This window comes from Magnetospira sp. QH-2 (genome assembly GCF_000968135.1).
Classification (GTDB): Bacteria; Pseudomonadota; Alphaproteobacteria; order Rhodospirillales; family Magnetospiraceae; genus Magnetospira.
Window position 1 is genome coordinate 2,486,461 of record NZ_FO538765.1, and the last position, 922,746, is coordinate 3,409,206.

The 922,746-nt window shown below is 59.7% G+C and carries 847 protein-coding genes, 11 tRNA genes, 3 pseudogenes and 1 riboswitch (2 of these 862 cut by a window edge); of the genes and pseudogenes, 437 read left to right on the forward strand and 424 right to left on the reverse strand.

The genetic code is table 11. The annotated features are described in order from the left end of the window. The 5 genes from MGMAQ_RS11715 to MGMAQ_RS11735 all read right to left on the reverse strand — a co-directional run. Positions 1-512: the 5' portion of an efflux RND transporter permease subunit gene (locus MGMAQ_RS11715; protein ID WP_046021678.1), read on the reverse strand. The gene continues 2,668 nt to the left of window position 1, outside the view; 512 of the gene's 3,180 nt are visible here — the first part of the coding sequence; it begins with the start codon at positions 510-512; its stop codon lies off the left edge, out of view. Beyond that, positions 509-1,606, reverse strand: coding sequence for an efflux RND transporter periplasmic adaptor subunit (locus MGMAQ_RS11720; protein ID WP_046021679.1), 1,098 nt, complete (start codon positions 1,604-1,606; stop codon positions 509-511). The genes MGMAQ_RS11715 and MGMAQ_RS11720 overlap by 4 nt, the downstream gene beginning before the upstream one ends. Continuing rightward, positions 1,603-2,142, reverse strand: coding sequence for a PadR family transcriptional regulator (locus MGMAQ_RS11725; protein ID WP_046021680.1), 540 nt, complete (start codon positions 2,140-2,142; stop codon positions 1,603-1,605). Before MGMAQ_RS11725 ends, MGMAQ_RS11720 begins: the two co-directional genes overlap by 4 nt. Before the next feature lie 138 nt (positions 2,143-2,280). Then, positions 2,281-4,389, reverse strand: coding sequence for a bifunctional diguanylate cyclase/phosphodiesterase (locus tag MGMAQ_RS11730; protein WP_046021681.1), 2,109 nt, complete (start codon positions 4,387-4,389; stop codon positions 2,281-2,283). After that, positions 4,386-4,868, reverse strand: a complete 483-nt coding sequence (locus MGMAQ_RS11735) for a response regulator (RefSeq protein WP_173427175.1) — start codon at positions 4,866-4,868, stop codon at positions 4,386-4,388. The genes MGMAQ_RS11730 and MGMAQ_RS11735 overlap by 4 nt, the downstream gene beginning before the upstream one ends. A gap of 192 nt (positions 4,869-5,060) precedes the next feature. Between MGMAQ_RS11735 and MGMAQ_RS11740 the strand changes: the two genes are divergently transcribed. Both MGMAQ_RS11740 and MGMAQ_RS11745 read left to right on the forward strand, forming a co-directional pair. Further along, positions 5,061-6,242, forward strand: coding sequence for an FAD-binding oxidoreductase (locus tag MGMAQ_RS11740; RefSeq protein WP_252508626.1), 1,182 nt, complete (start codon positions 5,061-5,063; stop codon positions 6,240-6,242). A 24-nt stretch (positions 6,243-6,266) separates the two neighbouring features. After that, complete coding sequence (locus MGMAQ_RS11745; RefSeq protein WP_046021682.1) at positions 6,267-6,683, forward strand: hypothetical protein; 417 nt, start codon at positions 6,267-6,269, stop codon at positions 6,681-6,683. Here the strand turns inward: MGMAQ_RS11745 and MGMAQ_RS11750 are convergent. Further along, entirely contained in the window at positions 6,652-6,900 is a 249-nt protein-coding gene (locus MGMAQ_RS11750) for a hypothetical protein (RefSeq protein ID WP_046021683.1), read from the reverse strand. The genes MGMAQ_RS11745 and MGMAQ_RS11750 overlap by 32 nt on opposite strands. Positions 6,901-7,067: 167 nt before the next feature. Here MGMAQ_RS11750 and MGMAQ_RS11755 point away from each other — a divergent pair, with 167 nt between their 5' ends. Beyond that, on the forward strand, positions 7,068-7,472 hold the full coding sequence (locus tag MGMAQ_RS11755) for a bacteriohemerythrin (RefSeq protein WP_046021684.1): 405 nt from the start codon (positions 7,068-7,070) through the stop codon (positions 7,470-7,472). 52 nt (positions 7,473-7,524) lie between these two features. On the opposite strand, the gene ilvC is transcribed toward MGMAQ_RS11755, so the two are convergent. The 9 genes from ilvC to MGMAQ_RS11805 all read right to left on the reverse strand — a co-directional run bounded on the left by ilvC (position 7,525) and on the right by MGMAQ_RS11805 (position 21,939). Beyond that, positions 7,525-8,544 carry a ketol-acid reductoisomerase gene (ilvC, locus tag MGMAQ_RS11760; RefSeq protein ID WP_046021685.1) on the reverse strand — a complete coding sequence of 340 codons (1,020 nt, stop codon included), beginning with the start codon at positions 8,542-8,544 and terminating at the stop codon, positions 7,525-7,527. 221 nt (positions 8,545-8,765) lie between these two features. Beyond that, a complete protein-coding gene (gene ilvN, locus MGMAQ_RS11765) occupies positions 8,766-9,290 on the reverse strand; it encodes an acetolactate synthase small subunit (protein WP_046021686.1) in 525 nt (174 codons plus the stop codon). Between the two features lie 75 nt (positions 9,291-9,365). Continuing rightward, positions 9,366-11,132 carry an acetolactate synthase 3 large subunit gene (locus MGMAQ_RS11770; RefSeq protein WP_046021687.1) on the reverse strand — a complete coding sequence of 589 codons (1,767 nt, stop codon included), beginning with the start codon at positions 11,130-11,132 and terminating at the stop codon, positions 9,366-9,368. 259 nt (positions 11,133-11,391) lie between these two features. After that, the gene (locus MGMAQ_RS19655) at positions 11,392-13,452 is read right to left on the reverse strand and encodes a PAS domain S-box protein (protein ID WP_052716354.1); all 2,061 of its coding nucleotides are present in this window, start codon (positions 13,450-13,452) and stop codon (positions 11,392-11,394) included. A gap of 2 nt (positions 13,453-13,454) precedes the next feature. Beyond that, positions 13,455-17,150, reverse strand: a complete 3,696-nt coding sequence (locus MGMAQ_RS11785) for a PAS domain S-box protein (protein WP_052716355.1) — start codon at positions 17,148-17,150, stop codon at positions 13,455-13,457. Between the two features lie 133 nt (positions 17,151-17,283). Then, on the reverse strand, positions 17,284-18,102 hold the full coding sequence (locus tag MGMAQ_RS11790) for a response regulator (protein ID WP_046021689.1): 819 nt from the start codon (positions 18,100-18,102) through the stop codon (positions 17,284-17,286). Between the two features lie 6 nt (positions 18,103-18,108). After that, on the reverse strand, positions 18,109-18,540 hold the full coding sequence (locus MGMAQ_RS11795) for a response regulator (RefSeq protein WP_046021690.1): 432 nt from the start codon (positions 18,538-18,540) through the stop codon (positions 18,109-18,111). Further along, positions 18,537-19,856, reverse strand: coding sequence for an ATP-binding protein (locus MGMAQ_RS19660; protein ID WP_052716356.1), 1,320 nt, complete (start codon positions 19,854-19,856; stop codon positions 18,537-18,539). Before MGMAQ_RS19660 ends, MGMAQ_RS11795 begins: the two co-directional genes overlap by 4 nt. Before the next feature lie 175 nt (positions 19,857-20,031). Next, the gene (locus MGMAQ_RS11805) at positions 20,032-21,939 is read right to left on the reverse strand and encodes a propionyl-CoA synthetase (protein ID WP_046021691.1); all 1,908 of its coding nucleotides are present in this window, start codon (positions 21,937-21,939) and stop codon (positions 20,032-20,034) included. A 194-nt stretch (positions 21,940-22,133) separates the two neighbouring features. On the opposite strand from MGMAQ_RS11805, the gene MGMAQ_RS11810 reads away from it, so the two are divergent. After that, entirely contained in the window at positions 22,134-23,132 is a 999-nt protein-coding gene (locus MGMAQ_RS11810; RefSeq protein ID WP_046021692.1) for a lipid A deacylase LpxR family protein, read from the forward strand. A 331-nt stretch (positions 23,133-23,463) separates the two neighbouring features. Here MGMAQ_RS11810 and MGMAQ_RS11815 read toward each other — a convergent pair whose 3' ends face one another. After that, positions 23,464-24,912: a sensor domain-containing diguanylate cyclase gene (locus MGMAQ_RS11815; RefSeq protein WP_046021693.1), complete on the reverse strand. Its 1,449-nt coding sequence runs from the start codon at positions 24,910-24,912 to the stop codon at positions 23,464-23,466. Positions 24,913-25,029: 117 nt separating this feature from the next. After that, positions 25,030-25,482, reverse strand: a complete 453-nt coding sequence (locus MGMAQ_RS11820) for a rhodanese-like domain-containing protein (protein WP_052716357.1) — start codon at positions 25,480-25,482, stop codon at positions 25,030-25,032. Between the two features lie 70 nt (positions 25,483-25,552). On the opposite strand from MGMAQ_RS11820, the gene trmFO reads away from it, so the two are divergent. Continuing rightward, positions 25,553-26,929, forward strand: coding sequence for a methylenetetrahydrofolate--tRNA-(uracil(54)-C(5))-methyltransferase (FADH(2)-oxidizing) TrmFO (gene trmFO / locus MGMAQ_RS11825; RefSeq protein ID WP_046021694.1), 1,377 nt, complete (start codon positions 25,553-25,555; stop codon positions 26,927-26,929). Positions 26,930-26,999: 70 nt separating this feature from the next. Further along, positions 27,000-27,572 carry a PleD family two-component system response regulator gene (locus tag MGMAQ_RS11830; protein ID WP_198409117.1) on the forward strand — a complete coding sequence of 191 codons (573 nt, stop codon included), beginning with the start codon at positions 27,000-27,002 and terminating at the stop codon, positions 27,570-27,572. Here the strand turns inward: MGMAQ_RS11830 and MGMAQ_RS11835 are convergent, their stop codons facing one another. Both MGMAQ_RS11835 and MGMAQ_RS11840 read right to left on the reverse strand, forming a co-directional pair. After that, positions 27,573-28,466 (reverse strand): alpha/beta hydrolase, encoded by an 894-nt coding sequence (locus tag MGMAQ_RS11835; protein ID WP_046021695.1) that lies wholly within the window; start codon positions 28,464-28,466, stop codon positions 27,573-27,575. It lies immediately after the preceding gene. A 38-nt stretch (positions 28,467-28,504) separates the two neighbouring features. After that, positions 28,505-29,290 (reverse strand): squalene/phytoene synthase family protein, encoded by a 786-nt coding sequence (locus MGMAQ_RS11840; RefSeq protein WP_046021696.1) that lies wholly within the window; start codon positions 29,288-29,290, stop codon positions 28,505-28,507. Between the two features lie 145 nt (positions 29,291-29,435). On the opposite strand from MGMAQ_RS11840, the gene MGMAQ_RS11845 reads away from it, so the two are divergent. Next, entirely contained in the window at positions 29,436-30,035 is a 600-nt protein-coding gene (locus tag MGMAQ_RS11845; RefSeq protein ID WP_046021697.1) for a superoxide dismutase, read from the forward strand. A gap of 72 nt (positions 30,036-30,107) precedes the next feature. Here the strand turns inward: MGMAQ_RS11845 and MGMAQ_RS11850 are convergent, their stop codons facing one another. Then, on the reverse strand, positions 30,108-32,507 hold the full coding sequence (locus MGMAQ_RS11850) for a ribonuclease E/G (protein WP_198409118.1): 2,400 nt from the start codon (positions 32,505-32,507) through the stop codon (positions 30,108-30,110). Between the two features lie 515 nt (positions 32,508-33,022). Here MGMAQ_RS11850 and MGMAQ_RS11855 point away from each other — a divergent pair. Both MGMAQ_RS11855 and MGMAQ_RS11860 read left to right on the forward strand, forming a co-directional pair. Further along, positions 33,023-34,351: an N-acetylmuramoyl-L-alanine amidase gene (locus MGMAQ_RS11855; RefSeq protein ID WP_046023275.1), complete on the forward strand. Its 1,329-nt coding sequence runs from the start codon at positions 33,023-33,025 to the stop codon at positions 34,349-34,351. A 101-nt stretch (positions 34,352-34,452) separates the two neighbouring features. Next, positions 34,453-36,912: a penicillin-binding protein 1A gene (locus tag MGMAQ_RS11860; protein WP_046021699.1), complete on the forward strand. Its 2,460-nt coding sequence runs from the start codon at positions 34,453-34,455 to the stop codon at positions 36,910-36,912. A 7-nt stretch (positions 36,913-36,919) separates the two neighbouring features. Here the strand turns inward: MGMAQ_RS11860 and MGMAQ_RS11865 are convergent, their stop codons facing one another. Continuing rightward, complete coding sequence (locus MGMAQ_RS11865; protein WP_046021700.1) at positions 36,920-37,369, reverse strand: response regulator; 450 nt, start codon at positions 37,367-37,369, stop codon at positions 36,920-36,922. Between the two features lie 259 nt (positions 37,370-37,628). Between MGMAQ_RS11865 and prfB the strand changes: the two genes are divergently transcribed. After that, a protein-coding gene (prfB, locus tag MGMAQ_RS11870; protein WP_148561056.1) for a peptide chain release factor 2 occupies positions 37,629-38,739 on the forward strand; the annotation gives its coding sequence in 2 pieces (ribosomal slippage) (positions 37,629-37,697 and positions 37,699-38,739; 1,110 coding nt in all). Further along, positions 38,687-40,819, forward strand: a complete 2,133-nt coding sequence (locus MGMAQ_RS11875) for a thioredoxin domain-containing protein (RefSeq protein ID WP_158498849.1) — start codon at positions 38,687-38,689, stop codon at positions 40,817-40,819. The genes prfB and MGMAQ_RS11875 overlap by 53 nt, the downstream gene beginning before the upstream one ends. Here MGMAQ_RS11875 and MGMAQ_RS11880 read toward each other — a convergent pair. From MGMAQ_RS11880 to MGMAQ_RS11890, 3 genes are all read right to left on the reverse strand, one after another. Beyond that, on the reverse strand, positions 40,801-41,604 hold the full coding sequence (locus tag MGMAQ_RS11880; protein ID WP_046021702.1) for a ferritin-like domain-containing protein: 804 nt from the start codon (positions 41,602-41,604) through the stop codon (positions 40,801-40,803). The two genes, MGMAQ_RS11875 and MGMAQ_RS11880, sit on opposite strands and share 19 nt — an antisense overlap. Then, complete coding sequence (locus tag MGMAQ_RS11885) at positions 41,601-43,898, reverse strand: PAS domain S-box protein (protein ID WP_052716360.1); 2,298 nt, start codon at positions 43,896-43,898, stop codon at positions 41,601-41,603. The genes MGMAQ_RS11880 and MGMAQ_RS11885 overlap by 4 nt, the downstream gene beginning before the upstream one ends. Before the next feature lie 149 nt (positions 43,899-44,047). Continuing rightward, a tRNA-Val gene (locus MGMAQ_RS11890) sits at positions 44,048-44,122 on the reverse strand. 212 nt (positions 44,123-44,334) lie between these two features. On the opposite strand from MGMAQ_RS11890, the gene MGMAQ_RS11895 reads away from it, so the two are divergent. From MGMAQ_RS11895 to MGMAQ_RS11960, 14 genes are all read left to right on the forward strand, one after another. Beyond that, entirely contained in the window at positions 44,335-45,201 is an 867-nt protein-coding gene (locus tag MGMAQ_RS11895) for an N-formylglutamate amidohydrolase (RefSeq protein ID WP_046023278.1), read from the forward strand. 72 nt (positions 45,202-45,273) lie between these two features. After that, entirely contained in the window at positions 45,274-45,942 is a 669-nt protein-coding gene (gene hisG, locus MGMAQ_RS11900; RefSeq protein ID WP_082085412.1) for an ATP phosphoribosyltransferase, read from the forward strand. Then, on the forward strand, positions 45,926-47,230 hold the full coding sequence (gene hisD, locus MGMAQ_RS11905; protein WP_046021703.1) for a histidinol dehydrogenase: 1,305 nt from the start codon (positions 45,926-45,928) through the stop codon (positions 47,228-47,230). Before hisG ends, hisD begins: the two co-directional genes overlap by 17 nt. 1 nt (position 47,231) lies before the next feature. After that, positions 47,232-47,708: a UPF0262 family protein gene (locus tag MGMAQ_RS11910; RefSeq protein ID WP_046021704.1), complete on the forward strand. Its 477-nt coding sequence runs from the start codon at positions 47,232-47,234 to the stop codon at positions 47,706-47,708. Between the two features lie 7 nt (positions 47,709-47,715). Beyond that, on the forward strand, positions 47,716-48,141 hold the full coding sequence (locus tag MGMAQ_RS11915) for a low molecular weight phosphatase family protein (protein WP_046021705.1): 426 nt from the start codon (positions 47,716-47,718) through the stop codon (positions 48,139-48,141). Between the two features lie 109 nt (positions 48,142-48,250). Then, positions 48,251-48,943 (forward strand): AAA family ATPase, encoded by a 693-nt coding sequence (locus MGMAQ_RS11920; RefSeq protein WP_046021706.1) that lies wholly within the window; start codon positions 48,251-48,253, stop codon positions 48,941-48,943. Positions 48,944-49,046: 103 nt separating this feature from the next. Then, on the forward strand, positions 49,047-49,265 hold the full coding sequence (gene infA, locus MGMAQ_RS11925) for a translation initiation factor IF-1 (protein ID WP_046023280.1): 219 nt from the start codon (positions 49,047-49,049) through the stop codon (positions 49,263-49,265). 25 nt (positions 49,266-49,290) lie between these two features. Next, positions 49,291-49,878 (forward strand): nucleoside triphosphate pyrophosphatase, encoded by a 588-nt coding sequence (locus tag MGMAQ_RS11930; RefSeq protein ID WP_046021707.1) that lies wholly within the window; start codon positions 49,291-49,293, stop codon positions 49,876-49,878. A 4-nt stretch (positions 49,879-49,882) separates the two neighbouring features. Next, the gene (locus tag MGMAQ_RS11935) at positions 49,883-51,250 is read left to right on the forward strand and encodes a ribonuclease E/G (RefSeq protein ID WP_046021708.1); all 1,368 of its coding nucleotides are present in this window, start codon (positions 49,883-49,885) and stop codon (positions 51,248-51,250) included. Positions 51,251-51,254: 4 nt separating this feature from the next. Continuing rightward, on the forward strand, positions 51,255-51,461 hold the full coding sequence (locus MGMAQ_RS11940; RefSeq protein WP_065814692.1) for a DNA gyrase inhibitor YacG: 207 nt from the start codon (positions 51,255-51,257) through the stop codon (positions 51,459-51,461). Positions 51,462-51,553: 92 nt separating this feature from the next. Next, positions 51,554-51,629, forward strand: a tRNA-Phe gene (locus tag MGMAQ_RS11945). A gap of 657 nt (positions 51,630-52,286) precedes the next feature. After that, the gene (locus tag MGMAQ_RS11950) at positions 52,287-53,270 is read left to right on the forward strand and encodes a tripartite tricarboxylate transporter substrate binding protein (protein WP_052716361.1); all 984 of its coding nucleotides are present in this window, start codon (positions 52,287-52,289) and stop codon (positions 53,268-53,270) included. 92 nt (positions 53,271-53,362) lie between these two features. Then, a complete protein-coding gene (locus MGMAQ_RS19665) occupies positions 53,363-53,845 on the forward strand; it encodes a tripartite tricarboxylate transporter TctB family protein (protein ID WP_052716362.1) in 483 nt (160 codons plus the stop codon). 26 nt (positions 53,846-53,871) lie between these two features. Beyond that, the gene (locus MGMAQ_RS11960) at positions 53,872-55,350 is read left to right on the forward strand and encodes a tripartite tricarboxylate transporter permease (RefSeq protein WP_046021709.1); all 1,479 of its coding nucleotides are present in this window, start codon (positions 53,872-53,874) and stop codon (positions 55,348-55,350) included. A gap of 225 nt (positions 55,351-55,575) precedes the next feature. Here MGMAQ_RS11960 and MGMAQ_RS11965 read toward each other — a convergent pair whose 3' ends face one another. From MGMAQ_RS11965 to MGMAQ_RS19670, 3 genes are all read right to left on the reverse strand, one after another. Continuing rightward, the gene (locus tag MGMAQ_RS11965) at positions 55,576-56,040 is read right to left on the reverse strand and encodes a CYTH domain-containing protein (protein ID WP_046021710.1); all 465 of its coding nucleotides are present in this window, start codon (positions 56,038-56,040) and stop codon (positions 55,576-55,578) included. 14 nt (positions 56,041-56,054) lie between these two features. Continuing rightward, the gene (locus MGMAQ_RS11970; protein ID WP_198409119.1) at positions 56,055-56,588 is read right to left on the reverse strand and encodes a hypothetical protein; all 534 of its coding nucleotides are present in this window, start codon (positions 56,586-56,588) and stop codon (positions 56,055-56,057) included. Positions 56,589-56,943: 355 nt separating this feature from the next. Then, positions 56,944-58,023 (reverse strand): acyltransferase, encoded by a 1,080-nt coding sequence (locus tag MGMAQ_RS19670; protein WP_052716363.1) that lies wholly within the window; start codon positions 58,021-58,023, stop codon positions 56,944-56,946. A gap of 257 nt (positions 58,024-58,280) precedes the next feature. Between MGMAQ_RS19670 and MGMAQ_RS11980 the strand changes: the two genes are divergently transcribed. The 4 genes from MGMAQ_RS11980 (at position 58,281) to MGMAQ_RS11995 (ending at position 64,813) form a co-directional block, all read left to right on the forward strand. Then, a complete protein-coding gene (locus MGMAQ_RS11980; RefSeq protein WP_158498850.1) occupies positions 58,281-62,495 on the forward strand; it encodes a FecR domain-containing protein in 4,215 nt (1,404 codons plus the stop codon). An 88-nt stretch (positions 62,496-62,583) separates the two neighbouring features. Next, positions 62,584-62,949, forward strand: a complete 366-nt coding sequence (locus MGMAQ_RS11985) for a DUF6378 domain-containing protein (RefSeq protein WP_046021713.1) — start codon at positions 62,584-62,586, stop codon at positions 62,947-62,949. 79 nt (positions 62,950-63,028) lie between these two features. Then, a complete protein-coding gene (locus tag MGMAQ_RS11990; RefSeq protein ID WP_046021714.1) occupies positions 63,029-64,042 on the forward strand; it encodes an NAD(P)H-quinone oxidoreductase in 1,014 nt (337 codons plus the stop codon). A gap of 102 nt (positions 64,043-64,144) precedes the next feature. Further along, positions 64,145-64,813, forward strand: coding sequence for a DUF1013 domain-containing protein (locus MGMAQ_RS11995; RefSeq protein ID WP_046021715.1), 669 nt, complete (start codon positions 64,145-64,147; stop codon positions 64,811-64,813). On the opposite strand, the gene MGMAQ_RS12000 is transcribed toward MGMAQ_RS11995, so the two are convergent. Next, positions 64,810-65,076 carry a hypothetical protein gene (locus MGMAQ_RS12000; RefSeq protein ID WP_148560939.1) on the reverse strand — a complete coding sequence of 89 codons (267 nt, stop codon included), beginning with the start codon at positions 65,074-65,076 and terminating at the stop codon, positions 64,810-64,812. The two genes, MGMAQ_RS11995 and MGMAQ_RS12000, sit on opposite strands and share 4 nt — an antisense overlap. A gap of 101 nt (positions 65,077-65,177) precedes the next feature. Beyond that, positions 65,178-65,624, reverse strand: coding sequence for a GNAT family N-acetyltransferase (locus MGMAQ_RS19675; protein ID WP_052716364.1), 447 nt, complete (start codon positions 65,622-65,624; stop codon positions 65,178-65,180). 215 nt (positions 65,625-65,839) lie between these two features. On the opposite strand from MGMAQ_RS19675, the gene MGMAQ_RS12010 reads away from it, so the two are divergent. After that, positions 65,840-66,514, forward strand: coding sequence for a Fe2+-dependent dioxygenase (locus MGMAQ_RS12010; RefSeq protein WP_046021717.1), 675 nt, complete (start codon positions 65,840-65,842; stop codon positions 66,512-66,514). Between the two features lies 1 nt (position 66,515). Here the strand turns inward: MGMAQ_RS12010 and MGMAQ_RS12015 are convergent, their stop codons facing one another. Continuing rightward, entirely contained in the window at positions 66,516-67,634 is a 1,119-nt protein-coding gene (locus MGMAQ_RS12015) for an alanine--glyoxylate aminotransferase family protein (RefSeq protein ID WP_046021718.1), read from the reverse strand. A 43-nt stretch (positions 67,635-67,677) separates the two neighbouring features. On the opposite strand from MGMAQ_RS12015, the gene MGMAQ_RS12020 reads away from it, so the two are divergent. From MGMAQ_RS12020 to kefC, 4 genes are all read left to right on the forward strand, one after another. Then, positions 67,678-68,265 carry a hypothetical protein gene (locus tag MGMAQ_RS12020; RefSeq protein ID WP_148560940.1) on the forward strand — a complete coding sequence of 196 codons (588 nt, stop codon included), beginning with the start codon at positions 67,678-67,680 and terminating at the stop codon, positions 68,263-68,265. Positions 68,266-68,376: 111 nt separating this feature from the next. Beyond that, entirely contained in the window at positions 68,377-70,059 is a 1,683-nt protein-coding gene (locus tag MGMAQ_RS12025; RefSeq protein ID WP_046021720.1) for an EAL domain-containing protein, read from the forward strand. An 8-nt stretch (positions 70,060-70,067) separates the two neighbouring features. Next, entirely contained in the window at positions 70,068-70,613 is a 546-nt protein-coding gene (locus MGMAQ_RS12030) for an NAD(P)H-dependent oxidoreductase (protein WP_046021721.1), read from the forward strand. Positions 70,614-70,619: 6 nt separating this feature from the next. After that, a complete protein-coding gene (gene kefC / locus MGMAQ_RS12035; RefSeq protein ID WP_046021722.1) occupies positions 70,620-72,446 on the forward strand; it encodes a glutathione-regulated potassium-efflux system protein KefC in 1,827 nt (608 codons plus the stop codon). Here the strand turns inward: kefC and MGMAQ_RS12040 are convergent, their stop codons facing one another. Together MGMAQ_RS12040 and MGMAQ_RS20435 are read right to left on the reverse strand one after the other, a co-directional pair. Further along, the gene (locus tag MGMAQ_RS12040) at positions 72,447-72,782 is read right to left on the reverse strand and encodes a hypothetical protein (RefSeq protein ID WP_046021723.1); all 336 of its coding nucleotides are present in this window, start codon (positions 72,780-72,782) and stop codon (positions 72,447-72,449) included. Positions 72,783-72,962: 180 nt separating this feature from the next. Next, a complete protein-coding gene (locus tag MGMAQ_RS20435) occupies positions 72,963-73,124 on the reverse strand; it encodes a YdcH family protein (RefSeq protein ID WP_082085415.1) in 162 nt (53 codons plus the stop codon). 156 nt (positions 73,125-73,280) lie between these two features. Here MGMAQ_RS20435 and MGMAQ_RS12045 point away from each other — a divergent pair, with 156 nt between their 5' ends. Further along, positions 73,281-73,481, forward strand: coding sequence for a YdcH family protein (locus tag MGMAQ_RS12045; RefSeq protein WP_046021724.1), 201 nt, complete (start codon positions 73,281-73,283; stop codon positions 73,479-73,481). Here MGMAQ_RS12045 and MGMAQ_RS19680 read toward each other — a convergent pair. Continuing rightward, positions 73,471-74,220, reverse strand: coding sequence for a GGDEF domain-containing protein (locus tag MGMAQ_RS19680; protein WP_052716365.1), 750 nt, complete (start codon positions 74,218-74,220; stop codon positions 73,471-73,473). The genes MGMAQ_RS12045 and MGMAQ_RS19680 overlap by 11 nt on opposite strands. A gap of 105 nt (positions 74,221-74,325) precedes the next feature. Here MGMAQ_RS19680 and purE point away from each other — a divergent pair, with 105 nt between their 5' ends. Together purE and MGMAQ_RS12060 are read left to right on the forward strand one after the other, a co-directional pair. Further along, positions 74,326-74,820, forward strand: coding sequence for a 5-(carboxyamino)imidazole ribonucleotide mutase (purE, locus tag MGMAQ_RS12055; protein WP_046021725.1), 495 nt, complete (start codon positions 74,326-74,328; stop codon positions 74,818-74,820). Positions 74,821-74,823: 3 nt separating this feature from the next. Continuing rightward, on the forward strand, positions 74,824-75,918 hold the full coding sequence (locus tag MGMAQ_RS12060; RefSeq protein ID WP_046021726.1) for a 5-(carboxyamino)imidazole ribonucleotide synthase: 1,095 nt from the start codon (positions 74,824-74,826) through the stop codon (positions 75,916-75,918). On the opposite strand, the gene MGMAQ_RS12065 is transcribed toward MGMAQ_RS12060, so the two are convergent. Then, a complete protein-coding gene (locus MGMAQ_RS12065; RefSeq protein ID WP_046021727.1) occupies positions 75,893-76,588 on the reverse strand; it encodes a COQ9 family protein in 696 nt (231 codons plus the stop codon). The two genes, MGMAQ_RS12060 and MGMAQ_RS12065, sit on opposite strands and share 26 nt — an antisense overlap. Next, a complete protein-coding gene (def, locus tag MGMAQ_RS12070; RefSeq protein ID WP_046021728.1) occupies positions 76,578-77,120 on the reverse strand; it encodes a peptide deformylase in 543 nt (180 codons plus the stop codon). The genes MGMAQ_RS12065 and def overlap by 11 nt, the downstream gene beginning before the upstream one ends. Before the next feature lie 180 nt (positions 77,121-77,300). On the opposite strand from def, the gene rpsU reads away from it, so the two are divergent. Then, positions 77,301-77,504, forward strand: a complete 204-nt coding sequence (gene rpsU, locus MGMAQ_RS12075; protein ID WP_046021729.1) for a 30S ribosomal protein S21 — start codon at positions 77,301-77,303, stop codon at positions 77,502-77,504. Between the two features lie 109 nt (positions 77,505-77,613). On the opposite strand, the gene MGMAQ_RS12080 is transcribed toward rpsU, so the two are convergent. The 4 genes from MGMAQ_RS12080 to MGMAQ_RS12095 all read right to left on the reverse strand — a co-directional run bounded on the left by MGMAQ_RS12080 (position 77,614) and on the right by MGMAQ_RS12095 (position 84,115). After that, on the reverse strand, positions 77,614-78,117 hold the full coding sequence (locus tag MGMAQ_RS12080; RefSeq protein WP_046021730.1) for a C-GCAxxG-C-C family protein: 504 nt from the start codon (positions 78,115-78,117) through the stop codon (positions 77,614-77,616). A gap of 32 nt (positions 78,118-78,149) precedes the next feature. Next, complete coding sequence (locus MGMAQ_RS12085; protein ID WP_046021731.1) at positions 78,150-79,316, reverse strand: NnrS family protein; 1,167 nt, start codon at positions 79,314-79,316, stop codon at positions 78,150-78,152. A 114-nt stretch (positions 79,317-79,430) separates the two neighbouring features. Next, positions 79,431-83,882: a tectonin domain-containing protein gene (locus MGMAQ_RS12090; RefSeq protein ID WP_046021732.1), complete on the reverse strand. Its 4,452-nt coding sequence runs from the start codon at positions 83,880-83,882 to the stop codon at positions 79,431-79,433. A gap of 156 nt (positions 83,883-84,038) precedes the next feature. Then, positions 84,039-84,115 (reverse strand) — tRNA-Gln (locus tag MGMAQ_RS12095). A gap of 157 nt (positions 84,116-84,272) precedes the next feature. Here MGMAQ_RS12095 and MGMAQ_RS12100 point away from each other — a divergent pair. The 4 genes from MGMAQ_RS12100 (at position 84,273) to MGMAQ_RS12115 (ending at position 88,974) form a co-directional block, all read left to right on the forward strand. Beyond that, positions 84,273-85,343, forward strand: coding sequence for a Ppx/GppA phosphatase family protein (locus tag MGMAQ_RS12100; protein WP_082085416.1), 1,071 nt, complete (start codon positions 84,273-84,275; stop codon positions 85,341-85,343). Beyond that, positions 85,340-86,062, forward strand: coding sequence for an RlmE family RNA methyltransferase (locus MGMAQ_RS12105; RefSeq protein ID WP_046021733.1), 723 nt, complete (start codon positions 85,340-85,342; stop codon positions 86,060-86,062). The genes MGMAQ_RS12100 and MGMAQ_RS12105 overlap by 4 nt, the downstream gene beginning before the upstream one ends. A 73-nt stretch (positions 86,063-86,135) precedes the next feature. Next, a complete protein-coding gene (gene guaB, locus MGMAQ_RS12110; RefSeq protein ID WP_046021734.1) occupies positions 86,136-87,608 on the forward strand; it encodes an IMP dehydrogenase in 1,473 nt (490 codons plus the stop codon). A 4-nt stretch (positions 87,609-87,612) separates the two neighbouring features. After that, a complete protein-coding gene (locus MGMAQ_RS12115; protein WP_046021735.1) occupies positions 87,613-88,974 on the forward strand; it encodes an RsmB/NOP family class I SAM-dependent RNA methyltransferase in 1,362 nt (453 codons plus the stop codon). Positions 88,975-89,227: 253 nt separating this feature from the next. Here MGMAQ_RS12115 and MGMAQ_RS12120 read toward each other — a convergent pair whose 3' ends face one another. From MGMAQ_RS12120 to MGMAQ_RS12130, 3 genes are all read right to left on the reverse strand, one after another. Continuing rightward, the gene (locus MGMAQ_RS12120) at positions 89,228-90,259 is read right to left on the reverse strand and encodes an IS110 family transposase (protein WP_046020119.1); all 1,032 of its coding nucleotides are present in this window, start codon (positions 90,257-90,259) and stop codon (positions 89,228-89,230) included. 286 nt (positions 90,260-90,545) lie between these two features. Continuing rightward, complete coding sequence (locus tag MGMAQ_RS12125; RefSeq protein WP_046021736.1) at positions 90,546-90,935, reverse strand: type II toxin-antitoxin system VapC family toxin; 390 nt, start codon at positions 90,933-90,935, stop codon at positions 90,546-90,548. Next, complete coding sequence (locus MGMAQ_RS12130) at positions 90,932-91,183, reverse strand: type II toxin-antitoxin system VapB family antitoxin (protein ID WP_046021737.1); 252 nt, start codon at positions 91,181-91,183, stop codon at positions 90,932-90,934. Before MGMAQ_RS12130 ends, MGMAQ_RS12125 begins: the two co-directional genes overlap by 4 nt. 148 nt (positions 91,184-91,331) lie before the next feature. On the opposite strand from MGMAQ_RS12130, the gene guaA reads away from it, so the two are divergent. Beyond that, entirely contained in the window at positions 91,332-92,885 is a 1,554-nt protein-coding gene (gene guaA, locus MGMAQ_RS12135) for a glutamine-hydrolyzing GMP synthase (RefSeq protein WP_046021738.1), read from the forward strand. 95 nt (positions 92,886-92,980) lie between these two features. Here the strand turns inward: guaA and MGMAQ_RS12140 are convergent, their stop codons facing one another. From MGMAQ_RS12140 to MGMAQ_RS12160, 5 genes are all read right to left on the reverse strand, one after another. Continuing rightward, positions 92,981-94,330 carry a B12-binding domain-containing radical SAM protein gene (locus MGMAQ_RS12140; RefSeq protein WP_198409120.1) on the reverse strand — a complete coding sequence of 450 codons (1,350 nt, stop codon included), beginning with the start codon at positions 94,328-94,330 and terminating at the stop codon, positions 92,981-92,983. Next, positions 94,327-95,079: a hypothetical protein gene (locus MGMAQ_RS12145; protein ID WP_046021739.1), complete on the reverse strand. Its 753-nt coding sequence runs from the start codon at positions 95,077-95,079 to the stop codon at positions 94,327-94,329. The genes MGMAQ_RS12140 and MGMAQ_RS12145 overlap by 4 nt, the downstream gene beginning before the upstream one ends. A gap of 404 nt (positions 95,080-95,483) precedes the next feature. Then, positions 95,484-97,295, reverse strand: coding sequence for a flotillin family protein (locus MGMAQ_RS12150; protein WP_215905388.1), 1,812 nt, complete (start codon positions 97,293-97,295; stop codon positions 95,484-95,486). 24 nt (positions 97,296-97,319) lie between these two features. Continuing rightward, positions 97,320-98,006 (reverse strand): YqiJ family protein, encoded by a 687-nt coding sequence (locus tag MGMAQ_RS12155; RefSeq protein WP_046021740.1) that lies wholly within the window; start codon positions 98,004-98,006, stop codon positions 97,320-97,322. A gap of 10 nt (positions 98,007-98,016) precedes the next feature. Next, positions 98,017-98,691, reverse strand: a complete 675-nt coding sequence (locus MGMAQ_RS12160; protein ID WP_046021741.1) for a PspA/IM30 family protein — start codon at positions 98,689-98,691, stop codon at positions 98,017-98,019. A gap of 335 nt (positions 98,692-99,026) precedes the next feature. Between MGMAQ_RS12160 and MGMAQ_RS12165 the strand changes: the two genes are divergently transcribed. Then, positions 99,027-99,242, forward strand: coding sequence for a SlyX family protein (locus MGMAQ_RS12165; protein WP_046021742.1), 216 nt, complete (start codon positions 99,027-99,029; stop codon positions 99,240-99,242). Positions 99,243-99,249: 7 nt separating this feature from the next. Beyond that, a complete protein-coding gene (locus tag MGMAQ_RS12170) occupies positions 99,250-100,770 on the forward strand; it encodes an ankyrin repeat domain-containing protein (RefSeq protein ID WP_046021743.1) in 1,521 nt (506 codons plus the stop codon). Positions 100,771-100,776: 6 nt separating this feature from the next. Here MGMAQ_RS12170 and MGMAQ_RS12175 read toward each other — a convergent pair whose 3' ends face one another. Together MGMAQ_RS12175 and MGMAQ_RS12180 are read right to left on the reverse strand one after the other, a co-directional pair. Continuing rightward, complete coding sequence (locus MGMAQ_RS12175) at positions 100,777-101,310, reverse strand: gamma carbonic anhydrase family protein (protein WP_046021744.1); 534 nt, start codon at positions 101,308-101,310, stop codon at positions 100,777-100,779. A 36-nt stretch (positions 101,311-101,346) separates the two neighbouring features. Further along, positions 101,347-101,889, reverse strand: a complete 543-nt coding sequence (locus tag MGMAQ_RS12180; protein WP_046021745.1) for a hydrolase — start codon at positions 101,887-101,889, stop codon at positions 101,347-101,349. A gap of 198 nt (positions 101,890-102,087) precedes the next feature. Here MGMAQ_RS12180 and MGMAQ_RS21395 point away from each other — a divergent pair, with 198 nt between their 5' ends. From MGMAQ_RS21395 to MGMAQ_RS12195, 3 genes are all read left to right on the forward strand, one after another. Further along, a complete protein-coding gene (locus MGMAQ_RS21395) occupies positions 102,088-103,698 on the forward strand; it encodes a DEAD/DEAH box helicase (protein WP_046021746.1) in 1,611 nt (536 codons plus the stop codon). Positions 103,699-103,829: 131 nt separating this feature from the next. Then, positions 103,830-105,140: a hemolysin family protein gene (locus MGMAQ_RS12190; protein WP_158498851.1), complete on the forward strand. Its 1,311-nt coding sequence runs from the start codon at positions 103,830-103,832 to the stop codon at positions 105,138-105,140. Beyond that, positions 105,133-106,395: a hemolysin family protein gene (locus MGMAQ_RS12195; RefSeq protein ID WP_046021748.1), complete on the forward strand. Its 1,263-nt coding sequence runs from the start codon at positions 105,133-105,135 to the stop codon at positions 106,393-106,395. The genes MGMAQ_RS12190 and MGMAQ_RS12195 overlap by 8 nt, the downstream gene beginning before the upstream one ends. A gap of 334 nt (positions 106,396-106,729) precedes the next feature. On the opposite strand, the gene MGMAQ_RS12200 is transcribed toward MGMAQ_RS12195, so the two are convergent. From MGMAQ_RS12200 to MGMAQ_RS19685, 8 genes are all read right to left on the reverse strand, one after another. Next, the gene (locus MGMAQ_RS12200) at positions 106,730-107,860 is read right to left on the reverse strand and encodes a type III PLP-dependent enzyme (protein ID WP_046021749.1); all 1,131 of its coding nucleotides are present in this window, start codon (positions 107,858-107,860) and stop codon (positions 106,730-106,732) included. A gap of 66 nt (positions 107,861-107,926) precedes the next feature. Further along, positions 107,927-108,067, reverse strand: coding sequence for a hypothetical protein (locus MGMAQ_RS21105; RefSeq protein ID WP_158498852.1), 141 nt, complete (start codon positions 108,065-108,067; stop codon positions 107,927-107,929). 185 nt (positions 108,068-108,252) lie between these two features. Beyond that, complete coding sequence (locus MGMAQ_RS12205; RefSeq protein ID WP_046021750.1) at positions 108,253-109,983, reverse strand: diguanylate cyclase; 1,731 nt, start codon at positions 109,981-109,983, stop codon at positions 108,253-108,255. Between the two features lie 207 nt (positions 109,984-110,190). Then, positions 110,191-110,649, reverse strand: coding sequence for an NUDIX domain-containing protein (locus tag MGMAQ_RS12210; protein WP_052716367.1), 459 nt, complete (start codon positions 110,647-110,649; stop codon positions 110,191-110,193). Between the two features lie 4 nt (positions 110,650-110,653). Continuing rightward, on the reverse strand, positions 110,654-111,634 hold the full coding sequence (gene thiS / locus MGMAQ_RS12215; protein ID WP_046021751.1) for a sulfur carrier protein ThiS: 981 nt from the start codon (positions 111,632-111,634) through the stop codon (positions 110,654-110,656). A gap of 78 nt (positions 111,635-111,712) precedes the next feature. Then, complete coding sequence (locus tag MGMAQ_RS12220) at positions 111,713-113,113, reverse strand: methyl-accepting chemotaxis protein (RefSeq protein WP_052716368.1); 1,401 nt, start codon at positions 113,111-113,113, stop codon at positions 111,713-111,715. Between the two features lie 190 nt (positions 113,114-113,303). Next, positions 113,304-114,044, reverse strand: a complete 741-nt coding sequence (locus MGMAQ_RS12225) for an SDR family NAD(P)-dependent oxidoreductase (RefSeq protein ID WP_046021752.1) — start codon at positions 114,042-114,044, stop codon at positions 113,304-113,306. 62 nt (positions 114,045-114,106) lie between these two features. Beyond that, entirely contained in the window at positions 114,107-115,906 is a 1,800-nt protein-coding gene (locus MGMAQ_RS19685; RefSeq protein ID WP_158498853.1) for a sensor domain-containing diguanylate cyclase, read from the reverse strand. A gap of 332 nt (positions 115,907-116,238) precedes the next feature. Here MGMAQ_RS19685 and MGMAQ_RS12235 point away from each other — a divergent pair, with 332 nt between their 5' ends. After that, positions 116,239-116,823: an SOS response-associated peptidase gene (locus MGMAQ_RS12235; protein ID WP_046021753.1), complete on the forward strand. Its 585-nt coding sequence runs from the start codon at positions 116,239-116,241 to the stop codon at positions 116,821-116,823. 8 nt (positions 116,824-116,831) lie between these two features. Here the strand turns inward: MGMAQ_RS12235 and MGMAQ_RS12240 are convergent, their stop codons facing one another. Together MGMAQ_RS12240 and MGMAQ_RS12245 are read right to left on the reverse strand one after the other, a co-directional pair. Further along, on the reverse strand, positions 116,832-117,698 hold the full coding sequence (locus tag MGMAQ_RS12240) for a universal stress protein (RefSeq protein ID WP_046021754.1): 867 nt from the start codon (positions 117,696-117,698) through the stop codon (positions 116,832-116,834). Between the two features lie 89 nt (positions 117,699-117,787). Continuing rightward, complete coding sequence (locus tag MGMAQ_RS12245; protein WP_046021755.1) at positions 117,788-119,365, reverse strand: bifunctional aminoglycoside phosphotransferase/ATP-binding protein; 1,578 nt, start codon at positions 119,363-119,365, stop codon at positions 117,788-117,790. Positions 119,366-119,502: 137 nt separating this feature from the next. On the opposite strand from MGMAQ_RS12245, the gene MGMAQ_RS12250 reads away from it, so the two are divergent. The 8 genes from MGMAQ_RS12250 (at position 119,503) to MGMAQ_RS12285 (ending at position 127,997) form a co-directional block, all read left to right on the forward strand. Continuing rightward, entirely contained in the window at positions 119,503-119,706 is a 204-nt protein-coding gene (locus MGMAQ_RS12250) for a DUF2892 domain-containing protein (protein ID WP_046021756.1), read from the forward strand. Positions 119,707-119,893: 187 nt separating this feature from the next. Continuing rightward, complete coding sequence (gene lptF, locus MGMAQ_RS12255; RefSeq protein WP_046021757.1) at positions 119,894-121,012, forward strand: LPS export ABC transporter permease LptF; 1,119 nt, start codon at positions 119,894-119,896, stop codon at positions 121,010-121,012. Between the two features lie 16 nt (positions 121,013-121,028). After that, entirely contained in the window at positions 121,029-122,132 is a 1,104-nt protein-coding gene (gene lptG / locus MGMAQ_RS12260) for an LPS export ABC transporter permease LptG (protein WP_046021758.1), read from the forward strand. Positions 122,133-122,136: 4 nt separating this feature from the next. Continuing rightward, positions 122,137-124,254 carry an LPS-assembly protein LptD gene (locus MGMAQ_RS12265; RefSeq protein WP_046021759.1) on the forward strand — a complete coding sequence of 706 codons (2,118 nt, stop codon included), beginning with the start codon at positions 122,137-122,139 and terminating at the stop codon, positions 124,252-124,254. A gap of 75 nt (positions 124,255-124,329) precedes the next feature. Beyond that, a complete protein-coding gene (locus MGMAQ_RS12270) occupies positions 124,330-125,604 on the forward strand; it encodes a peptidylprolyl isomerase (RefSeq protein WP_158498854.1) in 1,275 nt (424 codons plus the stop codon). Beyond that, positions 125,601-126,611: a 4-hydroxythreonine-4-phosphate dehydrogenase PdxA gene (gene pdxA, locus MGMAQ_RS12275; RefSeq protein ID WP_256379957.1), complete on the forward strand. Its 1,011-nt coding sequence runs from the start codon at positions 125,601-125,603 to the stop codon at positions 126,609-126,611. Before MGMAQ_RS12270 ends, pdxA begins: the two co-directional genes overlap by 4 nt. Further along, positions 126,604-127,413 (forward strand): 16S rRNA (adenine(1518)-N(6)/adenine(1519)-N(6))-dimethyltransferase RsmA, encoded by an 810-nt coding sequence (gene rsmA / locus MGMAQ_RS12280; protein ID WP_046021761.1) that lies wholly within the window; start codon positions 126,604-126,606, stop codon positions 127,411-127,413. The genes pdxA and rsmA overlap by 8 nt, the downstream gene beginning before the upstream one ends. Before the next feature lie 50 nt (positions 127,414-127,463). Beyond that, a complete protein-coding gene (locus MGMAQ_RS12285; protein WP_046021762.1) occupies positions 127,464-127,997 on the forward strand; it encodes a queuosine precursor transporter in 534 nt (177 codons plus the stop codon). Here MGMAQ_RS12285 and gmk read toward each other — a convergent pair. Continuing rightward, a complete protein-coding gene (gmk, locus tag MGMAQ_RS12290) occupies positions 127,986-128,621 on the reverse strand; it encodes a guanylate kinase (protein WP_148560942.1) in 636 nt (211 codons plus the stop codon). The genes MGMAQ_RS12285 and gmk overlap by 12 nt on opposite strands. Positions 128,622-128,640: 19 nt before the next feature. After that, positions 128,641-129,540, reverse strand: a complete 900-nt coding sequence (locus MGMAQ_RS12295; RefSeq protein ID WP_371258351.1) for a YicC/YloC family endoribonuclease — start codon at positions 129,538-129,540, stop codon at positions 128,641-128,643. Positions 129,541-129,605: 65 nt separating this feature from the next. Here MGMAQ_RS12295 and MGMAQ_RS12300 point away from each other — a divergent pair, with 65 nt between their 5' ends. Further along, positions 129,606-130,373: an SDR family oxidoreductase gene (locus tag MGMAQ_RS12300; RefSeq protein ID WP_046021764.1), complete on the forward strand. Its 768-nt coding sequence runs from the start codon at positions 129,606-129,608 to the stop codon at positions 130,371-130,373. A 119-nt stretch (positions 130,374-130,492) separates the two neighbouring features. On the opposite strand, the gene MGMAQ_RS12305 is transcribed toward MGMAQ_RS12300, so the two are convergent. Then, the gene (locus MGMAQ_RS12305; protein WP_046021765.1) at positions 130,493-131,143 is read right to left on the reverse strand and encodes a PEP-CTERM sorting domain-containing protein; all 651 of its coding nucleotides are present in this window, start codon (positions 131,141-131,143) and stop codon (positions 130,493-130,495) included. A gap of 171 nt (positions 131,144-131,314) precedes the next feature. Continuing rightward, positions 131,315-131,833 (reverse strand): DUF302 domain-containing protein, encoded by a 519-nt coding sequence (locus MGMAQ_RS12310; RefSeq protein ID WP_046021766.1) that lies wholly within the window; start codon positions 131,831-131,833, stop codon positions 131,315-131,317. A 395-nt stretch (positions 131,834-132,228) separates the two neighbouring features. Between MGMAQ_RS12310 and MGMAQ_RS12315 the strand changes: the two genes are divergently transcribed. Further along, entirely contained in the window at positions 132,229-133,260 is a 1,032-nt protein-coding gene (locus MGMAQ_RS12315) for an IS110 family transposase (protein WP_046020119.1), read from the forward strand. A gap of 253 nt (positions 133,261-133,513) precedes the next feature. On the opposite strand, the gene mltG is transcribed toward MGMAQ_RS12315, so the two are convergent. From mltG to fabD, 5 genes are all read right to left on the reverse strand, one after another. Next, the gene (gene mltG, locus MGMAQ_RS12320; RefSeq protein WP_046021767.1) at positions 133,514-134,494 is read right to left on the reverse strand and encodes an endolytic transglycosylase MltG; all 981 of its coding nucleotides are present in this window, start codon (positions 134,492-134,494) and stop codon (positions 133,514-133,516) included. Positions 134,495-134,512: 18 nt separating this feature from the next. Beyond that, a complete protein-coding gene (gene fabF, locus MGMAQ_RS12325; RefSeq protein ID WP_046021768.1) occupies positions 134,513-135,772 on the reverse strand; it encodes a beta-ketoacyl-ACP synthase II in 1,260 nt (419 codons plus the stop codon). A gap of 32 nt (positions 135,773-135,804) precedes the next feature. Further along, on the reverse strand, positions 135,805-136,041 hold the full coding sequence (locus MGMAQ_RS12330) for an acyl carrier protein (protein ID WP_046021769.1): 237 nt from the start codon (positions 136,039-136,041) through the stop codon (positions 135,805-135,807). 151 nt (positions 136,042-136,192) lie between these two features. Next, a complete protein-coding gene (gene fabG / locus MGMAQ_RS12335; protein ID WP_046021770.1) occupies positions 136,193-136,930 on the reverse strand; it encodes a 3-oxoacyl-[acyl-carrier-protein] reductase in 738 nt (245 codons plus the stop codon). A gap of 24 nt (positions 136,931-136,954) precedes the next feature. Further along, on the reverse strand, positions 136,955-137,896 hold the full coding sequence (gene fabD / locus MGMAQ_RS12340) for an ACP S-malonyltransferase (protein ID WP_046021771.1): 942 nt from the start codon (positions 137,894-137,896) through the stop codon (positions 136,955-136,957). A gap of 458 nt (positions 137,897-138,354) precedes the next feature. Between fabD and rpsF the strand changes: the two genes are divergently transcribed. From rpsF to MGMAQ_RS12385, 9 genes are all read left to right on the forward strand, one after another. Next, a complete protein-coding gene (gene rpsF, locus MGMAQ_RS12345) occupies positions 138,355-138,807 on the forward strand; it encodes a 30S ribosomal protein S6 (RefSeq protein ID WP_046021772.1) in 453 nt (150 codons plus the stop codon). Then, the gene (rpsR, locus tag MGMAQ_RS12350) at positions 138,807-139,046 is read left to right on the forward strand and encodes a 30S ribosomal protein S18 (RefSeq protein WP_065814693.1); all 240 of its coding nucleotides are present in this window, start codon (positions 138,807-138,809) and stop codon (positions 139,044-139,046) included. Before rpsF ends, rpsR begins: the two co-directional genes overlap by 1 nt. A 26-nt stretch (positions 139,047-139,072) precedes the next feature. Next, positions 139,073-140,017, forward strand: coding sequence for a DUF2232 domain-containing protein (locus MGMAQ_RS12355; protein ID WP_046021774.1), 945 nt, complete (start codon positions 139,073-139,075; stop codon positions 140,015-140,017). A 4-nt stretch (positions 140,018-140,021) separates the two neighbouring features. Then, a complete protein-coding gene (gene rplI / locus MGMAQ_RS12360) occupies positions 140,022-140,672 on the forward strand; it encodes a 50S ribosomal protein L9 (RefSeq protein ID WP_046021775.1) in 651 nt (216 codons plus the stop codon). 232 nt (positions 140,673-140,904) lie between these two features. After that, positions 140,905-142,425 carry a replicative DNA helicase gene (locus MGMAQ_RS12365; protein ID WP_082085423.1) on the forward strand — a complete coding sequence of 507 codons (1,521 nt, stop codon included), beginning with the start codon at positions 140,905-140,907 and terminating at the stop codon, positions 142,423-142,425. Between the two features lie 150 nt (positions 142,426-142,575). Then, the gene (gene alr, locus MGMAQ_RS12370; protein ID WP_046021776.1) at positions 142,576-143,694 is read left to right on the forward strand and encodes an alanine racemase; all 1,119 of its coding nucleotides are present in this window, start codon (positions 142,576-142,578) and stop codon (positions 143,692-143,694) included. Beyond that, positions 143,691-144,467: an ABC transporter permease gene (locus tag MGMAQ_RS12375; protein ID WP_148560943.1), complete on the forward strand. Its 777-nt coding sequence runs from the start codon at positions 143,691-143,693 to the stop codon at positions 144,465-144,467. Before alr ends, MGMAQ_RS12375 begins: the two co-directional genes overlap by 4 nt. Continuing rightward, on the forward strand, positions 144,464-145,240 hold the full coding sequence (locus MGMAQ_RS12380) for an ABC transporter ATP-binding protein (protein ID WP_046021777.1): 777 nt from the start codon (positions 144,464-144,466) through the stop codon (positions 145,238-145,240). Before MGMAQ_RS12375 ends, MGMAQ_RS12380 begins: the two co-directional genes overlap by 4 nt. Positions 145,241-145,266: 26 nt before the next feature. After that, positions 145,267-145,557, forward strand: coding sequence for a hypothetical protein (locus MGMAQ_RS12385; RefSeq protein ID WP_046021778.1), 291 nt, complete (start codon positions 145,267-145,269; stop codon positions 145,555-145,557). A 22-nt stretch (positions 145,558-145,579) separates the two neighbouring features. Here the strand turns inward: MGMAQ_RS12385 and MGMAQ_RS12390 are convergent. Next, a tRNA-Thr gene (locus MGMAQ_RS12390) sits at positions 145,580-145,654 on the reverse strand. A 109-nt stretch (positions 145,655-145,763) separates the two neighbouring features. Here MGMAQ_RS12390 and MGMAQ_RS21205 point away from each other — a divergent pair. From MGMAQ_RS21205 to MGMAQ_RS12410, 4 genes are all read left to right on the forward strand, one after another. Next, positions 145,764-145,928: a hypothetical protein gene (locus MGMAQ_RS21205; RefSeq protein ID WP_173427176.1), complete on the forward strand. Its 165-nt coding sequence runs from the start codon at positions 145,764-145,766 to the stop codon at positions 145,926-145,928. 123 nt (positions 145,929-146,051) lie between these two features. Further along, the gene (gene murA / locus MGMAQ_RS12400; protein ID WP_046023297.1) at positions 146,052-147,338 is read left to right on the forward strand and encodes a UDP-N-acetylglucosamine 1-carboxyvinyltransferase; all 1,287 of its coding nucleotides are present in this window, start codon (positions 146,052-146,054) and stop codon (positions 147,336-147,338) included. Positions 147,339-147,402: 64 nt separating this feature from the next. Then, positions 147,403-147,603, forward strand: coding sequence for a heavy-metal-associated domain-containing protein (locus tag MGMAQ_RS12405; protein ID WP_046021780.1), 201 nt, complete (start codon positions 147,403-147,405; stop codon positions 147,601-147,603). Positions 147,604-147,905: 302 nt separating this feature from the next. After that, positions 147,906-148,454, forward strand: a complete 549-nt coding sequence (locus tag MGMAQ_RS12410) for a tetratricopeptide repeat protein (protein ID WP_046021781.1) — start codon at positions 147,906-147,908, stop codon at positions 148,452-148,454. On the opposite strand, the gene MGMAQ_RS12415 is transcribed toward MGMAQ_RS12410, so the two are convergent. Then, the gene (locus MGMAQ_RS12415) at positions 148,440-149,261 is read right to left on the reverse strand and encodes an IS5 family transposase (protein ID WP_046020182.1); all 822 of its coding nucleotides are present in this window, start codon (positions 149,259-149,261) and stop codon (positions 148,440-148,442) included. The two genes, MGMAQ_RS12410 and MGMAQ_RS12415, sit on opposite strands and share 15 nt — an antisense overlap. Before the next feature lie 43 nt (positions 149,262-149,304). Between MGMAQ_RS12415 and MGMAQ_RS20755 the strand changes: the two genes are divergently transcribed. Beyond that, positions 149,305-149,742 (forward strand): tetratricopeptide repeat protein, encoded by a 438-nt coding sequence (locus MGMAQ_RS20755; protein WP_158498855.1) that lies wholly within the window; start codon positions 149,305-149,307, stop codon positions 149,740-149,742. A 112-nt stretch (positions 149,743-149,854) separates the two neighbouring features. On the opposite strand, the gene MGMAQ_RS20440 is transcribed toward MGMAQ_RS20755, so the two are convergent. Beyond that, positions 149,855-150,615 (reverse strand): IS5 family transposase gene (locus MGMAQ_RS20440; RefSeq protein WP_148560766.1). Its coding sequence is split into 2 segments (ribosomal slippage): positions 149,855-150,292 and positions 150,295-150,615, totalling 759 coding nucleotides; the frame shifts between segments, so codons are not numbered across the junction. A gap of 98 nt (positions 150,616-150,713) precedes the next feature. After that, the gene (locus MGMAQ_RS21600; protein WP_082085589.1) at positions 150,714-151,364 is read right to left on the reverse strand and encodes a phage minor head protein; all 651 of its coding nucleotides are present in this window, start codon (positions 151,362-151,364) and stop codon (positions 150,714-150,716) included. 193 nt (positions 151,365-151,557) lie between these two features. Between MGMAQ_RS21600 and MGMAQ_RS12445 the strand changes: the two genes are divergently transcribed. Continuing rightward, a complete protein-coding gene (locus tag MGMAQ_RS12445; protein ID WP_148560945.1) occupies positions 151,558-152,448 on the forward strand; it encodes an SEL1-like repeat protein in 891 nt (296 codons plus the stop codon). A 15-nt stretch (positions 152,449-152,463) separates the two neighbouring features. Here the strand turns inward: MGMAQ_RS12445 and MGMAQ_RS20760 are convergent, their stop codons facing one another. From MGMAQ_RS20760 to MGMAQ_RS20450, 3 genes are all read right to left on the reverse strand, one after another. After that, positions 152,464-152,652 carry a hypothetical protein gene (locus MGMAQ_RS20760; protein WP_148560946.1) on the reverse strand — a complete coding sequence of 63 codons (189 nt, stop codon included), beginning with the start codon at positions 152,650-152,652 and terminating at the stop codon, positions 152,464-152,466. A 199-nt stretch (positions 152,653-152,851) separates the two neighbouring features. Continuing rightward, a complete protein-coding gene (locus MGMAQ_RS12455; RefSeq protein ID WP_046021787.1) occupies positions 152,852-153,649 on the reverse strand; it encodes a phage head morphogenesis protein in 798 nt (265 codons plus the stop codon). A 428-nt stretch (positions 153,650-154,077) separates the two neighbouring features. Next, on the reverse strand, positions 154,078-155,757 hold the full coding sequence (locus MGMAQ_RS20450) for a methyltransferase domain-containing protein (protein ID WP_158498856.1): 1,680 nt from the start codon (positions 155,755-155,757) through the stop codon (positions 154,078-154,080). 112 nt (positions 155,758-155,869) lie between these two features. Between MGMAQ_RS20450 and MGMAQ_RS12465 the strand changes: the two genes are divergently transcribed. Genes MGMAQ_RS12465 through MGMAQ_RS12480 form a run of 4 tightly spaced genes read left to right on the forward strand, consistent with a single transcriptional unit; the run spans position 155,870 to position 158,448 of the window. After that, positions 155,870-156,472, forward strand: coding sequence for a bifunctional 2-polyprenyl-6-hydroxyphenol methylase/3-demethylubiquinol 3-O-methyltransferase UbiG (locus MGMAQ_RS12465; protein WP_046021788.1), 603 nt, complete (start codon positions 155,870-155,872; stop codon positions 156,470-156,472). Then, positions 156,469-157,596 (forward strand): CaiB/BaiF CoA-transferase family protein, encoded by a 1,128-nt coding sequence (locus tag MGMAQ_RS12470; RefSeq protein WP_046021789.1) that lies wholly within the window; start codon positions 156,469-156,471, stop codon positions 157,594-157,596. The genes MGMAQ_RS12465 and MGMAQ_RS12470 overlap by 4 nt, the downstream gene beginning before the upstream one ends. A gap of 11 nt (positions 157,597-157,607) precedes the next feature. Continuing rightward, positions 157,608-157,931, forward strand: coding sequence for a multidrug efflux SMR transporter (locus tag MGMAQ_RS12475; RefSeq protein WP_046021790.1), 324 nt, complete (start codon positions 157,608-157,610; stop codon positions 157,929-157,931). 4 nt (positions 157,932-157,935) lie between these two features. Then, positions 157,936-158,448, forward strand: a complete 513-nt coding sequence (locus MGMAQ_RS12480) for a YdcF family protein (RefSeq protein WP_158498857.1) — start codon at positions 157,936-157,938, stop codon at positions 158,446-158,448. A gap of 2 nt (positions 158,449-158,450) precedes the next feature. On the opposite strand, the gene MGMAQ_RS12485 is transcribed toward MGMAQ_RS12480, so the two are convergent. Continuing rightward, positions 158,451-160,706 (reverse strand): NADP-dependent isocitrate dehydrogenase, encoded by a 2,256-nt coding sequence (locus MGMAQ_RS12485; protein ID WP_046021791.1) that lies wholly within the window; start codon positions 160,704-160,706, stop codon positions 158,451-158,453. 185 nt (positions 160,707-160,891) lie between these two features. On the opposite strand from MGMAQ_RS12485, the gene MGMAQ_RS12490 reads away from it, so the two are divergent. From MGMAQ_RS12490 to MGMAQ_RS12530, 9 genes are all read left to right on the forward strand, one after another. Then, complete coding sequence (locus MGMAQ_RS12490; RefSeq protein ID WP_046021792.1) at positions 160,892-161,800, forward strand: LysR family transcriptional regulator; 909 nt, start codon at positions 160,892-160,894, stop codon at positions 161,798-161,800. A 126-nt stretch (positions 161,801-161,926) separates the two neighbouring features. Next, positions 161,927-163,048 carry a BMP family ABC transporter substrate-binding protein gene (locus MGMAQ_RS12495; RefSeq protein WP_046021793.1) on the forward strand — a complete coding sequence of 374 codons (1,122 nt, stop codon included), beginning with the start codon at positions 161,927-161,929 and terminating at the stop codon, positions 163,046-163,048. Then, the gene (locus MGMAQ_RS12500) at positions 163,048-164,115 is read left to right on the forward strand and encodes an ABC transporter permease (protein WP_046021794.1); all 1,068 of its coding nucleotides are present in this window, start codon (positions 163,048-163,050) and stop codon (positions 164,113-164,115) included. Before MGMAQ_RS12495 ends, MGMAQ_RS12500 begins: the two co-directional genes overlap by 1 nt. Next, the gene (locus tag MGMAQ_RS12505; protein ID WP_046021795.1) at positions 164,115-165,047 is read left to right on the forward strand and encodes an ABC transporter permease; all 933 of its coding nucleotides are present in this window, start codon (positions 164,115-164,117) and stop codon (positions 165,045-165,047) included. The genes MGMAQ_RS12500 and MGMAQ_RS12505 overlap by 1 nt, the downstream gene beginning before the upstream one ends. A 15-nt stretch (positions 165,048-165,062) precedes the next feature. Continuing rightward, positions 165,063-166,067, forward strand: coding sequence for a formamidase (locus MGMAQ_RS12510; protein ID WP_046021796.1), 1,005 nt, complete (start codon positions 165,063-165,065; stop codon positions 166,065-166,067). Beyond that, complete coding sequence (locus MGMAQ_RS12515; RefSeq protein WP_046021797.1) at positions 166,060-166,743, forward strand: cysteine hydrolase family protein; 684 nt, start codon at positions 166,060-166,062, stop codon at positions 166,741-166,743. The genes MGMAQ_RS12510 and MGMAQ_RS12515 overlap by 8 nt, the downstream gene beginning before the upstream one ends. Next, positions 166,740-168,284 (forward strand): ABC transporter ATP-binding protein, encoded by a 1,545-nt coding sequence (locus MGMAQ_RS12520; protein ID WP_046021798.1) that lies wholly within the window; start codon positions 166,740-166,742, stop codon positions 168,282-168,284. Before MGMAQ_RS12515 ends, MGMAQ_RS12520 begins: the two co-directional genes overlap by 4 nt. Before the next feature lie 10 nt (positions 168,285-168,294). Further along, the gene (locus MGMAQ_RS12525; RefSeq protein WP_046021799.1) at positions 168,295-168,963 is read left to right on the forward strand and encodes a cysteine hydrolase family protein; all 669 of its coding nucleotides are present in this window, start codon (positions 168,295-168,297) and stop codon (positions 168,961-168,963) included. Next, on the forward strand, positions 168,956-169,318 hold the full coding sequence (locus tag MGMAQ_RS12530; protein WP_046021800.1) for a cupin domain-containing protein: 363 nt from the start codon (positions 168,956-168,958) through the stop codon (positions 169,316-169,318). The genes MGMAQ_RS12525 and MGMAQ_RS12530 overlap by 8 nt, the downstream gene beginning before the upstream one ends. Before the next feature lie 87 nt (positions 169,319-169,405). Here the strand turns inward: MGMAQ_RS12530 and MGMAQ_RS12535 are convergent, their stop codons facing one another. The 7 genes from MGMAQ_RS12535 to MGMAQ_RS12565 all read right to left on the reverse strand — a co-directional run bounded on the left by MGMAQ_RS12535 (position 169,406) and on the right by MGMAQ_RS12565 (position 176,952). Further along, complete coding sequence (locus MGMAQ_RS12535; protein WP_046021801.1) at positions 169,406-170,275, reverse strand: carbohydrate ABC transporter permease; 870 nt, start codon at positions 170,273-170,275, stop codon at positions 169,406-169,408. 3 nt (positions 170,276-170,278) lie between these two features. Further along, complete coding sequence (locus tag MGMAQ_RS12540) at positions 170,279-171,193, reverse strand: carbohydrate ABC transporter permease (RefSeq protein ID WP_046021802.1); 915 nt, start codon at positions 171,191-171,193, stop codon at positions 170,279-170,281. A gap of 101 nt (positions 171,194-171,294) precedes the next feature. Then, positions 171,295-172,623, reverse strand: coding sequence for an extracellular solute-binding protein (locus MGMAQ_RS12545; RefSeq protein ID WP_046021803.1), 1,329 nt, complete (start codon positions 172,621-172,623; stop codon positions 171,295-171,297). 50 nt (positions 172,624-172,673) lie between these two features. Next, the gene (locus tag MGMAQ_RS12550) at positions 172,674-173,765 is read right to left on the reverse strand and encodes an ABC transporter ATP-binding protein (RefSeq protein WP_046021804.1); all 1,092 of its coding nucleotides are present in this window, start codon (positions 173,763-173,765) and stop codon (positions 172,674-172,676) included. Between the two features lie 345 nt (positions 173,766-174,110). Further along, on the reverse strand, positions 174,111-175,034 hold the full coding sequence (locus MGMAQ_RS12555) for an NAD(P)-dependent oxidoreductase (RefSeq protein WP_046021805.1): 924 nt from the start codon (positions 175,032-175,034) through the stop codon (positions 174,111-174,113). A gap of 13 nt (positions 175,035-175,047) precedes the next feature. Then, entirely contained in the window at positions 175,048-175,815 is a 768-nt protein-coding gene (locus MGMAQ_RS12560) for a hydroxypyruvate isomerase family protein (RefSeq protein WP_046021806.1), read from the reverse strand. Between the two features lie 9 nt (positions 175,816-175,824). Continuing rightward, positions 175,825-176,952, reverse strand: a complete 1,128-nt coding sequence (locus MGMAQ_RS12565) for a lactonase family protein (RefSeq protein ID WP_046021807.1) — start codon at positions 176,950-176,952, stop codon at positions 175,825-175,827. 659 nt (positions 176,953-177,611) lie between these two features. On the opposite strand from MGMAQ_RS12565, the gene MGMAQ_RS12570 reads away from it, so the two are divergent. Then, positions 177,612-178,637, forward strand: a complete 1,026-nt coding sequence (locus tag MGMAQ_RS12570) for a LacI family DNA-binding transcriptional regulator (RefSeq protein WP_198409121.1) — start codon at positions 177,612-177,614, stop codon at positions 178,635-178,637. 33 nt (positions 178,638-178,670) lie between these two features. Here MGMAQ_RS12570 and MGMAQ_RS12575 read toward each other — a convergent pair whose 3' ends face one another. Both MGMAQ_RS12575 and MGMAQ_RS12580 read right to left on the reverse strand, forming a co-directional pair. After that, a complete protein-coding gene (locus MGMAQ_RS12575) occupies positions 178,671-179,705 on the reverse strand; it encodes an L-idonate 5-dehydrogenase (protein ID WP_046021808.1) in 1,035 nt (344 codons plus the stop codon). Positions 179,706-179,716: 11 nt separating this feature from the next. After that, positions 179,717-180,664 carry a 2-hydroxyacid dehydrogenase gene (locus MGMAQ_RS12580; RefSeq protein ID WP_046021809.1) on the reverse strand — a complete coding sequence of 316 codons (948 nt, stop codon included), beginning with the start codon at positions 180,662-180,664 and terminating at the stop codon, positions 179,717-179,719. 130 nt (positions 180,665-180,794) lie between these two features. On the opposite strand from MGMAQ_RS12580, the gene MGMAQ_RS12585 reads away from it, so the two are divergent. The 3 genes from MGMAQ_RS12585 to MGMAQ_RS12595 all read left to right on the forward strand — a co-directional run bounded on the left by MGMAQ_RS12585 (position 180,795) and on the right by MGMAQ_RS12595 (position 183,370). After that, positions 180,795-181,550, forward strand: coding sequence for an SDR family oxidoreductase (locus tag MGMAQ_RS12585; RefSeq protein WP_046021810.1), 756 nt, complete (start codon positions 180,795-180,797; stop codon positions 181,548-181,550). Next, positions 181,519-182,073: a gluconokinase gene (locus tag MGMAQ_RS12590; RefSeq protein WP_082085426.1), complete on the forward strand. Its 555-nt coding sequence runs from the start codon at positions 181,519-181,521 to the stop codon at positions 182,071-182,073. The genes MGMAQ_RS12585 and MGMAQ_RS12590 overlap by 32 nt, the downstream gene beginning before the upstream one ends. A gap of 265 nt (positions 182,074-182,338) precedes the next feature. After that, on the forward strand, positions 182,339-183,370 hold the full coding sequence (locus MGMAQ_RS12595; RefSeq protein WP_046020119.1) for an IS110 family transposase: 1,032 nt from the start codon (positions 182,339-182,341) through the stop codon (positions 183,368-183,370). A gap of 273 nt (positions 183,371-183,643) precedes the next feature. Here the strand turns inward: MGMAQ_RS12595 and MGMAQ_RS12600 are convergent, their stop codons facing one another. Further along, entirely contained in the window at positions 183,644-184,279 is a 636-nt protein-coding gene (locus MGMAQ_RS12600; protein ID WP_046021811.1) for an alpha/beta hydrolase, read from the reverse strand. Positions 184,280-184,504: 225 nt separating this feature from the next. On the opposite strand from MGMAQ_RS12600, the gene cysE reads away from it, so the two are divergent. The 11 genes from cysE (at position 184,505) to mnmA (ending at position 193,471) form a co-directional block, all read left to right on the forward strand. After that, on the forward strand, positions 184,505-185,278 hold the full coding sequence (gene cysE / locus MGMAQ_RS12605) for a serine O-acetyltransferase (protein WP_252508628.1): 774 nt from the start codon (positions 184,505-184,507) through the stop codon (positions 185,276-185,278). Between the two features lie 21 nt (positions 185,279-185,299). After that, positions 185,300-185,782, forward strand: a complete 483-nt coding sequence (locus MGMAQ_RS12610) for an Rrf2 family transcriptional regulator (protein ID WP_046021813.1) — start codon at positions 185,300-185,302, stop codon at positions 185,780-185,782. A gap of 59 nt (positions 185,783-185,841) precedes the next feature. Next, on the forward strand, positions 185,842-187,086 hold the full coding sequence (locus MGMAQ_RS12615) for an IscS subfamily cysteine desulfurase (protein WP_046021814.1): 1,245 nt from the start codon (positions 185,842-185,844) through the stop codon (positions 187,084-187,086). A gap of 23 nt (positions 187,087-187,109) precedes the next feature. Beyond that, positions 187,110-187,514 carry a Fe-S cluster assembly scaffold IscU gene (gene iscU / locus MGMAQ_RS12620; RefSeq protein ID WP_046021815.1) on the forward strand — a complete coding sequence of 135 codons (405 nt, stop codon included), beginning with the start codon at positions 187,110-187,112 and terminating at the stop codon, positions 187,512-187,514. A 36-nt stretch (positions 187,515-187,550) separates the two neighbouring features. Beyond that, positions 187,551-187,892, forward strand: coding sequence for an iron-sulfur cluster assembly accessory protein (locus MGMAQ_RS12625; RefSeq protein WP_082085427.1), 342 nt, complete (start codon positions 187,551-187,553; stop codon positions 187,890-187,892). A 117-nt stretch (positions 187,893-188,009) separates the two neighbouring features. Beyond that, positions 188,010-188,669 (forward strand): Fe-S protein assembly co-chaperone HscB, encoded by a 660-nt coding sequence (hscB, locus tag MGMAQ_RS12630; protein ID WP_148560949.1) that lies wholly within the window; start codon positions 188,010-188,012, stop codon positions 188,667-188,669. A 7-nt stretch (positions 188,670-188,676) separates the two neighbouring features. Further along, the gene (gene hscA / locus MGMAQ_RS12635; RefSeq protein ID WP_046021817.1) at positions 188,677-190,599 is read left to right on the forward strand and encodes a Fe-S protein assembly chaperone HscA; all 1,923 of its coding nucleotides are present in this window, start codon (positions 188,677-188,679) and stop codon (positions 190,597-190,599) included. Positions 190,600-190,655: 56 nt separating this feature from the next. Beyond that, positions 190,656-190,994 carry a ferredoxin family 2Fe-2S iron-sulfur cluster binding protein gene (locus tag MGMAQ_RS12640; protein WP_046021818.1) on the forward strand — a complete coding sequence of 113 codons (339 nt, stop codon included), beginning with the start codon at positions 190,656-190,658 and terminating at the stop codon, positions 190,992-190,994. A gap of 10 nt (positions 190,995-191,004) precedes the next feature. Next, positions 191,005-191,667, forward strand: coding sequence for a thiaminase II (gene tenA, locus MGMAQ_RS12645; RefSeq protein ID WP_046021819.1), 663 nt, complete (start codon positions 191,005-191,007; stop codon positions 191,665-191,667). After that, on the forward strand, positions 191,664-192,374 hold the full coding sequence (locus MGMAQ_RS12650) for a DUF599 domain-containing protein (protein ID WP_046021820.1): 711 nt from the start codon (positions 191,664-191,666) through the stop codon (positions 192,372-192,374). Before tenA ends, MGMAQ_RS12650 begins: the two co-directional genes overlap by 4 nt. Continuing rightward, positions 192,371-193,471: a tRNA 2-thiouridine(34) synthase MnmA gene (mnmA, locus tag MGMAQ_RS12655; protein WP_046021821.1), complete on the forward strand. Its 1,101-nt coding sequence runs from the start codon at positions 192,371-192,373 to the stop codon at positions 193,469-193,471. Before MGMAQ_RS12650 ends, mnmA begins: the two co-directional genes overlap by 4 nt. 50 nt (positions 193,472-193,521) lie before the next feature. Here the strand turns inward: mnmA and MGMAQ_RS12660 are convergent, their stop codons facing one another. Then, positions 193,522-194,928 (reverse strand): PLP-dependent aminotransferase family protein, encoded by a 1,407-nt coding sequence (locus MGMAQ_RS12660; protein ID WP_046021822.1) that lies wholly within the window; start codon positions 194,926-194,928, stop codon positions 193,522-193,524. 103 nt (positions 194,929-195,031) lie between these two features. On the opposite strand from MGMAQ_RS12660, the gene MGMAQ_RS12665 reads away from it, so the two are divergent. Continuing rightward, complete coding sequence (locus MGMAQ_RS12665) at positions 195,032-195,685, forward strand: pyridoxamine 5'-phosphate oxidase family protein (RefSeq protein ID WP_046021823.1); 654 nt, start codon at positions 195,032-195,034, stop codon at positions 195,683-195,685. Between the two features lie 181 nt (positions 195,686-195,866). Then, a complete protein-coding gene (locus tag MGMAQ_RS19690; protein WP_052716372.1) occupies positions 195,867-197,894 on the forward strand; it encodes an ATP-binding protein in 2,028 nt (675 codons plus the stop codon). On the opposite strand, the gene MGMAQ_RS12675 is transcribed toward MGMAQ_RS19690, so the two are convergent. Next, positions 197,881-198,282, reverse strand: a complete 402-nt coding sequence (locus tag MGMAQ_RS12675) for an OsmC family protein (protein WP_046021824.1) — start codon at positions 198,280-198,282, stop codon at positions 197,881-197,883. The two genes, MGMAQ_RS19690 and MGMAQ_RS12675, sit on opposite strands and share 14 nt — an antisense overlap. 142 nt (positions 198,283-198,424) lie before the next feature. Here MGMAQ_RS12675 and MGMAQ_RS12680 point away from each other — a divergent pair. From MGMAQ_RS12680 to MGMAQ_RS12690, 3 genes are all read left to right on the forward strand, one after another. Then, positions 198,425-198,501 (forward strand) — tRNA-Met (locus tag MGMAQ_RS12680). Between the two features lie 189 nt (positions 198,502-198,690). Continuing rightward, positions 198,691-199,296, forward strand: a complete 606-nt coding sequence (locus MGMAQ_RS12685) for a hypothetical protein (protein WP_046021825.1) — start codon at positions 198,691-198,693, stop codon at positions 199,294-199,296. A gap of 128 nt (positions 199,297-199,424) precedes the next feature. Continuing rightward, positions 199,425-199,652: an AlpA family transcriptional regulator gene (locus MGMAQ_RS12690; RefSeq protein ID WP_046021826.1), complete on the forward strand. Its 228-nt coding sequence runs from the start codon at positions 199,425-199,427 to the stop codon at positions 199,650-199,652. 83 nt (positions 199,653-199,735) lie between these two features. On the opposite strand, the gene MGMAQ_RS20455 is transcribed toward MGMAQ_RS12690, so the two are convergent. Next, positions 199,736-200,496 (reverse strand): IS5 family transposase gene (locus MGMAQ_RS20455; RefSeq protein ID WP_148560766.1). Its coding sequence is split into 2 segments (ribosomal slippage): positions 199,736-200,173 and positions 200,176-200,496, totalling 759 coding nucleotides; the frame shifts between segments, so codons are not numbered across the junction. 515 nt (positions 200,497-201,011) lie between these two features. Between MGMAQ_RS20455 and MGMAQ_RS12705 the strand changes: the two genes are divergently transcribed. Next, positions 201,012-201,407 carry a hypothetical protein gene (locus tag MGMAQ_RS12705; protein ID WP_046021827.1) on the forward strand — a complete coding sequence of 132 codons (396 nt, stop codon included), beginning with the start codon at positions 201,012-201,014 and terminating at the stop codon, positions 201,405-201,407. A gap of 298 nt (positions 201,408-201,705) precedes the next feature. Beyond that, a complete protein-coding gene (locus tag MGMAQ_RS21110) occupies positions 201,706-201,861 on the forward strand; it encodes a hypothetical protein (protein ID WP_158498858.1) in 156 nt (51 codons plus the stop codon). Positions 201,862-202,108: 247 nt separating this feature from the next. On the opposite strand, the gene MGMAQ_RS12710 is transcribed toward MGMAQ_RS21110, so the two are convergent. Beyond that, entirely contained in the window at positions 202,109-202,813 is a 705-nt protein-coding gene (locus MGMAQ_RS12710; protein ID WP_052716373.1) for a histidine phosphatase family protein, read from the reverse strand. A 102-nt stretch (positions 202,814-202,915) separates the two neighbouring features. On the opposite strand from MGMAQ_RS12710, the gene MGMAQ_RS12715 reads away from it, so the two are divergent. The 6 genes from MGMAQ_RS12715 to MGMAQ_RS12740 all read left to right on the forward strand — a co-directional run bounded on the left by MGMAQ_RS12715 (position 202,916) and on the right by MGMAQ_RS12740 (position 211,968). Next, complete coding sequence (locus MGMAQ_RS12715) at positions 202,916-204,292, forward strand: ABC transporter substrate-binding protein (protein ID WP_052716374.1); 1,377 nt, start codon at positions 202,916-202,918, stop codon at positions 204,290-204,292. Further along, entirely contained in the window at positions 204,289-206,220 is a 1,932-nt protein-coding gene (locus MGMAQ_RS12720; protein WP_046021828.1) for an ATP-binding protein, read from the forward strand. The genes MGMAQ_RS12715 and MGMAQ_RS12720 overlap by 4 nt, the downstream gene beginning before the upstream one ends. Further along, the gene (locus MGMAQ_RS12725) at positions 206,217-207,563 is read left to right on the forward strand and encodes a sigma-54 dependent transcriptional regulator (protein ID WP_305727896.1); all 1,347 of its coding nucleotides are present in this window, start codon (positions 206,217-206,219) and stop codon (positions 207,561-207,563) included. The genes MGMAQ_RS12720 and MGMAQ_RS12725 overlap by 4 nt, the downstream gene beginning before the upstream one ends. 174 nt (positions 207,564-207,737) lie before the next feature. Beyond that, positions 207,738-209,075, forward strand: a complete 1,338-nt coding sequence (locus MGMAQ_RS12730) for an ABC transporter substrate-binding protein (protein WP_046021830.1) — start codon at positions 207,738-207,740, stop codon at positions 209,073-209,075. Positions 209,076-209,167: 92 nt separating this feature from the next. Continuing rightward, complete coding sequence (locus tag MGMAQ_RS12735; RefSeq protein ID WP_046021831.1) at positions 209,168-210,883, forward strand: iron ABC transporter permease; 1,716 nt, start codon at positions 209,168-209,170, stop codon at positions 210,881-210,883. Further along, positions 210,880-211,968 carry an ABC transporter ATP-binding protein gene (locus tag MGMAQ_RS12740; protein WP_252508629.1) on the forward strand — a complete coding sequence of 363 codons (1,089 nt, stop codon included), beginning with the start codon at positions 210,880-210,882 and terminating at the stop codon, positions 211,966-211,968. Before MGMAQ_RS12735 ends, MGMAQ_RS12740 begins: the two co-directional genes overlap by 4 nt. Positions 211,969-212,052: 84 nt before the next feature. Here the strand turns inward: MGMAQ_RS12740 and MGMAQ_RS12745 are convergent, their stop codons facing one another. After that, the gene (locus MGMAQ_RS12745) at positions 212,053-213,450 is read right to left on the reverse strand and encodes an L-serine ammonia-lyase (RefSeq protein WP_046021833.1); all 1,398 of its coding nucleotides are present in this window, start codon (positions 213,448-213,450) and stop codon (positions 212,053-212,055) included. Between the two features lie 420 nt (positions 213,451-213,870). On the opposite strand from MGMAQ_RS12745, the gene MGMAQ_RS12750 reads away from it, so the two are divergent. After that, entirely contained in the window at positions 213,871-215,025 is a 1,155-nt protein-coding gene (locus tag MGMAQ_RS12750; RefSeq protein WP_158498859.1) for a caspase family protein, read from the forward strand. Positions 215,026-215,073: 48 nt separating this feature from the next. On the opposite strand, the gene MGMAQ_RS12755 is transcribed toward MGMAQ_RS12750, so the two are convergent. Continuing rightward, positions 215,074-215,988, reverse strand: coding sequence for a helix-turn-helix domain-containing protein (locus MGMAQ_RS12755; protein WP_046021835.1), 915 nt, complete (start codon positions 215,986-215,988; stop codon positions 215,074-215,076). Between the two features lie 145 nt (positions 215,989-216,133). On the opposite strand from MGMAQ_RS12755, the gene MGMAQ_RS12760 reads away from it, so the two are divergent. The 3 genes from MGMAQ_RS12760 to MGMAQ_RS12770 all read left to right on the forward strand — a co-directional run bounded on the left by MGMAQ_RS12760 (position 216,134) and on the right by MGMAQ_RS12770 (position 218,923). Next, the gene (locus MGMAQ_RS12760; protein WP_046021836.1) at positions 216,134-217,297 is read left to right on the forward strand and encodes a cytochrome P450; all 1,164 of its coding nucleotides are present in this window, start codon (positions 216,134-216,136) and stop codon (positions 217,295-217,297) included. Positions 217,298-217,367: 70 nt separating this feature from the next. Continuing rightward, positions 217,368-217,691 carry a 2Fe-2S iron-sulfur cluster-binding protein gene (locus MGMAQ_RS12765; protein WP_046021837.1) on the forward strand — a complete coding sequence of 108 codons (324 nt, stop codon included), beginning with the start codon at positions 217,368-217,370 and terminating at the stop codon, positions 217,689-217,691. Continuing rightward, the gene (locus tag MGMAQ_RS12770; protein ID WP_046021838.1) at positions 217,691-218,923 is read left to right on the forward strand and encodes an NAD(P)/FAD-dependent oxidoreductase; all 1,233 of its coding nucleotides are present in this window, start codon (positions 217,691-217,693) and stop codon (positions 218,921-218,923) included. The genes MGMAQ_RS12765 and MGMAQ_RS12770 overlap by 1 nt, the downstream gene beginning before the upstream one ends. Positions 218,924-218,927: 4 nt before the next feature. Here the strand turns inward: MGMAQ_RS12770 and MGMAQ_RS12775 are convergent, their stop codons facing one another. From MGMAQ_RS12775 to MGMAQ_RS12805, 7 genes are all read right to left on the reverse strand, one after another. Next, positions 218,928-219,731 carry a hypothetical protein gene (locus MGMAQ_RS12775; protein WP_052716375.1) on the reverse strand — a complete coding sequence of 268 codons (804 nt, stop codon included), beginning with the start codon at positions 219,729-219,731 and terminating at the stop codon, positions 218,928-218,930. Between the two features lie 266 nt (positions 219,732-219,997). Next, positions 219,998-220,840, reverse strand: coding sequence for a class III extradiol dioxygenase family protein (locus tag MGMAQ_RS12780; RefSeq protein ID WP_046021839.1), 843 nt, complete (start codon positions 220,838-220,840; stop codon positions 219,998-220,000). A 4-nt stretch (positions 220,841-220,844) separates the two neighbouring features. Then, positions 220,845-221,189 carry a protocatechuate 4,5-dioxygenase subunit alpha gene (locus MGMAQ_RS12785; protein WP_046021840.1) on the reverse strand — a complete coding sequence of 115 codons (345 nt, stop codon included), beginning with the start codon at positions 221,187-221,189 and terminating at the stop codon, positions 220,845-220,847. Between the two features lie 14 nt (positions 221,190-221,203). Then, a complete protein-coding gene (locus tag MGMAQ_RS12790; protein ID WP_252508631.1) occupies positions 221,204-222,094 on the reverse strand; it encodes an amidohydrolase family protein in 891 nt (296 codons plus the stop codon). Then, complete coding sequence (locus tag MGMAQ_RS12795; protein ID WP_046021841.1) at positions 222,091-223,149, reverse strand: 4-oxalomesaconate tautomerase; 1,059 nt, start codon at positions 223,147-223,149, stop codon at positions 222,091-222,093. Before MGMAQ_RS12795 ends, MGMAQ_RS12790 begins: the two co-directional genes overlap by 4 nt. Further along, the gene (gene ligK, locus MGMAQ_RS12800) at positions 223,142-223,816 is read right to left on the reverse strand and encodes a 4-carboxy-4-hydroxy-2-oxoadipate aldolase/oxaloacetate decarboxylase (protein WP_046021842.1); all 675 of its coding nucleotides are present in this window, start codon (positions 223,814-223,816) and stop codon (positions 223,142-223,144) included. Before ligK ends, MGMAQ_RS12795 begins: the two co-directional genes overlap by 8 nt. Then, positions 223,813-224,550: a PIG-L deacetylase family protein gene (locus MGMAQ_RS12805; protein WP_046021843.1), complete on the reverse strand. Its 738-nt coding sequence runs from the start codon at positions 224,548-224,550 to the stop codon at positions 223,813-223,815. Before MGMAQ_RS12805 ends, ligK begins: the two co-directional genes overlap by 4 nt. A 162-nt stretch (positions 224,551-224,712) precedes the next feature. Between MGMAQ_RS12805 and MGMAQ_RS12810 the strand changes: the two genes are divergently transcribed. From MGMAQ_RS12810 to MGMAQ_RS12855, 10 genes are all read left to right on the forward strand, one after another. After that, complete coding sequence (locus MGMAQ_RS12810) at positions 224,713-225,945, forward strand: LysR family transcriptional regulator (protein ID WP_252508632.1); 1,233 nt, start codon at positions 224,713-224,715, stop codon at positions 225,943-225,945. Positions 225,946-226,079: 134 nt separating this feature from the next. After that, positions 226,080-226,994: an NAD(P)-dependent oxidoreductase gene (locus MGMAQ_RS12815; RefSeq protein ID WP_173427177.1), complete on the forward strand. Its 915-nt coding sequence runs from the start codon at positions 226,080-226,082 to the stop codon at positions 226,992-226,994. Next, positions 226,991-227,380 (forward strand): protocatechuate 4,5-dioxygenase subunit alpha, encoded by a 390-nt coding sequence (ligA, locus tag MGMAQ_RS12820; RefSeq protein WP_046021844.1) that lies wholly within the window; start codon positions 226,991-226,993, stop codon positions 227,378-227,380. Before MGMAQ_RS12815 ends, ligA begins: the two co-directional genes overlap by 4 nt. After that, entirely contained in the window at positions 227,373-228,215 is an 843-nt protein-coding gene (locus tag MGMAQ_RS12825) for a class III extradiol dioxygenase subunit beta (protein ID WP_046021845.1), read from the forward strand. The genes ligA and MGMAQ_RS12825 overlap by 8 nt, the downstream gene beginning before the upstream one ends. Before the next feature lie 17 nt (positions 228,216-228,232). Next, entirely contained in the window at positions 228,233-229,177 is a 945-nt protein-coding gene (locus tag MGMAQ_RS12830; protein WP_046021846.1) for a Gfo/Idh/MocA family oxidoreductase, read from the forward strand. Between the two features lie 13 nt (positions 229,178-229,190). Next, on the forward strand, positions 229,191-230,183 hold the full coding sequence (locus tag MGMAQ_RS12835) for an aldo/keto reductase (protein WP_046021847.1): 993 nt from the start codon (positions 229,191-229,193) through the stop codon (positions 230,181-230,183). A 50-nt stretch (positions 230,184-230,233) separates the two neighbouring features. After that, positions 230,234-231,259 (forward strand): TRAP transporter substrate-binding protein, encoded by a 1,026-nt coding sequence (locus tag MGMAQ_RS12840; RefSeq protein ID WP_052716376.1) that lies wholly within the window; start codon positions 230,234-230,236, stop codon positions 231,257-231,259. An 84-nt stretch (positions 231,260-231,343) separates the two neighbouring features. Continuing rightward, complete coding sequence (locus MGMAQ_RS12845; RefSeq protein ID WP_052716588.1) at positions 231,344-231,841, forward strand: TRAP transporter small permease subunit; 498 nt, start codon at positions 231,344-231,346, stop codon at positions 231,839-231,841. Continuing rightward, the gene (locus MGMAQ_RS12850; RefSeq protein ID WP_046021848.1) at positions 231,838-233,124 is read left to right on the forward strand and encodes a TRAP transporter large permease; all 1,287 of its coding nucleotides are present in this window, start codon (positions 231,838-231,840) and stop codon (positions 233,122-233,124) included. Before MGMAQ_RS12845 ends, MGMAQ_RS12850 begins: the two co-directional genes overlap by 4 nt. A 10-nt stretch (positions 233,125-233,134) precedes the next feature. Next, positions 233,135-233,545, forward strand: coding sequence for a bacteriohemerythrin (locus MGMAQ_RS12855; RefSeq protein ID WP_046021849.1), 411 nt, complete (start codon positions 233,135-233,137; stop codon positions 233,543-233,545). 253 nt (positions 233,546-233,798) lie between these two features. Here the strand turns inward: MGMAQ_RS12855 and MGMAQ_RS12860 are convergent, their stop codons facing one another. From MGMAQ_RS12860 to MGMAQ_RS19695, 3 genes are all read right to left on the reverse strand, one after another. Beyond that, on the reverse strand, positions 233,799-234,830 hold the full coding sequence (locus MGMAQ_RS12860; RefSeq protein ID WP_046020119.1) for an IS110 family transposase: 1,032 nt from the start codon (positions 234,828-234,830) through the stop codon (positions 233,799-233,801). A gap of 91 nt (positions 234,831-234,921) precedes the next feature. After that, a protein-coding gene (locus MGMAQ_RS20460) for an IS5 family transposase (protein WP_148560766.1) occupies positions 234,922-235,682 on the reverse strand; the annotation gives its coding sequence in 2 pieces (ribosomal slippage) (positions 234,922-235,359 and positions 235,362-235,682; 759 coding nt in all). 443 nt (positions 235,683-236,125) lie between these two features. Further along, positions 236,126-239,914, reverse strand: coding sequence for a FecR domain-containing protein (locus MGMAQ_RS19695; protein WP_052716377.1), 3,789 nt, complete (start codon positions 239,912-239,914; stop codon positions 236,126-236,128). Between the two features lie 540 nt (positions 239,915-240,454). On the opposite strand from MGMAQ_RS19695, the gene cysD reads away from it, so the two are divergent. The 3 genes from cysD (at position 240,455) to glpK (ending at position 244,925) form a co-directional block, all read left to right on the forward strand. Beyond that, entirely contained in the window at positions 240,455-241,363 is a 909-nt protein-coding gene (gene cysD, locus MGMAQ_RS12880) for a sulfate adenylyltransferase subunit CysD (RefSeq protein ID WP_046021850.1), read from the forward strand. Next, a complete protein-coding gene (gene cysN / locus MGMAQ_RS12885; RefSeq protein WP_046021851.1) occupies positions 241,363-243,264 on the forward strand; it encodes a sulfate adenylyltransferase subunit CysN in 1,902 nt (633 codons plus the stop codon). The genes cysD and cysN overlap by 1 nt, the downstream gene beginning before the upstream one ends. A 170-nt stretch (positions 243,265-243,434) precedes the next feature. After that, a complete protein-coding gene (gene glpK / locus MGMAQ_RS12890; protein WP_046021852.1) occupies positions 243,435-244,925 on the forward strand; it encodes a glycerol kinase GlpK in 1,491 nt (496 codons plus the stop codon). Between the two features lie 172 nt (positions 244,926-245,097). Here the strand turns inward: glpK and MGMAQ_RS12895 are convergent, their stop codons facing one another. The 9 genes from MGMAQ_RS12895 to MGMAQ_RS12935 all read right to left on the reverse strand — a co-directional run bounded on the left by MGMAQ_RS12895 (position 245,098) and on the right by MGMAQ_RS12935 (position 257,506). After that, positions 245,098-247,683 carry a bifunctional aconitate hydratase 2/2-methylisocitrate dehydratase gene (locus MGMAQ_RS12895; protein ID WP_046023313.1) on the reverse strand — a complete coding sequence of 862 codons (2,586 nt, stop codon included), beginning with the start codon at positions 247,681-247,683 and terminating at the stop codon, positions 245,098-245,100. Between the two features lie 278 nt (positions 247,684-247,961). Further along, the gene (locus tag MGMAQ_RS12900) at positions 247,962-248,642 is read right to left on the reverse strand and encodes a GntR family transcriptional regulator (protein ID WP_046021853.1); all 681 of its coding nucleotides are present in this window, start codon (positions 248,640-248,642) and stop codon (positions 247,962-247,964) included. A 110-nt stretch (positions 248,643-248,752) separates the two neighbouring features. Beyond that, positions 248,753-251,509, reverse strand: coding sequence for an FAD-binding and (Fe-S)-binding domain-containing protein (locus tag MGMAQ_RS12905; RefSeq protein ID WP_046021854.1), 2,757 nt, complete (start codon positions 251,507-251,509; stop codon positions 248,753-248,755). An 8-nt stretch (positions 251,510-251,517) separates the two neighbouring features. Continuing rightward, on the reverse strand, positions 251,518-252,165 hold the full coding sequence (locus MGMAQ_RS12910; RefSeq protein ID WP_046021855.1) for a lactate utilization protein: 648 nt from the start codon (positions 252,163-252,165) through the stop codon (positions 251,518-251,520). Next, positions 252,162-253,589, reverse strand: a complete 1,428-nt coding sequence (locus MGMAQ_RS12915) for a LutB/LldF family L-lactate oxidation iron-sulfur protein (RefSeq protein WP_046021856.1) — start codon at positions 253,587-253,589, stop codon at positions 252,162-252,164. The genes MGMAQ_RS12910 and MGMAQ_RS12915 overlap by 4 nt, the downstream gene beginning before the upstream one ends. Next, the gene (locus MGMAQ_RS12920) at positions 253,576-254,337 is read right to left on the reverse strand and encodes a (Fe-S)-binding protein (protein ID WP_046021857.1); all 762 of its coding nucleotides are present in this window, start codon (positions 254,335-254,337) and stop codon (positions 253,576-253,578) included. Before MGMAQ_RS12920 ends, MGMAQ_RS12915 begins: the two co-directional genes overlap by 14 nt. A 10-nt stretch (positions 254,338-254,347) precedes the next feature. After that, positions 254,348-255,700 (reverse strand): TRAP transporter large permease subunit, encoded by a 1,353-nt coding sequence (locus MGMAQ_RS12925; protein ID WP_046021858.1) that lies wholly within the window; start codon positions 255,698-255,700, stop codon positions 254,348-254,350. 4 nt (positions 255,701-255,704) lie between these two features. Then, entirely contained in the window at positions 255,705-256,367 is a 663-nt protein-coding gene (locus tag MGMAQ_RS12930) for a TRAP transporter small permease subunit (RefSeq protein WP_082085431.1), read from the reverse strand. A gap of 83 nt (positions 256,368-256,450) precedes the next feature. Beyond that, entirely contained in the window at positions 256,451-257,506 is a 1,056-nt protein-coding gene (locus tag MGMAQ_RS12935; protein WP_046021859.1) for a TRAP transporter substrate-binding protein, read from the reverse strand. A 233-nt stretch (positions 257,507-257,739) separates the two neighbouring features. On the opposite strand from MGMAQ_RS12935, the gene MGMAQ_RS12940 reads away from it, so the two are divergent. The 6 genes from MGMAQ_RS12940 (at position 257,740) to MGMAQ_RS12965 (ending at position 263,172) form a co-directional block, all read left to right on the forward strand. Further along, the gene (locus MGMAQ_RS12940) at positions 257,740-258,522 is read left to right on the forward strand and encodes an FCD domain-containing protein (protein ID WP_046021860.1); all 783 of its coding nucleotides are present in this window, start codon (positions 257,740-257,742) and stop codon (positions 258,520-258,522) included. 125 nt (positions 258,523-258,647) lie between these two features. Continuing rightward, a riboswitch (guanidine-I (ykkC/yxkD leader) is annotated at positions 258,648-258,768 on the forward strand. 131 nt (positions 258,769-258,899) lie between these two features. Continuing rightward, positions 258,900-259,970, forward strand: a complete 1,071-nt coding sequence (locus MGMAQ_RS12945; RefSeq protein WP_046021861.1) for a putative urea ABC transporter substrate-binding protein — start codon at positions 258,900-258,902, stop codon at positions 259,968-259,970. Positions 259,971-259,997: 27 nt separating this feature from the next. After that, positions 259,998-260,822, forward strand: coding sequence for an ABC transporter permease (locus MGMAQ_RS12950; RefSeq protein WP_046021862.1), 825 nt, complete (start codon positions 259,998-260,000; stop codon positions 260,820-260,822). Further along, positions 260,819-261,604: an ABC transporter ATP-binding protein gene (locus tag MGMAQ_RS12955; RefSeq protein WP_046021863.1), complete on the forward strand. Its 786-nt coding sequence runs from the start codon at positions 260,819-260,821 to the stop codon at positions 261,602-261,604. The genes MGMAQ_RS12950 and MGMAQ_RS12955 overlap by 4 nt, the downstream gene beginning before the upstream one ends. Then, positions 261,597-262,799 (forward strand): agmatinase family protein, encoded by a 1,203-nt coding sequence (locus tag MGMAQ_RS12960; RefSeq protein ID WP_046021864.1) that lies wholly within the window; start codon positions 261,597-261,599, stop codon positions 262,797-262,799. Before MGMAQ_RS12955 ends, MGMAQ_RS12960 begins: the two co-directional genes overlap by 8 nt. A gap of 10 nt (positions 262,800-262,809) precedes the next feature. After that, on the forward strand, positions 262,810-263,172 hold the full coding sequence (locus MGMAQ_RS12965) for a hypothetical protein (RefSeq protein ID WP_046021865.1): 363 nt from the start codon (positions 262,810-262,812) through the stop codon (positions 263,170-263,172). A 13-nt stretch (positions 263,173-263,185) separates the two neighbouring features. On the opposite strand, the gene MGMAQ_RS21550 is transcribed toward MGMAQ_RS12965, so the two are convergent. After that, positions 263,186-264,388 (reverse strand): GGDEF domain-containing protein, encoded by a 1,203-nt coding sequence (locus tag MGMAQ_RS21550; RefSeq protein WP_052716378.1) that lies wholly within the window; start codon positions 264,386-264,388, stop codon positions 263,186-263,188. 139 nt (positions 264,389-264,527) lie between these two features. Between MGMAQ_RS21550 and MGMAQ_RS12975 the strand changes: the two genes are divergently transcribed. Then, positions 264,528-265,499, forward strand: a complete 972-nt coding sequence (locus MGMAQ_RS12975) for a zinc ABC transporter substrate-binding protein (protein ID WP_046021866.1) — start codon at positions 264,528-264,530, stop codon at positions 265,497-265,499. On the opposite strand, the gene MGMAQ_RS12980 is transcribed toward MGMAQ_RS12975, so the two are convergent. Beyond that, positions 265,423-266,562, reverse strand: coding sequence for an anhydro-N-acetylmuramic acid kinase (locus MGMAQ_RS12980; RefSeq protein WP_046021867.1), 1,140 nt, complete (start codon positions 266,560-266,562; stop codon positions 265,423-265,425). The genes MGMAQ_RS12975 and MGMAQ_RS12980 overlap by 77 nt on opposite strands. Positions 266,563-266,621: 59 nt before the next feature. On the opposite strand from MGMAQ_RS12980, the gene tyrS reads away from it, so the two are divergent. Further along, complete coding sequence (tyrS, locus tag MGMAQ_RS12985; RefSeq protein ID WP_046021868.1) at positions 266,622-267,872, forward strand: tyrosine--tRNA ligase; 1,251 nt, start codon at positions 266,622-266,624, stop codon at positions 267,870-267,872. A gap of 122 nt (positions 267,873-267,994) precedes the next feature. On the opposite strand, the gene MGMAQ_RS12990 is transcribed toward tyrS, so the two are convergent. From MGMAQ_RS12990 to MGMAQ_RS13015, 6 genes are read right to left on the reverse strand one after another with little or no spacing between them, the layout of a single operon-like run. Continuing rightward, complete coding sequence (locus MGMAQ_RS12990; RefSeq protein ID WP_046021869.1) at positions 267,995-268,726, reverse strand: SDR family oxidoreductase; 732 nt, start codon at positions 268,724-268,726, stop codon at positions 267,995-267,997. Beyond that, positions 268,723-270,288, reverse strand: a complete 1,566-nt coding sequence (locus tag MGMAQ_RS20115) for an MBL fold metallo-hydrolase (protein WP_065814695.1) — start codon at positions 270,286-270,288, stop codon at positions 268,723-268,725. The genes MGMAQ_RS12990 and MGMAQ_RS20115 overlap by 4 nt, the downstream gene beginning before the upstream one ends. A gap of 20 nt (positions 270,289-270,308) precedes the next feature. Beyond that, positions 270,309-271,013, reverse strand: a complete 705-nt coding sequence (locus tag MGMAQ_RS13000; RefSeq protein ID WP_371258400.1) for an ABC transporter ATP-binding protein — start codon at positions 271,011-271,013, stop codon at positions 270,309-270,311. Positions 271,014-271,018: 5 nt separating this feature from the next. Further along, the gene (locus MGMAQ_RS13005) at positions 271,019-271,780 is read right to left on the reverse strand and encodes an ABC transporter ATP-binding protein (RefSeq protein ID WP_046021871.1); all 762 of its coding nucleotides are present in this window, start codon (positions 271,778-271,780) and stop codon (positions 271,019-271,021) included. Next, positions 271,777-272,721 carry a branched-chain amino acid ABC transporter permease gene (locus MGMAQ_RS13010; RefSeq protein ID WP_046021872.1) on the reverse strand — a complete coding sequence of 315 codons (945 nt, stop codon included), beginning with the start codon at positions 272,719-272,721 and terminating at the stop codon, positions 271,777-271,779. Before MGMAQ_RS13010 ends, MGMAQ_RS13005 begins: the two co-directional genes overlap by 4 nt. Beyond that, positions 272,718-273,593 carry a branched-chain amino acid ABC transporter permease gene (locus tag MGMAQ_RS13015; protein ID WP_046021873.1) on the reverse strand — a complete coding sequence of 292 codons (876 nt, stop codon included), beginning with the start codon at positions 273,591-273,593 and terminating at the stop codon, positions 272,718-272,720. The genes MGMAQ_RS13010 and MGMAQ_RS13015 overlap by 4 nt, the downstream gene beginning before the upstream one ends. A gap of 185 nt (positions 273,594-273,778) precedes the next feature. On the opposite strand from MGMAQ_RS13015, the gene MGMAQ_RS13020 reads away from it, so the two are divergent. From MGMAQ_RS13020 to MGMAQ_RS13050, 7 genes are all read left to right on the forward strand, one after another. After that, positions 273,779-274,684 (forward strand): D-hexose-6-phosphate mutarotase, encoded by a 906-nt coding sequence (locus MGMAQ_RS13020; RefSeq protein WP_046021874.1) that lies wholly within the window; start codon positions 273,779-273,781, stop codon positions 274,682-274,684. A 74-nt stretch (positions 274,685-274,758) separates the two neighbouring features. Next, positions 274,759-275,427 carry an HAD-IA family hydrolase gene (locus MGMAQ_RS13025; protein WP_046021875.1) on the forward strand — a complete coding sequence of 223 codons (669 nt, stop codon included), beginning with the start codon at positions 274,759-274,761 and terminating at the stop codon, positions 275,425-275,427. After that, positions 275,424-277,517 carry an AsmA family protein gene (locus MGMAQ_RS13030; protein ID WP_046021876.1) on the forward strand — a complete coding sequence of 698 codons (2,094 nt, stop codon included), beginning with the start codon at positions 275,424-275,426 and terminating at the stop codon, positions 277,515-277,517. Before MGMAQ_RS13025 ends, MGMAQ_RS13030 begins: the two co-directional genes overlap by 4 nt. A 101-nt stretch (positions 277,518-277,618) precedes the next feature. Beyond that, on the forward strand, positions 277,619-278,326 hold the full coding sequence (locus MGMAQ_RS13035) for an ATP12 family chaperone protein (protein ID WP_046021877.1): 708 nt from the start codon (positions 277,619-277,621) through the stop codon (positions 278,324-278,326). Positions 278,327-278,424: 98 nt separating this feature from the next. Then, a complete protein-coding gene (locus MGMAQ_RS13040) occupies positions 278,425-279,957 on the forward strand; it encodes an acyl-CoA carboxylase subunit beta (RefSeq protein WP_046021878.1) in 1,533 nt (510 codons plus the stop codon). Between the two features lie 15 nt (positions 279,958-279,972). Next, on the forward strand, positions 279,973-281,958 hold the full coding sequence (accC, locus tag MGMAQ_RS13045) for an acetyl-CoA carboxylase biotin carboxylase subunit (RefSeq protein ID WP_046021879.1): 1,986 nt from the start codon (positions 279,973-279,975) through the stop codon (positions 281,956-281,958). Next, a complete protein-coding gene (locus MGMAQ_RS13050) occupies positions 281,955-282,239 on the forward strand; it encodes an acylphosphatase (RefSeq protein ID WP_046021880.1) in 285 nt (94 codons plus the stop codon). The genes accC and MGMAQ_RS13050 overlap by 4 nt, the downstream gene beginning before the upstream one ends. Positions 282,240-282,330: 91 nt before the next feature. On the opposite strand, the gene MGMAQ_RS13055 is transcribed toward MGMAQ_RS13050, so the two are convergent. Then, positions 282,331-282,576, reverse strand: coding sequence for a DUF4170 domain-containing protein (locus tag MGMAQ_RS13055; protein ID WP_046021881.1), 246 nt, complete (start codon positions 282,574-282,576; stop codon positions 282,331-282,333). A gap of 183 nt (positions 282,577-282,759) precedes the next feature. Here MGMAQ_RS13055 and MGMAQ_RS13060 point away from each other — a divergent pair, with 183 nt between their 5' ends. The 3 genes from MGMAQ_RS13060 to MGMAQ_RS13070 all read left to right on the forward strand — a co-directional run bounded on the left by MGMAQ_RS13060 (position 282,760) and on the right by MGMAQ_RS13070 (position 284,462). Further along, the gene (locus MGMAQ_RS13060) at positions 282,760-283,029 is read left to right on the forward strand and encodes a hypothetical protein (protein ID WP_046023317.1); all 270 of its coding nucleotides are present in this window, start codon (positions 282,760-282,762) and stop codon (positions 283,027-283,029) included. A gap of 190 nt (positions 283,030-283,219) precedes the next feature. Then, complete coding sequence (locus MGMAQ_RS13065) at positions 283,220-283,972, forward strand: OmpA family protein (RefSeq protein WP_158498860.1); 753 nt, start codon at positions 283,220-283,222, stop codon at positions 283,970-283,972. Between the two features lie 136 nt (positions 283,973-284,108). After that, the gene (locus MGMAQ_RS13070; protein WP_046021882.1) at positions 284,109-284,462 is read left to right on the forward strand and encodes a hypothetical protein; all 354 of its coding nucleotides are present in this window, start codon (positions 284,109-284,111) and stop codon (positions 284,460-284,462) included. An 8-nt stretch (positions 284,463-284,470) separates the two neighbouring features. On the opposite strand, the gene MGMAQ_RS13075 is transcribed toward MGMAQ_RS13070, so the two are convergent. The 3 genes from MGMAQ_RS13075 to MGMAQ_RS13085 are packed head-to-tail and all read right to left on the reverse strand — an operon-like array spanning position 284,471 to position 286,389. Then, positions 284,471-285,457: an RluA family pseudouridine synthase gene (locus MGMAQ_RS13075; RefSeq protein WP_046021883.1), complete on the reverse strand. Its 987-nt coding sequence runs from the start codon at positions 285,455-285,457 to the stop codon at positions 284,471-284,473. After that, positions 285,454-285,846: a fluoride efflux transporter CrcB gene (gene crcB / locus MGMAQ_RS13080; protein ID WP_046023319.1), complete on the reverse strand. Its 393-nt coding sequence runs from the start codon at positions 285,844-285,846 to the stop codon at positions 285,454-285,456. Before crcB ends, MGMAQ_RS13075 begins: the two co-directional genes overlap by 4 nt. Positions 285,847-285,885: 39 nt before the next feature. Further along, the gene (locus tag MGMAQ_RS13085; RefSeq protein WP_046021884.1) at positions 285,886-286,389 is read right to left on the reverse strand and encodes a hypothetical protein; all 504 of its coding nucleotides are present in this window, start codon (positions 286,387-286,389) and stop codon (positions 285,886-285,888) included. A gap of 158 nt (positions 286,390-286,547) precedes the next feature. Here MGMAQ_RS13085 and MGMAQ_RS13090 point away from each other — a divergent pair, with 158 nt between their 5' ends. After that, on the forward strand, positions 286,548-287,654 hold the full coding sequence (locus MGMAQ_RS13090; protein ID WP_046021885.1) for a hypothetical protein: 1,107 nt from the start codon (positions 286,548-286,550) through the stop codon (positions 287,652-287,654). Between the two features lie 2 nt (positions 287,655-287,656). On the opposite strand, the gene MGMAQ_RS13095 is transcribed toward MGMAQ_RS13090, so the two are convergent. Together MGMAQ_RS13095 and MGMAQ_RS13100 are read right to left on the reverse strand one after the other, a co-directional pair. Beyond that, positions 287,657-288,949, reverse strand: coding sequence for a replication-associated recombination protein A (locus MGMAQ_RS13095; protein ID WP_046021886.1), 1,293 nt, complete (start codon positions 288,947-288,949; stop codon positions 287,657-287,659). 6 nt (positions 288,950-288,955) lie between these two features. After that, the gene (locus MGMAQ_RS13100; protein WP_046021887.1) at positions 288,956-290,371 is read right to left on the reverse strand and encodes a DegQ family serine endoprotease; all 1,416 of its coding nucleotides are present in this window, start codon (positions 290,369-290,371) and stop codon (positions 288,956-288,958) included. 116 nt (positions 290,372-290,487) lie between these two features. Between MGMAQ_RS13100 and MGMAQ_RS13105 the strand changes: the two genes are divergently transcribed. Together MGMAQ_RS13105 and MGMAQ_RS13110 are read left to right on the forward strand one after the other, a co-directional pair. After that, positions 290,488-290,892 carry a DUF6165 family protein gene (locus MGMAQ_RS13105; protein ID WP_046023320.1) on the forward strand — a complete coding sequence of 135 codons (405 nt, stop codon included), beginning with the start codon at positions 290,488-290,490 and terminating at the stop codon, positions 290,890-290,892. Between the two features lie 6 nt (positions 290,893-290,898). Continuing rightward, a complete protein-coding gene (locus MGMAQ_RS13110) occupies positions 290,899-292,011 on the forward strand; it encodes a glycosyltransferase family 9 protein (RefSeq protein ID WP_052716380.1) in 1,113 nt (370 codons plus the stop codon). A 52-nt stretch (positions 292,012-292,063) separates the two neighbouring features. Here the strand turns inward: MGMAQ_RS13110 and rplQ are convergent, their stop codons facing one another. The 44 genes from rplQ to MGMAQ_RS13330 form a co-directional block, all read right to left on the reverse strand. Then, positions 292,064-292,498 (reverse strand): 50S ribosomal protein L17, encoded by a 435-nt coding sequence (rplQ, locus tag MGMAQ_RS13115; RefSeq protein WP_046021888.1) that lies wholly within the window; start codon positions 292,496-292,498, stop codon positions 292,064-292,066. Positions 292,499-292,609: 111 nt separating this feature from the next. Beyond that, positions 292,610-293,626, reverse strand: a complete 1,017-nt coding sequence (locus MGMAQ_RS13120; protein ID WP_046021889.1) for a DNA-directed RNA polymerase subunit alpha — start codon at positions 293,624-293,626, stop codon at positions 292,610-292,612. Positions 293,627-293,721: 95 nt separating this feature from the next. Further along, positions 293,722-294,114 carry a 30S ribosomal protein S11 gene (rpsK, locus tag MGMAQ_RS13125; RefSeq protein WP_046021890.1) on the reverse strand — a complete coding sequence of 131 codons (393 nt, stop codon included), beginning with the start codon at positions 294,112-294,114 and terminating at the stop codon, positions 293,722-293,724. A gap of 42 nt (positions 294,115-294,156) precedes the next feature. Beyond that, complete coding sequence (rpsM, locus tag MGMAQ_RS13130) at positions 294,157-294,528, reverse strand: 30S ribosomal protein S13 (RefSeq protein WP_046021891.1); 372 nt, start codon at positions 294,526-294,528, stop codon at positions 294,157-294,159. Between the two features lie 155 nt (positions 294,529-294,683). Next, the gene (locus MGMAQ_RS13135) at positions 294,684-295,328 is read right to left on the reverse strand and encodes an adenylate kinase (RefSeq protein ID WP_046021892.1); all 645 of its coding nucleotides are present in this window, start codon (positions 295,326-295,328) and stop codon (positions 294,684-294,686) included. Then, a complete protein-coding gene (gene secY / locus MGMAQ_RS13140) occupies positions 295,325-296,668 on the reverse strand; it encodes a preprotein translocase subunit SecY (RefSeq protein WP_046021893.1) in 1,344 nt (447 codons plus the stop codon). Before secY ends, MGMAQ_RS13135 begins: the two co-directional genes overlap by 4 nt. 53 nt (positions 296,669-296,721) lie before the next feature. Continuing rightward, positions 296,722-297,207 (reverse strand): 50S ribosomal protein L15, encoded by a 486-nt coding sequence (gene rplO, locus MGMAQ_RS13145; protein ID WP_046021894.1) that lies wholly within the window; start codon positions 297,205-297,207, stop codon positions 296,722-296,724. A gap of 32 nt (positions 297,208-297,239) precedes the next feature. Continuing rightward, on the reverse strand, positions 297,240-297,422 hold the full coding sequence (gene rpmD / locus MGMAQ_RS13150; protein ID WP_046021895.1) for a 50S ribosomal protein L30: 183 nt from the start codon (positions 297,420-297,422) through the stop codon (positions 297,240-297,242). A gap of 5 nt (positions 297,423-297,427) precedes the next feature. After that, a complete protein-coding gene (gene rpsE / locus MGMAQ_RS13155; protein ID WP_046021896.1) occupies positions 297,428-298,018 on the reverse strand; it encodes a 30S ribosomal protein S5 in 591 nt (196 codons plus the stop codon). Positions 298,019-298,030: 12 nt separating this feature from the next. Then, positions 298,031-298,393, reverse strand: coding sequence for a 50S ribosomal protein L18 (gene rplR / locus MGMAQ_RS13160; protein WP_046021897.1), 363 nt, complete (start codon positions 298,391-298,393; stop codon positions 298,031-298,033). A gap of 8 nt (positions 298,394-298,401) precedes the next feature. Further along, positions 298,402-298,935: a 50S ribosomal protein L6 gene (rplF, locus tag MGMAQ_RS13165; RefSeq protein WP_046021898.1), complete on the reverse strand. Its 534-nt coding sequence runs from the start codon at positions 298,933-298,935 to the stop codon at positions 298,402-298,404. Positions 298,936-298,951: 16 nt separating this feature from the next. After that, positions 298,952-299,350 carry a 30S ribosomal protein S8 gene (gene rpsH / locus MGMAQ_RS13170; RefSeq protein WP_046021899.1) on the reverse strand — a complete coding sequence of 133 codons (399 nt, stop codon included), beginning with the start codon at positions 299,348-299,350 and terminating at the stop codon, positions 298,952-298,954. A 13-nt stretch (positions 299,351-299,363) separates the two neighbouring features. Then, positions 299,364-299,669 carry a 30S ribosomal protein S14 gene (rpsN, locus tag MGMAQ_RS13175; RefSeq protein WP_046021900.1) on the reverse strand — a complete coding sequence of 102 codons (306 nt, stop codon included), beginning with the start codon at positions 299,667-299,669 and terminating at the stop codon, positions 299,364-299,366. A 21-nt stretch (positions 299,670-299,690) separates the two neighbouring features. Continuing rightward, entirely contained in the window at positions 299,691-300,233 is a 543-nt protein-coding gene (rplE, locus tag MGMAQ_RS13180; protein WP_148560950.1) for a 50S ribosomal protein L5, read from the reverse strand. Between the two features lie 11 nt (positions 300,234-300,244). Then, positions 300,245-300,565, reverse strand: coding sequence for a 50S ribosomal protein L24 (rplX, locus tag MGMAQ_RS13185; RefSeq protein ID WP_148560951.1), 321 nt, complete (start codon positions 300,563-300,565; stop codon positions 300,245-300,247). Beyond that, complete coding sequence (gene rplN, locus MGMAQ_RS13190; protein WP_046021903.1) at positions 300,562-300,930, reverse strand: 50S ribosomal protein L14; 369 nt, start codon at positions 300,928-300,930, stop codon at positions 300,562-300,564. Before rplN ends, rplX begins: the two co-directional genes overlap by 4 nt. A gap of 45 nt (positions 300,931-300,975) precedes the next feature. Next, positions 300,976-301,212: a 30S ribosomal protein S17 gene (gene rpsQ / locus MGMAQ_RS13195; RefSeq protein ID WP_046021904.1), complete on the reverse strand. Its 237-nt coding sequence runs from the start codon at positions 301,210-301,212 to the stop codon at positions 300,976-300,978. Between the two features lie 11 nt (positions 301,213-301,223). Then, positions 301,224-301,424, reverse strand: coding sequence for a 50S ribosomal protein L29 (gene rpmC / locus MGMAQ_RS13200; RefSeq protein WP_046023322.1), 201 nt, complete (start codon positions 301,422-301,424; stop codon positions 301,224-301,226). Continuing rightward, positions 301,424-301,843, reverse strand: coding sequence for a 50S ribosomal protein L16 (rplP, locus tag MGMAQ_RS13205; protein WP_046021905.1), 420 nt, complete (start codon positions 301,841-301,843; stop codon positions 301,424-301,426). The genes rpmC and rplP overlap by 1 nt, the downstream gene beginning before the upstream one ends. A 38-nt stretch (positions 301,844-301,881) precedes the next feature. Further along, the gene (gene rpsC, locus MGMAQ_RS13210) at positions 301,882-302,562 is read right to left on the reverse strand and encodes a 30S ribosomal protein S3 (protein ID WP_046021906.1); all 681 of its coding nucleotides are present in this window, start codon (positions 302,560-302,562) and stop codon (positions 301,882-301,884) included. Beyond that, positions 302,562-302,942, reverse strand: coding sequence for a 50S ribosomal protein L22 (gene rplV / locus MGMAQ_RS13215; RefSeq protein ID WP_046021907.1), 381 nt, complete (start codon positions 302,940-302,942; stop codon positions 302,562-302,564). Before rplV ends, rpsC begins: the two co-directional genes overlap by 1 nt. Positions 302,943-302,946: 4 nt before the next feature. Next, on the reverse strand, positions 302,947-303,225 hold the full coding sequence (rpsS, locus tag MGMAQ_RS13220; protein WP_046021908.1) for a 30S ribosomal protein S19: 279 nt from the start codon (positions 303,223-303,225) through the stop codon (positions 302,947-302,949). Between the two features lie 12 nt (positions 303,226-303,237). Beyond that, positions 303,238-304,065, reverse strand: coding sequence for a 50S ribosomal protein L2 (rplB, locus tag MGMAQ_RS13225; protein WP_046021909.1), 828 nt, complete (start codon positions 304,063-304,065; stop codon positions 303,238-303,240). A gap of 4 nt (positions 304,066-304,069) precedes the next feature. Next, positions 304,070-304,375 (reverse strand): 50S ribosomal protein L23, encoded by a 306-nt coding sequence (locus MGMAQ_RS13230; protein ID WP_371258401.1) that lies wholly within the window; start codon positions 304,373-304,375, stop codon positions 304,070-304,072. A 14-nt stretch (positions 304,376-304,389) separates the two neighbouring features. After that, positions 304,390-305,010, reverse strand: a complete 621-nt coding sequence (gene rplD / locus MGMAQ_RS13235; protein WP_046021911.1) for a 50S ribosomal protein L4 — start codon at positions 305,008-305,010, stop codon at positions 304,390-304,392. Between the two features lie 6 nt (positions 305,011-305,016). Then, on the reverse strand, positions 305,017-305,796 hold the full coding sequence (gene rplC, locus MGMAQ_RS13240; RefSeq protein ID WP_046021912.1) for a 50S ribosomal protein L3: 780 nt from the start codon (positions 305,794-305,796) through the stop codon (positions 305,017-305,019). Positions 305,797-305,809: 13 nt separating this feature from the next. Next, positions 305,810-306,118, reverse strand: a complete 309-nt coding sequence (rpsJ, locus tag MGMAQ_RS13245) for a 30S ribosomal protein S10 (protein WP_046021913.1) — start codon at positions 306,116-306,118, stop codon at positions 305,810-305,812. A gap of 58 nt (positions 306,119-306,176) precedes the next feature. Continuing rightward, positions 306,177-307,367 carry an elongation factor Tu gene (gene tuf, locus MGMAQ_RS13250; protein ID WP_046021914.1) on the reverse strand — a complete coding sequence of 397 codons (1,191 nt, stop codon included), beginning with the start codon at positions 307,365-307,367 and terminating at the stop codon, positions 306,177-306,179. A gap of 17 nt (positions 307,368-307,384) precedes the next feature. Then, positions 307,385-309,463 (reverse strand): elongation factor G, encoded by a 2,079-nt coding sequence (gene fusA / locus MGMAQ_RS13255; protein ID WP_046021915.1) that lies wholly within the window; start codon positions 309,461-309,463, stop codon positions 307,385-307,387. A gap of 38 nt (positions 309,464-309,501) precedes the next feature. Further along, positions 309,502-309,972, reverse strand: a complete 471-nt coding sequence (gene rpsG, locus MGMAQ_RS13260; RefSeq protein WP_046021916.1) for a 30S ribosomal protein S7 — start codon at positions 309,970-309,972, stop codon at positions 309,502-309,504. Between the two features lie 12 nt (positions 309,973-309,984). After that, on the reverse strand, positions 309,985-310,356 hold the full coding sequence (gene rpsL / locus MGMAQ_RS13265; RefSeq protein WP_046021917.1) for a 30S ribosomal protein S12: 372 nt from the start codon (positions 310,354-310,356) through the stop codon (positions 309,985-309,987). A 304-nt stretch (positions 310,357-310,660) separates the two neighbouring features. Beyond that, a complete protein-coding gene (locus tag MGMAQ_RS13270) occupies positions 310,661-311,929 on the reverse strand; it encodes a hypothetical protein (RefSeq protein ID WP_046021918.1) in 1,269 nt (422 codons plus the stop codon). A 117-nt stretch (positions 311,930-312,046) separates the two neighbouring features. Beyond that, positions 312,047-316,252 carry a DNA-directed RNA polymerase subunit beta' gene (gene rpoC, locus MGMAQ_RS13275; RefSeq protein ID WP_046021919.1) on the reverse strand — a complete coding sequence of 1,402 codons (4,206 nt, stop codon included), beginning with the start codon at positions 316,250-316,252 and terminating at the stop codon, positions 312,047-312,049. A gap of 27 nt (positions 316,253-316,279) precedes the next feature. Continuing rightward, entirely contained in the window at positions 316,280-320,434 is a 4,155-nt protein-coding gene (rpoB, locus tag MGMAQ_RS13280; protein WP_046021920.1) for a DNA-directed RNA polymerase subunit beta, read from the reverse strand. A gap of 284 nt (positions 320,435-320,718) precedes the next feature. Then, entirely contained in the window at positions 320,719-321,099 is a 381-nt protein-coding gene (rplL, locus tag MGMAQ_RS13285; RefSeq protein WP_046021921.1) for a 50S ribosomal protein L7/L12, read from the reverse strand. Positions 321,100-321,150: 51 nt separating this feature from the next. Next, positions 321,151-321,669, reverse strand: a complete 519-nt coding sequence (gene rplJ / locus MGMAQ_RS13290) for a 50S ribosomal protein L10 (protein ID WP_046021922.1) — start codon at positions 321,667-321,669, stop codon at positions 321,151-321,153. A gap of 305 nt (positions 321,670-321,974) precedes the next feature. Further along, positions 321,975-322,670, reverse strand: a complete 696-nt coding sequence (gene rplA, locus MGMAQ_RS13295; protein ID WP_046021923.1) for a 50S ribosomal protein L1 — start codon at positions 322,668-322,670, stop codon at positions 321,975-321,977. 4 nt (positions 322,671-322,674) lie between these two features. Next, positions 322,675-323,103 (reverse strand): 50S ribosomal protein L11, encoded by a 429-nt coding sequence (gene rplK, locus MGMAQ_RS13300; RefSeq protein WP_046021924.1) that lies wholly within the window; start codon positions 323,101-323,103, stop codon positions 322,675-322,677. Between the two features lie 101 nt (positions 323,104-323,204). Then, on the reverse strand, positions 323,205-323,738 hold the full coding sequence (nusG, locus tag MGMAQ_RS13305; protein ID WP_046021925.1) for a transcription termination/antitermination protein NusG: 534 nt from the start codon (positions 323,736-323,738) through the stop codon (positions 323,205-323,207). 4 nt (positions 323,739-323,742) lie between these two features. After that, the gene (gene secE / locus MGMAQ_RS13310; protein WP_046021926.1) at positions 323,743-323,940 is read right to left on the reverse strand and encodes a preprotein translocase subunit SecE; all 198 of its coding nucleotides are present in this window, start codon (positions 323,938-323,940) and stop codon (positions 323,743-323,745) included. Between the two features lie 69 nt (positions 323,941-324,009). Beyond that, positions 324,010-324,085: transfer RNA gene (locus tag MGMAQ_RS13315), tRNA-Trp, on the reverse strand. Between the two features lie 108 nt (positions 324,086-324,193). Beyond that, complete coding sequence (gene tuf / locus MGMAQ_RS13320; protein ID WP_046021914.1) at positions 324,194-325,384, reverse strand: elongation factor Tu; 1,191 nt, start codon at positions 325,382-325,384, stop codon at positions 324,194-324,196. Between the two features lie 75 nt (positions 325,385-325,459). Next, positions 325,460-325,533, reverse strand: a tRNA-Gly gene (locus MGMAQ_RS13325). A 54-nt stretch (positions 325,534-325,587) separates the two neighbouring features. After that, positions 325,588-325,672 (reverse strand) — tRNA-Tyr (locus MGMAQ_RS13330). Positions 325,673-325,982: 310 nt separating this feature from the next. Between MGMAQ_RS13330 and rlmB the strand changes: the two genes are divergently transcribed. Beyond that, complete coding sequence (rlmB, locus tag MGMAQ_RS13335) at positions 325,983-326,711, forward strand: 23S rRNA (guanosine(2251)-2'-O)-methyltransferase RlmB (protein WP_082085435.1); 729 nt, start codon at positions 325,983-325,985, stop codon at positions 326,709-326,711. A gap of 256 nt (positions 326,712-326,967) precedes the next feature. Here rlmB and MGMAQ_RS13340 read toward each other — a convergent pair whose 3' ends face one another. Both MGMAQ_RS13340 and MGMAQ_RS13345 read right to left on the reverse strand, forming a co-directional pair. Next, positions 326,968-327,999, reverse strand: a complete 1,032-nt coding sequence (locus MGMAQ_RS13340; RefSeq protein WP_046021927.1) for an IS110 family transposase — start codon at positions 327,997-327,999, stop codon at positions 326,968-326,970. Positions 328,000-328,322: 323 nt separating this feature from the next. Then, positions 328,323-328,820, reverse strand: a complete 498-nt coding sequence (locus MGMAQ_RS13345; RefSeq protein ID WP_046021928.1) for a response regulator — start codon at positions 328,818-328,820, stop codon at positions 328,323-328,325. A 294-nt stretch (positions 328,821-329,114) separates the two neighbouring features. On the opposite strand from MGMAQ_RS13345, the gene MGMAQ_RS21555 reads away from it, so the two are divergent. From MGMAQ_RS21555 to MGMAQ_RS21520, 4 genes are all read left to right on the forward strand, one after another. Then, positions 329,115-330,740, forward strand: a complete 1,626-nt coding sequence (locus tag MGMAQ_RS21555) for a response regulator (protein ID WP_046021929.1) — start codon at positions 329,115-329,117, stop codon at positions 330,738-330,740. A gap of 46 nt (positions 330,741-330,786) precedes the next feature. After that, entirely contained in the window at positions 330,787-331,197 is a 411-nt protein-coding gene (locus tag MGMAQ_RS13355; protein WP_148560952.1) for a hypothetical protein, read from the forward strand. Next, the gene (locus MGMAQ_RS13360) at positions 331,124-331,675 is read left to right on the forward strand and encodes a DUF2889 domain-containing protein (RefSeq protein WP_046021931.1); all 552 of its coding nucleotides are present in this window, start codon (positions 331,124-331,126) and stop codon (positions 331,673-331,675) included. The genes MGMAQ_RS13355 and MGMAQ_RS13360 overlap by 74 nt, the downstream gene beginning before the upstream one ends. 252 nt (positions 331,676-331,927) lie before the next feature. Next, complete coding sequence (locus tag MGMAQ_RS21520; RefSeq protein ID WP_256379958.1) at positions 331,928-332,050, forward strand: hypothetical protein; 123 nt, start codon at positions 331,928-331,930, stop codon at positions 332,048-332,050. Between the two features lie 21 nt (positions 332,051-332,071). Here MGMAQ_RS21520 and MGMAQ_RS13370 read toward each other — a convergent pair whose 3' ends face one another. The 3 genes from MGMAQ_RS13370 to MGMAQ_RS13380 form a co-directional block, all read right to left on the reverse strand. Beyond that, positions 332,072-332,530, reverse strand: a complete 459-nt coding sequence (locus MGMAQ_RS13370) for a helix-turn-helix domain-containing protein (protein WP_046021933.1) — start codon at positions 332,528-332,530, stop codon at positions 332,072-332,074. Between the two features lie 377 nt (positions 332,531-332,907). After that, positions 332,908-333,264 (reverse strand): ribbon-helix-helix domain-containing protein, encoded by a 357-nt coding sequence (locus MGMAQ_RS13375; protein ID WP_052716382.1) that lies wholly within the window; start codon positions 333,262-333,264, stop codon positions 332,908-332,910. Between the two features lie 275 nt (positions 333,265-333,539). Further along, positions 333,540-335,048: a UbiD family decarboxylase gene (locus MGMAQ_RS13380; RefSeq protein ID WP_046021934.1), complete on the reverse strand. Its 1,509-nt coding sequence runs from the start codon at positions 335,046-335,048 to the stop codon at positions 333,540-333,542. 100 nt (positions 335,049-335,148) lie between these two features. On the opposite strand from MGMAQ_RS13380, the gene MGMAQ_RS13385 reads away from it, so the two are divergent. The 3 genes from MGMAQ_RS13385 (at position 335,149) to MGMAQ_RS19705 (ending at position 338,004) form a co-directional block, all read left to right on the forward strand. Continuing rightward, the gene (locus tag MGMAQ_RS13385) at positions 335,149-335,433 is read left to right on the forward strand and encodes a hypothetical protein (RefSeq protein ID WP_148560953.1); all 285 of its coding nucleotides are present in this window, start codon (positions 335,149-335,151) and stop codon (positions 335,431-335,433) included. Positions 335,434-335,521: 88 nt separating this feature from the next. Continuing rightward, complete coding sequence (locus MGMAQ_RS13390) at positions 335,522-337,318, forward strand: HD family phosphohydrolase (protein WP_046021936.1); 1,797 nt, start codon at positions 335,522-335,524, stop codon at positions 337,316-337,318. Then, entirely contained in the window at positions 337,315-338,004 is a 690-nt protein-coding gene (locus MGMAQ_RS19705) for a hypothetical protein (RefSeq protein WP_052716383.1), read from the forward strand. Before MGMAQ_RS13390 ends, MGMAQ_RS19705 begins: the two co-directional genes overlap by 4 nt. Here the strand turns inward: MGMAQ_RS19705 and MGMAQ_RS13400 are convergent. The 3 genes from MGMAQ_RS13400 to MGMAQ_RS13410 are packed head-to-tail and all read right to left on the reverse strand — an operon-like array spanning position 337,994 to position 341,024. Beyond that, on the reverse strand, positions 337,994-339,310 hold the full coding sequence (locus tag MGMAQ_RS13400) for an HlyC/CorC family transporter (protein ID WP_046021937.1): 1,317 nt from the start codon (positions 339,308-339,310) through the stop codon (positions 337,994-337,996). The genes MGMAQ_RS19705 and MGMAQ_RS13400 overlap by 11 nt on opposite strands. Beyond that, positions 339,307-340,428 (reverse strand): 3-dehydroquinate synthase, encoded by a 1,122-nt coding sequence (gene aroB, locus MGMAQ_RS13405; protein WP_046021938.1) that lies wholly within the window; start codon positions 340,426-340,428, stop codon positions 339,307-339,309. Before aroB ends, MGMAQ_RS13400 begins: the two co-directional genes overlap by 4 nt. Beyond that, a complete protein-coding gene (locus MGMAQ_RS13410) occupies positions 340,425-341,024 on the reverse strand; it encodes a shikimate kinase (protein WP_046021939.1) in 600 nt (199 codons plus the stop codon). Before MGMAQ_RS13410 ends, aroB begins: the two co-directional genes overlap by 4 nt. A 158-nt stretch (positions 341,025-341,182) precedes the next feature. On the opposite strand from MGMAQ_RS13410, the gene MGMAQ_RS21210 reads away from it, so the two are divergent. Genes MGMAQ_RS21210 through MGMAQ_RS13430 form a run of 5 tightly spaced genes read left to right on the forward strand, consistent with a single transcriptional unit; the run spans position 341,183 to position 345,748 of the window. Further along, positions 341,183-341,323, forward strand: coding sequence for a hypothetical protein (locus MGMAQ_RS21210; RefSeq protein WP_173427178.1), 141 nt, complete (start codon positions 341,183-341,185; stop codon positions 341,321-341,323). Then, positions 341,304-343,067, forward strand: a complete 1,764-nt coding sequence (locus tag MGMAQ_RS13415; RefSeq protein WP_046021940.1) for a hypothetical protein — start codon at positions 341,304-341,306, stop codon at positions 343,065-343,067. The genes MGMAQ_RS21210 and MGMAQ_RS13415 overlap by 20 nt, the downstream gene beginning before the upstream one ends. A gap of 58 nt (positions 343,068-343,125) precedes the next feature. Beyond that, on the forward strand, positions 343,126-344,022 hold the full coding sequence (gene xerD, locus MGMAQ_RS13420; RefSeq protein ID WP_046023326.1) for a site-specific tyrosine recombinase XerD: 897 nt from the start codon (positions 343,126-343,128) through the stop codon (positions 344,020-344,022). Positions 344,023-344,043: 21 nt separating this feature from the next. Then, entirely contained in the window at positions 344,044-344,733 is a 690-nt protein-coding gene (locus MGMAQ_RS13425; RefSeq protein ID WP_052716384.1) for a protein phosphatase CheZ, read from the forward strand. Between the two features lie 58 nt (positions 344,734-344,791). Further along, positions 344,792-345,748, forward strand: a complete 957-nt coding sequence (locus MGMAQ_RS13430) for an acetyl-CoA carboxylase carboxyltransferase subunit alpha (RefSeq protein WP_046021941.1) — start codon at positions 344,792-344,794, stop codon at positions 345,746-345,748. Between the two features lie 15 nt (positions 345,749-345,763). Here the strand turns inward: MGMAQ_RS13430 and MGMAQ_RS13435 are convergent, their stop codons facing one another. The 4 genes from MGMAQ_RS13435 to secA are packed head-to-tail and all read right to left on the reverse strand — an operon-like array spanning position 345,764 to position 350,093. Next, complete coding sequence (locus MGMAQ_RS13435; RefSeq protein ID WP_046021942.1) at positions 345,764-346,213, reverse strand: TerB family tellurite resistance protein; 450 nt, start codon at positions 346,211-346,213, stop codon at positions 345,764-345,766. After that, positions 346,210-346,662, reverse strand: a complete 453-nt coding sequence (locus MGMAQ_RS13440; protein ID WP_158498861.1) for a TerB family tellurite resistance protein — start codon at positions 346,660-346,662, stop codon at positions 346,210-346,212. Before MGMAQ_RS13440 ends, MGMAQ_RS13435 begins: the two co-directional genes overlap by 4 nt. 42 nt (positions 346,663-346,704) lie before the next feature. After that, positions 346,705-347,331 (reverse strand): HAD family phosphatase, encoded by a 627-nt coding sequence (locus tag MGMAQ_RS13445; protein WP_046021944.1) that lies wholly within the window; start codon positions 347,329-347,331, stop codon positions 346,705-346,707. Beyond that, positions 347,331-350,093 carry a preprotein translocase subunit SecA gene (secA, locus tag MGMAQ_RS13450; protein ID WP_046021945.1) on the reverse strand — a complete coding sequence of 921 codons (2,763 nt, stop codon included), beginning with the start codon at positions 350,091-350,093 and terminating at the stop codon, positions 347,331-347,333. The genes MGMAQ_RS13445 and secA overlap by 1 nt, the downstream gene beginning before the upstream one ends. 269 nt (positions 350,094-350,362) lie before the next feature. On the opposite strand from secA, the gene MGMAQ_RS13455 reads away from it, so the two are divergent. The 6 genes from MGMAQ_RS13455 (at position 350,363) to MGMAQ_RS13480 (ending at position 357,002) form a co-directional block, all read left to right on the forward strand. Beyond that, on the forward strand, positions 350,363-351,493 hold the full coding sequence (locus tag MGMAQ_RS13455) for a hypothetical protein (RefSeq protein WP_046021946.1): 1,131 nt from the start codon (positions 350,363-350,365) through the stop codon (positions 351,491-351,493). A 239-nt stretch (positions 351,494-351,732) separates the two neighbouring features. Continuing rightward, positions 351,733-352,584, forward strand: coding sequence for a peptidylprolyl isomerase (locus MGMAQ_RS13460; RefSeq protein ID WP_052716385.1), 852 nt, complete (start codon positions 351,733-351,735; stop codon positions 352,582-352,584). Between the two features lie 11 nt (positions 352,585-352,595). Then, on the forward strand, positions 352,596-353,831 hold the full coding sequence (gene argJ / locus MGMAQ_RS13465; protein WP_046021947.1) for a bifunctional glutamate N-acetyltransferase/amino-acid acetyltransferase ArgJ: 1,236 nt from the start codon (positions 352,596-352,598) through the stop codon (positions 353,829-353,831). Between the two features lie 8 nt (positions 353,832-353,839). After that, the gene (locus MGMAQ_RS13470; protein WP_082085437.1) at positions 353,840-354,292 is read left to right on the forward strand and encodes a (deoxy)nucleoside triphosphate pyrophosphohydrolase; all 453 of its coding nucleotides are present in this window, start codon (positions 353,840-353,842) and stop codon (positions 354,290-354,292) included. A 47-nt stretch (positions 354,293-354,339) separates the two neighbouring features. Next, entirely contained in the window at positions 354,340-355,746 is a 1,407-nt protein-coding gene (gene thrC, locus MGMAQ_RS13475) for a threonine synthase (protein ID WP_046021948.1), read from the forward strand. Next, complete coding sequence (locus MGMAQ_RS13480; protein WP_065814696.1) at positions 355,743-357,002, forward strand: pitrilysin family protein; 1,260 nt, start codon at positions 355,743-355,745, stop codon at positions 357,000-357,002. Before thrC ends, MGMAQ_RS13480 begins: the two co-directional genes overlap by 4 nt. A 297-nt stretch (positions 357,003-357,299) precedes the next feature. Here MGMAQ_RS13480 and MGMAQ_RS20770 read toward each other — a convergent pair whose 3' ends face one another. After that, on the reverse strand, positions 357,300-357,866 hold the full coding sequence (locus MGMAQ_RS20770) for a hypothetical protein (RefSeq protein ID WP_148560954.1): 567 nt from the start codon (positions 357,864-357,866) through the stop codon (positions 357,300-357,302). Then, positions 357,859-358,224 carry a hypothetical protein gene (locus MGMAQ_RS20775; RefSeq protein ID WP_148560955.1) on the reverse strand — a complete coding sequence of 122 codons (366 nt, stop codon included), beginning with the start codon at positions 358,222-358,224 and terminating at the stop codon, positions 357,859-357,861. The genes MGMAQ_RS20770 and MGMAQ_RS20775 overlap by 8 nt, the downstream gene beginning before the upstream one ends. A gap of 37 nt (positions 358,225-358,261) precedes the next feature. On the opposite strand from MGMAQ_RS20775, the gene MGMAQ_RS20465 reads away from it, so the two are divergent. Beyond that, positions 358,262-359,022 (forward strand): IS5 family transposase gene (locus tag MGMAQ_RS20465; RefSeq protein ID WP_148560956.1). Its coding sequence is split into 2 segments (ribosomal slippage): positions 358,262-358,582 and positions 358,585-359,022, totalling 759 coding nucleotides; the frame shifts between segments, so codons are not numbered across the junction. A gap of 91 nt (positions 359,023-359,113) precedes the next feature. Then, positions 359,114-360,145 carry an IS110 family transposase gene (locus tag MGMAQ_RS13495; protein WP_046021950.1) on the forward strand — a complete coding sequence of 344 codons (1,032 nt, stop codon included), beginning with the start codon at positions 359,114-359,116 and terminating at the stop codon, positions 360,143-360,145. Positions 360,146-360,623: 478 nt separating this feature from the next. On the opposite strand, the gene MGMAQ_RS13505 is transcribed toward MGMAQ_RS13495, so the two are convergent. Further along, complete coding sequence (locus tag MGMAQ_RS13505) at positions 360,624-360,863, reverse strand: hypothetical protein (RefSeq protein WP_046021952.1); 240 nt, start codon at positions 360,861-360,863, stop codon at positions 360,624-360,626. Continuing rightward, on the reverse strand, positions 360,860-361,438 hold the full coding sequence (locus MGMAQ_RS13510) for a YqgE/AlgH family protein (protein ID WP_046021953.1): 579 nt from the start codon (positions 361,436-361,438) through the stop codon (positions 360,860-360,862). Before MGMAQ_RS13510 ends, MGMAQ_RS13505 begins: the two co-directional genes overlap by 4 nt. 130 nt (positions 361,439-361,568) lie before the next feature. Here MGMAQ_RS13510 and MGMAQ_RS13515 point away from each other — a divergent pair, with 130 nt between their 5' ends. From MGMAQ_RS13515 to MGMAQ_RS19710, 3 genes are all read left to right on the forward strand, one after another. Next, entirely contained in the window at positions 361,569-363,677 is a 2,109-nt protein-coding gene (locus MGMAQ_RS13515; RefSeq protein ID WP_052716386.1) for a protein-disulfide reductase DsbD, read from the forward strand. After that, a complete protein-coding gene (locus MGMAQ_RS13520; protein WP_046021954.1) occupies positions 363,674-364,156 on the forward strand; it encodes a peroxiredoxin in 483 nt (160 codons plus the stop codon). Before MGMAQ_RS13515 ends, MGMAQ_RS13520 begins: the two co-directional genes overlap by 4 nt. Before the next feature lie 93 nt (positions 364,157-364,249). Beyond that, positions 364,250-365,782 (forward strand): DUF3365 domain-containing protein, encoded by a 1,533-nt coding sequence (locus MGMAQ_RS19710; RefSeq protein ID WP_148560957.1) that lies wholly within the window; start codon positions 364,250-364,252, stop codon positions 365,780-365,782. Between the two features lie 3 nt (positions 365,783-365,785). Here MGMAQ_RS19710 and MGMAQ_RS13530 read toward each other — a convergent pair whose 3' ends face one another. Then, the gene (locus MGMAQ_RS13530) at positions 365,786-366,868 is read right to left on the reverse strand and encodes a glycosyltransferase family 1 protein (protein ID WP_046021955.1); all 1,083 of its coding nucleotides are present in this window, start codon (positions 366,866-366,868) and stop codon (positions 365,786-365,788) included. 14 nt (positions 366,869-366,882) lie between these two features. Continuing rightward, positions 366,883-367,737 carry a UDP-2,3-diacylglucosamine diphosphatase gene (locus MGMAQ_RS13535; RefSeq protein ID WP_046021956.1) on the reverse strand — a complete coding sequence of 285 codons (855 nt, stop codon included), beginning with the start codon at positions 367,735-367,737 and terminating at the stop codon, positions 366,883-366,885. A 261-nt stretch (positions 367,738-367,998) separates the two neighbouring features. On the opposite strand from MGMAQ_RS13535, the gene MGMAQ_RS13540 reads away from it, so the two are divergent. Both MGMAQ_RS13540 and MGMAQ_RS13545 read left to right on the forward strand, forming a co-directional pair. Next, positions 367,999-368,892, forward strand: a complete 894-nt coding sequence (locus MGMAQ_RS13540) for a diacylglycerol kinase family protein (RefSeq protein ID WP_046021957.1) — start codon at positions 367,999-368,001, stop codon at positions 368,890-368,892. A 75-nt stretch (positions 368,893-368,967) separates the two neighbouring features. Further along, a complete protein-coding gene (locus MGMAQ_RS13545; protein ID WP_046021958.1) occupies positions 368,968-370,413 on the forward strand; it encodes a tetratricopeptide repeat protein in 1,446 nt (481 codons plus the stop codon). Between the two features lie 59 nt (positions 370,414-370,472). On the opposite strand, the gene MGMAQ_RS21420 is transcribed toward MGMAQ_RS13545, so the two are convergent. The 5 genes from MGMAQ_RS21420 to MGMAQ_RS13570 form a co-directional block, all read right to left on the reverse strand. Then, positions 370,473-371,141: a PEP-CTERM sorting domain-containing protein gene (locus tag MGMAQ_RS21420; protein WP_046021959.1), complete on the reverse strand. Its 669-nt coding sequence runs from the start codon at positions 371,139-371,141 to the stop codon at positions 370,473-370,475. 572 nt (positions 371,142-371,713) lie between these two features. After that, positions 371,714-372,745 (reverse strand): IS110 family transposase, encoded by a 1,032-nt coding sequence (locus MGMAQ_RS13555; protein ID WP_046020119.1) that lies wholly within the window; start codon positions 372,743-372,745, stop codon positions 371,714-371,716. 256 nt (positions 372,746-373,001) lie between these two features. Next, entirely contained in the window at positions 373,002-374,336 is a 1,335-nt protein-coding gene (locus MGMAQ_RS13560) for a TldD/PmbA family protein (protein WP_046021960.1), read from the reverse strand. Positions 374,337-374,408: 72 nt separating this feature from the next. After that, on the reverse strand, positions 374,409-375,323 hold the full coding sequence (locus tag MGMAQ_RS13565) for an MBL fold metallo-hydrolase (protein WP_046021961.1): 915 nt from the start codon (positions 375,321-375,323) through the stop codon (positions 374,409-374,411). An 8-nt stretch (positions 375,324-375,331) separates the two neighbouring features. Continuing rightward, a complete protein-coding gene (locus MGMAQ_RS13570; RefSeq protein ID WP_046021962.1) occupies positions 375,332-376,255 on the reverse strand; it encodes a sulfurtransferase in 924 nt (307 codons plus the stop codon). A gap of 187 nt (positions 376,256-376,442) precedes the next feature. Here MGMAQ_RS13570 and MGMAQ_RS13575 point away from each other — a divergent pair, with 187 nt between their 5' ends. Further along, entirely contained in the window at positions 376,443-377,330 is an 888-nt protein-coding gene (locus MGMAQ_RS13575) for a CZB domain-containing protein (RefSeq protein ID WP_046021963.1), read from the forward strand. Between the two features lie 70 nt (positions 377,331-377,400). Here the strand turns inward: MGMAQ_RS13575 and MGMAQ_RS13580 are convergent, their stop codons facing one another. After that, positions 377,401-377,967 (reverse strand): hypothetical protein, encoded by a 567-nt coding sequence (locus tag MGMAQ_RS13580; protein ID WP_046021964.1) that lies wholly within the window; start codon positions 377,965-377,967, stop codon positions 377,401-377,403. Positions 377,968-377,984: 17 nt separating this feature from the next. Next, on the reverse strand, positions 377,985-379,004 hold the full coding sequence (locus MGMAQ_RS13585) for a cation diffusion facilitator family transporter (protein ID WP_148560958.1): 1,020 nt from the start codon (positions 379,002-379,004) through the stop codon (positions 377,985-377,987). A gap of 452 nt (positions 379,005-379,456) precedes the next feature. Here MGMAQ_RS13585 and MGMAQ_RS20470 point away from each other — a divergent pair. Next, a protein-coding gene (locus MGMAQ_RS20470; protein ID WP_148560766.1) for an IS5 family transposase occupies positions 379,457-380,217 on the forward strand; the annotation gives its coding sequence in 2 pieces (ribosomal slippage) (positions 379,457-379,777 and positions 379,780-380,217; 759 coding nt in all). Between the two features lie 91 nt (positions 380,218-380,308). Further along, the gene (locus MGMAQ_RS13600; protein ID WP_046021965.1) at positions 380,309-381,340 is read left to right on the forward strand and encodes an IS110 family transposase; all 1,032 of its coding nucleotides are present in this window, start codon (positions 380,309-380,311) and stop codon (positions 381,338-381,340) included. Positions 381,341-381,593: 253 nt separating this feature from the next. Here the strand turns inward: MGMAQ_RS13600 and MGMAQ_RS13605 are convergent, their stop codons facing one another. Both MGMAQ_RS13605 and MGMAQ_RS13610 read right to left on the reverse strand, forming a co-directional pair. Beyond that, entirely contained in the window at positions 381,594-382,913 is a 1,320-nt protein-coding gene (locus MGMAQ_RS13605) for a sodium:alanine symporter family protein (RefSeq protein ID WP_158498862.1), read from the reverse strand. A gap of 73 nt (positions 382,914-382,986) precedes the next feature. Beyond that, entirely contained in the window at positions 382,987-384,699 is a 1,713-nt protein-coding gene (locus tag MGMAQ_RS13610; RefSeq protein ID WP_052716389.1) for a bifunctional sulfate adenylyltransferase/adenylylsulfate kinase, read from the reverse strand. A 241-nt stretch (positions 384,700-384,940) separates the two neighbouring features. Here MGMAQ_RS13610 and MGMAQ_RS13615 point away from each other — a divergent pair, with 241 nt between their 5' ends. Beyond that, positions 384,941-385,942, forward strand: a complete 1,002-nt coding sequence (locus MGMAQ_RS13615) for an SIS domain-containing protein (RefSeq protein WP_082085439.1) — start codon at positions 384,941-384,943, stop codon at positions 385,940-385,942. A gap of 26 nt (positions 385,943-385,968) precedes the next feature. Here the strand turns inward: MGMAQ_RS13615 and MGMAQ_RS13620 are convergent, their stop codons facing one another. Beyond that, positions 385,969-386,499: a hypothetical protein gene (locus MGMAQ_RS13620; protein ID WP_046021967.1), complete on the reverse strand. Its 531-nt coding sequence runs from the start codon at positions 386,497-386,499 to the stop codon at positions 385,969-385,971. Position 386,500: 1 nt separating this feature from the next. Beyond that, a complete protein-coding gene (locus MGMAQ_RS13625; protein ID WP_082085440.1) occupies positions 386,501-387,301 on the reverse strand; it encodes a DUF2189 domain-containing protein in 801 nt (266 codons plus the stop codon). Between the two features lie 340 nt (positions 387,302-387,641). On the opposite strand from MGMAQ_RS13625, the gene MGMAQ_RS13630 reads away from it, so the two are divergent. From MGMAQ_RS13630 to MGMAQ_RS13675, 11 genes are all read left to right on the forward strand, one after another. Continuing rightward, positions 387,642-388,424 carry a heme-copper oxidase subunit III gene (locus MGMAQ_RS13630; protein ID WP_158498863.1) on the forward strand — a complete coding sequence of 261 codons (783 nt, stop codon included), beginning with the start codon at positions 387,642-387,644 and terminating at the stop codon, positions 388,422-388,424. Between the two features lie 8 nt (positions 388,425-388,432). Continuing rightward, positions 388,433-389,287: a hypothetical protein gene (locus MGMAQ_RS13635; RefSeq protein WP_148560959.1), complete on the forward strand. Its 855-nt coding sequence runs from the start codon at positions 388,433-388,435 to the stop codon at positions 389,285-389,287. Continuing rightward, positions 389,284-390,096 carry a cytochrome c oxidase subunit II gene (locus tag MGMAQ_RS13640; RefSeq protein WP_082085441.1) on the forward strand — a complete coding sequence of 271 codons (813 nt, stop codon included), beginning with the start codon at positions 389,284-389,286 and terminating at the stop codon, positions 390,094-390,096. Before MGMAQ_RS13635 ends, MGMAQ_RS13640 begins: the two co-directional genes overlap by 4 nt. Positions 390,097-390,111: 15 nt before the next feature. Further along, positions 390,112-391,728, forward strand: a complete 1,617-nt coding sequence (locus MGMAQ_RS13645) for a cbb3-type cytochrome c oxidase subunit I (RefSeq protein ID WP_046021971.1) — start codon at positions 390,112-390,114, stop codon at positions 391,726-391,728. Positions 391,729-391,796: 68 nt separating this feature from the next. Next, the gene (locus tag MGMAQ_RS21525) at positions 391,797-391,928 is read left to right on the forward strand and encodes a hypothetical protein (RefSeq protein ID WP_256379959.1); all 132 of its coding nucleotides are present in this window, start codon (positions 391,797-391,799) and stop codon (positions 391,926-391,928) included. Positions 391,929-391,935: 7 nt separating this feature from the next. After that, a complete protein-coding gene (locus MGMAQ_RS13650) occupies positions 391,936-392,367 on the forward strand; it encodes a DUF420 domain-containing protein (RefSeq protein ID WP_046021972.1) in 432 nt (143 codons plus the stop codon). Beyond that, the gene (locus MGMAQ_RS13655) at positions 392,364-393,692 is read left to right on the forward strand and encodes a cbb3-type cytochrome c oxidase subunit I (protein WP_046021973.1); all 1,329 of its coding nucleotides are present in this window, start codon (positions 392,364-392,366) and stop codon (positions 393,690-393,692) included. The genes MGMAQ_RS13650 and MGMAQ_RS13655 overlap by 4 nt, the downstream gene beginning before the upstream one ends. Then, positions 393,689-394,189 carry a hypothetical protein gene (locus MGMAQ_RS19715; RefSeq protein WP_052716391.1) on the forward strand — a complete coding sequence of 167 codons (501 nt, stop codon included), beginning with the start codon at positions 393,689-393,691 and terminating at the stop codon, positions 394,187-394,189. The genes MGMAQ_RS13655 and MGMAQ_RS19715 overlap by 4 nt, the downstream gene beginning before the upstream one ends. An 82-nt stretch (positions 394,190-394,271) precedes the next feature. Beyond that, positions 394,272-395,141 (forward strand): heme o synthase, encoded by an 870-nt coding sequence (gene cyoE, locus MGMAQ_RS13665; RefSeq protein WP_046021974.1) that lies wholly within the window; start codon positions 394,272-394,274, stop codon positions 395,139-395,141. A gap of 9 nt (positions 395,142-395,150) precedes the next feature. After that, complete coding sequence (locus MGMAQ_RS13670) at positions 395,151-396,206, forward strand: COX15/CtaA family protein (protein ID WP_046021975.1); 1,056 nt, start codon at positions 395,151-395,153, stop codon at positions 396,204-396,206. Beyond that, on the forward strand, positions 396,191-396,772 hold the full coding sequence (locus tag MGMAQ_RS13675; protein ID WP_046021976.1) for a hypothetical protein: 582 nt from the start codon (positions 396,191-396,193) through the stop codon (positions 396,770-396,772). The genes MGMAQ_RS13670 and MGMAQ_RS13675 overlap by 16 nt, the downstream gene beginning before the upstream one ends. A 50-nt stretch (positions 396,773-396,822) precedes the next feature. On the opposite strand, the gene MGMAQ_RS13680 is transcribed toward MGMAQ_RS13675, so the two are convergent. Further along, positions 396,823-397,374, reverse strand: coding sequence for a SiaB family protein kinase (locus MGMAQ_RS13680; protein ID WP_046021977.1), 552 nt, complete (start codon positions 397,372-397,374; stop codon positions 396,823-396,825). Positions 397,375-397,603: 229 nt separating this feature from the next. Here MGMAQ_RS13680 and MGMAQ_RS13685 point away from each other — a divergent pair, with 229 nt between their 5' ends. Further along, positions 397,604-398,761, forward strand: coding sequence for a DUF2336 domain-containing protein (locus MGMAQ_RS13685; protein ID WP_046021978.1), 1,158 nt, complete (start codon positions 397,604-397,606; stop codon positions 398,759-398,761). Between the two features lies 1 nt (position 398,762). Further along, positions 398,763-399,956, forward strand: a complete 1,194-nt coding sequence (locus tag MGMAQ_RS21425) for a LuxR C-terminal-related transcriptional regulator (protein ID WP_052716392.1) — start codon at positions 398,763-398,765, stop codon at positions 399,954-399,956. On the opposite strand, the gene MGMAQ_RS13695 is transcribed toward MGMAQ_RS21425, so the two are convergent. Then, positions 399,951-400,430: a tellurite resistance TerB family protein gene (locus MGMAQ_RS13695; protein ID WP_046021979.1), complete on the reverse strand. Its 480-nt coding sequence runs from the start codon at positions 400,428-400,430 to the stop codon at positions 399,951-399,953. The two genes, MGMAQ_RS21425 and MGMAQ_RS13695, sit on opposite strands and share 6 nt — an antisense overlap. 352 nt (positions 400,431-400,782) lie before the next feature. On the opposite strand from MGMAQ_RS13695, the gene MGMAQ_RS13700 reads away from it, so the two are divergent. The 9 genes from MGMAQ_RS13700 (at position 400,783) to MGMAQ_RS13740 (ending at position 410,214) form a co-directional block, all read left to right on the forward strand. Further along, on the forward strand, positions 400,783-401,400 hold the full coding sequence (locus tag MGMAQ_RS13700; protein WP_046021980.1) for a response regulator transcription factor: 618 nt from the start codon (positions 400,783-400,785) through the stop codon (positions 401,398-401,400). A gap of 59 nt (positions 401,401-401,459) precedes the next feature. Next, complete coding sequence (locus MGMAQ_RS13705; RefSeq protein ID WP_046021981.1) at positions 401,460-402,089, forward strand: sensor histidine kinase KdpD; 630 nt, start codon at positions 401,460-401,462, stop codon at positions 402,087-402,089. A 79-nt stretch (positions 402,090-402,168) separates the two neighbouring features. Beyond that, positions 402,169-403,563, forward strand: a complete 1,395-nt coding sequence (gene purB / locus MGMAQ_RS13710) for an adenylosuccinate lyase (RefSeq protein WP_046021982.1) — start codon at positions 402,169-402,171, stop codon at positions 403,561-403,563. An 11-nt stretch (positions 403,564-403,574) separates the two neighbouring features. Then, positions 403,575-403,961 (forward strand): DUF302 domain-containing protein, encoded by a 387-nt coding sequence (locus tag MGMAQ_RS13715; protein WP_046021983.1) that lies wholly within the window; start codon positions 403,575-403,577, stop codon positions 403,959-403,961. A 12-nt stretch (positions 403,962-403,973) separates the two neighbouring features. Continuing rightward, positions 403,974-405,386: a multicopper oxidase family protein gene (locus MGMAQ_RS13720; protein ID WP_052716393.1), complete on the forward strand. Its 1,413-nt coding sequence runs from the start codon at positions 403,974-403,976 to the stop codon at positions 405,384-405,386. 142 nt (positions 405,387-405,528) lie between these two features. Further along, positions 405,529-407,091, forward strand: coding sequence for an ABC transporter ATP-binding protein (locus MGMAQ_RS13725; protein ID WP_046021985.1), 1,563 nt, complete (start codon positions 405,529-405,531; stop codon positions 407,089-407,091). Continuing rightward, positions 407,088-408,161, forward strand: coding sequence for an ABC transporter permease (locus tag MGMAQ_RS13730; RefSeq protein WP_046021986.1), 1,074 nt, complete (start codon positions 407,088-407,090; stop codon positions 408,159-408,161). The genes MGMAQ_RS13725 and MGMAQ_RS13730 overlap by 4 nt, the downstream gene beginning before the upstream one ends. Beyond that, positions 408,158-409,090: an ABC transporter permease gene (locus MGMAQ_RS13735; RefSeq protein ID WP_046021987.1), complete on the forward strand. Its 933-nt coding sequence runs from the start codon at positions 408,158-408,160 to the stop codon at positions 409,088-409,090. The genes MGMAQ_RS13730 and MGMAQ_RS13735 overlap by 4 nt, the downstream gene beginning before the upstream one ends. Positions 409,091-409,137: 47 nt before the next feature. Further along, positions 409,138-410,214 (forward strand): BMP family ABC transporter substrate-binding protein, encoded by a 1,077-nt coding sequence (locus MGMAQ_RS13740; protein ID WP_046021988.1) that lies wholly within the window; start codon positions 409,138-409,140, stop codon positions 410,212-410,214. Positions 410,215-410,284: 70 nt separating this feature from the next. On the opposite strand, the gene MGMAQ_RS13745 is transcribed toward MGMAQ_RS13740, so the two are convergent. Then, positions 410,285-410,719, reverse strand: coding sequence for a hypothetical protein (locus MGMAQ_RS13745; RefSeq protein ID WP_046021989.1), 435 nt, complete (start codon positions 410,717-410,719; stop codon positions 410,285-410,287). Positions 410,720-410,841: 122 nt separating this feature from the next. Between MGMAQ_RS13745 and MGMAQ_RS13750 the strand changes: the two genes are divergently transcribed. Next, complete coding sequence (locus MGMAQ_RS13750; RefSeq protein WP_198409123.1) at positions 410,842-411,426, forward strand: GNAT family N-acetyltransferase; 585 nt, start codon at positions 410,842-410,844, stop codon at positions 411,424-411,426. Here the strand turns inward: MGMAQ_RS13750 and MGMAQ_RS21120 are convergent. The 6 genes from MGMAQ_RS21120 to metZ form a co-directional block, all read right to left on the reverse strand. Next, entirely contained in the window at positions 411,423-411,566 is a 144-nt protein-coding gene (locus tag MGMAQ_RS21120) for a hypothetical protein (RefSeq protein ID WP_158498864.1), read from the reverse strand. The genes MGMAQ_RS13750 and MGMAQ_RS21120 overlap by 4 nt on opposite strands. Before the next feature lie 133 nt (positions 411,567-411,699). Further along, positions 411,700-412,074 (reverse strand): ATP-binding protein, encoded by a 375-nt coding sequence (locus MGMAQ_RS19725; protein WP_052716394.1) that lies wholly within the window; start codon positions 412,072-412,074, stop codon positions 411,700-411,702. 27 nt (positions 412,075-412,101) lie between these two features. After that, positions 412,102-413,076, reverse strand: coding sequence for a histidine kinase dimerization/phospho-acceptor domain-containing protein (locus MGMAQ_RS19730; RefSeq protein WP_082085445.1), 975 nt, complete (start codon positions 413,074-413,076; stop codon positions 412,102-412,104). Between the two features lie 389 nt (positions 413,077-413,465). Continuing rightward, entirely contained in the window at positions 413,466-414,080 is a 615-nt protein-coding gene (gene rpsD / locus MGMAQ_RS13760) for a 30S ribosomal protein S4 (RefSeq protein ID WP_046021990.1), read from the reverse strand. A 124-nt stretch (positions 414,081-414,204) separates the two neighbouring features. Then, on the reverse strand, positions 414,205-417,702 hold the full coding sequence (locus tag MGMAQ_RS13765) for an FAD-dependent oxidoreductase (protein WP_046021991.1): 3,498 nt from the start codon (positions 417,700-417,702) through the stop codon (positions 414,205-414,207). A 45-nt stretch (positions 417,703-417,747) separates the two neighbouring features. Beyond that, positions 417,748-418,941 (reverse strand): O-succinylhomoserine sulfhydrylase, encoded by a 1,194-nt coding sequence (gene metZ / locus MGMAQ_RS13770; RefSeq protein ID WP_046021992.1) that lies wholly within the window; start codon positions 418,939-418,941, stop codon positions 417,748-417,750. An 83-nt stretch (positions 418,942-419,024) separates the two neighbouring features. Here metZ and MGMAQ_RS13775 point away from each other — a divergent pair, with 83 nt between their 5' ends. From MGMAQ_RS13775 to MGMAQ_RS13795, 5 genes are all read left to right on the forward strand, one after another. Further along, a complete protein-coding gene (locus tag MGMAQ_RS13775; protein WP_046023341.1) occupies positions 419,025-419,795 on the forward strand; it encodes a potassium channel family protein in 771 nt (256 codons plus the stop codon). 6 nt (positions 419,796-419,801) lie between these two features. Next, positions 419,802-421,814: an ATP-binding protein gene (locus tag MGMAQ_RS19735; RefSeq protein WP_052716396.1), complete on the forward strand. Its 2,013-nt coding sequence runs from the start codon at positions 419,802-419,804 to the stop codon at positions 421,812-421,814. Positions 421,815-421,928: 114 nt separating this feature from the next. After that, complete coding sequence (gene tldD / locus MGMAQ_RS13785) at positions 421,929-423,362, forward strand: metalloprotease TldD (protein ID WP_046021993.1); 1,434 nt, start codon at positions 421,929-421,931, stop codon at positions 423,360-423,362. A 92-nt stretch (positions 423,363-423,454) separates the two neighbouring features. Then, a complete protein-coding gene (locus MGMAQ_RS13790; protein WP_052716397.1) occupies positions 423,455-423,943 on the forward strand; it encodes an RHS repeat protein in 489 nt (162 codons plus the stop codon). 77 nt (positions 423,944-424,020) lie between these two features. Further along, positions 424,021-424,734 (forward strand): transposase, encoded by a 714-nt coding sequence (locus MGMAQ_RS13795; RefSeq protein ID WP_046021994.1) that lies wholly within the window; start codon positions 424,021-424,023, stop codon positions 424,732-424,734. Between the two features lie 324 nt (positions 424,735-425,058). Here MGMAQ_RS13795 and MGMAQ_RS13800 read toward each other — a convergent pair whose 3' ends face one another. Beyond that, positions 425,059-426,606, reverse strand: a complete 1,548-nt coding sequence (locus MGMAQ_RS13800; protein WP_046021995.1) for a reverse transcriptase domain-containing protein — start codon at positions 426,604-426,606, stop codon at positions 425,059-425,061. Between the two features lie 283 nt (positions 426,607-426,889). Between MGMAQ_RS13800 and MGMAQ_RS13805 the strand changes: the two genes are divergently transcribed. Further along, positions 426,890-427,177: an RHS repeat domain-containing protein gene (locus MGMAQ_RS13805; RefSeq protein ID WP_046021996.1), complete on the forward strand. Its 288-nt coding sequence runs from the start codon at positions 426,890-426,892 to the stop codon at positions 427,175-427,177. Between the two features lie 208 nt (positions 427,178-427,385). On the opposite strand, the gene MGMAQ_RS13810 is transcribed toward MGMAQ_RS13805, so the two are convergent. Genes MGMAQ_RS13810 through MGMAQ_RS13820 form a run of 3 tightly spaced genes read right to left on the reverse strand, consistent with a single transcriptional unit; the run spans position 427,386 to position 429,786 of the window. Next, entirely contained in the window at positions 427,386-427,661 is a 276-nt protein-coding gene (locus tag MGMAQ_RS13810) for a chorismate mutase (RefSeq protein WP_252508633.1), read from the reverse strand. 39 nt (positions 427,662-427,700) lie between these two features. After that, positions 427,701-429,053 carry a glutamate--cysteine ligase gene (locus MGMAQ_RS13815; protein WP_046021998.1) on the reverse strand — a complete coding sequence of 451 codons (1,353 nt, stop codon included), beginning with the start codon at positions 429,051-429,053 and terminating at the stop codon, positions 427,701-427,703. Positions 429,054-429,069: 16 nt separating this feature from the next. Beyond that, the gene (locus MGMAQ_RS13820; protein WP_046023344.1) at positions 429,070-429,786 is read right to left on the reverse strand and encodes a 16S rRNA (uracil(1498)-N(3))-methyltransferase; all 717 of its coding nucleotides are present in this window, start codon (positions 429,784-429,786) and stop codon (positions 429,070-429,072) included. 71 nt (positions 429,787-429,857) lie between these two features. On the opposite strand from MGMAQ_RS13820, the gene ubiA reads away from it, so the two are divergent. Next, a complete protein-coding gene (gene ubiA / locus MGMAQ_RS13825) occupies positions 429,858-430,766 on the forward strand; it encodes a 4-hydroxybenzoate octaprenyltransferase (RefSeq protein ID WP_046021999.1) in 909 nt (302 codons plus the stop codon). A gap of 5 nt (positions 430,767-430,771) precedes the next feature. Then, a complete protein-coding gene (locus MGMAQ_RS13830) occupies positions 430,772-431,113 on the forward strand; it encodes a hypothetical protein (protein WP_046022000.1) in 342 nt (113 codons plus the stop codon). Here MGMAQ_RS13830 and MGMAQ_RS13835 read toward each other — a convergent pair. After that, positions 431,110-431,403 (reverse strand): hypothetical protein, encoded by a 294-nt coding sequence (locus MGMAQ_RS13835; protein ID WP_046022001.1) that lies wholly within the window; start codon positions 431,401-431,403, stop codon positions 431,110-431,112. The two genes, MGMAQ_RS13830 and MGMAQ_RS13835, sit on opposite strands and share 4 nt — an antisense overlap. Continuing rightward, positions 431,400-432,188 (reverse strand): molybdopterin-binding protein, encoded by a 789-nt coding sequence (locus MGMAQ_RS13840; protein ID WP_046022002.1) that lies wholly within the window; start codon positions 432,186-432,188, stop codon positions 431,400-431,402. Before MGMAQ_RS13840 ends, MGMAQ_RS13835 begins: the two co-directional genes overlap by 4 nt. A 128-nt stretch (positions 432,189-432,316) precedes the next feature. On the opposite strand from MGMAQ_RS13840, the gene MGMAQ_RS13845 reads away from it, so the two are divergent. The 4 genes from MGMAQ_RS13845 (at position 432,317) to MGMAQ_RS13860 (ending at position 436,356) form a co-directional block, all read left to right on the forward strand. After that, positions 432,317-432,823: a hypothetical protein gene (locus MGMAQ_RS13845; RefSeq protein WP_148560961.1), complete on the forward strand. Its 507-nt coding sequence runs from the start codon at positions 432,317-432,319 to the stop codon at positions 432,821-432,823. Between the two features lie 67 nt (positions 432,824-432,890). Further along, entirely contained in the window at positions 432,891-434,156 is a 1,266-nt protein-coding gene (locus MGMAQ_RS13850) for a hypothetical protein (protein WP_052716398.1), read from the forward strand. 29 nt (positions 434,157-434,185) lie between these two features. Further along, the gene (locus tag MGMAQ_RS13855) at positions 434,186-435,079 is read left to right on the forward strand and encodes an amidohydrolase family protein (RefSeq protein ID WP_052716399.1); all 894 of its coding nucleotides are present in this window, start codon (positions 434,186-434,188) and stop codon (positions 435,077-435,079) included. 149 nt (positions 435,080-435,228) lie between these two features. Beyond that, a complete protein-coding gene (locus MGMAQ_RS13860; protein ID WP_148560962.1) occupies positions 435,229-436,356 on the forward strand; it encodes a GNAT family N-acetyltransferase in 1,128 nt (375 codons plus the stop codon). 29 nt (positions 436,357-436,385) lie between these two features. Here the strand turns inward: MGMAQ_RS13860 and MGMAQ_RS13865 are convergent, their stop codons facing one another. The 7 genes from MGMAQ_RS13865 to MGMAQ_RS13895 all read right to left on the reverse strand — a co-directional run bounded on the left by MGMAQ_RS13865 (position 436,386) and on the right by MGMAQ_RS13895 (position 442,126). Beyond that, complete coding sequence (locus MGMAQ_RS13865) at positions 436,386-437,636, reverse strand: MFS transporter (protein ID WP_052716400.1); 1,251 nt, start codon at positions 437,634-437,636, stop codon at positions 436,386-436,388. 118 nt (positions 437,637-437,754) lie between these two features. Continuing rightward, on the reverse strand, positions 437,755-438,951 hold the full coding sequence (locus MGMAQ_RS19740; RefSeq protein ID WP_082085448.1) for a HAMP domain-containing sensor histidine kinase: 1,197 nt from the start codon (positions 438,949-438,951) through the stop codon (positions 437,755-437,757). Positions 438,952-438,953: 2 nt separating this feature from the next. After that, positions 438,954-440,003 carry a B12-binding domain-containing protein gene (locus tag MGMAQ_RS13875; protein WP_046022005.1) on the reverse strand — a complete coding sequence of 350 codons (1,050 nt, stop codon included), beginning with the start codon at positions 440,001-440,003 and terminating at the stop codon, positions 438,954-438,956. Positions 440,004-440,029: 26 nt separating this feature from the next. After that, positions 440,030-440,329, reverse strand: coding sequence for an antibiotic biosynthesis monooxygenase (locus MGMAQ_RS13880; RefSeq protein ID WP_046022006.1), 300 nt, complete (start codon positions 440,327-440,329; stop codon positions 440,030-440,032). Positions 440,330-440,498: 169 nt separating this feature from the next. After that, complete coding sequence (gene greB, locus MGMAQ_RS13885; protein ID WP_082085593.1) at positions 440,499-440,969, reverse strand: transcription elongation factor GreB; 471 nt, start codon at positions 440,967-440,969, stop codon at positions 440,499-440,501. A gap of 64 nt (positions 440,970-441,033) precedes the next feature. After that, entirely contained in the window at positions 441,034-441,447 is a 414-nt protein-coding gene (locus MGMAQ_RS13890; protein WP_046022008.1) for a bacteriohemerythrin, read from the reverse strand. A 118-nt stretch (positions 441,448-441,565) separates the two neighbouring features. Beyond that, entirely contained in the window at positions 441,566-442,126 is a 561-nt protein-coding gene (locus MGMAQ_RS13895) for a TlpA disulfide reductase family protein (protein WP_148560963.1), read from the reverse strand. A gap of 45 nt (positions 442,127-442,171) precedes the next feature. Here MGMAQ_RS13895 and argH point away from each other — a divergent pair, with 45 nt between their 5' ends. The 4 genes from argH to MGMAQ_RS13910 are packed head-to-tail and all read left to right on the forward strand — an operon-like array spanning position 442,172 to position 447,397. Next, positions 442,172-443,572 (forward strand): argininosuccinate lyase, encoded by a 1,401-nt coding sequence (gene argH / locus MGMAQ_RS13900; RefSeq protein ID WP_046022009.1) that lies wholly within the window; start codon positions 442,172-442,174, stop codon positions 443,570-443,572. Continuing rightward, positions 443,569-443,706 carry a hypothetical protein gene (locus tag MGMAQ_RS21215; RefSeq protein WP_173427179.1) on the forward strand — a complete coding sequence of 46 codons (138 nt, stop codon included), beginning with the start codon at positions 443,569-443,571 and terminating at the stop codon, positions 443,704-443,706. The genes argH and MGMAQ_RS21215 overlap by 4 nt, the downstream gene beginning before the upstream one ends. 9 nt (positions 443,707-443,715) lie before the next feature. Next, positions 443,716-444,996: a diaminopimelate decarboxylase gene (lysA, locus tag MGMAQ_RS13905; RefSeq protein WP_046022010.1), complete on the forward strand. Its 1,281-nt coding sequence runs from the start codon at positions 443,716-443,718 to the stop codon at positions 444,994-444,996. Then, positions 444,980-447,397 carry a DUF4175 domain-containing protein gene (locus tag MGMAQ_RS13910; RefSeq protein ID WP_046022011.1) on the forward strand — a complete coding sequence of 806 codons (2,418 nt, stop codon included), beginning with the start codon at positions 444,980-444,982 and terminating at the stop codon, positions 447,395-447,397. Before lysA ends, MGMAQ_RS13910 begins: the two co-directional genes overlap by 17 nt. Positions 447,398-447,406: 9 nt before the next feature. Here the strand turns inward: MGMAQ_RS13910 and MGMAQ_RS19745 are convergent, their stop codons facing one another. Then, positions 447,407-448,543 (reverse strand): DUF3426 domain-containing protein, encoded by a 1,137-nt coding sequence (locus MGMAQ_RS19745; protein WP_052716403.1) that lies wholly within the window; start codon positions 448,541-448,543, stop codon positions 447,407-447,409. Between the two features lie 174 nt (positions 448,544-448,717). On the opposite strand from MGMAQ_RS19745, the gene ftsE reads away from it, so the two are divergent. The 6 genes from ftsE to modA all read left to right on the forward strand — a co-directional run bounded on the left by ftsE (position 448,718) and on the right by modA (position 456,256). Further along, positions 448,718-449,437, forward strand: a complete 720-nt coding sequence (ftsE, locus tag MGMAQ_RS13925; protein WP_046023352.1) for a cell division ATP-binding protein FtsE — start codon at positions 448,718-448,720, stop codon at positions 449,435-449,437. A 1-nt stretch (position 449,438) separates the two neighbouring features. Beyond that, on the forward strand, positions 449,439-450,320 hold the full coding sequence (locus MGMAQ_RS13930; RefSeq protein ID WP_046022012.1) for an ABC transporter permease: 882 nt from the start codon (positions 449,439-449,441) through the stop codon (positions 450,318-450,320). A 7-nt stretch (positions 450,321-450,327) separates the two neighbouring features. After that, positions 450,328-450,972 (forward strand): YdcF family protein, encoded by a 645-nt coding sequence (locus tag MGMAQ_RS13935; RefSeq protein WP_046022013.1) that lies wholly within the window; start codon positions 450,328-450,330, stop codon positions 450,970-450,972. After that, complete coding sequence (locus MGMAQ_RS13940) at positions 450,969-451,724, forward strand: 1-acyl-sn-glycerol-3-phosphate acyltransferase (protein ID WP_046022014.1); 756 nt, start codon at positions 450,969-450,971, stop codon at positions 451,722-451,724. The genes MGMAQ_RS13935 and MGMAQ_RS13940 overlap by 4 nt, the downstream gene beginning before the upstream one ends. 236 nt (positions 451,725-451,960) lie before the next feature. Continuing rightward, complete coding sequence (locus tag MGMAQ_RS13945; RefSeq protein ID WP_052716404.1) at positions 451,961-455,494, forward strand: LAGLIDADG family homing endonuclease; 3,534 nt, start codon at positions 451,961-451,963, stop codon at positions 455,492-455,494. Between the two features lie 9 nt (positions 455,495-455,503). Beyond that, positions 455,504-456,256: a molybdate ABC transporter substrate-binding protein gene (gene modA, locus MGMAQ_RS13950; RefSeq protein WP_046022015.1), complete on the forward strand. Its 753-nt coding sequence runs from the start codon at positions 455,504-455,506 to the stop codon at positions 456,254-456,256. A 49-nt stretch (positions 456,257-456,305) separates the two neighbouring features. On the opposite strand, the gene MGMAQ_RS13955 is transcribed toward modA, so the two are convergent. The 12 genes and pseudogenes from MGMAQ_RS13955 to MGMAQ_RS14010 all read right to left on the reverse strand — a co-directional run bounded on the left by MGMAQ_RS13955 (position 456,306) and on the right by MGMAQ_RS14010 (position 467,917). Then, positions 456,306-456,548 (reverse strand): hypothetical protein, encoded by a 243-nt coding sequence (locus MGMAQ_RS13955; protein WP_046022016.1) that lies wholly within the window; start codon positions 456,546-456,548, stop codon positions 456,306-456,308. Between the two features lie 136 nt (positions 456,549-456,684). Then, the gene (locus MGMAQ_RS13960) at positions 456,685-457,110 is read right to left on the reverse strand and encodes a cupin domain-containing protein (RefSeq protein WP_046022017.1); all 426 of its coding nucleotides are present in this window, start codon (positions 457,108-457,110) and stop codon (positions 456,685-456,687) included. Then, positions 457,107-457,715 (reverse strand): glutathione S-transferase family protein, encoded by a 609-nt coding sequence (locus MGMAQ_RS13965; protein ID WP_252508635.1) that lies wholly within the window; start codon positions 457,713-457,715, stop codon positions 457,107-457,109. Before MGMAQ_RS13965 ends, MGMAQ_RS13960 begins: the two co-directional genes overlap by 4 nt. Beyond that, complete coding sequence (gene gloB / locus MGMAQ_RS13970; RefSeq protein ID WP_046022018.1) at positions 457,715-458,485, reverse strand: hydroxyacylglutathione hydrolase; 771 nt, start codon at positions 458,483-458,485, stop codon at positions 457,715-457,717. The genes MGMAQ_RS13965 and gloB overlap by 1 nt, the downstream gene beginning before the upstream one ends. A 125-nt stretch (positions 458,486-458,610) precedes the next feature. After that, on the reverse strand, positions 458,611-458,928 hold the full coding sequence (locus MGMAQ_RS13975; protein ID WP_046022019.1) for a hypothetical protein: 318 nt from the start codon (positions 458,926-458,928) through the stop codon (positions 458,611-458,613). 295 nt (positions 458,929-459,223) lie between these two features. Further along, a pseudogene (locus tag MGMAQ_RS20120) lies at positions 459,224-459,930 on the reverse strand (IS110 family transposase). A gap of 170 nt (positions 459,931-460,100) precedes the next feature. Then, on the reverse strand, positions 460,101-460,886 hold the full coding sequence (locus MGMAQ_RS13985) for a hypothetical protein (RefSeq protein ID WP_046022020.1): 786 nt from the start codon (positions 460,884-460,886) through the stop codon (positions 460,101-460,103). 51 nt (positions 460,887-460,937) lie between these two features. Further along, positions 460,938-462,713 (reverse strand): colicin E3/pyocin S6 family cytotoxin, encoded by a 1,776-nt coding sequence (locus tag MGMAQ_RS13990; protein ID WP_046022021.1) that lies wholly within the window; start codon positions 462,711-462,713, stop codon positions 460,938-460,940. A gap of 134 nt (positions 462,714-462,847) precedes the next feature. After that, complete coding sequence (locus tag MGMAQ_RS13995; RefSeq protein ID WP_148560965.1) at positions 462,848-463,726, reverse strand: hypothetical protein; 879 nt, start codon at positions 463,724-463,726, stop codon at positions 462,848-462,850. Between the two features lie 39 nt (positions 463,727-463,765). Continuing rightward, positions 463,766-465,040: a hypothetical protein gene (locus tag MGMAQ_RS14000; protein ID WP_046022023.1), complete on the reverse strand. Its 1,275-nt coding sequence runs from the start codon at positions 465,038-465,040 to the stop codon at positions 463,766-463,768. Positions 465,041-465,280: 240 nt separating this feature from the next. After that, positions 465,281-465,673 (reverse strand): hypothetical protein, encoded by a 393-nt coding sequence (locus MGMAQ_RS14005; protein ID WP_046022024.1) that lies wholly within the window; start codon positions 465,671-465,673, stop codon positions 465,281-465,283. An 18-nt stretch (positions 465,674-465,691) separates the two neighbouring features. Continuing rightward, positions 465,692-467,917 carry an RNase A-like domain-containing protein gene (locus MGMAQ_RS14010; protein WP_046022025.1) on the reverse strand — a complete coding sequence of 742 codons (2,226 nt, stop codon included), beginning with the start codon at positions 467,915-467,917 and terminating at the stop codon, positions 465,692-465,694. A 260-nt stretch (positions 467,918-468,177) separates the two neighbouring features. On the opposite strand from MGMAQ_RS14010, the gene MGMAQ_RS14015 reads away from it, so the two are divergent. The 7 genes from MGMAQ_RS14015 (at position 468,178) to MGMAQ_RS14045 (ending at position 475,970) form a co-directional block, all read left to right on the forward strand. Then, positions 468,178-469,053 (forward strand): methyltransferase domain-containing protein, encoded by an 876-nt coding sequence (locus MGMAQ_RS14015; RefSeq protein ID WP_046022026.1) that lies wholly within the window; start codon positions 468,178-468,180, stop codon positions 469,051-469,053. A 3-nt stretch (positions 469,054-469,056) separates the two neighbouring features. Beyond that, entirely contained in the window at positions 469,057-469,761 is a 705-nt protein-coding gene (gene sfsA, locus MGMAQ_RS14020) for a DNA/RNA nuclease SfsA (protein ID WP_046022027.1), read from the forward strand. 30 nt (positions 469,762-469,791) lie between these two features. Continuing rightward, on the forward strand, positions 469,792-470,589 hold the full coding sequence (map, locus tag MGMAQ_RS14025) for a type I methionyl aminopeptidase (protein WP_046022028.1): 798 nt from the start codon (positions 469,792-469,794) through the stop codon (positions 470,587-470,589). Between the two features lie 36 nt (positions 470,590-470,625). Then, the gene (gene radC, locus MGMAQ_RS14030; protein ID WP_371258355.1) at positions 470,626-471,558 is read left to right on the forward strand and encodes a DNA repair protein RadC; all 933 of its coding nucleotides are present in this window, start codon (positions 470,626-470,628) and stop codon (positions 471,556-471,558) included. Positions 471,559-471,627: 69 nt separating this feature from the next. Continuing rightward, positions 471,628-472,473, forward strand: a complete 846-nt coding sequence (locus MGMAQ_RS14035) for a PstS family phosphate ABC transporter substrate-binding protein (protein ID WP_052716408.1) — start codon at positions 471,628-471,630, stop codon at positions 472,471-472,473. A 3-nt stretch (positions 472,474-472,476) separates the two neighbouring features. Beyond that, positions 472,477-474,093 carry an ATP-binding protein gene (locus tag MGMAQ_RS19765; RefSeq protein WP_052716409.1) on the forward strand — a complete coding sequence of 539 codons (1,617 nt, stop codon included), beginning with the start codon at positions 472,477-472,479 and terminating at the stop codon, positions 474,091-474,093. A gap of 320 nt (positions 474,094-474,413) precedes the next feature. After that, positions 474,414-475,970, forward strand: a complete 1,557-nt coding sequence (locus MGMAQ_RS14045) for a 2-isopropylmalate synthase (RefSeq protein WP_046022029.1) — start codon at positions 474,414-474,416, stop codon at positions 475,968-475,970. Between the two features lie 772 nt (positions 475,971-476,742). Here the strand turns inward: MGMAQ_RS14045 and MGMAQ_RS14050 are convergent. Both MGMAQ_RS14050 and MGMAQ_RS14055 read right to left on the reverse strand, forming a co-directional pair. Next, complete coding sequence (locus tag MGMAQ_RS14050) at positions 476,743-477,198, reverse strand: hypothetical protein (RefSeq protein WP_148560796.1); 456 nt, start codon at positions 477,196-477,198, stop codon at positions 476,743-476,745. Between the two features lie 260 nt (positions 477,199-477,458). After that, positions 477,459-477,617 (reverse strand): annotated as a pseudogene (locus tag MGMAQ_RS14055) (IS110 family transposase); the annotation flags it as partial. Between the two features lie 207 nt (positions 477,618-477,824). On the opposite strand from MGMAQ_RS14055, the gene MGMAQ_RS14060 reads away from it, so the two are divergent. Then, on the forward strand, positions 477,825-478,811 hold the full coding sequence (locus MGMAQ_RS14060) for a tetratricopeptide repeat protein (RefSeq protein WP_046022031.1): 987 nt from the start codon (positions 477,825-477,827) through the stop codon (positions 478,809-478,811). Positions 478,812-478,940: 129 nt separating this feature from the next. Here MGMAQ_RS14060 and MGMAQ_RS14065 read toward each other — a convergent pair whose 3' ends face one another. Continuing rightward, positions 478,941-479,264 carry a hypothetical protein gene (locus tag MGMAQ_RS14065; RefSeq protein ID WP_046022032.1) on the reverse strand — a complete coding sequence of 108 codons (324 nt, stop codon included), beginning with the start codon at positions 479,262-479,264 and terminating at the stop codon, positions 478,941-478,943. A 66-nt stretch (positions 479,265-479,330) separates the two neighbouring features. Here MGMAQ_RS14065 and MGMAQ_RS20475 point away from each other — a divergent pair. Beyond that, a protein-coding gene (locus MGMAQ_RS20475) for an IS5 family transposase (protein WP_148560966.1) occupies positions 479,331-480,091 on the forward strand; the annotation gives its coding sequence in 2 pieces (ribosomal slippage) (positions 479,331-479,651 and positions 479,654-480,091; 759 coding nt in all). On the opposite strand, the gene MGMAQ_RS14075 is transcribed toward MGMAQ_RS20475, so the two are convergent. The 6 genes from MGMAQ_RS14075 to MGMAQ_RS14100 form a co-directional block, all read right to left on the reverse strand. Continuing rightward, a complete protein-coding gene (locus MGMAQ_RS14075) occupies positions 480,022-481,011 on the reverse strand; it encodes a hypothetical protein (RefSeq protein WP_158498866.1) in 990 nt (329 codons plus the stop codon). The two genes, MGMAQ_RS20475 and MGMAQ_RS14075, sit on opposite strands and share 70 nt — an antisense overlap. Before the next feature lie 627 nt (positions 481,012-481,638). Beyond that, on the reverse strand, positions 481,639-482,670 hold the full coding sequence (locus MGMAQ_RS14080) for an IS110 family transposase (RefSeq protein WP_046020119.1): 1,032 nt from the start codon (positions 482,668-482,670) through the stop codon (positions 481,639-481,641). Positions 482,671-483,112: 442 nt separating this feature from the next. Beyond that, positions 483,113-484,045 carry a hypothetical protein gene (locus MGMAQ_RS14085; RefSeq protein WP_148560968.1) on the reverse strand — a complete coding sequence of 311 codons (933 nt, stop codon included), beginning with the start codon at positions 484,043-484,045 and terminating at the stop codon, positions 483,113-483,115. Further along, entirely contained in the window at positions 484,035-484,856 is an 822-nt protein-coding gene (locus MGMAQ_RS14090; protein ID WP_046022036.1) for a carbon-nitrogen hydrolase family protein, read from the reverse strand. Before MGMAQ_RS14090 ends, MGMAQ_RS14085 begins: the two co-directional genes overlap by 11 nt. Before the next feature lie 2 nt (positions 484,857-484,858). After that, positions 484,859-485,119, reverse strand: a complete 261-nt coding sequence (grxC, locus tag MGMAQ_RS14095) for a glutaredoxin 3 (RefSeq protein ID WP_046022037.1) — start codon at positions 485,117-485,119, stop codon at positions 484,859-484,861. A 168-nt stretch (positions 485,120-485,287) separates the two neighbouring features. After that, the gene (locus MGMAQ_RS14100; RefSeq protein ID WP_046022038.1) at positions 485,288-486,046 is read right to left on the reverse strand and encodes a ComF family protein; all 759 of its coding nucleotides are present in this window, start codon (positions 486,044-486,046) and stop codon (positions 485,288-485,290) included. A 152-nt stretch (positions 486,047-486,198) separates the two neighbouring features. On the opposite strand from MGMAQ_RS14100, the gene MGMAQ_RS14105 reads away from it, so the two are divergent. Continuing rightward, entirely contained in the window at positions 486,199-487,152 is a 954-nt protein-coding gene (locus MGMAQ_RS14105) for a fatty acid desaturase (RefSeq protein ID WP_046023358.1), read from the forward strand. 33 nt (positions 487,153-487,185) lie between these two features. On the opposite strand, the gene MGMAQ_RS14110 is transcribed toward MGMAQ_RS14105, so the two are convergent. Next, positions 487,186-487,764 carry a Spy/CpxP family protein refolding chaperone gene (locus MGMAQ_RS14110; protein WP_046022039.1) on the reverse strand — a complete coding sequence of 193 codons (579 nt, stop codon included), beginning with the start codon at positions 487,762-487,764 and terminating at the stop codon, positions 487,186-487,188. A 198-nt stretch (positions 487,765-487,962) separates the two neighbouring features. Between MGMAQ_RS14110 and MGMAQ_RS14115 the strand changes: the two genes are divergently transcribed. Further along, positions 487,963-488,685, forward strand: a complete 723-nt coding sequence (locus MGMAQ_RS14115) for a response regulator (RefSeq protein ID WP_046022040.1) — start codon at positions 487,963-487,965, stop codon at positions 488,683-488,685. 3 nt (positions 488,686-488,688) lie between these two features. Further along, entirely contained in the window at positions 488,689-490,185 is a 1,497-nt protein-coding gene (locus MGMAQ_RS21430; RefSeq protein ID WP_046022041.1) for an ATP-binding protein, read from the forward strand. A 139-nt stretch (positions 490,186-490,324) separates the two neighbouring features. Here the strand turns inward: MGMAQ_RS21430 and MGMAQ_RS20780 are convergent, their stop codons facing one another. Both MGMAQ_RS20780 and MGMAQ_RS14130 read right to left on the reverse strand, forming a co-directional pair. Further along, positions 490,325-491,212: a hypothetical protein gene (locus MGMAQ_RS20780; protein ID WP_148560969.1), complete on the reverse strand. Its 888-nt coding sequence runs from the start codon at positions 491,210-491,212 to the stop codon at positions 490,325-490,327. Then, positions 491,161-492,375 carry a colicin E3/pyocin S6 family cytotoxin gene (locus tag MGMAQ_RS14130; RefSeq protein ID WP_158498868.1) on the reverse strand — a complete coding sequence of 405 codons (1,215 nt, stop codon included), beginning with the start codon at positions 492,373-492,375 and terminating at the stop codon, positions 491,161-491,163. The genes MGMAQ_RS20780 and MGMAQ_RS14130 overlap by 52 nt, the downstream gene beginning before the upstream one ends. 61 nt (positions 492,376-492,436) lie before the next feature. On the opposite strand from MGMAQ_RS14130, the gene MGMAQ_RS19775 reads away from it, so the two are divergent. Then, positions 492,437-493,168 (forward strand): tetratricopeptide repeat protein, encoded by a 732-nt coding sequence (locus tag MGMAQ_RS19775; protein ID WP_052716411.1) that lies wholly within the window; start codon positions 492,437-492,439, stop codon positions 493,166-493,168. A 3-nt stretch (positions 493,169-493,171) separates the two neighbouring features. Here the strand turns inward: MGMAQ_RS19775 and MGMAQ_RS14140 are convergent, their stop codons facing one another. The 5 genes from MGMAQ_RS14140 to MGMAQ_RS14160 all read right to left on the reverse strand — a co-directional run bounded on the left by MGMAQ_RS14140 (position 493,172) and on the right by MGMAQ_RS14160 (position 497,905). Then, positions 493,172-494,260: a hypothetical protein gene (locus tag MGMAQ_RS14140; protein ID WP_046022044.1), complete on the reverse strand. Its 1,089-nt coding sequence runs from the start codon at positions 494,258-494,260 to the stop codon at positions 493,172-493,174. Beyond that, positions 494,250-495,191 (reverse strand): IS30 family transposase, encoded by a 942-nt coding sequence (locus tag MGMAQ_RS14145; RefSeq protein ID WP_158498870.1) that lies wholly within the window; start codon positions 495,189-495,191, stop codon positions 494,250-494,252. The genes MGMAQ_RS14140 and MGMAQ_RS14145 overlap by 11 nt, the downstream gene beginning before the upstream one ends. Beyond that, complete coding sequence (locus MGMAQ_RS14150; protein WP_046022046.1) at positions 495,122-495,877, reverse strand: hypothetical protein; 756 nt, start codon at positions 495,875-495,877, stop codon at positions 495,122-495,124. The genes MGMAQ_RS14145 and MGMAQ_RS14150 overlap by 70 nt, the downstream gene beginning before the upstream one ends. Before the next feature lie 102 nt (positions 495,878-495,979). Then, positions 495,980-496,570, reverse strand: a complete 591-nt coding sequence (locus MGMAQ_RS14155; RefSeq protein ID WP_046022047.1) for a hypothetical protein — start codon at positions 496,568-496,570, stop codon at positions 495,980-495,982. A gap of 18 nt (positions 496,571-496,588) precedes the next feature. Continuing rightward, positions 496,589-497,905: a class I SAM-dependent methyltransferase gene (locus MGMAQ_RS14160; RefSeq protein ID WP_148560970.1), complete on the reverse strand. Its 1,317-nt coding sequence runs from the start codon at positions 497,903-497,905 to the stop codon at positions 496,589-496,591. Between MGMAQ_RS14160 and MGMAQ_RS20785 the strand changes: the two genes are divergently transcribed. After that, positions 497,891-498,298, forward strand: a complete 408-nt coding sequence (locus tag MGMAQ_RS20785; protein WP_148560971.1) for a hypothetical protein — start codon at positions 497,891-497,893, stop codon at positions 498,296-498,298. The genes MGMAQ_RS14160 and MGMAQ_RS20785 overlap by 15 nt on opposite strands. 170 nt (positions 498,299-498,468) lie before the next feature. On the opposite strand, the gene MGMAQ_RS14165 is transcribed toward MGMAQ_RS20785, so the two are convergent. From MGMAQ_RS14165 to MGMAQ_RS14200, 7 genes are all read right to left on the reverse strand, one after another. Beyond that, on the reverse strand, positions 498,469-498,993 hold the full coding sequence (locus MGMAQ_RS14165; protein WP_046022049.1) for a hypothetical protein: 525 nt from the start codon (positions 498,991-498,993) through the stop codon (positions 498,469-498,471). A 16-nt stretch (positions 498,994-499,009) separates the two neighbouring features. After that, positions 499,010-499,639, reverse strand: a complete 630-nt coding sequence (locus tag MGMAQ_RS14170) for a hypothetical protein (RefSeq protein WP_046022050.1) — start codon at positions 499,637-499,639, stop codon at positions 499,010-499,012. Positions 499,640-499,711: 72 nt separating this feature from the next. Continuing rightward, positions 499,712-500,335: a hypothetical protein gene (locus MGMAQ_RS14175; RefSeq protein WP_046022051.1), complete on the reverse strand. Its 624-nt coding sequence runs from the start codon at positions 500,333-500,335 to the stop codon at positions 499,712-499,714. A 289-nt stretch (positions 500,336-500,624) separates the two neighbouring features. Beyond that, on the reverse strand, positions 500,625-501,452 hold the full coding sequence (locus MGMAQ_RS14180; RefSeq protein ID WP_046022052.1) for a DUF4279 domain-containing protein: 828 nt from the start codon (positions 501,450-501,452) through the stop codon (positions 500,625-500,627). A gap of 32 nt (positions 501,453-501,484) precedes the next feature. Beyond that, complete coding sequence (locus MGMAQ_RS14185; RefSeq protein WP_148560972.1) at positions 501,485-502,384, reverse strand: hypothetical protein; 900 nt, start codon at positions 502,382-502,384, stop codon at positions 501,485-501,487. A gap of 349 nt (positions 502,385-502,733) precedes the next feature. Next, a complete protein-coding gene (locus MGMAQ_RS14195; protein ID WP_046022055.1) occupies positions 502,734-503,072 on the reverse strand; it encodes a hypothetical protein in 339 nt (112 codons plus the stop codon). Next, complete coding sequence (locus tag MGMAQ_RS14200) at positions 503,065-503,868, reverse strand: hypothetical protein (RefSeq protein ID WP_046022056.1); 804 nt, start codon at positions 503,866-503,868, stop codon at positions 503,065-503,067. Before MGMAQ_RS14200 ends, MGMAQ_RS14195 begins: the two co-directional genes overlap by 8 nt. A 292-nt stretch (positions 503,869-504,160) precedes the next feature. On the opposite strand from MGMAQ_RS14200, the gene MGMAQ_RS14205 reads away from it, so the two are divergent. From MGMAQ_RS14205 to MGMAQ_RS14215, 3 genes are all read left to right on the forward strand, one after another. Next, positions 504,161-504,436, forward strand: a complete 276-nt coding sequence (locus MGMAQ_RS14205) for a hypothetical protein (RefSeq protein WP_148560973.1) — start codon at positions 504,161-504,163, stop codon at positions 504,434-504,436. Positions 504,437-504,504: 68 nt separating this feature from the next. Beyond that, complete coding sequence (locus tag MGMAQ_RS14210; RefSeq protein WP_046020182.1) at positions 504,505-505,326, forward strand: IS5 family transposase; 822 nt, start codon at positions 504,505-504,507, stop codon at positions 505,324-505,326. 83 nt (positions 505,327-505,409) lie between these two features. Next, positions 505,410-505,826, forward strand: coding sequence for a tetratricopeptide repeat protein (locus MGMAQ_RS14215; protein ID WP_046022058.1), 417 nt, complete (start codon positions 505,410-505,412; stop codon positions 505,824-505,826). A gap of 51 nt (positions 505,827-505,877) precedes the next feature. Here MGMAQ_RS14215 and MGMAQ_RS14220 read toward each other — a convergent pair whose 3' ends face one another. The 4 genes from MGMAQ_RS14220 to MGMAQ_RS14235 form a co-directional block, all read right to left on the reverse strand. Then, complete coding sequence (locus MGMAQ_RS14220; RefSeq protein ID WP_046022059.1) at positions 505,878-506,606, reverse strand: hypothetical protein; 729 nt, start codon at positions 506,604-506,606, stop codon at positions 505,878-505,880. Positions 506,607-506,868: 262 nt separating this feature from the next. Continuing rightward, on the reverse strand, positions 506,869-507,570 hold the full coding sequence (locus tag MGMAQ_RS14225; protein ID WP_046022060.1) for a hypothetical protein: 702 nt from the start codon (positions 507,568-507,570) through the stop codon (positions 506,869-506,871). Further along, a complete protein-coding gene (locus MGMAQ_RS19780) occupies positions 507,567-509,039 on the reverse strand; it encodes a hypothetical protein (RefSeq protein ID WP_052716412.1) in 1,473 nt (490 codons plus the stop codon). The genes MGMAQ_RS14225 and MGMAQ_RS19780 overlap by 4 nt, the downstream gene beginning before the upstream one ends. A 393-nt stretch (positions 509,040-509,432) precedes the next feature. Next, positions 509,433-511,541: a transglycosylase SLT domain-containing protein gene (locus MGMAQ_RS14235; RefSeq protein WP_148560974.1), complete on the reverse strand. Its 2,109-nt coding sequence runs from the start codon at positions 511,539-511,541 to the stop codon at positions 509,433-509,435. A gap of 442 nt (positions 511,542-511,983) precedes the next feature. Here MGMAQ_RS14235 and MGMAQ_RS14240 point away from each other — a divergent pair, with 442 nt between their 5' ends. Continuing rightward, positions 511,984-512,781 (forward strand): class I SAM-dependent methyltransferase, encoded by a 798-nt coding sequence (locus MGMAQ_RS14240; protein WP_252508636.1) that lies wholly within the window; start codon positions 511,984-511,986, stop codon positions 512,779-512,781. Positions 512,782-512,913: 132 nt separating this feature from the next. After that, a complete protein-coding gene (locus MGMAQ_RS14245) occupies positions 512,914-513,810 on the forward strand; it encodes a 3-hydroxyacyl-CoA dehydrogenase family protein (RefSeq protein WP_046022063.1) in 897 nt (298 codons plus the stop codon). 133 nt (positions 513,811-513,943) lie between these two features. Here the strand turns inward: MGMAQ_RS14245 and MGMAQ_RS14250 are convergent, their stop codons facing one another. The 3 genes from MGMAQ_RS14250 to MGMAQ_RS14260 are packed head-to-tail and all read right to left on the reverse strand — an operon-like array spanning position 513,944 to position 516,854. Next, a complete protein-coding gene (locus tag MGMAQ_RS14250; protein ID WP_046022064.1) occupies positions 513,944-514,861 on the reverse strand; it encodes a prephenate/arogenate dehydrogenase family protein in 918 nt (305 codons plus the stop codon). Positions 514,862-514,868: 7 nt separating this feature from the next. After that, positions 514,869-515,957 (reverse strand): histidinol-phosphate transaminase, encoded by a 1,089-nt coding sequence (gene hisC / locus MGMAQ_RS14255; RefSeq protein ID WP_046022065.1) that lies wholly within the window; start codon positions 515,955-515,957, stop codon positions 514,869-514,871. Between the two features lie 30 nt (positions 515,958-515,987). After that, positions 515,988-516,854 carry a chorismate mutase gene (locus MGMAQ_RS14260; RefSeq protein WP_046022066.1) on the reverse strand — a complete coding sequence of 289 codons (867 nt, stop codon included), beginning with the start codon at positions 516,852-516,854 and terminating at the stop codon, positions 515,988-515,990. 119 nt (positions 516,855-516,973) lie between these two features. Between MGMAQ_RS14260 and MGMAQ_RS14265 the strand changes: the two genes are divergently transcribed. From MGMAQ_RS14265 to MGMAQ_RS14275, 3 genes are all read left to right on the forward strand, one after another. After that, positions 516,974-518,155, forward strand: coding sequence for a homoserine O-acetyltransferase (locus MGMAQ_RS14265; protein WP_046022067.1), 1,182 nt, complete (start codon positions 516,974-516,976; stop codon positions 518,153-518,155). After that, complete coding sequence (gene metW / locus MGMAQ_RS14270) at positions 518,152-518,775, forward strand: methionine biosynthesis protein MetW (RefSeq protein ID WP_046022068.1); 624 nt, start codon at positions 518,152-518,154, stop codon at positions 518,773-518,775. Before MGMAQ_RS14265 ends, metW begins: the two co-directional genes overlap by 4 nt. Positions 518,776-518,873: 98 nt before the next feature. Continuing rightward, a complete protein-coding gene (locus tag MGMAQ_RS14275; RefSeq protein ID WP_046022069.1) occupies positions 518,874-519,668 on the forward strand; it encodes an ion transporter in 795 nt (264 codons plus the stop codon). Here the strand turns inward: MGMAQ_RS14275 and MGMAQ_RS14280 are convergent. Further along, positions 519,665-520,882: a DUF2125 domain-containing protein gene (locus MGMAQ_RS14280; RefSeq protein ID WP_082085454.1), complete on the reverse strand. Its 1,218-nt coding sequence runs from the start codon at positions 520,880-520,882 to the stop codon at positions 519,665-519,667. The two genes, MGMAQ_RS14275 and MGMAQ_RS14280, sit on opposite strands and share 4 nt — an antisense overlap. A gap of 90 nt (positions 520,883-520,972) precedes the next feature. On the opposite strand from MGMAQ_RS14280, the gene MGMAQ_RS14285 reads away from it, so the two are divergent. Together MGMAQ_RS14285 and MGMAQ_RS14290 are read left to right on the forward strand one after the other, a co-directional pair. Continuing rightward, a complete protein-coding gene (locus MGMAQ_RS14285) occupies positions 520,973-521,866 on the forward strand; it encodes a DMT family transporter (protein ID WP_046023361.1) in 894 nt (297 codons plus the stop codon). Continuing rightward, positions 521,863-522,408: a gamma-glutamylcyclotransferase gene (locus tag MGMAQ_RS14290; protein WP_046022071.1), complete on the forward strand. Its 546-nt coding sequence runs from the start codon at positions 521,863-521,865 to the stop codon at positions 522,406-522,408. Before MGMAQ_RS14285 ends, MGMAQ_RS14290 begins: the two co-directional genes overlap by 4 nt. Here MGMAQ_RS14290 and MGMAQ_RS14295 read toward each other — a convergent pair. Continuing rightward, on the reverse strand, positions 522,391-523,020 hold the full coding sequence (locus MGMAQ_RS14295) for a TetR/AcrR family transcriptional regulator (protein ID WP_046022072.1): 630 nt from the start codon (positions 523,018-523,020) through the stop codon (positions 522,391-522,393). The two genes, MGMAQ_RS14290 and MGMAQ_RS14295, sit on opposite strands and share 18 nt — an antisense overlap. A gap of 246 nt (positions 523,021-523,266) precedes the next feature. On the opposite strand from MGMAQ_RS14295, the gene MGMAQ_RS14300 reads away from it, so the two are divergent. The 4 genes from MGMAQ_RS14300 (at position 523,267) to MGMAQ_RS14315 (ending at position 527,507) form a co-directional block, all read left to right on the forward strand. Further along, positions 523,267-524,370 carry a class I SAM-dependent methyltransferase gene (locus tag MGMAQ_RS14300; RefSeq protein ID WP_148560975.1) on the forward strand — a complete coding sequence of 368 codons (1,104 nt, stop codon included), beginning with the start codon at positions 523,267-523,269 and terminating at the stop codon, positions 524,368-524,370. A gap of 14 nt (positions 524,371-524,384) precedes the next feature. Continuing rightward, positions 524,385-525,161 (forward strand): GNAT family N-acetyltransferase, encoded by a 777-nt coding sequence (locus MGMAQ_RS14305; RefSeq protein ID WP_046022073.1) that lies wholly within the window; start codon positions 524,385-524,387, stop codon positions 525,159-525,161. A 50-nt stretch (positions 525,162-525,211) separates the two neighbouring features. Beyond that, the gene (locus tag MGMAQ_RS14310) at positions 525,212-525,712 is read left to right on the forward strand and encodes a phosphate-starvation-inducible protein PsiE (protein WP_046022074.1); all 501 of its coding nucleotides are present in this window, start codon (positions 525,212-525,214) and stop codon (positions 525,710-525,712) included. A gap of 235 nt (positions 525,713-525,947) precedes the next feature. Then, positions 525,948-527,507, forward strand: a complete 1,560-nt coding sequence (locus tag MGMAQ_RS14315; RefSeq protein ID WP_046022075.1) for a BCCT family transporter — start codon at positions 525,948-525,950, stop codon at positions 527,505-527,507. Between the two features lie 113 nt (positions 527,508-527,620). Here MGMAQ_RS14315 and phbB read toward each other — a convergent pair whose 3' ends face one another. The 4 genes from phbB to MGMAQ_RS21435 form a co-directional block, all read right to left on the reverse strand. Then, on the reverse strand, positions 527,621-528,343 hold the full coding sequence (gene phbB / locus MGMAQ_RS14320; protein ID WP_046022076.1) for an acetoacetyl-CoA reductase: 723 nt from the start codon (positions 528,341-528,343) through the stop codon (positions 527,621-527,623). A 28-nt stretch (positions 528,344-528,371) separates the two neighbouring features. Next, positions 528,372-529,547, reverse strand: coding sequence for an acetyl-CoA C-acetyltransferase (locus MGMAQ_RS14325; RefSeq protein ID WP_046022077.1), 1,176 nt, complete (start codon positions 529,545-529,547; stop codon positions 528,372-528,374). A 118-nt stretch (positions 529,548-529,665) separates the two neighbouring features. Continuing rightward, positions 529,666-530,685 carry an alpha/beta fold hydrolase gene (locus MGMAQ_RS14330; RefSeq protein WP_252508725.1) on the reverse strand — a complete coding sequence of 340 codons (1,020 nt, stop codon included), beginning with the start codon at positions 530,683-530,685 and terminating at the stop codon, positions 529,666-529,668. 22 nt (positions 530,686-530,707) lie between these two features. Beyond that, positions 530,708-531,088 carry a hypothetical protein gene (locus tag MGMAQ_RS21435; protein ID WP_252508637.1) on the reverse strand — a complete coding sequence of 127 codons (381 nt, stop codon included), beginning with the start codon at positions 531,086-531,088 and terminating at the stop codon, positions 530,708-530,710. Between the two features lie 171 nt (positions 531,089-531,259). Here MGMAQ_RS21435 and phaR point away from each other — a divergent pair, with 171 nt between their 5' ends. Together phaR and MGMAQ_RS14340 are read left to right on the forward strand one after the other, a co-directional pair. Continuing rightward, positions 531,260-531,913: a polyhydroxyalkanoate synthesis repressor PhaR gene (gene phaR / locus MGMAQ_RS14335; RefSeq protein WP_046022079.1), complete on the forward strand. Its 654-nt coding sequence runs from the start codon at positions 531,260-531,262 to the stop codon at positions 531,911-531,913. Between the two features lie 120 nt (positions 531,914-532,033). Then, positions 532,034-532,423 carry a helix-turn-helix domain-containing protein gene (locus MGMAQ_RS14340; RefSeq protein WP_046022080.1) on the forward strand — a complete coding sequence of 130 codons (390 nt, stop codon included), beginning with the start codon at positions 532,034-532,036 and terminating at the stop codon, positions 532,421-532,423. A gap of 98 nt (positions 532,424-532,521) precedes the next feature. Here the strand turns inward: MGMAQ_RS14340 and MGMAQ_RS14345 are convergent, their stop codons facing one another. Further along, a complete protein-coding gene (locus MGMAQ_RS14345; RefSeq protein ID WP_046022081.1) occupies positions 532,522-533,124 on the reverse strand; it encodes a helix-turn-helix domain-containing protein in 603 nt (200 codons plus the stop codon). 317 nt (positions 533,125-533,441) lie between these two features. Here MGMAQ_RS14345 and MGMAQ_RS14350 point away from each other — a divergent pair, with 317 nt between their 5' ends. Together MGMAQ_RS14350 and MGMAQ_RS14355 are read left to right on the forward strand one after the other, a co-directional pair. Further along, a complete protein-coding gene (locus tag MGMAQ_RS14350; RefSeq protein WP_052716413.1) occupies positions 533,442-534,716 on the forward strand; it encodes an MFS transporter in 1,275 nt (424 codons plus the stop codon). Continuing rightward, positions 534,713-535,510, forward strand: a complete 798-nt coding sequence (locus MGMAQ_RS14355; protein WP_046022082.1) for a MipA/OmpV family protein — start codon at positions 534,713-534,715, stop codon at positions 535,508-535,510. Before MGMAQ_RS14350 ends, MGMAQ_RS14355 begins: the two co-directional genes overlap by 4 nt. A 56-nt stretch (positions 535,511-535,566) precedes the next feature. Here MGMAQ_RS14355 and MGMAQ_RS14360 read toward each other — a convergent pair whose 3' ends face one another. From MGMAQ_RS14360 to MGMAQ_RS14370, 3 genes are read right to left on the reverse strand one after another with little or no spacing between them, the layout of a single operon-like run. Continuing rightward, positions 535,567-536,292 carry an SUMF1/EgtB/PvdO family nonheme iron enzyme gene (locus MGMAQ_RS14360; protein WP_046022083.1) on the reverse strand — a complete coding sequence of 242 codons (726 nt, stop codon included), beginning with the start codon at positions 536,290-536,292 and terminating at the stop codon, positions 535,567-535,569. Positions 536,293-536,335: 43 nt separating this feature from the next. Then, positions 536,336-537,172, reverse strand: a complete 837-nt coding sequence (locus MGMAQ_RS14365) for a 2-oxoacid:ferredoxin oxidoreductase subunit beta (protein ID WP_046022084.1) — start codon at positions 537,170-537,172, stop codon at positions 536,336-536,338. Positions 537,173-537,176: 4 nt separating this feature from the next. Continuing rightward, the gene (locus MGMAQ_RS14370) at positions 537,177-538,880 is read right to left on the reverse strand and encodes a 2-oxoacid:acceptor oxidoreductase subunit alpha (RefSeq protein WP_371258402.1); all 1,704 of its coding nucleotides are present in this window, start codon (positions 538,878-538,880) and stop codon (positions 537,177-537,179) included. Between the two features lie 293 nt (positions 538,881-539,173). On the opposite strand from MGMAQ_RS14370, the gene MGMAQ_RS14375 reads away from it, so the two are divergent. Further along, positions 539,174-539,647, forward strand: a complete 474-nt coding sequence (locus MGMAQ_RS14375) for a response regulator (protein WP_046022085.1) — start codon at positions 539,174-539,176, stop codon at positions 539,645-539,647. Positions 539,648-539,651: 4 nt separating this feature from the next. Here MGMAQ_RS14375 and glgB read toward each other — a convergent pair whose 3' ends face one another. The 4 genes from glgB to MGMAQ_RS14395 all read right to left on the reverse strand — a co-directional run bounded on the left by glgB (position 539,652) and on the right by MGMAQ_RS14395 (position 557,607). After that, entirely contained in the window at positions 539,652-541,892 is a 2,241-nt protein-coding gene (gene glgB, locus MGMAQ_RS14380; protein ID WP_046023365.1) for a 1,4-alpha-glucan branching protein GlgB, read from the reverse strand. A gap of 109 nt (positions 541,893-542,001) precedes the next feature. Further along, positions 542,002-543,906 carry a tetratricopeptide repeat-containing sulfotransferase family protein gene (locus MGMAQ_RS14385; protein ID WP_046022086.1) on the reverse strand — a complete coding sequence of 635 codons (1,905 nt, stop codon included), beginning with the start codon at positions 543,904-543,906 and terminating at the stop codon, positions 542,002-542,004. A gap of 72 nt (positions 543,907-543,978) precedes the next feature. Next, on the reverse strand, positions 543,979-547,764 hold the full coding sequence (locus MGMAQ_RS14390) for a hypothetical protein (protein WP_046022087.1): 3,786 nt from the start codon (positions 547,762-547,764) through the stop codon (positions 543,979-543,981). A 63-nt stretch (positions 547,765-547,827) separates the two neighbouring features. Continuing rightward, entirely contained in the window at positions 547,828-557,607 is a 9,780-nt protein-coding gene (locus tag MGMAQ_RS14395) for an Ig-like domain-containing protein (RefSeq protein WP_046022088.1), read from the reverse strand. Between the two features lie 384 nt (positions 557,608-557,991). Between MGMAQ_RS14395 and MGMAQ_RS14400 the strand changes: the two genes are divergently transcribed. The 20 genes from MGMAQ_RS14400 to MGMAQ_RS14495 all read left to right on the forward strand — a co-directional run bounded on the left by MGMAQ_RS14400 (position 557,992) and on the right by MGMAQ_RS14495 (position 576,406). Continuing rightward, the gene (locus MGMAQ_RS14400) at positions 557,992-558,528 is read left to right on the forward strand and encodes a SiaB family protein kinase (RefSeq protein ID WP_148560976.1); all 537 of its coding nucleotides are present in this window, start codon (positions 557,992-557,994) and stop codon (positions 558,526-558,528) included. 27 nt (positions 558,529-558,555) lie between these two features. Beyond that, a complete protein-coding gene (locus tag MGMAQ_RS14405; protein WP_046022090.1) occupies positions 558,556-558,942 on the forward strand; it encodes a DUF1987 domain-containing protein in 387 nt (128 codons plus the stop codon). After that, complete coding sequence (locus tag MGMAQ_RS14410) at positions 558,942-561,005, forward strand: HD domain-containing phosphohydrolase (RefSeq protein ID WP_082085459.1); 2,064 nt, start codon at positions 558,942-558,944, stop codon at positions 561,003-561,005. The genes MGMAQ_RS14405 and MGMAQ_RS14410 overlap by 1 nt, the downstream gene beginning before the upstream one ends. Before the next feature lie 10 nt (positions 561,006-561,015). Further along, positions 561,016-562,050 carry an adenylate/guanylate cyclase domain-containing protein gene (locus MGMAQ_RS14415; protein WP_052716416.1) on the forward strand — a complete coding sequence of 345 codons (1,035 nt, stop codon included), beginning with the start codon at positions 561,016-561,018 and terminating at the stop codon, positions 562,048-562,050. 12 nt (positions 562,051-562,062) lie between these two features. Further along, positions 562,063-562,554: a hypothetical protein gene (locus tag MGMAQ_RS19785; protein WP_052716417.1), complete on the forward strand. Its 492-nt coding sequence runs from the start codon at positions 562,063-562,065 to the stop codon at positions 562,552-562,554. After that, positions 562,542-563,174: a FecR domain-containing protein gene (locus MGMAQ_RS19790; protein ID WP_052716418.1), complete on the forward strand. Its 633-nt coding sequence runs from the start codon at positions 562,542-562,544 to the stop codon at positions 563,172-563,174. Before MGMAQ_RS19785 ends, MGMAQ_RS19790 begins: the two co-directional genes overlap by 13 nt. Before the next feature lie 97 nt (positions 563,175-563,271). Next, positions 563,272-564,834 (forward strand): 2,3-bisphosphoglycerate-independent phosphoglycerate mutase, encoded by a 1,563-nt coding sequence (gpmI, locus tag MGMAQ_RS14430; RefSeq protein WP_046022091.1) that lies wholly within the window; start codon positions 563,272-563,274, stop codon positions 564,832-564,834. A gap of 58 nt (positions 564,835-564,892) precedes the next feature. After that, on the forward strand, positions 564,893-566,041 hold the full coding sequence (locus MGMAQ_RS14435) for a murein hydrolase activator EnvC (protein ID WP_046022092.1): 1,149 nt from the start codon (positions 564,893-564,895) through the stop codon (positions 566,039-566,041). Continuing rightward, on the forward strand, positions 566,038-567,333 hold the full coding sequence (locus MGMAQ_RS14440) for a S41 family peptidase (RefSeq protein WP_046022093.1): 1,296 nt from the start codon (positions 566,038-566,040) through the stop codon (positions 567,331-567,333). The genes MGMAQ_RS14435 and MGMAQ_RS14440 overlap by 4 nt, the downstream gene beginning before the upstream one ends. Before the next feature lie 33 nt (positions 567,334-567,366). After that, positions 567,367-568,833, forward strand: coding sequence for a divergent polysaccharide deacetylase family protein (locus tag MGMAQ_RS14445; RefSeq protein ID WP_046022094.1), 1,467 nt, complete (start codon positions 567,367-567,369; stop codon positions 568,831-568,833). Beyond that, complete coding sequence (locus MGMAQ_RS14450) at positions 568,830-569,312, forward strand: RNA pyrophosphohydrolase (protein ID WP_046022095.1); 483 nt, start codon at positions 568,830-568,832, stop codon at positions 569,310-569,312. Before MGMAQ_RS14445 ends, MGMAQ_RS14450 begins: the two co-directional genes overlap by 4 nt. A gap of 76 nt (positions 569,313-569,388) precedes the next feature. Continuing rightward, the gene (locus tag MGMAQ_RS14455; protein ID WP_046022096.1) at positions 569,389-570,360 is read left to right on the forward strand and encodes a calcium/sodium antiporter; all 972 of its coding nucleotides are present in this window, start codon (positions 569,389-569,391) and stop codon (positions 570,358-570,360) included. Further along, entirely contained in the window at positions 570,357-571,115 is a 759-nt protein-coding gene (locus MGMAQ_RS14460; protein WP_046022097.1) for an SDR family oxidoreductase, read from the forward strand. The genes MGMAQ_RS14455 and MGMAQ_RS14460 overlap by 4 nt, the downstream gene beginning before the upstream one ends. 13 nt (positions 571,116-571,128) lie before the next feature. Beyond that, the gene (gene folB / locus MGMAQ_RS14465) at positions 571,129-571,566 is read left to right on the forward strand and encodes a dihydroneopterin aldolase (protein ID WP_046022098.1); all 438 of its coding nucleotides are present in this window, start codon (positions 571,129-571,131) and stop codon (positions 571,564-571,566) included. 339 nt (positions 571,567-571,905) lie between these two features. After that, positions 571,906-573,777 (forward strand): excinuclease ABC subunit UvrC, encoded by a 1,872-nt coding sequence (gene uvrC / locus MGMAQ_RS14470; RefSeq protein WP_046022099.1) that lies wholly within the window; start codon positions 571,906-571,908, stop codon positions 573,775-573,777. Between the two features lie 33 nt (positions 573,778-573,810). Then, on the forward strand, positions 573,811-574,383 hold the full coding sequence (gene pgsA / locus MGMAQ_RS14475) for a CDP-diacylglycerol--glycerol-3-phosphate 3-phosphatidyltransferase (protein WP_046022100.1): 573 nt from the start codon (positions 573,811-573,813) through the stop codon (positions 574,381-574,383). Next, a complete protein-coding gene (gene mobB / locus MGMAQ_RS14480; RefSeq protein WP_046022101.1) occupies positions 574,380-574,880 on the forward strand; it encodes a molybdopterin-guanine dinucleotide biosynthesis protein B in 501 nt (166 codons plus the stop codon). Before pgsA ends, mobB begins: the two co-directional genes overlap by 4 nt. Next, entirely contained in the window at positions 574,877-575,128 is a 252-nt protein-coding gene (gene moaD / locus MGMAQ_RS14485; RefSeq protein ID WP_046022102.1) for a molybdopterin converting factor subunit 1, read from the forward strand. Before mobB ends, moaD begins: the two co-directional genes overlap by 4 nt. Before the next feature lies 1 nt (position 575,129). After that, a complete protein-coding gene (locus tag MGMAQ_RS14490) occupies positions 575,130-575,588 on the forward strand; it encodes a molybdenum cofactor biosynthesis protein MoaE (RefSeq protein ID WP_046022103.1) in 459 nt (152 codons plus the stop codon). Beyond that, a complete protein-coding gene (locus MGMAQ_RS14495; RefSeq protein WP_046022104.1) occupies positions 575,585-576,406 on the forward strand; it encodes an LOG family protein in 822 nt (273 codons plus the stop codon). Before MGMAQ_RS14490 ends, MGMAQ_RS14495 begins: the two co-directional genes overlap by 4 nt. 21 nt (positions 576,407-576,427) lie before the next feature. Here MGMAQ_RS14495 and MGMAQ_RS14500 read toward each other — a convergent pair whose 3' ends face one another. The 3 genes from MGMAQ_RS14500 to MGMAQ_RS14510 all read right to left on the reverse strand — a co-directional run bounded on the left by MGMAQ_RS14500 (position 576,428) and on the right by MGMAQ_RS14510 (position 579,250). Further along, complete coding sequence (locus MGMAQ_RS14500; protein WP_046022105.1) at positions 576,428-577,105, reverse strand: Fe2+-dependent dioxygenase; 678 nt, start codon at positions 577,103-577,105, stop codon at positions 576,428-576,430. Between the two features lie 61 nt (positions 577,106-577,166). Then, a complete protein-coding gene (locus MGMAQ_RS14505; RefSeq protein ID WP_046022106.1) occupies positions 577,167-578,864 on the reverse strand; it encodes a glutamine--tRNA ligase/YqeY domain fusion protein in 1,698 nt (565 codons plus the stop codon). 71 nt (positions 578,865-578,935) lie between these two features. Further along, entirely contained in the window at positions 578,936-579,250 is a 315-nt protein-coding gene (locus tag MGMAQ_RS14510) for a hypothetical protein (RefSeq protein WP_046022107.1), read from the reverse strand. 121 nt (positions 579,251-579,371) lie between these two features. On the opposite strand from MGMAQ_RS14510, the gene MGMAQ_RS14515 reads away from it, so the two are divergent. Next, positions 579,372-580,403: a M23 family metallopeptidase gene (locus tag MGMAQ_RS14515; RefSeq protein ID WP_046022108.1), complete on the forward strand. Its 1,032-nt coding sequence runs from the start codon at positions 579,372-579,374 to the stop codon at positions 580,401-580,403. A gap of 11 nt (positions 580,404-580,414) precedes the next feature. On the opposite strand, the gene MGMAQ_RS14520 is transcribed toward MGMAQ_RS14515, so the two are convergent. Then, positions 580,415-583,570, reverse strand: a complete 3,156-nt coding sequence (locus MGMAQ_RS14520) for an efflux RND transporter permease subunit (RefSeq protein WP_046022109.1) — start codon at positions 583,568-583,570, stop codon at positions 580,415-580,417. Continuing rightward, positions 583,571-584,845, reverse strand: a complete 1,275-nt coding sequence (locus MGMAQ_RS14525) for an efflux RND transporter periplasmic adaptor subunit (RefSeq protein WP_148560977.1) — start codon at positions 584,843-584,845, stop codon at positions 583,571-583,573. Positions 584,846-584,951: 106 nt separating this feature from the next. On the opposite strand from MGMAQ_RS14525, the gene MGMAQ_RS14530 reads away from it, so the two are divergent. The 3 genes from MGMAQ_RS14530 to MGMAQ_RS14540 all read left to right on the forward strand — a co-directional run bounded on the left by MGMAQ_RS14530 (position 584,952) and on the right by MGMAQ_RS14540 (position 587,360). After that, on the forward strand, positions 584,952-585,572 hold the full coding sequence (locus MGMAQ_RS14530) for a TetR/AcrR family transcriptional regulator (protein ID WP_046022111.1): 621 nt from the start codon (positions 584,952-584,954) through the stop codon (positions 585,570-585,572). A gap of 60 nt (positions 585,573-585,632) precedes the next feature. Beyond that, complete coding sequence (locus MGMAQ_RS14535) at positions 585,633-586,805, forward strand: NAD(P)/FAD-dependent oxidoreductase (protein WP_046022112.1); 1,173 nt, start codon at positions 585,633-585,635, stop codon at positions 586,803-586,805. A 351-nt stretch (positions 586,806-587,156) separates the two neighbouring features. Next, the gene (locus MGMAQ_RS14540; protein ID WP_046022113.1) at positions 587,157-587,360 is read left to right on the forward strand and encodes a hypothetical protein; all 204 of its coding nucleotides are present in this window, start codon (positions 587,157-587,159) and stop codon (positions 587,358-587,360) included. Positions 587,361-587,364: 4 nt separating this feature from the next. Here MGMAQ_RS14540 and rsmD read toward each other — a convergent pair whose 3' ends face one another. Genes rsmD through MGMAQ_RS14555 form a run of 3 tightly spaced genes read right to left on the reverse strand, consistent with a single transcriptional unit; the run spans position 587,365 to position 589,406 of the window. Further along, a complete protein-coding gene (gene rsmD / locus MGMAQ_RS14545) occupies positions 587,365-587,925 on the reverse strand; it encodes a 16S rRNA (guanine(966)-N(2))-methyltransferase RsmD (protein WP_046022114.1) in 561 nt (186 codons plus the stop codon). 3 nt (positions 587,926-587,928) lie between these two features. After that, positions 587,929-588,681 carry a pseudouridine synthase gene (locus MGMAQ_RS14550; protein ID WP_052716419.1) on the reverse strand — a complete coding sequence of 251 codons (753 nt, stop codon included), beginning with the start codon at positions 588,679-588,681 and terminating at the stop codon, positions 587,929-587,931. Further along, complete coding sequence (locus MGMAQ_RS14555; RefSeq protein WP_046022116.1) at positions 588,681-589,406, reverse strand: gamma-glutamyl-gamma-aminobutyrate hydrolase family protein; 726 nt, start codon at positions 589,404-589,406, stop codon at positions 588,681-588,683. Before MGMAQ_RS14555 ends, MGMAQ_RS14550 begins: the two co-directional genes overlap by 1 nt. On the opposite strand from MGMAQ_RS14555, the gene MGMAQ_RS14560 reads away from it, so the two are divergent. The 4 genes from MGMAQ_RS14560 (at position 589,405) to MGMAQ_RS14575 (ending at position 593,707) form a co-directional block, all read left to right on the forward strand. Further along, positions 589,405-590,259, forward strand: coding sequence for a class I SAM-dependent methyltransferase (locus MGMAQ_RS14560; RefSeq protein WP_052716420.1), 855 nt, complete (start codon positions 589,405-589,407; stop codon positions 590,257-590,259). The two genes, MGMAQ_RS14555 and MGMAQ_RS14560, sit on opposite strands and share 2 nt — an antisense overlap. Positions 590,260-590,264: 5 nt before the next feature. After that, on the forward strand, positions 590,265-590,705 hold the full coding sequence (locus tag MGMAQ_RS14565; RefSeq protein WP_198409124.1) for a nucleoside deaminase: 441 nt from the start codon (positions 590,265-590,267) through the stop codon (positions 590,703-590,705). A gap of 100 nt (positions 590,706-590,805) precedes the next feature. Continuing rightward, positions 590,806-591,927, forward strand: a complete 1,122-nt coding sequence (locus MGMAQ_RS14570; RefSeq protein ID WP_046022118.1) for a GNAT family N-acetyltransferase — start codon at positions 590,806-590,808, stop codon at positions 591,925-591,927. Between the two features lie 103 nt (positions 591,928-592,030). Continuing rightward, positions 592,031-593,707, forward strand: a complete 1,677-nt coding sequence (locus tag MGMAQ_RS14575; RefSeq protein WP_148560979.1) for a monovalent cation:proton antiporter-2 (CPA2) family protein — start codon at positions 592,031-592,033, stop codon at positions 593,705-593,707. Between the two features lie 226 nt (positions 593,708-593,933). Here MGMAQ_RS14575 and MGMAQ_RS14580 read toward each other — a convergent pair whose 3' ends face one another. The 3 genes from MGMAQ_RS14580 to purD all read right to left on the reverse strand — a co-directional run bounded on the left by MGMAQ_RS14580 (position 593,934) and on the right by purD (position 597,284). After that, positions 593,934-595,187: a DEAD/DEAH box helicase gene (locus tag MGMAQ_RS14580; RefSeq protein ID WP_046022119.1), complete on the reverse strand. Its 1,254-nt coding sequence runs from the start codon at positions 595,185-595,187 to the stop codon at positions 593,934-593,936. A gap of 263 nt (positions 595,188-595,450) precedes the next feature. Continuing rightward, positions 595,451-596,005, reverse strand: coding sequence for a hypothetical protein (locus MGMAQ_RS14585; RefSeq protein ID WP_046022120.1), 555 nt, complete (start codon positions 596,003-596,005; stop codon positions 595,451-595,453). A gap of 4 nt (positions 596,006-596,009) precedes the next feature. Further along, positions 596,010-597,284: a phosphoribosylamine--glycine ligase gene (gene purD, locus MGMAQ_RS14590; RefSeq protein ID WP_046022121.1), complete on the reverse strand. Its 1,275-nt coding sequence runs from the start codon at positions 597,282-597,284 to the stop codon at positions 596,010-596,012. 58 nt (positions 597,285-597,342) lie between these two features. Here purD and xseA point away from each other — a divergent pair, with 58 nt between their 5' ends. Then, a complete protein-coding gene (gene xseA, locus MGMAQ_RS14595; RefSeq protein ID WP_046022122.1) occupies positions 597,343-598,755 on the forward strand; it encodes an exodeoxyribonuclease VII large subunit in 1,413 nt (470 codons plus the stop codon). Beyond that, a complete protein-coding gene (locus tag MGMAQ_RS14600; RefSeq protein WP_052716422.1) occupies positions 598,755-599,564 on the forward strand; it encodes a M23 family metallopeptidase in 810 nt (269 codons plus the stop codon). The genes xseA and MGMAQ_RS14600 overlap by 1 nt, the downstream gene beginning before the upstream one ends. Here MGMAQ_RS14600 and MGMAQ_RS14605 read toward each other — a convergent pair. From MGMAQ_RS14605 to MGMAQ_RS14625, 5 genes are read right to left on the reverse strand one after another with little or no spacing between them, the layout of a single operon-like run. Further along, positions 599,561-600,451 (reverse strand): lauroyl acyltransferase, encoded by an 891-nt coding sequence (locus MGMAQ_RS14605; protein WP_252508638.1) that lies wholly within the window; start codon positions 600,449-600,451, stop codon positions 599,561-599,563. The two genes, MGMAQ_RS14600 and MGMAQ_RS14605, sit on opposite strands and share 4 nt — an antisense overlap. After that, complete coding sequence (lpxK, locus tag MGMAQ_RS14610) at positions 600,448-601,431, reverse strand: tetraacyldisaccharide 4'-kinase (protein ID WP_046022123.1); 984 nt, start codon at positions 601,429-601,431, stop codon at positions 600,448-600,450. The genes MGMAQ_RS14605 and lpxK overlap by 4 nt, the downstream gene beginning before the upstream one ends. Continuing rightward, positions 601,418-602,707: a 3-deoxy-D-manno-octulosonic acid transferase gene (locus MGMAQ_RS14615; protein ID WP_046022124.1), complete on the reverse strand. Its 1,290-nt coding sequence runs from the start codon at positions 602,705-602,707 to the stop codon at positions 601,418-601,420. The genes lpxK and MGMAQ_RS14615 overlap by 14 nt, the downstream gene beginning before the upstream one ends. Continuing rightward, positions 602,704-603,408 carry a lysophospholipid acyltransferase family protein gene (locus MGMAQ_RS14620; protein WP_148560980.1) on the reverse strand — a complete coding sequence of 235 codons (705 nt, stop codon included), beginning with the start codon at positions 603,406-603,408 and terminating at the stop codon, positions 602,704-602,706. Before MGMAQ_RS14620 ends, MGMAQ_RS14615 begins: the two co-directional genes overlap by 4 nt. After that, positions 603,405-605,231: an ABC transporter ATP-binding protein gene (locus MGMAQ_RS14625; protein WP_046023374.1), complete on the reverse strand. Its 1,827-nt coding sequence runs from the start codon at positions 605,229-605,231 to the stop codon at positions 603,405-603,407. The genes MGMAQ_RS14620 and MGMAQ_RS14625 overlap by 4 nt, the downstream gene beginning before the upstream one ends. A gap of 42 nt (positions 605,232-605,273) precedes the next feature. Between MGMAQ_RS14625 and MGMAQ_RS14630 the strand changes: the two genes are divergently transcribed. The 3 genes from MGMAQ_RS14630 to MGMAQ_RS14640 are packed head-to-tail and all read left to right on the forward strand — an operon-like array spanning position 605,274 to position 609,860. Next, on the forward strand, positions 605,274-606,980 hold the full coding sequence (locus tag MGMAQ_RS14630) for a FecR domain-containing protein (protein WP_082085462.1): 1,707 nt from the start codon (positions 605,274-605,276) through the stop codon (positions 606,978-606,980). A gap of 37 nt (positions 606,981-607,017) precedes the next feature. After that, the gene (locus tag MGMAQ_RS14635; RefSeq protein ID WP_148560981.1) at positions 607,018-607,566 is read left to right on the forward strand and encodes a hypothetical protein; all 549 of its coding nucleotides are present in this window, start codon (positions 607,018-607,020) and stop codon (positions 607,564-607,566) included. Further along, a complete protein-coding gene (locus tag MGMAQ_RS14640) occupies positions 607,563-609,860 on the forward strand; it encodes a hypothetical protein (protein WP_046022128.1) in 2,298 nt (765 codons plus the stop codon). Before MGMAQ_RS14635 ends, MGMAQ_RS14640 begins: the two co-directional genes overlap by 4 nt. Here MGMAQ_RS14640 and rnhA read toward each other — a convergent pair. Further along, positions 609,853-610,356: a ribonuclease HI gene (gene rnhA, locus MGMAQ_RS14645; RefSeq protein WP_371258359.1), complete on the reverse strand. Its 504-nt coding sequence runs from the start codon at positions 610,354-610,356 to the stop codon at positions 609,853-609,855. The genes MGMAQ_RS14640 and rnhA overlap by 8 nt on opposite strands. After that, positions 610,322-611,287, reverse strand: a complete 966-nt coding sequence (locus MGMAQ_RS14650) for a homoserine kinase (protein ID WP_046022129.1) — start codon at positions 611,285-611,287, stop codon at positions 610,322-610,324. The genes rnhA and MGMAQ_RS14650 overlap by 35 nt, the downstream gene beginning before the upstream one ends. A 76-nt stretch (positions 611,288-611,363) precedes the next feature. Between MGMAQ_RS14650 and MGMAQ_RS14655 the strand changes: the two genes are divergently transcribed. Then, positions 611,364-613,040: a peptidoglycan-binding protein gene (locus tag MGMAQ_RS14655; RefSeq protein ID WP_046022130.1), complete on the forward strand. Its 1,677-nt coding sequence runs from the start codon at positions 611,364-611,366 to the stop codon at positions 613,038-613,040. A gap of 4 nt (positions 613,041-613,044) precedes the next feature. Here the strand turns inward: MGMAQ_RS14655 and MGMAQ_RS14660 are convergent, their stop codons facing one another. After that, positions 613,045-613,425 carry a hypothetical protein gene (locus MGMAQ_RS14660; protein ID WP_148560982.1) on the reverse strand — a complete coding sequence of 127 codons (381 nt, stop codon included), beginning with the start codon at positions 613,423-613,425 and terminating at the stop codon, positions 613,045-613,047. A gap of 159 nt (positions 613,426-613,584) precedes the next feature. On the opposite strand from MGMAQ_RS14660, the gene MGMAQ_RS14665 reads away from it, so the two are divergent. Further along, a complete protein-coding gene (locus tag MGMAQ_RS14665) occupies positions 613,585-614,670 on the forward strand; it encodes an SO_0444 family Cu/Zn efflux transporter (protein WP_046022132.1) in 1,086 nt (361 codons plus the stop codon). A gap of 101 nt (positions 614,671-614,771) precedes the next feature. Here the strand turns inward: MGMAQ_RS14665 and MGMAQ_RS20480 are convergent, their stop codons facing one another. Then, a complete protein-coding gene (locus MGMAQ_RS20480; protein WP_158498872.1) occupies positions 614,772-615,077 on the reverse strand; it encodes a bacteriohemerythrin in 306 nt (101 codons plus the stop codon). A 190-nt stretch (positions 615,078-615,267) separates the two neighbouring features. On the opposite strand from MGMAQ_RS20480, the gene MGMAQ_RS14675 reads away from it, so the two are divergent. Next, positions 615,268-615,344, forward strand: a tRNA-Arg gene (locus tag MGMAQ_RS14675). 37 nt (positions 615,345-615,381) lie between these two features. On the opposite strand, the gene MGMAQ_RS19795 is transcribed toward MGMAQ_RS14675, so the two are convergent. Further along, positions 615,382-617,493: an ATP-binding protein gene (locus tag MGMAQ_RS19795; protein WP_148560983.1), complete on the reverse strand. Its 2,112-nt coding sequence runs from the start codon at positions 617,491-617,493 to the stop codon at positions 615,382-615,384. A gap of 807 nt (positions 617,494-618,300) precedes the next feature. Between MGMAQ_RS19795 and MGMAQ_RS20485 the strand changes: the two genes are divergently transcribed. Continuing rightward, positions 618,301-618,483 carry a FeoB-associated Cys-rich membrane protein gene (locus tag MGMAQ_RS20485; RefSeq protein ID WP_082085464.1) on the forward strand — a complete coding sequence of 61 codons (183 nt, stop codon included), beginning with the start codon at positions 618,301-618,303 and terminating at the stop codon, positions 618,481-618,483. 97 nt (positions 618,484-618,580) lie between these two features. Here MGMAQ_RS20485 and MGMAQ_RS14685 read toward each other — a convergent pair whose 3' ends face one another. Then, positions 618,581-619,099: an acyloxyacyl hydrolase gene (locus MGMAQ_RS14685; RefSeq protein ID WP_046022133.1), complete on the reverse strand. Its 519-nt coding sequence runs from the start codon at positions 619,097-619,099 to the stop codon at positions 618,581-618,583. Positions 619,100-619,472: 373 nt separating this feature from the next. On the opposite strand from MGMAQ_RS14685, the gene MGMAQ_RS14690 reads away from it, so the two are divergent. Together MGMAQ_RS14690 and MGMAQ_RS14695 are read left to right on the forward strand one after the other, a co-directional pair. Continuing rightward, positions 619,473-623,543 (forward strand): PAS domain S-box protein, encoded by a 4,071-nt coding sequence (locus MGMAQ_RS14690; protein WP_158498873.1) that lies wholly within the window; start codon positions 619,473-619,475, stop codon positions 623,541-623,543. Beyond that, a complete protein-coding gene (locus tag MGMAQ_RS14695; protein ID WP_046022135.1) occupies positions 623,540-624,634 on the forward strand; it encodes an HD domain-containing phosphohydrolase in 1,095 nt (364 codons plus the stop codon). Before MGMAQ_RS14690 ends, MGMAQ_RS14695 begins: the two co-directional genes overlap by 4 nt. Before the next feature lie 5 nt (positions 624,635-624,639). Here MGMAQ_RS14695 and pip read toward each other — a convergent pair whose 3' ends face one another. Genes pip through MGMAQ_RS14720 form a run of 5 tightly spaced genes read right to left on the reverse strand, consistent with a single transcriptional unit; the run spans position 624,640 to position 632,113 of the window. After that, positions 624,640-625,539 (reverse strand): prolyl aminopeptidase, encoded by a 900-nt coding sequence (gene pip, locus MGMAQ_RS14700; RefSeq protein WP_046022136.1) that lies wholly within the window; start codon positions 625,537-625,539, stop codon positions 624,640-624,642. Positions 625,540-625,586: 47 nt separating this feature from the next. Beyond that, positions 625,587-627,050, reverse strand: coding sequence for a M48 family metalloprotease (locus MGMAQ_RS14705; RefSeq protein WP_046022137.1), 1,464 nt, complete (start codon positions 627,048-627,050; stop codon positions 625,587-625,589). A gap of 35 nt (positions 627,051-627,085) precedes the next feature. Then, positions 627,086-627,886, reverse strand: a complete 801-nt coding sequence (locus tag MGMAQ_RS14710; RefSeq protein WP_052716425.1) for a thermonuclease family protein — start codon at positions 627,884-627,886, stop codon at positions 627,086-627,088. Further along, on the reverse strand, positions 627,879-628,640 hold the full coding sequence (locus MGMAQ_RS14715; protein ID WP_046022138.1) for a hypothetical protein: 762 nt from the start codon (positions 628,638-628,640) through the stop codon (positions 627,879-627,881). The genes MGMAQ_RS14710 and MGMAQ_RS14715 overlap by 8 nt, the downstream gene beginning before the upstream one ends. After that, positions 628,640-632,113, reverse strand: coding sequence for an ABC transporter transmembrane domain-containing protein (locus MGMAQ_RS14720; protein ID WP_052716426.1), 3,474 nt, complete (start codon positions 632,111-632,113; stop codon positions 628,640-628,642). The genes MGMAQ_RS14715 and MGMAQ_RS14720 overlap by 1 nt, the downstream gene beginning before the upstream one ends. A gap of 104 nt (positions 632,114-632,217) precedes the next feature. Between MGMAQ_RS14720 and MGMAQ_RS14725 the strand changes: the two genes are divergently transcribed. After that, on the forward strand, positions 632,218-633,549 hold the full coding sequence (locus MGMAQ_RS14725) for an adenylate/guanylate cyclase domain-containing protein (RefSeq protein ID WP_046022139.1): 1,332 nt from the start codon (positions 632,218-632,220) through the stop codon (positions 633,547-633,549). Here the strand turns inward: MGMAQ_RS14725 and MGMAQ_RS14730 are convergent. From MGMAQ_RS14730 to MGMAQ_RS14820, 19 genes are all read right to left on the reverse strand, one after another. Continuing rightward, positions 633,533-634,315: an MBL fold metallo-hydrolase gene (locus tag MGMAQ_RS14730; RefSeq protein WP_046022140.1), complete on the reverse strand. Its 783-nt coding sequence runs from the start codon at positions 634,313-634,315 to the stop codon at positions 633,533-633,535. The two genes, MGMAQ_RS14725 and MGMAQ_RS14730, sit on opposite strands and share 17 nt — an antisense overlap. Before the next feature lie 26 nt (positions 634,316-634,341). Continuing rightward, a complete protein-coding gene (locus tag MGMAQ_RS14735) occupies positions 634,342-635,499 on the reverse strand; it encodes an ABC transporter permease (protein WP_046022141.1) in 1,158 nt (385 codons plus the stop codon). Continuing rightward, the gene (locus MGMAQ_RS14740; protein WP_046022142.1) at positions 635,496-636,494 is read right to left on the reverse strand and encodes an ABC transporter permease; all 999 of its coding nucleotides are present in this window, start codon (positions 636,492-636,494) and stop codon (positions 635,496-635,498) included. The genes MGMAQ_RS14735 and MGMAQ_RS14740 overlap by 4 nt, the downstream gene beginning before the upstream one ends. Continuing rightward, a complete protein-coding gene (locus MGMAQ_RS14745; RefSeq protein ID WP_046022143.1) occupies positions 636,494-638,398 on the reverse strand; it encodes an ABC transporter substrate-binding protein in 1,905 nt (634 codons plus the stop codon). Before MGMAQ_RS14745 ends, MGMAQ_RS14740 begins: the two co-directional genes overlap by 1 nt. Beyond that, complete coding sequence (locus MGMAQ_RS14750; RefSeq protein WP_046022144.1) at positions 638,395-640,314, reverse strand: ABC transporter ATP-binding protein; 1,920 nt, start codon at positions 640,312-640,314, stop codon at positions 638,395-638,397. Before MGMAQ_RS14750 ends, MGMAQ_RS14745 begins: the two co-directional genes overlap by 4 nt. Then, positions 640,311-640,805: a hypothetical protein gene (locus MGMAQ_RS21455; protein ID WP_046022145.1), complete on the reverse strand. Its 495-nt coding sequence runs from the start codon at positions 640,803-640,805 to the stop codon at positions 640,311-640,313. Before MGMAQ_RS21455 ends, MGMAQ_RS14750 begins: the two co-directional genes overlap by 4 nt. After that, positions 640,802-641,560: a polysaccharide deacetylase family protein gene (locus MGMAQ_RS14760; RefSeq protein ID WP_046022146.1), complete on the reverse strand. Its 759-nt coding sequence runs from the start codon at positions 641,558-641,560 to the stop codon at positions 640,802-640,804. The genes MGMAQ_RS21455 and MGMAQ_RS14760 overlap by 4 nt, the downstream gene beginning before the upstream one ends. 38 nt (positions 641,561-641,598) lie before the next feature. Then, a complete protein-coding gene (locus MGMAQ_RS14765) occupies positions 641,599-642,771 on the reverse strand; it encodes a glycosyltransferase family protein (RefSeq protein ID WP_046022147.1) in 1,173 nt (390 codons plus the stop codon). Next, positions 642,768-643,349 carry a histidine phosphatase family protein gene (locus tag MGMAQ_RS14770; RefSeq protein ID WP_046022148.1) on the reverse strand — a complete coding sequence of 194 codons (582 nt, stop codon included), beginning with the start codon at positions 643,347-643,349 and terminating at the stop codon, positions 642,768-642,770. Before MGMAQ_RS14770 ends, MGMAQ_RS14765 begins: the two co-directional genes overlap by 4 nt. Next, the gene (locus MGMAQ_RS14775) at positions 643,346-644,443 is read right to left on the reverse strand and encodes a glycosyltransferase family 4 protein (protein WP_046022149.1); all 1,098 of its coding nucleotides are present in this window, start codon (positions 644,441-644,443) and stop codon (positions 643,346-643,348) included. Before MGMAQ_RS14775 ends, MGMAQ_RS14770 begins: the two co-directional genes overlap by 4 nt. Continuing rightward, positions 644,440-645,675: a glycosyltransferase family 4 protein gene (locus tag MGMAQ_RS14780; protein ID WP_046022150.1), complete on the reverse strand. Its 1,236-nt coding sequence runs from the start codon at positions 645,673-645,675 to the stop codon at positions 644,440-644,442. Before MGMAQ_RS14780 ends, MGMAQ_RS14775 begins: the two co-directional genes overlap by 4 nt. Further along, positions 645,676-646,899 (reverse strand): glycosyltransferase family protein, encoded by a 1,224-nt coding sequence (locus MGMAQ_RS14785; protein WP_046022151.1) that lies wholly within the window; start codon positions 646,897-646,899, stop codon positions 645,676-645,678. It abuts the gene before it with no gap. Between the two features lie 56 nt (positions 646,900-646,955). Further along, the gene (locus MGMAQ_RS14790) at positions 646,956-647,822 is read right to left on the reverse strand and encodes a GNAT family N-acetyltransferase (protein WP_046022152.1); all 867 of its coding nucleotides are present in this window, start codon (positions 647,820-647,822) and stop codon (positions 646,956-646,958) included. Then, positions 647,819-648,577: a polysaccharide deacetylase family protein gene (locus MGMAQ_RS14795; RefSeq protein WP_046022153.1), complete on the reverse strand. Its 759-nt coding sequence runs from the start codon at positions 648,575-648,577 to the stop codon at positions 647,819-647,821. The genes MGMAQ_RS14790 and MGMAQ_RS14795 overlap by 4 nt, the downstream gene beginning before the upstream one ends. A 2-nt stretch (positions 648,578-648,579) precedes the next feature. Continuing rightward, positions 648,580-649,398, reverse strand: coding sequence for a radical SAM protein (locus MGMAQ_RS14800; protein ID WP_046022154.1), 819 nt, complete (start codon positions 649,396-649,398; stop codon positions 648,580-648,582). A 107-nt stretch (positions 649,399-649,505) separates the two neighbouring features. Further along, entirely contained in the window at positions 649,506-649,937 is a 432-nt protein-coding gene (locus MGMAQ_RS14805) for a hemerythrin domain-containing protein (protein WP_158498874.1), read from the reverse strand. A gap of 661 nt (positions 649,938-650,598) precedes the next feature. Then, positions 650,599-651,471 carry a 3-hydroxybutyryl-CoA dehydrogenase gene (locus tag MGMAQ_RS14810; protein WP_046022156.1) on the reverse strand — a complete coding sequence of 291 codons (873 nt, stop codon included), beginning with the start codon at positions 651,469-651,471 and terminating at the stop codon, positions 650,599-650,601. Positions 651,472-651,515: 44 nt separating this feature from the next. Then, a complete protein-coding gene (locus MGMAQ_RS14815; RefSeq protein ID WP_046022157.1) occupies positions 651,516-652,448 on the reverse strand; it encodes an electron transfer flavoprotein subunit alpha/FixB family protein in 933 nt (310 codons plus the stop codon). Position 652,449: 1 nt separating this feature from the next. Beyond that, a complete protein-coding gene (locus MGMAQ_RS14820) occupies positions 652,450-653,199 on the reverse strand; it encodes an electron transfer flavoprotein subunit beta/FixA family protein (protein WP_046022158.1) in 750 nt (249 codons plus the stop codon). A 420-nt stretch (positions 653,200-653,619) separates the two neighbouring features. Here MGMAQ_RS14820 and MGMAQ_RS14825 point away from each other — a divergent pair, with 420 nt between their 5' ends. Then, positions 653,620-656,619: a tectonin domain-containing protein gene (locus tag MGMAQ_RS14825; protein WP_046022159.1), complete on the forward strand. Its 3,000-nt coding sequence runs from the start codon at positions 653,620-653,622 to the stop codon at positions 656,617-656,619. Between the two features lie 68 nt (positions 656,620-656,687). Here the strand turns inward: MGMAQ_RS14825 and MGMAQ_RS14830 are convergent, their stop codons facing one another. From MGMAQ_RS14830 to ccrA, 3 genes are all read right to left on the reverse strand, one after another. Continuing rightward, positions 656,688-657,254: a cob(I)yrinic acid a,c-diamide adenosyltransferase gene (locus MGMAQ_RS14830; protein WP_046022160.1), complete on the reverse strand. Its 567-nt coding sequence runs from the start codon at positions 657,252-657,254 to the stop codon at positions 656,688-656,690. 100 nt (positions 657,255-657,354) lie between these two features. Next, positions 657,355-659,016 carry an acyl-CoA dehydrogenase family protein gene (locus MGMAQ_RS14835; protein ID WP_148560985.1) on the reverse strand — a complete coding sequence of 554 codons (1,662 nt, stop codon included), beginning with the start codon at positions 659,014-659,016 and terminating at the stop codon, positions 657,355-657,357. 127 nt (positions 659,017-659,143) lie between these two features. After that, complete coding sequence (ccrA, locus tag MGMAQ_RS14840; protein ID WP_046022162.1) at positions 659,144-660,427, reverse strand: crotonyl-CoA carboxylase/reductase; 1,284 nt, start codon at positions 660,425-660,427, stop codon at positions 659,144-659,146. A 202-nt stretch (positions 660,428-660,629) separates the two neighbouring features. On the opposite strand from ccrA, the gene MGMAQ_RS14845 reads away from it, so the two are divergent. Continuing rightward, complete coding sequence (locus MGMAQ_RS14845; protein WP_046022163.1) at positions 660,630-662,642, forward strand: protein meaA; 2,013 nt, start codon at positions 660,630-660,632, stop codon at positions 662,640-662,642. A 112-nt stretch (positions 662,643-662,754) separates the two neighbouring features. On the opposite strand, the gene MGMAQ_RS14850 is transcribed toward MGMAQ_RS14845, so the two are convergent. After that, complete coding sequence (locus MGMAQ_RS14850; protein ID WP_052716427.1) at positions 662,755-663,165, reverse strand: hypothetical protein; 411 nt, start codon at positions 663,163-663,165, stop codon at positions 662,755-662,757. Positions 663,166-663,447: 282 nt separating this feature from the next. Between MGMAQ_RS14850 and MGMAQ_RS21310 the strand changes: the two genes are divergently transcribed. From MGMAQ_RS21310 to MGMAQ_RS14885, 7 genes are all read left to right on the forward strand, one after another. Next, positions 663,448-664,038, forward strand: a complete 591-nt coding sequence (locus tag MGMAQ_RS21310; protein ID WP_046022164.1) for a PEP-CTERM sorting domain-containing protein — start codon at positions 663,448-663,450, stop codon at positions 664,036-664,038. A gap of 418 nt (positions 664,039-664,456) precedes the next feature. Beyond that, positions 664,457-665,485: a TRAP transporter substrate-binding protein gene (locus MGMAQ_RS14860; protein WP_046022165.1), complete on the forward strand. Its 1,029-nt coding sequence runs from the start codon at positions 664,457-664,459 to the stop codon at positions 665,483-665,485. After that, positions 665,475-665,969 carry a TRAP transporter small permease gene (locus MGMAQ_RS14865; RefSeq protein ID WP_046022166.1) on the forward strand — a complete coding sequence of 165 codons (495 nt, stop codon included), beginning with the start codon at positions 665,475-665,477 and terminating at the stop codon, positions 665,967-665,969. Before MGMAQ_RS14860 ends, MGMAQ_RS14865 begins: the two co-directional genes overlap by 11 nt. After that, a complete protein-coding gene (locus tag MGMAQ_RS14870; protein WP_046022167.1) occupies positions 665,966-667,288 on the forward strand; it encodes a TRAP transporter large permease in 1,323 nt (440 codons plus the stop codon). The genes MGMAQ_RS14865 and MGMAQ_RS14870 overlap by 4 nt, the downstream gene beginning before the upstream one ends. Positions 667,289-667,365: 77 nt before the next feature. Continuing rightward, the gene (locus MGMAQ_RS14875; protein ID WP_046022168.1) at positions 667,366-667,848 is read left to right on the forward strand and encodes a phage regulatory CII family protein; all 483 of its coding nucleotides are present in this window, start codon (positions 667,366-667,368) and stop codon (positions 667,846-667,848) included. A 19-nt stretch (positions 667,849-667,867) separates the two neighbouring features. Then, entirely contained in the window at positions 667,868-668,548 is a 681-nt protein-coding gene (locus tag MGMAQ_RS14880) for a fumarylacetoacetate hydrolase family protein (RefSeq protein ID WP_046022169.1), read from the forward strand. Positions 668,549-668,550: 2 nt separating this feature from the next. After that, the gene (locus MGMAQ_RS14885) at positions 668,551-668,850 is read left to right on the forward strand and encodes a hypothetical protein (protein WP_046022170.1); all 300 of its coding nucleotides are present in this window, start codon (positions 668,551-668,553) and stop codon (positions 668,848-668,850) included. A gap of 253 nt (positions 668,851-669,103) precedes the next feature. On the opposite strand, the gene MGMAQ_RS14890 is transcribed toward MGMAQ_RS14885, so the two are convergent. Then, positions 669,104-670,135 carry an IS110 family transposase gene (locus tag MGMAQ_RS14890; protein ID WP_046020119.1) on the reverse strand — a complete coding sequence of 344 codons (1,032 nt, stop codon included), beginning with the start codon at positions 670,133-670,135 and terminating at the stop codon, positions 669,104-669,106. A gap of 291 nt (positions 670,136-670,426) precedes the next feature. Next, positions 670,427-670,639: a hypothetical protein gene (locus MGMAQ_RS14895; protein ID WP_046022171.1), complete on the reverse strand. Its 213-nt coding sequence runs from the start codon at positions 670,637-670,639 to the stop codon at positions 670,427-670,429. A gap of 176 nt (positions 670,640-670,815) precedes the next feature. On the opposite strand from MGMAQ_RS14895, the gene MGMAQ_RS14900 reads away from it, so the two are divergent. Next, positions 670,816-672,597, forward strand: a complete 1,782-nt coding sequence (locus MGMAQ_RS14900; RefSeq protein WP_046022172.1) for an aminopeptidase P family protein — start codon at positions 670,816-670,818, stop codon at positions 672,595-672,597. On the opposite strand, the gene MGMAQ_RS14905 is transcribed toward MGMAQ_RS14900, so the two are convergent. Next, positions 672,594-673,622: an ADP-ribosylglycohydrolase family protein gene (locus MGMAQ_RS14905; RefSeq protein ID WP_046022173.1), complete on the reverse strand. Its 1,029-nt coding sequence runs from the start codon at positions 673,620-673,622 to the stop codon at positions 672,594-672,596. The genes MGMAQ_RS14900 and MGMAQ_RS14905 overlap by 4 nt on opposite strands. Further along, entirely contained in the window at positions 673,615-674,613 is a 999-nt protein-coding gene (locus MGMAQ_RS14910) for an endonuclease/exonuclease/phosphatase family protein (RefSeq protein ID WP_252508639.1), read from the reverse strand. Before MGMAQ_RS14910 ends, MGMAQ_RS14905 begins: the two co-directional genes overlap by 8 nt. Positions 674,614-674,800: 187 nt before the next feature. Here MGMAQ_RS14910 and MGMAQ_RS14915 point away from each other — a divergent pair, with 187 nt between their 5' ends. Further along, entirely contained in the window at positions 674,801-675,901 is a 1,101-nt protein-coding gene (locus tag MGMAQ_RS14915; protein ID WP_148560986.1) for a hypothetical protein, read from the forward strand. Between the two features lie 215 nt (positions 675,902-676,116). Here the strand turns inward: MGMAQ_RS14915 and MGMAQ_RS14920 are convergent, their stop codons facing one another. The 3 genes from MGMAQ_RS14920 to MGMAQ_RS14930 form a co-directional block, all read right to left on the reverse strand. Next, complete coding sequence (locus MGMAQ_RS14920) at positions 676,117-677,478, reverse strand: sensor domain-containing diguanylate cyclase (protein ID WP_158498875.1); 1,362 nt, start codon at positions 677,476-677,478, stop codon at positions 676,117-676,119. Positions 677,479-677,580: 102 nt separating this feature from the next. Continuing rightward, on the reverse strand, positions 677,581-678,189 hold the full coding sequence (locus MGMAQ_RS14925) for an indolepyruvate oxidoreductase subunit beta (RefSeq protein WP_046022176.1): 609 nt from the start codon (positions 678,187-678,189) through the stop codon (positions 677,581-677,583). Between the two features lie 11 nt (positions 678,190-678,200). Next, positions 678,201-680,060 (reverse strand): thiamine pyrophosphate-dependent enzyme, encoded by a 1,860-nt coding sequence (locus MGMAQ_RS14930; RefSeq protein ID WP_046022177.1) that lies wholly within the window; start codon positions 680,058-680,060, stop codon positions 678,201-678,203. A gap of 164 nt (positions 680,061-680,224) precedes the next feature. On the opposite strand from MGMAQ_RS14930, the gene MGMAQ_RS14935 reads away from it, so the two are divergent. Beyond that, the gene (locus MGMAQ_RS14935; RefSeq protein ID WP_046022178.1) at positions 680,225-681,247 is read left to right on the forward strand and encodes an NAD(P)/FAD-dependent oxidoreductase; all 1,023 of its coding nucleotides are present in this window, start codon (positions 680,225-680,227) and stop codon (positions 681,245-681,247) included. A gap of 7 nt (positions 681,248-681,254) precedes the next feature. Here the strand turns inward: MGMAQ_RS14935 and MGMAQ_RS14940 are convergent, their stop codons facing one another. Next, a complete protein-coding gene (locus tag MGMAQ_RS14940) occupies positions 681,255-681,875 on the reverse strand; it encodes a TetR/AcrR family transcriptional regulator (RefSeq protein ID WP_046022179.1) in 621 nt (206 codons plus the stop codon). A gap of 540 nt (positions 681,876-682,415) precedes the next feature. Between MGMAQ_RS14940 and MGMAQ_RS14945 the strand changes: the two genes are divergently transcribed. The 10 genes from MGMAQ_RS14945 to MGMAQ_RS14990 all read left to right on the forward strand — a co-directional run bounded on the left by MGMAQ_RS14945 (position 682,416) and on the right by MGMAQ_RS14990 (position 689,483). Then, positions 682,416-683,255 (forward strand): ABC transporter ATP-binding protein, encoded by an 840-nt coding sequence (locus tag MGMAQ_RS14945; protein WP_046022180.1) that lies wholly within the window; start codon positions 682,416-682,418, stop codon positions 683,253-683,255. A 40-nt stretch (positions 683,256-683,295) separates the two neighbouring features. Further along, positions 683,296-684,534 carry an ABC transporter substrate-binding protein gene (locus tag MGMAQ_RS14950; RefSeq protein WP_046022181.1) on the forward strand — a complete coding sequence of 413 codons (1,239 nt, stop codon included), beginning with the start codon at positions 683,296-683,298 and terminating at the stop codon, positions 684,532-684,534. A gap of 6 nt (positions 684,535-684,540) precedes the next feature. After that, positions 684,541-685,380: an ABC transporter permease gene (locus tag MGMAQ_RS14955; RefSeq protein ID WP_082085468.1), complete on the forward strand. Its 840-nt coding sequence runs from the start codon at positions 684,541-684,543 to the stop codon at positions 685,378-685,380. Positions 685,381-685,423: 43 nt separating this feature from the next. Next, entirely contained in the window at positions 685,424-685,957 is a 534-nt protein-coding gene (locus MGMAQ_RS14960) for an OsmC family protein (RefSeq protein ID WP_046022182.1), read from the forward strand. 66 nt (positions 685,958-686,023) lie between these two features. After that, the gene (locus MGMAQ_RS14965; protein ID WP_046022183.1) at positions 686,024-687,163 is read left to right on the forward strand and encodes an acyl-CoA/acyl-ACP dehydrogenase; all 1,140 of its coding nucleotides are present in this window, start codon (positions 686,024-686,026) and stop codon (positions 687,161-687,163) included. A 26-nt stretch (positions 687,164-687,189) separates the two neighbouring features. Then, entirely contained in the window at positions 687,190-687,633 is a 444-nt protein-coding gene (cynS, locus tag MGMAQ_RS14970) for a cyanase (protein WP_046022184.1), read from the forward strand. A gap of 62 nt (positions 687,634-687,695) precedes the next feature. Beyond that, positions 687,696-688,004, forward strand: a complete 309-nt coding sequence (locus MGMAQ_RS14975) for a 2Fe-2S iron-sulfur cluster-binding protein (RefSeq protein WP_046022185.1) — start codon at positions 687,696-687,698, stop codon at positions 688,002-688,004. Positions 688,005-688,021: 17 nt separating this feature from the next. Next, complete coding sequence (locus MGMAQ_RS14980; protein WP_046022186.1) at positions 688,022-688,612, forward strand: 2-hydroxychromene-2-carboxylate isomerase; 591 nt, start codon at positions 688,022-688,024, stop codon at positions 688,610-688,612. Positions 688,613-688,635: 23 nt separating this feature from the next. After that, positions 688,636-689,022 (forward strand): bacteriohemerythrin, encoded by a 387-nt coding sequence (locus MGMAQ_RS14985; RefSeq protein ID WP_046022187.1) that lies wholly within the window; start codon positions 688,636-688,638, stop codon positions 689,020-689,022. 53 nt (positions 689,023-689,075) lie between these two features. Next, positions 689,076-689,483, forward strand: coding sequence for a DUF1987 domain-containing protein (locus MGMAQ_RS14990; RefSeq protein WP_046022188.1), 408 nt, complete (start codon positions 689,076-689,078; stop codon positions 689,481-689,483). Here MGMAQ_RS14990 and MGMAQ_RS14995 read toward each other — a convergent pair. From MGMAQ_RS14995 to MGMAQ_RS15030, 8 genes are read right to left on the reverse strand one after another with little or no spacing between them, the layout of a single operon-like run. Further along, complete coding sequence (locus tag MGMAQ_RS14995; protein ID WP_082085601.1) at positions 689,443-690,936, reverse strand: carboxypeptidase M32; 1,494 nt, start codon at positions 690,934-690,936, stop codon at positions 689,443-689,445. The two genes, MGMAQ_RS14990 and MGMAQ_RS14995, sit on opposite strands and share 41 nt — an antisense overlap. Positions 690,937-690,946: 10 nt before the next feature. After that, complete coding sequence (locus tag MGMAQ_RS15000; RefSeq protein ID WP_046022190.1) at positions 690,947-692,257, reverse strand: class I SAM-dependent RNA methyltransferase; 1,311 nt, start codon at positions 692,255-692,257, stop codon at positions 690,947-690,949. Next, positions 692,254-692,889 (reverse strand): ABC-type transport auxiliary lipoprotein family protein, encoded by a 636-nt coding sequence (locus tag MGMAQ_RS19800; protein WP_158498876.1) that lies wholly within the window; start codon positions 692,887-692,889, stop codon positions 692,254-692,256. Before MGMAQ_RS19800 ends, MGMAQ_RS15000 begins: the two co-directional genes overlap by 4 nt. Positions 692,890-692,910: 21 nt before the next feature. Next, positions 692,911-693,912 carry an MlaD family protein gene (locus MGMAQ_RS15010; RefSeq protein WP_046022191.1) on the reverse strand — a complete coding sequence of 334 codons (1,002 nt, stop codon included), beginning with the start codon at positions 693,910-693,912 and terminating at the stop codon, positions 692,911-692,913. Then, positions 693,909-694,766, reverse strand: a complete 858-nt coding sequence (locus MGMAQ_RS15015) for an ABC transporter ATP-binding protein (RefSeq protein WP_046022192.1) — start codon at positions 694,764-694,766, stop codon at positions 693,909-693,911. Before MGMAQ_RS15015 ends, MGMAQ_RS15010 begins: the two co-directional genes overlap by 4 nt. Further along, entirely contained in the window at positions 694,763-695,578 is an 816-nt protein-coding gene (locus MGMAQ_RS15020) for an ABC transporter permease (protein ID WP_046022193.1), read from the reverse strand. Before MGMAQ_RS15020 ends, MGMAQ_RS15015 begins: the two co-directional genes overlap by 4 nt. Before the next feature lie 12 nt (positions 695,579-695,590). Beyond that, on the reverse strand, positions 695,591-695,911 hold the full coding sequence (locus MGMAQ_RS15025) for an STAS domain-containing protein (RefSeq protein WP_371258360.1): 321 nt from the start codon (positions 695,909-695,911) through the stop codon (positions 695,591-695,593). An 18-nt stretch (positions 695,912-695,929) separates the two neighbouring features. Further along, positions 695,930-697,696, reverse strand: coding sequence for a SpoIIE family protein phosphatase (locus MGMAQ_RS15030; protein WP_052716430.1), 1,767 nt, complete (start codon positions 697,694-697,696; stop codon positions 695,930-695,932). 383 nt (positions 697,697-698,079) lie between these two features. On the opposite strand from MGMAQ_RS15030, the gene pap reads away from it, so the two are divergent. Further along, complete coding sequence (pap, locus tag MGMAQ_RS15035) at positions 698,080-699,636, forward strand: polyphosphate:AMP phosphotransferase (protein WP_046022195.1); 1,557 nt, start codon at positions 698,080-698,082, stop codon at positions 699,634-699,636. A gap of 28 nt (positions 699,637-699,664) precedes the next feature. Further along, entirely contained in the window at positions 699,665-701,230 is a 1,566-nt protein-coding gene (locus MGMAQ_RS15040; RefSeq protein ID WP_052716431.1) for a CYTH and CHAD domain-containing protein, read from the forward strand. A gap of 338 nt (positions 701,231-701,568) precedes the next feature. Here the strand turns inward: MGMAQ_RS15040 and MGMAQ_RS19805 are convergent, their stop codons facing one another. Then, positions 701,569-702,780: a diguanylate cyclase gene (locus MGMAQ_RS19805; RefSeq protein ID WP_052716432.1), complete on the reverse strand. Its 1,212-nt coding sequence runs from the start codon at positions 702,778-702,780 to the stop codon at positions 701,569-701,571. Positions 702,781-702,929: 149 nt separating this feature from the next. Between MGMAQ_RS19805 and MGMAQ_RS15050 the strand changes: the two genes are divergently transcribed. From MGMAQ_RS15050 to MGMAQ_RS15095, 10 genes are all read left to right on the forward strand, one after another. Then, complete coding sequence (locus MGMAQ_RS15050) at positions 702,930-705,209, forward strand: ATP-dependent helicase (protein WP_046022196.1); 2,280 nt, start codon at positions 702,930-702,932, stop codon at positions 705,207-705,209. Further along, positions 705,209-706,087, forward strand: a complete 879-nt coding sequence (locus tag MGMAQ_RS15055) for a 50S ribosomal protein L11 methyltransferase (protein ID WP_046022197.1) — start codon at positions 705,209-705,211, stop codon at positions 706,085-706,087. The genes MGMAQ_RS15050 and MGMAQ_RS15055 overlap by 1 nt, the downstream gene beginning before the upstream one ends. Before the next feature lie 21 nt (positions 706,088-706,108). After that, entirely contained in the window at positions 706,109-707,287 is a 1,179-nt protein-coding gene (locus MGMAQ_RS15060) for an ABC transporter substrate-binding protein (RefSeq protein WP_046022198.1), read from the forward strand. A 203-nt stretch (positions 707,288-707,490) separates the two neighbouring features. Further along, positions 707,491-708,627 (forward strand): 4Fe-4S dicluster domain-containing protein, encoded by a 1,137-nt coding sequence (locus MGMAQ_RS15065; RefSeq protein ID WP_046022199.1) that lies wholly within the window; start codon positions 707,491-707,493, stop codon positions 708,625-708,627. A gap of 42 nt (positions 708,628-708,669) precedes the next feature. Next, complete coding sequence (locus MGMAQ_RS15070) at positions 708,670-709,140, forward strand: cyclic nucleotide-binding domain-containing protein (RefSeq protein ID WP_198409125.1); 471 nt, start codon at positions 708,670-708,672, stop codon at positions 709,138-709,140. Positions 709,141-709,153: 13 nt separating this feature from the next. Then, entirely contained in the window at positions 709,154-709,993 is an 840-nt protein-coding gene (locus MGMAQ_RS15075) for an FAD/NAD(P)-binding protein (RefSeq protein ID WP_046022200.1), read from the forward strand. A gap of 2 nt (positions 709,994-709,995) precedes the next feature. Further along, positions 709,996-710,781, forward strand: coding sequence for an oxidoreductase (locus MGMAQ_RS15080; protein WP_046022201.1), 786 nt, complete (start codon positions 709,996-709,998; stop codon positions 710,779-710,781). Continuing rightward, positions 710,774-712,072 (forward strand): Ni/Fe hydrogenase subunit alpha, encoded by a 1,299-nt coding sequence (locus MGMAQ_RS15085; RefSeq protein ID WP_046022202.1) that lies wholly within the window; start codon positions 710,774-710,776, stop codon positions 712,070-712,072. The genes MGMAQ_RS15080 and MGMAQ_RS15085 overlap by 8 nt, the downstream gene beginning before the upstream one ends. After that, positions 712,069-712,515 (forward strand): hydrogenase maturation protease, encoded by a 447-nt coding sequence (locus MGMAQ_RS15090; RefSeq protein WP_198409127.1) that lies wholly within the window; start codon positions 712,069-712,071, stop codon positions 712,513-712,515. The genes MGMAQ_RS15085 and MGMAQ_RS15090 overlap by 4 nt, the downstream gene beginning before the upstream one ends. A 357-nt stretch (positions 712,516-712,872) precedes the next feature. Continuing rightward, positions 712,873-713,904, forward strand: a complete 1,032-nt coding sequence (locus MGMAQ_RS15095; protein WP_046020119.1) for an IS110 family transposase — start codon at positions 712,873-712,875, stop codon at positions 713,902-713,904. A 468-nt stretch (positions 713,905-714,372) separates the two neighbouring features. On the opposite strand, the gene MGMAQ_RS15100 is transcribed toward MGMAQ_RS15095, so the two are convergent. Further along, positions 714,373-715,002, reverse strand: a complete 630-nt coding sequence (locus MGMAQ_RS15100; RefSeq protein WP_148560987.1) for a hypothetical protein — start codon at positions 715,000-715,002, stop codon at positions 714,373-714,375. Between the two features lie 135 nt (positions 715,003-715,137). Between MGMAQ_RS15100 and MGMAQ_RS15105 the strand changes: the two genes are divergently transcribed. The 3 genes from MGMAQ_RS15105 to MGMAQ_RS15115 are packed head-to-tail and all read left to right on the forward strand — an operon-like array spanning position 715,138 to position 720,217. Continuing rightward, a complete protein-coding gene (locus tag MGMAQ_RS15105) occupies positions 715,138-716,589 on the forward strand; it encodes a phosphate/phosphite/phosphonate ABC transporter substrate-binding protein (RefSeq protein WP_158498877.1) in 1,452 nt (483 codons plus the stop codon). Further along, positions 716,589-718,913, forward strand: a complete 2,325-nt coding sequence (locus MGMAQ_RS15110) for a GGDEF domain-containing protein (protein ID WP_046022204.1) — start codon at positions 716,589-716,591, stop codon at positions 718,911-718,913. Before MGMAQ_RS15105 ends, MGMAQ_RS15110 begins: the two co-directional genes overlap by 1 nt. Next, positions 718,910-720,217: an MFS transporter gene (locus MGMAQ_RS15115; RefSeq protein WP_046022205.1), complete on the forward strand. Its 1,308-nt coding sequence runs from the start codon at positions 718,910-718,912 to the stop codon at positions 720,215-720,217. The genes MGMAQ_RS15110 and MGMAQ_RS15115 overlap by 4 nt, the downstream gene beginning before the upstream one ends. A 280-nt stretch (positions 720,218-720,497) precedes the next feature. Here MGMAQ_RS15115 and MGMAQ_RS15120 read toward each other — a convergent pair whose 3' ends face one another. After that, entirely contained in the window at positions 720,498-721,679 is a 1,182-nt protein-coding gene (locus MGMAQ_RS15120) for a NapC/NirT family cytochrome c (RefSeq protein WP_052716434.1), read from the reverse strand. A gap of 233 nt (positions 721,680-721,912) precedes the next feature. Between MGMAQ_RS15120 and MGMAQ_RS15125 the strand changes: the two genes are divergently transcribed. After that, positions 721,913-723,181 carry a cytochrome c family protein gene (locus tag MGMAQ_RS15125; RefSeq protein WP_052716435.1) on the forward strand — a complete coding sequence of 423 codons (1,269 nt, stop codon included), beginning with the start codon at positions 721,913-721,915 and terminating at the stop codon, positions 723,179-723,181. Positions 723,182-723,235: 54 nt separating this feature from the next. On the opposite strand, the gene MGMAQ_RS15130 is transcribed toward MGMAQ_RS15125, so the two are convergent. Further along, complete coding sequence (locus MGMAQ_RS15130) at positions 723,236-724,150, reverse strand: LysR family transcriptional regulator (protein ID WP_046022206.1); 915 nt, start codon at positions 724,148-724,150, stop codon at positions 723,236-723,238. A gap of 226 nt (positions 724,151-724,376) precedes the next feature. Between MGMAQ_RS15130 and MGMAQ_RS15135 the strand changes: the two genes are divergently transcribed. The 3 genes from MGMAQ_RS15135 (at position 724,377) to MGMAQ_RS15145 (ending at position 729,075) form a co-directional block, all read left to right on the forward strand. Next, positions 724,377-725,756 (forward strand): ribulose-bisphosphate carboxylase, encoded by a 1,380-nt coding sequence (locus tag MGMAQ_RS15135; RefSeq protein ID WP_046022207.1) that lies wholly within the window; start codon positions 724,377-724,379, stop codon positions 725,754-725,756. A 214-nt stretch (positions 725,757-725,970) separates the two neighbouring features. Beyond that, positions 725,971-726,777 (forward strand): CbbQ/NirQ/NorQ/GpvN family protein, encoded by an 807-nt coding sequence (locus MGMAQ_RS15140; protein ID WP_046022208.1) that lies wholly within the window; start codon positions 725,971-725,973, stop codon positions 726,775-726,777. A gap of 21 nt (positions 726,778-726,798) precedes the next feature. Continuing rightward, positions 726,799-729,075 carry a nitric oxide reductase activation protein NorD gene (locus tag MGMAQ_RS15145; RefSeq protein WP_046022209.1) on the forward strand — a complete coding sequence of 759 codons (2,277 nt, stop codon included), beginning with the start codon at positions 726,799-726,801 and terminating at the stop codon, positions 729,073-729,075. Between the two features lie 3 nt (positions 729,076-729,078). On the opposite strand, the gene MGMAQ_RS15150 is transcribed toward MGMAQ_RS15145, so the two are convergent. Further along, a complete protein-coding gene (locus tag MGMAQ_RS15150) occupies positions 729,079-730,317 on the reverse strand; it encodes an RtcB family protein (RefSeq protein ID WP_046022210.1) in 1,239 nt (412 codons plus the stop codon). Between the two features lie 400 nt (positions 730,318-730,717). Between MGMAQ_RS15150 and MGMAQ_RS15155 the strand changes: the two genes are divergently transcribed. Together MGMAQ_RS15155 and MGMAQ_RS15160 are read left to right on the forward strand one after the other, a co-directional pair. Further along, positions 730,718-732,196 (forward strand): THUMP domain-containing protein, encoded by a 1,479-nt coding sequence (locus MGMAQ_RS15155; protein ID WP_046022211.1) that lies wholly within the window; start codon positions 730,718-730,720, stop codon positions 732,194-732,196. Next, on the forward strand, positions 732,189-733,142 hold the full coding sequence (locus MGMAQ_RS15160) for a DUF523 and DUF1722 domain-containing protein (protein ID WP_046022212.1): 954 nt from the start codon (positions 732,189-732,191) through the stop codon (positions 733,140-733,142). Before MGMAQ_RS15155 ends, MGMAQ_RS15160 begins: the two co-directional genes overlap by 8 nt. Before the next feature lie 29 nt (positions 733,143-733,171). On the opposite strand, the gene MGMAQ_RS15165 is transcribed toward MGMAQ_RS15160, so the two are convergent. Beyond that, complete coding sequence (locus tag MGMAQ_RS15165) at positions 733,172-734,722, reverse strand: tetratricopeptide repeat protein (RefSeq protein WP_046022213.1); 1,551 nt, start codon at positions 734,720-734,722, stop codon at positions 733,172-733,174. Between the two features lie 96 nt (positions 734,723-734,818). Here MGMAQ_RS15165 and MGMAQ_RS15170 point away from each other — a divergent pair, with 96 nt between their 5' ends. Beyond that, entirely contained in the window at positions 734,819-735,295 is a 477-nt protein-coding gene (locus tag MGMAQ_RS15170) for a DUF123 domain-containing protein (protein ID WP_046022214.1), read from the forward strand. On the opposite strand, the gene MGMAQ_RS15175 is transcribed toward MGMAQ_RS15170, so the two are convergent. Continuing rightward, positions 735,264-736,631: a tetratricopeptide repeat protein gene (locus MGMAQ_RS15175; RefSeq protein ID WP_046022215.1), complete on the reverse strand. Its 1,368-nt coding sequence runs from the start codon at positions 736,629-736,631 to the stop codon at positions 735,264-735,266. The genes MGMAQ_RS15170 and MGMAQ_RS15175 overlap by 32 nt on opposite strands. A 51-nt stretch (positions 736,632-736,682) precedes the next feature. On the opposite strand from MGMAQ_RS15175, the gene MGMAQ_RS15180 reads away from it, so the two are divergent. The 3 genes from MGMAQ_RS15180 to feoB are packed head-to-tail and all read left to right on the forward strand — an operon-like array spanning position 736,683 to position 740,889. Next, positions 736,683-737,555, forward strand: a complete 873-nt coding sequence (locus MGMAQ_RS15180; RefSeq protein WP_252508640.1) for a radical SAM protein — start codon at positions 736,683-736,685, stop codon at positions 737,553-737,555. A 20-nt stretch (positions 737,556-737,575) separates the two neighbouring features. After that, positions 737,576-738,712, forward strand: coding sequence for an NAD(P)/FAD-dependent oxidoreductase (locus MGMAQ_RS15185; RefSeq protein WP_046022217.1), 1,137 nt, complete (start codon positions 737,576-737,578; stop codon positions 738,710-738,712). After that, on the forward strand, positions 738,709-740,889 hold the full coding sequence (feoB, locus tag MGMAQ_RS15190) for a ferrous iron transport protein B (protein WP_252508641.1): 2,181 nt from the start codon (positions 738,709-738,711) through the stop codon (positions 740,887-740,889). Before MGMAQ_RS15185 ends, feoB begins: the two co-directional genes overlap by 4 nt. Positions 740,890-741,007: 118 nt before the next feature. Here feoB and arsC read toward each other — a convergent pair whose 3' ends face one another. The 3 genes from arsC to MGMAQ_RS19810 all read right to left on the reverse strand — a co-directional run bounded on the left by arsC (position 741,008) and on the right by MGMAQ_RS19810 (position 743,093). Next, positions 741,008-741,343 (reverse strand): arsenate reductase (glutaredoxin), encoded by a 336-nt coding sequence (gene arsC, locus MGMAQ_RS15195; RefSeq protein ID WP_046022218.1) that lies wholly within the window; start codon positions 741,341-741,343, stop codon positions 741,008-741,010. After that, complete coding sequence (locus MGMAQ_RS15200; RefSeq protein WP_052716591.1) at positions 741,340-742,494, reverse strand: mechanosensitive ion channel family protein; 1,155 nt, start codon at positions 742,492-742,494, stop codon at positions 741,340-741,342. The genes arsC and MGMAQ_RS15200 overlap by 4 nt, the downstream gene beginning before the upstream one ends. 113 nt (positions 742,495-742,607) lie before the next feature. After that, a complete protein-coding gene (locus MGMAQ_RS19810; RefSeq protein WP_052716436.1) occupies positions 742,608-743,093 on the reverse strand; it encodes a pentapeptide repeat-containing protein in 486 nt (161 codons plus the stop codon). A 101-nt stretch (positions 743,094-743,194) separates the two neighbouring features. Here MGMAQ_RS19810 and MGMAQ_RS15210 point away from each other — a divergent pair, with 101 nt between their 5' ends. Further along, positions 743,195-743,536 (forward strand): hypothetical protein, encoded by a 342-nt coding sequence (locus MGMAQ_RS15210; protein ID WP_046022220.1) that lies wholly within the window; start codon positions 743,195-743,197, stop codon positions 743,534-743,536. A 51-nt stretch (positions 743,537-743,587) separates the two neighbouring features. Here MGMAQ_RS15210 and MGMAQ_RS15215 read toward each other — a convergent pair whose 3' ends face one another. The 3 genes from MGMAQ_RS15215 to MGMAQ_RS15225 form a co-directional block, all read right to left on the reverse strand. Beyond that, positions 743,588-745,429, reverse strand: a complete 1,842-nt coding sequence (locus MGMAQ_RS15215) for a phosphoenolpyruvate carboxykinase (GTP) (RefSeq protein ID WP_046022221.1) — start codon at positions 745,427-745,429, stop codon at positions 743,588-743,590. A 166-nt stretch (positions 745,430-745,595) separates the two neighbouring features. Then, positions 745,596-746,063, reverse strand: coding sequence for a HugZ family protein (locus MGMAQ_RS15220; RefSeq protein ID WP_052716437.1), 468 nt, complete (start codon positions 746,061-746,063; stop codon positions 745,596-745,598). A gap of 15 nt (positions 746,064-746,078) precedes the next feature. Continuing rightward, entirely contained in the window at positions 746,079-746,498 is a 420-nt protein-coding gene (locus MGMAQ_RS15225; RefSeq protein ID WP_052716438.1) for a hypothetical protein, read from the reverse strand. Between the two features lie 63 nt (positions 746,499-746,561). On the opposite strand from MGMAQ_RS15225, the gene MGMAQ_RS15230 reads away from it, so the two are divergent. From MGMAQ_RS15230 to MGMAQ_RS15245, 4 genes are all read left to right on the forward strand, one after another. Then, positions 746,562-747,269: a hypothetical protein gene (locus MGMAQ_RS15230; RefSeq protein ID WP_046022222.1), complete on the forward strand. Its 708-nt coding sequence runs from the start codon at positions 746,562-746,564 to the stop codon at positions 747,267-747,269. A gap of 422 nt (positions 747,270-747,691) precedes the next feature. After that, complete coding sequence (locus tag MGMAQ_RS15235) at positions 747,692-747,997, forward strand: DUF4242 domain-containing protein (RefSeq protein ID WP_046022223.1); 306 nt, start codon at positions 747,692-747,694, stop codon at positions 747,995-747,997. A gap of 41 nt (positions 747,998-748,038) precedes the next feature. Further along, positions 748,039-748,569 (forward strand): DUF4142 domain-containing protein, encoded by a 531-nt coding sequence (locus MGMAQ_RS15240; RefSeq protein ID WP_046022224.1) that lies wholly within the window; start codon positions 748,039-748,041, stop codon positions 748,567-748,569. Positions 748,570-748,675: 106 nt separating this feature from the next. After that, a complete protein-coding gene (locus tag MGMAQ_RS15245) occupies positions 748,676-749,326 on the forward strand; it encodes a Crp/Fnr family transcriptional regulator (RefSeq protein WP_052716439.1) in 651 nt (216 codons plus the stop codon). 3 nt (positions 749,327-749,329) lie between these two features. Here MGMAQ_RS15245 and MGMAQ_RS15250 read toward each other — a convergent pair whose 3' ends face one another. Further along, a complete protein-coding gene (locus MGMAQ_RS15250) occupies positions 749,330-749,965 on the reverse strand; it encodes a molecular chaperone DnaJ (protein ID WP_046022225.1) in 636 nt (211 codons plus the stop codon). Between the two features lie 132 nt (positions 749,966-750,097). Here MGMAQ_RS15250 and MGMAQ_RS15255 point away from each other — a divergent pair, with 132 nt between their 5' ends. The 8 genes from MGMAQ_RS15255 (at position 750,098) to MGMAQ_RS15285 (ending at position 757,261) form a co-directional block, all read left to right on the forward strand. Continuing rightward, the gene (locus MGMAQ_RS15255; RefSeq protein ID WP_052716440.1) at positions 750,098-750,610 is read left to right on the forward strand and encodes a murein L,D-transpeptidase family protein; all 513 of its coding nucleotides are present in this window, start codon (positions 750,098-750,100) and stop codon (positions 750,608-750,610) included. Positions 750,611-750,864: 254 nt separating this feature from the next. Beyond that, positions 750,865-751,248 (forward strand): succinate dehydrogenase, cytochrome b556 subunit, encoded by a 384-nt coding sequence (sdhC, locus tag MGMAQ_RS15260; protein WP_046022226.1) that lies wholly within the window; start codon positions 750,865-750,867, stop codon positions 751,246-751,248. Between the two features lie 15 nt (positions 751,249-751,263). Then, a complete protein-coding gene (gene sdhD / locus MGMAQ_RS15265; RefSeq protein ID WP_046022227.1) occupies positions 751,264-751,647 on the forward strand; it encodes a succinate dehydrogenase, hydrophobic membrane anchor protein in 384 nt (127 codons plus the stop codon). An 8-nt stretch (positions 751,648-751,655) separates the two neighbouring features. Beyond that, positions 751,656-753,443, forward strand: coding sequence for a succinate dehydrogenase flavoprotein subunit (gene sdhA, locus MGMAQ_RS15270; protein WP_046022228.1), 1,788 nt, complete (start codon positions 751,656-751,658; stop codon positions 753,441-753,443). 12 nt (positions 753,444-753,455) lie between these two features. Then, the gene (locus tag MGMAQ_RS15275; RefSeq protein ID WP_046022229.1) at positions 753,456-754,235 is read left to right on the forward strand and encodes a succinate dehydrogenase iron-sulfur subunit; all 780 of its coding nucleotides are present in this window, start codon (positions 753,456-753,458) and stop codon (positions 754,233-754,235) included. A 454-nt stretch (positions 754,236-754,689) separates the two neighbouring features. Continuing rightward, positions 754,690-756,624 (forward strand): hypothetical protein, encoded by a 1,935-nt coding sequence (locus tag MGMAQ_RS15280; RefSeq protein ID WP_046022230.1) that lies wholly within the window; start codon positions 754,690-754,692, stop codon positions 756,622-756,624. Between the two features lie 75 nt (positions 756,625-756,699). Then, positions 756,700-756,858 carry a hypothetical protein gene (locus MGMAQ_RS21125; protein ID WP_158498878.1) on the forward strand — a complete coding sequence of 53 codons (159 nt, stop codon included), beginning with the start codon at positions 756,700-756,702 and terminating at the stop codon, positions 756,856-756,858. A 25-nt stretch (positions 756,859-756,883) separates the two neighbouring features. Then, complete coding sequence (locus MGMAQ_RS15285; RefSeq protein ID WP_148560989.1) at positions 756,884-757,261, forward strand: hypothetical protein; 378 nt, start codon at positions 756,884-756,886, stop codon at positions 757,259-757,261. Between the two features lie 6 nt (positions 757,262-757,267). Here MGMAQ_RS15285 and MGMAQ_RS19815 read toward each other — a convergent pair whose 3' ends face one another. Continuing rightward, positions 757,268-758,005 carry a tetratricopeptide repeat protein gene (locus MGMAQ_RS19815; protein WP_052716441.1) on the reverse strand — a complete coding sequence of 246 codons (738 nt, stop codon included), beginning with the start codon at positions 758,003-758,005 and terminating at the stop codon, positions 757,268-757,270. 310 nt (positions 758,006-758,315) lie between these two features. On the opposite strand from MGMAQ_RS19815, the gene MGMAQ_RS21460 reads away from it, so the two are divergent. The 3 genes from MGMAQ_RS21460 (at position 758,316) to malQ (ending at position 763,197) form a co-directional block, all read left to right on the forward strand. Then, on the forward strand, positions 758,316-758,750 hold the full coding sequence (locus tag MGMAQ_RS21460; RefSeq protein WP_065814697.1) for a DUF2934 domain-containing protein: 435 nt from the start codon (positions 758,316-758,318) through the stop codon (positions 758,748-758,750). Positions 758,751-758,879: 129 nt separating this feature from the next. Then, the gene (glgX, locus tag MGMAQ_RS15300) at positions 758,880-761,024 is read left to right on the forward strand and encodes a glycogen debranching protein GlgX (RefSeq protein WP_052716442.1); all 2,145 of its coding nucleotides are present in this window, start codon (positions 758,880-758,882) and stop codon (positions 761,022-761,024) included. 28 nt (positions 761,025-761,052) lie between these two features. Next, positions 761,053-763,197 carry a 4-alpha-glucanotransferase gene (gene malQ / locus MGMAQ_RS15305; protein WP_046022233.1) on the forward strand — a complete coding sequence of 715 codons (2,145 nt, stop codon included), beginning with the start codon at positions 761,053-761,055 and terminating at the stop codon, positions 763,195-763,197. Positions 763,198-763,242: 45 nt separating this feature from the next. Here the strand turns inward: malQ and MGMAQ_RS15310 are convergent, their stop codons facing one another. Next, entirely contained in the window at positions 763,243-764,013 is a 771-nt protein-coding gene (locus MGMAQ_RS15310; protein WP_052716443.1) for a hypothetical protein, read from the reverse strand. Between the two features lie 142 nt (positions 764,014-764,155). Between MGMAQ_RS15310 and MGMAQ_RS15315 the strand changes: the two genes are divergently transcribed. Next, positions 764,156-765,691 carry an ATP-binding protein gene (locus MGMAQ_RS15315; RefSeq protein WP_052716444.1) on the forward strand — a complete coding sequence of 512 codons (1,536 nt, stop codon included), beginning with the start codon at positions 764,156-764,158 and terminating at the stop codon, positions 765,689-765,691. 266 nt (positions 765,692-765,957) lie between these two features. Here MGMAQ_RS15315 and MGMAQ_RS15320 read toward each other — a convergent pair whose 3' ends face one another. Together MGMAQ_RS15320 and MGMAQ_RS15325 are read right to left on the reverse strand one after the other, a co-directional pair. Further along, positions 765,958-766,989 carry an IS110 family transposase gene (locus tag MGMAQ_RS15320; RefSeq protein ID WP_046020119.1) on the reverse strand — a complete coding sequence of 344 codons (1,032 nt, stop codon included), beginning with the start codon at positions 766,987-766,989 and terminating at the stop codon, positions 765,958-765,960. Between the two features lie 266 nt (positions 766,990-767,255). After that, positions 767,256-767,813: a DUF924 family protein gene (locus tag MGMAQ_RS15325; RefSeq protein WP_046022234.1), complete on the reverse strand. Its 558-nt coding sequence runs from the start codon at positions 767,811-767,813 to the stop codon at positions 767,256-767,258. A 102-nt stretch (positions 767,814-767,915) separates the two neighbouring features. Between MGMAQ_RS15325 and pgk the strand changes: the two genes are divergently transcribed. The 4 genes from pgk (at position 767,916) to MGMAQ_RS15345 (ending at position 770,501) form a co-directional block, all read left to right on the forward strand. Beyond that, positions 767,916-769,109 carry a phosphoglycerate kinase gene (pgk, locus tag MGMAQ_RS15330; protein WP_046022235.1) on the forward strand — a complete coding sequence of 398 codons (1,194 nt, stop codon included), beginning with the start codon at positions 767,916-767,918 and terminating at the stop codon, positions 769,107-769,109. Between the two features lie 100 nt (positions 769,110-769,209). After that, complete coding sequence (locus MGMAQ_RS15335) at positions 769,210-769,620, forward strand: bacteriohemerythrin (protein WP_046022236.1); 411 nt, start codon at positions 769,210-769,212, stop codon at positions 769,618-769,620. A gap of 49 nt (positions 769,621-769,669) precedes the next feature. After that, entirely contained in the window at positions 769,670-770,197 is a 528-nt protein-coding gene (locus MGMAQ_RS15340) for an NUDIX hydrolase (protein ID WP_046022237.1), read from the forward strand. Between the two features lie 58 nt (positions 770,198-770,255). After that, positions 770,256-770,501 (forward strand): hypothetical protein, encoded by a 246-nt coding sequence (locus MGMAQ_RS15345; RefSeq protein ID WP_046022238.1) that lies wholly within the window; start codon positions 770,256-770,258, stop codon positions 770,499-770,501. On the opposite strand, the gene MGMAQ_RS15350 is transcribed toward MGMAQ_RS15345, so the two are convergent. Beyond that, a complete protein-coding gene (locus MGMAQ_RS15350) occupies positions 770,498-771,067 on the reverse strand; it encodes a class GN sortase (RefSeq protein ID WP_052716445.1) in 570 nt (189 codons plus the stop codon). The two genes, MGMAQ_RS15345 and MGMAQ_RS15350, sit on opposite strands and share 4 nt — an antisense overlap. After that, positions 771,064-773,262, reverse strand: a complete 2,199-nt coding sequence (locus tag MGMAQ_RS15355) for a marine proteobacterial sortase target protein (RefSeq protein WP_046022239.1) — start codon at positions 773,260-773,262, stop codon at positions 771,064-771,066. Before MGMAQ_RS15355 ends, MGMAQ_RS15350 begins: the two co-directional genes overlap by 4 nt. 216 nt (positions 773,263-773,478) lie before the next feature. Here MGMAQ_RS15355 and MGMAQ_RS15360 point away from each other — a divergent pair, with 216 nt between their 5' ends. Further along, on the forward strand, positions 773,479-774,681 hold the full coding sequence (locus MGMAQ_RS15360) for a pyridoxal phosphate-dependent aminotransferase (RefSeq protein WP_046022240.1): 1,203 nt from the start codon (positions 773,479-773,481) through the stop codon (positions 774,679-774,681). 54 nt (positions 774,682-774,735) lie between these two features. On the opposite strand, the gene MGMAQ_RS15365 is transcribed toward MGMAQ_RS15360, so the two are convergent. Both MGMAQ_RS15365 and MGMAQ_RS15370 read right to left on the reverse strand, forming a co-directional pair. Continuing rightward, a complete protein-coding gene (locus tag MGMAQ_RS15365) occupies positions 774,736-775,158 on the reverse strand; it encodes a Mov34/MPN/PAD-1 family protein (protein ID WP_082085473.1) in 423 nt (140 codons plus the stop codon). A 3-nt stretch (positions 775,159-775,161) separates the two neighbouring features. Then, positions 775,162-775,545 (reverse strand): hypothetical protein, encoded by a 384-nt coding sequence (locus MGMAQ_RS15370; protein ID WP_046022241.1) that lies wholly within the window; start codon positions 775,543-775,545, stop codon positions 775,162-775,164. A 23-nt stretch (positions 775,546-775,568) separates the two neighbouring features. Between MGMAQ_RS15370 and MGMAQ_RS15375 the strand changes: the two genes are divergently transcribed. From MGMAQ_RS15375 to MGMAQ_RS15410, 8 genes are all read left to right on the forward strand, one after another. Continuing rightward, entirely contained in the window at positions 775,569-776,534 is a 966-nt protein-coding gene (locus MGMAQ_RS15375) for an RluA family pseudouridine synthase (protein ID WP_046022242.1), read from the forward strand. A gap of 109 nt (positions 776,535-776,643) precedes the next feature. Beyond that, positions 776,644-777,534 carry an RNA polymerase sigma factor RpoH gene (rpoH, locus tag MGMAQ_RS15380; protein ID WP_046022243.1) on the forward strand — a complete coding sequence of 297 codons (891 nt, stop codon included), beginning with the start codon at positions 776,644-776,646 and terminating at the stop codon, positions 777,532-777,534. A 172-nt stretch (positions 777,535-777,706) separates the two neighbouring features. Next, entirely contained in the window at positions 777,707-777,994 is a 288-nt protein-coding gene (gene groES / locus MGMAQ_RS15385) for a co-chaperone GroES (RefSeq protein WP_046022244.1), read from the forward strand. A gap of 55 nt (positions 777,995-778,049) precedes the next feature. After that, positions 778,050-779,717 carry a chaperonin GroEL gene (gene groL, locus MGMAQ_RS15390; RefSeq protein WP_046022245.1) on the forward strand — a complete coding sequence of 556 codons (1,668 nt, stop codon included), beginning with the start codon at positions 778,050-778,052 and terminating at the stop codon, positions 779,715-779,717. A 114-nt stretch (positions 779,718-779,831) separates the two neighbouring features. Beyond that, on the forward strand, positions 779,832-780,677 hold the full coding sequence (locus MGMAQ_RS15395) for a sulfite exporter TauE/SafE family protein (RefSeq protein WP_046022246.1): 846 nt from the start codon (positions 779,832-779,834) through the stop codon (positions 780,675-780,677). A 95-nt stretch (positions 780,678-780,772) separates the two neighbouring features. Next, positions 780,773-782,218 (forward strand): glycogen synthase GlgA, encoded by a 1,446-nt coding sequence (gene glgA, locus MGMAQ_RS15400; protein WP_046022247.1) that lies wholly within the window; start codon positions 780,773-780,775, stop codon positions 782,216-782,218. Between the two features lie 9 nt (positions 782,219-782,227). Further along, positions 782,228-784,711 (forward strand): glycogen/starch/alpha-glucan phosphorylase, encoded by a 2,484-nt coding sequence (locus MGMAQ_RS15405; RefSeq protein WP_046022248.1) that lies wholly within the window; start codon positions 782,228-782,230, stop codon positions 784,709-784,711. A 33-nt stretch (positions 784,712-784,744) separates the two neighbouring features. Further along, a complete protein-coding gene (locus MGMAQ_RS15410; protein WP_046022249.1) occupies positions 784,745-785,338 on the forward strand; it encodes a hypothetical protein in 594 nt (197 codons plus the stop codon). Here the strand turns inward: MGMAQ_RS15410 and MGMAQ_RS19820 are convergent. From MGMAQ_RS19820 to MGMAQ_RS15425, 3 genes are read right to left on the reverse strand one after another with little or no spacing between them, the layout of a single operon-like run. Continuing rightward, the gene (locus MGMAQ_RS19820; RefSeq protein WP_052716446.1) at positions 785,289-785,990 is read right to left on the reverse strand and encodes a phosphatase PAP2 family protein; all 702 of its coding nucleotides are present in this window, start codon (positions 785,988-785,990) and stop codon (positions 785,289-785,291) included. The genes MGMAQ_RS15410 and MGMAQ_RS19820 overlap by 50 nt on opposite strands. Beyond that, positions 785,990-787,420 (reverse strand): glycosyltransferase family 39 protein, encoded by a 1,431-nt coding sequence (locus MGMAQ_RS15420; RefSeq protein ID WP_052716447.1) that lies wholly within the window; start codon positions 787,418-787,420, stop codon positions 785,990-785,992. The genes MGMAQ_RS19820 and MGMAQ_RS15420 overlap by 1 nt, the downstream gene beginning before the upstream one ends. Positions 787,421-787,432: 12 nt before the next feature. Further along, positions 787,433-789,811 (reverse strand): DUF192 domain-containing protein, encoded by a 2,379-nt coding sequence (locus tag MGMAQ_RS15425; RefSeq protein ID WP_046022250.1) that lies wholly within the window; start codon positions 789,809-789,811, stop codon positions 787,433-787,435. Between the two features lie 263 nt (positions 789,812-790,074). On the opposite strand from MGMAQ_RS15425, the gene MGMAQ_RS15430 reads away from it, so the two are divergent. Beyond that, positions 790,075-793,680 carry a bifunctional diguanylate cyclase/phosphodiesterase gene (locus MGMAQ_RS15430; protein ID WP_046022251.1) on the forward strand — a complete coding sequence of 1,202 codons (3,606 nt, stop codon included), beginning with the start codon at positions 790,075-790,077 and terminating at the stop codon, positions 793,678-793,680. Positions 793,681-793,722: 42 nt separating this feature from the next. Here the strand turns inward: MGMAQ_RS15430 and MGMAQ_RS15435 are convergent, their stop codons facing one another. Genes MGMAQ_RS15435 through MGMAQ_RS15445 form a run of 3 tightly spaced genes read right to left on the reverse strand, consistent with a single transcriptional unit; the run spans position 793,723 to position 796,063 of the window. Beyond that, complete coding sequence (locus tag MGMAQ_RS15435; protein ID WP_046022252.1) at positions 793,723-795,069, reverse strand: sensor histidine kinase; 1,347 nt, start codon at positions 795,067-795,069, stop codon at positions 793,723-793,725. Beyond that, on the reverse strand, positions 795,066-795,737 hold the full coding sequence (locus MGMAQ_RS15440; RefSeq protein WP_046022253.1) for a response regulator transcription factor: 672 nt from the start codon (positions 795,735-795,737) through the stop codon (positions 795,066-795,068). The genes MGMAQ_RS15435 and MGMAQ_RS15440 overlap by 4 nt, the downstream gene beginning before the upstream one ends. Further along, on the reverse strand, positions 795,737-796,063 hold the full coding sequence (locus MGMAQ_RS15445) for a PepSY domain-containing protein (protein ID WP_046023406.1): 327 nt from the start codon (positions 796,061-796,063) through the stop codon (positions 795,737-795,739). The genes MGMAQ_RS15440 and MGMAQ_RS15445 overlap by 1 nt, the downstream gene beginning before the upstream one ends. A gap of 142 nt (positions 796,064-796,205) precedes the next feature. Between MGMAQ_RS15445 and MGMAQ_RS15450 the strand changes: the two genes are divergently transcribed. The 5 genes from MGMAQ_RS15450 to greA all read left to right on the forward strand — a co-directional run bounded on the left by MGMAQ_RS15450 (position 796,206) and on the right by greA (position 802,132). Beyond that, positions 796,206-797,324 (forward strand): cytochrome b/b6 domain-containing protein, encoded by a 1,119-nt coding sequence (locus tag MGMAQ_RS15450; protein ID WP_046022254.1) that lies wholly within the window; start codon positions 796,206-796,208, stop codon positions 797,322-797,324. Beyond that, on the forward strand, positions 797,321-797,713 hold the full coding sequence (locus MGMAQ_RS15455; protein ID WP_046022255.1) for a DUF1924 domain-containing protein: 393 nt from the start codon (positions 797,321-797,323) through the stop codon (positions 797,711-797,713). The genes MGMAQ_RS15450 and MGMAQ_RS15455 overlap by 4 nt, the downstream gene beginning before the upstream one ends. Positions 797,714-797,724: 11 nt before the next feature. Next, positions 797,725-798,183 carry a diheme cytochrome c gene (locus MGMAQ_RS15460; protein ID WP_046022256.1) on the forward strand — a complete coding sequence of 153 codons (459 nt, stop codon included), beginning with the start codon at positions 797,725-797,727 and terminating at the stop codon, positions 798,181-798,183. A gap of 107 nt (positions 798,184-798,290) precedes the next feature. Continuing rightward, entirely contained in the window at positions 798,291-801,557 is a 3,267-nt protein-coding gene (gene carB / locus MGMAQ_RS15465) for a carbamoyl-phosphate synthase large subunit (protein ID WP_046022257.1), read from the forward strand. A gap of 101 nt (positions 801,558-801,658) precedes the next feature. Further along, the gene (gene greA / locus MGMAQ_RS15470) at positions 801,659-802,132 is read left to right on the forward strand and encodes a transcription elongation factor GreA (RefSeq protein WP_046023407.1); all 474 of its coding nucleotides are present in this window, start codon (positions 801,659-801,661) and stop codon (positions 802,130-802,132) included. 78 nt (positions 802,133-802,210) lie between these two features. Here the strand turns inward: greA and ahcY are convergent, their stop codons facing one another. From ahcY to MGMAQ_RS15485, 3 genes are all read right to left on the reverse strand, one after another. After that, on the reverse strand, positions 802,211-803,617 hold the full coding sequence (gene ahcY / locus MGMAQ_RS15475; protein ID WP_046022258.1) for an adenosylhomocysteinase: 1,407 nt from the start codon (positions 803,615-803,617) through the stop codon (positions 802,211-802,213). A 111-nt stretch (positions 803,618-803,728) separates the two neighbouring features. Beyond that, entirely contained in the window at positions 803,729-804,580 is an 852-nt protein-coding gene (locus MGMAQ_RS15480) for a methyltransferase domain-containing protein (RefSeq protein WP_046022259.1), read from the reverse strand. Further along, a complete protein-coding gene (locus tag MGMAQ_RS15485; RefSeq protein ID WP_046022260.1) occupies positions 804,573-805,409 on the reverse strand; it encodes a class I SAM-dependent methyltransferase in 837 nt (278 codons plus the stop codon). The genes MGMAQ_RS15480 and MGMAQ_RS15485 overlap by 8 nt, the downstream gene beginning before the upstream one ends. A 533-nt stretch (positions 805,410-805,942) precedes the next feature. On the opposite strand from MGMAQ_RS15485, the gene MGMAQ_RS15490 reads away from it, so the two are divergent. Further along, a complete protein-coding gene (locus MGMAQ_RS15490) occupies positions 805,943-806,881 on the forward strand; it encodes a hypothetical protein (protein ID WP_052716449.1) in 939 nt (312 codons plus the stop codon). A gap of 69 nt (positions 806,882-806,950) precedes the next feature. On the opposite strand, the gene ptsP is transcribed toward MGMAQ_RS15490, so the two are convergent. The 8 genes from ptsP to MGMAQ_RS19825 all read right to left on the reverse strand — a co-directional run bounded on the left by ptsP (position 806,951) and on the right by MGMAQ_RS19825 (position 813,760). Next, positions 806,951-808,744: a phosphoenolpyruvate--protein phosphotransferase gene (gene ptsP, locus MGMAQ_RS15495; RefSeq protein WP_046022261.1), complete on the reverse strand. Its 1,794-nt coding sequence runs from the start codon at positions 808,742-808,744 to the stop codon at positions 806,951-806,953. Positions 808,745-808,798: 54 nt separating this feature from the next. Continuing rightward, complete coding sequence (locus tag MGMAQ_RS15500) at positions 808,799-809,089, reverse strand: HPr family phosphocarrier protein (RefSeq protein ID WP_046022262.1); 291 nt, start codon at positions 809,087-809,089, stop codon at positions 808,799-808,801. 4 nt (positions 809,090-809,093) lie between these two features. After that, entirely contained in the window at positions 809,094-809,492 is a 399-nt protein-coding gene (locus tag MGMAQ_RS15505; protein WP_046022263.1) for a PTS sugar transporter subunit IIA, read from the reverse strand. A 49-nt stretch (positions 809,493-809,541) separates the two neighbouring features. Further along, a complete protein-coding gene (gene rapZ, locus MGMAQ_RS15510) occupies positions 809,542-810,432 on the reverse strand; it encodes an RNase adapter RapZ (RefSeq protein WP_046022264.1) in 891 nt (296 codons plus the stop codon). Then, entirely contained in the window at positions 810,429-810,887 is a 459-nt protein-coding gene (locus MGMAQ_RS15515) for an HPr kinase/phosphorylase (RefSeq protein WP_046022265.1), read from the reverse strand. The genes rapZ and MGMAQ_RS15515 overlap by 4 nt, the downstream gene beginning before the upstream one ends. Positions 810,888-810,918: 31 nt before the next feature. Further along, positions 810,919-812,541: a stimulus-sensing domain-containing protein gene (locus MGMAQ_RS15520; RefSeq protein WP_046022266.1), complete on the reverse strand. Its 1,623-nt coding sequence runs from the start codon at positions 812,539-812,541 to the stop codon at positions 810,919-810,921. Positions 812,542-812,557: 16 nt separating this feature from the next. After that, positions 812,558-813,262, reverse strand: coding sequence for a response regulator transcription factor (locus tag MGMAQ_RS15525; protein WP_046022267.1), 705 nt, complete (start codon positions 813,260-813,262; stop codon positions 812,558-812,560). A gap of 63 nt (positions 813,263-813,325) precedes the next feature. Continuing rightward, positions 813,326-813,760 (reverse strand): helix-turn-helix domain-containing protein, encoded by a 435-nt coding sequence (locus MGMAQ_RS19825; protein WP_052716450.1) that lies wholly within the window; start codon positions 813,758-813,760, stop codon positions 813,326-813,328. Between the two features lie 127 nt (positions 813,761-813,887). On the opposite strand from MGMAQ_RS19825, the gene MGMAQ_RS15535 reads away from it, so the two are divergent. From MGMAQ_RS15535 to MGMAQ_RS15545, 3 genes are all read left to right on the forward strand, one after another. Further along, positions 813,888-814,589, forward strand: coding sequence for an HAD-IA family hydrolase (locus MGMAQ_RS15535; RefSeq protein WP_046022268.1), 702 nt, complete (start codon positions 813,888-813,890; stop codon positions 814,587-814,589). Next, entirely contained in the window at positions 814,586-814,891 is a 306-nt protein-coding gene (locus MGMAQ_RS15540) for a hypothetical protein (protein ID WP_046022269.1), read from the forward strand. The genes MGMAQ_RS15535 and MGMAQ_RS15540 overlap by 4 nt, the downstream gene beginning before the upstream one ends. A 69-nt stretch (positions 814,892-814,960) precedes the next feature. Continuing rightward, entirely contained in the window at positions 814,961-817,075 is a 2,115-nt protein-coding gene (locus tag MGMAQ_RS15545) for an HD domain-containing phosphohydrolase (protein ID WP_046022270.1), read from the forward strand. A 7-nt stretch (positions 817,076-817,082) separates the two neighbouring features. Here MGMAQ_RS15545 and MGMAQ_RS15550 read toward each other — a convergent pair whose 3' ends face one another. After that, on the reverse strand, positions 817,083-819,203 hold the full coding sequence (locus tag MGMAQ_RS15550; RefSeq protein WP_052716451.1) for an ATP-binding protein: 2,121 nt from the start codon (positions 819,201-819,203) through the stop codon (positions 817,083-817,085). Positions 819,204-819,287: 84 nt separating this feature from the next. Further along, positions 819,288-819,908 carry a tetratricopeptide repeat protein gene (locus tag MGMAQ_RS15555; RefSeq protein ID WP_052716452.1) on the reverse strand — a complete coding sequence of 207 codons (621 nt, stop codon included), beginning with the start codon at positions 819,906-819,908 and terminating at the stop codon, positions 819,288-819,290. Positions 819,909-820,031: 123 nt separating this feature from the next. Between MGMAQ_RS15555 and MGMAQ_RS15560 the strand changes: the two genes are divergently transcribed. Then, positions 820,032-820,937, forward strand: coding sequence for a sulfurtransferase (locus tag MGMAQ_RS15560; RefSeq protein WP_046022271.1), 906 nt, complete (start codon positions 820,032-820,034; stop codon positions 820,935-820,937). Between the two features lie 4 nt (positions 820,938-820,941). Here the strand turns inward: MGMAQ_RS15560 and MGMAQ_RS15565 are convergent, their stop codons facing one another. From MGMAQ_RS15565 to MGMAQ_RS15590, 6 genes are all read right to left on the reverse strand, one after another. Next, positions 820,942-821,325, reverse strand: a complete 384-nt coding sequence (locus MGMAQ_RS15565) for a hypothetical protein (protein ID WP_046022272.1) — start codon at positions 821,323-821,325, stop codon at positions 820,942-820,944. Further along, on the reverse strand, positions 821,322-821,768 hold the full coding sequence (locus MGMAQ_RS19830; protein WP_198409128.1) for a cytochrome c: 447 nt from the start codon (positions 821,766-821,768) through the stop codon (positions 821,322-821,324). Before MGMAQ_RS19830 ends, MGMAQ_RS15565 begins: the two co-directional genes overlap by 4 nt. 11 nt (positions 821,769-821,779) lie before the next feature. Next, positions 821,780-822,919 carry a NapC/NirT family cytochrome c gene (locus MGMAQ_RS15575; protein WP_052716454.1) on the reverse strand — a complete coding sequence of 380 codons (1,140 nt, stop codon included), beginning with the start codon at positions 822,917-822,919 and terminating at the stop codon, positions 821,780-821,782. Positions 822,920-823,035: 116 nt separating this feature from the next. Continuing rightward, a complete protein-coding gene (locus MGMAQ_RS15580) occupies positions 823,036-825,399 on the reverse strand; it encodes a cytochrome c3 family protein (protein ID WP_046022273.1) in 2,364 nt (787 codons plus the stop codon). 528 nt (positions 825,400-825,927) lie between these two features. Further along, positions 825,928-826,662 carry a PEP-CTERM sorting domain-containing protein gene (locus MGMAQ_RS15585; RefSeq protein WP_198409129.1) on the reverse strand — a complete coding sequence of 245 codons (735 nt, stop codon included), beginning with the start codon at positions 826,660-826,662 and terminating at the stop codon, positions 825,928-825,930. A gap of 242 nt (positions 826,663-826,904) precedes the next feature. Next, positions 826,905-828,275, reverse strand: a complete 1,371-nt coding sequence (locus MGMAQ_RS15590; protein ID WP_046022275.1) for a sigma-54 dependent transcriptional regulator — start codon at positions 828,273-828,275, stop codon at positions 826,905-826,907. Between the two features lie 105 nt (positions 828,276-828,380). Here MGMAQ_RS15590 and MGMAQ_RS19835 point away from each other — a divergent pair, with 105 nt between their 5' ends. From MGMAQ_RS19835 to MGMAQ_RS15620, 6 genes are all read left to right on the forward strand, one after another. Next, the gene (locus tag MGMAQ_RS19835) at positions 828,381-830,258 is read left to right on the forward strand and encodes a sensor histidine kinase (RefSeq protein WP_052716455.1); all 1,878 of its coding nucleotides are present in this window, start codon (positions 828,381-828,383) and stop codon (positions 830,256-830,258) included. 189 nt (positions 830,259-830,447) lie between these two features. Further along, positions 830,448-831,587, forward strand: a complete 1,140-nt coding sequence (gene dprA, locus MGMAQ_RS15600) for a DNA-processing protein DprA (protein WP_046022276.1) — start codon at positions 830,448-830,450, stop codon at positions 831,585-831,587. Positions 831,588-831,600: 13 nt separating this feature from the next. Continuing rightward, the gene (topA, locus tag MGMAQ_RS15605; protein WP_046022277.1) at positions 831,601-834,249 is read left to right on the forward strand and encodes a type I DNA topoisomerase; all 2,649 of its coding nucleotides are present in this window, start codon (positions 831,601-831,603) and stop codon (positions 834,247-834,249) included. 77 nt (positions 834,250-834,326) lie between these two features. Continuing rightward, positions 834,327-834,419 (forward strand) — tRNA-Ser (locus tag MGMAQ_RS15610). A 303-nt stretch (positions 834,420-834,722) separates the two neighbouring features. Continuing rightward, on the forward strand, positions 834,723-835,232 hold the full coding sequence (locus MGMAQ_RS15615; protein WP_082085479.1) for a virulence RhuM family protein: 510 nt from the start codon (positions 834,723-834,725) through the stop codon (positions 835,230-835,232). A 292-nt stretch (positions 835,233-835,524) separates the two neighbouring features. Further along, positions 835,525-836,154, forward strand: a complete 630-nt coding sequence (locus tag MGMAQ_RS15620; protein WP_148560990.1) for a hypothetical protein — start codon at positions 835,525-835,527, stop codon at positions 836,152-836,154. Positions 836,155-836,417: 263 nt separating this feature from the next. On the opposite strand, the gene MGMAQ_RS15625 is transcribed toward MGMAQ_RS15620, so the two are convergent. Further along, the gene (locus MGMAQ_RS15625; RefSeq protein ID WP_252508643.1) at positions 836,418-837,092 is read right to left on the reverse strand and encodes a LysR substrate-binding domain-containing protein; all 675 of its coding nucleotides are present in this window, start codon (positions 837,090-837,092) and stop codon (positions 836,418-836,420) included. Positions 837,093-837,146: 54 nt separating this feature from the next. After that, positions 837,147-837,326 (reverse strand): annotated as a pseudogene (locus tag MGMAQ_RS21605) (LysR family transcriptional regulator); the annotation flags it as partial. A gap of 200 nt (positions 837,327-837,526) precedes the next feature. On the opposite strand from MGMAQ_RS21605, the gene MGMAQ_RS15630 reads away from it, so the two are divergent. The 7 genes from MGMAQ_RS15630 (at position 837,527) to MGMAQ_RS15660 (ending at position 844,812) form a co-directional block, all read left to right on the forward strand. After that, positions 837,527-838,945, forward strand: coding sequence for a form I ribulose bisphosphate carboxylase large subunit (locus MGMAQ_RS15630; RefSeq protein ID WP_046022280.1), 1,419 nt, complete (start codon positions 837,527-837,529; stop codon positions 838,943-838,945). A 55-nt stretch (positions 838,946-839,000) separates the two neighbouring features. Further along, on the forward strand, positions 839,001-839,360 hold the full coding sequence (locus tag MGMAQ_RS15635) for a ribulose bisphosphate carboxylase small subunit (protein WP_046022281.1): 360 nt from the start codon (positions 839,001-839,003) through the stop codon (positions 839,358-839,360). Between the two features lie 132 nt (positions 839,361-839,492). Then, on the forward strand, positions 839,493-840,314 hold the full coding sequence (locus MGMAQ_RS15640; protein WP_046022282.1) for a CbbQ/NirQ/NorQ/GpvN family protein: 822 nt from the start codon (positions 839,493-839,495) through the stop codon (positions 840,312-840,314). A gap of 19 nt (positions 840,315-840,333) precedes the next feature. Next, entirely contained in the window at positions 840,334-842,727 is a 2,394-nt protein-coding gene (locus MGMAQ_RS15645) for a nitric oxide reductase activation protein NorD (RefSeq protein WP_046022283.1), read from the forward strand. A gap of 29 nt (positions 842,728-842,756) precedes the next feature. Then, positions 842,757-843,131 carry a hypothetical protein gene (locus MGMAQ_RS15650; protein ID WP_052716456.1) on the forward strand — a complete coding sequence of 125 codons (375 nt, stop codon included), beginning with the start codon at positions 842,757-842,759 and terminating at the stop codon, positions 843,129-843,131. An 18-nt stretch (positions 843,132-843,149) separates the two neighbouring features. Then, positions 843,150-843,497 (forward strand): hypothetical protein, encoded by a 348-nt coding sequence (locus MGMAQ_RS15655; protein WP_046022284.1) that lies wholly within the window; start codon positions 843,150-843,152, stop codon positions 843,495-843,497. Between the two features lie 283 nt (positions 843,498-843,780). Beyond that, on the forward strand, positions 843,781-844,812 hold the full coding sequence (locus MGMAQ_RS15660) for an IS110 family transposase (protein ID WP_046020119.1): 1,032 nt from the start codon (positions 843,781-843,783) through the stop codon (positions 844,810-844,812). Positions 844,813-845,135: 323 nt separating this feature from the next. On the opposite strand, the gene MGMAQ_RS15665 is transcribed toward MGMAQ_RS15660, so the two are convergent. Together MGMAQ_RS15665 and MGMAQ_RS15670 are read right to left on the reverse strand one after the other, a co-directional pair. Beyond that, the gene (locus MGMAQ_RS15665) at positions 845,136-846,140 is read right to left on the reverse strand and encodes a Gfo/Idh/MocA family protein (protein WP_046022285.1); all 1,005 of its coding nucleotides are present in this window, start codon (positions 846,138-846,140) and stop codon (positions 845,136-845,138) included. Next, the gene (locus tag MGMAQ_RS15670) at positions 846,137-847,162 is read right to left on the reverse strand and encodes a LacI family DNA-binding transcriptional regulator (RefSeq protein WP_046022286.1); all 1,026 of its coding nucleotides are present in this window, start codon (positions 847,160-847,162) and stop codon (positions 846,137-846,139) included. The genes MGMAQ_RS15665 and MGMAQ_RS15670 overlap by 4 nt, the downstream gene beginning before the upstream one ends. Positions 847,163-847,469: 307 nt before the next feature. Between MGMAQ_RS15670 and xylB the strand changes: the two genes are divergently transcribed. The 9 genes from xylB to MGMAQ_RS15715 all read left to right on the forward strand — a co-directional run bounded on the left by xylB (position 847,470) and on the right by MGMAQ_RS15715 (position 858,464). Further along, positions 847,470-848,942, forward strand: coding sequence for a xylulokinase (gene xylB / locus MGMAQ_RS15675; RefSeq protein ID WP_046022287.1), 1,473 nt, complete (start codon positions 847,470-847,472; stop codon positions 848,940-848,942). Then, on the forward strand, positions 848,939-850,249 hold the full coding sequence (gene xylA / locus MGMAQ_RS15680) for a xylose isomerase (protein ID WP_046022288.1): 1,311 nt from the start codon (positions 848,939-848,941) through the stop codon (positions 850,247-850,249). The genes xylB and xylA overlap by 4 nt, the downstream gene beginning before the upstream one ends. Positions 850,250-850,286: 37 nt before the next feature. Further along, complete coding sequence (locus MGMAQ_RS15685; protein ID WP_052716458.1) at positions 850,287-851,633, forward strand: di-heme oxidoredictase family protein; 1,347 nt, start codon at positions 850,287-850,289, stop codon at positions 851,631-851,633. Further along, entirely contained in the window at positions 851,630-853,228 is a 1,599-nt protein-coding gene (locus tag MGMAQ_RS15690; protein ID WP_046022289.1) for a CRTAC1 family protein, read from the forward strand. The genes MGMAQ_RS15685 and MGMAQ_RS15690 overlap by 4 nt, the downstream gene beginning before the upstream one ends. Positions 853,229-853,318: 90 nt before the next feature. Then, complete coding sequence (gene xylF / locus MGMAQ_RS15695; RefSeq protein ID WP_198409130.1) at positions 853,319-854,356, forward strand: D-xylose ABC transporter substrate-binding protein; 1,038 nt, start codon at positions 853,319-853,321, stop codon at positions 854,354-854,356. Positions 854,357-854,437: 81 nt separating this feature from the next. Beyond that, positions 854,438-855,670, forward strand: a complete 1,233-nt coding sequence (locus MGMAQ_RS15700) for a sugar ABC transporter permease (protein WP_046022290.1) — start codon at positions 854,438-854,440, stop codon at positions 855,668-855,670. Positions 855,671-855,681: 11 nt separating this feature from the next. After that, a complete protein-coding gene (locus MGMAQ_RS15705) occupies positions 855,682-856,452 on the forward strand; it encodes an ATP-binding cassette domain-containing protein (protein WP_252508644.1) in 771 nt (256 codons plus the stop codon). Further along, complete coding sequence (locus MGMAQ_RS15710; protein WP_046022292.1) at positions 856,452-857,435, forward strand: aldo/keto reductase; 984 nt, start codon at positions 856,452-856,454, stop codon at positions 857,433-857,435. Before MGMAQ_RS15705 ends, MGMAQ_RS15710 begins: the two co-directional genes overlap by 1 nt. Positions 857,436-857,465: 30 nt before the next feature. Further along, positions 857,466-858,464: an aldose epimerase family protein gene (locus MGMAQ_RS15715; RefSeq protein WP_046022293.1), complete on the forward strand. Its 999-nt coding sequence runs from the start codon at positions 857,466-857,468 to the stop codon at positions 858,462-858,464. 99 nt (positions 858,465-858,563) lie between these two features. Here the strand turns inward: MGMAQ_RS15715 and MGMAQ_RS15720 are convergent, their stop codons facing one another. Both MGMAQ_RS15720 and MGMAQ_RS15725 read right to left on the reverse strand, forming a co-directional pair. After that, complete coding sequence (locus MGMAQ_RS15720) at positions 858,564-859,133, reverse strand: sugar O-acetyltransferase (RefSeq protein ID WP_046022294.1); 570 nt, start codon at positions 859,131-859,133, stop codon at positions 858,564-858,566. Between the two features lie 618 nt (positions 859,134-859,751). After that, positions 859,752-860,645, reverse strand: a complete 894-nt coding sequence (locus MGMAQ_RS15725; RefSeq protein WP_046022295.1) for a DMT family transporter — start codon at positions 860,643-860,645, stop codon at positions 859,752-859,754. A 133-nt stretch (positions 860,646-860,778) separates the two neighbouring features. Here MGMAQ_RS15725 and MGMAQ_RS15730 point away from each other — a divergent pair, with 133 nt between their 5' ends. From MGMAQ_RS15730 to MGMAQ_RS15790, 13 genes are all read left to right on the forward strand, one after another. After that, complete coding sequence (locus MGMAQ_RS15730) at positions 860,779-861,786, forward strand: XdhC family protein (protein WP_046022296.1); 1,008 nt, start codon at positions 860,779-860,781, stop codon at positions 861,784-861,786. Next, positions 861,783-863,396: an NTP transferase domain-containing protein gene (locus tag MGMAQ_RS15735; protein ID WP_046022297.1), complete on the forward strand. Its 1,614-nt coding sequence runs from the start codon at positions 861,783-861,785 to the stop codon at positions 863,394-863,396. The genes MGMAQ_RS15730 and MGMAQ_RS15735 overlap by 4 nt, the downstream gene beginning before the upstream one ends. 126 nt (positions 863,397-863,522) lie before the next feature. Next, a complete protein-coding gene (locus tag MGMAQ_RS15740) occupies positions 863,523-864,383 on the forward strand; it encodes an IclR family transcriptional regulator (protein ID WP_052716460.1) in 861 nt (286 codons plus the stop codon). A 29-nt stretch (positions 864,384-864,412) separates the two neighbouring features. Continuing rightward, a complete protein-coding gene (locus tag MGMAQ_RS15745; protein ID WP_046022298.1) occupies positions 864,413-865,576 on the forward strand; it encodes a zinc-binding dehydrogenase in 1,164 nt (387 codons plus the stop codon). Positions 865,577-865,581: 5 nt separating this feature from the next. Further along, positions 865,582-866,508, forward strand: a complete 927-nt coding sequence (locus MGMAQ_RS15750; RefSeq protein WP_046022299.1) for a xanthine dehydrogenase family protein subunit M — start codon at positions 865,582-865,584, stop codon at positions 866,506-866,508. After that, positions 866,501-869,380, forward strand: coding sequence for a molybdopterin cofactor-binding domain-containing protein (locus tag MGMAQ_RS15755; protein WP_046022300.1), 2,880 nt, complete (start codon positions 866,501-866,503; stop codon positions 869,378-869,380). The genes MGMAQ_RS15750 and MGMAQ_RS15755 overlap by 8 nt, the downstream gene beginning before the upstream one ends. Before the next feature lie 56 nt (positions 869,381-869,436). Beyond that, positions 869,437-870,423, forward strand: a complete 987-nt coding sequence (locus MGMAQ_RS15760; RefSeq protein WP_052716461.1) for a tripartite tricarboxylate transporter substrate binding protein — start codon at positions 869,437-869,439, stop codon at positions 870,421-870,423. A 52-nt stretch (positions 870,424-870,475) separates the two neighbouring features. Beyond that, complete coding sequence (locus MGMAQ_RS15765) at positions 870,476-870,934, forward strand: tripartite tricarboxylate transporter TctB family protein (protein WP_046022301.1); 459 nt, start codon at positions 870,476-870,478, stop codon at positions 870,932-870,934. Positions 870,935-870,940: 6 nt separating this feature from the next. Further along, positions 870,941-872,458, forward strand: a complete 1,518-nt coding sequence (locus MGMAQ_RS15770; protein WP_046022302.1) for a tripartite tricarboxylate transporter permease — start codon at positions 870,941-870,943, stop codon at positions 872,456-872,458. A gap of 14 nt (positions 872,459-872,472) precedes the next feature. Continuing rightward, the gene (locus MGMAQ_RS15775) at positions 872,473-874,347 is read left to right on the forward strand and encodes a thiamine pyrophosphate-dependent enzyme (protein ID WP_046022303.1); all 1,875 of its coding nucleotides are present in this window, start codon (positions 872,473-872,475) and stop codon (positions 874,345-874,347) included. Positions 874,348-874,356: 9 nt separating this feature from the next. Then, the gene (locus MGMAQ_RS15780; protein WP_046022304.1) at positions 874,357-875,793 is read left to right on the forward strand and encodes an NAD-dependent succinate-semialdehyde dehydrogenase; all 1,437 of its coding nucleotides are present in this window, start codon (positions 874,357-874,359) and stop codon (positions 875,791-875,793) included. 4 nt (positions 875,794-875,797) lie between these two features. Next, positions 875,798-877,510 (forward strand): IlvD/Edd family dehydratase, encoded by a 1,713-nt coding sequence (locus tag MGMAQ_RS15785; RefSeq protein ID WP_046022305.1) that lies wholly within the window; start codon positions 875,798-875,800, stop codon positions 877,508-877,510. A 10-nt stretch (positions 877,511-877,520) separates the two neighbouring features. Further along, positions 877,521-878,432 (forward strand): sugar phosphate isomerase/epimerase, encoded by a 912-nt coding sequence (locus MGMAQ_RS15790; protein WP_046022306.1) that lies wholly within the window; start codon positions 877,521-877,523, stop codon positions 878,430-878,432. Between the two features lie 48 nt (positions 878,433-878,480). On the opposite strand, the gene MGMAQ_RS15795 is transcribed toward MGMAQ_RS15790, so the two are convergent. From MGMAQ_RS15795 to MGMAQ_RS15855, 13 genes are all read right to left on the reverse strand, one after another. Further along, positions 878,481-879,461 (reverse strand): polysaccharide deacetylase family protein, encoded by a 981-nt coding sequence (locus MGMAQ_RS15795; protein ID WP_158498879.1) that lies wholly within the window; start codon positions 879,459-879,461, stop codon positions 878,481-878,483. A gap of 647 nt (positions 879,462-880,108) precedes the next feature. Further along, complete coding sequence (locus MGMAQ_RS15800) at positions 880,109-880,948, reverse strand: hypothetical protein (protein ID WP_046022308.1); 840 nt, start codon at positions 880,946-880,948, stop codon at positions 880,109-880,111. 23 nt (positions 880,949-880,971) lie between these two features. Next, positions 880,972-881,436, reverse strand: a complete 465-nt coding sequence (gene ptsN / locus MGMAQ_RS15805) for a PTS IIA-like nitrogen regulatory protein PtsN (RefSeq protein WP_046022309.1) — start codon at positions 881,434-881,436, stop codon at positions 880,972-880,974. A 14-nt stretch (positions 881,437-881,450) separates the two neighbouring features. After that, positions 881,451-882,029, reverse strand: a complete 579-nt coding sequence (gene hpf / locus MGMAQ_RS15810) for a ribosome hibernation-promoting factor, HPF/YfiA family (protein WP_046022310.1) — start codon at positions 882,027-882,029, stop codon at positions 881,451-881,453. Positions 882,030-882,187: 158 nt separating this feature from the next. Next, entirely contained in the window at positions 882,188-883,726 is a 1,539-nt protein-coding gene (gene rpoN, locus MGMAQ_RS15815; RefSeq protein ID WP_046022311.1) for an RNA polymerase factor sigma-54, read from the reverse strand. A 45-nt stretch (positions 883,727-883,771) separates the two neighbouring features. Then, positions 883,772-884,590 carry an LPS export ABC transporter ATP-binding protein gene (gene lptB / locus MGMAQ_RS15820; RefSeq protein ID WP_065814699.1) on the reverse strand — a complete coding sequence of 273 codons (819 nt, stop codon included), beginning with the start codon at positions 884,588-884,590 and terminating at the stop codon, positions 883,772-883,774. Between the two features lie 5 nt (positions 884,591-884,595). Then, entirely contained in the window at positions 884,596-885,339 is a 744-nt protein-coding gene (locus MGMAQ_RS15825) for an LptA/OstA family protein (RefSeq protein WP_148560992.1), read from the reverse strand. Positions 885,340-885,419: 80 nt separating this feature from the next. Then, the gene (gene lptC, locus MGMAQ_RS15830) at positions 885,420-886,130 is read right to left on the reverse strand and encodes an LPS export ABC transporter periplasmic protein LptC (RefSeq protein WP_052716463.1); all 711 of its coding nucleotides are present in this window, start codon (positions 886,128-886,130) and stop codon (positions 885,420-885,422) included. Between the two features lie 170 nt (positions 886,131-886,300). Further along, the gene (locus MGMAQ_RS15835; protein WP_046022313.1) at positions 886,301-886,915 is read right to left on the reverse strand and encodes a ribonuclease D; all 615 of its coding nucleotides are present in this window, start codon (positions 886,913-886,915) and stop codon (positions 886,301-886,303) included. A gap of 365 nt (positions 886,916-887,280) precedes the next feature. Then, complete coding sequence (locus MGMAQ_RS15840; protein WP_046022314.1) at positions 887,281-888,486, reverse strand: hypothetical protein; 1,206 nt, start codon at positions 888,484-888,486, stop codon at positions 887,281-887,283. Between the two features lie 28 nt (positions 888,487-888,514). Continuing rightward, positions 888,515-888,838 carry a hypothetical protein gene (locus MGMAQ_RS15845; RefSeq protein WP_046022315.1) on the reverse strand — a complete coding sequence of 108 codons (324 nt, stop codon included), beginning with the start codon at positions 888,836-888,838 and terminating at the stop codon, positions 888,515-888,517. Between the two features lie 18 nt (positions 888,839-888,856). Continuing rightward, complete coding sequence (locus MGMAQ_RS15850; protein WP_046022316.1) at positions 888,857-889,270, reverse strand: DUF6538 domain-containing protein; 414 nt, start codon at positions 889,268-889,270, stop codon at positions 888,857-888,859. 88 nt (positions 889,271-889,358) lie between these two features. Then, positions 889,359-889,445, reverse strand: a tRNA-Leu gene (locus MGMAQ_RS15855). Between the two features lie 130 nt (positions 889,446-889,575). Between MGMAQ_RS15855 and MGMAQ_RS15860 the strand changes: the two genes are divergently transcribed. After that, positions 889,576-890,652 (forward strand): complex I NDUFA9 subunit family protein, encoded by a 1,077-nt coding sequence (locus tag MGMAQ_RS15860; protein ID WP_252508645.1) that lies wholly within the window; start codon positions 889,576-889,578, stop codon positions 890,650-890,652. 35 nt (positions 890,653-890,687) lie between these two features. On the opposite strand, the gene MGMAQ_RS15865 is transcribed toward MGMAQ_RS15860, so the two are convergent. Together MGMAQ_RS15865 and MGMAQ_RS15870 are read right to left on the reverse strand one after the other, a co-directional pair. Beyond that, positions 890,688-891,002 (reverse strand): MarR family transcriptional regulator, encoded by a 315-nt coding sequence (locus tag MGMAQ_RS15865; protein WP_148561069.1) that lies wholly within the window; start codon positions 891,000-891,002, stop codon positions 890,688-890,690. Between the two features lie 119 nt (positions 891,003-891,121). Then, positions 891,122-892,522, reverse strand: coding sequence for a M17 family metallopeptidase (locus MGMAQ_RS15870; protein WP_052716464.1), 1,401 nt, complete (start codon positions 892,520-892,522; stop codon positions 891,122-891,124). A 137-nt stretch (positions 892,523-892,659) separates the two neighbouring features. Between MGMAQ_RS15870 and MGMAQ_RS15875 the strand changes: the two genes are divergently transcribed. The 5 genes from MGMAQ_RS15875 (at position 892,660) to MGMAQ_RS15895 (ending at position 900,337) form a co-directional block, all read left to right on the forward strand. Beyond that, positions 892,660-894,156: a PcfJ domain-containing protein gene (locus tag MGMAQ_RS15875; protein WP_046022317.1), complete on the forward strand. Its 1,497-nt coding sequence runs from the start codon at positions 892,660-892,662 to the stop codon at positions 894,154-894,156. A 76-nt stretch (positions 894,157-894,232) separates the two neighbouring features. Further along, on the forward strand, positions 894,233-896,377 hold the full coding sequence (locus tag MGMAQ_RS15880; RefSeq protein ID WP_046022318.1) for a peptidase domain-containing ABC transporter: 2,145 nt from the start codon (positions 894,233-894,235) through the stop codon (positions 896,375-896,377). Further along, positions 896,374-898,083 carry an HlyD family type I secretion periplasmic adaptor subunit gene (locus MGMAQ_RS15885; RefSeq protein ID WP_046022319.1) on the forward strand — a complete coding sequence of 570 codons (1,710 nt, stop codon included), beginning with the start codon at positions 896,374-896,376 and terminating at the stop codon, positions 898,081-898,083. Before MGMAQ_RS15880 ends, MGMAQ_RS15885 begins: the two co-directional genes overlap by 4 nt. Positions 898,084-898,305: 222 nt before the next feature. Continuing rightward, positions 898,306-899,712, forward strand: a complete 1,407-nt coding sequence (locus MGMAQ_RS15890) for a hypothetical protein (RefSeq protein WP_046022320.1) — start codon at positions 898,306-898,308, stop codon at positions 899,710-899,712. A gap of 202 nt (positions 899,713-899,914) precedes the next feature. Next, positions 899,915-900,337: a hypothetical protein gene (locus MGMAQ_RS15895; protein WP_148560994.1), complete on the forward strand. Its 423-nt coding sequence runs from the start codon at positions 899,915-899,917 to the stop codon at positions 900,335-900,337. Here MGMAQ_RS15895 and MGMAQ_RS15900 read toward each other — a convergent pair. The 7 genes from MGMAQ_RS15900 to MGMAQ_RS15930 form a co-directional block, all read right to left on the reverse strand. Continuing rightward, positions 900,309-902,039, reverse strand: coding sequence for a sensor histidine kinase (locus tag MGMAQ_RS15900; protein ID WP_148560995.1), 1,731 nt, complete (start codon positions 902,037-902,039; stop codon positions 900,309-900,311). The two genes, MGMAQ_RS15895 and MGMAQ_RS15900, sit on opposite strands and share 29 nt — an antisense overlap. Before the next feature lie 78 nt (positions 902,040-902,117). After that, complete coding sequence (locus MGMAQ_RS15905; protein ID WP_082085482.1) at positions 902,118-902,594, reverse strand: c-type cytochrome; 477 nt, start codon at positions 902,592-902,594, stop codon at positions 902,118-902,120. Positions 902,595-902,636: 42 nt separating this feature from the next. Continuing rightward, positions 902,637-903,098, reverse strand: a complete 462-nt coding sequence (locus tag MGMAQ_RS15910; protein ID WP_046022323.1) for a 23S rRNA (pseudouridine(1915)-N(3))-methyltransferase RlmH — start codon at positions 903,096-903,098, stop codon at positions 902,637-902,639. Between the two features lie 13 nt (positions 903,099-903,111). After that, entirely contained in the window at positions 903,112-903,450 is a 339-nt protein-coding gene (rsfS, locus tag MGMAQ_RS15915) for a ribosome silencing factor (protein WP_371258403.1), read from the reverse strand. Positions 903,451-903,526: 76 nt separating this feature from the next. Beyond that, entirely contained in the window at positions 903,527-904,117 is a 591-nt protein-coding gene (locus MGMAQ_RS15920) for a nicotinate-nucleotide adenylyltransferase (protein ID WP_046022325.1), read from the reverse strand. Positions 904,118-904,121: 4 nt separating this feature from the next. Next, positions 904,122-905,396, reverse strand: a complete 1,275-nt coding sequence (locus MGMAQ_RS15925) for a glutamate-5-semialdehyde dehydrogenase (protein WP_046022326.1) — start codon at positions 905,394-905,396, stop codon at positions 904,122-904,124. A 118-nt stretch (positions 905,397-905,514) separates the two neighbouring features. After that, positions 905,515-908,121: a bacteriohemerythrin gene (locus MGMAQ_RS15930; protein WP_046022327.1), complete on the reverse strand. Its 2,607-nt coding sequence runs from the start codon at positions 908,119-908,121 to the stop codon at positions 905,515-905,517. Positions 908,122-908,374: 253 nt separating this feature from the next. On the opposite strand from MGMAQ_RS15930, the gene phnD reads away from it, so the two are divergent. The 5 genes from phnD (at position 908,375) to rpmG (ending at position 915,196) form a co-directional block, all read left to right on the forward strand. Further along, a complete protein-coding gene (phnD, locus tag MGMAQ_RS15935) occupies positions 908,375-909,169 on the forward strand; it encodes a phosphate/phosphite/phosphonate ABC transporter substrate-binding protein (protein WP_052716465.1) in 795 nt (264 codons plus the stop codon). Then, positions 909,166-910,887 carry an ATP-binding protein gene (locus tag MGMAQ_RS19840; protein WP_052716466.1) on the forward strand — a complete coding sequence of 574 codons (1,722 nt, stop codon included), beginning with the start codon at positions 909,166-909,168 and terminating at the stop codon, positions 910,885-910,887. The genes phnD and MGMAQ_RS19840 overlap by 4 nt, the downstream gene beginning before the upstream one ends. A 75-nt stretch (positions 910,888-910,962) precedes the next feature. Continuing rightward, entirely contained in the window at positions 910,963-913,290 is a 2,328-nt protein-coding gene (gene rnr, locus MGMAQ_RS15945; RefSeq protein ID WP_046022329.1) for a ribonuclease R, read from the forward strand. A 45-nt stretch (positions 913,291-913,335) separates the two neighbouring features. Continuing rightward, complete coding sequence (locus tag MGMAQ_RS15950) at positions 913,336-914,955, forward strand: S41 family peptidase (RefSeq protein WP_082085483.1); 1,620 nt, start codon at positions 913,336-913,338, stop codon at positions 914,953-914,955. A gap of 73 nt (positions 914,956-915,028) precedes the next feature. Next, positions 915,029-915,196, forward strand: coding sequence for a 50S ribosomal protein L33 (gene rpmG, locus MGMAQ_RS15955; RefSeq protein WP_046023429.1), 168 nt, complete (start codon positions 915,029-915,031; stop codon positions 915,194-915,196). 86 nt (positions 915,197-915,282) lie between these two features. Here the strand turns inward: rpmG and MGMAQ_RS15960 are convergent, their stop codons facing one another. The 3 genes from MGMAQ_RS15960 to MGMAQ_RS15970 form a co-directional block, all read right to left on the reverse strand. Further along, the gene (locus MGMAQ_RS15960) at positions 915,283-916,653 is read right to left on the reverse strand and encodes a PleD family two-component system response regulator (protein WP_046022330.1); all 1,371 of its coding nucleotides are present in this window, start codon (positions 916,651-916,653) and stop codon (positions 915,283-915,285) included. A gap of 9 nt (positions 916,654-916,662) precedes the next feature. Then, positions 916,663-917,028, reverse strand: coding sequence for a response regulator (locus MGMAQ_RS15965; RefSeq protein WP_046022331.1), 366 nt, complete (start codon positions 917,026-917,028; stop codon positions 916,663-916,665). 111 nt (positions 917,029-917,139) lie between these two features. Next, positions 917,140-917,841, reverse strand: coding sequence for a Crp/Fnr family transcriptional regulator (locus MGMAQ_RS15970; RefSeq protein ID WP_046022332.1), 702 nt, complete (start codon positions 917,839-917,841; stop codon positions 917,140-917,142). Positions 917,842-917,933: 92 nt separating this feature from the next. On the opposite strand from MGMAQ_RS15970, the gene MGMAQ_RS15975 reads away from it, so the two are divergent. Beyond that, positions 917,934-918,908, forward strand: coding sequence for a glycosyltransferase family 2 protein (locus MGMAQ_RS15975; protein ID WP_252508647.1), 975 nt, complete (start codon positions 917,934-917,936; stop codon positions 918,906-918,908). A gap of 2 nt (positions 918,909-918,910) precedes the next feature. On the opposite strand, the gene MGMAQ_RS15980 is transcribed toward MGMAQ_RS15975, so the two are convergent. Together MGMAQ_RS15980 and MGMAQ_RS15985 are read right to left on the reverse strand one after the other, a co-directional pair. Next, positions 918,911-920,479 carry a gamma-glutamyltransferase gene (locus MGMAQ_RS15980; RefSeq protein WP_046022334.1) on the reverse strand — a complete coding sequence of 523 codons (1,569 nt, stop codon included), beginning with the start codon at positions 920,477-920,479 and terminating at the stop codon, positions 918,911-918,913. A 55-nt stretch (positions 920,480-920,534) separates the two neighbouring features. Then, positions 920,535-921,509, reverse strand: a complete 975-nt coding sequence (locus tag MGMAQ_RS15985) for an SLAC1 anion channel family protein (protein ID WP_046022335.1) — start codon at positions 921,507-921,509, stop codon at positions 920,535-920,537. 180 nt (positions 921,510-921,689) lie between these two features. On the opposite strand from MGMAQ_RS15985, the gene MGMAQ_RS15990 reads away from it, so the two are divergent. Next, a protein-coding gene (locus MGMAQ_RS15990) for a ChaN family lipoprotein (RefSeq protein WP_046022336.1) crosses the window boundary here: on the forward strand, positions 921,690-922,746 show its 5' portion. Its footprint extends 170 nt past the window's final position; the window shows 1,057 of its 1,227 coding nt (coding positions 1-1,057); the start codon lies at positions 921,690-921,692; its stop codon lies beyond the right edge, outside the window.

Genomic DNA, 922,746 nt, shown 5'->3' on the forward strand with positions numbered 1-922,746 from the left:
AGCACGCTGGAAATGCCTTCAATATCGTCTTGCAGTTCCCGCGCCAGCTTAAGCAGGGTTCGCTCTGGCACATCGCCAGCCAGGATGACAGCAATCACGGGAAACAGGCTGAAGTTGACCTCGTGAACGGAGGGTTCATCGCTATCCTCGGGCAATTCCGGCTTGGCCAGATCCACTTTCTGCCGCACGTCATCCAACGCCCTGTCGGCATCGAACCCGGCTTCGAATTCCAATACCACGTTGGCGCCGCCTTCATAGCCGGTGGAGCGCATCTCCTTGATGCCCTCAATGGAGCGGAGTTCCTGCTCCAACGGGCGCACTAGCAAGCGATCCGCATCTTCGGGAGAGATGCCGTCATGGGTGGTGCTCACATAGATAATCGGGATATTGATATCCGGATCCGCTTCCTTGGGAATGGTGGAATAGGCATAGGCCCCGGAAACCAGGATCAACACCAAGGTGCTGAGCACCGTCCGCGAATGATGAACGGCGGCATCGATCAACTTTTTCATGCTCCGTCTCCCACCCCCGTCTCAGGCACCGCCTCCACCGTCTGCCCGGCCTTGACGAATTCCTGGCCAACAATGATCAGTCGCACGCGGTCTGGCAGACCCGTGACCCACATGCCTTCCGGCGTATCATCAACGATCTTGACCGGATGGAATTGCACTTCTCCGTCATCATGGACACTGCGCAGGCCCAATTGTCCAGCATCGGACAAGGTCAGCAATGCCGGGGAAATCCGATGGGCCCGCACCTGTCCGGTCTCCAAGCTCAAACGGGCGGTCAAACCGGCCCGCAACTGACCATCGGGGTTGGGCACCTCCACTTCGAAGCGGAAAGTACGGGTGGACTCGTTGGCGGTGGAGGACAGATAGCTCAGCGCGCCTTGCACCATGCGCCCATCGGCCAGGGACGCCGTGGCAGACGTACCGAGAGATAGGGTCGCGGCCTGGGTCTCGGGGAGCTCACCGATAACCAGTATCGGATCCAGATCCACCAACACCGCCACCGGATCGCCAATGGCCAAATAGGTACCCAGCTCAACCGGTCGCTCTTCCACGATCCCGGCAAAGGGCGCCTTGATGCTCGTGCGCGCAATATCCAGGCGGGCCGTCGTTACCGCTGCCCGCGCGGCTTCCAGGCTGGCGCGGGCCTCGGCGACTTTGGTCTTAGAGCGGAAGCTCTTTTCCGCCAGTTCCTGTGCGGCTTCATGTTCCAAAAGGCGCTGATTGAGAAGGGCCTGGGCCTCGCCCAAACGGGAACGGCGATCATCCATGGCCAGCTTGATCAAGATTTCGTCCTGCTCCACCCACTCGCCTTTGTCGCGTTCAAGGCCTGCCACGCGCCCAGCGGTTTCCGCCTTCAGTTCCACCCGCCGCTCGGCTTCCGTGTGACCAAAAAGGGAAAGCGTTTGATGCCAATCCTGGGCCAGGCTTTCGCGCACCCGCACCTTGAACAATTCTGTTTCCGGTGCAACGGAGGCCTGTTCAACCGATCCCTCGCTCTCGGGTGTTGTGCCTTCATCGGCGCTCAACAGCCCAGACCCGATCCAGGCGACAACGCCCACGGCCAAGGCACCGGCAATCACAAAAGAACTCTTCATCGCTCTGTCTCCGCCGGGATGGAAATCAGGTCCCGGTTATTTTCCATATAGTCAATAACTGCCTTGTAGATCACCAAGCCCAAGCCATGGACAAAGCGGCGGCCCGGCGGGGCGCCATCCAGATTGGCGCCACAGGTCTCGGCTTCCATTTCGGCCACATAGGCCCGGTGGAGGCCCAGGTAGGAGTTGTAGACCTGCAATCGGCGCTCCTCGGACAGGAAATCCGCAAAGAACATCTGATAAAGCGCTTCGGAACGAAACTTGTCCGATGCCGGATCCTTATCCAGCGCCTTGACGAAATGGGCCCGCCCGTCTTCGGTCAGGGTATAGACCTTTTTATCCGGTTTTCCGTCCTGGGCATGCTCGGTAAAGGTCACCAGACCTTCGCCGGTCAACTTGGCAAGGGCCGGATAAATGGAACCGAGACTCACCTCGTGGAAGTAGGCAAAGGGCCCTTCCTCGAATTGCTTGCGAATCTCATAGCCACTGGCATCACCCAGAGTCAGGACTCCCAAACACAATACGCGCGCGTCCATTGACCGTTCCTCATATGATTAATCGTCATATGAGCATTCAATATATATCGATTTTTTATATGTCAAGCCGTCATATGTGACAATTGTCGCGCAGGTTTCCCCTCCGATAGTCATAGAGCAGAAAAATCAAGAGGAAGGTTAAGTCTTGGGCTTGGGCTTGGGCTTGACCTCGGCAGCCTGTTTGAGGCTGCGGGCACATTCGTCCAGAAGTTCCTCGGCTTTCACCGGGCGTCCGAACAGGAAACCCTGAGCCAAATCGCATCCCTGATCGGTGAGCAGATTTAACTGCTCCAAGGTCTCGACACCTTCGGCGATGATGGTGGCGCCCATGCTATGGCCCATGGCAACGATGGTTTCCACCAGGGTTGCATCCCCGGAATCAGAGGTCATCCCGGCAACAATGGATTTGTCGATTTTAAGGATATCCACTGCCAGCCTGCGCAGATGGCTGAGGGATGAATAGCCGGTCCCGAAGTCGTCGAGAGAAAACTGCACGCCCTTTTCTCGGATCTGTCGCAGGGTTTCCTCAATTTGGCTGGTATCGCCATTCATCAGTTCTTCGTTCAAGTCGAGGGATAACCAGGTCGGGTCCGCCCCTGTTTCATCCAGGATATCCAGCACCTTGCGGGCGAATCCGGGATCGTGGAACTGTCGGGCCGACAAGTTGACGGCGACCCGGAACGGCGGAAAATTGGTGGCACGCCAGGAAGCGATCTGCGTACAGGCGGCTCGGAGAGCCCACAAACCAATTTCGGAAATCATGCCGGTCTCTTCGGCCAAGGGAACAAACAAGGCCGGAGAAACCATGCCTCGTTCCGCATGCTCCCACCGCATCAAGGCTTCCACATGGGCTATTTCATTGCGCGTGAGATCGACAACGGGCTGATACCAAAGCGACAGGGAATCGTTTTCTATGGCTCCCCGCAGATCCCCTTCAAGAGTAATTCTCTCAAAGGCATCACTGTTCATTTCGGGAGTAAAGAATCGATAGGCGTTGCGACCGCTTTCCTTGGCCTGATACATGGCCGTGTCGGCGTTCATCAATAGATCGGTGACGGTGTCCCCGTCTTCGGGAAACACGGTCAGACCAATGCTGCCCGAAATGAAGACCTCGTTGCCGGCCACGGTAAAAGGTTCGGCCAATTCGCTGAGGATCTTGCGGGCAACGATCTCGGCGTTTCGGGCTTCGTCCACCTCGTCGACGATGATGGTGAACTCGTCCCCCCCCTGTCGGGCCACGGTATCACTGGCACGGGTGGCATCCACCAAACGGGCCGCCGCCAGCTTCAACAGTTCATCCCCGGCATGATGGCCCAATGTGTCGTTGACCCATTTGAAGCGGTCCAGGTCAATAAACATGACCACCACCTTCTTGTGGGTACGACGGGCACGGGTTATGGCCTCGGCCAGGCGATCAGAAAACAGCGTTCGGTTGGGCAAGTCGGTCAGGGCATCGAAGTTGGCCTGATGCCAAATGGTATCTTCGGCCCGCTTGCGCTCGGTAATGTCGCGCAACACGAAAACCGTATCCGTGCGGTGGCCGTCGGGATCCCGAACGGCACTAACCGAGACCCAGGCGTGGAAGGTACCTCGTTCCTTGTGCTCGCAAGTGACCTCGCCGGCCCAGCTTCCGCGCCCATCGACCTTGGCGTTGATTTCATTGAGCAAGGTCGGGCTGTTCATATCCTTGCGCATGAAGGATGGCTTTTGCCCCGCCAACTCATCCATGGAGTAGCCGGTCAGCTCCAAAAAGGCGGGATTGGCGGTGGAAACGCGGTCTTGCATATCGACCACCAAAATACCTTCGCTGGCCGCGTCGAAAACCGCCGCCGCCAGATGGAGCTTTGATTCTGCCTTCTTGCGCTCAATGGCATAGCGGATGGCCCGGCTCATCAAGACGCCGTCCCCTTGGCCTTTGACTAGATAGTCCTGAGCCCCCTTCTTCACTGCTTTGACGGCAAAAGATTCGTCATCGTTGCCGGTCAGCACCACCACCGGCAGATTGGGATTTAGCTCGAGAACATGGGCAATGCCATCCAGGCCGTCGCAATCGGGCAGACGGACGTCCAGCAAAACGATGTCGGTCACCCAAGTCACGTCGGCCAAGTGCGCCAATCCCTCGGCCAGGGTCCCGGCCATGCGCATCTGAAATGGAAATCCCACCTCGAGCAGCAACAATTCAACCAAGCGCGCATCCGCCTGATTATCCTCCACAAGCAGGATATTGATCGGGGGAGATGTGTTCATGAAGGGACCGTTTCGTCCCCGCCATCGCTGCGCAGCGGCAGAGCCGCCATACCGAACCAGAAATTCTCGAGGGTCTGCATCACGTCGAGGAAGGCATCAATGGATACCGGCTTGGTAACATAGCAATTGGCGTTCAGGGAATAGCTGGTAACGATATCCGCTTCGGAGGTCGATGTGGTCAGCACGATCACCGGAATACTGCGCAGCAAGGGATCGCCTTTGATTTCGCTGAGCACTTCCCGGCCATCCATACGCGGCATATTGAGATCAAGGAAGATCACATCCGGGAGAGATCCCTCCTCGCCCAGGCTTCCCTCGCGCAGAAACTCCATGGCTTCGACGCCATCGCGCACATGGGAAACGGAATGGGGGTAGGCCCCTTCCTTTAAAACTTCTTCTACCAGTCGGGCATCACCGAGGTTGTCCTCGACGAGCAGAATATGCACGTTCTTGGTCAGATTCCCTTGGGCTTCGCTCATCTCGAGTCTTCTATTCCACCTGGATGTTCGGAGATCATCTTACGGGTAGGAAAACGTCAACGCCAGTGTTTCAACATATTCCCGCACCGACTGTCCACGGATTTCCGCCAAATCGCTCACCATCACACCAACGCGGGTTGGACATCATCGCCTCCATGCCCTAATACCTGTGCACTTTCAATGGGTGGCCATATGATGAAGCAAAATCAGCAATGGGATGTGGTTGTCGTGGGGGCCGGTATCGCCGGGGCCTCCTTGGGCCACGCCTTGGCCCCATCACACCGAATCCTGGTCTTGGAGAGGGAAAGTCAGCCCGGCTATCACACCACCGGTCGATCCGCCGCCTTTTTCACCGAAACCTATGGCAACCGGGTTGTTCGCGCGCTCAACCGGGCGTCCCGATCTTTTTTTGACAATCCACCAGAGGGGTTCTCCGATATTCCCCTTTGGCGCCCGCGCCCGGTCTTGCAAGCGGGTCGCGCCGACCAAAGGGATAAGGTCGATACCCTGTTTCAGGATACCCACGGTCTGTCTCCTGAACTGACTTTGGTAGACTCCAACGAAATCGCGCGTCAGTTCCCTCCCATCAAACCCGGCTATGCCGAACGGGCCGTGCTCGACCCGATTGCCATGGAACTCGATGTTCATGCCATTCATCAAGGCTATCTGCGCAGCCTGAAACGTCACGGCGGCGAGGTGATCTGTGATGCCAACGTCACCCAGGCCACCTGGGAAAAGGGGATTTGGACCATCAAAAGTTCCGCAGGAACCTTTGAAGCACCGATCCTGGTCAATGCTGCTGGCGCCTGGGGGGATACGCTGGCCACCCTGGCCGGTGCAGCGCCGTCCGGCCTGACCCCGTTGCGCCGGACCATCGTGGTTTATGACCGGACTCCTCCGTCCGACGACCGTTGGGCGCTCTATATCGATATTGAGGAGTCGTTCTATATCAAGCCGGAATCCGGAGGCATCCTGGCCTCGCCCTGTGACGAGACCCCATCGCCCCCTTGCGACGCCCAACCGGAAGAACTGGACGTGGCCCGTGCCGTGGCCCGCGCCGAGGAAGCCACCGGGGTTCCCGTATCGCGTATTCGCCGCAAATGGGCTGGTCTTCGCACCTTTGCCCCGGACCGCTCGCCGGTGGTCGGTTTCGATCCCGATCAAAAAGGGTTCTTCTGGTTGGCCGGACAGGGCGGCTTCGGCATCATGACATCACCCGCTCTGGGCAAGGCTGCCGCGGCTTTGCTCCGCGGCGCCCCCCTCCCTGATGACATCGCCGCTTTGGGAGTCACGGCGGCTGATCTGGCCCCCGGACGCCCGGCCTTGGGACCTGCAATGGAAACGCCCCTTGGAGAATCCGGCCAGGGCCGTTAACATGACCGCCAAAGGGGATGATCCATGTTCTTAAACCTCCTGAGCGAGCAGCAGAAATCGTCTTTTCTGGCCATGGCCACCAAGGTCATTTTGGCCGACGGGATCATTAGTCCCGAGGAAGAAGCGGTCCTGGATCTGCGCATTGCGGAAATGGGCGGACACGTGCGGGCCCCTGCCGAGGAGATCTATGGGATTTCCAATACCGATATTTTTGATACCCGCCAAGCCCGCGTCATCGTATTGCTCGAACTCTACGTATTGGTCATGTCCGACAGCAAGTACGCCCCTCAGGAACAGGAGGTAATGGCGCCATTGGCTGATGCCTGGAGCATGAACGAGGATGAAATTGAAAGCTTGAAGAATTGGTCTGAAAAAGCCGCGCCACTGAGCGTTAGCGGCTGGACCATGGTTATGACCGGGACCATCCCTGAAGATCTTTGATATCACCCCAATGGGCCGCAAAACGATCGCGATCCTCGCGAATCTGAAAGCCGACCCTTTCCAATTCCACTTGGAAGCCCCCCAGGCACAGTCTGCCACACCAGACCTCCATGTCGGCCAATACCTCGGCAAAATAGGTATGCCCGGCCCGGCTGGCCAAATGATGAACCACATAGGGCCAGGGCTCCCGCCCTCTTTCACCCGTGCGCATCAACATGCCTGGTCTTCTCCAATCCCTAGATTACGTCGTGATCGTTTCCAATAGGCGCGCGCGTTTCCTACGGGTCCGATTGGAACCGACACGCGCTGGACAATTGGCGCATGACAGTTCAATGTCATCGGGTAAACTACATCGGTTGACAGGATTAGTCGAGGTTGCACCGAATGAGCCATCTTGAATGGGATAAGAATTGGGAAACCGGGCATCCCCTGATCGACTTTGATCACCGCACTTTGGTTGAACTGGCCAACCGACTGCGCGAGCTTTTGCACCAAGCGCCGGACCTTTCGGCCATTGATCATTTCATGGTGCGGCTCAGTGACCTGGTTCACAAGCACTTACCTCGGGAAGAGGAGATCCTCCGACTTTCCAATTTTCCGGATTTGCTCGAGCATATGAAGGAACATCAGATAATCGCTGACCGGTTCCGCCATGTTTCCGACATCTGGCATCGCGACCCGGATAATCTTATCCTGGATCACGTGCTGGCCTTCGTCGATGACTGGCTAGAGCTGCATACCCGGCACGAATTCGGCCCGCTTTCCGAACATCTGGCAACACAGACATAAAAAAGGGCGGGAATGATCCCGCCCTCATCGTTCTTGCCGTTGCCGCCTGGGCTTAGTTCTTTTCCTTATCGACCAGCTTGTTCTTGCCGATCCAGGGCATCATGCCGCGCAGGCGGGTGCCCACTTCCTCGATCTCGTGTTCGGCGTTGCGACGGCGGGTGGCCTTGAAGGAGGGCTGGCCCACCTTACACTCGGTCATCCAGTCGCGCACGAAACGGCCGGACTGGATATCGTCCAGCACGCGCTTCATCTCGGCCTTGGTATCCGGCGTCACGATCCGCGGGCCAGTCACATAGTCACCATACTCGGCAGTATTGGAGATGGAGTAGCGCATGTTGGCCATGCCGCCTTCATAGATCAAATCAACGATCAATTTGACCTCGTGCAGACACTCGAAATAGGCCATTTCCGGCGCGTAGCCGGCTTCCACCAAAGTTTCAAAGCCGTTGCGGATCAACTCGGTCAGGCCGCCACAGAGCACCACCTGTTCGCCGAACAGATCGGTCTCGCATTCCTCGCGGAAGCTGGTCTCGATGATGCCGGAACGCCCGCCGCCGATGGCCGAGGCATAGGACAAAGCCACTTCCATGGCGTTGCCGGAAGCGTCTTGCTCAACGGCCACCAGGCAAGGCACGCCGCCACCCTTGAGGTATTCGCCGCGCACCGTGTGGCCGGGGCCTTTCGGCGCGATCATGAACACATCGATGTCCTTGCGCGGCTCGATCAGGTTGAAATGGATATTCAAACCATGGGCGAAGACCAGCGCGGCACCGGACTTCATGTTGGCATGCAGGTCGTCCTTGTAGATATCGGCTTGCAACTCGTCCGGAGTCAGCATCATCACCACATCGGCCCAGGCGGCGGCTTCGGCCGGGGTCATGCAGGTCAAACCCTCGCCTTCCGCCTTGGCGCGGGACGAGGAATCGGCCCGTAGGCCAACCGCCAAATCGGTGACTCCCGAATCCTTCATGTTCAACAGGTGGGCATGGCCCTGGGAGCCATAGCCGATGACGGCGACTTTCTTGCCCTTGATCAGGTTCACGTCGGCGTCACGGTCGTAATAAACGCGCATGATATATTTCCTTCTGTTCAATGCCCGATTCCAAAGGCGCCGGGCGCCGACCTCCGTCGGCTTGGCTTTTTAATGGTCGACCGGCTGGTATGAACCGGCCCGCCTCGCCCTTCGACAAGCTCAGGGTGAGGCTGGATCGTTGGCTTGTATTCCTTCATGCTGAGCTTGTCGAAGCATGCCTTGATACAAGTCCCTAAGATATTCGCTGAAACCCCTTCCTCTTACATGGCCTCGGCGCCGCGAGCGATGGCGGCCACGCCTGTGCGTGACACATCCACCAGCCCCAGGGGCTGCATGAGGTCGATGAAGGCTTCGATCTTCGAGGTCTTGCCGACGATCTCGAATACGAACGACTCTTGGGTGCTGTCCACCGCCCGGGCACGGAAGATATCGGCGATGCGCAGGGCTTCCACGCGCTTCTCACCGCTGCCCGCCACCTTGACCAATGCCAGCTCCCGTTCCACCGAGTCCCCTTCCTCGGTCAGATCAATCACCGTGCGCACCGGCACCAGCCGTTCCAATTGCGCCTTGATCTGTTCGAGAATCATACGGGTGCCAGAGGTCACCACTGTGATCTTCGAAAGGCTTTCCTCGGCGTCCACTTCGGCCACGGTCAGGCTTTCGATGTTATAGCCACGACCGGAAAACAGGCCGATGACCCGGGCCAGAACCCCGGCCTCGTTGTCGACCAGGACGGACATGGTATGGAACTCGATGGCGTCGGAATGATAGTCGGTGGAATGCATCGTTCTTGCTCCTGAAGCGCCCCCCGTTGGGAACGCCGGAAAAATTCATTGCAGGGTCATATAGGATTTCGCGGGTCAGGCCAAGACCATGCCGTTACCGCCGTTGGCCAATTCCGCCTCTTCCTCGTCCTCTGGGCCCAGGATCATCTCGTGATGAGCCGCACCGGCGGGAATCATGGGGAAGACGTTCTCTTCCTTGGTCACCACCATGTCCAATAGCACCGGCCCCTCGGTTTCAAGCATCTGCTTGATGGCGCCATCCACCTCGTCGGGCTTGCTGGCGCGAATACCGGTCATGCCAAAGGCCTCGGCCAGGGCAACGAAGTCCGGCTGATGATCCATGTGGCTTTGGGAGTAGCGCTCGTCGTAGAACAGCTCCTGCCACTGCCGGACCATGCCCATGAAGCTGTTGTTGCACAGCAGGATCTTGACCGGCAGGTTGTGCTCGCGGATGGTCGCCAGCTCTTGCAGGTTCATCTGGAACGAACATTCCGACGTCACGCAGACCACCACCTTGTCCGGATGAGCAATCTGCACGCCCATGGCGGCGGGCAGGCCATAGCCCATGGTGCCCAGGCCACCCGAGGTCATCCAGCGGTTGGGCTTGTCGAACAGCATATATTGTGCGGCCCACATCTGATGCTGGCCCACGTCGGTGGTCACATAGGCATCCTGATCCTTGATGGCTTCATATAGGTGCTCAATGGCATGCTGGGGCTTCACGCCATCCTTGGCCTTTTCATAGGCCAAGCTCTGGCGGCTGCGCCACCCTTCGATTTCCTTCCACCAGTTCTTCAGGGCCTTGTCGGAGACCTTGTACTGCTTGGATTTCCAGATCTTGATCATGTCTTCGAGGATCAGGCCCGCGTCACCGATGATCGGAATATCCACCGCCACGTTCTTGTTGATGGAGGATGGGTCGATATCGATATGGACCTTTTTGGAATTGGGCGCGAAGGCATCGGTGCGACCGGTCACCCGATCATCGAAGCGAGCGCCGACGTTGATCATCAGATCACAATCATGCATGGCCATGTTGGCCTCGTAGGTGCCGTGCATGCCGCACATGCCCAGGAATTGCTTGTCGGTCCCCGGATAGGCGCCAAGCCCCATCAGGGTCAGGGTGCAAGGAATGCCGGTTTCCTGAACAAACTGTGTCAGCAACTGTGACGCCGCCGGACCGGCATTGACCACCCCGCCACCGGCATAGAACAGGGGCTTTTTGGCCTTCGACAGCAGCTTCAACGCTTCTTCGATGGCCTTCTTGTCGCCTTTGGTTTTGGGGTTGTAGCGTTTCATATGCACCTTGCTCGGCGACATGTAATCGCCCAGGCCGGTGATCACGTCCTTGGGGATATCGACCACGACCGGACCCGGGCGCCCATGGGCCGCCACATAGAAAGCCTCGTGCATGACCCGCGCCAGATCATCCACGTCGGTGACCAGATAGTTGTGCTTGGTGCACTGACGGGTGATGCCGGTGGTATCGGCTTCCTGGAACGCGTCATTGCCGATCAGCGCCGTGGGCACCTGACCGCAAAGGCAGACCAGAGGAACTGAATCCATCATGGCATCGGTCAGGCCAGTCACCGTGTTGGTAGCGCCGGGACCCGACGTCACCAGAGCGACACCGACTTTGCCGGTGGAACGGGCATAGCCCTCGGCGGCATGCATGGCGCCTTGCTCGTGGCGCGGCAGATAGTGGCGCAGGAAGTTCTGCTTATAGATCTCGTCGTAGATGGGCAGGGTCACACCGCCCGGATAGCCGAATACCACGTCCACGCCCTGATCCTTGAGGGCTTGTAAGACGATTGCTGCTCCGGTCATGGGCTGGCTGGACATAGCCTGCATCTCCTTCGTAAAACGATGATCAGTAAAAAGGTTCGGTATTCCCAGGCTGGGCCTTGCCTAATAGCCGTCCCATGCCAAGAGCGCGCACCCTAGTCCCTTCGCTGTTACCGGTCAACGGTAAAGGGCGAAGAAACGGAAAGTTTTTTATCTACATTCGGTAATTATATTTCTCGATCGACCCGATCTATCGCCCCCGACGATTCTCTGGAAGCTTCCAAAAGCCGTTGGGGTTTCCGATGCCAGAACCGCTTCAGATCGGTTTGGCCATGGGCAGGCTGAACTTGAATGTGCTGCCCTCGTCGGGGACCGATTCCACCCAGATGCGTCCGCCATGGGTTTTGACGATTTTTTGGCAGACCGCCAAGCCGACACCGGTCCCGCCAAAGGCTTCTCGGGGGTGCAGCCGTTGGAACATACGGAAGATCCGGTCATGGAATTGCGGATCGATCCCCATGCCATTGTCCTTGATCATGAATACCACCATGCCCCGCTCCGCCCGGCAATCGATGTCAATTTCCAAGGGCCGTTTGGGTGAGCGGTATTTAATGGCGTTGCTGATCAGGTTGATGGCCAGCCGCTCCAATTCCAATCGATAGCCGCGCACGGACCGGATCCGCTCCCCTATCCGTACCTCGGCAGCGGATTCCTCGATGCCGGGCCGCAGCTGGATCATGGCCCGCTCGACCAATTGCCGCATATCGATGTTCTCAAGGCGGGTTTCCCGGCGCCCCACTCGGGAGTATTCCAATACATCTTGAATCAGCGCATCCATGCGCTGGGCCCCATCGACGGCGAAGTCAAAGAATTCGCCTGTCTCTTCATCCAAGGATTCATTGATACGTTTTTTCAACAAGCTGAGGTAGTTGCTGATCATGCGCAGCGGTTCGCGCAGATCATGGGAGGTCACGTAGGCGAATTCCTCCAGTTCCGTATTGATCTCGCGCAGGCGCTGTTCGCTCTCCTTGATCCGGGTAATGTCCGAGAACACGGAAACAAAATTGATGACCTTGCCCACCTCATCTCTCACCATGTTGATGGTGATCAGTTCGGGATAGATATGGCCGTCCTTGTTCTTATTCCATACCTCGCCGTGCCAGCCACCGGACTCTTGCAGGGCTTTCCACATGTCACGATAGAAATCCCGGTCATGGCGCCCCGAAGACAACAACCGGGGCGTAAGACCGAGCACCTCGTCGACGCGATAGCCGGTGATGCGCGTGAAGGCATCGTTGACGAACAGAATACGTTCGTCCGGGTCGGTGATCATCACCGCTTCGCCGCTGTTCTTGATGACGTTGCTCAGCAGCTCCAGCTGGCGGTTGGCGGCCTTTTCCGCCGAGACATCCTGGGCCAGGGAAACCAACCGGGTCGGCAGCCCGTCGAAATCAAGCACCGGGAAAACCTGATGGCGAATATCTTTCAGTGACCCCGTATCCGATGAAATGCGGTACTCCATTTCAAATGTGTCCGTGGTTTTGCCTTGTTGTTCATAGGCTTCACGGACTCTTTTGCGATCTTCCGCCACCACCCGGTCAATCCAGATCCGAGGATTGACGTCCAACTCGCTGACCGTTTCTTCCCAGATGGTCTCGAACAAAGGACTGGCATGAAGTAGCTGTCCGGTTTCCAGATCCGTCATCCACAGGGCTAAATCAATGTGGCCTGTAATCTCTTTGAGCCGTGCCTCGCTGTCGCGCTGGGCCAGTTCAAGTTCCTTGCGCCGGGTAATGTCAGTAACGGTGACATAGATATCCTCCAACCCGGTCAGGCCGTTGGGACCATGGTGGTGGAGTTGGTGGGTGCCTTCGATGAGCACATGGGTGTCCCGCCGCCCCTTGGTCATCAAACGAACTTCCAACTGCTTATCGGCGGGTTGTTTGTAGAATGCCCGATAGCGGTTTCGCATGCCGTCGCGATCGCGCGGATCGACGAAATCGAAGAAAGGATGATCCTGCACTTCGATCTCGGGGCGCCCGATCATGCCCAGCAGGGTCTGATTGATTTGGGTAATGAGCCCGGCATTATTGAGCGTGGCATAGCCCACCGGTGCGTCATGATAAAGATGATAGAACTTGCGATAGGCTTCTTCGGCCTTGGATTTGGCGGCCTGGGACTGAAGTTGTGCTTCGCGCAGTTCCTCGTTTTGGATCTCCAATTCGATCTGCTGCACATGCATGTCATGGATCAGCTCGGTCAATTGAGCCCGGGGCAGTCTCTCCGCCCGATCCAATGACTTTTGCATGCGAGACTCGGCCTTGGTGCGCAACTCCTTGGCCCATGGCGTTTCCTCGAAGGATTTACGCGCTGCCATCGTTAAAGGCCCTTCCCTTCGATGCGCCGGGCAAAGGCGCAATTCATCGGCGTTCCGTCAATCATAATGATATTGGCGGCCACCTCCACCGGGACCAGACTCCCATCCCGAGCTTTATGATGGGACTGGAATACCAAGGTCCCTTTTTCCGATAGATCCGCCCAATGCTTTTTCCAGGACTCTCCGGTCCATTCGGTCGAGCTGATATCGGCAACCTTGAGACCGATCAGTTCCTCGCGCTCATACCCCAGATTGCTGCTGGCCATTTCGTTGACATCAAGGATGGTTGAATCCTCGTCGATCAGGAAGAACGCCTCGGGCGCCCTTTCCATCGCCGCCCGAGAAATCTTCAAGGAATGCTCAAATTTGTGGCGCTCGGTCATATCGTCAATGACCTTGATGATCGACGAGGGCTCTCCGTGGTCATCACGGACCAGCGACACCGACACATCGGCCCAGATGATCGAGCCATCCTTTGTCAGATAGCGCTTCTCGGTTTCGTAATGGTCCCTTTCGCCACGTACCAGCTGATCAAAAGGATCCATGTCGTTTTCAAGGTCGTCTGGGTAGGTAATATCCCGGATGGCCAGGTGCGCCATTTCGTTGTCTGAATATCCCAATAGGCCCCGAAGCGTCCGATTGGTCAGGATGGGACGCCCTTCCATGTCCAACTGCAAGATGCCGATAGGCGATGAATCGAAGATGACCCGGAATCGGGCTTCGCTGGCCCGCAGGTTCTCTTCGGTCTGGCGCCGCTCGGTAACATCCCGGACCACACCGTACATTTTGAACGCATTGCCGTCTTCATCGCGGACCACCGCGCCGGTCTCAGACATCCAGCGAACTGTCTTGCCATCGGGATAAAGGATCCGATGTTCGATGTTGTAGTCTGAATTTCCCTTTACCGCACTGGCAACGGAGGATTGCACGAAGTTCCGATCCTCGGGATGGATGGTATTAAGAAAGGCGTCGTAGTTCCCTGGGAACTGGCCCTTCTTATAGCCAAACATGGTTTCGATGTTGGCCGACCAGTAAAGGTCGTTGTTCTCAACGTTCCATTCCCAAGCGCCGATGTTGGACGCGAGCTGAGCCAATTCGTACCGGCGGGTGGTCTCGCGCAGGGTGTTTTGGATTTTCTTCAGGTCATCAATCTCGTTGAGTACGATGACCACGCCCGCGCGCACGTGGTTGCTGATCTGATAAGGCAGCACCCGCAATTGGAACCATTCTTCGGTCTCGGTCATCACCTCGCGGGAGACCTGCTCTCCACCGTCGTTGACCCGCTGAGCGTATTCCAACAGATCGCAATCTCGCAGCCGATGAGACAAATGACCAAAGGGTCGTCCGGTATCCGTGTCCAAGACATTGATCACCCGGGAGGCGCTGGCGGTAAACCGGCGCACATCCAAGTTCTCGTCCAGGAAAATCGAGATAACCTTTGTACTATCGACAAAATTATCCAGATCACTGGTCAGTTCGCTGAGTTCGGTGATCTTGCTCTGATACTCGGCGTTGACCGTGATCAACTCTTCATTGACCGATTGCAGTTCCTCGTTGGTACTTTGCAGTTCCTCGTTGGAAGCGACCAGTTCTTCGTTGGTGGCCTGCAGTTCCTCGTTGGAGGTTTCCAGTTCCTCGATGGATGCCTGCAGGTTTTCCCGGGTGAACTGTAGTTCCTGTTCCAAATCGGCGATGCGTTGCTCGGCTTCACGGGACACGTCGTAGGTACTGGACTCGGCCTGTGGCAGGCGCGGGGTGGTATCCTTGGCTTCACTGAGCATAACCACCGCCAGACGGTCCTTGCCACGCTGTTCGGGCAAGGGCTTGACGCGCGCGTTGACAGTGACCTTTTCGCCAGCCGTATTGGTGATCCGCATGTTGGTGAACGAGACTTCCTTGCCCGAGTTGAAGCTCTTTGACAATCCGGTGGATAGCGGAATGGCCAACTCGCGCACCACGGCCTTGGTCACGTCATTGACCATCTTGCCGGATGGGAAAACCAGGAAGTGGCGGGTATCGCCGATGACATGAACGATTTCCTGGCGGTCATTGACCACGATCATGAACGGCAGGTCTTCTTCGGCCAAGGCTTCCAGCAATCGACCGAGCGTGCGTTCCTCCTCGTAAGCCTGTTGTGCCGACGAATGAGCGGTGGCGGGGCGTGGGAAGGATGGCGGACGGTATTGGCCGGTGATGCTGAACCGATCCGAAGAGATCAGAGATTTGCGGCTGCCTTTGGAGCGGAAGATTTTCCAGCGATTGCTCACCGGCTCGAAATAGATTTCAGCCTCGCCGATGGATTCACTGGTCCCGAGCACCAAAATACCATTGGGCTTGAGAGAAAAATTCATCGATTCCATGACTTTGTGCTGCAAGACCTGTTGCAAATAGATGAGCAGGTTGCGGCAGCTGATGATATCGATGTTGGTGAACGGCGGGTCTTTGATCAGGTTATGCTTGGCAAACACCACCATCTCGCGGATCTGTCGCACGATGCGGTAGTCGTCACCTTTGCGGAAAAAATACTTGCTAAGCAACGCCGGGGGGATATCCGCCGAAACGCCTTCGGAAAACACCCCGGTGGACGCGCGCATGATGGCGTCTTGATCCACATCGGTGGCGAAGATCTTCACATCGACGGACTTGCCGATGTTCTCCATCACCTCGCGGAATGCGATGGCATAGGTATAGGCCTCTTCGCCCGTGGAACAGCCAGCCACCCAGACCCGCAGTTCTCGCCCTTGGGCCTCTTCGAGCATCTCTGGCAGAAATTTCTCGCGCAACAGATCGAACACATCCGGGTCGCGGAAGAAATTGGTCACGCCAATCAATAGTTCCTGATACAGCGCCCCTTGCTCGGTCTTGTTCAATTCCAAGAAGCGCACATAGTCGTCCAGGCTTTCAACCTGATTGACCGTCATGCGGCGTTCGATGCGGCGTACCACTGTATTGGGCTTGTAGAAAGTGAAGTCGATCTTCGAGCGTTCCCGCAACAGGGAAAAGATTCGGGTCAGTCCGGTTTTGTCTTCGAGCAGTCCACTGTCCCGGGCCTCGCGCGTCGAGATCGGGTGTTTGACATAGGCCATCAACTGGCTCGGCATGTCTTCCGGCGGCAAAATGAAATCAGGCAGCCCTCCGGCGATGACGCTCTTGGGCATGCTGTCGAATTTGGCCGTGGCTTCGTCCTGGACCATGACCATGCCGCCCAGTTCCTTGATCATGCGGCAGCCCCGGGTTCCGTCACTGCCGGTCCCAGAGAGAATAATGGCGATGGCCTTGTTTTCCTGATCTTCGGCCAAACTGTTGAGGAAGATGTCGATGGGCAGATTGACCGTGGTCGGACTGCGATCCTGATCCATCAGCAAAAGCTTGCCGTGGAAGATCTTCAGGTTCTTTTTCGGCGGAATCAGGTAAATGCAATTGGGCTCCACCGCCATCTCGTTTTCCGCCCTGTAGACGGGGATGGTGGTCATCTTGGCCACCAACTCGGCCATCAAGCTTTTGTAGTCCGGTGACAAGTGTTGCACGACGATAAAGGAAAGCCCCGAATCCGGGTCCATACCCTTGAACAGGCTTTGAATGGCTTCCAAACCACCAGCCGAGGCCCCAATCCCCACATAATGGGTTGGTTTCTGCTTCTCGGGCGTCGTGACGTCATCGGGTTGCGAGGATCCGACAACCTTTAGGTTGCGTACCATAACTCAGTTTTCCTGCTGCTCTTGGAAACAGAGGGGATTGTAACGTATTTCTCACGAAATCTGCGATTTAATTTAACCGGCACTTTGGTACCAAACCTCTGGCTTCACAAGCTTTTTTCCCATGAATACACCGTCAAAAATAGTTCAACCCGAGGGAAGTACGGAATTGACAGACATAATTCATGGAGTTGGTGGCGTCATCAATGATAGAGGCAACTTCCAGGTGAGCGGGCACCGTCTCGCCATTTTGCTTTTTCATCCAGATCTCCCCCTGCCATTTCCCGGTTTTCGCCACCGCCGACCAGATGGTTTCCCGGAACGCCGCATCGTCGTACATCAAGATGAATAGGTCCAAAGACCGCCCCAGACAGGATGCCTCGCCGTGGCCGCTGGAAAGGGTAAAGGCCCGGTTGACATAGCTTATGTGCAGATCGCTATCGGTGACCACCACGCTGAATCCGGAACGGTCCAGCACCTTGCCCAGAAGCTTCAGCTTGGCTTCATCGGCCTTGGCTGCCTCGCGGGCCTCGACCAACTCTCGCTCGGCCCTCTCCCGGTCACGAATCAGGTCTTGCCGTTCGAGGATTTTCTTGACGCTGGCGATCAACCGGTAAGCCACCTGACGGCTGGTTTTGACGAGATAGTCCGTGGCCCCCAGTTTCATGGCCGCGACGGCGGTGTCTTCGTTGCCCTGTCCGGTCATCATGATGATGGGGCAAAATTCCCGATCCGGGCGCGCGGCCAAGAGCTCCAGGACCGCCAACCCGTCGATCTCGGGCAAACGGTAATCCAGCAACGCACAGTCGAAGTCGTTATTGGCCAGGGCTTCCAATCCCGCGGTTCCATTGGTTTCCTCGCGGATCTCCAAGTCTTCCCAGTCGACAGATTCCAAGGCCCGGCGCAAGGATTCCCGGTCAACTTCGTCGTCGTCGATGATCAGAATTTTGGGCATGTGACGCTACTCGCAGGGCAATTCGACCACGCGCCAATAATGGTCGAGCATGGTGACTGTTTCCAGAAATCCAATTCCGGCGCGGCTCTTGACGATATAGCCGGCGATATTCTGGTCGTAGGCCCGCGCCCTGTCCTCGTCGGTGGCAGAGGTGGTCAGCATGAAGACCACCGACTGCTTCAAGTCAGGATCGGCGCGCAGGGCCTCAAGGAACTCAAACCCGTTCATGCGCGGCATATTGATGTCCAGCAGAATCAGATAGGGCCGATCCAACATCACTTGGCCGTTTGTCCCGCGCAGGATCTCTAGCCCTTCCACTCCATCGCGGGCGACGCGGACCGGATTGGCGATCTTGTGTTCGGCAAAGGCCCTTTTGACCCCTTCCACGTCCACTTCGTCGTCGTCCACCAAGAGCACGGTTACCGTTGCGGGGATCATGCCTTTTTCTCCGGTTGTTTTGGCCATGTGAAACGGAATGTCGCCCCCCGCCTCACATCCGGGTCGGATTCCATCCAAACCCGGCCACCATGCAACTCCACCGCTCTTTTGATCAAGGCCAAACCCATGCCACTGCCCTCCACTTCGTCGCGGGGCTTGAGAGTTTGGAAAATTTCGAACAGGCGGCCTTGGAATTCCCTTGGAATTCCCGGCCCATCGTCGGCCACCGAAAACTCGTAAAACCAGCCCGCATCCCGGACACCGATATGGATTTCGGCCTGTTCTTGGTCATGGTGCTTGAGCGCATTGCCGATCAGATTTCGAAACACCAATTCCAACGGCACCCGGGGGGTACGCAAGACCGGCATGGTTTCGTCCACCGTTACCGTTGTTCCGGTTGATGGTAAGGCCATGTCGAGAAGTCCCCTGACCATTCGCCCCGTATCCACCACCTCGGGTTCCTGATGCTGGCGACCAACCCGGGAGTACTCGAGCAGACCTTCGAGCAAGGCCTCCATCCGATCCGTCCGCCCTTTCAGCATCTCCATATGACGCCGATTCTCGTCGTTCAGGGAGTCTTTCAGGTCCTCGGCAAGCCAATTGACCAGATTCTCGATCCCGCGCAACGGCGCCTTGAGATCGTGGGATGCCACATAGGCGAATTGTTCAAGGTCACGATTGGATTGCGCCAGATCATGTTCCATCAGCGTTCGGGCCGCTTCATGCTGCAACAGAAAGCCGAGCACCGCCGTGCCGATGATATTTGCCGCATAGATCTGCGGCCACAAATTGACAACGGCGTACCAAGCTTTGCCCTCGGGCAGCAGAAAAACCACTGGCATGGAAATCAAGGTCGCCAGAATGGCAAGCGCAATCAACATACCCACGCTGGGCATGGGTTTCCCAATGCGGCCCCGTCGATGGTAGGTCAACCATCCAATCGCGCCGAATACAAAGATATAGATGACACCGCCCGACATGCCCGCGCCGCCCAGCGAAAAGCGGGTCGCGGCGGCGGCGAGGGTCGTTACCACGGCGGCTACCGGCCCTCCAATGACTCCGGATAGCAGGATCGGCGCGCCTCGGGTGTCGGCAAAGATTCCTTGCTCCAACTTGAACGGCAGCAACATGAGCAAAGCGGCGGTGAGCCCGAAAACCAGACCAATGCCGAGCGCCCGGCGCAGCGGCACGCTCTCTTGCAGAAAGAACCGCCATCGTCCGAATATGGAGATCGTCCAGGCAAGCAGGGACAGCAGCCCAAGATTGGTGATCAAGGCAATATACGACTGCCCAATGCTCTCGGCGATCAGTGACATGGCATCCCTTTCCACGAGCGCGCGAGCCTCCCCTATTGGGTCGCCTCACTCATCCGTATGGAGACACTATCAGGTCTTCCAAAAAGCTGAACCGATTTCGTTGCCAAAGCGATCCTGATCGGAAAGAAAAAGCCGCCGTGAGTCGACCTTAGGTCCTGTCACGGCGGCTCGTTATTCAGCCATTGCGGGCTTTGGCATAGCCCACACCTTCCAGGCTTTCCTCAATCTCTTCGAGAATCACCGGGTCGTCGATGGTCGCCGGGATCTTGAACTCTTGGCAATCGGCAATCTTCTGCATGGTGCCACGCAATATCTTGCCCGACCGGGTCTTGGGCAGGCGCTTGACCACCGTGGCGGTCTTGAAGGCCGCTACCGGACCGATCTTCTCGCGGACCATGCGCACCACTTCCTTGACGATCTCTTCGTCCGGGCGATCCACGCCGGCCTTGAGTACCAAGAATCCCAGCGGTAGTTGGCCCTTGAGCTGATCCGCCACGCCGATGACCGCGCATTCGGCCACGTCCGGGTGATGGGCCAGCACTTCTTCCATGCCGCCGGTGGACAGCCGGTGTCCGGCCACGTTGATGATGTCATCGGTGCGGGCCATGATGTAGACGTAGCCGTCCTCATCGATAAAACCCGCGTCGGCGGTCTTGTAATAGCCCGGGAAGTCTTCCAGATAGGCTTCCTTAAAACGCGCCTCGGCGTTCCAAAGAGTTGGCAAGGTGCCCGGGGGCAGTGGCAGCTTGACCACGATGGAGCCGATATCTCCCGGACCCACCGGATTCAATTCGTCATCCAGTACCTGCACGTTCCAGCCCGGCACCGCCTTGGTGGGCGAGCCCGCCTTGACCGGGAATTCATGCAAGCCCATGCAGTTGGCGGCAATGGCCCAGCCGGTTTCGGTCTGCCACCAGTGATCGATTACCGGCACCTTCAGGGTATCGATGGCCCATTGCAGGGTATCAGGATCGGTCCGCTCACCAGCCAGGAACAGGGTACGGAACCCGCTCATGTCGTACTGGCCGAGCAGTTCGGCGTTGGGATCGTCACGCTTGATGGCGCGGAAGGCCGTCGGCGCGGTGAACATCACCGAAACCTTGTGCTCGGCGATCACCCGCCAGAACACGCCCGCATCGGGGGTGCCCACGGGCTTGCCTTCAAACACCAAAGTCGTATTGCCATTGAGCAGTGGCGCATAGCAGATATAGGAGTGACCAACCACCCAGCCCACATCGGAAGCGGCCCAATAGACTTCGCCCGGCTCCACGTTATAGACATTCTTCATGGTCCACTTGAGCGCCACGGCATGTCCGCCATTGTCGCGCACCACGCCCTTGGGCTGGCCGGTGGTCCCGGAAGTATAGAGGATATAAAGCGGGTCGGTGGCCGCCACCGGCACGCAGGCCGCCGGTTCCGCCGCCGCCGCCGCTTCGGCCCAATCGAAGTCCCGGCCTTCGATCAGATCGGCCACGGCTTGTTCCCGTTGCAAGATGAGTGTGGCGGAAGGTTTGCTGGTGGCCAGGCTGATCGCTTCGTCGAGCAGCGGCTTGTAGGCGATGACACGCCCCGGCTCGATGCCGCAGGAAGCGGAAACAATCGCCTTGGGTTGGGCATCATCAATGCGAACGGCCAGTTCATTGGCCGCGAAACCACCAAACACGACCGAATGCACCGCGCCCAGACGGGCACAGGCCAACATGCCCACCAGGGCCTCGGGGACCATGGGCATATAGATCAACACCCGGTCGCCCTTGTTTACTCCGCGATCCCGCAAGGCACCCGCGAAGGCCGCCACTTGGTTTTGCAGTTCGGCATAAGTGATGGTGCGTTTGGTATCGGTGATGGGGCTGTCGTAAATGATCGCCGCCTGTTCGCCCCGACCTTCCTCGACATGGCGATCGACAGCGTTGTAGCAGGTATTCATCTCACCGCCAGCGAACCAGCGGTACATCGGGGCATTGCTGTCATCGAGCACACGATCCCACTTCTTGGTCCAGACGATCTCTTCCGCCGCTTTACCCCAGAATCCTTCCGGGTCTTCCAGCGACTGTTGATAGGCCAGATCATAGGCGTTGCTCATCAGTTCTCCCCTTTGTGTCTCGATTGATTCTACCTACTCCATTGGGCAGGATCCACCCTGCCCAAGGTGGGGAAGAATGCCCAAAAACGACCGATCATGCAAAGAAGATTTGTGACTCTTTTGTATTGCCACTGCGAAATCCATGGATTGGTATGTTATCCTGCGGCCTATTGGCGAGAGTCTTGGAGAATTTCATGCGATTGGTCTTTCTTTTCAGTCTGGTTGTGTTCGCTGGTGCGGCGAGCGTTGCGCAGGCCGAAGACGAGGCCGCTCTGGATGATCGCGGCACATTCACCATGGTCTTGGAAAACGATCTGTTCGGCGGCGGGACCGACCAGCATTACACCCATGGCACCCGCTTTGCCTGGCTATCCCCCGAAGGGGATGTGCCGCCAAAAGTGGAGGAATGGGCCAATCTGATGCCGCTGTTCGCCGAAGGAGGCAGCAAGCGCGTTTCCTATACCCTGGGACAAAACATCTATACCCCGAGCGATATCCGCATTGCCCAGTTGATCCCCAATGAGCGCCCTTATGCGGGCTGGCTTTATGGCGGTGTCGGGCTGGCTTCGGACACCGGCAGGCGCCTGGACAACCTGCAACTGTCCATTGGCATGGTCGGACCGGCGGCCCTGGCCGGAGAGACTCAGGCTTTTGTGCATAACATTATCGATAGCCCCGATCCCAAGGGCTGGAGCCACCAGTTGCACAACGAACCGGGGATCGTGCTGACCTATGAGCGGCAATGGCGCAACTGGTACGAATTCGATTTCCTCGGATTGGAAGTGGATGCCACGCCCCGCGCCGGAGGCAGCTTGGGCAACATCTATACCCACGCCGAAGTCGGCCTAACCGCGCGTGTCGGCGATGATCTACCCTCGGACTACGGCCCGCCGCGGATCCGCCCCAGCCTGCCCGGATCCGACTTCTTCCTCCCCACCGAGGGTCTCGGCTGGTACTTATTCGCGGGAGTCGGTGGACGACTGGTGGGCCGCAACATTTTCCTGGATGGCAACAGCTTTCGCGGCAGCCATAGCGTCGACAAAGAACGCCTGGTTGGCGATCTGCAAGGGGGCTTGGCCGTCACCTGGGGCCGCGTGCGGGTCGCCTATACCCATATCATCCGGTCCAAGGAATACGTCGGCCAAGGGGCCATTGACCGCTTCGGGGCGTTGTCATTGTCGGTGCGCTTTTAGGCTTTCTGGCTATCGCCCAGCACCTTGAGGACAAGGATGATGGCTGATAAGCCTCGATTTTGTCATGTTTGTCCGGGCCCGATTGGACCCGACATGTCATGTTTGTCCGGGCCCGATTGGACCCGACATGTCATGTTTGTCCGGGCCCGATTGGACCCGACAGGCGCCAACAGGCTGCTGAAAAAGTCCGATTTCGAGCCTGTGGCGACACATGCTTCGACAAGCTCAGCATGAGGACCTTTGAATTTTCAACATGTTAGCCTCACCCTGAGCTTGTCGAAGGGCGAGGCGGGCCGTAGAACAACACTTTCTTAGCAGCCTGCGAAAAGCTTTAGTGCCAGCGAACGGTGTTGCGTCCATCTTGCTTTGCTTGGTAAAGGGCACCGTCGGCCCGACCCAGCAAGCGGTCGGCATTGTCGTCCTCGTGCACCTGAGTGACCCCCAGACTCGCCGTTATGGGCGCGCCATCCGGCAACTTCGCCAGGGAGGCCTGTTCAATGGCCAGCCTGATTTTCTCGGCCAGGGTTATGGCATTCTTCAAGGGGCAGTCGTGGGCCAGAACGATCAGTTCCTCCCCGCCCCAGCGGCACAGAACATCCGAACTGCGCACATCCTTGTCTACGATTTCGGCAATTTCACGGATCACCCGGTCCCCTTCAAGATGGCCCAGCGTGTCATTGACCCGCTTGAAATGGTCAATATCCAGCAGCAGGATCGAAAACGGTTTGTTGTCCCGTTGATGGCGCTTCAGCGCCTGATCCATGGTCACGTCGAAAACTGCCCGGTTGCCAATACCCGTGAGACCATCGGTGGTCGCCATGGATTCCAGCCGATTGTGGAATCGGTTCACCGTATACATGACGATCAACAAAGTCAGGCCAACGACTCCTAGTCCGACGACGGTATTGGTCAAGAGGCTTTCGCGGATTCCCGCCAAGGCATCGGATTCCCGCTGCTCCACCACCACCCGCCATTTGAGTTCCGGGATATGGCGGGTGCTGACCAACATGGTTTCGCCATCCCGGTCGTATTCGTAGAAACCTTGGTCGGTGGTCAGAATATCCTTGGCGATGGCCGCCATACCCGGCGCGGATAGCAGGGAATCCTCGACGACCACGGCGCCTTCTGAGCGCACCATAATGGCCCCTTCGTCATCGACGAAATACACATGCCGCCCAAAATGCTGTTTGTAGCGGTCGACAATCCGGGCCACCGTCCCGAACTCCAGCCCCACCCCCGTAGCGGCCAGATAGTTTCCTTCTCGGTCAAATACTTTGTGATTGATGAAAATGGTCAGAGCGTTTTCCTGCTCTTCATTGGAATCCACATTGAGTTCGTGATCTTCGCGCATATCCCGAACGCGGAAGAACCAGGCATCCTTGGGATCCGTCTCTGAAACCACCTGGGTGACACCGCTGAAGTGGTAGTAATTGCGCGTGGCATCGGAAATGAGAAAACTGGTGAACAGGTCGTAATTCCGCCGGATCTCGTCCAAATAGCGAATCAGTTTTTCCGGGTCTTTCTCGCCTGAGAGTAGCCAGTCCTGAACAAAGGTATCGGCCGCCATCAAGGAGGCGACGAATACCGGCCGCAACAGGTCGCGTTGTATCTCGGAGTAGATATTATTGCTGGTGAGCGGCAATTCGTTGTCGATCAGGGCCAGACGCAGGCTGTTCTTGGACACATAATAGCTGGTCAGGTTGGTGGTTAGAAACCCGGCCACCAGAATCAGACTGATGACCGCAACCAACGGCCCGCGTACGGAAAAGACACTTTTCATCAAGACCCTGTGGCATCGCCAATTCGTTCAACTCAAACCGGCATGACTATCAGGGTTTAGGCAGGCCGAATGCAAGCGGCTTATGTTCAGTGGCGGGAATAATACCCGGGACCGCGTTTACTTCTCCACCGGATAACTCTTGCGCTTCCAGGCAGATACCCCGCCGGAGACCACCTTTAGGTTGGCAAATCCCGCCTTCTTGAGCGCGCGCGCGGCGTTGGCGGAGCGGTTGTCGGTACGGCAGATGGCATAGACCGGATGAGTCTTGTAGTCGTCCAGGGCCCCACCGAGTTGGTTGAGCTTTGCGGAAATGTCACCCAGAGGAAGGTTCACCGAGCCGGGCACGCGCCCTTCGGCAAACTCGGAATTCGTTCGCACATCGATCACCACCAAGTCTTCGCCCGCATCCATCTTACCCTTTAACTCATCCACCGGCACAAAAGGCACGCCGGCCATGATCCGCGGTATATAGCGCATGGACAAAAACGCCAAGGCGATGACCAAGGCGGTGACAAGAAGATTGCTATCGAGTTCCATGGTCGGCTTCCCCCGTTCCGAATGAGGGCGCATGAAAGAGTTTCCAGACCGCGCTTGTCAAGTGGTGCGTGACTTTTCAGCCCGGGACCGATAAAGAACCGCCATGAATGATCCATCATCCCCTCCCAAGCCGGTCCATGTGATCGGCGGTGGTCTGGCGGGCAGCGAAGCCGCTTGGCAGTTGGCCTCTGCCGGGGTCCCGGTGATCCTGCACGAGATGCGGCCCCAGCGGACCACCGACGCCCATGCCACCGACGGACTGGCCGAATTGGTCTGTTCCAATTCCCTGCGCTCCGATGACCGGACCAGCAGCGCCGTGGGCCTACTGCACGAGGAAATGCGCCGCTGTGGCTCGTTGATCCTGCAAAGCGCCGATACCCATCGGGTCCCCGCCGGTGGGGCACTGGCGGTGGACCGCGAAGCCTTCTCCCAGGCTGTCCAAAAGGCATTGGAAGAACACCCCCTGGTCACCCTGGCCCGCGAGGAAGTGGTTGGCCTGCCGCCGGAAGACTGGGACAGCGTCATCATTGCCACCGGACCGCTGACCTCCCCTGCCATGGCGGCGGCGATTACCGAGGAAACCGGCGAAGACTCCCTGGCCTTTTTTGATGCCATCGCGCCGATCATTCATAAAGACAGCATCGACTTCGAAAAGGCTTGGTTTCAATCCCGCTACGACAAGGGCGATGGCGCCGACTACATCAACTGCGCCATGGACGACGCGCAATACCATGCCTTCATCGATGCCTTGCTGAATGGCGAGAAAACCGAGTTCAAGGACTGGGAGCGCAACACCCCCTATTTCGAGGGCTGCCTGCCTATCGAGGTCATGGCCTCGCGTGGCCCGGAAACACTGGCCCATGGCCCCATGAAACCGGTGGGGCTGACCAACCCCCGCGCACCGGACAGACGGTCTTATGCCGTCGTCCAGTTGCGCCAGGACAATGCCCTGGGCACGCTCTACAACATGGTCGGTTTTCAGACCAAGCTGACCTATGGGGAGCAAAAACGGGTTTTTCGGATGATCCCTGGCCTGGAGAATGCCGAATTCGCTCGCCTCGGCGGCCTGCACCGCAATACCTTCCTCAACGCCCCCCGACTGCTGGATGCTCGACTACGGCTGAAATCCCGCCCGGCGCTGCGCTTTGCCGGGCAAATCACCGGCTGCGAGGGCTATGTGGAGAGCGCCGCCGTGGGCTTGCTGGCCGGGCAGTTCGCCGCCGCCGACCGGCTTGATGTAACGCCGCCGCCGCCGCCCGCCACCACCGCTCTGGGCGCCCTGCTTGACCACATAACCCGCGGTGCCGACGCCGCCACCTATCAGCCCATGAACGTCAACTTCGGCCTGCTGCCCGAACTCACCGAGCGCAACGCCAAGGGCCGCCCTCTGAAAGGCCGTGATCGAAAAGCCGCCTATGGCCGCCGGGCATTGGCCGATCTGGACGACTGGCTGAGAAACGGTGGTCGGTTGATCGCATAAATCGCTTCAGCCCGCCGGTCCGGTTGGGTAAACTCTTCTCCGGTCGCAAAAAGACCAACCGATTCAACGATTGGAGCCCCTCGGATTCGTCACCGCCATGTGGAACGACCTTCCCGCCTATGACCTGTCCCATCTGACTTTTTTGATCGTGGACAGCAACAAGCACATGCGGACCATCGTCCGGCAGGTGCTAAAGGCGCTGGGCGCCCGATCCGTCTTCGAGACCAAAGAGGGCGCCGAGGCCTATCAGGCCATGAAAGCCATGAATCCGGATATTGTCATGTCCGCCATGATGATGGACCCGGTCAACGGGTTGGAGCTTTCGACCATGATCCGGACGTCCGTGGACAGCCCGAATCCCTATGTGCCCATCATCATGGTCAGCGGCCATACCGAGGAACATCACATCTACAACGCCCGAGACGCCGGGGTGGATGAATTCCTGGCCAAGCCTGTCTCGGCCCATACCATCTATTCACGGGTGGTTGAGGTGATTCGTCACCGGCGCCCGTTCGTCAAGTCGCGCAGCTATTTCGGTCCTGACCGGCGGCGCCGGGAAGACCCCAACTATACCGGGGCCCGCCGCCGCATTACCGACCAGGATGATAGCGATGAGAACATCACCATCCTCGCCGACGGGTAGTCAGGGCGCGCCGCCGATGAACTCGGCAACCAAGTCGGCCAGATCCTCCGCATAGAGGTCGGGATAGAAATGCCCGGCGCCTTCGAACAGCTCCAGCCGGGTGTCTGGGTCATTCACGCTCTTAACCGATTCGGCCAGTTGTGGGACAACTTTGTCATCGTCTGAGACCACAATCAGCTTCGGTGCTTTGATTTTCTCCAACAGGGCGGGCGTGTCCTTGCGCCGGTCGCCGTGGTAGTACTCGATGAAACTGCTCGGCGCCACATCGGCCTCGGCGCAATGCAGAAAGGGGATGCCCTTCATCAACTTGCCGCCGTGTCCGCCGTCCTGATAGCGCATGGCCTCGTCCATGCCCGCCAGCAATTCCTTGCCGAACTGTTTGCGGTAGGCCTTGGCCTCGGCGACGATCCCATAGGTCATGGGGGCGACCATAACCACATGGGTGATTTCCTTACCCGCCTCGGTGGCGGCGTACCAGGCCACCTGGTTGCCGCCCCGGGAATGACCATACAACGAGATGGGGCCAGCCTTTTGTTCCTTTAGCCAATCGATCCAGTTGCCGATCTCGTCGATGGCATCCTCGTGGCGGTGCTTGTGGGGTGTTGTGCAGTCATACATACCCTTGCGATTGTCCAGGCCCAGGCTGAGATTGATCGCCAGGCTGTTGAACCCCCGCTCGGCCATCAGTTCCTGCATGCCGCCGATGATTTCCATGTCCTTGTGACCCAGCGTGCCGTGAAGCATCAGCAAGACCCCATCGGCCAGGGTTTTTCCTTCGGCCACCACCAAATCGGCGTTCCAGGTCAGGTCTTTTGGCTTGATGGTCACTTCCTCGGCCGTGGCGGGAAAGGCCAGCAGCAAAGCGAACAGAACGGCGAGCAGTCTCGGGGTCATGCATCCCTCCCAATGGATTCTTTTGATTCGCCGGGAATTCAATACCGTCCCAGCCAACCATGCAAGAGCAGAGACAAACGCTTGCGCCCCTTTCTCATCAAGGCCGGGTTCTCCGGGTCGTACCCTGCCCCCTGAAGCGTGGCCAGATGGTCATCGACCAACAGGGCAGGCAGCAACAGGGGGTGCGCGGCCTTGGCGACTTGTTTGCGCAGGGCCCGCGCGCGGTTCAGATGCAAGCGGGCGCGGACGGTTACTCCCACCACGACCGCACTATCCCCGGCGGGTGGGTCCGGGAGAGGCAACAACCTTCGTCCCATGGAGCGGTGAAAGGGGACCGCGCGCACCAGTCCGATCAAGGCCCAGGCCAGCGCCACTTTCTCCACCGCCTCGCGGGTTTCATCGCGATCAATTCCAAGAATGGTCAGGGCCGCCCGCGCCAGGGGGGTCGATGTCTCGCGGGCATAGGCCTCCAAGGCATTGAGGTCGGCACAGGGGTCGCTCTCCATATCCCGCTCCCGGGCATCGATCAGGTCCTGCAAATGCTTCAGGGGCCAGATCCCCTGCTCCCGCAGGGCCGCCAACTCAATCAGCAGTTCGTGATCCCGCCGTTGTCCCTGGTCCAGGGCTTCCAGGGCCTCGCGCCACCATTGCAGCCTTATGCGGCCCAGCATCGGTTCCGATACCCGCTCACGAATGCCGGCAATCTCCAGATTGAAAGCCAGCAGGGCCATCACCGCCCGGCGCGGCTCGGCAGGCAGGAACAAAGCACAATAAAAGCGGTCGGGGTCCTGGCTTCGGACCTGTGTCAGGCAATAATCTTCCATGTGGATCAATATGCTTCGACGGAAGCCTGGAAGCGATTGAAAAATTCTCTTGCCAGTTCCCTTTTGCCCCTTCAAAACCCTCTCCGGACCCCCTATGTGAGGGGGGCTTCAAAATTTCTTTGGCCCTTTTAAGGAGGATTTCCCCATGGCATTTGAATTGCCCGCCCTGCCTTTCGCCCAGGACGCCCTCGAGCCGCATATGTGCGCCGAGACCTTGGACTATCACCACGGCAAGCACCACAACACCTATGTGGTCAACCTGAACAACCTGACCAAGGACAGCCCCATGGCGGGTCAGTCCCTGGAGGAAATCATCTCGGCCACCGCCGGTGACGCGGGCAAGGCGGGCATCTTCAACAATGCCGCCCAGGTTTGGAATCACACCTTTTTCTGGAACTGCCTGTCCGCCAATGGGGGCGGCGCCCCGACCGGTGACCTGGCCGCCAAGATCGATGCCGCCTTCGGCTCATTGGACGGTTTCAAGGAACAGTTCACTCAGGCTGCCTTGACTCAGTTCGGCTCCGGCTGGGCCTGGCTGGTGGTTGAAGGCGGTGAACTCAAGATCACCAAGACCGCCAATGCCGATACCCCCATCGCCCACGGCCAGACCCCGCTGCTGTGCATCGACGTGTGGGAGCATGCCTATTATATCGATCACCGCAACGCGCGGCCGAAGTTCGTCGAGACATTCCTCGGCAACCTGGCCAACTGGGACTTCGCGGCGGCCAATCTGGCCAACGCCTGATCCGACGCATGCCAATGCAAAGGGCCCGACCGGTTGGTCGGGCCCTTTTTATATGGAATAGGTGTTCAAGCTCTAATCGAGCAGACGCGACCACCAGCCTTTTCGGCGGGACTCCGACTGAACCGCATCCACATCGATGACTTCGGTCCCCGCCAGTGCCGGCGCCTCTTCCGGTTCCGGCTCGGGCTCGGGCTCGGGCTTGGGCTTGGGCTCCGGTTGTGCCTCGACGACTGGCTCCGGGGCGGCTTCCACCGGTGCCTCGGCGGCGACGGCTTCCTTCTTCTTACGCGGCGCGCGTCGACGAGCGGGTTTCTTGGGCTTCTCCTCTGGCTCGGCAGCTTCAGTGGTCTCGGTGGTTTCGGCTTCCGATACAGGAGCCGCTTGCTCCGTGTAGGCCTCTTGTTCTGGCTGCTCGCTGCCTTCGGATTCCGTGGACGGAGCCTGTTCGCCGGTTTCAGCGGGCGCGGCGCTGGCGGCACTCGCCTCTTCACCGTTTTCCGAACCATTTTCCTCGCCCTCGGGACGGCGCCGACGACGGCCTCCCCGGCGACCCCGGCGACGACGTTTCTTGGGGGCTTCTTCGTCACCATCTTCGTTGGTGGTAGATGCCGTGGCGCCCTCGGTGCCTTCAGTGCCTTCGGTGCCTTCGGATTCGCCTTCTTCACTCTTGGCGTCGCGTGACTCGGCGTCCATGGTCTCGCCCTCTTCGGGGCGCTTGCCACGACGGCGACGGCGGCGCTTGCGACGTTTGCTGCCGTCCTCGCCAGTGCCTTCCTCGTCATCCACGGGCTCGACCACCACGGGCAGCGCCTCGATCACCGGATCGTCGGCGCTCCGCGCCCGCAGACGCTCGATACGATGGTCTGGCGGAATCAGCGAGTCATCCCCCATCAACATAACCGAGAAGCCATAACGACTTTCGATATCGGCCAGGGCATCGCGCTTATAGTTGAGGATATACAGCGCCACGGAGGTTGCCACATGCACGGCAATCTCGGCCGCGCGGCCACGCAGGCCTTCTTCCTCTATGGCCCGCAATACATGCAGGGCGGTGGATTCTGTCGAGCGGATCACTCCCGTCCCGGCGCAATGGGGGCAGGATTCGAAGCTGGTCTCGATCAAACTCGGACGCAGCCGTTGTCGTGACAACTCCATCAGACCAAAAGGACTGATACGACCAATCTGGATCCGGGCCCGGTCAATCCGCATCGCTTCCTTGAGCCGCCGTTCCACATTGGTCTGATAGCGCGACACCTCCATATCGATGAAGTCGATAACGATCAGACCAGCCAAATCGCGCAACCGAAGCTGCCGGGCGATCTCGTCCGCTGCTTCCAGATTGGTCCGATAGGCGGTCTCTTCAATGTTGCGTTCTTTGGTGGAGCGTCCCGAGTTGACGTCGATGGACACCAAGGCCTCGGTGGGATTGATGACGATATAGCCCCCCGATTTGAGCTGTACGTCAGGCCCGTGCATGGCATCCAACTGACTTTCCACCTGATAACGGTGGAACAACGGCACCACGATGTCTTTGTAAGGTTGGACCTTTTTCGCATGCGACGGGATCAACATTTTCATGAAGTCCTTGGCGGTGCGATAGCCATCGTCGCCCTCGACCACCACTTCATCAATGTCCTTGTCGTATAGATCGCGGATGGAGCGCTTGATCAGGTTGCCTTCCTCGTGGATCAGGCACGGTGCCGCACTCTCCAGCGTCTGAGTACGAATGGTGTCCCAAACCCGCAGCAAGTAGTCGTAGTCGCGCTTAATCTCGGCCTTGGAGCGTTGCGCCCCCGCCGTGCGCACGATGACGGCCATGCCTTCGGGGATCGATAGGTCGCCGAGCACCGATTTCAGCCGCTTGCGGTCATTGGCGCTGGAAATCTTGCGGGAGATGCCGCCCGCCCGGGTGGTGTTGGGCATCAACACGCAATAGCGACCGGCCAAGGACAGATAGGTGGTCAGCGCGGCGCCCTTGTTGCCCCGTTCTTCCTTGACCACTTGAACCAGCAGCACCTGGCGCCGCTTGATGACTTCTTGAATTTTGTAGTTGCGATAGGAGTGGTATGGGCGTCGGGCCTCGGTTTCCTCGGCCACATCATCGCCGCCCAAAACCTCCAGGCTGGCGCCTTCGCCCTCGCCCTCTTCGCCGCCGTTGGTTTCGGCGGGTTCATCGACCTCGCCGTTAGCGGACTCGTCGTCGGGGGTTTCGGCGATCAGTGCTTCCCGATCGGCGACCGGGATTTGGTAATAGTCAGGGTGGATTTCACTAAAGGCCAGAAAGCCATGACGATTGCCGCCATATTCGACGAAGGCCGCCTGCAAGGACGGTTCGACGCGGGTTACTTTAGCGAGATAGACGTTACCCTTGAGCTGTTTGCGGGATGCGACCTCGACGTCAAAGTCTTCTAGTCGGTTCCCCATGGCCACCACGACCCGAGTCTCTTCGGCGTGGGTGGCATCGATCAACATACGCTTGGTTGCCATTGAATTCGGTACTCCAGACACCCGCCGACGACCCGGGGTTGCCCCTTGGTTCGGATCGGGTGAAGTTGAGAAATGCTCCGGCGACGCGCGCAGACCGGTCCAGAGGGCTATAAGAGCCGAATATCTGGGGAACGGTTTTCAACTGGCGGTCCTCTCCGGGAGCAAAGAATATTGCGTTTTACGGCATTGGAACAAGCGGCCCCATCGGGCTGGGAGCAAGCGACCCTTTATCCTGTGGGTGAAGCGAAGATCCGCGCCCTTTTTCAGGGGGTCCGCGAATCGACCCGGCACCCAGCCGAACCGAGCGACCGACGCCAATGCACTGTTAACATAACGGTAGGGATATCATTCGACAATGGTGTTAATGAGAGTTTTTAGCCTCGGCACCATACGGAGTCGGGTGAGGCTTGCTCCGTACTTCCATCGGGGTATGATGGCGAGCTCGCCCTTTCATCATACGGCGCGGGGGACGGGTCAACCGGAAATATTTGGCCATGGGCATGGACGAACCGAAAGAAACAAGAAAATCACGTAGCCGGATCCCGGTGGCGATCCTATTGCTGTTGGCTTGGTTCGCGGCCATCGGGGCGGCGCGCGCGGAAACATCCGGCGTCCCTTCGGTCCTCGACCTGCGGCTCGGCACCCATCCCGGGTATACCCGGTTCGTGTTGGAGCTCGATTCCCCCCTGGCCTTTCAGGTCTATGCCCTGCCCAATCCCTATCGGGTGGTCATCGACATGCCCGAAGTGGGTTGGCAACTGCCCAAGGAGACCCAATCCCACCGCGCAGGCTCCATCAGCGGGTTCCGCTATGGACTGTTCCGCCCCGGACAATCGCGGGTGGTGCTTGACGCCATCGCCCCAGTGGGTATCCGCAAGGCCTTGGTGCTGCCGCCGGGCAAAGGACTGGGCTATCGCTTTGTGCTAGATATGGAAACCGTCTCCGAGCAGGCCTTCAGAAAAGGCGTGGGGCAGGCCTCGGCCCGTGCCGTGGTTGCCGCCGCGCCCAAGGGCCGGCCTCCGGCCCCTCTCGCAGCCGAATCCGCCAAGCCGGCCGTGCACCACAATCTCCCCGATGATGTCATCTTGTTGGCCCGCCTCGGTCCGCCCAAGACCAAGCCCTTGGACCGCCTTCGCAAGCGAGTGGTGGTGCTGGACCCGGGACATGGCGGCATTGATCCCGGCGCCATCGGTGTCAGCGGCATCCATGAAAAGAACATCACCTTGGCCATGGCCCGGGAAGTGCGGCAGCGACTGGAGAAAACGGGTCGCTACAAGGTCATTCTCACGCGCAACCGGGATGTGTTCATCCGCTTGCGCGACAGGGTCAGCTACGCCCGGGACAAAGGCGGGGAAATCTTTGTTTCCTTGCATGCGGATACCATCCGCAACAAGCGTATTCGCGGCCTGTCGGTTTACACCCTGTCGGAAAAGGCCTCGGATAAAGAAGCCGCCCTGCTGGCCGACAAGGAAAACAAGGCGGACCTGATCGCAGGGGTGGACCTGACCCATGAATCCGATGAAGTCACCAATATCCTGATCGACCTGGCGCAACGGGAAACCATGAATCAGTCGGTGCAGTTTGCCGCCCAATTGGTCCGTGAACTCAAGCGGGAAACCAAGCTGCTGCGCAACACCCACCGCTTCGCCGGGTTTGCGGTACTCAAGGCCCCGGATATTCCGTCTGTGTTGGTGGAATTGGGCTTCTTGTCCAACCGCAAGGATGAAGCGGCGCTGCGTGATTCCCAATATCGCAGCAAGCTGGCCCGTGCCATTGCCAAGGGCATCGACGGCTATTTCGTACAGGTTGAGGAAGCCATTCGGCGCTGATCACCGTTTGACCACAAGCGGGTCACGAAATCGTCCTTTTTTCCGCTTAGTCTCTTTGCATCGGTCCATGTATATAAAGGGGCCGAAAAAGAGGTCTTACCATGGTGTTGCGTTTATTGGGGGTATTTACCGCTCTGTTTTTGCTGCTGAGCCTCATCGGCGCGGGCGGGGTGATGTATGTATTTTATACCTTTGGCAGTGGTCTCCCCGACTATCATCAGCTGAACGATTACGAACCCCCCGTGATGACCAGGATCCATGCGGGCGACGGTCGTCTGCTGGCCGAGTATGCCATCGAGAAACGCGTCTTCGTGCCGATCACCGCCATCCCCCGCCGGGTGGCACGCGCCTTTCTGGCAGCGGAAGACCAACATTTCTATGACCACATGGGCGTTGATCCCATAGGTGTGGCCCGGGCCATGGTCACCAACCTGCGCAATATCGGTTCCGGACGACGGCTACAGGGCGCTTCGACCATCACCCAACAGGTGGCGAAGAACTTCCTGCTGACCAACGAAGTCTCCTATCGCCGCAAGATCCAGGAGGCCATCCTCGCCCTGCGTATCGAGAAAGTGCTGACCAAGGACCGTATTCTCGAGCTTTACCTCAATGAGATCTACCTGGGCTATGGCTCTTACGGTGTCGCCGCGGCCTCTTTGAATTACTTCAACAAATCCCTGGGCGAATTAACCGTGGCCGAGGCCGCCTATTTGGCCGCCCTACCTAAAGCGCCCAACAACTACGATCCGATTCGCAAACGGGATGCCGCCGTCGAACGCCGCAACTGGGTGATCGGCCGCATGTTCGAAGAAGGCTTCGTTGATGCCGTCCAACGGGACCAGGCTTTGTCTGAACCGTTGATTGTCCGCGAACGCTCGGAAACGGAATTCGTCACTGCGGAATACTTCGCAGAGGAAGTGCGCCGCGAGTTGGCCGACCGCTACGGCGAGGACGGACTCTATAAGGGGGGCCTGTCGGTGCGCACCACCATTGACCCCAATCTTCAAAACATGGCGCAAAAGAGTCTGCGTGACGGGCTGATTGCCTATGATCGGCGCCATGGCTATCGGGGGCCGGTGGCCCGCATCGCCGCCGATGGCGCTCAATCGCTTCCTGCCGACTGGCTTGCCAAGCTGCGCGAGACCGCCGTCCCCAAAGGCCTGCCCAAGACCTGGTTCCTCGCTGCCGTCGACAAGGCAAGCAATGACAGCGCCGAGATCCTGTTCAGCGATGCCAGCAAGGGAACCATCCCCCTGGCCGAACTGCGCTGGGCCCGCGAAGCGTTGAAGGATCAGAAACGAGGACCATCCATAAAACGGGCCCGTGATGTATTGAAAGCCGGTGACGTGGTGTTGGTGGAAGCCGTCACCGAGCGCAAGAATTCCAAAGGCGAGGCAACCTCTTATCCCGAAGGCACCTATGCCTTGCGCCAGATGCCTGAAATTCAGGGCTCCCTGGTGGCCTTGGATCCGCATACCGGGCGGGTGCTAGCCATGGTCGGGGGGTTCTCGTATCAACAAAGTGAGTTCAATCGCGCCACCCAAGCCAAACGGCAACCGGGCTCGGCGTTCAAGCCCTTTGTCTACCTGGCGGGCATGGACCAAGGCTTCACGCCGTCGTCCATCGTGCTGGATGCTCCCTTTGTCATCGACCAAGGGCCGGGCCTGCCCAAATGGCGCCCGGCCAACTACACCAAGAAATTCTATGGCCCCAGCACCTTGCGGCTGGGCATCGAAAAATCACGCAATCTCATGACGGTCCGGCTGGCTCAGGAACTGGGTATGGAACGCATCGCGGACTATTCCGGTCGATTGGGGATCTATGACCGTTTACCGGAGCGCCTGGCCATGTCCCTGGGCGCCGGGGAAACCACCTTGCTACGGCTGACCACGGCCTACGCCATGCTGGTCAATGGCGGCAAGACCATTCGCCCCAGCCTGATCGACCGCATCCAGGATCGCAACGGTCGCACCGTCTTCCGCCATGACGACCGCCCCTGCCCCGATTGCGATGCCATGCGTTGGACCCGTCAGGCCGTGCCACGCGTCCCCGACACCCGCACGCCGGTGACCAGTCCGGCCAGCGCCTATCAGGTGGTTTCCATGCTCGAAGGCGTGGTGAAGCGGGGAACCGGGCGGCGAATTGCCTCTCTCAACCGGCCTTTGGCGGGTAAGACCGGCACCACCAACAGCAGCCTGGATACCTGGTTTGTCGGCTTTTCACCTGATCTGGCGGTAGGGGTTTTCATGGGGTTCGACGAACCGCGCAGCCTGGGCCGCAAGGAAACCGGGTCCAGTGTCGCCGCGCCGGTGTTCAAGTCTTTCATGGGCGCCGCCTTGAAAGATCAACCGACCATTCCTTTCCGTATTCCCGATGGTATCCGGCTGGTGCGCATCAATGCCCGTACCGGCAAGCTGGCGCGGGACTCAGACAGCAACGTCATCCTGGAAGCCTTCAAACCAGGAACCGTCCCCACCGCGCAATCGGAGGCGGAAGAAATGGATAGCCGCACATACGGCGGCAGCGGCGCGCCGGCACTGGGAACGGGTGGTCTCTACTGATCGAAAGTCAGATGGCGACGAATTCCGGTAAGCTCGCGGTGCCGAACCAGAAAGCTTCCAAGGCCCGTACCTTCTCGATGAAAGAGTTAAATTCAGGCGGCTTGACCACATAGGCATTGGCGCCATTGCGATAGCAGGCCTCGATATCCTCCGGCGCCGACGAGGTGGTCAGGGCGATAACCGGAATATCTTTGAGTTCGGCATCGTTCGACATGGCGGCCAAGACTTCTCGCCCATCCATGCGGGGCATATTCAGGTCCAACAACACCATGTGCGGCTTTTTCCGGTCGCCGTAAGAACCCTCGCGACGCAAAAAGGCCATGGCTTCTTCGCCGTTGACCACATGGTCCACCTCACAAGGCACTTTGCCGGCACGGAACGCTTCCTTGGTCAGGCGCGCGTCCCCCGGATTATCCTCGACAAGGAGAATACGTACGGAATGGTCTGAGGTGGTCACTTGTCCATCTCCCGGGTCAATTGGTCTCCTCACCCAGCCACATGCCAAGTGTATTGTGCCGACCCTAACGACTTCGATCCCCCAGAGCGCCCATCTAGAGCGCCCATCTAGAGCGCCCATCTAGAGCGCCCATCTAACGACGCCCCTTGTCCGCGACCCCATTACCGGCTACACCGAAGCCGGTATTCGCGCTCTGGCACTTGTTCCGCCGGAACCCGGATTATAGACTGTTATTACATCGCATACAACAGAGGCCATGATGCGCGCTGAAGTGGAAAACATTGTCCAGGAAATCAAGCAGTCGGTGGAACTGCTGAGGAGGCATCTTTGACTACGATCAAGCCTGCCTAAGACTGGAAGAACTCAACGCTCTCTCTGAATCCCCGGACCTGTGGAATGACGCCGCCAAGGCGCAAGCCCTGATGCGTGAGCGCAATCAGCTTGAATCCGGCCTTGGCGCCATCAACTCCCTAGAGCAAGACCTCACCGACAACTTGGAGTTGATCGAGATGGGGGAAGACGAGGACGATTCCGAGGTCGTCGAGGAGGCTGAAAACGCCATCAAGGGCATGCTTGACCGAGCCGCAAAGGCTCGTCTGGAAACCCTGTTGTCGGGCGAAGCCGACGCCAACAACTGCTTTGTCGAAATCCATGCGGGCGCGGGCGGCACCGAAGCTCAGGACTGGGCCGAGATGATGCTGCGCATGTACACCCGCTGGGCCGAGGCCCATGGCTACAAGCTCGATTGGATCGAAGAGAGCGCCGGGGAAGAAGCTGGAATCAAATCGACCACCATCAAGGTATCCGGCCACAATGCCTATGGCTGGCTGAAGACCGAAAGCGGTGTGCACCGATTGGTACGCATCTCGCCCTATGACTCCAGTGCCCGCCGTCATACCAGTTTCTCGTCGGTCTGGGTGTTTCCGGAAATCGATGACAATATCGAGGTCGAAATCCTGGACAAGGATCTACGGGTGGATACCTACCGCGCATCGGGAGCGGGCGGCCAGCACGTCAATAAGACCGATAGCGCCATCCGCCTGACCCACATCCCGACCAATATCGTGGTCCAATGCCAAAATGACCGCTCTCAGCATAAGAATCGCGCCACCGCCATGAGCATGATGAAAGCGCGTCTTTATGAACTGGAGCTTCAAAAACGCGAGGAAGCGGCCCAGGCGGAACATGAAGCTAAGACCGACATCGGTTGGGGCCACCAGATCCGCTCTTACGTGTTGCAGCCATACCAGATGGTCAAGGATCTACGCACCAATGTGGAGACCAGCAATACCCAAGGTGTTTTGGATGGGGACCTGGATGCCTTTATGGCGGCGGCCCTGGCGGCGCGGGTCGGAGGTGACGGCGATTAAGGCGGTAGCCCGCTTCCTGATCCTGACATTCTTGCTGCTGGCGGGCTTGCTGCTGGCGGGCGGCCCGGTTTCCGCTGTCCCCATCGATGGTCGCGACAGTCCCTATTTGGCCCTGCACCAAAACGATTTGGTAATTTGGCACGCTTGGAACGCGGAAACCCTGGCCTTGGCCCGGCGCGAAGGCAAACCGATTTTCCTTTCCATTGGTTATCTCGCCTGCCACTGGTGCCATGTGATGCAAGACGAGCATTTCCGCGATCCGGAAACCGCCGCGCTGATCAATCGGCTGTTCGTGCCGGTGCTGGTGGACCGGGAACAGCAACCGGATGTGGACGCGTTCTACATGGCCGCCGCCGCCAATCTGGGCCTGCCCACCGGATGGCCGCTCAATCTATTTCTCAATGGCGACGGCACCCCGTTTTTCGGCGGTGTCTATTTTCCGCCCGAACCGCGCAGCGGCATGCCCTCCTTCCGGCAAATCCTCGAGCGGGTCTCGCAAACCCATGCCCAGATGGACAGCGAGATCCGCGATCAAGGTCTGAGCCTCTACGCCACCTTGCGCAAAGCCAATCATGTTCCCTCGCCTGTCCCCGGCTTGGACCAGACCGCCGATCACTTGCTGGAACAGGTGGATAGCTTCGCCGGTGGGTTTGGCGTGGCCCCCAAATTCCCTTACATACCGGCCTTGGACCTGCTTTGGCGGGCCCACCTCCGATACGGGAAGGATCGCTATCGGGACGCGGTGATCGCCAGCCTGTCGCATATGATCCGGGGTGGCCTGCACGATCATGTGGGTGGCGGCTTTTACCGCTATTGCGTCGATGCCCAATGGCGGGAACCGCATTTCGAGAAGATGCTCGACGTCAATGCCCAGATGCTGGCGCTGATGACACGGGTATGGAAGGAAACCCGCGACCCGGTTCTCGAACGAACGATCCGCACCACGGTCCGTTTCCTGCTCGAGGATCTCCGACTGGAAAACGGCGGATTCGCTTCGGCCTTGGACGCCGACAGCCGCTCGCCGCGCACCGGGCGCATGACCGAAGGGGCCTATTATGTCTGGCGGGATCAGGATATCCGCCGGATTTTGGGCAAGGAAGGGGCGGACTTCCTTACCGTCTATGGCCTGGAAAACATGGAAGCCGGAGGGGTGTTGTTTACCCTCGACGACAGTCATCGCCCCGCAGCCCTGGAGCGCCTGCGCGAGGCCCGGGCCAAGCGTCCTCCGCCCCGCCGTGACGACAAGGTTCTGTTCGACTGGAATGCCATGGCCGCGGCCGCTTTGGCGGAAGCGGGCGCCGCATTTGCCGAGCCGTCCTGGATCGAGGCGGCGGAACAAGTTCTCGCGCTGCTGGCTAACAAACTGGTGACGCCCAGCGGCATCCCCGCCCATGTCCTGTATGGGGGCAAGGCCGCTCCCATCGCGGTCCTGGATGACCTGGCGCAGGGGGCCCTGGCCTCTCTGACTCTCTATGAGGTGACGGGCAGGAAAAGCTATTTGACGACGACGCGCGCTTGGCTCGACCGCGCTCGTTCGGCCCACGAGGATACGGAATTGGGTGGGTATTTTGCCTCGCCCCATGATGGCGCGCCGCTGCCCGTGCGCCTCAAGCCCATGCTGGATCACCCCAATCCCTCAGGCAACGCTTTGATGGTCGAAGCCCTGGCCCGGCTGTACTACCTGAGTGGCGATACAGAGCTGCGACAATCGGCCGATCGCATACTGGAGACTTTTTCCGGAAGCCTGGACGACTCCTTGGTCCATGCCGCCATGGTTGGCGCGGCGGATACATTGGCCGAGGCCCTGCAACTAGTCTTGGTGGGCAAGCGATCCGCACCGGATATGGCTCCGCTTCTGAATCGGGTGCTGAGGACCGATCTGCCGGGGCGGATCCTGCTGGTCAAGGCGCCCGAGTCCCGTCTCCCGAAAGGGCATCCCGCCCGGGACAAACCGCAATTGGAGGATCGGGCCACGGCCTATGTCTGTCGTGGGCAGGTCTGTTCCTTGCCTGTCACGACGTCCCAAGAGCTTTCCGACGTACTCCGCGACATGCGCCGGTTTCAAACCAGCGGTAAATAGTAGTCCCCCGTCAACCCGGCTCGATTTCGCGCAGGCTCATTGAATGGCGGCTTGATGCGCCCGCGAAATCGGGAACGCACCAGATGCTGATAGGCCTCGCTGGGTGTCTGATCGCGGTCCGCGCATGCCACGCCGAACCAGCGTACCCCGGCTGCCACATGGCTTTCCTCTTCTTCGCCGATCAGGGCCAGAATATCGGCACTTTCCCTGTCTCCGTTGCGGAGCAACCGGGCGACCGTCGGCGGTGTGGTATCCAACCCGCGTGCTTCCAACAGCATGGGCACAAGGGCCAACCGGGCCATAAGATCATCTTGGGTCGCTTCCGCCGCCTCCCATAAACCATCATGGGCCGGTAAATCGCCATAGACGGAACCAAGATCCAATAGACGTTGGTGCAACAACTCAAAATGGCGTGCTTCGTCTTCGGCGACCGCGACCCAGTCGTCAAAGAATGGCCGCGGGTGATCCATCCGCCCGAACCGCACGATCAGATCCCAGGCCAGGTCGATGGCATTCAGCTCGATATGGGCGATGGCATGCAGCAGGGCTACCCGCCCCGCCAAACCGCTTTTGGATCGTCGGGGCATATGGCGCGGGGCCCGTAGTTCCGGCATCCGCGGTCGCGCAGGCCGATCCGGCGCAGAGAATGACCCGGCCCCGATCTCGGTCACATCCCCGGCACGCCAAGCCCGGGCCAGATCGAAACTCCCCGCCACCTTGTCCAAGGGGTCGGGGGTTGTGAGGATATCCCGCGCAGCGGCACATAAAGAGAGCCGCTTTGTCACTCGGCGGCCCCATGCAGACAACGGTCGATTGTCTCTAGCAGATGGATGATATCCACCGGCTTGGTGAGGAATGCGTGGAATCCGCCCAGCTCGACTCGCGGATCTTTGCCCAACGCCGCGTCGGCACTGAGCGCGATCACCGGAATGTCACGGGTTTCGTCCCTGGCCCGCAATTGCTTCAAGGCCTCAATACCATCCATCCCGGGCAGGTTGATATCCATGAGGATCAGATCGGGTTTACGGGACAAGGCCAGTTCGATGCCCAATTCGGCGGTATGAGTGGAAACCATTTCAAGGTCCGCCCGCTCATCGATGATCTCTTCCATCAGCGCCAAGTTGGATGGGTTATCTTCCACATACAACAAGGTTCGTTTCGGTTGGTCGTTTTGGTGAATCTGCTTGTCGGTGTCTTTGCCCTCCAGCTTGGGGCGAAGCGGCCCCTGGTGAGCCGAGAGAGGCAGATCGACCCAGAATGTCGTCCCTTCGCCCTCCACGCTCTTGAAGCCGATCGCGCCCCCCATGTGCTCTACCAGCCTCTTGGTGATGCTTAATCCTACACCGCTGCCTTCCACATGGCTGTTTTCCGCGCCCAATCGTTCGAATGGCAGGAACAAAGACTGCTGGCGCTCCTCGGGGATTCCGCGTCCGGTATCGGAGACCTGGATTCGCACCCATTCCTCATCAAGGACCGAGACCGAAAAGATCACGCGCCCCTCTTCCACATTGTATTTGACCGCATTGGACAGCAGGTTCAACAGCACTTGCTTGAGGCGCGTATAGTCGGCCTCAATCACCGGCAAGGGGCTCACACAGGTCTGGTCTTCCAGCGTCACCTTGTGACGAACCGCCATATCGGCCACCAAGGCCAATGTGTCTTCGATCAGTTCCTTGGGATCGAAAGCTTCCACCGACAATGCCAGCTTGCCCGCCTCGATACGGGCCAAATCCAACACCTCGTTGATCAACTCCAGCAAGTGTTGGCCGCTTTTAACAATATGGGAGACGTGGGACTTCTGCTTGTCGGACAGCGGTTCCCTTTTGCTGCTCTCCAACAATCGAGCAAACCCCAGTACGGCGTTCATGGGTGTGCGCAGTTCGTGGCTCATACTGGACAGGAAATCGGTCTTGGCGGCGTTGGCCTTGTCGGCAGCTTCCTTGGCTTCCATCAATGACCGCGCCGCCTGTTGGCGTTCGGTGATATCGGAGACAATGCCGGTGAAGATATGACCGTCGGGGGTCTCGATTTCGCTCACCGACAACTCCACGGGAAACTCCGTGCCATCCGCATGACACCCCGTGACTTCCCGTCGCCTGCCGATAACGCTGGCCTTTCCCGTCCGTTGATAGGCGGCCAGGTATTCGTCATGCCGGGACCGGTCTGGTTCCGGCATCAACAGAGAAACATTCTGCCCGACCAGATCTTTGAGTTCATAGCCGAACATGGACGCCGAAGCGGAATTAGCCGCTAGGATCGTGCCTTTCTCATCAATAGTGACAATGGCATCGGCGGCGGCTTCAAAAATCATCCGCAGCCTTTGTTCCTTCTCCTTCAGTTCCTCGGTGCGCTGGCGGACGCGATACTCCAAATCAGCATTGAGTCGGTTCAGATCCTCATAGGACTCATGGAGCTTGGACCGCATGGTATTCAGGGCGGATACCAGATCGGTCAGTTCGTCGTTGCGATTCGGATTCCGTCGCTTCAATCGGAAAGGGGTATCCAGGTCCTCTAATGTAGAGGCCCTGGCCTGATCGGCCAACTGAGCCACCGGACGGGTTACCAGGCGATAGACCAGGAAAAAGACGAACCCGGCGGTCAACAAAATCTTCAAGGCGGTATCGAGAAATACTAAAAGTGCCTCGTCCATCACCCTGGAAAAAACCTGATCCACCCTGGCCACCACGGTCAGTTCCCCGATCCTCGTGATACTGCCCCGATAGTCGTAGGTGAGAACAAAGGTTCGGCTCAGATCCCCGGGCCTTTTGGCCTTGCCGGAACTGGCCAGAATCTCGCCTTTTTCATTGTGGACCGCGGCCATGCGAAAATCGGGAAGCCGCAGGATTCCATCCAGCAGCACGCCAAGCCCCGGCCTGTCCACCACCCAAACCGCTTCCGCTACCGCCCCAAGATAGCTTTGGCGGACCGCGTCAAAGCGCTCTTCAACCCGCGTCATGTCGCGGCGATAAACAGAGATCAGTTCCTGCGCCGTCACCACCACGGTCAGCACCACGGTGAACAGGGCCAACCATCCGATCAGCCGAAAGGCAAGACTACGCTTGGAAAGGTGACTGAACACCGGTAATAGCCTCGAAAATAGCGGAGCGAAATTCAGATGACGATGATATTCGTTACCAGGGCGAAATACTACCACACTCTCAAAGGGAGATATTCCAGATTTTTATAGCCACCAAAAACAAAACCCCCTGGTTTCCCAAGGGGTTTTGATGGTGGGCGTAGCTGGGATTGAACCAGCGACCCCTGCGATGTCAACACAGTGCTCTCCCGCTGAGCTATACGCCCTTGTCGTGCCTGTCTCCGGAAGTCGGGGTAACCGGAGACCGGCCTTTTAGCGCCATTCGCCCGGCCATGCAACAGTTCAATCGCGCATTTTTGCCGCCGCCGCTTGCACGCATGGAAGAGAACAGCTAATTCCTAGCCCAACGCGCCACCGTTTGACCGGAGCCTTTTCCTTGACCGACCCGGGATCGCATATATCTCCCCTGGGAGATCCGATGATCGACCCTGCCTTTACGCTGATCGAACCGGCGCATCGGGCGGGGCCTTTGGTATTGTCGTCTCCCCACAGCGGGCGTGCCTATCCGCCGGCTTTCGTGGCGGCATCGCGGCTCGACCCTTTGACCCTGCGCCGTTCCGAGGATGCCTTTGTGGAGGAGCTGTTTGCCTGGGCGCCGGAAAAAGGCATCCCGTTTCTCATGGCCCATTTCCCCCGCGCCTATTTGGACCCCAACCGGGAGGCCTGGGAGTTGGACCCGGTCATGTATGCCGATCGCCTGCCCGACTATGTCAATATCGCCTCGCCCCGGGTGGCGGCGGGCTTGGGCACCGTGGCGCGCATGGTCACCGATGGCGCCGAAATATATGATCGCAAGATCCCCTTCGCCGAGGCTCAGTGGCGGGTCCGCCAGTATTATGAGCCTTACCACGCCGCCCTGCTCGGACTGATCGAACGGACGAAATCTCAGTTCGGCACCTGTTTATTGGTGGATTGCCACTCCATGCCCTCGGTGGGCGGCCCCATGGACCCGGATCCGGGACGACGCCGGGCCGATTTCGTGCTGGGCGATTGCTACGGCGATTCCTGTACCGGGCTTGTCATTCGCACCGTCGAGGCGGCGCTGATTGATCTCGGCTACCGCACGGTCCGCAACAAGCCCTATTCCGGCGGCCATACCACTCGCCATTACGGGCGCCCGAGCAAAAATGTGCATGTGCTTCAGATCGAGATCAATCGCGACCTGTACATGGACGAGTCAAGCATTGAGCGAATCGAGGATATGCAGCGCCTGTCCACCCATCTGGCCGAGGCCATGGCGGCCCTGGCGGAACTGAGCGCCGACCGCCTCGGCAATGGGCGATAGATCACAGCACTTTCCCTGGAATCCCGCCCCTATCCGGGCTATGAAAGGGCCCCATCAAGGAGTTTTTGACCCGTGCCTGACACCGACAATTTGGTTCTTGCCTTGCCCAAGGGCCGCATTCTGAAAGAAGTCATGCCCATCGTGCGCGGCGCCGGGATTGAACCGGAGCCCGCTTTCGACGATCCCAAGTCACGAGCCCTGCGCTTCAAGACCAACATCGCCAACCTTGATATCGTGCGGGTACGCAGCTTCGATGTGGCCACTTTTGTCGCCTTTGGCGCCGCCCATTTGGGCGTGGCGGGCAACGACGTGCTGATGGAATTCGATTTCCCCGAGATCTATGCCCCCCTCGACCTGGGGATCGGTTATTGCCGCATGGCGGTGGCCGAGCCGGTGGAACTGAGCGCCGAGGACGATCCGTCGCGCTGGAGCCACGTTCGCGTGGCCACCAAGTATCCGGCCATCACCGCCCGCCATTTTGCCGCCCGCGGTGTGCAGGCCGAATGCATCAAGCTCAACGGAGCCATGGAGTTGGCACCGAAGCTGGGACTTTGCCGCCGTATCGTCGATCTGGTCTCCACCGGAGACACCCTGCGCGCCAATGGTCTGGTGGAAGTGGAACAGATCGCCGAGATCACCTCCCGCCTGGCCGTCAATCGGGCCGCCCTGAAAACCCGGCCCGAAGAGATCACCCATTGGATCGACCGCTTCCGGGAGGTGCTCGATGCCCGTCCGTCTTGATGCCAACGCCACCGATTTCGAGGCGGCTTTTGCCGAGGTGCTGGCCGCCCAGCGGGAATCCGATTCCGATGTCAACGATACGGTCGCGGCCATCCTCAAGGATGTGAAGGCACGCGGAAACGCCGCGGTCATCGACTATACCGCCCGCTTCGACAAGCTGGACCTGACGCCCGAGGCCCTGCGCATCTCGACCTCCGAAATCGAGGCCGCCACCGCCCAATGCGCGCCGGGAACTCTGGAAGCCCTGGATCTGGCGGCCAAGCGTATCGAGGCGTTCCATGCCAAACAGGTGCCCGAGGGCCTGGACTATACCGACGAGGCCGGTGTTCGCCTGGGCCTGCGCTGGAGCGCCATGGCGGCGGTGGGGCTCTATGTGCCCGGCGGGCTGGCGGCCTATCCCTCCTCAGTGCTGATGAATGCCTTACCGGCCAAGGTCGCCGGTGTCGATCGCGTGGCCATGGTTGTGCCGACCCCGGGCGGCGTGCTCAATCCCCTGGTGCTGGCGGCGGCCAAGATTTGCGGCATCGACGAGGTCTATCGCATTGGCGGGGCTCAGGCGGTGGGCGCCCTGGCCTATGGAACCGAAACCATCGCTCCGGTGGACAAAATCGTCGGGCCAGGCAATGCCTATGTGGCGGCCGCCAAGCGCCAAGTGTTCGGCACCGTTGGCATCGACATGATCGCCGGACCGTCGGAGATCCTGGTGGTCGCCGATGGGGAAAACGATCCCGGCTGGATCGCCATGGATCTGATGTCCCAGGCCGAGCACGACCCCAGCGCCCAATCCATCTTGATCACCGACGATGCGGCCTTTGCCGACGCGGTGGAGAAAGCTGTACAGGGCCACCTAAAACGGCTGCCCAAATCGGAGATCGCCGGGGCCAGCTGGGCTGACCACGGAGCGGTGATTGTCGTCCCGGACATGGACCGCGCGGTCTCGCTCGTGGACCGCATCGCGCCAGAGCACTTGGAACTGGCCGTCGCCGATCCGCAGGCCTTGGCCTCCAAAATCCGCCACGCCGGGGCTATGTTCCTCGGTCGCTTCACGCCCGAGGCGGTGGGCGATTATGTGGCCGGCCCCAACCATGTGCTGCCCACGTCCCGTTCGGCCCGTTTTTCTTCCGGGCTGGGGGTTCCTGATTTTCTTAAGCGCACCACCTTCATTCAATGCGATAGTGACTCTCTGAGCCGCATAGGACCGGCGGCGGTGACTCTGGCCCGGGCGGAAGGGTTGGATGCTCACGGAGATTCGGTGGCTTTGCGGCTCAACATGCCGACGGGAGACTGACATGAACAGCGAGGAGACGGCCCGTATCATCCAGGTCACCCTCGACGAAAAGACCGTTGTCCGGCGCAGCCCGCAGGTGGAACACGAACGCGCCGTCGCCATCTATGACCTGCTGGAAGAAAACCTGTTCGATGTGGTCGATGAACAGGGCCCGTTCATCCTCAAACTAGGCATTCAAGACAACCGCCTGGTCTTCGACCTGCATTCCGAGGCCGGGGATCCGTTGCGCAAGTTCACCCTGCCTACCTCGCCGTTCCGGACCATCATCAAAGACTATTTCATGGTCTGCGAGACCTATTATACAGCCATCAAGAGCGCCGGAACCCAACAGATTGAAGCCATCGACATGGGACGCCGCGGCCTGCACAACGATGGTGCGGAGGTGCTCAAGGAACGCCTAGCCGAGTACGCCGAGATCGACGACAACACCGCTCGGCGGCTGTTCACGCTGATTTGCGTCTTGCACATCAGGGGTTAGACGCGGAATGGAGCCCCTCCCCTCGGCCGTGCTGTTTTGCTGCACCATGAATGCCATCCGCTCCCCCATGGCCGAGGCGATCCTCAAGTACTTGTTCCCCAAGTCCATCTTTGTCGATTCGGCGGGGGTACGGCCCGGTGAAGCGGATGGTTTCGCCATCGAGGTGATGGACGAAATCGGCCTGGACATCACCAAGCACCGCTCCAAGAGCTTCGAAGACCTGGAAGACAGCTCCTTCGACCTGATCATCTCTCTGTCTCCAGAAGCGCAGCACAAGGCCGTGGACCTGACCCGCTACATGGCCTGCGAGGTGGAATTCTGGAATACCCTCGACCCCTCTATCATTGAAGGCAGCCGCGATACCCGGCTCGAAGTCTATCGCCAAGTGCGAGATCAATTGATGGCGCGCATCCGTGAACGTTTTCCACGTTAAATTCCCCATATGAAATTCAACCTCTTAGAAGCCGTTTGCCCTACCGAAAAACGCGCCCGAGTGGTAGAATGGATATGAGGTAACGAGGACAAATGGAAGGGGAATACCCATGACTTTCAACGTCCAAGGTGTCATACAAGCCATGGTCCGGTCTCAGGACCTGGAGCCCGAAGAGGGACAAGGCCGCAAGCCGGTCATCACTATATCCCGCACCATGGGATCCGGCGGCAATGAAATCGCCGAAATGCTGGCCAAACGCCTCGGCGTGGATTGTTTCAGCCGCGAGATTCTCGATGCCATTGCCAAACAGACTCAAACCAACAGCAGCCTGATGAACAAGCTGCACGAGTCGGTTTCCAGTGCCAGCGATGCCTGGCTCTATTCACTGCTGACCGGCAAGAAGGTCTCGCGCGACGACTATCACCGCCATCTGGTGACCGCCACCCGGGCTTTGTACAAGGTCGGCGGCGTGATCCTCGGTCGCGGCGCCCATATCATCCTCGCCGGTCGCGATGTGTTGCGGGTCCGCATAACCGGCAGCCCGGAGGTCTGTGCCAAACGCATCGCCATGCAGGAAGACATGCCGCTAGAGCGTGCCGAAAAGATGGTCAAGGAAAGCAACAAGAAGCGCGGCAATTTCATCAAAGAGCAGTTCGCACACAAGGCCAACGATCCCCTGGACTACGATTTGGAGATCAATACCGACCACTTTGCATCCTACGACCAAGTGGTGGATCTGCTCGAACAGGCGGTCAATAGCCTGTGCAAAACAGGCGAAGTGACGGGCACCAACAGGAAATAGTCGTTTTATTGGGTCGACAGGGTCTCTTTTCGGGGAAAAGACTTGACCGGAGGGGTGCGGATGCGCACCTTACGCCGCACGTTTAATGACCCCAGAGGACCAGATGGCCAAAGAAGACCTAATCGAATTCAGCGGCACCGTGACCGAACTGCTGCCCAATGCCATGTTCCGTGTCAAGCTGGACAACGACCACGAGATTCTCGCCCATACGTCCGGCAAGATGCGTAAGAACCGCATCCGGGTGTTGGCCGGTGACCGGGTCAATGTTGAAATGACCCCCTACGACCTGACCAAGGGTCGGATCACCTTCCGCTTTAAATAAGCCCGCGCGATCCGGATCGACCCTCATGCCGCAGGCCGGATCCCTCCCCCTTATACTTGCATCCGCATCGCCCCGGCGCCTGGATCTGTTGGCCCAGGTGGGCGTGACACCGGATTCCGTTCATCCCGCCCATGTGGATGAATCTCCGCTGAAGGATGAACAACCCGCCCATCTGGCAGAGCGCCTCGCCGTGGCCAAAGCCACCGCCGTGGCCGAAGAGCATCCGCAATCCCTGGTGTTAGGGGCCGATACGGTGGTCGCCGTCGGCCGCCGCTGCCTGGGCAAGCCCGATGGCGAGGCCGACGCCCGGCGCATGCTCAAATTGCTGTCTGGGCGCCGTCACAAGGTCATCGGCGGGCTATGTCTGGTCACCCCGGAAGGCCGCCCCCTGGCCAGGCGCATTACCACATCAGTGGCCTTCAAGGTGCTGCACCCGGACGAAATCGAAACCTATATCTCTAGCGGCGAGTGGGACGGCAAGGCCGGTGCCTATGCCATCCAGGGCCGCGCCGGGGCCTTTGTGCGGCAAATCGTCGGCTCCTATACCAATGTGGTCGGGCTGTCGCTGCCGGAGACGGTAGGATTGCTGCGCGGCCAAGGCTATGGGGTCTAACCCGATGCGGCGCCTCCTGGTCAGCCGCCTGCCTGGCGAGACACGCAGCGCTCTGCTGGATGGAGATCACTTGATCGATATGCGAATCGACCGAGATCGCCGGCCCAGTCTGGTCGGCGGCATCTACCGTGGGCGAGTGACCGCCGTTTCCACGGCGGGCGCCTTTGTGTCCATCAATCGCGGACCCGATGGCTTTCTGCCGCTGCGCAAGGATGACCGAATCACAGAGGGGCAATCGCTGATCGTGACGGTGACCCGCGACGCCGAAGGCGCCAAGGGCCCCAAGCTGAACCGGGAACCACGCCTTGAAGGGCGCTTCATGGTGCTGCTGCCCCTTGGCAAGAACGCCAAGGTTTCTCGCTCCCTGACGGACAAAGCCCGCCGGGACGCCTTGATCGATTGGGCCGCTTCCAAGACCATGGGCTTGATCGTCCGTCGTACCGCCGCCGGGGCGCCCGGGGACCTTCTGGATCAGGAGTACAACGCCCTGACCAAGGTTTGGGAGAAGGCGGAAAACAAGAGGGATGGCGCGCCCTGCCGACTGGTTCCCTCGCCCGATGGCCTTGCCGAGTTGCTGACCCAGGCCGGGCATCTGGACGAAATTATTGCCGATGAGGCCGAAATCCTGGGCCGCCTGCGCGACTTCTGCACCGAACGAGCACCGGATCTGGCGGTACGCATCGTGCCCCATGGGGAGGCTGAACCGCTGTTCGAGACCTTTGACCTGGAAGAACGCCTGGAGGCTCTGCAAGAACCCGTGGTGGCCTTGCCATCCGGTGGAAGGCTGATCATCGAGGCAACCGCCGCGCTGACCGCCATGGACGTGGATACAGGCGCCACCCCGGCACGGGGCAAGGGGGGGGCTCCTCATCAAGCCAACCTGGAAGCGGCGACGGCCATTCCCGAACAGATACGCCTGCGCAATATCGGTGGCGCCATTGCGGTGGATTTTGCCGGAGATTCCAAAAGCAATCGACGACGAGAACTGGAAGATCGACTCCGCGAGGGATTGGACACGGATCCCGTTCCTTGTCACGTAACCGGCTGGGGACCCAACGGCTGGCTGGAATTGATCCGTGAACGGCGGCGCCCGTCGGTGGACGAGATCATGCTTGCCCCAGGAAGCCGACAACCCAATACCGAAACCCTGGCCTTCCAGATTCTGCGGCGGTTGCTGGCTGAATCCCGACAGGCGCCTCGGGGGACCTTGGTCCTGCGTTTGCATTCTTCCATGGTGGCGTGTCTCGAGGGCCAACACCGGGAAGCCTTGGATCAGACCCGGCGACGCCTGGGATGTCCCCTGCGGCTGACCCCCGATGACCGCCTGGCCGTCGACCAAATCAATCTCGGCCCCGATAACGATCAAGAGTAGCGCCATGACCGACAAAGCCTCCGCTTCCGCCGATGATGTGCCCATGGCCGGACGCCGCTGCCTCCAATGCGGCAAACCGGCGCTGTATGCCTATCGTCCTTTCTGTTCCAAGCGTTGCGCCGACCTGGACCTGGGCAAATGGTTCGCCGAGGACTATCGCGTTCCCAGCGACGAAGAGCCTGGAGACGACCGCGCCGAAGAGGATCCTTAAGCGGTCATGATTCCGTCATCCTGGAGGCTGGACAGCACCCTGGAATTCCTCTATACACCCCTCCGGTCGCCGCGCCATGGGCACGGCTTCCCGCCCGGGTAGCTCAGTTGGTAGAGCAGCGGATTGAAAATCCGCGTGTCGGTGGTTCGAGTCCGCCCCCGGGCACCATTTTCCCTAAATCATGCAAATTCAATTAGTTACAATGCCATACAGGGGCAAACGCACTCCCTGTAAGTACTCCCTCACAACAACCTAAAAATCGGCCCCCGCGAATCCCACGGAAGTGGACACCGCAGGAGCCATGTTGTTGCCACTATCGCCCTTCCTTCAGTCTCTCCCAGAGTTGGAACGCGTTACCCCATAAGGGGGGGGAAAGTTGTGACGACTGATGGACGTATACCTGCTCAAATATCTGACCCTAGATTAGGCCTCCGTCAACCACGCTTAGGTGCCAATTCGTGCACCATCTCGGTGACCCGAATACACCTAACCCCCTCTTTGTTACAGACGTATGGTATTCGCTTGGGACTGTTCGGGTTCTCCTCGGTAACGCCCCGTAATTGCTTCGGCTTCCTCACACCAATCGAGGCCTTCACCAAATCAATCGGTGTTGCGCTTGAATTTTGAATGCAGCGCACTATCAGCACCCAATGAGACTCCCCGACAGAAGGAAAACTCTATATAATCTTCACGATACATTTTGCCAAAAGCCGCGAGTGAACGATTTAGGAGACCGTTCCATTCCTATTTCGTTTCCTTCCCCATGTGAGACTCGATCGTTTCCAGCGGTCTCAACAAGAGCCGCAAATAGAAGGAGAATTGGTTATGTTGGTGTTTTTTAGCCGCCTTACGGTTGGCTTTATGGCTGCTTCGTTTTTGCTGGTTGGATTCGCCGCCAGCGCGGTGGCCGCGTTCCCGGAAAAACCGATTACCATCATTGTTTACGTTAAACCTGGTGGTGGTGTGGATGTAGATGCCCGCAAGCTTGCGGCCATTGGCGAACGCCTAACGGGTGCGACCTTTGTGGTTCAGAACAAGACAGGCGCCGGCGGCATTGTCGCCATGAAATATATCCAGGAAAAAGCGGCTGACGGCTACACCTTGTTCGCCACCACAAAATCCGTGGTCTACAAAACGGTCATCGCCAAGAGTGATATCGACTTGGGTTCTTTTGAATGGACAGCAATGACCCAGTCCGATCCGGAAGCCATCATCACCAACAAGGAAATGCCGGTTAACACATGGGAACAAATCGTTGCCGATGCAAAAGCCAAGGGTGCCGCAGGTAAGCGTCAGATCTGGGTGGGACCGGCAGCCGGTGGCCTTGACCACGTGATGGCGATGAAGACTTGGAAAGCCGCTGGAATCGATCCCAAATGGGTCAAATACGTTCCGTTTAAGGGTGGCAAGAACGCGATGATTGAGCTTCTTGCTGGACGCGGTGCGGTCTACGTCGGCAATCCCCGCGACATTTTGGGTCAGCCTAAGTTCAAGATTGCCGCTCTTTCGCGCTCGTCCCGGCTTGCCGACTTCCCCGACACCCCAACATTTGGTGAATTGGGTATTTCGGGCCTGGACAACGAGATTATGTGGCGTGGTTTCGCCGTTAAAAAAGGCATCCCCGATGACGCCGCGAAGTTCTACGCCGACTTGTTCAACCGTCTTCAGAATGATCCCGAATGGGTTGAACATGTTGCCAGAATGAACATTGACCCTGTCTACAAGGGCCCCACAGAATTCTACAAGGTTATTGAAGGCGACAAAGCCGAAGTGACCTCGTGGGCCACCGATGCAGGGTTGCTGAAATAATCTGGCATCAAGCGTTTAGGTGCCGGGCGCAGCGCCAAGAGCTGTGCCCGGTATTTTCTGATCTGGGGCTTTTCTGATCCGGGGTACGGGTGATGACACAAAATACAAATGATCAGAACAATCGACGTTATGTCGGCAACTTGATGCTACCTTTGGTTCTGCTGATGATGTGCGGCGTCTTGTTCGCCCAGGCCTTGGAATTTCCGGCCTCGGAAGACGTCGGGTCCGCTGCCGTTCCGTTTATGTGGATGGGCTTTGCGGTTGCATTTAGCCTGATGTTGGTGTTTCAAGCGATCCGCCAACGTGGAAAACCCGATCCCATTCCCGGACGGATTGGGTTTGTGATCCTGTTTGCACTGTGGCTGTTTGCCTATTTGGCGGCGGTTGAACCGATTGGATATTTCACAAGTACCTTTGCTTTCCTCATGGGCTCTATGTTCGCCATGGGATATCGGCGGCTTGGGGTGATGGTGGTGGTCAGTATTGGCTGGTTGGTCTTTAGCTACTTTATCTTTCTCAAGCTGCTCTACATCTCATTGCCGATCGGCCCGCTGCTAGCGCCACTCTTAGAATAAACAACAACAGGCAGAGCTCAAATCACATGGAACTTCTCGACAGTCTTGCATTTGGCTTCAGCACCTTGATGGGTTGGAAGCCTATTTTGATTATTGTCGTTGGTGTCAGCATCGGCATCATGGTCGGTGCCATGCCCGGACTTTCGCCTTCGACCGGCGTGGCCCTGTTGGTTCCGTTTAGCTACACCATGTCCCCTGCATTGGCCATTATCTTACTGGTTTCAATTTATATATCGTCCAACTTCGGTGGCTCCATCACGGCTGTTTTGATCAACACCCCGGGCACGCCTGCGGCGGCGGCAACGGCCCTTGACGGTTATCCCATGACGCAAAAGGGACAGGCCGGAAAAGGTTTAGGCATGTCGCTCATTGCCTCGACCATTGGCGGTGTATTCGGCGTTTTCATTCTCATCGCGTTTGCCGTGCCGTTGGCGAAACTGGCCATTGGTTTTCATCCTGCCGACTATTTCGCCCTGGCGATTTTCGGCCTGACGACGGTCGGCTCCCTGGGCGGCGGCAATGTCGCCAAAGCCATGGTTGCTGTGCTGTTCGGCCTGATTATCAACACCGTCGGCATCGATCCTTTGTCGGGCGTGTCGCGGTTTACCTTTGGCGTCGAGGCGCTGTACGATGGCTTCTCGCTGATTCCGGCTTTGATCGGATTGTTCGCCCTCAGTGTCGTTTTCACAGACCTGGAAAAAGGTGGCTTGGGTAAGCGGGCACTGGATATGGTATCGGGGGCCTTGCCGACCTTTCGAGAGAGCTGGAAGGTCAAGTGGACCATCACCCGATCTTCCGTTCTAGGTACGATCATCGGCATTTTCCCAGGCGCAGGGGCGACCATCGCATCGTTCATCAGCTATAACATCGCCCAGAAAACCAGCAAAGAACCTGAAACGTTCGGCAAGGGTGCCATGGAAGGTGTGGCAGCATCGGAAGCCGCCAACAGCAGTTCAGTGGGCGGTGCCTTGATTCCCCTGTTGGCGCTAGGTATTCCGGGGAGCGCCACCGACGCAGTGTTGATCGGCGCGTTGCAACTTCACGACATCACGCCCGGACCGCTGTTGTTCGAAACCAATCCAGAAATCGTCTATGGAATTTTTGCATCTTTGATCATCGCCAATATAGTGATGCTGGGTCTGGGGCTTTTTGGTGTGCGCTACTTCGCCAAAGTGATTGAGGTGCCGGTCAGTATTCTTCATCCCATGATCCTGGCCATCGCCTTGATCGGCAGTTATTCCGTGCGCGGATCTCTATTTGATGTCGGGGCTTGCTTTGGATTCGGTGTGATCGGCTGGTTGTTCAAGCGCTATGGCTTCCCGGTCGCCCCGGTGGTCTTGGGCATCGTTTTGGGCAGCTTGCTTGAAGAAAACTTCCGCCGCGCCATCATGATGGACGGACCCATGGTGTTTTTCACCGAGCCCCTGTCGGCAACCATGCTGGCGGTCGCTCTGGGTCTCTTCGCTTGGCCCATTTACAAATCAATGAAAGCCCGCAAAGCCTAAGAGGCGGATTTAAAAGTATCCTTTAGATATCAAGGCAGTAGATTTTTGATCTGGCCAGGAAAGGCCGACGATACGGGGCGGCGCCCCGTTAGGAGGTCTTGACGCCGCCAGAGCGGAAATATACGCCCTCGAGATCAAAGGAATACTTTTGAATCCGCCTCTAAGCAATTGCGAAAAAAAATCCCTCGATCACGGAACCGCGATCGAAGGATTAGCTGTTGGAGATCACCAAGTGGTGTAGGGATTAGCGATCAGGTTGGAGTTAAAATACCTCGGATCGCCGCTGACTTCATCGCCCACCCAATCGGGTTTGGCGAATGCTTGGTCTTCTGATTGCAGTTCGATTTCAGCGACAATCAGACCTTCGTTGACACCGCCAAATTCATCGATTTCCCAAACGAAGCCATCGAGAGCTACTTTGTAGCGAACCTTGTCAATGATCGGTTGCTCGCACAGATTGTCGAGCATTTCATTGGCATCGGTGGCGGGGATTTCATATTCGTATTCGACCCGCGTCGCACCGATGGTGATGCCCTTCACGGTCATGAAGCCCTTGTCATCGATGGTGCGCACCCGCACGGTGCGTTCCTTCACTGTCGACAGATACCCTTGGCGGTAATGTGTTCCCTTGGTCAAGGCGCGCCAGGCATCGCCCGTGATCAGGAATTTGCGTTCAATTTCTTTTGCCATTTTGCTTGTCCTATTTATGCGGGCAACGGCTCCATGCCGATGACGCGCTTGATGGCCCGCAGGTAGTTGACGTTCTCATATTCGTCCAAGGACAACATCTGCTTGGCCCTGAGAATACCCTCAATGTCCACTGATTCCACGGCCACGGTCTGCAACCATGCACCGTTGAAGCTGATCTCCCCAATTTCACAGATACAGTCGTTGATGGTAAAGGCAAAGCGGCGCTTGAATACATTTACGGCCGCCAATTGCGGATGGGGGCGAATGACCTCATCGAGATACTGCCCGAGAGTGTACTCGTCGCGCTCCAGCGCGGGCATCTCAACGCCGAAAGCCGGAAAAACATCACTGACCAGGGCGGACGCTTGCATCGGGAACTCGCCCTTCATGCGCGGGTTCCATTGCTCCAATCCCTGCTTTTCCTGTACGAACACTTTGATGTCCATTTTCTTATCGCGAACTTTGGTGTTGTTCTCGTTGTTCGCAGCAGAAATGATATAAATCTCGGCGCTTTCGCGGATACCTTCGCATTTGGAAAGACGGCGCATTTTCTCTTCGACCAAGCCAAAACTTTGGGCCCAGGTCCGAAACTCAAACCGCGGCTTTATCTCGCTCATCACTTTTCACCATGTGTTTAACAGGCCCTTGAAAAGCCGTCGCATTTTGCGGCACGCTGCCCTCATCCGGGCCTGATGATTTAAGGTGATAAATTATAGAATTATTCCCTATGCGAGTCACGGAAACAACGCTGCGGCGGCCCGTTGGAGAGCGAAGAGTTTGGGCTCAGGACCCAAAAAAGGGACTCCCAATACAGGCGGCGGCAGCTTCTTTGAGCGGGCTTTTTCGTCTTCCAAGGACTTTAGCCGTTTTTCATCAGACTTGGTTTATCGACCAAGTCTCTGTTTATGTTCGAAAGCGTGACCGGATGGCGTATCGGGCCGGTTTTTCGATCCACCGGTTGGTCATCATCGCCGCAATCAGGATCGCCCCAAAGACAACCCCGAGCATGGCCATGATCTCCGCATCCGTCCGCATCGCTCCAAACAGGCGTTCTTTGACCAAAAGGGGGATGAAATGCAGCATGTAGATGGAATAGCTGATGTTGCCGATCCCGATCAGCCCGCGCTCGATCGGGCCGCTCTTCAGCCTCACACGGGCCATCAGTAGAATCAGAAACGGGGTGAGAAACAAGGAAATCAGCCACCCTGTCTCCCACAGCATCAAGGGAAGAAAATACAAGGACAACAGGACAAGCAAAGCCCCCAAGCCCTGGTCCGATGAGGGGAGAGACCGCGAGGCCTGAAAAACGAACATACCGCCGGCAAATCCGCAAAGCCCCCGGATCACCCCGAGGTCTTGGCTGACATCCAGGCTCGGTTGGTCAAATCCCCCCAAGATAACCAATGGGGGAACGACCATGAGAGCCAGGGCGGCGGCAACGGCGAATGCCCCTCGGCTCCACATCCTGCAAACGGCTCGAACGCCCATAAACAGCAGCGGGAAAAGAAGGTAACACAGGAACTCGACGCTGATGGACCAGGCGGGTGTGTTCCAAGAGTTGGTTTCGGCCCATCCCCAGGCATGGAACAGTCCCAAATGCGCAACGAAATAGATCATGGACAGGTTGTCGCCGAGATCAAACAAAGACACATAGGAACGATCGAAAAAGGCAAATGAGATTAGAACCAGGGCCAATACCACCAGCAGCGAGAAAACATGCAGCGGATAGATCCTCGCGATCCTCGAAACCATAAAATGGCGATACTTGGTCCCAAGCCCGCCTTTGAAATCCCCTTCATAGACATAAGAGAGGATAAAGCCGCTCAGCACGAAAAAAGCATCAACCGCCAGATAGCCATCCCGAAGAAAGGCCGGATCGCTCACGAACGATAGGTCTTGGATAATGGTTCGATAGTTGTGCAGCATCACCCAAAGGCAGAACAGGCCCCTCAACACAGTCAGGGAATCCAGGTAAGGTTTCAAAGCCTCTCCTTATGGAGCCTTTTGCAGTGATCGAATGCTGTTTGGCCATTCTTGATTCGATTTCTACAAATGAGTATATGAAAATAGATAGAAGTTTAACAACTCCGTCATGATAAACTTTGATAATTGACAAAAAATCGATGCCTGTGACCCCGGTCACTGCCCAAACGGTTCCGCCTTCGTTATAATCTTAGACAGTACCTAATTGCGATCCCGGCATGGGGCCGGGACTCGGGATCAACGGATCGGACGAAACTATGAGCACTTTTGGAACGACCACCCCTCCGGAAGCCGGCGCCACCACCAGCCTCACCCTTGAGCCTGGCCAGGAGAACGTTGAATTCCCTGCGGGTTTCGACATTGCCTCGGCCGAATATGGCCGCGAGGGCGCTGACTTGGTCGTCTCCGACGGCGATGGCGGAAGCGTTGTCGTCCAAGATTATTTCGCCCAATCCGAACCGCCGACTCTGTCCACCCCCGAAGGGGCCGAAATCGATGGCAGCGTGGCCACGAAGTTGGCCGGGCCCATGGCACCGGGTCAGGTGGCCGAGGTCGGCAGCGCCTCTCTCGGCGAACCGATTGGTCAGGTGGATACGGTCGATGGCAGCGTAACCGTCACACATGCCGATGGCTCTACCAGCGAACTGAGCAAGGGCGACCCGGTTTTTGAGGGCGATATCCTGCAAACCGGCGACGGCAGCGGCGTCGGCGTCGTCCTGGCCGACTCCAGCGTGTTCTCGCTCGGTGAGAGCGGCCGCATGGTCCTTGACGAGATGGTTTATGATCCGGGCGCCGAAGAAGGGGCCGCCTCGTTTGCCCTGTTGACCGGCGCAGCGACTTTCGTATCAGGTCAGATCGCCAAACTTGGCCAGGACGCCATGATGGTGAAAACCCCCGTGGCCACCATCGGCATTCGCGGCACCAAGGTCTATTTGGAGACAGACGGCGAATCCATCGAGGCCGTCAACCTTCCTGAAAACACCCTCAAGGGTGAGAGCGTCGGTGAAATCGTGCTGATGACCCCCGACGGCGAAATGCTCGGCACGATCAATCATGTGGGTGGCGGCTGGCAATGGTCCCCCTCCCAGTCGTCGGGTCCGTCCACCTTGCAAATCAGTGACTCCCAAGTGCAGGCCATTGTGCAAGAAACATCGATCCATCTGCCTCAGACCCTTGAAGAAAGGGCCTTGGAAGTCATGGAGCGTCTGGACGAGATTCGCACAGAGGCCGCCCTGGCGCGCGAGGAAGGTGATGTGCAGCGGGCTGAAGAGTTAGAGCTGCAAGCCAACGAAATGGAAGTGCGGGTGGACGAAGTATTGCGCGAAATCGAGGACAGCCTCGGCTATCGCATCGATTTCTTCAAGGACGAAGGCAACGGCGAAGAAGATTTCACCATGGATCTGGAGAACTTCGATACCGCCTCCGGCCCGGAAGCCCCGCCGCCGGGCTCCAACAACAATAACGACCCGGAAAATCCGTTCGAAGACCTGTTCAATCAAAACAACGACCCGAACGTGCCCAATCCGAATGATGTGCCTCCCGCACCGCCTGGCCCGCAGGGCCCGCAGGGGCAATCCGAGGATGATCGTCCGGTCGAGGGCAACATCGCCCAAAACACCGACCCTGCCGATCCCAACTACTACGAAGGCGTCGTGGTGGACGGCTACGTGGAAGATGCACTGGTTTATGTGGATGCCAATAACGACGGCGAGTTCAATCACAATGAAGACTTGAACGGCAACGGCATTCTCGACGAAGGCGAAGACATCGATCAGGACGGCGTCCTGGACCAGTACGACGGCCCGGACGAAGCCTATACTTTCAGCGATGAAAACGGTGAATTCGATATCACCACCTTCCAAAGTGGTCCGTTGCGCGCCGTTCTCGGCACCGACGTGACCACCGGCCTGGACCTGTACGGCGCCATGGCCGCGCCGGACGGTTCGACGGTTATTTCACCCCTGACCACCCTGGTCAATTTCCAGATGCAGAGCGGCATTGATCAAGAGACCGCCGAGGGCAATATCGTCGATGCCTTGGGCCTGCCGCCGGGAACCGATCTACTGAACACCGATCCGCAGGCCGCTGCCGAGAGCGGCGATGTGGGCCTGATGGCGAAATCGGTCATGGTCGCCTCCACCCTGTCGCAGATGTCTGCGGCCCTGGAAGCGGCGGGTCTGGACGGGGCCGACGCCATGCAATTGGCCATCGGCGCCATCGGCGACGCGGCGGATGGAGGGGCCATCGACTTGACCGACGCGGACCAACTGGGCGATATGCTCAATGGCGCCGTCGAGACCTTCAACGCACAACAGCCCGAAGGGGCCCCCACGCTGTCAACCATCGACCCGAAGATCATCAACGGCATGTCGGCGGCGAACAGCCAGATGGAATCCCTGCTTGAAAACTTCCAGCCGGGCGACGATGCGGGAGCCTTCCTCACCTCTCTGGCCGACAACGCCACTTTCGCGCAGGGAGCCATGGTTGACGCCATCCGCGCCGACAACCTGGATCAGTTACCCCAGAGTCAGGACGCCTTTGCTTATGCCACCGACCCCGACGCCCCTTGGTCTTGGGCCGAAGGCATGGCACCGCAGGCGGAAAGCCTGCCGCAGGAGGTGCGCGAGCGCGAACCGAACCATATCGACGAGCCGCAGGAAGTGGATCGCAGCGCCTTTGGCATGGGCGATGGCCCCGACGAGGCCGTGGTCACCGTCACCGGTCGCCTGGGCACCTACAACACCGGCAATCATCAGGAATATAACGACGCCTTTACCTTCGAAGTGAAGGAAGGCGAAAGCCTGAGCCTGGACGTGGACAATCCCAACGTTGAAATGCGCATCTACGAGGCCGATACCGTTGCCGACGGCTACGATCACCTCAATCCGCCCGCGTCCTTGGACGCCTCGGGCCTGGCCGCAGGGACTTATGTGGTCATGGTTTTGACCGAAGAATCGCGCACCCAGGACTTCGAGCTCACCGGGACCCTGGACGTTACAGACGCCTCCGTGGCCGACCGTTTTGCCCTGTTCGCCAACCAACTCCCCGAGCAGGAACAAAACTACCTGGAGACCGACGGGACCCTGGTTGCCTTTGATCTTGATCGTGGAGACTTCGGTGCCGTGACCCAGGACGTGGCGGGCATCACCATCACCGGCAGTCTGGCCGACAACAATCGCAATGAAGACCGTTACAATGACGCCTTCCAGTTCGATCTGGCGCCTGGCGAATGGCTTAACGTCTCCCATGGAGATGGCGCGGAAGCCAACATGCGCTTCCAGGTGTTCGAGATGGAAGGAGATGGGGTCAATACCCGCCTGCGCCCTGTCGATGAAGGCCTGTCCCCCGAGGATGGCTCTTTCTCCGCCTTCTCCGGCGACGGTGGAAGCTATGTGGTCCGCATCTGGAGCGATGGTCAATCCCAGGATATGTCCTACGATGTCAACATCGCCGTGGGTGGCGAGCGTGGACTGACCGAATTGGCAGGCGGCGAACCGCTGACCGACGGCCTGTATTGGGATCCGGCGGACGCCTCGCTGGCAGACCTGTTCCGCATCTATGCCAACGAGTTCGTCGAGGACGAATCCAACTTTATGAAGACCGATGGCACCCTGCGCACCAACGAAATCGCCCGCGAAGATTTTGGTGACGTGGCCGAGGGTATTGATGGCGTCATGATTACCGGCAGTCTGGCCAATTACAACAGCAACAACAATACTCACAACGACGCCTTTGAGTTCACCTTGGACGCCGGGGAATGGGTGGCCATCACCTATCCCGAAGATGCCCCCGACAGCATGCGCTTCCAGCTCTACGCCATGGAAGACGGTGTGGTTGATACGGAAAGCCGCCCCATCGAAGGTTTCGGCCCTGACCAAGGCACCTTTGCCACCCATGCCGAGGACGGCGGGACCTATGTGCTGCGCGTCTGGAGCGAAGGCAGCTCGGTCTCGCATTATGAAGTGGACGTGGCCATCGGCTCCGACGAAGCCCTGGCGGAACTGACCGGCACCGACCTTACCGACGGCCTGGCGCCTTCGGAAGCGGTCACCCTGGGGCGGGATGTGGATCTTGATGGGCAATTCAATATCGAATCCCTGATCGGCGAGGACTTCGGTGACCTGATCATTGACGGTCTGGGCGATGACATTCTGACCGGCGGTGACGGCATGGACATGTTCGTTTTCGACATGGACGGCGACACCGATGTGATCACCGACTTTGATATGGATGACGTGTTGCAGCTCATCGGCGAAGACCTAGAAGTCAACGTGGAAGCCACCGAAGAAGGCGCCATGCTGGTGGTGACCTCCGGGGAACAGGAGCAGCCGACCCGGGTCATCCTCAATGGTGTCGACGCCGAAGAAGTACAGGCCGCACTGGCAGGCGACCCACAATCTGGCTACTCGGTCTCCGAGGATCCCAGCGAAGGCGTGATCATAGCAGGCAACGTCCCCACACTGGACGCCTGACGGCAATACTGATCATTGCTTGCGGTAACCGGGGTGACCCGGTTATCGTGTTTTCAACTTTATGCGTATGGGATTGGGAGTCGGGCGGATGGACAAAGCAGACAAGGTCGAGCAGCTGAAGGTCATAGCCGACCTTTGGAAATCCTACATGAACATCGAGTACTCGCCGTCGGACGTGGCCGCCATGCTGACCATGCTCAAAGTCGCCCGCGCCCGGTACGAACGAGACGCCGGTGCGGCTTCCAAGAACGGCAACGGCACAGACGTGTTCAACGAAAAGGGTGGCGATTTCCATGAGATTCTGGAATCCCTCGATCGGCCCATGATCCGCGCCTATGAGGATGCCTTCTCCCAGTTGATGGACAAAGGTGTGCTGGATATGGATGCCCTGCCCGCCGGAGCCAGGGAAAAATTCGAAAAACGGCAGGCACTGCGTCGCCAAGGCAAAAAGTAACCCTGCCGGTTAAGACTCTTTTCACGCGACTCGACCCTATATGGACTCGCCTTGCGACCATTGGAGAATCGAGCGCGCCATGACCCTATCCCTTCCCGACCAGATGACCTGTATGGAAATCACCGAACCCGGTGATGCCGATGTTTTGCGTCTTGCCACCCGCCCCCTGCCCAAGCCCGGCCCGGGCGACGTGCTGATCCAAGTGGCCGCGGCAGGAATCAATCGCCCCGATGTCTTGCAGCGTATGGGCCGCTATGCGCCGCCCGCCGATGCCTCCGACCTACCGGGCCTTGAAGTCTCCGGTCGTGTGGTGGCCCTGGGCGAAGCCGCGCTGGGCATCCGCCCGGGCAGCGAAGTCTGCGCCTTGGCCCCCGGTGGCGGCTATGCGGAGTACTGCGTGGTTCCAGCGGACCATTGCCTTCCGGTACCAGAGAAGCTGGACTTGATACAGGCCGCCGCTTTGCCGGAAACCTTCTTTACCGTCTGGAGCAATGTCTTCGAGCGCGGCAATTTGACCCCCAACGAACACTTCTTGATTCATGGGGGCTCCAGCGGCATCGGCACCACGGCCATTCAGTTGGCCAGCCGCCTGGGCGCGAAGGTCATGGCCACCGCGGGATCAGACGAAAAGTGCCAAGCCTGTCTCGATTTGGGCGCCGAGCGGGCGATCAATTACCACCAGAGCGACTTTGTGGCCGCCGCCAAGGAATGGACCGACAAGAAAGGCGTCGACGTCATCCTCGACATGGTCGGGGGTGATTACGTGTCCCGCAACCTCAAGGCCCTGGGTGTCGAAGGCCGTTTGATCCATATTGCCTTTCTCGGCGGTTCGAAGGTCGAATTGGATCTGATGCCGATGATGCTGAAGCGTCAAACCATCACCGGCTCGACCCTGCGGCCACAATCCGTGGAGCGTAAGGCGGAGATCGCGGAATCCCTGCGCAAGACGGTCTGGCCGCTGATCGAGGCCGGTGAGGTGAAACCAGTCATCCATGCCACATTCCCGTTGTCCCAGGCCGCCGAGGCCCATCGCTTGATGGAGTCCAACCAGCATATTGGCAAGATTGTCCTGACCATGGATCAGGCGATTTGACCCGGTGGTCCTTCCCCCCTATATTCGGGGCGAATCGTCGATGGATGCTCCTTCGGAGTGTTCCTTGACGCCATTCAACCAACAACAAAAAGGGTATGCCCCATGACGCTGCCTCTGATGCCCAAGGCAACGGCGGTCTGGCTCGTTGACAACACCGCCTTGTCGTTTGATCAGATTGCCGAATTCTGCGGCTTGCACGAGCTGGAAATCCAGGCCATTGCCGACGGCGATGTGGCCGGTGGAATGCAAGGCCTCGACCCGGTGGCCAACGGTCAGTTGCTGATGGACGAGATCCGGCGCTGCGAAGCCGATACATCGGCCAAGCTTGAACTGATTAAGAAGGATCTTCCGGAAGCCAAAAAGCGTTCCAAGGGTGCGCGCTATACACCGGTCTCCAAGCGGGGCGACCGCCCGGACGCCATTGCCTGGCTGCTCAAGTACCATCCGGAATTGACCGACGCACAGATCAGCAAGCTGATCGGCACGACCAAGCCGACCATCAACGCGGTGCGCGAAAAGTCGCACTGGAATACGCCCAATATCAAGGCACGCAATCCCGTACACCTGGGCCTTTGCACCTTGCCGGAGTTGGAAAAGGTCGTGCAGATCGCCCGCGCCGCCACCGGCACCGTCCATGCCCCGGTAATCCTCAGGGACGACGATCACGAAGAAATGGAGCCGGAGCCCCTGGCCCCGCCCAAGCAGGAAGAGCCGGTGGATCCGTTCGCCAACTTTCCCAAGAGCGCGCCGGAAGAGCCTGCCGAGGGTTAATCAGCGCTTTTCGGATGATCCAGAGTTACCGGAGCCGCCGCCCCAAACGGCGGCTCTCCCATTTCCAGACGCAATTCATTGACTTGAACCAGTTCCCCGGCCAGATCGGGGTCGATCTCGAACTGGACACCGCGATCGCCGGGCAAGGGTTCGTTATGGGGATGGCCGTCGGAAAAAATTTCGTCGGGGATTTCCGCATAGGCCTTGCAATCGCCTTCGGCCTCCCACGCTTCATCATCGTGGTTGAAATGCCGACAAAACATACATGCGGGCGGCAACAGACAGGGCATGGCCAGACCTTGGTCCCGATTCCAGTATTCTTTTTCGCTAATATGATGGACCAGTGTGCTGGCGACCGCAAGCGTTAGCTTGCCGCCGATACCTGCGGTTCGCCGATCAGTCGGCTCAGATCAACCACGTCCGTATGGGCGTGGGCCAAGCGACCATAGAAGTCATGGACGCTCAAATTCGAAGATTGGACGTTCAGTTGGATCGGCCAGATCCCCTTGGCACCCAGCCAGTCTTCGGCATGGCGCACCAGGCGGCGGCCCAGTCCGGCACAACCGCAAGAGGGATCCACCGCCAAATAGTGCAGCGCCCCGTGCCCCTGCTCATATCCCGCCATCACCGAACCGACCAAACCCTTGTGGTGATCGAAGGCGACAAACAGATCAGCCGAACCGGATGTGAATGCCCTATCACGAGGATAGGGATCGTAATGGGCGGTGAGGTTACATCGGTCCCAAAGGCGGTCGATGTCTTCATATTCGGCCGCGCGGGCGACCCTTATTCGAATTGTGTCTTCCGTCATGTCAGGATCTTTCGTCCCTTGGAATAGTGGTATGCCTATGCGAATCCTAGTGGATCGCCGTTGTTCTACCGATAAAATGTGACCGGAATGTGCACGACCGGTTAAAAATCCGTGATGGCACATGGAAAGGGCGTTATCCGCCTATTTGTTGCGATTGGCAAGCCGATAGGCCACACTCTATATCAGAAACAACGAATATTCGGAGGAACCGTTCCATGCGCTTACACATTAAGGGCCTGCTATCACCGCAGGAACTCAACCATATCGACAGCATTTTGATGAATGGGACCTTCGTTGACGGCGGTGCTACCGCCGACACCGGGGCTCGGGCGGTCAAAAGCAATCTGGAATTGGATGCCAAGGAAAGCGAAGGCGCCGATGAGGCCGCCGCCCTGGTCTATACCAAGCTGGCCACCGACTCCCAGATCAGCGACAACGCCCTACCGTTGCGTTTCTCCCGACCGATTTTCTCACGCTATGAGCCCGGTATGTCCTATGGCCGCCATGTGGATAATCCGTTGCTCGGAGATAGCGGCATGCGCACCGATATCTCCTGCACGGTGTTTCTCAGCGACCCCGATGACTACGATGGCGGTGAATTGGCCTTGCTCAACGACGATGGATCGGAATCCATGATCAAGTTGGCGCGGGGGGATGCCTATGTCTATCCCACCGGCACGCCGCACCGGGTCAACGAAGTGACGCGCGGCGCCCGGGTGGCGGCCATCGTCTTCATGCAAAGCGTGGTCGCCGACCCGCATCGGCGCAAGATCCTCTCCACCTTTCACCGGGTCCATCACTCCATGGTCGAGAAGTATCCGGACGCCGATGAAACAGCGGAATTCAACGAGGCCTACTACTATCTATTCAGGCTCTGGGCCCAAGTCTGACTCAAAGACCGTCCTTCAAAGCCCGCAGGCAGAGCGCGATATTGCGTTCGTTGGCGCTTTGGCCCATGAGGCCGATGCGCCAGACCTTGCCGGCCAAAGCCCCGAGACCGGCGCCGATCTCCAGGCCGTAGGCGTTCAAGGCGTGGGAACGGACCGCGGCCTCATCGACCCCGTCAGGCACGTTGACGGCATTGAGTTGCGGCAGCCGATGGGCTTCATCCACCAGGAACGACAGCCCCAGCTCTTCCAGCCCTTGCTTCAAAGTGGCATGCATGGCCGCATGGCGAGCCCAGGAATTCTCCAGGCCTTCGTCGAGGATCATCTTCAGGCTCTCGTGCAAGCCATATAGAGCGTTGACCGGGGCGGTATGGTGATAGGCACGCTTGCCGCCACCGCCTTCCCAGTAGCCCATGACCAGTCCCAGATCCAGGAACCAGGACACCGCCGGCGTGGTGCGCGCCTTGACCGCCTCGGCGGCACGGGGCGAGAAAGTCACCGGCGACAGGCCCGGCGGGCAGCTCAGGCACTTCTGGGTACCCGAATAGACCGCGTCGGCGCCCCAGCCATCCACTTCGACCGGGATCCCGCCCAAGGAGGTCACTGTATCAACAATGGACAGGGCTCCATGATCGCTGGCCAGTTTACACAGGGCCGCCGCGTCCGACTGGACACCGGTGGAGGTCTCCGCATGGACAAAGGCCACCACTTTGGTGCCCGGCTGAGCTTTCAGGGCGTCTTCGAGCTTCTGCGGATCGACGGGAGTTCCCCAGGCATCATCAAGCACTGTGACCTCGCCGCCACAGCGCTTGGCGATGTCTTGCATGCGATCACCGAACACACCGTTGCGGCAGACGATGACCTTGTCTCCCGGTTCCACCAGATTGACGAAGCAGCTTTCCATACCGGTCATGCCCGGTCCGGAAATGGGGAAAGTCAGCGCGTTGTCGGTGCGGAACAGCTGCCGAAGCATGCCCTTGACCTCTTCCATCATGGCGGAGAAAGCCGGATCCAGATGTCCCACGGTGGGCCGCGCCAGGGCAGACAGAACGCGCGGATGCACGTCCGACGGGCCAGGCCCCATGAGGATACGTTGGGGCGGGTTGAAGGTCTCGCTGTTCATGGATGGCCTCCTAGCAACATCAAAATGAAAGGGATTGGAACCAATGGCTTCTCCGCAACATAGGAAGCCAGATGGCTATCAACAAGGGGAAAGACATCGACAATGTGGCCGGAAAAAACATATAATGCGGCGCACAATAAAAAAACGAATCTCCCGTGCTCTCAAGGCGCCAACCATGAATTCAACTTCCTCGCAAGACTATGTCCCGCTTGGCGACGAGCAGTTGGACCGCGAGCACCGAGAACTCCTCGATCAAATCCTCGAAATCGACCGGTTGATCGGTGACGAATTCGACCCTGAAGACATGAGATCCCGCATCAAAAACGTCATCACCTTGTTTCGGGACCATATCCCCTACGAGGAAAAAATCATGGAATCCTTTGAACATGGGCCGGCGTTGCTGCACAAGGTCACTCACAATTCCCACCACGAAACCTTTCTGATTGGGTTGGAGTTCCTTCTAGACAGTGTAGAGGGCCGCCACAATCGAACTTTTCTCACCAAAGTGAGCCGCGAGAAGGTCAATCGGGTCTTTCTGGAATTGATGGAATATGACCAGGAAATGATGCGGCTTCATCATGGATCGGGGTCACTTGAAATCGGTAACCCTGCCGCCCCCAAACAAGCATAGGCACGGCGATTCCAGCACACTGGACCCTAAGCCCCTGATTGCGGTATGCTTTGAACAATTCCAATCCGCGGGGCGTGGGGGCGTGACGCGGCAGAAGGTGCGGGACCACGAATGACCGATACGTCGCAAAAGGAAAAGCACAGGCGATTCGTCGCCTTCGCCTTTGCTTTGTCTGATCTCCTGATCGAGATCGATACCGATTTCAAAATCCATTTTGCCGAAGGGTCCATTGCCGGCTTGCATTGGCCGGGCATTGAGCATCTACAGGATCTTGTGGGTAAGGATTTCCGATCCTGCGTGGTCAAAAAGGACCGCGCGCTGATGGAATCGTCCATCGACAATATGAAGCGCAGCGGGAGACTCTCGCCAATCTCCATCAATTTGGCCACCCAAGGCAAAGATTCGCCGGTGATCCTTGGGGGCTTTTTCCTGCCCAGCAAGGAGATTCGCTTCAATCTCTCCATGACCTTGAACAACAAGCTGTATTGTCAGGAAAGCCCGGCTCTGGCTCGTGACGAAACCTCCGGCCTGTTGGAGGCCGACACCTTTACCGCCAAGGCCAAGGAGCGCGCCGTCACCGGCAAGATGAACGAGTCCGAGTTGGAAATGGGCATGGTCGTGGTGGCCGGCCTGAAGGAGCTCAAGGAATCCGGCGATCCGGCCAAGGTGGAGGAATTCCTGCACAAGCTGGGATCCATGTTGCGGGCCTGGAGCCTTGGCGGCGATACCGCCGGTCTGGTTGGCGACGAGAAATTCTCTTTTGTCGGCGAGGAAGGCCTGGACGCCCAGAAGATGGCCGCCATTCAGGAAGAAGCCGATGCCATCCTTGGTGCGGACGCGGCCAAGTTGTCGATCAATTCGGTCACGGCCAATCTGGATACCACCAACCTGAGCGAGGAAGACGCCTCCAAGGCCTTGGTCCATTGCCTGCAACAGTTCGCCAAGAGCGAACCCGGCACCTTCAACATCAAGTCCCTGTCCGAAGGGGTGACCGACTACCTCGACGGCACCATGGGCCGTATCAAGCAGATCCGAGAGCTCATTGAGTCACGGAACTTCAACATCGCGTTCCAGCCCATTGTCGACCTGAAAACCCGGGCGGTGGATCATTACGAAGTGCTGTCGCGATTCGAGGGCGAGATGAGTCCGCTGGAGCTGATCCAGTTCGCGGAATCGGTGGACATGATTCATGACCTGGATCTGGTCATTGTGCAGCAAACCTACAGCACTCTGGTGCAACGGGAGAAAAAGGAAGGCTGGCGGCCGCGGGTTTCCATCAACCTATCGGCCAAGAGCGTGCAGAACGACCTGTTCATGCGTTCCTTGCGCCAATTGACCCACAACGAAGTATTCAAACACCTGACGCCGCAAGTCATCTTCGAGGTTACCGAAACCTCGATGATTGAAGATTTCGACCGCCTCAACAACGCCATCCAGGATCTGCGCAAGGACGGCCACGGGGTATCCATCGATGATGTGGGTTCAGGCAACACTTCGTTCACCATGCTCAACAAGGTGGATGCGGATCATGCCAAGATCGACGGCTCTCTGGTCCGGGGATTCCTGGAAGACACCCGCACAAAGAACATTTTGAAAAGCGTCATTGATGCCTGCAAGAACATGGGCTTCGAAGTCATCTGCGAGCATATCGAGGATGAAGACGAGGCCCGCCAGTTGATGGTCATGGGCGCACACCTAGGGCAGGGATATCTGTTTGGCAAACCCACCGCCGACGGCAAGCCCCCCAACGTCATCATGTACGGAAGCGGCTCCGATCCCGTTCTCGGCTGGTAGATCCAGTCATGTCTCGAAAGGTTCTGGTCCTATTTGCCCATCCCGACCTCGGCACGTCCCGAATCAACCGCCGCATGGTCGAGGTTCTCGCTGATCTGAACGACGTGACCCTGCACGATCTCTATGCCGCCTATCCGGATTTCAATATCAACGTGCGCCTTGAACAAGAGCGCTGCACCGCGCATGACGTGCTGGTCTTTCAACACCCGTTTTACTGGTACAGCTGCCCCGCCTTGCTCAAGCAATGGATGGACGAGGTCCTGACCTTCGGCTGGGCCTATGGATCCAAGGGGACCGCTTTACGCGGCAAGAAACTTCTTTCAGCCATCTCCACCGGCGGGTCGGCCCAGGCCTATACCCCCGAAGGCTTTCATGGACGACGCGTCGAAGACCTGCTGATGCCCTTTGATCAAATGGCACGGCTCTGCGGCATGAGCTATCTACCGCCCTTCTTGTTTCACGCCACGCGCGGCGCCCAAGACCACGACATCGAAATCCATGCTACGGCTTATTTGGGGCAAATCACCGCCCTGCGCGACGACGGGTCGGAGTAGCAAGCCATGGACAATCACGATCTGCTCCTCAACGCCTTCACCTTTCTCACCGCGGCCGTGCTGGTCGTCCCGCTGGCCAAGCGGGTGGGACTTGGCTCGGTGCTGGGATATCTGCTGACCGGCGTGGCCATTGGCCCATTCGGACTATCGTTGGTCAGCAATCCGCAAGCGATCCTGCATTTCGCCGAGTTCGGCGTGGTGATGATGCTGTTTCTTATCGGCCTGGAGTTGGAACCAGCCACCCTGTGGCGTTTGCGCCGCCCAGTCCTTGGCTTGGGCGGTGGGCAGGTGATCCTCACCGCTGCCGCTTTGGCTGGCCTCGGTCATGTGCTTGGGCTTTCCTGGAGCGTGGCCGCCGTGGTGGGATTGGGTCTGGCCCTGTCGTCCACCGCCATCGCCCTGCAAACTCTCAACGAGCGCAATCTATTACAGGCTGGCGTTGGACAATCGGCCTTTTCCGTGCTGCTCTTTCAAGACGTGGCGGTGATCCCCATCCTCGCCCTTCTGCCACTGCTGGGCGACGGCAGTGGCGCGGGCAGTACCGGCGCCCTGCCCGGCCCGGCCTGGGTACAGGCCCTGTCCATGGTCGGCGGGGTGATCTCCATCGCCTTGGCCGGACGCTATCTGCTGAGACCGGTGTTCCGCTATATCGCCAATTCGGGCATTCGAGAGATCTTCACCGCCTTCTCCCTGCTTTTGGTCATCGGCATCGCCCTGATGATGCAGGCTTTGGGGCTGTCCGCGGCCCTGGGAACCTTCCTGGCCGGGGTAGTCCTGGCGGAGTCCGAGTATAAGCATGCTCTTGAATCGGACATTCAGCCATTCAAGGGCCTGTTGTTGGGCCTGTTCTTCATCTCGGTTGGCATGTCGGTCGATTTCGCCCTGTTGCTTCAGGGTCCCTGGATCATCGTCGGATTGACCTTGACCCTGGTGGTGGTGAAGTTCGGACTGCTGAACCTGTTAGGCCGGATGGGCAGGCTCTCGGGCGAACGGAATCTCCTGTTCTCCATCGTCCTTGCCCAGGGCGGTGAATTCGCCTTCGTGATCTTCCAGTTCGCCACGTTGGAAGGAGCCATGCCCCCGGCTTTGGCGGCTCAGCTCACGCTGGTGGTCGCACTATCCATGGCCACCACACCCCTGCTCTTGCTGGTCCATGACCATCTTTTGGCCCGCCGCGTCAAGGCCACCACGGAGCCTGAGGCGGACATCATCGACGAGGAAAGCAAGCCGGTGATTATCTTTGGCTATGGCCGTTTTGGTCAGGTGGTCGGTCGGTTCTTGGAAGTGGCGGGGATCGAGACCCGGGTCCTGGACAACGACCCGGATCACATCGAGGTTCTACGCCGCTTCGGCCACAAGGTGTTCTATGGCGATGCCTCGCGCATGGACCTGATGGAGGCCGCCGGAGCCCATCAGGCCCGGCTGTTCATCCTGGCCATCGACGACCCCGAAAAATCGGTCCAAGTGGCACGCCTGATCCAAGAGCATTTTCCCCATGTGACCGTGCTCGCCCGGGCGCGCAACCGGGTGCATGCTTTTAAATTGCGCAAATGCGGGGTGAAGATCTTCCGTCGCGAGATGTTTGATTCCGCCCTGCGATTGGGGCGCGAGGCGTTGGTGCAGCTCGGCCACCATCCCTATGAAGCCCGACGCACGGCCATGGCCTTCGCCCGGCATGACCTGGAAACTTTCCTGACCAGTCTGGAATTTCACGATGATGAGGGATCGCTGAAAACTCTCAGCCGACGCTCTCAAGCGGAACTGGGCTTGATGCTGAAATCGGACCGCGACGGACGCGAGGCCCTGCGTGACGCGGATTGGGGGGCTGATTGACTACTTGTGCCCCAGAGCCTTGGCGGCGGCATTGACGTCGGCCCCGCCCTCGGCGCGCTTGGTATTTCCGGCGGCGGCGGCACGGGCCAGTTCTTTCCGCCGTTCCTTGGTGTAGCGGAGAATGCGCACGGCGCCGTCAATCTTGCTTTGCAGGGTTTCCTGGAAGCTCAGTTCCTGGTGAAACAGGGTCACCAAGCGCTTCTTGTGCTCTTCGTCACCCTTACGCTTGAAGAGTTCGTTGACCACCACAGCGATGCATTTCCAAAGGTTGTCCTCGCTCTCGCAAGTTTCCACCAGCGGAATCAGTTGCTCCTCGTAAATCGCTTCCCAATCCATAATGCGGGTCTATTCCGTTTCTTGAGGAGACAAAGGCCAAACTGGAATGGCAGTCTGACCCACAAAGGTAAACAAAAGCAATAGACGGGCTACCAATTCCGTTGCCAAATAAATCGGGACGATCCGCGGATGAGCCGCGAACCGCCCCTTGGTTATATTGTTTGCCCTTGGAACGAAAGCCTAAGCCAATTGGGCGATCTCGTCCTTGATCTTCAGTTTTTGCCGTTTGATATCGTGAATGGCTTCATCATCGGGGTGAGGTCGGTGATTTTCTTGTTCCAGCGCCGTCTCCAACTCATGATGCTTTGCCTTCAGCGCTGCAATCCGGTCCTCAACACTCATAGGTCATTCTCCCTTGGTTACCCCAAAAAACGGGGAATCATACACCCGCTTATCCTGAAATACCAGGATGACCGTACAATATTTGACCCCGGCTTTGACCTCCCCAATCGCCTTGGATTTTGCTACACTGCGGTGGACGGGAAGACGGGATTCTCCATGGACGAAAATGAAATCATGCGGCGTAAGCTGGTGGAGCTCCAGACCGAGCACCGGGACCTGGACGATGCCATTCTACACATGGGCGATAACGGGCAGGCGGACCAGCTTCAGATTCAGCGATTGAAGAAGCGCAAGCTGTTGCTGAAGGATGAAATCACCCGGCTGGAAGACTCCCTGACCCCCGATATCATCGCCTGAGTTCGTTGCGCCGCAGGGCGCTTTCAGCCGCATCGATGACCTGATCCACCGTTTCCCCGGCACTGAATTGATGCAAGCCGCATTTCATGCGCAACGGGATATGGGTTTCGAGCCAGCGAAACGGCTGAGACTCCACCGCTTCGACCAACCCCCTGGCCTTGTCTTCCGCCACCTGCCCGCCGGTGAGCATCAACAAAATGACGAAATCATAGCCATCCATGCTGCCCAGCAAGTCCGAGTCCCGCAGATCGTTGCGCAGGATCCAGGCCGCATGGACCATGGCCTGGTCTCCGGCGGCTCGCCCATGAACCTTGCGGATTTCCTGCAAATTGGCCAAATGCAGATAAAGGAAGGTGCAGTTCACCCTGGCATGCTCGGAGCGCACCAGGGCCTTGGACATCTCACGCAAAAAGGCTCTACGATTGTAGAGGGGCAGATAGGAGTGGTTGTCAGCCAGTTTTCCCAAATGCGATTCATGGCGTCGCGTGGCCGCCAGTTCACGGCGCAGGGTCTCGGCCTCTTCCATCAACTTGCGGATGGCGACCACCACCTCGGGCGTCAATTCTTCTGCCGGTATGCCCAGCACCGAGGCTTCCACCCGGACTTCGTCAATGTCCGGAACAGCCAGATCGGCCTCCGCGGTTGCTCGCCCATAGGGGTTGCCGGGAGGATCTCTTCGGCGGCGTTCGTCGGTGGCCAAGGTCGCCGCGATGCCCTGAGCTGCGGTAATTTCTGCCATTGCCCGATGGTAACACGATGAGTTGGCTATCGAAATACCCGTGCTTGCACAAGGCACGCGCATCCCTATAATGGCGCCCTTTCGCGCCGGGAGGAGGCCGCAACAATGACCAACGCAACACCCAAGGTCGGCGTCATCATGGGATCCCAGTCCGATTGGGAAACCATGCGACATGGGGTGGAAATCCTGGAAAAGCTCGGGGTCGACCACGAGGTCCGCATTGTCTCCGCCCATCGCACGCCGCAAAGGTTGGTTGAATACGCCACCACCGCCCGCGACCGGGGACTGTGGTGCATCATCGCCGGAGCCGGGGGCGCCGCCCATTTGCCCGGCATGGCCGCCGCCATGACCCCGTTGCCGGTGTTCGGCGTTCCGGTGGAAAGCAAAGCCCTGAAAGGCATGGACTCCCTATTGTCCATCGCCCAGATGCCCGCGGGCGTCCCGGTGGGTACCCTGGCCATCGGCAATGCCGGTGCCACCAATGCCGCGCTCTTGGCCACCGCGGTGGTTGCCCTGCACGATGAGACCGTTGCCGAGGCGCTGGATGCCTTCCGCGAGACCCAGACCGCCGCCGTGGCCCCTGAACCCATGCGGGATTGATCCATGCCTGATCCCATCGACTTGAAAGCCCCCCTGCCTCCGGGCAGCACCATCGGTATTATCGGCGGCGGACAGTTGGGCCGCATGAGTGCCCTTGCCGCTGCCCGGCTTGGCCTGCGTAGCCACATCTTCTGTCAGCAACAAGATAACCCGGGCGCCCAGGTGGCCGACGTTGCGACCGTTGCCGCATTCGACGATTTGGATGCCCTGGGCCGTTTTGCCGATGCGGTGGACGTGGTGACCTTCGAGTTCGAAAACATTCCCCATCAGTCGGTGCAGCACTTGGCAGAGCGGGTCTGCGTGCGTCCCAACTGGGAAAGCCTGCATACCTGCCAGCACCGCATCGTCGAAAAGGATTTCCTGAACGCCATCGGCGTGGCCACCGCCCCCTATCGGCGCATCGACGGCCCCCGCGCCCTGGCCAAGGCCGCGGATGAACTGGGATGCCCCAGCGTGCTCAAGACCTGCATGCTCGGCTATGACGGCAAGGGGCAGGTCCTGTTGCGGAACGGACAGGATGCCGAGGCCGCCTGGAGTAAAATGGGCGGAGGCGAAGGTGTTCTCGAAGGATTCGTGGCCTTTGAGCGGGAAATCTCGGTCATCATCGCCCGCGGCTCGGATGGTGCCATCGCCACTTTTGACCCGGTGGAAAATATCCATACCCATCACATTCTCGACCGCACCATCGCCCCGGCACCCATCAACAAAAATCAGGCCAAGGAAGCGCAGAGCATCGCCCACCATATTGCCGAGAAAATGAACTTTGTCGGGTTGTTGGCGGTGGAGATGTTCGTTACCGAAGACGGGCGCCTGTTGGTCAACGAGTTGGCGCCGCGTCCGCACAATTCCGGGCATTGGACCATTGACGCCTGTATCACCAGCCAGTTCGAGCAGTTTGTCCGTGCCGTGTGCGGCCTGCCCCTGGGCAGCCCCATGCGGCATTCCGATGCGGAGATGCGCAATTTACTGGGCGATGACGTGAACGGCTGGCTGGAAACCCTCAAGGACCCGGCCGCAAAACTGCATCTTTACGGCAAGGCGGAAGCCCGCCCCGGTCGCAAGATGGGGCATGTCACTTGGATAAAGCGCCGGGGCTGAATCGGCGGCGATTGCCGAATCCACGCCGCCTGGTCGGCTTGAAGGCACGGAGCGGATTGGCCAGCTTGCCTAGGGATTTCAGCGCGTCAGACTGCATCTTTGGAACCTTCAGCACCTCGTCGATACGCCGGGCCAAGAACCCCCAGGTATCTTCGAATCCCTCCGAGCTATCGGTCAGCCAATACAGCAAGGTCGAGGTATAGACCCCGGCCAGCAATCCGCGCTTGGTATAGAAATTCCAATCCGTGGCCGTGTCCCCGGCGGCAAACCACATGTTGTCCACGGCCCGATAGGTGCATTTGGCGGCCACCAGGGCGTGATGGGGCAGCGACAGATAAGCCACCACCCGGCGCACCGATTCGCGATGGCCCGCCACCAACTCAATGCGCACCCGAACCGCCGTGGCGATACGGTCGCGGATGCGCATATTGGCCAGATCATGCGCTTCCAATTCGACCATCATGCGCCGGTCCAGCCAGTCGCAGTAGTGCTCGGCGACTTCAATGAGCCCACCGGGAAAGGCGCGCAGGGCCATGCTTTTGTCATGCCCCAGATCGGCGACGGCCGCAGCCATGCTGCGCTCGCTCCAGCCATCAAAGAGGACATGGGGCATCATTGCGTCAATGATACCGTCACGGATCTCCATCAAATCCTTGGTGTCATCCGTCATGGTCTGCTGTCTCCATTTGCGGATTGCGGAGGATATCCTCGCTGAATCCGAACTTGCTCAAGTCGTCCATGCGCATGGGGTAAAGGCGACCATCCAGATGATCGCATTCGTGCTGTACCACCCGGGCATGGAAGCCACTGGCTTCGCGTTCGAAAGGTTCACCATCCAATCCCAACGCGGAATAGCGAATGCGGGCATGCCGCGAGACCCGACCGTTGAATCCGGGAATGGACAGGCAACCTTCCCAGTCTTCCACCATGTCCTCGCCGATGGGCTCGATGACCGGGTTGACCAGCACGGTCAGAGGCACGCCAACGCCATCCTCGGCCCGCTGAGCCGGTACATGGAAAATCACCAGGCGCCAGGACTCGTGAACCTGTGGGGCCGCCAGCCCAACGCCCCCGGCATCGGCCAGGGTATCAAGCATGTCTTCGACCAAGGCCGCCACTTCGGGGGCCGTCGGATCAGGTAATGGATCGGCCACGCGGGCCAGAACGGGATGGCCCATGCGGGCAATTTTCAAGATAGCCATAACGTGAATATGAGGGACGGTGGCTTTTGGGTCAAATGTCGAGGTTTCACTTCACATGACAAATCCCTTGTGTTAGACACTGCGTTCCACCCCGCCCGCCCTTGCGGACGGAAGGGGTGTATTTGTCTTTGGACATCCGTATTTGTCATTCGACATCGGTAATTGAGGAGTTGAGAAACCGTGCAGGTTATCGTTCGCGACAACAACGTCGATCAGGCCCTGAAGGCCCTTAAGAAAAAAATGCAGCGGGAAGGTATCTTCCGTGAGATGAAGCTTCGCCGTTCATACGAGAAGCCCTCCGAGAAGAAAGCCCGTGAAAAGGCCGAAGCCGTGCGCCGCGCCCGTAAGTTGGAGCGCAAGCGTATTGAGCGTGAAGGCTTCTAGACCGGCCCTTCGCTGCGTCTGACTTTACCGAGTCGAATGGAAACCGCCCGCCTGAAGGGGCGCGGCGGTTTTGTCGTGCCTGTTCAAAGGCATCAACGGCACAATGGCGCTATCCCTTCTTGCCGTCGATCATCTCCACCACCCACTGGGTGACCGTGGCAGTAGCCCGGGCGCAACGGTCATCACGAGCGTCCGAGAATCCCTTGTATTCTTCCGGCTTCCACAGGTCCCATGTTTGTCCGCTGAATTGCTGTTGCAGGTCCTCGCAGGTGATACCGCCGAATTCTTCCTCGAAGCGACGGGTCAGGTCCTTGCCCACATTGAAATTGGCCATGCCGCGGCCCCGGTCCAGCTTGTCCGCATCCCGGCCTTTGCGGGTGGACAGCGCCAACAATCCACCGGTCAGCGCCCCACAGGCCCCTTGCCCGGTCAGCGCGCCGCCCCCGGACAGGCCATGGCTGGCCTTGATGGTATCTTCGCTCACGCCGCCGACGGTTTCATCCACTGCCGTCAAGACGCATTGCGGACAGCAGCCGACTTTGAGCTCAAGCTCGTAGGCCCGCTCATAGGCTTGCCGCCCCAGGTCCTTGGAATCAGACTCTTCGCCGCTCATGTTCTTCTCCCGCGAGTCGTGGAGGCGACAGTCTAGCGCGCTCTCGGTTGGGTCACCACTGGCAGATAGACGACCAGAAACAACACGAAAGCCAGCATCCATATCCCGGCGGAGGCATGCAGCAATCCCGGCACCCAGGCCGCGACAATGCGCAGAATGGTGCCGACCGTCAGCAGGATATAGGCGAACACGGTAAACCGGGCGGCGCGGATCTCGCGGCCGCTATGGCCGAGAATGGCCCGACTCATGATGGCGATGATCATGGTTGCCATGGCCCCGGCGGTCAGAGCATGCATGGCCCCGGCGCGCGGCACGTCCTCGAACACGCCTGAGAGCCCCAGAAATACCAGACCCACGGCCAGCCACAGATATCCCAGATGCAATACCCAGACGATAGGCTCGGATAGCGCTCGCCATCCCTGCCACCCTGAGAGGCGAAGCAAATGCAGAAATCCGGCGAAAACCAGCAACCAATGTCCCAAGGGGTGTTCCGCCAGGGCAATATCGTGGATGGCGCCCAGGAACGTGGTGCCCAAGGCCAGAATATCAATGGTGCCGAATGCCCGCACATTGGGGCCGCCGTAGCGGGCCAGCCAGTTGCCGGTGAAGTTGGGCACGACGCGGCCCCCGACGATGCTCAATAAAAAGACAATGGAGTAGAGCCCGATCTGTTGGCCCATTTCCATATGGTTGCCACCTTCCAAATGAAACAGCAATGCGCCAACCGGGAACAGGGCCAGAATGACCAGCAAAATATAGTTGCGGCTATTGTCGGCGCGCACCACGTCGCGCGCGATCATCAGAACCAATAGGGTTGGGAAGGCCACATCCGCCGCGGCGACGATCATCCAATCCAGGTCGCCGCCCAACGTCACCGCCAGGCGTCCGAGCAGCCACAGCCCCCCCAACAGTCCCAAACGCCAACCGGCCATGGGCGCCATGCCGGTCCAATTGGGCACCGCGGTCAACAAGAACCCGGCCACCGCCGCGCCAATGAAGCCGTACAGCATCTCGTGGATATGCCAATCCAGCGGTTGGAACGCCAAGGGGAGGGTCAAGGTCCCGGTCAGCAGGAAGATCCAAAGGCCGATACCGATCAGGGCGTATAGCGCCGCCAACGGGAAAAACAGCCGAAAGCCGCCCTGTAACAGGACGATCCCCTGCTCTTCGGTCGGTTCAGTCAGGGGGATAGGCGGCATGATATCAGGGTTCCGTCCGATGGCGGGGAAGGGGTTTGCAGTATGGCAACAATCGCCTCCAAAAGGTATTGATTTTGGTCAAGGGACACCGAGCCTCCCGCACCCTCTCCGGTCCTATCGACGTCCCACATAGACCTCGTCATAGCTGTTCACGCCATAGACCGTACCATCGGGGGCGACGGCGATGCGTTCAAAAAAACCGGGCGCCTTGTTCAAGCCGATACCCGCCACATTGGGATCGACAAATTGCCCCTCCCAAGCATTGCCTCCCTTGTAGCGGAAGGCCCCCCCGCCCCCGTAACGGCGGTCGTAGTTGGTGCCCGCGGCCCAAATCGAGTTGGGGTGGGCCACGGCGATATCGACACCGGCTCCGGCGTGGCGGACCCACTTGTTGTTGACCGGGTACTGCCAGAACTCATTGCGCCCGTTGTTGCCCGAACGGATCAATGCCCGGCCACGGTAATCCACATCGATGGCATGGATGCCCCAGCCGCCGGTGCTTCGCCACCCGGGGTCTCCGCCCCGTGAACGGGCATTCTTGTCACCATAAGAAGCACGGAAGACGACGTTCTGGCCATGGTTCTTGTCGGTGCTGAGGATATAGATCCAGCCGCCGCCGACGGCGATGTCCACCGCCTTCTTGCCGGTGATCGTCACCCAGCCGGAATTACGGTCGCGGCTGAACAGAATGGTGCCGTCCTTGGTGACGGCGAAGATCCCACCGTCTGGCGCCACGTCGATACGGTTCAGGTCGCCGCGCCAATGCCGATGGCCATGCCAGAGATCCGCCGCCGCATCATACCACCAGGCATGGCTGTCCCGCTGCCCCACGGCCCACACATCACCGTTCTGCCCCACGTCGATATCCAAGGCCAGGGCATCGCGGGATTTGCGCCATACCACCTTGTTCGGCGGCTGTCCCTTGGAGCCATCGGATTCATAGAGTCTGCCGTGGGAATTAATCACCCACATCTTGCCGGACTTGCCCGCCGAGATGGCGATGCCCCGGTCGTTGTAGCCGAGCCAGCCATCGTTTTGATGCACGTAGCGGAACAGCGGCGACCCGCCATTGGCATGATGATAACCGGTGCCGGTGACCCAGATATCCCCGGCGTCCGAAATGGTGATGTCCGAGGCCGTGCCGGCTTTTTGATGCCAACGGTTGCCGTGGTACTGATAGACCTTGTGTTGGTCATTGATCACCCAGGCATTGCCGTTCTTGTCCACATCCAAACGGATGGCGCCGCCGGGAATATGCTGCCACTTGAACTGGCCGTTTCGGTCATAGCGGGCGCGATGCATGACATAGCCGCCGCCGGTTTTCTGGGTGCCGATGATCCAGATCCAATCGCCGCCGATCCCCACGTCGATGGCTCTTTGGCCTTTGACTTCGTGCCATTGGCCGTTGTTGAACCAGATCCGCCCTTCCTGATCCACGGCGACGGCGGTGCCGCCCCAATGGGCATCGATGCGTTTGAACCCGCTCCGCCCTCGGCGTTCCACCCAGCGGGTGCCGTTGCGCATATAGACCCGACCGGATTTCTGCACGCCCCAGACGTGATTGCCGTGGCTGACAGCAATATCGAGGAAATCCTGCGCCTTATTGTCATGGCGCCAGCCCGCGGTGGGCGGATAGTAGCGTTTGCTCCCACCGCCGAAGGCCGACTTGATGGCATTGCTGACCGAGCCGACGGGATCGGACAGGGCTCCGGCGATACGCCCCGCCGCGCCATTGACCACGCTGCCGGTGAACTTCCCAGCGCCGGCAAAGGCATCCTTCGCAGCCTCCCCTGCCTTGCGGGCCTCCTCCGCCGCTTTCTTGGCCGTCTTGGCTGCCGCCTCCTTGGCCTTGCGGGCGCCCCCATCCAAGTGATCCATGCCGGGAACCTTGGCGATGACGTTCTTGATTTCAGCGGTTGCTTCGCCGACCTTACCACCGGCGAACTTCAGTCCCTTGGACAGGGGCACCTTATTCAGCCCCGGCGGCAAGGTGTTCTCGGCAAACTCGGCCAGCTTGGTGGTGCCGTTGAACACCGTCACCACGCCGTTTTTCAGCATGGCGTAGATGTTCCCGGTGCATTTGACCAGCAGCTTGGGGTCGGGCAGCGCATTGATCGGCGACCCGAATTTGATCTTGCTCAGGTCCAACCCGCCCTTCGGGGCGCCGCCCTTGGGGGTCGGCGGTCGATAGCGATAGCTGTAGCGCACATCCACTGGAAAGGCACAACTGGCCGGGCTGGTCACGGTGACGGTTTCATCAAGCACATCGACCCGGATATCGCGCCCGCCCAACAGGCCACCGTTGACCCGTCCGGCGAGGCTGACCACCTGTCGCTCCCGGGTGGCGTTGACGGTCAGGGTTGCGGTGCCGGACAGCGCCCCGAGGCCGGTACTGCCCAGTTTACCCAGTTTCAGGTTCGTCTTGGTCTGGCCGGTGCCGCGCAGTCCATCCTTGTCGAAGGTCAGGTCGAAATCACCGAAGGTCTGGCCGAGGAACTGGGCATCGCCGAAGACCCGGGCCAGAGGACCTTGAGTGCCATCCTTGGCCTCGGCCAGGGGGCCGAGCAGCAGGATATTGAAGTTCTCCGGCCCCGGAAAGGGGCTGCCCGGCTTGAACTGATAGCCCTTGAGGTTCTTGTTGCTGATCTGAATCAGGTCCAGGGGCAGCGCGTCCAGTCCCTTGAATAGGCCTTCGCTGGCCTTGCCCTGCGCCACCTGGACCGGCGAGAGCAGGGCAGCCGGACCGGTGGCGCCGCGCAGGCTGGCGACGGTCATCAGCTTCATGGCCTGGCGCAGGGAAATCTTATCGGCGGCGAAACCCAATTGATAGTCCATCGCTCCCCTGGCGGCGGCCTTGGGATTGGCGGCGGCGGCCTTCAAGGTCGCGCCCAGGTTATAGGGGCCGCTGTAATAGGCCACATAGCGGTCGCCGCCGACCTTCAGATTGCCCCACAAGCCGAACCGGGCGGCACTGTCCAGGTAGATCGTCGTCCCGGATAGCTCGCTTTGCGGAATGGCGAAGGGGTCTTTCCAAATTCCCCCCCGGTGGGCCATTTGCACATAGCGGGTCAGCTTGCTGTCGATCTTTCTCAGCACCGCCTGCCGGATAATGGCGTTGATGGTCCCGGTGGGCGGCACCTTGCTGGCCTTGCCGCCCTTCTTGCCGCCTGGCATCACCCCGGCGGTCATGGTCAGCACCCCGTTGGAGGGGAAATTCATGGCGCCAAGGGCAGTGCGCAGGTTGCCTTTCAACTCCAGTCCCGCATGAACCTGAATGCCGGTCAGGATATCCAGGCTGCCGCCGTAACTGGAGGCCACGGTCTTGCCCATTTCCCCCGGCAGCTTCTTGGCCTTGTAGATCCGCGCCGCGCCGGGCAGTCCCAGGGCAAAGATGGGATCACGCAAGGACGAGCCGACAAAAGCATTCCACAACGGCCCGGCCAGCTTGGGTACCAGCTTGCCCTTGACCAGCAGGGTCGGGGACATGGCGGGGATGCCCTTGTAGGCCTTGCCCTTGACCAGGGCGAAATGCATATTCTTGTAGCTGCCAATCAGTCCCGTGGCGTCTTCCTTCAGGTCGCTGGGCAGGTTCTTGAGTTGATTGCCCACCACGGCCGGAAGGCCGGGAATCAGGTCGAAGCTGTTGGCCAGGGCCGACAGGGACTGCTTCGGGTCGATACCTCCGGCGGGCTGCGCGGGCTGTTTCCCGGTCGGTTGCTTTTTCGGCGCCGGTTTCGCCGTGGCAACCGCCTGGGCTTTGGCACGGGGAATGACAATCTTGTTGTGGGCATCCACACCGGCCACATGGCCGTCCATAGTCACGGTGATGCTGCCGAATTTGCCGCCCCGCTTCACCCAGCGCTTCTTTTTCAGGTCATAGATGAATGGCGTGGCGCCGTTGCGCCCCTTGGCGAAATCGGTGGTCAGCATCCAGGGCTGCCCCTTTGGACCGACGGCGATATCGACACCCTTGCCCGGCACCTGGACCCATTTCTTGCCGTCGAAGCGATGGATGTCGTTGTTGCTATCGGTGGCCCAAGCGTGGCCGTCGGGACCCACGTCCACCTTGACGATCCGCCCGCCCACCCGGCTCCATTTGAAATGGCCCGAGCCATCGTAGGGCGAGCGCCAGACCTCGCCACCGCCCTTGGTTTTGTCCATGTTGGAATTGGCCACCCAGACCCAGCCGCCGCCAACACCGATATCCAACGTCCGCACACCGACCTTATTCCAGTTTCGGTCCTGGGCGCCCTTGTTGAAAAAGATATCGCCCTGTTTGGTGACCGCCAGTCCGCCGCCATCCGGCGCGCCATCGATGCGTACCACGTCTTTCAGAGTGCCGTGGACAAGGAATTTCTTTTGTTTGGCATCATAACGATAGGGCTTGCCGTCAAGGCCCGCGGCCCAAAGAGTGCCGTCGTGCCCCACCGAGGCATCCACGGCTCTTACCGGACTATCGATGAAGCCAGGATTCGCTTGGGCCTTGGCCTCCGGCAACGCCAATGGGGCAGTCACCAGCAGACAACAGACGGCGGAAATCCACCGGCGACAAATTCCGACTGACATGGATGGAAACCCCTTCTGAACCAAGCATCAACCTGTCCCCTATGTGTCGTAACTCTCGACAAAGAATTCAAGAATAATCGGATTGGGATATCGAACTCTCACGACAAGGCATCGTCGAAACGGGCCCGGACATTGACGCTTTTGATTTCAAGGAGATGGCTGGGGTGGAAGGAATCGAACCCTCAACCTCCTGGACCAGAACCAGGCGCTACTACCAATTGAGCTACACCCCATCATTTGAAGGCGCCCTTACTAGCAAAATGATTCCCTTGCCACAAGTGCCAAGTTGCCGGGGATGAGCGGCGGAATTGCGGGTTCCCCTTGGGTTGGCCCGATTCTTGGCGTATGGTCCATGTAAGAATACGGACATAACAGGCGCAAGACCGATCCATGGCCAGCCCCATTGCCATCCAGACTCCCCAGGCAGATTCACCCCGCAAAAACGCGAAAACTTTGGTGCATCAAGCTCTTTATGCCGCCATTGATCTGGGCACGAACAATTGTCGCCTGCTGGTTGCCAAACCCTGCCCACGGGGAATCCGGGTGGTTGATTCGTTCTCGCGCATCGTCCGCTTGGGCGAAGGATTGACACAAACCGGACGTTTGTCCGAGGAAGCCATGGACCGGGCGGTGGAAGCGCTGAAGATCTGCGCCGACCGGATCGATAAGCGTGAAAACATCAAAGTGGTCCGCGGCGTTGCCACGGAAGCCTGCCGCCGGGCGCTCAACGGCGAATATTTTGTCGGACGGGTCAAGCGCGAGACCGGGCTGAGCCTGGAGGCCATCACACCGTTCGAAGAAGCCTCTTTGGCTCTGCGCGGTTGCATCCCCTTGCTGGACCGACGGCACAAACGAGCCCTGGTGTTTGATATTGGCGGCGGCTCCACCGAATTGCTGTGGGCGGAAATCCCCCGGCGTGGCGCGCCGAAAGTCATTGACGCCATCTCCCTCCCCCACGGCGTGGTCACCCTGACCGAGAACTTCGATTGCGACCCGGTCCCGCAACAGATTTATCGCGCCATGATGACCAAGGTCGAAGGTGACCTGATGCGGTTTGACCGGGACCACCAGATTTCCGAAGAGGTGGCCCGCCATCGCGTGCAGATGCTCGGCACGTCGGGGACCGTCACAACGCTGGGGGCCGTCCACCTCAAACTCGAACAATACTGCCGCTCCAAGGTCGATGGCCTGTTCATGGATTTCGACGATTTGGACTCTGCCCGAAAACTGCTTTGCCACATGACCTGCGAGGACCGCGCCGCCATTCCGGCCATCGGCCCCGGTCGCGCCGACCTGGTGGTCGCCGGTTGCGCGATCCTGGAAGCCCTCTGCCGCCGCTGGCCGGTGGGGCGTCTGCGTATTGCCGATCGGGGGATCCGTGAAGGTCTGCTGCTGGGCATGATGACCGCCGACGGCTACCGCTTTGGGCGGTCGCGGCAGCCAAACTGCGCCTCCTCATGACAACAAAATCATCGGGAAAGAAAAACGGCGGCAAGGGATCCGGCGGGCTTAGCGGGCGCAATAAGTCAGTGCGGGTGCGCACGGCCAAGGGACGCAAGATATCCTCCACCCGCTGGCTGCAACGGCAATTGAACGACCCCTATGTGGCAGAAGCGCGCAAACTGGGATACCGCTCCCGCGCCGCCTTCAAACTTTTGGAACTGGATGAGAAATACAATCTGATCAAGCCGGGCATGCGGGTCGTGGATCTGGGCGCGGCGCCCGGTGGCTGGACCCAGGTGATCCAAGCCAAGATCAAAGGCAAGGGCCAGGTGGTGGCCCTGGATATCCAGGAAATGGATGATATGCCCGGCGCCACCGTGCTGCATTTAGATTTCATGGATGATCGCGCCCCCGAGCGGCTCAAACAGGCCCTGGACGGCCCGGCGGACTTGGTGGTCAGCGATATGGCGGCCCCCGTCACCGGCCATGCCCCCACCGACCACCTGCGCATCATGGGGCTGGTGGAAGCAGCGGTGGATTTCGCCGGAGAAGTGCTGGCCCCCGGTGGTACCTTCGTCGCTAAGGTGTTCCAGGGCGGCACGGAAGCGCAACTGCTCGCCCACATAAAGCTCATGTTCCGCACCGTGCGCCATGCCAAGCCGCCATCGAGCCGTGCCGATTCGTCGGAAATCTATCTGGTGGCCACCGGGTTCAGAGCGGAAAAACCAACAGACTAAAGAGGCTGCAAAGCTTGCTTGGCATCCGCCGCCGCTCGTGTATTCTGTGCGGCCAATCTCGCATGGAGGCATCATGAACATTCCCGAGGCACTGGCGTTTGACGACGTCTTGCTGGTCCCGGCGGCATCGTCCGTTCTGCCGGCGGAAGCGGATACCGCGACCCAGCTCACCCGCTCCATCCGTCTCGGCATTCCCTTGATTTCCGCCGCCATGGATACGGTGACCGAACGCAACATGGCCATCGCCATGGCTCAAAGCGGCGGCATCGGTGTGATCCACAAGAACCTGGAAGTGGCCGAACAGGCCAATGAGGTCCGGGCGGTTAAGAAATTCGAGTCGGGTATGGTCGTCGATCCCATGACCATTCAGCCCGATGCCCGCCTGTCCGATGCCTTGGACCTGATGTCCTCGTACCATTTCTCGGGTATTCCGGTGGTTGAGAAAAACGGCTTGCTTGTTGGCATTCTGACCAACCGTGACGTGCGCTTCGCCAGCAATCCTGATCAGCCGGTCAACGAACTGATGACACGCCATACGGAAGACAAGCCGCTGGTGACCGTCCGCGAGGGCGTGGATATGGAAGAGGCCAAACGCCTGCTGCACGCCCATCGCATCGAGAAGCTGTTGGTGGTCGATGATGCCCACCGCTGTATCGGCCTGATTACCGTCAAGGATATCGAGAAAGCCAAAACCTTCCCCAACGCTTGCAAGGACGAACAGGGACGTCTGCGCGTCGCCGCCGCCACTGGCACCGGCCCCGCCGGATTCGAACGTGCCGAAGAACTGATCGCATCCGAAGTGGATGTGTTGGTGGTGGATACCGCCCACGGCCATTCCCAAGGGGTGCTGGATGCGGTGAACCATATCAAGAGTCTGTCCAATCAGGTCCAGGTCATTGCCGGGAACGTGGCCACCGCCGCCGCCGCCAAGGCCCTGATCGCCGCCGGGGCCGACGCCATCAAGGTTGGCATCGGGCCGGGTTCCATTTGTACCACCCGCATGGTTGCCGGGGTTGGCGTGCCGCAGTTGACCGCCGTCATGGAAACCGCTGCCGCCTGCCGCGAAGCCGGGGTACCGGCCATTGCCGATGGCGGGATCAAGTATTCCGGTGACGTGGCCAAGGCCATCGCCGCCGGGGCCGACAGCGTCATGATCGGCTCTTTGTTGGCGGGCACCGACGAAAGCCCGGGCGAGGTGTTCCTCTATCAGGGCCGGTCTTACAAGTCCTATCGCGGCATGGGCTCGCTGGGCGCCATGTCCAAAGGTTCCGCCGACCGCTATTTCCAACAGGAAGTCTCCGACAACCTGAAGCTGGTCCCCGAAGGCATCGAGGGCCGCGTCCCCTACAAGGGTCCGGCGGGTCAGGTGGTTCATCAATTGATGGGCGGCCTGAGGGCGGCCATGGGTTATACGGGCAACGGCACCATTGAGGATATGCGGTCGCAATGCGAGTTCCGTCGCATCACCAATGCGGGCCTGCGGGAAAGCCACGTTCACGACGTGACCATCACTCGCGAAGCCCCCAACTATCGCATCGGTACCTGATCCGGTGACCCCTGGCGCCCGCATCAAGGCCTCCGTCGAACTGCTGCTCGAAATCGACCAGGGCAGGCAACCGGCGGACACCGTGATGAACGGCTATTTCCGCAGCCGCCGCTACGTGGGCTCCCGGGACCGCCGCTCCATCAGCGACATGGTCTACAACATGATCCGGCGCCGTAGCGGACTGGATTGGTGGATCGACCGGGTCATGGCCTCGTTTCCCACATCGAAACCGCTGGACGGGGCCGGGCGGCTGCGGGCACGGATCATTACCGACCTGATCCTCAATGGCGATCACCGGGCGGCTCAGATGTCGGAGCTGTTCAACGGCAACCGGCATTGTCCCAATCTGCTGACCGCCCACGAACGCGCCTTGGCTGAACACCTGGAAGGCCAGCCCTTCGATCACGAAGAAATGCCCGCCAATGTCGCCTATGAATTCCCGGCCTGGATGGAACCCCACCTCATGGACCGATGGGGCGATGACCTGGGGCGCCAGATGCAGGCGCTCAATCGCCCGGCGCCGGTGGACCTGAGAGTCAATTTGATCAAGGGCACGCGCGACGAGGCCCGTTCCGCCCTGACCGGCGAAGGACTGTTCGCCGAAAACACCCCCTTGTCGCCCCTGGGCCTGCGCCTGACCGGAAGAGCCCGCCTTGGCGGCCTGAGCGCCTTTCAGAATGGTCAGATCGACGTGCAGGACGAGGGCTCTCAGATCCTGTCGCTGTTGGTAGATGCGCGGCCGGGCATGACTGTGGTGGATTTCTGCGCCGGAGCCGGCGGCAAGTCCCTGGCCCTGGCCGGATCCATGGGCACCACGGCGGGAAAGCCAGACAACCTCAACGGTCGCATCATTGCCTGCGATGTCTCCAACAAGCGTCTGCGCCGCATGGACAACCGATTGGTGCGGGCGGGCATCCGCACCGGCGTGATCCGCCGCACCCTGTCCTCGGAACAGGATCGCTGGGTGGACCGCAACAAGGAAGTGGCCCAGCGGGTGCTGGTGGACGCTCCTTGCAGCGGTTCCGGCACCTGGCGCCGTAATCCGGACCAGAAAGACCAAGTCAGCGCAGAGGAATTCGCCGCCCTGCTCCGCCGTCAACAATCTATCCTCGAACACGCGGCGCGCTTGGTGCAGCCCGGTGGGCGATTGATCTATGCCACCTGTGCCATGCTATCGGCGGAAAACGAGGATCAGGTCACCCGATTCCTCAATGATCGCGACGGATTCCGCATCCTACCCATTGGCGAGATCTGGGGCGAGACGGTGGGCGGCGACTGTCCTGCCGATGGCCCGTTCCTGCAACTGACCCCCGCCGACACCAACACGGACGGCTTTTTCTGTGCGGTGCTGGAGCGGACGGGCTAACAGGCTGCTTCTGTAATCGAGTCTTTTGAGTCAAGCTGATTTCCAAGCCGTCGGTTTGAACCTGGGTTATGTGGCGCCCTTTGCTTCTGTCCGCGGTCGACGTCGTCGCCGCATGATGGGGATCAAGGGGGATCGGGTGCAGCAATCTGAAAAGCGTGGTCTTACGCCACTGCAGCCTGCGCGCTGTCATCCGAGCCCCGCGCGTCGCCACGCGTCCTGGCCGCCCTTCAGGCGATCTCGGTTTTCGTTGTGTTTAGATGGCGGTCTCCTCCTTGCGGTACTGGAAGTCCGTGCCGTCGATCCACATGCGATGCATGATTACGGCGAGACGCCGGGCAACGGCTACCTTGGCGCGTTTCATCCCGCGCCTTTTGGCGACCGCGAGCCCCCAGTGTTTGAGCCAGGACCAACGGCGGGTTCGAGTGAGAAGTGCATTGGCGGCCTCGAACAAAAGCCAACGAACCATGGCATCTCCGCACTTGCTGATGGGGCCGCTTCGGTCCTGCTCTCCCGAGGCGTATCTGCGTGGGACAAGCCCGAAGTGGGCGCCGACCATGACCGACTTTTGAAACCGTTCCGGCACGTCGAGTCCTGTCCTGAAAGCGAGGGCGGTAACTGGGCCGACGCCGGGAACGGTCATCAGGCGCCGGCAAACGCTATCATCGCGCGCAGCGGCATGAACCTGCCGGTCGAGCTTGTCGAGTTGTTCGAGCAAGGCTTGGCGCGCAAGCAAGAGCGGCTCGGCGGCTGCGCTGAGGTGCGGGTTATCAGCCGTCAATTCCCGAACCCGCGCCGCGAAAAGGCGTCCGCGCGCCATACCGACCTTGAGGCCGAAAGCTTTCAATGTTCCTCGTACCGTATTGGACAACTGACGGACCTGATGAACCAGGGTCTCCCGATGGGTCAGCACCATCCGGAGCTCCTGACTGCGCGCGGTCTTGACGTGGGTCGCGCGGTACAAACCGGTCCGCATCGCCTGGCTGATCAAGCGGGCGTCGCGACGGTCCGTCTTGACTGGGCTGGCGCTGGCAAAGGCCTTCATTTGCCGGGTCTCGATACAAATCACAGGGAGGCCCCGACTGGACAGTCCTGCGTACAGCCAAGGCGCCAGAGGGCCAGCTTCCAACCCAATTCGCGCAAAGCCACGCCCGCTTTCCTCGAGCCAAGTGGCGACCGCCTCGGGTGTGCTTGACACCTTGCCTTCGCGAATGACGGTTCCCTTTGCATCAATCTCACAGATCGAAATGCTTGCCATCGATACGTCCATTCCAACAAAATACTCCATAGCTGGTCTCCTCTGTTCCATGTCCAGGAATTGACCCGGATACTTGATCAAGACCGAGTGTGGAGACCAGCTGACTGTTTAGGCAATCCCTGACTGCTCGATTACCGCCATCTGAAAAAGTGTTGTCCTATGGCTCGCCTCGCCCTTCGTCCCTCGACAAGCTCGGGATGAGGAAGCTCAGGGTGAGGCTAACATGTTGAAATTAAAAAGCCCTCATGCTGAGCTTGTCGAAGCATGTGTCGCCACAGGCTCGAAATCGGACGTTTTCTGCAGCCTGCGAAAGGCTTTAGGCCTCCGTCACATCTGTCTGCGGAAAATTATCTCCTTGAAACAGCAATGGCGCGTCCAAGGCCCGCGCCGTCCCACAGGCGAAGCAGTCGCCCAAATTGAGTCTGGCAGGATGACGCCCCTTGCCATAGACGCGCAGGGCATGCTCGGTGAAAGCCGTGACCCGATCATCGACCGGCGCGACCGATACCCCGGCTTCGCGCAGCAGCGCCTCGTAATCGCTTTCCAAAAGGTGCCGATAGCGTCCGCGCAGCACCGCCAAAACTTCAATATGATTGACAGCGCTGATCCGCCCCTCTCCGGCTTCGCTTAAAAGGTGGACCAATAGCTCAAAGCCTTCTTCACCGCGCAAGATCGCGACAATCGCGGAGCTATCCACGACGATCATTGGAACAGCCCATCCTCATCGTAGAGAGAGTCCGGGTCGGCAATCCCCTCTTCAGCCAAGGATTGGGCATGATGGGCAATATTCAACAGCCGGTCATAGCGATCCCGCCCAACCGTCGGCGATGGATCCAACTCAGCCTTGTACTTGCGAAGGGCCTCGGTCACCGTGGCGGTCTTGCTGCGACCGGTCAGGCGCGCCAATTCCGTGACCAGCGCTTCGGTTTCCGCGTTCTTGATATTCAGGGCCATGATATGCTCGGTTTCTTTAATTCTTGATATATTGGTGTAAGTATACCATTCACAGTCCGGAAATGCCACTTCTCCTGGTTTCACTTTGATGGATGGGCTATGGTCCGCAGCGTCATTTCAGCCCTTCGCCGGAGGTTCCAGCGCGCCCATGTCCGACCGCATTCTGATCATCGATTTCGGCTCCCAGGTCACTCAGCTCATTGCCCGGCGGATCCGGGAAAGCGGGGTCTATTCGGAAATCCACCCGTTCAACAAAGTCACCGCCGAGACCATCCGGGCCTATGACCCGCAAGGGGTGATCCTGTCCGGCGGTCCGGCTTCTGTAACCTCTTCGGACACGCCACGCGCGCCTCAGGAGCTTTTCGACATGGGCCTGCCGGTTCTCGGTATCTGCTATGGCGAACAGACCATCTGCGCGCAGCTGGGCGGCAAGGTGGAAGAATCCAATCACCGGGAATTCGGGCGCGCCTATGTGGACGTGGTGGAAGATTGCGAGCTGTTCCACGGTGTCTGGGATCTGGGCGCCCGGGAACAGGTTTGGATGAGCCATGGCGACCGTATCGACGCCATCCCCGAGGGCTTCCGCGCCGTCGCCACCTCCGACGGCTCGCCCTTTGCCGCCATTGCCAATGACGACAAGCGATTCTACGGCGTACAGTTCCATCCCGAGGTGGTGCACACCCCCCACGGCGCCAAGCTGTTGGAGAATTTCACCCACCGGGTTTGCGGCTGCGGCGGTGATTGGACCATGGCTCACTTCAAGACCCAGGCCATCGCCAAAGTGCGCGAGCAGGTGGGCGACGGCAAAGTCATCTGTGGCCTGTCCGGCGGCGTGGATTCCTCGGTGGTGGCGGTGCTGCTGCACGAGGCCATCGGCGACCAACTGACCTGCGTCTTCGTCGATCACGGCTTCATGCGCCAGGACGAACCGGAGGAAGTGGTCAGCCTGTTCCGCGATCACTACAACATTCCGCTGGTCCATCGGGACGCTTCCGAGGTGTTTATTTCCGCCATCAAGGGAGAGACCGACCCGGAAAAGAAGCGCAAGACCATCGGCGGCCTGTTCATCGACGTATTCGAGCAGGAAGCCAACAACATCGGCGGCGCCGACTTCCTGGCCCAGGGGACTCTCTATCCCGACGTGATCGAGTCCGTGTCCTTCACCGGCGGCCCCAGCGTCACCATCAAATCCCACCATAATGTGGGCGGCCTGCCGGAACGCATGAACATGCAATTGGTCGAGCCTTTGCGCGAACTGTTCAAGGACGAGGTCCGCGCCCTGGGCCGCGAATTGGGCCTGCCCGACGCCTTCGTCGGTCGCCACCCCTTCCCCGGCCCCGGACTGGCCATCCGCATCCCCGGCCAGCCCATCACCCGCGAAAAGCTCGATGTACTGCGCCGGGCCGACGCCATCTATCGCGAGGAGATCACCAACGCCGGGCTCTATGACGCCATCTGGCAGGCCTTCGCGGTGCTGCTGCCGGTCCAGACCGTCGGCGTCATGGGCGACGCGCGTACCTATGACTACGCCTGTGCCCTGCGCGCCGTCACCTCCACCGACGGCATGACCGCCGACTTCTTCCATTTCGACATGGAATTCCTCGCCCGGGTATCCAACCGCATTATCAACGAAGTCAAAGGAATCAACCGCGTGACCTACGACGTGACCAGCAAACCGCCGGGGACGATTGAGTGGGAGTGAGCTTCCGCAGGTAACCTATTGAAATATAAACAGAAACCTTACACGAAACTTATTCACGACTTTGCTTCTTTCGCGGCCTGGACTTACACGGAAAGCTACACGAATGCGTGACTATTGCCATTGGGCACTAGCTCTTTCCGTCGCTTGAAAAAACCACGCCGCCGTTCATGGGTTGCTTCTTCGCTGTACAGTCGCATCACCAAGTCCCGAAAACCTTTTGTGAAGGCCTCCACCGTCATACCATCGGGATAATAGTTTAGATCAAAGAGCGAGCATTTTTCCCAAGCCGTGTCATTGATCAAGCGTCCATCAGCCTTTAATTGGTCGTACAGAGGCGTTCCTGGGAACGGTGTCTGTATGGTGACTTGAACCTCATAGAGCCCACTGTCCTTGACGAACTGCTCAACCGCATCAAACTGGTTGCCCCCCTGACCATCCATTCCCAAAACGAAACACCCGTTGACCGTAATGCCTGCCCTTTGTATGCGGTCGATGGACCAGGCATATCGGTCTACTTGACGGGCCTTCCAATCAGCTTTCCGCTCCAGGCCCGACAATGCATCGATGGTGGGGCTCTCGAAGCCGACAAGGACCTGGGCACACCCGCTGTCTTGCATTAGCGCCAACATTTCTTCGTCTTCGGCGATAGACAGGTCGCTCTCTGTGAACCACCTCACTTGCCGTTTTGCGAGGGCCTTAAGCAGCGCCTTTGAGTGGGACTTGTTAACAAAAGAGTTGTCGTCGGCGAACTCAATGAACGGCTGTGGCCAGAGCATCTTTATGGCATCAATCTCCGCCATCACTTTGTCCACAGGCTTTACCTGATAGCGCGGAGTCAACCGAACCGACGACGCACAGAAGGAGCAATCATACGGACAGCCACGCTGAGTTTGGACGGTGAGGCGATTATATTGATTCGGATCAAGCAGATCGAACCTCGGCATTGGAGCGTTCGCTAAATCGAATACCTCGCCGCGTCCGTCATAGACGGAAGCAAGACAACCAGCCTTCAAGTCATCGAGCACCCGAGGCCAAACCGTTTCTGCCTCGCCGAGTACAATGGTGTCAGCATGGCGCTTGGCTTCGTCCGGCAATGCAGTGACGTGAAGACCTCCCATGATGGTTTTCACGTCACGGGCACGGTACAAGTCGCTCAGACGGTAGGCGTCCTTGATCCGCGCAGTATAACTGGCGATGGCAACAACATCGAAATCCTCATTGATCAGGTCAGGAGACGTCTCGTTCGGAAGCTCATGGTAGCTCACTTCGATATCTTGTGGCGCCATTCCAGCAAGGGTGAGCAACGATAGGCTGGGAAGGGAGGCGATCACTTTGCTGCGCTCCACAAAACCCGGCAATGTTAAACCAAATGACAAAAGTGTCTGGTCTTGAACACGCACGCCACTAACAGCGATAAGGCCAAGTCTGATAACTTGCTTCTTCATTGCAGTTCAATTTTCTGTCTCTGACGGTTTCGCCTTTCGTCCGTTGCGTAGCTCAGTTGCACGAGCCAGGATACGGCAAATATCGGAAAGAGAATCCAAGAGAAAAACGACAATATCCCGACGGTAGCATGTGTCCACCCCGCGGCTTCAGTGACCCCTGAGGCTATTTCTCCTGCCATAGTCCTTGGATAAGCGTCATCCGCTCGTATGCCTGACATCACATCAAAAGTGACATGTTCCAGGCTGAACATAGCGAGGATTATCATAATGCCCGAGAGAGGCAACATGGTGACTGTCAGCACGCCCCAGAACCTGAGACCCGCTGCTTTCGAGGCAAAATTGGATAGGAGTATGACCCTCCAAATCGCCACGATTGCCAGAAAAATCACGTTGGTTTTTGCCGCAATGTCCATCGGCAAGAAACTCTCTACTGGGATCGCGTATAGAAGCGCCGGTAGAGCCGTCATGCCAACGAATATAATCACTTGTACGTAGCTGATAGGACGCCGGGCAATGGGAAACAGCACCATCCATAGCAACGTGGACATCGCGAATAAATAGATTACCGATCCGAGTCCCAGATACTGTAGGAGGCGAGCGTCCGGACTATCCCAGTAACGCCCCATACCGACCACCCAAGTTACAATCAGGACATACCCAAAGTACCTCTTCCAATCCTCAGGAAGGGTGTCGATGGACTGCCTCAATGACAGGATGCGCAGTTGAGCCTCAAAGATGTCGCGCAGCAATTCCTCCCCAGACACCTCTTCGTGCGAGCGTATCCACTATGAATACGGCCAAAAAGCCATCATTTTAATACGACACAAAACCACATCCATCAAGATTATTTTACTCTATAACTTCTCTTTTTTTGTGCAGGCATGCAATGTATCATTAAAGGTTTTATCATTATATTCTCGTGCAATACTTAGTGGGCCTGGATATATGGAAATGGCAGGCATTACAGACACTTAATTCTCATCTTGACATTTGGAATGGGCGCCTGGCCCCCATAGACATCTTGTGCACCCCCTTAAATCTTTAACAATCTGCTGAGACAATAATCGAAAACTGAGTTACGATCGAGTGGTCGTTACCACAACAACGACGGCCCGATGAAACCCATCGGGCCGTTTTGCGATGGGGAGCCCGTCTACTCGGCGGCTTTCGGGGTGACGGGTTCCAAGTCCGGTTGGAGGGCCTGGCCCATGGAATTGATGTCGCCGCCGTCGATCCCTACTTCCTTGAGCAGGGAATCCACCAAGGGAGCCTGGGCCCGATAGCGCAGGGCCCCGTTGATCAGGTTATCGGCCAGATTGCCGCCGCCGGACAGGCTCTCGGACTCGCCACCACCTGCCCCGCCGTTGGCCGCGCCATTGTGAAGGCCGTCGATCTGGATCACCTTCATGCTGTCGATTTTCTCCATGGGCTTGACCGCCTCGGCGATGATGCCATCCAGGTTTTCGATCAGGGACAGCTTGATCTGCAAGGCCACCTGTTCGGGGGACAGCATGTTCTTGGCCTGATTGACCGCCGCCGTGCCCTCGGCCTCCACGTCATAGCGGACCTTGGCCGCCTCGGCCCGCAGGCGCTCGGCCTGGGCTTCGGCATCGGCGGAAATGCGCAGCTTGTCGGCCTCGCCCTGGGCTTCCTCGCGCAGCGCCTCGGCCCGGTCGGCGGCGGCCATCTTGTCGGCTTCGGCGGCGACCTTGATGCCGATGGCATCGCGCTCGGCTTCCTTGGCGGCCTCGATCAGTTCGATGCGCTTCTGCCGGTCGGCGGCTTCCTGTTCGCGGGCGGTGGTCACCTGTTCCTCGGCGGTAACCGCCTTGGCCAGCGCCAGATCGGCTTCCGCCTGGGCTTCCGACTGGGCCTTGGATTTCTCGGCGATGACGATGGCCCGATCCTGTTCCGCCAGTTCGACGGTCTTGGTCTTTTCCACCTGTTGGGTGGCGATGGTGCGTTCCTTGTCGATCTCCTTGGCCTTTACCTGGCGTTCCAGGTCGATGCGGTCCTCGGCCAGTTCCCGCTCGGCGGAAATCCGGGCCTTTTCCACGTTCTGCTTGGACAGGATCTCGGCCTGTTTGGCGGCCTGTTCCTGCTCGGCCCGCTGCTTGGCGATTTCGGCGTTCTGCGACGCGCGACGGATTTCCACTTCCCGTTCCTGGGCCAGCTTGGCGTATTCCTCCTCCCGCTTGATCTCCAGCGCCTCTTTCTCCGTTTCCAGATTCTTCAGCTTGATCTGGACATCTGTGTCGCGCTCCACGTCGTTGCGCATTTTCTTGCGTTGCTCGATAGACTCCGTCAGCCGGGTCAGACCCTCGGCGTCAAAGGCGTTGTCCGGATTGAAGTATCCCATCCCCGTCTGGTCGAGCCCGGTCAGAGACACGCTCTCCAGCTCCAAACCGTTCTTGAGCAGGTCCTCGGTGACCGCCTGTTGGACCTTTTGGACAAAGTCGATGCGCTTTTCGTGCAGTTCCTCCATGGTCATTTCCGCCGCCACGGCACGCAGGGCATCGACGAACTTGCCCTCCACCAGTTCCCGCAACTGGTCCGGATACATGGTCCGCAAACCCAGAGTCTGAGCCGCATTGGCGATAGATTCCAAGGACGGCTGCACGCGCACGTAAAATTCCGCCACCACGTCCACGCGCATGCGGTCTCGGGTGATCAGAGCCTGTTCATTCGCCCTTTGCACTTCCAGGCGCAGGGTGTTCATATTGACCTTGATGGTGTCATGCAGCACCGGGAATACCAGGGCACCGCCATTCATGATTACCTTCTGGCCACCGAAACCGGTGCGCACGAATGAGGTCTCCTTGGAGGCGCGCCGATAGAGCCGGGACAGGATTAATCCGATGGTCAGCAGGGCGATAACGATGATCAGCGCACTGCCGCCGATGCTGATCAAGCCGCCCATTTTATCCATTAAACTGTCCTGATTGGCCGGGATTTCGTATGCCATCTTTCTCCCCTTTCCTCATCGTGGTTATGGCAGGTCCGCCTGCCCCTGCGAACGATCGCTCAAACCTTCGGACGGATTGTGGATGCCCTGGAAGAATCCACCGTCGCGCCGAACCAGCAAAACTTCGCACCCCTGTTCAAAGACAGTCCCTTCCTCATCCGGTTGGACCATGACGTAATGGGTCTGCCGGTGACGGTCCGATACCCGTGCCTGAGCCGGACTGTCATGGGTCGCCTCACCGAGGGTAACGACGGCGATGCGGCCAACCAGGTCATCCAGGGACACCGCGTCGGTCTCGTCCCTGGGCATTAATTTCGCCAGTATTCCCGTGATGCCGGCCATTGTCGGCAGCGCGACGAGTGTTGCTCCCAGTGCGGCCACCACCATGGGAATCAACCCGCCCACCAGGATCAAGGCGATTTCCTGCAACACCATGCCGCCGAGACCAAAGGCGGTGAGAAAGACAATCAGCGAAACTAGCAAGGGCACTTGCCCAATCTTCAGCCAAGACAGCACCCCGCCAAGGATCGAAGGCGACGCCATGTCCGGTGCATCCACGTCGAGTTCCAGGTCCGGCAGCATGTTTTCCAACGCCTCGGACAACCCGGCCCCCATCAGTTGGCCCACGCCTTCGAGCACCGCCAGTATCAGCACGACCGCAATGGCGATGCTGAAAGGCAGGTTGGCGTCGGCGGTAAGAAAGGCGATCATCGAATGCCCGCTACTCGCTCATGCCGGACTTCAGGGCCGCCAAGCGTTCCTTGACCCGGTTCTGCCGCGACAACTGCTCCAGCTCCTGTAGCTGGTTGGCAGTTTTGGCATCGGGTGGGGTTCGCCCCATCACACCCAGGCTATTGTCCATGACCCGCTCGAACGTGGCATTGGCCTTGTCTACCGACGGGCCGACACCACCCGACAGTTCATCGGCGTCTCCGGTGGTGGATTCAGCCTTGGCGCGGGCGGTCTTAAACTCCGCCAGTTCCTCCTTCATTTCCCGCTTACGGGCCTGCAGGGCGGCGATATAGCCCTCCAATTCCTTTTCCCGTTCACCGGTCTCGGCAATGGACTGCTCCAACACAGGAATTTGCGCCTCGATATCCAGTTGATGGGAAATGGCGGCCTCGGCCAGATCGTCCCGTTGCTCGGCCACCGCCACTTCAATCTGGCTCCCCAGGGTTTCATGTTTGGTTTTTTTCTCCGCCAGGCGTTTCCCGGCGAGATGCTTGGCGGCGATGGCCTTGCCCAGTTCAGCCCGGACATCGTCAACAACCCGGTCCACCTCGCGCATGGCTTCCTCGAGCACCATTTCCGGTGCCGCGCCTTCGACCGCGTCCACAAGGGCATTCACGCCGCCACTGATGATCCGGCCCACGCGACCGGCAATTCCCTCTGCCATCCTGCATCTCCTATTCTGTTTGCCCCTTAACCCGCGCCGGATTCAAAATCATCGTTCTCTGACGACCACTCACCGACCGGTCGTTCCAAAGTGCGGTTTCGGTCACCCTCTCGTACAAAACCACCCTGTGATCGACCGATAAAACTATATTCAATAGTTGAGTATAATAGCAATTATTTCTTCAATTAAAAATATAATTTGATCCGCACTATTCCTTTAAAAAAGCACTCATAGCAGATACCTTTCACCCCTGCGTGTTATTCCACCCAACTCCCTTGCCTGGACATCTCCCATGGCGGTAGCTAGCATGCGCGCGCATTCATACAGAGGCTGTCATGACGAATGATTCTGAGCGATTGGTGGAACTGGAAATGCGGCTCGTGGAGCAAGAGCGACTGACCCAGGACCTGTCGGACATGGTAGCCGAGCAATGGAAGGTCATTGACGCACTGCGTCTGGTAACCGATCGGCTCAAGGACAGGGTCATCGCCGCCGAAGACCGGCTCGATGTCTCGGCGCCCCCGGCTCATGATCCTCCGCCGCACTACTGAGGTGTTTATGCTGCTCTTCTGGCGCATTGCCCGGGGTATACGGATACTGGCCCTTCTGTTGCTGACCGCCGGAACCGCCGCCGCCCAATCGCCGCCTCCAGAACCGAATAGTCTCGGCCTGGGCCCCGACGCCCAGCCGATCATGCAATTGATCCGCGCCATCGTCGAAAACGATCTGGAGCTGGCCCGCACCGCCCTGCGCCGGGGGGCCGATCCCGCCATGAAGGACGTGCGCGGTCTGACGCCCCTGGATATCGCCCGATTGCTCAAGCGCCCTAAGATCGCCGAGTTGATCGCCAAAGCGCAAAAAGGAGACAAGGGGCCGCTCAAGGAAGCCCTGGTGCTGGAACCTGAAAAACCCATTCCGGAAAACCAACCCGTCCTGCCAGGTGTCGAGGCTTACCTAGAGCAGTTGCCGGACGACGTCTTGTCCGACCACATCCCGGAGGTTCCGGATCCTCCCTCGCCAACGCCAACCATCAAAACACCGCCCGAGGTCAAATCGGTTTCACAGCCCACCGCCGCGAACGCCGCGCCAATGGCCGGGTCGCCACCCGAGAAACCGGTGGTCGCCCCACCGGCTCCAGCCCCTAAGACAATGGAACCGGTTGCGGAAACCGTGGCCGACGCGTTGAGCGGCGTGATGCTGGAGGCCTCTCCCGTTGTTCCGGCCCTCCCGGCGCCCGCCATTGATATTCCCCTCTCTGAAATGGAACCAACCATTCCTCATACCAGGGCAGTTGCCACAGCCCCGGTAGCCTCGGCGCCCGTGCCCGCGTTGCCCGTGCCCATGTCGCAAGAGGCCTCGTCGCAAGGGGTGCCGGGGGAAATCCTGGAAGAAGTCCCCGATCCCATAGGCATCGTTTCGGTTCCTCCGCCTCAAGTGCACAAGGCGCCCGCGCCGGAGAAACCCCGCCCAGTCCCGCCGAAACGGATCAAAACCGGGCCGATCCTTCAAGGCGTGACCTTGGGCCTGGGATCTCTGACCCTGGGACAGGAACGGTCCATCCCACCTTCCTGCATTCAGCGGCAAGAAATACTGTTCTGCCTTGAAGATTCGAAATGGAAAGGCGGAACTGCCGATCTGTTCAATGTGACGGAGATCCCCTTGCTGCAAGGCCAGCGGGTCCTTGTCCGCTATGCCACCAACCGGGTTGTCGCCATGCACAGCTTCTTTCCCAGCGCGAATTTCGACGCGGTGCGCGCCTATTTCAGCCGACGTCATGGCCCGCCCACCAACTCGGACCGGCGAACGATCCGCTTCACCGGCTATCCTTTCACGGAAAACAACATGGTCGCCTGGCGACATCGCCCCTTGAATGGCGGGCCGGAAGAAATCCTGCAAATTGTCGAGCATGCGCCGCGCCGGAGTCTGGGCGTCTTGCCCGATCATGGTCTCGTGCGAATTTTCCGCGCCAAGGATGACGACAAGATGGGTGTTCTCGGCCTTGAAGACCTGCAACTCCTCGCGGCACGCCTGGCGCAGGGAGGATCAAGAAACCCCGGTGACCCTGCACGCGCCCATTGATACCGGTTACCCCAGACCCGAAAGGGTCGCCACATGGCGTCGGGACAGGTTGACGTAGTGATTGATTCCGCGTTGGAAATCATTCATTTCCGCTTCGGTCAGATCGCGGATCTTCTTGGCCGGAACCCCGGCCCAGAGTTCTCCGGACGGGATGCGCTTGCCCGGTCCCAATAAAGCCCCCGCCGCCAGCATGGCCCGGCTTTCGATGACGGCGCCATCCATCACACAGGCCTTCATGCCAACGAAGCACTCGTTTTCCAGGGTCGCCCCATGGATCATGGCCATATGGCCCACCAAGACGTCATCGCCAATGGTCGTCGGCCATTTGGCCGTGGTCACATGGACCATGGAGTTGTCCTGGATATTGGTGCGGGCCCCGATGCGGATCCAGTTGACGTCGCCGCGCACGGTCACGCCGTACCAAACGGAGGCGTCGGCACCGATCTCCACATCTCCGATCACCGAGGCGCCCGGCGCGATAAAGGCGCTTTCAGCAATGCGCGGGAATTGCTCTTCAAACGGCAGGATGAGGGGTGTCATGGCCGACTCCTTCGCAGGTGCAAACAGGCCGCCATTCTATTTCAGCAGTTTCTGAATGTCCTTGAAAACCGGCGTCCCGGCCTCGCGCAACCATTCGAACAGCACCATTTCCGTGGAAACCACCTGCGCCCCGGCCCGGGCCATGCGCTCACAGGCCAGGCGGTGGTTCTCGGGACGGCGCGACGAAACCGCATCGGCAACCAAAAAGACCGCGACCCCGCTATCCAAGAGATCCGCAACAGTTTGCATGACGCATACATGAGCCTCGATCCCGATGACGATGGCTTGCGATCGATCCAGCGCCGTAAAAGCTTCGGACCAGCCCTGATCGCGACCGCAGGAAAAGCTGATCTTGTTCCTCACCTCCGCATCGCCCAGCACATTAGTGATGGCGGGAACCGTCGGCCCCAGGCCCTTTGGATACTGCTCCGAGATCAGCTTCGGTACTCCCAACAGACCGGCGGCGGTGATGAGCTTGGCACCGTTTTCCACCACTGATGTCGGGTCCGACATGGTTGGCAGCAGCCGTTCCTGAATGTCTATGACCAGAAGGGCAGAGCGATCAACCCGCATTAACATGACAAAAACTCCTCTATTCCACCGATTCTGTGTCACCAGGGCAACACTGTGACATTATGACAAGATTATGGCCCGCCTTTCATTGACTCGCCAAAGGAAGGGCCTAGTATCCGCTGCACTTGCACCATGGTATAATTCCAGGGCGGAATATCCAACGCGGGATATACATTTCCGGCCCAACACAGGATACAAACGAATATGGGTTTTGCGGATCTCGGATTAGGGGAAGACGTCCTGCGGGCTGTTTCCGACGCAGGATATGACAATCCCACGCCGATCCAGGAAAAGGCCATTCCGTTTGTTCTAATGAGCCGGGACATTCTCGGCTGTGCCCAAACAGGCACCGGCAAGACCGCCTCCTTTACCCTGCCGATGATCGATATTCTGGCCCATGGTCGGGCCAAGGCGCGCATGCCCCGGACCCTGATCCTGGAGCCAACCCGCGAACTGGCCGCTCAGGTGGCCGAGAATTTCGACAAATACGGCAAGTATCACAAGCTCAACAAGGTGCTGCTGATCGGCGGCGAGTCCATGCAAGAGCAGATGAAGGTCATGGAAAAGGGCGTCGATGTGTTGATCGCCACCCCGGGCCGCCTGCTCGATATGTTCGAACGCGGTGGCCTGCTCCTGCGCGACGTGAAAATTCTGGTCATCGACGAAGCCGACCGTATGCTCGACATGGGCTTTATCCCTGATGTGGAACGCATCGTGTCCTTGTTGCCGCCGTTGCGTCAGACCCTGTTCTTCTCCGCTACCATGCCGCCGGAAATCAAGCGTCTGGCCGATGCCTTCCTGAGCAATCCCAAGGAAATCAGCGTCGCGGCCCCGTCGTCGGCGGCGGAAACGGTCCGGCAGGCATTGATTGTTGTCGATCATGTGGAAGCGGCCAGAAGTGGACGCGGCGGTCCCAGCGGAGGACGGAGCGGCGGTCGAAGCGGCGGTGGTCGAGGGGGCCCGCGCGGCGGATCCACCAGCGGCCACAAGGAAAAACGCGCCGCGTTGCGGGCCTTGATTGCCCAGGAAGACGTACGGACCGCCTTTATTTTCTGTAATCGCAAGCGCGACGTGGGCGTGACATACCGCTCGCTGGTCAAACATGGTTTCAGCGTCGGCCAACTGCATGGCGACATGAGCCAGTCCGAACGCACCCAGATGCTCCACGCGTTCAAGAATGGCGAGGTCAAGCTGCTGGTCTGTTCCGATGTGGCCGCCCGTGGCATCGACGTGTCTGATTTGAGCCACGTTTTCAATTTTGATGTGCCGACCCATGCCGAGGACTATATCCACCGCATCGGTCGCACCGGGCGCGCCGGCAAGGAAGGCGTTGCTTTCACCCTCGCGGTTTCCGATGAAAGCAAATATATCGACGCCATTCAAAGACTGCTGAAGAAACCCATCGAACGGTTGGACGTGGTCGGATTGGTCAGCGGCACGTTGAAAGAGGGTGTTGGACGCCCCAAGGCTTCCAGCAACAAGTCTCCGAAAACACCCGCTCCGGAGGCTCCGGCCTCGGAACCCGAGGTGACTGAGGACAACGAAACCGGGGAAGTCCGCGTTCCGGAAACCCAAAATGCTGATGAAAAGCCCAAGCGGTCCCGCCGGAAACCTTCCGACAAGCCCGCTGACGCCGCCGACGAAGGCAAGGCCAAAGCTCCCGCCAGGAAGGCTGCCAAGCCGGCGAAAAAAGCTGAAGACAAGCCCCGGGGTCGCGGTCGTGGCCGGGATCGAGACACGGATAACAATCAGGTTGTCGGCCTGGGCGATCACGTTCCGGCCTTCTTATTGCGCGCGGTCAAGCTGGACAATTGATCCCAATTTAAAAGCGCCGTACAGTCCCAACTAACAAGAATCGCGGGGCGAGCTGTATGAATTGGCTTCTGTCAGATATGGGCTCAGCCTGGGCGGCGATGGTAGATCTTTTTACCATGGACGCCAGTCGCTTGGCTGAATGGGATATGATCCTGCGGCTCAGTTTGCAGGGGGTCCTTTTTGCCCTATCCGCATTTTTTTCCGGCTCCGAAACCGCGCTGTTTTCATTATCGCGCCTGGACCTGCAAAAGCTGCGCCGGGAACGCCATGATCAATCCGACAACCTGCACGCCCTGCTCGACCATCCACGTCGGCTGATTATCTCCATTCTCTGCGGCAATGAACTGGTCAATATCGCGGCCACCGCCAATCTGGCCAGCATCATGATCACCCTTTATGGCCCCGAGCGCGGCGGCTTGGTCAATGTGCTGGTGATGTTTCCGCTGGTGCTGCTGTTTGGCGAAGTTACGCCGAAAACCATCGCGGTATCCAACCCCATGCGTCTCAGCGCCGGGTTGGTCTCCGCCCCCATGACCCTGTGGGTAAGGCTGGTCACGCCGCTCCGGCGGGTCATCCGGATCGTCGCCGACAAGGTCACCACCTGGCTGGTGGGTGAGGAACGCCAACGGGAAAACATCCTCGGCGCGGATGAGTTCAGAATGGTTTTGGAAGAAGTGACCGCCGAGGGCATCCTTGACGGGACCGAACGGGTGATTATCGACAACCTGCTGGAAGCCAGCGAGGTGGAAATCGTCGAGATCATGACCCCGCGGAACCTGGTTGATTTCCTTTATGACAACATGGATGTTCCCACCGTGGTCGATCTGGTCAAGCAGTACCGCCACCCGCGACTGCCGGTCTGCCACGAGCAACGAGACAATTTGCTCGGCTTCATCCATGCCGAAGATATCTTGCGGTTGCTGCTTGACGAGGCCGACCTGGAAAAGATGACCCTTGATGAGCTGATGCACCCGCCCATCGTCGTGCCGCCGACCAAGGAAGTGGATGAGATGTTCGATTTCTTCCAGGCCAACAATGCGCGGGCGGCGGTGGTGCTCAATGAATTCGGCGGCGTTGACGGCCTGATTAGCATGCGCGACGTGCTCACCTATATCTTCGGCGAAGTGACCGAGGATGTGGACGGACAAGAGCACTACCGGGAACAGGACAATGATGTTTACGAGGTCAGCGGCCTGATGAAGCTGACCGATTTCAACGACCTCAGCACTTTTGGAATCGAAGATCCACGCATGACCACCGTCGGCGGCGTGGTATTCCGTTATCTGGACCGCCTGCCCAAGGTGGGCGATCAGGTGGATCTGGAAGACGGCATTACCGCCACGGTGCTGGAAATGGAAGGGCATAGACTAGCCCGTATTCGACTGGCCCGCGGCGGTGCCGTTGCCGTCGAGATCCCACAAGAGGAGCACGAGCATGGCTGATCTCCTGTGGGCCATCCCGGTGATGATTGTTCTGCTGCTGCTCAAGGGCTTTTTCTCGGGCTCGGAGATCGCGCTGGTCAATTCCGACCGCATCAAGCTGCGCGCCCGCGCCAAGCAGGGCGATCAGGGCGCACGTCTGGCCATCGACCTGCTCAAGAAGCCCGATGTTCTGCTCAGCACCACCTTGGTCGGCACCAACATGGCAACGGTGATTCTGACCACCATCGGCACCATGCTGATGATCCAGTTCTTCGGGTCGTTGGGGGATCTGTGGGCATTCCTGCTGTTTACACCGATCATGCTGATCTTTGGCGAAATCGTCCCCAAGAGTGTCTATCAGCAAAAGTCCGACACCATCACGCCGGTTATCATCCATCCCTTGCGCTGGTCGTCCTGGCTGTTTGCTCCGATCATTTTCATTTTCTCGCGCATCGCCCGATTTGCCGCTCGCCTGGTGGGCGGTGGCAAGCGGGAACAGACCATGTTCATCACCCGCGAACAGTTACAGTCGTTGGTGGAAATGGCCGAGCATGGCACTGCGCTCAGTGCCTTGGACCGGGGACAGGTACGCCGGGTGATCCGGTTCGCCGAAACAACCGTCGCCGAAGCCATGATCCCCACCGCCGAAGTCACGGCCCTGTCCCGCACCGGAACCACTGCTGATGCCATTCAACTGGTACGCCGCCATGGCTATAACCGCCTGCCGGTTTATGAACGTTCTTCCAATAACATTATCGGCATCGTCACCTTGTCCACCTGGGACCTGATGGATGCGGAAACCCAGACCCGCACCCTGGACGATTTGATCAAGCCGGCACTCTATGTATCGCCCAACCAAACCATTGACGAGCTACTGCCGGTGCTGAATAAGCGCACCGATCACATGGCCATTGTGGTCGATGAATTCGGTTCGGCGGTGGGCATGATCACCATGGAAGACATTGTCGAGGAAGTGGTCGGCGAAATCGACGTGGGTTACGACTTCGAAGAATACCTGCCGCGCCGCAAGCGCACCGTGGAGGAAGTGGAAACCGGCATCTTTTTGATGGACTCCCGGCTTTCCATCTCCGAAGCCTCGGAGGTCCTCGACATACCCCTGCCGGCCAAGGAATTCCATACCCTGGGCGGCATGGTCATCGGTCGTCTGCGGCATATCCCCAAAACAGGTGAATCCATCACCGAGAACGGCTTCCGCTTTGTCGTCGAGGAAGCCACCGAACGCAGCATCGTCAAGCTGCGGGTCGAAGCGGAATAGGTCCTAAAGCCTTTCGTGTTTCATATGACCCATTGTGATGGTCTCCGGTGAGTCGAACCGCCAGGAAAGGTCCCGAAAGCGATGCGGCGCATCGGTGAGGGAGCTTGACGCCGCGGGCGGCCACCGGAGGCCACTGGAGACCACCCTGCGGGCCGATCCTTTTGCCCAGATCACGTCGAGTTTGATCGGATTCGATCAAACATGAAAAACGTGATCGATTCCAACAAGGTCGCGCGTGTCTAGCGCGTCATATTAAACCCGAAAGACTTTAGATCATGTCCGCGGCAAGGCAGGCTTTCCCAGGCTCGGAAGCTCCGCGTTTGGTCTGTAATCTCTAAAGATAGACTTCCGTCGGCGGTGGAAAGCCGTTGAAGCCTACCGAGGCATAGGTGCTGGTATAGGCTCCGGCAGATTCGATGCGGAGTTTGTCCCCGGCCTTCAGGCTGAGCGGCATCCGGTAATCCGCCTTTTCGTATAGGATATCAGCACCGTCGCAGGTGGGGCCGGCCAGATGGACCGGACCGGTGGGATCGCCGTCGCGATCACTGACAAAGTCATACTGGATGGCCTCGCCCATGCATTCCGCCAGACCGCCGAACAGCCCCACGTCCAGATAGACCCAGCGGGTTTTGTCGTCATGGGTCTTGCGCGACACCAACACCACTTCGGTTTCCAACACACCGGCATCGGCGATGATGGAGCGCCCGGGTTCGATGATCATATCGGGCATGGCATTACCGAAATGCGCGTGCATGGCGCTCATGATGGCTTCGGCAAATTCGTCCACCGACGGAACATCCCGGCGGTAGCGCACCGGGAAGCCGCCGCCCAGATTGAGCATCCGCAGGTCAACGCCCTGCTCGCGCAGATCTGTAAAGACCATGGCGGCATCGGCAATGGCCGCTTGCCATTGATCGGGGTCGGTTTGCTGCGAGCCTACGTGGAAGGAGACACCATGAGCGACCAAGCCCAGGTCCCGTGCTTTGAGCAGTAGGTCCTTGGCCATGTCGGCGGCGCAGCCAAATTTGCGCGACAGCGGCCAGTCGGCCCCCTTATTTTCCACCAGCAAGCGGCAATAGACCCGCGCGCCCGGCGCGTTCTCAGCCAGCTTGATCAGTTCCTCTTCGGCATCAAAAGCAAACAGATCCACTCCCAGCGCATGCGCCCGGGCAATATGAGCCGCCTTCTTGATGGTATTGCCAAAGGACAGACGGGCCGCGTCGGCCCCGGCTTCCAAGCAGGATTCCACCTCGAAGATGCTCGCCGCATCGAAATGGGAACCCAGACCCGTCAGCCGTTCCAAAACAGGTGCGGCGGGATTGGCTTTCACCGCGTAATAGATTTGTGCGGAGGGCAGAGCCCGCCGCAAACGCTCATAATTGCTTTCAACCTGATCCAGGTCGACCACCAGACAGGGTGTTTCGGGCCGCTCACTTGCGAGATAACGGGAAATCTTCGGCGTCATTTTCAGGCAGGTCTCATGCTCATTTCGGAAGGATCAATCGCATTCCGCCAAGGTTTTGGCGGCCGATCACCGACTGGAATGAGGATTACGGCGTCCCATCAAAGCCATATAGGACAGTGCCGGGCGATGCCGGGCATCCCAGGCACAGGCTGGACAGGCCTGGGCTGCCGCGTCGCGGAAGTCGTTGAAGTTGGTCAACCAACACATGGCTTTTCCCTCCCGGGGGCCGTCCGGACACACCGGCGATCGCCCCAAAAAAGAACGCCTTGCGACGTCATATGGCCCGGATACAGATCCCAAGACCGCTTGTACGAGCGCCTGCGTCAAGGGCGGGATTTATACAGATCCCGCCCTAAAAGAAAAGCAAAAAACGCCTCATGATTGGGATGCTTCTAATTTCGCAGGATCCGCCCCACTTCGCCGAAAAGCTCCACCCGGTCGCGGCCCGCCTTCTTGGCCAGGTACAAAGCCTCGTCAGCCTCGTTGACCAGATCGTGCATGCTCATATTCTTGCGGCCGGCAACGCAGGTGACCCCAATGGAGACCGTGAACCCGAAAGTGTCTTCGCCGGAGGTCACATGCAGCATGGATACCAGGTCGCGCAGCCGCTCGGCCAAGACCATGGCCTTGTCCATGGAAGTGTTGGGCAGCAACACGCCGAATTCCTCGCCGCCAACCCGTCCGAAGGTATCGCTGGCCCGCAATTGCGGTTTGATGGCATCCACGAAGGTCACCAGGGCCGCATCACCTGCGGCATGTCCATAGGTGTCATTGATCTTCTTGAAGTGATCCAGGTCAAACAACAGCAGGGACAAGGAAACGTCATACCGCTGGGTGCGCTCGATCTCGTCGGCCACCCGCTCCATGAAATAGCGACGATTGAAAATCTGGGTCAGATAATCATGAATGGCCATGGAGCGCAGTTCGGCTTCCAGATGTTTCTGCCGACTGACATCGAAGAAACTCACGACCGCCGCCACAACATGGCCGTCCTGCAATACCGGATAGGAATAGCATTCCACCGGCAACGCGGTCCCATCGCGACGGATCAAGGACTCATCACTTAGGGTCACCGCCTTGCCGCTACGCGTCACTTGATGCAAGGCACATTGGACCAACGGCATTGGTTCGCCGTCCGGATGCTTATGATGCACCATTTGGTGAATGGGTTTGCCGATCAGGTCTTCCGGCTCGTCATAGCCGAGCATCCGCACCGCCGCCGGGTTGATCATCAAGCATACGCCGTTGGGATCGATCTCGTAGATTCCTTCTCCGGCGTTGTCGAGAATGGAGCGGATTGTCTCCTCGCGCTCGGCCAGAATAATTTCGGATTTGCGGCGGGCGCTGATCTCGTTCTCCAGATCGCGGGTACGCTGTTCGATGATCTGTTCACGGGCCTGTTTCTCCCGTTCCAGACCCACCACCCGCGACCGGAAAAAACCAAGGCTCAACCAGGTCAGTCCCGTCAGCGCCATGAAGGCAAGAATATGCAAGCCGACGACCGTGGATTGCCGCTCAGATACGAACTCAACGATATAGTCGCCAGGGAATGAAACGCTCAGACCGCCTCGAACGTCGCCCACTCGATAGCCCTGCACCTGGTGGCAGGTCAGGCAGGGCTCTTCGACGATCAACGGCGCCATGAATCGGAACACGCCATGCGCGCCGCCATCGGCAATGGTAACCCGTTGAGTTTCCCCGGACTCAAATGCCCTCAGCGCTTCGGCTTCCCAGGCGTCGGCCCGATTGGCGGGATTGAGAGGATTGAGGCTGGTCAGATGGATGTTGACCTTGCCCAAGGCCAGCAGATCCCCCAACTGACGGGTCATATAGGCCGGATTGACCAAGGTCAGGGCCACGCCCGATGGGGTTGTGATGTCCCGATCTTGAACCTTCAAATAGGGATTAGGGGGAGAATCATCGGTGGCGGGCACATAGACTCCGCCATGTTGGGTGTTCCATTTGCGGGAGGTCTGAATGAGCTCATAGACCAACTGCCCCCGCATCACGGCCATTTCCAGCCCATGATCCCTTATTTGTTTAATGTTCCAGAGATAGGTGACATAGGCCACGGTTCCCCAAACCAACGCCACCAAAGCCCATAGAAAGACAGTTCTCTTCATTCCGTTTGGCATGGTCCCTCGCAAAACGCCCTGACCGATTGACGGTCGGTGCCTCGATTCCATGATTTCCCAAACGAAGCCTCTTATTGTTATATCGGGCGCTTGGCGCGCCTCTTTTGATGACTGGAATATTACGGAAGTTTGATAGAAGAACCTGTGATGATGCTCACACTATAGTATAGCATTTGGCGTTGTTATCATGTGGAATTAGTCAAAGGTGGACGTATTTATTGTTTCAATAAAGGGCCTTAGGATTGAAACGAAATTTGTAGATAAAATTTGATCAAAAGCGACAAATTGGGCTGAAATAATTTCCCGTCGATCCATATGCAGGATTGGAACCTGATCAATTCGCAGAACAAAGCAATCGGTTCGATCCCGGCCTTCCTGGACCTGGACAACGAAGGTTAGGTCCTCGGCGGCAACCCGCAATCCCAGTTCCTCGCCCAATTCCCGGGCCGCGGCGTGGCGCGGAAGTTCCCCCGCATGTAAATAGCCGCCGGGCAAAGACAGACCCCGTCGATAAGAGGGCTGCACCACCAACACCGATTCGTCATGGATAATCGCGACCACGGCCCCGTGGGTGGAGCGCCCGGTTAGTCGCCAGACCAGACGGGCCAGGGGATAGGCCAAGCGGTAAAAAAGACGCCAGGCCCCGTCGATCATGGCATCAGATCAATCCGGCCAGAGGGGAGGACGGATCGGCATAGCTCTTCTTCGGCATGCGACCGGCCAGGTAGGACAAGCGCCCAGCCTCAATGGCCAGCTTCATGGCCTTGGCCATCTTGATGGGATCCTTGGCGCCGGCAATGGCTGTATTCATCAAAACGCCATCACAGCCCAGTTCCATGGCCACCGCCGCATCGGATGCCGAGCCGACACCCGCGTCCACCAGCACCGGAACCGAGGATTGCTCCTTGATCAGCCGGATATTGACCGGATTGAGAATGCCCAGGCCGGACCCGATCAGGGACCCCAAAGGCATGATGGCGACGCAGCCCATGTCTTCGAGCCGCTTGGCGGCAATGGGATCGTCGGAGCAATAGACCATGACCTTGAAACCATCCTCGATCAGCGCCTCGGCGGCGGCGAAAGTTTCCGCCATGTTGGGATAGAGGGTCTTCTGATCCCCCAACACCTCAAGCTTGACCAGGTCCCAGCCCCCCGCCTCGCGGGCCAGCCGCAAGGTGCGCACGGCCTCGTCGGCGGTATAGCAGCCTGCGGTGTTGGGCAGGTAGGTATAGACTTTGGGGTCCACATAATCCACCAGCATGGGCTGATTGGGGTCGGTCAGGTTCACCCGACGCACGGCAACGGTGACGATTTCCGCTCCCGAGGCCTCGATGGCTGCCTTGGTCTCCTCGAAATCCTTGTACTTGCCGGTTCCCACCAGCAGCCGCGACCAGAATTTCCGGTCGGCAACCTCGAAAAAGTCGTCGTCGCTCAATTGAGCTCCCCCCCCAATGAAATGCACGATTTCCAGTTTGTCTCCGTCCCCCAGACCCACGGAATCGTAGGTGGACTTGGGAACGATCTCCAGATTGCGCTCCACCGCCACCTTGGTCGGATCAAGACCAATGCTCACCAGCAGCTGCGCCACCGACAACGGCCCATCGAGATCTTTTTGTTCGCCGTTGATGGTCACCTGCATGAACGGGGTCCTTTCCTTTGGAATCGGTGCTGAAATCGGACCTGGAATATGGACCTGAGGCGCCCCGTATTCAACCCGCTAGAGCGGCCTGTACCCCAACCGCAAACCGCCCCAATGGCGTCCCTGGACCATGATCGGCGCGGCGACCTCTTTCATGATGACGTATTCGCCGCCGCCCATATGTCGGCGATAGACCTGTAACAGGTGCGGCTTGGTATTTTGCGCCGAGGCCAGTCCCGTGCGGTCGTCGAAGATCCGCCGGTTGCGGCAATGGGCATCGTTCCATACCGGATCACGCCCTTGGGGATGGGAAAACTTGCGGTTATGGGTCGGCAGATAGCCATTGCGATCGACGGCGGCACAAAAGATCACCCTCGGATCTAACGCCAGCATCCCTTCTTGTAGCGAGGGAAGAAGCCGGTCGGTCAAAGTCAGGAATCGGCTACGCACCTGGGGAGGATCAGTGGCCGGGATCGGCTCATAGCTCTCGTCGAACAGGTCTTCCAGGGTCAAACGCCCTTCGCTCAAAGCCTGCTCGAACATCGCCGAGACGCGGTCCGCTCCCGCCACCACCGCATCGATGAACGGCGTATCGTCTGTTGGCACGCCTGACGAGGCAATATCCTCCATCAGTTCCTCGCCCCGATCGCGCATGCCCCGGAGCCGACCATCCGCCTCGCGCAGACTGGTGGCCGACAGGTTGATGGAATTCGATAGCCGGTCCACATCCTCAAGCACGGTTTCACAGGCCGCGCGATTGTCGCCGGCGGCCATGGCAATATGCTCCACCTCCTCGGTGACCGAGGCAACGTGCTTGTCCAGGCGCTCGACGATCTCGATCACATGGGCGGAGCCGTCACTGGCAACCTCGGCCTGATTGGAAGCATTGAGACTGATACCCCGCAGGACGTCTATTTCATCGGTCAGGGTATGAACGGTTTCGCCAATTTTCTGGGTTGCCTGCCGGGTTTGGTCGGCCAGCCTTTTGACCTCTCCAGCAACGACGGCGAAGCCCTTTCCCGCATCGCCGGCGCGGGCCGCTTCGATGGTCGCGTTCAAGGCCAACAGATTGGTCTGCTTGGCAATGGCTTCGATGGCCCCGGAGACCTGGGCCACCCCGCCCAACGCCTGAGTCAGGGTTTCGAATTGCTCGGCGATTCGGTGAACACCGGTCACCAGTTCCTGAATATTCTGTATGGCGGTATCGACCGCGCGTCGGGAATCACAGATATCGTCTTCCACCGACATGGTCACGCCAAGAGCCTTGGTGGCCGCCTCGCCGATGCCCGAATTGGTATCGATCATGCCCTGAGCCGCATCTTGCAATCGCGCGGCCTGTTCAACGCGCACACCGGCCTGCTGGCTGATGTCATCCATGTGCCCAGCAATATCGGCCACATCGATACCCAAGGCGCAAAACCGCCGGGTCACCGCTGCCAGCAGATCCCGATAGGTCTCCAGATTCTCGTTCGCACTCATTCCTGCGGCCGGATTTCCCGGCTCTCCCCGCCCGACAATCGGGGACGGAGCGGTGCTTCCCTCGGCAGGCGCCAAGTCTTACTCCCCACCATTTTCATTTTGACGTTTCTCGTTGCGGACAGTTTAACAACAGCCTTTGGCGGTGAGCAAGAATTCTACTTTGGAATAACGCTAAAGAAGGGCCGCCAGGCTACAGCATATGCTGGCCACCGGTGACCCAGATCTCGGTGCCGGTCACATAGGAGGCATCCTCGGAACAGAGGTAATAAATAGTGGTCGCGGTTTCCTTGGCCGTTCCCATGCGGCCCATGGGAATGCGCGGGATCAGCACCTCGTATTCCGGCTGCACCATTTCCGTTTCGATCTCGCCGGGGGCCACCGCATTGACCCGCACGCCAAGAGCGGCGAACTCATTGGCCATTTCCCGCGTCAGCGCCGAGAGAGCCGCCTTGGAAATAGAATAGGCCGATCCGGCAAAGGGGTGAATCTCATGTCCGGCAATGGAGGTGATATTGACGATGGCCCCTTGCCCCCGATGCAGCGCTGCGGCAAAGCCCCTGGATAAGCGCAAACCGGCGAAGAAATTCAATTCGAACACATCCCGCCAGGCCTTCAAGTCCCCGTTCAGGCATCCCAGACGTTCCTTGAAGGACGTCTTTGGCGACATGCCGGCATTGTTGACCAAGGCATGCAGCGGCCGGTCGCCCAGATAGGTATTCACTTCGTCAATGAAGTTGGCGGTGCTATCGCCATCGGCAAGATCCGTGGGCACATGCACCGTCCATCGCGGGTCACGACCGCATTCCGGCGGTACCTCACCCCGAGCGCAGGTAATGATTTCCCAGCCTCGCTCAAAGAACAGCAATGCCGTGGCATGCCCGATGCCGCGACTGGCACCCGTAATCACCACGGTTTTTCGCTCGTTGGACATTGGCTTTCCCACCCTTGGCCTGCCCGAAGGATCGCAACCGCGAGCCCATCCGTCAACCAAACCTATTTACTCATGACCCTGTTACGGCCGCATTCCTTGGCCAGATGAAGAGCCGAGTCAGCCCGCTGGATAGCGGCTTCGAGATTGGGTTCATCCCGGTTCCAAGTGGCACAACCGATGCTGACGGTCATGGAAATCTCCAGACCGGCGTGTAGGGCCGGCGTTTCAGAGACTTTGTGCCGCAACCGCTCGGCCAACGAGATCGCATCCAGCATCGTCGTTTCCGGCAAGGTGGCCACGAACTCCTCTCCGCCAAAGCGGCAGAGGATATCGCTCGCCCGGAGAAAAGGAGTAATGGTCTCGACGAACGCACGCAGGACCGTGTCTCCCGCGGGATGGCCATATTTTTCATTGATCGCCTTGAAATTATCCAGGTCCATGATGATCACGGACAGTGCATGATTGAACCGGCGGCAACGCGCCACTTCGGCGTCGGCGACTGAAAAGAATTGGCGGCGATTATACGCGCCGGTCAAGGGATCGCTATGGGACAGTATACGGAGCTTCTTCTTCAATTCCCGCTTTTCGGAAATGTCTTCTTGAATGCCTATGAAGTGGGTGATCTTGCCGGACGCATCGACGATCGGAGAGATCTGTCCCTCGGTCCAATAGTAGCTGCCATCTTTGCGACGATTATGGAAGACCCCGCGCCAGGTGCGTCCCGAGGAGATAGTGTCCCACAAGTTTTTGTATTCCTCCGGCGCGGTTTCTCCTGATTTCAGCTTTCGGGGGTTTTCGCCGATCATCTCTTTGGCGCCATAGCCCGAGATCTCGGAAAATCGGAGATTGATATACTCCGCAATGCCCTCGGTATCCGTGATAATCACCCCGGCCGGACTCTGTTCCACGCCGACAAACAGGATCCGCAGATAGCTCTCGGCGATTTCCCGGCTGGTTCGAGCCTGAGCGGTTTGCCAGATTCCGTATGCTGTCAGCAATAAGATGCCGACGAAGGCGGTCAGCAGTGTTCTGTTTTCCAACGCTTGGGCCAGGGAATAATTTAGGTCATCGGGGCCAAAACGCGATAGCAGCACCCAGGACTGTTTTAAAGGCCTCGCCTCCCCACTGGAAACGAATGGGGTGACCATCGGATTTTCCATGCTTCCTTTGATAATCGCCTGAGGTTTTAGGCGCCTGAAAACAAACAGCTCTCCCTCCGATTCGGCGCGTCCCCATTCTTGATCGCCAATTTGCTTCCACGCATGGGAATTCTCCCGTGCAAAGGAATCTCCGTGGTCGAACATAAAACCCCATTCCCGCTCCGGGTTCGGGTGATGCAACCAGAAACCTTGCTCATTGACCATCGAATAGCGTCTCAGTCTGGCCTCGGATAACTGGGACGTAAACCGGTGGAGCATCTTCTGGGCCAGATAGTTAAGAACAAGGACTCCCCGCCTCTTGCCGGCGGCGTCATCCAATGGCAAGGCGATGCGCAGCATGGGCTTCAAAGGGCGCTCGATCAGGCCATTTTCCTTGTTCAGATCGAGCGGAGAAATATAAATCTCACGCTCTCCCTGGTTCATGGTCTCCTTGAAATAATAGCGATCGCCTTTGTTCTGTAGTTGGTTTGCAGGAACCACCTTCGGTTGTCCTTCGTTGTAATTTATTCGCACAACCTCCAGTCCGTCAGAATCCAAAAAACGAATTTGGTCGTAGAGGCGCCGGTCGGTAGTAAAATTGAGAAACCGATACTCCAATTCGTAGCGCCTTCCCTCGTCGGGATCGGCGAGGTACTGCTGCATTTCATAGCTATCGGCCAACACCAGCGCATCGCTGACCAGGATTTCCAGGTCACGCTCCATCAAGGTTTTGACCAGGCGCATATGCGCCGCTTCATCGGTCAATCGCAATTCCACTCGCCGCTCGTGTTCGGCAATCTGGAACAGAAAGAATATACCAACCAACAGGGCTGCAATCGGCACATAGTACAAGGCGAACCGTCGCAACACCTTTCCGGTCGCAGCGGAATCAAAGATTTGGGGTATGGAGGCGGTATCGTCTCGAATCGTCATGGCAAGGAAACGGGCCCACAACAGGGTCAGGGGAAAGAGCCATAGCATAGCCATTCCACCATCCATTGGCTATGCCGGGTATGGGCCTTGCCAAGCCACGAAGACCGGGCCAACCTGTTGCCATGTGTTCCCGATTCAACAACGGCGGTTCACCACAAGAACTGCAACAGCGCTTTGGCGACTGGGACTGGCCGGACCCCCTGCCCAATGGCGATCAACGCCCGACGGATTCCGTTCTCACGCTGGATATCCAAGAAGGCGCCCGCCTGCTCGCCTGGGGCATTCCCTCCCCTTTCGACGGCAAGCCGCTGATCAATGCGCGCTCGGAAACCCTGGAGATCAAACAGACATTCCGCCCCTTGCTTCAGCGCCGGGTCCTGGTCCCGGCAAGCTTTTACTATGAATGGCGCAAGGATGGAAAACGCTCACTCAAGAACCGGATCGGGCGCCCGGATGGGGCCTACATGGCCCTGGCGGGTCTCACTGACGGGCGCTTCCTGACCATTGTCACCTGTGCGCCGTCCCCGAGCATCGCGCACATCCATGGACGCATGCCGGTCATCCTTGATGAATCCCTCGAACGGGACTGGATGAACAACCAGATTGGTTTTGGGACGATCCAGCCTGCCCTGGCGCCGGCACCGGATCATCTGCTCAGCGCCGTCGAGGACCAGCCACCGCCAGACCCGCAGATGTCATTATTCTGACACCAAGATCAATGTGCCATCAAAACCGGAAGGCTGGCTTCTTCGAGAATGTGACGGGTCACTCCGCCCAAAACCATTTCCCAAACGCGGGAATGGGAATAGGCGCCCATAACCAGCAGGTCGGCTTCCACCTTGCCGCATTCTCCCAGTAAGGCTTCACCGATAGAGAGGCCTCCTGGCGAAAATACCAACGATGTGGTCGTCACTCCGTGCCAGGACAGATAGGTGGCCACCTCGCCCACGTCTTGCTCTTCGTCATTCTCTGATTCGGCACTGAGCAGGTAGACCGCCTCGGCCTGCAACAGAAATGGCATGGCCGCCGACACGGCCCGCGTCGCTTCGGCGCTGCCGTTCCAAGCCACCACAATCCTGCGCCCCATATGGTCTGGGACCATGCTGGGGGTCATCAACACCGGCTTGCCGGTTTCATACAGCGCCGCATTGAGGGTCTGGTCCGCGGCTCCGTCTCTGCCATCGGTCGGAAAGGGCAGCAACACCAGGTCCCGCACCCGTCCCGAGCGGGCAATGACCTCGTCTTCGCGACCGGTGACTTCGCGCCAACTGGCCGATACGTCATTGGGGCCCGGCGGTTGATCCGCCACGGTCACATTGTTGGCCGTGGTTGCCTCATCGAACAAATTCCGTGCGGCGGAAGCCAAATCAGCGGATTCCTTCTCCGCCAGTTCCATCATCTCTTCGATCATGGCCCCGGACATGCCCTCGCCGAGCATGGGCAGTGCATTTTTGGGATCGGATTTGACGTGGATCACATCCACATGGGCCATGAAATCGCGCCCCAGGCCTATGGCGGCATCCAGTGCCGAACGTGCACTGTCGGAGCCATCGACCGGCACCAGGATGGTTCTGAGTGTCATCGGTTTTCTCCTTTGCCAATGGGGCCTAACCCCTTCTCCGGTAATAGTATCTCACCTGGAGAGCAGGGGGGCAAAGGGAAACGGAGCGGCTATAGGCCGATCAGAGCGAGACCTTTGGCCAGGGTCTCTTCGCGGGCACCACCACTATCCACGGGCGCCCAGGACATTTCCCCCAGATCATAGTTCAATTGTCCGGCCAAGACCTCTGGCGTCGCATCGGAAGCATTCCGAGTCCGTTTGGCAATGCGCTCGGCCATGACCGCCGGGTCGGCCGAAAGCCACAGTCCATCAAAGGGCACGCCCGCCGCTTTCGCCGCCTTGGCCGCCTGTTCCCTTTCTTCCGGCTTGGCGAAAACCGCGTCCAGAACCACGGAGCGTCCGGCGGCCAGGACCTTGGCCGCCTCCTCCCATAGGGCGCCATAGGTCTTTTCGCTCATTTCCGGTGCATAGGCCTCGGCGGGCAGACGCTCGAACAGCCCCACGCCCCACAGCCGCTTGCGCAGAACATCGGTGCGCAGGACCACCGCACCGGGGCCGTCATGGAGAGCCGGCGCCAGCTCGCGGGCCATACGCGATTTGCCACTGCCGGAGAGCCCGCCCACGGCCACCATCCGTGGCGTCGCAGGCTCCAGGTAGGCCAGGGCCCGATCCAGATAGGCGCGCGACTCGGTAATGATGACCTGTCTTTCCGCCTCATCCTGAATGGTCGCCATGGCGGCACCGCCCACCTGGGCCCGAATGGCCGCCCGCACCGATTGGAACAAGGGCAGGGCGGCCAGCCCGCCCGTATCGCCGGTCAAATCCAAATAGCGATTGAACAGAATACCCGATTGCCGCTTCAGCCCTTGGTGCTCCAGATCCATCAGCAAGAATGCCAGGTCATAGAGCACATCAATATGAGAGATGGCCGGGTTGAACTCGATGCCGTCGAACAGAATCGGCCTCAGGCTGGCGGGATCGCCCCCCAGGCAGGCATCCCCCTGCCCCATGAGGCAGATATTGCGTAGGTGCAGATCCCCGTGGCAATGACGAACCGAGCCGCTTTCCCGTCGCGCTTCCAACATAGTCCGCAAGCCATCCAACGCCGCCAGAGATTGGGACTCCAAAGTCGCGACCGCCGTTGGATCGAACATGCCGTTTGGTGCTTCGGCAAAACAATCGGCGTTGCTGCCGATGATAAAGCCGGTGCCATCGTGACCACCATATTGGGATGTCGAATCGCTCTGACGGTGAAATCGCGCAATGACTTCGGCCAGATCCTCCATCAACCGCCGGGTCAATTGGCCCCTTTGGGCCATGCGATCAAACAGGTTCTCCTCGTCAAAGCGGACCATTTCCACCAGCCAGTCCACCGGATTGCCGAGTCCCGCCAGTGCCAGACTCCCATTGATCTCGCGTGTCACGGGCAGGACGCCGATGTATAGATCCGGGGCGGCGCGGCTGTTGGCGTTGACTTCTTCTAGACAGGCTTCGTGGCGCAGATCGGCGGTGGAGAAATCCAGGTATGAAAACCGCACCGCCCTTTTCAGCTTGAACACCCGGCAGCCGACCTTGAACACCGCCGAGATATGGGTGTCCAGGCGCTCCACCGGCGCTCGGGCACTGGTCTCATAGGACTCAACGCGGGACAGAAAATCCAGAACTTCCGACTGGTCTTCAACGATCATCGCCACCTCCGGCCCGCAGATTACACCCAGCCCCCCTGGCTCGCGAGATTTTCCTGTTGACATTTATATTAGCTGGTACTAATTTAGTAACACTTAATATATTGCCGCACGCCAACTGGGAAGACGAGGATTGGATTATGTCGATTGATCGTATGGTTATGGCTTTTGCCGGTGTCGTAATTTTGGCCACCCTCGCGCTTGGCCACTATGTGCATCCTTACTGGCTGTTTATGACAGCTTTCGTCGGATTGAATCTTTTGCAGGCCGCCTTTACCGGGTTCTGCCCGCTGGCGATCATCCTCAAAAAGCTGGGAGTCAAGCCGGGACAAGCTTTCGGTTGACCCCAACGGGGCGCCCCGCGCCCCAGCATCACGTTTTATTACACCTCCCAAGCAACCTCGGGGGCGGCTCTGCCGCCCCATCTTTTTTTGTGAAAAGCCCTCTGATGGGCTGAAATTGCCGCATTCTATTGCCATTTTCGGTTTTTTTTGACAGGTTGGCGCCGAACCTCAGTGACAAGAAATGGGCATGAACGGTATTTCCCGATACATCTTTCGGCAATTGGCCACGGGAACCATTCTGGTCACCCTGGGTTTGACGACGATTATCTGGCTGACCCAGTCCCTTCGTTTCATTGAAATGATCGTCAACCGTGGCCTGGATATCGGCGGGTTCCTGCGGCTAACCATGCTGCTTATGCCGGATATCCTGACGATCATTCTGCCCCTAGCCCTTTTTGCAGCCGTTGTGTTCGTCTATTCGAAAATGGTTGGCGACCGGGAACTGGTGGTTATGCGGGCGACCGGACTGAGTCAGGGCATGCTGGCCTACCCGGCCATTCTCTTGGCCCTGATTGCCATGGGCATTTCCTATACCCTAAACCTCTACTTTCTTCCCAAGTCCTATCAAATGTTCCGGGATTTCCAATGGCAGGTCCGCTATTCCTATTCCCACGTAGTTTTGCAGGAAGGCACCTTCAATTCCTTGACGCCCGAAGTGACCGTCTATGTGCGCGAACGAACGGCCGATGGTCAGCTCAAGGGCATCTTGGCGCATATGACCAAAGACCCGGAGAAGCCAACGACGATCATGGCTGAACGAGGCGCCCTGGTGATCACGGAGACCGGTCCCCGGGTGATCATGTTCAACGGCAATCGCCAGGAAGTGGATAAGAAGAAACACAAGATGTCCATTCTCTTCTTTGACCGATATGCCCTCGATATTGCGGGCACGAAGGCGGATGCCACCGATCGCTATCGGGAACCGCGCGAACGCATGCTGCACGAACTTCTGGGGGCCAACGAGGAAACTGTTCCCGACGCCCGAGATCGGGGTCGATTTATCGTTGAAGGACATAAACGGTTAGCCTCGCCCCTTTGGATCCTGGGATTTGTCATGGTTGGCGTGAGTGCCCTGATTTCCGGTAGCATCACCCGCCGCAGCCAAACGCGCCGTATTGTCATGGCGGTTTGCCTGGTCGTGCTCCTACAAGCCGGATTCTTGGGGGTTGAAAACCTGGCGGCCAAACGCTTGGAATTGATTCCATTGATTTACGTCGCGGCACTGCTCCCCATCTTGGTGGGACTGAGTGCCATTCATTTCAATCCGCGTGCGGGGCGCCGCGCGCCGGCCGCCGTCGGCAGCTAGAGAGGGACGGGAAAACATGCGGGTATCATCCACCCTCTCCTTTTATATCGGTCGCCGGTTCTTGATGTCGGTGATGGGGCTGTACTTCTCTTTCCTGGCACTGATTTTCGTCTTTGACATGATCGAGTTGCTGCGGCGCGCGGCTTCCAAGCCCAATATTTCTTTCACGCTTATCTTGGAAATGGCTTTTCTGAAACTGCCCCATATGGGCCAAGAGGCACTCCCCTTTGCCGTTTTGCTTGGCGGTATGATGGCGTTTTGGCGTTTAACCCGAAATCATGAATTGGTCATTGCCCGCTCCTCCGGTGTTTCGGCCTGGCAGTTCTTGTTTCCGGTTTTGGGTATGGCCGCCTTGCTCGGCGTTTTACAGGTCACCGTCTTCAACCCGGTTTCGTCCATGACCCTGGCCCGCTTCGTTCAGATCGAAACGGCGGTACTCAAGGGACAACAGAGCGCGCTCGCCATTTCCAAGACCGGGCTCTGGCTGAGACAGGCCAATGAACAGGGCCAATCGGTGGTGCATGCGGTGCGCGTCCACCAGGCCCAGACATCCGTTGAATTGCAAGACGTGAGCATCATCGTCTACCGGGATACGGATCAGTTCGGCAATCGGATCGAAGCCGACAGGGCGACACTCGAAGACGGGTTCTGGCATCTCTATGACGTCTGGAGCTACCTGCCGGAACACCCCCCTCAACATGCCGAAGAACTCTTGTTCGCTACCGACCTGACCCTGAATCGCATCCAAGATAGCTTCGCGCCGCCGGAAACCATGTCTTTTTGGGAACTGCCCAAGTTCATTGATACTTTGGAAGCCTCCGGCTTTTCCGCCCTGCGGCACCGATTGCACCTGCATGCCCTGCTGGCCGCCCCGCTGCTGCTTTGTGCGATGGTGCTGATTGCCGCCATGTTCACTCTCCGATTGTCCAATCGGCGCGGCGGCGCCACGAGAATCGTCGTGGGCGGGGTGTTGTCCGGGTTTACCGTCTACGTATTTACCGATGTGGTGTTCGCCCTTGGTCTATCGGATCGCATCCCCGCGGTCCTCGCGGCCTGGACCCCGTCGGGGGTCACCACCTTGTTGGGGCTTGCCATGCTTCTGCATCTGGAAGATGGTTAGCGCCATGAAAAAGGTCGCCTTTACCGCATTGCTTGCCGTGCTTGCCTGGCTGCCGACCGACACTCGGTCGCAGGAACGCGAATCCGCTGTGTTCACGGCCGACGAGGTGGTCCATGACCGGGATTTGCATACCATCACCGCACGCGGCAACGTGGAAGTTGTATATGAGGACAGAACGCTGCTCACCGATGTTCTGTCCTACAATCAAAAGGACGATATCGTCACCGCCACGGGACGCGTGGTCATGCACGAACCAACGGGAGAAGTGCTCTTTGCCCGCCATGTCAAATTGTCGGGTGATCTCAAAAATGGCATCATCGAAGACCTGAGGATCATCTTGCAAGATGGTGCCCGGCTCGCGGCCAATGGCGGTCGACGAACAGACGGGCGGATTATGGAATTCAAGCGCGCTGTCTATTCGCCATGCGAGATCTGCAAAGAGGATCCGACCAAAGACCCGCTGTGGCAAGTCAAGGCCGACACCGCCAGCCATGACAAGGATGCCCGAACCATCAGCTATGAGAATGTATGGCTGGAAGTGGCTGGCATTCCGGTGGCCTATACGCCTTACCTGTCTCACCCTGATCCAACCGTGAAGCGCCAAAGCGGCTTCTTGATTCCGACAATTGGCAGTTCGTCCGATCTTGGGTTCATTGCCCACATCCCTTACTTCTGGGCGATCTCCGATACGGCGGACATGACCATCGAACCAATATTGACCACCAACGAGGGCGGCATCCTCTCGGGCCAGTACCGGCAGCGTTTTGAGGATGGAGCCTGGGACATGGAGGCCAGTATCACGCGCAATTCGAAGGATGAATGGCTGGGACATGTGGACAGCGAAATGCGTTTCGACCTGGATTCCACCTGGAGAGCCGGATTGGACGTGGAACGGGCGAGCGGCGAAACCTACCTGCGGCGCTATGGTTTCAACAGCAAACAAACTCTAACCACCCGGGCCTATGTAGAAGGTTATCGCAAACGCAACCGGGCCTCGGCTGAGGCCTTTGCCTTCCAACAATTGGGCGCGGATGACGACCCTGGCACCTCGCCTTATGTCCTGCCCCTTCTGGAATATAACCATATTGGAGAAGCCGATCGGTTCGGAGGTCGGACAAGTTTGGATGCGTCCTACCTCACGCTATTCCGGACCGATGGGCGCGATACGCATCGCGCTTCGTTACAGGGCGGATGGCAGTTGCCTTACACGGGCCCGCTGGGGGATCGCTATACCCTTTCCGCATCTCTGCGAGGCGATGGATACTATGTCACCAACCACGATATCCCCGGACAACAAGACAGCTACACGGGCGTGGCGGGACGGGTCGTACCGCAAATAGCCATGGATTGGCGTATGCCATTCGTGCGCCAGGGGCGCAGAGTCCACCAGATGATCGAACCGATTGGATCCGTGGCGATAAGCCCCTATGGCGGCAATCCCGATGAAATCCCCAACGAAGATAGCGTCGATATTGAATTCGACGAGACGAACCTGTTCAGTTTCAACCGTTTCAACGGACTGGACCGGGTGGAAGGTGGCGCGCGGTTCAACTACGGTCTGCGATGGGGCATTTTCGCGCCGACCACCGGACAAGCAACGGCGATCATCGGTCAGTCATACCGACCTCACGCCGATTCGGCCTTTGCATCCAATTCGGGTCTGGAAGACAATTTCTCCGATATTGTCGCAAGTCTTCGTCTCAGCCGCGAGGACTATCTGGAGCTGAAGTACCGCACCCGCTTCGATAAAGATACCCTTTCTCCAACCAGGAATGAGATGGATATCTCGGCGGGAATCCCGGCTTTCCAGGCTACGGTTTCATACCAATTCTTCGAGGCTCACTCCAACCAGCAATTTGCCACCCGCGAGCAACTGCAAACCGGCTTTTCCTCTCAGATGTCTCGTTTCTGGAGCATGGGCATGACCGCCAATCATGACCTGGTCAATGACAACGACCTCCGATCCTTCCAAGCCAATCTGACCTATGAAGACGAATGCCTGGTTTTCGGTATTGAATACCTAAAAACCGTCATTCAAGATCGCGACATTCAACCGGCTGATACGATTATGCTTCGGTTCAACTTCAAGACCCTGGGCTCGGCCGAAGCGCAGGCCTACTAATTCCCGCCGTTGCCCCTGTCTCGCCAGCGGACTATGCTCTTGCTTGAAAACTGGGGTTGGTCGAAATCGGAAATTATGATGCTCTTGACGCGTATTGGGATCCTTGCTCTCGTCCTTGTCACCTTGATCGTGGCGCCCCACGCTCGCGCGCAACAATCCGTGCAGGGGATCGCCGCCGTTATCAATGACGAAGTCATTTCGGTCTATGACGTTTGGGCCCGCTTGCAGATCGTTATTTCTTCATCGGATCTGCCCAATACGCCCCAGACGCAACAACGACTCATCCCTCAAGTTCTGCGCGGCTTGATCGACGAAAAGCTTCAAATCCAGGAAGCCAAGCGATTGGGCGTCGAAGCCACCGCCTCGGACTTAAAGCGCGCGAAAGCGGACCTCGAAAAGCAAAACAAGCTCGCCCCGGGGACCTTGGGTAAATTCTTGGCCGCGAGAGGGGTCGATGAAAACGCGCTGGAGCAACAACTGAAGGCGACCATGTCATGGTCCAAAGTGCGGCGCATCCGGCTCCGCAAGAAGTTCCGCGTTGGGGATGACGAAATCAACGAAGCCATGGCGCGGATCAAGGCCAACAAAGGAAAACCGGAACACCTGGCAGCGGAAATCTTCCTCCCCGTGGACAATCCACGAGAAGAGCAGAAGGTTCGCGAGATTGTCGCCAGACTGCTCAAACAGATCAAAGCTGGTGCCGATTTTCCGGCTTTGGCAAAGAGTTTTTCCAAATCAGCTTCCGCTTCTTCGGGCGGTAGTTTGGGATGGGTTATCGAAGGACAATTGGATCCTGAATTAGAGGCCGCTTTGAACAAGATGGAACCGGGGCAGATCGCCGGTCCGGTTCGGACTTTGTCGGGGTTCCATATTCTGCTGCTGCGCAAGAGGCGGCAAAGTGCGGGATTGCTTGCTGGAGAGCCGTTGAAGGTGAACCTTCAGCAGACCTTTCTGCCCCTGACACGCATCGCCACCAATGTGGCCGTTGCCGAAGCATCGCGCCGGTTGACCGAAACGACTAAGGATGCCAAGTCCTGTGCTGATCTGGATCGGATCGGAAAAGATCTGGGAACCACAATGTCCGGCAGTCTCGGTACATTGGAGATCACCAAACTGCCGGCGCGCTTCCAACAAGTTCTGGCCAAATTGCCCGATCTGACCCCCAGCCCACCGGTACGCACCGAACAGGGCATGGTCGTCCTCATGGTCTGCTCAAGGTCAGGTGGCACATCGGAGGCCATGGCCCGGGACCGGGTCAAGAACATGCTGCTCAATAAGCGCGCCGACAAAGCGGCACAGCGTCTGATGCGCGACCTTCGCCGTGATGCCCTGGTGGATATCCGGCTGTGACCTCTCAGCCACTCCCCCTGGCCTTGACCATGGGCGAGCCAGCCGGAGTCGGAGCAGAAGTCACCTTGAAGGCTTGGCTGCGGGCGGGCGATCTGGGCATTCCCTCCTTCTTTCTGATCGATGACCGTGAGCGAGTGGCCAAGCTGGCCGCAATGTTGAACATTGCAACGCCTGTGGAAGCCATCTCCGATCCGCTGCAAGCCCCCCATGTCTTCACGCGAGCCCTGCCGGTTCTTGATCATCCTCTTCCTGCGCCGGTGATTCCCGGAGAGTTGAACCCTGACAATGGCCAAGCCGTGATCACCGCCATTGAACAGGCCGTCAAAATGACCTTGGCGGGCCGCGCGGGCGCCGTGGTCACCAATCCCATTCACAAACATGCCCTGCACCAAGTGGGATTTCAGTTCCCCGGCCATACGGAATTCCTGGCTCATTTGGCCAATACCGACAATCGCCCGGTGATGATGCTGGCCTGTTCCGAGTTAAGGGTGGTGCCGGTCACCATTCATGTCAGCCTGGCTGATGCGACCCAGGACCTAAGCACCGAGGCCATCATCGAGACCGCGACAACCACCCATCAAGCGCTGAGGCGGAATTTCGGGATCGAGGCCCCCCGTCTGGCCGTGGCCGGGCTTAATCCCCACGCGGGGGAAGATGGCTCCATGGGACACGAGGATGCCGCCATCATCGGCCCGGCGGTAGCCGCTTTGCGGGCAGCGGGGATTGACGCCCGGGGGCCGCTGTCTGCCGACACCTTGTTCCATGCCCGAGCCAGAGCAACCTATGACGCGGCCATCTGCATGTATCATGATCAGGCGCTGATCCCCATCAAGACCATTGATTTCGATGGCGGGGTCAATGTCACCCTCGGCCTGCCCTTTGTCCGCACCTCGCCGGATCATGGTACGGCGCTGGATCTGGCGGGGACCGGTCAAGCCCATGAAACCAGCCTGCTGGCTGCCTTGCACATGGCTGGGGTGATGGCGGAGCACCGGCGCAGTGCCTGATCTGCCCCCCCTGCGCGATGTGATTGCCCGGCATGGTCTGCGGGCCCGCAAGTCCCTGGGTCAGAATTTCTTGCTTGATCTCAATTTGACCGGCCGCATCGCCCGAGCGGCGGGCGTGACGCCAGGCATGAACGTCATCGAGATTGGGCCGGGACCGGGGGGATTGACTCGTGCCCTGCTGGCCGCTGGGGCTTTCGTCCAAGCCATCGAGATGGACGAGCGCTGCATCGGGGCCCTAAGCGAACTGGGCGAGGCCTACCCAGGCCAACTCACCTTGCACCAGGGCGATGCGCTCAAAGTAGATGTGACAACCCTTTGCCCGGCCCCGAGACGGATCGTTGCCAACCTGCCCTATAACGTGGCGACCCCGCTGCTGCTGGGCTGGCTCAGGCAGGTAGCGGCATTCGACAGCTTTACCTTGATGTTCCAAAAAGAGGTGGCCGACCGCCTTTTGGCCGAACCGGGCACCAAGGCCTATGGCCGATTGGCAGTGATCACCCAATGGCTGTGTGACGTGCAGCGTGAATTCAACGTGGACAAGGCCGCCTTTACCCCACCGCCCAAGATCATGTCGACGGTTGTCACTCTGACACCGCGCCCCGCCCCCCTGGCCCCTGCAAACTGGGAATGTTTGGAAAAGGTTACGGCGGCGGCTTTCGGGCAACGGCGTAAAATGCTGCGGGCCAGCCTCAAACCCTTGAACCTGGACCTGGAAGCCTTGGGCATCACACCCACGGCGCGGGCCGAGGAACTGCCGGTGGAAGCCTTTTGCACCCTGGCCCGAGCCATTGAGTATTCTTGACAGATTCCCTGGGCTCCCGGATAGTAGGGGCGAGAAGGAGAGCTATACTAATGGATAGGTTATTCATCGCCTTGACCGTCGCCATGGCGGTCATCGTCACCGCCTCGAACATTCTGGTTCAGCATGCCATCAATGACTGGCTGACCTGGGGCGCCTTGACCTATCCGGTGGCCTTCCTGATCACAGACCTGACCAACCGCCTGCAAGGCCCGGCCATGGCCCGCCGGGTGGTGATTGTCGGCTTTCTGTTTGCGGTGCTGTTGTCGTTCTGGCTGGCCACGCCGCGCATTGCCCTGGCATCGGGCACGGCCTTCCTGGTGGCTCAGTTGCTCGATGTGATGGTATTCGACCGGCTGCGGAACAAGACCTGGTGGCTGCCGCCCCTGGCCTCCTCGTCGCTGGGTTCGGTGGTCGATACGGTACTGTTCTTTTCCATTGCCTTTGCCGCCACCGGGCTGCCCTGGATTACTTGGGCCATTGGTGATTTCGCGGTCAAAATGGCCGTGGCGCTGTTCATGCTGATCCCGTTTCGGATCGCCTACACATGGTGGCGCAAGCAGCAGAGCCCCGCCCTATCGGCATAGCTCCGCAACAAAAGCGGACAAGCCCACCTGACGCTTCTTGCGCAGACGCTCGGCGGCCAGGATCGCCTTGACCTCGGCCACGGCCTTTTCCAGATCATCATTCACCACGATGTAATCGTATTCGTTCCAGTGGCTCATCTCATCAGCCGCCTTGGCCATGCGTTTGGCGATAACGTCCTCGGCATCCTGGGCCCGCTTGCGCAGTCGCACCGCCAATTCATCATGGGAGGGTGGCAGAATGAAGATGGTCACCAGATCATCGCGCGCGTTTTCGCCCAGTTGCTGGGTACCCTGCCAGTCCACGTCGAACAGCACGTCCCGGGCGGCGTTCAATTCCTTTTCCACCAAATCGCGCGGCGTACCATAGAAATTATCAAACACCTGCGCATGTTCCAGCAGGCCGTTGGCCGCGACCATCTGGTGATAGGTTTCTTCCGTGATGAAGTGATAGTCGATCCCGTCTTGCTCTCCCGGACGCGGGGCCCGCGTGGTCACGGAAACGGACATGATCAGATCGGGATCGTCGTCCAGGAGCTGTCGCGAGATGGTCGATTTCCCGGCCCCGGACGGCGAGGACAAGACCAGCATCAGGCCGCGACGGTGTTTTTCGGTCATATTGATCATGTCCCGGGTTCCTTGCATCCTACTCGACGTTCTGTACCTGCTCGCGAAACTGCTCCACCACCGCCTTGAGGTCCAGACCCACCTGGGTCAGGTCCGTATCGATGGACTTGGAACAAAGCGTGTTGGCTTCCCTGTTGAATTCCTGACAAAGGAAATCCAACTTGCGGCCCACCGGTTCGCCGGAGGCCAACAAGGCACGCGTGGCCGCTATATGGGCTTTCAGCCGGTCCAATTCCTCGCGAATATCGGCCTTGGTCATTAACAGCGCCGCTTCCTGGGCCAGGCGTTCCTCGGGCAGCGCGGGGACCGTGTCCATCAGATCCTGAACCTGCTCGGCCAACCGCGCCTTGATGGCATCGGGTTGGGTGGCGGCCAGGCTTTCGGCGCGGCCACAAAGATCGGCGATAACGGCCAAGTGGTCGGTGAGGTTCTGGTGCAGATGGCTGCCCTCTTCCGCCCGCATGGCGGCCAGGGCCTTCAGGGCTTGATCGAGGGTTTCAAGAATGGCCCGCTCGGTCGCCGCGCGCGCCGCCTCGTCGGGGACGGTTTCTTCTTCCATATCCATCACGCCGCGCAGTCCCAGCAACCCGTCCACCGTGGGCGGTGCCAGATCCGGCACTTTCTGGCGGAGTTGCTCGGCGGCTTCCAGCATGCGCTCGAGCACCGCCATGTTGACGCGCACACCGCCAGAATCGCCACCGCGCCGCACCTCCAACATCAAATAGATGTTGCCACGCCGCAAGCCTCCGCCGACGGCCTTGCGCACCGCCGGTTCCAATCCCTCGAATCCGGGGGCCAGCTTCATGCGCACATCCAGGCCCTTGCTGTTGACGCTCTTGGCTTCCCAGGTCCAGGTCTGGCTGTCGTTCTGGCCCTGGGCACGGGCAAATCCGGTCATGGATGTAACGGTCACAGGCATCCCCTTGCGTCATCGTGAAAACCGTTTATAGCCTTGAGACCAGTCGGCAACAAGGCGGCAGACCCATGAAAAGTGATACTCCTCGCGCTATTCTCATCACCGGTGCCTCTAGCGGCATCGGCGAGGCCCTGGCTTTGGAATACGCCGCCCCTGGCTTGCGGTTGTTTCTGTCGGGACGCGATGCCAATCGACTGCAAGCCGTCGTCGATGCTTGCCGGGCCAAGGGGGCTGAAGCCACCGGTCAGGTGATAGACGTGGCCGAACGGGAAGCCATGGCGGTCTGGGTCGATCAGTGCGACGCGCAACGGCCTCTCGATCTGGTCATTGCCAACGCCGGTATCGCCTCCGCCAGCCTCGACCCGCTGGCGGAGGAAGAAAAGGCCCTGCGCCGCGTCATGGCCACCAACACCGATGGTGTCTTTAATACCGTGTTTCCGGCCCTTGGCCCCATGCGGGATCGGGGGCGAGGTCAGATCGCCCTCATGGCCTCGCTGGCCGGCTACCTGGGCATGCCTGGGGCGGCGGCCTATTGCGCGTCCAAGGCGGCGGTGAAGGTCTGGGGAGAGGCGCTGCGCGGGGAACTGGCCGATGAGGGCATCCGGGTCTCGGTCATCAATCCGGGCTGGGTGGACAGCCGCATCACCCAGCAGAACAGTTTCCCCATGCCCTTTTTCATGCGCGCGGACAAGGCGGCGAAGATCATTCGTCGTGGCCTTTACCGAAACAAGGGCCGAATCGCCTTTCCCTGGCCAACCGCGACGATGGCCTGGCTGATGATGATTCTGCCTGACAGCCTGCGCCACGCCCTCACGAGCAAGCTGCCACGCAAGTGAATTCCCCACGAAGACCTGGGAAGAACCGGCTATCGGCCCCTATTGTGGACAAAAAAACGGCGGCCCCGGAGGGTCGCCGTCATTGTAAGAAATTCCGACAGGTTCCTGTCGAGAGCCGATCAGGCCACGCGGCGGCGACGGGCATAGCCCAGTCCGACAAGGCCGATACCGAGCAGCGCCAAGGAAGCCGGCTCCGGGATTTGGCTGCTTTGATCAATCACCATGCCACTACTATCAAAGGCAACGAAGTCGGAGAACGGCAATCCGCCAAAGAAGAATCCGCCTCGGGTTTCCCCCGATGCGATGGGATCTTCCATGCCATAATTCCAAAAGACATACCCGGCGAACTCATCGGGGAACAACTGCTCCCAACTGCCCAGCGAGGACAGGCTGATCGAGCTCTCGTCGGCAAAGTAAATGGTATCAGAGTCCCAGGTTTCGGCGTTGGTCATCGTGGCATTCCACCAACCCTGGCCTTCGTCGAGATACTCAACCCACGGAAGGCCCCAGGAATCATTGCTGATCGCGAAACCGGCGATACCCGCATCCCCATGATTGGTCACGATGTACTCACCCACCCCTTCTTCGACCCGAAGGCCATCAAATGAGTCCTCAGAAATAATGAATGGCTCGAAGCGTTCCTCGATCGTGACGTTACCATTGTTACCCAAGATGATCTCACTTCCCAGAGTCACCGCTTGAGCCGAACTGAACAGCGATGTCGCCGCGAAGGCGCCAGCCGCTAAGGTGGAAAAAAGAATACGGTTCATTGTGATATCTCCCTACACACATGCCTAGGAAAGCCTCCCGCAATAATCGCGCCAAATTCGTTACATGTTTATTTTAAATAAACTAGCCACAGATGCCGCTCCAACGGCCTCGAAAACCGTAAAATATCCCGACACTCTTTCTCGGTTTTTTTTACACCCGACCGGTTTGAATCACTGCATAGGGAGCCCGCCACGCTGGGTCGCCATGTTGGTGAACTTGTTGAGGGCGCCGGTCATCTTCATGAACACTGGGTCCCGGTTGGCAATGCTGTAGCGTTTGGCCAGCCAGGCCGGATCGGTATAGGCCAGACTGGTCGTGCCATCCGCTGCCTGCCAGGCCAACGCCTTGAGCGGTAGATCGAGACCTATGGCCGGGTTGGACTGCATCAAGGGCGTACCCATCTTGGGCGTGCCGAAAATAAGCACCGAAACCGGGGCCAACTCCATGCCCACCGAGCGGGCCCCCGCGGCATGGTTGATGCGGGCAAAAATGGTGATGCCGTTTCGTTGCAAGGCCATGCCCAGCCGATCCAGGGTTTTACCGACTCCGAAATGGCTTTGCTTGACGATCAACCCGTCCCCTTCGGCATGGACCGGAGACGCGGCCAACAGGATTGCGGCCAGGGCTAGAATCCCCAACGGCAGAACACGAAAGTAGCTCGGCACTGGTTTTACAAGAGTGATACGCATGGCGATCTCGGCCTCCCGGGTTGATTGGAAGATTCGAGCCTAACACGCGTGTGATCAGCGGCAACGACAGCTGTGTCCCTGTCACGTACCTGTGATGGCGGGTGATTGGAGGTTTAGCAGGCTGCTGAAAAAGTGTTGTCCTACGGCCCGCCTCGCCCTTCGTCCCTCGACAAGCTCGGGATGAGGAAGCTCAGGGTGAGGCTAACATGTTGAAAGTTCAAAGGCCCTCATGCTGAGCTTGTCGAAGCATGTGTCGCCACAGGCTCAAAATCGGACTTTTTCAGATGGCGGTAATCGAGCAGTCAGGGATTGCCTAGACAGTCAGCTGGTCTCCACACTCGGTCTTGATCAAGTATCCGGGTCAATTCCTGGACATGGAACAGAGGAGACCAGCTATGGAGTATTTTGTTGGAATGGACGTATCGATGGCAAGCATTTCGATCTGTGAGATTGATGCAAAGGGAACCGTCATTCGCGAAGGCAAGGTGTCAAGCACACCCGAGGCGGTCGCCACTTGGCTCGAGGAAAGCGGGCGTGGCTTTGCGCGAATTGGGTTGGAAGCTGGCCCTCTGGCGCCTTGGCTGTACGCAGGACTGTCCAGTCGGGGCCTCCCTGTGATTTGTATCGAGACCCGGCAAATGAAGGCCTTTGCCAGCGCCAGCCCAGTCAAGACGGACCGTCGCGACGCCCGCTTGATCAGCCAGGCGATGCGGACCGGTTTGTACCGCGCGACCCACGTCAAGACCGCGCGCAGTCAGGAGCTCCGGATGGTGCTGACCCATCGGGAGACCCTGGTTCATCAGGTCCGTCAGTTGTCCAATACGGTACGAGGAACATTGAAAGCTTTCGGCCTCAAGGTCGGTATGGCGCGCGGACGCCTTTTCGCGGCGCGGGTTCGGGAATTGACGGCTGATAACCCGCACCTCAGCGCAGCCGCCGAGCCGCTCTTGCTTGCGCGCCAAGCCTTGCTCGAACAACTCGACAAGCTCGACCGGCAGGTTCATGCCGCTGCGCGCGATGATAGCGTTTGCCGGCGCCTGATGACCGTTCCCGGCGTCGGCCCGGTTACCGCCCTCGCTTTCAGGACAGGACTCGACGTGCCGGAACGGTTTCAAAAGTCGGTCATGGTCGGCGCCCACTTCGGGCTTGTCCCACGCAGATACGCCTCGGGAGAGCAGGACCGAAGCGGCCCCATCAGCAAGTGCGGAGATGCCATGGTTCGTTGGCTTTTGTTCGAGGCCGCCAATGCACTTCTCACTCGAACCCGCCGTTGGTCCTGGCTCAAACACTGGGGGCTCGCGGTCGCCAAAAGGCGCGGGATGAAACGCGCCAAGGTAGCCGTTGCCCGGCGTCTCGCCGTAATCATGCATCGCATGTGGATCGACGGCACGGACTTCCAGTACCGCAAGGAGGAGACCGCCATCTAAACACAACGAAAACCGAGATCGCCTGAAGGGCGGCCAGGACGCGTGGCGACGCGCGGGGCTCGGATGACAGCGCGCAGGCTGCAGTGGCGTAAGACCACGCTTTTCAGATTGCTGCACCCGATCCCCCTTGATCCCCATCATGCGGCGACGACGTCGACCGCGGACAGAAGCAAAGGGCGCCACATAACCCAGGTTCAAACCGACGGCTTGGAAATCAGCTTGACTCAAATGACTCGATTACAGAAGTAGCCTGTTAGAGCCCCTTCGCCTTACGGATCTTACGCCAGCGCGCCACGTTGCGGTTATGCTCTTTCAGCGTGCGGGCGAACATGTGGCCTCCGCTTCCATCGGCGACGAAGTACAGATCGGTGGTGCGCGCCGGATGCAGTACCGCCTCTATGGCCGCCCGGCCCGGGTTACAGATCGGACCGGGCGGCAATCCCTTGATCACATAGGTGTTGTAGGCGGTCTTGGACTTCAGGTCCTTGCGGGTCAGCGAGCGTCCCAGGGGCACGCCCGGTGACAAACCATAAGATACCGTGGGGTCCGATTGCAGCCGCATGCCTTTGCGCAGGCGGTTGATGAACACTGCCGCCACCCGGGCGCGCTCCTCCGCCCGGCCGGTTTCCCGCTCCACGATCGAGGCCAGGATCAACGCCTCTTGCGGAGTCTTCAGGGGCACCCCTTCGGCACGGCCTTCCCAGGCCTCGGCCAGGGCCTGATCCATGCCCTCGCGCATGCGGTCGACGACGTCGGCGCGGGTATCGCCGAAGGTGAAATAATAGGTCTCGGGCAGCAATTCCCCTTCCGACACCAGACCGGGCATGGGACCGCCCAGTCCCTCGACGCGGGAAAGCTGATCCAAAATCCGCTCGGTGGACCAGCCCTCGGCGATGGTAAAGCGTCGCGCCACGGTGCGACCTTGTTGCAGGATTTCCAGCACTTCCCTGATACTGACCGAAGCCGGGAATAGGAATTCTCCGGCTCGCAGGGACTGGGCGACACCGCTCAACCGGACCGCACCTCGGAAAACCAACGGATTAGCGATGATGCCTTCGCGGGCCAGCCGTTTACTGATTGCCGCCACGCCCTCGCCGCGCGGCACCAGAACCGTCCGATCAGACGACAATGGCCCCGGCTCCACATAGCGGGCATAGCCCCAGGCATAGAGGCCGCCCAAAGCGGCCCCCGCCATGACCAGCAGGATAAAGAGAACGAGGATCAGGCGGCCCATGCGGCCCGACCCCGGATTCTAATCGACGGCCTTGATGACCAACGACGCGTTGGTGCCACCAAATCCGAAGGAGTTGGACAGGGCCGCCCGAATGGGGCGCTGTTTGGCCTGTTTTGGTGCCAGATCCAGATCGCAGCTCTCCGACGGGTTATCCAGATTCAAGGTCGGCGGCGCGACCTGATCGCGGATCGCCAGGGTGGAGAAGATAGCCTCTACCGCGCCCGCCGCACCGAGCAAGTGGCCAATGGCCGACTTGGTGGAGGACATGGTCAGATCATAGGCCGCATCGCCGAACAGACGCTTGACCGCGCCCAGTTCGATTTCGTCGCCCAGGGGCGTCGAGGTACCATGGGCATTGACGTAGTCAATGTCTTCGGGATTGAGGCCGGCCCGCTTCAGCGCCGCGCGCATGGAGCGGAAGCCGCCATTGCCATCGGCCGCCGGAGCGGTGATGTGATGGGCATCGCCGGACATGCCGTAGCCGACCACTTCGCCGTAGATCTTGGCACCACGGGCCTTGGCATGTTCGTATTCTTCCAATACCACCATGCCTGCGCCCTCGCCCATGAGGAAGCCGTCGCGGTCCTTGTCCCAGGGCCGCGAGGCACGGGTCGGATCGTCATTGAAGCCGGTGGATAGAGCCTTGGCTGCAGCAAACCCGGCCACGCCCAGACGACAGATGGCCGCCTCTGCCCCGCCCGCGACCATCACGTCGGCATCTTCCCACATGATAATCCGCGCCGCATCGCCAATGGCATGGGCACCGGTGGAACAGGCCGTCACCACGGCGTGGTTGGGACCCTTGAAGCCATACTTGATGGACACATGACCGGAAACCAGATTGATCAGGCTGGCCGGAATGAAGAACGGGCTGACCCGACGGGGGTTGGTTTCCACCGTGTGGGCCCCCTTGGAAATCTCCGGCAGACCGCCGATTCCCGAACCGATCAAAACGCCGGTTTTTTCCAGGGATTCCTCATCTTCGGGCTTCCAGCCGGAATCTTCCACCGCCTGCATGGCGGCGGCGATCCCAAAGATGATGAAATCATCCATACGCCGTTGCTCTTTTGGCAAGATCCAGTCTGAGGCGATAAACGCGCCCTCAGTGCCTTCTTCCGTTGGTACCTGGGCAGCGATCTTTGCCGCCAGATCCGAGGTATCGAAGTTCTCGATCTTATTTGCCCCGGAGTCACCTGCAAGCAGACGATTCCAGACATGCTCAACCCCGCTGCCCAAAGGCGTCACGAGGCCGAGACCGGTAATAACAACGCGTCTCATGGCAATTCCCGGCGTTTTGACCAATGCTTTAATTAAGAAGCGTTGGCGTCGATGAAATCAATGGCGTCCTTGACGGTGAGAATCTTCTCAGCCGCGTCATCGGGGATCTCGCACCCGAACTCTTCTTCGAAAGCCATGACCAGCTCGACAGTGTCCAGGCTGTCAGCGCCCAGGTCGTCAATGAAGCTGGCGGTATCGGTCACCTTGGCCTCTTCCACACCCAGGTGTTCGATGACGATCTTCTTCACGCGCTCGGCAGTGTCACTCATGCTCGTATTCCTTCGGCTTGCTTGGTCGATTAAAAAAACGAATGGTATCCGAGGGATACCCCCCTATCGCCCCGATTTCCCGGGAGCTCCGGGCGTTTGGTACCATACTTTATACGGCAAGGCCAGTATCCTGTCTTCCCCTTCCGGGGGATCAGATCATCGCCATGCCGCCATTCACATGCAGGGTCTGGCCGGTGGTGTAGGCGGCCTCGTCGCTGGACAGGTAGACCACGGCGGCGGCGATCTCCGCCGCATCGCCCATGCGCCCGGCGGGAATGCCGCCCAACAGCTTGTCTTTTTGGGCATCGGGCAGCACGTCGGTCATGGCCGACACAATGAACCCCGGCGCCACGCAATTGGCGGTGATGCCCCTCGAAGCCACTTCCTGGGCCAAGGATTTAGTCATGCCGATCATACCCGCCTTGGAAGCGGCATAATTAGCCTGACCCGGGTTACCGGTGGTACCGACGATGGATGTAATCCCGACGATGCGCCCGAAGCGTCGTTTCATCATGCCCTTCAGGCAGGCGCGGGACAGCCGAAAAGCCGCCGACAGATTCACATCCAACACGGCCTGCCAGTCGTCATCCTTCATGCGCATGGCCAGATTGTCCTTGGTCATGCCCGCATTGTTGATCAGGATATCCACCTGCCCCAGTACCGCTTCGGCATCCTTGATCAGCGCTTCGGCCCCGGCGGAATCGGACAGATCGGCCGGCACGGCAAAAGTCCCTTCGCCCAACTCGGCGGCCAGGGCATCCAAAGCTTCCTTGTTGCGCCCCGAAAGCGCCACTTTCGCCCCGGCTTGGTGCAGGGACCGGGCAATGGCGCCGCCGATGCCCCCAGAAGCCCCGGTCACCAGGGCACATTTACCAGTCAGATCGAACATGTTTCGGTTCCCCACTATCAAAAATCAGAGGCTCTCAAGAAAAGTCTCGATGTCTTGCGGCGTATTGATCGACGATCCGCTCAGACTCTTGTCGATGCGTCGCACCAGGCCGCCCAACACCTTGCCACTGCCAAGCTCCACCAGACCGGTGATTCCCGCCTCTTTCATGGCCAGCACGCTTTCGCGCCAGCGCACCGCGCCGGTGACTTGTTCCACCAGCAGGCGGCGAATCTCGTCGGGATCGCTGACTTGGGCGGCGGTCACGTTGGCCACCAGCGGCACCACCGGCGCCGAAATGGTCACATTGCCCAGGGCCTCCGCCATGGCGTCGGCGGCGGGTTGCATCAAAGCGCAATGGAACGGCGCGCTCACCGGCAACAGAACGGCGCGCTTGGCGCCCTTTTCCTTGGCAATGACCAAGGCCCGCTCGACGGCGGCCTTGGCGCCGCTGACCACCACTTGGCCCGGCGCGTTGTCATTGGCCGCCGTGCAGACTTCGCCCTGCGCCGCCTCGTCGGCCACCGCGCGGGCGGCCTCCAGGTCCAGGCCCAGCAGCGCCGCCATGGCGCCTTGGCCCACCGGCACGGCTTTTTGCATGGCCTGCCCGCGGATTTTGAGCAGTTTTGCCGTATCGGCGAGGCTGAATGCCCCGGCCGCGGCCAGAGCCGAATACTCGCCCAGGGAATGACCGGCCACCAGCGCGCAAGCCTTGCCCAGGTCCATGCCGCCGTCCTTTTCCAGCACCCGCACGACGGCCAGACTGACGGCCATCAAGGCCGGTTGGGCGTTCTCGGTCAGGATCAACTGATCCTCCGGCCCCTCGAACATGATCTTGGACAGATCCTGAGACAGGGCCTGATCCACCTCGCCAAAGACATCGCGGGCGGTTTGAAAAGCATCGGCCAGGTCCTTGCCCATGCCGACGGCCTGGGACCCCTGACCGGGAAAAACGAATGCGCGTGACATGGATTGGCGACCCCCGATGTTGCGAAAAAATGTCGATCAAAACGGCAGCCCGTTGTTTAGCGGCTGCGGGACGCGGGATCAAGGGCCGGGGTGCCCTCACGGTGGGCGACCAAAAGGTCGCGGCGGCCGCAGGCGTTTTTTTTGATGGAACTCTCCGAGGAAACCCTCCGCGCCCCTGGCGCAAAGGCCGACATTTTCATCGGTTGAACTCCATTGTTGACCGGTTTCGTTGCGGCGGTACCACGGGGCCAACAAGACTGAATGCGCATTCATGGGTTTTTCCGAGTCGAGGAGTCTGCCGGTATCGGGGACCATGTCCCGGCGCAACGCCTTCAATCCCCTTGCACGGCCAAATGAAATGTGTATAGTCCCGGCCTTCAGTCTTCCTGCCGGGATTGGCCCGGCTATGCCCGCACGTCTTCGTGGGGGCTGAGAGAAGCCATAGGGAGAGACAGATTATGTCTTTGTACGAATGCGTGTTTATCGCGCGCCAGGACATTTCCGCCCAGCAGGTGGATGCTCTGGGAGATGCCTTCACCACGGTCCTCACGGACAATGGCGGCGAAGTCAATAAGCGCGAGTATTGGGGCCTGCGTAGCCTCGCCTACAAAATCAAGAAGAACCGCAAGGGCCACTATGTGATGTTCCACATTGATGCCCCGGCCGCCGCCATTCATGAAATGGAACGGCAGATGCAGTTGAATGAAGACGTTCTGCGCTTCTTGACCCTGCGCATGGAAGAGCTTGAAGAAGGCCCGTCCATCATGATGCAGAACAAGGATCGGGGCGACCGCCCGGACCGTCCGCGCCGGGACCGGGATGACCGTCCGCGCCGTGACGACCGCCCGCGCCGCGATGATCGTCCCCGGGACGACGCGCCCGCCGCCGCCCCCGCCGAAGGAGCCGAATAATGAGCAAGCCCGCACCCCGCCGCCCGTTTTTCCGGCGCCGCAAGACCTGCCCGTTCTCCGGCGATGGCGCTCCGAAGATCGACTACAAGGACATCCGTCTGCTGGGTCGCTTCATTTCCGAGCGTGGCAAGATCGTGCCGAGCCGGATCACTGCCGTTTCCGGCAAGAAGCAGCGTGAACTGGCCAAGGCCATCAAGCGCGCCCGATATCTGGGACTGCTGCCTTACGTGCTGAAGTAGGCGCGGAACCCACCCACGGGGCCGACATGTCGAAAGAGACCATCACGGCCATCGCGGCCGGAGCTTTCAGCGGCTTGTTGGCCTTGAGCTGGGTCAGCGGGAATCCCTTTGGTATTCTGCTGACCTATGCAGCGCCCCTGCCCCTTTATTGGGTCGGACTGTCCCTTGGAACAAGGGCGCTGCTGACCAGTTGCCTGGCCGGGCTGGCGATTTCGGTCGTCGCGCTCGGTCCGCTTCCGGCCATGGCCTATGCCCTGGTGCATGTGGCTCCGGCCACCATGGTGGTCCGTTTCGCTCTGCTGAGTCAGCAAGACGAAAGCGACGGATCGAAAGTGGTCTGGTACCCGACCGGGCATGTGTTGGTCTGGTTGACGCTAATGACGGCGGCCATGCTTATGGTCATGTCCGTCTTTCTTCTGGGATCGGGGATCGCCCTGAGCCAGGAGATCGAAGAGATGTTGACGCGGCTGTTGTCGCCGCTTCTTGCCGCTGGCACCGAGGCCGAGGTGAAGGAGTGGGTCACGATGGTGGCAGCCATTTTCCCCGGGTTGGTCGGAACCTCCTGGGTGATCATGGTGGTGGCCAACGGCGCCGCGGCGCAGGCGATCCTGACGCGTACCGGGCGAAATCTCCGCCCGTCGCCGAAGATGGCCAACCTGACGGTGCCCAGTTGGGCGCCGGTGCCTTTGGTGGTTGCCGCCGCTTTCGCGCTGGTCGCCAACGGAGAGTTTGAGTACCTCGGCCGGAACATGGTGATTGTGCTGGCCGTACCGTCGTTTTTCGTCGGGCTTGCCTTGGTGCATGCCCTGGCGCCCCGGTTCCCGCAACCGTTGCTGATCCTGGGCGTGTTTTATATGTTGGTGGTCTTTGTCGCCTGGTCCATGGCGGTAGTGGCTGCAATTGGTTTTGTCGAGCAATTGATCGGCTTCCGCCAGCGGTTGGCGGCCCCCGGTCAGCGCACGGGAGAGTAAGGTTATGGATGTCATTCTGCTGGAACGCGTCGAGAAATTGGGTCAGATGGGAGACGTGGTCAACGTCAAGCCCGGCTATGCCCGCAACTATCTGCTGCCGCAGAAGAAAGCTCTGAGGGCCACCGAGGCCAACAAGGCGGTCTTCGATGGTCAGAAGGCCCAATTGGAGGCCGACAACCTGCAGCGGCGTCAAGAAGCCGAGGCCGTGGCCGAGAAGATGGTCGATGTATCGGTCATCATCCTGCGTCAGGCCGGCGAGGCCGGGCAGCTTTACGGATCGGCCAACAGCCGGGACGTGGCCACCGCCCTCACCGAGGACGGCTACACCGTTAGCCGCAGCCAGATCGAGCTGGCCCATCCGATCAAGTCCGTGGGCATGCACGAAGTGATCGTCCGCCTGCACCCGGAAGTGGCCGTGACGGTCACGGTCAACGTGGCCCGCACCGCCGAGGAAGCGCAGATCCAGGTCGAGACCGGCGCCGCCGTCTTGGGTGGCGAAGAGGAAGAGGAAAACACCGATCTGCCGCCCATGGGCTATAGCGAAGACGAACCCATGGACGCGGAGGCCGCCGAAGGCGAAGCGGGCGACGAAGCCCCCGCCGAGGAAGAGGCTGCGTCGGTGGTAGACGAGACCACCGAACAAGAAACCGCCTAATCGGCACAATTCTTTTCCACAGGTTATACAGACGGCGCGGTCTTGGATCGCGCCGTTTTACTGTGTTCAGTTATCCACAACGAAAGCAGTGGTAGCACTAGAGGCATAGCCGCAAGGAAACCATTTTATGTGTTTATCGTCAAAGCCTTATACTGACTAATTCGCTTAGTAGGAACCCCTCTGGAACATCCCTAGCCTTCCTATTAATAGCAATAGATAATAGTATCCACACATGGAGAATATCAGTGACGAACATGGTTCGCCCCCTCCGCCGGGAGACGAACCCCATACCTATTCCGACCCTGTTCCCGGCGGGTTGCCGGAGCGCGATGCGTTCCGTGCGCCACCGCGGAACTATGAAGCTGAAAAATCTCTTATCGGCGCAATCTTAGCGAACAACAGGGCCCATGAACGAGTCGCTGAGTTCTTGCGTCCAGAGCACTTTGCCGACCCAGTCAACGGTATGGTTTTTGAGGCTATCACTCTGCTAGTTGAACGCAGCCTGATAGCTGATTTGGTCACACTCAGGAACTACTTCGAATCGAATCAGCAATTAGCTGACGTGGGCGGGATACGCTATCTGACAGAGCTGGCTGATGCTGCGGTAACCATCATCAATGCCACCGAATATGGTCGCATTATTTATGACTTGCACCTCAAAAGAGAACTGATCGACCTGGGTGAAGAGGTGGTCAACTCGGCCTTCGATTCCAATGTGGGCGAGACCGCCAACAGCCAGATCGAGGCGGCGGAACAACGGCTTTACGACCTGGCTACCTCGGGCGAGACCGAAGGCGGCTTCAAGCCGTTCAAGGATTCGGTCCTGGGCGCGCTCAACGCGGCGGAGGCGGCCCACAAGCGGACCACAGGCCTGGCGGGCTGTACCACCGGGCTGCGCGACCTGGACAAGATGCTCGGCGGGCTGCATTCCTCGGACCTGCTGATCCTCGCCGGACGACCTTCCATGGGTAAGACCGCCCTGGCTACCAACATCGCCTATAACGCCGCCTACTCCCATGCCCGCACCAATGGCGAGGAAGGCGCGGTGGTCGGCTTCTTCTCGCTGGAAATGAGTGCCGAGCAATTGGCCGCCCGTATCATTTCCCAGGAAGTGCAGATTTCATCGGACCGCATGCGCAAGGGCGAACTGTCCAACGACGAGTTCACCCGCCTGGTCTCGGCCAGTCAGGCACTCTATCAACTGCCCTTTTTCATCGATGACACCCCGGCGCTGACCGTCTCGGCCCTGCGCACCCGGGCCCGGCGACTGAAGCGCCAGCATGGCCTGAGCATGATCGTGGTGGATTACCTGCAACTGATCTCCGGCGCCGGCAACAAGAACGAAAACCGCGTGCAGGAACTGTCCGAAATCACTCGGGGCCTGAAGACCCTGGCCAAGGAACTGAACCTGCCGGTGATCGCTTTGTCGCAGCTGTCCCGCGCCGTGGAACAGCGGGAACCGCCACGCCCGCAGCTCTCGGATCTGCGTGAATCGGGCTCCATCGAACAGGATGCCGACGTGGTCATGTTCATCTACCGCGCCGAATATTACCTGGAACGCAAACGCCCCGACGCGGACGATGTGGAAAAGGCCGCCAAGTGGGAGGAGCGCCTGGACCGGGTGCGCAATCTGGCCGATGTGATCATCGCCAAGCAGCGTCATGGCCCCGTGGGCGACATCACCTTGCAGTTCACCGGACAATTCACTCGCTTCGGAGACCTGGACACCACGCACGGCGGCGACTACGAATAGGATCCAGAAACCTCGCGGCGATTGCATGCTTCGACAAGCTCAGCACGAGGCTGTAAGAATTGCAATTATGGAGCCTCACCCCGAGCCTGTCGAAGGGTGAGGCGTGCCAGCCAGCGAAAAGCCTTTTCACGCCTCGACCACTATGGTGCCATGAAAAAGACCGAAGCCCGAACCGGAGCCATCCTGACCATCGATCTGAAAGCGCTGGTCGATAACTGGCGGCTATTGCGAGACCGTGTGGCACCCCGCCAATGCGCCGCCGTGGTCAAGGCCGATGCCTATGGCCTGGGCATGAACCGCGTGGCCCAAGCCCTGTGGAACGCAGGCTGCAAGGTGTTCTTTGTGGCTCAGATCGAGGAAGCCACGACCCTGCGCAAGAGACTGCGCGAGGCCGAGATCCATGTGCTCAACGGCCTGCTGGAAGGTACCGAATCCGATTTTCTGGCCCAAAACCTCATTCCGGTGCTCAACGACATCCATCAAATCCGTGCTTGGACTCAATTCTGCGGCCAGACACCTCGCCCTTGCGATATTCATCTGGATACGGGCATGTCCCGTCTGGGCCTGTCCCCGGAGGAAACGGAACAACTGATCGCCGATACGGATCTCTGCCAGGCATTGGCACCGAGCCTGATCATGAGCCACCTGGCCTGCGCCGATAGCCCGAACCACAAGATGAACAGCGGACAGCTGGAAGAGTTCACAACCTTGAGGCAGCGGCTGGATGCGGCAGGTCTGCGCGCGCCCGGTTCTATCGCCAACTCCTCGGGGATCTTCCTCGGAGCCGACTATCATTTCGACCTGGCCCGGCCCGGCGTGGCGATCTATGGCGTCAACCCGACCCCCGACAACCCTAACCCCATGGCGCAAGTAGTTCGGTTGCAAGCAAAAATCCTGCAAGTCCGTACAATTGACACCCCCCGGGCGGTTGGATATGGTGCCACCCATCGCGTCTGGGGTCCGTCCCGCATCGCCACGGTTGGCGTCGGTTATGCGGATGGCTTTTTGCGCACGATCAGTAACAGGGGGCGAGCCTTCATCAAAGACCATCGCGCCCCGGTGGTGGGACGCATCTCCATGGACCTGACGACCCTCGACGTGACCGCTGTCCCAGAACAGCTGACCCAGCCAGGGTGTATGGTGGATCTGATCGGCCCCCACAGCACGGTGGACGACGTCGCCCAGGCAGCGGGGACCATTGGCTATGAGATCCTCACAGGCCTTGGCAATCGCTTTCTGCGGGTCTACAGCAACGGGCCAGGCGCATGATCAATCCACTTCGCCCCATTGGCCGCGCGTCTCTGGCGATCCTGGCTACAACCGGACGGCTGACCCTGTTCACCGGCGAGGCGCTGTCCCATTGCGTCCGCCCGCCTTTTTACATGCGCAACATCCTGCATGCGATTGTCGAGATCGGCTATTTCTCGTTGCCGGTGGTTGGCCTGACCGCGTTGTTCGCGGGCATGGTGTTGGCGCTGCAAAGCTATACCGGGTTCTCCCGCTTTTCCGCCGAGGGCGCCGTTGCCAGCGTGGTGGTGCTGTCTTTGACCCGGGAACTGGGACCGGTGCTGGCGGGCCTGATGGTCGCCGGTCGCATCGGCGCCTCCATGGCCGCCGAGATCGGCACCATGCGGGTCACAGAGCAAGTGGACGCCCTGACCACCTTGTCCACCAACCCGATGAAATACCTGGTGGCACCCCGCTTGATCGCAGGCATATTGATGCTGCCGCTGTTGGTGTTCGTCGCCGATATCATCGGCGTGTTCGGCGGCTATCTGGTGGCGGTCTACAAGCTCGGCTTCAACCCGGCCAACTATCTGCAAAGCACCTGGGACTTCCTGGAAGTCCAAGATGTGGTCTCCGGCCTGGTCAAGGCCAGCGTGTTCGGCTTTCTTACCACCTTGATGGGCTGTTACCATGGCTATAATTCCAAGGGCGGCGCTCAAGGGGTTGGTACCGCAACCACCAATGCCGTGGTTTCCGCTTCCATATTGATCCTCTGCTTTGACTATATCCTGACGGAGATCTTTTTCGCCTCATGACCGAGCAGCCCGTAAAAATCAGCATGCGCGACGTTCACAAGTCCTTCGGCGACAAGAAGGTCCTGCGCGGTGTCGATTTGGACGTGGGCGTGGGCGAGAGCGTCGTGGTCATCGGCGGGTCGGGTACCGGCAAGTCGGTCACCTTGAAATGCATCCTCGGCATGCTGTGGCCTAACAAAGGCTCCATCGAAGTGGATGGCGAACAGGTGGTTGGAATACGGGGCCGTGCCCGGGAACGGGTGAATAAGAAATTCGGTATGCTGTTCCAGGGCGCCGCTCTGTTCGATTCCCTACCGGTGTGGGAAAACATCGCATTCGGGCTCCTAGCCGAACACCGCTGTTCGCGCCATGACGCCCACGACATCGCGGTACAGAAGCTGGCCATGGTCGGCCTTGATCCCGCGGTGGCCAACCTTCAACCTTCGGAGCTGTCCGGCGGCATGCAAAAGCGCGTCGGTCTGGCCCGCGCCATTGCCACCGATCCGGAAATCATCTTTTTCGACGAGCCGACCACCGGGTTGGACCCGATCATGGCCGACGTGATCAATGATCTGATCGTCAAGGTGACCCGCGAGATGGGGGCCACCGCCCTCTCCATCACCCATGACATGGCCAGCGCCCGCAAGATCGCCAACCGCATTGCCATGCTCTATGAGGGCCAGATCATCTGGGCCGGGCCGACCGAAGACATCGACAATTCCGGCAACGAATACGTCGATCAGTTCATCAACGGCCGCGCCGATGGCCCGATCCAGATGGCGGTGCGGCGCTGACAGGTGATATTGTCGGAGGAATAACCATGACCGTCTCCAAGATCCTGATGACCGTTGCGGGCCTCGCTTTTGCCGCCGTGATGCTGTTTTCCCTTTCGGTGATGAACTCCATGGCCAGCAATATGGAGTCCATGGCTAAAAACATGGATTCCATGGCCCAGCGCATGGAGGTCATGGCCGTCAGTGTCCCGGAAATGAGCACCACCATGAAAACCATGGCCGAGGACATGCGCTCCATGCAGCAAAGCATGCAGAAGCTGAACCCCCTGACGGGCGGCAGCACCCCCATGAAGATGTTCAATCCGATGGGCCGCTAACGCGAATATTTTGGGGAAAAACTGGTGCCGCCGGAGTGAATTGAACACTCGACCTCGCCCTTACCAAGGGCGCGCTCTACCCCTGAGCTACGGCGGCACTGGGAAAGTGGGCGGAAATTGCCATAGGCCATCGGGGGATGCAAGGACTTTTCCGCTAACATCCGGGAATGATTGACGCCCGTGAACCAGAAGGGCAGGATCCCGCCATGACACAGGAAAAAACCGCCACACCTGCACCCGACAAGGCAACGGAAAGCCGCCGCGACAAACAGGCGGAAGCCCTGCGCGCCAACCTGGCCAAACGCAAACAACAGCAAAGGGCGCGAAAGTCTCCGGACAAAAACGAGCCGATCTCCGATCCGGACTCCTGATCGCCGTATTTGCGGCGCATTGCCGCCTTGAACACCGGCCATGTTGAGGGTATGACCCTCTTCTTTCTTTCTTCCGGGTCCCGACCACCCTATCGGGTGCCCGACCAGCATTCAGGTCAAGGCATGGATCGTATTGTCATCCGGGGCGGCAAGCCTCTTCACGGGACTATCCCCATTGGCGGCGCCAAGAATGCCGCCTTGCCGCTCATGGCGGCGGCGCTGCTCACCGACGAGACCCTGAGCCTGTCCAATCTGCCCCACCTGGCGGATATCTCCTCCATGGCCAACCTGCTGGTGGAACTGGGGGTCGATCTGGGCATGAACGGCCACGCGCCCAACGGTGGCCATGCGGGGCGCACCTTCGACCTGGGCTGTCCCAATATCAAGTCGACCACCGCGCCCTATGACCTGGTGCGCAAGATGCGCGCCTCGGTGCTGGTTCTGGGTCCCCTGGTGGCCCGTCACGGGGTGGCGCGGGTCTCCCTGCCCGGCGGCTGCGCCATCGGCACAAGGCCTGTGGACCTGCATCTGACGGCCCTGGAGCAGATGGGGGCCGAGATTGAGCTGACCCAGGGCTATATCGAAGCCCGGGCCCCTCAAGGCCTCAAGGGCGGCAAGATCATGTTTCCGGTGGTCACCGTTGGCGGCACAGAGAATATTCTCATGGCCGCCACCCTGGCCGAGGGCGAGACGGTGCTGGGCAATGCCGCCCGCGAGCCGGAAGTCATCGATCTGGCCGAGTGCCTGGTGGCCATGGGCGCCAAGATCGACGGCATCGGCACCGATACCCTGCGCATCCAAGGGGTCGACAGTCTGCATGGCGCGCATCACACGGTGGTGCCCGACCGCATCGAAACCGGCTCTTATGCCATCGCCGCGGCGATTACCGGCGGCAATCTGCTGTTGGAAGGCACGCGTCTGGATCTGATCGGCTCCCTGGCCGATACCCTGCGCAAGGCCGGTGTCGAGATCACCGAGGAATCCGGTGGCCTGCGGGTCGCGCGCATGAACGGCCTGCACGGGGTCGACATGATGACCGAGCCCTATCCCGGCTTCCCCACCGACATGCAAGCCCAGGCCATGGCCCTGATGGCCACCGCCGAGGGTGCCTCCATGATCACCGAGACCATCTTCGAGAACCGCTTCATGCATGTGCCGGAGCTCTGTCGAATGGGTGCCGACATCAATGTACATGGCGCCTCGGCCATCGTGCGCGGCGTGGGGCAATTATCCGGCGCCCCGGTGATGGCCACCGACCTACGCGCCTCCATGTCCCTGGTGCTGGCCGGATTGGCGGCCGGCGGCGAGACGGAAATCAACCGGGTCTATCACCTGGACCGCGGCTACGAGCGCCTGGAAGACAAGCTATCGGCCTGTGGTGCCCTAATCGAAAGGGTTAAGGGCGCTTGACTTTGGGACCAGAAAAGGTATTTCATAACCTCTTTCTTCGCACCTGCAACATGGAGAGCGACCAATGGCGAAATACTTGGTAAACGGCATGACCTGCGGCGGCTGCGCCTCATCCGTGGAAAAAGCCATCAAGGAACTGGCCGCCGATAGCACCGTGACCGTCGACCTGGAAGCCAAGACCGTCACCGTCGGCGGCGTCGATGATGCAGCGGTGGTCCAGCAGGCAGTGGAAAACGCCGGGTTCGAGTTCAACGGACCTGCTTGAGGGAAAAGCACGGGATAGGGTATTCCAACAGGCTGCTGAAAAGCTCCGATTTCGAGCCTGTGGCGACAGATGCTTCGCCAAGCTCAGCATGAGGGCCTTCGAATTTTCAACAAGTTAGCCTCACCCTGAGCTTCCTCATCCCGAGCTTGTCGAGGGACGAAGGGCGAGGCGGGACGTAGCACAATACTTTTTCAGCAGTCTGTGAAAGCTCTGTGTATCGAGCGCCTATGGTCGGTGGCGCGCTTGTGATTGTCGTGTGATACACTACGCTCGGAACCCGCTGCAATAACTCCCAGAGCAAGATGGCTCGCATTCACACATCCCAAGCCGTTGTCATCCTTCTGGCATCCTTATTCTTTACACCCGATGGCTATGCCGGTAATTCCGAACCGGATGATTTCACTTGTGACGACATCCTGCGCTTTCAAAAAACAGACCCTTCCAAATTAGCGCTTGATCAGCTGCTTTCCCTCGGTCAGGCCTACGACAAAGGGCGATGTGTCCGCCAGGATTATACACAGGCTTTCGAGCACTACAGCCGGACCGTCGAGCGCGGCTCCTCTGCTGCTGGATTCCGCCTGGGCTATTTTTACCTCAACGGTCTCGGCGTCGAGCGCAAAGAAAACCAAGCGCGCTATTGGTTTCGCAGTCAGGCTTTGTCCGGTTTTTTCCGGAAGGACCCCTATTCCGATTTTTTACTGGCTCTGGCGTTTTTCGGCGATCCCGTTCCGGACATGATGCATGAGGAAATCAAGCGTGCCAGAGCAGAGGCCAACGGCCCGCCGGATGTGATGATGCGCAATTTTAGAGTCGGACTCAGAAAGAAGCTTTCGAGTTCAATCTCTTGCTAGACGCCGGGTGAGCTGGCGTATACTGGCGATGGTAATCCAAGCGACGGCGCTTTCGATGGTCGCCTCGAAATCCTTGGCCAGTCTACGACACCGACCGAGCCAAGCGAAGGTACGCTCCACGACCCAGCGCCGGGGTAGAACCTCGAAACCGTTTGCCGCATCGGAGCGCTTGATCACTTCAATGGTCCATTGTCCGATCTTTTCCAGCGCGCCGCGCAGCTTTTGTCCAGCATAGCCTCCGTCAGCGAAGACATGGCGTAGCCAAGGGAGGCGGCTGCGAAAGGAGGCGAGGATCCCGGGAGCACCGTCGCGATCCTGGATATCCGCCTCGTGCACCATGACGGCAACCATGAAGCCTTCGGTATCGGTGACGATGTGACGCTTCCGGCCTTTGATCTTCTTGCCTGCGTCAAAGCCCCGGGGGCCGCCGCTCTCCGTGGTTTTCACGCTCTGGCTGTCGATCACTCCGGCACTTGGGGAGGCCTCCCTGCCCATCGCCTCGCGTGCCGCCATGACAAGATGATGATTGATCGTCGCCCACCGACCGTCGTCGCGCCAATCGTAAAAATATCCCTGTACCGTCGAATAGGGCGGAAAGCATTTCGGCAACAGTCGCCACTGACATCCACTCGCCGCGATATAGAGCAACGCATTGACAACCTCCCGCAAATCCGTCTCGCGTGGCCGACCCAATCGGTTCGCCTCGGGTAAATGCGGCTCGATCCATTCCCATTCCTCTTGTGTCAGGTCGCTTGCATACCGGCTGTTGTTGCGCTCATACTTGGGACGAGTGGTCTCGGTCCACATCTTGTGTCTCCTTCATTGTTTGGTCACAACGATAGAATCACAAGTGACTGATTCCACTCAACTCTTTTTCAGCCAGCCTCTTAGAGATCTGCAGACTGGCAATGGCGTGTATCCCGCACCGGATCGGGCCGTCAGCTGGCTTCGCTTGGCAGCGCGGAAAGGCCACCCCGAGGCGCTCTATAACCTCGCAAAGCGCTACCTGACAGGAGACGGCCTGTCGAAGAATGAAAACTCCCATGGCGTATACCTCCTCATGGCGGCGGAAAGAAACCACGCCAATGCCCAACGGGAATTAGGTATCCTTTATCTGCAATCGAGTGAGGACACCATCCTGGTTTACAAAGCTCTTGTATGGTTGTTGCGTGCCCGTAAAAATGGCCTGGACGTCACGAACGAGATCCAGGCTGCGGAGCAATTGCTCGACAGCAGGCGCCGTCAATGGGCCTATGAAGAGGCTTTCGATTTCGAATTCGTTCCTTAGCGCGTGTCGGGTCCAATTGGACCCATTAGACACACGCGACCCTATTGGAATCGATCACGTTATTCGCGTTTGATCGAATCCGATCAAACGCGACGTGATCTAGGCTCAGGACTCATAACCAGAAGATGACGGTTGCGGCGATGCAGATTGCGCTCATGAAGGTATGGGCGCAACGGTCGTAGCGGGTGGCGATACGCCGCCAGTCCTTGAGCCGACCGAACATGCGCTCGATCAAGTTTCGCTGCTTGTAGAGGGCTTTATCGTAAAGGATTTCCTCTTTGCGGTTCGAGCGACCTGGAATGCAGGGCTCGATGCCGAGATCAAGCAGGGCCTGGCGGAAACGGTCGCTGTCGTATCCCCTGTCGGCGATCAGGTCGTCGGCATCAGGGAATGCAGGGAGCATGGTGTCGGCGCCGCGATAGTCGCTGACTTGTCCTTCGGTCAGCAGCAGGATCAGGGGCTTTCCATCGGCATCGCAGGCGGCATGCAGTTTCGAATTCAGGCCGCCCTTGGTGCGCCCGATACGGCGGGGAACAGCCCCTTTTTGAGCAGGCTCGCCGCCGTCCTGTGGGCCTTGAGATGGGTGGCGTCGATCATCACCGTATGGGTGGCCGTGCTTTCGGCGGCCAGGGTGGCGAAGATCCGGTCGAACACTCCGGCCTCGCTCCAACGGACGAAGCGGTTGTACAGGGTCTTGTGCGGTCCATAGGCGACGGGCGCGTCACGCCACATCAAGCCGTGGCGAAGAACATGGATGATGCCGCTGATCACCCGCCGGTCATCGACGCGCGGGACGCCTCTTGTTTTGTTCGGCAGCAACGGTTGAAGGCGTTCGAATTGTTTGTCGGACAACCAGAAATGATGGCTCTGCATCGGCTTTCCCCTCCCTAAAATTCCAGGGAAGGGAATCATGTCCACCGACTATTGGGAATCCCTTTTATGGGTCCTGAGCCTAGCCAAAGCTTCCCTCGTCAACCACATTGCCTATCATACTCTTTTTGCAACTTTGAAAGGGTCTGTCGTGCGTTGGCCAACTTCCTCTCTGCCTCCTTCACTGCTTCACGAGCCGTATTCATGGCGCTCTTCGCTTCGTTTTGACGATGCCAAGCCTCGACGAATTGATCAATCTTACCCAGCAAATTGAGCCGACCTAGAGCCTTTTTAATAAGCCGCAGAAAATCGTCCCCGCTGTCGGCCAAATCGGAAAGACCAAACGTTGCCAGCAGCCAAAGAAATTCATTCTCTGCCTCGATAAACTCCTTCTCATGGTGAAGGAGGTTTTTGCGGAACTCTTTGAGCTCACGCTCAAATGATTCTATTTCATTTTTGGCGCGCGCTATGCCTCCGGCCAGTTTCGGACATACACCATTATTGTCCTTTACCTCCTCCGCCCAACACCGACAATTTGGCGCCTCGCCGGGATGCCCGCCTTCGGGGGGATCGCCCCATGAAAAGGTCTGCCCCTCCCGGTCGGCATGGGAGGATCGTACCTTGTTGTCGCCGACCGTGCGCGCACACCCAGGGGGTCCTCGGGACCACCGTTCATATAGGCATGGCTCATCATCGCCCGGTTCACATCTGGGGTCTCGGAGGCCAGACGCAGGAAAGTCTCGAAGGTGTATTCCGGGTTGGCAGGCCGGGTTTGGGGTTTGGAATCACGAGGACTTAGGGGCGGATGCGCTGCGGGGAAGATGACATTGGGCCGGAACGGGGGTATCGGGAATACGACAAAGCCCGGGGCTTGCTTGGCGGTCACCAAACCGGCATCGATGCGGGACCATGGACCAAACGGTCGCATGGCGCTATAGTCGACCCATGCGACCGATGCTTGCCGTTTTAGTTCTTGTTCTCGCCCTTCCCATGACCCTTGCCTGGGCCAACGACGAGAAACGCGTGCCCTTTTCGGAGCTGATGAACACGGGCCTGAAAGCCTTGGCCAAGGGGGACGAAGAGACCGCTAGAGCCATCGACCTCCAGATGTTTGGGCGCCTGTACGGGTTTCGGATCAAGCCTTCGGAATGGCGGGATGAATTACCACGGGCAGAAAATGAAAAAAGGATGTGCCCGCACCGCCGAGAGGCCGCCTCGGAGTTAACACCCGAGAGAGTGCATTTCCTGCATCATGGAACGCGCATGCTGGCCGATGCCCTTGTCGCCACGAACCAAGAAGACCGGCCTTTTGTCGCGGCGATTCTCCAGTGCCAGCAGGACAACGGCGAACCGGTGGCGGAAGCGGAAGCGTTGCGCGACGGGCTTGCCTGGGCCAAGAAACTGGCGGCGGCCGATATGGAAACGACCCGTGCGATGATAGGGGAGTACGACCTGCTGACCGAGCAGTACCCGGATGAAATGGTTTACCGCCTGCTTCACGGGTCCATAAAAAGCAGAATTGGTAAAATGAAATACGAGCGCGAGCGCGAGGAAACCAAGAAGCGCTACCCCAAGGGAATCCTGTTTCAGGGCAATCTCGTCAACAAAGCGCACGGGGGTGACCTATCCGCCCAACTGGAGTTGGCGCGCCGCCTCGAAACGGGAGATCTCTTCCGGCAAAACAATGCCATGGCCTATTTTTGGTACAAGCGAGCTCTGACAAATGGCGGCGGCGGCGTGGCCCAGTCCGGCATGGACAGACTGCATCCCCATTTGTCCATAGGCGAATTCAAGAGTATTGAGATTTGGACCAGAAACAACCACCGTCCCTATTAAGCATATGTCAGCATACTATTCCCCCATGCACTCTTTGTATCGGCGGTCATATTCGATTGCATTCATGTAGTGATTTTGTTGTTTGTGCTCGAGCTGCTCCAGCTTCTCTTTCGCGCCACTGAGTTCACGATCCTTGACCGCAATCTGCCTTTCCACCATCGCTTTTTGCTGCTCTAACAGGGCAATGTAAACGGAGACAGGCACTGCTCCATACCAACCGCTTATCCGTCCTGGGATTCTGGCTAGCGATAGGTTTGCTTTAATTTCCTCGAGCTCATCCCGCAGTTCCGCGAGATGATCTGTAATGACGTTGACCTCGACTTTCGCATCTATGATAGGCCCATGCAGAGCATCATGCCTGCGCCACGCGGCCTCTAGCGCGTGTCGGGTCCAATCGGACCCGCTAGACACGCGCGATCTTATTGGAATCGATCACGTTTCTCATGTTTGATCGAATCCGATCAAACACGACGTGATCTAGTGCCTCTGCGATTTTATCGCAATCCTTCTTCTCAACCTCCTCCGCCCAACACCGGCAATTGGGCGCCTCGCCGGGATGGCCGCCTTCGGGGGGATCGTCCCATGAAAAGGTCTGCCCCTCCCGGTCGGCATGGGAGGAGCGCACCTTGTTGTCGCCGACCGTGCGCCAGATATAGGTGCCTTCCTTCTTTTCCGCGTCATCATCGGATCGGGTCCTGGCCTCCCAGAACTCCAGCAGCCCGGTCTTTGGATTGATCGACCCGCCGTCGGTAACCTCGTGCAGGAAGCGCGCTTCCTCGGGAGTCAGGTGGGCCAGGATGGTGTCGCCGTAGCGGCCCATGCCCGTTAGGGCCCGCGCCGCATGGCGGGCGGCCAGGGTGGCATCCACCTGACGGCGGTCTTCGGATTCCAGGAACGGGCTGGCCGACCAATGGGTCTTGACCTGGTCCCGTTCCGCCGGGTCTTCGGGAAAGGCCCATTTGAACCAGTCATAAACCTTCTCGGTGGCCTGTTTGTGATTGCGGTGAAAGGATTCGTGATAGCAGTCCGCGCCCATGACCCGGGCCATGTCCGAGGTGGTCCAGGTCTCGATGGGCCGGGACAGCACCCCTTCCGCCACATCATTGGATACGGGTTTCCTCCAATCCCAATCGTAATCGGCTGGATTGGCGAAGGCGGCGAAGGCACGCGCCCGGCGGCTGGGAGGGAAAGCGGAAGGCACTATTCTGACTCCTGAAATAGATGAATAATCACAAACAAAAAGAGAACATATGGCGCATTCATTCTGTGATCAAGGAACAAAAACAGTGTTGTGCGTTTACAGGCCTATTTTCGTTGATCACCATTCGGCGCGGATCTGTGCAATACGCTGAATTCAAACAGAAAAAAACCCGGTTGCTGAAAAAGTCCGATTTCGAGCCTGTGGCGACACATGCTTCGACAGGCTCAGCATGAGGCCCTTCGAATTTTCAACTTGTTAGCCTCACCCTGAGCTTCCTCATCCCGAGCTTGTCGAGGGACGAAGGGTGACGCGGGCCTTAGGACAACACTGTGTCAGCAGTCTGAACCGCCTTTCGGAGAAGCGGTCCGAGCCGTGAATATTAGTTGGGGTGGCGGCGAGCTTGATCGAGATTCCGCCGATTCAGTTGGTCAACGGTTGGAGGTAGACCGAATGTGCTCCAGCCCTCTTACCCCCTTCCCCAACAAATGCGTCCGGGTCGGCTGATGGAACCAGACTCCGTCGTCCCGCGTCTCACCCAACTCTTCGAACGCCGCCCGCATGCGCGCGTCCAGCGCCGCGAATTTGGCCCGCCGGGTGGGGTCGATGTTGCCGATACGCTGGGCGAAGGTCTCGTAGTCGGGATAGCGCATGGGGTGCAGATGGACGGCGCGGGTGATTTCCCGCAGACCGTGATCCTCCGCGTTGTCGATGGCCGCCAGGGCCAGGGCGCGCACCTCGGTCTCGTCGTCGATGGGCTGCATCAGGGTGAAGAACGGCCCCTCCGCCACCGGCTCGGAAATATACAGATGGCCGCCGGGCACCAGCACCCGGGCCGCCTCGCGCAGGGCCGGGGCCATGGTCTCGGGCGGCAGGTGATGTAGGCTGTTGAACAGCACCACCAGTTCCATGGACTCGTCGTCGAAAGGCAGCGCCTCGCCCCCCGCCGCCTGATAGGTCTCGTCGGCCACCGGCGTTTCCGCCTCGGCGATCCGCAATTGCACCGGGTTGGGGTCCAGGCCGATCACATGGGCGCCTTGGCCGGCCATCAGCCGGGCGATATGACCGCCGCCACAGCCCACGTCCAGCACCCGCTTGTCCTTCAGGGCCAAGGTTTCAATGAGGCTGTCGGCGTTACGTTTGACGGGCAGGGGCACGGTCGGTTTCCTTTGCTTGGACGATGGCGGCGGCGCGACGGGGCACAGCCGCAGGAGGAGCACATAGTGCAGCACCACCGCGATCAGCGACAAGAGCGCCATCCAGTCCCAGGCGATTTCTTCCAGCGCCCAGGGCGCGGCGCCGGGCAGCACCGAGTCGGGATAGGTGATGATCAGAGAGACCAGCAGATTGATGGCCGCATGCATGCCGATGGCGGCCTCCAGGCCATTGGTCCGGTAAACAAGGAATCCGGCATAGAGGCTGAACAGCAAATAATCGGCCAGGGCCCAATAGCCGCCGCTTTGCAGTTCCGGGTTGGGCAGATGCATCACGGCGAACAGCCCGGCGGGGATGAGGATACGCACCCAGGTATTGGCGGTGAACAGCCCCACCCACTGATAGATATAGCCCCGAAACAGGGTCTCCTCGGCGGTCACCTGGGCCAACAGCGGCAAGGGCAGCAGCACCAAGGCCAGCAGCCACACAGCGGGATCCCAGTCAAAGACGATCTCGGCCCCTCCGGTGCCCGCCATGGCGAAGAACAAGGCGCCGTTGAGAATCAGTCCGAGCCCCAGGCTATAGAGCATCAGTGTCCAGTCGAAGCGCCGCCGACCGGTGAGCAGGCTGCGCCAGGGCCGCCGGTGGATGAACCGCACGGCGACGAACAACGGCGGCAGCATGACCGCCACCGAGGCCAGCACCACCAGGGTATAGATCGTGTCCCGCGCCTGCCCATCGATGGCCAGCAGGAAGGCCGACCAGGCACTGGAAATACTCCAGGACCAGTCCTTGTAAAGCGCCGCCAGCCCTAAAATGGTGGCGAACTCCAAAACAATCCAGCCGCCGAGAATCACCACGAACGCCAGACCATAGGTCCAGGCGTCGGTCCGTCCGGCGCGGGCCAGATCACCGAAGCAGGCTTGGGACTCGGGATTGGGCGGGTTGCGATTCATGCTCCCTATGTAAGATGATTCAGGATGTTGTGCCAGAGACAGACCAGAGGACTGGACAAACGCGCCATCATGGCCCAGATGGTACCCAATAGTGAGCACAAGGAGTCCAATCATGCCCCCCCTGTCCTGGCAGGACCGCTACGCCACGGATGAATATGTCTATGGCACCGCCCCCAATGAATTCCTGGTCTCTCAGGCCCACCGGCTAAAAACCGGTCAAACCTGTCTGGCGGTGGCCGACGGCGAGGGCCGCAACGGGGTCTGGCTGGCGCAACAGGGGCTTGACGTCCATTCGGTGGACGGCGCCGCCAGCGGGCTGGCCAAGGCGCAAAAACTGGCCCAGTCCCGTAAGGTCACCCTCCGCACCGAACAGGCCGATCTGCTGACCTGGGACTGGCCGGTGGCGGCCTATGACCTGGTGGCCACCCTGTTCGTCCATTTCCCCTCCGACCAGCGCCCCACCGTGCACCGGGCCATGGCCGACGCCCTGAAGCCCGGCGGCCTATTGATCATGGAGGTGTTTCATCCGGATCAGCTGACCTACAAGACCGGCGGCCCCCCGGTGGCCGACATGCTCTATGCCGCCGAGACTCTGCGGGCGGATTTCGCGGGGCTCGACATCGAGATCCTGGAGGAATGCCTGACCGAGCTCTCTGAGGGGCCCCTGCATTACGGCAAGGCCGCCGTCACCCGATTGGTGGCGACGAAACCATGACCACGGGGGGCCCCCTCGCCGGGCTGCTGGTGGTGGCCCTGGAACAGGCGGTGGCGGCCCCCTATTGCTCGTCCCGTCTGGCTGATGCCGGGGCGCGGGTGATCAAGATCGAGCGGGCCGAGGGCGATTTCGCCCGCCGCTATGATTCAGTGGTCCATGGCGAGAGCGCCTATTTCGTCTGGCTCAACCGGGGCAAGGAATCCCTGGTGCTGGACATCAAAGACAAGGCAGACGCGGCCTTGCTCCATCGCATCCTTGCCCGGGCCGACGTATTCATCCAGAACCTGGCGCCCGGCGCGGCGGCGCGGGCCGGGTTCGACCCGACCGAACTGCGCCACAAACACCCCAAGCTGATCACCTGTTCCATTTCCGGCTATGGCGACGAGGGACCCTATCGCGACCGCAAGGCCTATGATCTGCTGGTACAGGCGGAAACCGGCCTTTGTTCGGTCACCGGCACGCCGGAAGCCCCCGGACGGGTGGGTGTCTCGGTTTGCGATATCGCGGCGGGGATGTACGCCTATCAGGCCATTTTGGAAGCTCTGATTCAAAGGGGCCAGACGGGTGAAGGCCGCCATTTGTCGGTTTCCCTGTTCGATGGCATGGCCGATTGGATGACCGTTCCTTTGCTGCATCAGGTCTATGGCGGCAAGGCCCCGCCCCGGGTCGGCCTGCGCCATCCCTCCATCGCCCCTTATGGCCGGTTCACCACCCGAGACGGCACCGACGTGATCCTGTCGATCCAGAACGAGCGGGAATGGGCTGCCTTTTGCGACGTCTTCATGCTTGAACCGACCTGGGCCAGTGAGGGTCCCTACGCCAATCCGGAGTCCCGCGTAACTCATCGGGAAGACCTGGAAGCCGCTGTCGCCGCCCGCTTCGCCCAATTGGACCGGGATCCGGCACTGGCCTTGCTGGACCGGGCCCGCACGGCCTACGGTATCCTCAACGAGGTGGACGGATTCGCCGCCCATCCCATGCTGCGCCGAATGACCGTGGAAACCCCCAGCGGCCCTGTAGACTTGCCCGCCCCGCCCGCCATCCATGACGGGGACCAAACTCAGCCTGGCGCCGTGCCCGCCATTGGTGAACAAAGCGCGGCAATCCGCGAAGAATTCAAATAGGAGATTCTTTCATGGCCTGGATCTGGCTGACCCTTGCAATCTTGCTGGAAGTGGCTGGGACCACGGCGATGAAGTTTTCCGACGGATTCACCAACCTGGTGCCGACCCTGCTGGTGGCAGTGTTCTACACAAGCAGCTTCAGCCTGTTAATCCTGGTGATGAAGACCTTGGATCTGAGCCTGGCCTATGCGGTCTGGGCCGGGGTCGGCACGGCGCTGGTGGCGACCATCGGCATTCTGTGGTTCAAGGAACCGGTGACCGCCTTGAAGATGATCTCCATCGGTCTGATCATCATCGGCGTGGTCGGCCTGCACCTGAGCAATGGCAGGGCCTGACGGCGTGCAGACATCCCCCGAGGCCATCGTTGTTCTCGGCGCCTCGGTGCTGCCAGATGGCTCTCCCAGTGCTGCCTTGCGCCGTCGGGTAGGAGTCGCGGTTCGTTGTTATAACAACAAAGGCCCCCTGCCCTTGATCATGAGCGGCGGCGCGGTCAGCCATGCCATACCTGAATCCCATGTGATGCGTGATTTGGCTCTGGCGGCGGGGGTTCCGGCAGAGTTCATTCTGGTCGAGGACCGTTCCCGCAGTACCTGGGAGAACGCCCACGAGGTGCGGCTCATAGCCAAGGAGCGAGGCTGGAGCCATTTATTGCTGGTGTCAGACCGCTTCCACCTGCCCCGGGCCAAGGACATGTTCCGGCGCCATGGGTTGACCGTTTCCGGCGCCCCCGTGGATCGTGCCCCGGGGGATAGCCGCATCGCCTGGGCCATCGCCCACGGGCGGGAGGTACTGTCCTGGGTCAAGCATGCTTACCTGAGCCTGGTCCTCCCGCCACCGGACAAGGATTTCTAACGTCAGCCGTCGATGATGCCATTCAGGGTCGGACTGGGCCGCATGGCCGCCGCCACACGGGTCGGGTCGGCGTGGTAATACCCGCCCAGATCCACCGGAGCCCCTTGTGCCGCATCCAGTTCTTCGACGATCTTGGCCTCGTTGGCCGCCAGCTGCGCGGCCATGGGGGCGAAATGGGCCGCCAAATCGGCATCATCGGACTGTGTCGCCAGCGCTTGGGCCCAATAAAGGGCGATATAGAAGTGGCTGCCCCGATTATCGATCTCGCCCACTTTACGGCTCGGCGATTTGCCATTGAGCAGCACCTGCTCCGTAGCCGTGTCCAGGGTTTTGCCAAGCAGCGCGGCGCGGGCATTGCCGGTGGTATCGGCCAAATGTTCCAACGACGCTCCCAAGGCGGCGAATTCACCCAGGCTATCCCAGCGCAAATGCCCTTCGGCCACCAACTGCTGCACATGTTTGGGCGCAGACCCACCGGCACCGGTCTCGAACAAGCCACCGCCATTCATCAAGGGGACGATGGACAGCATCTTGGCGCTGGTGCCCACTTCGAGGATCGGGAACAGATCGGTGAGGTAGTCGCGCAGCACGTTGCCGGTTACCGAAATAGTGTCCTCGCCGCGCTTCATGCGGTCGAGGGAGAAGCGGGTGGCTTCCATCGGCGATAGAATCCGGATGTCCAGGCCGTCCGTGTCATGCTCGGGCAGATAGGCCTCCACCTTGGCGATGAGTTGGGCGTCATGGGCGCGTTCTTTGTCGAGCCAGAATACGGCCGGGCTGCCAGAGGCCCGGGCCCGCTTGACGGCCAGTTTGACCCAATCACGGATCGGCGCGTCCTTGGCCTGGCACATACGCCAGATATCGCCCTCTTCCACGGAATGCTCATGGATCAACGCCCCGTCCACGACCACCCGGAGGGTACCGGTGCCCGGCGCCTTGAAGGTTTGCGGATGGGAGCCGTATTCCTCGGCCTTTTGGGCCATCAGACCGACGTTGGAGATGCTGCCCATGGTCGAGGGATCGAAAGCGCCGTTTTCCTTGCAAAAGCGGATGGTCTCCGCATAGACCCCGGCATAGGAGCTGTCAGGGATGACGCATTTGGTATCGGCCTCGGCCCCATCGGGGCCCCAGCCCTTGCCACCGCCGCGAATGACCACCGGCATGGAAGCATCGATAATTACGTCGCTGGGCACATGCAGATTGCTGATCCCCTTGTCGGAATTGACCATGTACATGTCCGGTTGCGCCTCGAGCACAGCTTGAATGTCGGCCTCAATGGCGGCCTGTTGATCGCTGGGCAGGGATTGGATCTTGCCCAAAACGTCGCCGAAACCATTGTTGGGATCGACCCCCAACTGGGCAAAGGTCTCGGCGTACTTGTCAAACAAGTCCTTGAAATAAACGGTCACTGCATGGCCGAAGATGATCGGGTCGGAGACCTTCATCATGGTGGCCTTCATGTGCAGCGAAAATAGGATGCCCAGCGTCTTGGTATCGGCGATCTGCTCGGCGAGGAAGGCGCGCAGGGCCTGGACACTCATGAAGGTGGCATCGACCACTTCACCCGCTTGCAAAGGCGTGCTGGCCTTGAGCACCTGGGACGTGCCATCGGAGCCGACGAATTCGATCACCGCGTTTCCGGCCTTGTCCAAGGTAACGGATGTCTCGTTGGAGAAAAAATCACCGCCGGACATGGAAGCCACATGGGTTTTCGAATCGGCGCTCCAAGCCCCCATGCGGTGCGGATTCTTTTTGGCGAATTCCTTCACCGCCTTGGGCGCGCGGCGATCGGAATTACCTTCGCGCAGCACCGGATTGACGGCTGAGCCCTTGATCTTGTCATAGGTTGCGCGAACCGATTTCTCGGCTTCGGTCTGCGGGTCCTCGGGATAATCGGGCAGCGCATATCCCTGGCCCTGCAGTTCCTGAATGGCGGCTTTCAATTGCGGGACCGAGGCGGAAATGTTGGGCAGCTTGATGACATTGGCACCCGGGGTTTTGACCAGTTCGCCCAGTTCCGCCAGATCATCGGATTGGCGTTGCTCGGCGGTCAGGGAGTCGGGGAAGTGGGCGATGATGCGTCCGGCGAGGGAAATGTCCTTGGTGCCGACGGAAATGCCCGCGGCCTTGGTGAAGGCCTGAATAATGGGCAGAAAACTGCCACTCGCCAGTTCCGGGGCTTCGTCGACTTTGGTGTAGATGATGTCAGATTGCACTGCCTTATCTCCGATCCGTTTCGCTGTTCCCTCGGCCTGCATCGTGCGGCGCCTGTTTGCCGGATCTGCTGTCCTTCGGCGCCCCTGGGCGTCGGTTTTAAAGCATTGCTCGGAGATTGTCAGGGACTCTGTTGCGCCGGAGCCGTTGGGTCTGTTGAGAGCGCTTCCCGATCCTGCTACCTTCCCATCATCACGATGCAATTTTTGCAGCGCACGAGAAGGAATCCATGAAACACCTGCTGCCTTTACACTATATCGAGGCCGTTGCCCGCGCCGGGTCCATCCGCAAGGCCGCCGATACCCTGGCCATCACCTCAACCGCACTGAACAGGCGGATTTTGGCCATGGAAGAGGATCTGGGCGTCCAAATCTTCGAACGCCTGCCGCGTGGCGTTCGGCTCTCCGCGGCCGGTGAGATCTTCATTCACCATATCCGCTCGCAATTGAGCGACATGGAGCGGGTCAAAAGCCAGATCGCCGACCTGTCGGGGGAACGGCGCGGCCATATTGCCATTGCCTGTAGCCAGGCTCTCATCCCCTACTTCCTGCCCGAGCAAATCTCCCACTATCGCAAAGCCCACCCGGCGGTGACCTTCGGCGTGCTGCTGCGCGACCGGGAAGCGGCGGAACGGGCCTTGGTGGCCATGAGCGCCGATCTGGCCTTGGTGTTCGAGCCGGTGCGCATGGCCGAGTTCGAGGTCCTGTTGACTGTCCGCCAGCCTGTCCATGCGGTGATGACCGCCGACCACCCCTTGGCCTCCCAGGACAAGCTTCGCCTGCGCGACTGTCTGGCCCATCCCGTCGCCCTGCCCACCGAGGCCTATGGGGTTCGCCATCTGTTGGAAGCTGCGGTGCCGCGGACTTCCATGACCTTGGACCCGGTCATCGAATCCGATAGCTTCGAGTTTCTCCGCTCCCATGCCCTTGCCGAGGATATCCTGACCTTTCAGATTCCCATCGGCCTGCCCGCCCAGAACCAGCAACCGGGATTGGTCAGTCTGCCCTTGGATGAGCGGGACGTGCCGCCCGGTGTTCTGCGGTTCGGACAGCTCAAGGGACGCACGCTACCCGTGGCAGCGGCCCGCTTCGCCCAGCAGCTTCTGGAAAGCTTTGCCCAACGGTTTGACTGCGCCTGAGGCTCACCGCTGCATTTATCACATCACTACGAGGCTTTTTTAGCAGTATTCCGTAGCGCTAGGGCATGAGTAGTCTGTTTCCAGTAAACGGGACTTCTCTCTGTCCAGCAGCATCGGAGATTCGACATGGCCAGCAACACCCCTCTCGACCGCCGCCTGTTCTTGCGCGGTCTCGCGGCAACCGGCGCCCTGGGCGCGGTGGCCGTCACCCCCCTGCGTCACGCCCTGGCGGCGACCACCACCGTGGGCTTCATCTATGTGGGCGCCCGCGATGACTACGGCTACAACCAGGCCCACGCGGAAGGCGCGGCGGCGCTGAAAGGCATGCCGGGTATCAAGGTGGTCGAGGAAGAAAGCGTTGCCGAGACGGTGGCCGTGCAAAAGACCATGGAGAGCATGATCAACCTGGACGGCGCGACCCTGCTGTTCCCCACCTCGTTCGGCTATTTCGATCCGCATATGCTGAAAATGGCCAAGAAGTACAAGGACCTGACCTTCCTGCATTGTGGGGGCCTTTGGAGCGCCGACAAGCACCCCAAGAACACCGGCAGCTACTTTGGCTACATCGACGAAGCCCAATACATTTCCGGCATCGTCGCGGGCTACGCCAGCAAGACCAAGAAGCTCGGCTTCGTGGCCGCCAAGCCCATCCCGCAGGTGTTGCGCAACATCAACTCCTTTACCCTCGGCGCCCAGTCGGTGGATCCGACCATCACCACCCAGGTGATCTTCACCGGTGAATGGTCCATGCCGGTGAAAGAAGCCGAAGCCACCAACAGCCTGGCCGACCAAGGCGTCGACGTGGTCACCTGCCATGTGGACGGCCCCAAGGTGGTGGTCGAAACCGCCGAGAAGCGCGGCCTGTTCACCTGCGGCTATCATGCCTCCCAGGCCCCGTTGGCCCCCAAGGGCTACCTCACCGGGGCCGAGTGGAACTGGTCCAAGGTCTATGCCGACTACGTGACCATGTTCACCGGCGGCAAGACCATTCCCAATCTGGTGCGCGGCGGCCTGAAGGAAGGCATCGTCAAGATGTCCGATTACGGCCCGGCGGCCTCCGCCGAAGCCCGCAAACACGCCGACGCGGTCAAGGCCAAGTTCCTGGCCGGGGACATGGTCATCTACAAGGGCCCCATTGAGACCAACAAGGGCAAGACCATCATTCCGGCCGGCAAGGCCCACGGTCAGACCGACATCTGGCTCGAGTCCATGGACTGGTTGGTCAAGGGCGTCATCGGCGGCGCCTGATGATGACCGGACTTCCGAACCGCTTGCTTGCCGCTTCGGAAGCCCTCTTCCTTCCCGTGGCGGCCCTGGTGGTGTCCCTGATCCTGTTCGGGATCTTCGTGGCACTGGCCGGGGTCGATCCGTTCGAGGTGCTGGCGCTCATGTACAAGGGCGCGTTCGGCACCGCTTTTTCCATCCAGAACACCCTGCAGCGGGCCGCGCCCCTGATCCTCGCGGCGCTCTGCACCGCCCTGCCCGCCCAATTGGGATTGGTCATCATCGGCGGCGAAGGGGCCTTGGTCATGGGAGGCCTGATGGGTGTGGCCGCCGGACTGGCCCTACCCGAGGGCTCGGCGCCCTTGACCGTACAACTGACCATGGCCTTGGGCGGCATGCTGGCGGGCGGTGCCTGGATCGCCCTGTGCGGTGCCTTGCGCCACTATCGCGGCGTCAACGAGACCATTTCCAGCCTGCTGATGACCTATATCGCCATCGCCATCCTCAATCACATGGTCTCCGGACCCATGCGCGATCCGGCCAGCCTCAACAAGCCGTCCACGCCCTCCATCGGCGATGCCAACATGATCGGCGCCATCCCCGGCATGGATGTGCATTGGGGGCTGGTCTTCGGCATCCTGTTCTGCATCGGCACTTACATCTTGATGTACCGCACCACTTTCGGCTTTGGCGCCCGCATGGTCGGCGGCAATCCGCGCGCCGCCGCCATGTCTGGCCTGCCGGTGGGGCGCCTGTTGATGATCACCTGTTTCATCGCCGGAGCCGCCGCCGGGCTGGGGGGCATGGTCGAGGTCGCCGCCGTGCATGGCGCCGCCAACGCCCCCCTGGCCGCCGGATATGGCTATACGGGCATTCTGGTGGCCTTTCTGGCGCGGCAGAATCCCCTGGCGGTGATCCCGGTCGCTATCTTGTTGGGCGGCATCGATGCCAGCGGCGGCCTGCTGCAACGCCGCCTGGACCTGCCCGATGCCACGGTGCTGGTGCTGCAAGGCATTATCTTCGTGGTCATTCTGGCCAGCGAGACCCTCTATGGCCGCTTCAGAATCTTCAAACCGCGAGAGGTGGGGTAATGGAAGGCGCCGCCGCCGATCTGGGATTCTGGACCGTGCCCCTGGCCATTTTTGCCGGGGCCATCCGGGTCAGCACGCCGTTCCTGCTGGTCAGTCTCGGCGAATGCCTGACCGAACGCTCGGGCCGCATCAATCTGGGCCTGGAGGGCACCTTGGTGATGGGCGCCATGGCGGGCTACGCGGTGTCCTATCTCAGTGGTTCGCCTTGGCTCGGGGTACTGGTGGCGGGGCTGGTGGGCAGTGGCTTTGGGCTGCTGCATGCGGTGATCTGCAATATGCCGAAGGTCAATGATATCGCCTTGGGCATTGCCTTGATGCTGTTCGGCACCGGCTTGGCCTTTTTCCTCGGCAAGGGCTTCATTCAGCCCCAGGCACCCAATCTGCCTGCTTTCCATCTGGGTTGGTGGAGCGATATCCCGCAAATTCGCTCGGCGCTGGAAATCAATGTGTTGTTCGTGTTCGGGGTGCTGCTGACCCCGGCGATCCTGTTCTTCCTCAATCGCACCCGCTGGGGGCTGATGCTGCGGACCGTGGGGGATTCGGAGGACGCCGCCCGCGCCGCCGGTTTTTCGGTCGACCGGGTGCGCCTACTGACCACCATGGCCGGCGGCTTCCTGGCCGGGGTCGGTGGTTCGTTCCTGTCGCTCTACTATCCGGGCAGCTGGAACGAGGGCCTGTCCAGTGGTCAGGGCATCACCGCCGTGGCGCTGGTCATCTTCGCCCGCTGGAACCCCTTGTACTGCTTCTACGCCTCGCTGCTCTTCGGCGGTGCCGGGGCCCTGGGCCCAGCCTTGCAGGCGGTGGGCATTACCCAGGGCTACTACCTGTTCAACGCGGCACCCTACATCCTCACCCTCGGCATCATGATCCTCACCTCGTCGTCCACCAAGCGCTTCTCCGGCGCCCCGGGCGAGTTGAGTGTGACAAGATAGAAGGAACCATTTGCAATGAGCGGTCTCGGCGGTCTCAACAAATCCTCCAACGGCGTGGTGCTGGGCATGGTGCAATTGCAGTTGCCCGTGGTCGAAACTAAGCAGCAGTTGGCGGCCCAGACCGAAAGGGTCGTTGCCATGGTGGCCAAGGCGCGCCGCAACATGCCGACCATGGATCTGGTGGTGTTTCCCGAATACGCCCTGCATGGCCTGTCCATGGATACCAATCCGGAGATCCTGTGTTCCCTCGACGGCCCGGAGGTGGCGGCTTTCAAGCAGGCCTGTATCGACAATCAAATCTGGGGCTGCTTCTCGATCATGGAACAGAATCCGGAGGGCAATCCCTACAATTCAGGTCTGATCATCGATGACCAGGGGGAAATCCAGCTCTATTACCGCAAGCTACACCCTTGGGTACCGGTGGAGCCCTGGGAACCCGGCGATAGGGGCATCCCGGTCTGTGATGGTCCCAACGGCTCGAAGATCGCGCTGATCATCTGTCATGACGGCATGTTCCCGGAGATGGCCCGCGAGGCGGCCTACAAGGGGGCGGAGATCATGATCCGCACCGCGGGCTATACCGCGCCGGTCCGCGAAAGCTGGAAATTCACCAACCAGTCCAATGCCTTTTGCAATCTGATGGTGACCGCCAATGTTTGCATGTGCGGCTCCGACGGTACCTTCGATTCCATGGGCGAGGGCATGATCGTCAATTTCGACGGCACCATCATCGCCCATGGTGGTGGCCGCCCAGACGAGATCATCACCGCCGAGGTGCGCCCCGATCTGGTGCGCGAGGCCCGTACCCAATGGGGGGTGGAAAACAACATCTATCAATTCGGCCACCGGGCCTATGTCGCCGTAAAGGGTGGGGCCCGCGACTGCCCCTATACCTACATGCAGGACTTGATGGCCGGAGAATACAAGCTGCCCTGGGAGGACCAGGTGGAAGTCACCGACGGCACGTCCTGCGGCTTCGATGCACCGACCCGCGAATTCAAGGGGAACCCCAATGGCTGAGACCTTCATCAATTCCACGCCCTACAAATGGCCCTACAACGGCGATCTGCGGCCCGACAACACGGCCCTGATCATCATCGACATGCAGACTGACTTCTGCGGCATCGGCGGCTATGTGGACCAGATGGGCTACGACATCTCCATGACCCGGGCCCCCATTGAGCCGATCAAGGCGGTGCTGACGGCCATGCGGGAGAAAGGTTATCTGATCATCCATACCCGCGAGGGCCATCGCCCGGACCTGTCGGACCTGCCCGCCAACAAGCGCTGGCGATCGCAGCAGATCGGCGCCGGGATCGGCGACCCGGGGCCCTGCGGCCAAATCCTGGTGCGCGGCCAACCGGGCTGGGACATCATCCCGGACCTTTACCCCATCGATGGCGAGCCGATCATCGACAAGCCGGGCAAGGGCTCCTTTTGCGCCACGGACCTGGAACTGATCCTGCGCACCCGGGGCATCGAGAACATCATCCTGACCGGCATCACCACCGACGTCTGCGTCCATACCACCATGCGCGAGGCCAATGACCGGGGCTTTGAATGCGTGATCCTCCAGGATTGCTGCGGCGCCACCGACCGGGGCAATCATGACCATGCGGTCAAAATGGTGACCATGCAGGGCGGCGTATTCGGCGCCGTGGCCACCTCCAAAGATCTGATCGACGGATTGCCATGAACGCGGCGATGGTCGAAATCTTCCACGACGCCAAGCATCCCATTGGTTTGGAGGTGCTGGGACTGACCAAGCGATTCGGGGATTTCACCGCCTTGGAAGATGTTTCCATGAAGGTGGCGCCGGGCAGCTTCCATGCCCTGCTGGGTGAAAACGGCGCGGGCAAGAGCACCCTGGTCAAATGCGCCATGGGCTTTCACCCGGCCACCGACGGCAGCATCCAGGTGGGCCGCCACGAATATGATATTGCCAACCCGCAGATCGCCCAGGAACTGGGGCTGGGCATGGTCTATCAGCATTTTACCCTGGTGCCGCATATGACGGTGCTGGAAAACCTGGTTCTGCCGCGCAGCAACCTGCCGCTGGTGATCGACTGGAAAGCCGAACAGGCCGGTGTGGAGTCTTTCATCGCCGACATGCCGTTCCAGGTTCCCCTGCATACCCGTGCCCGCGACTTGGCGGCAGGGGAAAAGCAGAAGGTCGAGATCCTCAAGCAGCTCTATCTGGGCTGCAAATTCCTCATCCTCGACGAACCCACCTCGGTTTTGACTCCCGGCGAGGCGGACGAGGTGCTCGGCCTGATCCGCGACATGACCCGCACGGACGGGCTGACCGTCTTGATGATCACCCACAAGTTCCGCGAGGTGATGGCCTTCGCCGACGAGGTTTCGGTGCTGCGTCGTGGCCGCTACGTGGGTGGCGGGCTGACCGCCGACCTGACCCCCGATGACATGGCCCGCATGATGGTCGGTGCAAACCTGGTCAAGCAAGGCATGGCCCGGGGAGATGAGGTGCCGGGCGCGGTACGGCTGGAACTCAAGGAGATCACCGCCGACGACGATACCGGCCATTCGGCGGTCAAGGGGGTCAGTCTGGCCCTGCGCGGCGGCGAGATCTTCGGCATTGCCGGGGTCTCGGGCAACGGTCAGAAGGAACTGGTTCAGGTGCTGTCCGGACAACGCAAACAGACCGGCGGCGGCATGGCGGTTCATGGTGAATCCTATGGCGCGACCCGGTCCGAAATGCGCCGCCACAAGGTCTTCTGTCTGCCCGAGGAGCCTCTGCGCAATGGCTGCGTGGCCCGCATGAGTGTCGCCGAGAACATGGCCTTTCGGACCTTCGACCGTCCGCCCGAGGCGCGGGGCAATTGGTGGCTGGACCGGGGCGCCATGCGGCGCAAGGCCAAGGAATTGATTGGCCGCTACAACGTCAAATGTCCGTCGCCCGATGCCCCCATCGCCACCCTGTCGGGCGGCAATGTGCAGCGCGCCGTGCTGGCCCGGGAACTGTCCGGCGACGTGGACGTGCTGGTGGTGGCCAATCCGGTATTCGGCCTGGACTTTGCCGCGGTCGCCGACATCCGGGGACAGATCATGGCGGCCCGCAACCGGGGCGTGGCGGTCCTGCTGGTCAGCGAGGACCTGGATGAAATCCTCGAACTTTCCGACCGCATCGGCGTGATGTTTCACGGCCAATTGACTCACGAAACGCCTATCGCCGAGGCCGACCTGACCGTCATCGGTCGCCACATGGCCGGTCATTGAGGAGACAGACATGCCCGTCATCGCCAATGCCCTGCCCTTTGCCTTTGAATTCGATCCGGCCACCACGGCCCTGGTGGTCATCGACATGCAGCGCGATTTCCTGGAGCCCGGCGGTTTCGGCGAGGCCCTGGGCAACGATGTGTCGCAACTGGCCCCGGTGGTCCCGGCGACGGAAAAGCTGCTCGCCGCCTGCCGCGCCGCCGGATTGGAAATCGTCCATACCCGGGAATCCCATCTGCCGGATCTGTCGGATTGCCCCCCGGCCAAGCGCAACCGGGGAAGCTGCAAACTGCGCATCGGCGATCCGGGGCCCATGGGCCGGATCCTGGTGCGCGGCGAGCCGGGCAATGACATCGTGCCGTCCCTGGCCCCCCTGCCGGGAGAGACGATCATCGACAAGCCGGGCAAGGGAGCGTTCTACAAGACGGGCCTGACTCATAGGCTTGCCGATGATGGTATTACCCATTTGATCTTTGCCGGCGTCACCACCGAGGTTTGTGTGCAAACCTCCATGCGCGAGGCCAATGATCGCGGCTTCGATTGCTTGCTGGTAGCGGATTGCACCGGCAGCTATTTCCCTGAATTCAAACAGGCAACCCTGGAAATGGTCCGCGCCCAGGGCGGTATCGTCGGCTGGACGGCGGATCTATACGCGGTCTTGGAGGCCTTGGATGGATAAGCCGCTGGTCTTCCCTGCCCTCCTCTCCAATCCCCGGCAATGGGATGATCGGGACTGGGAACCCTTTCGCGAGGGGATTGAGATCAGCTGGGTTCATCGCCCAGACAGCGAAGAAGGGCCGTCGTCGGCCTTTTTGCGCTACGGTCCCGGCGCCTCCGTGCCCGCGCACCAACACCCGGCGTTCGAGTATATTTTGGTCCTGGAAGGGTCACAGACCGACGACAACGGCTGTCACCAGGCGGGCAGCCTGGTGATCAATCCCCCCGGGACCGGCCATGCGGTTCGCAGCGAAGAGGGCTGCCTGGTGCTGGCCATCTGGGAACAGCCGGTCCGGTTTACCAAGACCACATCGTGATCGATTCCAATAGGGTCGCGCCTATCCATCGGGTCTGATTAGACCCGACAGGCGCTAAGGGAGCGAGGGTGTTGTTGACGCCTGCCCTTACCCTTTGACCGCCCCCGCGGTCATGCCGGTGATGATCTGCTTCGAGGCGACGAAGGTGAAGATGATCGGCGGAATGGCCAGCAGCATGCCGGTCGCCATGATCACACCCCAGTTGATGTCATACTCGGTCAGGGAATTCACAATGGTCACCGGGACCGTGCGCGTGTTGCGATCCAACAACGCATTGGCGATCAGGAACTCGTTCCAGGCGATGCGGAAGGTAAAGATGGACGCCGCGGCCAGACCCGGCTTGATCACCGGCAGCACTACCAGGAAGAACACTTGCAAGGCATTGGCGCCATCGATGCGGGCGGCTTCTTCCAATTGGATCGGGACCTGCACGATGAAGCTTTGCAAAATCCAAATCACGAACGGCAGATTCATGGCCACGTAGACCAGAATGATACCGGCGGTGGTGCCATCCAATTGATACTGGAAGGTCCAGATACCGAACACCGGCACCAGCAGCACGGCGGGCGGAACCATGCGCATCATCAAGGTGGTCATGGACATGGTGCCCCGCCCCATGAAGCGGAAACGGACCAGCGCATAGGCCGCCATGCAGCCAACCACCAGAGTGATACCGGTGGAAACCAGGGCCACGGTCAGCGAGTTCCCCAAGGCCCGTCCGAAGGTGGGATCGCAGTAGTCCACATGGGCCGGGTCATACCACAGCACATTGCAAAGCACGGTCTCGTAGTTCTGCAAGGTGGGCATGAAGATCAAGGCCGAGGCATCGCTCATGATGTCCACATTGAGCCGCAAGGAGGTGGTCAGCATCAGGTAGATCGGCCCGATGGACATCAAGATCAGGGCGAGCATCAGGGCATAGAATGCCGGGTTTTGCCGTTCTGTCGGGTTGCTCATGATCTATCCCTTCTCCGCTTCTTGCCGGACGTTGGCGGCACGGGTTTCAACGACCTTGTTGTAGATGAACATGAAGACGGTCAGTGCCAGCAGCAGCAGCAGCAGGAAATTCGACATGGCCGCCGAGACCCCCAGTTCTCGGAATTCCGAGGCTGTTCGGGCGATGCGCAGGGACATGATTTCCGTCGACAGCCCGGGACCGCCGTTGGTCATGACCAAGATCACTTCCAGTACCTTGAAGGCGTCGATCAGCCGCAGAAGCGCCGTGACGACCAACACCGGCATCATCAAGGGTAGCTTGATATAGAGGATCTGTTGCCAGCCCGAGGCCCCATCGATACGCGAAGCCTCCATGGCCGAGGTGGGCAATGATTGCAAGGCCGCAAGGGCAAGAATGAAGATAAACGGAGTCCATTGCCAGACATCGGCGATGATGATGGAGGTCAGCGCCCAGCCGGAATCCGATAGCCAGGGAATGGCCTCAAAGCCCCAACTCTTCAGCGTCTGATTAAAGATACCCACCGAAGGGTGGTACATATAACGCCACATGAGACCGACCACGATGGGCGCGATCATCATCGGCAGGATAAAAATAGTCCGTAAAACAGAAACGCCGCGAATATTGCGGTCCAGCAACAGGGCCAATCCGACCCCGATCACCATTTCGGAAATCACCACGATGGATGAGAATTTCAGGGTCACCGTCATGGATTCCCGGAAGCTGGCATCCTGAAGTAAGTTTAAATAATTGCGAAAACCGACCCATTCGGCCTCACCGATCCGTTGACTGGGGTTCCAGTCCAGGAAGCTGGCATAGACCATGTAGCCAATGGGATAGAGCAACCCGATGATCATGATCACCGCCGCCGGGGCGAGGAACATGTAGGGAGTGATACGCTTGACGTTTGCAGCAGCCATATCCAACCGTTCCTATCCGTTCCGTCCAGGTGAGGCGCGGGAGGCCCCGAAGCCGGAGGGCAGGTCCTTGTGAGACGCCGCCCTCCGCATGGTTCAGGAGATTACTTCCAGCTGTAGTAGCCGGCTTCCTCCATGATCTTCTTGGTGCGCATGGCGACACCGTCCAACGCTTGCTTAACGTCGAGGTTTTCGGTCAACACCTTGGACAGCGCGGTGCCCAGATCGGCATTGATCTTGCCCCACACGGGGATGATCGGACGCCAATCCGGATCGGCATGCTTGAGGGCTTCACCGAAGGTCTTCATATGCGGGAACTTGGCATTTACTTCCGCGTCCGCATGGGTCGAGTAGCGCGACGGGTTGCCACCGGCCAGGGCGACCAGCTTATCGCCGTGCTTGGAAGTGAGCCATTGCATCAGCAAGAAGGCGGCTTCCTTGTTCTGGGCATTCTTGGGAATACCGATACCAAAACCACCGGTCTGCGATCCGCGCCGCACGCCCATGGGATGGGGTGCCCAGCCGATCTTGCCAACCACCTTGGACTTCTTGGGGTCGTTGACCTGTCCGGCAAACACGGTGGAGTCCAGGAACATGGCGGTTTGGCCTTGCAAAAAGGCCGCACCGGCTTCGGCGAAGCCAAAGGTCTGCGAGCCTTCGGGGCCGCAATCAACGATGGTTTTTAGAGCCTTGGCAGCCTTTACACCGGCTTCGTTGTTGACGATGGGATTCCATTCGTCATCAAAGATGCGACCACCCAGCGGGGCCAGATGCAGCAAAAAGGCGTGGCTGGCATGGTGGCCGGACGCCGCACGGGAGGACAGGCCACCCATGCCCGGTTCCAGCTTCGGAATCTTGCAGGCCAGGTCGAGCAATTCGTCGTAGTTGGTCGGAACCTTGAGGCCATGCTTGTCGAAGATATCCTTGCGATAGCCGAGGATCGAGGTTTCGGAACCATAGGGCACGCCGTATAGGGATCCGGTCGGACCCGGCAGATAGCCTTTTTCACCACCGGCGATACCGATGTTGCCCACATAGCCGTCAATAAGATCCTTGGCGTCATATTTGGGATCGGAGAGCTTCGGGTTCATGAAGTAGCGGGCTAGGTTTTCCAACTGGTCGGCATAAACATAGTCGGCCTTGGAAAACACAACATAGGCGACCAGATCATAATCACCTTTGCTCTTGGTCAGTTCCAGAGTCTGTTTTTCGCGCATCTTGAGGTATTGGAGAAGATCGACCTCGACTTTGATGCCCGTCTCTTTGGTGAACTCCGGCAGAACCTTCATCACCGCGTGATAATGCGGGTGAGCCGGGAAATTGACCACCAGGGTTTTGCCCTTGTAGGGCGCATAGGGATTCGCGAACGCGGCCCCTAATGTCAGCGTCACGGCGGCTGCCGTAAGCGCTACTGTCTTTACCAGATTGAGCATTTCTCCATTCCTCCTGTTTTCAATCCTATCGATGACTTTTTCGTCGGCTGTTAGAGCCTGAATTCGGTCTTGTCGTCGAACACCATGATATTCTTGGGATCGACCGAGAAATTCACTGTCTGGCCGATGTCAAATCGTGCCGAACTGCGCAGTTCCACCAAGAGCTCCTGGGTCCCGCAGAGGGTGACCAGCACCGAATGGGCTCCAAGATACTCGGCGAGTTTGACGTAAAGAGAGATCTGTATTCCCGCCGCATCGCCTTCCTCGGTCGGCTTCACCGATGACGGTCGAATGCCCAGCGTGACTTTGCGCCCGCTCGCATGGTCCAGACGTTGCCGCATGGATTGGGAAAGATCCAACAGGAACCCCTCGCCCTGGGCGGCCAGGGTGCCATTGGTCTCGATCAATTCCGCTTCGAGGAAATTCATTGTCGGGCTGCCGATGAACCCAGCGACGAACTTGTTGGCCGGTTCCTTGAACAAGGTTTCCGCCGAGCCTTCCTGCTGCACCAATCCATGGGCCATGACCACGATCCGGTCCCCCAAAGTCATGGCTTCCACCTGGTCATGGGTCACATAGACCATGTTCTTGTCGAGGGTATTGCGCATCTCGGCCAACTCGGTGCGCATTTTTGCCCGCAGCTTGGCATCCAGATTGGATAGCGGCTCATCGAACAAAAACGTGGAGGAATCCCGCACCAGGGCGCGGCCCATGGCGACACGCTGACGCTGACCGCCGGAAAGCTCGCCCGGCTTGCGGGCCAGCAATTGCTCGATTCCCAGCATGCCTGCGACCCGTGCCACGCGCTCGTCGATGGTGGCCTTCGCCACCTTTTGCAGGCGCAGGGCAAAGGACATGTTCTTGGCGATGTTCATGTGGGGATAGAGCGCGTAGTCCTGAAACACCATGGCGATGTCCCGGTCTTTGGGCTCCAGCTTGCTGATTGGTTTATCATCGAACCAGATCTCGCCACTGGTGAGATCTTCCAGCCCCGCCAGCATGCGCAAGGTGGTGGACTTTCCGCAGCCGGATGGCCCAACGAGAACGGTGAATTCACCGTCATCGAATTCCAAATCGAACGGGGGAAGGACTTGAACGGGTCCGTAGCTTTTTTCCACGGAATCGAAGCGAATTCTCGGCACGATCTTTCTCCACCCAGTTTCAGTCGGTCATTCAGGCCGCTATTTTTGTTTTTGGTTACGGATATACCCTATGCCAATTCCTAATGATATCGATAACGTACACCACCTAACTAGGGGATGCAACGATTATGTGACTCCTCGGCTTTCCGCTGCCGCTCACTCTCGCAATCCAATGCATCAAACACCCCCCTTCATGGAAAAAAAGACAAATAATTCATTGTTAATATTGTTTTTTTTATTTATCTCCAACAGAACCGCGCCGCTGTCCTGGCTCGAATTAGGCTGATGGCGGAGAATTCACGATCGCCGGAATCAGTATATTAGCGCTAACATTTTCACCCGGATTTACGGCAGCTTGTCCGCCTTGCCGGGGGAAACCTGATGCGGCTCATTGGCTTGCTCATAGGCCAGCAACAACGCGCTATGATCCAACCGCCCTTTCCCCGCCGTGACCAGATCCTCGTATTGTTTCAAAACCGTCTGAGTCAGCGGCAAATCGAGGGAAACACTCTTGGCCATGGTGTCGGCCTGGCTCAGATCCTTGACCGAAAACTCCAAGGGGCCGCCAGGCACGAAATCCCGATCCACCATTTTTTCTCCGTGGATTTCCAGAATGCGGCTTTGACAATAGCCACCGGAGATGGCCTCGCGGACCTTGCCCGCATCCACGCCCAACGATGCGGCTAGAATCAGACCTTCCGTTACCGCGCCTATGGTCACATGAACGATGGTCTGATTAACCATCTTGCAGACCTGCCCGGCCCCGTCATCACCCAGGTGGAACACATTGCCCAGCACTTCGAAGACCGGCCGGGCCTTTTCCAGTTCCGCCAGTGGGCCACCGACCATGATCGACAGGGTTCCCGCCTCGGCTCCCGAAATACCACCGGAAACCGGGGCATCCAGATGGTGGTCATAGCCGGCCTCGGACAAACGTTTGTGCAGATCAATCGCCAGATCGGGTGCCAGGGAGCTCATATCGATGAGCAGGGCGTCCTTGGGCGCGTTCGGCGAGACACCGTCGTCACCGAAATACACCATATCGATGACTTTGGCCCCGGCCAGCATGGTGATGACCACGTCGGCCTCGGCCACCGCTTCGGCGGCGGACTCGGCGGCCTTGGCCCCCAACGCCACCAGCGGCTTACAGTTTTCGGCATTGGGGTCGCGGATGGTCAGCGGATATCCGGCCTCCAACAAGCGGCGTGCCATGCGGCTGCCCATCAGGCCAATTCCGATCAAGGTGATTTTCAGGTCACGGGTGGTCATCTCTTCGGTCTCCCTACTGATAGGCCTTAAGCCAGCCCAAGCCTTGTTCCATGGTGCCGCGCGGATGGTATTCCGCCCCCACGTAGCCGTCCCAGCCCATGTCATCAAGGGCCGCTAAAAGGTCCGGATAATTCACTTCGCCCTGATCCGGTTCCCCCCGGTCGGGGACGGCGGCAATCTGGATATGACCGATATGGGGCAGCGTGGCCCGCAGCCGTTCGATCAGATCGCCTTGCATGACTTGCACATGAAATACATCGAACATCAGTTTCAGGTTGGCGACGCCGACGGCCTTGATGGTCTCCAAGCCTTTTTCCACATTGCTTAGATGGTAGCCCGGCGCGGCCCGGTGACTCAGCGGTTCAATGACAATGGTCTTGTCATGCTTCGCCGCCTCGGCACAGGCATAAGCGAGGTTCCGGCGATAGACCGCCTCGGCTTCGTCGGTGCTGCCGGTCTTGCCCGCCACGGCATTGATGTTGCGACAGCCGATGGCGACCGCATAGGCGATGGCCTCATCGATGTAGCCCTTGGCCTCGGCCTCACGCCCCGGCATGGCACAGACCCCCAGATCATCGATTCCATTGATCCCCAGGCGGGTGTTGATGCCAACCATGGGCAGCCCGGTATCATTCAGAGCCTGATTGACCGAGTCGGTTGAAAAGTCATAGGGCCAATGGCACTCCACGGCCTCGAAACCAGCCCGCTTGGCCGCTCGGATGGCGTCGGGAAGAGCGATATCCTTCCACAAGAAACCCAGGTTGGCGGAGAAACGCGGCATATCCGCCTCCTAACAGTTTACAAAGCGAATGTAGTTGGGCGCCGGAATTTCATAGATCTCGTCGGTCATGGTCAAATCGCCGGTCTCCACGTCCCGGGACAACACCCGAATATGGCCGGAGTCCTGATTGGCGACGATGACCGCCTTGCCACAGGGCGTGATGGAGAAATGGCGCGGGAACTTGCCGCCCGTGGGTACCAGTCCGGTGCGCTCCAGTTGCCCGTCTTCCAGCACCTTGAAGATGGCCAAAGAGTTGTCGCCGCGATTGGAGACATAAAGGAACTTGGCATCCGGCGAGAGCTTGATTTCCGAGACGTAGCTGACGTTTTCCCGGTCATCGACGGTGGATTCATATTGGAACGGGATCAGCCGCGGTTTGACCGCCTCCGGCTCGCTGGCATCCAGGCGCGCGACGCAGACCGTATTGAACAATTCGTTGGAAACGTAGCAGATATCCAAAGTCGGATGCATGGCCATATGGCGCGGGCCGGACCCGGCCTCGAAGGGAATATAGGTCTCGCGGGTCAGTTCCTTCTTGCCCGCGTCATAGCGGTACTGGAACACGGCATTTTCGCCCAGGTCGGGGATGAACACGCGACCGTTCCAAAAGTGGGCACAGTGGGCATGCGGTCCGACCTGGCGGTTGCCCCAATGGTCTTCCCGGTCGGTGACCTGGCGCCACTCCCCTTGCGGGCGATAGAACTGTTTGAAGCTCTGACGAATGGCGCCCAGCTTACCCTCGGCATCCACGTCCACCACATCGACGATGGCATCCCAGTAATTGATGACGATGGCGGCATCTTTTTCAGGTGATAACGCCAGATAGCAAGTGGATCGGCCCGAGGCCTGGAAGGTATCGTGATAGGTCAGGGTGCCATCGGCATTGACCGTGTAGCGCAATACCGTGCCCTCGTCCTGGATGGTCTCGACGATGGCATAGAGGGTTTTGCCATCGCTATGTGGGATCATCACCGCCGGATTCAGGGCCTCGGTGGTGGCAGTGAGACTGAGCTTTCCTGCCTTGTCCAAAGTCATGGCATAGATGCCCTTGCCGGGCACCGGGGCATAGGGCTGATGGGCGAGCGCATCCATATCGCTGTAGCTTCCCACGAGGAGTGCATAATCTCGGTCCAACATGTTTTCAGTCTCCCATATTTCCAAATCTCATCGGAGGTCCTCCGCCCTGTCCTCATCCGGATGACGCGTCACGGCATCTGTCGGCACCCTGGGCGATATCTGAATGTTATCGCTAACACAAAAAAAAGCAAGAGGGAAATCCACCATTGGATCACGAGCCCCGCCGCGGTAGCGCTGTAAGGGGCCAAATACCGTGGCCACCAACAAAAAAAACCCGAAACGGGTTAGGACCGTTTCGGGTTTGATGCAGGCTGTTGAGGGGGAGGTATTCCAACAAGCCCGTTATTCATCCTCAGATGATATCGATAACTACCCTCGGAGGCAAGGGATAATTAAAGCGGATACAAATGGTCATTTAAAAAGTGGATCGACCGGCCTGATCCGTGTCCCGGCGGACAGGCCTGATCCGTGGCTCGGCGGACATGGCCTCTCTTGCCTGCCGATGGCCCCCGGTCTCTCATCGCGCCAGTAACGTTAAGGATAACAAAAACGCTCCAACCACTCCCATGTTTCCGGAATAACTATCTATGGTATCTATATGTTATCGATATTTCTTGACGCTTCTTGGAAATCGACGCAAAATTTCTCCAACGCTTTGCTCCAATGCTGGCCTGCCCGGGTCACCCTCTTGAATCTCTCGTTACCGAAGGGACTTCCCCTTGACCAAGAAGACGCGTGCACCGACCATGGCGGATGTGGCCCGGCGAGCCGGGGTGTCCGCCATGACCGTTTCCCGCGCGCTGAAGGGCAAGGGGGCGGTGACGGCGGAAACCAGCGAACGGATCATGGCAGCGGTGAACGAGTTGGGCTATGTGCTCGACATGTCCGCCGGGGCCCTGTCATCAAAGCAGACCGGTTTCATCTCCGTTCTCATCCCCTCGGTCAATAACTCCAATTTTTCCGAGACCGTGCACGGCATTGCCGAAGTACTCTGCGCCAATGGCAAGCAGTTGCTATTCGGCTATACGGATTATTCCCGTGAGCGCGAGGAGCAGTTGATCGAAACCATGCTTCAAAGGCGCCCGGAGGGTATTATCGTCACCGGGGGCAACCACACCGACCGTGCCCGGCAACTTCTGGAAAGTGCCGCCATCCCGGTGATCGAAACCTGGGATCTCCCGGAAAACCCCATCGATCACGTGGTCGGCTTTTCCAACGCCGCCACCATCGAAGACATGATGGCTCGTCTACTGTTCCGCGGCTATCGCAATATCGCCTTTATCGAAGGGGACTCCGAGGAAGACACGCGCGGACATGACCGACGATTGGGGTATGAACGGGCCGTCCAAACCTTGGGCCTGGAGCGTGCCCATGTGGTCTCCATGGGAGATCCGCCGATCACGATCGAGCAAGGCGGCCCGGCAGCGGTCCGCTTGCTGGATGAATGGCCGGAAGTGGATGCGGTGATCTGCGTCTCCGACCTGTCGGCATTTGGCGTGATCATGGAATGCCATCGCCGTGGCTGGTCGGTGCCAGGCCGACTCGCCGTGGCTGGATTCGGCGATTTCGAGGTCTCCCGCTACACTTGGCCATCCATCACCACTGTCTCGGTGGGCTGCACCGACATCGGTCGCAAGGCGGGGACCTTGATCCTGGAGGCCATCGAAGGCGGCCGCTCCGGAACGCCCGTACCGAAGCAGACCATCACCATTCACCATTCCATCATCGAACGGGAAAGCACCTGATTTTCGTCGTTGTTATACCAACCTGGGTTGGTATCAAGCGAAGGACAGTTGTACCTTCATGGCCGTATGGCGATCCCCGGCTGCCTCGAAGGCGGCCACGGCATCCTCGATGGGATAGACTCCGGTCAGCAGCGGTTCCAGAGGCACCCGCCCCGCCCCGATCAACTTGACCGCCCAGGCGAATTCCTCATGGAAGCGGAAGGCGCCGCACCATTCGATTTCCTTGGCCACCAATTGATTCTGGGGGATTGAAACATCACCGCCCAACCCCAACTGCACCAATCGCCCGCGCGGACGGATGACATCCAATGCCGAACGCAGGGCGGCTTCGTTGCCCGAGGCCTCGATGACCACATCGAAGGTTCCCTTGCCTGCCGCAAAGGCGGCCATTTTTTCGCTTTCAGTGGCCACGTTGATGGTGGAATCGGCGCCCACGGCGCGGGCCCGCTCCAGGGCTTCATCAACCACATCGGTGGCAACCACTTCCAGCGCGCCTTGCAGCTTGGCCGCCGCAACCACCAAGGCACCGATGGGACCGGTGCCCGTGACCAGCACCCGCTTGCCGATGAGGCTTCCGGCCCGATTGACCGCATGCAGACCAACGGAAAAAGGCTCGGCGAAGGCGGCTTCCTGTGGACTGGTCCCCTCAGGGACCTTCTCGCACTGCCAGGCCTTGGCCACCAGACCCTGGCTAAAGGCGCCTTGGACATGGGGATTACGCATGGCGCTGCCGTAGTAGCGCATTTCATGGCAATGGTTATACAACGCCTTGCGGCAATACTCGCATTCGCCGCACGGACGGCTGGGGTTGACCGCCACCAGATCTCCGACGGACAGGCCTTGCACCTTGCCTCCCACGGTGGTGATCCGCCCGGCAACCTCGTGCCCAAGGATCATCGGTTCCTTGATGCGGATCGCGCCGAACCCACCATTGTGGTAGTAATGCAGATCCGATCCGCAGATCCCCCCAGCCTCGATGGCAAGGGTGACTTCGTCTTCCGCGGCTTCGGCCAATTCCCGCTCTTCGATACGCAAGTCCTTGGGGCCATGGCACACAACGGCTTTCATGACGGTTCCTTTCACAACACAGGGGTCGGCAGATCACGGCCGTCGAAATGGGCGGCGAGATTGTCGAACATCAATTGTCCCATGGCCTGACGGGTCTCAACGGTGCCGCTGGCCATATGCGGCTGCAGCAGCACGTTGTCGAGAGCCAGGAAACGGGGATCCAAATTCGGTTCACCCTCGAATACGTCCAGAGCGGCAAAGCCCAGCGCGTGGGTTTCAAGGGCACTCAGAAGCGCGGCCTCATCGATATTGGAAGCACGCGAAATATTCAAAAGCATGCCATCCGGGCCCAGCGCTGCTATGACCTCGGGACCGACCACATGGCGGGTCGCTTCGCCGCCGGTCAGGGTCACAAACAAGAAATCAGAACGGTCGGCCAAGGCAACCGGATCAGGCAGATAGTGCCAATTTGGGGCTGCATCCTTGGGTTCCAGGTCCGTATAGGCGATATCCATGTCAAAGGCGGCACAGCGTTTGGCCACTTCAAATCCGATGCGCCCCAGCCCCAAGATCCCCACCCGCTTACCAAACACTCGGGTTTTCAGGGGGTAGAGTCCATCCTTGGACCAGGCCCGGCTGCGGACCCAGCGTTCTCCACCCACCACGCCACGCGCGGCGGCCAACAGCATGGCAATGCCGAAATCGGCAACGTCCTTGGTGAGCACGTCCGGCGTATTGGTGACATGGATGCCCCGCTCCCGCGCCGCCTCCAAATCCACCGCATCATAGCCAACACCATTTACCGCGATGATTTCCAGCTTCGGCAGGGCATTGATCAGCACACGCCCGGCACCCAACTCCCCCCGGGTGGCGATCCCCCGGATAAAATCGGCCCTTTCTCGAACAAAGGCCTCTTTGTCCTCGGCGTCAAAATAGCGATGCAGAACGAAGCGTTTCTTCAATCGCTCGAGATCCCAGGCGGGATAGGGTCCAATTTGAAGAATGTCCGGCTTGGTCATCAGGGTTCCTTGAATTGAACTTGACAGAAGCGCCTGCCATTGGCATGTTATCGATAACAGCTTTCGCATGCAAGATTAATATGGGCGCGAGCGACCAGATGGGAAAGGATTTGTCGTGTACTCCTTGGAAATGTTTAGTCTGAAAGGCCGCACTGCCTTGATTACCGGCTCCGGTCAGGGCATCGGCTTCGAGTTGGCCCGCGGCCTGGCAGGCGCGGGTGCCGCTGTGATTCTCAATGATATCGATAATGAGAAACTGGCCAAGGCCGCCGAAAAGATTCGGGCCGAGGGCGCCACGGTCCATGAATTGGGGTTTGATGTCACGGACCCGGCGGCGGTGGCCACCGCCGTGGACGGTTTCGAAGCCGACAACGGCCCCATCGACATTCTGGTCAACAACGCGGGCATGCAGTTCCGCGCCCCGCTGGAAGAATTCCCGATCGACCGCTTCGACTTCATGATGCGGTTGAACATCAATTCGGCCTTCTATGTGGGACAGGCGGTCGCCAAACACATGATCGCCCGCGGCGGCGGAAAGATCGTCAATATCTGCTCGGTACAGACCGCGTTGGCCCGCCCCTCCATCGCGCCCTATACCGCTTCCAAGGGTGCCATGGCCAATATGACCAAGGGCATGTCCACCGACTGGGCGAAGCACGGATTACAGGTCAATGGCCTGGCGCCGGGATACTTTAAAACAGAACTCACTTCGGCCTTGGTCGCCGACGAGGAATTCACCGCCTGGCTGAGCGGACGCACCCCCGCCGGACGCTGGGGCGACGTCAGCGAGTTGGTGGGCGCCTGCGTGTTTCTCAGTTCTCCCGCAGCCAGTTTTGTGAATGGACACATTCTCTATGTCGATGGCGGAATTACCGTTTCACTTTGATCAACGGCCCGTAGTAGTGGTCATGGGCGTCTCCGGGTCGGGCAAATCGACCATCGGAGAGGCCCTGGCGGCCCGCCTTGGCCTACCGTTCCTGGACGCCGATGACTATCACCCACCGGCCAACGTGGACAAGATGTCCCAAGGGATTCCACTGACCGATGCGGACCGGTGGCCCTGGCTGAAATCCCTGGGACTGGCGATGAATGACGCGGCGGCAAAGGCCGGCGGCGTCATTGCCACCTGCTCCGCCCTCAAGCGCGTCTATCGCACCACCCTATCCGGGCAGGTCGGTCTCCCGCTGATTTATGTTTTGCTGGATGGCGACCGGGACACCCTGTTTGCCCGCATGAACGCCCGCAAGGACCACTATATGCCGCCCAGTCTTTTGGACAGCCAACTGGCGGCCCTGGAGCGGCCCGAAACCGATGAGCCCGCCCTCACCTGCGCCATCGACCGTCCGGTCGCCGAGATCATCGACGAAATCGCCGTCACGCTCGATGAATGGACGGACCCGGGATCCTAAAGACTTTAGCAGGCTGCTGAAAAAGTCTGATTTCGAGCGTGTGGCGACATATGCTTCGACAAGTTCAGCATGAGGGCCTTTGAATTTTCAACATGTGAGCCTCACCCTGAGCTTGTCGAAGGGCGAGGCGGGCCGTAGGACAACACTTTTTCAGATGGCGGTAATCGAGCAGTCAGGGATTGCCTAAACAGTCAGCTGGTCTCCACACTCGGTCTTGATCAAGTATCCGGGTCAATTCCTGGACATGGAACAGAGGAGACCAGCTATGGAGTATTTTGTTGGAATGGACGTATCGATGGCAAGCATTTCGATCTGTGAGATTGATGCAAAGGGAACCGTCATTCGCGAAGGCAAGGTGTCAAGCACACCCGAGGCGGTCGCCACTTGGCTCGAGGAAAGCGGGCGTGGCTTTGCGCGAATTGGGTTGGAAGCTGGCCCTCTGGCGCCTTGGCTGTACGCAGGACTGTCCAGTCGGGGCCTCCCTGTGATTTGTATCGAGACCCGGCAAATGAAGGCCTTTGCCAGCGCCAGCCCAGTCAAGACGGACCGTCGCGACGCCCGCTTGATCAGCCAGGCGATGCGGACCGGTTTGTACCGCGCGACCCACGTCAAGACCGCGCGCAGTCAGGAGCTCCGGATGGTGCTGACCCATCGGGAGACCCTGGTTCATCAGGTCCGTCAGTTGTCCAATACGGTACGAGGAACATTGAAAGCTTTCGGCCTCAAGGTCGGTATGGCGCGCGGACGCCTTTTCGCGGCGCGGGTTCGGGAATTGACGGCTGATAACCCGCACCTCAGCGCAGCCGCCGAGCCGCTCTTGCTTGCGCGCCAAGCCTTGCTCGAACAACTCGACAAGCTCGACCGGCAGGTTCATGCCGCTGCGCGCGATGATAGCGTTTGCCGGCGCCTGATGACCGTTCCCGGCGTCGGCCCGGTTACCGCCCTCGCTTTCAGGACAGGACTCGACGTGCCGGAACGGTTTCAAAAGTCGGTCATGGTCGGCGCCCACTTCGGGCTTGTCCCACGCAGATACGCCTCGGGAGAGCAGGACCGAAGCGGCCCCATCAGCAAGTGCGGAGATGCCATGGTTCGTTGGCTTTTGTTCGAGGCCGCCAATGCACTTCTCACTCGAACCCGCCGTTGGTCCTGGCTCAAACACTGGGGGCTCGCGGTCGCCAAAAGGCGCGGGATGAAACGCGCCAAGGTAGCCGTTGCCCGGCGTCTCGCCGTAATCATGCATCGCATGTGGATCGACGGCACGGACTTCCAGTACCGCAAGGAGGAGACCGCCATCTAAACACAACGAAAACCGAGATCGCCTGAAGGGCGGCCAGGACGCGTGGCGACGCGCGGGGCTCGGATGACAGCGCGCAGGCTGCAGTGGCGTAAGACCACGCTTTTCAGATTGCTGCACCCGATCCCCCTTGATCCCCATCATGCGGCGACGACGTCGACCGCGGACAGAAGCAAAGGGCGCCACATACCCCAGGTTCAAACCGACGGCTTGGAAATCAGCTTGACTCAAATGACTCGATTACAGAAGCAGCCTGTTAGATTGTCGACGCGAGGCTCAGATGCGGGCGCCGATATATTCATCGACCATTTCATGCATGGGAATGATGTGGTCGCCATAGAAATGGTCGGCCCCCTCAATCGTCCGATAGTCGATGGTGATATTCTTCTGGCTCGACAGCTTGTCTGAAAGCTTGTCCACCGCGGCCTTGTTGACCACCTGGTCCTGGTCGCCCTGGACGATCAGTCCCGACGATGGGCACGGGGCGAGGAAGGTAAAATCATACTGATCAGCAGGCGGCGAGATGGATACAAACCCGGAGATCTCCGGACGACGCATCATCAACTGCATGCCAATCCAGGCGCCGAACGAGAACCCGGCGATCCAGCAACCGGCGGCGTTTTGATTATAGTTCTGTAGCCAATCCAGGGCCGAAGCCGCATCGGACAATTCGCCCGTGCCGCTGTCGAACGTCCCTTGAGACCGCCCAACACCGCGGAAATTGAATCGCAGCACCGAAAATCCACGGCGCGCAAAAGTCTGATACAGCGTGAAGACCACCCGATTGTTCATGGTGCCACCGTTCTGCGGATGCGGATGCAGCATCAACGCAATGGGGGCATTGGGCTTCTTGCTGTGATGATATCGGCCTTCGAGGCGGCCTTCGGGACCATTGAAAATGACGTCAGGCATGAAGTGGGTCAGGTATCCTTGTTAATCGGCGAACCCAAATGCCCGGAACCTAAAGACCAAGGTGGGTAAGTGGGTATTTTCCCCGGATCGCAAAAAACATAGCCAAAATACTTGACCGTTTTTATCGGGTATCCTATATACAGTTCATCAACGGAAGGGGCGCAGTCCTTCAGAGGGGCTGCATATTAACACTATTTAGGGTATGGATTTCAAGAGGCAATGGCCGTGAGCGTTTTTTCCCGCCTAAAAGAGGATATTGAATCCTTCATCGCCCGCGATCCGGCTGCCCGGTCGCGGCTTGAGGTGACGCTCACCTATCCCGGATTTCATGCCCTGTTGACCTACCGTTTGGCCCATGGGCTGTGGCGCAGGAACTGGAAGCTCAGCGCCAAGCTTCTTTCGTACCTGGGCCGGATCGTCACCGGCATCGAGATTCATCCCGGCGCGACCATAGGGCGGCGTTTTTTCATTGACCATGGAACCGGTGTGGTGATCGGGGAAACCTCGCATATCGGCGACGACGTCACCATTTATCATGGGGTCACCCTGGGCGGCATCGCGCCATCGGTGGACAGCCACGAACAGGTCAACCAGAAGCGCCATCCGACCATCGAAGATCGCGTGATCATCGGATCCGGGGCGCAGATCTTGGGTCCGATCGTCATCGGACATTGTGCCCGTGTCGGCGCCAATGCCGTGGTCTACAAAGACGTGGAGCCGAAAGTTACGGCCGTGGGCATTCCAGCCCGCGCGGTAATGCCCAGAGACAAGGCCAAGGCGGGCGAGTTTCAGGCCTACGGCACGGCCTTGGATGACATACCCGATCCCGTGGCCCGCGCCATGGACGGCTTGCGCGGTCAAGTGACGGCCCTGCTGGCCCGGGTCGAGGAATTGGAAAAAGAAATCGAGCAGCAACCGCGTGAGGCGGCGGCTCAAGATCAATCAGACTCCGATAAGGACCAAGACAAGCGATCAAACGTCGTTTCCATCGGAGAATAAGACAGGAAGAGGAGAGTTAACGTGAGGCTCAGTACCAAGGGACGTTACGCCGTTATGGCCATGGTCGATCTGGCTTTCCACAACAAAGGAAACCCGGTGCCCCTGGCCGATATAGCCGATCGACAGGAAATCTCCCTGTCCTACCTGGAGCAGCTGTTCGGTCGTCTCCGCAAAGGCGGATTGGTCAAGAGCGTGCGCGGTCCCGGCGGCGGGTACCTCCTGTCCCGACCGGCCAACGATGTGCGGGTCTCCGACATCATCATGGCGGTGGACGAACCCATCAAGGCTACCCGCTGCAAGCCCGGTTCACCCGCCGGTTGCCGACACAACAAGGCCCGCTGCCTGACCCACGATCTGTGGGAAGAACTGAGCAATCAAATCTATCTGTATCTGAGCTCGGTATCTTTGGAATCCATCTGTAGCAAGGAAATCCTCGGATCCAGCGGCATGTTCATGCGCGACGCCATTGACGAGGCCCTTGAAACCCCGCTCGCCGCGCAATAGATCCCAATCCCAAGGTGTGTGGGCTTCCCCAACGAGGCGCCCCAGAGGAGCACAACAAAATGTCAGACGTCCAAGGCAAGGGACATAACAGCATCGTGACGCCGGTCTATCTGGACTATCAGGCGACCACGCCCACCGACCCGCGCGTGGTCGAGGAAATGCTGCCCTGGTTCACTCAGAATTTTGGCAACCCCCACTCCCGGAACCATGCCTATGGCTGGCGCACCGAGGAAGCGGTGGAAATCGGCCGCAAGCAGGTGGCGAGCCTGATCGGTGCCGACCCGCGCGAGATCATCTTCACCTCCGGCGCCACCGAGGCCAACAACACCGCGCTCAAGGGCGTGGCCCGCTTCTACAAGGACAAGAAGCGCCACATCATCACCGTGGTCACCGAACACAAATGCGTTCTCGATACCTGTCGCCACCTGGAGCAGGAAGGCTTCGAAGTTACCTATCTGCCGGTGCAACAAAATGGCCTGATCGATCTGGACCTGTTGCGCGACACCCTCCGCGAAGACACGCTGATGGTCTCGGTGATGGGCGTCAACAATGAGATCGGCGTCATTCAGCCGCTCAAGGAAATTGGCGCCATGTGCAAGGAGAACAAGACCTTCTTCCACACCGACTGTGCCCAGGCGGTGGGCAAGATCCCGCTCGACGTCAACGACATGAACATCGACCTGATGAGCATTTCCGGCCACAAGCTATATGGCCCCATGGGCATCGGCGCCCTGTTCGTCCGACGCCGTCCCCGGGTGCGCCTGGAAGCCTTGATTTCCGGCGGTGGACAGGAACGAGGCATGCGCTCGGGCACCCTGCCGGTGCCGCTCTGTGTCGGCCTGGGCAAGGCCTGCGAGATCGCCGAAAAGGAAATGGCGGCGGAATCCGAACGTCTGCGCATGCTGCGTGACCGTTTTTACAAGAAATTCAACGACGCCCTTTCCGAGGTCTTCTTGAATGGCGACTTGGAACAGCGCATCCCCGGCAACCTGAACCTGTCCTTTGCCTATGTGGAAGGCGAAGGCCTGATGATGGGGATCAAGGATCTGGCGGTATCAAGTGGTTCCGCCTGCACCTCGGCCTCCCTGGAGCCGTCTTATGTGTTGCGCGCCCTGGGCGTGGAAGAGGAACTGGCCCATACCAGTCTGCGGCTGGGCATTGGCCGCTTTACCACCGAGGAAGAAGTGGATTTCGCCGTCGATCTGATCGTCCGCGAAGTCACCCGCCTACGCGAGATGAGCCCGCTGTGGGAAATGGCGCAACAAGGCATCGATATCAAATCCATCCAGTGGGCCGAACACTGAGCATATAGAGGGAGTTACGCATTATGGCGTACAGCGACAAAGTCATCGATCACTATGAACATCCCCGTAACGTCGGCGCCCTCGACAAGGACGACGGCACGGTCGGCACCGGTTTGGTAGGCGCCCCGGCCTGTGGCGATGTCATGAAGCTGCAAATCAAGGTCAGTGCCGAAGGCATCATCGAGGACGCCAAGTTCAAGACCTTCGGCTGCGGCTCGGCCATTGCGTCCAGCTCGTTGGTCACCGAATGGGTCAAGGGCAAGTCACTGGACGAGGCGGCTTCGATCAAGAATACCGAAATCGCCGAGGAACTGGCGCTGCCGCCGGTGAAGATCCATTGCTCCGTGCTGGCCGAGGATGCTATCAAGGCCGCCATCGAAGATTACAAGGCCAAGGATGCCAAACCGGAGTCCGACGCGGCGGAGTAATATCGCCGGTCGAAGACCGAACGGAGGAGCCCGACCATGAGCGGAGCAATGCAGCCGATACAAATTACCGAAGCCGCCATGCAGCAGGTCAAAGCGCTGTTGGACGGGCGTGGCAAGCCATCGGCGGGGATCCGTATCGGCGTGCGCACCAAGGGCTGCTCCGGGCTTTCCTATACCATCGAGTTCGCCGACGAACGCAACGAGTTCGACGAGATCATGGAGCAAGACGGCATCACCGTGATGATTGACCCCAAGGCCACCATGTTCATCATCGGCACCGAAATGGATTATGTGGAGGAAAAGCTCCAGGCTGGCTTCGTCTTCCGCAACCCTAATGAAAAGGGTCGCTGCGGCTGTGGCGAATCCTTTCACGTCTGATGGCTCGCCGGAGGCCTCGTCCTTCGACAGGCTCAGGGTGAGGCCTCCTTTTCAAAAACCTCATCCTGAGCCTGTCGAAGGATGGCTACAGTCCCCATCTATGATCAAGCAAGGCCCATGAATTCCGAAAGCCCGATTTCCCTCAACCCGGAACTGGACAAGGCGGCGCGCAGCCGGGTGATCCCCTGTTGGTCCTGCGCCGGACCGGTGGGTGGCTCCGATCTGTTCTGCCCTACCTGCGACGCGGTGCAACCCCCCGGCCAGGCTGACCATTTCGCCCGTCTCGGCCTGCCCATCGATTTCGATGTGGATGTGGAGGCTCTGGACCGTGAGTATTTCGCCCTGCAACGCCGCCTGCATCCGGACCGCTTCGCCACCAAGACCAGCCGCGAGAAAGCCTTTTCCATGCAGCAGGCCACCAGCCTCAACGAAGCCTATGAATGCCTCAAGGACAGCCTATGTCGGGCCGACTACATGGTCCGGATCCGAGGTGTCGAGGTGATGCCCGAAGGCTGCAACCTGGTCAACGACCAAGAACTACTAATGGAAGCCATGGAAATGCGCGAGGCCCTGGCCGAGGCGGAAACCATGGATGATATCGCCCAGGTGGTCAGCCGCGCCGAAAGCGACATGGGCGATTGCCTGAAACGCCTGTCGGCCACCTTCAAAACCCTGGCCCTGGAAGAGGCCTGCCGCCTCACCACGCGGCTCAAATACCTGCGCAAGCTGTCCGACGAGGCCCGCCAGCGCAAGGTCCAACTCAGTATGATGCGGTAACCCAAAAATGCCTTCGGACATCCTTTTACAGATCCACGAGCCCGGCGAAACGCCGATTCCCCATGACGAAGGCCGCAAACTGGCCATCGGCATCGATCTGGGCACCACCAACTCGGTGGTCGCCATCAGCGACGAAGGGACCCCGGAGGTTCTTCGTGATGAATCGGGCGAGGCACTGGTACCGTCGGTGGTGGCCTATGCGGCGGACGGCTCGACCATCGTCGGAGATTTGGCCAAGCGGCTACTGTTGATGCGCCCGGACCATGTTGTCAGCTCCATCAAACGACTGATGGGACGCGGCATCGAGGATGTGAAATCCCTTGGTGGCCAACTGCCCTACACCATCGAGCCGGTGGAGGAAGGCGAATCGAAGATGGTGCGCCTGCATGTGGCCGGGCAGCGCCTGAGCCCAGTGGAAATTTCCGCCGAGATCCTCAAGGCCCTTAAGGAGCGGGCCGAATCCCACCTGAGTAGCTTGGTCACCCAGGCGGTGGTCACCGTTCCCGCCTATTTCGATGATGCCGCCCGCACGGCCACAAAGGATGCCGCCAAGATCGCCGGACTGGACGTGCTGCGGCTGGTCAACGAGCCCACGGCGGCGGCACTGGCCTATGGCCTGGACAGGAATGCCGAGGGGCTTTACGCGGTTTATGATCTGGGTGGCGGTACTTTTGATATCTCCCTGCTGCGCATGGAAAAGGGCGTCTTTCAAGTGCGCGCCACCGGCGGTGACGCGGTACTGGGCGGTGATGATTTCGACCATGCCATCGCCGAGCATTTCCTCGCCGAGCGACAGGCCGAAACCGGCGAGACGGAGATTTCCTCCGGCGACGTGAAGACCGCCTTGATGACCGCCCGCTTGGCCAAGGAATGCCTGAGCAGCCAATGCAACGACTGTGGCGAGAACAAGTGGGTTCTGGACGTGGCGGACAAGCAAACAACCCATGGCCTTTCCGTGGGGCAGATGGAGGAACTGGTCAACCCCTTCGTCGAGCGGACCATGGATATCTGCCGATCCGTGCTGATGGACGCCGGGGTCACTCCAGACGAGGTGCGTGGCGTGGTGCTGGTGGGCGGCTCGACGCGAGTGCCGCTGGTACGCCGCCGCATCGCCGAGTTTTTCGGCAAGGAGCCGCTGGCTGACATCAATCCCGACGAAGTGGTCGCGGTGGGCGCGGCACGGCAGGCCGAAGCCCTGACCGTTGGCTCCGATACCCTGCTGCTGGATGTGACGCCCCTCTCCCTGGGGCTGGAGACCATGGGCGGCCTGGTGGAAAAAGTCATTCCGCGCAACACGCCGATCCCGGTGGCCAAGGCCCAGGAATTCACCACCTATCAGGACGGCCAGACCGCCATGGCCATTCATGTGGTCCAGGGCGAGCGCGAGATGGTCGACCAGAACCGCTCCCTGGCCCGCTTCAACCTGCGCGGTATCCCCCCCATGGCCGCGGGCGCGGCTCGCATCAAGGTGACCTTCGCCGTGGATGCCGACGGCCTGCTGACCGTCTCCGCCGAGGAAACCACCACCGGTGAAACCCAACAGGTGGAAGTGAAGCCTTCCTACGGCCTCAGCGACGACGAAATGGCCGAGATGCTTTACGACTCCATGAAGAATGCCAAGGACGACATGGATGTTCGGTTGCTCACCGAGGCGCGTGTGGAGGCGAAACGGGCGATGCTGGCCATTGATGCCGCGCTGGGCGCCGATGGAGACCTTCTCGACGCCGATGAACGTACCGCCATCGACTCCGCCGTGACCGCCGTTCGCGAGGCCGTGGCCGGAGACGACCGGCATGTGATCGCGGACAAGGTCGAGGCCATGGAAAATTCGACCAAGACCTTTGCAGAGAAGCGCATGGACAAGGGAATCCGCGATGCACTGGCCGGTGTGGCGGTGGAAGATCTGGACGCGGCGACCGGTTCGCCTTGACGTCGGCCCCTAACCTTCTCTAAACAACACAGCCTTTTCGTCAGGAGTGACCCCCAATGCCCAAGATGACTTTTATCGAGCCCAACGGGACCCGCCGTGAAGTGGACGCCCCCCTTGGCCAGTCGGTGCTCGAGATCGCCCACCACAACAAGATCGACCTGGAGGGCGCCTGCGAAGGCTCGCTGGCCTGCTCCACCTGCCATGTGATTGTCGATCAGGAATGGTACGATAAGCTCGAAGAAGCGTCCGAGGACGAAGAGGACATGCTGGACTTGGCCTTTGCTCTGACCCATACCTCCCGCCTGGGTTGCCAGATCGTCATTTCCGAGGAATTGGACGGCCTGGTGGTCAATCTCCCGGCCGCTACCCGCAACGTGGCGGTAGACAAAAAATAAGGATCAAGCGATGCCCCTGTTCGACCGGCTCAAGGCGTCCTGCGCACCCGAGTGGTCGAGCTATGTGGATCATCCTTTTGTCCGGGGACTGGCCGACGGCACCTTGCCCGAGGCCTGCTTCCGGCATTACCTGATCCAGGACTACCTGTTCCTGATCCAGTTCGCCCGGGCCTACGCCCTGGCCGCCTACAAGGCCGAGACCCTGCCCGATATTCGTCAGGCCACCGAGGGCCTGAAGGCCATTGTCGAGGTGGAGATGGGCCTGCATGTGCAATACTGCACCGGGTGGGGCCTGTCCGAAGCACAAATGCAAGCGGCGCCCGAGGCTGACGCCTGCATGGCCTATACCCGATATGTGCTGGAAAAAGGCCTCGCCGGAGACCTGCTGGATCTGCATGTGGCCCTGGCCCCCTGCATCGTCGGCTATGGGGAAATCGGCGCAGGCCTGGCCAGCGACCCGGCCACCAAACGGGACGACAATCCTTACGCGGACTGGATCGGGATGTATGCCTCCACCGAATACCAAGACATGGCCCGGGCCGAGGCTGTCTACCTGGATGACCTGTTCGCCCGACGCGGCGGCGAAGGGCGTTGGCCCGGTCTGCAAACCACTTTCCGTCAGGCCACGCGACTGGAAGCCGCCTTTTGGGACATGGGGATGACCCCGTCATGACCGGCGGTTGGTCCGGGCCTTGGCTGGACTATGGCGGGCTGCTGTGGTGCCTGGCCTGCTGGGTGGGCTATACGCTTTATGCCGACAACCGCAAAAGCGGCACGCTCATGTGCGCCATGCATGACTATCGGGTCAAATGGATGACCCGCATGCTCAAGCGCGATCTCCGCATCGGTGATATGACGGTGTTGTCCATGAGCATGCAGAACGTTGGTTTGTTCGCTTCGACCTCCATTATCATCGTCGGTGGATTGCTGGCCCTGCTCGGTTCCCTGGAAACCGCCCGGGACGTGGCCTCGGACCTGATCGAGTTTCTGCGCCCGGCGTCACGGGAAATATGGGAAATGCGGCTGCTTACCCTGGCCCTGGTTTTTACCTATGCCTTTTTCAAGTTCGCCTGGGCGCTGCGGCAATTCAACTATACCGCCGTCGTGGTCGGCGCGGCACCGTTGTTCAACGAAGAGACCCCGGAACGGGAAGGGTACGCGGAGCGGGCGGCCTGGATCGGCACCTTGGCCGTGCGCTCCTATAATCGGGGCATCCGCGCCTACTACTATGGGCTGGCCGTGCTGACCGGCTTTCTGCACCCCCTGGCATTGATCGCAGCTGCAATTTGGGTCACGGGCATCCTCTATCGCCGGGAATTCCGCTCGGCCACGCTCAAGGCCCTGACGCTGCCTTCGGAGCAACTGGACAAATTGTCATGAATAGCCTGGGTCTGGACAAGGCACCTGCCGACTGCCGCATCGCCGTGGCCATGTCCGGCGGGGTGGACAGCTCCGCCACGGCGGCCTTGCTGGTGGAAGAAGGTTTTGACGTTTTCGGGGTGACCCTGAAGCTCTACGACATGGCGGTGGCCGCCACCAGCGGTACCTGCTGTGCCGGCAAGGATATCCGTGATGCCGCCAAGGTCTGCGAGACCCTGGGCATCGCCCATCACGTGTTGGACCTGGAAGATGTGTTCAAAAACGAGGTGATCGACGCCTTCGCCGACAGCTATATGGTCGGAGAGACCCCAATCCCCTGTGTCAATTGCAACGAGACGGTGAAGTTTCGCGATCTGCTGGGATTTGCCTTGGACGAGGGCGCAGACCTATTGGTCACCGGCCACTACATCCGCTGGCGACCGGGCCCGCAAATGTGGCGCGGCATGGATCCGGTGCGCGATCAGAGCTACTTCCTCTATGCCACCACAAGGCAACAGCTTGCCAAGCTGCGTTTTCCCTTGGGTGATCTGGACAAGGACCGCACCCGCGCCCATGCGGCCCGCTTCAACCTGGCGGTCGCGGATAAACCGGACAGCCAGGATATCTGCTTCGTGCCACAGGGGCACTATGCCGACATCGTCGCCAAATTGCGCCCCGGCGCAGCCGAACCGGGCGACATCGTCGATCGCAACGGTACGCTGCTCGGCACCCACAAGGGCCTGATCCATTATACGGTAGGACAACGGCGGGGGCTTGGCATCGGTGGCGGCGACCCGCTTTACGTTTTGGAACTACAGCCGGAACGCCACCGGCTGGTGGTCGGCCCGCCTGAGGCCTTGCTCACCCAGGAATTCCCCATCCGGGATATCAACTGGCTCGGCGATGGCGAGCACGCACCCAAGTTTTTTGACTGTGGAGTCAAGGTGCGGTCCACCCAACCGCCCTTGGCGGCTCGGATCACGCCGACCGCCGATGGTGGGGCGCGGGTTCACCTGGCCGAGCCCCATGCAGGTATCGCCCCGGGCCAGGCCTGCGTCTTCTATGCGGACGAGAGGGTCCTTGGCGGCGGCTGGATCCGGCGGGCCTCCGGCACATAGATGGTCTGGCTCGGAATGGATCATTTTCGTGAACATACGGCCTCGCGTGTTTAATCGAGGCTGTCGATGGTGGCCCGCAGGGTCTCCATGGCCCTTTCCATTTCCTCTCCCGTGAAACCGCAGAATCCCAGCAACAGGCCATTGGCCCCCTTGTCCGACGCATGGTAGTCCGACAAGGCTGGACAATTCAGGCCGTTCTCCCCTGCCCTGGCGGACAGGCGCTTGTCATCGAACCGTGCTGCCAAATGGACGGTCAGGTGCATACCAGCCCGATGGTCTTCAAAATGGGCCCGGTCGCCCAAATGCTTGGCGACCAACGTCATCAGGATCGCCCGACGCTCTGCATAGATCCGCCGGACCCGTCGGATATGCCGATAGAATTCGCCCCCTTGAAGGAAAAAGGCCAAGGCTCGTTGCGGCACGATGGAGGCTTTCGACCCAAAGCGCCGCAGGGTCTCCGAAAACTGACCTGCCACCCCCGTAGGCATCACCACGAAGCCCAACCGCAGTCCCCCGGAAAAGATCTTCGAGAAACTCCCCACGTAAAGTGTGCGACCCTGTTTGTCATAGGCGGCCAGAGCCGGTATCGGTTGCCCCGCATAGCGGAATTCGCTGTCGTAGTCGTCCTCGATGATCCAACCTTCGGTCCGCGTCGCCCAAGTCAGAAAGGCATTGCGTCGGACCTGTGGCATCGCTCCCCCCAGGGGAAACTGGGACGATGGTGTCAACAGAACCATCTTCGGCCCCTGAGCTTTCAAAGGCGGCAAGGCGCCATCGGCGTCCATGTCCAGGTTGACGATCCGCCGCCCGAGGCTGTCCGCAAAGGCCCGCACCGGCGGATAGCAAGGATTTTCCAGGCCCAGGGCCTCGGTCCCATGGCTTAAGGTACGAATGCAAAGTTCCAATGCCTCTCCGGACCCGGCGGTGATCAGAACCTGTTGAGGCGAGGCCTCGACCCCTCGCCACTCCGAGAGATAGCGGCAGACCTCCAGGCGCAATCCCAAGTCCCCGAAGGAATCTCCAGCCACGATCAGGGCCCGGGGATCGGTGCGCGCGACTTTGGTCAGGCAGCGGGCCCAGGCCACATAGGGAAACAGCCGCAGATCCGGCTGCCCCGGATGGAACGGCAGGGCCGATTTCGGATCGCTTGATAGGGATACCTCTTCGACCGGCGGTCCGCCACGGGCCAGTTCGACCTCACCGATTTTGCAGACATAAACACCGGAACCCTGTCGGCCTTCGGCAAACCCTTCGGCCACCAGTTGATCATAGGCACCAAGGACCGTGGTCCGGGAAACACCCAGTTCCTCGGCCAGCTTTCGGGTCGGTGGGAGACGAGTTTCCGCCGCAAGGGCCCCCGAGACGATCCGACGACGCAGGGCGTCGCAAAGCTGCTCGAACAGGGGCGTCGCGGACCCCGGTTTAAGGGCCAAGTTGAGAAGGGGCATATCGACCATGATAATTGGTATCATAATTTTCTATTAAATTGGATATTTTTATCATACCAAAATGGCGTTATCCCTTTGCCTGATCAAGGCATAGATAGTTTGGAGTTCAGTCGTGACCGATCCTCTGCCAATCACCCCGCGCACCCGTCTGCGCCGTGCTCCCCAGCGCGGCGCCTTTGATCGCGCCACCGTCTACGCCATCCTGGATGCCATGCCCTTGTGCCATGTGGGCTATGTGCTGGAAGGTTCGCCGGTGGTCATGCCGACAATCCAATGGCGCGAGGGCGATCATGTCTATTGGCATGGCTCCGCCGCCGGGCGGGGCCTGAAGGCGGCTGTCGAGCAAGAGGTCTGCCTTACCGTATCCCTGTTGGACAGCTTTGTTCTGGCCCGCTCGGCCATGCACCACTCGGTGGATTACCGCTCCGCCATGATTTTCGGCCGACCGTTAAAAATACAAGATCCCGATGAAAAAGCCGCCAAGCTGAAATGTCTGATCGAGAGTCTGTATCCCGGTCGCTGGGACTTGCTGCGTCCCATGACCGAACAAGAGGTGAAAGCGACCGCCATCCTCTCCATGCCCATTGAGGAAGCCTCGGCAAAAATCCGCCAAAGGGGCGTGGTCGATGACGAGGCTGATTATGCTCGGCCCATCTGGGCCGGCGTCGTGCCCGTCCGAATGCAGGTCTTGGAACCGCAGGCAGATCCGCGCAATCAACAGGGAATCAACAGACCGGACCATGCTTCGTCGGTGGAACTGGGATAAACCTCGCTCCGACCGTATCTATCCGAAAGAATTATATCGATGGCCTTCAACGGTCATTTCAGGTATGCTTGGGTGGTCGCCGTCCCACCTATTCAAAAAACGATTTCGGCGGATTATGCGAGACACGACACCCTTGGACTCCGTGTCCACGACCACGGGCTCAGCCTCGCTGGTGGTAAGGATGGGCAGGAGTTTAGCCATTGCTCTGGGCTATATCGCCTTGGGCCTGGTGGGTGTCGTCCTGGCCACCGGCTCGGGCAAAGCCGCCTTGATCTGGCCGGCCGCCGGCTTTTCGGTTTTCCTGGTGCTGCGGTTCGGGATCTGGACCCTGGCCCCGTTGGGGCTCGGCGCCGTCGTCTTAGGGTTCGGGGCCGGTTTCGGACCGGTATTCACGCTATTTGCCACCCTCGCCACCCTCTTTCCGCCGTTGGTGATGCATGTCATCCTGGGAAAAGTACCCGGCTTCGAGCGGACACTTCGAACCCCCTCGGACGTGCTTTGGTTCATGGCATCGGGGGCCATAGCCGGTGCCGCGGCGAGTGGATTGACCGGAACCTTCGGCGAATTGATGTCCGGTCAGGCCAGTGGCGCTGCATTCATTAAGACCTGGATCACCTGGTGGTTGGGAGATGCCCTGGGCATTCTTATCGTCGCCCCCTGTCTTCTCACATTGCCACTATGGCCGCCTTTGCTTGTTCGCCCCAAGAGCCGACCAAGAGCGATTGCCTTGAGCATGGTGGTGCTCCTCGGCGGGACCTGGGTTTATACCCTGGGCACCGGCACCGGATTCTATACGCCGCTGACTTTCATCGCCTTTCTATTGGTATTTTGGGCCGCCATGCGGTTTTACCTGCCCGGCGCATCCGCGGTGGTTCTCGTGCTTTCGACCTTCACTGTCATGGGTGTTTACTTAGGCAATGGACCCTTTGCCGCCGTCTCCCTGGAATCAGGGTTGATGGGCGCCTACGGCTTCTTGTTCGTCCTTTCCACCGGAGGCCTCTTGCTGGGCGCAGCCCTGAGCGAACGCCGCCTGACCCAAGACCGGCTCGCCCGGGCCAATGAAGACCTGGAAGCCCGCATTGCCCGCAAAACCGCGGATCTCTCGGCCAGCGAGGCGCGGTACCGCGCCCTGTTCGAACATACCCAGGCCGTGGGTCTGCTGATCGATCCCGCCAATGGCGATATCGTCGACGCCAACCGGGCAGCGGCCTCCTACTACGGTTACCCGACGGACCGGCTTCGGCAAATGAAGATCAGCGATATCAACATGTTGAGCAAGGACGAAGTGGCCGAGGAAATGGTCCGCGCCAAGGCCGAGCTCCGCAACTACTTTCTGTTTAAACACCAGCTGGCCTCGGGTGAGGTGCGCAATGTGGAAGTCCACTCCGGGCCGGTGGAGATCATGGGGCGATCTTTGCTCTATTCCGTTGTTCACGACATCACCGCCCGCATTCAGGCCGAGCGCAACCTCAATCATACACTGGATGAACTGACCCGTATTAACGTGGAGTTGGAGCGGTTTGCCTATGTGGCATCCCATGATCTACAGGAACCGGTCCGCACCATCGTTTCCTTTTCCCAATTGCTGGGCCGTCGTCATGGCAACGTGTTGAACAAGGAAGCGCGGGAGTATCTGGATTATATCACCGCCGGGGCCGAGCGCATGGGGGATCTGGTTCGCGACCTGCTGACCTACTCCCGGATCGCCAACCAGGAGTCCCGGTTCGAACCGGTGGATCTGGGAGAAGTCTTGGCGGTGACCAAGGCCAATTTGGATGCCCGCATCCGCGAGAGCGGCGCATTGATTGAAGAGGCGAACCTACCCATCATCCAAGGCGACCGGATCCAACTGATTGAGTTGATGCAGAATTTGATCGGCAATGCCTTGAAATTCCAACGCCCGGAGACCCAACCGGAAATCCGCATCTCGGCCCGTCGCAAGGGGCTCGACTGGACCCTTTCCGTTCAAGACAATGGCATCGGCATCGAGGCCCAGTACAAGGATCAGATTTTTGTCGCCTTCAAGCGCCTGCATGGAACCCAGGAATTCCCCGGCACCGGCATTGGCCTGGCGGTCTGCTCCCGGATCGTCGAACGCCATGGGGGCGAGATCTGGGTCGATTCCAAGGCCGGGGTCGGCACCACATTCCACTTCACCCTGCCCGCCCTCCCGGAAAAGGACGGCGGGCGGCCCATCAGCTCTCAATAATCTCGAAGCTGTGTGTGATCTCGGCGGTCTTGGCCAGCATGATGGAGGCCGAGCAATATTTCTCCGCCGACAGATGGACCGCTCGATCCACCTTCTCCGGGCTCAGGTTCTTGCCGGTCACGACGAAATGCATGTCGATCTTGGTATAGACTTTGGGATCGGTGTCGGCCCGCTCGGCGTTCAGCGTACATTCCACCCCGTCCACCTGCTGGCGCATTTTTTCCAGGATCATCACCATGTCGATGGAAGAACAGCCCCCCGCCCCGATCAGCATCAGCTCCATGGGCGACGCCCCTTCTTCCCGCTTGCCGTCGACGATCAGTTCTTGGCCCGTAGCGGTCACGGCGTTGAACTTCATGCCCCCGGCCCAGGTGACTTTAGTGGTCATGGACTCGCTCCTTTTCCCCGATGATGACATTGCCTTGGGTTTAGCCTCAAATGCCCCCCCAAACCAGCCGGAATTCCAAAGCAGAAAGCTGCCAATCACCCTTGACACGGACCGCCATTCGTCATATCCGTACGCCCCTCTTGGCGGAGTAGCTCAGTTGGTTAGAGCAGCGGAATCATAATCCGCGTGTCGGGAGTTCAAGTCTCTCCTCCGCTACCAATAAAATCAACGCCCTGGCCTCTTTTGGCTAGGGCGTTTTTTCTTTAGGTAAGCACCGGGTAAGCATCCGTCATCATTTCGGGACTACATCCATCGCCATTTCCCGATGAGTATGTGGGTTCCCGGATCGCGGCGGCTATGCGAGGCTTGGGGAGGGGAAAACAGGGAAGCTCCAACGGATAGCCGCTGATGGACGATGACATCGAGGAAGACAAGGAACCGATCTACTCGGAGGCCGACTTCCGGAAGATGGCAGAAATGCTCGGAGTCCTGGAAATCCCTGAAGCTATCCGAGCCGACATGGACTTCGACGCCAGCTTCTTCGCCAAGAGCCTCAAGTACGACTATGAGGGCTCGGAGCCGGACCTTGGCAAGCTCACCCCTGGCGTTACCCGAAAATCCCTGGAAAAGATCAAGCATCATGCGGACGGCCTGATCCAAGCTCTTGTCGGCCCCGGCCTGCCCTTTGATGAGGACAGGGAGTTCTATCGGCCCATACTGACAGATGAGCTGATCGAACTGTCCCGCCATGCCGAAGAAGCCCAAAAGCAAGCCCCCAAGGGCGGGCCGCAAAAGAAGGTCGCCCGGCTTTTCTATATCGGGCTGCTGGCGAAGACCTTCAACCGGCTGACCGGCGAGCGTCCCACCCGGGTCCACGATCCGATCCTCGGCGAGGATAAGGGGCCCTTCCTGATGTTTGTCCGGGCCGCCCTGGAGCCGATTTCCCCAAAATCCTTGAAGGGCGTTGAGCATGATGTTCGCAAAGTAATTGCGGAGCTCAAAAAGGCCGGATGACGGGGTTTATGGCAAAGACTTAGGCTCAAGTCGGGTCATTAATTGCCATTATTTTTCAAAGATATAAATCTGCATACTTCTGTCGAAACGTGGCCATCGTGGCCCACGGACATCGATAGGAGATCATCATGCGCACCCCCGATCAAACCCCGTCCCAACCCCGTCGGCTGATGCTCGAAGCCGAGGTCGCCGAAATGCTGGCCATCAAGACTTCGACCCTCCGGCGTTGGCGCTGGGAGGGCAAGGGCCCGAAGTTCCGGAAAATCGGCGAAGCCGTTCGCTACCACCCCGATGATGTTGAGGAATATGTCGAGGCTGGGACGAGGACTTCGACCAGTCAGAAACACTTGGGTTGATAATTATCGTTGATTTCCTAGAGTTGGAGAACCAGGTAGGAATTGTTCTGCCCACGGTGCAGAACCTATGCTAGGCTCAGGACTCATAACCAGAAGATGACGGTTGCGGCGATGCAGATTGCGCTCATGAAGGTATGGGCGCAACGGTCGTAGCGGGTGGCGATACGCCGCCAGTCCTTGAGCCGACCGAACATGCGCTCGATCAAGTTTCGCTGCTTGTAGAGGGCTTTATCGTAAAGGATTTCCTCTTTGCGGTTCGAGCGACCTGGAATGCAGGGCTCGATGCCGAGATCAAGCAGGGCCTGGCGGAAACGGTCGCTGTCGTATCCCCTGTCGGCGATCAGGTCGTCGGCATCAGGGAATGCAGGGAGCATGGTGTCGGCGCCGCGATAGTCGCTGACTTGTCCTTCGGTCAGCAGCAGGATCAGGGGCTTTCCATCGGCATCGCAGGCGGCATGCAGTTTCGAATTCAGGCCGCCCTTGGTGCGCCCGATACGGCGGGGAACAGCCCCTTTTTGAGCAGGCTCGCCGCCGTCCTGTGGGCCTTGAGATGGGTGGCGTCGATCATCACCGTATGGGTGGCCGTGCTTTCGGCGGCCAGGGTGGCGAAGATCCGGTCGAACACTCCGGCCTCGCTCCAACGGACGAAGCGGTTGTACAGGGTCTTGTGCGGTCCATAGGCGACGGGCGCGTCACGCCACATCAAGCCGTGGCGAAGAACATGGATGATGCCGCTGATCACCCGCCGGTCATCGACGCGCGGGACGCCTCTTGTTTTGTTCGGCAGCAACGGTTGAAGGCGTTCGAATTGTTTGTCGGACAACCAGAAATGATGGCTCTGCATCGGCTTTCCCCTCCCTAAAATTCCAGGGAAGGGAATCATGTCCACCGACTATTGGGAATCCCTTTTATGGGTCCTGAGCCTAGATACCGATACAGAACTATTAGAACTATTATGCAGACAGGGGGGGGTGTTCTCCCCATTCCTCTATTTGCTGAGGGGTGCTTTAAAAGCCCTAAGCTATTACTTAAGTATATATTTATCATTATTTTTATTATAGAGAAACCATCTCCATTTTTATAACACCCCCCTAACCTCCCAAATAGTTCTATTGGTTCTCTATTAATGACAAACATAGGATCTCTATCGAGGCTAGGGCGCTTCCTACCTGGTTCTCTAGCTTCAAGTACCTAGGGAATTTAAACGGCAGGGTGTAGCCAGGAGAAGGCATGTCGCGGCGATAGACGTGCTCGGGACCGGGGACCTACGCGAGAACCTCGGAGATCCGCCGGAAGGTTCGGTCCCGGAGGAATTTTCTGCTATGTTTCGGTTCGTTCGGTTTGTGAAGGGGACGGAACATGCGGACTGTCATCATAGCACTGGTTCTGATCACGGCGGCCTGGTACGCGGGCAAGTATCTTGAGGTGTGGCTCGCCACCATCGGCATTGAGCGCCATATCGTGGCCGAGTGGGCCACCCGCCCGTGCAACCGGGACAAGCCCAGGCTTTCCGTATCCGAGACCCGGAATGTAAATCTGGTACGCGGAGAGACCGGCCCGGTGCTGGCGTCGGGCATGTACTCCATCAACACCCGCCACCATCTCGTATTCTCCTTCGACGGCAAGGAGTACCTCTATGAGATGTCCAAGGACGGCTCGATCCTCGACTACGTCACTTATGATACGACCGAACCCGAACTTCCGTTGCCCGACAATCAAGGAGTCTGGGGATTCACCTTGGAGAAGTGTCCCTAGCGCGTGTCGGGTCCAATCGGACCCGTTAGACACGCGCGATCTTATTGGAATCGATCACGTTTTTCATGTTTGATCGAATCCGATCAAACACGACGCGATCTAGCGCGTGTCGGGTCCAATCGGACCCGCTAGACACGCGCGACCTTATTGGAATCGATCACGTTTTTCATGTTTGATCGAATCCGATCAAACACGACGTGATCTAGGTCCCGTAGAGCGGCAGGGTGGTGAGGCAGTGCGGCACTTTTTTCTACCTCGTCACTGTCGATCACGGTATTCTCTGTTCGGAGGAGTACCCATGCAGGAAGAGAACCGCGAAAGGGAAGCAGACCAGTCCGCCCCCATGCCCGTCGACAAGACGGAAAAGATATTTAAAGCCATGGCCGTGTGGGCAGTTGTTTTGCTCTTCATTGCGTCCATAGGGGCCATCCTCCACTTCAAGTCGATTCAGTGAAGTAAGAAGGCTATTGGTCCGTGTTACGCACCCGCAGCAAGGATCTCTCAAATGGGTCACCTCCGGAAGGTTGGAAGACGCCCAGCTTCCTGCAGCTTGACCTTCGAAAGCGGAACATTTGCGGCGCCCCCGTAAATCCTCGTAGGAACGGGGCTTTTTTTCTTGACCGGGAAACGTTGGAGAACGGTTATGGGCCTGATCTGTGCCATAGGGCGTCCCGGCTGTGTCGGAGCGATTTGAGCAAACCTCAGATGCGCACGCCCAATCCTTGGTCCGCGCATCCGAAACTGCGCAAATGGTCTTGCTCGGCGGCGATAGACCTTGCCTGCCCATCGGCGATCGAGAAGGCCGTGGATTGAGGAGGATCGTTGGCAAAGATATGCTCCGGGCTCTGTCCCACCACAATACCCCGCAGCACGCGCCCGGATCCGCCGTGCGCCATGACCAACACAGGCTGGTTGGCGTTTAGCTCATGGAGCCAATCACCAAGTCTGTCGCCAACCTGCTTGAAGCTTTCGCCGTGCGGGATGTTGAAATGCCACCGATCCTCGTCCTCTCGGGCAAGGTCCTCGGGATAGCGGCACGATATATCGTCTCGCGCCAATCCTTCCCAACGGCCATAGGAACGCTCCATCAGGCGATCATCGAACCGCACCGAACCATAATCCAAGTCGAGTTGGTCACAGAAGATGGATATGGATTGGCGGGCCCGGGGTAATGGACTGGACCAAATGTCGAATCCGGTACCCTCGTTTATATGGTCGCGCAGGGTTTCGGCAATGGCCCGAACCTGTCCGATGCCGGTCAGGGTCAGCGGTGAATCCTGTTGGCCTTGATAGCGGCGCGCCCGGTTCCATTGGGTTTCTCCGTGGCGCAACAAAATCATTTCCGGCGCGCTCTTGCGCGGCAGCGGCATGGACAAAGGGGGGGGGCCGATTCGCGATGATGTCATGGCAAGTCGTTTCTTAGAGCATTTGCCGCGCCCGCACCAGCCGAGTTGCAAGACTCCCCATCCCGACGATAGACTTTCGTTTTCTTCCTTCCGGGTGATCGCATGCAGCTCAAAGGCCTTGTCACAATCTTGCTGTGCTTCTTGGCGGTCAATTGGCCCTGGATGACGCAAGGCGCTGCCGACCAGACGAATAGGCCAAGCGGTCGGCTGGTCATAGTCAGTTCCTTCCCTCCCTCGCTGTTCCAGAAGTTCAGCGCCGCCTTCAACAAGCATCATCCAGAAATTGACGTGTTCGTCCGCAGTAAGAAAACCTCCTCGGCCATTTCATTCATTGAGGAACGTCTCAGCGAGCCGGTGGATCTGTTTTGGGCCTCGGCGCCCGACGCGTTCGAGGTACTTAAGGAATCCGGGCACTTGAGCCAAGCCTTCACCCGGGCCGACCAGGCACCCATGGCCCACATCGGTGGATATCCCATCGACGATCCCGACGGCTATTACCGGGGCTTTGCGGTTTCCGGGTACGGGATCGTTTGGAATCGGGATTATCTGGCGCGCTATGGTCTTGCAACACCGAAAACCTGGACCGACCTGACCGATCCCGCCTATGGCGGCCATATCGGTATTTCAGCCCCTTCCCGATCGGGCACCACCCACCTGATTGTCGAAAGCATCCTGCAAAGCCATGGCTGGGATCATGGTTGGGCCCTGTTGATGGAAATTGGCGGTAATCTGGCAACCATCACGGCGCGTAGCTTCGGCGTCATCGAGGGCGTGCGGGCCGATCGGTTCGGCATCGGTGCGGCCATTGATTTTCTTGGCCAGGCTGCCAAAGCCTCCGGAGCGGCCGTTGACTTCGCTTATCCGGACCAAACGGCCCTGCTGCCAGCCAATATCGCCATCGTCAAGCGGTCGGCCAACCCACGGGCCGCCCAGGCTTTCGTTGACTTCGTATTGTCCGATGAGGGGCAGAAGCTGCTGTTCGACCCTGACATCAGTCGGCTGCCGGTGACGCGGCGCATCTATGACCAGGCGCCGGAATTCTATCCCGATCCCTTCGGCGGAGACCTGGCAAACAAGGCGATGGCGTTCGATGCCGACCTGTCCCGCCGCCGCTATCATTTGGTGAATTCCCTATTCGATGTGTTGATTACCTTTCGATTGCAAGCGCTACGCCGAACTTGGCGGGCCATTCATGATGCGGAACAACTTTTATCCAAGCACCCGAACCCCGAGTTGCAAGCTCGGGTAAAGGAGGCACGTCGGCAGGCAAACCTTGTTCCGGTCAGCGCCGTTCAGGCCACCGTCTCGGATTTCGCCTCACAGTTTGTCCGCCATAAGCCGGGTATTCCCGTACCTATTGAACAGGTGCGCCAAGAAGCCAAATGGGCGGTATTCGCACGAACCAATCAAGACAAGGCCCTGGCTCTGGCCAATGAGGTCCTCGCCCAGATAGGCGGGATCAGGCCGGCAAGAAAATGAACGACCGAATTCGGATCGGAATCAGAGGTCGCCTGTTCTCCGCCTTTGGGGTGACCGCCATGGCGACTCTCGCCGCCACCGTCGTTGCCTGGGTGTCCTTTTCCAGATTGGGGGACGCGTTGGATGAGGTGGTTGGCAGCAGCGTGCCGGCGGTGACGTTTGCCGCCGAGTTGGCGGAGCATGGTGGAGGAATTATCGGTGCCGCGCCAGCCTTGGCCGCCGCCCAAACCGACACGGAGCGCGATCAGGCCTGGACGGCGCTGGTCGAACGCCTAAACGGCATGTCCGCCCTTTTGGATGTCATGCCCGAAGCGGCCGGAGGAGAGAGTTTTTCAGCCGACCTCAGGGAAGATGTCGCCGCCTTGCGAGGCAACTTGAAACAGCTGAACACCGTTGTCAGTCAACGCCTGGCGCGCGCGGTCCGCAAGGAAGAACTGAACGAAAGACTGCGCTGGGCATCCGCCGATTTCCTCGACGAAATCGAGCCCATGATCGACGATACGCGTTTTAACATCGATCTCAACCTGAGCCGCGCGGCTACGGAACCGCATGCCTCGCGCCGCTTACCCGAAGCCCTGACCCGGCAGCGGGCGCTGTTTACCATCAATGCCGACGGCAGTTTGATGGCGGAACTGATCGGGCGCGCGGCAAATCTGCCGACGGCGGATGCCTTGAGGGGCACGGAACTATACTACTTGGAGATCGAAAGCCGCATCGACGCAAGCTTGCGGGTGATTAACAAAGTCCCCGGCGCCCTGTCTCTTCGCCAGTCGATCAAGGATCTTCAGGCCTTTGCTCATGGTCCCGAAGGCCTGTTCGAGTTGCGCCGTCACGAGCTGGGCGACATTGAAAGCGAAGGCAAGCTATTAAATCGCAATCAGTCCCTGCTGCTCCGCCTTGATCGCTCGATTTCGCAACGGGTCGCGGCGGAGAACCATGCGGCATTGCAGGCCGCGGAACGATCACAGGACGCCATCCGCCAGGGCAGACTCTGGTTGGCCATCTCCGCCTTTGTCAGTGTGTTCGTCGCCGTGCCCGTGGTTTGGCTCTACGTGGGCGAAGGGCTGGTGGCACGCATCCGTCGCCTGGACGCCAGCATGCGCATTATTGCCGAGGGTGACCTGTCGGCCGATGTCCCGGTGAGCGGCACGGATGAAATCGGCGACATGGCCAACTCCCTGCGGACGTTCCGCGATACCTTGAGCGTCACCCAGGCGGAACTGGTTCAGGCGGCGAAGCTCGCGGCACTGGGGCAGCTTACCGCCGGTATCTCCCACGAAATCAACCAACCGCTCGCCGCCATCCGGCACTATACCCGCAATACCGGATTGCTGGTCGACAAGGGGCGTACCGAGGAAGCAAGGGAGAATCTGGACCGAATTACCCACCTGGTGGAAAAGTCCAACCGCATCATCGGCAGCCTACGCGACCTGGCACGAAAGCCGAAGAGAGATCTGCGGCCAACCGACATGGTGAAGGTGATCGAGGATGTCCTGACCCTGCTGGAGCGCCGCGTGTGGGAGAATAAAGTCGAGATTGATACGCGGATTGACGATGACTGTCGGTATGTGCTCGCTGGGCAGGTACGCCTCGAGCAGGTGGTTCTCAATCTGGTCAACAATGCTATTGATGCCATGCAAAACGAACCGGTCCGCCGCCTGATCATCTCGGCCCAGCCGGTTGATGAATGGATTGATTTCCGGGTGCGTGATACCGGCAGCGGTATCCCCGAGACCGAGATCACGAAAATATTCGACCCGTTTTTCACCACCAAGCAGGTCGGGGAAGGGCTTGGATTAGGGCTGTCGGTCTCGTACAACATCGTCAGGGACTTTGGCGGCAGCCTGCGTGTCGAGAGCGTGGAAGATCACGGCGCGACTTTTTGGATCAGGCTGAAACGAGCCTCTCAAGCAGGAGACGGTGAGTGACGAACATCAACCGAGTAATGCTGATCGATGACGAGGAAGAGGTCCGTTTCTCCATTTCCCAAACACTGGAACTGGAAGGCTTTGACACGGAGACCTTTGGAGATTCCGAGGAAGCGCTCAGGATCCTGAGCCCCGACTGGCCGGGCATCGTCATTAGCGACCTGAAAATGCCCAGGTTGGACGGCCTGGGGTTGTTGGCGCGGGCCATGGAGATGGACACCGACCTGCCGGTGATCATCCTAACCGCGCATGGCGATATCCCGGTAGCGGTGCAGGCCATCCATGATGGCGCCTATGACTTCATGGAAAAGACCTCCGACCCGGAACAGTTGATCGGTATCGCGCGCCGAGCCATGGAAAAGCGCCGTCTGGTGATGGAAAACCGCAATTTGCGTCGGGAACTGGATGCGGGGGGCGAGTTGGAACGCCGATTGATCGGCAAGACACCCGTGATGGAAAAGCTGCGTCAGACTGTTCTCGACCTGGCGGACACGGATGTGGATATCCTGTTGCTTGGAGAAACGGGAACCGGCAAGGAAGTCGCCGCACGCAGCCTGCATCAGTTCGGTCACAGAGGTCGGCGACCGTTCGTTGCCCTCAACTGCGGTGCGCTGGCGGAAAGCGTCATCGAAAGTGAACTATTCGGCCATGAGGCCGGGGCCTTCACCGGAGCACGGAAACGGCGAATCGGCAAGATCGAGTATGCCGAGGGTGGGACCTTGTTCCTTGATGAGATCGAAAACATGCCCGCCGCCATGCAGGTGCGGTTGCTCCGTGTTCTGCAGGAACGGAGCCTGGAACGGGTCGGTGGGAACGAACCGATTGCCGTTGATATTCGGGTCATCGCCGCCAGCAAGACCGATCTCGCAGAGGCCGCCGCGAACGGCTCATTCAGAGAGGATCTGATGTACCGCCTACAGGTGGCGCAAATCGACCTACCGCCTTTGCGTCGGCGCCTGGAAGACCTGCCGCTGCTTTTCGTTCATTTCGTCGAGATGGCGGCCGAGCGGTACCGGCGGTCCGTTCCCAATGTCGGCGAAGCGAAACTGCGGGACCTGATGGCCAAGACCTGGCCCGGCAATGTGCGGGAACTGAAGAATGCGGCCGAACGCTACGTGCTCGGGCTCGGTGAACCGGGACAGGCCGCCGCGGAGACCTTCGATACGGAACGGCTATCGCTTGGCGATCGGATGGTCGCCTTTGAAAAACAAACCATTGTCAACGCTTTGCGCGCCCATGACGGCAGAATCGGCAAAACCGCCGAAGCGCTGGGATTGCCTCGCAAGACTCTCTACCTTCGTATGCAGAAGTACGATTTGAACCGGGACGACTTCATCTCCTGACATTGTTGACCCAAACCGCATGGCGTATCGGGTCAAATTTGCCCCATTTTTCGTAGGGTTGTTGCAGAAAAACGGTGTGATTCCACGTTTCCAGGGTTTGGCATGCCCATTGCTCTTCAACCAGGACCGTGTCGGATAGTTTCTGGCGCCGTCATTTATCTGGGAGGATAGAGCATGAATAGATTTATCAAACTTGGAACAGTCGCGGCCTTTGCCGTAGCCATGGCATCGAGCGGCGCCCTCGCCGCACAAGGCACCTTGACCGTCGTGACATCGTTCCCCAAGGATCTGACTTCGGTGTTCAAGTCGGCCTTTGAAAAGAAGAACCCCGGCTTGACCATCGAGGTTCTCAACAAGAAAACTTCCGCCGGTATCAAGTATCTTCAGGAAACCGCTGGCAGCAACAGCTCGGACCTGTTCTGGGCCTCCGCACCGGACGCATTCGAGGTGCTCAAGGGCGACAGCCTGCTGACCAAGTACACGCCCATGGCCAAGGGGATTCCCGACAAGGTCGGCGCTTTCCCGATCAATGATCCGGAAGGCTATTACATGGGCTTTGCCGCCTCTGGCTACGGCATTATGTGGAATACCCGCTATACCAAAGCCAAGAAGCTGCCGGTGGCCACCGAATGGGCGGATCTGAAAAAGCCCATCTATCATGGCCATGTGGGCATGAGTGCGCCGTCGCGATCCGGCACCACCCACCTGACCGTCGAGACGGTGATCCAGGGACTGGGCTGGGAGGCCGGTTGGGCTGAATGGAAGGAAATGGCCGGTAACTTCAAGACCGTTACCGAACGCAGTTTCGGCGTGCCGGACGGTGTTAACAGCGGTCAGTTCGGTATCGGTATCGTCATCGACTTCTTCGGCTTGTCGTCCAAGGGATCGGGTTTCCCGGTCGACTTCGCCTATCCGAAGGTCACCACCTTGGTGCCGGCCAATATCGGCATCGTCAAGAGCGCGCCAAACCAGGCCGCGGCCGAGGAATTCATCGAGTTCCTGTTGTCGCCCGAAGGTCAGGAACTGCTGCTTGATCCGAAAATCCGTCGTCTGCCGGTCAATCCGGAAACCTATGCCCGGGCGCCGAAGGGCTTCCCAAATCCGTTCAAGGACGCGTCCATCGGAGCAGCGGTAAAGTTCGACCTGCAACTGTCGAAGAACCGCTACAACGTGGTCAACTCGCTGTTCGACGTGATGATCACCTATCGCATGGATGACCTGCGGGCCGCCACCAAGGCCATCCAGGAAGCCGAAGCAGCGCTGGCCGGCAAGACCAATCCAGCGGTCGCCAAAATGATCGCCGAAGCCAAGGCCCTGGTCGCCAAAGTGCCGGTCGACGAAGCAACCGCTGGCAAGAAGGAGTTCAGCTCGATCTTCAAGAAAAAGCGCAAGAAGGCCACCGACAAGGTGACCGGTCGCCAAGCCGAGATCGAACAAGAATGGGATACCATGGTCAAGGCCAATTACGCCGCCGCCAAGGAACTGGCCGAAAAAGCCAAGTCCATGCTGTAAAGACCTCCTCCCCGGGGAAGCCGTCCTTTGAATTGCGGGACGGCTTCCCACCTTTTCGCTAAACCTTCTTCTTGTCGATGATGGGACGCGCCATGTCATTTCAGCTTTCGTCAAGCCAAAGAGGGCCCGCCGCCGTCGGCCTGCTCATCGCGTTGTTCCTGCTTTTGTTCCTGGTGGTTCCCGTCGGCAAGGTGATCTTCGTCGCCTTTCAAGACCCGGCGACCGGCGAAGCGACGATCATCAATTTTGTCGATTTCTTTCGCAATTCCCTGTTTCGGGAATCATTCTTTAATTCTTTCTACGTGGCGGCCATGTCGGTGGTCATCGCGTCATTCATTTCCATGCCGCTGGCCTATTTTACCACCCGGTTTAATTTTGGTGGTACGGCGCTGATCCAAACTCTGGGGATCATCCCGTTGATCATGCCGCCGTTTGTCGGCGCCGTGGCCATGCAGTTGTTGTTTGGCGCCAATGGGTCGGTCAACCTGCTGCTTGATGAATGGTTCGGGTTTACCATTCCGTTCATGGAGGGATTGAACGGGGTGATCTTTGTCGAGAGCATTCACTATTTCCCGTTCATCCTGATCAACCTGTCGGCGGCCTTGTCCAACATTGACAGGTCCATGGAAGAATCGGCACAAAATCTCGGTTCCAACGGCATCCGCCTGTTCCGGCGCATCGTCTTCCCATTGGCTATGCCGGGCTACGTGGCCGGCGCGGCCTTGGTCTTCATTAAGGTGTTTGATGACCTGGGGACGCCCTTGCTGCTCAACGTCAATACCATGCTCGCTCCACAGGCCTATCTGCGGGTGTCGTCCATCGGCATCTCCGACCCCATGGGCTATGTCATCTCGGTGATCCTGGTGGTGTTCTCCTTGTTGTCATTGTGGGTATCTCTATTGGCCTTGCGAGGCAAGGACTACGCCGCCGTGCAAAAGGGCGGTGGCGGTCTGATGAAGCGTGACTTGAAACCTTGGGAAAAAGCCGGGTGCTACGCGGTAGTGATCTTCATTCTGCTGCTGGTCCTGTCACCGCATTTCGGCCTCTTGCTGCTGTCGTTCGGCACCATCTGGTCTTATGCCGTTCTGCCCGATGCCTTTACCATCGATCACTACCTGACTGTTTTTCAGACCGCCACCTTGTACATCAACAACACTCTGCTTTATGCCGGGTTGGCGGCGTTGTTCGATGTGATCCTGGCCACGGCCATCGCCTATGTGGTCTGGCGGACCGATCTGGTCGGACGCAAATGGCTCGATTACGGAGCAACGGCGGCGCTGGCGGTGCCGGGCGTGGTCATTGGCATCGGCTACCTGCGCACCTTCCACAGCGTCGACGTGCCATTGATTGACGAGCCGCTGGCTTCTTGGTGGGTCATCATCGTCATCGCCATGACCATCCGGCGCCTGCCCTATGCCCTGCGTGCCTGCGTCGCCGCCATCCAGCAAATCAGCGTCATGCTGGAGGAGGCGGCGGAAAATCTGGGTGCCACAAAGGGGCGCACCGTTTGGCGGATCGTAATTCCCTTGATGTCGGGCGGCATTCTGGCCGGTTTCGTCACCAGCTTCGCCACCGCATCGGTTGAGCTGTCGGCGACCATCATGCTGGTCGCGCGCGAGACGGATGCACCGCTGGCCTATGGCATCTACGAATTCATGCAAAGTGCCGCCGGGCGCGGTCCGGGGGCGGCCCTGGGGATTATTGCCGTGTTGTTCGTCGGCATCGGCACCTACATTTCCCACATGATCATCGAACGCGGCAAAAAATCCCGTGAACCGAAATCCATTGTCGCCGAGGAGACCCAATGATGATGACGAATGCTCATGAACCCGCCGGCGTGGTCATCGAAGACCTCAATCTGTCGTTCGGTGACACCCATGTTCTCAAGGGCGTCGACCTGACCATCAGCCAGGGCGAATTCTTTGCCTTCCTCGGCCCCTCCGGCTCTGGCAAATCAACCCTGCTGCGAGCCATCGCCGGTTTCGGACCAACGCCTTCGGGGCGGATCCTCATACAAGGCAGGGATATCGCCAAGCTGCCACCGTGGAAGCGGGATGTCGGCATGGTGTTCCAGAACTACGCCCTGTGGCCGCACATGACCGTGCGCAGGAATGTCGCATTCGGCTTGGAGGAACGCAGAATAGCGCGGGCAGAAATCAATAGCCGCGTTGATAGGGCGTTGGACATGGTTGGCCTCCGCGATTTGGCGGATCGTCGTCCATCGCAGCTTTCCGGTGGCCAGCAACAGCGTATCGCTCTGGCCCGCACCATTGTGGTCGAACCCAAAGTGCTGCTGCTCGACGAACCGCTGTCGAACCTGGACGCCAACCTGCGCGTCCAGATGCGCCGCGACATCCGTGAACTACAGCAGAAGCTGGAGCTGACCACGATTTTCGTTACCCATGATCAGGAGGAGGCAAATACCACATCCGATCGCATGGCGGTGCTGGACCAGGGCGTCATCCAACAGGTTGGAAGCCCGGTGCAGCTATACGACAATCCGGCCAATCTATTTGTCGCCAAATTCCTCGGTACGGCCAACATCATCAAGGGCAGCGTCAACCAGGAAGGTGAGGCCCTGATATTCAAGACGGACAAGGGTATGTCCATTCCGTTGAACCAGGGGACGGGAAAAGGCCGGTCCATCGTATTCAGGCCACAGAATGTCGATGTTCAGGCCGAAGGCAGTGAGGTCAACGATACCTATGCAAGAATAGCCGGGACAGTCCACCATATGGAATTTCTCGGGTCGATCATCCGATACGGCGTCGATGTCAACGACGATATGATCCTGATCGACCATCCCCACAAGCTGGGCGAGGAGGTCTTTGGCATTGGGGACAACGTCGATTTGTTGATCGACCGAGAGAGCATACTCGTCCTCTCCGCATAACCGTTGCGAGGAATCGGAAATCGACCCAATCACAGGGGAACCACCGCCAAACAGCGGGGCGATTTCCAGCCTCAAATCAACGCCTTAACAGGCTGGCACATTGACCGCCAAGCCGCCTGTCGAGGTTTCCTTGTATTTGCTGTTCATTTCCAGCCCCGTCTGGCGCATTGCCTCGATGCAGTGGTCAAGCGGCATGAAGTGTGTGCCATCGCCACGCAGGGCGAGAGAGGCGGCCGATACCGCCTTGATGGCCCCGAGCCCGTTGCGCTCGATACAGGGGACCTGAACCAGCCCGTTGACCGGGTCACAGGTCATGCCGAGATGATGTTCGAGGGCAATCTCGGCGGCATTTTCCACCTGCTCGTTGGACCCGCCCATCGCCGCGCAGAAGCCGGCCGCCGCCATGGCCGCCGCTGATCCCACTTCCCCCTGGCAGCCGACCTCGGCCCCGGAAATCGACGCGTTAAACTTGATCAGGCCACCGATGGCCGCCGCCACCAACAAGAAGTCATGGGCCGCCTCATGGGGGACACCTGGACAGTGGCCGAGGCAGTACCGAAGCACCGCGGGTATGACCCCGGCCGCGCCATTGGTGGGCGCCGTGACCACCCGTCCACCCGCCGCGTTTTCCTCGTTCACGGCCATGGCGTAGACGGCAAGCCAATCGTTGGCCACGTGCGGCAAGGTGCTGTTGCTCATTTTCTCGGCTTCCAGCTGATCGCGGATTGCCTTGGCGCGACGTTTCACATGCAGGCCGCCAGGCAGGTTGCCCTCCAGGCGCAGACCGCGCTGTATGCAGGCATCCATCGCCCGCCGGATACCGTCGAGCCGGTCGTTCAATGCGGCTTCACCCAAGGACACCTGTTCGTTGGCCCGCTTCATGGCGGCGACAGTCAAACCGGACTCACGGCCCATCTCCAACATTTCTGCCGCCGATCCGAACGGATAGGGATAGCGATCTGCCTCCTTGGCCTGGCGGAGGGTGTTGATGTCCCGGTTTTGTGTCGTCAACTCCAACTCGGTGACGACAAATCCTCCGCCGATTGAATAAAAAATCTCTTCCAGGCACGCCCCCCCATCGTCGGCAAAGGCCCTCAGGATCAAACCGTTAGGGTGGCCCGACAAAGCCGGTCCATGATCGAATATCAGATCCACCTTTGGATCGAAGGCCAAAACTGGGAGTCCGGGCGGCGCGACGGTTTTGGATGTGCGTACTTCATTGACCCGTTGTTCCGCTGTTTCCGGATCGATGGTATCCGGGCTCAGACCGCTAAGGCCCAGGATGACCGCCCTATCGGTGCCATGCCCCTTGCCGGTGAAGGCAAGCGACCCATGCAGGGAGCAGGCGATCCGAACCGGTTGTTCGGGAACCCCATCGCGGAGTGCTTCGACAAACCTTGCAGCGGCAGTCATTGGTCCCATGGTGTGGGAACTGGACGGTCCAACGCCGATCTTAAAGATGTCGAAGACGCTGAGGAACATGGAGATCGCCTGTAGGATGCGCGAGATCGACGAAATAGCGCCGCACCAAGAGAATAATGGAACCTGGGACCCCTGCCAATCGAGCTATTCCACGGCACACCCGCCCATGGCTCTCTAACAGGCTGCTGAAATAGTGTTGTCCGACGGCCCGCCTCGCCCTTCGTCCCTCGACAAGCTCGGGATGAGGAAGCTCAGGGTGAGGCTAGTTCAAAGGCCCTCATGCTGAGCTTGTCGAAGCATGTGTCGCCACAGGCTCGAAATCGGACTTTTTCAACAGCCTGTTAAATCCGATGCCCCCTGCCCCCCATATCAGCGCACTTGTAATTGACACCTGCCGTTCGACAATCGGATGATGCCAATCAAAGGTAACAGGTGATTTTGCCAAGACTGTTTTTGGGTCTGCAAAGGGAATTGGATATCTTGAGCAAATGGTTGTGTCTCGGTGTGGCGGCGCTGGTTCTTGGGCTGGTGTTCGAAGCTCGTGCCGAGCACGATGAATCGATCGCGGTCATCATCGGCAACAAGGACTATACCAGCGATCGCATTCCCGATGCCGCCTATGCCCATAATGATGCCGAGGCTTTCAAAGGCTACCTGATCGACGTTCTGGATTTTCAGGAAAGCAATATTATCGATTTGCGCGATGCTACTCAGGCGCAAACCGAAGAAATCCTGGGCAACCATCGCCACCACGAAGGGACATTGTGGCAATATGTCCGTCCGAGGCGTTCCCATGTCATTCTGTACTTTTCGGGACAAGGGCTGATGGGGGACGAGGGTCGGCAGGGGTACCTGCTTCCCATTGACTCCTCTCCTCGGAATCCGGCAATCAACGGCTATCCGCTCGACATCTTGCTAAATAATCTTGCGAAATTGAAGGCTCGCTCGGTCACGATCTACATTGAAGCGAGTTTCTCGGGCGACTCCGGCGGTGGCAGATGGACCGGCAATAACCACCCTCCCCCCTCTTATCCGTGGCAACAGGTTTTACCGGCTGGGGTGGTCGTGATCTCCGCTGCGGAGCGGGACCAAGCCGCGAACTGGGATGATCAGGCTGACCTCGGACTCTTCACCAACCACCTCCTTAGCGCGCTGTACGGGATGGCGGATACGTCCGGATACGGAAACCAAGACCGCGTCATCAAGGCCTCTGAGGTAAAAGCCTATCTGGACGACAAGATGACCTACGACGCGCGTCGTAGGTTTGGTCGAAAGCAGGAGGCCGTCTTGCTTGGCGATGAAGGGGCGGTGGTCTCCTCATCCGCGCCGGATAATCCGCAATCAAGACCGAAAACCCGCCGACCGGCCCGCATCATTCATCGAACCGGTACCCGGCATGAACCGGCACCCCAACGCCATGAGCAAAAAGCCTATGAAGCGGCAAAGCTGAAAGAGCGGACCTGTGCAACCTTGAGGAAGCAGAAGGTGGATTTCGACAAAAAGCATGGCAACTGCGTGTTCTTGCCGCCGACCCTGAATCCCGCGCAAACGCGTAAAAACCTTGATGCCTGCTGGAATGAATGGGGGAACAAATCCAGTGCCGTGGCGAAAGAGCTTCAGCGCAATGGTTGTTGATTTCGGCCCAACCCAATGCCCTCAATTCCCATTCCTTCCGCCTTCGGGTCAATGGGGAAACGGCTCGGCCATTTTGGCGGCGCGGAAGCGGCCCGGGGCCATGCCCGTACGTCTTTTGAAAAAGCGTGAGAAGTATCCCGGGTCCTGGAACCCCAGTTCGTAGGCGATCATCTCCACGGTCACCGAGGTATAGATCAGGTGGCGTTGAGCCTCCAGGGCCAAGCGATCCTGGACCAGGTCTCCGGCTCCTTTGTCGGCGAAGGATTTGCACAATCGATTGAGCCTCGCCTGACTAAGGTTAAGGGCCTCGGCATAGGCGCTGATGGGCCAATGATTCCGGTAGTGCTCTTCAACCAACTGCCGGAAGCGTCCATAAAGCTCGCGCCGTTGGCCCACCTTCTCCGGTTGCGGGGCCTGCCGGTCCAACTGTCGGCGCGCGGTCATCAAGACAATGCGGATCAGCCAGTCACACATGAATCCCCGCCCCAACTGCGGCCAACTGAATTCGCCCTGCATCTGCTCAAGCATGGTCTCGATGACGGCGGCCTCGTCCGGATTGTCATCGAACGCCAACACTATGGGCTCACGGGTCAAGGGGTCGAACAACTTGCGGCTGCGACGGTAGCGGGCATCGATCAACAGCAGTTCCGACACGGTCAGTACCCAGCCGACGGTTTCTGGCTGAAAGGTGAAAGCATGGACCACGCCGCCGGGAATGCCCACGGCACAAGGGGCTTCGGCCAGATGCAGTTCCTGATCCAGCCACACCTCCGCCGACCCGGCCACTAGGTAGACGAATTGATACATGCGCGGGTGGGCATGCGGTGTAATGGTCCAATCATACAGGCGGGATCGGGTGCGGATATCCTCGATATGGATGAATTCCGGATCATCCTCAGCCTCCCGCTCACCATAAAGAGCGTAGTGGCTGATGGTTTTGGCGGGGGCACTGGCGGGGGGCATGTTGCTCCGGTCAAAAAAAGCTGAATGAACAAAAAGTACAATATTTTCGGCTATGCGTCCATTATCGCCCGCCCCTTATTCGCGATAGCCTTCCAAGGGTCAGAACAACGAACAACTGTTCACATTCTTGGGAGGTTTCATCCTCATGTTTCGTTTCGATCCTTATTCCCCGGCCATCGATGCCGATCCATTTCCAGCCTATAAGACGCTACGCGACGAGCATCCCTGCTTCTGGAGCGAGGAAGCCGGTATGTGGGTCTATTCCCGCTATGCCGATATCGTCACCGCGCTGAACGACTGGGAAACCTACTCCTCGGCCAAGGGCAACCTGGTCGATGAATTGCCCAACCGGGCGGGCAATACCCTGGGGACCACCGATCCGCCCCGCCATGATCGCCTGCGCGCGCTGATCCAAAAGGCCGTGACCAAGCGGGCACTGAACTATCTGGAAGCCCCGACCCAGGCTGTCTGCGGCAAGCATTTGGATGCCCTGGCGGGAGCCAAGAGCTTTGACTTCGTCAACGACTTCTCCTCCAAGGTCACGGTCGACCTGCTGTTCTTTTTGTTCAACATGCCGACCGAAGGCCAACAGACCGTGCGCGACAAAGCGGTTTTGATGGTCCAGACCGACCCCAAGACCCGCAAGAAGGGGCCGGAGCATATCGAGGCCTATGAATGGATGGCCAACTATGCCGCCGACCTGGTGGCAGAGCGCAAGAAGAACCCGGGCGATGACCTGTTGTCCAACTTCATCACCGCCGAAATCGACGGCGAGAAGCTGAAGGACAAGGAGGTACAGATGACCGTCACCACCTTGATCATGGCTGGCATCGAATCCCTTTCGGGCTTCATGAGCGTGTTCGGCATGAATCTGGCCGATCATCCTGATGCCCGCCGGGCTCTGGTGGCTGATCCGTCGCTGATCCCCGACGCCATGGAGGAATCCCTGCGCTACAACACCTCCGCCCAGCGGTTCCGCCGCTGCGTTCAGAAGGACGTGGCCATTCATGGGCAGACCATGAAGGCAGGTGATTTCGTCATGCTGGCCTACGGAGCGGGCAACCGGGACGAACGCCAGTTCGCCAATCCGGATGTCTATGACATTGCCCGTAGACCCAAGGGGCACCTTGGCTTTGGCGGCGGCGTCCATGCCTGTCTGGGGACCGCCATCGCGCGGCTGGCCTGCAAGATAACCTTCGAGACGTTTCTCGGACGCTATCCGGAATTCACCCGGGTGCAAGAGCAATTGCCATGGGTCCCCTCCTCCAATTTCCGCAGCCCCTTGAAGCTCGAACTAGCCGTGGATTGATTGATCGAGAAAAACAGTGGGGAAGGGCATTTCCGTCCTTCCCCGAACCAACACAGGGAGCATTCTGATCATGCCAAAAGTCACCTATATCGAACACGATGGCGCCGAACATCATGTGGAACTGCCTGCCGGTTGGACGCTGATGCAGGGTGCGACCCTCAACGGTATTGACGGCATTGAGGGCGAATGTGGCGGTTCCTGCGGCTGCGCCACCTGCCATTGCTATGTGGACGAGCCTTGGCTGGGCAAGCTGGAACCTGCCAGCGAGACCGAGGAAGAAATGCTCGAATGCACCGAATCGCCGCGTGAATCCAACAGCCGCCTGAGCTGCCAAATCAAAGCGACACCCGCCCTGGACGGCATCGTCGTGCGCTTGCCCGAGGCGCAAAGTTGATGCCGCCCCTTGGCGAGGCGCCAGGGGTGGTCATCGTCGGCGCGGGTCAGGCGGGCTATCAGACCGCCGAGTCCCTGCGTCAGGAAGGCTACGAAGGCTCGATCACCGTGGTTGGCGAGGAACCGCATGTACCCTACCAACGCCCACCCTTGTCCAAGGCTTATCTTTTGGGTGAGACCGACAAGCATAGGCTCAAGTTCCGCGCTGAGGAATACTATGGCGAACACGCCATTGATATGCGCGTGAACATGGCGGTCACCGCCATCGACCGGGCCGCAAAACACGTCAGCCTGAGCGATGGCACGACCCTGGACTATGCCCGATTGGTGCTGGCCACCGGCGCCCGGGTTCGAACCCTGCCGGTGCCCGGCGGTGATCTGGACGGGGTGTTGACCCTCAAGACCCTGGACGACGTGGACCATATCGAACGGCGCCTTAAAACCGTCGAAAACGTGGTGGTGATCGGCGCCGGATTTATCGGTCTCGAATTCGCCGCGGTATCCCGCAAGCTGGGAAAAAACGTCACCGTTTTGGAAGCAGCGCCCCGGGTCATGGGACGCGTGGTCAGCGAGACGCTATCGTCCTACTTCGAACAGGTGCACCGGGATCATGGCGTCCGTATCCATTGCAATGCCATGGTGTCGGAACTCACCGGCAATGGGATGGTCGAGGCCGTTCTGTGCGCCGATGGCACAAGCTATCCCGCCGACCTGGTGGTGGTGGGGATAGGCGTGATTCCCAATGTGGCACTGGCCGAAAGCGCCGGACTTCCCTGCGCCAATGGGATCACTGTCGATGAATTCTGCCGCACCGGTGATCCCGACATCTATGCCGCCGGAGACTGCGCCGTTTACGCCCATCCCTTCGCCGATGCGCCTTTGCGGCTAGAATCGGTGCAGAATGCCGCTGATCAGGGTCGCACCGTGGCCGCCGCCATCGCCGGAAACCCCAAGCCCTATGAGACCGTTCCCTGGTTTTGGTCCGATCAGTTTGATTTGAAACTGCAGATGGTTGGCTTGCAGAACGGATGCGATCAAATGGTCATCCGTGGCGACAGGGAAGCCCACAAGTTCTCCTTATTCCACTTCCGCGCGGGTCGACTGCGGGCCATTGATTCGATCAACAAGGCCGCGGACCATATCCAGGGCCGCAAGCTGCTGGCAGCTGGTAAATCCCCCACGCCCGAGCAAGCAGCAGACGAAAGCTTCAAACTGAACAGCTTGTTGAAGTAAGGGCCTATGCCCCTTTGAGGCCAATATTCAGACTGCCGATCAGCCGCCCGTCCCGTTCCCGCACGGTCAGGGTTGGCAGGCCCCAACCAGCCTCGCGGGCGTTGGGAATGCGGCTAGTCGCCCGACCGGTGGTGTAAGACGGTGTATCGACGATCCGCTGATTCAAGTCTTCGGGCAGCAGGGTCTGATTGGTGGTCCAACTGCGGTTGCCGAAATGGACCTTGAAATGAATATGAATGGCGCGGCCGGTGTAATGGCCGGGCCAGATGGTATCGAATTCGGCGATGCCGTCTCCGTCGGTCCGCAGGGCCCCTCGGCAAAACTCTTGCCGGTTGTCTGGATCCAGATGGTGGCCGGTGGCCGCCGGTTGATCCGGATCCGCCCCATAGCCCGAATAGACGCCTCGGGCGTCGCAATGCCAGATATCCACCACCGCCCCTGGCACCGCCCCTGGCACCGGCAGACCGGAAGTCGTGTCAATCACCCGAAAGGCCACGGTCAACGGTGTGCCGGACTTACCGGATGCGATGGCGCGCCCGGGCGGATTGGCACAGAAGAAATAGGGCCCCTCAAAGGAGTCGCGAGTCACTGCCACCGCATCGGCGGCCCCGAAATCCGCCGGGCCCGTTAAGCGGTTTGCCGGGTCGGACAGGGGAACAGTCCCGTTGTCGCAGGAGATCGAGCCGCGATGGTGGCCGATCTGCTGTCGCCCGCCGCCCCAGGCGCTCATGAGCGGCAGGCTGGCGGTGGCACTGGACCCAAGGATCAACAGCCCCCCCATTTTGATCAGTTTGCGTCGATTGATCATGGCGCCACTCCCATAGCTTTCTTTGCACATGGGATCGATCGCTGCCTTATTCCAGACCGAGTCAAGGCAGCCTATAGCCTTTCCGAGATCGCGGTAGCCATTTCCGTATCATCCTTTGCAGCTCCCCGAGGCATGACCGGATTCAAAGAATTTGACTGAGCGGTCTCGATTGATGCACGTCTTCCCGGATGAAAATCCGCCGCCAAGCGGAGGAAGATGTGCTTGGCGGCGGTGAGTTCCGGGCTGGGCCCGGGCAGGGATGGTGATCAGGTGACGTTTTCCAGGCACATGAGTCCGGCGCCGGTATTGGAGATGGGGATATGGTAGTTGCGGTGCCGTTCCTTGACCTGTCCGGTCAGGGCGCCGCGCATGGTCAACCAAAGAATGAACTCGGCGCCTTGGGCCCCGGCCTCGCGGACCAGGTCATGGATCGACATGTCCAGGAAGTGCTCCGGGTCGTTGACGATCTTATCCATGCACAAGGTATCGAATTTCTTGTTGATGAACCCAGCCCGCTCGCCATCCAACTGGTGGGAAAGGCCGCCGGTGCCAAGGATCACCACCTTCTTGTCCTCGGGAAAGGACTCGACGGCCTTGCCCAGGGCCAGACCCAGGTTGTAGCACCGGCGCGGTGACGGCAGCGGATGCTGCACGGTATTGATGCAAAGGGGCACCGTGGCGATGTCGGTATAGCTGAAGTTGGGCCAGAACAACTGCATGGGCACGGTAAAGCCGTGATCCACCGCCATTTCCTGACATGTGGTCAGATCGAAATCATTTTGGACCAGATGATTGATCAGATGCCAGGAGAATTCCGGATCTCCCTTGAAGGCCGGGATCGTGGGAATGCCCCACCCCTCGTCTTCATTTCGGTATTCCGGCGCCGCGCCCATGGCAAACGTGGGCTGCTTGTCGAGGAAGAAGTTCAGGCCGTGGTCATTGTAAATAACGATGGCGATATCAGGCTTGACCTCGGCCAGCCAGTCGCGCACCGGCGGATAGCCATCGAAAAACGGCTTCCAATAGGGATCTTCGAAGAGTTCCTTATCGATGGCATTGCCTATGGCCGGAATATGGGAGGTAGTCAGTCCGCCTACGATCTGTGCCATGGGGCTATTCTCCTTGCTTGACGAGCATTTCTTTGAAGGCGTCGAGGGTCATGCCCGTTTGCTGGGCGCCCACGTCCTGGACATTAAGGCCGAAAATTCCAGCAAATTTGGCCAAATAGTAAATATTGCCGCCGGCGGCGATCATATCGAGCACCACCTTGTTGCGGAGGGCCTGCTTTTGCTGTTCGTTGAGGCCATACTTCTCCATATAGGCTTCTTCGTCGGCGAGAAATTCTTCTCGATTTTCAGCTTTGTTGAACGAGTAGCAAAGTTTGTTCAGGGCATAGCCCTTCATGGCGGCTGTGCCATCGAAGAAGTGTGTCCCGAATATGGGTTCTTGATCAGTCATGACAGTGTCCTCGCTCAGGTCCAATACAGACGCGTGGGATTGTCGACCAGCAACGCTTTTCGCTTGGCCTCGTCCGTCGCGATGTGGGGAATGATGTCGACCAGATGGCCGTCGTCGGGCATGTGGGATTTCATATTCGGATGCGGCCAGTCCGTCCCCCAAAGCACCCGATCGGGAAAACGGTCGACGACCGCGCGAGCAAAGGGAATGACGTCCGCATAGGCGGGTGGCCCTTGCAGGCTGAGGCGTTCCGGGCAGGTAACCTTGCACCAAAGGGTCTCCAGGTCTTCCATCAATTGCAGGAATAATCGGAATTCCGGATGGTTCTCGCCAAGGGCCACATCCGGGCGGCCCATATGGTCAACCACGATGGTGTTCGGAATCCGTTTGAGAAAGGGAATCAGCTCCCGCAGATCGGCGGCCTCGAAATAGACCACCACATGCCAGCCCAGATCCTTGATCCGCTCGGCAATGCCCAGGAACACCTCGGGGGGCGTGGCATCCACCAGCCGCTTGACGAAGTTGAACCGCACGCCCCGCACACCGGCCTCGTTCATTGCGGCCAGTTCGGCGTCGGTGACATCGGGGCCCACCGTCGCGATTCCCCGGGCCAGGCCGTTGGACGCGATCAAGGCATCCACCAGGGCCCGGTTGTCCTTGCCGTGGCAGGTGGCCTGAACAATAACGTTGCGCTCGAAACCGAGAAAATCGCGCAGGGCGAACAATTGATCCTTGGAGGCGTCGCACGGGGTGTACTTGCGTTCCGGGGCGAAGGGAAACCGAGCCGCAGGGCCGAACACGTGACAATGGGCATCCACCGCGCCGAGTGGCGGCAGGAAGGACGGTTTGGTCGGGTGGGGATGAAACGGCAGCCAGTCGGCATCCATGGTCATATCCTTTGTCATGATGCGAACACCATCCCGTCCATCAGCTTGCGGGCGGTGCGCAGGATCGCCGTATCGACGACCGCGCCATTATCGTCCATGGTCGCCACCACGGTCATGGCCCCGATGGGGTGCTCAATACGCAAATTCTTGGTTGTTCCTTCGGGGATTGCAGCTACCGACGCGCCGGGCGTATCCGGCAGTAGGCAGGCCGTGGCCACGCTCACCGCGCCCAACACGCCGATGGAGGCATGGCAGCGGTGGGGAATGAAGGTGCGTGTCGAAACCATGCCGTCGTTGCTTGGCGCGGAGACCATGGTCATTTTCGGGACGGATTTCTCGGCCACGTCGCCCAGGTTCATCAACGCTCCGGCTTTCAGGCGCAGGGCTTCCAATTTGGTCCGCAAGGCCTCATTGGCCTCCAGCTCGTCGCGGCTTTCCATGCCCGTGATACCCATATCCGAAGCGCGCAGGACCACCACCGGCATGCCGTTGTCGATGCAGGTCACCTCAATGCCATCGATAACATCCACTGAATTCCCCGTGGGAAGCAGCGCACCACAGGTGGAACCGGCCGTATCCTTGAAGGTGATGGCCACCGGCGCCGATGTACCGGGCACGCCATCGATGCGGGCCTCCCCGGCATAGGTGACTTGGTGGCTTGGGGTCTGTATTCGGGCGATGGCGGTCTGGCCGGTGTTTTCCATGAAGATGGTCACCGGGGTCTCGCCTTCTTGGGCCTCCACCAATCCGCGCTCAATGGCGAAGGGACCGACACCCGCCAGGATATTGCCGCAGTTCTGCGCATCGGTAATGATGGCCTGATCGACGAACACTTGCAGAAACAGATAATCCACGTCCACGCCCGGTCGTTGGGATTTCTTCACCACCGCGACCTTGGAGGTCAACGGGTCGGCCCCGCCCATGCCGTCGATCTGCCGGTCATCGGGCGAGCCCATGACAGCGAGTAAAAAGGCATCCCTTGCCGCACCGTCGCGCGGCAAGTCGTCGGCAAGGAAGTATCCTCCCTTCGACGTGCCGCCGCGCATCCACAGGCAGGGAGCGGCTTCAGACATACTTCAGACCTTTCTCGGCCAGGCGCGGACGCATGTCATAGATATCGAGACCCAGTTCCCCGGCGGCAAGGCGCTTTCGTTTTTCCTCTTCCTTGGCTTCGCGGTCCAGGGCCTTGGCGAGCACGGTTTCGGCCTCTTCGCGGCGCACCACACAGACGCCATCATCATCGGCAATCATGATATCACCCGGATTGACCAATTCACCGGCGCAGACAATGGGGACATTGACCGAGCCCAAGGTTTCCTTGACCGTGCCCTGGGCAAAAATGGCCTTGGACCAGACCGGGAAAGCCATTTCGGTCAGGTCGCGCACGTCGCGCACCCCGGCATCAATGATCAGCCCGCGACCGCCCCGCGCCTGCATGGAGGTGGCCAGCAGATCGCCAAAATAGCCGTCCTCGCAAGGGGAAGTGGGGGCGAGCACCAAAATGTCGCCCTCCTTCACCTGCTCGATGGCCACATGGACCATCCAGTTATCCCCTGGCGCGGCGGAAATGGTCACCGCCGAAGCGGCCAGCCGGGCGCCCGTGTAGATGGGACGCATATAGGAGGCCAGGAGACCCTTGCGGCCCTGGGCTTCGTGCACCGTCGCCACGCCGCATTGGCTGAGGCCGTCGATGATCGCTTGCGGAGCCCGCTCGACATTTTGCACCACCACGCCGCTCATGACAGTTCATCCACGGTACGGGGATAGATGGACTGGAAACCCTCAGCATACCGGGATGACCGCCCCCCGGCCATGCCGCCGGAATTGCGGCGGAAATGGTTGGCCCGATTCTCGCCGACGTTTTCATAGAAGCTCCAAAGATGCTCCTGACCCTGCATGCATTGAATCGCCGCCCATTTTTTGTCCCATACATCGGAGATATCCAGGAATACGTCCGGCTTCCACCCCATCTGTTCGGTCTGGTGGGGTTCGAACAAGTAGAGCTGTGGCGCACCGAGCACCTTCTCGCCCGGATTATGGCCCCAGGCCTGGGCGATCATGCGGCACTCCATGGCCACTTCGGTGGCATACATATGGTCGGTGTTGTAGGGGTCATAAAGCGAGTGGCTCATCATGAATCCGGGCTGAACCTTTCGGATCAGGTCCACCAGTTGGTATTTCTTGTCCTTGTCCAGTTCCAGCGGATAGTCACCCGCGTCCATAAAGACAATGTCATGGGCTCCCAGGGCGGCGGCGGCGGCTTCCGATTCCTTGCGCCGGGCGGCCTTGACCTTTTCGATGGTCATGCCGTCCTGCTTCCACAGCTTGGCGGACTCGCCACGCTCGCCATAGGACAGGCAGGCAATGGTCACCTCATAACCTTTTTCCTGGTGCAGGGCGATGGCGCCGCCACAGCGCCAGACGAAATCGGCGGAATGGGCGCTGATCACCAAGGCGGTTTTTTTGTCGGTCATGAAAGCCTCATTTGGTCGATGGGGGCGGACCGGGGTCGGGACCCGCCCATGGCGTTTTCTGAGGCCAGTATCGGTTGGTCGAGCAAAAAACACTATTTGAATGTGCCGCCATTGCTATAAGATTATGCTATAGGTATGACATTTACTTTATGGGAATCTAATATGACCATGCAGAAACCCAATGGCAAAATTCCTAATTTCCGGCATCTGAGAGCCTTTGCCGAGGTGGCCCATAGCGGCAGCATCAGCCAAGCCGCCGAGCAGATTCATCTGTCGCAACCGGCGATCACCCAGGCACTGGCCAAGTTGGAGGAAATCCTCGGCATCGCCCTGTTCGAGCGGCGCAGCGACGGCATGGGATTGACCGAACCGGGACGTCAGTTCCTGGAGCGGGTGGAGCGGGCCTTGGACTTTGTTCAAAGCGGCGCCAAGGAGGCCATCCGGCTGGGCGCCAAAAAAGGCGGGCGCGGCTTTGGCAATTTCGATCAATTGCTGACCACGCCGCAGCTTCGGGCCCTGGTTGCCGTGGCCTCGGCGGGAAACTTCTCCCTGGCCGCCCGGGAAGCCGGGGTATCACAGCCAACGCTACACCGCGCGGCGCGGGACCTGGAACGGCTATCCGGGCTGGCGCTGTTCTCCAAGACCAGCAAGGGCATTGATCTGACCGCGTCGGCGGCGGTTCTGGCTCAAGCGGTAAAGCTGGCCTTTTCTGAATTAAATCAAGGCTTTTCTGAGATCGCCGAGGTGCTGGGCACGGACATGGGGCAGATCGTCGTCGGCACCACGCCGCTGCCCCGTACTTTTATGCTGCCCACCGCCATCAATGCCCTATTGGCTGAACGGCCAGACGTCCATATCAACGTGGTGGATGGCCCTTACGACGATCTATTGCATGGACTGCGCCATGGCGATTTGGACATTCTTATCGGCGCCTTGCGCATCCCCGTTCCCATCGATGATATTGTGCAAGAAGCCCTATTCAACAGCCCGCTGGCCGTGGTCGGGCGGGCGGGGCATCCGCTGGGCAAGAAGAAGACCATCCAGGTGGCGGATCTGGCTGCTTATCCCTGGGCCATCCCCCGCGCAGGAACGCCGACCCGCGAGGCTTTTGAAACCCTGTTCGAGGAAGCGGGCGCGCCATCTTGTATCGTGGAATCCAGTTCCTTGGTGCTGATCCGTGGCCTACTGCAAGACAGCGACCGGCTGACGATGATCTCGGCCCATCAGATCCGTCATGAGCGGGAAATAGGATTGCTGGCGCCCTTGGCCGTGGACCTTTCGGGCACTTCGCGTCCCATCGGCATAACCCACCGTCGGGGCTGGCGACCCACCGCCACCCAGCGGCTGTTTCTCGATTGCCTGCGCGAGGCGGGGCAACTTGCCAAGGCAGGATAATCAGGTGCTATTCAATTTTGCTATTCAAAAAATGAATAGATGAAATCGTTTTCCAATTATCTTCTGTCGACAGTGAATGGTATCCCTGATGATGCAAGTTCGGATTGCCCACGCTTAATTCAAGGAGCTTTCAGGTGACCAAAACCGCAACCCAGACCGGCAAGATCGCGCTGATCGGCTTCGGAGAAGTCGCCCAGGCCTTTGTCGAGGGCTGGGGAACATCGGTGGCCAAGGTCGCTTGGAGCCATGACATCAAAACCAGCCATCCGGACGCCGCCGTCCGCGAGGGCAAGCGGGCCGACTTTGGCCAATGGGGGGTTACCGGATGTCATTCCCCCGCCGAAGCGCTTGACGGCGCCCGGCTGGTGTTTTCTCTGGTTACCGCCGATCAGGCCTTGGCCGCCGCCGATGCCGCAGCCCCCCACATGACCAAGGGTACGCTGTTTCTCGACGGCAATTCCTGCGCGCCCGGCACCAAACGGCGCGCCGCCGCGGCTGTTGAAGCAGCGGGCGCCCACTATGTGGACATGGCCATCATGGCGCCGGTGCATCCCAAATTGCATCGGACACCGCTCCTGATCAGCGGCCCCCACATCAAGGAAGCGTTGCAGGCCCTGAACGGCTTGGAAATGCAGGCAGACGTCTCCCCGGGGCCCGTCGGCGCCTCGTCATCCATCAAGATGATCCGCTCTGTCATGATGAAGGGGCTCGAAGCGGTGTTTCTCGAATGCGTGCTGGCCGGACGCAAGGCTGGCGTTGATGAGACCGTTCTGGACTCCCTGGACCGCACCTATCCCGGTTTTGATTTCAAGGCCAAGGCCGGCTACATGCTGGAACGGGCCATGACCCACGGTATTCGCCGGGCAGCGGAAATGCGCGAAGTCGCCCGGACCATCGAGGAACTGGGCCTGTCCAACCCCGTTTCCCAGGCCACGGCCCAATGGGAACAGGCAATCGGTGATCTGGCCGTTAACGTCGAGGGCGGCGCGTACGAGCCCATGGCCGACGCCATCCTGGCCCGTCTGTTCGCCGAGGAGAATGCGGCATGAGCGCCGATTATCATGATATTCCGGGGACCTTTGTGTTTGACGCGGAGCAGTCGCGCAAAGGCTATCACCTCAACATGTTCTGCATGTCCCTGCGCCAGGAGAGCAACCGCGCGGCCTTTCGGGCCGACGAGGCAGGCTATCTGGATCAGTTCCCCATGACCGAAGCGCAGCGCGAGGCAATCCTGACCCGCGACTGGAACGGCATGCTGAGCCTGGGAGGCAACATCTATTACACTGCCAAGCTGGCCATGACCGATGGCATATCCTTTCAGGATTTGGCCGCCGTCATGACCGGCGTATCGGTGGAGGAATACCGCCAGATGATGGTCAATGGGGGACGCCCCATCGACGGCAATCGCAGCAAGAAGGAGTGGGAAAATGGCTGATATCGTCGGCGCCTACGCCACTTCTCACGTGCCTGCCATCGGTATCGCCCTCGACCAGGGCAAGACCGGCGAGGCCTATTGGCAGCCGGTATTCGCCGGGTACGAAGCGTCGAAAAAGTGGATCGAGGAAATCGATCCGGATGTGGTGATCATGGTCTACAACGATCATGCCACGGCTTTTTCCCTGGAACTGATCCCCACCTTCGCTTTGGGTTGCGCGGCCCGTTTTCCCATTGCCGACGAAGGCATGGGTAAGCGTCCGGTACCCGAGGTCATCGGTCATCCGGAACTGGCCTGGCACATCGCTCAATCGGTCATTCTCGACGAATTCGACCTGACCATCGTCAATAAGATGGAAGTGGACCACGGCCTCACCGTGCCCCTGTCCCTGGCCTTCGGACAGCCGGAAGAATGGCCCTGTCCCGTGATTCCACTGGCGGTCAACGTGGTGCAGTTTCCTCCGCCCACCGGCAATCGCTGCCTGAACCTGGGCAAGGCGATCCGCCGCGCGGTGGACAGCTTCGATCAGGATTTGAAAGTGGTCATCTTCGGTACCGGCGGCATGTCGCACCAATTGCAGGCACAACGAGCCGGATTGATCAACGCCGAGTTCGACAATCGGTTTTTGGACCTTTTGGTCAATGACCCGGCCACCGCTGCCGCCATTCCCCATGTGGAATATCTGCGCGAGGCCGGTTCCGAAGGCATCGAACTGGTCATGTGGCTGGTCATGCGCGGTGCCATGGACGACGCCGTAACTGAAATCCACCGCCATTTCCATGTTCCGGCGTCCAATACAGCCGTCGGACACCTGGTTTTGGAAAACAAGCGATAGAAGCCGGAGAAAAGACCATGAAGATCTGTGTAGCGGGCGCGGCGGGCGCATTCGGGCGTAAACATCTCGATGCCCTGGCCAACATTGACGGGGTCGAAGTGACGTCCGTCGTCGGTGGTGGCCCGGACGACATTCACGCCTTTGCCGCCGAACGCGGCATTCCCCACGCCACAAAGGATCTGGCCGAAAGCCTGGCCCGCGACGACGTGGAAGGGGTGATCCTGGCCACTCCGACGCAGATCCACGCCGAGCAGGCCATTGCCTGTCTGAAGGCGGGCAAGCATGTGATGGTCGAGATCCCCATGGCCGATAACCTGGCCGATTCAGAGGAGTTGGTGCGGGTTCAAAAGGAGACCGGCCTGACCGCCATGGCCGGTCACGTGCGCCGCTTCAATCCCAGCCATCAATGGATCCACAGCAAGATCGTCGCCGGAGAGATCACCGTCCAGCAGATGGACGTGCAGACCTATTTCTTCCGCCGCTCCAACAAGAATGCCCTGGGTGAGCCGCGCACCTGGACCGATCATCTGCTCTGGCACCATGCCTGCCACACGGTGGATCTGTTTCAATACCAAACAGGCGGTAAAGCGGTGCAGGCCTTTGGCTTACAAGGCCCGCCTCACCCGGAACTGGGCATCGCCATGGATATGGCCATCGGCCTGCGGGCGGACTCCGGGGCTATCTGCACCCTCTCCCTGTCATTCAACAATGATGGGCCGCTGGGCACTTACTTCCGCTACATATGCGACAACGGCACCTATATCGCCCGCTACGACGACCTGTTCGACGGCAAGGAAGAGCAGATCGATCTCACCGGCGTCGCGGTCTCCAACAACGGAATCGAACTGATCGACCGGGAATTCATCTCGTCGATCCAAGAAGGCCGCGAGCCCAATAGTTCAGTCGCCCAGTGTCTGCCAGCCATGCAGACCCTCGATACCATTGAAAAGAGCTTCGGCTGAGGAGCCCCGGATAATGCAGACTCGCTCCATCGGCCCCTTCACGGTTTCCGCCATCGGCTACGGCGCCATGAATTTGTCCCACGGCTATGGCACGCCGCCGGATAAGGCGACCGGCATCCGGGTGCTGAACGAGGCACTGGATCTGGGCCACACCCATCTGGATACGGCGGCCCTTTATGGCTTCGGCGCCAACGAAGAACTATTGGGCGAGGCCGTGAGCCACCGCCGCGGCACATTCATGCTGGCCAGCAAGTGCGGCCTGGGCAAGGGGCCAGACGGCCAGCGCGGCGTCGATGGACGACCGGACACCATCCGCTATACCTGCGAGACCTCGCTGAAAAGCCTGCGCACCGATGTGATCGATCTTTACTACCTGCACCGCATGGACAAGAACGTCCCCATCGAGGAGAGTATCGGCGCCCTGGCGGAATTGGTCGCCGAGGGCAAGATCCGCACCATCGGACTGTCCGAGGTGGATACCGCAACCTTGCGCAAAGCCCATGCGGTGCACCCCATCACCGCTTTGCAGACCGAATATTCTCTGTGGACCCGCAACGCGGAAATCGCTGTCTTGCAGGCCTGCAAGGAACTGGGGATCGCCTTTGTCGCCTTCAGCCCGCTGGCCCGGGGATATCTGACCGGCAGGCTGACCGATCCATCAGCGCTGCCGGACAAGGATATCCGCCGCACCATGCCCCGCTTCTCGGCGGAGAATTACCCGAAGAACCTGGTCTTGCTCGCCGGAGTCAAAGCCATTGCCGAGGAGCTTTCTTGTTCCATGGCGCAACTGGCTCTGGCCTGGGTTCTAGCCAAGGGCGACCATATTATTCCCATACCCGGCACCACCAAAATCGATCACTTGCGCGAAAACATTGGTGCCGCCGAGGTGACGGTCCCCGACGACGCAATGACCCGCCTCGACAAGCTGATCAATCAAAATACCGTCCATGGCCTGCGTTACAACGCCGCCGCCCAGGCGGACGTCTATACGGAGGATTTTGCATGATTTACCTCAACCCCATTTCATCAATCAGAAACACCCTGAGGGAGGTTCCCATGATCAAACGCCTAACCATGACCGCCATTGCCGGCCTGGTCGCTCTGACCACTGGCAGCCAGCCGGTTCAAGCCGCTGACGTCACCCTGCGTTTTGCCCATTTCTGGCCCGCCGTGGCCGGCACCCACAAGCATCTGTTCCAAGTCTGGGCCGATGCGGTGGAGAAGGATTCCAATGGCCGTATCAAGGTGGAGATCTATCCCTCCGCCACCCTGGCCAAGCCCCCGGCCCAATATGACGCGGTCAAGAACCGCATTGCCGATGTCACCGCCACGGTTCTCGGATACACCGCAAACCGGTTCCCGTTGGCCCAGGTGGTCGAAGTGCCGGGATTGGTGAAAGACGCCGCTCATGGATCCTGTATCCTGCAAGGGATCTATGACGAAGGCCACCTGGACAAGGAATTCAAGGATACCAAGCCCTTGTTTCTATTCACCCACGGACCGGGCCATGTGCATACCTCCAAGAAGCTGATCAAGGAACCCAAGGACTTCGCCGGTCTGCGCATCCGCCGTCCGACCACTTTGGTGGGGTCCATGCTGGAGAAGCTGGGCGCCCAACCGGTCGGCATGCCCGCGCCGCAGTCCTACCAGTCCATGCAGCGCGGCGTCATCGACGGCGTTACCCTGCCTTGGGAAGGTCAGTTGGTATTCCGCCTCAATGAGTTGGCCACCAAGCATACCGAAGTCGGCGGCCTGTATACCCTGGCCTTCGTGGTGACCATGAACAAGGACGTCTATAACAGCATGCCCGCCGATCTGAAAAAGGTCATCGACAAGAACTCGGGCAAGGACTGGGCCGCCAAGGCCGCCGTGGTATTTGACGACCTGGACGTCAAGGGCCGGGCCGCCGCGGAACAAGCCGGTCACGAGTTCCATGTGGTCGAGGGCGGTATTGAGAACCCGGCTTGGAAGCCGATTCTGGCGGCCACCACCAAGGACTACATCGATGGTCTCGATGGCAAGGGCCTAGCGGGTAGCAAGGTTCACGCCCGCGCCATGGCCCTGGCCGCGAGCTGTCAGTAACCACCGACACAACGGGAGGGGGAAGCCGTCCTCCTCCCGTTCTCCAACCCTTCTTGGACGGGAGTCGCCAAGGTGAAACCCATCATGCAAGCAGCCCATCGCCTGGCCCATGTCATGCATCTGATCAGTGGCGTTTTGCTGGTTATTATGGTGTTGGCGGTCCTTGTCGACGTGGCCACCCGCACCATCTTCGGCATATCCGGCGGCACCATCGACCTCACATTTCGGGGGGGAGTGGAAATCGTCAGCTACAGCCTATTGTTCATGGTGCTGTTCACCTTGCCCTATTCGGTCAGCCGCGGGCAGGTGATCGTGGACCTGTTCACCGACGGATTGCCGGAGCGGACCAAGGAAATGCTGGCTGGGTTCTATCTCCTTGGCTTCGGATTGCTCGGTTTCGGCATGGCGACCCGCTTTTACGAAGCCATTGATCAGGCCATCAACAGCGGGGAAACGTCTCAGGATCTGTTGATCCCTTTGTATTACCTCTATGCCGTCGTGGCATTCGCCACCTTTATCCTCGGGCTGCGCGGGGTCCTTGTGGCCTTCGAGCAGATCCTCAGCAGTGGAAAACGGTCATGAGCGCCCCCCTGATCGGCTATATCTGCATCGCGGGCATGTTGGGCATGATCGCCTTTCGCATGCCCATCGCCTTGGCCATGGCCGCCACCGGCTTTATCGGTTTTGGCATGATCGTCAGCTTTGATGCCGCGTTTGCCATCCTCGATGCCGGCCCTTTCGAGACTCTGTCCAATTACAGCTTCAGCCCCATCCCCATGTTCATCCTGATGGGTGTGATGGCGTCGAAGGCCCGCATGTCACAGGAGCTATTCTCCGGCGCCCGGACCCTGTTCGGCGGCTGGCGCGGCGGCATGGCTCTGGCGGCTGTCTCTGCTTGTGGCGTGTTTTCGGCCATTTCCGGATCCTCATTGGCCACGGCGGCCAGTATGTCGCGGGTGGCCTTGCCGGAAATGCGTAAGCACGGCTATGCGGACTCCCTGGCCACCGGCACCCTGGCGGCGGGCGGTACCTTGGGGATCATGATTCCACCCTCCATCGCCTTGCTGCTCTATGCGTTGATTACCGAGCAATCGGTGGGCGACATGTTCATCGCCGGGGTGGTTCCGGGTATCTTGGGCCTGTTCCTATACTGCGCCGCCATCGCTGTCCTGGTCTGGATCAAGCCGGAAGTGGCCCAACCGGGCACGCCGACCACGTTGATCGAAAAAATCATCGGACTGAAAGGCCTGATCCCTTTCGGCGCCATTTTCGCGGTGATCATCGGTGGCATCTATGGCGGCATCTTTACTCCCACCGAAGCTGCGGCCTTCGGCGCGGCCGGTGCTTTTCTCATCGCCCTGTTCAGGGGAATGAACTGGAAGGACTTCCGCGACGGGGTGGAGGAAACCCTGTTCCTTTCCTCAATGATCTTTTTCATGATCATCGGCGCGGAGATCTTCGGCTACTTCCTGTCGGTGTCGCGCATTTCTTTCAGCCTCACCGAATTCGTCGCCAGCATGGAACTGGCGCCCTATGCCATCCTATTTTGCATCTTGCTGCTGTATATGTTGCTCGGTTGCGTGATGGATTCCATCGCCATGCTGTTGCTCACCGTGCCCGTGGTTTTCCCGGTTATCGCCGCCGCCGGCTTCGATCCGGTATGGTTCGGGATTGTCACCGTCATCACCGTTGAACTGGGCCTGATCACGCCGCCGGTGGGCATGAATGTATTCGTCATCAAGACCGTGGCACCGGATGTCCCCATCGGACAGATCTTCAAGGGTGTCTTCCCTTTCGTTCTTTCCGACTTGGTTCGTCTCGCTTTGTTGGTTCTTTTCCCGAGCCTGGCGCTCGGACTGCTCTAGGAATTCCACCATGAAAAAACTTGTATGGAAACCGGAATACAGCGTCGGTCATCCGGGGATCGATGCCGACCACCAAGGCCTGTTTGCCTTGGTGCAAGAGCTGCACGAGGCCGACATGACCGATGGGCTGCTGAGCAACATCCTGCGTCGACTGGAAGACTATGCAGAGGGCCACTTTGCCCGCGAGGAAGAGATGATGCGCCAGGGTGGCTATCCCGATCTGGAAGAGCATAAGACGCTGCATCGAAACTTCGAGGAATGGCTGAACACGGTCAAAAAGACCTATCGCCGGGCCGCCGAAAGCCCTTTCCAGGTGGGCGATTCCGTCAATGCCTTCCTGGAAAACTGGTTGGTTGCCCATATCATGGAAGAAGACATGCTGTATCGGGACTATATCTCCAACAAGATACAGGACCACTAACAGGCTGCTTCTGTAATCGAGTCATTTGAGTCAAGCTGATTTCCAAGCCGTCGGTTTGAACCTGGGTTATGTGGCGCCCTTTGCTTCTGTCCGCGGTCGACGTCGTCGCCGCATGATGGGGATCAAGGGGGATCGGGTGCAGCAATCTGAAAAGCGTGGTCTTACGCCACTGCAGCCTGCGCGCTGTCATCCGAGCCCCGCGCGTCGCCACGCGTCCTGGCCGCCCTTCAGGCGATCTCGGTTTTCGTTGTGTTTAGATGGCGGTCTCCTCCTTGCGGTACTGGAAGTCCGTGCCGTCGATCCACATGCGATGCATGATTACGGCGAGACGCCGGGCAACGGCTACCTTGGCGCGTTTCATCCCGCGCCTTTTGGCGACCGCGAGCCCCCAGTGTTTGAGCCAGGACCAACGGCGGGTTCGAGTGAGAAGTGCATTGGCGGCCTCGAACAAAAGCCAACGAACCATGGCATCTCCGCACTTGCTGATGGGGCCGCTTCGGTCCTGCTCTCCCGAGGCGTATCTGCGTGGGACAAGCCCGAAGTGGGCGCCGACCATGACCGACTTTTGAAACCGTTCCGGCACGTCGAGTCCTGTCCTGAAAGCGAGGGCGGTAACCGGGCCGACGCCGGGAACGGTCATCAGGCGCCGGCAAACGCTATCATCGCGCGCAGCGGCATGAACCTGCCGGTCGAGCTTGTCGAGTTGTTCGAGCAAGGCTTGGCGCGCAAGCAAGAGCGGCTCGGCGGCTGCGCTGAGGTGCGGGTTATCAGCCGTCAATTCCCGAACCCGCGCCGCGAAAAGGCGTCCGCGCGCCATACCGACCTTGAGGCCGAAAGCTTTCAATGTTCCTCGTACCGTATTGGACAACTGACGGACCTGATGAACCAGGGTCTCCCGATGGGTCAGCACCATCCGGAGCTCCTGACTGCGCGCGGTCTTGACGTGGGTCGCGCGGTACAAACCGGTCCGCATCGCCTGGCTGATCAAGCGGGCGTCGCGACGGTCCGTCTTGACTGGGCTGGCGCTGGCAAAGGCCTTCATTTGCCGGGTCTCGATACAAATCACAGGGAGGCCCCGACTGGACAGTCCTGCGTACAGCCAAGGCGCCAGAGGGCCAGCTTCCAACCCAATTCGCGCAAAGCCACGCCCGCTTTCCTCGAGCCAAGTGGCGACCGCCTCGGGTGTGCTTGACACCTTGCCTTCGCGAATGACGGTTCCCTTTGCATCAATCTCACAGATCGAAATGCTTGCCATCGATACGTCCATTCCAACAAAATACTCCATGGCTGGTCTCCTCTGTTCCATGTCCAGGAATTGACCCGGATACTTGATCAAGACCGAGTGTGGAGACCAGCTGACTGTCTAGGCTCAGGACTCATAACCAGAAGATGACGGTTGCGGCGATGCAGATTGCGCTCATGAAGGTATGGGCGCAACGGTCGTAGCGGGTGGCGATACGCCGCCAGTCCTTGAGCCGACCGAACATGCGCTCGATCAAGTTTCGCTGCTTGTAGAGGGCTTTATCGTAAAGGATTTCCTCTTTGCGGTTCGAGCGACCTGGAATGCAGGGCTCGATGCCGAGATCAAGCAGGGCCTGGCGGAAACGGTCGCTGTCGTATCCCCTGTCGGCGATCAGGTCGTCGGCATCAGGGAATGCAGGGAGCATGGTGTCGGCGCCGCGATAGTCGCTGACTTGTCCTTCGGTCAGCAGCAGGATCAGGGGCTTTCCATCGGCATCGCAGGCGGCATGCAGTTTCGAATTCAGGCCGCCCTTGGTGCGCCCGATACGGCGGGGAACAGCCCCTTTTTGAGCAGGCTCGCCGCCGTCCTGTGGGCCTTGAGATGGGTGGCGTCGATCATCACCGTATGGGTGGCCGTGCTTTCGGCGGCCAGGGTGGCGAAGATCCGGTCGAACACTCCGGCCTCGCTCCAACGGACGAAGCGGTTGTACAGGGTCTTGTGCGGTCCATAGGCGACGGGCGCGTCACGCCACATCAAGCCGTGGCGAAGAACATGGATGATGCCGCTGATCACCCGCCGGTCATCGACGCGCGGGACGCCTCTTGTTTTGTTCGGCAGCAACGGTTGAAGGCGTTCGAATTGTTTGTCGGACAACCAGAAATGATGGCTCTGCATCGGCTTTCCCCTCCCTAAAATTCCAGGGAAGGGAATCATGTCCACCGACTATTGGGAATCCCTTTTATGGGTCCTGAGCCTAGGCAATCCCTGACTGCTCGATTACCGCCATCTGAAAAAGTGTTGTCCTACGGCCCGCCTCGCCCTTCGACAAGCTCAGGGTGAGGCTAAGAGGCGGATTTAAAAGTATCCTTTAGATATCAAGGCAGTAGATTTTTGATCTGGCCAGGAAAGGCCGACGACACGGGGCGGCGCCCCGTTAGGAGGTCTTGACGCCGCCAGAGCGGAAATATACGCCCTCGAGATCAAAGGAATACTTTTGAATCCGACTCTAACATGTTGAAAGTTCAAAGGCCCTCATGCTGAGCTTGTCGAAGCATGTGTCGCCACAGGCTCGAAATCGGACTTTTTCAGCAGCCTGCGCCAACAGCTTGAAATACTGCCTATACGAGACTGATGGCAATCTCACTGGCGCTCAGACTGATGCTATTGTCGAATACAGCAACCTGGGTGTAGGAGCTCTGGGTTCCGGCATTGCTGGTGGCATACCAAAGCTCCCCTTCCGAAGTGGACGTATCATTGAAGTAGATGAAGACGTCCCGGGCCGGATCCGTTGTGTTGATATCGGAGCCATTGGATATACCGAAGGTATGGGCATTGAAGTTGGCGATAGCCTGGGTGAAATTGCTGTGCGAGCCCGCGTTGAAGAAATTGCCCGTCCAACTGCCAGAAGACGGCGCCGACAAATCGGCCAGAACACCATTGGCCAGCCCGCCAACCGTGGTTGCAAATCCCGTGAACAGGATCCCATCCAGGGCTAAGTCATAATCGACAATATGATCCCAATTGCCGGTTTCGCCGATCGGATCGTCGAAATTATTGAGCGCATACACGATGACATCATCACCGGCACCGGTGGTGATGGTATCGATGCCTTGACCGCCGGAGATCGTATTGGCGCCCGCGTTGCCGGTGAGGATGTTGGCATCGGCATTACCCGTGCCGTCGATGTCACTCGATCCGGTGAGGGTCAGGTTCTCCACGTTGGCCGACAGAGTATAGCTCGCCGAGGCCTTGACCGTGTCGGTACCTTCGCCCGCGTTCTCGGTCACCGTATCGCCGGTCTCATCGACCATGTAGGTGTCATCGCCCGCGCCGCCGATCAGGCTATCCAGACCCGCGCCGCCGTCCAGGGTGTTGGCGCCCGCGTTGCCGGTGAGGATGTTGGCATCGGCATTACCGGTGCCGTCGATGTCGCTACTGCCGGTGAGGGTCAGGTTCTCCACGTTGGCCGACAGGGTATAACTCGCCGAGGCCTTGACCGTGTCGGTACCCTCGCCCGCGTTCTCGGTCACCGTATCGCCGGTCTCATCGACCATGTAGGTGTCATCGCCATCGCCGCCGATCAGGCTATCCAACCCCGCGCCGCCGTCCAAAGTGTTGGCGCCCGCGTTGCCGGTGAGGATGTTGGCATCGGCATTACCCGTGCCGTCGATGTCGCTACTGCCGGTGAGGGTCAGGTTCTCCACGTTGGCCGACAGGGTATAGCTCGCCGAGGCCTTGACCGTATCGGTGCCTTCGCCCGCATTCTCGGTCACCGTATCACCGGTCTCATCGACCATGTAGGTGTCATCGCCCGCGCCGCCGATCAAGCTATCCAGACCCGCGCCGCCGTCCAGGGTGTCCGCGCCGAGTCCACCGTTCAGGATATTATCGTTGGCGGTGCCGGTTAGAACATTGGCGTCATCGTTGCCTGTGCCCTCAACGGCTGTTCCCGTGAGGGTCAGGGCTTCGATATTGTCCGACAAACTGTAGTCCACCGAGGCAATGACTTCGTCGTTGCCTTGCCCTGCCAATTCGGTCGTCGTGTCCTCGGCATCGTCTACGTAATAGGTATCGTCCCCCGCGCCACCGCTCAGGGCATCGGCTCCGGCTCCGCCGTCGAGGGTATCGGAGCCCGCGCCCCCATCCAGACTGTCGTCGCCTGTTCCACCGTTCAGCGTATCGTCGCCGTCGCCACCGAACAGCGTATCGCTGCCATCGCCGCCAATCAGGGTGTCGGCATCTCCGCCGCCGTCCAATATGTCGTCCCCGATGCTGCCGACAAGAGTGTCGGCTCCCGCGGCGCCATAAAGGATGTCGTTGTCCCAAAGGCCATCCACATACTCGCCATTTTCATCGGCAAGGAGCACATCGTCTCCCAGGGTGCCGATGCGCGGGATGTTCGCCGGATCAAAGCCGCCCAGACCGCGATAGCCGTCCGAGACCTCTTGCAATAGCTGACCTTGGAGATAGTAGTTGGTGCCAGCCAAGTCGCCCAGGAATTCTTCGCCAGACAGGGAATCTATGTGGGCATTGGCAGCGGCCAGGAATATCCCAAAGTCGCCTGGATCGGCGACGCTGACGCCGTTGAGCAGATTGCCCACGGTGGCGCTGTCGGTCAAATCCAGCTGCGGGGTCTCCGGATCGATCAGTTCGGCCAGAGCGCGGTACACATCTTGGCCACCGGCCGCTTCAACGAGCAGAACCGTATTGAGAACCATCGCTGCCTGCTTCATGGCCGCCGTGACGTCAAGCTCCGCCGCCGCCAGCGGATCCACGGTCAGCACATTGATACCGTCCAGACCTAGGGCTTCGGAGATATCAGCGGCAGCCTCCGCGGCCGTCGGTTCGTAAGCCAGGACGCCGTCGTCAAAAAATCGGTTGGCCTCTATGTAATTCTGAACCAGGGTGGATAACGACGTGAGTTGAACATTGGGGTTCCCACTTGGGGCCGTCATGGTGGAAGCATCAAGGCCCGTGTCGGTATCAAAGCCGCCGGTTGAGGTCAGGATACCCTGTTGGCCGGTGCTGACGTAGAATTGGCCTTGCTCGTTGGTCAGGTTCGCCGCTGCTTCGGCCACATCAAGATGACCGTCTCCATCCAGGTCTTCATTGACCAGATCAAGTCGTCCGTCTCCGTCTATGTCTTCGCCGTCGTCCAGTTGGCCGTTTTCGTTAATGTCTTCGAAGACATCCAGGTGGCCATCGCCATCTATGTCCTCGGCCAATCGATCCCAGGCACCATCGCCATCCATGTCCATGAAGACTTGGGCATCTTGGACATAGCCATCGACGACCTTACCGGCATAGTCGATCACACCGTCGTCGCCGACAATGGTGCCATCGCTGAAATTGTCCCTGTCATCGTTTCCCAAGGCGTTGTTCGAAAAGATGCCTTGCAGCCCCAGAAGCAAATCATCCAGGGTCACATTGGTGCCTTGAAGTTGCTCAAGAATTCGATTGAGCACCTCGGGGTTATTGCCTGTGAAACCACTCTCTCCGTCTGCCTCTTGGCCTCCGGCCGCCGTATCGAAGTCGTCCAGGCCCTCTTCTTCTCCCAGCAAGTTGACTTCATAACCCAGGTTGGCTTCGACCTCTTCGAGGGCTTCTTCGGCCTTGCGCTCGGCATCTTCGGCCTGCTGTTCGAGTTCCTCGGCTCGTTTTGCGTCCCCCGCCTCGCGTGCTTCCTTGGCCTGCTCGCGGATCTGCTGCAGCCGGTCCAGGGCGTCAAGGGCTTGCTCTTCCAAGGTCTGCGGAAGATAGGCGCTGACCTGTTGGATGATGTTGGCGACCTGCGCTTGCGAGAATTGCAGCGCTGATGGGGTCGCGGAAACAGAGGGAGTCCATTGCCACCCACCGCCGACATTGTTGATTGAGCCGAGCATGTTGCCGGCCGGATCCATCAGCACGATTTCGCCGATGGACTCACCGCGCAACGTGTTTTCGGGCAGATTGACGGCTTGAATGTTGTCGCCGTCGGTTTCCAGCATCACTTTGGTGCCCCGGATTCCGATGGTGGCTACCGGCGTCCTGACGACCATGGAATCCTGGCCGAATTTCGCAATATGCCCCGACACGAATGTCGCCGCCCCTTGCAACAACGAAAACGTCGCTTCGCCTTCCTGAGCGTCTGGATCGTAGATCATCTCGTCCATCACCATCCGTCCCCCCTCGCCGAGGGAGAAAACTGAATGGTCGGCCAGGACCACGCCGACACCGGAACCATCGGCGGTTTCCAACACATCGCCTTGGTAAATGGCATCGCCCTTTGATAGCTCGACTCTGGTGCCGTCCGGATGGGTGACCGTCACGGTCCCCTGCGTGGTTTCCACGCGCCCAATGGGATCGCCCACTTGGGCGAGCTGTGGGGTCAAGGACTCGTCAGCATGAGCATCAAATAAGGTTGCCAATGTCTTGCTCCGCGAATGGGTGATCCGAGTAGTGGACGGCCAATAGGGAAATTCGTACCTGTTAACAGTTTAACCTGCCTGAATGCACTAGACTTCCACCTAAAGGTTGAGTCCTCCTTTTGGCGGGGTTTTCCGGCCCCCCATTTTACTAAAGAAAAAAGATTTTTGGGAGTTTTTGAAAATTATTCGCAATAAGTTCCGTTCCGTAAGGTTTGGTAGCGCATCCCATAGGGTTGTCAGAACGCGATACAGGATTCCACAGCCATCGTTTGCTTGAATCCCTTTGGAATCCCATATGACGACGAAACCACCCCCTTAACGTTTGTCATAGAAAGAAATTGCGCCGTATAAATGCATCTCGAATCCAGGCAGATACATTGCGACTGAAATAGTTTTAAAATCAGATGCATTAGACCTGCGAGCCGGATTAGCATTGGATCAGACTACTCGAGTCGGCTCCCTTTTTTCAGTCCAAATGGTCGGGTCGATGCCAGACTGTTATAGTGCTATTTCCAGATCAATCCTGCAAAGAACCTCATCATGACCCCTGATCGCAAAACCCACCTGCGCCAATTGGAAGCACAGAGCATCCATATCATGCGCGAAGTCGTCGCCGAGTTCGAAAAGCCGGTGATGCTCTACTCCGTCGGCAAGGATTCAGCTGTAATGCTGCACCTGGCGCGCAAGGCTTTTTACCCATCGGTGCCGCCGTTTCCGCTGTTGCACGTGGATACCACCTGGAAATTCCGCGAGATGATCCAGTTCCGCGACACGATCGTGAAGGAATACGGCTTGGAATTGCTGGTGCATATCAACGAGGAAGGGGTTCGCCAGAACATCAATCCCTTTACCCACGGTTCGGCCCTGCATACGGACATCATGAAAACCGAAGCATTGAAACAGGCGCTGACTAAATACGGATTTGACGCGGCATTCGGCGGCGCACGGCGGGACGAGGAAAAGTCGCGAGCCAAGGAACGCATCTTCTCCTTCCGCAGCGAAAACCACCGCTGGGACCCGAAGAACCAGCGCCCCGAGCTGTGGAATATCTACAATGCCCGCATTCAAAAGGGACAAAGCATCCGCGCCTTCCCGCTGTCCAACTGGACCGAGTTGGATGTCTGGCAATATATCCACCTGGAGGACATCCCTCTGGTGCCCCTGTATTTCTCCGCCGAACGCCCCGTGGTCGAGCGGGATGGGGTGCTGATCATGGTCGATGACGACCGCATGCCGCTTGATGCGGGAGAAACCCCGCAAATGAAGTCGGTTCGGTTCCGGACCCTGGGCTGCTACCCTTTGACTGGCGCGGTAGAATCAACCGCCACCACCCTGCCCGACATCATTCAAGAAATGCTGCTCACCCGTAGTTCCGAACGCCAGGGCCGGGTGATCGATTCCGATCAGGCCGGATCGATGGAAAAGAAAAAACAGGAGGGCTACTTCTGATGTCGCACCAATCCGAACTGATCGCCACCGACATTACCGCCTATTTGAAGGCCCAGGAAGAAAAGGGGCTGTTGAGCTTCATCACCTGCGGCTCCGTGGACGACGGAAAGAGCACCCTGATCGGCCGCCTGTTGTGGGATTCGAAGATGATCTTCGAGGATCAGTTGGCGGCGCTGGAGAGTGACTCCAAGCGCGTCGGCACACAAGGCGATGATATCGACTACGCCTTGCTGATGGACGGCCTACAGGCGGAACGGGAACAAGGCATTACCATCGACGTGGCCTACCGTTTCTTCTCCACGGACAAGCGAAAGTTCATCGTCGCCGACACCCCAGGGCACGAACAATACACGCGCAACATGGCCACCGGCGCTTCGAATGCCCAGGTCGCAGTGATCCTGATTGATGCCCGCAAGGGTATACTGACCCAGACGCGGCGGCACAGCTACATCGTCTCGCTGGTCGGAATCAAGAAGGTGGTTCTGGCGGTCAACAAGATGGATCTGATCGATTATGATCGTCGCAAGTATGACGCCATCGTCGAGGCATACGAGAAATACGCCGAAGTTCTCGGTTTTGAAGAGATCACCCCCATTCCCATGTCGGCGCTGAAGGGCGACAATGTGCTGGAGCCTGGATCGCATACCCACTGGTACCACGGGCCAACTTTGATGGGGTATCTGGAGTCCGTGCAGGTCGCCTCTGATTTAGCCGAAAAACCGTTCCGCATGCCCGTGCAGTGGGTCAACCGCCCCAATCTGGACTTTCGCGGTTTCAGCGGCACCATCGCCTCGGGCACCGTCAAGCCGGGGGACGAAATCGCCGTTCCCTCTTCGGGCCAGACATCGAAAGTGGAACGCATCGTTTCCTTTGACGGCGACCTGGAACAAGCCGAACCGGGCGACGCGGTCACTCTGACCCTGGAAGACGAGATCGACATCAGCCGCGGCGACATGCTATGCAGCGCCACCCATCGTCCTGATTTCGCTGACCAGTTCGAGGCCCGGGTCATCTGGATGGATGATGCTCCGTTGCTGCCCAGCCGTAATTATCTGATCAAAGTCGGCACCTCAACCACCTCGGCCAAGGTTAGCAAGCTAAAGTACAAGGTCAACGTCAACACCATGGAGCAGGTGGCGGGAAAGACCCTCGAATTCAACGATGTGGGCGTCTGCAACTTCTCGCTCGACAAGCCGCTGCCGTTCGACGCCTACAGCGACAATCCGGGCACCGGCAACTTCATCCTCATCGACCGCTTTACCAATGCGACCGTTGGTGCCGGGATGATCGATTTTGCCCTGCGCCGAGCCACCAATATCCATTGGCAGGCGCTTGATGTGGACAAGCAGGCGCGCGCCGAATTGAAGGGTCAGAAACCCTGTGTGCTGTGGTTTACAGGTCTGTCCGGGTCGGGCAAATCGACCATCGCCAATCTGGTGGAAAAGAAGCTGCACTCGATCGGACGGCACACCTACACGCTGGACGGCGACAACGTGCGTCACGGGCTGAACCGGGACCTGGGCTTCACCGACGCAGACCGGGTGGAAAACATCCGCCGAGTTGGCGAATCGGCCAAGCTGATGGTTGATGCGGGGATGATCACCCTGGTGGCTTTCATTTCTCCGTTCACCTCCGAACGCCGCATGGCTCGCGAGATGCTCGAAGAGAACGAGTTCATCGAGGTCTTTGTCGATACGTCGCTCGAAGAATGTGAACGCCGCGACGTCAAGGGTCTCTATGCCATGGCGCGTGCCGGGAAGATCAAGAATTTCACCGGGATCGATTCCAAGTATGAAAAGCCAGAAGAGGCCGAGATCATCATCGACGGCGATAACACACTGGCGGAAGATGCGGCGGAACGGATCGTGGCAATTCTCAGCGATCGAAGCATTCTGACCTGATCGACTGGCGCCTGTCGGGTCCAATGGGACCCGCTGGCCACACGCGACCCTATTGGACCCGTTGGACAGGCGGGGCCATGGCGGTGTGCCTTTGGTCAAGTGGTTGAAGCAAACGGATCCGGGGGAAAAAACACCTCCGACCATCGCTGATATGGAGAGGGATCCGCATCATGGCCACCTATGTTCTCGCCATTGACCAAGGCACCACATCGTCCCGCGCCATTCTGTTTGACGAAGGCACGGTTCCGGTCGCCACCGCCCAGGAAGAGTTCCAGCAGTATTATCCAAGATCGGGTTGGGTCGAACATGACCCCGAAGAAATCTGGCGAACGACCCTGTCCACCTGTCGAGCGGCCCTGGTCAAGGCCGGTGTCAACGCCGCGCAAGTGGCCGCCATCGGCATCACCAATCAGCGCGAAACCACGGTCATCTGGGATCGGGAAACCGGCAAACCGATCCACAAAGCCATTGTCTGGCAAGACCGGCGCACGGCGGACCTCTGTGCCCGATTAAAGGCGGACGGCAACGAAGAGGCAGTCACCGGGCACACCGGATTGCTCCTCGATCCCTATTTCTCGGGTACCAAGGTTTCTTGGTTGTTGGATAATGTGGCGGGCGCCCGCGAGGCTGCCGAAGCGGGAAAACTGGCCTTTGGCACCATCGACAGTTTCCTGCTATGGCGCCTGACTGGCGGAAAGGTTCATGCGACCGATGCCACCAATGCCAGCCGTACCTTGCTTTACGATATCCATGGGGGCCGATGGCACCCGAACTTGCTCGACCTGATGCGGGTTCCCCCTTCCTTGTTGCCCGAGGTGAAAGACTGCGCCGCTGATTTTGGACTAATCGATCCAGATCTATTTGGCGCCGCCATTCCCGTCGCCGGGATGGCCGGAGATCAACAGGCGGCAACCGTCGGGCAGGCCTGTTTTACTCCCGGCATGGTCAAATCCACCTATGGCACCGGCTGCTTTGCGGTGATGAATACCGGATCGCAAGCCGTGCGCTCCAAAAACCGATTGTTGACCACCATCGCCTACCAATTGAATGGTCAGCCCTCCTATGCCCTGGAAGGCTCTATTTTCATTGCCGGCGCCGCCGTCCAATGGCTGCGTGATGGCCTGGGGATTATCGAGAGCGCCGGACAATCGGGCGCGTTGGCTCAGCAAGCGGACCCGCACCAGGAGGTCTATCTGGTGCCGGCCTTCGTCGGGCTGGGAGCCCCCTATTGGGATGCCGATTGCCGGGGGGCGCTATTCGGATTGACTCGGGGGACGGGACCGGCGGAACTGGCGTGCGCCACTTTGGAAAGTGTTTGTTACCAGACACGTGATTTATTCGAGGCCATGCAGGGCGACCTGGGCACCACAGGCGAGACGGTGCTGCGGGTGGATGGCGGCATGGTGGCTTCCGATTGGACCATGCAGCGTCTGGCCGACATGCTCAATGCCCCGGTGGACCGACCGACGGTGCTGGAAACCACCGCCTTGGGGGCCGCCTATCTGGCCGGTTTGCAGCAAAGCGTTTACCCCGACCCGGAGACTTTTGCCAAAACCTGGGCTCTCGAGAAACGCTTCGAACCGGCCATGGCCGCCGACCAGCGGGAAACAAAATACCGGGGCTGGAAGGACGCCGTCCGACGCACTCTTTCCCCCCATTAAAATCTTTAGAGTTGCAACGCCCCCCGCATTGCCCGCCGCGAGGTCAAGAGATCGGCGCAGGACTTGCGCCCCGCCGGGGGGGCTGGCCTCGGGCATGCTCGGGGGGGGGAATCATGATGGACCAAATCATACCGACTTGGTCCATCACTAAACATGGGATTTTGGCTTCGGCTCAGACCGTCACGGTGTCCGCGATCTTGCGGAAATCATCGATCTTGTCGAAGTTCATGTAGCGGTAGATATCGTCCGCGCTTTCGTTGACGAGTTTCACTTGCTCCATGTACTCGTCCACCGTCGGGATCCGCCCGAGCAGGGCACATACCGCCGCCAACTCGGCCGAACCCAGATAGACGAAGGTATCGATGCCCAACCGGTTGGGGAAGTTCCGCGTCGAGGTGGACATGGCCGTCGAGCCCTTGCGGATCTGCGCTTGATTGCCCATGCACAAGGAGCAGCCCGGCGTTTCCATCCGGGCCCCGGTCTTGCCGAGAATGGCGTAGTAGCCCTCTTCGGTCAGGATCTTCTGATCCATCTTGGTGGGTGGGGCGATCCACAGGCGGGTTGGCATATCCGACTTGCCGTCGAGCACCTTCGCCGCCGCCCGGAAATGGCCGATGTTGGTCATGCACGACCCGATGAACACCTCTTCGATTTCGTTGCCTGCCACTTCGGACAGCAGTTTCACGTCGTCCGGATCGTTCGGGCAGGCGACAATCGGCTCGGTGATGGTGTCCATGTTGATCTCGATCACCGCCGCATACTCGGCGTCCTCGTCGCGTTTCAGCAGCTTCGGATCGGCAATGAAGTCCTGCATGGCCTTGATCCGGCGGGTGAGTGTCCGTTCATCGTGGTAGCCCTCGGCAATCATCCATTTCATCAAGGTGATGTTGGAGCGCATGTATTCGATGATCGGCTCGGGGTTCAAATAGACGGCGCAGCCCGCCGAAGAACGCTCGGCCGTGGCGTCGGACAATTCGAAGGCCTGCTCCACCTTGAGGTCCGGCAACCCTTCGATTTCAACGATGGTGCCCGAGAAGACATTCTTTTTGCCCTTTTTCTCCACTGTCAATAAGCCGTCCTGGATGGCTTGATAGGGAATGGCATTGACCATATCACGCAGGGTGATGCCCGGCTGCATGGTGCCGGTGAACTTGACCAGCACACTTTCCGGCATATCCAGCGGCATGACGCCGGTCGCCGCGCCGAACGCGACCAGACCGGAGCCGGCCGGGAAGGAAACCCCCAGGGGGAAGCGGGTATGGGAATCGCCGCCCGTGCCCACCGTATCGGGCATCAGCAGACGATTCAGCCAGCTATGGATCACCCCGTCGCCGACCCGCAACGAAACACCGCCCCGGTTCTCGATGAAGCCCGGCAGCTCCTTGTGGGTCTTCACATCGACCAACTTGGGATAGGCCGCGGTGTGGCAGAAAGACTGCATCACCAGATCCGCCTGGAAGCCCAGGCAAGCCAGGTCTTTCAGTTCGTCCCGGGTCATCGGGCCAGTGGTATCCTGGGACCCGACGGTGGTCATCTTGGGCTCGCAGTAGGTACCCGGACGAACGCCCAGACCTTCCGGCAGACCGCAGGCGCGCCCGACGATCTTCTGGGCCAAGGTGAAGCCCTTACCGGTATCCGAGGGGGCGTGTGGCTGGCGGAACTGAGTGGAAGGCTCCAGTTTCAGCGCCTCGCGGGCCCGGGCGGTCAAACCGCGACCGATGATGAGCGGAATGCGGCCCCCGGCGCGCACTTCATCGAAAATCACCTCGGACTTGACGGTAAACTCGGCGATCACGTCGCCGCCCTTGAGCACCTTGCCCTCATAGGGGCGCAGCTCGATCACGTCGCCCATGGCCATGCTCGATACGTCCACCTCGATAGGCAGCGCGCCCGCGTCTTCCATGGTGTTGTAAAAGATCGGCGCAATCTTGGATCCGAGACAGACACCGCCGAAACGCTTGTTTGGTACGTAGGGAATATCCTCGCCGGTCCACCACAGGACCGAGTTGGTGGCCGATTTCCGCGACGAGCCGGTGCCGACCACATCGCCCACATAGGCGACGGGGTGGCCTTTATCAGCCAAATCCCGGATGAATTGGATCGGGCCGCGCACGCCGGCTTCTTCCGGTTCGATCCCGTCCCGCGGGTTCTTCAGCATGGCCAAGGCGTGCAGCGGTATATCCGGGCGGCTCCAGGCATCCGGTGCCGGAGACAGGTCATCGGTATTGGTTTCGCCGGTCACCTTGAAGACCGTCACGGTCAGGCTTTCAGGAACTTCGGGCCGCGAGGTAAACCATTCGGCATCGGCCCAGGATTGCAGGACCGCCTTGGCATGGTCGTTCCCCGCTTCAGCCTTTTCCTGCACGTCGTGGAAATAGTCAAAGACCAGCAGGGTTTTCTTCAGGCATTCCGCCGCGGTTGCGCCGCAATCGGCATCGTCCAGCAGATCGATCATCGGCTCGATGTTGAATCCGCCAAGCATGGTGCCCAGTAGGTTGGTGGCTTGAGTTTTGTCGATCAGATTACAGGCCTCTTCCCCTTTGGCGACCCGGGACAAGAAACCCGCCTTGATCCGCGCGGCATCGTCGACACCCGCCGGTACCCGATGGGTCAGCAATTCAACGAGGACGGCCTCTTCGCCCGATGGCGGATTCCGCAACAACTCGACCAACTGTTCGGTCTGTTCCGTTGACAGAGGGAGGGGCGGGATACCCTGGGCGTCGCGTTCGGCAACATGGGCGCGATATTGTTCAAGCATGGGGAATACCTCCAGTTGGCAAAGCATGTCTTTCCATGGCGGGACGGTCAATCCCGCGGGCGCGAAGGCATAACCATCGATATGAACATGCTGGTTCGTGGTTCAAGTGGTTTCTTTCCGTTCCTTCAAATAGCAAACAGGGTCCGCGCGGCCGGTCGAACGAATCCGAAGGCCATTTTGGCGCAAGGCACCCTTACGAAAAAGGCAAAGATTCCGCAGGTCGAAACGATATCTCATTGGATTCTCGCCGGTTATTCAGATTGGTCATTGGCTCTTTCTCATTCTTCATCCAAAGGACGGACTCGGTCCCGTAATTGCCGCAGCCGCATGCGGTGGGCCTTCTCGATATGTTGCTTCATGGCCGCCTCGGCGCTGTCGGCATCCCGGTTGCGCAAAGCCACCAACAGTTCTTCATGCTCATCAACGGTTTCCTCGGCGCGATCCGCCTCGGCCAAGGTCGTGGGCCCGAGAATCAGGAGTGTTTTCTGCAAAGCATTCACCGACTTGACTAAAAAACGGTTTTTGGCGGAATCCAGCAAGCCCAGGTGAAACTGGCGGTTCAATCGAAAGACCTCGTCGGCATCGCCAATCACTTTGGCCATTTCCCCATTGAGTGTCGCAAGTTCGGAAATCTCAATTTCCGAGGCGGACCGGGCGGCCATGCGGGCCGCCGTGCTTTCCAGCACCGCGCGCACCTCGTAAAGCTCCATTACTTCGTTATAATCCAGCGTACGGATCACCGCGCCCCGGTGCGGTTCATGGACCACCAACCCGTCGGCTTCCAGCCTGCGCATGGCCTCGCGGATCGGGGTGCGGCTGACATCAAGCCGCTGGGCCAGGTCCGTCTCGGTCAGCCGATCGCCCGGCCCCAGATTACCGGCACGAATCATCTCCAACAGCCGGGCATAGGCGCTTTGGCTTTGGGAGGCGTCCGCAGACTTGTTTTTGCTGGTATTCATACGGGGGTCCATCAACCGGATCAACTATTGTATGCCAATGTATACAATTGGACACACAAGAAGTCAAGTCCGATGGCCTCCCGGCAGCATTGCCGACCTACGCCTACCGATCAAGCAATAGTCACCCGATCCAAAAGCCAGGCAACGGAGCGATAGGGTCGCCCCGCATGGTGGGATAGCCCGATCTCGCAGGTCCGCGATGAGGACACGCCGAAATGGCAGTCCTGCGGAAGCTGATCGGCCAGGGTCCTGAGCGCATGGGCATTCAGTTCCGGGGTGGTGAATCCCTTGTCCCCGGCAAATCCGCAGCAGGTGATTTCCGACGGCACCACCACCTGTTCCACGCAGGCCTCGACCAAGGCCAGGAATTTCCGGTCCAGGCCCATCTTGGTTGTGGAGCAAGTCACATGGGCGGCCACGGTGCCTTCGCGCCGCCGGATAGTCAGGCGGGGCAGCAGCAAATCATGCAGAGCCTCCACCAAATCCAGCGGTGCCAGATCGTTGTCTTTCAGGGTCTTGAGCCGATAGGCGCAGGGGGCGGCATCGGTGATGACCGGCCAATCCTCGCCCTTGGCCCGTTCCACCGCGGCGGTCCATTGGGCGGCTTTTTCATCGGCAACCCGAGCCAATCCCTTGCTGGCAAATGGTTGACCACAGCAAAGGTCGGCCAGGCCATCGGGATAGACCGGCGCATAGCCTGCCCGCTTCAGTAGCCGGTCCAATGTCACCGGCAGGGATTCGCCATCCTTGTCATTGGCCGCCGGGCCCATGGTGCGGGTAGCGCAGCTGGGGATATAGAGCACCGGGTCTCCGCCGCCGCGTTCCATGACTGGCAGGTGACCGCCGGTGGGCATGGCATCGGTCCAGAGCGGCAGCCGGTTGCCACTGATCTTGCGCGCCGCGCGGCCCAGGGCATTGACCGCCCCATCGCCGAGAATCTTCTGCACCCCCCCCGCCAGGCTCAAGCCAACCCCGGTGGATTTCATCAGGCCGCCATAGTGCGCAGCGCTCCAGGCCCCCAGCTTATTGGCCGTTGTGCCCTGGCTTTGGCCGCGTAGCTTGCGGGTCAGGGTTCCGGTGTTGATGCCCACCGGACAGGCCGTGCGGCAAAGACCGCAGGCGGCGCAGGTATCCAGGCCATCGTACTGATAGCGGCGGCGCAGATCCTCCCGTTGCGGATCATCGGCAACGGCGCGCCAGCCGACAATCCGCTGCCGGGGAGTGAGGGTCAGCCCCTGAGATGGGCACATATGCTCACAAAATCCACACTCGATACATTTATCGACAATGGGATCGGCAGCGGGCATCGGTTTCAGGTTCTTGAGATGGATATCTCCGTCGTCGTTGAGGATCACCCCCGGATTCAGCAGGCCTTGCGGGTCGAACAGGTTCTTGATCCGGCGCATCAGACTGACCGCCTGTTTGCCCCATTCCAACTCCAGGAACGGTGCCATGTTGCGGCCGGTGCCATGCTCGGCCTTGAGGGACCCGCGAAACTCCACGGCGACCAGATCGGCAATTTCGGCCATGAAGCCCTCGTAGCGGGCAACTTCTTCGGGTTTGTTGAAATCCTGACTAAAGACGAAATGCAGGTTGCCTTCCAAGGCATGGCCGAAGATCAGCGCATCGTCATAGCCATGCTTCTCAAACAACGCCTGCAAGCGCTTCACCCCCTCGGCCAGATCTTCGATGGAAAAAGCCACATCTTCGATGATCACCGTGCGCCCGGTTTCGCGTACCGCGCCGACGGCAGGAAAAAGGCCCTTGCGCAAGTTCCACCAAGACGTGGTCACGGCGGGGTCCTGGCTGAACTGTACCGGAAACAGGGTCGCCACCTGGTCCAGGGCATCCCGCACCTGATCCATGCGATGGGCCAGATCATCGGCGCCATTCCCGCGCACCTCCACCAGCAGGGCCGTGGCCTCCGGCCCCAAATCGGCAAGGAAACCCGGCATGCCAGGACGGCCTTGCGCCACCCCGATGCCCAGGCGGTCGATCAGTTCCACGGCCGCGACCGGGGTGGGTTTCAAGCAAGCCACGCATTCGGCGGCCAATACCGGATTGTCGAAGAACAGCAAGGCGCTGGCCTTATCCGCCTCGTCGGGCACGGTGTTATAGGTGATCTCGGAGACAAAACCGAGGGTGCCTTCGGAGCCAACCATCAGATGCGCCAGGATCTGGACCGGGTCTTCAAAATCGATCAGGGCGTTCAGACTGTAGCCCATGGTGTTCTTGATTTTGTATTTGCGGCGGATCAGGGCAACCAGGTCCGGATCGGCCCGGACTTCCTTGCAAAGCGCGGCCAGTCCGTCCAACAGCTTCCGCTGACCGCTGGGCTGGCGGGTATCGAAAACAGAGCCATCGGCCAGCACCACCCTCACCGAGTCCAAGGTCTGGTACGAGTTTTGAGCCACGCCGCAGCACATGCCCGAAGCGTTATTGGCGACGATCCCGCCGATTTTAGCGGCATTGATTGAAGCCGGATCGGGACCGATTTTACGACCGTAGGGAGCCAACCGCCGATTGGCCTCAGCACCGATCATTCCTGGCCAGAGGCGGATGCGGGCGCCCTGATCCAGCACCTCGGCCCGGTTCCAGCCATCGCCCAATACCGCCAACACGGAGTCGGATATGGCCTGTCCCGACAGGCTGGTCCCGGCGGCGCGAAAGGTGATCGGCGCGCCCTGCGCCCGGCAGGCCGCCAACAGATCGATCATTTCCTGCTCCGACTGCACCGTGACCACGATCTCGGGGATCAGCCGATAAAAACTGGCATCGGTCCCATAGGCCAAACGGCGCAGCGGATCACGATGCAGACGGTGTTCGGGTATCACCCCTTTCAGGGCGTGAACAAGAGCCTCGGTCATGGATCATCCTATTCCTGGATGGCGAGCACGATCAGCCGCTTGGGCCCATGCACGCCGAATACCAGCGTCTGTTCAATGTCAGCGGTTTTCGAGGGGCCGCTGACCAGCACCAGATTGGTCGGCATCCTCTCTTTCCAGCGGCCTGCGGTCAGGGCATCGTGCAAGGTCGCGTGCAGATCCGCGATGGTCATCAGGGCAATATGGACCTCGGGCACCAACGACAACGTGCGCGGCTCCTCCGGTCCCGGGCAGAGGATCAAACTGCCTGTGGCCGCCACCGCACCCACCGTGGCGGTGAATCCCGCGTCGCATGAGAACAGATCCCGCTTGATCCCTTCGATGGGTTGATCGAAGGGGAGCAACGTCACATGGCCATCCAGGGTGGCGCCCACAGTCTTTCCCCAAGGCCCGTTGGGACCATAGGCAAAGGACTGCCAATCATTTTGTCGCACCAAATCCAGAAGGACCCTCGGCCAGGACTCCCGGGTGCAGGGAATGACCTCCCCTTGCACGGATTCGATCATGGTTTTGAACTGATCGAACAAAATACCTGAGCTGATTGCATCTCCCGTACAGACGGCAAAATCACTCGCCGGAATATCCATGCCGGGCGCGGCACGCAGGCCGTCGAGGATACTGTCTCGCGTATTGGTCATGACCCCTCCTCCCGGTCCTTGGCCATCAATTCGTGGAAGGTACGCTTGGCGAAGGTGGGTCTGGCCCGCACGGTGACCCAGTCTTTCATGGGCGCCGATCCCATCGGGCTCAGATGACCGAAGCGGGTCAGCAATCGTCCGGTCATCCGGTATAGCCAGCCGCTGGCGTGGGACAAACCCCAAAGCTTCCAACTGATGACTTCCAGGGTCTTGCGGCGGGACCCGGCCTGTTTTACCGCGCCATCACCCTCGCCCGCCGCTTCGCCGCGCAGGCGCACCAGCACCTTGGCGATGGGAATACGCACCGGACAGACTTCCACACAGGCATTGCACAGACTACAAGCCGTGGGCAGATCCCCCTTAGCCTTCAAACCTTCCAATTGCGGCGCCAACATTTGTCCAATGGGTCCTGGATAGGGTCCGGCGAACACCTGACCGCCGACCCGGGTATAGACCGGACAATGATTGATACAGGCCCCACATCGGATGCATTGCAGGGTCTGGCGCAGAATCGGATCCGCATAAGCGCGGCTCCGCCCGTTATCGATGAGCACCAGATGCACCGCGCGGGGACCATCCATTTCATCGGGCTTGCGCGGACCGGTGATCATATTGACATAGGTTGTGATGGGCTGACCGGTGGCCGAGCGGGTCAACAAGGAAAGCAGCGGTGGCACGTCCTCCAAGGTTTCGACCACCTTTTCGATGCCCATGACGGCGATATGCAAATCAGGCACGGTGGTTGATAGTCGCCCGTTGCCTTCGTTTTCCACCAGTACCAGAGTCCCGGTTTCAGCTACCGCCATATTGACCCCAGACAGCCCGACCCCTGCCGCGGCGAAACGGTCGCGCAGGATGCCTCGCGCCACGGCGGTCAGTTCCGCCGGATCCTCTGTATAGGCAGCTCCCTCGATCTTGTCGTGAAACAGCTGGGCAATTTCCGGTGTGTTCTTGTGGATGCAAGGCATGACGATATGAGACGGAGTCTCTTCGGCCAACTGGATGATGTATTCACCCAGATCGCTCTCCACCGGCATCACCCCGGCTTCCTCGAGAATTTGGTTAAGATGGATCTCCTCGGTGGCCATGGACTTGCCCTTGACGGCGAATGTCGCGCCACTGTCCTTTATCAGCCCGAGAATGACCGCGTTGGCTTCCGCGGGCGTTTGGGTCCAATGGATCCGAATGCCGTTTTCCTGGCACTTTGATTCTAGTTGTTGCAACAACTGTGGGAGCTTTGCCAACGCGCGTCGGCGTATGGCCTGACCCAGATCACGCAACGCCTCGCGCTCCACCGCATCGGGGAACTGTGCCGCCCGTTTGGCCATCAGCCCGTCCATGGCCTTGCGCAGGTTGGCGCGCAGCTTGGGATCGGCCAGGGCTTCCTTGGCGCGCTCGCGGAAATCGCTGTCAATCGCGGCCATGGATACGCTCCCAAAGGAATTGGGCAATATGGCGACCCTTGGCCCGGGCCTTGGATTTGGCCTGCGCCCCGGTGATATTCATCAAACAACCGCAATCCCCGGATACCACCGCCTCGGCCCCGGTTGCATCGATATCGGCTACCTTGTCGGTGACCATGGCGGCAGAAACTTCGGGCATCTTGATGGCGAATGTGCCCCCAAATCCGCAGCACTCACGCTCCCTTTGCAGGGGTTCCAAAGTGACGTTGCCGAGTCCGTTCAACAAGATTTTGGGCTCGTCGGTAATGCCCATCTCGCGCACCGAATGGCAGGAGCCGTGCCAGGTGATCTTTGTGGGCTCGCCCAGATCCTCGTATTGTACCTTGAGCACATGGACCAGGAATTCGGTCAGTTCATAGACCCGCTCGGACAGATCCCGCGCGGCGGCTTCCAAAGGCGTGCCCTCAAACAGTTCCGGATAATGCTTGCGAATCATCCCGGCGCAGGACCCGGAGGGCACCACCACCGGTTTGTTTTCCGGGAACAGGGCCAGCTGTGCGGCGGCCACTTTTCGCGCGTCGTCCATAAAACCGTTGTTGAAGGCCGGTTGGCCGCAACAGCTTTGGTCTTGAGGAAAGTCGATCTTGATTCCTTCGCGCCGCAGTAGCTTCACCCCCGCCAGTCCGGCCTCGGGATAGAACAGGTCCACCAGGCAGGTGGCGAAGAAATAGACCTCGCTCGGGGGCGTCTCGGGATAGGGTCTTGTCATGGTTAAATCCCTACTGATAGGCGATCGAGGGCAGCCAGGTCACAATGGGCTCCCACAGGAAGACGATGGTCAACGAGATCAGTTGCAAGATGATGAACGGGATAACCCCGACGTAGATGTCCCGTACGGTGATGCCTTCCGGTGCCACGCCCTTGAGATAGAACAAGGCGAAGCCTACAGGCGGGGTGAGGAACGAGGTTTGCAGGCAGACCGCAAACAACACCGTGAACCAGACCAGGTCGAACCCGAAATCGGCCACCACCGGCGCCACCAGCGGCAGGACGATGAGCGTGATTTCAATCCAATCAAGGAAGAAGCCCAACAAGAAAGTAAAGCCCAGGATGGCAATGACCACGCCCGTGGGCCCGAACGGCAGGCCTTTCAGCGTCCCTTCGATCAGTTCATCCCCCCCCATGCCGCGCAGCACCAGAGAGAAAGCCGTGGCCCCGAGGAAAATGGCAAATATAAAGGCGGCGGTTTTGGTGGTCTGTTCACAGACCTCGCGTAAAGTCTGCCAGCTCAATCTCCTGTGAGCCAGGGCCAGCAAGGTCGCCCCGAAGGCGCCGACCCCCGATGCCTCCGTGGGGGTGGCGATCCCGAAGAAGGTCGAACCCAACACCGCGACAATTAGGGCACCAGGCGGCAGGATGACCCAGACGACCCCGAAAATCGCTTTGAGGTCCAGCGGCTCCAGATCCGTAGGCGCCGGGGCGGCATCCTTGTCGATGGCGGCGATGATGAAGACGAAAGCGATATAGACAAAGCCCATCATCAGGCCGGGAAACAACGCGCCGAGGAACAGGTCACCGACCGGCATGGCCAGGCGGTCGGCCATCAAGACCAGCATGATCGAGGGCGGAATGAGAATACCCAGGGTCCCCACCGAACAGACGGTGCCGCAGGCCAGGGATTTTTTGTAGCCCTGTTCCATCATCACCGGCAGGCCGAGCATGGCCAGCAACACCACCGAAGCGCCGATGATACCGGTGGAGGCGGCCAGCAAGACGCCGATGAGGATGATGGTGACCGCCAATCCACCGCGCACGCGCCCAAATACCCGCGAGAAATTGGTCATCAAATCGGCGGCAACGCCGGAACGATCCAGCATCAAACCCATGAAGATAAACATGGGCAAGGCCACCAGCACCCAATTCTTCATCACGTCCCAGATGCGATCCACCACCAGGCCGGAATAGTTCCAGTCCATGCCGATAAAAGCATCCAGATATTCGTCAGCCATGATGCTCAGGCCGGTGAAGATCACCGACAGGCCGCCCAGAACCCAGGCCACCGGGTATCCCGCGAACAGCAAGGCAATGAACGATCCGAACATCGCAATGACCATGATTTCATTGATTTCCATGGCCTTATTTCCCCGGCTTGTAATCGACGGGGCAGATTTGCCCATTGATGGTCTCGAAGATCTTGGGACGCGGATGGCCGAATAACAGCGCCGTCGCCCGGCTCAGGCGGGAAACAGCGGCTGCCAGCAGCAGCAAAAAGGCCAGCGGCAGCACCGCCTTGATCACCCAGCGCATGGGCAGGCCTCCGGGGGAGTCGGAGACTTCGTCGATGGCAAAGGAGGATTCCACGAACGGCCAGGCGAAGTAGATCACCAGCCAGGTAAAAGGCAGCATGAAGATCAAGATACCCAGCATCTCCACCCAGGCCTGAGCCTTGAGCCCGAAATGCTCATGCAGCACGTCCACCCGCACATGGTCATCGGCTTCAAAGCCGTAGGACAACCCGATGAGGAATCCGACAGCATAAATGTGCCACTGGATTTCCTCGAACTCGATGCGTCCCTCGCCAAACACGTAGCGCATGGTCACGTTGAGCACGATCACCGCCACCAGCAAAGGCCAGACCCACGATACCAGGGACCCGATCCGCTTGATCACCCCGTCCAGACCCAGAGACAAGAAAGTATGAGGCAGGGCAGTATGATGAATGATGAACTGCAAGCCATCCGGCTCGGTGTGCGAGATGGCCTTGAGGTCCTGGTCCCTGAAATCAATGGGACTGTTCATGATCAGCGCTCCCCGTCATCGTATTCTCATGATCAAAAAAATGATCCCGGAAGCGACAGGTACCGCTCCCGGGAATTCTTTGATTATTCGAAGTCGCGCGGCAGGTAGGCCATGCCCTTCCAATTGCGATAGGTCTTGAGGAAGGACTTCTGGCTCTCATAGATGGCCTTGAAGTCTTCGTCCTTGGCCGCTTCCTCGGCCAGCACCTCGTCGGTCACCTTCTTCAGTTGGGCGAGCATGTCGGCGGGCAACTTGTGGGCGGTGACACCGTGTTCGGGGAATTTCTCCATCACCGCGCCTTGGATCGCTTCGCCCTTGGCCATGTTATTGGTCACACCGGCGGTGCAAGCCAGATCGATGAGCGAGCGCTGATGCGGCTCCAGGTCTTCCCAGATTTCCTTGTTGACGATCAGATGCTCGGCGGTGAAGGGCTGATGCCAGCCGGGGAAGTAGTTGTGCTTGGCCACTTTGTTGAAGCCCAACAGTTGATCAACAATGGGCAGGGAGAATTCGGTGGCGTCGATGGCGCCCTTTTCCAAAGCCTGGAAAATCTCGCCGCCGGGCAGCACGGTGACGGACACGCCCAACTTCTGCATCACCTTGCCGCCAAGACCAGCAAACCGCATCTTCAGACCTTTCAGGTCATCCAAGGAATTGATCTCCTTACGGAACCACCCAGCGGTTTCCGGGCCGATGACGCCACAAAGAATCGGATGGATATTCAGCTTGGAAAAGGTCTTCTCGGCAACCTGCCTGCCGCCGCCATGGTACCACCAGGCGGTATACTCCCAGGGCTCCAGACCAAACGGCACGGCGGCCAGAAGCGGGGTCCAGGAGTACTTGCCCTGATCGTAGCCCAGCCAGGTGTACCCGGCGGGCAGCTTCTTGTCCTTTACCGCGTCGGAGATTTGAAACGGCGGCACCAGCTTGCCCGGCTCGAAGACCTTGAACTGGACGGCCCCGTTCGAAGCCTCTTTGACCTTTTCCGCCACGTACAGAATGTTATCGCCCAGGGCGGGCAGGTTTGACCCGAAAGCAATGGGCACTTTCCATCGTACCTTGTCCGCCGACAGGGCATCGGTGGTCGAAATGCTGACCACTGATGCGGCAACCAGGGCAGCCCCTAACAACTTGTTCATGAAACCTCTCCTTCTTTCTCTGTTGCCTTGAAGTGGACTGACCAATTATTGCCAAAGGCTAATCCACTGATTTGTTGGTATTTTTCTTATTATATTAAGATAATATCCGCATAAGTCAGGCTGCGGTATGGATATATGGTTAACTTGTCTGACCAATCCAGTCAATGGTAAAAAGGTTTGACCAAACGCTTTTTTGGCGCCATTCTCTTTGACAATGAAACCAAAGGACCCCCATGGCCTACGAACAAATCAAGACACCGAAAATTGCCGACGCCATCGTCGATCAACTTCAAACGCTTATTTTGAAAGGTGTTTTGAAACCAGAAGAGAAGCTGCCCGCAGAGCGGGATCTCGCCCAGCAAATGGACGTCTCCCGCCCCTCCCTGCGCGAAGCCCTTCAACGCCTGGAAGCCTTGGGCCTGCTGGAATCAAAACAAGGCGGCGGGACCTACGTCAAATCCGTGGTTGCCTCGGCCTTCACCGAGCCCCTGGCTTATCTCATGCGGTCGGATCCGGATACGGCCATGGATTATATCGAGTTTCGGCGCTCTTTGGAGGGCACGGCCAGTTATTACGCCGCCATCCGCGCCACCGGTTCGGACAAGGAAATTCTGGCCTCTCACATGAAAGCCATGGAAGACGCCCATTCGGTGGATGATCCGACGCTGGAAGCCGACGAGGATGCCGATTTCCACCTGGCCATCGCCGAGGCCTCGCACAATGTCGTGCTACTGCACATCGCTCAGGGCCTATACAAGCTGCTGCGCGAGGGCGTGTTCTATAACCGCCAGCGGCTCTATAACCGCAAGAATTCCCGCAACCTGCTGCTCGACCAGCACCGCCGTATTCATGACGCCATCTTGGGCGGAGATCCGGAGGAAGCCCGCGAGGCAGCCCGGGCCCATATGACCTTCGTCGAAGCCAGCCTGCTGGAAATGGGCAAGGAAGCACAACGGGAAGACATCGCCCGCCGCCGATTGGCCCGCGTTCGCGAAGCATCGCCCCGGACGGACTAGACCCGCCCAATAAATGACCACATCATAACAGAATGCCTATTATTTAATCTTTTGATCGAAGCGGCCTGGCGATACCTCCCAGGTTTCAGCCGTTTCTCGGTTGGCATGCCCCCTGCATTAACAATACTAAAGGCATCTAGGGTTCCGGTTTTCCGCCTGTCTGATGGGCAATGGGGAATGTCTGGTCCGAGGGTTGCCATCCGGACGATCCGTCCGGACACACGGCGGGACAAAAGCCCGGGAGAGTACCAGTTCGAGAAGCCGCGCTTGGCGGACCCGACGGAGTCTCTCCCTCTGGACCCGCAAACCGCCAACCTCCCTTTTGGTGCTCTTTCGGCAAAGCGATTGATGGATCGAATAACCGAAGGAGAGAAGGCATGCGACGTTCGTTCAGAAATCTGATGGCCGGTGCCCTGTGCGCCGTGGCCCTGGTGGCCAGCAGCGCTCAGGCAGCGGAGAAGACCTCGTTCAAGGTCATGTGGTCAATCTATGTGGGCTGGATGCCCTGGGGCTATGCGGCCGATAGCGGCATCGTCAAGAAATGGGCTGACAAGTATGGCATCGACATCGAGGTGGTGCAGATCAACGACTATATCGAGTCCATCAACCAGTACACCGCCGGAGCCTTTGACGCGGGCGTAATGACCAACATGGATGCCCTGACCATTCCGTCTGTCGGTGGCGTGGATACCACGGCGTTGATTGTCGGCGATTTTTCCAACGGCAATGACGGCATCGTTTTGAAGGGTGGAACGTCGGTAAAGGATCTGAAGGGCCGCTCGGTCAATCTGGTGGAATTGTCCGTCTCCCACTACCTGCTGGCGCGGGGCCTGGATAGTGTCGGTCTTTCGGAAAAGGACCTGACAGTGGTCAATACCTCCGACGCCGACATCGTGGCCGCCTATACCGGTTCCGATGACGTCAATGCGGTGGTCACCTGGAACCCGCAACTGAGCGAAGTGGCCGCTCACAAGGGTTCCACCAAGGTATTTGATTCCTCGGGCATTCCCGGCGAGATCATTGACATGCTGGTGGTCAATACCGAAACCCTGAAAGCCAATCCCAAGTTTGCCAAAGCCCTGGTCGGTGCCTGGTATGAAACCATGGCCGTCATGAGCGCCGATGATGCCAAGGGCAAAGCCGCCCGCACCGTCATGGGTCAGGCCGCGGGCACAGACCTCGCCGGTTACGAGGCCCAGTTGGCGACCACCAAGATGTTCTTTGATGCCGCCGACGCGGTGACCTTCGTCAAGAGCTCCACCCTGCCCCAGACCATGGACTATGTGGCCAAGTTTTCCTTTGACCACGGTCTGCTCGGCGAAGGCGCGCCCAACGCCGAGGTGGTGGGCATTCAGTTTCCCAACGGCTCGGTGTTCGGAGACCATGGCAACATCAAGCTGCGTTTCGACGCCAGCTACATGACCATGGCCGCCGACGGCAAGCTGTAGAGCCATAGGACAGGAAAGGACGGCGGCATGCGCAGGGTGATCAATCAGCGACCGGGCAAGGCGGGAAAGGTCTTTCTGACTCTGTTGCCGTTCGCGTTGCTGATCGGCGCCTATATGGTGGGGTCGGACATGCGTCTGGCGGAAAACCCCAACGACAAACTGCTGCCGTCCTTTTCCAAAATTGGCGACGCCATCGAGCGTATGGCCTTCACCCCGGATAAACGCACCGGCAACTATCTTTGGTGGGTGGATACGGCCTCTAGTCTGACCCGCATGGGGCTGGGCATCGGTATCGCCACCCTGTTCGGTCTGCTTTTTGGGGTGGTCAATGGTCTGATCCCCTATGTGCGCGCCACCCTGGCACCGCTGATCGCCGTTCTTTCCTTGATACCGCCCATGGCCATCCTGCCGGTGCTGTTCATTGTTTTCGGCCTCGGTGAAGTGTCCAAGGTGGTGCTGATCGTCATCGGTATCGCCCCCTTTCTAATGAGGGACATGGCACTGCGCGTGGCCGAACTGCCCGGTGAACAGATCATCAAGGCGCAGACCCTGGGCGCCAGCACCTGGGCCATCGTGGTGCGCGTGGTACTGCCGCAGATGCTGCCCCGGCTGATTGATTCCGTCCGGCTGGCCCTGGGCCCGGCCTGGTTATTTCTGATCGCCGCCGAGGCCATCGCCGCCACCGACGGACTGGGCTACCGCATCTTCCTGGTGCGCCGCTATCTGGCCATGGACGTGATCTTGCCCTATGTGGCCTGGATCACCCTGCTGGCCTTCACCTTCGATTGGCTGCTGGTACGCCTGCAAAGCCGTGCCTTCCCCTGGATCGCCGTCGGCAAGGAGCGCTCATGAGCACCGTCAGCCTGAACAAGATCTGGAAGGAATATCCCGGCGCCGTGGTGTTGGAAAACATTGACCTGGCGTTCGCGCCGCGCTCCTTCGTTTCCCTGGTCGGGCCGTCAGGCTGCGGCAAGACCACCCTGTTGCGCATGATCCTGGGCCAGGAGGAACCGACCCGGGGCGAGATCCTGCTCGACGGCGAACCGCTGGTCGCCGAACCAGGGCCGGACCGGGGCGTTGTATTCCAGCGCTATTCGGTCTTTCCCCATCTGACGGTGTTGCAGAATGTCATCCTGGGTCGCGAATTCGAGCAATCGGCTTTTCTCTCCCGGCTGTTTGGCGCCGCCAAGCGCCGCGCCGAAGACGAAGCCATGACCTTGCTCAAGGCCGTCGGCCTGGAAGCCGCCAAGGACAAATACCCCGCCGCCCTGTCCGGCGGCATGCAGCAGCGGCTGGCCATTGCTCAGGCCTTGATGAAAAAACCCAAGGTGCTGCTGCTGGACGAGCCTTTCGGTGCCCTGGACCCGGGCACCCGCACGCAGATGCACGAGCTGATCCTCAATCTGTGGCAAGACACCCCCATGACCGTGTTCATGGTCACCCATGATATCCGCGAAGGCTTCCACCTGGGCACCCGGTTGATCGCCTTCGACAAAGTGCGCGAAGACCCGGACACGCCCAACGCCTATGGTGCCACGGTAACCTTCGACTTGGACCTGGACCGGGCGCGCCCCGACCAAATCGACCAATTGACCGACCAACTGCGTGAAAAAAAGGAAACGACCGATGCTTGATTCCGTTCTCCACCTGTCCTCCCGCCGCCATGGGGTGACCCGCGATGAGCGCCGCTTCCACCATCCGGACTTCGACAAGATGCAAGCACGGGGCTGGAAGGCCGCCTTGGCCGAAGGGGAACTGCCCGAGGACGCCTGGAAGAACGAACAGGCTCATGCCTTGGAGAACGGCCTACAGGGCGCCGATTCCATCGAGGATCGGACCATCCCCACCTTCGCGCGGGGCGAACTGCCCCACTTCGCCGGGATCAATACCTTCCTCAAGGCTCCCTATGCGGAGAACGTCCGCGAGGTCGGGCGCTATGACGCGGCGATCATGGGCGTGCCCTTCGATGGCGGCACCACCTATCGCCCCGGCACCCGCTTTGGCCCCCAGGGCATGCGCAAGATTTCCGCCCTCTACACCCCCTATAACTATGAAATGGGTGTCGATCTGCGTGAACAGATGACCCTGTGCGACGCCGGGGATGTCTTCACCATTCCGGCCAATATTGAAAAGACCTTCGATCAGATCTCCAAGGCCATGAGCCATGTGTTTTCGTCGGGGGCCATGCCCATCGTCCTGGGCGGCGACCATTCCATCGGCTATCCCACCGTACGTGGCATTGCCGAATGCACCACCAAGAAGATCGGTATCATCCATTTCGACCGCCATGCGGACATTCAGGAAAAAGACCTGGACGAACGCATGCACACCACGCCCTGGTTCCATGCCACCAACATGGACAACGTCCCGGCCACCAATCTGGTGCAAATCGGTATCGGCGGCTGGCAGGTGCCGCGCGAGGCGGTCAAGCAGATCCGCGAGCGTGATACCAACGTGCTGACCATGCGCGACGTGGAGGAACTGGGCCTGGACAAGACGGCCGAGATGGCCTTGGAATGGGCCTGGAAAGACGCCGATGCGGTCTATTTGAGCTTCGATATCGACTGTGTCGACTGCGGCTTCGTGCCCGGCACCGGCTGGCCGGAACCAGGCGGATTCCTACCCCGCGAGGCCTTGTCCTTGGTCGGCAAGGTGGCCGCCGAGGGATTGTGCGGCATGGAAGTGGTGGAAGTCTCCCCCCCCTATGACACCTCTGACATTACCTCGCTGTTCGGCGCTCGGGTCATTGTCGATGTGCTCGGCACCTTGGTGGCCCACGGCAAGATGGGCGCGCACAAGAACATCATCGACAAGCCGGTTACGCTCTAAGGAGGCTCCCATGGATCACGACGAATACCATTTGGTCGAGCGGGCTTTTATCGACGGCTTCCGGGGTGCACCGGACAAACAGGCATTCCTCAAGCTGTCGCGGATTCCGCTGGAAGTCGAGGGCGAAGGATTGAAGCTGGTGGAAGTGCGGATCGAGGATACCCACACCGTCGGCACCGCTTCGCCCGGGTTCGGGGCGCCGGAGCTGGTCTATCACCCTCTGCCGGCCGAGATGGTGGTCACCAGCACAGGGTTATCTTTTGTCTATGTGTCCATGAAGGAACGCCGGGAAATGTCTTTGGCCGATCTGCTGGCATTGCGTGGCGAAAGTATCGACCAAGGGACGGACCATCACCCCCATCATGCCCATTGACCAGGCCCATTGATCAGGCCCTGAGGCGCCTGTCCTCTTCCGGGATCTCGCCGCCCAGTTCGACCCGGTTGCGGCCCTGGTCCTTGGCGGCATAGAGGGCCTGGTCGGCCTGATGGACCAGGCTATCCACCGATTCCATGCCGCGTGCGGTGCCGACGCCAAAGCTGGCGGTTTTGTGGCCCACGCCCTTGAATTCGTGGTCTTCGATGGCTGTGCGCAGCTTCTCCGCCGTGGCTGCCGCCCCGGCCAGGGTCGTTCCGGGACAAACAATCAAAAACTCCTCGCCGCCCCAGCGCCCGACAATATCCACGTCGCGGCAGCTGTCTTGGAGGATGCCCGCCAGATCCTTGAGCACCCGATCACCGACCAAATGGCCAAAGGTATCATTGACCGCTTTGAAGTGGTCCATATCTGCTAGAATCACCGACAGGCATTCTCCGTAGCGTTTGCATCGATTGATCTCGTTTTGCAGCACATCATCCATATGCCGACGGTTCGCCAGGCTGGTCAGCACGTCGGTGGTGGACATTTGCTCCAGTTGCTGTTGGTGCTGGCGGATCTCACGCATGATCTGCACTTCCCGGCGCAGGATCCACAGGCCGATCAACAGAGCCAGGATCCCCGCCCCCAGGCTGAGTACCAAAAGCCGTTGCTGCGAGGCGCCAATTTCATTTTGCAGGGAAATCCCCTCTGCCTTGGCGGTGCGCTCAATCACTGCCACGAAGCTGTTCAGCTTGTCGATCACCACCGTCTGACCGGCCGTGGCGTCCTTGATTTCCTGGCGCATTTCTGCCGGAGGCACGCCATCGACAATGCGGGCCATGGCCGCTTCCACCAGCGGATGGGCGAGGCGGATTGTTTCTTCCGCATGAGCCAGGGCATGGCGCTCCTCGTCGGTCATGCCCCATTTGTCGAGCACGGCGCGGGCAGCCAGGAATTTCGTGGCGATACCCTTGAACAGCTGGTACTGCTCATCGCGATCGAAAAAATCATCCAGGGTGCTGGTAAAGGTCAGCCGATAGGAGCGTTCCAACACGGCTTCGCGCATGGAAAAGGCGGCCAACACCTTCTCGCGATAGGCCGTTCCTCGCTCCCATTCCTTGTGCACCGTGGCATTTTGGCCCAACGCAATCAGCACCACCCCGACCATGCAAAGCAGCACAACGGAGAAGGCGGCAACAAGAATGATGTTGCGTCGGTGGAGCGGCTGTTCCATGAAATTTTTATCACACCTCAATTATTGAGCCGAATATGATGCCTGATAGAACGAATTTCAATTATACTTTCGAGAATACTCCATAGAGGTAAAGTAATTTTATCTCTTGTTACTTGCCCTAACCTGAGACTGACGCGCCATGAAATATCTCTCCCGATTGATGACCTGCCTGGTCACCCTCCTGATCGCATCCCCCGGCCAAGGCGCGGAGGCGCCGAAGGTGGTGGCATCCATCAAACCGATCCATTCCCTGGTCTCCGCGGTCATGGCGGGCGTGGCTGAACCGGGTTTGTTGATTGACGGCGAAGCCTCGCCCCATGGTACCAGTCTTCGCCCTTCCCAGGCCCGGGCCCTGCGCCATGCAGACCTTATCTTTTGGGTCGGACCGGACTTGGAGCAGGTATTGGAAAAGCCCATCGCCGCGCTGAGCGATGAAGCGCGCGTATTTGCCCTTGAGGAGACTCCGGGCCTGACGCTTTTCGGCTTTCGGGGAGCAAAAGAGGACCATGAAGAGGCGGCGCACGAAGAGCATGGCCACGACGAACATGGGCATGATGACCACGGCCATGGGGAAACGGATTTGCACATCTGGCTCGATCCGATGAATGCTCAGGCCTTGGCCCATCATGTGGCGGACATCCTCTCGGCAGCGGACCCCGCTCATGGAGCAACATACAAATCCAATGCCGCCCGCCTCGCCAAGCAGCTCGAAGCATTGGGCGCGGAATTGGCAGCGACCCTCAAGCCGATCCAGGCCCGCCCGTTCATGGTCTTCCACGACGCTTATCGCTATTTCGAGGAACGGTACGGATTGCAAATGGTGGGATCCATGACCATCAGCCCCCATTCCCCGCCCGGTGCCCGCCATGTGATGGAGGTTCGCGACAAGCTCAAGGCATTGGGCAACACCTGTCTGTTCAGCGAACCTCAATTCGAGCCGCGTCTTGTCCATCGGATCATAAAAGGGACGAAAGCGCTAACCGGCGCGCTGGATCCGCTGGGCGCCGACATCGAGGCCGGGCCCGATCACTATTTCAAGCTGCTGCGGGGCCTGGCCGACTCTTTCCGACGCTGCCTGGACCGGGCGGCGGATGGAAGCGCCCTCCGGTAAGGGGGCGCGGGCAACCCGTGGTACCGGGATAGGTGATCGGCAGGCCACGCTTGCAACGCACGGCCATGAAGGCGAAGGCCTGGGCCTCGATGGCATCTCCGTCCCAGCCGACCTTTTCCACCGGCTCCACCGGCACGTCCAGGGCTCGGCGCAAGGCATCCATCAAAACCGGGTTGTGACGCCCGCCACCACAGACCAGCCAGCGCTTGGGCGGCTTGGGCAGATGGCGCCGGGAACGGGCCACCGACTCGGCGGTAAAGGCGGTCAAGGTGGCCGCGCCGTTCTCGGGCGACAATTGTGCCGTGGGAGCCGCGTCAAAGGCCTCCCGGTCCAAGGACTTGGGTCCCGAGGCATCGAAATAGGGATGGGCCAAGAGGACCGATAGGATCTCGGCATCCACCGATCCGCGCCGCGCCATGTCGCCATTGGTGTCTTGGGCGACACCTGTATGGCGCAAAACCCAATCATCCAGCAAGGCATTGCCGGGTCCGGTATCGAAAGCCACCAGGTCGCCTTCGTCCGGGCCGATCCAGGTGACGTTGGCCACGCCGCCCACATTGAGCACGGCGAGCGGTTTATCCTGTTTATGGGCCAACGCCCGGTGATAGACCGGCACCAGCGGCGCGCCCTCCCCTCCGGCAATCACATCTTGAGTGCGGAACCCGGCCACGGTCTCGATGCCCAGCGCATCGGCCAGCAATTCGCCATAGCCGATCTGCCAGGTAAACTTGTTCTCGGGCTTGTGGGTGATGGTATGGCCATGAAAGCCGATCAGGTCGATATCCAAGGGGGACCGGCAATGATCGGTCAAAAAGGTCTTGATGGCCTCCACATGGCGCAGGGACAATTCGCGCCCGGTGGCTTCGATGGCTCCGTCACGATCCTTGGTCCGCCCCAGCAGACCGCGCAGCTTGTCCCGGAACCCGGAATCATAGGCATAGGTGGCGCTGGGGCCCATCAATTCCACCCGTTCGCCATCGGTGCGCAGCAGGGCGATATCGATGCCATCCATCGACGTGCCGCTCATCATGCCGAGTACCGTATAGGTCCTTGCTTCCGTCATGCCTAGGAGTGTGGTAGGGATGCGGCCTTCCGACAAGCAAATTCCTCAGGATTCACACCATGAGCGCCCTTTCTTCCGATTTTCTGCGTATTCTCACCGAACGCGGCTTCATTCATCAATGCACCGATACAGAAGCGCTCGACGCCCGGCTGAACGAAGGGTTGCTCACCGCCTATATCGGATTCGACTGCACGGCCTCGAGCCTGCATGTGGGATCGCTGTTGCCGATCATGATGCTGCGCTGGCTGCAAAAGACCGGTCACAAGCCCATTGTGCTCATGGGCGGCGGCACCACCAAGGTGGGTGATCCGTCCGGCAAGGACGAATCCCGTCAGTTGCTCACCGCTGAGAAAATCGGCGAGAACATGGCCGGGATCAAAAGGGTGTTCGAGAAATACCTGAGCTTTGGCGACGCCCGGGGCGATGCCATGATGGTCAACAACGCCGATTGGCTGGATGCGTTGAACTACATCGATTTCCTGCGCGACTACGGCCCGCACTTCACCATCAATCGCATGATGACCTTTGATTCGGTGAAGCTGCGCCTCGAACGGGAACAGCCGCTAACCTTCCTGGAATTCAATTACATGATCCTCCAGGCCTATGACTTCGCCGAACTGGGCCAGCGCCACAACTGCGTCCTCCAGATGGGCGGTTCCGATCAGTGGGGCAACATCATCAATGGCGTGGAATTGGGACGAAGAGTCAATAACCAACAGCTGTTCGGCCTGACCGCCCCCTTGCTGACCACCGCATCCGGCGCCAAAATGGGCAAGAGTGCCGCCGGGGCCATCTGGCTCAACGATGATATGCTGGGCAACTTCGATTTCTGGCAGTACTGGCGTAACACCGAGGATGCCGATGTGGGCCGCTTCCTGCGCCTGTTCACCGAGCTGCCCATGGACGAAATCACTCGCCTGGAAACCCTACAAGGCGCCGAACTGAACGAGGCCAAGAAGATCCTGGCCAACGAAGTGACCGCCTTGGCACGGGGCAAGGGCGCCGCCGAGGCCGCCGCCGAGACGGCCCGCAAAACCTTCGAGCAAGGGGTGCTGGCCGACGACCTGCCCTCCATCGACGTTCCCTTGGCGGAACTCGAAGAAGGCATTGCCGCCTTTGCACTGATGACCCGCGCCGGTCTGACCCAATCCAATGGCGAGGCCCGGCGCCTGATCAAGGGCGGTGGCGCCAGACTTAACGACCAAGCGATCAAAAACGAGACTCAGGACGTCACCCATGCGGACCTGGGCGACGGCGTACTCAAGCTATCGGCGGGCAAGAAGCGGCATGCATTGGTGCGGGGGGTATAGCCAATCATTGATTGGCGCAGCTGCGGCGACTTCTACTTCTCGACAATAGGGATTGTCCGTCGCGCGCCTTGCCGACAAGCGTCTACAAACCGGCCTCAAACATACCGATTTTCTTTAGCCCGCTATCGCCCGCCCGCCACGTCCAGCAGGGTTCCGGTGACATAGGAAGAGCCATCGTCGAGCAGCCAGACGATGGCTTCGGCGACCTCTTCGGCTGTGCCGGGGCGGCCCAGAGGCATGGCGGCGGCGAGGTCCCGTGCGCGCTCCGCCCAACCGCTGTCGGCATGGATCTCCGTCTCGATGAGGCCGGGCCGGACGGCATTGACGCGAATGCGGCGCGGCGCCAATTCCTTGGCCAGCCCCACGGTCAGGCTGTCCATGGCCCCTTTCGATCCGGCGTAATCGACGAATTCGTTGGGCGAGCCGAGCTTGGCCGCGATGGACGATAGATTGACGATGGCTCCGCCGTCGGCCAGCCTTCTTGCCGCCTCGCGGGCACAAAGGTAGGCACCGAGAATATTGACCTCGAACATATGCCGCAGGCGGGCGACGCTCATCTCCGCCAAGGGCATCAATGGCGCCACGATTCCGGCATTGTTGACCAGGCCGGAGATCGGCCCGAAGGCGTTCTCCATGGCGTCGAACAGGGCCAGCACGTCTTGTTCATCGGAGACATCGCCTTTGAGCAGGACCGCCTGCCCGCCAGCCTCTTTTACCAGCGAGGCGGTTGCCGTGGCCGCTGATTCGTTGTCCCGGTAGTTGATCCCCACATGCCACCCCCGGGCACCGCAAAGGATCGCCGAGGCGCGACCGATGCCTCGACTGCCGCCGGTGATGAGGATGTTCCGAGTCACCCGCCGCCGCCAAGCCCGTGGGGTTCCGGAGCCAGATAGGTGATGCGGTGCAACAGGGCCTTGTAGCGCTCCTTCTGGGCCTCGCCATAGATGGGGCTTTCACGATCATCGAAGGCCTTGTCGATTTCCACCCAGTCCCCGGCGGACAGCTTTTCCAAGGCCAGTGGCAGGATTTCCGATTCCTCCATCCGGGTGTGCACCCGCCCCAGATTGAGATGGGAATCGGCCAGGTCGCAGAACCAGGCCAGTGACGCGTCATCATCAGGCTTGACGGCGGTCAGGGCCTCTTTCATCTGATTGCGGATGGTTTCTTCCTGACGATGATGGCGGATCAACAGGTCCAGACGCTCCACCGACGCTGGCACTTTGGCCCGAAGGGGCGCGAACAGGCATTCCTCCTCCTTGGGATGGTGATAAACCCCGAGGAAATTATCCATATAGTCAAGAATGAGCCTGTAGAGCTCCGCGTCAAAGGAAATACGCCCGGCCCGCAGGTCATTGACCAGTTCGCCGAACAGATGGGTCACCGTGTGAAAGCTCAGGTGCTCGGCACGGATGGCCTGGATGGCCAAGGGCAGTTCCGGAGCTTCGGGATGGACGGTTCGGATACCTTCCAGTTCCCGCCACAAATCCACGTCCCGCTCATGAGTCCAGGGACGCGGATCACGAATGCCAAGCGCCTCCTCGTAAGCGCGCGAAACGTTGAACGGCAGGCAATGATCGAAAATGCGCCAGTCCCCGAATGACGGCCGGAGATGCTCACCGACAGCCGTATAGACCGTACGCAAATCCTCGCCCCGGGCCACGCCCTCGCGGACCGTATCCCACAGGTTCACAAGGTACCGATCCGTGCCCCCGAGGGCGTCGTCAACATCGGTTGGTGTCTTGGCCACCGGCCCGCGTCCGGGCACCAGGATCTCGGGGCTCAAGGCCTCGAGCACCTCCAGGGTATCGCTCCATTCCCGCATATACCCATCTCCCACGTAGGGAGACGCCCGAAAGCCCACCAAATCACCGGCGAATAAAACGCCCCGCTCGGGAATCCAAGCCACCAGATCCCCCGCCGTATGACCGCGTCCGGGATGCAGCAAATGGACCTCCAGGTCGCCCAGATCAACGATTAGTTCCAGGTCGAAGATCAAGGTTGGATGTACCGGCCCGGATTGCCCCTCCTCGTCCGCGCCTGCGAACAGCCTCGGGAAACGCTCCTTTTCAGACTGATAGTCCGTTTCACCGCGCTCGACCAGCAGATCGCGGGTGCCGTGGGAGGTGATGATTTCCGGCGATCCCAGCGCCGAGGCGCCGCGCACCCGCACCGCATGATGATGGGTCAGGGCTAAGTATTTGACAGGCAGATCCGTGACCTGGGCAATGCGATCATGGAGCGCCGCCACCTTGGTCCTTGTGGCCAGGACATCGACCACCAAGACGGCGTCACGACCGATCACCACCCCGCAATTGGGGTCGCCCTCGGCAGCATGCACATAGACTCCCTCGGCCACCGGCTCGAAGGTGACCGGGCTTTCCGTGCGGTCATCGCGGGAGGCGAAACTCTTGACCATGGTGGGCGCTCTCCTCGTTCTCAGATACCCAAATAAGCCTGCTTGACCTGATCATCCGCCAGCAGGTCGGGCCCGCGCCCGGTCAGGGTAATCCGACCGGTCTCCAACACATAGCCCCGATCGGCGATACCCAAGGCGGCAAAGGCGTTCTGTTCGACCAGCAAGATGGTGGTGCCCTGGGCCTTCAGGTCGCGGATGATATTGAAAATCTCCGTCACCAACACCGGTGCCAAGCCCATGCTGGGTTCGTCCAACAACAACAAACGCGGCCGGGCCATCAGCGCCCGGGCGATGGCCAGCATCTGCTGCTGCCCGCCGGACAGGGTTCCCGCCGCCTCCCCGCGCTTGTTGCGCAGGATGGGGAAGGTATCGTACATGCGTTCCATGTCCTCGGCCACGGCGGCTTTGTCCCGGCGACTGTAGGCGCCAAGGCGGATATTGTCCTCCACAGCAAGCGGCCCGAACACCTGTCGGCCCTCTGGCACCTGGGCAATGCCCAACGATACCCGCTTGGCGGCGGGCATGCGGGAGATATCGTCGTTCTCGAAGCGGACCGCCCCGGCACTCAGGGAATGCAGCCCCGAAATGGCCCGCAACAGGGTCGATTTTCCCGCCCCGTTGCCGCCCACCAGCGCCACCAACTCGCCCTGATTTACTTCCAACGCGACATCGTGCAGCGCCTGAATACGGCCATAGTGGCAGGACAGGCCATCGATCTTGAGCATTTCCATCAAGCCTGGCCTCCCAGATAGGCCGAAATGACTTCCGGGTCGTTGCGGACCTTGTCCACCGTGCCCTCGGTCAGCTTGCGGCCATAGTCGAGCACCAGAATATGATCGGAAATGCCCATGACCATGCGCATGTCGTGTTCCACCAGCACCACGGTGATCCCCTGCTCCGCCACCCGCCGGATGACATCGTCCACCTCGCGGCTTTCGGTCGGATTGAGACCCGCCGCCGGTTCATCAAGCAACAGCATCTTGGGTCGCGCGGCCAGGGCCCGGGCGATCTCCAGGCGTTTCAGCGCGCCATAGGGCATGGCATCGGCATCGGCGCCGACAAAATCATCCAACCCGACAAAACGCATCAGGTCGGCAGCTTCCTCGCGTAGGGCCTTGTCGGCACGGCGGATTCCCTTCAAGCCGAACAAAGCCGGGAAAAAACCCCGGTTGAGATGGAGATGCGCCCCGACCATGACGTTTTCCAAGGCTGTCATATTGAAAAAGACCTGCAAGTTCTGGAAGGTGCGCGACATACCCCGCGCGGCCAATTCCGACGACCGATGGGCGGTCACCTCCTGGTCGTTGAAAAAGATCCGGCCGCTGGTGGGCACATAGATGCCGGTGATCAGGTTGAACAAAGTGGTCTTGCCCGCGCCGTTGGGGCCGATGATCGAATGGATGGTGCCCGACTCGATGGCGAAGGTCAGCCCGGCGATGGCATGCACGCCGCCGAATTCCTTGTTCAATCCCTCCACCCGCAGCAAGGTCATGTCCGCCTCCGCTTCAAGGCGTTGATGATCGTCGGCAGCAGGCCCTTGGGCATGAAGATCATCACCAGCATGAGAATCAGGCCGAAGATCAGGTGTTCATAATCCTCCAACACGGTCAGCACCTGGGGCAGCAGGGTCAGGATCGCCGCCCCGATGACCGCGCCATAGGTGGAGGCCATGCCGCCCAGCACCACCATCACCACGAATTCGATGGAATGGAAGAAGCTGGCGATCTCCGGCGTGATGAACTGGCTGTAAAAGGCGTTGAGCGAGCCGACGACACTGGCGAAAACCGCCGAGACAACGAAGATCAGGACCTTGTAGTGGCTGGAATCCACGCCCACCACTTCGGCGGCCACTTCCGAGCCATGCACCGCGCGCAGGGCCCGGCCCACCGGTGAATCCACCAAATTGAGCGCCAGCCAGACAGAGACCCAAAGCAACCCGCCGATCATCCAATACCAATCCCCCTCGTCGGCCGGTTCCCAGCCGAACAGGTTGAGCGCCGGGACCACCATGCCGTCGGGGCCGCCGGTGATCTGGTCCTCGATATTGATAACGATGGCGATGATGATCCCCATACCCAGGGTCGCCATGGCCAGATAGTGGCCTTTGAGCTTAAGGATCGGTCGCGCCAGAACGAAGGCCAGCAGCCCGGTGCCCACCGCCGAGACCCCCATGGCCGTCAGGGCGTCCCAGTCATGATTGGCGGTCAGCACCCCAGCCCCGTAGGCGCCCAGTCCGACGAAAGCGGCATGGCCCAGGCTGATCTGCCCGGCATAGCCGATCAACAGGTTCAGCCCGACACAGACGATGGCATTGAAGCCCACATTGATCGCCACTTCCATATGGAACGGATTGTCGAGCAGCAGCGGCAGGGACAGAATCGCCGCCGCCAGCAGCCCCAACCCGCCGGTCTTGGGATGCAGCAGCCGGGTCATACGCGATCCGTCCCGCGCTTGCCCAACAGACCGCTGGGCCGGACGAACAGCACCAGCAGGATCAACACAAAGGCAATGGCGTCTTTGTATTCAGAGCTGATATAGCCCGCGCCCATGGCTTCGGTGATGCCGACGATCAGGCCGCCCAACACCGCCCCCAAGCCATTGCCCAGGCCGCCGAGAATGGCCGCCGCGAAGCCTTTCAGGCCGAGCATGATGCCCACCTCGAAATTGGTCAGGGTAATAGGCGCGACCAGAATCCCCGCCACCGCCCCCAGTGCGCCGGACAGGGCGAAGCTGACGAACAACACCACCGAGACATTGATTCCCACCAGTTGCGCCGCGTCGCGGTTATGGGAGGCGGCGAGAATGGCCTTGCCCATCAGGGTGCGGTTGAAGAATTGGAATAGTCCGACCACAACGATCGCCGACACCCCCAGCACCCACAGGCTCTGTGGCAACAAGGTGGCGCCCAGCACATGGATCGGTTCGTCGCCGGAGAAAGCGGGCAGGGCATGGTATTCCTTGCCCCAGACCACCTGCGCCAGGCCTCGCATGGCAATGGAGGCACCGATGGTGATGATGATCAGGGTGACCACCGAGGCGCCCTTGGCCGGTTCCACCGCGAATTTTTCCAGCAGCATCCCCAACAGCCCCGCCAAAAGGATCGCCGCCAGCATGGCCATTGGCATGGGCAGCCCCAGGCCCATGAAGAACACAGTCCCCATGCCGCCGACCATGACGAATTCGCCTTGGGCGAAGTTGATGACATGCGAGGCATTGAAGATGATCGAGAAGCCCAGCCCCACCAGGGCATAGGTCGCCCCGAGGGTTACTCCCGAAAACAAAAACTGTAGAAATTCCGCGACCATGGTGCCGCCTTGCCCCGCTGGGTATCAAACCCCTGGAAAAAAGGCAAAATGCCCGCCATGGCGGGGGATTGCAACAGGGAAAGGGCTGATGCCGCCCGTCGCGGGAATTTCGCATGACGAAGAGCCGGAATCCGCGCTATGCAGAAGGAATGCCCGATGACGGGCGCATAGGCAGGGGGACTCTCATGAGCATCGCACAATTGAATGACCTATTCGGCATCGGCGACAAGCTAAGGGTGATCGAAGGCCAGGGCGGCCTTCCCATGATCCAGGTGACCACCGACCATGCCAGCGCGATGGTTTCGATCTATGCCGGACAGGTGCTTTCCTACCGCCCCGCCGGACAGGCGGAAGACCTGATGTTCCTCAGCCAAAGCGCCTATTTCGCTCCGGGCAAGGCGATCAAGGGCGGCGTGCCGGTCTGTTGGCCCTGGTTCGGGCCTGACCCGGAAGACAAAGGCCGCCCCAGCCACGGCTTTGTGCGCAATCGCCTCTGGGACCTGCGCACCACCGAAGACCGGGGGGACGCAGGCATCCGAATCACCCTCGGCCTGACCGATACGGATGAGACCCGGGCCACCTGGGACAACGGATTCGATCTGGCCATCCGGGTAACCATCGGTGAAACCCTGGAAGTGGCGCTGATCACCAGCAACACCGGCGACAGCCCCTTCCCCCTGACCCAGGCCCTGCACAGCTATCTACGGGTCGGCGATATCGATCAGGCATCGGTGGAAGGCCTGGATGGTTGTAGCTACATAGACAAAATGGATGGCGGCGCGGAGAAAGCCCAAAGCGGGGCGGTCACCATTTCCGGCGAAACTGACCGGATCTATACCGGCGTCGCCGCCAACCTGGCGATCATTGATCCGGTCTTGGGACGGCGCATCGCCATCGCGTCCCAAGGCAGTGCCAGCGCCGTGGTCTGGAATCCCTGGGCCAGAACCGCCGCCTCCATGGGCGATCTCGGCGACGAGGATTATCGGACCATGCTTTGTGTCGAGACCACCAACGCCGGACCGGACGTCGTCACCCTTGCACCGGGCGACGAACACCGGCTGGTGGCAGCTTTTGACCCGTCGGCGATATGATGGGAAATTAACCGCCAATATTCCGGTCATTTCCCGTTTCGCGGATGTGATCGGGTGCTGTTATACAGGCAGACATGAAACTTGCGGTTTTCGATTGTGACGGCACTCTGGTCGATAGTCTGGGGTCCATCGTCTCCTCCATGGTCTCGGCGTTCGAAGGCCATGGTCTGGCAGCGCCCAAGGCCGCCCATGTGCGGCGCATGGTCGGACTGCCGTTGGTCGAAGCCATTGCCCAGCTGCACCCCGAAGGTACCATGGCCCAGTGGGAAGAGCTGACAGAATCCTATAAGCAGGCCTTCACCGCCGAGCGTCAGGCCGGAACGGTGGAAGAACCGCTATATCCCGGCGCCTTGGCAGCGCTGGATGAACTGGAATCGGCGGGCTACTTGCTTGGTGTCGCCACCGGCAAGGCCATGCGCGGTCTGGCCAATACCCTGGCCACCCATGATCTGGCCAAGCGGTTCGTCACCCTGCAAACCGCCGATCTCTGTGCCGGGAAGCCGTCCCCGGACATGCTCTACCGAGCCATGGATGAAACCGGTGCCCGACCGGAAACCACGGTCATGCTCGGCGACACCACCTATGATATGCTGATGGCGCGAAATGCGGGCGTGCCTGCTCTGGGGGTATCCTGGGGCTATCACGAATCGGAAGAATTGACAGAGGCTGGGGCGACCCGCGTGCTCGACCACTTCGAGCAAGTCCCCCAAGCCATCGAGACTTTATGGGAGAGGGAACAATGAAAAAGATCCTTATCGGCGTTGTCGGCGTCGTTGTGGTCGGTCTGATCGCAGGTGTGGTCATCTTGAAGTCCATGGACTTCAATCAGTACAAGGGGGTGATTGCCGAACAGGCCAAGGCCGCCACCGGTCGCGACCTGGTCATCGCCGGAGATATCGAGATCGGCATCTCGCTGACTCCCTCCCTGATGGTCGAGGGTGTGTCCCTGTCCAATGCCGATTGGGGCTCGCGCAAGGAGATGGTAACCCTCGCACTGGTCGAGGCGCAGGTTTCCCTGCTGCCCCTGCTGAGCGGTACCGTGGATGTCCAACGCTTCATCCTCAAGGACGTGGACGCGCTGCTGGAAACCGACAAGGAAGGCAACGGCAACTGGTCCTTCACCCCCGCCGAACCCGCCGAGGAAAAGACCGAGGAAGCCTCCGATGGCCCCGCCGCCCTGCCGGTAATCCGCGAAGTGGTTCTGGAAAACGTCAAGGTCACCTATAAGGACGGCATGAGCGGCGAGACCACTACGGCGGATATCGAAAGCCTGACCGCCAACGCCGATTCGGCGGATAGCCCGCTGGCCTTTGCCCTGCGCATGGCTTTCAACGGCGCACCGATCACCGTTGATGGCCAAGTGGGCTCCCTGGCCGCTGCCATGGCCGGAGATCAGCCGTTCCCGGTGAAGATCGCCGCCGAGGCTTTCAAGGCCAAGGCTACCGTGGATGGCTCCATTGCCAAGCTGCACGACGCCAAGGGCATGGACCTCAAGCTGAGCGCCAACGTGGCCAGCCTGACCGATACCTTCGCCGCCGCCCAGGCCGCCCTGCCGCAATTGAAGGACAGCGCACCGCCGCCGTCCACCAGCATTGACCTGAGCGTGCAGGCCAAGGATATCGAGGGGGGCTACCAGTTGGACAACCTCTCCTTGAAGGCCGGTAAAACCGATCTGAGCGGCAGCGTGACCGCCCTGATGGGCGACATTCCCGACATCACCGCCCGGCTAACCTCCACTTTGGTCGATACCGCCGACTTCACCGGACCGGCCAAAGAAGGCGCCGCGCCCGCTGGGGAATCCAAGAAAGCCGAGGGCGACAAACCGAAGAAGGTCTTTCCGTCCGATCCCTTGCCCCTGGACGGGCTCAAGGCGGCCAATGCCGACGTGACCTTCAAGGGCAAAAAAGTGGTGGCCGGCAAGATCGTCGTCGAGAACATTGATCTGGCCCTGACATTGAAGAACGGCAAGCTGACGATCACGCCCAACAACGCCGACATCTTCGGCGGCAAGGTCGCCGGGTCGGTGGTGCTGGACGGCTCCTCGGGCAAGACCGCCAAACTCAACACGGACCTGAAGGTGGCCAAGCTGATGCTCGGCACCATGGCCTCCACTATGGCCGGGCAGGATCTGATCAAGGGTTCTCCCACCGATGTGACCATCAAGCTAAGCGGCGCGGGCGGTTCCGTGGCCGCCCTGATGGGCAGCCTCAATGGCAACCTGTTGGTGGATGTGGGTGAAGGCATCATCGACAACGCCCTGGTGGACTTGGCAGGCGGTAATCTGCTGACCAACCTGCTGCCCACCCTCACCGGCGAAAAGAAAGACTCCAAGCTTTCCTGCGCCGTGATCAATGCCAAGATCACCAATGGCCTGGCCAAGCTGGCCAAGGGTATCGCGGTGGAAACCTCTGAACAGACCATCCAAGGCGATGGCGAGATCAACCTGAAGACCGAGGAATTGGAAATCAGCATCAACCCGGAAATGAAAGACGCCGTGGGCGTTGGTGCCGGTGGCGTGGCCAAATTGGTTAAGCTGACCGGAACCCTGGCCGATCCGGGCGTGGGCCTCGACGAAAAGGGGGCCGCCAAGGCCGTGGGCAAGGCGGCGCTCGGTGTCGCCACCGGGGGATTGAGCATCATCGGCGAAAAACTGCTCGATGCCACCGGCGCCATGGATGAAGAAGGCGCCGACTATCCCTGCCTGGTCGCCCTCGGCAAGCCGATTCCGAAATCCACCAAGAAGAAGGAAAGCGCCCCGGCCAAGAAAACAACCGCCGAACCGAAAAAAGAAGAAGGCCTCGGCGGGGCTCTGAAGGGGCTATTCGGCAATTAAGCACGGGCTTGCAGGCTCCTCGCCCTTCGACAGGCTCAGGGTGAGGAGCTATTTCCCCACCGTCTCATGCTGAGCCTGTCGAAGCATATAACGGATACACCATGTTCACGGGACCCAGAAAACGCTTCTATAAACAAGCCGCCGCCGGACCCGCTTCCGGCGGCGGTTTCGCGATCTTCCTCGACGGGCGCGCGGTGAAAACCCCCCAAGGCGCAAACTTGGACGTTCCATCCGAGGCCCTGGCCCAGGCCATCGCCACCGAATGGGAAGCCCAGGAAGACGAGATTCGCCCCCATACCATGCCGCTGATGCGGTTGACCTGTACCGCCATCGACCGCCTACCCCAGGTCCGGAGCGAGGTTATTGACCAATTGGTTCAATACGCCGGCACGGACCTTCTTTGTTACCGTGCCGAAGCGCCATCCGATTTGGTAGAACGGCAAAATGAGACTTGGAATCCGCTGTTGGATTGGCTCGAAGCCACCTATGGCGCAGGGCTGAAAACAACCTCTGGAATCATCGCAATCCCCCAGGATAAAGAGCCTCTTTCAAACCTCCGATCCGCCATGGAACCCCTTGGCAATATTGAGCTTTCCGCTCTAACTGCCATGACCCAGGCGTCTGGATCTTTGGTTATCGGATTGGCTGTTCTAAGCGGCCATTTGGACGCCGCCCAGGCCTTTGCCGCCTCGCAAGTGGACGAAACATACCAGATGGAAAAATGGGGGCAGGATCACGAAGCTCTCGCGCGTCAAAACAAGCTTCGCGAGGACCTGGAATCAGCCACAAGGCTGATCACCCTCCTTTAGTATTGATACCCTCGCTCTTTTCGCTGGTGCAGCATGGATTGGGCATGCTATCACGGCATATTGCCGTTCGGTGCAAAGAATAACCGAGGGGAGACCCCATGCACGATATTATCCGACAACTCGACGAAAAACGCCGTCTCGCGCGGCTTGGCGGCGGCCAACGCCGTATCGATTCCCAGCATGCCAAAGGCAAGCTCACGGCTCGCGAGCGCATCGAGCTTTTGCTTGACCCCGGAACTTTCGAAGAATGGGACATGTTCGTCGAGCATCGCTGTACCGACTTCGGTATGGAGGGCAATAAAACGCCGGGCGACGGCGTGGTAACCGGCTATGGCACCATCAACGGGCGCCTTGTCTTTTTGTTCAGCCAGGACTTCACTGTCTTCGGCGGCTCTCTCTCTGGAAGCCATGCGGCCAAGATCACCAAGATCATGGACCGGGCCATTGAAGTGGGCGCCCCGGTGATCGGCCTCAACGATTCCGGCGGGGCACGCATCCAAGAAGGCGTCGACTCCCTTGCCGGATACGCCGAGGTATTTGAACGCAATGTATTGGCCTCGGGCGTGGTGCCGCAGATCTCGGTGATCATGGGCCCCTGTGCTGGTGGCGCGGTATACTCCCCGGCCATGACGGACTTCATCTTCATGGTCGAAGACACGTCTTATATGTTTGTCACCGGCCCCGACGTGGTGAAGACGGTGACCCACGAAGAAGTCACCGCCGAGGAACTGGGCGGCGCCAAGACTCATTCTTCCAAATCCGGTGTTTCCGACCTGGCTTTCGAGAACGATGTTCAGGCCTTGTTGATGCTGCGTCGGTTCATGGATTTCCTGCCGTCGAGCAACAAGGAACAGCCGCCGGTCCGCCCGACCCCGGACAAGGCCCACCGCCAGGATTTCTCGCTCGATACCATTATCCCGGACAATCCCAACAAGCCCTACGACATGAAGGAACTGATCACCAAGGTTCTCGACGAGGGCGAGTTCTTCGAACTGCAACCGGACTTCGCCGCCAATATAATCATCGGCCTGGGCCGCATGGAAGGCTCGACGGTTGGCATCGTCGCCAACCAGCCCATGGTGCTGGCGGGCTGCCTGGATATCGACAGTTCCCGCAAGGCAGCACGCTTTGTTCGTTTCTGCGACGCCTTCAATATTCCCATCGTCACTTTTGTCGATGTCCCCGGCTTCATGCCCGGCACGGCACAGGAATATGGCGGCATCATCAAACACGGCGCCAAGCTGCTCTATGCCTTTACCGAGGCCACTGTACCCAAGGTCACGGTCATTACCCGCAAGGCCTATGGTGGCGCCTATGACGTGATGAGCTCCAAGCACCTCAGGGGTGATGTGAACTTCGCCTGGCCATCGGCGGAAATCGCCGTCATGGGTCCCAAGGGTGCCGTGGAGATCATTTTCCGTCAGGATATGGGGGACGAAGAAAAGATCTCCGCTCGCACCGAGGAGTATCGGCAGAAATTCGCCAATCCCTTCATCGCCGGTCACCGTGGTTTCATCGACGACGTGATCATGCCGCACAACACCCGCAAGCGGATCTGCCGCTCGCTGGCCATGTTGCGCAACAAGAAAGTGGAAAACCCGTGGCGCAAGCACGGGAACATTCCGCTCTAGGATGGAGGCAGACTGATGTTCAAAAAAATTCTGATCGCCAACCGTGGTGAAATCGCCTGCCGGGTCATCAAGACGGCAAAGAAGATGGGAATCACCACCGTTGCGGTGTTTTCCGAAGCCGACAAGGACGCCCTTCATGTGGACATGGCCGATGAGCGGGTCTGTATCGGACCGCCGCCGACCAATCAGTCCTATCTGGTGGCCGACGCCATTGTACAGGCCTGCAAGGATACCGGCGCCGAGGCAGTGCACCCTGGCTATGGCTTCCTATCCGAGAATGCCGAATTCGCCCGACGCCTGAAGAAAGAGGGGATCAAACTTATCGGGCCGGGCCCGGAAGCAATGATTTCAATGGGCGACAAGATCACCTCCAAGAAACTGGCCAACGAGGCCGGTGTGAGTTGCGTGCCCGGCCACCCGGACGCCGTGTCCGACGCCGAAGAAGCTGTCACGATCGCCAACCAGATCGGCTATCCGGTCATGCTGAAGGCCTCTGCCGGCGGTGGCGGCAAGGGCATGCGCATCGCCTGGAATGACGACGAATGCCGCGACGGCTTGGAACGGTCTCGCTCCGAGGCGGCATCAAGCTTTGGCGATGACCGGGTCTTCGTGGAGAAGTTCATCGAGGAACCGCGCCACATCGAAATCCAGGTGATAGCTGACAGCTTCGGCAATACGGTCTATCTGGGCGAGCGCGAATGCTCGATCCAGCGTCGCCACCAAAAGGTCATCGAAGAAGCCCCCTCGCCCTTCCTCACCCCGCAGGTACGCAGGGCCATGGGTGAGCAGGCGGTGGCCTTGGCCAAAGCCGTGAACTACGAATCAGCGGGCACCGTCGAATTCATCGTCGACAAGGAACGTAATTTCTTTTTCCTGGAAATGAATACCCGCTTGCAAGTGGAACACCCGGTCACCGAGTTCATCACCGGTCTTGATCTGGTGGAACTGATGATCCGTGTCGCCTACGGAGAGAAACTGCCCTTTGACCAAAGCGGTGTCAGCATCAGGGGCTGGGCTATCGAGTCTCGGATCTATGCCGAAGACCCGTTCCGCAACTTCCTGCCCTCCATCGGGCGCCTGACCCATTACGTGCCGCCCGAGGAAAGCAAGTACGTGCGCGTGGATACCGGCGTCTATGAAGGTGGCGAGATCTCCATGTATTACGATCCCATGATCGCCAAGCTGGTGACCTACGGCGCCGACCGCAAGCATGCCACCCAACATATGCAGCGGGCATTGGACGAATTCCATATTCGCGGCGTATCGCACAACATCAGCTTCCTCGCAGCCTTGATGGATCACCCGCGTTTCCAATCAGGCAAGATCACCACCAATTTCATCGCCGAGGAATATCCCGACGGGTTCCATCCCGCCGACGTACCGCATGATGATCCTTGCCTGTTGGTGTCGGTCGCCAGTTTCATTCACCAAGCCTATCAGACCCGCGCGGCGAAAATCTCGGGCCAGGTGGCCGGACGCGAACGAGAAGTGGGCTATGATTGGATCACCTACGTGGGTGACAAACGCTACTCAACGCAGGTGGAACCCATCGACGGCGGCTTTAAGATTGTGGTGGATACCGAACCCTATCAGGTGCTGAGCAATTGGCAGCTGGGTCAACCGCTGTTCCGGGCCAAGATCAATACCCGGCCGGTCTGCGTGCAGGTGGAACGGCACAGCTTCGGATATCGCATGTTCCATGCCGGGTCCCAGGCCGATGCCCTGGTCTTGTCCCCGGTCACCGCGAGCCTGCAGGAGCTCATGCCCCACAAGGAACCGCCGGACATGTCCCGCTATCTGCTGTCGCCCATGCCGGGGCTGTTGCTCTCGGTGGCGGTTGAAGAAGGCCAGGAAGTCAAGGAAGGCGAGGAATTGGCCGTGGTCGAAGCCATGAAGATGGAGAACGTGCTGCGCGCGTCCCAAGATGGCGTGGTCAAGAAAGCCCATGCCGGTACCGGCGACAGCTTGGCCGTGGACCAGATCATTCTGGAGTTTGAATGAGCGACCGCAAATGCGTCTTGGTGCGCATTGAAGGACGGGTCCAAGGAGTCTGGTATCGCGGCTGGACCATGACCGAAGCGCAAAAGCGCGGCCTGGACGGGTGGGTGCGCAATCGAAGCGATGGCTCAGTGGAGGCCCTGTTTAGTGGCCTCACCGACCGGGTCAACGACATGTTGGCTGCTTGTGAACGCGGGCCAACAGCGGCTCGGGTAGACGGAGTCTTTCCCAAACCCGCCGATTCGCCCGTCGAGACCGGCTTCTCCCAACGCCCGACCATTTAAATCGGACCCGGAATAATCCTGCAATATTTCCCATGAACCACAACCGAATCATCAATATGTTTCGGTTGTGGCGGTGGCCGGAGATGCTCTGTCAGGGGTTCTCTTGGCCCGTCGCTTCCGGATGGTCCGGGTCGACCAGCCGATGCAGATGGACAATAACGTACTTGGTATGGGCCTCATCCACGCGGGCCTGACTGGCGGCTCGCCAGGCTTGCAAGGCCTCGTCATAGTTGGGAAACATGCCAACGATATGAAGGTTGTCGGAATCGACGAATACGTTGCCGGAGGGGCTTTCCACCTCTCCGCCAAACACCAGATGAAGCAGGGGACGATCCATGGAAGCCAATTCTCCTCAATGAATGTGGATATTTTACCCAAACTACGCTGCACCGCACATAAAACACAAGTCCGAACCGGAACCGCCACACTTTAGCCATTGGAATCACCTATCGTTTGGTCCATAGTTTTAAGGTTTCCATGGGGATGGATCGATCCATCAGGGGATTTTTGGAGAATGATCATGAGAAAGTATTTAAGCGGACTGGTCGCGGGCTGTGCCCTGCTGACCCTTGCGGCCTGTGGCGATCCCAGCAAACAGGAAATCGTCGACAAGGCCCGCTCCGCCGATACCCGGCAACAACTGGAATCAATCCTTGGCAAGCCCGATGAGCTGAGCAAAATGGGACCCATTGAGCAATGGACCTATAATGCCGCCGACGGAACCGTTACCTTCACCATCACTGGAGACACAGTGGCCTTGCAGACCACCGGCGAATCGCAGAAAAAGTAACCGAGCGCCGAAAAAACAAATTATCAGTTCAATCCCGGGGAGCGTCTCCCCATATCACATCAATCTTCTTTTCTGAATGAACCGAGAGGTGGGCAAAATGAAAACCCTTGCAAAAGCAATTCTACCCGTAGCCGCGATGGCCTTTGTGGCTGGTTGCGCGTCCAACTGGGATATGGACGGAACACAAGCGATGAAAGGCGACACCGCCTTTGCCGATGCGCTGAAAAGCGAATACGTTGGACTCGCCACCATGGAGCGCGACGAAGGCGACTGGGGCGATGCCGCTTACTTCAACAACAAGGGCCGTTCCGCGGCCATGGGCACCGATGTGATGGCGCAGGCGATCGCAGAACGTGACCTGCCGGGTGACAACGTCAAGGATTTGACCGATGCCCGCGCCGCCCTGATGAGCGTGCTGCCTGCGGCCAAGACGTCCAACCCGGCCGCCGCCGCCCGTGCCCAGGCCATGTTCGACTGCTGGATGCAGGAGCAGGAAGAAAACTTCCAGCCCGAAGATATCGCCAAATGCCGCGCCGACTTCGAGGCCGCCATGAAGGAATTGGAGCCGAAGCCGATGGCCAAGCCCATGCCGAAGCCGGTGATGCCGTCGCCGAAGCCCAAGACCTTCGTCATCTACTTCGGTTTCGACAAGGCCAATGTTGATGATACCGGCATGATGATTGTCGATAAGATCGCGTCCTACTTCGGCGACATCAACGCCGCCTCCGTGGACATTGCCGGTCACACCGACACCATGGGCCCGTCCGCCTATAACACCATGCTGGCTCAGAAGCGGGCCGACGCCGTGGCCGCCGCCCTGCAGGGCAAGGTCAAAGGTGGCGTGATCGTCAACGCTTATGGCGAAGGCAAGCTGGCTGTTGCCACCAATGACGAAGTCATGGAAGGCGCCAACCGCCGCGTGGAAGTGGTCGTGACCCCGTAATCGGGATCACCTGACAACAGGGAAACGGCACCTTTCGGGGTGCCGTTTTTCTTTGTTTGCCGCTAATGATAACTTGACCTGTGGTCGGAACATGCTATCCAGAAGGCGTTCGGAACGACCCTACCCGGAGATGATTATGCCGCTAAAGATTTCCCTTATTGCGTTGGCCATGGCTATTGGCTTGATGAGCTATTCCGAACCGGCCCAAGCCATTTGCGTCAACAACGGCACCGCAACCCCGGTCAAGGTCAGCATTCTTTCCGGCGGAAAGTTCAAGTCCAAGGTTTCGCCCGGCGTCATCGAATGCTGTGATTGGCAGCAGGCCAATTGCAATCGGGGCGGCGATAAATTTTCCAATCTGAAATTTGTTGTGACCGCTCTGGCCGGTCCGCAGACCCGCACTGGCGTCTGCAAGGGGACCATCCCCGCCTCCTACGAGATTCAGATCCGGCAATCTGGCGACAAAATCCGCTGCGTCGGCGTCAAATAGGCCTTTCGCTACTCGTATTCCCCGAAACCCGCTTCAGGATCTTTCAGGTTCGCCTGAAAGCCCAGGTATTCCCATGTCTGCGCCATATGTGGCGGCAGCGGGGCGGTGACTTCCAGCATGCCCCCCGCCGGATGGGGGAAACGGATTGCCCGGGCCAGCAGATGAAGTTTCTTGGCCTGTGGCACGCCCGATAAGAAAGCCTCCGGGCCGCCGTATTTGCCGTCTCCCAGGATCGGTTTTCCCAAATAGAGGCAATGGGCGCGCAGTTGGTGGGTGCGTCCGGTGAGCGGCTCCAAGGCCAGCCAGGCGGCTTTGTTGCCGGCTCTGTCCACGATGCGGAATTCGGTCTCGGCCTTTTTGCCTTGTTCCTCGTCGACCACCACTCGCTCGCCGGCCTTGCCCGGCAGCTTCACCAGCGGCGCGACAATGCGGCCCTGGTCAGGGCTCGGAATACCCACCACCACGGCCCAATAGAGCTTGCGCGCCTCGCGGGATTTGAACAAAGCGGTAAGTTCCCGAGCCACCTTGGCCGAGCGCGCCAGGACCAGCACGCCCGCGGTATCCTTATCCAATCGATGCACCAGCCGCGGACGTTCCTTGGCCCCCAGCTTGAGCGCGTCGAGCATGCCATCCAGATGTTTCGTGGTACCGCTGCCCCCCTGGACGGCCAATCCGGCAGGCTTGTCGATGACCAGAAGATGGTCGTCCTGGTGCAGGATGCGCTGCCGCAGATCGTCGGCCTGGCGGGGGTCGATGGGCTGATAGGGCTTCGGTTGTGCCGCGACCGGATCTCCCAACGGCGGTACCCGCACCTGTTGTCCCGAAGTCAAACGATGGGCCGCCTTGACCCGCCCGCCATCGACACGGATCTGGCCGCTGCGCAGAAGTTTTTGCAGGCGCCCTTGATTGACCTGCGGGAACAAACGCCGGAACCAGCGGTCCAGCCGCATGCCATCGTCGTCCTCGGGCACCGGGATATGCTGCACACCGGTCATGGCAGAAACAGCCGGGCCAGCATCAAGCCACCGATCAGTGCCCCGACACCCAGCACCAAGGATCCCACCACATACAGGGCCCCCGCCAGATACTCATGACGCTCCAGCACCAGAGTGTAGATATCCAGCGAAAAGGTGGAAAAAGTGGTGAAAGCGCCCAGGAAGCCGACCCGCAGGGCATCACGCAATTCCGGCGACGGATCCCAGCTCCGCGCCAAAAGCTCGGCCATGATACCCAGCAGCAGGGACCCGAGGATATTCACCGCCAGGGTGCCATAGGGAAAGCCATGACCGAACCATTGGGTCATCTTGACCGACACCCCATAGCGGGACACGGCGCCCACGGCGCCGCCCAAGGCAATGGAAAGGATTAAAACAGGCTGGCTCATGGCGCGAGGTTTAGCACAGGCCATGGCGCGGGGCCCAGTCTATTTAATCCGCAGCCCCTTGTCGTTGAAGAACTTGGCGGAATCATAGGTCAGAGTAATCAGCTTGCCCTTGCGGCCACAGCGCAGGGTAACGAACGACTTCCCCGTTTCCCAACGAAAGCTGGCGGAATAGACGTAAGGACCGCCATACAGCTTGGCCAAACTCTCGGCAAAGGCGATGCAGAAATCCTCGGCGTCCTTCTTGTCCTCAACACCCTTGTATTCCTCGACAATGACTTCAACGGTTCCAAGTCGCCCAACCTTGAACGCACTCCCATCCAAACAGTCGAATTCAACCCGAGCCGGAATGCCGAGAAAGTCCATTTGGTAGCGTGGCTTGTTATTGACCGTCATGGGCATGGTGAAGTTGCCCGCCTTACCGTAGGTCTTGATCACCTTGTCGCAGGACACACCCCAGGCAACCTTGAACGGGCGCTCGGCCTGGGCGGGAGTCACGAGAAAGACCGTGGCAAGAAAGCAAAGGATCAACAAACGCTGAAGCATGATTAAACCTCGTGCGTAGCCGCGAAGATACCCCTTATGCTTTGATAATACAGGAAAAATAAGCAGACTGCAAATGATGCTCCGGAGAATTAGGCTGGACAGGGGCCCGTTGCTCGGTGACACTTCCCCATTATTGTATAGTTATTGTGAGTACCCCCATGAATGAGCGCGTCACCTTTCAATTGGACAGACCCGACGGCGAGGATCGCGGGCCGAGTCACTGTACCCTGACCATCAATGATTCGACCCTCTTGGGGCACGAAGCCACATTCCGAATCCTCACCAAGGTGACGGTGAAGGACAGTGACCCGGTCAACGAGGAAGAAGTCCATTTCAGTACGGACCTCATGCTGGATCAGCCCGCCGTTCGGATCGACCTGCCGGATGAGCCCCTACGGACCTTCTCCTACGACGGTCCCTCGATCAGCATCCGAACCTTGGCCTGGCTGAAAGTGGATGACGGCTTGATCTTCGACACCAAGATCTCTCAAGACCTGCCGGTCCATCCCATCGACAAGGAAAAACCGACGGGCGACCCGATCCGCACGATCGACCCCAGGGATGATTTCTCGATGACCGCCAATATCGGCGCGATCTCGTGGCCCGCCCGTCTCCTGTTCGGGTTGGTCGTGATCCTGGCGCTGGGCATGATCGGCGGAATCTTCTGGGTGCTCCATCACGATCTGACGGTTCCGCTGGGCCAAGAGATCTTTTTTGAGCGCGGTGACAGTCCGATGGAAACCTTACTTTTTACCCTGGCGGGCCTGTTTTTCATTGTCAGGGCATCCTGGTCGCTCATGAAGCGGATCTTGCGGCGCTATATCCTTCTGACCCGGCCCGAACCGCGATCCGCGATCCGCCTTGGCGACCGAATCCCCGTTTCCCGCCTGGTCGCGGGCCAATCCCGGATCGACCTGAGAAATATCGAGCTGCGGGTCGTCGCCGCCAACCTGGAATGTGGACAGGTCTGGCGCGGAAGAGGAAAGAATCGTTCCTTGGAATCCTTTGAAAAGGCCGGGCGGGCCGTCACGCTGTACACGAAAAAGGTGGCGCACATTCCCGTCGGCATTCCCATCGCGGATTATTTTACCGGAGACGTGGACTTCACCCCCATGTTCAAGGCGCTGTATCCACCCCTTGAAATCGGCTCCAGCCATGGTCTCAAAGTCTATTGGGAGATTCAATTGATCCATCGGGATCTGGTCGACCAGGAACTGAGGTATGACGATCTGGACTATGTCTACGAGGACTTCCTAGAGGCCTGAAATCAACCCTGGTCACGCTTGCCGCGCAGCCCCTCCCAATAGGCCAAGCGCTTGCCGATTTCCCGTTCGAAGCCACGCTCGCCGGGTTCATAAAGGCTGGGGCGGCGCATGCCGTCGGGAAAATAGTTCTGCCCGGAGAAGCCCTCGGCGGTATCGTGGTCGTAGGCATAGCCCTTGCCATAGTCCATATCCTTCATCATCGCCGTGGGAGCGTTGAGGATATGTTTGGGCGGCATCAGGGATCCCGATTGCTTGGCCAGCCGCTTGGCGGCCTTTTCGGCCATATAGGCGGCATTGGACTTGGGCGCCGTGCCCAGATAGATCACCAATTGGACCAAGGCCAGTTCCCCTTCCGGCGAGCCCAGACGCTCATAGGCGTCCCAGGCCGCCAGGGCTTGCGGCAGGGCCTGAGGATCGGCCAGACCGATATCCTCCGAGGCGAAGCGGGTCAGCCGCCGCAGGATATACAAAGGATCCTCTCCGGCGGTCAGCATGCGGGCCATCCAATAAAGCGCCGCATCGGTGTCAGACCCCCTCAGGCTCTTGTGCAGGGCGCTGATGAGGTTGTAGTGGCCCTCCTGGGCCTTGTCGTAGAGCGGCGCCCGCTTGTGTACGGTCTCGGTCAATGCCGCCGTATCCAGGTTCACCTCCGGCGGCAAGTCGAACAGGGCCTCGGCCATGTTGAGCAGATAGCGCCCATCCCCGTCGGCCATGGCGCGCAGGGCAGCGCGGGCATCATTGTCCACCGGCAGGGCGAATCCCATATCCGTTTCGGCGCGACTCAAAAGGGTTTCCAAGGCCGCGTCATCAAGGCGGTTGAGCACCAGCACCCGACAGCGCGACAACAAGGCGGCATTGAGTTCGAAGGACGGATTCTCCGTCGTGGCACCGACAAGGACCACCGTGCCGTTCTCCACATAGGGCAGGAAGCCGTCCTGCTGGGCACGGTTGAAGCGATGGATTTCGTCGATAAACAAGAGTGTTCCCTGTCCGGTCGCCCGGCGACCCTTGGCCCGTTCGAATACCTTACGCAGGTCCGCGACGCCGGAAAACACCGCGGACAGGGGTTCGAAATGCAGGTCGATTTCGTCGGCCACCAAGCGGGCGATGGTGGTCTTACCGGTCCCCGGCGGCCCCCAAAAGATGATCGAGGACAGCCGCTGGGCGGTGAGCATACGGCTCAGGGGCCCATCTTCGGCCAGCAGATGCCCCTGCCCCACCACCTCGTCCAGCCTGGCCGGCCGCAGACGGTCGGCCAGAGGGCGCGGCGCCTGGCTTTCGAACAAGGTGCTCACGGGGCGCTACCGGATCACCAGACTGAGATTGCGACCATCCCGATTCAGGGTGATGCGCCAACTCTCGGTGCGTTGACGCAGCATGCGCCGCAGTTTATCCACCGATTCCACCCGGGCTTGATTGATGGCCAGGATACGGTCTGCGGGCTTGAACTCGAAGCGATGGGCGGAACTGCCCCGGCGGATTTTGGTGATCACCACCCCCGATTCCAGATTCGCCAGCCCCATCTCTTCCACGACCGCCGGGGACAGATTGACCACCACCGCGCCGCTTAAGGGCGAGCGGCCTTCTAACTCCGTCTCATCCCGGCCCGGCTCTTCTGGGGCCGGAGACAACGGTATGCGCAATGTCCGATGGCGGTCACGGCGCCAGATGTCCAGCTTGGCCTTGCCGCCCACCTCCAAGGTGGCGATACGGAATTTCAAGGATTCTGGGTCATCGACCGTTTTGCCGTTCACGCTCAGCACCACATCGCCCACTTTCAGGTTGCCCCGATCCGCCGGCCCCTTTTTCCATACGTCATTGATCAGCACCCCTGCCGGACGATCCAGACCCAAGGACGCGGCGATATCCGCCGTGACCCTTTGGCCCGATGCGCCGAACCAAGGCCGTACCAGCTTGCCGTCGCTGGTCAACTGGCGCACCACGACCTTGACCATATTGGCCGGGATGGCGAAGCCGATGCCATGGGATCCTCCGCTCTTGGAAAAGATGGCCGTGTTAATACCGACCAACCGCCCGTCTATCCCCACCAACGCCCCGCCGGAATTGCCAGGATTGATCGCCGCATCGGTTTGGATGAAGGAATTGTAGTCGGAAATCCCCACCTGGGTGCGGGCCAGGCCGGATACGATGCCACTGGTCACTGTCTGACCGACCCCAAAGGGGTTGCCGATGGCCAGCACCAGGTCCCCCACTTCCAACTCATCGGAGTCCTTGAATTCCAGATGGGGCAAATTTTCGCCATCGGTCTTGAGTTGCAAAACCGCGATATCGGTGCGCTCGTCGCTGCCCAGGATCTCGGCATCGAACTCCCGTCGGTCGGCCAGCACCACCGTGATTTCGTCGGCGCCCTCGATGACGTGATTATTGGTCACAACGATGCCGTCGGGGCGCAAGATCACCCCGGAGCCCAGGCTGTTCTGTATCTTCTTCTTGCTGCCACCGTTGCCGCGCGGCATGCCAAGATCACCGAAGAAACGGCGGAAAAAGGGGTCGTCGAACAAGGACAATTGTCGCCGGGTGCGAACCACCTTGCGGGTATAGATATTCACCACCGCCGGTGCCGTGTGCTTGACCAGCGGGGCAAAGGACATCTGCATCTCGGCCTTGTCGGAGGGCACCCATTTGGGTTTGGCCTGAGCCGGACCGGCCAGCAGAAAGATCGCCAGGACCACCGGTATCAGATATCGCAAAATCATCGTTGAACCTTTCCCATTTCAATGGTCGACAGTTTATCATGCGGAAACGGCTGGTGTCCCGCCGCCGGACCCGTTATCAAATCTGGTCTGGAAATTCTTTTGCGCAAGGAGTCATCGTGCCCTCAACCGCCACAGCGACCGTTTCCGTCGAGATTGCCCCGGGTGAATTGATCGACAAAATCACCATTTTGGAAATCAAGCTGGCCCGAATGACCGATGCCCAGAAACTGGACAACGTGCGCATCGAACACCAGACTCTGACCGCCGCTCGGGATAGCGCCTTGCCGCCATCGGGAGAGCTGGAAAACCTGACCGCCCAACTCAAGACCATCAATGAGGCGTTGTGGGACATTGAAGACCGTATCCGCGACTGCGAGAGAGACGGCGATTTCGGTCCTCGCTTTATTGAACTGGCCCGGGCGGTATATATAACCAACGACAAGCGCGCGGCCCGCAAAAAAGATATCAATACCTTGCTCGGCTCGCGATTGGTCGAAGAAAAATCCTACGCCGAGTACTGAGGCCCCATGCCCTTTGCCACCCGCCTGTTCGACACCTACGAGGGACTGACCCGCCGTCTAGGCCCGCGCCACAAGGATGGGGCGGGACTATTGCTAATTTCCAGTGGCGGACTGGGCGATACGGTGCTGTTTTCGCTGATCCTTCCCCGGCTGACCGCATTGGCGCAAAGGGGCGAGACAGTAACCGTTCTGCTGCGCCGGGAAGCGGCCAAAATGGCCTTTTTGTTTCCACCGGACATCCAGGTGCAAATCGTTGATTACGGTCGCCTGCTGAAAAACATACCCTATCGCCGATCGGTCTTCCGAATCCTGGAGAGGGCCCGCTATCGCTTGGTGATCTCCACCGACTACCTGCGCCATCCACTTCTTGACGAGGCCCTGTTGGCAGCCTGTCGAGCCCCGGAGACCGCCGCCATGGAGCCGCGCCCCTGGTCCAAGTATGACGTGGCCCTGCGACGGAATCGACAACTCTATGGTCGCCTGTTCGACAGCGGCCATCGGCATGTGGACAAGGTGGTGCGTTGGACCAATTTTGCCAACTGGCTGACTGGTGAATCCCTGCCGCCACCCTTGGCCCGGCTCCCTGAGAACTTGCTGGCGCCGGCTGCCTCATCCGACCACCCGGAAGTGCTGATCCAGCCCTTCTCCGCCGTGGCCGCCAAGCAAAGCCCGGTGGCACTTTACGAAACGATTATCGCCAATCTGCCCGCCGGGTTCAGCACCGTCGTTCTGGGGGCTCCAGGAGACTTGGACAAACATCCGACCTACCGCGCGCTCATGGAGCACAACGGCGTATCTTTTGACGATTCCCTGTTCGAGGATCTGGTGCCACGCCTGCGGGCAGCCAAGCTGGTCATTTCCGTGGATACGGCCTTAATGCATCTGGCCATCGCCGTGGGCGCCCCGACGCTGGGTCTGGCCAGCGCCGCCTATGTATCTGAAATCGTCCCCTACGCACCGGAAATCACCCCGGACAACGCCCATTTCCTGTATCAGCCCATGGAATGTCAGGGTTGCCTGGGATCCTGTCCCAAGGATCTCAAGGATGGCATGTTCCCTTGTGTCGCCAAATTGGACCCGGACCGAATTCTGACCAAGATCAAAGACCTCCTGACATAGAAAAGGCGGCCCGAAGACCGCCTTTTCCGAAACATTTCACGGGGAAAGAGACTTACTCTTCCTCGGGTGTCTCGTCGAACTCGCGCTCCGCTTCGACACGAGCCTTGTCTTCGGCACCCTTGGCTTCTGGGTCCCGGTCCACCAGTTCGATGAAGGCCATCGGAGCGGCATCGCCATAACGGAACCCGGCCTTCAAGACGCGGGTGTACCCACCGGGGCGTTCCTTGTAACGATCTGCCAGAGTGGAAAACAGCTTGGAAACCGCTTCGTCGCTCCGCAGGAAGGAAAAGGCCTGACGCCGGGCATGCAGATCGCCGCGCTTGCCAAGCGAGATCATCTTATCGGCAAATTTGCGCAGGTCCTTGGCCTTGGGCAGGGTGGTCTTGATCTGCTCGTGGGTCAGCAGGGACACCGTCATATTGGCAAACATGGCCTTACGGTGCGTGCTGGTGCGGTTCAGTTTACGTCCACTCAGACGATGACGCATGACGGTCTCTCCTCATCTCCGGGCCTCGCGCGCGAAGCCGATCCTTGATTCCGCTACCCCCACCGGGATGCAACGGAGTGGGCCCTTATGGCCCGCCCCAATTGGGGAAACTTAGTAGGGCTCTTCGAGCCGTTTGGCCAGTTCCTCGATATTCTCGGGCGGCCAATCGGCAATTTCCATGCCCAAGTGCAGGCCCATCTGGGTCAGCACTTCCTTGATCTCGTTCAGCGACTTACGACCAAAGTTCGGTGTACGAAGCATTTCCGCCTCGGTCTTTTGCACTAGATCGCCGATATAGATGATGTTGTCGTTCTTCAGGCAATTGGCGGACCGGACGGAAAGCTCCAGCTCGTCCACCTTGCGCAGCAGGTTCTTGTTGAACGGCAATTCATCCTTCTTCTCGGCCTCAGCATAAACCGTCGGCTCTTCGAAGTTGATGAACAGCTGCAACTGATCTTGAAGAATACGGGCCGCCAGGGCCACCGAGTCTTCCGGCGAAATGGTGCCGTTGGTGGTCACGTCCAATGACAGTTTGTCATAGTCGGTGACCTGACCCACACGGGTATTATCAACCTTGTAAGCGACCTTGCGCACCGGCGAGAAAATGGCATCAATGGGGATCAAGCCAACGGGCGAATCCTTGGGGCGGTTCTGCGCCGCCGGGACATAGCCCTTGCCAATCTCGACGGTCAGTTCCATGGTCACCTTGGCCCCGTCGTCGAGGGTGCAGAGCACCAGATCCGGATCCATGATCTCGATGTCATGACCGGCATCAATCTGACCCGCGGTCACTTCGCCCGGGCCTTCGGCCACCAGCATCATCCGCTTGGGGCCTTCGCCATGCATCGCCAAGCCCATGGACTTGATGTTGAGGACGATGTCGGTCACATCCTCACGCACGCCGGGAACCGACGAGAATTCGTGCAGCACGTTGTCGATTTTGACGGCGGTCACCGCCGCGCCCTGCAAGGAGGACAGCAGCACACGCCGCAAAGCATTCCCCAGGGTGAGGCCGAAACCCCGCTCCAAAGGCTCGGCAACGATGGTCGCGTTGCGCTTTGCATCACCGCCCGCGTTGATATCCAACTTGGTCGGCTTAATCAATTCCTGCCAATTTTTCTGAATCACGAGTGGGACCCCATGCACGTATCAAATAAAAACCGATGGCCGGTAGTGGTCCGGCCAAGCGAAACGGCATTTTTCCGCGCCGGACGGACGGCGGACTAGACCCGACGGCGCTTGCGCGGCCGACACCCGTTGTGCGGGATCGGGGTTACGTCCTTGATGGACGTAATGGTGAAGCCAGCGGTCTGCAGAGCCCGCAGGGCGGACTCACGTCCCGACCCGGGCCCTTTGACCTCGACCTCAAGGGTTTTCATACCATGATCGGCGGCCTTCTTGCCCGCGTCCTCGGCCGCCACCTGTGCGGCGTACGGCGTGGATTTACGGGAGCCCTTGAACCCCATGGCACCGGCGGAAGACCAGGAAATAGCATTGCCCTGGGCGTCGGTGATGGTGATCATGGTGTTGTTGAAGCTCGCGCTAACATGCGCGACACCGGAAGTGATATTCTTCCTGTCGCGACGGCGCGGACGCGTCGTGGTCGCTTTAGCCATAACCGATCCTTCGTACGTATTGAGCGCTTTTCAGCGGAATTACTAAGCTTTCTTCTTGCCTGCAATAGGCGTCGCCTTACCCTTGCGGGTACGGGCATTGGTGTGGGTACGCTGACCGCGGACCGGCAGGCCACGACGATGGCGCAAACCCCGATAGTTACCCAGGTCCATGAGCCGCTTGATGTTCATCGCGGTCTCGCGACGCAGGTCGCCCTCCACGGTATAGTCCGTGTCGATGATCTCGCGGATCCGCACCACTTCATCGTCGGTGAGTTGATTCACGCGCCGTTCCATGGGGATACCGACTTGATCGCAGATCTCCTGGGACTTGCTCGGCCCGATTCCAAATATATAGGTCAAGGCAATCACCACCCGCTTTTGGGTCGGGATATTTACGCCAGCGATTCGCGCCAAAGCCGTTTCTCCTTAGTCTTTGTTTTTCAACAATAATCCGTTCCCGGGCGGGACAAGAACGCGCGATTATAGGATGAATCGCGCGCTTGTCAATGCCCCGCCGACATACCGGGCCGAAGACCCGGTATGTCGGCTTATTTTGATCGCCCGGGTTCTTAGCCCAGGATGGTCTTGAGCTGGTTGGTCACTTCGTCGATGGCCGTGTTACCGTCCACCGGTCGTACCAGACCCTGCTTGCCGTAGTGGCCGACAATGGGGGCTGTTTGATCATGGTAGGCCTGCAAGCGGGCCCGCACGGTCTCCTCGTTGTCGTCGGCGCGGCGCTTCATGTTGCTGCTGCCACACTTGTCGCAGACGCCTTCCTTGGCGGGCTTCTTGAACATGTCATGGTAGCCTTCGCCGCAATCGCCACAGGTGAAGCGACCGGTGATGCGCCCGATCAGGGGTTCGTCATCAACCTGCAACTCCAACACATGGTCGAGGTTGAAGCCTTTGTCCTTGAGCATGACGTCCAAGGCCTCGGCCTGGGGCACCGTGCGCGGGAAGCCGTCGAGCATGAAGCCGCCCTTGCAGTCGTCCTGGTCGATGCGGCTGGAGATGATACCAATCACCAGCTCATCGGACACCAGTCCACCGGATTCCATGACAGCCTTGGCTTCCTTGCCGAGATCGGAGCCCGCGGCCACTTCGGCGCGCAGCATGTCTCCGGTGCTCAGCTGCACCATGCCGTAGGTTTCCTCCAAAATCTTCGCCTGCGTACCCTTACCCGCACCCGGCGGGCCTAAAAAGATAACGTTCATCGATTTCTTCCCCTGAGTTTGGCCTTCTTTATGAGGCCCTCGTATTGGTGTGCCAACATGTGGCTTTGGATTTGGGCTACCGTATCCATTGTCACGGTAACCACGATGAGCAGCGACGTTCCTCCGAAATAGAACGGCACGGCCCATTGAGAAATCAGTAGTTCAGGCAGCAGGCAGATCAACACCAGATAAGAGGCGCCGATCACGGTCAAGCGGCTGAGAATCTTGTCCAGGTATTCCGCAGTATTTTTGCCCGGCCGGATGCCCGGCACGAAGCCGCCATACTTCTTCAGGTTATCGGCAGTCTCCGCGGGATTGAAGACGATGGCCGTATAGAAGAAGGCGAAAAAGGCGATCAGCGAGGAATACAGCAGGATATAGACCGGCTGTCCGCGGCCCAGCAACTGAGCAACGGTCTGCAGCCATTCCGGCCCGGTCCCGGCGGAAAATCCGATCACGGTAATGGGCATCAACAAAATAGAACTGGCGAAGATGGGTGGGATCACACCGGCAGTGTTGATCTTCAGCGGCAGGTGCGAGCTGTCGCCACCGGTCATCTTGTTGCCCTGTTGCCGCTTGGGATACTGAATGATGATCCGACGCTGGGCGCGCTCGACGAAAACGATGCCGTAAATCACCGCAACCGACAGGAACAGCAAAACAATGATCAGCAAGGTCGGCAGGGCACCGGTGCGGCCCATTTCCAACATTCCGGCCAAGGCCGACGGCAGATTAGCGACAATACCGGCGAAAATGATCAACGAAATCCCGTTGCCGACACCACGCGCGGTAACCTGTTCACCCAGCCACATCAGGAACATGGTACCGCCAACCAGGGTGATGACGGTGGTGAAACGGAAGAACCAGCCGGGATCAGTGACCGCCGGGCCAGCGCTTGATGCCATGCCTTCCAGTCCCGTTGATATGCCATAGGCCTGCAGGGCACAAATCAGTACCGTGCCGTAGCGGGTGTACTGATTGATTTTCTTGCGGCCCGATTCGCCTTCTTTCTTCATGGCTTCCAGAGTGGGATTCACGCTGGTCAGCAACTGCATGATAATAGAAGCCGAGATGTAGGGCATGATGTTGAGGGCAAAGATTGTCATGCGCCCCAACGCACCACCGGCGAACATGTCGAACATGCCCAGGATACCCCCGGCGTTCTGTTCGAACACGTCCTTGAGCACCGTCGGGTCAATACCCGGAACCGGGATATAGGTACCCAAACGGTAAACAATCAACGCCCCCAGGGTGAACCAGAGACGTTGCTTGAGCTCGGTCGCCTTACCGAAGGCGGACCAGTTCATGTTGGCGGCGAGTTGTTCGGCGGCGGATGCCATGCCCGGACCCCTACGTTGTCAAACTTCGAAATACCGCCCGTGGGCGGCCAATCTTATGCTTCGGCTTCCTTGGTCTCGGCGACGGCGGTCACGGTGACCTTGCCCCCGGCCTTCTCAACCGCCTCGACGGCCCCCTTGGAGGCGCTATCCACGGCGATGGTCACCTTGGCGGTGATTTCACCCTTGGCCAACAGACGGACCCCGTCCCGCTTCTTGGTCACCAGACCCGCAGCCTCGAGGGCGGCGATGTCCAGGTCCTTGGAAGCGTCCAGCTTGCCGTCGTCGATGGCTTTCTGGATGCGGCCGATATTGACCACTTCGAAGACCTTGCGGAACGGGTTCTTGAACCCCCGCTTGGGCAGACGCCGATAGATCGGCATCTGACCGCCTTCGAATCCCACCAGGGACACGCCAGACCGCGACTTCTGACCTTTTTGGCCCTTGGTCGCTGTCTTGCCGCGACCGGAACCGATGCCCCGACCAACCCGCTTGCGCGGTTTGCGGGCGCCCTCGTTGTCACGCAGCTCGTTGAGTTTCATCTTTCTCTATCCCTTATCCTAGGGGCGTGGCTTCAGCCCGCCTCTTCCACCTTCACCAGGTGATGGACCTTGTTGATCATGCCACGGACCGACGGCGTATCTTCCAGCTCGCGGGTCTTGTGCATCTTGTTCAGGCCCAGGCCGACCAGGGTTGCCCGCTGATCTTTCTGTCGCCCGATGGGGCTGCCCGTCTGGGTTACCTTGATGGTCGCCATGATCCTTACTCCTTCGCGGCCGCCGCCGATTCGGCGGAGTAGTCGGCGCGCCGGGCAACGATGTCGCTGACCTTTTTGCCCCGCTTGGCCGCCACCGAACGCGGCGAGTTCAAATTCTTCAGCGCATCAAAGGTCGCCTTGATCATGTTGTGGGGGTTTTGGGTTCCCACGGACTTGGCGACCACGTCCTGCACACCCACGGTCTCGAAGACCGCGCGCATCGGACCACCAGCGATGATCCCGGTACCGGCAGGAGCCGCCCGGAGCACTACCTTGCCAGCGCCAAAGCGGCCCTTGACGTCGTGGTGCAGCGTGCGGGCCTCGCGCAGAGGCACACGAATCATATTGCGCTTCGCTTGATCGGTCGCTTTGCGGATGGCTTCCGGCACTTCCCGGGCCTTACCGGTACCAAAACCCACGCGGCCCCGCTGATCGCCGACCACCACCAGAGCGGCGAAGGAGAACCGGCGGCCACCCTTGACCACCTTGGCGACGCGATTGATGCCGACCAGCTTGTCGACGAATTCGCTTTCTTCTTTCTGTTCCCGATCGCGGCCTCGACCGCCCCGGCCACCTTCCTTTGGTGAACGTGCCATAGTTTTTGCTCCCTAGAACGAAAGACCGCCCTCGCGGGCCGCCTCTGCCAGGGCTTTCACCCGGCCGTGATACATATAGGCCCCGCGATCGAAGATCACGTTTTCCACGCCCGCTGCTTTGGCCCGATCGGCAATCAACTTACCAACCGCGATTGCCGCATCGGTATCGGCCCCAGTCTTCAAGGACGCCTTGAGGTCCTTGTCGAGGGTCGAAGCCGCCGCCAGGGTCCGACCATTGACGTCGTCGATGACCTGGGCGTAGATATGCTTGCCGGAACGGAAGACGGACAGGCGCGGACGCCCATTGGACCGCTTCCGGATGGTCGTGCGCACACGCTGCTTGCGGCGCTCGAATAACTGTTTCGTACTCTTCATGGCCCTGCCTACTTCTTCTTGCCTTCTTTACGAAGAATATACTCATCTTCGTACTTGATGCCCTTGCCCTTGTAGGGCTCCGGCGGACGGAAGGCGCGGATTTCAGCGGCGGTCTGACCGACCAGCTGCTTGTTGGCCCCGGAGATCTCGATATGAGTCTGATCCGGGCACTTGACGGTCAGCCCCTCGGCGATCGGATAGATCACGTCGTGGCTGTAGCCGAGGGCGAGGACCAGATCCTTGCCCTTGACCTGGGCACGATAACCAACACCGTTGATAACCAGCTTTTTGGTGAAGCCTTCGCTCACACCTTGGACCAGGTTTTCGATTTGCGCCCGGGCGGTGCCCCACATCTTGCGAGCCCGCATAACATTGCTGCGCGGGGTCACGGTGACCTGGTTGCCGTCCTTGGTGATTTCCACGTCATCGGTAAACGACATGGACAGTAGGCCGAGTTTGCCCTTGGCCGACACGGTACCACCATCAATGGTGACTTCCACGCCGCCCGGGACTTCGACCGGATTTTTGCCTACTCGCGACATTGTCCTCATCTCCCGATCAGAATACCTGGCAGAGTACTTCGCCGCCCACGTTCGCCTCGCGTGCCTCGGCATCAGACATGACGCCGCGCGGGGTGGACAGGATAGCGATACCCAGACCGTTATAGACCCGACCAAGATCTTTGATCTTGGAATACACCCGACGGCCCGGCTTGGACACACGGCTGATTTGACGGATCACCGGATCACCTTCGTAGTACTTCAACTCGATGCGCAATTCGTCCACGCCGGGGCGCAGATTGGTGCGCGAGTAATCGCGAATGTAACCTTCACGCTTCAGCACATCCAGGACAGTGGCCCGGAATTGGCTGGCTGGCGCGGTGATAGTGTTCTTGCGAGCCCGTTGTCCATTCCGGATGCGGGTTAGCATATCCCCAAGAGGATCACTCATAGACATTGCGTATCCTCCCTTACCAGCTCGACTTGACCATGCCGGGAATCTGGCCGACAGAGGCGAGATCGCGCATGGCAATACGACAGAGCTTGAACTTGCGATAGTTGCCGCGCGGGCGACCGGTCAGTTCGCAGCGCAAACGCACTCGAACCTTGGAAGAATTGCGCGGCAGCTTTGCCAGTTTCAGGTTGGCGGCAAAACGATCTTCGGGCGACGCCTCTGGATCGGTTGCCTGTGCTTTCAGTACGGCACGCTTGGCGGCATATCGCTTCGCCAGACGTTCCCGCTTTTTATTCCGTTCGACGGCACTCTTCTTGGCCATATCGGTTCTCCGTCCCTCGATCTATTTCGCAAACGGCATATCGAAACCCGCCAACAAGGCCTTGGCCTCGTCATTGGATCGAGCCGTGGTGCAGATGACGATGTCCATGCCCCGGATGGTATCGACCTTGTCATAGTCGATTTCGGGGAAAACGATCTGCTCCTTCAGGCCCAGCGCGAAATTGCCGTTGCCGTCGAAACTCTTGCCATTCACGCCGCGAAAATCGCGGACACGGGGCAATGCGATGTTGATCAACCGATCCAGGAACTCGTACATGCGCTCACCGCGCAGGGTCACCTTGCAACCCACGACCATGCCATCACGCAGCTTAAAGGCGGCGATGGATTTCTTGGCCTTGGTGATGACCGGTTTCTGACCGGCGATCAGCGTCATTTCGGAGACCGCGGAATCGATCTTCTTGCGGTCCTGGGACGCTTCGCCAACGCCCATGTTGATGACGATCTTTTCGACCTTTGGCACCATCATGGGATTGGTGTACTTGAACTCGTCGACCATTTTCTGGCGGACGGTGTCCTGATAGAAGTCTTGCAGACGTGCGCTCATTTTATCCCCCATCACCGGTCGATCACTTCGCCGGAACGACGGGCAACTCGAACCTTGCGGCCATCTTCGAGTACCTTGAAACCGACGCGGGTCGGCTTGTCGTCCGAGGGATCAATGTGGGCCACGTTGGACAAGTGGATGGACGCTTCCTTCTCCACAATGCCGCCTTGGCTGTATTGAGTCGGGCGGGTATGACGCTTGACCATGTTGACACCCTGCACGATGACCCGGTCTTCACCGGAAACCATCTTCAGGATCTCGCCGGTCTTGCCCTTGTCGCGACCCGCAAGCACGACCACCCGGTCGCCCTTTTTCATTTTCGCAGCCATCACAGCACCTCCGGAGCGAGGGAAATGATTTTCATGTATTGCTTGGCGCGCAGTTCGCGGGTCACCGGGCCGAAAATACGGGTGCCGATGGGCTCTCCCGATTTATTGACCAGAACGGCCGCGTTGCGGTCGAAACGGATGACCGTTCCGTCAGCGCGGCGGATGTCCTTGGCGGTGCGGACAATGACGGCCCGGTGGATGTCGCCTTTTTTCACACGGCCACGCGGAATAGCTTCCTTGACGGAAACCACAATCACGTCACCGACGCCGGCGAACCGGCGCTTGGCGCCCCCCAGGACCTTGATGCACTGCACCCTGCGTGCGCCGGAGTTATCGGCGACCTCCAGGTTCGTCTGCATCTGGATCATGGTTGATCTTCCTTCTCAATCACGGTGGGAACAAACGTCAAAGGCTCAGGCCCCTTCGGTCAGCACTTCCCAGGTCTTGCGTTTCGAAATGGGACGGCATTCGCGGATCTTCACCACGTCGCCTTCCTTACAGTTGTTGGTCTCGTCGTGAGCGGCATACTTCTTGGATTTCTGAATGATCTTGGCGTACATGGGGTGCTTAAAGCGCCGCACCACGCTGACGATCACCGTCTTATCCTGTTTATCGCTGACCACGGTTCCTTGCAGAATGCGTCTCGGCATCTTCGGTCTCCTTACGACGCGGTCTCGGCACGGTTGCCGAGCACGGTTTTGATCCGGGCAATATCGCGCCGTACCTGCCGCACTCTGGCGGTATTCTCGAGTTGGCCGCTGGCTTTTTGGAAGCGCAGGTTGAAGGCTTCCTTGCGGAGGCCGACCAATTCGTCTTTCAATTCATCTTGGGTTTTCGCCCGCAGATCTTCGGCTTTCATGATCAAGCCTCCTCGCCCAGACGGGAGACCATACGAGTCTTCAGCGGCAGCTTGGCCGAGGCCAATTCAAACGCCCGCTTGGCGACATCGTGGGGAACACCATCCAGTTCAAACAAAATGCGCCCGGGCTTGATACGGCAAGCCCAATACTCGGGCGTGCCCTTACCTTTACCCTGCCGGACTTCGGCCGGTTTCTGAGAAACCGGGACGTCCGGGAAGACGCGGATCCAGACACGACCGGCACGCTTCATGTGCCGGGTCATGGCCCGCCGCGCGGCTTCGATCTGGCGCGCGGTAATGCGCTCCGGCTGCAGGGCCTTGAGCCCATAGGAGCCGAAATTCAGTTGTGTTCCGCCCTTGGCATTGCCATGGATCCGACCCTTGTGGGCCTTGCGGAACTTGGTACGCTTCGGTGACAGCATGATTTATCGCACCCGTTTTCCGTCGTTACCGGGATCGATCAGCGCTGAGGCTGCTGATCGGAGGCCCGCTTGTCCTGAGCCATGGGGTCGTGTTCCATGATCTCACCTTTAAATACCCAAACCTTGATCCCGCAGGCGCCATAGGTGGTGGCAGCGGTTCCGGTTCCATAATCCACATCGGCGCGCAGGGTATGCAGCGGTACGCGGCCTTCGCGATACCATTCCATACGCGCGATTTCCGCACCGCCGAGGCGACCGGAACAATTGATCCGAATGCCCTGGGCGCCCAAACGCATGGCCGACTGAACGGCCCGCTTCATGGCGCGGCGGAAAGATACACGCCGCTCGAGCTGCTGGGCAATGCCTTCGGCAACCAAGGTCGCGTCCAATTCCGGCTTGCGGATCTCGACGATGTTCAGGTGCACTTCGGAACCGGTCACATTGGACAGTTCCTTGCGCAGCTTTTCGATATCGGCGCCCTTTTTGCCGATGACCACACCCGGACGAGCCGTATGGATGGTCACGCGGGCCTTCTTGGCCGGCCGCTCGATAATGATCCGGGACACCCCGGCCTGAGCGAGCTTCTCGCGCAGGATCTTGCGGATTTTGAGATCCTCGTGCAATTGCCCGGAGAATCCGTTCTTATCCGCGAACCAGCGGGAATCCCAGGTCCGGTTGATGCCGAGCCGCAGCCCGATCGGATTGACTTTCTGACCCATTACGCCGTCTCCTCACGCTCGCGCAGCACCACGGTAAGGTTGCTCCACGGCTTTACGATCCGTCCCACGCGGCCACGGGCCCGGGGGCGCCAGCGCTTCATGACCATGGCTTTGCCGACAGTGGCCTCGGCCACGAACAGGCGATCCACGTCCAGCTGGTGATTATTTTCCGCATTGGCGATGGCGGACTGCAGCACCTTCTTCACCTCGCCGGCAACCCGGCGCTTGGAGAAGGTCAGTTCGGCCACGGCCTTTTCGGCATTCAAACCGCGAATGCTCTGCGCAACCAGGTTGAGCTTCTGCGGGCTGCCACGCAGCATCTTCGCAAAGGCCTTCGCCTCGTTGTCGGCCAACGGCCGTTCGGCTGATTTCTTACCCATTGCCTTACTTCCTCTTCGCCTTCTTATCGACGCCATGGCCGAAGTAGGTGCGAGACGGCGAGAACTCGCCGAACTTATGACCGATCATATTTTCGGTCACCAGCACCGGCACGAACTTCTGGCCGTTGTAGACGCCGAAGGTCAACCCCACAAACTGAGGCAGGATAGTCGAACGGCGAGACCAGGTCTTGATGACCTCATTACGCCCTGAGTCGCGCGACTTTTCCGCCTTCTTCAGAAGGTAGCTGTCGACGAACGGTCCTTTCCAAACGGAGCGAGCCACAACCGGCCTCCTTTACTTCTTCTGATGACGGCTGCGCATGATCAGCCGATCTGATTGTTTATTGTTCCGGGTCCGCTTACCCTTGGTGGGCTTGCCCCAGGGGGTCACCGGATGACGACCGCCCGAGGTACGGCCTTCGCCGCCGCCATGGGGGTGATCGACCGGGTTCATGGCCACGCCACGGACGGCGGGACGCTTGCCCAGCCACCGCTTGCGACCGGCTTTGCCGAGCTTGATGTTCTGATTGTCCTGGTTGGACACGGCACCGATGGTGGCCATGCATTCAGCCCGAACCATCCGCAATTCACCGGACGACAACCGGAGCTGGGCGTAACCCTGATCCTTACCGACGATCTGAGCATAGGTCCCGGCGGAACGAGCGATTTGACCGCCCTTGCCGACCTTCATCTCCACATTGTGAATGATGGTGCCCACCGGAATATTCTGCATGGGCAGCGCATTGCCGGGCTTGATGTCGGCCTTGGGGCCGGATTCAACGGTATCGCCAACCGCCAACCGCTGCGGCGCCAGGATATAAGCCTGTTCACCATCGGAGTAGGTGATCAGCGCGATAAAGGCGGTACGGTTGGGATCATATTCCAAACGCTCAACGGTGGCGGAACCAACCTTGAGACGCTTGAAGTCGACCATCCGGTAGCGGCGCTTGACGCCCCCGCCGATACGGCGCGCGGTGATCCGACCGGTGTTGTTCCGGCCGCCAGACTTGCGCAGACCCTCGGTGAGGGACTTGACCGGCTTGCCCTTGTAGAGACCGGAACGGTCGACAATGACCAGGTTCCGCTGTCCCGGGGTCGTCGGTTTGAATTTCTTTAGAGCCATTTCCTCAGACCCCCGTGGTCACGTCGATGGTTTGACCTTCGGCCAGGGTGATGATGGCTTTCTTGACGTCGCCCCGCTGGCCCTTGTGGCCCCGGAAAATCTTCGTCTTGCCTTTCGACCGCAGGGTATTGACGGCCGTCACCTTGACATTGAACAGCTTTTCAATTGCCAGCTTGATTTCCTTCTTGTTGGCATCCAAAGGCACCCGGAAGGCGACTTGATTATGCTCGGAAATCAGCGTTGTTTTTTCGGTGATCAGCGGCGCCCGGAGCAGCTCGTACATGCGCTCCTTGCTGGGCTGAACCTTCATGAATGAATATTTGCTCATTTCAGCCGCTCCACCAGCTGGGCCACGGCGTCCTTGGTCAAAACCAAGGTGTCGCAGCGCAGGATATCGTAAACGTTGGCACCCTGGCTCGGCAGGACATCGACGCTCGGAATGTTGCCAGCGGCCTTGGCAAAGTTGCCATTGACCTCGGCTCCGTCGACCACCAGCGCCCGATCCCATCCCAGACCGGTCAGGCGCGAAACCAGATCCTTGGTCTTGGGGGTATCAATGGCGGTGGAGTCCAGAACAACCAGCTTGCCATCGGCCTGCTTGCTGCTCAAAGCGGTGCGCAGGGCCAGCTTGCGGACTTTCTTCGGCAGATCGTGCGCATGGCTGCGGACCACCGGACCAAAGACCACGCCGCCGCCGCGCAACTGCGGCGCCTTGCGGGAACCCTGACGGGCGCGACCGGTCCCTTTTTGACGGAACGGCTTGGCCGTGGTGCCCTTGATCTCGCTGCGTTGCTTGACCTTGTGATTGCCAGAGCGACGTTTGGCCAATTGATAATTGACCATGCGAGCCAGGATATCGCGACGAACCTCGATGCCGAATACGGTCTCATCGAGATCGATGTCGCCGACGGACTTGTTGTCGAGGCTGATGATGTCGGTCTTCATCGTTGCTTATTCCTTTTCCTCGGAGGCCTCGGGAGCCGCCGCTTCCTCGGCGGGCGCCTCGACGGCGACCTCCTCGGCGGGAGTCTCCTCCGCGGGCGCTTCCTCGACAGGCGCGGTCTTCAGGGCGGCGGGAGTCGGCAGCCCATCGGGCATGGCAACCTTGACCGCGTCCTTGATCATCACCCAGCCACTCTTGGGGCCGGGAACCGGGCCACGAACCAGCAACAGGCCGGCTTCGCTATCGGCGGAAACCACTTCCAGGTTCTGGGTGGTGGTCCGGCGAGCGCCCATGTGTCCGGCCATCTTCTTACCCTTGAAGACACGGCCTGGATCCTGGCACTGACCGGTGGAACCATGGGAACGGTGACTGATCGACACACCGTGCGAGGCCCGAAGACCCCCAAAATTATGCCGTTTCATGGCACCGGCAAAACCCTTACCGATGGAGGTTCCGGTCACATCGACCATCTGGCCTGCGACGAAATGCTCGGTGGAAAGCTCGGCGCCCACGTCGATCAGGTTGGCCGGATCCACTCGGAATTCAACCACCTTCTGTTTCGGCTCGACCTTGGCCTTGGCGAAATGGCCGCGCATGGCCTTGGAGACCCGCTTGACCTTGGCCTGACCGGCGCCCAGTTGGACAGCCGTGTAGCCGTCGCGTTCCTCGGTGCGTTGGGCCACCACTTGGCACCCATCGACCTTCAAAACGGTCACCGGCACATGGGTCCCGTCTTCTCGGAAAACCCGGGTCATGCCGACCTTTTGCGCAATAAGTCCGCTACGCATGGTTTCGACCCCCTTACAACTTAATTTCGACGTCAACCCCGGAAGCGAGATCCAGTTTCATCAGCGCATCCACGGTCTGAGGCGTCGGATCGACGATGTCCAACAGACGCTTGTGGGTACGGATTTCAAACTGCTCACGGGATTTCTTGTCGATATGCGGCGAGCGCAACACGGTGTAACGCTCAATACGGGTAGGCAGCGGAATCGGGCCGCGCACCTGGGCTCCCGTCCGTCGGGCGGTATTCACGATCTCGCGTGTGGACTGATCGAGCACACGGTGATCGAACGCCTTCAGCTTGATGCGTATATTTTGATTGTCCATGGTTCGCACCAAATACGGCGGTCGACACCCGAAGGCACCGACCCGCTCGCTCCCTTTTCTATTCGATAATGCTGGCGACGACGCCGGCGCCGACGGTCCGACCGCCTTCGCGAATGGCGAAGCGCAGGCCTTCATCCATGGCGATCGGATTGATCAACTGGACGACCATTGCGATGTTGTCACCCGGCATGACCATCTCGGTGCCTTCCGGCAGCTCAATGGTTCCGGTCACATCCGTCGTCCGGAAGTAGAACTGCGGACGATAGTTGGAGAAAAACGGCGTGTGACGGCCACCTTCTTCCTTGGTCAGGATGTAGCACTCGCACTTGAACTTGGTGTGCGGCGTGATCGTGCCCGGATGCGACAGAACCTGGCCACGCTCAACGTCTTCGCGCTTCGTGCCGCGCAGCAAGGCGCCGATGTTGTCGCCTGCTTCGCCCTGATCAAGCAGCTTGCGGAACATTTCAACGCCCGTACAGGTCGTCTTGGTGGTCGGACGGATACCGACAATCTCGATTTCCTCGCCCACCTTGACTACGCCTCGCTCAACGCGACCGGTCACAACCGTGCCACGGCCCGAGATCGAGAATACGTCTTCGATCGGCATCAAGAACGGCTGATCCTTCGGACGCTCCGGCTGCGGGATATAGTCGTCAATCGCCTTGGCCAGTTCCATGATCGAGTTCGTGCCGATCTCCGGATCGCGGCCTTCCAAAGCGGCCAGCGCCGATCCCTTGACAATCGGAATGTCGTCGCCAGGGAACTCGTAAGAGCTCAGCAGCTCGCGGATTTCCATCTCAACCAGCTCCAACAACTCTTCGTCGTCAACCTGGTCAACCTTGTTCATGTAAACAACGATCGCCGGAACACCAACCTGGCGGGCCAACAAAATGTGCTCGCGGGTCTGAGGCATCGGGCCATCCGCCGCCGAGCAGACCAGGATCGCGCCGTCCATCTGCGCCGCGCCCGTGATCATGTTCTTCACATAATCCGCGTGACCCGGGCAATCAACATGCGCGTAGTGGCGGGCATCGGTCTCGTATTCAACGTGAGCCGTCGAAATCGTGATGCCGCGCGCCTTCTCTTCCGGCGCCTTGTCAATCTCGTCAAAGGCCATAACCTGACCGCCGCTGGCTTCCGCCAGAACCTTCGTGATCGCCGCCGTCAGCGTCGTCTTGCCATGATCAACGTGGCCAATCGTACCGACGTTGCAATGCGGCTTATTCCGTTCAAACTTTTCCTTCGACATCTCTCAGATCCTTCGTTTTAACCGGCCAGCTTGGCTTTGACTTCATCAGCCACGGCCTGCGGCACTTCGGCATAATGATCGAACTGCATGGTGAACTGGGCTCGTCCCTGGCTCATGGAGCGGAGCGTATTGACGTAGCCGAACATATTGGACAGGGGCACCGTGGCGTTGACCACCCGGGCAATGCCCCGCTGATCCATACCGCTTACCTGCCCACGCCGGGAATTCAGGTCGCCAATGATGTCGCCCATGTAATCTTCAGGGGTAACAACCTCGACCTTCATCATCGGCTCCAACAACTTCGGGCCGGACTTCTGCATACCTTCCTTGAAGGCCGCGCGGGCGGCGATTTCAAAGGCCATGACAGAGGAGTCCACGTCGTGGGATGAACCATCATAAAGGGTCGCCTTGATACCGACCACCGGGAACCCGACGATGGTACCGGACTGGGCGGCGCTCTCCAGACCCTTTTGAACACCGGGGATGTATTCCTTCGGCACGTTGCCGCCGACCACGGTGTTTTCGAATTCCAGGCCGGACCCGGCTTCGATCGGCTCAAACTTGATTTTGATGCGGGCAAATTGGCCGGAACCGCCGGTCTGCTTCTTGTGGGTGTAGTCGATGTCAGCCTCGCGGGAGATGGTCTCGCGGTAGGCCACCTGCGGCTGACCGATATTGGCGTCGACCTTGAACTCACGCTTCATGCGATCAACCAGAATTTCCAGGTGAAGCTCACCCATGCCGGAAATGATGGTCTGACCGCTCTCGTGGTCGGTGGCGACACGGAACGAGGGATCCTCGGCGGCCAGTCGAGCCAAGGCGACGCCCATCTTTTCCTGATCGCTCTTGGTCTTCGGTTCCACGGCGATTTCGATCACCGGGTCGGGGAATTCCATACGTTCCAGGATCACCCGGTCACTGGGATCACACAGCGTATCACCGGTCGTGGTGTCCTTGAGACCAGCCAGGGCGACGATGTCACCGGCACGGGCCTCTTTGATTTCTTCGCGCTGATCCGAATGCATCAGCAGCATGCGTCCAACCCGCTCGCGTTTGTCTTTCACCGTATTGGTGATGCCTTGGCCAGCGGCCAGGATACCGGAGTAGATCCGGATAAAGGTCAACGAGCCGACAAAAGGATCGTTCATGATCTTGAAGGCCAAGGCGGAGAAGGGCTCGTCATCTGAATTGTGACGCTCGATCTCTTCTTCGGTATCGGCATGGATACCGCGGATGGCGGCCACGTCGGTGGGCGCCGGCATGAAATCGACGAACGCGTCGAGCAGCGGCTGCACACCTTTGTTCTTGAAAGCCGTGCCACAAAGTACCGGCACGAAGGATGAGGACAGAGTGCCTTTGCGAATACACTTGATCAGCGTTTCGGTATCGGGTTCCTGACCTTCCAGGTAGGCTTCCATGGCCGCGTCGTCCTGCTCGACGGCCATCTCCACCAGACGCTCCCGGTATTCGGCGGCCTGATCAGCCAGATCCGCGGAAATGTCTTCTTCGTGGAACTTGGCGCCCAGGGTCTCTTCGTCCCAGACGATCGACTTCATCTTCAGCAGGTCCACAACACCCTTGAAGTCCGATTCAGAACCGATGGGCAGTTGCAACACCATGGGATTGGCGCCGAGACGCTCTTCCATCATTTCGACACAACGGAAGAAGTCGGCGCCGATTCGGTCCATCTTGTTGACGAAACACATCCGGGGGACGCCGTATTTATCGGCCTGCCGCCACACGGTTTCGGACTGAGGCTCCACACCGGCCACCGAGTCAAACACCGCCACCGCGCCATCAAGCACGCGCAGGGACCGTTCCACTTCAATGGTGAAGTCCACGTGACCCGGGGTGTCAATGATGTTGATTCGATGGTCCCGCCAGAACGCGGTGGTCGCGGCGGACGTAATGGTGATCCCGCGCTCCTGCTCCTGTTCCATCCAGTCCATGGTGGCATTGCCGTCATGAACTTCACCGATCTTATAAGACTTACCGGTGTAGTACAGAATCCGCTCTGTGGTCGTCGTCTTACCGGCATCAATGTGAGCCATGATGCCGATATTGCGGTACATTGTGAGGGGCGTGCTGCGGGCCATGATCGAACCTTCGTCGTGCTCTTTAAATTATCTGTCGATTACCATCGGTAATGGGAGAAGGCCTTGTTGGCCTCTGCCATCCGATGGGTGTCTTCCCGCTTCTTCACGGCTGCGCCACGTCCCTGGGCGGCATCCAGCAATTCGCCGGACAGACGCTCGGTCATGGTGTTTTCGGACCGCTTGCGGGTCATGTCCACCAGCCAACGAATGGCCAGTGCCTGACGACGGTCGGAACGCACTTCGACGGGCACCTGATAGGTGGCACCACCGACGCGGCGAGATCGGACCTCAACGGCCGGCTTCACGTTGTCCAGGGCCTCATGGAACACCTTGACGGGTTCCTGGCCGGTCTTTTTCTCGATCATATCGAGAGCGCCGTAGATGATCTTTTCCGACGCGGACTTCTTGCCATCCAGCATGAAGCTATTGATAAACTTCGTGAGCACCACGTCACCATACTTGGCGTCCGGGAGGATCTCACGTTTTTCGGCGCGATGACGACGAGACATGCTTTGATCTCCTTACTTCGGACGCTTGGCGCCGTATTTCGACCGGCGCTGGCGACGATCACCGATACCTTGGGTATCGAGAACACCGCGAATGATGTGATAACGCACGCCGGGCAAATCCTTGACACGACCGCCACGGATCATAACCACCGAGTGCTCCTGGAGGTTATGACCCTCGCCAGGAATATAGGAGGTAACTTCGAAGCCGTTGGTCAACCGCACACGCGCCACCTTACGAAGGGCCGAGTTCGGCTTCTTCGGGGTCGTCGTGTAGACGCGGGTACAAACACCACGCTTCTGCGGGCAGGCCTCCATGGCCGGCACCTTGTTGTGGACCGGTTTGTCCTTCCGCGGCTTGCGGATCAACTGGTTAATGGTAGGCATGCAAACCTTCCTCTACGCGTTGGCGCGCTGTGGCGCCCCGACTTCCTCCGTACAGCCCAATAGGGCAAAGGCCCCCTTACCGAAAACGAATCCCGGTTCGGACCAAATGCACGGAGGGTTGAAACCCAAATTTTCTCGTTCAATCCGGCGGGTTGCGTCTGACTCGCGAACGGAGCCACCACCAACCCCCTTGGATGAGGCGCGGATCATATGAGCGAGTCGTGTTTCAGTCAAGGGAAGATTGACACGGATTCGGGTAAGGTAGACCTCACCCTCGATCTATATGGAACAAGCTGAATGTGATTCATCGAATTCCTTGGGCACGCAGTAGCTTTATCCGCTCGCGTAACGCCAGTTTCTCCGCCATATAAATGGCATCGTCGAGAATAAGTTTTTCCGACACGTTGTTGTTTGATTTCACGTAGGCCTTGGCAAATGGGTAGACAACATCCCATTCTCCGCACAGAAGGAGGCCTGCAATGTCTTTTGTATAGTCATAGTTTTCTCGAAATAATTCGATGAAATCCGCCGATTTGAGGCCTTGGATGGCGCGATCCGCCGACCGCTTTGACAATTCCAACTCTCCTGCGGTGCACTGCCACCGCGACAAGTAGGCATTTCTCTTCAGAACAGTCCTCGGGTCCGACGAACTTTCGGCATAACTTTCCATGACCCTGAAGGCAGCTAGCGCCTCCTTGGGATCGGTCTTGCTCAGAGTGTATCCGATCAATGTTGCAACATTAGAACGGTCTGCGTCGGATGTGAGATCGCCAAGACGCTTGTTCAGCTGCTTCGCCACCTTCCTATTGTAGGCCCTGGGAATGGTGATCAGGCGCTCGAATCCGTACCCGATAAATATCTCCGGATGCTCTTCCACGTAGGCCTCGAGGCGAGCCAGCCCACGCAAGGCTTGTTCTTCGAAACCATCTTCCAATCGGTACTGAGCCAACTTGGTCGCCGAGTAAGCCACCGTTTTGGGTTCAACACCGTCGTATCCCTCCGATCTCATGATCAATTCTTCGTTGAAGGCATAGGTTTTCGCCGCCCCCTCCCGGTCATTGATTTGAACTTGGATTTGCGCCAGATTGCCAAGAGCGACGTGCCGGTGTACCAGCTTGGGAAGCGCTGGAATGGACTGCTTCAAAATCTCAGCTGCATTCCGGGCATCGTCCGGCCATCCCAGTTCAAATATGCTAGTAATTGACCTACCCGCAGCCTCGAAAACGTGGTGCCCCGACATGGGCCCATCGTTTATTGCCTCTTTGGCAGCAAGAACGGATGCGACATAGGCGTTCACCGCCTCTCTCATATACCCTTGTTCTTCAAAGACTAGCGCAACACCACGGTAAGCGAAGGGCGTCATATGATTCGTTTTATTATTGCTTAGAACTGATAGGATTTCCTCGACCTTGACCAGTTTTTCGTCTGGATCCTTCTGCGCCGCCAGTTCCTCCAATAAGCGGTAGAGGCGATTGCCGGGGCTCTCTTGACCATTGTCCTCGGCGGTCCAGGCCGTGCCGGGTAGGATAACCCATAGACATATCAGGAGCGGCATGAATACTTTCTGGCACATCAAAAATCCTCCATCCATCCAGAGCGGAGGTAGTGTACACCAGTTTACTATTCCCCAAATAATTTAGGGCCGGAAGTTTCCCTCCGGCCCTCTATTTATCCACCATAACGGGGGAGATTACTCCTCCGTCGGCGGCGCAAAGGCGTCGTCGGCGGCTTCTTCGGGAAGAGTCCCGATGGGCAACGACAGTTCGTCGTCCTCTTCTTGCTGCTGTGCCGCCAGTTCGCGATCACGGTCGGCAGCCACCTGACGGAAGCGGTTCATCACGCTTCCCGTCCCGGCCGGGATCAGGCGTCCAACGATGACGTTCTCCTTCAGGCCTAGCAGGGTATCCTCCTTGCCAGAGACCGAGGCCTCTGTGAGCACTCTGGTGGTCTCCTGGAAGGAAGCGGCAGAGATGAAGGAGTGGGTCTGCAAGGATGCCTTGGTGATGCCTTGTAGCACCGGTTCGGCGGCGGCCGGCTTCTCGCCCGCGTCAACCACTTTCTGATTGGCCACGGCGAATTCGATCCGATCCACCAGTTCGCCCACCAAGAAGGTGGTGTCTCCGGGCTCCATGACTTCGACCTTTTGCAGCATTTGGCGAACGATCACCTCAATGTGCTTGTCATTGATTTTCACGCCCTGGAGTCGATAGACGTCCTGGATTTCGTTGATGAGGTACTCGGCCAAGGCTTCGACCCCCATCACCCGCAGGATATCATGCGGCACCGGGTTACCATCCATCAAGGGATCGCCCCGCCGCACGAAGTCGCCTTCCTGCACCGAGATATGTTTGCCCTTGGGGATCAGGTATTCGCGGGGATCCTCATCCTCGGCTTCCGGCGCGACAAGGATACGGCGCTTGTTCTTATAGTCCTTGCCGAACTCAACACGACCGTCGATGTCCGAGATGATCGCGTGGTCCTTCGGTTTACGGGCCTCAAACAGCTCCGCCACCCGCGGCAGACCACCGGTGATATCACGGGTCTTGGCCGATTCACGCGGAATACGCGCCAGCACGTCGCCCGCATGAACCTTTTGTCCGTTCTCCACCGACAGAATGGCATCCACCGACATGAAGTAGCGGGCCTCCAGGCCATTATCCAGGGTCAGGAGTTCCCCGGCATCATCACGCAGGGTAATCCGCGGCTTCAAGTCCGAACCGCGCGGCTGTTGCTTCCAGTCAGTCACCACCTTCGATGACAGGCCGGTCGCCTCATCGACCACCTCGGTCATGGACAGGCCTTCGACCATATCCATGAAGTTGATGATACCATCCTTCTCGGTGATGATCGGCAAGGTGTAGGGATCCCATTCGGCGAGCTTGTCACCGCGCTCCACATCCTGACCTTCACCCACGACCAGCTTGGTACCGTAGGCCACCCGGTGACGGGCCTTTTCACGCCCGGTTTCATCGGTCAGCACCATTTCCGCATTCCGGCTCATGACCACCGAAACACCGGCACTGTCTTTAACGGTGGTACAGTTTTCCAACTTCACTTTACCGTCATAGGAGGCTTCGATCTTCGATTGTTCGGCGCCCCGCTGCGCGGCCCCGCCGATGTGGAAGGTCCGCATGGTCAGCTGGGTACCTGGCTCGCCAATGGACTGGGCGGCGATGACACCGACCGCCTCGCCCATGTTCACCGGCGTCCCACGCGCCAGATCGCGACCATAACAGGTGCCGCAGACACCGACCTGAGACTTACAAGTCAGCACCGACCGGATTTTCACCGTTTCGATTCCGACAGCCTCGATGGCATCGGCTTCTTTTTCGTGGATCAACTCGCCCGCTGCCACCATCACCTCTCCGGTTTCCGGATTGATGATGTCCTCGGACGCGGAGCGACCCAGGATACGATCGGCCAAGGGAACCACCACATCACCGCCTTCGATGAGCGCCTGAGCGGTGAGGTACTTGTCCGTCCCGCAATCGTGCTCGGTGATGATGCAGTCCTGAGCCACGTCCACCAGACGGCGGGTGAGGTACCCGGAATTAGCCGTCTTCAAGGCGGTATCGGCCAGCCCCTTACGAGCGCCGTGGGTGGAGTTGAAGTACTCCAACACGGTCAGGCCTTCCTTAAAGTTCGAGATAATCGGCGTTTCGATGATCGAGCCATCCGGCTTGGCCATCAGTCCGCGCATCCCGGCCAGCTGCTTCATCTGGGCGGGCGAACCACGGGCCCCTGAGTGGGCCATCATGTAAACGGAGTTTACCGGCTCGCCTTTCTTGTCGCGCTGGATCTCCTTCATCATGGCGTCGGCCACGGCGTCGGTGCAGTGGGACCAGGCATCAACCACCTTGTTGTACTTTTCGCCCTGCGTAATCAGGCCGTCCTGATACTGCTGCTCGAACTCCTTGACGCTGGTCTCGGTATCGCCGACCAGCACTTCCTTCTCGTCGGGAACCACTAGGTCGTCCTTGCCAAAGGAAATACCGGCGACGCAGGCCTGTTTGAAGCCCAGCCCCATCAGCTTGTCGGCGAAGATCACCGATTCCTTTTGACCACAGTGCCGGTAGACCGCATCCATGACGTTGGAGATTTCCTTCTTGGTCAGCAGCTTGTTGACCAAATCAAAGGGAGTCTTGGCGGTCTTGGGCAGCAACTCGGACACCATCAGGCGTCCCGGCGTGGTGGTGACACGCTGCACCACCGGATTGCCGTCTTCGTCAAAGGTGTGATAACGGGCCGTGATCTGGGCATGCAAGCTCACGGCACCCATGTCCAGGGCCTGTTGCATTTCGCCCATGTCGGCAAAGGCCATGCCCTCGCCCTTTTCGTCCTCGCGCATCAAGGTCATATAATAAAGACCCAGCACGATATCCTGCGACGGCACGATAATCGGTTTGCCATTGGCGGGGCTGAGGATGTTGTTGGTGGACATCATCAGCACGCGAGCTTCCAACTGCGCCTCCAAGGACAACGGCACATGAACCGCCATCTGGTCACCGTCGAAGTCGGCGTTGAACGCGGTGCAGACTAGCGGATGCAGCTGGATGGCCTTGCCCTCGATCAGCTTCGGTTCGAAGGCCTGGATGCCCAGACGGTGCAAGGTCGGCGCCCGGTTGAGCATCACCGGATGCTCACGGATCACCTCTTCGAGAATATCCCAAACCTCGGGACGTTCCTTTTCCACCATGCGTTTGGCCGCCTTGATGGTGGTGGCCATGCCGTAGAGTTCCAGCTTTGAGTAGATGAACGGCTTGAACAGTTCCAAGGCCATCTTCTTGGGGAGTCCGCACTGATGCAGCATCAGATCGGGACCCACCACGATCACCGACCGCCCGGAGTAGTCGACGCGCTTGCCGAGCAGGTTCTGCCGGAAGCGGCCTTGCTTGCCCTTGAGCATATCGGACAGGGACTTCAGCGGACGCTTGTTGGCGCCGGTGATGGCCCGACCGCGACGACCGTTGTCGAACAGGGCATCCACCGATTCCTGCAACATGCGCTTTTCATTGCGCACGATGATTTCCGGGGCCCGCAGTTCGATCAGCCTTTTAAGGCGGTTGTTGCGGTTGATGACGCGCCGGTACAGATCGTTCAGATCGGAGGTCGCAAAGCGGCCCCCATCCAAAGGCACCAGCGGACGCAGTTCCGGCGGAATGACCGGGACAACGTCGAGGATCATCCATTCCGGACGGGCGCCGGATTCCAAGAAGGCCTCGACCAGCTTCAGACGCTTGACCAGCTTCTTGCGGCGGGCTTCCGAAGAGGTCTCCTTCAAATCGATGCGGACCTGATCCAGTTCGTCTTCCAGATCAATCTGCGACAGCATTTCCTTGATCGCCTCGGCGCCGATCCCGGCGGTGAAGGCATCCTCGCCATACTCGTCGACGGCCGACTGATACTGTTCCTCGCTGAGCAGCTCATGCTGCTTCAGCGGGGTCAGGCCCGGCTCCATGACCACATGGTTCTCGAAGTAGAGGATACGCTCCAAGTCCTTCAAGGTCATATCCATCAACAAGCCGATGCGTGACGGCAACGACTTCAAGAACCAGATGTGAGCCACCGGGCTGGCCAGTTCGATATGGCCCATGCGCTCGCGCCGCACCTTGGTCAAAGTGACCTCGACGCCGCACTTTTCACAGGTGATGCCCTTGTATTTCATCCGCTTGTACTTGCCGCACAAGCATTCATAGTCCTTGATCGGACCAAAAATCCGGGCGCAGAACAGGCCGTCCCGCTCCGGCTTGAAGGTCCGGTAGTTGATGGTTTCAGGCTTCTTGATTTCCCCGAAAGACCAGGAACGGATCCGTTCCGGTGAGGCGATGGAAATCTTGATCTTGTCGAACCGCTGGGTCCCGGACACCTGTCCGAACAGCTTCATCAATTCATTCATGTTCGTGTCTCCTCTTGTGCCGGTCGATCAGATTTCGCTTTGCAGAAGCTCGACGTTCAAGCCGAGCGAGTGCAATTCCTTGACCAACACGTTGAAGGACTCAGGGATGCCCGCCTCGAAGGTATCGTCCCCTCGGACGATGGCCTCATAGACCTTGGTCCGACCGGAGACGTCATCCGATTTGACCGTGAGCATTTCCTGCAGGGTATAGGCGGCACCATAGGCTTCCAAAGCCCAGACCTCCATTTCGCCGAACCGCTGTCCGCCGAATTGGGCCTTGCCGCCCAGCGGCTGCTGGGTGACCAGCGAGTACGGGCCGATAGACCGAGCGTGGATCTTGTCATCCACCAAGTGATGCAGCTTCAGCATATAGATGTAGCCGACAGTCACCGCCCGATCAAACTTCTCGCCGGTCCGGCCATCCCACAGATCCATCTGTCCGGATGCGGGCAGGTTGGCTTTTTCCAGCATCTTGACGATGTCCGGCTCGCGGGCACCATCAAACACCGGCGTGGCGATGGTGATGCCGTTGCGCAAATTCTTGGACATATCGATCAGTTGCGGCTGATCCAGATGTTCGATGCTCTGCTTATAGACGTCCTGACCGTACACATCGGCCAACTTCTCGCGCAGCGGTTCGTCGTCCGCCAAGCCGAGCTTGATGGCGTCTAGCATGTCACCAATCTGGCGTCCGATGCCGTTACAGGCCCAGCCCAGATGGGTTTCGAGGATCTGCCCCACGTTCATGCGCGATGGCACGCCCAAGGGGTTGAGCACCACGTCCACATGGGTGCCGTCTTCCAGGAAAGGCATGTCCTCGATGGGATTGATCTTGGAGATCACACCCTTGTTGCCATGACGTCCTGCCATCTTGTCGCCCGGCTGGAGCTTGCGCTTCACCGCAACGAAGACCTTGACCATCTTCATCACGCCCGGCGGCAGTTCGTCACCACGCTGTAGCTTCTCGACCTTGTTCTCGAAGCGTTTGTTGAGTACTTCGACGCTCTCATCGGTGTGCGTGCGCAGGGCTTCCACATCGGCCATGATGTTGTCATCGTCGAGGACGATTTTACCCCATTCGCGGGCCTCCACACCGGCCAGCAACTCGTCGGTAATGGTGTCCCCGGCCTTGACGCCATTGGGACCGCCGCTCACGGTTTTACCCATGATCAGAGCCTGCAAGCGGGTTCTGAAGCTGCGCTCCAGAATATCCCGTTCATCGTCCCGATCCTTGGCCAAGCGGTCGATTTCGGCCCGCTCGATGGCCAGGGCGCGTTCGTCCTTGTCCACGCCCCGGCGCGAGAACACCCGCACCTCGACGATGGTACCGGCGACGCCCGGTGGCAAACGCAGCGACGTGTCGCGCACATCGGAAGCCTTTTCGCCGAAGATGGCCCGCAGCAGCTTTTCTTCCGGAGTCATCGGGGATTCGCCTTTGGGCGTCACCTTGCCGACCAGAATATCGCCCGGCTTGACTTCGGCACCGATATACACGATGCCCGCCTCGTCCATATTCTTCAGCGCTTCTTCACCCACATTGGGAATGTCGCGGGTGATTTCCTCTTGGCCCAGTTTCGTATCGCGGGCCATGACCTCGAATTCCTCGATATGGATCGAGGTGAACACGTCGTCGCGGACGATGCGCTCGGAGATCAGGATGGAATCCTCGAAGTTGTAACCATTCCATGGCATGAACGCGACCAGCACGTTCCGCCCCAAAGCCAATTCACCAAGCTCGGTAGAAGGACCATCGGCGATAATCTCGCCCTGGGTCACCCGGTCACCGACCTTCACCAGCGGCCGCTGGTTGATGCAGGTGTTTTGGTTGGAACGCTGGAACTTCAGCAGATTGTAGATGTCGACGCCCGCCGCCGAGTGCGAGGTTTCTTCCGTGGCACGCACCACGATACGGGTTCCGTCGATCTGATCGACGATGCCGGATCGCTTGGCGACGATGGACGCCCCGGAGTCTCGAGCCACGGCCTGTTCCATGCCGGTACCAACCAACGGCGCTTCGGCCTTGATCAGCGGCACGGCCTGACGCTGCATGTTCGATCCCATCAGGGCGCGGTTGGCGTCGTCGTTTTCCAAGAATGGAATGAGCGCCGCGGCCACGGACACAAGCTGCTTCGGCGACACGTCCATCAGGTCGATATCGGTGGAAGGCGCCATGTGGTAATCGCCCGCCTGACGCACGCTGACCAGGTCTTGGACAAAGCTACCGTCCTCGGCCAGTTCCGTATTGGCCTGGGCGATGGCGAATTTGCCCTCTTGCATGGCCGACATGTACATGACGTCGTCGGAAACCTTGCCGTCCACCACTTTCCGGTAGGGGCTTTCGATGAAGCCGTATTGATTGACCCGGGCATAAGTGGCCAGCGAGTTAATCAGGCCGATGTTGGGGCCTTCAGGCGTCTCAATGGGACAAATGCGACCATAATGCGTCGGATGCACATCACGCACCTCGAACCCGGCGCGCTCGCGGGTCAGACCGCCCGGGCCGAGAGCCGACAGGCGCCGTTTGTGGGTGATTTCCGACAGCGGGTTGGTCTGATCCATGAACTGGCTAAGCTGCGACGATCCGAAGAACTCGCGCACCGCGGCGGCAGCGGGCTTGGCATTGATCAGGTCGTGCGGCATCACCGTATCAATATCGACGGAACTCATGCGTTCCTTGATGGCCCGTTCCATGCGCAGCAGACCGACCCGATACTGATTTTCCATCAGTTCGCCGACCGACCGCACACGACGGTTGCCCAGGTGATCAATGTCGTCGATCTCGCCCTTGCCGTCCTTAAGCTCCACCAGCACCTTAACCACTTCGAGGATATCCTCGCTGCGCAGGGTGCGTAGGGTGTCTTCGGTTTCAAAGCCGAGGCGCGAGTTCATCTTCACCCGGCCTACCGGTGACAGGTCATAACGTTCGGAATCAAAGAACAACCCACCAAACAGGTTCTCCGCCGTATCCAAGGTCGGCGGTTCGCCCGGCCGCATGACCCGGTAGATATCGATCAGGGCCTCTTCGCGGGTGGTGTTTTTGTCGATGGCCAGGGTATTGCGGATGTAGGGACCCACATTGATATGATCAATGGCCAGGGTCGGGATTTCAGTGATTCCGGCCTTTTCCAGGATCTCCAGGATCTCTTCGGTCAGTTCGTCACCGGCTTCGCAGAACAGTTCGCCGGTTTCCTCGTTGATCAGGTCTTGTGCAATGTAGCGACCGACCAGTTCTTCCAGGGAAATCAGCTGTTCCGTCATGCCCGCTTCGGTCAGCTTGCGCGCCAGACGCGGGGTCATCTTTTTACCGATTTCGGCAACCACGTCGCCGGTGTTGGCATCCACCAAGTCAAAGGCCATCTTGGTGCCGGCCAAACGCTTGGCGTCAAAAGCGGTCTTCCAACCCTTGGCGCCCTTGGTGAAGGAGACCGTGTCGTAGAAGAAGTTGAGAATCTGCTCGGGGCTCATGCCGCCGGTGCGCCGGGTCTCTTCGCCCAGGTTCTCGCCTTCCGCCGGACCATCGGCCATCAGGGCCAACAGCAAGGTGGTGACAGGCAGCTTGCGACGGCGGTCGATGCGCACATAGACCAGATCCTTGGCATCAAACTCGAAGTCGAGCCAGGAACCGCGATAGGGAATCACCCGGGCGGCAAACAGATATTTGCCCGAGGAATGGGTCTTGCCCTTGTCGTGATCGAAGAACACGCCCGGAGAGCGGTGCATCTGCGAGACGATCACGCGCTCGGTGCCGTTGACCACGAAGGTACCGTTGGCGGTCATCAAAGGCATGTCGCCCATATAGACGTCTTGTTCCTTGATATCACGCACGGAGCGGGCCCCGGTTTCCTCGTCCACGTCCCAGACCACCAACCGCAGGGTGACCTTGAGCGGCGCCGAGTAGGTCATGCCCCGTTGCTGGCATTCCTCCACGTCGTACTTGGGCTCTTCGAATTCATAGGATACGAACTCGAGCGTGCCGCGCTCGGAGAAGTCATTGATCGGGAAAACCGACTTCAAAACTTCCTGCAAACCACTTTCGGTGCGCTCTGCGACCGGCGTGTCGCGTTGCAGGAAACATTCATAGGAAGTCTTTTGGACCTCGATCAGGTTCGGCATCGGGGCGACCACGGGGATGCGCCCAAAGCTCTTGCGAATACGATTGTGACCGGTGAAGGAATTACTCATGGAGGCTCCTCGCCTGGCAGGTTACACGTCCGGGTTTCGGTCCCGACCGCCGTTGTCGGACACCGTGACCCAGAGGGTCCTTTGCGGACAGGTCGGCCCCGATTAATCGGCTTTCCTGTCCATCCCCATCCGGCCTCCCGGCCTCGGCGCGGCCAATCCTGCCCGGATAGGGTTGAAGAATTTCTAAACCAATAGCCGGAGGTCGGTGCCCGCCTTGGAACACCACCCTCCGGAATTTGATGTTTCGGCTGCCAGGCAGCCGATGGTCACAGGGAAAACCCTGCTTACTTGACTTCGACGCCAGCGCCAGCTGCTTCGAGCTTCTTCTTCAGCTCTTCGGCTTCGTCCTTGGGCACGCCTTCCTTGACGGGCTTCGGGGCGCCTTCGACCAGGTCCTTGGCTTCTTTCAGGCCAAGACCGGTGATGGCCCGGACTTCCTTGATGACATTGATCTTCTTCTCACCAGCAGAAGTCAGGATGACATCAAACTCGGTCTTTTCCTCGGCGGCTTCGCCACCACCGGCGGCACCGGGCATGGCGGCCACGGCCACCGGAGCAGCGGCGGCGGACACGCCCCACTTGTCTTCCAGCAGCTTGGACAATTCGGCGGCTTCCAGCACGGTCAGTGCGGACAGTTCTTCGGCAATTTTCTCAAGATCGGCCATTACAAAACACTCCTATTGGCATGGCTTGGACTATAAGTACGTCTCAATCGGTCAGGCAGCTTCACCCTTTTCACCGTATGCACCGAAAACACGCGCCAGTTGCCCGGCGGGAGCTTGCAGTACACCAGCCACCTTGGTGGCCGGGGCGGCGAGAAGGCCGACGAGCTTGCCGCGCAGTTCGTCCAAAGACGGCAGCGAGGCCAGGGCTTTCACCCCATCGGAATCGAGGAGCTGGTTTCCCAGCGAGCCACCGAGAACAACGAGCTTGTCGTTCTTCTTGGCGAACTCCACAGCGACCTTGGCCGCGGCTACCGGATCTTCCGAGTAAGCCATGGCGGTGGGGCCGGTGAACATGTCCTTCAATCCCTCGTAGTCGGTTCCTTCGAGGGCGAGACGGGTGAGCCGATTTTTCGTCACTTGGAATTGGGCGCCCGCTTCACGCATCTTCGCGCGGAGGTCGGTCAACTCGCTCACCGTCATCCCTGTAAAGTGGGTGACGACGACGAGGGACGTATCCCCGAACGTCTGATGCATTGAAGCGACCAGTTCCTGCTTCTCAGTGCGGTCCACGGTTCGTCTCCGTTGCACGGTGTCCCTTCCGGCCGAAACCTTCGGGGACGTTTAGGACTTAAGGTTCCCCCGTTGCCGGAGGAGCCCGGTTCATCCTGTCCAGAGCAGCAGTCCAAGCCGTTTCAAGGGGCGGCGAAGCGCGATCCTGTCAACGGTTTGCTCTCTGTCTGCGTGGGCTCTGCGAGGATTAAGCCTCCAGGCAAACGGGCCCTTCGGCACCCACGGTCTCGGACAGGTCGGATCCTCGAAAGAGGATCCTGACACCGCCGGAAACCTCCGGCGGCGCATTCGGATTTCCGTCCCGGTCAGGCAACCAGGTTGGAGATGTTCAACTTGACGCCCGGCCCCTGAGAAGAGCTCAAGGTGGCGCGCAGGAAATAAGATCCCTTGGCGCCCGAGGGCTTGGCCTTGCTCAGCGCGTTGACCAGGGCCTGGGCATTTTCCAGGATCTGAGCCTCGGTGAAGCTGGCTTTGCCGATCCCGGCATGGATGATGCCCGCCTTCTCGACCCGGAACTCGATCTGTCCGCCTTTGGCCGCTTTCACGGCTTCGGCCACATTGGGGGTCACGGTGCCCAGCTTGGGGTTCGGCATCAGACCGCGCGGGCCGAGGATTTTTCCCAGACGACCAACCACCGGCATCATGTCCGGGGTGGCGATGCAGCGATCGAAATCAGCCTCGCCCTTTTGGATTTTCTCGGCCAGGTCCTCGGCGCCGACCAAGTCGGCGCCAGCACCAGTAGCCTCCTCGGCCTTGGCGTCTTTGGCGAATACCGCCACGCGGACGGTCTTGCCGGTGCCGTTGGGCAGGGCGATCATGCCCCGGACCATCTGGTCGGCGTGACGCGGATCGACGCCCAGGCAAACCGCCATTTCCACGGTTTCGTCGAATTTGGCAGTGGCCCGTTCCTTGACCATCTTCACCGCATCGGCGAGATCATAATGCTGATTGCGGTCCAGGCCTTCGGCCGCACTGCGCAAACGCTTTCCTTTTTTCGCCATCGTACTACTCCGATACCTCAATGCCCATGGAGCGAGCGGTCCCGGCCAGCATGGCCACGGCGCCTTCCACGTCGTTGGAGTTCAGGTCGGCTTTCTTCTGCTCGGCAATTTCGCGGAGCTGCTCGACCGTGACTGTTCCGTTGAGTTCCACACCCGGGTTGCTGGATCCCTTCGAGAGTCCGGCAGCCTTTTTGATGAAGAAGCTCGCGGGCGGCGATTTGGTAACGAATGTAAACGACTTGTCGGCATAGACCGTAATCACCACGGGAATGGGCATGCCCTGTTCCATCTGCTGGGTAGAGGCGTTGAACGCCTTGCAGAATTCCATGATGTTCACGCCGGCCTGACCGAGCGCGGGGCCGACCGGCGGCGAAGGATTCGCCTGACCGGCAGCAATTTGCAGCTTGATATAGCCGCTGATCTTCTTTGCCATTATCTGTCCTCAGTTCCTGTGGTCACTGGGTTCGCGGTACGGCCATGGCGGGCCTCCCGCGGCTTGACCGCCCGGCATGCCGCCGAACGGAATTCAAAATCCTATAGCTTCTCGACCTGAGCGTATTCCAGGTCCACCGGAGTCGAGCGGCCAAAGATGGAAACCGCGACCTTGAGCCGGGCCTTTTCCTCGTCCACTTCCTCGACCACGCCGTTAAACGAGGTAAAGGGACCGTCGCTGACTCGAACCTGCTCGCCCACCTCGAAGGTGATGGAGGGCTTGGGCCGCTCAATGCCTTCTTGCACCTGGTTGAGGATCCGTTGGGCCTCTTTCTCGCTGATCGGGATCGGTCGAACGCCGCCGCCGCCCAGGAAGCCGGTTACCTTCGGAGTCTCCTTGACCAAATGCCAGGATTCGTCGGTCATCTCCATCTTGGCCAGCACGTAGCCGGGGAAGAACTTGCGCTCGGCGTTGACTTTCGCCCCGCGGCGCATTTCCACCACTTCCTCGGTCGGTACCAGCACTTGCTCAAACAGGTCTTCCATGCCCTTTTGGCGGATCTGTTCCTCGATGGACTGGGCCACCTTCTTTTCGAAGCCCGAATAAACGTGAATCACATACCAACGGTAGGCCATGACGTCAGCCCCCCAGACCGAAGATGAACTTGACGCCGCTCGACAGCGCCCAGTCAACGACCAGGAAAAACAGCGCGGCCAAAATCACCATGACAAATACCATGCCGGTGGTGATGCTGGTTTCCTTGCGCGACGGCCAAGTTACCTTGGCTCCTTCCTGGCGCACCTCGCGCAAGAACTGCGACGGATTGGTCTTGGCCATGTTCGGTCTTCTCGTCCTCTGATGGGGCAACCACCCCGGATCTCCGGCCAGAGCCGAAAATCATGAAAATGGCAGGGGCACCAGGGTTCGAACCCGGGACCTGCGGTTTTGGAGACCGCCGCTCTACCAGCTGAGCTATACCCCTACAACTGCTTCACCCCGGATCGCGAACGGTCCGGGGAGCACGGGCGGTTGGATCTCGAAATCGGATCCATCCGCCCTATATAACCGCGAATGCGGCACCCGCCAAGCGTTATTCGATAATGCTGGCGACGACGCCGGCGCCGACGGTCCGACCGCCTTCGCGAATGGCGAAGCGCAGGCCTTCATCCATGGCGATCGGATTGATCAACTGGACGACCATTGCGATGTTGTCACCCGGCATGACCATCTCGGTGCCTTCCGGCAGCTCGATGGTTCCGGTCACGTCCGTCGTCCGGAAGTAGAACTGCGGACGATAGTTGGAGAAAAACGGCGTGTGACGGCCACCTTCTTCCTTGGTCAGGATGTAGCACTCGCACTTGAACTTGGTGTGCGGCGTGATCGTGCCCGGATGCGACAGAACCTGGCCACGCTCAACGTCTTCGCGCTTCGTGCCGCGCAGCAAGGCGCCGATGTTGTCGCCTGCTTCGCCCTGATCAAGCAGCTTGCGGAACATTTCAACGCCCGTACAGGTCGTCTTGGTGGTCGGACGGATACCGACAATCTCGATTTCCTCGCCCACCTTGACTACGCCTCGCTCAACGCGACCGGTCACAACCGTGCCACGGCCCGAGATCGAGAATACGTCTTCGATCGGCATCAAGAACGGCTGATCCTTCGGACGCTCCGGCTGCGGGATATAGTCGTCAATCGCCTTGGCCAGTTCCATGATCGAGTTCGTGCCGATCTCCGGATCGCGGCCTTCCAAAGCAGCCAGCGCCGATCCCTTGACAATCGGAATGTCGTCGCCAGGGAACTCGTAAGAGCTCAGCAGCTCGCGGATTTCCATCTCAACCAGCTCCAACAACTCTTCGTCGTCAACCTGGTCAACCTTGTTCATGTAAACAACGATCGCCGGAACACCAACCTGGCGGGCCAACAAAATGTGCTCGCGGGTCTGAGGCATCGGGCCATCCGCCGCCGAGCAGACCAGGATCGCGCCGTCCATCTGCGCCGCGCCCGTGATCATGTTCTTCACATAATCCGCGTGACCCGGGCAATCAACATGCGCGTAGTGGCGGGCATCGGTCTCGTATTCAACGTGAGCCGTCGAAATCGTGATGCCGCGCGCCTTCTCTTCCGGCGCCTTGTCAATCTCGTCAAAGGCCATAACCTGACCGCCGCTGGCTTCCGCCAGAACCTTCGTGATCGCCGCCGTCAGCGTCGTCTTGCCATGATCAACGTGGCCAATCGTACCGACGTTGCAATGCGGCTTATTCCGTTCAAACTTTTCCTTCGACATCGTCGCGCCTCTCGTTCCCTGGCCCTAAAAAAAACGTCCAAACTTCAATTCGTCCGTATGTCCCGGCGGGGCGGATGGAGCGGGTGATGGGAATCGAACCCACGTAGCCAGCTTGGAAGGCTGGAGCTCTACCATTGAGCTACACCCGCGCACCAAACCTGCCGCCCGTCGGCACCCGGTTCCAAAACGATGCCCCAAAGCGATGGTGGAGGGGGTTGGATTCGAACCAACGTAGGCATAGCCAACGGGTTTACAGCCCGTCCCCTTTAGCCACTCGGGCACCCCTCCGGTACCGATCTGGGACATGCGGTTTCCCGCACCCGGTCAAACGGAAGCCCGGTCTATGGGATAGGAGGGGGGCTTGTCAACTCCAAACGCCGCGAAACGCACAATTTTTAGCGTTTTCGCGACCCCCTCCCCCAACCCCGCCGGACATGCTAAAAGAAGCGCCATGAGCAAACGTCCCCGCCCTCCCCGTTCGGCCTCCCGGAATCAATCTGGCAAGTCCCCAGGTAAGTCCCTTGGCAAGCCGTCTGGCAAGCCCTTGGGCACGCCTTCGCCACCTCGCAGGGCGGAGCGCCGCAAACCGGCATCTTCCATGGCGGGGGATGCAACCTGGATTTGGGGCACGCATCCCGTACAGGCGGCTTGGACCAACCCGGACCGGCGGTTGCTCCGGCTCATTGGCACCAGCGAAGCGCTCAAGACCCTGACCAGCTTGCCGGATCGACCGCACCCGGAATCCCTGACGCGCGGAGAGATAACCCAGGTTCTTCCCGAGGGCGCCTTGCATCAGGGATTGGCTGCCCTGATTCGCCCCCTGCCCGAACGTTTCGTGGAAGATCTGGCCGGAGACTGCGCCGACGATTCCCAGGCTCTCGTGGTGGTCCTGGATCGGGCCAACGACCCACACAATATCGGGGCTGTGTTGCGCTCGGCCGCGGCATTTGGCGCGCGCGCTCTGATTCTCCCCCGCCACCACGCACCCGATGTCACCGGAGTCATGGCCAAGGCCGCCTGTGGGGCCCTGGAGCGGGTGCCGCTGATCCAGGTGCCCAATATCTCCCGCGCCTTAGGGACCTTGAAAGAATCGGGGTTTTGGTGTGTCGGGTTGGATGGCCGGGCGGACTCAGATTTGCCGACCCTTGATCTGAACGGGCGCACGGCGCTGGTCATGGGGTCCGAGGGAGATGGCCTGCGGCGGCTGACCCGTGAAACCTGCGACCTGTTGGCCCGCATTCCCATGACCTCCGCGGTGGAAAGCCTGAACTTGTCCAACGCAGCGGCGATTGCGCTATATGAAATTGCCCGGCGACGAACGGCCTAACAGGCTGCTTCTTCTGTAATCGAGTCATTTGAGTCAAGCTGATTTCCAAGCCGTCGGTTTGAACCTGGGTTATGTGGCGCCCTTTGCTTCTGTCCGCGGTCGACGTCGTCGCCGCATGATGGGGATCAAGGGGGATCGGGTGCAGCAATCTGAAAAGCGTGGTCTTACGCCACTGCAGCCTGCGCGCTGTCATCCGAGCCCCGCGCGTCGCCACGCGTCCTGGCCGCCCTTCAGGCGATCTCGGTTTTCGCTGTGTTTAGATGGCGGTCTCCTCCTTGCGGTACTGGAAGTCCGTGCCGTCGATCCACATGCGATGCATGATTACGGCGAGACGCCGGGCAACGGCTACCTTGGCGCGTTTCATCCCGCGCCTTTTGGCGACCGCGAGCCCCCAGTGTTTGAGCCAGGACCAACGGCGGGTTCGAGTGAGAAGTGCATTGGCGGCCTCGAACAAAAGCCAACGAACCATGGCATCTCCGCACTTGCTGATGGGGCCGCTTCGGTCCTGCTCTCCCGAGGCGTATCTGCGTGGGACAAGCCCGAAGTGGGCGCCGACCATGACCGACTTTTGAAACCGTTCCGGCACGTCGAGTCCTGTCCTGAAAGCGAGGGCGGTAACCGGGCCGACGCCGGGAACGGTCATCAGGCGCCGGCAAACGCTATCATCGCGCGCAGCGGCATGAACCTGCCGGTCGAGCTTGTCGAGTTGTTCGAGCAAGGCTTGGCGCGCAAGCAAGAGCGGCTCGGCGGCTGCGCTGAGGTGCGGGTTATCAGCCGTCAATTCCCGAACCCGCGCCGCGAAAAGGCGTCCGCGCGCCATACCGACCTTGAGGCCGAAAGCTTTCAATGTTCCTCGTACCGTATTGGACAACTGACGGACCTGATGAACCAGGGTCTCCCGATGGGTCAGCACCATCCGGAGCTCCTGACTGCGCGCGGTCTTGACGTGGGTCGCGCGGTACAAACCGGTCCGCATCGCCTGGCTGATCAAGCGGGCGTCGCGACGGTCCGTCTTGACTGGGCTGGCGCTGGCAAAGGCCTTCATTTGCCGGGTCTCGATACAAATCACAGGGAGGCCCCGACTGGACAGTCCTGCGGGCAGCCAAGGCGCCAGAGGGCCAGCTTCCAACCCAATTCGCGCAAAGCCACGCCCGCTTTCCTCGAGCCAAGTGGCGACCGCCTCGGGTGTGCTTGACACCTTGCCTTCGCGAATGACGGTTCCCTTTGCATCAATCTCACAGATCGAAATGCTTGCCATCGATACGTCCATTCCAACAAAATACTCCATAGCTGGTCTCCTCTGTTCCATGTCCAGGAATTGACCCGGATACTTGATCAAGACCGAGTGTGGAGACCAGCTGACTGTTTAGGCAATCCCTGACTGCTCGATTACCGCCATCTGAAAAAGTGTTGCCCTACGGCCCGCCTCGCCCTTCGACAAGCTCAGGGTGAGGCTAACATGTTGAAAGGTCAAAGGCTCTCATGCTGAGCGTGTCGAAGCATGTGTCGCCAGACGCTCGAAATCGGACTTCTTCTGCAGCCTTTCGCCTGTCGGATCCGGTCGGACCCGGTGGACAGGCGCGACTATACTGGCATTAAACACGACGAGATCTATTCGATGGTCATCCGGCGATCGGGTCCGGTGCGCTTGGGGTCATTGGAGCGGCGCCGGTTGGGGCCGAAATAGGTGGCCGAGCGCACAAAAGGCCGAGGTTTCATGATGACCTTGACCACCGCATTATAAAGAGACAGGGGCGAAACCGGCTTGGCCAGGATCTCGTTGATGCCGCTGTCTCGGGCGCCTTCGATAACGGCAATCCGCGACCAGGACGTAATCATGATAATCGGGATATAGGCATTGGCGGTGATGCCCCGGGTGCGCACCTGCTTTGTGAAGTCGCTGCCATTCATGTTGGGCAACAACCAATCGACGAGCAGAATGTCGGGCTGAAATCCGGATCTCAGCAACGTAATGGCATCCTCGGCACTGGGCACCACTTCGACTCGAGCGACTTTCAGATTCTTGAGAATCGACACAGCCAGTCGGGCGGAGAACCGATTGTCCTCAACCAACAGAAAAGTAACATTCTGAAGATTTAACGATTCCATCTACGTTTCCGGATCACATGGCACCTCGCTCCCAGTGTATTATTAAAATGATTAACCATTGGTGCCTATTCACCTATAACCAAGATCCCCTTGGCAACGCAATGCTTTTTGACCAACCAATCCTGATTGATAGCCTTTTTTGTCGGGATTCATCGTTCATGAACCCTTTGCGGTTAGACTGGTGAACCGGGCTTGAAATCATGGCATACTCAATCGTGGTCCCTTCCCCCGGCCCAAGGGGGTCAAAAATCCAAACCAGCGGCCCCACCGCCGCCCCAAGGAGTTTCGGGATAAGTGGCAAAACCTCTCATCAAAAAAGATGTGCTCTACGCCTGCCCACCGTCGGCCCAGAGCACCTTGTTCCAGGTCAGCATGATCATGCGGGTGGCCGGGGTGGAAGAAGTCACCCAGGCCAAGCGGATCCCCGAGGCGCAGGCTTTGTTCCGCAAGGACCACTTCGATATTATCCTGATCGACGAGTTCTTTCCCAATGCCGAGATCATGCAATTGGTCACGCTGGCCCGCACGCGCAAGGGCCTCAAATCTCCGGCGATTTTGGTCGTCACCGGGCCGGATTTCAATAACCGCCGGAAGCCGGAACTGACCCAATGCGGCGTACAGGGATTCCTGGCCAAGCCGGTGGACGGTGAAAAGATGCTCGAGATGCTGGGCAACATCTTTGAACAGCGGCGCCAAGCCCAGGTCGTCGCCAAGGATGCCGGGGCTTCGGCTGCCCGTAAAGTGGAAGTCAGCCGCAAGTCCGCCAATATCCTCGACCCAGAGGAATCCGCTCGTCAGGACGCCGCGCGCAAGGCCGAGCGCGAGGCCAAACGGCAAAAGGAGCAAGCCGCGGCCAAGGCCCGGGAGGCCGCCGCCGCGCCCAAATCCGCCACCACCGCCGAAGCCAAGAAAGACCCTGCCCGCAAGCCACGCCCCAAGGCAGCGGCGACACCGAAGGAAACCAAATCCGATCCTGACAAGCTTTACCGCCAGCGGCCCCGTGATCTTTCCGCCAAGGAAACGCTGCCGCACAAACCGGCCCGCGTGATTCCGTTGAAGGGGAACGAGGGGCCGCAGGAACCGCCCGCCGCCGCGCCGCCACCGCAGACCGCGCCACCACCGGCTGCCCCTCAGTATGCGGCCCCGCCACCACCGGCAGCCCCTCAGTATGCGGCCCCGCCTCCGTCTCAGGATCAATTGCTGAGCCAGTTGGGGGGGGCCTATGCCCCACCGCCGCCTCCGCCGCCCATGGCGCCGCCGGTGATGCCGCAGACTGCGCCGCCACCGCAGACTCAAAATGACCTGCTCGCCCAATTGGGCTTGGGCCAAGGTGCGCCTCAAGCGGCTCCCGTGGCACCCCAACCCGCGCCCCCGCAACCTGCTGCCAACCAACCCCAATCCCAAGAAGACCTGATGTCGCAATTAATGGGGATGATGGGGACCATGATGCAGGGCGGTATGCAACAACCTGGGCAACAACCTGGGCCGCAACCTGCCCCACAACCTGACCCACAACCTGGGCCATCGCCGACTCCGGTACCGGAATCCGCAGCGGCGCCCCAGGCCATGCCACCGGAAGCCACACAACCGGCGCCCGCCGCACCGCCGCCCTTGGCCGCGTCCCCCGAGGAAATACTAGCGGCGCAACCGGCCCCCCAGGCCGCACCCCAGGGCGCACCTCAGGGCGCACCTCAGGGCGCACCTCAGGGCGCACCTCAGGCCGCACCTCAGGCCGCTCCCGCAGCGGCCGCGCCGGAGCAACCTGCCAGTCCCGCGTCGTTCTTAAGCGGCAATTCGGAAATTCCCGAGCCGCCGCCGCCCGCGCCCAAGGCGCCGGATAGCGACGAGAGCGTGTCCCAAGACGAACTGTTGCAACAATTGGCCAACATGCTTGGCGGATCGTCACCGGGAAAGAGCTAGAGGCTTTAGGGTATTCGCCAAGCATAGCCGCCAGGCAGGGGTCACCTTGCGCCAGTTAATGCACGAGATTCAGGCCGACTTCGGGGCGGCCCTGACCGGCATCTTGTTCTCCCGCGAACTACATGTGGAAAATGAGACCCTGCGCCGCTGCTTTGTCGGCCTCATCCAGACCTATGCCGGCCATCTGACCCAAGCCGCCACCGAGGCCCAACGGGCAGGAACCTTAAACGACAGTCTCTCCCCCGCCGACGTGGCGGCGTTGGTCACGGGCATCGTGCAAAGCTTGGCCCTGCGCTGGTCCATCAGCGAGCGGTCGATTCATCTTCTTGACCGGGGTCGCCACCGGGACTACTCCTTTGCCGCACCGCAACAAGGAGAGCGCCATGTCCCTGTCCAAGCCTGCCCCGCGCCGATTGATGCATACCCGCGAAATCGATTGCCGGGGCTATGCGCGTGACGACGGTCTATGGGACATCGAGGCGCGGCTGCTGGATATCAAGTCTTACTCGTTCCCCAATCACGACCGGGGCGGCATCCATGCCGGTGAACCCATCCATCTGATGCGCGTGCGGGTGACTCTGGACGAAGACCTGACCATCCACGATATCGAGGCGGTGACCGAGGAAGCGCCCTTTACCCTTTGCCCGGATATCGCCGGCGATTATCGCAAGCTGAAGGGGGAAAACATTGGTCCGGGTTGGATCCGCAAAGTGCGCGAGCTGGTAGGTAAACACAAGGGCTGTACCCATCTGACCGACATTCTCACAGGCCCCATCGCCACAACGGCCTTTCAAACCATTGTCGCCACCAGCCGCAACAAGGAAGCGCCGGAAGATGAAAAGGGCCGCCCCCGGGTGGTTGATACCTGTCACGCCCTGGCCGCCGACGGCCCGGTCGTCGCCCGACTTTGGCCCAATTTGACCGCTGGCGATTGACTATTGATCTCGGCTGAAATCAGGCGGTGGCAAGGCCGCGAGCATGCCCCGACGGCGCGACAAATACGAGGGACAGGCGTTCCCGGAAACGGCTGCTTGCCCCCTCGTCGCCATGGAATGGTACTCTTCCATGAGATGAATGTGCAGGGTTACCGGCCCATTGAAAACGACCCGAGTGTCCGGACCATGGGCGGATCCCGGGGCGGGAACTTGGCCAGGAACGGGGCCAGGAACGGGGCCAGGAACGGGGGCTTGATTGTCGTTACCACCCGCCGCTTCCGCCAGCACACGGCGCACGATATTCAAATCGTCCATCATCCGATCTTCCCTGCCGCCATCACCAATGGAAAGCAAGGATTTCATATCCCGTTATGATTATCAATAATAAAGATTGAATCAGGCGCTCAAACGCACCAGGTCGTTGAGCGTATCCGCATCCAGAACGGAAGCGGGATCGGCGCCGCCTTCCCGCGCCCGCAGCGCCATTCGATAGACCGCCAGCATCAAGATCCCCTTTGCGGATGGCTCAAGCCCCAATCCCCGGGCCTGCAAAAAACGCTCGCACTCCACGATCACGATTTCCATCAGACCCTGATCAAGGGGGGGGTCGGTTGGCGCCTCGGCCATGATGGCGCCCTGCCCCATGGCCAGCCAATCCAGGCGAACACCCGTGGCATGTGCCAGACGCACCATGGCTCGAAATCCCGGCTGCGACTCGCCGCCCAGATATCGCTTGAATTGGGAAAGAGAGACTCCGGCGGCGGCGGCGGCGCGCGCCTGGGAGCCCGCCAAGGAGACCAGACGCTCCAGCCGCCCCGACAAACCGTCACCCGACTCCGTCGTCCCGGAATCCATGCGTCACCCTACCTTCAGCACTGAAATATATCTCTTCCCATCGGACCTCATGCTCTCCCCCCTTGACAAGAGGTCAAATATGGACTATTTGATCCTTATATGACCCACGAAGGCCGGTTATCCCGCGAACCTGCTTACTGGGGCAGAAGCGACTTGGTCCGCATACGGCCCAGGCAACGGCACCCGACTTTCGGGGACGAGACGAAGGACTGTGTGCTAGAGCTGGCCTGAGTGCCGGAACTGGGCTAGGTGCTAGAACTGGCCTGGGCGCTAGACGCTGGCCTGGCTGCGAGCCTATGGGAATGTCAGGCTGGGCCATTGCTGCGGCCAAGGCGCCGCCCTCATCTTGGCGCCAGGCCACATCTTGGCGCTAGGCCTCATCTTGGCGCCAGGAGTGCCTTCAGGCGGTCCGAGCCACGATCAATGGCGCTGTTTGCCGTTGGCCGAGTGTCGGTCACAACGTCCGACAATTGCTGTAGGTCGTGCAGAGCCTGACGAAAATAAGAGATGATGAAAGCCCGCACCGTCGATGTGCGCGTGGGCGCCGTTGCGGTTTCACTGGCCACATCGGTATCCCGCAGGTCGTCTACAAGGCTGCAAATCTCATGAAGGGAAAGCCCTTCCCAGCGGCAGATATCCTCTAGAGCTTTCCAGTTTTCCGGTTCCAGCTTCATACTGGTTCGACGCCCGTTGACCGTCACATTTTGGGTGATTCCCTTATCGACAATACTCATGATCTATGCCGCATTCCCCATTCCCAGTCCTTGACTCGGCGCCAAATCATTTTGTGTCACGGTGGTGCCCACTAACCTGACATACCCGCATATGCCATCCCCGCATAACACTTTATGTTGACACGAATTCAATCGATTTACTATTAAAGTTGTACCCAAAACCAAGGATAATGCAACCGCAAAAGTAATTATGCAGTGTGTTTCCACCTTATCGTTCTCGGAGACGAGCCCGGGGCGGCTGGGTATTGCGGCCCGCCCCTTGGCTCACAATCGGATTATTTCCATATTTTTTGCCCGCTCCCGGGCAACCCAAGGCGCGACCAAAGGCCATCGACCTTCTCGATGACCGAAGCATCCATGCGGATTTTCTCGCCCCATTCGCGCTTGGTTTCCGGGGGCCATTTGTTGGTGGCGTCAAAACCGATCTTGCCGCCCAGTCCGGATTCCGGGGAGGCGAAATCCAGATAGTCGATGGGGGTGTTTTCCACCGTATGGGTATCGCGCACCGGGTCCATGCGGGTGGACAAAGCCCACATGACGTCCTTCCAGTCCCGCGCATCGATGTCGTCATCCACAATGATCAGCCACTTGGTGTACATGAACTGCCGCAGGTACGACCAGGCCCCCATCATCACCCGCTTGGCATGGCCTGGATAAGCCTTCTTCATGGAGATGACGGCAATGCGGTAGGAGCACCCCTCGGGCGGCAGCCAGAAATCGACGATTTCTGGAAACTGCTGCTGCAATAGGGGGATGAATACCTCGTTCAGCGCCTCGCCCAGCACGCTCGGCTCATCCGGCGGGCGACCGGTGAAAGTGGAAAGATAGATGGGTTTTTGCCGCAGGGTAATGGCGCTGATCTCGAATACCGGGAAGCGCTCCACCGAATTGTAGTAACCGGTATGGTCGCCATAGGGTCCTTCATCCACCTCCTCATCCAGCAGCACATGGCCTTCCAGAACGATCTCCGCCGTTGCCGGGACCTTCAACGGAATGGTCTTGCAGTCCACCAGATCCACTTTTTTGCCGCGCAGCAGCCCGGCGAACTGATATTCGGACAGGGTATCGGGGACCGGCGTCACGGCGGCCAATATCGTCCCGGGATCGGCACCAATGACCACGGCGGCGGGAAACGGCCCCCGGCCCGCCGCTTTCCAACGGGCAAAGTGTTGCGCGCCCCCGCGATGCTTGAGCCAACGCATGATGCAGCGATTCTTGCCCAGCACCTGCATGCGGTAAATGCCCAGGTTGAAACTATCGGTACGGCCCTCGCCCGGGCCATGGGTGACCACCAGCGGCCAGGTAATCAGCGGGGCAGGCTCACCGGGCCAACAGGTCTGCACCGGCAGCTTGGCCAGGTCGATATCGTCTCCGGTCAGCACCACTTCCTGACAAGGGGCGCGGGACACCGTTTTGGGCTTCATGGACAGCACGGTCTTGACCATGGGCAGCAGCCCGATGGCCTCCTTCAATCCGCCGGGCGGTTCCGGTTGTCGCAGGAATGCCAGGGTTTCCCCGACCTCGCGCAGTTCGGCGGGCTCACGGTTCATGCCCCAGGCCACCCTTTCCACGGTACCAAACAGATTGATCAAAACCGGGGTATCGTAAGGTGTGCCATCCTCTTGTACCGGATTCTCGAACAACACCGCCGGACCGCCTTCGGCCAACAACCGAGTCTGAATTTCGGTCATCTCCAGATGCGGCGAAACCGGTTCGGTGACGCGCACCAGACGGCCTTGCTGTTCCAGAATATCGATGAAGTCGCGCAGGCTTTGGTAGGGCATGGTCATTCCGTTCTAGAGAGGCGGCCGCAATGGAGTATGCCACAGCTGGCGTGCCGAAAAAGCCGTTTCGAGACTCGCCGGGAAGTGGTAGCGTTCTCCCATGATCCCGTTACCCATGGCCCGCATCGTTCTCGACCGCCTGCATTCCGAATTGACCGACGAATCCGGGGCGCCTGCCTTGTCGCGGTTGACCGACAATGCCTGGATCGATGGCCGGATCAAAACCTACCGCGAGGTTCTCGACGGCCTGCCGCCCGAATTCGAACGCTTGCGGGTGATGGCCGACGAAGACAGGGATTTAGGCGCTCTGATGGCGGAAACCCGTCTCAAAACCCTCATTGAGCATTGCCGGGTGACCCTGGGTGTGATGAAGTCCAAAGGCTAAATAGCAGCCCGACGGTTCGCTTGTATTGAATTGAACCGCTGGGGGCTATACTTTTTCAGACGACGACGCTCTTTCGCAAGGACCAACCATGAGCCCCGATGCCTCGCCACCTGGCGGCCCTCAAATGGAATGGTACCAGAGGCTTCTGGATACCGGCATCGCCCTGTCGTCCGAACGCAATCACGATAAACTGATGGAATTGATCCTCCACGAGGCCAAGGACCTGTGCCACGCGGATGGCGGAACCCTGTACCTACGTACTGAAAAAGACACTCTGAAGTTCGTCATCATGCTCAACGATTCGTTGAACATCGCCATGGGCGGTACCACAGGCAAGGATATCCCCTTCCCACCGCTGGAGATGTACAGAGAAGACGGGCGCGGCAATCACAACAACGTGGCGACCCATGTGGCCATTTCCAAGGAAACCATCAATATCCCCGATGCCTATGAGGCCGAGGACTTTGATTTTTCCGGCACCCGCAAGTTTGATCAGGGCACGGGCTACCGCTCCAAATCCTTCCTCACCGTTCCCTTGATGAATCATAAGGAAGAAGTGATCGGGGTTTTGCAGTTGCTCAATTCGCAGAATCCGGAAACCGGCGAGGTGGTCGAGTTTAGCCAGGAAATTCAACCAATTATCGAGTCCCTGTCGTCACAGGCAGCGGTCGCTCTGGATAACCAGCAACTGATCTCGGCGCAAAAGGACCTTTTGGCCTCATTCATTCAGATGATCGCCGGGGCCATTGACGCCAAGTCACCCTATACCGGCGGCCACTGCCAACGGGTGCCGGAACTGACCAAGATGCTGGCCCGGGCAGCCTGCGAGTCTTCCCAAGAGCCCTTTGCGGAATTCGACCTGGAAGACGACGGGTGGGAAGAACTGCATATTGCCGCCTGGCTGCATGACTGCGGCAAGGTCACGACGCCCGAGGCGGTGGTCGATAAGGCCACCAAGCTTGAATGTATCTATGACCGGATCCACGAAATTCGCATGCGTTTCGAGGTTCTCAAACGCGATGCCGAACTGGATTTCTACCGCGACCTGAAAGCGGGCAAGGGCAGCGAAAAAGATCTGCAAGCTGCCCTGGATGCGCGTCTGGCTCAGTTGGACGAAGATTTCGCCTTCGTCGCCGAGTGCAATTTGGGGGGCGAGTTCATGGCCCCGGAAAAGGTGGACCGGTTGAAAGAGATCGCCCAGGAAAACTGGACGCGCACCCTCGACGACACCCTCGGACTGGCGCACGAGGAACTGCAGCGCTATGCGGAAGATCATCCCAGGCCGCCGGTGGTCGAACCGCTGTTGGCGGACCGGCCTCATCACTTGATCGCCCACGACAAGGAACAGAAGGAACAGTTGGTCCATTACAACGAAATGGGCTTCAACATGGTACCGCCGCCGCACAAGTCCAATCGCGGCGAGTTGCACAACCTGGCCATCGGGCGTGGCACCCTGACCGACGAAGACCGCTTCAAGATCAACGACCACATCGTGCAGACCATCTTCATGCTCGGCGCCTTGCCGTTCCCCAAACACCTAAAGAATGTACCGGAATACGCCGGGGGCCATCACGAGAAAATGGATGGCGGCGGCTACCCGCGTGGCCTGAAGAAAAAGGATATGTCGCTGCCGGCCCGAATCATGGCCATCGCCGATATCTTCGAAGCCCTGACCGCCGCCGATCGACCCTACAAGCAGCCCAAGAAGCTCAGCGACGCCATCCGGATCATGTCCTTCATGACCAAGGATTCCCACATCGATGCGGACTTGTTCCAGCTGTTCCTGAGCAGCGGGATCTATCAAGAATACGCCACCTTGTTCTTGAAGCCCGAACAATTGGATGAAGTGGACATCAGCCAGTATCTCAGCCAGGCCGCTGAATGAATCCGGTCGAACGGGCGCTGCGCTACCCCTATGACCAACCCGAATCCTCCTACGTCTTAACCAGCAAGGGACCGAGACCACTTGTCTCCGCGTTGCCCCTGGCCGACCGGATTCCGGTCCTGGCGGTGGGCTCCAATCAGTCAGCCGAGCGCCTGGCCGACAAGTTTCCCGACCTGAAAGACAGCGAAGCGATCCCGGTGCAAAGAGGAGTCCTGGAGGGATTTGATGCAGTCTATTCGGCCCATTTCACGCGGTACGGCGCCATTCCCGCAACTTTGTTTGCCGCCCCGAAAGTGAGATCCCGCCTCTGCATCACCTGGCTGACCGAGCCCCAATTGACCATCATGCACAACACCGAGGCTTTGGGCCAAAACTACGGGTTCGAACGTCTCGACGATGTCCGCTTCACCTGCGAGCAAGGACCGCAAGTGCATACCTTGTTCAGCTATATCTCGTTACGCGGCGCCTGGGCACCGGACGGCGCACCGATCCCTTTGGCCGCGGTGCAGGCAGAAGGACGACCACAAGTCGGCCAGTCACAGATGCAGGTGCAAGAAGCTGCCCGTCTGCGGATCGCGCCCCGCATGGGCCTGGCCGAATTCATTGCCGGAACCATCGAAGACGCCCCATGCCGCGCCGAACGGACCGCCCGATTGGCCGCGGACGGTCAGCCGGTTACTCTTTGACCTCGGGCTCTTGATCAAGAACATCGCCTTCTGGCTGCGGGGGCACCACGCGCACGAGGGTGATCTGATTGTGCTGCCGTTCCAGGATATCAAAGCGGAACCCATGGAATTTGAACGATTGTCCCACATCCGGAATGCGCCGAGATTCGTGGAGCACAAGCCCGGCGAGGGTCGCTGCCTCTTCGTCAGGTAGCCGCCATTCGAACTGCCGGTTCAGGTCGCGGATGGTCACCTCGCCATCGACCCGGTAAGAGCCGTCGGCTTCCAAGGCAACCCCGCTGAAGGTGATATCATGCTCATCGTCGATGTCCCCGACGATTTCCTCAAGGATATCCTCCAAGGTGACGATCCCGAGCAGAGCGCCATACTCATCCACCACCAGCGAAAAATGCTCCCGCCGTTTGCGAAAGGCCTGCAACTGGCCGTGCAAGGTGGTGGTCTCGGGAATGAACCAGGGATCGGCCGCCAAGGCCACCACATCCAATCCATCCAAGCTTTCGAGCCCGCCATCCCGGGCCCGGACGGCCCGCAGCAGCGCCTTGGCATGCAGCACACCGATGATATTGTCCGGATCATCCCGCCATAGGGGTAGCCGGGTAAAGGGGCTGGACAGCACCGCATCAACGATCTCCGCTGGCGGCGCGTCGGCATCCAGAGCAATGACATTCTTGCGGTGGATCATGATTTCGCCCACCTCCACGTCCTGAAGCTCCAGCACGGACCGCAGCATGGCCCGTTCGCGGCGCGTGGTCTCCTCGTCGTCGTCCGCATCGCCTTCGTGCAGTTCGATGGCGCCACGCAGTTCGTCGGCGTTGGCGCCCAGGGAATCGTTGGTATCCAGCCGCACTCCAAAAATCAGGAAGGTGCCACGAACAACCCATTGCAAGGCCCCGGTGATCGGTGCCAGCAAAAAGACCAAGGCCCCGATCCAAGGGGCGATGCCCAGGGCCGCCCCGTTGGCGTTCCGGAAAGCATAGGTCTTGGGAAGGATCTCGGCAAAAATCAGCACCAACAACGTCATTCCCAAAGTGGCATAGGCGATGCCCGCGGAGCCGAACAATTCGATCAAGAATCCGGTGGCCACCGCCGACGCCATGATGTTGACCAGGTTGTTGCCCAATAGGATGGCCCCGATCAGCCGGTCTTTGTTTGCATGCAATCGATTGACAATGGCCGCCCGGCGGTCGCCGTCTTGCTCCAGCCGATGCATCAACGGCGGAGACGCCGCGGTTAGAGCCGTTTCAGATCCGGAAAAGAACGCCGAAATGAGCAATAGGAAAAAGATAATCCCGAGGGATTCAATCATGATTGGTCTCCATTGAGACTGTCCGACAGCATTTGTTTGAGCGAGTCGATGGGCACGTCGCGGCTGAGGAACGACTGCCCGATCCCACGGGCCAACACGAAGGTCACGCGACCGTCTTGGACCTTCTTGTCCGAGGCCATCAGGTCAAGCATGGTTTCCACCGACCAGCTTGAATCCTTGAGATTGCCAATTCCCGTGGGCAACCCGACGACGGTCAGATGCCGCCGCAACCGGGTCAAGTCATCGGCGGGACAAAGCCCCAACCGCACCGACAGGTCCAATGCCTGTACCATGCCGACGGCCACGGCCTCGCCATGCAGCAGCCGGTCGCCATAGCCGCAGAGTTTCTCCAACACATGGCCAAAGGTATGACCCAGGTTCAACAGGGCGCGCTGCCCGGATTCCCGTTCATCGGCGGCCACGACGCGCGCCTTGGCCCGACAGGATGTGAGCACGGCCTGGCGCCGGGCGGCCCGGTCGCCATCCAATAACGCTCCACCATGGATTTCCAGCCATTGGAAAAAGTCCGGGTCATCGATCAGGCCGTACTTGAGCACCTCGGCATAGCCGGATCGCAATTGGCGCGGGTCAAGAGTCTCCAATGTCTTCACATCGGCCAGTACCAGACGCGGCTGATAAAAGGCACCGACCAGGTTCTTGCCTTGGTCGGTGTTGATGCCGGTTTTACCGCCGACGGAACTATCCACCTGGGCCAACAGGGTGGTGGGGACCTGGATGAAGGGAAGCCCGCGGAGCACCACCGAGGCGGCAAAGCCCACCAAGTCGCCGATGACACCGCCGCCCAGGGCGACAAGCGTGGTGCCGCGCTCCACGCGCCGCGCCAACAGGTCATCCACCAGCTTCATTAAATGGGCAAAGTCCTTGGTGCCTTCTCCCGGCTCCAACGGCGGCAACAGGTCGACCGCAATGCCCGCCGCGCTCAGGGATGACTGGATGGTTGGCGCGTATTGAGCGGTATTCCCATCGGCGACGATTATCGCCCGCTTTTGTGCCAGCACCGGAACCATATGGGCGGCGGCATTGGTCAGCAGGCTATCGCCAATCAGAATATCGTAGGAACGATCACCCAGGTCTAAGGGTAGGATCTCGGCGGTCATGGCGTTGGGGTCTCTCCTTGGGTGCTACTCAGATAGGCAAACAGGGTATGAATGGCCAGTTCAGTGGTATGGTCGGCGCTTTCCTCGGTGGTATCGACCACAAGATCCGATTGGCCATAGACAGGGTATCGCTGATTCATCAGGTCTTGCAAAATCTCGGACGGATTGCCGGTGCGCAACAGCGGGCGGGTATCCCGCCGCGAGGTACGCTCCACCAGGATATGCAATGGCGCGCGCAACCACAAACTCAGGCCTTCCTTTTTAATCACACTTCGGGTCTCGGGATTCATAAAGGCTCCACCGCCGGTAGCCAGAACCTGTGACGGTTCACCGAGCAGGCGCCGAATCACCCGCCGCTCGCAATCCCGGAAGGCTTCCTCGCCATAGGTCTCGAAGATATCGGCAATGGAACAACCCGCTGCTTTCTCGATTTCCGCGTCCGCGTCCACAAAGGGTAGCGAGAGCCGTGCCGCCAGACGGCGCCCAACGGCGGATTTGCCCGCTCCCATCAGTCCTACCAGCACCACCGAGCGGGGCGCTAAAAGGGTCACGACCTGGCGTAGATTCTCCGAGGTTACCAAATCTAAATCCGTCATCTGCCGATACCGGCCTCCGCGAGCGTTGAAAGGCGAGCGGCCCGTGGGTACACTGCCGCCAATTCGCCATGCTTAGCTTCTAACTAGCACAGGCGGTCGCGTTTGTGCAGGCGGCTGATTGTTTCGGCGAGAGGGATGGACCCAGGGAGATCGATCGAATGAGGGGGCTTACCAAGTTTCTGTTGCTGCTGATTTTGTTGTTGGTGGTGGGCGGCGGCGTATTTCTGGTTACCTGGGATATCCCGGCACCGGTCAAAAAGGTCGAAAAGGTCATCCCCAATGATCGCTTCCAGCGCTAAGCGAGGGGCGGCGGCCCTTCTTCTCGCCACCACCGTTGCGACCGGTACCTTGGCCCAAGCCCAAAACTCCGGGCCCATTCGACTGGTCCCCCTGGCCCCGGCAACCGAGCAACAACCCCAAGGGTCACCGGAATCCCAAGACGGGATTCAGACTCAGGCTCTTGGCGCGGTGGATGTGGATTCCATCGGTTTGCTCAATGCCCGCAACGGCGGCCTCGGCTTCGACCTTTGGGCGGGAGCCGACCGCACCACCGTGACCCGGCTGATCGGGTTGATTCCCACCCGCGCTGCCTCACCAGCCATGCGCGACCTGATGCGGCGCCTTCTCCTGACCGCCGCCACCGCCCCCAACGGCAGCAATCCGTCGGGCGCCATGGCCGAAACCCGTATCGCCGCCTTGTTGGCCCTGGGAGATGCCCAGGGCGCGGCGGATCTGCTGCGTCAACTGCCTCCGGGATCCGGCAGCCCCGTCCTGGCCCAGGCTGAAGTCAACGCCCTGTTCCAGATCGGTCAGGCCCCGCGTGCCTGTGGCCTGGCGGCGGAAAAGATGGCCTTGCAGGACGATCCCTTTTGGCAAAAAACCTTGGTCTTCTGCCAGGTATTGGCCGGAGAGCCGGACAAAGCCGGGTTAAGCATTGGCCTTTTGCAGGAAACCGGCCATCGCGACGATGCATTCTTTATGCTCACCGATGCCATGATTGCCGGCAACGCCGAACCGTTGGCCAGTCTACCGGGGGCAACACCGTTGCATATGGCCATGGCCGCCGCCGCCAAACTGGCGCCGCCCGCGACCATCACCGACAATCAGGACCCCGGTGTCCTACGCATGGCGGCGGAGAATCCGTCCCTTGGTCTATTGCAGCGCGTGAAGGCGGCAGAGCGGGCCGAAGCCGCCGGCGCCCTGCCCACCGACGATCTTCGCGCGCTGTATATGCAGGTGCCCTTTTCGCCTGAAGACATGAGCAATCCGCTCAGCCGGGCGCGCGACATGGATGGCCCGCAAAGCCGCGCCTTGATGATTCAGGCCGCCAAGTCCCAAGGTATTGCCGCCGCCCGTGCCGAAGTGATGGCCGAGGCCCTGGACGTGGCCCGCCGGGGTGGCCGCCATGCTCAGGCCGCACGTTTGTACCTGAATTTGCTCGATGAATTACGACCGACCGGGGACTTGGACTGGTTCGGGCCGGAAGCCGTGCGGGCCTTTCTTGCCGCCGGCCAGCCTGATCGGGCGGCTCGTTGGCTCTTGTTATTGCGGGCTTCGGCGCGCACCGATCCACAGGCCGAACAGGCGTTGATCGATCTCATGCCCTTGGCGCGTCTGGCCGGAGGCAGCATCGGCACGTCCTGGACTCCCGCCGATTTGACCCGTTGGCATGGCCGAGCGCTTTCCACGGAGCAAGGATCCGATATTCTGGCCGGGTTCGAGCGGGGAGCGCTGCTCTTTGCACTTTTGGAAGCGGCTGGGGAAACGGTACCGGACAGCTATTGGCTCGATTTGCTGGCCGCGCCACCGCAGGTGATGAGCGCCCCACCCAATACCGCCGCCTGGACTGGCCTGACCCGCGCCACGCAGGCCAAGAAGCGCGGCGAGTCCCTGCTCTATGCGTTGATCTTGCTAAGCGAGGCGGGGCCGGGTAAAGCCAGCCCTTCTGTGCTCAACAAGGTTGTGGCCGCTCTCAATACAGTGGGACTGCATAGCGAAGCGCGGGCCGTGGCGGTGGAAGCGGCCATCGCCGGCGGGCTGTGAGGCGCGCTTGAGGGGGCGCCCGCCGACCCCAAAACCGCCTTTGTCCCGTGCCGGACAGATGTTTCTCGACATGATGGCCGCCGAACGGGGCGCGGCTCAAAACACCTTGGAATCCTATCACCGGGATCTGGGTGACTTCGGCGAGTTTTTGAACGCTCCTCCGGAAAAGGCTTCGGCCGAGGATATCCGACGCTATCTAAGCCGTATGAATGATCTCGGCCTAGCCCCCCGTACCGCCGCCAGACGATTGTCGGCCCTGCGCCAGTTCTATCGTTTTTTGTTTGCCGAACGGCTGCGCGGTGATGACCCCAGCAGCGTCATCGACGGCCCGAAACTGGGTCGTCCATTGCCCAAGTACCTGGGTGAGGAGGAAGTAGATCGACTCCTCGAAACCGCCCGGCTGCGAGACGATCGCGATGGTCTGCGATTGATTGCCATGATGGAGGTTCTCTATGCCACCGGGCTGCGAGTCTCCGAACTGGTCGGCCTTCCCCTGACCGCCCTCTCCCGGGACGGCCGTGTGCTGGTGGTGCGCGGCAAGGGCGACAAGGAGCGTCTGGTGCCCATAAGCGAACCAGCCCGCCAGGCTCTGAGCGCCTATATGGTCGTGCGCGATCAGTTCATGCCCACCGCGGGAAAAAAGGCCCGGTCATTCCTGTTTCCCTCGTCGGCCAAGCAGGGCCACCTGACTCGCGCCCGATTCGGTCAATTGCTGAAATCTTTGGCCATGGAGGCCGGTCTGGCGCCGTCTCGGGTGTCTCCGCATGTGCTGCGCCATTCCTTTGCCAGCCACCTGCTGGCCCATGGCGCAGACCTGCGCAGCTTGCAGCGGATGCTCGGCCATGCGGACATTTCCACCACCCAAATCTATACCCATGTGCTGGATGAACGTCTGAAAAGGCTGGTCGAGAGCGCGCATCCCCTGGCCCATTTGGGCAAACAGGATATAGAATAGACTGGAAACCGGAGCCCCTTGATGTCCGACAAACCCGCGACCCGACTGTTTGCCGCTGAAAAAGCGCTCTTGAATCACCGTACTGGATTGGATGGGAAGCCCTCGGAAGCCCCCTCTCCAGCCACGCTGGATCAGGTCATGGCAGAGTTGCGCGCGCTTCGGAGCACCGTCGAACAGCAGTCCGTGGGCGGACAGGGTGACGTGGACCTGTTGCGCGGCGAACTTTATGACCTGCACCGCTCCATCGAACGGACCAAATCCGAGATCAGCGCCCTGAACACCACCGACCACAATCCGCGGCAACAGCTCGACGCCGTCATCGCCGACACGGAAAAAGCCGCCCATCGTATTCTCGAAGCGGCGGAACGAATCAGCGGTGAAGCGGAAAAGATGCTCGAAAAGGCCAAAACCGCGGAGATAACCGAGGGATTGGAACATATTGTCGCCGAGACCGTGGCCATCTTCGAAGCCAGTTACTTCCAGGACGTGGGAGGTCAGCGGATCCGCAAGGTCATTGATTTCCTGGAATACTTTGATCAGCGACTCGCCACCATGATTCATATCTGGGGAGCCCAGGATTTTGACCAACCGCAACGCCGCGCGAGCGATCGCGCTGGCGATGACAAAGCGCCCGACGCGGATCTTTTGAACGGCCCACAATTGGATGGCGAGGGCATGAACCAAGAAGATATCGACGCCCTGTTCGATTGAGCCCCAAAGGTTACTTTTTCGCGTCGCCAACCGCAGGTCTTTGTGCTACCAAACGCTCATGCATACGTTCCTAGACTTTGAAAAACCAATCGCCGAGTTGGAAGGGAAAATCGCCGAACTGCGACACATGGGCAGTTCGGGCGACCTGGATATTGCCGAAGAGGTCAGTCGCCTCCAAGGCAAGATGGAAAAACTGCTCCGGCAGACCTATGCCAAGCTAACACCCTGGCAAAAAACCCAGGTAGCGCGCCATCCGGACCGACCGAAGGCCTTGGACTACATTCAGACTCTCATCGACGATTTTACACCATTGGCCGGGGATCGGGCTTTTGCCGATGACCAAGCCATCGTTGGCGGCCTTGGGCGGTTGCGCGGACAGTCGGTGATGGTGATCGGTCAGGAAAAAGGCCGCGACACCGAATCGCGCGTGCGCCACAATTTCGGCATGCCGCGCCCGGAAGGCTATCGCAAGGCCATGCGGCTGATGCGCATGGCGGATCGCTTTCATCTGCCAGTGATTACCTTGGTGGATACACCGGGTGCCTATCCGGGCAAGGAGGCCGAGGAACGGGGGCAGGCCGAGGCCATTGCCCGATCCATCGAAACCTGCCTGGACCTGCGCGTCCCGCTGATCAGTGTGGTCATTGGCGAAGGCGGCTCGGGTGGCGCCATCGCTCTGGCCTCGGGCAACGCGGTGGTGATGATGGAACATGCGGTCTATTCGGTGATTTCGCCGGAGGGCTGCGCGTCGATTCTGTGGCGTAGTGGCGAGCAGGCCGAAATCGCCGCCGATGCCCTGCGTCTAACCGCCGAGGACTTGCACGAACTCAAGGTCATCGATGCAATTGTCGGCGAACCCCTGGGCGGCGCCCACCGGGAACCGGAAGTGGCCATGGCATCCTTGGGGGATGCCCTGGAAGGATTGCTGAAGGCCTGGACCGGGATTGAAGGCGGCGTTGTCCGTGCCCGGCGCCGCGAGAAATTCCTGGAAATGGGTAAACAGGGTTTGGCCTGAGGCGATTGCTCCTGATCAGTCGGACACCTTGGTGCTGGCCCGATGCTGAATGAGCCGTGCCTGATCGTCCTCGATATCCAGCAATGGCGCCAGACGCTGCATGAGACCTTCTTCGAAGTCATGCAGCACGCCGTCGGCATACACCACGTCCCAGATCATTTCGGCCAGCCGTTCGCGCTCGCTGTCGGCCAGTTCATCCATGATCACCATGGAGCAGCTATATATCCCATGGGGACCGGCCAGCATCTCATCCACTTCCGCCAACAGGGAAACCACCTGTGAGGGGTCCAGATTGAACTGCTTTCCAAGCAGCGAGTGAATGGCGTCTTTCTCTTTCTCATGATAAACGGCGTCCGACATGGCGGCCTTGACCAGCAAGGCCCCCACGGCAATCTGCAAGGAGGAGAATTCTTCCTTGCCATGGGCATCCACCGGACCGGCAAAAAGGGTTTCGAGCTTGCTCATTCGGGCGAGACCTCCATCCGGGACCGGACTTCGTCTCTGATCCGCAGGCTGTCTTCTTCCTCAATATCGAGGATGGGGCCGACCCGACGCATCAGGCGCTCTTCGTATTGATGCAGGAAGCCGTCGGCATACATGATCTCCCAGACCATGGCGAGCAAAGATTCGCGTTCGCTGTCGTCCAATTCGTCGTTCAGCACCATGGAACAGGCGTAGAGACCATTGGATCCCCCGAGAAATTCCAGAGCCGAGTCGATCAGAGCCGAGGCTTTCTCCGACTCCATCGCAAACCGCTGGCTCAATTGGCCTTGGATCATGGCCCGTTCTTCGGGCTGAAAGTCATCGTCGGCGGAAGCGGCCTTGATCAATAGCGCACAGACGGCGACCTGCAAGATGGTAAAGGCACCATCCTCGCCCTGCTCCTCGAAGACACTGGTCAGTCGTTCGCTCATGTCGGCCATTTTGGCGAAGGCCGTTCGTTAGGTCCAGAGATATCACCCTGCCAAAAGACCAAAACTGGCCAATTCGTTACGCAAGAGGCTCGCTTCCTTGAAATGGTGTCCCTGCCATCCCTGGCTGCGGGCCCCTTCGACATTTTCGATCCTGTCATCGACAAAAACCAACTGGTGTGGCGCATACCCGCTGCGCCCCGTGACGATTCGATAGATCTCCGGATCAGGCTTCATCACCTTTTCCCGGGCAGAAACAACCCAATCATCGAACAGATTGAGGAAGGGATAGGCCTCGCAGGCAGTTTCAAAGGTCTCCTGGGCACAATTGCTAAGCCCTAACAGCGGGACACCCGCTTTTTTGAGGTCCCGTATCAATGATTCCGCACCATCAATGGGGCCGGGAACCATCTCGATCCAGCGGCCGTAATAGGCTCGGATGAGGTCTTCGTGCTCGGGGAATTGCGTGACCAAATCATCGGTGCCATCGGCGGTGCTCCGCCCGGCATCCTGTTGGGCATTCCATTCATCAGTACAGACCGAGCCTAAAAACGCTTCCAGCGCCGTCTCGTCGGGGATCAGCTTGCGATAAAGGTGACGGGGATCCCACGCCACCAGCACGCCACCCAGATCGAAGACCACCGCTGAGGGCGCGCCCAGGGCCAATGGCATCAGCCCGCTCTGCCGTGGCAGTGCTTGTACTTGCGCCCGGATCCGCAAGGACAGGGCGCATTGCGGGCTACTTTGCCCCAAGTAGAGGGATCGTTGGGATCCACCTCGGCAGCGGCCTGTCGCGATCGAATCGGTGCCGGACCCGCCGGTTCCTCGGCTTGTGAGTCGGGAACGGACGAATCGTTCAGGACACCGGTGGCTTGGGCGTATCCCAGCGAGGGATCGACCCGGGTCTCATGCATTTCCTGCTGACCGCCGCTCATGGAATAATCCTCGGGTGGCGTCATATGCAGTTCCACATGGAGCAACACCTGGGTGACCCGCTCCCGCAGACCGACAAGCAATTCGTCGAACAGGTTGAAGGCCTCGCGCTTGTATTCGTTCAGCGGATCGCGCTGACCATATGCCCGCAGGCCAATGCCCTGACGCAGGTGGTCGAGGGTCAGCAAGTGATCCTTCCAGACCATATCCAGCACCTGCAGCAAAATACTCTTCTCCACATCGCGAATGACCTCGGGGCCGTAGTTGGCAACTTTTTCCGCCGCCTTGCCATCGGCCACTTTGAGGATCCGCTCACGGATTTCCACATCGGCAATGCCTTCTTCCTTGGCCCAGTCATCCAAAGGTAGATCAAGGCCCAGAACGCGTAGGGCATCCGCGTGCAGGCCTTCCACGTCCCATTGCTCGGCAAAGGCTTTTGGCGGGATATAGCGCGTGACCATGTCTTCGATCACATGATGGCGCATGTCGTGAACGGTGTCCGCCACTTCGTCAGCGGTCATCAGTTCGCGGCGCTGTTCATAGATCACCTTACGCTGATCGTTCATCACATCGTCGAACTTCAAAAGATTCTTACGAATTTCGAAGTTGCGCGCCTCGACCTTCTGCTGCGCCTTTTCCAGCGCCTTGTTGATCCAGGGATGAACGATCGCCTCGCCGTCCTGCAATCCCAGTTTCTTCAGCATACCGTCGATGCGTTCGGATCCGAAAATGCGCATCAGGTCGTCTTGCAGGGACAGATAGAACTTGGAGCCGCCGGGATCGCCCTGACGACCGGAACGACCGCGCAGCTGATTATCAATGCGTCGGCTTTCGTGTCGTTCGGTGCCGACGACATAAAGCCCCCCGGCCTTCAGCACGATTTCCCGATGGGCGGCCACTTCGGCTTCGATGGCGGCCTTGCGCTTCTGGAACTCATCGCTTTCCGGATCCAGCTTGGCCAGTTCGGTGGCAATGCGCATGTCCACGTTGCCGCCCAACTTAATATCGGTTCCGCGACCGGCCATGTTGGTGGCGATGGTCACCGCCCCCGGGGCACCGGCCTGGCTGATGATCCCGGCTTCGCTGGCGTGATGCTTGGCGTTCAGCACCGCATGGGGAATCTTGCGCTTCTTCAGGATACCGGCCAGTTCCTCGGATTTCTCGATGGAGACGGTCCCCACCAGGATGGGCTGGCCTCTCTCGTGGCAATCGGCGATCAGGTCGGCGATGGCCTGGTGCTTTTCGTCGGAGGTCCGATAGACCTCGTCATCCTCGTCGATGCGGGAAACATCCATGTTGGTGGGGATCTCGACCACTTCGAGCTTGTAGATCTCGGCAAACTCGCCCGCCTCGGTCATGGCCGTACCGGTCATGCCCGCCAGCTTGGGATATAGCCGGAAATAGTTCTGGAAGGTGATCGAAGCCAGCGTTTGGTTCTCGTTCTGGATCTCGGCGCCTTCCTTGGCTTCCAGAGCTTGATGAAGACCTTCGGAGAAGCGGCGGCCCTCCATCATGCGACCGGTGAATTCGTCGATGATCACCACCTTGTTGTCCTTGACCACATAGTCCACATCCTTGGTGAACAGAATATGGGCCCGCAGGGCGGAGTTGATGTGGTGGACCAAGGAGATATTCTGGATATCATAGAGCGTGCCCTCGGCCAGGACACCTTCTTCGCGCAGCAGGTTCTCCATCTTCTCGGTGCCGACCTCGGTAAAAGTGGCGGCGCGGGACTTTTCGTCCTTTTCGTAATCTTCCTCGGAGAGCCGTGGAATGAGCTTGTCGATGCGGGAATATAGCTCCGAGTTGTCCTCGGTCGGACCGGAAATGATCAACGGCGTGCGGGCCTCGTCCACCAGGATCGAATCAACCTCGTCGACGATGGCGAAATTGAACGGGCGTTGAACCATTTCCTCGATGCGGAACTTCATGTTGTCGCGCAGGTAGTCGAAGCCCAGTTCGTTGTTGGTGCCGTAGGTCACGTCACAGGCATAGGCCTTTTGACGCTGTTCGTCGGTCATGCCGTGAATGATGCAATCGACGCTAAGGCCCAAGAAGCGATAGACCTGCCCCATCCACTCCGCATCACGCTTGGCCAGGTAGTCGTTGACCGTCACCACATGCACGCCTTTGCCTTCCAAGGCGTTCAAGTAAACGGGCAAGGTGGCGACCAGGGTTTTACCCTCACCGGTCTTCATTTCCGAAATCATACCCTTGTGCAGCACCAGGCCGCCCATGAGCTGTACGTCGTAGGGGCGCTCGCCGAGAGTCCTTTTGGCCGCTTCGCGCACCGTGGCAAAGGCATCGGCCAAGACATCATCAAGGCTTTCGCCCTCACTCAAGCGGTTTCGCAGCCAAACGGTACGGGCGGCTAATTCCTCATCGCTCAAGGCCGAGACGGAGGCTTCCAACTCGTTGATCGCATGAATGGTTTTATTGAGACCTTTAACATAGCGGTCGTTGGCTGAACCGAACAACTTGCGGGCGATGGCGCCTAACATGGAAATACCTCGGACTCATTATATGGTGGATGCTTGGGGAATATTCCGACTGGTCCTCCCCAGGGGCATTCCACGCGGTTGCGAAAGAGATAGAGGGGGCGAAGGCCCCTGTCAACGGCAGCGGCTATTGATCCTCATCCTTGGTCATTCCGGGGCTGTACCAAACCACGATCATCTGTTATGATAATCGCGCGGAGCAGTGGCTGTACCAGGGGCAGAAGCCTGGCCCTGCTTTCCGACTGGTAAATCCTCAGAAGGAGGCCTTAAGAATGAACGAGAGTAACATCGGGGGACTACCGTCCCAGCAAGTGCCGCAAAAGGGCGATGCCCGCGCGGCCCATCAACAGCCCGCCGAACGACCGGAATTGGAGCGTCTGCAACAACAGCATGCGGCTGAGCAGAGCAAGCCGGTTTCCAGCGAGCAACAGAATCGATCTGGCAACTCCACCCAAGACGGCGGGTCCGGCGTGGTGGTCGATCTCAAGACCATTCCCCGTGCTGCGCTGCCGACGGTCACGGGTGTTTCGCCCGCCCGCGCGCTTTCTTATGCCGTGGCTGCCCTGAAGGTGGAGCTGTCCACCCTCTTTGTGGTTCTGGGCCAAACCGGCGACACATCTGCCGGAATTGCCGAAAAGGTGGGGGCGACCATTGAGCATGACCTGAGCCTGAACACCGGCGGTGCTTCCGGCGTCGCTCAATCGGTGGGACAGGCTTTGGAAAAATTCAGCCTGCCCCCCATTCCCACCACCAGCGGCGCCAGCGTGGCGGCCCTGAGTTCCGTGGATATTTCCATTTCCGTTCAGGATCTTCAGGTCAGTCTTGGCGTGGGTGGCGGAATCGATGTCAGCTATGCCAGCATCGACGTGGTTACAGAGACCACGGCTGGGCTGGCCCTGGTCGGCGGCGGCGTTCCCAATTTCGCCCAGGATCTGACCGGCAGCGAAGTGGATCTGCCCGGACTGCAATCCGGAATCGTGTTTGGGCAAGGTACGGAAGACCTACGAGGTCATTCAGCCCGTCTGGGAGCGCGCCCGGAAGTGGAACTGGAGCTACCCTCCGCGACTCGGTCCAAAGAACCGCCCCGTGTGGCGACCTATGGACCGCAAGCCATTCGCCCCGATGCTCCCCCACAGGAGCAACAGGCCGGATTGGACTCCTTACGTCGCCGGGTTGATCAGGCGGTATCCTCTTTGATGCTTGTCAAGGGCGGGTCCCTGCGCGAAGGCGAAGGCGAAAAGAGTCTGACCTTGGCCAGCCTGGATGTTATTCGCCCGCTGTTTTCGCGGCGGGAAGGACAGGTTCAGTTGGCGTCGGGATTGGTTGAATTCGCTCAAGCGGCGGAACGAGCCACTCTGGACAAGAATCAGATCGGCACGACCGGTTTCGATTCCAAAGCTTAAGACATGGGTATCCCGGACCGGCCTATCCGGTCCGGTAACAGATCTCAGTATTGGTGAATCAGGATCCAGGCACCGTGGGCAATCGGCGCCGGGCCTGTTTGCCTGCCCGTGTTTTTCCCGTTGAAGTTCGCAGATAACCAGTCGCAGCCTCTTGCCGCCTGAGCGCCAATATGCTTCAGTCGCCGCCGGATGGTCGATACTCCATCCGACCCGAAGCTTTAAACCCAAGGATCTTATCCATGCTTGCACGCTTTGCCCGATCCGCCGCCGTTTGCCTTGTCGCGGCGACTGCCTTCCATTCCGCCGCCTTGGCCGCTGATCCGACGCCAGAGACGGTAGTGGCGCGTGTCAACGGTGAAGCCGTGAAGTTCTCCGACATTTTGGTCGCGCGGGAACAATTGCCCGCCAAGTACCGCCAGGTCCCCATCGACCAGGTTTTCGAGATGCTCCAGGCTGCCTTGATTAACAATAAACTGCTGACTGTCGAGGCTCGCTTGCAAGGTCTACAAGACCTGCCAGCGATCAAGGAACGGGTTCAGCGGGTCGAAGATCAATTGATTGCCCGCCAGTTGCTTTTGGAGCATGTGAACTCGCAGATCACCGATGCGCTGATGCAGGAGTCCTATCAAAAAGTGGTGGCGCAGAATTCCGGGATCGAGGAACTCCATACCCGTCATATTCTGGTCAATGATGAAGCCTTGGCCGCGGACTTGATTGCTCAACTCAACAAGGGCGCGGACTTTGCCGATTTGGCGGTCAACAATTCAACAGGCCCGACCGGTCCCAAGGGGGGCGATCTGGGCTGGACCCGTCTGGGCTCACTGGTCCCCGAGTTCGAAGCGGCGGCCCTGACCTTGCAGAAAGGCAGCCATACCCCTGCTCCGGTCAAGACTCAATTCGGTTGGCATGTGATCAAGATGGAAGACCGTCGACTGGCTCCCGTACCGACCTATGAAGAAGCCGAGCCGGCCATTCGCGCCAAGCTTTCCAACGATATCGCCGTGGAACTCACCAAGGAGCTAATGACCCGGTCGCATGTTGAGCGGTTCAATCTGGATGGCACGCCCATGGCGGCCCCGGCGGCCCAATAGACGGCCCCGCCATGACCGAGGTTTCGCCTTTGGCTCCGGACGCCTTTCCCGATCTCCCTTCGATCGAGGGGGCTCGGCTGGCCGCTCATGCGGCGGGAATTCGCTACAAGAACCGTAGCGATCTGATGTTGATGCATTTCCCCGACGGGGCGACAGCGGCAGGAGTCTTTACCCGCTCCAAAACCGCCGCCGAGCCAATTCATTGGTGTCGGCGGGCCCTAAAGAAGAGTGGCGGAAGGGCCATGGCCCTGTTGGTCAACGCGGGGAACGCCAATGCCTTTACCGGCGAGGCCGGTGTACGGTCCGTGGAGCGCACCGCAGCCCGATGTTCCGCCGTGCTCGGGTGCCCGGAAAGGACGATTTATCTGGCGTCTACCGGGACCATTGGCGAGGATCTTCCCGACGAGCGGATTACCGACGCCATGGAAACCATTGCCGCAGGGTTATCCCCGGACCGCTGGGAGGATGCCGCCCGCGCTTTTATGACCACCGATACCTTTCCCAAGGGTGCGACCCGAACGACCCAGATCGGGCATACAAGAGTCACCTTGAACGGTATCGCCAAGGGCTCGGGCATGATTGCGCCTGATATGGCGACCATGCTGTCCTATGTGGTCACCGATGCGGACCTGCCCGCCGACGTGCTTCAGTCTTTGCTGAACGAGGGGGTTACGGGAAGCTTCAACAGCATCACCGTGGATTCCGATACCTCTACCTCCGATACCCTGATGCTCTTTGCCACCGGCAAGGCAGGCAACCCGGTACCAGGCCGGTCCACCGATCCGCTGCTCAAGGATTTCAAAAACGCCCTAAACGACTTGCTGCGCGATCTTGCTCATCAGGTGGTCAAGGACGGCGAAGGCGCCACGAAGTTCATCGAAGTCCGGGTCGCCGGGGCCGAGGACGACGGCGCCGCCAAGCGCATTGCCCTCTCCATCGCCAACTCCCCGTTGGTCAAGACCGCCATTGCCGGGGAAGACGCCAATTGGGGCCGCATTGTCATGGCCGTGGGCAAGGCAGGCGAAGCTGCCGATCGGGACAAATTGGTCATATCCATCGGTGGCGTGCCGGTGGCGACCAAGGGCCGTGCCGTGCCCGACTACGATGAAGGCCCGGTCGCGGCCCATATGAAGGGTCAGGAAATCCTTGTCGACGTCCATGTGGGCATTGCCGAAGGCCAGGCCACCGTCTGGACCTGCGATCTGACCCATGGTTATATCTCCATCAACGCCGATTACCGGACCTGAGGGTCTTTATGACCACCCCCACCCCCGACGGCTGCTATGCCGCCCAACCGCCCCATCGAGCGCTGCCGATCTTGCTGGTCAGTGCTGTTGCGTTGCTGGATGCGGATAGTCGAGTGCTGCTGGCGCAACGGCCCGAGGGCAAGGCCATGGCCGGACTTTGGGAGTTTCCCGGTGGCAAGGTACATGAGAATGAAAGCCCCGAGACCGCCCTGGTGCGGGAGCTGCAAGAAGAGTTGGGTATTGACGTGACCGAGAGCTGTCTGGCGCCGCTGACTTTCGCTTCTCACCAGTACGACGATTTCCACCTGATGATGCCGCTTTATGTGTGCCGTACCTGGAAGGGCATGGTAACGCCCCTGGAGGGGCAGGCGTTGAAATGGGTGCGCCCGGCGAAGCTGGCCGAATTCCCCATGCCGCCCGCCGACTTGCCGCTGATTCCCTTGTTGCGGGACTGGCTCTAGACCATTAGGTTGACCGGCAAATCTCACCGCATGCCGAAGAGGCTGTCTTGAAATATATCTCCACCCGCGGGCAGGCACCGGACCTGCCGTTCGATGACGTGCTGCTGACCGGCCTGGCCCGTGACGGCGGCCTCTACGTGCCCGATCAATGGCCGACCTTTAGCGACGATGACTGGCGTGCCATGCGCGGCCTGCCCTATTGGGAAATCGCCGTGCGGGTGATGCAGCCCTATGTGGCCGGGACCATCCCCGAAGCCGACTTTGCCGACATGGTGCGCGATGCCTATGCCGGGTTCGGCCATCGCGCCGTGGCCCCCATGAAGCAGATGGGCGACAACCTGTGGCTCATGGAACTGTTCCATGGCCCCACCCTGGCCTTCAAGGACATGGCCATGCAGATCCTCGGGCGGCTGTTCGACTATGTGCTGACCCAGCGCGGCGAGACGGTAACCATCGTCGGCGCCACCTCCGGCGATACGGGCTCAGCGGCCATCGAGGCCTGCCGCGACCGGGAAGCCATTGAGTGCTTCATCCTCTATCCCCATGGCCGGGTTTCCGACGTACAGCGTCGCCAGATGACCACCGTGCCATCGGACAACGTCCATTGCATTGCCCTGGAAGGCACCTTCGATGATTGCCAGGACGCGGTGAAGGCCATGTTCAATGACATCGCCTTCCGCGACGCCAAGCGCCTGTCGGCGGTCAATTCCATCAACTGGGCCCGCATCATGCCGCAGATCGCCTATTACGTGGCGGCGGCGGTCAATCTGGGAGCGCCGGAGCGCAAGGTGTCCTTTGCCGTGCCCACGGGCAACTTCGGCAATATCTTCGCGGCTTACGCGGCGGGCAAGATGGGCCTGCCCATCGAGCAGTACATCATCGGGTCCAATTCCAACGATATCCTGACCCGGACCCTTGAGACCGGCACCATGAGCATGGTCCCCGTGGTGCCGACCACCAGCCCGAGCATGGATATCCAAATCTCATCCAACTTCGAGCGGCTGCTGTTCGACCTCTATGGCCGCGACGGAGCGAGCCTGACCGAGGCCATGACCGCCTTCCGCGCCGAGGGCAGCCTGACCTTCGGCAGCAATCAGTGGGAGCCGATGAAAGCCCAGTTCACCGGCTTCCGCATGGACGATATCCAGTCCAAGCAGGCCACCAATCAGATCCATCAGCAGACCGGCGAACTGCTCGACCCCCATTCGATCATCGGCCTGAAGGCGGCCGAGGCCTGCCGCGCCAATCCGTCAGTGCCGGTAGTGGCCATGGCTACGGCCCATCCGGCCAAGTTCCCCGCCGCCGTGGAAGAGGCCACGGGCGTGCATCCGGCCCTGCCGCCCCGCATGAGCGACCTGTTCGAGCGTCCGGAACGCTTCACCGTGCAGGCCAACGATCTGGCGGGTCTGCAAAGCCATATCAGCGACGTTCTGACCATGCGGGGCCCGTCTTGAGCACGGTCAAAACCACTACCCTGCCCTCGGGCCTGCGGATTGTCAGCGATTACATGCCGTCGGTGGAGACGGTCTCCCTCGGGACCTGGGTCGAGGTGGGCACCCGCCACGAAATCCCGGCGCGCAACGGCATTTCCCATCTGCTTGAACATATGGCCTTCAAGGGTACACCGACCCGAGATGCCCGCGCCATCGCCGAGGAAATCGAAGCCGTGGGCGGTGCCATCAACGCCTATACCTCTCGCGAGCACACCGCCTATTACGCCAAGGTGCTCAAGGAAGACGCCGGGCTGGCCATGGAGATCCTCGCCGACATCCTGCAAAACTCCGAACTCGACGGTGAGGAACTGGAGCGGGAACGCGCGGTGGTATTGCAGGAAATCCATCAAGCCCACGACACCCCCGACGATATCGTCTTTGACTACCTACAGGAAACCGCCTACCCGGATCAGCCCCTGGGACGCCCGGTGCTGGGCACCGCCGACCGGATCAGCGCCTTGGAGCGTCAAGACCTCATGGATCACATGAGTGACCACTATGGGGCTTCGAGCCTGGTGGTCGCGGCGGCGGGCAAGATCAAGCACGAGGATCTGGAGGATCTGGCCGAGGAAGCCTTTGCCGGATTGGCGGGCCATGCCACCGCCAAACCTCAGCTGGCGGCCTATCAAGGCGGCGAGCACCGGGCCGAACGCGATCTGGAACAGGTCAACATGGTGCTGGCCTTCGACGGCACACCCTATGACCATAAGGACTATTACGCCACCAGCGTGCTCTCGGGGTTGCTTGGCGGTGGCATGTCCTCCCGGCTGTTCCAGGAAATCCGAGAAAAGCATGGGCTGGTCTATTCCATCTACAGTTTCTCGTCGAGCTATGCTGATGGCGGCCTGTTCGGCATTTATGCGGGCACCGGCGAAGAAGAGGTGGCGCAAGTGGTACCGCTGATCTGTGATCAGATCAAAGGCGTCTGTAACAACTTGACCGACAAAGAGGTCGCGCGCTCCAAGGCCCAGATCAAGGCGGCCATCCTCATGTCCCTGGAAAGCAGCGGCACGCGCTGCGAACAATTGGCCCGGCAGATGATGATCTTCGGTCGTCCTTTGCCCATCCCCGAGATCGTTGAACGACTCGACGCGGTGGATACCGCCACCGTCCGCCGCACCGCCCAGCGCATCTTCGCCAGCACGCCAACCCTTGCCGCCGTGGGGCCGCTGGGGCAGTTGGAGGGGTTGGAAGGCATCGGGGCCCGGCTGGGATAGATCCGACTGGCCATGGTCGTCCATCAGGCCCTGCTTGACACACGTTTTCCATTCGGCATTGTCAACGGTTCTACCGCCTGCGCCGCCGCGTTGCTGTTGGGGCTGGCGGTCTCCCCACCACCCGCGCGATGCTCCCAATAGGCCGGCTGGCCACCCGCTCGGCCTCGGGCAAGGATGGTAGGCCTGGGGGTCGGTGGCCATGCCTGCTGGCTGAAGTGACCGCGAAGGATGTGCAGTGGAGATAATTAGTGGAGTGTCACCGCAACCCAACTTACAGGCGCCGACGAATTGGAGATATTAGCAATGTGACTTTCCTCGTTTCAAAAACGCTGAAATATCACGCGGCTTTCCATGGACCCCAGGCTCCCAGTTTTTGCGAAGCCATTTTTCTAACTCTATTACATCACCCTCGGCTGCACCATTGACCCTATGCCCACGGCCATGTGGAGATAAATGCTGTAAGTTTTCGGGCAAACTATTCGGCTGATTGCCAAAATACCATGAAGCGGCAGGGTCAAAAATCAGGACAGGGCCTGAGAGATCTTTCCTCTTGTGATTTGGGGACGGGTGATATTCTGGCTGTAATCTTGTAAAAGTGTCGTCGGGCTCCTGGCGATAAACTGCGTCACTTCTCCCTCGATATTTTCTTTCATAGTTTCCGACATCTATAATTGCTTTAACCTTTCCAACATAGGAGAGAAGGCCGCGAGGATGGGGGGACGGGAAGAAGCCCGCGACCCAATCACCAGCCATCGCCACACGGCGTATTGTTGGTTTGCAAGTTGCTAAAGTAATTAATCCGTTATCGACGCAAGGTGCCATTCCGTTGTCATAAGCCAGAATATAACGATAAATTTTAGTCATGATTTATGATCTCAATGATTTTCGACAACCAATGCTTTGCTGCACAATTACTTTCAATGTTTGCTACAAACTCTTGGCCTCTTGCAACAATATGCAAACGGTCTGGACCCTGCCATCTTTCTTTATTTCCATGATATGACAAACCGGTTTCAAACAACCACTCTGGTATTTTCCACGTGCTCGTTGGCCCATCAGTTTGCGTCAGTCGTAATGAAGAGCTTGCGATCTTCGATTCATTTCCTTCCCCTATGTACAGCGTATTATTTGCGTTCCATTCGCCAATTGTGTGCGGATGTGATCGCGAAAAGGCTGCTAGGCTCAGGACCCATAAAAGGGATTCCCAATAGTCGGTGGACATGATTCCCTTCCCTGGAATTTTAGGGAGGGGAAAGCCGATGCAGAGCCATCATTTCTGGTTGTCCGACAAACAATTCGAACGCCTTCAACCGTTGCTGCCGAACAAAACAAGAGGCGTCCCGCGCGTCGATGACCGGCGGGTGATCAGCGGCATCATCCATGTTCTTCGCCACGGCTTGATGTGGCGTGACGCGCCCGTCGCCTATGGACCGCACAAGACCCTGTACAACCGCTTCGTCCGTTGGAGCGAGGCCGGAGTGTTCGGCCGGATCTTCGCCACCCTGGCCGCCGAAAGCACGGCCACCCATACGGTGATGATCGACGCCACCCATCTCAAGGCCCACAGGACGGCGGCGAGCCTGCTCAAAAAGGGGCTGTTCCCCGCCGTATCAGGCGCACCAAGGGCGGCCTGAATTCGAAACTGCATGCCGCCTGCGATGCCGATGGAAAGCCCCTGATCCTGCTGCTGACCGAAGGACAAGTCAGCGACTATCGCGGCGCCGACACCATGCTCCCTGCATTCCCTGATGCCGACGACCTGATCGCCGACAGGGGATACGACAGCGACCGTTTCCGCCAGGCCCTGCTTGATCTCGGCATCGAGCCCTGCATTCCAGGTCGCTCGAACCGCGAAGAGGAAATCCTTTACGATAAAGCCCTCTACAAGCAGCGAAACTTGATCGAGCGCATGTTCGGTCGGCTCAAGGACTGGCGGCGTATCGCCACCCGCTACGACCGTTGCGCCCATACCTTCATGAGCGCAATCTGCATCGCCGCAACCGTCATCTTCTGGTTATGAGTCCTGAGCCTAGACAGTCAGCTGGTCTCCACACTCGGTCTTGATCAAGTATCCGGGTCAATTCCTGGACATGGAACAGAGGAGACCAGCTATGGAGTATTTTGTTGGAATGGACGTATCGATGGCAAGCATTTCGATCTGTGAGATTGATGCAAAGGGAACCGTCATTCGCGAAGGCAAGGTGTCAAGCACACCCGAGGCGGTCGCCACTTGGCTCGAGGAAAGCGGGCGTGGCTTTGCGCGAATTGGGTTGGAAGCTGGCCCTCTGGCGCCTTGGCTGTACGCAGGACTGTCCAGTCGGGGCCTCCCTGTGATTTGTATCGAGACCCGGCAAATGAAGGCCTTTGCCAGCGCCAGCCCAGTCAAGACGGACCGTCGCGACGCCCGCTTGATCGGCCAGGCGATGCGGACCGGTTTGTACCGCGCGACCCACGTCAAGACCGCGCGCAGTCAGGAGCTCCGGATGGTGCTGACCCATCGGGAGACCCTGGTTCATCAGGTCCGTCAGTTGTCCAATACGGTACGAGGAACATTGAAAGCTTTCGGCCTCAAGGTCGGTATGGCGCGCGGACGCCTTTTCGCGGCGCGGGTTCGGGAATTGACGGCTGATAACCCGCACCTCAGCGCAGCCGCCGAGCCGCTCTTGCTTGCGCGCCAAGCCTTGCTCGAACAACTCGACAAGCTCGACCGGCAGGTTCATGCCGCTGCGCGCGATGATAGCGTTTGCCGGCGCCTGATGACCGTTCCCGGCGTCGGCCCGGTTACCGCCCTCGCTTTCAGGACAGGACTCGACGTGCCGGAACGGTTTCAAAAGTCGGTCATGGTCGGCGCCCACTTCGGGCTTGTCCCACGCAGATACGCCTCGGGAGAGCAGGACCGAAGCGGCCCCATCAGCAAGTGCGGAGATGCCATGGTTCGTTGGCTTTTGTTCGAGGCCGCCAATGCACTTCTCACTCGAACCCGCCGTTGGTCCTGGCTCAAACACTGGGGGCTCGCGGTCGCCAAAAGGCGCGGGATGAAACGCGCCAAGGTCGCCGTTGCCCGGCGTCTCGCCGTAATCATGCATCGCATGTGGATCGACGGCACGGACTTCCAGTACCGCAAGGAGGAGACCGCCATCTAAACACAGCGAAAACCGAGATCGCCTGAAGGGCGGCCAGGACGCGTGGCGACGCGCGGGGCTCGGATGACAGCGCGCAGGCTGCAGTGGCGTAAGACCACGCTTTTCAGATTGCTGCACCCGATCCCCCTTGATCCCCATCATGCGGCGACGACGTCGACCGCGGACAGAAGCAAAGGGCGCCACATACCCCAGGTTCAAACCGACGGCTTGGAAATCAGCTTGACTCAAATGACTCGATTACAGAAGAAGCAGCCTGTTAAAGCCTATCGCGGGTTGGCTATGGGGCGTGACTGATAGGGTTTTGTCTTTAGCGCGTGTCGGGTTCCATCGGACCCGTTGGATACGCCCGACCCTATTGCAATCGATCAAGTGGTCACGCAAGGACGAGAGATCATTCTCCGCGTCCGGCGCGCCTGCCCGCGGTTCGGGGGGGGCGCCGTGGGTCCATGAAGCCTGTCTACGGACAGGCCGGAGGTTGTTACCCCTCACCGCCGTCCAGGTATTCCTCGATCAGGTCATAGATCACCGGGGCGTCGTCCTCGCCGGTGACGGCCAGATTGGTGCGCTCGCCAAAGGTATTGAGCAAATAGCCCCGGGCAATGCAGATCTCTTCCAGCGCCGTGACAAAGGGCACCAGCACCCGGTCGTTGAGGGCGTCAGCGGTGTCGCAGGCCTCCATACGGGCCAACAGGTCTTTGTGGAAATCCTTGGTTTTCATGCGTGCCCCGCTTCGCTGGACAGCAACAACGCATCAATGCCCAAACGAGCCAATGCCTGATCCCATTTGTGTTCCTGGTCGGGGCTGAACACCAAACCCGGATCGCCGGGCAGATTGAGCCAGCCATTGGCCAGGATCTCGCCATCCAATTGCCCCGGCCCCCAACCCGCATAGCCCAAAGCCAATAGGGACTGGAACGGTCCTTGGCCATCGGCGATGGCGCGCAGGATATCGACGGTGGCGGTCAGGGCGATCTGGTCATCCACCATAAGGCTGGAATCCTGCAAATAGTCCGAGGAATGAAGGACAAAGCCACGACCGGAATCCACCGGGCCGCCAAAATGGATGCGGATACGGTCGTCGGCGCCCCCGGGATCGATTTCCAGTTGCTCCAGCAAATCGGGCAGAGTCAGGGATTCCATGAGCCGATTGACCACCAGACCCATGGCGCCCTCGGGCCCATGGGCGCAGATGTAGATCACCGCGTGCTCAAAGCGCGGATCGCCGATGCCGGGCATGGCCACGAGGATCTGCCCGGCCAAATTATCCAGATCTAAGGGTTCTTCTATTTTCATAGCTCCATTATCGCATGTACCGGCGCCGCAACCCAATACCCTTGTCGCGGAAATCCGCCGATCCGGTCAAAATACCGTGACAAGGGCCGGCAAGTCTTTTCCCTACCGCGGAAGAGGCTATATTCACCCCATGATGATTCGCATTCTAATGATGTTCTTGCTGACCCTCGGGATCTTGGCACACAAAGCCCAGGCCGCCGGGTCCGATTGGATCGACCTGGAGCATGTTTCCCTGCGCCTGATCGCGGCGGACAATGCGCTGCCCGGCGACGAGGCCCGGATCGGCCTGCACTTCAAACTGCAAGACGAATGGAAAATCTATTGGCGGTCCCCCGGAGATGCCGGATTTCCGCCGCAGGTAAAATGGCAGGGCTCCAAGAATCTGGCCGGAACCGAGAGCCATTGGCCCGCCCCTATCCGCTTTTCCACCAGCGGCATCGAGACCATCGGCTACAAGCACGAAGTGGTGCTGCCCATGACCGCCCGCCTGGAAACGGCGGGAGAGGGCCTATCCCTGCGCGGCAACGTGGATTTTCTGGCTTGCGCCGAGATCTGCATACCTTATCAGACGGATATCTCCTTGGACCTGCCGGGGGGCCAACCGACGTCATCGAGTGCCGAAGCTTTTCTAATTGAAGACTACATGGCCCGTGTGCCCGGAGACGGCCGCCAACATGGTCTTTCCATTGAGCCGCTGAGTGGATTGACCAGCGGTGAGAAACCCTTGCTGATTGCCTCGGCACAGAGCCAGACTCCGTTCGATGCCCCTGACCTCTATGTGGAAGGCCCACCGGAGCTGATATTCGGTAAACCGCAGGCACGCATTGGCGGTGACGGTCGCCTGGTGACCTTCCAAATCCCAGTGGATGGCCTGGCCGACCACCCCACTGGCGGCATCGGTGCCGAGTTGACCTTGACCCTGGTTGATGGCGAGCGCTCGGCGGAACGCAGCGTCCAACCGGTGCAGAATCTGCAATTGCCAGAAGCCCTGCTGGAAACCTCGACCGAAAGCGACGTTTCCATTTCCTTTATGTTGCTGATGGCTGTCGTCGGCGGATTGATCCTCAACCTGATGCCCTGTGTGCTGCCGGTTCTGTCCATTAAGCTGTTGGGAGTCATCGGCCATGGCGGCGGCGATCCACGCACGGTCCGACTGGGCTTCATCGCCTCGGCGGCGGGTATCGTCGCCACCTTCATGGTCTTGGCCGGAGCCCTGATCGGCCTTAAGCAGGCCGGGGCCGCCATCGGATGGGGAATTCAATTTCAACACCCCTGGTTTCTGACCGGGATGGCCTTGTTGGTCACTTTGTTCGCCTGCAATCTGTGGGGTTGGTTCGAGATCCGGCTGCCCCAATGGCTCAATGATCTGGGCGCCGGTTCCGGCCCCTCGCATGGCATGGGGGGGCATTTCCTGACCGGGGCTTTTGCCACCCTGTTGGCCACCCCTTGTTCTGCGCCATTCCTCGGCACGGCTGTCGGCTTTGCCTTGGCCCGGGGCGGCGGGGAGATCCTGGCCGTATTCATCGCCATCGGCCTGGGCATGGCCCTGCCCTACCTTCTGGTTGCCTTGCGTCCGACCCTGGCCACGCGCCTACCCAAGCCAGGGCCCTGGATGATCACATTGAAGAAGGTCTTGGCTCTGGCCTTGGCGGCAACGGCGGTCTGGTTGGTAACGGTGATGATCGCCCAGATCGGTCGGGAATCGGCCTTGGTTATTGGCCTGATGCTGCTTGCCATGGTCGGGCTATTCGCCCTGCGCGCCCGACTGGGCAAGCTGGATCGTGTCGCCCCCGCCGTGGTGGTTCTCCTGGCCTTGGGGAGTTTCTGGGTGCCCCGGGGCGAGCCGGAAATCACCCCTCAATCCTATGACGGTCCCTGGAAGCCCTTTGACCTGGCGGCCATTCCCGCCCTGATCGCCGAAGGTAAAACCGTGTTCGTGGATGTGACGGCGGATTGGTGCATCACCTGTCAGGTCAACAAGGCGGCGGTGCTGGCCGTGGACCCGGTGCATACGCGGCTCGGGAGTCCGGATGTGGTGGCCATGAAAGCCGATTGGACCCGCCCTAGCGATACGATTTCAGCCTACCTGGCTCAGTTCGGTCGCTTTGGCATTCCGTTCAATGTGGTTTATGGCAAGCGCGCGCCGCTGGGACTTCCGCTACCGGAGTTGCTCACAACGGACCTGGTCATGGAGGCTCTGGACAAAGCCGCCGAAAGCCGCATGGAGGCCCGCCAATGATCGCCGTCGGTGACTTGTTTCCGGATGTGACCCTGAAAACCTTCGATGGCGACGGCGCCATGGTTGATCAGTCCACCGCCACCCTTTTCACCCAAGGACGTTCGGTGTTGTTCGGCCTTCCCGGTGCTTTCACACCCACCTGTTCAACGATGCACCTTCCCGGCTACGTAAAAGCCCGCGACCGTTTTCAGGCAACCGGCGTTGATTGCCTTGCCTGTCTTTCGGTCAATGACGCCTTTGTCATGCGGGCCTGGGCCGAGAGCCTGAACGTGCTCGGGACGGTCGCCATGCTCGCCGACGGCAATGGTACCCTGACCCGCGCCCTGGGCCTGGACACCGATGCCTCGGCCTTTGGCATGGGGCTGCGCGCCCAACGGTTTGCCATGACCTTGGATGCGGGCCGGGTCAGCGGGTTGTTCGTGGAGGCACCAGGAGAATACCGGGTCTCGGACGCGGAATATGTGCTTCGACAGGTCTGAGACCGCGAACTAGGCAAACGAACCTTCAGACTGTACCATGGCGTGAAAAGCCGGTAGCGGCACCCTGTTCCATCGGACATAAGGTCACCAGCCGTGACATCACTGCAGACCCGGTTGATCATTCTAATCGGTAGCTTGATGCTCCTGGCCTTTTCGGCCCTGGAGGGGCTCGCCTACTATCGCGCCAAGGAAGCGGCGGTGGCTGAAGCTTTTGACAAAGCCGAGCGGTTGCGCGGTGTGCTGATGGCCCTGCGGCGGGTCTATCAACATCAGTTTCTGGAAAGCGGCATTGCGCTGACACCGCAAACCATCGGGTTTTTGCCTGCCCATTCAATTTCCAGAATATCCAAGGACTTCAAGGACTGGGACCGGTCGGGCGTTTCCTTCAACAATGTGTCGGACAACCCTCGAAACAAGAACAATCTGGCCGACGGCGTGGAGATGGCGGCCATCGAGTTCTTCCGGGCGAATCGCGACGCCGAGAAACGGCTGACCACCTATCGATCCGGCCAGGAATCCTACTTCCACTATTCCAGCCCCATTTGGGTCGAGGAATACTGTTTGAAATGTCATGGGCGCAAGCAAGACGCACCGCCAGCCATTCAGCTATCCTACAACAATGCCTTCGATATGAAGGCTGGTGATCTGAGGGGAATCGTCAGCATCAAGATTCCCGCCGGGGACTTGAATGAGAAAATCTGGCATACAGTGAAACAGGACATCGCCGTCCACCTGCTGGTTTTCATCGGGCTATTCACCATCATCATCCTGACCGTACGCCGTTTTCTGACCCGTCCGGCCATCAAGTTGTCCGAAGGCCTGGATGCCGTGGCCCAGGGCAATCTGAGCTACCGGATCGGCGGATTGGAAGGGGAATTTGCGCAGATCGGCGACCGCTTCAATCAGATGGGCGAGCAGTTGGCCAAGACCAACAACGAACTGAAGCGCTCCAATGAAGAGTTGAGCCAATTCGCCTATGTTTCTTCCCACGACCTGCGGGAACCGCTCCGCATGGTGACCAGCTATGTCCAACTACTGGAGCGCAAATGCCACAGCGTGCTGGACGATGAGGGACGCCAGTACATTGGCTATGCGGTGGATGGCGCCCTGCGCATGGACAGCCTGATCAACGACCTGCTGGAATTCTCGCGGGTGGAAAGCAAGGGTCAACGCCCCACCGAAGTGGAAAGCACCGATGTGGTGATGGAGGTGTTGGAAAACCTCCATACCCTGATCGATGAATCCAACGGACGCGTCACCTTTGAGGGCCTCCCGCGCATCTCCGCCGATTCAGCTCAAATGATCCAACTGTTCCAAAACTTGATATCCAATGCCCTCAAGTATGGCCGTCCCGATGTACCACCGGAAATCCACATCGTGGGTCAGACCGAGCAGGGGCTGACGACCTTCTCGGTCATTGATAACGGCATTGGTATAGATCCCCGCTATCAAGACAAGATTTTCGTTATTTTCCAGCGCCTGCATGCACGGGAAGAATTCAGCGGAACGGGGATTGGCCTGGCCATTTGCAAGCGAATCGTTGAACGCCACGGTGGAACGATCTGGGTGGAAAGCACCCCTGGCGAGGGATCGACCTTCCACTTCACCTTGCCAACGGCTCCGTAAAACTCAGGAGTCCGAGGCTGACGATCCTGCCGCCACCATGTCTGTGGGAATCATCGTGTAATCCCCCGCCTCGTCCCGGAACGGGCTTAGATTGTCGATAAACTGTTGCGTGCTGACCGCCCAGGAGAAGGTTTCCGCGTGGGCGCGACAGACATCGGCCGGAATGCCCAAGGCTTTTTCAACCGCCAACTCCAGGTTTTCGTCCAGCACCCCGGCGGGACTGTCGCCGATGACATCCAACGGACCCGGCACCGGATAGGCGGCCACCGGCACGCCGGAGGCCAGGGCTTCGATGAGAACCAGCCCAAAAGTATCGGTACGGCTCGGAAACACAAAGACATCGGCGGCGGCATACCAGGCGGCCAGGTCCGCGCCATGCCGGGCACCGGCGAACAGAACATCGGGATGGGCCTTGCGCAGAGACTCCAGTTGCGGTCCATCGCCCACGACCACCTTCTGACCGGGATTGCCCAAGGACAAAAAGGCTTCGATATTTTTTTCCACCGCCACCCGGCCCACATAAAGCTGGATGGGCCCCTCGATCCCTTGCAGCTCCTTGGGGGGGCTATTGCGGTATTGAGGCCGGAACTGGTCGGTATCCACGCCCCGGGTCCAACGGCGAATATCCTTGAACCCACGCTCCTCAAGCGCCTGCTCGATGGTTTCCGTCGCCACCATGACCCCCGAGGAGGCGCCATGGAACCATCGCACGAAGGCATAGGACCAGGCCAACGGCAGCCGCGTGCGGGCATGGATGTATTCCGGAAAGCGGGTATGATAGGCGGTGGTGAACGGCAGCCCCCGGCGGCGGCAATAACGTCTCGCGGCCAATCCCAGGGGCCCCTCCGTGGCAAGATGGATGGCACAGGGCTGGGCCGTGTCCAACAGCTTTTTCACCTTTGGTCCGGGGAATAGCGCCAGGCGGATTTCCGGATAAGTGGGACAGGGCGTGGTGCGGAACTCGTTCGGGGTGATATAGGTCACCTCATGGTTCCGGGCCGTCAGGTGCCGACCCAGGGAATCCAAGGTGCGGACCACTCCGTTGACCTGGGGGTACCAGGCATCTGTAACAATGACGATATGCACGGGAACCTTCGGATCTAGGCCGGCTCCGGGATCTTGCCCGGCGCCGCCTTGGTTGAGGGTGTCGCAGGGGCCGGAGCTATTTCCCGAACCGTCGCGTCGATGGGGGACAGGTCGCGGAGCTTCAGCCAATCGAGAACCTCCAACCGTCCGTCGGGATGCTCGACCAGAGCCGTGCAGCTTTCCACCCAATCGCCGTCGTTGGCATAGGTGATGCCGTCCATGTCATAGAGTGCCGTGGCATGAATATGGCCGCAGACGACGCCTTCGACGCCCCGCTTGCGGGCCTCTCCGACCACCGCTTCCTCGTATCGGCTGATATATTCGACGGCATTCTTTACCTTATGTTTCAAATAAGCCGAAAGGGACCAATACCTGAATCCCAATTTCCGGCGCGCCAGGTTCAGCCAGTGATTGGTTTCCAGCAGCATCTCGTAGGCCCAGTCCCCGATCAAGGCCAACCACCTGGCATACTTTACCACCGCATCGAACTGGTCGCCATGGATTACCAGATAGCGCTTTTTATCGGCCGCGGTATGAATGGCCTCGGTCAGAACGGCGACATTACCGAAGCGTTGTTTGGCGAAATCACGGAAATTCTCATCGTGGTTGCCGGGGATGTAATAGACCTTGGTCCCCTTGCGGGCCTTGCGCAGGATTTTCTGCACCACGTCATTATGGCTTTGGGCCCATTCCCATTTGCGGCTCAGGCGCCAGTTGTCGACGATATCGCCGACCAGATAGAGGTAGTCGGATTCCGTGTGCCTGAGGAAATCCAGCAGATACTCCGCCTTGCAGCCTTTGGTCCCCAAATGGATATCGGAAATCCAAATGGTCCGGTAGCGTAGTTTGGTGGTCCCCAAGGCGTTCATGGCGCGGCCCCCAGCCGATGCGCGGCGCTTCGGGGCTTCGCCTATGTTGTGGCAGCCCCAATGATATCTTCAACATTCTGTAGCCACATGGGAGGGTGCTGTCTAGGTGTCCACCCCCATTTTCACGAAACATTAAAGAATTCGTCGCCGCTTTGTAGTGCTGAAGTTTCACTTCCCATTCCATATTATTTATGTATTGTAACTGCAATCAATTATTCACATGTCCTGGTGCAGTATAAACTCAAAACAAGCAAAACAAATATGATCGATCCCTATCAGAAGACCACCACCCGGCGAATTCTGGTCATCCACAACCCCATCGCCGGAAAACGTCATGGAGGCCTGTTCCAGCGGGTCATCGACAAGCTCCGTGATTTCGGCTGTATGCTGACCATTCGCGACACCACGCGACGGGGCGACGCGGAAACCTTTGCCAGCGAGGCCTCGGCGGATCAGTTCGATGCCCTGGTGGCCGCCGGTGGCGATGGCACCATCAATGAAGTGATCAACGGATTGGACGATTTTCGGTTGCCTCTGGCCATTGTCCCGCTGGGAACAACCAATGTTTTGGCCCGGGAAATCGGTTTGGCCGTGCAGGCCGACGCCATCGCACGGACCATCGCCGAGGGCAACCCGACCCCGATTCATGTGGGACTGGCCAACGATCGCCGCTTTATTCAGATGGCCGGGATCGGCTTCGACGCCCAAGTGGTGGCGCAGGTCAATCCGTCGATCAAGAAGCTCATCGGCAAGGGAGCCTATGTGGTCGAAACCTTTGCCCAGTTGGTGAAGTACTCCTTCCCCCGGTATCGGTTGACCCTTGATGGAAAGCCGGAGGAAGCGGCCTCAGCGGTGATATCCAACGGTCGCTACTACGGCGGCAAGTTCGTCTGTACCCCGGATGCGCGGCTGGAGAACGGCGATTTTCAAGTCTGCCTGTTCCGCAACTCCGGTCGCTGGAACACCCTGCGCTATGCCTGGGGCTTGGTCACCGGTCGCCTGGGCGGTTATCGCGACGTGGTGATTATGACGGCACGGGAAATCACTGTTGAGGGCCCCGTGGGCGATCCGGTCCAAGGCGATGGCGACGTGCTGGGGCACCTCCCAATCACCTTGAGCCTTGAACCCCGTCGGTTGACACTGCTCACCCCGTAATCAGGTTGTCCAGGGCGATCTGGACTGTCATAGTTCCAAGTTCAAAAACTTGGCACGGATCGGGGAAAAACCGGCATGGCTGATACGGAAATTCAAACCAACGGTGACGAACGAGACGAATTGGCAAAACTGCGCAAGGAAGCGTCGGCGCGGATCAGCGAGCTCACTCGAGAACTGGTCACCGTGCTCCGCGAATTGGGTAAACAGTTCGAAGAGCGTGGCAGTCTGCCCAAGGCCAAGGAATGCTATCGGCGGGCGTTAAAGCACTTTCCCGGCCATGCCCCGGCCTTGCTGGATCTGGCCCGGTTGCTCAAAAAAGACAATCAACTGGAAGAGGCCCTGCCGGTCTATCAGCGCCTGGCCAAGCTGCGGCCGGACGATGAAACCGTGGCCAAGGCCATCGCCTCGATCATGGTCGGGCTCGGCCACGAAAACGAAGGCCGAGAGTCCTTGATGGATTATTACCGCCGCCTGCCCTGGTCGGCCCATCACGTCAATCCGCCAGGTCGGCCGCAGGTGATGATCACCCGCGCCTTCGACAATGCCTATTACATGATCGGACGGAAGACCGACGCCAAGGCCCAGACCCGGATGCGTGGCGGCCATTTCAGCACCCGCTACCTGCTTGACTACGGCCACTACGAAACCTTTACCGCCACCATCGTTGACGACAATATTCTGCGCGGTCCGACGCCGGAACACGCGTTGTTGCTCAATACCATTGCCGATGTGGATCTGGACGCGGAGGATCTGCGCACCCTGGCCACCTTCCTGGAACGGCATCCGGATATGCCGGTCATCAACCGCCCCGAAGGCATTTTACAGACGGGACGAGACGAGAATTATCGCAACTTTGATCCCATCGACGGAGTCCGCTTCCCGCGCACCGAACGGCTGGAAAGGGGCTCCTCCAATGCCCCGGAATTGGCGGAACAGGTAGAATCTAGAGGCTTTGTCTATCCCGTCATCCTGCGCGAGACCGGATCCCAGACTGGGGATTCCCTGGCCCGGATCGGCACCCACGAAGACATGGTGGAATACTTCGCCGCCTCCGATGCGGATAGTTTCTATGTCATTGAGTTCATTATCTGCCCGTTCCCGGAAAACGAAAGCTTCTACAACAAAAAGCGCATCTATTGCATTGATGGCCAGATCTTCCCCGTGTCCTCACACATTGACAAGATCTGGAACGTGCATGGCTTCAATCGACCAGAAGTCATGGCCAAGACCCCTTGGATGATGGCGCACGAAGAAGCCTTCTTGAAGGATCCAAGGCAAATCATGGGGGACAAGGCCTGGAACAGTCTGACCGAGGTGACACACGGGATCGGACTGGATTTCTTCGGCATTGATTTCATGGTCACCGATGATGGCTCGCTGCTCATATTCGAAATGAACGCCGCCATGCGCCACAGCTTCAAGCATGTGCCCCTGTTTCCCTATATGAAACCGTACCTGGAGGCGGTCAGCGCGGCGTTCGAGCGGATGGTGGCAACGCGGTTGGGAGTGGCCGACCAATAACCGAAAAAACGGCGGTCCAAAGACCACCGTTTTTTTGTCACCAGGATTGGGCGTGGGTCTCAGGCGGCCTTGCGGCTACGGCGACGGGCGATACCCAGCCCTGCCAATCCAACACCCAGCAGCGCAAGCGACGCGGGCTCGGGAACAACCGTGGCGGCGGCGCCGACATTGAATCCGTAATAGCTTTCATAGCGGTTGGCGGACCAGCTGATGGATGTCACCGCCCCGAGGAACTGGATCGCCCCGTTGCCCTCGCGACCGTACAACACATTGCTGGCGGTCTGGATCAAGGGGCCATTACCCCAATTGCCGCCGCCCGTGCTCAGGAATTCGAAATCCTGGTCGAAGGTGAGGTACAAGCCAGTGCCGCCATTGCCGATACTGAAGAATGTCATGACCGGGTCAATGACCGCCTGGGCAAACGTGACCGTGTTCGACCCGGCATAAATCTGGGTTATGGAATCAACCGGGGCGTTGTCGATCACGGTACTGCCGGTGTAGGCGCCGGGGGTGCTGGACTCCCGCCACCGGCGGGCATCACTGCTGATACCGGTTCCCGAGGCCCCCGAATAACCGACACCAATCGTTGCCCCATTCTGGCTCAGGATGCCGCTGCCCAGAGAAGTCCAGTCCGTCCAGCTTATGACGTCCGCCTTGGCCTCTTTAACAACACCGATAGCCACCATGGCGGCAGCCACGAACGAAACCGTTAACGTCTTGCGGATCATGTATTATCTCCTACCAATTCTTAATCAAAAAACCATTCAATGGTCGTTTAAGAAAGAAAGCAATTATCGAGCCAGATAGATTTGGAAAAAAATAACTTACTAAAAGATAAGTAGATGCCTCACCTACAGAAAATGCGACTAACTTGCACCCGTGGTTGACCTGTCAAAAATGCGGACAGTTTTGGCTGTTATACCAACCTGCAATCCAGGCCCGAGCGTGTGTCCGGTCCAATTGGCCCTGTTGTACGCCCGCGACTGTATTGGAATCGATCACGATTTTCGTGTTTGATCGAACCCGGTCAAATACAACGTAATCTAACAGGCTGCTTCTGTAATCGAGTCTTTTGAGTCAAGCTGATTTCCAAGCCGTCGGTTTGAACCTGGGTTATGTGGCGCCCTTTGCTTCTGTCCGCGGTCGACGTCGTCGCCGCATGATGGGGATCAAGGGGGATCGGGTGCAGCAATCTGAAAAGCGTGGTCTTACGCCACTGCAGCCTGCGCGCTGTCATCCGAGCCCCGCGCGTCGCCACGCGTCCTGGCCGCCCTTCAGGCGATCTCGGTTTTCGTTGTGTTTAGATGGCGGTCTCCTCCTTGCGGTACTGGAAGTCCGTGCCGTCGATCCACATGCGATGCATGATTACGGCGAGACGCCGGGCAACGGCTACCTTGGCGCGTTTCATCCCGCGCCTTTTGGCGACCGCGAGCCCCCAGTGTTTGAGCCAGGACCAACGGCGGGTTCGAGTGAGAAGTGCATTGGCGGCCTCGAACAAAAGCCAACGAACCATGGCATCTCCGCACTTGCTGATGGGGCCGCTTCGGTCCTGCTCTCCCGAGGCGTATCTGCGTGGGACAAGCCCGAAGTGGGCGCCGACCATGACCGACTTTTGAAACCGTTCCGGCACGTCGAGTCCTGTCCTGAAAGCGAGGGCGGTAACCGGGCCGACGCCGGGAACGGTCATCAGGCGCCGGCAAACGCTATCATCGCGCGCAGCGGCATGAACCTGCCGGTCGAGCTTGTCGAGTTGTTCGAGCAAGGCTTGGCGCGCAAGCAAGAGCGGCTCGGCGGCTGCGCTGAGGTGCGGGTTATCAGCCGTCAATTCCCGAACCCGCGCCGCGAAAAGGCGTCCGCGCGCCATACCGACCTTGAGGCCGAAAGCTTTCAATGTTCCTCGTACCGTATTGGACAACTGACGGACCTGATGAACCAGGGTCTCCCGATGGGTCAGCACCATCCGGAGCTCCTGACTGCGCGCGGTCTTGACGTGGGTCGCGCGGTACAAACCGGTCCGCATCGCCTGGCTGATCAAGCGGGCGTCGCGACGGTCCGTCTTGACTGGGCTGGCGCTGGCAAAGGCCTTCATTTGCCGGGTCTCGATACAAATCACAGGGAGGCCCCGACTGGACAGTCCTGCGTACAGCCAAGGCGCCAGAGGGCCAGCTTCCAACCCAATTCGCGCAAAGCCACGCCCGCTTTCCTCGAGCCAAGTGGCGACCGCCTCGGGTGTGCTTGACACCTTGCCTTCGCGAATGACGGTTCCCTTTGCATCAATCTCACAGATCGAAATGCTTGCCATCGATACGTCCATTCCAACAAAATACTCCATAGCTGGTCTCCTCTGTTCCATGTCCAGGAATTGACCCGGATACTTGATCAAGACCGAGTGTGGAGACCAGCTGACTGTCTAGGCAATCCCTGACTGCTCGATTACCGCCATCTGAAAAAGTCCGATTTCGAGCCTGTGGCGACACATGCTTCGATAAGCTCAGCATGAGGGCCTTTGAATTTTCAATATGTTAGCCTCACCCTGGGCTTGTCGAAGGGCGAGGCGGGCCGTTGGACAACGATTTTTCAGCAGCCTGTTAAAGCCCCGCCAGCGACATGTCGTCGATGCGGATGGTCGGGGCGTCGGTGCCGTAGCGGAATTCCAGATCATCCGCTGGGACCATGCGGGCAAACATTTCCAACAGGTTCCCGGCGATGGTAACCTCGCTGACCGGATAGGTCAGTTGTCCATTCTCGATGCGGAATCCGGTGGCGCCTCGGCTGTAGTCGCCGGTCACGCCGTTGATGCCGAAACCGATCATCTCGGTGATATAGAGCCCGTCTTTGATATCGGCCATCAGGTCGGCGGGCGAGACGGTTCCGGCAGCCATATACACATTGGTGGCCGAAGGCGATGGCGGGCCGCCGGTCCCTCGGGCCGCATGGCCGGTGGGGGTAAGACCCAACTGCCGCGCCGAGCGCAGATCCAGCAGCCAGGTGGTCAGACTCCCGCCGTCGATGATCTTGCGTTGCCGGGTGGCCAGGCCCTCGGCGTCGAAGCCCTTGGAGCGCAGCCCTCGATTGCGATGGGGGTCTTCGAGGATATCGATACCCGCCTCGCATACGGCCTGCTCCATCTTGTCTTTCAGATAGGATGTGCCCCGGGCGATGGAAGGACCGGTAATGGCTGAAATCAGGTGCCCCACCAAGCTGCGCGACACCCGCGGGTCATAGATCACAGGCAGGGTGGCCGACGGGATCTTTTGCGGGTTGAGGCGGCGCACCGCCTTTTCCCCCGCCGTGCGGCCGATGTCCTCGGCCCCCCGTAGATCATCCAGATAGACCGCCGAATCATAGTCATAGTCCCGCTCCATGGCGGTCCCCTCGCCGGCCAGGACCGAGGCCGACAGGCTATGACGGGATTCTGCCCGCTGTCCGGTGAAGCCGTTGCTCGCCGCAAGGCAGACCTGGGTTCGCTGCCATCCGGCCTCGGCGCCTTCGGAATTGGTCACGCCCGGCACCGCCCGAGCGGCTGCTTCCGCCTGACGGGCTCGCTCGGTCAGTTTCACCACATCCATATCACCGGGATCGCTGCTGTCGAGGGTTGGCAGTTCGCTGGCCAGCTGGTCCGGATCGGCAATGCCGCAATAGGGGTCTTCGGGGACCTCGCGGGCCATGGCCACGGCGCGAGTCACAAGTTCGTCCAGGGACTCCTCCGACGGATCGGAGCTGGATACGACGGCCTGTCGCCGCCCAACGAACACCCGCAGACCCAGATCCTGGCCCTCGGAGCGCTCCAGCTTTTCCGTTTCGCCCAACCGCATGGCCAGGGACAAGGACGTGCCCGACACATGCACCGCGTCGGCGGCGTCGGCCCCGGCCTTGCGGGCCTTGGCGATCAGGTCGGTGAGAAGATCAAGGGTTTCGGGCATGGGGCGGTCTTTCTACAGGAAGGAAGGGACTGCATTCACATAAGGGATCGAACCGCCAAATCCAAGGCCGGTTTATTCGAACTCCATCTCCATATAGACGTTTTGGGCATTGCGCTTGGCGATCTGCTCGAACACTTGAAGATAGCTGAAGGCCGATTGATCGATGGCGATGCCTTCCTCGATGGCGCCGCCGCGCTCCAGGATCGCCCCGATTTCCTTGCGCAGATAGGCTAGGTAATCATGGGTATCGGCCCGCGCCTTCTCGATGGTGGTGGGGTGACCATGGCCCGGCACCACATGGGCGGGGTTGAGAGCCTCGACTGCCTTGAATGCTGCGATCCAGGCATCGGTATCGCGCGCCGGGCCGGTGCCCAGGGCCCGCTCGGTGAACACGATATCACCGGTGAAGACGATCTTTTTCTCCGGCATCCAGATGAAGGCATCACCCGGTGTATGGGCCGCGCCCACATGATAGAGCTCGAAGCTCTCGCCGCCGAAGCTCAGGTCCAGGCGCTCTTCGAAGGTTTGGTCCGCATGGGTGGGTTCAGTGCCTTCCAGCGTTTCCGCGCCCATCAATTGAGTCAGCATGAAGAACTGGCCTTCGGTACGGTCTTTCTGATCAGCGACGGCCGCCGCCGAGGCAATGATGCGGGCCCCGCGCTGCTTGAAATAGCCATTGCCCAGCCAGCGGTGATCCTGCCCACCACTGTTGATTACAATTTTGACCGGTTGGTCGGTAACTGTACGGATGGCCGCCTCGATGGCCGCCGCCCCCTTGGCACTGCCGCCGGGATCCACCAGCAGCACCCCCTGATCGGTGACCACGAAACCGAAGGTACAGTTGTTACCCAGGTTGTCGGCGGACCGTTGTTGATGCGGACCAACGATGGCATAGACGTTATCGGCCACTCTCTCTACCGACAGCCCGGCGGCCTGGGTAGCGGAGGCGATCAACAAAGCGGCGAAGGCAAGAATGAATCGGGTCATTATGGAACTCACAGTTTGAAGGCGTCATCAAATGGGGTGGTACCCAGTACAACCGGCAGGCTCAGGCGATTGCCCCAATGGCCCCAGCCACCGTTGTAGAGCCTTACGTCGCCATAGCCCAAGTGCTTGAGCTGCATATAGGCCAGCCCCATGCGGAAGCCGTCGTGGCAATAGGCGTAAACGGTCTTGTCCTTGGGTATGGCCTTGTACATCTCGGCCAGGGCCGCGTCATCCTTCCACTCACCGTTTGCAGTTCCGGACAGGCTGACCACGTTGATCGCACCGGGTATATGGCCGCCCCGAACCGCATGAACGATGTCCTGGCCGCTGTAGTGGCTTTCGGGCCGGGCATCCAGCAGCACCACGGACGGGTCGCGGCTTGAGACCACCCGGTCATAGACCGTTGCCCAATCCACATACAGGGAGGCATCGGCCTCTTTCAGAGTCACTGTCCCGGGGGCCACGCTGGGCACGTCCTTGGTCAGGTCGTTGAACCCGCTCCAGGCCCCGACGCCGCCGTCGAGCACCTTCACCCGGGTCATGTCGAACCCGAACAGTTCCAGCAGAAAATAGACCCGCGAGGCCAGGGCGGTGGCCGAATCATCGTAGATTACAACGGTCGACCCGTCATCGATCCCCCAGCGCCGCAAAGTGGCCTGAAAGGCCTCGCGGGAGGGAAACAACATCAGCGGATTGCCGCCATTATCGCCCAGGTCGCGGAACCGCTGCACCTGCACCGCGCCGGGAATATGGCCGATGGTGTGATAGCGGTGCGGATGATAGCGTACCTCGAGAATCCGCAGGTCCGGATCATCGATATGTTCTTCCAGCCATTCCGAGTTCACGAGAAATGCCGGTGCCGCCGGAACGGCGACGGGCAACAGTACGAAGAGGGCCGCCAGCAGGGGCCCCCAGATCTTCGATGGTGACATAAACACAACCTCCCTAATGGGCCCTTAAGGACCTCATGCGCTTCATTGCCGCCATCATAGTCGGCACTTGGCGCCAATGGCAGAAAAAAACCGTTTCCGATCCGTAGAGTTCTTTACCTTTCATTTGCAATGTTATAATATCACTTCATTCGCCCTTTCTTGATCACCCGAAACCGGATGGACCGCCATGTCCCTCGATATCAATCTCGACGTCAATATCGCTCGCCTGATCCACCTGACCTGGGAAGAGCAATTGGAGCATCTGGTTGCCGGACAGGTGGAAAAGGTCGCCCTGCAATCCCACGAGGATTGCGATCTGGGCGTCTGGATCTATGGATCAGGCCTCCAGAAATACGCCCAGTCCAAGGACATCTGGATCCTCAAGGAAGTGCACAAAGCCTTCCACAAGGCAGCCGATGCGGTGGCGACCGCCATGGCCGAGGGAAACAAGGACGAGGCGGAACTGCAACTGGCCCAGGTCCGCAGTCTCTCCAAGGAGATCATTTTTCATCTTACCTCCATGGAACTGTCGGTGATCGAAAGCCAATGGACCCGGGAATTGGCGCGCAGTCCCGGACGCCTGCTCGGGCGCCTTTTTGGCGGCGGTGATCGTCCTCCGGCCCTCCATATGATGCATACGGAACAAGAATCGGGGATTGGCCCCATTAAACGCCGCAAGACCGACATGGGTGCCATGCTGCTGAATGTGAACATCGCGCGACTGGCCCATATGCGCTGGACCCTGGACTTGGAACGGGCCTTCCGCCGTCATGGCAAGGACGCGGCCCTACAGCCAGCCGAGCAATGCGAATTGGGAGTCTGGCTGCATAGCGTGGCCCTCAAAAAGTACGAGGAACAAGATACCTTCATCGAGCTGGACCGGGTGCATAAGCGCTTCCACGAACTGTCCGAACGCACGGTCTCGGCGTTGCATCACGGACGCCTGCGCCAGGCCGATGATTTTTACGAAGAACTCAAGCGCCTCAGCCGGGAAGTGATCTTTCTTTTGACCCGCATCGAGCGGGATATGGAGAAAACCCCGACCCTGTTCCAGCGGTTACGCTCGATGATGTAACCCGGGTCAGGCCTGGATCACGTCGCGCCTGTCCAGTGGTTCCGATAGGACCCGGCATGCGCAAGGCCCCTTACGCCGGCAAGGCTTCCACTTCATGGGTCAGACCATGGGTGACGGTGAACGGCAATTTCAGGCGCTTGCCGTCCTGGTTCAGCACCAAACGGCCATGCCGCTGTTCCTGTTTCCAGGTGATGCGGTAGCGGGACATGGCCCCGGGCGCCACACTGAAACGCAGACGCAGGCTGCGCTCTTCCTCGTGGCCAACCGCCAGTCCCATGCCTTTCTCCAGGCTATGGGAGAGGCCGGCCTCGACAATCTTGATCAAGCCCTGTTCCAGAAACACGCCGCTGTCGGTTTCCCGGTCTACGCTGAGCTTGCTCGTGGCGGCGCACCTGAAGGAATGCTCGGAGACCAAGGTGTCGCTCCCTTGCCGGTTGTCCAACGGAATCTCCTCGCTGGAAATCATGACCCTGTTGGGTTGCTCCAGAGCCCCTATTTCCTGATCCGGGTCATCCATCTCTATCCCTTCGATGACCTCGCGATCAGGCCCCTTGGACTTCAAGCCCAGCAGCAGCAGAACGAGAGAACCGACCAGTGCGGCCAGTCCACTGGCAAGAACAAAAGGAATGATTGGCATGGCTCAGGTCCTCCAATTCACTGGGTCGCGTCATGATGACCATCGTGCGCGGAGCGGTGCGACGAACCGCCGCCGCACCAGGAGCGGTCACGGGGCAGACCGACCGGCTCTTGATGAATCTGGGTATCGGCATTGGGAAAGACTCGGGCGACGGCTTCGATAACCGCTTCGGATATGTCGTGGGCCTGAGCCAAGGTCAGATCGCCGTCCAACTCCAGGTGCAATTGCACGAAGATGTGCGAACCGGAACTGCGCGTGCGCAAGTCATGAACATTGGCCACCTGCGGGAAAGCGAGCACAAGCTGGCGGATCTTCTTGCGGTCTTCCTCCGGGATTTCCTTGTCTACCAGGATGGCCAAGGCATCGGCGGCGATGGTGCGGGCATTCCACATGAGGAAAACCGCGATCCCGATGGTGGCCACGGGATCAATCCAAGAGGCGGTCAGCCAATGGGACAAGGCCAATGATGCAATGATGCTCAGGTGCATCATGACATCGGCCTGATAATGTATGGAATCGGCCCGCACCACCAGCGACCCGGTGCAGCGCACCACATGACGCTGATAGATGATCATGCCGATCATCATCACGGTGGCCAGAACCATGGCGCCGATGCCCATGTCGGCATTGACCAGCGCCACCGGGTGCCGCAGGCGGTCGATGGATTCCACGATCACCGCCAGCCCGATCCCGAAAATAAAGGCCGCTTGCATCAAACCCGCCAAGGGTTCCAGCTTGCCGAAGCCAAAGCGATAGGACCGGCTGGCCGGTTTCAGGGCCTGACGCACAGCCATGAAATTGACCACCGCAATCCCGTTATCGAGCACGGAATCCAACGCCGCAGTCAGAATCGACGTGGCCCCGGTCATCATCCAGGCCGCCCCCTTGAGACCCAGGATGGTCAATCCGACCACCAAGGCCAGCATGGTGGCGCGCTTTTTCAGTCTGCCCTGTTCTTCCGGCGACAGCATTGCCTCGGCTTTTTGACGAGACCGGGAGAGCGAGGCTAATTCTGAATTGGCGGTGAGAGCTTGCACGACGCACCTGCCTTACAAAAGTTATACTATAACAATACAGGGTCTGGCGCTGAAGCGCAAGGGGCAAGGTCAAAGGCCTGGCGATTTCAACGGAGCGGGCGACCAAATGGGGAAGCGGCGGGTGGAGGGGCGTGGGACAGCGGGAACGCGCAGGCCGTGGTCGCTGGCTTTAGCAGACTGCTGAAAACGTCTGATTTCGAGCCTGTGGCGACACATGCTTCGACAAGCTCAGCATGAGGGCCTTTGAACTTTCAACCTGTTAGCCTCACCCTGAGCTTCCTCATCCCGAGCTTGTCGAGGGACGAAGGGCGAGGCGGGCCGTAGAACAACACTTTTTCAGATGGCGGTAATCGAGCAGTCAGGGATTGCCTAGGCTCAGGACCCATAAAAGGGATTCCCAATAGTCGGTGGACATGATTCCCTTCCCTGGAATTTTAGGGAGGGGAAAGCCGATGCAGAGCCATCATTTCTGGTTGTCCGACAAACAATTCGAACGCCTTCAACCGTTGCTGCCGAACAAAACAAGAGGCGTCCCGCGCGTCGATGACCGGCGGGTGATCAGCGGCATCATCCATGTTCTTCGCCACGGCTTGATGTGGCGTGACGCGCCCGTCGCCTATGGACCGCACAAGACCCTGTACAACCGCTTCGTCCGTTGGAGCGAGGCCGGAGTGTTCGACCGGATCTTCGCCACCCTGGCCGCCGAAAGCACGGCCACCCATACGGTGATGATCGACGCCACCCATCTCAAGGCCCACAGGACGGCGGCGAGCCTGCTCAAAAAGGGGCTGTTCCCCGCCGTATCGGGCGCACCAAGGGCGGCCTGAATTCGAAACTGCATGCCGCCTGCGATGCCGATGGAAAGCCCCTGATCCTGCTGCTGACCGAAGGACAAGTCAGCGACTATCGCGGCGCCGACACCATGCTCCCTGCATTCCCTGATGCCGACGACCTGATCGCCGACAGGGGATACGACAGCGACCGTTTCCGCCAGGCCCTGCTTGATCTCGGCATCGAGCCCTGCATTCCAGGTCGCTCGAACCGCAAAGAGGAAATCCTTTACGATAAAGCCCTCTACAAGCAGCGAAACTTGATCGAGCGCATGTTCGGTCGGCTCAAGGACTGGCGGCGTATCGCCACCCGCTACGACCGTTGCGCCCATACCTTCATGAGCGCAATCTGCATCGCCGCAACCGTCATCTTCTGGTTATGAGTCCTGAGCCTAGACAGTCAGCTGGTCTCCACACTCGGTCTTGATCAAGGATCCGGGTCAATTCCTGGACATGGAACAGAGGAGACCAGCCATGGAGTATTTTGTTGGAATGGACGTATCGATGGCAAGCATTTCGATCTGTGAGATTGATGCAAAGGGAACCGTCATTCGCGAAGGCAAGGTGTCAAGCACACCCGAGGCGGTCGCCACTTGGCTCGAGGAAAGCGGGCGTGGCTTTGCGCGAATTGGGTTGGAAGCTGGCCCTCTGGCGCCTTGGCTGTACGCAGGACTGTCCAGTCGGGGCCTCCCTGTGATTTGTATCGAGACCCGGCAAATGAAGGCCTTTGCCAGCGCCAGCCCAGTCAAGACGGACCGTCGCGACGCCCGCTTGATCAGCCAGACGATGCGGACCGGTTTGTACCGCGCGACCCACGTCAAGACCGCGCGCAGTCAGGAGCTCCGGATGGTGCTGACCCATCGGGAGACCCTGGTTCATCAGGTCCGTCAGTTGTCCAATACGGTACGAGGAACATTGAAAGCTTTCGGCCTCAAGGTCGGTATGGCGCGCGGACGCCTTTTCGCGGCGCGGGTTCGGGAATTGACGGCTGATAACCCGCACCTCAGCGCAGCCGCCGAGCCGCTCTTGCTTGCGCGCCAAGCCTTGCTCGAACAACTCGACAAGCTCGACCGGCAGGTTCATGCCGCTGCGCGCGATGATAGCGTTTGCCGGCGCCTGATGACCGTTCCCGGCGTCGGCCCGGTTACCGCCCTCGCTTTCAGGACAGGACTCGACGTGCCGGAACGGTTTCAAAAGTCGGTCATGGTCGGCGCCCACTTCGGGCTTGTCCCACGCAGATACGCCTCGGGAGAGCAGGACCGAAGCGGCCCCATCAGCAAGTGCGGAGATGCCATGGTTCGTTGGCTTTTGTTCGAGGCCGCCAATGCACTTCTCACTCGAACCCGCCGTTGGTCCTGGCTCAAACACTGGGGGCTCGCGGTCGCCAAAAGGCGCGGGATGAAACGCGCCAAGGTAGCCGTTGCCCGGCGTCTCGCCGTAATCATGCATCGCATGTGGATCGACGGCACGGACTTCCAGTACCGCAAGGAGGAGACCGCCATCTAAACACAACGAAAACCGAGATCGCCTGAAGGGCGGCCAGGACGCGTGGCGACGCGCGGGGCTCGGATGACAGCGCGCAGGCTGCAGTGGCGTAAGACCACGCTTTTCAGATTGCTGCACCCGATCCCCCTTGATCCCCATCATGCGGCGACGACGTCGACCGCGGACAGAAGCAAAGGGCGCCACATAACCCAGGTTCAAACCGACGGCTTGGAAATCAGCTTGACTCAAATGACTCGATTACAGAAGCAGCCTGTTAGGCCGAACGCCGTGCTTCCGCGCCACCATTCAGATGCCGCTCCGGGTCCCGCAGGTCGGCCATCATGGTCTTGTGATGGCGGATCACCAGATAGGTCAGCGGCAACAGATGCACCAGCAGCAGCATACCGATCAGAATATCCCCCAGCGACCAGACGAAGGCCACCGGCAGGAATGGTCCGAGAAAGGAAACGCCGGCGAAGAACCAGCGGTAGGCCTTGACGTTGGTCCCGCCCAGATACTGGAAACAGCGTTCCGAGAAATAGGCCCAATTGACGATGGTGGTGAAGGCAAAAATGATCAAGGCGATGGTCACGAACAGACGCCCCGGCCCGCCAAGCATTTCCTCGAATACCGAAACGGTGAGAAAGGCGCCGGTGAGATCCGTCCACATGCCGGTGGTCAGAATCACCAGCCCGGTGGTGGTGCAGACCACCAGGGTATCCACCAGCGGCACGGCGGCGGCGGTATAGGCCCCCATGGCCGGATGGTCCTTGTTGGCGCCATGCCAGAAAGGCGCGATGCCGATGCCCGATCCGTGCGAGAACACGCCCCGCGACACACCGTACTGCATAGCCTGCATGACGGCGTAGCCCGCCACGCCGCCCGCCGCTGCATAGGGCTCGAAGGCATAGCGGATGACATCCCCGATGGCGGATAGGGTCAGTCCCGGATTGCCCAGCAGGATAAACCAGGCCAGCCCCAAATACCCCAACACCATCCAAGGCGCGGCGGAAATGCTGAACTTGAGAATGCTCTTGGCGCCGCCGATGATCACGGCCGCCACGGCGCCGGACAGGGCCAGGGCCACAATCAGGTGCGAGGTCCCCACCTCATCGGCGACCGCATGGGCCACCGAATTGGCTTGGATCAGATTGGCCGTCACCATGCCCTTGACCATCATCACCGCCGCCAGAACCACGGCGAGGAATCGCCAGGGCTTGGGCAGCAGGCGTTCCATATAGAGCATGGGGGTGGCGAACAAGTCCGGGCGCTTGCCGTCCCGGGCCAGCTTGACGGCGAAATAGGTCGAGGCGAGACGAAAGCTCATGCCGAGCAGCGCCGTTACCCACATCCAGAACAAGGCTCCCGGTCCGCCCAGATGCAGCCCGGTGGCCACCCCGGCCAGATTGCCCACGCCAATGGTTGCCGCCAGGGCGGCCAGGAAGGCCTTGGGGTGGGAGACATGATCGTCGGCGTGATTGGCATCGCCCCGTCCGTGCCAAACCGCGCGCAGACCCCGCTTCAGATTGCGCAGCACCAAACCACGGGTGACGAACAGGAACAGCAGGCCGATCTCCAGATACAGGAGCGGCAAAAACGGATTCCACAACCAGGTAGAAATCGTATCCAACGGCAAGCACTTCCAGTTCGTTCAATCTCCGCCCGCTTCAGCGGACGTTGATGTAGCCCAGGCCCTCGATTTTGAGGATGATATCTTGAGCCGCCTCTTCCGGCGAGCAGGCCGAGGTGTCGATGGACAGTTCCGGAGCCTCGGGAACCTCATAGGGATCGTCGATGCCGGTGAACCCCTTGATCTTGCCCGCACGAGCCAAGGCATAAAGACCCTTGCGATCCCGCCCCTCGCAGACATCGATGGGGGTCGCCACATGGACCTCGATAAAGCCGCCACCGGCCCCCTCGACGGTTTCGCGGACGCTACGCCGGGTTGCCGTATAAGGCGCGATGGGAGCGCAGATGGCGATACCGCCATTTTTGGTAATCTCGGACGCCACGAAACCGATACGCAGGATGTTCAGGTCACGGTGCTCCTTGGAGAAGGTCAGTTCGCTGGACAGGTTTTTGCGGACAATATCGCCATCCAGCAGTGTCACGCGGCGACCGCCCTGTTCCAGGAACTTCTGCACCAACGCCTTGGCGATGGTCGACTTTCCCGAGCCGGACAAACCGGTGAAAAAGACGGTAAAACCCCGTTGATCCAAAGGCCGGATGGCACGGCGCAGTTCGCCCACCACCTCGGGGAAGGAGAACCATTCTGGCACCTCCCGGTCATGCAAGACACGGCGCAGGAATTCCTCGCGGGAGATGCCCAGCAAGGTATCGCGTTCCCGCACTTCTTCCAGTGCGACGAAGGCCGCCCGTTCTTGCACAAAGACGTATTTCGGGGCCGTGACGATCTCTATGCCCAAGTCGGATTCCAATTCCCGCGCCAGGGACTGAGCCGCTTGAGGGGCATAATACGGCGTCGCGGAAGGATCTTGATCCGGGCTCGCCTGCTCCAAACCAACCACGAAATGGGTGCAGCCGAAATTGCGCCGCACGATGGCCTGTAGCACCGCTTCCCTGGGCCCGGCCCAACGCGGCGCCAATGGCATCAGGCTCAAGGCCGTGGTCTGTTCCGGAAAATGCTTGTGGGCATGTTCGTAGCAGCGTACCCGGGCGAAGTGTTCAAAGTCATCACTCTCGGACCCGCCCACGGACGGATGCAACAGCAAATGCGCCTCGACGCTCTTGGCGGCCCGGAATGCCACTTCAACCTGGGCCTTATGCATCGGCTGGTCGGTGTGATAGCCGACCACCCGCCGCCACCCCATTTTGCGGAAGCGAGCGCGGGTTTCGGAAGGCAGATCCCGCAAATATTGGAAATCATAATGGGACGGCAGAGAAAGACCGCGCAGGGTCCCCCCCAGGTAGACCGGGTTGGTCCGCCGCAGGAGATACTCCACGCCCGGATGGGAAAGATCCGTCGTTCCATAGACCTTTTGAGCTTCCCGCTCACGGTCCGGAGTCCAACGATCGGCCACATCCAGAACCGCCAACGGCACGCCTTCCGGATCGCGCAACGCGACGGAATCCCCATCCTTCAGGGAGTCAGCAAAAGCTTCGGGCACGTCGAGAACCACCGGCATGGGCCAGACCGTTCCATCCGCAAGACGCATTGTATCGACCACGGCGTCATAATCAGCCTGCCCCAGAAATCCCGTCAACGGCGTGAAGCCGCCATTGAGCAAAAGCTCCAGATCGCAAGTCTGACGGGGAGTCAGGTCCCAGGAGGGAAAAGGCCCACATTCCTTTTTCAGGCTCTCCGCCTGATCCGCGGGGAGCATCAAATCGCATAGGTCGCTACGGGTTCCGGTTGTCATACTAAGCCCTCAAACATTGGTCGAATCTGGATGTGGATCTGACGATCCCGAAGGAACACACCTACTTAGGTCAAGTCCGCTGATATTGCGATGAAAAAACGTTCCATCCAACCCAGAACACGCCCGAATTCAGCCCCGGTATCCCCGCCCCTCGCTCCAGGTTGACCGAAACAGCTTGCTTTCCAAGAACACTGTCGCCTATTTCCATAGCTCCCAGGTCCCTCTGTCACGAGAAGATGCGATGAAATCCGAACCGAATAGTACCGCGGCGAACTCAGACCCCATCGATCAAAAAGGCGACATCGATGCGGGCCGCAAGGTCCTGGAAATCGAGGCCGATGCCCTGCGCAAGATGGCTGAAGAGCTGGACGACACATTCGTCACCGCCCTCAATCTGTTATCGCCGCCTCAGGGCCGGGTCATTGTGACCGGCATGGGCAAGAGCGGCCACGTGGCGCGCAAAATCGCGGCGACCATGGCTTCCACCGGCATGCCCGCATTCTATGTTCATCCGGGAGAAGCCAGCCATGGCGACCTGGGCATGATCACCGAAAAGGACGCGATCCTGGCTTTATCCAATTCCGGGGAAACAGCGGAACTGGCGGACATCATCGCTTATTCGCGACGGTTCAACATTCCCTTGGTGGCCATCACACGCGAAGCCGACAGCCTGTTGGCCCGTTCCGCCGATGCCACGTTGGTCTTGCCGGAGGTCCCGGAAGCCTGCCCCATGGGTTTGGCGCCGACCACTTCGACCACCGCCTCTCTGGCTTTGGGGGATGCCATTGCCGTTGCCCTATTGGAACGGATTGGGTTTACCGCTTCGGACTTCCAGCAGCTCCACCCGGGCGGACGGCTCGGGGACCGGCTCAAGAAGGTGTCCGACCTGATGCACAAGGGCGACGAGATCCCGTTGATCGAGCCCTTTGCCCCCATGAGCGAGGCCTTGCTGGCCATGACCCAGAAAAGCCTGGGCTGTGTTGGCATTCGGGACAAGGAAGGCTTGCTGTTGGGCATCATCACCGATGGCGACCTGCGCCGTCACATGTCCGAAGGCTTGCTAGCCAAGACCGCGGGAGAACTGATGACCGTAAACCCCATCACCATCAGTCCCGACATGCTGGCCAGCGAGGCTCTGGGGATTATGAACGAGCGCAGCATCACAAATCTGTTTGTCGCCGAAAACGGGCAGCCCGTCGGCGTGGTGCATATTCACGACTTCCTGCGCGCCGGCATCGCCTGAAGTCTCTCGCGTTTGATCGGATTCGATCAATCGAATTGGACGGGCTTGCCCACCGCATGCGCAAGGGTCTCGGCCTCTTGGCGCACTTGGGCGTGGGTTTTCTTGGTGGTGATCAACAAGGGGACCCTCAGTCGTGGCTCCATATGATCCAGTTCCACCCGAAACCCGTTAGCCTCGCGGCGGCAGACGATTCTTTGATAGCGGCTCAATGGATAGCGGACGTCGCCAGCGGCGGCGGCGCCAAGCCCCTGCAAGGTGACGAGATCCGCGTCCGGGTCGATGGTCACGATACGGCCCCGCATCAAACCGCGAACGCCCAATATCAGGATTATCAGACCGGTCACGGCCAACACCGCGGCGAACACAGGGATCCCCGAGGCGGTTTCAGCAAAATAACTCACGCCGGCCAGACTGATACCCAAGAGCAACGCGATCCCGCCCCCGAAAAAAAGCACCGGGAGGCTTTCGGTGCTACGGACCACCCCTTTCAAGGGGCGTCGGGCGGGATCCAGGTGAAACTCGGCAACGGTCAGCCAAGGCCGGGAACCGGCCTCCATGTCAATCCTCGGCGGATCCCAGCAGCCCGCGATAGGCGTGCCAGGAGGCATGGGCGGCAATGGGCAGGGTCACCGCCAGGCCGACAAAGAAGACCGCCATGCCACAGAAGGTAAGCAGCGCAATCATCGCCGCCCACCCACTCATCACCCGCCAATTGGCGCGAACGGCCTTGACGCTGGCGATCATCGCATCAATGGCCGAGGCATTGCGATCAAGGATCATCGGGATGGACAATGCGCTGACCGCATAGGCAATGGTGGCGATCACCCCTCCGGCGATGGTGCCGATGATCAAGAAGGGCGCGGTCTGCGGCGCGGTCAGGATATGGCTGAGGAACGGTTCCATTTCCCAAGGGACCCCGGCGCTGAAGAAGACCGCGAAATCGAGCACCGCCGCCAGCATCCAGAACATGAACAGCATGGCCAGCACCAAACCAACCAGGGCCAACTGCCCGACACGCCCTTTGCAGCAGGTAAACATGCGCGAGAAATCCATGGCCTCGCCACGCTCGCGGCGTCGGCTGATCTCATGAAAACCAACAGTCAGAATCGGCGAAATGATCAAATAGCCGCCAGCCAAAGGAATGAACAGAGCCCCCTGCTCCTTGCTATCAAGCACCAAGAACATGGCCAAGGCCGCCAAGCCGAAGACCAGCCCATAGCCCAGGCTAATCACGAGATTGGCCCGGAAATCCGCCCAACCGGCCGCCAACCATTGGCCGGAATCATCTACCGAGGGGGCTTGAGTGGGACTGCTGGGCATTTCATCCAACGTGGCGCTCGCCATCATAGGTTCCTCCATTCGTGCAAAATCGCTCCCATCGCGCCGTGCTCTTTTGGTTCGGTCGCAATGGGGGCCGCTCTCTGGAACTCACAGTGGCAGGACCGCCTACAAATGCAAAGCAGAATTTTCACATATGAGAAAATGTGAATATACATATTTATGAATATAATTTGTGTTCAAATGCTCTAGCAACACACAAACCTAATGAACAACCTTGAAAAGCCCGTTCCGGTCGCGTAATCTCCGGTGGGAATCAGGTCATCCTGGATGAAGCCGGACGGGAATCCGGCTCATGGAAAACCAACGGGGTGCGACCGATTTGAACGGGGATGCTTTTTTATATATACGGGAGACGTCGATGAGCACCGATACGGCGCATGCAGTCGCTGGTGAGGAACACCACGAACACCATTGGGAGACTTCAACCGCGCCTTTGATTCTGGTGGCGGGCCTTTTCTTCATGGTCCCCATGGGCTTCTCGGCCTACTTCGTTTATGAAAGTATGATCCTGACAGCGCTGTTCTGCGGTGTCGGCACGCCGATGGTTGTTTGGGGCGTCGCCCGCTGGGTCGCGGAAGGCTTGGTCTACAAGCCCCTCAAGGATGGTCTTGCCGGGGTCGCGTTGCCGATCTTTATTGTTTCGGAAGTGTTCATCTTCCTGGGCCTGTTCGCCGGGTACTGGTCCATGCGCCTGCCCTTCGAGCATTGGCCGCCGGAAGGTACCCCGCATATTGACCTGATGCTGCCGGTGATCATGACCTTCTTGCTGTTGGCCTCCTCGGTGACCATCCACATCGGTGAAGAAAAGCTATTCCATAATCGTGACATGGAAGGCTTCCGCAAATGGCTGTTCATCACCATCCTCATCGGCTTGGTGTTCCTGATGTGCACCATCTACGAATATTCGCACCTGGCGCAATTGGGCTTTGTGCCTAGCACCAACGCCTTCTCCTCGGCGTTCTTCTCCATCACCGGCTTCCATGCATCGCATGTGTTCGTGGGTCTGGCGGCCTTTGTTGCCGTGGCGATCCCGGCCATGTCAGGGCGAACCAACGACACCTTCGTCAAATGTGTCTCCATTTACTGGCACTTTGTCGATGTGGTGTGGTTCTTCGTGGTCACGCAGATCTACTTCTGGTGATCCGGGCCATGGGGGAAAGAACGGTAAAACGCGGCCTGCTGGCCGTGCTGGTGGCCTGCGTGGCCTGGACCTCGGTCCAGTCCGTCGCGCAGGCCTCGGCGCCGTTCCGCAATCCCGAGTCCGACATGGACCCCGAAGTCTTCTCCATCGAAGAAAAAGATTTCCTGGGCGTGAAGCCAGACGGCAAGACCGCCTTGATTGATCAAGACGGCAAAAGCTTTCAACTGGGGGACCTGGTTGGCGAAAAACCCCTGATCCTCGTCTTGTCTTATTACATGTGCGACGGGACCTGTTCGGTTGTGAATCAGGATCTGGCGCAACAACTTGAGGGCATGGAACGTCTGATACCGGGCAAGGACTTCAACATTCTGACCCTGGCCTTCGACAAGAATGATACCCTCGATACCCTGCGCGAATTCCGCAAGCAGACCGGCCTGGCCGCCACCATGGACGGCTGGACTTGGGCTTTGTTCGAAGATCGCCTGGCCATCGAGCCTTTTACCGAAAAGCTCGGTTACAAGTTTTTCTGGTCGCCTCGCGACCGAACCTTTTTCCATCCCGGTGTCTATGTGGTGATTTCACCCGAAGGCCGGGTCACCCGCTATCTCTGGGCCTTGAACGTGGATCCTTCCGACGTGGAACTGGCATTGCTGGAATCCAGTACCGGAAAGATGAAAGCGACACCCCGGGACCTCATTAATTTCGCGGTCAGTCTTTGCTATTCCTATAACTTCGAGGAAGGCCGCTATACTTATAATCTCCCCCTGTTTATCGCCCTGGGTTCCCTGGGTTTGGGGGTGGGATCTTTCACGGCGGCGTCGGTGTACTTCGTCCGCCGCCGCAAGAGGGAGGCAACTCAATGAAACTAAGAAATTTGTGTAACTGGGGGTTCCAAGGGATGCTCATGCTCGGGGCGATGGCCGTCTCGGGGGCCGCATTGGCCAACGACGCCGCGGGCGAATTGCCCGATCCGGTCGGTGACTGGGATATTCTTTGGTTCAAGGTCTTGGCCGATATCGTGATCATCGGCGTGATCTTTGGCGTTGTCGCCCTGTATTGGCTGGTCAAGTACCGGGCCAAGAGCCCCGACGATGTGGGTCGGCTTCCCAAGCTTTCCCGGGCGCAGGCCATTTCCTGGGCCTTGATCCCGGCAGCGGTCTTCATGGCCGATGACTTCTTCCTCGCCGCCAAAGGCTGGACCGTTTGGAACACCTTCCGCCGGGTCCCCGCCGATGCGGTGGAGATCAAGGTGATCGGTTACCAGTGGTATTGGGAGTTCGAATACGAGAACGGCGTGGTCAGCGACGAGTTGCACGTCCCCATCGGCAAGCCGGTGGTGCTGCGCATGACCTCCGAGGATGTCATCCATTCCTTCTACATGCCCGACTATCGGGTGAAGGAAGACGTGATGCCGGGCCGCACGACCTATGTCTGGTTCCTGCCACGCTCCACCGAGGAAGTGGTGGCATTGCGCGACATCAAAACCACGCCGAATATCGAAGATATGTCGGACGAGGAAAAGATGGTCAATATCGTCTGTACCGAATACTGCGGCATCTCCCATTCGGAGATGAACGGCGAGGTGCTGGCCGAATCCTTTGAGGAATTCCAGAAGTGGCTTGAGGAAGAGAAAGCCTCGGCCATGCTGGAATCCCAAACCAACAATAGCTAACGGAGGACGCTGAACATGTCCGCTTCACATTCCGCGGCCGCCGAAGGCGGTCTGGGTGGGGTCTTCAAAGAATGGCTCTTTACCACTGATCACAAGCGCATTGGCGTATTGTACCTGGTCGGCTCTTTTGCCGCCTTTGCCGTGGCCGGGTTCTCGGCCATGGTGCTGCGCCTGGAACAGCATTCCATCGGTGCTCAGGTGATCGAAACCGGCATGGATTATAACCATGCTCTGTATTTCCACGGCACGGCGATGATCCTGGCCTTCCTGATCCCGGGATTGACCGGCTTTTTCGCCAACTATTTCCTGCCGTTGATGATCGGCGCTAACGACGTGGCCTTTCCGCGGGTCAACGCCCTGTCGGTGTGGCTGTTTTATGCCGCCATCGTGTTGGCGCTGCTGACCTACGTCGTGCCCGACGGCCCGGACGTCATGTGGACCGGTTATCCGCCCTACTCGGTGACCACGGAATCCAACACCGCCTTCTATGTGTTCGCGGTCCATCTGTTGGGCTTCTCGTCCATCTTGGGCGCGGTGAACTTCCTGGTGACCGTGATCTTCCTCCGCGCACCGGGCATGGGTTGGAACCAACTCAACATCTTCACCTGGACCACGGTGGCTGCCTTTGTCATGCAGCTGGTATTCATTCCGGTGCTGGCCGCCGCGGTGACCATGGTGCTGTTCGACAAGTACCTGGGCACCCACTTCTTCGACCCAGCAGCGGGCGGTGACGTACTGCTCTATCAGAACCTGTTCTGGTTCTACTCCCATCCGGCGGTGTACGTGATCCTGCTGCCGGCCGTTGGGATCCTGTTCGAGATCCTGGCGACCATGGGCAAGAACCGGGTGTTCAACTACAAGGTCTGTGTCTATGGCGGCATCTGGGGCATCGTCTTGATCTCCGGCGAGGTTTGGGTTCACCACCTCTATGTGGCGGGTATGCCGGACTGGCTGCGCATTGGCATGATGGTCAGCACCCTGCTGATCTCGGTGCCGGTAGGCCTGTTGCTGATGTCTCTTTGGGGCACTCTGTACAAGGCGGCCATCACCTTCAACGTCGCCATGTGGTATGCGGCGGCCTGTCTGTTCCTGCTGCTGGTGGGCGGCCTGACCGGTATTCCGCTGGCCCTGCCGGTGATTACCGTGAACCTGTCGGAAACCAGCTTCGTGCACGCCCACTTCCACTTCGTGATGGCCTTGTTCTCGACCTTTGCCATCATCGGCGGCGTCTACTACTGGTTCCCGAAGATGACCGGGCGCATTGCCGACGGCAAATATGCCATGGTGGGCTTTTGGCTCAATACCATCGGGGTGAACGTTACCTTCTGGCCGTTGTTCATCATCGGCATGGAAGGCATGCCTCGTCGCTATTGGGACTACGCCATGTTCCCGCAGTTCGAGCCCTATCACAATGTCGCCACCTACGGCGCATTGATGATCGGTGCGGGCATGCTGATCACCCTGACCAACTGGATCCGGGCGGCCTTTGCCGGGCCGATCTCACCCGCGAACCCCTGGAACTCCCAGTCCCTGGAATGGACCCATTGTCCGAACCCGCCGGGACCGGGTAACTTCCCGGAAAATGTGGTCCTGGATTCAGAGTGGGGCCCCTACGAATACGACAAGCGCTGATCCTTGCGGATCACCAATGAACAAGGGAGGCCGTGACGGCCTCCCTTTTTTTGGTTATAGAAAGACCCATGATGAACAACGATTCCAACAAACCCCGCGTGCCGAGCGCGGCAAAATGGTGGGCGGCGGGCGGCCTGATCCTTGTCGCGGTGCTGCTTTATGCCAGCATCATGTACAAGATCGCCCACTACGGTCCTTGATCCAATCATGACCACGGCAACCCTCCTTCCCCATGTGAATGCCGGGCTGAATGCCCTCAGCACCCTGCTGTTGATCACCGGCTTTTTCCTGATCAAGACGGGACGCCAGGAGACCCACAAGAAGGTGATGATTGGTGCGCTGACCGTGTCGGCGATCTTTCTCGCCAGCTACCTGATTTATCACTTCACCGCGCCGATCTTCGTATTCCGCGGCGAAGGCTGGATCCGCCCTGTCTACTACGGGATGCTGATCAGCCATGTGGTGCTCTCGGCGCTGGTGGTGCCGATGATTGCCATGCTGGTCTGGAACGCCCTCAAGGGCCGCTTTGACCGGCACAGGAAATGGGCCCGTTGGACCTTTCCCACCTGGATCTATGTCTGCGTCACAGGCGTGCTTATTTACGCCATGCTCTATCACCTGTATCCGAGCAACGCATGACCGCCGGTCGCGAGACCCGGTCCTGGGCGCTGATTGCCGTCGCCACCCTCGGGCTGGCCGGGCTTTTGGCGTTGCTCTTGGTGCTGTCGCGGGTTCCCTATGCGGACCAAGTCCTGCCCTGGGATCTGGAGACCTTCTTCTATCGGGCCCTAATCACCCATGTGGTGTTTTCCACCGTCGCCTGGTTCCTGTCTCTGCTTGCGCTGTTGTCGGCGGAACAGATCCCGGATTCATCGGGCAGCTTGCCCCGCCGCGCCGGACCGGCACTGGCTGTTGTCGGTAGCCTGTTGCTGCTGGCCCCCGCCTTGTTGGACCTGGGCGAGGCCTCGATCAATGACTACGTGCCGTTGGTGGATCATCCCCTGTTTCTGGCTGGTTTGGGGTTGTTCGTGGCCGGGGTCGCCGTGCCGGTGATTCGATTGTTCCTGCAACCCCGCATTCTGCGCAGGCCGCAAGGGACCGGACTGGCGGCCCTGGGCCTGATTTTCCTGCTCGCATTGGTGACTACCGCTATTGTCTTTGTCCGCCTGCATCGGGGCATGGACGAAGCCATGGGCCAGGCCCTGTATCGGGATCGGCTGTTCTGGGGCGGCGGGCATCTGTTGCAGGTGGTCAATACCGGGCTGCTGCTGTTGGCCTGGGACCGGCTATGCCAGGGTACCACGGGGCAACCGCCCCTGGGCCCCCTCAGCTTCAAGAGCGTCTTTCTCGTCTTGTTGGCCGTTTCCCTTGCCGGGCCGATTTATGCGCTGGTCTTCGACCCGTTGGGATTGGCCTACAAGGAAGCCTTCACGAATCTGCTTTGGACCGGCTTGGTGCTACCGCCCTCGGTGGTCCTGATCGGCCTGCTGGTCCGCCTGAAACAGTCAGCCGCCTGGCAAGGAGCACCGGAAGGGCCGGGGCTGGCCCTGTCGCTGGTCTTGTTTGCCGTTGGCGGATTGCTGGGTTATGCCCTGGGTGTCGCCGATACCCGCACCCCGGCCCATTACCACGCGGTGATCGGCGCGGTGAATTTGGCCTTCATGGTTTGGTTCCTGGTCGGTCTGCCGCCGTTGCTCAACCGACCGGCGCCGCGCCGCAAGAGTGTCCGGGCCATGGGCTGGCTCTATGGGATCGGTCAATTGGTTCATGCCCTGGGGTTATTCGCCGCCGGGTCCACCGGCGTGCCACGCAAGACTGCCGGAATGGAACAGGGCCTCGATACCATCGCCAAGAAGGTTTCCATGGGCGTCGCCGGTGTCGGTGGACTGCTGGCGGTGATCGGCGGGATTCTGTTCATCTGGCTGGCCGCCAAAATGCTGCTCAAGCGGGATCCAAGCCCATGACCCGCCGCTTGGATAAAAGTGTTGCCACCCTAATGGTGGTCATGACCCTGGCCCTGTTCGGGCTGTCCCAGCCGGGCCTGTGGTCACTGCCCGACAGCCCCCCCATTCCCGCCATGGACGCCGTGGCCGCCTTCATCGACCTAAGGACGGCCCAGGAAGCGGCCCACAAGACCGGCGAAACCGACGACGGCATCGCCATCGTCCGTCCCCCTGCCGGAGATGTGTATCTCCAGGCCGAGCGTTTCCGCTTCCTGCCGAAACTGGAATTGGAGCAAGGCCAGACTTACACCCTGCACGTCATGAGCGCCGATGTCCCCCACGGCTTGACCCTGCCCGATCTGGGCATCGCGGAACTACTCATTCCCGGTGTGCCGGTCACCGTCACGGTGACTCCCGGCGATGGTAACCGTCTCGCTATCCGTTGTAGTGAGTATTGCGGTCTGGACCATTCCCGCATGGAAAGCTGGATCAGAATCCTCCCGCCCCGGGGCAAATAAGATAAATCGAATGTAAAACTCTTGAGTATTCACCAGTTTTGGGGCATTATTCCGGACAAAATACACACAGGGAGTATGGGAAATGACGTTTCGGGGATACCTGGAGCTCTGCAAGCCGCGCATTGCCTTCATGATCGCGTTGACCGCGGTCACCGGCTATGCCGCTGTCGCACCCACCGTCGATCCCATGCAGGCCCTACCGCTGTTCCTGGCCATGGTACTGGGCTCTTCGGGCGGTGCCGTGTTCAATCATTTTTGGGACCGGGACCTGGACAGCCAGATGGCCCGGACCGCCAATCGTCCGCTGGTCAATGGCGCCATGGCCGATCCGCGCCATGCCTTGTGGTTTGCCGCGATTCTCGTGACCGCCGGATGCGCCCTGGCCGTGACGGCCCTCAACTGGGCGGTGGCGGCCCATTTGTTCCTCGGTGCCTTTGTCTATGCCATTGTCTATACGGTCTGGCTGAAGCGCCGCACTTGGCTGAATATCGTATTCGGCGGCGCTGCCGGGAGCTTCGCCATTCTGGCCGGGGCCGCCGCCTCGGATCCGTCCTTGTGGCTGCTGCCCATGCTGATGGCCATCACCTTGTTCCTATGGACCCCGTCGCATTTTTGGGCGTTGGCCATCCTGCTCAAGGATGACTATGCTAAAGCCGGCGTGCCCATGCTGCCGGTGCTGGTGGGCGATGCCCGCTGCGCCAAGTATATTCTCTGGAACAGCTTGGCGCTGGTCGCTTCGACCCTGCTGCCCTGGGCTTTCGGCGCGCTGGGCGCGGTCTACGGCCTGCTGGCCACCGCCGCCGGAGGCTGGTTCCTGATGCGCAATTGGGCCTTGGTCCAAGAGCCGAGCCGCGACAACGCGCGCAGCACCTTCCTGGGCTCCATGTTTTACCTGCTGGCCATCTTCATCGCCGTGGTGGTGGACAAGCACGTGGCCTCTCTTCTGTTCTGATCGACGATCATGGTCGGGGATTCCTCATCGCCCCGCGCCGTGGGCATCTGGCTGCTGGTCTGTTGTGCCCTGGTCGCGATCATGGTTTGCGTCGGCGGACTGACCCGTCTGACTCACTCCGGCCTTTCCATGGTCGAATGGAAGCCTCTGACCGGCTTTCTGCCGCCCCTGAACCAAGCCGACTGGGAAAGCCTGTTTGCGGCCTACCGTACCTCGCCGGAATTCCTTGAGATCAATCGGAACATGACCTTGGAGAGCTTCAAGGGCATATTCTGGCTGGAATTCATCCATCGGGTGATCGGACGGCTGGTCGGCCTGGCCTTTGCCCTGCCGTTTCTGTGGTTCCTGATTCGCGGTCAACTGGCCCGTTGCCTGGTTTGGCGGCTTGTCGGCTTTTTCATCCTCGGCGGCCTGCAAGGGGTCATGGGTTGGTACATGGTGATGAGCGGTCTGGTGGATCGTCCCGACGTCAGTCATTATCGTCTGGCGGCCCATCTTGGACTGGCCTTCCTGATCTTCGCCTTGATGTTCCGTCAGGCCCTGGCCCTGCTCGACCCTTTTGCCCGCCACGCGGAAGTGACCGCCGGGCCGCTCCGCCTGCCAACGCGCCTTCTATTGGGTTTGGTATCAGTCACGGTCATCGCCGGGGCCTTTGTGGCAGGGCTGGATGCGGGGCTCAGCTACAATACCTTCCCGCTCATGGGCGGGCAGTTGATCCCCGACAATCTCGGGCATCTGGATCCCTGGTACCTGAATCCGTTGGAGAACACCGTGATGGTCCAGTTCGATCATCGGGTCCTGGCCCTGACCACCACCAGCTTGGCCTTGTGGCTCGGCTGGCAGGGGCGTAACGAGATCGCGTTTCCGGTGCTGGCCCTGGTGGCCGTTGTCCAGTTAAGCCTGGGCATTCTGACCTTGTTGCTGGAGGTACCAGTCGCTCTGGGCTCGCTGCACCAGATGGGAGCCCTGGCCCTCTTCACCGCCACCCTTTGGGCGCTGCACCGCATACGTCCCATTCCAATTTCCACATTTCTCGACAAAGGTGTTCCATGCCCCGTCCGGTAAAATGGGTGCTCTGGCTGCTGCTTGCCGCCGTTGTGCTGCCCCTGCCCTTGCTGATGTACAAGCAGATCGCTTCGAACATGATCGGCGGGGTGACCGAGATCGAACACCTGGCCAATCTGCCAGAGACCCAGCGCAAGGCCCTTGAAGCGGATATGATGGCGCAGGTGGATGCCGGGCAGGCCCATTTGTTGGCGCTCTCCACCCAAGGGAAGTCGGTGATCGAGGTCGATAAACGGGGCGCTTATGCGGTGGTCCAGGCCTTCATCCGTGAATTGGTGGGGCGCACCAAGATATTGCGTTTTCCTTCGTTGGAATCATCGCTGGTGGTGCCAGGCAAACCGGGGGTGTTCTCCATCCGCTCGGCGGTCATCTGGTGGGAGGGCAGGGAATACCGACCCGCCCCGTTCGAATCCGTGGTGATTTATGAAGGGGACGGCAAGTGGCGGTTGGACTGGCTCAATATCCAACGCCGCAAAGGCAAGATCAGGGTTGGGCAAAAGTTCGTCATGCCAGGATTCGAGGGGGGTGGCGCCATGATCAAAACCGGCGTCGGCCCCGGCCAATAGACGATCTCTCCTTGGTTGCCACTGTCTTTGCCGAATTCAGCTTCCTCGTTTTAGATCACCGCTTCCAAGGTGAAGAAAGCCATGTCTTCGTCAATGTCCTGGAAGCGAAAATCAATGGGCCGAGTGGCGCGCAGGGCGATATCCATGAAACCCACACCGGCGCCCTTGGAGCCTTTCGGCACCGCGCCACGCAATACTGCCTTGAAGCGTTTCTTGATTTCATCGCGGGTCATGCCTTGGATTTCGCTCAAGGCCGTATTCAGGCGCTGGACTTCGCTTGAGCGGATCATATTGCCGCAGACCACGAAATAGGCATCATCCCGGCGCCCGACCACCAAAACCCCATGACGCAGTTCCCCGCTGAGACCGTCCTGTTCGGGTTCGGCTTCTTCGGAGTATCGAATGATGTTCTGCATCTGCTCGACGAACACGGAAAACACCCCCCGGGCCGACCGGGTATCCGCGCCATCCATGGACATCTTGCGCTTCAGGGCGTCACCGATCCCTGTCAGGACCTTTTCGTTCACGGCCCCGCTGTAGCAGAAAAGCACTTCATGTCCTCTCAGATAGGTTCTGAGATCGTATATGGAATCCCCGATCATCACCGCTCCTTCGGTGCGGTCCACCCCGCCCCGGGGAACCTGCTTGAAGATGTTAAGGGATACATCCTTGCTTGACCACCCGCAACTTCTCCAATTTGCTCAGTGATGGATATCCCGACTCCACCTTTTGGTGGAGGCCGTGATTGATTCATCGAGACGGTTATGGTGAACTGTGAATCGGGGCGGCGTGGCGCGATCCACGTATTGTGTGATGGGACGGATGATAGGCATGGCGGACAAGCCTGCAGACGACGCGGCGGTCGACAGCAATTATCTGTTGGCCCTGGCGCGCAAAAAATCCAAACAGTCCCGTTCCGAACTGGCCAAGATGGTCGCCGCCTTCTTCAATACAGGCAGCGACGAGCTGAATGACCGGGCCCGGTCATTGATCTACGATATCCTGCATCAGGTCATCGCCGACGTGGAAAACTCGGTGCGCCATAACCTGAGCGAGGTGTTATCGGAACAGGACACGGCGCCGCGTGATCTATTGCGGTTTTTGGGCAACGACGAGTTCGCCGTCGCCGAACCAATCCTTCTGCACAGTCAGGTGCTGATGGACGAAGACCTGATCGAGATCATCCGCCACCGGACCCTCGAACACCAAATGGCCATCGCGGCACGCCGCAATATCAGTTCTGATCTGTCCCATGAACTGGCGCTGACCGGCGAGGAAAGCGTGATCCTGCGGCTGCTGCACAATGGCGATTCGGATATTTCCCGCCAGACCATGGAATATCTGGTCGAAAAATCCCGCACCATGAGCTCCATCCAGGAACCCATCGTCCGGCGCAATGATCTGGACGAGGACCTGGCGCGCAAGATGGTGTTTTGGGTCAGCGCCGCCTTGCGCAGCTATATCTTGGAAACCTGGCGCCTGGACCCGGCGCTGGTGGACGAGGCTCTGGAAAAAACCATCATCAAGGAACGCCGCCTTTACGAACTGGCCGGACGCAAATTCGTCCCTGGACAGGATCTTATCTCCACCCTCATGGCGACGCAGGAAGACCGCATGCAGTTGCTTGTTGCCGCCTTGCACGAGGGCGAGGTGCCCTTGTTCATCAGCATGTTCCGTCAGGTTAGTGGCCTGCGTGCGCGGTTGGTCCGACGGATTTTGTTTGAACCGGGCGGCGAAGGCCTTGCCATCGCCTGTCGTGCCATCGGTCTGAATCGGGATGCCTACGGCGACATCTACGTGCTTTCGCGCATGGCCCGGGCCGGTGCCGGGGAGGACATCGCCACCGATCCTGAACCCAAAACCGCCTTGGACTTCTTTGATTCCGTCACCCATGAGGCCGCCGAACGGGTGGTCAAACTCTGGTCCAGAGGCACGGATTTCCTGTCTGCGGTTCGAGAACTACAGCTGTCAGGTGATCGGGGCAAATGACATGGGCGATCGCAAGGGCACCACGCTTGACGACCTTGATCAAAGCCTGACTCTCGACGAGGAACGCCGGGCCCGCCGTCATGCGCTCTTGCGCCGCGAGCAGTTGGTTGGATTGCTGGACGACTGCATCTTTGAAACCGATGCCCATCTGCGACTTACCTCGATCTCCGACCCATCGGTGCGGCACTTGGGATACTACCCGGTGGAACTGGTGGGCTGTTTGCTTGATGACATCATCCGGCCTGTTCTGCACCGGCCCAATGCCACTCCGGAACAAAAGCGCCAGCCATTCCGCGACCTGATCCATCGCTATGAGAATCGGGATGGAAAGCTGGGCTTGGTCCGGGTGAGCACAACGCCGCTCTACGATCCAGCCGACGGCAGCTTTCTTGGTCTCCTTGGCAAGCTTGCCGATGCCAGCGAAAGCGTGCTGGCCTGGCAAACCCTGAAAAAGGTATCCCAGGTGCTGGATGCCGAGTTCGTGCCCTTGACCATCACCGGCCCCGATCACGGAATTCTGTTCAGCAATCCTCGATTCCGGGAAATCACGGGATATGGAGAAGGCGAACTTCGCCGTCTGTCGCGGAGTAATCTGGTCTTTCTTTCCCCCGACGATCCGACTCCGGACCAGATCGAGGATCGCCTGACGCGCCACGGCGCATGCCGGGGGCAGTCTTTTTATCGCAATCGGCGGAGCGATCTGTTCGAGGTGGAGGAAATCGGTTTCCGCTTTGTCGCGGGGCCCGAACGCACCCCCATGACCCTGTGGTTGCTATTCGACGAACAGGCCCGGCGCATGGCCGTTTCCATTCCAGCATTTGGCGAGCAGGCGGGGGTGGAAAAGACCCTCGGTCATGCCAGTCGCATTCTCGGCATGATCTCGGTGCTTGCCGCTCTGGTGCCTGGATTCCCCACGGCTCAGGCCGCCCCGTCGTTAGGCACCGGCACCAAATTAGCGGCGGCGGCAACGGTGGACTCCAACGCCGGAGAGATCTTGAAGAACCTCCCCCGTCGTCAGCGGGAGGTCTTGTCATTGATGATGAAAGGCTATTCCAACAAGCATATCGCCCGTCAACTGGGCATTTCCGAGGCCACGGTCAAAAGCCACGTGCGGGCGGTCTGCGACCGGTTGGGCGCCGAGAATCGGACCCAAGCCGTGGTGCTCGCCACCAACCTGGGCGTCAAGGTCTCATGAATGCTTGGCGGATTCTTCGACCAGGGAATCGGGGGTATAGAGGCCAACTGTTTCCGGGTCGATCCCCATCTGGCTGCACAAACTGACGATCTCGATTTGGTCCGCCAGGTTTTTTTCGCCGTTGGCTTCACTCACCGCCAGGCAAACCCGTATCAACAGGTGGGCCGTGGTCGGTTCCCCTTCAACAAAATCCAATACCAACTGTAAAGCCGATGCGTGCCCCTCCTTGGGGTGCTGGAGAATGGCATCCGAAAACCCATTGAACAGATCCACGCCTTCATGAGGATCGAAAACGCGGAGCGATTCCAGGGTTTCCAGGATCTGGTCCACCCGTACCCGTTCGCCTAACGAAACCTCGCCGTCCGCCGCGGCAACCAGCGCACAGGCGGCCATGGATGCACGCAAAAACGGTCGATTGCGCTGCCGCTCCAACTCTGCTTGGAATCGTTCGGTCAGGACGCTCAAAAAACCCATGAATCCCCCCTCCTCTCGGATCAATGGCTAGTTCACCATGCCGGAACGCTCTTCGCAAGACTTCCATTTGCCCAAGAATCCAGCACACCGTTGGATCCACCAGCCTATATTGCACCGCACCACTCCTTACGGATAGGAGGACCTTTTTTAAGTCCATGATTTGAGCGAATAAATCCTCTTATGCGCATAAATTACTCGCGAACTGCGATCAAACGATGTAGACAGAAAGCGTTCCGGTGAGGTAACATTCCCTACGCTTTGGTATAGTTCTGTGACTTATTGGAACGACTTGATTGTTGCCAGCACCACCAGTTGATGAATCGACAAAAAAGCCGACGAACGGATTGAGCCGATGCGTATTATTCTCGCCGACGACCATGCCTTGATCAGGGAAACGCTCTCTTTGTATCTGACTCGTTTGGCCGACGATGTCACGGTACTCGAAGCGTCCAGTTTCAACGAAGCCCATGCCGAGATGAAAAACGGTGGCGGCGCGGATTTGGTCATCCTGGATCTGGTAATGCCGGGAATGAAGGACTTTGCCGGTCTGATTACGCTGAAGGATGAATATCCCGAATTGCCCGTGGTCATCCTGTCCGCCGCCGTTGAATCCCATCAGGCGAAACGGAGTCTGGAACTGGGTGCGCGAGGCTATATCCCCAAGACCATTCGCGGCCCGCAATTGATCGACGCGCTGAAAAAGGTTCTCGATGGAGAACGCTTCGTGCCCGACGACCTGTTGGTTGATATCGAATCCCAACCGGAAGTTTCGGCCCTGACTCAGCGCGAACGGGAAGTCCTGGTTCTGCTCACCCAGGGTCATTCCAACCGGGACATCGCCGAGCGTCTGGGGATCAAGGAAATTACCGTCAAGGTTCATCTTAAATCGGTGTTCCGCAAGTTCCAGGTCAGCAACCGCACCCAGGCGGTGCGCAAGGCCATGGACCTGGGACTGGCCAGCCCGGGCTGAGCCGGGCGGTGCCCCCCTCCTCGCTTCCCATTGTTTTACGAATCGACCCGGATGCCTCTATGGCCGTTGATCCGGCGATGGTGCTGTCGCGGGTTCGTCACGACCTTCGCCAGCCATTGCAGGCCATGATTTTGTTGCTGGACGTCCTCAAGACCGAAGAGCTCGCCGAGAGTTCGGTCCGGTTGGTGGAAAAGCTGGAACGAGCCGCTGGCAATCTGGGAGTCCTGCTGGATCAGGTGCTTGATTACGCCTGGCTCACCTCAGGCGAGATCTCTGTCGTCACCACCACCATTCCTTTGGCGCCGCTTGTGCATCGACTGTGGCAGGGGGATGTGACGATGGAAATCGACAACCTTTCGCTCGCCAGCGACCCCAAGCTGCTCGAAATGGCCTTGCGCCCAGTTATGGACAACGCCATCCGACAGGGTTCCGCGTCTTTTCACTGCCGTCGCGAGAATGGAAGGCTCAGGATCGAGATACGCGATGAAGGCCCTGGCATTCCGAGCGAGGAGGTCGCGCGGATCTTCGATCCCTTTTTCCAAGGAGAGTCCGGCACGGCCGGTCCTGGACCAGGCCTGGGACTGGCCACGACCCGGCAGGCGACAGCATTGCTCGGCGGCTCCATTGAAGTTGCCTCGGCCCCGGGGAAAGGCTCGTGCTTCTGCCTGGACTTTCCCCTCGCCAAATAGAATCGGCGGCAACCATATCTTGGCATCACCGCAGAGTTCGTCTACACCCATCGGGTCGCAAGCCTGAGGAGAACCGCCCATGATTCCCCGTTATTCCCGTCCCGAGATGACCGCCATTTGGGAGGCCGCTAATAAGTTCCGCATCTGGTTCGAGATTGAGGCCCATGCCTGCGACGCCCAAGCGGAATTGGGCGTTATACCCAAGGCGGCAGCCAAAGCCGTTTGGGACCGTGGCGATCTCCCTTATACACCCGAGCGCATCGCCCGCATTGATGCCATCGAGATGGAAACCAAGCATGACGTCATCGCCTTTCTGACCGAGTTGGCCGAACATGTGGGCGAGGATGCGCGCTTCGTGCATCAGGGCATGACCTCGTCGGATGTGCTGGATACCTGTTTTTCAGTGCAGCTCAGTCAAGCCGCCGACATTTTGCTGGCCGACCTGGACAGGGTCCTGGCGGCGCTGAAAAAGCGCGCCATGGAAACCAAGATGATGGTCTGCATGGGCCGCTCCCATGGCATCCATGCCGAGCCTTCCACCATGGGCTTGAAGTTCGCCCGCTTCTATGCCGAGTTCGCCCGCAACAAGGAACGCCTGCAATGGGCCCGCGAGGAAGTGGCCACCTGCGCCATCTCCGGCGCCGTTGGCACCTTTGCCAACATCGACCCGGCGGTCGAGGAATACGTGGCCCAGAAGCTGGACCTGCAAGTGGAGCCGGTCTCCACCCAGGTGATTCCGCGTGATCGCCACGCCATGTTCTTTGCCACTCTCGGCGTCATTGCCAGCTCCATGGAAAACCTTGCCACCGAGGTCCGCCACCTGCAACGCACCGAGGTGCGCGAGGCTCAGGAATACTTCGCCCCGGGGCAAAAGGGCTCGTCGGCCATGCCCCATAAGCGCAATCCGATCCTCACGGAGAATCTGACCGGGCTGGCACGCATCGTCCGTTCGGCGGTGGTCCCGGCGCTGGAAAACGTCACTTTGTGGCATGAGCGCGATATTTCCCATTCCTCGGTGGAACGGATGATCGGCCCGGATGCCACCATCACCCTGGACTTTGCCCTCAACCGTCTGGTCGGGCTGGTGGATAAGTTGGTGGTCTATCCGGAAAACATGCTGGATCATCTGAATGCCTTTGGCGGTATCCATGATGCCCAACGGGTGCTGCTATTCCTGACCCAGAATGATGTATCCCGCGAGGACGCCTATAAGATCGTTCAACGCAATGCCATGCGAGTGTGGAAGAGCTTCGGCATCGACCCGGACGACCCCAGCAAGGCCGCCGAACTGGATGAACTGGACCGACTGGCCGCCGAACACGACAATCGGTTGTTCTTCTTCCTGTCCCACGACGAAGATCTGGCGCGGGTGCTTGATGTAACCAAACTGAGCAGCCTGCTGGATGAAGACTCACTAAGCTATCACACCAAGCGAGTGAACGAGATCTTCCGACGTATCTTCGGCGAAAACTGATCGAGGTTCCCATGAGCTATCATTTCACCACCACTCTTTCCACCTCCATGGATGCCGCCATCGAGACGGTCACCGCGGCCCTTCAGGCCAAGGGGTTTGGTGTCTTGACCACCATCGACGTGGGAGCGACGCTGAAAAAGAAGCTGGACGTGGATTTCCGGCCCTACGTGATCCTCGGTGCCTGCAATCCGGGCTTCGCCCACAAGGCGTTGCAGGCCGAGGACAAGATCGGTGTCATGCTGCCTTGCAATGTGATCTTGCAGGAATCCGAAGCCGGGACCATCGAGGTTTCGGCGGTGGACCCGATTGCCTCCATGCAGGCCATCGAGAACCAAGCCCTGGGCGATATCGCGACACAGGTCCAAGGACTGCTCAAGTCCGTCATCGACGAACTCTGAAGGATTGGCCCCTTGGATCGTCGACAATTCCTCATCGGCGGTAGCGCCCTGGTGGCAAGCACCGCGCTCCCGCGCCTCCCTGCCGAGGCCATGGAATCCCGTCGACTGACCGCCAAACCGGCGACCGTCGCCTTTTTTGGTCCCGAGGAACCGGCCACGCCGGTCTGGGCCTATGACGGGGCCGTTCCGGGGCCGGTCCTGCGTGCCAAGCAAGGGGAATCACTGAAGGCTACCCTGGAGAACGGTCTGGCTGACCCGACGACCATCCATTGGCACGGGTTGCGGACACCCAACGCCATGGACGGCGTGCCCTTTCTGACCCAACCGCCCGTCCTGCCCGGAGAAGACTTCCTGTACGATATTCCGCTCCAGGATGCCGGAACCTTCTGGTACCACCCCCACGTCAACAGTGCCGAGCAGGTGGGGCGCGGGCTGTCCGGTGCCCTGGTGGTGGAGGAAAAGGACCCGCCCCGCGTGGACCGGGACCTGGTCTGGCAGATCGATGATTGGCGGCTCCAGGAGGATGGCAATTTGGCTCCCTTCGGGGGCTTTCATGACAAAGCCCATGGGGGTCGACTGGGTAACGTCGCCACCATCAACGGCAAGGTGGGCGAATCGTTACGGGTCAGAGCAGGCGAGCGCATCCGATTGCGGCTCGTCAACAGCGCTAATGCCCGCACATTCGGGCTTTCCTTCGGCGATTTGGATCCCTGGCTCATGGCCCGTGACGGCCATCCGGTCGAACCGCGACGCATGGGCACCGGCCTGGTGGTCCTGCCTCCCGGCGGACGGAGTGATCTGATCATCGATCTGAACGGCAAGCCGGCAGACAAGATCAAGGTCGTGGACAGCTACTATTCCCGGTCGGTCTACACCCTCGCAGAGATTCACTATTCGGACGAGTCCCCCTTGCGACGCGCCCCCCTGCCCACCCCCAATCCTTTTCCCGCCAATCCGGTGGCCCTCCCCGATCCCAAGATCACCGAAATCCATGAAATGGTGTTCCAGGGCGGCGCCATGGGCGGCCTGCGCAGCGCCGACTACAAAGGCACCGAAATGGGCCTGCGCGAGATCGCCCAAATGGGTCTGGTCTGGGCAGTGAACGGCAAGGTCCTGCCGCCGATGGAAGAAGGGGACCTGGGCGACCCGATGCTGGACATGAAACTAGGCCGTACCTATCGTTTGCGCTGGCGCAACGATACGGCTTTCGACCACCCCATCCACATGCATGGCCATTCGTTCCACCTGCTGTCCCGCAACGGCAAGAATCTGGAAAGGCCGGTGATTCTGGATACAGTTCTGATTCAGCCAGACCAATATGTGGACGTGGCTTTCGTCGCCGACAATCCGGGTGACTGGGCGCTGCATTGCCATATTCTTGAACATGCCGCCGCCGGGATGATGGGATTCCTGCGGGTAAGCTAAAGTATCCGTCTTGATCAAGGACTGATACTTTAGGGCCTGGAGACTGTCAAATCCTAGTGGTTCAAACCAGATGTGCATTGCAAAATTGACAGCGATGTGACACACCATCGGCAGTCGCGTCAGCCACCCAGGACCCTGGTTCATGGCCTCAGCAAGTCCATCGGAAACGCCGCCCCGCCTCGAATTGATCGGTGTCAGCAAACGCTTTCCCGGCTGCCTTGCCAACGACGACATTTTCCTGACCATCGCCCCCGGTGAGATCCATGCTCTGCTGGGTGAGAACGGCGCCGGGAAGAGCACGCTGGTTAAGTACGTTTATGGTGTCCAAAAGGCCGATTCCGGCCATATGCGCTGGGAAGGCCGGGAATGCCATCCGGATTCGCCACAGCGAGCTCGGGCCATGGGAATCGGCATGGTGTTCCAGCATTTCTCCCTGTTCGAAGCCATGACCGTGCGGGAGAACATCGCCCTCGCCCTGCCCGCCGAGGAAGCGGGCACCGGCAGCGGCCTGCGCAAGCGAATCGTATCGGTCTCGGAGTCCTATGGCCTGCCCCTGGATCCGGACCGCTACGTTCATAGCCTGTCGGCGGGGGAACGGCAGCGCATCGAGATCGTCCGTTGTCTGTTGCAGAATCCCAAATTGCTGATCATGGACGAACCCACGTCGGTGTTGACCCCACAGGAAGCAGACCGGCTGTTCGAGACCCTGCGGCGGCTGTCAACGGAGGGGGTCTCCATTCTCTATATTTCCCATCGATTGGCGGAAATCCGTTCCCTGTGTCACCGGGCGACCATTTTGCGCAATGGCCGAGTAGTGGACCATTGCGACCCGAGACAGGAAACCGCCCGCACCCTGGCCGAAAAAATGATGGGCGAATCCGCCGCCGTGGCCCGCGAACGGGCGGCGGTGCAATTGACCGCCGAGCGTCTGTCCTTGACCTGCTCCCATTTGGAATCCGACGAGCCCCATGGCACCGATCTGAAAGATGTCAGCCTGTCGGTGCGCGGCGGCGAGATCTTGGGCATTGCCGGAATCGCCGGAAACGGCCAGGCGGAACTGATGGCGGTGATCAGCGGCGAACGGAAGATGGACGATGCCAAGGCCATCCTCATAGACGGTACCGCCGCCGGTCACATGGGCCCGCGCCATCGGCGGCGCCTGGGCCTTTTTTATGTGCCCGAGGAACGCCTGGGCCATGGCACCGTGCCGGATATGCCCTTGTGGGAGAATGCCTTGCTCAGTGCCCGGGGCAGCGGCATGGTGGGGCTGGGCGGCTTCATTCGCCGAAGCACGGCCAAAAGCTTTGCCGGGTCGGTGGTTGATCGCTTCCGGGTCAAGACCGCCGGAATCGGCCATGCGGCCACCAGCCTATCAGGCGGCAATCTGCAGAAATTCATCATCGGTCGCGAGATCCATCAAACGCCCAACGTGCTGGTGGCCATGCAGCCCACTTGGGGGGTCGATGCCGGATCGGCCCTGGCCATCCGCCAGGCCCTGCTGGATCTGGCCTCAGGCGGCGCGGCGGTGGTGGTGGTCACTCAGGATCTGGACGAATTGCTGGAAATCAGTACCCGCGTATCGGTGATGTGCGAAGGCAAGCTGATTGATGCCGGGCCGGTGGATACGGTCAGCGTCGAACATGTGGGCCTGTTGATGGGTGGTCTGCATGGCAATATCAGTGACGCGGAGGTCCTTTCCGTATGATGTCCCTGGAAGCTCGTCCGGAACTCTCTCGCGCCTGGGTCTATTTGAGCCCGGTGCTGGCGGTGGTTCTGACCATGCTCTCGGGCGCTTTGCTGTTCGGCCTGTTGGGTTATGCCCCGCTGGCCGCTTTGTCGGCCTATTTCATTGAGCCCGTCTCGTCGCTGTATGGCTTGGCCGAGTTGGGGGTCAAGGCGACACCCATTGTACTTTGTGCCGTGGGCCTGGCCCTCGGGTTCCGGGCCGGGGTATGGAACATCGGGGCCGAGGGACAACTGACCCTGGGGGCTCTGGGTGGCGGTGGCATGGCCTTGGTGCTCTATGAAGTCGAGGGCTTCTGGGTGCTTCCCGTGATGGCCTTGGGCGCCATGGTGGCGGGCATGGCCTGGGCCTCCATCACCGCCCTGCTGCGCACCCGCTTCAATACCAACGAGATCTTGACCAGCCTGATGTTGGTTTATGTGTCCCTGGAACTGTTGAAGTATCTGGTGCATGGCCCCTGGCGTGACCCGGACGGTATGAACTTCCCGGAATCGCGCTTGTTCCACGATGCGGCGTTGCTGCCGGTAATGCTGGATGATACCCGCCTGCACCTGGGGGCCCTGGTCGCCCTGGTGGCTGTCGGGCTGGCTTGGCTGGCCTTTGGACGCCACATGCTTGGTTTCCAATTGCGGGTCATCGGACAGGCCCCGCGCGCCGCCCGGTTTGCCGGGTTCAGCGAAAAAGGCACGGTGTGGTTCGCCATGCTGCTCACCGGCGCATTGGCCGGTCTGGCCGGTATGTTCGAGGTCGCCGGGCCGGTGGGACAGTTGATGCCAACCATCTCGCCTGGCTATGGTTTCACCGCCATTATCGTCGCCTTTCTCGGGCGCCTGCATCCCATCGGTGTTTTGCTGGCCGGGCTGCTCATGGCTCTGACCTATCTGGGCGGCGAGAACGCGCAGATCGTGCTCAACATGCCCAACGCGGTCACCGGTGTGTTTCAGGGGCTGCTGCTGTTTTATCTTCTGGCTTGCGATCTGCTGGTGCGGTATCGCCTCCGCTGGCATCGCAGCGAGGAGGCACGCCCATGAGCGGTGACTCCATCCTCGTCGTCTCGGCCCTGTTGACCATTGTCACCGCCGCCACGCCGCTGATCCTGGCCGCCACCGGGGAACTGGTGACCGAGAAATCCGGGGTGCTGAATCTGGGTGTCGAAGGCATGATGGTGGTCGGCGCGGTCACCGCCTTCATGACCGGCATCACCACAGACAACAGCCTGCTCGCGGTCGTTGCCGGGGCTGCCGGAGGCGCGGCCATGGCCCTGCTGTTCGCCGTGCTCACCCTCACCTTGATGGCCAACCAGGTGGCCACCGGCCTGGCCCTGACCCTGTTCGGCCTCGGGCTTAGTGCGCTGCTTGGCCATGACTTTGTCGGCGAGAGCTTCCATGGCCTCGACCGAATCCATATTCACGGCCTGACCGAGATCCCCGTGATCGGCCCTTTGCTGTTCGGCCTCGATCCGTTGGTCTATGTCTCCATGCTCCTGGTCGCTATGGTCTGGTGGTTTTTGCAAAAGACCCGCGGCGGAATGATCCTGCGCGCGGTGGGCGAAAATCACGAGGCGGCACACCTGATCGGCTATCGTGTTGTCGCCATCCGCTATGCCGCCGTGACCTTTGGTGGCGCTCTTTCGGGGTTGGGCGGGGCCTACCTATCCTTGGTCTACACCCCCCTGTGGGTGGAGAACATGACCGCCGGGCGCGGCTGGATCGCGCTGGCCTTGGTGGTGTTTGCCTCCTGGCGGCCCTGGCGGGTGATCCTCGGCGCCTACCTGTTCGGCGGCATCACCATCATTCAATTGCATGTGCAGGGCGCGGGCATCGACATCGCGCCACAGTTCCTGGCCATGCTGCCCTATCTGGCCACCATTTTGGTGCTGGCCGTCATTTCCTCACGGGCGGGTCGACACCGCCTCAGCGCTCCGGCCTGCCTCGGTCGGCAATTTCACGCGTCCGGTTGACGGACCTGTTGGTTAATCGTCTTTCAGAGAACAAGGAGATCCAATCCATGATGTCATTACGCAAAACCCTGACGGCCGCCGCCGTCGTCCTCGGCCTCGCGGCGGGCTCCGCCCAGGCCGCCGATCCGACCAAGATCGGCTTCGTCTATGTGGGTCCCATTGGGGATCACGGCTGGAGCTATCAGCATGACCAGGGCCGCTTGGCCGTGGAGAAGGCCTTTGGTGACAAGGTCAAGACCACCTATGTGGAGAAGGTCCCCGAAGGCGCAGATGCCCAGCGGGTGATCAATCAACTGGCCTCGACGGGCCATGACTTGATCTTCACCACCTCGTTTGGCTTCATGAACCCGACCCTGAAAGTGGCCAAGCGCTTTCCCAAGGTAAAGTTCGAGCATGCCACCGGCTTCAAGCGCTCGAACAATGTCGCCACCTATTCCTCGCGCTTCTACGAGGGCCGCTATGTGGTCGGCCATATTGCCGGCAAAATGACCAAGAGCAACGTACTGGGCTATGTGGCCTCGTTCCCGATCCCCGAAGTGGTGCGCGGCATCAACGCCACCATCCTTGGTGCCCGGCAGGTCAATCCCGATGTCACCATCAAGGTCATCTGGGTCAACTCCTGGTTCGATCCGGGCAAGGAAGCCGATGCCGCCCGGGCGCTAATCGACCAGGGTGTCGACGTGATCTTGCAACATACGGACTCCCCGGCGCCGGTGCAGGTGGCCGAGGAGCGCGGCGTCTGGGCCGTGGGCCAGGCGTCCGATATGAAGCGTTTCGGCGAGAAGGTACACCTGACCGCCATCGTCGATGACTGGGCTCCCTATTACGTTCAGCAGACCAAGGCGCTCATGGACGGCACCTGGAAGTCCATGGATACCTGGGGTGGCCTGAATACCGGCATGGTCAAGTTGACCGAGTATAATCCCGCCATTCCCGCTGACGTGGTGGCCTTGGCCGAGAAAATCCGCATGGGCATCGAGGATGGTTCCGTGCATCCCTTCGCCGGACCGATCAAGGGCCAGGACGGCAAGATCGTGGTCAAGGATGGAGAAACCCTTGACGATGGCGCGCTGGCCGGGATGAAGTTCTATGTGGAAGGCGTACAAGGCAAACTGCCCCAGTAGTCAGGCCTTCCCACACGACAAAGCCCCCGCCCTGCCCGGCGGGGGCTTCTCCGTCCGCCCACCCAAAGGGTCAGTTGCCGTCGATGCGTCCGCGCAGCCAAGCGCAAAGCTCGAAGGCCATGTCACGCCGGTCGCCGCTTTCAGACGTTTGCAATTCGCCTAGCTTGCCCGCCACCTCGTCCAACAGCATCCGATACCGGGCGGCTTGATTATTGGCCACCATGACCTCGGTGGTCAGATGCCGCACGTCATCGGCCAGTTCCCGTTGCGACGGCAGCGTCTTGTTGTCGTTGATCCCCTTGCTGGGATTGGCGCGGATATGGGCCACCCGCTCCACCATCAAGGAATCAGCCATATCCAGGGACGGCGCGATGCATTTGACCCGTTCCAGGTCCACATGCCCCTCGAAGGTCGGAATGCCCGCCGCCAGAAGACGCTTGTTGAGGTCGGAGCGGCTGACGCCCATCATGCGCGCGGCCTTGGAAACGGCAATCGGTTTACCCATGGAGACATTCCCTGGTATCAAGAAAACAAGGTTCAACAAACATATTGGACTGTTGAAAATATTATACAAGGCCTCTATGCATAAATTAGACGCTTGTCATATATCCAAGGAGTCGCGCCGCTGTGAGCCCCATCCCGCAACTGCATGAGACCGTGACCTATCTGGAAATGACCCAGCCACCGGGACAATGGGCAATGCCGCCGCGCCCGGCGGATTGGAATCTGGTGCGTTTGGATCAGGCCACGCCGGCCTACTACAGGGATCTGCAGCGGATCATTGGAGAGCCTTGGCTGTGGCGGGAACGGTTGATGATGGATGACACGACCCTTTCGGCAATCCTGGAGAAGCCGGAAACGGAACTCTCCGTGCTGCACCTTTCCGATGGGCTGGCAGGCATGTTGGAACTGGACTGGTCGCGACCGAACGAGGTGGAAATCGCCTTTCTCGGTCTGGCCCCCGACCGCATCGGCCAAGGCCTGGGTGCTCCATTGATGGCCGAAGCCCAGGAACGGGCCTGGAGCGATCCTCGCACCAAACGGGTCTGGCTGCATACCTGCACCTATGACCATCCGGGTGCGCTGGATTTCTACCGCGCCTGGGGTTTCACGCCCTATCTGCGCGAGGAAAACTGGTTCGAAGATCCAAGGCTCACAGGGGTGCTACCGCGCCACGCGGCGCCCCATGTGCCTTTGGCAGGGTCGGACTAAGCCTGCGCCCCGCCATCATGGCGACCGGCTTCATAGCCGCTGTGATAGAGCTCGAACAGGGCGGCAATCGCCAGGATCACCGGCACCGCCAGGACCAAGGCAACAATCAACGCCACGAGAATAGTTAGGATGGAACCCATGATGCGCCTCCGTTTGTGTTTCTGTATGAGGCCTAATTTATAAGAACATTCTAATATAATTGGACAAAAATGTCAATGGGAATCTAAAAAACAACTATCTATCAATTGACTATCGTGGGATCGAATGAGGATATCAGGCCTGTTCCGACAAGGTAAAATAGAAGCTTGTACCCGAGTCCCGATCCGGGCCGACCCAGATCTCCCCGCCGTGCCGCTCAACGATTTTCTTGCACAGTGCCAGGCCGATGCCCGTTCCTTCGTACTTGCCCCGATCATGCAAGCGCTGGAAAACTTCGAAGATCCTTTTCCGGTCGGCGCTCTTGATGCCGATCCCATTGTCCTGGATCACGAAGCGCCAAGAGTCATTGACGCGTTCCGCCGACACATGAATTCGTGGTGGCGTTCCCGGTGTGCAGTACTTCAAGGCATTGCCCAGCAGATTCTCCAGCAGCCGCATCAACTGAACCTTCTCACCATGGACCACCGGGAGCGGATCATGGGTGACCACCGCATTGCTTTCGGCGATACGGACCCGCTAGTCGGCTTCGACAATGGATAAAATGATATTCATGTCGCACTGCTCGACGAGCATGTCCCTTCGATTGATACGCGACAGTTCCAGCAGGCCTTGAATAAGATCGTGCATCCGCGTCGATCCCTCGAGGGCAAATCCGATGAACTCATCGGCCTCCTCGTCCAACTGGCCCTTGTAGCGCTTTTCCAGGAGTTGCACATAGCTGCTGACCATGCGCAACGGTTCTTGAAGATCGTGGGACACCGCATAGGCGAACTGCTCCAATTCCGTATTGGAACGCAGCAGCTCTTGATTGAGGTCCTCCATTTGGTCCGCGTGGTCATCCAATTTTTGAATAATCGGTCTGGTCAGGTGCCGGGCCCAGAAAAACGCCACGAAGGTGATAGCCAGGACCAGGGCGCCCCCTAACAGACCGACTCGGATATAGGGAGCCCGGAGTTCGGCAACATCGATCTTGGCCACCAGCCCCATTCCCAGATGCTCGATAGGCGCGTAGGCCGCCAGAACCTCGGTGGCGCGATAATCCAAGCCGATGACCGTGCCCGCCATCCCCTTCAAGGCGCGCCGCATGGGCTCAGCTTGATCCGACGAGACGGCAATAGGATCCGGAATTTGTCCCTGGGAATGGCGCTGCGGGATCATGAAAAGGATCTGATCCCCCTGTCGCCGCCCCAGCACGTATTCACCGGTCTGGCCCAATTCCGCGCTTTCCAGATGGGCATCCAGAATTTGCGACAGGGTCAGTGCCGCCGGGCTGATGTCTTCATCGGAATGGTGAATCTGATCGAACCGGGCAACGGAATTCATCATCCGGACCTGGGCCTGGACCATCTCTTGAAGCATATGTTGTTGTTGAATGGTCGCCGCCTGATAAAGGGCCCAGGAAGAGATCGCCGCTCCAACGACAACCACGGTTACCATGACTACGGCAGCCACCCATAACCGATGGCTGTCTGCCAGCCTTTGAAGAGACATGCTCCACACCTCTTACTTAACTGCCCGAACAAACCGGTTCGGGGCGCTCTCACGCCTCCCCGCAGCCAAGTTTTGTGCGTAGTATACTATTACATTACCTATAAGTATAGGGAAATATCTATCACCTCGACCCCACAACAACTTTGACGGGCCATTTCATAGAAAAACTTTCTTTATTGTCTTGCTGAAATTCTTCACGCTTACTGGCAAATTGAACGGACCCTTCGTATTTGTCGTATCGGATATGGGATGCCAAAGCCACGGACTTGCCATTGAATCGCACTGGTGGTGCGGACACCCGCCGTCGGCAGAATCAAGACGATGCCACAACGAAAAAGCCGCCCGGACGTACCGGGCGGCTTTTCGAAAACGCGCTACTTTGATCGCCCTTACCGGGAATAGAACTCGATCACCAGGTTCGGCTCCATCTGGACCGGATAGGGAATATCGATCAGGGTCGGGATACGGACAAAGGTGCCCTTCATCTTTTTCAGATCCACATCCAAGTATTCTGGGATGTCGCGCTCGTTGCTCACGGTGGCTTCCATGACCATGGGGATCTCGCGGGAAGAAGCCTTGACCTCGACAACGTCGCCTTCGCGGACCTTGTAGGACGGAATGGTAACCTTCTTGCCATTGACCATGATGTGGCCGTGGCTGACGAACTGGCGGGCCGAAAACACGGTCGGCACGAACTTCATGCGATAGACCACCGCGTCCAGGCGCTGTTCCAGAATGCCCACCAAGTTCTCGGAGGTATCACCCTTCCGGCTGGTGGCGTCGACGTAGTACTTGTGGAACTGCTTCTCGCTGATGTTGCCGTAGTAGCCCTTGAGCTTCTGCTTGGCCATCAGCTGGGTGCCAAAATCGGACGGCTTGCGACGGCGCTGGCCATGCTGTCCGGGACCGTATTCCCGCTTGTTGACCGGGCTCTTGGGGCGGCCCCAGAGGTTCTCGCCCAGACGGCGATTGATCTTGTACTTGGCTTGAATGCGCTTACTCATCGCTTTATTTCCTATCGGTTTTGTGTCCCAGTAGTCCTTGGATCAAGGCGGAGACGTACGAACAGGCGCACACCCCACGTTCCCGGGAATGAGGGGCGGGATTATAGGCAGATCGCCGGGGATGTCAAACGCCTGTTTCCACCCCGGCTTCTTCCAAGGTGCGAGCGATCCAGGCGCGGGTCAATTTCTCGGCCACGCCATTCTGCATCAGCCGTTGATGCAGGCAGTCGAAGTCCACCCGATCCAGTTCCTGATCCTGGTTGAAACAGGAGAACACCACCGACCGCTCACCGCTGTCCGGGTCGTGATGGGCCTGCAGGCACTGGGCACAAATTTCCTTCATCATGCATTGCATGGGCGAGTTGATGGAGCCGAAGGCCACATGGTCGCCCTTGAGGAACGGCTTGAGTTGGTCGTGCCGGGCCTGCCCCACGGCGTTCATCATGCGGTCCGAGCCGATGGCGATGATTCGGTCCACGTCACTCATGGGAATGGGGATGTCGCCCAGGGATCCATCGGCATAGGCCACCATGGCCTGCACGATGTTGCCGACGACGTTCTTGTCCTGCGGCCGTCCGGGTTCGAAGCCGGGGGCCTCGTCGCAGGTCCAGACAATCACGTCGGCGGCCTTTTCGATGTTTTCAATGTGGTAGCGGTCGTTGACGCCCTTGTATCCGGCGAAGTAGAGCACCTTCGACCCCGCCGCCCGCAAGGCCTGCCCGACGGAGAACAGCACGGCGTTGCCCAGCCCCCCTCCGCAAAGCATCACCGTTTCTCCGCCCGGCGTTTCCGTCGGAGCCCCGGTGGGACCCATGAGCACCACCGGCTCGCCCGGCTTCAAGTGAATGCAGAGGTTCGACGAACCCCCCATCTCCAGCACGATCACCGACACCAGGCCCTGGTCCACATCCACCCAGGCCCCGGTCAGGGCAATGCCTTCCATGGCCAGTCTTGTATCCATGGAGGCGATGGCATGGGCCTCGAAGTTCTGTAGCCGGAAGAACTGCCCCGGCTTAAAGCGCCGGGCGGCGCCGGGAGCCTTGAGAATCACTTCGATGATGGTCGGGGTCAGGCGTTTGACTTCGTGCACCGTGGCCCGCAGTTCATCGTTCAGCTTGCCCACGAGTTGGCCCCAGGGTTCCGAGGACGACGGCGGGCGCTTGGCCAGAACCCGGTCAATCACCGGATAGCCCAGCTTGGCGCTGGCCATGGCCTTGACCACGTTGCCGGCCCAGGTGGGATGCTGGTCACCAAAGAAGCTCACCGCCCGGCCATCGTCTTCTTGGCGCATGAGGATGGCGGGATTTTCCGGCTTGGGCGCCCATTCGGGGGAGACCAGATCACCTTCCTCGCTCAGCGCCTGATAGTACTTGCCGTCCATGGCGGCAAAGCCCGGAAGCTCGCGGGCCAGGGTGGTGTTGGGCTGAGTCCCGGCAGCGATCAACACCGCACCGGCGGGCAAACCCAACTCCTCTGCCGTCGCCTTGGGCCGTCCATCAACCATTTCCATGCGATTGACCCGAAGGCCCGTGCAGTGGCCCCGGTCGTCCACCTCCACCGCGACCGGCCCCAAAAGTTCGGCGAAGCGGATGCCCTCTTCCAGGGCTTTGTTGATTTCTTCGTGGTTGAGACGGTAGGCCGGGGAATCCACCATGCGGCGGCGATAGGCGACCGTCGCGCCGCCCCAGGCATCCAGCATGGGGGCGAAATCGGGGATCCGCCCTTCGGCATGGGCCTGCATGCGCTCCTGCCGCAGAGCCCGGCCATGGTCGAGGAACTCCTTGGCGATGTCGGCTTCCTCGCCTTGCCACATGGCATCGGTCTCGGCCTCGCCGTTTTCCGCCACCAGCACCTCGTAGCGATGCAGGAACTTTTCCACCTGACGCACGTAGTAGGCCAAAGATTCCGTCGCCGTGTCGATGGCCGTCAGGCCGCCGCCGACCACCACCACCGGCAGCCGCAATTGCAGATTGGCCACCGAGTCCATTTTCGCCGCCCCGGTCAATTGCAGGGCCATGAGGAAGTCCGACGCCTGCCGCACGCCACGGGCCAGATTATTGGGAATATCCAAGACCGTCGGCTTGCCTGCCCCGGCGCAGAGGGCGATATGGTCGAAGCCCAGGGCGAAGGCATCGGCGTCGGTCATGGTTGAACCAAACCGTACGCCGCCATACATGGCGAAGCGGTCGCGGCGCTCCAAAAGCAAGCGGATGGCCTTGAGGAAGTTCTTGTCCCACCGCACGGTGATGCCGTATTCCGCCACCCCGCCAAACCCGGCCATGGCGCGGCTGTCCAGGTCCTCCCAAAGCTCGTGGTAGTCCTCCACCGGATGGAAATCCACCGCATTGCCGCCCTCGTCCCGTCCGGACAGGGCCGGATCCAACGGCTCGATCTTCAGGCCATCGACAGCGACCACCGAATGGCCTTCGTTCATCAAATGATGGGCCAGGCTATAGCCCGCCGGGCCCAGGCCAACCACCAGCACCCGATAGCCCGTGTCGGGCCTGGGCAGCGGACGGCGGACGTTGAGAGGGTTCCAGCGGCTGAGCAGGGAATAGATCTCGAATCCATAGGGCAAGGTCAGCAGGTTCTTCAGCGCCCGGGTTTCCACCTGAGGGATGTTCACCGGTTCCTGCTTCTGGAAAATGCAGGACTTCATGCAGTCATTGCAGATGCGGTGACCGGTTCCCGCCATCAGCGGATTGTCAACCATGGCCGTGGCCACGGCAGCCAGCGGATGGCCCCGATTCATCAGCAAATGCATTTCGGATATTTTTTCTTCCAGCGGGCAGCCCCAGAGCTCCACGCCCAGGGGATTCTTTTCGATTTCGCCGGTCTTGCGGTCGCGCAGGCCGTGGGAGCAGGCATCGCGGCCGCGCTCATGGCAGATGACGCAGTAATGAGACTGGTCCAGGGCCTCCAGCAGGCTGCTTCCCCGGTCGGTTAGGTTAAATCCGTCCCGGTGGCGCCGGTCATTGGGATCCAGGCACAAGGCGTCCACGCCTTTGACCGGAACTGTCCCGCCCTCCACCAAATTCTCGTAGTCCACATGCACCACTTTGTGAAACAGCACGTCATCATGATGCTGGGCTTGCCCATCGATGGTATGCACCGCCCAGGCGGCGTAACGTTTGGCGGCGTCCAGGCCTTCGGCATGGACTTCCGGGTCTTTCTCCCATTCCGAGACCACGCGGGCGAAGGAAGCCTGGTTGAGCGGCTTGCCCGCATGGGCCACCACCTTCTTCCACAGGGCCGGACCGTCGAAGGACTCGGCTTCTTCCGCCTTAAAGGTCTTTGCCGCGAGCCGTTGGACGAAATTCCGTTTGGATTTAAAGAAAAATTCCAGCCCGGTCTGCACATCAATCAACTCGCCCAGGGCTTCGTCCATATGGAACAGCGCGGCAGCGAAATTTTCCAAATGAGGCGACAGGTCCAAGATCAACTGGGACTCATCGGCCTTTTCCAGATCACCCGGTACGGCACGGGCGGCGATCAGCCGGTCATGGAGGTCGGAGTCAGCGCCTTTCAGGTCCTGTAGGAACAGTTGGTCGATTTTGACCAAGCCATCACGGTTGTACAGATCCTCGAAGCCCAGGCCATGAGCCAGCGCAAGGTGAGACATGAAACCCCCCAGTAATAAAGCGACTCGTACTCTTGGGGGCAGAGTCTATGCCTGTTTCAATGCCTGTTCCAGGTCCGCCTTGAGGTCATTCACGTCTTCCAATCCCACCGACAAACGGACCAGCCCGCCCGTGATCCCCACCGCCGCCCGTTCTTCGTCACTGAGCCGCTGATGGGTGGTGGTGGCCGGGTGGGTAGCGAGACTTTTGGCATCCCCCAAATTGTTCGAAATATCTATTAATTTCAACCCATTGAGAAATCTGAACGCGGCCTCTTTGCCACCAGCCAAATCCAGCGCCAACATGCCGCCGCCATTACTCATTTGATCCATAGCAAGAGCGTGCTGAGGATGACTGGGCAGCCCTGGATAGAGCACCTTGGTTATTCTAGACTGACCTTCCAAGAACTGCGCCAAGGCCAAGGCATTGTCGCAGTGGCGGGCCATGCGTAATTCCAGGTGTTCAAGACCCTTCAACTGAACCCAGGCATTGAACGGACTCATGGTCGGACCGGTGTTGCGCATGAAGGGCCCAAGCTCGTCGTTGAAAAAGGCTTCGTCATTGGTCATCACACATCCACCCATGGTGCGCCCCTGACCATCGATGTACTTGGTCGAAGAATGGAAGATGATGTCGGCGCCCATCTCCAAGGGCCGTTGCAGGATCGGCGTGGCGAATGCGTTGTCCACCACCAGCTTGCCTCCGGCGGCATGGGTCAATTCCGCCACCCGGCGAATATCGACAATTTGCACGCCGGGATTGGAGGGCGATTCCACCAGCACGGCCTGGGTCGGCTTGGACAGGGCGCGTTCCCATTCGGCCAGATCGGTCCCATCAATGACTTCCGTCTCCACCCCATAGCGGGGCAAAAGGTCGGTTAGGAGATAGAGACAGGAGCCAAACAGGGCCCGTGAGCCGACCACCCGGTCACCGGCGCGCACGCAAGGCATCAAGGATGCCGTGGCGGCCGCCATGCCGGTGGCGGCGGCTCGGCAAAAAGCCGCCCCTTCGAGCATCGCCACGCGCTGCTCGAACATGGTCACGGTAGGATTGCTGAACCGCGAATAGATGGCATGCTCGACCTCCCCCTGGAATGCCGCCTCCGCCTGCTCCGCCGAGTCGTAGACATAGCCCGCCGTCAGAAACAGCGCTTCCGAGGTTTCCTGCATCTCGCTACGCCGGGTCCCGCCGCGCACGGCTTGGGTTGCCGGGCGCCAGTTTTTGGGGTCTTGGTCTTTCATATCCGCGCTCCTTGGTTCGGCGTCCATATGGCATGGCCAAAGGTCGCTGGCAAGATTATGAGGATCGGCTAAAATCTCCGACCATGGCTATTCGCACGCAACTAAACGCGCTGTATCACGGCGCTTCCGACCGGGGGCGGCGTTTCCGGTATGCGCTGCTGACCTTCGATATCGTCACCGTGACGTTTTTCATCCTGTCGTCCATGGTTTCCCTGGAACGCTGGGTGATCATGGCCGATTACGCCATCGCCTCGGTGCTGGCGTTAGATTTTCTGGCGCAATTGTGGATTGCCCGAAAGCCCTGGCGGCACCTGTTCAGGCCGCTGATTCTTGCCGATTTGGTGGTGATCCTGTCGTTGATGGCGCCGCTGTTCTTGGAAAACCTCGCTTTCTTGCGCGTGGTACGCATGCTCCGGCTGTTGCGCAGCTATCATGTGCTGCGGGAACTACGCGACAACATCGCCTTCTTCCGCCAGTACGAAGACACCATCCAGAGCGCTTTGAACCTGTTTGTGTTCATCTTTTTCGTCACCGCCCTGGTCTTTGTCATGCAGGTGCGGGACAACCCGCAGATCAACAATTACATCGACGCGCTCTATTTCACCGTCACCACCCTGACCACCACAGGCTTTGGGGATATCACCTTGGAAGGCAGCCATGGTCGCTTGCTGGCGGTGATCATTATGGTGGTCGGCGTGGCGCTTTTCCTTCGATTGGTGCAAACTATCTTTCGGCCGCAGAAGGTTCAGTACAAATGCCCCGATTGCGGCCTGACAAGACATGACCCGGATGCAATCCATTGCAAGCATTGCGGACGGGTCTTGAACATCGAAACGGACGGCGACTGGGAGTAACTCCCGATGAGAAGGGTCCATGATTTCAGCAAGGGCGGATACATCGCGCTGGCCTTGGTGCTCGCCATCGCTTTGCTGTCGGTGGGCACCATTCTCGATGACAAGCACCAGCGGACCGTCAACAGCGAGCGGCGGGTCTCGACTCTCAAATCGGCGGTCATTTTCAGCGGCCATATCAAGCATGTGCTGGGCACCAATACTTCGTTGATCCGGGGTCTGTCGGCGGTGATCGCCACCAACCCGCAAATCACGCAACAAGACTATGCCGCGCTGGGACGGGAATTGCTCAAGCGATCCAAGATCATTCGCAACCTCGGCAGCGCACCAGATCTTGTGGTTCGATTGATGTACCCCATGGAAGGCAACGAGGCCGTGATCGGGCTCGACTATAGTCAGCATCCTGTGCAGAAAGCCGCTGCCTTGCGTGCCCGCGATGCCGGTGACGTGGTCATTGCCGGACCCTTGGAGTTGGTCCAAGGCGGTCAGGCCTTCATTGGCCGATCGCCGGTTTTCATACCTGGGCCGAACGATACTCAGCGGTTCTGGGGCCTGGTTTCCGCCGTGATCATGGTCGACCAGTTTTTGCAAGCCGTGGGCCTGAGCACGCAACCGGACGACATCTGGGTCTCCCTCCGTGGCACCGATGCCCTGGGGGCCGAGGGATCGGTTTTCTACGGCGACGCGAGCCTATTCGACAGAGCGGATATCCTGCTCGATATCGACCTGCCGGTGGGATCGTGGCAGATGGCGGCAGCCTCTCGGGTCACGCCGGGATTGCCCTTTGCGGAAGAATGGCAGTATCGGATCATCGGCGGGCTCTTGGGTCTCCTATCGGCCTTGATCATTGTTTTGCTCTACCGCCGTGCCTCGGACCGGGAAAGGGCGGTGCGGGATCAAGCGGAAACCGCCACGCTGCTGCATCAAGCGACACTACTCGGCAACATGGGCAGTTGGCGCTATGACATCCGGACCCGGCGGGCGATTTGGTCGGAGGAAGCCTACGCAATCATGGGAATTCCCCGCAACCTGCCCCCCGGCCCGCAAACCTTGATGGCGTTTTTGGTGGAGGAAGATCAGGGTCTTCCGCAGCAGACCATGAACGCCGCCGCCCTCGGCGAAATCGAGTACAACATCAATTATCGGGTACGACATTCTTCGGGCGAAATTCGTTGGGTCCATTCCCGGGCCAGCCTGATTCGGGACAAGGACGGGCAGCCGGAAAGCCTGTTGGGCATGGTCCAAGACATTACCTCCTATAAGACCATCGAAGCAGGCTTGGTGGCCGCGCGCGACGAAGCGCAGATGGCCAACCGCAGCAAATCCGAATTCCTGGCCAATATGAGCCACGAACTGCGGACGCCGCTGAATGCCGTCATCGGTTTGGCCGAGATGATGAACATGGGAGTCTATGGGGACCTGGGAACCGACAAGTACCGGGAGTATGTCCAAGATATTCGAACCAGTGGCCAGCATCTGCTGAACCTGATCAATGACATCTTGGATCTTTCCCGCATTGAATCCAGTTATATGGAGTTGCACGAGGAATCCCTCGATCTCTTGGAACAATCAGAAGAGGCGCTGCATTTGTTGCGCCTGCGCATGGAAGAGAAAGGAAAGACCGTCGAATTGTTGGTGCCGGCAGACCTGCCCCATCTTCGGGCTGACCGGGTGGCTTTGCGTTCCATGCTGCTCAATTTAATCTCCAATAGTGAAAAATTTACCGGCGACAGCGGCCGCATCACCCTTTCAGGATCTCTGCGGGCGGATGGTGGCCTGGATCTGTGGGTGGCCGACAATGGCATTGGCATTCCGCCGGACCATATTGACTCCATTGCGCAACCGTTCCGGCAGGTGGAGCGTGCCTGGACCCGGTCCCATGAAGGCAGCGGTCTCGGCCTGGCCATTACCCGTTCCTTGCTGGAATTGCATGGTGGCCGCTTGATCATCGACAGTGATCTGGGGCGGGGCACCAAGGTCACCCTGTCATTTCCCAAACATCGAACCGTCGGCCCCCGCTGAAAAGTCCCCAAGGACACCCCATATGTGCGAGACCCCCTTGCCAGCGCCCCGATGCTCTGGCATCACCGGGGGCCCGATGCCCTGGCATCACTGGGGGAACGCGAAGGAGATTTCATGAGCCATCTCACCACCACCGACGACCTTTTCTATGGTCGCACCGGCATGGACCAGACCCGGGTCGGGGACTTGGTCGGCACCGCCCTGCAAGGGGCCGACGACGGCGAACTGTTCCTAGAATACCGACAATCGGAAACCTTTGCCTTCGATGACGGACGCCTGAAAGCCGCCACCTTTGACACCGCGCAGGGATTCGGCCTGCGCAGCGTCTCCGGCGAGGCCACCGGCTATGCCCATGCCTCGGAAATGAGCGAAGCCGCCATCCGACGTGCCGGGGATACGGTTGCCGCCGTGCGCAGCGGTCGAGGGGGCACCATGGCCGCGCCACCCGCAGGCACCAACACGCTCCTCTACGACGATATCAACCCGCTCGGTCTGGTGCCCTTTGAGGCCAAGGTCAAGCTGTTGGCCGAAATCGACGCCTATGGGCGCGATAAGGACCCTCGGGTCAAGCAGGTCATGGCCTCGCTGGCCGGGACCTGGCAGGCGGTGGAAATCGTCCGTGCCGATGGCAGCCGTGCCGCGGATATCCGCCCCCTGGTCCGCCTCAATGTGGCGGTGGTGGTGGAACAGGACGGACGCATGGAAACCGGTTCCAATGGCACCGGCGCGCGCACCGGCTATACCCACTACATGGAACCGGGTACCTGGAAAGCGGTCACGGACGAGGCTCTGCGCCAGGCCTTGGTCAGTCTGGAAAGCCTGCCCTGCCCATCAGGAGAAATGGACGTGGTGCTCGGCCCCGGTTGGCCCGGCATCCTGCTCCACGAAGCCATTGGTCATGGACTCGAAGGCGACTTCAATCGCAAGAAAACCTCCGCCTTCGCGGGGCTCATGGGTGAGCGCATCGCCGCACCGGGTGTGACCGTGGTCGATGACGGCACCATTGCCGATCGCCGCGGATCGCTGACCATCGACGATGAAGGCACGCCGAGCCGCAACACGGTGCTGATCGAAGACGGTATTCTCAAAGGCTTCATGCAAGATCGCCTGAACGCCCGACTGATGGGGGTCGAACCCACGGGCAACGGGCGTCGCCAGTCCCATGGCCACGCCCCCATCCCGCGCATGACCAATACTTACATGCTGTCCGGCAAGTACGACCCGAATGAAATGATCCAATCGGTCAAGAATGGAATCTTCGCGGTGAATTTCGGCGGTGGGCAGGTGGATATCACCTCGGGCAAGTTCGTGTTTTCCTGCACCGAGGCCTATCGCATCGAAGACGGCAAGATCGGTGCCCCGGTCAAGGACGCCACGCTGATCGGCAACGGTCCGGACGTGCTGACCCGGGTCTCCATGATCGGCAACGACATGGCCCTGGACCCGGGTGTCGGCACCTGCGGCAAGGATGGTCAGGGCGTGCCGGTGGGCGTCGGCCAACCGACCTTGCGTATTGATGGACTGACGGTGGGCGGCACGGGGGGATGACGGTCGGCCCGAAACACGATACCCTTGCCTCGCCCTTGGAAAATCGCGCATAACGTGACGATGATGGCACCAAGGGCGGGAGGGACACTGGAATGGGATCCCTGCGGGCCTGGGCCGAGCAATACCACCCCCATGCGGTCTTCGAGCCCAACACGTCGGCTGTAGGGCCGAGCGCTCGAAGGCTCTACACCTTCGACCTGACGGCACACCCGACGGCGGCCAACGACACCACCTCCTTCGGCGCGCCGAACAACCTCAACCAGTTGGCGGTGTTTGGGCCGCGTAGCCTGACCTACGGGACCAATGGCAACCTGACCGGCATCGGCGCCAACGACAATCTGGCCTACGACGTGGAAAACCGCCTGACGCAGTATGCCGTTACCGGCGGCGTGACCATCGACTATGCCTACGATCCCGCCGGGCGGCGGGCCAGTCGCACCATCGATGGGGTGACGACCCGGTTCCTCTGGTCCGGCGAGCAGCAGATCGCCGAATACGACGGGTCCGGCACATTGTTGCGCCGCTTCATTCCCGGTCCGGGGCTGGATCAATGGGGTCAGGGATCAATGGGGTCAGAGTAATTTGATTTTTCGGAGCTTGGAATGCGAAGGCCAATTTGGCTGAACTCATGTGAAGCGGAGAGGTTTGGAGATATTTGATGGCGAGGCTCTTACGGTTGAATATTGCGGGAGTACCGCAACACGCCATCCAGCGCGGGAATAACCGGCAGGCGACTTTTTTTCATGATGATGATTATTCAGTCTACCTTGATAAATTGAAGGACTATGGCGAAAAATATGATGTTGCCATACATGCCTATGTATTGATGACCAACCACGTTCACCTTCTCATGACGCCCGCCCGGGAGACCGGCATCAGTAAATTGATGCAATCCTTGGGGCGTTATTATGTTCGTTATATCAATCAAACATATCGGCGCTCAGGCACGTTGTGGGAGGGCCGATATAGATCAACATTGGTTGATAAGGAGGACTATTTCCTGACCGTTAGTCGTTATATCGAACTCAATCCCGTCCGAGCAAACATGGTGCAAGATCCGAAAGATTATCCGTGGTCCAGCTATCATCACAATGCACTTGATGCTGAAATCGAATTGATAACCGGGCACCCCTGTTACGACGCCCTTGGCCATACTGGCGGGCAAAGACGAAAGGCGTATCAGGGACTTTTTAAGGAAGGCATTCCGGATCCAGCGCTGGAGGAGATCCGGTTGAACACCAACAAAGCCTGGGTACTCGGCGGTGATCGCTTCAAGGGTGAAATCAAAAAAATGACGGACAGGCGTATAGAACCTATTCCCAGAGGTGGGGATCGGAGGTCAAAAAAATATCGGGAGGCGGCAAATGCCTAAATCGATTTACTCTGACCCCTTTGATCACTCTGACCCCTTTGATCAGCAAACGCCTAAATCGATTTACTCTGACCCCTTTGGTCCAAACCGGGCCTTCAAAGCTCTTCAAAGCCGGAATGGGCCGGTTAATGCGGGTGTCCATCTCGCAGAGAGACAGTTGCCGATAGAATAATGGCGGAGGGAAGGCAACTGGGATTTAAGCGTCTCTGTTCTAAAATTGAGGTGCCGGAACGAGTTAGTGATTTTTCCACATACCACACGGCAGTTTCAACGGACGAACACACCTAAAACAGTGCTCTGGAAGGTGCCTTTGAAACCAGTTCCTCAATATTCAAACAGTGCTTTAAGGTCACTGTAAAATAAGTAATTTGGTGCTTCCACGTGTTCCAGTCCGAAAGTGAAATAGTGCTTTCTTGCTGCCCGCCATCCCCGAACTAAACTAGGCATGCGTGCTTCGGGAAGAGGTCCATCTCGCCATGCAGCAGTATCCAGCCACTTCCCCGTCGCGAGTTCAGCATTTGTGGGCGTAGGACAATCTCTTGAAAAGTTCGATGCCAAAATATTGTTCCGCTTAACCATTGCACGCCTGACAATACTGAGCATCCAACCATCCAATTGGCGTAGTGTGTCAGGACAATCAAGGAGACAATAGAACCCCATAAGGCCCTTCATACGATTAAGCCTCTTCCCATCATGAATAAAGCTCGAAAGTTCCTGCTCGGACAATCCGCCATAGAGAGAGCGGCGCAATTCATAAATTAGTCCAAGCAAATCCCAGTCAAAACGGTGGGGGCTTGTTGCCGCTCTTTCGGAATTGTAGCCATCTTTCAAATAATGAAGCAGATAGAGATTAGTTAGCCGCGAAACTCGGGTCATAATTCTTCGCTCCACTTTTTTTGGTACTGACAATCCATCCGGCGAAAAACGATAACCAAGGAAATCAAAATGCGAATAGGTTCTCACCTCCTGTTTTTCGGAGGAGATTATTGCAATCCCTGGTGACTTGGCTTTGTTAATCTTCAGGCCGCTGTTCTGGCAGTGTTCAATAAAGCAATTTTCGAGTCTTTGAGCCTGTGAATATTCGCTGCAAAGTGCGACAACATCATCGGCAAAACGGACAAATTCACCAGCTTCAACAGATAGGGCCACATCAAGGTCGTGGTTGGCCAAATTTGCAAGTAGTAGAGATACAGATGACCCTTGAGGCGTGCCATTTACCCGCCGTAGAAATATTCCTGCGCTGTATACATCGTACTGGGCAAAACGATGGTGCAGGAACCTATCGAAGATGTGTCGTTCATGCGGCGTGAGGCTGACTTTCTTTGAATCATTGATCTTATTAGAAAGGTACCAAGAGGGGATGTTATCAAAATACTTCTCAAAATCAATTTGAACCCCAAACAGTTTGCCATCATGTTCGAAAGCTTTTAGCGCCAATACCGCGTCGAACACGTTTTTATCTGGATGATATGCGTATGATGACGGCGATAGTCTCTTTAGATTTCTTTCTCTGGTCCGACGTAAAACAACATTTGCGAGTGCAGCGTCAGGAATGGAAAACGCCATAATGCTGCGTTTGCCGCCATCTGGTTTATCGATCAAATAATTGATGGCCGGTACCGGTTCATACTCTATGGATTGAACTTTGTGCCATATGGTTTTCGCTAAAAAGTTTGCGTTACGAGCACAATAAGCTGGGTCGAAATGCTTGGGTTTAGCAGACGCAGGTTTAGGCTTGGGTATCCCTGCAGGCTTTCCTGTTCGTTTCTTAAACTTCTTCCTATATTTTTCTTCGGCTTTCTCGATACGCGCACGCTTTGCAAACGCTTTTTGAGCGAGTCGTTTAATCTCATTTTTTATGGCATTCTGCATGAATCCCTCCCAGTGAGAGGAACGGCAGCGGAACTTAAAGTCAGGGATTCCAATAGGTGTAAACCACCCATCGTCGCACTTGTCGTTTCCAATAAATGCGCCATCGGTGCCATGAGCACCCGGTACTTCGCCCCGCTGCCTCGGCTACTTCGCCTCTGCGCTATTTTTAGCAATACTCGAATGACACGTCAATCAAGCCGCATGGAATATCAAGCGGGCTTTACATTTCATCATTTTCAATTTTTTTATAACGCTAGCGATCAATCAAAGGGGTCAGAGTAAGTTGATTTTTTGCGCCACGGGTCTGTGGGTCGGATTGGGGCTGGCGACGACGGCGCCGGCATCCGCCGCGACCACGCTGAGTTATACCTATGACGAGCTGGGGCGATTAGTGACCGTTACCCACGACGATGGCACGGCGATTACCAACACCTATGACCCGGCGGACAACCGCACTTTGCTATCGGTGGGGGGCATGCCGACCCATTTCACCGTATCGGCGTCTGAAACCCCGGCCGTGGAAGGCGGCGACGTAACCTTCACCGTCACCCGCACCGGCGACATCAGCTAGATCACGTCGCGTGTGTCTAATGGGTCCAATTGGACCCGACACGCGCTAGATCACGTCGGGCTTGATCGGATTCGATCAAGCCCGAAAAACGTGATCGATTCCAATAGATTCGCGTGTGTCCAATGGGTCCAATTGGACCCGACACACGCTAGGCGCAGACCATCCATATCGCCACTGTTCCCGGTGGCGGCACGGGGGGATGAGAAACCTAGCTTTCGGCGATTTCGTCCCAGCGCCGCTCTTCGAAGCGGATGAAGGTATCGATCATGCTCCGGTAGATTTCCTCGGCCAGGTCCTTATCCATGCCATGGTGTTCCGCTATGTCACGGATGTGGGCGATGATCTCTTCAATCCGTCGCGGCACCACCACGTCGGCCCGCTCTGCCTTGAAGGCTGCCGCTTGGGCCACGTATTGAGACCGCTCGGCCAGCAGCGGCAGAATATGGCGGTCGAGGCGGTCGATTTCCGCCCGGACTTGGCTCATGTTTTTACAGTGGCGTACTCTCGACATCCCCGTTTCCCCCTAGTAGGCATATTCCTGGAACAGCGGATCCACTTGCCGTTCCCACCGACGTTCATAGGCACAGAGCAACTCCTCCGCTGCCGTGAAACCGGAATCCGCTATTGTGAACAAATCATTCAAAAAGTGAGTCTCGTTCAGCCCCACCACATCCAAGCGTTCCCGTCGACGCAGGCCGTCATGGGAGATCTTCAGCATGTCGATGGCGATTTCCTTGACCGAGCGATTCCCGAACGGGGTTTTCAGGGCCTGCTTGGGTGTTTCATCGCGTAAGTAGGCCTGATCCTCCACGGTCCAATCCTTGATCAGTTCCCAGGCGTCATCCAGCGCAGTGGAATCATAAAGCAGCCCGACCCAAAGGGCCGACAGGGCACAAATCCGCCCCCAAGGACCACCGTCCGCGCCGCGCATCTCCAGGTACTTCTTCAATCTTACCTCGGGGAACGATACGGTCAGGTGATCGCTCCAGTCGGCCATGGTCGGCACTTCGCCCGGCAGCGCCGGGAGACGGCCATTCATGAAGTCGCGAAAGGATTGTCCGGCGGCATCGATGTAGCGCCCGTCCCGATAGACGAAGTACATGGGCACATCAAGCAGGTAATCCACATACTGCTCGAAGCCGAACCCATCCTCGAATACGAAGGGCAGCATGCCGCTTCGATCCGGATCCACGTCGGTCCAGATATGGCTGCGATAGCTTAGAAACCCCGTGGGCTTGCCGTTTTTGAACGGTGAGTTGGCAAATAACGCCGTGGCGATGGGCTGCAGGGCCAGAGAGACCCGGAACATGCGGGCCATGGTGGCCTCGCTGTCGAAGTCCAGGTTTACCTGCACGGTGCAGGTATTGAGCATCATATCCAGGCCCAAGCCGCCTCGTGTCGGCATATAGTCGCGCATGATTTTGTAACGCCCCTTGGGCATCCAAGGGACATCGGCCACCGGAATTTTGGGATTATAGCCCAATCCCAAAAAAGCGATATTGAGATCCGCCGCAACCGCTTTGACCTGTTTCAGGTGGGTATTCACCTCGGTGCAGGTCTGATGAATATTGTCCAACGGGGCGCCGGAAAGCTCCAGTTGCCCCCCCGGCTCCAGGGTAATGGACCCCTTACCCTCGGCCTGCAAGGCGATGGGATTGCCGCCTTCGTAGACCAGGTCCCAGCCAAACTGCTGAAGACGTTCCAAGACCGCCCTGACACCACGCGGCCCCTCATATTCCAAAGGCTTGAGAGTCTCCAGGTCATAGGCGAATTTTTCGTGTTCCGTGCCGATCTTCCATTGATCCCGGGGTTTACAGCCCGAAGCCAGGTATTCGACCAGTTGCCGTCGGTCAGTGATCGGTTCGGATGCGGCCATGAGCGTATTCCTTGGTTCAGGTATCGGTCAGCGCCTGCCAACCGGCCAGGGCCGCCACCGCCGCCGTCTCGGCGCGCAGGAGTCGCGGTCCCAGCGAAACGCGCACAGCAAACGGCAGACGCCCCATCAGGTCAAGCTCCGCTTCCGCGAAACCGCCCTCGGGCCCGATCAGGAGGCCGGGGGGCACGGACAAATCCTGTTGAACCAAAGAGCTGCCGGTCCGTGCCTCATCGGCAATCCACAAAGGACGAGAACCATCCCACCGGCTTTCCAGATCCATCAAGTCCATCGGTTCGCGGATCTCCGGCAGGGTCAGGCGCCCGCACTGTTCGGCGGCCTCGGTTGCCTGGGCCCGCAGCCGCTCCAGGTTGACCCGGCGGGTCATGGTATGGCGGGTGAAGAGGGGCCAGAGCACCGCCGCGCCCAATTCGGTCGCCTTTTCCACCAAAAAGTCGGTGCGGTCCTTCTTCAGTGGCGCGAACAGCAGCCAGGGGCCGGGCTCCGGCGCCTGGGGTCGGGTTTGCACGGTGAGCGCCAGGGTCGCCTGTCTCTTGCCCAGGTCACGCAGATCGGCCCGCCATTCGCCGTCCCGGCCATTGAACAGGAATAGGGCATCGCCCACCGCCAGCCGCAGCACGTTGCGCAGGTAGTGCGCCTGGGCCTGGGGCAGGATGATTTCCGCCGCTTCGGACAAGGGTTCCGTCACATGGAGTCGGGTGGGGGTGCGAGACATGCCGCATGATAGCCGCGCCTCCATTTCGCCCAAGCCTTTTTTTCGTCACCCAGCGGTGATAAAACCGCCCCATGAACACCCTGGCCACCGATATCCCGCGCGGCAACTGGATCGACCGATGGACACCCTCGGCGGCCCGGCCCTATTTGCGGTTGATGCGCCTGGACCGGCCCATCGGCACCTGGCTTTTGCTGTTGCCATGCTGGTGGAGCGCGGCACTGGCCGCCGAAGGCTGGCCGGACCTGCGGCTGTTGCTGCTGTTCGGGGCCGGAGCCTTGATCATGCGCGGGGCCGGATGCACCTTTAACGACTTCGTCGACCGGGAATTTGATTCCCAGGTGGCCCGCACCGCCGACCGGCCCATCGCCAGCGGCGTGGTCTCGCCCTTCCGGGCCCTGCTGTTCCTGGGATTCCAGTTGTTGTTGGGGCTGGCCATCTTGCTGCAATTCAATTGGTACGCCGTGATCGTGGGCACCGCCTCACTGGCCTTGGTGTTCACCTATCCTTTCATGAAGCGCATTACCTATTGGCCGCAGGCCTTTCTCGGGCTGACCTTCAACTGGGGCGCCTTGATGGGCTGGGCGGCGGTCACCGGCGATCTGGCCCCGGCGGCGCTGGTGCTTTATGCCGCCGGGTTTTTCTGGACCCTGGGCTACGACACCATCTATGCCCACCAGGACAAGGCCGATGACCTGATTGTCGGGGTCAAGTCCACCGCCCTGCGCCTGGGGGATGCCACCCGCCCCTGGCTGGTCGGTTTTTACGTCGTGACGGTGGTCCTCATCGCCGGGGCGGGCTATCTCGTGCAGATGGGCTGGCCGTTCTGGACCGCCTTGGCTCTGGGCGCGCTGCATCTGGCTTGGCAGGCCCGTGATGTGGATATCAATGATCCCACCGACTGCCTGCGCAAGTTCAAATCCAACCGGGATTTCGGGTTGGTCCTGTTCGTGGGCATCGTGGCCGGAAAATTGATCGGATAATATCCATGACCATCACAAACGATGATAAATCCCCTGGTCTTGAAACAGCGAAAAAAGCCACGGGCGCCGTGAACCAGGTTGCCAATATGGCCCAAACCGCCGCCAAGGGCGCCGCCGGAAAAGCCATCGGTGCGGGAGCCGGAAAACTTGGCCTGGGCCTGGGTGCTCAACATGCCGCCCTGGGCGCGGGCGCGGCCGGAGGCGCCTATATGGGGGGTAAATCCCTGGCCGTTGGCGCGGGAGCTGGGCTCGCCGGATGGTTCCCGATGTTGATGGCGGCCTGCATTGGCACCGCCGCCTATTTCGTTTTACGTGGACGGCACGCGCGCAAGAAACACGATCGTTAATCCCGTTCCCGGCCCAAGCTCATCACCCCGATCCCCATGCCGACGCTGCCGAAAGTCACCGTCAGGCCAAAAAACAGCAAGAATAGCCAGATAAACCAGTCCTCCGAGCGGCTGATCATGCTCCAGATTCCACCCATATCGGCCACCAGCATGCAGATCCCCAGGGTCCATCCGGCGGCCAGTCCGTACAACAGGTGCCGCCCCAGAAAACGCAGCGCATGCTCATGGGGGCGACTGAGCCGATCCCAGGGCGAGGCCGATGGCCCCGGTTTACGGCCCCACGGGCTCATGGATTGCCTCGCGGATCGAAGTTGCTGCGCGGATCCGTATCCATCAAGGGTTCGCCGCCCAGCGAACGGATCACCTCGCATAGGCCATTCACCACCGCGTCCAGTTCCACCGGATCCATCGACCGGGCGACCAGCGCCGCGCCCAGCTTGCCGTCGCGGACAAAAGGATAGCTGCCGATCTCGGTTCCCGGAAACTTGTTTTGCAAGGCGGCCAGGGGCCCGGCCAGGTGCCCCTCGGGCAGGTAGGCGGCCACGGTGCGGGATTGGCGGGGCATACCGCCAGGCAGGGTCGGCAGAAGACCATCCAGCATGGCTTCGAAAATACGCGGCACCCCGGCCATCACATGGACATTTTCCAGGCTGAAACCCGGCGCCTGGCTCACCGGGTTGGCGATCAGACCCGCCCCCGCCGGAATATGGGCCATTTTCAGCCGGGCCGCGTTGATGTCCTCGGGTTTGTAGTGTTTGCGCAAAAGCGCTTCGGCCCGGGGGTCCAAGCGCAGCTCGACGCCAAAGGCCTTGGCCACGGCGACAGCGGTGATGTCGTCATGGGTCGGTCCGATTCCACCGCTGGTAAAGACCACATCATGGCGCTGTCGGCAGTCCTTGATCGTCTCGATGATCACCCCTTCCACGTCGGGAATCACCCGCGCCTCCACCAGATCAATGCCCTGTTCGCTCAGGCGCTGTCCCAAGATCTGAATATTGGCATCGCGGGTGCGCCCGGAAAGCACTTCATTTCCGATAACGATCAAGCAGGCGGTCAGGCGGTCGGATTGGGTCATGGGCCCAAGACTAGCAACCATGGACCCTCGCGTGAAGTTACATTATACGGCCACTGAAATGAGGCCGCTCACCCTTCGTTAACGTCCCTGGATATAGGCTAACGGGTCCGTTCAACCCGGTGACCGCCATGACCGACCCCACCCCCCAGGAACGCGCCGATTTCGTCGTGCGATTGTTGGAAGACCAGATTCGCGATGCCAAACAGGCCTCGGTGAAAGGCATGTCGTTTCGCAAGTGGCAACAGATCGCTCGCGTCGAAATCGCCAACGCCGTCATGGATGCGGAACACCAACTGCGCACTGGCGAAAAAATCAAACTCTACCTGGTCGTCACCCTGGCCACGGCCATGGTGACCATTGGCTTTTGGGGCGTGGTGGTATCGCGCTCGGACATGCTCAACACCTTTGCCGCCGTCTCCATGGGGCTGGCAGGGCTGGTGGTGATCGCCGTGGTGTTGGGCATGATGACCAACGCAGCGGTCAAAAACTGGGAAACCCGCAACCGTTATACGGATTGGAACCGGGTATTGGACCTTTCCAAGCGCATTCAGATTCTGCGTATCAAGCTGGAAAAGGAAGAGGAAGCCTTGGAAGAAGAACTCAATAACGCCGTCATCCGCCCCAAGGGGTCCTGAGCCTTGCCCGAATCAGCCCGGGGTGCGACACTCCGCGCGCAACGAACAACAATCCGGGAGACAGATCGTGGGCGAAGGCGGCCTCCTCAAACGGGGATCATGGCTGGATCTTTTTCGTGACAAGAACGCTGGGCAAGCCGCCACCGAAGAGCTCAAAAATCAACGGGCGGCCCAGCTTGACGAGCTGATCTATGGCCAATGGAACCTGGGGCACAATATGGTCATCGCCTGGTGCCCGGCGCCCAAAGCCCTGGATATGGTGGTCGTTCCCCACTATCGCATTGCCGAGGTCGTGGCCGGCATGGGCGATCCCATCGCCGACGCCATGGGGGATGGCGCGACCAGCGCCCTGGAACGCATTTTGTCGGGGGCCAAGCAGGCTGAAAAGGGGCGGCTGGAGGCGATCGCGGAGCTCTTCGAATCCCGTGTGATGCGGCTGGACCTGCCCTTCACTCCCGGCGAGGATCTACCGCTGGATACCGTCGATTCCCTGGTGCGACGCTATTCCATCTCCTTGGTGGAAGACCGGGCGGTGGCGCTGTTCGATGCGGTGGGATTCTCGCTGGTGTCGCCCTTCGAGCAGGTGACCCAGCTCAACAGCCTGTCTTATTCGGTCAATGCGGCCTATTCCAAGCTGCTCGAAAAAAATATTGAGATCAAGTTTGCCCGCTCCACCACCGGTGACGGCTACTACATCTGGAACCGGATATCCAGTATGCGGGCCAATCTGGACCTGTATCACTTCATGCATCTGGTAATGGCCGACAATGCCATTGCCCGGGTCAAATCCAGCGGCAAGACGGTGCCCTATCTGCGCACTTGTTTTCATGTGGGATCGCACTACGAATTCTATCAGGCTGAGGGACTCAACCCGACAGCAGTCAGCTACATCGTTGGCGACGTGACCATTGTGCTGGCACGCATGATCTCCAGCGCCCTGCCCGGTCAGGTCCTGATCGGTGATTTCCTGGCACCAATGACAGACAAGACCACCGGCCGCACTCACCGCATTGATGCCTTGGAGTTTATCCAAAAAGCCGAGGCGACCATTTCCAATCTTGAGGGTCTGGTGCTTTCGGGGGACGAGGTGGAATCCATTCGTTGTTACCTAACTGGTCCAAAATATGATGATGGCTCTTTCGGCATCAGCCGATTCACCATCCACGACAAGCACGGACAGGCCCATCAGGTCTTCAATGCCAAGGTCAATATCCACCGCCGCAACGCCCCGCCCATTTTTTTGGGCCTGCAACATGGCGATTTGGAAGAGTTTCGCGAGCGGGCGGACGAAGAAATCATCCATTTCTCCAGCAATGGAGAACGGTTGGACTAAAGTCTTTAGGTCGAAAACGGGAGTTGAACATGGTACGCGTGAAAAACTGTCTCGCTTTCCTTGGCATGACCGCCTTGTTGTTTTCAGCACCCCAATCCACCGCTGATTTTCAGGAGCCCATCGGAAGCGGAGCCGACGCGCTTCCTCTTTTCGATGCCCATATCCACTACAAAAAACCCGCATGGAAACCGTATCCGCCCGAAGCGGTACTCAACCTGATGGACCGGACCGGCGTGGCCATGGGGTTGGTCTCGTCCACACCCGACCAGGGCACCATCATGCTGTGGGAGCATGCGCCGAAACGGGTTGTTCCGGAAGTGCGGCCCTATCATGATAACGTTGGATCAAGCAATTGGACCAAGGCGGAAGGCATCGGCGACTACATCGAAAACCGCCTCGACAGGTATCCTCATGAGGGCATCGGCGAGTTCCACCTCCATGACACGGATCCCACCGACCGGCCCCTGCTGAGTCAGATCGCCCGCATGGCCAAAGAGCGCGATCTCTATATCCATGTCCATTCAGATCATCTGCCGGTGGAACAGCTTTTCGACATCGAGCCCGCTTCAAAGATCATTTGGGCCCATGCCGGGATGACCGAGCCGCCGGAAGTTATCGCCAAAATGATGGCCCGATATCCTTTCTTGACCGCCGATACTTCGTACCGGGAAAGCGATATTCTGCTGTCACATGACCGCCTGCATCCAGACTGGGAAGCGCTTTTTCACCGCTTCCCCGAGCGCTTCATGGTCGGGACGGACACCTGGGTGACCATGCAATGGGACGATTACGAGACCCTGATCGCGATGAACCGCCGGTGGCTGTCTCTCCTGCCCCGCTCCATTGCTGAGAAAATTGCCTACAAAAATGCCGAGCGCCTGTTCGGTCGCAAGGTGAGCAAAGATCTTCTGGGGCAGCGATAGCGATCCAAAGGACGGCGGAAGATCTTGAATATTGCCATCTCTGTCCTTGGCTTTTTCCGCGGGGAACGAAACGTATTACCTCCTTTTCAGCCATCGGCTATAACGACGGACCATGAGCATACAGGGGGCCCGGTTTGGAATCGGATAGATTGGATCTGAGCGTCATCCAGACGTCGGAGGAACTCGACGCGCTGGAAAAGGATTGGCGGGACCTTTTTCAACGGGCCTTTCATCCACATTTCTTCCAAAGCTTTGACTGGCTGTCCCGGGTATGGAAGCACGTTGCCTCGGAACAGGGACACAAGCTGTTTCTGGTCGTTGGCAAACGGGGGGAAAGGGTCGAACTGATATGGCCGCTGCAAAAGGAAGGACGCCGTGTCCGCCTGCTATGCTCGGACAAGATGGAATATCGCGGGCCCTTGGTAACGGACAGGCCGCAAGCCATGGACTGGCTGGAACAAGCCTGGGAATTTCTGAGAAAGAGCCCTGCTCTTTCGGCTGACCTGTTTGTATTTCAGCAAGTGCTTTCGAATTCTCTCCTGGGCCAATTCCTGAAGAATAGAATTCCGGATCACAGGCAGATTGAGCAGGTCTCCCGCTTTGTGAACTTCAGCCGTTTTTCGACCTGGGACGACTACCTAAAGACCTTGCCCAAAAAGATGCTTAGCGACCAGCGGCGGCAATGGCGGCGTCTCGGAGAACTGGGCGACCCGGTCAATTTTGAGCTTATCCCTCAAAAAGCCTCAGAGGTGAAAAAAGAAATCGACTGGTTGTTGCAGCAAAAATCCGTATGGCTGACGCGAAAAGGAAAAAGGGAAGACCATTTTGTATCAGAACAATACAATAAATTTATTAACTCCGCCGTAAAAGAAACTTCAAGCGAACAATTTGATGTACTTCTATGCCGCATAAATATAGGAGATAGAACTATTTCCGCAGGATACGGATTTAATAACAATGGCAATTTTACCTTTCATATGTTTTCTTATGATTATGAATTCGAAAAATACTCACCTGGAAGACTTCTTCTTGAAAAATTGCTGCTCTGGTGCTTCGAAAATGGCGTCCACCATTTTGACTTCATGCCTGGTCCAGAGGGATACAAGAAAATATGGACCAATGATACCTTCACTATGAATAGCTATATGATACCAAACACCTTTTACGGTCTCCTATATATTAAACTCATGAAAATGAGGAAGGTTAAAAGCATTAAACAGAAACTGGTCGGAAGAATACATGAAAGACTTCATAAAACTCGCCCATTCAACCGCTAAAGTTCATTCATGGATTGGAAGACACTGATTCACGCTGTCTCCAGGCGCACTCTCGGTGTCTCGCGCACTGGCAGATGGACCAGGGCGCTAAAGGCACCGACGCCCACCCCGACCCACCAGACCACGTCATAGGAACCGAACCGGTCATATAAATTACCGCCCAGCCATACGCCGAGGAACGAACCCAACTGGTGGGAGAAGAACACGATTCCGTAGAGCGTGCCCATGTATCGCAATCCGTAGATCTGCGCCACCAACCCCGATGTCAGGGGCACGGTCGCCAGCCACAGAGCCCCCATGGTGACGGAAAAAACCACCACCGTGGTTGGCGTCATGGGCAGCAGGATGAATCCGGCGGCAATTATGGTCCGTCCGGTATAGATCAACGCCAACAGGTACTTCTTGGAGAAGTGCTTTCCCAATGCCCCGGCGGCGATGGTGCCCGCAATATTGGCGGCGCCGATGAGAGCGATGGAAAAGGCGCCCAAGCCGGAGGTGGTATTGACTCCCAGGCTACGAATGACGCTATTGGGCGGGATGGCGGCGCATACTTCGGTCACATAGGCCGGAAAATGGGCAGTAATAAAGGCCAGTTGAAAGCCACAGGAAAAGAACCCGAGAAAGATCAAAGTGAAAGTCGGATCCTTCAGGGCCGTCCTCAGGACCTCGCTCAAGCTCTCTTCTTGGGGATTGGGGGCAACTTTGATTTCCTTGCCCAGCATCGGCAGCACCAGCAGTACCGCCAGAATTCCCCCGGCAAACACGATGAATACCGATGACCAGGGCATCACCTGTAACAGGCTATCGGCCAGGGGCGGCCCGACGATCTGTCCGGCGGACCCGGCGGCCGTCGCGATGCCCAAGGCAAGGGAGCGGTTCTCGTCCGACGCCGCCCGCCCGACCACAGCCAGAATGACCCCGAAACCTGTCCCGGCGATGCCGAATCCAACCAGGACCTCATAGAATTGGTGGGCTTGCGGCGTCACGGCGAAACTGCTCAACACCAACCCCAGGGCATAGACCAGAGCCCCCAGGACAATGGCTTTCTTGTCTCCCACCTTTTCCGCCAATGCACCGAACAACGGCTGACCGACCCCCCAGGCCAGATTCTGAATGGCGATGGCAAAGGAAAACTCGGCCCGTAGCCAGCCGAATTGTTCGGCGATGGGAATCTGAAAAATGCCAAAACTGGCCCGAATGGCGAAGCCGGTCATCAAGATCAAGCAACCGGCTATCAACACCGGCGAGAATAGGCGTGTGTCGGAACGGTCGGCCATCATTCCGGGTCTTTCGAATTATTGAATGCTCTTTCTTATATCAGGATTGGGCGACAGGCGAACCCGCGGAATTCGCATGCCTGCTCTAAGACAGCGGAATCTGTGCGGGAAACAGCCCGGATCAAGAGCCGTAGGGCAGTTCGAACCAGAAGTTGGAGCCTTCGCCCACGGTGCTCTTGAAGCCCAACTCCCCCCCATGGGCCTCGATGATATTCTTGCAGATATTCAGCCCCAGGCCGGTGCTTTTCTCCCCGGCGGTACCGCGCACGCTGGTGGTGGAAAAGGCCTTGAACAGCTTGCCTTGTTCCATTTCCGGGATCCCTGGCCCCTGATCAATCACCTGGACAGAGAAATGATCGATCTTCTCGCTTACCCTGATAGCAATTGCCGAATTGGCGGGGGAGTACTTGACCGCGTTCCCAATGAGATTATTGAGAGTCTGACGCACCTTATTCTCATCCAGGCGTGCCGGTGGCAGAGCCTCGGGCATCCGCAGTTCAAGAGAGATATCCTTGATCCCGGCCACCGTGCGGTTCATATCCACGGCACTGCCGATCAACTTGGTCAGGTTCACTGTTGCCAGGTTGAGTTCCTGTTTGCCCAAGGTGATCTTTGCGGTATCGAGCAAGTCCTCGACCATCTGGAGCATGAAAGTGCTGCTGGTCATAATGTTCTCGGTCATCCGCGATGCCTTCTCATCGCTGTCACCGATGCGGCGGGTCAGCAACTGGGCATAGCCGGAAATCACTCCCAACGGATTGCGCAGATCATGGGCTACCACTCCCATGAGCTTGTCCTTTTCGGCATTGAGCCGTTCCAACTGCAGATTTTTTTTTGCCAGCTCCCGGCGGGCATTGGCCAGTTCATTGTTCAGCCGGGTGATCTGTTCGAAAATCTCATTGTCCGAATGCTGGGAGGGGCGGCGCAACTCCTTGCTCAAAGAGCGGATGAAATTGGCCTGCTCATTGTTGATTTGAATCAGTTCCGCATAGAGATCGAACAACTCCTCTGGGGCCGGGGAAAGGAGAAAGACCAGATGATCATCCTCTTTGAAGCCAGATACAAACACGGTCTGAACCCGGCCCTCTCCGACCACGAGATTGAGTTCGTGAGAAAAAACCGGCGCCTCGTGACGCAAGTCGAACACCACCTGCAAGGCTCGCTCCACCGATTTGGAATCGAACAAGGTACTGAACAAATGCCCCTGCAAAGCGGTCTCGTCATCAAACAAGTCGCAATTGTCGGCAATGAGAATCATGCCGTCTTCGTCACAACGCAAGACCGCGCCACAGACGCTTGGTGAAATTCTTGACTCCATGATCAAGATCCATCCATCTTCAATGTGCGCACCGCGCCGGCGGCATCGGCGGCATAGGCGTTTGCACCGGTAATGCGCCAGTCGCCGCCGCCCTCGCCAAAGGCATACCCGCCCACGATCACCAAGACGTCACGCGCAGAGGGGTCGGCCCGTACCGCGGTGACGATGTCGCGCACCCGCCCCACATGGAACGGCAGGGTTGCCGAAAGGCCCAAGGCGTCGGCCTTATTCTCGACCACGGCACCCACGATCTCCTCCATGGGCATATTGGCCCCCAGATAGACCGTGTCCCAGCCTTCCATTTCCATGAAATCCGCAACCATGCGCATTCCCAGTTCATGCAGTTCATCGCCCACACAGGCGGCCACGAAGGTCTTGCCCACCCGCTCGCCGGAGAAAATATAGGAATAGAGCTGTGACATGACCAATTGAGTGACCGCGCTGCCATAGTGTTCCTGAGCGACACTGATTTCGCCCAGTTGCCAAAGGCGCCCGACCTCCCTTTGCACTGGCTGGAATACGTGAATGTAAATGTCTCGGACGGTGACCGTATCGGAAATTGCCCCTTTGATCAGGGTCATGGCCTGATCTCGTTGCCGGTTAATCAATGCGGCCAGATAGTCACGGGCCAAACCCGCCAAAGGATTGTCGTCGCGCAGGTAGGACTGTGGCTCGTCCGGCATATGGGGAAGTTGGCGAATGGCCGCGTCCAGGGCTGCCAAGGCGCAGGTGCGTTGGTCCCCGGCCAATCGGTCCGCAACCACCTCGCGCATGATGGCAAAGTGATCCGCAAGATCAGGATGCCCCACACCGAAGCGCCCCAAGACGGCTTTAACCCAGGCAGCATAGGAAAGGAAAACATCGGGCCGATCCTGGTCCGCCGCTTCCAACAGGTAGCCCACATGGAAGCGTGAATCCTGAATGCATTTGGACCGACCGGTCTTTCCGTATCGCCCTTCCAAGCTCGGGTCTCGCTCATATTGCAAATCAACCACGGCGGCGGCGATGGCTTCACCGATGGAACCATATCCACTAAGAGGCTGAACGAGCATGGGGATTCCCCCTTTTCACTTGGGTATCAGGAAACAACGTGTTCGTAGGCGCGTATTTTTGTCTTTTTCGGATTGAGCTTCAATCCTTTGGGGATCCCGGCATGGGAGTCGGAATAAGCATGGCTGTGGTACCAGGTCTCGTAGCTGGCCTCGTCTTCCCAAAAGGTAATCAATTGAATCTCGGCGGGATTGTCGAGCGGGCTGACCACATCGATCCGAATAAACCCGGGGGCGCCATCAACCATATGGGGGCGTTCGCGGAAGGCTTTTTTGACTTCCGCTTCCAGGCCATTGGCCACTTCAAACCGACTGATAACGATATGCACTGGTGGGGGCCTCGAGATAATTACCGCCAAAGAATAACAAATGAGGATCAGCGGAGAAACCGCTTTCCCAAACAATCTTTGCGCTTAGGCAACGGTCGGCAGCATCGACAAGAAATATACTTTAGTATAAATTCATTGACCAATCAAAAGGGTGCAATGGGTATTCACATCAATCTGGATTATCGCCGTATCGAATCTCCAACACCTCGACCGGTACCCGGCCCGCCGGGGTATGAACCTTGACCACATCGCCTTCGCCAGCCTTGAACAGGGCCCGGCCAATGGGAGAACGCCAGGAGATACGCCCGCGCTCCAGGTCCGTTTCGTCGATCCCCACCAGGGTCACGGTATGTTCTTGGTCGTCGTCACCGACATAGGTGACGGTGGCCCCGAAATAGACTTTCTCCAAATGGGTTTGGCGGGCCGGATCAACGACCTCGGCATTTTCCAATCGCTTGGTGAGAAAGCGGATGCGGCGGTCGATCTCGCGCAGCTTCTTTTTGCCATAAATGTAATCGCCGTTTTCCGAACGATCACCGTTCCCCGCGGCCCAGGAGACGATCTCAACGATCTTCGGACGCTCGTCGCGCATCAGGCCGTGCATCTCCTTCTCCATGCTCCGGAACCCTTGCGGAGTCATGTAGTTCTTCACACCCGACGGCAGGGCGGGCGCGTCTTCGTCGTCATCGGTATCCGTCTTGGGGTCAGCTTTCACCGGCGAGATAGGGCTTGTATTTCATGTCCTCGCGCAGGATGTGGCGGATCAACCAGTCGGAAAGGAAGTTCATCAATTCCAAGCTGCCCTTTTCATCCAGGCCACTTTCCACCAGTTCGGCATGCTTCTCGGCCACCTTGGCGCCCATGGTCTTGTGCAGTTCCTGATGCGCCTCGATATTGGGGTAGTCCGCCAGCTTCATCAGCCTTTCCTCGGCCTCGAAGTGATAGCGAACATAATCCAGCAGTTCATCCAGGGTCTTGGCAAGAACGCCCTGATCACCGCCGCCGCCTTCACCGGCCACCGAATGCACCCGGTTAAGCAAATCGATCAGGATTTTATGGTCGTTGTCGAGAGTTTCCACTCCGACACTCATCTTGTCGTTCCAAACGATCATCGCCATGGGAAAACCCCTGTCTATCAATACAAAGCACGCCCTATCGCGAGCGTTTCAATGTCTTGAGCCTATACGCGTGACCGCGCACGCACAAGATCATTGCAACACAAAAATCATCCTTGCCCTACTTGGACATTTCGGTGCGGAACAGGGCCACGGAATCTGGGTGATGCCATTCGGCGGTCCCCAGCAATCGCGCCACTTCGTTCCCCTGTTTATCGACCAACAAGGTCATGGGCAGGCTGCGGGCTCCCACCTTCTTCGCCAGAGTCGATTTGTCATCGAAATACAGGTCGATGCTGGTGAGGTTCTTTTCTTTCAAAAAGGCACGCGCCTTCTCCTGGTTCTTTTTTCCCCGGTCCTGCGACAACGCCAACACCACAAACCCTTCTTCCTTCAGCATGGCCTGCACATAGTTCAAAGATGGCATTTCGCGGATACAGGGCGGGCACCAAGTGGCCCAGAAGTTCAACAACACCACTTTGCCCCGGAACTCGGCAATGCTACGTTGCTTGCCCGACCCATCGAGAAACGGTATGTCCGGCACGGGACGGGGCGGGACGGTCCGGACAAGCTTGTGCAGTCCGCTTTCTCTCTCACCGGCCAAACCGGTTGCGGGAACCCAGAGCCCGACCATAACCACGGCGGCCAAGACGGCGGCCCTTGCGAGAAACTTGAAGACCATGATCAATCCTTATTCCTTTGTCCCGACCCCACGGGAAACCTTCTTATGAGCGGCGGCAGCACCATCTGGGGCGGCCGGTTTGGTGGTGGGCCCTCTGAAATCATGGAGGAGATCAACGCCTCCATCGGCTTCGACCGGCGTCTGTACGCCCAGGACATCGCCGCCTCCATGGCCCATTGCCGGATGCTGGCGCGCGCAGGGATCATATCCGAGGCCGACGCCAAGTCCATCCTTGATGGTCTAGCAAAGATCCGTGACGAAATTGAGGCCGGAAGTTTCACCTTCCGGCGGGACCTGGAAGACATCCACATGAATGTGGAGTCCCGGCTGACCGACCTGATCGGCGAGGCGGCCGGTCGTCTGCACACCGCCCGCTCGCGCAATGATCAGGTAGCCACCGACTTCAAGCTCTGGGTCCGCGACGCGTTTGATCGCCTGGACCTGGGCTTGCAGGCCTTGCAACAGGCATTGATTGATCGGGCCGAGACCCATGCCGCCGACGTTCTGCCGGGCTTCACCCACTTGCAAAGCGCGCAGCCGGTGACCCTGGGGCATCATCTGCTCGCCTATGTGGAAATGACCGGGCGCGACCGGGGACGGGCCAAGGACGCCCGCGCCCGGATGAATGAATCCCCGTTGGGCGCCGCCGCCCTGGCCGGGACCTCTTTTCCCATCGACCGGGAAATGACCGCCCGGGAAATGGGCTTCGACCGTCCTTGCGCCAATTCCCTGGATGCCGTTTCAGACCGTGATTTCGCCTTGGAATATCTGTCCACCGCCGCCATCGCGGCCACCCATCTGTCGCGGCTGGCCGAGGAAATGGTCATCTGGTCCAGCGCCCAGTTCGGCTTCGTCAAGCTACCCGACAGCTTCTCCACCGGCAGCTCGATCATGCCGCAAAAGCGCAACCCCGATGCCGCCGAGCTGGTCCGGGCCAAGGCCGGGCGGGTCATCGGTGACTTGAACGCCTTGCTGATTGTTATGAAGGGCCTGCCGCTGGCCTATTCCAAGGACATGCAGGACGACAAGGAACCGCTTTTCGAGGCCGCCGACACCCTGGACCTCTGCCTGGCCGCCATGACCGGCATGATCACCGACGTTACCTTTGATACCGACCGCATGCGGGCCTCTACGGCTTTGGGTTTCATCACCGCCACCGATCTGGCCGACTGGCTGGTACGGGTATTGGGTCTGCCCTTTCGCCAGGCCCATCATGTGACCGGCGCGCTGGTAAAGATGGCAGAGGATCGCGGCATCGATCTGGATCAATTATCATTGCAAGACATGCAGACGGTGGAGCCGGGGATTACCGAGGACCTGTTTTCGGTTCTGGGGGTCGCTTCATCGGTGGCCAGCCGGACCAGCTTTGGCGGCACCGCGCCGGACAACGTACGCGCCGCCGTGGCCGAGGCCCGGCGCCGATTTCTCCATGGGGAGGCCGGATGATGCTCAGCCGCCGAAAATTTCTATCGTTGATGGTTGTGGCGCTTCCGGCGCTGCTGCTTGCCGCCTGCGGCAAAAAGGGCGCCCCGCGCCATCCTGAAGGCAGCCAATATCCCCGCAAGTACCCAAGCAAGTAAGAGTTCCCCATGGACCATTTCCAATATCGTGACGGCCAGATGCATGTGGAAGACGTGCCGCTCGCCACCATCGCCGAGTCGGTCGGCACGCCGTTCTATTGTTATTCCAGCGCCACCCTGGAACGGCACTATGACGCCTTCGCCGATGCCTTCGAGGGCCAGAACGCCCTGGTGGCCTATGCCATCAAAGCCAATTCCAACATGGCAGTGATCCGCACTCTGGGCCTGCGCGGCGCCGGAGTCGCCCTGGTTTCCGGCGGCGAGCTGCGCCGGGCTCAACAAGCAGGCATTCCCGCACAAAAAATCGTATTCTCGGGCGTCGGCAAGACCGAAGCGGAATTGATTGCCGGACTGGATGCGGGCATTTTGCAGTTCAACGTGGAATCCGAACCGGAGTTGCGCAAGCTGTCGGAAATCGCCGTGGCCCGTGGCAAGACGGCGCCGGTGGCCATCCGGGTCAATCCGGATGTGGACGCCGGTGTGCATCACAAGATCACCACCGGACTGAAGGAAAACAAGTTCGGTATCGAATGGACGGCGGCCCGGGAGATCTATGCCAAGGCCCGCGACCTGCCGGGGATCGAGGTGGTCGGGCTGTCGGTCCATATCGGCTCGCAATTGCTCGATCTGGAACCTTTCCGCAAGGCCTTTCTCAAGATCAGCGATCTGGTGGCCATGCTGCGCCAGGACGGCCATGATATCCGCAACCTGGACCTGGGCGGTGGATTGGGCATTCCCTATGACGGCGGACCGTCTCCGGCACCCGCCGACTATGCGGCGCTGGTCAAGGAAACCGTGGGCAACCTGGATTGCCTGTTGGTGCTTGAACCCGGTCGCATGATCACTGGCAACGCCGGAGTGCTGGTCACCCGGCTGCTGTACCGCAAGGAAGGCGCCACCCGGACCTTCTATGTGGTCGATGCGGGCATGAACGATTTGATGCGTCCGACCCTCTATGACGCCTACCATCATATGGAACCGGTGCGGCAATCGGACAGCAACGCCGAACCCTTGCCGGTGGACGTGGTCGGCCCCATTTGTGAAACCGGCGATACCTTTGGCAAACAGCGCCCTTTGCCCGCCATGGAGCAAGGGGATCTGTTGATCATGCGCACCGCCGGAGCCTATGGCGCGGTGATGGCCAACACCTATAACACCCGCGCGGGAATCCCCGAGGTGCTGGCTTCCGGCGACCGTTGGACGGTGGTGCGTCGGCGGATGGAAGTGGCCGATCTGCTGGCCTTGGAATCCATGCCCGACTGGTTGGAGGGAGATGACGACCCGGCGTGAGACCAGACTGAACCGCCTGTTACCGCTGGCCCGTGCCGGGCTGGCCTGGGAAATCCTTTGGCCTCGGCTATGGATTCCCATCGGGCTGCTCTATCTGTTTTTTGCCATCGCTCTTACCGACTGGCTGCCATTGTTGCCCGGGTGGCTGCATGGGCTGCTGCTGGCATCCTTCGCCGTCGGGTTTTTGCTGACCTTGATCCGAGCCGTGATCACCGCGCCGGCGGTCACCGAGGCGGAAGTCGCCCGACGATTGGAGACTGACAGCGCGCTCGTCCACCATCCCTTGACCACCCTCCGCGACAAACCTGTCAACCCGAACCAGCGTGACTCGCGGACCGATGCCCTGTGGCGGGCTCATGTATCTCGGGCGGCTCAAACTCTCGACAGGCTGCGCTGGACGCCGCCGCGCCCCGAGGTCGCCAAACTGGATCCCTGGGCCCTGCGCACGGTTCCACTATTGCTTTTGGTTGCGGCCATCGCCACGGCCTGGGGCGATATCCCCCCCCGTCTGGGTCGCGCCCTGACCCCGGTGGCGGCTTCTGATTCCTTTCCGCTGGCTCAGTTGGATATGTGGATCACACCGCCGGACTATACGGGCGTTCCGCCGCTGCACCGGGATCAGGCCGGTTTGGGGCCGGTCCGCGTGCCGGTGCGGAGCCGTCTGCTCTTGCAGGTTTCCGGCTCGGACGCGGATTTGGTGCTGCGCCAGGGCGATCAGGATACCCCCTTGTCAGACCTGGGGGATGGCAGCCGACGGGTCGAGGTTGTTCTTGATCGCGGCAACGATATTCAACTCTTGGCGGGTGCGGATCCCGTCGCCGCTTGGCCGTTGAGCCTGATCCCCGATCTCGCGCCCGACCTGGCATTCGCCGAAGCCCCGGAAGGCAACAGCCTGGGCCTGCTCAAGGTGGCCTATAGCGGTCGCGACGACTATGGCATTGTCGCCATGGATTTGGTGATCAACTTGCCGGCGACAACCATCGCGGCCCAGCGGATCGCCCTGGCCCCGCCCTCCGAACGACGCCCGATCGGACGCCTCAACCATGACATGGCCCGCCATGCCTGGGCCGGACAAAAGGCGGCCTTGCGCCTTTGGGCCCGGGATGCGGCGGGCAATGAAACAGTCACCGAACCGGTGCTGACCTCTTTGCCGACCCGGGTCTTTTCCCATCCGGTGGCCACGGAACTGGCAAGACTGCGGTCCCGTCTGGCCTCGGACAAACAGAGCCGGGTCTATGGGGCTCTCAGCTTGAACCGCCTGAAGCGGAACCCAGATGCCTTTGATCACGACATCGTGGTCTATCTCGGACTGGCGACCGCCCAGACCCGCCTGTTGGAAAACAATGATCCAGCGGTCATAGGTGTCCTGCGCGACCTGTTTTGGGATCTGGCCCTGCGCCTGGAGGAAGGCAACATGGGTCTGGCCCGCCGGGACCTGGAAAAGGCGCGGCAGGATCTGTTGGAAGCCCTGCGCGACGGCGTTGACAAGGGCGATCTGGCCGCGTTGGCTCAGTCCCTGCGCGAGGCCATGGAGCGCATGATGCGGGCGATGGAGAAGGCTCTGAGCGATGTGCCCCCGGACCTGCAACCGTTGATGGAGGCCACCCGGGTGGTGACCGGCGACGATCTGGAACGCATGCTCGACAAATTGGCCCAACTGATGCGCGAAGGGAATTTCGAAGAGGCCATGGACCTGCTGGGGGAACTGGGCCAGATCACCAATGCGCTCCAGGAAGCCGGGAAAGGTGGCATGGACCCGGAAGCCCTGCGCGCCGCCCAGGAAATCCTTGACGACCTCCGGGCCTTGGAAAGCGAGCAGCAACAGGTGATGGACGAAACTTTCCGCACCGTCCCGCCCCAAACTCCCATGGACCCGAAGGTCCCCAGGGCCAAGCGCAAGATGGACGCCGATGAAAGGGCTCGGTTGCAGTCGTTGGCGGAGCGGCAGCAGGATCTGGCCGGGCGCCTGACGAAGACCCGTGGGAAACTGGCCAAGCTGTTGGGGGATGTACCGCTGGACCTGACCAAGGCCGGTTTGGCCATGAGCCGGGCCGAACGGGCCTTGGAGAGCCAGCGGGCCCGTAGCGCCCTGCCCCGCCAGTCCGAGGCTCTGGACGGGTTACGCAAGGGTCTGGATCAGATGTTGCAGGATCTATCCAAGGCGGCGGGCGGCGGCAAAGGCCGCATGCCGATGATGGGCCGAGGCCAGGGGCAAGATCCCTTTGGACGCCGGGGGGGATCCCCCATGGGCGAGGCGCAGACCGGCCCCATTGGCATTCCCAAGGAAGGTGTCGCCGAACGGGCCACCAAGATCCGCCGGGAAATCCAGCGCCGGGCCAATGAAGACCAACGATCAAACGAAGAGCGCCGCTACCTGCGGCGACTCCTCGAAAGGGAATAACCAACCCAATCAATTAGTTGGCGGATCCTTGGTGAACAAAACTTCCAGGTTGGCCGCTTCTTCGCTCAGATTCCGCAGCACCGCCTTGAACCGCTGGCGTCCGGCGGCATTCACATCCGGTTGAGACGGTTTGACCACCAGGCTCTGAACTTCAACGCCGTTCTGGTTGACCACCGACAGCTTGATGTTCGGGATCGACCGGTCGATTTCGGAGATGTTGACGATTTCGCCGCGCACGACCATCACCTGGGCGCCGCCTTCATCGCTGAACTCGGTCTTGGTATTTTGAATCTCAAGCCCGGCGCCCATTTCCTCTTCTGTTTCCATAGCCTCGAGGATTCCCTCGGCCCCCGGCACCATCTCGCCCAGTTCATCCTTGTAGAAGTAGGCCCCCATGCCCGCTGCCACCGCCAGCAAGGCGACGATGATTAGGATCACGCGCAGAATGGCGCCACCCTTTTTCTCTTTTTTGTCCGGCTCGTCCAGGTCGGCGGTAAAGACCTGCGGAATGGGTTCCGGGTCCGGCATCTTTTCGAATTCCTCGAATTCGCCCCCGTCGTCCTCGTCATCATCGGCAAATGACGCCATCGGTTCGGGATCCGGCTCGTTGGCCAGTTCCTCGGGCATCTCTTCCGGCTCTTCCTCGGGTTCCGGCTCAGGTTCGGGTTCCGGCTCGGGAACCTCGTCCTCTACCGCGATGTCTTCCGGATCGGGCTCGGGTTCCTCGGGCAAACTGAATTGGATATCGTCTTCATCCTCTTCCGGTTCCGGCTCGGGCGCCGGATCGGGCAGAGGTTGATTCATATCGGGCATTTGCCCCGGCGGCATTTGACCAGGCTGCATTTGACCAGGCTGGCCCGGCTGGCCGTATGGCGGCGGATAGCCACCCGGCGGCGGGTAATAGGCTCCCGGCGGCGGCGGATAATAGGGCGGCTGCTGCGGATAGCCACCCGGCGGACCATAGGGGTAGGCCTGTTCTTGTGGTGGAGGCGGGGGCGGAGGCGGAGGCGCCGGTTGGTTGGCCTCCTGCTGGGTCTGGTTCCAATTATGGCCGCAATTGGAACAGCGGACCGTACGGCCCTGCGCGCCCAATGTGGCGGGATCGATGGAATAGCTTGTTGAACAATTCGGACAAGTAATAATCATCGAGCGCGAAAACCTTCCTAAGTTTCCAACCCTTATAGGCTTTTACTCGATCAAAGGCAAGATGCTGAGAGGCACAATCCCCAACCCTTGGCCCCTGGACGCGGAAGGCCGGGCATGCGAAAGTGCGCCCGCGGTCAAAAGCAACTTGCAAACAAAGGTAATCAGGCGGATTTGATGCACTCCGACGATGAAAAAGTGGTGCGATTCGAGAATGTCGGACTGCGCTACGGACTGGGTCCGGAAGTGTTGCAGGATCTGTCGTTCACGCTGGATGCCGGATCGTTTCATTTCCTGGTCGGCCCGTCGGGTGCCGGTAAATCATCGCTGCTTAAATTGATGTACCTGGCCTTGAAGCCGTCGCGGGGGCTGATCACCCTTTTCGGACGCGATGTGGCCACCACCCCGCGCGATCAGATGCCGGAACTGCGCCGCCGCATTGGTGTGGTGTTTCAGGAGTTTCGCCTACTCAAACATTTGAGCACCTTCGACAATGTGGCCCTGCCCCTGCGCGTCGCCGGTATCCGCGAAGCCGAGGTCCGCCGCCATGTGGAAGAACTTCTGGCCTGGGTCGGCTTGCAAGATCACATGAAAGCCCGCCCGCCGACTTTGTCGGGCGGACAGCAGCAACGGGTGGCCATTGCCCGCGCGGTGATCGCCCGCCCGCATCTGTTGCTGGCCGATGAGCCCACCGGCAACGTGGACGACCGCATCGCCGAGCGGTTGGTGCATCTATTCGAGGAATTGAACCGCCTGGGAACGACGGTGGTGGTCGCCACCCACAACGAAAACCTGATCCGCAGCCGCGAATATCCGGTGATCCGCTTGAATATTGGACAGGTGGATTTCACCACCGCCCAGGACGCCATGATCCCGCCAAGACAGGAGGCCGGATAACATGAGTGTCCGGCGGACCGACCTGCCTTTGGATCGCGACGGCATTGGCAAATTCCTGCCCTGGCTGATTGCCTTCATGGTTTTTCTGGCCGCCTTGACCCTGGCCGGCGCCCTGACCATGGAACGCCTGGCCGCGCGCTGGGACCAGGGTGTGGAAGCCACGCTAACCATTCAGATTCCAGCCTCGGACAAGGTCGCCGAGACCAACCGCCGGGTGGATACCATCCGCCGCATGCTCAATGAAATTCCCGATGTCACGCAGGTTCAGGTGCTCGATCCGCGCAGCCTTCGGGAGCTTTTGGCTCCCTGGCTGGGGCCGCCGGAAACTCTGGGGGATCTACCGCTGCCCCGGTTGATCGATGTCCATCTGTCCGAGGATGCCGATCTGAAGGTCGAAGATCTGGCTGTCGGTGTTGCCGAAAAAATCCCCGGCGCGACGGTGGATGACCATCAAGTATGGCTGAATCGCCTGATTGGCCTGATGCGGACGGCCGAGGGCGTGGCCACGTCGGTGGTGATTTTGATTGGCCTGGCCATGGTGGCCACCATCGTTTTCGCCACCCGCACCGGGCTGGCCATTCATCAAGACGTGATCGAAGTCCTGCACCTGACCGGCGCGCAAGACAACTATATTGCCCGCCAATTCGGCGAACGGTCCTTGATGCTGGGCCTCAAAGGGGGGCTGATCGGATTGCTGCTGGCCGGTCCAACGCTATGGGCCCTGGGCACCTTTGCCGAGCACCTGGGCGCCGAAATGCTGCCGGAAATGACCCTGTCCACCGGCGATCTGGTGGTGTTGGGATGCCTGCCCGTCCTGTCCGGCCTGACAGCCATGCTGACCGCCCATCGCACGGTCCTGTCCACCCTGCGCCGCATGTTCTGAGGCGCCCATGAAACGCTCCTCCTACCCTCGCAAACCGGACAAGGGTGGCCTCAAGGGGCTGTTCATGGTCGCCTTGATGTTTCTGATTCCTTGGAGCGGCGGCCTATTCTGGTTCACCGGACAATTGCCCCAATCGGCGGAAAGACCCGATGAGAAAACCGATGCCATCGTCGTCCTGACCGGCGGCAGCGGTCGCTTGGATACCGGACTGGACCTTCTGGCCTCCGGACAAGCCGTCAAGCTGTTCGTTTCCGGGGTCTATCAAGGCGTGGATGTACGGCAATTGTTGAGTCTATCGCAACGCAGCCCGCAATCTCTGACCTGCTGTATCGAATTGGGCTATGGCGCCCGCGACACCATCGGCAATGCGCGCGAAACCGCCCAATGGGCAAAAGAGAACAATATCGGCTCTTTGCGGCTGGTGACCGCCAGCTACCATATGCCCCGTACGTTGCTGGAATTTCGCCATACCTTGCCCGGACGAACCCTGATCGCCCATGCGGTGTTTCCCGATCAGGTCAAACAGGACCGGTGGTGGATGTGGCCCGGAACCACCCGCTTGATCATCGGCGAGTACAACAAGTATCTTCTCGCCCGCCTGCGCCTGTTTTTGGAAAACTTGGCCGACCAACCCGCGGATGCCGTCTCATGATGTTTTTGCGATCCTTGCTGTTCAATATCTATTTCGTCATCGGACAGGCGTTCTTCGTCTTTGCCATGTTCCTGTCCATTCCCTTTCCGCAGCCGGTCATCCAATGGATCGTCAAGCGTTGGGCTGGGTCCTTGCACCTTGCCATGCATTGGATCGCCGGGATCAAATTCGAGGTGCGGGGCAAGGAGCATATCCCCGAGGGTGCCTGCGTGATCGCCGGAAAGCATCAATCAGCCTGGGACACCTTTGCATTTTACCTGTTCCTTTATGACCCCAATTATGTGCTCAAGATCGAGCTGACCCGCATTCCCATGTGGGGAAGCTGCTCCAAGAAAGCCGGAGCCATCGCGGTGGACCGGGAGGCTGGCGCCTCGGCCCTTAAAATGCTGGTTCGGGAGGTCAAGGACCGCATGACCAAAGGCCGCCAGGTGATCATCTTTCCCGAAGGCACCCGAACCGCGCCCGGCACCCGTCTGCCCTATCACCCGGGTATTGCCGCTGTGTATGGCGCCATCGAACAGCCGGTGATTCCGGTGGCCATCAACTCCGGCCTGTTTTGGGGACGACGCACCTTTCTGCGCTATCCGGGAACCATAACCATGGAAATCCTGCCGCCCATGCCCAAGGGGCTGAAGCGCCGGGAATTCATGGCTGAATTGGAGCAGCGCATCGAGACCGCCACCGACCGGTTGATGGTCGAATCCGGACGCCCGCTGCCTGTGGATAACGGTGGGGAGCAATCGGCGGCCTGACCTGTGAATCATGGGGACGAATGCCGCCTCTTCCATGAATCCAGAGGCTTGAGCCCCCAAGGGTCTCGGGAGAATTCTGTTGAAACATAATAAGAACATCTCCCTTGACCCCAAGGCGCCCGAGGCATAGCCTCTAAGACAGGTCCGGGCTGGGAAATCAGCGAATTAATACGAATTCGCAATCATTTTCTGCCCCATTGGAATCAGATCGTCAAAAACCACGGATCCGCCTTCGTATGACCACAGACCCGACCATCGCGCCGATTTCCCGGCAAATCTGGGACATGAAGTATCGTCTGAAGGATGGCGAGGGCCAGCCTGTGGATAAAACCATTGGCGATAGTTGGGCACGCATCGCTCGCGCTGTGGCTTCGGTGGAGGAGGAGCCCGACCTCTGGGAAGCGCGATTCCTCGAAATCCTGGAAGACTTCAAATTCCTGCCCGCCGGTCGGATTGTTGCCGGAGCAGGCAGTGCCCGGCAGGTGACCCTGTTCAACTGCTTTGTCATGGGCACCATTCCCGATGACATGTCGGGGATTTTCGAAAGCCTGCGCGAGGCCGCCCTGACCATGCAGCAAGGCGGTGGAATCGGCTATGATTTCTCTTCCCTGCGCCCCAAGGGCGCCCTGGTCAAAGGCGTCGGCGCCGATGCCTCGGGCCCATTGTCGTTTATGGATGTATGGGACGCCATGTGCCGAACCATCATGAGCGCCGGCTCCCGGCGTGGCGCCATGATGGCCACCCTGCGCTGCGACCATCCGGACATCGAGGCCTTCATCGAGGCCAAGCGCGAAGCTGGGCGGCTGCGCATGTTCAATCTATCGGTCCTGGTCACCGACGCTTTCATGGCAGCGGTGCGCGACAAGGCCGATTGGGACCTGAAGTTCAACGACAGGGTCTATAAGACCCTGCCCGCCGCCGAGCTGTGGGACAAGATCATGCGGGCCACCTACGACTACGCCGAGCCCGGCGTGATCTTCATCGACCGTATCAACCGGCTCAACAACCTGTCCTATTGCGAATCCATCCAGGCGACCAATCCTTGCGTGACGGGAGACACCTGGGTTCATACCGACCAAGGGCCAAGACAGGTATCCGAACTGATCGGCAGGCCTTTCAAGGCCTTGATCGACGGGAGTCCCCATGCCTCCGGCCCGGAAGGTTTCTTCCCCACCGGCCGCAAGAAAACCCTGTCCCTTCAGACAAGCCAAGGCTATCGCCTGCGCCTGACCCCGGACCATCTGGTTCGACGGGTGACGAAGCTTACCCGATGGCGCCGCGACGTCGAATGGACCAAGGCGGGCGACCTCGCGCCGGGCGACAGGGTGCTGCTCCACGATCATGGTGATTGTTTGGAATGGCCCGGCCAGCGAAGCGAGGAAGAGGGCTACCTGATCGGTTTGCTGATCGGGGATGGGACCCTGAAATCGGACAAGGCGGTTCTATCCTGCTGGCCCGGGGCGATGGCCTGCAATGGCAGCCATGAACGGCCCGGCGTGCTTGAGGTCATGACCCGTGCGGAAGCCGCCGCCCGAACCCTGCCTCATCGATCGGATTTCAAGGGATGGGTCGCTGTTCCGGGGCGGGGCGAATACCGCCTGGCCACCGGATCTCTCAAAAAAATGGCCCGGGATCTGGGTATGGCACCGGGCCACAAAGGCATCACTCCGGAAATCGAACGGGAATCATCAGCCTTCCAGGTGGGATTGCTCAGGGGATTGTTTGACGCCGACGGCTCGGTTCAAGGCGCCCAGCAAAAAGGTGTCAGCCTTCGTCTGGCGCAGAGCGACCTGAACACACTGGAGGCCGCGCAACGCATGCTGCTGCGCCTGGGCATTGTCTCCACCCTGTATCGCAACCGCCGCCCCGCCGAAAGCCGCCCCCTTCCCGACGGAAAGGGCGGTCAGGCCCTGTATGCTTGTAAAGCCTGTCACGAACTGGTGATCGCCAAATCAAACATGCTGCGCTACCGGGACCGGATTGGGTTTGGAGATACCGACAAAAGCCGCCGTCTGGACCAGGCGCTTTCCGGATATAAACGCGCTCTCAATAAAGAGTCTTTTATCGTGGACGTCCAATCGGTCGATGCCAGCCCGACCGTCGATGTTTTCGATGTACAGGTCCCCGGGATCAACGCATTCGACGGCAACGGCCTCTATATTCATAACTGCGGGGAGCAACCCCTCCCCCCCTATGGGGCCTGTCTGCTGGGCTCCATCAATCTTGCCCGCTTCGTCACAGATCCGTTCGAGGATGCCGCGACTCTGGACCTGGAGGGCCTGGAGCGGACCGTGCGCACCGCGGTGCGGTTCCTGGATAACGTCATCGATCTGTCCGGCTTCCCGTTGGACCAACAGCTTGAAGAGGCCAAAACCAAGCGCCGCATCGGCCTTGGCGTGACCGGGCTGGCCGATGCCTTGATCCTCTGCCGGGCCCGGTACGGGGGTAAGCGGGCGGTGGAACTGGTGGGATCTTGGATGGCGACCATCGAACGCACCGCCTATCTGGCCTCTAGCGAGATCTCCTGGGAGAAGGGTTCCTTCCCCCTGTTCGACGCCGAGGCCTATCTCAACGGCGGCACGGTCAAACACCTGGATGCCGAGGTCCGCCAGGCTATCGCCGACAAGGGCATCCGCAACGCCTTGCTGACCTCCATCGCCCCCACCGGCACCATTTCTTTGTTCGCCGACAACGTGTCTTCGGGGTTGGAGCCGGTGTTTTCCTTTTCCTATTCCCGCAATGTGCTGATGCCGGATGGGACGAGGCGCGAGGAAGAAGTCAGCGACCATGCCTATCGTCTCTATCGACGGCTGAAGGGCGACGGCCCGCTGCCCGATTACTTCGTCGATTCCCAGGCGCTCAGCCCGTCGGAACATCTGGTCATGCAGTCGGCGGTGCAAAAGCATGTGGACTCGTCCATCTCCAAGACCATCAACGTGCCCGAGGATATGGACTTCGACGACTTCAAGGACGTCTACCGGCAGGCCTATGACCTGGGCTGCAAGGGCTGCACCACCTATCGCCCCAACGACGTGACAGGGGCGGTCTTGCTGGCTAAACCGACCAAAAAAGAAATCACCAAAGTTCAGGACAACGATCAACCGGAGTTGCCCTTCGAGCGCCCCGCCGCCCGGGTCCGCACCAAAGCCGACAGCGGCGACCAGGGGGCCAAGGTGCATCAGATGTTCAAGCCCCTGGACCGCCCCGAGGCCCTGCCCGGCGCCACTTACAAACTGCGCTGGCCGGAGAGCGACCATGCCATCTATGTCACCCTCAACGACTTGATCGACGACACCGGTCGCCGACGGCCGTTCGAGGTCTTCATCAATTCCAAGGATACCGAGCATTACGCCTGGACCGTTGGCCTGACCCGCATGATCTCGGCGGTGTTCCGCCGTGGTGGTGATGTGAGCTTCGTGGTCGAGGAATTGAAAAACGTGTTCGATCCGCGCGGCGGCCATTGGATGGGCGGGCGCTATATCCCCTCCCTGCTGGCGGCCATGGGCGAGGTCATCGAACAGCATATGATCGCCATTGGCTTTATCACGCAGACGGATGGACTCTCCCCCGATGATCAGGCCAAGCCGGAGGTGGTGATGCTCACCGGCACCGGCGATCCGCGCGCCTCGACCACGGACCGTCCCGTCGACCATGGCGATGCGGCTCCCAAGATCCGCGCCCGTCATTGCCCCAAATGCCAACAGCCGAGCCTGATCAAACAGGAAGGCTGTGATACCTGCACCTCTTGCGGATATTCAAAGTGTGGCTAAATTCTCCGCATGACCTTTCGAATTGCCCTGCCCGCCTTGCTTCTCTGTTCCATTCTGACCGGACAGACGGCCTTCGCGGGTAACACCACCATCGCCGTGGCCGCCAATTTCACGGCCACGGCCAAGGATCTTGCCGAGGCCTTTAAAGAAGAAACCGGACATCGGGCGTTGTTGGCCTTCGGCTCCACTGGCAAGCTCTATGCCCAGATCGCCAACGGGGCACCGTTTGAAGCCTTTTTGGCCGCTGATTCCGACAGACCTCGGCGGGTCGAAGAGGATGATCTCGCCGTTGCCGGATCCCGCTTCACCTATGCCAAGGGAAAGATCGCGCTCTATAGCCGGGACCCCGGGTTGGTCGATGACCTTGGCCAAATTCTGAAAACCCCCGACCGGTTCCGCAAACTCGCCATCGCCAATCCGAAGACCGCGCCCTATGGCAGGGCCGCCGTGGAAACCCTGCGCAAGCTGCTTGTCTATGAGTTTCTGGAAAGCAAGCTTGTGCGTGGCGACAATATCGCTCAGACCCACCAGTTCGTGGCCACGGGGAATGCCGCGCTGGGGTTTGTCGCGCTGGCCCAGGTGACCAGAAAAGACCGTGGGTCCAAATGGATCGTGCCGGAAGATCTCTACAGCCCCATCCGCCAGGACGCGGTTTTGCTGAAAACAGGTGAAACGAGCGAAGCCGCCAGGGCGTTCATCGCCTTCCTCAAAGAAGACAAGGCGCGGGCGATCATTTCCGGCTACGGCTACGGTCTCGACTGAGTCGCGTCTGTCCAACGGGTCCGATTGGACCCGACACGCGCGAAAGGTTTTAGTCATGCAGATGGAAGGTTTCTTCCATGCGCTCCATGGTCATGTCCAACTCGGCGGCATGCGCACATTCATGTTTCAAGATGCAGGCCCGCACGGTGTCCATGTAGCCCAGAGCCTTTTCCACTTCACCTGAAAACAGCGCTTTGGTACTTGCTTGAAGTCTCGCCGAACAAGCACAGACGTGATCGTGTTCCATTGCCATATCCATCATCTCGCAAATCCATTTCTCATACTTGGGCATTACCCCATTCGTATATTATTCTTTTAGATATCAGAGACTAAGGCATATAATTTGACTTATTTTAATTTATTGCTCAAGCGAAATAAAGCCGCGTTTAGCCACCCGGACCAACGCCTTGAATTCAATATTGAAACGATTAGTCTGAAAAGGGCGACCAGCCCTCGGGCGCCATTTCGAAGCCTTCGAAGCGGAAAGCCGGAGCCACCATACAGCCGACCAGGGTCCAATCCCCTAAGCTGCGCGCCGACTGCCAGGCCCCGACGGGAACCACCGCCTGGGGTCTCTGTCCGGCCCCTAAGTCGGTTCCCAGAATGTGGTCGGTGGTCGGGCCGCCATCTTCGGAAATGGACAACGTCAGCGGTGCCCCGCCATGAAAGGTCCAGACTTCGGCTGCATCCACTCGATGCCAGTGGGAGCGCTCCCCTTCGGCCAGCAAAAAATAAATGCAGGTCAGCGCGCCACGACCACCATCTGGATCCGGATCACGGAAAATCTCGCGGAAATGACCGCCCTCGGGATGGGGCTGCAAGCCCAAATGGGTGATGACCTCGTTTGCCGTCATGAGGCCGGATGGGCCGAGGCGGTCATGGAGTGCCGGGCGGCAAAGGTCTCGTTCCAGGCGGCCAGGCCCGGTCGTCCCGCCCGCCATTGCAGATCGGCAAACCGCAGGTCCAGGTAGCCCAAAGCACAGCCAATAGCCAGATGGCCGATGGTCGGATCCTGCCCCAATTCATCGACCTCTTTTTCCAACAAATCCAAAGCAGCGGTGACCTTGGCCGTTTGTGCGTCCTGGGCATCGGCCGATTGCAGGTGTTCCGGGCGCAGCAATTCCACCCGCATGGTCAAGGCCGCGTCCATGACCCCATCGCCCAGGGCCTGCCGTCGAAGGGCCGTCCAACGGGCCCCACCGGACGGCGGAAACAAGGGAATGCCGTCGTGCAGGTTGTCCAGGTATTCGCAGATCACCGGGGAATCATAGAGCACTTCGCCGCCGTCCAGTTCCAACGCCGGAATTTTGGCCAGCGGATTGACCGCCTCGTAGCCGTTCCCCGTCTGAAAAACCTGGGTCGGGACGATTTCCAACCGCTCGAACAGACCGCATTCGTGAGCGGTGGCCACCACCTTGCGGACATAAGGAGAGGTGGCGGAAAAAAATAGGCGCATCATCAAAAAGCATCCTTGCGTCGACGGACCTCGGCAAATACCGAGGCCGGGTCCAGTCCGGTCATGCCCAGAGCCATCTGCAGGTCCGGCTGGTCGGGGCGGAGAAAGGGGTTGCAGCGTTTTTCGATCGCCATGCTCGAAGGCACAGTAGATTGTCCGTTCTCCCGTTGGCGCTTCACTTCGGCAGCGCAGAGCTGCAGATCCTGGTTGGCCGGGTCAACGCTCAAGGCGAAGTCGGCATTGTCGTTGGTATATTCATGAGCGCAATAGACCTGGGTGGAATCGGGCAAGGCGCGCAGCTTCTCCAGCGACGCCCACATTTGTTGCGGCGTGCCTTCGAACAACCGCCCGCAGCCGAGACTGAACAGGGTATCGCCACAGAAAAGCGCCTCGGCCTCAGCGAACCAGAAGGCGATATGACCCATGGTATGGCCGGGTACGTCGAGGACCTGGGCGGTGAGATTTCCCAAGGCGAAGAGATCGCCTTCCTTCAGACCCAGATCCAGGCCCGGGATGCGGTCCGTATCGCTCGCGGCGCCGACGATCTGACACCGGGTGACCATCTTCAGGTCCTCGTTGCCGCCCACGTGGTCCCGGTGATGGTGGGTACAAAGGATATAATCCAACGTCCAGTCGCGCTCATTGAGCACCGACAGCACCGGCTGCGCCATGGCCGGATCGACCACCGCCGTCTTGCCGCTATCGTTATCATGCAGCAGATAGATATAGTTGTCGGTCAGGGCGGGAATCTGAATGATTTCCATGCCGGGCATGGGGGAACGCCTCCGTTGATTTTTATGAACGCCGGATTCTAGGCGCGACAGGGGCCTGGCGGCAAGGGACGATTGGCCTGAGCGATACTTTTTACCCGCCAAGGGATCGGCGCGGTTGATCGTCATCACCCCTCGACCTCGCCTGACAGGCGTAGGCCTTCGATTTTCCGCGCTGTTTGTCCCGACGACAGATCCATCGTCCCCTGAAAGGTGTTCTTGTACCATTGGTCCACTTTCGGGCGGATCTTGTTGTTGGCCGGGTGGCCGCTCTGGAAATAGCCTGGCGAGGTCTGGGCCATCAGGACCTGGGTGGCCGACCAGTCCTCCACCGGAATGGTGTCGACGATCCGGTCCGCCTCGGCCTGGGCTGTCACCGGGTGGCTTTGGAAATCACGCTTGTCGTCTTCTTCCGAGCCCGTCGGCTTGGGGTCCTTACCGTTCATCGGGCTGCCTTCTGCCCCAGGTGAACGCGGAGGGTTTTGGGAATAATTAGTGGAGTGTCATCTATGGACGCCCCCTTGATTGCAAGGAGTTTCATCGGATCGGGCAAAGTGGGTTTGCAGTCATCTATCCGGCCTGTTTGCGCGGCTTGTGACCGCTGGCCCTAATGGAGTTCGAGGACCGGTTCCCCATCACCGTAACGAGCTCGAGGCTCTGACAGTGCATCGGGTTTGACCGATCCCGGTTTCCCTGTTTTGCCATTACCGATTGATTACCCTCGCAATTTGATGGTGTCGTTCAGATCGAAGCCGTGTTTTCGGGCTGGTATGTCCGTCCATGGGCCAGCATGGCCCAAATGATGCGGGCGTTCTTGTTGGCCATGGCGACGAGCACCACGTTGGTCGGGCGCCGCGCCAATATCGCTTCCAGCCAGGGGGAGCGCTTTTGCTTGTCTTTGCGTGACCAGCGCAGCGAGGCCCGCGCGCCGTGCACCAACAGGCGCCGGATATAGCCATCGCCATGCTTGGAGATCCGCCCCAATCGCTCCTTGCCGCCGCTGGAACTCTGCTTCGGCACGATCCCCAGCCAGGCCGCCAGTTACCGTCCCGAGGAGAACTGCGAGGCATCGCCGACGGTGGCGACCAGGGCCGTCGCCGTAAGGATGCCGAACTCGGCCAGATGGCCGCGCAGGGCATTGATCAACTGGGTGCGTTGACGCACCAGCAGATCGCTTCGGCATCCGCCGCGTCGTTCTTGTTGGTCTTGACGTATTGCGGTGGAATCAACCGAACCTTGTGTCCAAGGCCCTGGATCTCCCGAGCGAAATGATGCGCGCCCGAGCAGGCCTCCATGGCCACAAGACAGGGCGCAAGTCCACCAAAAAACGGCAAAAGCTGGCTTCGCCGCAGCCTCTTACGCAGAACCGGACGACCCGCCTCGTCGGCTCCATGGACTTGGAACAGGTTCTTGGCCAGATCAAGGCCGATCATGGTAACATTGCTCATTGGACGCTCCCGCTATTGGAAAGTTTCGACAACCTCCAGTATGGCTCATCGCGAAGCCGATAGGGGGCGCCCATGCCATTACCGTAACCTAATCTACCGTAACCCTTGGAGGGTCACTGTATCTCCAGCTTTCGCGTTGTCTCTTTTATCGGGGTCATAATACGCGGAGGCTACAGCCCCTCGTTTTTCCACCAGGCGCTGGTGGTCAGTTCCTCCGGCCAGCCTTTCGGTGGGGGATGGCTGGCGACAAGGTCGTCGGGATCCAATCCTCTGTTTCGCACTCTTTCTTCCCATTGGGTGCGCAGACTGCTGGGTAGCCTGGTCCCACACCAGGGACAATAGGGCGCGGGAAGGATGCGGATCGGTTGAAAGTCCACCCGCTGCTCCGGATCGATGATCCGAAAGCCGTATTCCCGCGTGTGGGGGAGGTACCAGTACATGTTGCGCATGTCGTCTAAAACACTGGAAACTCCCCGGCAGAAATGCACCGGTTGCTCGAGACAGCGCTGGAAGCCGGGAAGTTCCTTTTCATAAGGATCATAGGGGTATTTTGGTGGCATCTCCTGATCTTCATAGATACCGTCACAGTCGATCTTTTCGCCGATCCCGCGCTCCAGCCACCATTGCTCCGTCCGCATGGACCGGGGGCCGATCCGCGCATCCAGGAAATAGTCCGGAAACAGATGATCCATCCCTTTTTCCCGGGCATAGACGATGTAACGGGCGTCACGAAGCGCGCCGGGGAGATGCACACCTGTGAAGGGGCAAAAGTACATGCCGACTCCCCGGCAATACCGCCATTTGGTATTGGGAAAGAATTGCCGACGGGGCAGAATGCCTGGCTCCAGATGGGCAACCACATAGTCCCGATCCGATGGGCCATAGTCGAGCGCCACCTTGGGGTCGGCCACCGCTGTCCGCAGTTCCAGGCTTTGATCACTAAGACGAAGCCCCATGATACTCCTCGTCAATAGGCGGGCAGCTCGATAAGTTGCCCGCTTTGGTTATCATACGTACCGCACTTGCTCGTCCTGATCCAGAAAAGAGCGCTTGATGCGAGGTTTATTCTTATCCGGCCCGGTAACCCGCCGTCCGGTAATCGGATCGAAGGCGCCGAGATGCTTGCCTTTGCTATCGAACTTCTCGATCTGCTGCTTGTGACGTCCCCCTCCGCCGTGGTCCCAGGTGTAGATGTTGCCGTCCTTGTCTTTCCTCCGCCCGTCCTTTTCCGGCTTCAGGCTCTTCCAGACATAGCTCTCCGAGGGCGAGATTTTGCGGTTGATCGGGTCCTTCGCCACCTCCTGCTCGATCCGGCGGCCTGCCGCCTCGTACCATTCGTCATATCCGGATTGCCACTTTTCCTGGCCCTTTTTGCCGTTGGGCATGATCTGGTCCGGTCCCTGGCCTTGCATGGTGACATAGGTATCCTCCGGCTGCGTCTCATGGATCGGACGACCGGGAGTCTGGGTGTCGACGGGCGGCGTGGGTTCATCGACGATCATGCCATCGTCTTTTTCGGGCTGTCGCGCGGGATAGGTTTCGATCCCATGGCCTTCGGGCATGGGGGTCGGCTCAAGGCCCGGTGCCGGCGGCATGGGGTCGGCCATATCCGTGCGGGCCATCTTGCCGTCGAGGTAATTGCCGAGATTGGATTGGGGCATCAGGTCGAACCGAGGATTGCCATCGGCGTCACGGCCGTTGGGAACCGCGACCATCCCGGTGTTGACCCTTTCACCGGTCGCCGGATCCGTTCCATAGACTGGGTTGTACAGATCGCCGGGGCCATGGTCGAAGCTCAGGTCCTGGCCCCCGACCTGTACGTCGTGCGTCTGCTGCCCTTCATTGTCCGGAATGACGGCGCCACCAATGGCGCCGCCTGCCCGACCCAGGACTTTGGGAGCAACTTTCTCGGCGCCCTTGGCCAAGGCGTCTCCGGCACCATTGCCTTTGCCGGGCGTGACGGTGATGACGCCATTGGATGAAGCCGCATTTCCCGCTGCAACACCGTCTGCCGTGGGGACATACTGAGCCTTTTTGATGAGCGGATTATGATCCGGATCGGGCGCAGGGCTGCCGTCTGGATAGGTCCACCGTCCATATTCGTTCATGGCCGGTTTATGGGTATTTGGCGGCGAAGTCGTCGAGGTGTCTCCGCTATCGCCCTTCCCGCCGTTCGTGTCCATCGGCATGCCGGTGCCGGAATCTTCGCCGGGGCGATAGAGAAGGTCTATGGGCGGCGCATCGTCTCGGCCGGGAACATACTCCAGCGTTCTTGCATTATGCATGGAATCGTTCCCGGTATTCTGATCAATCAGATTCCCCTGGGCATCATACCAATTGCCCTGCTCGTCCATGGAAATCGCCTGGGCCGGTTCCCCCACCCCATAGTGCGCCTCGACCAGGCGCACATGGTCCGGATCGGCGTCGGGCCCGAGGCGCTTGATCACATCATCGGCGCGCTGGCGGTTGATCCGGGCGTCTTCGGCGCGGGCGCCATCGGCACCGAAGGGAGCATGGCCCGTGGCATGACCCGTGGGCGCGCCGACTTCGCTGTTGAGCTTGTAGAACGCGGTGGTTTCGGTCTGGATATCCTCGTTGGTCCAGTAATCCTCGGCCCAATGGAGGCGGCGCTGATCCGCATGGGTGCGCTCGGCCACCGGCTTGGCGCGGATGGCCTGGATCTCCTTGGGCTTGGGCGGGGCCATGCCATCCCAGGTATCCTCGGGATCGGATTGGAGTGGTGGCGGGCTCTTGGCCAGGGCCTGTTCGACGTGGATGGGCATGCGCTCAACTGGGCGGGTGACGGCGGTAATTAGTGGAGTGTCACCGCAACGCCGGGCACCGCAACGCCCGCAACGCCAACACCGCAACGCCAAACCATTACCGTAACCCAAACGCGACGTGATCTAGACCCAGTTCATTTTTCGCCCAAGAAGAATCCACCGACAAGAATGTTATTGTCCCTGACCAAGGTCTCGTTGCCCTGCCAGTCCCGCACATAAATGCTCTGTGCTTCCGGCAGGAGGCGGCGCCAGTTCTTCCAGTTTTGCCGCGCGTAGAGAAAGCCCTGGTTGTTTGGCCGAAGGATGGGTATCGGCCCAACCTTGAAGAGTTTTGATCTGAAAAGTTCTTGAAGTGTTGATGTTTCCAGATCCAACAGACTCAGGGAGCGTGCAAAATAATCGCCGCATATGACCTGCCCCTTTGAAGTCCGCGCAATTGGATATAGGGCTCTTGGCTCCAATAGCCGTCTGGTTCCAGTAGCAAAGTCGAACAGAACAAGATCTTTTTCCGGATTCCGGTCTTCTTCATTATGAGAAATGTTCAGACGGTACAGCAGGCGGTGGGAATCAAGCCAAAGAGGAGAGGTAAAATATCTGACTTGCACGTCAATCAACCTGGATTTTTGTGAATTCAAATCAAGGATCATCAGGTCATTGGACTGGGTAACATAAGCAAGTTGCGTTTCATCTGGGGATAGGGAGGGGGCCTGTCCCTGGACAATCGGTTTCGCATGATCCTTGGCGTCCGGTTGCAGAGGGGCTTCGAAAATCTGAGAACCTCTTCCATCCCGGCGCGATGCATCGAAAAAGAAAGTGTTTTTTGAGCGGCGGAATACCGGGTGACTAGGACCATGCCAACCTACGCCCCAGACAAGAGTCATCACTTCGACAAGATTTTCATCGCGCAGTTCATAGATCCCGATGCTGCCACCGCTTGATAGAACATACCGTTCAGCCGCCATGGCGTGGGTCGGAAAAAGCACCATGGCGACGCAACCGGCAATGACGGCCATGCCGAACAGTTGGCCGAATCGTATCAAAGGCAACCTCCATCAAGGGGCGACATAGCCTTGGTCCATGTCGTAATGCATCCAGGCGCCGTCCCGTTCCGCCTTCAGGCGATAATACTCTCTTTCAACCGCATCGGCATAGTCCTGACAGTTGCGCCAGAAAAAATTGTAGTCTTCGGCATCCGGATTGGTTTTCTGGTCCCATTCCGATTCGAGGTTCTTCTCAGCTTGCTTGAGAAGGTCGTCTTCCAGATGAGGACCAACGTTTTCGTATTTTTCTATCACATCAGCGTCAGCTTTGTCTTTCCTGACTTCGCTGTTATCATAGTATCCGGAATCATCTCCATTATCATACAGGAACCCATCATGTTGCAGGGGGCCGATGGTCGTATCCCGGAGCCCATACACGTCCAACGGACGTTCCTGCCGATAGGCGGCAGGCTCCGCACCGCCTCCGATTTGCTCGTTGAGTTCTTCGAGCATTGTCGGGGTTTCGTGGTCCCACATGATGTCGGGTGACGATTTTGTGTGGGCTTCGGATCTGGCGCCGGATTTTTCCGTCCGAGAGCCCATCGAACGAAGGACTCTCTCCTGCTCTGTCGAGGAGAGCCCACTCGTTTTTTGCCGGTAGGTTTTTTGCATGATGGCCGTTTTGAGAGGCGACCACTTCTGTTTCTCGCCCTGCCTGGAGAGGACGACATCGAATGGTGACGGTTGTTTGGGGTCCCGGTGGGACTCTTCGTTTGATGGGCCGGATTCTTCTATCTCCTGTACTTTCTGGTCATTGATATCAGAGCCGTAAGGATCGATTCCAACCCCATCGGCGAGAGTTCTGTCAGCGAACTGGCCTATGGAAACGGCTTGATCCGTCAAATCCCCCCCAATGGACCCATAGGTCTCCGGGTCGGGTTTCGGCGCTTGCTCGACGGTGAGGATGTGTTCGCCGGTGTCGATGACCTTCTGGAAATCGCCGTCGGGCTTTGGTTTACCCACCCCATAGTGCGCCTCGACCATGCGCACATGGTCCGGATCGGCATCGGGCCCGAGGCGCTTGATCACATGGTCGGCGCGCTGGCGGTTGATCCTGGCGTCTTCCGTACGGGCGCTGTCGGCGCCGAAGGGAGCATGGCCCGTGGCATGGCCCGTGGGCGCGCCGACTTCGCTGTTGAGCTTGTAAAACGCGGTGGTTTCGGTCTGGATATCCTCGTTGGTCCAGTAGTCCTCGGCCCAATGGAGGCGGCGCTGATCCGCATGGGTGCGCTCGGCCACCGGCTTGTCGCGGATGGCCTGGATTTCCTCCGGCTTGGGCGGCGCCATGCCATCCCAGGTATCCTAGGGCATGCACGAGACGGGGTTAATTAATTCAGCGTCACCGTAACGAGATAGTCTTCTGATACGACATGCTTACGATCTGCATGCGCGACCCCTATGCCATCCGGGTTATGAATCCCACCTGGATTAGGATGTGACGATATGGACACCATAAGACTTAGAGGGATCGGGCATAAACACAACCCCTGACGCGCGAGGGTGTCAGGGGTTGTCGCGTAGGTGTCGCTATTCTCTGATATGCGCCTCTTCACGCACCAGCTTCGCGGCATTTCTGCGCATTTGATCTGGTATGGGGATCTTCAAGGTATCGCGAATCTGCTCGATCCAACCGATGGCCCGGTTATCCGGATTGCTTGCACCTTTGTAGCGCCTTCTATCGTAGGGGTAATAAACCTCCGCCTGCTTGAATGCTTCCTTGATCGACTCCGGTTTTGCCCAAGGGGATTCAAGAAAAGAATCGATTTCTTTGAGAAGCGCATGAATATCTTCGTCATTGGTCAAGACTCGGTAATATGCAATACGCGCCTCAATGGATTTTCCCACATATCCCGTACTAAAACTTATGGTCAATAAACTTTCTAGCAAAGGAAAGTCATCATAAAAACGCTTCTTCTTCATTGTATTTCTCCTGAAATACTATGGAAGTATTGGATAGGATGTCACAATATGGACACCAAATGGTTTGGATGGATCCTGCACAAATACCACCTTGATACGCGAGGTAGGTTGAGCCTTTCCGTGAGGAACATTTACTTCTTTTCCGTCGCTTCCAAACTTGGTTTTTGAGCCTTTCACGTATCCGACCGTTTTACCTAAGTCCCACTCGATGGTTCCCTTGCCTTTCTTGAATTTAGCATCCCAAAGGCCTTTCTGTATCGCAATAGTCGTGGCCTTGTTGGCGAAATCCTGGTTGATATATGTTGATGCAGTCGGCGTGTCCTTTTCTGTCCGAATCCGGTGATCCAGGTATTCTTCCGTCACCACATGCTTACGATCCGCATGGGCAACCCCTTTCCCATCCGGATTATGAATCCCCCCGGGATTGCGGTTGCCGGTGGCGGGCTGGCCGGGTCGGGAGCCGCCCTGGTTCAGCAGATCGATGACCTCCATGTCGCCGGTGTCCAGATCGCCGTCCGGAGCCTTCCATTCGCCCGGGCGCGGCGCGCGGGGTTGGGTCCAGGTCTTTTTCGTCCCCTGGAAGGTGCCGCGCCCACCGCTCATGCCGAGCACGTCGCCGTCCGGCAGGGCTTTGGGAAGGCGGCTGAAGGCGCCGCCGAGGCCCGTTGCTTCGAGCGCCAGCGGCAGGGTTTTCGAGGGGTCCTCCGGGTTCTCGATGGCGTCTTTGATGTCGTTGCTGAAAGACCTCAGCATGGAGCCCGGGATCTCGTAGAGATCAGACCATTTCGGGTCCCATTGGTCATAGGCTTCGGAGAGGTTGTCGGCGATGCGCTGCCCCCCTCCGGCGAGCCAGGAGGCCAACCGCTGTTCCTCGATGGCTTGGCGGTAGGTTTTGCGGTCGAAGTACGACTCATCTTCGGGAGTGGGTGCTGGCTGAGTCTGGTCGTTTGGGACCTCGGAGCCCTCGGACAAGTCGTCATGGCCGGAACCGCCGATCAGGCTATCGTCTCCATCCCCGCCCCCAAAGGTGTCAGTTCCATCCGTGCCGCCGAGGGTATCTTTTGATTCCTGTTTCGGCAAAAGGCCGTAATGCGCCTCGACCATGCGCACATGGTCCGGATCGGCATCGGGCCCGAGGCTCTTGATGGCATGGTCGGCGCGTTGGCGGTTGATCCGGGCGTCTTCCGAACGGGCGCTGTCGGCGCCGAAGGGAGCATGGCCCGTGGCATGGCCCGTGGGCGCGCCGACTTCGCTGTTGAGCTTGTAGAACGCGGTGGTTTCGGTCTGGATGTCCTCGTTGGTCCAGTAATCCTCGGCCCAATGGAGACGGCGCTGATCTGCATGGGTGCGCTCGGCCACCGGCTTGTCGCGGATGGCCCGGATTTCCTCCGGCTTGGGCGGCGCCATGCCGTCCCAGGTATCCTCGGGATCGGATTGGAGTGGTGGCGGGCTCTTGGCCAGGGCCTGTTCGACGTGGATGGGCGTTTCCTCTGGCCTGCGCGGGATGGCGGGTTGCGGCGCCGGTTGCGGCGCCGATCGCACGGGTGTCACGCCCAGCTTGCGGGCCAGGAAGCCGGGTTGGGCCTGGGTTGCCTGGGCCTGCGTTGCTTGGGCCTGCTTTGCCTGGGCCTGTTGGGCCTGCATGCGGGCCCGGTGGGTCTTGCGGGACTGGGCCTCTTGTTGGCGTTCGGCGGCCTGGGCCTGGCGGCGGGCCTGGAGCCGTTGGCTGGCGGCTTTTTGCTCGGCGGCTTTCTTATCCTGATGGAACTTCCAGGCGGCATCGGAATCGGCCCGGGCCGCCTTGAGATTGGCTTCCTCCTGGCGCTTGTTGAAGGCCCGGGTCTGGCGGTCGGTGGGATCGCTGCCGAGGGTCGGGGTCGCATCGGACTTGGCCAGGGGATCGGCAAGGGTCGGCGCTGGTAAGGGCGCGGGGGCTCCTTCGACGGGCTCAGGATGAAGGGTTGGGGCCTCAGGATGAAGGGCCGGGGCGTCATCGAACAGCGACCCACCCCTCAGGGAGGTGTCCGAACCATAAGATGACAGGCCGCCGCCGAAATCGGGCGTCGTGCCGAAGTCCGGGGACGGCGCGGGCAAGGGCGGGGCTGGAAGAGGTGCCGGGGCGCTGGGCTGGCTTTCGCCGAAGGAAAACAGGGAATTGTCCGACGAAGAGGCCCCCCTGGCGCCCTTGGCGCCCTTGGCGCCCTTGGTGGCGGAGTCTGGCATGGCGCTATCGAGGCTTCCCATGGGGAACTCTTTTCGTGATTAGTTCGAGATCCCCGTGTCTTTAGAGAGCCATGGGATCCTGTTATCGGGCTCAGCTCCTGCTTGAATTGCATCGTTTACGGAATTTGTCAAGAACATTTAATGTATCATTTAAGGTTTACCCGCCGCTTTCGCTCTATTAATCATAAAAATTGACTGAAATAAGATATTATTCTTTTTTTCGCGGTCTCTCATCCACTCCCCCGGTGACAAACGCCTTCCAACCCGCCATAGTCCCCGCCATGTCTTCGCCATCCGCCATGACCGTCTTCGATCGACGCGCCGTGCGTCATCACCGGGACCGGGCCGCGCCCGGGTTCGGCGAATACGATTTCCTGCTGGCCGAGGTGGCCGAGCGGCTGCTGGATCGTCTGGACGACGTGAAGCGCGACTTTCCCGTGGCCCTGGATCTGGGCTGCCATACGGGCAGCCTCGGGAAGCGCATCGACGGGCGCGGCGGGATCAAGACCCTGGTCCAGGCCGACCTGTCTCCGGCCATGGCAGTACGGGCGGGCGGTCTGGCCATGGCCGCCGACGAGGAAGCCCTGCCCTTTGCCGAGGGATCGTTCGATTTGATTTTGAGCGGCCTGTCGCTGCATTGGGTCAATGATCTGCCTGGCGCGCTGTTGCAGATCCGCAAGGCCCTGAAACCCGACGGATTGTTTCTCGCTGCAATGTTCGGCGGGCTGACCCTGGCCGAATTGCGTCAGTCCCTGGCGGCGGCGGAACAGGCCACGGCAGGCGGCGTCAGCCCTCGGGTGTCGCCCTTTGCCGACGTCAAGGATGCGGGCGACCTTTTGGCCCGTGCCGGATTTACCCTGCCGGTCGTGGATACGGATCCGTTGACGGTTTCCTATGGCGACCCCTTGAAGCTGATGACCGATCTGCGCGGCATGGGCGAAAGCAATGCGGTGATCGAGAGGCGCAAGAGCTTCAGCCGCCGCGAGACCCTCATGGCCGCCCGGCAACAGTATCTGGATGACTTCGCCGGAGAAGATGGACGGGTTCCGGCCACCTTCCAGGTGCTGTTCCTGCTCGGCTGGGCCCCCCATCCGGACCAGCCCCAGGCCGCCGAGCGCGGCAGCGGGCAGGTCTGCCTGACCGATATTCTGGAGTAACCCATGGACTTCCCCACCCCTTTGCTGCGTGGCAAATTGATCAAACGCTACAAGCGCTTCCTGGCCGATGTGACCCTGGACAGCGGCGAGGTGGTCACCGCCCATTGCGCCAATTCCGGCTCCATGCTCAGTTGCAAGGACCCGGACTCGGAAGTCTGGCTGTCGCCCAGCGACAATCCGAAACGCAAGCTGAAATATACCTGGGAACTGATCCGCATCGGCGAGGGGCTGGTGGGCATCAATACGGGACGACCCAATAAGCTGGTGGCCGGGGCCATCATCGACGGCACCCTCACCGAACTGCAAGGCTACGAGACCCTGAAACCGGAACAGAAGTACGGCAAGAATTCCCGCATCGACATCTTGCTTACCGACCCGAACAAGCCGCCTTGCTATGTGGAGGTGAAAAACGTCACCTTGATGCGCGACGGCGCCAACCTGGCCGAATTTCCCGATGCGGTCACCACTCGCGGCACCAAGCATCTTCAGGAGTTGACAGACATGGTGGCCGAGGGACACCGCGCGGTGATGGTCTATCTGGTACAGCGCGAGGATTGCACCAGTTTCCGCGTCGCCGCCGACATCGACCCGGCCTATGACGCCGCCCTGAAGGCCGCCACCAAGGCCGGTGTCGAAGCTCTGTGCTATACTTGCAAACTGACCCCAAGCGGAATCACGGTGGCGCATCCCCTGCCGATTGAGATATAGAACAATAAAAAGCAACCGAGGAGCGATCCGTTGGACGCCGAGACCAAAAGCATTGTCATCCATACCGAGGCCGATTTCGAGGGCATGCGCAAGGCCGGGCGGTTGGCCGCCGAGTGCCTGGACTTTATCACACCCCACGTGCAGCCGGGCGTGACCACAGGCGAGATCGACCAGTTGTGTGCCAAGTTCGTCGAGGAGAATGGCGGTATTTCCGCTCCCCTGGGCTACAAAGGTTTCCCGCGCTCCATTTGTACCTCGGTCAACCATGTGGTCTGCCATGGCATTCCCGGCGACAAAGTGCTCACCGATGGCGATGTGATCAATATCGACGTGACGCCGATCCTCGATGGCTGGCACGGGGACTCCAGCCGCATGTATTTCGTTGGCAAGCCCAGCGTCAAGGCGCGCAAGCTGGTCGATGTCACCTATGAAGCCATGATGCGCGGCATCGAGCAGGTACGCCCCGGCGCCTCCCTGGGCGATATCGGTCATGCCATTCAGTCCTATGCGGAAGGTCACCGCTTTACCGTGGTGCGGGATTTCTGCGGCCACGGCCTGGGGCGGGTGTTCCACATGCCCCCCAGCGTGCTGCATTTCGGACGCCCCGCCGAAGGCATGATCCTGCGACCGGGCATGTTCTTCACCATCGAGCCGATGATCAACGCCGGCAAGCTGGACGTGAAGATCCTCGCCGACGGCTGGACGGCGGTCACCCGGGACAAGTCCCTGTCGGCCCAGTTCGAGCATTCCATCGCCGTCACCGAGGAGGGCTGCGAGATCTTCACCCTATCGCCCAAGGGCTGGCACCAGCCGCCATATGAGGGCTGATCTTCCGTGGGGCGCGGGGCCGATCATCCAGATTCCGTGAGCCTTGCCGAAGCCGGGCTGATTCTCGGTCACCGGGAAGCGTTGGATGGTCAGACCCTGCACCAAGTTTCCGGCAATACCCATCCCCACCGCCACGCCCTGCGCGCGGCGGGCGGCACCTGGGACAAGATGAAGCAGGTCTGGGTGTTTACGGGCACAGACCCCACCGCCGAAATCGCCCGCCAAGTCAGCGCCCACAACGCCCAGCGCGGCCTGGCCGAAGATGGCGTTCCCGGGGTCGGCCACAATCACCCTCCCAAGCCCCATTACCATGGCCACCGCCAGCGCCTGCGCGAGCGCTTCATGGAAGGCGATGCGGGACAGCTTCCCGACTATGAACTGTTGGAACTGCTGCTCTTTTTCTCCATCCCTCGGGTGGATGTCAAACCCCTGGCCAAGGACCTGCTGGAGCGTTTCGACGGCCTGGGCGGGGTGATGGCCGCCGACCCGGAACGACTGGCCGAGTTCGACAAGATCAATCAACCCACCGCCGTGTTGCTGCGCGCCGTCCGCGATGCCGCCCTGCGCCTGGGTCGCGAAGAGATCATGGACAGGCCCCTTCTGGCGTCCTGGCAATCGCTCATCGACTATCTGCGCGCCGCCATGGCCCATGAGACCAGGGAATGCTTCCGTGTGGTATTTCTGAACCGCAAGAACGAAGTCATCGCCGACGAAGAACAACAACGCGGCACCGTCGATCACACCCCGGTCTATCCGCGCGAGGTGGTCAAGCGCGCCCTGGACCTGGGTGCCACGGCGATTATTCTGGTACACAACCATCCCAGCGGCGACCCCTCCCCCTCGCGCGGCGACATCGACATGACCAAGGAAATCGCCGAGGCCGCCCGATTGCTCGGTATCGTCCTGCACGACCATGTGATCATCAGCCGCCGAGGGCACAGCAGTTTCAAGCAAATGGGTCTGCTGTGAGCATTTCCTGCGGCTGGAGAAGAGGTTATACTTTCGGTTGATTTCAGGTACTCAATAGAGAATCGGAAAATGGACCTACTTGTTCGTGAAGCTTGGAGCTGCTGGCACCCGGCGGTCTTCGCCCTGCTTATTTCAATGATGTTGGCGGGAGGCCTGCGCGCCGAGCCCCTTGCCATCAGCGGCACCGGATCCTCCATCGCCACCATCAAACTGCTTTCGGTCGAATACCAGAGAATTCATCCCGATACCCAAATCACCATCATCGAACCGGCCATGGGGTCTTCGGGCAGCATTAAGGGGGTCCTGGCCGATGTTCTCCAACTGGCCTTCTCCGCCCGACCGTTGAAACCTGCCGAGCGGGAAGCCGGCCTCACACAATATGTTTTGGGTCGCACCCCTTTGGTCATTGCCGCGGCCATCGACAATGACCAAGCCAAGGGCTTGACCATGGACGAACTGGCGGCGGTCTATGACGGCTCGGTCAGCACTTGGCCCGACGGCAGCCGACTACGCCTGATCCTACGGCCTTCCACCGATTCCGATACCACCGCGCTGCGCGCCATGTCACCGAAATTGGACAAGGCCATGGATGCCGCCCTGGCGCGCAGGGGCATGGTCTTTCCGCCCACGGACCAAGAAGCCGCCGATTGGATCGCCCGCACCCCGGGTGCCATAGGCTCTTCGACCCTAGCCTTGATCGTTTCCGAGAATCGCCCCTTAAAGGCCTTGCCGTTGGCGGGTGTAGCCCCAACCTTGGAGAACCTGCGCAACGGCACCTATCCCCATACCAAGACCCTGCATGCTGTTACCCATGCCCAACCCGATGCAGTGGTTGGGCGGTTTCTGACCTTCCTGGCTTCGACCACTGGTCGGTCCTTGCTCGCCGAGGCCGGGTACTTGATGGTGGGAAATTAAGCCATGGCCCTTGCCGCGCGCACGGCTCGCGTCGTTACCTTGCTGGCTGCCGTTTCCGCCGTTCTGGTGGCTCTGGTCCTGCCCGCGACATACTACTTGGTGGCGCGGGCAAACTTGGATGCCCGTCTTCAGACCATTGCCCTTTATGACGCCGCAGCGGCGGAGCAATATATCAATTCCCGCACCGATCAATGGATGCTGGAGACTTCTCGCCTTCAGTTCATTGTCGAAGAATTGATCCGTCGACACCCCGATACAGCCATCGCCATTCTCGATCAACAGGGTCGGACGATCATTGATCATCCTCTGGCTTTGGCCCCCCCTGTAAAGACCTTTGTGGCGCCGATTCATGATTTCGGAGTCGAAGTGGGAACCTTAGTACTGAGCTACTCAGTTGACCAGATCCGCATAAAAACGATTATCCTGGCTGTGGGAGGCATCCTCCTCGGATTTCTGATATTCGTGCCGCTCCGTTTGGTCCCGCTGCGCGCCTTGCAACGGGAATCCCGACTACGCCTTGAAGCAGAACGGGAAACCGCCGCCAAATCCGCCTATTTGGAGAATATCCTACGCTCCTCGGCGGATATGGGCATCGTTGCCACCAATCTTGATTTCAGCATCGAGTATTTCAATGAGACGTCGGAAAAGATCCTTGGTTACAAAGCCTTGGAGGTTACCGGACGCTCGGCGTTGGATTTCCGCGACCAGGAAGGCATCGATCAATCTCGCATGGACTGGGTCGTCAACATCATCAGGGTGGAAGGGTCCCATACGTTCGAGTTTAAACGCCGATCCGGCGAGGAGACCCGACTCATCGCGGCACGGGTCAGCGGCATTTGGGACCCAGAGGGAGATCTGATCGGCTATGTCCTGCTCACCCGCGATATCACCGATGTCCGCACAGCCGAAGCCGCCCTGGTTCACAAAACCAGCGCCTTGGAACGATCCAACGCCGACCTACAACAATTTGCCTATGTTGCGTCGCATGATCTGCGGGAACCTCTGCGTATGGTCAGCAGCTATCTGGCCTTGCTGCAACGCCGTTTTGGCCTGGACTTGACCGAGGAAACCCATGAATACATAAATTTCGCCGTGGACGGCGCCACCCGTATGAACGACCTGATCGAAAGCCTGGTGCAGTATTCCCGGGTAGAGACCCACGCCCAGCCTTTGGCGCCCACCAAAGCGACGGCGGCTCTGAGCGAGGCGATGGAGAACCTCCATCTGACCATCACCGAAACCGGCGCCACGGTCAGCTTCGATGATCTCCCCGCCGTATTGGGCGATCCGGTCCAGATCATGCGGGTGTTTCAAAACCTGATCAGCAACGCTCTCAAATATCGCCAACCGGATCGAAAACTCGAAATCCACGTCAGCGCCACGACCAATGACGACCTGGCACAATTCACCATTCGCGACAATGGCCTAGGCATCGAGCCCAAGTATTTTGACCGCATCTTCGCTATCTTCCAAAGGCTTCACCCACGCGAGGATTATGAAGGGACCGGCATCGGCCTTCCCATCTGCAAACGCATTGTCGAACGCCACGGCGGTCGCATCTGGGTGGAAAGCGAACCGGGGGTCGGATCGGCGTTCCATTTCACCCTGCCCACCTCCTGATCCGGCATTTTCCGTTGACATCCCCCCTCCTCATCCCCTTATTTTAGGGCAGTCGATCACTGCAACGCACAGGAAACGGACCCAAACGATGACCGCCGCCATTCATCCGGTCATGATTCCGAACACCGAGGACGCCACCGCGTCCCGGGCTTCCTTGCGTCCTGACGTCTTTGCGTCGGGTTTGTTGCCGCACACCCTGCTTCTGGACGGGCTCCTTCGACTTACGCGCCCCTGAGCCGCGCACCATCGTCGCATGCCGACAGCCGCTCAGGGGATTGCCAACCCATCCCTATGATATTGCCTATTGAAGGAACCGAACCATGAACAGTATCCCTGAATCCGACCGGGTGGTTGTGTTCGACACCACCTTGCGCGACGGCGAACAATCGCCCGGCTGCTCGATGAATTTGGAAGAAAAGATCCGCGTCGCCAAGGCCCTGGAGGACATGGGCGTCGACGTGATCGAAGCCGGCTTTCCCATTGCCTCGGAAGGAGATTTCGAAGCCGTGCGCGAAGTGGCCAATGTCATCAAGAACACCACGGTCTGCGGCCTGGCCCGCGCGACCCGAGGTGATATTGATCGCTGCGCGGAAGCCGTTGCCAATGCCCCTCGCAAGCGCATTCACACCTTCATCTCCACCAGCCCCTTGCACATGAAATACAAATTGCAGATGGAGCCGGAAAAGGTTTTGGAGATGGTCACCTCCAGCGTCACCCACGCCCGCAATCTGGTGGACGACGTGGAATGGTCGGCCGAGGACGGGTCGCGTACCGAGCACGACTTCCTGTGCCGCTGCGTCGAGGCTGCCATCGACGCCGGGGCCGGAACCATCAATATTCCCGATACGGTCGGCTATGCCATCCCCGACGAGTTCTCGTCGTTGATCCGCATGCTGTACGACCGGGTGCCGAACATCGACAAGGCCATCATCTCGGTGCATTGCCACAACGACTTGGGTCTGGCGGTGGCCAATTCCCTGGCCGCCGTGGGCGCCGGGGCCCGGCAGATCGAATGCACCATCAACGGCATCGGCGAGCGGGCCGGCAACGCGGCCATGGAAGAAGTGGTGATGGCCTTGCGCACCCGCCACGACCATATGCCTTATGTGACCGGTGTCGAAACCACGCAGATCACCAAGGCTTCGCGCCTGTTGTCCAGCATCACCGGCTTCAACGTTCAGCCCAACAAGGCCATCGTCGGGGCCAACGCCTTTGCCCATGAATCGGGAATCCACCAAGATGGCATGCTGAAGAACGCCGAGACCTACGAGATCATGACCCCGGAATCCGTTGGCCTGACCAAGTCCACCTTGGTGTTGGGCAAGCATTCCGGCCGCGCGGCCTTCAAGGATAAACTGCGCGAATTGGGTTATGACATGGGCGACAACTCGGTCAACGATGCCTTCAAGCGGTTCAAGGACCTGGCCGACCGCAAGAAAGAAGTGTTCGACGAGGACATCATCGCCATCGTCGATGACGAAGTGGTGCGTACCAACGACCGGGTCAAGCTGGTGGCCATGGAGATCAAATGCGGCACCAAGCACAATCCGCCGGTGGCGGCGTTGGAGCTGGAGGTGGACGGCCAGATGCGCTCCACCGTTGGCAGCGGTGACGGCCCGGTGGATGCGGTGTTCAAGTGCATCAAGGAGATGATCCCGACCCAAGCCCGCCTGCAACTGTATCAGGTGCACGCGGTTACCGGCGGCACCGACGCCCAGGCGGAAGTCACCGTGAGGCTGGAAGAAGACGGCAAATCCGTCAACGGCCAAGGTGCCGACACGGACACCATGGTTGCTTCGGCCAAGGCTTACCTGAACGCCTTGAACAAGCTGTTTGTGAAGCGGGAAAAGAGCAAGCCGGAGGCGGTGGCCGTCTGACGGTCGCCCCGGTCGAAACGCGCCCCGTCGGCCCTTTCATGGGTCGGCGTGGTGCGACGACCTGCAGACCTCCCCCGGCAACCCGGGCCCGACCCGGGCGCCGCCGCCCCCCATGCCCCCACGAAAGCGCCCTCACCTCGGCGACCGAGCGCTCGCCCAGAGGTGATGTCGGAGTCATGCCTTGAAGGGCGAAAGCCGCATCGCCAGAATCCACTACTTTTGCCATTATTTCCAATACCATGCGCATTGAATATAGGTATGGCGAAAGGTTCGGGAGAATATTTTATGCACTGTCACCGTAATTCTATGCACTGTCACCGTAATTCGGGTGTCACCGTAATTCGGGCGGCCCGGCGGGCTTGATCGGCCTTGCGTTCCTCGTCCTCTTTTTACTTGAGCTGTTGGGCCTGGGCCTGCTGGCGGCGCTGGTCGGCTTCCAAGGATATGGTTCCCTTGGGGGTGGTGTTTCATTCGTGCTTTAGGTGTGATATAATAGGCACATGCAACTCGCCCCTATCATCCTGGCCATGTTTCTGATGGCCGACCCGCCGACGGGAACGGACAGGCCGTCCTCGTTCGAGGAAGGGACCGTGGTTCCGTATCCCATCCCGCCGGATATTTGTGTTGAAGTTCACTACAATGAAGGCATCAGAGACGATGACGTCAATGTTGGTATCCATCGCCCACCTTTGAGTTCCAAAGTGCTATGGGCACTGGAAAACGTAAGGCAAAAAGGTTGGGCGATACTGAGACGGTGCAGTCTCTCTCAAGCTTAGTAGCCATCCTCATCTCCTTCCAGAATCTCCAACGTATTCTCATCCAGCACCCGCTGCCATTGCCCGTCCGGCATGAGTTCCCAGACTGCGCCGAGTTCGTCTTCGATCCTTTCGCCCGGACGCTGGCCCAGGATTTCGGAGGGCGAGGGTTTTTTGTCTTCCAAGGATATGTGGCCCTTGGGGTTGGTGCCGATATGGCCACGGGGATTCGTTGATTTCAGGTGGCCGGATGGGTCCTTCGTACCAATCCAATTCTTGTCCGGTCCCTTCTCCGGTGTTTGGGCGATTTGCGCGCCGCCGTCGAGGGAGGCGGTGTTGTCGATCGCCGAGCCGTTGTAGTCGCCGTCGTTGCGACCGCCGGGGTTCGTGTCATCATGCCAGCTTCCAAAACCACTGTTGTTCCAGCCGCCGCTAACTGACAAGGTGCCGCACAGAGGTGATGTCGGAGCCATACCTTGAAGGGCGAAGGCTGACCTGCCGAATACCACTACTTTTGCAATTATTTCTTTTGCCGTGCGCGTTGAAAATGGGTGTAGCGAGGTTGGTTCGGGTGGATAATTTATGCACTGTCACCGCAACTTCTGCCGTGCGCGTTGAAAATGGGTGTAGCGAGGTTGGTTTGGGTGGATAATTTATGCACTGTCACCGCAACTTCACTGTCACCGCAACTTGTCACAGCAACTTGTCACAGCAACTTGTCACAGCAACTGTCACCGCAACTCACCAGGCAGGGCTCGAGCCCGTCAAAAAACGGCAAAAGCTGGCTCCGCCGCAGCCTCTTACGCAGCACCGGACGACCCGCCTCGTCGGCGCCATGGACTTGGAACAGGTTCTTGGCCAGATCAAGGTCGATCATGGTAACATTGCTCATTGGACGCTCCCGCTATTGGAAAGTTTCGACAACCTCCAGTATGGCTCATCACGAAGCCGATAGGGGGCGTCCATGCCATTACCGTAACTTGTCCGCAACTCATCGGTGGCGGTCCAAAGATACAGGGGCTTGGCAAAACAAGCTGGTGAGTTTTAGAATGGTAATTGGACTATCACTGCAAACGAATTCTATTAATGCAGGAGTGAGATGACGGGATTTACCTGCATTCCATCAATAACCCACTATATTCTTCTGTTATTACTTTTTTCTGGAATAACCTTCTCGATTGAAGCTCGAGAAAGTACCGTGCCCGTCGGACCGGAGCAGATGGAATTTGACTGTCGCCTCTTCGAATCCGAAAAAGCCTTAATTGAAACGAAAGCCAATACGAAAACACGGCTGTTCCTCGGTTTAGGCTATGCGACCGGACAATGTGGAAGCAATGATCCCCTGAAAGGCATTCGGCTCCTTCACGAGGTTTCTCGCAATGGCGACAATCCCTCGGTTCCGACAGCCATGCTGTTCCTGGGACTGGCCTACGACCAGGGATGGGGCGTCGGAAAGGATAGGGAAGAGGCACGATATTGGTTCCAAAGGCTTTCCTTGAGATTTGTGCTCTATGAGACTGGGAAGCTGCGCAGGCTGTTCACCTTTAGCAGATTCGCCCACGGCCTAGTGAAGATACCTCCTGTTTTGAACATGGAAGTTGAACAAGCCGAGCGCTTGCGACAAGGATCGACCAGCGACCTCATGGCTGCATACAAGGGACTGTGGACAGGAGAGGGCTATCCCCTCGATCATGGGGCTGCCAAGCGCATTTTACTTGTTGCCCTTAAAAGGCAATCTCCGGAAGCGCTTTACGAGTATGCCCGTCGCCAGCTTCGGAGGGAGCTCAACGACGTGGGTTCCCCGCGCGCCGAAGTAGTCTCGGCGGCCGAGGCCATGCTTGCCAAAGCAGCCTTGCTCGGTTTTGGGGCCGCGCAAAGGGACCTTGGCCTTCTTTGTGCCAAGAGTCCTCATCGGCGGCACTGGATTGATGCCGCCGCTCTCCTATACCGGGCACAGCGTCAAGGGCAAACGGGATTGGCATCACTTCGGGAGCTGCTGTCTGGAAAGCTAGCTCCCGAAGAAATCGCTCTCGCACAGGCGCGGGCGGAAACACAGGAACCCATATTCCTCTGTGAAGCCGACTAGCGCGTGTCGGGTCCAATCAGACCCGTTAGACACGCGCGACCTTATTGGAATCGATCACGTTTTTCATGTTTGATCGAATCCGATCAAACACGACGTGATCTAGCCCTGGACAAAGGAGGGCATTTCAACCTACTTCGCATCCATTTCCTTCAACTGCTCCCGGTACTTGTTGGCTTCGTCTTCATATATATCCTTGTGATGCCAAAGAGTATTTCGCTCTTCAACCAAGTCGTCGAATATTCGGTTTTCCCTCTGGGCTTGGCGATAGGCATCCATGGTTCCCATCGGGCCAAGAACCGGGATGTCGCCGGGATCGACTGATTTGAGAGCCTTCTCCAAAGATCTTCCTTTTGCTACCGCTCCAACGACCTTGCCTATGGGAACGGCAAATTCCGCCAGTCCCACCAACCCAGCATCGGCCTTACCATAGGACGACCTAGGCTCAGGACCCATAAAAGGGATTCCCAATAGTCGGTGGACATGATTCCCTTCCCTGGAATTTTAGGGAGGGGAAAGCCGATGCAGAGCCATCATTTCTGGTTGTCCGACAAACAATTCGAACGCCTTCAACCGTTGCTGCCGAACAAAACAAGAGGCGTCCCGCGCGTCGATGACCGGCGGGTGATCAGCGGCATCATCCATGTTCTTCGCCACGGCTTGATGTGGCGTGACGCGCCCGTCGCCTATGGACCGCACAAGACCCTGTACAACCGCTTCGTCCGTTGGAGCGAGGCCGGAGTGTTCGACCGGATCTTCGCCACCCTGGCCGCCGAAAGCACGGCCACCCATACGGTGATGATCGACGCCACCCATCTCAAGGCCCACAGGACGGCGGCGAGCCTGCTCAAAAAGGGGCTGTTCCCCGCCGTATCGGGCGCACCAAGGGCGGCCTGAATTCGAAACTGCATGCCGCCTGCGATACCGATGGAAAGCCCCTGATCCTGCTGCTGACCGAAGGACAAGTCAGCGACTATCGCGGCGCCGACACCATGCTCCCTGCATTCCCTGATGCCGACGACCTGATCGCCGACAGGGGATACGACAGCGACCGTTTCCGCCAGGCCCTGCTTGATCTCGGCATCGAGCCCTGCATTCCAGGTCGCTCGAACCGCAAAGAGGAAATCCTTTACGATAAAGCCCTCTACAAGCAGCGAAACTTGATCGAGCGCATGTTCGGTCGGCTCAAGGACTGGCGGCGTATCGCCACCCGCTACGACCGTTGCGCCCATACCTTCATGAGCGCAATCTGCATCGCCGCAACCGTCATCTTCTGGTTATGAGTCCTGAGCCTAGCGACACCTGCCTGCTTGTCGATCTTCTGGTTCAGTTCCTCGATTTTTGACTGGAGGGCGCGTGCGTTGTTTTGAGCTGCGGCAAGCTTATTCTTAAGACCGCCTTTTTTCTTCTCTATTTTCTGTTCTTCCTGCGCGTGCCTCCGCCGTTCCTCGGCCTGCTGTTGGTCTTCCTGGCGCTGCCGATCGCGTTGCTGCTGCTCGGCCATCATGTTGTGGTAGTCCTTGGACCGCTTGCCATCGCCACCGGGCAGGCCATGGTCGTCCGGGTCGCCGATGCCCGGCGGGCCGATATGGGGTTTGCCCCGGTATTCCCAGTCGCTAGTAGTGCTTGGTTTGTTGTCACCGCCCCCGCCCCAGGACTCATTCCAGTCGGTCTCATCCTCATCGGGGTTGCCGGTATCGAAGCCATCGAAGGCGCTGGGATCCTGGCCGCCGTCCGCCCAGTCGTCTCCGGCCTGATCGTCACCCGAATGCAGGTTCCCGGCCACATCGCCGGTATCGGAAACCGATGCCCCCGCCGACTGGCCGGAGGTGCCGCCCAAGGTATCGTTGTCGTCCCGGTCCTCCCAGAACTCCAGCAGCCCGGTCATGGGATTGATGGAGCCGCCGTCGGTGGCCAGGTGCAACAGCATGGCTTCCTGCTCGGTAATATGAGCCAGCAAGGTATCGCCGTGGCGGCCATGGTCTTGCAACAGTTGGCCCGCCGCCCGCCGGGCCAGGGTCTCGTCCAGCTCCCGGCGGGACTCGGGGAATGCGAAGGCCTGGCCCACGGCCCGGGCACCGCCGGACAGATCAACCTTACCCGGATAGGTTTGCTTGAACCAGGCGGTAACCCGGTCGCGGGCGCCCAAGGGGTCCGCGTGTCCGCCCACCATATAAGCCCGGCTCATCATCGCCCGGTTCACGTCGGTGGCGGTCTAAAGAGCCAGAGGCTTGGCGAGGATGCGGGCCAGGGCCTCGGGGGTGGTATCCCGGTCCAGGCGGTCTGCGTAGTCGCTTTCCGGCGCGAAGGTTCGAACGAGTCTGTCACGTTTCATTGGTTTGGGTCCTTTATCTGTTCATCGGATAATGCTCCGATATGTGGGATGCTATAGCCTATAAAGGCCTATTATACGTTGGTGTTCCCATGATCATTCGACTTCCCCCGCATCTTGTCAAGAACAAAAAAGGGGTATTACCGCCCATGGACCCAAAAAAATAGGCCCCATGCATTCATGCGAGCCAATATCGGAAAAATTACCTAGAAAATCATGCGAAGGGGGCAGCGCGGTGGGCTTAGCAGGCTGCTTCTGTAATCGAGTCATTTGAGTCAAGCTGATTTCCAAGCCGTCGGTTTGAACCTGGGGTATGTGGCGCCCTTTGCTTCTGTCCGCGGTCGACGTCGTCGCCGCATGATGGGGATCAAGGGGGATCGGGTGCAGCAATCTGAAAAGCGTGGTCTTGCGCCACTGCAGCCTGCGCGCTGTCATCCGAGCCCCGCGCGTCGCCACGCGTCCTGGCCGCCCTTCAGGCGATCTCGGTTTTCGTTGTGTTTAGATGGCGGTCTCCTCCTTGCGGTACTGGAAGTCCGTGCCGTCGATCCACATGCGATGCATGATTACGGCGAGACGCCGGGCAACGGCGACCTTGGCGCGTTTCATCCCGCGCCTTTTGGCGACCGCGAGCCCCCAGTGTTTGAGCCAGGACCAACGGCGGGTTCGAGTGAGAAGTGCATTGGCGGCCTCGAACAAAAGCCAACGAACCATGGCATCTCCGCACTTGCTGATGGGGCCGCTTCGGTCCTGCTCTCCCGAGGCGTATCTGCGTGGGACAAGCCCGAAGTGGGCGCCGACCATGACCGACTTTTGAAACCGTTCCGGCACGTCGAGTCCTGTCCTGAAAGCGAGGGCGGTAACCGGGCCGACGCCGGGAACGGTCATCAGGCGCCGGCAAACGCTATCATCGCGCGCAGCGGCATGAACCTGCCGGTCGAGCTTGTCGAGTTGTTCGAGCAAGGCTTGGCGCGCAAGCAAGAGCGGCTCGGCGGCTGCGCTGAGGTGCGGGTTATCAGCCGTCAATTCCCGAACCCGCGCCGCGAAAAGGCGTCCGCGCGCCATACCGACCTTGAGGCCGAAAGCTTTCAATGTTCCTCGTACCGTATTGGACAACTGACGGACCTGATGAACCAGGGTCTCCCGATGGGTCAGCACCATCCGGAGCTCCTGACTGCGCGCGGTCTTGACGTGGGTCGCGCGGTACAAACCGGTCCGCATCGCCTGGCTGATCAAGCGGGCGTCGCGACGGTCCGTCTTGACTGGGCTGGCGCTGGCAAAGGCCTTCATTTGCCGGGTCTCGATACAAATCACAGGGAGGCCCCGACTGGACAGTCCTGCGTACAGCCAAGGCGCCAGAGGGCCAGCTTCCAACCCAATTCGCGCAAAGCCACGCCCGCTTTCCTCGAGCCAAGTGGCGACCGCCTCGGGTGTGCTTGACACCTTGCCTTCGCGAATGACGGTTCCCTTTGCATCAATCTCACAGATCGAAATGCTTGCCATCGATACGTCCATTCCAACAAAATACTCCATAGCTGGTCTCCTCTGTTCCATGTCCAGGAATTGACCCGGATACTTGATCAAGACCGAGTGTGGAGACCAGCTGACTGTCTAGGCAATCCCTGACTGCTCGATTACCGCCATCTGAAAAAGTGTTGTTCTACGGCCCGCGTTACCCTTCGTCCCTCGACAAGCTCGGGATGAGGAAGCTCAGGGTGAGGCTAAGAGGCGGATTTAAAAGTATCCTTTAGATATCAAGGCAGTAGATTTTTGATTTGGCCAGGAAAGGCCGACGACACGGGGCGGCGCCCCGTTAGGAGGTCTTGACACCGCCAGAGCGGAAATATACGCCCTCGAGATCAAAGGAATACTTTTGAATCCGCCTCTAACATGTTGAAAGGTCGAAGGCCCTCATGCTGAGCTTGTCGAAGCATGTGTCGCCACAGGCTCGGAATCGGACTTTTTCCGCAGCCTGTTAAAGCGGAACCGGCTCCCCCCGGGCAAACAGGGCCGCGAAAAGGTCGGGATCGAACTGTCTTTGCCGGGCGTCGTCGGGGATCCAATGGGTTGGGACCGACCTGGCCAGGCCCCGCACCGAGATATCGTTGACGGTCTGGCGCATCAGCAAGGTCAGGCCATGGGGCTCGCCCGGCTCCACGGGTTCGGGCGGCGTCAGCCTGGGATGCGCGGCCACCGCATCGAACAACGATTGATCCATCTGGTTCAACGTGGCGATTTCCTCGGCAAAGGGTGTCACATCCAACTGATAGGCTGGCTCGGTGCGGTTGATGCGGTCGATGACCACATTGGGCAGGCCGCCCCATTGCAGATAGGATTCGCACAGATCGGCGATATGGGTCGAGGGCGCGGCCAGGGAAAAAGCCGTGCTCACGTTATTGATTGATTGTTCCATATTTATATTTGTCAATGCCTTATCAGCTACTTGACCCGACAACAACGCACACATCACATTGCGGTTCCGCGCTGCCTCGAAGTGCGCCCGAAAGCCATCCGAGGTGACCGGTTGGCGGTGACGCATGGCGTCGTAGGTATAGGCCGAGCGCACCCGGGAGATCGGGTCTCGCAGCACCGTGGCCAAATGATAGACATGGGAAAATCGCCGGTGAAAGCCGAACGGACGGTGGGATGCGATGACGCCGCCGTTCAGCTCGATATGGTCGGCGGTCATTTTACCTTCGTCATCCAAGCGCCCGATGAACGGGGCCTCGAATCCCGGATGGGCTCGGCGGATGTGATGAAACAGCAACCCGGCAGCGCCGCGCAGGGCGGAAAACACCGTCGAAGTACCGGTCTTGGGCAGGTGGTAAATATAGAGTCGGTTGAACGTGAAACTGCCCCGGCCCTGACGACCGGCCATCCAAGTAAAGGTTGCTCTCTCACCCGGCATGGAAGTCCCGGTCGTGAGTCAGCGACGGGATCATGCGGCGCACCTTTGTCCCATGATCCGGGTCGATCAAGGCGGTGACGATTCCCGGGTCCGGGCCACCGTCCACCAGCACTTTGCCCCAGGGGTCGATGATCAACGAGTGGCCGAAGGTCTGGCGGCCTTCGGCATGGGTGCCGCACTGGGCCGGCGCGACAACAAAGGAGCCGGTCTCGATGGCCCGGGCGCGCAGCAGGATTTCCCAATGGGCCTCGCCGGTGCGTTGGGTAAAGGCCGCCGGACCGGCCAGCATGAAGGCTCCCCGCTTGGCCAGGTCCCGATGCAGATGAGGAAAGCGCAGGTCATAGCAAACCGTCATCCCGACTCCTCCCCAAGGGGTTTCGGCCACCACTGCTCGATCCCCCGGTGTGCAGCGGTCGGATTCGCGATAGCTCTCGCCATTGGCCAAATCCACGTCGAACATATGGATCTTGTCATAGCGGGCGGTGATGTCACCTTCGGGATTGATCATATAGGACCGATTGGCCAGATCGCCGTCATCCTTGCGCACACAGACCGAGCCAACCAGCAGCCAGACCCGGCTGGATTTGGCTGCCTGGCGAAAGGCGATCAGGGCCTGATGGGACCCTTCGGGCTCGGCACCGGCGCGCAACCGGTCGATGTCCGGTTCCAGGCGGTCGGCGTTTTCCGGTAGGGCCACGAATGCCGCCGTCTCGGCCGCCTGATGGATCATCGACACCACACGGGACAGGTTTTCCGCCGTCTCACGGCCGTTGTTCAACTGTACACAGGCGGCAACGAAGCCCTGGGTCATGGTCAAACGGCTCCTAGCAATTTGTCCAATTCGCCGTCGAATTCCATGTCGAAGAGGTCGTCGCAGCCGCCGATGGAACGGCCATCGATGAATACCTGCGGCACCGACGAGCGGCCACCCGCCCGCTGAGTCATCTTTGACCGCAGGTCCGGCTTGCCCTGCACGTCAATTTCAGTAAAGGGCACGCCTTTCTTGTCCAGCAGGTTCTTGGCCCGATGACAAAACGGGCATATGGGCGTGGTATAGATTTCCACTTCGGCCATGGGTTGTTTCTCCTTCGAGGGTTATGGTTCCTCTTGCTCCGGTAATGATTTTACAGCGGGCACGGCGGATATGCCAGCCCGCTAGCGCCTGTCGGGCCCAATCGGAATCGATCACGTTTTTCGTGTTTGATCCAATCCAATCAAACACGACGTGATCCACGAGGCCTGCTATGATGTGGGGTGCACCACCCGGGCCAACGTCAGCAGATCGACCCCCGAGGCTCCGGCCTTTCTCAAGGCTCTAACACAGGCCGTCGCCGTCGCCCCCGATGTCAGAACATCATCGACCAACAGCACCCGGCGATCCTTGATGCGGGGTTCCGCTCGCGGTGCCACGGCAATGGCGCCGCTGACCGCTCGGCGGCGGGCCTTGGCCCCCAGGTGCCCCATGCGCGGGGTACGGCGCATACGCTTGAGACCTTGCGGCATGAACTCTTTACCACTCTGGTCGGCCAGGATTTTCGCCAAAAGGGCTGCCTGATTGTAGCGGCGGCTAAACAGCCGGGTCCAATGCAGCGGCACCGGCACGACCAGATCGGCATCATTCAGCAAGGCCTCGCCGGCCCGCACTATCCAGGCGGCAAAAACCTTGGCCGTATCGGTCCGATCCGCGTGCTTGAAAGACAGAATCAGGCCCTTGCTGGCATCGTCATAGGCCAGGGCGGCGCGCGCCCGATCCCAGGCCGGGGGCCGACGCAGACAGGCCCCGCAGACCATGCCCGCCCCCAAGTCCACTTCGAAAGGCTGGCCGCAGGTGGCACATTGGGGCTCGCCGAGGAAATGCATTTCCGACCAGCAATCGCCGCAGAGGGTGCCGGGATCAGCCACTTGAGTCCCGCAGGCCAGGCAGCGGGGCGGCAGCAACAGATCCAAGGCTTGCCCCACGAGGCGTCGCGCCGTGGTGGATGCGGGAGCCGTTTCAATCATGACCCCATTGGATTGGTGAAATCACCCTCTGTCAACAAGGGGTTCAAACGCTGCCCCTTTCGTGGCAGGCTGGTGGAGTGGAATCCAAGTTGTTATCCTTGTTCGGGGCAGGCCCCCTCGAAACCCATGTCCCTACCCTCTTTCGGTTTTTCATGGTCTCGCAAAAACGATCAGACGCTCATACCGCTATTCCCATCGTTGCCAACTTCTGTCTGGCGGGGCTGTTCACGCTGGTCAATTTGAGCCTCTGCTTGGCTGTTCCGCTGTGGCTTCTGCCTCTGGACATTGCTTGGGGCTGGCTGTTGATTCCCCTGGTGTTGACCACCCCGGCGTTCTGGGCCCTGATCCACGAATGCGTCCATGGGGTTTTTCATCCAAACCGAACAGTCAATAATGGCGTCGGGCGTTTTTTCGGCTGGCAGTTCGGGGCGCCATTCCGGGTCTTGCGACAGGCCCACCTGATCCATCACAAGGTCAGCCGCACCGCCATGGACCGACCGGAGGTTTGGAATCGTGAGGGGGAATCCTGGCTTGCCCGAGCGATAAACTACTATGGCAATCTGATCATCGGCCTTTATGCCACCGAGGTTTCGGCCTTGGTCCTGTGCTGGATTCCGCAGCCCTGGCTGGGCCGGGTGGTGCGGATCATCTTCCGGCCTCGGGACGAGGGATCGCCGGATGTGCGCGACTGGGCGGTCAAGCAATTGGTGGAAGACGGGCGTCATTGGGCCTTGCGCCTGGATGCTTTGATCATCTGCGTGCTCTATGGCCTGTCCTTCTGGCTTTATGGGGCGTACTGGCCTTTGTTGTTGGCGGCGATCCTCGGGCGGGGATTTCTGATCTCCTTCCTGGACAACATCTATCACTACGGCACGCCGCTGGACCAAATCCGCTATTCCCTGAACCTGTCGCTACCCGGTTGGACCTCGGCGCTGATCCTGCACTTCAACCACCACCGAACCCATCACCTGTTTCCCCATGTCCCTTGGCGTGGTCTGCCCGCGATTCATGCGGAAAAAGATCGGGGCTATGAGCAAAGCTACGCCTTTGCCGCGCTGAATCAGTTGAAGGGCCCCATAGCCATGGAGACCCTTCAACAACCCTGACGCTACAGGGTGGGCGAACCCGGAACCGGGATGTTACCAGCGGCCGCGACGGGGGGCGGTCACGGACTGCTGCTGTTCCGGGGTCAGGGATTGATAGAAATCATCGAAGGCCGGGCGCACCGACTGCATGGCGGTGAGCATGGCGGCCATGCCGGTTTCCATCTGCGCCATGCGCTCCACCGGCGTGGTGGCCGTCTTGGTCAGATCCGTATCGGCGCAGGTGGTCTTGAGATTTTCGGTGTTGTCGGCCACGGCTTTCTTTACCGCGTCCAGCTTGGCGGTCTGCTCTTCGCTCAGGGTCAGGCCACCGGTCATGCGTTGCAGCATCCATTCGGCTTTCTGTTCCATCTGGCCGCTGCACAACATCGTGGCGGGGCCGGCTCCCCGACCGCCAAATCCACCCATGCCATGACGACCGAACTTGCCGCCGCCGTGACGTCCGTAGCCCATGGGGCCTTGCCCCATCATCTGGCCCTGATTCATGTATCCTCCGCCCATGGGTCCACCCTTGGGGCAGCCGCCCCAACCATTGGCGTTGGCGACGGACAGGCCGATGATACCGACCAGGGCAGTGGCGGCGACGGCGGAAAGAATGACGGTACGACGTTTCATGGAAGGTCTCCTTGCTTCTCGGTTGATCGATCGGCAGGGTTTCGCCGCTGCCGTGGAAACCATGATGCGCATTTCCCGTAACAGCTCGGTTTCAGGAAAAAGCTCTTTTGGTAACGGCCTGTTACCAACACGCGGAATGTTACAGGCCGTTACAAAGTTTTTTGTCCCAGGTCCCAGGCGGCGCCTATAATCAAAACCATGACAACCGACACACCGCATATTCTCATCGTTGATGATGACCGGGAGATCCGTGACCTGGTGGTGCGTTTTCTGCGCGGCCACGGGCTGCGGGTGGACTCGGCCGAGGACGGCAAGGCCATGCGCCGGGCCATGGACAACGGGCGGTTCGACCTGGTCATCCTCGATGTAATGATGCCGGGCGAGGACGGCTTGACCCTGTGCCGCGAGTTGCGCTCCCGGTCATCCCTGCCGATCATCATGCTGACCGCCCTGGGCGAAGACACCGACCGCATCGTCGGGCTGGAGATGGGCGCCGACGACTATCTGGCCAAGCCTTTCAATCCCCGCGAACTGCTGGCCCGTATCAAGGCGGTGCTCCGCCGGGCCGGACCGGGTGGAGAGTCAGACCGCGTCGAGACCAGCGGCCTGCTGCGCTTCGAAGGCTGGAGTTTGGATACCGCGCGGCGTGAACTGCGCGACAAGGATGGGGTGCTGGTCACCCTGAGTGCTGGGGAATATGACCTGCTGGCGGTCTTCGCCACCCGGCCGCAACGGGTACTCAACCGCGACCAGCTTCTGGACCTGACCCGGGGCCGCGAGGCGGCACCCTTTGATCGCAGCGTCGATGTACAATTGTCCCGCCTGCGCAAAAAGATCGAGCCCGACCCGACCAATCCCGTGCTGATCAAGACCATACGCGGCGGCGGCTACATGATGGCCGTTCCCGTGACCAAGGAGTAAGCGATGAAACGGCTGAGCCTCGCCGGACGGGTCGCGCTTATCCTGTTGGCCGCCGTCCTGCTGGTACAGGCGGCAGTGGTGGCAACCTGGTTTGGCAAGTACCGGGAATCCTCCAAGGACCTGTTCGAACGGGCCAATCTACGGCGCATTGTCATGACCACGCGGCTGCTCGACGAACGGACCGACAAGCGTGAACGTTTCGCCTTGCTCGCCGCCATCAATAGTCCGACCCTTCAAGTCCGCCTGAAACAAAATCCCCCCGATCAGGACCGGGGCTTCGGCCCGCCGCATGTCCGCCGCGACATCTCCGAACGCCTGCAACGGGCCCTGCCCGGCCATGTGGTGCATGTGACCTTTGATTGGGGACGGCCCCAGCGCTTTCGCCCCAGAACCGAGCGCCACCGCTGGTTCGAAGGCGAACGGATGAAGCATCATCACCCCCATGACCGACCCGCCGCCATGAAAGGGCGAATGAAAAACCGGATGATGCCCGGCATGCCCGATTGCGATCCGGCCATCGAAGGAGACTGCCCGGATATCGACGCCGGGCCGGATGTGTTATCGGGCCGCATGAAGGCACTGATTGCCGTGTCTCTGAGTGACGGACGCTGGGCCGCTTTCACCGCCTCGCTGCCCGATCCCGAACGGGAATGGCTGATGCGGCTGGCCGGATGGAACTTACTTGCCGCCTTGCTGGCCGCCGTCTTCGCCTATTTCGCGGCGCGCCGCCTGACCCGTCCGGTGACCCGCTTTGCCGAGGGCGCCGACCGCCTGGGCCGCGACCTGGACGCACCGCCTTTGAAAGAATCAGGCGCGCCGGAGATGCGCCGCGCCACCCGCGCCTTCAACCGCATGCAGCAACGTCTAAAGCGCTTCGTCGATGACCGCACGCTGATGATCGCCGCTATCTCCCATGATCTGCGCACCGTGCTCACCCGGCTACGGCTGCGGGCGGAATACATCGCCGACGATGAGCAACGGATCAAGGCCCTGCGCGACCTGGACGACATGGCCGAAATGCTGACCGCGACCTTGTCCTTTGCTCGCGACGACGCGGCGGAAGAACCCACCGACCGGGTGGATCTGGCCAGTCTGGTGCGCAGCCTTTGCGACGATCTGGCCGACGCCGGACAGCCGGTCACTTTCGTCGGCCCCGACAGCGCCATCCTCACCTGCCGCCCGGTGGCCCTGCGCCGGGCCTTCGGCAATATTTTGGACAATGCGATCAAATACGGTGAGCGGGCCGATGTGACCCTGACCACGTCGGACGAGGAGATCCGTATCGCCATCGCCGACCGGGGGCCCGGCATCCCCGACGACCAGAAGGAAGAGGTCTTCCGGCCATTCTATCGCATGGAAAGCTCCCGCAACCGGGAAACCGGCGGCACCGGCCTGGGTCTGGCCGTGGTGCGCAACATCGTGCATCGCCATGGCGGCGAAATCGAACTGCGCGACCGGGAGGGGGGCGGATTGGAGATCGTGGTGGGGCTGCCGGTTTGAGGAAGACTCCTTATTGAATGGGCGCACGCCAGAACATTTAGGTTAGGGAATGTCACCGTAATCGACCCAAATCGGGAACATACGGAGCAGAAGGCTTTGGCAGCTTTGGATGAGACGATGTGGCAGTAGTACGGGTTAGCTACAGCCCCTCGTTTTTCCACCAGGCGCTGGTGGTCAGTTCCTCCGGCCAGCCTTCCGGTGGGGGATGGCTGGCGACAAGGTCGTCGGGATCCAATCCTCTGTTTCGCACTCTTTCTTCCCATTGGGTGCGCAAACTGCTGGGTAGCCTGGTCCCACACCAGGGACAATAGGGCGCGGGAAGGATGCGGATCGGTTGAAAGTCCACCCGCTGCTCCGGATCGATGATCCGAAAGCCGTATTCCCGCGTGTGGGGGAGGTACCAGTACATAACCCTGGCATCGTCGAAAACAAACCCTAATGAATAGCAGAAATGCGGGGGTTCTTCCTGGCAGCGCCGATATCCGGGAAACCGATGGTCGATGGGGTCATAGGAGTGGAATGGCGGTTGCGTCTTGTCTTCTTCCAATTCTTCCTTGTTGACGGTTTCACCGATGCCCCGCTTCAACCACCATTGTTCGCCGCGCATGGACCGGGGGCCGATCCGGGCATCGAAAACAATATCCGGAAACAGATGGCCAAGGCCCATCTCCTCTTCAAGAATGTTGTCCCGTATCTCATCGACGCTGCCCGGCAGATATGCGCCGGTGAACGGACAAAAACTTATCGTGTGGCCAGGGCAGACTCGTCGTTTGGTTGGGGGAAAAGACTGCCGCCGGGGAAGGTTCTGCGGCTGAAGGTCCGGGACTATATACACCCGATTCGTCGGGCTGTACACGAGCCCCACCGTTGGATCAGCCACCGCCGCCTGCAGATCCGGGCTTTGATCAGAAAGACGAAATCCCATGATGCTCCTCGTGAACAAATAGGCGGCCCGAAGGCCGCCCGTGTCGATTGTTATGCATACCATTTCTGCCCGTTTTGGCCCAGGAAGAAGACTTTGATCCACTTCTCCTTATCTCGCGGCGTGACTCTTCGTCCGGTAATCGGATCGAAGGCGCCGAGATGTTCGCCTTTCTTGTCGAACTTCTCGATCTGCTGCTTGTGACGTCCCCCTCCGCCGTGGTCCCAGGTGTAGATGTTGCCGTCCTTGTCTTTCCTCCGCCCGTCCTTTTCCGGCTTCAGGCTCTTCCAGACATAGCTCTCCGAGGGCGAGATTTTGCGGTTGATCGGGTCCTTCGCCACCTCCTGCTCGATCCGGCGGCCTGCCGCCTCGTACCATTCGTCATATCCGGATTGCCACTTTTCCTGGCCCTTCTTGCCGTTGGGCAGGATCTGGTCCGGTCCCTGGCCTTGCATGGTGACATAGGTATCCTCCGGCTGCGTCTCATGGATCGGTCGACCGGGCGTCTGGGTGTCGACGGGCGGCGTGGGTTCATCGACGATCATGCCATCGTCTTTCTCAGGCTGTCGCGCGGGATAGGTTTCGATCCCATGGCCTTCGGGCATGGGGGTCGGCTCAAGGCCCGGTGCCGGCGGCATGGGGTCGGCGATCTCAGTTCGGGTCATCTTGCCGTCGAGGTACTTGCCGAGATTGGATTGGGGCATCAGGTCGAACCGAGGATTGCCATCGGCATCACGGCCGTTGGGAACCGCGACCATCCCGGTGTTGAGCGTTTCACCGGTCGCCGGATCTTTTCCATAGACTGGGTTGTACAGATCGCCGGGGCCATGGTCGAAGCTCAGGTCCTGGCCTCCGACCTGTACGTCGTGCGTCTGCCGCCCTTCGTTGTCCGGAATGACGGCGCCACCAATGGCGCCGCCCGCGCGACCCAGGACTTTGGGAGCAACTTTCTCGGCGCCCTTGGCATGGCCCGTGGGCGCGCCGACTTCGCTGTTGAGCTTGTAGAACGCGGTGGTTTCGGTCTGGATATCCTCGTTGGTCCAGTAATCCTCGGCCCAATGGAGGCGGCGCTGATCCGCATGGGTGCGCTCGGCCACCGGTTTGGCGCGGATGGCCTGGATTTCCTCCGGCTTGAGCGGGGCCATGCGGTCCCAGGTATCCTCGGGATCGGTTTGGAGCGGAGGCGGGCTCTGGGCCAGGACCTGTTCGACGTGGATGGGCGTTTCCTCTGGCCTGCGCGGGATGGCGGGTTGCGGCGCCGGTTGCACGGGCGCCACACCCCGCTTGCCGCCGCCCGCGCCTCTTGGTTATAGTCGGACCATGCGCCAAATGCTTGCCTTTATGGGGATGCTTCTCGTCTGGCCCCTGCCCCCCGCCCAGGCGGACTTCGCGGCGGGCATGACGGCCTATGAGGCCAAGGACTATGCGACGGCCCATGGGGAATGGTTGCCGCTTGCCGAGGCCGGGGAGCCGAGGGCGCAATATTGGTTGGCCGATCTGTACCGGTTTGGCACCGGGGTCGAGCAGGATTACAAGGCGGCCATTGAATGGTACAAAAAGGCGGCCCGGCAAACCGGGGATGGCGATACCATGCGGCGAGCGGTCTATGCGCTGGGGTATATGGTGAAGCGGGGTCAGGGAACCCCGAGAAATATGGACAAGGCTGAGTGTTTGTATCGGGTGTCGGCGGAGAATGGCTATGCGAATGCGCAAGCAGCGTTGCATGTGCATTTGAGAAACAAGCCAGGAATTGACCCAACCGCACTCGACTGGGCTTATCGTGCTGCTGCACAGGGGAATAAGAGGAGCCTATTTATCATAGGTAATTTGGATCTGATAAATCCTTATGTTGAAAATTCTATAGGCTATATGCGACTGTTCCTTTCTGCAAAAAAGGGAGCACAAGACGCTAGAACCATGATCGAAGAGGCACGCAACTCGACGAATCCAGAAGTCCGCATTTCCTTTGCAGAAGGGAGGAGTCTAGCACGAGGTTGGCAGCCCGAATTCGAACGCGTTCCTGAACCGCCAATCCTCACACCAGAACATTGTTGGCCGTGAGCCTTACCTCTCTTGATCTTTCTCCTGTTGGTCGGGTTTGAACAGTTCGTCAAGGGCAACTCCAACCATTCGGCTCTGCACCTCTTTGCTCACATCATTGAGATACTTTCCGCCGCTGGCGACCAGGTCCTTGGTGGCGAAAGCGCGGACGGCGTCCCGTTGCTCCCGGCTCAACATGAACAAGGCCTCCTTCGACCACTTCCGGCCATAGGCGCCCATAGCCTTGTTCAGGCTGTTCTTGGCATGGGCCGAGAACACACCGTAGGTCAGGGCCTCGGCGGGGTTGGCGCCGGATTTCAGGGCCCGGCCGATACTCTCCTTGACCGTGTCGTAGGCCAGTCCCTGTTTGGCCAGGCCGCGCGCCATCCAGGCCGAGGTCACGTCCGGCATCACCTTGGCCAGCAGCTTGCCGCCGCCCTTCTTCAGCAGGGTATCGAGCTTCTTGATCTTGGCGGCGCTCAGACCGGCCTTGCCCAAATGTTCCAGGGCCGCCGTGTCGTCGCCGCGTGACAGGGCGACGCCAGCCTTGACAAAGCCTTGACCGACATCGAGAGCGGTTCCAACCGGCGTCACCGACACCATGATCGCCGCTGCCTCGGCTTCGGTTTCCGACAGGCCATAGTCTTTTATCAAGCCTTCCTTGAAGCTCTTTTCCCAGTCTGCCTTTTCCAGCTCCATGTGGGCGTCGCGCGCCTGTTGCGCCGCTTTGAGGGAGTTTTGCCGGTGCCGGGGGTCTTCCGCCTGGGCTGCCATATTGCTGTTGGGACTGGCGCTATTGCCGCCACCCTGGCGATGTTCCCAATAGGCTTCGTTCCCCGCACGGATCTCTGAAGACAGAGCGTTGTAGGCGTCAGGGTCGGTGGCCTGGAGACGGCTCAGGTGCTCATGATGGGCATGGCTGCCCGGTGCCGGTATTTCCAGATGAGGCGCGGGTGTCGGCGTTGTTCCGCCGGTTTCGGGCCCATCCTGCATCGGCGGCATCCAATACGGATTGCCGCGCTTTTCCCGTTCCTCGTGAATATCGAGCTTCGTGCCGTCGGGTGCGGTCCAAATACCATTGGCATCGATGTCATCGCTGGATTCAAATTTCAAGTGCAACACCGATTGATTTGGCGAATGCCTCGATTGGCGTGAGGAAACCGAGGCATTTTCGGGGCGTTGTGTTGTAGGTCCATGTGATGTCCTCGATGTCTTGATCGGAGAATTTGATGAGGCGAATGTGCCTGGGCAGGCTGCGGCGCAGGACGCCGTTGGCGTTCTCGATGGAGCCGCGCTGCCAGGGGGAATGGGGATCGCAAAAGAAGGCGCGCACAGGCAGGCTCTTGTGGTCGTAGAACTCGCCGCCGTTGTCCAGGGTGACGGTTTTCCGGGCCCGTTTGGGCGCACGGTTGAGCAGCCTGGCCAGCGCCTCGGCGGTGGTGCGGGCGGTTTTGTCTGGAAGGGTCGCGGTGAGCAGCAGCCGAGACCGCCGCTCGATACAGGTGAGCAAACAGGCCCGTTGCTTGCGGAAGTGCACCAAGTCGGCCTCCCAATGGCCCGGCTCGGCGCGCAGATGGGCCTTGGTCGGACGCATATGGATCGGCATCCGGTCGGGGATCGGCGGATCGCGCCGCCCTTTTCGGGCCCGTCGTCCGCGACGGGATTTGGCCTGCGGCAACAGGCGGTGGAGCTTCCGCCGCCGCCCGTGGGGCCCGTAGATCCAGGCATAGATTGTCTCGGCGCTGATGGTATGCTCTGATCCTTCGAGCTTGAGCCTTCCGGCGATCTGCTCCGGGCTCTGTTCCATAGCAAGTGCATCCAGGATGTGGGTTTTCAGAGGGCTCAAGCGCTCGATTTTCGGCAGGCGGCGTTTGCGCGCCCAGGCCATGCGCTCGGCCATGGCCGGCTTGTATCCGGCCCGGGGCAGCGCGTTGCGCTTCAATTCCCGGCCAATGGTCGAGGCCGAGCGGCCCATCAGCCGCCCAATGGCCCGTTGAGATTTACCGTCTGCATGCAGACGGTAAATCTCGCATCTTTCGTCCAAGCTGACGTGTGCATATCTCTGTCCCATAGCGTTCCCAGCATACCTGGGTGGTGCACTTGGGGTCTGAATCTAGGATCGCGGTTTTGGCTCCAATAGGGGGAAGCCGCCTTCCCATCGTATCCGGCGGTGTGGACATTCGGATCACGGTCCAGGTCGTCGATCTTGTTGCCAAATTCGTCGTACCATTGGCCGTCGTCGCCCATCGAGAGGCCGTTCGTTTGCCGGGCGTCGGGACCACCTTCCCAGCCGGTTCCGGCCTTGTGCGCATTTGGGTCCTTATGGGGATTGTCGATGCGGCGCCCCTGGGCATCATACCAGTTTCCATGCTCATCCATGGAGCCCCCTTGGGCCGGATCCCCGAGCCCAAAATGCGCCTCGACCAGGCGCACATAGTCCGGATCGGCATCGGGCCCGAGGCGCTTGATCACATCATTGGCGCGCTGGCGGTTGATCCTGGCGTCTTCGGCGCGGGCGCCATCGGCGCCGAAGGGGGCATGGCCCGTGGCATGACCCGTGGGCGCGCCGACTTCGCTGTTGAGCTTGTAGAACGCGGTGGTTTCGGTCTGGATATCCTCGTTGGTCCAGTAGTCCTCGGCCCAATGGAGGCGGCGCTGATCCGCATGGGTGCGCTCGGCCACCGACTTGTCGCGGATGGCCTGGATTTCCTCCGGCTTGGGCGGCGCCATGCCGTCCCAGGTATCCTCAGGATCGGATTGGAGTGGTGGCGGCTTGGGGTCTCAGGCAATGAATGCAACGTCACCGTATCCGGCTATGAAGAGGTCCGCGATTCAGTGTTTTCCGTCTTTTTCCACTTGTTCGCCAGGGTTTGCCTGGCTTCCCCCCTTGTCAGGAGGATCGTCCATTTCATACAGATTAAGCTCCCACAATGCCTTGACGTAGTGGATGGGCGCTAAAAGCACTTTGTTCCACCAAAAAGACCCGCTTCGAAGTTGCGAGAAATCGAACCTCAGGTAAGAAGGCTCACTGTACCTTTTCCACTTGCCTTGCGGTTCGAGCAGGAAAGCCTCTTTGGCCTCGATAATCCAGTCATCGATCCAAACCTGCGTGCCAGCCATATAGCACTGGGAAACGTCGAATTCGACCATTGGGCCGTCGACAGGCGGAAAAGGACCGTCTATCCAATTGAATTTATGGTAGTTTCTGTCATCAAAGTAGCGGAGGCATTCGCGTTTCGATTTACGCACCCCCCTAAAAAGATAGGTAAATCCATCAGCATAGAAACCATTCCCCCCCCCAGAGCCATCGGAAAAACGGGCGGGTTTCCGGTAGATGAAGATCCCGATCGACGGGAACGTAAAGATCGTTCCCGTCGATCCGAACGCAACCGATTTTCGCTTCGTAGTATTCAGTCCTATCATACGGTATGTTGGAGAATCTCAGTCTATTTTTTCCAAAACGGTCCATCTCATGACTTCCGCCTCAATCACCGAGTTATTATCCTCGCGACGTGATACATAGCCTTTTGGAACTTCATCAGGGCGTGTATTCGACCCTTTTGATACCACTCGCAATCCAAGGCTTGCAAGTGTCTTGTCATCTGGAACTCTCCCATATTTGTTGGCGAGCTTACCGTTCTTATTTATGCTCGCCCCGATAATCAGCTTGCCGCCCGGCTTGAGAATTCGAGCCGCCTCGCCCAAATAGTTTGCTTGAGGACTGATCGCCAGGGCCGTATCAGCGGACCCGTTGGGAACGCTTGTATTCTTTGCTGGGCCGATCAGATCCGTTCGGTCTTTCTTCCGATCCCCAAACGTGACCTTCTCGCCCCGGGCGTCCAAATGATGATTCAGCTTTTTATCGACATTGTAGGAGCCTGTTTTCTGAGACTGTTTTCCGCCCATCAAATCGATGACCACCGGATTGTCGTTTCCCGATTGCCCCCCGCGGCCCAGGCGGTATGACTTGAAACGTCCGGGATACCTGCCGGTGACGCCGCCAAAGCCCATCGCCGCCATTTCCACCGGTGTCGGATCGTCACGAGTCAATTGGTTCCAGCGGTTGGTATCGCCTTCAGCACCGTTCAAGTAGGCGCTGACGGCCTCCTTGTCACCACGCTGCTCGAGTAGACCCAAGGCCATATCCCGGCGGGTCGTATCCGGATCGTCTTGGAACGCCTTTTCGATGCGCTGGCGCAGGCCGGGCACGTCCGCGTCCTTGGCAAAAACAATATCCTTTACCAACTGGTGCTTGGTCGGGTTTTGGATTTTGAGATAATGATCCGGAATTCCATTGTGAGGATTATCGGGATGGTTCGGATCAAGCCTATCCACCCAATTCGCGACAGCACTCTTTGCATTTTCCCACCAACGGGGCCCTGTTTCCTCGCTGGAAAAGGACGGATCGTTCTCCCGCGCCTGCATATGGTTGGCATGACCGTCACCAGGGTCAAAGTTGTCGTCATTTGATTGTGGTGTCTGGCCATCTTCCTGGCGTTCGTCGGCAAAGGATCCGTCCGGGTTCTGGTTCGGAACATACGCGGCATCACCCAGTTGCAGGCCTTCATCACCGACCACTTGCGCTTCCACGCCATCGAGCAGGCCTAAAGTGTCGTTGCCGGAACCACCAACCAGGGTGCTCTCTCCGGTTCCCCCAGAGATTGCTTCGAAGGAGGTTTCCAGGGATTTGGGCAGATTGTCGCTCTTCGGATCGGGCTGTGACTGCAACTCTCTGAGCCCGTAATGCGCCTCGACCATGCGCACATGGTCCGGATCGGCATCGGGCCCGAGGCTCTTGATGGCATGGTCGGCGCGTTGGCGGTTGATCCGGGCGTCTTCCGAACGGGCGCTGTCGGCGCCGAAGGGAGCATGGCCCGTGGCATGACCCGTGGGCGCGCCGACTTCGCTGTTGAGCTTGTAGAACGCGGTGGTTTCGGTCTGGATATCCTCGTTGGTCCAGTAATCCTCGGCCCAATGGAGGCGGCGCTGATCCGCATGGGTGCGCTCGGCCACCGGCTTGGCGCGGATGGCCTGGATCTCCTTGGGCTTGGGCGGGGCCATGCCATCCCAGGTATCCTCGGGATCGGATTGGAGCGGAGGCGGGCTCTTGGCCAGGGCCTGTTCGACGTGGATGGGCATGCGCTCAACTAGGCAGGTGACGGCGGTAATTAGTGGAGTATCACCGCAACGGGATCGGATTGGAGTGGTGGCAGGCTCTTGGCCAGGGCCTGTTCGACGTGGATGGGCTACTCTTCGAGAACGTGGGAGACGGTGGCAATTAATGCATTACCGTAACCTTAGTATCATCGTAAACGCATGGCTCATTTATCGCGCTGCCAGGGTGGCTTTGGCTTGAGGGTCAGAAAATTAAATAGATCTAGTAGGTCGGTGTCCGGGACCTGCTCCAACTGATGGGGCAGGCTTCGACCATTTTCTCCAAATTCCTCAACGGTCAGAAAGTGGATGGCTGTATCACATTCATTGTATAGTTTTGTTCCAACCGAATGCCGACCTAGCAAGTACCTTACGGGTTTGCGATCTTCTGGATAGCGAAACAAAACCTTGTAAGGTCGAGCCATCATCTTCGAATTGGCCACCCAGATATCCGGTGCCCATGAGGCGACCAACAAGTCTTCCAGGTCTTTGAAAACAGGAGGTTTCAAAGCAGGAGTCACCCAGTACCATATTGCATCGCCGCCATAGCACTGCAGCCGGTATTCCATCTCCCCGTAACGGACCCACCAAATAGCGTAGAGCCAGGCAACGAGCAGCGCGACCAGAAGGACGGCGCCCATCAGTTTGTAGCGGGCTGAGGGCGCAAGCCAATGATAAATTGAATTCAACATGACATTGAATGTATTATCATTTTACATCTTTCCAATCAAATATGGAATTGATGATCTTGCCATTTCTGATGGTCAGTTCTCCGATCAAATTCCGCTTCCAGGGATCACTTGACACCGGAAACGATTGGGCACCACCTGCCCGTTCATAGTCCGTGATGGTGTCGCGGGTCAGACCGATGTCACCTGAAATCAGCCCCTGCGGAACCGTTGCCAGGTTGGAAGCGGGGTTTGAGGACCCACCCCCTTCGGCGAAATCGTATGTTTCGCCATCCAGTCGGTGCTCGACTACCCCCCGGACGATCACCTTGTCGCCCTGCCGGGTCAATGTAAGGTCGCCAACTCCCAGAATTTTGTGTTTTCCGAGCGCCATATTCTGGTCTGACGGATCGAGAGCGTCATAGGGCTTTGCCCGCGCCTCCCATTTCATGCCTTTGATACTAAGGGTGGGTTGATCGGATTGCAGCCAGGATTGAATGTCACCAAAGCCCGATTGGTCATTCAGATCTCCACTTAGCCAGGACTCGAAATGTCCCTCCGTCTTCTGTTGGGCATTCGCCGAGGGTTCATGGTGGCGCACAAAATCACTTTCCAGGGTCACCGGCCTGCCACTGCCTCCGAGGTAATGCTTGAGCAATTGCGCCGCCACCGGTTTATTATTCTTTTGGCCTTTTTCGAAAACGCTCCACAGAGTCCTGTGTGTCTCTTTTTGGCGGGCGGTTCAGGAGGGGTCGAGTTGTTTTGGCGGCTGCCAATCCATGCCTTCTGTCGCTGTATCGAATTCATCCGGGCCATTGGGCACGCCAAGCTCGGATTCACTCTTGCCGGAGTGCCGATCATCCGATTCCTCGAAAGTATCGTCACCGCTGCCGCCGATGAGATGGTCGGTTCCAATGCCAACGGAAACCCCATCCATCCCTTCCGATGCTGACAAGACATCCCCTTCCAGCATTCGGAGATAGGACTCCTGTTCCCTTCCGTCGAGACTACCGAACTGGTCCTTGAAGTTCTCGACCTCGCCGGGGGTCCAGTCCCTGTCGCGACCATGGGTTTCCAGGCGTTTGGTGAGATCGGGCGCGCGGGTGGCGTCACCCGCCGAGGGCAGCAGAACATCCGGATCATAGGCCGCTACCGCCTTGGCCCGGGTGCCGGAACCTGCATTGATATGGGCATCCACCTGGCGCCGGTCGTCTGCCTGCATGCCGCCATTGCCGCGCGCCGATTGGCCAGACGAGAGATCGATCTTGCCCGGGTAGGTGTTTTTGTACCATTGGTCCACTTTCGGGCGGACCTTGTTGTTGGCCGGATGCCCGCTCTGGAAGTAGCCCGGCGAGGTCTGGGCCATCAGCGCCTGGGTGGCCGACAGTCCTCCACCGGAACGGTGTCGACGATCCGGTCCGCCTCGGCCTGGGCGGTGACAGGGTGGCGTTGGAAATCGCGCTTGTAATCTTCTTCCGAGCCCACCGGCTTGGGAGGCGACTCCTTGTCGGCCTGCCTTCTGGCCCAAGAGAACGCCAAGAGGTCGAGATATTAATTTGTGGAGTGTCACCGCAATCCGATGAGGAATGCTACAACTTCTTCAGCGCCGCCGGATATGAAACCAATTAAACGCAACACGCTCTAGTGGTGGGCGTTCATTCTGTGGTGGCGACGGGCTCTTGTTCCGGCTCTCTCCAGGGCTCTGCGATATCTGGAACGAAATAGTAGTCAGACCTCACAATCTCCGCCTTGTACGAGCCGATTGCTTTAAGTGTTTCGTAATTCAAAATCGGCTCAATAGCGCCGCTGGCGCCCTCCCAATGCAATCCAACCTGTACGCGTGCTCCCGTCTTCTCGACGAAAGAGTGCCATTCCGGCGCTGGCGTTCCGAGACGCTCGAACAGGCGCTTGAGTTGGTTTTCCGTAGAGGCGTTTTCATCTTCGCTATTGATATTCAATAGCCATGCGTTCACCCGTTGGACGCGTGTTTTGCCCGTGGCCTTCGATACGGATGTCGTGCCTTTGACCAGTGCACGCGTCGGCAAACCCCAAAAAGACGAAACTTCGTCCGGGTGTGGGCCATAAACACAGAATGAGACGTCTTGTATGGGGCCATGATGATTGCCATGGTCCCAATCCGCCGTCATCTCGAATGTGACCCCGGGGAGGCAAAGGCGCCCCAGGTCCGATGAGGAGATGCGGGGTGGACTGGCGCCAACGCGGCCAATCCATTGCAGCGTGATGGTCACCTTGGCATCGTGATTAACAATCTGTCCCAAGATCGGGAGAACGTCTTCCAATGCTTCTTCGAGAACGGAGAGATGGTCCCTCGCATCAAGCCCGTAGAATAGGTCCGAGGTGTCGAAACGACCATTGCCCATTACGCAATGCCATTTCTCGACAATGTACCAAAAGGGTATCTTTTCAAGAAGTTCGACAGACGTCGTTTCGGAAGGTTCCAACACGACACCAGCATTGACCATCAAGGTGCCGTCCGAAGATGATAGCCAATGGCTCACTGCACTTCATCCAGTATATTTCCCAGAGGTTCACCACTTTTCGGATCGTATGCATCACCAGTGGAAAAATCAAGATAGGCTGATTCTCCTCCCATCCCACCAGCTTTTTTCATTTTTTCAAGTGCGCGACCGGTTTTCCTCGGATCCAATCCAAATTTCTCGGCAAAAGCTCGTGCTTGTTTTTTATCGTCTCCATTGGCCATTTCCTGGATATTCAATTGTTCAAGCTCATCAGACTGGTCCGGATTCACGTGAGCCGTAGGCCCGGACTGATCGGATTGATCGGGATACACGGTCGTGCCATCGCCTTTATCAGGCCGAGGGGCGGGATTGGGTAGGGTTTGACCTGTCTCGGGCGTCGGGGCCGGGGATGGCGGCACGGGCTTTTGCGGTTCGGCCATGTCGGTGCGAGGGGTGGCGTTGTCGCCGGGGCTCGGCGGCGGAACCGGGAGCCCTTTGTAGCGAATGCCATTGGGGAAGGCTTGCTGGAGTTTCTCGCTGGCCCACTGACCGAGAGTATTCAGTTGCTCTGTCCGCTCCTTGTGTCCGGGAATCATCTCGGGTGGGACCGGCAAAGGCAATGGCCCCGGCACCGGGACGACGCCCCCGGCGTTGTGAATATTCGGGTCCTGGTTGGAGTTGGGCACCCTGCGTCCCTGGGGATCGTAGGTTCTGCCCTGCTCATCCACGGGATGGCCGGGCGGAAGGGGAGATTGGGAGCCGGTTTTCGTCTCCGAGGATTGATCCAAAAGCGCCAGCCAGGCCGACTCGTCGTCACGGCGTTGGGGCAAATTCTGAATATAGGTTGAGCCCATATGGAAACCGTATTCCCTGGTCTGGGGGCCGCCGCTCCCTTCGAGCGTGTCGGTTCCGCTGCCACCGGAAACCCCATCCATCCCGTCAGGTGTCAGACCGGCATCCCCCTCCAGAAACCGGAGATAGGCCTCCTGATCCTTTCCGTCGAGGGCGTCGAACTGGTCCTTGAAGTCCTCGATCTCGCCGGGGGTCCAGTCCCTGTCGCGACCATGGGGGTCCAGTCCCTGTCGCGACCATGGGTTTCCAGGCGCTTGGTGAGATCGGGCGCGCGGGTGGCATCGCCCGCCGAGGGCAGCAGAATGGCCGGATCATAGGGTGCCACGGCCTTGGCCCAGGTGCCGTTGGAAATCGCGCTTGTCGTCCTCTTCCGAGCCCACCGGCTTGAGGTCCTCGGGCCGGTTGGCCAGGGAGGGACGCAGGTTGAATCGCTCAGTCCGGACGGGATGTCTTTCTAACACCCAGGTAGGCAGCACCCCATGCAACAAGCGCGATCAATTGCAAAGGAGTGCCACCAAAAAACATTATTGCTCCATAGACCTTTAGGAACATGTCCGTCAATTGGCAGGGATCTCCGTTGTGCGTGGCATTGTGTGGCTGCCCTTCTTTTACATAGTGGCAAAATTCTGCATGGGAGTTTTCGAGAAACCCGACAGAGAGAACCAACGCGCCATAGGCTACCGGAACCAGGATCGACATAACGACTGCAAAGTGACATATTTTCAGCATAAGACTAGGTTTGAGTTTATGAATTTCCACATTTCTAGCCATCGGGGCGATCCTTGTTCCAAGGCCTATCTTTATAAAGCCTTCCAATATACTCACCGAAATCACTGGTTTTTTCTCTGCCTGAAAAATTCCAGATTGATCCTATTTTCGCAGCATCAGTTGGCCCTTCAATCCTTTGACCAATTCTTTTTATTAGAATTGTTGCAGCTTCTATATTATCCAACGGGTTTTCAAGCCTGTCTCCCTGTTTTTCAATAAGAGACGCCCATTCATCAGGGTTAATGTTCATTGGCATCACGGTGTCGGAAAAACCAATGCGATCCAAGAAGTCATTCGCACCATACCAATGTCCACGTGCATTCTCCGCCCACATTACGGCACGAATAAGGTCTGGATCGACCTTGTGTTTTTCGGCCATTTTTTCGATGGTGCGGTCGTGTTCCTTCACAGCATCGTATCCGAGCGAGGGTTTCTCCCAAAATTTTCTTTCATTGTCAGCTTTTGGGTTTCGTTCGATCTGGAAAATTGCCGGATCCCCACTCTTAAGGGCATCAATCCGGTCTTTTTCCATGGTCACGATCGGAATCGATTGCCGGTCATTTTCGAGCGCCTGCTGGTCGCTGGCATATCCCGCGTCATAGCCATAGTGATCGTCATTCATAGGATTACGCTTGTTCTCGCCGCTTTCGGAAGAAATAGGTTCCTTTCGGTTATCAGGCATATCGCCCAAATTATCACCGACCACCTGCGTTTCCACGTCGCCATGTAAACCGAAGGTATCCTCCCCGGCGCCACCGACCAGACGGTTGGTTCCGCTGCCACCGGAAACCCCATCCATCCCGTCAGGTGTCGGACCGGCATCCCCCTCCAGAAACCGGAGATAGGACTCCTGGTCCTGCCTGTCGAGGGCGTCGAACTGGTCCTTGAAGTCCTCGATCTCGCCGGGGGTCCAGTCCCTGTCGCGACCATGGGTTTCCAGGCGCTTGGTGAGATCGGGCGCGCGGCTGGCATCGCCCGCCGAGGGCAGCAGAATGGCCGGATCATAGGCCGCTTCCGCCTTGGCCCGGGTGCCTTTGCTGGTCGCGGACGGGTACTTGCGTTATGCGGGATAATGATTGAGTATGCTCCCCATGGGGACATGGGTCATATCGCTAATTTTTCTGCTGGTTGCATCGCTCTTCCCGGCCACCGCGCAGGCCTACACGGCTGAAGAAGCGCACCAGATTTATTTGGAAGCCGTATCCCTCAGTGATGCGGGAAAACACGGTCAGGCCTACTCGCTGATCAAACCGGTGGCCGAAGCGGGATTTGCCGAGGCGCAACACCTCATGGGCTATATGCATGGCCAGGGCGAAGGTGTAGCGGAAAATCCGGCAAAGGCAGTGGAGTGGTTAGAGGCTGGCTGAAAAAGAGTTGAGTGGAATCAGTCACTTGTGATTCTATCGTTGTGACCAAACAATGAAGGAGACACAAGATGTGGACCGAGACCACTCGTCCCAAGTATGAGCGCAACAACAGCCGGTATGCAAGCGACCTGACACAAGAGGAATGGGAATGGATCGAGCCGCATTTACCCGAGGCGAACCGATTGGGTCGGCCACGCGAGACGGATTTGCGGGAGGTTGTCAATGCGTTGCTCTATATCGCGGCGAGTGGATGTCAGTGGCGACTGTTGCCGAAATGCTTTCCGCCCTATTCGACGGTACAGGGATATTTTTACGATTGGCGCGACGACGGTCGGTGGGCGACGATCAATCATCATCTTGTCATGGCGGCACGCGAGGCGATGGGCAGGGAGGCCTCCCCAAGTGCCGGAGTGATCGACAGCCAGAGCGTGAAAACCACGGAGAGCGGCGGCCCCCGGGGCTTTGACGCAGGCAAGAAGATCAAAGGCCGGAAGCGTCACATCGTCACCGATACCGAAGGCTTCATGGTTGCCGTCATGGTGCACGAGGCGGATATCCAGGATCGCGACGGTGCTCCCGGGATCCTCGCCTCCTTTCGCAGCCGCCTCCCTTGGCTACGCCATGTCTTCGCTGACGGAGGCTATGCTGGACAAAAGCTGCGCGGCGCGCTGGAAAAGATCGGACAATGGACCATTGAAGTGATCAAGCGCTCCGATGCGGCAAACGGTTTCGAGGTTCTACCCCGGCGCTGGGTCGTGGAGCGTACCTTCGCTTGGCTCGGTCGGTGTCGTAGACTGGCCAAGGATTTCGAGGCGACCATCGAAAGCGCCGTCGCTTGGATTACCATCGCCAGTATACGCCAGCTCACCCGGCGTCTAGCAAGAGATTGAACTCGAAAGCTTCTTTCTGAGTCCGACTCTTAGAGAAAGCCGCTGCCCAAAATTATTCGAAATCAATATTTGCACTTGGCACGATGTATGAGCATGGAAAAATTGGAGCACCAAGTTACGGGGCTGCGTTCGACTTGTATAAGGTGGCATCGGAAAACGAATATTCGCGGGCTTATACAGCGTTGGGATCACTTTACCAGCGAGGTCTGGGTACAAAAATAAATCTCTCTGAGGCGGAGAGATGGCTATTGAAGGGAGCAGAAGCAGGTTCGCGTGATGCCAAGGCGAAACTAGCTTTAGTCTACAAAGATTTAGGTAAGGACGACCTGTATCTCCATTGGCTAAAGGAAGCCGCAATGAGCGGGCACAGGGACTCGCTCATCCTGCTGTGGATGGCGGACGACCCAAATGCGTCCGAGCAACTGACTTTGGCGGAAAAAATATGTGCTTACGCGCTAACATTTTTTGGCACATCAGCTGAGGTAATATGCGGAAATTAACGAGTGGTCTGCATAGAGTATTTAACCAATGCAGACCACTCGCATGCGAATTTACCGATCCCAAGGTTCAGTTGTTTCGCTGGGCGTGCTGGATACAATCCTATTCTGGAAATGCTTACCCGCATACGCTTCCAGCATCCCAGAGACCTGGTCCCGCAATTCCGGGGCGGCGGTTTTCGGGTCGATCCCCATGTCGCGCAGGGCATCGTCGGTGGCCTTGCCGAGGAGTTTGGTGCCGCCCCTCGTGGTCAGGCTTGATCCGGCGGCGCCCCAGGCCCCTGTGCGGACATCCTCGGCGGATGCTCCTTTCTGTTCCAGTTCCCGCGCGGTACTGCCCGCCGACTTCAGGCTGTCCCGGGCCGCGACCAAAGCCTCACCGCTTTTCTCCAGGATGCCCATGACCCTTTCCGGATTCTTGCCGACGGTGTTGGCGATGGTTTTTGCCCCGGCCTTGAAACCGGCCCCGGCCAAGCCGCCAGCAGCCAAGCCGCCTGCCACGCCCATCGCCCGCCCGCCTTGGACAGCGCGGGTGGTCTCGTAGGCCTTGGGGACCGGGAAGGTCTGATCGGCATAGTCATTCATGGACTGCCCCGCTTCCCGCAGGGTCTCGGACCCGATCAATGTTCCGGCACCATAGGCCACATCGCCGGAATCCTTGACGATCTGGTTGCCGGCGGCCTCCAGGGCATACTTGGAGGCCGCCCCTTCGAAACCCGCCTGGCGGGCATTGCGCGCCCGCAGTTCCGGGCTGCCCTCGGTAACGGCCTGATAACCGCCCAAACCGACGTTCCCACCTCATCGGCCCCGTGAACTTGGAATACGGATTTGGCCAGATCCAGGCCAACTTTGGTAATCTCAGGCATTGGGCGCTTCCTTTGCTGGAAAGTGCTGACAGCCTCCAGTATGGCTCATCACGAAGCCGAAGGGGGCGTCCATGCCATTACCGTAACCCAAGTGAAGGGTGAGGAGTTCGAAGGATTAATTTGTAGTGCGTCAATGTAATACTGTACCTTTGGAGCGGGAAAGGAAGTATGGCGCTCGGTTATACCGCCTTCTTCGGATGCTCATTGTTCCTGCGTGGAAAGAAGGGAATGAAGGACTTATGAACCCATAGGTGGCGGGGAGCGCGACGCCATGGTTCGCAAAGGCCTCCCAGGAACCCGCGCCAACCCAATAGGCCCCGCCTGGGCGGGTCAAAAACCTTGACCCAAACTTTTGGACCGTCTTTCAATCTAAAGGCTAAGCTTTCGCTATTGCCTGTTTTCAGGGAATGTATGGGACTAGCTCCCGCGCTCAATACCCCATTTGTGTCCTGTGACTCGCCGTATGCCTGATATGCGGACCATCGGTAGAACTCGAATACGAAAAGGTGTATTTTGTCTTTGAGGACAAAGTCATTGGAAAAGAACGAAATGATTATTTCTCCACAAGGCCCTAAAGGATCTTGGTAGTCATCTTCCCACGAAGTAATCAACAGGTAACCCGTATTGGTGCGGAACTGGGCAATAATTCCATCGCCGAGAATGGAAATATGCTCTGCGAGCCTTTGGCCGTCATAGTAAACATCGCGGGGAAACGGCAGCAGGTATTCGAGAAAATCATCCGCCTTGGAAGGCCAACCCAGACTCATGATGTCACTAGGCTTGGGGAGGTAGAGGGAAAGTTCTTTCCCCTCGGGTTTCAATGTATAGGCGAGAAAGGATTCATCTGGGGATCGAAAGGCAAAGCTGTCAATCGGCGTCATGGCATCACCCAATCGCTGTCGATGGGCTCACCGTCGCGCCCGTATGTGCCATCGACCAGATCGGCGCCGCCCTCCGCGCCCAGGTAGCCGCCAATCAGCACGCCCAGGGGCGAGCAGATGAAGGCACCCGGACCGCAAGCCGTACCGACCAACCCTCCGGCAACGCCACCGGCCAATCCTCCGCCCACCGTTGCACCCTCCTTAATGGCCGCAAATTTCTTGTCCTCTGCAACTATAATATTGTGAGCCGACATGGCAACGGTCAATACCCAGAGGCTGCGGCCCGCGGCACCGGCGATTTTCACTCCTGTGGAAACCTTGGGGTTGGGGCTGCCTGCCTTTTCGAGAATTTTCTCGTGCACCTTGGTTTTTTGGGCATCGGTGAGCTCAGAAAAAGACTTTCCGCCAAAATCTTCCCTCGCATACTTGTTTTCAAAATACTCGAATGGCTGTCCTTTTCTTTTCATCCATTTTGCGATTTCTTCACCCGCATGAGTGCCTTCCTTGCGGGCGGCATCCATCAGTTCATTGCGTGCCTGCGAGGCTTTCCGGGCTGCCTCTTCAGTAGTCAGGCCCTGGCTCTCATAGGCTTTTTTCATTTCTTCGGAATATTTTTTCGCTGAATCGACATATTGGGTGCGGACCTTGTCCTGTGCCGCGCCTTCTCGGGCCAAGGCTGCGATATCACCCTGGATACCCTCGGGAATAAAGCTTTCCGCAGAATTCTGCGAAATATTCGTCTTTTCTAGTCCCGGTTTGCCTGCCTTTGGGGCGGGGTTTTGCGGGGAACTGGTTCCACCAGCGCTCCGGGTTACCGGAGTGGAGTCCGGTGGCTGGTCGTCAGCGGACTGGAATCCGGCCTCGGAACGGCTGCCTGTCGAGGACTGCAAGACTTCGATTGCGGCCTGTTTCTGCTCTGGGATGGCCTGCCGGTAGATCTCGGAGAATGGCTTCCGCAAATCGACCCGTTGGCCACCGTCCAGGCCCATGTCATGGCCCAAACGGTCGAGCGCCTCCAGGGTTTCCGGTGGTTCGGCCTTGAAGTTTTCTCTTCCACTACCGTCGAGCAGGCGGTCGGATCCGCTGCCGCCGACCAGGGTGTCAGATCCATTCGACACCTGCTGGACCTCCCCCTCCAGAAACCGGAGATAGGACTCCTGGTCCTGCCTGTCGAGGGCGTCGAACTGGTCTTTGAAATCCTCGATCTCGCCGGGGGTCCAGTCTCTGTCCTGACCATGGGTTTCCAGGCGTTTGGTGAGATCGGGCGCGCGGGTGGCGTCACCCGCCGAGGGCAGCAGAATAGCCGGATCATAGGGTGCCACGGCCTTGGCCCAGGTGCCGGAACCTGCATTGATATGGGCATCCACCTGGCGCCGGTCATCGGCCTGCATGCCGCCGCCGCCCCGCGCCGATTGGCCGGAGGAGAGATCGATCTTGCCCGGGTAGGTGTTTTTGTACCATTGGTCCACTTTCGGGCGAACCTTGTTGTTGGCCGGGTGGCCGCTCTGGAAGCTGTAACCGCGGAGTGTCGCCGTAACTCTATTTGGTTCTCCAGAGATTGACGGAAGGTAATGTTTTCAGAAACGCGATCAGAATGTAAAACATGCCGGAAAACACAACTCCAAAGGGCATGATATAGAAGGTTATTAGTAAGAAGTTGGGGATACATGAATAATCATTTTTCCCTCCCTCATTGGGATTAAACGCTGAAATGCCAGCGTCTCCTTTCACAAATTCACATATACCTCTCGGTTCCGTACCATCGCTTGACATTAGTATTGACAGAAGCATGAGTACGCTCAATCCAAACCCGGTAACTAGGCTAGCAACCAAGTTATGCAGCCATCTCCTGTCTGCTGACTTCACTTGTTCCATCGGTATTGATCGCCCTCTGCCCAAGGTTTTTCGGAGTGGATGCGTCCGACATACGCACCGAAGTCATTTACTTTTTCTCGCCCCATATAGTTCCATATGGACGCAATTTTTGCAGGATTTGGGTCCTCGATCCTTTCCTGAATCCGTCTAATCAACAAAACTCCTGCTTTAATATTTTTTGCTGGATCAAAAGCATTCTCCATTGAAATTCCCAATTCTTTCCATGTTTCTGGTTGAATATTCATGGGTAAGATCGAATCCGCTATTCCAATGCCTTCGGCTGCCTTTGCGGCACCGAAGTAGTTTCCTCTCGCGTTCTCTGAGTAAACAATCGCTTTAACGAGATCAGGGTCAACTCCTTGCTTTTTTGCCTCTCTATCAATGAGTGTACCGTAGGCCCAAATGGCTGTTTTTCCAGCGTCATCATTTGCATACCACGGAGCTGAGTTGTCAGCTTGCGGGTTGTCTGTAATTTCGAAGATCGCATTCTCATTGTTGACAATGGCTTTTTTGCGATCATTCGAATCGTTGATAATTGGCGCGTAGTGCCGATCATTTTCCTTGGCTTGTTGGTCATTGGCATAGCCTGCATCGTAATCAAAGTTGTCGTCATTCGGTCGATTATGCAGTTTGCTTCTGCCTTCAGAAGAAGGAGGGTCATAACGGTTTCCAGCCGAATCGCCGAAACCATCGCCGACAACCTGCGTTTCGACGCCGTCATACAGACCAAAAGTATCCTCCCCGCTGCCGCCGATGAGATGGTTGGTTCCGCTACCACCGGAAACCTCATCCATCGACACCGTTCCTCGGTTCGAACCGGCATCCCCCTCCAGGAACCGGAGGTAGGCCTCCTGATCCCTTCCGTCGAGGGCGTCGAACTGGTCTTTGAAGTCCTCGATCTCGCCGGGGGTCCAGTCTCTGTCCTGACCATGGGCTTCCAGGCGCTTGGTGAGATCGGGCGCGCGGCTGGCGTCGCCCGCCGAGGGCACTAGGATTTCGGGATCATAGGGTGCCACGGCCTTGGCCCGGGTGCCGGAACCTGCATTGATATGCGCATCCACCTGGCGCCGGTCATCGGCCTGCATACCGCCGCCGCCCCGTGCCGATTGGCCGGAGGAGAGATCGATCTTGCCCGGGTAGGTGTTTTTGTACCATTGGTCCACTTTCGGGCGGACCTTGTTGTTGGCCGGGTGCCCGCTCTGGAAGTAGCCCGGCGAGGTTTGCGCCATCAGGGCCTGGGTGCTGGACCAATCTTCCACCGGGATGGTGTCGACGATCCGGTCGGCCTCGGCCTGGGCGGTCACCGGGTAGCGTTGGAAATCGCGCTTGTAGTCCTCTTCCGAGCCCACCGGCTTGGGGCCCTTGGGCTGGTTGGCCAGGGAGGGGCGGAGATTGGGCTGGGTCCAGCGGACCTGCCGGGCCTGGGCCTTATGGGCCTCGAAATTGCGGCGCTGCTGTTCCTTGATCGGGTTGACTTGTTGGGCCTGTTGGGCCTGTTGGGCCTTTTGGGCCTGCATGCGGGCCTGGTGGGTCTTGCGGGCCTGGGCCTCCTGTTGGCGTTCGGCGGCCTGGGCCTGGCGGCGGGCCTGGGTCCGCTGGCTGGCGGCTTTTTGCTCGGCGGCTTTCTTATCCTGATGGAACTTCCAGGCGGCATCGGAATCGGCCCGGGCCGCCTTGAGATTGGCCGCCTCCTGGCGCTTGTTGAAGGCCCGGGTCTGGCGGTCGGTGGGATCGGCGCCGAGGGTCGGGGCCGCCGAAGAGGACGGAGCCAGGGGATCGGCGAGGGTTGGCGCTGGCAAGGGCGCGGGGGCTCCTTCGATGGGCTCAGGATGAAGGGTTGGGGCCTCAGGATGAAGGGCCGGGGCGTCATCGAACAGCGACCCGCCACTCAGGGAGGTGTCCGAACCATAAGATGACAGGCCGCCGCCGAAATCGGGCGTCGTGCCGAAGTCCGGGGACGGGGCAGGCAAGGGCGCCGGGGCGCTGGGCGGGCTTTCGCCGAAGGAAAACAGGGAATTGTCCGACGAAGAGGCCCCCTTGGAGCCCTTGGCGCCCTTGGTGGCGGAATCTGGCATTGCGCTATTGAGGCTTCCCATGGGGAACTCCTTTGCATTGATGGTTTGTGACATCACCCCCCATTAAGGCCCACAAGCCCATCATGAGGCGTACTTTCACCGGCATATCAAACATAGGAGGCGCACGTCAAGAACAAAAAGGGTCAATATCGGTATTTATGGCGATTATAATGATATTAATACCGTATTGCTGGATAGTTAACGCTTTTATTCCTTTTTCCGCAGACCTTTCACTGGGCGGAAATCTGTCGACCAATCGGACACCGTGCCCCGCCGAAGGATTCCGTGCCTCGCCGAAGGCGTCCTTGTGGCCGGGGCGGCAATCCGGGAAAAGGGGGTGAGCCCTCCAATTCTCGACCCGGGCCATGTGCCAGAAGAGGTTCAAAGCCTCTGACGGAGACCTAGCCCCTCAAAACCGATATCCCTCTTCAGGCCCGCGCCATCTTCATTCTTCCCTTTGACCTTGACCGGGTTTCGGTTGGACCGTTGGATCTCCCGGCGTACACTGCCGCCCATGTGGAATGATATCGTCGATCTGCGGGATTTCTATGCCGGGGACCTGGGCCATGTGGCGCGGCGGGCCCTGCGCCGTCGATTGCGGCTCATGTGGCCCGACGTGACCGGCATGAACATCCTCGGCCTGGGCTATGCATCGCCCTATCTCGGCCTGTTCCGTTCCGAGGCGCAGCGCATCGTCGCCGCCATGCCCGCACCCCAAGGTGTGCTGCACTGGCCCAGCGACGAAAGCAACCTGACCGCCCTGACCGAGGAACTGGACCTGCCCTTTCCCGATCTATCCATGGATCTGGTGCTGCTGGCCCATGGATTGGAAAGCTCGGAGAATGTCCGGCCGCTGCTGCGCGAGGTCTGGCGGGTGTTGAGCGGCAGTGGGCGGCTCTTGATCATGGTGCCCAACCGGCGCGGCCTGTGGGCGCAGACCGAACGCACCCCCTTTGGCCATGGCCACCCCTATTCCCCGTCACAAATCTCGCGGCTATTGCGTGAATGCCTGTTCACGCCCACCCGCACCGATCAGGCCCTGTTCATTCCGCCGTTTCGCTGGCGCATGATGCTGTCGGCGGCACCGGCCTGGGAGAAGCTCGGCGGGCGATGGTTTCCCGGCCTGGGCGGCGTGTTGCTGGTGGAAGCGGGCAAGCAACTCTATGCCGGGACCACGGTCCCCGCGAAGGCCCCGCGTCGTTCCTACCGCTTGTTGGCACGGCCCAACAGTGGCGGACTGGGACGACAACACCGTAAGTAAGGCTTTCGATCCAGTCTTTCGGAATATGAACGATTTCGCATGTGCAAAAAAATATTGCAGTTGCGAAATCCCGCGTTATGGTCGGGGCATGCGCCGAGCGCGAGAAAAGGCATCGATATGGGAGACAGGGTCATGAACATCAAGAAAGTCGGCATTATCGGCAGCGGCACCATGGGATTGGGCATTGCCCAAGTCTGTGCCCAGGCCGGATTGGAAACCGTTGTGGTCAAGGCGACCCCCGGCAACGTGGACAAGCCTCGCTCGAAATTCCAGGGTTCTTTGGACAAGGCCGTTGAACGCGGCAAGATGGAAGCCGAACTGCGCGACAGAATTCTCGGCAATCTCACCATCACCGATCAGGAAAGCGCCGTCGCCGATTGCGATCTGATCGTCGAGTCCATCGTCGAGGACATCGACATCAAAAAGGCCCTGTTCAAGCGTCTCGAAGGCATTTGCCGCGCGGACGCCATCCTGGCCACAAACACCTCGACCCTGTCGGTCACCGCCATGATGGCGGTCTGCGAACATCGCGACCGTTTTGCCGGTCTGCACTTCTTCAACCCGGCGCCGGTCATGGCCCTTGTGGAAGTGATCCATGGTTTTGAGACTTCCGACGATATCGTCCGCGCCCTTATGGATTTCTGCAAGGAAATCGGCAAGAGCCCGGTGATGGTGCAAGATACCACCGGCTTCATCGTCAATCGTCTGCTTACCCCCTATATGCTGAATGCTATCCGCATGCTCGAACGTGGCACCGGCTCCATCGAGACCATTGATCAGGCCATGATGACCGGCGCGGGCATGCCCATGGGCCCCTTCGCCCTGGCCGACTACATCGGTCTTGATGTGGTGATGGCCATGTCCCAGAACATTTACGAGGATGTCCGCCAGAGTCATCACGCTCCGCCGCATACTCTGGTGCGGCTGGCGCAGCTCGGTTACCTGGGCCGCAAGACCGGCAAGGGGTTCTATGACTATTCGGTCAAGCCCGCCATCGGCAACCCGGCGCTGGACCATCCGGTGATCTAGTCGAGAGCGGCAATCGGAATTGGAACGGGGGAGCGGACCGTCGCTTCCCCGTTTTCCATTGGGTCGGGTCGAACAGGTTCAAGCGAGCGCCACGCCGATCGAAGGGTCTCGGGGCTTCTAAAGTCTTTCGCGTTTAATCCTCCCCCGCCTCGGTCGGCAGGAAGGTCCCGGCCTGGTGCATCTCGACGACGCTACGGCGGATTTCGCGGGTCTTGGCGAAGTGGTCGTGCAGGACGTCGCCCTCGCCCCAGCGGATGGCCCGTTGCAAGGCGGTCAGGTCCTCGGTGAAGCGCTGCAACATCTCCAGCACCGCTTCCTTGTTGTTGAGGAACACATCCCGCCACATGACGGGGTCCGAGGCGGCGATACGGGTGAAATCGCGGAAGCCGCCGGCGGAGAACTTGATCACCTCTTTCTTGATGTCGTCCTCCAACGCACAGGCGGTGCCGACGATGGTATAGGCGATCAGGTGTGGCAGGTGCGAGGTGATGCCCAGTACCTTGTCGTGATGCTCCGGCCCCATGGTCTCGACCATCATGCCGACCTTTTCCCACAGGCTGCGGACCTTCTGCGTGGCGTCCGGGTCGGTGCCCGGACCCGGCGTGAGAATGCACCAGCGGTCTTGGAACAGTTCGGCAAAGCCCGCCTCGGGGCCCGAATGCTCGGTGCCCGCCACCGGATGGCCGGGCACCAGATGCACGCCCTCGGGAAGATACGGGCCCACGTCACGGATCACCGACATTTTGGTCGAGCCCACATCGCTGACGATGGCCCCGGGCATCAGCGCCGTGCCGATGGCCTGAGCAACGGATTCCTGCGCGCCGATGGGGGTGCAGATCATCACCAGATTGGCGCCTTGCACCGCTTCGGCGGGATCCAAATGATAGCTGTCACCCAGCCCCAGGTCCCGGGCCTTGTCCAGGGTTTCCGGGCGGCGGGTGCTGATGGCGATCTCGCGGGCCAGGCCGTCGCGGCGGATGGCCAGGGCCAGGGACGAACCAATCAGCCCGATGCCAATGAAGGCGACGCGATCAAACAGGTGCTCGGACATGGTCCGCTCACTCCCCTTGCATGTAGTCGGATAGGGCGTCGGCCAGAATCTCGTTCTCCTCGCCGCTGCCTATGGTGATGCGCAGACTCTCGGGCAGGCCGTATCCGGCCATACGGCGGACGATCAGGCCGCGGTTGCGCAGATAGTCATCGGCCCGGCTCGCCTGATCGGCGTCCTTGAACCGGGCCAGAATGAAATTGCCCACCGAGGTCGGCACATCAATCCCCAAGGCACGCAGACGGGCACTGAGCTGATCCAGCCAATAATCGTTATGCTCTTTGGACAGGTCGATGAACGCAGGGTCTTCCACCGCCGCCTGCCCGGCCGCCAGGGCCGCCGCGTTGACATTGAACGGGCCGCGCACCCGGTTGATCACATCGATCACGCCCTCCGGCCCATAGGCCCAGCCAAGGCGCAGGGCGGGCAGGCCATAGGCCTTGGAGAAGGTCCGGGTCATCACCGTGTTGTCGGTGCTCTGGGCCAGTTCCAAGCCTGGTGAATAGTCATTGGAACCGACATATTCCGCATAGGCCGCGTCAATCACCAACAAGATATCATCGCGCAGGCCCTCACGCAGGCGCCGCAGGTCCTCGGCACTGACATACGTACCCGTCGGATTGTTCGGATTGGCTAGGAACAAGATCCGGGTCTTGTCGGTGACCGCCGCCAGCAGTTTGTCCACATCGGCCCGCAGGTCGGTCTCCGGCGCCTTCACCGGTGTTGCTCCGGCGCCCTTGGCATAGATGGGATACATGAGAAAGCCGTGCTCGGTGTAGAGCACCTCGTCCCCCGGCCCGGCGTAGGCGTGGCACAGCAACCCGATCAGTTCGTCCGATCCGGAGCCGCAGACGATGCGCGCCGGGTCCAATCCATAACGCTTGCCCAGGGCCGCCCGCAGGCCCGAGGCGCCGCCGTCTGGATAGCGGTGCATTTCCCCGGCCATGGCCTTCAGGGCCTCGCGGGCCTTGGGGCTGCATCCTAACGGGTTTTCGTTGGAGGCCAGCTTGATGATGCGATCCACTCCATCAAGCTTGGATTCACCGCCCACATAGGGAGCAATGTCCAGAACGCCGGGTTGCGGTGTCGGATGGGTCATGGTCCTGTCTCCTCGATTTACAGGTTGGCCCTATAGGTCGGCCAGGTCGCCGTGAGTCAAAGGCACTGCGTATCCGCCCAAGGCCACGACCCGCTTGACGGCGGTCCCCAGGAAGGCAGCGGCGGTTTGCAGGCGTTCATCGCCCGGTGTGGCAAAATCGTCTATCTCCACCAAATGCAGCCATACCCGTGGCTTCTGGGTATCGTACCAAAGGGTGCTGAAAGTGGCGGTCAATCCGACCCGATATAGGGCGGCGTCGATACTGGCCCGGTTGAATTCTGCCTCGGCATCAAACACGAATAGCGATCGGTCCTGCCCCGAGGGCTCGTGGTTGAGATTGGCGATCACCACGGCTTCGGCTTCTTCATTCATCATGCCGCTGGGGGCACCAGCCCAAGGCAGGCGGCTGACCACCCGGGGCGTACCTTCGGCCTCGTTGACCATGAACCGCCACCAGGGATTGGGATCGCGCAGCAAGGGCAAGGGCAGGACGCCCACCGAGGCATCGCCCTTGGTCACCGCCTCGACCACGCGGCGGGCGGACTCGAAACCGGTGATCGGCGTGCGGGCGCCGAACTGGTCGCGGGCCAATACCCGGCAACCGCCGCCTTCGCAGACGGCAACGGAGAACGGCCCTTGTTGACGCACCGAGGAACCGAGTACCTCTTTCCAGATCTGCACCAGATCGGCCTTGGGCATGGCCCCGGAATGGCGCTCGGTCAGGCGGCGCAGGATCTGAGCTTCGCGGGCCGGACGCAGGGCCAGCCCGTCGTGTCCCTTGCGGTTGCCAACCTCGCGGCCAATCTCGACCCGACGCATCAACAGGTCATGGACCTTGTCGTCAATGCGGTCGATCTCCTCGCGCAGGTCATCCAGTTTTTCGCTGTTTCGGCTCATGGTTCCTGACCCTTATTGAAGGCCCTAGAGATATCCCGTCGCCCACCGGAAAGCAAAGAAAACATTGACACATAGGGGGGGCGCACCTAAGTCAATCTGCCTATGGGAGACACATCCAAATGAATGTCAGTGTGGTCGATCCGTATGGCCCCTCCAACGGGAAGGACAACTTTCCCGGTTTGCGCGTGACGCTGGGCGAGGACCGCCCATTGCCGCTTGATTGCGGCACCGAGCTGAGTCCCTTTAGCGTCGCCTATCAAACATACGGGTCCTTGAACGACGACAAGTCCAACGCGGTATTGATCTGCCACGCGCTGACCGGGGACCAGTTCGCCGCCGATGTTCATCCCATCACCGGCAAGCCGGGCTGGTGGGAAGCGCTGATCGGCCCCGGCAAGACTCTCGACACCGACCGCTACTTTGTTATTTGCAGCAACATCCTCGGCGGCTGCATGGGCACCACCGGGCCGCGCGAAGTCAATCCGGCCACTGGTCAGGCATGGGGCCTTGAATTCCCGGTCATCACCATCGCCGATATGGTCCGCGCACAGGTCCGGCTGATCGATCACTTGGGTATCGACCGGTTGTTCATGGTGCTCGGCGGGTCCATGGGCGGCATGCAAGTTCTGGAATGGGCGGCTGGCTATCCGGACCGGTTGTTCGCCGCGGTGCCCATCGCCACCGCCGCCCTACATTCAGCACAGAATATCGCCTTCCACGAAGTGGGGCGGCAGGCCATCATGGCCGATCCGGATTGGTCCCATGGGCGCTACGAAGCCGAGGGCGTGGTCCCGCACCGAGGCCTGTCGGTGGCCCGCATGGCAGCCCATATCACCTATTTGTCGGAACCCGCCCTGACCCGCAAATTCGGGCGCCGACTACAGGACCGCCAAAGCGTCGCCTTTGGTTTCGATGCGGATTTCCAGGTGGAAAGTTATTTGCGCCACCAGGGTTCCACCTTTGTCGATCGCTTCGACGCCAATAGTTATCTCTATATCACCCGCGCCATGGATTACTTCGATCTGGCTCAGCGCCATGGGGGTATCCTGGCCGATGCCTTCCGCGATACGCCGGTGCGGTTTTGTGTCTTGTCGTTCACCAGCGACTGGCTCTATCCGACTTCGGAGAACCGGCGCATTGTCCACGCGCTCAACGCGGCGGCGGCCAATGTCAGCTTCGCCGAGATCGAAAGCGACAAGGGCCATGACGCCTTTTTGCTGGAAGAGCCGGAGTTCCACCGGGTGCTGGCCGGATTCATCGCCGGCTCGGCGGAACGGCTGAGTCTGGAGTCAACCCGATGAGCGCCCTGGGCCACAGCGATATCCGCGTCGACCTGCAACTGATCGCCGATATGATTCCTTCCGGATCGCGGGTGCTTGATATTGGCTGCGAAGACGGCACCTTGCTGGAATACCTGACCTTGTTCAAACAGGTGGACGGGCGCGGTATCGAGCTGTCCAACGAAGGGGTGCGGGCCTCGGTGGCCGCCGGTTTGTCGGTGATTCAAGGCGATGCTGATACGGATCTGGAAGCCTATCCGGACAAGGCCTTCGACTATGTCATTCTCAGCCAGACCTTGCAGGCCACCCGGCGCCCGGACCAGGTTTTGGCCCATCTGGTGCGTATCGGCACCCATGCCATTGTCTCGGTGCCCAACTTCGGCCATTGGCGGGTCCGCTGGACCCTGTTCGCCAAGGGCCGCATGCCGGTTTCCCGCAACCTGCCCTATGAATGGTATGACACGCCGAATATTCACTTGTGCACACTGAAAGACATCATTCGGCTGTGCAACAAGCTGGGCATCACCATTGAGCGTTCCATATCGGTGAATGCCAGCGGAGTCCCTCACCGGATCGGCACCAGCCTGGCCGCCGCCAATCTGTTCGGCGAGCAGGGCGTATTCCTGCTGCGTAAGCTTTAGATGTGACGTCTCAGGAGGTTGTCCGCCAACAGCCTTGCATCCCCCCGGTCATCCCCTTATATGCCCTGCGGTGTTCCAATGAATAGAAGAGCCCGACCATGACCCTCATCGAGCGGATCGGACGATTTGTCGAAAGCGGCCCGGTTCAAAGCTTCATCTCTGTCCTCATTGTCCTCAACGCCATCACCTTGGGTCTGCAAACAGTCCCCTCGGTGATCGAGGCCTTTGGCGCGGCCCTGGATGTTTTTGACCAGTTGGTTTTGATCGTGTTCGTGTTGGAAATCGGCGGCAAGCTGGCCTGGCGCCGCGTCGATTTCTTCCGCAACGGATGGAATATCTTCGATTTCGCCATTGTCGCCATCGCCCTGATGCCCACCACTGGCGAGTTGAGCGTGCTGCGTGCCCTGCGGATCTTGCGGACCCTGCGCCTGATGAGCGTGGTACCGGCCATGCGGCGGGTAATCGGAGCCTTGTTCACCGCCATCCCCGGTATCGCCTCGGTGGGCGCGATCATCTTGTTGCTGTTCTATGTAAGCGCGGTGCTGACCACCAACTTCTTCGCCGCGACCTTCCCCGAATGGTTCGGTTCCATTGGCGCCTCCATGTATACCTTGTTCCAGATCATGACCCTGGAAAGCTGGTCCATGGGCATTGTGCGGCCGGTGATGGAGCAGCATCCCTGGGCCTGGGTATTTTTCGTGCCTTTCATCCTGATTACCAGCTTCGCCATTCTCAACCTGTTCATCGGTATCATCGTCGATGCCATGCAATCCCAGCACGCGCTGGAAGAGGAAGCCGCCTCTCACGAAGACGCCTTGAAGTTGGAAGCGGAACTGGCGGACATGAAGGACCAACTCAAGCAGATTCGGGGATTGCTGGAACAGCGCTCCTAATTTTCGCTGTCAGGCGCATCCTCTTGCGGTGGCGGCAGGGGTTGCTGCAAGGGGGCCAGCCAGCCATTGAGCGAGGCCCAGTCCACCTCGGGGATAGTCAGCAGTCCGGCCGGTCCGGCGGAGAGAGTGCGATCGGCGACCTTGATCGGTACAGAGAGCGCTGGCGGCCCTTGTTTCTGCGGCTTGGCGAAGGCGGCGAGGATAATCCGCGCCATGGTCGCTTCACGGCTACGAATCACCCCGGCATTCCGCAAATTCTCTAGCATGTCATTGAAGCCGACCACCTTCGCCGTGGCGTCCCCCACCGGCGCCAGCTTGTCGTCCAGGGCAATCGTGCCGGTCGCCATTACGCGCGTACGCCCTTGGCCCAAGGTCAACTGCTCGATGGCCAGGGTCCCGTTGGCATCCCGCCATGCCATCAATGCCGGGGTCACGGGTCCGCCGGGCAGCCCCCCCAACAGAGACGCTTTGATTTTGACTTCCTGCATCGGATCCAGGAATCCCGCGCCATCCAGGTTCCGCCCGTCAATGGTGAGGGTAAAGGTCGGGTCTTCGGAACCGCCTTCGGGGAATCGCTCCGTGTTCAGAGTCAACTGGCCGATGGTCAGCAAAGGACGCCCGGCGGAAGGCGCGGCCAACAAGTTGGCCGCGGTCACGACAATATGGTCGGGCCATTCCCCATCGAACAAATCGAACTCCGCCCGAAGCGTCGTGGCCGTTACCTGCACCGGCCAGCGTCCGACCGCCGGTCCCGATAGGTCGTGGACACCATCCAGGTCAAGGATGGCCGATCCCGGCCACCAGGGGGCGCCCAGCAGGCGGATCTCCGGCGAGGCCATGGCCCAGGCTCCCTGCCCCTTTCCACCGGACAGATTGGCGTTTGTCACGCCGACCCTGAAATACCCGGGAAACCCTGTCAAAGTAACCTCATCATAGGAAATCTCGATGCCGCGGCTCTTCTGATAGGCGACCCAATTGCCCACCTCGTCGCGCATCAGGCTGCCCATGAAATACCAGTAGCCGGTATAGATCGCGGCAGCGATGAGGGTGATGGCCGTGGTGATCGCCAGCTGGGTAAAAACCCGCAACAACTTCGAAGGCTCATAGGTCATGGCCGGATGCGGTTGCCGCCCCGCCACAGGGGCACGACCTGGCGAGGGATTGAAGGTCTTGCGATTGGGCGCTGGAAGACGAAGGGGAGGTTGCTTAGCCATCGACGATCCTGGTCACGGGACGAATGCATCCTATATAAACGCTCAGGCGATCCCTGGCGAGAGTCGCCCTTTTGCTTTTTGGACCCCATCATGACATCCTCCACACCGGCCGCCGAGAATTCTCTGTTCATCAAGGCCATGCCCGGACTCTTCGTATTATTGTGGAGCACCGGATTCATCGGCACCAAATCCGGCCTGCCTTTTGCCGAGCCTAACACCTTTTTATTCCTGCGCTTTGCGATCCTGGTGGTATTGCTGGTTCCTTTTACCCTGGCGATCAGGGCCCCCTGGCCCGCGACGAAGATGGCGGCCCTTCATATCGCGGTAGCGGGAATTCTGGTCCATGGAGGCTACCTGGGTGGCGTATTCGGCGCCATTGGTCAGGGACTCCCGGCCGGGCTGGTGGCCTTGATTGTCGGATTGCAGCCTTTGTTAACCGCTTTTGGGGCCTTTCTGTTCTTGCATGAATCCATCAACCGTTGGCAATGGACCGGGTTGGTCCTTGGGCTGGCAGGGGTTGGTTTGGTGCTCTCCGACCGCATGGACGTGACCCTGTGGAACTGGACCGGATTTGCCCTGAGCATCGTTGCCCTGTTCGGCATCACCACGGGAACCCTTTATCAAAAACGCTTTTGTGGCCATATGGACATGCGGAGCGGCCTTGCCATCCAATATGCCGCCGCGGCCATTCCCATCGGGTTTTTGGCCTTGCTGTTCGAGACCCGCGAGGTCCATTGGACCTGGGAGTTTGTCGGCGTGATGGCTTGGCTGGTGGTGGTCCTGTCCATGGGGACGGTGGCTCTGTTGTGGATCATGGTACGGCGGGGAGCGGTTTCCCGCGTGGCCAGCCTGTTCTATCTGGTGCCGCCCTTTACCGCCTTGATGGCCTGGGGTCTGTTCGGAGAAGAGATGGGCCCCTTGGCTCTGATCGGCCTGGCGGTGGCCGCAACGGGGGTGGCTCTGGCCACCAAGGAGAACCGATGAGCAATGATCGAGTCTGGGTCTTCGGGTATGGATCCCTCATGTGGAATCCTGGCTTTGCCCATGCCGAGCGGGCCCCGGCCTTGCTGCACGGTTATCACCGGGCTCTATGCATCTACTCCTACCATCACCGAGGCACACGAAAGAAACCGGGATTGGTCCTGGGCCTTGATCAGGGTGGCTCCTGTCGGGGCATTGCTTTTGCCGTGGAGAAGTGCCACTGGCCAGAGGTGCATGCCTATTTGGATGCGCGGGAGATGCCCGTTGTTCCCGGAATCCCGCCGGAAGAAGGCGCCATCTACGAACCACGTCAACTCTCGCTGAGCTTGCCCGATCGCAAGGTCACCGCCTTGTGCTACGTGGTGCGCCGGGGACATCCGCAGTATTCGGGACGGCTTTCACCGGATGAATCGGCGAGACTGGTCCGCCAAGGCGAAGGGCAGAGCGGCACATCGCGAGACTACCTGACCCAGACCGTGGCTCACCTGGACGCGTTGGGCATTCCCGACGGACCGCTGCACCAGTTGTTACGCCTCGTGGGCTGACGTTTCCGGAAACAGCATCTCCAGATACTGCCTGAAATGACGAAGGTGGATGCCCGTGAGCCCGGCTGTCTCATGGGTCCGTTCGAGAATGAAGCCACCTTCGTACAAGGACAGGACCATGTCGGCCAGATCCTCGGCTTTGGTATCGAAACGCGGCGGATGACCATCGATCACACGTTGAATCAGGGCTCCGAGTTCCTTGCGCCAGTACAGCAGGGCATCGACGATGGTGCCGGCTGTATTGTCATCGAAGAGCTGAACTTCGTAGCAGTAGGAGGCATATAGGCAACCAGGGTAAGGTTCGGTCATGCCTTCCATCTCGTCAGCCAGGATTCCGACCAACAGCAGCAACTGTGCACGGGGTTCGCTGGTCAATGACTGCACTTTCGCCAGCGTGGAATCATAGTGGGCCTTGTCCAAAAGAGCATGCCGGTCGATCAGCGCCTGGGCCAATGCCGACTTGGCCTTGAAATGATAGAAAAAGGCACCCTTGGTGATGCCGGTCTTGGCAATGATCTGATCCACCGAGGTGGCGGCGAACCCCTGATCGAGTATCAGGCTCTGGGCGGCATCCATTATGGCGGTTCGGGTAATGCTTCCGTCGCGGGGCATGCAATCTCCTCTTTTTGATGTTGACTCCATCTTATACCGACCAGACGGTATGTTTCAAGTTTATAATATGACCTCCGCAGGACTCCCCATAGAATCCACTAAAATATTGAAATATATGCACTACGTATCCCTTTCGCAGACCCCATATCGCCCCCTTAAAAAACCGTTTGACAAATCCATCCCCAGGCGTAAATATACCGACTAGTTGGTTTAAATAAAACCTCACCAGTCACTAGGAGACACGTTATGGATATGCAGAATAGGAACCTGGAAGCCGAACCCGTTTTGGACCAGGCCCGCCAGGAAGCCTTTGAAAACCGGATGGTGGATGCCCTCAATGCCGGGGCCTTGTGCCTGATGACGTCGGTCGGTCATCGCACCGGGTTGTTCGACGCCATGGGAGACGGCGCCGCACGGACCATCGACCAGTTGGCCACCGACGCTGGATTGAACAGCCGCTATGTGCGGGAATGGCTCGGAGCCATGGTCTCGGCGCAAGTCGTCGAACATGATCATGACGGCGGCACCTACCGCCTGCCCGTCGAACATGCCGCCTGCCTGACCCGGGATGCCACCCCCAACAACCTGGCGGTTTTTACTCAGTACATGCCACATCTGGGCACGGTGGAAGACGATATCGTCGCCTGCTTCAAAAACGGGGGGGGCGTGCCTTATGGTCGCTATGGACGGTTCCATGAAATCATGGCCGAAGATTCCGGACAGACGGTCCTGCCCGCCCTGCGCGATCACATTTTGCCCCTGGTCCCCGACCTGACGACCCGATTGGAAAAAGGAATCCGGGTGCTGGATGCCGGGTGCGGTCGCGGGCGGGCCTTGATCATGATGGCCGAATGGTTCCCCAATTCCACTTTCGTTGGCTACGACCTGTCCGCCGATGCCGTCGCCCATGGCCGCGCACAGGCTGAAAAAAGAGGCCTCGCCAACGTGACCTTCGAGCAGCGCGACCTGACCGGGTTCGCCACCGAAGCCGACGCCCATTCCTTCGACCTGGTGACCACCTTCGACGCGGTGCACGATCAGGCCGACCCCTCTGCCCTGTTGCGCGGGATCCGTCACAGTCTGGCGCCGGGCGGCGTTTATCTGGCCCAGGACATCAAAGGCTCCGGCCATCACCACCATGACCGGGAGCACCCCATCGGCACGTTGCTCTATTCCCTGTCCTGCATGCATTGCATGCCGGTATCCTTGGCCCAGGACGGGGCTGGGTTGGGAGCCATGTGGGGCAAGGAAACAGCCCTGCGCATGTTCACCGAGGCCGGATTCGACAACGTCGAAGTGCATGAACTGGATCACGATATCCAAAACTATTACTACGTCTGCCGCCCTTAATCGGAGACCCATAAATGGATCGGACTCATGACACCCTTGAAACCATCGAACGGGCAGCCCTCGCCGACCTGCAGGGAGCCGGGCTGCATCAAACCCTCATCGGCGGCGCCCTGGTCTCCATGGGCGGCCTCGACTCCAGCGTCGTCGTCAATCGAACGATTGGTCTTGGTCAGGCCAGCCCGGCCACTCGGCGGGACGTGGAAGCCATATGCGCCCATTACCGCGATGCCGGGATAGGCCGTTGGTTTGTCCAGGTGGCTCCCGACGCCCAACCGGCGGCGCTGCCCCAATGGCTGACCGACGAAGATCTGAAACCCATGCGGCGTTGGATGAAGTTCACCCATGACGGCCAGTCGCTACCCCAAGCCGCCACGGATTTGGCCATTCGTGAGATCGACCGAGATCACGCCGCCGATTTCGCCCGCATCGTCAACGAAAGCTTCGAAATGGATGCCGCCGCCGAGAGTGGACTGGCCGGCCTGGTGGGCCGCCCCGGCTGGCATATCTTCATGGCGTTCGAAGGGGATACCCCCGCCGCCGCCGGAGCTTTATTCATTAAAGACGGCGTGGGCTGGTGTGATTGGGGAGCCACCGATCCAGCGTTTCGCTGTCGAGGAGCCCAATCGGCAATCCTGGCCCGACGAATCAAAACAGCTTTCGAAAACGGTTGCCGTCTCCTGGGCACCTGCACCGGCGAGGACGTGCCCGGCGACCCGCAGCATTCCTATCGCAATATCGAGCGATCCGGATTCAAGGCTGCTTATTTGAGGGACAACTACGCCCCCTATTGACGACCGCGTTCAGTTTGCCATGATGGCGCGCGAACAGGGGGAGCACGATCATGGAAAAGCTGTATGGCAAGGCCAAGGAAGCCAACTGGAGATTCCATAACTTTTCCGACATCGCGGGCAATTTTCTGGTGGATGTGTTCCATATCGGCGCGCTGTTTGCCATTGGCGCGGCTGTGGTTTGGTCGGCGGCACAGGAGTTTTTTGCCCTGTTCGACAAGCCCCATGCCACCGTCGAAGATATCCTGCTGCTGTTCATCTATCTGGAACTGGGCGCCATGGTGGGGATTTACTTCCGCACCAAACACATGCCTGTACGTTTCCTGGTCTATGTGGCCATCACCGCCCTGACCCGCATGATGATCGGGCACATTGGCATGCACCACATCCCCGACATGGGCATTGTTTATGTTTCCGGGGCCATTCTCATCCTGGCTTTCGCGGTTTTGATCCTGCGGTTCGGTTCGCACCAATACCCCTCCCAGGCATCGGTCACCGCGAGCAAGCAAACCGATGCGCCCGGCGAGGGAAAGTCAGGGCTTACCGAGGTCTGACGACCGCCTGCCCGCGCTATTTTCCGTCTCCGATCGACATGATGCTCTCCGGCGATTTTTCCGCCAGAAGTCCCGGCCCCGCAGCATTCGCAACAGGACCGGGCCGCCTCTTCACGTTAAGTAATCGGATAAATATCCCCCCCTCCGGTTGACGATTCGGTCAATGAGCCCTAGTGTTCCTCCGGCTCCGAGGGGCTCTCAGAAAATATTAGATAAAACGATCAAGGAAACGGTCATGAATGATCCGTATACAACGGAGTATGAGTTAGGGCAGGACAACCTGCGAAAATTTGGCATGGATATTCACCATCCGGTATTCTGGATATCCGCTATTTTGGTTCTTTTGTTCGTCATCACCACCATCGTCATGCCAACCGAAGCCAAAGGCGTCTTCGACGGCGCTAAGAGCTGGTCGATCAATAATTTTGACTGGCTGTTCATGGTCGGTGGCAACATTTTTGTGCTGTTCTGCCTGGCGTTGATCTTTCTGCCCGTGGGCAAGATCCGTATCGGCGGCGACGGCGCCCGGCCCGAATTCACCACCTTGTCCTGGTTTGCCATGCTGTTCGCGGCGGGTATGGGCATTGGCCTGATGTTCTGGAGCGTCGCCGAACCCACGGCCTACTACACCAACTGGTGGGGCACGCCTTTGAACGCCGAGGCCAATACCCCGGAAGGCGCACATATGGCCATGGGCGCGACCATGTTCCACTGGGGTCTGCATCCCTGGGCCATTTATGCGGTGGTTGCCCTGTCGCTGGCCTTCTTTACCTATAACAAAGGCCTGCCGCTGACCATTCGCTCGGGCTTTTTCCCGCTGCTCAAGGATCATTGCTGGGGCTGGTTCGGCCATGTGATCGATGTGGTGGCGGTGCTGGCGACCCTGTTCGGCCTGGCCACGTCCCTGGGATTCGGTGCCCAACAGGCGGCCAGTGGCCTGCATTTCCTGTTCGATATCCCCAACACCATCAATACTCAGATCGCCATCATCATCGGCGTCACCTCGTTGGCTTTGGTCTCCGTGGTGCGCGGGCTGGACGGTGGCGTAAAAGTGCTCAGCAACCTGAACATGGGCTTGGCGGTCATCCTGTTGATCTTCGTTTTCATCGCCGGACCGACCTTGGCCATTCTGATCACCATGGGCGATACCGCTTTGGCCTATGTGGAAAACCTGATTCCGCTGAGCAACTGGATCGGTCGCGAGGACGAGAAGTTCTATCACGGCTGGACCGTGTTTTATTGGGCCTGGTGGGTATCTTGGGCACCGTTTGTCGGCATGTTCATCGCCCGCATCTCCAAGGGCCGCACGGTACGGGAATTCGTCACCGCGGTGCTGCTGGTCCCGACCCTCGTGACCCTGGTATGGATGAGCGTCTTCGGTGGTACCGCCCTGGACCAAATTCAGAACAACGTCGGCCAGTTGGCCAACGGCCTGGGCGAGGTCTCCCTGGCCATGTTCCAGATGCTGGAAAATCTGCCGCTGAGCTCCGTGGTCTCCTTCATCGCCATCGTCTTGGTGCTGGTGTTCTTCATTACCTCCTCGGATTCCGGGTCTTTGGTGATCGACAGCATCACCGCCGGCGGCAAGGTCGATGCCCCGGTACCGCAGCGGATCTTCTGGGCGGTGATCGAAGGGGTGATCGCGGGCGCCTTGCTGTTTGGAGGCGGGGCCGATGCCCTGGGCGCCTTGCAGGCAGCGGCCATCGCAGTGGGCCTGCCCTTCACCCTGGTGCTGATCTTCATGTGCATCAGTCTCTACATGGGATTGAGCAGTGAGTTGAAGCTGCGCAAGTAATCGGCTCAAGGGGGGCTTTGTCAGCCCCCCCTCCACCCGAACGAGAATCGGCCCCGCCTTGTTCAAGGCGGGGCCGATGCAATAGGTAGCCCTGTTTCGGCAGGACCGAGGGCTCAGTACATGTGCTGGCCACCATTGACCGAAATGGTCGACCCGGTGATGAAATCCGCATCATCCGCCACAAGGAAAGCCACGGTACGGGCAATATCCTCGGCATGGCCCAGGCGTCCCACGGGGATCTTGGCAATGATCTTGTGCAGGACTTCTTCGGGCACCGAACGCACCATGTCCGTGTCCACATACCCAGGCGCAATGGCATTGACGGTGATGCCCTTGCGGGCGCCTTCCTGGGCCAGGGCCTTGGTAAAGCCATGGATGCCGGATTTGGCCGCGGCATAGTTGACCTGTCCGTACTGGCCGGCCTGACCGTTGATGGAACCGATGTTGACCACCCGGCCGAATCCTCGGTCATTCATGGAATCCCACACCAGCTTGCACATATTGAAGCAGGAGGTGAGGTTGGTATGGACCACATCCTCCCAGTTCTCGTAGCTCATCCGCTTCATGGTGCCGTCGCGGGTGATCCCGGCATTGTTGACCAAGATCTCGATGGGCCCCAGGTCCTGGGTGATATGGTGGATACCCTTTTGGCATTCCGCGAAATCTGCCACGTTGAAGCGGAAGATGGGAATTCCGGTTTCCTGATGGAAGGTTTCGGCCTTTTCTATGCTGCCCACATAAGTGGCGGCGACCTTATAGCCCTTTTCCTTCAGGTTTTCGGCAATGGCTCGGCCAATGCCCCGGGTTCCTCCGGTAACGACTGCGACACGATGCATGACGAATGCCTCCCTGTTTTCTTATGGATTAGTCGCGGGCCACGCACATGGCGATACCCATGCCGCCACCGATGCATAGGGTCGCCAGACCCTTCTTGGCGTCGCGTCGCTTCATCTCGTGCAGCAAGGTGACCAGGACCCGGTTGCCCGAGGCACCGATGGGATGACCCAGGGCGATGGCGCCACCGTTGACATTCACCTTGTCCAGGTCCCAGCCCATGTCCTTGTTGACGGCACAGGCCTGCGCGGCGAAGGCTTCGTTGGCTTCAACCAGGTCCAAATCGTCGGCAGTCCAACCGGCCTTTTCCAAAGCCGCCTGGCTGGCCGGGATCGGCCCGGAGCCCATGATCGCCGGATCCACGCCGACGGTGGCCCACGAGACGATGCGAGCCAGCGGTTCCACGCCGCGCTTGGCGGCTTCCTCGGCGGTCATCAGCACACAGACCGAAGCGCCATCATTGATGCCCGAGGCATTGCCGGCGGTCACGGTACCGTCCTTGGAGAAGGCCGGACGCAGTTTGGCCATGCCTTCGATGGTGGCGCCATGGCGGATGTATTCATCCTTGTCGACCACCGTTTCGCCCTTGCGGGTCTTGATGGTTACCGGCACGATTTCCTCGTCGAACTTGCCCGCTTTTTGAGCCGCTTCGGCTTTGTTTTGCGAGGCAACGGCAAAGGCGTCCTGTTCGTCGCGGGTCAGGCCCCACTTGGTGGCCACGTTCTCGGCCGTGGTTCCCATGTGATAGCCGTTGAAGGCATCCCACAGACCGTCCTTGATCATGGTGTCCACCAGATCGGTATTGCCCATCTTGGTGCCCGTGCGCAGATGCACACAATGGGCCGACAGACTCATGCTTTCCTGGCCACCGGCGACGACAACAGAGCTGTCTCCATTGCGAATCGCTTGCAGGCCCAAGGCCACGGCGCGCAGGCCGGAGCCACACACCTGGTTGATGGTATAGGCCGTGCTGCCGTGCGGAATACCGGCCGCGATAGCGGTCTGGCGAGCCGGGTTCTGGCCCGTGCCGGCGGTCAGGACCTGACCCAGGATGACCTCGGAAACCTCTTCGGGAGAGACCTTCGCCCGTTTCAGGGCCTCGGTTACGACGATTTCGCCCAACTCATGAGCGGCAAGGGTGCTGAGGCTGCCGCTGAAGGCCCCAATGGGTGTACGAGCGGCACCGGCGATAACAATCTCGGACATGATCTCTCCTGCTTGGAAATGGGTGTTTAACGCGTGGGCATGGTTATAAGTAATGCCATTACCGACTCGCAAGGGAATTTGCCGCGCCGCACAACGATTCAGCCGACGCGCTGGCCGATCAAGCGGAGAGCTTGCCAATCCAGCGGCTCAAAGGGCCATAGAGCACCGTGCCGGCCCGCGATCCGGCGGTCATACCGATATGTCCGGCCGGGACGATCTGACTGGTGGCGCCAGGGACCGCGTCAGCCAAGGCACGGGCGGATCCAGGCGGCACGATTCGGTCCCGTTTGGGGATCAAGGCCAGCGTCGGCACGCGCACCGCCGATGGATCCACGGGCTTTCCATCAATCTTCCATTGGCCTTGCGCCGGTTCATTGTCCCGATACCAACCCCGCAGGCATTCCAGGGCAACTTTTGGCACCAGCGGCACGCCGTCGTTGAGCCAATCCTCCAGGGCAACGAACAGCCTTGCCCGCGCACTCTTTGGATCAAGCCGGGCAAAGGAGCGGAATTTGGCCGGAATCTGCCAGGGATCGATCCCGGCAAACATGGCCTGCAAGCTGTCCACCGGCAGCTCTCCCGCCGCCTGAACTAATGTCTCCAGTTGCGGCATCAGCGCCTTCATATAGCGTCGTTGGGCTTCCAGCCCGCAGGAGAAGTCCCAGGGGGTTGCCAACAAGGCCAGTCCCGCCACATCGTCGGGCCGCCGTTCGGCCAGGGGCAGGGCCAGCAGGCCGCCCATGCAGTAGCCCACCAAGGTCACCGGCCCCCTGGCACCGGCTCGGGCCTCGGTCAGAAAGTGGTCCAGAGTCCCGGCAATATAGTCATCCAATCCATACTTCTGCTCAGCCTCACCCGGCGTGCCCCAATCCACCAACAATGGTCTGAGGCCTCGCCTGGCCAGGTCGCGAACAAGGCTGCGCCGTTGAGTGAGATCCAGGATATAGCCCCTGTTGACCAATGACGGCACCACCAGGACCGTCGGCCCCTCGCCCCCGGTGCCATAGTCCAACAGCCGCGCCGATCCGATGCTCAGCAAAACAGGGGGATCACTCAACATCCGTCGATAGGGATGATCCCTGTAGGCCCGCACCCCGTTGAGGAACTCCTGCAACTGGCGCCGGGCTTCCGCGTCCACCGCCTGGGTCAGCAGCGCCTGTTCAGGGCTTTCGAGGCTTTCGAGACTGGCCCTTAGGTGCGTCGCCCGCTCCTGAAGCTCCGGCCTCCAGGGTATCGAGCCGTTGCTCAATGCGGTCAAGCCGCCGCGCGATGTCAGCCAGGTCAGCACCGCCGTGCCCATGTGCAGCGGTAGCGGGCGCGGCCCCTGGCGCGCCGGGGGTTGCTGTTCCGTCATTGGTTTTCATCCCTCCGGTCCCGGCGGCGGCGGCCGACGCAAAGGCGGCGGCGCCCTGGTTCATCATTTCGATGGCTTGGCTCATGGTATTGGCCACCGTGGTATCATCGGCCTGTCCGGACAGCTGTTTTTGCCACAGGTCCAGATACCGCCGGGCCAGGTCCTCGTAGTCGGTCGGATCGGTCACGGGTCGTCCTCTCATGGTGAACCGGCAGTCTATCGCCATTTGCGCTGCATCGAAAGTTTTTGCGGCGCGGCTATTGCATCGCGAAATATCCCGAACTACTGTAGGGTCGGGAGAAAAGTTCCACTCCCCAACAACAGACGTGCCGACAAAAGAGCAGTGAGGAAGGATGAAATGGCCAAGGATCCCGGGGCGATGAAGCCCCCGTTTACGATCAAGAAGTACGCCAATCGCCGCTTGTACAACACGGCGACTAGTAGCTATGTGACTCTCGATCATCTGGCGCAGATGGTAAAGGACGGCACGGAGTTCGTCGTCTATGACGCCAAGTCCGGCGACGATATCACCCGCTCGGTGCTGACGCAGATCATTGTCGAAGAGGAAAACAAAGGGCAGAACCTGTTGCCCATTGGCTTCCTGCGCCATCTGATTAGCTTCTATGGGGATTCCCTACAGGGCTTGGTGCCGCGGTATCTTGAGCATTCCATGCAGGCTTTTGCCCGCAATCAAGAACAGATGCGCCACTACATGCAGGACTCTCTCAACGGCCTGTTTCCGTTTGGCCAGTTCGAGGAGATGAACAAGCAGAACATGGTGTTGTTCGAAAATGCCATGCGCATGTTTGCCCCCTTTGCCGACGAAGACGGCAAAGCGGAAGATGGCAAGTCGGAAGATGGCTCGGGTGAACCCAACGGACCGAAGACCGAAGCGGGGACCGAGTCTCAGCCCCTCAATCTGGTGCAGTCGCAGTTGCAGGAAATGCAAAAGCAATTGGACGCGCTCGCCAAGGTGGCGACAGGCGGCACGGACGATACCAAGGACAAATAACCGCTTTATTCCCGCAATGCCTATGTGGTATGAACGGCGCCCAAAGTAGGTTTTCCGCCAAACGAGAAGGCCGGTCAAGAACCATCCATACACCGTTTGGGATAAGGAAACCGGTATATCATGAGCAGCCCCGCTTCTCCTTCTGAGACCTCCCGTTCGCGCGCCGGCGACATTGACCGGTTCGTGGGGAGCCGTATTCGTGAACGACGAGTCATGTTAGGTCTCAGCCAGCAGCAGATGGCCGACATGATCGGTGTAACCTATCAGCAAGCCCACAAGTACGAGCGCGGCATCAACCGCATCTCGGCGGGTCGGCTCTATGAAGTGGCACAGGCCCTGCAAGTCCCGGTGGGTTATTTCTACGAAGGCCTGGAAGAATCCGAGGCCGAGAACGAATTGCTGTCCCGCCAGCGCATGTGCCTGGAGCTGGCCCGCAACTTCACCCAGATCGACAACGAACGGCATCAAGAAGCCCTGAGCCAACTGGCCCGGGCGTTGGCGACGGAATAGGCCGCGACCGGCAGCCCATATCGAATGGTTTGCTCTTCCTCGTGCTTGGCTTACCAAGGCTTTAGGCGCGAAACCGCCTATTCGGCGACTCCCTCCCCTCAACCGCTCTTGTCAGCATCGCCGTTACCACCCGATTTGGGCACCGGAAAGCAGTGCAGCATGACCATGAACTCCCGTGCGCCATCGGGGCCGGGGGTACCGGTCGGGGGTGAGCGGCGGGTTTCCTCCCAAAGCAGGGCGGTCAGCTTTTCCTTGAACGCCTCGGCCTGTTCCGCCGTCATCATCAAGGTGTAATCGCTGGCATTGGAGGCCCGCCGCCACTCCGGCGGCTGTTGCGGGAATTCTTCCACCGCCTGCCGCATCAGATCCATTTGCTGGGCGAGCACCGCCCGGATCATCGCCAACCCGGCTTCCATCTCTTCGTCCGAGAGCTCGGCGGGGTCATCGCCGACCACTTCGTCGCGCGCCCGCCACCATCGCTCGCGCTTGTTCCCCAACGCCGTATCCTGCGCGATGAAGCCGTATTCAGCCAGCTGGCGCAGGTGGTAGCTCGTCGCACCGGAATTGAGGCCCAGGCGCTTTGCTAGCCCCGTCGCCGTGGCCGGTCCGTCAAAGCGCAAGATCCCCAGAATACGGAGTCGATCCGCATGGGCGAGCGCCTTGAGGGCGCCGGTATCAGGTGTGGTGGAATCCTCTCGCATTTATTCGAGATCTTCTCTTCGGTTGTGGGACCGCGCCAGTCTAGTGGATTGGTCCCAGCCTTTGGAATCAATCATTTTCGATCGGCTCAATCTGCTCTTTTGGCTCGGTCTGATTGCCTCGCTCTCAATATATGTCGCATTCAACGCCTATATTGCAAACTTTTCTTTGCAAAAATTTCTTTGCAAATTATATTTTGCAATATATAAGGCTGATCATTGTGATGAGGCGGGACGGTGAGTCGCTCTGAAAGGCGCCCGCCCCGCAGAGCGAACGGATGAAGATCAAGACCATGATTCCAGCCAGAACGTCGAACCCCATGCGCCGCATCCTGTCGATCCGTAACTTCCGCCTGCTGTTTGCCGGGACGAGCTTGTCGGTTCTTGGCGATCAGTTCGCGTTGATCGCCACCCCATGGCTGGCGCTGGCCCTCACCGGGGATGCCTTGACCCTGGGGATCGTGTTGGCCCTCGAAGGCCTGCCGCGCGCGGCCTTTCTGCTTGTCGGCGGTGCCGTGACAGACCGACTTTCGCCGCGACGGATGATGGTGATTGCCGATGGCGCGAGGCTGGCGATGGTCATGACGATGGCCATTGCCGTCCTCACCGGGTCCATTGACCCATGGATGCTCTACGCCTTCAGTCTCGGCTTGGGCATCGCCGCCGGAATGGCATTGCCCGCCGAGCGCAGCATCGTACCGACCTTGCTTTCGAAGACAGATCTCCAGGCCGGAAACGCGCTCATCATGGGGATGATGCATATCGCCGGGTTTGTCGGTCCGTCCTTGGCCGGAATCATGATTGGCACATCCGGGGGCACGGCCTCGGGCGTTGGAACCGCCTTGGTGATTGATGCTGCAAGCTTTGCCGCCTCCCTTCTCTGTCTGATCCTGATTCGCGGACAAAACGACGCACGCCTCTCAACCAAAGCGCCCCGTGAAAGTGTGCTGGATTCGATCCATACGGCCTGGCGCCATGTATGGCGTGACCCGGCGCTGCGGCTGATGTTTCTGCTTCTGGCCGCCATCAACTTTCTGATGATCGGGCCGCTGTTGGTGGGAATCCCGCTTCTGGCCAGCACCCGTCTGCCGGAGGGCGTGGTGGCGTACGGAATGCTGATGTCGGCTTTTTCGGGGGGCAATCTTATGGGGTTCGTGGCTGCGGGCGCCCTGCCCTGGCCCGGGGCTCTTGTCATCCGGATCATGGTGATCGGCCTGCTGGCGGGGTTCGGGATCGTCGTGGGTTGCTTGGGTCTCCCCACATCAACCCTGACCCTCATGGCCCTGCTGTTCGTACTCGGAGCGGGCAACGGATATTTGGCCATCCTGCTGGTCACATGGCTCCAGACCCGGACGCCGGAGCATATGCTCGGTCGCGTCATGAGCTTTCTGCTGCTCGCCAATACCGGCCTCATTCCCGCCTCCCAAGCGCTGTCCGGTGCCATCGGCCAGTGGAACCTGGACGCCCTGTTCGCCGGAGCGGGCGTCTTATCTCTCGCGGTCACCCTCTGGGCGGCCACGCGCCAACATTTCACCCTTTTCACCACCAGCCTTGCGGCCAACGCCGCACACAACCTCAAAAAGGAAAGACCATGAATACCGTCAAAACCTTGTTGGTCCTCGCCGTTCTCGCAGCGACATCCAGTGCAGTTATCGCTGAAGAAACCCCCAAAACCGTCGACGCCCCAGACTCGTCGGAAGCTCAAAGCAGTGTTGGTCTGGGCGTGGCGATGGTGCCGGAATATGACGGGTCGGAAGAGTATGAATTCCACCTGTTACCCACGGGGAAACTCGCCCTTGGCCGCCATTCGATCGCGCTCACGGGATCCGACCTACGCGCAAACCTGCTCTGGGGTCCGGTCACCCTGGGACCCATTGTCAGCTACCGCGCTGGGCGGGATGCCGATGTGAAGCATGCGCAGGTCTCGCTACTGCCAGAGATTGATGGGGCGGTAGAGCTCGGTGCTCACCTTTCCGTCGCTCTGACCGACTCATTCGCCCTGTCGGGAGAGATGCTCGCTGATGTCTCCGATGTTCACAGGGGCTTTCATGGCAAACTATCTCTCGATATCCAGCAGCCCGTCACCGACCGGCTGGCGCTGATGGGGTCGGTCTCCTCCTCATTCATGGACAGCAACTTCGCCCAGACCTATTTCGGCGTGACGGCGACGGGTGCGGCGGCCAGTGGACTGTCAGCCTTCGACGCCGACAGCGGGTTCCGGGACGTGGGCCTGACCATCGGCGCGGCCTATCAACTGACCGAAAGTGTCTCGCTGAACGGCATGCTCGGCTACAGCCACCTGTTGGGCGAGGCCGGAGACAGCCCCATCGTCAAAGCGGGATCCAGCGGACAGATGCAGGCGGTTGTCGGGCTGAGTTATTCGTTTTGATTGAAAGAGGGGGAGAGCCTGATGGGGCGGATCGTGGCGACGGTGCGCCCCCTCCCTCATTCCATATCCCGCGCCACCCTGAATCCAATGTTGTAGCTCTTGACCTCCACGCCATTGCGATAGCGGTAAGCCGAGGCGGCGAGTTTGGGGAAGTAGTACCAGGAGCCGCCACGGGTGACCGGCTGGTTGCATTGGCCGGTCATGCGGGCCGAACCATCGGCGGGGGCTTTCTTATGATCCTTGTTCCAACAGTCAGCGACCCATTCCCAGACATTGCCGTTCATGTCGTAAAAACCAAAGGGGTTGGGCTCGAAGGTAGCCACCGGGGCGGACTCGAAGCCACTCCACTCGGTGCCGCAGTCGCGGCAGTTGGCATTGCCCTCGCCGACCTTGTCGCCCCACCAATAGCGGGTCGACGTCCCGGCGCGGGCGGCATATTCCCATTCGGCCTCCGAAGGCAGGCGGTAAGGCTTGCCGGTAAACTCGGCCAGCCAGGCCACGTAGGTTTTGATCTCCGCATAGGTGACATTGATCACCGGGCGGGTGTCGCGGCCCCATTTATGGTCGTGGGGGATCTCGGCACAACCGCCCTTCTCGACGCAGAGCGCATAGTCGTTGAAGGTCACCTCTGTGCGGCCCAGGGCAAAGGGTTTGGCGAAAGTCACCTTGTGGGGCGGCTTCATATGCTTGCCCTTTTCCGCGCCCATGATAAAGGACCCGGCGGGCACCACCACCATCTCGGGGCAGGTCTCGCAATCACGGAAGACCTCTCCCGGCTCCATGGCCCACGCCGGGACAAACAGCAGTACCGCTAGGAGCGGTCCGCTAAATAGCAAATTTCGATTCAATGTCCGCCATCGGCGTCGCGCCGCTCAAATCCGGTTGATAGACAGGGCGATGGGTCTGATAGAGCACGCCCATATTGAAGCCGTCGTCGGTCATCAACAAACGCCCGGCCCGGCTGGTATCGTCGGTGCGTTCCATGGGCGCCTCGCGCACCATCTTTTTCCAATCCCGCTGTTCGGGGCGGAAGGTGACGCAGGGGCTGAGCACCTGAATCATGGAAAAACCGGGATGTTGAATGCCTTCCAAAATCAACTTGGCCAGACCGTTGGGGTCGCCGGAGAAGCCCCTGGCGATGAAAGTTGCACCCGCCGCCAAGGCAACGCCCAGCGGATTGAACGGCGACACGCCGGTGCCGTGGGGCGTGAGCTTGGAGGCGGTCCAGTCCGGTGCCGTGGTCGGCGAGGCCTGCCCTTTGGTCATGCCATAGACTTCGTTGTCCATGACCACATAGGTGAGATCCACATTGCGGCGGCAGGCATGGATGAAATGGTTGCCGCCAATGGAGAAGCCATCACCGTCGCCGCCCGTAGCAATAACGGTCAGGTCGGGACGCGCGACCTTGAGCCCCGTTGCCAGCGCCAAGGCGCGGCCATGCACGCCATGAAAGCCATAAACGCTGGTATAGGCGGGAATCCGCGACGAGCAACCGATGCCGGAAATAATCGCCACGTCTTCCTTGGGCCGCCCCCATTCGGCCAGCGCCTTGGTAAAGGCGGAAAGCACCGAGAAGTCACCACATCCGGGACACCAGACGGGCTTGTATTCGGATTTGAAATCCTTGGCGGTGGGGGCGTCGGTCTGTGGGCTGCCGTCCATGGGATCAGCTCCATTTCTTCAGATAAGCGTGAACCTGTGCCGGGCGAATGGCGATGGGGCCGGGTTGATTGAACACCGCCACCTCGTCGGGCAAATCGTAGTGGGCGCGCAGATAGCGATAGAACTGTTTCGAATGGGTCTGTTCCACGATCAGCAGCTTTTTGACCCCGTCCAGGGCTTCGGCCATGGCCTCTTCCTGTACCGGCATCAACAGTCTTGGCGAAATCAGCCGCACTGAATGGCCTTCCAGTTCGTGACGCCGGATGGCCTCGCGGCAGGGACCGGTGGAAGAGCCCCAGGTAAGAATCGCGATCTCGCCCTCGCCCTGAATGGTCGCCCAATGGTCGCCAAAATCGAAATCGGCCAGCTTGCGATGGCGTTTGTCCAGTTGCACAGAGTGGTCCTCTGTCTGGCTGGAGGGTCGTCCGTTGGGGCTATGCTCCAGGCCGTCGGCCACATACTGCCCGCCCGCCGTGCCCGGAATGGCCATGGGCGAAACACCCTCGTCATTGACTGCATAGCGTAAATAATCTTCGGTCCCGGCGTCCATGGTCGCCCGCTTGCCCACAAAGGCCAAATCAGCGGGCTTTTCGACCACTGCCCGGGATTGGCCCAAGGACTGATCGGTCAACAATATGGCGGCGGTCTGAAGCTGTTCGGCCAGATAGACCGACCACTGGGCGGTAAACAGGCAATCGGCAATGGAGTTGGCTGCCGTGACAATATGCGGCGCGTCCCCGTGCAGACCATACAGGGCGATATTCAGGTCACTCTGTTCGGACTTTGTGGGAATACCGGTGGAAGGCCCGCCCCGTTGCACATCGACAATCATGATCGGGGTTTCCGACGCCACCGCCAGACCGATGGATTCCATCATCAATGCCAGGCCAGGGCCCGAGGTGGCTGTCATGGCGGGCACGCCGCCAAAAGACCCGCCGATAATCATGCCGATGGAAGCCAGTTCGTCTTCCGCCTGCACCAGGCTGCCGCCGACCTTTTCCAAGTTCGGGGCCAACCATTCCAAAACCTCGGTGGCCGGGGTGATGGGATAGGCCGCGACAAAGCGCACGCCGCCGCGCAGGGCACCCAGACCAGCGGCTTCATTGCCGCTCATGTTCCAGCGTTCGTTTTCCGCGCTTCCCCAATCACCATCCAAGGGATAGCGCACATCCAGGTCCGCGGCCAAAGCGATTCCGGCATTGATCGCCGCCTCGGAGGCCTTGATGGCTTCCTCGCCTTTGCGGGCCAGGGATTTGTGCACAATCTTCAAAAACTGTTCCGCCGGGACGCCGGTCAGCACACTGAGCATGCCGAGCCCGACCATATTGGGACGTCCACCTTGAATACCCTTGGCGACTTTCTTGAACGCTACTGGCACCAGCCGGGCGCCGCTGGATGCGATCACCTCGGGGACATCACCGGCCGAGGCTTCATAGAGCACTGTGCTGGTCTCGTTGAGGGGCAGTTCCGCCGAGAAGCGGTCCACGTTCATCCAGTCAAAGGCCAGGTGGATATCCACCAAATCTCCCACCCCATCAATGGCATGGGGCGCCAGCATGACAAAGGCCGCTGCCTCGCCGCCGCGAATTTGAGGACCCGATGATCGGGTCATTTGACCGAGCAAACCCGCGCCCGCCGCCGCATGCAGGAGCATCTGCCCCGCCGTCATCACACCAGACCCGCCAGCACCGGTCATGGCAATCGACACAGTATCCAAAACCTGATCACTCCTTGCGCTTAAAAACCCCTTGATAAATAGGGTCTTCCAGGATTTCAGGGTACGCTCAGACCATTAATATCCCTCTAAGCGGGGAATGCAAATGATTCCGAAAACAGGCGCACGCCAGACTCGACCGAGGCCATCACGATATCATATAACAGACACACACTGCCACAAGGGAACGCGGCCAATTCCACTTGGTGCTTGGCCTTTGCGACAAGATCATTATACTATTATATAGCCGTTACATATGGCTTGGCGTCACTGTAAAAAGAACAATCATGCAGCCCAGAACCCGCCCAGTGAAGATCCTTTTCGCGGAAGCCGACGCGGACGATGCCAGGCGTCTAAGCGAAGCCTTTAAAGCCCTTCCGACCTCGACTGAAATCCATCATGTGGAGACAGGCGGAGCCCTGATCGATTTCGTCACGGGCAAGGATGATTCCGCGCCCCGACCGGATCTGATTTTGCTGGGATTGGAATTGCCGCCGGAATCCGGTCGCGAGGTTCTGATCGAACTGAAATCTTCCGAGGCCTTGCGCGCCATTCCGGTAATCGTTTTTTCCCGCTCCGCAAATGAAGCGGATCGCCGGACCTGTTACGATCTGGGTGCCAATGCCTTTGTTCGCAAACCCGATGATCCGGAAGCCTTTGTGCAGGCCGTGCAGGCTTTGGAGAAATTCTGGATGCAGACGGCCCGGCTGCCCGGTTTGCAGGAGATGAATTTCTTCTCCACCGGCGCCAGCTTCACCTGAAAAACTACTCTGCTTCGTTCGGGCTCTCTTTGGCGTCACTCGCCGAGGCAGGCTTGGGGACGAACGTCACCGTCGCCAGCGGGGGAATAGTGATGTTCAGGGAATAGGGCTGGTCGTGCCAAGCCAGATCCTCGGTCCAGAGGTCCCCTTCGTTCATCACGCCGGATCCACCGTATTCGGATTTATCCGTATTGACACACTCCACCCAGGCTCCCGGCACCGGCACACCGAGCCGGTATCCCTGGCGCACCACCGGGGTGAAACTGTTGATCACCAACATCACCGAACCGTCCTTGCCATAGCGCAAATAGGCGAACACGCTTTGGTCCACGTCATGGTTTTCGACCCAGCGGAAGCCTTCGGGCTCACAATCTTGCTGCGGCAACGAAGGATGTTCGCGATAGACCTTGTTGAGATCGGCGATCAGCGTCTGCATGCCTTTGTGCAGCGGATTTTCGAGAAGGTGCCAATCCAGACTTTCGGCATAGGCCCACTCGCGCTCCTGACCGAACTCGCCCCCCATGAACAACAGCTTTTTGCCAGGATAGACCCACATAAATCCGAAATAGGCGCGCAGACCGGCGAAACGCTGCCAGGTGTCGCCAGGCATGCGGCCAAGCAGTGAGCCCTTGCCATGCACCACCTCGTCATGGGACAGGGGCAGCACGTAGTTTTCGGAATAGGCATAGAGCATGCCGAAAGTCATATCGTTGTGGTGATATCGCCGGTGCACCGGATCCTTGGACATATAAAGCAAGGTGTCGTGCATCCAGCCCATGTTCCACTTGTAGCCGAACCCAAGCCCCCCCAGGTAAGTGGGCCGCGAGACCATGGGCCAGGCCGTGGATTCCTCGGCCAGGGTGAAGGCCCCTTGCCCACGCTCATAGACCAATTCGTTCAGACGCCGCAAAAAGGCGATCGCACCCAGGTTCTCGCGCCCGCCATGTTCGTTGGGGATCCATTCCCCTTCCTTACGGCTGTAATCCAGATACAGCATGGACGCCACCGCATCCACGCGCAGGCCGTCCAGATGGTACTCGTTGATCCAGAATAGCGCATTGACCAGAAGGAAGTTGGCCACTTCCTTGCGGTCGAAATTGTAGATCAGGGTGCCCCAATCCATGTGCCGGCCCTGACGCGGGTCCGCGTGCTCATAAAGGTGCGTACCGTCAAAGTATTCCAGACCATGGGTATCGGTGGGGAAATGCCCCGGGACCCAATCCAGAATGACGCCGATGCCTTCTTTATGGCAGCGATCAACAAAATAGCGGAATTCGTCCGGCGTGCCGAAGCGGCTGGTCGGTGCGAACAGGCCGATGGGCTGATAGCCCCAGGAGCCGTCAAAGGGATGTTCGGTGATCGGCAGAAGTTCGATATGAGTGAACCCCAAATCCTTGACGTAGCTCACCAGCTGATCGGACAGTTCCTTATAGGTCAGGCTGCGATTGTCCTCGTCGGGAACGCGGCGCCATGAGCCCAGATGAACTTCGTAAATGGAGATCGGCTGATCCACCAAGGTGGTCGCCTGACGGCTTTTCATCCAAGCCTTGTCGGCCCACTTGTAGGTGCCGGTTTTTTCAACGATGGAAGCCGTGGCGGGCGGGTGCTCACAGCGAAAGGCGTAAGGATCGGACTTCAAAGGCAGGATATTGCCGAAGCGGTCCTTGATTTCGTACTTATAGATTTCGCCTTCGCCCAACCCGGGAACAAACAATTCCCAGACGCCGATGCCATGGTGTTTGCGCATGGCATGGCAGCGACCGTCCCACTGGTTGAACGGCCCGACGATGCTGACCCGCCGCGCATTCGGAGCCCAAACCGCGAAGCACACACCGGACACCCCATCCACCTTGTGCAGATGGGCGCCCATGACCTTGTAGGCTTCCAGGTGGTTGCCCTCGCCGATCAGGTGGCTGTCCAGTTCCCCCAACAAGGATCCGAACCGATAGGGATCTTCGATCACCACGGTATCCTTGCCGAAGGTCACGCGCAGGCGATAGGACAGATCTTCCTTTGAGTCTGAAAGCTCGCCTTCGAACAGACCATTGGGATGGATGCGGTGCAGCGGCGCGAGATCCTTGCCGGTATCGGAATCCACCACCATCACTTCGCTGGCATCGGCCTGGAACGTGCGAATGATCACATGACCGTCACCGATCTCGTGCGGGCCCAAGAAAGCGAATGGATCTCCGTGGCTCCCGCTGGCCAGCGCGGTTGCGGTTTTGCTGTCCAAACTGCCCATCATGCTCATTTCACTCTCCTTGGAAACCGTTCCCGGCTTTACGGTCGCTGCTTGTTGTGTAGGCCTTTCCGCCGTTAGCGGCAAGAACTGGTTGGAATACTATTGCTTTACCTCAGTAGGTGGCTCCACCCAATTCATCGATCAGGTCGCCCAGGTGATTCTCGTAGCGGCGCCAACGCCCCGACGACGATTGATAAATGGGGTTGCGGACCTGTGAACGGCTGGCGGTGCGAATGGCGCGGTGGGATTTATGAAATTCCAGGCAGGCCGGATCCCAATCCAGACCGCAATGATCAAGCAGACGCCGCACCTCCGGTTCCGGATCGGCGACCAGTTTCTCATAGTCCACATCAAGCACGGTCACCGGCAGGACCGCATGCCAATGGCGCATCAGATCCGCATAGAGTTTCCAGGCATGCCCCTGAGCCCGCAAATTGAAACTGGCGGCCAGGCCGTCTTGGAAGTTGGCAAAGAAGTTGGACAGGCTGTTGTCCATGGCATCGCGGCGGCAATGGATATAGGTCGCCTTGGGGAATAGCAGGGCCGCCATGCCCAGGAAGGCATAGTTCCCCGGCAGCTTATTGGTGACCTTCTCGGCCTTTGGCGCCCAATCATGCAGCCGCTGATCATAGGCCCGGCCCAATCGCAGGGCGCCATCGCGGGTCAGACTGGGAAGACAAGCAGGATAGGGTTTCCGTTCCGGGGTCAAGGCGGGCAGGATCATGGACAGGTGCGGCAGATCCATCAGTTCCCCGGCCCCCGCCGCTTTCGGGTGGGCGGCAATAATCTGCTCCACCAGCGTGGTTCCGGAACGCGGCATACCGGCGATCAGGATCGGGCGTGCCGACTCCATGCCCCAGTTCTGCCGCTGTTTGAAAAACGTCGCATCGAAAATTGCCTTTAGCTGTTCCATGCGGTCTGTTTGGGCGTCGGGGTCATAGGCCCGTTTCAGGCGCTGCAATTCCCCATGGCGCAAATCGTTGGCCCGAGTCAGGGCCTCGAAGGCCTTGTCATAATCCTTGGCCTTGTCACGGATGGAGGCCAAGGCGAAATTCATCGATGCCTTTTGCTTGACCGCCAAACTTTCGCGATTGGCCACTTCCTCCAGCCGTTTGGTTTCTTCATCACCAGGCTTCAAGGCCCCCATGGAGGCCAGTTCGGCAAGGGCCGGCGGATGGTTCGGCATGTCTTCGAGCAGATCGCGCAGGATCTCTTCGGCGTCTTCCCGGTGGCCGGTCGTCAGCAGCAAGGACCCCAGGCGGACCCGCAAATTGGCGGCACTCGGTCTATGGGCGACCTGACCACAAAGGATGCGGCGCGCGTCTTCGCCCCGGCCCGCCATTTCAAAAAAATCCACCTGCGCCATCAATGCCTCTGGATGATGCGGGTCGGCTTCCAACGCCTTTTCCAGGAATCCCCGGGCCCGGGTCAGAAAGCCTCCATCGATGAAATGGGCGGACGCCTCGGCCAGGATGTCAGGGTTTTCCGGATTGAGTTTCAGTGCTTGTTGCAGGGCCTGACCGGCCATGCGTCCGCGCCCTTCGTGACGGTACAGGCTCGCCAGGTGAGCATGGGCGCGGGCGTATTTCGGGTCGATTTCAATGGCTTTCTGATATGCCTCGAGAGCCTCTTCCCAGCTTTCGCGCATTTGCAGGGCCCGCCCCAGGCTATCCCAGGCCGGGGCCATTTCTGTCCTCAGATCCACCGCTTTGCGCAACAGCTCCGTCGCCGGCACCGGCAGACCCATGTTGAGCATCAAGGTCCCTTTGTTGGCCAGAAAGGCCGGATCGTCCGGACGCTGCTCCAATGCCTTGTCGAAACAGTCCATGGCTTTTCGCGCCTGCCCGTCCAACATGGCGCAGCCGCCGAGCATATGCAGGGCGTCTGCTTGGTTGGGCACGGTATCAAGAATTTTTTGGCAGATGGCGGCCGCTTCCCCCCGGTTTCCGGCCATGATGTGCCGCCCCGCCACTTCCAGGGCCTGTTCGGGGGTCAGGGGGTGTTGCTTGTTTTCCATGAAATCCGCCGCAGAATCAGCTTCGGGACGCCCCGTTTCCGGATGCGTCCCGAGTATAGCCGATCCTTGGCGTTAGAACACCTGGATGTCGTCGGCGGTCAGGATCACCGCGCCACCGGTTCCAGATTGGATAGTGGCAATCTGGGAATAGGACCCCACGAGATTGGTATCGGTCTCCGCATACCACAGCTCGCCAACCGCCGTGTCCCCCGCATGGGTTAAGAACAGGAACACCGGATTGCTGGTATCTGTGTCCCCGGCCCCGTTCAGCACGGAAACGGCGTTGTTCAGGTAATTGATGGTCCCGGTGGCGGTGGTGAAGTTGACGCTTCCGGCATCGAAGAAGTTGCCCTGAACTCCGTCGATGGTGGCGCCGATGGTCGTCAAGGCGCTGGAACCACCAAGAGCCAGATTGGCATCACCCAACGGATCGTAGAAGCGGAACAGGTCCCCAACGCCCCCAACGCCAAAGTCTTCGATGGTGTCCCCCCCTTCGTTGACCAAGTCATCCAGGACATAAACGAAGATGTCGCTGTCCGCCCCACCGCTTATGGAGTCGCTACCATAACCACCATGGATCAGGTCGTTTCCGCCGCCGCCGGATAGGATATCCACCCCATCGTCGCCGAACAGAATGTCGTTGCCGTTGCCCCCGGACAGGGTGTCGTTGCCGTCCCGGCCATGATACTGGTCATTGAGCACGGTGCCGGTGAACACATCATCCAACCCATCGTCGCCCGCCTGGATCTCGCCATCGGCATTGCTGTTGGCGATGAAGATGGAGTCAGAGGCAAAGACACCGCCATCCCCATCCATATTCAGGCTGGTGATTTCATCAAAACCCTGCGATCCATTGGCCTGCGCGGGGTTGTAGCTTTCCGTATAGAGCAGATGGCCCGTTCCCGACGCATCTTCATAGTGCAGGAACACCGGGCGGTAATCCCATGTCGCGGTTCCGGCATTGACGAAGCTGCGCAAGCCGTCCATGGCCGCCTGCGACGTGGTGAAAGCAGCCGAACCCCAGGCATTGCCGCCCCACATGGACTGGCTGATGGTGAGATCGTCTACCGAACCGTAAGCCATGGCCCCGTGCAACTGGTCGGTCCGAACGCCAATCACGTCGTCCATGGCATTGAAGTCGAGGATCGTGTCCCCGCCCTCGGCAGCATCGAAACTCAAGCCGCTCAGGGCGTAACCAAAGATATCCTCTCCGGCACCGCCGACCAAAACGTCCGCGCCATTGGAACCATAGAGTTGATCGTCCCCGTCCAGACCCACCAGGGTATCCGTCCCGACTCCCCCAGCCAGCAGGTCGGAACCGCTGGTGGCACCGGCCCCCACGGCATCAAAAGCCAGGGCGGCGGGCGTGGTGGAGATATCATCGAACATCAAGGTTTCGATACCCGTGATTACATCAATGCCGTCGGCCCCATAGACCGTATAGACCGACTGCGCGCCGCCGGTGCCTTCGACGACCACATAGTCTTCACTGTTACCGCTGAAGACCACCGTATCGCTGCCCACATCGCCGGACCCTGTCCCTTCGTTATAACCATAGATCGTATCGTTGCCCGCGCCGCCGATTAGCATGTCGTCGCCATCGGAGCCGACCAGGGTGTCGTTGCCCGTGCCGCCGTCCAAAATGTCGTCGCCTGCTTTGCCTTCAAGTTTGTCAGCCCCGGCCCCGCCGAGCATGAAGTCCGCATCACCGCCGCCGACCAGACGATCATTGTCGTCGCCACCGTCAAGGATATTGTTGCCCGATCCGCCGAACAGGGTGTCATCTCCAGCCCCGCCGGAAACCATGTCGTCGCCAAACTCGCCGTGCAGATTGTCGTTGCCTGCCTCTCCGAAGATGGTGTCATCGCCCAGGCCTCCATGATAGTCATCATTGATGCCAACGGTATCGGTGTAGACGATTCCAGGTTCGGTGATGAAAATATCAGACGCCGAAAGAGTGGGCTCCCCTTCAAGCGTTGCCACCAGATTGTACGAGGTCGCACTATTCGCCGCGCCATCCGCATAGTAGAGATGGCCATTCGCTCCATCGGTATAATAGAGGAATACCGGAAGCCCAGCGTTATTGGCCAGCATATCCGACAGATTGGAGAAGATCGTTTGTTGGAATGACCCTTCGAAGGTATAGGAGCCCGTCGGATAGCCGGAACTGGTCGCTAGAGTATAGGTCGCCGGTCCAACCATCATATAGGACCCGGATTGTGTGAGCGTGTAGAGCTCGACCGTCGTATAGCCCACCGAATAAGACTGAGCGAGCGCATTGCCAAGAGCCGCCGAGAAGCTCACCGCTGGACCGGCAAGAATGACATTGCCCGAAACGTTCCCTTCATAGGGCATCACCGTCAAGCTGTTGAGGAACGGTTGGCTGCCGGCCAACGAGAAGTTCCCGCCGTTGCTCACTTCCAAGCGGATCTGATCGGACCCGGCGACGAAATCAGTGATCGAGTCGCCGACTTGACCATTGCCCAGCAATTCCTCTTCCACGTAATGGAAGATATCGGCGCCGCTGCCACCGGTCAGGATGTCAGCACCTTCCTTGCCGTCGATGACGTCGTTCCCCGCAAAGGCATTGATGGAGTCGACGCCCGAAGTTCCGTCGATCACGTCATCGCCCGAGGTTCCGTTGGTCCCGATTCCCAGGATGTCCAGCGCCTGATCGACCTTCAAGGTCACCGTCGCGCCGCCGGTTTCGGTGCCTTCATAGATGCTGTGCAGCCGTCCGTTAAGGGTGACGGTATTACCCGTGTCGGTCCATTCGTTTTCCGCCAGCATGACAGAGGCCCCGGCGTCGCCATTGTGGCTGGTCACGACCAGGATCCCACCGGCAACTCCCAGGCTGGCCGCCACCAGATCGGCGGTCAGGCCGCTATTGCCGCCCTGTCCGGTCAGATCGCGGACGCCGTAGAGAGTGGCGCCGGTGGATATGGCAATTTCTTCCACGCCGGAAACCGTCGCCCATTGCGCCTGGCCATCGTTTCCTTGAAGACCCAGATCGCCGCTCCACAGGGACACCACGTCGGTTCCCGCGCCGCCGTCGATCTCGTCGTCACCATCGGCATAGATCGTGTCATCGCCGATACCGCCCTGGATCCAGTCGGCCCCGTCGCCGCCGTCCAAGGTATCGTTGCCCAAGCCGCCGAGCAGCACGTCATCCATGCTGCCGCCGGTCATGTCATCGTCGCCATCAAATCCAACCACCAGGCTAGGTGACGCGCCGGTACCGTTGAGGGTATTAGCCAGATCATCGCCATAGACCAGATCATAGGTCCCGTCGTCGAAAGCCAGCTTCTCAATACCGGTTAGCACGTCGGTGCCATCGGCGCCCGTGACGGTGAAATAGCCGCTTCCCTCGGCAAAAGCATAGTCTTCCAGGTTTCCGGAAAACACCGCCGTATCGGTGCCAGTGCCGCCGTCGATGGCGTCGTTTCCAGCGCCGCCGGTGATCGTGTCGTTGCCGACGCCGCCGTCGATCAAAGCATCGCCCACGGAGGAACCGACGATGACATCGCCGCCGCCACCGCCATAAATACCACTGACGTTGGTCCAGGTGGTCACGGAGGAGAAGTCGAGTGTATTGGCACCGGCATCGCCGCTGAGGGCAAATCCGGACCCATCAATCGTCTCCACGCTGGTGGGCGCGAAATGAGCCATGTAGAGGGTGGTGCCGGTGTCGTTGCGCAGGGTATCGGTCCCCAATCCGCCATCGAACACATCGCCCGCCTCGATATTGGCCGTCACCGCGAAGACATCGTCACCGTCCCCACCATAGAGGCTGTCGTAGCCCGTATAGCCGGTCAGGGTATCGGCGCCATCATTGCCATAGATCGTATCACTGCCCACCCCGCCATTGATCAGCGGATCGGCAAAGTCAGAGCCGTAAATGATGTCTGCCCCGCCATCGCCTTATTTTTCTGCCACCCCCGCCCAGGTGGTCACACCGGAGAAGTCGAGTGTATTGGCACCGGCATCGCCGCTGAGGGCAAATCCGGACCCATCAATCGTCTCCACGCTGGTGGGCGCGAAATGAGCCATGTAGAGGGTGGTGCCGGTGTCGTTGCGCAGGGTATCGGTCCCCAATCCGCCATCGAACACATCGCCCGCCTCGATATTGGCCGTCACCGCGAAGACATCGTCACCGTCCCCACCATAGAGGCTGTCGTAGCCCGTATAGCCGGTCAGGGTATCGGCGCCATCATTGCCATAGATCGTATCACTGCCCACCCCGCCATTGATCAGCGGATCGGCAAAGTCAGAGCCGTAAATGATGTCTGCCCCGCCATCGCCATAAATGCCTGCAACGTTGGTCCAGGTGGTCACACCGGAGAAGTCGAGTGTATTGGCACCGGCATCGCCGCTGAGGGCAAATCCGGACCCATCAATCGTCTCCACGCTGGTGGGCGCGAAATGAGCCATGTAGAGGGTGGTGCCGGTGTCGTTGCGCAGGGTATCGGTCCCCAATCCGCCATCGAACACATCGCCCGCCTCGATATTGGCCGTCACCGCGAAGACATCGTCTCTGTCTGCACCATACAGGCTGTCGTAGCCGGGGGAGCCGAAAAAAATATCGGAGCCATCATTGCCATAGATCGTATCATTGCCCACCCCGCCATTGATCAGCGGATCGGCAAAGTCAGAGCCGTAAATGATATCGGCCCCGCCATCGCCATAAATGCCTGTAACGTTGGTCCAGGTGGTCATCCCAGAGAAATCGAGGGTATTGGCAGCGCCATCGCCACTCAAGGCAAAGCAGGAGCCGTCGATCTTTTCCACGCCGGTGGGCGCGAAACGAGCCATGTAGAGGGTGGTGCCGGTGTCGTTGCGCAGGATATCAGTGTCCGATCCGCCATCGAAAACATCGCCGACTTCGATATTGGCCGTCACGGCGAACACATCGTCACCGTCCCCACCATAGAGAGTGTCGTAGCCCGAGTAGCCGGTCAGGGTATCGGAGCCACCATTGCCATAGATCGTGTCATTGCCCACCCCGCCATTGATCAGCGGATCGGCAAAGTCAGAGCCGTAAATGATATCGGCCCCGCCATCGCCATAGATCGCTGTCACATTGGTCCAGGTGGTAATCCCAGAAAAATCGAGGGTATTGGCAGCGCCATCGCCACTCAAGGCCTGGAAGTTGCCGTCGATCTCTTCCACACCCGTCGGCGCGAAACCTGCCATGTAGAGGGTGGTGCCGGTATCGTTGCGCAGGATGTCATGGTCCGCGCCACCATCGAAAACATCGCCGATTTCTATGTTCGCCGTCACGGCAAACACGTCATTCCCGGCGCCGCCGTAGAGAGTGTCATAGCCCGAGTAGCCGGTCAGCGTATCGGCTCCGCCATTGCCAAAGATCGTATCGTTGCCAACGCCGCCATCGATGACCGGGTCGGCGGCATCAGACCCGATAATCAGATCAGCTCCGCCGTTCCCATAGATGCCCGCGACGTTGGTCCAGGTGGTAATGCCGGAGAAATCGAGTGTATTGCCAGCGCCATCGCCACTGAAGGATTGGGAACCGCCGTCGATTTCTTCCACATCGGTGGCGGAGAATCCGGCGGCCCACATCGTCTGGCCCATGTCGTTGCGCAGCACGTCATGCCCCGCGCCACCATCGAAAACATCGCCGCTCTCGATGCTACTGGTCACGGCGAACACATCATCGCCATCGCCGCCATAGAGCTGATCCACACCGCTATGGCCGGTGAGGGTATCGGCCCCGCCATTGCCGTAAAGAATATCGTTGCCGGTCCCACCGTTGAGCACGTCGTTACCGTCAGCCGAAACGAGGCTGACCGAGTCGAGACCGACAGTCTCGTTGCCGTAGACGAAGTCAGAGGAGAATCGGACTTCCGTCACATCGGCCAGGACCGCCGCGATCTCGTCTTGAGTGGCGGGATGATCACCATCGAGCACCCAGCCCTCCAGGTCATCCAATGTCAGGTCATAGGTGGTCCAGGCAGCGGCCGGGGACGCAATACTTAATGTCAAGGTGCCCGCCGTGGAAACGATGGTCACCACCGGCTGACCGCCATCGTTCAAATCGGACTTCATGGCGAAGGTCAGTTGCCCACCCAGGAAGCCGCCCAAGTCGCCGGACAAAGCCACGGGAGCCAGGAATTGAGGCGTGGATGTACCTGTATCCACGATCTTTAAGTAGCCCCCGCCATCAGCGCCACCGCTGCCCATGTACAAAACGGGAGACGATTGGCCGTCCGTTGAGACCCAGCCTTCCGCATCGGCGTCAAATCCGAAGTCGAGGCTGCCATCACCCACAAGAACGTCGCTACCAGAATAGCCAAAGATCACATCGTCACCGGCCAGACCGCTCAGGCTACTGGCTGCGCCGCTGCCATTCATGGAATCATCGCCAGCCGATCCGAAGTCGGAATCGCCCCAGATGGTCTGTCCGGCCAAGTAGCTGGACATGGAACCATCGGCAAATTCGAACACTTCCACGCCGTTGATGTAGTCGGTGCCATTGGTACCGGACACCGTATAGGTCCCGTGGGTGGCGGAAATGACGTAATCGGCCCGGTTTCCGCTGAACACGGCGGTATCGGTTCCTTCGTCGCCATAGAGAAGATCGTTACCGGCAACAGGGGTGCTTTCGGTATATGCGAACACCGCGCCCTGCTGGCTATCAACGTAACCCGCGCCGACCACCAACTGCCCTTCGGCATAGGCCATGCTTTGGCCAAAGCCATCGCCACCGTCCGCCGCGTCGCGTTCGACCCGGTTGGTTTCGACCCAGGTGCCGCCTTGGTTCTCGAACATATAGACAGTGCCGCCATTGGCCACACCGCTTTCGGTTTCATTGCCCGGTGCGGTTACAACTACAACCCCGTTGCTGATGGATACATCGAAACCGAACTGGTCCGAGCCATCCGTATCACTGGCGGTGATCTCACCACTGTATTGCCAAGATCCGCCGACCCGCTCAAACACATACACCGCGCCACCGCCGGAAGCATCCCGGGAACTGGTGACCAGGAGATCGCCTTCGATGGCCAGGGCCTCGCCGAACTCATCGCTGCTGACCCGGCTCCCGGCCGGAATCATGTCGTGCAGACGCGCGGTCTCGGACCATGTGCCCCCGGACAGCTCGAACACATAGGCTTCGCCTTGCCCACCGTGGTTACCGAAGTTGCTGACCACGACCGTGTCGCCGTCCACTTCCACGTAGCCGCCGAAATAGTCATTGGAGCTGACCTGTGGATTAACCAGGATGCTCTGATTCCAGTTGGTCCCGTCGAAGTCGTAAACATAGGCTTGGCCGGACCAGAATCCGGTTCCGTCGCCGCCGGCGCCGACCACCACGCGAGGCTGTCCACCCGCTGCGGCATCCGAATCAATGGCCACGCTGGAGCCGAAAATATCCTCGTAAGAAGGCGTTTCCGGAGACGAAGCCTGCAACGAGGTTGCCAAGTTCCAAGAACCGTTTTCGTAATGGTATACGTGCGCCGCCCCTTGGCGATAGGTGCCATACCATTCGTTGTTTAAGAAGTTGCCGTGCTGCTGTTCACCCACCACGGCCCAATCGCCATTGATGGAAACCGAACTGCCGAACTGGTGGTGGACGTTGCCCAATCCAAGGTTGGGCGCGGTCAGGGCCGCTTCCTGAACCCATTGGGTGCCGTCGAACGAATAGATAAAGGCCTGGCCCGCATCCGTGTCGCTACCCACGTCGTCAAAGGCCGCACTGGCGATAAACCGGGCGCCATCCGCATCGATGAGCCCCGGCGCGCCCAATCCGCCAAAGCGGTCGGGAACATCCACCACCCCGGAAATGTTCAAATTGATCCCATCGGAAGCCTGAATCATGGACTCCTGGAGCCCGAAGTCTCGGCTGTCACCGATCAGGGTATCGTTGCCCGCACCGCCTCGCAGCACATCATTGCCACCCATGCCAATGAGCACGTTGTCGCCGGAATTGCCGGTGATCGCATCCACGTAGTCAGAGCCTTCGACATTCTCGAAGTCCTTGATATCGTTGGACTGGCCCCAGCCATCGGTGAAGTTGCCGTATCCCCAGGTGCCGTCCTCGGCCAGGGTGACCGAACCTCCCGAGCCGGTGTCGCTGGCGATGGCCAGGGTATCGATGCCCGTGCCGCCGTCCATGACATCGTTGCCTTCGTCACCCATCAGATAGTCGTCGCCGGTGCCACCGGTCATGGTGTCAGCACCCGCGCCGCCATACAATGCGTCATCGTCGGCGCCACCGTCCATCTGGTCGGCTCCGTCCAGGCCTTCGAGGGCATCATTGCCGCCCAGACCCGTGATGACATCATCGGCATTGCTGCCACTGAGATCGTCGGGGCCGCTGGTTCCGGTCAGGGTCAGACCGATCGCCGTGAGAGCAAAGGTCGCGGACGAACTGGTGCCCAGATCCGGATCGCTCACGGTGACGATAAAACTGTCATCTATCCCGAATTCACTGTTGTAGGTCAGCAGACCCGCCTCGATATCGGCCTGCGTGAAGCTCTCGCCAAAGGCAAGGGCCACGCCGTCGAGCATCAAGTCGCCTTCCGGCGCGCTGTTCAGGGTATAGGTCAGATCCGCCGCGCCATGATCAGCGTCGGCGGCGTTCAGCATGGCGGCCGTCACGGTGACGTCCGTTCCCGGCACATAGGTCGTGCCGGTATTGATGGTGACTTCGGGCAGATCGTTGGTGCCGTATATTTCGATGATCGCCGACTGAGATACCACGCCGCCATTGCCGTCGAGGACGTCATAGGTGAAGCTCAGGGTCTCCACCTCGGAATCACCCAGATAGTCGTACAGGTCCGTATCGATGGTCAGAAGATTGCCAACCATCGTGGCGCCGACATCATTGCCGGAATTGAGAACCACACTGCCGCCGTCGACGGTCAGTGTATCGCCTTCCAGGTCGCTCACGCCGTCTGTCAGGTCATAGGTGCGTGGTCCGGTATCCTCCGTTTCCATGCCGTCGATGGCATAGTCGATGGTCGGAGCATCGTTGCTGCCGATGATGGTGACGGTCGCCGTTTGCGGGGTCGATCCACCTTGGCCGTCCTCGATGTCGTAGTTGACGGTGATGACCTCCTGGTCGCCGTCCCCCAAGGACTGATAGGCATCGGCGTCGATGGTCAGCAGGGAGCCGATGATGGACAAGCCGGAAGCATCGCCCGTGGTCGCCACATTGGCCACGCTCAAAGTGCCGCCATCGGGATCGCTGGATCCGTTCAGCAAATCGATATCGTAGCTGCCGCTGTCTTCCAAGCGCGTGGTGCTCAACGGGGAGCCGACTACCGGGTTATCGATGACCTCGGCCACGTCGATGGTGATGACCTCGGTATCGCTGTTGCCCGTGTCATCGGTCACGGTGACAGTGAAGAAGTCCTGCCCGAAGAAATTCTCATTGGGGATGTAGTTGAAGCTGCCGTCCGAATTGAGCGTAACCGTCCCGTTGAACGGCCCGTTGTCGCCTTGGCCACCGCTGAATGTCAGCGTAGGATCGGCGGTGTTGTCAATGGCCCCGATCTGGCCGCTCAGGCTGCCATCCTCATCCATGGTCACGGTTGTCGCATAGGTCTGCGCGTCAATTTCCACGCCAAGGATGGTCGGCGCCGCATCCAGCCCACTTTGCTGAATGGCCGTTTCCACCTTCAGGGTGACCGTATAGGCCCCGTTAACCGCTTCGTACACATTGAAGTCGCGACCGCTCAGAGTCACCTGCCCGGTAAGGGTCCAATCGTTGGCATCGCCGCCTTGGCCGAGGACGACCTGATCGTCTGCACCGCCTTGGATGATCAAGGTTCCGCTCGGGCTGCCGGTCGCGGCCGCCACGTCCCCCGGGCTGGTCAGGGATACCGTGGCCCCGGCTGTCTGATCCAGATCCACCATTTCGATCTGGGAAATTTCCCCGCCAAGACGCGCGGCACTCAGATCCAACATGGTTTCCGCACCGGTCACCAGGGTGTCAAAGCCCGCGCCGCCAATAATGGTGTCGGTGCCGAGGCCCCCCTCGATGATGTTGTCGTTGCCATCGCCGACCAGGACATCGTTAAAGGACGTGCCGGTGAGATTTTCGATATTCGCCAGTGTATCGAAACCGTCGTCACCATTGTCGGCGGTTCCGGCTCCGAGGTCCGCATGGACGCTGTCGTTGGCGGCGGAGTAATCTGCCGTATCGTTGCCCGCGCCACCGTCCAGATGATCGTCGCCGCCTAGGCCGATCAGAACATCGTCGCCCGCGCCGCCAAGGAGGGTCTCCGAATTGCTGGTCCCGATGATGGTTCCGTCACCCTCGATCACCAAGTCCAACTCACTGGCAAGCATGGTATCCAATCCGAATTGGAACTGCTCGACACCGGTGACAATGTCGACACCGTCGCTGCCGACGGTATCCGTCACATGATAGATACCTTGGTCATCGGCCCAGACCGAATAATCGCTCACCGAACCGGAGAACACCGCCGTATCGAAACCAGTACCGCCATCAAGGGTATCGTTTCCCGCGCCACCTTTCAGGATATCGTCACCCGCATTGCCTTGCAGATCATCGTCGCCGCCCTTGCCCTGCAACTGGTTGTTGTCACTGTTGCCGGTGAGGCTGTCGTCGTCTTGGCTGCCGACCGCGCTCTCGATGCTGATCAAAGTGTCGGTGGCCCCGCCCGCATCAATGGCAAACCCGTTTTCCAGATCGATGCTGACTCCGCCTGGGGTGTCGTCCCACTGATAATCGATGGTATCGATGCCGCCGCCGCCATCCACGATGTCAGTGCCCTGATAGGCATAGATCAGGTTGTTGTTGCTGTCGCCGGTCAGGGTGTCGTCATAGCTGGTGCCGCCAATGACTTCAAAATTGCTCAGGCTGTCGGTACCGCCAAATTCGTCGATGGCGATCCCCGTCGCGAGGTTGACGCTCACTCCGATGCCGCCGTCATCCGAGTAGTAGACTTGATCCCAGTTGCCAGCCCGACCATTCAGGATGTCGTTGCCCGCACCACCGGAAAGGATATCTCCATTGGCTCCACCCGTGAGGTCGGTGCCAAGAATGGTATCGTCATAAGCCGAGCCGTAGACCCATTTGAAATGGTTGACCGCATCATGGTTGCCCCAGCCATCGGTGGCAGAGCCACTAACCAGATTGACGCTCACCCCGTTGGGGTCGTTGCTGAAATCCAGCAGGTTGTCACCAGATCCGCCATGCATGACATCATCGCCAGGAGAACTGTGGATGATATCGAAGCCGCCCAGGCCCTGAATGTCGTCGGAACCGGCCGTGCCGAATAGTTCATCGTTGCCGCTGGTACCTTGAATAAGGCCTCCGGCGAAACTGCCGACCGCGAAATCGCCCTCGTTGAAGCGGACGGTTTCCACGTCGATCACCGTATCGACCCCATTCTCGGAGATGTCGGCTACCGTCAAGGTGCCGTTGCTGTAGGTAAAGCTATAGTCGCTGAAACTGCCATCAAAGATAGCCAAGTCGTTTCCGTCACCGCCGTTCAACAGGTCGCTACCGGCGCCCCCCCGCAAGATATCATTGCCCGCGCCGCCAAATAGCTGATCGTTGCCGCCCAGACCGCTAATATCGTCATTGCCGCCGCGGCCATTGATCACGTCGACCGTGCCCATGCCTTGGAGGTCACCGACGAGAACCTGATCCGCCGGGGTGCCGCGCAAGGCGGCTTCTTCGGCCAGGAAATCGCCCCGGCCCTGGAGGGCCCCGAAGCCCTGTCCACCGCGCGCGGCGGAGATATCACCGGCCAAATCCCCTTGCAGGAAGGCCCCCATTTGGGCGATCTGTTCGAGACTGCCCGCCCCGGCCACCAAACCGTTGCCGGTGGCCATCAGGGCCGCCAAGTCTCCGCCGCCGCTATCGGGCACGCCCGCCGCGCCGAGCAAGGCGCCCAGGTCGGTTTCGTTGGTCAGATCCACCGGTCCGAGGCCGGCCAAAGCGGCAAAACCACTTTCAAAACTGCCGCCACTGGCCGCTTGCAGTTGCACCATGGTGTTCATGATCATGGAAGTCTTGGCCATCAGGCTCAGATTGCCATGCGGATCGACATTGAGGATATCGACCCCGCCCAAATCGAAATTGCTCGCCACCGTGGCGGCGGCCACAGAGGAACTCATCCCGGGATTGGCATCCATGTAGGCATCGACGAGGGTGGTCAGGGGCGTCACGACACTCGCGCCAGGAGGCGCCGTCAAGGTACCGGTGAAGTCCAATCCGGTGGCCGTATCATAGGCACCGTTCAGCGCGACGGCGATGATGTCGCCCGTGGACCCGGCAGCCAGGGTATAAGCCCCGTCGGTGCCGGTGATATCCATCTGCTCGTCGCCGTCCTCGGCATCGTAAATGCCGTTGCCGTTGACATCATCCCAAATGCCGTCGCCGTCATTGTCGGCGAATACGCGCATATTGGCCATATAGCCATCAACCACATGGCCGGTCAGGGGTGAAGCCCCACCACCTGCTTCGCCGTCACCCGTCTCTTCATCATCGCCTAACCCGCCGTCACCTGTCTCTTCTCCGTCGCCCCCAGGAGAGACTTCATCCCCTTGAGAGGCGTCGTCGGAAGAGGGGTCTTCCGGCGCAACAACTACAGTGGCTTCTTCGGCCACTTCCTCGATTTCTTCGGCCTGATCTTCTTCGTTTGCAACGGTGACGGAGGGGCCGCCATCTTCTGTCACTTCCTGAGACCGGATGATGTCCAAACCGGTCCTGCCACCCGTTCCACCGTCGCCATCGCCAAGCGGATCATTGCCGCCACCGGCGGTCTCGAAGTCACCCAGGCCATCTTCCAGTCCCAGGTCAGCTTCTTCGCTAATATTGACTTCGTAGCCGAGGTTCTTTTCAACATCTTCCAGCGCCGTTTCCAGCTTTTCAGCGAGATCCTCGGCTTCTTCCTCGAGCCTCTCGGCCTTGTCCTCTTCCCCGCTCTCCCGGGCTTCCTTGGCCTCGGCACGGATTCGCTGCAAGCGATCCATGACATCCAGAGCCTTCTCTTCCAGGGTGCGCGGCAGGATGGTGCCAACCTGCTGGATGATATTTTGGATCTGAGAGGCATCCATCTGGAAACTGCTGGGGGTCGCACTTACCGACGGCGTCCACTGCCAGCCGCCGCCATAGGTGTTGACCGTGCCAAGCATCTCGCCACTGGGGCTCATCAGCACGATTTCGCCGACCGTCTCACCGCGCAGGGTGTTCTCGGGCAGATTCACCGCCTGGATGGACTCACCGTCGGTCTCCAGGAAAACCTTGGTGCCGCGAATACCGATGGTGGCCACGGGGGTCCGAACCACCATGGCGTCCTGGCTGAACTTGGCAATCTGACCGGAAACAAACGTTGCCGCGCCGGTAACCAGCGAGATGACCGCCTCGCCCTCGGTGCCGCCGGGGTCATAGACCATCTCGTCGAGCACCATCTTGCCGCTTTGACCAAGGGAGAAGACTGAATTATCGGCCAGCACGATGCCGACACCGCCGCTTTCGCCGGTGGCCAATTCATCGCCCCGATAGACCGGATCGCCGGCCCGCAATTCCACGCGGGTGCCGTCGGCGCGGGTCGCGATTACCGTGCCTTGGGTTCTTTCCACCTGGCCAATGGGTTCCGCAGCGGAACTCGCCGCCTGAGCAAGCTGTTGCAGCTCATCCAAGGCCTGATTTTGCTGATCCGATGGCCCGTCCATGCCCTGATTCGGCGACTTGGCATCCATGGCGGTTTCCTTCCCCATAACCCACGTGCACTACAACCTGCTGAAATCATACAGATTTCATGCAAATTTACCCCACCCATGCGGGGTTGGGATATCCAACACTGCCCGAGCTGGAATTTCCCATGAAAAAGTGTACCGGATCCGGCGAATCCCTGTCATCCGCCATTGGGGGGACTCCACCTAAAGAAGGGGTCCAAAATACCTCCAATGTATAGCGATGTTCGCTCTTTTTTCCGCTTTTGCCAGGACTGATTTGCGTAAGCTTTATGGTGGCCCCCGGCAAGAAAGTCATTTACCATACCCCACGCACGCATGGGATTGTTAACCTCCCTTGTGCATTGGAGAAACTACATTCGGAACCGAGCCGCCATGCTTGTTGACAGCATGTACGATTTTCGGAACTACCTGCAGAACCATGGCATCATGTTCTGCTACAGCGGGTATGTGACCGAAGATATCCTGACGGGCATCGGCGACGCCATTAAGCGCAAGCTGGCGATGGATGACGCCGATACCAAGACCACCCGGGCGGTGTTCTCGGTCTTTATCGAGCAGATGCAGAATGTCATCCGCTACTCGGCGGAAAAGGAAGTCACGGGGGAACCCGATAACGATGAACTGCGCTACGGCGTTCTGATTGTTGGCAAGCGGGACGATCAGTTCTTCGTCACCTGCGCCAATATGATACGCTCGGCTGATGTATCCCGGCTGTCCAGTTCGCTGGAAGCCATCCGAAATATGGATAAGAAGCAGCTCAAGGATACCTACAAGCGCAAACTGCGCGATGATCCACCAGAAGGCAGCAAGGGAGCAGGGGTCGGTTTCATTGACATTGCCCGGCGCGCCTCCCGCCCCATTGATTTTACCTTTGAGGACGTTCAGGAAGGATTTTCGTTTTTCACGCTCAAGGCCTTCGTTTAGGCCGCAATATAGGACGTTTGGGGAAGCATGGAGAATATCAAAATCGAAGCGACGGATCGGTCCCCTGAGATTGATTTCGATTTCGCCAACAACAAGTTCAATCTGCGGGGTGAATCTTACCCGGAGGATGTCACCGCCTTTTACGGGCCGGTTGTTGCCAAGTTGGAGGAGCATCTGGGCAACCAGGACGGCGCCGCCATCGCCTTCAACTTCGAACTGATCTATTTCAATAGTTCCAGCGCCAAGATCCTGATGGGCCTGTTCGACCTTTTGGACGATACGGCGGACGACGGCAACGAAGTCACCATTACCTGGGCTTACGAAGAAGAAGACGATAACATGCAGGAACTGGGCGAGGAATTCGGCGAGGACCTGGAAAACGCCAAATTCGTACTAAAGGAAATCGCGACCTGATGGCTGAGGAACTTTTCAGAGCTGATCACGACGCTCTGGAAAGGGCCAAGCACATCCTTGAGGAAACGGTGGCCGATAAGGACCACCTGCGTTCCGAACTCACCACCCTGTGCCATTCCTATGAAAAGCTGACAAAGGTGGCAGAGCGCTTGGTGCGCCTCAGCGACCGCAGCAGCAGCAGTCTGTTCAAGGACAACAAAAAACTCGTGGCCGCTCAGGCCGACCTGGCGGAACTGAACAGCACCCTGGCCCAGCATATTATCGACCATAAGGCCGAATTGGACCAGGAACAGGCCAAGCTGGCCAAGTTGGTGGAACTGGGCATCGGCCTGTCGGCGGAGAAGGACGTCAGTCACCTGATGGAACTGATCCTGATCGGGGCCAAGGACCTGACCAATGCCGACGGCGGCACTCTGTATATCCGTACCGATGATGACCACTTGTCATTCGAGATCATGCGCACGGATTCCCTGGATATCGCCATGGGCGGTTCCACCGGCAAGGATATTCCCCTGCCGCCCGTCGCCATGTTCAACGCGGACTCCGGTGAAGGCAACCACCACAACGTGGTCAGCCATTCGGTGCTGACCGAAACCACGGTCAATATCACGGATGCCTACGAGGACGACCGGTTCGATTTTAGTGGCACCAAGGCCTTTGACGAAAAGATCGGCTATCGCTCCACATCGTTTTTGACCGTTCCGCTAAAACCGCGCGGTGGCGACGTCATCGGCGCCCTGCAACTCCTCAATGCTCAGGACCCGACCGGCGAGCGCGTCATTCCCTTCTCCGAAAACGTGGTGGATTTTGTCGAGGCCCTGGCCGCCCAGGCCGCGGTTGCCCTGGACAACAGAAATCTGGTGGAAGCCCAGCGGGTCTTGCTGGACTCCTTCATCCAGCTGATTGCCGGCGCCATTGATGCCAAGTCGCCATATACCGGCGGCCATTGCGCCAGAGTTCCGGAACTATCGGCCAAACTGGTGAAAGCCGCCAGCGACGCCAACCATGGTCCGTTTGCCGATTTCCAGCTCGATACCGACGACGAATGGCGGGAATTCCACATTGCGGCCTGGCTGCACGACTGCGGCAAGGTCACCACGCCGGAATACGTGGTCGACAAGGCCACCAAGCTGGAAACCATTTACAACCGCATCCACGAAGTGCGCACCCGGTTCGAGGTGCTGCGCCGGGACGCGGAGATCGCCTATCTCAATGCCCGCCTCGAAGGCACCCGAGACGAGGCTGACCTGAAAGCCGAGTACGAGGCCGAGTTGGCCCGCCTGGAAGATGATTTTATCTTTGTCGCCGAAAGCAATGTGGGTGGCGAGTTTATGGCGCCGGAAAAGGTGGAACGCCTGAACGGCATTGCCGCGCGCACCTGGACCCGGCATTTCGACGACCGCCTGGGACTGTCGCAAGGCGAACGGGATCGCTGCGCCGACCACGCACCGACGCCGGTCCCCGCCGAAGAAAAACTGCTTGGCGACAAACCCGAGCACATCGTGCCACGCCCCAACCGCGACAATCCCTTCGACGGCGACAATCCTTTCGGCTTCCAGATCGATATGCCCGAAGCGCTCTACAATTACGGCGAACTGTACAATCTCTCCATCGGTCGCGGTACGCTGACCGCCGAAGAGCGCTACAAGATCAACGAACATATCGTGCAAACCATCATGATGCTCGAACGCCTGCCGTTCCCCAAACAGCTGCGGCGCATCCCCGAGTACGCCGGGGCTCACCACGAGACCATGCTGGGCACCGGCTATCCGCGCAAACTGACCAAGGAAGACATGTCGATCCCGGCGCGGATCATGGCTATCGCCGATATCTTCGAAGCCCTGACCGCCACCGACCGACCCTACAAGGCGCCGAAGACTTTGAGCGAAGCGATCCGCATTCTAAGCTTCTTCAAGAAAGATCAGCATATCGATGGGGACCTGTTCGATCTGTTCCTGAGCAGCGGGGTCTATAAGGAATACGCTTCGGAGTTCATGACACCCGAGCAGATTGACGAAGTAGATATTTCGCAGTACCTCTCGGCGGAACAGGCAGAACGTTAAGGGGGCGGCGATGAGTTTCGAACTCTACAAAAAAGAACAAGCAGTTATCGACAAGGCCAAGGAGCTGCTGTCCGAGGGCCTCATCGTCGACGAAGAAGCTGCCGCCAAATTCGAAGCCTTGCTCAAGGACTATCAGAAGCTCTTCAAGTCCACCAAGCGGTTGGTGCGCATGAGCGACCGCAACGAGGAAGAGCTCAACGCACTGGCCAAATCCCTGGACGAAAAGAATCTGATGCTGGAAGGGCTCTCCACCAAGCTTTCCAAATATCTTTCTCCGCAGGTCTACAACTCGATTTTCGAGGGCGACCGGGATGTGGCCCTTGCCACCGAGCGCAAGAAGTTGACGGTGTTCTTCTCCGACATCAAGAATTTCACCCAGACCACCGAAGACATGCAGCCGGAAGACCTGACGGATCTGCTGAACAAGTATTTCACCGAGATGTCCGCCATTGCCCTGAAACACGGCGCGACCATCGACAAGTTCATCGGCGATGCGATCCTGGCCTTTTTCGGGGACCCGGAAACCAAGGGCGTTGAAGAAGACGCCAAGGCCTGTGTCCGCATGGCTTTGGATATGCAGCGCAAGCTGGCGGATCTGGAAGTGGAATGGCATGCGCAAGGCTTCGAAAAGCCGTTCAAAATGCGCGTCGGCCTCAACACCGGCTATTGCAACGTGGGCAACTTCGGCAGCGAAGACCGCATGGACTACACCATTATCGGCGGCGAAGTGAACCTGGCGGCCCGACTGGAAAGTCAGGCTGATCCGGGCGGCATCTTGATGTCCGCGGAAACCCATGCGCTGGTTTCCGACATCGTCGATGCCGAGGCACGAGACGCCATCTCGGTGAAGGGGATCCGCCGCGAAGTGCGTCCCTTTGCCGTTAAGGGAATCTACGAGGGCGAAGAGGGCCAAAGCCGTTATATCCGCAAAAAGGAAGACGGCCTGACCCTGCTACTGGACAAGGAAAAACTCACCGGCGATGCGGCCAAGGAAGCCATTTCCCATATGGAAGAGGCCATCTCGGAACTCTCCAAGCGGCTGTAACGGGAGGCGATCATGTTGCTTCGACTATTATTGTTGGCCGGTGTCCTGCTCTTTGCTCTTCCCGCCCAGGCCGTCAGCATGGGTGGCATGACCATGCCCATGCATGGCAATTGGTGCGGGCCGGGCCACCCGAAGAACGCCTTGCGGGCCAGCCTGCCACCCATCGATGCCCTGGACGACGCCTGTCGCCGACATGACTATTGCTATATTCAGCAAGGCGAAATGGATTGCGGTTGCGATATTGCTTTCATGAACGAACTGCGCAACATGCGCTACCCGTTCAATGATCAGCGGATCAAGGCACGGGCCATGTATGACGCCATCGCCATGATGCCCTGCGACAACCCCATGGGTATGGCCTATAAGCAGTCCTGCGTCTGGGGCGACTTGATGAAGGACATGATGACCGGGCGCGCCGGGCCGTGGGAAATGCCTCTGCGCTGGATGTATCTGGGCGATAAAACCATGGACAACAAGGATTGGTTGGACCGATGGGGTTGGTAAGATTATTCGTTCTTGTCTGGGTAATCGCCTTCGGCGGACTACCTATCACCGCCTGGGCCGGACAGCCCGGTGAACCGGCGGGGAAGGTCCTGCGGGTGCAAGGCAGTGCCGTCGCGTTGCTCGATGCCCAGCCCCGAACGCTGGCCGTGGGGACGGAAGTCCGCGTTGGCGATATTCTTTCCACCGGCGCGAATTCCCGGCTGGAAGTGGAACTGGGGGACGGCTCCACTTTGTTCCTGGGCGAACGCGCAAGCTTCAATGTCATCGCCTTCAGCAGTCCCAAAGACGGTGGCGAAATGGTCTTACGCCTTCTATCGGGCGCTTTTTCAGCCGTTTCCGGGGCCATCGCCAAACAGGGCGGACGCATGGACATCGAAACGCCGGTAGCCACCATCGGTATTCGCGGCACCACCGTTTGGGGCGGCCAGCTGGATGGCGATTTCCAGGTGGCGCTGCTGGACGGCACCCGCGCCGTGGTCACCACCCGCGGCGGTCGCGTGGACCTGATGAAGGTCGGTGACGGCACCCTGATCAAGAACCAAGACACCGCTCCGGCCCCGCCCAAGAAATGGGGCGGCAACAAGCTTGAGCGCGCCAAGGCGACCGTCGCCTTCCGATAACGCATCCCAGGCTTCACCAAGATGTGTTCCCAAGTGCCCTGGGAAGCCTATATATAAGAAGCCTGACCCCGTAACCCCTAGCGAAGAGGCCTGCGCCATGGCTCCGGATACCCCGCGCCCGGTCGTTTTATGCATTCTCGATGGTTGGGGCAATCGCGCCGACAGTGACAACAACGCCGTCGCCCTTGCCGAAACCCCCAATTGGGACCGCCTGACTCGCGATTGTCCCACCGCCCACCTGGACGCCTCGGCTCTCGAGGTCGGCCTCCCCGAAGGCCAGATGGGCAATTCGGAGGTGGGGCACATGAACTTGGGCGCCGGGCGGGTGGTCATGCAGGACCTGCCGCGCATCGACAGTTCCGTCGCCGACGGCTCCATGGCCCAACTGCCCGCGCTGACCAAGCTGATTGATGCGCTGAAAGACAGTGGCGGCGCCTGTCATCTCATGGGTCTGATGTCTCCGGGGGGCGTGCATTCGCACCAAGATCAGATGGCCGCCATTGCCCAGGTGGTGTCCGAGGCCGGGGTACCGGTGATCGTCCACGCCCTGCTGGATGGCCGCGACACACCGCCTTCCAGCGCCTTGGGGTACCTGGAGAAATTCCTCGGCGATTGCGCGGGCCTGAAGGTGAGCGTCGGGGTGGTTTCCGGTCGCTATTACGCCATGGACCGGGACAAGCGGTGGGAACGGGTGGAACTGGCCCACAAGGCCCTGGTCGACGCCGACGGTGAACGGGCCGACGATGCCCTGGCCGCCATCCGCCAGAGCTATGACAATGGCAAGACCGACGAATTCATGCTGCCAACGGTGATCGGTGGATATACGGGCATGCAAGACGGCGACGGCCTGATCATGGGTAATTTCCGCGCCGATCGGGCCCGCGAGATCCTCGCCGCCCTGGTCGATCCGGCCTTTGATGGCTTTGCCCGCCCTCGGCAGATCACCTGGGCTGGAAAGCTGGGTCTGGTGGAATACTCCAAGGACCTGAACGCCTATTTGGACATCATGTTCCCGCCGGAGGAACTGCACCATATCTTGGGTCAGGTGGTTTCCGAGGCCGGACGCACTCAATTGCGCATCGCCGAGACCGAGAAGTATGCCCATGTGACCTTCTTCCTCAACGGTGGTACCGAACTGGTATTCCCCGGCGAAGAGCGGATCCTGATCCCCTCGCCCAAGGTGGCTACTTATGATCTACAACCGGAAATGTCCGCTCCGGAAGTGACAGACCGGTTGGTGGAAGCCATTGATGGTGGGACCTTTGATCTTGTCATCGTCAACTTCGCCAACGGCGATATGGTTGGCCACACCGGCATTCTCGAAGCCGCCATGACGGCGGCTCGGACCGTTGATGCCAGCCTGGCACGGCTGGAAGATGCGGTGATCCGCGCTGGAGGTACCCTGTTCATCACTGCCGACCACGGCAATTGCGAGCAGATGGTGGACCTGGAAAGCGGCCAGCCCCATACGGCTCATACCCTCAATCCGGTCCCGGCAATCCTGGTCAACGCGCCCGCTTGGGCCAATGGACTGCGCAGCGGACGCCTGGCCGACGTGGCTCCGACCTTGCTGCGGCTGTTGGATTTGCCCCAGCCGGAAGCCATGACCGGGCAGTCGCTGATTGTCGAAACGGGAGAGCAGGTTGCCGCTGCTCAATAGGTCCATCCTGCTTGCATTCCTGGTCCCGGCTCTGGTCTTGGGGATATGGGGGATCGCTATGGCGGCCCCCGCCGAGCAGGAATTGGAGCAGACCCAAAAGGCGTTGGAGCAGGACCGGGAACGGCAGAAATCCCTGCAAATCAAGGCCGAACAGGTTAAGCAGGAACTGGAAACCCTGCGCCGCACCTTGGTCAAGGCCGGCAGCAAGACCCAGGGCCAGGAAAAGGCGGTGGAGAAGATCGAGGACCGCTTGGCCGACCTGGAAACCGAGGAAGCCATCAAGCGCGACGACCTACTGCGCCAGCGCAAACAATTCGATGGCCTGCTGCTCGCCGTCCAGCGCCTCGCCCGCTATCCACCGGAAGCCTTGCTTGCCCTGCCCAACAAGCCCGCCGAGACAGTGCGCGCCGCCATCTTGTTGCGCGCCACGCTACCGGAAGTGCGCCAACGGACCGAAGTATTGCGCCAGCAGGTGGCCTCGCTGACCGATACCCGTGCGGCGCTGGAACGGGAAAAGACCGAACTGCAACGGGCCAATGAAAGCCTGGGGCGCGAACAGCGGGATCTGGACAAGTTGCTCCGCCGCAAGGCCGAGCTCTACAACAGCCTGAGCCGGGAAAGCGCCGCCGCGGCCAAACGGGTCGCCGCCCTGGCCCGCAAATCGAAAGATCTGCACGATCTCGTCAATAGCCTCGACAAGGAACGCCAGGAAACCGAGCGGAAGAAAAAGGCCGCCCAAGCCAAGAACGCTCAAAAGCAGCAACAGCAAGCGGCGCGACAGAAAGCCGCCGCCAAACCTCTCTCTGCCGCACGGGGAAAACTGCCATTCCCGGCTCTGGGCCGCATTGTTGTGCGCTATGGCCAAAAAGAGCGTCAGGGGGCAACGTCCAAGGGCTTGACCTTCGAGACCCGCCGCAATGCCCGGGTCATCGCGCCCCATGCGGGCAAAGTGGTTTTCGCCGGTCCTTTTCGCGGCTACGGGCGGCTCTTGATCATCGAGCATGGCGAGGGATACCATACGCTGCTGGCAGGGATGGACCGAATCGATGGCACCATCGGACAGATTGTCCTGGCTGGCGAACCCATCGGCGTCATGGGAACGCCCAAAACCGGCAGGCCGACGCTGTATCTGGAATTACGCAGAAACAGCCAGCCCATCAACCCCCTGCCCTGGCTGGCAGCGAAAAAAGGTAAGGCAAACGGATGAAGACCAAGCTGATCGCGCTCACCCTTCTGGCGACAACGCTGGCGTTCGCGCCCCAGGGCTCCAAACAGGCCTGGGCGGAGGGGCAGAACCCCGCCGAAACCTATGAACTGCTCAATTTGTTCGGCGACGTGTTCGAGCGGGTCCGCGCCAACTATGTGGAAGAAACCGCCGACCGGGATCTGATCGAGGCCGCCGTCAACGGCATGCTGAAGTCCCTCGACCCCCATTCCAGCTACATGAACAAGAAAACCTACGGCGACATGCAGGTGCAGACCCGGGGCCAGTTCGGCGGCCTGGGCATCGAGGTGACCATGGAAGGCGGCCTGATCAAGGTGGTCTCGCCCATCGACGACACGCCTGCCTTCCGCGCCGGATTGAAGACCAATGACTTCCTCACCCACTTGGACGGCGAGGCGGTCATGGGCCTAACCTTGGAAAAGGCGGTGGAGAAGATGCGCGGCAAGGTGGGCACCGACATCACCGTCACCGTGCGTCGCGAGGGCCAGGATGCCTTCGATGTGACCATCACCCGCGCGATCATCAAGCTCCGCTCGGTGCGCTCGCGAACCGAGGACAAGGTGGGTTACGTGCGCATCACATCGTTCAGCGAGAACACTTCCAAGGGCCTGGGCGATGCGGTGGACAAGCTGAAGGAAGAAATGGGCGATCAGATGCAGGGCCTGGTGCTCGATCTGCGCAACAATCCGGGGGGCCTGTTGGATCAGGCGGTGGCTGTCTCCGACGCTTTCCTGGACAAGGGCGAGATCGTTTCCACCCGCTCCCGCGATCCGGATGAAAGCCAACGCTTCAATGCCCGCCCCGGGGATATCACCGGCGGGCTACCGGTGGTGATCTTGATCAATGGCGGATCGGCGTCGGCATCGGAAATCGTTGCCGGTGCGTTGCAAGACCATGGCCGTGCCATCTTGTTGGGGACCAAAACCTTCGGCAAAGGCTCGGTGCAGACCATTGTTCCGCTGCCCGGCCACGGCGCCATGCGGCTGACCACGGCCCGCTATTACACGCCGTCGGGCCGCTCCATTCAGGCCACCGGCATCGAACCGGATATTCAGGTGGCGCCGGCCAAGGTCGAAGAACTGGAAACCCGCCATGGCCGTCGCGAAGCGGACCTGAGGGGGGCCTTGGATAAAGGCAAGAATGGACCCGCCGAGGAGGAAGAAAACAAAACCGACAAGGCGGAAGATGAAAAGAAAAAAGAGGTTTTGGACTTCCAATTGATGCGTGCGGTCGATCTTATTAAGGGAATCGCCATGTTTGGCGGTCAAAAATAGGGCTTTTAACGGGTCCAACTCAGGGAGCGGGCGGTGAACTTCCTCAAAAAGCTGTTCGCCAAGAAAGGCGCCGAAGAGGACGAAGAGGACTACGACGAGGACGACTTCGACGAAGAAGACGATCCCGATGTCCTTGACGAAGACTTCGACGACGATGATGGCGGGGACGGCGGCGGCACCGATGAGGGTGACGACGGCGAAGACCTTGGCGACTATGAAGACGAGGACGACGAAGGCTCGGGCAAGCGCAAGTTCGACTTCTCGAAGCTGACCGGCAAACTGGCGCAGAACAAGAAACTGCTGATGATCGCCGGTGGCGGCGTCGGCGCCTTGGCGGTGATCGGTGGCGTGGCGGTATTCCTGCTCTCCGGTGGCGATGGTGGCCCGAGCAAAGGGTCCAACGTCGTTTCCTTACAAATCCCCAATCGAGATGGTACGGGCGGCCTGACTCCCCCCACCGATGGCGATACTCCCACGGAAGGCGAAGAAGGCGCGGAAGGCGGGGACACACCCGAAGGCGAGAAATCCCTGAGCGATCTGGCCAAGGAAGGCGAATCCGAAGGGGCGGGCGCCGGGGTGATTGTCTCTTCCACCCCCGCCACCGCCTTTGACGAAATGATGATGCCCAAGGCCGAAACGGCTTTGACCCAGGCACCCATCGCCGATGTGACGGAACAGGGAGAAGCTGGCCCCCTGCCCTTGGTCTCACCCGAAGGTCTGGAGCCCTGGAAGCTCTATGCCCGGGATTTCCAGGATCCAGGGGACCGGCCCAAAGTGGCGATCATCGTCACCGATTTGGGACTCAGCCGATCAGCCACCATGGCGGCCATCGAGAACCTGCCGGGCAGTGTGACCCTGGCCTTCAGCCCCTATGGCAAGGACTTGGCGGACTATGCCGCTCTGGCCCGGGAGAAAGGCCACGAAACCCTGGTCCAGATCCCTCTGGAACCCGAAGATTTCCCGAAGAGCGATCCCGGCCCGTTGGCCCTGCTCAGCCCGCTTGAGTCCGCGGAGAACAACAAACGCCTCGACCGCATGCTGGCGGCGCTCCCCGGGCATGTTGGCGTCTTGGCCTATATGGGCTCGCGCTTCACCGCCGAGGAAACCGTCACCACGCCGCTGATGCGGCATCTGAAGGAACGGGGCATTATCTGGGTGGACAACAAGGCCTCGGCCAACTTCAAATCCGTCGGTGTGGCTCAAAAACTCGAAGTCCCCTATGCGGTGGTGGATATGCGAATAGGCGACAAGCCGGGTAAGCTCGATATCGACGATAGCCTGCGCAAGATCGTCAGTACCGCTGAGCTGCAAAAAACCGTGGTAGTGCTGGCCACCCCCTATCCGTCGACCCTCGATCGTCTGAGCCGCTGGATCGCCGTTCTTGAACCCACCGAACCGGTGATCGCACCCATTTCCGCTCTGGCTGTCGTCGAACAGGCCCCTGCAACGGAAACCTCCGAGACCATGACCTCCGAGACCACTGAGACAACAGATCAATGAGCCATGTCCTCCCCTTTGAAGAGCGGCCCTACCGCCGGGGTGTCGGCGCCGTGCTGTTCAACAAAGAAGGCCTGGTTTTCGGTGCCCAACGCATCGACACCAAACAAGCGGCTTGGCAGTTCCCGCAAGGGGGCATCGACGACAATGAGCGCCCCAAGGAAGCCCTGCGGCGCGAACTAAAAGAAGAGATTGGCACGGACAAGGCCGAGATCATCGGCAAGAGCCGTGAATGGTTGTCCTACGATCTGCCTCCGGAAATCGCCGACAAGGTGTGGAAAGGCCGCTATCGGGGTCAGACTCAGCGCTGGTTCGCCCTGCGCTTTACCGGCAGTGACGCGGACATCGACCTGGAGGCCACCCATGCGGAGTTCAGTACCTGGCAATGGCTGCCTTTTATACAAATGCCGGACTTGATCGTGCCCTTCAAGCGCCCCCTTTATCTTCAGTTGGTCGATGAATTTCGTCACTTGGTGGAGTAAGCCTTAAGTCCGTGGATGACATCCCGTTCTCCCGCGACTATAAACATCTTCCCTGTCCCACTCGGAAACGGACGAAATGCTTTACCTGCAGATTGCCCTGGGATTCGTGCTGCTGCTCGGTGGCGCCGAAGTAATGGTGCGCGGCGCGGTCGCCGTTGCCCGACGCCTTGGCGTTTCAACCTTGATCATTGGCATGACCGTGGTGGCCTTCGGCACCTCGGCCCCGGAACTTGTGGTGTCTCTGCAAGCTACCCTGGGCGGCTCTGGCGGCATGGCGCTGGGTAATCTGGTGGGCAGCAATATCGCCAACGTTTTGCTGATTCTTGGTGCGGCGGCACTGCTCAAGCCCATCGATACCGGCCATGGCACCCTCCTGCGCGACAGCGCCGTCCTTATTGTGGGTACGCTCTTGTTTTCGGGACTGGTCTTGCGAGGCGAAATCGACATGATCGGCGGCATTGTCCTGATCATCGCTTTTGCCGCCTTCCTGCGCACGACCATGAAGGGCCAAGACGGCGTCAGCGACAGCCTGTCCGAGGAGGTCGAGGAAATTGGCGAGGTCAAGGGCCCTATCGTTGTTGCCTGGCTGATGACCATCGCCGGTTTGATCGCCTTGCTCTACGGCGCCGATCAACTGGTGGAGGGCGGCACGGAACTGGCCCGACAATTCGGCGTTTCCGAGGAAGTGATCGGCCTGACCGTCATCGCCTTCGGCACGTCGCTGCCGGAGCTGGCGGCCTCGGTCGTTGCCGCCCTGCGCGGTCATTCGGATCTGGCCTTGGGCAACGTGATCGGTTCCAATCTGTTTAATATTCTCGGCATCGCGGGCATCGTCTCAGTGGTGCATCCCATACCGGTGCCCGACCAGATCTTCTATTTCGATATCTGGGTCATGCTGATCGCGACCTTGATCATGATCCCCTTCGCCATCACCAACCGGGAATTCAATCGAATCGAGGCCGGCATTTTCCTGTTTGCCTATGGCGGCTATGTGGTGGCCCAGGCCACGCGCTTTCCGGTCAAGGTCGTGGAGTACTTCACCGCATGAGCAAGGCGGCATTGGTAACCGGAGCCGGTGTCCGCATCGGTCGCGCCATTGCGCTTGATCTGGCCGCCCAAGGATGGGCGGTGGCCATTCACTATAATCAATCGGCCGAGCCAGCCGACAAAGTCGTCGCCGATATCCACGCCCAAGGGGGGCGCGCCATCGCCGTCGATGCCGAGTTGGCCGACGAAGCCCAGGTGGCAACCCTCATTGATCGGGCCGCCAGCAAGCTGGGCCCGCTCTCCTGTCTGGTCAATAATGCCTCGGTATTCGAGCACGACGACGCCCTTGGCGCCTCTCGCGACTCATGGGACCGACATATGGAGGTCAACCTGCGGGCGCCTTTCGTGCTGACCCAGGCCCTGGCAGACCAATTGCCCGAGGCGGCCCAAGGTCAGGTTATCAATATCATCGACCAAAGGGTGTGGAACCTGACCCCGCATTTCACCTCTTATACGCTGAGCAAGGCCGGGCTCTGGACCCTGACCCAGACTCTCGCGGTGGCCCTGGCGCCGCGCTTGCGGGTCAATGCCATTGGCCCCGGTCCGACCCTGCCAAGCCCGCGCCAAAGCGAACAGCAGTTTGAAACCCAATGGCGGGCCATGCCCCTGCAACGCCCCGCCGGATTGGACGAGATTTGCGCCGCCGTGCGATTTATCCTTGCGGCGCCCGCCATGACCGGGCAAATGATAGCCCTCGATAGCGGCCAGCATCTGGGTTGGATCCACCCACCCCACGACGCCCCGCCTGACGAATAGGAATGCCTGATCCATGACCGCCGGTGCCGCCCAAATTATTCAGCCGCAGTATTTTGCCGATGCCCGCAATGCCGTTCGCCATGTATTTATCCGCGATCTGGTGCTGCCCTGCTCCATCGGCATTCATGATCATGAGAAAACGGCCCCGCAGCGGATCCGCATCAATCTTGATCTGGCCGTCAGCGAAGAGACAGCCCAGTTGGGCGACGATATCCGCAACGTGGTCTGCTACGAAGGCATCGCCAACGGCATTCGGGATCTGGTCTCCAGCGATCATGTGAATTTGGTCGAAACCCTGGCCGAACAGGTGGCCGAGATGTGTTTTTCCGATTCCAGGGTCCGGGTGGCCCGGGTGCGAATCGAAAAACTCGATGTTTTTCAGGACGCTACTAGCGCGGGTGTGGAGATTGAGCGGATCAATCAAAACGCAGCCCCGGAGTCCCGCGGCTAACGCGTCGAAAAACCCTGCAATTCCGGGCGCCTACAGCACTACCTTCGGAGAGTTGTGCACAGGCGCTGTTTCGCCTTAATGCGCTTAGTTTGAACCGCCCCCATGAGTCAAGGGGTAGTTTTGACATGAATACGAAAAAATAAAAACATTACATAACAACGACTTACAGAATTGGCTAATTTTTGTGCAACATTCAGAAAGCCACTGTCTCTGTCGAGTCACGCCTTTGTCATCCAGGTTGCGCACACCTTTATCCACAGAAATCGTGGATAGTTCGAGAGCCTTGACGGGGCGCGTTAAGGGTCCGTAAATCATTCCATGAGCGAAGACCCTAATAACATGAAGGAAATTCCCGAATCGGGGCCTAACGCGGTCACCGGGGCAGCGTTGATCGCCGAAAAGCTGTCTCAACTTCCTGGCTCCCCCGGTGTCTATCGCATGCTCAATGGCGAGGGCCGGGTGCTCTACGTGGGCAAGGCCAAGAACCTGCGCAAACGGGTCGTCGCCTATACCCACCCCGAGCGGATCGGGCCGCGGATCCGCCGGATGGTGTTGGAAACCCACTTTCTTGAGATCGTCACCACCCATACCGAGGCCGAAGCGCTGCTGCTTGAGGCCGACCTGATCAAAAGCCTCAAGCCGCGCTACAACATCCTTCTACGCGACGACAAAAGCTTCCCGGAGATCCGCCTGACCCGCGATCATGCCTTTCCCCGGGTGCTCAAGCACCGTGGGGCCCATCAGCCGGACAATCTGTATTTTGGCCCCTTCGCCTCGGCCTGGGCGGTCAACCAGACCTTGCAGGTGCTGCAACGGGCCTTTTTACTGCGCACCTGCTCCGACAACATCTTTGTCGGTCGTACCCGTCCCTGCCTGCTGCATCAGATCAAACGCTGCTGCGCCCCGTGCGTGGACCATGTCTCGGAAGCCGAGTACGGAGCCCTGGTGGACCAGGCCCAGGCGTTCCTGAGCGGTCGTAGCCAGGAAATCCAACAACACTTGGCGAGCCTTATGCAAGCCGCGTCGGACGATCTGGATTTCGAGGCCGCCGCCCAATACCGCGACCGCATCCGCGCCATGACCCGGGTGCAGGCCCACACGGAGGTGGACCTGTCAGGCGTCGCCGAGGCCGATGTGATAGCCTTGCATCAAGAAGGCGGTCAGACCTGCGTCCAGGTATTCTTCTTTCGCAGCGGACGCAACTACGGCAACCGGGCTTACTACCCCGCCCATGCCAAGCAAGACGGCACAGGCGAGATCCTGGAGGCCTTCGTGGGCCAATTCTATGCCAGCCGCCGACCGCCCAAACTGGTGCTCCTGGACCGCCGTCTGCCCCATCATGATCTGGTCACCGAAGCCCTCGGCGTGCGCGCCAAGCGGAAAGTTCGGGTGGAAGCACCGCAACGGGGCGAAAAGCGGGCCGCCGTGGACTATGCCGCCCGCAACGCCGCCGAAGCCCTATCCCGCCGATTGTCCGAAACCAGCGCGCAACGCAAGCTTCTGGAAGCCCTGGCCGACGTACTGGGCCTGGAGGGCCCCCCAGGGCGTATCGAAGTCTATGACAACTCCCACACCCGGGGCACCCAACAGGTGGGTGGGATGATCGTCGCCGGTCCGGAAGGCTTCGACAAAAAGGCCTACCGCAAATTCAACATCAAAAGCGCCATCGCGCCCGGTGACGACTACGGCATGATGCGCGAGGTGTTAAGCCGCCGTTTCGGGCGGGCGCTGAAGGAAGACCCGGATCGCCAGTCGGGACAATGGCCGGACCTTGTGCTCATTGACGGCGGCAAGGGTCAATTGGGGATTGCCACCGAGGTCTTCGCCGACCTGGGTATCGAGGACCTACCCCTGGTGGCGGTGTCAAAGGGACCCGACCGCAACGCCGGACGGGAACGCCTGCATCGACCGGATCAGCCGGTGCTGGAATTGGAAGCCCGGGATCCGGTGCTCTATTTCATCCAGCGGCTGCGCGACGAGGCCCACCGATTCGCCATCGGCAGCCACCGCCAGAAACGCGCCGCGCGCACGACGCAATCACCCCTGGACGATATTCCCGGCATCGGCGCCGCACGCAAGAAAGCCCTGTTGCATCATTTCGGCTCGGCCCGGGCGGTTTCCGAGGCCGGACTGGCCGACCTGGAGGCTGTCACGGGAATTTCAGCCGCCCTGGCGAAGAAACTCTATGACTGGTTCCATGGAGGAGTCTAAGATGCCGCCCCGGCCTGAACGCGGACGTTCCTTATGCTGAGTACCCTGCCCAATATCCTGACCGTGACACGCATCCTGGCCATTCCGGTGGTGGTGGGGCTGTTCTTCCTGCCCTATCCCTATGGCCATTGGGCTCCATTCGCCGTGTTCACCTATGCAGCCATCACCGATTTCTTCGATGGCTATCTGGCGCGCGCCTGGAACCAGCAATCGGCATTCGGACGCATGTTTGACCCCATTGCCGACAAGCTCTTGGTGGCGGCGGTCCTCTTGATGCTGGTCGGTTTCGAGCGCCTGGGCGGCTTGCATATCCTCCCCGCCGCCGTGATCCTATGCCGCGAGATTCTTGTCTCCGGCCTGCGCGAAGTCCTCGCCGAAGCCCGAGTCGGGTTACCGGTGAGCCTGCTGGCCAAATGGAAAACAACACTGCAGATCCTCGCCCTGGGCTTTCTCATGGTCGGCACCGCCGGACCCGACTTCGGACCCTTGAGCACGTTGCAGATCGGTATTTGGGGCCTGTGGGGAGCGGCACTTCTGACCCTGATCACCGGGTTCGACTATCTGATCGCCGGGCTGCGCCATATTCGGGAGATGGACGCCCCATGAAGGCATTCGGCCTGATCGGCTGGAGTGGCAGCGGCAAGACCACCTTGATCGCCAAGCTGCTGCCAGCGCTCATAGCCCGCGGCCACCGGGTCTCGACCATCAAGCATACCCACCACAAGTTCGACCTGGATACCCCGGGCAAGGACTCCTATCGCCACCGTGAAGCCGGGGCAACGGAAGTCATGGTTGCCTCTTCCCAGCGTTGGACTTTGATGCATGAACTGCGGAACGATCCGGAACCGGACATGACCGACCTGCTGGCTCGCATGGCGCCGGTGGACCTGGTCATTGTCGAGGGCTTTAAGTCCCATGCCTTTCCCAAGATGGAAATTCACCGGCCCGCCACCGGCAAGCCCCTGCGTGGTGCCGATGACCCGACCGTCGTCGCGGTTGCCAGCGACGCCGAACTGGACTCCTGCCCGCTGCCGGTGATCAACTTGAACGATGTGGACGCCATCGCCACTTTTATCGAGACCCATATGGAGCTGATATCATGAAGATGCTCTATTTCGCCTGGTTCCGCGAACGCATCGGCACCGGCGAGGAAGACCTGACTCCACCCGCCAATGTAACCACCGTTGGGGCTCTTCTGGACTGGCTCAAAGGCCAAGGCGCGGGCTACGCGGCGGCGCTCGAAGACCCGGCCCTGGTTCGAGTGGCGGTGAATCAGGACTATGTGGGATCCGACTCGCCGGTCTCGGCCACGGATGAAGTCGCTCTGTTCCCGCCGGTTACCGGGGGCTGACATGGTCGTTCGGGTGCAACGCGAAGACTTCGACGTGGGCGCCGAACTGGCCACCTTTACCGACGGCAACAAAGCCATTGGCGGGGTCTGCCTGTTCGTTGGTTTGGTCCGAGATTTGACCGGTGGCGAAGGGGCCATGACCCTGGAGCACTACCCCGGCATGACCGAAAAACAACTCGAAAAAATCGAAGCCGAGGCCCGGAAACGCTGGCCATTGGAAAACAGCCTGATCATCCATCGTTTCGGCCGCCTTGAAGCCGGGGAACAGATCGTTCTGGTGGCTGCCGCATCGGCTCACCGGGACGCCGCCTTCCAGGCCGCCCGTTTCCTCATGGACTGGTTAAAAACCCAGGCCCCGTTCTGGAAGCAGGAACACGGCGGCGATGGGGATCAATGGGTTGAAGCAAAGGACAGTGATGACTTTGCGGCCCAACAATGGAACCGGGAGACGAACCAATGAATGGCGACGATGACCTGCCGGAACTGTCCTACCTGGACGATAGTTTCTTGGAATCCCGCGACGGTCGCCCTTTGCGTATCTTGGCGGAACACCTAGGTCCTCAGACCCGGTTCGAAAAACACCACATCACCGACACCATCGTCTTCATGGGCTCGGCCCGCACATTGCCCCGGGTAAAGGCCGAGAAACGCCTGCAGAAAGCCCTCGACAAGGACAAGAAGGACAAGATCAAGCAGGCGGAAATCGACCTGGAAATGTCGCGCTACTATGAAGATGCCCGGGAACTGGCCTACCGCATGACCGAATGGTCAAAAAAACTGGATCACTCCCACAAACGCTTCGTCGTGTGCACCGGCGGCGGGCCGGGGATCATGGAGGCGGCCAATCGGGGCGCCTCGGAAGCCAAGGGGTTGAACGTGGGACTCAACATCAAGCTGCCCCATGAGCAAGGCGGCAATCCCTATACCACTCATCACCTGTCGTTCCAGTTCAATTACTTCTTCATGCGCAAATTCTGGTTCATGTACCTGGCCAAGGCGCTGGTCATCTTCCCTGGCGGCTTTGGCACCCTGGATGAGTTGTTCGAGACCCTAACGCTCGTGCAGACTCAGAAACTGACCAAGCCGCTGCCCATTGTGCTCTATGGCTCCGAGTTTTGGAATCAGGTGATGAACCTGGAGGCCATGGCCCGTTGGGGCACCATTGATCCGGCGGACCTGAAACTGATGCAGCGCTGTGATTCCGTGGATGACGCCTTTGACTATCTGGTCGACCAACTCAACCAGCATGCCCTCGGCACGCCGGGCGGCGGATTGTAGCAAGCTCTAAAGTATTCGCGTTTAATCCACGCTCCACAGCCGCGCCAAATCACCAAAGATCTTCGAAGACCGGCGCTGCTCGGCGCTGTCTGGCATCGCTTTAGAGATTCCCTGGATCAGGATATCCATCTCGGCCAGGATTTGGCGTTTGTGGGGATCGGCGATACGGCTCTGCATCCAGGTGACCGCCGCCAGCCGCACCCCTGACGTCACCGCCGTGACCTCATGCAATGTGCCCGTGGGATAGATCACCGCGTCACCCCGGGGCAGTCGGATCTTCTGTGGCCCCAGATCGGTCATGGCCACCAGATCCCCGCCTTCATAGCTGTCTGGGTCGCTGAGGAACACGGAGCAAGACAGATCGCTGCGCAGTTCCCCCGCCTTGCCGCCAATAAAGGGATTGTCCGAATGAATACCGTAACCCATGCCTACTTCATAACGGGCGATCATCGGCGCCATGACCCGCACCGGCATGGCCATGGTGCGTATCAGCGGGTGGCGGCTGACAGCCTGGGCAATCAGGCCTTCGACTTCCTTGGCATCGGGGGTGTTCTCCCGGTCCATCTGTAGGTTGTTCTTGACCTTCTGAGCCTGAGCCCCGGCGGTTTTTTTGCCGTCGATGAACGGCGCTTCGGCAAGAATTTCGTCAATTCGTGCCAGCGCCTGATCATTGAGAAGCTTTGGAATGCGAACGAACATGGCCCCCTCCCTGTATTGAGCGAAGCCATTGTGCGGCGATTCCCGACCACGAGCAATGACGCTATTTCTGCATCTTCGCCTGGATCTTTGCCCAGCTGTCGCGCAAGCCCACGGTTCGATTGAAAACCAGCTTGTCCGGTGTGCGATCCGGATCCGCACAAAAATAGCCCTGACGCTCGAACTGCACCGCCTCGCCAACGCCGAAGTCGGCCAACGACGGCTCGAGAATCGCGCCTTCTTGGACCACCAAGGAGTCGGGATTCATATCATTCAGATAATCGCCATCCGCGCCGGGAGTCTCATTATTGAATAAATGATCATAAATGCGCACATCCGCGGCAATCCCGTGAGCTGCGGAGACCCAGTGGATCGTGCCTTTGACCTTGCGACCGTCGGGAGCATTACCGCCCCGGGTTTCCGGGTCATAGGTGCAGCGCAGTTCGGTGATATTTCCGGCCTCGTCCTTGACCACCCCGGTACAGGTGACGAAATAGGCATAGCGCAAGCGCACCTCGCGGCCCGGACCGAGGCGGAAGAATTTCTTCGGCGGATCTTCCATGAAGTCGGCACGTTCGATAAAGAACTCGCGGCCAAAGGGGACCTCGCGGGTGCCTGCCCTTTCATCCTCGGGATTGTTGACGGCCGTCAGGGTCTCTTCTTGGCCTTCGGGATAGTTTTCGATCACCACCTTCAGCGGATCCAACACCGCCATGCGCCGATGGGCATGGCTGTTCAGGTGATCGCGGATGCAGCTTTCCAGCATCGCCACTTCCACCGTGGCGTTGGATTTGGTCACGCCGATCTTCTGAGCGAAATCCCGCAGGGCGGCGGCAGGCACCCCCCGGCGGCGCATGCCGGAAATGGTCGGCATGCGCGGATCGTCCCAACCCGACACATGACCGTCGGTCACCAGCTGGATCAGCTTGCGCTTGGACAGCACCGTAAAGGTCAGGTTCAGGCGCGCGAACTCATACTGATGCGGCCGCGACGGTACCGGCAGGTTTTCGATACACCAATCATACAGAGGCCGGTGATCCTCGAACTCCAAGGTGCAAATGGAATGGGTAATGCTTTCGATGGCATCCGACTGGCCATGGGTGAAATCGTAGGTGGGATAGATCCTCCAGGCGTCCCCGGTGCGCGGGTGATGGGCCTTGAGAATCCGGTAAAGGACCGGGTCACGGAGATTGATGTTGCCCGACGCCATGTCGATCTTGGCCCGCAGCACTTTTTCCCCATCGCTGAACTCCCCGGCCCGCATGCGGTTGAACAGGTCCAGGTTCTCCTCGACGGAACGGTCGCGGTAGGGGCTTGGCGTACCTGGCTTGGTCAGCGTGCCACGATATTCGCGGATTTCATCGGCGCTCAGATCATCCACATAGGCTTTGCCTTCGTTGATCAGATGTACCGCCCAATCATATAGCTGCTCGAAATAGTCCGAGGCAAAATAGAGGTGTTCTCCCCAATCAAAGCCCAGCCAGCGCACATCTTCTTGGATGGAATCGATGTATTCCATCTCCTCCTTCACCGGATTGGTATCGTCGAAGCGCAGGTGGCAGCGCCCGCCGAACTCCGCCGCCACGCCGAAATTCAGGCAAATGGATTTGGCATGGCCGATATGCAGATAGCCGTTCGGTTCCGGTGGAAAGCGGGTGACCACGCCGTCGGTGCGGCCTTCGTCCAGGTCCGTACGGATGATGTCGCGGATAAAATCGCGGACGCCCTCTTCCGGGGCGGTATCGGTGGGATCGTTGGGCATGATCGGTCCTCGGGAGTTGAGCTGCTTGCTATGTACTCCCCGGGGTCCCAGGCGTCCAGACCTTAACCCCTTTACGACGCATCCCGACTGGCGGCATCGGTCAGGCGGATGAAGTCATAGAGGTCCGAGAGCATGAAATTACGGTTTTCGGCCTGTTCCATCTGCACCACCGTGTCTTCATGACCATCCAGGTAGCGCTGGGCGGTGAGGCGGAAGGGTTCCGGCAGCGTGGCGTTATAGCCCGATGGCTTAACCAATAGCCGGACCACCTGTTCAAACAACAGCCGGTAATGCTCTTCATCGGTATCGAGATAGATATCGGACATGTCCCCGCCGTACATCTCGAACAGAGTTCTGTAATCCTTCGCATCCGGGTGGTCGGTCATGGGTTCCCCGTCAGTTTGCCGTTGTTTACCGGAGTGTTACAGCATGACCAGACGAATCGGGCGGCGTCAAACAAGAATCGTCCGGGTTTTCCTCGACTGCTTGGTCGGTTAGACTTGGCCGATGCCTGTTTTGATTCTCCTTCTGGCCCTGATTGCCGCCGCTCCCGTACAGGCAGCGCCGCCGGTCAGTTTCGCTCTGCCCATCGATTGCCAACCGAGCCGGACCTGTTGGATCGCCAATTTCGTTGATTTGGATTCCTCGGCTGACAAGCGGGACTTCGCTTGCGGCGCGCGCACCTATGACACCCACAAAGGCACCGACTTCGCCCTGCGCGATCTGACAGCCATGAACCGCGGCGTCAAGATTGTTGCTGCCGCACCAGGCGTCGTAGCAGGCACCCGGGACGGCATGCGGGACGCCAACTTCAAGGACATTGGCGGACGCACGGCGGTCAAGGGCAAGGAATGCGGCAATGGGGTCACCATCGACCACGGCAAAGGGTGGTTGACCCAATACTGCCACATGAAAAAAGGCTCGGTAAAAGTGGGCAAGGGCGATGTGGTCACAACCGGCCAGGAATTGGGCTTGGTGGGACAATCGGGCCTAACCGAATTCCCGCACCTGCATTTTCAGGTCAGTCTCAGCGGCAAGAACAAGCAAGGCAAAAAGGTCCGCGCCACGATCGATCCGTTCCTGGGCATCAATGGGCGAGAACAGGGGAAATGCGGCGTCGGACGCGAGCCGCTTTGGTCGCCGGAAACTCTCAAGGTCCTGACCTATCGCCCCACCGAAATTTATAACGCGGGCTTCGCCTATCGAACGCCGAAGCGAGAAGAGCTGCAAAATGGCCTCTTTCAGGCAAAGGAGCTATCTGTCCTCTCCCCCAACATGGTGTTCTGGGCCGAGATTTACGGCGTCCGAAAGGGAGATATCATCGTCACGACAATTAAAGACCCAAACGGCAAAACACTCAGCGCAAGTAAGTCCAAACTCGACAAAAGCCAAGTCTATACGCTCCATTTCGCCGGCAAAAAGCGCCGTGGCGATCCCTGGCCCGCCGGAAAGTATAAAGGGGAAATCCTGGTGCTGCATCCCACCAGCGCGAAAAAGGGCACGGGCGTAAGGATGCGCCGGAGCGTAGTGTTGAAGTAAAAGAGCGCGCCCTACTCCGCGGCCGCCAGGCGGTCGCGGTGCCCCGTGACCCGCTGCTTGAGTTCCCCAAAATCGTGTAGCACCGCCAACAGGCAGGGCACCACCACCAGTACCAGTATGGTCGCCACCATCAGGCCGAAGACGATGGTCACGGCCATGGGAATGAGGAACTGGGCTTGCAGGCTGGTCTCGAACAGCAAGGGAGTCAAGCCGCCGATGGTCGTGGCCGAGGTGAGGATCACCGCGCGCAAGCGGTCGCGGGCGCCATCCAGGATCGCCTCGATGGCGTTGTCGCCCTTCTCTTGATATTCGCTGACAGTGCTAACCAGGATAATCGAGTCATTGACCACGATGCCCGACAAGCCGATCAAAGAAACCATGGACAGGATGGTCAGATCGTAACCGAGGATCCAATGCCCCAGAGTGGCGCCGACAAACCCCAGAGGGATCACCGACATGACCACGATGGGCCGGGAGTAGGAGCCGAAGACCCAGGCCAGAATGATATAGATGGCCGACAGCCCGATCATCGCCCCGGCACGCATATCGCCAAAGGTTCGGGCCTGTTCCTCGGCCTTGCCGGCGAATCGCACGGTGACACCATTGTCGGCGGCGATTTGGTGGATGCCGTCGCGGGTCAGGGCTTCGAGCACCTTGTCGGTGGAGATCAGGTCTTTATTGATTTCTGCCACCACGGCGGCCTCGCGCACGCCGTTCTCGCGGCGGATACTGGCGAACCCGTCCTTGTCACGGGTGGTGACGATGCTGTCCAGGGGCACCTCGGTGCCATCGGGAGCGGTCAGATATAACTCGGTCAAATGACCCTGGCCCGTATCGTCACGAGGATGGCGCACGCGCACCACCACTTCCTCGTCGCCCCGGGCAAAGCGCTGGGCGATGGCGCCTTCGAAGGCGTTGCGGACCTGGCGACCAACGGACTCGGTGGTGAAGCCCATGGCCCGACCGCGCGGGGTCAGTTCCAAAATCGCTTCCTGCTTACCCCAGGGCAGATTGTCCTCCGGCGCGGTGACGCCGGGATAGCGGCGCAGCATGTCGACGACGGCCTCGGTGGTGCGCTTGAGAGCGCCCAGGTCGGTGCCCACCACCCGCACGTCCACGTCGCGGCCCGGCGGGCCCACCTGGGCCGGCACAATGGTCAGCAGGTCGACACCGGGGATCTCGCGGGTCTCGGCGATCCAGGCCTCGATGATCTGGGCCGTGCGCACATCGCGCTTGTCGCCTTCGATTAATTCCACGAACAGGCCGCCCTGGTTATCACCGTTGGTGGGCGAACTGCGGGGATCGCCGCGCCCAACGCCGGTGCCCAGCTTGACCAGATATTCCTTGATCAGCCCCCGCTTGCCGTCGGTGAGTTTGTCCTCGGCGGCGAGCAGGCCCTTTTCCAACGCATCCACCATGCGGGCGGTTTCGGCGCGCGCGGTCCCGGCGACCATCTGCACGTTGCCGTACAAGCGATCGGCCTCGGGTCCCTTGAAAAACTGGAACCCGACCCGGCCACCGGCGACCATGCCGATACAGATGATCAGCACGCCCAGTGCCGTGGCCAGGGTGCCATAGCGCCAGCGGATACAAAAGCTAACGAAGCGGGTGAACGGTCCTTGGCGAAATCGGTCGAAAGCGCCGTCGAAGGCCTGCCGGAAGCGCCCCCGTTCCTCTCGGCTGCCGCGCAGGGCGTGGCGCATATGACCGGGCATGACAAAGAAGCATTCGATGACGCTGGCGATGATCACCGCGACGATGACCAATGGGATGGCGACGATCATCTGACCGATGATGCTGCTGATCACGAATAAGGGCATGAAGGCGGCGATGGTGGTCAGGGACGAGGCCATGACCGGCACGGCCATGCGGCGGGCACCCATTTCGGCGGCCTCGATGGCGGCCAAACCCGAACGGCGACGGAATTCCGCATGCTCGCCGACCACAATGGCATCATCCACCACGATACCGATGGCCATGATCAAGCCGAACAGACTGATCATGTTGATGCTCTGCCCGGTGGCCAGCATCACCAACAAGGTGGCGGCCAGGGATACGGGAATGCCCACCGCGACCCAAAAGGCCACCCGGGCATTGAGAAACAGGAACAACACCAACAACACCAGCACCAGACCGGTGGCGCCGTTGTTGAGCAGCAGATCAATGCGCGAACGGATCAGGTCCGCTTCCACCATGTACTGCTTGACCGACAGGGTTTCGGGTAACGTCGACACCACCTCGGCCAGATAGGCATCCACCCGGTCGGCGACCTTCAGCGCATCGGCGGTGGTGGCCCGCTGGATGTGCAGTTCGACGGCCTGATAGCCGCCACGCCGCGCCACCGGCTCGGATTCGTCGAAGCTTTCGGTCACCCGGGCCACATCTCCCAGGTGGATCTTGCGCCCGTCTTCCGAGGACCGGATCTCGATGTCGCGCATGCCTTCGGCGGTCTTGACCTGACCCATGGAGCGGATCTGCCGTTCGGCGCCGCCCTGGGTGGACCCCGACGGCATGTCGCGGCTGGTCTGATCGATGCGTGATCCAATGTCGGCCAGAGTCAGATCCAGACGCCTTAGGTCCGCCTCGGAAATCTCCACCCAGATCTCTTCGTCCCGGGCGCCGAACAGATCCACCTTGTCGACGCCACGATTGAGCAGATCGTCTCGGATGCGCTTGGCATAGACCTTCAGCGCGGATTCGGAAAACGGCCCGGAGACAATCAGCCGCGAGATGGTGTCATAGCGCACCACCCGCCGCACCTCGGGCGTTTCCGCCTCTTCCGGCAGGGTGGTCACCTGCCCCAACGCGGTTTCCACGTTGGACAGAGCCGATTGCATATCGCTCCCGGCAACGAACTCCACGGCGATGGTCGCATTACCTTCCACCGAGGTGGAGCGCACCTTGTCCACCCCGTCCAGAAAGCGCACTTCCGGCTCGATGGCCTGAACGATGGTGGAATCCACGTCCTCGGCACTGGCTCCGGGCCAGGCGACGGTGACACGCACCATGTCGATTCCCGTATCAGGGAAAAACTGGGTGTTGAGCTTGTACAGCCCGAAAGCCCCGCCGATGAGCATGGCGATCATCAGCAGATTGGCCGCCGTCGGATGGCGGGTGAACAGGCGGATCAAGCCGCCGCCATGGTCGGGGTGCAAGGAGGGTGACATCTATCGGCCCTCCCCGTCACTTGATTTCACCGCATCGACCCTGACCCCCGGCCCCATTTGCGGAAATCGGGTGGTGACGATGGCCGCATCCGGCGCGAACGCTCCTTGGATCAGCCAATCCGTGTCGTGGCGGGCGACGACCGTCACCGGCACCGGCTGCAAACGTCCCTCGGCAATCACATACACTTGACGCCCCTTGTCGGCGGTATCATGCAAGGCGCTGCCGGGCACGGCGATGACATTGTCATGGGTACGATCATCAAGACTGACCTCGATGAAGGCGCCGGGCCGAATGGAGGCATCGGCGGGCATTTTACCCAAGGTGGCGATGAGCCGCACGCCACCGCTCGAAGCATCAATGGCGCCCTCGGTCCGTTCCACCATGGCGGCAAAGGACACCGTCTCACCGCCCAGCTTCCAATCCACCTGGGCCGGGCGACCCTGGTAACCGCCACTGGCCAAAACCCGGGCATATTGGCGGTCGCTGACCACGAAACGGGCTTCCAGACGGTCCGCATCGATCAAACTGGCCACCCGATCGTTGCTACTGACCTGCTTGCCCACCGCCGCGTTGACGTCTTGCAAATAGCCATCATGGGGCGCGATAAGTCTGGTGTTGGCCAGATCCCGCTCGGCGCGCGACAAGGCCACGCGGGCCTGTTCCACCGACGCCCCGGCCTGTGCCACGCGCGCTGCCTTGGTTTTCAGAGACTGGCTGCGCGAGGTCACCCGTTGCTCTCCGGCGATCAACGACAGCCGGGCATCATCCAGGGATTTCTGGGTCCCGGCTCCGGTTTTCAACAGCTTTTCCCGACGCGCGGCCTCGTCGCGGTTCAGTTTCAATTGGCGCCGGTCCTCGCCCAGCATGGCCCGCTCGCCGGTCAGGTCGCTTTCCAGCTCGGCCAGCCGGGCCTCGGCCTCGGCCAGTTTGGAGCGACGGTCGGCCACGTCGGTTTCATAGTCAAAGGGATCGATGGCGATCAGCAGGTCCCCGGCGCGGACAACGCCACCCTCGACCACGTTGTCGCCCACTTCGACGATCCGACCGGCCACCAGAGGCCGCAGCTCCGCATCGCGCCCCGAGACGATCTCGCCATAGACCCTGATTTCCGGAGTCACCGATTGGCCGGTCGCGGGAACCGTGGCAACGGTCCAACTGCGCTCGACGACCGGGACGTTTTCCACCATCGGCTTGGTCGCCTTGAGCACGGCAAAAGTGCCCAGAGCCCCCACAAGAATGACGATGGGCAGAATGATCTTCAACAACGGGCGCATGGCCAATTCACCGCTTCAAAGGTTGACGTTTTCGGTACTGTACCGTACGGTACGGTAACAGCCAAGGCGTTTTTTGTAACTCATTGTAACCATTTGGAACCGGGGCGTGGCCGAGTCAGAGGAAAAACAGCGGCGGCGTCAGGAGATCCTCGCCGCCGCCTTCGAAGTGTTCGCCGAGAAGGGGTTTCGCGGCGCTAGTATGCTTGCTGTCGCCCGCCGCGCCCACTGCTCGAAGGAAACTCTTTACAGCTGGTTCGGCGGCAAGGAGCGGTTGATCGAGGAGATGGTGCTGTGGAAATCCGGTGGCCTACAGGCGGCGCTGGAACAGATGATCGACACCGAACCGGATGACGTGGCGGCGGTGTTGAACCGCTTTGGCATTTTGTTGATGACCACATTCGTCAGTTCTCCGGCCATGCTGCTCAACCGCATTGCCATTGGCGAGGCCGGACAGGCCCCCGAACTGGGTCGGATCATGATCGACAAGGGGCGCAACCGCATTCTGCCCCGGTTCCAGCAATACCTGCTGGCCATGCGCGACAAAGATCTTCTGACTTTCGATGATGTGGACCGGGCGTCGGATCTGTTTGTCGGCGTGCTACAGGGCGACCTGCGCATTCGGGTGCTCATGGGCACTGAACCGGCCCCCGACCAAGCCACCATCCAAGCCCGCGCCGCCTGGGCAACGGATTGTTTCATGGGGCTGTTTGGAACTCGACGAACATAGTTGATCGCTCCACCCGCAGGCGCCTTGGCGGTGGCACACAGATCGATTATACCTCCGAACATGCAAGACCATGACGTCGTGATCATTGGCGCGGGCGCCGCGGGCCTGATGTGCGCCGCGCAGGCTCAAAAGCGCGGGCGCCGAGTCATGGTGATCGACCATGCCAAGGCGGTGGGGCAGAAAATCCGCATCTCGGGCGGCGGGCGATGCAACTTCACCAACCGATATGCCTCTCCGGCGGACTATCTCTCCGCCAATCCGCGCTTTTGCGTGTCCGCTTTGAAACGCTATACCCAGCACGATTTCATAGAATTGGTGGAGCGCTACGGCATCGCCTATCACGAACGGGACCATGGTCAGCTTTTTTGCAATGGCTCCGCTCAGCAGATCATCGACATGCTGTTGGCCGAGGCCCAGGGGTGCCAGATCCAAACCAGCACCAAGATTGCCCTCCTTGCCAAGGATGAAACCGGATTCACCATCGTGACCGACCGAGGGAGCCTGCATGCCGGGTCCGTGGTTATCGCCACCGGCGGGCCATCGATCCCGAAAATGGGATCCAGCGGGTTCGGCTATGCCATTGCCAAACAGTTCGGCCTGAAGGTCATAGACCCTCGCCCTGGATTGGTGCCGCTCACCTTTGACGCAGAGACCCTGGCCAAGCTGAATGGATTGGCGGGGATTTCCCTGGATGCTCGGGTCAATCTCGGCAAAGTACGATTCCAAGAAGCCCTGTTGTTTACCCATCGAGGACTAAGCGGCCCGGTGATTCTGCAAATCTCGTCCTATTGGCGGCCGACAGAGACCCTCATTGTCGATCTCCTGCCAGACACCGATCTGTTTCAAGTTCTCAAGGCGGCGAAGCACGATCAGCCCAAGAAAGACGTGCGGACGATTCTGGCTCAGCACCTGCCCAACCGCTTGGCGGATCGCTTTCTTGAGGGGGCCGCATGCAAGGGACGCTTGGCCGAGACCCCCGACAAGGCCTTGCGGCGGCTGGCCGACAGCATCAACGCCTGGCCCGTGACTCCCAATGGCTCCGAAGGTCTGCGCACAGCCGAAGTCATGGTGGGTGGTGTGGATACCCGAGAGCTGTCGTCAAAAACCCTGGCTACCAAGGCGGTTCCCGGCCTGTACTTTATTGGCGAGGCGGTCGACGTCACCGGCCATCTGGGCGGCTTCAATTTCCAATGGGCCTGGGCATCAGGACACGCCTGCGGACAAGCGGTATGACCAAGGTTGAGACCGAAGGCGCCCAGGTCACCGGGCTGCTCCTTGCGATCCAACCGACCGACACACACCCCCTCTCAATCATCTAAAAACCAAATTAATTTTTCCGGCCTCCTGTAACATATTGAATTCATTACCCTGTGACGCTCATCACAGTGATTGGCATCACTGCGTCCACGGTCGGGCAAGGCTATTCTGGGATCATAAAGAAGAGCAAGAACCCAGACCACACGACGACCGAAAAATAAAAACAACAGACAGCGAAGCGGCTGACCGAAAAAGAAGAATAGAAAGCCCAGCGCCCGTCGATTCTCAGTTCACGATCAAACGACGCCCTACTCTAGGAGAGACAAAATGTTGGTCCAGGTCAAAAACCACAACGATCGCAGCAGTACCTGGTGGAATCCGGCGCATCATGCCAATGGCACCAAGGTCAAGGCCTTGAACATGGTCCTGAGCCTTTCCGGTCGGGTCAGTCATTCCGTAGAAAGCAAAGCCTGGAAGCCCAGCGCAGCCAATGGCTTCGTGCGCTGCGCGGTGATCGGCACCACCTCCTGATCTCCTACCCCCGGCGCAGGACCACCACCCGCGCCGCGCCATGGGTCCGGTCATCCAGCTGTTCAAAGCCCGGACCGATCATCAAAGGCTCTTCCGCCCCCACTTCCACCACCACAACCGCATCCCCGGCCAGCCAGCCCCGTTGGGCGAGGCCGAGCAAGGCCGGTTGGGTCAGGCCCTGACCATAGGGCGCATCCAGAAACGCCAGGCCGCAGGGCGCCTCGGCGGCGCGCGGTGGCGGCGGCAAACGGGTGGCATCCAGTTTCAGGCACAAAACCCGCTTGGCTTCCCCCAAAGAGGCAGCGTTGCCTTGAGCACATTTCAGCGCCTGGCGGTCAAAATCGACGAAAGTAATTCGCCCGGCACCCCGGGACAGCGCTTCCAAACCCAATCCGCCACTACCGGCAAACAGGTCCACCACACTGAGATTGGTGAAGTCCAACCCGACCCCATGGATCAGCACATTGAATAAAGATTCCCGGGTTCGGTCGGCGGTGGGCCGGGTGTCGCGGCCTTTGGGCGCCTGGAGGGTCCGTCCCTTATACTGTCCGGCGATGATACGCATGTTCTACCGATGCCGCTTGCTTTTATCGGCGGTCAGGCCCAGTTGCTCGCGTAGCACCTTGGGCCGGATTTCCTCCACCTGCCCCCGGTCCAACTTGCCCAACTGGAACGGGCCGTAAGCGGTGCGGATGAGCCGCCCCACGGGATAGCCAATATGGTCGAATACCTTGCGGATTTCGCGGTTTTTGCCTTCGGCCAGGGATACGGTGAGCCAGGCATTGGCCCCCTTCTGCACATCCAAAATCGCCTGGATCCGGCCATAGCGCTGGCCCTCGACGGTCACTCCCTCGGCCAGCTTGGCCAGCTTGTTTTCATCCACCCGCCCGTTGACCCGCACCCGGTAGCGGCGCAGCCAGCCGGTGGAGGGCAATTCCAATCTCCGGGCCAGGCCACCATCGTTGGTCAGCAACAAAAGGCCCTCGGAATTGAGATCCAGCCGACCCACCGAAATGACCCGAGGCATTTTTTGTGGCATTTTCTGAAAGATGGTCGGGCGTCCCTCGGGGTCGCTATGGGTGGTCAGCAGGCCCGCCGGTTTGTGATAGCGCCACATGCGCGGCTCTTCGGCGTCGGGCAGCGGGTTGCCATCCACCAGCACCTGATCGTCCCCGGTCACCGTGACCGCCGGCGTGGTCAGCTTTTGGCCGTTGACCGACACGCGACCCGCCTCGATCCAGCGTTCCGCCTCGCGGCGGGAACAAAGACCCGCGCGGGCCAGGACCTTGGCGATACGATCACCTTTCATTGCGTCATTCATCACACACCATGGGCTCGGGCCGCCGTTATGAAAGCCTCGAACAGCTTCCCATCGGCGGGGGATATATGAAACTCCGGGTGCCATTGCACACCAATACAAAAAGATTTGTCCGCCACTTCGATGCCCTCGATCACCCCATCCGGGGCATAGGCGTTGACCGTCACGCCTTCGGGCACATCCTCGGCGGCTTGATGATGGGCCGAGTTCACCGGAATATCCATCTCGCCGACAATGCGAAACAGACGGGTGCCGGTGACGATCTTCACCTCATGCCCGGCTTCGTCGCGCGGATTGGGTTGCTCATGGGCCAGACAGCCGGGAACGCTTTCGGGAATATGCTGGATCAGCCGACCGCCCAGGGCCACGTGCAGCAATTGCTGTCCGCCGCAGATACCAAGAATCGGCATGTCGCGCTCCAAGGCACCCCGGACCATGGCCATCTCGAAAGTGGTGCGGTTGTCCTTGGTGACCACGGTTTCATGCCGCTGCTCATGGTCGCCGAACAGGGCCGGATCCACGTCGAAGGCGCCGCCGGTGACCACCAGCCCTTGAATATGATCGAGCATCTCTTCCGCCAGATCAGGCGCATGGGCCAGCGGCCAAGGCAGGCCGCCCGCCTCGCTGACCGCACTGCAATAGTTCTCGCGCAGGGCATACCAGGGAAACTTGGAATAGCCGCCCGCTTCTTCGTGGTCGAGAGTGATGCCAATCAGGGGTTTGTTCATGAGCCGCACCATAGGCGCCCGATCCCATAGCGGCAAGAACGGACTGGTGGCCTCCGCCTTTCCCCTCTGGCATGATGCGGCCATGAACGCCCCATCCCGCCCCTGCAAAATCTGCGGCAGCAACGCGCCCTTTTTCGGCGCCGTGGATTTTAACAAGAACTGCGAGGAAAGGCGGGGGTTAAAGCTGCCTCCAAAGGGCGAAGAGGTGGCCTATTATCGCTGTGTGGACTGCGGTTTTTTGTTTAGCCCGTTGATCGACTCTTGGACCACATCGTCATTGATTCAGCGGATTTATAATGCCGACTATGCCCGCATCGACCCAGACTATGAAGCCGGTCGTCATCGCGTGGCCGCCACATGGATCGATGACACCTTCAACCATGTGCGGGACAAACTGCATATCTTGGACTATGGCAGTGGGACCGGGCAGTTGCTGACGACCTTGGAAACCCGAGGCTATCAACATGTGGACGGCACCGACCTGCTCACCCAGGCGGAAACCATTCGACCCTTCGGGCGATACGATCTGGTGACCTGTTTCGAAACCTTGGAGCATAGCCCCAATCCCATTCAGCTCGTCTCGGATTTGACGGCATATGCCGGTCCCCAAGGCTTAGTCATGTTTTCCACCCTGGTTCAACCGGATGACATCCAAGAGCAGGGTCTGGACTGGTGGTATGCAGCCCCCCGCAATGGCCATGTCTCCTTGTACAGCACCAGATCCCTGGACTTGCTATGGGCCCAACAGGGGTTCAAGGTCGGACACTTTTATCCGCATCTGCATCTGGCTTACCGGGACTTCCCTGCGTTCGCCGGACATCTCTGGTCTCTTTTCGAAGGACCCCAATCATGACCCCCATGGAGCGCGCATTCCTGGAAGCTGAAAAAGCCGCATCCCGGGGCGAGGTCCCGGTGGGCGCGGTTATCGTTGATGGGGAAAGCGGGAATATCCTGGCCGCGGAGGGCAATCGCACCGAGGAACGGAACGACCCCACCGCCCATGCGGAACTCCTGGCCATTCGTGCCGCCGCCGCCACCCGGGGCGAGCCCCGACTGCCCGATTGCGATCTCTATGTGACCCTGGAACCCTGTGCCATGTGTGCCACGGCGATCTCTTTCGCCCGCATCCGACGGCTCTATTTCGCCGCCTATGACCCCAAGGGCGGTGGCGTCGAACATGGCCCGCGTCTGTTCCAGCAGCCCACCTGCCACCATCGGCCGGATGTCTATGGCGGGCTGGAGGAACGGCGCGCGGCGACCCTTCTCAAGGCCTTCTTCGCAGCGCGCCGCGAGTCGTAATCTCCGGCCAATTGGTGTATAATCAGTCCGGCGGTCAAGATGACTCAAGGCCGCCAGTGTGAACGCAACGAGGCCGACCGCTTGGTCGGGGGAGGGTTGCGTGGACGCGAACAAGGAATGGGCCAATACCCGTCTGAAACTCGCCCATCACCGGGTGATGGCCCGAGCGCTGAAGGCCCGACCGGGTTACTTGGACGAAGCCCGCAACGTTTTGCACGCCTGGACAAAATGCAGCTTTCGCCCGGCCTTTGTGGATACCTGGAAACGGCTTTTGGATTCGCCACTGCATTGCATCCGCCGCGAGATCGTGCTCGACAACCCCCATGCCGACTGGCTACGGGGCAGTTCGCCCTTCTCTCTCATCCCCTCGCAACCGCTCAATTGCAATCAGGTGCGCCGGCTGTGGCGGATCGCCGCCTCGCGCGCCATTCGCATTCTTGAGCCGGAGGAATACCCACTATTCGCCGCACACCTGAAGAATCTGGATAGCGCGGATCGCGTGAGGCGATTTTGGAATGATCGATCCGATTACTGGATTGACAGCTACACGGCCTCCCTGGGGGAAAAGGATGCGGTTATCGGTCATTTCAACGAAGCAGTGGCGTTGGACGGCGCAGCCCATGTGGGACTCATCGACAAAGATGCGGAACGCATGGTGGAAATAGGCATCAGTGTCTTGGAAAGCGCCCGGCATCATGGCATCGCCCACCACCTGATGGAGCGGGCCATCCTTTGGGCACGCAACCATCAGGCCACCAGTCTGCACGCGGTCTGCATGACCTCCAACCGGAGCATGATCCATCTGGCCCGGGATCACGACATGGAGATCTTCCGCGAGGAGGATAGCCTGGAAGGCCTGCTGCACATGCCACCGGGCAATGCGGAAACCCGCTCGCTGGAAATCCTCGAAAACCAGTTCGGCGATTGGGACTATTGGAACAAGGCACACAAAACCGCCTACGCCCTCGCCGTCGGGCCACCACCGGTGCTCACCGACGGGGAGCAGGCCTCCCGTCTCGACCAATTGGCCGCCCAGGGCCGTACCGACCTGCTGGCCTCCTATGTAATCATCATGCGCTACATGCTGACCCACGCCGGTCTCACTGACGCGGCCCATATGCAGTCCCTGGCCAAGCTGCGCGAACGGCTGGAGCCCAAGGTCGCCCACGACAGTCACCTGCTGTCCTTCGTCCGCGCCCTGCCTGGCACGACCTTGCACTAGCGCTTGCCGGGCTCAACCGGACAGCGTTCGAATCCGCTCCCTCGGTATCGCTTTATAGGATATCCTAAAGACCCGCAAAGCGAACCCAGACAGGCAATAGACGGTGACAGGCACGATCAACTTCCTGACAGACATTGCGATCCTGCTCGCCGCGGCGGTTGTCGCGGTTCCGGTTTTTCAGCACCTGCGCATGGGAGCGGTTTCGGGCTTCATCCTCGCCGGTGTGCTGGTTGGGCCTCATGGCCTCAAACTGATCAACAATGTCACGGAAATTGGCCATCTTTCTGAGTTGGGCGTGGTGCTGCTGCTGTTCATCATCGGCATCGAGCTCAACCCCAACCGCCTTTGGATGATGCGGCGCTTGTTATTCGGATTGGGCACCTTGCAGTTCGTCTGCACGAGTTTGGTTTTCGTGGCCTTGGCCCATTTCCTGTTCGGCATTCCGATTCGAACCGCCGCTTTGGTCGGGCCCGCACTGGCCCTCTCTTCAACCGCCTTCGTACTGCAATTGCTGACCGAGCGCCGCATGCTCACCTCCAAACAAGGCCGCGCCTCCATCGCCATCTTGCTGCTTCAGGATCTGGCCGTGGTGCCGCTGTTGGCCTTGGTTTCCCTTTTGATGGCGCCGGAACTCTCCCTAACAGCCGATATCGCCCTGGCCCTTGGCGAGGCGGTGCTGATCATTGGTTTGGTGGTTCTCATTGGCCGTCTGTTTCTCCATTCCCTACTCCATCTTGTCGCCAAATCCCACAGCCCGGAGGTCTTTACGGCCTTTGCCCTGTTGATCGTTCTGGCCACGTCGCTGGTCATGGAACATATCGGCCTCTCCATGGCCATGGGCGCCTTCCTGGCCGGACTGTTGATCGCGGATTCGGCCTTCCGGCATCAGATCGTCGCCGAAACGCAGCCCTTCCGGGGTCTGTTCCTGGGATTATTCTTCATGTCCATGGGCATGACTCTCGACCTGACGGAGCTGCTGGGCAATCCCATGGGCGCCCTTGGCCTTGTTATTGGTCTGATGGTTCTAAAAACGCTAATAATCTGGCCCCTGGGACTACTGTTCGGCCTTGGCGGAAAGAGCGCTCTTTCTGTGGCAATGATCCTGTCTCAGAGCGGCGAGTTTGCATTGGTGGTCTTCACGGCCGCATTTGCCGCCGGGCTTCTGCCCACCCATTTATTCCAGGTGCTGCTGCTCATGGCCATGCTGAGCATGCTGATCACGCCTTTGATGGCCAAGTTCGCTGACGGACTGAGAAAGTCGGAGACCGGACCGGCCCCCTTGGCACCGGATCCCGAAACCGTGAGCGATCCCGTTTCAAAATCGGTGGTGATCATTGGCTTCGGCCGCATGGGCCACCGTATCGGCCAGTTGTTGGCCGCCGCCGAGGTCCCTTTCGTCGCCATGGATAAGGATCCGTCGGTTATCGCGAAAGGCCACGCCCTGGGTCAGCCGGTCTTCTACGGCGATGCCGAGCAAACCATGGTACTGCGAACGCTGGGCCTCGATCAGGCGCGCACCGCCATTGTCGCCTTGGATGATCGACAGGTGGCCGAACGGCTGGTGACCACGTTGCGGCAGAACTTCCCTGACCTGACCATTCTCGCCCGCGGCCACAATGCGGAACGCTGCCGCAAACTCCGTCAACTGGGCGCCAATGTGGCCGTGTCGGAAACCTTGGAAACCAGCATCGAACTGGCCCGCATCACGCTGACCCACGAAAAACGCTCAACGGACGAGATCGGCTCCTTGGTGGAGGCGTTCCGACGCCTTCAAAGTTAGGCATCGGTGAGGGAGCTTGACGCCGCGGGCGGCCACCGGAGGCCATCACAATGGGTCATATTAAACGCGAAAGGCAGGCTGCTGAAAAAGTGTTGTCCTACGGCCCGCCTCGCCCTTCGACAAGCTCAGGGTGAGGCTAACATGTTGAAAATTCAAAGGCCCTCATGCTGGGCTTGTCGAACCATGTGTCGCCACGCGCTCGAAATCGGACTTTTTCAGCAGCCTGTTAAGCCGCCTTGCCCGGCGCGCCTCCCTTGCCCCGCTGCGGATTGCGGCGACGCGGGCGGCGCTTGGCCGGTTGCTGCGGGCGGCTCTTGGTCTTGCCGGGCTTGCTGGCGATTTCGGGGGTGTGAAAGGGATGATCCTCGAATACCGGCACATTCTTGCGGATGGTTTTTTCAATGTCGCGCAGATAGGCTCGTTCGTCGTGATCGCAGAATGAAATGGCGACCCCGTCGGCGCCGGCCCGGGCGGTGCGGCCGATGCGGTGCACATAGCTTTCCGGCTCGTTGGGCAGGTCGAAATTGATCACATGGGTGACCCCGTCCACATCAATGCCACGGGCGGCGATATCGGTGGCCACCAGGGCTCGGATCTGCCCGGAGCGAAAGGATTTGAGGGCCCGGAGGCGGGCATTCTGCGCCTTGTTGCCGTGGATGGCGTCGGCATGGACCCCTTCCCGGTTCAGGTGCTTGGTCACCCGGTCGGCACCATGCTTGGTGCGGGTAAAGACCAGCACACGCTTGATATCGGGATCATTGAGCAGCTCACTGAGCAAGGCTCTCTTCTTGTCCTTGGGCACAAACAGCACCCGTTGCACCACCCGCTCGGCGGTAGTGGCGGTCGGGGCCACCTCCACATGCACCGGATGCACCAAAAGGCTGTCGGCCAGTCCCTGCACCGTTTTGGGCATGGTGGCCGAGAACAGCACCGTCTGACGCTTCTTGGGCAGAAGGGCAGAGATCTTCCGCACGTCGCGGATAAAGCCCATGTCGAGCATGCGGTCGGCCTCGTCGAGGATGAACACTTCCACTTGATCAAGCTTCACATGACGCTGATTCATCAGATCAAGCAGCCGCCCGGGGGTGGCCACCAGGGCATGCACGCCGTTGTTCATGGCCTGAATCTGCGGCCGGATGGAGGTACCACCGAACACCACCGTCGAGCGCAGATTCAAATGCGCGCCATAGGTCCGCAGGCTCTCACCGATCTGCCCGGCCAGTTCGCGGGTCGGTGCCAGGATCAAGGCCCGGGGATGATTGCGTTGCGGCTTGTGGTGGTTTTTGGCCAAATGGTTCAATAATGGCAAGGAGAAGGCCGCGGTCTTGCCGGTACCGGTCTGGGCGACGCCCAACAAGTCGTGGCCTTCGAGCAACGAAGGGATGGCCATGCTTTGAATGGGCGTGGCGGAAACATAGCCTTCGTCAGCCACGGCGCGCAAAATGGGCTGCGCCAGGGCGAGGCTGGAAAAATCAGTCATAAATCGTCTTTCTTTCTCGATCGAATACGTCAAAAAACCCGCCGTTCCTTCAAGGACCGGTGGGAGTGCATGCATCATGCAAGCGTGGTCGACACGGCGCGCCAGGAGCGCTAACCGGCCTCACGAAACGCCCACATCTATCGGAAAGATTGGAGGTCGACCGTCGATCTCATGGTCGAGGCGCGGTCGAAACAGGGACCGCGAAGGGAGTGTCGCTTACCGTGATAAATGGTCTTGGGCTGGTCGAAGTCAAGGGAATTCAATCAATGAAGCACTTTGCCCCCCTCTCCAGCCGCCAGCACTCCGTCACCGACGGTCAGGTCCAGATCCCACTCGGCACCGACGGCGGTCTCCACCAAAAGATGGCATAGGGCATGCAGCAGGCGCTCGTCCAGATTGAGGTTAATGGCCTTGCGGCTGCGGGTTTTCAGGGTCAGGGTGATAACTCCGTCGGTTTCGGTGGGCTTCACACCGGCCCCCACCAGCATCGGCACGCGCTTGGGCAGATCCGAGTTCTCCTGGCGCGGGGTCGCAAAGTCGCTTTGCTGCAGGGCGTCGTGATGGCGCATGGACATCATGGCCTGGCGGGCATCTTCGTTGACCACCCGCTTCAGGTCGGGAAAGATCTCCATACCCTTGAGCAGTACGCCCCAAAGGCCACGGGCAAACCGGCGGGTGATCCAGAACCGCATGTCCGGTCCGTTATCGACAATCAGGATCAACTGTGCCCGATCTTCCAACGGCACGTAGGACATGGAAATCTGCGACAGGGCCCCACTGGCTTGCCGCTTGGGCTCCGGCGCGGTTTTCTCGGTCATGGCCTCAAGACCGTTTGAGCGCCCGCCAGCCGATATCCCGGCGGCAGAACCCTTCGGGCCAATCAATCTTGTCGACCGCGGCATAGGCGGTCTTTTGGGCCTCGGCCACATCCTTGCCAATGGCCGTTACACCAAGCACGCGCCCACCCACGGCAACAACCTTGTCGCCATCGGCCTGGGTCCCGGCATGGAACACGGTCACTGCGTCATCCGCTCCGGCCTCGTCCAGGCCACGGATCTCCGAGCCCTTGTCATAGGCCCCTGGATAGCCCTTGGCGGCCATCACAACGACCATGGCCGTCTCATCCCGCCATTGCAGATCCAGGTCGCTCAGCCGCTCCTCGGCGCAAGCCAACAGCATCTCCAGGGCGTTTGATTGCAGCCGCATCATCATGGGCTGGCATTCCGGGTCGCCAAAACGGACATTATATTCGAGCAGCTTGGGGACGCCGCCTTCGATCATCAGACCGGCGAACAGAACCCCCTTATAGGGCATGCCTTCGGCAACCATGCCATCCACTGTCGGCTGGATGATGGTGCGCATCACCTGTTCCTGGATCTCGGGGGTCATCACCGGCGCCGGGGTATAGGCGCCCATACCGCCGGTGTTGGGGCCCTCGTCGCCATCATAGGCCGCCTTGTGGTCCTGGGCCGATACCAAGGGCAGTGCCGTCTTGCCATCTACCAAGGCAAAGAAGCTGACTTCCTCGCCGGTGAGGAATTCCTCCACCACCACACTGTCGCCGGCCTCACCAAAGGAGCGTTCGCTCAGAATATGGTCGATGCCGGCGAAGGCTTCGTTGAGATTGCGGCACAGGATGACTCCCTTACCCGCCGCCAACCCGTCGGCTTTGATGACGATGGGGGCACCCTGAGCACGGATGTACTCCTTGGCTCCATCGCATTCGTCAAAACTCTCGAATTTCGCTGTCGGAATGTCGTACTTGGCGCAGAGGTCCTTCATGAAGGCCTTGGAGCCTTCGATGCGGGCCGCCGCCGCGCTGGGGCCAAAGGCGGTGATCCCGGCTTTTTCCAATTTGTCGGCCAGTCCCGCTACCAATGGCGCTTCCGGGCCAATGACCACGAAGTCGATCTTGTTCTTCTTGGCAAAGGAAACCACACCGGCCACGTCGTCCGACGCCACATCCACACATTCGGCCACGGCGGCAATTCCAGCGTTGCCAGGCGCGCAGAACAGCTGTTCGCATTTGGGTGATTGGGCGATGGCCCAGCACAGGGCGTGCTCGCGCCCCCCCGATCCGACGACCAGAACCTTCATGGTGGGTTTTTCTCCTCGTTATTGCGATGCCCCATTCCCGCATGTTACGGAATTCCCCATGATGGACAATGAAGAAATAGGCGGCAACCTTCCGGTCTTTAGTGTCGGCGAGCTATCGAGCGCCCTGAAACGCACGGTGGAAGACGCTTTCGCCCTGGTTCGGGTGCGTGGAGAAATCTCCGGATTCAAGCGCGCCGCCTCGGGACACCTCTATATGGCCCTCAAGGACGAGGACGCGGTGATGGACGCGGTCTGTTGGCGCGGCACCGCTTCCCGCCTGGGTTTGCAGCCCGAAGACGGCATGGAAGTGATCGCCACCGGACGCCTGACCACCTATCCCGGCCGGTCCAAATATCAGATCGTCATCGAGTCGCTGGAATTGGCGGGCGAAGGGGCGCTGCTCAAACTGTTGGAGGACCGGCGGCGAAAGCTGGCCGCCGAAGGCCTGTTCGACCAAGACGCCAAGGAGGAACCCCCTTTCCTGCCCCGACGCATCGGTATTGTCACCTCGCCCACCGGCGCGGTCCTCCGCGATATCCTGCATCGGCTTTCCGACCGCTTTCCCTGCCCGGTTTCCCTCTGGCCGGTGGTGGTGCAGGGCGATGCCGCCGCCGAACAGGTGGCCGCCGCCATTGAAGGCTTCAACAGGCTGGTGGAAGATGGCGACCCGCCGCGCCCGGACGTGATTATCGTCGCCCGGGGCGGCGGATCATTGGAAGACCTGATGGCCTTCAACGAGGAAGTGGTGGTCAGGGCCGCCGCCGCCTCGGATATCCCGCTGATTTCCGCCGTCGGCCATGAGACCGATACCACCTTGATCGATTTCGCCGCCGACCTGCGCGCGCCCACTCCCACCGCCGCCGCCGAACTGGCGGTCCCGGTACGCGGCGAGTTGCTGGCCCAGGTGCTCGACGACGGCGCCCGGTTGGTTGCCGCCATGACCCGCCTGCTCGATAGCCAAGAAAGCAAGCTCGAAGGTTTGGCCCGGGGATTGATCGATCCCCGGCGGCGGCTGGATGACCTGGCCCAACGGTTGGATGACCGGGCCGAACGGCTGGACCAGGGCCTGGCCACCTGGCTCGACCGCAAGCAGGCCAGCCTGGCCCAATGGGCCGCCCGGCTGCCCGATCCCCGCCCCCGCCTGACCGAGTCCGAAGCCCGGCTGAAAGCCGAAGGCCGGGCATTGGACGCGGTGGGACGCAACTTGTTGCGGGAGCCGGAAACCTGGCTCACCCATCTGGGCAAATTGCTCGACAGCTATTCCTATCAAAAGGTTTTGGAACGGGGCTTCACCCTGGTGCGGGATGAACATGGCAAGCCATTGACCTCAATCTCCGGCATCGCCTCCGGGCAAGCCCTGACCGTCACCTTCCAAGATGGCGATCTGGCCGCCGTTGCCACCGGCGGACCGCCGCCGAAGAAACCCAAGCGTAAATCCAAGAAATCCGTGGATCAGGGGGACCTATTCTAATGCGCCTCTGGGTTCTGATGGTATTTGTCTTCCTGGTCTTTGGCCCCCCCGCCGGGGCTGAAACCGTCTTTAATGGGACCTTTTCCCAGGGTGGTCTGGTCATCGGTCAGGCACCTCCCGGCTCTCGGGTTTCGCAGGATGGTCGAACGGTGCGGGTGGCGGCGGATGGCACCTTTCTGCTGGCATATGGACGAGACGCCAAGCCGGAAAGCCGGATCGAGATCATCGGTCGAGACGGCGGCAAGTCGGTGCGCCAATTCCATGTGGCGGCCCGGGACTGGAAAATCCAGGCTATTGATGGATTGCCATCAAAGAAGGTCACGCCACCGAAAATGGACTGGGACCGCATCAAGGCCGAAGGCGCCTTGATCAAGCAAGTACGCAAGATCGACGGCGCGGAGCCCATGTTCACCTCGGGATTTCAATGGCCGGTAGCCGGACCGATCAGTGGAGTCTTCGGCAGCCAGAGAATTTTGAACGGAAAGCCGAAAAACCCTCACAATGGGGTCGATATCGCCGCCCCACGCGGCACGCCCATCGGCGCCTGCGCCGATGGGGTGGTGGCTTTGGTGCATGACGACATGTTCTATACGGGCAAGACGGTGATGCTGGACCACGGCCATGGCCTGACCAGCGTCTATATCCACATGGACAGCCTGCTGGTCACCGAAGGCCAACGCCTGACCAAGGGCCAGATCCTGGGTACGGTCGGCAGTACCGGGCGCGCCACCGGGCCGCATCTGCATTGGGGGGTCAGCCTGTTCGCCACCCATGTGGATCCGCAGTTGCTGGTCGGCGAAATGCCCTAATTTTTGGGCCAGCGGTTGTGCAGCCAAAGCCATTGACCGGGCCGTTCCCGGATCCAGCTTTCCAGCAAGGCGTTGACCCGGGTCATAAACTCGGCCACGTCGGCGGACCGGTTTCCCGTATGGTTGATTTCCATGGGCGGAAAAAAGGTGCAGCGGAATCGCGCGCCGCCAATCCGTTCCGTGCGGCTGGGAATAACCGGGCAATTGTACTTCAGCGCCAATTCCGCAAGGGCAGGAGCGGTCATGGCGTCACGGCCAAAAAAAGGAACCGCGATGCCGTCATTCATTTTCTGATCCACCAACATACCCACATGGCGCCCGTCGCGGAGAGCCTTCAATAGTATCCGCGCGCCCTTTGGGCCCTTGGGTATGAGCTGGCCGCCGATCGGCGCCCGGCCTTTTTGGTATAACCAGTCCATATGGGGATTATTCGCCGCCCGATAGACAACATCAATGACGATCCCGCGCTGCGCAGCGACAATGGAAATGACCTCCCAATTGGCCAAGTGGCCGGAAAAGAACAGGCCTTCGCGGCTATCATCGCGCATCAGGTCCAGGTTTTCGCTGCCCACCACCTCGATCCGTCCGTCGGCCTCTGGACCAAAGATCCTCAGCCGGTCGAGATGCGGGTGCTCGGCGACCGTCCGCCCCAAATTCTCCCACATTTCCCGCAAAGTGGCTTCTCTCTCGTTCTCACTCATTTGCGGGAAGGCCGCGCCTATGTTGTTCCGAGCCCTGCGGGTCACGGGAAGTTTCGGTCCCAGCCAAGCGGCAAGTCGGCCAAGCACCGCCGATGAAATATCAACCGGGATCCATCGCAATCCATGCCACAGCAGCCAAACCACGACGGCTTCCAAGGGTTGCACAAAATGGGTCTTCAGGCTCACGGTAATTGGTCTCCAAGCCCTGTGGTCAGCCAATCGTCGAGGGCGGATTGGTTTTCCCAACTCAGGTCCACTTCCACTACCTGAACCCGGCTCCGCCACGTCGGAGACAATCGCACATGATCCTTGGCCGTGGTCATCATCACCGCGCCTTCGCGTTCCGCCAGATCACACAGATCATGGATCTCGCTGTCCTTATAGGGGTGATGATCGGCGAAGGCCCGCGATTCCACAATCCGGCACCCCAGATCACGCAGCGTATCAAAGAATTTATCCGGACGACCGATTCCCGCGAAGGCGACGACACTGAGACCATCCAATTCATCCATGGGTTCGCGGGGTCGATAATGACCATGAAACAACGGAAGGGGCGTCACTTGCTCGGCGATACCCCTTGAGTCTCCGCCGATCAGCACAACACCTTGGGCCCTGGCTAAACCATCGGCGGGCATCTCTCGCAGGGGCCCGGCCGGAAACACCCGGCCATTGCCGAACCCGCTACCACCATCCACGACGATCAACGACAGGTCCTTATGGAGAGACGGGTTTTGAAAGCCATCATCCATGATCAGCAGATCGGCGCCCGCCGTCATGGCTGCCCGGGCTCCGGCGGGCCGGTCGACGGAAACCCAGGTGGGAGCCGCACGGGCCAACAATAGCGGTTCGTCGCCCACATCCGCGGCTGAATGGCGCTCGGGGTCAACCCGCAACGGCCCCTTTTCTCGACCACCATAGCCCCGCGAGAGGATCTGCGGGTGATAGCCAAGCGCTGTAAGGCGGCGGGATAGGGACAGCGCCACGGGCGTCTTTCCGGCCCCACCCAGGGTCAGATTTCCAATACAGATGACGGGTACCGAAGCCTTGAAGGGGGTCGTCGAAGCCAACCGGCGTTGACCCGCCTTACGGTAAAGAGCCGACAGCGGCATCAGGAGCAAGGACCCCAGGCTGTCGCCGGGCCGGGTCCAAAAATCAGGAGGCCGCATGCCCGTTCTCCCCCAACGCCTCCAAAACAGGCGTCAATCGATGCATGATGTCGGGAAGGACCGATGCCTTGCCTTGCGCTTCCCGCCGCGCGGCCTCACCGATCTCCGCAACTCTGTTCGAATCGCCCAGGAGGCGACCTATGGTTTCGGCCAACATCACCTCGTCATCCACCGACAGACATCCGCCGGTCGCTATCAGGTCCTCGGTCACCGTCACGAAGTTACCCATGTGGGGGCCGACCACGATGGCACAGCCCAGCCGCGCGGGCTCCAACGGGTTCTGACCACCGCGACCAATCAACGACTTGCCGATAAACACCAATGGACATAGCCGGAAGAATAGCCCCAGTTCACCCATGGTATCAGCCATGTATATCTGCGTCTCTGGTCCTGGCTTCTCCCCCAGGGACCGCCGCGCCACCCTTAGACCATTGGCGGTCAAGTCGTTCGCCGCGTCCGCCCCCCTCTCCGGATGGCGCGGCACCACCACCGTCAGCACCTCCGGGTATTGGTTGGCCAAAGCCTGGTGGCAGCGGCCCACCGCCGCCTCTTCGCCCGGATGGGTACTGGCCGCCAGCCAAAGGGGTCGATCAGCCACACTTCGACGAAGATCGTCGAGGGCGGCTTGGTCCACAGGCAGCGGCGGAGACGCGTATTTCAGGTTGCCATCGCAATGGGCTTCCTTGGCCCCCAGAACCCGCAACCGCTCGGCATCCAATTCGGATTGCCCGAGACAAAGGCTGAACCCGCCGAGCAATTGGGCGATACTGCGTGGGAAGCGTTGCCACCGTTCGAATGACCGGTCGGAGATACGACCATTGATCAAAACCATAGGCACGCCGCGCCTTTCCGCCTGATCCACCAGATTGGGCCAAAACTCGGACTCAGCCCATAGGGCCAAATCCGGGCGCCAGTGCTCAATGAACCGCGCCACCCAACGGGGACGATCCACCGGGACATAGTGGTGGAAGGCGCGATCCGGTAGTCGATCACCCAGCAAGCGAGCCGAGGTCACCGTCCCGGTGGTCACCATGACCGACAGATCGGGTTTTGCCTCCAACAAGGCCGAAATCAACGGCAGCACCGAGAGGGATTCCCCCACCGAAGCCGCGTGAATCCATACCAACGGTCCCTCGGGACGGGCGCGGCCCGGATGCCCCAATCGTTCCTTGAAGCGGGCGGCATCTTCTTTGCCCCGCGCCCGGCGGCGGATCAGGTGCCAATAGATGGCCGGCCCCATGAAACGGGTCGCCCAGCGATAGACGGTCAGCATCATGCCGCCACCTCCGCCGGTCGGACCGGCTCTCGTCCGCACAAACGATCGGCCTCCTCTGTCAGGGCATTGAGGCTATCTTCCACCTGTTTGCGACAGGTCTCCAACTCACTCTCGTCGGCGTCTTTGGCCACATCGATGGGCTCTCCCCATAAGATCACCCCCCGGGTGAAAAAGCGCGGCAGCAAAAATCGGTCCCAGCTCTTCAGAGTCTTACCCCGACGCACCGAGTAGCTTACCGGGATGACCGGCGACCCGCTCAACCGGGCGGCCTGCACCACACCGATGCTGGCCCGCATTCGGGGTCCACGGGGGCCATCGGGGGTGAAACAGACATACCCTCCGTCCTTGAGAATAGCGAGAATCGACCGCAGGGCCGATGCACCACCGCGCGAACTGGAGCCAGACACGGTCTGGATGCCCAGATGGCTGATCACCCTGGAAATCAATAGCCCGTCACGATGCCGCGAAATGAGCATATGGGCTTGATTTGCGTGGCGCCAGGCAAAGGGCATCATCAGCAGGCGGCCGTGCCAGAAGCAGCCGATGAAGGGTTTGCCCTGAGCATGTAAGCGCTCGCCGATCTCCTCGCCGCGAATCTCCCAGCGGCCGCTGGCATGCAACAGCTTGATGACCCCCGCCCCGAACCAACAGAGGACCCGCTGGACCCGATCATTCTTGAGCATCCGTTTGAGCGGCCTCACGGTGTGTCATCTCCGACAACCTCGGGATCTGTTTCGACCACGGCTTCCTCGCGCTCGTCAAACTGCAGCGCATAGAGCCGGGCATAGATTCCGTCCGCGGCCAGCAATTGGTCATGTGTGCCGGATTCCACCACCCGGCCCCGGTCGACCACATGGATCAAATCAGCCTGCACGACAGTGGACAGGCGATGGGCGATAACCAATGTGGTCCGATCCTTCATGAGCTCATCCAGGGCGGCTTGGACCTGGCGTTCGGATTCCGTATCCAGCGCCGACGTGGCTTCGTCCAGCAACAGGATCGGGGCATTCTTGAGCATGGCGCGGGCGATGGCCAAGCGTTGCCGCTGCCCGCCCGACAGCTTTACCCCTTGCTCGCCGACCATGGTGTCGTAGCCTTGTGGCAGCTTGAGGATAAAGTCGTGTGCCGCGGCGTGACTTGCGGCGAGTTGGATGTCTTCTTCCGAGGCGCCGAAGCGGCCATAGGCGATATTGGCGCGCACCGTATCATCGAACAGGGTGATTTCCTGGCTGACCAGGGCCATGGCCCCGCGCAGGGACGTGAAGGTCACATCCTTGATATCCTGGCCGTCGATGACCACCCGACCACTATTGAGATCATAAAACCTGGGAATCAGGTTAAGCACCGTCGACTTACCCGCGCCGGACGGTCCGACCAGTGCCACCGTTGATCCAGCCGGCACCTCAAGGGATAGGCCGTCCAGGGCATTGTTTTCACCATCATAGCTGAACCGGACCTTTTCCAAGGAGACAGAGCCGCCCGCGACATCCAAGTCCTTGGCGTCCACCGCCTCGACCAGATCCGATGGATTGTCCAGCAACTGGAACATGCGCTGCGCCCCGGCCAGACCCTCTTGCAACGAGGCATTCAGATTGGCTAGCCGCTTCATGGGCTCATAGGCCATCAACAACGCAGCAATGAAGGCGATCAAGGCACCCGAGCGCATATCCTCGTGGATCACCCGATTGCCCGCATAAGCGATCACCGCCGCCACCGCCAGCCCGCCCAGAGTCTCCATGATGGGGCTGGAAAAGGCCCGGGTACTGGCGGCCTTGACCGCCAGGGCATAGATGCGGTCCGTTAAGGTCACCACCCGTTCCGTCTCGTAGTCTTCCATGCCATAGGCCTTAACCACGCGGATGCCCTGGAAGCTTTGTTCCAAGGTCGTGGTCAAAAGGCCCATCTCCTGCTGGTTGTTGGCCGTGACCTTGCGCATGCGCTTGCCCAACCGGGCGATGGGATAGATGGCGGTGGGAAAGGCCACCAGCGCAATCAACGACAATTGCCAGTCTTCGTAAAACATCACCCCAACCAGCGCGATTAAGGTCAACAAATCCTTGCCCAGGGCGGTCAGTCCGTTGGATACCGCGACCCGCATCTGGGCGATATCGACGGTGAAACGCGAAACCAGCGTGCCGGTCGGATTGGCATGGAAAAACGTCAGATCCATTCGAGCCAGATGACGGAAAAGACGGTTCTGATTATCGGCGATGATGCGCAGCCCGACGCGCGACATCAACAAAGTCTGCATATAGTTGGCACCGCCTTTGACAACAAAGGTCGCCAGGATCGCCGCCACCAGCGGCCAAACCAGGTCATGACGCTTCTCGTCAAAGATATAAGTAATAACCGGATCCAACAGGTAGGCCGTGAGGCCCGTGCTGGCCGCCACCACGGCCATGAACAAAAGTGCCCAGAATATCCACCATTTATAAGGTGCGACATTTTCACGCAGCAACCGCCCCAGCAAGACGGATGTGGCGTTGGGGTCTTTGGTTCGAGCACTGCTTTCGGGTTCGGACAAGGAACGGTTTTCTCTACTGGCGAAACGGTGGCGGACCATAGCATGACCACCCGCCCGGTCAAACGGATCGCTGCCCTCCTATCTGTGACTGCACGGCAACACTTCGTGATATTTTTGCAGAAACCCCCAACTGGCGGTCGCTTTGTACGATACCCATATCTACACTGTGGTCACTTGTGGCAGGGATTGCCTGGGTCGTGTGATCGCGCCCCGGCGTTGAACCTGTTTGAAAACGGGACGAATGCGGGAAGGAAGACCATGGTCGGAACAAGATTATGCCATACCCCCTCACGGGCGCCGCTTGCGCGCCGGATCGGGTATCCGGGCCTCAATCAGGGCCTTGTGCTGTTCCTTCTTGTGGCCTTTGTCGCCGCAGTTGCCGCCCCCACGGCCAGTTGGGCTCAAACAGCGGCAAAAGAAGCCGTGATCGGCGTGGTTAAGCTGGTTAAAGGGCGCGTCGATGCGGCCCGCGCCGGTGATGTCGTCCTATTGAAAAAGGAAGACCCGATCCATCAGGGCGATACGCTGCAAACCGGCATCGGCGGTAAACTGGGTGTGGTGTTCACGGACGGCAGCACCTTCAACATGGACGAAAACTCCATGATGACGATCGACGAAATGGTCTATGACCCGGCGCAAGGTACCGGGCGAATCGCCTTGAACGCGGTACGCGGCCTCTTTGCTTTCGCCTCCGGCGCCATTACACGCAACACCGCCGAAGGCATGACCATTCGCACACCCGTCATGAACATCGGGATCCGAGGCACTGTGAAGAACGTTTCCGCTGCCCCGGTCGGCGAGCTCAACACCGCCGCCGCCCAATCGGGATCGGCGCGTGTGTTCAATACCGCCGATTCCCAGGTGATCAACGCCGGGCAAAAAGCCGAAACCGATTCGCCGACCAATCCAATCACCGTCTCCTCGGTCACGCCTGCCGATCAGCAGCGCTTCCAAGGCGTTCGTGAGGCGAACAAGGAAATTGAAGAATTCGGTGAAACCGGTCAGATCGAGAATCAGCTAAAACAGCAACTCCAAGGCACGCCGGAAGGTGCCGTTCTAGATCGCTTGTTGGCTGAATTGGATCAGTTGGAATCGGCCGGCAAGGCGGTCATGGATGGTGGACCGACAGCGACGCCGGGAGCCAGAGATGCCCTGCAGCAATCCGTCGATCGTGCGGGCGCCGATATGAAGGCCCTTGAGGATTCCGCCGCCGTCCAGAACCTGGTCAATCAAAACCCGGCCGTGGGCACGTACTTGCAGGGACTGCGCTCGGTGATCATCAACAACTCCTTGCTGCTGGCGCCTGGGGATACCGGCGGTGCCGGTCCGGGAGCGCTGCCGCCCTTCCGTCCGGACGGTCAAAGCACCGCCTTGCTGCACGATATGCGTAACATCGCGGGCTACAATCCGACCACTTTGGACCCGACCGGCATCGTGCCGTCCGATGCGGGTGTTGAGTTGCCGTTCTGTGTCTCTCAATCGGGCAGCGGTTATTACTTTGTGATCAATGATGACGGTACCCTGGATGCTGGATCGAGCATTACGGGCAACCATACCTTTGCCTGTTTCGATTTGGGCGGGTCATCCGGTTATTGCTCTTGCAGTTCATCATGCAGCTTTAACCAGACATCCTCGAGTGGCTCCACTGTCGTCACGGGCACCTTCACAACCTCCGTCGGAACGTTCGATGCCAGTGGCCAAATGATTGGTAGCCAAGGCTGCGTCACCGATTGGGAACAGATAAATTAAGGACGGGAGACGCATGACCATGTCTTGCAGTTGCACAATGAAACGTCGTCGCTCCGTTATCGCATCGCTTGTGGCCCTGGGCGCGTTCACTGGCCTCATCGTCTTCGACGCCATTGCCCCTGCTGACGCTGGGGAAATGCGCACCTTGCGGCGTATTTTCTCGCCCCATAAGGGACTTTCTGGTGGGGCCATCACGGCTCCTGGCGATATTACCGATTTCACGGGTATTCCCAAGAACATCGACCGAACCGTGGTTGACAAGGCGGTAAGGGACATGGCGGCCAAATGGAATACGCCCGCTTTCAGCGGAATCCTGTCTCCGACGTTTGCCGGGTTGGGACGGCTCCAGGATTCGCTCAGCCAGCTACCGAACAATGCCCGAATGGAAGTGGTTCGCATCAACGGTCTGCAGCCGATCTCCCGGAACATCACCAAAAGAGATGATGCGGGTACCAAGGTCATGGTTCGCGACCGCGTTGCGGTGGAAGTGGAAATTCGGGTGACCTATACGAACACCGGTGGACTGAAGACCGTCGATGGTACCAATGAGTTCATCATCGACATCAATCAGGGGTATAGTCGATGACGCAGTTACGAAGAATAAACGGAATTTGGGGGGCCGCCGCGGTCCTCGGACTGATCGTCGGCAGCGAAGCCCGGGCAGCCGAGCCGAACTACGCGTGGTATAAAGAAATCTATGAGCCCGGCGATTACCTCTTCAACTACTCGATTTTCGATGACTGGGATATCCACTATGATTCCGGTTTGGCCTATGAGGCCTATCCCCTGTCCGGCAACACCAGCCTCGGGCCCTATCAAGACACCGGCTCTCATGGCTATTACGAATTCAATCTCGTAGGGACGCGGGAATACTCTCCGTTCCACCGCCTGCGGACACAGTTTTCCGGCGTCTATAATCTCAGCGATTATCGGCATCGGGAGTACGGTTTCGTTCCGGAAAGAATTAGTATTCTCAAGGAAAATGGCGAATCCAAGATCCCCAACCGGTTGGAATTGGGAAACTTCTACGGTGAGTTCACCAACCGGACCTTGCAAACCTCCCTGAAGGGCGGCAGTGTCGAATTGCAGCCCACGGAAAGCTGGCGCGGTGAACAGCATTCGGTTCAGCTTTTGGCCGCCAGCGGCGTGACTCGATGGGACCGCGACAATTTCAACGACGACTTTTACTTTGGCGGCTCTTGGCTTGTAGATGCCACTCGCATCGGTGCTAACCAGGCGGACTATGGGACCTGGTCGGTAAACTGGGTCCGCAACCTGCGCCCAAAACAACCGCTTGAAGGGTTTATCAATAATCGCACGCAGGATGTTTTCAGCATCGCCGGAAGCAAGGATTTCACCGGCCCGATGGGACATCAACTCACCTTAGAGGGTGAGATGGCCGCCATGACCGGCGACCATGAGCTCAACAGCGATGACAGCCTTGATCGAGACCAGTTCGGTCAGGGGACATTCTTCCAGCTGACCGGCAGCGCCCCCAATATCCCGTTGGACTATCGGGCTCGTTTTGAAACCAACACCAATGATTTTGCTCCGCTCGGAGCCTCTTCGGTGACCTCTGATTTCAAGGGAACCGAGTTGCATGGTGGATGGCGTTTCGAAAAGGGTGTCCGCATGCGTTTGCGCGATACGCGGTATCGGACAGCGGAAAGCTCTGGCAATCAGACACAGACCATCACGGATGGGGTCACCTTTACCGGCCCGCTGCTCACCTACTTCAAGCCCGAATGGGGGAACGTGACGGGGGCATTGGACCTATATCGCCGTCGGACAGCGGATTCCACTATCGGCACACAAGCCGTGTTGCGCGTGGCTGACTTGAATTTGAACACGCCCCTGCCGCGAGACTGGACCGGGCGCTTCGGATTCAAACTGCAGGACAATCACAACATCATTACTCAATCCACCCTGCTGTCCAAAGAAATCTCGTTGAGCGCCGATCACGCCATGACTTTCCGCAAGTGGTCCGGCACCGTTACGCCGGGACTGATCCTGCGCACCGCCGACGGACAGGACGTGGACAATGACGACTATCAACCCTCTGTGGGCTTCAATTTGACTCGCGGCAATGAAACCCTGAACGCCAATTTCGGCTTCTATTACCAGAACGCCAAGGATAGTGGGGATACGGACACGGTCGATTGGACCTTTAGCGGGGCCTATGCGTACAACATGGGCCCGCACGTGTTTCGTCTGGAAGCCGACTACCTGAATCGGGACATCGACCTTAACGACAATACGGATCAGACCCGGGTGGCCTTTGTCTGGCGCTACAACTACGACAAACCGTCCAAGGCAGCAGAGGAAGCGGCGGCGGCGAGAGCCCTCACCACGGCCCCCCTGAGCGGCACCGGGTCCGATATTCGCGTCGGATCCATTGCCCTGGGCAGCCCGGCGGCCGATGCTTTCAAATTGCTGGCTGACGATGGTTTCGGCTCAGGCGCCTCGCAGTCCGGCGCAAATCTCTATGAGAGCCAGATGATCCCGTCGCTGAGCGAACGCCAACGCCTGGTGGTGCTGCATGAAGGCGGCAAGGTCACCGGCACGGGAGCCATCATCGAGTTTGATGATACCACAAACGTTGCCGGCATGCAGCGCAGCTATGCCCGTGTTCTGGCCGACTTGCTGGCCCTTTATGGGAGCCCGACCGAGATCTACGAGGATGGGTTCTTCATGGCGACCATTGCCACCGACCTGCGGAACGGAACCTTCCGCCGTATCGTCGAATGGCAGCGCGATGGTCAAGTCATCCGGTTCGGCGTCCCGCGCCGCCTGGACAACGACGTCCGCATGGAAATCGTCAATGCGCCGAGTTTCCCGGCCAAGTCTCAGCCGGTCTGGGGCCTGACCAACATCAAGTAATATCCCAAGAAACGCCCTCGATCTGCGGATCGGGGGCGACTTCGGCAACACCGAGGCGGGCCAAAGCGTCCGCCCGTTCGTTTTCGGGGTGTCCGGCATGCCCCTTGACCCAGTGCCAGTCTACTTGATGTCGGGCCATGGCCTGATCCAACCGCTCCCACAGATCCTGGTTCTTCACCGGCTTCTTGGCGGCCGTGCGCCAGCCATTGGCCTTCCAGCCATGAATCCATTTGGTGATGCCATCGCGCACATAGGTGCTGTCGGTAAACAGATCCACCGAGACCGGTCGCTTCAAGGTTTCCAAGGCCTCGATCGCGGCGGTCAGTTCCATGCGGTTGTTGGTGGTCTCGGGCTCGCCGCCATACAATTCCTTTTCGGTACCCTGCCAGCGCAGCACAACCCCCCAGCCGCCTGGCCCGGGGTTCCCGGAACAGGCCCCGTCCGTATAGATTTCCACCCGCTTAGACTCCAAGATCTTTCCTCCACTCATCGGCATGCTTGCGATGAAACAACAGTTTTCGCCAATACTCCTCGGGATCCTTGCGGGTCACCAATAGGCCGTCGTCCTCTTGCCGCCAATCTTGCAAGCGGGTCAGCAGGAAACGCAGGGCGGCGCCCCGTGCCAGCCAGGGCAAGGCCTCCCATTCCCCTGGTTCCAGGGATCGGATCGATTGATAACCCTCTAAAAAGGCTCGTCCCCGTTCCGCTTGCCAGTGGTCTTGATGATCAAAGCACCAGGCATTGAGACAGATGGCGATGTCATAGGCCAGCAAGTCGGTACAGGCGAAATAGAAATCGATCAATCCCGAGATTTGGTCACCAAGGAAAAAGACGTTGTCGGGAAACAGGTCCGCATGGATGAGGCCACGCGGCAAACCGTCCGGCCAATGGGCGGCGCAAAGCGTTGTCTCGTGCTCCAGTTCTCCAAACCATCCAGGACGAACCGCTTCGGCCTGGACCCTGGAGAGCGACAGCATTCCCGGCCAGGCCGCGGGCCCCAAATCATTGGCCCGGGCCAAGGACAGTTCCTGTCCGGCCAAATGCAACCGCGCCAGAGCCTCGCCCACCGCCCGGCAATGGGCATGGGTGATTTCACGGGGCCAGGTCCCCTCAAGATAGGAGACCAGCACCGCTGGTTTGTCTGCCAGGGGCCGAATCACCTTGCCATCATCGCCGACCAGCGGTCGGGGGCACACGATCCCATGCGCGGCCAGACCTTTCATCAAGCGCATGAAAAACGGCAGATCGTTTTCTGACACGCGCTTTTCGAACAAGGTGAGAATCAGCTTTTCCCGCCCGATTTCGAGTAGGAAATTGCTGTTTTCATTGCCTTCCGCGATCCCCTGGCGGGACCGCAAATCACCCACGGAATACCGGGCCAGGAAGGCATGCAGATCACGGTCGGAGGGATCGGTAAAAACGGCCATGGCGATTACCTAACGCCGATCCCTTGCCAGGTCCAGGCTGTCGGACGATATTGGGGGTAGATATGATTGGAGTCCGATGGTGCGCTTGCTCGCCGCTTTGTTGATGTTATCGCTTTTGGCCCCGCCCATTGCCTGGGCCGCCAAGCCCATTGGTCTGCCCCCTTCCCCTCCGCGCAATGACTTTCTGCTGTCAGACCCTCTGGTCGTCCGGGTGCAGCAGGCCCTCGCCGACGAAGGCCTATACAAGGGTCCCATCAATGGCTTGATGGGGGCTCCCACCGCCCGTGCAATCCGCGCCTACCAGCGACGGTCCGGACTGAAAGAGGACGGCGCGGTCAGCGAGGAACTGGCCCAGCATATCGAGACGGCCTTCCAAATCCGCAATCTGTTGCAGCGCTTGGAAAAAGCGCGCTCCACCAACATTGAAAACGCCCGCAAATCCCTGCTCGACAATCCGGCCACGCGCCATTTGCTGGACGCGCTTCCCGACGGGGCCGAGATCGCGGACCCAACCCGTGACACGACGGCTTGTTTCAGCGCCCCCACACCGGCCTGTCTATTGGGGGAAGCCGCCGAGAGCACCAAGGCCGTATCCCGGGACGAATTGCGCTTCTGGGCGCTGGGCGAAGTGCTGGTGGCACAGGCCAAGGCGGGGTTGGCCGAGGCTGCCACGGAGACCCTGCGCCGCATCGGTGATCCCCGGCTGGTCATGCGGTCTTTGCGCGATATCGCCATCGCCCGCGCCGCCGCAGGCCGCATCGACGAAGCTCTGGAAGCCGCGGCGATCATCCCTGATCCCCTCCGCCGCGCCGAGGCCTTGACCGCCATCGCCAATGAGTCGAAAGACCGGGGCCCCCTGTCGCTGGTTCACGCCTCCTTGGAATCGATCAGCGATCAAGACCGGCGTATCGCGTTGATGACCCGTTTGGCCGTGACCCAGGCCCTTCAAGGCGCGGTGGGTGATGCGGATCACATTCTCCAGCGGGCGGAAAAGATGGCCCGGCGGCCTGAGAACAAAGACATCCTCCAGCCGTCCCTGCGCCGAATTGCCGCCGCACTGGCCGATATGGGGCACCCGGAAAGGGCCTTATCCCTCCTTGATGAAATGACCGATAGCAGCGAACGAACCGCTGTGTTGATTGCTGCGGCCATGGCCCAGGCTCGGAAGGGCCAGACGGATGCCGCCTTGATTACCGCTGAAACAATTGTTGCCGAACGCTATCGGCCCAGCGTGCTGGCTCAGATCGCCCTTTCCCAAGCAAAGGCCGGGGCTCTAACTTCCGCCCGCGCGACCCTCGATCGGGCGCTTAGCGAAGTTGATGCCATCGAATTCCCTTATGCCAAGGCCTATGCGGCCAGCCGTGCGGTCCTGGCAATGATCGAAATGCTGGCCACCACCAAGGCCTATGACGTGGTGACGGTATTGGAAACCATGGAGCGGATCGAGGACCCTCGCCTAAAAGCGGAAGCTCTTTGGGCCTTAAGCGGTGTGCTGGCCGACCATCACGAAGCTGATGCTCTGCCGGATGTCCGGTTGCGGGCAGAGCAAACCTCTGAAACCATCCGCAGCCGCCTCTCGCGAGTCTGGATGTTTGCTGAACTCACCAGTTCCCGCATGCTCAAAGGCGATGTGCCCGCCGCCCACCGGTCGTTCCGAAAGGGGTTGAGCGTGGCCGCCGACATGGGCAATGCCTGGGGTCGCGCCCGGGCCTTGGCCAAGCTGGCATCAGCTTTGGTGGATCTTGAAAAGTAGATGGTCAACGACCGGAATGGAAATAGCGCAGCCAGTGAGTCAGCGCTGTGACCAGCCGCAATAGAAACTGCTTCACCGCCCCCCGGTTGGCCAACGTGGGCAGGGAGATCGAGGCCGTCACCAAACGCTCGGCCAACAGCAAGGCATGGTCGGGAGTCAATTCCGCATGGATCTCGTCTGCCGGTGACTCGGCATTGAACAGACGCAGCAGCAGCACATCGCCGTCCACACGGACCGACAGCCGGACCGGGACGGGTTCGGGTGTCGGTGGCCGTTGCCCATAGGGCAGGCTCGTTGCCTCGCCGAACAGGTCGGACGAGCCCATGGATGGCGCCAGGCCGCCATTCATGCTGGGCGTCAGTGTCGGGTCGCTTCCCGGCTGCATCGATCACCTCGGAAAAAAATGCACCAGGATCGAGACTAAAGGCGCTGCCTTATAAAAGGGTTAACGAGGCCCATTACAGTTTGTGATTTTGATAATGACTCGCGATAAGCAGATCCGTACAATGCGGCGCAGCATTGTCTCTTTTGAAAGACCCGAATCATGGCCAGCCTGTTTCTCGACCAGCTTATGCACTTGTATCTGGAGGCCGCTCCCTGGCTGCTGTTCGGATTGGTCATCGCGGGCGCCATCAAAGCCTGGTTTCCCGAGGACGGTATCAAACGCTGGCTGGGTGGACGCGGATTGAAGCCGACGGTGACAGCCGCCGTGATCGGGGCCCCGCTACCGCTTTGCTCCTGTGGCGTGCTGCCCGCCGCCATCGGCCTTCGCCGGGCCGGCGCGAGCCGCGAGGCAACCACGTCGTTCTTGGTATCGACGCCCGAAACCGGGGCCGATTCCATTGCCATTTCCTATGTCCTGCTCGGTCCCTTCATGACCGTGGCGCGACCCGTTGGCGCCCTGTTCAGCGCCATTGTGACCGGCCTGATGATGATGATCTTACCGCGTGAGCCGGAAAAGACCGCCACGCCCCTGCCCCTTGCCGGACAACCCACCGAAGCCAGCTGCTCCACCGGATGCTGCGGTTCGGACGCGGCACCGGCTGCCGAAAAGAATTCCGTGGTGGCCCGCACGGTTGCCGGTGTGCGCTATGCCCTTACCGATATTCTGCAAGATATCACGCCCTGGCTGGTGTTCGGCTTTCTGGCAGCCGCCGCTGTCGCTGCATTTGTGCCGCCTCAGGCACTGACCCAATGGGGTACCGGATTGATGGGCATGACCATCATGGTGATCATATCCATCCCCATGTATGTCTGCGCCACCGCCGCGACGCCCATCGCCGCCGGATTGCTGATGGCGGGTGTGTCGCCTGGAGCTACCTTGGTATTCCTGCTCGCCGGACCGGCCACCAACATGGCCACCATCGGCGTGGTGCGCAAGGAAATGGGCAATCAAGCCTTGATGGTCTATTTGGGTGGGATCATTGCCACGGCCATCGTGGCCGGGTTCGCTGTCGATTTGATCGCCAACCGCATGGGCATCGATATCGTCGCCGATATCCAGGCCGCCACTGAGATCGTGCCGCTTTGGATTGCCTGGGCGTCCGGTGTCTTGCTGATGATCGCCGTGGCCTGGCCGAAATTGACCGCTATGGTGCCTTCCAAGCAAAAGACCGCCGCCGCCGAGTAACGCAGGCTATTCCGTATTGAGGGAATTAACCGTTCGCTGATCCTCGACGATCATGTGTCGTACAAGGCGCGTTTCCACCCAATTTTCCAGGGTCGGACCGATCATGTCCACGAACCCATGAGGTCCTCGCGCCACAGGCTGCGCACCTCTTCCACCAGTTCCGTATGCAGTTCACGATGGGCATCCAACAGCGGAAAACCCTGTTCGGCGAAAGCCTCTTCTTCTGCCTCAAAATGGTGCTGGGTGTAGAGCAGCAAGGCGTTAAAGGCTTCCTTTAGGATCAATTTATCCTTTTGCTCGTGGACTGCCTTGTAGAGATGGTTGGCCAATTCGAGCAATTGTTTATGCTGCCGGTCAATCATCGGATGACCGGTTAGATAGCTGTCTTTCCAGATAAACCTGGGCATCGCCCCTGCTACCTCGTCATTTGGATTGTCGTCGGTGCCAAAATTTTTGTCTATGCAATGGTGTAACCTAAAATCGGGCATCCTGTCAAAACCCAGATCACGGTATTTGACCGAATGACCCAACCTCTCCAAGCGGCCTCGCCGAAGGATTGATGTGATGGGGGAAAGCCTGTATCAACGGACTGGCTCAGCGCCCGTAGCTCAGTAGGATAGAGCACAAGATTCCTAATCTTGGGGTCGGGGGTTCGAATCCCTCCGGGCGCGCCATTGCCTTAACAGGCTGCTGAAAAAGTCGCAGAACCCGTCAAGAATGACGGCCCTTGGGCAATGTAAACATCACGGTGGTTCCCTCGCTAGGCGCCGAGTCGATCCAGATCCGCCCACCGTGTCGGGCGACAATCTTGCGACATATGGCCAATCCCACCCCGGTTCCTTCGTACCGTTCGCGCTGATGCAGACGCTGGAAGATCACGAATACCTTCTCGTGGTAGGCCGGGTCGATGCCGATCCCATTGTCGCGGACCTCGAATAAAACGTGGTCGCCCATCTCCGTGGCAATGATGGCCACATGCAAAGCGCGATCGGGATGCTGGAATTTGATCGCATTGCTGATCAGTTGATCGAACAGCCGCGCCACTTCATGGGCGTTGCAGGTCAGCAATGGGTCGTCCTCGGGCAGGACGATCCGGGCTCCCGAAACCTCGGCGCCAGGACCCAAATCCGCCATGACTCCATGGAGAATGGATGAAAGAGAGACCGGTTCGCTGTCTTTTGGGGCCTGTCCGACGCGCGAATATTGCAGTAGATCCTTGACCAGCTTGTCTAGCCGCAGGGCGCCTTCGCGGGCGTAGGCGATGAACTCGAGCCCCGAGGCATCCAAGCTGTCCGAGAAATTGCGTTCCAGCAAAGAGACGTAACTGGCGACCATGCGCAATGGCTCGCGCAGGTCATGGGAGGCAACATAGGCAAACTGTTCCAGGTCGGTATTGGATTCCTCCAAGCGTGCCACCAGTCGCGACTGTTTGTCTTCTGCTTCCTTGCGCCGGGAAATATCGGTCAAAGACAACACAGCACCATGGCTCTCTCCCCCTTCAAGGCCCACAGACGCCATGCTGATCAAAAACGTGCGGCGCCCTTTGTCTTTGATGCTCAAGGAAAGCTCGATGCTGAATTCCGTCGTCTCGCCGGTCAGCCCCTGAACAACCTGGACCAAATTGTTGTCTTCGTCTTCATCCAGGAAATCCTGCAAGGGACGATCCACCACAAGATCGGGAGAACGCCCCACGAGGTCGCAAAAGGCCCGGTTGAACTGTTCAACTTCTCCCAGGTCGTTGATGAACAGCAAAGGAGTGGGCGCCGCATCCAAAATGGCTCTGTTCAGGCGGGTCTGCTCCGCCAGGCGGGTCGCGTTGGCATACTCCCTTCGACGGTCCATGCGGATCAAGACAATGGCCAAGGCCAAAAGGATCACAGTGATGAACAGGCCCACCACCACATAGACGATGATCTGATGGCGCCAGGGCGCCAGGGCCTTGTCCGACGACTGGGCGACGACGGCCACAAGCGACAGCTTGTCCACAGAGAAATAGCTGATAATTCTGTGCTGGCCATCGGTGACGGTCCGGGTTTCATAGGTGTTGTGCGGGGTATTCTCAATCTGCCGAAACAACGGCCCATGGAAGAAAGATTTTCCCATCATTTCCGCTTTGAAGGGGGCCCTTGCCACCATGTAGCCATCTCGTCGGACAATGGTCAGGACCACCCCTGACTTCAGGTCGAAGGCGGCAAAGAACCGGTTCAATTGATCCAGTTCGATGGTCCCCAAGACCACACCGTTGAACCTTCCGGTGTCATCCCGCCGGACCCGCGCCACGGGCAAAACCCAGGTGCCGGTGATCTTCCCCAGCATCGGGATGCCGACCAGGGTTTCCAGGTCCGGGTTTTCCTTCAACTTGAAAAAGAAATCCCTGTCGGCCACGGAAATTGTGGCGGCCGGCGCATGGAAGGCGCCGTCCCGACCAGGTATGGCACTTTGACAAAACTGACCGTCGGCATCCACGAGACTGGCGCTAAATAGGATATCGGTGTCCAACACCATTCGCCCCAGTTGATCGGTGATCTCGGGATCAAACGACCTGGACGGGTCGCAGGCCGGCAGATTGCCATCCATCAACTGCAGGCGCGTTTCGATCACCGTAAAGGTCCGCTCCGTGTAGGCCGCCAAACCCCGGGCCAGATTCTCAGAGGCCTCACGCACCGATTGCAACGTGGCATCGCGAGAGCGAAAAATCTCCAGACCGATCCCCGCCCAGACCACAAGCAGGGAAAAAGCTGTCAGAAGTGCCAAAACCAGCATGAAACGCCCGGATGTAATCCGAGCCTTTTCCTCAAACTGAAGGCCGTTCAATTCTACCATGGTGGTCCGTTTTTCCCCCAAGCCATCAATATCAGCCCCTATCCGAAAAGATAAGAAAAAACACCCGGGGACACGGAGGTCGCCTCGCCCAGAGGGTAGAACCGCCCCAATCCGCTTTTGAGATGACCACTATCAATGCCCGATTAAGCTACTTATACGAAACACAGACCAAAATTCCTCCCGAATAGATAATATGGGCGATCACACCCCCCTCACAATCTCAAAAAAAATATGGGTATTGGTCACCATGGCACTTGATAATCATTATCATTACCAATATAAAAAACCATAGAAATATTCGGGTTACCTAATTCGATGGCGCGACTTGGCGCGGATGACTCGAATAACTGAACCACCAAGAACCTTGTGAGACCGCTATGTTGAATCACTCGAGCCATCAAACCGAGCCGGTTTTCACCACCAGGCGGTCGTCAACCCATCGGATTTACCGCTTGCTGGGCGCTATGTTCAGCCCACGCAATGCGCAAGCAACACGGATTCGGTTTCATTAGCCGATTCGGACTCTCTGGGCCCAAGACACTTGAACGACAAAGCACTAACTCGTTGATATATTGGAGCACACAAACCACTTGCTAATGATTATCATTAACGATATGGTGCATGAAACAGCCCGATGAGGGCCGCCAAGACATTCTTTTGATCAGGAGCCAAAACCATGGATCTTATTTCTCTCGCCATCGCCGCCCCCTTGCTAATGCTTTACAATCGCAGCCTTCACAAAGGCGCCGAACAGAAGTATCCTCGCATTCCGCGCCGCTAAATCGGATTCTGGGGACCCGCTAGATCATGGATACAGACAGCCTCATATTGGCCGCAATACTTCTCGCCTGCCTCGCCTATGTGGGCCGCAAGGTTTACCGCATGGTTCGCCCGGGAGCGGGAGGCGCCGCCTGCGGCGGAGGCTGTGGATGTAGTAGCGATACCGCTGCCAGCTGCGGCGCGGCGCCGCAAAAGCCCGTCGAAAGCTGACCTGAGCCCCTTCCCCCCCCTCTCTCAGCCAGATTCGACATATACAAAGGGACCGCTTAGCGGTCCCTTTGTCACGTTCGGATCATTTGAAAAAGATTTATTCCAGCGGCAAGGAATAATAGACTGACAAGGTTTCGGTCCCGGGATTCTTATCACCCAGCCCCGCATTGGAATAATGGGAAACGGCCAGCCCCAGCCGCGAGCGGTCATCGAACCGGTAAGCCACTTCCAACTGCGAGCGGAATTCCAGAGCATGCCCCATATCTAGCTTGTCATCACTACCGGTATAAAAATGAGGCGCGAAACTAGGCGTCGCGACCCACCGCCGACCAAAGTAAATATCCCACAATACGCCAGCCCCGATGAAAGCATGCCCCGAGGTGGCTCCGCCCAAGGCAACAAAAGGCTTGAACTGCACATAGGGCACTTTGTAGTCGGAACGATACTCAAGGCGCAGTTCCGCACCGGGATCCTTGCGGCGGTTGAAGTCGAACCAACCCGCGCTAAAAGACACAAATGCCGGATCATCCGCACGGGCCGATGACATGCCGCTGGTGGTGACCAAAGTGCCGACGGCCAGGGCGATCACAATGGCGCGGCCTACAAACATCATCATTCTCCCGGAAACTCCCAAAATATCCCAGCATCTTAAGGGATCGCCGGTCGGATGCAAGCGGTGTGAACCCCGCCCGATGCCCCGGTGTTGATCCTTGAGACTTTGATTCATTTCCGTTATAAATATGCATTCCAGAGTAGGTAGAATGCAAAAAACCAACCGACCGTCCCTTTGTCGTATCCGACAGGTGTTCGGCTGGTTGGATAAAAAAAACTGACAGGGTGTGGCGGCTTGCGTGCCCCGCGCGAAAGGCAGGCAAAAGGACATGGTCACCGCATCGCCACTATTTGTCCAGCTTCTTGAAAATACTGCGATTTTCGCCCTTACGCTGGCCCTTTATCAACTAATCAAGGATAAAGTCCCGCAACCGGAGTTGCGTGATCTTCTCCTCGGTGGTTCGTTTGGCGGCTTGGCTATTTTGGCCATCACCTATCCCATAACCATCGCGCCCCATGTCATCGTTGACGGTCGTCATGTGATGATCATTACCGCTGCCATCTATGGCAACTGGCGGGTGGCACTACTCACCGCCCTTGCGGTTATCGGATATCGGGTGGGTTGGGTCGGCGGACCAATTGCTCTGACCGCCTTTGCCGCTTCGACCTATGTGACGATCGTCTCAATGCTGGTTGCCCGAGTCTGGCCCTCTGTCAAAAAGAACCCCTTGATGGTCGCCGCCCTGGCCGTGGCCATCCAGTTCACAGCCCTGTTTGCCCTGATATTCGTCCCCGACCCGGATGTTGCGTTGAAGGTCTTCAAGCAGTCCGCGGTTCCACTCAGTCTGGCAGTGGGAGTGGGAGGCTTGGTGCTGTCCTATTTATTGCGTCAGGACGACCATCGCCGCAACGTGGAAGCCCGGCTACGCGCGAGCCAACAACGCCACAAGGGCATCGTCGACAATACGGTTGACGGCATCATTGTCATTGACGAGCACGGCATCGTCGCCGAGTACAATACGGCCGCAACGACCATCTTCGGCTATAGTGCCGAAGAAGTGATCGGCCACAACATCAACATGCTGATGCCGGAGCCGGACAAGGGGCGCCACGATTCCTACCTGTCCAATTTCATCCGAACCGGCGATGCAAAAATAATCGGGATCGGCCGCGAGGTTACCGCCCGGCATAAAAGCGGACGCGAGTTCGCCATGGATTTGGCGGTCAGCGAAGCCCGCATCGGCGGGCGCCGTTATTTCACCGGCGTGGTCCGCGACATCACCGAGCGGCGCGCGGCGGCGGAAGAATTGTCACGTCAGAAATCCCTGTTCCAGGGCATCATCAATCACATGGCCGATGCCTTGGTGATGACCGATCCGGAGCGGCGGATTGTGTTGATCAACCCGGCGGTTAGCGAGCTGTTCGGCTATGACATGAACGACTTGAGCGGCCAGACCACCGCTGTGCTCTACGAGAGTACCGAAGAGTTTGAGCGTCAGGGGCGCTTACGCTTCAACATGACGGCCGAGGAAAAAAGCCGTCCCTACGTGGTTCGCTATAAAGATAAGAATAATCGGGTCTTTTCCGGTGAAACCGTCGGCACGGCCATTCGCGCCGAAGACGGATTGGTGCTTGGCTATCTCGGAATCATTCGCGACATCACCGACCGATTGGCTGTCGAAGAAGACCTGCGTCACTCCGAATCCCGCCTGAAGGAGGCCCAGCGTATCGCCCGCATGGGGAGCTGGGAATGGGACATCGAAACAGGAGAGATTTACTGGTCGGAGGAAATCTACCGTATTTTTGGACGCGACGCGGAGACGTTCACACCCAGCTACGACGCATTCCAGGAGCAAATTCACCCGGATGATCGGGCGGCTGTCCAAGCTTCCAACGAGCGGGCCAAAAACGGACAGCCTCACGATGTGGAACACCGCATCCTGCTGCCCGATGGCGGCGAGCGCTATGTACACGAACAAGGACAGATGCATTTTGCCGAGGATGGTTCGCCGTCGCGCATGACCGGGACCGTTCACGACATCACCGACCGCAAAAATGCGGAACTGGCCTTGCAACGGCACAATCGCGGTCTTGAAGCCCTGAACGAGATCGCCGCTTTGCGTGATGTGTCGGAGGAAGAGCAGTTGAACCGGGCCTTGAAAGTAGGTTCGGAACACTTGGGGCTGGAAATCGGCATCGTCAGCCGGGTCAACGGCGACGACTACGAGGTGATGCAATACATCGCCCCGGAAGGCGTGCCGTTGGAGCCGGGGCAGCACTTCCCCTTGGGCAATACCTATTGCGAGATTACTTTGCGCGAGGATGACGTGGTGGCCATCGACTACATGGGCGGATCGTCCCATGCGGGTCACCCTTGCTACGAAGCCTTCCAATTGGAAGCCTATATCGGGGTTCCCTATTTCATCGGCAATCAATTGGCCGGAACCGTCAATTACTCCTCGCCCACCCCTTACAGGCGACAATTTGACGACGGAGACCATGCTTTCCTGCGCATGATGGCCCGTTGGGTTGGCGCCGTGTTGGAACGCCAAACAACTCAGCACAATTTGGCGCTGAGCGAATCCCGCATGAATGTCAGCCAGTCCTTTGCCAATATCGGCACCTGGGACTGGAATATTCAAGATGGCGGTCTTTACTGGTCAGAGCGCATCGGCCCCTTGTTCGGCTATCCCAAGGGCGATCTGGAGACCAGCTACGAGAATTTCCTCGGGGCCGTGCACCCCGATGACCGACAGGATGTCGTCGACGCGGTCAATGCCTGTGTGGAAACGGGTGCCGAGTACAACATCGAGCATCGGGTGGTCTGGCCCGACGGCACCGTGCGCTGGCTGCTGGAAAAAGGCGATGTGGTCCGCGACGGGGATGGCAAGCCGCTGCAAATGCTGGGCGTGGTTCAGGATATCAATCGGGTAAAATCCGCCGAGGCGGAACTGACGGAGAACAAGGAAGCCCTCGAAGATCTTTACGAAAATGCACCTTCGGCCTACGTCACGATGGACGTGGAAAGCGGCTTGGTGGTGAGACACAACCAGGCGCTCACCGAGCTGTTGGGCTACAGTCGCGACGAACTGGCGACCATGAACGTACTGGAATTCTACGCCGAGGGCGCCGATGGCCTGGAGCGCGCCAAGACGGTCATGCATTTACTCAAACAAGGCCGTGCCACCCAAAACGTCGAACTGCAGATGCAGCGAAAGGACGGCAAGCCCATTTGGGTCAGCCTCTCCGTTTCCCCGCGCACCAATGACAGTGGACAGGTGGTCGAGAGCCGGTCCATCGTTGTCGACATCACCAAGCGCAAACAAGTGCAGCAGGATCTGGAAAAGGCCCGCGAGGCCGCCGATGCAGCCAACGCCGCCAAGTCCGAGTTCCTTTCGGCCATGAGCCACGAACTACGCACGCCGCTGAACGCCATTCTCGGCTTTGCCCAGTTGCTCGACAGCAGTCGGCGGGAACAGCTTTCCGAGAAGCAAAAACGCCATGTGGACCAAATTCACAAGAGCGGTAAACACCTGCTCGACCTGATCAACGAGGTTTTGGATCTGGCCAAGATCGAAGCCGGCAAACTCTCTGTATCCATCGAATCCATCAGCCTGTCTTTGGTACTGCAAGAGTGCCTGGCCTTGGTCGAGTCGCTGGCCCGGGACCGGGATATCGATCTTGTCTACAACGATGATCGCAATGGCTCGCTTGCCGTTCTCGCCGACTACACCCGTCTGCGGCAGATTCTGCTCAACCTGCTTTCCAATGCCATCAAGTACAACAAGAAAGGCGGGACCGTCACGGTGAGCGTCCAAGAACCGGTGGATGAATTCATCCGCATATCGATCACCGACACCGGCCCCGGAATCGCACCGGAAAAACAAGAGGCCTTGTTCGAACCCTTCAACCGCCTGGGAGCCGAAAGCTCCGAGATCGAGGGGACTGGCATTGGTCTAGCCCTGACGCGGAAGATGGTCGAGCATCTTGGTGGTCGGGTCGGCTTTAGCAGCACACTGGGTGAGGGCAGCACGTTCTGGATCGAGGTGGCCGTGGGCGAGGATCGGGTGGTGGTCAATACCACCCTTGCCGGAAGCTTGCCTTACGATACATTCCAGGATGGCACCCTGCCGCAACGGGTGCTGTATGTGGAAGACAATCCCGCCAATCAGACCTTGATGGAAGAGATCTTTGATGAACTGCCCGGCCTGACGCTCACGATTGCCAAGGATGCCGAGGTGGGACTCTCCTTGGCCAAGTCCGAAGAGCCTGAAGTTATTTTAATGGACATCAATCTTCCCGGTATCAGTGGACTGGATGCCTTGAAGATACTCAAGACCGACAAGGCAACCTTGAATATCCCCGTAATCGCGTTGTCAGCGGATGCCACCCTCTCGACCCAACGAATGGGCATGGCAGCCGGCTTCACTGCATACTTGACGAAGCCGGTTGAAATCGACGACCTTATGGCAACGCTGCGTTCCGCCCTTGGAGGCAAAAAAGAATGACAACGGCCCCCCCGGCCCCAACACAGGCTCTGGACTTGACCACGGCTCGAATCCTGATTGTCGATGACAATCCGGTCAATGTGGCGTTGCTTGAGGAAATCCTCGAGGACGAGGGCTACAGCAATATTCAAACCAGCACGGATTCCCCCGTGGGGCTGAACATGTTTGAGCAGGAGCGCCATGATCTGGTACTGCTCGACATTCGCATGCCTGATTTGGATGGTCACGAGTTCATGGCCAGCATGCGGGAGTTGCTGGGCGGTGACTACCTGCCGGTGATCGTCCTGACCGCGCAAATCGATGTGGAAACAAAGCATCGAGCCTTGGAAGCCGGGGCTCGCGACTTTTTGACCAAGCCCTTTGATCGGGTTGAAGTGCTGCACCGAATCCGCAACATGCTCGAAGTTCGGCTGCTCTACAAAGAGCGCCAGCGGCAAAACGAGCACCTGGAAGACATGGTGCGTCAACGCACCCGCGAACTGGAAGCCACCCGCCTGGAAATCATCCGTCGGCTTGGCCGCGCGGGTGAATACCGGGACAACGAGACCGGCATGCATGTGATTCGCATGTCCAAGTCTTGTCAGGTCCTGGCTCTGGCGGCGGGCCTGGGCGAAGAAACGGCGGAAATGATTCTTCAGGCCAGTCCCATGCACGATGTGGGCAAGATCGGGATTCCCGACAATATCCTGCTCAAGCCCGGCAAGCTGGAAGGCGAGGAGTGGGAGATCATGAAAACCCATGCCGAGATTGGCGGCTCTATTTTGGGTGAACATGACTCACCGATCATGAGTCTGGCCAGTTCCATCGCCCTGTGTCATCACGAGAAATGGGATGGTACAGGCTATCCCAATGGCCTCAAGGGCGAGGAAATTCCCATCGAGGGCCGCATCGCCGCTGTCGCCGATGTGTTCGATGCCCTGACGTCAGAACGACCGTATAAAAAAGGCTGGTCGGTGGCCGATGCCCTGAATTTCATCAATGAGCAGTCTGGCAAACAATTCGATCCGAAGCTGGTGGTTTTGTTCAACGAAAACCTGGATGCCATCCTGGAGATCCGTGAGCAATACGCCGATCCGGGCCAGTCGGACTGAATCCATCACCCTAACAAGTGTTTCATCCGCTCGGTTGCCGCGACCAATTCAGCGCGAATGCCAGGCTCCAATGCCGAATGCCCGGCATCGGGAACGATCGTATAACTGGACCCGGGCCAGGCGCGCGCCAAGTCATCGGCACTACAGGGCGGGCAAATCACGTCATAGCGGCCCTGAACGATGGCACAGGGCAGATGAGCAATCTTTCCAATGCTCTCGAGCAGCGGAGAGTCCAGAAACATGTCGTGGATAAAGTAGTGCAACTCCATGCGCGCCAAACTCAAAGCACCCACATCGCTTTGCCCTAAGGAGTCCATATCCTTGGGGATCAAGGTCGAGCAACCGGCCTCGTAATCGCGCCAGGCGCGGGCAGCGGGCATATGTATGTCCGGATCCGGGTCTTGCAACCGTCGTCGGTAACCGCTCAGAAGATCATCCCGCTCCTCATGGGGAAGGAATTCCACGAACCGCCGTCGGGCTTCGGGAAAGAACAGTCCAATGCCATTCAAAAACCAATCTGTCTCGTGGGATCGCCCCAGAAACACGCCTCGAAGCACGAAGCCAAGGCATCGTTGCGGATGGGCCACGCCATAGGCCAGGGCCAAGGTACTGCCCCAAGAGCCCCCAAACAGCATCCATTGGTCGATGCCGATATATTGGCGAAGCTGTTCCAGGTCCGCCACCAAGTGGGACGTGGTGTTGTCACGGATTTCCCCATGGGGTCGGGATCGGCCGCAGCCCCGCTGGTCATAGAGGATCACCCGATAGGCATCGGGATCGAAAAAACGTCGATGGACCGGTCCGGCTCCGGCCCCGGGACCGCCGTGCAGGAAAACCACGGGGATTCCCTGGGGATTCCCCGATTCCTCCCAGTACATCTCATGTCGCGGGTCTAACGGCAGCATGCCATGGCGTCGGGCCCCGCTGTCAGGGTACAGATCGCTACGCGGACTCAATGGACGATCATTTTTAAATCGCCCCGGTCGGGCAACGGCTGCCCCGGCTTGAGGTCGTTGAGCACCCGGAAGGCTGCATGGTTGTACTCACCATAGGGAAGGTTGGAGGCCAGGCGATCCAAGGACTCTCGGGTCTGCCCCCGGCTGATGCGCAGCCGCAAAGGTTTGACATTGGCGGCCTCGCGCTCGCTCAGACGCTTGAAGCTGTAGGTGGTCTCGCGCAGGGCCACGTTGAAGGCGGCGGTCTGCTGCGGCGGGGTGATAAACAGGAAGCGGAAAACACTTTCCGCGTCATTGCGAAACACCACCGGACGCACATCCTTGCCGGAAATCTTGGTCATCCCCGTTGCCGCCTGCAATCCGTTGACGGTCAGCGGTTCCACGTCGCTGAAACTGGCCTTGCGACCCCATTCATCGCGGAGGTAGGAAACCACGTCCCTATTCTTTTCCGGTCGGTCCATATCGAACACGATCGCCGCGCCCTTGGGATGCTTGGCAATCACCTTGCTTTCGGTGTTATGCAACTGGAAGCCCTTGGGCACGGTGAACTCCATGCGCAGGGTCGGATGCACGAACCGCTGGCCGATGATCAGGCCCTGCTCCGGATCTTCGCCGTATAGCATGCCGTCGATATGGTCCAAGTAGCGCTCTCTAGCCAGAACCGGATTGGCCGAACGATATTGCTTGCCATGCTCGATGGCGGCCTGTACCCGGTCGACGGTACGGGGATGCGTGGACATCATGTTGAATTCGTCCACCGAGCCCTTGGGCAGACCCTTTATTTCCGCTTCCACCTGGCTGTGGTCGCGCAGGGTATCGAGGAAGGTGACCATGGCATCGGGGTCATAGCCGCTGCGGCTGATATAGCGCACCCCCAGCATGTCGGCCTCGAATTCCTGTTGCCGGGAATAGCTTTGCAAGAAGGCGTTGGCCGCCAGTCCGCCGATCTGTGACACGGCTGAAGACCCGGTGGCCACGCTCAACACCGTCAGCCCGACCTGCGCCAGCATGGATTGGCTCAGACGCTCGGCGGTATGGCGGGCATTCACATGGCCCAGTTCATGGGCCAACACCCCGGCCAGCTCTGCCTCGTTGGACGCCAGTGCCACCAGCCCCCGCGACACCGACACATATCCACCAGGCAGGGCGAAGGCATTGACAATGGGCGTATTCAAAATGGTGAAGGTATAAGGCAGGTCAGGATGCTCGGTGCGCTTGCCCAGTTCCTTGCCGATGGACGTGACATAGGATTCAAGCCGCGCATCTTCATAGCGTCCGCCAAAAGCCTTGACCAAGCCGGGATTTTCCTTCTTTCCCAGGGCCACATCATCATCGATGGAATAGACGCCGGTAAAGCTGGTCCGCCCGGTGGCCGGATTGGTGGCGATACAGCCGGGGAGGCTTCCCAAGGCCCCGGCGGCCACAAGGCCAGTTGTGAATTGGCGGCGGGTCAGCGTCATGATCCGGTCTCCTTTGTTGCGAATCATATGGGATTTTACTTAGGTGTCGGCAATGGGGCTAGAAGTTCCAGTTGCTCTGGGTGGCTCACATCGATCATCGGGCCATTGTACTTCTTCAGCCAGCCCCGCACCCGGACCTTCCGGCCCTTTAGGCTCAAAGGATCGAGCTCGGCCTTTCGGAACAGCTTGGCCGCCTTCTTTTTGATGCGAATGGTGAAATCCGTGCGCCAGTCCTTGCCGAAATTGAGATAGACCGTGCCGCGTACATCGGCGGCGGCATGCACCCGGCCTTCCACCAGTTGAAATGTTCCGACCAGTCCATCCAAGCGTTCATGGCGCCGCAGGGCATAGAAGGGATGATCCCAGATCTGGGCCTCCGCCTGCCGGGCCCGGCGTTCCAGCACCAGCATATCATTCACCAGCGAGCGATTGTCGGGGAAGCTGTAGACCCGCGCCAGTCCCCGCGCCAGCATCTCCCCTTGCAGCCACATATCATCCTCGACCCGGTAGAGATGGGCCAGCAATCGGCCATGACGGTCCATTTCCTGGCCCCCGTGGATCAGCCGCACCCGACGACCCAGAGTCAGTGTCTCCAATACATCCTTTGCGATGTCGGCCAACGGCCAGGTCTTGAAGTTCTTGCGGCCCAGGGGCAACTTCGGCGCCTGGATACCCACCAAGCGTACCTCGTTGGAGTTTTGGAGTTTTCGATCCAGAATAACCGTGTCCCCATCCACCACCTCGACCACCAAGGCCGTGCCGCCGTCTCTGAGGTCCGCCGCACCCGCGCGCCAGGAAAGCAACAAGAAGACAAGGGCGATCGCGATCTTACCCATGCAACAACTCCGGTCTGCCCAGCAACCGCGCCACCGCCCGCTCGAACATCGCAACGGAGATATCCACCCCATCCACCTCGCGCCCGGCTAGGGAGGCGCAGAGATTGACCGCTGCCGCCGGTTTTTCCTGTCCGGCGATCAACAGATCCAAGGCGGGACCCTCCCCGTCGGCCAAATCCCGCAACACCATCGGACTGGCCATGGCCACGTCATGGATGAGCGGAAATCCCAGCATATGATCCAGACCCGTGAGGAATTTGGGACCAACGAACTGCGGCACCATATCGCCCTTATGCCGTCCCACCAGCCTTTGGCAGGCATGAATGTAGAAATCCAGAAACGGATTATCGGGCCGGAACAGGCAGACGGCGTTATGGACATTGCGCCGGGCCACCGGCCTTCCCTGTTTATCAGGCTGCACCCAAAGCTCGGCGCCAAATCCATACAAGTCGTCCAGCCAGGGATCAAAGCCCGGCCCCTCGGTGATCAGAATATCCGCGTCCAGCCACAGCACGGCCTCGGCGCCATCGGCCAACCCCTGTCGCGCCAATAACAGGCGACCCAGGTCGGTCCCCACCTGCGGACGATTGATGGTCTTGGCCCGATAGTCTTGCGGCAACAGATCGAAGATCTCATCACCCACGAAGCGATATTGGTGTCCTTCCGCCTTGGCCCAGGTCCGCACGGAACCCAGACAGGCCTCGATCCAGCCGGGCACCGTTGTCCGGCGAAAGGATTGAACGACCAGCGCCATCAGTCTTTTGCAACCTCGGGCAGACTCTCTGGGTTCGCCGATACCGCCGTCATGACGATTTCGTCGCCCAAATCATAGGCACGCACGCCGAAGGTCATGGGCTCGGCCAAGAGTTCTTTCAGGGCCTGGATCGTGTCCACCATGACCTGGGAATTCGGGGTCTGGGCGGTGAGCACCGCGAAGGTATTCACATCCAGGCGGGCCAGGGTATCGGTTTCCCGCAGCTTGGTGCGCAGCCGCCGGGTGATTTTGCGATACAGGCGATGCGCCGCCCCGGCGCCCAGTTCCATCGCCACCGCTTCGGCACCAGGCAGCGATATGACGATCACCCCATGAGCCTCCACCTCTTCCAGGTCCGCCAACCGGGCCTCCAGATTGGCACGATTGGGCAGACGGGTCTCGGCATCAAACAAGGAGGTCCCGCCACTCATGTCACGCATCATGGCCTCGAAACGACGGGAAATGATGCGCAGTAGATTGACCGTCAGACCCGGGTTTTCCTCGATCAGCTTGAAAAACACATCCTGGTTGATGCGCAGGGCCTGCACCTCTTCCTCGGCCCGCAGCGTGGCCGTGCGCGGAGTCTCGCAAAGCAGGGCCAATTCACCCACCAGGTCCCCTTTGACGCGGCGAGCCACGACCTTGGGGCCGTCGGCTGTGCGCACCTCCACCTCCGCCACCCCGTCGAGGATCACATAGGCCGCCTCGCCCAGTTCCCCTTGCCGCATCAGCCGGACCCCCGCCGGAAAAGTGACCCTGTCGGCGGTAAAGGCCAATAACATCAACTCCGACCCCGATAATCCTTCAAAGAACGGTACTCGGCGCAGCACTTCGGCTTCCTGGCGCAACTCGCTGCCTGCGCCTTCTTCCGTCGGAGTCTCGCTACGGGTGGGCGGCGGCAGAGTCGGGGCGCCGCCTTCAGTTTCTTCAACCAGACGCCCCTGGCTCATTCGGAACGTTCGATCAAAAACCTGTCCATCCTCCAGATCGTTGGCGACCCAAAGCATCCCCCGGCCCGCCATCTCGCCGCGCAGGTCCCGGCTCAGGGCCGAGCGGGTATCACTGTCAAAGATGGAGAAGGCATCATTGAGCACCATGAAGGCCGGTTTCTTTAGCAAGGAGCGGGCCAAGGCAAGCTTCTGTCGCTGCACCGGCGACAGGCGCCGTCCTCCGACACCCACGTCGGTCTCCAGCCCGGCCTCGACGATCGCGCTATGCAGGCCGCGATCTTCCACCACCTCGGACAACACGTCACCGATGCCGTCCATGCCATTCCCCCCGGAGTCGCCCACCCGCCCGAACAACAGATTGTCGCTGATGGATCCGGCGCGGCTGTAGCGCTCCAACTGGTAGAACTCCACCAGCCCCTCCCCCTTGGACGGCAAGAATTCCGGCAACCGCCGACGGGCCTCAAGAATTTTGGCCTCCGCCTCCTCATCGATGATTCCCAATCGATGGCGGGCCGGGGTCAGGCGCAGGGTCAAGGACAGCAGCAACGTCCGGTCTTCTTCGTTCAGGGCTGCAACACCGTCGCTCTTGGCCAGACTGACCACCCGCTTGAGATCGGCCAGGTCTTCTTGATCAATGAACGAGAATCGCTCGAAAAACTCATGGCCTGGCGGCAAGTCCCGGAAAATCTCCCCCATCAGCGCCGCGACCTTGACTCCCTTCTCCAGCATCTCGGTACGCAGGTTCAAGGCGTCCAACATGGCCAGCACCCCGGCATGAGTGGCCATGGCCTCGGGTTGCAGTTCCGGTACCAGGGGCGCGCCGAACAGGATATTCTCGGCCACCGAGGCATTGTGATTGAAGCGATCGCTGCGGAATACCTCGAACCGGTCAGCCAAGGGGGAGTCATCCAGTCGCCGATGGATCTCCGCGCGGGCTTCCAAAACCTTGGTCTCGAAAGATTCCGATGCGCCGCCGTCAACCACCCTACGCAGACCGAGACTGAAAACGTCGTCCTCCAATCCCGTATGGCGCAGGGCACGGATGGCCAATCGGGTCAGGCTGTCGTCCTCATCGGTTTGCAAACGACCGGCGCCCAGCCAGTCACCCTCTATCGAATAGAGGCTGTTGCCCGAAGCGAGGCTCTCGTCGTCGGTTTCGTCATTGGCGGGTGGCCCCTGCATCAGGCCATAGAACAAATTCTCGCGGATGGTTCCGGAACGCACGAAGGCTTCGGGGTCCACATAGGCCATATGGCGGCCCAGGGCGGCGTCGGGGATGCTGTCTAAAGTTTGATCGCCGATGGTCACACGTCCCCGGGACGGCGCCAACAGGCGGGTCAACACCAGCGCCAGCTCCGTTCGCCCGCCGCTACTGGGTCCCAACAGGGCCGCATGCTGATCGGGGGCCAAATCCAGAGTGGCCCCATCAATGACCCGGGTGCCGTCTTCTTCCACCAGCGCGATATTGCTGGCTTGAACCGGGCCGAAGGCAGGAAGATCTGCCCCTTCCTTGGCCTCGATCAGCGTTTCGGCGAGCATGCCCGGTGGATCGAACTGTTCGACCACCTGATTGAACTTGATCCGCGAATCTTCGAGCTTCTGATAGTAGTTCAGCAGTTCCTTCCAGGGCGCCGAGATATCTTTGTAGGCGGCCAGCACCGCCACCAGGGCGCCGAAGGACAGATCCCCCTTGATCACCAGATAGCCGCCGATGGCATAGAAGAAAAATGGTGTCAGCTGATTGAGGAAGTTGTTGAGAAACTTGATGAAGAATTTGGTCTTGTACAGGTCGGCGCGGATGCGGAACAGTTCCCCCAGGCGATGGCTGAAGTCGGCCAATTCGAATTGCGCCGTGCCATGCACATGGATCTCCCGCGCCCCCGCCACCGTCTCGCCGATGCGTTCCGACAGCTTGCGCGCCTTGGCCACCCTTTGCTTGGCCAGCATGTTGACCTTGCGTTGCAGCTTCGGGATCACATAGGCCTGAATGGGATATAGCGAAATGGCGGCGGCGCCGAGCAACGGATCTTGCACAAACATGAACACCAAGATGGTCAGCAAGGTGCCGCCCTGGAAGGCGGGCAGCGAGATGGCTTCGCCGAAGAAGCCGCCCACCTGCTCGGTTTCCTGCACCACCATGGCCACCACCTCGCCTGACGAGACGGTGCGGAAGTGCGGCTGTGGAAAACGCAATACCCGATGCAATAGCATGTATCGGAATCGGCGCAGCACCCGTTCAGCCATCACCCCGCGATAGACATTGATGAAGTATTTCAGGCCGCCGTTGATCAAGACCATGGTCAGGAACAGGCCGGACAAAACGAACAGATAGGGGATCTGCTCAAAGGTCTGGCCCATGAACGCCACCGGCTTTCCATCACCGCCGATGGCCTCGTTGATGATGGTTTTGGGCAGCTCCAGGTAAAAATACAGCACTGGCAGCGAGACCGCCGTCACCGCCAGAAGCAATATCTGCTGCGGTGTGCTGTATTTGAGGATAAAGGCGAAAAGTCCCTTGTTCATGGCCGCCGTCCTCCCGATCACGAAATGCTTATCAAGATTTGTATGTGAAAGCGGCGCCCGGGTCCACATAATGACCCATGAACCCGATCACATTCAGGAAACCCATGCGCGCCCGACTTGCCCAGTTCTTGTTCGGTGACCCACCACAAGGCCAATTGCCGGAGCGGGTTTGCCGCGCCATTGAGCGTCAACAGCACGGCAGCGAGATTCTCATTGCCTGGGTGCAACTGACCATCATCACCTTTTTCGGCGTGCTATACGCCATTGCCCCCAAGGGCTTCATGAATACGGAATTCGCCCCGGTGCCCTGGGCCATCGGGGCCTTCTTTGCTTTTTCCGTGGTGCGCCTGGCGCTGATCCACAATGGGTTCTCGGGGCGGGGAATTTCCCTGGTCGGGGTGGTGGTGGATATCCTGCTCCTGATGGCCTTAATTTGGGTATTCCATATCCAATACATGCAGCCCGCGCCGTTCTATCTAAAAGCCCCGACTCTGCTCTATGCCTTCATCTTCATCACCTTGCGCGCCTTGCGCTTCGATCCGCTGTTCGTGGTGGTTGGCGGCGTGACCGCGGCCCTGGGATGGGCCGGGCTGGTGATTTACGCCATAGGCGACTCCGCCGATGGCATGGGGGTCATCACCCGCAATTTCGTTGAATACACCACCGGTCATTGGGTGCTGATCGGCGCCGAGGTGGACAAGATCTTCGTCATCCTGACCGTCACCGGCGTGCTGGCTCTGACTTTGGTGCGGGCCAAGCGGCTGCTCTATGGCGCCGTGTCGTCGGAAACCACGGCCAAGGACTTGTCGCGTTTCGTCACCCAAGAGGTCGTCGACCGAGTCACCCATGCGGACAGCGAGATTCAACCGGGCAGCTGCGAAATGCGCACCGCTTCGGTATTGTTCACCGACATCGAGGGATTCTCGACCATTGCCGAGAAAATCACCCCGCCGCAATTGATGAGTGGACTGAACGACTATTTCGCCACCCTGTCGGATATTATCGAGGCCCATGAGGGTGTCATCGATCAGTATCAGGGCGATGCCCTGCTGGTGACCTTCAATGCCTCGCGTCCCGATGCGGACCATGCCCGCCACGCGCTGGAAGTGGCCCTGGCCATTCAGGAAACGGTGGCCGAGCGCAGGTTCGGCGACCGGAACCTGCGCTTTCTCACCCGCTGTGGAATCAACACCGGTGAGGTGGTGGTTGGCGCCTTCGGGTCCCGGGACCGGCTGCTGTTCACTGTCCACGGAGACGAGGTCAACGTGGCCGCCCGCCTGGAACAGATGAACAAGCAATATGGGACCTATGTTCTGGCCACGGAGTCCACTCTTACCGCCGCTGGAAACGGGTTCCATGTGGCGCCCAAGGGCGAGGTGACGGTCAAGGGCCGCTCGGCCCCCACTCAGTTCTCGGCCGTCACGCGAGAGAAATGACCTGTCCCGGTTGGGCGAATCCCTTGAAGCCGTCAGCCCCCGGCAAGCCTCCGTCGTTGTAGTGATATAGCCACATGCGTTCGCGCCAGACTTCGGGCAGGGTCAGGAGACGGTGGTAATGGGCGTGGGCCCCGGACTCGCAATTCACCAGGGTTTCACAATCCTGCAAAATCACATCCGCCTCCTCGTAGAAAGGAGCCAAGGTTTCGGGATGGAACATACTGTCCGTTGTCAGCAAGGTACGGCGGTTATTGATGGCCATCATCAGACCATAGGAATGTGATTGCTGATCCCCGCAGATGAAATGGGGCAACCGTACCAGACGGCACGCCAGACCTTGCCATTGAAATGTTCCGCCGGACGGCAAGGAATGCAGCGTGAAATAGGTCTCCAGGTCGGCCTTGCCGAACTTCAGGCCTTCCAACCCAGCTTGCAGGCAATGGGTCCAAAGCTCATCCACCAGGCTTTCATGAATGAATAGGTCCGGTGGCGCGCAATCTGGATCGAAATAGCGGCGGAAGGCAAGCCATTCCAGGCCGCCCACATGGTCCGCATGCAGATGGCTGATGTAAAGGGCATCCACATTTGTATGGTCGAGCCCCTGGGCCTTCATGGACCAACGGATGTCGCTGCCACAGTCCAGGAGCAGGCCGCGACGATTAACAGGATCATCGGGAATCGGTGATGCTTCCACGAACATATTGCTCTGGAAGTTGCCGTCGGCGACGGTAAAGGCCGCGCCGGTGCCGAGAAAGGTCAGCTGCATGATGGGCTGCTGTCCAATTGTTTCACCTACTGATGATATGGGTCTGCCGCGTCCCGGAGTCCATCGCCAAGGAAATTAAACGCCAAAACTGTAATAACAACAGGGACAACGGGCATCATCAACCAAGGATAAAGCACCACTGCCTCGATATTTTGCGCTTCGGTCAACAACACGCCCCAACTGGTCACCGGCGGACGCAGACCCAATCCCAAGAAGCTCAGGGCCGTTTCACCGAGGATCATGGTCGGCACGGCCAGGGTCAGCGAAGCAATCAAATGGCTGAGGAAGTTGGGCAGCAAATGCCGGCCAATCACCCGCGAGGGAGGCGCGCCCATCATCTCGGCGGCGGTCACGTAGTCTTCCTCTTTGAGCGATAGCAGCTTCGACCGCACGGCACGGGCCAGCCCCGGCCAGTCCAAGAGTCCCAGGATCAAGGTGATACAGAAATAGACCCAGACTGGGTTCCAGTTGATCGGCACCGCCGCCGACAAGGCCATCCACAAGGGCAGTTCGGGCAGGGAGCGAAGAATTTCGATCATCCGCTGGATGACATTATCCACCCAGCCGCCGAAATATCCGGCCATGCCGCCCAGAGTAATGCCGAGAATAAAGCTGACGGTGATGCCCAACAGGCCGACGGATAGCGAGATCCGCGCGCCAAAAATCAGCCGCGAGAACATGTCCCGGCCCAACCGATCGGTGCCGAGCAGGAACAAGGTACTGTCCTTGGGGGCACAAACCAGATGAAAGTCCATCGGGATCAGGCCCCAGAACTCATAGGGATCGCCGCGGCAGAAGAAGCGAAGCCGGTCGATCTTATCCGGGTTGGGGGTGTACTCCCGCTTCAGGGTTTCCATGTTGAGCCGATAGTCGAGGCCATAGACAAACGGCCCGACAAAGGCGCCCTTGTCGAATAGATGAATGCCCTGGGGCGGGGCATAGATGAAGTCGGTATTGCGCGTATGCAGGCTATAGGGCGCCAGCATCTCCGATATGAGGACGGAGAAATACATGAGCACCAGCACCAGCCCGGAGCCCACGGCCAGGCGGTGCCGTTTCAGCCGCCACCACATCATCTGCCACTGGGAGGCCATGTAGAGCCGTTCCTGTTCCTTGCTCAGGGTCGGATCGACCTGCGGAACAAAAGGCTCGTCGGAGACGTAATGGGGCAGGCGTTCGGTCATTTGGCCTTCCCCCCGGTCAGTCGGATGCGCGGATCCAGCACCGCAAGCAACACATCGGAAATGAACATGCCGAAAACGGTCAGCACCGCCAGCAGGAACAGGAACGATCCGGCCAGGTAGATATCCTGACTCTGCAGGGCCTGCAACAAGATCGGCCCGGTGGTCGGCAAGGACATGACCGTGGAAACGATCACCGCGCCGGACACTACCTGCGGCAACAGGTTGCCGATATCGGCAACGAAGGGATTCAGAGCCATGCGCAGGGGGTATTTGACCAGCAGTTTGCCCGGCGACACACCTTTGGCCCGAGCCGTCACCACATACTGCTTATGCAGTTCATCCAACAGGTTGGCGCGCAGCCGACGGATCATTCCCGCCGTGCCCGCCGTGCCGATGACCACCACCGGCACCCAGAGATGCTCCAGCACGCTCAGGGCCTTGGCGACGCTCCAGGGTTGACCGATGAAGGTTGGGTCCATCAGCCCGCCGATGGAGGTGCCGAACCAGACATTGGCAAAATACAGCAAGACCAGGGCAAGCAGGAAATTAGGCGTGGCCAATCCAAGGAATCCCAGGAACGACAGGCCATAGTCGGTCCAACTGTATTGGTGCGTGGCCGAATAGACGCCGATGGGGAAGGACACCAGATAGATGAAGATGATGGTCGCCACGTTCAGCAGGATCGACAGCGGCACCCGGTCGCCCACCACATCCACCACCGGCAGATTATATTCGAACGAATAGCCAAAATCCCCCTGAAGGATGCCCAGCATCCAATCCACATATTGCTCCACCGGCCCTTTGTCGAGGCCATACTGGGCGCGCAGGAACTCGATTTTTTCCGGCGAAACCATCTCGCCCTGGCTCTCCAACTCGGCGATATAAGCCGAGATGAAATCCCCGGGCGGTAGCTGAATGATGACGAAAATAAGGGCGTTGATCACCAACAAGGTGAAAATCATCCCGAGCAGGCGACGGACCAGATATCCAGCCATTATTGCCCCCCCTCACCCGTATCGGTGAACCAGAAGGTATCGGGCCGGTGAATGCCCAAGTGCGCGCCCGGGTCCCAGCCATAGGTCGCCTCTTGGGGCACGTTGCGCAGCTTGTCCGACACCACCACCGGCTGAAACACGCCCGCCACCGTACCGATGGTCAAGGCCTCCGATGCATAGAGGTCCAGCATGCGGCGCCAGATCTTATGCCTTTCCTCGGTGGTCTTGGAGACGATCCATTGGTTGTAGAGATCCATCAATTCCGCCGCCGGGGCATAATCGATGGGTTCACCCGCATGACCCTTGGTCTCGAAATACTGCCCCCACTTGGGCCAGATCAGCTTATTTTGATTCACCGGGGCCAGTTCGTTGGGCGCCATGTCCGGGGTTACCAGGGCATTGTCCAGCCCCCACCAGACGCTCATGGTGGTGGCGCCGGAAAATACCCGGTTGCGCAGCAATTCCCGTTGCAAAGGCTTGGGATAGAGCTTCACGCCAACCTTTTGCCAACTGTCGCCGATCAGCGACAGAACGTCGGTCTGCTCGACGCTTTCTCCGGCGGTTTCGACAACAATTTCCAATGGCTGACCATTGGACAACAGGCGGATGCCGCGGTCATCCCGTTCGGTCAGGCCCAACCCATCGAGCATCTTGTTGGCTGTATCCATGTCGAACTGGGCCCAGGCGGTGGCACAGTCTTCATGATAGAGCGGGCTTTGCGGCAGGGTGTTATCGCAGATTTCCAGGGCCAACCCGTAATAGATCACCTGATTGATCTCGTGCCGGTCGATGGCCATGGACAGGGCCCGGCGAAAATCGCTTTGCCGCATCAGTTCCCGCCATACCGGGTCTTTGGTGTTCAGATTGGGATAGAGCGCCACCTGCGACCCGTTGGTACGGCGCCACAAGAGCACCCGGTAGCCGTTACGCTTTTCCCCCTGCTTGAGGAAGGTGTAATTATTGAACGACAAATACCGAGCCTGAAGGTCCACATCCCCTGCCCCAACCTTGGCCGGGATCAACTTCTTATCGGAGATGGACATGATCACCCGGTCGATGTAGGGCAGTTGCCGCCCAGCCTCGTCGATCCGGTGATAGAAAGGGTTGCGCTCGAAAATGAAGCGGTCCGACGGCGGCTTGGTGCGCAGGACCCAAGGCTGCAGAGTCGGCAGATCCGGGTTGGAGGTCTTGTACATGCGCCCCATGCGGAACTGCAAGGCCACCCAGTTACGCTGTTTTTCATTTTTAACCAGTTGTTCCAAGGCGTCCGGTTTCTGGTACTTCTTGTGAAAGGACTTCAGGTAATGGGCTGGAGCAAAAAGGTATAAAGGCCGCGCACCGGCCAGCATGGACAGAAATCGGGGATTGGGCTTGTCCCAGCTATAGCGAACGGTGGTTTCATCGAGAAACTCCACACGCGGCGGCTGGCCGTCCACCGCCAACATCTGCGGCGGACCGTTGGGGGACATTTCCGGATTGTTGGCGATATCTTCCCACCAGTAGCGGAAATCCTCGCTGGTGAAAGGATGGCCGTCGGACCATTTGTGGCCGGGCCGCAGGTGGAAGGTGAACACCCGACCGTCCGCCACATCGACCTTTTCCAGCAAATCCGGCTTGATATCGAAATCCGTGTCATAGCCCACCAGCCGCGCATAGCCGTAAACCACCATCATGCGGGTGTCCTTGGCTCGGCCCATGAGGGTACGCAGGGTACCGCCGTGGCGTCCCGGCTGGTCGTCACCGGTCAGCTTGACCACCGAGGGCACGCTCGGCAGCCGCTCGCCCACCGGTGGCATTGTTCCCGCCGCCACCGGCTCGACCAGCATGGGGGTTTCCACCAGTGCCCGCGCCGGAGTAGCCAGGACGATCAAGGACAAGGCCAGTAGAGAGCCAAGACGCATCATGCGGCGACCTCCGACCTGTCACCGGTCACCAGCACCCGATGGCCATCGCCCACGGTCTGCATGAGTCCGGACATATCCCCCTGCAAGGCATAGGGCTTGGGCCAGGATTCCGGATCCGATCCGCTGCCTTCGGCCTCGCCGGCGAAAGCACTGAGCCAGGCCGAGCCCCGGTCCGCATCGGGCACCGCCGCCAACAAGGTGCGGGTATAGGGATGTCGGGGATCTTCATAAATGGCGTCTGTCGGCCCCTCTTCCACCACCCGACCCTTGCACATGACGAGGATCCTGTCGCAGAGATAACGCACCACCGCCAGATTATGCGACACGAACAGGTAAGTCAGGTTGAGCTCGTTCTGTAAATCCTTGAGCAGGTTCAGCACCTGTGCCTGTACCGATACATCCAAGGCCGAGACCGGTTCGTCGCAGAGCAATAGGTCCGGCTGCAAGGCCAAAGCCCGGGCGATGCCGATCCGTTGCCGCTGGCCGCCGGAGAAGCTGTGCGGATAGCGGTTGAGGAAGCGATGATCGAGCCCCACGGCGCTCATCAGTTCCTTGACCATGTCCATACGATAGGCCTTGTCCCCCAGGCCATGAATTTCCAACGGCTCGCTGATCAACCCGAACACCGTCATGCGCGGGTCCAGGGAGCTGGCCGGATCCTGAAACACATACTGCATGCGCCGCCGATAGGGGATCATCTTCTTGTCGTTGAGCGCCAACAGGTCCACCGGTTCGCCGTGATCATCAAAGCACAGCGCACCGCCATTGGGCTGCAAGGCCCGCATGATGATCTTGCTGACCGTGGTCTTGCCGCAACCACTTTCGCCCACCAGCCCCAGGCTTTCGCCGCGGGCAATGTCGAAGGAAACGTTATTGACCGCATGGACCACATTTGGTCCGACCCCGAACAGATTGCCTTTCTTCTTGCCGGTGAAGATCTTGTCCAGATTGCGCACGGTGAGCAGGGGATTGGATTGATCGGCCCCTTCCGGCGGCGGTTCTTTGGCCCCCAACAGGTCACCATGCTGCACCTTGACCTCGCGGATGGGCACCAATCGCTCGTCCCCGTGACCGTGCAAACGCGGCAGGGCGCGGAACAGGGCCTTGAGATAATCATGCTGGGCGTCGGCAAAAATCTCGTCCGCCGGGCCGCTTTCCATGACTTGGCCGTGGTACATGACCACCACTTCGTCGGCGATGTTCGCCACCACGCCCAGGTCATGGGTGATCAGCAGCACTGCCATGCCGAATTCCCGTTGCAGATCTTTGATCAGCTTGAGAATTTGCGCCTGTACCGTGACATCCAACGCGGTGGTGGGCTCGTCGGCAATAAGCAAAGATGGGCCGGAGACCAGGGCCATGGCAATCATCGCCCGCTGGCGCATGCCCCCCGACAGCTCGAACGGATACATCTCGTAGGCGCGCTCCGCATCGGGGAACCCGACCCGGTCGAGCATATCCAGCACCCGAGCTTTCTTGCCCAGCTCGGTACCGCTAAGATGCAGGTCCAGGGCCTCGCTGACCTGATTGCCGACCGTATAGAGCGGCGACAGGGACGTCATGGGGTCCTGGAAAATCATGGAGATTTCGCCGCCACGCACCTTCTGCATACACTTGCCGTCGCGCGGCATCTCGGCCAGCAGCAGGCGCTTGCTGGAATCCCGCCGCACGCCGTTGGCGTCCCCCAACTTTCCGTGATCGTCAAAAGCGATGGTGCCGCCCGAGACCCGGCCATTGTTGGGCAGCAGGCCCATGATCGCCTGAGCCACTGTCGATTTGCCGGACCCGGACTCGCCCACGAGCGCCACGGTCTTGCCCGGCCGCATGCGAAAGGAAATATCGCGCACCGCCGCCATCTCACCCGAATGCAAAGTGAATTTAACTTCTAGGTTCTCGACGGTCAGCAGATCCTTCACAGCAGCCCCTTTTCTTTCAGGGCGGCCAAATTGGCCCGGGTAGTGTCGGAGAGTTTCGCCTGATTGGTCTCGGCTGCCTTGATCGCTGCGTTCAGAATCGGCTCGAAATTTCCCATCCGTGAGTCCAGCGTCATCTTGCGACGGCCCGACCATAGGCTCAGGCACATCCAGCCGCCATCCCGATCCAGGCGGGTGGAATAGTAACGCAGATCCAATTTGTCCAAATCCAGCCAGCGGAGCGACGCTTCGGGCTCTCCCATTCGGGTGACCCCAGTGGGATCGAGCTCATAGCGGGTCCTCCCCTTGTCCCATGCCCGCAAGCCATAGCCCGCGAAAAGGGCCGCCAGACCAAGCAGGATGGTCAAGGATATCGGGTGCCGAACGCCCAGGAACACTGGCGCCAGACAAAGACAGGCTCCCGCCACGCCACGCCACAGGTCGCCGCCAAAGGCGGATCGGTTTGGGCTGAAGCTGCGGGAAAGAGCCGTCACGTCTGTTCCTCCCAAGTAACCCAGTCTGCCGCCGGGTGTGCCCTGGTCATCGCTCCCAACTGATCGAGGAAATCCCAGGATTCGTTTTTGTTTACCAGATGATGGGTCAGGAGTCCCGTGGGTTCAAATGGCTCCACGCGGTTTTCCCGGCGCGCTTTCAAATGGTTGACGAGGGTCGCAATCACTCTTTCCGCCCCGGGGAACCGGGCATCATGGGACCAATCGACAATATCCACATGGGTGTTGAGGAGACGGAGTCCCCGCTCATCCACCGGTGCGGCACGCGGTTTGAAGGTCGACAGGGCCCGATAACCCAGATCCGGCAGCATTTTGACCACTGAATCACGAATGCGGTTCCAGGGCGGCACCATCATGGGCACCATCTGCGGCCCGAACAGCCGATCCAGAATGGCGCGCCCATCGCCCAAGTGGCGGGCCACTTCTTGATCATTCAGCGTTCCGCCCAACTCTATTTTCTTTTCCTCGCCGGATCCATGATTGCTATGGGCCAGACCATGCTGGGCCACGCGCACCAGGCTATTTCCCGCCAAACGGTCCGCCAGGGACCGGGTGGCCGGTTGGGGAATTACCGCCAGGGTCAAAGGGATGCCACGATCCGCCGAACAAGCCAGCAGACGGTCCAAAGGGGCCGATGGCTCCGTGGCATCATCATCCCGCCACCATAAAGTGGCGCGGCGCCCGGTAAGCCGCCAGGCATCCAATTCAGCATTCAAGGGGGCAAATGGATCGGTCATAACGGAATCAGTATGAACAGCCCTGCTCTCGCTGGCAATCAACGCTTTCGTGACGGTTCGCGTTTCGGTGGATTGCTGGTCCAATCGGTCAGCAACCGGACCGTTTCCGCGACACCGCCCATAGCCATGCCGCTGACATCCGGCCGATTCAGGGTCAGCGCCGATTCCACCGCCGCCGCCAGGCTTTGCGGGGTCAGATCAGGCTCTTCCACCATCCGCGCCAGATCCCGCTCCACCAGATACTTGGCGCGCAGGGTTTGTTCGGTCTCCCCACCTTCCGCATAGGGCACCAGCACCGACCGCGCCCCGGCGGTGAGAATATCGGTCACCGTGTTATAGCCGGCCTGGGAAATGGATAACGCGCAGTGATCCAACATGGCGGTGAAATCCGGCCGCGCCCGCTCGACAATCACCCCTTCGGGTGCTTCGTCGGCCAGGACGTCAAACCGGTCTTGGGGCAAGCCGTGGCCGATCAGCAGCCGCCATGTGTGATCATGCAAGGCGCTCAGCGCCCGGGCCCCCATGGCGCTCCGATATAGAGGTTCGCTACGCCCGCCACCGCCAGCCGAAACCAGCACTTCGTCCAACCCGGCAACGGTGGTGATATTCTGCTTCTGCGCGATGTACCCGGTATAGGTCAGCAGATGCTGGATCCGTTCCGGATAGGGAAAGGTGGATTCGAAGGAAATCACCGTCGGGTCCCCATGTACCATGATGCGGTCGTAGTCCCGGTTGGCGATATCGGCCATCTCGGCATAGCGCGAGGGCTTTTTCATGGTCACCAGAATGTCGCGCACGGAACAGATCACCCAGGTGCCCGGGTCATGCCCGCGCGCGCGGGCAATCAACGGCTCCAACTCAAACCGCAAAGATTTACGCCCGAACGGATAAAGCTCGGTCACCAGCACGCCAGGGTTCACCGCGTCGAACAAGGCCAGCAACTGGTCCCGCCGCCGCGCTTTCCAGTCATCGCTCAGTGGCTCATCGTTCTCATCCACCAGGGTCTGGAACGAGGCATCGGTGGCCCGCACCGGCGGCAGAAATTCCATATGCGCGCCGCCAAAATCGATATTGGGATTGGGAAAGCCGCCATGGGCCACCACGGTTTCCACTCCCGATGCCGCCAGGGCCCGCGCAATGGCGGCTGCGCGCGCGATATGGCCGATGCCCAGCAAGTGCTGCACATGAATAAGGACGGGGCGCGCGATCATGGGGACTCCAGGGGAACGTTCAGGTGTTCGACTGCGGGTTGGGCACTGGCGTTCAGGGTAAACTGATGCCAGCAGCCATCCTTGAGTTTTTGCGGTGGCTTGCCCACCATATCCCAACCGCTGGCCATGGCATACAAAGCCCGAATGACCCCTTTATGGGCGACCACAACGGCATTCTCGCCGGACCTTGACCGTTCGGACAAAAAGAAAGTGAGTCGGGCCATCACGTCGCGTGGCGGTTCCCCACCGGGGGCGTGGAAGTCACGCCCCGTCAGCCCCTGGGCCCCGGGACGATCACGCAAATCGGCTAACAGCAGGCCCTCCCAATCTCCCCAGTGGGTCTCGGTCAAGCGGGGATCAGCCAGTGGCTCGCGACCACAAAGCAGGGTCGCGGTTTCCATGGCCCGTTCCAAGGGACTGCTGAAGAGTCGCCAGTCATCCATGTGGGGCGGCAGATGCCAGCGCGACACGGTTTTGCGCCCGGCTCCATCCAACGGCACGTCGCTACGCCCCTGCAATCGCCCTTCGCGGTTCCAGGCCGTGGGTCCATGGCGCAAAATGGCGAGTCTCACGGTCATGATAAGAGATCTTTCAAAGCCTGTGCCGCGTTGATCAGATGGTGATGGTCGTGGACCCGGTCCAGCGCCGCCTGCCCCATGGACCGACGGCGAATCGGATCATCAAGCAGAGCCCGCACCGAATCGGCAAAGGCCCTTGAGTCTCCCACCGTCGGCAGCAGGCCGCAACGCCCCACCCGAACCACGTCCGGCACGCCGCCCGTTAATCCGCCCACAATGGGCAGGCCCTGGGCTTGAGCTTCCAGGAAGACCATGCCGAAAGCCTCGTTGACGGCGGGCCAGACGAATAGATCCGCGGCGCGATAGATCGCGGGCAGGGCGGCAGGCGGTTGCTGCCCCAAATAGCTTACCCGATCCCGGCCCAAGCGTTGCTCCACCTGGGCTCTCGCCGCGCCATCCCCGACCACCATCAGCCGCCATGGCCGGTCCCGCAGGTGGTTCAGGGCTTTACCCAGTACCTGGTAAGAGGCCAGCTTATCGCCTTCGCGCATCATCGCCACGGTCAGCAGCCAGGGCTCGTCCATGGGCAGATGGTATCGGGCGGCCAAGGAAGCGCGGACAGAGTCGCGATCTTCCAGCGCCGGTGGATCAAGAAAGGGCGGCAGGAAACGAACGTTCGCCTCAGGGCGCAGAACCGGCTGAACACAGGCCAGATCATGGCGATTGAGAGCCAGAACCCAATCGGCCCGGCCCAAGGCCTCGGTCACGGCCCAATGCCCCTTGTCCCAGGACCCGCCCGCCCGCTTTGGCGCGTGGGAGGCCTCGATCACGCCATAAGGAATATCAAGGGCCGTGGCCACCCGGGGTCCAAGCCAGTCCGGTGCCTTGTAGTAGAGGTGATAAGTAACCCAGGCCCGGGGCGGATCGTTTTTGAATCGCTCGATCAACTTCCCCGCCAGCCAATCCCCGACCTGCGCCAATCGGTCCTGCTTGGCCGGATCGCCGCGCCCGTCGCGGCTGCGAAACCGGCAGGCCAATTGAACCGAATGTCCAGCCTGTTCCAGGGCCTTGATCACCAATCGGGCCATCTCCCGATCCCCCGACGGCGTCGGATGATCCGGCGGCTTCATGGGGGCATAGAAGGCAACCCTCACGGGCTTTTCTCCAACCCGAAACGGGCCGCGAGCTTGTCCAATCCCGCTTCCACCGTGAATTCTTTCTCCACCACCTCACGCCCCCGATTCCCCAGTTTTTGGCGCCTATCCGGGTTTTTGATCAATTGTTCTATTGCGTGAGCGAGCGCTTGGGGATCCTCTGATGGCACCAAAAGGCCGTTTTGGTCCTCGCGAATCAATTCTCCAATGGCCGAGACCCGGGTGGAAACCACCGGCAGGCGCTGACTCTGGGCTTCCATGAGCACATTGGGCAGGCCGTCCCGATCACCGTTGTCGGCTACCCGGCAGGCCAGGACGAAGAGATCGGCCGCCCGATACTGCTCGATGACCCTTTCCTGAGGCTGCGCCCCCAACCACTGGATCCGATCATTCACCCCCAGTTCTCGAGCCAGGGATTGAAGCGCTGTTCGCTCCGGCCCGCCGCCGATATGGGCTAGCTGCCACTTCAGATCCCTGGGTAAAAGAGCCAGGGATCTCAACAACACATCGTAGCCCTTCTTGACCACCGCTCGCCCCACCGACAGCAACCGCACCGGATGGATGGCATCGCCGCCGTCCGCTTCCGAGTGGCAACGACCGGGATCGGGAAAGCGCGACAGATCCAGCCCATGATAGATCAGCTGCACCCGACCCGGGTCCGGGGCCAAGGCGGCCAGATGAGCCCGATTGACCTCGGTACAGGTGGCCAGCCAGGCGCAATCGGCCAGCTTTTCCACTTTTTCCCAGTCCGGCGAGGTCCAAATATCCTTGGCATGGGCCGACACGCTCCAAGGCAGGCCACGCATCGTGGCCGCATAGCGGGTTACCGAGGCCGGCGTATGTAAAAAATGGGCGTAGAGCCAGGGGATATGGTCATCCAGTTCCCGCGCCAACACCAGGGCCTGCCCAAAGCGGCGCACGCGATTGGGAGAGAAATCCCGTTTCAGATCCCGCCACCAGGTAGCCAGCGCCTTGCCATAGCCCGGCAGCCTGCGCGCCATCCGCCACCCCCTCCAGACCCGCAGGGGCTCCTGGTACAGATACTCCGGTAGATAGAGAACCGGCGCCTTGATTTCCCGATGCACCGGATGCACCGCCTTGTCTGTGGGATGACGTAGGGAAATCAGCGTGATGTCCAGCCCACGCTTTTCAAGACCCAGGATTTCCTGAGCGATAAAGGTTTCGGACAGGCGGGGATAGCCCTTCAGAACCAAGCCGATCCGACGGGTCATTCAGCGCGCCTGAACCAAAGTCAACGGCGTCTGTCCGGTGGCTGCCCCCAGGTGAGCCTCGGCGAAATGACCGATGGTCTCCAATCCGGTCATCAAATTCGAACCGGCTGATTCCGATGGTCGGGGCCAGGACTCCACATCACACAGGGCCCGGGCCATTTGCAGGGAACTGCGCCCTCCACGGGCATCCATCATCCGCACCAGTCCCAGTTTTTCCGCCGCCGTGGCACGGATGTACTGTTCCAGGCGCGGTTCCGTACGCGGCACGATCAAGGCTGGTTTATCCAAGGACAGCAACTCACAGAAAGTGTTGTAGCCGCCCATGGCGACCACAACCGAGGCCCGCTGCATGATGGCCCCCATACGGCTATGGAAGTCCATGGCTATGACCATGGGCAGGCGGTCGATACGGTCTTGGAACGCGGCCTGGGTTTCCGGCGCCATGAAGGGCCCGAACACCACCAGGGCCGGATAGGGAATATCAACCCCCGTTTCATAGGCCGATATGACCCAATCCACCATTTCCTCACCGTCCCCGCCACCGCCTGGGGTCACCAGGATGTAGGGAATATCCCGATAGGGCAGATCCTGCGGCATAGGACGTTGCTCGGTCAGCACGCTGGACAAGTAGCCGGTGAACTTCACCCGGTCCTTGACCCTGGACGAAACAGCCTGACCTTGCAGCGGATCGTAAATCTCCTTCAGCCCATAGACCCAGATCTCGTCATAGAACCTTTCCAAGGCATCCACCACGCCCTTGCGCTCCCATTCCCGTTCGAGAATATCCGGATCATCCATAATATCGCGCAGGCCTAAGACACAAGGCGTGCCGCGCGCCTTGAGCATTTCCAGCGTGCTCCGCACTTCCCCGCGCAGCCCCAGGGGTTCTTTGTCCACGATGAACAGGTCCGGGTCGAAAACCTCCGCGGTACGCTGGATTATCGCCTCGCGCAGGTCCAGGGTCTGATGGATGTCGAGATGTAAATTCAGTGCCTCGTATTCGCCATTGCGCAGCTTGATCACGCCCGGAACGCGGACAAAATCCACCCGGGTGCGGTATTCATAGCTGCCGATGATCGGAGAGCCGGAGATAATCAGAACCGATAGATCCGGCCACAGATCCACCAGGTAGTTGGCGATACGGCGGCAGCGCCGCAGGTGCCCAAGCCCGAAGCTATCATGGCTGTAGATCAAGATACGCTTGCCGTCGCGGGTCGGGTTCATGGGTTTCTCCGACGTTTTTACGATGCGCGGGCGGAAATTAGCACGGTTCCGCCTGTTCAATCCAGCTTCAGGTCCAACAGCACGATTTCTGAATAGAGAAAGTCCAGGTCGGGCGGTTGCAGGTGATCGGACAGAAAGCGTCTTGGCACCGGGATCTGTTCCCGGGTCGCGGTACCATCACATCCCCTTAGGAATCGCTCGTCCGCAGCCAACAAGGCGGAATCTTCTGGCAGCAGGGTGCGCGCCAGGGCCGGGGCGGCCTCGGCCAACAGGGCGCCGTTGTCCCCATATAGCAGGTCCAGATGCAGCCGATGCCCATCCTTGCGCTTGGCAACGAAGATGAACAGGCCGCTGCCCGCGTCACCTTCCACCCAGACCGGCAGCAAATCGAACGCACAGTGGTCTTGCAGAATTTGCGCCTGATCCGTGGTCAATCGAGATTCAAAAGAGATCGGATCGGTGAGAATTTCCACCTTGATGGGCGCCTCCGTCCGATTCCAGACCCGTCGATGACTATCCAGCAGACCAAAGCCCCAGCGGTCATATAGCGGCAGCGTGCGTCGGGCGATGCTGACGACGCTATAGGTTGCCGCGCCCCGATCATCCAACAACGTCTGATACAGGTCCAGGCCCAGGGAGCCCTGGCGAAATTCCTTGCGTAGATACCAGGAACTCAGCGAGGCGGTTAGTTCCCGTTGTCCGCGGATCCGTCGCTCGGCGTAGATGCGACCGATAAATCCCACCACCTCGCCGTCGACCTCGGCCAGACAGCCATGATCAAGCGCCTCGACCGGACGGGACCAGGGCGGATCAAACAAGCGCAGCCACCGCGTTTCGGGGATTTTGCGATTCATGTGGGTATGCAGCAACCGCGCCACCGCTGGAGCGTCTTTCTTGTGGGCCGGGCGCAGGCGGATGCTCATGGCGCGCCCCCGAAAAGGATTTCCGGATGTTCCCAGCGGGCTGCCGGATGGTCGCGAGTGATCTCCAACAGAGTTTCGACAAAGACCCAGGCCGCCTTATCCATTTCCCGGTGATGAGTCACCAGTCCGGTGACCTGATCAGGCTCAATCCGGGCCAGACGTTCCAGTAAGCACCCGCCGACCTTTTCCCATCCGCCGAAACGGGCGGCGCCTTTCCAGCGTAATGGGTCCACATGGCCGTCGTGACGCAAGAACCCGGGCAGAGGTTCCCTGCTCTCATTCTCGCCCTCCGCCGATAAACCGAGAAACCCCTGTTCCTTCAAGCCCGGCAATAGGGCGAGGTCAATGCGATTCCAAGGCGGCACCATGACTTTCAAGAGACGGTCGCCGAACTGATCGTTCAGGCGAGCCAGACCGTCGGCCACCTCGGACAGCACCGTTGCTGGGGATCGATGGGGACCCAACTCCCAGGCGCCCAGCCCTTTGCCCCGAGGGGCATGATTAACATGCGCCACCCCATGCTGAACCACCGTCACCGGGCCGCGCAACCAATCGCCAGGCGAGACATTGAGGGGGATCACGGCCAAGGCCAGAGGGGCTTGAAATGATGTGGAAAGATCGAACAACTGGTCGAGAGCTCTATGCGGCCCGGTGGCATCGTCATCGCGCCACCACAGCCGGGCGACCCGCCCCGCCGCCTGCCAACGGTCCAATTCGGTCCGAAGGGCTTTGGCGAAAGCAGCGCGGTTCTCCATGATTATTCAGCAGCGTCGCGGACGATCTTTTTCGGCAGCACGTTCATGGGCTGGCGGTCCAGCTTGGTAGGACACATGCCGCAGACCCATTCCGTGCGCCGGTCGAAGAAGTCTTCCAACTCTTCGTCCGAGGCATCGAGGCCGATACCCTTGTACTGCATGTAGGGCCACCATTCTTCGTGCTGATACAGATCGAACTTGTCAGCCACCAGCCCCAAGAAGGCCAGCGGCGGACATTTCCAGATCCGCCCCAGATGCAAAGTCCAGCATTTGCGATTGTCGCAGACTTTGTAGCTGGCTGCCGGATCACCATCGTCGAAGGGTTTCATAGTCGCCCCCTCGCCTCGGTAGGCTTTGTAGAAGTTCTCGGAATGGCGCAGCCGGAAATCAAATCCGTATTCCTCCCGCGCCGCTTCGATCTCGGCCAAGCGGGGATTGAACTGAGCCAGGTATTTCTGGTCGGTGGTGGAGTGGCAGCTCACTTCCAGCTTGGTGCCGGTATCCACCAGGGTCTGCCAGAGATCCGGGTATTTGTATAAGAGCAGGCCGTTGGAGATCAGCAGCCGCTTGGTATCGGGCCAAAGCTCGGCGACCAGTCGAACATAGTCGAGCATATGCGGATTGATCGCTGGTTCGCCGCCCAGCATCCCGAACAGCTCCGGCCGCACCCGTTCGGCCCAGCGACGCAACCAGGCCTCGCCGGTCTTGAAATCCACGGAGCCAGGTAGGCTGTAGTTGGAATAATGGGCGCAGCCCTCGCAGCGGAGGTTGCACATATAGGAAATATCCATTTCCAACTGCGGAATGGTCAGCACGGCCATGGGTCGGCGCCCGGTTTGTTGATCCTGCCCTTTACATAGCGAGGCCAAGGGCCAAGGTCATCCCCCAATCACGAAACCATGAAGGAATGTGACGAAAAGGCGATTGCTTATTCGGGTTTGAAGATGCCCTCTTGGATCATGCAGCGGACCATTTCGTAGTCCGTATTGACCAGTTCACGGAAAAACATCAGCTTCTTCAGGCCCACCGCGTTGTCGCGCGCGCTCTCCCATTGACCGGTACGCAACATCTCGCTGATCTGATCAAGGACAAACAAGTATGCCCCGTGTTCCTGCTCGTGCTTGGATTTATGCTCTAAAGACAAACCGGAGGTGAGCTTCCCCATGATTTCGTCTTCTTTGCGGATATGAGCAACGAAGAAGCCCCGGATTTCGCTGATCAATACCTGCAATTGCGTAAAGTCCGCCGCGGCACTGGCCGCCAGACCGAACTCATCCAGCATTTCAAATAGCTTTTTATGGTCCTCGTCGAGATCATCGATCCCGATCTCCAAGGACTCTTCCCATCCGAATTCGCTCACGGCATTCCCAATTTTTCTTTTGCTGCGAATGCCATCTTGCGAAGTCGCCGTGTTAATTTCCGGCATTCTCCGACCTCCAAGATGGATAAATTTCCTTAACCCTGCGAAACGATTGTATGATAAATCCCCGAATTTTGAAAGGTCAAGTTGACGCCGGTCGGTTGATTAATCCCTCAAGAACATAATTATCATATTGTTACATAAAGACTATTGATCTTAGGCAGCCGTCTACGACGGCACTGGGCCCATCCCTGGTGGCGGGCAGGGGAAGGCGAAGGAGACCGCTTTTCCGCCGCCACCCTTAAAAACTCTGTGGTGGCAACAATTTGGCGGAACAGGCAGGCATCCCATCGGGCAAAACCTAAACCAGCCCCGACGCCACGATGGCGCGGAGCTGGGCTTGGTAGGTCATGATATACACGGAATCCAACAGACCGCTGAAACGAGACGCCCCTTCGCGCCTGTCAGGTCCAATGGGACCCGCTGGACAGACGCGACCCTATTGGAATCGGTCACGTTTATTCGTGCTTGATCGACTCCGATCAAACAAGACGTGATCTAGCGCGTGTCGGGTCCAATCGGACCCGCTAGACACGCGCGACCTTATTGGAATCGATCACGTTTTTCATGTTTGATCGAATCCGATCAAACACGACGTGATCTAGCGGGTCGGAACCGGAGTCTCGCCGGAATAGTCATAGAAGCCCTTGCCGGTTTTGCGGCCATACCAACCGGCTTCCACGTACTTCACCAGCAACGGACAGGGACGGTATTTGGTATCGGCCAGTCCTTCGTGGAGCACGTTCATGATTGCCAAGCAGGTATCCAACCCGATGAAGTCCGCCAATTCCAGCGGTCCCATGGGGTGGTTGGCGCCCAGTCTCAGGGCCGTATCAATACTTTGCACGGACCCGACACCTTCATAAAGCGTGTACACCGCCTCGTTGATGGCCGGCAGCAGGATCCGGTTGACGATAAAAGCCGGGAAATCCTCTGCGCTGACCGGAGACTTGCCCAGCTTGATGGACAATTCGGTAATTTGATCAAAGGTTTCGGCATCGGTGGCGATGCCACGAATGACTTCGACCAACTTCATCACCGGCACCGGATTCATGAAATGCATGCCGATGAACTTGCCGGGGCGGTCCGTATGGGCCGCCAGGCGGGTGATGGAAATGGACGAGGTGTTGGAAGCGATAATCGCTTCAGGTTTCAAAACCGGGCAGAGATTGTCGAAAATGGTCCGCTTGACCGGTTCCACTTCCGAGGCGGCCTCGACCACCAAGTCGCAGTCGGAGAAAACGCTCAGTTCCGTACTGGTCTGGATGCGGCCCATGGTCGCTTCCAAGTCATCGCTGGAAATCTTTCCCTTGCTGACCTGGCGTTCGAGTTTTCCCCTGACCACGGCCATGCCTTTGTCCAAGGCATCCTGACTGACATCTGACACATAGACGTCGTAACCGCCCGCAGCGCAGATCTGGGCAATACCCCCACCCATCTGTCCAGCGCCGATCACGCCAATTTTCTCAATCATCCTCGAGCTCTCCTTGAATGGCGGGATTTGGATCCCGTTTTTGTTTATCCGTCCAACGCGTCGGACAGTTCCGGCAGCGCTTCGAACAGGTCAGCCACCAATCCATAGTCCGCGACTTGGAAAATGGGGGCCTCTTCATCCTTGTTAATGGCCACGATAATCTTCGAATCCTTCATGCCCGCCAAGTGCTGAATTGCGCCGGAGATCCCGACCGCCACATAGAGCTCGGGCGCGACGATCTTGCCGGTCTGTCCCACTTGATAGTCATTGGGAACAAATCCCGCATCCACGGCGGCGCGGCTGGCCCCCACGGCGGCGCCCAGTTTGTCGGCCACGGTTTCAATCAAGGCAAAGTTCTCACCGGAACCCATGCCCCTGCCACCGGAAATGATCACCTTGGCCGAGGTCAGCTCCGGCCGTTCGGATTCAGTGAGTTCCTGACCGGCAAAGACTGCCAAATCCTGGCCTCCCGCCGGGGCCAGATCCTCGATGGCCGCTGAGCCGCCCGTGGTCGCGGCGGCTTCGAAGGCCGTGCCGCGCACGGTGACGATCTTGATGGCATCGCTGGTCTTGACCGTCGCCAGGGCATTCCCCGCATAAATCGGTCGGACAAAGGTCTCACCATCGACGATTCCCGAGATATCGGACAGTTGGGCAACATCCAGCAACGCGGCCACCCGGGGCATCAAATTCTTGCCAAAAGTCGTGGCTGGCGCCAGCAGGTGGCCATGGCTCTCGGCCAACCCGACCAGCAGCGGGGTGAGATCCTCGGCCAACATATGCTCATAGGCCCCGTCATCGCAGATCAGGACTTTGGAGACCCCGTCGATGGCGGCGGCTTGCTCGGCCACGGCACGGCAGCCGGATCCGGCAACCAGCACGGTGACCTCCCCCAAGACCTTGGCCGCGGTGACCGTATTCAGAGTGGCGGATTTCAAGGCCGAGTTGTCATGCTCGGCAACGACCAGAACACCCATATCAGATCACCTTCGCTTCGTTCTTCAGTTTGTCCACCAAGGCGGCAACGCTGTCCACCATGACACCCGCTTCGCGCTTGGCCGGCTCTTCGACCTTAAGGGTCTCCAGGCGCGGTGCCACATCGACCCCCAGGTCCGCCGGGGTCATGCCGTCGATCGGCTTTTTCTTGGCCTTCATGATATTGGGCAAAGAGGCATAGCGGGGTTCGTTGAGCCGCAGATCGGTGGTCACCACACAGGGCAGGGCCAAGGACACGGATTCCAGTCCGCCATCCACTTCACGGATCACTTCGGCCCGACCGTCGGCCAGGGCCAACCGAGAGGCAAAGGTCCCTTGCGGCCATCCCAGCAGAGCAGCGAGCATCTGCCCGGTCTGATTGGAATCATCATCAATGGCTTGCTTGCCGAGGACCACCATTTCCGGTGCTTCCTTTTCGGCCAGGGCCTTGAGCAGCTTGGCCACGGCCAGAGGCTGCAATTCCTCGTCGGTCTCCACATGGATGCCCCGATCGGCGCCCATGGCCAAAGCGGTGCGGATGGTTTCCTGACATTGTTTGACGCCCATGGAGACGGCAATCACCTCGGTGGCCGTTCCCGCCTCTTTCAGGCGCACGGCTTCCTCGACAGCGATTTCGTCGAACGGATTCATGGACATTTTGACATTGGCGGTCTCGACACCCGTCCCATCCGTTTTGACGCGGATGCGGACGTTGTAGTCGACGACCCGTTTGATCGCGACCAGGACTTTCATGAACTCCCCGATTCCCTTCTTAAAACAGTTTTATTTCGCACCTGCACAATACGGTGATGACGGAAAGGTGTCAATGTCTCACGGGTGCTCCCGAAATGCCAATAATAGTCACCTATCGGCCTCGGCGCCACCTCTTGAACCGCACGGTCGCGGACAGCAATGCAGCGAACCCGGCCTCGTGGTTTCAGCCATAATCGAGCCGAATGGTGGCGGTGGGGATTGCCGCTATGCCCACTGCTGTTGAAGCGTTACAGTCAACGACTCTGATAATGAGACAGGGAAGGCATAATACTAAAGAGTAAAAACGATCCTCCATATCAGATATCCATAGAATCCATAAATCTACCTCCTTGAACCGATCAGTGTTGATAGAGTATAAGCTTACCCACAATGAAACAATAATACATTTTGAATGGGGAAATGATGCGCAGACAGATCGCAAGCCTAGGCCTGACAGCCATTTTAGTTATTCAGTTGATCCTGGCGCCCTTGGCCCAGGCGGCGGACCAAAACAAATCGGTTGTCAAAACGATCAAAATCGATCCAGGCGCCATTACCACAATCCAAACCAGTTCGGGCCTCGTAAACCTGAGTGACCTGAACAGCAAGTCGCAGCCGAAACTTGTGATCCAGTCCCCGGAGAAGCCCAGCGGGCCGATCTGTGGCGGCGCCAACCAGCCCCGTTGCGCCAAGAAACCCGCGAAATTCGCGTCCGCAGCGCTCGGCAAGTGCCCCACGGGCACCTTCTTCGATATTGGCACCTGGCAATGCTGGAGCTGCCCGAAGGGGTTCAAGCGCACCGCCTGGGCAGTGGATTCCGCCAAGGCCTGTAGCAAGCCGAACAAAAGTATCCGGGGCGAATTCATGGCCGCGTCGTTCGAAGGACCGGTCTGTCCCAAGGGTACCTTCTATGACGGCATCCGCGACGGTGAGTGTCGGAAATGCCCGAAGGGATATAAGCGCTCGGCAGCCCATGTGGACGCCAAGAACGCCTGTTTCGTCCCTGCCCGCGAGGAGTTCAAGCGGATCACCAAACACCGCAAGGGCACCGGTCTCCTCGGAACCGATTGCCCGAAGGGCCAGTTTTGGGACGGGATCGACGGCTACTGCTATAGCTGCCCAAGTGGCTTCAATCGCACCGGTTATTCCGTCCGCGACGCCAAGGCTTGTTCCAGGCGCGTCAAGGAAAAGCAGGCCAAGGCCGAGCATGTGCAAAAAGGCACTTGCAGCCCGGGTGAGTTCCGGGACGCCACGTACCAACGGGACGGCGACGGAGGCACCTGCTGGACCTGTCCCAAGACCTCGGATCGGACGGTCTATGCCGTTCATGGTAAAAAAGCCTGTGAAAAGGGCGGCGGGCTTGAATTCAAGGATGCGACCAAGAAGGCCGACCTGACCTGCCCGGCCGGCCAGGCTTTCGATTTCATTGGCCTGAGCGCCAACGACATCAAAACACGGCCCGAAACCAAAAAAATGAGCGGCCTCAAGCCCATTAAAAGCGGCACCTGTTGGAGCTGCGATAGCGGCTATGACCGGACCCTTTCGGGCGTCAAGAGCAAGGACGCCTGCGAAGCCAAGTCCATGGTCTGGTATTCCCAGCCGTATGAGGAGCCCGGCCTGTTCGGTCTCAAGGGCGCCGAGGATGTTCTGCTCGATATTACCAGGCGTCATCCGCAATTGATCGCGACCAGCATCGAGGAAACGGCGAAGGCCGCGTCGGAATCGAACAAGAAGCTCACCTATGCCAAGGCCTTGAGCATGGAAACCGAGCTGTTCAGGACCACCCCTCACAAGAGCACGGCCGCCGCTGCCGCCGTTCTGGTGCGGGTCATGGCCGCCATCGGGGAACCGAAACACGCCAGCGCAGCGGAAAAACAGCTTCTTAAGTCTTTCTCCGCTCACATTACCGCCAAGCGGACCCACGTCGCGGAAGATGCCTTGGCCGCCTATGAAGGCTGGAAAAAGGCGGATACCTATTGGCGAGCCAAGGGCAGCCGTGGCAACGGCCTGCAAACGATGTTGGATTACGGCACGGTTCCGCCGGATTACTCGACCGTCGCGATGATGAACTCCCTGGCCGTGGGGTCGGCTGGTACGGCCATCGGCATCGCCACCGGCTCCATCCCCATACTCGGGGACGTCTTGGGGGTGACCCTGGGGGCGGCGGGCAACGGTTTCGCCGACTTCAGCGACGCCGAATCGATCGTCAAATTCGGCGCCACCACGGCGGCGGAGCTGGCCTTGGGCAAGGCCATCGAATTCGCCATCGAATCCATGGCGAAGACGACCATCAAGACCTTGACCAGCCAGGCGGTGAAAAATGCCGGCTACCTGGCGGCCCACCGCGCCGCCGGACACGTGGCCAAGGAGGCCGGGACGCGCATGCTGTCGCTGGCCGGAGGCGCGGGCCCGCAGATCATCATTTCCGCTGCCTTCATGATTGGTCAGGTGGCTCTCGACCAGGTGTTCGAAATCGCCAACGCGAAACCCAAATTGCTCAATGCCATCGCCCATGCCAAGCGTAGTCCGAATCTGGCCCGAATGGTCAAATCCGCGCAAGGCAATGGCGAATTGCTGGGGTATTGGAGTTTCCTAATCTCCACCGAAAAGAAACCCTCGGCCGCGTTCACCAAGGCCTTCGCTCCGGCGGCCGACTTGGCCACCAAGGCCATGGCTTCTTCGGATACCGCCAAGAAAAAGGCTACCAAAACAGCCCCGGCAAAGAAGATGGCCGCCAAATCCGCCGCGTCATTCAATGCCAACGGTAAGTGGCACAAGATGCCCGGTGCCGCCATCGATGTGGGGGCCGGACCAGCAGGCCGCGTTGTGGTGATTGGCAAGAAAGGCGGAGTCTTCCGTTGGAATGCCAAGAAAAACAATTGGGACAAGCTCCCCGGCACCCTGGCCCGCGTCGACGTGACGCCCCAGGGCAACCCGGTGGGCGTCAACGCCAAGGGTGAAATCTGGGCCTTGAACGGGGAAAAATGGACCAAGCTCCCCGGCGCCGCCAAGGATATCGGCGTCGGCGCCGATGGCACCACTTGGGTCATCGGCACCAAGGCCGTCAATGGCGGGTTCGAGATTTTCCGCTGGAAAAAAGGCAAATTTTCCAAGGTGAAGGGCGCTGCCGTGCGCATTGACGTGGACAGCAAAGGCAACGCCTGGGCGGTCTCCGACAATGGCAAGCTGTTCCATTACACCGGCAAGAATTGGAAGCACGAAGCCAAGGCCCCCAAGGCACAGGATGTCGCCGTAGGCGCCAACGGTAGCCTGTTCCTGCTGGCCACCGACGGCACGCCCTACCGCAAGTCCGGCGGCAAATGGGTCAAGATGGGCGGCAAGGCCAATAACATCACCGCCGATGCCAATGGCACACCCTGGGTGATCAACAGCAAGATGGATATCTTCGCCTGGAAGTAAGATCCTTCCGACAGCAAACGAAAAGCGCCGCCGGATCCCACCGGCGGCGCTTTTTCTGTTCTGAGGCTTTATTCCGCCGTCTCGCCTGGTTTCCACAGGATATCGGCCTTGCCATTGTCGTTGAGATGCCGCGACAGCACGAACAATAGGTCCGACAGCCGATTGACATACTTCAAGGCCTCGGGATTGAGGTCTTCCACGGCGGCCAGTGACGTCATGCACCGTTCGGCCCTTCGCACCACCGTGCGGGCGTAATGCAGGCGGGCGGCCGACGCGGCGCCGCCAGGCAACACGAAGCTGTTCAACGGCTCGAGCAGGGAATTGTAGACGTCGATGTCGCGTTCCAGGGCCAGAACCTGATTTCCGGTGATGCGCAGGTGCTTGTCCTTGCCGTCCTTGGGGATCGGGGTGCAAAGATCAGCCCCCAGATCGAACAGCTCGTTTTGAATGCGGGCCATCAGGTGATCCACCTCGCCACCGGTATAAAGACGGGCCAGACCGATGATGGCGTTGGCCTCGTCAATAGTGCCGTAGGCCTCCACCCGCAGGTCGTGTTTATCCACCTTGGCGCCGTTGCCCAAGGCCGTGGTACCGTGATCGCCTGTCCGGGTATAGATCTTTGATAGCCAAACCATGGTCCGCTCCCCTTGACGATGGTGGGTGCCTGCCGACTCGTCCGAGCCAGAAAGGCTTACCTCACCATTCTAAAGCACCGGGCCATCGGGACAAAGAAGATCAGCGCCCCGACAGCAGTCCTCGCGCGATGACCTGGGCTTGAATCTCCGCCGCGCCCTCGAACACATTGAGGATACGAGCGTCGCAGAGTACCCGGGAAATGGGGTATTCCATGGCATAGCCGTTGCCGCCGTGGATCTGCACCGCATTATCGGCATTGGCCCAGGCAACCCGGGCGGCGAGTAGCTTGGCCATGCCCGCCTCGATATCGCAGCGCTCATCGGAATCCTTGGCCCGAGCCGAGAAATAGCTGAGCTGGCGGGCAATCATGGTCTCCACCGCCATCCAGGCCAGCTTGCCATGCACCCGGGGGAAGGCATAAAGCGGCTTGCCGAACTGGATGCGTTCCTCGGCATAGCGCATGCCCATTTCCATGGCGCATTGGGCCACGCCCACGGCGCGGGCGGCGGTCTGAATGCGGGCGGATTCAAAGGTTTCCATGAGCTGTTTGAAGCCCTGGCCCTCCTCGCCACCGAGCAGACCATCGGCGGGAACCTTGAAACCGTCAAAGGCCAGTTCGTATTCCTTCATGCCGCGATAGCCCAGCACCTCGATCTCGGTGCCTTCCATGCCCTCGGCGGGGAACGGGGCCTCTTCGCTGCCGCGTGGCTTTTCCGCCAGCAGCATGGACAGGCCGCGATAGCCCTTTTCGTCCGGGTTGGTGCGCACCAGCAGGGTCATCATGTCCGAGCGGGCGGCATGGGTGATCCAGGTCTTGTTGCCGGTGACCACGTAGTCGTCGCCGTCTTTGACCGCGCGGGTGCGCAAGGAAGCCAGATCGGAGCCGGTGTTGGGTTCGGTGAACACCGCTGTCGGCAGCAACTCGCCCGAGGCCAGCATCGGCAGGTATTTCTCTTTCTGTGCCTCAGTGCCACCCAGGCGAATCAGCTCGGCGGCAATCTCCGAGCGGGTGCCCAGCGAGCCGACGCCGATATAGCCCCGGGCCAGTTCCTCGGTGACCACGCACATGGCCATCTTGCCCATGTCCAGACCACCGAATTCCTCGGGGATGGTCAGACCGAACACGCCCAACTCGGCCATCTGCTCGACGATGGACATGGGGATCAGTTCGTCCTTCAGGTGCCAGTCATGGGCATGGGGCACCACCTGCTCCTCGGCGAAGCGGCGGAACTGGTCACGTACCATGTCCAGGGTCTCGTCGCCGAGGCCCGGGTTGCCGTAGTTGCCATGGGCGATCAGTTCGGCAATGCGTTGGGCGGCGGCGGCGGTGAAGCCGTGATCGCGCAACAAATGGGTCTGCGGGCATTGCAGCCGGAAACGCTCACTGGCCTCGATCCCGAAGGTCGCCGGACGCACCACCTCGCCCTGACTCATGGGAATGCCACCGTAAAGCTGATGCAGGTATTCGGAGAAGGCAGCCTGCAGGATCAGTTGTTCCAGATCCCCAAAGGCGCCGTCGGCTTCCAACCGCTCGGCCCAATGATACATCTGCTCAAGTGCCTCGACGGTCGTCGCCAGCCAGGCATATCCGTGGCAGGCCATCTGCTCCCGTTCGATCAATGCCGGGTCCAGCTTGCCGTTTTCACCAGTGACCATGGCAGCCACATGCTCGCGCACGGAGACTTCCACATCACGGGCGGTGCGCAGGGCCTTTTCACAGGTGGGCAGAAGCTCCCGTAGGATATGATTTTCGGTCGGCATGATCCCGATTCCTTTCCCCATCGTCTGGGCAGCTCCATAAGAGCGGCCATCGAACGCTTTGATTATTGAAAGAGCCCGAATCCCGGAAACGACAGGCCAGCCGTTCCCGGGACCGGTAATAGAGGCATCAATCGCCCGCGATGACGTCTTCCACGGTGCGGCGGCCGGGCTTTTTGGCCTGAACCAGCACGGCCATGTTGCCGGGCTTATGCTCGTTCTTGCGCATCTTCACATGGGCAGCGGGGATGTCTTCCCAGGAATAGACATCTGACATACAGGGGTCGATGCGCCGCTCCAGCACCAGCTTGTTGGCCTGAGAGGCCTGTAGCAGGTTCGCGAAGTGACTGCCCTGGATCCGCTTCTGACGCATCCAGACGAAACGGGCGTCGAAGGTGATGTTGTAGCCGGTGGTACCGGCGCAGAACACCACCATGCCGCCACGCTTGACGATGAAGGCCGAGACCGGGAAAGTCGCCTCGCCCGGGTGTTCAAAGACCATGTCCACATCGACGAATTTGGCGGTGTGTTCCCAAATCGCCTTACCGAACTTACGCACCTCTTTCATGTAGGGACCGAACTCGTCGCCACCCACGTCGGGCAGCCGTCCCCAGCAGTTGAAGTCCTTGCGGTTGATAACGCCCTTGGCGCCCAGGCCCATGACAAAGTCCCGCTTGTCCTCTTCGGAGATCACGCCGATGGCATTGGCGCCCGCGGTGGAGATCAACTGAATGGCCATGGAACCGAGGCCACCCGAGGCGCCCCAGACCAAAACGTTCTGGCCGGGCTTCAAGGTGTGCGGCCGATGGCCGAACAGCATCCGATAGGCGGTGGCCAGGGTCAGGGTGTAGCAGGCGCTCTCTTCCCAGGTCAGGTGTTTCGGGCGCGCCATGCACTGCTGTGCCTGCACCCGGGTAAACTGGGCAAAGGATCCGTCGGGCGTTTCATAACCCCAGATTCTCTGGCTGGGCGAATACATGGGATCGCCGCCGTTACATTCCTCGTCATCACCGTCTGCCTGATTGCAATGAACAACCACTTCGTCGCCCACCTTCCAGCGGGTGACCTTGGAGCCCACGGCCCAGACGATGCCCGAGGCATCGGACCCGGCGATGTGATAGTCGTCCTTATGTACGTCGAATACGGAGATCGGCACACCAAGGGAGGCCCAGACGCCGTTGTAGTTGACGCCCGCGGCCATTACCAGGATCAGCACGTCGTGGCTGTCGATCTCGGGAGTATCGACCACTTCCACCTGCATGGCCGTGTCCGGCTCACCATGGCGTTCGCGGCGGATCACCCAGCCATACATCTGCTTCGGCACGTGGCCGAGCGGCGGAATCTCACCGATTTCATACAGGTCTTTCTTCGGCTGGTTGGCCGTCGGATCCGGAATTTCCACTGCCTCGGTCATTGGTTCTGCTCCCTTATCGCGGTCACTAAAGGCGCCCTTTGTGGAGGGTCGCGTGTTTGCACTGCACAAAAGTTTTACCGGTTTCGATCTTTCTTCGCAATGCACAAGATGATAGATTGGTGACAAATTTTCAGGGAATATGTAATTTTATTATATTTTCTGGTCATTTAATGGTGAATTCGAACCGAGGGAGGCCTCAAAAATGGGCAAGAATTTCGCAGATGCAGCAGGAAATGGTAACAAGAACGCCCAAAAAAAGGACCGTCCCTGGCTGATCCGCACCTATTCGGGCCATTCTTCGGCAGCGGCATCCAATGCCCTTTACCGAAAAAATCTTGAACGGGGCCAAACCGGCCTGTCGGTGGCCTTCGATTTACCCACGCAGACCGGCTACGACTCCGATCACCCGTTGGCGCGAGGCGAAGTGGGCAAGGTAGGCGTCCCCCTTTGTCACCTGGGGGACATGGAAACCCTGTTCGACGGTATTCCGCTGGACAAGATGAATACCTCCATGACCATCAATGCCCCGGCGCCCTGGCTCTTGGCGCTTTATATCGCCACCGCGGAACGGCAAGGCGCCAGCCGTGGCGACCTAGCGGGCACGGTGCAGAACGATCTGGTCAAGGAGTTCCTGTCCCGGGGCACCTATATCTTCCCGCCCAAGCCGTCCTTGAAGCTGATGACCGATATCATCGCCTTCACCTATCGGGAGATTCCCAAGTGGAACCCCACCAACGTCTGCTCGTACCATTTACAAGAAGCAGGCGCGACGCCGGTGCAGGAAATGGCCTATGCCCTGGCCACCGCCATCGCCGTGCTGGATGCGGTGAAGGAGTCCGGTCAGGTCCCCGAAGAAGACTTTCCCAAGGCGCTGAGCCGGATCAGTTTCTTCGTCAACGCCGGAATCCGCTTTATTACCGAGTTGTGCAAGATGCGGGCGTTCAACGAGCTTTGGGCGGAAATCGCCACCGAGCGCTATGGCGTCGAAGACGAGAAAATGCGCCGCTTCCGCTATGGCGTACAGGTCAATTCCCTGGGCCTGACCGAACAGCAGCCGGAAAACAACGTCTATCGAATCCTTCTCGAGATGCTGTCGGTGGTGCTGTCCAAGAACGCCCGCGCCCGCGCCGTGCAGCTCCCGGCCTGGAACGAGGCCCTGGGCCTGCCGCGCCCCTGGGACCAGCAATGGAGCCTGCGACTGCAACAGATCTTTGCCCATGAGACGGACCTGCTTGAATATGGCGACATCTTCGATGGCTCGCGGGAAATTGCCGAGCAGGTGGAGAAGCTGAAAATCGCCGCCCGGGCCGAATTGGAAACCATTGCCGGGATGGGTGGCGCCATCGATGCCGTGGAAAGCGGCTATCTGAAGCGGGCTTTGGTACAGTCCAATGCCGTCCGACTGGCCGCCATCGAATCCGGCGAGCAGAAGGTGGTCGGCGTGAACTGTTTCCAAGAAGGCGAGGAAAGCCCTCTGGTGGGCTCCGACGGCGGCTATATGTCCGTCGACCCGGCGGCCGAACAGGAACAGATCGAGCGGCTCAAGGCCTGGCGCGCCCAACGGGACGACGCCGCCGTGAAAGCCGCCCTAACCGAATTGAAAGCCGCCGCCAATGAAGGTCGCAATATGGTCGAGCCTTCCATTACTTGTGCCCATGCGGGCGTGACCACCGGTGAATGGGGCGACGCCCTGCGCGACGTGTTCGGTGAATACCGCGCCCCGACCGGAATCGCCAAGGCGCCGTCATCCCCCGACCGTTCCAGCGACGCCATGGAAGAAGTACGTGGCAAGGTCGCCGCCGCCGCCCAGCGGCTGGGCCGCCCGGTGAAAATCTTGGTGGGCAAGCCCGGCCTCGACGGCCATTCAAACGGTGCCGAACAGATCGCCCTGCGCGCCCGCGACGCCGGGATGGAAGTGGTCTATGAAGGCATTCGCCTGACCCCGGCCCGCATTGCCGAAACGGCGTTGGAGGAACAGGTGCATATTATCGGCCTGTCGATCCTGTCGGGCTCTCACAAGCCCCTGGTCACCGAGACCCTGGAACAGCTCCGGGCGGTGGACATGGCCAATGTGCCGGTGGTGGTCGGCGGCATCATCCCCCCCGAAGACGCCGAGGAAATGGTCGCTGCCGGTGTCGCCCGGGTCTACACGCCGAAAGACTTCGATCTGTCGACGATCATGGGGGATTTGGCGGATATGGCCGCGGAGCCTTGAGGAAAACGACAAGCAACTCGGCAAGGGATCGCGCGAACCCCATGAAGTGGAAACGCAGGCTTCGACAGGCTCTATACGTAAGGGATCCCAAATAACCACGCCATAGCCCGCCTCATCCCCCCGGCAACCGCACCGGGATGGGTTCCGCCGAGGCATCGGCCCGGGGGTCGGGCAGCAGAGGGTTCATGGTGCGGATCAGATAGCTGACCACACCGGCCTGGAATTCCTTGCGCACCGCCGACCAGGTGACCCAGATTCCGCCGCGCGGCTCGTATTCGCGGATTTGCGAATCCAGACGGGCGTCGGCCAGGGGAATGCCGAGATTCTCCGAGCGCCCGGCGCGCAGCCATTCGGGCTGTACCCCGCCGTGCCAGATCACATAGACCCCGCTCATGCCCATCAGCCCGATCTCTTCGGGGATCACATCGGCCAGACGCCAGAACTGGCCGTCCGGCGCCCGTACCCATTGGGGATCCTGGACGCCGAGGTCTCCCTTGCCGATCATGATGTCGAGCAGACCCATCAAATATTCCCTCGATTAAGGACAGGGCATCCTACCTCATCTCACCAGGGATTTCAGGCGGTAAATGGCGCAAATTTCGTCCGTGATTCGGGGCATTGAGGCAGCCTCCTCCGGTCTACAGACAAAACAAACCTCGATTATTACCGCCCTCAACCACCTGAAATCATTTTAGTTTCCATGCCATGTAACAAAAAAAATTCACCCCCGTGACCGCCATCACAGATCAGGCCTGGTGCCTTGGCTAAAAAAGGATCAACAGATTTCAACGAGGAGCCAAAACCAATGAATAAGTTTATCGCTTTTGTCGGAGCCTGCGCCTTGTCCCTGACCCTCAGCCAGGCCGCCAACGCCTCGTTGATCAATAGCTATTCCGGCGCGGGCATGGGCCTGCCGGACCGGGTCAACGCCAACAGCACCATCAATGTGGCCGACGACTTCACCGTCGGCGACGTAACGGTCAGCCTGGACAATCTCTACCATACCTATTCCGGTGATTTGATCGTCACCCTGTCCCATGGCGGTCAGTCGGCTCGATTGACCAACGGTTCGGGCTGGAATACCGTCAATGGTACCTATACTTTCAGCGATGCGGGTGTGGGATCCAACGACAGTTGGTATTATCAGGCCGGATCAACAACCCTGGCCTATGCCTCCCTTGCCATCTTCGATGGCCTGTCCAGCCTCGGTGCCTGGACCCTGAACGTCTACGATCAGTATGGATGGGATTCCGGAAATCTGGGCGGCTGGACCCTGAACCTTGCGGGCGCCGCCTCCTCCGCTGCCCGCATCGCGGTTCCCGAACCCGCCAGCCTGGCCCTGTTTGGCGCGGGTCTTATCGGCCTGGGCTATGCCCGCCGCCGCAAGACCGCCTAAGTCCAAATCAGCCTTTTCTGATTGCAGCGACGGCGCCCCCGGGGGCGCCGTTTTCTTGGGTCGTCACGGGAAGTTCATGGGCCATTCATTGAATCGCAACCCTTTGGCCCCATATTCAAAGAGCTAGCCTGAAGCAATGGGGCTTCGGGACGATTATTTTGGTACGGAGGACGTCATGTCCAATAGCGTTTTGGCCTCTCGGCTGATCGTTCCGGGCCGTAAAACGGTTGTGATGCGGACTATCCGCCGCCGTTAACGGTCCATTTTCTTCCACCGGTCGGGTGAGTCCCGGCCGGGTTTCGGAAGAAACACCGGATCCACCCCACCCCCTTTCATATACACGCCATTGGCCCTTTCCCTACGCCATGGGGTGAGCTAAGGTCTGCGCCCATTCGGAACCCATCACGGAGAGACACCCATGGTCCGCTCCCTGACAGGCGTTTGCGCCGTCTTGCTGGTCAGTGCCCTGATTGCGGCCTCCCCTGCCCGGGCCGAGACCCTGCGCATCCACCACTTCCTACCCACTTCCAGCACAACCCACGCCAAGTTTCTGGTGCCTTGGGCCAAGCGGGTGGAAGAGCAATCGGGTGGGCGGCTCAAGTTTCAGGTCTATCCTTCCATGCAGATGGGTGGCAAGCCGCCACAGCTCTACGATCAGGCGCGAGACGGCGTGGCCGATCTGATCTGGACCCTGCCAGGCTATACCGCAGGTCGCTTTCCGGTCATGGAAGCCCTGGAACTGCCGTTCATGGTCTCCACCGCCGAGTCCACCAGCCAGGCCGCCTGGTCGTTCTACGACAAGTACGGACGAGAGGAATTCAAGGATGTGCATCCGCTTTTGCTGCATGTGCATGCGCGCGGCTCGTTTCACCTGCGCGGCCATCCGGTGAAGGCTCTGGACGACCTAAAGGGCCTCAAGGTCCGGGCCCCCAGCCGCACCATCAACGCCGCTCTGAAAGCGCTTGGTGCCACCCCTGTGGGCATGCCGGTGCCGCAAGTACCGCAATCCCTGTCCAAGGGTGTCATTGATGGCGCGGTGATCCCCTATGAGGTGGCCGCTTCCCTGAAGGTGCCGGAACTGGTGGACAGCCACACCGAGATCGGTGGACCGCGCGGCTTCTATACGGCCTTGTTCCTGTTCGCCATGAACAAGGACAAGTACAACGCCCTGCCCAAGGACCTGCAAAAAATCATCGACGATAATTCCGGCCTGCCCCTGGCCAAGGAAATCGGTCGCCTGTGGGACGAGGAGGAAGACGCTGGACGAAAGGTCGCCGCCGACCGGGGCAATGCCATCACCGTCATCCCGCCGGAGGATCTGGGTCCCTGGCGGGAACAATCCCAGCCGGTGATTGATGCCTGGGTCGATGCCCGCGATAAGGAAGGCCGGGATGGTGCCGCCATGCTGGCAGAGGCCCGGGCCCTGATCGAACGGTATGGCCGCTGAACGGCCCCTTTCCTCTTTCCACCGCGCCCTGGACCGCCTGAGCGGCCTGTTCGCCCTGGGCGGCGGGATGCTGTTGGTGGCCGTCGGCCTGATGACGGTGGTCAGCATTGTTGGACGCTGGCTGTTCTTTGTACCGGTACCCGGTGATTTCGAACTGATGCAGAACGGCTGCGCCGTGGCCATCTTCACCTTTTTGCCCCATGCCCAGATGCGTCGCGGCCATGTGGCCGTGGACCTGTTTACCCGCAGCCTTCCCCCCTCCATTCAAAAGGGCGTCGAGGCCATCGGTTTCGGGATTTTCACCCTGATTGCCGCCCTGCTCACCTGGCGGCTGAGCCTGGGCGGTCTGTCCTTCTTGACCAGTGGCGAGACCAGCATGATCCTCGGCTTGCCTCTGTGGTGGAGCTTTCCACCCATCGTCGCGTCTTGTGCCCTGCTCACCTTGTGCTGCCTTTCCGACCTGATCGGGAGCCTGAGACGATGAGCGATCTGGCATTTGGCGGGACAATGATCGGCGTGCTGCTGGCATTGATTGCCCTGCGGCTGCCCATTGGGGTGGCCATGCTGCTTTGTGGCGGACTGGGCTATGCGACGCTGAACGGCTGGATGCCGCTGCTCAACTACCTCAAGACCGCCCCCTATTGGCGCTTTTCCACCTACGACCTGTCGGTGGTGCCGCTGTTTCTTTTGATGAGCCAGTTCGCCACCCGGGCGGGTCTCAGCCGCGACCTGTTCGAGGCGGCACGGATCTGGGCCGGCGGTCTGCGCGGCGGATCGGCCATGGCCGCCATCGGCGCCTGTGCCGGATTCGGCTCCGTCTGCGGCTCGTCGCTGGCCACCGCCGCCACCATGGGACAGGTGGCCCTGCCGGAACTGCGCCGGCAGCGATACGACGGCGGATTGGCCACGGCGACGCTGGCCGCCGGAGGCACTTTGGGTATCTTGATCCCGCCCTCCGTCGCCCTGGTGCTCTATGCCATTTTGGTGGAGGCCAACGTGGCCACGCTGTTTCAGGCCGCCCTGATCCCCGGTGTTCTGGCCGCCTTGGGGTACGTGCTGGTGATTGCCTTGCTGGCTCGCCTGCGCCCGGAGCTGGGCCCGGCGGGAGATCCCACCTCCTGGGTCGAGAAGCTGAGGGCCTTGCGCCGCGTGAGCGCGGTGGGCGTCATCTTCATCATTGTCATCGGCGGGATCTACGCCGGGATCTTCACCCCCACCGAGGGCGCCGCCGTGGGAGCCTGCGCCACGGGTCTGCTGGCACTGATGCATGGCGAATTGGGCTGGACCGCCTTTAAAGACAGCCTGCTGGGCATGGCGGAAACCACCGCCATGATCTTCTTGATTCTGTTGGGAGCCGATTTGTTCAATGCCTTCTTGGCGCTGACACAATTGCCTTTTGTCGCCGCGGAGGTCATTGGCGGATCCGGGTGGTCGCCGTTCATGGTCCTGGCGGCCATTTTGCTGATTTATCTGGTTCTTGGTTGCGTGATGGATTCCCTATCCATGATCCTGCTGACTGTACCGGTGTTCTGGCCGATCATGGCCGGGCTCGATTTCGGCATGAGTCCGGATGAGACCAAGGTCTGGTTCGGCATTTTGGCCTTGATGGTGGTGGAAGTAGGCTTGATCACGCCACCGGTGGGAATGAACGTCTATGTCATCAACGCCTTGGCCCGCGACATCCCCATGGGTGCCACCTTCAGGGGTGTCTGGCCGTTCCTTTTGTCGGATCTTGGGCGAGTGATTTTGCTGGCCGCGCTGCCGGGGATTACCCTTTGGCTGCCCGGGCTATGGGGCTCTTGAATGGGACGCCTTGTGGAACCAAAGTGGGCAGCGTATACTCGCGACTTGGAAACGCTTTTGATTTCAGGGGATAAATCATGCGCACCGTTGGTTCCCACGCGCCGAGGAAATACGGCACGACGGCCGCCGCCACTCAGGAACTGATCAATAACGTCGGTGGCCTGAAGGAAGCGGAAAAGGTCTGCGGACGAGGAAAAACCGTGCTGCACGACTACGCCGACCCCCACAAGCCCGACCGTTCAATCCCCATTCATATCGTCGAAGTGCTGGAGAAAGCCTCGGGAACCCATCCGGTGACCGAACACCTGGCCGCCCAAGCCGGTCTGCTGGTGATCGATATCCCGGCGGAAAAGACCGAATTGGAGTGGCTGGCCCATATCTCGCGGGTCTCCAAGGAGTTTTCAGATGTGCTGCGCAAGACATATGAATTCCTCGAAGATGACGGGATCATCGACGAACACGAGGCGCGGATCCTGCTGAAGGAAATCGACGAGAATCTTTTGGTGCTGGCCGACATGCGGGAATCCGTCCGCCTGCGCGTCAACAACGAAGACGACTAAAGGCTTTAGTCTTTCCGCCATGAACGACCCCACCGTATTCGTCCCAACACCGCCGGTGCTGCTGCCGGTGGCCGGGACATCTGCCCTCTTTCCTGTCCGCCACATTCATTGCATCGGTCGGAACTACGCCGATCATGCCCGGGAGATGGGCGCCGATCCCGATCGGGAACCACCGTTTTTTTTCGCCAAGGCGGCGCAGGCGGCCGTGGGCGGCACGGACACTTTCTCGGTTCCTTATCCCAAGGCCACGGAGCGGCTGGAACATGAAGTGGAACTGGTGGTCGCCCTAGGGCCCGAGGGGGCGCCTTTCGGAGTCGCCATCGGTATCGACCTGACCCGGCGGGACCTGCAAGCTCTGGCCAAATCCAAGGGACGCCCATGGGAGAGCGCCAAGTCTTTTACCGGCGCCGCGCCCATCGGCCCGATCCAGCCACTTGATGGCCGCCCGGTTCCCGTTTCCGGGCGGATCGCCCTGTCGGTCAACGGAATGCCGCGCCAGGACGGCAATCTGGACCAGATGATCTGGTCGGTGCCAGAAGCCTTGGGCCACCTGACCGCCGAGGACCGGCTTTATGCCGGAGACCTGTTGTTCACCGGCACTCCCGCCGGGGTCGGCCCGGTACAGCCGGGGGATGTGGTAGGGGCCGAGATCGAGGGCTTGGGCGGCATTTCGGTCACCATTGGAGACCCCCACCCGTGAGAATGATCGCCGTGATTATGGCGGTGGTCGCCGGATGGCCGCTGGCCGGCTGCGCCACCCAGACTCGCTGGGAGCACGCCTCTCGCCCGCCCTCCCAATGGACGGCGGACCAGGGGACCTGCAAGCGGTGGGCAGCCCGGGAAGCAGAGAAGGATTTGGTGCGAAGCGACTATGGAGGGTCGGGGATTTCTTCCGCCAGCACCTACGACAAGCAGATGACCGGATATCAGCTATCGAAGCGCAGGGCGGCGTTGGAAGCTCGCTGTCTGCGGGCCAACGGCTACCGCCCGGCGAAGAATTAACAGGCTGCTTCTGTAATCGAGTCATTTGAGTCAAGCTGATTTCCAAGCCGTCGGTTTGAACCTGGGGTATGTGGCGCCCTTTGCTTCTGTCCGCGGTCGACGTCGTCGCCGCATGATGGGGATCAAGGGGGATCGGGTGCAGCAATCTGAAAAGCGTGGTCTTACGCCACTGCAGCCTGCGCGCTGTCATCCGAGCCCCGCGCGTCGCCACGCGTCCTGGCCGCCCTTCAGGCGATCTCGGTTTTCGTTGTGTTTAGATGGCGGTCTCCTCCTTGCGGTACTGGAAGTCCGTGCCGTCGATCCACATGCGATGCATGATTACGGCGAGACGCCGGGCAACGGCTACCTTGGCGCGTTTCATCCCGCGCCTTTTGGCGACCGCGAGCCCCCAGTGTTTGAGCCAGGACCAACGGCGGGTTCGAGTGAGAAGTGCATTGGCGGCCTCGAACAAAAGCCAACGAACCATGGCATCTCCGCACTTGCTGATGGGGCCGCTTCGGTCCTGCTCTCCCGAGGCGTATCTGCGTGGGACAAGCCCGAAGTGGGCGCCGACCATGACCGACTTTTGAAACCGTTCCGGCACGTCGAGTCCTGTCCTGAAAGCGAGGGCGGTAACTGGGCCGACGCCGGGAACGGTCATCAGGCGCCGGCAAACGCTATCATCGCGCGCAGCGGCATGAACCTGCCGGTCGAGCTTGTCGAGTTGTTCGAGCAAGGCTTGGCGCGCAAGCAAGAGCGGCTCGGCGGCTGCGCTGAGGTGCGGGTTATCAGCCGTCAATTCCCGAACCCGCGCCGCGAAAAGGCGTCCGCGCGCCATACCGACCTTGAGGCCGAAAGCTTTCAATGTTCCTCGTACCGTATTGGACAACTGACGGACCTGATGAACCAGGGTCTCCCGATGGGTCAGCACCATCCGGAGCTCCTGACTGCGCGCGGTCTTGACGTGGGTCGCGCGGTACAAACCGGTCCGCATCGCCTGGCTGATCAAGCGGGCGTCGCGACGGTCCGTCTTGACTGGGCTGGCGCTGGCAAAGGCCTTCATTTGCCGGGTCTCGATACAAATCACAGGGAGGCCCCGACTGGACAGTCCTGCGTACAGCCAAGGCGCCAGAGGGCCAGCTTCCAACCCAATTCGCGCAAAGCCACGCCCGCTTTCCTCGAGCCAAGTGGCGACCGCCTCGGGTGTGCTTGACACCTTGCCTTCGCGAATGACGGTTCCCTTTGCATCAATCTCACAGATCGAAATGCTTGCCATCGATACGTCCATTCCAACAAAATACTCCATAGCTGGTCTCCTCTGGCCATGTCCAGGAATTGACCCGGATACTTGATCAAGACCGAGTGTGGAGACCAGCTGACTGTCTAGGCAATCCCTGACTGCTCGATTACCGCCATCTGAAAAAGTGTTGTCCGACGGCCCGCCTCGCCCTTCGTCCCTCGACAAGCTCGGGATGAGGAAGCTCAGGGTGAGGCTAACATGTTGAAATTAAAAGGCCCTCATGCTGAGCTTGTCGAAGCATGTGTCGCCACAGGCTCGAAATCGGACGTTTTCTGCAGCCTGTTGGGACGCCTCCCGTCAGGCGGGATGGCCGACGGCGTGGATTTTTCTCCCGATCAAGGCCTTGAATGCTGCAAGGCCATTCTTGAGTCCGCTGAGGAGGATACGGGTTCTCTCCCGCTGGATCAGGCGGCGGATTTGAGCATCCACTTCCCAAGCAGTAACCCGCCCTTCGTTCAGGGCCTCAACAAGCGAAAGCATTTCTAATCGGGTTTTATACACTTTTGTCATAGACTTATCTCCTTTGTTGGAGTGTTCCCAGTTCTCTGATTCCTATATAAACCTCTCGTACCAAATCGGTAGCTCCATTGCTGCAGCGCAGCATTGCGGATCCGACATGACATCTGCCCCATGAATACCTAAATTCTAGTAGAGCCCTGTTTTCACTGGATAGAGACCCCAGGCCCATGACCCGAAACTTCGCCGACCGCCTTGCTCGATTGCGACAATATCTTCTGAGTCAGGGTCTGGATGGGTTCGTCGTTCCCATGGCCGACGAGTTTCAGGGCGAATATCTACCCCCTTCGGCCCGTCGATTGGAGTGGCTTTGCGGGTTTTCCGGCTCAGCGGGGATCGCGGCGGTGCTGGCCGACCGGGCGGCGCTGTTTATCGACGGTCGCTATACCCTGCAGGCCCGCAACGAAGTGGATTCCACACTCTTCGAACATCGCCATTTGACTCAGCAGCCGTTGACCGCATGGATCACCGAGCAACTCCCCAGCGGCGGCAAGCTGGGCTATGACCCGCGCCTGCATACCGCCGATGGAGCCGGACGCCTGCGCAAGGCCTGCCACGACGCGGGCGCCGATGCGGTGCCGGTGGCCACCAATCCCATTGATACCCTCTGGCAGGACCGCCCCGCACCGCCGCGGGAACCGGCAAGGGCCTTCCCTCTTGCCCAAGCGGGACGCGACTCGGCGGACAAAAGGCGGGAGATGGCGGCCCACCTGACCAAGGCGGGTGAAGATGCCATGGTGCTGACAACCCCGGAATCGGTGGGCTGGCTGCTCAATCTGCGCGGGGCCGACCTGCCCTATACCCCGGTCGCCTTGGCTTTCGCCATTCTCCATGCCAAGAACCACCGAGTGGATCTATTCATTGATGCCGACCGGCTGCCAACCGATCTGGACCCCGCCGTGACGGCCGTCGCGCCCGATCAATTGGAACGGGCCCTTGATCGGTTGGGTCAGGCCGGGGCGAAAGTCCGGCTCGATCCCTCCTCTGCGGGACAATGGTTTTTCGAGCGTCTGACCGCCGCGGGTGCCACCATATCCCGTGCCGCCGATCCCTGTATCCTGGCCAAGGCCAACAAGAACCCGGTGGAATTGGCGGGCATGCGCCACGCTCATCGGCGCGATGGCGTCACCCTGGTGCGCTTTCTTTCATGGCTCGACCGTCATGGTCTGAACGAGGGCGTGACGGAAAGCCTGGCCGCCGACCGCCTGGAAGGCCTGCGCCGGGAAAACGAGCATTTCCATGGCCTCAGCTTCCCGACCATCGTTGGCAGCGGGGCCAATGGTGCCATCGTCCATTACCGGGTAACCGAAAACAGCAACCGGCGCCTAAATTCCGGGGACATGTTTCTGATTGATTCAGGTGCACAGTACCTTGACGGCACCACCGATGTCACCCGAACGGTGGTCATGGGCACCCCCACAACCGAGCAAAAGCGCCACTTTACTTTGGTATTAAAGGGACATATTAACTTAGCCGAGAGTTGCTTTCCCGTCGGCACCACCGGAGGTCAGATCGACGTGCTGGCCCGCCGCCCCCTATGGGAGGCCGGTCTGGATTATGACCATGGAACGGGGCACGGGGTCGGACATTTCCTGGGCGTGCACGAAGGCCCGCAACGGATCTCCAAGCTCTGCAACAAGGTGGCCTTGGCACCGGGCATGATCCTGTCCAATGAACCGGGCTACTATCGGGAAGGGGAATACGGTATCCGCATCGAGAATCTGGTGGCCGTCACCGAGGTCCTTCCGCCGCCCGGAGCCGAACGCCCCTTGCTCGGTTTCGAAACTCTCACCCTTTGCCCCATCGACCGACGGCTGGTCCAAACCGACATGCTGGGTGATGGCGAACAAAAGTGGCTGAACGCCTACCATGAACGGGTACGGGAGACGCTCACCCCGATGCTCGACCGCGATGACGAGGATTGGCTGGAGAACGCGACAGCCCCCCTTTAAGCCGCCGCGACCATCTCTTGGCACTCTTCGGCCAGCATCATGAGTTCCTGGAGCGTCCAGGTGCCTTGATCGTTGAGCCGATCAGCCATGCCCCAGGGTATCTGGTCCAGGCCGTTGCGGGCCCCCGAGATCGCCCCGGCCATGGCGCCGGTGGTATCCACGTCGCCGCCGACAATCACCGCCGTGCGCAAGGTTTCACGAAAGTCGTCGGGGCTGCGCAGGAAACTGTATAGCGCCCAGAGCACCGACCCGACCACATAGGGCGGGATGCCCAGCCACATATCCCGGTGATTCATGGGCCGCCCGGCCCGGGCAATGAACCGCAAGGCCTTTTCCGGCGTCAGCCCAATCCAATCGGCGAGCCGCATCAAGGCATCACTCATGTCCGCATCCACCGGATCAGTCCATTGGGTCAGGCGCTTCAAAAAAGCCCGCGGGACAATTTCGTCTTCTGTCATGGCCAGGGCGACGGCGCCTGCAATGGCCACAGACCCTGCCTGACAGCGTGTGTCGGCGTGGGTTATCAGCCCTTGTTCCAGAGCCGCCCGGACCAGGGTTTCAGGATCGTCGTGAAAGAACAGCCCCACCGGTCCGGCTCGCATGGCACTGCCGCTGCCCGCTTCCGGCGCCGGGGCTCCCGCCTCCTGCCAGGGGATTCCTGCTTCGAGCCGTTCCGCTGCCTCGCGGGTTGCTCGCCCACCGCCCACCACTTCGTGACGGGCGAAAATCCGGCTGATCCGCGCCGCATAGTCTTCGGGAACGAAACCCTGATTGTCGCGGTAGCTGATCATGAGCTCCCGCGCCAACTGGGAATCGTCGGAATACTGGCCCATGGGATAAATGCCCCGATGGATCTCTGGAATGCGGCCATGGGGATCGTGGCTGCCCACGGCGCCGCCCAGCACCGCATCCACATGCCCCCGGCAGACGCTTTCCAATTGTCCTTGGACGATAAAGCCCAGGGCATCGCCCACGCATTGACCGATGAAACTGCCCGAGAAGGCATCATGACGGATCTCACGCATCGGGGATCTCGAACTCGGCCACCACCGGCGCGTGATAGGACTCCGGCCCGCCCGGCACCGCATGGGCGCCGACCAATTCATCGCCGAGTGCCTCGTTATGGATTTCGGAGGATCGGTACCAGGCCAGCAATGACCGGGATACCAGCACATGATCGAGCATTTGCGGCCTTCCGTGATGGACTACTGAATAACGTTGGGATTGCGGCAGGCTTCTTTCAAGGGGTACCAGAGTCCGCCCCACCAAATGAGGATTGCCGGCGTCCTCCTCGTCGCCCCGGATGGTACGCACGGGAGTCTGATACAGATCGGCATTGTAGTCACCGCAAACAACGATGCGTGCATCAGGGTCTTGATCTTGAATCTGGTCGATCAGCAAGCGGGCTTCCAATGCCTGTCCGGCTCTTTTGACCGCCGCCAGGAACATGCCCTCGGCCCAGCCGGACATACTGTCCCAGACCGGCGGGTGGGATTTGCCTCCCGGCACGTAGGCAGCCCGGGGAGCGCGCAAATGGACGTTCAGCACATGCAATCGCCGACCATGGCTCAGATCCAACTCAGCCTGCAAGATAGCCCGATCCCACTCTATGGAGTCCTCTGTGCCACCGCCCGAGGGCGAGTGATAGCGCGGAGCCTGCACTAGATCGTGACGAATTTGTCGATGGACTTGAAAGGGAAACCGACTCAGAAGCACCAGATTATGGCGATCTCTCGCTCCACCGGTGTGATGACTGCGGGTATGAATACGATGAAACTCCCCATAGGGGGTGTCTTGCAACAAGCGGTCCAAGGCATCCAATTCCCGCCGTTTGCCCTTTTCCGGTTTCTGTCCGTTGACCTCTTGCAAACAGATCACGTCGGCGCGCAACCGCTCCAATTGCGGTCTCAGCACGGCGATGCGTTCCGCTAAATCCGCCGTATTCGCCCCATTTTCGGGCAGATCCAGACTTTCCAAATTGAAGGTGGCGATACGCAGGCGGTCGGGCATAGGCATGCTTCTCCGAGGGGACACACAGCATAGGGGTCGGATTGCCGTGAAATCAAGAAATGCCGGGGGTGAACGAATTTTTGCGCACGTTATTTACGCCTTAAGAATTAGCCGATAGACTACGCGCATGCGACGTCTTTCCCAGGCCGTCGTCCTGGTGACGTTGTTTCAGTTTCATAGGTATTCGAGGATCATGTCCAAGCCTACCCGCCCTTTGTCCGCTGCGGCCCTTGAGCCGATGTACCGGATCCCCGATTCCGCGGATATGGATCCGGAGCGCAAAAAGGTCCTCATCGGCGCCGCCAAGATCATGCTTGGACGGGTGCAGAAGAAAGGGCTGATCCCTGAAGACCAGGGCTATGGCGCGGTGGTCGCTTCGCCAAAACAACTGTTCACATGCTTCAAAGCGTTCCAAGACGACCCTTCCATCGGCAAGGATCTGGTCGTCGATCAGCGTGGACAGCCCGTGGCGCCGGACAACGGGTCCACGACCCTGGTTTGCGGCCCGACCTTGGAACAGGTAGAAAAGCTGCTGGTCTCCACATGCGGCAACAAGTTTTTTGGCGGCGTTCCGCCCAAAGGATCGAAAAGGAAGATCGATCCGGTCTACAAGCAGCTTCGGCCCTATCTTGCTTTTTCGTGGCAATTGCCGCTGCTGCCGATCTTCAAGGAAGAATACAATTTTGCCCATCTGCGTTATCTGGACCGCGATGTCATGCTGCTGCGGGACCCTGAGTCGGTCTATCAGATTGCCGGCTTTGGCCCGCGCGAGATCGACGCGGCGCGCAACAATCTCGGGGACCGCTTTCCCGAGATGCTCAACGCCAATGCCAAAGCCCTCGGTGGGGTGGCGCTGATCAAGGACGACATCCCCAAGACCCTGGCCCGCATCGAAAAGGCCGTCGGATATCGTGTCTGGGATTTTTTCGCCCGCGATAAACAGTATGTGGTCGAGGTGCTCAACATCAGCCATCTGGACCTGCGCGCCATTGGGCCGTTGCTGGTGGACTTGTCCCTGGAGGCCCTGATCGAGGCCACGGAGATCCCAGTGCGTATTCTCGAGCCGTTGCTCAAGGCTTTCCCGGAAGTCCTGGGCGACGACACCAACAAGCTGTTGCGCGAACCAGGATTTTGCAAAGAATTCTTCCGTCCCATTATGACCTCGTTCCGCTATATGGAATTCAAGGACGAGACCAAGGAGGAAGTGGATAAGGTCGTCGGTGATGCCGCCTTGCTGAAGCTGGGCGCCAATCGCGAGCGGATCAATAATTGGATGCAGCGACAAGGGCTCTAACAGACTGCTGAAAAAATCCGATTTCAAGCGCGTGGCGACACATGCTTCGACACGTTCAGCATGAGGGCCATCGAACTTTCAACATGTTAGCCTCACCCTGAGCTTGTCGAAGGGCGAGGGGGGCCATAGGCCAACACTTTATCAGCAGCCTGCTAAAATCTTTAGATGTGGAGCCCCACGAGGTTGTTCTCGATCAGACCGATTCTGTCGCCCGTCTATTTCTGCAAAACCACCTGATTCCGACCATTTTGCTTGGCCGCGTAAAGGGCCTCGTCGGCGGCTTTGAGCAATTCTTCTTCGTTGTTGTAGCTCTTGCTGTCCGGGTAGGCCGCCCCACCGACTGAACTGGTCACGCGGATCACCTGATCCCCGTCCTGAACTTCCGATTCCTCGATGCTGCGGCGCAGCCGTTCGCCCAGGTCGCGGGTATCCTCGGTGGAGGCCCCGGGCAGGATGGCAAAGAATTCCTCGCCGCCGTAGCGCACCAGGATATCACCCTCGCGGAACAACTTCTGCGCCGCCTTGGCAACCGCGATCAGCACCCGGTCGCCGATCAGATGACCATAGGTGTCATTGATATGCTTGAAGTGGTCCAGATCGAACATCAGCACCGAAATGGTGTTGTCGTTGCGGCTGGCGCGGACGAATTCCTCGCGCAGGCGCTTGGAGCCGAAGCGGCGGTTGTACAGCCCAGTCAGCGGATCGATGGCCGCCATGTGCTGTAGGCGCTCATGGACCAGTGAATTCTGTAGCGCCAGACCGAGGCTCTGCAACAGCAGATCGAGCAGCCGCTTTGTGCCCATCTCGTAGGACTGTGGCGCCGCCAGGACCAGAATGCCGAATACCGCCTTGTTGTATTCAATGGGCGCCATCAATACCTGGCGCGGACGGAAATCGGTCAGGGTGCCATCCACTTGCAGGTCATTGGGTAGGTCCAAGGTCACGGCCTTGCCCGTGCGCAGCACATGCCGCACATGGTCACTATCGGCCAGCTTGGCCGGGGTGCGGATGCCATGGGCCCCGGCCACCTGCATCTGGCCTTCTTGTTCGATCAAGATGGTGGCGGCGGTGGAACTGGTATACTCCAGCAGCAATTGGATGGCCTCGGTGGTCAGTTCGTCGAAATTGAGATGCTCCGACAAGGTCCGCGAGAAAGTATTGACCGCCGTTTCCACGTCATGAGCATCGGTCAGAGTCTGAATCAGGTGGTTGAACGAGCGGGCGCATTCGCCGATCTCGTCTTCGGAATCCTCGGCCACGTGACAGGTCAGCGGATCGCATTCGATGGGGCCGTCTTCAAACATATGAGTGCTGAACAGATCTTCGACCTTGTTCATGCGCTGCGACATGATCTGCAAACGCGGCCTGAAGACCACATGGGCCAAGGCGTAATTCAGCCAGCCCAGCGCCAATCCCGCCCCCAAGGTGGCGAAAAAGAACGCCGGCGTCATGACCTGATCCGAGGCCACGCCGAGCATCACGGCAAAGAACGGAAATATCGCCCCGACAATCAGTCCGAGGACGACCATCCAAATGGCAAGGTCCGTGAAAGCCTTGCTGGTCAATCTGGGTAGCACCCGCGCCTCCCATTCGCTTTGGTGCCGATGATTCTTTTTTTATGGTCGGGAGCATAACCCGTTTGGGAGGCGAAATGAACCCCTCATCTCTGAAAGGTCTTTTCAGGCCGCCTGGTTGCCCGCCGCGGCGGCGGCCCGGCCCCTTTCGAAGGCTTTCTCATTGAGCTCGACCAGATGTGGCTTGCGCGCCCGGAATCGGTCCAGAATCATTTCCTTGAGCAGGTCCGCCTCGAACGGCAGATGGTCCCCGATGGCGCCCAGCATGACCGTATTGACCAGCCGGAATTCACCCAGTTCCCGCGCAATCTCTCCGGCATCGAAGTCATAAACCATGACCCCTGCATCCCGCATGGCTTTCACCGGATCGTCCGGATAGGGGAACAGGCCCAAAGAGACCACCGGCGGCTCCAACGCATGGGTATTGACCATGGCCACACCGCCTTTTTTCAGGTGGCTGATCCAGCGCATGGATTCCGCCGGTTCGAAGCCAAGAATAATGTCGGCCTCGCCCTTGGGGATCGCCGGAGACAGGACGCGAGGGCCGAAGCGCACATGGCTGGTGACCACGCCGCCGCGCTGAGCCATGCCCGCAACCTCGGTCTTTTTGACATCCAGCCCCAAGGCGATGGCACATTGGGACAGGATCTCCGACGCCGTCATGACCCCTTGGCCGCCGATTCCGCAGACCATGATATTGGTGAGTTCCGACATGGTCTGTCTCCTTAGTGAATTCCGTCGAAGGGGCTATCCGCGGGCACGATGGCGTTGGGCCCGCAGGTGGTGGGGCAGAGATTACAGCCGGTGCAGGCCGCGGTCTCGATGGTCACCCAGGCTTTTTCAATGGGTTTGCCCTTGGGCGTGGTGGTCATCTCGCGTTTGGTCACCAGGATCGCCGGGCAGCCGACGTTGAGGCAGTTGGCGCAACCGGTGCAATCTTCGTCGATCACCTTCAAGGGCTGATATTTCTGGAACTCTGGAATCAGCACACAAGGCTGGTCGGTGATGATCACCGACGGCTCCGGCTGTTTCACCTCTTCCTTGATCATCTTGTAGATGGTCGGCATTTCGTAGGGGTTCACCTTGCGAATTCGTTCCGGATTGACGCCCAGAGCCTCGGCCAGCTTGGCGAAGTCCACCGACGGGGCCTCGTCACCATGGATATCGGTGCCGGTCCCGGCGTGGGACTGGCCGCCCGTCATGCCGGTGGTCCGGTTGTCCAGCAGCATCACAGTGACATTGCCTCGGTTGTAGACCATATCCAGCAACCCCTGCATGCCCATATGCAGGAAGGTGGAATCACCGATCACCGCGACGATGCCCTTGGACTTGTCGGCCTCGGCGCGGCCCAGATCCATGCCCAAGGCCATGCCCATGGAGGCGCCCATGCAGGTGGTGGTGTCCAAGGCGTTCCAGGGATGCCCGGCGCCCAGGGTGTAACAGCCGATGTCACCGGCGATATTGATGTTCCGATGCAGCTTCGACAGGCAGTAATAGACCGACAGATGCGGACAGCCGACGCACATGGTCGGCGGACGGGGGAAAACCTCCATATCCTTCGAGGCGGTTTCCGGCACCACCACCGGCTCGCCCAACAGCTTCTTGATGGCCGGTTGGATCACCGGCACCGAAAGCTCATGAATGCGCGGCAGGATATCCTTGCCATGCACATGCAGGCCCGCTGCCTTCAGTTCATTTTCCATCACCGGTTCGGTCTCTTCGACCACCACCAGCTTGTCCACCGTCGCGGCAAAGGCCTTGATGCTCTCCACCGGCAGCGGGCAGGTGAAACCCAGCTTCATGATCGGCACATTGGGAAAGGCTTCCCGGGCGTGCATATAGGCCGGGCCGGAGGTCAGAAGCCCGATCCGCTTGTCGGAGCCATCCTCGATGACATTGAGGTCGGTCTGCTCGGCAAACGCGGTCAATTGTGTTTCCCGGTCCAACTGCCAGGGCAGTCGCACCCGGGCCGTGGAGGGAACAAGTACCCAGCGGGACGGATCCCGGGTGAAAGGCACCTCGGGGCGCTCTTCGCGCTCGCCAACGGTGACCATGGCTTTCACATGGCAGATACGGGTGGTCAGGCGCAGGATCACCGGGGTGGAGAACTGCTCGGAGATTTCAAATCCCCGTTTGACCATTTCATAGGCTTCCTGTGAATCCGCCGGTTCCATGATCGGCACATGGGCGAAGCGGCCCCAAAAGCGGCTATCTTGCTCATTCTGCGATGAGGACAAGCCCACGTCATCGGCGATGGCGATGACCAGCCCGCCGCCAACCCCAGCCAGAGTCTGGCTCATCAAGGCGTCCGAGGCCACGTTCATGCCCACATGCTTCATGGCGCAAAAGGCCCGGGCTCCGGCCACCGAGGCACCGATGGCCACTTCCAACGAGACTTTCTCGTTGACCGACCATTGGGCGTGAATATCCGGATACAGAGCCAGGCTTTCCAGAATTTCGGTGGAGGGTGTGCCGGGATAAGCAGTGCCCACACGAACGCCGGCCTCCCAGGCGCCTCGCGCTACTGCTTCATTGCCGGACATGAGATGAGATGTGGCGGCTGCTGCCTGGACCAATGCGTTCACGGATAGTTACCTCGCCAGATGCGTTGCACTGCAATAGGACCGTCTGTGTTACACCTCCGAAGAGGGGTACGGGAAGTTTTTTTTACCCGGCGTCCCTCCCGAGAACTGGCACATGGCTTGCGATCCTCAGCGCATACAATAGTCTTACAAGAGGATCCTCATCCATGACCGAGATCAATTTTTCCACCGACGTGATTGTCATCGGCGCCGGACCGGTGGGCCTGTTCGCCATCCACCAGTGCGGCATGCTGAAAATGAAATGCCATGTGATCGACGCCTTGGACCATACCGGGGGCCAGTGCAATGCTTTGTATCCGGAAAAACCCATCTACGATATTCCAGGCTATCCGAAGATTCTTGGCGGCGAACTGATCCAAAACCTGATGGCTCAGGCCCTGCCCTTTGAGCCGGTCTTTCACCCTGGCCAACAGGTAACGGCCTTGGATCCTCTTGAACAAGGAGGATGGTCCGTGACCACCGACAAAGGCCTGACGGGAACGGCAAAGGCGGTGATCGTGGCTGCCGGGGGTGGCGCCTTCGGGCCCAATCGCCCGCCCTTGGACGGCATCCAGGGCTATGAAGGACACAGTGTTTTCTATGCCGTTCAACGCCGGGATGCCTTCGTGGACAAGCGGGTGGTCATCGCCGGCGGCGGAGACTCCGCCGTGGATTGGGCCATCTCCTTGGCCGAGGTCGCCAAGAGCGTGGCGGTTGTGCATCGCCGCGACCGCTTCCGCTGTGCCCCTGAGTCCGCCGCCCAACTGAAAGCCCTGGCGGCGCAAGGCAAGGTCGAGATGGTCACACCCTATCAATTGGCGGCACTGGAAGGAGCTGACGGGCAGCTTTCCGGCGTCACGGTCAAAACCTTGAAAGGGGAGGAAAAGCGGCTGCCTGCGGATGTGCTTCTGCCGTTTTTCGGTTTGTCCATGGACCCGGGACCCGTGGCCACCTGGGGATTGGATATGAGTGGCCAGTACGTGGCGGTCAACCGGGAGAGCATGGAGACCTGCCGCCCCGGAGTCTATGCGGTGGGGGATATCGCTACCTACTGCGGCAAGCTAAAGCTCATATTGTGCGGCTTTGCGGAGGCGGCCACGGCGGCCCATAGCGCCTTTGCCCATGTGCATCCGGGCGAGGCGCTGCACTTGGAATTCTCCACCAGCAAAGGTGTGCCAGCAGCGGCTTGAGTTCAGGTCAGGCCGCCGAGGCTGTGGCGTCCCGGGGAAGCGCATCGAGCAGGGCTTCGGCCATGGTGCGCACGTCCCGCGCTACTTTGGGATTCTCGGTTACCAAGGCGGTGATGATGGCGCCATCCATCAAGATCCCCAATTGATGCGCCACACCGTTGGGGTCGGCATAGCCCTCCTGTTCGGCCAAGGCGGCAATGGGCGTCAGCACCTGTTTCTTGTGGCTGATCGTCAGTTCGCGAATGTGCGGATCGGCTTTGTTGTGTTCGGCCACCGCATTGAGGAACGCGCAGCCGAAGAAATCCTCCCGCACGAACCATTTTTCCAACACGTCAAACACCCCCAACAGCCGCTCGCGGGCGGATTGACCGCTGCGCTTCAGTTCTTTTTCATACCAGGCGCGCCAAGTTTCCCCTTCGCGCTCCAGGGCCGCATGGATCAGGCCTCGTTTCGAGCCGAAGCGATTATAAAGAGTCATGCGCGCGACCCCGGATTCCTCGATGATCCGATCAATGCCCGTGGCATGAATCCCTTCCTCGCAGAACAGCCTGATCGCCGTATCGAGAATGCGGTCCCTGGCCCCCGCGACGGCGTTGGCGCCGCATGTGCTTTTATTGGTCTTGGGCATTGTTTGCTCCCATTGCTTCCAAACCGTGCAGATCGTCAGAGCAAGAAGTCTGCCGGTTTGCCTCCCCATCGGCCTTGATCTCTATCATAAACCTGTTTTCGGGTCTTTTCGCAAGACCCTCGGCATCTTCCGGAACCCCGTCGTGGACCCGCCGCCGCTCAAACTTTCAGCAAATAGACCGACCGTTCTATCTATGCCCTTCATTTCGCAAAAGAATCTCCTGTGACTTGATGTGGAATCAGCGCGATTCACGCCGCCATTCTTGCCAGATCACCGTCATAATGAATTGTTTTTACTTTATTTTTTTATTTTACGCCCAATGTTTAATCTTTGCTCATTTATGGCTATTTTTTAGGCTTTCCTGCTTTATTCGTCCCCCCCCCCTCCCTCGCCCCCGATCCGCCTGATCTCGCGGAATCTCAGGTTTCCCGGCGCCCTCCCCACTTTGGCACGGCATATGCAGGATGGGGATGAATAGACCGGTCAGTATAATCATGCCGTCCGGTTCCGAGAAGATCGCAACCTTAAGGGGAACGACCCATGTCCACCGGCGCCCATATCCTCATCGAGGGTCTGACCCACCGCTACAAGGCCAAGGGCGATGTGGTTCTGGATGACATCAACGTGGAGATCGAACCGGGTCAGGCCTTGGCCATTATCGGTCGATCGGGGTGCGGCAAGTCCACCTTGTTGCATCTGATCGCCGGACTGATGAAACCCTTCGAAGGTAAAATCTGGATCGACGGCCTGCATGTGACCGATCCCTCGCCCAAGTGGATCATGATGTTCCAGGCCCCGAGCCTGTTTCCCTGGATGACGGTAAAAGACAACGTCACCCTCGGCCTACGTTTTTCCGGTCGCATGAAAATGGCCGACGCCAAGGCCAAGGAACTTCTTGAACTGGTACACCTGGAAGACTTCGCCGAGACCAACGTGCAGGACCTGTCCGGCGGCCAACAGCAACGAGTCGCCCTGGCCCGCTCCCTGGCCACCGAGCCCGAGGCCCTGCTGCTTGACGAGCCCTTTTCCGCCCTGGATGCCTTTACCCGCGCCACCCTGCAACGGGAAGTGCGCGCCATCGCCAAGAAGCTTGGCCTGACTCTGATCTTCGTTACCCACGATATCGACGAGGCCGCCATCATGGCTGACCGGGCGCTGATCATGAGCGCCAACCCGGGCCGGGTGCGCGGCGACGTGACCATGAACCTGCCCGAGATCCGCGACCGCAACAGCGCCGCGGTCAAGACGGAAAAAAACCGCCTGCTGGAAATATTCGAAGACACCGTCGGTCAGGCCGTCGGTGCAGATTCTTCCGACGCCGAAGACCTGGGAGACGGAGACGGGGAAACCGTTGTCCCAGCCAGACTCGGCGCCGCCTGAGCCCCAACAAATACCGCTCGCACCCATAAGGAGATTGAGCATGAGTGACAAAGACATCAAAGCTTTGAACGAAGACTGGACCAGCGCCGACTGGACCCGTCGGGAAACTCTGGAACGCATGGCCGCCGGAGGCATGGGCGCCATGCTGGGCAGTTCGTTGCTCGGCGGCGCGGCCCAAGCCGCCGTACCTGATGACGGCGTGGTGCGCATTGGCTACCTGCCGATCACCGACGCCACCGCCTTGCTGGTCGCCCATGGCATGGGCTTTTTCAAGGAAGAAGGCCTGGAAGCCGCCAAACCGACCCTGATCCGGGGTTGGTCGCCGTTGATCGAGGGCTTTGCCGCCAAGAAGTTCAACCTGGTCCACTTCCTCAAGCCGATCCCGGTGTGGATGCGCTACAATAATGACTATCCGGTCAAGATCATGGCCTGGGCCCATACCAATGGCTCCGGCCTGGTGGTCGGCAAGCATACCGGCATCACCGACTTCTCGCAGCTGGGCGGCAAGCAGGTCGCCGTGCCCTACTGGTATTCCATGCATAACATCGTGTTGCAGATCGCCCTGCGCCAAGCGGGCGTAAAGGCGGTGATCAAGGCGCAAGGCGAGCCGCTGGCCAATGACGAATGCAATTTGCAGGTCATGCCGCCGCCGGACATGCCGCCCGCCCTGGCCGCCAAGAAGATTGACGCATACATCGTCGCCGAGCCGTTCAACGCCATGGGCGAATTGAAGGCGGGCGCCAAGATGCTGCGCTTCACCGGTGATATCTGGAAGAACCATCCCTGCTGCGTCATCTGCATGCAGGAAGAAGACACCAAGGAAAAGAAGGAATGGACCCAAAAGGTCATGAACGCCATCGTCAAGGCGCAGATCTATGCCTCCCAGAATAAGAAGGAGGTGGCCCATATGATGTCCCGCGACGGCAAGAAGTATCTGCCCATGCCGGCCAAGGTGGTGGAGCGGGCCATGACCCTCTATGACGATGCCGCCTATGCGGCCCCGGACGCCATCCAGCACCCGGAATGGGGCAACGGACGGGTCGACTTCCAGCCCTGGCCCTATCCGTCGGCCACCAAGATGATCATCGAGGCCATGAACGATACCGTGGTCGCCGGAGACAAGACCTTCTTGAGCAAGCTGGACTCCGACTTCGCGGTCAAGGACCTGGTGGACTACGACTATGTCCGCGCCGCCTTGGAGAAGTTCCCCGCCTGGAAGAATGATCCGTCGGTCAATCCGTCCGATCCCTATTCCCGCGAAGAAATCGTCAAGGTGTAACGGACCATGGTGATCCAAGCCCCAGCGGTTGGGACGAAAGTGGAAGGGCCGTCGTTTTCGATGGCGGCCCTGACCGCTTCCCCCTCGTTCAAGAAAGTGGCCCATCCGGTCATCGGCATCACCGGGCTCATGGCCCTGTGGTGGTTGGGCGGCTATCTCATCGCCGCCAATCCGGACACGGAATCCTTCGCCGATTTCGGACCGATTACCGCCTTGGACGCCCTGTGGCGGATCCTGTCCAGTGGCGAGGTCTGGGAGATGTCCATTCCCAGCCTCGGTCGCATCGGCGGCGGCCTGTTCTGGGCCATTGCCATCGGCGTGCCCATGGGCATCATCATCGGCCGCAAGCCGACGGTGCGCGGCATCACCCATGTGCCGTTCCAATTCCTGCGCATGATCTCGCCCTTGTCTTGGATGCCCGTTGCCGTGTTGGTGTTTGCCACCTGGGACGGTGCTATCGTCTTTCTCATCGCCATGGCCGCCGTTTGGCCGGTGACTTTCGCCACCGCCAACGGCCTGCGCAAGGTCGATCCGGCCTGGTTCAAGGTGGCCCGCAATCTGGGCGCCAAGGGCCATCAGATGCTGCTGCATGTGATCCTGCCCGCCATCGCCATGGATGTTCTCACCGGCATCCGGTTGGCCTTGGGTGTCGCCTGGATCGTGCTGGTCCCGGCCGAGTACCTGGGCGTGACCTCGGGCCTTGGCTACTCCATCAACGATGCCCGCGACACATTGGAATACGACCGCCTGGCGGCCATCGTCGTGATCATCGGAATCATCGGTTTCGCCCTGGACAGCATCTGTCTGTGGCTCATCAAGCGCACCTCCTGGATGCGGGAGAGCTGACGGAAACCAAAACACTCACTTTAAAACGCAAGGAGACTTCCCAATGACTGCCAATACCGCCATGACCTCTTGCCTGCTGCCCATCGACAAAACCGGCCTCAACGGCCTGATCGAGAAGAGCAAGGAAAACCCCCAGGCCATCAAGACCCTGAAGTGCAAGACCATCGCCGAGGGCAAGTTCCGCCATCTCAACATGATCCGTGACCTGGAGCCCTACATCGTTGATGAGCCTCCGGTGCTCCTGGGCGACGATACGGCGCCGAACCCGTCCGAGGCCGCTCTGGCCGCTCTGGGCTCCTGTATTGCCGTGGGTATCCATGCCAACGCCGTGCATCAGGGCATCACCATCCAAAAACTGGAGCTGGAACTCGAAGGCGATCTGAATATCACCGCCGTCTGGGGCTGTGGCGACACCTCGGAGAAGCCCGTGGGCTTTACCGACGTGCGCGTCAAGGTGGACCTGGAATGTGATGCCTCCGAGGAAGACAAGGCCGCCTTGCTCGCCCATGTGAAGCAATGGTCGCCGGTGGCTAATACTTATACCCGTCCGGTCAATCTCGAACTGGGTTTGATGTAAACGGCTGGGCATCCCCTTATGGGGATGCCGCGTCCCCGTCCTGACAAAGAAAAGGAGGCCACACAGATGGCTGTCGCAATGCAAATCACGGACCCCGCACCTGTCCTGCCCGCCAGCAAGCAAGACATGCTGGCCGCCGTCCGAGAGGTGGCTGAAAATGATATCCGCGGCATGGCCGTGCCGGTGGACGTGGATGGGATCTATCCCGGCGAGAACATGGTCAAGCTGGCCCAGGCGGGTGCCTTTGCCCAGCATGTGACCGGTTTCGGCTACAACCCCGATCAGAACAACCTGCTCGATACCATCGAAGCAATGACCGTCGCCGGGACTGAATGCGGTAACACCAGCTTCCTGATGTGGCTACAGAACGCCTTCGCCTGGTACCTGTTGCAGTCGGACAATACCGCGCTACGCGACGAGCTTTTGGAAAAGACCGTCACCGGCCAGATCATGGGCACCTCGGGCATGTCCAACCCGGTGAAGTCCATGGACGGCATCGAGAAGTTCAAGCTCAAGGGTCAGCGGGTCGAGGGCGGCTATATCGTCTCCGGCGTGCTGCCCTATGTCTCCAACCTGGGCGACAATCACTACATGGGCTCGGCCTTCGAGATGGCCGATGACCCCAGCGTCAAGAAGATGGCCGTGTTCCATATCAACGGCGACGACGTGCAGATCAAGCAAAACACCCATTTCATCGCCCTGGAAGGCTCGGGCACCTACTCGGTGCTGGTCAAGAAGGCCTTCATTCCCGACAGCCGCATCCTGGCCGAGGACATGCCTGCCTATGTGAAGCGCATCAAGCCCGCCTTCTTCCTGATGCAGGCCGGGATCGCTCTGGGCCAGATCCAGGCCTTCATCAATATCATGAAGGAAAGCGACAAGAGCCTGTTGCACGTCAATCAGTACCTGCCGGAACGGGCCGAGACCTTCGAGGCCGAAGTGGCCGCGGCCCTGCCTGGTGTCGTCGAGCTGCTCAAGACCCCCCTGGATGCCTCGCCGGAATACCTGAAGAAGGTGTTTGAAACCCGTCTCTATGCCGGTGAGCTGACCATGCGGGCCGCCAACGCCGCCCTGCTGCACGAAGGCGCCAAGGGCTACATCCAGGGATCCACCGTCGATCGGCGGTTCCGCGAATCCATCTTCGTCGCCATCGTCACCCCGGCCACCAAACACCTGCGCAAGGCCATCGCTGATTTGGGCGCCTGACTGAAAAAACCAAGGAGAAAAGTATTATGTCCCGCGTTGAAGTTACTGAGAAAATCGTTGCCACCAAGCTAGCCAAGGGCCTGAAATGGGCCGACGTGGCCAAGGACATCGGTCAGTCCAAGGAATGGACCACCACCGCCTTGCTCGGTCAGATGCAGATGAACGAGGAAGAAGCCGCCACCGCCGCCAAGATCTTCGACCTGACCGAAGAGGAAGCCAAATGGCTGACCACCTGCCCGTACCGGGGCGGCCTGGGCCAGACGGTGCCGACCGATGCCTTGATCTATCGTTTCTACGAGATCATTCAGGTCTACGGCCCGACCTTGAAGGCCCTGATCGAAGAGGAATACGGCGACGGCATCATGTCGGCCATCGATTTCTCCATGGATATCGCCAAGGAGGAGAACCCGGCCGGAAACCGCGTCGTGGTCACCCTCAACGGCAAGTTCCTGCCCTACAAGCGCTACTGAGGCCCGGGGCGGGCCGGAAGAAAGCCTTCGGCCCGCCGCTGCCAACCATAAGGAAGCCCACCATGCCCACCCTGACCGTGACCGACGCCCAGGGCGTCACCAAGGAACTGGACGCCGATACCGGCCTCTCCGTCATGGAAATCCTGCGCGAGGCCGGCTATCCGGTGGCCGGCGAATGCAACGGTTCGCTGGCCTGTGCCACCTGCCACGTCATCATTGACCCGAATTGGTTCGGGAAGCTCGAAGATCAGGCGGAAGAAGAGGAAGACATCCTCGACACGGTTTTCAATCTGGAGGAAACTTCCCGTCTGGCCTGCCAGATCATGATGTCCGACGACCTGTCGGGCCTGGCCGTCAGCCTGCCCAGTTGAAGGAAGGAACCCGCCCGATGAGCAAGACCGTCACCTACTACTTCACGCTGATTTCGCCTTTCACCTATCTGGGTCAACCCCGGGTATTGGAGTTGGCCAAACGCGATGACCTGGACTTCGTCTATAAGCCCTTCGATATCATGAAGATCTTCAACGAGGTGGGCGCCCTGCCGCCGGTCAAGCGTCATCCGTCGCACCAGAAATACCGCGCCGCCGAGTTGCAGCGCTGGAGCGCCAAACTGGGGCTGCCATTGAACCTCAAGCCGGCCCATTTCCCGGTGCCAACCCAGGCGGCAAGCTGCATGTTGCTGGCCGCAATGGACGCGGGGGCCGATCCGGGACCGCTGGTCATGGGTATCTTGAAAGCCGTCTGGGCCGAGGAACGCAATATCACCGAAGCCGAGACCCTGGCCGCCATCGCCAGCGAATGCGGATTGGATGGTGCCGCCTTGGTCGCCGCTTCGCAAGCCGATGGCATGGTCGAGCGCTTTGAAGCCTCGACCGCCGAGGCCATTGCCGATGGGGTGTTCGGCTCGCCGACCTTCATTGTCGACGACCAGATATTCTGGGGCCAAGACCGCATTGCCATGCTGGAAGAAGCCCTTTAATCGGGCCGAACAGGAGACCGACCATGCCTATCCAATGGAGCCAGGACCTGGCCCTCGGCCATCCACAGATCGATCATGACCATCGGGTTTTGGTGGACATGCTGAATCGGGTGGAGACGCAAATCGAAACCGGTGCCTCATCCAGCGATGTTGAAGAGGTGCTGGTCGGTCTCAACAACTATGTGGCCGAGCATTTTGCGCGCGAGGAAGGGATCATGGAGGAAAGCGGCTATTCCATGATCGATTCCCACAAGGGGCAACATCAACGATTTACCACCCAGATCAAAAAACTGACCGCCAACTATCAAGACGACCCGAACGCCATTGATCTGCCAAAGCTGCACAAGTTCCTGACCGATTGGCTGTTGACCCATATTCAGATCACCGACCAGACGCTGGTATCGGGGTAGCGCAGGGTCGTCTATAGTCTCCCTTGGACCATCGGTCAGGGGAGCAAGATGCCATGGATCCGTTGCGGATCGCCGCCACCAAGAACACGCCTGAAGTCACTTTTGATTTTGCCGCCAACCGTTTTGCCTTGTGCGGTAAGTCTTATCCCGAAGACGCCCGGTCCTTTTATGACCCACTGCTTGAGAAGCTGCACCGTCACTTCGAACCAAGCAACAGTGGCGATGTGGTCTTCGATATCGATCTGACCGTTTTCGATTCCAGCACCACCCGTGTCCTGGCGGACCTGTTTGAGGTACTTGACGTGGCGGGAGCCAGGGGGATGACCGTGGCCCTGCATTGGGCCTGCGGAAAAGGCGACGAGGACCTGAAGGAAAAAGGCGTCACCCTGGCCGAAGAGATGACATTCGCCAATTTCACCCTCAGGCGGAAGGAAGATAGCGCGCCTCAAGATGGCGCTTGAAGGCTGTTGTGCTCAGGGGCTCACCGGTGGCCTGACGCAATAAGTCCGGCGCCGACAGGGAACATCCCATGCCATGGACATTGGCCCGCAGCCAAGTCATCAAAGGCACGAAATCCCCTTGGGCAATCGCCGCCAGCAATTCCGTATCCGCCTGTTGGGCGGCGGCGAAAAGCTGTGCTGCCGTCATGGCGCCCAGGGTGTAGGTGGGGAAATAGCCCCAGGCTCCGTCGTACCAATGGATATCCTGCAAACAGCCAAGCCCATCGTTCGGCGGTCGGATGCCGAGCAACCTTTCCAGGCCGTCGTTCCAAGCCTCGGGGAGATCGGCCAAATCCATGCTGCCCTGGATCAAGGCTTTCTCCAACTCGTAGCGCAAGATCACATGGGCGGGATAGGTGACTTCGTCCGCATCGACGCGGATGAAATCGGGCTTCACGCGGGTGTAGATGCGGGTCAGGTTGTCGATGTCCCAAGCCGGGCCACCGCCACCCAATTCGTCGGCGATTACCGGCGCGGCATAGGTCAGGAAATCCCGCGACCGGCAGACCTGCATCTCGATAAGCAGGGACTGGCTTTCATGGATGCTCATGCCCATGGCCCCCCCCACCGGCTGATGCCGCCAGGCGTCGGGAAGTCCCATTTCGTACAAGGCATGGCCGGTTTCATGCAAAACGCCCATCAGCGCCGAGGTGAAATCTGCCGGGTCGTAGCGGGTGGTCAGGCGCACATCACCCTGGGTACCGCCACAAAAGGGATGCAGCGAAACATCCAATCTTCCATGCTCGAAATCGAAACCCAATTGCGACATCAGACGACGGCCCAGGGCTTCCTGTCGTTCCACGGGGAAGGGACCAGCCAGATCCAGCAGTGGCGGCTCCGCTGCCTGGCGTTCCAACACCCGGGACAGGAAATCGGGCAGAAATCCCCCCAGGTCCTCGAACAACAGATCGATATCCGCCGAGCGGGCATCCGGTTCGTATTCATCCAACAAGGCATCGTAAAGGCCGACACCCAATTTCTCCGACTTGGCCGCCGCCCCCTCGCGGGTCAGATTCAGCAGCGTTCGCAAGGAGGGCAGTACCTGTTGGAAATCAGCCTCGGCGCGGGCCATGCGCCAGATCTGCTCGCAAGCCGAAGCGGCATGACTCTTCGCTGCCACCAGGTCCTCTGGCAGGGCCGCGGCATGAACCCACATGCGGCGCATACCGGCCAGATTGGCGGTGCGCCATTCGTCCAGATCCTCGGTCGCGGCACTGTCGAGCAGCTCTTCCATATCCGGGGCGGCCAGAAGGCCATGCTGAGTGGTTTCCAGAACAGCCACCTGTTCAGCCCGGTCCGAGGCGCCACCGCCGGGCATCATCACCGACTGGTCCCAGCGCAACACCGCCTCGGCGTCGCCCAACACCAGGATGCGGCGGAACCGTTCGCTCAGTTGGTTGTACGAGTCCCTCATGCGCACCATGTTATCCGTCCTTATGCAGGAAAGCCACGGCCTCCACATGGGCCGACCAGGTAAATTGATCCACCGGCACCACGCGATCCAGGCGGTAACCGCCATCCACCAATAGACGCAGATCCCGAGCCAGCGTGGCCGGATGGCAAGACACCGCCACCAGGCGGGGGATGGATGACGCGGCGATTTCCGCTGCCTGGGCCGCCGCTCCCGCGCGGGGCGGATCGAACACCAGGGCATCCAGTCCTTCCAGTTCCTTGCCCGACAGCGGTTGACGGTCCAGGTCCCTCACGGTGGCCATGAGATTGCCTCCCCGTCCGCCGCGTCCCGCTGCCATGCGGGCCGCGGCTACCGCCACGGGGTTGGATTCCAGTGACATCACCTGCCGCCCAGCGGCCAGGGGAAGGGAAAAAGTGCCGTATCCGGCATAAAGGTCTGCCACCTTGCGGCCATCGCCAACCCCTTCCAAGACCAGGTCCCGTAGCAATGCCTCGCCTATCCTGGATGGCTGCAAAAAGGCGCCTGGCGCGATGGCCAGGGGCAGACCACCGAAGGTCACCAGCGGCTCTCTTTGCTGGCTGACGGGCTCCGGGTCTTGCTGGGTTGAGGCACTCCAATTCAGGCGCGCCAAGTCTTGTGCCTGGGAAAACCGGGAAAGGATTTCCCGGTCGTTTAAATCAAGTGACACATTATTAAAAATGGTGAGATCGATTCCATTGTCGCACAGGGTCGCCTGCACCGCGCCCTGTCGATCCCGGTTCTCCAGTTCGCCTATCAATTGGCGCAGAGGATCGAGCAGATCGGTCAATGGAGGAACCAGAAGCGGGCAGGTCTTGATATCCACCACCCGGTCGCTGTCCCGGGCGTTGAATCCCAGCAACACCTTTCCCCCCGCCAGGACCCAGCGCAGGCTGACCCGGCGACGGGTACCGGGAGGGACGGAACGGGTCGTCTCCGGCTCCAAATCCAAGCCACGCCGACCGCAAGCCTCGGCCACTAGTAGTCGCTTCCAATCCGCCACCGCCTCGGGCCGCCAATGCTGCAATGAACAGCCGCCACAGGTGCCGAAATGGGAACAAGGAGGCGTGATCCGGTCCGGTCCGGGTTCGAAAACTCTCACCAATTCCGCCGCCACCCCGTCGCCGCGCCTGGCACCGGGGCGAACCTCGACCTGATCGCCCGGGAGAGTCAGGGGTATATAGAGCCGGGTGCCGTCTTCAGTGGCCGCCAGGCCATCCCCGCGCCCACCGATCCCGGTGACGGTAACACTAACAGGTGGCGACAGGCTCGATCGACGGGGTTTGGGGCGCCTGCGGCTCACTTCTTGGTCTTGATTTCATCCAGGAAGCTGGAATAGGCCTTGGACAGGCACTGATTCAAAGCCGCCACCGACTGCGCCACGGAAGAACCTTCGGCGGCCATGTCGTGACGATAGATCCCATGATGCAGCAGGGTGTCGTCCTTGGCCCGGCGCAAGACCAGCTCGATTTCCAGCACGCCCTTGGCACTGCCATTTTCACCCAACACCTTTTGCAGCTTGGTGCCGCCACTGCGGACCTGCTCCAGCCGCTGAATGCGTCCGGTGACCACGTAATCGGCATTGGTCCGCAGATCGGGCGTCACCACGTTGTTGGCGATCTTGGCAGCGCGCAGGTAATCGACCATACGATCTTGCAGCATGGCACCCGGGCTTTCCTCCCAGAAATGGTAGTGATAGGCGAAGGCTTGGTTAGCGGCATCGGCTTCGCTGTAGACCACCGGACGCTGGCTGGTCAGACCAACCGCCGTGAAGCGTTCCACTTCCAAGGTGCCGGGCAAGGCCGGCGCGGAAAAGGCCGACGGCGTTCCCGGATCCAGGCGGTAGAAGTGATCTCTCGGCACGTCCGGTTGCTGGCAGGCGGCCATAAAAACGGTCAGGCCCATGGCAGCGATCCAGGCTGTCAATCCCCGCATGCTTTTTCCTCTCTTGATCATCTATTGCGCCCCCTCGTCGGTGGGCGCCTTGCCGCCGAGCAGCAGACCCGGGTTCTGGCGGATCTGGCGGCTGAACTCATTCATATTGCGGGCGGCGCTTTCCAGGTTCTGATTGACCGAGTCGATATGGCGCGAGACGGAATCAACGGAATAGCGCAGGTCTTCCACCGTTTCCGTGAGGGCGCCCCGGTTGGTGGCGACGGTGGTTCCGGCTTCCTCCAGCACGAAGTCGAGTTTCTCGCGGGTGCCCCTCAGTTCGTCCGACAGGGCCGCCATGTTGCGCGCCATCTTGCGGAAATCGGTCACGCCCTTGTCCACGTTGCCCAGCATGCCATCGGCGCTCCCGGCCATGGTCCGCACGTCGGCGGAGGCCGACTTGATGTTGACCACGATGGTTTCCAGGTCGGTGACCATGGCCGGCAGCACCGTGTTGACCTGATTGGCCACCGAGCGGAAGTCCTTGATCATGGCCTGGCCATCGCCGAGCACCAGTTGATTGACCCCATTGACCGTTTCCTGCAAAGACGACAACAGCGGCTTCAAACTGTTTTCCGCCAGATCACCCACAGTGGTCGCCATGTCGGCCATGACGGCGAACATGTCCGCAGATTCGGCACTGTTGATCTTCGAGCCCGGTTTCAGGTGCAGGCTATTGAGACCGGCGGAAATACCCAGGCTCTTGGCGGCCAGCAGGCCCGAGGCCTGTGGGCGGATGTAGCTATCGTCGGGGATCTTCCAGCCTTCGATGACCGACAGATTGACCCGAAACCGCATTCGCCCGTCTTCCTCGACCGGCTCCACGTCTTCCACCTGACCGATGATGTAGCCTTCATACAGGACCTGGGTACCGAACTTGATGCCGGTCACGTTGCCGAGCACCGTATGGTAGCCGTCCACGGCACCGGTGCGACCGGTCAACAGGGCCAGCGAGCCGACCAGCCCGACCAGCACCACCAGCACAAAGCTACCCACCAGTAGATAATTGACTTTGTTATTCCTCATAGCGGCGCGCTCCCCCCTCGGTCGGCCTCTGTCTCCACATCCATGCCGGTGAGGCGGCGCAGATAGGCATCCGCATCTAGTTCCTCGTCCTCGGTCCGTCGATTCAGCAGATTTTGAATGCGTTCACTGGGATGATTGCGGACTTCATCTACTGTGCCAACGAACAGGATATGCCCCTTGTCCAGCACGGTGATCCGGTCGGCAATCTTGAATGCACTTTCCAATTCGTGGGTCACCACGACAATGGTCATGCGCATGGCATCGCGCAGGGTCAGGATCAGGTCATCCAGGGCCGAAGCGACCACCGGGTCCAGCCCCGCCGATGGCTCATCGAAAAACAACAGCTTGGGGTCCATGATGATCGCCCGGGCCACGGCGGCGCGCTTGATCATACCACCCGACAATTCCGCCGGCATCAGGTTCTCGAACCCGGCCAGACTGACCACCTCGAGTTTCATGCGGGCCATGATTTCCATGGTGCTGCGGTCGAGCTTGGTATGCTCATACAGCGGCAGCATGATGTTCTCGCCGACGGTCATGGAACTGAACAGCGCCCCGGACTGAAAGGCCACACCCATCTTCTTGCGCAGTTCCTGAAATTCCACCGGTGTCAGGGTGTCGATATCCTGGTCGAGGATGCGGATGGTGCCCGAGGTCTTGTTCTCCAGCGCCATCAGGAAGCGCAGAAGGGTACTCTTGCCCGAGCCCGAGCCGCCCATGATGACCATGATTTCGCCGTCGCGCACATCCATGGTCACGCCTTTGAGGATATTGCGATCCCCGTAATGGGTCACCAGATCCTCGACCTCGAGAACCTTGGGCAGTTCGGCGATCTGTTCGGCGGTCATTTTCATCGCGTCACCATGAAGGCAAAGAGCATGTCAGTGACGACGATGGCCGAGATGGCATGGACCACGGAACGGGTGGTGTAGCGTCCGACGCCCTCGGCGCCGCCGCTGACCGCCGCGCCATTGACCACGCCCACCACGGTGACCAGGACGGCGAAAATGGCGCTCTTGCCCAGGCCGTGCCAGACATCATTGGTGGAAAGGATACTGCGCAGGTCGTCGCCATAGGCCGACAGGGAAATACCCAGGTCGGCGGAAATATAAAGTCCGGCGGCCAGCAGCCCGACCATGTCGCCGAAGAAGGTCAAGGCGGGCAGCATGATCAGCATGGCCACCAGGGCCGGAACCACCATGAACCGCACCGGTTCCACGCCCATCACTTTCAAGGCGTCCAGTTCCTGATTGATCTTCATAATGCCGATGCGCGCGGCCAGGGCCGAGCCGGATCGCCCGGCGATGAGAATACCCGTGATCAGGGGCGAGAACTCGCGAACCATGGAGTAGGCGACGCCGATGGTGACCTTGGATTCGGCACCGAACACCCGCAGGGTATAGATGCCCTGAATGGCCAGCATGACGCCGATGGTCGCGGTGAGCACGGCGACGATGGGAATGGCGCCGATGCCCACATCGACCATCTGCACGATGACGGCATTGAAACGCACCGGCTGCTTGCGCTTGGGTCCCATGACCAGCCAGAAAAGGCACTCGCCGAGCAAAGAGCCGCCATGGCCCAGTTCCTCGACCCCGGCACAGGTGGATCGGCCGATCTTCTCGACCGTCGTCCGCGCCTTACTGCTGATGTCCCCCTCGGCCATGCGTATTCCCGTTTATCCGGCGGCCAGAGCCGCCTCGACGTTTTCGTGAATGTCGAATACCTTGTCCAGCCTGGCCAGTTGCAGCACCCGCAAGGCCGGTTCACTGACCGAGACCAAGGCGAACCGCTTGCCCTTGGCCCGTCCCGTCTGGAAAGATTCAACCAGGGAAGCGATACCCGAACTGTCGATGTAATTGACTTCCGACATATCCACCAGCAGCAGATCGCAGCCGTCCAACTGTGCCAGCAGTATCTTGCGGGCTTCCGGTGAGCTTTCCAGGTCCACGTCGCCTTGAAAGGCAACCACGGTGGCCTTGTCCTGTTGTGAAATCACATGTTCCATACTCTTGCCTTACCCAATGGTTTTGACCAAACGCAAAAGATTACCGCTGCCTTCCGCTGGCTGCAGGAATTCCACTTCTTCCATCACCTCGCGGATCAGATGGGTCCCCAAGCCGCCGGGCTTGATGTCGTCCAGATCCCGCGGGCGTACCTTGTCCACGTCCACCGGAACGGGCGAGAAATCCCTGATATGGAAAATCAAATCGGAACCCTCGCGATAAACATCGACGCGGATGGCTCCGGACACCCCCTCCGGATAAGCATGACGTACCACGTTCTGACAGGCTTCGTCGACGGCGATTACCACGTCGTGAGTGATCTTGGAGCTACAACCGCTGGCCTTGGCGGCCTCGCCCACCGCCGCGCGGATCAGCTTCAAACGATCCGGGCGGGCGGGAAGGCGCAGGCTGAGCAGTTTCTCGCCCGGTTCATCGTCGCTTTGTCTTCGGGGCAGTGACGGGATGTCGTCGCCCCGTTCGGCCCGCGCCGCGGTATCGTCCACGGCCAACAACGTCAGGTCGTCGCGCAGTTCTTCCCCGTCGCGGCATAGGATCTGGCGCACCGTATTGAGGATCGCCTCCACCGGCTCTTCGGAGGTGCGCCCCAGAATACGGGTCACGCCCTTGATATCGAACATGGAGCCATCCGCCAGCTTGCCTTCGGTCACACCATCGGTAAATACATAAAGCGTGCCGCCGTCGAGATTGAACTCCACTTCCGGAAAAGCGCCGTTTTCATCCGCCGCCAGCGGCGTGATCCCCAACGGCGGCGCGTCGGCGGGAAAATCCTCCATGCCGCCGTCGCGACGAAAGATCAGCGGCGGTTCGTGTCCGGCGTTGGACAACCGAACCATGCCGGTTCGTGGATCATAAAGCCCGACGACCATGGTGATGAAGCGACCCATGGAGGCGGTTTCGCAGATCTCTTCGTTGAGCCGTCCCATCAGGCGGCCCGGTTCGTGCCAAGCCTTGCCCAGGGCACGGAACAGACTCGACGCCTTGGCCATCAGCATGGCCGCGTCCATGCCCTTGCCGGACACATCGCCAAGGCAGAAATAGATCCGCCCGTCATCGAAGGCGAAGTAGTTGAAGAAATCGCCGGACATTTCACGCGCCGGAACATTCAGACCGCTGACCGGAAATCCTTCGTCGGTCTTCATCGGCAGCAAGCTGCGCTGAATCTCCGAGGCCAGTTCCAACTCGCGCTTGATGCGCTCCTGTTCCACCAGCTGCGATGCCAGGCGGGCGTTGCGGATGGCCAACCCCATGGACGCGGTCAGCACCTTCAACAGATTAAGGTCCTGAAACCCGAACAGACCGCCGCCATGAACCTTGTTAAGAACCTGGACCGCGCCCACCCGCTCGTCCCGAACGCTCATGGGAGCGCAGAGCACCGACAGCGTCTTGAATCCGGTTTCCTTGTCCACCGCCCGATGGAAGCGGGGGTCGCCATCCACGTTGCGGACGATCTCGCCCACGTTGCGATCAATGCATTGGCCGACGATGCCCTGGCCGCCTTCTAATCTTAGACCGGTTATGTCCACCGGACCGATACAGGCCACGCAGACCAGCTCGCTGGATTGCTGATCGACCAGGAACAGGGACCCCGCCTCGGCTCCCAGGTTGTGAACGATATGGCCCAACCCACGTGCCATGGCGCCGTCCAGGTCCTGTGACATGGCGAAGTCTTCGCTCAGGGTCGCCAGAAGCTCCAGAGGGTCTGTCAGGTCCTCGCCGCCGGGAGGGGCGGCCGGAACAGTTTTCGCGCTCGTTTCCATGGGCCACACTATGTCCCGAAATGCGCCGTTGGGCAACGGAACATGCGGACGATGATTAACTGGTTATCATTTCGTGACGCCAACGCCCCCTGGTTGACCAGGCCGGTTGGCCGGGATCGAGAAGCTCTGGCGCAGAGCCTCCGCTTACCATAAAAGGCCAAGGCTGGTGAGCAAAAACACCGCGTTCCCTGTTCAATATAATTATGTCCCTTTAATATAGATTCTATACCGTCATAATTCTCCAGGATAATATGTCATAAATATTTTTGTGACAGTTTTGCGACAGATTGTTAGAATTTAACGCATCAAATCGGGGAATCGTCAGGGCAAAGGGGAAAATCTCTTGCCTGGATGGTGATTGTCTATCAGCTAGGGAGGCTTCGATGTTCAGGACAGCGGAACTGGGACGCACTGTTTCGAAGGAAGACTTCGAAGCCATTGCCACCGATCTTCGGATCGAGATGCTGGAATTGCAGCAAAGACTGCGGGCCACCGATGTGCCTGTGATCTTAGTATTTGCCGGGGTGGATGGCGCGGGCAAGGCCGCCAGCATGAACCTGATCAACGAATGGATGGATCCCCGCTGGGTGGTCACCCGGGCCTATAAGCAGCCCTCGGACGAAGAAGGGGAGCGACCGGAATACTGGCGCTTCTGGCGCGACCTGCCTCCCAAGGGCAAGATCGGTCTGTTTCTGAGTTCCTGGTATTCCGATCCGATTTTGGAGCGGGTGCGCGACGGTGTTGACGACATGGTTTTCGAACGGCGCCTGGAACGTATCGCCCGCTTCGAACAGACCCTGGCCGATGACGGCGCGCTGATTCTCAAGTTCTGGATGCACATGGGCAAAGAAGCCCAGAAGACACGCCTGAAAAAGCTGGAGAAAAAGAAACTGGCGGCGCCGAGCATCATCAAAGCCCATTGGGATAATCTGAAACAATACGATTCCTTCATTGCCGCCGCCGAGCATACCATCATGCGCACCAGCACCGGCGACGCGCCCTGGCAGATTGTCGAGGGCACCGATACCCGCTATCGCAGCCTTACGGTTTTGACCCGGCTGCGCGATGCCCTGCGCGATCGGATCGATGAGTTCGAAGCCCAGCAGAAAGCCAAGGCGGCCCGCAAGACCGCCAAAAAACCTGCCGCCGAAAAGGTCGAACCCGACGCGGCGGAAATGGCCCTGGACAACACGCAATCGGTGCTCGATGCCTTGGTCATGAATCCGCCGCTGGAGAAAAAGGACTATTCCACTCGCCTGAAAACGGCCCGCGCGCGTCTCTCCCACTTGTTTGTCGAGGCCCGGGACCGGGGCATCACGACCGCCTTGGTTTTCGAAGGCGCCGATGCGGCAGGCAAAGGTGGCTCCATCCGACGTCTGGTCTCGGCCCTGGATGCCCGCGATTGGCAGGTCATCCCCATTGCCGCGCCCACCGAGGAAGAATTCGCCCAACATTACCTGTGGCGGTTCTGGCGCCACATGCCGCGAGCCGGACGCCTGGTCGTATTTGATCGCTCCTGGTATGGCCGGGTGCTGGTGGAACGGGTCGAGGGCTTTGCCAGCGAAGAGGAATGGCGCCGCGCCTATGCCGAAATCAATGATTTCGAGGCGCAGTTGGTGGAGCATGGCGTGGTTTTGGTCAAATACTGGATCCATATCACCAAGGAAGAACAGCTTCAGCGCTTCGAGTTGCGCGCCGCCACGCCGGTCAAGAGCTGGAAGCTAACCGACGAGGATTGGCGCAATCGCGAGAAGTGGCATCTGTACGACGAGGCGGTCAATGACATCGTCGAACAGACCAGCCCGCAATCGGCGCCTTGGGTTCTGGTCGAAGGCAACGATAAACGATTCGCCCGTATCAAGGTTGTCGAGACCCTGTGCGATCATCTTGAAAAAGCCCTGGCCAGCTCCGGCAAGGGATCCAAACGCAAAAAGAAATAGTGGACACCCCCTGTCCCCGGAGACCTTTATGACCCTGCTCAAAGACGGTGAGGAAGTCGAACTCAAACTCGCCTTGGCACCCGAAGACGCGCCCCGCGTCGCCCGTTCGGCGATCATCCGCAAGCATGTACAGGGCAAAGCCCGCGTGCGTCAGCTCCGCGCGATCTATTATGACACCCCGGACCATACGCTTCGGGCTCAAGACGCCGCTCTGCGGGTGCGCAAGGAAGGCCGCCAGTGGGTCCAATGCGTCAAAACGGCCGGCAAGGGGGGCGGTGGATTATCGTCGCGCCGCGAAGTGGAAAACATTGTTCCACGGGCCGCCTTCGACCTCAGCCTGCTGGCCGAGTCCGACCTGAGCACCATCTTGCCAGCAGAGTTGGCTGCGACCCTAGGCCCGGTGTTCGAGACCGATATCCGTCGCACCAGTCGGACCTTGTTGCTGGAAGACGGCACCAAAGTGGATATCGACATGGACAACGGCGATCTGATCGCCGGAGAAACGCGCGAAGCCGTCTCGGAAGTGGAGCTGGAAATCCACGAGGGCGACCCAGTCCATGTTTTTCGTATCGCCCGGGGATTGCTGGAAACCATACCGGTACGGCTCTCGACCCTGTCCAAGGCGGCACGGGGATACACCCTGGCCGACGGCGGTAAGGCGCCTTGGACCAAGGCCGGTATTCCGTCTCTCAATGCCAACATGTCGGTGGAAGAGGCCCTGAGCGTCATCATCCACGCCTGCATGGATCATCTGTTGGCCAATGAGGCCTGTGTTTTGGGCCGCGCCCATATTGAAGGCGTGCATCAGATGCGGGTCGCCACCCGCCGTCTGCGTTCGGCGTTGAGCCTGTTCAAGAAATTGCTACCCGAAGAACAAGTGATCCGGTTCAATGGTGAGTTGAAGTGGCTGATCAATGAGATGGGCCCGGCCCGCGATTGGGATGTGTTCCTCGACGAGACCCTCCCGCCGGTGGCCGAGGGACTTGAAGATGACGGCGCCATGGAGGCCCTGACCCGGGCGGCCGAAACCCGCCGCACCAGTGCCTATGACCGGTCCGAAGCGGCCATCCGCTCCAAGCGCTATACGGAGTTGCTGCTAGACTTGGGAGAATGGGTCCAGGTGCGTGGCTGGCAAGATCAACCCCTCAGCCCCACGGCGGCGCAATTGTTCGCTCCGGTCAGCAACATTGCCGCCGGATTGCTGCACAAGCGCTATCGCAAGGTGCGCAAGCTGGGCAAAGGTTTCGAGACCCTGAGCACCGAGGCCCGCCACGAAGTGCGCATTGCCATGAAGAAGCTGCGCTATGCCACCGAGTTTTTGTCTTCGCTCTACCCCAAGTCGGAAGTCGTCCCCTATGTGGCGGCGCTGAAAAACATGCAAGATGGCTTGGGTATGATGAATGATATCTCGGTCATGCGCGAACTGCTGGGGGGCCTTGCCACCGGAGCCCGGGGCAATGACGCCCGCAACGTCGCCATGGCTTCGGGAGCGGTCATCGGCTGGCACGAGCATATCTTCCGTTCGCACGAGAAAGATATGATCACCGCCTGGAGCGCCTTCGCCAAGGCCAAGCCCTTCTGGCCGCAGCTTTAACAGGCTGTTGAAAAAGTCCGATTTCGAGCCTGTGGCGACACATGCTTCGACAAGCTCAGCATGAAGGCCTTTGAATTTTCAACATGTTAGAGACGGATTCAAAAGTATTCCTTTGATCTCGAGGGCGTATATTTCCGCTCTGGCGGCGTCAAGACCTCCTAACGGGGCGCCGCCCCGTGTCGTCGGCCTTTCCTGGCCAGATCAAAAATCTACTGCCTTGATATCTAAAGGATACTTTTAAATCCGCCTCTTAGCCTCACCCTGAGCTTCCTCATCCCGAGCTTGTCGAGGGACGAAGGGCGAGGCGGGCCGTAGGACAACACTTTTTCAGCAGCCTGTTAGGCCACCGCATCTTCGATTTCACAGCTGCCGAAGATCACCCGGTTACGACCTTGGTGCTTGGCGGCATAGAGGAATGAATCCGCCGCCTTGAAAAATTGCGCCATGTCCCCGTCGCGGGAGGGAATGCAGGTGGCCAAGCCGACGCTAACGGTCACATGGTCGGCGGTTTGCGATTTAACGTGTTCCTCGCCCAAGGCGGCGACGGCGAGCCTCACCTGTTCGGCCAAGGCGATGGCCCCTTCGACGCTGGTATCACAAAGCACGCAGGCGAACTCCTCGCCGCCGAAGCGCGCCGCCAGATCGGTGGAGCGACCGATGACATCGTCAATGGCCCGAGCCACGGCCACCAGGCAATCATCACCCTGGGCATGTCCATAATGGTCGTTGTAGAGCTTGAAATGGTCGATATCGATCAAGATCAACGACAGCGGCAGACTGGACCGGGTGGCTTGATGCCAGGCGAATTCGAAAAACTCGTCGAAGCGGCGGCGGTTGGCGATTCCAGTTAGGGCATCGGTGCTCGACATCTTGGCCAGTTGATCGCGGTTATCCCGCAGACGGCGTTTGTTGCGGCCCTCGCGCGCCGATACCATGATGCCGATGGTCAGGGCCAAGGCCAGAGCCCCGCCGCTCAGAAACATCATGTTGCGCTGGGTATGGGCAATGGCCGCCGAAGCGCCTCCGGCCTCCTTGAGCGAGATTTCCTCAAAGGTTTTGACGAAACGATTGAGCTCGGTGATGAGCTCCCGTTGCGCGTTAAGACCTTGTTCCAGGGTCGCCTGGATGCCTTCGCCATAGCCGTTCTCGACGATCGCAGCCATGGATTTCTCTACCGCGGGCCGGTCTCGGATGATGGTTTCGCGCAGCGAGGCCAAAGCCTTTTCCTCGGTCGGCGTGACCTTAAGTTTTTGCAGCATGTCCAGCGCAACGAGGAAATGAGCCGCTTCGGCGTTGAACAGTTCATGCTGTTCGTCGCGGTCGAAGAAATCGCTCAGGGTGGCTGCGTAGGTCAGGCGGAACGAGCGCTCGCGGATGGCTTCGCGCATCAAGAAGGCGGCTCGCACCTTTTCCCGAAAGGCCGCGTCTCGTAACCAGGCTTCACGCGTCGCATCCAAATGGCGGAAGCCGATAATGATGCTTCCGACCATGCAAATCAGGATGGCGCCGAATCCCAGGACCAAAAAGGCATTGGTTCCCTTGGCTGGCACGTATTTTTCTCCCCCCGGTACCTTTGGGTTCCTTATTGGGCATGAGTATAACATGACCATACATTTTGTCAGGTCTTGTTGATGTTTTATGGCTCTTGAGCCTCCCGGAATAATTCCGCCATTGTCCGTCCGATGCTATAACCCCTCCCATGACCGATCCGTTTGACTTCACCGACGACGACCCGCCCGCCGCCGCCGCTCCGGCGCCGCGCCCGGAACCGCCGTTCCTGCGCGGCCTCAACGACGCCCAGTTCGAGGCCGTGGAATCTTTGGATGGGCCGGTGCTGGTCCTCGCCGGAGCCGGAACCGGCAAGACCCGGGTGCTGACTACCCGTCTGGCCAATATCCTCGCCCGGGGCCGGGCGCGACCCTATGAAATGCTGGCCGTGACCTTTACCAACAAGGCGGCGCGGGAAATGCGCGACCGGGTGGCGGCCCTGCTCGGCACACCGGTGGAGGGCTGGTGGGTTGGCACGTTCCATGCCCTGGGCGCGCGCATCTTGCGAAACCACGCCGAGGCGGCCGGACTGCGACCCAACTTCACCATCCTTGACGACGATGATCAGGTGCGTCTGATCAAGCAGGTCCTTGAATTGCATCCGGTGGATGACAAGCGCTGGCCAGCCCGGGTGCTGCTCGGCGCCATCCAGCGCTGGAAGGATCGCGGCCTGACCCCGGATCAGGTGTCCGATGCCGAGGGCGCCGATCTGGCCGAGGGACGTCTTGTGGCCATCTACAAGGACTATCAACAACGCCTGACCGATATTAACGCCGCCGACTTCGGCGACTTGTTGTTACTCAATCTGACCCTGTTCCAGACCAAGCCCGATATTCTCAAGCGCTATCAGCAACAGTTCCGCTATCTGCTGGTGGATGAATATCAAGATACAAATATTGCCCAATACCTATGGCTGCGGCTGCTGGCTCAGGGGCATCGCAACATCTGCTGCGTAGGTGACGATGACCAGTCCATCTATTCCTGGCGCGGAGCGGAGGTCGGCAACATCCTGCGCTTCGAAGAGGATTTCCCCGGCGCCGCGGTGATCCGGCTGGAACGCAATTACCGCTCCACCAGCCATATCCTCGGCGCCGCTTCGGGGCTTATCACCCACAACGACGGACGCCTGGGCAAGACCCTATGGACCGAAGAGAGCACCGGCGAGAAGGTGCGGGTGGTTTCCGTGTGGGACGGTGCGACCGAGGCCCGGCGTATCGGTCGCGACATTGAGGATCTGCACCGCCAAGGTCATTCCCTGGAGCAAATGGCGGTTCTGGTGCGCGCCGGTTTCCAGACCCGCGAGTTCGAAGAAAGACTGATAACCCTGGGCATTCCTTATCGGGTCATCGGCGGCCCGCGTTTCTATGAACGTCAGGAAATCCGCGATGCTTTGGCTTATCTGCGGGTGATCGTGCAACCGGATGACGACCTGGCCTTCGAGCGCATCGTCAATCTGCCCAAACGCGGGATCGGCAAAGCGGTGATGCAGACTCTGCATACCCATGGGCGCGCCCGACGCCGGTCCTTGCATCAGGTGACCCTGGACCTGATCGACACCGATGAACTGCGCCCCAAGGTCCGCCAGACCCTGCGCGGGCTGATGGAGGATTTCGAGCGTTGGCGGCATCAGGCCGCCGCCATCCCTCACCCGGAACTGATGGGGCAGGTGCTCGACGAGTCCGGCTATACGGAGATGTGGAAGATCTCCAACAAACCCGACGGGCCGGGGCGGTTGGATAATCTCAAAGAACTGGTCTCGGGAATGGAGCAGTTCGAAAACCTGGCCGAATTCCTTGAGCATGTGTCTCTGGTGATGGAAAACGACAGTCGCGACGACACCGAAAAGGTCTCCTTGATGACTCTGCACGGAGCCAAGGGACTGGAGTTTGACACGGTATTCCTGCCCGGTTGGGAAGAAGGCCTTTTCCCTCATCAACGGGCCTTGGACGATGGCGGCATGAATGGCTTGGAAGAGGAACGGAGGCTGGCCTATGTGGGTCTGACCCGGGCGCGACAGCGAGCGCGGATCTCCCACGCCGCCAACCGGCGGATCTATAATCAATGGCAGTCCAGCCTGCCATCGCGGTTCATCGAGGAACTGCCCGAGACGCATGTGGATTTCAACGATGAAACCGTGCAAGCGCAAAGCCGACAGTTCGGCTTCAGTGATTCCTGGTCCCGCCAGTCTCATGGTGGCTTCGACAGTGCTCGCCAACGGCGGCGACGGGACCCACTGGTCATCGAAGCGCAGGCACAAACCACCGTCGAAACGGCCCCGACCCAATCGAGCCGCTATGCTCCCGGCGACCGGGTGCGCCACCGCAAATTCGGCGAGGGAACGGTGGTCTCCGCCGAGGGCGAAAAGCTGGTCATCGACTTCGGCGGGTCGGGGACGAAAAAGGTGGTGGATAGTTTCGTGGAGCGGGCGTGATGGACAACCAAGACCTATGGCACCTGGAACTGGCCGTGCCGCAAGCCCAGGCAGGGCCATTCACCGAACTATTTGAAGCCGTCTGCGATACCGTGCTGGTCCAAGGCTTGGACGAAGATCCGATCTGGACCGTGCAGGGCTGGGTGACCGGCGCACCGGATCAGGCCGCCGTCACCGCCACCGTGGCGCTGACCGCCAACGGACTTGGCATCGAACAGCCTGACCTGATTATCGCGCCCCAGGAGCAGCGGGATTGGGTGGCCGAGAATCTGGCCTCGTTCCACCCCATCACCGCCGGGCGCTTCCATGTGCACTGCAGCCACCACAAGGACTCGGTGCCACCCAATTGCCTGCCCTTGCAGGTGGATGCCTCGGTGGCTTTCGGGACCGGACAGCATGCTTCCACCCGGGGCTGTCTGATCGCGCTGGACCGAATGGGTCGGAAACCACCGCGACGGGTGTTGGACATGGGTTGCGGGTCGGGCATTCTGGCCATGGCCGCGGCCCGGCTTTGGAACGTCTCGGTGCTGGCCGCCGACATCGATCCCCGGTCGGTGGCGGTCACCAACCTCAACGCGGATCTGAATGACCTCCGGACCCGGATCACCGCCCTGTTGTCAGAAGGCTACCGTCATCCCATGGTGTCCGGGCGCGGGCCTTACGATCTCATCCTCGCCAACATCCTCGCACGGCCCTTGATGGGCATGGCCGGGGACCTGGCCCGGGTTCTAAGGCCGGGCGGTCGCGTGGTGCTCGCCGGATTCTTGAAGCAAGATTCGAATAGGGTGCTGGCGGCTCATCGGGCCCGCGGTCTGCACCTGATTGACCGGGTTCCCGTTGACGACTGGGAGACCCTTGTCCTAGGCTCTCCCCCCTAAACAGAATTTAGGGGAGAAATCATGGTCACCAAGCTGTTCACCGGCAAGTCAATCGGCGGTGTCGTCGCGGGCGTCGCGGCCCTCGGTCTCGCAATGGTCGCCCAGCCGACCGCCAAGGCCGCCGACCCCATCAAGGTCGGCACCTTCCTGGCCGTTACCGGCCCGGCTTCGTTCCTCGGCGATCCAGAGCTCAAAACACTTGAACTCTATATCGACGAAATCAACAAGGACGGCGGCGTGCTGGGCCGTCCGGTGAAGCTGTTCCATTATGATACCGGCGGCAATCCCAAGAAGGATCAGACCGCGGTCAAGCGCCTGATCCACCAGGACGGCGTGGACGTGATCGTCGGCGGCTCCACCTCCGGCGGCACCATGGCCGTGCGTCCGGTGATCGAAAAGGCGGGCGTGCCGTTCATCTCCCTGGCCGGCGCGGTGGTGATCATCGATCCGGTGAAAAAGTGGACCTTCAAGACCCCGCATACCGACCAGATGGCCTGCGCCAAGATCTATGAAGACATGAAAAAGCGCGGCCTGATGAAAGTCGGCCTGATTTCCGGCACCGGCGGCTTCGGCAAATCCATGCGCGGTCAATGCAAGAAGCTGGCGCCGGCCTATGGCATCGAGATCGTCGCCGACGAGACCTACGGCGGCAAGGACTCCGACATGACCGCCCAGCTTACCAAGATCAAGAACGCCCCGGGCGTACAGGCGGTGCTCAACGCCGACTTCGGCCAGGGCCCGGCCATCGTGACCAAGAACTACGGCCAGCTGGGCATGACCGGCTTGCCCATGTACCAGTCCCACGGCGTCGCGTCGAAGAAGTACATCGAACTGGCGGGCAAGGCGGCGGAAGGCGTACGGCTTCCGGCGGCGGCCCTGATCGTGGCCGAGAAACTGGCCGACGACGATCCGCAGAAGGCGGTGGTGATGGCCTACAAGACCAAATACGAGAGCGCGACCGGATCCGCCGTTTCCACCTTCGGCGGTCATGCCTATGACGGATTGATGATGGCCCTGGCCGCCATTCAGCGGGCGGGCTCCACCGACAAGGAAAAGGTCCGCGATGAAATCGAAAAGACTCACGGCTTCATGGGCACCGCCGGTGTGGTCAACATGACCGCCAAGGATCACATGGGCCTGAACCTGTCGGCGTTCCGCATGTTGGAAATCCGTAACGGGGATTGGACCATCGTCGACTAAAACCGAGGAACACCTCTGAAATACCCAGCGCCCGGGATCTCGATCCCGGGCGCTTTTTTCTTTGCCCCCGCCCCCGCATTAGTTTTTTCTAATGCGTTGAAAAGCCATGCATTTATGGATAGCAGCCATATCCAATCATCGTTACAGAATTCCATCGATTGAGCGTACCATTCACCCGTTCCAGAATCCCAGGGGGCTTGGCAATGACCAAAAATGCCGTGGAACCGACTCACCATTTGATTGACGTGGACGGCCTCAACCGGCTGATTGCCGCTTTGAATGAATCTGGCCATCAGGTCATTGGCCCCACGGTCCAAGACAGCGCCGTTGTATATGCTCCCATTTCCGGCGTGGCTGATTTGCCGCGCGGCGTGGTCGATCGCCAAGAACCAGGCGGTTACGTGCTTGAGCATCCCGGCGGCGAGGCCTTGTTCGATCATGTGGTCGGGCCCACAAGCTGGAAGCGCTACCTGTTCCCGCCGCAACAAACCCTGTGGACCGCCAAACGCGCCACGACCGGTTTCCATGTCACCCCGGCCAAGGAAGACATCCCACGCTATGCCTTTATCGGCGCCCGGGGCTGCGACATCGCCGCCATGGAGATCCAGGACAGGGTGTTCATGTCCGACACGGCCACGGATCCGGGCTACCACCTGCGGCGCAAGAAAAGCTTTGTGGTGGCCATTCATTGCGGGCGCCCGGCGGAGACCTGTTTTTGCACCTCCATGGACTGCGGCCCGCGCGCTGAAAACGGCTTCGATCTGGCACTGATTGAGCTGGCCGAGGAAGACCGCCACGTTTTTCTCGTCACCGTTGGCTCCAAGCAAGGAGCCGCCTTGCTGGAAACCCTGCCGGTGTTCGACGCGACCCAGGCCGACATCAAAACCGCCGAGGCACGGATCCAATCCGCCGCCAACGGCATGGACCGGGAACTGATCCCCGATGCCGCCGAGGTTCTGGCCGCCAACCTGGAATGCGACCACTGGGAAGAGGTGGCCAAGCGTTGCCTCAATTGCGCCAACTGTACCATGGTCTGTCCCACCTGCTTCTGCTCGACGGTGGAGGATGTGACCAACCTGACGGGCGATGAAGCTTGGAGAGAGCGACGCTGGGATTCATGCTTTACCCTGGATTACAGCTATATCCATGGTGGCAACGTGCGACAAACCGGTGCTTCGCGCTATCGTCAATGGATCACCCATAAGCTATCCCACTGGCATGATCAGTTCGGAACATCCGGCTGCACCGGTTGCGGCCGCTGCATTACCTGGTGCCCGGTGGGAATCGATATTACCGAAGAGGCACGCGCCATAAAAAACCGGGCCGGATCATCGACATAAACCAAACCGCAAGCGAGACAGGCCCAAGAGGGGAGAATTGTCATGGTGCAGATTGAAGGCATGGAAACGTTGCTCAAGGACCACCCGTTCTTCGACGGCTTGAACGACGACTATCGGGTGCTGCTGGCCGGATGTGCCGCCAACGAGCGGATGGAGGAAGGCGCATACGTGGCCCGAGAAGGCGACGACGCCGACAAATTCTATCTCGTGCGCCACGGCCGTATATCCTTGGAATACCATGTGCCGGGGCGGGAGCCGCTAATCATCGAGACCCTGGAGGAAGGCGATATCTTCGGTTGGTCCTGGTTGGTCCCGCCGCACAAATGGGCCTATGACGTCCGCGCCATGACCCTTTGCCGACTGGTCAGTCTCGACGCAAACTGCCTGCGCGGCAAATGCGAGAACGATCACTCGCTGGGCTATGAATTGCACAAGCGCTTCGTGCCCATCATCGCCCACCGACTCAGCGCCGCGCGCATGCGGCTGCTCGATATGTATGGCTCTTCACGCTAAGGAACCCTTTGTCATGACGGCCACTGCCCTTGCCAAGGATCCCATGTTGACGGTTCCCTTCCGTGTGGAACGACGGAGAAAGGAACTGTCCGACACCTTCACATTGGAACTGCGACCCGAGGGCGGACGCTTCCTGTTCGACCCGGGACAGTTCAACATGCTTTATGTGTTCGGGGTCGGGGAAATCCCCATCAGCATCAGCGGCAACCCGGCGGACCCGAGCTTGCTGGTTCACACGATCCGGGGCGTGGGCACGGTCTCGGACGCTTTGCGTCATTTGAATACCGGCGATCAGGTCGGCGTGCGCGGCCCCTATGGCACCGCTTGGCCGGTGAAGGAAGCCGAGGGTCATGACCTGCTGCTGGTGGCGGGTGGGATCGGCCTCGCGCCCTTGCGCCCGACCATTTACCACGTGCTGACCAACCGGGCTCGCTATGGCAAGGTGGTCATCCTCTATGGTGCCCGCACGCCGGAAGATGTGCTGTTCCTCAAGGAGTTGGAAAAGTGGCGATCACGCTTCGACCTGTCTGTGGAAGTCACGGTCGATCGGGCCACTGGTAAGTGGGGCGGGCGCGTTGGCGTGGTGACCAAACTCATCGAGCGCGCCGGATTCGACCCGCACGAAACCATGGCCATGGTCTGCGGCCCGGAAGTGATGATGCGGTTTGCCATCCAATCCCTGGAAGCACGAGGTGTCTCGGCTCATCGGATTTACGTGTCCATGGAACGCAATATGAAATGTGCCGTTGGCTTTTGCGGCCATTGCCAACTGGGGGGCCACTTTGTCTGCAAGGACGGACCGGTCTTTCCCTTCGACAGGATCCGGGACATCTTCCCGATCCGGGAGCTGTGATCATGGCGCCTGCACAACACAAACGCCCGAAACTGGCGGTCTGGAAGTTTTCTTCCTGCGACGGCTGCCAACTGTCCCTGCTCGATTGCGAAGACGAATTGTTGCAGGTGGCCGAGGCGGTGGAAATTGCGTATTTCCTCGAAGCCACCCGGGCCGAGGTCAAGGGCCCTTATGATATCTCGTTGGTGGAAGGCTCGGTCTCCACCCCCCACGACGCGGAACGCATCCACAAGGTGCGCCGCCAATCCAAGGCTCTGATCACCATCGGCGCCTGTGCCACGGCGGGCGGCATTCAGGCGCTGCGCAATTTCCACGACGTGGAGGAGTTCACCCGCTGCGTCTACGCCCACCCTGAATATATCGACACCCTGGCCAAATCCACCCCGATCCAGGACCATGTACCGGTGGATTTCTCGCTTCATGGCTGCCCCATCGACAAGGGCCAGTTGCTGGAAACGCTGAATGCCTTCCTCAATGGCCGCAAGCCCAATATTCCCAACCATTCCCAATGTCTGGAATGCAAGCTGTCGGGATCGGTCTGTGTCATGGTGGCACAGGGCACACCCTGCCTGGGACCGGTTACTCAGGCCGGATGCGGTAATCTTTGTCCGTCGCATACACGCGGCTGTTATGGCTGCTTCGGGCCGAAGGAAACCCCCAACACGGCCAGCTTGGCTGCCTGGACCGGCGAACGACTGGGCCAGGACCGGCGACATATCAAACATCAATATCGCGGCTTCACAGCCTATGCCGAGCCGTTCCGTAAGGAGAGCGAGGCCCATGAGTAGCTCGACCCAAACCCGCACCATCAAGGTCAACGCCCTGGCCCGCGTCGAAGGCGAAGGCGCCTTGAACATCCGCGTCAAGAATGGCGAGATCAAGGATCTTCAGTTCCGCATTTATGAACCGCCCCGGTTCTTCGAGGCTTTGCTCAGGGGGCGCATGTATACCGAAGCTCCGGACATTACCGCGCGCATCTGCGGTATCTGTCCCATGGCCTATATGATGGGGGCGTCCCAGGCCATGGAAGATGCCCTGGGCGTGACGGTCACCGGGCCCTTGCGCGATCTTCGGCGGATCATCTATTGCGCCGAATGGATCGAGAGCCATGTGCTGCACGCCGCCATGTTGCATGCGCCCGACTTCCTGGGCCTCGACGATGCCCTCTTGATCGCCAAGGCCAATCCGGAACTGGTGGGCAATGCCCTGCAATTGAAAAAGCTGGGCAACGACCTTTTGGAAGCCATCGGCGGGCGGGCGGTTCATCCGGTCAATCTCAAGGTGGGCGGGTTCTACAAGGCGCCGACGCCACAGGACCTGGCGCCTCTCAAGGATCGCCTGAAATGGGGCATGGAGGCCAGCGAGACCATTGGCCGCGCCTTTGCCGGGTTCGACTTTCCCGACCTGACCATGGATTATGACAGCGTGTCCATGACCCACCCGGACGAATATGCCATCTGCGAAGGCGGCATTATGTCGTCCAGCGGGACCTATTTGGATCTTAACGAATTCCTCGATCACTACACCGAGGAACATGTGGCCCACTCCAATGCGCTGCACGGGGTCGGACCCAACGGCCGCTATCTGGTCGGTCCCTGGGCGCGCTACAACAACAACGGCAAACAGCTTTCCAAACGCGCCAAGGCGCTGGCCAAGGATTGCGGACTGGGCAAGAGAGTGACCAATCCCTATCGTTCCATCCTGGTGCGCATGGTCGAGACTCTTTATGCCTGCGAGGAATCCCTGAGGCTGATCGAGGGCTACGAGATGCCGGACGAGTCCTGTGTTCAGATCACCCCCGGGGCGGGCACGGGATACGGCTGCACCGAAGCCCCGCGCGGCATCTGCTTCCACAGCTACAGCCTGGACAAGGAGGGGCGCATCACCAAGGCCACCATCGTACCGCCCACGGCCCAGAATCAGAAGCAGATCGAGGAGGATCTGCGGGTGGTGGTGCAGGAAAACCTGGATCTGGACAACGAGGCGCTGACCTGGCGGTGCGAACAGACCATCCGCAACTACGACCCCTGTATCTCCTGCGCCACCCACTTTCTCGATCTGACGGTGACCCACGAGTGACGCTTTATATCGGCATCGGCAATGCCATGCGCCGGGACGACGGCGTGGGAGCCGAAACGGTGCGCCTGCTCGCCGAACAGGGACTGGAAGCCATTGAGCACGCCGGGGACGGCATGACCCTGATCAATCTATGGCAAAGTCGTGACGGCGTGGTGCTGATTGATGCCATGCGGTCGGGTGCGGCGGTGGGATCGTTGCGTCGCTTCGATGCCCATGAGAGCGAAATCCCGCGCGACAACTTTCCCCATACCAGTCATGTGCTGGGGGTCGCCGAAGCGGTGGAGATGGCGCGCATTCTGGGCAAGCTTCCACCGAGTCTGATCGTCTATGGCATCGAAGCGGCGGACTTCGGACAAGGCCTCGGCCTGACACCCGAGGTGGCGCGGGCAGTTCGTGGGTTGGCGGACCAACTGATTGCCGGACAAAATTCTTCGACCGTATAGCGCAGGCCGGAGTCCCTTGAACCCGGCAAACCTGCGCGACTCGATGGATACCGACTATGCTCCTCGCATTGGATCGGTTCCGATCAAACGCGAAACTTTAGCAGGCTGCTGAACGAGTATTGTCCTACGGCCCGCCTCGCCCTTCGACAAGCTCAGGGTGAGGCTAACATGTTGAAAATTCGAAGGCCCTCATGCTGAGCTTGTCGAAGCATATGTCGCCACATGCTCGAAATCAGACTTTTTCAGATGGCGGTAATCGAGCAGTCAGGGATTGCCTAGACAGTCAGCTGGTCTCCACACTCGGTCTTGATCAAGTATCCGGGTCAATTCCTGGACATGGAACAGAGGAGACCAGCTATGGAGTATTTTGTTGGAATGGACGTATCGATGGCAAGCATTTCGATCTGTGAGATTGATGCAAAGGGAACCGTCATTCGCGAAGGCAAGGTGTCAAGCACACCCGAGGCGGTCGCCACTTGGCTCGAGGAAAGCGGGCGTGGCTTTGCGCGAATTGGGTTGGAAGCTGGCCCTCTGGCGCCTTGGCTGTACGCAGGACTGTCCAGTCGGGGCCTCCCTGTGATTTGTATCGAGACCCGGCAAATGAAGGCCTTTGCCAGCGCCAGCCCAGTCAAGACGGACCGTCGCGACGCCCGCTTGATCAGCCAGGCGATGCGGACCGGTTTGTACCGCGCGACCCACGTCAAGACCGCGCGCAGTCAGGAGCTCCGGATGGTGCTGACCCATCGGGAGACCCTGGTTCATCAGGTCCGTCAGTTGTCCAATACGGTACGAGGAACATTGAAAGCTTTCGGCCTCAAGGTCGGTATGGCGCGCGGACGCCTTTTCGCGGCGCGGGTTCGGGAATTGACGGCTGATAACCCGCACCTCAGCGCAGCCGCCGAGCCGCTCTTGCTTGCGCGCCAAGCCTTGCTCGAACAACTCGACAAGCTCGACCGGCAGGTTCATGCCGCTGCGCGCGATGATAGCGTTTGCCGGCGCCTGATGACCGTTCCCGGCGTCGGCCCGGTTACCGCCCTCGCTTTCAGGACAGGACTCGACGTGCCGGAACGGTTTCAAAAGTCGGTCATGGTCGGCGCCCACTTCGGGCTTGTCCCACGCAGATACGCCTCGGGAGAGCAGGACCGAAGCGGCCCCATCAGCAAGTGCGGAGATGCCATGGTTCGTTGGCTTTTGTTCGAGGCCGCCAATGCACTTCTCACTCGAACCCGCCGTTGGTCCTGGCTCAAACACTGGGGGCTCGCGGTCGCCAAAAGGCGCGGGATGAAACGCGCCAAGGTCGCCGTTGCCCGGCGTCTCGCCGTAATCATGCATCGCATGTGGATCGACGGCACGGACTTCCAGTACCGCAAGGAGGAGACCGCCATCTAAACACAACGAAAACCGAGATCGCCTGAAGGGCGGCCAGGACGCGTGGCGACGCGCGGGGCTCGGATGACAGCGCGCAGGCTGCAGTGGCGTAAGACCACGCTTTTCAGATTGCTGCACCCGATCCCCCTTGATCCCCATCATGCGGCGACGACGTCGACCGCGGACAGAAGCAAAGGGCGCCACATACCCCAGGTTCAAACCGACGGCTTGGAAATCAGCTTGACTCAAATGACTCGATTACAGAAGCAGCCTGTTAGACGCTTCAGGCCACGGCAAGGACGGCCATCAGGGCAAGTCCCATGGTCATGCCCAATGCCATGCCAACCGTGATCCGAACAACGGGTTTATAGGTATCGGTCTTCATTGCGATTCCCCTGGTCGATGCGGCACCGGGATTCTCCCGTTACCTGGATCGGAGGTTATCGGCGTTGTCTCACATCGGCAGTGACCGGAATCACAGTGGGGATATTACCCGACACCACCATCAACCCAGTCCAGCAAGGGCTTCACCCAGCCCTCGTCGGTGAATTCTGTCTCCCAGGTTTCGGCAAAGGGCGCCCGTTCAAACAAAGACGCGCAAGAGCCACTCGCCACCCCCTCCTCTGCCCGCAAGGAAAGAATGCGGCCTCGCAGGCTGCGCCCCAACACATCGATGAGATCCGCGAAGGCTTCTTCTTGCTGGACATTGCCCAAGGCGCAGGCCTCCACCAGCACGAAAGCCATGTCGCCGATCTTGACCATGGCGGAAACTTCCAGGGCATCCGCCCCGCCGCTGCGCAGACCGACCACGGAAATTCTGTCTTCCGGCACGCCAAGAGCCAATAACTCTCGGATCCAATGACGGACCTTGACGGGGCGGGAAATACCCTCGCTTCCAGCCTTCGGTGCCACCACCAACAATCCTTTGTCGGCCAGGGCCTGTCCCGGACCGGTGGGTTGCTCACCGGGAGTCCCCAAAAGGAACAGATAGCGAGCCTCCCGATTGGGCGCCTCGGGAAGACCGTCAACCAGACCGCTTGCCGGACCGGTCGGATCACAGGCCCATAGGAGCAGCGAAAGCCCGAACAGAACCGGCAGGATTGCATGGCGGATAGACATGATCTGTCCCTTCAAAAAAATCTGCCGAAGGTTCGGCTTCCTTTTCATACCATTGCCTGAATTCCCTTGTGAACCACCCATGACGGCGCCACAATGTTCGGCAATGAAAACAATCGGCGACACAATCCGGGGGGAATGGTGAGACGCCAACAACTGGGACCGGGCTTTAGGCTCACCTTCATTCTATTATTCTTGTCTGTCGCGACCTTTGCGGCGGGGTCCGCCCGTGCCATGGACATTACCATCGGTGTGCTGGCCAAGCGAGGTGTGGAAAAAGTCCTCGAACAATGGCGGCCCACCGCCGACTATCTGACCGAGGCGGTTCCAGGGCACCGCTTCCGCATCGTCCCGGTCTTATTCGACGAAGTCTCGCTGGTGGTGCGCAACAAGCTGGTCGATTTTGTCGTCATGAACTCGGCGATCTATGTGGAACTGTCGGTGCGTTACGGGGTACAGCGCATTTTGACCCTGCGCAACCGGCTAGGGCCAGGGCAGGTCACAAGCCGCTTCGGCAGTGTCTTGCTGGCCAACAAGAGCAACAGTGACATTCGCAATTACCGCGACCTGTCCGGAAGGCGGGTGGCCGCTGTGCACATGACATCTCTGGGCGGCTGGATCATGGCGCTGAGGGAGTTGCGCGAAGCGGGGTTGGACCGAGATGACTTTTCCGATCTGAAGTTCCTGGATACCCACGATGCCGTTGTGGAAGCGGTGGCCGACGGGCGCGCCGAGGTGGGCATCGTCCGCACAGATACCCTGGAACGCATGGCGGCGGAGGGGCGCGTCGATGCGGATAGTTTCCATGTGGTCGCACCGCGCAGCTTCGCCGACTATCCTTTCCGGGTCAGCACCCGTCTGTATCCGGAATGGCCCATCGCCAAGTTGGCCCACACCCCTCGGGAACTGGCCAAGATCGTGGCCCAAGCGCTGATGGCCATGGACCGGTCGGACCCGGCGGCGGAAGCCGCTCGGATCACCGGCTGGACCATCCCGGAGAACTATCAGCCAGTCCATGAAATCCTTCAGGAATTGCAGCTAGCACCTTACGAATGGTTCGGGGAGATTTCCCCTGCCGCTGCCCTGCGCAGCTACTGGCCCTGGCTGGTGGGGGTCGTCATGGTGCTGATATTGCAAACCTTCTTGGTGGTGCGGATTATGGCCCTCAATAAGACCCTGCGCCGCCACCAAAAAGCGCTTGAAGACACGGAACGGCAATATCGGTCGACTTTTGATCAAGCTCCGGTGGGCGTGGCCCACCTGTCACCCGACGGCGATCTGGTACGGGTAAATAATGCCTTTAGTGCCCTGACCGGCTATAGCGCCGCTGAACTGGGGGGGTTGAACTACAATCATCTGCCTCACGCCGAAGAACTGGCTTCGTCCCTCGTCAAACTGAATGATTTGCGGGATGGGCTGGTGGATCGCATCGATCTGCGTCAACGGTGGATCAACAAGGCCCAGGAAACCATCGGTGTACATTTGGTGGCCACGGCGGTGCGCGAGGATGGGGACCGAGTACGCTTCTTGATTTTGGTCGCCACACCTTCCGGACCGGGTTTCTCGGAGTGGGCGGAAGGTGGTTCTTGATGGTCCTTCGCTTCGTGCTGGCATTCGGGTTCGGAGGGCTGCTTCTGGGCTTGGTTTTCCAGGTTATGATCAGCCGCGAATTGGACCGCACCGAGAATCAATTGTTCAGCGATTCCCTGTTTTTGATGGAGCGGCTGGCGGGATATATCCGGCATGACCTGCGCGAAGTGCGATCGGATTTGCGATATCTGGCCAATCACCGGGATCTGAAGAACCCGGATGGGTCGGGGCTGGCTCGTGTCGCGGAAGATTTTCGTCGGTTCGCGAACGAAAAGGGACTGTACGATCAAATCCGGTTCCTTGATCAAACGGGCCAGGAACAGGTCCGTGTGGATCACCGCGGCAACATGGCGAGGATTGTCGGGGCTGGTGATCTCCAAGACAAAAGCCACCGGTACTATTTCCGCGAGGCCATCAATTTGCCCGCCAACCAAGTCTATACCTCGCCTTTCGACTTAAATCAGGAACATCACCTCATCGAAGTGCCCCTGAATCCGATGATCCGATTGGCCATGCCGGTGACCGCGACCGACGGGCGGGCCATGGGGGCTTTGGTGCTCAACTATCGGGGACGCCGGATCTTGGAAAACCTGCGCGAATCCACGGAGGCTTTCCCCGGTGAAGCCCTGTTGATGAACGATCAAGGCTATTACATGTTGCACCCGGATCGCCGCGATGAATGGGGTTTCATGTTTCCGGCCGGCGTGGACCAGACCATGGCCAGACAGTCACCACAGGTCTGGCAACAACTGACGGAACAAGCATTGATCAGCCTCTCCGACGAGCGCGGTCTATTGTCTCTGGCCCGACTGTCCCGCTACGTCGAAGAAAACGATCAAGACGAACCTTGCCGCGAATGCGGCTGGATCATCGGTTTGCGCGTGGTCGGCACTCATTTGGATCGGGTTGCGACCCAGCGTCGCGCAGAATTGGCACCGCTGTATTTGGGATTGCTGCTCCTCTATGGAATCGGGCTGCTCACCACCCATCGGGTCATGCGCGCACGCCAGGCCAGCGACAACAAGGTGGCCAATCTGCATCGCGAAATTCGAGAGGAACGGGATGCCTTTGTCGGCGGGCCAACGGTGGTATTCAAAAGGCAAAACCGTTTTGGCTGGCCCGTGGAGTATGTCTCGCCCAATGTGGAAACCGTTCTTGGCTATTCGGCGCAACGGTTTCTCGATCACGACATTGGTTATGCCGGAATCATTGCCCCTCGCTTTTTAGCTCAGGTCACCGAGGAAACCCGTCAATTGACCCAGGGCAAAACTAATTGGATCGAGCATACGCCCTATCAGGTGGTTGATGGACATGGACGATTGCGCTGGTTGCGTGACACCACCACCTCCATTCGGGATGAGACTGGTCGCATCACCCACTACACCGGCTATGTGAACGACATCACCGATTTGAAGCGCGTGGAACAGCAACTGCGCGAATACAGCCAATACATCCATAATGTCATCGATACCATTCCCGACGCCACCATGGTCATCAACACGGAAACCTACGAGCTGGTCTATGCCAACCAGGCCGCCCGGGATATCTATGGTTCGACCACCGATGTGGTGGGCAAGCCTCTGCGCTGCCACCAAATTTCCCATGGCCGCGACGCTCCTTGCGACGGAGAAGATGACCCCTGTCCCATCCAGACCATCTTGGAAACGGGCGAGACTTGTCGCACGGTCCATCGGCATTTTGATACCCGGGGCCGGACCTTGTTCGTTGAACTTGTTTCAACGCCGATTTTCGACGATGACGGCAGAGTTACTCAGATCATCGAGAGCCACCGGGATGTCACGGCCCAGGTTCAAGAAAGGGATGAATTGGCGGAACTCGCCATCACTGATCCCTTGACCCTGGCCTACAACCGATTGAAGTTTGACCAGGAGTTGCACATCCATCTACAGAAAAGCCGCAGCAGCGGCAAGATGTTGGGCCTGATCATGTTTGATTTGGACCATTTCAAGGAAATCAATGATACCTTTGGTCATGATGCCGGAGACACTGTCTTGCGCGAAACCGCTCAGTTGGTGCGATCGAATATTCGCGACACGGATATTCTGGCCCGCTGGGGCGGGGAGGAATTCATGGTGCTGACGCCGCATTGCAATCTGGCGGTGATCAGTCGTATCAGCGAGGCCCTGCGCACAGCCATCGAAGCCCAGCCTTTCTCCGACGCGGGTCGGGTAACCGCCAGCTTTGGCGCCACGATCATGAAGCTGACCGACAATTCCGACTCCCTGATCAAGCGCGTTGACGATGCGCTCTATGAAGCCAAGCACGCCGGACGCAACAAAGTTGTGGTCAGGGAAGCCAAATGAGCAAACCTTCCTCTTCGCTTTTGTCCTTGCTCGGACGGAGACGGTTCGGGCCATTGTTCGTCACCCAATTTCTCGGCGCCTTTAATGACAACATGTTCAAAAATGCCCTGGCGGTGTTGATCACCTATCGCCTGGCGGAAGCCCAGGGACTGGACAGCAAGCTATGGATACCTCTGGCGGCCGGTCTGTTCATCCTGCCGTTTTTTCTGTTTTCCGCCACCGCTGGACAATTGGCCGACCGCCACGACAAGGCCCGAATGATCCGTTGGGTCAAGCTGGCCGAAATCCCCATTATGCTGTTGGGCGCCTTGGCCTTGGTGGCGGGCTCGGCGGAAATGCTGGTGGGTGTGCTGTTCCTGATGGGCAGTCAGTCCTCGTTCTTCGGACCATTGAAATACGGTATCCTCCCTGATCATCTGCCAGACGAAGACTTGATCGCCGCCAACGGCTTGGTGGAAACCGGCACCTTCCTGGCAATTTTGCTCGGCACCATGGCCGGTGCGCTGCTGGTCGTCGGTGACGGTGGCACTGTTCTCATGGGCGCCTTGGTGGTCGGGTTGGCCCTTGCCGGATGGTTGAGTAGCCGAGGCATACCCCCGGCCCCGTCGACGCGTCCCGACCTGCCTGTATCCTATAATCTACCGCTGACCACTGGACGTTTGTTGCGCGACCTGAGCCGTGAGCCGGTCGTCATGATGGCGGTTCTGGGGATTTCCTGGTTCTGGTTCCTGGGCGCGACCTACCTGACCCAGTTTCCCACCTTCACCAAATTCCACATTGGCGGCAATGAGCAGGTTGTAACCTTGTTTCTAAGTTTGTTTTCCATTGGCATCGGGGCGGGATCTTTGCTGTGCAACAAGCTGCTCGGGGGTCGCGTGCGGGCCCGGCATTTGCCTTTGGCCGCCCTGGGTCTATCGCTGTTCAGCGCTGACCTGTATTTCGCCAGTCCCGATGAAACCCAGTACACTTCCTATATGGGGGCCGCCGCATTCCTGTCCGAGCCCGGCAATTGGCGCATTGTCGCGGACATGGTTGGTTTGTCCGTGGCGGGAGGACTGTTCATTGTCCCGCTTTACGCCATCATGCAGACCCGGACCGACCCCACCCACCGAGCCCGCACGGTCGCCGCCAACAACGTGCTGAACGCCCTGTTGATGGTTACTTCGGCCGTTGCTGTCCTGCTCTTGCTGGACGCAGGCGCAACGGTCACCGAACTGTTTGCCTTGGTAGGGATCACGAACCTGATGGTCGTCGGGCTGGTTTGGCGCCTGCACCGACGCCTTGAGAACGAGAAGACGGCATGAGGGCCGTGCTTACTTGCAGCCCTCAATCATCTTGTTGACGCAAAGGACATTGCGCAAGGCCTTGTAGAGCATAAAGCCAGCCAGGCCGATGATCACGTAAAACGCCACATACCAGATAAAAGCGGACATGTTTTTCTCCTTATTTGCTGCCCGCAGGTGGGACCGACTCGCCAGCCCCATCGCGTATTCGTATTTTCTAATATTAGAATACGCTAATTTGAGATCCATGGCAAGAGTATTCGACGGCCATGCCGCGAATTCTCAGCTGTTCAATCGCCCATCAGGACCCAGCGTCGGCTTGCCGGATGGTGCCATCATGGGGTCCTTCTAGGGGAGCATGGCTCTGCAAATAGATCTGGAGCAGACGATTGTCATCCTTGCTCAGGTCCACCATGGGCTTCATGGCCTTGAGCAGATCCGGCCATTGATCGATTCCGAACCACTCGGCGGGGTAAGCCATATGGCATTGGCTACATTGCAGCTCATACAAGGTTTCGGCAAAGGCCCAGATCGATGCCCGATCCTTGACCATGCCCTGGTTTTTCACCCAACCCTCGACGCTCACCGAAACCCAGCCGCCCCCCGCGTTGGTTCCTTCCACTTGGATGGCACTCAGCGCGGATTTGCGCAGACCGGCCCGATAGACCCGGCGCCCAACATCGGCGAAAATCGCGTTCTTTTTACCCGGCTCCCGCCACCCCTCTACCCGCACGCGGACCATGTCATCCGCACGCTCGAGAACCGCCAGCGGGGTGGCGACCAAAATGGTGCCCATCTTGCCACTTCGGGCGTCATCGCGGTACAGGGTGGCCGATTGGGCGGGGTAGAGCACCGTGACCTTGTCCGTGCTTTTGTCCTTCGAAACTTCCAGCGCTTCCCGGGCCGCCGCTATGGCCGGTTCGATGTCGGGTTTCTTGTGGGCGATCCCCTTGTGACAGCCAATACAAGTCTCGCCCCGTTGGCGCGCCTTCATGTGGCGCGGCCGGGCCTTATCCCGCTGTTTATCAGAGATCATCCGGTCCCAAGAATGGCAATTGCGGCACTCGCGCGAGTCGCTTGCCAGCATCTTGTCCCAGGTCGACCGGGCCATTTGCAGGCGATGGGCCTCAAACTTCTCAGGCGTGCTGATGGTGCCCAGAACCTTGTGATAGAGCTCTTTGGTGGCACCGACCTTGGCGACCATCTTTTCAACCCAGGTCTTTGGCACATGGCAATCAGAACAGATTGCCCCCACCCCGGAGCCATTGGCGGCGTGGACAGACGTCTTGAATTCCTCGTAGACCCCTTCCATCTCGTGGCAACCGACGCAGAATTCCTCGGTGTTGCTGTACTCAACGAAGCCAACGAAGCCGCCGGTGGCGATCACGCCGAGGGTACCGCCCAGGATCAACAGGGTCGCTGCCGCCAGGCGGCTGGGCCGCCACATCCAGCTCCAAAGCCGACTGATCAAACCACGTTTCATTCTGTTCCCCCTCATTTCGCGACGGCTCCCGGCTTGGTAAATTAGATTATTATGTTTTATTAATATAAGGAGGTTCTTATAAGTAAAGGCTCATGGGTTTTATATCTTTATCTTGATTTGATCGTCAATATTCATTTAATATCCCATCCAACTAATTACCCAACTCTTCGGAAATATTCTGAAACAGTTGGTAAATATTAGGGGCACCCAAAAGAGGTAGGGGAGAAGTTACAATGAAGATCATTCATATACTGGCCCGTTTCGGGCTAGCACCGGCTGCATTTGCCGCCATTATGCTTGCGGCCTTCACAGCTCAAGCGGTTGAGATCAAAGGCAAGTCCGTACCGTTGAATCACGTATCGGCGGAAGACTGCAAAGACTGCCACAAGGAAATCTACACCCAGTGGAAAGGTTCCATGCACGCGCAAAGCACCGCGTCGGGCGATCCGATCCACAACGCTTTCTACCGCAACGTGGTCGGCGACCCGCATATGGAAGGCGTGAAAACCAAGAAGGGTGCCTATCCGGTCTGCTTGCAGTGCCATGTGCCCAACGCGGCCGTCGACAAGGTGACCAAAACCGATGCCATGCCGGCCTACAAGGAGGGCGTCAACTGTACGGCCTGTCATGCCTTGAAGGCCTTCAAGGGTATCCGCACTGAAGACGGCAAGTTCCGCCTTGGCATGATGGCCTATGAGCGCGGCGAGACGCTCAGCGGTCCCACGGGCTTCACCTCTGCCTCCGGCGGCGAGGGCGATGGCCTTGATGGCATGGATGAAAAGGACAATCCGCACGTGGCCGAGACCAAGGGCCTCTATATGCCCCTGGAAGGCAAGTCGCGTATGTTCCGCACTTCGGCCGCCTGCATGGGCTGCCACGATCAGCGCAACAACGGCAACAACGTGCCTCTGTGCCAAACCGGCACCGAGTATTCCGATGGCGGGTCCAAGGTCCAGTGCCAGGTCTGTCACATGTCGGTGACCAATGGCGTGGCCGATCACTCCATGGGCGGCGGCCACAACATGGGCATGCTGAAACGGGCCATGGTTTTGGATGTGACTGCTGAAAAAGCGGGTGACATGATCAAAGCCGGCATCTACATGGAAAACCTTCAGCCGCACACCATGCCCACCGGCGCACCGTTCCGGAACATCTACCTGCGGGTCGTGGCTCTAAATGCCGATGGCGAGGAGGTCTGGACCAATTTCAAGACCCATCCGGCTACGGAAGATGCGCAGGCCTACATGCACTTCGTGTTGCTCGACGGGGAAGGCAAACCGACGATTCCGCCGAAGGCCAAGAAGATGGGTCCGGACACGCGTCTGAAGCCGTTCGAAAAGCGTGAACTGGCCTATGACATTCCGGCCAAGGGCGTTGCTTCGGTACGGGCAGAACTGCACTACAACCTGCTCTGGCCGTCCCTGCAAAAGGCCATGAAGGGCAAGATCCCCGACGAGTTGCGCACGCCGCAACAGTTCATGGCGGTGGAAACCAAGCTCTGATGGCTTGACCCATCCTCGAAAACAGGACCCGGCGGTGTTCCGTCGGGTCCTTTTTTATTTCAGCGCCTCCACCAACGGCGGCCCTTCTGTCTTGAGGAACTCCAGGAAGCTGCTCACCGCCAAGGGCAGTTGTCGCTGCGCCGGATAGACGGCATACCAGGGCCGGTGTAGTGGAAATCCCTCGCAATCCAGGACCGCCACCCGGTTCAGAGCCAATTCCAAGGTCAGGCTATGCTTGGACAGGACCGCCACCCCGAGCCCGGCCATCACCCCTTGCTTCAAGGCGACACCGCTGCCCAGTTCCATATAGGGAGTCACGGTGAGGCCGTTTTTGGCCACCAGCCGCTCAAAGGCCTGACGCGTGCCCGATCCGCCCTCGCGCAACAGGATCCGTTCCTTTAGGAGTGATTTCAGGTCCGTCGGCCCGGCGGAAACCAGCGGGTGATCGGGGGCGGCGACGATGACAATTTCGTTTTCCAAAAACGGGGTGCTGACCACGTCGATGCGGTCGGGCACCTGACCCATGATATAGACATCGTCCAGCAAGGCCTCCAACCGCCCGATCATGCTATCGCGGTTGGTCACCGCCATGGAAGGTTGAACGCCAGGATGGCGACGGACAAACTCCCCCAACAAGTGAGGCAGGAAATACTGAGCGGTGGTCACCGCCGACACCCGCACCGGCCCAGCCACCTCGCCACGCAGACTTTCCAAAGCGCTGTCCAGATCGACCATGCGGGTCAGCACGGCCCGGCTGTTTTCCAGCAGTACCTGGCCCGCCGCCGTCAGATGTAGCTTACGCCCTACCTGATCGAACAAGGGCAGTCCGGCATTCTCCTCCAGCCGCTTGATCTGAATGGAAACGGCGGGCTGGGTCAGATGCACTTCGCGGGCCGCGCCGGTGATGCTGCCCAGACGAGCCACGGCTTCGAACAGTCTGAGCTGTTGTAAGGTTGCGTGTAAGGCCATGGAAAATCGTTACTATATACGCCTATGGTTACTTTGCCGCCTAAAACATAAATATTATTTATTCCAAGCATCAATATTAATCAATTTCTTTTTGAATAAGGCCTCCCTATAATCCACACCACTTGCAGGGTATTCCAAGGTGAAACCAGCAAGAAGAGCGTTAGGGGAAAGGTTCGAGACGTCCACCGTCCGACCCGTGTGACAGTAGCAACAAAGGGGATCCGTAATGGACCAATCAAATCGTTATGCCGATCTGAGCCTCAAGGAAGAAGACCTTCTGGCCGGCGGCGGCCATGTTCTTGTGGCCTACATCATGAAGCCGAAGCAGGGCTATGGCTATCTCGAAGCTGCCGCTCACTTCGCCGCTGAGTCCTCCACCGGTACCAACGTGGAAGTCTCCACCACCGACGATTTCACCAAGGGTGTTGACGCGCTGGTGTACGAGATCGACGAGGCCAAGGAGATCATGAAGATCGCCTACCCGTGTGATCTGTTTGACCGCAACATCACCGACGGTCGCGCCATGCTGGTGTCCTTCCTGACCCTGGCCATCGGCAACAACCAGGGCATGGGCGATATCGAATACGCCAAAATCCATGACTTCTACGTGCCGCCCGCGTATCTGCGCCTGTTCGATGGTCCGTCCAAGGACATTTCCGACATGTGGCGGATCCTGGGTCGCCCGATCAAGGACGGCGGTTACATCGCCGGTACCATCATTAAGCCGAAGCTGGGCCTGCGCCCGGAGCCGTTTGCCGCAGCCGCCTATCAGTTCTGGCTGGGTGGCGACTTCATCAAGAACGACGAACCCCAGGGCAACCAGGTGTTCTGTCCGGCGAAGAAGGTTTACCCGCTGGTTTATGACGCCATGAAGCGCGCCATGGACGAAACCGGTCAAGCCAAACTGTTCTCCGCCAACATCACCGCCGACGATCACTATGAAATGCTGGCTCGTGGCGAGTTCATCCTGGAAGCCTTCGGGCCGGACGCCGACAAGGTGGCCTTCCTGGTCGACGGTTACGTGGGTGGCCCGGGCATGGTGACCACCGCCCGTCGTAACTTCCCCAACCAGTACCTGCACTATCACCGTGCCGGTCATGGCGCCGTGACCTCGCCGTCCGCCAAGCGCGGTTACACCGCCTTCGTGCTGGCCAAGATGTCTCGTATGCAGGGTGCTTCCGGTATCCACGTGGGCACCATGGGCTTCGGCAAGATGGAAGGCGAGAATGACGACCGTAACATCGCCTACATGATTGAGCGTGACAGCGCCGATGGTCCTTTCTTCCATCAGGAATGGGAAGGCATGAAGCCGACCACCCCGATCATCTCGGGCGGCATGAACGCCCTGCGTCTGCCGGGCTTCTTCGAGAACCTGGGTCACGGCAACGTCATCAACACCTCGGGCGGCGGCTCTTACGGCCATATCGACAGCCCGGCCGCTGGCGCTATCTCCCTGCGTCAGGCTTATGAGTGCTGGAAAGCCGGTGCCGATCCGATCGAGTGGGCGAAAGAGCACCACGAGTTCGCTCGCGCCTTCGAGAGCTTCCCCGGCGACGCTGATCAGATCTTCCCGGGCTGGCGTGACAAGCTCGGCGTGCACAAGTAAGCACGACTTCAGCCATCGGATATTGATTGCGGTAAAGCCCTCGCCTCGCGGCGGGGGCTTTATTCGTTGGGCTTCATAAAACCCTTGGAGAGACATATCCGAACATAAACAAAATCTTTCTAAAGAATAAGAATTTATTATTTTCCCTTATATACGTTTTTCGTTATCCTTTCCCCTAGAATCAGCCCGCATCTTTCGGACAGGAAACCGCACCATGACCGACACCGTCGCCCAGTATCTGATCAACGAAGAGCCCTATTACCAGTCCATTGGCAACGAAGTGGCTCTTTATGAAGCCGCTTACGCGGAACGCCTGCCGGTGATGGTCAAGGGCCCCACGGGCTGCGGCAAGTCGCGGTTCATCGAGTACATGGCCTGGAAGTTGAAGAAACCTCTGATCACCGTGGCCTGCAACGAAGATATGACGGCCTCGGATCTGGTCGGGCGCTATCTGCTGGATGCCAACGGCACCCGCTGGCTAGACGGTCCGCTGACTGTCGCCGCGCGCATTGGCGCCATCTGCTATCTGGACGAAGTGGTCGAGGCCCGCCAGGACACCACCGTGGTCATTCACCCGCTGACCGATCACCGGCGCACGCTACCCCTGGACAAGAAGGGCGAGTTGGTCAATGCCCACAACGATTTCCAGCTGGTCATCTCCTATAATCCCGGCTACCAGAGCTTGATGAAGGACCTCAAGCAGTCCACCAAACAGCGCTTCTCCGGGCTCAACTTCAATTACGCCGAGGGCAAGGTCGAGGCCGGTATCATCGCCCAGGAAACCGGCATTGATGAGGATACCGCCATCAAGCTGGTGAAGATCGGCGAGACCGCCCGCAATCTGAAGGGCCATGGACTGGACGAAGGTATCTCTACCCGTCTGTTGGTCTATGCGGCGCGGATCATCAAACAAGGCATCAAGCCCAACGAGGCCTGCCGCATGGCCCTGGTCGCCCCGATCACCGACGACATGGAGATCGCCGCCACTTTGAAGCATTCCATCGACGCCGTCTTCGGCTAAGGCCAATAGGGAGGAGTCACCATGACTCTCAGTGCGGCTGAACTGGAAGACCTGCGCGGGCAGCTCAAATGCGGATTCGAGCAGCTCGATACCGCCTTTGCCGGGATCATGGAGGATGCCACCAACCGGCTATCCCGGGACGGGGTCAAGGACCTGCTCGACGGGGGTTCGCTGATCTGCATGATCGGGCGCGGCTACGAGCCGGTCCATGTGTATCTGGAAGAAATGCCGGTGATCGCGCAAAGACTCGGCGAGCCGGTGATCGAACTGGTCAGCCAGTCGGTCTGGAAGATGTCCCGCACCCCCAACGGCAAGTCTATCCTGCCGTTCTTGCAGACTCTGGGTGAAGCTTCCCGACGTCTGGGCTCCCCGGAGTCGTTCAGCCGCTACATCACCATGCTGTTCGAATTCATGGATGCCACCACCGGCTCCATTCACGGCCATCACGCCACCTTCCCCAGCCCCGGTCTGCCGGAAATGCTCAACCATATGCCCTATCTTCTCAACCAACTATCGCTGGAGGGCATGAAAAACTGGATCGATTACGGCGAGCGCCACTACATGGATCATCCGGAGCGGCAGAAGGACTACTTCTCCCTGCAATCCGCCGACTCCAAGGCCATGCTGCAAAAGGAACGCCACGGCACCCTGTTCGCCGACGTGGAGCGCAAGATGAGCCTCTACATGCGCAGCTTGTGGACCGAGAAAGTCCATTTCATTCCCTACTCCCTGGGCTTCGACGAGTTGCGCAAGCCCATGCCCTATTTCGACGACCTGGGCCTGAGGGTGCCAGACGTCTATGATGACCTGGACGGTGGCCGCGAAGCCGGCGGGGTCAAGGGAACGGACCGGTTCCGCGTACTCCTCGCCCATATGGCTGCCCACCGCCGCTGGACTCAGGCCATCTTCGCCGACAATTTCAGCCCGTTTCAGCGAGTGGCCGTGGAGACCTTTGAAGACTGCCGGGTCGAGGCCTTGGCCATGCGCGAGTATCCGGGCCTGCGCACATTGCTCCTCAAGTTGCATCCACACCCCAAGGAAGACGCCTGCGACCCGGAGGTGGAATCCTGCATCCGCCACCGGCTGGCCATGTTCTCCTACGCGGTGCTCAATGCCGCCCATGGTTACAAGAATCCGGATCTGCTGGAATACGTGGATAAATTTCATGGCCTGTTGGCTGACGGCGAAAGCTCGACCCAGGACACTTCCTTGCTGGCGGTCAGTTTTATCGCCCGGACCCGGCGCCAACAGGACCAATCCCCCAAAATGTACTTTGCCGATACCGAGGTGGATTACCGCGATGACAATCGGCACATGTGGAAATACCACGAACTGAGCGACGACGAGGAAATGTTCGACGAGCGCGACAGCTCCGCGCCCGAAGAGCAAGAAGAAGACAAGGGTCTGCCGCCGCGGCACTATCCCGAGTGGGACTATCATTCCAAGACCTATCGCCCTGATTGGGTGAGCCTGTATGAGAGTCTGCACCCGCCGGGGGACGCCGACCGGATTGAAGCCTTGCTGGGCAAGCATGCCCAATTGGCCAAACGCATGAAGCAGATGCTTGATCTTTTGAAGCCGCAGCAATATGTGCGTCAGCGCTATCAGGAAGAAGGCTCGGAACTGGATCTGGACGTGGCCATCCGTTCGCTGATCGATTTCAGGGCCGGGGCGACGCCCGACCCGCGGATCAACATGAACCATCGCACGGACGGGCGGAACATAGCCGTTTCCTTGCTGCTCGATCTGTCCCAATCGGTGGGCGATATTCCCGAGGGATGCTCTCAAACGGTTTTGGAACTGAGCCAGGAAGCGGTCTCCCTGCTCGGCTGGGCCATCGACCGGCTGGGCGATGAGTTTGCTATCGCCGGCTTCTCGTCCAACACCCGCCACGAAGTCCGCTTCCAGCATATCAAAGGTTACAGCGAAGGCTGGAACGACGCGGTCAAGGGACGCCTGGGCGCCATCGAGGCTGGCTATTCAACCCGCATGGGCGCGGCCCTGCGCCATGCCGGAGAGCGGTTGGCCCATCGACAGGCGGAAAAGAAGCTGCTGTTGGTGCTGACCGACGGCGAGCCTTCGGACATCGACGTGGACGACGGCCAGCACCTGACCAAGGACAGCTACAAGGCGGTCCAGGAACTCAGCCAGAAGGGCATCTATACCTACTGCATCAACCTGGATCGCGCCGCCGATGCCTACGTCAAGGACATCTTCGGCAGCCAATACACGGTGATCGACAATGTGGAACGCCTACCCGAAAAGCTGCCGCAGTTGTTCATGGCCCTGACAAAATAAGCTTTAGCCCTTCACGCAGACTACCTGTTTGAGGGTATGGACCACCTCCACCAGATCCGTCTGGGCCGCCATCACCGCATCGATATCCTTGTAGGCCTGCGGAGTCTCGTCGATGACTTCCTTGTCCTTGCGACATTCGACGCCTTCGGTGGCTGCCCGGTGATCGGCCAGGGTGAAACGCTGGCGCGCCTCGCCCCGGGACATGAGCCGACCGGCCCCGTGTGAACAAGAACAAAAGGACTCCTTGTTCCCGCGACCACGGACGATATAGGAGCGGGCGCCCATGGAACCGGGGATGATCCCCAGTTCGTCCTTGCGCGCACTCACGGCGCCCTTGCGGGTCACCCAGACCTGGGCACCGAAATGCTGCTCGCGGGCCACATAGTTGTGGTGGCAGTTGACCGCCACGTCGCCCACGTCAAAGCGTCGGAACATCTTACCCATCACCGCCAGAACGGCATCCATCATCACCTCCCGGTTGGCCAGGGCATAGGCCTGGGCCCAGGAGACCGCCTGGACGTAGTCATCGAAGTGATCGGTGCCCTCGGGGAAGTAGGCCAGATCCCGATCCGGCAGATTAATGAAGTATCGTTCCATATCTTTGCGGGCCAGCTCGATAAAGTAGGTTCCGATGCGGTTCCCCACACCGCGCGAACCCGAATGCAGCATCACCCAGACCCGGTCCGCTTCGTCGAGGCAGATCTCGATGAAATGATTGCCCGTTCCCAGGGTGCCCAGGTGATGCACATGGTTGGCCTTGCGCAGCTTCGGATGGGCCTCGACGAGCCGGTCGAAGCCTTCTTCCAGGCTACCCTTGCGGTTGGACCCATGGGACCAGACCTGGGCCACCCGATCGGGCGGATTGCCCCAGGCCCCCCGGTCGCTTTTCTGATGACCGCGCCCCGTACGCCCATGGGGAACCGCACGCTCAATACTGTTGCGCAGGTCTTGCAGATTGTCAGGCAGCCGCTGGGAGGTCAGCGAGGTTTGCACCGCCATCATGCCGCAGCCGATATCCACCCCGACGGCGGCGGGAATGATCGCTCCCTTGGCCGGGATGACCGATCCCACGGTCGCGCCATAGCCCCAATGCACATCGGGCATGACCGCCACATGATGATGAACAAACGGCAGGGACGCCACATTGCGCAGCTGCTGTTCGGCTTTTTCCTCCACCGGGACGCCGCGCGTCCAGGCCTGGATGGGCACGCCTTCGCCCTGGATGATGTCAAACTGGTTCATGGTTACACTCCTTCCCTTTTTTGGGATCGGGATACGGCCGTATTGCCGCTCCCGTTGGCATTTGTCTGAATCCGAGCGCCCACGAAAAACCCCTCCCGGATCGGTTCCGGGAGGGGTTTGTCAAACGCGGACATCTGGTTGATGGTCTACGAGACAGGCGTTCCCGGCAATCGAGTCTCATGTGCGTGCGACAAGACACCACCCGGGACGGATAGGCTTGCGACCGCGACGCGGCATAAGGATTGTTTGTTCGATGGGATTGGCATCAGGACTCCACAGTCTCTTTTAAGGTGAATGACACGCTGCATGCTAATACAAGCTGCCACAAAGTCAACCCCAAATTGCAGGCCGAATTTATGTGACCATTGCACCGGGTCGCGGGCTTTGATAAAGCCGGTCCATGGAAAATCAACCTCAAGACCTGCCCCATCTGTTTATTGTCCGACCGGCACCGGAGATCCTCCTCAAGGCCTCGGGCACTCGGCGACGCTTCGAACAGGCTTTGCGCACCAATCTAAAGGCCATGCTTAAGAGTTGCGGCATCGCCCAGGACATGGATGTGGACGAAGGCCGCATCCTGCTGCGCACCGACAAACGCGAAGAAACGATCGATGCCTGCCAAAGGGTCTTCGGCGTGGCCTCGCTGGCGCCCGTGGATCGGGTCGTCACCGGCGACATGGAGACCTTTTGTCAAACCGCCAAGGACCTGTACGCCGACGAGATCAGCGGTCGGACCTATGCGGTGCGGGCCAAATGTATCGGGCGTCGGCTATTCCGGTCACCGGATCTCGAGCGGCAAATTGGCGCGGCGCTGAACCCCTTTGGAACCGTCAATCTGGACAATCCAGATATCACCGTGCGCCTGGACATCCGTGGCGACAAGGCCATGTTTCACGCCCGCCGCATCGAGGGCCAATGCGGCTTTCCCATCGGTATTCAGGGAAAGGTGGCGACGCTTGTCTCCGGTGGCTTCGATTCCGTGGCCGCTGCCTGGTACATGATGCGGCGCGGCGCGGCGGTGGAGTTCGTGTTCTGTAATCTGGCCGGGGGGGCCTACGAACGCAGCGTGGTGGAAATCATCAAGACCCTGACCGACCGCTGGGGCGCGGGCATGGAAGCCCGGCTGCATGTGGTGGACCTTCAAGACGTGGTAGCCGACCTGCGCGCCCATACCGATCCGGAATTCTGGCAGGTGGTGCTCAAAAGGCAGATGTACCGTGTCGGCTGCCAAATGGCCCGCCGCACCCATTGCGATGCCATCGTCACCGGCGAGGCCCTGGGGCAGGTTTCATCCCAGACCCTGAGCAACCTGAACTCCATTGACCCGGTGGCCGACCTGCCGGTACTGCGCCCGCTGATCGGCTTTGAGAAGCGGGATATCGTTCAGCTCACCCGCGTGATCGGCACCGCCAAGCTGTCTGAGAAGGTGCCGGAGTACTGCGCCTTGAATCGCAAGCGCCCGGCGGTCAAAAGCCATATCGGACGGCTGGACCGGGAAGAAGAGAAGATGGACAGCGCGCTTCTTGATCATGCGTTACAGAATGTGAGAACCCTCTATCTGGCGCGACTCACGACGGCGGATCTGTCGCGGGACTATGTGCTGGTGGACAAGATCCCCGAGGGGGCGCAGTTGATCGATCTGCAAGACGAAGGTGACCACGAACAATGGCATGCGCCCGGCGCCCGCTGGTACAACGCCGGATCGCTGCTCGGTGAAATGAACCGTTTCGACCAGGACACGGTCATGGTGCTCTATTGCGGCCAAGCCACCCAATCGGCAGTCTTGGCGGAACACCTGCAACAGGCGGGCTATCAGGCCTATTCCTTCAGGGGCGGCACCAAGAGCCTGCGCCGGTTGCTGGAAACACCGGATGGATGACACGGGGATTATCATTGGAGTTTCCACCTGCCTGATGGGCGAGTCCGTGCGCCATGATGGCGGCCACAAAAAGAACCCCTTCGTTCTTGACCAATTAGGTCAATATGTGAGCTATCGGGCGGTCTGTCCGGAAATGGCCATTGGCCTGGGCATCCCCCGGGAGCCGATCCGGCTGGTGGCCGACGGCGACGAAACCCGTCTGTTGGGGACTCGCAGTGCCACGGATCACACGCAAAACATGATCGATTTCGCCACGGCAACCGCTGCCGACCTGGCCGCCCAACCTTTGGATGGGTACATCTTCAAAAGCAAGTCCCCGTCTTGCGGCCTGTTCCGGGTCAAGCGCTATGGGGCCAAGGGCGTCCCCGACGCCAATGGGCGGGGCCTGTTCGCCGAGGCGGTGACCCGCACCTTGCCCGATATGCCGGTGGAAGAAGAAGGACGTCTCAACGACCCGCTATTACGCGAGACTTTCATCGAATGCCTGTTCGCCCATCATCGCCTCAGGCGATTTTTATCCAGCCCTTGGACCATTGGCGATCTGGTGACCTTCCACAGCCGCGAGAAACTGCTGCTGATGGCCCATGACCCAGCGACATACAAAAGCCTGGGGCAATTGGTGGCCAAAGCCAAGGCACGGGACCGGTCGGATCTGGCCCGCGATTACAAAGCTCGATTCATGGCCGGGATGGCAAGAAAAGCCACACCGGGCCGCCATGCCAATGCCTTGCGCCACATGGCTGGCTATGTAAAAAAACAGATCGACGCCGGAGATCGGGCGGAGCTGTCGGATCTGATCGAGGATTACCGCAACGGGTTGGTCCCGCTGATCGTGCCGATCACCCTGATTGGCCATTTCGTCCGCCGCTTCGAGATTGAATATCTGGCGGGACAGACCTATTTGGAACCCCACCCCAAGGAACTGATGCTGCGCAATCACGCCTGACTCCGATCAAACACGACTTGATCTGGACCCTACGGCGTTTCCTCGTCGCCGGCATCGTCATCGGCCGCCGGGTCTACCGGTTCCTGCGGCGGCAGGTAGCTGCGTCCGCGTGGCGATGTGGTCTTCAGAGTTTCCTCGACCTTCTCCAGATTGCGCGCCGCCACGAGAGCTGATTTCTCCGATCCTTGCTCCCGGTAATAGTCGACCACTTCGGCAAAGGCCTCCTGTGCCTCCTCCAAGATTTCGCGCTCGCCCGTCGAGCGGCCGAGCAGAAACAGCGCAGAGGCCATGTTGTGGCGGGTAGAGGCCCAAGCGCCGGGATGCCCCTCCCGAGTCCGTTCCTCCAGCGCCGAGCGGCAGGCCTGAACGGCTTTTTCCAATAGCTCGATATTGCGGAGATCCTCGCCTAACACCTGGGCAGCCAAAGCCAGGCTGTTGTGCACTTCGGCCCAGCGCTGCGGCACAGTGGCGCGCGTATAGACCCGCAAGGACGCCTGATAGGCGGTAATGGCCTTTTTCAGCAGATCGGCATCACTGCTTTCCCGGTCCAACCGGTGCAGGGTCTGCGCCAGTCGGTATTGCAGCGCCGCCCATTCGGAAGGAAAACTGTCGGGTTTATAGATGGTCAAGGCCGCTTCCATGGCCTCGGCGGCTTTTTCCAAGGTCTCGGCGGTGTCGGCGGCTTGTCCCCGTTCGGCACGAATGAGCAATAGATTGCCCATGCTGCGCTGAACCATGGCCCAGTCCAAAGGCGACGTTTCCGGCGCCAATCCTTGCAACGCGGCGGCCAAGGCCTCTTCGGCTCGCGCCAACCATTCGACCAGGCCGCCTTGCCAGCCCACCATGGTCGCCAGATGGCCGAAGGCCGCCTGAAGCAAGGCCCTTTGGCGAGGATCCAGTTCCATGGGGGGCGGCTGCCCGGAAGACTGTACCGCATTCAAGGTGGGCTCCAAGGCATTGCGGGCCGCGAGGCTGGCCGGGGTCGGTCGCACCGATCCGGCGGCCAGGGCCAAGGCCCGAAGCAGCAGACTCAGCACATCCCCGGGCGATACGGGAATCACCAGATGGCCACTACTACCCGGGTTGCCGGGACGGTCGTTGTCATCGGGCACGGCGGGCAATAAATACAGGTCCAGCAACGATCCACCGTTGATCGCGGCGCCCCAGACCAGCAGGTCGCCGCCTTCCTGGGCCAACAGATTCCGAGCGGCGAGAGCCGCCGTGGAAACCGCTTTGATGGGATCATCGGTCAGCGGCACTTCCAATGGTGTCTTGAGAGGCACCACCGATAGTGCCGGTCCCGTGCGTAGAATCTCGGTCAGCATAAAGGACAGCGCCCCTTGTGGGTCGTTGCCCAGCGGCGCGATACAGACCTTTAGTGTGGGCCCCTTGGGTTTCTTTGGCGTGGGTCCAAACAGCTTCATCAGCCAGGCAGAAAACCCGGTGGGTTCGCCGCGTGGCGGCGCCGAAGGGGCGGCTTCTGCCTCATCGGGTGCCAGAGCGGTTTCCGGCTCACCGACGGGAACGATCTCGCGGCGGCGGCGCCTGGATGCGCGGCGGCGGGGGCGTTCCTGACTCACCTGGGAGACTCCTGGATCATTGAATACGTAAGAAGGTTATAGTCACGGGAAGTTTAACGCATTATTGCGGTGGCACAAATTGAGATAAAAAGCGCCATGAAGACGACCATCGAAAAAACCTCTGATCTACCCAATCTACCCGGTGCTTATGCCCTGGTCATGGACCTGCTGGCACCTCTGGCCCTGCCCAACGGCGAACGGTTGGCCCCGGGACTCTATGTCTATGCGGGAAGTGCTCGGGGACCCGGGGGAATCCGCGCCCGATGCGGTCGACACGTAAAATCCGCCAAATCCGTGCGCTGGCATATCGACCGGCTGACCAATGCGGCCGGTGTGCGGGCGGTGGCGGCCTTTCCCGATGGCACCGAATGCGCTATCGCCGATCATCTGATTGCCGATCACGGCGCGGAAACACCGGTGCCCGGATTCGGCAGCAGCGATTGCCGCCACTGCCTATCCCATCTGTTGAAACTGCCCGCTGCATTCGACGTGACCGGCGCTGCGGATCTCATCGCAACGGCCTGTGGCGGCAGCGAATCGGTTATCTGGCGCTGTCCGCCAACGCCTGGTTGACCCGCTCAAAGACTCCATCCCAGTCCCCGGGAGTGGGTTGGCGGAATAACCGCAGGCTGGGATACCAAGGACTATCCTCTCGTTCGCGCATCCACCGCCAATCTGGTGCATAGGGCACCAATACCCAGGCGGGACAATTCATCGCCCCGGCCAGATGGGCCACGGAGGTATCGACGGTAATCAGCAGATCCAACTGTGCAATGGCCGACGCCGTATGGGTAAAGTCTTCCAGCTTCGGTCCCAGGTTGGTGATCAGAGCCCCTGCTCCGGTGCGGGCCAGTTCCTGTTCCCGACCGCCCTTTTGCAGGCTGACCAGAGTCACGTCCGCATGCCCGGCCAGATCGATGAACTTGTCGAACGGCGCGCTTCGGCGACGGTCGTTGCGATGGGTCGGGCTGCCGCCCCAAACGATACCCACCCGACGTGATCCCGTCAGCACCGGCGGCAGAATCACCGCCGGATTTGATGGCGCTTTTACATAGGGCACCGTGGCGGGGATATCGGCCATGGTGGTGCCGAAGATCCGCGGCAGAGACAACAACGGCGCATGCCAATCAAACGGCCCCGGATCCGTTCCCTTGGGCACCAATCGATCAATGCCGCCAACGGAGGAAAACAGCCCGATCAGGGCCTCGTGGCACGAAACCACCACGGTCGCCCCCAGAGCCTTGACCATGGGCGCATAACGGATGAACTGGATGGTGTCACCGAAACCTTGTTCTTGGTGCAGAAAGATGGTCTTGCCCGCCGGGTCCTGTCCGTCCCAGAGCTGTTCGTCGGGCAGGCCATGGCGCGGCGTATCGGGAAGCTTCCAGCGCGCTTCATAGGCCTCGAAGCCTCTTTCCAACTCTCCGGTCAGCAAAATGGCCAGGGCGCGGTCCCAATGACATTTGCCGTTCTGCGGCTCCAGTTCCAAGGCCTTGTCGAAACAGACAATGGCTTCGTCCAGATTACCCAGATCCTGCAACACCAGCCCCATGTTGTACCAGGTACCGCCACTGGACGGATCCAGACGCACCGCCTTGCGATGGGCGGACAGGGCTTCGGGTTGCCGGTCCAGATCGCGCAGGGCATTGCCTAAATTCGAATGGAACGAGGCCCGCTCGGGCAATAGGGCGACAGCCCTTTGCTGACAAGCCGCTGCCGCCGCGTACTTGCCCAAAGACCGCAGTGCGGCGCCCATGTTTCCCAAGGCATCCACGGCGCCAGGCCGACGCTGAAGCACTTGATGATAGAGCCGGATAGCGTCTTCCAGCTTGTCGGCCTTGTGGGCCTGCAAAGCCGCTTGAAACAGGCGGTCGGCCTCAACGGATACGGAATCGGTTTGGTTGCTCATGGCGGCAGTTTAAGATGGTGGCTCCCGGCGTCAAACGGAATGCGCATTGCCATGTATGACATGCCTCTCTACCGCCCGCCTAGCGAGGGCAACAACCTGATTGTTCAGGCGACCTTGGGCTGTTCATTCAACGGCTGTACCTTTTGCTCCATGTACAAGAGCAAGAACTATCAAGCCCGCCCGCTGGCCGAGACACTGGCCCGGATTGACCGCCTGGCGGCTGATTGGCCAACGGCGCACCGGGTGTTCGTCGCCGATGGGGATGCGCTGGTACTGCCCATGGACCATTGGTTCGCCTTGCTGGATCACCTCAAAGCCCGCCTGCCCCGTCTGAGCCGGATTTCCTGCTATGCCACGCCGATCAACCTGTTGCGCAAATCGGTGGATGAATTGGCGCAACTGAAAGAGCGCGGCCTGAGTCTGTTATACGTGGGCATCGAATCAGGCTCGCCGGACATTCTCAAGCGCATCCGCAAGGGCACCACCCCCAAGGCCATGGTCCAGGGTCTGACCCGGGCCCGGGAGGCCGGATTGAAGGTCTCGGCCACGGTGGTGCTGGGTCTCGGCGGTAAAGACCGCTGGCAGGATCATATTGATGGCACGGTGGCGGTGGTCAACCAGGCACCGCTGACCTTTCTCTCCACCTTACAGCTTTATCTGGAGCCCGAAGCGGAAGCGGATTTCCTGTTAAAGTACGGCGCCCCCTTTGCCTTTCAGGATGACGAGGGCATTCTGGCCGAGCAGGAACGCTTCGTCGCCCAAATCGATCCGCCCAAGCCGGTGATCTTTCGCTCCAACCATGCCTCCAACGCCCTGGCGCTGGCCGGGAACCTGCCCCGCGACCGGGAACGGCTGACAGGCGAGATCCGCGCCGCTCGGGAAGGCTTGCGGGATCTGCGTCCGGCCTTTATGAGAGGGCTGTAGCCAAGGAGGATCTCAGACAAATGACTCGGATCAGCATCATCGGCGCCGGTTTCGGTGGCTTGACCGCCGCGCGGCAAATGCGCCGCCAAGCCCCGGACGCGACCATCACCTTGATCGCGCCGAAAAAAGAATTTGTTTACGCCCCCAGCCTGATCTGGGTCCCGACCAAGGTGCGCCGCGGTGAAGATCTCATCATCCCGCTGGATCACTTCTTGAAGGAAAACCGCATCGACTTCCATCAAGGCGCCGTGACCGGCCTGGAAGACGGCGGACGAACGGTGGTCGCGAGTAGCGAAAAAGTCGCCAACGACGGCCTGATCATCGCCTCGGGTGGACGTTTCATCCGCAAGCTGCCCGGCATCGAGCATGCCATCGTGCCCTGCTCTGGCGTCGCCGAGGCACAGCAGATCCACGACCGGCTGCATGAGATGATGGCCTCGGGCGGCGGGACCATCGCCATGGGATTTGGCGGCAACCCGAAGGAGCCCAGCGGCGTGCGCGGCGGGCCCATGTTCGAGTTCCTGTTCGGCATCGACACCTACCTGCGCAAACAGAAATGCCGCGAGAAGTTCGAGCTGGTGTTTTTCTCCCCCGCCCCCAAGCCCGGCATTCGCATGGGCGAAAAAGCGGTGGACAGGCTGCTCAAGGAAATGGCCAAGCGCGGCGTGAAGACCCATCTGGGCCACAAGATGAAAGGCTTTGAAGCCGACAAGATAAAAACCGAAGGCGGCGAAGTCGCCGCCGACATGATCCTGTTCATGCCCGGCCTCACCGGTCCTGCCTGGCTTGCCGATACGGATCTGCCCCTGTCCGAGGGCGGCATGGTCCGCGCGGATATGCACTGCCGGGTGGAAGGCTGGGAGAAGACTTACGTGGTCGGCGACACGGGCTCCTTCAAAGGCCCGGACTGGATGCCCAAGCAGGCCCATATGGCCGACCTGCAGGCCAAGGCGGCGGTCCCCAATCTTCTAACCGAACTGGCGGGCGGCACACCCAGCGAAACTTTCCGGGTGGAACTGATCTGTATCGTTGATAGCATTGACAAGGGTACGATGGTCTACCGCGATGCGAAGCGAAATCTAATGCTGCCCATGGCGGCGCTCGGCCATTGGTCCAAGCGCTGGTTCGAAAGTCATTACCTGAAGGAATTCCGTTGACCCCTCCCGAAGACCAAGGCCCCCTCGAAGCCGCGCCCGTGCCGGCGGAAACCAAAACCGTGACCGTCGCCCTGGTGGGCAACCCCAACTGCGGCAAGACCTCTTTGTACAATGCCATCACCGGCACCAAGGAGAACGTCGGCAATTACCCGCGCGTGACGGTCAAGATCAAGCATACCACCATCGAACACCGGGGCTGGGAGATCCGTCTGGTCGATCTGCCGGGGATCTATTCCCTGACATCGCAATCGCCGGAAGAGCGCATCGGCCGCGACTTCATCCAATATCAGCGTCCGGACATCGTTCTCAATGTGCTGGACGCGGGCAACCTGGCCCGCAACCTGTTTTTGACCACTCAGTTGATTGAGATGGGCCGCCCGCGCCTCTACGCGCTCAACATGGCCGACGAGGCACACCGCAAGGGTATCACGGTCGACCTGGAGGGCTTGGAGTCCATTCTCGGCGGCCATGCCATCGAGACCGTCGCCACCACCGGCGCCGGGGTCACCGAACTGCTCGATCATGTGATCGATGTTGCCACCAATCACCTGTACGACCAGCCCAAGGCCGTCCCCTACGACAACCATTTGGAAGAGGCCCTGGACCGGGTACAGGACCTGGTCAGAGACCTGCACCCGGGCGCCCTGGAAGCGGAACAAAGCCGCTGGCTGGCCATCAAGCTGCTGGAAGGCGACGACGAAATCCTGCGCCAGGAAGGCGAACACGGCCTGTTGATCGAGATGGTGCGCCGGGAACGCTTTGACTTGGCCCGGCACCATGGCGAGGACACCGAGATCATGTTTTCGTCGGCTCGCTATGGCTTCATCCACGGGCTGATCAGCGAAGTCTGCGACAGTCCCTTGGCCCATGAGCACGCCAATGACCTGACCCACCGGCTGGACCGGCTGCTGCTCAACCGCTGGCTGGGCATGCCGATCTTTTTTGGCCTCATGTGGTTGATGTTCGAGACCACTTTCACCCTCGGCAATTATCCAGCCGATTGGATCGATGGCGCGGTCTCCTGGATTTCCGATGGCATCAGCGCCCTGTTGCCCGCCGGGCTGGTGCATGACCTGATCATCGACGGGGTGGTCACCGGAATGGGGGCGGTGATTGTCTTCCTGCCCTATATCCTTATTTTGTTTTTCTTCATCGCCATGTTCAGCGAAACCGGTTATCTGGCGCGCTCCTCGTTCCTGGTCGATCGGGCCATGCATCTATTCGGACTGCACGGCAAGGCCTTCATTCCGCTGGTCATGGGCTTCGGCTGCAATGTGCCCGCCGTGATGGCCTCGCGGACCATCGAGAGTCCACAGGCGCGGCTGGTGGCGATTCTGATCAACCCTTTCATGTCCTGCTCCCAACGGCTGCCTGCCTTTATTTTGCTGTCGGGGGCCTTTTTCGCCGAGAATGCCGGACAGGTCATCTTCGCCATGTACCTGATCAGCATCGCGACGGCCATGGGCGCGGCTGTCTTCCTAACCCGCTTCGTGGTGCGTGGCGGCACCGAGACCTTTATCATGGAATTGCCGCCCTACCGGCTGCCGACCATCGGCGCCATTCTCTATCACATGTGGGACAAGGCCTGGGACTTCGTGCGCATGGTCGGCGGGGTAATCGTTGTCGGTTCGGTGGTGGTCTGGTTCCTGCAGGCCTTCCCGCAGGAGATGGACTACAGCCGCGACTACGACGGCGAGGCCACCCGCATCGAGGCCACCCAGCCCGAAGGCGCGGCCCGCGAAGACGCCATCGCCACCCTACGCGTCGAGCAGGAACGCGAACGAGTGGAAAACAGCTATCTGGGCCGCATGGGCCAGGCGGTCAGCCCGGTCTTCGCGCCGCTGGGTTTCAATTGGCAGGACACGGTTTCCATCATCACCGGCTTCTTCGCCAAGGAAATGGTGGTGGCCAGCTATGCCGTGCTCTATGGCCAAAACGATGGCAGCGAGACCGGCTCCGAGGGCCTGCGGGGTGCCTTGGCCGGGGCCATGACACCGATCACCGCCTTTGCCTTGATGGTATTCCTGTTGCTCTATAGCCCTTGCATGTCCACCTTCGCCGCCATCAAGCGCGAGGCCGGAGGCTGGAACTGGGCCCTGTTCTCCCTCGGCTTCTCGCTGGTGGTCGGCTGGCTGTTGGCCTTTGCGGTGGTGCAGGTGGGGGCGTTGCTGGGGTAATACAGCGGCCCGCCCCGCCCTTCGACAAGCTCAGGGTGAGGCTAACAATCTTGGCATCATAGAGACCCTCATGCTGAGCCTGTCGAAGCATCCGTCCCATCAAAACCAGTGCAGCCGACTATAGTATCTCCAGCACGCTCTCCGGCGGGCGGCCCATGGCGGCACGGTCGCCGTTGACCACGATGGGGCGCTCAATGGCGCGGGGGTGTTCGACCAGAGCGGCAATCAGGTCGTCGCCGTCCAAGCCGTCAATACCTTCTTCCTTGGCTTCTTTCTTGCGGATGATGTCGCGCGGGCCCTTGCCGAGCATGGCCAGAATGGATTTCAACTCCTCGGCGCTGGGTGGGGTATCCAGGTACAGAACGATCTCTGGCGTTATGCCCTTTTCCTCGATCAGACCGAGGGTGGTGCGCGATTTGGAACAGCGGGGATTGTGATAGATCTTGACGCTCATGGGGTATGGATCTCCGTGGGTGGCGTGAAATCCTCGGGATTCTCCGAGGGCAGGGTTTCCACATAAAGGGACTGGCTGGGAAAGGCAAATCCGGTTCCAGCGCCCTCGACGATCTCCTTGATGCGATAGGCCAAATCTTCCTTGACCCGCAGCCATTCACCCCATTTGGTGGTCTTGGTGAAGCAATAGAGCATGACATCGATGGAGGAATCGGAAAAACGGTCGATGCGTACGAAAGTGGAAACCCGGGGCGGCTTTTCGAAATCCTCGTTGCCCAATACATAGGCCTCGATCTCGTCGCGTACCCGGCGCAGTTGGGCCACGCTGGAACGGTACTCCAGGCCGATGCGCCAATAGATCCGGCGGTTGGTCATGGCCGAGAAATTGATCACGGCGGAATCGGAAAATTTCGTGTTGGGCACGGTCACCGGCGCTTTGTCGAAACGACGCACCAAGGTGGAGCGAAAACCGATGTTTTCCACCGTGCCCTCCACCACGCCGTCCACCTTGATCCAATCGCCGATCTGGAAGCGTTTTTCGGCGACAATCATCAGCCCGGCGATGAGGTTTTTGAACAGGTCTTGCGCACCCAGAGCCACGGCGACGCCGAACAGCCCGAACCCGGCAATGATTGGCGCCACCTGTATGCCCCAGATTTCCAGGATGGTGGCGACCCCGATGGCGACGACCACCACCTTGATGGCGCTGACGGTCCAATTGACCATGGCGGTGGTGAACAGGCGCTCCATCCGGTCGAGCAGGCCGCTCATGGGACTAACCAGCGAATGCAGGGCCCAGAATATGGTGAAGGCGATCAGCGAACGGACCAGATTGGTGCCGATTTCATCCAAGGTGCCCGGCAGATCCAGGTAATCCACGGCAAAGAAGGCTCCCAGCACCAAGGGCACAAAGCGGATAGGCTTTTCCAAGGCGGTGACGGCCAAATCATCCAAGGTAGTCCGGGTCCGGGATACGGCCCGCTGTATGGATCGAATAACCACTCGGGTAAACAGGCGCCGGACAATCAGGAATCCGAAGAAAATCCCCAGGGCCGTGACAATGCGGCCCAGATCCACTCCATAGACCCCATCCTGCCAGACATCCCGGGTCAGCACCCAAAACTCAGCGAGCTTTTCAGCGATGTTTTCCATGGCCGATGCCATAGCCCATTTTGACGGCAAAGTGAACCGGCGCGACTCTGTTGAGACCGATCACGTTTTTCGCGTTGGATCGAAGCCGGTCAGAAGCGACGTGTTTGCGGGCCCTACAACAGGGCGTCGAGATCCAACTGCACCGCAAAGGGTAAGACCGTATTGGCACTCAGCCGCGCGCCGACGAGGGCCTCGGCGGAAAGTCCGGTGGTAGCGCTGAGATCCGCCCCGCGCAGGTCGGTACCGAAAAACGACGTGCCGGTCAGATTGGCACGATAGAGACTGGCATTGGTCAGCACGGCGCGATTGAGATTGGCTCCGGCCAAGTTGGCATTGTCCAGTTCGACGCCCGTCAGATCAATGCCTTGCAGATTGTGCCCAGACAGATTGGCGCCGTAGAGGGTGCCGGGTGTCGGGGAATCGATAACCTGCTCGGCCAGGTCACTCAGCTTCACTGTGTCATTGACCGAACTGTCGCTGTAGGTCGCGCCGATTTTAGCCTGACCAATCACCGGCAGATTCTGCACGGGCGCCACCTTCAAGGAGGTGTTATCTAGGTAGTTTAGATACCCATACAATTGCGGAATAAGGCTGACCATTTCCCGGGTCCGGTTGTCATCGAGAAGCGCAAACCATCATACCATCGAACGGGAACCGAGGCGAATCAGCGCATTCTCGTTAAATGTGATATACTATCCGAATGAGTGAGATACCCATACCCCAGGCTGAAAAAGATGGTTATTACGGCCAGGCCGCGCTTGCCTTGGTGATCGCTTTGTTGCGCGAATTGCACCACGAAGGACTGATGGATGAGGCTCGGTTCAAGCGCCTTTTGTTTTCCACCGCCGGGATCATGCGCGCACTATTGCAGATCCGCCGCGACTTCAAACCCATCGAGGACGAAGACGCCGAGGACATCGATTTCGATGCATTGATTCAAGATATGCAGATGGGCGAGGATTGGCGCAAGGAACAACAGATCGAAGCCATCCTCAAACAGGTCGAAGAGCGATTCTTCAAGCTTGAGGATGCCGCCAAATGAAAACCGGCCTCCGCATGGGAGGCCGGTCCGCATTCATTGATACCCGAAGGATCAGCTTGGCAGGTTCCACTGGTCTGGACCGGCGGCAAGCCGTTCGCCAAAGGCCTGACGTTCGGTCTCCATCTCGGCGGGCAAGGCATCGCCAAAGGTATCGAAGTGGCCTCTGATCTCGGCCACTTCCGCCAGACCCTCGTCCTTGTTGATGGTCATCAGACCGTCGTAGGTTTCCTTGTCAAAGTCCAAGCCGCTCCAATTGATGGCCTGATACTTGGGCATCATGCCGAACGGGCTTTCAACCGCATCGGCCTTGCCGTTGACCCGATCAACGATCCATTGCAGGACACGCATGTTCTGCCCGAAGCCCGGCCAGATGAACTTGCCGTTGGCGTCCTTGCGGAACCAGTTGACACGGAAGATCTGCGGCAGCTTGAGATCGCTGCGCTCGCCCATCTTCACCCAGTGCCCCCAATACTTGGCCATGTTGTAACCGCAGAACGGCAGCATGGCGAACGGGTCGCGGCGGATGGCGGCCTGCCCGATGGCAGCGGCCGTGGCTTCAGAGCCCATGGTCGCAGCCATGAATACCCCATGGTTCCAATCCAAGGACTGATAAACCAGCGGGAAGGTCTTGGACAAACGGCCCCCGAAAATGAAGGCCGAGATGGGCACACCCGCCGGGTCTTCCCAAGACGGGTCGATGGACGGGCAGTTGGCCGACGGGGCGGTGAAGCGGGCATTGGGATGAGATGCCGGGGTTTCACTGGCCGGGGTCCAATCATTACCCTTCCAGTCGATAGCATGGGCCGGCGGATCACCGTCGATGCCTTCCCACCACACGTCGCCATCATCGGTCAGGGCAACGTTGGTAAAGATGCAGCCTTCCTTGATGCTGTCCATGGCGGTGGGGTTGGTGTCGTAGGAGGTTCCCGGCGCCACGCCGAAATAGCCGTATTCCGGATTGATGGCGCGCAAGGTGCCATCCGGGCCCGGCTTGATCCAGGCGATATCGTCACCGACGGTCCAGGCTTTCCAGCCCTCGAATCCTTCCGGCGGGATCAACATGGCCAGATTGGTCTTGCCACAGGCCGACGGGAAGGCCGCGCCCACATAGGTCTTTTCACCCTCGGGGCTTTCAAGACCCAAGATCAGCATATGTTCGGCCAGCCAACCTTCGTCGCGGGCCATGGCCGAGGCGATGCGCAGGGCGAAGCACTTCTTGCCCAACAGAGCGTTACCGCCGTAGCCGGAGCCGTAAGACCAGATTTCGCGGCTTTCGGGATAGTGCACGATGTACTTATTGGACGGATCGCCTTCGCAGGGCCAGGCCGAGTCTTCCTGACCGGGTTCCAAGGGCGCGCCGACCGAATGGACGCAAGGGATGAAAGTGCCGTCATCGCCCAGCACGTCCAGCACTTTCTTGCCCATGCGGGTCATGATGCGTTGATTGACCACCACATAGGCGCTGTCGGTCACCTGCACGCCAATATGGGCAATCGGCGACCCCAGCGGGCCCATGGAGAAGGGAATGACATACATGGTCCGTCCCTTCATGCAGCCATCGAATTTCTCGGCGAGAAGCGGGCGCATTTCGGACGGGGCCATCCAGTTGTTGGTCGGACCGGCGTCATCTTTGTTTTCGGAACAGATGTAGGTGCGATCCTCTACCCGGGCCACGTCGGACGGGTGGGAACGCGCCAGATAGCTGTTGGGGCGCTTCTCCGGGTTCAGCTTGATGAAGATGCCGGCATCCACCAGTTCACCGCACAGGCGGTCGTTTTCTTCCTGCGTTCCATCGACCCAATGGACCTGATCGGGCTTGCACAGGGCAGCCATCTCCTTGACCCATGCCAGGAGCTTGGCGTTATTGGTAAGGTCCGTTCCGGAATTGCTCATGAGATCCCTCGATTGCTTGGATGTTGAACATGGTGCCGGTGACGCCTCCCAAGCGGCAATCGGCGTGGGAAAAAGGGGGGGGCCGATAAGGTTTATTTTTGAGGCCATCTCCCCCGAAATTCCCCATGACGATACTCCTTGCCGTGCGGCGGGGCAACCGCGGTTGTTAGCCAAATAGGCGATCCGCGCCGATCCATACCGCACTGCCGAAACCGCCGACGAAATGAAAGGTGACCGGGATCAGGCGGTAGCAATTGAAATCGCCAAAATCCGCATAAACGGCGGCGGTGGGATGGGTGGATAAAAACCGTTCCTTGGCCGCCGGATCATCGGCTTTCTCAATTCGTCCGCCAATACTGACCCGCGGGCCGGTCTGGGGGTTTTTCAGATGCTTGGCCTGTTCCACCAAAAGCGATACACGCGGGTCGCGGACCATATTGCGGGTGTGGTCGGCCAGATCCGACAGCAACAAAATGGGGCAGTAGTCATCGTCCATGGCAAATGTGGCCAGGGATGCATAGGGCGCGCCGGTGGTATCGAGGGTGGCCAGCGTGCCGACCGAACCATCGGCCAGCAATGCCTTGACCCCGCTGATATGGTCGTCGGTGATTTCGATGATCGGCGGTTCCTTCATGGCGATTCTTCCCCTCTACACAACGCGGTCTGCGGGCTCCCGACCGTCAAAAAAGGCGCGGAGATTGTCAATCAAGCTGCGCCCAGCGGCTTCGGACCAGGATGCATCGCCATCACGGCCTGGAATGTCCCTTGGAATATGGGTAACCACGATACCGCGCGCCTTGGCGGCAGACAGGTCCATATGGTCGGTGGCGACGGAAAAGGTGGCGATGACCCGCACCGTTTCATCCAGGTTTTCAATCACCTGGGCTGTGATCGGATCGGTGGGACTGACCACCATCCCAGCCGCATCGGCGGCGAAATCGGCGATCTCATCTTCTTCATAAGGGGCGTCGTCACCATTGAGGCGGGGCTCGAAATAGAGCTGCAAATCATCTTCGACGGCTTCGGGCAGGGTACGGGTCACCAACAGAATGGGCGGTTGATCGGTCATGAGACTCCCTCCAGACAGACCTGATCCTTTTATTGCGCCCGGAACGGCGGTACAAGTAAAGCCATGAATCGATCTTTCGCCTTCTCCCCTCTGCTCGTGGGGTTAGCCTTGCTGGTCAGCGCCTGCGGTCCGGATGCGCCGGTCGATTCGTTTGGCTCGGACCTGGACGCCAATTGTCGCCCGCATGATCCCATCGACAAGCTCGGGGCCGCCATCAATCCGAAAAAATTCTGGCTGGCCCGGGAATTCGAAATGCGCGCTTTCATCAAAGCGGGCGAGTCCAACATCGCCAATTCCAAGGTCTTGCTAACCGAGAACCGAACCCGCAAGAACGAGTACCGGACCATCGCCACGGCCGAGGCCAAGAAGGCCGGATACAGCGGAGCGGACTTAAAGAACTTTATCGCCAAATACATGAAAGAACACGAGCAGATGGCGATCAGTTCCAAGCGCGCCATCGAATCGGAGAAGCGCGAATTGGCCTGGGCCATGCGCTGTCTGAAGGTGGTTCAAGGTGAGGTGCGGAAGCTCAAAGTCACGCGCGAGGAACGGGAAGCCGCCAAGCCGGCCTCCATGCGCAAGATGAAACTGACCATCGACGACCTGCGCGAGTTCGGCAGCCTGACCATTGATCAAGCCAAGATGCTGGCCAAGGAAACCACCCTGAGCCGCAGCGACATGGCCAAGTTCCTTAGTCAGCAGCGCAATCCCCGCGTACCCCAGGATGTACGTGACGAGATTCTCGAAGCCTTTGATAAAGGCCGCCGCTAGCGCGTGTCGGGTCCAATCGGACCCGTTAGACACGCGCGACCCTATTGGAATCGATCACATTTTTCGTGTTTGATCGAATCCGATCAAACACGACGTGATCTAGCGCGTGTCGGGTCCAATCGGACCCGTTAGACACGCGCGACCCTATTGGAATCGATCACATTTTTCGTGTTTGATCGAATCCGATCAAACACGACGTGATCTAGCGCGTGTCGGGTCCAATCGGACCCGTTAGACACGCGCGACCTTATTGGAATCGATCACGTTTTTCATGTTTGATCGAATCCGATCAAACACGACGTGATCTAAAGCCACCACCAATCCACCAGTATTTTTTGCTTTGTAGCCCAGGTTACAGAACGGCGCCACCGCGTGCCCTAGGTTTCCGGTCATCCGATTAACCCTCGTGAAGGACCGAAACCATGCAAGCCATGAAATTCTTCGTCGACACCCACGACACTAAGAACGACACCTTCCCCGCCTGGATCACCCCCGAGCAGTTCGAAGATTTCTTCGCCCAATATACCGCCGTCTGTGCCGAAGAGAACGTGGTCATCCTCCGCGTCCACGTGGCCTATGAGGACGGCAAGGCTTTCTGCTTCACCATGGCCCCCGACGCCGACAGCGTCCGCCGCGCCCATGAACGGGTCTCGCTGCCTTTCGACGGCATCTCCGAAGTGCAGACCGCCACCCCGGGAGACACATTCTTCCGCAAGCGCGCCGCCTGACCCTGTCAAACCCAATCATTCCCACATAAGGAAACCGACCCATGAAAAATCTCATCAAGACCACCATTGCCGCCGCCGCTATGGCTTTCATGACCGCCATGCCCGGTTCGGCCGGGACTTTGGACGACGCCACCATCTTTGCCATTTTCGACCAGGCCAACATGGCTGACATCGCCACCGGCCGCCTGGGCTACAAGCATGGCAACACTGAAGAAGTCCGGGCCCTGGCCAAAATGGTGGTCACCGACCATACCGCCGTACAGCAAATGGGCCGCGATCTGGCCAAGGAGATGGGCATCCTCGGCACCCCGCCAGACGGTGATCAGTCCTGGGCCGACCAGGCCAAATCGCTGAAAATGCTGGCCAGCATGGCCGGGCCCGATTTCGATGCCGCCTATCTGCGTTATGAGGTCGGCTACCACACCGCGGTGATCAACGCCATCAACACGGTCTTGTTGCCCGCGATCAAGAACGAGAAATTCAAGGCTTTGGTGGTCAAGGTCCTACCCGGATTCGAACACCACCTGGCGGCCACCAAGGCGGCGGCGGACAAGCTCGGCGTGACCTATTAAGTCCCGGGTCAGCGGGAAGCGCCCCACTTCCCGTTGACGTCGGCTTCGGATTCAGGCTCTTTGACCCGGTCTTTGAATTCGGAGCCGACATGCGTTCGAGGGGCCTATGGACGACCAAGCCATGACCATCGCCGAAACACTCAGCAACACGGGACGGACCCTGTTTGCCGAGCGTCTGATACGCAAGCATTTCGCCAAGGGGGACGGCGTGATTGAGCGGGGGGATCCGGTCTCCGGCGCCTATTTCGTCCTGGATGGCGCCCTGCGCGTCTATACCCTCGGCCCCAGTGGCAAGGAAGCCACTTTATACCGCATCGAACCGGGCGAGACCTGCGTGTTGGCGCTCAACGCCCTGTTCAACGATGTGCTTTATCCGGCCTGGGTGGATGCCGAAGCGGATACGGTGATCGGGGTCCTGCCGGGCCCGGTGTACCGCACCCTGTTCAGCAGTGAAACGCCTATCCAGGATATCACCGTGCGCGCCCTGTCCTCGGCGGTGTTCGGGCTGATGTCGGAACTGGAGCAGCGCACGGCACAAACGGTGGAACAACGGCTGGCTGGCTATTTGTTGCTGCGCGCCAATGGTGACGGCAAGGTCCGCAACACCCAGCAGGAAATTGCCGCCCGCATCGGCACCAGCCGCGAAGTGGTCGGGCGGCTGATGGCCCAGTTCGCCGATCAGGGTCTGGTCAAAACGGGACGGGGCATGGTGACGTTGGTGGAACCGGCGGCCCTGAATGATCTTTCGGGATCTTGAGTTTTATCCCGTCATATAGCGTTTCAGATAATTCATGGCTTCATTGAGCTGCGCCATGCGGTCGTGGTTGCCAAAATCGCCGTCGGGATGATGAATGGTGGCCAGGATGCGAAACCGTGCGCGTAATTCGGTCTTGTCTGGACGCGCGGTGGGTGGAAAGCCCAGCACATGCAGCGCCTCGGCCCGGCCCTCCACGCCATTTGGCAACGGATCGAAGGCCAATGCCGCGACCATCGCCCGCAACCGCTCCAACTCTTCGGCCACCGCTTCGGAAGGGGCGGCGGACTGGCCAGTGGGTCGCAGATCCACGTCCAGCGCCCCCTTTTCGAGATCCAAAGCCACGGCCAGGGCCTTGCGCAGCATGGGTACAGGGTATCCCGGCGTCATGCGCACCTGAAGACGGGGCTTGCGGCGCCAGGGACGGCCTTTGGACGGGCCCGACTTAAGAGTCACCGTCTCGCGGTCACCCGCTGCCGGTTCCCCCGGATCGGGCTGACCATTGATCACCTCGGCGGGAAAGGCCAACAGGATGGAGCGCACCAGATCCGCCACGTTCACCCCCCGCCGCTCGGCCAGATCCAACGCCGCCTGACGAAAGAGCGACGAACAGGGAATGGTATAGGACTTCTTCAAAAGCACGGCTCCGACTCGGGGAATTGGGCGACAAGAGTAGTTGCAGCGCCGGGTGCGTCAACCGGTAGATATTGTTTGATCCCGATCCCGGGTGTTAGGCTGCGCGAACTCAGGAACCGGGAAGGGAAATCCGCCGTCATGAGCCTGCGCATTTTGTTGTTGAGTTTGCTTTTGTCGGGACTGTTTGGACCCGTTGGCATGGTCCCTGGCGCCCGGGCACAGCAAATGCTGGCAACCTTGGTGGAAATCCACAAATCCCAAAGGTTGATGGTGCTGAAATGGGGCGAAAACACCCTGGCTACCTATCGCATTTCGCTGGGCTCCAACCCCATCGGTCACAAGCGGGCGGCGGGAGACGGCCGCACCCCGGAAGGAAACTACAAAGTAACCGCCCACCTGGAGCACCCGGAATACAAGCTGGCCTTGCGTATCTCCTATCCATCCTCCGCTGATACAGCCGTAGCCCGCGCCCGTGCCGTCGATCCGGGCGGCGATATCTATATCCACGGCCAACCGGAAGCCATGATCTGGGACCAACGGGCCGACGTGTTGCAGGATTGGACCAACGGCAGTATTTCGGTGACCACTCGCGAGATGCGCAAGATCTGGGAACGGGTTCCCGATGGCACCCCCATCGCCATCCTGCCCTGATCCCTTTTCATGGGCCATGCGTCTGTGGCATTTCGTCCCGTCAAGATTGCCCATTGTTATCAATTATCTCGCCATTTTTCGCAGTGCTCAAACTGCAAGCCCTTCATAAATCACGCAAAAAAGAAGTTATTTTGCAGTCGCGAACATTGACAAGGGGTGGGCATCGGCGCTAAACCTTTGGGTGGAGTTTAACCTACCCGAACAGGTCCTGTTACTTTTTGGTGACTGCCTGTTTTCTTAAGGGGAGCCAGCCCATGAAAACGGGAGACCGCCCGCTTTCCCCACATCTGACGATCTACCGGCCACAGATCACCTCGATCCTGTCCATTGCCCATCGCGGCACCGGTTTCGTCCTTGCCGTGGGGACCTTGCTTTTTACCTATTGGATTGTTGCCGCCGCTTACGGTCCCGAGGCTTTCGAGACCGCTCAATGGTTGATGGGAACATGGTTCGTACAGTTGGTGCTGCTCGGCTTCACCTTCTGCCTGTTCTATCACCTTGGAAATGGCATTCGGCATTTGGCATGGGATGTGGGCTGTTGTCTTGACCTGCCCCGCCATGCGGCGACCGGTTGGCTGGTCGTCTTCTTTTCATTTGGTGCCACGGGTCTGACCTGGGCCCTGATCCTGTTTTCCTAGAAGGGGAGAGAAGCCATGAACGATTTCCGTACTCCCCTGGCCCGCGTCCGCGGTCATGGATCGGCCCACGAGGGATCGGGCCATTGGTGGGTCCAACGCTTGACCTCGGTGGCCTTGGTACCGCTGAGCCTATGGATGGTGGCTTCCATTGTCGCCCTGAAAGGGGCCGATCACGCCACCTTCCAAGTCTGGCTCAGCCATTTCGGCAATGCTCTCATGATGGTGCTGTTCATCATCATCTCCATCCATCACATGGTGCTGGGCATGCAGGTCATCATTGAGGACTATGTCAACAGCGAATCCTTCAAATTCGCCGCCATAATCCTCACTCATTTGGGCTCCTATTTGCTGGGTGTCGCCTGTGTTTTGGCGGTCATCGGCGTCGCCTTCGGAGGGTAAAGACTCCCATGTCCGCTTATGAAATCATCGACCATACCTATGACGTTTTGGTAGTCGGCGCCGGCGGCGCCGGTCTGCGCGCCACTCTCGGCATGACCACCGCCGGTCTGCGCACCGCCTGCGTCACCAAGGTCTTTCCCACCCGCAGCCACACGGTCGCCGCCCAGGGCGGCATCGGCGCCTCGCTCGGCAACATGGCCGAGGATACTTGGCAATGGCACATGTACGACACGGTGAAAGGGTCCGACTGGCTCGGCGACCAGGACGCCATCGAATACATGTGCCGCGAGGCCGTCCCGGCGGTGCTGGAATTGGAGCATTTCGGTGTCCCCTTCTCCCGCACCCCCGAGGGTAAGATCTATCAGCGCCCGTTCGGCGGCCATATGTCCAACTTCGGTGAGAAACCCGTGCAGCGTGCCTGTGCCGCCGCCGATCGCACCGGCCATGCCATTTTGCATACGCTCTATCAGCAATGTCTGAAGCATGACGCGGAATTCTTTGTTGAGTTCATCGCCCTTGACCTGATCATGGATGACGAAGGGGTCTGCCGGGGTATCCTGGCCTGGAATTTGGACGACGGCACCATCCATCGCTTCAACGCCCATCAGACGGTGCTGGCCACCGGCGGCTACGGTCGCGCCTGGTTCTCCTGTACATCGGCCCATACCTGTACCGGTGACGGCAACGCCATGGCGGCCCGTGCCGGACTGCCGCTGCAGGATCATGAGTTCGTACAATTCCACCCCACCGGTGTTTATGGCGCCGGGGTGCTGATCACCGAAGGTGCCCGTGGCGAAGGTGGTTATCTGACCAACTCCGCCGGGGAACGGTTCATGGAACGCTATGCGCCGACGGCCAAGGATCTGGCCTCGCGCGACGTGGTGAGCCGCGCCATGACCATGGAAATCCGCGAGGGCCGCGGCGTCGGTTCCGGTGGTGACCATATCATGCTGCACCTGGAACACCTGGGCGCCGACCTTCTGTGGGAGCGTCTGCCGGGCATCACCGAGACCGCCAAGATCTTTGCCGGTGTGGATGCCACCCGTGAGCCCATTCCGGTGTTGCCGACCGTGCACTACAACATGGGCGGCATTCCCACCAACCATCTGGGCGAGACCCTGATGCCCACGCAAGATGAACCCGACAAGACCCAGCCGGGCTTGATGGCCATCGGCGAATGCGCCTGTGCCTCGGTTCATGGCGCCAATCGCCTGGGCACCAATTCCTTGCTCGATATTGTGGTATTTGGTCGCGCGGCCGCCTTGCGGGCCCGCGATGTCATCGATCCCAACACGCCTCACGCCCCCATGCCCAAGGCCGCGACCGAGAAGATCCTCGATCGTTTTGACGGCCTGCGCCATGCCTCGGGCAGCACCCCGACAGCGGAAATCCGCGATGCCATGCAGCGCGGCATGCAACGGGATGCCGCCGTGTTCCGCGCCAGCGACAGCCTGACCGAGGGGAAAAAGAACATCGCCGAGATCTCCAAGGGCTTCTCCGACGTCAAGGTCAGCGACAGTTCACTGATTTGGAACTCGGATCTGGTGGAGACCCTGGAGCTGGAGAATCTTCTGGCCTGCGCCCAGGCCACGGTGGTTTCGGCCAACGCCCGCGAGGAAAGCCGGGGCGCCCATGCCCACGAGGATTTCCCCACCCGCAACGACGAGACCTGGATGAAGCATACCTTGGCCTGGCTCGACGAAAACCGCGAGGTCACGCTCACCTACCGCCCGGTCCATACCTGGACCCTGACGGACGAGGTTGACTACATCGAGCCCAAGGAACGGGTGTACTAGGAGAACAGGCACATGGTTGAATTTCTGCTTCCCCCCAACTCCCGGGTCCACCAGGGCAAGGCCCACCAGGCACCGGGCGGGGCGACCCATACCCGGACCTTCAAGATCTACCGCTATGATCCGGACAGCGGGGCCAATCCCAGCGTCGATACCTTCGAGGTCGACATGGATACCTGCGGCCCGATGGTGCTGGACGCCTTGGTCAAGATCAAGAACGAGATGGACCCGACCCTGACCTTCCGACGGTCCTGCCGCGAGGGTGTCTGCGGGTCCTGCTCCATGAACATCGACGGCACCAATACCCTGGCTTGCACCAAGCCCATCGCCGACATCAAAGGCGAGGTGAAAATCTATCCGCTGCCGCATATGCCGGTGATCAAGGATCTGGTCCCCGACCTGACCGTACCCTATGCGCAGTATGCCTCGGTAGAGCCCTGGCTACAGACCATCACCCCGCCACCGACCAATGGCGAACGGGAGCAAAGCGTCGACGAACGGGCCAAGCTGGACGGGCTGTGGGAATGCGTGCTCTGCTTCTCCTGCCAGACCTCCTGCCCCAGCTACTGGTGGAATTCAGACCGCTATCTGGGTCCGGCGGTCTTGTTGCAGGCCTATCGATGGATCGCCGATTCCCGAGACGAATTCACCGGCGAACGGCTGGATGAACTGGAAGACCCTTTCCGGCTCTATCGCTGCCACACCATCATGAACTGCACCGCTACTTGCCCCAAGGGCCTCAATCCAGGCGAAGCCATCGCCGAAATCAAAATGGCCCTGGCCAAGCGGCGCTAGATCACGTCGTGTTTGATCGGATTCGATCAAACATGAAAAACGTGATCGATTCCAATATGGTCGCGCGTGTCTAGCGGGTCCGATTGGACCCGACACGCGCTAGATCACCTCGCGTTTGATCGGATTGGACCCGACATGCGCGAAGCCCATCCGACATCATTGGTATCCATGAACCGGCTCCCTGTTTGGGGGCCGGTTTTCCATGCCTGCGCTCCGAGACAGACCATAGATAGGTATTTTTTATTATATAACTGTTGACATACCTATTTCAGACGGATAGCATCCTCTCAACGACCACCCCCTGTGCGTCCGCTCTCAATCCATAGTCCCTGCCATAACAAGGCATTGAACCCCAGGAGGGCCGAGGCCCGCCGGGGGTGTCGTCGTTTGAACATTTCATGATCAACCTACGCCGCCCCCGTTTGGGCGGTTTTTTTATGAAAGGAGACCCGCCATGGGTTCCACCGAACAATCAGCCATGCCGGAAACCAAGTCCCCCACCGCTCCGGACCTGTCCCCGCCGTCGTCACCGGCCTTGGCACCGGCCCCCGCCTTCACGGCATACTCCCCGGACGACGGGCCCCTGGGCAACCAGTCGCCGGGCCTGGGCGGCGGCAACGATTGGCTGGCGCCGTCCTCCAATCAGGCATCCGTCAGCCCGGACGTCGAGGGTTTCCAGACCCTGACCAAACCCAAGCCCCCGCAACCCGCCACCGGTGATCCTTCCCAATCGGAGAACAATCGCTGGGCCACCCAACAACTGGAGAAAATGGCCAAGGAGAAATCCAAGCCCACCGTCCAGCCGGTGGGCTCGCAAGAGGACTATAAGACGGACTTCCGGAAATCCCCGGTGACCGCGCAGGCGGTCGCCGACGAGATTGTCGCCTGCAAGGATCCCCTGGACTGGTCCTGCACCGAGAACCAGAAGGTGATGACCGCGCCGGGCTACTTCAAGGACGGCCACCCGAAAAACGACATCGTCCGGCCCAAGGTGGATCAATGGTTCAAGAACACCTTTCCGGGCACGGTGGACCTGTCCGGCGGCCAGTCGGCCAGGGCCGTCGCCGATTCCGACCCGGACTCGCGGCGCAAGGTCGATGACCATATCAATGCCGGCAAGGGGTTGCGCCCGGCGGCAACGGGGGCCGTGGGCGACACCCTCCAAGGCAGCGTCCAAGGCGACCTGATTGGCGGCTCGGGCGCGGATGATCTGTCAGGGTCAGGGTCAGCTCAACCATCAGGCCTGCTGAGCAGCACGTCGGAGGCCTTTGTCGATGGGCTGCTGCAATTGCACCCCGATAGCCTAAAAGCCCATAATCCGAACCTGCGCGAGAAATGGCATGCCGGGCTCATGGATCTGTCCATGAAGGCCGGGTTGGACAAGCATCAGGCCCGGGATCTGGCCGACCGGATCGTCGGTCGATCGGATGGCAGCGGTAAAAATCCTTTACCCCTAGTCGACTTCACCCCCGCAGGAGTCGCCACGGCGGTCAACGAGGCCCTGCATGATTTCAAGAAGGGCGACTGGATCCAGGGCGGCGTGACCGCCGTCGCGACGATCCCCGGCCTCGGCGCGGCGGCCAAACAGGCCAACAAGGGCCTCAGGAATGCCCTCGCCAATGCGCCTCAAGGTCGTACCAAGCAGAGTAACTCCCTTGCACAAAACCGCCCGAACATCTATAATCCCCCCAGTGGGACAACCCGTCCCTTCGAGGCCGACTACCCCAATGGAGCCAAGACCGATGAGCAAGGACGACTCACCCATGACATCGAAGGACGGCCGCTTGCTGTCGGAGGGCGAATTGCAGGTCGTCGAATGGTTCAAGGACGCGAGAAAGCCATCCCGCCAGAGGAACTTAACCCCATCGCAAAGGAAGGAACGGGCCGACAACCTGAGAGCAGCCCGTCGTCACAGATCGATGGGTCTTGGGGTGAGACACAAATTGACCGGACAACAAGAAAGCCCCTCCAAGTAACTGTTGCCCAGGAACTCACCCCCGAGGACGCACCCCTTGTCCTTGCCCACGAAGTGGGCCATGTGATCGATCAGGCGGCGGGGGAGATCCCCGTCACCGGCCTGGAGGACGAACTGGGAAACCTTTACCACACCCTCAACGCCCCGCAACGGACCGGCGAGTTCCCGACCCCCAATCAGCCCCGCTTCACCCCCGAGGTACACGGCTACGATGCGGAAAACACCCCCCGGGAACTGATGACCGAGGCCATCCGCGCCTATTTGGCCGACCCGGCTTATCTGAAGACCGTGGCGCCCAAAACCGCCAAGGCCATCCGGGCGGCGGTCAACGGTAATCCGGCCCTTCGCAAGATCATCCAGTTCAACTCTGCCGCCGGGCTCGCCGCCCTGGGGGCCGATGACGACGAAGAATGATCCGGCTTCGATGTCCCGGAGCGGGCCACCCGGGCCCTGCTCCGGGGCGATACGGAGGCCGCCCTGGGCCATCTGATGCAGATGGGCCTGGACACGGTGAAGATCAACAAGGTGCTGAAAGCCGGTGGCGCGCAAGCCGCCCAAGCCCTGGCCAAGGCCATGCCGACCATCGGTGGCACCTGGATGGCCAAGGACCTGGCCAAGCGGGGGCTGGCTCGATCACGTCGTGCTTAATCGAATTCGATTAGGCACGATAAACGTGATCGATTCCAATAAGGTCGCGCCTGTCCATCGGGTCCGATCGGACCCGACAGGCGCAAGGCCGGTGGTCAGCGAGGCCATCGCCCGGGGCTTGAAGAATGGCCACAGCCCCGCCGAGGCCCTGACCTACGGGGTGTTCTCGGCCCATGCCAAGAACAGCCTCAACAAGGCCACCGAGGCGGTGATCGGCAAGGGCAAGGATCTGAGCAAGGTTGTGCTTTCAGAGGCCCAGCAGGCCCGGATCCGCGACGCCATGACCGACGACCTCCTGAAGTCAGGCGCCGCCTATCTCACCGATGTGAGGAAGGAGGTGCAGGGACGGGTGGTGAAGACGGTCCTTGATCAGATCTTCAAGGGTGATCGTTCAGAAAAGTAAATAGAACTAATCTGTCCAACAATGCTCGGGCACGGGAATTGGTGGATCTGGAATATTTTCCAGATCAGGTCTCCAATCTCGTGCCCGGCGCTCGCCCTCTTTAAGAGAAGCAAGAATTTTTGGATCATTTGAAGTTTGGAGTCTATTGACAACACTTCGTGCTTCTTCGTTGCCTGTTGAAGCAGCAATCACAATTTCCATATAGCCATCGTCATTTTCAGAATATGGGTTAAGGATTTCAAGTTGCCCTACCCGAACCAGAGCGCGAGGAAAGCCCTGTGCTGCCGCTCTCTCTACCCAATCGAGAGCGGTGAAATCTAATCCAGGTTTATTTCTCAGCAATAGAAAATATGCCCATTGCCCACTCGCATAGCCATTCTCCGCCGCCACCCGATAGAGGCATTCGGCCTTGTCCAGATCCTTGGGCGTTCCGCTACCATCCTCGACCATATACCCCAGCGCGTAGGCCGCCCGGCGTAGCATGTCGCCGTCTTCGGTCTGGCGGGCGGCCTGTTTGTACCAGCCCATGGCGGCCTTGAAATCTTGCATCACGCCTTTGCCGAAGCGATAGAGATCGCCCATCCAATATTGCGCCCGGGGATCCCCCGCCTCGGCCAGGGGATGCCAGGCCTCCCGGGCCGCGACAAAGTCCCCGGCCTCGTAGGCCCCCATGCCCGCCGCGAAATCCGCCTGGGCCGGAATGGACCAGACAATCAGGATGGAAAGAAGAACAAAAACACGCATGGAGAGAGTATAGCGACTCCCCCCGCCCCCTGCCAGTAAGGCTTTTTAGCAGAGGCCCCCGATTGCAAGGAGCGGTCACCACCAGCGGCAGCCTGCCCGATTGACGACCTGGGGCCGGTCGTGAGGATGGGCGGTTCCTTGCGTCTGCGGGGGCATTGCACTGTGCTTCGCCCTTGTTATACGCCGGGCTCCTGGCCCTTCGTGACGTTAAACTTTTTTATATGTGAAATTTCCTGATGCAATGTGACGGCGGGTTGATTAGATTTGCGGCTTATAAATCCCAACCTCTATGACATAGGGACCATGCATTATGACCGAGCCCCTCGAAGAACGGATCCGCAAGCGCGCTTATGAAATCTGGGAGGCCGAAGGTCGGCCCGCTGGATTTGAGGCAGATCACTGGGCCCGCGCCGTGCAGCAGATTTCCGATGAGGAAGCCGCCGCCACCAAAAAACCCGCCGCAAGCAAACCTGCCGCTAAAAAGGCTGCTGCGCCGAAGAAGGCTGCCCCGGCCAAGAAACCGGCTGCTAAAAAACCGGCCGCCAAGCCCGCCGCGAAAAAACCTGCCGCGAAAGCTGCCGCCAAACCTGCCGCAAGAAAGCCTGCTGCGCCGAAGAAGGCCCCGGCCAAAACCGCCGCCAAAACTACGCCGGCCAAACGTTCGGTGGGATCGGAGGTCGCCGCCCAGGTTGCCAAGGTGACCGCGCCGATTAAGGCACCGACCAAGGCCGCCCCCAAGAAGTAGGTCCGACAGACCTGCTTTGAACCCGGTTTGCACGTCCGTCACACTCTGATTTGAGGGGCGGTTCGGGCGTGTTTTTCCTGTTGTCGGACGTGCCGTTAAGGGGTACGTCTGGGGGCGAAGGGAATGCCCATGCCCAAAGCCACCGAGCGCAAAATCTGGCCCGGACGCCCCTATCCTCTGGGCGCGACCTGGGACGGGCGCGGCACCAATTTTGCCCTGTTTTCCGAGAACGCCGAGAAGGTCGAACTCTGTCTGTTCGACGCTGCCGGACGCAAGGAAGTGGAGCGCATCGCGCTGCCCGAATATACCGAGCAGGTCTGGCATGGCTACCTGCCCGATTTGCTCCCGGGAACGCTCTACGGCTATCGGGTCTACGGCCCCTATGACCCCAATGCCGGGCACCGTTTCAATCACAACAAGCTTCTCATTGACCCTTACGCCAAGGCGCTGACCGGTTCGCTGCCATGGAAGCGTTCCCACTATGGCTATAGGCTAGACAGCTCCCGCGAGGATCTGAGTTTCGACCGCCGCGACAACGGCCGTTGGGTGCCCAAGGGAATCGTCACCGACACCTCGTTTAACTGGGGCGGCGACCAACTGCCGGACGTCCCTTGGCAGGACTCGTTAATCTATGAAGCCCACGTGGCCGGGATCACCGCCCGGCATCCCAGTGTTCCCGATGCCCGGCGCGGGACCTTTGCCGGCCTCGCCCATCCAGACATTCTGGATCACCTGGTCAAGCTGGGAGTCACCGCCATTGAGCTGCTGCCGGTACAGCCTTTTGCCGATGAATCTCATCTCGTGCAAAAGGGGCTGAGCAACTATTGGGGCTACAATCCTTACACCTATTTTGCCTCCGAGCCGCGCTACCTGGCCACCGGCCACCCCAACGAATTCCGCACCATGGTGCGGAACTTCCACGAGGCGGGCATCCAGGTGATCCTGGACGTGGTCTATAACCATACGTCCGAAGGCAATCACCTGGGGCCGACTGTCAGCTTCAAGGGCATCGACAACAAGGCCTATTACCGCCTGGTCCCCGGCGACGAACGCTTTTATGTCAACGATACCGGCTGCGGCAATACCTTGGACCTGTCCCACCCCCGGGTGCTTCAGATGGTCATGGATTCCCTGCGTCATTGGGTACAGGAAATGCATGTGGACGGCTTCCGCTTTGACTTGGCCACCACCCTGGCCCGCGGGTCCAGCGGGGCTTTCAATCCCCGGGGCGCCTTTTTGGCCGCCATGCGACAAGATCCGGTGCTTTCCCGGGTGAAGCTGATTTCCGAGCCTTGGGACGTGGGCATGGGCGGATACCAACTGGGGGGCTTCCCTCCCGGTTGGTCGGAATGGAATGACCGTTATCGCGATACCCTGCGCGCCTTTTGGATTGGTCAGGCATCCGGCGTGGCGGATGTGGCCTCGCGGCTTACCGGGTCCAGCGACATGTTCGAGCTGTTGGGCCGCAAACCGCGCGCCAGTGTCAATTTCATCACGGCCCACGACGGCTTCACCCTGCAGGACTTGGTGTCCTACGACCACAAACACAACGAGGCCAACGGCGAAGACAACCGCGACGGCACCGACCATAACGTCAGTTGGAACTGTGGGGTTGAAGGCCCTACCGATGATCCCGCCATCCTAGCCCTGCGCGACCGCCAAAAGCGCAATCTGATGGCCAGCCTTTTCCTGTCCCAAGGCTTGCCGATGCTCGTCGCCGGGGATGAGTTGGGCCGCACCCAGCACGGCAACAACAACGCCTACTGCCAGGACAACGAGATCAGTTGGGTCGACTGGGAAAATATGTCGGAATCCGATGACGCTTTCCTGGAATTCGTCCGCACCATGAGCCAGTTGCGTCGGGACCACCCGGTATTCCGCCGCCCGCGGTTTTTCCATGGTGAGTATATCGAAGGCTCAACGGTCAAGGATATCACCTGGCTGTCGCCGGACGGTCGGGAATGGCATGACGACGAATGGGGACAACCGCACCTGCGCTGCTTCGGTTTCCACCTGGGGGGTGACACCGGCGAATACTACAGTCGCGCGGGTACCCGGCAATTGGATGAACATTTCGTGGTGCTGCTCAACGGCCATCATGAAATGATTCCGTTCCGCATGCCGCCGGAAGACCTGGGCGAAGGCTGGAAACCCCTGCTCGATACCGCCCGGCCGGAACTCAAGGCGTTGAAGAATACCTACGGCGCCATGGAAGCCTATCCGCTCGTCGATCATTCGCTGGCCGTTCTGGTCCATCACCGTCACAAGCGCTGAGTTTATTTGTTCCAAGGGGGATCCCATTTTGTCCGACATACTGATGCGCCTCGCCGCGGCTGCGGGAATCGAGGAAGGCTATTGGGATACCTTCGGCAATCATCATGGCGTTGACGACAATGCCCGCCGGTTCTTGCTGTCTTGCATGGGGATTGCCGCCGACAATGACGAAGACGCGGCGCAATCCCTGCTCACGATCGAAAACCGGGACTGGAAAAACCTGTTGCCCCCGGTCTGTGTTGGCCGGGGCGATCAGCCGCCCTCTGTAGATGTCTATATACCCGAAAACCAGGGAAGCAAGACCCTGACTTGGCGAATTGTCCTTGAAGACGGCGAGGAGCGCTCCGGCCGCAGCCGCTGCGGTGACTTGCCCACCTGGGGCACCCGTCATGTGGAAGGTCGGGAATACCTGAAAAAGTCGTTGCGCCTACCCGGTGGATTGCCGATCGGCTATCACGACTTGGAAATCGACTTTTCGGGACGCACCGCAAGCTGCCGCATTATCCAGGCACCCAGTCGATCTTTCCTTCCCGACTGGCTCAATCGGGGCGAACGCAAGTGGGGTCTGGCCAGCCATCTATACGCCCCCCGACATAAGACCGATTGGGGCATTGGCGATTTCACCACCCTGCGCAAGATTGTCGGCCTGGGACACGATCTGGGTGCCGACGTGATCGGCCTCAATCCGCTGCATGCACTGTTCCCGGGCTGTCCGGAACATGCCAGCCCCTATTCCCCTTCCAGCCGCTTGTTCCTCAATCCGCTGTTCATCGATCTGGAATCGGTACCAGAGTATAAGGCGGTGAAAAAGGATCTTCCCGCCGGGTTTGCCAAACAATTGGCTTCGGCGCGCAAAACCACTCATGTGGACTATACGCTGGTCGCGGCGCTTAAGAACCAGGCCTTTGCACTGATGTTCGACGCTTTCCAGGATTCCAAGGGCGAGCGGCACAAAGCCTTTGATGCGTTCCGGGCCGACATGGGCCGACCATTGGAGATCTATTGCCTGTTCGAAGCTTTGACCCAACGCTACGACGGCAAGCGTTGGTCCACTTGGCCAAAAGGCTATCAGAACCCCGAGGCGAGAGCCGTGAAGGCCTTTGCCAAGGAAAACCCCGATCGCGTGAGCTATTTCGCTTATCTTCAATGGCTGGCCGACAGCCAATTGGGTGAGGCCGCCCGGGATACCGACAAGGCCGGCATGGCCGTGGGTCTGTATCGGGATTTGGCCGTGGGCGTGGATCCCAACGGTGCAGAGGCCTGGGCGGACCAGGCCTCCATCGCCGGAGGAGTACAGTTCGGGGCACCGGGCGATGCTCTCAATCCGCTGGGCCAAGCCTGGGGGGCACCGCCTTATCTGCCCCTGGCCCTGCGCGAAGCGGCCTATGCGCCGTTTATCGCCGTGCTGCGATCCAATATGCGCCACGCCGGAGCCCTGCGCATCGATCATGCCATGGCCTTGCAACACCTATTCTGGATTCCCAACGGTGCCGATGCCCGCAGCGGCGCCTATATCTCCTACAACATGGATGAAATGCTGGCCGTGGTGGCTTTGGAAAGCCACCGGCAGGAATGCCTGGTCATCGGCGAGGACCTGGGCACCGTCCCCGAAGGCTTCCAGGAGCGCATGGACCGAGAGGGCATTCTTTCATACAAGGTGCTGTACTTCGAGCGCTGGCCCGATGGGCTGTTCAAGCGCCCCGATGCTTACCCGCGGTTATCCTTGGCCACGCCGACCACTCACGACCTGCCGACCCTCTTGGGCCATTGGAAGGGTGATGACCTAGCCATCCGGCGGCGGCTCCATTTATTTGAGAACGAAGACCAGATCAACGGCGACGAGGCCAACCGGGTTCAAGACCGGAATATGCTGATCGATGCGCTTGTGGACCAAGGACTGTTGCCCCCCGACTTCTCGCGCCATGAATCCCTTTCGGATGACGATCGCTTGAAATTCCTTACCGCCGTGCACGGTTTCGCCGCCCGGACCAACAGCGCTTTAGCAATGATCGGCATTGACGATCTGGCCATGGAAATGGAACAGCTCAACATGCCGGGCACGGTGACCGAATATCCCAACTGGCGCCGACGCATCACACCGACCATTGAGTCGCTGGCGGGGCGCGAGGACGTCCGGCATCAGACCCAAGGCGCAAGGGACGAGCGAGGTTAGATCACGCAGTGCGTTTCCGCCACACGCGTTTCTAAAATTTCGGGTTTAATCCCCGGAAAGCCCCAGAATAGCCTTCCGATCCAACCGCGTGGCAATGGCCTCCAATCGCGCCAGAACCTTTTCCGCATCCGGATAGGTTTTGGAGAGCACCAGGTACACATCCTTGCTGGAGAGAAGATCGTGGGCAAGCCCCAAGATGGGCTTCATGGCCAAGACTTCCTCGGCCGGATGCACATAGTCCACCAAATAGTCGGCGCGGCGGGCCGCCAGCATATCGACCGCCGCTTCGTGTTTGATCGCCACGTTGTTGGTGATGCTATTGGGCTTGTCCCGGATGAATTTGCCAATACCGCCGTAGCTATAGCCGTGAATGGTGATGACACTTTTTCCAGCCAGATCTTCCAGCTTGCCAATGGGTGCCGTATCCCCATGCCGATAGACCCGAATATCCACGCTGGCCACGGGTAGGGTTCCGTATAGACAACAATCCATCAGGCGCGAGGTTTTTACCAACATGGAAAAATTCGAGGACCCGTTCTGCAGATTATCAAACATCCGCAGCACCGGAAGGCTCTTGCCATGCCAGGGAATCCCGGCCTCCCTGAACAGGGCATCCGCCAGACGGAGCAAGGGGTTATCCGGCTCGCCTTTTTCGTTGAGCTTGATGGTCCAGACCGACTGATTGGGGAAGGTGTATTCTATTTCCGGATAGGGTGATTCCGCCCGCGCTCTGTCTGTCGGACCGACTCCCATCATCACAACGACCGTCAAACCGAACACGATCCAGCGTCCTACACGTCCGTGGCGGTTTGTCATTCTGAATTCCTTTGCCGGTCAAAAAATATTGAAGCAATGGCTAAAAAAGCAGTGTTCCTGACATCACCCATTGTATGGCTTGGTGCTTGAATTTACAATAAACCCGTATGGAATCAGCGCCGGATGGTCATGATTCGGAGCTTTGGAAAGGTTGTTTCAGGGCTCCTCTTGCGGCAACAGCGGGATCAATCCTTCTTCCATGGTCATCATCTGGAAAAGACTGGGTAAGTTTTCGAAAATTGGTCGGCGTCTGATCATCCGAATTGTCGCCTTTAGTTCCTTGGTCACCTTGGTGATCACGGCCATTCAGCTGATGATGGAATACCGGGCTCAACGGGCGGACCTTGATACGTTGCTGGAAGAAGTGCAGGTTTTTTTGCCGCAAATGGCCGCCAGCGTCTGGATTTTCAATGATGAACAGGTCACCTTGGGGCTGGAAGCCCTGGTGCATTTGCCCGCCATTGAGCGGGCTTCCATCGTTACCAGTAATGGGGAGGTACGGTGGAAAGTGCGCGCCGGAAATGGCGAGGATCAGGTGGAGCGCGTCTATCCGCTGACGTTCAACGACCGGGGAACCGAGCAACGAATCGGCACCATTCATATTGGCGCCTCTCTTGATGCGATCCATCAAAGGGTTCTTTCCCAAGGGATCACGATCTTGATCAGCAATGCGATCAAGACCTTCCTGGTGACCGCCTTCATGTTCTTCTTGTTCCATACCATGGTGACCCGTCGGATCTTTGATCTGGCTACTCATGTGGAACACCTGTTCGTGCCGCCGGCAACCACCAACGCCTCCATGCTCGAGGTTACCGACGCCCCCGGAGAGCCGGACGATGAAATAAAGGTCCTGCGGGAAGGTTTTGATGCCCTTAGTCGCCGATTGCTGATGGCGGCCCGGGATCTGCAAGACAGCAACGCCGATCTGCAACGGGAAAACGAGGAACGCAAGTTGGCCGAGCAGCGGCTGGTGTTGTCGGTGGCGGAATTGACCGAAACCAACGTGGAGCTGGAACGCATGACCTATGTGACCGCCCATGATCTGCGCGAACCAACCCGCTCCTTGGCCAATTTCTCGCAGTTGCTGGAGCGGGAATGCGGCCCGGTCATCAATGAGAAAGGGGCGGAATACCTGGCCTTCATCCGAACCGAAGCGACCCGACTTTATGAAGAGGTCAACGACCTGCTGAATCTCAAGTCCTTTGGCCGTGATACCCTCAACCTCCAGACCGTCGACTGCACCAAGGTCGTCAACGGCGCATTGCTGGCCGTGAAACCGCTGATCGATCAGAAACAGGCCATCATCGAAATATCCGACCTGCCCACCCTGACCGCCGATGGCGCCCAATTAAACCGATTGTTCCAGAACCTACTGGCCAATGCCTTGAAATATGTCCCGGGCACCCGGCAACCGGAAATCACCCTGACCGCGCATCAAACGCCCGAGGCCTGGCGGTTCGAAGTCCGGGACAATGGCATTGGCATCGAAGAAAAGTACCACGCCTATATCTTCGAAGCCTTCCGGCGGCTTCATACGCGGGACCAGATCCCGGGAACCGGCATGGGTCTGGCAATCTGCAAGAACATTGTCGCCAACCATGGTGGTCTCATCTGGGTGGAGTCCTCCTCGGACCAGGGAACCTGCTTTGCCTTTACCATCCCGTTCGGAAAAGACTGAAGAGGGGATCTAGCAGGCTGCTTCTGTAATCGAGTCATTTGAGTCAAGCTGATTTCCAAGCCGTCGGTTTGAACCTGGGTTATGTGGCGCCCTTTGCTTCTGTCCGCGGTCGACGTCGTCGCCGCATGATGGGGATCAAGGGGGATCGGGTGCAGCAATCTGAAAAGCGTGGTCTTACGCCACTGCAGCCTGCGCGCTGTCATCCGAGCCCCGCGCGTCGCCACGCGTCCTGGCCGCCCTTCAGGCGATCTCGGTTTTCGTTGTGTTTAGATGGCGGTCTCCTCCTTGCGGTACTGGAAGTCCGTGCCGTCGATCCACATGCGATGCATGATTACGGCGAGACGCCGGGCAACGGCTACCTTGGCGCGTTTCATCCCGCGCCTTTTGGCGACCGCGAGCCCCCAGTGTTTGAGCCAGGACCAACGGCGGGTTCGAGTGAGAAGTGCATTGGCGGCCTCGAACAAAAGCCAACGAACCATGGCATCTCCGCACTTGCTGATGGGGCCGCTTCGGTCCTGCTCTCCCGAGGCGTATCTGCGTGGGACAAGCCCGAAGTGGGCGCCGACCATGACCGACTTTTGAAACCGTTCCGGCACGTCGAGTCCTGTCCTGAAAGCGAGGGCGGTAACTGGGCCGACGCCGGGAACGGTCATCAGGCGCCGGCAAACGCTATCATCGCGCGCAGCGGCATGAACCTGCCGGTCGAGCTTGTCGAGTTGTTCGAGCAAGGCTTGGCGCGCAAGCAAGAGCGGCTCGGCGGCTGCGCTGAGGTGCGGGTTATCAGCCGTCAATTCCCGAACCCGCGCCGCGAAAAGGCGTCCGCGCGCCATACCGACCTTGAGGCCGAAAGCTTTCAATGTTCCTCGTACCGTATTGGACAACTGACGGACCTGATGAACCAGGGTCTCCCGATGGGTCAGCACCATCCGGAGCTCCTGACTGCGCGCGGTCTTGACGTGGGTCGCGCGGTACAAACCGGTCCGCATCGCCTGGCTGATCAAGCGGGCGTCGCGACGGTCCGTCTTGACTGGGCTGGCGCTGGCAAAGGCCTTCATTTGCCGGGTCTCGATACAAATCACAGGGAGGCCCCGACTGGACAGTCCTGCGTACAGCCAAGGCGCCAGAGGGCCAGCTTCCAACCCAATTCGCGCAAAGCCACGCCCGCTTTCCTCGAGCCAAGTGGCGACCGCCTCGGGTGTGCTTGACACCTTGCCTTCGCGAATGACGGTTCCCTTTGCATCAATCTCACAGATCGAAATGCTTGCCATCGATACGTCCATTCCAACAAAATACTCCATAGCTGGTCTCCTCTGTTCCATGTCCAGGAATTGACCCGGATACTTGATCAAGACCGAGTGTGGAGACCAGCTGACTGTCTAGGCAATCCCTGACTGCTCGATTACCGCCATCTGAAAAAGTCCGATTTCGAGCCTGTGGCGACACATGCTTCGACAAGCTCAGCATGAGGGCCTTTGAATAGCCTCACCCTGAGCTTCCTCATCCCGAGCTTGTCGAGGGACGAAGGGCGAGGCGGGCCGTAGGACAACACTTTTTCAGCAGCCTGTTAGAACGAGGAGCCCGGCTGATCGAGAAAAGCCAACTCTTCTGGCGTACTGGGACGCCCCAACACGGCATTGCGGTGGGGGAATCGGCCGAAGCGGGCGATAATATCCCGGTGGGCCACGGCATATTGGTAAAGATCCGGGTCCCTCAGATCCTCGACCAGCCTTAAACAGTCATCCTGATCGGCGAGAATTTCAGAATGCTCGAAGGGCAGGTAAAAGAACAGCCGCCCATATTTGCCGAACGGCCGATCATGGCCCATGGCGAGCGCCCGGCGGGCCACCGCCCGAGCGTGTGAATCCTGAGCAAAGGCTTTCGGATCGCCCCGGTGGAGATTGCGCGGCAGCTGATCAAGCAATAGGATCAAGGCCAAGGCCCCTCGCGGCGTTTCCGACCAGGGGTCCAGATCCCCTTTGGCCGCCCGCTCTGCCAGATCCCCGAAACGGGTGCGCAAAGTCTCGTCTGTCTCGTCGGATTTTATGAACCACCAAGCTTGGTTGACGGTGCCGTCGCCGATCCAGAAGTCCACCAAATCATCGATGCGGGCCTTGTCGTCCATGTGCCGTCTCCCGGATTGGCGCAAACCAAGGCTTGCCTTTCGGGGCGTATATTAGCATAACTTCAGGCAATCAAGCATCCTGGATAGGGGGAGGAGCAAACAATGAGTGCATTCAAGACAATTGATACCCTGGACGTGGCCGGCAAGCGGGTTTTCGTGCGTGCTGATTTGAACGTCCCGATGAAAGACGGTGTGGTCACCAACACCACCCGCATCGACCGTACCGTGGCGACCTTGAAAGAGCTGTCCGAAAAGGGTGGACGGGTGATCGTCACCAGCCACCTGGGCCGCCCCAAGGGCGAGAAGAATCCCGAGTTCACCATGAAGCCGGTGGCCGAAGCTCTCGGCAAGGCCATGGGTCAGGATATCCCTTTCGCCACGGATTGCGTGGGCAACGATGCCAAGGCTGTCATCGACACCCTGGGCGATGGCGATATCTGCATGCTGGAAAACCTGCGCTACTACGCGGGCGAGGAAAAGAATGATCCGGCCTTTGTGGATCAGTTGGCTGACCTAGCCGACGTCTATGTCAATGACGCCTTCTCCACCGCCCACCGGGCCCATGCCTCCACCGAAGGCCTGGCCCGGAAGCTGCCCGCAGCCGCGGGCCGTTTGATGCAGGCGGAACTGGAAGCGTTGTCCAACGCCCTGGAAAGCCCGGCCCGCCCGGTTGCGGCCGTGGTCGGTGGCGCGAAGATCTCCACCAAGCTCGAGGTGCTGGGCACGCTGGCCTCCAAGGTCGATGTGCTGATCATCGGGGGCGGCATGGCCAACACCTTCCTCAATGCCAAGGGCGTCAACGTGGGCAAGTCCCTCTGCGAGCACGAAATGGCCGAGACCGCCCGGGAAATGCTGGTCGCGGCGGAAAAGGCCGGTTGCACCGTGATGCTGCCGGTTGACGGCGTGGTCGCCAAGGAGTTTGCCGCCAACGCGGCCAACCAGGTGGTCGACATCAACGACATTCCCGAAGACTCCATGGTTTTGGACGCCGGACCGAAGACGGTTGCGGAACTGTCCGCCAAGCTCAAGGAATGCAAGACCATCGTCTGGAACGGTCCGCTGGGCGCTTTCGAAATCACGCCCTTCGACAAGGCCACCGTGGCCCTGGCCCAGGAAGCGGCCGAGATGACCAAGGCCGGTACCTTGCTGTCCGTGGCCGGTGGCGGCGATACGGTGGCGGCGCTGGAGCATGCCGGGGTCAAAGAGACCTTCTCTTATGTCTCCACCGCAGGCGGTGCTTTCCTGGAATGGCTCGAAGGCAAGGATTTGCCGGGCGTCGAAGTGGTTCGTGCCTAATTGACCCAAATCAAGCCTTCCACTGGAAGGCCTGCGCGCGTAATAAAAAGGGGTACGGCATCGTCCGTACCCCTTTTGATTCTGCCCGTTGGAGGGTTCCATGATCGAGTGGCGGGATGATCTTAGCGTCGGCATTGATACGCTGGACCAGGATCACCAGGAAATCATTCGGCTCATCAATGCCTTTATCGAATCCGTCGAGACCTCCTTGGGCGTGGTTACCATTCACGATCGCTTCCGGGCCTTGCAAAAAGTCGTACACAGGCATTTCGCCGACGAGGAAACCATGATGCGGCAGGCCGAATTCGAGGAATTCGATGCTCACAAAATGCAGCATGACCGCCTGGGCGAGGAACTGGACCTCCTGTGGGATAAAATGGTTCTCGATCCGGTCTTCAAGGCCGATGACGGCATGAAGGAATGGCTGGAAAGCTGGCTGTTCCGTCATGTGATCCGGCACGATTTCGAATACCGCCCGGCCATGTGGCGACTTCAGTCTCCTGGCTTTTGAAATCATTATCCCCTTGCCCGGATCGGGCGGTCTTTGTCACACTCAATGAATGACTTGGTCTTCCATACCCTATGGGCGCCGGGGCGCGCCCTTTGTCACCGCGATCCCGGAAGGAGATGATCGGGAACGCCTGATCTGTCCCGATTGCGGCTTTATCCAGTATCAGAATCCGAAAATCATTGTCGGGGCCGTCTGCACTTGGGAAGACAAACTCCTGCTCTGCCGCCGGGCCATCGAGCCGCGCAAGGGCTTTTGGACCATGCCGGCCGGTTTCATGGAAATGAACGAAACCATCGCCGAGGGGGCCGCCCGCGAGGTATGGGAGGAAGCCCTGGCCAAGATTCATATCGAGGGTCTGCTGGGCATCTATGAAATCCCCCGAATCGGCCAGACCTATATGATCTACCGCGCCCGCATGGTTTCCGCCGACTGCGGTCCCGGCCCGGAAAGTGCCGAAGTGGCGCTGGTCCAATGGGAGGATGTACCCTGGGACGACTTGGCTTTCCCGTCCGTGAAATGGGCGTTGGAGCTCCATCGCCAGCCCCCGGGCCCGCCAGCCTTCACCGTCGCCACCTAGGAAGTTTTTTGCTATGCTTGTTGACCAGCCGTTAACCGCGCGGGAGTAAGCTGGACTCATGGATCCGGTTACCAGAAGCCTTGACGATGCCCTTAAAGGATTGGACTCCGCCAAGTCCACCGCCGGCACCCGTGCGCGCGGGTATGACCAAGCCCGTGACGTGGAAAACCGTGCCCGATCATTCAATCAAGAAACCAGCGAGCAGGAAAAACACGCCTTTTTACGCCTGGACCGGGTGCTCAATTCCGGCGAGGCTCTGCGCGAAGATGTGCCGCGCGGCTATTACCTGAACCTTCTCGTTTAAACTCTCTCGGCTTCCACCACATACCGAAGGGGCCCACCCGGTACCAAGGCCTCGAAGGGCCAGCAGGTGAGCAGCATCAGCCGCGGGTCTTCAGGATCACTGCGCACGGCGGCCTCGTCCTCGTGCACGACAAATCCATCCAACACCCGATAGGTCCGGGTCCAGCCCGCCGAATCGGTGAGCCGCAGGCTGTCGCCGGGAATCAGCTCCCGCAGAAAGGCCATGTGGGTATCGCGATGCCCGGCGATGACCGTGGTCCCGGGACCATTGGGCGGCTGGCTGCCATCCTGGTGCCCCGGACCCCAGGCAATGGTCCGTCCGGTGGCCCCGGCCAGCACGATCAGATCGATACCCAAGCGCGGCACTTCCAATCGGGCCACCGGATGGGTATCGGCCCAGGGCCAGGGTTCTTGGAGCTGGCCACTGGTCAGGCTTTCGGCCCAGGCGGAGCGGATCAAGTGCTGTCCGAGCCAGGCCTTGGCTTCGATCAGGGCGCCGGACCCGGCCTGCCAGAGCCCGAGCCCCAGCAGCACCGTTCCAGCCATCAGGCGCAGACGCCCGCTCATGACCAGCCTCCCCTTGCGCGCCGTCCCCAAAGCAGCAGTCCGGCGCCGATCAGCAAGGTCAGCCCGCCGACCATCAGCCGCAGATCCGCCGCCGTCGCGCCTTGGGCATGGAACAGATCCTGGGCCATCATCATATTCGCCGGAGCGGCGGCCTTGCGCGGCAAGGACGACGGCGGCGCGGACGCGGGGGTACTGAACAGTTTTTCCAGGTCCCAACCATGCGGTGGCAGGCTGGGCACGGCGCGAGATGCCAGATCCTCGCCCTGGGGCCGGGACGGGGTCTGATCCACCGCCACGAGACTGGTATAGTCGCTGACCAGTTGATGGGTCAGGGCCAGATCGATCACGTCCAGGCGGATCTCCTCCGAAGCGCGTCCCTCGTAGCGCTGATCATTCAGGCCTTCGATCTTGGTTCGTGCCCACAGGCGAGCAATGCCTTGCCCCCGGACGGCCTTGTCCAACGGGATCGTGCTGCTCCAATCCAGACCACCCTGCCAGCCGCCCAGACTGATCCCGCCCGAGACGTCGTCGAGGCGCGCGGTAAGCAGCAAGGGCTCTCCGGCATAGAGATCCGGCAGATTGCGAGGCCAGGCATCGGCCCGGGCGGACCGGGAAAACACCGCCCGTAGATCGGCTAGAACCGGCGCTTCGAGTTTTTTGAACAATTGGTCCATACGCTGCTCCACCTGCGCTTCTTCGGCGATGAAGGTATAGGTCCCGCGCCCCAGTTCGGCGCCCTTGCGCATCAGATAGCTGTTGGGCGCCGAGCCGATGCCGATGGTGAACAGGCGCGAGTCGCCAATGCGGCGACGGATGTGCGAGAGGATCTCCATCTCGTTACCCACCGCGCCATCGGTCAACAGGATGATCTGGCGCACCCGCTGGGCGTCGAAACGTCCGTCCAGGGCTTTGTGCAGGGCCGTGAGGATTTCCGTGCCGCCCTCTGCCGACAGATTGGCGACAAACCGCCGGGCCTGGGTCAGGCTGCGCGGCGTCGCGGCCCGGGCTTCGTCGAACAGGGCCGTGGAGTCGCTGGAAAAGCGGATGATGTTGAAGCGGTCGCGCGGCCCCAATCCGTCCAGCGCCTTAAGCAATGCTGCCCGGGCACCATCCATGGACAGTCCCTCCATGGAGCCGGAGGTATCGACCACGAAGACCACCTCGCGGGGCAGGAGGTTTTCCCGCAGTGCTTCCGGAGTCGGCGTATGGATCTGGGCGAGAATGTAGTGGGCGCCGTCATTACCGGTCTCGGTAAACAACGACACCGCCGGCTCGTCCGCCGCGCGGGGGGTCCAATGCAGCACGAAATCCCGATCTGCCGGAACCTGACCATCTTTCAGGGTCACTTGTACCGCGCCGCCCTCTTCTTCGGCGGTGACGACGATCTCATGGCTGGGGCTGGAAATGGCGGCCAAGGGCTGCCCGGCATTTAATCGGATGGAAAAACCGATGGGATTGGTCCCGGCGTCGGGATGGATCAGCGGCGGGGTGATGCGTTCGGCATCGGGCACTTGATCCGTGTTGGCGCCCCATCCGTTGCCCGCCTCGCCCAGAACCTTCTGACGACCCGGAATATATCGTGGGGTCATGGTGGCGGGAAAGCGCAGTTCATAACGTCCCTCGGTCCAGCGAATCACTTCCTGGAAGCCGATCTCCACCGCGATTTTGCCCCGGGGCGGGATATTGGCCACGGCGGTGGTGAACAGGTTGGGGCGCTCCTGGGTCACCAGGCTGGCTTTCTTGCCCTGACGCTTGGCGGTCTCGTAGTGACGCCGGGCCTCTTCCTTCTCCTTGATCTCGCCCTCTATGATGCGGTCGTCCACCCGCATGCGCAGGCTGTCCACGGCGGCATCCTCGGGCAGCGGAAATACATAGCTGCCTTCCACCCACTGGGCTTCCGGATTGACAAACAACTGCCGCACCCGGGTACGGGCCAGGGGTCCGACGATCTCCATCTGGATCTGGGTGGCGACAGCTGGAGCCTGGGTGGGCTCGACCAGGAAGGGAGTGTCCTCCTCGCTTTCCGGCGACGAGACAACCGGCTGAAAGACCATTTCGGCCCGTGCGGCGGCAGAGACAATAGCGGTGGCCAACAAGACAGCGACCGTCCCCATGGCAAGCAAGATCCCTGGCAAAGGAGAGCGACGGCGATGGCTGATGGCGTGAGGTGCATGGAAATCCGGATGGCGTGGCATGGCAAGTCCCCTGGGTTCAGTTTGGCGTGGTGACAGGGAACAGTTCACTCTTTCCGCATGGCGGAAAGCGGGTGCCAATAAGGCCATTTGGAGATTATTTGCGGCGGGAATGGGGCGGCCAAGAATGCTGCCTCTTGCCTCCCCCCCTTAACCCCCTTAAGGTTCGCCGCCGGAAACCGTTCATCTTCGTATTAGCCATCAACAGGAAACCGACCCATGCCGTTCATTGCCTCGCGCCTGAGCCTGATCAAGCCCTCGCCGACCATTGCCGTGTCCACCAAAGCCGCCGAACTGAAGGCCGCCGGGGTGGACGTCATCGGCCTGGGTGCCGGAGAGCCGGACTTCGATACGCCGGACCATGTGAAAGAAGCGGCCAACGCCGCCATCGCCGCGGGCAAAACCAAATACACCCCGCCGGCCGGAACCGTGGAGCTGCGCCAGGCGATCAGCGACAAGCACAAGCGCGACAACGATCTGACCTACACGCCCGACATGATCCATGTGGGCTGCGGCGGCAAGCAGACCATCTACAACGCCATCATGGCCACGGTGGAGGAAGGCGACGAGGTGATCATCCCGGCGCCCTATTGGGTGTCCTATCCGGATATCACCCTGCTGGCCGGGGGCACGCCGGTGCCGGTGGCCTGTGCCGAGGAAAATCAGTTCAAGCTGACCCCGGCGGACCTGGAAGCGGCGATCACCGACAAGTCCAAATGGCTGATCCTCAACTCGCCCTCCAACCCCACCGGCGGCACCTATTCCGCCGACGAGTTGAAGGCCATCGGCGAGGTGCTGAAGAAGCATCCCCACGTCTGGGTGATGACCGATGACATGTATGAGCATCTGGTCTATGACGGCTTCGAGTTCACCACCATCGCCCAGGTGGTGCCGGAGTTGTTCGACCGCACCCTGACCCTGAACGGCGTGTCCAAGGCCTGGGCCATGACCGGCTGGCGCGTGGGATGGGCCTGCGGTCCGGTGGAGATCATCAAGGCCATGAACAAGATCTCGTCCCAGAGCACCACCCATACCGCTTCCATGTCCCAAGCGGCTGCCGTGGCCGCCCTGAACGGGCCGATGGACTTCATCGCGCCACGCAACGAGGCCTTCATCCGGCGCCGGGATCTGGTGGTGGAGATGCTCAACGACTGCGAAGGCATCACCTGCCTGAAGCCCGAAGGGGCGTTTTATGTCTATCCGTCCATCGCCGGCTGTATCGGCAAAAGCACGGCGGACGGCACCAAGATCGAAACCGACACCGACTTCGTCACGGCCTTGCTGGAAGCCGAAGGCGTGGCGGCGGTACAGGGCGAGGCCTTCGGTCTGTCGCCCTATTTCCGGGTGTCCTACGCCACCTCGGACGAAAACCTCAAGGAAGCCTGCACCCGCATCAAGCGGTTCTGCGAAGCCCTGAGCTAAACGGGTATTGATTGAATTGGTGGACGGGGCGGTTCTTTGCAGCCGCCCCGTTTGCTATTCGGCGTCGTGCAGTTCCAGGGGCTTGAAGGTGCCCTCGTCCAGGCGATAGGCACTGAGCGCCACCAGGCATCCGTCGGCCACGGCGGCAATCACCCAGATCATTTTCGGATCGTGGGCCATGGCGTGATCCCGCGCCGATGGGGCGGCGGGATGGTCGGGATGGGAATGGAAATGGCCAACCACCGTGGCCTCGCCACCGCGTAAGGTCCGCAGCAAATTCATATGCACCTGCGGGTCAATCTCAAAACTATCTTGTTGATCGCCGGAAGCGTGGTTGTCCGTCGGCACCACGTCGAGCACCACCGTCCGGCCTTCGGGATCATGGCGCCCCACCAGCAGGCCGCAGCCTTCGCGGGGATAGGCGGTTTCCACATGGTCGCGGATCACGCCACGGGCTTCGGGGGACAGGACCAACACCGATCAGCGGACCCGCAGGCTGCCAATAACCCGACCGGCGGACAGATCCACCACCAAAGCTTGACTGCAAGCCCCCGCCGGACCGGTCACCACCAGCATCTGCGTGCCACGAAGAGGTCGCGCGGAAAGGATTTCACAGTTCTCCGGCAGGCCCAGGGAGATCTCGCCAAAGGGTTCCATGGGGGCCCGGCGTGGGCGGCGTGCCGGGCCCTCGGGGACCGGCGCCGCGACGGGTTCTTCGGCGGTTTGGACAACGGCGGCATCCTTGCCGCCGAACAGTTTGAAGTTGGGATCCTCGCCCTTTTTGACGATCCCATAGATCATCAGGCCCATGCCCAGGACGATCAGAATTCCCATGCCGATGACCAAGGCCTTGAGTGCCACCATGTTTTCGGTCCAGTGTGCGGGTTATGAGCAACGAACCCACCACATACACCGTCGAGGTGCCCGACCACAAGAGTGGCGAACGACTGGACCGATTCCTGGCCGAAGCCCTGCCCGAGCTGTCACGCAGCCGTCTCAAGGCGCTGATCGAATCGGCGGCGGTGGTGAAAAATGACGCGCCGGTCAGCGCCCCATCCGCCAAGATTCGCGTTGGCGAAACCTACGAGGTCCGAGTGCCCGCCGCCGTGACCGCCGAGCCGCAGCCCCAGGCCATGGACTTGACCGTGGTGTTCGAAGATGAGCACCTGATCGTCTTGGACAAGCCACCCGGCCTTGTCGTGCACCCGGCGGCGGGCAATCTGGACGGCACCCTGGTCAACGCCTTGCTGGCCCATTGCGGCGACAGCCTCACCGGCATCGGCGGCGTGCAGCGTCCCGGCATCGTCCACAGAATAGACAAGGACACCAGCGGCCTGATGGTCGCCGCCAAGACCGAAGCCAGCCATGCCGGGTTGTCCGCGCAATTTGCCGCCCATAGCCTCGAACGAGCCTACCAGGCCGTGGTCTGGGGCATACCCAGCCCGCGCGACGGCAAAATCACCGGCAATATCGGCCGCAGCCCGCGCAACCGCAAAAAAATGGCCGTGGTGGCCCGGGGCGGCAAGGAGGCCCTGACCCACTATCATGTGGTCAGGCCCCTGGGGCTCTGGGCCAGCCTGGTGGAATGCCGCCTGGAAACCGGGCGCACCCACCAGATTCGCGTCCATATGACTGAATTCGGACACTCGCTGATTGGCGATCCCCTTTATGGCCGCTCGCCGCGGCGATTGCCATCGACCTTGGCCGAAGCTCAAAAGACTCTGGGGCGGCAGGCTCTTCACGCCTTTTTGATCGGGTTTCGGCATCCTATCAGCGGTGATAACCTCCGGTTTGAATCTCCAATACCTAATGATATCAATTCACTAATTTGCACATTAGAAGAAATTCACTAAAGCCCTTTACTTGAGTAAATGAGTGGGGTATTGTGGATTTTAGTGAATGACAAATGCGTATTCGCGTGGTCGACGATGGATCCGTCGCCATGCTCAGGAGATAAAAACAATGGCCGCTTTAAGTATAGGTCTCGACACCTCACCGTCTGGCAATCTGACCCGCTATTTGCAGCAGATCCGGAAATTCCCCATGCTCAAGCCCGAAGAGGAATTCATGCTCGCCAAACGTTGGCAGCAGCATGAAGACCACAAGGCCGCCGAAAAGATGATCACCAGCCATCTGCGCCTGGTCGCCAAGATCGCCATGGGCTATCGCGGCTACGGCCTGCCAGTGGGCGAGCTGATCTCCGAAGGCAATGTGGGCATGATGCAAGCGGTGAAGCGCTTCGACCCGGATAAGGGATTCCGCCTGGCAACCTATGCCATGTGGTGGATCCGAGCTTCCATTCAGGAATACATCCTGCACTCCTGGTCGCTGGTCAAGATGGGCACCACCGCGGCTCAGAAAAAACTTTTCTTCAACCTGCGCAAGCTCAAAGGGCAAATGCAGGCCATGGAGGAAGGCGATCTGTTGCCGGAGAACGTCACCAAGATCGCCGACCGGTTGAACGTCTCGGAGACCGAGGTTATCAACATGAACCGCCGCATGGCCAGCCAGGATCATTCCCTGAATGCCGCCGTGCGCGAGGAAGGCGATGGCGAATGGCAGGATTGGCTGGTCGATGACACCGAAGACCAGGAAACCTCCCTTGGCAAGCGCGAGGAACTGGACGAGCGCCGTCAGCTTCTTACCCAGGCCATGACCGGACTCAACGAGCGTGAGCGTCATATTTTCGAGGAGCGCCGTCTGCAAGAGGCCCCCTCGACCCTCGAAGACCTGAGCAAGCTCTATGGCATTTCCCGCGAGCGGGTGCGCCAGATTGAGGTCCGGGCTTTCGAGAAAGTGCAAAAGGCGGTCCATAACGCCGCTGTCAGTCAGCGGCTGGCGATACCCGCCTGATCCCAATTCAACATCACATGGAGAATGCCGGAGCCCTCATGGCTCCGGCATTTTTTTATCTGTGGGGTTGACAGTCCGAGCAGTCCCGACTACATCACTGGCACTCAGTATCGTAGAGTGCTAACAACACACAGTTCCCGTTATTTACCAACATGTTAAATGAGGTTGCACCATGAAATTCAGGCCGCTGCATGACCGTGTACTGGTTCGTCGCGTCGAGAGCGAGGAAAAGACCGCCGGTGGCATCATCATCCCCGACACCGCCAAGGAAAAGCCGATGGAAGGCGAAGTGGTTGCCGTTGGCTCCGGCGCCAAGTCCGAGAGCGGCACCGTCACGGCGCTGGACGTCAAGGCTGGCGACCGCATCCTGTTTGGCAAGTGGTCCGGCACCGAAGTCAAGATGGACGGCGAAGAGCTGTTGATCATGAAGGAATCCGACATCATGGGCATCATCGAGTAAGGACGATTGTCCCGATCTCAAAGCCTGTCTGTTTGAATAGAGGAAAGAAGAAATCATGGCTGCCAAGGAAGTAAAATTCAGCACCGATGCCCGCACCAAGATGCTGCGCGGCGTCGACATTCTCGCCGACGCGGTGAAGGTGACCCTGGGCCCCAAGGGCCGCAACGTGGTCATCGACAAGTCGTTCGGCGCGCCGCGGATCACCAAGGACGGCGTCACCGTCGCCAAGGAAATCGAGTTGGCCGACAAGTTCGAGAACATGGGCGCCCAGATGGTGCGTGAAGTGGCCTCCAAGACCAACGACGAAGCCGGTGACGGCACCACCACCGCCACCGTGCTGGCCCAGGCCATCGTCCGCGAAGGCTGCAAGGCCGTTGCCGCTGGCATGAACCCGATGGATCTGAAGCGCGGCGTTGATCTGGCGGTCTCCGCCGTGGTCGAGGACGTCAAGGCCCGCGCCAAGGCCGTTTCCACCAACGAGGAAATCGCCCAGGTCGGCACCATCTCCGCCAACGGCGACACCGAAGTCGGTGCCATGATCGCCCAGGCCATGGAAAAGGTCGGCAACGAGGGTGTGATCACCGTCGAGGAAGCCAAAAGCCTGACCTCCGAGCTGGACGTGGTCGAAGGCATGCAGTTCGACCGGGGTTACACCTCGCCGTACTTCGTGACCAACGCCGAGAAGATGACCTGCGATCTGGAAACGCCCTATATCCTGATCCACGAAAAGAAGCTGTCCAGCCTGCAGCCGCTGCTGCCGGTTCTGGAGACCGTGGTTCAGTCTTCCCGTCCGCTGATGATCATCGCCGAGGATATCGAGGGCGAAGCCCTGGCGACCCTGGTGGTCAACAAGCTGCGTGGCGGCCTCAAGGTCTGTGCCGTTAAGGCCCCGGGCTTTGGCGATCGTCGCAAGGCCATGTTGGAAGATCTGGCCATCCTGACCAACGGCCAGGTGATCAGCGAAGATCTGGGCATCAAGCTGGAGAATGTCACCATCGACATGCTCGGCACCGCCAAGAAGATCAATGTCACCAAGGAAGACACCACCATCGTCGAGGGTGCCGGTGAGGCCGAGGCCATTCAGGCTCGCTGCAACCAGATCCGTGCCCAGGTGGAAGAGACCACCTCCGACTATGACCGCGAGAAGCTGCAAGAGCGTCTGGCCAAGCTGGCTGGCGGCGTTGCGGTTCTGCGCGTCGGTGGCGCCACCGAAGTCGAGGTGAAGGAAAAGAAGGATCGCGTCGACGATGCCCTGCACGCCACCCGTGCGGCGGTCGAGGAAGGCGTGGTTCCGGGCGGCGGTACCGCCCTGCTCTATGCCACCAAGGCCCTCGAAGGCATGGAAGGCGATAACAACGACCAAAAGGTCGGCGTCAATATCGTTCGTCGTGCCCTGCAGGCCCCGCTGCGTCAGATCGCCGAGAACTCCGGCTTCGACGGCGCCGTGGTTGCCGGCAAGCTGCTCGAAGGCACCGAAGCCAACCTCGGCTTCAATGCCCAGGCCGGCGAGTACACCGATCTGGTCAAGGCCGGTATCATCGATCCGACCAAGGTGGTGCGCACCGCGTTGCAGGACGCCGCTTCCGTGGCTGGTCTGCTGATCACCACCGAGGCCATGGTTGCCGAGAAGCCTTCCGATAGCAAGGGTGGCGGCGACGCCCCCGGCATGGGTGGCATGGGCGACATGGGCGGCATGGGCGGCATGGGTGGCATGGGCTTCTAAGCCTCCCCCTTCAGCCTATCGACCATTGGGAAAGGCCGTCCTTCGGGGCGGCCTTTTTCGTGAGCAGAAAGCTCCTGCTTGCTCTGAGCTGTTTTCGGGTGTCAATTGGCCGTCATGGACGCCTTTCTCGACTCCAACGGCCTGCCTTTGGCCGACTTGGTACCCTTGGTCGCGATGCTGGCCGGGGCTGGGGTCGTTGCCGGGTTGATCGCCGGTCTGCTGGGGGTGGGCGGCGGCATCGTCGTGGTGCCCGTACTGTTTCACGTATTCGGCATGCTCGACATTGATCCAATGGTGCGCATGCATGCGGCGGTGGGCACCTCGCTGGCGGTCATCGTGCCAACGGGATTGTCCTCCGCCCGCGCCCATTGGCGGCGCCAAGCGGTGGATACCGGCATCCTGCGGGCCTGGGGTTCTTGGATCGTGGTTGGGGTGTTATTGGGGAGCGCCTTCGCAGCCCGGCTGGACGGCAAGATCCTGACCATCATGTTCGGTTTCCTCGCGGTGATTGTCGCCTCGCGGCTGCTGTTCGGACGCCCCGACAAGGCCATACGCGACCGGTTGCCACCCGCCCCCTGGTCGCAAACCATCGCCGCGGCAATTGGTGGGCTATCGGCAATGTTGGGCATTGGCGGCGGCACCTTCAGCGTCCCGGTTCTGACCATTTGTGGGCGGCCCATCCATCGAGCCGTGGGCACGGCAGCGGCGCTTGGCCTGATCATCGCCTTGCCAGGTGCCATCGGATTCATGGTGGCGGGATGGAGCGCTCCCGGGCTACCGCCGCTTTCGCTTGGATATGTCAACCTGCTGGCCCTGGCCGCAATCATTCCCATGTCGGTGTTGGCCGCGCCCTTGGGGGCCAAACTGGCTCACCGTCTGAAAGCCGAGCACCTGCGCCGGGCATTTGCGATCTTTCTGTTTTTCGTCGCCGGACGCATGCTTTTTGGGGCCTTTATGTGAACCGGGCCGCGACATTGGGTGGAAGATATCGTAATCTGGCGCCGCATTTTTGAGTTACGCCCCGGCGGCCCCGTCGGGGACGGGGGAATTTGTCCATGAAAGTCCTGTTCGTCACGCCGGAAGCCCATCCGCTGATCAAGACCGGTGGCTTGGCCGATGTGGCCGGAGCCCTACCCACGGCCTTGGCCGAAGCCGGGCTGGACGTGCGCGTGATGATGCCCGCCTATCCCGAGGCCTTGGACGGCATCGAGGGCCGTACCAGCGGCGCCGATCTGGGCGATCCGCTGGGCTTCGGCCGCACCAAGCTGGTCGGAGGATACATGCCCGACAGCGGCGTGCCGGTGTGGCTGATCGATTGTCCGCCCCTTTATAACCGCGACGGCGGCCCCTATTTGGATACCCACGGCAATGACTGGCCGGACAACCACCGCCGATTCGCGCTGTTGTCCTGGGTCGCGGCCTATGTGGGCAAGGTGGGCGACGAGCGAGCCTGGATCCCGGCGGTGGTGCATGCCCATGACTGGCAGTGCGGCCTGGCCCCGGTCTATCTGAACCAATGGCGCGGCCCCGGTCCGGCCACCGTGTTCACCATCCATAACATGCAGTATCAGGGCATATTTCCCAAAGAGATCCTGCCCGAAGTGGGCATTGATCCAGCCTTGTTCACCATTGATGGGGTGGAGTTCTACGGCCAGGTCTCGTTCCTCAAGGCGGCGCTGAAATTCGCCGATAGCATCACCACGGTTAGCCCCACCTATGCGCGGGAAATCCGCACCGAGGCCGGAGGCTGGGGATTGAACGGACTGCTTGAATCCCGCAAGGCCGACCTGAGCGGCATTCTGAACGGCGCCGACTATCACATCTGGGCCCCGGACAGCGATCCAAAACTGGCTAAACCCTATAGCCGCAAGACCGTGGAGGCTGGCAAAGCGACTTGTAAGCACGATCTGCAAGAACGCTTGGGGCTGGCTGAAGATCCCAACGCACCGCTGTTTGGCGTGGTCAGCCGCATGTCGGGCCAAAAGGGGCTTGATTTGTTGCTGGCCAACATGGGGCCGCTGCTGCAAGCCGGTGCCCAACTGGCGATCCTGGGCTCCGGTGATCCGGCGGTGGAAGATGCCTTCCGTCAGTTGGCGGTGGATCATCCAAAAACCGTGGCGGTGCATGTGGGTTACTCGGAATCCATGTCGCACCGGATTCAGGCGGGGGCCGATGCCTTTTTGGTCCCATCCCGCTTCGAGCCCTGTGGTTTGACCCAGCTTTACGCCATGCGTTATGGAACTCTACCGGTGGCCCGCCGTACCGGCGGTCTGGCGGACACCATTGTCGATGCGGAATCGGGCCTCGGAACCGGCTTTTTGTTCGACGCCCCGACCGCCGACGGGCTATGGTCAGCCTTGGCCCGATGTCTGGATGCCTATCGCCAACCCGATCAATGGCAGATACTCCGAGACCGGGCCATGGCCCAGCAGTTCGATTGGATTCGCGCCGCCGAGGCCTACAAGACGCTTTACCAGGAAACGATCAGCAACAATCAATAGACGGATATCATGGATAAGATCCTTACCGACGCCATCGACCACAGCCTTGAAAACGGCAGCCTTAGCACTCACGAAGGCCTGCGCGACAGCTTGCTCTATTACATGGTGCATGGCGCCGGACGGGATCCGGAGGAGGCCTCCGCCCGTGATTGGTATTACGCCCTGGCCTACATGGTGCGCGGCGTTCTGGCCGAGCGCTATATCCGCACCAAGCGGGCTCAGCGCAAGCTCGGGGTCAAGCGTGTCTATTATCTCTCCATGGAATTCCTCATCGGGCGAAGCTTGGCCAATCACATGATGAACCTGGACCTGTGCGACGAAGCCGCGTCGGTGCTCAAGGAATTCGGCCAAGATTTGAAAGAGATTCAGGAATGCGAACCGGATGCGGCATTGGGCAACGGTGGCCTGGGCCGTCTCGCCGCCTGCTTCATGGATTCCCTGGCCACCCATGGCTATCCCGGATACGGCTACGGCCTGCGCTATGACTATGGCATGTTCCGCCAGACCATTCAGGATGGCCAGCAGAAGGAGCGCCCGGAAAACTGGCTGCGCCTGGGCAATCCCTGGGAATTCGAGCGTCCCAACGTCATCTACAAGGTGAAGTTCGGCGGACACCTTCATTCCCATCACGACGACATGGGCAAAGAGGTCACCGAATGGCTGGGCACCGAAGACGTGCTGGCCTTGGCCTACAACATGCCGATTTCCGGTTATGGACGCCCGACGGCGGGCAATCTGCGCCTTTGGTCGGCCCGTGCCACCAACGAGTTGGATCTCAGTTCCTTCAACGAAGGCAACTATATCGGCGCGGCAGGCATGAAGGTCACCTCCGAGAGCCTAACCAAGGTGCTCTATCCGGCCGACAATACCCGCGAAGGCCAGGAGCTGCGGCTCAAACAGGAGTACTTCTTCTGCAGTGCCTCCATTCAGGACATCCTTCAGCGCCATCTGCGTGATGACCCGACCCTCGACAATCTGCCGGACATGGTCTCCATACAGCTCAACGACACCCACCCGACCTTGGCGGTGCCAGAGTTGATGCGGCTGCTCATCGACGAGCATAAGTACGACTTCGAGAAGGCTTGGGATATCACCCAGCGAACCTTCTCCTATACCAACCACACGCTGATGGTCGAGGCCCTGGAGGTCTGGTCACTGGAGTTGGTCGGTCACCTGCTACCGCGTCACCTGGATTTGATTTACAAGATCAACGATTTCTTCCTGACCGAAGTGCGCCGCGAACACCCCGGTGATCCGAGCATGATTGCTCGCCTGTCGCTGATCGACGATCATCATCGGACCGTGCGCATGGCCCATGTGGCGGTGGTCGCCAGCCACAAGGTCAACGGCGTGGCCGAGATCCATTCGGGTTTGGTGAAAGCCAACCTGTTCCCCGACTTCCACCGGCTCTATCCGGACAAGTTTACCAACATGACCAACGGCATCACACCGCGCCGCTGGCTGTTGGAGGCCAATAAGCCGCTCAATGATTTGATCTCGCAGCATATTGGCACTGCCTGGATCACCGATCTGGATCGGCTAACCGAACTGGCGCCGCTGGCCGAGGATCCGTCGTTCCGCCGCGCCTTTGCCGAGGCCAAGAAAGAAAACAAGCAGCGTCTCGCCCGCTATATCAAGACCACCAACGATATCGATCTGGACCCCACGTCGCTGTTCGACACCCAGGTCAAGCGGATGCACGAATACAAGCGGCAGCTATTGAACCTGTTGCATGTGGTGACCCTCTATAACCGCATGCGCAAGGACCCCAACGGCCATCACCAGGCGCGCACAGTGATCCTGGGTGGCAAGGCGGCGCCCAGCTACTACATGGCCAAGCAGATCATCCGATTGGCCAATGACATTGCTGACATCGTCAATCATGATCGGTCCATTGGCGGTAAGCTGAAAGTGGTGTTCGTCCCCAATTACAGCGTCACCGCCGCGCAGATCATAATCCCCGGCAGTGACCTGTCGGAGCAGATCTCAACCGCCGGCACCGAGGCATCGGGCACCGGCAACATGAAGTTCGCCCTCAACGGTGCCCTGACCATCGGCACCCTGGACGGGGCGAACATCGAGATCCGCGAGGAAGTGGGCGAGGACAATATCTTCATCTTCGGCATGACCACCCAAGAGGTGGAAGACCGCAAGCGCTCCGGCTACGACACCTGGCAGTACTACAACAACAATCCGGAACTGAAGGCGGTGCTCGACATGATTTCGTCTGGCTATTTCTCGCCGGAGGATACCCACCGCTACAAGGATGTGGTGGATGCCCTGCTTTGGGGTGGTGACCCCTATATGCTGCTGGCTGACTATGAGTCCTATATCGAGGCCCAGGGCGAGGTGGAAAAGGTATTTGCCGATCAAGAGGAATGGACCCGGCGAGCGATCCTCAACGTGGCTCACATGGGCAAGTTCTCCAGTGACCGCACCATTCACTCCTATGCCAGCGAAATCTGGAACATCGAACCGCTAAAGGTGAGCTAAACCACCCATGGCTTGGCGACAGGAATCGGTTCCATGGTGAAAGCTTCGTTCAGCCATCCCCTGGTCCGTCTCGGGCTGGCCGGGGGATTGGCCTGGCTATTCTGCGCTGCCTTCCTCGATCCGGGGATCATGGCTCAGGCGCGGGACTTCAATGGCTCCGCCATTCGCTCTTTGTTGGCGCGGTCGGCCCAGCTTGGCATGCCACTGCCTTGGGTTGGATTGCTGGTCCTTTGGGGGCTCTTGCGCCGCGCGACCGTGGGCGGCCGGGTGTTGTTTGCCCTGTTCGCCTGGGCGGGAACCACATTACTGGTCGATCTGATTTCCATCGTCGGCGGGCATTATCATCCGCGCACCGCCATTGAGTCCCTCGTCGGCACAGCGACCGACCGGGCTTCGGAACTGGCCCTTCTAGGCAACAATGCCGAAGGACTATGGGGATTGATCGCCGCCGGTTTGGCCGTGGCGCCTGCCCCCTGGCGGCCCATGCTCTTGATACTCGGTGGGCTGACCTCCATGATCCGGGTCGTGGCCGGGGAAGTCTATCTGGGGGATGCGATCTTGGCGGCCTTGCTGGCTCTTATGGTGGCGGCGGCGATGCGTCGTTGGGCTCCGGCTCCCGCCCATTGATCATCCAGGCATAGAGCACCAGCACCACCAACACGGTGAAAAGGCTGGCGAAGGTGGCATCGGTGAAGAAATGCTTGCCTTGCATGACCCGCGCCGTGGCTGCCGCCAGACCGACCCCGGTGGCGACAGCAATCCAAAGAGGCCTGCGCCGCCGGGCCAACAGCGCCAGGGCCAGGGCGTTGAAGGCGAACGCCGCGTCCCCGGCCACGGTTGAACAGTTCTTGCGGCATTGATCAGCCAGGGTTAGCGGCGCCGTATAGATGGCCTTACCCCCAAACTCTGACAGATCCTTTGGTCGGGCACGCCCGGAGTGATCCTTCAGCAGCACATTGGCCAATAGCCCGGCGCTCAAAACAATACTCAGCAATATGAACAAATAGCCGCGTTTGCTGAATCCGAGCAGCGTTCGCTTGCCCAGCCAGGACCGCACGGCATCGAGCACAAACAAGATCATCACGCCCGCCAGGATCTTCCGGAGGTCGGTATCGATGAACTCGCCCAGCGGCGTGTTCTGCCACGGGAAATAACCGCGTTCGGTCTCGAACAGGTGCCGCGCGATCCACAGATCGATGGTCGGAAACAGATGAAACAGTTCCGCCAACGCGGCACTGAGAATCAGCAGCAAGGCGATGATTTTGGTCAAAGTGGACATCAGAAGTTCCGCAAATCCTCCAGCAACATCCAGGTATAGGACCGTGTCCGGCCGGAGGCGAGCGGAATCGTAAAATCTCCCTGCGCCGCAATGTCTCGGGCCAGCGGTGGGATGGAGGTCTCCTCGCCCTGCTCGATCACATAAAATACCCGCCCGCCGTCCTCCGGCATCAACGGAATGGTCAGTTCATAGTGATTGTGAATGGGTTTGTCCCCCGGCCACATGCGGATAGGCGCCGCCGGATCGGGCAGATAATGCAGCAGCTCCCCGATCATCAGCCGGTCATGGACCAAGATAGCGGTGGGGTTTTGGCTCTGGCTCAAGGCACCGACCTGCCGCCCGAATTCATCCCAGCCCCGCAGCTTGTCCAGCGGATCACGCTTCAAGGGCAAAGCCACCACGCCGGAAAACACCACCAACAGCACCGCCAGCCCGGCGCCATGCAGCGCGGTGGATATTCTCAGCCAGCCCGGCCCCACCCGCAGCAGCCAGGCGGTGACCAAGGGGACCGCCGCAATATAGGCGGTGGCCGCCCAGTTGGCATGGGCTCGAGAGGTGAAGGCCTGAGCCGTGACCAAGAACAGCACCGGCAAGATAAAGAACAGCAGGCGCCGCTCCCCATCGTTCAAGGGATCTTTTTTCCAGCGGATCAGACGCAGCAGCAGCGCCCCCATGAGGATCGGCCCGAACACACCAAACTGCGCGCCGACAAACTCCAATCCCTTGCCCGGGTTTTTGAACGCATTGGCCCAATTGGCGTTGGAGGCTGTATGGCCGGCGGTCACCCACTGGTGATCCATATTCCACAGAATGTTGGGCAACAAACAGAGCCCGGCGATAAGCAACACTTCCAAAAAGCGCAGGCTCACCAACAACGCCCGATATTCACGGGTGGTCAACAGGTAGAGCCCCGTGCCAAGCAGGAAATAGACCATGGCATACTTGCTCATCAGCCCCAGGCCGATGGCCAGCCCCAACCCAATCGCCCAGCCCCGCGCGCCGGTGACCAGCAGCCGATCCAGGCTCAATAACGCCAGGGCCCAGAAAAACAACAGCGGCACATCGGTGGAGATCAGAGCCGACGAGAAACTGACCGCGGGCAGGGTGGCATAGACCAAAGCCGTCCAAAAAGCCGCGCGACGGTCGAACAGATGGACCGCGACCCCGTAGAGCAGCAGCGCCGTGCCGCCATGAAACAAGGGCGCGGCCAGACGTACGAAGGCCTCGCCCTCGCCCAGCGCCGACGTGGCGGCAATCACCCAACCGATCATCGGCGGCTTGGAAAAATAGCCCCAGTCTGGCGTTGTCGACCAGAACCAGTATTGGGCCTCGTCCCCATGCAGGTTGAGGTCGCCGGCAAAAAGCCCGGTGACGCGCAGGAGCGTAATCAAGATGATGAGCATGGTGGCAGAGAAAAAGGACGGTTTCATCTGCCTGATGTCCTAACGCTTACGAGCATCCATGCGGACAGCAGCACCGACTTGAATGCCCAAGCGCTCGCTGGTCCCCGCCTTCAATTGCAGAATAGCCACGGATTTCTGCTCGGGCTGAATGATATTGATGGAGCGAGGCTTGGCATTTCGGACGATTTCCGTCACCCGCCCATCTACGGATAAGAACAGCATATCAAGGGCAACGAAGACGTTCTCCATGGAGATTTTGTGACGATCAGCCGACTCATAGACCAACAACATGCCGTCCTGATCTTCCATGCTGGTCCGCCATTTGAATCCCTGGTCCCTTGCCGCGGACGTATCGGCGATATCGATGTTGAAGCGAGCCATACCGGATGCCGTATCGATATACAGCACGGATTCGCGAAATTCCGGTTTAAACAATTTGACCTCGGTACCCGTCAAATCAGCCTTGACCTGCGGGTCCACGGGCATCAAACGCTCGACCCCCAGTTCCAGGGAGCGGCGCATCCTCCCCAGCCCGGCTTCTCCAGAACCTTCCTGATTGAGCAAGGCCAAGCCGGTAAACCATAGGGCAATGGGATCCTTTGGATTGGCTTCGAACAGGCGATTGCTCAGACGTGTCAGGCGCGCTTGATCCTGGCGGGCGAAGTAATAAGACAAGAGAGGCGCGACAAAATCCGTCCGCTTCGGCGCACGCGCCAAGAGGGCGTCCACCCGTTGCTCCCAACCTCTCAGGTACTCATCGACCAGCCCTCTGGCTTCCCCGGTGGTTTCCAAAAAGGCCATATCAGACCGGGTCGTCACGGCTGAGATCTGCAATTTGATACCACTGGGTTGTCTCAACCGTTGCTCTGCCGCACAGATGATGCCTCTCATATAGGAGACTTTTTCCCGGTCGGGGACTTCACCCTTCAGCGTGCTTGCCTGAAAGGCGTTCGATAGGGTCCGAAGACGGAAGGAGAGATGATCGCCGTTCCGGCCCCGGTCCACATAGGCCACAGGGCAGTCTTCCTTTCCCGGCACTGGCGCGAGTGCCGTCGTCATGGGTGGTGCGAAACTGTAGGCGTAGTTGGAAAAATATATGGATTCAATGCCAGCCAGAAGAGATGCGACGCCGAAAAAACCGATGACAATCAAAGGTATTTTACCTGGAACTCGCCGTAGTCGCGCAAAGGGTCGAGCCATCGATGCAAGAGCCAAAGCCACCAACGGCATTGCCCCAATGAACAGGAACCAGGTCGCATAGACCGTCACATAGGCCGTCCCCAAGGCAAAAGCCAAGGCAGCATATTTACGACGACTTCCCAACGGTAGAATGGCAAATACCATGATCGAAAGCAGCATGCCGGGAATGCCCGCGCCCAATATGGATTCAAGAACGAAATTGTGGGAATGAAAATCCACCCGGTGGACCGCATCCCACCACTCCTCGCTCGCCATCTCACCTCGTGAAATGGGATCGTCCACCAATGCCACCCATTCCACCGGCATATGAATGGCCAACTGATCGCTGTAAGACCCCCAACCAAGCCCGACCAGCCAGGATTGCGGTGACAGGCTCATGGCATCCCAGACCACCTGGGTCAGGTAGTGGCGAGAGCGTACCGAGTTAGCCAATCCGATCCAAGCGCTGTCGCCCATTGCCAATTCTGTTAGGTCAAAAATGGTTACCAGCAATGTAATGGTCAATGGAACCAACATGATGGCGGCCACTGCCAAATAGGGCTTGATCCCGGAATTGACCGGAAGAAACCGATAGGCCAGCATCGCCGCTGGCATAACCAAGACCATGGTTCCGATGGCGGCATTGTTGCTTGAAGCGATGATCACGCCCGCCGCAAGCAAGATCGCACCCGCCAACCGCAATGGCAGCGCCACCCGCCAAAGCATGAAAACGATCGCTCCCGAGCCAAAGCCCAGGAAAGCGATATAGTCAGCGAAAAAATAGGGCGCGACCGGATTGGCCATGCCGTGGGTATACATCCACGAGGAAAGGGCCACGACCACCGTCGATACCACGGCCAGGCCGAGCAACATCCGTCGAATTCGGTGGAATCGGAGCAATAACAAGCTTGCTGCAATCAGTATCGCCATATTGGCATACCAAAGGACGCCTTCGCCGATTTCCACGGAGCCGTGCCAGGATTGGACAGGAATGTCATGAAAAACGGAGGCCAGGATGCTCCATATGGCCAGCAAGGTCGGCACCACGACAAACGGATGAACCAACATTCCACGTGCGGGACGATGGGCCAAGGCAAACAAAAAGATCCCGATCCCGGCAATACCCGACGTGACCCGGATCGCACCAACAACCGGTTCGGCTTGATACCAAATCCCGAAGCTCAACGGCTTGCTGGCCAGGAATATGGAGACCAAAGACAGCAGAACGCCCCCTGTCATGAGACCTAAGCCCAGATTTGCCACGGAGGTTTTCCGAAAAGAATTCGCTATGTTCTGGCTCATGGATTGCCGAGTGCCACCGTTCGCTTGGACAGGTTGGTTCTGAGTTCGTCCTTGATAAAGGCCTATGAGACCTGCGTCACGGCAAAAAAACCGGGAGCGGCCAATCCTTCTGAAATCGAAAACCGTTGCAATCCTATCTCAAAGCATAACAGACTGCCCAAACCGAAAAAAACAGTGCTTCAGCAATCGAGAAACGGTTCATGGCCCCCCGCTCAAACGGTCCGACCGACCCGGACGTAACCCGGTTCGACCCTACCGACGGAAGTCTTTTGACACTGCTGGAGATCTCTCCGGCTCCGGTGGCGGTGATTGTCGGCATTGAGCAAGAGGTCGTGTTTCTGAATAACAAGTTCATCGAGACTTTTGGTTATGGACGGGAAGATCTTCCCGATGTGAACCATTGGTGGCCGTTGGCCTATCCTGACCCGGACTATCGAGAAACGGTGCGCGGGGAGTGGCGCCACCGAGTCGAGCGCGCCTTGGCCGAAGGCAAGACCATCGAACCCATGGAGGCGGTGGTTCGATGCAAGGATGGCAAACGACGCATCGTCGCCTTCAATGCTGCTTCTTCTGGCGACCTTACCTTCATTTTGTTCAATGACTTGACCGACCGGCGCGGCATGGGGTCTTACCTGCAAAACATGCAAGCACGGTTGGAAAAAGCCCAGGCACTGGCTGGAATCGGTAGTTGGGACTGGGAGCCGGAGTCCAACCGCCTGCGCTTTTCCATACAGGCCCAGGCAATTCTCGGCGTGCCATCGGAAACCATCGGAGAGGGTTTTCAGGCCCTGTTGCGAATCACCGGCCCCGATTGCCAAGACGAGGTCGCCGGCGCCATCGAGAACTGTCTGGCGGGCTTTGGTCCCATGACATTGGAGCATGAAATCCATCAGGCCGACGGTACTCGCCTCATTGTTCGCCATTTGGCGGAACGGGCCGCCAGCGACAAAGAGGGAACGGTAAGGCTCGAAGGCGTCATTCAAGACATTACCGATGCTCGTCGTATCCAATCGGAAATCCGCGATAGCGAAGAGCGTTTCCGGACTCTGGTCGAAACCACCTGGGCCGTGCCCTGGCGGATCGATGTCAAAAGCGGGCATTTCACCTATGTGGGAACTCAAATCGAGGACCTATTCGGTTATCCGAAGGAAAGTTGGATCGATATCCCCGCCTGGTCGGCCCGCATCCATCCGGACGACCGCACATCGGCCCTCTACCACTGCATCAGCGAGGCCCACCGGCGCCGGGAACACGAAACCGAATACCGCCTGATGCACCAGAACGGCAAAGCGATCTGGGTCCGCGAGGTTACGGCGGTGGTCGATACCCATCACGGCACCACCGAAATGGTCGGCTATTTCCTCGACATCACCGATAGCAAGAACACCGAGGCGGAACTGCGTAAAGAAAGAGATTTCACCGACGCAGTACTGGCCACCATCGGCTCTTTGGTGGTGGTTCTGGATCGGGCGGGAACCATTGTTCAGTTCAACGATGCCTGTGCGAAGCTGACCCGATACAAAGCCGCCGAAGCGCTGGGACAAAAGGTGTGGAATCTGGTTCTGCCGCCGGAAAAACTGGCTGAGGTCGAAGAAGTCTTTCGCAACCTGAAGGCCGGCCAATTCCCCAATCGCCACGTCAATCCCTGGTTGGACAGGGATGGCCAGGAACACTTGATCGATTGGTCAAATACAGCGCTACTTGATGATGACGGCGAGGTGGAATTCGTCATCGCCACCGGCATCGACATTACGAACCAACACCAAATGCAAAAGGAACGGGATCAGTTGATCGAAATGTCCCAGGATTTCGTCTGTTCCGTGACACAGGAGGGCGAATTCCGGCTGATCAATTCGGCCTTTGAAAAAACCTTGGGGTTTGATCGCCAATCGATGATGGCGCGCCCCATATGGGATTTCATTGATCCGCGTGACAGAGAGCGCACCCGCGACGCCTTTGAAGTCCTCAAGAAAGGCATTCCGGTCAACAATTTTGAGATCCGCCTGTTGACCAAGAACGGTGGCACCCGTTGGACATCTTGGTGTGGGACACCCGACCCGGAAACGGGACTGAGCTTCAATATTGGTCGCGATATCACCGAGACCAGAGCGGCTCAGGCAGCGCTCAATCAAGCCGCCCGGGTCTTTGAGCACACCCGCGAGGGCATTTTGGTCACCGGCGCGGATCGGCGCATCCAAAGGGTCAACAAGGCGTTTGAGTCCATCACCGGCTATTCGGAATGGGAAGTCATCGGCAAGCGTCCGCAGGACTTCATCAGCTCCGGACATCACGACAACGATTTTTATGAAAAGATGTGGCGCGAGATCGAGGATACCGGAAACTGGACCGGTGAGGTCTGGAACCGACGCTGCAATGGAGAGGTCTTTCCAGCCTGGCAAAACATCACCGCCGTTACCGATACCGAAGGCACGACCATCCAATACATCGGCATCTTCTCGGATATTACCGAGAAAAAGGATAATGAGAACCGCATTCAACGCCTGGCCCACTACGATGTTTTGACCGATCTTCCGAACCGGTTGTTGTACACCGACCGCCTGGCCCATGCCCTGGACCGGGCCCGTCGGACCAATGGCCTTCTGGCCTTGCTGTTCATTGATCTTGACCGATTCAAGAACGTCAACGATTCCCTCGGCCACCAAATGGGTGATTTGATGTTGCAGACTCTGGCGGCCCGCTTGAGCAATTGTCTGCGTGACTCCGACACCGTGGCCCGATTGGGCGGCGACGAGTTCACCGTCATCATCGAAGATGTGGATACGCCGGAAGAAGTGGGCATCACCGCCAACAAAATCCTTGCGGCATTGCGGCGCCCGGTGGACCTGCGTGGCCAAGAGGCGGTTGTTGGCGCCAGCATTGGCATCAGTTTGTATCCACGCGACGGGACGACCGCCGAGGAACTGGTCAAACATGCCGACACCGCCATGTATCAGGCCAAGGACAAAGGCCGGGACCGGACCGTGTTTTATACTCCTGATCTGACACAGGGCACCGAGGACCGCTTCCGGCTTGAGGGCCAATTGCGCAATGCGGTGGAAAACGGCGAAATGGAAGTCTACTACCAGCCGCAGGTCAATATGGAGAGCGGGCGGTTGGTCGGTGCCGAGGCCCTGGTCCGGTGGCACCACCCCACCGACGGGTTGGTGCTGCCGACCCGGTTTATTCCACTAGCCGAGGAAACGGGCCTTATCCACTCCCTGGGCCGATGGGTGCTGCGCACCGCCTGCTTCCAAGGCAAGGAATGGGCCGACAAGGGTTTGCCGGTCCGCATCGCCGTCAATGTTTCAAACCGCCAGATCATGCAGGGCGACATGGTGCGCACGGTGACCCAGGCCCTGGCCGACAGCGGCCTTCCCGCCAGTATGTTGGAGTTGGAAGTCACCGAGAGCTTCGTCATGGAGAACCCGGAAATGGGTGTTCACACGCTGAATCTGCTGCATGACTTGGGGGTCTGGCTGGCCATCGACGATTTCGGCACCGGCTATTCCAGTTTCAGCTATCTGAAACGACTGCCCGTGGAACGGCTGAAGATCGACCGCTCTTTCATTATGGATATCCCCGACGACAAGGAAGACGAAGCCATCTCCGCGGCCATCATCGCCATGGCCCACGAGCTGGGCATGGGGGTGACGGCAGAAGGGGTGGAGACCGTGGAACAGATGGACTTTTTACGTCCCCACGGCTGCGAAGAGAGCCAGGGCTTCCTGGTTTCCAGACCGGTTCCCGCGCCCGAATTCGAGGTCCTGGCCCGCGATCTTCATCCGGCGGACCTGCCGCCCCGTTAGATCACGTCATGTTTGGTCGGAGTCGATATAAAACGACGTGATCTAACGGGGTAACACCAATTCAGCGACCAATCCACCTGTTGGGGCATCTTCCAGCTTGAGAGAGCCACCATAGAGTTCAGCAATCTCGGCCACGATGCTTAATCCCAATCCCGTGCCCGGGGTGGTTTCATCCAGACGGAGCCCCCTGGCCAACGCCTGGCCACGGTGCCGTTGAGGAATCCCGGGGCCATCGTCTTCGATTCGAAGAGCCAGGCTGGGGACGGGGCTGGTCCCTTGGTCTTTGGCCGTCACCCGGACACGGGAAGCGCTCCATTTGCAGGCATTGTCCATCAGATTCCCTAGCATCTCTTCGAGATCTTCAGGGTCCACGCGGAGAGTCGCCCCCTTGGAGATATCAGTTTCGATGAAAAGACCTCGTTCCCCATAAAGGATATTGAACGAATAGATTAGATCTTCGACGACCGGCAACACAGCAACGGATACCCCAAGTGGGTTCACCGCTCCGGCGATACGTGCCCGCCGCAAGTAACGGTCCACATTTTCAGAGGCCTGGGCCACCTGTGCGCGGAGCAGGTCACCTTGCTCACCGGGGAGGGTTTTGGTTTCGTTGGCCAGGACAGCCAACGGGTTTTTCAGCGCGTGCGCCAAGTTCCCCACCTGGGTTCGGGCCCGGTCCAGGAGCGCCCGGTTGTAATGCAGCACCTCATTGAGGTCGGATACCAATGGCTTGATTTCCGACGGGAAATCCTCCGGCAAATGGTCCGCGCGTCCTTCCCGGACATCACTCAGGCTGCTTTGAATTTGGGTCAACGGACGCAACCCGAAACGGATCTGCACCCATACCAGGGCCACCAGAACCAGCGCCAGCAGCCCGAGAATGGAGGCGGTGATTTCGGCAAAATCGCCGACCTGCTCGGCCACATCCTCCGTGGGTCCGGCGACGGCGAAACGATAGGGTTCCGTCGCCCGAGGCATTCCGATTACCCTCTCGAATACCACCAAGTCCCACCCCCCCGGCCCCTTGGTCCGCACCAGACGGGAAGGTTCCAAAGGCCCGGGAACGGGCAATGGATGGTCCTTAAGCGAGGATGACCCCAAACGCCCCTCCACGGTATCCAGCCCCCGCACCTGCCAATACCAGCCGGACAATGGCCGGTTAAAGCGGGGATCGGCAGGAGACCAGGTCAGGGTCAATCGTCCATCGGCATTCACGTTTCCCGCCGCAACCAGCTCTTCCAAATGGTCCGCGAGCTGATTTTCGAATCGGCTCTGTATGTGATTTTCGAACAGGAGGACAAGAACAAGCCCTACCAAGGCCAGGGCCCCGGTAATCCAAAGGATCGAAATCAACATCAGGCGAAGTGCAATGGAATCTCGCTGGATCATGAAACGGTGCCAGGATCGGTCAATTGATAGCCGCGGCCCCGGTGGGTGCAGATGGCCTCGGACCCGATTTTCTTGCGCAGCCGGTTGACCAGCACCTCGATGGTGTTGGAATCCCGATCTCCATCGTAGGCATAGATATGCTCGGTCAGTTCGGTCTTGGAGAGCACCTTTTCGGCGTGATGGAGGAAATAGGCCAACAGCCGGTGTTCCAGGGCGGTCAGGGTCAAGGGCGCGCCATCCAGGGTGATGCGCCCCGCTGCCGCGTCCAGAGCCAGCCCGCCGCAGGCCAGAACCGGCTCGGCCTTTCCGGCGCCCCGACGCACCAGGACCTCCACCCGGGCCAGCAGTTCTTCCATCTCGAAGGGCTTGGCCAGGTAGTCGTCGGCGCCGCTGCGCAGGCCAAGTACTTTCTCCCGCCAGGTATCACGGGCCGACAGGATCAGTACCGGCATGGATTGGCCGTCCTGGCGCCATTGCTCCAGCACACTCAAGCCGCCACGCTTGGGCAGCCCCAGATCGAGCACCACCGCGTCATAGGGTTCCGTATCGCCCAGGAAATGGCCTTCCTCGCCATCCTCGGCGCCATCGACCACATAGCCCGCGCCTTCCAACGCCAGGCGCAGTTGCCGGGCCATGGCCGGATCATCCTCGACCACCAACAGCCGCATCAGTCGTCTCCCCTGCGGCCGCGTAGCCGGTCCAGCCAGTCATGTCCCTCTTCCACTTCGATAACGTCCAGGCTCTTGGCATCCAGTTCCACTTCCACCACCCGCCCGTCCTCGCGCAGGATCTTGACTTCATAGACCCAACCGCTGGGCCCGTCGTCCTCGTCTTCCAGTTCCACCTTCAACACCCGCCCGGGATAGTCCTTGGCCACCCGTTCCAACATCCGGTCCATGGGCACCAGGCCTGCGGGCGGGAGAGAATCGGCCCAGGCATAAGCCGCCGCGAACAGGGCGGAAAATAGGGTGAGCAGTCTGAGCGGTCCTGTCATCGGGTCGTCCTCGTGCGGTGGAAACATCTTTTCAGTGTCCACCATGGAACCTGAACGACAGCTTAAACCACCCTTCAGGCTGACGACAGGGGCCCGGGACTAAGTTGGCGCCATTACCGATTCGCAACCAGGACAAACCGCCATGACCAAGCCCGCCACCACCAAAATATGGGACCTGCCGACCCGGCTATTCCACTGGCTGCTGGTCGGGACCGTGCTGGGCGCCCTGGGCACCGGGCTGGTTGCGCCCGCCTCGTGGCAGCCTTTGCATGTCGGCCTGGGCTATGGCGTTGCCGCCCTGGTCGGATTCCGCCTGGTCTGGGGCTTTGCGGGCAGTCGCTACAGCCGTTTCGGTGGTTTCGTCTTTACACCGCGCGAAACCATCGCCCATGCCCGATCCATTTTCCGCCGCCGTCCGCCCCCACATCTCGGCCATAACCCCGCCGGGGCGCTGATGATTTTCGCCCTGCTGGGCCTGTTGATGCTGATCACCGGCACCGGACTGGCGGCGCTCGGCGGCACGGAAAAACTGGGACCATTGGCGGGCTGGGTGTTCTTCGCCACGGGCGAGACCGCGGCACAGGCCCATGAATGGCTAAGCAACGGCCTGCTTATGTTGATCGGCGGTCATCTCCTGGGTGTGCTTTTGGAGAGCCGACTGACTGGCGAGAACCTGCCCCGCGCCATGATCACCGGTCACAAACGAATTCATGATCGATTGGATAATAACGTGATCGGGCGCGCCACCTCGCCCCTTGGCACGGTCCTGCTCGCCATTCTTCTGGGCATCGCGGGATGGGCTGGCATGGCGACCAAGGACGCCCCGGCGAAAGGAAATCTGCCCAGGGACATCACGGGCAGCCTATACGCCACCGAGTGCGGCGACTGTCACCACGCCTTTCACCCCAGTCTTCTGGACAGCGCTACCTGGGATCGGGTGATGGCCGGGCTGGACAGCCATTTTGGCGAGGATGCCTCGCTGGACCCGGAGACTACCGACCTATTGAACCAGGCTCTGCGCGACCAATCCGCCGAATTTTTCGATACCAAGGGCGCGCGCGCCTTCACCGGTCCAAACGCCACCGACCCCCTGCGCATCACCAACAGGTCCAAATGGTCAAAAATACATGAAGACCTGAATGATGCCCTCTTCCGTCATGCCCGGGTGGGCAGCCGGACCAACTGTGGCGGATGCCACCAAGATGCCGCCACCGGCCTGTTTGCCGATCGATCCATCACCTTACCGGAGACTCCACAATGAAAAAGACCCTGATTCTGCTGGCCATCGCGGCCCTTCCTTTTACCCCGGCCCGGGCCGATGCGCGAGGGGATTTGATGGCCCAATATGCCGCCGAGGCAGGTGTGCCATTCTCCGCCGACCGGGGCGAAGCGCTGTTCCGCACCGAATTCAACGGCGGCAAGCCGGAAACCCCAGCCTGCACCACCTGCCACACGAAATCCCCCAAGGGCACCGGCAAGACCCGGGCGGGCAAGCTCATTGAGCCCTTGGCCCTGTCGGCGACCCCGACCCGCTATGGCGATGCCAAGAAGGTGGAAAAATGGTTCGGGCGCAACTGCCGTTCCGTGTTGGGCCGTACCTGTACCGCCACCGAAAAAGGCGACTTTCTCACCTTCATGATGAGCCAATAAGGAGAATACCCATGAAACGCACCTTGATTGCCACTTTTGCCCTGGGCGTCCTGCTCGCTTCGAGCGCCCGCGCCGATGATGATTTTTACGGCCCGGTAACCCACCAGGCCACCAAGGATGAATGCGGGGCCTGCCACATGGCCTTTCAACCGGGCCTGCTGCCCGCCGATTCCTGGAAGGCGGTCATGGCGGACCTGCCGAATCACTTCGGCGAGGATGCCAGCCTCCCCGCCGAGACCGCCACGGAGATCGAGGCCTATCTGGTCGCCAATGCCGGAACAAACGGATTTTGGCAACGCTTCACCGGCGGCAAGGAGGTGACCCTGCGAATCACCGACCTGCCGGACTGGAAACATGAGCACGAAGAAGAAGTTTCCCCCAGCGCCTGGACCCGCGCGGACGTGGGCTCCAAGGCCAATTGCCCGGCCTGCCACAAGGCCGCCGAGAAGGGTTATTATGACGATGACTGATCCGATTGTCGGGAAAGTGACCAAACGGTGAAATCAAAAGTGTTCTCGCGGGCGCGGCTGGTGTAATAAAGGCCCGCCGCCCCGCGATTCATGATCGAAGAGCCGTCATGCCCAAACGTACAGACATCAAATCCATCCTCATCATCGGGGCCGGGCCGATTGTTATCGGCCAGGCCTGTGAGTTCGACTATTCCGGCGCCCAGGCTTGCAAGGCCCTGCGCGAGGAAGGCTACCGGGTGATCCTGGTGAACTCCAACCCGGCGACCATCATGACTGATCCGACCATGGCCGACGCCACCTATGTGGAGCCCATCACGCCGGAAATGGTCGAGCGGATCATCGTCAAGGAGAAGCCCGATGCCCTGCTGCCCACCATGGGCGGCCAGACGGCCTTGAATACGGCTATTTCCTTGTACAAATCCGGCGCCCTGAAACGCCACGGCGTGGAGATGATCGGCGCCGATGCCAATGCCATCGACAAGGCCGAAGACCGCGAACGCTTCCGCGAGGCCATGACGGCCATCGGATTGGAAAGCGCCACCAGTGCCCTCGTCCATAATATGACCGAAGCCCGCGAGGCCCTGGAGACCATCGGTCTGCCGTTGATCATCCGCCCGGCCTATACCCTCGGCGGCACCGGCGGCGGCGTGGCCTATAACCGCGAGGAATACGACAAGATTATCGCCAGCGGCCTGGCCGCCTCGCCGACGCACCAGTGCCTGGTGGAAGAATCCATCATCGGGTGGAAAGAGTTCGAGATGGAGGTGGTGCGCGACAAAAAAGACAACTGCATCATCATCTGTTCCATCGAGAACGTGGACCCCATGGGCGTGCATACGGGCGATTCCATCACCGTCGCCCCGGCCCTGACCCTGACCGACAAGGAATACCAGATCATGCGCAACGCCTCGCTGGCGGTGCTGCGCGAGATCGGCGTGGACACGGGCGGGTCCAACGTGCAGTTCGCCATCAACCCCGACGACGGGCGCATGGTGATCATCGAGATGAATCCCCGGGTGTCGCGCTCCTCGGCCCTGGCATCGAAGGCCACCGGCTTTCCCATTGCCAAGATCGCCGCCAAGCTGGCCGTCGGCTACACGCTGGATGAATTGGATAACGACATCACCGGCGTGACCCCGGCGTCGTTCGAACCGACCATCGATTACGTGGTCACCAAGATTCCGCGCTTTACCTTCGAAAAGTTCCCCGGCACCGATGCCCTACTAAGCACATCTATGAAGTCCGTGGGCGAAGCCATGTCCATCGGCTCGACCTTCGCCGAGTCCTTGCAAAAAGGCCTGCGTTCCATGGAGACCGGGTTGAATGGGCTCAACGAAGTGCGCAACGTCTCGCCCGATACCATCCGTGCCGCCTTGGCAACGCCGCGCCCGGACCGGCTTTTGGTCATCGCACAGGCCTTCCGCTTCGGCCTGAGCCTGGAAGAGATCCGTTCGGCCTGTAAGTATGACCCTTGGTTCCTGGCCCGCATTCAGGAAATCATCGAGGCCGAAGATAGTGTGTTGGCCGACGGCGTGCCCGGCGATGCCCCGGGTCTGCTGTCTTTGAAGAAAATGGGCTTCTCCGATGCCCGGCTGGCCGAACTGGTGGACCAGCCCGCTTCCTGGGTCGCTTCCCGGCGGTCCTCGCTGAATGTGCACCCTGTCTATAAGCGGGTGGATACCTGCGCCGGGGAGTTCGCCTCGCAGACGTCGTACATGTACTCGTGCTATCGCGGGGACGGGGTGACTCTGCCGCAATGCGAGTCCGAGCCGTCTGACCGCGCCAAGGTGGCCATTCTCGGCGGTGGCCCCAACCGAATCGGCCAGGGTATCGAGTTCGACTATTGTTGCGTCCATGCGGCCTATGCCCTCAAGGACGCGAACTATGAATCAATCATGGTCAACTGCAATCCGGAAACGGTTTCCACCGACTATGATACTTCCGACCGGCTGTTTTTCGAGCCGCTGACCGCCGAGGACTGCATCGAATTGCTGCGGGTGGAGCAGTCCCGGGGCGAGTTGCGCGGCGCCATTGTGCAGTTCGGCGGCCAGACGCCGTTGAAACTGGCGGCGGCCTTGCAAGAAGCAGGCATTCCGATTCTCGGAACCTCGCCCGATTCCATTGATCTGGCGGAAGACCGCGAACGGTTCCAGATCCTGTTGCAGGACCTGGGCCTGCGCCAGCCCAAGAACGCCATTGCCGCCTCCGCCGACGAGGCCATGGTCAAGGCCGGTGACCTGGGCTACCCGGTGGTGGTGCGGCCGTCCTATGTGCTGGGTGGGCGGGCCATGCAGATCGTCCATTCCCCCGAGGGCCTGGCGGCCTATTTCGAACAGTTGATGATCGAAAAGCTCAAGGGTCTGGTCTCGGTGGAGATCAATGCCGAAACCCCGATCCTGCTTGATCAGTATCTGCAAGACGCCATCGAGGTGGACGTGGACGCGGTCAGCGACGGCGATGGCATCTATGTGGCCGGGATCATGCAGCATATCGAAGAGGCGGGCATCCATTCCGGCGATTCCGCCTGCTCCCTGCCGCCTCATTCGCTACCCGACAGCATCATCGAGGAGTTGCGGCGCCAGACCCACCTGCTGGCCACGGGCCTAAACGTGGTCGGTCTGATGAACGTGCAATATGCGGTCAAGGACGGCGAGATCTATATTCTGGAAGTCAATCCCCGGGCTTCGCGCACGGTGCCCTTCGTCGCCAAGGCCACCGGCGTGCCCATCGCCAAAATTGCCGCCCGGGTCATGGCCGGAGAGAAACTGGCTGACTTCAACCTGCCCGAACGCCCCAAGTTCGATCATATCGCGGTCAAGGAGGCCGTCTTCCCCTTCGCCCGCTTCCCCGGTGTCGATGTGTTGCTGGGCCCGGAAATGAAGTCAACCGGCGAAGTGATGGGCATCGACAGCGATTTCGCCCATGCCTTTGCCAAGGCTCAGTTGGGCGCGGGATCCATTCTGCCTCAGGAAGGCACGGTATTTATCTCCGTCCGCCAAGGGGACAAGGAATCGGCCGTGCATCTGTCGCGAGATTTGACCAAGCTGGGCTTCAGATTGATCGCCACCCACGGCACGGCGCGCCTGTTGGCCGAACACGGCCTTGAAGTCGCGGGCATCAACAAGGTGCAAGAAGGCCGCCCCCACTGCGTCGATGCCATCAAAAGCGGTGAAGTACAGTTGGTGATCAATACCACCGACGGGACCCAGGCCATCAAGGACAGCTTCTCCATCCGCCGTTCCGCGCTGACTCAGAACGTGCCGCACTTCACCACCATCGCCGGAGCCCGGGCCGCCGTGCACGCCATTGCGGCCATGCGGGAAGCCCCTCTTGATGTTACGCCGCTGCAAGACTATTTTAGCGGTTCGTTTTAGGTAGAAGAACTACCCACCTACCATCGTGCTCCCGGATCCGGATGCGCGAGGGTGGTTTTTTTTGTTTTATTGAACACCGATTCACGCCGGAGGCAAAGGCCATGGAAAAGATCCCGATGACCCGTGGCGGTCTGGAAGAACTGGAAGCGGAGCTGAAGCACCTCAAAAGCCGTGAACGCCCCGATGTCATCAAAGCCATCGCCGAGGCCCGCGAGCATGGGGATCTCTCCGAGAACGCCGAATATCATGCGGCGCGCGAAAAGCAGAGCTTCATCGAAGGCCGAATCGCCGAGTTGGAAGACATCACCAGCCGGGTGGAAGTCATCGACCCGTCGAAACTGTCCGGCGACGTGGTCCGCTTCGGCGCCACCGTTGAGGTGGTGGACGAGGACACCGACGAGGAAATGGCCTTTCAGATCGTCGGCGCCCACGAAGCCGACGTGGACAAGGGCAGGCTGTCCATCACCGCGCCCCTGTCCCGGGGACTGATCGGCAAGAGCCTGGGTGACTCAGTGGAAGTGACTTCGCCGGGCGGCACCAAGTCCTATGAGATTCTCAAGGTCGACTACAAATAGTCCGTTCGACCTGCTCGACAAAACAAGTCCCGCGATCCGTTCGCGGGACTTGTTTTTTGTTTGGGTGATCGCCTGGAATCAGTAGCGGTAGGCCTCGCCCTTGAACGGGCCGTTGACCGGCACGCCGATGTAGTCGGCCTGCTTCTGACTGAGCTTGGACAGGGCCACGCCCAACTTATCCAAATGCAGCTGCGCCACTTTCTCATCTAGATGCTTGGGCAGCACATAGACCTTGTTCTCGTACTGGCCATCGCCGTTGTTGGCGAACAGCTCGATCTGGGCCAGGGTCTGGTTGGTGAAGCTGGCTGACATGACGAAGCTCGGATGGCCGGTGGCACAGCCCAGGTTCACCAGACGCCCTTCGGCGAGCAGAATAATGCGGTGGCCGTCGGGGAACTCGATCTCGTCCACCTGAGCCTTGATGTTGGTCCATTTGTAGTTCTTCAGACCGGCGACCTGAATCTCGTTGTCGAAGTGGCCGATGTTGCAAACGATCGCCCGATCTTTCATGGCCGCCATATGGTCGGTGGTCAGAATATCCACGTTGCCGGTGGTGGTGACAAAGATATCGCCACGCGGCGCGGCGTCTTCCATGGTCACCACTTCGAAGCCTTCCATGGCCGCTTGCAGGGCGCAGATGGGATCGATCTCAGTGACCAGCACCCGGCAACCGGCGGAGCGCAGGCTCTCGGCGGAGCCCTTGCCCACATCGCCGAAACCGGCGACCACGGCGACCTTGCCCGCCATCATCACGTCGGTGGCCCGGCGGATGCCGTCGACCAGGGATTCCCGGCAGCCGTACTTGTTGTCGAACTTGGATTTGGTGACCGAGTCATTGACGTTGAAGGCCGGGAACGGCAGCGATCCTTCACGCTCCATCTCGTACAGGCGATGCACGCCGGTGGTGGTCTCCTCGGTCACACCCATGATATTCACAAGGATATTGGAATACCAGCCGGGCTGTTCACCCAGCCGCTTCTTGATGGCGGCGAACAGGATTTCCTCTTCCTGGCTCCCCGGATTGTCGAGCACCGAGATATCCTTTTCGGCGCGGGCCCCCAGGTGGATCAGCAAGGTGGCGTCGCCGCCGTCATCGAGAATCATGTTCGGGGTACCGCCATCGGCCCATTCGAAGATCTTGTGGGTGTAGTCCCAATAGTCTTCCAGGGTTTCGCCCTTGACCGCGAACACCGGCACACCGGTGGCGGCAATGGCCGCGGCGGCATGGTCCTGGGTCGAATAGATGTTGCACGACGCCCAGCGCACGTCGGCGCCCAGAGCGGTCAGGGTCTCGATCAGGACCGCCGTCTGGATAGTCATATGCAGGGAGCCGGCAATGCGCGCGCCCTTCAAGGGCTGCGACGGGCCGTATTCCTCGCGGGTGACCATCAGGCCCGGCATCTCGCTCTCGGCGATGTCCAGTTCCTTGCGGCCCCAATCGGCCAGGGCGATGTCAGCGACGATATAGTCAGTGTTGGAGGTCATTCTCTTGTCCATTCGTATCTGGAAACGTTGCGGGTGTTATTAGACGACCGCGCGCGGGATGCCAACGGCTAATGACCCGACCCCTTCCGATCGCGACCGCCTGTCAATAAATCAGGGTTTGCGCATATGGAGGATGCCCCAGGCAAGGAAGCCCTTGTCCGCGGCCTCAACCCAGTGGGTCAGCCCCTTCAACATGCGGTCCAGGTAGTCCTTGGACGAAACCGAAGCCATGCGGTCGTAGTCGGCGGCGAGCCGTTCACCGACCCGATGATAGTGGTTGCGCAGTTGCGCGCTCCGGTCGAGGGTCTCCACCACTTCCAAGCCGACATGGCCCGCCATCTCCCGATAGGCGGCAAAGGACCCGAGGTTTTCCAGATGGATGCGGTCGTAAACAGCCTGCAAGACGCCCTCGGGGCAGTCGTCGGCCTGCATGGGATCAGTGAACACGAAACGTCCGCCGGGCTTGAGCACGCGGGTCACCTCTTCCAGCACCCGTTGTCGGCGACCGGAATGCAGGATCGCGTCCTGGGACCAGACCAGATCGAACTTGCCGTCCTCCTCGGGGATGTCCTCGAAGCTGCCATGCACCACGGTGATGCGGTCAGCCAGCCCCTGGTCTTCGGTCAGCCGCCGGTTGGTGGCGTTCTGGGTCTGACTGATGTTCAGGCAATCCACCTGGCAGCCGAAACGTTTGGCCAGGAAGCGGGCCGCCCCGCCATATCCAGCGCCCACGTCGAGGATCTTGGTCGCGTCGGTGATGGGCGCCGCCACGGCGGCCATTTTCTCCACCGTCAGGCGGCTGGCCTCGGCGATGTCATCGGTGCTGTCGTAGAGCCCAATATGGATGTCTTCGCCGCCCCAGATGTTGAAGTAGAAGTTGTCGGCATCGGCACTATCGTAATAGCTCTCGGCCTTGGCGACCACGTCCTGGGCCTTGGAGCCCGCCGTTTGGGTATCAGTCATGGTGATAGCTCTTTTCCACGATATGGACAAAGAAGTCGGGTTCGTTGTCCTGATAGGTTTCCTGGAAATCCCCGTAGGTATGGATACGCTGGAACCCGGCTTCCTTGAGCAGGGTCCGCATGTCGTTTTTCCGGATCGGGAACATATTCAGCTTGTATTCGGAGCCATCGGGAAAGGCGTAACGGAAGCGGGCCAGGCCCTCGTCCACATGCTCCGGTTCGGCCACCACCTGGTCTCCACAGTAATAATACCGATGCTTAGTTTGGAACCCTTCATCCAGGATGACGTCGTAATTCCGCTGGTCGATGATCAGGATGCCATCATGCTTGAGGGCGGCATAGAACTCGGCCAAAGCCCGTCGGCGGTCCTGTTCGTCGAACAAATGGGTGAAGGAATTTCCCAGGCAGATGATGGCGTCATACTTGCCCTGGATGTCCCGGTTCAGCCAACGCCAGTCGGCCTGCACGGTGCGCAGGATCAGGTGACGCTTCTTGGCATTCTCAAACGCCTTGGCCAGCATGGCGGCGGAGCCGTCGGCGCTGGTCACGTCGAAGCCCGCCTTGCTGAGCTGAACCGAGTGAAAGCCGGTGCCGGTGGCCACGTCGAGGACATTCTGCTTGCCCCGGGACTTCAGCACATCGATGAAGAACTGGCCTTCGCTGTCGGCCCGCGCCTCCCAATCGATCAGTTCGTCCCATTTCTCAACGAAGCTCATCACGTATTCGGCGCGGTACTGATCGGTTTCCCGGACCGCCAGCGGATCCTGACCATACTCTTGGTCCTCGGAAACCAGATCCTTGTTGAGAAATTCCGTTTCTAAGTTGGTCATTGGATGACTCCGCTGTTTGTAGACCGGCGTCGGGCTTGATGGCCGTTGCCTTGTCCGTGTGCTCCCAAGCATATGATCTTGTCAGACTGATCAAACTGAACTGTCGGGATCGATTGGGGCTGGCTTGGTGGAATTGGCACCGCCGAAAGGGTTATTTGGCTGCCATGAGGTGTCGCCACGCGATCAGGGAATGCGACGTCAAAACAAGACCTCAAAAACCAAAATCCGCACATCTCTGCGACATAGGTAAGATTTTATCAAGTAATAATGTTTTTTACTTGAATAACTCCCCTCACTACAACACCAATACCTGCCGCTATTTAATTAGGCTTTAGGCGTATTTCGTTGTGATTCTAGAAAATCTGAGAAAATTTATAACCTATGAAATGTATTTTTTCTGTGCGATATTCACAAGGTTCTGCTCGTTTTATTTCATCTTACATAAACCTCATATTAAAATTGAAATATGAGCGAAAAGCCCGCATGATCAGGGCAATCAAACCAATAAGTACAATACTGAGCAGGGAAATATCATGATTCAGAAAATGTGGGCCAGCATTGTGCTGGCCGTGGCGCTGGTGCTTGTCGCGCCTGCGCAGGCTGAAGACGTTAAACTGAAGCCTTTCGTTCTTGCCGAAATAAGCGATATGGGGTTGGCCGCCGCCGCCGCCTCGGTCAAGTCGAAGCTCTCCAGCGCCGGATTTGACGTGGTGGGCGATTTCAGCCCCTATGCCGGAACCCAGATTTTGGTCATCACCAATGGAGATTTGCAGGCTCTGGCCGCCAAGTCGAAATATGGTGGCTATGGCGCCGTGCACCGGGTTTCATTGGTCGAGGCCTCAGGCAAGGTGCAAGTCGCTTATACCAATCCGCCCTATTGGGCCGCTGCTTTTCGTATGGATGGCGATCAGGCCGATATGGGCGCCAAACTGGGCAGCACTTTGGGCAATCAGCAATCTTTTGGGGCCGAGGGCATCGAAGCCGACGAGCTACGGGACTATCACTACAAGTTCATGATGCCCTACTTCGACGATCCCATCCGTCTGATCAAACACGACAGCCATGCCGATGCCGTGGCCGCGGCGGAAAAAAGTCTGGCCGAAGGCCGCTCCGGGATCACCAAGGTCTATCGCGTGGATATCCCGGGCAAGGAAGAGACCGTGTTCGGCGTGGCCATGGACGGCACCAAGGGCGGCGGCGATATGCAGGACGATGCCTTCTTGATGAAGGAAATCGATTTCAAGGACATCAAATCAGCGGCTCACCTGCCCTATGAAATCCTGATCACCGAGGGCGTGGCCCGCACGCTACCCGCCGAGTTCCGCATCGCCATCAGCTTTCCGGACCTGTCCATGATGGGTGACAACAGCTTCATGAACATCATGGGCGCCCCCGACGCGATCAAGAGCGCCCTGACCCAGGCCGCCGGTGGTAAGGCAATCACCAAGAAGCAAGGGGTTTCCTTGGAATAGGCCCATTCGATTCTATAGGGATCCAAGATCAGCGACCGCCTTCGGGCGGTCGTTTTTTTTGGTTGGAACTCACGCCATGCCGTTGAAATCGTCCAGCAAGGTGGTGATGCGACCGGCATCGGTCTGTTCGAGAATCAGTTTGGCACGGAGACTGGCGGCGGCCATGTCCAACTCGCGGATTCGGCGTTTGACCCGGGGGATGTTGTGCGCCGACATGCTCAATTCGCGAATACCCAGCCCCAGCAGCAAGGCCGTATAGCGCGGATCACCGGCCATCTCACCGCATAGGGAGACCGGAATCCCGGCCCGCAGGGCCGCCTGGGTGGAGAACTGGATCAGCCGCAGCACCGCCGGGTGCAACGGATCATGCAAATAGGCCACCCGTTCATCGGTCCGGTCGATGGCCAGGGCATACATGGTCAGATCATTGGAGCCGATGGCAAAGAAATCGGCGTCGCGGGCCAGGGCATCGGCGGCCAGGGCCGCGCCCGGCACCTCGATCATCACGCCTACCGGTGGCAAGGGATCGGCAATGGCAATGCCTTCGGCGATCAAAGAGCGGGCCTCTTCCTCAATGGTTTCGCGGGCCCGGCGGACTTCTGAAACCGTGGTCACCATGGGCAGCAGGATGCGCACCGGCCCATGGGCTCCGGCCCGCAGGATGGCTCGGGATTGGGCTTTCAAAAGATCAATCTGGCTGAGAGACAGGCGAATACCCCGTAGCCCCAAGACCGACTCGGCACTGGTCCCCACTTGATCCACCAGGGATGCGGCGATTTTTTCACCGCCCACATCCAAGGTTCTCACGGTTATGGGTTGCCCCCCCAGGTCGTCGACCATGGATTTGAGCAGTTGGTATTGCTCTTCCTCGGTGGGCAGGTCCTCGCGGTTCATGAACATGAACTCGCTGCGCAGCAGGCCGATCCCCACGGCGCCCATCTGGAGCAACTGGTGCAGTTCCACCGGCAGTTCAATATTACCTCGCAGCAGCACCGGGACATTGTCGGTGGTCACCGCCGGGCGTTTGCGCAGCCGCACCAAGGCCCGCTGCTCGCGCATGATGTCTGCCATGCGCCGTTCATAGTAGCGCAGGGTCTCTTCCAGCGGATTGACAATCACCCGGCCCAGATTGCCATCGATGATGATTTGAGCGCCGTTCTCCACCCCGGCCAGCAAACCCGACACACCGAGCACGGCGGGCAACCCCAAAGCACGCGCCATAATGGCCGTATGACCCTCCGCGCCACCCAAGGCAGCACATACGCCCTTGACCCGCCGGGGATCCATCTGGGCCGCATCGGCGGGAGAAATCTCATCGGCGACGATGATGCTGCCCTTGGGCACCCGGGCGAAGCCCTGCTGCGGCGCACCGACCAAGTTTTGCAGGACGCGGGTGCCGATGGCGCAAATGTCGTCGGCCCGTTGGGAAAGGTAGGCATCGTCAACGGCCAGGAAGCTGGCGGTGATTTCCTGCATTTCTGTTTGCAGGGCAGCCTCGGCGTTGATCCGTTGGGCGGAAATGCGGTCTTCGACTCCGCGCACCAACCGCGAGCCGCTGAGCATATGTTGGTAAGCATCGAGCAAATAGCCCAATTCTTCCGCCGCGGCTTCTGGCAGTCCCCGGGTCTTGGCCCGCAGGACACCGAGTTGCTGACGGGATTTTTCCACCGCGATGCTGAAACGCTGACACTCTGCCCGTACCCGGTTGGCCGCCACCCGATATTCCGGAATGGTCACCGAGCCGCACTCGCGCAGATGGGCTTCGCCGATCGCCACTCCTGGCGCCACGCCCAATCCCTTCAGGACCCGTTCCTCACGGTGAATGGCCCCAAGGCTTGCGGTCTTTATTACGTCGTCATCCATGCGCACGGATGCCGCCTCCCTGTCAGCCGGATTTTTCCCAGCCTTATCGGTTTTTTACTCTTCTTCGAACTTGCCGTTGACCAGCGCGGAGATGGCTTCGATCGCCACCTCGGCCTCGGGGCCCGCCGCGTTGATCTGGATCGAGGTTCCCGGCCCCGCCGCCAACAGCATCAGACCCATGATAGACAGACCGGAAACGGTCTGATCGCCTCTGGTGACCTCGACCATGGCATCGAAGGCGCCAACCACCTTAACGAATTTGGAAGCGGCCCGGGCATGCAGACCGCGTTGATTGCTGATGGTCAATTCCCGACTCAAACCGCTCTGGGTTGCTTCCCCGGTCACGAATTCAGTCTCCCAGCAATTGCGATGCGATATTGATGTACTTGCGGCCTGCTTCTTGAGCCGCATTCACCGCCTCGATCAACTTTGTATCCCGCCGCACGGTGGCCAGCTTGATCAGCATGGGCAGGTTGACCCCGGCAATAACCTCCACCCGCGCCTTGTCCATGATCGAGATGGACAGATTTGAAGGGGTGCCGCCGAACATATCCGTAAGCAGCACCACGCCCTCACCGGTTTCCACATTGGCCACGCAGTCGAGGATCTCCCGTCGGCGGATTTCCATGTCGTCCTCCGGCCCGATACAGACGGTCCGTACCTGTGGTTGGTGACCGACCACATGTTCCATGGCATTCACCAATTCCAGCGCCAGATTTCCGTGCGTTACAAGCACCAGGCCGATCATTCGCGTCTACGCCCCTCGGAGTCCCCTACCATCCTATCATGACAGGGTTTCACCCTCCCTGTCCATCCAGGTCACGATGGCGAATTTGCACCCGGTGGCCCCTTTCCGCAAGCCGCTTTCCGAGCCTTTCCGTCGTATACACGGATCGGTGTCTACCGCCGGTACATCCCAACGTAATAGTTAGGTAGCTTTTCCCTTCCGCCGCATAGCGTGGCAACAGGGGTTCGAGCAAGGAAGTCAGGTCATCGAAAAAGGGCGTGAAGGCCGGATCCGAACCGACATAGTCGGCGACCGGTTTGTCTTTGCCACAAAGCGGACGCAGCGCCGGATCATAGTGCGGGTTGTTCAAAAACCGCACATCGAACATCAGATCCGCATCGCGGGGAATACCCCGCTTGAAACCGAAGGACATGACGAAAATGGTCAGTTCCTCGCCGCCATCGGTGAAAAAATGCTCATGCAGGCGGGCCTTCAACTCCCCCAAGGGCAAAGCGCTGGTATCGAGCACCACATCGGCTCGTCCGCGCAAGGGCTGCATCAAGCGGCGCTCCTCGCGGACCCCGTCCAACACCGGCCGGTCCAGGGCCAGGGGATGGCGATGGCGGGTTTCCACATAGCGGCGATGCAGTTCCTGATCGTCGCAATCGAGGAACAACACCCGCACATCCACCTGCACCACCTGGCTTAGGCGATCCAGTTCCTCCACCACCGCGTCGAGGGCGAAACCCCGGGTTCGGATATCCATGCCGATGGCCAAGGGCGGGGACTCGTCATCGCGTTGCTGGCTGTATCGGTGGCCCTCCACCAAGGCACCAAGAAACGTCAACGGGATGTTATCCACCGTTTCGTAGCCCATGTCCTGCAAGGCTTTCAGAGCAGAGGTCTTGCCCGCTCCGGAAAGGCCGGTCACCAGCAAAACGGGACGCGGGGTGTCGGTCATGATGTCCAGGCTCCCGTATGGCAAAGAGAGGGGTCGAAGGGTACGCGGGCGGCCAGTCGCAGCTTGGCCACCACCGAGGCATCGAAGGCATGAAGCGACAAACAAGGCAGGGACACCCCGGCCAGACTGTCGCTGCGAGGCTCGGGCAATCGCGGTACTTGTTGGCGGGGCAGCAGATCGACAATCAAATGGACAGCGGCCTTGTCCGCCCGATCCATGCGCATCACTCCCAGGCCACGGACCTCCAGCAATCCTTCCAGGTCCTTGGGCGCGGCGGCCCACAATGATCCGTCATCAGCCCACAAATCGCAACGGTCATCGGCCACCAGCCGGGCTCCATCGACCATCAGCCGCAGGGCCAGATCCGATTTGCCGCTACCCGAGGGGCCCCGCAGGAGAATGCCGCAGGTGCCGACGGCAACACAGGTGGCGTGGATTCGAACGGTGTCGATCATGCCTGAGTTTCCGTCACCCTTGGGGCGAAAATCAAGCGGCGTTTCCATTGTCCACCGGCAGACGGACCACAAACCGGGCCCCAATCACGTCTCCTTCGGGAGTCATGCGGTTGCTGGCCATAATCGATCCGCCATGGGCATCGACAATTTGTCTTGAGATACTCAGCCCCAAACCTGAATGGGTGCCGAATTTTTCACCCTCGGGACGTTCCGAATAGAACCGGTCAAAGATGGAATCCTCCTTGCCCGGCGGGATACCGGGTCCATCATCGGCGACGCCGGCCTCGACCCAGCCCCCGTCCCGGCGCAGGGAAAGGCGGATGGCGCCATGGGTCGGGCTGAAACTGACGGCGTTGCCGATCAGGTTGCGGAATACCTGGACCAGCCGGCTTTCGATACCCGGAACGCTGAAATCACCATTGCCGGTTTCCAGCATCACCCGGGGACCTTCGCCGGTGGTCTGGTGAATCTCCGTCAGGGTGGCCAGCATGACACCCAGGTCCACCGTCCCGTGTTCGGCCCGCGACAATTCGGCGTCCAACCGCGAGGCATCGGAAATATCGCTGATCAAGCGATCAAGGCGCTGAACATCGTCTTGAATGATGCTCATCAGCTTGCGTTGTTGTTCCGGGTCTTCCAACCTCGCCACGGTTTCCACGGCGCTGCGCAGGGAGGTCAGCGGATTCTTGATCTCGTGACTGACATCGGCGGCGAATCGTTCGATGGCGTCCATGCGGGTCCATAGGGCCGTGGTCATGTCGCGCAGGGCATGGGACAAATCGCCGATTTCATCTTCGCGCTTGGTCAGGTCGGGAATGGTCCGGTTGCGGGCCAGGCTGGATCGGACTCGCTCGGCGGCACGCGAAAGCAACCGAAGCGGTCGGGCAATGCTGGCCGCCAAATAAAGCGATAAAAGCACGGTAATGGCCAAAGCCAACCCCGAGATTTTCAGGATATCCAGTCGCACTTCCAGCAACGCCCGATCAACGCGGCTGGAATCGGTGGTCACCATCAAGGCGCCCAGCACATGCTTGTAGCGCTGAATGGGCACGGCCACCGACAGCACGGCCGCCGGTCCGGGCAGGGCGCGCGCCGACATGGCGGCTTCCCCATGCAAAGCCATGACCACTTCCTCGTAGTCCGAGGCCCTTTGGTCGGCATGTTCTTCATAAGGTTCCAGATCCGCCCGGCCGGGCAGCCAGTCGAACAGCCAGCGGCTCAGATCCAAGGCCTGGTCACCGATGTCTTCACTGCCTGGGGGGGGTGGCAGATCTTCCACCTCGATAGACGCCTTGCCACCGATCAACCGCTTGGAATCGGCCATCAATTCCCCTCCAGGAGCAAACAGCCGCGCCCGGGTCGGGGTATTGCGTACCATGGAACGGACCATTTGCCGGGCCATGGGGGGATAGAGTTCCTGTTCGGTCGGGGTGATCTGTACGATCGCCCCCTCTCCCAGGGCGGCGGCAAACAATTCCGCATGCGTCCGCAGCACCGTCAACTCGGCGGAGATCAGAGCGCGGCGGTATTCTCCCAGATAGAGCATGCCGACCACCAACAAGACCAGTCCCAGCAGATTGACCGCCAGAATGCGGCGGGTGATCGGCGAAAAACGCCGCCGCCCCACTGCCCGTTTATGGTCCCCCGCCGTCATTAACTAAGGTGTCCCTCTATTCCTTGTAGCGGTAGCCAACCCCGTAAAGGGTCTCGATTTGCTCGAAGGTATCGTCCATCTGGCGGAACTTCTTGCGCAGACGCTTGATGTGGCTGTCGATGGTGCGGTCATCCACATAGACATTGTCCCCATAGGCCGCATCGATCAATTGATCGCGGCTTTTCACATGCCCCGGGCGCTGTGCCAGGGCACGGACAATAAGGAATTCGGTAACCGTCAAATTCAAGGGCTTGCCTTTCCAGGCACATAAATGCCGGGCGGAATCCAACAACAGGTTGCCCTGTTCCAAGGTCTGGTCCGTATCGACGGGCTGGCCCCCGGCATCCTCCTCGGCCAATTCGTTGCGCCTGAGCAAGGCCTGAATGCGGGCGATGAGCAACCGCTGGGAAAAAGGTTTCTTGATATAGTCATCAGCGCCCAGACGCAGGCCCAGGAGTTCGTCCACCTCTTCGTCTTTGGAGGTCAGAAAGATCACCGGCATGTCGCTTTCCTTGCGCAGCCGGGTGAGCAGTTCCATGCCATCCATACGCGGCATCTTGATATCCAAAACCGCCAGATCGCTGGGGGCATTGAGTAATCCGGCCAGGGCTTCGGCACCGTCTTTATAGGTGGTGACGGCGAAGCCTTCGGCTTCCAGAGCCATGGTCACGGATGTCAGAATGTTTTGATCGTCGTCGACCAGGGCGATGCTGTGGGTCACGGGGCCTCTCCTGCGGCTGGTTCAAGCGCTGTCATTATGAGATAGAGCCGAATTCCGGCAATATTATGCTCCTTCGGCGACCAAACCAAGGCGCCTGCGCAGGCGATCCTGCAAATCCGCATCGGCCAATTTGTAATAGACCATGGAGACCACGGGGCGGCGGCTCACCAAACCGTCGGCATGGAGCCGTTCCAATTGCCGCAAAACCGTGGATTCCGCGCCGCCGATGAGGGTCGCCAGATCGCATTCGCAAAGCTCTTGATCCACCAGCGCTATCAGCAGCCGGGCGGCCATGGCCGATTCCACCTGTGGCTCGGCCTGCTGAATATCGGCGCAGATCTCGTCGGAGGCCAGGACAATCGGGCTGGCATCGTTGCAGGCCTTGCAGTCATAGGGCACCCGGACCAGCCCGCCGGGGATCAATCGGGCCCGAGCCTGTTCCATGACATCGGACTCCAGACAGCGGACCGGACACTCAACCTGACTTTTTATTTCCATTCCATGGCGCTCCCATATCCAGACTTTGCACAGTGTAGCGGCAAAGTATGTCATCGTCCCTCTTGACGAAGCGGTTCTTCGGGGCCATCACCTCGGCGGGGAAACTTTCAGGAGCATAAGACTCATCATGACCGAATTTAGCGCCCTTCTTTTCGACGTGGATGGAACCCTTGCCGAGTCCGAGGAGTTGCACCGCATCGCTTTCAACGAAACCTTTGCCACCTTTGGCCTCGACTGGGATTGGGATCCAACCCTTTACAAGAAGCTTCTCAAGGTCGGTGGCGGCAAGGAACGGATTCAGCACTATCTCCAGGACTACCTGAACGAGACCATGGAGTGGGAGAAGATCAATGAAATGCACGAGGCCAAGACCGTCGTGTACCAAAATGGCGTCAAGGAAGGCCGACTGGTCTTCCGGCCTGGCATCGAAGCCTTGATCCGGTCCTGCCACGAGCGCGGGCAGAAGCAGGGGATTGTCACCACCACCTCGCGCGGCAATGTTCATTCCCTGATCGAAGCCAACCTGGGCCCGGACGCCCATGGCTGGTTCGACGTTATTGTCACCGGCGAAGATGCGCCGTTGAAAAAGCCCGATCCGGGCCTTTACTTAGTGGCCCTGGAACGCCTGGGGATGCAGGGCGGGGCCTGCCTGGCCGTGGAGGATTCCGCCAACGGCCTGCAATCAGCCTTGGCCTGCGGCATTCCGACCATCATCACCCGCACCCCCTGGACCGAGGGCGACAGCTACGACGGCGCCTTGAAGATCTTTGACAATCTGGAAGGCGTCACCTTGGACGACCTGCGCGGCCTATTTAAGGACGCCGCATGAGCATCGGCGCGAGGCTTGAGAAAGCAACCGGCGGCAACCGGGAGCTGGACCGGGCCTTGCGTGATGCCTGGGACCCGGCCGAACAAGGCGATCCGCCCTATACGGAATCCGTTGATGCCTGCTTGGCGTTGGTGAAAAAAGTCCTGCCTGGCTGGCATTGGCATGTGGGCTGGGGAGCCTCGGGCTTCCTGCCCTACGCGATGATTTCCCGCGACGGTCGGGAGTTTCATGCCGACGGACCGACGGTGCCCTTGGCGCTATTGCGGGCAGTCGTGAAGGCGCTGGAAGAACCCGGCGAATGAGCGAACCTCGCTGTTGGCGAATGGCCGCTAATCCCGTACCATCGTCGGCGATGCTCGGGGAGGGACAAGATGGCCGATACTATCCATGAGGATGCCGTAGACCAGAGGCGGATCCGCAACCTGATTTGGGGCGGCTTGGCGATTCTGACCGCCATCGCGATCGTCGGGGTGTTCTTTGCCTATCGCTTCGTGGATTCGGAGCGGCTGCGGGCACAACAGGAATGGCAGATCCGCCTGGGCATCGTCGCCGATGGGCGCGCCGCCGCGGTCGCCGAATGGATCGATGGCAACTTCGCCGTCATCGAAGATCTTACCATCAACGAGTCCCTTCAACTTTATCTCACCGAATTGGCCATGTCCGATTGGGACCGGCTGTCGGTCACCGACGAAGCGGCCCAGGCCGGCTACATGCTCAACCTATTGGTGGCCACCGCCGAGAAGGAAGGATTCGCCAGTCCGCTCTCCATGGCCGCCGAGACATCCAACGTGGGCCAGGCTGGTCTGGCTGGTCTGGCGCTGATCGCCGCCACCGGCGATGCCCTGGCCGTCACACCGGGCATGCCCGCCTTCGACGAGCGGCTGATCGCCGCGTTTGACGCGGCCCTTTTGGGCAAACCCACCCTGATCGATATGTTCCCGTCTCAGGCCGGACCGGTGACCATGGGCTTCGCCCTGCCCGTCTATGGCCTGCAAGACGACCCCGAAGGAAAGGGCATCGGCGTTGTCATGGGTATCCGTGTGGTGGACGAGGACCTGTTCAAGCGCCTCAAACAGCCCGGCGAAGTGGCCAAGACCGCCGAGACTTACATGGTGCGCGCTGATGGCAACACGGTCACCTATCTGTCACCCTTGGCGGATGGCAGCGAGCCGCTGCAACGCAGCCTGGCCTTGGACACACCGCAGTTAGGCGCCGCCTTCGGGCTGAAAACGCCGGGTGGCTTCACCGTCGGTCGCGATTATAGCGGGGCCCAGGCGCTGGTTACCGCCCGAGCCATCGACAACACCCCTTGGACCCTGATCCGCAAGGTATCGCGCGACGAAGCCTTGGCGCAGGTGGACGAACGGCTGAACACCATCTTCACCGTATTTATCCTGTTGATCGTCGGCATTCTGATCACCCTGGTGGCTGTCTGGCGGCATGGCACCTCGGTGCGCGCCGCCCAGGCCGCCAAGAAGTTCCAGATCGCCGCCGAGCGCTTCGAAAACATGGTCAAGTTCATGCGCGTAGTGACCGACAGCCAGCCCACCGAGATCATGGCCGTGGACGCCGAAGGCCGTCTGACCTTCGCCAACAAGACAGCCGCGGACATCGCGGGCATGGAAAAAGACGACATGATGGGCAAGACCATGTCGTCGATCTTCGGGCCGGTGAAAGCGGGTACCTATGCCGAGATCAACGGCCGAGTGATCGAGAACTTCAAGGCCGAGAAGGCCCTGCGCACCTTCCACGACGACGACGGCAATCCCTATTGGTACCGCTCGGCCCATGTCCCCCTGCGTGGCGACCGGGACTATCCGCCCGCCTCGCTGACCATCCTCGACGACATCACCGACCTGACCTTGGAGACTGAACGCTCCAAGCGCCGCCTGCTGCAATTGGTGGATACCCTGGTCGGCGTGGTGGACCGCCGCGATCCCTATTCGGCCAACCATTCCTCGCGGGTGGCCGAGGTGGCGCTGGCGGTGTCAGAAGAGATGGGTCTGAACGAAGTCTCGCGCTCGACCGCCGAATTGGCCGGGCGGCTGATGAACCTGGGCAAGATTTTCATTCCCACCGAGCTGCTCACCAAGTCCGGACAGCTTACCGATGAGGAACGGGACCTGCTGGCCCGTTCCGTGGAAGTCAGCGCCGACATGATTGAAAAGGTGGAATTCGAAGGCCCGGTGGTCGACACCCTGCGCCAGATCGATGAAGCCTGGGACGGCAGCGGCCCGCGTGGCCTCAAAGGCGAGGACATCGTCGCTCCGGCGCGGGTGGTCAACCTGGCCAATGCCTTTGTCGGCATGCTCAGCCCGCGTGCCTATCGCGGCGCCTTCACCTTTGAAAAAGTCGAAGGGATCTTGATGGAAGAAGCCGAACGCAAGTTCGACCGCAAGGCCGTGCTTGCCCTGGTCCATTACTTGGAAAACAAGGATGGCCGCGAAACCTGGGCCCACTTCCGAGAAGATCCGACGGGGACATAAGTGCCTGTTATAACGCCGCCACTGCCGCAACCACCTGATCCAGCATGGGCATGAGGTCAGGCAGATTCGCTGTGACCGTATCGCCGTCGTTCGCCTTGCCCGCCTGTTCCAGGGTGTAGCAGAGCTCGGCCAGGGCGGTGGCGCCAACGACCTTGGCGGAGGATTTCAGGCTATGGGCCGCGCCGCCTACGGCTTCCCAGTCTTCGGCCTCGCCCGCGCGCAGAATGTCCGCCGCCAGATCCCGCGCCGGGGGAACGAAATCAGCCATCAACTCGCGGATCATCTCCATATCATCGCCGAAGTTGCCGATCAGGAACGACAAGTCAATAATGCCGTCGTCGGCCTGGGGTACAGGCTCTTGGGCCTTTGGAGCGGGTTTGGGGGTCCCGTCTTCCAAGGGCAACCAGCGATCCAGCATGGCGCGCAGCAGGGGTAGTTCCACCGGCTTGAAAAGATAGTCGTCCATGCCGCTATTAAAGAACTTGTCGGATTCTTCTTTCAGCGCCGAGGCGGTCACGGCGATGATGGGTATTCTTCCACCCTTCTCGACTTCCCCATCGCGGATACGACGAGTCAATTCGTAGCCATCCATTTCCGGCATATGGCAGTCCGTGAGCAGCAAGGCATAGCGACCGCTTTTCCAGGCTTCCAGGGCCAGCGCGCCATTTTCGAACATCTCCGCCACATGGCCCAGACGTTCCAATTGCAGCGCCAAAACTTGTCTGTTGGTCGGATTGTCCTCGGCCACCAGGATCAAGTGCCCGGCCTCGGCGGCCTGCTCGACCGATGGTGCCACCACGGACACCTCCTCGACCTCTTCGGGCATTACCCAGGGGATCTCGCGACCCACGGCGATGGCCACCCCGTGATAGAAATCAATGCGCCGGATCGGATGACCGGTGCCATGTACCCGGCCGTCGACCTCCACGCAAGCCATCCCCCGGTGGCTGTCGTCCAAGCTGAGAATCGCCGTGCCGCCGGCGATGGGATCGTCTTCCAAGGTTTGCTTGAGAGCAATCTGCTCCGCTTCCGGCCACTCCGGCGCCAGCACCAGCACGTCCCGTTTATCCTCGGCCAGCAGGTCCCGCACCACCTTCAGGTCCGCCACCACCTCAACGGCACAATGGGCCTGTTGCAGGTAGTCGGTGAGAATGGTTCGAGAATCCTGATCGGTAGCCGCCACCAGAGCCCGCAATCCGCTCAGATCCGGGTCCTTGGCCAGGCCCTCGGGCTGATCGGCGGTAATCAGCGGAATTTCCACCGAGAAGGTGGAGCCCTCGCCCGGCGCGCTCTCCACCTGAATTTCGCCCCCCATCAAGCGGGTCAGGTTCACGCAGATGGATAAACCGAGCCCGGTGCCGCCAAAGCGCCGTGTGGTATCGGCATCGGCCTGAGTGAAGGGCAAAAACAGGGCAGCCTGTTTCTCTTGCGGGATGCCGATGCCGCTGTCGGCCACGGACAGGCGCAGCCGATCTCCCGCCGCCTCGGCACGGAGCCAAACCCGACCACCGCTGCCCTCGGTGAACTTGACCGCATTGCCACCCAAATTGAACAGCACCTGTCGCAGGCGGACCGGGTCGCCCAAAATCCAGTCCGGTAACTTGGGATCCACGCGGGTCACCACCTGGAGACCTTTTTGGGCAGCGCCGGGCAAGAGGGTTTCCGCCACGCCGTTGAAAAGATCGTGCAAGCGGACGGGCACTTGTTCCAATTCCAATTGGCCCGCCTCGATCTTGGAGAAATCCAGGATGTCGTTGATGATATGGAGCAAGGAATAGGCCGATTCCCGAACAGTCGCCATCATCGCCTGTTGATCGGGACTCATGCGGGTATCGCGCAACAGGTCGATCATGCCGATGACCCCGTTCATGGGCGTACGGATCTCGTGGCTCATGGTGGCCAGGAACTGTGACTTGGCGCGGGTCGCCGCCTCGGCTTGAAGGCGGGCCTCTTTCAATTCTTCCTCGTTCCGATCAGAGATGCGCACAAGCCGCTTGGCGGTCTTGAGCAGCTTGGTATAACTGTCGAGCAAAGACCGGAACCGCTCCGGCTCGAGGGTTTCCTCTTCCAGATGCCGCTTGGCGGTTTCCACGACTCTCTTTTCGGACTCGAAGGGATCGAAGCTCATGGGAAGGGTCCAACCTATAGAAAAAACACGGGGCGAAGTGTCGGCCTCGCCCCGTGTTGCTGTCAACTATCAGAAAGGTGATGGTCAGCCTTTCTTGCCAAACTCGGCCCACCAATCATTGACCATCTTTTCCGCCCGTTCCAATTGACCGGCGGTCATATGCTTTTTCACGTCGTCGATGCTTTCCTGGATCTTGGCCCGGTCTTCATCGGTTTCGACGCCCCGCTGAACGATGTTGAACCACTTATAGGCCTTCACATAGTCGGGATTGGAGCCATAGGCCACCGCCACCCCTTCGCCAGTGGCAAACATCATACCCAAATTGTACTGCGCTGCGATGCTGCCCTTTTCGGCGGCCTGGGTATACAATGACACGGCCTCGTCGGGGTTCTTCTGCAGCCAGCCCTTGCCCAAATGATAGAATCGCCCCAATCCGAACTGGCCATTGGGATCCCCGGCGGCCGCGGACTGGCGATAGTATTTCAGCGCCTCGGTCTCGGAACGCTTCACGCCGTTGCCCTGTTCGTGCAGAGCGCCCATGTGGTAGGCGGCCTCGGCATCCCCATGGGCGGCGGCGGCGCGGAATTCTTTCACCGCCGTTTCCATGTCGCCCTTTTCCAGGGCCGCCAGCCCTTCTTCCACCCCGGCCTGGGCGGGAGCTGTCAGGGACAAGGCAACGACAAGGGCTGCAATCCAACGGATCATGATGACGGGTTCCTTTCTGTTCTCACGGGATTTTGATGTCTCGGCGTCAACCCGCCCATTGCCTTGCGGCACCTGGCGGGGAATGATGCCCCATACAATATAACAATCGGATCGGCGGTCCAGATGCGGCGTCTCATTCTCACCATCTTGTTACTCCTGGCCTCCCCGGCATCGGCCGATGAGCGGGGTGCCTTGATCGGACCGGAAGACCTTCCGAGCATGGGTAACATCCTGGTGCTGGAAGTTTCCGCGCCCGGCATTTCCACGCCGATGGCCCATATCCCCGGCGCCATCCATACCGCTTTTGCCGAAGATGGCTGGACCATGGACTATCCGGGTCTGCCCGGCATGCTGCCGCCGACGGACGAACTGGCAAAGCGGGTTGGGGCCTTGGGTATCGGCGCGGACCGTTCGGTGATCATCGTTCCCACCACCACCGATGACAACGGCTATGCCGCCGCGACACGAGTCTTTTGGAGTCTGCGCATGCTTGGTCATGCGAAACTGTATCTGCTTGACGGTGGATTGCCTGGCTACATGGCGGGGGGCCGGACAATGACCGACCGCCTGCCCCGCCCACATCCGATCACCTATCATCCGACACCGACCAAGCGCTGGCGGGCCGCCATCGGGCAGGTCTATGAGGGCAGCAGCGCGGGCACGCCGCCCATTGATCTGCGCCCGACGTCGGGCTTCATGGGCGAAGTCACCCATCCGCTGGTCAAACAGCCTGGTACCATCATTGAGGCGGTCAGCTTCCCGCCCGGCGCCTTCATTGATCCGGCGACCGGTCAATTCCGCCCATTGGACTATCTGGCCCACATTTTCGAAGATACCCTGGGCAAGCCGCCGGGCACGGTGGTGCTGTTCAGCAACATGGGCTACCGCGCCGCCATCGGCTGGTTCGCCGTGCGCGAGATCATGGGCCTGAAAAATGTACGGCTTTTCGACGGATCCATGATCCAGTGGGATCAGGAAGACCGCGAGATCTACAACCCCTCCAATGATATGGGCGGGGCCATAGGGTAGCGGACTATTTCTTGTCGGTCGGACAGTAATCGGAGACATAGCGGCATCCGCAAAGGGTGTAGGCGCCGGGTACCGGAGCCCATTTTCCGTCCCATGTATCGTCGTTGAGATCACAGATTTCAGTACAGGCCGCCTCCGCCGCCTCGGCGGTACGGATCGGCCCGCCGGGGATCATCCGGGTCCGGGCAATGCCGCAATCGCAAAGGGCCTTGTCCCCGTCCCGACGCCATTCGCCGGACCAGGCACATTGGAAGGCACCGCAGGTCTCGGCACAGATCGCCGACGCAGAGGCGTCGTCGGCAATGGACCGGACGGCGGAAACATCGCTGGCCCGGGCATCGGCCATACCAACGAGGATCACCGCCAGGAGCGCGATCAGATGCCTCATTTCTTATCGATCCGATAGGTCTCGTGACAGGTCTTGCAGGCCTTGTACATACCGTTGAAGGCCTCGGGCATTTTGCTGCCATCACCGCTATCCACCACGGCTTGCAGAGCGCCGGCGGCGGTAACCGCATCGGCGGCGGCCTTTTCGAACCCGGCCCGGTCGCTCCAGACATCGGGCTTGGCTTTGGATTCCGGATGCTGGCTGCCATCGGGGAACACATGGGCGATTCGCTTGGAAGCCATGTTCAGCATCTTCACCGGATAGGAGAACATGGCCGGTTCGGCGGTTTCACCCTTGCTGACCGCGCCGCCGATGGTAGCCATGGCCTGCTTCATGCTTTTCATGGCCTGCACCCGACCGACAAACAGCCCCACCGGGTCCGGATCGACGGCTTGGGCAGCCGGTTGCACAACAGCGAAAAACGCTGCCGTACTCAGAATCATCAATCGGGTTTTCATTTCATTTTCACCATGTCGGAGGAGCCGTTCTGTACGTATTTCAATACCACCGCCTGTTGCTCTTGGGTCAGCTTGGTAAAGCGGCGCATGGCCAGCATCTGCTTGCCCCATTCGTAGGCGTTGTACTCTTGCCGATCGATCTGGTTGTGGCAGAGATTGCAGTCCAATTTCCACATTTCCTCGGCATAGCCCCAGGCAGAGTCCTTGTTGGCGGTCAGGCCCTCTTTGGAGGTCCAGCCTTCGACACTGACCTGATGCCAGGTGAGTTCGGTTTCCTTGTCGATGAACTCGGCCTTCTGCTGGATCACGTCCATGCCGTCGATGCCCACCTTGGCCACCTGCATTTGCGGACCCGGCTTGGCGAACAATTGCAGTCCGCCTTCGCGGTCCCACGCGGTCAGGCGCACCTTGACCATATCCCCATCGGTTTCGAGGATTTCCAACGGCGTCAACGGCTCCACCGCAGCAGCCTTGCCACTGCCATCCTTGGCCATGCTCAGGGCCTTGGCGGTAAAGGTTGTGACCTCGCCGGACAAGGTTTCACCCGCGGCCTGCTTGGCCAGGGCATCGCCCATGGCTTCGAAGGCCGGTTCCAGCGCGGGCAGCTTGTGAGCAATGCCCTTGTGGCATTCGATGCAGGACAGGCCTTCCTTGATGGCCGCCTTCATGCCCTTTTGCGCCCGGTCACCCTGTTTTTCCCAGTGCATGGCATCATAGGCATGGCAGTTGCGGCATTCGTGGGATTGGTTACCCTGCATCTCGGACCAAACGTTTTTCGCCAGTTCCAACCGATGGGCCTCGAATTTCTCCGGCGTATCGATGGTACCCAGGGCCCAATGATACAGTTCCTTCGTCGCCCGGATCTTACGCAACAGTTTGGGTACCCACTCCTTTGGGACATGGCAATCAGAACAGATGGCCCGGACGCCAGACCGGTTGGTGTAGTGGATGGTCTGTTTGTATTCGGCATAGACGTTGTCCCGCATCTCGTGGCAGCCGACGCAGAATTCCATCTTGTTGGTGGCTTCCATGAAGGTGTTGAAGCCACCCCACATCACCACACCGGCAACAAACAGCGTCCCGGCGAACAGCAGCCGGTTGCTGGAATTCCAGAACCATGTCCATAAAGATTTCATCGGATACCCTCGGAACGTTCGTTTTTTATGACATAACTTTATAACGTAAAATATGAAGAGAAGGGAGCCAACCCAACCGGATTGGCTCCCTTTGTCTTATTGGTGTGCTTTGATGATCACTTCTTCATGGCACGCTTTTCGGCATAAGCCTCCAGCGCGGCCTTGACCATTTCATTGTGGTCATCGCTGTCGAAGGTGCCCTCGGAGCTAACCTTGGCCCAGAATTCCGGGTTGTAGCGCTCTTCGTGGCAAGCCTGGCAGACACCAGCCTTTTCGACGGAGTCCCGCACGTCTTCAGGCAGCGGACCCGTCAGCGGCCAGTGCGAACCCACCGAGACGATCTGCTCACCATCGGCATTGATGATGGCGGACAGGTCGTGATCGAGGGCCGGAACGGCCGGGATCTGCATGGAGACCTTGTTCGGCAGGATGGTGCCGTCGGCGGCAGCCAGGTCAACCGTATAACCCTTTTCGTAACCCAGGGTGAAGCGGCCTCCTTCGAAGCCATAGCCCAGAGCTTTCGGGTTATCGTGGCAGCTTTCGCACGGGCGGGCCTGACGACCGGCGGTGTGCGGCTGCACGGCAGCATGGTCAATACCCTTGCCTTCAGGCGTCATGTTGATGACGTTGTCAGCGACGGTATTGCCGTCCTTGTCGATCACCGTGGTGATCACCTGGCAACCCGGCATCAGCGGGCTGACGCGACCTTCACCGTTGATACCCAGGGTCGGGGTTTCCCAACGCAGGTAGGAACGGGTCTCGGACACCTTGCCCGGCGACTTCTTGCCGGAAGTACCGAGCGGATGGTCGCCGGTGAGGCCGGTCTTCGGATCCCGCGCATTGGCGTTGGAGATCCAATCCGTGCCCATCTTCATCTTGCCTTCCTTGTCCTTGGAGTAGTCGACGGTCACATGGCAACCGTAGCACTGCGGTGCCCAGTCGGCGTGACAGGCATAGCACTCCATGGTCTCTTGGTGCTTGGCAATGTTGCCCATGGCAACCTTGGCCATGGTGCTCTTGTAGGAAGCCGTCTTGTCGATTTCCTTGAGCACCGGCACCCGGAAGTCCAGTCCGGTGGTCGAATGCAGCCAGACTTCGTTGCCACGCTTGACAACGTTACCCAGCGGATTGCCGCGAGCCGACAGCAGATAGCCATCTTCCGGCTCGTAGACGGTGGCGTCCATCATGAACTTCGGCAGTTCCTTGGCCAAGCCACGGGCATCACCCGTCAGAGGCTTGTCGAAGTCTTCGCCGCGACCGATTTGCAGCTCCCAGGGATACTGCTTGACCGTACCGTGGCAATCTTCACATTCGATTTCCACTTGGGCCAGGGTGGTACCCGGGATGTTGCCGTCACCATGGACGTCGATCGAGGTATGGCAATCCTGGCAGTACATACCGCCCTTGGGGTTGCCGTCGATGGACTCCACTTCATGGTGAAGGTCGGCCTTGATGAACATGTAACGCTTGGTGTGAAGCTTCGGCTGCTTCTTGCCCTTGGCGTTGTAGGGAGACCCGTACGGGAACTCCATCAGGCCCTGATAGGACACACCAGCGCGCTTACCACGGTTATGGCAGGACACACAGGTTTCGGCCGGGATACCGGAGTATTCCTTATCGCCCACTTTGACCTTGGTCTTGCGGGTGGCCTGCATCTGGTGAGTCAGCATATGACCGCGTTGCATCTTGTCGATGGTCGGGTCGCCGCCTTCATAGAAGCCATCATTGGAGTACGGCACGTGGCAGGAAGAACAACCGGAACCACGATAGTCACCGCGACGCTCGCGACCGCGGATGCCGACGTGGCAACGCTGACAGTCGTGACGCGAATAGGTGATACCAGCCAGGTTCGGGTGCTTGGAGATTTCATCCACGTTCACTTCCGGGATCTGCTTCAGCTTGCGCGGGAACTGATCCGGATGCGCCTTGGCCATGGCCGTCATGTACTTCTTGTAGGCGTCCGTGCCGACCGACGGGACGATACCGTCCTCGTCAACCAGGTCATAGTTGCCGTACACGACCTTCATGTCCTTTTGGATACCCCAAGACCAGAGGTTACCCTGAATCTTACCGGCTTCGGTATTCATCAGAGCCTTCTCCAGGCGATCCTTGTAGCCGGTGTGGCACTGACCGCAGGCGCGATCGGAAATCCACAAAGAGCCGGGATCGGGATAGAAGTTGTCGGGGCCGCCCTTCTTGGTGAGCATATCGGGTGCGCCCGCGTGGGCCTCTTCTTTCGTCAGACCCATGTTGTTCCCGCCGTGACAGACGGTGCAGCCGGCCTTATCGCCGTATTGGGCACCGAATTTCTCGATGTCCTTCTGCATATCGCCTTCACTAAAGCGCTCGACGCCTTCGTGGCAGGAGAGGCAACCCTTCTCCTTGGCCACGCTGGCCATCACTTTCTCGGGAACGGCCGACATGGCCGCGCTGCCGCTCATGAGCAGGAACGCCGCCGCAATAATCATCAGTCGTTTCATATAATCCCCCGTGAGGTGGTTGGCTTCCCTACGAAGCCGGGTGATAGTCCGCAAACGAATTGCCGACAAATTGTCGCAAGGCCCATGCCAGATTCCGCCCTAGTTTTGTGGTTAATTAAATTTGATGTAGATCAAGAGGTTGTCGGACAAGTCCGACCACGTCACTCGGACATTCTCTTTGAATAATATGTATATTTCGTTCGGGTAGGATCAGATCGATTGAACGATTCGTTCAATCGGATTCAATTCATTGGAATGATTGTAAAAATCGACGCGCGCCGCGGTTCGATCTCGCGGTTCGATCGTCCACGGGCCGAACCGTCTCTCGGCACGAGCGCCTGTCAGGTCCAATCGGACCCGTTGGACAGGCGCAACCCTATTGGAATCGATCACGTCGTGTTTGATCTAATCCGATCAAACACGACGTGATGTGGTGTGCTGGAACCCATTTGCTCCAAGTATCTCATTCAATTCCGAAGCCCGCGAAACGGTCGCCCCAACAAGGCGGCGGCCTTCAGATTGGAGCGATTAGGCAGCGGACTGCCGCGCGCGGCGGCGGGCAAAACCCAGTCCGGCCAATCCGATCCCCAACAGCGCCACCGAAGCGGGCTCGGGAACCTGCGCCGTACCATAGGTCAGGTTATCGATGATCAGGTATGCTTGGGTTTGATTGTAGTTGACGCTCGCCAAGGCGATATCCGAAATGATGCCAAAAAATCCGGCGGTCGCGGTGGCGGTGAACCCTTCCAAGATTGGCAACGCACCAACATTACAGCAGCTGGGGTTGGCATAGTCGAACCCGAAAGCCATGGTCGGGGTATCGAAATTGAAGGTGTGCCCCCCCATATATGTCCACATGTATGAATTGTCGAACCCTAGTCCGGCGTTGCTTCCGCAGCCGGAGTGATTGATACAGCCGTAAACCGATCCCGACCAATCGTAATCGGCCCTGGCTTCAAAGCCATGGAAAGACGAGGCGATGCCATCCAGCGAATCAACGGTGAACGTCCCCAACGCATTTTCAAACTGGGCGCGGTCCGTGTAGGTCACGACAGCAGCTTGCCCGACCGATGCCAACACGAAATATCCGACCGTTGCGAGGATCAAAGTAAGTTTCATTTTTCTTGTTCCCTTTATTCTTAAGGCTCTGGCTTGGTTTCCTGTCATTGAAAATGCATGATGCGTGCCAATCCATGCAACATCATGAAAACTAAAGGGAAAACATGTATAACAAAATCCGAAAAGCTGGATCGGCGGCAACAACTAACACAAAAGCGTAAGCCATTCCGACAATCAGGCGGTCCAGCCGGAAGGGCCGAAGGCCCCGAAAAATCATTCAGTCTGTTGATATAAAAGAATTAAATAAGGCTTTGACGCTGTAATGAATCTCGACAAATGGGAAAACCGTGTGTCCGAATTCCGACGCTCCTCCCGGTGCCTGTCCCCAACAAGGATCGGCATGTCGATGCCGCCAAACTGCGGCCCCATATGCTCTTGCCGTCTTTTCAGCCCGTCTCGGAAGTCAGCCCGAACTCCTTGATTCGCCGCTCCAATCGCGGTCGGGAAACGCCGAGAATCTCGCAGGTCTTGCCCTTGTGCCAGCCGGTCTGGTTGAGCACATGGACGATATGGCGCCGCTCCAGTTCCTTCAGCGACAGCCATTGATCCTCGCCGAGTTTCGGCATGGGCGCCGGGGCGCAGGGAGATCGACGGGCGCAGCGCAGTTCCTCGGACAAATGGGTCGCGGTGAGCACATTGCCGCGCTCCATGACCACGGCCTTCATCAACACGTTGTCCAACTCGCGGATATTACCCGGCCAGTCATGGTTCTTCAGGCATTGGAGACAATCGGCGGCAACGCTACGGATATTGCGCCGGACGTCTCTGTTGATACGCCGCATCAAATGCTCCACCAGCAGCGGGATGTCCGCGCGCCGCTCGCGCAGCGGCGGCATGCCGATGGAAACCACGTTGAGGCGGTAAAACAAATCCTCGCGGAACAGGCCTCCTTGCACCTGGTTGTCCAAATCCAAGTTGGTGGCGGCGATGAACCGCGCCTTGCTGGATTTCACCTGGCTGGAACCCACCGGGGAATACTCCCTGGCCTCCAACACGCGCAACAGCTTGCCCTGCATTGCCGGGGACAGTTCGCCGATCTCGTCCAGGAACAAGGTGCCGTCGCCGACCAGTTCCACCTTGCCCACATGGGTGCTGACGGCCCCGGTAAAGGCGCCGCGCTCATGGCCGAACATCTCGCTTTCCAGCAGGGTTTCCACCAGGGCGGCACAGTTGACGGCCATGAACGGCTGATCGTGATTGGGGCTGGCCTTATGGATGGCGCGCGCAACCAATTCCTTGCCGGTGCCGGACTCGCCCTGAATCAGCACGGTGACCGGGCTCTGGGCCACCAGGGCGATCTGTTTGAAGATTTCCTTCATGCCATGGGATTGGCCCACCAGCATGGAGGAATCAACGGGACCGGCGCCAATCTGCAACTCCTCGCCTTGCTGCCCCACGCCCCGGGAAAGAACCCGCTCCAAGGCGATATCCATCTCGTTGACATCGATGGGCTTGGGGATGTAGTCGGCGGCGCCGCCCTGCATGGCCCGCACGGTGGTATCCAGGTCATGGAAGGCGGTCATGATGATGACCGGCAGATCGGGCTTCTTTTCGTGAATCTCCTTGAGCATGGAAAAGCCGTCGCGCCCCGGCATCCGCACATCGGAGATCACCGCATCCACCTCACCGGCCAGCACATGAGGCATGGCCTCGTCTGGGGAATGGGCCACTCTTACGCCGAACCCCTTTTGCTCGTAGTGCAGTTGCAGGGTGCGGCAAATGGCCGTGTCGTCGTCGGTGATCAAGATGGTGGACATGCGGCTCCCGCGCGGTCTGAAATCGGCAAGGAGTATCGCTCCTGTGGCGACGCTTGGCAACGGGCGAGGTCGGCGCTAGGTTGAGACTTCCGGTCCGGGGACGCCATGAAACTCTCTTGGAAGATTTTTACCTTCACGTTTCTGATCGCCGCCCTCACTTTGTCTTTGGTCGGCGCCCATACGGTTGACCGTATTGTCGGTATTTTGATCGACCATACCCTGTCCAGCGTCCAGGGCCATGCCGGACGCGAGGCCAAGGTGTTGGAAAACCATTTCCGCGACGCCATGTCCGATACCTTGTTGCTGGCCTCCACCTATGCGGCGCGCGAGTTGCCCGCCACACAGTCGGAAGCCGGACGGCTGGCTATCATCGGCGAGATGCAGGCCACGTTCATGACCCTGCTGCGTGAAAAACCGGCCTATACCCAAGTGCGGCTCATCTGCCGCGAGGGCAAGGAACTGGTGCGCGTCAATCAAGTGGGCGGCATCATCGACGTGGTGACCGAAGACCGGCTTCAGGATAAATCCAACCGCTATTACTTCAAGGAAACCATCGATATGCCACCGGGCGAATTGTTCGTCTCGGCGGTAGACCTCAACCGCGAGGAAGGCAAGATTGTCGTCCCCCATCAGCCGGTGGTGCGCATCGCCACGCCGGTGGCCAGCACCGGCGGCACGGTGGTCGGCATCCTGGTCATCAATCTGGACCTCAATACCCTGCTTGATGAAATCGCCTCCCCCGAAGAAGGCGGCATTCTTGTGGTCACCAACGAACAGGGGGACTATCTCTACCACCCGGATAACAGCCTGACCTTTGGCTTCGAGTTCGGGCACGAGAACCGGCTACCCGGGGAATACCGCCTGGTGCCACAATGGAATCGCTGGATGCAGAGCGTTGATCGTCCGGCGGCGGTAAAGTTCGCCACCGATACCTCGATCATCGCCCTGCAAAAAATCTTTCTGACCGGTGATCTTGCCTTCGGGCCCGACCGCACTTTGGCGCTCGGGGTCATTGTGCCCCAGGCCATCCTCCATGGCGAGGGCGACCTGATGCAGCGCCACTTCCAAATCATGATGGTCATCATCTGCGGCCTGCTGGCTGCCGCTTTGGGTGCGGTGACGGCCTATATTACCCGGCCGATCCGGGTTCTCACCGAGGCCGCCAACCGCATTGCCTCCGGGGAACACGGCGTTCCCGTCCCCACCGGCGGAAATGACGAGATCGGCATCTTGGCCCAAGACTTCGACGCCATGGTCACGGCCCTGAAAGATAGTGCGCGCACCAAGGAACTGGCCGCCTTGGGGCGCATGTCGGCGATGGTTGCCCATGACCTGCGCAACGCTCTTTCCTCGGTGAAGATGAATTTGCAGATCCTCGAACAGGATGGCGATCCCGGCGACCATTCACAGGCGCAAAAATATGATATTTCGCTGCGTCAGGTCAGCTACATGGAAGACATCCTGCAAGACCTGCTTTCCTTCGCCCGTTCCGAGGCGCCCCGCGCCGACTGGCACGAAATGGCGGAAATCGTGCAGACCGCCACCGTGACCTTGCTGCCCCTGGCGGCGGAAAAGGGCGGCTCCTTCGTCACCCGCAATCTGGAAACCCTGCCCCGGGTGCGCTGTGATCGGACCAAGATGATCCAGGTGTTCCAGAATTTGGTCGACAACGCCCTGGACGCGCAATCGGAGGGCGGAGAGGTCATTATCTCCGGCCAACTGGTCCCCGGCGCCGATGGACCGGAAGTGCGCATCGACGTCGCCGATCAGGGTGCGGGCATCCCCAACGACATCCGCCCGCAGTTGTTCGAACCCTTCTTCACCACCCGTACCAAAGGCACCGGACTGGGCCTGGCCATCGTCAAACGGATCGTCGAGGATCATGACGGACGGGTCGAGCTTTTTTCAAGAATTGGCATGGGCACAACCATAACCGTTGTGCTGCCCGTGGCCGGTCCCGGCGCGTCCGAACCGACCCTGTAGCACCCTTTTCAACGGAATACCTGGGGTCCTTATGGTTTGTCGCCGCCTGTCTGGCCGATGATCCCGGCACCGCCCCTCTCATGGGATCAGCAAGCAGTCCAAACAAATACAATCTCTAATTTATGAACTATACACCAAGTCTCGTTTATATAGATTGACGACTCGCTCACCATGACACTACCTTGGATCATGGATGAAAAAACTTTAAACCTACCGGTCTCGGAGAAGCTCGACTGGCTGCGGCTGATTCGCAGCGAGAACGTGGGACCGATCACTTTTCACGGACTGCTGCAACAGTTCGGCAGCGCCCGGGCAGCCCTGGACGCCCTGCCGGATCTAGCCCGGCGTGGTGGGCGCAAGAAGCTGAAGGTTGCCTCCCGAGCCCAGGCCGAGAAGGAAATCGAGGCGGCCCGGGCCATGGGCGCCCGCCTGATTGCCGCCGTGGAGCCGGATTATCCCCCTCTGCTGGCGCAGACCGAAGATGCCCCGCCGCTGATCTATCTGCTTGGCCATGCCCATCTGCTGCGTAAAAAGGCCGTGGCGGTGGTGGGTGCCCGAAATGCCTCGGTCAATGGCTGCCATCTGGCCGAACGACTGAGTCGCGATCTGGGACAGGGGGGGCTGCTGGTGGTGTCGGGAATGGCCCGGGGCATTGATGCCGCCGCCCATCGCGGCGCCTTGGCCACGGGCACGGTCGCCGTGCTGGCCGGCGGGGTCGACCATATCTATCCGAAGCAAAACAAAGAGCTTTATGCCCGGATCCGCGACATGGGAGCGTTGATCGCCGAGTCTCCGCCCGGCACCGTGCCTCAGGCCCGCCACTTTCCCAGCCGCAACCGGTTGATCTCCGGCATGTCCCGAGGCGTGTTGGTGGTCGAGGCGGCGCCACGGTCCGGCTCCTTGATCACCGCCCGCCTGGCCCTGGACCAGGGCCGAGAAGTGTTCTCGGTTCCCGGTTCGCCGTTGGACCCGCGCAGCCACGGAACCAACGACCTGTTGCGCCAAGGGGCGGTCTTGGTGGAAACCGCCGACGAGATTCTTGATCAGGTCAAAACCAGCGGCTCGGCGTCGCTGAAAGAACCCCGCCAATCCTTTCCCAGCGCCGTTTCGCCGACCGAATTGGCGCCGGTTCCGGCCCCCGAAGACCGAGATTCCGCTCGCGACCTGATTACAAATTCTTTGGGTCCATCGCCCGTGAGTGTTGACGAAATCATCAGACGGTGCCAATTCTCCCCCGCCGTGGTTGCCACGGTGCTCCTGGAACTGGAACTGTCCAGTCGCCTGGAGCGTCACCCGGGCAACCGGGTTTCCCTGATCCATGACGGGTGAGTAGGCTTTATATATGAACGTCGTCGTCGTCGAATCTCCGGCCAAGGCCAAGACCATCAACAAGTACCTGGGATCCGACTATACGGTCCTGGCCTCCTATGGGCATATTCGCGACCTCCCGGCCAAGGACGGCTCGGTGCGGCCGGACGAGGACTTCGCCATGGACTGGGAGCTGGACGGCAAGTCGTCCAAGCACGTCAAGGAGATCCTTTCCGCCGTCAAGGGCGCCGATCACCTGTACCTGGCCACGGATCCGGATCGTGAAGGCGAGGCTATCTCCTGGCACGTTCAAGAAGTTCTGGAACAGAAAAAGGCTCTCAAGGGGGTCGCGGTCAAACGGGTGGTGTTCAACGAGATCACCAAGACCGCCGTGCTCGACGCCATGGCCAATCCCCGCGACCTGGATCATGAATTGATTGATGCCTACATGGCGCGCCGGGCCTTGGACTATCTGGTCGGCTTCAATCTGTCGCCGGTGCTGTGGCGCAAGTTGCCGGGCTCCCGTTCCGCCGGTCGTGTGCAATCGGTGGCCCTACGCCTGATCTGCGAGCGCGAAGCCGAGATCGAGATTTTCAAGCCACGGGAATACTGGTCCGTTCAGGCCGATTTCGGCACGCCCTCGGGCGGCTTGGTGACCGCCCAGTTGAGCCAATTGGACGGTACCAAGCTCGACAAGATGGACCTGAAAGACGAAGCCGCCGCCCAGGCCGCTGTCGCCGCCATTCAGGCAGGCTCCTTCTCGGTCACCAAGGTGGAGCGCAAACAGGGCCGCCGCAATCCGCCACCGCCCTTCACCACCTCGACCCTGCAACAGGAAGCCTCGCGCAAGCTGGGCTTTGGCGCCAAGCGCACCATGCAGGTGGCGCAGCGGCTCTACGAAGGCGTCGATATTGGTGGCGAGACGGTTGGTCTTATTACTTATATGCGGACGGACGCCGTGAACATGGCCAAGGAAGCCGTGGCCGCCACCCGAGACCTGATCGGCGGCAGCTACGGCGGGCAATACCTGCCCAAGGAACCTCGCATCTACAAGACCAAGGCCAAGAACGCCCAGGAGGCCCACGAGGCCATCCGCCCCACCGATGTGGCCCGCACCCCGAAGGAGGTGAGCAGGCTGCTCTCTGACGAGCAGTTCAAGCTCTATGAGCTGGTCTGGAAGCGCACCGTGGCCTGTCAGATGGCCAGCGCCCTGATGGACCAGGTGGGCGCCGACATCGCCGACGCGGGCGGTCGGGCCGTGTTGCGCGCCACCGGCTCCGTGGTGGCCTTTGACGGCTTCCTGAAGCTTTATCAGGAAGGCCGCGACGATGTGGAGGATGAAAAGAGCGAGAAACGCCTGCCCCAGGTCAACGAAGGCGAGGCCATGGCGCTGAAGGAAACCACGCCGGAGCAGCATTTCACCCAGCCGCCGCCACGCTACACCGAAGCCAGCCTGGTCAAGAAGATGGAAGAGCTGGGCATCGGCCGCCCTTCCACCTATGCCAGCATCATTTCGGTCTTGCAGGACCGCGATTACGTGAAGCTGGAAAAGAAACGTTTCGTGCCCGAGGACCGAGGCCGTCTGGTCACCTCGTTCCTGTCGGAATTCTTCACCCGCTACGTGGCCTACGATTTCACCGCCGGGCTGGAGGAACAGCTCGACGATATCTCCGGCGGGCGCATCGCTTGGCGGACCGTGCTGCATGACTTCTGGGGGGCCTTCAACCTGAAGGTCGGCGAGACCAAGGAACTGCGGGTCAAGGACGTGCTCGACGCCCTGGACGCCGCCCTGGGCCCGCATTTCTTCCCGACCCCCGAGGACGGCAGCGATCCGCGCGCCTGCCCCAAATGCGATGACGGGCGCATGAACCTGAAGCTGGGCAAGTACGGCGCCTTCATCGGCTGCTCCAACTATCCCGATTGCCGTTTCACCAAGCGCCTGGAAGTGGCCAACGGCAACGGCGAGAATGGCGACGGCAACGGCAATATCGAGACACGGGAGTTAGGCGTCGATCCACAGACCGAGCTCATGGTTACCCTGCGCCAGGGCCCCTATGGGCTTTACGTGCAATTGGGCGAGGCCGAGGGCACCGGCAAGAAAGCCACCAAGCCCAAGCGCGCCTCGCTGCCCAAGGGCCTGCCCGCCGACCAGGTGGATCTGGACAAGGCCCTTGGCTTGCTGGCGTTGCCCCGGGAAATCGGCATTCACCCGGAAACCGGCGACAAGATCATGGCCGGCCTGGGCCGCTTCGGTCCCTATATCAAACTCGGCGGCACCTATGTGTCGTTGAAGGAAGACGACGTGCTGACCGTCGGCATGAACCGGGCGGTGGAACTGTTGGCCAATGCCCCGCGCAAGGATCCGCCGAAGGAACTGGGCAAGCACCCCAAGGACGGCAAGCCGGTCACCCAGCGCAGTGGCCGTTGGGGTCCCTATGTGCAGCATGGCCGGGTCATGGCGACCATTCCCAAGGAAGAGCGCGACAACGACATCACCTTGGAACGGGCGGTGGAGCTGATCGCCGCCAAATCGGGCAAGGGCGGTAAGACAGCCAAGAAACCGGCGGCCAAGAAGGCTCCAGCCAAAAAGACGGCGGCAGGGAAACCCGCCGCCAAGAAGAAGCCTGCGGCCAAAAAAGCCCCGGCGAAAAAGGCCGCTCCCAAAAAGACCCCCGCCGAATAAACCCCACATTGACAGCCCCGCTCCCGGCCATTAAAACCCGGGGACGGCTGGGCCCCGTCAAAGGGCCTGTCGCCCGCGGAGAGGTGGGTGAGTGGCTGAAACCAGCGGTTTGCTAAACCGTCGTACTTCGATAAGGGGTACCGGGGGTTCGAATCCCCCCCTCTCCGCCAGAACCTTCTAGGCCATTAACCCCTTTATTTTAATTGACTTTTTTCCTCCTTAAGGGCGAAATTGTCACACAATTTCGTCACACAAAGGGGCTATTTCATGCCCAAAAATCTCATCCAGCGAGACGGTCGCTGGCACTTCAAAATCCGACTGCCGGAGGACGTTCGGCGATTCCTGCACGACCACCTAGTGATATAAATTGATATGCTCATGCTGATGGAAGATTGATGAATTCTGTCGGCCATGGGCTTGCGGTCTGGTAACTTCATTCATCAGGAATTGGATAGTTCAACAAGGACCAACGAATGTCCGAAGGTGAAATCATCATCTACCGCACCGAGGATGGAGCGGCTCAATTTCAACTGACCGAGAAGGACGGCACCGTCTGGATGTCGCAGATGGAAATGGCTGAGCTTTTCCAAACCACGGTTTCCAACGTCAACAAACATATCAAGGGCATACTGGCGGATGGTGAGGTCTCCGAAGCAACTATTGAGGAATACTCAATAGTTCAAACCGAAGGTGAGCGGCAGGTTCGCCGAACCGTCGCCCACTACAATCTCGACATGATCCTGGCGGTCGGATACCGGGTCCGCTCCCCACGGGGTACCCAGTTCCGCCAATGGGCGACAACGACACTCGACGAATATCTGGTCAAGGGCTTCGTCATGAACGACGACCGCCTGAAGAACCCAGGAGGCTGGGACTACTTCGACGAACTGCTCGAACGCATCCGGGATATCCGGGCGTCAGAAAAGCGGTTCTACCAGAAGGTTCGTGGCACGGTCTACCAGAAGGTTCGTGGCACGGTCTAAAGGTATATGAGACACCGGTGTCGTCGCGTCGTTCGAAGCGGCAGCGAAAGGCATCAAGTCAAAAATCACCGTTTTATTTGCCGCCTCAAATGTTCTGCAACTCACCATCAGAAACCACCGCTTGAACCATCAGCGGCAAGCAGCCTAAAATTGACAAAGGTGAGCCGGATCCTCCGTTAAATCAGGCGATCAACGGGCCCAAAAGTTTTGATGACGGACAGGTGCTGTCGCAAAGGCAGGCCATTGATTGTCCGGGGTGATGTTGCAAATCGAGTCTTGGCAAGGTGGGGCAATGAAAAGCGTTTCGAAACTGTCCCTTTTGGCTTTGACGATGATCGCAGCATTGGCGCCCGGTCTCGTGTTTGGCATGCTGTCGCCAGACTCCTACAGCCGCCTCATGGAAGATGCGGAATTCCACCTTCAGGTTCAGGTGTTGTCAGTGACCCGGCCTGACCATGAGGTAAAACGGGAAGAGCTACTCCGCATGGCAAAGGCGGAACCCAAGCAAGTCCCCGCGAAACTCATACCGGTTTTAGATGCCCTGCAATCCGGGGAGGGGCTTCCCTCCGCCATGGCGTCATGGGATCCCATGGAAAGAGAGCGCTGGCTCGACGTTCTGAATGCGCGTAAAGGGAGGTGTGTCGTTTCCGGTGTGGTGCGGCGTCTGTTTCGAAATGCAGGGGAGACCCTCAAACTAGGCGAAAGCATTCGGTTTCGCGTTCCATGTGCGAAAAGGGAGGCAACTGCAATGCCCGGCCCAACCCTGTGGCTGAATATGGAGCAACTGCAAAGAGCCCGATACATCGAGACGTTTTTGAATGAGGCGGATGGTGATGGCTTTCACGACGTTGCCGCCCATGGGGCAGGAACCGAACTCATCGAAACCCTGACCAGCACGCCCTATCGTAGCCTTTCCGATTGAACGTCATCCGAGGAGTATGCCAAGCAATCTCGGCGATAAAAACGGCAATGCGATCCAGAATAAAACCAGCCAGTCGCTCTCCGTATAAAGGCCAAATGCGCCAATCCCAAAAATGGCAAAGAAGACGATTTTCCATCTCGTTGTGTTCGGCAACCAAGTGGCGGGCGTCATGGGCGCCTCTCTTTCATGCGGAAATCAGCTGATGGGGCAACGCCCATGGCTCTATATGTGTTCGGAAAGCGCCGCCAAATTCGATCATCCGTTCAGCGACTTTCTTCGACCAGGGCAGCTCCTTCGTTCAATACGAAATCCTTGAACGCCTGTGCCGGAGGGCGGAGGGTTTTGGTCGCGCGATGAACCAAATACCACTGCCTGAGAATAGGTAGGCCAGGGATATCCAATTCGACCAGACGCCCTGTCTTGACCTCCAGCATCACCGCGTCCCGGGAAATCATGGCCAAGCCGAGTCCCGCCAACACCCCTTGCTTGAGCGACTCGGCCCCACTCATTTCAAGGGATGTTTTGACCTTGATCTCGTGTTCAGAGAAAAAGCGGAGCATCGCTCCGCGGGTGCCCGAACCCTTTTCGCGCATGAGAAAAACCTCATCGGCGAGGCGGGTGATGTCGATGTCCTTTTCGTTTGCAAGCGGGTGATCGGGTAAGGAAACGATAACAATAGGATTGTCGAGGAAGGCATTGGCGGAAAGCTTCTTGGTTTCTGGCGGCTGTCCCATGATTGCCATGTCGACCTTGCTTTCTACGAGTTCCCTCAACAGATCCTCGCGATTGGCGACACTCATCGCGACATTGACCTCGGGAAACCGCTCGCAGAAACACCTGAGGATGAAAGGGGAAAAGTAGTCGACCGTGGTCACGGTGGAAATGGTCAGCCGACCTCTTGGCGTCCCTTTGAGCGAATCCGCCTCGGCCTCGAACAACTCCAATTTCTCGATGACTTCTCGGGTCGGTTCCAACAGCCATCTGCCTGCCTCTGTCAACTCTATGTTTCGCCCGACTTTTTCCAATAAAGTCAGACCAATGGCCTCTTCGAGATTCTTGAGTTGGAAGGTAACCCCAGGCTGAGTGATGTTTGCTTCGCTTGCTGCTCGAGTGACGCTGCCAAGCCGAGCTACCGCTTCAAACAGAAGCAATTGCTTAAGTGTAAATCGCATGGTCCGCTCTTGGTATCTGCCTCTAATTCATAAGGTAGGCTTATGATATATTCTAAACGTTTTATTATATTCCCTCAAATTTTTTTGATAGAAATTTCGCCGTCAGACAGCCGGCATCCCATCAAAGACGACAAGACTGATAGGGGGGAGTTGGGCTTCGTCCGATTGCATCGATCGCGTAACAGAGAGGAAAACTCAAGATGGCCAAAACTTACAGCGCGGGTGTGAAAGAGTACCGCGAAACATACTGGATGCCGGATTACACCCCGGCCGAATCCGATATCCTGGCGTGCTTCAAGATCGTTCCGCAGGCAGGGGTGCCGCGTGAAGAAGCTGCCGCAGCCGTGGCGGCCGAGTCCTCCACCGGCACCTGGACCACCGTGTGGACCGACCTTTTGACTGACCTGGACTACTACAAGGGTCGTGCCTACGCCATTGAAGACGTGCCGGGCGACGAAGACGCCTTCTACGCTTTCATCGCCTACCCGATCGACCTGTTTGAGGAAGGCTCCGTGGTGAACGTGTTCACCTCCCTGGTCGGTAACGTCTTCGGCTTCAAGGCCGTGCGTTCGCTGCGCCTTGAGGACGTGCGCTTCCCGCTCGCCTACGTGATGACCTGTAATGGTCCGCCCCATGGCATCCAGTCCGAGCGTGACAAGATGAACAAGTACGGTCGTCCGATGCTGGGCTGCACCATTAAGCCGAAGCTCGGCCTGTCCGCCAAAAACTACGGTCGCGCCTGCTACGAAGGCCTGCGTGGCGGTCTGGACTTCACCAAGGATGACGAAAACGTCAACTCCCAGCCCTTCATGCGCTGGCGTGAGCGTTTCGACTATGTGGTCGAGGCCATCCACAAGGCCGAGGCCGAGACCGGTGAGCGCAAGGGTCACTACCTGAACGTTACCGCGCCGACCCCGGAAGAGATGTACAAGCGAGCCGAGTACGCCAAGGAACTGGGCGCACCGATCATCATGCACGACTACCTGACCGGCGGCTTCACCGCCAACACCGGTCTGGCCCAGTGGTGCCGCGACAACGGCATGCTGCTGCACATTCACCGTGCCATGCACGCCGTGCTCGACCGTAACCCGCGTCACGGCATCCACTTCCGCGTGCTGACCAAGGCCCTGCGCCTGTCCGGTGGTGATCACCTGCACTCCGGTACCGTTGTCGGTAAGCTGGAAGGCGACCGCGAAGCCACCCTCGGCTGGATCGACCTGATGCGTGACTCCTTTATCAAGGAAGACCGGTCGCGCGGTATCATGTTCGACCAGGACTGGGGCGCCATGCCGGGTGTTCTGCCCGTGGCTTCCGGTGGTATCCACGTCTGGCACATGCCGGCGCTGGTTAACATCTTCGGCGACGACTCCGTGCTGCAGTTCGGTGGCGGCACCCTGGGTCACCCGTGGGGCAACGCCGCTGGCGCTGCTGCCAACCGCGTGGCCGTCGAAGCTTGTGTCCAGGCCCGCAACGAAGGCCGCGAGCTGGAAAAGGAAGGCAAGGACATTCTGACCAACGCCGCCAAGTCCAGCCCCGAGCTGAAGGCTGCCATGGAAACCTGGAAAGAAATCAAGTTCGAGTTCGATACCGTTGACAAGCTGGACGTGTCGCACAAGTAAGCGCCCCGCCAAGACGATATTCGATACTGAACCAAGACATTAGGAGCTCAATAAGATGAGTGACGTACAAGACTATGCTTCCAGCCTTTCCGATGCGAAGAGCCGGAAGTTCGAAACCTTCTCCTACCTGCCGGAGATGAATGAAGAGCAGACCCGCAAGCAGATCGCCTACATCTGTTCCAAAGGCTGGAACCCGGCCGTGGAGCACTGCGAACCGGAGAACGCTTTCCAGAACTTCTGGTACATGTGGAAGCTGCCCATGTTCGGCGAGACCGACGTGGACCGCATCCTGGCCGAGGTGGAAGCCTGCCGCAAAGCGCACCCGAACAACCATGTGCGCCTGATCGGCTACGACAACTATGCCCAGTCCCAGGGCGCCTCGATGGTCATCCATCGCGGTGAGATCAAGGTCTAACGGCCTTTGTGATTGAAGCGGCGGTCGGGGGAGCCCCCGACCGCCTCTTTCAACTCCACCCTATTTATTCCATTAGACTCTTTTTTATTTGCGTCTTTCCAAGATATTACGCCCAGCAGGGAGGAGCCGACCATGCCTGACACCATCGATGCCACCGTTGACCGGGACCAATACCTGATCACCGACGAACCCTATTATCGGGCCGTCACCGATGAAGTGGCCATGTACGAAGCCGCCTACGACGCCCGCATGCCGGTGATGCTCAAGGGTCCGACCGGTTGCGGTAAATCGCGTTTTGTGGAGCACATGGCCTGGCGGCTGAAGAAGCCCTTGATCACCGTGGCCTGTAACGAGGACATGACGGCCTCCGACCTGGTCGGTCGCTACCTGCTCGATATCAACGGTACCAAATGGCAGGACGGTCCGCTGACCGTGGCCGCCCGCATCGGCGCCATCTGCTACCTGGACGAAGTGGTGGAAGCCCGTCAGGACACCACCGTGGTGATCCACCCGCTGACCGACCACCGTCGGGTGCTGCCGCTGGAGAAGAAGGGTGAACTGGTCACCGCTCACCCGGACTTCCAGATCGTCATTTCCTACAATCCGGGCTACCAGAGCCTGATGAAGGACCTGAAGCAATCCACCAAGCAGCGCTTCGCGGCCCTCGACTTCGATTATCCGGAGTCCGAGACAGAGGCCGAGATCATCGCCCACGAGGCCGACGTGGACGCGGGCGTCGCCGACAAGCTGGTGCAGGTGGCCCATCGCTCCCGCAACCTGAAGGGCCACGGCCTGGACGAAGGCATGTCCACCCGTCTGCTGGTCTACGCGGCCAACCTGATTGGCAAGGGCATCGCCCCCGCCGACGCCTGCAAAATGGCGCTGGTGCGTCCGCTGACCGACGATCCGGACATGCGCGACACCCTGGACGCCGCCGTCAACACCTACTTCTAAGCCAGAGGGGGATACCCTCATGAGCCGGGTAGAATTCACGGAATACCTGTCCTGCCTCCCGGATGACCATCCGCATCTGGAGGCGCTTGAGGCCACGTACCACGAAGCGGCGCGGATCATGTCGCCGCAGGGACTCGACCACTACCTCAAGGGGGTCGAGGCCATGTGCAGCCTCGGTCGCGGCGAGGACCTGCTGCTCTCCTATATCCAGGAGATGCCGCTGGTGGTCAAGGAAGTGGGCGAGGACATCATCACCGATGTGATCCACTCCTTGATGGGGCTCGCTTCCCACACATCGGCCACGGTAATTGTCCTGATGCTGCAGAACCTGCCATTGGCGGCGCAGCGCATGGGTGATGCGGAGGTGTTCCGAAACTACCTGAAGCTTATCCATCAACTGGCCGGCAAATCGCCGCGCGGACTCCGTCCGATGATGGAAAATCTGGATGAGCTGCTGACCAAACTGACCCTTGGCGGTTTGCGCCGCTGGGCCATGTGGGGTGCCCAGGCTCACCAGCGCGACCTGGATGGGCAGATGGCCTACTTCAGTCTGGAGAGCGAATCCTCCAAGGCAGTTTTGCAGCGGGAGCGGCGCGGGACTCTGTTCGTCGAGCACCAGCGCAAGCTGAACTTCTACCTGCGCGCCCTATGGGGCCGGGCCTTCTTCATGAAGCCGACCGCCGGAGACTATGAAACCCGCAAGGGTCTGCAGCCGTACATCGAGAACTGGTTCCTGCATCTGCCTGATGCCTTTGATGACTATCATGGGGTGCGGGGCATCGAGATCTATCGCGCTGCCGCTGCCCATTGCGCGGCTCATCTGATCTATACCACCGAGAATCTGTCCGCCGAACAGTTGACCGCCACCCACATGAAGTGCATCGACCTGTTCGAGGACGCGCGGGTGGAATACCTGGCCTGTCAGGACTTCCCCGGCCTGCAGAAGCTGTGGTTGCAGTTCTTCCGCGGTGAAAGGCAAGAGGGCGAGGAAGAGCAAAAGCTTCATTCGGCCATGGACCTGATGGTTCGCATGGCCCGCGCGCTGATGGACGACACCTATTCGGATCCCATCGACGAGGTCAACCAGCAGGCCGCCGCCTTCAGGACCGCTCTGGCCGAGCGGGCCGAAGACAACCAGATCAGCTGGGACGCCGGCATGGACTTCTATCACCTGATGGTGCGCGATGGCGTGCCTTCGGTGCGCGCCGTGAGCGATTTCCCCATCCCCTACCGAGATGATAACCGATATATCTGGGATTTCGACGAAGTGCTGTGGCAAGAGCAGGGGGTCGACTATATCCCGGCCACCCAAGGCCAGGTGCGCAAGCAGGTCAACCTGATGGAATTCATCAACGAGATCGACTGCGAGACGGCTGGCGACGATGCCCAGGAGATCTGGGTGCTGGGGACCGAGTTGTTCCCCTACGAGGACGCCGGCGAGGCGACCGTGTCGTGGAACGACATGGAGGGCAAAGAGCCGATATCCGAGCCCTTCCACTACGACGAATGGGACTATCATATTCAGTTGCACCGTCCCGACTGGTCGACGGTCATTGAGCGTCGCCAAGGGGTCGGCGATCCGGAAGTCATGGATGACATTCTGGTCAAGCACCGGCCCATTGCCTCGCAGATTCGCCATTTGATCGACGCCCTACAGCCGCAAGGGGTCGTTCGCCGACGAGGCTACGAGGAAGGCGAGGAATTGGACTTGAACGCCGCCGTGCGGGCAATGATCGATATCCGCCGGGGCACCATGCCCGATCCACGGATCAATATCCGCATCACCCGCCATATCCGCGATCTGGCGGTGGTTCTGTTGCTCGATCTGTCCGAATCAACCAACGAGGCCATCGACCAGGACCTGCCAGAACCGGAGGAAGGTCAGGAGGACGACCGTCCGACCATCCTCTCTTTGACCCGGGAATCCGCCGGGCTGCTGGCCTGGGCCATCGACAGCATCGGCGATCCCTTTGCCGTGCATGGCTTTGCCTCCGACGGTCGGCACGATGTTCAGTACTACCGGTTCAAGGACTTCGATCAGCCCTATGACGACGAATCCAAGTCTCGTCTGGCCGGAATGAAGGGGGGCCTGTCCACCCGCATGGGCACCGCCTTGCGTCATGCCGGATTCCACTTGACCCAACAGGCGGCACAGAAACGTCTGGTGCTGCTGGTCACCGATGGCGAGCCGGCGGACATCGACGAGCGGGACCCGCAATACCTCCGCCACGACGCCAAAAAAGCCGTGGAAGACCTGGCCATGCAAGGGATTCACACCTACTGCCTGACCCTGGATCCGCAGGCCGATCAGTACGTGTCGCGTATTTTTGGTGAAAACCGCTATTCCATCGTGGATAATGTGGAGAAACTACCGGAGCGGCTGCCTGCCGTGTTCGCCGCGCTGACCGGTTGACCCGACGGCCAAAAAGAGAGGAACGTGCCATGGACGTGGATATGGACGCCCGGCTGGCGGACATGCCCATCATGGCCCAGCGCGACGACCGCATTGAAGCGGACGTCTTCAATCTCTGGCGCCGGGCCCGCAACCGCTGGGGCGGTCCGATCCGGTTGGAGGGACTCGGTCTCAAGCAGATGGAGATGATCCTCACCGACCACTACTGGGTCTGTGTCGATGCCATCCGCTACGACTGCCCAGTGCTGGCCTGGGTGGAAATCGAGGACAAACAACGGAACTCGCTGCATCTGCCGATCCCCTGCAAACTGAACTATTACCACTTCGCCGCCTCGGCGGTGCGCCCGCGCGTTCTGGAAAAGGTCAAGTTTGCCCTGGACCAGATGTTGCGCGAGGCTGATTAGGAAACGGAACCAACGACCATGAGACAAATTCCTCCGAAAAAGTACGTCGGTATCTATAACGACATGTTCGGCGGCATGACCGATACCGGCAAGATCATCCGGGATGGCTGGGTGTTCGGCCACATCCCCGAATCCGAAACCTGCGAAGGATGGATGGTTCAAGGGATCCAAACCTTGTGGGACAAGGTCAACCAGAGTTGGGTCGATGTTGGATTTCGCGTGGACAATCTATCCCCGGAACAGCGCGAACGGTTCGACCGTATCCAAGCGGAAGCCGTTGAACGGGCCAAGAAGGCCGGTTGGGATCCTGAGCGGGATATCGAAGAAGACGAACCGGGAGAGTTGGACGTCGCGGACTCGGATTGATCTAGCAGGCTGCTGAAAAAGAGTTGTCCTACGGCCCGCCTCACCCTTCGTCCCTCGACAAGCTCGGGATGAGGAAGCTCAGGGTGAGGCGAACATGTTGAAAATTCAAAGGCCCTCATGCTGAGCTTGTCGAAGCATGTGTCGCCACAGGCTCGAAATCGGACTTTTTCAGATGGCGGTAATCGAGCAGTCAGGGATTGCCTAGACAGTCAGCTGGTCTCCACACTCGGTCTTGATCAAGTATCCGGGTCAATTCCTGGACATGGAACAGAGGAGACCAGCTATGGAGTATTTTGTTGGAATGGACGTATCGATGGCAAGCATTTCGATCTGTGAGATTGATGCAAAGGGAACCGTCATTCGCGAAGGCAAGGTGTCAAGCACACCCGAGGCGGTCGCCACTTGGCTCGAGGAAAGCGGGCGTGGCTTTGCGCGAATTGGGTTGGAAGCTGGCCCTCTGGCGCCTTGGCTGTACGCAGGACTGTCCAGTCGGGGCCTCCCTGTGATTTGTATCGAGACCCGGCAAATGAAGGCCTTTGCCAGCGCCAGCCCAGTCAAGACGGACCGTCGCGACGCCCGCTTGATCAGCCAGGCGATGCGGACCGGTTTGTACCGCGCGACCCACGTCAAGACCGCGCGCAGTCAGGAGCTCCGGATGGTGCTGACCCATCGGGAGACCCTGGTTCATCAGGTCCGTCAGTTGTCCAATACGGTACGAGGAACATTGAAAGCTTTCGGCCTCAAGGTCGGTATGGCGCGCGGACGCCTTTTCGCGGCGCGGGTTCGGGAATTGACGGCTGATAACCCGCACCTCAGCGCAGCCGCCGAGCCGCTCTTGCTTGCGCGCCAAGCCTTGCTCGAACAACTCGACAAGCTCGACCGGCAGGTTCATGCCGCTGCGCGCGATGATAGCGTTTGCCGGCGCCTGATGACCGTTCCCGGCGTCGGCCCGGTTACCGCCCTCGCTTTCAGGACAGGACTCGACGTGCCGGAACGGTTTCAAAAGTCGGTCATGGTCGGCGCCCACTTCGGGCTTGTCCCACGCAGATACGCCTCGGGAGAGCAGGACCGAAGCGGCCCCATCAGCAAGTGCGGAGATGCCATGGTTCGTTGGCTTTTGTTCGAGGCCGCCAATGCACTTCTCACTCGAACCCGCCGTTGGTCCTGGCTCAAACACTGGGGGCTCGCGGTCGCCAAAAGGCGCGGGATGAAACGCGCCAAGGTAGCCGTTGCCCGGCGTCTCGCCGTAATCATGCATCGCATGTGGATCGACGGCACGGACTTCCAGTACCGCAAGGAGGAGACCGCCATCTAAACACAACGAAAACCGAGATCGCCTGAAGGGCGGCCAGGACGCGTGGCGACGCGCGGGGCTCGGATGACAGCGCGCAGGCTGCAGTGGCGTAAGACCACGCTTTTCAGATTGCTGCACCCGATCCCCCTTGATCCCCATCATGCGGCGACGACGTCGACCGCGGACAGAAGCAAAGGGCGCCACATACCCCAGGTTCAAACCGACGGCTTGGAAATCAGCTTGACTCAAATGACTCGATTACAGAAGCAGCCTGCTAGATCACATCGTGATCGATTCCAATAAAGTCGCGCGGGTCCAACGGGTCCGATCGGACCCGACACGCGCTAAGCGACAGCCACCCAGCGATCCGTGCGGATCGACTGGAACAACGCCTCGATGACCCGCATATTGGCCAAGCCGTCTTCCAGCGGGAATTCAAGGGGCTCCTTGGAGCGAATGCAGCGGGAGAAATCTTCACCTTGCAGCCGATACTGATCGGTCTCGGCAATCCATTGTTCGGTGGCCGATGATCCATCCCGGGCCCCGGTTGAATCCACGAATATCCGCGTCCTTTGCTCCGATGGGGCATTAAACGGAATCTCCACTTCGATCCGTCCGGTGGTGCCCAACACCTGAACCCGCTGATGGGGCAACGCCTGGGTGGATATGGTGAATGAGACTTGGCCGATGCCGAAATCCAATAGGACGCTGGCCAGTCTGTCGGTGCCGAAAACCGGATCGACCTCGGCGGTCGCGATCACCCGCACCGGCTCCAGACCAAACAGATAGCGCGAGATCACCACCGGATAGACACCGATGTCATAGAGCGCGCCGCCGCCCGTGTCCGGTCGGTTGCGGATGTCCCGACCATCATCATTGTAAAAGGAGAACAGCGCCTGAATAGCGCGCAGGTCACCGATCTTGCCCGACCGAAGCAGATCCCGCACCCGATGCCATTGCGGATGATGACGGACCATGAAGGCTTCGCCGATGAGCACCCCCGCCCGGTCGCGAACCGCCAGTAACTCTTCGGCCTCGGCAACGCTCAGAGATAAGGGCTTCTCGCAAAGCACGTGCTTGCCTTTTTCCGCCGCCTTGATGGACCAAGGAACATGCAGGTGGTTAGGCAGGGGATTATAGATCGCTTCGATGTCCGGATCATCGAGCAAGGCTTCGTAGCTGTCATAGGCTCTGGCGATTCCTAGGTCCGCCGCGGCCTTTTTCACCTTGGCCCCATCCCGCGAGGCAATGGCCGCGACGGTGCAAAGGGGACTGCGCGCCATGGCCGGGATAACCTGCTCCAGGCCAATTTTCGCCGAGCTCAGAATGCCCCAGCGCACCGGGTTCACGGCAGGTTCTCCCGCAAGATGACCTCTACCCGCGGCATTACCGGGCTGACCATGCCGCCCCGGGTATGGTGATCAAATAGCAGGCGCAGCGCTTCCGCCGCCTCGTAATAGGGATTTTGGTCGAGAATGGCGTCGATGGTGCCATCGATCAGCCGGGGGCGGGTGTATTTATGCAAATCGTGCCCGATCACCACCAGATCCCGTCCGCTCGCCTTGACCGCATCGGCAACGCCCCGGATTCCGGCACCGATGCAATAGATTCCGCGCAGTTCCTCGTGCTCGGCCAGGATGCCCGAGGTGGCCCGGTGAGCCTCTTCGAAATGGTCGTGGGCCTCCCAGCGGCCCAGTATTTCCAATTGTGGAAAGTGCTCGCGCAGGGCATCGCTGAAACCCAGTTCCCGTTCCTGATGATCCCGGTAAGACAGATTGAGACTGCCTTCCACCACCGCCACGAGACCGCCCCTGGAACCGAGAAAGCGCCCCATGAGATACCCCGCCGTGCGCCCGGCGCTGCGATTGTTCAAACCCACGTATCCGATGGCCAAGGACCCCGACAGATTGGCAACCAGGGTGACCACCGGAACCCCGGCCTCGGTCACATCGTTCACCGCTTCCCGCACGACGGGGTTTTCCAAGGCGACGATGGCCAGGCCGTCGGATTTCGCCGCCACCCGACGTATGGAGTCGGCCAGCACTTGCGGATCAAATCCTTCGATACGATGGCAATAGACGGTCACGCCTTCTTCGGCCATGGATCGACCCGCGGCCAGGACGCCCTCTTCGAGCAGCGACATGAAGGTATTGGGGCCGCCGGGCAGGATGAAATCGAACCGTAGCGCCCCACGAGTCATTTCCACGCCATTGAACCCCGCTTGCCCCTCGAGCGCATGGATGGCGTCCCAGACTCGTTTCGAAGTGCGCTCGCTCACGCCAGGGCGTCCATTCAAGACCCGATCGACGGTGGCGATTCCCACACCGGCTTCGCGGGCAATATCGGTCTGACGCACTTTAGCGCGGGGCAAGACAGCGGTCCTTCAAATGATCAATCGAGTCGCTCATGATGAGTCACAGTACCTCGAATTGAGACGGAAATCAATCCATCAAAACCAATCAAATACCATCAAACTCGCCTCATTTATTAGATAAACATAATTGATATTTATGGAATAATGTGGACAATCAAGGGGTTACCAATAGATGATGGGTTGGATTGGTTTTGATGTGCTTTGTAGTTGACCATTGATGAATTGTCCATCATCATAAAGGGGCCTGCAATGTGGCGAGTCTCAATTACCGATTTATCGGCCAGGCAAGCAAGGAAACCGAAGGGTGTATTTGGGATTAGATATCGGCACTTCGGGGGTCAAGGCCGTTTTGGTGGATGGGGACCAATCCATCCTCGCCGAGGCCTCCACACCGCTGAGGGTCGAGCGCCCCCACCCGCAATGGTCAGAGCAAGACCCTCACGGTTGGTGGACAGCGGTCGAAGGGGCGGTCACCAAGCTGCGGACCAGCCACCCCACGGAGATATCCGGCGTCCAAGGAATCGGCCTTTCAGGTCAGATGCATGGGGCAACCTTGCTGGACAAGGATCATACTGTTTTGCGTCCGGCCATCCTGTGGAATGACGGACGCTGTGGCGATCAGTGCAAGACCCTGGAGGCCCGGGTAACCGACAGCCGCACCCTCACCGGCAACCTGGCCATGCCGGGATTCACCGCCCCGAAACTGTTGTGGGTGGCCGAGCACGAACCGGAAATCTTCGCCAAAGTCGCGCTGGTACTGCTGCCCAAGGACTATGTGCGGCTCCGCATGACCGGTGAGGCCGTTTCCGAAATGTCGGATGCCGCCGGGACCTTGTGGCTGGACGTGGCGGCGCGGGATTGGTCGGATTCCATGCTCGCAGCCTGTGGTCTCACCCGCGATCACATGCCCCGTCTGATCGAGGGCAGCCAGTCGTCCGGCACGTTGCGCCCCGACATTGCCGAGACCTGGGGCATGAGCCCTCATGTGGTGGTCGCGGGCGGTGCCGGAGACAATGCCGCCGGGGCCATTGGCATCGGCGCCGTGGCCCCGGGCCGAGCGTTCCTGTCTCTGGGCACCTCCGGCGTCTACTTTCTTTCCAATGCCTCCTATAGTCCCAATCCGGCCCTGGGCGTCCACGCCTTTTGCCATTGCCTGCCCGAGACCTGGCACCAGATGAGTGTCATCCTCAGTGCGGCCTCCTGCCTGTCTTGGGTGACCCGCCTGACCGGTCACGACAACGAGGCCGCCCTCCTTGAGGAGATCGCGCGAGACCCGGGTCCTGACTCGGATTTGGTCTTTCTGCCTTATCTTTCCGGCGAGCGCACACCGCTCAACGATCCCAATGCCCAAGGTGTGTTCTTCGGCCTCAGCCACGATACCCGCCCGGCGACCCTGGGCAGGGCCGTATTGGAAGGCGTTGCCTTTGCCCTGGCCGATGGACAGGACGCGTTGGGTGTGAATGGAACCGGCATCGAGAGCATTTCGGTCATTGGCGGCGGCGCGCGCTCCGACCTATGGGGAGACATTCTCGCAGCTACCCTGGATCAGCACCTGACCTATCACGTCTCAGGCGAAGTTGGCCCCGCGTTCGGCGCGGCACGGCTTGGGCGCCTGGCGGTCACAAATGAAGATCCCATCACTCTTTGCACGGCGCCCGCCGTCCTGCGGACGGTCACACCCGATCCCACCCTGGCCGAAGCCCTGGCTCCCAAAAGAGAGCGCTTCCGCCGCCTGTATCCTCTTCTCAAGGAAGAATTCGCCCGGAGGCCCGCATGAGCTACTTCAGTCAAATTCCCAAGATCGTCCATGAAGGCCCCGACAGCGACAACCCTCTGGCCTTCCGCTGGTACGACCCGGACCGCCTGGTCATGGGGAAGCGCATGGAAGATCACCTACGCTTCGCTGTCTGCTATTGGCATACCTTCTGCGGCACCGGCCTTGATCCGTTTGGCGGCGATACCTTTGAACGCCCCTGGTTCGGCGCGGGCGACTCCATGGCCCTGGCCCGCCTCAAAGCCGAAGCGGCGTTCGACCTGTTTGATATTCTGGGCCAGCCTTTTTTCAGCTTTCATGATCGGGACATCGCGCCGGAGGGAACCACCTTGGCCGAGTCCAATGCCAACGTGAATGCCATCGCCGATCTGTTTGCCGACAAGATGCGAGACCGCCCGACCCGTCTTCTTTGGGGCACGGCCAATCTGTTTTCCAACCGGCGCTTCATGGCCGGTGCGGCCACCAATCCGGACCCGGACGTGTTCGCCTATGCAGCGGCACAGGTCAAAAACGCCATGGATGTCACCCATCGCCTAGGCGGTGCCAACTATGTGCTGTGGGGCGGTCGCGAAGGCTACGAAACCCTGATCAACACCAATATGGGTCAGGAATTGGATCAGATGGGCCGGTTCCTCAATCTGGTGGTCGAATACAAGCACAAGATCGGCTTCCAAGGCGCCATCTTGATCGAACCCAAGCCTCAGGAACCCACCAAGCATCAATACGATTTCGACGTGGCGACGGTCTACGGTTTCCTCCAGCGCTATGGCCTTGAGAATGAGGTGAAAATGAACATCGAGGTGGGTCACGCGGTCCTCGCCGGGCATAGCTTCGAGCATGAAATCGAGACCGCGAACGCCCTGGGTCTCCTTGGCTCCATCGATGCCAACCGAAACGACTATCAGTCCGGCTGGGACACCGACCAGTTCCCGATGAATCATCCAGAGATGGCACTGGCCTACTATTTCATCTTGCAAGGCGGCGGCTTCACCACCGGCGGCACGAACTTCGATTCCAAGCTGCGGCGCCAATCCCTCAATGCCGAGGATCTGGTGATCGCCCATGTGGGCGGCATGGATACCTGCGCCCGGGCCCTGTTGGCCGCCGCCGCCATGATCGAAGAAGGCGGTCTGGCCCAAGCCCTTGAGGACCGTTATGCCAAATGGCAACTGCCGGAAGCCCGGAAGATTCTAGGTGGCGAGTACGATCTGGCGGATATCGCCGACTATGTGGCGCGGGCCAATATCAATCCGCACCCAGTTTCGGGCCGCCAGGAAGCTTTGGAAGTCCATATCAACCGGTTTATGTGAGGTCGGCATGAGACCTGTTCCGCTCCCTCCCCTATGGATGGCCCTCGTTATTTTGGCGATGGGCAGTCTGCCTGCAACGGCAGCGGTCATCGGGGATGAGCGGGTGGTGACCGCCCCCCTGACCCGGGACCAGGCGGCCGCCATGCCCATCGAACAACTGGTGGCGCGTGGCCGTGCGCTGTTTTCCGCCAAATTTTCCTCCCTGGACGGAGCCGGGCGTCCGGCGGCGACGGGGGCCATCGTGCCGACCGTCGCCGAACCGGGTGTTCTGCCCCGTTTCTTCCGGACGGCGGGGGCCGATTCCAATGCCTGTCGAGGCTGCCACAATGATCCGGTGGCCGGGGGAGCCGGAGAATTCGTCGCCAATGCCTTTGTCTCCGAGGGCTTCCAAGACGCCGATTTCGATACGGTCGATGCGCAATTCTCCAACGAGCGCGGCACCCCCGCGCTGCATGGCAGTGGGCTGGTGGAACTGCTGGCCCGGGAGATGACCGGCGAATTGCGGGCCCAACGCCTGGACGGTGCCCAACAGGCCCGTCGGTCGGGGCAACCGGTAACGATCCCCTTGAAGGCCAAAGGTGTTTCTTTCGGATCCCTGACCATCGCGCCGGACGGCTTTGTCGATTTCAGCGAGTTGGAGGGCATCGACCAGGACCTGATCGTCCGGCCCTTCAGTCAAAAGGGTGTCTTCACCTCCTTGCGCCAGTTCACCGTCAATGCGTTGAACGCCCACCACGGCATGCAGGCGACGGAGCGCTTCGGCCCCCGCTATACCGACAGCGAGGACTTCGACAAGGATGGTGTGGTTCGAGAAATGAGCGAAGGAGACGTGACCGCGCTGGTCGCTTTCCAAGCCACTTTGCCGCCACCAAAGGCTTCGAGCGGCGACGGCTTGGCACTGTTGAAGGATCTCGGCTGCGCGACCTGCCATATTCCGACCCTGCCCCTGGACTCGACCCGCTTTAGCGAGCCCAATCCGTTCAACCCGGCAGGCAATCTGCGCGGCGCGGAGACCGAGCCGGTGATCATCGACCTGGTCACCGCGGGTCTTGAGCGAGACGCCGAGGGCCGCGTTTTGGTGGCGCTGTTTTCAGATCTCAAGCGCCATCGCATCGCCGATGATGAACGCCCCCACTACGCCAACGAACTCCTCAGCCAGCGTTTTGTCAGTCGTGACGTATTTTTGACCGCTCGGTTGTGGGGTGTGGGCAGCACCGCCCCCTATGGCCATCGCGGCGATCTGACCACCCTGCACGAGGCAATCATCCATCATGGTGCCGAAGCCACCGACTCCCGGCGCGCCTATGAAGCCTTGGGGGAACAGGATCGGCGCCGGGTGATCGGCTATTTGCAATCCCTGCGACTCGGGGGGGGATTGCCATGATCAGGCGTCTGAGCCTTGCCATTGCCTTGCTTTATGCCGACCCGGCGGGCGCTCTTGACGCGCCGAAATATGCCAATGAAACCAAGTCCTCCGGCATCACCCATGTCTATGATGGGGGCTGGGAATTCTTTGTCGGTGGCGGACTGGCCACCTTCGACTGCAATGCCGACGGGCGGCCCGATATGTACATGGCGGGCGGAATCAATGCCGCCAAGCTATACCGCAACGTCAGCGCGGTGGGCGGCTCCTTGCGCTTCGAAGCCGTGCGTGATCCGGTGCTCGACCTGACCCAGGTCATCGGCGCCTATCCCCTGAACGTGGATGGCGATGCGCACCAGGATTTGATGGTGTTGCGGGTGGGCGAGAATCATCTGCTGCGCGGCCTGGGCGATTGCCGGTTTGAAAAAGCCAATGATGGCTGGGCTTTTGATGGCGGCAAGGCCTGGTCCACCGCTTTCACCGCCCGCTGGGGCAACGGGGACGCCTGGCCAACCATTGCCGTGGGCAACTATGTGGACCGGGACAAGCCGGGCTCGCCCTTCGGCACCTGTCACGACAACCACCTTTGGCGTCCGGCCAATGGGGCTTTTGGCCCGCCTGAGACTCTCGCTCCCGGCTATTGTTCCTTGTCGGCGCTGTTCAGCGATTGGAATAAAGATGGCAATCCCGATCTTCGGCTGACCAACGACCGGCAGTATTACCGGGGCGGCCAGGAGCAACTCTGGACCGTTCCATCCAAGGGTCGGTCCCGGGCCTTCTCGCGCCGCGACGGCTGGCGCAAGTTGACCATCTGGGGCATGGGCATCGCCACTCACGACATCAATGAAGATGGCTACCCGGACTATTTCCTGACCTCCATGGGCGATAACAAGCTGCGGGTCCTGACCCGGGGTGCCGATCAGCCCAGCTACGGCGACGAGGCCGGCAAGCGTGGCATGACCGCCCATCGCCCCTATGCCGGAGGCAGTGTACATCCGTCGACGGCTTGGCACGCCGCCTTTGCCGACGTCAATAACGACAGCTTCACCGATTTGTTCATCGCCAAGGGCAATGTGGAAGCCATGCCCGATTTCGCCGCCGAGGACCCCAATAACTTGCTGCTCGGCCATCCGGACGGACGCTTCACCGAGGCCGCCCCCGAAGCCGGAATTGTCACCTTCGCCAAGGCGCGGGGCGCCTCGGTGGCCGATTTCAATCTCGATGGCCTGCCGGATCTGGTGGTGGTCAACCGCAAAGGGCCCGCTGAGGTCTGGCGCAACGTCGGACGCGGTACCGCCGAAAAACCGGTCCCCATGGGCAATTGGTTACAGATCCGGCTGGATCAGGACGGCGGTAACCGCCACGGGGTAGGCGCCTGGATCGAGGTTCGGATCGGGGCGCGGACCTTGCGCCGTGAAGTGACCATCGGCGGCGGTCATGCCTCCGGCCAAACGGGCTGGATCCATTTCGGCACCGGTGTCGCCGAGCGGGCCCGCGTGCGGGTCAAATGGCCAAATGGGGAATGGAGCGACTGGATCCGTCTTTACACCAATCAATTCGCCAAGATCGTGCGCGGCCAAAGCCTGGCACGGGTTTGGCTGCCGCCGGAGGGATAAATCGACCCTTTTGTTTCCCAAAAGCGGCTTCCGCCACCAACAAGAATAAAACGTATCAAACATAATCTTGCATAGGAGAGGACTAAGATCATGAGAGGACTGAAACTGCTTTCCACCGCCCTATTGGGCATGGCGACAGCCGTGGCCTTTACGGGCATCGCCGCCGCCGCCGACCTGATTGTCGGCGTCAGCTGGTCCAACTTCCAAGAAGAACGTTGGAAAACCGATGAAGCCGCCATGAAATCCGCCCTATCGGCGGGTGGCGCCAAATATATCAGTTCCGACGCCGGAGGTTCGGCGGAGAAACAATTGGCGGATGTTGAGAGCCTGATCGCCCGGGGCGCCCAGGCGCTCATCGTGCTGGCCTGGGACTCCGATGCGGTCTTGCCCGCCATCGCCAAGGCCCAAGCCGAGGGTATTCCCGTGCTCGGCTATGACCGCCTGATCGAAGCGCCGGGCGTGTTCTACCTGACCTTCGACAACGTCGAAGTGGGCCGCATGCAGGCCCGGGCCGTCTATGCGGTGCAACCCAAGGGCAACTATGTCTTTATCAAGGGAGCGTCCACTGATCCCAATGCGGACTTCCTGCATGGCGGACAAGTTGAAGTGCTCAAGGATGCCATTGCCCGGGGTGACATCAAAATCGTCGGCGAACAATACACCGACGGCTGGAAGCCGGAGAACGCCCAACGCAACATGGAACAGATCCTGACCGCCAATAACAACAAGGTGGACGCGGTCGTTGCCTCCAATGACGGCACCGCTGGTGGCGTGGTGGCGGCGCTGACGTCGCAGGGCATGGAAGGCATTCCGGTGTCCGGCCAGGACGGCGATCACGCGGCCCTGAACCGCGTGGCGCGTGGTTGGCAGACGGTTTCGGTCTGGAAGGATGCCCGCGAACTGGGCAAGGCCGCCGGTACAGCCGCCTTGCACTTGGCCAAGGGTGAGATGGTCCCCGGCTCGATCAAATGGAATGGGGGTGCCAAGGGTATCGAAATGGATGCCATCTTGTTGCCGCCGGTTCCGGTGACTCATGATAAACTGAACCTGGTGATTGATGCGGGTTGGGTTTCCAAGGCCGTGGTCTGCCAAGGCGTGACCATGAATGTCCCGGCCGCCTGCAAATGAGGTGAATAGCTGATCTGGGCGCGGGGCGCCATTGGCCGTCCCCGCGCCCAACAAAAAAACAATGACTGGGAGGAAACCGCCATGACGGAATCAAGCGGAGCAGGCCAACCCAAAGCCGAACCGGCCTGGGCCTCCTTCCTGAAGATGGCCGAAATCGACACCCGTATGGTCGCCATGGTCGCGGTCCTTGTGGCTGTCTGGTTCGGGCTGCACCTGATGACCGACGGTATCTTTTTGACGGCGCGCAATCTGTATAATCTGGCCGTCCAAAGCTCCGTGGTGGGGATCATGGCCACCGGCATGGTGCTGGTCATCGTCGCCCGTCACATCGATTTGTCGGTGGGCTCGGTGATGGGTTTCACCGGCATGATCATTGCCTGGCTGCAAGTGGATGTATTCCCCATCGGCACCGCCTGGAACTGGCCCAGCACTATTATTCTGGGCTTGATCATGGGCGGAGTCATCGGAGCCTTTAATGGCTATTGGGTCGCCTATCGCGGCATTCCCGCTTTTGTCGTCACCCTGGGTGGGCTGTTGATGTTCCGCGGTGGCGCCTTCCTGGTCACCGACGGTCGCACCGTCGCCCCCATGGATCCCACCTATCAATTGCTTGGCGGCGGTATTGATGGTTCCATCGGCCCCACCTGGAGCTGGATATTCGGGCTGGTGGCCATCGGATTGGTGGCTTTCTTAGCCTGGCAAAACCGGCAGAGCCGCCTCAAACACGGATTCCCAACCAAGCCCGTGGTGGTCGAGTGGGTCATGGTGGCCATCTGGGCGGTGCTGATTGTCGGCTTCGTCTTGGTGATGAATTCCTATACCAAGCCCCGCAGCGATATCCCGCGCGGCATCCCGGTGCCGGTCCTGATTCTCATCGCCGTGGTGGTGGGCATGAGCCTGATTTCCAAAATCACCCGCTTCGGACGCTATGTGTTCGCCATGGGCGGCAATCCCCGGGCGGCGGAATTGTCCGGCATCGACGTCAAAAAGACCACCATGATGATCTTTATGATCATGGGCGTTCTCTGTGGCATTGCCGCCGTGATCACCACCGCGCGGCTGAACGCCGGGGCCAATTCCATGGGCATGCTGGCCGAACTCTCGGTGATCGCCGCGGCGGTCATCGGTGGCACGTCGCTGGCAGGCGGCGTGGGCTCCATCGCCGGAGCGATTCTTGGCGCAGTGATCATGCAGAGCCTGGAAAACGGCATGGTGTTGATGGGGGTCTCCAGCGCCATGCGGCAGGTCATCATCGGACTGGTGCTGATTCTCGCCGTCTGGTTCGACACCATGTACAAAAAAAATCAGCGCTGAGGAGAATGGAAATGGACAAGACTCCTCTGGTCGAGATCAAGAACATCCACAAACGCTTCGGCGGTGTTCACGCGGTCAAAGACGTCTCCATCGATTTGTACCCGGGTGAAGTGGTGGGCGTGCTGGGCCACAATGGCGCTGGCAAATCGGTTTTGATGTCCATGCTATCTGGCGCCCTGCCCCATGATGAAGGCGATATCTTGGTGCAGGGCAAGAAGGCGGAGATCGGAAATCCGCGCGATGCCCGCAAGTACGGCATCGAGACCATCTATCAGACCCTGGCCCTGGCCGATAACCTCAACGCCCCGGCCAACCTGTTCCTGGGCCGGGAAATCCGCACCAAATGGGGCACGTTGGACGATGATTCCATGGAGGCCGAGGCGCGGGAAATCCTTTATCGGCTGAATCCCAACTTCAAAAACATCAATGATCCGGTGATCAACATGTCCGGCGGCCAGCGCCAGGTGGTGGCCATTGGTCGGGCGATCTATTTCGATGCCCGCATCTTGATCATGGATGAACCGACAGCCGCCTTGGGACCATCCGAAACCGCCATGGTCGCCGATCTGACCAAGCAACTGCGCTCCGAAGGCATCGGCATCTTCCTGATCAGCCACGACATGCATGATGTGTTCGATCTGTGCGATCGGGTCATGGTGATGAAAAACGGCCAAAGCGTCGGCCTGCATCCCATTGACGAAGTCACCAAGGACGATGTTCTCAGCCTGATTATCCTGGGGCAACTGCCCGCGGACTGGGAACCCAGAAACAAGAGGGTGTGATGCGATACAGAACTTTTGGCGACACCGGCGTTTCCATATCGGAAATCGGCCTTGGCACATGGCAATTGGGCGCCGAATGGGGCGATGTTTCGGATAGCCAAGCCCAGGCCATCTTGGATACGGCACGCGATGCCGGCATCTCCTTTTTTGATACGGCCGATGTCTATGGGCTGGGACGAAGCGAAGAACGGATCCGGACGTTCTTGAGCCGCTGTTCCAAACCTGTTTTCGTGGCCACCAAGCTGGGCCGCTTTCCAGAGCCCGGCTGGCCGGAGAATTTTACCTTCGAGAGCTTCCGAACCCATGTGGAAGCCTCGCTGACGCGGCTCGGAGTCGAGGCCCTGGACCTCACGCAGATGCATTGCATTCCCACCGAGGTATTACGCGACGGGGCCGTGTTCGACCACCTTCGACGCCTGAAAACGGACGGCAAGATCAAGGCTTTCGGGGTCAGTGTCGAGACCGTGGAAGAAGGGCTGATCTGCCTGGAGCAAGAGGGGGTTACCTCGTTGCAGGTGATCTTCAACATGTTTCGACAGAAACCGGCTCGCGAGCTTTTCGATCTGGCCAAGGCCAAGGGCGTGGCGATCATTGCCCGGGTACCCATGGCCAGCGGGTTGCTGTCGGGAAAATTCACCGTCGATCAGACCTTTGACAAAGACGACCACCGCACTTTCAACCGTGACGGCGCCGCCTTCAACGTGGGCGAGACCTTCGCGGGCCTACCGTTCGAAAAGGGCGTCCGACTGGCCGATCGGCTGAAGGACATGGTGCCCGAGGGCCTGTCCCTGGCAGACATGGCGCTACGTTGGATTTTGGACCATGACGCCGTGAGCACGGTGATTCCTGGCGCCACCCGTCCGGAACAGGCCTTAAGCAATGCCCGGGCCTCCGACCTGCCCCCACTGGGCGCGGACCTGCATGCGCAACTCGCGGCCTTTTATGACAGCGATATCGCGGAGCATATTCGTGGGGCCTACTAAAGCCTTTCGCGTTTAATATGACCCATTGTGATGGTCAGACGCGAACCTTTTGGACAAGCCAACCTGTTCCACCTGAACGCGGGCGGAAGCTGGCGAATCACCTTGACTAATTTCGGCGCCGCCCTCGTCGCTTGGCACATGCCCGACGGGGATGGGCAGGCGGGGAATATCCTTCTCGGTTTTGACGATTTCCAGGACTACCTGGACGATGACCAGTTCACGGGGGTCATCGTGGGACGATTTGCCAATCGCATTGCCCAAGGGCGGTTCAACTTCGCGGGAACCCCTTACCTCCTGCCCCGCAATGACAGCCCCAACCACCTGCATGGGGGCCCGGACGGCTTTCATCGCCGCGTCTGGGAGGCGGATGTTTTTGAACGATCAGATCATGTAGGAGTCCGCTTCGGTTTGCTTTCGCCCCATGGAGATCAGGGCTATCCGGGAACCCTAACCGTGAGGGCGCACTATCGCCTGTACACCGAGGACCGGCTGACCCTCGATCTGGAGGCCGACAGCGACCGGCCCACCTTGGTCAATTTGGCCTGCCATGCCTATTTCAATCTGGCTGGTGGCGGCAGCGTTCTGGATCACCGGATACAGGTCCATGCGAGCCGGTACCTGCCCATCAACGAGGCCTGCTTACCCACCGGCGAAATCCGTTCAGTGGAAGGGAGCGCATTGGATCTGCGTCGCCCGCAAAGCCTGAGAGGGGTCCTGTCCAGAGAGGATCAACAATTGACGATGGCCGGGGGGGTGGATCATTGCCTGGTCGTCGATGGTCATCCCGGTGAGCTGCGGCCCGCTGCCAACGTTGAAGATCCGGCGTCGGGGCGACGCCTGCGGGTGGCCGCCACCCAGCCGGGGGTGCAGGTCTATAGCGGCAATAACCTGAAAGGCATGCCTTTCAAAAAACATGCCGGATTATGCCTGGAAACCCAGCATTTTCCCGACAGCCCTAATCAGCCAGGGTTCCCCTCGACGGTGATCGACCCGGATCATCCCTACCGGGAGCGAATGGTCTTCACCTAGATCACGTCGTGTTTGATCGGATTCGATCAAACACGAAAAACGTGATCGATTCCAATAAGGGCGCGCGTGTCTAGCGGGTCCGATTGGACCTGACACGCGCTAGAGGCCGCGGATCACTCGACATGGGTTGCCCGCCGCCACCACACCCGGCGGCACGTCCTTCATGACGACGCTGCCGGCGCCGATGGTGGTGTCCTCGCCGATGGTCACCCCGGGGCCGATGATGGCTCCGGCGCCGATCCAGGCCCGGTTGCCAATGGTGATGGGATAGGCCAGTTCCGGTCCGGCCACCCGTTGCTCCGCGTCCAACGGGTGAGTGGCTGCCGAGAGGGTGACATTGGGGCCGAGCTGGGTCTGGTCGCCGATGCGCACATGGTTGCAATCCAGGATGATGCAATTGAAGTTCATATAGACCCCGCGCCCTAGGGATATTTGGCTGCCGTAGTCGCAGTGGAATGGCGGTTCGATCCAGGTCCCTTCCCCCATGACCCCCAACAACTCATTGAGCAACAAGCGGCGCTCGTCGATGGCATCGGGTTCCGAGAGGTTGTAGGCCCGGGTCAACCGCCGTGCCCGCAAACGCAGGGCGACCAACTCCGGGTCGGAGGCGTCATAAAGATCGCCGCCGAGCATCTTTGAAAGTTCGGATATCGTGCCGGTCGGCCGCATGGCGCCACCTCCTCCTTGATAGATCAGACGTGATCTAAAGCCTTTCGCGATTAATATGACCCATTTTGATGGTCTCCGGTGAGTCGAAACGCCAGGAAAGGTCCCGAAAGCGATGCGGCGCATCGGTGAGGGAGCTTGACGCTGCGGGCGGCCACCGGAGGCCACTGGAGACCACCCTGCGGGCCGATCCTTTTGCCTAAGGGGAGCGTTCGCGCGCGCCCGCTACGCCCTGCGCGCTACGCCTGCCCCTGAGCCAAAATGATTCGGTCAGAAGGGGTCATATGAAGCGCGAAAGGCTCTAAGAGGCGGATTTAAAAGTATCCTTTAGATATCAAGGCAGTAGATTTTTGATCTGGCCAGGAAAGGCCGACGACACGGGGCGGCGCCCCGTTAGGAGGTCTTGACGCCGCCAGAGCGGAAATATACGCCCTCGAGATCAAAGGAATACTTTTGAATCCGTCTCTAACAGGCTACTGAAAAAGTGTTGTCCTACGGCCCGCCTCGCCCTTCGACAAGCTCAGGGTGAGGCTAACATGTTGAAGGTTCAAAGGTCCTCATGCTGAGCTTGTCGAAGCATGTGTCGCCACAGGCTCGAAATCGGACTTTTTCAGCAGCCTGTTAGACCTTGGTTTGTCTCGGATGGGTGGAACTCACGGTAATCCCCGCCACGATCAAAACCAAACCGCCGACCAGTATAACCGTTATACCTTCCCCCAGCACCCAGGCGGAGGAAGAAAGCCCGACCACGGGAATCCCCTGGGAAGCAATGGCGGTGATGGTGGCAGGCAGCACCCGCGCCGCGCCGATGTAGCACCAAAAGCACAAAGCCGTGGCGATCAGGCCGTTGTAGAGCAGGATCCAAGGGAGGGATCCATCCAGCGGCAGAACCGGCGCGCCTTCACCCACGAATGAAATCCCGGCCAGGAAAACGCCGCCGATCAGCAATTGCCAGGGCAGCAAGGAAAGGTGGGGACGCTTCCAGCCATGGGACCGGATATGCACGATCACCCCGGCCCACAGCAAGGCCGAGACCAACAACATGCCGTTGCCCAGAGTGTCGCCGTTCCAGCCCCAGGGAAAGGTTAGCGGATTGAAAAGCAGGGCAATGCCCGCCATGCCCAACCCAACCCCGAGTATTTTGCGCCACGTCAGGACTTCGGCCAGAAACAGCGCGGCCAAGGGAGCGGCCCAGATGGGCGTGGTATAGGCCAACACGGCGGCCCGGCCCGGATCAACGAATAAAAGCGAGGAATGCAACAAGGCGATGCAGCCGCCAATCTGCACCAACCCGACACTCAGCAATACCGGCAGTTCCGAGCGGGTTGGAAAGCTCAGTCTCCCTTGCAGCGCCAGAATCGCGAACAAGGCTGCCCCACCCAGCAAAACCCGATAGGCGGCGAACCACAAAGGACCGATATGATCCATGCCGAGTTTCATGATCGGCCAGTTGATGCCCCAGAAGAACACCGCGACTCCCATGAGAATCCAGGCTTTGCGGAGGTCTGCTGTCATGCCGGGTCCGATCGAAGAGGGCGGGAACTAGACCTGTGTATCACCCGCGACAAGCCGCCGCGAGCGCCGATTGCCTTGACGGCTTGCTCCCCGCGCCCAAGGATAGGGGGAAAGGCAACGGGAGTTATGGGACATGGAACCCACGGAAGATCCACTGGTCACGGCGCGAACCTGGATCCAACAGGGAATCAATATCGCCTTGGCAACGGTGGTGGAAACCTGGGGCTCGGCGCCGCGCCCGGTGGGCAGCCATATGGTGATCAACGACCGGGGCGCCTTTGCCGGCTCGGTGTCCGGCGGCTGTATCGAGAATATCCTGGTTTCCGAAGCCTTGGAGGTGATCGCCGAAGGGGCCCCGCAATCCTTGTCCTACGGAGTCAGCACGGAGCAGGCCCAAGAGGTCCGATTGGCCTGCGGCGGCACCATCAAGATTTTCTTGGAAAGGTTGGACGAGCCCAGCTTGCTGGATCGGTTGATTACAGCCCGGCCGCTCGTGCGGGTGGTCGACCTTGGCAGTGGCGCTTGGGCGACTCTCGACGAAGAGACCGCGGCGGGATTGCTCACCCTTTCCGAGGGCAACCGCTCCGCTGCCATGGATCTGTTGCGGCAGGATCGCTGTGGCCTGTTGCCCGATGAGGAGCGGGATTTGATGGCGGTTTCCTATTCGAAACAGCCGCGACTGATCGTCGTCGGGGCGGTGCATATCGCGCAGGCTCTGGCCCCCATCGCCGCCTCGATCGGGTTCGAGACCATCGTCGTCGATCCCCGCCCCGCCTTTGCCCGTGCCGACCGGTTACCGGGGGTTGCCGTCCGCACCGACCGACCCGAGGCGGCCTTGAAAGACCTGGACTTGGATGACCGAACCGCCGTGGTGGCCCTGGCCCATGACCCCATGCTCGATGACCCGACCTTGAAAGGGGCGCTGGATTCTCAGGCGTTCTATATCGGCTGTCTGGGCAGCCGGAAAACCCATGCCAAACGACGTCAACGCTTGCAAAATGCCGGGTTCGATGAAGCGGCCTTGGATCGGCTGCATGGGCCCATTGGCCTGGATATCGGTGCCCGGTCGCCAGAGGAAATCGCCATCTCCATCCTGGCCGAGGTTATCGCCGCCCGGCGGGGCAAGGATCCGCGCAGATGAAATTCGGTTCCTTTCCCCTGGCCGAGGCCGAAGGGTTGATCCTGGCCCATTCCCTACGCCTTATTGACTTTTCGTTCAAGAAAGGCCGCTTGCTGTCCAAGGAGGATATATCACGGCTTGAAAAAGCAGGATTGACCCATGTTGGCGCCGCCCGGTTGGACCCAGGAGACATGCGTGAGAACGCCGCCGCCGAAGCGGTCGCCCGGGCCTTGGCCGGAGCGGGGCTGAGCCTGGCGCCATCTCAGGCCGGACGCTGTAATGTTTTGGCCGCCCGGCATGGTCTTTGCCAGGTGGATGGGGCAACCATCGACGCGGTCAATCGGCTGAACACGGGCGTGGTCATCTCCACCCTTGCGCCCGACCGGGTGGTGGGGGCCGGACAGGTGGTAGCGACGGTCAAGGTCATTCCCTATGCCGTCGCCGAGGCCGACGTCACCACCCTCTGCGCGCGACTGGATGCGGGGCGGGCGATGATGGTCCATCCGTTCCAACCGCTGCGGGTGGGACTGATCCTGACCGAGATTCAAGGCACCAAGGCAAGTCTGGTGAACAAGGCCGCCTCGGCCATTTCCGGGCGGGTCGAAACATACGGCAGCCACCTGTACCGCCAGGTCCAAACACCTCATGACGTCGTAGCGGTGGCCGAGGCCATCGGCGACTGTCAGCGCGATGGCGCCCAGTTGATCTTGATCCTCGGTGGGGCGTCGGCGGTGGACCGAGGCGATGTGGTGCCCGCCGCCATTGAAGCCTCTGGCGCGATCCTGGATCTGTTCGGCGTGCCGCTCGACCCCGGCAATTTGCTGGCTGCCGGGCGTTTGGAGGACGTTCCCGTGATCGGCTTGCCCGGCTGCGCCCGTTCTCCCAGTCTGAATGGGGTGGACCTGATCCTGCCTCGATTATTGAGCCGACTGGATCTCTCCGCCGAGGTCCTGTTGGGCATGGGCGTGGGAGGGCTGCTGAAAGACATCCCCGAGCGGCCCGATCCGCGCATCCGGCACGAGCCTGCGGAGACATCCACCCTGGCCGTCACCGCCTTGGTCCTGGCGGCGGGGTCTTCGCGACGCATGGGCGAGATCAACAAGCTGGTGGCGCCGATGGATGGGCGACCCTTGCTGCGTCACGGATTGGAGACACTCCAGAAATCCCGCATCGAAGAGATCCTGGTGGTGACCGGGTTCGAAGCGGATCGGGTGCGCGCCGCCGTGGCGGACATGGATCTTCGGTTTATCCACAACCCGCGTTTCATGGAAGGCCTCAGCACCTCCCTGAAGGCGGGGGTTCGGGCGCTGCCAACCGATGGCGGCGGCGTGCTGGTCATGCTGGGGGATATGCCGCGCCTGCGCCCCCACACCATTGATGCCTTGATGGCGCGCTTCACCGAACGCGAAGGCCGGGATATCTGCCTGCCCACCTTCCAAGGACGCCGGGGGAACCCGGTGCTTTGGCCGCGCCCCTTCTTCCCCGACATCATGGAACTGTCCGGCGACGTGGGTGCCCGCCATCTGATCACCCGATTCGCCGAGCATGTGGTCGAGGTCCCCGTGGATGATCCCGGCATTGTGATCGACGTGGATCGACCGGCAGATCTAAAGCAATCAGAGGACCATTAGAATTTGATAATGTGAAAATTGTTTTTCCCATTGCAAAATCTCCTTCGTTGGCGTTACCCTTTCCCGTGACCTGAGAGCGCTCGAAAAGAAGCGCCCATGCCTGAACAAAGGCGGCGTTGCTGTGGGATGATTCATTTGAAGCCAACGGCTGTGAAACCAGACGTGATCCCGGTGGGGACGAACGACCCGGGTCCGCCCGCGCGTCGCAAGATCCAATCGGTGGAACGGGCCCTGTCACTGCTCGAACTCTTGGCCGAGGCCCATGGCGGCGCCCGCCTCAATGATATCTCCAAGACCCTGGAGCTGAATGTCAGCACCTGCCATCATCTTCTGAGCACCCTGATGGACCGGGGCTATGTAACCCAGTCCGGTAAGGATCGGGCCTATTTCCTTGGCAACATGGTGTCGGAACTGAGCGGCTCGCGCATGCGGCAGTTCGATTTGGCCGATGTCGCCATGTCCCATTTGCGCGACCTGAACGGGCGCACCGGCGAGACGGTCCACCTGGCCACCCTGCACGGGGACGAGTTGGTGACCATCGCCCGATTGGAATCCCATCATGCCGTGCGCGTGGTATCGGGCCCCGGCAGCAAGTCCCGGGCCTTTCATGCCACCGCCACCGGCAAGGCCATCCTGGCCTGGCTGCCGGAGCGCGAGGTGGATCGGATCATCGACCGTACCGGCTTGCCGTCTTATACCGACCAGACCATCACCGACCGCGAGACCCTGACCGAGGAGCGACGCCTGGTGCGGCGCAACGGTTTTTCCGTCGATCGCGAAGAATTCCAGCCCGGCGTGATCTGCATCGGCGCCGCCATCCGCGACCATACGGGCGCGGTGATCGGGTCGTTCAGTTGTTCCCTGCCGACCATGCGGGCCGACAAGGACTATCTGAGATCCGTCGAAACCGATGTGGTGGAGACGGCTCGGGCCATCTCGGACAGCTTGGAAGGGGCGGACCAGCCGACCCCTGCCGACCCTAGGTAAATAACGAGCAAAACAAGGAGTGCTGCGGCATGGCTATGCCCGATAATGTGAAGACCAGCCCGGATTTTCCCGTTCCCGAGACTCAGAAAGCCTGGGTGCTCGATGATCCCGGCCAACTGCGCAAGACCGAAAAGCCGGTCCCGTCCCCGAGCAAGGCCGAGGTTCTGGTACGCATTGATGCCATTGCCGTCTGCGGCACCGATCTGGAAATCATTTACAAGGGCCCTCCGGCGCTGATCGAGGGCCAACAGCCATTCAATATGAACTTTACCCCTGGTCATGAATATATGGGCACCGTCGTGGCCCTCGGCCCGGGGGTCGATGAATATGCCATCGGCGACCGGGTGACAGTGGAAATCCATGCGGGCTGTGGCCAGTGCAAGCGCTGCCGCGAAGGCATGTACACCTCCTGCCACAACTACGGCAAAAACTATGGCGACGTGGACAAGGGCCACCGGGCCAACGGTTTCTCCACCGACGGCGGCTTCTGCGAATATGCTGTGAACCACATCAACACCCTGGTCCATGTGCCCGACACCATGTCCGACGAGGAAGCCACCCTGGTGGTGACGGCGGGTACCTCCATGTATGGCCTGACCGAGCTGGGCGGCCTGGTGGCGGGCGAGAGTGTTGCCGTGATCGGCCCGGGTCCCATTGGCCTGTTGGGCGTCGCCGTGGCCAAGGCCCTGGGCGCGCAGCCGGTGATCCTGACCGGCACCCGCGACAACCGCCTGGACATGGGCAAACAATTGGGCGCCGACCATGTGATCAACGTCCGCAATGAAGACGCCGTGGAGAAGGTCCACGAATACACCCACGGCGTCGGTGTCGACTATGTGCTGGAATGTTCCGGCGGCACCACCGGTGTCAACGACGCCGCCCGCATGGTCAACCGGGGCGGCAAGATTTGTCTACAGGCCTTCCCCGGCGAGCCGGTGGCGGTGGATATCGCCCATCTGGTGCGCAACAACATCTACATCTATGCCATCCGCGGCGAAGGCAAGAGCGGCACCCACCGGGCGGCGGCTTTCATGGAGCAAAAGCGCTTCGACGCCACCTTGATCCATACGCATACCTTCGACATGGATGACCTGCCGGAAGCCATCCGTCACGCCAAGGACCGGGTGGACGATGCCATCAAGGTGGTAGTGAAAAACAACTACGCCAACGCCCAACAAGCAGCGGCGGAGTAACGTCCATGCTCTCTTGCGACCAATATCTGACCCCCAAGACCCTGCACGAAGCCTTGCAGGCCTGGTCCGGTGCGCCGCAAGGGAGTCGCCTGCTGGCTGGGGCCACCGATACCCTGCCCTGGGCCCGTCAAGGCCGGGCCGGCGACCTGGCGGGGGATGCCCATGTGCCAACCATTGTCGATGTATCCGGCATCCCCGAGCATGACGGATACCAGGTACTCGCCGATGGACGCGTGAGTTTGGGTGCCAACGTAGTGTTCGAGCAATTCCTCGATGATCCGGAGCTGGCGGCGCTTCTACCGCATATGCGGTTCTGTGCGGTCTGGTTCGCCGATGACCAGATTCGCAGGCAGGCCACCCTGGCTGGAAATGTGGTCAATGCCTCCCCCGCCGCCGATGGCGTACCGCCACTGGTGGCCTTGAATGCCACGGTGGAACTGGCCCGATTGGAAGGCGACGGCATCGCGCGGCGCTCGGTTCCGGTGGCGACCTTTATCACCGGCCCCGGCCAGACCGATTTGCAACCCGGCGAAATGGTCACCGGTATCTCGTGCGAAACGGCCAAGGGCTACGGTGGCGCGTTCGAAAAAGTCGGACAGCGGCGCTCACTGGTCATCTCCACCGCCTGTGCCAGCTGTTGCGTCAAGCCCTTCGAGGATGGACGGTTGATCAAGGATATCCGATTGGCCCTGGGTGGTGTGGGTCCTGTGCCCATGCGCCTGGACGACGTGGAAGATTTCCTGCGTGGCCAACCGATTACCGGCGATATTATTGCCCAAGCCGCCGAAATGCCCATGGACCGGGTCGCTTCGCGCACCCGCCGCGACTATCGCCGCGCGGTGGTCAAAGGCTTTACCGAGCGCGCCATTTTGCATGCCCTGGCCGATGCCGGAGTGGTGTTGGCAGATGAAATGAAGGTGGCCCATGGCTGAGATCCTGGTTGAACTGACCGTCAACGGTCGCAAGATCAAACGGCTGGCCAAGGCCCATTGGCGGCTGATCGACTTCCTGCGCGATGAATTGCATCTGACCGGCACCAAGGAAGGATGTGGCGCCGGGGAATGCGGCACCTGTTCGGTGTTCGTCGATGGCAGCCTGATGAAAGCCTGCCTGTTGCCGGTGGCCAAGGCGCAAGGGGTCAAGGTACAGACGGTCGAGGGGCTCGCCGGGCCCGGCGACCTCACCCCGGTTCAAAAGGCCTTTTACAAAACCGGCGCCAGCCAATGCGGCTATTGCATTCCCGGCATGGTGATGGCGGCAACGGCGACCCTGCGCGCCAACCCCCACGCCGATCAGGCCGAGATCAAGGAACGCATGGGTGGGAATATCTGTCGCTGTACCGGCTATCAGAAGATTGTCGAGGCGGTGGAATTGGCCCGCGATGTGATGAATGGGGCCCTGCCCGCCAGCGCTCTGGACGCCGAGGACCATGGCGACAGCTTCATCGGCAGCAACGTGCGCCGCATTGATGCACCGGGCAAGGTTTCGGGCGCGCTCAAATATGCCGGTGACATGGTGATGCCCAACATGCTGCATGTGCAGGTCCTGCGCAGTCCCCGGGCCCATGCGAAAATCGTCACCCTTGATACCCGCGCCGCCGAGGCCCTGGATGGGGTCGAGGCGGTGATCACCTCCGCCGACGTGCCGGGGGTCGACGGTTTCGGGGTGTTCGTCCATGACCAGCCGATCATGGCCCGCGACAAGGTCCGCTACGTGGGCGAGGCGGTGGCCGCCGTGGCCGCCGAGGACCTGGAAACCGCCAAGCAGGCTCTCCGCCTGATCGACGTGACTTACGAAGATCTGCCAGCCGTTTTCCATGCCGAGGAGGCCCTAAAACCGGGGGCACCGGTGCTGCACGACCGCGCGCCGGACAACCTGGTCAAACATATCCCCATATGCAAAGGCGATCCTGAAAAAGGCTTTGCCGAGGCCGACGTGGTCGTCGAGAACACCTATGAAACTCAGGCCGTGGAGCATGCCTATCTGGAGCCGGAAGCCGGATTGGCTTATGTGGATGCGGATGGCGTAGTGACTATCCAGTCACCCAGCCAGAACATCACCCATCACCGCCATATGCTGTCGGATATTCTGGACCTGCCGATCAATAAAATCCGCATGATCATGAGTCCGGTGGGCGGTGGGTTCGGCGGCAAGGAAGATATGATCTATCAGGGCATGTTGGCCCTGTTGGCCATGAAGACCGGACGTCCGGTCCGCTTGGTCTTTACCCGCGAAGAATCCATTATCTCGACTTCCAAGCGCCATCCGGCTCGCATCTCCTACAAGATGGGCCTGAAAAACAACGGGCGGATCGTTGCCAGCCAGATCAAGTCGGTCTGCGATGGCGGGGCCTATGGCATGTCCACCGAAGGGGTCATGCGCAAGATGGCCATCCTCGGACCGGGCCCCTATGACATCCCAAACGTGCGCATTGATACCTATGGGGCCTATACCAACAACACCCCCAGCGGGGCCTTCCGTACCTTTGGAGCCATGCAGAGCCAATTCGCCACCGAGACCCACCTGGATATCTGTGCCGCGAAACTGGGGCTGGACCCGTTCGAGATCCGCCGCATCAATGCCCTGAAAGGCGGCGACACCACCCATACCCAACAGCCGCTTGAGTCAACCAGCGCCGCGCGGGTGCTGGAGGCGGCCCATGACGGATCGGGTTGGGAAGACGGCGCGCCGGTTTCGCGCGGTGAGACGCGCGGGGACCTGGGACGGTCAGACCTGCGCGCGCCCTGCACTCTTGGCGCCCGTTTGGTGTCGCGCGCAGGGAGCGACAGGGGCAAGGCCCGGGGGCGCGGCATGGCGGCGTCTTGGTATGGTATCGCCCGCACGGCGGCCATGGACCGGGCCGGGGCCTGGGTCGAACTGGATGATGGCGGCACCGCCAAGGTGGTCACCGGCGTGACCGAGATCGGCGAGGGCATTCTCACCGTGCTGGCCCAAGTGGCGGCGGAAGAACTGGGCATTCACCCTGAAGACATCACCCTGGGCGACAACGATACCGCCCGTTCGCCGGAAGCCGCCCATGCCGGGGCGACGCGCCAGACCTATATGATCGCCAACGCGGTGGCCATGGCCTGCCGTGATGCACGCGATAAATTCGACCGCGAGATGGCGGCCCATTGGGACGTGGAGCCCAGCCAGATCGAAGCCGCCAACGGCCAGATCTGGGCCCGCGAGACCAACCTGCGCATGACCATGGCCGAAGCGGTCCATGTCTGTAAGGCTCAGCGGGGCTTCGTGCCCGTGGGCTCGGGCAACTATACCGCCCACCACACCGGCCTCGACCCGGTGAATGGATCGGGAAAACCCTGGCAGGCCTACGTATTCGGCTGTCAGGTGGCCGAGGTGGAAGTGGACCGGGTGACCGGCGAGGTGCAGGTGCTGGGCATTTGGGCCGCCCACGACGTGGGCCGGGCGGTCAACCCGCGCGGTGTCGAAGGTCAGATCGAAGGCGCCGTGGTCCAAGGATTGGGCCAAGCGCTGATGGAGGACTACAAGCTCAACGAGGGCCATAGCTCCACCGACAGTTTCGCCAAGTATATCCTGCCCACCTCGCTGGATGTGCCACGCATCAATTCCATCATCATCGAGGATCCAGATCCCCTGAGCCCCCTGGGCGCCAAGGGCATCGGCGAGCCGGCCTTGGTGCCGACAGCGCCAGCGATTCTCAATGCCATTTACGATGCCGTCGGCGTGCGCATCACCTCGATGCCCGCTACGCCTGAAAAGATTCTCGCCGCACTTCATCAAAAAAACCACGACAGCAATCGTCGAGACGCGGCAGAGTAAGGAGTGAAAACGACATCACACGATCACCAGGGAAAACCCATAAGGGAGGACAATCAATGAACCGCTTTAAGAATATTTCTCGTCGCAGCATGATGCTGGCTTCCGCCGTGGCCGTGGCCGCGACGGCCTTTGCCGGAATGGCCCGGGCCGAATTCCCCGACAAGCCGATCCAGTTCATCATACCGTTTGGCGCCGGCGGCAGTGCCGATATCGAAGGCCGTCTGCTGGCTCAAGAGATGGGCAAGGTTCTCGGCGTGCCAGTGGTGCCGGTCAACAAACCCGGCGGCGGCGGCGCGGTGACCTATACCTATGTCAAGAACGCCAAGCCCGACGGCTATACGGTGGCCTGGAATTCCACCTCCATCTTGACCTCCACCAACATCGGCAACGTGCCGTTCAAGCATGACGCCCTGGATCACTTGGGACAGGTGGAGTATCAACCCATGCCGTTCGCGGTGAAGGCCGACGCCCCTTGGAAGACGCTCCAGGAGTTCGCCGACTACTGCAAGGCCAATCCGGGCAAGATCAAGATTGCCAACTCCGGCACCGGCAGCGCCACCCATATTGCTTCGCTGGCCATGGTCAATGCCATGGGCTGTGAAGCGATCCATCTTCCCGTCGGTGTCAAGCGACGCAATGCCACCGTGCTGTCCGGCGAGGCCCATGCGGCCAATGGCCCGGTGACCGCTTCCTTGAATCTGGCCAAGGCCAATAAGATCCGCCTGCTGGCCGTGCCCAGCTCCAAGCGCAACGCGGTCATCCCCGACGTGCCGACGGCAAAGGAACTGGGCTTTGATGCCGATATCGACCTGTTCCGCGGCCTATCCGTGCCCAAGGGAACTCCCTTGGAAATCAAGGCCAAGCTGGCCAATGCCATGATCATGGCCGCCAAGTCGGAGCCCTTCATGGGGCTGGCCAAGAAAAAGGGCTTCACTGTCGCCCCCATGGCCCTGGATGAGTTCAACGCCATGCTCAAGCGGGAAGACGCCAAGGTCAAGGACATCATGATCAAGGCCGGACTCTATCAGTCCAAGGCGAAGTAACAAGGGAGCCAGAGACCCGTTAACCATCACGCCGACGAGGGGAGCCAGGACCATGACCATGCCGATGAAAAACATCGTCGCCGCGATCATTTTCGCGATGCTGGGCATTGGCTATGGACTGCTCGCCTCGTCGTTGCCGGACCGGAGCGGTATTGCCGTTCCGGGCCCGGCCTTCTTTCCCTATCTGATCGCCGGATTCATTGTTCTGCTGGCAGTGGCCCTGTTTTACAAAGGGCTCACAGACCACCGCAAAACCCAGGATCTGGCCCCCGGCGCCCGAATTCCCTGGCGCGGGGTTGGGCTCATCGGCTGGTTCGCCCTGTTCATTGCAGCCTTGCCCTATTTGGGATTTCTGTTTGCCGGTATCCCGTTTTTCGCCGGTTTGATGTTCATGTGCGATACCCGGCGCTGGCTGAGCATTTTGTTGTGGTCGGTGGCCGTACCTTTGGTCCTGTTCTATCTGTTTCGTGTCGGCTTCAGCATTCTGCTGCCGCATGCCCAATGGATGTGAGGCGGCATGGATAGCGAAGTCACCCTCGGATTCCTGCAAGCCACTCAATACGGCAGCCTGATCGCCACCGCCATCGGGGTGCTGCTGGGGCTGGTGGTCGGCATGATCCCCGGCATGACCATCAGCACCGGGTTGATCATCGTGTTGCCCATGACCTTTGCCATGGACCCGAACCTGTCCATTGCCCTGCTGCTGGGTCTTTATGTGGCGGGCATGACCGGCGGCAGCTTCTCGGCTGTTTTGCTCAATATTCCCGGCACGCCTTCAGCCTCGGCCACCGCCATCGATGGCTATCCGCTCACCAAACGTGGCGAACAGGCCCGCGCCCTGGGCATCGCCATCGTTGCCAGTTTCCTGGGCGGCCTGTTCAGTTTCGGCTGCCTGTATCTGATCTCACCCTTCCTGGCCAATCTGGCCTTGGAATTCAGGGCGGCGGATTTGTTCTCGCTGGTATTTTTCGGCCTGACGGTCATTTGCAGTTTTGCCGCTAAATCGCTGGTCAAGGGACTGCTGTCGGCGGCCTTGGGGCTGATGATCGTCTCGGTGGGCCAGGACCCGATGATGGGCACGGCACGCTTTACTTTTGGCGATGCCAACCTGCTATCGGGCATTCATTTCCTGACCGCCATGATCGGCCTGTTCGCCATTCCACAGTTGGTGGAGAACGTCTGTACCCAGATCACTTTCAAGCCTGATAAGACCCGCCGTTTCGGCCTGCGTCAGGTATTTCCCGCCCTGGCGGATCTGAAGCGCATGTTGGTGCCGGTCTCCATTGGCGCACCCATCGGCTCGTTCCTGGGCGTGCTGCCCGGTGCCGGCGGGCCCATCGCCGCTTTCATCAGCTACGACTACGCCAAAAAGGCCAACAAGCAGCCGGACAAGTTCGGCAAAGGCGCGGTGGAAGGCATCGCCGCCCCCGAAGCGGCCAACAACGCGGTGGCGGGCGGCGCCCTCATTCCCATGATGACTTTGGGTATTCCCGGCGATCCGGTGACCGCCATCTTGATTGGCGCCTTGATGGTGCATGGCATGGCGCCGGGACCGATGCTGTTCCTGGAGCACGGGGATTTCGCCTATGGGCTGATCTTCTCGTTCTTCTTTGCCAACATCTTCAACCTGCTGATCGCCCTGGCCGGCATTGGCACCCTGATCAAGGTGCTGGCCATCCCCCGCACTTTGTTGATGCCGACCATCGGGCTGCTCTGCATCATCGGCAGCTATGCCTTGCGCAATTCCTTCTTCGATATCTGGGTAATGCTCGGCTTTGGGCTCATCGGATTGGCCATGAAGTGGCTGAACATGCCGGTGGTGCCCTTGTTGCTGGCTTTGGTGCTCGGCAAGCCGTTAGAGGAACATCTGCGCGTCGCCCTGACCTCGTCCCAGGGGGATGTAAGCGTGTTCTTCACCTCGCCCTATAGCGTTTTCTTCCTCACGCTGGCCGCTCTGTCGGTGCTGTGGTCGCTGGTGCTCGAACCGCGCCGGGCCCGGGCCAAGGAATTGAAATTCTCCAATATCACCAAATAATTGAAGGCCCCGCCATGGACTCCGATCATACCCAAGATATTCGCCGCCGTGCCCAGGCCATCGCCCGTCATGGCGGCATCGCCGCCGCCATCGACGCCGGAGACCTGGATAAACAGTTCGAGACCAGCCTGTCCGAAGGGCTGGTTTTGGGGCTGCTGAAACAGGGGGTGCGTAAATACCTGGCGATCCTCGGTCATGGCTCCACGGACTTGGGCGAAGTGCTGCGCTTATACGAGGCCGAGGGCGTGGTGCGCACCTGGAATTTCCGCAACGAGGTCGCCATGGCCCATGCGGGAACGGCCCTGTCCTGGCAATATGGCGAGGTGCCCGCGGTGGTGACTTCCATCGGGCCGGGGGGCTTGCAGGCCATGGCCGGGTCCCTCGCCGCCGCCTCCAACGGGGTCGGCGTCTATCACATCTATGGCGATGAGACGACCCACGGCGAAGGCTACAACATGCAACAGATCCCCAAGCCCGAGCAGGGACTCTACGGGACGCTGACCCGGACCATGGGCGAAAGCTATGTGATGCATACGCCCGAGGCTCTGCGGGACATGCTGCGCCGAGGCACGGGACGGGTGCATCATCCCACCAAGGCCGGACCGTTTTATGTCCTGCTACCGCTCAATACCCAGCCGCAGCGCATGCATGTAAACCTGGGCGCGCTGCCCGAAAAGCTATCGGTGCCGCCGATGATCGCCGCCGACGAAGACGCCTTTGCCGCCGCCGCCGAGGCCATCGGGACCCACAAGCGCATCGTGATCAAGGTGGGCGGCGGCGGACGGGCGGCTCCGACGCAAATCCGCGACCTGGCCGAAGCCATTGGCGCTGCCGTGGCCCTGTCCCCCGGCGCCACCGGGGTGCTGCCCGATGCGCATCCGCAGAATATGCATGTGGGGGGCTCCAAGGGGTCCATTTCCGGTAATTTCGCCATGGCAAACGGAGACCTTCTGATTGTCATCGGCTCGCGCGGGGTCTGTCAGGCCGATAGCTCCGGCATCGGCTATGAACAGGCCGAGACGGTCATCAACATCAATGGCGACCTGGCCGATGTGGCCCACTACAACCGCACCATCGCCCTTCAGGGGGATCTGACCGTCACCATCGATAAGCTTTTGGCAGTGCTCGACACGGTGGACCTTTCCCAGCGAATTGATTGGCTGAACCGTTGCGCGGCCAAGAAAGCCGAATGGCTGGCATTCAAGAAGGATCGTTTCGAAACGCCACCCCTGGATGACCCGGCCTTTGGGCGTCCACTGCTCACCCAGCCCGCCGCCCTCAAAATTGTCGCCGATTTCGCCAAGGCCCATGGAGCGGTGAAGTTCTTTGACGCGGGCGATGTGCAGGCGAACGGTTTCCAGATCGTCGAGGATGAGGCACCGGGAGAAACCTATACCGAAACGGGCGCCTCCTATATGGGCTTCGCGGTCAGCGCCGTGACGGCGGGCGGCATTGCCGACAATCCGCAATATGGCATCGCCTTTACCGGCGACGGTTCGTTCATGATGAACCCACAGGTGTTGATCGACGCGGTGGAACACGGCGCCAGGGGCATGGTGGTCATTTTCGACAATCGCCGCATGGCCGCCATTTCCGGATTGCAGATGGCCCAATACGGCGTGGACTACCGCACCAATGACTCGGTGGCGGTGGACTATGTGCAATTGGCCTCGGCGGTGACCGGGGTCAAGGCCGTCGACGGTAGCGGCGATGGCGCCTCTTTGATGGCCGCCCTAGCCGACGCCAAATCCCATGACGGTCTCTCGGTGGTCCATGTCCCGGTCTATGCGGGCAAGGATGAACGGGGCGGCATGGGCGCTTATGGATCGTGGAACGTTGGCAATTGGTGCGACGACGTTCAAAAACGCTGGCATAGCCAGGATATCTAAGGAAAAACCATGTACGAACAATACGGACTGTATTTCGACGGCCATTGGCACGCGGCTTCCGACGGGGGCCTGAAAGAGGTTTATGACCCGGCCACGGAAGCGGTGCTGGGCACCATCCCGGCGGCCACCATCGGGGATCTGGACGCCACCCTTGCCTCGGCGGAAAAGGGCCTGAAGCTCTGGCGCGCCACCAATCCCTGGGAACGGGGGGCGGTGATTCGCAAAGTCTCGACGCTGATCCGCGAGCGGGTCGAGGTCATCGCTGAAATCATGTCGGCGGAAACCGGTAAGCCGGTGGCCGAGGCCCAGGCGGAAACCAATGCCGCCGCCGATCAATTCGAATGGTATTCGGAAGAAACCAAGCGCATCTATGGTCAGACCATCGAGGGACGGACCCCCGATGTGCGCATGACCGTGCGCTATCAGCCGGTGGGCGTGGTGGCGGCTTTTTCAGCCTGGAACTTCCCCGCCTTGCTGCCGGCGCGCAAGATCGCGGCGGCGCTGGGTGCGGGCTGTTCCATCATCGTCAAACCGGCGGGCGAGGCCCCTGGCTCCTGCATGGCGCTGATTCAGGCCTGCCACGATGCGGGCGTTCCGGCGGGCGTGGTCAATTTCGTCACTGGCGAGTCCTCGCTGATTTCCCCCTACCTGATCAAGGCCGAGGCGGTACGCAAGGTCTCGCTGACCGGGTCGGTGCCGGTGGGCCAGCAGATCCTGCACATGGCCGCCGACGGGGTAAAAAAAGTGACCATGGAGCTGGGCGGTCATGGCCCGGTGTTGGTCTTCGACGACGCCGACGCCGAAGCGGCGGCCCGTACCTGTGCCGCCACCAAGTTCCGCAATTGCGGCCAGGTCTGTATCTCGCCGTCGCGGTTCTATGTGCATGAATCGGTCTATGACACCTTTGCCAAGGCCTTCGCCGAGGTGGCCAAGGGACTGGTGGTGGGACGCGGCCTGGATGCCGGGGTACAGATGGGCCCCATGGCCAATGCCCGCGGCCTGGCCACGGCCAAGGAGATGATCGCCGATGCCACCGGGCGGGGCGCCGACCTGCTGGCGGGCGGCGGCACACCCGAGGGCATGGCCAAGGGCTATTTCCTGGAACCGACGGTTTTGGGCCGGGTGGGCGACGACGCTAAGATTATGATCGAGGAGCCCTTTGCTCCGGTGGCGCCGATCACCACCTTCACCAACCTCGACGAGGTTCTGGAACGGGCCAATTCCCTGCCCTTCGGCCTGGCAGGCTATGTGTTCACCTCCTCCCTGCGCACCGCCCATATTGCTTCGGAAGCTTTGGAATGCGGCATGGTCGGGGTCAACGAGATGTTGCTGGCCTGCGCCGAGGCGCCGTTCGGCGGCATCAAGGAAAGCGGCATGGGCCGCGAGGGTGGCTCCCTCGGCATCATGGATTATCTGGAACCCAAATATATCAAGATGAAGCTTTAATGGTATGAGTGATCAAGAAAAACCGAAGGGTCTGGCCCAGGGCCTGACCAACTACGGCGATGCCGGTTTCGCGGTCTATCTGCGTCGGTCGTTCGCCAAGTCCATGGGCTTTTCCGGCGAAATGCTGGCCCGGCCCATTGTCGGCATCGCCTATACCCCCAGCGGCTTCAACAACTGCCATCGGCATTTCCCGGAAATGCTCGAAGCAGTGAAGCGTGGCGTCATCGCGGCGGGGGGCCTGCCTCTGGAATTCCCCACCGTGTCCTTGGGCGAGGTCTTCCTCAATCCCACCAGCCTGTTTTATCGCAACCTCATGTCCATGGACACTGAAGAGATGATCCGCGCCCAACCCATTGATTCGGTGGTGCTGATGGGCGGTTGCGACAAGACCGTTCCGGCCCAGCTCATGGGCGCCGCCAGTGCCGGGAAACCGGCCATTCAACTGGTCGCCGGGCCGATGATGACCAGCCGCTACGGCGAAGAGCGCCTGGGCGCCTGCACCGACTGCCGCCGCTTTTGGGGCAAGTACCGCGCGGGAGAGGTTTCCGACGAGGAAATCCAGACCATCGAGGGCGGGCTGGCGACCACGGCAGGCACCTGCGCGGTGATGGGCACCGCCTCGACCATGGCCTGTCTGGCCGAGGCCCTGGGCATGATGTTGCCGGGCACCGCCGCCATTCCGGCGGTCCATGCGGATCGCTTGCGCGCTTCGGAAGCCACCGGCAAGCGGGCGGTGGAACTGATCGGCTCCGACCTAACCCCCGACAAGATCATTACCGAACAATCGGTGGAAAACGCCTTGCGGGTGCTGCTGGCCATCGGCGGCTCCACCAATGCCATTGTCCATCTCATCGCCGTCATCGGTCGCCTGGGGATCAAGATTTCCCTGGACCGCATGAACGAACTGTCCGACGACACCCCGGTGTTGGTTAACCTCAAGCCCACCGGCGAGGCCTATATGGAAGATTTCTTCGCCGCCGGGGGTATGTCGGCGGTGCTGCGGGAACTGAAACCGAAGCTGCATCTGGACTGCCTGACCATCACCGGCGAAACTCTCGGCGAACGCATGGCGGCGGAAACGGACGCCTATGTGGATCGTCGGGTCATCGCCGCCTCGGAGACGACCGTCGAACCGGTGGGAGGATTGGTGGCGCTGTTTGGGACCCTGGCGCCACGCGGGGCGATCCTCAAACGCTCCGCCGCAGACCAGAACCTGTTTGAAAAAGAAGGCCGAGCGGTGGTGTTCTCGTCCCTGGACGATCTGGCCGCGCGGATCGACGATCCGGATCTGGACGTCACCGCCGATGACTTTCTGGTGTTGCAAAACGCCGGACCGAAGAGTCCCTCGGGCATGCCGGAATCGGGCTACCTGCCCATTCCGTCCAAGCTAGCCCGGGCCGGGGTTAAGGACATGGTGCGCATTTCCGACGCCCGCATGAGCGGCACGGCGTTTGGAACCATCGTACTGCATGTGGCCCCCGATGCCGCATCCGGCGGCCCTTTGGCGCTGGTCCAAGACGGCGACCGCATCCGGCTCAGCGTCGAAAACAGACGCATTGATCTGCTGGTGGACGAGGCGGAACTGGAAAAGCGTCGGGCGGCCCTGGAGGCCCAGCCCAAGACGCCGCCACCCAAACGTGGCTACCAGAAACTCTACTACGACACGGTTTTGCAGGCCGATGAAGGCTGCGATTTCGACTTTCTCCAAGACACGTGAGGAGCTCCCCATGAAGGACAATCTGTACAGCTACATCAAACCGGGCCTGGTGCATTTCAAGGCCTATCCGCAGGTGATGCAGGGCCGCGACTACGTGGCCACCCTGGAAAAGATCTGCGAGGACGATTTCTGGACGGTGGTTGAGGTGGGGCCGGTCAAGGACGTGCGCGAACGGGACCGGGCGCGCAAAATGCTCGAAGTCACCGGCATGACCATCTGCTATGCCACCCAGCCCACCGTGTTGCCGCAGAAGCTCAACGCCCACCATTTCGATCCGGCCGAACGGGCCCGGGTATGGAAGATCATCAAGGGCTGCGTGGACGAGGCCTATCAATTGGGCGCCACCAACCTCCGCGTCATGTCGGGCAAGGACCCGGGCGACGAGAAGCGCGGCGAGGCCAAGAAGATCTTCGAGGATTTCCTGCATGAGATCTGTGACTACACCAAGTCTCAGGGCGATATGTTCGTCACCTTGAAGGTGTTCGACCGGGATATCGACAAGGCGGCGCTGATCGGCAGCTTCTCCGATACCCGCGACGTGGCCAAGCCGGTGTTCGAGGCCCACGATAATTTCGGTGTGCTGGCTGACCTGTCCCACTTCCCGCTGTTGCGCGAGGACCCGGAAACGGCGCTGAATATGGTCAAGGATTTCAAGATGCAGTTCCATATGGGCAACTGCGTCATTGAGGACGGGCATTACCTGTATGGTGATCTGCAACCCCGCTTTGGCGTGCCCGGCGGCTCCATCGACATGCCGGAAGTGCGCGACTTCTTCGCCTTGCTGCTCAAGATGGGGCTGTTGAAGGCCGGAGACCCGACCATTGTCAGCGCCGAAGTGCGGCCCTTGCTGGCCGAGGAAAGCTCGGCTCTGGTCATCGCCAATGCCAAGCGGGTGATCCGCGAGGCCTGGGCCACGGCCTGATCAGGTTGGGGTCTTGGGGGCTGAACGCGGTCTCCCAGGACCCCATTCTCACAGGCGAGATTCCCCCGCGACAAAGTACGCCCGATAGTCACTGGCCGTTCTCGGAACGACGCCGCCCAGCGCCGTTACATAGGAAAGGTACTGGTCGATCTTGTCGATGAACTCTTCCACATCTTCGTGGGTCTTCACATAAGGTGTTCCATTGCGCATGACGCTTGGAGAGTGAAAGCCGAGCAAAAGGGTTTCCTCTCCTTGCTTGATTACGGCATCGGTCAACTTGATCATGTCTTTGAGTGAATACCCTTCCGGGCTGAGCTGGAGGGTTTCAAACAATCCCGCATGGCTCAAAATCCCTTCGGCCCGGAGCTGTTTGACCAGTTTCGGGGCCATCAAAGGAGAAAGCCATGGGCCAAGAAAGCGCAACGGCCCAAGATAAGCCCCTGTACCGGGAATACGGAGCAGCCCATTGCCGGGGCTGTTCCAATGGGCTTTCAGACTGACCCGACGATAGTCCGGTCCCCCGTCCATCGCATAGTAGCCCGTTGCTTTGATGCTCATATCGACTTGGTACCCCAATTCTTCGAGGATCGCCCCGGTATTGGGTCCAAAGCTGTACCGCCCCCCGAGAAAAGACAGAGGTTGAATGCCGATCTTTTCCTTGATCGCTTCGGTGCAGGTCTTGATTTTTGCATATTCCAGATCGCGGGGATGATTGCCGTGGTAGCTCTCCGATGGATCATACGCAGGATCGATCGGCGGTGTGACCCAAGGATGGATATGGCAGCCAATCTCGACCCCCGATTGGGCAACGAAATCTCTGAAAACAGCGGCGCTTTCTTCGTTGGAGACAATCGGATACCCGAGCATCCAAGTCGCTTTCACGCCGTGACGGTCAAAAACGTCTTGGACTCTTCGAAGCCCGGGCACATGGGTAACCCCCGCGTTTTCAGACGAGAACGGCTTATTCCAATCGAACTCTTCTTCCGTATGGACAACAACTAACAGGCTGATGTCTCTCTTATTATTCATAAACCAATTCCTTGGTATCGGGGCGTCCATGCCTCAGCCATTTCTCGCCAGCGGATCAACATGGCTCATCCGTTGACGGACTCCTAGCTTAGGATTTGGTGATCCGGGTCGCGTGCCACAAATCGGAATTGAAAAGGGACGGAATCTATATACCGAGCCTTCACCATAGCAGGCAGAGAGTCGCTGAACTCTCCCGAAAAACTAGTGGCTCATCCAGGAAGGGTCAATGTGATTCCTTGCCGGTTCCAGCACACCGCTCAGGCAGAATCGAGGGACCAAGCGCTTGGCCATCATCCCCGGGACGGGGGAATAGACCTGCTTTCGTGCCGTTAAGCCATTTTTGGCAACGGAGAGGCCCGCAAACAAAGCGCCCGGGAACAGCTTCTGGCCTCCCGCCGCCGGAGAAGCAATCCGGAACGGAGCATCCGACCACTCCCGCGTCACCACCCTCAGGCAATCCCCCAGGCAATCGCCGAGGAACGGGTTGCGTCTTGGGCCGGACCTGCCCCAGAGACGAAAACGGCGACCCGAAGGCCGCCGCTGACAATAGATTGGCAGTCTGTCACATCAATAGACGACGAGCGCGTGTCTGGCAGGTCCGTTTGGATCCACCAGACGCGACGTATTTAGAGGCCTTCGTATTCGCCCTACCCCAACGCCTGCTTGATCGCCACATAGGCCTGCCCGATGGTCTTGTCACGCATGACCAGGCGCAGGTGGTGGCGCGACAGGGGCCGGTCGTTGGTGAAGTGCATGAACCAGCTATCGGCCCAGGCGGTATTGACGCACAGGGTCACCAAGCGGATATCGCCGCGGAACTCGTCCAGCAGCAAAAACGAATAGCGTTCGAAGATGTGATAGATCCAGGGCCAGTTGAACCGCTTGTCCAACGCCGTCACGGGGTGCGCGCCGTACAGATGATTGGAAAGCGGCAGCTCTTCCTTGGCCGAATTCGGGTTTTCCTCATAGGTGTCATACACATGGCGCAGCACAGCGGCATGGCGCGCGGGAGTGAGTACCATCACCCCGGTATTGGCCCAATCACTCACACTCTCATCGAGACCGGCGGCGCGATAGGTCTCGGCCACCATATCATCCAGGGACGTCACCCGTCCTACGGAGCGCTTGATATGAACCGTCAGATCATGGGCGCGGGACGACACCAACCCCACATGGTCGGCGGGTACCCGCGAGACCACACAGGGCGCCAAGTGGTGATTGATGAGAATATCCGTATCCAGCCAGACAACCCGGTCGTACCGAGCCACCTCGGGGTGCTCAAGGATCAGCAGTTTCTGCCAATTGGGGGTGCGCTCGGTTCCCCGGGGCGACGGGTCCAGATAGTCGCGGATGGGGATGATGTCATAGCCGTAGCGGGCGCCATAGTCCTGCCATGACGGCCGAACATTTTCGTCCCAGAACTTGAAATAGTCGTCGTCGCCGATGATGACCGTGACCAGAGCTTTGTCGTTTCGAGGCGTGCTCATGGTCGGCGTATCCCGGATTCCGGTCAGGCGGCGCGGCTGGTGGCGGCCTCGGTCAGCAAAGCATAGAGGGCTTCGGCACGGTTCGTGCCACGCAGCTTCTCGCAGACCCCGGCATCGCGCAGAAGGCGGGACACCCGGGCCAGGGCCTTGAGATGATCCGCACCGGCGGATTCAGGCGCCAACAGCAAGAACACCAGATCCACGGGATGCTCGTCGATGGATTCGAAATCGATGGGGTTTTCCAGCCGCGCGAAGACTCCGTACAGGCGCTCCAGGCTGGGCAGTTTGCCATGCGGAATGGCGATGCCATTGCCAACCCCGGTGGTGCCCAGACGCTCGCGCTCCAACAGCACGTCGAACACCGCCCGTTCGTGCAGGCCGGTAATGTCGGCAGCCCGCTTGGCCAGTTCCTGCAGCGCCTGCTTCTTACTGGTCGCCTTAAGATCGGCGATAACGCTCTCGGGACTCAGGATGTCCACGATTTCCATGGCCGTAATCCCCTTCAGCTCTCAGACCCTTCCGGGTCAATCCAACCGATATTGCCGTCCGGACGCCGATAGACCACGTTCAACCGTCCATGGGCGCGATTATGGAACAGCATCACACATTGATCGGCCAGATCCATGCGCATCACAGCCTGACTGACGGTCAGGTTGTCCACTTGGGTCGGCAGCTCGGCGATGATCACGGGCGCCTCGTCGCCGACCGGTTCGTCGACTCCGCTATCGTCCTCCGGCGCCAGCACGTATTGCTGGGCGGTGATCTTGGCTTCCGTCGCTTGATCTTTGTGATAATCCTTGATGCGGCGCTTGTAGCGGCGCAGCTGCTTATCGATGCGCTCCAAGGCGCCATCAAAAGCGCCATAGGCCTCATTGCCTTTGTTGACTCCTTGGACCACGAGGCCACGGCCCGCATGAACCTGTATGTCGGAGCGGAACTGATGCGCTTCCTTGGAGAACACGACCGTGGCATCAATGGCCCGGTCGAAATACTTTGCGACAACGGCGGAAAGGGTGTCGTCCACATGAACACCGAGGGCTTCCCCCACGTCCATGTTTTTGCCTTTAACGGTTATATCCATGCCTTGGAACTATTTCCTGTTGTTCCCGGGTCACTTACGCCGAAATCCACGTGACCGGCGCTCCGCCGGGGCGGTGGTTCGGGAGAAGGTGCGGGACATTAGAGTCAGGATCGGGGCAAGTCAAGAGCGGCTGCCGGGTCCGATCCCATAATATCCGCCTATCCCCCATTCAATTGCATTTTCTTCTGCCGACGACGATCCACCGATGAGGGGATCTTCATCGCCTCCCGATACTTTGCCACCGTTCGACGGGCAATGTCGATCCCTTCCGCACGCAGATGCTCGACAATCTTATCATCCGACAGCACTTTTTTGGGATTTTCTTCGTCAATCAGTGCCTTGATCCGGTGCCGGACGGCTTCCGAAGAATGAGCCTCGCCGCCATCCGCGGAAGCAATGGCGGTGGTGAAGAAGAACTTTAGCTCATAGATCCCGCGCGGCGTGGCGATGAATTTGTTCGATGTCACGCGGCTGACGGTGCTTTCATGCATCTCGATGGCTTCGGCGATATCGCGCAAAATCAACGGCTTCAAGTAACCGACACCCTTTGAGAAAAAGGCATCTTGCTGGCCCACCAGTTCCGAGGAAACCTTAAGGATGGTGGTCGCCCTTTGGTGCAGGGCCTTGACGAGCCAATTGGCCGTCTGAAAGCATTCGGCGATGTACTTCTTTGAGTCCTGATCCGAAGCCTGCCGCGATACCGTGGCATGATAAGCGTTATTCACCAGCACCCGGGGCAAGGTGTCGGGATTCAGCTCGATGATCCAGTCGCCGCCCGGACCGGCGCGCATGAGAATATCAGGGGTTACCGGCTGGGCCAGACCTTCGTCGCTGTAGGAAAGGGCCGGCTTGGGGTCCAAACGGCGAATCTCGCCAATCATGTCGGCCAGATCTTCCTGATCCACGTCGCAAACTCTGAGCAATCCCGGAATATCATGACGGGCCAGCATTTCCAGGTTGTCCAGCAAGGCTTGGATCGCCGGATCCAACCGGTTCTGCTCTCGAAGCTGTAGCGCCAGACATTCCCCGAGATCCCGGGCAAAGATTCCGGTCGGATCAAATTGCTGCACCTGTGCCAAGGTTCGATGAATCAGATCCACGTCGCAGCCCAGGGTCTCGGCGATCTCGTCCAGGTCGGCCCGCATATAGCCCGAAGCATCCAGATGATCGAGCAAATGCAGCGCCACCATGCGCATGACCGTATCCCCCAGCTCCATATTGATCTGCTGGATCAAATGATCGCGTAGGGTTTTGCTTTCGGCCAAGGTCCGTTCAAGGTCGCCGGTCGGGTCGGAGAAATCCGACGAACCGCCATTGCCCCAGGAATCGAAAGCCTCCCCGCCGCCAGCGGCCATGCCCGCCTCGACCTGATCACCGGGGGAATCGTTATTGAAGGTGTTGTCGTAATCCACGTCCAAGGCCGTGCCGGATTCTTCGGCAAAATCCTGGCCGGCCACCGTATCCACCTCGCTCAGATTAGGCGCATCTTCCACCGGCTCGGGTGCATCGGACGGCGTTTCCTCGGAATAGGGCCTTTCTTCTTCAACCTCAAGCAACGGGTTGCGCTCGATCTCCTGTTCGACAAAAGAGGACAATTCGAGGTTATTCATTTGCAACAGCTTGATGGCCTGTTGCAATTGCGGAGTCATGACCAGGGTTTGCGCCTGGCGGATATCCAGCCGGACGTTTAGCGCCATGGCCGTTCTCCGTGCGGGCTGGGCATGGTCACCATGGTATGAAGATCAAAGACTAAAACGTTCACCAAGATAGACGCGCCGCACATCCTGGTTGCCCACGATGTCGGTTGGCGTTCCCTCCATGAGAACCATGCCGTCGTGAATGATGTAGGCCCGGTCGATGATATCCAGTGTCTCGCGGACATTATGGTCGGTGATCAGCACGCCGATACCTCGATCCTTTAGATGGCTGACCAGATCCCGGATGTCGCCAACGGCAATCGGATCGATGCCGGCGAAGGGTTCATCAAGCAAGACGAAATGCGGGCGCGTGGCCAAGGCCCGGGCAATTTCCACCCGCCGCCGCTCTCCCCCGGAAAGGGCCAAGGCCGGGGTGCGGCGAAGATGTGTGATAGAAAATTCAGCCAGCAGGGAATCAAGCAGCGCTTCCCGCCGTTCACGGGACTTCTCCACCGTTTCCAGCACGGCGCGGATATTGCCTTCAACGGTCAGGCCGCGAAAAATGGAAGCTTCCTGCGGCAGATAGCCGACCCCCATGCGCGCGCGGCGGTACATGGGCAGGTCGGTCACGTCATGGCCGTCCATAAATACCCGCCCGTAATCGGGGGCAATCAATCCGGTAATCATATAAAAACAGGTGGTTTTACCGGCACCATTGGGCCCGAGCAGACCGACCACTTCGCCCCGCTGGATGGATAGATTGACACTGCTCACCACGGGACGCTTCTTGAAGCGTTTGCCCAGATCCGTCGCCACCAAACCTTTGTTGTCGGTGACTAGTCGTGGTGCTTCGTCGCGAATGGATGCGGCCGGTTTATCCGCGTTTTCTTTACTCTTTTTGCCGCCGCCGAGACCCATGATCATTTTTATTATTCTCCCGTCAGGTCTTTGTCAGGAGTCAACAGGCCCCGAACCCGTCCCCCTTTTTTTCCCGCTTCCACACAACTGCCCAGGCGTGAAACACCTGTCTTGAGGTTGACCGTCGCGCCACAGCCGTTGAGCTGGTTCGGTCCCCGTGTCAGGGTGACTTTGCCGATCAACTCCACGATACCCGTCGCCACTTCGTAGACCCCGCGTTCGGCGGTAATCACGTCCTCTTTGGTGACCACATGGATATTACCGTAGGCGTCCACCCGATGCACGGCGCTTTTGCTGTCTCCGGTTTCCCGCATGTGCGCAACCAGCACATCGCCGCGCAAACGCCGATCTCCGCGCACCGCCAGGGCATTGCCCCGGGCCACGGCCATGCGCTTCACGTCCCAGTATTCAATCTGCTGGTCGGCGGTGATCCGGTCCTCCTTGGTCTCCAGACGAACCCGTCCACCGGTTAAAACCATCACCGACTGAGTCACGTCGTAATAGCCCAACTGCCCATAGGCGGCCTCGCCGGGAGAGGCGATCTTCACGTCCTCTTCGGCGCGCAACTGCGTGATTTTCGTCTGGCCACCCTCGGCATCCTCATAGAAGGCCTTGAGGGTTTTCGCGCTGACGGTCAGAGTGCCTCTGGTGGCCTTGGCATTGCCTCGCGCAATGAAGACCTTGCCGTCTTGCTGCCATTCGATTCCGTCGTCTGCTTCCACTTCCAGCGGTGTGTCATTGTCGGTCCCGGTCATTCCCGTCAGCGCCTGCGCGCGGACATCCGCCTCCGCCAAGCCGAGCGTCAACAATAAGGCTAAAAGGAGCCGCCCATTCCTCACGGCGTCTCTCCCTTTAACAGGTCGCCCCGGATAACAATCTTGGTTTTACCGGTGAATTGAATGGTTCGCCCCCGATCTAGTATCTCGAATCCTTGGGCTTGCAGGTCGCCGAAGGGTCCCTGCCCGACCACCGGCTGATCGCTGCTTGCCTGATTGCGGTTCAAATCCACGCGGGCAACACTGGTACGGATTTCATAGCCGGTATCGTGGAACAGATTGACCGCGCCCTTGAGATCCAGTGACTTGGCATCTTGTGAATAGAGCCCGCTGTTGGCGGTCAATACCAGCCAGGTTCCGTCTCTCAGGGTTATATCGGCCTTGGGCATTTCCAGCTCGACCCGCTCGGTTCCGCCATCGAGATTACGGGCCAGATCCGCTGAGACGGAAAAGGCGCGGCCCTCATCATCGGCCCCCAGATAGCGGGCATTGACCATGCCCACCTGATCCACATCCCCCACTTCCATGGAGGCGATGCCAATCCGAAAGCGGTTGTCCTCGGGCTGAATGTGCGGCCAGACGGCGATCAGGGCCATCAGCACCACCGCGATAATGGGAAACAGGATTTTCAGCACCGATACCATGCGGGAGTAGTGCGCCACTTTGCGCTGACGCCGAAAGGCTTCGGCTTCAAGCTCCGCCAAGGAGGGTGCCGGACTCGCCGTGAAGGCCTTGCGCCGATTGTTGGACAGGGCGACGGATTCGGTCATCGCGCCGCGCTCCTTTTGTTGGCGGGGGCCGATCTTGCCGGGCGACAGAAAATGGCTGGAGAATCCGGACGCGTCAAAACCTCGATCCCATGGTTTGTGCTATGCGGTAGTATGAGGGGTCGAGAGCAGGATTTCAAGAATCGTGCCAAATATAAAAAACAGCTATTGCCTCAATGGCTCAGGATGTCTGGGTCTTCCCAGCCATCCAGGTCCAAAAGCCCCCGGGTCGGCAGGAAGCGGAAACAGGCCTCGGCCATTTCCCGGCGCCCTTCGCGATCCAGCAATTCATCCAACCGGTCGCGCAAGCGATGCAGGTAGAGCACGTCCTGGGCCGCGTAATGCTGTTGGTCTTCGGTCAGGGTCGCGCTGCCCCAATCGGATTGCTGCTGCTCCTTGGACACTTCGGCGCCGACCATGTTGGAAACCAGGTCCTTGAGCCCGTGGCGCTCGGTATTGGTACGCACCAGCTTCGAAGCGACCTTGGTGCAATAGATCGGGGCGCAAAGAACGCCGAGGTACTTGGACAAAATAGCCACGTCGAAGCGGGCGAAATGGAAGATCTTGGTCACCGCCGGATCGGCCATCAGCGCTTTCAGGTTCGGTGCTTCATAGCTGCTTCCCGGTGGGAAATGTACCAGATGGCAAACCTCGTCGCCGGCCGAAAGCTGGACCACGCACAGGCGGTCCCGGTGCGGGTTGAGGCCCATGGTTTCGGTATCCACGGCCACGCTGTCGCCGAAGTTCAGTCCCGGGGGGATATCACCCACATGCAGTTCGATCTTCACGATATGACCGATCCTATTCCAACACCAAGAAATAACCCATTGAGACTCCAGAAAACCCCGCAAAAGAACGCGGAAAGTCGTTTTGGAATCGTCACGGACAACCTAGCGAAGCCCGGCAAAAAGGGCAACCGGGAATCCGCCCGCCCGGCGTCCGGGCGGTCTGTTTTCGGATGAGCAGAGAAGAAAAATGGTGCCCAGGAGAAGACTAACGGGCCCAAACGGCTAACTCATTGAAACGACTCAAAACCGTTGTCGCCTCACTTGAGCTTTGTGTACCAGCGGTGTGTACCATGCGTCAATAGCCACACGGATCAGAGGGCTGCACTGTGGTTTGTTTCACCAAGCGGCGTCAAAAAATAGGGCGTTCAGTAGTGATCTTCTGGGTCAGGATTCAACATCGCGTCCCATTCGTTGATAGGGCCGTCACCACGCTTTCTTCCGGCCTTCTCCATTGCTTCCATCATTGGCCGCATTTCCTCCATCAGCTTAGCGTTTTCCTCGGGGGTACGCGGTTCGGGTTCAGGGCTATCAGCGTACTCCCTCCAATTGGGGACGCATTTGTCCCAGATGGCCTCGGATACCATCCCCTCTCCTCGCCAAGGGTATTTGAGGAAGGACGCCGTGCCCGACGTTTTGTCGGTTTGATCCCACCTGTCGGCAATCATCTTGAGATCGGCTTTGAGTTTTGCAGGATGGACAAATACTTGGTTTGGCTGCATGAAAAGCGGAGCGACCTGTTTGTGGAACTTGTCACCCGACGTGAAAACGCGGCAGAACGGAAGGTAGTAAAGGTACTGTAGGTCGATAACGTTTGAGGCTCTGGTACTGAGCATGTCCATTGCCAACCCCACCGCAAAGAACGTGTTCACCGCATAACAATAGACAGCATACGGGGCGTAACGGCGAACGGGTGGTTTTCCAAGCAGCTTCCATCGAATGACTACCCGCTGGAAGAACTTGTCGTCACCCGGCACCAAGTTCTCGACCACATTCTTGAGCAGCCGGAATTGCCCGCCGCCACCATCACACATCCGGTTCACTGTAATCGCCAGTTCATCGAGATTGGTGAACGGCTTCTGTCCCTTTGGCTTGGATTTGCTGTAGGCTTGGTTCAACTTCGTAAGGTCGATTTCCTTGATCGAGTCCCGCCACCTGTCAGCCAGTCCCTCCTCAAAGTCGTTGAAACGTCCTTCCTGCCATCGCCGCATGGCTTTATCTTCGGGGGATTCCTCAAACAGTACGCCCGTCTTTCCTTCGCTTGAGGTGACGTGTTTTCCCCCGCCGAGCATCACGCGCCCGTCCATGGGAACCTGCTTGCCTAACAGGTTGTGGTACCAAATTTCGCTGTGGTGGATGTTCTGATAGGTGTTGATCGGGCTGAACTTCTTTGCCAACCGCTGGACTTGGTCCGCAGATAGCTGAAGATCAGAAGGCTTCTTTTTGAGATCGGCCATGATCTCCATGAACAGGGTAGGGGTGCGGTTGATGTTGTAGAGATTTGTAAGCCATTCAGCCTCCCGCTCGGCAAACGAATGAATGGCCGACTTGTCGAAAATCAGGGTTGGCCCCATTTCCTCTTCTCAACCTTGTCCAAAGCTTTCACCCGTACCGCTCTCGGTAGAAACCATAGCCTAACCCGGCGGTAATGGCGAGGTAACGCAAGGGGCCGATTTGATCCGATGAAAAATCGAAGACGTCCATCAGGACGTACACCTCGAACAACGCGCCGCCCAGTCCAAACACCAGACCGAACATCCCGCCTGCAATTGCGTACTGTTGAATCTTGTCGGGCGACCCGACCCGAAACACTCTGCTGAGGAACTGCAGAACAAAGACCAAGGCGATGTAACCAATAAGGATCATCGCTCCGTTCCCAGTTGGATCGTCGCTCACAAGCCCCGCATCTTCATAGGCACCGTACACCGCGCTACTTCCCAGCCCCTACTCCCCACGTTGCGCGGCTTCATTGTGCGCCTGGACCTGCCGCCATAACGCGGCCTTTCCGTGATCGTCCTCCAGGGCGCTCATGAAGGCATCGAACACGTCGCCCGCCAAGGCGGCCACCTGCCTGTCTGTAAGTCTCTCGGGGCCGTTCCTGAGCGATTTCCAGGTCGCTTCGAGGTAGGCGGCGACATTGGCTTGACGGGTCTTTGCTTCGCTGGAGTCGGAAGTCTGAAGGGAAATCTTCAGTTCGCTGGCCTTCGGGGCCACCGTCTTCGTAACCGTTTTCTCACCAAGGGGAATGGTGAGCGTTATCCCTCGCGCTTGATCAAGCACGTCCAGCGGTATGCGCTGGCGGAAATAGTGTTTGGAAGAACCTTCTCGTTTCATCGGACGAACAACTCGCAATAACATCTTGTGCCCCACCTTTGTGTACCAGTTGGGTGAGGCGAGCCCCCTGACAACAGGGAGTTTTCATGTTTTCAACGAGTTAGAAAGGGAATGGTGCCCAGGAGAAGACTCGAACTTCCACGACCTTGCGGCCACAGGCACCTGAAGCCTGCGCGTCTACCAATTCCGCCACCTGGGCACAGCGTTCGGACCGGAACTTCAGGTCCCACCGTCGCTGGGGCCCTTGACGTACCGACCTAGCGGAAGGATGTCAACATCATTTCATCAAAGACTTCGGTTGAGGTTGACGCCACTCCCGCCAGGGGATAATGGAAATCAAGGAAAACCCAAGGGCCTTTCAAGGGGAGTTCAAGCCGATGGTCGCGCAGCTGCAAAACAGACTGGTTACGGTATTCGGCGGGTCGGGATTCGTCGGACGGCATATTGTTCGGCGATTGGCGGCTCAGGGAGCGCAAGTCCGTATCGCCGTGCGCGACCCGGAAGACGCCTTGTATCTCCGCACCTGCGGCGAGGTGGGACAAGTGGTGGCGATGCCCGCCGACGTGACCGATCCGGCTTCGGTGCGCAGCGCTCTTGAGGGCGCCGACATGGCGGTCAACCTGGTCGGTATCCTGTCGCCCTGGGGCAAGCGCACCTTTGAGAAAGTTCATCTGGAGGGCGCCCGCAATGTGGCGACCGCGGCGGCTGCGGTCGGGATCCAATCGTTGGTCCATATGTCGGCTATTGCCGATGAGGCCACCGGCTCCGAATATGCCCGCACCAAGGTCGCCGCCGAAAAGGCCGTGCGCGAGGCCTTCCCCGCCGCGGTGATTTTGAAGCCGAGCGTCATCTTCGGCCCCGAAGACGATTTCTTTAACCGCTTTGCCACCCTGGCCCGCTTCACGCCCCTGCTGCCGGTGTTGGGCTGCCCCTTCCCGCCGAAGATCAACCTGGGCGCCCTGACCGGCGACGAGGCTCCTTTGGTGGATCTGTTCGGCGACGGCGGCACCCACATGCAGCCGGTCTATGTGGGCGACGTGGCCGATGCGGCGATCAAGGGTCTGACCGACTCGGCAACCCGGGGAAACACCTATGAACTGGGAGGTCCGCGCCGCTATTCCTACAAGGAACTGATGGAGCTGGTGATCACTCATACGGGCCGCGACCGGTGGCTGATGCCGATGCATTCCCTGTTCATGGGCATGGCCGCCTGGTTTATGGAGTTTCTGCCCAAACCCATGGTCACCCGCGACCAGCTCAAGTTGCTGGGCCATGACAATGTGGTTTCCATGGGTGCCAAGACCCTGGCCGATCTGGGCATTGAGCCCACGGCCGCGGAAGGGGTTCTGCCCGGCTACCTGAGCCGCTACAAGCACCCGCTGCACCAGCGGCTGCGGGAGAGCTGAAGTTACGGCCTCAGAAAATCAAAAGAGCGGACGCCTCAGTTTTCCTCGAGATCGTCGGGCAGGGCCTGGGCGGCGCTGACGATGATTTCGCCAAATTCGCGCAGGAAGACCGACCCCCTCACCGTGCGCTGCATGAGAACGCTGCGGCGGTCGGCTTCATCAACCTTGCGGCGGACCAGTTCCAATTCGCTGAGCCGATCAATGGCCCGGGTGATGGCCGGCTTTGATACGTTGAGGATCTGCGCCAAACCCCGCACCGTATGCGGCGGCGGCGTCAGATAGATGGTCAACAGTACCGCCATCTGACGTGCGGACAGATCCGGTGCCTCGCGGCTGACACTGGTGACCATGGCCCGGCGCCACAGGTCCAGCGCCTTCAATTCGGTCAGATCAACCCCCACGGCCGCCTCCAAAACGTTGCATTAGCGCAATTGTTACCGCGTTGAGAAAGCGGGGGCAAGAATGATTTTCATCGAGAACCGGCACGATCGTAGCGTTGCTCCAGCAAGGCAAACAAAGCTCGCAACCCTTGCGCTTCACCACCCTCCGGACGCCCGGGACGCGAGCCACCGTTCCAGGCCATCATGTCAATGTGAATCCAGGGAATTTCCGCTCCGACAAATTCGCGCAGGAAGAGAGCGGCGGTAATGGCACCGCCGTATCGGCCTTCCGCATCATTGGTGAGCATGGCTGTCTTGCCATCGATTTTAGGTCGATACGGATCCCACAAAGGCAGCCGCCAGAGGGGGTCGCCCTGCGCCATTCCGGCTTTCAGCAGATCATCGGCCAGCGAATCGTCATTGCAGAACAAGGCGGGCAGATCGGTGCCCAAAGCCACCCGCGCCGCGCCGGTCAGGGTGGCGCAGTCGATAATGATCTCGGGCTTGTCGGCACTGGCTTCGGCCAGGGCATCGGCCAGCACCACCCGCCCCTCGGCATCCGTATGGCCGATCTCTACCGTCTTGCCGTCCCGGGTGGGAATGACATCCATGGGCCGCATGGCCTCGCCGGAGACGCTGTTTTCCACCGCCGGGATCAGCACCCGCAGGCGCACCGGCAATTTCGCATCCATGATCAATTGCGCCAGGCCCAGCACATGAGCCGCCCCGCCCATGTCCTTTTTCATCAGCTTCATGAACTCGGCGGGCTTGATGTCCAGGCCGCCGCTGTCGAAACAGACGCCTTTGCCGACCAGCGTGACCTTGGGGGCGGTTTCGTCGCCCCAGGTCAGATCAATCAGGCGCGGTTCCTGTGCCCCGGCCCGTCCCACCGCATGGATGGCCGGATAGTTCTCGTTGAGCAGGTCGCCGCCGATGATCGCCTGCACCTTGGCCCCATAGGCGCGCGCCACCTCGGCAGCGGCATCGGCCAGATCCGCCGGCCCCAGGTCGGCGGCGGGGGTATTGATCAGATCGCGCACCAGACAGACCGCCTCGGTCATGCGTCGCACCCGGTCGCGATCGCAGCCGTCCGGCCAGCACAGGCGGGCCGTGGGCTTGGGCAGGGTCTTGTAGCGATCAAATCGATACAGACTCAGGGCCCAACCCAGTGCCACCTCGTCGCCCGCGTCTTGGGACTCCAGGTCATAAATGCCCTCGGGCAATGACTCGGCGAGCAGGGACCAGGTCCATAGATCTCCGGTGACCGGATCGGGCTTGTCGCCCAGCCCCACCAGCATGCGGCCCAAGCCGCCCGAGGCCCCGGGCAGGGGGCAGGTCTCTCCGGCCTTGGCGGTAAACCCGGTGGCCGAGACCCAGTCGGCCCAGTCCCCGTGGTCGGCTTTCCAGTTCTCCAACGCGTCGGCGCGCAGAGACGTCAGGGGGACCGCTTCATCGGTGGTTTCACACAGGGTGGTGGTCCGGTCGCTCATTCTATCTCCTTGATGGCGCATCGTTCAAAAACAAAGATATGGTAAGCTGTACGACCGGCGGCAATGGGTCGTCAACGCCCGACCCTTGCCGCCCGGGTATTCGGTCCCCACATCTTACGCGAGGTGTGACAAGAGCCATGGCCCATTTCGTCCTCAATAGTGACGATATCGACCGCTTCATCGAAGAGCGGACGGCCAGGCTCGACTCTGTAACCCGGGCCTGGTCCAAACGACATCTGCGCGCCGCGTTACTGGCCGATTGCCGCTGTGCCGAGCGCTCGCTGCCCACCCCCCTGCCGGACCGCCTGGACATCAAGAGAAACCGTCGGACCGCCCGCCGCCATGGCATCGCCGAAGCCTGGTTCACGTTGGCCCCCGATTGCGAAGAAGAGGTCATACGTGTCCTTGATTGGCTGGCTGCCCTACCGGAAATCGATCCGCGCCTGGCCGCCAAGCGATCACGCATTTCCATGATCGATGCCCAACGCCACGCGGAACGCTGGCATGCCCAACTGGCTAAGAGCCGCAAGAAGATCGTCGCCGAGGATGATCCCCATGGGCTCGACGAAATCCTGAAACTGGAAGATGGCTGGCATTGGGTCTGCCTTGGTTCCCCGGGAGCCCTGGACTATGAAGGGGCCTGGATGCGCCATTGCGTCGGCGATGGTGCCTACGACAGCCTACGCACGCGGATCTATTCCTTGCGCGATTACAAAAACCATCCTCACTGCACGGTGGAATTCGAACCCACCCGGCGCAGCGTCCATCAGGCCAAGGGTCACGGCAATGAGGAGGTGCCACCCAAATACCGGGATGCGGTGGAGCGCCTGCTCCGCTACCTGAAACCCGAACGGGTCAGTGCCCGACTGACTGAATTCGTGCTGACCGAAGACGGTCGTATCCTGCGCCTGTCTCAAGCCGCAGACTGGCCCGAAGGCACGCGGGTCCGCCGCAATCTGGTGCTGACAGGACGCAACGATGTCTCGGCTTTGCCCGACGGACTGCGCGTATCGGAATCGTTGGTGCTGGCCAACAGCGGCCTGCGCCGCCTGCCGCGGGATCTGCGTATCGGCCTATCCCTCACCGGATTGGCCTTGTCGCCGGTGGAAGAGCTGCCCGAGGGCTTGTATGTGCGCACTCTCAATTTGGAGGACAGTCTGGTCAAAACCATCGCGCCGGGTACCCGAGTCCTGAAGGAACTGACCTTGTTTAATTCGGTGCTGAGGGAACTGCCGGAACAGTTGATCATCGGGCAGCTACTGCTGTTCGATGGCGCGGCCTTGCCGTTTTTACCTCGTGACCTGGAGGTGGCGGGCTGCCCCATCGGCGAACAGGTACGCGGTCGACTGCCGGAGACCCTGGTTGCGGTAGGCGATGTCACCTACACGGACATGGCCATCGATGGCTCGGAGGTAATCACCGTATACGGGCGCCTGAGCTATGCCGGATGGGACAATCCCACCTTCCCAGGGGACCTGACGGTTCACGGAACTTTGGACCTGAAACACGCGTTGTTCGACCACGGCGCCCCCCAAGGCCGGGTCACCGTTCACGGGGATCTGGACCTGCGTGGCACCGATATCATCCGCCTGCCGGAGGACTGGAAAGTCTTGGGACGGGTGCTCCGGGATTGATTTTCTTGGACTTATTTCAAAGGGTGCTTAAACTCACGTTCCCATAAAGGTTCACGATACGGGAAGAGTGCAGGGGATGTTGCAGACGGCCCTCGGATCGGCCCTGGTCGCTCGCCAATACGGGATTCTGCTGGCGGCGGACAGCATCGAAGAGGATTTCGCCAGCGGCGAAATCCGCGACCGCGACTCTTTTATCCGTTTTTTCGACAAGCATGGCGTGCTGACCCGGTTCAAGCGGGTCAAGGGCAAAGACCTGGAAACCCGAGGCTATATTTTCCCCTGCGTGGCGCCGTTGCAAGACGGCGGCGCCCTGGTGCTGGCGGGCATGGCCCCGCGCGAGGAAGGCGAAGCCCCGGCCATCGCCACCATTGATCCCGCCGACCCATCGGGCAAGGTCGAGGTCATTCCCCTGGATGACCTGCAGGCCCGCTGGACAGGCCAGGTGGTGCTGGTCACCAGACGCAGCGGCCAGCGGTCCATGGACCGCCCCTTCGACTGGGACTGGTTCATCCCCGAACTGCATCGCTACAAATGGCTATTGATCCTGACCCTTTTGGTGTCGCTGATTCTGCATGCCCTGTCTTTCACGCCGATCATCTTCATCCAGATCGCGCTGGATAAGGTCATCGGCTACAAGGCCACCTCGACCCTGGCGGTATTGACCGGTGGGGTTCTGCTGGCCTTGATGTTCAATGGCCTATTGGGATACGTGCGCGAATACCTGGTCCGCTTTGTTTCGGCCGCCATAGAGGCTCGACTCTCCGGCGATGCCTTCGACAAACTGCTGGCCATGCCGGTGCATATGTTCCAAGGCCAGGATGCCACAAGCATCGAGGAAGGGATTCAAGGTGCTGGAACCCTGCGCGGTTTCCTGGCCCGCAAGGTATTGGGCGGGTTGTTCGATCTGACCTCGCTGCTGGTCTTCCTGCCCATTCTGTTCGCCTATTCCATTCCCATGGCATTGCTGGTGATCGGGTTCGCCGTGGTCATGGGCGGCGCCTCGCTGGCCTTCAAGGGCGTCGAAAAAGGCCGTGCCCGTGCCGCCGGACAGAAAGAGCATGTGAAAAACGTGGTGCTGCGCGAGACCGTCGCGGGCATCGACACGGTCAAGACCTTGTCCCAGGAGACCACCCAGCGGCGCGCCTGGCGCCAGGCCGCTGCCGTGGCCATCCGGGCCCAGGGGGATCGGGAAAAGATCTCCGCCATGTCCAATCAGGTGAACTCGGTGCTGCAGCAGGCCATGACCGTGGCGATCATCTTCGTCGGCATCCAGTTGGTGTTCGGCGGCCTGATGTCGGCGGGTGCGCTGATCGCCGTCAACATGATGGGCAGCCGGGTGGTCCGTCCCATTGTCCAGGCCATCTCCGGCATCGCCGAACTGGACCGGGTCAAGGCGGCCATGGAACAGTTGGGCATGATCTGGAATTCGCAGCCTGAACGGGCCGGATTCGGTGTGCAGAAAACCATCCAGGGGCGCTACGAACTGGTCCATGCCTCGGTGGAATTCGGCGAACATGTGAAGGCCCTGGACAATATCACCCTGACCATCCCCGAACGCCGTAAGATCGCCGTGGTCGGCCCGGCGGGATCGGGAAAATCCACCTTGTTGCGGGTCTTGCAAGGTCTGACCCGGCCGACCTCGGGCACCTTCGAGGTGGATGGCACGCCCTTTGCCAACCTGGATCTGGAGCAGTTTCGCAAGCAGGTGGCGCTGGTCACCAGCCGACCGTCGTTCTTTACCGGCACCATCGAGGAGAATCTGCGCCGGGTGCGGCCCAATGTCAGCAAGCGAGAATTGGAAGAAGCCCTGCGCCTGTCCGGCCTTAGCGATGCTCTGCCGCGCATTCCCCATGGCCTAGCGGCGCAGATCGACGAGCGGGCCTCGACCCTGCCCAATGCCTTTCGCCAGATTCTGGCCATTGCCCGGGCGCTGGTGTCCGACCCCAACGTGCTGTTGCTCGACGAGGTCTTCGCCGTCCTGGACAAGACCCAGCAGTTGGTCTTGCACCTGAACCTGGATGAGATCGCCGCCAACCGCACCTTGATTCTGGTCTCTCAGGACATCGACCTGATTGATGACTTCCACCGCATCATCGTGCTGGATGACGGCAACCTTGCCGGCGACGGCACCCACGAGCAATTGCTCAACAGCTGCGCCACCTACAAGGAAATGTGGATGATCGAGCGCGAGCTGACCTGGCGGGAGCACAAGATGTCATGAGCATCAGATCCTTCCCCAGAGGCGAGTTCATTTTCCGCGAGGGCGAGACCGGCGGCTACGCCTATATCCTGCAATCGGGTGAGGTGGAGATCGTCAAGAGCACGGCCAAGGGACCGATGGTGCTGGGCACCGTGGACAAGGGCACGCTGTTCGGCGAGATGGCGATCATCGATGAGAGCCCGCGTAGCGCCTCGGCCCGCGCCAAGACCGACGTGGAGGCCCTGGAAGTCAACCGGGACGCCTTTTTGCAGCATATTTCCCGCAAGCCCGATGCCGCCCTGAGCCTGATGACCCGACTGGCCACCTATGTGCGCTCCACCAACCTGAACACCATCCATGCCGGGGACGGCTTGCATGCGGTCGATGACCAGGACCAAACCGAACATGAACCCAATCGGGCCCTGACCGATATCATCGACGATACGGACGCCATCTATGACGCCAAGCCGTCGCGTCCGACCCTGCTGACCGGTATTCTGGTTCTCGTCTTCGTGCTGGTGGCGGTTGTGTTCCTGTCGGTAACCTTTGTCGATACCACTGTCTCGGCACGCGGCAAGTTCGGCACCACGGTGCCCAACGTGATCGTCCAGGCAACCACCGGATCGGTGATCGAGGATCTGTTGATCCGACGCGGCCAGGTGATCAAGAAGGGCGACGTGGTGGCCAAGCTGGACGGCACCTACATCCGCGCCAACCTGAAAGTGGAGGAAGACCAACTGGCGGCCATTAACAAGCGCATCCTGCGCATTTCCACCGAGCAGTACCTGATTAACTCGGGCGAGGAAATTCCACGCGGGCTGGACTTGGACGAAGTCAGTCTCGACATTCTGTCCAAGCGATTGGATGAATACCGTTCCCGCCAGGCTTCTTTCGATGCCGATGTATCCAAACTCAAGCAAGAGATCTCCTCGGCCAAATCGGCGGTGGTCATCGCCAAGGAGCAGCTGAGCGTCAAACAGCGGATCGAGGATGCCCGCAAGGCCCTGTTCGACAAGAAAATCGGCTCCCTGCTCAATTATCTGACCGCCCAGGACGACCGGCTGGCAGCGAAAAAGGAGTTTGCCGAGACCATCAACACCGTGAAAAATTTAAGCAGCGAACTGGTCTCGGCGGAGGCCGAACGGCAGGCCTTCGTTGCCGAATGGTCCGCCGATCTGGCCGAGCAACTGGCCAAGGAAGAGGAAGCCAACAGCGAGATTCACGAAGAGGTGGTCAAGCTGCAACGGCAAACCCAGGACCTGACCATGCGCTCGCCGGTGGACGGGGTGGTGCTGGATTTGCCGTCGGTTACCGTCGGCTCCATCGTCAAGGAAGGCGAGCCCATGCTGACCTTGGTGCGCACCAACGTGCCTTTGGCGTTGGAGGTGGACGTGGATCCCAAAGACGTCAGCGACCTGCGTATCGGGGCCGATGTGTCGGTCAAGCTTGACGCCCTGCCCTTCCAACAGTTCGGTGACCTGCCTGGTAAATTGATTTTTGTTTCCAACGATACTTTCCCCGAGTCGCTGGATGGGGAAAAGGGCGCCTGGTATCGGGGCCGCGTGGAAATCAGCCCCGAAGACATCCGCGCACTGCCCAAGGGCTTTCACCTGACGCCAGGTATGTTGGCCACCGCCGACCTCAAGGTCGGGCAACGGCGACTCGTTACTTACTTCACCAACCCCATCGTGAAGAATTTCCAACAGTCGTTCCAAGAACCGGACTGATCGGTCAATTACACATCAATTCAATAATTTATTTTCGTATCACAAATTTCATTGTGATATCGTAATTTTTCCGTTGACTCACGGTACAACCGCGCTACCCTTTTGGATGAGCATCGAGGCCGTGGGATTGTTTTTTCAAAGACAAGGTCTCGTTCTGAAGGAGTTAAACACCCGTCACATGAATCGTCTTTTTTCGAACGATAACAATAGGGAGGGCAGTTAATGGCTGAGCCAGGATTTGCTCCAATAGACGAAGTCGCTACCGAAGCTTTCAACGGTGCCATGGCCGATGGCGCATCGCCCGAGGAGGCCTTTGACGCCGCCGCGGAAGCCGTAACCAATCTGGCCGCCGAGGCCGGCGTACCCGCCGAGGCCATCGAGGCCGATCTGTCGGCCGCACGCGAAGCCTTTGATGGCGCGATGGCCGACGGTGCTTCCCCCGAGGAAGCCATGGGCGCCGCCCGCGAAGCCGGAGGTCAGGCCGCCGCCGACTGGGCGGAACAGAATGAACCGGAAGGCGATATGCCACCGCCCGAAGGGGACATGCCGCCACCCGAGGGTGAGGCGCCGCCGCCCGAAGGGGACGCTCCGCCGCCACCCGAGGGCGACATGGCTCCGCCGGAAGGTGAGGCCCCGCCACCCGAGGGGGATATGCCGCCACCGGAAGGCGAGGGCGATCCCATTGGCGATGCCGCCATGCAGGCCTTTGACCAGGCCATGGCCGATGGCCTGCCGCCGGAACAGGTCTTCGAAGCCGTCGCCGATGCGGTGATGGAAGCGGGAGAGGCCGAAGGCATCCCCCCAGAAGACATGCAAGAAGGTCTGGACGCCGCAGGGGAGGCCTTTGGTGCCGCCATCGCCGATGGTGCCTCGCCGGAAGAGGCCATGGAATCGGCCATGCAGGCCGCCGAGGCGGCTGGACCGGAAGGCGAAGGCGATATGCCGCCACCCGAAGGCGATATGCCGCCGCCCGAGGGTGAGGCCCCACCGCCGCCCGAAGGTGAAGCGCCGCCACCCGAAGGCGATCATGCCGAGGGCGACGATCCCATCGGTCAGGCCGCCCAGCAGGCCTTTGAACAGGCCATGAATGACGGACTGCCGCCCGAGCAGGTCTTTGAGGCGGTCGCCGATGCGGTGATGGAAGCGGGAGAGGCCGAAGGCATTCCACCAGAAGACATGCAGCAGGGCATCGATGCCGCTGGCGAGGCATTCCAGACGGCCATGGAAGAAGGCGCCGATCCGCAAGGAGCCTTCGACGCGGCCATGGAAGCCGGATCGGAAGCCGGGGACCAACCGCCGGAAGGCGAGCCCCCCATGGACGAAGGCGGTATGCCGCCGCCGGAAGGGGAAGGCGACATGCCGCCACCGACCGACATGCCGCCGCCGGACGATGGCATGGGCGACGCCTTGGACGCCGCCTTGGGTGGCGACCCCGCCGGTGGCGACATGCCCCCGCCGCCGCCCAGCGATGCCGACATGGCCCTGGATCAGGCCATGGCTCAAACCGAGGCTGCCGGGTCCGAGCCGCCGCCGCCGGAAGGAGACATGCCACCCATGGATATGCCACCGCCGGAAGGGGAAGGCGAGCATCCGCAAGAACCTGGGATGGACGATACAGACGTGGTCTAGATCACGTCGGGTTTGATCGGATTCGATTGGACACGACACGCGCCAAGGCCCGTTTGTACCCGCGCAATAAAAATGGAAAACCCCGCCGCACCGGCGGGGTTTTTCGCGTTTCAACTCAGGGCGGCCCCCCCAAAAGAGCTTTCCTTGTATCATTCCCATATGGCTGGGATTACACTGTACCTATAGCGGAGGTTTTCCAACAGTGACCTCAACCACCAACATTGAGCACGAGCGTATGATCTACCGCTGCCGGTCGATCATCGATACCGCGCGCGGCGGCCAAATCGATCACCATACGGTTATCGAATTGGACTTTCTGATCAAGGAAGTGCGTGAGCACTTGGACTACTGTATCCGCAAGATCAAAGAGGGTGAACGGACAGAATCCGCTCAGTTGGCCCTTGCCTTCGACCACCTGCTCATCGCCCGCGATGGAATCAAGGACAGCCAAGCGAACTTCTTGTTCCATCACCATATGGCCTCGGCCATGACATTTTTGTCCGAGCACCATCAGGTGTTCCAGATGAACAAACCCGCGCTTCAGTCTTCCTTGCTCATGCAGCTGCTCGACGATCCAAACGCGGGGCCTCGCTCAGCTATTGAGGAAGCTCCAACCAGAAAGTAGCCCCATCGCCGGGCTTGCTCCGCACATTCAGGGTGCCGCCCATGGCCTCAACCATTTTCTTGGTGGCCGTCAATCCGACACCGGCACCCTCGATGGCACCGGATTTCCGATGCAAGCGATTGAACGGCTCGAACAACTGTTCATGTAAGTCTTCGGGGATTCCCTCCCCCGTATCGGTGACAAAGATCCCCAAATGGCCGTTCTCCATATCTTTCGTCGACAGGGTCGCCGCGCCGTTTTCACGGTTATATTTGATCGCGTTGGAAAGCAAATTGAAGAGAACCCGTTTCAGGAGCATTGGGTCCGCTGGCACATGGGTATCTGAATCAACATCAAAGATCAGCGACACCTGGTATTCCTCGACAATGTCATTAAGAGAGTCCCGCAGATCATTGCAGAGTTCGGCAATCCGAACCGGTCGTATACTCGGCGCCAATTTCCCAGACTCGATATGCTCCAAGTTGAGCACTTGATCGATCAACTCCAGCAAGACCTTCCCGGCGGAACGGATATGCTGGACCTGATTCATTTGACGAACCGATAAAGGGTCCTTCTTGCTGGATTCCAGTACCTGAGCGAACCCCAATATGGCATTCATCGGCGTGCGCATTTCATGGCTCATGGATGCCATGAAATCCGACTTGACGCGCAAGGCCTCCTCCGCCGCGTTTTTGGCGACGATCAACTGTTCTTCGGCATTCTTTCGGTTGGTGATATCCGTTTCGATGGCCATGAACTTTGTCGTCCCTTGGGCATCGGTGAACGGCTGGCAATCAATCTCGATCCAATAGGGGTTTCCGGACTTCATATAGTTGAGAATTTCGACCCGGAAGGGCTCGCAATTGCGCAGCTTGGCGCCGATGTAGCGGACAGTTTCGGGATCCGTACCCGGCCCTTGCAACACTTGTCCTGGCGCCTTGCCGAGAAGATCGTCGAGATCATATCCGGTCAGTCTTTGAAATCCATCGTTGACCCATTCCACCTTGCCCAGACGATCGGTGACAACCACCCCGTTGACCGTTTCTCGGGCGATGCGTGCCAGCAGTTGGTTTTCTTGTTCCGTTACCGAAAGGCGGTCCCGCAATTCCAGCCACTTGTTGGCGGCGGAAATGGTCGACCCGACGATCACGGCGCCGATGACATTGTTCAACAGCAATATGGGACCGGCCGCTTTTAGAATGGCGATACCGGTATTGAAATCCGCGCTGACGAAGAAGGCCGGAAGCACAAAGAGCGTTCCTCCGGCCCCCAACCCCATCAGCATCGGGAGCGATACTCCCCGATTGGCCCGGGACAGATAGTGTCCCGCCAGGGCGCCAAACAAGCCATAAAGCAAAAACCCGATGACTCCGCCGAAAGCCACCGGTCCGCCAACCACGTACCAGCGCACCAGGGATCCGATGAGGGTCGCGAACGCCGCGCCAATCGGTCCGGCAAACACGCCGGCCAGAATCGCCGGGCCGCCCCGGGGATCAAACGTGGCTCCTTGCGGAAGCTGGATCGGATCCAGCATGACCGTCGCCGCCATGCAACCGAAGAAAACCCCCAAAATGACGGACCGAAATGCCTTGGCTTTGGCGGTTTCCGTGAATTGGCGCAGCAAGATATAGACGGACGCCAATAGCGCCAGAAGACCAAATCCTTGAAAAATATCGATGATCGTATCGAACATGGGATCCGGGCCCAGGCGTGAATCAGCCAACAAGATTGCAGTGCTGTTTTATACACTGTCCGGATCGTTCCTGTGAACAAGCGGTTTTGGCCCTTGGGCGCGACGCCTTTACCCCTTCTTCGCCCGCTTGGTCATCTCTGCCTGACGCTGTCTTGCTTCCAAGGTCCAATGGCTCTTGATGAAGGCCAGTACGGCCCAAATCTGATCATCGGTGAGTTGGTCCGCGAAGCCGGGCATAGCACTGATAACGCCCTCGGGCATCAGGGCCTGCCCCCCCAGTTTGACGTAGTCGAACAACAGAAAATCGTCATGGTGCCAGGTATGGCCGGAGGTATCATGGGGTGGCGCGGGCAGGCTGCCATCTTCCTTGCGCACTTTCCAGTCCGGGGTTTCGCCCTGAAGGTTATCGCCATGGCAGGCGGCACAGGTCTCGGCATAGACGACCTTTCCAAGCGCCACTTGATCGGGATCATCGGGACTGCCCGGCACCCCAGGCGCTCCGGCCACCATGATGTTGGCATAGACTCCCGCCAAGCCGGTCAGCACCAGCGCCACCAGCACATAAGCCCATTTGAAGCCACCCATGGGTCGCCTCCCGTTGATTGTTTCCTTGAGTATAAGGCCGCCTCAGTCCCGGTGATAGGGATGGCCGGTCAAAATGCAGTGAGCGCGATAGACCTGCTCGGCGACCAAGGCGCGGACCATCAGATGCGGCCAGGTCATGGTGCCCAGGCACAGCAAGAGATCGGCCTTCTTGCGGACCCTGTCATGCAGCCCGTCGGCGCCGCCGATGACAAAGGCCACGTCCCGGCCCATATGACGCCATTGCTCGTAGCGCTCGGCGAAGCCGCGGGTGGTGAGGGATTTACCCTTTTCGTCCAGGGCGATGATCAGCGATCCATCGGGTACCGCCCCCAACAGCAATTCCGCTTCTCTGGCTTTGAGTTTGTCGGGGGGCAAACGCTTCTTTTCCTCCACCTCGCGCAGTTCGAGGGGAAAAGGAAGCCTGCGGGCGTAGCGCTCGAACAAAGAGCGTTCCTCCCCATGGCCGGACCCAAATCGTCCGACCGCCACGATGGCCATTTTCATGTCAGCTCAGGCGCTACAAAGCCGCACCAGCGCCTGCCGCGGCTTGGGGGGTCGGCAGTTCCAAGCCCCACATTTTTTCCAGGTTATAAAACGACCGGACTTCCGAGCGGAACAGATGAATCAACACATCGCCGGCGTCCAATAGGACCCAGTCGCCCTGCTGCTCACCTTCCGTCGGAATGGAAGGGATGCCCAGTTTTTTCAGTTTTTCCCGGAGATGCATACTCATGGCGCCCAAATGCCGCTGGGAGCCGCCCGTGGCGATGACCATGTAGTCCGCAAGGCTGGTCTTGCCGATGAGGTTGATGACGATCACGTCCTGCGCTTTATCGTCATCAAGTTGCCGCTCCACCAGGTCCAAAACTTCCTTGGCCGGGGGGAGAGCTTTTGCTGCGGTTGCTATCTGTCGCTTCCTTCCGTTTTCCATATTACGTCCGAAACCCACCCCGGGCCCGGATCGCCGTTGCCGAAGCGGTGTGTTGGCGAATGAACAGAAACGTCCAGGCCGGCGGGGTGCGGTTGGCCAGATGGAAGGCCTGCCTTTCCCCAACCCGCGCCCGGGCGAACCTGACGGCCGCCGCGCCGGACAACGCTCTCGAAGCATACGTGGGCCGGGCGAAAACCGCAACTGGGACACGATGAAAGATAGATGTCCATTTCCACCAGCGGGGAATTTGTGCCAAATTATCGGCTCCCATCAACCAGATAAAGCATGTCCGAGGATTTCGCTGGGTCAGCTGTCGCAGGGTATCGGCGGTGTATCGGGTGCCCAGACGGGTCTCCAGATCGGTGACCTTCATGCGCCGTTCATCCTTGGTCAGCGCTTGTGCCGAGGCCCATCGGTCCTCGAACTTTCCCATCCCATGGGCAGGTTTCAATGGATTACCCGGCGAGACCAACCACCAAACCTGATCCAGCCGCAACCGCCGCAGCGCCTCGCGGCTGATATGCAGGTGCCCTTCGTGGGCCGGATTGAACGAGCCGCCCAGCAAGCCGATACGTAGGCCGCGCCCGCTCATCGGGTCACGGCCGCGTCTGGCCGGTCCCGCGCACCAGATACTTGAAGCTGGTGAGCTGCTCCACCCCCACGGGGCCCCGGGCATGCATCTTGCCGGTGGAGATACCGATCTCGGCGCCCATGCCGAATTCGCCCCCATCGGCGAACTGGGTCGAGGCATTGAGCATGACGATGGCGCTGTCGATACGGTTGAGAAAGCGTTCCGCCGCCTCGGCATCCTCGGTGATGATGCACTCGGTATGCTGCGAGGAATGGGCATTCACATGGTCGATCGCCTGTTCCACGCCGTCCACCACCTTGACCGAGACAATGGCGTCCAGATATTCGGTATCCCAATCGGTATCGTCGGCGGCGGTGACCCGGGCATCCAAGGCCTGTACGTCGGCATCGCCGCGCACTTCGCACCCGGCCTCAATCAGGTCGTTGAGCAGAGCGGGAAAGTGGCTTTTCAGCACCGGCTTATCCACCAAAATGGTCTCCGTGGCGCCACAGATCCCGGTGCGGCGCATTTTGGCGTTGAAGGCCACGGCATGGGCCTTCCGCGCATCGGCGGCCCGGTCAATATAGGTATGGCAAATGCCGTCCAGGTGCTTGAACAGGGGAATACGGCTTTCCGCCGTCACCCGCTCGATCAGCCCCTTGCCGCCTCGGGGAACAATCACATCGATCTCGTCGCTCATGGTCAGCATGATGCCCACGGCGGCCCGGTCGGTGGTGGGGATCATCTGAATGCAGGTCTCGGGCAGTCCCGCTTCGGCCAGCCCCTGTTGCAGGCAATCCAGAATAGCGCGCGAGGAATGAAAGCTCTCCGATCCGCCGCGCAGGATCGCCGCATTGCCAGCCTTCAGGCACAGGGCGCCCGCATCGGCGGTCACGTTGGGACGGCTCTCATAGATGATTCCGATGACCCCCAACGGCACCCGCACCCGGGCGATATCCAGCCCGTTGGGCCGGTCCCAGCGGGCCAGTTCGGTGCCTACCGGATCGTCCAGGTCGGCGATCTGTTCCAGGCCCACGGCCATGGCTTCGATGCGATCATCGGAAAGCAGCAAACGATCAAGCATGGAGGGACTCAAACCCTTGGCCTCGCCGGCCGCCATGTCCTTGCCATTGGCTTCCTGGATGATCGGGGCATTGGTGCGCAGGGCCGCTGCCGCCGCGCGCAGGGCCCGGTTCTTGGCGGTGCTATCGGTGGTCGCGAGCTGAGCCGCGGCCCGCTTGGCGTCGCCACCAAGGCGTTTCATGAGAGTGGGGATATCTTGTTGCGTTTCCACGTTCATGGGTCTTTCCCGTCATCGATACATGATCTCTGCCCTTGGATGTAGCAGAGCCGCTCAATGTCATAAAGCGTTTAAGGGGAACGGCAGCCATGCGATCCATGCGCCAAAGCAATTCGCTTTAGATGGCATATTCCACGCCATGGGTGATCGCCCGGGCGTATTTCCGATCTTCCATCAAGATATGATAGACCATCCAGGATAGGAAGAAGCTGCGGAATTCGCCCCGGACAATGGTCTCGCCCGACTGGATGCGCTCCGCGATCCGTTTGACGTCGGACACCAGATAGCGGTGAACCTGGGCATGTCGATCCAAGGCCTCATAGCGATGAGTCCTCAAAAGGGCCTCCTCGATCTCGAAATGGTGTTCCGTGTAGGCCACCATAGCTTGAATGGCTTCCAGGGTGTCGTGGTCACTATCCAGGCTGTCGGCCACCACGTTGGCCAGATCGAACAGCTTCTTGTGCTGATCATCCATGGAATCGATGCCGATACTGTATTCATCAAGCCAAGGAAAGGCGACGTCGCTCTCTTCAACATTGATCACCAGCTTGTGCATGCGGGTCTGATAAAGCTCCAGAAGCTTCCATCGGGCTACCGGAATTTCAGCCACGAGATCCGCCGGAATCACGGCCATACGGACCCTGTCGCGGGCCACCGCCCGATAGATCGGTTCAACCCCATGCAGCACACAGATCTCGCCACAGACTCCCCATGGCCCCACTGTCTCTGCCACCGTATCGCCAACCATGATATCCAGCTCGCCTTTTTGTACCAGGCAGAAGCGGTCACCGTCGCGCCAGTCCACGGCCTCTCCGGGCTCTAAAGTGGTGACCCGGACGGCGGCGGCCAATCGTCGCAGAGCCTTTTGCGACATGTTTTCGCCAAAGGGCGCGCTTTGCTCGAGGAATTCTTGAATTCCGGCAAGAATTTTAATCTCCGATTCCAACCCGTTCTCGTTGATGAACCGCTTGAAGGAATCCACGGGCAGGCAGAGGGCGCTGACAAAGCTGCGCGACCGGAAGGTCCGGAAATGGTCGAATCCTCCAATGGCGCCGATTTCGCCGATCATCGCCCCGGCGGCCACCAGGCCGCGAATGCCCTTGCTTCCCTTGATCACTTCCACCTGGCCGCTGAGCACCAGCATTACCTCGGTACAGGGCCGGCCTTCCCGGGCCATGATGGCTTCTGGATTAAAAGTGCGGATTTCGTGATTGAGCAGCGAGCCCAACTGATGGGGTTTGGCCTTCGGGAAATAGGTTTTGAGAAAGTTGGCCGCGTCTCGGTAGCAATAGTCCTGCAGCGCCGGGATCAATACCTCCACGGTGCCGAACGGTGCCCCGCTACCTATTTCCTTTTCTTCCAGGCTAAGCGGCGTGGCCCGGTGGGCAAGAATCAGTTTGCCCGAGGAATCGCTCTCGAAATCCGCGGCATCCCCATGAATCATGCCGCCGCCGATATCGAGCTTTTTGATATTGACCTCGGTCAGGTAGTCGGCCCGCACGGCTTCCAAAGTCTGTTTGGAAATACCGGGCGCGGTGCTGTCTTCGGTCACCATGCCGTCCAGCACCGAAAAGGCCGCAATATCTGCCATATGGGCATAGCTGAAGTATTCCCCGTCGCCATGAACCCGGAACAGGAAGGGGGTGGTTTCAACCGGGTGCGGGGAATGAATGGGTTTGACCTCCAACCCATCCACGTCGTTCCACTCCCCGAGCTTGAGCAGCCGCACGTCGAAGAACTCGGCAACGCTTTCCTCGCTAATGGCCATCAACCCGGACATTTTCTTGGCCACCGAGGCCCAGACCTCGGGGGTGGCATAGTAGCGGATCCGGTGATCGGCCCGGATCAGGGCGGTCAATCCGGCAAAATGATCGTCGTGACCGTGGGTATGGAACATTCCGGCCACTTCCTGAATGCCGATGCCCAAGGCCCGCAATGAAGCATCGATATTGGGCCCGGCGTCGATCAGGAAGATGCGTCCTTGAAACATCAAGATGGAGCCCATGGACGGCCGGTTCACGTCCCAGCCATCCCCTTCGCCCGTATGCACCACGGCAAAATACTCGCGCTTCAGGTCGTGATGGCTGAGCTGATAAGGCGTTTCATAGTTTTCGGATGCGGACAGGTTCAAGTCCACCTCGGCCCGCTCTTCGCCATGGCGGATTTCGAACCGGTTCTCGCCCAGGCGTTTAATGGTCACGCCGGGGCGAATTTCCACCGGTTGATTTTCCAGCACCTTGGTATCCAACAGATCCCGGGGCGACCGGATGGCGCCGAAAGCAAATCTGAGCTTCATACGCATCCATTGGCGGGCGGTTTCCTCATCCACCCCGGCCTCAATCATCTCTTCTTCCGAGATCAGGCCATAATTGCCCCGGAAAATGTATTCCATTTGCGTTCGGATTTGTTCCTCGGCGCCGATCAGCAAGGGTTTGACACCCTTGTTGTTGGGATGACCCGGAATAATCATCCCCTGGCGATAAAGTATCTGAAGTACCGGGAACTCAGCGAGGTTCGCGAAGTCGCCTTTTTGCAGCCCCCGATCAGACAGCAAAATGGCATTGGGGCCGTTCTCGAAGGGCACCCCATCCACTTCCAACGACTGGATCAGCCCACGTTTGTAGAGGTGCTTTATACTATCGGCCGGACAACCGCATTGAATTCTGAGATCGGCCTCCGGGATTTCCACCCAATGGATACCGTTGGCGACGCGAATCTTGAGCAACTGCTCTTACCCCCCTTACCGAAAGCAGGCCATTACACCACATAAAGTCCAGCCAATCAAAGAACTTGAGAGGGACATTCGGTCTAAACATTTTAATCCCCGGCGAGATGATTATACTGGACAATGATTCGTCCACTAAGACCCGCCGACGGCGCTGCCGACGGACCAATCGGGTGACTGAAAGGCAAGGAATTTTCAACTGTCCAGGCTCCTTTCCCTTGTCCTGTTCTGTTTATTGATCGGCAGCTTTCCCGTGCGGGCCGCGGAACCGCCTTTGGTACTCGCCATCCATCCCTATCGACCGGCCACCACCCTGGTGCAGGTCTTTCAACCCCTGGCCGACATCCTGGGGCAAAGCTTGGGGCGGACGGTCCAGGTGGATATCTCCTATGACTACCAGACCCATGTGGACCGAATACAGCGAGACCAGGTGGATCTTGCCTACATGGGGCCCGCCGCCTTTGTCGGCATGTGGGCCAACGGCGATCCCAAACGGCTTCTCGGGCGATTGGAAATCGCTGGCGCCCCCACCTTTCACGGGATGATCGTCACGTCCGAGGGTAGCCCCGTCCATGCCTTAAGCGATCTCCATGGCAAGCGCATGGCATTTGGCGATCCATTGTCCACCATGAGCCATCTGGTTCCCCGGTTCATGTTGTTGCAGGCAGGGGTCGGCGAAAGCGACCTTGCCGACATGCAGTTCCTCGGCAGCCACGATGACGTGGCCTTGGGCGTGTTGATGGGCCGCTTCGATGCCGGCGCGGTCAAGCAGGAGGTCTTTGACAAGTATGGTCCCCGAGGCCTGCGGGGCCTGCAAGCCACACCGGAGATTTCCGAGCATGTATTTGTCGCCTCCGATCGCCTGGACCAGACGCAAGTGGATAAACTGCGCCGGACCCTGATCGGGCTCGCGGGCCACAAGGAGGGTCTGACGGCCCTGCGCAGCATCAAAAGCACGGCCAGCGGGATCGTTTCGGCGACGGTGGAGGACTATCGTAATTTGCGCGACATTCTCGCTGATCTGAAGAAACGCGGGATCGCGCCATGAAGCTATCTCCCGCCTGGGCCGCACTGATCGGAATCCTGACCGTGCTCACCTTGCTGGTTGGCGTGGTCTATATCGGGGCCATCCACCAAGTTCGAACGATCTTAGAAGATGATATCCAAGATTCCCTGCGTTCGGATTTGCTGACCTTGGAGCAGGCCGCCCGGGAAATGCTCCTCAAGCATCACTACGAGAATGTCGAATCCATGTTTCTCGACTGGGCCGAGCGCACCGCCCCGGTCTCCGAATTTGTCGGCCGGGCGCCCAATGGTTTTGCCATCGCCACCTTTAACCGCCCGACCGGATCCCTGGAAACACGTCGGATGGAACACCGGATTCTTCATGAAGAGACCCTCTTGCTGACGCTCTCGGTCACCTACGACCTGAGTTCTGTCGACAAGCGGGTCAAGTCCCTGCGCATTCTAATCCTGGCCGTGTTTCCGGTTTCAGTCCTGTTTCTCGGCGGCATTCTATGGGAAACCGTCCGCCGGTCGGCGCTCGTGCCCATGGAACGGGCGCAGAAAGATCTTCGTCGGTACCAAGATCATCTGGAATCCATGGTCGAGGAGCGAACGCACGAACTGGAAGACGAGGTCCGGATCCGATCCCAGGCAGAGGAAGCCCTGCGCAATCATTCGGCTTTCCTGGATACCTTGCTCGAAGCAGTCCCGGCACCGGTATTCTTCAAAAATGACAGCATGGTCTATATCGGCTGCAATCGCGCCTTCGAAAACTTTATCGGCATGGATCGCAATGACATCCTGCAAAGGACCGTGTTCGAAATTGCACCGCCGGACCTTGCCGAAATCTACCACCAGGCGGATCAGGCTCTGTTCGACATGGGCGGAACCCAGGTCTACGAAGCGTCGGTCAAGCACCAAGACGGGCGCTATCGGGACGTGATCTTCCACAAGGCCGTGTTTCAGAAAGCCAATGGCGAGCCCGGTGGCATCATTGGATTGATGGTGGATATCAGCGACCGCAAGAATGTCGAACGGGACCTGGCCCAGCGGACCCGCAAACTGGAATGGTCCAACGCCGAACTGAAACAGTTTGCCTACGTGACGTCTCACGACCTGCAAGAACCTCTGCGCACGGTCTCCAGCTATTTGCAGTTGCTGCAAAACCGCTACGGCGATGACCTTGCGCCCGAGGCCCATGAGTTCATGGATTTCGCCATCGGCGGCGCCAGCCGCATGAGCCGCTTGATCAATGACTTGCTGGCCTATTCGCGGATCACCACCCATCCGCAGGACCAAGAGCAAGCCGATTTGAACCACCTGCTGGAAAATGCCCTGGCCAATCTTACCGTAGCGATTGATGAATCCGACGCCAAGGTGACCCACGATGATTTGCCCACGACCATGGGCGATCCGGGACAGTTGAGCCGCTTGCTGCAAAACCTGATTGGGAATGCGATCAAGTACCGCGATCCGGACCGGTCCCCCGCTATTCACATAGAGGCCAAGCGGGGCGACGGGGAATGGATTTTGTCGGTCTCCGACAATGGGATCGGTATCGACAGTGCCCACTTCCACAAAATTTTTCAGATCTTCCAACGACTCCACCAGGATGAGGAATATGGCGGAACCGGAATCGGACTGGCGATTTGCAAACGGATCGTTGAGCGCCATGGCGGACGGATCTGGGTGGACAGCGAACCCGGTTGCGGCAGTACCTTCTGTTTCTCCCTGCCCGATGAGAATCAGACCTTCGATTAAGGCAAATTCCCTTCCCCGCGGCCATGGGTCGTGATACGGCCTGAGGATGGCTCTATCGGATGAGGACTGCCGCCCGTGACCAAGAAACCGTACCAGCCCGCCCCATTCCCTTCGCGGCAGGAGATCCTTGATTTCATCGCCCGCCAGCCAGGATCAATGGGCAAGCGTGAAATTGCCCGCGCATTCAAGCTTGATGCGGGTCAAAAAATCCGCTTGAAGCGCATCTTACGTGAATTGAAAGACGAAGGCCTGTTGGGCCAGGAGCGTGGCAAGCGGCTGCGCCCTTCGGGGAGCCTGCCGGACGTTTCCGTGCTTGATGTCACCGGCACCGACTCCGATGGTGAACTGCTCGCCCGCCCGGTCAAATGGAATGATGAAACCGATGGCCCGCCGCCGCCGGTATTCGTCGTTCCGGACAAACGGCGAGGACCGGCACCGGGAATCGGCGACCGGGTATTGGCACGCCTGTCAAAAGCCGGGGATGGCGCCTACGAGGCCAGGGTAATCCGTCGTTTGTCCGAAGCCCCGGCGCGCGTGCTCGGAGTTTTTTCCGACATGGGGCCGCAGGGCCGTATCCGCCCGGTGGATCGCAAAAATGCCAAGGAAATGATCGTCGCGCCGGAAAACCGTTTGGACGCCAAGGAAGGCGAACTGGTGCTCGCCCAGATTCTGCCGGGACGCCCCTTCGGATTGCGCGCCGCCAAGGTGGTGGAATGCCTGGGCGCCCGTGCCGGGGCCCGATCCGCCACCCAGATTGCCATCTATAGCCGGGGGATCCCGGTGGATTTCCCACCCGAAGCCATCCAACAGGCCGAGGCCGCCGGTCCCGCCGAGCTGGGCTCGCGCACCGATCTGCGCGACATTCCGCTGGTGACCATCGACGGTGCCGATGCCCGCGATTTCGACGATGCGGTCTGGGCCGAGCCCGCCGAGGAGGGCGGATGGCACCTGTTGGTGGCCATTGCCGATGTGGCTTGGTACGTGCGGCCCAATGATGCCCTTGACCGGGCAGCCAAAGAGCGTGGCAACTCGGTCTATTTCCCCGACCGGGCCATTCACATGCTACCCGAGGCACTCTCCGCCGGTTGGTGCTCCCTGCGCCCGCACGAAGAACGACCCTGTCTGGCGGTGCATCTGTGGATCGATGCCAAGGGCCATTTGCATCGCCACAAGTTCGTGCGCGGCCTGATGCGCTCGGCGGCACGACTGACCTATGAACAGCTCCAAGCCGCCCGCGACGGCCAGCCGGACGAGACTACCGCGCCATTGATGGACAAGGTTGTCGCACCGCTCTATGGCGCCTATGAAGCATTCTTGAAGGATCGGGAAAATAGAGGGGTTCTTGAATTGGATCTCCCGGAGCGGAGGGTGGTCCTTGATGACTCCGGCGAGGTGGCGCGGGTCGAAAGACGCCAGCGTTTCGATAGCCACAAGCTGATCGAAGAGTTCATGATCTGCGCCAATGTGGCGGCGGCGGAAACGCTGGAGCGTCAAGGGCAGCCGTGCATGTATCGGGTCCATGACGAGCCGACCCGCGAGAAAGTGGAGACCCTGCGGCAGTTTCTGGAAACCTTGAAAATCAACCTGCCCAAGGGCGGTGTCACCCGACCGGCACAGTTCAACGGCCTGATGAAGCGGGTCGCCGACACGCCCTATGCGCATATGGTCAGCGAAGTTGTCTTGCGGTCCCAGGCACAGGCCGAGTACAGCCCCGACAACTATGGCCACTTCGGTCTGGCCTTGCGCCGCTATTGCCATTTTACCTCGCCTATCCGCCGCTACGCCGATTTGCTGGTGCATCGCGCGCTGATCCGGTCTCTTCGGCCCAGCGCCGGGTCGCTGCCCAAGGATCCGGGAGACTTCAAGCAGATCGGCAAGCATATCTCGGACACCGAGCGGCGCGCCTCGGCCGCGGAGCGCGACGCGGTGGATCGCTACATGGCGGCCTTCATGGCCGACAAGGTGGGCGCCACCTTTGCCGCCCGGGTCAACGGGGTGACTCGCTTCGGCCTGTTCGTCACCCTTGATGACAGTGGCGCCGATGGATTGATCCCCATCTCCACCCTGCCCGATGACTATTACGACCATGTGGAAGAACAGCACCTCCTGCTGGGTCGCTCCACCGGACGGACGTTTCGGCTGGGCGAGCCCTTGGAGGTTCGCCTGACCGAAGCCGACCCGGTGTCCGGCGGCTTGGTCATGGAACTGTGCGAGCATTGGGAGCCGCCTGCCTGGATCAAGGATCTGGGCGGCCATCCCCGCGTCACCCGAGCCAGACCGGGAGGGTCGCATCGCAAGGGAGACCCGAAGGGGAATTATAAGGGGAAATCGAGGGGCAAGCCGAACAGGGGCGGCAAAAAACCCGGAAAAAAGCCCAACCGGGTGGGAAAACACCGCCAATGAGCGGCGATGGGTGACACTTGCCCCTAATTGCGGCACAATCGCATTATGACTTTTCGCATCGCCGCCGCGATCGTTCATACACTCTTCTGCCTCGGCTTTTTCGTGGCGGGCTGTGCGCCCGTGCCCACGACGACCACGCCCAGCGCCACGACACCCGTGGCAACCTCGGTGGCAAGCCTTGCGCCGCTGCCTCGCCCGGCCATGACCCATACCCTGACCACTGGGTATGAAGCCATCACCGACAAGTTCATCCAACCGGTATCCGTGGCCCGGCTGGCCCTCGACGGGCTTCAGGGACTGGGGGCCATTGATCCCGCCCTGGTCGCCAGGGCTGATGACAAGCAACTGGAAATCCGTGTTGGCGCGGTCAAACTGGCCAGCCTCGCTGTTCCCGAGGAAGGCGACGTGGGGGCCTGGGCCCGCCTGTCCATTGACGCCATCGATGCCGCCCGGCACGGCTCTCCGGCCCTGCGCAAGGCGGATTCCGAGACGGTCTACGAAGCCTTGTTCGACAGTGCTCTTTCGCAACTCGATGTCTATTCCCGATACGCCGGTGCCGAACAGGCACGAAAACAGCGGGCGCGGCGGGAAGGTTTCGGCGGCATCGGCATCCGCTATCGCGCCGCCGCATCCCGGGTGCGGATCACCGAAGTATTGCCCGATACACCGGCCCATGTGGCGGGGATCACCAAGAATAGCCTGATCACTCAGATCGACGGCGCGGGTACGGCCAAATTGAATCGGATCCAGATCCAAAACCTGTTGCGTGGCCCCATCAATAGCCGGGTCACGCTACGCATCCTGCCCGCCAACGAGCACAAGGCCGTGACCTTTGACCTGGTACGGCGGCGCATCGTTCCCGCCTCGGTTTTCGACAAGGGAACCAAAGACGGTATCGTGGTGCTGCGCATTTCCAGCTTCAATCAGCACACCAGCCGCAACCTGGCCAAGGCAATCAAAGAAAAGAAAGACCAGTTGGGAAGCACCTTTCGAGGGCTGATCATCGATCTGCGCGGCAATCCTGGCGGCCTTTTGCGGCAAGCCATCGACGTGGTGGACCTGTTCTTGGATCAAGGGGCCATCGTGCGCACCCGGGGCCGCCATGATGATAGCTTCCAGTCTTACGAAGCGGAATCCGGCGATATCCTGAACGGGTTGCCTTTGGTTTTGGTGGTGGATGGCAAGTCCGCTTCGGCCGCGGAGATTGTTGCGGCGGCCTTGCAAGATCATGGTCGCGCCGCGGTGATTGGCACCAGCTCTTATGGCAAGGGCACGGTCCAGACGGTGATTCGGCTCCCCAACGATGGCGAGATGACTCTGACTTGGTCCCGGTTTATTTCCCCATCGGGCTATGTGCTGCACGGTCTTGGCGTCCGTCCCGTTCTCTGCACCAGCCGGAATACCAGCTGGAGCGACAAGACCGATGCCGATCTCTCCGACATGGTCGATCGAGGTCGCGCCGCGCTAACCGCTTGGCGAACGGCACCTTCGGACGACAATGTCCAGCGCGGCGCGCTCCGTGATGCCTGCCCGGCCGAGCGACGGCGACATAACAGCGACCTGGTTTTAGCTCGGCGGGTGGTGTCGGATACCCCGCTTTATGCCCATATGATCACCCCAAAGGCCACCGCGTCGGTGGCTGAACATCGCCCCGAGTCCAATTGATCCTTGACAGGGTCTGATGGCGCTGTATCTTGCGCCGCTCTGGATTTACAACGACCGAACGGGAATCGAACCCATGGCCAAGCCATCGACCATTCAGGTAAAGTTGGTGAGCACCGCCGACACCGGCTTTTTCTATGTGACCAACAAGAACCCGAAGACTTCCACCGAGAAGCTTCAGTTCCGCAAGTACGATCCGGTGGCGCGCAAGCACGTGCTGTTCAAGGAATCCAAGATCAAGTAAGAACGCGGACGGCGGCTTCGGTCGCGATCCACGGACGAAACCCGCGCCGGATGGCTGCGGGTTTTTTGTCGTTTCCGGGAAATGCCTTAAGCCACGACCACCTGGTTGCGCCCTTGTTCCTTGGCCTTATACAAAGCCTCATCCACACGCTGAATGAATTCATCGGCGGTTTCCGATCCGGTCTTCATCTTTGTCACCCCGATGCTGACGGTAATCTGGGTCTCGCCCAGATCGTGAGGCAGGGCCACGGTCTCCGCCGCAATCTGCTCGCACAGCCGGGTGGCAACCCCGGTGGCGATTTTTATATCCGTGTCCGGCATCAAGGTCAGGAACTCCTCGCCGCCGTAACGGGTCACCAAATCAAATCCGCGTAAACTGCGGGCAATGCGGTTGGCCAATTCGCGCAGGACCGCATCCCCCGCCGGATGGCCGTAGTCATCGTTGACCCTTTTGAAGTGGTCGATATCGATCATCAAGATCGACAAAGGTCGCCCGGATTCTTCGGCCCGCTTGACCAGGGTTTCCATGTGGGATTCCAGATAGCGCCGGTTGTGCAGCCCGGTCAGGGTATCGGTGACCGCCAAAGACAGATTCTGCAAGAAGTTGGTGCGCAAGCGCTCCTGATAGCGTTTACGGCGGATCTGGCTGCGCACGCGGGCCTTGAGTTCCACACGCTCCAAGGGCCGCAGAAGGTAGTCATTGACCCCCAGATCCAGCGCCCGCACCAGCCTGGCCATGTCGTGCTCGCCACCAACCAGCAAAATGGGCAGATGCCGGGTGGATTCCGCCGAGCGCAGGATCGAACAAAGCCGCAAGGGGTCTTCATCGTCCACGTCCAGGCTGATAATCGCCAGATCCGCTTCTTGGAACACCATCGAGCCGCAAGCCTCTGTCACCGTATCGATGAAGACCGTATTGTGCCCGTCTTCCGACATAGCTTCGCCCAGGCTGCGGGCTTCGATCTGGCTGTTTTCCACCACCACCACGTTGGCATTGTTGCCGTCCGAGGCGTTGAGCAATATATCGTTGGGAGGCAGGCCCAGCTCCCGCGAGGTCTCTTCGCGCAGCCGCCACTGATCCAGCAACTGCTTCATGCGGATCATGGAGCGCACCCGGGCGAACAGGTTGAGATCGTCCACCGGCTTGGTCAGAAAATCATCGGCGCCGTTTTCCAGCGCCCTCACCCGATCATCGGTCTCGCTGAGGGCGGTGACCATAATCACTGGAATATAGGCGGTATCGCCGTTGCCCTTAATCTGGCGACAGACCTCAAAGCCATCCATGCCCGGCATCATGGCGTCCAGCAATACCAGGTCCGGTGGCTGATTTTCGATGATTTCCAGCGCCGAGGGGCCGTCGGTGGCGGTTACCACATCGTAGTATTCCGAGGACAGCTTGGCACCCAGCATGCGCACGCTGGGCATCATGTCATCGACGATCAGGACGCGCGCGGACATGGGGCGCCCCTAAGATAAAAAAGTGGAAACGGTGGCGATGAATTCCGGCACCGAGATGGGCTTGGCAATATAGCCGTCGCATCCGCCCTCGCGGATCTTTTCCTCATCCCCCTTCATGGCAAATGCCGTGACCGCTATGACGGGTATATTCTGCAAACCGTCATCCAGCTTGAGCAACCGAGTCACTTCGAGACCGGAGATTTCCGGCAATTGGATATCCATCAAAATGAGGTCCGGGCTCTCCGCCCGTGCCAGATCCAACACCTTGCGGCCATCGGGGGTCTGAACGGTGTCATAGCCCTGGGCCTGCAGCAGGTCGTTGAATAGCTTCATGTTGAGATCGTTGTCCTCGACAATGAGGATTTTTTTCGCCATTCGGGCTATTTCCTGATCTACACAAACCGGACAAGGGTATTCTACCCGCCGGGAGGCCACGCCTTCAGTGCCAAAGTGTGGCGTATTCTCAACCGCAAGTCAAACGACGGATCAGTCTCCGCGGACCTGCTCGACCAGGTCTTCGAGGCGCTCCGGATCGGTGATCGCCAGGGCCTCCTTGCGGCGTTCGACGATCCCCTGTCGGGCCAGATCATTCATCACCCGGGCCACCGTTTCACGGGTGGTGCTCACCCGGCTGGCGATATCCCCATGCACCGGAATCGGCGAAAGAACAGCCTCGGTACTTTCGTCATCCATGACAAGGCGGGCCTGGCGCAGCAATTCGGCGTGAACCCGGTTGTTGGCACCCAGGGTGGAGAGATCCATAATCCGGTCGGTTGACGTTCGAATGATCATGGCCAGACGTCGCAGCAGAGTCAGGGTGACATCGGCATGCTTCTCTAAAAGCGTCACAAAAGCGGTACGGGGCAGGAAGGCGATCAAGGTCTTGTCCAAGGCCATGACCGAAGCCGATCGCGGCGCGCCATCAATGGCCGCCAGCTCCCCGAAGTAGCTGCCTTCCATGACATCGTCCAAGGTAATCTCGCGGCCGGTCAGCGAATAGTTGACCACCCGCACGCGCCCTTTGACCACGAAACAGACGTCTTGGGACTCGCTTTGACGATCCAGGATCTGTTCATGCGGATCATAATGGCGCCAAGAGCAGGCGCGTTCGAGTGCCTCGCGCTCGGGATCTCCAAGCGGGTCAAGCAAGCTCACGCCCGCCAATGTGTTGGTTTCCGTTTCGGCCACGTCTTTCCCTCTCCCACACACTCGAAAGAGCTATTCCCCCAATGGCTTCGCATGGTACATGTTTCCGAATTGGAATGCGAGTGCGTAGGATCGTGACCCGAAAAGCCGCAACATCATCGCCCACCATCGCCGTGGTCATCCCCTGTTACCGGGAGACCGGGCATATTCTCGATGTGCTGGCCAGCATCGGATCCGAAGTGGCCAGGATATTTGTCGTCGATGATGCCTGCCCGGATCATACCGGCAACCATGTGAGCGCCCATTGCAGCGATAACCGGGTCTCGGTCATCACCCTGACCGAAAACAGCGGGGTCGGCGGCGCCACCATCGCCGGGTACCGCGCCGCCATTGAGGCGGACACCGATATTATCGTCAAGCTGGACGGGGACGGCCAAATGGACCCGGCCTTCATCCCCAAGCTCATCCGACCCATCGTCCAAGGCCGTGCCGACTACGCCAAGGGCAACCGATTCTATGACCTGGACAACCTGTCGGGCATGCCCAAGGTCCGCATTGTCGGCAATCTGGGCTTGTCCTTCGCCTCGAAAATGTCGTCGGGCTATTGGGATCTCTTCGATCCCACCAACGGCTATACCGCCATCCATGCCAAGGTCGCGGCCAAGCTGCCACTGGATAAGATCCGCCGGGATTTCTTTTTTGAATCGGACATGTTGTTCCGGCTCGGCACCATCCGCGCGGTGGTCGCCGACGTCCCCATGGCCGCCCATTATGGCAGCGAGACCAGCAGCCTCAGCACCCGCCGTGTTTTGCTTCCCTTTGCCTGGAATCACTATGTCAATACCGGCAAACGGCTGTTCTATTCCTATTTTCTAAGGGATTTCAGCGCGGCTTCCGTGGAACTTCTGGTGGGCAAGCTGATGTTTCTATTCGGCTTGATCTTTGGATTGTGGCACTGGCGCCTCAGTGTCGTCACCGGGATTCCAGCCACGGCGGGCACGGTGCTGCTCGCCGCCCTGCCCATTCTCCTGGGCAGCCAATTGCTCATCGCCTTTTTGAATTTTGATACCCGGAATCAGCCGCACGAGCCCCTGCATCCGTATTTATAAGATCAGTCCAATACCCGAATCACGCCGCCCCGGCGGGGGTCGCCGGCGCCGTGCAGGACACCGGATCGGTCCTGGGACACCGCGTGGACGCCGCCAAAGAACAGGTTCAGGTCGTCCCATTGACAGAGATCCTCGACCAGCGGATCCGCCGATAGACGATTGAGCAGATTTGGTTCGAAGCCTGGCTCGGCGTTGAGCCTGCCCCGTTCGAAATGCAGCCGGGGCGCGGGCACCGCTTCTTCCAAGGCCATGCCAAAATGCCCGATGTTCAAGAGTACTTGCAGGATCGCCGTGCGGATGCGGTTGGAGCCACCAGATCCCAAGGCCACCTGCCCACCATTGGCTTTCAGCAGCAGTGATGGCGCCATCATGGAGGCCTGACGCATATCCGTCGGCCATTGGTGGAAGCCATGCGGATTGATGTCTTCCTCGCCCAGCATGTTGTTGATCACGATGCCGGTGCCGGGTAGCACATAGCCGCTACCTTCGCCATTGCTGACGGTGACGGCGGCGGCATTGCCTTCACCGTCCATGACGCTCACGTGAGTGGTACCCCGGCTGGCCGCTGGTCGGCCCAGCACCTGCTGCCGATAGCTTTCCACGAGACCAGGATCCAACAACCGGGCCACCGCACCATCCTCGCCCGCCTCATGCAAGCCGTGATCCACCCGCGCCTTGTTAGTCAGCGCCATCGCCCGGGTTAGCCGATCCAGATGGGTCCAGCCACCGAATCCGTCACGGGCGCAGGTTTCGTCGCGCAACAGTTCCAGGGCGAAGGCGATCAACAGCCCGCCCGACGAGGGCGGTGGATTGGTCAACAAACGGGCATCCCGCCAGAGGCGGGTCAAGGGGGCCCGGCGCTCCAAGCGGTAGTCTTGCAGATCAGCTCGGGTGAGGTGCCCACCCCGGTCCCGGCAGGCCTCAATGAGGGAAGCGCCCATCTCGCCGCGATAGAATAACTCGGCGCCTTCGTGGGCCAGGGCATCCAGAGCATCGGCCTGGTCCGGGCAGCGATAGAAATCCCCCTCGCCACAGAGTTCGCCGGGCCGTGTGCTGCTTTCGAACTGCGCCAGGATGGTTGGATTGGACTCATAGATCGGTCCGACGACCGAGAAGATATAGGCCTGCAACCGATTAAGCTGCAGTCCCTGCTTGGCCAGGGCAACGGCCGGGGCCAACACCTCGGTCATGGGCATGCGGCCCAGGTCGGTATGCACATCAAACAGACCACGCACCATGCCCGGCGTCGCCACCGAAGCCATGCCAATGTGAAATTCCTGCTGGGTGGCGCCAAAATCAGCGACGATGGGGAAGAAGTCCACCTCGTCTTCGCGACGGCGCTGCTTGGGGGTCTGGGTGAAAAAGTCATACAGCACCGGCTTGCCGTTGGCCGGTTGCGCCATCAAGAAACCGCCGCCGCCAAGAGAAGACAGCACCGGCTCTGCCACCGTCGCCGCCGCGATGGCCGCCAGGGCCGCGTCAAAGGCATTCCCACCCTCGCGGAGCACCGCTTCCGCCGCATCGGCTGTTGCCGCGTGGCCCGCCGCCACGGCTCCCTTGATCGCCGCCATATCACCCCTTTCTGAACTGATTCAGGGGGTAGCGGCTTGCCGGTTGGCTGTCAACTCACTCGGGCACAAACAGCTTCCCGGCGGCCAAGGCACGGAAGGTGCGGATCAAGACCAGAACCACTACCCCGGTAGCCAATAACAGCAGCCCCCAGGCCGCGCCGGAGAACAGGGTGCTTCCCGTCAGCCGGGCATATTCCAAGGTAGCCAGGGCCGCCGCATCCAGTGGGAAGGTAAAGGCCCACCAAGTGATCGCAAAGGGCACGCTGGCGAACCGTCGCCCCAGGCTGATCAACAGGATCACCAGGAAGAAGGCGAAGGAGAACAAGATGCGCGCGAAAGGGTCCAATTCCCCGCCGGTCAACAGCAGATAGGCCAAAAACCCGACCGCGGGCGGCGGAATGAAGATGAACAGGGTCGGCACCAGCTTCGGCGGCATTTGCGGGTGAAAGACGATGCGGTAAAAAACGATGCTGAACAACACCACCCAAAACACCATGCCGACAGAGAAAAAAAACCAAGCGGTCTCCAAGTGCCCCAACTTGACCCCGGCGATGGGCACCAAGAGGTTGCCGACCACCGGAATAAACCAGGCCGGATTGGAATGATGGATCTCGTAGGCCTCGAACAGCCAGCGGCCCAGCATGCGCAGGGTAATGGCCAACTGCAAAGCCGCGCCCGCCATCCATAGCCCCTCGGCCACCGCCCGGTTCCAGCCCAGGAAGGCCGATGCCATCAATAACAAGCTGATGGAGACCGCCGCCCCGAAATTGGCCCGTACCGGATGATTCATTTCGGCTTTGAACTCGGCGGGAAAGCGCAGGACTTTCAGACCGTACAGAACCAGAATGGCCAGAAACAGACTCCCCCCCAACAGCAGCACCGCCTCGCCAGGTACCGCGCTCAAATCCAAGACGTCATGCGCCTTGCGCCAAGCTAGGCCGAGCCCAACCACCCCCATGACAACGGCGAAAAGCGGTACCGGGACATGGGCCAGCCAGTGAAGATCGGACGAAGTCTGTTGCTCGGACATGGTCGGTATTCCTGTGTATGTAAAAGCATGCTTGGCGATACCCTCAATTAAATTAGTGTTTACTAATATGAAATCAAGGGGGTAATCGGGGTTCTCTGTCCATTGACGCTACGCACACATGGGCCCAAATTCATAAAGGATCGAAACTTTTTCGAACATAGTCCTGGAAAGTCTCTGCATATGCTCCGTCCCTTCGTTATTGCCCTTGCCGCCTTGCTGACTTTACCGGCCCTGGCGGATACGTCGCCCGACGCCTGTGTCGCCACCGGTCAATGGACTCGCGCCTCCGACGGGCGAGCGCTGGAAAGCTCCTCGCTGCTCCTCAACATGTCGCGCAAACCGGCGGTCCTGCTGGGCGAATCCCACGACAATTGGGAGCATCACCGCTGGCAACTGGACACCGTGGCCGGGTTGCATGCCCTGAATCCCAACATGGTACTGGGCTTCGAATCCTTTCCCCGTCGGGTGCAGCCGATTCTCGATCAATGGACCAGCGGCCAATTGGGCGAGGCGGAATTCCTTGACCGGGTGGAATGGGGCACCGTCTGGGGCTATCCGGCTGAACAATATATGCCGCTGTTCCATTTTGCCCGTCGCCATCGCATTCCCATGGTGGCGCTGAACGTGGATCTGTCGCTGATTCGCAAAGTGCGCGTCGAGGGCTGGGAGGCCGTGGACGAAGGCCAGCGACGCGGTGTCGGCACTCCCGCTGAGGCGCTGCCGACCTACCGCGAGCGGCTGACCAATTTCTTCCGCCGCCACGAGGCCATGCGGAAAACGCGCAAGCATGGAGAACCAGCCACCGCCGTGCCTCATACGGAAGACCCCAAGGACACGCCCTTCACCGAAGAGGAAAAGACCCGACTGGAACGCTTCATTGACGCCCAACTCCTGTGGGACCGGGCCATGGCCGAGGCGGTGGCCAGCGTGCGCACGGCGGGCGGCAACCCGTTGGTCATAGGCATCATGGGTTCAGGGCATCTGACCGGACGCCAGGGCGCGCCGCACCAGCTGGCCGACCTGGGCATTCCAGACGCGGCGGTACTGCTGCCCTGGATCATTGGCGACGAAGATTGTGCGCAACTCGCCGAGACCAAGGCCGACGCGGTCTATGGCCTGGAGCTGTTACCGCAACCGGCCAAAAAACCCCGTATGCTGCTCGGCGTGTTCATCGAAGGCACCGACGATGGCGTGCTGATTTCCAAGGTTTCCGAAGGCTCCGTCGCCGAGACCACCG

Bases quoted from the DNA above. Each gene is read 5' to 3' on its own strand.
- MGMAQ_RS12845 (WP_052716588.1), top strand. From the start codon at position 231,344: ATGCAAGCAGCCCATCGCCTGGCCCATGTCATGCATCTGATCAGTGGC.
- thiS (WP_046021751.1), bottom strand. From the start codon at position 111,634: ATGCAGGTGACCATCAACGGCGAACAAAAAGATCTCGATGGGCCGTTG.
- MGMAQ_RS15795 (WP_158498879.1), bottom strand. From the start codon at position 879,461: ATGAATAATAAGAGAGACATCAGCCTGTTAGTTGTTGTCCATACGGAA.
- MGMAQ_RS15765 (WP_046022301.1), top strand. From the start codon at position 870,476: ATGACCATGCCGATGAAAAACATCGTCGCCGCGATCATTTTCGCGATG.
- MGMAQ_RS15230 (WP_046022222.1), top strand. From the start codon at position 746,562: ATGAATCGATCTTTCGCCTTCTCCCCTCTGCTCGTGGGGTTAGCCTTG.
- ubiA (WP_046021999.1), top strand. From the start codon at position 429,858: ATGAACACCCTGGCCACCGATATCCCGCGCGGCAACTGGATCGACCGA.
- MGMAQ_RS19660 (WP_052716356.1), bottom strand. From the start codon at position 19,856: ATGTCACTGATCGCCGAGAGCATTGGGCAGTCGTATATTGCCTTGATC.
- MGMAQ_RS15340 (WP_046022237.1), top strand. From the start codon at position 769,670: ATGACTTGGTCTTCCATACCCTATGGGCGCCGGGGCGCGCCCTTTGTC.
- MGMAQ_RS13435 (WP_046021942.1), bottom strand. From the start codon at position 346,213: ATGAGCAAGCTCGAAACCCTTTTTGCCGGTCCGGTGGATGCCCATGGC.
- MGMAQ_RS15440 (WP_046022253.1), bottom strand. From the start codon at position 795,737: ATGCGGCTGTTGGTGGTCGAGGATGATCCGGCCATGGCCCGGCAACTG.
- hisC (WP_046022065.1), bottom strand. From the start codon at position 515,957: ATGACCCATCCGACACCGCAACCCGGCGTTCTGGACATTGCTCCCTAT.
- rplF (WP_046021898.1), bottom strand. From the start codon at position 298,935: ATGTCGCGAGTAGGCAAAAATCCGGTCGAAGTCCCGGGCGGCGTGGAA.
- MGMAQ_RS13580 (WP_046021964.1), bottom strand. From the start codon at position 377,967: ATGCCAATCATTCCTTTTGTTCTTGCCAGTGGACTGGCCGCACTGGTC.
- MGMAQ_RS11815 (WP_046021693.1), bottom strand. From the start codon at position 24,912: ATGAAAAGTGTCTTTTCCGTACGCGGGCCGTTGGTTGCGGTCATCAGT.
- MGMAQ_RS13505 (WP_046021952.1), bottom strand. From the start codon at position 360,863: ATGAAAACCAAGGATTTCCACAAAGACCTGTTGGCCCGTATGGAGGCC.
- MGMAQ_RS14870 (WP_046022167.1), top strand. From the start codon at position 665,966: ATGAGCGATCTGGCATTTGGCGGGACAATGATCGGCGTGCTGCTGGCA.
- MGMAQ_RS13055 (WP_046021881.1), bottom strand. From the start codon at position 282,576: ATGGATCGTCCCCTGCTTCATCTGGTGTTTGGCGGAGAGGTGGAAAGC.
- phaR (WP_046022079.1), top strand. From the start codon at position 531,260: ATGGCCAAGGATCCCGGGGCGATGAAGCCCCCGTTTACGATCAAGAAG.
- MGMAQ_RS14490 (WP_046022103.1), top strand. From the start codon at position 575,130: ATGGTCGTTCGGGTGCAACGCGAAGACTTCGACGTGGGCGCCGAACTG.
- MGMAQ_RS13700 (WP_046021980.1), top strand. From the start codon at position 400,783: ATGCGTATTATTCTCGCCGACGACCATGCCTTGATCAGGGAAACGCTC.
- rsmD (WP_046022114.1), bottom strand. From the start codon at position 587,925: ATGCGTATCATCGCCGGACAGTATAAGGGACGGACCCTCCAGGCGCCC.
- MGMAQ_RS12580 (WP_046021809.1), bottom strand. From the start codon at position 180,664: ATGACCAAGCCGGACATTCTTCAAATTGGACCCTATCCCGCCTGGGAT.
- MGMAQ_RS14655 (WP_046022130.1), top strand. From the start codon at position 611,364: ATGGTGCGCTTGCTCGCCGCTTTGTTGATGTTATCGCTTTTGGCCCCG.
- MGMAQ_RS15745 (WP_046022298.1), top strand. From the start codon at position 864,413: ATGGCTATGCCCGATAATGTGAAGACCAGCCCGGATTTTCCCGTTCCC.
- MGMAQ_RS20775 (WP_148560955.1), bottom strand. From the start codon at position 358,224: ATGTCCACCGACTATTGGGAATCCCTTTTATGGGTCCTGAGCCTAGCA.
- MGMAQ_RS12705 (WP_046021827.1), top strand. From the start codon at position 201,012: ATGCGGACTGTCATCATAGCACTGGTTCTGATCACGGCGGCCTGGTAC.
- MGMAQ_RS15150 (WP_046022210.1), bottom strand. From the start codon at position 730,317: ATGAACCAGTTTGACATCATCCAGGGCGAAGGCGTGCCCATCCAGGCC.
- MGMAQ_RS14355 (WP_046022082.1), top strand. From the start codon at position 534,713: ATGAATACCGTCAAAACCTTGTTGGTCCTCGCCGTTCTCGCAGCGACA.
- grxC (WP_046022037.1), bottom strand. From the start codon at position 485,119: ATGGCCGAAGTGGAAATCTATACCACGCCCATATGCCCGTTTTGTCAT.
- MGMAQ_RS11935 (WP_046021708.1), top strand. From the start codon at position 49,883: ATGCGGCGCCTCCTGGTCAGCCGCCTGCCTGGCGAGACACGCAGCGCT.
- MGMAQ_RS12520 (WP_046021798.1), top strand. From the start codon at position 166,740: ATGAACGCGGCGATGGTCGAAATCTTCCACGACGCCAAGCATCCCATT.
- MGMAQ_RS13735 (WP_046021987.1), top strand. From the start codon at position 408,158: ATGAGCGGTGACTCCATCCTCGTCGTCTCGGCCCTGTTGACCATTGTC.
- rpsR (WP_065814693.1), top strand. From the start codon at position 138,807: ATGAGCAAGCCCGCACCCCGCCGCCCGTTTTTCCGGCGCCGCAAGACC.
- MGMAQ_RS14515 (WP_046022108.1), top strand. From the start codon at position 579,372: ATGCCTGTTTTGATTCTCCTTCTGGCCCTGATTGCCGCCGCTCCCGTA.
- MGMAQ_RS13510 (WP_046021953.1), bottom strand. From the start codon at position 361,438: ATGAAAATAGAAGAACCCTTAGATCTGGATAATTTGGCCGGGCAGATC.
- MGMAQ_RS15920 (WP_046022325.1), bottom strand. From the start codon at position 904,117: ATGAGCGGGCGCGGCCTACGTATCGGCTTGCTGGGCGGCTCGTTCAAT.
- MGMAQ_RS12710 (WP_052716373.1), bottom strand. From the start codon at position 202,813: ATGACATCATCGCGAATCGGCCCCCCCCCTTTGTCCATGCCGCTGCCG.
- hpf (WP_046022310.1), bottom strand. From the start codon at position 882,029: ATGGATATAACCGTTAAAGGCAAAAACATGGACGTGGGGGAAGCCCTC.
- MGMAQ_RS15730 (WP_046022296.1), top strand. From the start codon at position 860,779: ATGGAACCCACGGAAGATCCACTGGTCACGGCGCGAACCTGGATCCAA.
- MGMAQ_RS15020 (WP_046022193.1), bottom strand. From the start codon at position 695,578: ATGGCCGAGGGGGACATCAGCAGTAAGGCGCGGACGACGGTCGAGAAG.
- MGMAQ_RS14905 (WP_046022173.1), bottom strand. From the start codon at position 673,622: ATGCGTGAGATCCGTCATGATGCCTTCTCGGGCAGTTTCATCGGTCAA.
- MGMAQ_RS13555 (WP_046020119.1), bottom strand. From the start codon at position 372,745: ATGGAGTATTTTGTTGGAATGGACGTATCGATGGCAAGCATTTCGATC.
- MGMAQ_RS15310 (WP_052716443.1), bottom strand. From the start codon at position 764,013: ATGACAAACCGCCACGGACGTGTAGGACGCTGGATCGTGTTCGGTTTG.
- MGMAQ_RS14860 (WP_046022165.1), top strand. From the start codon at position 664,457: ATGGTCCGCTCCCTGACAGGCGTTTGCGCCGTCTTGCTGGTCAGTGCC.
- MGMAQ_RS14525 (WP_148560977.1), bottom strand. From the start codon at position 584,845: ATGCGCCCGTTGTTGAAGATCATTCTGCCCATCGTCATTCTTGTGGGG.
- MGMAQ_RS12165 (WP_046021742.1), top strand. From the start codon at position 99,027: ATGACGAATGATTCTGAGCGATTGGTGGAACTGGAAATGCGGCTCGTG.
- MGMAQ_RS13345 (WP_046021928.1), bottom strand. From the start codon at position 328,820: ATGGAATCGTTAAATCTTCAGAATGTTACTTTTCTGTTGGTTGAGGAC.
- MGMAQ_RS14720 (WP_052716426.1), bottom strand. From the start codon at position 632,113: ATGAACAAGGGACTTTTCGCCTTTATCCTCAAATACAGCACACCGCAG.
- MGMAQ_RS13935 (WP_046022013.1), top strand. From the start codon at position 450,328: ATGAAACGCTCCTCCTACCCTCGCAAACCGGACAAGGGTGGCCTCAAG.
- MGMAQ_RS14650 (WP_046022129.1), bottom strand. From the start codon at position 611,287: ATGGCCGTTTTTACCGATCCCTCCGACCGTGATCTGCATGCCTTCCTG.
- MGMAQ_RS14105 (WP_046023358.1), top strand. From the start codon at position 486,199: ATGGTCTCGCAAAAACGATCAGACGCTCATACCGCTATTCCCATCGTT.
- ptsN (WP_046022309.1), bottom strand. From the start codon at position 881,436: ATGGAAATCGTGGACATCCTGAGTCCCGAGAGCGTTATCGCCGATCTT.
- MGMAQ_RS13685 (WP_046021978.1), top strand. From the start codon at position 397,604: ATGGCGGACAAGCCTGCAGACGACGCGGCGGTCGACAGCAATTATCTG.
- MGMAQ_RS12080 (WP_046021730.1), bottom strand. From the start codon at position 78,117: ATGAGCGGCGAAGAGTCTGATTCCAAGGACCTGGGGCGGCAAGCCTAT.
- MGMAQ_RS19785 (WP_052716417.1), top strand. From the start codon at position 562,063: ATGTTGCTTCGACTATTATTGTTGGCCGGTGTCCTGCTCTTTGCTCTT.
- MGMAQ_RS12065 (WP_046021727.1), bottom strand. From the start codon at position 76,588: ATGACGGATGACACCAAGGATTTGATGGAGATCCGTGACGGTATCATT.
- MGMAQ_RS15070 (WP_198409125.1), top strand. From the start codon at position 708,670: ATGGTGCAGATTGAAGGCATGGAAACGTTGCTCAAGGACCACCCGTTC.
- MGMAQ_RS14395 (WP_046022088.1), bottom strand. From the start codon at position 557,607: ATGGATGCCAAGTCGCCGAATCAGGGCATGGACGGGCCATCGGATCAG.
- MGMAQ_RS14800 (WP_046022154.1), bottom strand. From the start codon at position 649,398: ATGGCCGTGCTGACCATTCCGCAGTTGGAAATGGATATTTCCTATATG.
- MGMAQ_RS14085 (WP_148560968.1), bottom strand. From the start codon at position 484,045: ATGCCGGGTGAGAGAGCAACCTTTACTTGGATGGCCGGTCGTCAGGGC.
- MGMAQ_RS13455 (WP_046021946.1), top strand. From the start codon at position 350,363: ATGAACGAGAGTAACATCGGGGGACTACCGTCCCAGCAAGTGCCGCAA.
- MGMAQ_RS15655 (WP_046022284.1), top strand. From the start codon at position 843,150: ATGAGACAAATTCCTCCGAAAAAGTACGTCGGTATCTATAACGACATG.
- MGMAQ_RS13815 (WP_046021998.1), bottom strand. From the start codon at position 429,053: ATGGCCGCATCCGAACCGATCACTGACCGACGGCAACTGGTCGAATAC.
- uvrC (WP_046022099.1), top strand. From the start codon at position 571,906: ATGAAGGAAATTCCCGAATCGGGGCCTAACGCGGTCACCGGGGCAGCG.
- MGMAQ_RS13615 (WP_082085439.1), top strand. From the start codon at position 384,941: ATGAAATCCGAACCGAATAGTACCGCGGCGAACTCAGACCCCATCGAT.
- MGMAQ_RS11990 (WP_046021714.1), top strand. From the start codon at position 63,029: ATGACCCTATCCCTTCCCGACCAGATGACCTGTATGGAAATCACCGAA.
- MGMAQ_RS12965 (WP_046021865.1), top strand. From the start codon at position 262,810: ATGGATCACGACGAATACCATTTGGTCGAGCGGGCTTTTATCGACGGC.
- MGMAQ_RS14790 (WP_046022152.1), bottom strand. From the start codon at position 647,822: ATGAGCATCCGCCTGCGCCCGGCCCACAAGAAAGACGCTCCAGCGGTG.
- MGMAQ_RS13570 (WP_046021962.1), bottom strand. From the start codon at position 376,255: ATGTCACCATCGAAGATCTGGGGGCCCCTGCTGGCGGCCCTCTTCGTA.
- MGMAQ_RS15485 (WP_046022260.1), bottom strand. From the start codon at position 805,409: ATGACCAACTTAGAAACGGAATTTCTCAACAAGGATCTGGTTTCCGAG.
- MGMAQ_RS11720 (WP_046021679.1), bottom strand. From the start codon at position 1,606: ATGAAGAGTTCTTTTGTGATTGCCGGTGCCTTGGCCGTGGGCGTTGTC.
- pgsA (WP_046022100.1), top strand. From the start codon at position 573,811: ATGCTGAGTACCCTGCCCAATATCCTGACCGTGACACGCATCCTGGCC.
- MGMAQ_RS15140 (WP_046022208.1), top strand. From the start codon at position 725,971: ATGACCGACACCGTCGCCCAGTATCTGATCAACGAAGAGCCCTATTAC.
- MGMAQ_RS12615 (WP_046021814.1), top strand. From the start codon at position 185,842: ATGTCAGACGTCCAAGGCAAGGGACATAACAGCATCGTGACGCCGGTC.
- MGMAQ_RS12540 (WP_046021802.1), bottom strand. From the start codon at position 171,193: ATGGCTGCTGCAAACGTCAAGCGTATCACTCCCTACATGTTCCTCGCC.
- MGMAQ_RS14960 (WP_046022182.1), top strand. From the start codon at position 685,424: ATGACTGCCAATACCGCCATGACCTCTTGCCTGCTGCCCATCGACAAA.
- MGMAQ_RS12555 (WP_046021805.1), bottom strand. From the start codon at position 175,034: ATGACCACCCGTGACCTGAAAATCACCTTGATCGGAATTGGCCTGATG.
- MGMAQ_RS21430 (WP_046022041.1), top strand. From the start codon at position 488,689: ATGAAACGGCTGAGCCTCGCCGGACGGGTCGCGCTTATCCTGTTGGCC.
- MGMAQ_RS13005 (WP_046021871.1), bottom strand. From the start codon at position 271,780: ATGACCTTGCTGCGGGTGGAGGGATTGAACAAGGAATTCGGCGGCGTG.
- MGMAQ_RS13470 (WP_082085437.1), top strand. From the start codon at position 353,840: ATGACCACCCCCACCCCCGACGGCTGCTATGCCGCCCAACCGCCCCAT.
- MGMAQ_RS12015 (WP_046021718.1), bottom strand. From the start codon at position 67,634: ATGAACAGCGAGACCTTCAACCCGCCCCAACGTATCCTCATGGGGCCT.
- lptF (WP_046021757.1), top strand. From the start codon at position 119,894: ATGAACGGTATTTCCCGATACATCTTTCGGCAATTGGCCACGGGAACC.
- MGMAQ_RS15630 (WP_046022280.1), top strand. From the start codon at position 837,527: ATGGCCAAAACTTACAGCGCGGGTGTGAAAGAGTACCGCGAAACATAC.
- aroB (WP_046021938.1), bottom strand. From the start codon at position 340,428: ATGACCGCCGAGATCCTACCCTTAGACCTGGGTGATCGTTCCTACGAT.
- MGMAQ_RS21550 (WP_052716378.1), bottom strand. From the start codon at position 264,388: ATGGAACAGCCGCTCCACCGACGCAACATCATTCTTGTTGCCGCCTTC.
- MGMAQ_RS13560 (WP_046021960.1), bottom strand. From the start codon at position 374,336: ATGCCCGAAACCCTTGATCTTCTCACCGACCTGATCGCCAAGGCCCGC.
- MGMAQ_RS13010 (WP_046021872.1), bottom strand. From the start codon at position 272,721: ATGACCCGGCTGCTGCATCCCAAGACCGGCGGGTTGGGGCTGCTGGCG.
- MGMAQ_RS12045 (WP_046021724.1), top strand. From the start codon at position 73,281: ATGGACGAAAATGAAATCATGCGGCGTAAGCTGGTGGAGCTCCAGACC.
- MGMAQ_RS15245 (WP_052716439.1), top strand. From the start codon at position 748,676: ATGGACGACCAAGCCATGACCATCGCCGAAACACTCAGCAACACGGGA.
- MGMAQ_RS15055 (WP_046022197.1), top strand. From the start codon at position 705,209: ATGGACAACCAAGACCTATGGCACCTGGAACTGGCCGTGCCGCAAGCC.
- MGMAQ_RS14615 (WP_046022124.1), bottom strand. From the start codon at position 602,707: ATGATGCTGACCGTCTATCGCTGGGCGACCCGTTTCATGGGGCCGGCC.
- MGMAQ_RS12380 (WP_046021777.1), top strand. From the start codon at position 144,464: ATGACCGAGCAGCCCGTAAAAATCAGCATGCGCGACGTTCACAAGTCC.
- MGMAQ_RS15095 (WP_046020119.1), top strand. From the start codon at position 712,873: ATGGAGTATTTTGTTGGAATGGACGTATCGATGGCAAGCATTTCGATC.
- MGMAQ_RS13875 (WP_046022005.1), bottom strand. From the start codon at position 440,003: ATGCTCGTTCAGCCTCTTAGTGGATATGGTTCCATCGGTGAAGCCATC.
- rpsF (WP_046021772.1), top strand. From the start codon at position 138,355: ATGTCTTTGTACGAATGCGTGTTTATCGCGCGCCAGGACATTTCCGCC.
- MGMAQ_RS13415 (WP_046021940.1), top strand. From the start codon at position 341,304: ATGATCGCTTCCAGCGCTAAGCGAGGGGCGGCGGCCCTTCTTCTCGCC.
- MGMAQ_RS12770 (WP_046021838.1), top strand. From the start codon at position 217,691: ATGCCGCCCCTTGGCGAGGCGCCAGGGGTGGTCATCGTCGGCGCGGGT.
- MGMAQ_RS14155 (WP_046022047.1), bottom strand. From the start codon at position 496,570: ATGATAGGACTGAATACTACGAAGCGAAAATCGGTTGCGTTCGGATCG.
- MGMAQ_RS15615 (WP_082085479.1), top strand. From the start codon at position 834,723: ATGTCCGAAGGTGAAATCATCATCTACCGCACCGAGGATGGAGCGGCT.
- MGMAQ_RS21310 (WP_046022164.1), top strand. From the start codon at position 663,448: ATGAATAAGTTTATCGCTTTTGTCGGAGCCTGCGCCTTGTCCCTGACC.
- MGMAQ_RS13830 (WP_046022000.1), top strand. From the start codon at position 430,772: ATGACCATCACAAACGATGATAAATCCCCTGGTCTTGAAACAGCGAAA.
- rpsC (WP_046021906.1), bottom strand. From the start codon at position 302,562: ATGGGTCAGAAAGTCAATCCGATCGGGCTGCGGCTCGGCATCAACCGG.
- rplQ (WP_046021888.1), bottom strand. From the start codon at position 292,498: ATGCGTCATCGTCTGAGTGGACGTAAACTGAACCGCACCAGCACGCAC.
- MGMAQ_RS14945 (WP_046022180.1), top strand. From the start codon at position 682,416: ATGTCCACCGGCGCCCATATCCTCATCGAGGGTCTGACCCACCGCTAC.
- MGMAQ_RS15550 (WP_052716451.1), bottom strand. From the start codon at position 819,203: ATGAGCTTCGATCCCTTCGAGTCCGAAAAGAGAGTCGTGGAAACCGCC.
- MGMAQ_RS15965 (WP_046022331.1), bottom strand. From the start codon at position 917,028: ATGGCGAAAAAAATCCTCATTGTCGAGGACAACGATCTCAACATGAAG.
- MGMAQ_RS14810 (WP_046022156.1), bottom strand. From the start codon at position 651,471: ATGATTGAGAAAATTGGCGTGATCGGCGCTGGACAGATGGGTGGGGGT.
- MGMAQ_RS12625 (WP_082085427.1), top strand. From the start codon at position 187,551: ATGAGCGGAGCAATGCAGCCGATACAAATTACCGAAGCCGCCATGCAG.
- MGMAQ_RS14715 (WP_046022138.1), bottom strand. From the start codon at position 628,640: ATGGCGCTGGTCGTTCAATCCTTTCGCCGGACAACGGTGCCCGGCTGG.
- rpsH (WP_046021899.1), bottom strand. From the start codon at position 299,350: ATGTCTATGAGTGATCCTCTTGGGGATATGCTAACCCGCATCCGGAAT.
- MGMAQ_RS14315 (WP_046022075.1), top strand. From the start codon at position 525,948: ATGAATGATCCGTATACAACGGAGTATGAGTTAGGGCAGGACAACCTG.
- MGMAQ_RS14785 (WP_046022151.1), bottom strand. From the start codon at position 646,899: ATGAACCCGACCCGCGACGGCAAGCGTATCTTGATCTACAGCCATGAT.
- MGMAQ_RS21210 (WP_173427178.1), top strand. From the start codon at position 341,183: ATGAGGGGGCTTACCAAGTTTCTGTTGCTGCTGATTTTGTTGTTGGTG.
- MGMAQ_RS14895 (WP_046022171.1), bottom strand. From the start codon at position 670,639: ATGACAAAAGTGTATAAAACCCGATTAGAAATGCTTTCGCTTGTTGAG.
- MGMAQ_RS14915 (WP_148560986.1), top strand. From the start codon at position 674,801: ATGTCCAAGCCTACCCGCCCTTTGTCCGCTGCGGCCCTTGAGCCGATG.
- MGMAQ_RS13975 (WP_046022019.1), bottom strand. From the start codon at position 458,928: ATGAACGGTAAGGACCCCAAGCCGACGGGCTCGGAAGAAGACGACAAG.
- mobB (WP_046022101.1), top strand. From the start codon at position 574,380: ATGAAGGCATTCGGCCTGATCGGCTGGAGTGGCAGCGGCAAGACCACC.
- MGMAQ_RS12530 (WP_046021800.1), top strand. From the start codon at position 168,956: ATGGATAAGCCGCTGGTCTTCCCTGCCCTCCTCTCCAATCCCCGGCAA.
- MGMAQ_RS13020 (WP_046021874.1), top strand. From the start codon at position 273,779: ATGAGCATCGCACAATTGAATGACCTATTCGGCATCGGCGACAAGCTA.
- MGMAQ_RS21460 (WP_065814697.1), top strand. From the start codon at position 758,316: ATGACCGAGCCCCTCGAAGAACGGATCCGCAAGCGCGCTTATGAAATC.
- MGMAQ_RS14300 (WP_148560975.1), top strand. From the start codon at position 523,267: ATGGATATGCAGAATAGGAACCTGGAAGCCGAACCCGTTTTGGACCAG.
- MGMAQ_RS13810 (WP_252508633.1), bottom strand. From the start codon at position 427,661: ATGAGCCAAGTCCGGGCGGAAATCGACCGCCTCGACCGCCATATTCTG.
- MGMAQ_RS15185 (WP_046022217.1), top strand. From the start codon at position 737,576: ATGACTCGGATCAGCATCATCGGCGCCGGTTTCGGTGGCTTGACCGCC.
- MGMAQ_RS12040 (WP_046021723.1), bottom strand. From the start codon at position 72,782: ATGGATTGGGAAGCGATTTACGAGGAGCAACTGATTCCGCTGGTGGAA.
- MGMAQ_RS14710 (WP_052716425.1), bottom strand. From the start codon at position 627,886: ATGGGTAAGATCGCGATCGCCCTTGTCTTCTTGTTGCTTTCCTGGCGC.
- guaB (WP_046021734.1), top strand. From the start codon at position 86,136: ATGAACATTCCCGAGGCACTGGCGTTTGACGACGTCTTGCTGGTCCCG.
- MGMAQ_RS13800 (WP_046021995.1), bottom strand. From the start codon at position 426,606: ATGCAGAATGCCATAAAAAATGAGATTAAACGACTCGCTCAAAAAGCG.
- MGMAQ_RS14275 (WP_046022069.1), top strand. From the start codon at position 518,874: ATGACCCTCATCGAGCGGATCGGACGATTTGTCGAAAGCGGCCCGGTT.
- rpoB (WP_046021920.1), bottom strand. From the start codon at position 320,434: ATGAGTAATTCCTTCACCGGTCACAATCGTATTCGCAAGAGCTTTGGG.
- rplP (WP_046021905.1), bottom strand. From the start codon at position 301,843: ATGCTGTCACCGAAGCGTACCAAGTTCCGCAAGGCCCACAAGGGTCGG.
- MGMAQ_RS14510 (WP_046022107.1), bottom strand. From the start codon at position 579,250: ATGACCGACCACCCGGATGCGAAGGATTACAGAACTCTGTTCGAGATG.
- MGMAQ_RS15030 (WP_052716430.1), bottom strand. From the start codon at position 697,696: ATGGAAACGAGCGCGAAAACTGTTCCGGCCGCCCCTCCCGGCGGCGAG.
- MGMAQ_RS12205 (WP_046021750.1), bottom strand. From the start codon at position 109,983: ATGAAGAGAACTGTCTTTCTATGGGCTTTGGTGGCGTTGGTTTGGGGA.
- MGMAQ_RS15705 (WP_252508644.1), top strand. From the start codon at position 855,682: ATGGACAAGACTCCTCTGGTCGAGATCAAGAACATCCACAAACGCTTC.
- sdhA (WP_046022228.1), top strand. From the start codon at position 751,656: ATGTCCGCTTATGAAATCATCGACCATACCTATGACGTTTTGGTAGTC.
- MGMAQ_RS13370 (WP_046021933.1), bottom strand. From the start codon at position 332,530: ATGGATTCCGGGACGACGGAGTCGGGTGACGGTTTGTCGGGGCGGCTG.
- argH (WP_046022009.1), top strand. From the start codon at position 442,172: ATGAGCGGCGGCAGCACCATCTGGGGCGGCCGGTTTGGTGGTGGGCCC.
- MGMAQ_RS20485 (WP_082085464.1), top strand. From the start codon at position 618,301: ATGGATACAGACAGCCTCATATTGGCCGCAATACTTCTCGCCTGCCTC.
- MGMAQ_RS14640 (WP_046022128.1), top strand. From the start codon at position 607,563: ATGACGCAGTTACGAAGAATAAACGGAATTTGGGGGGCCGCCGCGGTC.
- MGMAQ_RS15200 (WP_052716591.1), bottom strand. From the start codon at position 742,494: ATGGAAAACATCGCTGAAAAGCTCGCTGAGTTTTGGGTGCTGACCCGG.
- rplI (WP_046021775.1), top strand. From the start codon at position 140,022: ATGGATGTCATTCTGCTGGAACGCGTCGAGAAATTGGGTCAGATGGGA.
- MGMAQ_RS12470 (WP_046021789.1), top strand. From the start codon at position 156,469: ATGACCACGGGGGGCCCCCTCGCCGGGCTGCTGGTGGTGGCCCTGGAA.
- MGMAQ_RS13960 (WP_046022017.1), bottom strand. From the start codon at position 457,110: ATGACGGCAAACGAGGTCATCACCCATTTGGGCTTGCAGCCCCATCCC.
- MGMAQ_RS15875 (WP_046022317.1), top strand. From the start codon at position 892,660: ATGGCCCATTTCGTCCTCAATAGTGACGATATCGACCGCTTCATCGAA.
- MGMAQ_RS12830 (WP_046021846.1), top strand. From the start codon at position 228,233: ATGAAGATCTGTGTAGCGGGCGCGGCGGGCGCATTCGGGCGTAAACAT.
- rplN (WP_046021903.1), bottom strand. From the start codon at position 300,930: ATGATCCAGATGCAGACGAACCTGGAGGTCGCCGATAACTCCGGCGCA.
- rpoN (WP_046022311.1), bottom strand. From the start codon at position 883,726: ATGGCGCTAAACGTCCGGCTGGATATCCGCCAGGCGCAAACCCTGGTC.
- MGMAQ_RS12510 (WP_046021796.1), top strand. From the start codon at position 165,063: ATGAGCGGTCTCGGCGGTCTCAACAAATCCTCCAACGGCGTGGTGCTG.
- MGMAQ_RS11920 (WP_046021706.1), top strand. From the start codon at position 48,251: ATGACTTTCAACGTCCAAGGTGTCATACAAGCCATGGTCCGGTCTCAG.
- MGMAQ_RS13600 (WP_046021965.1), top strand. From the start codon at position 380,309: ATGGAGTATTTTGTTGGAATGGACGTATCGATGGCAAGCATTTCGATC.
- MGMAQ_RS12105 (WP_046021733.1), top strand. From the start codon at position 85,340: ATGACAACAAAATCATCGGGAAAGAAAAACGGCGGCAAGGGATCCGGC.
- MGMAQ_RS12310 (WP_046021766.1), bottom strand. From the start codon at position 131,833: ATGCGTATCACTCTTGTAAAACCAGTGCCGAGCTACTTTCGTGTTCTG.
- MGMAQ_RS15255 (WP_052716440.1), top strand. From the start codon at position 750,098: ATGAGCCTGCGCATTTTGTTGTTGAGTTTGCTTTTGTCGGGACTGTTT.
- MGMAQ_RS14580 (WP_046022119.1), bottom strand. From the start codon at position 595,187: ATGACTGATTTTTCCAGCCTCGCCCTGGCGCAGCCCATTTTGCGCGCC.
- MGMAQ_RS13865 (WP_052716400.1), bottom strand. From the start codon at position 437,636: ATGATGGCCGACCGTTCCGACACACGCCTATTCTCGCCGGTGTTGATA.
- MGMAQ_RS15410 (WP_046022249.1), top strand. From the start codon at position 784,745: ATGGTGAAAGCTTCGTTCAGCCATCCCCTGGTCCGTCTCGGGCTGGCC.
- MGMAQ_RS19825 (WP_052716450.1), bottom strand. From the start codon at position 813,760: ATGGAAATAAAAAGTCAGGTTGAGTGTCCGGTCCGCTGTCTGGAGTCC.
- MGMAQ_RS14280 (WP_082085454.1), bottom strand. From the start codon at position 520,882: ATGGCTAAGCAACCTCCCCTTCGTCTTCCAGCGCCCAATCGCAAGACC.
- MGMAQ_RS14455 (WP_046022096.1), top strand. From the start codon at position 569,389: ATGCTTTACCTGCAGATTGCCCTGGGATTCGTGCTGCTGCTCGGTGGC.
- MGMAQ_RS15480 (WP_046022259.1), bottom strand. From the start codon at position 804,580: ATGACTGATACCCAAACGGCGGGCTCCAAGGCCCAGGACGTGGTCGCC.
- MGMAQ_RS13625 (WP_082085440.1), bottom strand. From the start codon at position 387,301: ATGGAGGAACCTATGATGGCGAGCGCCACGTTGGATGAAATGCCCAGC.
- MGMAQ_RS14350 (WP_052716413.1), top strand. From the start codon at position 533,442: ATGCGCCGCATCCTGTCGATCCGTAACTTCCGCCTGCTGTTTGCCGGG.
- MGMAQ_RS13910 (WP_046022011.1), top strand. From the start codon at position 444,980: ATGACGACCCGGCGTGAGACCAGACTGAACCGCCTGTTACCGCTGGCC.
- MGMAQ_RS13520 (WP_046021954.1), top strand. From the start codon at position 363,674: ATGATCGCCGTCGGTGACTTGTTTCCGGATGTGACCCTGAAAACCTTC.
- MGMAQ_RS11810 (WP_046021692.1), top strand. From the start codon at position 22,134: ATGCGATTGGTCTTTCTTTTCAGTCTGGTTGTGTTCGCTGGTGCGGCG.
- MGMAQ_RS12485 (WP_046021791.1), bottom strand. From the start codon at position 160,706: ATGCAGGCCGAGGGAACAGCGAAACGGATCGGAGATAAGGCAGTGCAA.
- MGMAQ_RS12150 (WP_215905388.1), bottom strand. From the start codon at position 97,295: ATGGCATACGAAATCCCGGCCAATCAGGACAGTTTAATGGATAAAATG.
- rplB (WP_046021909.1), bottom strand. From the start codon at position 304,065: ATGGCTCTAAAGAAATTCAAACCGACGACCCCGGGACAGCGGAACCTG.
- MGMAQ_RS12375 (WP_148560943.1), top strand. From the start codon at position 143,691: ATGATCAATCCACTTCGCCCCATTGGCCGCGCGTCTCTGGCGATCCTG.
- MGMAQ_RS12810 (WP_252508632.1), top strand. From the start codon at position 224,713: ATGACCATGCAGAAACCCAATGGCAAAATTCCTAATTTCCGGCATCTG.
- gmk (WP_148560942.1), bottom strand. From the start codon at position 128,621: ATGATCAATATGACCGAAAAACACCGTCGCGGCCTGATGCTGGTCTTG.
- MGMAQ_RS15445 (WP_046023406.1), bottom strand. From the start codon at position 796,063: ATGACAGGACCGCTCAGACTGCTCACCCTATTTTCCGCCCTGTTCGCG.
- MGMAQ_RS15040 (WP_052716431.1), top strand. From the start codon at position 699,665: ATGACCCTGCTCAAAGACGGTGAGGAAGTCGAACTCAAACTCGCCTTG.
- MGMAQ_RS15870 (WP_052716464.1), bottom strand. From the start codon at position 892,522: ATGAGCGACCGGACCACCACCCTGTGTGAAACCACCGATGAAGCGGTC.
- MGMAQ_RS12200 (WP_046021749.1), bottom strand. From the start codon at position 107,860: ATGACGCCGAAGATTTCCCGTTATCTCGCAAGTGAGCGGCCCGAAACA.
- MGMAQ_RS11750 (WP_046021683.1), bottom strand. From the start codon at position 6,900: ATGTTGATGCGCACGGGTGAAAGAGGGCGGGAGCCCTGGCCCTATGTG.
- accC (WP_046021879.1), top strand. From the start codon at position 279,973: ATGTTCAAAAAAATTCTGATCGCCAACCGTGGTGAAATCGCCTGCCGG.
- MGMAQ_RS15175 (WP_046022215.1), bottom strand. From the start codon at position 736,631: ATGAGCAACCAAACCGATTCCGTATCCGTTGAGGCCGACCGCCTGTTT.
- MGMAQ_RS15880 (WP_046022318.1), top strand. From the start codon at position 894,233: ATGTTGCAGACGGCCCTCGGATCGGCCCTGGTCGCTCGCCAATACGGG.
- MGMAQ_RS12790 (WP_252508631.1), bottom strand. From the start codon at position 222,094: ATGACAAAGGATATGACCATGGATGCCGACTGGCTGCCGTTTCATCCC.
- MGMAQ_RS14875 (WP_046022168.1), top strand. From the start codon at position 667,366: ATGCGCACCGTTGGTTCCCACGCGCCGAGGAAATACGGCACGACGGCC.
- MGMAQ_RS12840 (WP_052716376.1), top strand. From the start codon at position 230,234: ATGATCAAACGCCTAACCATGACCGCCATTGCCGGCCTGGTCGCTCTG.
- tldD (WP_046021993.1), top strand. From the start codon at position 421,929: ATGAGCCATCTCACCACCACCGACGACCTTTTCTATGGTCGCACCGGC.
- MGMAQ_RS14735 (WP_046022141.1), bottom strand. From the start codon at position 635,499: ATGACCGAACGCCTGCCCCATTACGTCTCCGACGAGCCTTTTGTTCCG.
- rplO (WP_046021894.1), bottom strand. From the start codon at position 297,207: ATGAAACTCAACGAGCTGCGTGACAACGAGGGCGCCCGCAAACCGCGC.
- MGMAQ_RS14795 (WP_046022153.1), bottom strand. From the start codon at position 648,577: ATGGAGAACCGCGCTGCTTTCGCCAAAGCCCTTCGGACCGAATTGGAC.
- MGMAQ_RS21205 (WP_173427176.1), top strand. From the start codon at position 145,764: ATGACACAGGAAAAAACCGCCACACCTGCACCCGACAAGGCAACGGAA.
- MGMAQ_RS14360 (WP_046022083.1), bottom strand. From the start codon at position 536,292: ATGGAGCCGGGAGAGGTCTTCCGTGATTGCGAGACCTGCCCCGAGATG.
- MGMAQ_RS14435 (WP_046022092.1), top strand. From the start codon at position 564,893: ATGGCGGCCCCCGCCGAGCAGGAATTGGAGCAGACCCAAAAGGCGTTG.
- MGMAQ_RS15225 (WP_052716438.1), bottom strand. From the start codon at position 746,498: ATGACCGATCAACCGCCCATTCTGTTGGTGACCCGTACCCTGCCCGAA.
- MGMAQ_RS15825 (WP_148560992.1), bottom strand. From the start codon at position 885,339: ATGACCGGGACCGACAATGACACACCGCTGGAAGTGGAAGCAGACGAC.
- MGMAQ_RS13110 (WP_052716380.1), top strand. From the start codon at position 290,899: ATGCCCTTTGCCACCCGCCTGTTCGACACCTACGAGGGACTGACCCGC.
- MGMAQ_RS12765 (WP_046021837.1), top strand. From the start codon at position 217,368: ATGCCAAAAGTCACCTATATCGAACACGATGGCGCCGAACATCATGTG.
- MGMAQ_RS14065 (WP_046022032.1), bottom strand. From the start codon at position 479,264: ATGGGTCCTGAGCCTAGGTCGTCCTATGGTAAGGCCGATGCTGGGTTG.
- MGMAQ_RS13640 (WP_082085441.1), top strand. From the start codon at position 389,284: ATGAAACTAAGAAATTTGTGTAACTGGGGGTTCCAAGGGATGCTCATG.
- MGMAQ_RS15690 (WP_046022289.1), top strand. From the start codon at position 851,630: ATGATCAGGCGTCTGAGCCTTGCCATTGCCTTGCTTTATGCCGACCCG.
- MGMAQ_RS12365 (WP_082085423.1), top strand. From the start codon at position 140,905: ATGGAGAATATCAGTGACGAACATGGTTCGCCCCCTCCGCCGGGAGAC.
- MGMAQ_RS14985 (WP_046022187.1), top strand. From the start codon at position 688,636: ATGCCTATCCAATGGAGCCAGGACCTGGCCCTCGGCCATCCACAGATC.
- MGMAQ_RS19735 (WP_052716396.1), top strand. From the start codon at position 419,802: ATGAGAAGGGTCCATGATTTCAGCAAGGGCGGATACATCGCGCTGGCC.
- MGMAQ_RS15075 (WP_046022200.1), top strand. From the start codon at position 709,154: ATGACGGCCACTGCCCTTGCCAAGGATCCCATGTTGACGGTTCCCTTC.
- MGMAQ_RS14770 (WP_046022148.1), bottom strand. From the start codon at position 643,349: ATGACCGTGAGACTCGCCATTTTGCGCCATGGACCCACGGCCTGGAAC.
- MGMAQ_RS19705 (WP_052716383.1), top strand. From the start codon at position 337,315: ATGAATCCGGTCGAACGGGCGCTGCGCTACCCCTATGACCAACCCGAA.
- MGMAQ_RS12495 (WP_046021793.1), top strand. From the start codon at position 161,927: ATGGCCAGCAACACCCCTCTCGACCGCCGCCTGTTCTTGCGCGGTCTC.
- MGMAQ_RS13705 (WP_046021981.1), top strand. From the start codon at position 401,460: ATGGCCGTTGATCCGGCGATGGTGCTGTCGCGGGTTCGTCACGACCTT.
- MGMAQ_RS13655 (WP_046021973.1), top strand. From the start codon at position 392,364: ATGACCGCCGGTCGCGAGACCCGGTCCTGGGCGCTGATTGCCGTCGCC.
- MGMAQ_RS15275 (WP_046022229.1), top strand. From the start codon at position 753,456: ATGGTTGAATTTCTGCTTCCCCCCAACTCCCGGGTCCACCAGGGCAAG.
- MGMAQ_RS13375 (WP_052716382.1), bottom strand. From the start codon at position 333,264: ATGAGTATTGTCGATAAGGGAATCACCCAAAATGTGACGGTCAACGGG.
- MGMAQ_RS21110 (WP_158498858.1), top strand. From the start codon at position 201,706: ATGCAGGAAGAGAACCGCGAAAGGGAAGCAGACCAGTCCGCCCCCATG.
- MGMAQ_RS15060 (WP_046022198.1), top strand. From the start codon at position 706,109: ATGGTCACCAAGCTGTTCACCGGCAAGTCAATCGGCGGTGTCGTCGCG.
- MGMAQ_RS12560 (WP_046021806.1), bottom strand. From the start codon at position 175,815: ATGCCGCGTTTCTCCGCCAACCTGGGTTTCTTGTGGAAGGATATCGCT.
- MGMAQ_RS13410 (WP_046021939.1), bottom strand. From the start codon at position 341,024: ATGACGGATTTAGATTTGGTAACCTCGGAGAATCTACGCCAGGTCGTG.
- MGMAQ_RS12235 (WP_046021753.1), top strand. From the start codon at position 116,239: ATGTGTTCCCGATTCAACAACGGCGGTTCACCACAAGAACTGCAACAG.
- MGMAQ_RS12975 (WP_046021866.1), top strand. From the start codon at position 264,528: ATGAAATATCTCTCCCGATTGATGACCTGCCTGGTCACCCTCCTGATC.
- cyoE (WP_046021974.1), top strand. From the start codon at position 394,272: ATGACGTTTCGGGGATACCTGGAGCTCTGCAAGCCGCGCATTGCCTTC.
- MGMAQ_RS12675 (WP_046021824.1), bottom strand. From the start codon at position 198,282: ATGACCACTAAAGTCACCTGGGCCGGGGGCATGAAGTTCAACGCCGTG.
- MGMAQ_RS15750 (WP_046022299.1), top strand. From the start codon at position 865,582: ATGCTCTCTTGCGACCAATATCTGACCCCCAAGACCCTGCACGAAGCC.
- MGMAQ_RS14665 (WP_046022132.1), top strand. From the start codon at position 613,585: ATGGCCAGCCTGTTTCTCGACCAGCTTATGCACTTGTATCTGGAGGCC.
- MGMAQ_RS13845 (WP_148560961.1), top strand. From the start codon at position 432,317: ATGACCGACCCCACCCCCCAGGAACGCGCCGATTTCGTCGTGCGATTG.
- MGMAQ_RS15740 (WP_052716460.1), top strand. From the start codon at position 863,523: ATGATTCATTTGAAGCCAACGGCTGTGAAACCAGACGTGATCCCGGTG.
- MGMAQ_RS19840 (WP_052716466.1), top strand. From the start codon at position 909,166: ATGAAGCTATCTCCCGCCTGGGCCGCACTGATCGGAATCCTGACCGTG.
- MGMAQ_RS13065 (WP_158498860.1), top strand. From the start codon at position 283,220: ATGAAAGGCGACACCGCCTTTGCCGATGCGCTGAAAAGCGAATACGTT.
- MGMAQ_RS15490 (WP_052716449.1), top strand. From the start codon at position 805,943: ATGATTCAGAAAATGTGGGCCAGCATTGTGCTGGCCGTGGCGCTGGTG.
- MGMAQ_RS19835 (WP_052716455.1), top strand. From the start codon at position 828,381: ATGAAACTCTCTTGGAAGATTTTTACCTTCACGTTTCTGATCGCCGCC.
- MGMAQ_RS13965 (WP_252508635.1), bottom strand. From the start codon at position 457,715: ATGATGCGCCTATTTTTTTCCGCCACCTCTCCTTATGTCCGCAAGGTG.
- MGMAQ_RS15160 (WP_046022212.1), top strand. From the start codon at position 732,189: ATGGATGACACGGGGATTATCATTGGAGTTTCCACCTGCCTGATGGGC.
- MGMAQ_RS14995 (WP_082085601.1), bottom strand. From the start codon at position 690,936: ATGAGGGACTCGTACAACCAACTGAGCGAACGGTTCCGCCGCATCCTG.
- MGMAQ_RS14015 (WP_046022026.1), top strand. From the start codon at position 468,178: ATGTCTTCGCCATCCGCCATGACCGTCTTCGATCGACGCGCCGTGCGT.
- MGMAQ_RS15885 (WP_046022319.1), top strand. From the start codon at position 896,374: ATGAGCATCAGATCCTTCCCCAGAGGCGAGTTCATTTTCCGCGAGGGC.
- MGMAQ_RS11980 (WP_158498850.1), top strand. From the start codon at position 58,281: ATGAGCACTTTTGGAACGACCACCCCTCCGGAAGCCGGCGCCACCACC.
- MGMAQ_RS14765 (WP_046022147.1), bottom strand. From the start codon at position 642,771: ATGATCGCGCGCCCCGTCCTTATTCATGTGCAGCACTTGCTGGGCATC.
- MGMAQ_RS19685 (WP_158498853.1), bottom strand. From the start codon at position 115,906: ATGGAGCGTGACCTGGAAATCCTGGTCAGCGATGCGCTGGTGTTGGCC.
- MGMAQ_RS12720 (WP_046021828.1), top strand. From the start codon at position 204,289: ATGAACGACCGAATTCGGATCGGAATCAGAGGTCGCCTGTTCTCCGCC.
- MGMAQ_RS15015 (WP_046022192.1), bottom strand. From the start codon at position 694,766: ATGAAAATGACCGCCGAACAGATCGCCGAACTGCCCAAGGTTCTCGAG.
- MGMAQ_RS15720 (WP_046022294.1), bottom strand. From the start codon at position 859,133: ATGCGGCCGACCGGCACGATATCCGAACTTTCAAAGATGCTCGGCGGC.
- MGMAQ_RS14505 (WP_046022106.1), bottom strand. From the start codon at position 578,864: ATGCCCAACGATCCCACCGATACCGCCCCGGAAGAGGGCGTCCGCGAT.
- MGMAQ_RS12760 (WP_046021836.1), top strand. From the start codon at position 216,134: ATGTTTCGTTTCGATCCTTATTCCCCGGCCATCGATGCCGATCCATTT.
- MGMAQ_RS15505 (WP_046022263.1), bottom strand. From the start codon at position 809,492: ATGATCGGCCTGGTGCTTGTAACGCACGGAAATCTGGCGCTGGAATTG.
- MGMAQ_RS15980 (WP_046022334.1), bottom strand. From the start codon at position 920,479: ATGGCGGCGATCAAGGGAGCCGTGGCGGCGGGCCACGCGGCAACAGCC.
- MGMAQ_RS13230 (WP_371258401.1), bottom strand. From the start codon at position 304,375: ATGAAGGTTCAGCCCAGCAAGGAGCGCATGTACGAGCTGCTCCGGGCG.
- MGMAQ_RS14205 (WP_148560973.1), top strand. From the start codon at position 504,161: ATGGGGACATGGGTCATATCGCTAATTTTTCTGCTGGTTGCATCGCTC.
- MGMAQ_RS15790 (WP_046022306.1), top strand. From the start codon at position 877,521: ATGAAGGACAATCTGTACAGCTACATCAAACCGGGCCTGGTGCATTTC.
- infA (WP_046023280.1), top strand. From the start codon at position 49,047: ATGGCCAAAGAAGACCTAATCGAATTCAGCGGCACCGTGACCGAACTG.
- MGMAQ_RS13460 (WP_052716385.1), top strand. From the start codon at position 351,733: ATGCTTGCACGCTTTGCCCGATCCGCCGCCGTTTGCCTTGTCGCGGCG.
- MGMAQ_RS13765 (WP_046021991.1), bottom strand. From the start codon at position 417,702: ATGTCTCACCTTGCGCTGGCTCATGGCCTGGGCTTCGAGGATCTGTAC.
- MGMAQ_RS12270 (WP_158498854.1), top strand. From the start codon at position 124,330: ATGATGCTCTTGACGCGTATTGGGATCCTTGCTCTCGTCCTTGTCACC.
- MGMAQ_RS13400 (WP_046021937.1), bottom strand. From the start codon at position 339,310: ATGATTGAATCCCTCGGGATTATCTTTTTCCTATTGCTCATTTCGGCG.
- rapZ (WP_046022264.1), bottom strand. From the start codon at position 810,432: ATGACCGACACCCCGCGTCCCGTTTTGCTGGTGACCGGCCTTTCCGGA.
- lysA (WP_046022010.1), top strand. From the start codon at position 443,716: ATGGACCATTTCCAATATCGTGACGGCCAGATGCATGTGGAAGACGTG.
- MGMAQ_RS14890 (WP_046020119.1), bottom strand. From the start codon at position 670,135: ATGGAGTATTTTGTTGGAATGGACGTATCGATGGCAAGCATTTCGATC.
- MGMAQ_RS14725 (WP_046022139.1), top strand. From the start codon at position 632,218: ATGCGCGCCCGACTTGCCCAGTTCTTGTTCGGTGACCCACCACAAGGC.
- MGMAQ_RS14175 (WP_046022051.1), bottom strand. From the start codon at position 500,335: ATGGCCCAGACCTCGCCGGGCTACTTCCAGAGCGGGCATCCGGCCAAC.
- phbB (WP_046022076.1), bottom strand. From the start codon at position 528,343: ATGCATCGTGTCGCAGTCGTTACCGGAGGAACCCGGGGCATTGGCCGA.
- MGMAQ_RS14880 (WP_046022169.1), top strand. From the start codon at position 667,868: ATGAACGACCCCACCGTATTCGTCCCAACACCGCCGGTGCTGCTGCCG.
- MGMAQ_RS13515 (WP_052716386.1), top strand. From the start codon at position 361,569: ATGATGATTCGCATTCTAATGATGTTCTTGCTGACCCTCGGGATCTTG.
- MGMAQ_RS13985 (WP_046022020.1), bottom strand. From the start codon at position 460,886: ATGGGGCTTCGTCTTAGTGATCAAAGCCTGGAACTGCGGACAGCGGTG.
- MGMAQ_RS14630 (WP_082085462.1), top strand. From the start codon at position 605,274: ATGACCACCCGCCCGGTCAAACGGATCGCTGCCCTCCTATCTGTGACT.
- MGMAQ_RS13795 (WP_046021994.1), top strand. From the start codon at position 424,021: ATGGCGAGGCTCTTACGGTTGAATATTGCGGGAGTACCGCAACACGCC.
- MGMAQ_RS14115 (WP_046022040.1), top strand. From the start codon at position 487,963: ATGACAACCGACACACCGCATATTCTCATCGTTGATGATGACCGGGAG.
- ccrA (WP_046022162.1), bottom strand. From the start codon at position 660,427: ATGACCGAGGCAGTGGAAATTCCGGATCCGACGGCCAACCAGCCGAAG.
- iscU (WP_046021815.1), top strand. From the start codon at position 187,110: ATGGCGTACAGCGACAAAGTCATCGATCACTATGAACATCCCCGTAAC.
- MGMAQ_RS14940 (WP_046022179.1), bottom strand. From the start codon at position 681,875: ATGCCCAAGACCAATAAAAGCACATGCGGCGCCAACGCCGTCGCGGGG.
- rpsJ (WP_046021913.1), bottom strand. From the start codon at position 306,118: ATGGACAATCAAAATATACGCATCAAGCTGAAGGCGTTCGATCACCGT.
- MGMAQ_RS11985 (WP_046021713.1), top strand. From the start codon at position 62,584: ATGGACAAAGCAGACAAGGTCGAGCAGCTGAAGGTCATAGCCGACCTT.
- MGMAQ_RS12250 (WP_046021756.1), top strand. From the start codon at position 119,503: ATGTCGATTGATCGTATGGTTATGGCTTTTGCCGGTGTCGTAATTTTG.
- MGMAQ_RS20115 (WP_065814695.1), bottom strand. From the start codon at position 270,288: ATGGTCAAGAGTTTCGCCTCCCGCGATGACCGCACGGAAAGCCCGGTC.
- MGMAQ_RS15110 (WP_046022204.1), top strand. From the start codon at position 716,589: ATGGTCCTTCGCTTCGTGCTGGCATTCGGGTTCGGAGGGCTGCTTCTG.
- MGMAQ_RS19745 (WP_052716403.1), bottom strand. From the start codon at position 448,543: ATGATTATTACTTGTCCGAATTGTTCAACAAGCTATTCCATCGATCCC.
- MGMAQ_RS15755 (WP_046022300.1), top strand. From the start codon at position 866,501: ATGGCTGAGATCCTGGTTGAACTGACCGTCAACGGTCGCAAGATCAAA.
- MGMAQ_RS14090 (WP_046022036.1), bottom strand. From the start codon at position 484,856: ATGACCCAGGGCTTCGTTGCCGCCTGTGTACAGTTGAACAACGGCCGT.
- MGMAQ_RS15540 (WP_046022269.1), top strand. From the start codon at position 814,586: ATGAGCATCGGCGCGAGGCTTGAGAAAGCAACCGGCGGCAACCGGGAG.
- MGMAQ_RS19815 (WP_052716441.1), bottom strand. From the start codon at position 758,005: ATGCGTGTTTTTGTTCTTCTTTCCATCCTGATTGTCTGGTCCATTCCG.
- MGMAQ_RS12660 (WP_046021822.1), bottom strand. From the start codon at position 194,928: ATGGTCGATATGCCCCTTCTCAACTTGGCCCTTAAACCGGGGTCCGCG.
- MGMAQ_RS19765 (WP_052716409.1), top strand. From the start codon at position 472,477: ATGGCCCTTGCCGCGCGCACGGCTCGCGTCGTTACCTTGCTGGCTGCC.
- MGMAQ_RS15420 (WP_052716447.1), bottom strand. From the start codon at position 787,420: ATGAAACCGTCCTTTTTCTCTGCCACCATGCTCATCATCTTGATTACG.
- MGMAQ_RS13945 (WP_052716404.1), top strand. From the start codon at position 451,961: ATGACCACAGACCCGACCATCGCGCCGATTTCCCGGCAAATCTGGGAC.
- arsC (WP_046022218.1), bottom strand. From the start codon at position 741,343: ATGAGCGTCAAGATCTATCACAATCCCCGCTGTTCCAAATCGCGCACC.
- MGMAQ_RS14185 (WP_148560972.1), bottom strand. From the start codon at position 502,384: ATGGATGGGGTTTCCGGTGGCAGCGGAACCGACACGCTCGAAGGGAGC.
- MGMAQ_RS13440 (WP_158498861.1), bottom strand. From the start codon at position 346,662: ATGAGCGAACGACTGACCAGTGTCTTCGAGGAGCAGGGCGAGGATGGT.
- MGMAQ_RS15235 (WP_046022223.1), top strand. From the start codon at position 747,692: ATGCAAGCCATGAAATTCTTCGTCGACACCCACGACACTAAGAACGAC.
- MGMAQ_RS12155 (WP_046021740.1), bottom strand. From the start codon at position 98,006: ATGATCGCCTTTCTTACCGCCGACGCCAACCTGCCTTTCAGCATCGCC.
- MGMAQ_RS15360 (WP_046022240.1), top strand. From the start codon at position 773,479: ATGCCGTTCATTGCCTCGCGCCTGAGCCTGATCAAGCCCTCGCCGACC.
- MGMAQ_RS15800 (WP_046022308.1), bottom strand. From the start codon at position 880,948: ATGAGCACGCCTCGAAACGACAAAGCTCTGGTCACGGTCATCATCGGC.
- MGMAQ_RS14110 (WP_046022039.1), bottom strand. From the start codon at position 487,764: ATGAAACGTCGTACCGTCATTCTTTCCGCCGTCGCCGCCACTGCCCTG.
- rplC (WP_046021912.1), bottom strand. From the start codon at position 305,796: ATGCGTAGCGGACTTATTGCGCAAAAGGTCGGCATGACCCGGGTTTTC.
- MGMAQ_RS14060 (WP_046022031.1), top strand. From the start codon at position 477,825: ATGACGGGATTTACCTGCATTCCATCAATAACCCACTATATTCTTCTG.
- MGMAQ_RS15170 (WP_046022214.1), top strand. From the start codon at position 734,819: ATGAAGACGACCATCGAAAAAACCTCTGATCTACCCAATCTACCCGGT.
- MGMAQ_RS11950 (WP_052716361.1), top strand. From the start codon at position 52,287: ATGTTGGTGTTTTTTAGCCGCCTTACGGTTGGCTTTATGGCTGCTTCG.
- MGMAQ_RS15640 (WP_046022282.1), top strand. From the start codon at position 839,493: ATGCCTGACACCATCGATGCCACCGTTGACCGGGACCAATACCTGATC.
- MGMAQ_RS12175 (WP_046021744.1), bottom strand. From the start codon at position 101,310: ATGACACCCCTCATCCTGCCGTTTGAAGAGCAATTCCCGCGCATTGCT.
- MGMAQ_RS11960 (WP_046021709.1), top strand. From the start codon at position 53,872: ATGGAACTTCTCGACAGTCTTGCATTTGGCTTCAGCACCTTGATGGGT.
- MGMAQ_RS12930 (WP_082085431.1), bottom strand. From the start codon at position 256,367: ATGAACAGTCCCATTGATTTCAGGGACCAGGACCTCAAGGCCATCTCG.
- MGMAQ_RS13630 (WP_158498863.1), top strand. From the start codon at position 387,642: ATGAGCACCGATACGGCGCATGCAGTCGCTGGTGAGGAACACCACGAA.
- MGMAQ_RS12955 (WP_046021863.1), top strand. From the start codon at position 260,819: ATGAGCACCGTCAGCCTGAACAAGATCTGGAAGGAATATCCCGGCGCC.
- MGMAQ_RS14660 (WP_148560982.1), bottom strand. From the start codon at position 613,425: ATGCAGCCGGGAAGCGACCCGACACTGACGCCCAGCATGAATGGCGGC.
- MGMAQ_RS15960 (WP_046022330.1), bottom strand. From the start codon at position 916,653: ATGTCCGCGCGCGTCCTGATCGTCGATGACATGATGCCCAGCGTGCGC.
- MGMAQ_RS19715 (WP_052716391.1), top strand. From the start codon at position 393,689: ATGACCCGCCGCTTGGATAAAAGTGTTGCCACCCTAATGGTGGTCATG.
- MGMAQ_RS13740 (WP_046021988.1), top strand. From the start codon at position 409,138: ATGATGTCATTACGCAAAACCCTGACGGCCGCCGCCGTCGTCCTCGGC.
- MGMAQ_RS11725 (WP_046021680.1), bottom strand. From the start codon at position 2,142: ATGGACGCGCGCGTATTGTGTTTGGGAGTCCTGACTCTGGGTGATGCC.
- MGMAQ_RS13840 (WP_046022002.1), bottom strand. From the start codon at position 432,188: ATGACCCAATCCGACCGCCTGACCGCCTGCTTGATCGTTATCGGAAAT.
- MGMAQ_RS11755 (WP_046021684.1), top strand. From the start codon at position 7,068: ATGAGCCATCTTGAATGGGATAAGAATTGGGAAACCGGGCATCCCCTG.
- rplD (WP_046021911.1), bottom strand. From the start codon at position 305,010: ATGAAGACCGACATCATCAGCCTCGACAACAAGTCCGTCGGCGACATC.
- MGMAQ_RS12945 (WP_046021861.1), top strand. From the start codon at position 258,900: ATGCGACGTTCGTTCAGAAATCTGATGGCCGGTGCCCTGTGCGCCGTG.
- MGMAQ_RS15780 (WP_046022304.1), top strand. From the start codon at position 874,357: ATGTACGAACAATACGGACTGTATTTCGACGGCCATTGGCACGCGGCT.
- MGMAQ_RS11940 (WP_065814692.1), top strand. From the start codon at position 51,255: ATGACCGACAAAGCCTCCGCTTCCGCCGATGATGTGCCCATGGCCGGA.
- MGMAQ_RS11730 (WP_046021681.1), bottom strand. From the start codon at position 4,389: ATGAACACATCTCCCCCGATCAATATCCTGCTTGTGGAGGATAATCAG.
- MGMAQ_RS12210 (WP_052716367.1), bottom strand. From the start codon at position 110,649: ATGATCGACGGGGCCTGGCGTCTTTTTTACCGCTTGGCCTATCCCCTG.
- MGMAQ_RS20770 (WP_148560954.1), bottom strand. From the start codon at position 357,866: ATGACTAAAATTTATCGTTATATTCTGGCTTATGACAACGGAATGGCA.
- MGMAQ_RS11770 (WP_046021687.1), bottom strand. From the start codon at position 11,132: ATGTCCAGCCAGCCCATGACCGGAGCAGCAATCGTCTTACAAGCCCTC.
- MGMAQ_RS12000 (WP_148560939.1), bottom strand. From the start codon at position 65,076: ATGTTTTGTCGGCATTTCAACCACGATGATGAAGCGTGGGAGGCCGAA.
- MGMAQ_RS13675 (WP_046021976.1), top strand. From the start codon at position 396,191: ATGCCCCGTCCGGTAAAATGGGTGCTCTGGCTGCTGCTTGCCGCCGTT.
- moaD (WP_046022102.1), top strand. From the start codon at position 574,877: ATGAAGATGCTCTATTTCGCCTGGTTCCGCGAACGCATCGGCACCGGC.
- sfsA (WP_046022027.1), top strand. From the start codon at position 469,057: ATGGACTTCCCCACCCCTTTGCTGCGTGGCAAATTGATCAAACGCTAC.
- MGMAQ_RS15905 (WP_082085482.1), bottom strand. From the start codon at position 902,594: ATGGGTGGCTTCAAATGGGCTTATGTGCTGGTGGCGCTGGTGCTGACC.
- MGMAQ_RS14440 (WP_046022093.1), top strand. From the start codon at position 566,038: ATGAAGACCAAGCTGATCGCGCTCACCCTTCTGGCGACAACGCTGGCG.
- MGMAQ_RS14560 (WP_052716420.1), top strand. From the start codon at position 589,405: ATGAGCCGCACCATAGGCGCCCGATCCCATAGCGGCAAGAACGGACTG.
- MGMAQ_RS14825 (WP_046022159.1), top strand. From the start codon at position 653,620: ATGATGCGCAGACAGATCGCAAGCCTAGGCCTGACAGCCATTTTAGTT.
- ilvN (WP_046021686.1), bottom strand. From the start codon at position 9,290: ATGCATTCCACCGACTATCATTCCGACGCCATCGAGTTCCATACCATG.
- purB (WP_046021982.1), top strand. From the start codon at position 402,169: ATGATTCCCCGTTATTCCCGTCCCGAGATGACCGCCATTTGGGAGGCC.
- MGMAQ_RS14535 (WP_046022112.1), top strand. From the start codon at position 585,633: ATGCAAGACCATGACGTCGTGATCATTGGCGCGGGCGCCGCGGGCCTG.
- MGMAQ_RS15660 (WP_046020119.1), top strand. From the start codon at position 843,781: ATGGAGTATTTTGTTGGAATGGACGTATCGATGGCAAGCATTTCGATC.
- MGMAQ_RS12860 (WP_046020119.1), bottom strand. From the start codon at position 234,830: ATGGAGTATTTTGTTGGAATGGACGTATCGATGGCAAGCATTTCGATC.
- MGMAQ_RS12415 (WP_046020182.1), bottom strand. From the start codon at position 149,261: ATGTGGACCGAGACCACTCGTCCCAAGTATGAGCGCAACAACAGCCGG.
- MGMAQ_RS14165 (WP_046022049.1), bottom strand. From the start codon at position 498,993: ATGTTGAATTCAATTTATCATTGGCTTGCGCCCTCAGCCCGCTACAAA.
- MGMAQ_RS12855 (WP_046021849.1), top strand. From the start codon at position 233,135: ATGAAAAAACTTGTATGGAAACCGGAATACAGCGTCGGTCATCCGGGG.
- MGMAQ_RS12900 (WP_046021853.1), bottom strand. From the start codon at position 248,642: ATGAATACCAGCAAAAACAAGTCTGCGGACGCCTCCCAAAGCCAAAGC.
- MGMAQ_RS19830 (WP_198409128.1), bottom strand. From the start codon at position 821,768: ATGATTCTGAGTACGGCAGCGTTTTTCGCTGTTGTGCAACCGGCTGCC.
- MGMAQ_RS11845 (WP_046021697.1), top strand. From the start codon at position 29,436: ATGGCATTTGAATTGCCCGCCCTGCCTTTCGCCCAGGACGCCCTCGAG.
- secE (WP_046021926.1), bottom strand. From the start codon at position 323,940: ATGGCCAAGACCAATCCGTCGCAGTTCTTGCGCGAGGTGCGCCAGGAA.
- MGMAQ_RS14965 (WP_046022183.1), top strand. From the start codon at position 686,024: ATGGCTGTCGCAATGCAAATCACGGACCCCGCACCTGTCCTGCCCGCC.
- MGMAQ_RS14635 (WP_148560981.1), top strand. From the start codon at position 607,018: ATGAAACGTCGTCGCTCCGTTATCGCATCGCTTGTGGCCCTGGGCGCG.
- cysD (WP_046021850.1), top strand. From the start codon at position 240,455: ATGACCCCTGATCGCAAAACCCACCTGCGCCAATTGGAAGCACAGAGC.
- MGMAQ_RS12795 (WP_046021841.1), bottom strand. From the start codon at position 223,149: ATGTCTGAAGCCGCTCCCTGCCTGTGGATGCGCGGCGGCACGTCGAAG.
- MGMAQ_RS12780 (WP_046021839.1), bottom strand. From the start codon at position 220,840: ATGGCACAGATCGTAGGCGGACTGACTACCTCCCATATTCCGGCCATA.
- MGMAQ_RS15725 (WP_046022295.1), bottom strand. From the start codon at position 860,645: ATGACAGCAGACCTCCGCAAAGCCTGGATTCTCATGGGAGTCGCGGTG.
- MGMAQ_RS12090 (WP_046021732.1), bottom strand. From the start codon at position 83,882: ATGTCAGTCGGAATTTGTCGCCGGTGGATTTCCGCCGTCTGTTGTCTG.
- MGMAQ_RS13270 (WP_046021918.1), bottom strand. From the start codon at position 311,929: ATGTGCCAGAAAGTATTCATGCCGCTCCTGATATGTCTATGGGTTATC.
- MGMAQ_RS12100 (WP_082085416.1), top strand. From the start codon at position 84,273: ATGGCCAGCCCCATTGCCATCCAGACTCCCCAGGCAGATTCACCCCGC.
- MGMAQ_RS12295 (WP_371258351.1), bottom strand. From the start codon at position 129,540: ATGCCTGTGACCGTTACATCCATGACCGGATTTGCCCGTGCCCAGGGC.
- MGMAQ_RS14010 (WP_046022025.1), bottom strand. From the start codon at position 467,917: ATGGGAAGCCTCGATAGCGCCATGCCAGACTCCGCCACCAAGGGCGCC.
- rpsN (WP_046021900.1), bottom strand. From the start codon at position 299,669: ATGGCCAAGAAGAGTGCCGTCGAACGGAATAAAAAGCGGGAACGTCTG.
- MGMAQ_RS13545 (WP_046021958.1), top strand. From the start codon at position 368,968: ATGGCTGATACGGAAATTCAAACCAACGGTGACGAACGAGACGAATTG.
- MGMAQ_RS13535 (WP_046021956.1), bottom strand. From the start codon at position 367,737: ATGAACGCCTTGGGGACCACCAAACTACGCTACCGGACCATTTGGATT.
- tyrS (WP_046021868.1), top strand. From the start codon at position 266,622: ATGAGCGCCCTTTCTTCCGATTTTCTGCGTATTCTCACCGAACGCGGC.
- MGMAQ_RS11820 (WP_052716357.1), bottom strand. From the start codon at position 25,482: ATGCGCCCTCATTCGGAACGGGGGAAGCCGACCATGGAACTCGATAGC.
- MGMAQ_RS14160 (WP_148560970.1), bottom strand. From the start codon at position 497,905: ATGGTCGAGGCGCATTACGGGCTCAGAGAGTTGCAGTCACAGCCCGAT.
- pap (WP_046022195.1), top strand. From the start codon at position 698,080: ATGTTCAGGACAGCGGAACTGGGACGCACTGTTTCGAAGGAAGACTTC.
- rpsQ (WP_046021904.1), bottom strand. From the start codon at position 301,212: ATGCCGAGACGCATTCTGCAAGGAACCGTGGTCAGCGATAAACAGGAT.
- MGMAQ_RS20785 (WP_148560971.1), top strand. From the start codon at position 497,891: ATGCGCCTCGACCATGCGCACATGGTCCGGATCGGCATCGGGCCCGAG.
- MGMAQ_RS12745 (WP_046021833.1), bottom strand. From the start codon at position 213,450: ATGTTCCTCAGCGTCTTCGACATCTTTAAGATCGGCGTTGGACCGTCC.
- MGMAQ_RS13430 (WP_046021941.1), top strand. From the start codon at position 344,792: ATGCATACGTTCCTAGACTTTGAAAAACCAATCGCCGAGTTGGAAGGG.
- MGMAQ_RS14980 (WP_046022186.1), top strand. From the start codon at position 688,022: ATGAGCAAGACCGTCACCTACTACTTCACGCTGATTTCGCCTTTCACC.
- MGMAQ_RS13360 (WP_046021931.1), top strand. From the start codon at position 331,124: ATGTCCCTGTCCAAGCCTGCCCCGCGCCGATTGATGCATACCCGCGAA.
- MGMAQ_RS12125 (WP_046021736.1), bottom strand. From the start codon at position 90,935: ATGATCGTCGTGGATAGCTCCGCGATTGTCGCGATCTTGCGCGGTGAA.
- MGMAQ_RS14975 (WP_046022185.1), top strand. From the start codon at position 687,696: ATGCCCACCCTGACCGTGACCGACGCCCAGGGCGTCACCAAGGAACTG.
- MGMAQ_RS12525 (WP_046021799.1), top strand. From the start codon at position 168,295: ATGCCCGTCATCGCCAATGCCCTGCCCTTTGCCTTTGAATTCGATCCG.
- MGMAQ_RS12240 (WP_046021754.1), bottom strand. From the start codon at position 117,698: ATGACACTCAGAACCATCCTGGTGCCGGTCGATGGCTCCGACAGTGCA.
- MGMAQ_RS12300 (WP_046021764.1), top strand. From the start codon at position 129,606: ATGAAAAGTGATACTCCTCGCGCTATTCTCATCACCGGTGCCTCTAGC.
- rpsK (WP_046021890.1), bottom strand. From the start codon at position 294,114: ATGGCTAAAGCGACCACGACGCGTCCGCGCCGTCGCGACAGGAAGAAT.
- MGMAQ_RS15685 (WP_052716458.1), top strand. From the start codon at position 850,287: ATGGCCCTCGTTATTTTGGCGATGGGCAGTCTGCCTGCAACGGCAGCG.
- glgX (WP_052716442.1), top strand. From the start codon at position 758,880: ATGCCCAAAGCCACCGAGCGCAAAATCTGGCCCGGACGCCCCTATCCT.
- rpsL (WP_046021917.1), bottom strand. From the start codon at position 310,356: ATGCCTACCATTAACCAGTTGATCCGCAAGCCGCGGAAGGACAAACCG.
- MGMAQ_RS15325 (WP_046022234.1), bottom strand. From the start codon at position 767,813: ATGGACGACAAGGCCCGCATCGATGATTTGGTGGACTTCTGGATCGGC.
- MGMAQ_RS14325 (WP_046022077.1), bottom strand. From the start codon at position 529,547: ATGTCCGAGATTGTTATCGCCGGTGCCGCTCGTACACCCATTGGGGCC.
- rpmD (WP_046021895.1), bottom strand. From the start codon at position 297,422: ATGGCGACCATCAAGGTAACCCAGACGGGCAGCCCCATCGGGCGACAG.
- MGMAQ_RS13040 (WP_046021878.1), top strand. From the start codon at position 278,425: ATGCACGATATTATCCGACAACTCGACGAAAAACGCCGTCTCGCGCGG.
- MGMAQ_RS15280 (WP_046022230.1), top strand. From the start codon at position 754,690: ATGGGTTCCACCGAACAATCAGCCATGCCGGAAACCAAGTCCCCCACC.
- MGMAQ_RS14415 (WP_052716416.1), top strand. From the start codon at position 561,016: ATGAGTTTCGAACTCTACAAAAAAGAACAAGCAGTTATCGACAAGGCC.
- MGMAQ_RS14410 (WP_082085459.1), top strand. From the start codon at position 558,942: ATGGCTGAGGAACTTTTCAGAGCTGATCACGACGCTCTGGAAAGGGCC.
- MGMAQ_RS12060 (WP_046021726.1), top strand. From the start codon at position 74,824: ATGCCTGATCCCATCGACTTGAAAGCCCCCCTGCCTCCGGGCAGCACC.
- MGMAQ_RS15785 (WP_046022305.1), top strand. From the start codon at position 875,798: ATGAGTGATCAAGAAAAACCGAAGGGTCTGGCCCAGGGCCTGACCAAC.
- MGMAQ_RS12410 (WP_046021781.1), top strand. From the start codon at position 147,906: ATGGCTCGCATTCACACATCCCAAGCCGTTGTCATCCTTCTGGCATCC.
- MGMAQ_RS11785 (WP_052716355.1), bottom strand. From the start codon at position 17,150: ATGGTACGCAACCTAAAGGTTGTCGGATCCTCGCAACCCGATGACGTC.
- MGMAQ_RS21125 (WP_158498878.1), top strand. From the start codon at position 756,700: ATGCAGATGGGCCTGGACACGGTGAAGATCAACAAGGTGCTGAAAGCC.
- cynS (WP_046022184.1), top strand. From the start codon at position 687,190: ATGTCCCGCGTTGAAGTTACTGAGAAAATCGTTGCCACCAAGCTAGCC.
- MGMAQ_RS12120 (WP_046020119.1), bottom strand. From the start codon at position 90,259: ATGGAGTATTTTGTTGGAATGGACGTATCGATGGCAAGCATTTCGATC.
- MGMAQ_RS13650 (WP_046021972.1), top strand. From the start codon at position 391,936: ATGACCACGGCAACCCTCCTTCCCCATGTGAATGCCGGGCTGAATGCC.
- MGMAQ_RS14035 (WP_052716408.1), top strand. From the start codon at position 471,628: ATGGACCTACTTGTTCGTGAAGCTTGGAGCTGCTGGCACCCGGCGGTC.
- rplR (WP_046021897.1), bottom strand. From the start codon at position 298,393: ATGAAGAGTACGAAACAGTTATTCGAGCGCCGCAAGCAGCGTGTGCGC.
- MGMAQ_RS15240 (WP_046022224.1), top strand. From the start codon at position 748,039: ATGAAAAATCTCATCAAGACCACCATTGCCGCCGCCGCTATGGCTTTC.
- MGMAQ_RS12170 (WP_046021743.1), top strand. From the start codon at position 99,250: ATGCTGCTCTTCTGGCGCATTGCCCGGGGTATACGGATACTGGCCCTT.
- MGMAQ_RS12220 (WP_052716368.1), bottom strand. From the start codon at position 113,113: ATGAGTGCGAACGAGAATCTGGAGACCTATCGGGATCTGCTGGCAGCG.
- MGMAQ_RS21525 (WP_256379959.1), top strand. From the start codon at position 391,797: ATGATGAACAACGATTCCAACAAACCCCGCGTGCCGAGCGCGGCAAAA.
- MGMAQ_RS15405 (WP_046022248.1), top strand. From the start codon at position 782,228: ATGGATAAGATCCTTACCGACGCCATCGACCACAGCCTTGAAAACGGC.
- rpmG (WP_046023429.1), top strand. From the start codon at position 915,029: ATGGCCAAGCCATCGACCATTCAGGTAAAGTTGGTGAGCACCGCCGAC.
- MGMAQ_RS12850 (WP_046021848.1), top strand. From the start codon at position 231,838: ATGAGCGCCCCCCTGATCGGCTATATCTGCATCGCGGGCATGTTGGGC.
- sdhC (WP_046022226.1), top strand. From the start codon at position 750,865: ATGAAAACGGGAGACCGCCCGCTTTCCCCACATCTGACGATCTACCGG.
- MGMAQ_RS11860 (WP_046021699.1), top strand. From the start codon at position 34,453: ATGGTGTTGCGTTTATTGGGGGTATTTACCGCTCTGTTTTTGCTGCTG.
- MGMAQ_RS19740 (WP_082085448.1), bottom strand. From the start codon at position 438,951: ATGGAGTCAAGAATTTCACCAAGCGTCTGTGGCGCGGTCTTGCGTTGT.
- ahcY (WP_046022258.1), bottom strand. From the start codon at position 803,617: ATGACCTCCAACACTGACTATATCGTCGCTGACATCGCCCTGGCCGAT.
- MGMAQ_RS12690 (WP_046021826.1), top strand. From the start codon at position 199,425: ATGCGCACCCCCGATCAAACCCCGTCCCAACCCCGTCGGCTGATGCTC.
- MGMAQ_RS15545 (WP_046022270.1), top strand. From the start codon at position 814,961: ATGGCCGATACTATCCATGAGGATGCCGTAGACCAGAGGCGGATCCGC.
- MGMAQ_RS14235 (WP_148560974.1), bottom strand. From the start codon at position 511,541: ATGGGAAGCCTCAATAGCGCAATGCCAGATTCCGCCACCAAGGGCGCC.
- gloB (WP_046022018.1), bottom strand. From the start codon at position 458,485: ATGCCCGGCATGGAAATCATTCAGATTCCCGCCCTGACCGACAACTAT.
- secA (WP_046021945.1), bottom strand. From the start codon at position 350,093: ATGTTAGGCGCCATCGCCCGCAAGTTGTTCGGTTCAGCCAACGACCGC.
- MGMAQ_RS11970 (WP_198409119.1), bottom strand. From the start codon at position 56,588: ATGCGCCGTCTTTCCAAATGCGAAGGTATCCGCGAAAGCGCCGAGATT.
- MGMAQ_RS12650 (WP_046021820.1), top strand. From the start codon at position 191,664: ATGACCGGCGGTTGGTCCGGGCCTTGGCTGGACTATGGCGGGCTGCTG.
- MGMAQ_RS15350 (WP_052716445.1), bottom strand. From the start codon at position 771,067: ATGAGCGGGCGTCTGCGCCTGATGGCTGGAACGGTGCTGCTGGGGCTC.
- MGMAQ_RS14500 (WP_046022105.1), bottom strand. From the start codon at position 577,105: ATGTTCGTTCGCATTCCAAAGCTTCTCAATGATCAGGCGCTGGCACGA.
- MGMAQ_RS11850 (WP_198409118.1), bottom strand. From the start codon at position 32,507: ATGTTGATCGATGCCACCCACGCCGAAGAGACTCGGGTCGTGGTGGCC.
- MGMAQ_RS20450 (WP_158498856.1), bottom strand. From the start codon at position 155,757: ATGAATCGCAACCCGCCCAATCCCGAGTCCCAAGCCTGCTTCGGTGAT.
- rlmB (WP_082085435.1), top strand. From the start codon at position 325,983: ATGGCGGGGGATGCAACCTGGATTTGGGGCACGCATCCCGTACAGGCG.
- carB (WP_046022257.1), top strand. From the start codon at position 798,291: ATGCCCAAACGTACAGACATCAAATCCATCCTCATCATCGGGGCCGGG.
- MGMAQ_RS13930 (WP_046022012.1), top strand. From the start codon at position 449,439: ATGAGTGTCCGGCGGACCGACCTGCCTTTGGATCGCGACGGCATTGGC.
- MGMAQ_RS12960 (WP_046021864.1), top strand. From the start codon at position 261,597: ATGCTTGATTCCGTTCTCCACCTGTCCTCCCGCCGCCATGGGGTGACC.
- MGMAQ_RS14565 (WP_198409124.1), top strand. From the start codon at position 590,265: ATGGAGCGCGCATTCCTGGAAGCTGAAAAAGCCGCATCCCGGGGCGAG.
- MGMAQ_RS15085 (WP_046022202.1), top strand. From the start codon at position 710,774: ATGAGTAGCTCGACCCAAACCCGCACCATCAAGGTCAACGCCCTGGCC.
- MGMAQ_RS19795 (WP_148560983.1), bottom strand. From the start codon at position 617,493: ATGGTAGAATTGAACGGCCTTCAGTTTGAGGAAAAGGCTCGGATTACA.
- alr (WP_046021776.1), top strand. From the start codon at position 142,576: ATGAAAAAGACCGAAGCCCGAACCGGAGCCATCCTGACCATCGATCTG.
- MGMAQ_RS15775 (WP_046022303.1), top strand. From the start codon at position 872,473: ATGGACTCCGATCATACCCAAGATATTCGCCGCCGTGCCCAGGCCATC.
- MGMAQ_RS12010 (WP_046021717.1), top strand. From the start codon at position 65,840: ATGCGCTTACACATTAAGGGCCTGCTATCACCGCAGGAACTCAACCAT.
- MGMAQ_RS14195 (WP_046022055.1), bottom strand. From the start codon at position 503,072: ATGGCTAGAAATGTGGAAATTCATAAACTCAAACCTAGTCTTATGCTG.
- MGMAQ_RS11895 (WP_046023278.1), top strand. From the start codon at position 44,335: ATGATCGACCCTGCCTTTACGCTGATCGAACCGGCGCATCGGGCGGGG.
- MGMAQ_RS19775 (WP_052716411.1), top strand. From the start codon at position 492,437: ATGCTTGCCTTTATGGGGATGCTTCTCGTCTGGCCCCTGCCCCCCGCC.
- MGMAQ_RS14100 (WP_046022038.1), bottom strand. From the start codon at position 486,046: ATGATTGAAACGGCTCCCGCATCCACCACGGCGCGACGCCTCGTGGGG.
- MGMAQ_RS19655 (WP_052716354.1), bottom strand. From the start codon at position 13,452: ATGGCAGCGCGTAAATCCTTCGAGGAAACGCCATGGGCCAAGGAGTTG.
- MGMAQ_RS14200 (WP_046022056.1), bottom strand. From the start codon at position 503,868: ATGGATGGGGTTTCCGGTGGCAGCGGAACCAACCGTCTGGTCGGTGGC.
- fabG (WP_046021770.1), bottom strand. From the start codon at position 136,930: ATGTTCGATCTGACTGGTAAATGTGCCCTGGTGACCGGGGCTTCTGGG.
- MGMAQ_RS19675 (WP_052716364.1), bottom strand. From the start codon at position 65,624: ATGACGGAAGACACAATTCGAATAAGGGTCGCCCGCGCGGCCGAATAT.
- MGMAQ_RS11835 (WP_046021695.1), bottom strand. From the start codon at position 28,466: ATGACCCCGAGACTGCTCGCCGTTCTGTTCGCTTTGCTGCTGGCCTTT.
- MGMAQ_RS19790 (WP_052716418.1), top strand. From the start codon at position 562,542: ATGGGGTTGGTAAGATTATTCGTTCTTGTCTGGGTAATCGCCTTCGGC.
- MGMAQ_RS12715 (WP_052716374.1), top strand. From the start codon at position 202,916: ATGCAGCTCAAAGGCCTTGTCACAATCTTGCTGTGCTTCTTGGCGGTC.
- MGMAQ_RS15560 (WP_046022271.1), top strand. From the start codon at position 820,032: ATGCGGCGTCTCATTCTCACCATCTTGTTACTCCTGGCCTCCCCGGCA.
- MGMAQ_RS14850 (WP_052716427.1), bottom strand. From the start codon at position 663,165: ATGGGTCTGCTCGACATCATGATCGGCAAGGGAGACCTCGGCGTCCAG.
- MGMAQ_RS15220 (WP_052716437.1), bottom strand. From the start codon at position 746,063: ATGAAGGAACCGCCGATCATCGAAATCACCGACGACCATATCAGCGGG.
- MGMAQ_RS15715 (WP_046022293.1), top strand. From the start codon at position 857,466: ATGGTCAGACGCGAACCTTTTGGACAAGCCAACCTGTTCCACCTGAAC.
- MGMAQ_RS13495 (WP_046021950.1), top strand. From the start codon at position 359,114: ATGGAGTATTTTGTTGGAATGGACGTATCGATGGCAAGCATTTCGATC.
- MGMAQ_RS15890 (WP_046022320.1), top strand. From the start codon at position 898,306: ATGGCTGAGCCAGGATTTGCTCCAATAGACGAAGTCGCTACCGAAGCT.
- MGMAQ_RS15320 (WP_046020119.1), bottom strand. From the start codon at position 766,989: ATGGAGTATTTTGTTGGAATGGACGTATCGATGGCAAGCATTTCGATC.
- greA (WP_046023407.1), top strand. From the start codon at position 801,659: ATGGAAAAGATCCCGATGACCCGTGGCGGTCTGGAAGAACTGGAAGCG.
- MGMAQ_RS14310 (WP_046022074.1), top strand. From the start codon at position 525,212: ATGGAAAAGCTGTATGGCAAGGCCAAGGAAGCCAACTGGAGATTCCAT.
- MGMAQ_RS14495 (WP_046022104.1), top strand. From the start codon at position 575,585: ATGAATGGCGACGATGACCTGCCGGAACTGTCCTACCTGGACGATAGT.
- MGMAQ_RS12940 (WP_046021860.1), top strand. From the start codon at position 257,740: ATGGCCTACGAACAAATCAAGACACCGAAAATTGCCGACGCCATCGTC.
- cysN (WP_046021851.1), top strand. From the start codon at position 241,363: ATGTCGCACCAATCCGAACTGATCGCCACCGACATTACCGCCTATTTG.
- MGMAQ_RS12730 (WP_046021830.1), top strand. From the start codon at position 207,738: ATGAATAGATTTATCAAACTTGGAACAGTCGCGGCCTTTGCCGTAGCC.
- MGMAQ_RS14250 (WP_046022064.1), bottom strand. From the start codon at position 514,861: ATGTCCGAGCACCTGTTTGATCGCGTCGCCTTCATTGGCATCGGGCTG.
- MGMAQ_RS12130 (WP_046021737.1), bottom strand. From the start codon at position 91,183: ATGGCCCTGAATATCAAGAACGCGGAAACCGAAGCGCTGGTCACGGAA.
- guaA (WP_046021738.1), top strand. From the start codon at position 91,332: ATGTCCGACCGCATTCTGATCATCGATTTCGGCTCCCAGGTCACTCAG.
- MGMAQ_RS13775 (WP_046023341.1), top strand. From the start codon at position 419,025: ATGGCTATTCGCACGCAACTAAACGCGCTGTATCACGGCGCTTCCGAC.
- MGMAQ_RS13050 (WP_046021880.1), top strand. From the start codon at position 281,955: ATGAGCGACCGCAAATGCGTCTTGGTGCGCATTGAAGGACGGGTCCAA.
- MGMAQ_RS13940 (WP_046022014.1), top strand. From the start codon at position 450,969: ATGATGTTTTTGCGATCCTTGCTGTTCAATATCTATTTCGTCATCGGA.
- MGMAQ_RS12025 (WP_046021720.1), top strand. From the start codon at position 68,377: ATGACCGATACGTCGCAAAAGGAAAAGCACAGGCGATTCGTCGCCTTC.
- MGMAQ_RS14585 (WP_046022120.1), bottom strand. From the start codon at position 596,005: ATGACCGAGAAAACCGCGCCGGAGCCCAAGCGGCAAGCCAGTGGGGCC.
- MGMAQ_RS13540 (WP_046021957.1), top strand. From the start codon at position 367,999: ATGATCGATCCCTATCAGAAGACCACCACCCGGCGAATTCTGGTCATC.
- MGMAQ_RS13695 (WP_046021979.1), bottom strand. From the start codon at position 400,430: ATGGGTTTTTTGAGCGTCCTGACCGAACGATTCCAAGCAGAGTTGGAG.
- MGMAQ_RS14745 (WP_046022143.1), bottom strand. From the start codon at position 638,398: ATGATGCGTCTTGGCTCTCTACTGGCCTTGTCCTTGATCGTCCTGGCT.
- kefC (WP_046021722.1), top strand. From the start codon at position 70,620: ATGGACAATCACGATCTGCTCCTCAACGCCTTCACCTTTCTCACCGCG.
- MGMAQ_RS13820 (WP_046023344.1), bottom strand. From the start codon at position 429,786: ATGTCTCGCACCCCCACCCGACTCCATGTGACGGAACCCTTGTCCGAA.
- MGMAQ_RS15565 (WP_046022272.1), bottom strand. From the start codon at position 821,325: ATGAGGCATCTGATCGCGCTCCTGGCGGTGATCCTCGTTGGTATGGCC.
- ptsP (WP_046022261.1), bottom strand. From the start codon at position 808,744: ATGGATGACGACGTAATAAAGACCGCAAGCCTTGGGGCCATTCACCGT.
- MGMAQ_RS13635 (WP_148560959.1), top strand. From the start codon at position 388,433: ATGGGGGAAAGAACGGTAAAACGCGGCCTGCTGGCCGTGCTGGTGGCC.
- MGMAQ_RS12285 (WP_046021762.1), top strand. From the start codon at position 127,464: ATGGATAGGTTATTCATCGCCTTGACCGTCGCCATGGCGGTCATCGTC.
- MGMAQ_RS13135 (WP_046021892.1), bottom strand. From the start codon at position 295,328: ATGAACGTTATCTTTTTAGGCCCGCCGGGTGCGGGTAAGGGTACGCAG.
- MGMAQ_RS13715 (WP_046021983.1), top strand. From the start codon at position 403,575: ATGAGCTATCATTTCACCACCACTCTTTCCACCTCCATGGATGCCGCC.
- MGMAQ_RS13895 (WP_148560963.1), bottom strand. From the start codon at position 442,126: ATGGTCTTCAAGTTTCTCGCAAGGGCCGCCGTCTTGGCCGCCGTGGTT.
- MGMAQ_RS14290 (WP_046022071.1), top strand. From the start codon at position 521,863: ATGAGCAATGATCGAGTCTGGGTCTTCGGGTATGGATCCCTCATGTGG.
- rnhA (WP_371258359.1), bottom strand. From the start codon at position 610,356: ATGCCGATGAGTGGAGGAAAGATCTTGGAGTCTAAGCGGGTGGAAATC.
- MGMAQ_RS13670 (WP_046021975.1), top strand. From the start codon at position 395,151: ATGGTCGGGGATTCCTCATCGCCCCGCGCCGTGGGCATCTGGCTGCTG.
- MGMAQ_RS12315 (WP_046020119.1), top strand. From the start codon at position 132,229: ATGGAGTATTTTGTTGGAATGGACGTATCGATGGCAAGCATTTCGATC.
- MGMAQ_RS15760 (WP_052716461.1), top strand. From the start codon at position 869,437: ATGAACCGCTTTAAGAATATTTCTCGTCGCAGCATGATGCTGGCTTCC.
- MGMAQ_RS15645 (WP_046022283.1), top strand. From the start codon at position 840,334: ATGAGCCGGGTAGAATTCACGGAATACCTGTCCTGCCTCCCGGATGAC.
- MGMAQ_RS12030 (WP_046021721.1), top strand. From the start codon at position 70,068: ATGTCTCGAAAGGTTCTGGTCCTATTTGCCCATCCCGACCTCGGCACG.
- MGMAQ_RS13100 (WP_046021887.1), bottom strand. From the start codon at position 290,371: ATGATTTTGCGATATCTGATACCGGTGGTCCTGGCGATCTTTCTGCTG.
- MGMAQ_RS12020 (WP_148560940.1), top strand. From the start codon at position 67,678: ATGGCTTCTCCGCAACATAGGAAGCCAGATGGCTATCAACAAGGGGAA.
- lptG (WP_046021758.1), top strand. From the start codon at position 121,029: ATGCGGGTATCATCCACCCTCTCCTTTTATATCGGTCGCCGGTTCTTG.
- rpsE (WP_046021896.1), bottom strand. From the start codon at position 298,018: ATGGCACGTTCACCAAAGGAAGGTGGCCGGGGCGGTCGAGGCCGCGAT.
- MGMAQ_RS15215 (WP_046022221.1), bottom strand. From the start codon at position 745,429: ATGAGCAATTCCGGAACGGACCTTACCAATAACGCCAAGCTCCTGGCA.
- MGMAQ_RS14000 (WP_046022023.1), bottom strand. From the start codon at position 465,040: ATGGCGCCGCCCAAGCCGGAGGAAATCCAGGCCATCCGCGACAAGCCG.
- tuf (WP_046021914.1), bottom strand. From the start codon at position 325,384: ATGTCGAAGGAAAAGTTTGAACGGAATAAGCCGCATTGCAACGTCGGT.
- MGMAQ_RS15455 (WP_046022255.1), top strand. From the start codon at position 797,321: ATGAAAAAGACCCTGATTCTGCTGGCCATCGCGGCCCTTCCTTTTACC.
- MGMAQ_RS15910 (WP_046022323.1), bottom strand. From the start codon at position 903,098: ATGAAAATGGCCATCGTGGCGGTCGGACGATTTGGGTCCGGCCATGGG.
- MGMAQ_RS12980 (WP_046021867.1), bottom strand. From the start codon at position 266,562: ATGACGGAAGCAAGGACCTATACGGTACTCGGCATGATGAGCGGCACG.
- MGMAQ_RS12500 (WP_046021794.1), top strand. From the start codon at position 163,048: ATGATGACCGGACTTCCGAACCGCTTGCTTGCCGCTTCGGAAGCCCTC.
- MGMAQ_RS14935 (WP_046022178.1), top strand. From the start codon at position 680,225: ATGACCGAGATCAATTTTTCCACCGACGTGATTGTCATCGGCGCCGGA.
- fabF (WP_046021768.1), bottom strand. From the start codon at position 135,772: ATGAGACGCGTTGTTATTACCGGTCTCGGCCTCGTGACGCCTTTGGGC.
- MGMAQ_RS12575 (WP_046021808.1), bottom strand. From the start codon at position 179,705: ATGAAAGCCGTTGTGTGCCATGGCCCCAAGGACTTGCGTATCGAAGAG.
- MGMAQ_RS13000 (WP_371258400.1), bottom strand. From the start codon at position 271,013: ATGCTCAAGATCGATGGCCTGTCCTGCCACTATGGCCGTATTCAGGCG.
- MGMAQ_RS12195 (WP_046021748.1), top strand. From the start codon at position 105,133: ATGGCTGATCTCCTGTGGGCCATCCCGGTGATGATTGTTCTGCTGCTG.
- MGMAQ_RS14925 (WP_046022176.1), bottom strand. From the start codon at position 678,189: ATGTCGGAACTCACCAATATCATGGTCTGCGGAATCGGCGGCCAAGGG.
- MGMAQ_RS14400 (WP_148560976.1), top strand. From the start codon at position 557,992: ATGTACGATTTTCGGAACTACCTGCAGAACCATGGCATCATGTTCTGC.
- MGMAQ_RS14150 (WP_046022046.1), bottom strand. From the start codon at position 495,877: ATGGCGCCGCCCAAGCCGGAGGAAATCCAGGCCATCCGCGACAAGTCG.
- MGMAQ_RS12950 (WP_046021862.1), top strand. From the start codon at position 259,998: ATGCGCAGGGTGATCAATCAGCGACCGGGCAAGGCGGGAAAGGTCTTT.
- MGMAQ_RS14820 (WP_046022158.1), bottom strand. From the start codon at position 653,199: ATGAAAGTCCTGGTCGCGATCAAACGGGTCGTCGACTACAACGTCCGC.
- MGMAQ_RS15590 (WP_046022275.1), bottom strand. From the start codon at position 828,275: ATGTCCACCATCTTGATCACCGACGACGACACGGCCATTTGCCGCACC.
- MGMAQ_RS15770 (WP_046022302.1), top strand. From the start codon at position 870,941: ATGGATAGCGAAGTCACCCTCGGATTCCTGCAAGCCACTCAATACGGC.
- MGMAQ_RS12545 (WP_046021803.1), bottom strand. From the start codon at position 172,623: ATGCTCAATCTGGTAAAGACAGTAGCGCTTACGGCAGCCGCCGTGACG.
- MGMAQ_RS14385 (WP_046022086.1), bottom strand. From the start codon at position 543,906: ATGGAAAACAAGCAACACCCCCTGACCCCCGAACAGGCCCTGGAAGTG.
- MGMAQ_RS19730 (WP_082085445.1), bottom strand. From the start codon at position 413,076: ATGTCTCTTCAAAGGCTGGCAGACAGCCATCGGTTATGGGTGGCTGCC.
- MGMAQ_RS21105 (WP_158498852.1), bottom strand. From the start codon at position 108,067: ATGTGTTGGTTGACCAACTTCAACGACTTCCGCGACGCGGCAGCCCAG.
- glgA (WP_046022247.1), top strand. From the start codon at position 780,773: ATGAAAGTCCTGTTCGTCACGCCGGAAGCCCATCCGCTGATCAAGACC.
- ligA (WP_046021844.1), top strand. From the start codon at position 226,991: ATGAGCGCCGATTATCATGATATTCCGGGGACCTTTGTGTTTGACGCG.
- MGMAQ_RS15115 (WP_046022205.1), top strand. From the start codon at position 718,910: ATGAGCAAACCTTCCTCTTCGCTTTTGTCCTTGCTCGGACGGAGACGG.
- MGMAQ_RS14740 (WP_046022142.1), bottom strand. From the start codon at position 636,494: ATGGCTGGATATCTGGTCCGTCGCCTGCTCGGGATGATTTTCACCTTG.
- MGMAQ_RS12590 (WP_082085426.1), top strand. From the start codon at position 181,519: ATGTCGATGGCGGAATTACCGTTTCACTTTGATCAACGGCCCGTAGTA.
- mltG (WP_046021767.1), bottom strand. From the start codon at position 134,494: ATGGGCCGCCTGATCCTCGTTCTCTTTATCCTGCTGGTCATGGCGGGG.
- MGMAQ_RS13680 (WP_046021977.1), bottom strand. From the start codon at position 397,374: ATGATCGGGGATTCCATATACGATCTCAGAACCTATCTGAGAGGACAT.
- MGMAQ_RS13445 (WP_046021944.1), bottom strand. From the start codon at position 347,331: ATGCCATTGGCCCTGGGCGCGCCCTCAGCGGTGGTCTTCGATCTGGGT.
- MGMAQ_RS12505 (WP_046021795.1), top strand. From the start codon at position 164,115: ATGGAAGGCGCCGCCGCCGATCTGGGATTCTGGACCGTGCCCCTGGCC.
- MGMAQ_RS14050 (WP_148560796.1), bottom strand. From the start codon at position 477,198: ATGGCTCCGACATCACCTCTGTGCGGCACCTTGTCAGTTAGCGGCGGC.
- def (WP_046021728.1), bottom strand. From the start codon at position 77,120: ATGGCTATCTTGAAAATTGCCCGCATGGGCCATCCCGTTCTGGCCCGC.
- MGMAQ_RS11790 (WP_046021689.1), bottom strand. From the start codon at position 18,102: ATGCCCAAAATTCTGATCATCGACGACGACGAAGTTGACCGGGAATCC.
- MGMAQ_RS14815 (WP_046022157.1), bottom strand. From the start codon at position 652,448: ATGGGTGTTCTGGTCGTTGCCGAGCATGACAACTCGGCCTTGAAATCC.
- MGMAQ_RS15620 (WP_148560990.1), top strand. From the start codon at position 835,525: ATGAAAAGCGTTTCGAAACTGTCCCTTTTGGCTTTGACGATGATCGCA.
- MGMAQ_RS13610 (WP_052716389.1), bottom strand. From the start codon at position 384,699: ATGACAACCGGAACCCGTAGCGACCTATGCGATTTGATGCTCCCCGCG.
- MGMAQ_RS21420 (WP_046021959.1), bottom strand. From the start codon at position 371,141: ATGATCCGCAAGACGTTAACGGTTTCGTTCGTGGCTGCCGCCATGGTG.
- MGMAQ_RS15635 (WP_046022281.1), top strand. From the start codon at position 839,001: ATGAGTGACGTACAAGACTATGCTTCCAGCCTTTCCGATGCGAAGAGC.
- MGMAQ_RS11745 (WP_046021682.1), top strand. From the start codon at position 6,267: ATGTTCTTAAACCTCCTGAGCGAGCAGCAGAAATCGTCTTTTCTGGCC.
- MGMAQ_RS14375 (WP_046022085.1), top strand. From the start codon at position 539,174: ATGCAGCCCAGAACCCGCCCAGTGAAGATCCTTTTCGCGGAAGCCGAC.
- MGMAQ_RS13390 (WP_046021936.1), top strand. From the start codon at position 335,522: ATGAGCCCCGATGCCTCGCCACCTGGCGGCCCTCAAATGGAATGGTAC.
- MGMAQ_RS12895 (WP_046023313.1), bottom strand. From the start codon at position 247,683: ATGCTTGAACAATATCGCGCCCATGTTGCCGAACGCGACGCCCAGGGT.
- MGMAQ_RS15125 (WP_052716435.1), top strand. From the start codon at position 721,913: ATGAAGATCATTCATATACTGGCCCGTTTCGGGCTAGCACCGGCTGCA.
- folB (WP_046022098.1), top strand. From the start codon at position 571,129: ATGACCGCCGGTGCCGCCCAAATTATTCAGCCGCAGTATTTTGCCGAT.
- MGMAQ_RS12585 (WP_046021810.1), top strand. From the start codon at position 180,795: ATGTTTAGTCTGAAAGGCCGCACTGCCTTGATTACCGGCTCCGGTCAG.
- MGMAQ_RS13060 (WP_046023317.1), top strand. From the start codon at position 282,760: ATGAGAAAGTATTTAAGCGGACTGGTCGCGGGCTGTGCCCTGCTGACC.
- MGMAQ_RS15345 (WP_046022238.1), top strand. From the start codon at position 770,256: ATGGATCCGGTTACCAGAAGCCTTGACGATGCCCTTAAAGGATTGGAC.
- rpsD (WP_046021990.1), bottom strand. From the start codon at position 414,080: ATGAGTAAGCGCATTCAAGCCAAGTACAAGATCAATCGCCGTCTGGGC.
- MGMAQ_RS12475 (WP_046021790.1), top strand. From the start codon at position 157,608: ATGGCCTGGATCTGGCTGACCCTTGCAATCTTGCTGGAAGTGGCTGGG.
- MGMAQ_RS13035 (WP_046021877.1), top strand. From the start codon at position 277,619: ATGTTCACGGGACCCAGAAAACGCTTCTATAAACAAGCCGCCGCCGGA.
- MGMAQ_RS14080 (WP_046020119.1), bottom strand. From the start codon at position 482,670: ATGGAGTATTTTGTTGGAATGGACGTATCGATGGCAAGCATTTCGATC.
- MGMAQ_RS13995 (WP_148560965.1), bottom strand. From the start codon at position 463,726: ATGGCCGTCATTGCCGGTTGCGTCGCCATGGTGCTTTTTCCGACCCAC.
- MGMAQ_RS12515 (WP_046021797.1), top strand. From the start codon at position 166,060: ATGGCTGAGACCTTCATCAATTCCACGCCCTACAAATGGCCCTACAAC.
- MGMAQ_RS11875 (WP_158498849.1), top strand. From the start codon at position 38,687: ATGCCTTTATGGCGGCGGCCCTGGCGGCGCGGGTCGGAGGTGACGGCG.
- xylA (WP_046022288.1), top strand. From the start codon at position 848,939: ATGAGCTACTTCAGTCAAATTCCCAAGATCGTCCATGAAGGCCCCGAC.
- MGMAQ_RS14345 (WP_046022081.1), bottom strand. From the start codon at position 533,124: ATGCGAGAGGATTCCACCACACCTGATACCGGCGCCCTCAAGGCGCTC.
- lptB (WP_065814699.1), bottom strand. From the start codon at position 884,590: ATGATCATGGGTCTCGGCGGCGGCAAAAAGAGTAAAGAAAACGCGGAT.
- MGMAQ_RS15450 (WP_046022254.1), top strand. From the start codon at position 796,206: ATGACCAAGCCCGCCACCACCAAAATATGGGACCTGCCGACCCGGCTA.
- MGMAQ_RS15155 (WP_046022211.1), top strand. From the start codon at position 730,718: ATGGAAAATCAACCTCAAGACCTGCCCCATCTGTTTATTGTCCGACCG.
- MGMAQ_RS13425 (WP_052716384.1), top strand. From the start codon at position 344,044: ATGTCCGACAAACCCGCGACCCGACTGTTTGCCGCTGAAAAAGCGCTC.
- MGMAQ_RS12140 (WP_198409120.1), bottom strand. From the start codon at position 94,330: ATGAAGAAGCAAGTTATCAGACTTGGCCTTATCGCTGTTAGTGGCGTG.
- tenA (WP_046021819.1), top strand. From the start codon at position 191,005: ATGCCCCTGTTCGACCGGCTCAAGGCGTCCTGCGCACCCGAGTGGTCG.
- MGMAQ_RS12405 (WP_046021780.1), top strand. From the start codon at position 147,403: ATGGCGAAATACTTGGTAAACGGCATGACCTGCGGCGGCTGCGCCTCA.
- MGMAQ_RS11965 (WP_046021710.1), bottom strand. From the start codon at position 56,040: ATGGCAAAAGAAATTGAACGCAAATTCCTGATCACGGGCGATGCCTGG.
- MGMAQ_RS12685 (WP_046021825.1), top strand. From the start codon at position 198,691: ATGGACGATGACATCGAGGAAGACAAGGAACCGATCTACTCGGAGGCC.
- MGMAQ_RS11840 (WP_046021696.1), bottom strand. From the start codon at position 29,290: ATGGAAGATTATTGCCTGACACAGGTCCGAAGCCAGGACCCCGACCGC.
- MGMAQ_RS15425 (WP_046022250.1), bottom strand. From the start codon at position 789,811: ATGACAGGGGGCGTTCTGCTGTCTTTGGTCTCCATATTCCTGGCCAGC.
- MGMAQ_RS15105 (WP_158498877.1), top strand. From the start codon at position 715,138: ATGGTGAGACGCCAACAACTGGGACCGGGCTTTAGGCTCACCTTCATT.
- MGMAQ_RS13090 (WP_046021885.1), top strand. From the start codon at position 286,548: ATGAATGAGCGCGTCACCTTTCAATTGGACAGACCCGACGGCGAGGAT.
- MGMAQ_RS15180 (WP_252508640.1), top strand. From the start codon at position 736,683: ATGTATGACATGCCTCTCTACCGCCCGCCTAGCGAGGGCAACAACCTG.
- MGMAQ_RS15100 (WP_148560987.1), bottom strand. From the start codon at position 715,002: ATGTCTATCCGCCATGCAATCCTGCCGGTTCTGTTCGGGCTTTCGCTG.
- purD (WP_046022121.1), bottom strand. From the start codon at position 597,284: ATGAAGGTTCTGGTCGTCGGATCGGGGGGGCGCGAGCACGCCCTGTGC.
- MGMAQ_RS13855 (WP_052716399.1), top strand. From the start codon at position 434,186: ATGGTACGCGTGAAAAACTGTCTCGCTTTCCTTGGCATGACCGCCTTG.
- MGMAQ_RS15375 (WP_046022242.1), top strand. From the start codon at position 775,569: ATGAGCAACGAACCCACCACATACACCGTCGAGGTGCCCGACCACAAG.
- MGMAQ_RS15535 (WP_046022268.1), top strand. From the start codon at position 813,888: ATGACCGAATTTAGCGCCCTTCTTTTCGACGTGGATGGAACCCTTGCC.
- MGMAQ_RS19820 (WP_052716446.1), bottom strand. From the start codon at position 785,990: ATGTCCACTTTGACCAAAATCATCGCCTTGCTGCTGATTCTCAGTGCC.
- MGMAQ_RS13955 (WP_046022016.1), bottom strand. From the start codon at position 456,548: ATGCCCAAGTATGAGAAATGGATTTGCGAGATGATGGATATGGCAATG.
- MGMAQ_RS14685 (WP_046022133.1), bottom strand. From the start codon at position 619,099: ATGATGATGTTTGTAGGCCGCGCCATTGTGATCGCCCTGGCCGTCGGC.
- MGMAQ_RS11735 (WP_173427175.1), bottom strand. From the start codon at position 4,868: ATGAGCGAAGCCCAAGGGAATCTGACCAAGAACGTGCATATTCTGCTC.
- modA (WP_046022015.1), top strand. From the start codon at position 455,504: ATGACCTTTCGAATTGCCCTGCCCGCCTTGCTTCTCTGTTCCATTCTG.
- MGMAQ_RS13340 (WP_046021927.1), bottom strand. From the start codon at position 327,999: ATGGAGTATTTTGTTGGAATGGACGTATCGATGGCAAGCATTTCGATC.
- greB (WP_082085593.1), bottom strand. From the start codon at position 440,969: ATGACTCCGCAAGGGTTCCGGAGCATGGAGAAGGAGATGCACGGCCTG.
- MGMAQ_RS15580 (WP_046022273.1), bottom strand. From the start codon at position 825,399: ATGAAACGACTGATGATTATTGCGGCGGCGTTCCTGCTCATGAGCGGC.
- mnmA (WP_046021821.1), top strand. From the start codon at position 192,371: ATGAATAGCCTGGGTCTGGACAAGGCACCTGCCGACTGCCGCATCGCC.
- MGMAQ_RS15710 (WP_046022292.1), top strand. From the start codon at position 856,452: ATGCGATACAGAACTTTTGGCGACACCGGCGTTTCCATATCGGAAATC.
- groL (WP_046022245.1), top strand. From the start codon at position 778,050: ATGGCTGCCAAGGAAGTAAAATTCAGCACCGATGCCCGCACCAAGATG.
- nusG (WP_046021925.1), bottom strand. From the start codon at position 323,738: ATGGCCTACCGTTGGTATGTGATTCACGTTTATTCGGGCTTCGAAAAG.
- MGMAQ_RS11740 (WP_252508626.1), top strand. From the start codon at position 5,061: ATGATGAAGCAAAATCAGCAATGGGATGTGGTTGTCGTGGGGGCCGGT.
- MGMAQ_RS13990 (WP_046022021.1), bottom strand. From the start codon at position 462,713: ATGCCCATCCACGTCGAACAGGCCCTGGCCAAGAGCCCGCCACCACTC.
- MGMAQ_RS15120 (WP_052716434.1), bottom strand. From the start codon at position 721,679: ATGAAACGTGGTTTGATCAGTCGGCTTTGGAGCTGGATGTGGCGGCCC.
- MGMAQ_RS14305 (WP_046022073.1), top strand. From the start codon at position 524,385: ATGGATCGGACTCATGACACCCTTGAAACCATCGAACGGGCAGCCCTC.
- MGMAQ_RS13085 (WP_046021884.1), bottom strand. From the start codon at position 286,389: ATGCTTCAGCGTTTGTTGATCCTTTGCTTTCTTGCCACGGTCTTTCTC.
- topA (WP_046022277.1), top strand. From the start codon at position 831,601: ATGAACGTCGTCGTCGTCGAATCTCCGGCCAAGGCCAAGACCATCAAC.
- crcB (WP_046023319.1), bottom strand. From the start codon at position 285,846: ATGAGCCAGCCTGTTTTAATCCTTTCCATTGCCTTGGGCGGCGCCGTG.
- MGMAQ_RS15050 (WP_046022196.1), top strand. From the start codon at position 702,930: ATGACCGATCCGTTTGACTTCACCGACGACGACCCGCCCGCCGCCGCC.
- MGMAQ_RS11805 (WP_046021691.1), bottom strand. From the start codon at position 21,939: ATGAGCAACGCCTATGATCTGGCCTATCAACAGTCGCTGGAAGACCCG.
- MGMAQ_RS15395 (WP_046022246.1), top strand. From the start codon at position 779,832: ATGGACGCCTTTCTCGACTCCAACGGCCTGCCTTTGGCCGACTTGGTA.
- MGMAQ_RS15460 (WP_046022256.1), top strand. From the start codon at position 797,725: ATGAAACGCACCTTGATTGCCACTTTTGCCCTGGGCGTCCTGCTCGCT.
- hisD (WP_046021703.1), top strand. From the start codon at position 45,926: ATGCCCGTCCGTCTTGATGCCAACGCCACCGATTTCGAGGCGGCTTTT.
- MGMAQ_RS12565 (WP_046021807.1), bottom strand. From the start codon at position 176,952: ATGTTGGACCGAGATTATGCACTCCTCGTGGGAAGCTACAGCGATATG.
- MGMAQ_RS15130 (WP_046022206.1), bottom strand. From the start codon at position 724,150: ATGGCCTTACACGCAACCTTACAACAGCTCAGACTGTTCGAAGCCGTG.
- MGMAQ_RS14865 (WP_046022166.1), top strand. From the start codon at position 665,475: ATGGCCGCTGAACGGCCCCTTTCCTCTTTCCACCGCGCCCTGGACCGC.
- MGMAQ_RS14045 (WP_046022029.1), top strand. From the start codon at position 474,414: ATGAACAGTATCCCTGAATCCGACCGGGTGGTTGTGTTCGACACCACC.
- MGMAQ_RS19665 (WP_052716362.1), top strand. From the start codon at position 53,363: ATGACACAAAATACAAATGATCAGAACAATCGACGTTATGTCGGCAAC.
- MGMAQ_RS14550 (WP_052716419.1), bottom strand. From the start codon at position 588,681: ATGAATGACGCAATGAAAGGTGATCGTATCGCCAAGGTCCTGGCCCGC.
- groES (WP_046022244.1), top strand. From the start codon at position 777,707: ATGAAATTCAGGCCGCTGCATGACCGTGTACTGGTTCGTCGCGTCGAG.
- MGMAQ_RS11910 (WP_046021704.1), top strand. From the start codon at position 47,232: ATGAACAGCGAGGAGACGGCCCGTATCATCCAGGTCACCCTCGACGAA.
- MGMAQ_RS12595 (WP_046020119.1), top strand. From the start codon at position 182,339: ATGGAGTATTTTGTTGGAATGGACGTATCGATGGCAAGCATTTCGATC.
- rpoC (WP_046021919.1), bottom strand. From the start codon at position 316,252: ATGAATGAATTGATGAAGCTGTTCGGACAGGTGTCCGGGACCCAGCGG.
- MGMAQ_RS19800 (WP_158498876.1), bottom strand. From the start codon at position 692,889: ATGCGGGGATTGACAGCCTGGATCGCTGCCATGGGCCTGACCGTTTTT.
- MGMAQ_RS19680 (WP_052716365.1), bottom strand. From the start codon at position 74,220: ATGGCAGAAATTACCGCAGCTCAGGGCATCGCGGCGACCTTGGCCACC.
- MGMAQ_RS12825 (WP_046021845.1), top strand. From the start codon at position 227,373: ATGGCTGATATCGTCGGCGCCTACGCCACTTCTCACGTGCCTGCCATC.
- sdhD (WP_046022227.1), top strand. From the start codon at position 751,264: ATGAACGATTTCCGTACTCCCCTGGCCCGCGTCCGCGGTCATGGATCG.
- glpK (WP_046021852.1), top strand. From the start codon at position 243,435: ATGGCCACCTATGTTCTCGCCATTGACCAAGGCACCACATCGTCCCGC.
- MGMAQ_RS12735 (WP_046021831.1), top strand. From the start codon at position 209,168: ATGTCATTTCAGCTTTCGTCAAGCCAAAGAGGGCCCGCCGCCGTCGGC.
- MGMAQ_RS12640 (WP_046021818.1), top strand. From the start codon at position 190,656: ATGCCCAAGATGACTTTTATCGAGCCCAACGGGACCCGCCGTGAAGTG.
- MGMAQ_RS11855 (WP_046023275.1), top strand. From the start codon at position 33,023: ATGGACGAACCGAAAGAAACAAGAAAATCACGTAGCCGGATCCCGGTG.
- secY (WP_046021893.1), bottom strand. From the start codon at position 296,668: ATGGCATCCGCCGCCGAACAACTCGCCGCCAACATGAACTGGTCCGCC.
- MGMAQ_RS13015 (WP_046021873.1), bottom strand. From the start codon at position 273,593: ATGGTCGCGGAATTTCTACAGTTTTTGTTTTCGGGAGTAACCCTCGGG.
- MGMAQ_RS15210 (WP_046022220.1), top strand. From the start codon at position 743,195: ATGAGTGAGATACCCATACCCCAGGCTGAAAAAGATGGTTATTACGGC.
- MGMAQ_RS12355 (WP_046021774.1), top strand. From the start codon at position 139,073: ATGTCGAAAGAGACCATCACGGCCATCGCGGCCGGAGCTTTCAGCGGC.
- MGMAQ_RS13380 (WP_046021934.1), bottom strand. From the start codon at position 335,048: ATGCCCTACCAAAGCCTGCGCGACTTCATCGATATTCTGGAACAGCAA.
- MGMAQ_RS12755 (WP_046021835.1), bottom strand. From the start codon at position 215,988: ATGCCCCCCGCCAGTGCCCCCGCCAAAACCATCAGCCACTACGCTCTT.
- MGMAQ_RS15865 (WP_148561069.1), bottom strand. From the start codon at position 891,002: ATGGTCACCAGTGTCAGCCGCGAGGCACCGGATCTGTCCGCACGTCAG.
- MGMAQ_RS13030 (WP_046021876.1), top strand. From the start codon at position 275,424: ATGAAAAAGATCCTTATCGGCGTTGTCGGCGTCGTTGTGGTCGGTCTG.
- MGMAQ_RS14555 (WP_046022116.1), bottom strand. From the start codon at position 589,406: ATGAACAAACCCCTGATTGGCATCACTCTCGACCACGAAGAAGCGGGC.
- dprA (WP_046022276.1), top strand. From the start codon at position 830,448: ATGGATGAAAAAACTTTAAACCTACCGGTCTCGGAGAAGCTCGACTGG.
- MGMAQ_RS12785 (WP_046021840.1), bottom strand. From the start codon at position 221,189: ATGACTGATCAAGAACCCATATTCGGGACACACTTCTTCGATGGCACA.
- MGMAQ_RS12910 (WP_046021855.1), bottom strand. From the start codon at position 252,165: ATGACCAATACGCGAGACAGTATCCTCGACGGCCTGCGTGCCGCGCCC.
- pip (WP_046022136.1), bottom strand. From the start codon at position 625,539: ATGCTGCCGTTAGACCCGCGACATGAGATGTACTGGGAGGAATCGGGG.
- lptC (WP_052716463.1), bottom strand. From the start codon at position 886,130: ATGACCGAATCCGTCGCCCTGTCCAACAATCGGCGCAAGGCCTTCACG.
- MGMAQ_RS14900 (WP_046022172.1), top strand. From the start codon at position 670,816: ATGACCCGAAACTTCGCCGACCGCCTTGCTCGATTGCGACAATATCTT.
- rplE (WP_148560950.1), bottom strand. From the start codon at position 300,233: ATGAGCGCACGTCTGCAAGACTTCTATCAGGACACCGTCCGCCAGAAA.
- MGMAQ_RS15515 (WP_046022265.1), bottom strand. From the start codon at position 810,887: ATGATCGACACCGTTCGAATCCACGCCACCTGTGTTGCCGTCGGCACC.
- MGMAQ_RS14885 (WP_046022170.1), top strand. From the start codon at position 668,551: ATGATCGCCGTGATTATGGCGGTGGTCGCCGGATGGCCGCTGGCCGGC.
- MGMAQ_RS14760 (WP_046022146.1), bottom strand. From the start codon at position 641,560: ATGACCGATCCATTTGCCCCCTTGAATGCTGAATTGGATGCCTGGCGG.
- MGMAQ_RS12775 (WP_052716375.1), bottom strand. From the start codon at position 219,731: ATGATCAATCGACGCAAACTGATCAAAATGGGGGGGCTGTTGATCCTT.
- rplV (WP_046021907.1), bottom strand. From the start codon at position 302,942: ATGGGTAAGAAATCAGCCGAACGGCCGTTGGCCGACAACGAGGCGAAG.
- MGMAQ_RS13075 (WP_046021883.1), bottom strand. From the start codon at position 285,457: ATGACCGGTGTGCAGCATATCCCGGTGCCCGAGGACGACGATGGCATG.
- MGMAQ_RS12445 (WP_148560945.1), top strand. From the start codon at position 151,558: ATGCGACCGATGCTTGCCGTTTTAGTTCTTGTTCTCGCCCTTCCCATG.
- MGMAQ_RS11795 (WP_046021690.1), bottom strand. From the start codon at position 18,540: ATGATCCCCGCAACGGTAACCGTGCTCTTGGTGGACGACGACGAAGTG.
- ftsE (WP_046023352.1), top strand. From the start codon at position 448,718: ATGCACTCCGACGATGAAAAAGTGGTGCGATTCGAGAATGTCGGACTG.
- ligK (WP_046021842.1), bottom strand. From the start codon at position 223,816: ATGAGCGGCGTGGTGGTGCAAAATGTCGAGCGGGCTCCGCAAGCGATC.
- MGMAQ_RS14245 (WP_046022063.1), top strand. From the start codon at position 512,914: ATGAACATCAAGAAAGTCGGCATTATCGGCAGCGGCACCATGGGATTG.
- MGMAQ_RS12225 (WP_046021752.1), bottom strand. From the start codon at position 114,044: ATGTCCAACGAGCGAAAAACCGTGGTGATTACGGGTGCCAGTCGCGGC.
- MGMAQ_RS15010 (WP_046022191.1), bottom strand. From the start codon at position 693,912: ATGAGGAATAACAAAGTCAATTATCTACTGGTGGGTAGCTTTGTGCTG.
- MGMAQ_RS15430 (WP_046022251.1), top strand. From the start codon at position 790,075: ATGGCCCCCCGCTCAAACGGTCCGACCGACCCGGACGTAACCCGGTTC.
- MGMAQ_RS12265 (WP_046021759.1), top strand. From the start codon at position 122,137: ATGAAAAAGGTCGCCTTTACCGCATTGCTTGCCGTGCTTGCCTGGCTG.
- lpxK (WP_046022123.1), bottom strand. From the start codon at position 601,431: ATGCGGCCTCCTGATTTTTGGACCCGGCCCGGCGACAGCCTGGGGTCC.
- MGMAQ_RS12925 (WP_046021858.1), bottom strand. From the start codon at position 255,700: ATGGAAATCAATGAAATCATGGTCATTGCGATGTTCGGATCGTTCATT.
- rplL (WP_046021921.1), bottom strand. From the start codon at position 321,099: ATGGCCGATCTTGAGAAAATTGCCGAAGAACTGTCCGCACTGACCGTG.
- MGMAQ_RS12085 (WP_046021731.1), bottom strand. From the start codon at position 79,316: ATGCCGCCTATCCCCCTGACTGAACCGACCGAAGAGCAGGGGATCGTC.
- fabD (WP_046021771.1), bottom strand. From the start codon at position 137,896: ATGTCACGCGCATTCGTTTTTCCCGGTCAGGGGTCCCAGGCCGTCGGC.
- MGMAQ_RS12740 (WP_252508629.1), top strand. From the start codon at position 210,880: ATGATGATGACGAATGCTCATGAACCCGCCGGCGTGGTCATCGAAGAC.
- MGMAQ_RS15840 (WP_046022314.1), bottom strand. From the start codon at position 888,486: ATGGGGCCAACCCTGATTTTCGACAAGTCGGCCATTCATTCGTTTGCC.
- MGMAQ_RS12805 (WP_046021843.1), bottom strand. From the start codon at position 224,550: ATGACCGACAAAAAAACCGCCTTGGTGATCAGCGCCCATTCCGCCGAT.
- MGMAQ_RS14460 (WP_046022097.1), top strand. From the start codon at position 570,357: ATGAGCAAGGCGGCATTGGTAACCGGAGCCGGTGTCCGCATCGGTCGC.
- MGMAQ_RS12600 (WP_046021811.1), bottom strand. From the start codon at position 184,279: ATGCCTGACGTCATTTTCAATGGTCCCGAAGGCCGCCTCGAAGGCCGA.
- metZ (WP_046021992.1), bottom strand. From the start codon at position 418,941: ATGAAAGACCAAGACCCCAAAAACTGGCGCCCGGCAACCCAAGCCGTG.
- murA (WP_046023297.1), top strand. From the start codon at position 146,052: ATGGATCGTATTGTCATCCGGGGCGGCAAGCCTCTTCACGGGACTATC.
- MGMAQ_RS12330 (WP_046021769.1), bottom strand. From the start codon at position 136,041: ATGAGTGACACTGCCGAGCGCGTGAAGAAGATCGTCATCGAACACCTG.
- MGMAQ_RS15850 (WP_046022316.1), bottom strand. From the start codon at position 889,270: ATGTTATTGCGAGTTGTTCGTCCGATGAAACGAGAAGGTTCTTCCAAA.
- hscA (WP_046021817.1), top strand. From the start codon at position 188,677: ATGCCTTCGGACATCCTTTTACAGATCCACGAGCCCGGCGAAACGCCG.
- MGMAQ_RS14845 (WP_046022163.1), top strand. From the start codon at position 660,630: ATGGGCAAGAATTTCGCAGATGCAGCAGGAAATGGTAACAAGAACGCC.
- MGMAQ_RS21425 (WP_052716392.1), top strand. From the start codon at position 398,763: ATGGGCGATCGCAAGGGCACCACGCTTGACGACCTTGATCAAAGCCTG.
- MGMAQ_RS15650 (WP_052716456.1), top strand. From the start codon at position 842,757: ATGGACGTGGATATGGACGCCCGGCTGGCGGACATGCCCATCATGGCC.
- MGMAQ_RS14695 (WP_046022135.1), top strand. From the start codon at position 623,540: ATGACAACGGCCCCCCCGGCCCCAACACAGGCTCTGGACTTGACCACG.
- MGMAQ_RS13070 (WP_046021882.1), top strand. From the start codon at position 284,109: ATGCCGCTAAAGATTTCCCTTATTGCGTTGGCCATGGCTATTGGCTTG.
- MGMAQ_RS20435 (WP_082085415.1), bottom strand. From the start codon at position 73,124: ATGAGTGTTGAGGACCGGATTGCAGCGCTGAAGGCAAAGCATCATGAG.
- MGMAQ_RS21120 (WP_158498864.1), bottom strand. From the start codon at position 411,566: ATGGGTTCCATCCTAACTATTCTCGTGGCGTTGATTGTTGCCTTGGTC.
- MGMAQ_RS21395 (WP_046021746.1), top strand. From the start codon at position 102,088: ATGGGTTTTGCGGATCTCGGATTAGGGGAAGACGTCCTGCGGGCTGTT.
- MGMAQ_RS14365 (WP_046022084.1), bottom strand. From the start codon at position 537,172: ATGGACGGCAGCCCACAGACCGACGCCCCCACCGCCAAGGATTTCAAA.
- argJ (WP_046021947.1), top strand. From the start codon at position 352,596: ATGACCGAGGTTTCGCCTTTGGCTCCGGACGCCTTTCCCGATCTCCCT.
- MGMAQ_RS14450 (WP_046022095.1), top strand. From the start codon at position 568,830: ATGAGCCATGTCCTCCCCTTTGAAGAGCGGCCCTACCGCCGGGGTGTC.
- MGMAQ_RS15555 (WP_052716452.1), bottom strand. From the start codon at position 819,908: ATGATCCGTTGGATTGCAGCCCTTGTCGTTGCCTTGTCCCTGACAGCT.
- MGMAQ_RS14260 (WP_046022066.1), bottom strand. From the start codon at position 516,854: ATGAGCCGAAACAGCGAAAAACTGGATGACCTGCGCGAGGAGATCGAC.
- MGMAQ_RS14540 (WP_046022113.1), top strand. From the start codon at position 587,157: ATGTTGGTCCAGGTCAAAAACCACAACGATCGCAGCAGTACCTGGTGG.
- MGMAQ_RS14990 (WP_046022188.1), top strand. From the start codon at position 689,076: ATGGATCCGTTGCGGATCGCCGCCACCAAGAACACGCCTGAAGTCACT.
- MGMAQ_RS13725 (WP_046021985.1), top strand. From the start codon at position 405,529: ATGGCCTCAGCAAGTCCATCGGAAACGCCGCCCCGCCTCGAATTGATC.
- MGMAQ_RS12935 (WP_046021859.1), bottom strand. From the start codon at position 257,506: ATGAACAAGTTGTTAGGGGCTGCCCTGGTTGCCGCATCAGTGGTCAGC.
- gpmI (WP_046022091.1), top strand. From the start codon at position 563,272: ATGGCTCCGGATACCCCGCGCCCGGTCGTTTTATGCATTCTCGATGGT.
- MGMAQ_RS15925 (WP_046022326.1), bottom strand. From the start codon at position 905,396: ATGAACGTGGAAACGCAACAAGATATCCCCACTCTCATGAAACGCCTT.
- MGMAQ_RS15355 (WP_046022239.1), bottom strand. From the start codon at position 773,262: ATGCCACGCCATCCGGATTTCCATGCACCTCACGCCATCAGCCATCGC.
- MGMAQ_RS14730 (WP_046022140.1), bottom strand. From the start codon at position 634,315: ATGCAGCTGACCTTTCTCGGCACCGGCGCGGCCTTTACCGTCGCCGAC.
- MGMAQ_RS15860 (WP_252508645.1), top strand. From the start codon at position 889,576: ATGGAAATCAAGGAAAACCCAAGGGCCTTTCAAGGGGAGTTCAAGCCG.
- MGMAQ_RS14955 (WP_082085468.1), top strand. From the start codon at position 684,541: ATGGTGATCCAAGCCCCAGCGGTTGGGACGAAAGTGGAAGGGCCGTCG.
- MGMAQ_RS14210 (WP_046020182.1), top strand. From the start codon at position 504,505: ATGTGGACCGAGACCACTCGTCCCAAGTATGAGCGCAACAACAGCCGG.
- MGMAQ_RS15735 (WP_046022297.1), top strand. From the start codon at position 861,783: ATGAAATTCGGTTCCTTTCCCCTGGCCGAGGCCGAAGGGTTGATCCTG.
- MGMAQ_RS15700 (WP_046022290.1), top strand. From the start codon at position 854,438: ATGACGGAATCAAGCGGAGCAGGCCAACCCAAAGCCGAACCGGCCTGG.
- MGMAQ_RS11915 (WP_046021705.1), top strand. From the start codon at position 47,716: ATGGAGCCCCTCCCCTCGGCCGTGCTGTTTTGCTGCACCATGAATGCC.
- tuf (WP_046021914.1), bottom strand. From the start codon at position 307,367: ATGTCGAAGGAAAAGTTTGAACGGAATAAGCCGCATTGCAACGTCGGT.
- MGMAQ_RS15335 (WP_046022236.1), top strand. From the start codon at position 769,210: ATGATCGAGTGGCGGGATGATCTTAGCGTCGGCATTGATACGCTGGAC.
- MGMAQ_RS13575 (WP_046021963.1), top strand. From the start codon at position 376,443: ATGTCCCTCGATATCAATCTCGACGTCAATATCGCTCGCCTGATCCAC.
- MGMAQ_RS14180 (WP_046022052.1), bottom strand. From the start codon at position 501,452: ATGGTCAATGCTGGTGTCGTGTTGGAACCTTCCGAAACGACGTCTGTC.
- MGMAQ_RS14780 (WP_046022150.1), bottom strand. From the start codon at position 645,675: ATGACCCGTCGGATCGGCTTGGTTCTGAAGGGCTATCCCCGCCTGTCC.
- MGMAQ_RS14705 (WP_046022137.1), bottom strand. From the start codon at position 627,050: ATGACGCTGACCCGCCGCCAATTCACAACTGGCCTTGTGGCCGCCGGG.
- MGMAQ_RS14285 (WP_046023361.1), top strand. From the start codon at position 520,973: ATGACATCCTCCACACCGGCCGCCGAGAATTCTCTGTTCATCAAGGCC.
- MGMAQ_RS14005 (WP_046022024.1), bottom strand. From the start codon at position 465,673: ATGAAGAAGAAGCGTTTTTATGATGACTTTCCTTTGCTAGAAAGTTTA.
- MGMAQ_RS14835 (WP_148560985.1), bottom strand. From the start codon at position 659,016: ATGCCGACCGAAAATCATATCCTACGGGAGCTTCTGCCCACCTGTGAA.
- MGMAQ_RS14600 (WP_052716422.1), top strand. From the start codon at position 598,755: ATGCGCCTCTGGGTTCTGATGGTATTTGTCTTCCTGGTCTTTGGCCCC.
- MGMAQ_RS13645 (WP_046021971.1), top strand. From the start codon at position 390,112: ATGTCCGCTTCACATTCCGCGGCCGCCGAAGGCGGTCTGGGTGGGGTC.
- metW (WP_046022068.1), top strand. From the start codon at position 518,152: ATGAGCGCCCTGGGCCACAGCGATATCCGCGTCGACCTGCAACTGATC.
- MGMAQ_RS11930 (WP_046021707.1), top strand. From the start codon at position 49,291: ATGCCGCAGGCCGGATCCCTCCCCCTTATACTTGCATCCGCATCGCCC.
- MGMAQ_RS14950 (WP_046022181.1), top strand. From the start codon at position 683,296: ATGAGTGACAAAGACATCAAAGCTTTGAACGAAGACTGGACCAGCGCC.
- MGMAQ_RS12180 (WP_046021745.1), bottom strand. From the start codon at position 101,889: ATGTTAATGCGGGTTGATCGCTCTGCCCTTCTGGTCATAGACATTCAG.
- ilvC (WP_046021685.1), bottom strand. From the start codon at position 8,544: ATGCGCGTTTATTACGACCGTGACGCCGACGTGAACCTGATCAAGGGC.
- rpsG (WP_046021916.1), bottom strand. From the start codon at position 309,972: ATGTCTCGTCGTCATCGCGCCGAAAAACGTGAGATCCTCCCGGACGCC.
- rplA (WP_046021923.1), bottom strand. From the start codon at position 322,670: ATGGCGAAAAAAGGAAAGCGTTTGCGCAGTGCGGCCGAAGGCCTGGAC.
- MGMAQ_RS15135 (WP_046022207.1), top strand. From the start codon at position 724,377: ATGGACCAATCAAATCGTTATGCCGATCTGAGCCTCAAGGAAGAAGAC.
- MGMAQ_RS15950 (WP_082085483.1), top strand. From the start codon at position 913,336: ATGACTTTTCGCATCGCCGCCGCGATCGTTCATACACTCTTCTGCCTC.
- hscB (WP_148560949.1), top strand. From the start codon at position 188,010: ATGAATTCCGAAAGCCCGATTTCCCTCAACCCGGAACTGGACAAGGCG.
- MGMAQ_RS15435 (WP_046022252.1), bottom strand. From the start codon at position 795,069: ATGATCCAGCGAGATTCCATTGCACTTCGCCTGATGTTGATTTCGATC.
- MGMAQ_RS12920 (WP_046021857.1), bottom strand. From the start codon at position 254,337: ATGACAAGACCCTATCCCGAGACGCCCCCGAGCGAGGTCTATTTCTTC.
- xylF (WP_198409130.1), top strand. From the start codon at position 853,319: ATGAGAGGACTGAAACTGCTTTCCACCGCCCTATTGGGCATGGCGACA.
- MGMAQ_RS13745 (WP_046021989.1), bottom strand. From the start codon at position 410,719: ATGGGTAAACCGATTGCCGTTTCCAAGGCCGCGCGCATGATGGGCGTC.
- MGMAQ_RS12915 (WP_046021856.1), bottom strand. From the start codon at position 253,589: ATGGCCGCGATTGACAGCGATTTCCGCGAGCGCGCCAAGGAAGCCCTG.
- glgB (WP_046023365.1), bottom strand. From the start codon at position 541,892: ATGATGGGCAGTTTGGACAGCAAAACCGCAACCGCGCTGGCCAGCGGG.
- trmFO (WP_046021694.1), top strand. From the start codon at position 25,553: ATGAATGATCCATCATCCCCTCCCAAGCCGGTCCATGTGATCGGCGGT.
- MGMAQ_RS12385 (WP_046021778.1), top strand. From the start codon at position 145,267: ATGACCGTCTCCAAGATCCTGATGACCGTTGCGGGCCTCGCTTTTGCC.
- MGMAQ_RS12245 (WP_046021755.1), bottom strand. From the start codon at position 119,365: ATGATCGTTGAAGACCAGTCGGAAGTTCTGGATTTTCTGTCCCGCGTT.
- MGMAQ_RS15370 (WP_046022241.1), bottom strand. From the start codon at position 775,545: ATGGTGGCACTCAAGGCCTTGGTCATCGGCATGGGAATTCTGATCGTC.
- MGMAQ_RS12465 (WP_046021788.1), top strand. From the start codon at position 155,870: ATGCCCCCCCTGTCCTGGCAGGACCGCTACGCCACGGATGAATATGTC.
- MGMAQ_RS14215 (WP_046022058.1), top strand. From the start codon at position 505,410: ATGTATGAGCATGGAAAAATTGGAGCACCAAGTTACGGGGCTGCGTTC.
- MGMAQ_RS12535 (WP_046021801.1), bottom strand. From the start codon at position 170,275: ATGAGCAACCCGACAGAACGGCAAAACCCGGCATTCTATGCCCTGATG.
- xerD (WP_046023326.1), top strand. From the start codon at position 343,126: ATGTTTCTCGACATGATGGCCGCCGAACGGGGCGCGGCTCAAAACACC.
- MGMAQ_RS20480 (WP_158498872.1), bottom strand. From the start codon at position 615,077: ATGCCCAGGTTTATCTGGAAAGACAGCTATCTAACCGGTCATCCGATG.
- MGMAQ_RS14225 (WP_046022060.1), bottom strand. From the start codon at position 507,570: ATGACGCCGATTGACAGCTTTGCCTTTCGATCCCCAGATGAATCCTTT.
- pgk (WP_046022235.1), top strand. From the start codon at position 767,916: ATGAGTGCATTCAAGACAATTGATACCCTGGACGTGGCCGGCAAGCGG.
- MGMAQ_RS19810 (WP_052716436.1), bottom strand. From the start codon at position 743,093: ATGGTCAGCCTTATTCCGCAATTGTATGGGTATCTAAACTACCTAGAT.
- MGMAQ_RS14520 (WP_046022109.1), bottom strand. From the start codon at position 583,570: ATGTCACCCTCCTTGCACCCCGACCATGGCGGCGGCTTGATCCGCCTG.
- MGMAQ_RS13620 (WP_046021967.1), bottom strand. From the start codon at position 386,499: ATGGAGGCCGGTTCCCGGCCTTGGCTGACCGTTGCCGAGTTTCACCTG.
- MGMAQ_RS11995 (WP_046021715.1), top strand. From the start codon at position 64,145: ATGACGCTGCCTCTGATGCCCAAGGCAACGGCGGTCTGGCTCGTTGAC.
- MGMAQ_RS13025 (WP_046021875.1), top strand. From the start codon at position 274,759: ATGAAACTTGCGGTTTTCGATTGTGACGGCACTCTGGTCGATAGTCTG.
- MGMAQ_RS13835 (WP_046022001.1), bottom strand. From the start codon at position 431,403: ATGAGCCCGTGGGGCCGTAAACCGGGGCCATCGGCCTCGCCCTGGGAT.
- MGMAQ_RS12490 (WP_046021792.1), top strand. From the start codon at position 160,892: ATGAAACACCTGCTGCCTTTACACTATATCGAGGCCGTTGCCCGCGCC.
- MGMAQ_RS12305 (WP_046021765.1), bottom strand. From the start codon at position 131,143: ATGAACCGTATTCTTTTTTCCACCTTAGCGGCTGGCGCCTTCGCGGCG.
- MGMAQ_RS13790 (WP_052716397.1), top strand. From the start codon at position 423,455: ATGGGATCCCTGCGGGCCTGGGCCGAGCAATACCACCCCCATGCGGTC.
- MGMAQ_RS19690 (WP_052716372.1), top strand. From the start codon at position 195,867: ATGGGCAGGAGTTTAGCCATTGCTCTGGGCTATATCGCCTTGGGCCTG.
- MGMAQ_RS12905 (WP_046021854.1), bottom strand. From the start codon at position 251,509: ATGACCGAGGCTCTTGTTCACGCCCTGAAAGGGGTGATACCCGAACAC.
- rplK (WP_046021924.1), bottom strand. From the start codon at position 323,103: ATGGCAAAGAAGATCAGCGGCTATATCAAGCTGCAAATTGCTGCCGGT.
- MGMAQ_RS14295 (WP_046022072.1), bottom strand. From the start codon at position 523,020: ATGCCCCGCGACGGAAGCATTACCCGAACCGCCATAATGGATGCCGCC.
- purE (WP_046021725.1), top strand. From the start codon at position 74,326: ATGACCAACGCAACACCCAAGGTCGGCGTCATCATGGGATCCCAGTCC.
- MGMAQ_RS14340 (WP_046022080.1), top strand. From the start codon at position 532,034: ATGAGCAGCCCCGCTTCTCCTTCTGAGACCTCCCGTTCGCGCGCCGGC.
- MGMAQ_RS13730 (WP_046021986.1), top strand. From the start codon at position 407,088: ATGATGTCCCTGGAAGCTCGTCCGGAACTCTCTCGCGCCTGGGTCTAT.
- MGMAQ_RS15145 (WP_046022209.1), top strand. From the start codon at position 726,799: ATGACTCTCAGTGCGGCTGAACTGGAAGACCTGCGCGGGCAGCTCAAA.
- MGMAQ_RS13385 (WP_148560953.1), top strand. From the start codon at position 335,149: ATGATCCCGTTACCCATGGCCCGCATCGTTCTCGACCGCCTGCATTCC.
- rpoH (WP_046022243.1), top strand. From the start codon at position 776,644: ATGGCCGCTTTAAGTATAGGTCTCGACACCTCACCGTCTGGCAATCTG.
- MGMAQ_RS15575 (WP_052716454.1), bottom strand. From the start codon at position 822,919: ATGAAATCTTTATGGACATGGTTCTGGAATTCCAGCAACCGGCTGCTG.
- MGMAQ_RS14830 (WP_046022160.1), bottom strand. From the start codon at position 657,254: ATGGTTTGGCTATCAAAGATCTATACCCGGACAGGCGATCACGGTACC.
- xseA (WP_046022122.1), top strand. From the start codon at position 597,343: ATGATGGACAATGAAGAAATAGGCGGCAACCTTCCGGTCTTTAGTGTC.
- MGMAQ_RS15985 (WP_046022335.1), bottom strand. From the start codon at position 921,509: ATGTCCGAGCAACAGACTTCGTCCGATCTTCACTGGCTGGCCCATGTC.
- MGMAQ_RS14265 (WP_046022067.1), top strand. From the start codon at position 516,974: ATGAATGTCAGTGTGGTCGATCCGTATGGCCCCTCCAACGGGAAGGAC.
- MGMAQ_RS15080 (WP_046022201.1), top strand. From the start codon at position 709,996: ATGGCGCCTGCACAACACAAACGCCCGAAACTGGCGGTCTGGAAGTTT.
- MGMAQ_RS21215 (WP_173427179.1), top strand. From the start codon at position 443,569: ATGATGCTCAGCCGCCGAAAATTTCTATCGTTGATGGTTGTGGCGCTT.
- MGMAQ_RS12835 (WP_046021847.1), top strand. From the start codon at position 229,191: ATGCAGACTCGCTCCATCGGCCCCTTCACGGTTTCCGCCATCGGCTAC.
- fusA (WP_046021915.1), bottom strand. From the start codon at position 309,463: ATGGCCCGCAGCACGCCCCTCACAATGTACCGCAATATCGGCATCATG.
- MGMAQ_RS14910 (WP_252508639.1), bottom strand. From the start codon at position 674,613: ATGCCTATGCCCGACCGCCTGCGTATCGCCACCTTCAATTTGGAAAGT.
- MGMAQ_RS14405 (WP_046022090.1), top strand. From the start codon at position 558,556: ATGGAGAATATCAAAATCGAAGCGACGGATCGGTCCCCTGAGATTGAT.
- MGMAQ_RS15065 (WP_046022199.1), top strand. From the start codon at position 707,491: ATGACCAAAAATGCCGTGGAACCGACTCACCATTTGATTGACGTGGAC.
- MGMAQ_RS15520 (WP_046022266.1), bottom strand. From the start codon at position 812,541: ATGACGGCGGGGGACCATAAACGGGCAGTGGGGCGGCGGCGTTTTTCG.
- MGMAQ_RS13890 (WP_046022008.1), bottom strand. From the start codon at position 441,447: ATGGCGATGATCGTTTGGAACGACAAGATGAGTGTCGGAGTGGAAACT.
- MGMAQ_RS12160 (WP_046021741.1), bottom strand. From the start codon at position 98,691: ATGGCAGAGGGAATTGCCGGTCGCGTGGGCCGGATCATCAGTGGCGGC.
- MGMAQ_RS13565 (WP_046021961.1), bottom strand. From the start codon at position 375,323: ATGACCCGATTCATTCTTGCCTTCGCCGCTTTGTTGATCGCCTCCGCT.